This window comes from Streptomyces sp. AgN23 (assembly GCF_001598115.1).
Taxonomy (GTDB): Bacteria; Actinomycetota; Actinomycetes; order Streptomycetales; family Streptomycetaceae; genus Streptomyces; species Streptomyces antimycoticus.
On sequence record NZ_CP007153.1, the window covers coordinates 6,758,685 to 7,681,430 of the forward strand.

The 922,746-nt window shown below is 70.9% G+C and carries 774 protein-coding genes, 9 tRNA genes, 3 rRNA genes, 19 pseudogenes and 4 riboswitches (2 of these 809 running past the window's edge); of the genes and pseudogenes, 498 read left to right on the forward strand and 307 right to left on the reverse strand.

What is annotated here, in order from left to right:
• A protein-coding gene (locus AS97_RS47730; protein WP_236670102.1) for an ATP-binding protein crosses the window boundary here: on the reverse strand, positions 1–204 show its start. It extends 348 nt beyond the left edge of the window; 204 of the gene's 552 nt are visible here — the first part of the coding sequence; its start codon is at positions 202–204; the stop codon falls past the left edge of the window.
• Between the two features lie 215 nt (positions 205–419).
• Positions 420–1,340, reverse strand: coding sequence for a hypothetical protein (locus AS97_RS29415; protein WP_210565951.1), 921 nt, complete (start codon positions 1,338–1,340; stop codon positions 420–422).
• Positions 1,341–1,564: 224 nt separating this feature from the next.
• Here AS97_RS29415 and dapE point away from each other — a divergent pair, with 224 nt between their 5' ends.
• Positions 1,565–2,635 (forward strand): succinyl-diaminopimelate desuccinylase, encoded by a 1,071-nt coding sequence (dapE, locus tag AS97_RS29420; protein WP_125762215.1) that lies wholly within the window; start codon positions 1,565–1,567, stop codon positions 2,633–2,635.
• A gap of 359 nt (positions 2,636–2,994) precedes the next feature.
• Positions 2,995–3,744: a TIGR00730 family Rossman fold protein gene (locus AS97_RS29425; RefSeq protein ID WP_059145253.1), complete on the forward strand. Its 750-nt coding sequence runs from the start codon at positions 2,995–2,997 to the stop codon at positions 3,742–3,744.
• Between the two features lie 61 nt (positions 3,745–3,805).
• Here the strand turns inward: AS97_RS29425 and folP are convergent, their stop codons facing one another.
• Complete coding sequence (folP, locus tag AS97_RS29430) at positions 3,806–4,666, reverse strand: dihydropteroate synthase (RefSeq protein WP_059145252.1); 861 nt, start codon at positions 4,664–4,666, stop codon at positions 3,806–3,808.
• Positions 4,667–4,804: 138 nt separating this feature from the next.
• Between folP and AS97_RS29435 the strand changes: the two genes are divergently transcribed.
• Complete coding sequence (locus AS97_RS29435; RefSeq protein ID WP_210565952.1) at positions 4,805–5,302, forward strand: DivIVA domain-containing protein; 498 nt, start codon at positions 4,805–4,807, stop codon at positions 5,300–5,302.
• Positions 5,299–5,895, forward strand: coding sequence for a DNA-3-methyladenine glycosylase I (locus AS97_RS29440; RefSeq protein ID WP_125761264.1), 597 nt, complete (start codon positions 5,299–5,301; stop codon positions 5,893–5,895). Before AS97_RS29435 ends, AS97_RS29440 begins: the two co-directional genes overlap by 4 nt.
• A gap of 78 nt (positions 5,896–5,973) precedes the next feature.
• On the opposite strand, the gene AS97_RS29445 is transcribed toward AS97_RS29440, so the two are convergent.
• Entirely contained in the window at positions 5,974–6,780 is an 807-nt protein-coding gene (locus tag AS97_RS29445; protein WP_059145250.1) for an enoyl-CoA hydratase-related protein, read from the reverse strand.
• A 360-nt stretch (positions 6,781–7,140) separates the two neighbouring features.
• Between AS97_RS29445 and AS97_RS29450 the strand changes: the two genes are divergently transcribed.
• On the forward strand, positions 7,141–7,308 hold the full coding sequence (locus AS97_RS29450; RefSeq protein ID WP_003966491.1) for a DUF3117 domain-containing protein: 168 nt from the start codon (positions 7,141–7,143) through the stop codon (positions 7,306–7,308).
• 132 nt (positions 7,309–7,440) lie between these two features.
• Here the strand turns inward: AS97_RS29450 and AS97_RS29455 are convergent, their stop codons facing one another.
• Positions 7,441–8,106, reverse strand: coding sequence for an O-methyltransferase (locus tag AS97_RS29455; protein WP_059145249.1), 666 nt, complete (start codon positions 8,104–8,106; stop codon positions 7,441–7,443).
• Positions 8,107–8,236: 130 nt separating this feature from the next.
• On the opposite strand from AS97_RS29455, the gene sigE reads away from it, so the two are divergent.
• From sigE to AS97_RS29480, 5 genes are all read left to right on the forward strand, one after another.
• Positions 8,237–9,055, forward strand: a complete 819-nt coding sequence (gene sigE / locus AS97_RS29460) for an RNA polymerase sigma factor SigE (RefSeq protein WP_079059467.1) — start codon at positions 8,237–8,239, stop codon at positions 9,053–9,055.
• Positions 9,052–9,978: a zf-HC2 domain-containing protein gene (locus tag AS97_RS29465; RefSeq protein WP_059145248.1), complete on the forward strand. Its 927-nt coding sequence runs from the start codon at positions 9,052–9,054 to the stop codon at positions 9,976–9,978. Before sigE ends, AS97_RS29465 begins: the two co-directional genes overlap by 4 nt.
• A 395-nt stretch (positions 9,979–10,373) precedes the next feature.
• Complete coding sequence (locus tag AS97_RS29470; protein WP_210565953.1) at positions 10,374–12,161, forward strand: trypsin-like peptidase domain-containing protein; 1,788 nt, start codon at positions 10,374–10,376, stop codon at positions 12,159–12,161.
• Positions 12,162–12,261: 100 nt separating this feature from the next.
• A complete protein-coding gene (locus tag AS97_RS29475; RefSeq protein ID WP_059145246.1) occupies positions 12,262–12,732 on the forward strand; it encodes a sec-independent translocase in 471 nt (156 codons plus the stop codon).
• A 119-nt stretch (positions 12,733–12,851) separates the two neighbouring features.
• Positions 12,852–13,511, forward strand: a complete 660-nt coding sequence (locus AS97_RS29480) for a hypothetical protein (protein WP_086710901.1) — start codon at positions 12,852–12,854, stop codon at positions 13,509–13,511.
• A 118-nt stretch (positions 13,512–13,629) separates the two neighbouring features.
• Here the strand turns inward: AS97_RS29480 and AS97_RS29485 are convergent, their stop codons facing one another.
• The 3 genes from AS97_RS29485 to AS97_RS29495 are packed head-to-tail and all read right to left on the reverse strand — an operon-like array spanning position 13,630 to position 16,628.
• Positions 13,630–14,784: an Mrp/NBP35 family ATP-binding protein gene (locus AS97_RS29485; RefSeq protein WP_059145244.1), complete on the reverse strand. Its 1,155-nt coding sequence runs from the start codon at positions 14,782–14,784 to the stop codon at positions 13,630–13,632.
• Positions 14,785–14,839: 55 nt separating this feature from the next.
• Complete coding sequence (locus AS97_RS29490; protein WP_059145243.1) at positions 14,840–15,355, reverse strand: DUF1003 domain-containing protein; 516 nt, start codon at positions 15,353–15,355, stop codon at positions 14,840–14,842.
• Positions 15,345–16,628, reverse strand: a complete 1,284-nt coding sequence (locus tag AS97_RS29495) for a CBS domain-containing protein (protein ID WP_125758482.1) — start codon at positions 16,626–16,628, stop codon at positions 15,345–15,347. The genes AS97_RS29490 and AS97_RS29495 overlap by 11 nt, the downstream gene beginning before the upstream one ends.
• Positions 16,629–16,815: 187 nt before the next feature.
• Here AS97_RS29495 and AS97_RS29500 point away from each other — a divergent pair, with 187 nt between their 5' ends.
• Entirely contained in the window at positions 16,816–17,565 is a 750-nt protein-coding gene (locus tag AS97_RS29500) for a hypothetical protein (RefSeq protein ID WP_210565954.1), read from the forward strand.
• Positions 17,566–17,695: 130 nt separating this feature from the next.
• On the opposite strand, the gene AS97_RS29505 is transcribed toward AS97_RS29500, so the two are convergent.
• Positions 17,696–18,241, reverse strand: a complete 546-nt coding sequence (locus tag AS97_RS29505) for a hypothetical protein (protein ID WP_210565955.1) — start codon at positions 18,239–18,241, stop codon at positions 17,696–17,698.
• 85 nt (positions 18,242–18,326) lie between these two features.
• Between AS97_RS29505 and AS97_RS29510 the strand changes: the two genes are divergently transcribed.
• Entirely contained in the window at positions 18,327–19,286 is a 960-nt protein-coding gene (locus AS97_RS29510) for a DMT family transporter (RefSeq protein WP_059145239.1), read from the forward strand.
• A gap of 93 nt (positions 19,287–19,379) precedes the next feature.
• On the opposite strand, the gene corA is transcribed toward AS97_RS29510, so the two are convergent.
• Positions 19,380–20,480 carry a magnesium/cobalt transporter CorA gene (corA, locus tag AS97_RS29515; RefSeq protein WP_059145238.1) on the reverse strand — a complete coding sequence of 367 codons (1,101 nt, stop codon included), beginning with the start codon at positions 20,478–20,480 and terminating at the stop codon, positions 19,380–19,382.
• A 448-nt stretch (positions 20,481–20,928) separates the two neighbouring features.
• Between corA and AS97_RS29520 the strand changes: the two genes are divergently transcribed.
• The 4 genes from AS97_RS29520 to AS97_RS29535 all read left to right on the forward strand — a co-directional run bounded on the left by AS97_RS29520 (position 20,929) and on the right by AS97_RS29535 (position 24,162).
• Positions 20,929–21,534, forward strand: a complete 606-nt coding sequence (locus tag AS97_RS29520) for a suppressor of fused domain protein (protein ID WP_059145237.1) — start codon at positions 20,929–20,931, stop codon at positions 21,532–21,534.
• A 212-nt stretch (positions 21,535–21,746) separates the two neighbouring features.
• Entirely contained in the window at positions 21,747–22,388 is a 642-nt protein-coding gene (locus AS97_RS29525; RefSeq protein WP_059145236.1) for a DUF6758 family protein, read from the forward strand.
• Between the two features lie 198 nt (positions 22,389–22,586).
• On the forward strand, positions 22,587–23,441 hold the full coding sequence (locus AS97_RS29530) for a PHP domain-containing protein (RefSeq protein WP_059145235.1): 855 nt from the start codon (positions 22,587–22,589) through the stop codon (positions 23,439–23,441).
• Between the two features lie 115 nt (positions 23,442–23,556).
• Positions 23,557–24,162 (forward strand): MarC family protein, encoded by a 606-nt coding sequence (locus AS97_RS29535; protein WP_014054731.1) that lies wholly within the window; start codon positions 23,557–23,559, stop codon positions 24,160–24,162.
• Positions 24,163–24,237: 75 nt separating this feature from the next.
• On the opposite strand, the gene AS97_RS29540 is transcribed toward AS97_RS29535, so the two are convergent.
• Positions 24,238–24,390: a hypothetical protein gene (locus tag AS97_RS29540; protein WP_086708585.1), complete on the reverse strand. Its 153-nt coding sequence runs from the start codon at positions 24,388–24,390 to the stop codon at positions 24,238–24,240.
• A gap of 216 nt (positions 24,391–24,606) precedes the next feature.
• Here AS97_RS29540 and AS97_RS29545 point away from each other — a divergent pair, with 216 nt between their 5' ends.
• Complete coding sequence (locus tag AS97_RS29545) at positions 24,607–25,536, forward strand: NYN domain-containing protein (RefSeq protein ID WP_059145234.1); 930 nt, start codon at positions 24,607–24,609, stop codon at positions 25,534–25,536.
• Between the two features lie 103 nt (positions 25,537–25,639).
• Here AS97_RS29545 and AS97_RS29550 read toward each other — a convergent pair whose 3' ends face one another.
• Both AS97_RS29550 and AS97_RS29555 read right to left on the reverse strand, forming a co-directional pair.
• A complete protein-coding gene (locus tag AS97_RS29550) occupies positions 25,640–26,506 on the reverse strand; it encodes an alpha/beta fold hydrolase (protein WP_086708569.1) in 867 nt (288 codons plus the stop codon).
• A gap of 107 nt (positions 26,507–26,613) precedes the next feature.
• Positions 26,614–28,992, reverse strand: coding sequence for a DEAD/DEAH box helicase (locus AS97_RS29555; RefSeq protein ID WP_210565956.1), 2,379 nt, complete (start codon positions 28,990–28,992; stop codon positions 26,614–26,616).
• Positions 28,993–29,455: 463 nt separating this feature from the next.
• Between AS97_RS29555 and AS97_RS29560 the strand changes: the two genes are divergently transcribed.
• Positions 29,456–30,235 (forward strand): ferritin-like fold-containing protein, encoded by a 780-nt coding sequence (locus AS97_RS29560; protein ID WP_236670256.1) that lies wholly within the window; start codon positions 29,456–29,458, stop codon positions 30,233–30,235.
• Positions 30,236–30,378: 143 nt separating this feature from the next.
• Here the strand turns inward: AS97_RS29560 and AS97_RS29565 are convergent, their stop codons facing one another.
• The 4 genes from AS97_RS29565 to AS97_RS29580 form a co-directional block, all read right to left on the reverse strand.
• Positions 30,379–30,651, reverse strand: a complete 273-nt coding sequence (locus AS97_RS29565) for a hypothetical protein (protein WP_059145231.1) — start codon at positions 30,649–30,651, stop codon at positions 30,379–30,381.
• Between the two features lie 207 nt (positions 30,652–30,858).
• Positions 30,859–31,086, reverse strand: coding sequence for a DUF3107 domain-containing protein (locus tag AS97_RS29570; RefSeq protein ID WP_059145230.1), 228 nt, complete (start codon positions 31,084–31,086; stop codon positions 30,859–30,861).
• A gap of 261 nt (positions 31,087–31,347) precedes the next feature.
• Complete coding sequence (locus AS97_RS29575) at positions 31,348–31,989, reverse strand: TetR/AcrR family transcriptional regulator (RefSeq protein ID WP_059145229.1); 642 nt, start codon at positions 31,987–31,989, stop codon at positions 31,348–31,350.
• 137 nt (positions 31,990–32,126) lie between these two features.
• Positions 32,127–32,357 carry a hypothetical protein gene (locus AS97_RS29580; RefSeq protein ID WP_059145228.1) on the reverse strand — a complete coding sequence of 77 codons (231 nt, stop codon included), beginning with the start codon at positions 32,355–32,357 and terminating at the stop codon, positions 32,127–32,129.
• 209 nt (positions 32,358–32,566) lie between these two features.
• On the opposite strand from AS97_RS29580, the gene AS97_RS29585 reads away from it, so the two are divergent.
• From AS97_RS29585 to moeZ, 7 genes are all read left to right on the forward strand, one after another.
• Complete coding sequence (locus tag AS97_RS29585) at positions 32,567–33,601, forward strand: alpha/beta hydrolase (protein ID WP_059145227.1); 1,035 nt, start codon at positions 32,567–32,569, stop codon at positions 33,599–33,601.
• Complete coding sequence (locus tag AS97_RS29590; protein WP_125758486.1) at positions 33,585–35,090, forward strand: DUF3152 domain-containing protein; 1,506 nt, start codon at positions 33,585–33,587, stop codon at positions 35,088–35,090. Before AS97_RS29585 ends, AS97_RS29590 begins: the two co-directional genes overlap by 17 nt.
• A gap of 203 nt (positions 35,091–35,293) precedes the next feature.
• Positions 35,294–37,114 carry a DUF3492 domain-containing protein gene (locus tag AS97_RS29595; protein WP_210565957.1) on the forward strand — a complete coding sequence of 607 codons (1,821 nt, stop codon included), beginning with the start codon at positions 35,294–35,296 and terminating at the stop codon, positions 37,112–37,114.
• A complete protein-coding gene (locus tag AS97_RS48685; protein WP_282615696.1) occupies positions 37,111–38,421 on the forward strand; it encodes a hypothetical protein in 1,311 nt (436 codons plus the stop codon). Before AS97_RS29595 ends, AS97_RS48685 begins: the two co-directional genes overlap by 4 nt.
• A gap of 114 nt (positions 38,422–38,535) precedes the next feature.
• Positions 38,536–39,588 (forward strand): NAD-dependent epimerase/dehydratase family protein, encoded by a 1,053-nt coding sequence (locus tag AS97_RS29605; protein ID WP_059145223.1) that lies wholly within the window; start codon positions 38,536–38,538, stop codon positions 39,586–39,588.
• The gene (locus AS97_RS29610) at positions 39,576–40,343 is read left to right on the forward strand and encodes a spherulation-specific family 4 protein (RefSeq protein ID WP_125760854.1); all 768 of its coding nucleotides are present in this window, start codon (positions 39,576–39,578) and stop codon (positions 40,341–40,343) included. The genes AS97_RS29605 and AS97_RS29610 overlap by 13 nt, the downstream gene beginning before the upstream one ends.
• Before the next feature lie 85 nt (positions 40,344–40,428).
• Positions 40,429–41,607, forward strand: a complete 1,179-nt coding sequence (gene moeZ / locus AS97_RS29615; RefSeq protein WP_086711489.1) for an adenylyltransferase/sulfurtransferase MoeZ — start codon at positions 40,429–40,431, stop codon at positions 41,605–41,607.
• Positions 41,608–41,750: 143 nt separating this feature from the next.
• Here the strand turns inward: moeZ and AS97_RS29620 are convergent, their stop codons facing one another.
• The 3 genes from AS97_RS29620 to AS97_RS29630 form a co-directional block, all read right to left on the reverse strand.
• Entirely contained in the window at positions 41,751–43,355 is a 1,605-nt protein-coding gene (locus tag AS97_RS29620) for an alpha/beta hydrolase (protein ID WP_210565958.1), read from the reverse strand.
• Positions 43,356–43,451: 96 nt separating this feature from the next.
• Complete coding sequence (locus AS97_RS29625; RefSeq protein ID WP_210565959.1) at positions 43,452–44,960, reverse strand: alpha/beta hydrolase; 1,509 nt, start codon at positions 44,958–44,960, stop codon at positions 43,452–43,454.
• A 142-nt stretch (positions 44,961–45,102) separates the two neighbouring features.
• The gene (locus AS97_RS29630) at positions 45,103–47,856 is read right to left on the reverse strand and encodes a lysylphosphatidylglycerol synthase transmembrane domain-containing protein (RefSeq protein ID WP_059145218.1); all 2,754 of its coding nucleotides are present in this window, start codon (positions 47,854–47,856) and stop codon (positions 45,103–45,105) included.
• Positions 47,857–48,077: 221 nt separating this feature from the next.
• On the opposite strand from AS97_RS29630, the gene AS97_RS29635 reads away from it, so the two are divergent.
• The 5 genes from AS97_RS29635 to nudC all read left to right on the forward strand — a co-directional run bounded on the left by AS97_RS29635 (position 48,078) and on the right by nudC (position 58,145).
• The gene (locus AS97_RS29635) at positions 48,078–48,467 is read left to right on the forward strand and encodes an MGMT family protein (RefSeq protein WP_086706774.1); all 390 of its coding nucleotides are present in this window, start codon (positions 48,078–48,080) and stop codon (positions 48,465–48,467) included.
• A gap of 235 nt (positions 48,468–48,702) precedes the next feature.
• Complete coding sequence (locus AS97_RS29640) at positions 48,703–51,921, forward strand: ATP-dependent DNA helicase (RefSeq protein WP_247204836.1); 3,219 nt, start codon at positions 48,703–48,705, stop codon at positions 51,919–51,921.
• An 86-nt stretch (positions 51,922–52,007) separates the two neighbouring features.
• Entirely contained in the window at positions 52,008–55,700 is a 3,693-nt protein-coding gene (locus tag AS97_RS29645) for a UvrD-helicase domain-containing protein (RefSeq protein WP_247204528.1), read from the forward strand.
• A gap of 54 nt (positions 55,701–55,754) precedes the next feature.
• Positions 55,755–57,158 carry a M20/M25/M40 family metallo-hydrolase gene (locus AS97_RS29650; protein WP_059145215.1) on the forward strand — a complete coding sequence of 468 codons (1,404 nt, stop codon included), beginning with the start codon at positions 55,755–55,757 and terminating at the stop codon, positions 57,156–57,158.
• A gap of 51 nt (positions 57,159–57,209) precedes the next feature.
• Positions 57,210–58,145: an NAD(+) diphosphatase gene (nudC, locus tag AS97_RS29655; RefSeq protein ID WP_086706777.1), complete on the forward strand. Its 936-nt coding sequence runs from the start codon at positions 57,210–57,212 to the stop codon at positions 58,143–58,145.
• A 1-nt stretch (position 58,146) separates the two neighbouring features.
• Here nudC and AS97_RS29660 read toward each other — a convergent pair whose 3' ends face one another.
• A complete protein-coding gene (locus AS97_RS29660) occupies positions 58,147–58,389 on the reverse strand; it encodes a mycoredoxin (protein WP_059145213.1) in 243 nt (80 codons plus the stop codon).
• Positions 58,390–58,536: 147 nt separating this feature from the next.
• Between AS97_RS29660 and AS97_RS29665 the strand changes: the two genes are divergently transcribed.
• The 4 genes from AS97_RS29665 (at position 58,537) to AS97_RS29680 (ending at position 62,027) form a co-directional block, all read left to right on the forward strand.
• A complete protein-coding gene (locus tag AS97_RS29665) occupies positions 58,537–60,834 on the forward strand; it encodes an ATP-dependent DNA helicase UvrD2 (protein ID WP_086706778.1) in 2,298 nt (765 codons plus the stop codon).
• 140 nt (positions 60,835–60,974) lie between these two features.
• Complete coding sequence (locus tag AS97_RS29670) at positions 60,975–61,241, forward strand: hypothetical protein (protein ID WP_059145211.1); 267 nt, start codon at positions 60,975–60,977, stop codon at positions 61,239–61,241.
• Positions 61,242–61,356: 115 nt separating this feature from the next.
• Positions 61,357–61,719: a WhiB family transcriptional regulator gene (locus tag AS97_RS29675; RefSeq protein ID WP_059145210.1), complete on the forward strand. Its 363-nt coding sequence runs from the start codon at positions 61,357–61,359 to the stop codon at positions 61,717–61,719.
• Complete coding sequence (locus tag AS97_RS29680; RefSeq protein WP_059145209.1) at positions 61,716–62,027, forward strand: hypothetical protein; 312 nt, start codon at positions 61,716–61,718, stop codon at positions 62,025–62,027. Before AS97_RS29675 ends, AS97_RS29680 begins: the two co-directional genes overlap by 4 nt.
• 186 nt (positions 62,028–62,213) lie before the next feature.
• Here the strand turns inward: AS97_RS29680 and AS97_RS29685 are convergent, their stop codons facing one another.
• The gene (locus AS97_RS29685; RefSeq protein ID WP_210565961.1) at positions 62,214–63,710 is read right to left on the reverse strand and encodes an AarF/ABC1/UbiB kinase family protein; all 1,497 of its coding nucleotides are present in this window, start codon (positions 63,708–63,710) and stop codon (positions 62,214–62,216) included.
• A gap of 75 nt (positions 63,711–63,785) precedes the next feature.
• Positions 63,786–64,925 carry a ThiF family adenylyltransferase gene (locus tag AS97_RS29690; protein ID WP_059145207.1) on the reverse strand — a complete coding sequence of 380 codons (1,140 nt, stop codon included), beginning with the start codon at positions 64,923–64,925 and terminating at the stop codon, positions 63,786–63,788.
• Between the two features lie 265 nt (positions 64,926–65,190).
• Here AS97_RS29690 and AS97_RS29695 point away from each other — a divergent pair, with 265 nt between their 5' ends.
• The 4 genes from AS97_RS29695 to AS97_RS29710 all read left to right on the forward strand — a co-directional run bounded on the left by AS97_RS29695 (position 65,191) and on the right by AS97_RS29710 (position 69,213).
• Complete coding sequence (locus AS97_RS29695; RefSeq protein ID WP_059145206.1) at positions 65,191–65,838, forward strand: M48 family metallopeptidase; 648 nt, start codon at positions 65,191–65,193, stop codon at positions 65,836–65,838.
• Between the two features lie 126 nt (positions 65,839–65,964).
• On the forward strand, positions 65,965–67,743 hold the full coding sequence (locus tag AS97_RS29700) for a TerD family protein (RefSeq protein ID WP_210565962.1): 1,779 nt from the start codon (positions 65,965–65,967) through the stop codon (positions 67,741–67,743).
• 11 nt (positions 67,744–67,754) lie between these two features.
• Positions 67,755–68,438, forward strand: a complete 684-nt coding sequence (locus AS97_RS29705) for an AIM24 family protein (RefSeq protein ID WP_210565963.1) — start codon at positions 67,755–67,757, stop codon at positions 68,436–68,438.
• A 16-nt stretch (positions 68,439–68,454) separates the two neighbouring features.
• The gene (locus AS97_RS29710; RefSeq protein ID WP_210565964.1) at positions 68,455–69,213 is read left to right on the forward strand and encodes an AIM24 family protein; all 759 of its coding nucleotides are present in this window, start codon (positions 68,455–68,457) and stop codon (positions 69,211–69,213) included.
• A 70-nt stretch (positions 69,214–69,283) separates the two neighbouring features.
• Here AS97_RS29710 and AS97_RS29715 read toward each other — a convergent pair whose 3' ends face one another.
• On the reverse strand, positions 69,284–69,811 hold the full coding sequence (locus AS97_RS29715; RefSeq protein ID WP_059145203.1) for an NUDIX hydrolase: 528 nt from the start codon (positions 69,809–69,811) through the stop codon (positions 69,284–69,286).
• A complete protein-coding gene (locus AS97_RS29720; RefSeq protein WP_059145202.1) occupies positions 69,808–71,292 on the reverse strand; it encodes a zinc-dependent metalloprotease in 1,485 nt (494 codons plus the stop codon). Before AS97_RS29720 ends, AS97_RS29715 begins: the two co-directional genes overlap by 4 nt.
• A gap of 192 nt (positions 71,293–71,484) precedes the next feature.
• On the opposite strand from AS97_RS29720, the gene AS97_RS29725 reads away from it, so the two are divergent.
• The 3 genes from AS97_RS29725 to AS97_RS29735 all read left to right on the forward strand — a co-directional run bounded on the left by AS97_RS29725 (position 71,485) and on the right by AS97_RS29735 (position 74,746).
• Complete coding sequence (locus AS97_RS29725; protein ID WP_210565965.1) at positions 71,485–72,594, forward strand: NAD-dependent epimerase/dehydratase family protein; 1,110 nt, start codon at positions 71,485–71,487, stop codon at positions 72,592–72,594.
• A 104-nt stretch (positions 72,595–72,698) separates the two neighbouring features.
• A complete protein-coding gene (locus tag AS97_RS29730) occupies positions 72,699–73,166 on the forward strand; it encodes a molybdenum cofactor biosynthesis protein MoaE (protein WP_086711864.1) in 468 nt (155 codons plus the stop codon).
• Between the two features lie 485 nt (positions 73,167–73,651).
• On the forward strand, positions 73,652–74,746 hold the full coding sequence (locus AS97_RS29735; protein ID WP_079059961.1) for a PDZ domain-containing protein: 1,095 nt from the start codon (positions 73,652–73,654) through the stop codon (positions 74,744–74,746).
• A 21-nt stretch (positions 74,747–74,767) separates the two neighbouring features.
• Here AS97_RS29735 and AS97_RS29740 read toward each other — a convergent pair whose 3' ends face one another.
• The gene (locus tag AS97_RS29740; RefSeq protein ID WP_059149456.1) at positions 74,768–75,331 is read right to left on the reverse strand and encodes a PPA1309 family protein; all 564 of its coding nucleotides are present in this window, start codon (positions 75,329–75,331) and stop codon (positions 74,768–74,770) included.
• A 133-nt stretch (positions 75,332–75,464) separates the two neighbouring features.
• On the opposite strand from AS97_RS29740, the gene AS97_RS29745 reads away from it, so the two are divergent.
• From AS97_RS29745 to AS97_RS29760, 4 genes are all read left to right on the forward strand, one after another.
• Positions 75,465–78,410, forward strand: coding sequence for a UPF0182 family protein (locus AS97_RS29745; RefSeq protein WP_086708992.1), 2,946 nt, complete (start codon positions 75,465–75,467; stop codon positions 78,408–78,410).
• 70 nt (positions 78,411–78,480) lie between these two features.
• A tRNA-Met gene (locus tag AS97_RS29750) sits at positions 78,481–78,554 on the forward strand.
• Between the two features lie 181 nt (positions 78,555–78,735).
• Positions 78,736–80,583 carry a tetratricopeptide repeat protein gene (locus AS97_RS29755; RefSeq protein ID WP_210565966.1) on the forward strand — a complete coding sequence of 616 codons (1,848 nt, stop codon included), beginning with the start codon at positions 78,736–78,738 and terminating at the stop codon, positions 80,581–80,583.
• Between the two features lie 137 nt (positions 80,584–80,720).
• Positions 80,721–80,797: transfer RNA gene (locus AS97_RS29760), tRNA-Met, on the forward strand.
• An 89-nt stretch (positions 80,798–80,886) separates the two neighbouring features.
• Here AS97_RS29760 and AS97_RS29765 read toward each other — a convergent pair.
• The gene (locus AS97_RS29765) at positions 80,887–81,300 is read right to left on the reverse strand and encodes a Fur family transcriptional regulator (RefSeq protein ID WP_059149453.1); all 414 of its coding nucleotides are present in this window, start codon (positions 81,298–81,300) and stop codon (positions 80,887–80,889) included.
• Between the two features lie 162 nt (positions 81,301–81,462).
• On the opposite strand from AS97_RS29765, the gene AS97_RS29770 reads away from it, so the two are divergent.
• Positions 81,463–82,929 carry a catalase gene (locus tag AS97_RS29770; protein WP_059149452.1) on the forward strand — a complete coding sequence of 489 codons (1,467 nt, stop codon included), beginning with the start codon at positions 81,463–81,465 and terminating at the stop codon, positions 82,927–82,929.
• Positions 82,930–83,077: 148 nt separating this feature from the next.
• Here AS97_RS29770 and AS97_RS29775 read toward each other — a convergent pair whose 3' ends face one another.
• Together AS97_RS29775 and hisN are read right to left on the reverse strand one after the other, a co-directional pair.
• Positions 83,078–83,470, reverse strand: a complete 393-nt coding sequence (locus AS97_RS29775) for a CBS domain-containing protein (RefSeq protein ID WP_059149451.1) — start codon at positions 83,468–83,470, stop codon at positions 83,078–83,080.
• A 236-nt stretch (positions 83,471–83,706) separates the two neighbouring features.
• Entirely contained in the window at positions 83,707–84,501 is a 795-nt protein-coding gene (gene hisN / locus AS97_RS29780; protein WP_059149450.1) for a histidinol-phosphatase, read from the reverse strand.
• A 170-nt stretch (positions 84,502–84,671) separates the two neighbouring features.
• On the opposite strand from hisN, the gene AS97_RS29785 reads away from it, so the two are divergent.
• Positions 84,672–85,304, forward strand: a complete 633-nt coding sequence (locus AS97_RS29785) for a TetR/AcrR family transcriptional regulator (protein WP_210565967.1) — start codon at positions 84,672–84,674, stop codon at positions 85,302–85,304.
• A 19-nt stretch (positions 85,305–85,323) separates the two neighbouring features.
• Here AS97_RS29785 and AS97_RS29790 read toward each other — a convergent pair whose 3' ends face one another.
• On the reverse strand, positions 85,324–85,647 hold the full coding sequence (locus AS97_RS29790) for a multidrug efflux SMR transporter (RefSeq protein ID WP_014054781.1): 324 nt from the start codon (positions 85,645–85,647) through the stop codon (positions 85,324–85,326).
• 242 nt (positions 85,648–85,889) lie between these two features.
• On the opposite strand from AS97_RS29790, the gene AS97_RS29795 reads away from it, so the two are divergent.
• Entirely contained in the window at positions 85,890–87,470 is a 1,581-nt protein-coding gene (locus AS97_RS29795) for an IS1182 family transposase (RefSeq protein ID WP_210564187.1), read from the forward strand.
• Positions 87,471–87,530: 60 nt separating this feature from the next.
• Here AS97_RS29795 and rsgA read toward each other — a convergent pair whose 3' ends face one another.
• The 3 genes from rsgA to AS97_RS29810 form a co-directional block, all read right to left on the reverse strand.
• Complete coding sequence (gene rsgA, locus AS97_RS29800) at positions 87,531–88,538, reverse strand: ribosome small subunit-dependent GTPase A (RefSeq protein ID WP_059149448.1); 1,008 nt, start codon at positions 88,536–88,538, stop codon at positions 87,531–87,533.
• Positions 88,539–88,550: 12 nt separating this feature from the next.
• Positions 88,551–89,927, reverse strand: coding sequence for a 3-phosphoshikimate 1-carboxyvinyltransferase (aroA, locus tag AS97_RS29805; protein WP_059149447.1), 1,377 nt, complete (start codon positions 89,925–89,927; stop codon positions 88,551–88,553).
• Between the two features lie 137 nt (positions 89,928–90,064).
• Complete coding sequence (locus AS97_RS29810) at positions 90,065–90,778, reverse strand: M50 family metallopeptidase (RefSeq protein WP_014054784.1); 714 nt, start codon at positions 90,776–90,778, stop codon at positions 90,065–90,067.
• 48 nt (positions 90,779–90,826) lie between these two features.
• On the opposite strand from AS97_RS29810, the gene AS97_RS29815 reads away from it, so the two are divergent.
• The 8 genes and pseudogenes from AS97_RS29815 (at position 90,827) to def (ending at position 99,536) form a co-directional block, all read left to right on the forward strand.
• Entirely contained in the window at positions 90,827–91,645 is an 819-nt protein-coding gene (locus AS97_RS29815) for an SOS response-associated peptidase (RefSeq protein WP_086708990.1), read from the forward strand.
• A complete protein-coding gene (locus tag AS97_RS29820) occupies positions 91,645–92,349 on the forward strand; it encodes an alpha/beta family hydrolase (RefSeq protein WP_125759662.1) in 705 nt (234 codons plus the stop codon). The genes AS97_RS29815 and AS97_RS29820 overlap by 1 nt, the downstream gene beginning before the upstream one ends.
• A gap of 302 nt (positions 92,350–92,651) precedes the next feature.
• Positions 92,652–93,341, forward strand: a complete 690-nt coding sequence (locus AS97_RS29825; RefSeq protein WP_043235475.1) for a sigma-70 family RNA polymerase sigma factor — start codon at positions 92,652–92,654, stop codon at positions 93,339–93,341.
• The gene (gene rsrA, locus AS97_RS29830; protein WP_059149445.1) at positions 93,338–93,655 is read left to right on the forward strand and encodes a mycothiol system anti-sigma-R factor; all 318 of its coding nucleotides are present in this window, start codon (positions 93,338–93,340) and stop codon (positions 93,653–93,655) included. The genes AS97_RS29825 and rsrA overlap by 4 nt, the downstream gene beginning before the upstream one ends.
• A gap of 356 nt (positions 93,656–94,011) precedes the next feature.
• Positions 94,012–95,487 (forward strand): HD-GYP domain-containing protein, encoded by a 1,476-nt coding sequence (locus AS97_RS29835; RefSeq protein ID WP_210565968.1) that lies wholly within the window; start codon positions 94,012–94,014, stop codon positions 95,485–95,487.
• 584 nt (positions 95,488–96,071) lie between these two features.
• Positions 96,072–97,321, forward strand: a pseudogene (locus AS97_RS29840) (HD domain-containing protein).
• Between the two features lie 219 nt (positions 97,322–97,540).
• A complete protein-coding gene (locus AS97_RS29845; RefSeq protein ID WP_014054791.1) occupies positions 97,541–98,527 on the forward strand; it encodes a hypothetical protein in 987 nt (328 codons plus the stop codon).
• A 379-nt stretch (positions 98,528–98,906) separates the two neighbouring features.
• Positions 98,907–99,536, forward strand: coding sequence for a peptide deformylase (gene def / locus AS97_RS29850; protein ID WP_059147799.1), 630 nt, complete (start codon positions 98,907–98,909; stop codon positions 99,534–99,536).
• A 59-nt stretch (positions 99,537–99,595) separates the two neighbouring features.
• Here the strand turns inward: def and AS97_RS29855 are convergent, their stop codons facing one another.
• From AS97_RS29855 to AS97_RS29875, 5 genes are all read right to left on the reverse strand, one after another.
• Positions 99,596–100,612 carry a ribonucleotide-diphosphate reductase subunit beta gene (locus AS97_RS29855; RefSeq protein ID WP_059147798.1) on the reverse strand — a complete coding sequence of 339 codons (1,017 nt, stop codon included), beginning with the start codon at positions 100,610–100,612 and terminating at the stop codon, positions 99,596–99,598.
• The gene (locus tag AS97_RS29860; RefSeq protein WP_059147797.1) at positions 100,612–103,023 is read right to left on the reverse strand and encodes a ribonucleoside-diphosphate reductase subunit alpha; all 2,412 of its coding nucleotides are present in this window, start codon (positions 103,021–103,023) and stop codon (positions 100,612–100,614) included. Before AS97_RS29860 ends, AS97_RS29855 begins: the two co-directional genes overlap by 1 nt.
• Positions 103,024–103,158: 135 nt before the next feature.
• A riboswitch (cobalamin riboswitch) is annotated at positions 103,159–103,302 on the reverse strand.
• A 191-nt stretch (positions 103,303–103,493) separates the two neighbouring features.
• Positions 103,494–104,000: a GNAT family N-acetyltransferase gene (locus tag AS97_RS29865; RefSeq protein ID WP_210565969.1), complete on the reverse strand. Its 507-nt coding sequence runs from the start codon at positions 103,998–104,000 to the stop codon at positions 103,494–103,496.
• A gap of 104 nt (positions 104,001–104,104) precedes the next feature.
• Positions 104,105–104,269 (reverse strand): hypothetical protein, encoded by a 165-nt coding sequence (locus AS97_RS29870; protein WP_185929715.1) that lies wholly within the window; start codon positions 104,267–104,269, stop codon positions 104,105–104,107.
• Between the two features lie 40 nt (positions 104,270–104,309).
• Positions 104,310–104,597, reverse strand: a complete 288-nt coding sequence (locus AS97_RS29875; RefSeq protein ID WP_059147795.1) for a hypothetical protein — start codon at positions 104,595–104,597, stop codon at positions 104,310–104,312.
• A 463-nt stretch (positions 104,598–105,060) separates the two neighbouring features.
• Here AS97_RS29875 and AS97_RS29880 point away from each other — a divergent pair, with 463 nt between their 5' ends.
• Complete coding sequence (locus AS97_RS29880) at positions 105,061–105,999, forward strand: IPT/TIG domain-containing protein (RefSeq protein ID WP_185929714.1); 939 nt, start codon at positions 105,061–105,063, stop codon at positions 105,997–105,999.
• A 56-nt stretch (positions 106,000–106,055) separates the two neighbouring features.
• On the opposite strand, the gene AS97_RS29885 is transcribed toward AS97_RS29880, so the two are convergent.
• The 3 genes from AS97_RS29885 to AS97_RS29895 all read right to left on the reverse strand — a co-directional run bounded on the left by AS97_RS29885 (position 106,056) and on the right by AS97_RS29895 (position 107,077).
• The gene (locus tag AS97_RS29885) at positions 106,056–106,205 is read right to left on the reverse strand and encodes a hypothetical protein (protein WP_161500529.1); all 150 of its coding nucleotides are present in this window, start codon (positions 106,203–106,205) and stop codon (positions 106,056–106,058) included.
• An 18-nt stretch (positions 106,206–106,223) separates the two neighbouring features.
• Positions 106,224–106,547: a hypothetical protein gene (locus tag AS97_RS29890; protein WP_201724755.1), complete on the reverse strand. Its 324-nt coding sequence runs from the start codon at positions 106,545–106,547 to the stop codon at positions 106,224–106,226.
• 194 nt (positions 106,548–106,741) lie between these two features.
• Positions 106,742–107,077 (reverse strand): hypothetical protein, encoded by a 336-nt coding sequence (locus AS97_RS29895; protein WP_210565970.1) that lies wholly within the window; start codon positions 107,075–107,077, stop codon positions 106,742–106,744.
• A 440-nt stretch (positions 107,078–107,517) separates the two neighbouring features.
• On the opposite strand from AS97_RS29895, the gene AS97_RS29900 reads away from it, so the two are divergent.
• The 3 genes from AS97_RS29900 to AS97_RS29910 all read left to right on the forward strand — a co-directional run bounded on the left by AS97_RS29900 (position 107,518) and on the right by AS97_RS29910 (position 109,172).
• Positions 107,518–108,261, forward strand: coding sequence for a helix-turn-helix domain-containing protein (locus AS97_RS29900; protein ID WP_210565971.1), 744 nt, complete (start codon positions 107,518–107,520; stop codon positions 108,259–108,261).
• Positions 108,262–108,264: 3 nt separating this feature from the next.
• Positions 108,265–108,735 (forward strand): NUDIX domain-containing protein, encoded by a 471-nt coding sequence (locus AS97_RS29905; RefSeq protein ID WP_125756218.1) that lies wholly within the window; start codon positions 108,265–108,267, stop codon positions 108,733–108,735.
• An 86-nt stretch (positions 108,736–108,821) separates the two neighbouring features.
• Positions 108,822–109,172, forward strand: a complete 351-nt coding sequence (locus tag AS97_RS29910; protein ID WP_210565972.1) for an ATP-binding protein — start codon at positions 108,822–108,824, stop codon at positions 109,170–109,172.
• A 10-nt stretch (positions 109,173–109,182) separates the two neighbouring features.
• Here AS97_RS29910 and AS97_RS29915 read toward each other — a convergent pair whose 3' ends face one another.
• Positions 109,183–109,488: a hypothetical protein gene (locus AS97_RS29915; protein WP_210565973.1), complete on the reverse strand. Its 306-nt coding sequence runs from the start codon at positions 109,486–109,488 to the stop codon at positions 109,183–109,185.
• 175 nt (positions 109,489–109,663) lie between these two features.
• Between AS97_RS29915 and AS97_RS29920 the strand changes: the two genes are divergently transcribed.
• Entirely contained in the window at positions 109,664–110,287 is a 624-nt protein-coding gene (locus AS97_RS29920; RefSeq protein ID WP_210565974.1) for a hypothetical protein, read from the forward strand.
• Positions 110,288–110,405: 118 nt separating this feature from the next.
• On the opposite strand, the gene AS97_RS29925 is transcribed toward AS97_RS29920, so the two are convergent.
• From AS97_RS29925 to AS97_RS29935, 3 genes are all read right to left on the reverse strand, one after another.
• Positions 110,406–112,019 (reverse strand): sodium:solute symporter family protein, encoded by a 1,614-nt coding sequence (locus tag AS97_RS29925; RefSeq protein ID WP_210565975.1) that lies wholly within the window; start codon positions 112,017–112,019, stop codon positions 110,406–110,408.
• Positions 112,016–112,276, reverse strand: a complete 261-nt coding sequence (locus AS97_RS29930; protein ID WP_086710950.1) for a DUF3311 domain-containing protein — start codon at positions 112,274–112,276, stop codon at positions 112,016–112,018. Before AS97_RS29930 ends, AS97_RS29925 begins: the two co-directional genes overlap by 4 nt.
• A gap of 213 nt (positions 112,277–112,489) precedes the next feature.
• Positions 112,490–113,284, reverse strand: a complete 795-nt coding sequence (locus AS97_RS29935; protein WP_197049237.1) for a GntR family transcriptional regulator — start codon at positions 113,282–113,284, stop codon at positions 112,490–112,492.
• Between the two features lie 262 nt (positions 113,285–113,546).
• Here AS97_RS29935 and AS97_RS29940 point away from each other — a divergent pair, with 262 nt between their 5' ends.
• The 6 genes from AS97_RS29940 (at position 113,547) to AS97_RS29965 (ending at position 121,186) form a co-directional block, all read left to right on the forward strand.
• Positions 113,547–114,818: an extracellular solute-binding protein gene (locus AS97_RS29940; RefSeq protein ID WP_125756212.1), complete on the forward strand. Its 1,272-nt coding sequence runs from the start codon at positions 113,547–113,549 to the stop codon at positions 114,816–114,818.
• A 5-nt stretch (positions 114,819–114,823) separates the two neighbouring features.
• Entirely contained in the window at positions 114,824–115,825 is a 1,002-nt protein-coding gene (locus AS97_RS29945) for a sugar ABC transporter permease (RefSeq protein ID WP_059147786.1), read from the forward strand.
• On the forward strand, positions 115,822–116,652 hold the full coding sequence (locus AS97_RS29950; protein ID WP_059147785.1) for a carbohydrate ABC transporter permease: 831 nt from the start codon (positions 115,822–115,824) through the stop codon (positions 116,650–116,652). The genes AS97_RS29945 and AS97_RS29950 overlap by 4 nt, the downstream gene beginning before the upstream one ends.
• A gap of 9 nt (positions 116,653–116,661) precedes the next feature.
• Positions 116,662–118,221: a glycoside hydrolase family 3 N-terminal domain-containing protein gene (locus AS97_RS29955; RefSeq protein ID WP_059147784.1), complete on the forward strand. Its 1,560-nt coding sequence runs from the start codon at positions 116,662–116,664 to the stop codon at positions 118,219–118,221.
• A 52-nt stretch (positions 118,222–118,273) separates the two neighbouring features.
• The gene (locus AS97_RS29960; RefSeq protein WP_059147783.1) at positions 118,274–119,344 is read left to right on the forward strand and encodes an SIS domain-containing protein; all 1,071 of its coding nucleotides are present in this window, start codon (positions 118,274–118,276) and stop codon (positions 119,342–119,344) included.
• Positions 119,345–119,716: 372 nt separating this feature from the next.
• Positions 119,717–121,186: a PAS domain-containing sensor histidine kinase gene (locus AS97_RS29965; protein WP_059147782.1), complete on the forward strand. Its 1,470-nt coding sequence runs from the start codon at positions 119,717–119,719 to the stop codon at positions 121,184–121,186.
• A 176-nt stretch (positions 121,187–121,362) separates the two neighbouring features.
• On the opposite strand, the gene AS97_RS29970 is transcribed toward AS97_RS29965, so the two are convergent.
• Entirely contained in the window at positions 121,363–121,620 is a 258-nt protein-coding gene (locus AS97_RS29970; RefSeq protein WP_014054815.1) for a WhiB family transcriptional regulator, read from the reverse strand.
• A 317-nt stretch (positions 121,621–121,937) separates the two neighbouring features.
• Positions 121,938–122,906, reverse strand: coding sequence for a diacylglycerol kinase family protein (locus AS97_RS29975; protein ID WP_059147781.1), 969 nt, complete (start codon positions 122,904–122,906; stop codon positions 121,938–121,940).
• Positions 122,907–122,986: 80 nt separating this feature from the next.
• Here AS97_RS29975 and AS97_RS29980 point away from each other — a divergent pair, with 80 nt between their 5' ends.
• Positions 122,987–123,538, forward strand: coding sequence for a hypothetical protein (locus tag AS97_RS29980; protein WP_210565976.1), 552 nt, complete (start codon positions 122,987–122,989; stop codon positions 123,536–123,538).
• Positions 123,539–123,778: 240 nt separating this feature from the next.
• Here AS97_RS29980 and AS97_RS29985 read toward each other — a convergent pair whose 3' ends face one another.
• The 4 genes from AS97_RS29985 to AS97_RS30000 form a co-directional block, all read right to left on the reverse strand.
• Positions 123,779–124,660: an RNA polymerase sigma factor SigF gene (locus AS97_RS29985; RefSeq protein ID WP_059147779.1), complete on the reverse strand. Its 882-nt coding sequence runs from the start codon at positions 124,658–124,660 to the stop codon at positions 123,779–123,781.
• A gap of 41 nt (positions 124,661–124,701) precedes the next feature.
• Positions 124,702–125,115: an anti-sigma regulatory factor gene (locus AS97_RS29990; protein WP_014054819.1), complete on the reverse strand. Its 414-nt coding sequence runs from the start codon at positions 125,113–125,115 to the stop codon at positions 124,702–124,704.
• 246 nt (positions 125,116–125,361) lie between these two features.
• Positions 125,362–125,907, reverse strand: a complete 546-nt coding sequence (locus tag AS97_RS29995; RefSeq protein ID WP_059147778.1) for a GNAT family N-acetyltransferase — start codon at positions 125,905–125,907, stop codon at positions 125,362–125,364.
• Positions 125,908–126,002: 95 nt separating this feature from the next.
• Positions 126,003–126,263 carry a UBP-type zinc finger domain-containing protein gene (locus AS97_RS30000; RefSeq protein ID WP_059147777.1) on the reverse strand — a complete coding sequence of 87 codons (261 nt, stop codon included), beginning with the start codon at positions 126,261–126,263 and terminating at the stop codon, positions 126,003–126,005.
• 76 nt (positions 126,264–126,339) lie between these two features.
• Between AS97_RS30000 and AS97_RS30005 the strand changes: the two genes are divergently transcribed.
• Positions 126,340–127,950 (forward strand): Na+/H+ antiporter, encoded by a 1,611-nt coding sequence (locus AS97_RS30005; RefSeq protein WP_210565977.1) that lies wholly within the window; start codon positions 126,340–126,342, stop codon positions 127,948–127,950.
• Between the two features lie 301 nt (positions 127,951–128,251).
• Here the strand turns inward: AS97_RS30005 and AS97_RS30010 are convergent, their stop codons facing one another.
• Together AS97_RS30010 and AS97_RS30015 are read right to left on the reverse strand one after the other, a co-directional pair.
• Complete coding sequence (locus tag AS97_RS30010) at positions 128,252–129,832, reverse strand: IS1182 family transposase (RefSeq protein WP_210564187.1); 1,581 nt, start codon at positions 129,830–129,832, stop codon at positions 128,252–128,254.
• Between the two features lie 183 nt (positions 129,833–130,015).
• Positions 130,016–130,606, reverse strand: a complete 591-nt coding sequence (locus AS97_RS30015) for an N-acetylmuramoyl-L-alanine amidase (protein WP_059147775.1) — start codon at positions 130,604–130,606, stop codon at positions 130,016–130,018.
• Between the two features lie 170 nt (positions 130,607–130,776).
• On the opposite strand from AS97_RS30015, the gene AS97_RS30020 reads away from it, so the two are divergent.
• The 3 genes from AS97_RS30020 (at position 130,777) to AS97_RS30030 (ending at position 132,822) form a co-directional block, all read left to right on the forward strand.
• Positions 130,777–131,688, forward strand: coding sequence for a glutaminase (locus AS97_RS30020; RefSeq protein ID WP_210565978.1), 912 nt, complete (start codon positions 130,777–130,779; stop codon positions 131,686–131,688).
• Between the two features lie 76 nt (positions 131,689–131,764).
• Positions 131,765–131,989: a hypothetical protein gene (locus AS97_RS30025; protein WP_059147773.1), complete on the forward strand. Its 225-nt coding sequence runs from the start codon at positions 131,765–131,767 to the stop codon at positions 131,987–131,989.
• On the forward strand, positions 131,986–132,822 hold the full coding sequence (locus tag AS97_RS30030; protein WP_247204529.1) for a helix-turn-helix domain-containing protein: 837 nt from the start codon (positions 131,986–131,988) through the stop codon (positions 132,820–132,822). The genes AS97_RS30025 and AS97_RS30030 overlap by 4 nt, the downstream gene beginning before the upstream one ends.
• On the opposite strand, the gene AS97_RS30035 is transcribed toward AS97_RS30030, so the two are convergent.
• From AS97_RS30035 to AS97_RS30045, 3 genes are all read right to left on the reverse strand, one after another.
• Complete coding sequence (locus AS97_RS30035; RefSeq protein WP_014054827.1) at positions 132,811–133,206, reverse strand: VOC family protein; 396 nt, start codon at positions 133,204–133,206, stop codon at positions 132,811–132,813. The two genes, AS97_RS30030 and AS97_RS30035, sit on opposite strands and share 12 nt — an antisense overlap.
• 100 nt (positions 133,207–133,306) lie before the next feature.
• Positions 133,307–134,245 carry a beta-ketoacyl-ACP synthase III gene (locus AS97_RS30040; protein ID WP_059147771.1) on the reverse strand — a complete coding sequence of 313 codons (939 nt, stop codon included), beginning with the start codon at positions 134,243–134,245 and terminating at the stop codon, positions 133,307–133,309.
• Positions 134,246–134,453: 208 nt separating this feature from the next.
• Positions 134,454–135,155, reverse strand: a complete 702-nt coding sequence (locus AS97_RS30045; RefSeq protein WP_210565979.1) for an HAD family acid phosphatase — start codon at positions 135,153–135,155, stop codon at positions 134,454–134,456.
• A gap of 206 nt (positions 135,156–135,361) precedes the next feature.
• Here AS97_RS30045 and AS97_RS30050 point away from each other — a divergent pair, with 206 nt between their 5' ends.
• Both AS97_RS30050 and AS97_RS30055 read left to right on the forward strand, forming a co-directional pair.
• Positions 135,362–135,814: an STAS domain-containing protein gene (locus AS97_RS30050; RefSeq protein ID WP_079059758.1), complete on the forward strand. Its 453-nt coding sequence runs from the start codon at positions 135,362–135,364 to the stop codon at positions 135,812–135,814.
• Between the two features lie 228 nt (positions 135,815–136,042).
• Positions 136,043–136,618, forward strand: coding sequence for an STAS domain-containing protein (locus AS97_RS30055; protein ID WP_086707126.1), 576 nt, complete (start codon positions 136,043–136,045; stop codon positions 136,616–136,618).
• A 76-nt stretch (positions 136,619–136,694) separates the two neighbouring features.
• Here the strand turns inward: AS97_RS30055 and AS97_RS30060 are convergent, their stop codons facing one another.
• The gene (locus AS97_RS30060) at positions 136,695–136,907 is read right to left on the reverse strand and encodes a hypothetical protein (RefSeq protein WP_210565980.1); all 213 of its coding nucleotides are present in this window, start codon (positions 136,905–136,907) and stop codon (positions 136,695–136,697) included.
• Between the two features lie 241 nt (positions 136,908–137,148).
• Positions 137,149–137,814 (reverse strand): snapalysin, encoded by a 666-nt coding sequence (snpA, locus tag AS97_RS30065; protein WP_059147768.1) that lies wholly within the window; start codon positions 137,812–137,814, stop codon positions 137,149–137,151.
• A 304-nt stretch (positions 137,815–138,118) separates the two neighbouring features.
• On the opposite strand from snpA, the gene AS97_RS30070 reads away from it, so the two are divergent.
• The gene (locus AS97_RS30070) at positions 138,119–139,219 is read left to right on the forward strand and encodes a LysR family transcriptional regulator (RefSeq protein WP_210567304.1); all 1,101 of its coding nucleotides are present in this window, start codon (positions 138,119–138,121) and stop codon (positions 139,217–139,219) included.
• 111 nt (positions 139,220–139,330) lie between these two features.
• On the forward strand, positions 139,331–139,840 hold the full coding sequence (locus AS97_RS30075; RefSeq protein ID WP_210565981.1) for a pyridoxamine 5'-phosphate oxidase family protein: 510 nt from the start codon (positions 139,331–139,333) through the stop codon (positions 139,838–139,840).
• A gap of 53 nt (positions 139,841–139,893) precedes the next feature.
• On the opposite strand, the gene AS97_RS30080 is transcribed toward AS97_RS30075, so the two are convergent.
• Positions 139,894–142,356 (reverse strand): SpoIIE family protein phosphatase, encoded by a 2,463-nt coding sequence (locus AS97_RS30080; protein ID WP_210567305.1) that lies wholly within the window; start codon positions 142,354–142,356, stop codon positions 139,894–139,896.
• A gap of 126 nt (positions 142,357–142,482) precedes the next feature.
• A complete protein-coding gene (locus AS97_RS30085) occupies positions 142,483–143,409 on the reverse strand; it encodes an NmrA family NAD(P)-binding protein (RefSeq protein ID WP_059147765.1) in 927 nt (308 codons plus the stop codon).
• A gap of 126 nt (positions 143,410–143,535) precedes the next feature.
• On the opposite strand from AS97_RS30085, the gene AS97_RS30090 reads away from it, so the two are divergent.
• The gene (locus tag AS97_RS30090) at positions 143,536–144,096 is read left to right on the forward strand and encodes a TetR/AcrR family transcriptional regulator (RefSeq protein ID WP_059147764.1); all 561 of its coding nucleotides are present in this window, start codon (positions 143,536–143,538) and stop codon (positions 144,094–144,096) included.
• A gap of 116 nt (positions 144,097–144,212) precedes the next feature.
• Here AS97_RS30090 and sodN read toward each other — a convergent pair whose 3' ends face one another.
• Positions 144,213–144,608 (reverse strand): superoxide dismutase, Ni, encoded by a 396-nt coding sequence (gene sodN, locus AS97_RS30095; protein ID WP_059147763.1) that lies wholly within the window; start codon positions 144,606–144,608, stop codon positions 144,213–144,215.
• Positions 144,609–144,768: 160 nt separating this feature from the next.
• On the opposite strand from sodN, the pseudogene sodX reads away from it, so the two are divergent.
• Positions 144,769–145,188, forward strand: a pseudogene (sodX, locus tag AS97_RS47740) (nickel-type superoxide dismutase maturation protease); the annotation flags it as partial.
• On the opposite strand, the gene AS97_RS30100 reads toward sodX, so the two are convergent.
• Positions 145,134–145,796: a CGNR zinc finger domain-containing protein gene (locus tag AS97_RS30100; RefSeq protein WP_059147762.1), complete on the reverse strand. Its 663-nt coding sequence runs from the start codon at positions 145,794–145,796 to the stop codon at positions 145,134–145,136. The pseudogene sodX and the gene AS97_RS30100 overlap by 55 nt on opposite strands.
• Before the next feature lie 124 nt (positions 145,797–145,920).
• Here AS97_RS30100 and AS97_RS30105 point away from each other — a divergent pair, with 124 nt between their 5' ends.
• A complete protein-coding gene (locus AS97_RS30105; protein WP_059147761.1) occupies positions 145,921–146,697 on the forward strand; it encodes a class I SAM-dependent methyltransferase in 777 nt (258 codons plus the stop codon).
• A gap of 68 nt (positions 146,698–146,765) precedes the next feature.
• On the opposite strand, the gene AS97_RS30110 is transcribed toward AS97_RS30105, so the two are convergent.
• Genes AS97_RS30110 through AS97_RS30120 form a run of 3 tightly spaced genes read right to left on the reverse strand, consistent with a single transcriptional unit; the run spans position 146,766 to position 149,461 of the window.
• The gene (locus AS97_RS30110) at positions 146,766–147,518 is read right to left on the reverse strand and encodes an amino acid ABC transporter ATP-binding protein (RefSeq protein WP_059147812.1); all 753 of its coding nucleotides are present in this window, start codon (positions 147,516–147,518) and stop codon (positions 146,766–146,768) included.
• A 5-nt stretch (positions 147,519–147,523) separates the two neighbouring features.
• Complete coding sequence (locus AS97_RS30115; RefSeq protein ID WP_059147760.1) at positions 147,524–148,465, reverse strand: amino acid ABC transporter permease; 942 nt, start codon at positions 148,463–148,465, stop codon at positions 147,524–147,526.
• Between the two features lie 42 nt (positions 148,466–148,507).
• Positions 148,508–149,461: an ABC transporter substrate-binding protein gene (locus AS97_RS30120; protein ID WP_059147759.1), complete on the reverse strand. Its 954-nt coding sequence runs from the start codon at positions 149,459–149,461 to the stop codon at positions 148,508–148,510.
• A 508-nt stretch (positions 149,462–149,969) separates the two neighbouring features.
• On the opposite strand from AS97_RS30120, the gene AS97_RS30125 reads away from it, so the two are divergent.
• On the forward strand, positions 149,970–151,202 hold the full coding sequence (locus AS97_RS30125; protein WP_059147758.1) for an NADP-dependent malic enzyme: 1,233 nt from the start codon (positions 149,970–149,972) through the stop codon (positions 151,200–151,202).
• Between the two features lie 207 nt (positions 151,203–151,409).
• Positions 151,410–152,372, forward strand: a complete 963-nt coding sequence (locus tag AS97_RS30130; RefSeq protein ID WP_210565982.1) for a zinc-binding dehydrogenase — start codon at positions 151,410–151,412, stop codon at positions 152,370–152,372.
• 196 nt (positions 152,373–152,568) lie between these two features.
• Here the strand turns inward: AS97_RS30130 and AS97_RS30135 are convergent, their stop codons facing one another.
• From AS97_RS30135 to AS97_RS30145, 3 genes are all read right to left on the reverse strand, one after another.
• Positions 152,569–153,360 (reverse strand): antibiotic biosynthesis monooxygenase, encoded by a 792-nt coding sequence (locus AS97_RS30135; protein ID WP_210565983.1) that lies wholly within the window; start codon positions 153,358–153,360, stop codon positions 152,569–152,571.
• A gap of 182 nt (positions 153,361–153,542) precedes the next feature.
• Positions 153,543–154,646 carry a PadR family transcriptional regulator gene (locus AS97_RS30140; protein ID WP_210565984.1) on the reverse strand — a complete coding sequence of 368 codons (1,104 nt, stop codon included), beginning with the start codon at positions 154,644–154,646 and terminating at the stop codon, positions 153,543–153,545.
• Complete coding sequence (locus AS97_RS30145; protein WP_059147754.1) at positions 154,646–155,527, reverse strand: DUF4097 family beta strand repeat-containing protein; 882 nt, start codon at positions 155,525–155,527, stop codon at positions 154,646–154,648. Before AS97_RS30145 ends, AS97_RS30140 begins: the two co-directional genes overlap by 1 nt.
• Positions 155,528–155,912: 385 nt before the next feature.
• On the opposite strand from AS97_RS30145, the gene AS97_RS30150 reads away from it, so the two are divergent.
• The 3 genes from AS97_RS30150 to AS97_RS30160 all read left to right on the forward strand — a co-directional run bounded on the left by AS97_RS30150 (position 155,913) and on the right by AS97_RS30160 (position 160,224).
• Positions 155,913–158,771, forward strand: coding sequence for a non-ribosomal peptide synthetase (locus AS97_RS30150; RefSeq protein ID WP_210565985.1), 2,859 nt, complete (start codon positions 155,913–155,915; stop codon positions 158,769–158,771).
• A 94-nt stretch (positions 158,772–158,865) separates the two neighbouring features.
• Positions 158,866–159,810, forward strand: coding sequence for an NAD(P)-dependent oxidoreductase (locus AS97_RS30155; RefSeq protein ID WP_125756190.1), 945 nt, complete (start codon positions 158,866–158,868; stop codon positions 159,808–159,810).
• A gap of 15 nt (positions 159,811–159,825) precedes the next feature.
• Positions 159,826–160,224: a nuclear transport factor 2 family protein gene (locus AS97_RS30160; RefSeq protein WP_210565986.1), complete on the forward strand. Its 399-nt coding sequence runs from the start codon at positions 159,826–159,828 to the stop codon at positions 160,222–160,224.
• Between the two features lie 82 nt (positions 160,225–160,306).
• Here the strand turns inward: AS97_RS30160 and AS97_RS30165 are convergent, their stop codons facing one another.
• Positions 160,307–160,927: a malonic semialdehyde reductase gene (locus tag AS97_RS30165; RefSeq protein ID WP_125756186.1), complete on the reverse strand. Its 621-nt coding sequence runs from the start codon at positions 160,925–160,927 to the stop codon at positions 160,307–160,309.
• Between the two features lie 148 nt (positions 160,928–161,075).
• Here AS97_RS30165 and AS97_RS30170 point away from each other — a divergent pair, with 148 nt between their 5' ends.
• Positions 161,076–161,759 (forward strand): TetR/AcrR family transcriptional regulator, encoded by a 684-nt coding sequence (locus AS97_RS30170; RefSeq protein WP_059147749.1) that lies wholly within the window; start codon positions 161,076–161,078, stop codon positions 161,757–161,759.
• Positions 161,760–161,781: 22 nt separating this feature from the next.
• Complete coding sequence (locus AS97_RS30175; protein WP_059147748.1) at positions 161,782–162,597, forward strand: AfsR/SARP family transcriptional regulator; 816 nt, start codon at positions 161,782–161,784, stop codon at positions 162,595–162,597.
• A gap of 143 nt (positions 162,598–162,740) precedes the next feature.
• Here the strand turns inward: AS97_RS30175 and AS97_RS30180 are convergent, their stop codons facing one another.
• Positions 162,741–162,923, reverse strand: coding sequence for a DUF6104 family protein (locus AS97_RS30180; protein WP_078643568.1), 183 nt, complete (start codon positions 162,921–162,923; stop codon positions 162,741–162,743).
• A 126-nt stretch (positions 162,924–163,049) separates the two neighbouring features.
• Here AS97_RS30180 and AS97_RS30185 point away from each other — a divergent pair, with 126 nt between their 5' ends.
• Together AS97_RS30185 and AS97_RS30190 are read left to right on the forward strand one after the other, a co-directional pair.
• Positions 163,050–163,820 carry an SDR family oxidoreductase gene (locus AS97_RS30185; protein ID WP_210565987.1) on the forward strand — a complete coding sequence of 257 codons (771 nt, stop codon included), beginning with the start codon at positions 163,050–163,052 and terminating at the stop codon, positions 163,818–163,820.
• Positions 163,821–164,128: 308 nt separating this feature from the next.
• Positions 164,129–164,509, forward strand: coding sequence for a MerR family transcriptional regulator (locus AS97_RS30190; protein ID WP_059147745.1), 381 nt, complete (start codon positions 164,129–164,131; stop codon positions 164,507–164,509).
• A gap of 489 nt (positions 164,510–164,998) precedes the next feature.
• Here AS97_RS30190 and AS97_RS30195 read toward each other — a convergent pair whose 3' ends face one another.
• From AS97_RS30195 to AS97_RS30210, 4 genes are all read right to left on the reverse strand, one after another.
• The gene (locus AS97_RS30195; protein ID WP_059147744.1) at positions 164,999–168,844 is read right to left on the reverse strand and encodes a multifunctional oxoglutarate decarboxylase/oxoglutarate dehydrogenase thiamine pyrophosphate-binding subunit/dihydrolipoyllysine-residue succinyltransferase subunit; all 3,846 of its coding nucleotides are present in this window, start codon (positions 168,842–168,844) and stop codon (positions 164,999–165,001) included.
• Between the two features lie 246 nt (positions 168,845–169,090).
• Positions 169,091–170,257, reverse strand: coding sequence for an ATP-binding protein (locus tag AS97_RS30200; RefSeq protein WP_125761219.1), 1,167 nt, complete (start codon positions 170,255–170,257; stop codon positions 169,091–169,093).
• A 74-nt stretch (positions 170,258–170,331) separates the two neighbouring features.
• Complete coding sequence (locus AS97_RS30205; protein ID WP_086709713.1) at positions 170,332–171,072, reverse strand: response regulator transcription factor; 741 nt, start codon at positions 171,070–171,072, stop codon at positions 170,332–170,334.
• Between the two features lie 104 nt (positions 171,073–171,176).
• Positions 171,177–171,929, reverse strand: coding sequence for a spermidine synthase (locus AS97_RS30210; protein WP_210565988.1), 753 nt, complete (start codon positions 171,927–171,929; stop codon positions 171,177–171,179).
• Between the two features lie 680 nt (positions 171,930–172,609).
• Here AS97_RS30210 and AS97_RS30215 point away from each other — a divergent pair.
• The 5 genes from AS97_RS30215 (at position 172,610) to AS97_RS30235 (ending at position 177,818) form a co-directional block, all read left to right on the forward strand.
• Positions 172,610–173,254, forward strand: coding sequence for a rhomboid-like protein (locus AS97_RS30215; RefSeq protein WP_247204530.1), 645 nt, complete (start codon positions 172,610–172,612; stop codon positions 173,252–173,254).
• Positions 173,255–173,329: 75 nt separating this feature from the next.
• Positions 173,330–175,756, forward strand: coding sequence for an endopeptidase La (gene lon / locus AS97_RS30220; RefSeq protein ID WP_059147739.1), 2,427 nt, complete (start codon positions 173,330–173,332; stop codon positions 175,754–175,756).
• Between the two features lie 139 nt (positions 175,757–175,895).
• Positions 175,896–176,486 (forward strand): Uma2 family endonuclease, encoded by a 591-nt coding sequence (locus AS97_RS30225; protein ID WP_059147738.1) that lies wholly within the window; start codon positions 175,896–175,898, stop codon positions 176,484–176,486.
• Between the two features lie 65 nt (positions 176,487–176,551).
• Positions 176,552–177,157, forward strand: coding sequence for a short chain dehydrogenase (locus tag AS97_RS30230; RefSeq protein WP_210565989.1), 606 nt, complete (start codon positions 176,552–176,554; stop codon positions 177,155–177,157).
• Between the two features lie 82 nt (positions 177,158–177,239).
• Positions 177,240–177,818 carry an NAD(P)H-dependent oxidoreductase gene (locus tag AS97_RS30235; RefSeq protein ID WP_201724691.1) on the forward strand — a complete coding sequence of 193 codons (579 nt, stop codon included), beginning with the start codon at positions 177,240–177,242 and terminating at the stop codon, positions 177,816–177,818.
• A 169-nt stretch (positions 177,819–177,987) separates the two neighbouring features.
• Here the strand turns inward: AS97_RS30235 and AS97_RS30240 are convergent, their stop codons facing one another.
• Positions 177,988–178,566, reverse strand: coding sequence for a TetR/AcrR family transcriptional regulator (locus tag AS97_RS30240; protein ID WP_059147811.1), 579 nt, complete (start codon positions 178,564–178,566; stop codon positions 177,988–177,990).
• Between the two features lie 113 nt (positions 178,567–178,679).
• Positions 178,680–179,528 (reverse strand): lysozyme, encoded by an 849-nt coding sequence (locus AS97_RS30245; RefSeq protein ID WP_059147735.1) that lies wholly within the window; start codon positions 179,526–179,528, stop codon positions 178,680–178,682.
• 209 nt (positions 179,529–179,737) lie between these two features.
• On the opposite strand from AS97_RS30245, the gene AS97_RS30250 reads away from it, so the two are divergent.
• Positions 179,738–180,307: a MarR family transcriptional regulator gene (locus AS97_RS30250; RefSeq protein ID WP_079059754.1), complete on the forward strand. Its 570-nt coding sequence runs from the start codon at positions 179,738–179,740 to the stop codon at positions 180,305–180,307.
• 128 nt (positions 180,308–180,435) lie between these two features.
• Here the strand turns inward: AS97_RS30250 and AS97_RS30255 are convergent, their stop codons facing one another.
• On the reverse strand, positions 180,436–181,206 hold the full coding sequence (locus AS97_RS30255) for a protein phosphatase 2C domain-containing protein (protein WP_210565990.1): 771 nt from the start codon (positions 181,204–181,206) through the stop codon (positions 180,436–180,438).
• A 388-nt stretch (positions 181,207–181,594) separates the two neighbouring features.
• Between AS97_RS30255 and AS97_RS30260 the strand changes: the two genes are divergently transcribed.
• The 5 genes from AS97_RS30260 to AS97_RS30280 all read left to right on the forward strand — a co-directional run bounded on the left by AS97_RS30260 (position 181,595) and on the right by AS97_RS30280 (position 187,775).
• Positions 181,595–184,804, forward strand: coding sequence for a nitrate- and nitrite sensing domain-containing protein (locus AS97_RS30260; RefSeq protein ID WP_210565991.1), 3,210 nt, complete (start codon positions 181,595–181,597; stop codon positions 184,802–184,804).
• Positions 184,801–185,286 carry a roadblock/LC7 domain-containing protein gene (locus AS97_RS30265; protein ID WP_086711338.1) on the forward strand — a complete coding sequence of 162 codons (486 nt, stop codon included), beginning with the start codon at positions 184,801–184,803 and terminating at the stop codon, positions 185,284–185,286. Before AS97_RS30260 ends, AS97_RS30265 begins: the two co-directional genes overlap by 4 nt.
• On the forward strand, positions 185,283–185,675 hold the full coding sequence (locus AS97_RS30270) for a DUF742 domain-containing protein (RefSeq protein WP_059147731.1): 393 nt from the start codon (positions 185,283–185,285) through the stop codon (positions 185,673–185,675). Before AS97_RS30265 ends, AS97_RS30270 begins: the two co-directional genes overlap by 4 nt.
• Positions 185,676–185,709: 34 nt before the next feature.
• Positions 185,710–186,321 carry an ATP/GTP-binding protein gene (locus AS97_RS30275; RefSeq protein WP_086711342.1) on the forward strand — a complete coding sequence of 204 codons (612 nt, stop codon included), beginning with the start codon at positions 185,710–185,712 and terminating at the stop codon, positions 186,319–186,321.
• A 77-nt stretch (positions 186,322–186,398) separates the two neighbouring features.
• Positions 186,399–187,775 carry a styrene monooxygenase/indole monooxygenase family protein gene (locus AS97_RS30280; protein ID WP_210565992.1) on the forward strand — a complete coding sequence of 459 codons (1,377 nt, stop codon included), beginning with the start codon at positions 186,399–186,401 and terminating at the stop codon, positions 187,773–187,775.
• A gap of 20 nt (positions 187,776–187,795) precedes the next feature.
• Here AS97_RS30280 and AS97_RS30285 read toward each other — a convergent pair whose 3' ends face one another.
• The 4 genes from AS97_RS30285 to AS97_RS30300 all read right to left on the reverse strand — a co-directional run bounded on the left by AS97_RS30285 (position 187,796) and on the right by AS97_RS30300 (position 191,457).
• Positions 187,796–189,004, reverse strand: coding sequence for a C40 family peptidase (locus AS97_RS30285; protein WP_059147729.1), 1,209 nt, complete (start codon positions 189,002–189,004; stop codon positions 187,796–187,798).
• Positions 189,005–189,131: 127 nt separating this feature from the next.
• A complete protein-coding gene (locus AS97_RS30290) occupies positions 189,132–189,398 on the reverse strand; it encodes a hypothetical protein (RefSeq protein ID WP_125756614.1) in 267 nt (88 codons plus the stop codon).
• Between the two features lie 108 nt (positions 189,399–189,506).
• Complete coding sequence (locus AS97_RS30295; protein WP_247204531.1) at positions 189,507–190,334, reverse strand: TetR/AcrR family transcriptional regulator; 828 nt, start codon at positions 190,332–190,334, stop codon at positions 189,507–189,509.
• Positions 190,335–190,527: 193 nt separating this feature from the next.
• Positions 190,528–191,457 (reverse strand): diiron oxygenase, encoded by a 930-nt coding sequence (locus AS97_RS30300; protein WP_059147727.1) that lies wholly within the window; start codon positions 191,455–191,457, stop codon positions 190,528–190,530.
• Positions 191,458–191,649: 192 nt separating this feature from the next.
• Here AS97_RS30300 and AS97_RS30305 point away from each other — a divergent pair, with 192 nt between their 5' ends.
• The 4 genes from AS97_RS30305 to AS97_RS30320 all read left to right on the forward strand — a co-directional run bounded on the left by AS97_RS30305 (position 191,650) and on the right by AS97_RS30320 (position 195,341).
• Positions 191,650–192,765 carry a ferritin-like domain-containing protein gene (locus AS97_RS30305; RefSeq protein WP_059147726.1) on the forward strand — a complete coding sequence of 372 codons (1,116 nt, stop codon included), beginning with the start codon at positions 191,650–191,652 and terminating at the stop codon, positions 192,763–192,765.
• A 233-nt stretch (positions 192,766–192,998) separates the two neighbouring features.
• A complete protein-coding gene (locus AS97_RS30310) occupies positions 192,999–193,511 on the forward strand; it encodes a GNAT family N-acetyltransferase (protein ID WP_059147725.1) in 513 nt (170 codons plus the stop codon).
• Positions 193,512–193,784: 273 nt separating this feature from the next.
• Entirely contained in the window at positions 193,785–195,062 is a 1,278-nt protein-coding gene (locus AS97_RS30315; protein ID WP_210565993.1) for an MFS transporter, read from the forward strand.
• Between the two features lie 42 nt (positions 195,063–195,104).
• A complete protein-coding gene (locus AS97_RS30320) occupies positions 195,105–195,341 on the forward strand; it encodes a hypothetical protein (RefSeq protein ID WP_014054887.1) in 237 nt (78 codons plus the stop codon).
• A gap of 187 nt (positions 195,342–195,528) precedes the next feature.
• On the opposite strand, the gene AS97_RS30325 is transcribed toward AS97_RS30320, so the two are convergent.
• Complete coding sequence (locus tag AS97_RS30325; RefSeq protein ID WP_210565994.1) at positions 195,529–197,967, reverse strand: MFS transporter; 2,439 nt, start codon at positions 197,965–197,967, stop codon at positions 195,529–195,531.
• 128 nt (positions 197,968–198,095) lie between these two features.
• Between AS97_RS30325 and AS97_RS30330 the strand changes: the two genes are divergently transcribed.
• The 3 genes from AS97_RS30330 to AS97_RS30340 all read left to right on the forward strand — a co-directional run bounded on the left by AS97_RS30330 (position 198,096) and on the right by AS97_RS30340 (position 199,941).
• Positions 198,096–198,665, forward strand: a complete 570-nt coding sequence (locus tag AS97_RS30330; protein ID WP_247204532.1) for a MarR family winged helix-turn-helix transcriptional regulator — start codon at positions 198,096–198,098, stop codon at positions 198,663–198,665.
• A 307-nt stretch (positions 198,666–198,972) separates the two neighbouring features.
• Positions 198,973–199,368, forward strand: coding sequence for a DUF427 domain-containing protein (locus AS97_RS30335; RefSeq protein ID WP_059147722.1), 396 nt, complete (start codon positions 198,973–198,975; stop codon positions 199,366–199,368).
• Between the two features lie 90 nt (positions 199,369–199,458).
• Complete coding sequence (locus tag AS97_RS30340) at positions 199,459–199,941, forward strand: hypothetical protein (protein WP_059147721.1); 483 nt, start codon at positions 199,459–199,461, stop codon at positions 199,939–199,941.
• 40 nt (positions 199,942–199,981) lie between these two features.
• Here AS97_RS30340 and AS97_RS30345 read toward each other — a convergent pair whose 3' ends face one another.
• The 3 genes from AS97_RS30345 to AS97_RS30355 form a co-directional block, all read right to left on the reverse strand.
• Positions 199,982–202,336: a tetratricopeptide repeat protein gene (locus AS97_RS30345; RefSeq protein WP_247204533.1), complete on the reverse strand. Its 2,355-nt coding sequence runs from the start codon at positions 202,334–202,336 to the stop codon at positions 199,982–199,984.
• 129 nt (positions 202,337–202,465) lie between these two features.
• Positions 202,466–203,092: a DUF6879 family protein gene (locus AS97_RS30350; protein ID WP_059147719.1), complete on the reverse strand. Its 627-nt coding sequence runs from the start codon at positions 203,090–203,092 to the stop codon at positions 202,466–202,468.
• On the reverse strand, positions 203,085–203,360 hold the full coding sequence (locus AS97_RS30355) for a hypothetical protein (protein ID WP_236669693.1): 276 nt from the start codon (positions 203,358–203,360) through the stop codon (positions 203,085–203,087). Before AS97_RS30355 ends, AS97_RS30350 begins: the two co-directional genes overlap by 8 nt.
• Positions 203,361–203,919: 559 nt before the next feature.
• Between AS97_RS30355 and AS97_RS30360 the strand changes: the two genes are divergently transcribed.
• Positions 203,920–204,414, forward strand: coding sequence for a hypothetical protein (locus AS97_RS30360; protein ID WP_210565995.1), 495 nt, complete (start codon positions 203,920–203,922; stop codon positions 204,412–204,414).
• A gap of 112 nt (positions 204,415–204,526) precedes the next feature.
• Here the strand turns inward: AS97_RS30360 and AS97_RS30365 are convergent, their stop codons facing one another.
• A complete protein-coding gene (locus AS97_RS30365) occupies positions 204,527–204,934 on the reverse strand; it encodes a DUF6223 family protein (protein WP_086707063.1) in 408 nt (135 codons plus the stop codon).
• Between the two features lie 218 nt (positions 204,935–205,152).
• Here AS97_RS30365 and AS97_RS30370 point away from each other — a divergent pair, with 218 nt between their 5' ends.
• Entirely contained in the window at positions 205,153–206,280 is a 1,128-nt protein-coding gene (locus tag AS97_RS30370; RefSeq protein ID WP_059147716.1) for a sensor histidine kinase, read from the forward strand.
• On the forward strand, positions 206,277–206,939 hold the full coding sequence (locus tag AS97_RS30375; RefSeq protein ID WP_059147715.1) for a response regulator transcription factor: 663 nt from the start codon (positions 206,277–206,279) through the stop codon (positions 206,937–206,939). The genes AS97_RS30370 and AS97_RS30375 overlap by 4 nt, the downstream gene beginning before the upstream one ends.
• Before the next feature lie 354 nt (positions 206,940–207,293).
• Here the strand turns inward: AS97_RS30375 and AS97_RS30380 are convergent, their stop codons facing one another.
• From AS97_RS30380 to AS97_RS30395, 4 genes are all read right to left on the reverse strand, one after another.
• A complete protein-coding gene (locus tag AS97_RS30380) occupies positions 207,294–207,710 on the reverse strand; it encodes a hypothetical protein (protein ID WP_059147714.1) in 417 nt (138 codons plus the stop codon).
• Complete coding sequence (locus AS97_RS30385; RefSeq protein ID WP_086707056.1) at positions 207,707–207,970, reverse strand: CopG family transcriptional regulator; 264 nt, start codon at positions 207,968–207,970, stop codon at positions 207,707–207,709. Before AS97_RS30385 ends, AS97_RS30380 begins: the two co-directional genes overlap by 4 nt.
• 207 nt (positions 207,971–208,177) lie before the next feature.
• The gene (locus AS97_RS30390; protein WP_210565996.1) at positions 208,178–208,456 is read right to left on the reverse strand and encodes a hypothetical protein; all 279 of its coding nucleotides are present in this window, start codon (positions 208,454–208,456) and stop codon (positions 208,178–208,180) included.
• Positions 208,457–208,824: 368 nt separating this feature from the next.
• Positions 208,825–209,262 (reverse strand): hypothetical protein, encoded by a 438-nt coding sequence (locus AS97_RS30395; protein ID WP_210565997.1) that lies wholly within the window; start codon positions 209,260–209,262, stop codon positions 208,825–208,827.
• A 19-nt stretch (positions 209,263–209,281) separates the two neighbouring features.
• Here AS97_RS30395 and AS97_RS30400 point away from each other — a divergent pair.
• Positions 209,282–209,482: pseudogene (locus tag AS97_RS30400) on the forward strand (site-specific integrase); the annotation flags it as partial.
• Between the two features lie 77 nt (positions 209,483–209,559).
• Here AS97_RS30400 and AS97_RS30405 read toward each other — a convergent pair.
• The 7 genes and pseudogenes from AS97_RS30405 to AS97_RS30435 all read right to left on the reverse strand — a co-directional run bounded on the left by AS97_RS30405 (position 209,560) and on the right by AS97_RS30435 (position 219,460).
• Positions 209,560–210,027 carry a hypothetical protein gene (locus tag AS97_RS30405; RefSeq protein ID WP_210565999.1) on the reverse strand — a complete coding sequence of 156 codons (468 nt, stop codon included), beginning with the start codon at positions 210,025–210,027 and terminating at the stop codon, positions 209,560–209,562.
• 416 nt (positions 210,028–210,443) lie between these two features.
• Positions 210,444–210,859 (reverse strand): annotated as a pseudogene (locus AS97_RS30410) (DNA-binding protein).
• Positions 210,856–211,119, reverse strand: a complete 264-nt coding sequence (locus tag AS97_RS30415; RefSeq protein WP_210566000.1) for a CopG family transcriptional regulator — start codon at positions 211,117–211,119, stop codon at positions 210,856–210,858. The pseudogene AS97_RS30410 and the gene AS97_RS30415 overlap by 4 nt, the downstream one beginning before the upstream one ends.
• A 44-nt stretch (positions 211,120–211,163) precedes the next feature.
• Positions 211,164–212,411 carry a TIGR02679 family protein gene (locus AS97_RS30420; RefSeq protein WP_210566001.1) on the reverse strand — a complete coding sequence of 416 codons (1,248 nt, stop codon included), beginning with the start codon at positions 212,409–212,411 and terminating at the stop codon, positions 211,164–211,166.
• A gap of 46 nt (positions 212,412–212,457) precedes the next feature.
• Entirely contained in the window at positions 212,458–216,603 is a 4,146-nt protein-coding gene (locus AS97_RS30425) for a TIGR02680 family protein (protein WP_210566002.1), read from the reverse strand.
• Entirely contained in the window at positions 216,600–217,865 is a 1,266-nt protein-coding gene (locus AS97_RS30430; protein ID WP_210566003.1) for a TIGR02678 family protein, read from the reverse strand. The genes AS97_RS30425 and AS97_RS30430 overlap by 4 nt, the downstream gene beginning before the upstream one ends.
• A complete protein-coding gene (locus AS97_RS30435; protein WP_210566004.1) occupies positions 217,862–219,460 on the reverse strand; it encodes a TIGR02677 family protein in 1,599 nt (532 codons plus the stop codon). The genes AS97_RS30430 and AS97_RS30435 overlap by 4 nt, the downstream gene beginning before the upstream one ends.
• 705 nt (positions 219,461–220,165) lie before the next feature.
• Here AS97_RS30435 and AS97_RS30440 point away from each other — a divergent pair.
• The 3 genes from AS97_RS30440 (at position 220,166) to AS97_RS30450 (ending at position 226,062) form a co-directional block, all read left to right on the forward strand.
• Positions 220,166–220,981 (forward strand): hypothetical protein, encoded by an 816-nt coding sequence (locus AS97_RS30440; protein WP_210566005.1) that lies wholly within the window; start codon positions 220,166–220,168, stop codon positions 220,979–220,981.
• A gap of 367 nt (positions 220,982–221,348) precedes the next feature.
• A complete protein-coding gene (locus AS97_RS30445; RefSeq protein WP_210566006.1) occupies positions 221,349–223,034 on the forward strand; it encodes a hypothetical protein in 1,686 nt (561 codons plus the stop codon).
• Positions 223,035–223,509: 475 nt separating this feature from the next.
• Positions 223,510–226,062: a DUF262 domain-containing protein gene (locus AS97_RS30450; RefSeq protein WP_210566007.1), complete on the forward strand. Its 2,553-nt coding sequence runs from the start codon at positions 223,510–223,512 to the stop codon at positions 226,060–226,062.
• Positions 226,063–226,113: 51 nt separating this feature from the next.
• Here the strand turns inward: AS97_RS30450 and AS97_RS30455 are convergent, their stop codons facing one another.
• Positions 226,114–226,353, reverse strand: a complete 240-nt coding sequence (locus AS97_RS30455; RefSeq protein WP_059147699.1) for a hypothetical protein — start codon at positions 226,351–226,353, stop codon at positions 226,114–226,116.
• Positions 226,354–226,588: 235 nt separating this feature from the next.
• The gene (locus AS97_RS30460; protein ID WP_210566008.1) at positions 226,589–227,191 is read right to left on the reverse strand and encodes a hypothetical protein; all 603 of its coding nucleotides are present in this window, start codon (positions 227,189–227,191) and stop codon (positions 226,589–226,591) included.
• Positions 227,192–227,299: 108 nt separating this feature from the next.
• Between AS97_RS30460 and AS97_RS49070 the strand changes: the two are divergent.
• Positions 227,300–227,587 (forward strand): annotated as a pseudogene (locus AS97_RS49070) (site-specific integrase); the annotation flags it as partial.
• 66 nt (positions 227,588–227,653) lie between these two features.
• Here AS97_RS49070 and AS97_RS30465 read toward each other — a convergent pair.
• A complete protein-coding gene (locus AS97_RS30465; protein ID WP_059147697.1) occupies positions 227,654–228,073 on the reverse strand; it encodes a DUF4440 domain-containing protein in 420 nt (139 codons plus the stop codon).
• 63 nt (positions 228,074–228,136) lie between these two features.
• Here AS97_RS30465 and AS97_RS30470 point away from each other — a divergent pair, with 63 nt between their 5' ends.
• From AS97_RS30470 to AS97_RS30480, 3 genes are all read left to right on the forward strand, one after another.
• Complete coding sequence (locus AS97_RS30470) at positions 228,137–228,499, forward strand: helix-turn-helix domain-containing protein (RefSeq protein WP_079059746.1); 363 nt, start codon at positions 228,137–228,139, stop codon at positions 228,497–228,499.
• 473 nt (positions 228,500–228,972) lie between these two features.
• Positions 228,973–229,242, forward strand: a complete 270-nt coding sequence (locus tag AS97_RS30475) for a hypothetical protein (RefSeq protein ID WP_059147695.1) — start codon at positions 228,973–228,975, stop codon at positions 229,240–229,242.
• Positions 229,235–229,870 carry a DUF6879 family protein gene (locus AS97_RS30480; RefSeq protein WP_210566009.1) on the forward strand — a complete coding sequence of 212 codons (636 nt, stop codon included), beginning with the start codon at positions 229,235–229,237 and terminating at the stop codon, positions 229,868–229,870. Before AS97_RS30475 ends, AS97_RS30480 begins: the two co-directional genes overlap by 8 nt.
• Positions 229,871–230,360: 490 nt before the next feature.
• On the opposite strand, the gene AS97_RS47750 is transcribed toward AS97_RS30480, so the two are convergent.
• Entirely contained in the window at positions 230,361–230,690 is a 330-nt protein-coding gene (locus tag AS97_RS47750) for a hypothetical protein (protein WP_247204534.1), read from the reverse strand.
• A 382-nt stretch (positions 230,691–231,072) separates the two neighbouring features.
• Between AS97_RS47750 and AS97_RS47755 the strand changes: the two genes are divergently transcribed.
• Both AS97_RS47755 and AS97_RS47760 read left to right on the forward strand, forming a co-directional pair.
• Complete coding sequence (locus AS97_RS47755) at positions 231,073–232,284, forward strand: tetratricopeptide repeat protein (RefSeq protein ID WP_247204535.1); 1,212 nt, start codon at positions 231,073–231,075, stop codon at positions 232,282–232,284.
• Positions 232,285–232,451: 167 nt separating this feature from the next.
• Positions 232,452–232,598 (forward strand): annotated as a pseudogene (locus tag AS97_RS47760) (site-specific integrase); the annotation flags it as partial.
• A gap of 65 nt (positions 232,599–232,663) precedes the next feature.
• On the opposite strand, the gene AS97_RS30490 reads toward AS97_RS47760, so the two are convergent.
• From AS97_RS30490 to AS97_RS30500, 3 genes are all read right to left on the reverse strand, one after another.
• A complete protein-coding gene (locus tag AS97_RS30490; RefSeq protein ID WP_086707011.1) occupies positions 232,664–233,002 on the reverse strand; it encodes a type II toxin-antitoxin system PemK/MazF family toxin in 339 nt (112 codons plus the stop codon).
• Positions 232,996–233,325, reverse strand: a complete 330-nt coding sequence (locus AS97_RS47765) for a hypothetical protein (protein ID WP_236669687.1) — start codon at positions 233,323–233,325, stop codon at positions 232,996–232,998. Before AS97_RS47765 ends, AS97_RS30490 begins: the two co-directional genes overlap by 7 nt.
• A 369-nt stretch (positions 233,326–233,694) precedes the next feature.
• Positions 233,695–233,766: transfer RNA gene (locus AS97_RS30500), tRNA-Arg, on the reverse strand.
• Between the two features lie 181 nt (positions 233,767–233,947).
• On the opposite strand from AS97_RS30500, the pseudogene AS97_RS30505 reads away from it, so the two are divergent.
• The 25 genes and pseudogenes from AS97_RS30505 to AS97_RS30625 all read left to right on the forward strand — a co-directional run bounded on the left by AS97_RS30505 (position 233,948) and on the right by AS97_RS30625 (position 260,385).
• Positions 233,948–234,428 (forward strand): annotated as a pseudogene (locus AS97_RS30505) (response regulator).
• Positions 234,429–234,564: 136 nt separating this feature from the next.
• The gene (gene nrtL, locus AS97_RS30510; protein WP_210566010.1) at positions 234,565–235,644 is read left to right on the forward strand and encodes an ArgS-related anticodon-binding protein NrtL; all 1,080 of its coding nucleotides are present in this window, start codon (positions 234,565–234,567) and stop codon (positions 235,642–235,644) included.
• Between the two features lie 27 nt (positions 235,645–235,671).
• Complete coding sequence (lysA, locus tag AS97_RS30515; protein ID WP_059147687.1) at positions 235,672–237,063, forward strand: diaminopimelate decarboxylase; 1,392 nt, start codon at positions 235,672–235,674, stop codon at positions 237,061–237,063.
• A gap of 111 nt (positions 237,064–237,174) precedes the next feature.
• Positions 237,175–238,467: a homoserine dehydrogenase gene (locus AS97_RS30520; protein ID WP_059147686.1), complete on the forward strand. Its 1,293-nt coding sequence runs from the start codon at positions 237,175–237,177 to the stop codon at positions 238,465–238,467.
• Positions 238,468–238,526: 59 nt separating this feature from the next.
• Entirely contained in the window at positions 238,527–239,645 is a 1,119-nt protein-coding gene (thrC, locus tag AS97_RS30525) for a threonine synthase (protein WP_185929928.1), read from the forward strand.
• Positions 239,646–240,045: 400 nt separating this feature from the next.
• On the forward strand, positions 240,046–240,960 hold the full coding sequence (thrB, locus tag AS97_RS30530; protein WP_059147684.1) for a homoserine kinase: 915 nt from the start codon (positions 240,046–240,048) through the stop codon (positions 240,958–240,960).
• Positions 240,961–241,362: 402 nt separating this feature from the next.
• A complete protein-coding gene (gene rho, locus AS97_RS30535; RefSeq protein ID WP_282615697.1) occupies positions 241,363–243,516 on the forward strand; it encodes a transcription termination factor Rho in 2,154 nt (717 codons plus the stop codon).
• A gap of 365 nt (positions 243,517–243,881) precedes the next feature.
• Complete coding sequence (locus tag AS97_RS30540) at positions 243,882–245,006, forward strand: LCP family protein (RefSeq protein WP_059147682.1); 1,125 nt, start codon at positions 243,882–243,884, stop codon at positions 245,004–245,006.
• Between the two features lie 145 nt (positions 245,007–245,151).
• Positions 245,152–245,376 (forward strand): 50S ribosomal protein L31, encoded by a 225-nt coding sequence (rpmE, locus tag AS97_RS30545; RefSeq protein WP_059147681.1) that lies wholly within the window; start codon positions 245,152–245,154, stop codon positions 245,374–245,376.
• Between the two features lie 129 nt (positions 245,377–245,505).
• Positions 245,506–246,585, forward strand: coding sequence for a peptide chain release factor 1 (prfA, locus tag AS97_RS30550; protein ID WP_059147680.1), 1,080 nt, complete (start codon positions 245,506–245,508; stop codon positions 246,583–246,585).
• 54 nt (positions 246,586–246,639) lie between these two features.
• On the forward strand, positions 246,640–247,485 hold the full coding sequence (gene prmC, locus AS97_RS30555; protein WP_059147679.1) for a peptide chain release factor N(5)-glutamine methyltransferase: 846 nt from the start codon (positions 246,640–246,642) through the stop codon (positions 247,483–247,485).
• 49 nt (positions 247,486–247,534) lie between these two features.
• Positions 247,535–248,182, forward strand: a complete 648-nt coding sequence (locus AS97_RS30560; protein ID WP_014054918.1) for an L-threonylcarbamoyladenylate synthase — start codon at positions 247,535–247,537, stop codon at positions 248,180–248,182.
• The gene (locus tag AS97_RS30565; RefSeq protein ID WP_059147678.1) at positions 248,179–248,838 is read left to right on the forward strand and encodes a protein-tyrosine-phosphatase; all 660 of its coding nucleotides are present in this window, start codon (positions 248,179–248,181) and stop codon (positions 248,836–248,838) included. Before AS97_RS30560 ends, AS97_RS30565 begins: the two co-directional genes overlap by 4 nt.
• 135 nt (positions 248,839–248,973) lie before the next feature.
• Positions 248,974–250,263, forward strand: a complete 1,290-nt coding sequence (glyA, locus tag AS97_RS30570) for a serine hydroxymethyltransferase (RefSeq protein WP_210566011.1) — start codon at positions 248,974–248,976, stop codon at positions 250,261–250,263.
• A 75-nt stretch (positions 250,264–250,338) separates the two neighbouring features.
• Complete coding sequence (locus AS97_RS30575; protein WP_349017609.1) at positions 250,339–251,712, forward strand: MraY family glycosyltransferase; 1,374 nt, start codon at positions 250,339–250,341, stop codon at positions 251,710–251,712.
• A gap of 291 nt (positions 251,713–252,003) precedes the next feature.
• A complete protein-coding gene (locus tag AS97_RS30580) occupies positions 252,004–252,459 on the forward strand; it encodes a hypothetical protein (protein WP_059147675.1) in 456 nt (151 codons plus the stop codon).
• A 264-nt stretch (positions 252,460–252,723) separates the two neighbouring features.
• Positions 252,724–253,533 carry a F0F1 ATP synthase subunit A gene (gene atpB / locus AS97_RS30585; RefSeq protein WP_059147674.1) on the forward strand — a complete coding sequence of 270 codons (810 nt, stop codon included), beginning with the start codon at positions 252,724–252,726 and terminating at the stop codon, positions 253,531–253,533.
• 77 nt (positions 253,534–253,610) lie between these two features.
• Positions 253,611–253,853, forward strand: coding sequence for an ATP synthase F0 subunit C (atpE, locus tag AS97_RS30590; RefSeq protein WP_037951036.1), 243 nt, complete (start codon positions 253,611–253,613; stop codon positions 253,851–253,853).
• A gap of 38 nt (positions 253,854–253,891) precedes the next feature.
• Positions 253,892–254,464: a F0F1 ATP synthase subunit B gene (locus tag AS97_RS30595; protein ID WP_059147673.1), complete on the forward strand. Its 573-nt coding sequence runs from the start codon at positions 253,892–253,894 to the stop codon at positions 254,462–254,464.
• Positions 254,461–255,276: a F0F1 ATP synthase subunit delta gene (locus AS97_RS30600; protein ID WP_059147672.1), complete on the forward strand. Its 816-nt coding sequence runs from the start codon at positions 254,461–254,463 to the stop codon at positions 255,274–255,276. Before AS97_RS30595 ends, AS97_RS30600 begins: the two co-directional genes overlap by 4 nt.
• Before the next feature lie 89 nt (positions 255,277–255,365).
• Positions 255,366–256,937 carry a F0F1 ATP synthase subunit alpha gene (gene atpA / locus AS97_RS30605; RefSeq protein ID WP_059147671.1) on the forward strand — a complete coding sequence of 524 codons (1,572 nt, stop codon included), beginning with the start codon at positions 255,366–255,368 and terminating at the stop codon, positions 256,935–256,937.
• 2 nt (positions 256,938–256,939) lie between these two features.
• A complete protein-coding gene (locus tag AS97_RS30610) occupies positions 256,940–257,878 on the forward strand; it encodes a F0F1 ATP synthase subunit gamma (protein ID WP_210566012.1) in 939 nt (312 codons plus the stop codon).
• Between the two features lie 4 nt (positions 257,879–257,882).
• Positions 257,883–259,328 carry a F0F1 ATP synthase subunit beta gene (atpD, locus tag AS97_RS30615; protein WP_059147669.1) on the forward strand — a complete coding sequence of 482 codons (1,446 nt, stop codon included), beginning with the start codon at positions 257,883–257,885 and terminating at the stop codon, positions 259,326–259,328.
• A gap of 111 nt (positions 259,329–259,439) precedes the next feature.
• Positions 259,440–259,817, forward strand: a complete 378-nt coding sequence (locus tag AS97_RS30620; RefSeq protein WP_059147668.1) for a F0F1 ATP synthase subunit epsilon — start codon at positions 259,440–259,442, stop codon at positions 259,815–259,817.
• A 118-nt stretch (positions 259,818–259,935) separates the two neighbouring features.
• Positions 259,936–260,385 carry a DUF2550 domain-containing protein gene (locus AS97_RS30625; protein WP_059147806.1) on the forward strand — a complete coding sequence of 150 codons (450 nt, stop codon included), beginning with the start codon at positions 259,936–259,938 and terminating at the stop codon, positions 260,383–260,385.
• Between the two features lie 56 nt (positions 260,386–260,441).
• On the opposite strand, the gene AS97_RS30630 is transcribed toward AS97_RS30625, so the two are convergent.
• Both AS97_RS30630 and AS97_RS30635 read right to left on the reverse strand, forming a co-directional pair.
• Positions 260,442–261,131, reverse strand: coding sequence for a response regulator transcription factor (locus tag AS97_RS30630; protein WP_059147667.1), 690 nt, complete (start codon positions 261,129–261,131; stop codon positions 260,442–260,444).
• 23 nt (positions 261,132–261,154) lie between these two features.
• Positions 261,155–262,369, reverse strand: coding sequence for a histidine kinase (locus AS97_RS30635; RefSeq protein WP_059147805.1), 1,215 nt, complete (start codon positions 262,367–262,369; stop codon positions 261,155–261,157).
• A gap of 172 nt (positions 262,370–262,541) precedes the next feature.
• Here AS97_RS30635 and AS97_RS30640 point away from each other — a divergent pair, with 172 nt between their 5' ends.
• Positions 262,542–263,093 (forward strand): hypothetical protein, encoded by a 552-nt coding sequence (locus AS97_RS30640; RefSeq protein ID WP_125762140.1) that lies wholly within the window; start codon positions 262,542–262,544, stop codon positions 263,091–263,093.
• A 94-nt stretch (positions 263,094–263,187) separates the two neighbouring features.
• Here the strand turns inward: AS97_RS30640 and AS97_RS30645 are convergent, their stop codons facing one another.
• The 3 genes from AS97_RS30645 to AS97_RS30655 all read right to left on the reverse strand — a co-directional run bounded on the left by AS97_RS30645 (position 263,188) and on the right by AS97_RS30655 (position 265,539).
• Entirely contained in the window at positions 263,188–263,760 is a 573-nt protein-coding gene (locus tag AS97_RS30645) for a cob(I)yrinic acid a,c-diamide adenosyltransferase (protein ID WP_059147665.1), read from the reverse strand.
• Positions 263,761–263,944: 184 nt separating this feature from the next.
• Entirely contained in the window at positions 263,945–264,700 is a 756-nt protein-coding gene (locus tag AS97_RS30650; protein ID WP_210566013.1) for an ABC transporter permease, read from the reverse strand.
• Positions 264,701–264,756: 56 nt separating this feature from the next.
• Positions 264,757–265,539, reverse strand: coding sequence for an ATP-binding cassette domain-containing protein (locus tag AS97_RS30655; RefSeq protein WP_210566014.1), 783 nt, complete (start codon positions 265,537–265,539; stop codon positions 264,757–264,759).
• An 80-nt stretch (positions 265,540–265,619) separates the two neighbouring features.
• Here AS97_RS30655 and AS97_RS30660 point away from each other — a divergent pair, with 80 nt between their 5' ends.
• The 4 genes from AS97_RS30660 to AS97_RS30675 all read left to right on the forward strand — a co-directional run bounded on the left by AS97_RS30660 (position 265,620) and on the right by AS97_RS30675 (position 270,531).
• Positions 265,620–266,261, forward strand: a complete 642-nt coding sequence (locus AS97_RS30660; protein ID WP_210566015.1) for a TetR/AcrR family transcriptional regulator — start codon at positions 265,620–265,622, stop codon at positions 266,259–266,261.
• 95 nt (positions 266,262–266,356) lie between these two features.
• Positions 266,357–267,205 carry a 3-hydroxyacyl-CoA dehydrogenase family protein gene (locus tag AS97_RS30665; protein ID WP_210566016.1) on the forward strand — a complete coding sequence of 283 codons (849 nt, stop codon included), beginning with the start codon at positions 266,357–266,359 and terminating at the stop codon, positions 267,203–267,205.
• A 155-nt stretch (positions 267,206–267,360) separates the two neighbouring features.
• A complete protein-coding gene (locus tag AS97_RS30670; RefSeq protein WP_210566017.1) occupies positions 267,361–267,684 on the forward strand; it encodes an STAS domain-containing protein in 324 nt (107 codons plus the stop codon).
• A gap of 210 nt (positions 267,685–267,894) precedes the next feature.
• Positions 267,895–270,531 (forward strand): ATP-binding protein, encoded by a 2,637-nt coding sequence (locus AS97_RS30675; protein ID WP_210566018.1) that lies wholly within the window; start codon positions 267,895–267,897, stop codon positions 270,529–270,531.
• Between the two features lie 173 nt (positions 270,532–270,704).
• Here the strand turns inward: AS97_RS30675 and nucS are convergent, their stop codons facing one another.
• Positions 270,705–271,367, reverse strand: a complete 663-nt coding sequence (gene nucS / locus AS97_RS30680) for an endonuclease NucS (protein ID WP_059147803.1) — start codon at positions 271,365–271,367, stop codon at positions 270,705–270,707.
• 211 nt (positions 271,368–271,578) lie between these two features.
• Between nucS and AS97_RS30685 the strand changes: the two genes are divergently transcribed.
• The gene (locus tag AS97_RS30685; protein ID WP_059147660.1) at positions 271,579–271,971 is read left to right on the forward strand and encodes an SCO5389 family protein; all 393 of its coding nucleotides are present in this window, start codon (positions 271,579–271,581) and stop codon (positions 271,969–271,971) included.
• 37 nt (positions 271,972–272,008) lie between these two features.
• On the opposite strand, the gene AS97_RS30690 is transcribed toward AS97_RS30685, so the two are convergent.
• On the reverse strand, positions 272,009–273,049 hold the full coding sequence (locus tag AS97_RS30690; RefSeq protein WP_210566019.1) for an LLM class flavin-dependent oxidoreductase: 1,041 nt from the start codon (positions 273,047–273,049) through the stop codon (positions 272,009–272,011).
• Positions 273,050–273,257: 208 nt separating this feature from the next.
• Between AS97_RS30690 and AS97_RS30695 the strand changes: the two genes are divergently transcribed.
• On the forward strand, positions 273,258–273,575 hold the full coding sequence (locus AS97_RS30695) for a hypothetical protein (RefSeq protein ID WP_059147802.1): 318 nt from the start codon (positions 273,258–273,260) through the stop codon (positions 273,573–273,575).
• Positions 273,576–273,665: 90 nt separating this feature from the next.
• Here AS97_RS30695 and AS97_RS30700 read toward each other — a convergent pair whose 3' ends face one another.
• From AS97_RS30700 to mce, 6 genes are all read right to left on the reverse strand, one after another.
• Complete coding sequence (locus AS97_RS30700) at positions 273,666–274,682, reverse strand: ABC transporter permease (RefSeq protein ID WP_210566020.1); 1,017 nt, start codon at positions 274,680–274,682, stop codon at positions 273,666–273,668.
• On the reverse strand, positions 274,679–275,968 hold the full coding sequence (locus tag AS97_RS30705; RefSeq protein WP_210566021.1) for an ATP-binding cassette domain-containing protein: 1,290 nt from the start codon (positions 275,966–275,968) through the stop codon (positions 274,679–274,681). The genes AS97_RS30700 and AS97_RS30705 overlap by 4 nt, the downstream gene beginning before the upstream one ends.
• Positions 275,969–276,050: 82 nt before the next feature.
• Entirely contained in the window at positions 276,051–277,052 is a 1,002-nt protein-coding gene (locus tag AS97_RS30710) for a hypothetical protein (protein WP_247204537.1), read from the reverse strand.
• 327 nt (positions 277,053–277,379) lie between these two features.
• Positions 277,380–278,318: a hypothetical protein gene (locus AS97_RS30715; protein ID WP_059147655.1), complete on the reverse strand. Its 939-nt coding sequence runs from the start codon at positions 278,316–278,318 to the stop codon at positions 277,380–277,382.
• A 240-nt stretch (positions 278,319–278,558) separates the two neighbouring features.
• Positions 278,559–282,557: a polarized growth protein Scy gene (gene scy / locus AS97_RS30720; protein ID WP_125761367.1), complete on the reverse strand. Its 3,999-nt coding sequence runs from the start codon at positions 282,555–282,557 to the stop codon at positions 278,559–278,561.
• Positions 282,558–282,834: 277 nt separating this feature from the next.
• Complete coding sequence (gene mce / locus AS97_RS30725) at positions 282,835–283,287, reverse strand: methylmalonyl-CoA epimerase (RefSeq protein WP_059147653.1); 453 nt, start codon at positions 283,285–283,287, stop codon at positions 282,835–282,837.
• A gap of 157 nt (positions 283,288–283,444) precedes the next feature.
• Here mce and AS97_RS30730 point away from each other — a divergent pair, with 157 nt between their 5' ends.
• A complete protein-coding gene (locus AS97_RS30730) occupies positions 283,445–284,623 on the forward strand; it encodes an acetyl-CoA C-acetyltransferase (protein ID WP_210567311.1) in 1,179 nt (392 codons plus the stop codon).
• A gap of 137 nt (positions 284,624–284,760) precedes the next feature.
• Positions 284,761–285,720: a methylmalonyl Co-A mutase-associated GTPase MeaB gene (meaB, locus tag AS97_RS30735; RefSeq protein ID WP_059147651.1), complete on the forward strand. Its 960-nt coding sequence runs from the start codon at positions 284,761–284,763 to the stop codon at positions 285,718–285,720.
• Between the two features lie 679 nt (positions 285,721–286,399).
• Here the strand turns inward: meaB and AS97_RS30740 are convergent.
• A complete protein-coding gene (locus AS97_RS30740) occupies positions 286,400–286,966 on the reverse strand; it encodes a PepSY domain-containing protein (protein ID WP_210566022.1) in 567 nt (188 codons plus the stop codon).
• 114 nt (positions 286,967–287,080) lie between these two features.
• Here AS97_RS30740 and AS97_RS30745 point away from each other — a divergent pair, with 114 nt between their 5' ends.
• On the forward strand, positions 287,081–287,737 hold the full coding sequence (locus AS97_RS30745) for a response regulator transcription factor (RefSeq protein WP_210566023.1): 657 nt from the start codon (positions 287,081–287,083) through the stop codon (positions 287,735–287,737).
• Complete coding sequence (locus AS97_RS30750) at positions 287,730–289,118, forward strand: HAMP domain-containing sensor histidine kinase (RefSeq protein WP_125758634.1); 1,389 nt, start codon at positions 287,730–287,732, stop codon at positions 289,116–289,118. The genes AS97_RS30745 and AS97_RS30750 overlap by 8 nt, the downstream gene beginning before the upstream one ends.
• Here the strand turns inward: AS97_RS30750 and AS97_RS30755 are convergent.
• From AS97_RS30755 to AS97_RS30770, 4 genes are all read right to left on the reverse strand, one after another.
• Positions 289,115–289,591, reverse strand: a complete 477-nt coding sequence (locus AS97_RS30755) for a MarR family transcriptional regulator (protein ID WP_014054954.1) — start codon at positions 289,589–289,591, stop codon at positions 289,115–289,117. The genes AS97_RS30750 and AS97_RS30755 overlap by 4 nt on opposite strands.
• Positions 289,592–289,685: 94 nt before the next feature.
• Entirely contained in the window at positions 289,686–290,366 is a 681-nt protein-coding gene (locus AS97_RS30760; RefSeq protein ID WP_059147647.1) for an AIM24 family protein, read from the reverse strand.
• Positions 290,363–291,013 (reverse strand): AIM24 family protein, encoded by a 651-nt coding sequence (locus tag AS97_RS30765; protein ID WP_059147801.1) that lies wholly within the window; start codon positions 291,011–291,013, stop codon positions 290,363–290,365. The genes AS97_RS30760 and AS97_RS30765 overlap by 4 nt, the downstream gene beginning before the upstream one ends.
• Positions 291,014–291,179: 166 nt before the next feature.
• The gene (locus AS97_RS30770) at positions 291,180–291,818 is read right to left on the reverse strand and encodes an AIM24 family protein (RefSeq protein ID WP_079059742.1); all 639 of its coding nucleotides are present in this window, start codon (positions 291,816–291,818) and stop codon (positions 291,180–291,182) included.
• 170 nt (positions 291,819–291,988) lie between these two features.
• On the opposite strand from AS97_RS30770, the gene AS97_RS30775 reads away from it, so the two are divergent.
• Entirely contained in the window at positions 291,989–292,333 is a 345-nt protein-coding gene (locus AS97_RS30775) for a DUF3817 domain-containing protein (RefSeq protein ID WP_093464728.1), read from the forward strand.
• On the forward strand, positions 292,330–292,623 hold the full coding sequence (locus tag AS97_RS30780; RefSeq protein WP_020868372.1) for an MTH1187 family thiamine-binding protein: 294 nt from the start codon (positions 292,330–292,332) through the stop codon (positions 292,621–292,623). The genes AS97_RS30775 and AS97_RS30780 overlap by 4 nt, the downstream gene beginning before the upstream one ends.
• Before the next feature lie 46 nt (positions 292,624–292,669).
• Here AS97_RS30780 and AS97_RS30785 read toward each other — a convergent pair whose 3' ends face one another.
• Positions 292,670–293,659 carry a DUF5937 family protein gene (locus AS97_RS30785; protein ID WP_125758635.1) on the reverse strand — a complete coding sequence of 330 codons (990 nt, stop codon included), beginning with the start codon at positions 293,657–293,659 and terminating at the stop codon, positions 292,670–292,672.
• Positions 293,660–293,739: 80 nt separating this feature from the next.
• Between AS97_RS30785 and AS97_RS30790 the strand changes: the two genes are divergently transcribed.
• The 4 genes from AS97_RS30790 (at position 293,740) to AS97_RS30805 (ending at position 297,887) form a co-directional block, all read left to right on the forward strand.
• The gene (locus AS97_RS30790; RefSeq protein WP_125758636.1) at positions 293,740–295,095 is read left to right on the forward strand and encodes an MFS transporter; all 1,356 of its coding nucleotides are present in this window, start codon (positions 293,740–293,742) and stop codon (positions 295,093–295,095) included.
• A gap of 43 nt (positions 295,096–295,138) precedes the next feature.
• Positions 295,139–295,648: a MarR family transcriptional regulator gene (locus AS97_RS30795; protein ID WP_059147643.1), complete on the forward strand. Its 510-nt coding sequence runs from the start codon at positions 295,139–295,141 to the stop codon at positions 295,646–295,648.
• A gap of 54 nt (positions 295,649–295,702) precedes the next feature.
• Positions 295,703–296,035, forward strand: coding sequence for a DUF3817 domain-containing protein (locus AS97_RS30800; RefSeq protein ID WP_079059741.1), 333 nt, complete (start codon positions 295,703–295,705; stop codon positions 296,033–296,035).
• 151 nt (positions 296,036–296,186) lie between these two features.
• On the forward strand, positions 296,187–297,887 hold the full coding sequence (locus AS97_RS30805; protein ID WP_125758637.1) for a methylmalonyl-CoA mutase family protein: 1,701 nt from the start codon (positions 296,187–296,189) through the stop codon (positions 297,885–297,887).
• Here the strand turns inward: AS97_RS30805 and AS97_RS30810 are convergent.
• A complete protein-coding gene (locus AS97_RS30810) occupies positions 297,863–298,537 on the reverse strand; it encodes a TetR/AcrR family transcriptional regulator (protein ID WP_059147640.1) in 675 nt (224 codons plus the stop codon). The genes AS97_RS30805 and AS97_RS30810 overlap by 25 nt on opposite strands.
• Positions 298,538–298,675: 138 nt before the next feature.
• Here AS97_RS30810 and AS97_RS30815 point away from each other — a divergent pair, with 138 nt between their 5' ends.
• The 4 genes from AS97_RS30815 (at position 298,676) to AS97_RS30830 (ending at position 302,829) form a co-directional block, all read left to right on the forward strand.
• Positions 298,676–299,647 (forward strand): tetratricopeptide repeat protein, encoded by a 972-nt coding sequence (locus AS97_RS30815; protein ID WP_059147639.1) that lies wholly within the window; start codon positions 298,676–298,678, stop codon positions 299,645–299,647.
• Positions 299,648–300,208: 561 nt separating this feature from the next.
• Complete coding sequence (locus tag AS97_RS30820) at positions 300,209–300,826, forward strand: DUF6230 family protein (RefSeq protein WP_059147638.1); 618 nt, start codon at positions 300,209–300,211, stop codon at positions 300,824–300,826.
• 136 nt (positions 300,827–300,962) lie between these two features.
• The gene (locus tag AS97_RS30825; protein ID WP_059147637.1) at positions 300,963–301,493 is read left to right on the forward strand and encodes a DUF6114 domain-containing protein; all 531 of its coding nucleotides are present in this window, start codon (positions 300,963–300,965) and stop codon (positions 301,491–301,493) included.
• Complete coding sequence (locus AS97_RS30830) at positions 301,471–302,829, forward strand: hydrogenase expression protein HypF (RefSeq protein WP_125758638.1); 1,359 nt, start codon at positions 301,471–301,473, stop codon at positions 302,827–302,829. The genes AS97_RS30825 and AS97_RS30830 overlap by 23 nt, the downstream gene beginning before the upstream one ends.
• A gap of 103 nt (positions 302,830–302,932) precedes the next feature.
• Here the strand turns inward: AS97_RS30830 and pyk are convergent, their stop codons facing one another.
• The 3 genes from pyk to pta all read right to left on the reverse strand — a co-directional run bounded on the left by pyk (position 302,933) and on the right by pta (position 307,683).
• A complete protein-coding gene (pyk, locus tag AS97_RS30835; RefSeq protein WP_059147635.1) occupies positions 302,933–304,360 on the reverse strand; it encodes a pyruvate kinase in 1,428 nt (475 codons plus the stop codon).
• 72 nt (positions 304,361–304,432) lie between these two features.
• The gene (locus AS97_RS30840) at positions 304,433–305,578 is read right to left on the reverse strand and encodes an acetate kinase (protein ID WP_059147634.1); all 1,146 of its coding nucleotides are present in this window, start codon (positions 305,576–305,578) and stop codon (positions 304,433–304,435) included.
• Positions 305,575–307,683, reverse strand: coding sequence for a phosphate acetyltransferase (gene pta, locus AS97_RS30845; RefSeq protein ID WP_059147633.1), 2,109 nt, complete (start codon positions 307,681–307,683; stop codon positions 305,575–305,577). Before pta ends, AS97_RS30840 begins: the two co-directional genes overlap by 4 nt.
• A gap of 209 nt (positions 307,684–307,892) precedes the next feature.
• Between pta and AS97_RS30850 the strand changes: the two genes are divergently transcribed.
• The 4 genes from AS97_RS30850 (at position 307,893) to AS97_RS30865 (ending at position 312,964) form a co-directional block, all read left to right on the forward strand.
• Entirely contained in the window at positions 307,893–308,918 is a 1,026-nt protein-coding gene (locus AS97_RS30850; RefSeq protein WP_059147632.1) for a 6-phosphofructokinase, read from the forward strand.
• Between the two features lie 285 nt (positions 308,919–309,203).
• Positions 309,204–310,313, forward strand: coding sequence for a helix-turn-helix domain-containing protein (locus AS97_RS30855; RefSeq protein ID WP_210566024.1), 1,110 nt, complete (start codon positions 309,204–309,206; stop codon positions 310,311–310,313).
• A gap of 90 nt (positions 310,314–310,403) precedes the next feature.
• Entirely contained in the window at positions 310,404–311,780 is a 1,377-nt protein-coding gene (locus tag AS97_RS30860; RefSeq protein WP_210566025.1) for a hypothetical protein, read from the forward strand.
• On the forward strand, positions 311,771–312,964 hold the full coding sequence (locus AS97_RS30865; RefSeq protein ID WP_210566026.1) for a hypothetical protein: 1,194 nt from the start codon (positions 311,771–311,773) through the stop codon (positions 312,962–312,964). The genes AS97_RS30860 and AS97_RS30865 overlap by 10 nt, the downstream gene beginning before the upstream one ends.
• A 285-nt stretch (positions 312,965–313,249) precedes the next feature.
• Here AS97_RS30865 and AS97_RS30870 read toward each other — a convergent pair whose 3' ends face one another.
• The 3 genes from AS97_RS30870 to AS97_RS30880 form a co-directional block, all read right to left on the reverse strand.
• The gene (locus tag AS97_RS30870) at positions 313,250–314,050 is read right to left on the reverse strand and encodes a carbohydrate ABC transporter permease (RefSeq protein ID WP_107119346.1); all 801 of its coding nucleotides are present in this window, start codon (positions 314,048–314,050) and stop codon (positions 313,250–313,252) included.
• A 235-nt stretch (positions 314,051–314,285) separates the two neighbouring features.
• On the reverse strand, positions 314,286–315,560 hold the full coding sequence (locus AS97_RS30875; RefSeq protein ID WP_210566027.1) for an LCP family protein: 1,275 nt from the start codon (positions 315,558–315,560) through the stop codon (positions 314,286–314,288).
• 97 nt (positions 315,561–315,657) lie between these two features.
• Positions 315,658–317,790 (reverse strand): glycosyltransferase, encoded by a 2,133-nt coding sequence (locus tag AS97_RS30880; RefSeq protein ID WP_210566028.1) that lies wholly within the window; start codon positions 317,788–317,790, stop codon positions 315,658–315,660.
• A gap of 168 nt (positions 317,791–317,958) precedes the next feature.
• On the opposite strand from AS97_RS30880, the gene AS97_RS30885 reads away from it, so the two are divergent.
• Positions 317,959–318,744 carry a methyltransferase domain-containing protein gene (locus AS97_RS30885; protein ID WP_210566029.1) on the forward strand — a complete coding sequence of 262 codons (786 nt, stop codon included), beginning with the start codon at positions 317,959–317,961 and terminating at the stop codon, positions 318,742–318,744.
• A 213-nt stretch (positions 318,745–318,957) separates the two neighbouring features.
• Here the strand turns inward: AS97_RS30885 and AS97_RS30890 are convergent, their stop codons facing one another.
• Genes AS97_RS30890 through AS97_RS30900 form a run of 3 tightly spaced genes read right to left on the reverse strand, consistent with a single transcriptional unit; the run spans position 318,958 to position 321,583 of the window.
• The gene (locus tag AS97_RS30890) at positions 318,958–320,418 is read right to left on the reverse strand and encodes an FAD-dependent monooxygenase (protein WP_210566030.1); all 1,461 of its coding nucleotides are present in this window, start codon (positions 320,416–320,418) and stop codon (positions 318,958–318,960) included.
• A 33-nt stretch (positions 320,419–320,451) separates the two neighbouring features.
• On the reverse strand, positions 320,452–321,069 hold the full coding sequence (locus tag AS97_RS30895) for a TetR family transcriptional regulator (protein ID WP_059148532.1): 618 nt from the start codon (positions 321,067–321,069) through the stop codon (positions 320,452–320,454).
• A gap of 55 nt (positions 321,070–321,124) precedes the next feature.
• On the reverse strand, positions 321,125–321,583 hold the full coding sequence (locus AS97_RS30900) for an ATP-binding protein (protein ID WP_086709001.1): 459 nt from the start codon (positions 321,581–321,583) through the stop codon (positions 321,125–321,127).
• Between the two features lie 171 nt (positions 321,584–321,754).
• Here AS97_RS30900 and AS97_RS30905 point away from each other — a divergent pair, with 171 nt between their 5' ends.
• From AS97_RS30905 to AS97_RS30925, 5 genes are read left to right on the forward strand one after another with little or no spacing between them, the layout of a single operon-like run.
• Positions 321,755–322,630, forward strand: coding sequence for a helix-turn-helix transcriptional regulator (locus AS97_RS30905; protein WP_247204840.1), 876 nt, complete (start codon positions 321,755–321,757; stop codon positions 322,628–322,630).
• Positions 322,631–322,635: 5 nt separating this feature from the next.
• Positions 322,636–322,818, forward strand: coding sequence for a DUF397 domain-containing protein (locus tag AS97_RS30910; RefSeq protein WP_210566031.1), 183 nt, complete (start codon positions 322,636–322,638; stop codon positions 322,816–322,818).
• A gap of 3 nt (positions 322,819–322,821) precedes the next feature.
• Positions 322,822–323,019: a DUF397 domain-containing protein gene (locus tag AS97_RS30915; RefSeq protein ID WP_210566032.1), complete on the forward strand. Its 198-nt coding sequence runs from the start codon at positions 322,822–322,824 to the stop codon at positions 323,017–323,019.
• 46 nt (positions 323,020–323,065) lie between these two features.
• Positions 323,066–323,710, forward strand: a complete 645-nt coding sequence (locus tag AS97_RS30920; RefSeq protein ID WP_247204538.1) for an RNA polymerase sigma factor — start codon at positions 323,066–323,068, stop codon at positions 323,708–323,710.
• Positions 323,707–324,786 (forward strand): CU044_5270 family protein, encoded by a 1,080-nt coding sequence (locus AS97_RS30925; protein WP_210566033.1) that lies wholly within the window; start codon positions 323,707–323,709, stop codon positions 324,784–324,786. Before AS97_RS30920 ends, AS97_RS30925 begins: the two co-directional genes overlap by 4 nt.
• Positions 324,787–324,868: 82 nt before the next feature.
• On the opposite strand, the gene AS97_RS30930 is transcribed toward AS97_RS30925, so the two are convergent.
• Positions 324,869–325,774 carry an NmrA family NAD(P)-binding protein gene (locus AS97_RS30930; RefSeq protein ID WP_210566034.1) on the reverse strand — a complete coding sequence of 302 codons (906 nt, stop codon included), beginning with the start codon at positions 325,772–325,774 and terminating at the stop codon, positions 324,869–324,871.
• Positions 325,775–325,860: 86 nt separating this feature from the next.
• Here AS97_RS30930 and AS97_RS30935 point away from each other — a divergent pair, with 86 nt between their 5' ends.
• Positions 325,861–326,697, forward strand: a complete 837-nt coding sequence (locus AS97_RS30935; protein ID WP_210566035.1) for a TetR/AcrR family transcriptional regulator — start codon at positions 325,861–325,863, stop codon at positions 326,695–326,697.
• Between the two features lie 358 nt (positions 326,698–327,055).
• On the opposite strand, the gene AS97_RS30940 is transcribed toward AS97_RS30935, so the two are convergent.
• The 5 genes from AS97_RS30940 to AS97_RS30960 all read right to left on the reverse strand — a co-directional run bounded on the left by AS97_RS30940 (position 327,056) and on the right by AS97_RS30960 (position 333,357).
• Positions 327,056–327,973 (reverse strand): sugar ABC transporter permease, encoded by a 918-nt coding sequence (locus AS97_RS30940; protein WP_059148538.1) that lies wholly within the window; start codon positions 327,971–327,973, stop codon positions 327,056–327,058.
• Positions 327,974–327,981: 8 nt separating this feature from the next.
• Entirely contained in the window at positions 327,982–329,358 is a 1,377-nt protein-coding gene (locus AS97_RS30945) for an ABC transporter substrate-binding protein (protein WP_210566036.1), read from the reverse strand.
• Between the two features lie 172 nt (positions 329,359–329,530).
• Positions 329,531–330,535: a chitinase gene (locus tag AS97_RS30950; protein WP_210566037.1), complete on the reverse strand. Its 1,005-nt coding sequence runs from the start codon at positions 330,533–330,535 to the stop codon at positions 329,531–329,533.
• A gap of 187 nt (positions 330,536–330,722) precedes the next feature.
• Positions 330,723–331,430 (reverse strand): response regulator, encoded by a 708-nt coding sequence (locus tag AS97_RS30955; RefSeq protein ID WP_086708994.1) that lies wholly within the window; start codon positions 331,428–331,430, stop codon positions 330,723–330,725.
• Between the two features lie 304 nt (positions 331,431–331,734).
• Complete coding sequence (locus tag AS97_RS30960; protein ID WP_210566038.1) at positions 331,735–333,357, reverse strand: sensor histidine kinase; 1,623 nt, start codon at positions 333,355–333,357, stop codon at positions 331,735–331,737.
• Between the two features lie 163 nt (positions 333,358–333,520).
• Between AS97_RS30960 and AS97_RS30965 the strand changes: the two genes are divergently transcribed.
• Entirely contained in the window at positions 333,521–334,960 is a 1,440-nt protein-coding gene (locus AS97_RS30965; protein WP_059148543.1) for a cation:dicarboxylase symporter family transporter, read from the forward strand.
• Positions 334,961–335,250: 290 nt separating this feature from the next.
• On the opposite strand, the gene AS97_RS30970 is transcribed toward AS97_RS30965, so the two are convergent.
• On the reverse strand, positions 335,251–335,445 hold the full coding sequence (locus tag AS97_RS30970) for a hypothetical protein (protein WP_059148544.1): 195 nt from the start codon (positions 335,443–335,445) through the stop codon (positions 335,251–335,253).
• A gap of 274 nt (positions 335,446–335,719) precedes the next feature.
• Here AS97_RS30970 and AS97_RS30975 point away from each other — a divergent pair, with 274 nt between their 5' ends.
• Entirely contained in the window at positions 335,720–338,848 is a 3,129-nt protein-coding gene (locus AS97_RS30975; protein WP_247204539.1) for an AfsR/SARP family transcriptional regulator, read from the forward strand.
• A gap of 685 nt (positions 338,849–339,533) precedes the next feature.
• On the opposite strand, the gene AS97_RS30980 is transcribed toward AS97_RS30975, so the two are convergent.
• From AS97_RS30980 to AS97_RS30995, 4 genes are all read right to left on the reverse strand, one after another.
• Entirely contained in the window at positions 339,534–340,370 is an 837-nt protein-coding gene (locus AS97_RS30980; RefSeq protein WP_059148546.1) for a carbohydrate ABC transporter permease, read from the reverse strand.
• A complete protein-coding gene (locus AS97_RS30985; protein ID WP_059148547.1) occupies positions 340,367–341,338 on the reverse strand; it encodes a sugar ABC transporter permease in 972 nt (323 codons plus the stop codon). The genes AS97_RS30980 and AS97_RS30985 overlap by 4 nt, the downstream gene beginning before the upstream one ends.
• Positions 341,339–341,340: 2 nt before the next feature.
• Positions 341,341–342,642: a sugar ABC transporter substrate-binding protein gene (locus AS97_RS30990; RefSeq protein WP_086709718.1), complete on the reverse strand. Its 1,302-nt coding sequence runs from the start codon at positions 342,640–342,642 to the stop codon at positions 341,341–341,343.
• A 73-nt stretch (positions 342,643–342,715) separates the two neighbouring features.
• Complete coding sequence (locus tag AS97_RS30995) at positions 342,716–343,957, reverse strand: aminotransferase class V-fold PLP-dependent enzyme (RefSeq protein WP_210566040.1); 1,242 nt, start codon at positions 343,955–343,957, stop codon at positions 342,716–342,718.
• A 251-nt stretch (positions 343,958–344,208) separates the two neighbouring features.
• Here AS97_RS30995 and AS97_RS31000 point away from each other — a divergent pair, with 251 nt between their 5' ends.
• On the forward strand, positions 344,209–344,910 hold the full coding sequence (locus tag AS97_RS31000) for an FCD domain-containing protein (RefSeq protein WP_059148550.1): 702 nt from the start codon (positions 344,209–344,211) through the stop codon (positions 344,908–344,910).
• Positions 344,911–345,177: 267 nt separating this feature from the next.
• Here AS97_RS31000 and glgB read toward each other — a convergent pair whose 3' ends face one another.
• From glgB to AS97_RS31040, 8 genes are all read right to left on the reverse strand, one after another.
• Positions 345,178–347,370, reverse strand: coding sequence for a 1,4-alpha-glucan branching enzyme (gene glgB / locus AS97_RS31005; protein ID WP_210567314.1), 2,193 nt, complete (start codon positions 347,368–347,370; stop codon positions 345,178–345,180).
• Between the two features lie 614 nt (positions 347,371–347,984).
• A complete protein-coding gene (locus AS97_RS31010) occupies positions 347,985–349,520 on the reverse strand; it encodes a phosphotransferase (protein ID WP_086711889.1) in 1,536 nt (511 codons plus the stop codon).
• A gap of 508 nt (positions 349,521–350,028) precedes the next feature.
• Positions 350,029–351,765 (reverse strand): maltose alpha-D-glucosyltransferase, encoded by a 1,737-nt coding sequence (gene treS / locus AS97_RS31015; protein WP_059148552.1) that lies wholly within the window; start codon positions 351,763–351,765, stop codon positions 350,029–350,031.
• Positions 351,762–353,756 (reverse strand): alpha-1,4-glucan--maltose-1-phosphate maltosyltransferase, encoded by a 1,995-nt coding sequence (locus AS97_RS31020; RefSeq protein WP_059148553.1) that lies wholly within the window; start codon positions 353,754–353,756, stop codon positions 351,762–351,764. The genes treS and AS97_RS31020 overlap by 4 nt, the downstream gene beginning before the upstream one ends.
• A 279-nt stretch (positions 353,757–354,035) precedes the next feature.
• Complete coding sequence (locus tag AS97_RS31025; protein WP_059148554.1) at positions 354,036–355,289, reverse strand: S8 family peptidase; 1,254 nt, start codon at positions 355,287–355,289, stop codon at positions 354,036–354,038.
• Between the two features lie 68 nt (positions 355,290–355,357).
• A complete protein-coding gene (locus AS97_RS31030; protein ID WP_210566041.1) occupies positions 355,358–356,221 on the reverse strand; it encodes a helix-turn-helix transcriptional regulator in 864 nt (287 codons plus the stop codon).
• Between the two features lie 87 nt (positions 356,222–356,308).
• Positions 356,309–357,100, reverse strand: coding sequence for a pectate lyase (locus AS97_RS31035; protein WP_059148556.1), 792 nt, complete (start codon positions 357,098–357,100; stop codon positions 356,309–356,311).
• Positions 357,101–357,148: 48 nt separating this feature from the next.
• Complete coding sequence (locus AS97_RS31040) at positions 357,149–358,981, reverse strand: rhamnogalacturonan lyase (RefSeq protein ID WP_247204841.1); 1,833 nt, start codon at positions 358,979–358,981, stop codon at positions 357,149–357,151.
• Positions 358,982–359,205: 224 nt separating this feature from the next.
• Between AS97_RS31040 and glgP the strand changes: the two genes are divergently transcribed.
• Positions 359,206–361,914 carry an alpha-glucan family phosphorylase gene (gene glgP / locus AS97_RS31045; RefSeq protein ID WP_210566042.1) on the forward strand — a complete coding sequence of 903 codons (2,709 nt, stop codon included), beginning with the start codon at positions 359,206–359,208 and terminating at the stop codon, positions 361,912–361,914.
• 264 nt (positions 361,915–362,178) lie between these two features.
• The gene (locus tag AS97_RS31050) at positions 362,179–362,334 is read left to right on the forward strand and encodes a hypothetical protein (RefSeq protein ID WP_197049083.1); all 156 of its coding nucleotides are present in this window, start codon (positions 362,179–362,181) and stop codon (positions 362,332–362,334) included.
• Here the strand turns inward: AS97_RS31050 and AS97_RS31055 are convergent.
• Positions 362,331–362,660 (reverse strand): hypothetical protein, encoded by a 330-nt coding sequence (locus AS97_RS31055; protein WP_210566043.1) that lies wholly within the window; start codon positions 362,658–362,660, stop codon positions 362,331–362,333. The genes AS97_RS31050 and AS97_RS31055 overlap by 4 nt on opposite strands.
• Positions 362,661–362,863: 203 nt before the next feature.
• Between AS97_RS31055 and AS97_RS31060 the strand changes: the two genes are divergently transcribed.
• From AS97_RS31060 to AS97_RS31090, 7 genes are all read left to right on the forward strand, one after another.
• Complete coding sequence (locus AS97_RS31060) at positions 362,864–363,715, forward strand: helix-turn-helix transcriptional regulator (RefSeq protein ID WP_210566044.1); 852 nt, start codon at positions 362,864–362,866, stop codon at positions 363,713–363,715.
• A 13-nt stretch (positions 363,716–363,728) separates the two neighbouring features.
• The gene (locus AS97_RS31065) at positions 363,729–363,929 is read left to right on the forward strand and encodes a DUF397 domain-containing protein (RefSeq protein WP_210566045.1); all 201 of its coding nucleotides are present in this window, start codon (positions 363,729–363,731) and stop codon (positions 363,927–363,929) included.
• Positions 363,930–364,010: 81 nt separating this feature from the next.
• A complete protein-coding gene (locus tag AS97_RS31070) occupies positions 364,011–364,526 on the forward strand; it encodes a DUF6879 family protein (protein WP_210566046.1) in 516 nt (171 codons plus the stop codon).
• 118 nt (positions 364,527–364,644) lie between these two features.
• Positions 364,645–364,848 carry a hypothetical protein gene (locus AS97_RS31075; protein ID WP_210566047.1) on the forward strand — a complete coding sequence of 68 codons (204 nt, stop codon included), beginning with the start codon at positions 364,645–364,647 and terminating at the stop codon, positions 364,846–364,848.
• The gene (locus AS97_RS31080; RefSeq protein ID WP_210566048.1) at positions 364,832–365,356 is read left to right on the forward strand and encodes a DUF6879 family protein; all 525 of its coding nucleotides are present in this window, start codon (positions 364,832–364,834) and stop codon (positions 365,354–365,356) included. Before AS97_RS31075 ends, AS97_RS31080 begins: the two co-directional genes overlap by 17 nt.
• Complete coding sequence (locus tag AS97_RS31085) at positions 365,353–366,183, forward strand: helix-turn-helix transcriptional regulator (RefSeq protein ID WP_247204842.1); 831 nt, start codon at positions 365,353–365,355, stop codon at positions 366,181–366,183. The genes AS97_RS31080 and AS97_RS31085 overlap by 4 nt, the downstream gene beginning before the upstream one ends.
• Before the next feature lie 57 nt (positions 366,184–366,240).
• On the forward strand, positions 366,241–366,552 hold the full coding sequence (locus tag AS97_RS31090) for a hypothetical protein (RefSeq protein WP_210566050.1): 312 nt from the start codon (positions 366,241–366,243) through the stop codon (positions 366,550–366,552).
• Between the two features lie 724 nt (positions 366,553–367,276).
• Here AS97_RS31090 and AS97_RS31095 read toward each other — a convergent pair.
• Both AS97_RS31095 and AS97_RS31100 read right to left on the reverse strand, forming a co-directional pair.
• Positions 367,277–367,807 (reverse strand): hypothetical protein, encoded by a 531-nt coding sequence (locus tag AS97_RS31095; protein WP_210566051.1) that lies wholly within the window; start codon positions 367,805–367,807, stop codon positions 367,277–367,279.
• Positions 367,808–367,918: 111 nt separating this feature from the next.
• Positions 367,919–368,458, reverse strand: coding sequence for a DUF6879 family protein (locus tag AS97_RS31100; RefSeq protein WP_210566052.1), 540 nt, complete (start codon positions 368,456–368,458; stop codon positions 367,919–367,921).
• A gap of 245 nt (positions 368,459–368,703) precedes the next feature.
• Between AS97_RS31100 and AS97_RS31105 the strand changes: the two genes are divergently transcribed.
• Positions 368,704–368,916: a hypothetical protein gene (locus AS97_RS31105; protein WP_210566053.1), complete on the forward strand. Its 213-nt coding sequence runs from the start codon at positions 368,704–368,706 to the stop codon at positions 368,914–368,916.
• Positions 368,917–369,135: 219 nt separating this feature from the next.
• Entirely contained in the window at positions 369,136–370,689 is a 1,554-nt protein-coding gene (locus AS97_RS31110; protein ID WP_125760982.1) for a phosphate ABC transporter substrate-binding protein, read from the forward strand.
• 66 nt (positions 370,690–370,755) lie between these two features.
• Here AS97_RS31110 and AS97_RS31115 read toward each other — a convergent pair whose 3' ends face one another.
• The 3 genes from AS97_RS31115 to AS97_RS31125 form a co-directional block, all read right to left on the reverse strand.
• Entirely contained in the window at positions 370,756–372,447 is a 1,692-nt protein-coding gene (locus AS97_RS31115) for a M4 family metallopeptidase (protein ID WP_059144080.1), read from the reverse strand.
• Between the two features lie 145 nt (positions 372,448–372,592).
• Positions 372,593–374,224 (reverse strand): M4 family metallopeptidase, encoded by a 1,632-nt coding sequence (locus AS97_RS31120; protein ID WP_059144223.1) that lies wholly within the window; start codon positions 374,222–374,224, stop codon positions 372,593–372,595.
• Positions 374,225–374,571: 347 nt separating this feature from the next.
• A complete protein-coding gene (locus tag AS97_RS31125) occupies positions 374,572–376,800 on the reverse strand; it encodes a M4 family metallopeptidase (RefSeq protein ID WP_210567316.1) in 2,229 nt (742 codons plus the stop codon).
• A 481-nt stretch (positions 376,801–377,281) separates the two neighbouring features.
• Here AS97_RS31125 and AS97_RS31130 point away from each other — a divergent pair, with 481 nt between their 5' ends.
• Positions 377,282–377,806, forward strand: a complete 525-nt coding sequence (locus AS97_RS31130; RefSeq protein WP_059144224.1) for a DinB family protein — start codon at positions 377,282–377,284, stop codon at positions 377,804–377,806.
• A 17-nt stretch (positions 377,807–377,823) separates the two neighbouring features.
• Here AS97_RS31130 and pepE read toward each other — a convergent pair whose 3' ends face one another.
• Both pepE and AS97_RS31140 read right to left on the reverse strand, forming a co-directional pair.
• A complete protein-coding gene (gene pepE, locus AS97_RS31135) occupies positions 377,824–378,561 on the reverse strand; it encodes a dipeptidase PepE (RefSeq protein ID WP_059144082.1) in 738 nt (245 codons plus the stop codon).
• A gap of 139 nt (positions 378,562–378,700) precedes the next feature.
• The gene (locus AS97_RS31140) at positions 378,701–379,504 is read right to left on the reverse strand and encodes an IclR family transcriptional regulator (RefSeq protein ID WP_086708085.1); all 804 of its coding nucleotides are present in this window, start codon (positions 379,502–379,504) and stop codon (positions 378,701–378,703) included.
• A gap of 337 nt (positions 379,505–379,841) precedes the next feature.
• On the opposite strand from AS97_RS31140, the gene AS97_RS31145 reads away from it, so the two are divergent.
• The 4 genes from AS97_RS31145 (at position 379,842) to AS97_RS31160 (ending at position 384,226) form a co-directional block, all read left to right on the forward strand.
• Entirely contained in the window at positions 379,842–380,804 is a 963-nt protein-coding gene (locus AS97_RS31145) for a DUF1177 domain-containing protein (protein WP_125760103.1), read from the forward strand.
• 51 nt (positions 380,805–380,855) lie between these two features.
• Positions 380,856–382,559, forward strand: coding sequence for an OPT family oligopeptide transporter (locus AS97_RS31150; RefSeq protein ID WP_210566054.1), 1,704 nt, complete (start codon positions 380,856–380,858; stop codon positions 382,557–382,559).
• Between the two features lie 78 nt (positions 382,560–382,637).
• Complete coding sequence (locus AS97_RS31155; RefSeq protein ID WP_330789091.1) at positions 382,638–383,414, forward strand: AroM family protein; 777 nt, start codon at positions 382,638–382,640, stop codon at positions 383,412–383,414.
• A 131-nt stretch (positions 383,415–383,545) separates the two neighbouring features.
• On the forward strand, positions 383,546–384,226 hold the full coding sequence (locus AS97_RS31160; RefSeq protein WP_210566055.1) for an aspartate/glutamate racemase family protein: 681 nt from the start codon (positions 383,546–383,548) through the stop codon (positions 384,224–384,226).
• A 24-nt stretch (positions 384,227–384,250) separates the two neighbouring features.
• Here AS97_RS31160 and AS97_RS31165 read toward each other — a convergent pair whose 3' ends face one another.
• A complete protein-coding gene (locus AS97_RS31165) occupies positions 384,251–385,189 on the reverse strand; it encodes an alpha/beta hydrolase (protein WP_086708089.1) in 939 nt (312 codons plus the stop codon).
• A gap of 304 nt (positions 385,190–385,493) precedes the next feature.
• Here AS97_RS31165 and AS97_RS31170 point away from each other — a divergent pair, with 304 nt between their 5' ends.
• Positions 385,494–386,084, forward strand: coding sequence for a TetR/AcrR family transcriptional regulator (locus AS97_RS31170; RefSeq protein ID WP_125760099.1), 591 nt, complete (start codon positions 385,494–385,496; stop codon positions 386,082–386,084).
• 231 nt (positions 386,085–386,315) lie between these two features.
• On the opposite strand, the gene AS97_RS31175 is transcribed toward AS97_RS31170, so the two are convergent.
• The 3 genes from AS97_RS31175 to glgX are packed head-to-tail and all read right to left on the reverse strand — an operon-like array spanning position 386,316 to position 392,432.
• Positions 386,316–388,187: an ABC transporter ATP-binding protein gene (locus AS97_RS31175; RefSeq protein WP_125760098.1), complete on the reverse strand. Its 1,872-nt coding sequence runs from the start codon at positions 388,185–388,187 to the stop codon at positions 386,316–386,318.
• Positions 388,184–390,070 (reverse strand): ABC transporter ATP-binding protein, encoded by a 1,887-nt coding sequence (locus tag AS97_RS31180; protein WP_210566056.1) that lies wholly within the window; start codon positions 390,068–390,070, stop codon positions 388,184–388,186. The genes AS97_RS31175 and AS97_RS31180 overlap by 4 nt, the downstream gene beginning before the upstream one ends.
• 34 nt (positions 390,071–390,104) lie before the next feature.
• On the reverse strand, positions 390,105–392,432 hold the full coding sequence (gene glgX / locus AS97_RS31185) for a glycogen debranching protein GlgX (protein WP_210566057.1): 2,328 nt from the start codon (positions 392,430–392,432) through the stop codon (positions 390,105–390,107).
• Between the two features lie 345 nt (positions 392,433–392,777).
• Between glgX and AS97_RS31190 the strand changes: the two genes are divergently transcribed.
• From AS97_RS31190 to AS97_RS31210, 5 genes are all read left to right on the forward strand, one after another.
• Positions 392,778–394,004, forward strand: coding sequence for an Ig-like domain-containing protein (locus AS97_RS31190; RefSeq protein WP_079059363.1), 1,227 nt, complete (start codon positions 392,778–392,780; stop codon positions 394,002–394,004).
• Positions 394,005–394,144: 140 nt separating this feature from the next.
• The gene (locus AS97_RS31195; protein WP_059144091.1) at positions 394,145–394,912 is read left to right on the forward strand and encodes an enoyl-CoA hydratase-related protein; all 768 of its coding nucleotides are present in this window, start codon (positions 394,145–394,147) and stop codon (positions 394,910–394,912) included.
• Positions 394,913–395,188: 276 nt separating this feature from the next.
• Positions 395,189–395,692, forward strand: coding sequence for an ATP-binding protein (locus AS97_RS31200; protein ID WP_059144092.1), 504 nt, complete (start codon positions 395,189–395,191; stop codon positions 395,690–395,692).
• 460 nt (positions 395,693–396,152) lie between these two features.
• The gene (locus tag AS97_RS31205) at positions 396,153–396,794 is read left to right on the forward strand and encodes a peptidoglycan recognition family protein (protein ID WP_210566058.1); all 642 of its coding nucleotides are present in this window, start codon (positions 396,153–396,155) and stop codon (positions 396,792–396,794) included.
• A gap of 129 nt (positions 396,795–396,923) precedes the next feature.
• Positions 396,924–397,154, forward strand: coding sequence for an EF-hand domain-containing protein (locus tag AS97_RS31210; RefSeq protein ID WP_059144094.1), 231 nt, complete (start codon positions 396,924–396,926; stop codon positions 397,152–397,154).
• 81 nt (positions 397,155–397,235) lie between these two features.
• Here the strand turns inward: AS97_RS31210 and AS97_RS31215 are convergent, their stop codons facing one another.
• From AS97_RS31215 to AS97_RS31230, 4 genes are all read right to left on the reverse strand, one after another.
• Positions 397,236–397,544, reverse strand: coding sequence for a hypothetical protein (locus tag AS97_RS31215; protein WP_078643828.1), 309 nt, complete (start codon positions 397,542–397,544; stop codon positions 397,236–397,238).
• A 46-nt stretch (positions 397,545–397,590) separates the two neighbouring features.
• Positions 397,591–398,262, reverse strand: coding sequence for a glycoside hydrolase family 25 protein (locus AS97_RS31220; RefSeq protein ID WP_059144096.1), 672 nt, complete (start codon positions 398,260–398,262; stop codon positions 397,591–397,593).
• A 209-nt stretch (positions 398,263–398,471) separates the two neighbouring features.
• Complete coding sequence (locus tag AS97_RS31225; protein ID WP_059144097.1) at positions 398,472–399,308, reverse strand: YhjD/YihY/BrkB family envelope integrity protein; 837 nt, start codon at positions 399,306–399,308, stop codon at positions 398,472–398,474.
• Between the two features lie 24 nt (positions 399,309–399,332).
• Positions 399,333–400,790, reverse strand: a complete 1,458-nt coding sequence (locus AS97_RS31230; RefSeq protein ID WP_210566059.1) for a hypothetical protein — start codon at positions 400,788–400,790, stop codon at positions 399,333–399,335.
• A gap of 267 nt (positions 400,791–401,057) precedes the next feature.
• Here AS97_RS31230 and AS97_RS31235 point away from each other — a divergent pair.
• The 3 genes and pseudogenes from AS97_RS31235 to AS97_RS31245 all read left to right on the forward strand — a co-directional run.
• A pseudogene (locus tag AS97_RS31235) lies at positions 401,058–402,359 on the forward strand (diacylglycerol kinase family protein); the annotation flags it as partial.
• An 822-nt stretch (positions 402,360–403,181) separates the two neighbouring features.
• Positions 403,182–404,009 carry a helix-turn-helix transcriptional regulator gene (locus tag AS97_RS31240; protein ID WP_210566060.1) on the forward strand — a complete coding sequence of 276 codons (828 nt, stop codon included), beginning with the start codon at positions 403,182–403,184 and terminating at the stop codon, positions 404,007–404,009.
• Positions 404,006–404,230, forward strand: coding sequence for a DUF397 domain-containing protein (locus tag AS97_RS31245; RefSeq protein ID WP_059144100.1), 225 nt, complete (start codon positions 404,006–404,008; stop codon positions 404,228–404,230). Before AS97_RS31240 ends, AS97_RS31245 begins: the two co-directional genes overlap by 4 nt.
• Positions 404,231–404,430: 200 nt before the next feature.
• Here AS97_RS31245 and AS97_RS31250 read toward each other — a convergent pair whose 3' ends face one another.
• The 9 genes from AS97_RS31250 to AS97_RS31290 all read right to left on the reverse strand — a co-directional run bounded on the left by AS97_RS31250 (position 404,431) and on the right by AS97_RS31290 (position 417,171).
• The gene (locus AS97_RS31250; RefSeq protein WP_143670463.1) at positions 404,431–404,811 is read right to left on the reverse strand and encodes a hypothetical protein; all 381 of its coding nucleotides are present in this window, start codon (positions 404,809–404,811) and stop codon (positions 404,431–404,433) included.
• A gap of 5 nt (positions 404,812–404,816) precedes the next feature.
• Positions 404,817–410,009, reverse strand: coding sequence for a DUF6531 domain-containing protein (locus AS97_RS31255; RefSeq protein WP_210566061.1), 5,193 nt, complete (start codon positions 410,007–410,009; stop codon positions 404,817–404,819).
• Positions 410,010–410,197: 188 nt separating this feature from the next.
• Positions 410,198–411,091, reverse strand: a complete 894-nt coding sequence (locus tag AS97_RS31260; RefSeq protein ID WP_125760351.1) for an RNA polymerase sigma-70 factor — start codon at positions 411,089–411,091, stop codon at positions 410,198–410,200.
• Entirely contained in the window at positions 411,088–411,660 is a 573-nt protein-coding gene (locus AS97_RS31265; RefSeq protein ID WP_349017612.1) for a carboxymuconolactone decarboxylase family protein, read from the reverse strand. Before AS97_RS31265 ends, AS97_RS31260 begins: the two co-directional genes overlap by 4 nt.
• Positions 411,661–411,855: 195 nt before the next feature.
• Entirely contained in the window at positions 411,856–412,623 is a 768-nt protein-coding gene (locus AS97_RS31270) for a SprT family zinc-dependent metalloprotease (protein WP_247204541.1), read from the reverse strand.
• 6 nt (positions 412,624–412,629) lie between these two features.
• Positions 412,630–416,292: a type I restriction endonuclease gene (locus AS97_RS31275; RefSeq protein ID WP_210566062.1), complete on the reverse strand. Its 3,663-nt coding sequence runs from the start codon at positions 416,290–416,292 to the stop codon at positions 412,630–412,632.
• Positions 416,293–416,552: 260 nt separating this feature from the next.
• Entirely contained in the window at positions 416,553–416,807 is a 255-nt protein-coding gene (locus AS97_RS31280) for a hypothetical protein (RefSeq protein WP_210566063.1), read from the reverse strand.
• On the reverse strand, positions 416,804–416,965 hold the full coding sequence (locus tag AS97_RS31285; RefSeq protein WP_165455923.1) for a hypothetical protein: 162 nt from the start codon (positions 416,963–416,965) through the stop codon (positions 416,804–416,806). The genes AS97_RS31280 and AS97_RS31285 overlap by 4 nt, the downstream gene beginning before the upstream one ends.
• Complete coding sequence (locus AS97_RS31290) at positions 416,962–417,171, reverse strand: hypothetical protein (protein WP_161559944.1); 210 nt, start codon at positions 417,169–417,171, stop codon at positions 416,962–416,964. The genes AS97_RS31285 and AS97_RS31290 overlap by 4 nt, the downstream gene beginning before the upstream one ends.
• Before the next feature lie 396 nt (positions 417,172–417,567).
• Here AS97_RS31290 and AS97_RS31295 point away from each other — a divergent pair, with 396 nt between their 5' ends.
• Positions 417,568–418,392 (forward strand): helix-turn-helix transcriptional regulator, encoded by an 825-nt coding sequence (locus AS97_RS31295; RefSeq protein ID WP_247204543.1) that lies wholly within the window; start codon positions 417,568–417,570, stop codon positions 418,390–418,392.
• Positions 418,389–418,613 (forward strand): DUF397 domain-containing protein, encoded by a 225-nt coding sequence (locus AS97_RS31300; protein WP_210566064.1) that lies wholly within the window; start codon positions 418,389–418,391, stop codon positions 418,611–418,613. The genes AS97_RS31295 and AS97_RS31300 overlap by 4 nt, the downstream gene beginning before the upstream one ends.
• 66 nt (positions 418,614–418,679) lie before the next feature.
• On the opposite strand, the gene AS97_RS31305 is transcribed toward AS97_RS31300, so the two are convergent.
• The 8 genes from AS97_RS31305 to gcvT all read right to left on the reverse strand — a co-directional run bounded on the left by AS97_RS31305 (position 418,680) and on the right by gcvT (position 429,326).
• Complete coding sequence (locus tag AS97_RS31305; protein ID WP_210566065.1) at positions 418,680–419,771, reverse strand: hypothetical protein; 1,092 nt, start codon at positions 419,769–419,771, stop codon at positions 418,680–418,682.
• Between the two features lie 82 nt (positions 419,772–419,853).
• The gene (locus AS97_RS31310; RefSeq protein WP_210566066.1) at positions 419,854–422,562 is read right to left on the reverse strand and encodes a class I SAM-dependent DNA methyltransferase; all 2,709 of its coding nucleotides are present in this window, start codon (positions 422,560–422,562) and stop codon (positions 419,854–419,856) included.
• Between the two features lie 110 nt (positions 422,563–422,672).
• Positions 422,673–423,425, reverse strand: coding sequence for an RloB family protein (locus AS97_RS31315; RefSeq protein WP_247204545.1), 753 nt, complete (start codon positions 423,423–423,425; stop codon positions 422,673–422,675).
• Positions 423,425–424,681, reverse strand: coding sequence for an ATP-binding protein (locus AS97_RS31320; protein ID WP_210566067.1), 1,257 nt, complete (start codon positions 424,679–424,681; stop codon positions 423,425–423,427). Before AS97_RS31320 ends, AS97_RS31315 begins: the two co-directional genes overlap by 1 nt.
• A 121-nt stretch (positions 424,682–424,802) precedes the next feature.
• Complete coding sequence (locus AS97_RS31325) at positions 424,803–426,185, reverse strand: L-serine ammonia-lyase (protein ID WP_125760352.1); 1,383 nt, start codon at positions 426,183–426,185, stop codon at positions 424,803–424,805.
• 98 nt (positions 426,186–426,283) lie between these two features.
• Positions 426,284–427,549 (reverse strand): serine hydroxymethyltransferase, encoded by a 1,266-nt coding sequence (gene glyA / locus AS97_RS31330; RefSeq protein ID WP_059144104.1) that lies wholly within the window; start codon positions 427,547–427,549, stop codon positions 426,284–426,286.
• A gap of 25 nt (positions 427,550–427,574) precedes the next feature.
• Complete coding sequence (gcvH, locus tag AS97_RS31335; RefSeq protein WP_059144105.1) at positions 427,575–427,955, reverse strand: glycine cleavage system protein GcvH; 381 nt, start codon at positions 427,953–427,955, stop codon at positions 427,575–427,577.
• Between the two features lie 243 nt (positions 427,956–428,198).
• Positions 428,199–429,326 carry a glycine cleavage system aminomethyltransferase GcvT gene (gene gcvT, locus AS97_RS31340; RefSeq protein ID WP_059144106.1) on the reverse strand — a complete coding sequence of 376 codons (1,128 nt, stop codon included), beginning with the start codon at positions 429,324–429,326 and terminating at the stop codon, positions 428,199–428,201.
• Positions 429,327–429,495: 169 nt separating this feature from the next.
• Positions 429,496–429,605, reverse strand: a riboswitch (glycine riboswitch).
• Positions 429,606–429,774: 169 nt separating this feature from the next.
• Between gcvT and AS97_RS31345 the strand changes: the two genes are divergently transcribed.
• The 11 genes from AS97_RS31345 (at position 429,775) to AS97_RS31395 (ending at position 441,158) form a co-directional block, all read left to right on the forward strand.
• Positions 429,775–430,473 carry an AAA family ATPase gene (locus AS97_RS31345; protein WP_210566068.1) on the forward strand — a complete coding sequence of 233 codons (699 nt, stop codon included), beginning with the start codon at positions 429,775–429,777 and terminating at the stop codon, positions 430,471–430,473.
• 267 nt (positions 430,474–430,740) lie between these two features.
• The gene (locus AS97_RS31350; protein ID WP_125758618.1) at positions 430,741–431,523 is read left to right on the forward strand and encodes an enhanced serine sensitivity protein SseB; all 783 of its coding nucleotides are present in this window, start codon (positions 430,741–430,743) and stop codon (positions 431,521–431,523) included.
• A gap of 112 nt (positions 431,524–431,635) precedes the next feature.
• Positions 431,636–432,430 carry an enhanced serine sensitivity protein SseB C-terminal domain-containing protein gene (locus AS97_RS31355; RefSeq protein ID WP_059144108.1) on the forward strand — a complete coding sequence of 265 codons (795 nt, stop codon included), beginning with the start codon at positions 431,636–431,638 and terminating at the stop codon, positions 432,428–432,430.
• Between the two features lie 437 nt (positions 432,431–432,867).
• A complete protein-coding gene (locus AS97_RS31360; protein ID WP_059144109.1) occupies positions 432,868–433,872 on the forward strand; it encodes an ABC transporter permease in 1,005 nt (334 codons plus the stop codon).
• A 134-nt stretch (positions 433,873–434,006) separates the two neighbouring features.
• Entirely contained in the window at positions 434,007–435,767 is a 1,761-nt protein-coding gene (locus tag AS97_RS31365; protein ID WP_197049084.1) for an ABC transporter substrate-binding protein, read from the forward strand.
• A gap of 160 nt (positions 435,768–435,927) precedes the next feature.
• On the forward strand, positions 435,928–436,902 hold the full coding sequence (locus tag AS97_RS31370) for an ABC transporter permease (protein WP_079059367.1): 975 nt from the start codon (positions 435,928–435,930) through the stop codon (positions 436,900–436,902).
• Complete coding sequence (locus AS97_RS31375) at positions 436,899–438,041, forward strand: ABC transporter ATP-binding protein (RefSeq protein ID WP_059144112.1); 1,143 nt, start codon at positions 436,899–436,901, stop codon at positions 438,039–438,041. Before AS97_RS31370 ends, AS97_RS31375 begins: the two co-directional genes overlap by 4 nt.
• Positions 438,042–438,061: 20 nt before the next feature.
• Positions 438,062–439,138, forward strand: coding sequence for a dipeptide ABC transporter ATP-binding protein (locus tag AS97_RS31380; protein WP_059144230.1), 1,077 nt, complete (start codon positions 438,062–438,064; stop codon positions 439,136–439,138).
• A 52-nt stretch (positions 439,139–439,190) separates the two neighbouring features.
• Positions 439,191–439,850 (forward strand): trimeric intracellular cation channel family protein, encoded by a 660-nt coding sequence (locus tag AS97_RS31385; RefSeq protein ID WP_059144113.1) that lies wholly within the window; start codon positions 439,191–439,193, stop codon positions 439,848–439,850.
• Positions 439,851–439,923: 73 nt separating this feature from the next.
• On the forward strand, positions 439,924–440,289 hold the full coding sequence (locus AS97_RS31390; RefSeq protein ID WP_059144114.1) for a metalloregulator ArsR/SmtB family transcription factor: 366 nt from the start codon (positions 439,924–439,926) through the stop codon (positions 440,287–440,289).
• Positions 440,286–441,158: an SRPBCC family protein gene (locus AS97_RS31395; protein WP_125758614.1), complete on the forward strand. Its 873-nt coding sequence runs from the start codon at positions 440,286–440,288 to the stop codon at positions 441,156–441,158. Before AS97_RS31390 ends, AS97_RS31395 begins: the two co-directional genes overlap by 4 nt.
• A gap of 50 nt (positions 441,159–441,208) precedes the next feature.
• Here AS97_RS31395 and AS97_RS31400 read toward each other — a convergent pair.
• Positions 441,209–441,490: pseudogene (locus tag AS97_RS31400) on the reverse strand (alpha/beta fold hydrolase); the annotation flags it as partial.
• Between the two features lie 133 nt (positions 441,491–441,623).
• Between AS97_RS31400 and AS97_RS31405 the strand changes: the two are divergent.
• Both AS97_RS31405 and AS97_RS31410 read left to right on the forward strand, forming a co-directional pair.
• Positions 441,624–442,793: a cysteine desulfurase family protein gene (locus tag AS97_RS31405; protein ID WP_125758619.1), complete on the forward strand. Its 1,170-nt coding sequence runs from the start codon at positions 441,624–441,626 to the stop codon at positions 442,791–442,793.
• A 216-nt stretch (positions 442,794–443,009) separates the two neighbouring features.
• Positions 443,010–444,443, forward strand: coding sequence for a hypothetical protein (locus tag AS97_RS31410; protein WP_247204547.1), 1,434 nt, complete (start codon positions 443,010–443,012; stop codon positions 444,441–444,443).
• A gap of 10 nt (positions 444,444–444,453) precedes the next feature.
• Here the strand turns inward: AS97_RS31410 and AS97_RS31415 are convergent, their stop codons facing one another.
• Positions 444,454–445,131: a peptidoglycan recognition family protein gene (locus AS97_RS31415; protein ID WP_086708850.1), complete on the reverse strand. Its 678-nt coding sequence runs from the start codon at positions 445,129–445,131 to the stop codon at positions 444,454–444,456.
• A gap of 243 nt (positions 445,132–445,374) precedes the next feature.
• Here AS97_RS31415 and AS97_RS31420 point away from each other — a divergent pair, with 243 nt between their 5' ends.
• The 3 genes from AS97_RS31420 to AS97_RS31430 all read left to right on the forward strand — a co-directional run bounded on the left by AS97_RS31420 (position 445,375) and on the right by AS97_RS31430 (position 449,418).
• Positions 445,375–446,286, forward strand: a complete 912-nt coding sequence (locus AS97_RS31420; RefSeq protein ID WP_086708851.1) for a TIGR03619 family F420-dependent LLM class oxidoreductase — start codon at positions 445,375–445,377, stop codon at positions 446,284–446,286.
• A gap of 71 nt (positions 446,287–446,357) precedes the next feature.
• Entirely contained in the window at positions 446,358–447,509 is a 1,152-nt protein-coding gene (gene mnmA, locus AS97_RS31425; RefSeq protein WP_059144120.1) for a tRNA 2-thiouridine(34) synthase MnmA, read from the forward strand.
• A 394-nt stretch (positions 447,510–447,903) separates the two neighbouring features.
• On the forward strand, positions 447,904–449,418 hold the full coding sequence (locus AS97_RS31430; RefSeq protein WP_210567320.1) for a class I SAM-dependent methyltransferase: 1,515 nt from the start codon (positions 447,904–447,906) through the stop codon (positions 449,416–449,418).
• Positions 449,419–449,475: 57 nt separating this feature from the next.
• Here AS97_RS31430 and AS97_RS31435 read toward each other — a convergent pair whose 3' ends face one another.
• Positions 449,476–450,399: a MerR family transcriptional regulator gene (locus AS97_RS31435; protein WP_247204549.1), complete on the reverse strand. Its 924-nt coding sequence runs from the start codon at positions 450,397–450,399 to the stop codon at positions 449,476–449,478.
• A gap of 320 nt (positions 450,400–450,719) precedes the next feature.
• Between AS97_RS31435 and AS97_RS31440 the strand changes: the two genes are divergently transcribed.
• Positions 450,720–451,940, forward strand: a complete 1,221-nt coding sequence (locus AS97_RS31440) for a glycosyltransferase (RefSeq protein ID WP_210566069.1) — start codon at positions 450,720–450,722, stop codon at positions 451,938–451,940.
• A 4-nt stretch (positions 451,941–451,944) separates the two neighbouring features.
• Here the strand turns inward: AS97_RS31440 and AS97_RS31445 are convergent, their stop codons facing one another.
• Positions 451,945–452,301, reverse strand: a complete 357-nt coding sequence (locus AS97_RS31445) for a helix-turn-helix domain-containing protein (protein ID WP_210566070.1) — start codon at positions 452,299–452,301, stop codon at positions 451,945–451,947.
• A gap of 140 nt (positions 452,302–452,441) precedes the next feature.
• Here AS97_RS31445 and AS97_RS31450 point away from each other — a divergent pair, with 140 nt between their 5' ends.
• The 5 genes from AS97_RS31450 to tgmC all read left to right on the forward strand — a co-directional run bounded on the left by AS97_RS31450 (position 452,442) and on the right by tgmC (position 456,846).
• A complete protein-coding gene (locus AS97_RS31450) occupies positions 452,442–453,332 on the forward strand; it encodes an NAD(P)-binding domain-containing protein (protein WP_210566071.1) in 891 nt (296 codons plus the stop codon).
• A 332-nt stretch (positions 453,333–453,664) separates the two neighbouring features.
• Positions 453,665–454,192 carry a TIGR00730 family Rossman fold protein gene (locus tag AS97_RS31455; protein WP_210566072.1) on the forward strand — a complete coding sequence of 176 codons (528 nt, stop codon included), beginning with the start codon at positions 453,665–453,667 and terminating at the stop codon, positions 454,190–454,192.
• A gap of 311 nt (positions 454,193–454,503) precedes the next feature.
• On the forward strand, positions 454,504–454,752 hold the full coding sequence (locus AS97_RS31460; protein WP_210566073.1) for a putative ATP-grasp-modified RiPP: 249 nt from the start codon (positions 454,504–454,506) through the stop codon (positions 454,750–454,752).
• Positions 454,749–455,720 carry an ATP-grasp ribosomal peptide maturase gene (tgmB, locus tag AS97_RS31465; RefSeq protein WP_210566074.1) on the forward strand — a complete coding sequence of 324 codons (972 nt, stop codon included), beginning with the start codon at positions 454,749–454,751 and terminating at the stop codon, positions 455,718–455,720. The genes AS97_RS31460 and tgmB overlap by 4 nt, the downstream gene beginning before the upstream one ends.
• A complete protein-coding gene (tgmC, locus tag AS97_RS31470; protein WP_210566075.1) occupies positions 455,710–456,846 on the forward strand; it encodes an ATP-grasp peptide maturase system methyltransferase in 1,137 nt (378 codons plus the stop codon). Before tgmB ends, tgmC begins: the two co-directional genes overlap by 11 nt.
• Positions 456,847–456,872: 26 nt before the next feature.
• Here tgmC and AS97_RS31475 read toward each other — a convergent pair whose 3' ends face one another.
• Both AS97_RS31475 and AS97_RS31480 read right to left on the reverse strand, forming a co-directional pair.
• A complete protein-coding gene (locus AS97_RS31475) occupies positions 456,873–457,070 on the reverse strand; it encodes a DUF397 domain-containing protein (RefSeq protein WP_210566076.1) in 198 nt (65 codons plus the stop codon).
• Positions 457,071–457,082: 12 nt separating this feature from the next.
• Entirely contained in the window at positions 457,083–457,937 is an 855-nt protein-coding gene (locus AS97_RS31480) for a helix-turn-helix transcriptional regulator (protein ID WP_210566077.1), read from the reverse strand.
• A gap of 291 nt (positions 457,938–458,228) precedes the next feature.
• On the opposite strand from AS97_RS31480, the gene AS97_RS31485 reads away from it, so the two are divergent.
• The 9 genes from AS97_RS31485 to gatB all read left to right on the forward strand — a co-directional run bounded on the left by AS97_RS31485 (position 458,229) and on the right by gatB (position 469,228).
• The gene (locus tag AS97_RS31485) at positions 458,229–458,699 is read left to right on the forward strand and encodes an ATP-binding protein (RefSeq protein ID WP_210566078.1); all 471 of its coding nucleotides are present in this window, start codon (positions 458,229–458,231) and stop codon (positions 458,697–458,699) included.
• Between the two features lie 164 nt (positions 458,700–458,863).
• A complete protein-coding gene (locus AS97_RS31490; protein WP_210566079.1) occupies positions 458,864–459,553 on the forward strand; it encodes an SDR family oxidoreductase in 690 nt (229 codons plus the stop codon).
• A 245-nt stretch (positions 459,554–459,798) separates the two neighbouring features.
• Positions 459,799–460,752, forward strand: a complete 954-nt coding sequence (locus tag AS97_RS31495) for a methionine synthase (protein ID WP_086706908.1) — start codon at positions 459,799–459,801, stop codon at positions 460,750–460,752.
• Between the two features lie 15 nt (positions 460,753–460,767).
• A complete protein-coding gene (gene ligA / locus AS97_RS31500; RefSeq protein WP_059144126.1) occupies positions 460,768–462,966 on the forward strand; it encodes an NAD-dependent DNA ligase LigA in 2,199 nt (732 codons plus the stop codon).
• A 291-nt stretch (positions 462,967–463,257) separates the two neighbouring features.
• The gene (locus tag AS97_RS31505) at positions 463,258–465,366 is read left to right on the forward strand and encodes a bifunctional diguanylate cyclase/phosphodiesterase (RefSeq protein ID WP_125760030.1); all 2,109 of its coding nucleotides are present in this window, start codon (positions 463,258–463,260) and stop codon (positions 465,364–465,366) included.
• A gap of 217 nt (positions 465,367–465,583) precedes the next feature.
• A complete protein-coding gene (gene gatC / locus AS97_RS31510) occupies positions 465,584–465,880 on the forward strand; it encodes an Asp-tRNA(Asn)/Glu-tRNA(Gln) amidotransferase subunit GatC (RefSeq protein WP_014055099.1) in 297 nt (98 codons plus the stop codon).
• A 5-nt stretch (positions 465,881–465,885) separates the two neighbouring features.
• On the forward strand, positions 465,886–467,379 hold the full coding sequence (gatA, locus tag AS97_RS31515) for an Asp-tRNA(Asn)/Glu-tRNA(Gln) amidotransferase subunit GatA (RefSeq protein ID WP_059144233.1): 1,494 nt from the start codon (positions 465,886–465,888) through the stop codon (positions 467,377–467,379).
• An 88-nt stretch (positions 467,380–467,467) separates the two neighbouring features.
• Complete coding sequence (locus AS97_RS31520; protein WP_014055101.1) at positions 467,468–467,707, forward strand: hypothetical protein; 240 nt, start codon at positions 467,468–467,470, stop codon at positions 467,705–467,707.
• 15 nt (positions 467,708–467,722) lie between these two features.
• On the forward strand, positions 467,723–469,228 hold the full coding sequence (gene gatB / locus AS97_RS31525) for an Asp-tRNA(Asn)/Glu-tRNA(Gln) amidotransferase subunit GatB (RefSeq protein WP_210566080.1): 1,506 nt from the start codon (positions 467,723–467,725) through the stop codon (positions 469,226–469,228).
• Positions 469,229–469,402: 174 nt separating this feature from the next.
• On the opposite strand, the gene AS97_RS31530 is transcribed toward gatB, so the two are convergent.
• The gene (locus AS97_RS31530; protein ID WP_086706907.1) at positions 469,403–470,893 is read right to left on the reverse strand and encodes a M81 family metallopeptidase; all 1,491 of its coding nucleotides are present in this window, start codon (positions 470,891–470,893) and stop codon (positions 469,403–469,405) included.
• 128 nt (positions 470,894–471,021) lie between these two features.
• Here AS97_RS31530 and AS97_RS31535 point away from each other — a divergent pair, with 128 nt between their 5' ends.
• The 3 genes from AS97_RS31535 (at position 471,022) to AS97_RS31545 (ending at position 477,019) form a co-directional block, all read left to right on the forward strand.
• Complete coding sequence (locus AS97_RS31535) at positions 471,022–473,286, forward strand: MMPL family transporter (RefSeq protein ID WP_125760028.1); 2,265 nt, start codon at positions 471,022–471,024, stop codon at positions 473,284–473,286.
• Between the two features lie 156 nt (positions 473,287–473,442).
• Complete coding sequence (locus tag AS97_RS31540; RefSeq protein WP_059144131.1) at positions 473,443–473,676, forward strand: hypothetical protein; 234 nt, start codon at positions 473,443–473,445, stop codon at positions 473,674–473,676.
• Positions 473,677–473,863: 187 nt separating this feature from the next.
• Positions 473,864–477,019 carry a helix-turn-helix transcriptional regulator gene (locus tag AS97_RS31545; protein WP_210566081.1) on the forward strand — a complete coding sequence of 1,052 codons (3,156 nt, stop codon included), beginning with the start codon at positions 473,864–473,866 and terminating at the stop codon, positions 477,017–477,019.
• Positions 477,020–477,238: 219 nt separating this feature from the next.
• On the opposite strand, the gene AS97_RS31550 is transcribed toward AS97_RS31545, so the two are convergent.
• From AS97_RS31550 to AS97_RS31560, 3 genes are all read right to left on the reverse strand, one after another.
• A complete protein-coding gene (locus tag AS97_RS31550) occupies positions 477,239–477,406 on the reverse strand; it encodes a DUF6191 domain-containing protein (RefSeq protein ID WP_185929974.1) in 168 nt (55 codons plus the stop codon).
• Between the two features lie 154 nt (positions 477,407–477,560).
• Positions 477,561–478,751 (reverse strand): PQQ-dependent sugar dehydrogenase, encoded by a 1,191-nt coding sequence (locus tag AS97_RS31555; RefSeq protein WP_185929973.1) that lies wholly within the window; start codon positions 478,749–478,751, stop codon positions 477,561–477,563.
• 148 nt (positions 478,752–478,899) lie between these two features.
• A complete protein-coding gene (locus AS97_RS31560; protein ID WP_059144134.1) occupies positions 478,900–479,898 on the reverse strand; it encodes an aldo/keto reductase in 999 nt (332 codons plus the stop codon).
• A 76-nt stretch (positions 479,899–479,974) separates the two neighbouring features.
• Between AS97_RS31560 and AS97_RS31565 the strand changes: the two genes are divergently transcribed.
• The 8 genes from AS97_RS31565 (at position 479,975) to AS97_RS31600 (ending at position 492,407) form a co-directional block, all read left to right on the forward strand.
• Positions 479,975–480,973 (forward strand): 2-hydroxyacid dehydrogenase, encoded by a 999-nt coding sequence (locus tag AS97_RS31565; RefSeq protein WP_185929972.1) that lies wholly within the window; start codon positions 479,975–479,977, stop codon positions 480,971–480,973.
• A gap of 346 nt (positions 480,974–481,319) precedes the next feature.
• The gene (locus AS97_RS31570; protein WP_059144136.1) at positions 481,320–484,241 is read left to right on the forward strand and encodes an EAL domain-containing protein; all 2,922 of its coding nucleotides are present in this window, start codon (positions 481,320–481,322) and stop codon (positions 484,239–484,241) included.
• Positions 484,242–484,465: 224 nt separating this feature from the next.
• Positions 484,466–486,316, forward strand: coding sequence for an acetolactate synthase large subunit (locus AS97_RS31575; protein WP_079059370.1), 1,851 nt, complete (start codon positions 484,466–484,468; stop codon positions 486,314–486,316).
• 34 nt (positions 486,317–486,350) lie between these two features.
• Entirely contained in the window at positions 486,351–486,875 is a 525-nt protein-coding gene (ilvN, locus tag AS97_RS31580) for an acetolactate synthase small subunit (RefSeq protein WP_086710870.1), read from the forward strand.
• A gap of 131 nt (positions 486,876–487,006) precedes the next feature.
• On the forward strand, positions 487,007–488,005 hold the full coding sequence (gene ilvC, locus AS97_RS31585) for a ketol-acid reductoisomerase (RefSeq protein WP_059144139.1): 999 nt from the start codon (positions 487,007–487,009) through the stop codon (positions 488,003–488,005).
• A 272-nt stretch (positions 488,006–488,277) separates the two neighbouring features.
• On the forward strand, positions 488,278–489,879 hold the full coding sequence (serA, locus tag AS97_RS31590) for a phosphoglycerate dehydrogenase (RefSeq protein ID WP_059144140.1): 1,602 nt from the start codon (positions 488,278–488,280) through the stop codon (positions 489,877–489,879).
• Positions 489,880–490,089: 210 nt separating this feature from the next.
• Complete coding sequence (locus AS97_RS31595; RefSeq protein WP_210566082.1) at positions 490,090–490,872, forward strand: TetR/AcrR family transcriptional regulator; 783 nt, start codon at positions 490,090–490,092, stop codon at positions 490,870–490,872.
• Positions 490,873–490,916: 44 nt separating this feature from the next.
• Positions 490,917–492,407 (forward strand): MFS transporter, encoded by a 1,491-nt coding sequence (locus AS97_RS31600; protein ID WP_210566083.1) that lies wholly within the window; start codon positions 490,917–490,919, stop codon positions 492,405–492,407.
• Between the two features lie 66 nt (positions 492,408–492,473).
• Here the strand turns inward: AS97_RS31600 and AS97_RS31605 are convergent, their stop codons facing one another.
• A complete protein-coding gene (locus tag AS97_RS31605; RefSeq protein ID WP_210566084.1) occupies positions 492,474–493,043 on the reverse strand; it encodes a peroxiredoxin-like family protein in 570 nt (189 codons plus the stop codon).
• 71 nt (positions 493,044–493,114) lie between these two features.
• On the opposite strand from AS97_RS31605, the gene AS97_RS31610 reads away from it, so the two are divergent.
• Positions 493,115–493,729, forward strand: coding sequence for a TetR/AcrR family transcriptional regulator C-terminal domain-containing protein (locus tag AS97_RS31610; protein WP_125759218.1), 615 nt, complete (start codon positions 493,115–493,117; stop codon positions 493,727–493,729).
• Between the two features lie 114 nt (positions 493,730–493,843).
• Entirely contained in the window at positions 493,844–494,428 is a 585-nt protein-coding gene (locus tag AS97_RS31615) for a Uma2 family endonuclease (protein WP_059144143.1), read from the forward strand.
• A 16-nt stretch (positions 494,429–494,444) separates the two neighbouring features.
• Here AS97_RS31615 and AS97_RS31620 read toward each other — a convergent pair whose 3' ends face one another.
• Together AS97_RS31620 and AS97_RS31625 are read right to left on the reverse strand one after the other, a co-directional pair.
• Positions 494,445–495,401, reverse strand: coding sequence for a glycoside hydrolase family 6 protein (locus AS97_RS31620; RefSeq protein ID WP_210566085.1), 957 nt, complete (start codon positions 495,399–495,401; stop codon positions 494,445–494,447).
• Positions 495,402–495,623: 222 nt separating this feature from the next.
• Complete coding sequence (locus AS97_RS31625; RefSeq protein ID WP_210566086.1) at positions 495,624–497,294, reverse strand: MFS transporter; 1,671 nt, start codon at positions 497,292–497,294, stop codon at positions 495,624–495,626.
• 96 nt (positions 497,295–497,390) lie between these two features.
• Between AS97_RS31625 and AS97_RS31630 the strand changes: the two genes are divergently transcribed.
• Positions 497,391–498,068, forward strand: coding sequence for a TetR/AcrR family transcriptional regulator (locus tag AS97_RS31630; RefSeq protein WP_210566087.1), 678 nt, complete (start codon positions 497,391–497,393; stop codon positions 498,066–498,068).
• 6 nt (positions 498,069–498,074) lie between these two features.
• Here AS97_RS31630 and AS97_RS31635 read toward each other — a convergent pair whose 3' ends face one another.
• Entirely contained in the window at positions 498,075–499,316 is a 1,242-nt protein-coding gene (locus AS97_RS31635) for a helix-turn-helix domain-containing protein (RefSeq protein ID WP_210566088.1), read from the reverse strand.
• 164 nt (positions 499,317–499,480) lie between these two features.
• Between AS97_RS31635 and AS97_RS31640 the strand changes: the two genes are divergently transcribed.
• From AS97_RS31640 to AS97_RS48690, 3 genes are all read left to right on the forward strand, one after another.
• On the forward strand, positions 499,481–500,407 hold the full coding sequence (locus tag AS97_RS31640) for a proline dehydrogenase family protein (RefSeq protein WP_059144148.1): 927 nt from the start codon (positions 499,481–499,483) through the stop codon (positions 500,405–500,407).
• Between the two features lie 56 nt (positions 500,408–500,463).
• A complete protein-coding gene (gene pruA, locus AS97_RS31645) occupies positions 500,464–502,095 on the forward strand; it encodes an L-glutamate gamma-semialdehyde dehydrogenase (RefSeq protein ID WP_059144149.1) in 1,632 nt (543 codons plus the stop codon).
• A 537-nt stretch (positions 502,096–502,632) separates the two neighbouring features.
• Entirely contained in the window at positions 502,633–502,755 is a 123-nt protein-coding gene (locus AS97_RS48690) for a hypothetical protein (RefSeq protein WP_086706647.1), read from the forward strand.
• Here the strand turns inward: AS97_RS48690 and AS97_RS31650 are convergent.
• Entirely contained in the window at positions 502,749–504,332 is a 1,584-nt protein-coding gene (locus AS97_RS31650) for a metallophosphoesterase family protein (RefSeq protein WP_086706637.1), read from the reverse strand. The genes AS97_RS48690 and AS97_RS31650 overlap by 7 nt on opposite strands.
• A gap of 128 nt (positions 504,333–504,460) precedes the next feature.
• On the opposite strand from AS97_RS31650, the gene AS97_RS31655 reads away from it, so the two are divergent.
• The 5 genes from AS97_RS31655 to AS97_RS31675 all read left to right on the forward strand — a co-directional run bounded on the left by AS97_RS31655 (position 504,461) and on the right by AS97_RS31675 (position 510,998).
• Entirely contained in the window at positions 504,461–505,504 is a 1,044-nt protein-coding gene (locus tag AS97_RS31655) for a 3-isopropylmalate dehydrogenase (protein ID WP_059144151.1), read from the forward strand.
• Positions 505,505–505,763: 259 nt separating this feature from the next.
• A complete protein-coding gene (locus AS97_RS31660) occupies positions 505,764–506,849 on the forward strand; it encodes a branched-chain amino acid aminotransferase (RefSeq protein ID WP_059144152.1) in 1,086 nt (361 codons plus the stop codon).
• Positions 506,850–507,194: 345 nt separating this feature from the next.
• Positions 507,195–508,793, forward strand: a complete 1,599-nt coding sequence (gene cimA, locus AS97_RS31665; RefSeq protein ID WP_059144153.1) for a citramalate synthase — start codon at positions 507,195–507,197, stop codon at positions 508,791–508,793.
• Positions 508,794–509,118: 325 nt separating this feature from the next.
• Entirely contained in the window at positions 509,119–510,702 is a 1,584-nt protein-coding gene (locus tag AS97_RS31670) for an acyl-CoA carboxylase subunit beta (RefSeq protein WP_086706638.1), read from the forward strand.
• A 56-nt stretch (positions 510,703–510,758) separates the two neighbouring features.
• Entirely contained in the window at positions 510,759–510,998 is a 240-nt protein-coding gene (locus AS97_RS31675; protein WP_210566089.1) for an acyl-CoA carboxylase subunit epsilon, read from the forward strand.
• Between the two features lie 169 nt (positions 510,999–511,167).
• Here the strand turns inward: AS97_RS31675 and AS97_RS31680 are convergent, their stop codons facing one another.
• The 8 genes from AS97_RS31680 to AS97_RS31715 form a co-directional block, all read right to left on the reverse strand.
• The gene (locus AS97_RS31680) at positions 511,168–511,746 is read right to left on the reverse strand and encodes an ATP/GTP-binding protein (RefSeq protein ID WP_078610434.1); all 579 of its coding nucleotides are present in this window, start codon (positions 511,744–511,746) and stop codon (positions 511,168–511,170) included.
• Positions 511,727–512,389 carry a DUF742 domain-containing protein gene (locus tag AS97_RS31685; RefSeq protein ID WP_063804872.1) on the reverse strand — a complete coding sequence of 221 codons (663 nt, stop codon included), beginning with the start codon at positions 512,387–512,389 and terminating at the stop codon, positions 511,727–511,729. The genes AS97_RS31680 and AS97_RS31685 overlap by 20 nt, the downstream gene beginning before the upstream one ends.
• A gap of 82 nt (positions 512,390–512,471) precedes the next feature.
• Positions 512,472–512,885, reverse strand: a complete 414-nt coding sequence (locus tag AS97_RS31690) for a roadblock/LC7 domain-containing protein (RefSeq protein ID WP_020868201.1) — start codon at positions 512,883–512,885, stop codon at positions 512,472–512,474.
• 10 nt (positions 512,886–512,895) lie between these two features.
• On the reverse strand, positions 512,896–515,928 hold the full coding sequence (locus AS97_RS31695; protein WP_079059372.1) for a nitrate- and nitrite sensing domain-containing protein: 3,033 nt from the start codon (positions 515,926–515,928) through the stop codon (positions 512,896–512,898).
• 333 nt (positions 515,929–516,261) lie between these two features.
• Entirely contained in the window at positions 516,262–516,846 is a 585-nt protein-coding gene (locus AS97_RS31700) for an ATP/GTP-binding protein (protein ID WP_078643928.1), read from the reverse strand.
• Complete coding sequence (locus tag AS97_RS31705; RefSeq protein WP_014055140.1) at positions 516,827–517,237, reverse strand: DUF742 domain-containing protein; 411 nt, start codon at positions 517,235–517,237, stop codon at positions 516,827–516,829. The genes AS97_RS31700 and AS97_RS31705 overlap by 20 nt, the downstream gene beginning before the upstream one ends.
• 102 nt (positions 517,238–517,339) lie before the next feature.
• Positions 517,340–517,762, reverse strand: a complete 423-nt coding sequence (locus AS97_RS31710) for a roadblock/LC7 domain-containing protein (protein ID WP_078643930.1) — start codon at positions 517,760–517,762, stop codon at positions 517,340–517,342.
• On the reverse strand, positions 517,763–521,653 hold the full coding sequence (locus AS97_RS31715; RefSeq protein ID WP_210566090.1) for a nitrate- and nitrite sensing domain-containing protein: 3,891 nt from the start codon (positions 521,651–521,653) through the stop codon (positions 517,763–517,765).
• A gap of 592 nt (positions 521,654–522,245) precedes the next feature.
• Here AS97_RS31715 and AS97_RS31720 point away from each other — a divergent pair.
• The 8 genes from AS97_RS31720 to AS97_RS31755 all read left to right on the forward strand — a co-directional run bounded on the left by AS97_RS31720 (position 522,246) and on the right by AS97_RS31755 (position 525,495).
• Positions 522,246–522,452 carry a hypothetical protein gene (locus AS97_RS31720; protein ID WP_059144159.1) on the forward strand — a complete coding sequence of 69 codons (207 nt, stop codon included), beginning with the start codon at positions 522,246–522,248 and terminating at the stop codon, positions 522,450–522,452.
• 121 nt (positions 522,453–522,573) lie between these two features.
• A complete protein-coding gene (locus AS97_RS31725) occupies positions 522,574–523,365 on the forward strand; it encodes a fumarylacetoacetate hydrolase family protein (protein ID WP_059144160.1) in 792 nt (263 codons plus the stop codon).
• Complete coding sequence (gltX, locus tag AS97_RS31730; RefSeq protein ID WP_210566091.1) at positions 523,358–524,845, forward strand: glutamate--tRNA ligase; 1,488 nt, start codon at positions 523,358–523,360, stop codon at positions 524,843–524,845. Before AS97_RS31725 ends, gltX begins: the two co-directional genes overlap by 8 nt.
• Before the next feature lie 168 nt (positions 524,846–525,013).
• Positions 525,014–525,085: transfer RNA gene (locus AS97_RS31735), tRNA-Gln, on the forward strand.
• A 50-nt stretch (positions 525,086–525,135) separates the two neighbouring features.
• A tRNA-Glu gene (locus AS97_RS31740) sits at positions 525,136–525,208 on the forward strand.
• Between the two features lie 31 nt (positions 525,209–525,239).
• Positions 525,240–525,312 (forward strand) — tRNA-Glu (locus AS97_RS31745).
• 13 nt (positions 525,313–525,325) lie between these two features.
• Positions 525,326–525,397: transfer RNA gene (locus AS97_RS31750), tRNA-Gln, on the forward strand.
• Positions 525,398–525,419: 22 nt separating this feature from the next.
• A tRNA-Glu gene (locus AS97_RS31755) sits at positions 525,420–525,495 on the forward strand.
• Between the two features lie 77 nt (positions 525,496–525,572).
• Here AS97_RS31755 and AS97_RS31760 read toward each other — a convergent pair.
• Entirely contained in the window at positions 525,573–526,214 is a 642-nt protein-coding gene (locus tag AS97_RS31760; RefSeq protein ID WP_059144162.1) for a MerR family transcriptional regulator, read from the reverse strand.
• Positions 526,215–526,308: 94 nt separating this feature from the next.
• Here AS97_RS31760 and AS97_RS31765 point away from each other — a divergent pair, with 94 nt between their 5' ends.
• Positions 526,309–526,800 carry a DUF4188 domain-containing protein gene (locus AS97_RS31765; RefSeq protein ID WP_210566092.1) on the forward strand — a complete coding sequence of 164 codons (492 nt, stop codon included), beginning with the start codon at positions 526,309–526,311 and terminating at the stop codon, positions 526,798–526,800.
• 21 nt (positions 526,801–526,821) lie between these two features.
• Here AS97_RS31765 and ndgR read toward each other — a convergent pair whose 3' ends face one another.
• Complete coding sequence (ndgR, locus tag AS97_RS31770; RefSeq protein WP_030834082.1) at positions 526,822–527,538, reverse strand: IclR family transcriptional regulator NdgR; 717 nt, start codon at positions 527,536–527,538, stop codon at positions 526,822–526,824.
• Positions 527,539–527,680: 142 nt separating this feature from the next.
• Here ndgR and leuC point away from each other — a divergent pair, with 142 nt between their 5' ends.
• The 4 genes from leuC to AS97_RS31790 all read left to right on the forward strand — a co-directional run bounded on the left by leuC (position 527,681) and on the right by AS97_RS31790 (position 530,778).
• A complete protein-coding gene (gene leuC / locus AS97_RS31775; protein WP_059144163.1) occupies positions 527,681–529,111 on the forward strand; it encodes a 3-isopropylmalate dehydratase large subunit in 1,431 nt (476 codons plus the stop codon).
• A gap of 6 nt (positions 529,112–529,117) precedes the next feature.
• Positions 529,118–529,711, forward strand: a complete 594-nt coding sequence (gene leuD / locus AS97_RS31780) for a 3-isopropylmalate dehydratase small subunit (protein WP_059144164.1) — start codon at positions 529,118–529,120, stop codon at positions 529,709–529,711.
• Between the two features lie 123 nt (positions 529,712–529,834).
• Positions 529,835–530,080 carry a hypothetical protein gene (locus tag AS97_RS31785; protein WP_014055151.1) on the forward strand — a complete coding sequence of 82 codons (246 nt, stop codon included), beginning with the start codon at positions 529,835–529,837 and terminating at the stop codon, positions 530,078–530,080.
• Positions 530,081–530,205: 125 nt separating this feature from the next.
• Positions 530,206–530,778 (forward strand): HU family DNA-binding protein, encoded by a 573-nt coding sequence (locus AS97_RS31790; RefSeq protein ID WP_059144165.1) that lies wholly within the window; start codon positions 530,206–530,208, stop codon positions 530,776–530,778.
• Positions 530,779–531,101: 323 nt separating this feature from the next.
• Here AS97_RS31790 and cofC read toward each other — a convergent pair.
• Positions 531,102–531,707: pseudogene (gene cofC, locus AS97_RS31795) on the reverse strand (2-phospho-L-lactate guanylyltransferase); the annotation flags it as partial.
• Positions 531,708–531,878: 171 nt separating this feature from the next.
• Here cofC and AS97_RS31800 point away from each other — a divergent pair.
• The 3 genes from AS97_RS31800 to AS97_RS31810 are packed head-to-tail and all read left to right on the forward strand — an operon-like array spanning position 531,879 to position 534,848.
• Positions 531,879–532,643 carry a lysophospholipid acyltransferase family protein gene (locus tag AS97_RS31800; protein WP_059144166.1) on the forward strand — a complete coding sequence of 255 codons (765 nt, stop codon included), beginning with the start codon at positions 531,879–531,881 and terminating at the stop codon, positions 532,641–532,643.
• Complete coding sequence (locus AS97_RS31805) at positions 532,640–533,641, forward strand: NAD(P)H-dependent glycerol-3-phosphate dehydrogenase (protein WP_086706646.1); 1,002 nt, start codon at positions 532,640–532,642, stop codon at positions 533,639–533,641. The genes AS97_RS31800 and AS97_RS31805 overlap by 4 nt, the downstream gene beginning before the upstream one ends.
• Positions 533,642–533,675: 34 nt before the next feature.
• Complete coding sequence (locus AS97_RS31810; protein ID WP_059144168.1) at positions 533,676–534,848, forward strand: D-alanine--D-alanine ligase family protein; 1,173 nt, start codon at positions 533,676–533,678, stop codon at positions 534,846–534,848.
• A gap of 11 nt (positions 534,849–534,859) precedes the next feature.
• Here AS97_RS31810 and AS97_RS31815 read toward each other — a convergent pair whose 3' ends face one another.
• Positions 534,860–535,303: a DUF3515 domain-containing protein gene (locus tag AS97_RS31815; RefSeq protein ID WP_210567321.1), complete on the reverse strand. Its 444-nt coding sequence runs from the start codon at positions 535,301–535,303 to the stop codon at positions 534,860–534,862.
• A gap of 74 nt (positions 535,304–535,377) precedes the next feature.
• Complete coding sequence (locus AS97_RS31820; RefSeq protein ID WP_014055158.1) at positions 535,378–535,611, reverse strand: Lrp/AsnC ligand binding domain-containing protein; 234 nt, start codon at positions 535,609–535,611, stop codon at positions 535,378–535,380.
• A gap of 137 nt (positions 535,612–535,748) precedes the next feature.
• Here AS97_RS31820 and AS97_RS31825 point away from each other — a divergent pair, with 137 nt between their 5' ends.
• Complete coding sequence (locus tag AS97_RS31825) at positions 535,749–536,717, forward strand: thiamine-phosphate kinase (protein WP_059144170.1); 969 nt, start codon at positions 535,749–535,751, stop codon at positions 536,715–536,717.
• Positions 536,718–536,855: 138 nt separating this feature from the next.
• Entirely contained in the window at positions 536,856–537,695 is an 840-nt protein-coding gene (thiD, locus tag AS97_RS31830) for a bifunctional hydroxymethylpyrimidine kinase/phosphomethylpyrimidine kinase (RefSeq protein ID WP_210566093.1), read from the forward strand.
• A gap of 102 nt (positions 537,696–537,797) precedes the next feature.
• Here thiD and rpmB read toward each other — a convergent pair whose 3' ends face one another.
• Entirely contained in the window at positions 537,798–537,983 is a 186-nt protein-coding gene (rpmB, locus tag AS97_RS31835; protein ID WP_009714771.1) for a 50S ribosomal protein L28, read from the reverse strand.
• Positions 537,984–538,248: 265 nt separating this feature from the next.
• Here rpmB and AS97_RS31840 point away from each other — a divergent pair, with 265 nt between their 5' ends.
• The 9 genes from AS97_RS31840 (at position 538,249) to mutM (ending at position 547,665) form a co-directional block, all read left to right on the forward strand.
• On the forward strand, positions 538,249–540,018 hold the full coding sequence (locus AS97_RS31840; RefSeq protein ID WP_210566094.1) for a DAK2 domain-containing protein: 1,770 nt from the start codon (positions 538,249–538,251) through the stop codon (positions 540,016–540,018).
• Between the two features lie 128 nt (positions 540,019–540,146).
• Positions 540,147–542,306 carry an ATP-dependent DNA helicase RecG gene (gene recG / locus AS97_RS31845; RefSeq protein ID WP_059144237.1) on the forward strand — a complete coding sequence of 720 codons (2,160 nt, stop codon included), beginning with the start codon at positions 540,147–540,149 and terminating at the stop codon, positions 542,304–542,306.
• Between the two features lie 173 nt (positions 542,307–542,479).
• Positions 542,480–543,067 carry a 16S rRNA (guanine(966)-N(2))-methyltransferase RsmD gene (gene rsmD / locus AS97_RS31850; protein WP_059144173.1) on the forward strand — a complete coding sequence of 196 codons (588 nt, stop codon included), beginning with the start codon at positions 542,480–542,482 and terminating at the stop codon, positions 543,065–543,067.
• Entirely contained in the window at positions 543,064–543,573 is a 510-nt protein-coding gene (gene coaD, locus AS97_RS31855) for a pantetheine-phosphate adenylyltransferase (RefSeq protein WP_059144174.1), read from the forward strand. The genes rsmD and coaD overlap by 4 nt, the downstream gene beginning before the upstream one ends.
• 107 nt (positions 543,574–543,680) lie before the next feature.
• On the forward strand, positions 543,681–544,802 hold the full coding sequence (locus AS97_RS31860; protein WP_125758687.1) for an ATP synthase F0 subunit B: 1,122 nt from the start codon (positions 543,681–543,683) through the stop codon (positions 544,800–544,802).
• A gap of 201 nt (positions 544,803–545,003) precedes the next feature.
• Positions 545,004–545,594, forward strand: a complete 591-nt coding sequence (locus AS97_RS31865; RefSeq protein ID WP_185929935.1) for a YceD family protein — start codon at positions 545,004–545,006, stop codon at positions 545,592–545,594.
• Between the two features lie 2 nt (positions 545,595–545,596).
• Positions 545,597–545,770 carry a 50S ribosomal protein L32 gene (rpmF, locus tag AS97_RS31870; RefSeq protein WP_009714764.1) on the forward strand — a complete coding sequence of 58 codons (174 nt, stop codon included), beginning with the start codon at positions 545,597–545,599 and terminating at the stop codon, positions 545,768–545,770.
• 19 nt (positions 545,771–545,789) lie between these two features.
• On the forward strand, positions 545,790–546,626 hold the full coding sequence (gene rnc, locus AS97_RS31875) for a ribonuclease III (RefSeq protein ID WP_125758691.1): 837 nt from the start codon (positions 545,790–545,792) through the stop codon (positions 546,624–546,626).
• Between the two features lie 118 nt (positions 546,627–546,744).
• Positions 546,745–547,665 (forward strand): bifunctional DNA-formamidopyrimidine glycosylase/DNA-(apurinic or apyrimidinic site) lyase, encoded by a 921-nt coding sequence (gene mutM, locus AS97_RS31880; protein WP_210566095.1) that lies wholly within the window; start codon positions 546,745–546,747, stop codon positions 547,663–547,665.
• Here the strand turns inward: mutM and AS97_RS31885 are convergent.
• Both AS97_RS31885 and AS97_RS31890 read right to left on the reverse strand, forming a co-directional pair.
• Positions 547,593–548,054 carry a helix-turn-helix domain-containing protein gene (locus AS97_RS31885; RefSeq protein ID WP_059144179.1) on the reverse strand — a complete coding sequence of 154 codons (462 nt, stop codon included), beginning with the start codon at positions 548,052–548,054 and terminating at the stop codon, positions 547,593–547,595. The genes mutM and AS97_RS31885 overlap by 73 nt on opposite strands.
• Before the next feature lie 146 nt (positions 548,055–548,200).
• A complete protein-coding gene (locus AS97_RS31890; RefSeq protein ID WP_312846979.1) occupies positions 548,201–549,013 on the reverse strand; it encodes a CAP domain-containing protein in 813 nt (270 codons plus the stop codon).
• A 305-nt stretch (positions 549,014–549,318) separates the two neighbouring features.
• On the opposite strand from AS97_RS31890, the gene AS97_RS31895 reads away from it, so the two are divergent.
• The 4 genes from AS97_RS31895 (at position 549,319) to AS97_RS31910 (ending at position 556,241) form a co-directional block, all read left to right on the forward strand.
• Positions 549,319–549,600 carry an acylphosphatase gene (locus AS97_RS31895; protein WP_210566096.1) on the forward strand — a complete coding sequence of 94 codons (282 nt, stop codon included), beginning with the start codon at positions 549,319–549,321 and terminating at the stop codon, positions 549,598–549,600.
• A 373-nt stretch (positions 549,601–549,973) separates the two neighbouring features.
• On the forward strand, positions 549,974–550,183 hold the full coding sequence (locus AS97_RS31900; protein WP_059144182.1) for a hypothetical protein: 210 nt from the start codon (positions 549,974–549,976) through the stop codon (positions 550,181–550,183).
• 238 nt (positions 550,184–550,421) lie between these two features.
• Positions 550,422–554,606 (forward strand): AAA family ATPase, encoded by a 4,185-nt coding sequence (locus AS97_RS31905; RefSeq protein WP_210566097.1) that lies wholly within the window; start codon positions 550,422–550,424, stop codon positions 554,604–554,606.
• 216 nt (positions 554,607–554,822) lie between these two features.
• Complete coding sequence (locus AS97_RS31910) at positions 554,823–556,241, forward strand: sugar porter family MFS transporter (protein ID WP_086711237.1); 1,419 nt, start codon at positions 554,823–554,825, stop codon at positions 556,239–556,241.
• Between the two features lie 42 nt (positions 556,242–556,283).
• On the opposite strand, the gene AS97_RS31915 is transcribed toward AS97_RS31910, so the two are convergent.
• The gene (locus tag AS97_RS31915) at positions 556,284–557,270 is read right to left on the reverse strand and encodes an LLM class flavin-dependent oxidoreductase (protein ID WP_210566098.1); all 987 of its coding nucleotides are present in this window, start codon (positions 557,268–557,270) and stop codon (positions 556,284–556,286) included.
• Positions 557,271–557,472: 202 nt separating this feature from the next.
• On the opposite strand from AS97_RS31915, the gene AS97_RS31920 reads away from it, so the two are divergent.
• From AS97_RS31920 to ftsY, 5 genes are all read left to right on the forward strand, one after another.
• Entirely contained in the window at positions 557,473–557,871 is a 399-nt protein-coding gene (locus AS97_RS31920; RefSeq protein WP_059144186.1) for a hypothetical protein, read from the forward strand.
• A gap of 136 nt (positions 557,872–558,007) precedes the next feature.
• Entirely contained in the window at positions 558,008–558,316 is a 309-nt protein-coding gene (locus AS97_RS31925; protein WP_210566099.1) for a hypothetical protein, read from the forward strand.
• 1 nt (position 558,317) lies between these two features.
• Positions 558,318–560,450, forward strand: a complete 2,133-nt coding sequence (locus AS97_RS31930; protein ID WP_247204551.1) for an ATP-binding protein — start codon at positions 558,318–558,320, stop codon at positions 560,448–560,450.
• A gap of 225 nt (positions 560,451–560,675) precedes the next feature.
• Entirely contained in the window at positions 560,676–561,326 is a 651-nt protein-coding gene (locus AS97_RS31935; RefSeq protein ID WP_059144188.1) for a response regulator transcription factor, read from the forward strand.
• Between the two features lie 35 nt (positions 561,327–561,361).
• Positions 561,362–562,582, forward strand: a complete 1,221-nt coding sequence (ftsY, locus tag AS97_RS31940) for a signal recognition particle-docking protein FtsY (protein ID WP_210566100.1) — start codon at positions 561,362–561,364, stop codon at positions 562,580–562,582.
• Between the two features lie 206 nt (positions 562,583–562,788).
• On the opposite strand, the gene AS97_RS31945 is transcribed toward ftsY, so the two are convergent.
• A complete protein-coding gene (locus tag AS97_RS31945; RefSeq protein ID WP_086709867.1) occupies positions 562,789–563,460 on the reverse strand; it encodes a bifunctional DNA primase/polymerase in 672 nt (223 codons plus the stop codon).
• Between the two features lie 451 nt (positions 563,461–563,911).
• Between AS97_RS31945 and AS97_RS31950 the strand changes: the two genes are divergently transcribed.
• From AS97_RS31950 to ffh, 5 genes are all read left to right on the forward strand, one after another.
• On the forward strand, positions 563,912–565,426 hold the full coding sequence (locus AS97_RS31950; RefSeq protein ID WP_086709866.1) for a hypothetical protein: 1,515 nt from the start codon (positions 563,912–563,914) through the stop codon (positions 565,424–565,426).
• 206 nt (positions 565,427–565,632) lie between these two features.
• Positions 565,633–566,919 carry an ammonium transporter gene (locus AS97_RS31955; RefSeq protein ID WP_059144192.1) on the forward strand — a complete coding sequence of 429 codons (1,287 nt, stop codon included), beginning with the start codon at positions 565,633–565,635 and terminating at the stop codon, positions 566,917–566,919.
• Entirely contained in the window at positions 566,916–567,254 is a 339-nt protein-coding gene (locus AS97_RS31960) for a P-II family nitrogen regulator (RefSeq protein WP_014055184.1), read from the forward strand. The genes AS97_RS31955 and AS97_RS31960 overlap by 4 nt, the downstream gene beginning before the upstream one ends.
• A 173-nt stretch (positions 567,255–567,427) precedes the next feature.
• Positions 567,428–570,022: a [protein-PII] uridylyltransferase gene (locus tag AS97_RS31965; RefSeq protein ID WP_210566101.1), complete on the forward strand. Its 2,595-nt coding sequence runs from the start codon at positions 567,428–567,430 to the stop codon at positions 570,020–570,022.
• Between the two features lie 573 nt (positions 570,023–570,595).
• Positions 570,596–572,140 (forward strand): signal recognition particle protein, encoded by a 1,545-nt coding sequence (ffh, locus tag AS97_RS31970; protein WP_059144194.1) that lies wholly within the window; start codon positions 570,596–570,598, stop codon positions 572,138–572,140.
• 86 nt (positions 572,141–572,226) lie between these two features.
• Here the strand turns inward: ffh and AS97_RS31975 are convergent, their stop codons facing one another.
• Complete coding sequence (locus AS97_RS31975) at positions 572,227–573,117, reverse strand: methyltransferase domain-containing protein (RefSeq protein ID WP_210566102.1); 891 nt, start codon at positions 573,115–573,117, stop codon at positions 572,227–572,229.
• Positions 573,118–573,425: 308 nt separating this feature from the next.
• On the opposite strand from AS97_RS31975, the gene proS reads away from it, so the two are divergent.
• From proS to AS97_RS32065, 18 genes are all read left to right on the forward strand, one after another.
• Positions 573,426–574,841, forward strand: coding sequence for a proline--tRNA ligase (gene proS / locus AS97_RS31980; protein ID WP_125759828.1), 1,416 nt, complete (start codon positions 573,426–573,428; stop codon positions 574,839–574,841).
• Positions 574,842–575,000: 159 nt separating this feature from the next.
• Complete coding sequence (locus AS97_RS31985) at positions 575,001–575,594, forward strand: hypothetical protein (protein ID WP_014055189.1); 594 nt, start codon at positions 575,001–575,003, stop codon at positions 575,592–575,594.
• Between the two features lie 155 nt (positions 575,595–575,749).
• Positions 575,750–576,193 (forward strand): 30S ribosomal protein S16, encoded by a 444-nt coding sequence (rpsP, locus tag AS97_RS31990; RefSeq protein ID WP_059144197.1) that lies wholly within the window; start codon positions 575,750–575,752, stop codon positions 576,191–576,193.
• 2 nt (positions 576,194–576,195) lie between these two features.
• Positions 576,196–576,435, forward strand: coding sequence for an RNA-binding protein (locus AS97_RS31995; RefSeq protein WP_033266910.1), 240 nt, complete (start codon positions 576,196–576,198; stop codon positions 576,433–576,435).
• Between the two features lie 81 nt (positions 576,436–576,516).
• Entirely contained in the window at positions 576,517–577,143 is a 627-nt protein-coding gene (gene rimM / locus AS97_RS32000; protein ID WP_059144239.1) for a ribosome maturation factor RimM, read from the forward strand.
• Positions 577,140–577,970: a tRNA (guanosine(37)-N1)-methyltransferase TrmD gene (trmD, locus tag AS97_RS32005; protein WP_086710344.1), complete on the forward strand. Its 831-nt coding sequence runs from the start codon at positions 577,140–577,142 to the stop codon at positions 577,968–577,970. The genes rimM and trmD overlap by 4 nt, the downstream gene beginning before the upstream one ends.
• 132 nt (positions 577,971–578,102) lie before the next feature.
• The gene (gene rplS / locus AS97_RS32010) at positions 578,103–578,453 is read left to right on the forward strand and encodes a 50S ribosomal protein L19 (protein WP_014055193.1); all 351 of its coding nucleotides are present in this window, start codon (positions 578,103–578,105) and stop codon (positions 578,451–578,453) included.
• 70 nt (positions 578,454–578,523) lie between these two features.
• Positions 578,524–579,360 (forward strand): signal peptidase I, encoded by an 837-nt coding sequence (gene lepB / locus AS97_RS32015; protein ID WP_086710345.1) that lies wholly within the window; start codon positions 578,524–578,526, stop codon positions 579,358–579,360.
• On the forward strand, positions 579,353–580,543 hold the full coding sequence (gene lepB / locus AS97_RS32020; RefSeq protein ID WP_107119232.1) for a signal peptidase I: 1,191 nt from the start codon (positions 579,353–579,355) through the stop codon (positions 580,541–580,543). The genes lepB (AS97_RS32015) and lepB (AS97_RS32020) overlap by 8 nt, the downstream gene beginning before the upstream one ends.
• A gap of 85 nt (positions 580,544–580,628) precedes the next feature.
• The gene (gene lepB / locus AS97_RS32025) at positions 580,629–581,426 is read left to right on the forward strand and encodes a signal peptidase I (protein WP_247204553.1); all 798 of its coding nucleotides are present in this window, start codon (positions 580,629–580,631) and stop codon (positions 581,424–581,426) included.
• 96 nt (positions 581,427–581,522) lie between these two features.
• Positions 581,523–582,293, forward strand: a complete 771-nt coding sequence (gene lepB / locus AS97_RS32030) for a signal peptidase I (protein ID WP_125759826.1) — start codon at positions 581,523–581,525, stop codon at positions 582,291–582,293.
• Complete coding sequence (locus AS97_RS32035; RefSeq protein WP_059144202.1) at positions 582,286–582,816, forward strand: NUDIX hydrolase; 531 nt, start codon at positions 582,286–582,288, stop codon at positions 582,814–582,816. The genes lepB (AS97_RS32030) and AS97_RS32035 overlap by 8 nt, the downstream gene beginning before the upstream one ends.
• Positions 582,817–582,855: 39 nt before the next feature.
• On the forward strand, positions 582,856–583,164 hold the full coding sequence (locus AS97_RS32040) for a DUF2469 domain-containing protein (RefSeq protein WP_004944840.1): 309 nt from the start codon (positions 582,856–582,858) through the stop codon (positions 583,162–583,164).
• A 93-nt stretch (positions 583,165–583,257) separates the two neighbouring features.
• Positions 583,258–583,617: a YraN family protein gene (locus AS97_RS32045; protein WP_086710348.1), complete on the forward strand. Its 360-nt coding sequence runs from the start codon at positions 583,258–583,260 to the stop codon at positions 583,615–583,617.
• Complete coding sequence (locus AS97_RS32050) at positions 583,617–585,236, forward strand: YifB family Mg chelatase-like AAA ATPase (RefSeq protein ID WP_210566103.1); 1,620 nt, start codon at positions 583,617–583,619, stop codon at positions 585,234–585,236. Before AS97_RS32045 ends, AS97_RS32050 begins: the two co-directional genes overlap by 1 nt.
• Positions 585,236–586,678: a DNA-processing protein DprA gene (gene dprA, locus AS97_RS32055; RefSeq protein ID WP_247204554.1), complete on the forward strand. Its 1,443-nt coding sequence runs from the start codon at positions 585,236–585,238 to the stop codon at positions 586,676–586,678. Before AS97_RS32050 ends, dprA begins: the two co-directional genes overlap by 1 nt.
• Positions 586,679–586,807: 129 nt before the next feature.
• Positions 586,808–587,641 carry an RNA polymerase sigma factor WhiG gene (gene whiG / locus AS97_RS32060; RefSeq protein ID WP_014055202.1) on the forward strand — a complete coding sequence of 278 codons (834 nt, stop codon included), beginning with the start codon at positions 586,808–586,810 and terminating at the stop codon, positions 587,639–587,641.
• 93 nt (positions 587,642–587,734) lie between these two features.
• The gene (locus AS97_RS32065; RefSeq protein WP_059144205.1) at positions 587,735–588,274 is read left to right on the forward strand and encodes a TetR/AcrR family transcriptional regulator; all 540 of its coding nucleotides are present in this window, start codon (positions 587,735–587,737) and stop codon (positions 588,272–588,274) included.
• Between the two features lie 149 nt (positions 588,275–588,423).
• On the opposite strand, the pseudogene AS97_RS32070 reads toward AS97_RS32065, so the two are convergent.
• Positions 588,424–589,143: pseudogene (locus AS97_RS32070) on the reverse strand (peptidoglycan DD-metalloendopeptidase family protein); the annotation flags it as partial.
• 395 nt (positions 589,144–589,538) lie between these two features.
• On the opposite strand from AS97_RS32070, the gene rpsB reads away from it, so the two are divergent.
• The 9 genes from rpsB (at position 589,539) to AS97_RS32115 (ending at position 599,377) form a co-directional block, all read left to right on the forward strand.
• A complete protein-coding gene (rpsB, locus tag AS97_RS32075) occupies positions 589,539–590,480 on the forward strand; it encodes a 30S ribosomal protein S2 (RefSeq protein ID WP_059144206.1) in 942 nt (313 codons plus the stop codon).
• Positions 590,481–590,589: 109 nt separating this feature from the next.
• Complete coding sequence (tsf, locus tag AS97_RS32080; protein ID WP_059144207.1) at positions 590,590–591,426, forward strand: translation elongation factor Ts; 837 nt, start codon at positions 590,590–590,592, stop codon at positions 591,424–591,426.
• 155 nt (positions 591,427–591,581) lie between these two features.
• Complete coding sequence (pyrH, locus tag AS97_RS32085) at positions 591,582–592,364, forward strand: UMP kinase (RefSeq protein WP_014055206.1); 783 nt, start codon at positions 591,582–591,584, stop codon at positions 592,362–592,364.
• Between the two features lie 104 nt (positions 592,365–592,468).
• Entirely contained in the window at positions 592,469–593,026 is a 558-nt protein-coding gene (gene frr, locus AS97_RS32090; RefSeq protein ID WP_059144208.1) for a ribosome recycling factor, read from the forward strand.
• Positions 593,026–594,207, forward strand: a complete 1,182-nt coding sequence (locus AS97_RS32095) for a phosphatidate cytidylyltransferase (RefSeq protein ID WP_059144209.1) — start codon at positions 593,026–593,028, stop codon at positions 594,205–594,207. The genes frr and AS97_RS32095 overlap by 1 nt, the downstream gene beginning before the upstream one ends.
• Positions 594,208–594,279: 72 nt before the next feature.
• A complete protein-coding gene (rlmN, locus tag AS97_RS32100; RefSeq protein WP_210566104.1) occupies positions 594,280–595,386 on the forward strand; it encodes a 23S rRNA (adenine(2503)-C(2))-methyltransferase RlmN in 1,107 nt (368 codons plus the stop codon).
• A 73-nt stretch (positions 595,387–595,459) separates the two neighbouring features.
• A riboswitch (TPP riboswitch) is annotated at positions 595,460–595,564 on the forward strand.
• Positions 595,560–596,633 carry a thiamine ABC transporter substrate-binding protein gene (locus tag AS97_RS32105; RefSeq protein WP_210566105.1) on the forward strand — a complete coding sequence of 358 codons (1,074 nt, stop codon included), beginning with the start codon at positions 595,560–595,562 and terminating at the stop codon, positions 596,631–596,633. It overlaps the preceding riboswitch by 5 nt.
• Before the next feature lie 92 nt (positions 596,634–596,725).
• A complete protein-coding gene (locus AS97_RS32110) occupies positions 596,726–598,339 on the forward strand; it encodes an iron ABC transporter permease (RefSeq protein ID WP_059144241.1) in 1,614 nt (537 codons plus the stop codon).
• Positions 598,340–599,377 (forward strand): ABC transporter ATP-binding protein, encoded by a 1,038-nt coding sequence (locus AS97_RS32115; RefSeq protein WP_059144212.1) that lies wholly within the window; start codon positions 598,340–598,342, stop codon positions 599,375–599,377.
• Between the two features lie 112 nt (positions 599,378–599,489).
• Here the strand turns inward: AS97_RS32115 and AS97_RS32120 are convergent, their stop codons facing one another.
• The 5 genes from AS97_RS32120 to AS97_RS32140 all read right to left on the reverse strand — a co-directional run bounded on the left by AS97_RS32120 (position 599,490) and on the right by AS97_RS32140 (position 606,066).
• The gene (locus AS97_RS32120; protein ID WP_059144213.1) at positions 599,490–600,587 is read right to left on the reverse strand and encodes an LOG family protein; all 1,098 of its coding nucleotides are present in this window, start codon (positions 600,585–600,587) and stop codon (positions 599,490–599,492) included.
• 105 nt (positions 600,588–600,692) lie between these two features.
• Positions 600,693–601,946: a hypothetical protein gene (locus tag AS97_RS32125; RefSeq protein ID WP_086709949.1), complete on the reverse strand. Its 1,254-nt coding sequence runs from the start codon at positions 601,944–601,946 to the stop codon at positions 600,693–600,695.
• On the reverse strand, positions 601,928–602,653 hold the full coding sequence (locus AS97_RS32130) for an ATP-binding cassette domain-containing protein (RefSeq protein WP_059144242.1): 726 nt from the start codon (positions 602,651–602,653) through the stop codon (positions 601,928–601,930). Before AS97_RS32130 ends, AS97_RS32125 begins: the two co-directional genes overlap by 19 nt.
• Positions 602,654–602,795: 142 nt before the next feature.
• Positions 602,796–604,499, reverse strand: coding sequence for a thiamine pyrophosphate-binding protein (locus AS97_RS32135; RefSeq protein ID WP_210566106.1), 1,704 nt, complete (start codon positions 604,497–604,499; stop codon positions 602,796–602,798).
• A gap of 91 nt (positions 604,500–604,590) precedes the next feature.
• Positions 604,591–606,066 (reverse strand): sodium:solute symporter, encoded by a 1,476-nt coding sequence (locus AS97_RS32140; protein ID WP_059144216.1) that lies wholly within the window; start codon positions 606,064–606,066, stop codon positions 604,591–604,593.
• A gap of 255 nt (positions 606,067–606,321) precedes the next feature.
• Here AS97_RS32140 and AS97_RS32145 point away from each other — a divergent pair, with 255 nt between their 5' ends.
• A complete protein-coding gene (locus AS97_RS32145) occupies positions 606,322–607,866 on the forward strand; it encodes a PucR family transcriptional regulator (protein WP_210566107.1) in 1,545 nt (514 codons plus the stop codon).
• Positions 607,867–608,151: 285 nt separating this feature from the next.
• Here the strand turns inward: AS97_RS32145 and AS97_RS32150 are convergent, their stop codons facing one another.
• Both AS97_RS32150 and AS97_RS32155 read right to left on the reverse strand, forming a co-directional pair.
• Positions 608,152–609,513 carry an aspartate aminotransferase family protein gene (locus tag AS97_RS32150; protein ID WP_059144218.1) on the reverse strand — a complete coding sequence of 454 codons (1,362 nt, stop codon included), beginning with the start codon at positions 609,511–609,513 and terminating at the stop codon, positions 608,152–608,154.
• A 2-nt stretch (positions 609,514–609,515) separates the two neighbouring features.
• Positions 609,516–609,986, reverse strand: coding sequence for an Lrp/AsnC family transcriptional regulator (locus tag AS97_RS32155; RefSeq protein ID WP_043235601.1), 471 nt, complete (start codon positions 609,984–609,986; stop codon positions 609,516–609,518).
• A gap of 178 nt (positions 609,987–610,164) precedes the next feature.
• Between AS97_RS32155 and AS97_RS32160 the strand changes: the two genes are divergently transcribed.
• Positions 610,165–611,616 (forward strand): gamma-aminobutyraldehyde dehydrogenase, encoded by a 1,452-nt coding sequence (locus AS97_RS32160; protein ID WP_059144219.1) that lies wholly within the window; start codon positions 610,165–610,167, stop codon positions 611,614–611,616.
• Between the two features lie 77 nt (positions 611,617–611,693).
• Entirely contained in the window at positions 611,694–612,995 is a 1,302-nt protein-coding gene (locus AS97_RS32165) for a hypothetical protein (RefSeq protein WP_210566108.1), read from the forward strand.
• Here AS97_RS32165 and AS97_RS32170 read toward each other — a convergent pair whose 3' ends face one another.
• Both AS97_RS32170 and AS97_RS32175 read right to left on the reverse strand, forming a co-directional pair.
• Positions 612,996–613,685 carry a glycerophosphodiester phosphodiesterase gene (locus tag AS97_RS32170; RefSeq protein ID WP_210566109.1) on the reverse strand — a complete coding sequence of 230 codons (690 nt, stop codon included), beginning with the start codon at positions 613,683–613,685 and terminating at the stop codon, positions 612,996–612,998.
• Positions 613,682–614,704 (reverse strand): adenosine deaminase, encoded by a 1,023-nt coding sequence (locus AS97_RS32175; protein ID WP_059144222.1) that lies wholly within the window; start codon positions 614,702–614,704, stop codon positions 613,682–613,684. Before AS97_RS32175 ends, AS97_RS32170 begins: the two co-directional genes overlap by 4 nt.
• A gap of 112 nt (positions 614,705–614,816) precedes the next feature.
• Here AS97_RS32175 and AS97_RS32180 point away from each other — a divergent pair, with 112 nt between their 5' ends.
• The 8 genes from AS97_RS32180 to AS97_RS32215 all read left to right on the forward strand — a co-directional run bounded on the left by AS97_RS32180 (position 614,817) and on the right by AS97_RS32215 (position 623,912).
• Positions 614,817–615,731: a DUF4190 domain-containing protein gene (locus AS97_RS32180; protein ID WP_210566110.1), complete on the forward strand. Its 915-nt coding sequence runs from the start codon at positions 614,817–614,819 to the stop codon at positions 615,729–615,731.
• 153 nt (positions 615,732–615,884) lie between these two features.
• A complete protein-coding gene (locus AS97_RS32185; RefSeq protein ID WP_210566111.1) occupies positions 615,885–616,307 on the forward strand; it encodes a DUF4190 domain-containing protein in 423 nt (140 codons plus the stop codon).
• Between the two features lie 267 nt (positions 616,308–616,574).
• Entirely contained in the window at positions 616,575–618,095 is a 1,521-nt protein-coding gene (locus AS97_RS32190; protein ID WP_210566112.1) for a gamma-aminobutyraldehyde dehydrogenase, read from the forward strand.
• 81 nt (positions 618,096–618,176) lie between these two features.
• Positions 618,177–619,424 (forward strand): spermidine/putrescine ABC transporter substrate-binding protein, encoded by a 1,248-nt coding sequence (locus AS97_RS32195; RefSeq protein ID WP_210566113.1) that lies wholly within the window; start codon positions 618,177–618,179, stop codon positions 619,422–619,424.
• 21 nt (positions 619,425–619,445) lie between these two features.
• The gene (locus AS97_RS32200) at positions 619,446–620,597 is read left to right on the forward strand and encodes an ABC transporter ATP-binding protein (protein ID WP_059149155.1); all 1,152 of its coding nucleotides are present in this window, start codon (positions 619,446–619,448) and stop codon (positions 620,595–620,597) included.
• Complete coding sequence (locus tag AS97_RS32205) at positions 620,594–621,664, forward strand: ABC transporter permease (protein WP_107119394.1); 1,071 nt, start codon at positions 620,594–620,596, stop codon at positions 621,662–621,664. Before AS97_RS32200 ends, AS97_RS32205 begins: the two co-directional genes overlap by 4 nt.
• Positions 621,661–622,458, forward strand: coding sequence for an ABC transporter permease (locus tag AS97_RS32210; RefSeq protein WP_086710730.1), 798 nt, complete (start codon positions 621,661–621,663; stop codon positions 622,456–622,458). Before AS97_RS32205 ends, AS97_RS32210 begins: the two co-directional genes overlap by 4 nt.
• Positions 622,459–622,478: 20 nt before the next feature.
• The gene (locus AS97_RS32215) at positions 622,479–623,912 is read left to right on the forward strand and encodes an FAD-dependent oxidoreductase (protein ID WP_210567324.1); all 1,434 of its coding nucleotides are present in this window, start codon (positions 622,479–622,481) and stop codon (positions 623,910–623,912) included.
• A 63-nt stretch (positions 623,913–623,975) separates the two neighbouring features.
• Here AS97_RS32215 and AS97_RS49075 read toward each other — a convergent pair whose 3' ends face one another.
• Positions 623,976–624,512 carry a phosphatase PAP2 family protein gene (locus AS97_RS49075; protein WP_349017615.1) on the reverse strand — a complete coding sequence of 179 codons (537 nt, stop codon included), beginning with the start codon at positions 624,510–624,512 and terminating at the stop codon, positions 623,976–623,978.
• Between the two features lie 480 nt (positions 624,513–624,992).
• Positions 624,993–626,342 carry a 4-aminobutyrate--2-oxoglutarate transaminase gene (gene gabT / locus AS97_RS32225; RefSeq protein ID WP_210566115.1) on the reverse strand — a complete coding sequence of 450 codons (1,350 nt, stop codon included), beginning with the start codon at positions 626,340–626,342 and terminating at the stop codon, positions 624,993–624,995.
• Between the two features lie 348 nt (positions 626,343–626,690).
• Between gabT and AS97_RS32230 the strand changes: the two genes are divergently transcribed.
• The 3 genes from AS97_RS32230 (at position 626,691) to AS97_RS32240 (ending at position 632,551) form a co-directional block, all read left to right on the forward strand.
• Entirely contained in the window at positions 626,691–628,883 is a 2,193-nt protein-coding gene (locus AS97_RS32230; protein ID WP_210566116.1) for an ATP-binding protein, read from the forward strand.
• Between the two features lie 218 nt (positions 628,884–629,101).
• Entirely contained in the window at positions 629,102–630,862 is a 1,761-nt protein-coding gene (locus tag AS97_RS32235) for a PucR family transcriptional regulator (protein ID WP_210566117.1), read from the forward strand.
• 228 nt (positions 630,863–631,090) lie between these two features.
• Complete coding sequence (locus tag AS97_RS32240; RefSeq protein ID WP_210566118.1) at positions 631,091–632,551, forward strand: aldehyde dehydrogenase family protein; 1,461 nt, start codon at positions 631,091–631,093, stop codon at positions 632,549–632,551.
• Between the two features lie 81 nt (positions 632,552–632,632).
• On the opposite strand, the pseudogene AS97_RS32245 reads toward AS97_RS32240, so the two are convergent.
• Positions 632,633–634,195: pseudogene (locus tag AS97_RS32245) on the reverse strand (glycoside hydrolase family 3 C-terminal domain-containing protein); the annotation flags it as partial.
• 339 nt (positions 634,196–634,534) lie between these two features.
• On the opposite strand from AS97_RS32245, the pseudogene AS97_RS49080 reads away from it, so the two are divergent.
• Together AS97_RS49080 and AS97_RS32250 are read left to right on the forward strand one after the other, a co-directional pair.
• Positions 634,535–634,732: pseudogene (locus tag AS97_RS49080) on the forward strand (hypothetical protein); the annotation flags it as partial.
• A gap of 109 nt (positions 634,733–634,841) precedes the next feature.
• Positions 634,842–635,543 carry a hypothetical protein gene (locus AS97_RS32250; RefSeq protein WP_059149160.1) on the forward strand — a complete coding sequence of 234 codons (702 nt, stop codon included), beginning with the start codon at positions 634,842–634,844 and terminating at the stop codon, positions 635,541–635,543.
• 59 nt (positions 635,544–635,602) lie between these two features.
• Here AS97_RS32250 and AS97_RS32255 read toward each other — a convergent pair whose 3' ends face one another.
• Positions 635,603–636,619: a LacI family DNA-binding transcriptional regulator gene (locus tag AS97_RS32255; protein WP_059149148.1), complete on the reverse strand. Its 1,017-nt coding sequence runs from the start codon at positions 636,617–636,619 to the stop codon at positions 635,603–635,605.
• Positions 636,620–636,955: 336 nt separating this feature from the next.
• Between AS97_RS32255 and AS97_RS32260 the strand changes: the two genes are divergently transcribed.
• From AS97_RS32260 to AS97_RS32290, 7 genes are all read left to right on the forward strand, one after another.
• Entirely contained in the window at positions 636,956–638,890 is a 1,935-nt protein-coding gene (locus AS97_RS32260; protein WP_086707260.1) for an acyl-CoA dehydrogenase family protein, read from the forward strand.
• A gap of 110 nt (positions 638,891–639,000) precedes the next feature.
• The gene (dxr, locus tag AS97_RS32265; protein ID WP_059149146.1) at positions 639,001–640,263 is read left to right on the forward strand and encodes a 1-deoxy-D-xylulose-5-phosphate reductoisomerase; all 1,263 of its coding nucleotides are present in this window, start codon (positions 639,001–639,003) and stop codon (positions 640,261–640,263) included.
• Entirely contained in the window at positions 640,260–641,561 is a 1,302-nt protein-coding gene (locus tag AS97_RS32270) for a site-2 protease family protein (protein WP_059149145.1), read from the forward strand. The genes dxr and AS97_RS32270 overlap by 4 nt, the downstream gene beginning before the upstream one ends.
• A 141-nt stretch (positions 641,562–641,702) precedes the next feature.
• On the forward strand, positions 641,703–642,857 hold the full coding sequence (gene ispG / locus AS97_RS32275; protein WP_210566119.1) for a flavodoxin-dependent (E)-4-hydroxy-3-methylbut-2-enyl-diphosphate synthase: 1,155 nt from the start codon (positions 641,703–641,705) through the stop codon (positions 642,855–642,857).
• A gap of 231 nt (positions 642,858–643,088) precedes the next feature.
• Positions 643,089–643,934: a GNAT family N-acetyltransferase gene (locus tag AS97_RS32280; RefSeq protein WP_059147062.1), complete on the forward strand. Its 846-nt coding sequence runs from the start codon at positions 643,089–643,091 to the stop codon at positions 643,932–643,934.
• 25 nt (positions 643,935–643,959) lie between these two features.
• On the forward strand, positions 643,960–644,529 hold the full coding sequence (locus AS97_RS32285) for a GNAT family N-acetyltransferase (protein ID WP_059147061.1): 570 nt from the start codon (positions 643,960–643,962) through the stop codon (positions 644,527–644,529).
• An 85-nt stretch (positions 644,530–644,614) separates the two neighbouring features.
• Positions 644,615–646,333: a proline--tRNA ligase gene (locus tag AS97_RS32290; protein WP_059147060.1), complete on the forward strand. Its 1,719-nt coding sequence runs from the start codon at positions 644,615–644,617 to the stop codon at positions 646,331–646,333.
• A 161-nt stretch (positions 646,334–646,494) separates the two neighbouring features.
• On the opposite strand, the gene AS97_RS32295 is transcribed toward AS97_RS32290, so the two are convergent.
• The 3 genes from AS97_RS32295 to AS97_RS32305 all read right to left on the reverse strand — a co-directional run bounded on the left by AS97_RS32295 (position 646,495) and on the right by AS97_RS32305 (position 648,684).
• Positions 646,495–647,439: an aminoglycoside phosphotransferase family protein gene (locus AS97_RS32295; RefSeq protein ID WP_059147059.1), complete on the reverse strand. Its 945-nt coding sequence runs from the start codon at positions 647,437–647,439 to the stop codon at positions 646,495–646,497.
• A 96-nt stretch (positions 647,440–647,535) separates the two neighbouring features.
• On the reverse strand, positions 647,536–648,039 hold the full coding sequence (locus tag AS97_RS32300) for a ferritin-like domain-containing protein (RefSeq protein ID WP_059147058.1): 504 nt from the start codon (positions 648,037–648,039) through the stop codon (positions 647,536–647,538).
• Positions 648,040–648,072: 33 nt separating this feature from the next.
• The gene (locus AS97_RS32305) at positions 648,073–648,684 is read right to left on the reverse strand and encodes a hypothetical protein (protein ID WP_247204555.1); all 612 of its coding nucleotides are present in this window, start codon (positions 648,682–648,684) and stop codon (positions 648,073–648,075) included.
• Positions 648,685–648,869: 185 nt separating this feature from the next.
• On the opposite strand from AS97_RS32305, the gene rimP reads away from it, so the two are divergent.
• The 8 genes from rimP (at position 648,870) to AS97_RS32345 (ending at position 657,170) form a co-directional block, all read left to right on the forward strand.
• A complete protein-coding gene (gene rimP, locus AS97_RS32310; RefSeq protein ID WP_059147056.1) occupies positions 648,870–649,394 on the forward strand; it encodes a ribosome maturation factor RimP in 525 nt (174 codons plus the stop codon).
• A gap of 2 nt (positions 649,395–649,396) precedes the next feature.
• The gene (gene nusA / locus AS97_RS32315; RefSeq protein ID WP_059147055.1) at positions 649,397–650,389 is read left to right on the forward strand and encodes a transcription termination factor NusA; all 993 of its coding nucleotides are present in this window, start codon (positions 649,397–649,399) and stop codon (positions 650,387–650,389) included.
• A gap of 96 nt (positions 650,390–650,485) precedes the next feature.
• On the forward strand, positions 650,486–650,773 hold the full coding sequence (locus AS97_RS32320; protein ID WP_078644074.1) for a YlxR family protein: 288 nt from the start codon (positions 650,486–650,488) through the stop codon (positions 650,771–650,773).
• Between the two features lie 158 nt (positions 650,774–650,931).
• Positions 650,932–654,075 (forward strand): translation initiation factor IF-2, encoded by a 3,144-nt coding sequence (gene infB, locus AS97_RS32325; protein WP_210566120.1) that lies wholly within the window; start codon positions 650,932–650,934, stop codon positions 654,073–654,075.
• Between the two features lie 124 nt (positions 654,076–654,199).
• On the forward strand, positions 654,200–654,496 hold the full coding sequence (locus AS97_RS32330; protein WP_014055274.1) for a DUF503 domain-containing protein: 297 nt from the start codon (positions 654,200–654,202) through the stop codon (positions 654,494–654,496).
• A 69-nt stretch (positions 654,497–654,565) separates the two neighbouring features.
• Positions 654,566–655,060: a 30S ribosome-binding factor RbfA gene (gene rbfA / locus AS97_RS32335; RefSeq protein ID WP_059147053.1), complete on the forward strand. Its 495-nt coding sequence runs from the start codon at positions 654,566–654,568 to the stop codon at positions 655,058–655,060.
• Positions 655,057–656,004, forward strand: a complete 948-nt coding sequence (gene truB, locus AS97_RS32340; RefSeq protein ID WP_210566121.1) for a tRNA pseudouridine(55) synthase TruB — start codon at positions 655,057–655,059, stop codon at positions 656,002–656,004. The genes rbfA and truB overlap by 4 nt, the downstream gene beginning before the upstream one ends.
• 209 nt (positions 656,005–656,213) lie before the next feature.
• Complete coding sequence (locus AS97_RS32345) at positions 656,214–657,170, forward strand: bifunctional riboflavin kinase/FAD synthetase (RefSeq protein WP_059147051.1); 957 nt, start codon at positions 656,214–656,216, stop codon at positions 657,168–657,170.
• Positions 657,171–657,282: 112 nt separating this feature from the next.
• Here the strand turns inward: AS97_RS32345 and AS97_RS32350 are convergent, their stop codons facing one another.
• The 3 genes from AS97_RS32350 to eccE all read right to left on the reverse strand — a co-directional run bounded on the left by AS97_RS32350 (position 657,283) and on the right by eccE (position 663,009).
• On the reverse strand, positions 657,283–660,645 hold the full coding sequence (locus AS97_RS32350) for an SCO5717 family growth-regulating ATPase (RefSeq protein ID WP_210566122.1): 3,363 nt from the start codon (positions 660,643–660,645) through the stop codon (positions 657,283–657,285).
• A gap of 268 nt (positions 660,646–660,913) precedes the next feature.
• Entirely contained in the window at positions 660,914–661,669 is a 756-nt protein-coding gene (locus tag AS97_RS32355) for a hypothetical protein (RefSeq protein WP_086708581.1), read from the reverse strand.
• A 92-nt stretch (positions 661,670–661,761) separates the two neighbouring features.
• Positions 661,762–663,009 carry a type VII secretion protein EccE gene (eccE, locus tag AS97_RS32360; RefSeq protein ID WP_086708580.1) on the reverse strand — a complete coding sequence of 416 codons (1,248 nt, stop codon included), beginning with the start codon at positions 663,007–663,009 and terminating at the stop codon, positions 661,762–661,764.
• Positions 663,010–663,182: 173 nt separating this feature from the next.
• Between eccE and eccB the strand changes: the two genes are divergently transcribed.
• The 12 genes from eccB (at position 663,183) to AS97_RS32420 (ending at position 673,242) form a co-directional block, all read left to right on the forward strand.
• The gene (gene eccB / locus AS97_RS32365; RefSeq protein WP_086708579.1) at positions 663,183–664,754 is read left to right on the forward strand and encodes a type VII secretion protein EccB; all 1,572 of its coding nucleotides are present in this window, start codon (positions 663,183–663,185) and stop codon (positions 664,752–664,754) included.
• A gap of 17 nt (positions 664,755–664,771) precedes the next feature.
• Positions 664,772–666,019 (forward strand): type VII secretion-associated serine protease mycosin, encoded by a 1,248-nt coding sequence (gene mycP / locus AS97_RS32370; protein ID WP_107119322.1) that lies wholly within the window; start codon positions 664,772–664,774, stop codon positions 666,017–666,019.
• A 198-nt stretch (positions 666,020–666,217) separates the two neighbouring features.
• The gene (locus AS97_RS32375; RefSeq protein WP_059147048.1) at positions 666,218–666,556 is read left to right on the forward strand and encodes a WXG100 family type VII secretion target; all 339 of its coding nucleotides are present in this window, start codon (positions 666,218–666,220) and stop codon (positions 666,554–666,556) included.
• A gap of 42 nt (positions 666,557–666,598) precedes the next feature.
• Positions 666,599–666,880 (forward strand): WXG100 family type VII secretion target, encoded by a 282-nt coding sequence (locus tag AS97_RS32380; RefSeq protein WP_059147047.1) that lies wholly within the window; start codon positions 666,599–666,601, stop codon positions 666,878–666,880.
• 116 nt (positions 666,881–666,996) lie between these two features.
• Positions 666,997–667,479, forward strand: a complete 483-nt coding sequence (locus AS97_RS32385; protein WP_059147046.1) for a hypothetical protein — start codon at positions 666,997–666,999, stop codon at positions 667,477–667,479.
• 22 nt (positions 667,480–667,501) lie between these two features.
• Positions 667,502–669,034, forward strand: a complete 1,533-nt coding sequence (locus tag AS97_RS32390) for a hypothetical protein (protein WP_086708577.1) — start codon at positions 667,502–667,504, stop codon at positions 669,032–669,034.
• 91 nt (positions 669,035–669,125) lie between these two features.
• Positions 669,126–670,310 carry a S8 family serine peptidase gene (locus AS97_RS32395; protein WP_236669862.1) on the forward strand — a complete coding sequence of 395 codons (1,185 nt, stop codon included), beginning with the start codon at positions 669,126–669,128 and terminating at the stop codon, positions 670,308–670,310.
• Between the two features lie 216 nt (positions 670,311–670,526).
• Positions 670,527–671,261: a YbaB/EbfC family nucleoid-associated protein gene (locus AS97_RS32400; RefSeq protein ID WP_210567325.1), complete on the forward strand. Its 735-nt coding sequence runs from the start codon at positions 670,527–670,529 to the stop codon at positions 671,259–671,261.
• Positions 671,262–671,281: 20 nt separating this feature from the next.
• The gene (locus AS97_RS32405; protein WP_232564749.1) at positions 671,282–671,584 is read left to right on the forward strand and encodes a hypothetical protein; all 303 of its coding nucleotides are present in this window, start codon (positions 671,282–671,284) and stop codon (positions 671,582–671,584) included.
• A 21-nt stretch (positions 671,585–671,605) separates the two neighbouring features.
• The gene (locus tag AS97_RS32410) at positions 671,606–672,340 is read left to right on the forward strand and encodes a hypothetical protein (protein WP_059147042.1); all 735 of its coding nucleotides are present in this window, start codon (positions 671,606–671,608) and stop codon (positions 672,338–672,340) included.
• Positions 672,341–672,382: 42 nt separating this feature from the next.
• A complete protein-coding gene (locus AS97_RS32415; RefSeq protein WP_236669860.1) occupies positions 672,383–672,721 on the forward strand; it encodes a hypothetical protein in 339 nt (112 codons plus the stop codon).
• 212 nt (positions 672,722–672,933) lie between these two features.
• Entirely contained in the window at positions 672,934–673,242 is a 309-nt protein-coding gene (locus tag AS97_RS32420; protein WP_125758443.1) for a hypothetical protein, read from the forward strand.
• 111 nt (positions 673,243–673,353) lie between these two features.
• Here AS97_RS32420 and eccCa (AS97_RS32425) read toward each other — a convergent pair whose 3' ends face one another.
• Positions 673,354–677,319, reverse strand: a complete 3,966-nt coding sequence (gene eccCa, locus AS97_RS32425; RefSeq protein WP_210566123.1) for a type VII secretion protein EccCa — start codon at positions 677,317–677,319, stop codon at positions 673,354–673,356.
• A gap of 219 nt (positions 677,320–677,538) precedes the next feature.
• On the opposite strand from eccCa (AS97_RS32425), the gene eccD reads away from it, so the two are divergent.
• The 3 genes from eccD (at position 677,539) to AS97_RS32440 (ending at position 682,655) form a co-directional block, all read left to right on the forward strand.
• Positions 677,539–679,029, forward strand: a complete 1,491-nt coding sequence (eccD, locus tag AS97_RS32430) for a type VII secretion integral membrane protein EccD (RefSeq protein WP_210566124.1) — start codon at positions 677,539–677,541, stop codon at positions 679,027–679,029.
• 315 nt (positions 679,030–679,344) lie between these two features.
• A complete protein-coding gene (locus AS97_RS32435) occupies positions 679,345–679,842 on the forward strand; it encodes a hypothetical protein (RefSeq protein WP_210566125.1) in 498 nt (165 codons plus the stop codon).
• A 1,613-nt stretch (positions 679,843–681,455) separates the two neighbouring features.
• The gene (locus AS97_RS32440; RefSeq protein WP_247204557.1) at positions 681,456–682,655 is read left to right on the forward strand and encodes a S8 family serine peptidase; all 1,200 of its coding nucleotides are present in this window, start codon (positions 681,456–681,458) and stop codon (positions 682,653–682,655) included.
• 85 nt (positions 682,656–682,740) lie between these two features.
• On the opposite strand, the gene AS97_RS32445 is transcribed toward AS97_RS32440, so the two are convergent.
• From AS97_RS32445 to eccCa (AS97_RS32460), 4 genes are all read right to left on the reverse strand, one after another.
• Positions 682,741–683,442, reverse strand: coding sequence for a hypothetical protein (locus tag AS97_RS32445; RefSeq protein WP_210566127.1), 702 nt, complete (start codon positions 683,440–683,442; stop codon positions 682,741–682,743).
• 12 nt (positions 683,443–683,454) lie between these two features.
• Positions 683,455–685,767, reverse strand: a complete 2,313-nt coding sequence (locus tag AS97_RS32450; protein ID WP_210566128.1) for a hypothetical protein — start codon at positions 685,765–685,767, stop codon at positions 683,455–683,457.
• A 59-nt stretch (positions 685,768–685,826) separates the two neighbouring features.
• The gene (locus AS97_RS32455) at positions 685,827–686,255 is read right to left on the reverse strand and encodes a hypothetical protein (protein WP_210566129.1); all 429 of its coding nucleotides are present in this window, start codon (positions 686,253–686,255) and stop codon (positions 685,827–685,829) included.
• A gap of 92 nt (positions 686,256–686,347) precedes the next feature.
• The gene (gene eccCa / locus AS97_RS32460; RefSeq protein ID WP_247204558.1) at positions 686,348–690,508 is read right to left on the reverse strand and encodes a type VII secretion protein EccCa; all 4,161 of its coding nucleotides are present in this window, start codon (positions 690,506–690,508) and stop codon (positions 686,348–686,350) included.
• A gap of 676 nt (positions 690,509–691,184) precedes the next feature.
• Between eccCa (AS97_RS32460) and AS97_RS32465 the strand changes: the two genes are divergently transcribed.
• A complete protein-coding gene (locus AS97_RS32465; protein ID WP_247204559.1) occupies positions 691,185–692,666 on the forward strand; it encodes a PQQ-binding-like beta-propeller repeat protein in 1,482 nt (493 codons plus the stop codon).
• Positions 692,667–692,755: 89 nt separating this feature from the next.
• On the opposite strand, the gene AS97_RS32470 is transcribed toward AS97_RS32465, so the two are convergent.
• A complete protein-coding gene (locus AS97_RS32470; RefSeq protein ID WP_059147033.1) occupies positions 692,756–692,986 on the reverse strand; it encodes a DUF397 domain-containing protein in 231 nt (76 codons plus the stop codon).
• A 316-nt stretch (positions 692,987–693,302) separates the two neighbouring features.
• On the opposite strand from AS97_RS32470, the gene AS97_RS32475 reads away from it, so the two are divergent.
• The 9 genes from AS97_RS32475 to AS97_RS32515 all read left to right on the forward strand — a co-directional run bounded on the left by AS97_RS32475 (position 693,303) and on the right by AS97_RS32515 (position 708,145).
• Positions 693,303–695,807 (forward strand): PQQ-binding-like beta-propeller repeat protein, encoded by a 2,505-nt coding sequence (locus tag AS97_RS32475; protein WP_210566131.1) that lies wholly within the window; start codon positions 693,303–693,305, stop codon positions 695,805–695,807.
• 9 nt (positions 695,808–695,816) lie between these two features.
• On the forward strand, positions 695,817–698,006 hold the full coding sequence (locus tag AS97_RS32480) for a PQQ-binding-like beta-propeller repeat protein (RefSeq protein ID WP_210566132.1): 2,190 nt from the start codon (positions 695,817–695,819) through the stop codon (positions 698,004–698,006).
• Between the two features lie 5 nt (positions 698,007–698,011).
• Positions 698,012–700,189 (forward strand): serine/threonine-protein kinase, encoded by a 2,178-nt coding sequence (locus AS97_RS32485; protein WP_210566133.1) that lies wholly within the window; start codon positions 698,012–698,014, stop codon positions 700,187–700,189.
• A 55-nt stretch (positions 700,190–700,244) separates the two neighbouring features.
• Entirely contained in the window at positions 700,245–702,299 is a 2,055-nt protein-coding gene (locus AS97_RS32490) for a PQQ-binding-like beta-propeller repeat protein (protein ID WP_210566134.1), read from the forward strand.
• 269 nt (positions 702,300–702,568) lie between these two features.
• Positions 702,569–702,856, forward strand: a complete 288-nt coding sequence (rpsO, locus tag AS97_RS32495) for a 30S ribosomal protein S15 (RefSeq protein WP_020868053.1) — start codon at positions 702,569–702,571, stop codon at positions 702,854–702,856.
• Positions 702,857–703,249: 393 nt separating this feature from the next.
• Positions 703,250–705,505, forward strand: coding sequence for a polyribonucleotide nucleotidyltransferase (locus AS97_RS32500; protein WP_059142228.1), 2,256 nt, complete (start codon positions 703,250–703,252; stop codon positions 705,503–705,505).
• Positions 705,502–706,881 carry a pitrilysin family protein gene (locus tag AS97_RS32505; RefSeq protein ID WP_059142229.1) on the forward strand — a complete coding sequence of 460 codons (1,380 nt, stop codon included), beginning with the start codon at positions 705,502–705,504 and terminating at the stop codon, positions 706,879–706,881. Before AS97_RS32500 ends, AS97_RS32505 begins: the two co-directional genes overlap by 4 nt.
• Positions 706,882–706,920: 39 nt before the next feature.
• Positions 706,921–707,673 (forward strand): 4-hydroxy-tetrahydrodipicolinate reductase, encoded by a 753-nt coding sequence (gene dapB, locus AS97_RS32510; RefSeq protein WP_125760738.1) that lies wholly within the window; start codon positions 706,921–706,923, stop codon positions 707,671–707,673.
• Positions 707,674–707,683: 10 nt separating this feature from the next.
• A complete protein-coding gene (locus AS97_RS32515) occupies positions 707,684–708,145 on the forward strand; it encodes a tetratricopeptide repeat protein (RefSeq protein ID WP_059142231.1) in 462 nt (153 codons plus the stop codon).
• Positions 708,146–708,171: 26 nt separating this feature from the next.
• On the opposite strand, the gene AS97_RS32520 is transcribed toward AS97_RS32515, so the two are convergent.
• Together AS97_RS32520 and AS97_RS32525 are read right to left on the reverse strand one after the other, a co-directional pair.
• Positions 708,172–708,723 carry a PH domain-containing protein gene (locus AS97_RS32520; protein WP_210566135.1) on the reverse strand — a complete coding sequence of 184 codons (552 nt, stop codon included), beginning with the start codon at positions 708,721–708,723 and terminating at the stop codon, positions 708,172–708,174.
• 65 nt (positions 708,724–708,788) lie between these two features.
• Positions 708,789–709,031 (reverse strand): hypothetical protein, encoded by a 243-nt coding sequence (locus AS97_RS32525; RefSeq protein WP_059142233.1) that lies wholly within the window; start codon positions 709,029–709,031, stop codon positions 708,789–708,791.
• A 178-nt stretch (positions 709,032–709,209) separates the two neighbouring features.
• Here AS97_RS32525 and thyX point away from each other — a divergent pair, with 178 nt between their 5' ends.
• The 8 genes from thyX to AS97_RS32565 all read left to right on the forward strand — a co-directional run bounded on the left by thyX (position 709,210) and on the right by AS97_RS32565 (position 719,456).
• On the forward strand, positions 709,210–709,950 hold the full coding sequence (thyX, locus tag AS97_RS32530) for an FAD-dependent thymidylate synthase (RefSeq protein ID WP_059142234.1): 741 nt from the start codon (positions 709,210–709,212) through the stop codon (positions 709,948–709,950).
• Between the two features lie 199 nt (positions 709,951–710,149).
• Complete coding sequence (gene dapA / locus AS97_RS32535; RefSeq protein ID WP_059142235.1) at positions 710,150–711,049, forward strand: 4-hydroxy-tetrahydrodipicolinate synthase; 900 nt, start codon at positions 710,150–710,152, stop codon at positions 711,047–711,049.
• 124 nt (positions 711,050–711,173) lie between these two features.
• Positions 711,174–712,859: a ribonuclease J gene (locus AS97_RS32540; RefSeq protein WP_059142236.1), complete on the forward strand. Its 1,686-nt coding sequence runs from the start codon at positions 711,174–711,176 to the stop codon at positions 712,857–712,859.
• A 509-nt stretch (positions 712,860–713,368) separates the two neighbouring features.
• Positions 713,369–714,895, forward strand: a 16S ribosomal RNA gene (locus AS97_RS32545).
• A 290-nt stretch (positions 714,896–715,185) separates the two neighbouring features.
• Positions 715,186–718,306, forward strand: a 23S ribosomal RNA gene (locus AS97_RS32550).
• A 95-nt stretch (positions 718,307–718,401) separates the two neighbouring features.
• A 5S ribosomal RNA gene (gene rrf, locus AS97_RS32555) occupies positions 718,402–718,518 on the forward strand.
• Together the 16S, 23S and 5S rRNA genes form the textbook arrangement of a ribosomal RNA operon.
• Before the next feature lie 105 nt (positions 718,519–718,623).
• Positions 718,624–719,322 (forward strand): DegT/DnrJ/EryC1/StrS family aminotransferase, encoded by a 699-nt coding sequence (locus AS97_RS32560; protein ID WP_059143489.1) that lies wholly within the window; start codon positions 718,624–718,626, stop codon positions 719,320–719,322.
• Positions 719,323–719,383: 61 nt separating this feature from the next.
• Positions 719,384–719,456, forward strand: a tRNA-Thr gene (locus AS97_RS32565).
• Positions 719,457–719,554: 98 nt separating this feature from the next.
• Here AS97_RS32565 and AS97_RS32570 read toward each other — a convergent pair.
• The gene (locus AS97_RS32570) at positions 719,555–722,182 is read right to left on the reverse strand and encodes a SpoIIE family protein phosphatase (protein ID WP_059146765.1); all 2,628 of its coding nucleotides are present in this window, start codon (positions 722,180–722,182) and stop codon (positions 719,555–719,557) included.
• 251 nt (positions 722,183–722,433) lie between these two features.
• On the opposite strand from AS97_RS32570, the gene AS97_RS32575 reads away from it, so the two are divergent.
• The 10 genes from AS97_RS32575 (at position 722,434) to AS97_RS47770 (ending at position 737,444) form a co-directional block, all read left to right on the forward strand.
• Complete coding sequence (locus AS97_RS32575; RefSeq protein ID WP_125756045.1) at positions 722,434–727,989, forward strand: HAMP domain-containing protein; 5,556 nt, start codon at positions 722,434–722,436, stop codon at positions 727,987–727,989.
• A gap of 274 nt (positions 727,990–728,263) precedes the next feature.
• Positions 728,264–728,941 (forward strand): response regulator, encoded by a 678-nt coding sequence (locus AS97_RS32580; protein ID WP_020868040.1) that lies wholly within the window; start codon positions 728,264–728,266, stop codon positions 728,939–728,941.
• Between the two features lie 176 nt (positions 728,942–729,117).
• Entirely contained in the window at positions 729,118–731,937 is a 2,820-nt protein-coding gene (locus AS97_RS32585; RefSeq protein WP_086710734.1) for a DNA translocase FtsK, read from the forward strand.
• 189 nt (positions 731,938–732,126) lie between these two features.
• Complete coding sequence (locus tag AS97_RS32590; protein WP_125756047.1) at positions 732,127–732,957, forward strand: helix-turn-helix domain-containing protein; 831 nt, start codon at positions 732,127–732,129, stop codon at positions 732,955–732,957.
• 63 nt (positions 732,958–733,020) lie between these two features.
• Entirely contained in the window at positions 733,021–734,517 is a 1,497-nt protein-coding gene (rimO, locus tag AS97_RS32595; protein ID WP_079059614.1) for a 30S ribosomal protein S12 methylthiotransferase RimO, read from the forward strand.
• Complete coding sequence (gene pgsA, locus AS97_RS32600) at positions 734,514–735,146, forward strand: CDP-diacylglycerol--glycerol-3-phosphate 3-phosphatidyltransferase (RefSeq protein WP_059146760.1); 633 nt, start codon at positions 734,514–734,516, stop codon at positions 735,144–735,146. The genes rimO and pgsA overlap by 4 nt, the downstream gene beginning before the upstream one ends.
• Positions 735,143–735,661, forward strand: a complete 519-nt coding sequence (locus AS97_RS32605; RefSeq protein WP_059146759.1) for a CinA family protein — start codon at positions 735,143–735,145, stop codon at positions 735,659–735,661. Before pgsA ends, AS97_RS32605 begins: the two co-directional genes overlap by 4 nt.
• Positions 735,662–735,770: 109 nt before the next feature.
• Positions 735,771–736,157 carry a helix-turn-helix transcriptional regulator gene (locus tag AS97_RS32610; protein ID WP_014055327.1) on the forward strand — a complete coding sequence of 129 codons (387 nt, stop codon included), beginning with the start codon at positions 735,771–735,773 and terminating at the stop codon, positions 736,155–736,157.
• 139 nt (positions 736,158–736,296) lie between these two features.
• Positions 736,297–736,779 (forward strand): DNA starvation/stationary phase protection protein, encoded by a 483-nt coding sequence (locus AS97_RS32615; RefSeq protein WP_059146758.1) that lies wholly within the window; start codon positions 736,297–736,299, stop codon positions 736,777–736,779.
• 341 nt (positions 736,780–737,120) lie between these two features.
• Positions 737,121–737,444, forward strand: a complete 324-nt coding sequence (locus tag AS97_RS47770; RefSeq protein WP_247204560.1) for a hypothetical protein — start codon at positions 737,121–737,123, stop codon at positions 737,442–737,444.
• On the opposite strand, the gene AS97_RS32620 is transcribed toward AS97_RS47770, so the two are convergent.
• On the reverse strand, positions 737,378–738,184 hold the full coding sequence (locus tag AS97_RS32620) for an Fpg/Nei family DNA glycosylase (RefSeq protein ID WP_210566136.1): 807 nt from the start codon (positions 738,182–738,184) through the stop codon (positions 737,378–737,380). The genes AS97_RS47770 and AS97_RS32620 overlap by 67 nt on opposite strands.
• Before the next feature lie 161 nt (positions 738,185–738,345).
• Entirely contained in the window at positions 738,346–743,010 is a 4,665-nt protein-coding gene (locus tag AS97_RS32625) for an ATP-dependent helicase (protein WP_210566137.1), read from the reverse strand.
• Positions 743,011–743,091: 81 nt separating this feature from the next.
• Between AS97_RS32625 and AS97_RS32630 the strand changes: the two genes are divergently transcribed.
• Genes AS97_RS32630 through AS97_RS32640 form a run of 3 tightly spaced genes read left to right on the forward strand, consistent with a single transcriptional unit; the run spans position 743,092 to position 744,984 of the window.
• Entirely contained in the window at positions 743,092–743,943 is an 852-nt protein-coding gene (locus tag AS97_RS32630) for an AraC family transcriptional regulator (RefSeq protein ID WP_086710378.1), read from the forward strand.
• Between the two features lie 28 nt (positions 743,944–743,971).
• Entirely contained in the window at positions 743,972–744,685 is a 714-nt protein-coding gene (locus AS97_RS32635) for an AzlC family ABC transporter permease (protein WP_086710382.1), read from the forward strand.
• On the forward strand, positions 744,682–744,984 hold the full coding sequence (locus AS97_RS32640; RefSeq protein ID WP_059146753.1) for an AzlD domain-containing protein: 303 nt from the start codon (positions 744,682–744,684) through the stop codon (positions 744,982–744,984). The genes AS97_RS32635 and AS97_RS32640 overlap by 4 nt, the downstream gene beginning before the upstream one ends.
• Positions 744,985–745,003: 19 nt before the next feature.
• Here AS97_RS32640 and AS97_RS32645 read toward each other — a convergent pair whose 3' ends face one another.
• Positions 745,004–745,996 carry a hypothetical protein gene (locus AS97_RS32645; RefSeq protein ID WP_086710377.1) on the reverse strand — a complete coding sequence of 331 codons (993 nt, stop codon included), beginning with the start codon at positions 745,994–745,996 and terminating at the stop codon, positions 745,004–745,006.
• A gap of 79 nt (positions 745,997–746,075) precedes the next feature.
• Between AS97_RS32645 and AS97_RS32650 the strand changes: the two genes are divergently transcribed.
• The 4 genes from AS97_RS32650 to recX all read left to right on the forward strand — a co-directional run bounded on the left by AS97_RS32650 (position 746,076) and on the right by recX (position 749,447).
• On the forward strand, positions 746,076–746,270 hold the full coding sequence (locus AS97_RS32650) for a DUF3046 domain-containing protein (RefSeq protein WP_059146751.1): 195 nt from the start codon (positions 746,076–746,078) through the stop codon (positions 746,268–746,270).
• Between the two features lie 79 nt (positions 746,271–746,349).
• The gene (locus AS97_RS32655) at positions 746,350–747,555 is read left to right on the forward strand and encodes an AI-2E family transporter (RefSeq protein ID WP_059146750.1); all 1,206 of its coding nucleotides are present in this window, start codon (positions 746,350–746,352) and stop codon (positions 747,553–747,555) included.
• Between the two features lie 137 nt (positions 747,556–747,692).
• On the forward strand, positions 747,693–748,832 hold the full coding sequence (gene recA, locus AS97_RS32660; protein ID WP_059146749.1) for a recombinase RecA: 1,140 nt from the start codon (positions 747,693–747,695) through the stop codon (positions 748,830–748,832).
• Positions 748,833–748,835: 3 nt separating this feature from the next.
• Complete coding sequence (gene recX, locus AS97_RS32665) at positions 748,836–749,447, forward strand: recombination regulator RecX (protein ID WP_210566138.1); 612 nt, start codon at positions 748,836–748,838, stop codon at positions 749,445–749,447.
• Between the two features lie 227 nt (positions 749,448–749,674).
• Here recX and AS97_RS32670 read toward each other — a convergent pair whose 3' ends face one another.
• The 8 genes from AS97_RS32670 to AS97_RS32700 form a co-directional block, all read right to left on the reverse strand.
• Positions 749,675–750,061: a rhodanese-like domain-containing protein gene (locus AS97_RS32670; RefSeq protein WP_059146747.1), complete on the reverse strand. Its 387-nt coding sequence runs from the start codon at positions 750,059–750,061 to the stop codon at positions 749,675–749,677.
• Between the two features lie 3 nt (positions 750,062–750,064).
• The gene (locus tag AS97_RS32675; RefSeq protein ID WP_086710435.1) at positions 750,065–750,607 is read right to left on the reverse strand and encodes a cysteine dioxygenase; all 543 of its coding nucleotides are present in this window, start codon (positions 750,605–750,607) and stop codon (positions 750,065–750,067) included.
• Between the two features lie 94 nt (positions 750,608–750,701).
• The gene (locus AS97_RS49085) at positions 750,702–750,791 is read right to left on the reverse strand and encodes a putative leader peptide (protein ID WP_309471148.1); all 90 of its coding nucleotides are present in this window, start codon (positions 750,789–750,791) and stop codon (positions 750,702–750,704) included.
• 207 nt (positions 750,792–750,998) lie between these two features.
• Positions 750,999–752,750 carry an FAD-dependent monooxygenase gene (locus AS97_RS32680; protein ID WP_059146746.1) on the reverse strand — a complete coding sequence of 584 codons (1,752 nt, stop codon included), beginning with the start codon at positions 752,748–752,750 and terminating at the stop codon, positions 750,999–751,001.
• A 229-nt stretch (positions 752,751–752,979) separates the two neighbouring features.
• Complete coding sequence (locus AS97_RS32685) at positions 752,980–753,924, reverse strand: amino acid ABC transporter permease (protein ID WP_086710432.1); 945 nt, start codon at positions 753,922–753,924, stop codon at positions 752,980–752,982.
• On the reverse strand, positions 753,921–754,568 hold the full coding sequence (locus AS97_RS32690; RefSeq protein ID WP_059146744.1) for an amino acid ABC transporter permease: 648 nt from the start codon (positions 754,566–754,568) through the stop codon (positions 753,921–753,923). Before AS97_RS32690 ends, AS97_RS32685 begins: the two co-directional genes overlap by 4 nt.
• A 73-nt stretch (positions 754,569–754,641) precedes the next feature.
• Positions 754,642–755,553: a glutamate ABC transporter substrate-binding protein gene (locus AS97_RS32695; protein ID WP_059146767.1), complete on the reverse strand. Its 912-nt coding sequence runs from the start codon at positions 755,551–755,553 to the stop codon at positions 754,642–754,644.
• An 81-nt stretch (positions 755,554–755,634) separates the two neighbouring features.
• Complete coding sequence (locus AS97_RS32700; RefSeq protein ID WP_059146743.1) at positions 755,635–756,411, reverse strand: amino acid ABC transporter ATP-binding protein; 777 nt, start codon at positions 756,409–756,411, stop codon at positions 755,635–755,637.
• Positions 756,412–756,717: 306 nt separating this feature from the next.
• Here AS97_RS32700 and AS97_RS32705 point away from each other — a divergent pair, with 306 nt between their 5' ends.
• Positions 756,718–757,428: a response regulator transcription factor gene (locus tag AS97_RS32705; protein ID WP_059146742.1), complete on the forward strand. Its 711-nt coding sequence runs from the start codon at positions 756,718–756,720 to the stop codon at positions 757,426–757,428.
• An 18-nt stretch (positions 757,429–757,446) separates the two neighbouring features.
• Complete coding sequence (locus tag AS97_RS32710) at positions 757,447–758,892, forward strand: HAMP domain-containing sensor histidine kinase (RefSeq protein WP_086710431.1); 1,446 nt, start codon at positions 757,447–757,449, stop codon at positions 758,890–758,892.
• Positions 758,893–758,946: 54 nt separating this feature from the next.
• Here AS97_RS32710 and AS97_RS32715 read toward each other — a convergent pair whose 3' ends face one another.
• The 3 genes from AS97_RS32715 to AS97_RS32725 form a co-directional block, all read right to left on the reverse strand.
• Positions 758,947–759,549, reverse strand: coding sequence for a class I SAM-dependent methyltransferase (locus tag AS97_RS32715; RefSeq protein WP_210566139.1), 603 nt, complete (start codon positions 759,547–759,549; stop codon positions 758,947–758,949).
• A 66-nt stretch (positions 759,550–759,615) separates the two neighbouring features.
• Positions 759,616–760,605, reverse strand: a complete 990-nt coding sequence (locus AS97_RS32720) for a TAXI family TRAP transporter solute-binding subunit (protein WP_059146739.1) — start codon at positions 760,603–760,605, stop codon at positions 759,616–759,618.
• Positions 760,606–760,673: 68 nt separating this feature from the next.
• Positions 760,674–761,396 (reverse strand): IclR family transcriptional regulator, encoded by a 723-nt coding sequence (locus tag AS97_RS32725; RefSeq protein WP_059146738.1) that lies wholly within the window; start codon positions 761,394–761,396, stop codon positions 760,674–760,676.
• A gap of 182 nt (positions 761,397–761,578) precedes the next feature.
• Here AS97_RS32725 and miaB point away from each other — a divergent pair, with 182 nt between their 5' ends.
• Both miaB and AS97_RS32735 read left to right on the forward strand, forming a co-directional pair.
• Entirely contained in the window at positions 761,579–763,030 is a 1,452-nt protein-coding gene (gene miaB, locus AS97_RS32730) for a tRNA (N6-isopentenyl adenosine(37)-C2)-methylthiotransferase MiaB (protein ID WP_059146766.1), read from the forward strand.
• Between the two features lie 22 nt (positions 763,031–763,052).
• Complete coding sequence (locus tag AS97_RS32735) at positions 763,053–763,823, forward strand: class III extradiol dioxygenase subunit B-like domain-containing protein (protein ID WP_086710429.1); 771 nt, start codon at positions 763,053–763,055, stop codon at positions 763,821–763,823.
• A 112-nt stretch (positions 763,824–763,935) separates the two neighbouring features.
• Here AS97_RS32735 and AS97_RS32740 read toward each other — a convergent pair whose 3' ends face one another.
• Together AS97_RS32740 and AS97_RS32745 are read right to left on the reverse strand one after the other, a co-directional pair.
• Complete coding sequence (locus AS97_RS32740) at positions 763,936–764,178, reverse strand: antitoxin (RefSeq protein WP_059146736.1); 243 nt, start codon at positions 764,176–764,178, stop codon at positions 763,936–763,938.
• 24 nt (positions 764,179–764,202) lie between these two features.
• The gene (locus AS97_RS32745; protein WP_079059616.1) at positions 764,203–764,457 is read right to left on the reverse strand and encodes a hypothetical protein; all 255 of its coding nucleotides are present in this window, start codon (positions 764,455–764,457) and stop codon (positions 764,203–764,205) included.
• A 189-nt stretch (positions 764,458–764,646) separates the two neighbouring features.
• On the opposite strand from AS97_RS32745, the gene miaA reads away from it, so the two are divergent.
• The 8 genes and pseudogenes from miaA to AS97_RS32785 all read left to right on the forward strand — a co-directional run bounded on the left by miaA (position 764,647) and on the right by AS97_RS32785 (position 776,981).
• Positions 764,647–765,585 (forward strand): tRNA (adenosine(37)-N6)-dimethylallyltransferase MiaA, encoded by a 939-nt coding sequence (gene miaA, locus AS97_RS32750; RefSeq protein WP_059146734.1) that lies wholly within the window; start codon positions 764,647–764,649, stop codon positions 765,583–765,585.
• Positions 765,586–765,693: 108 nt separating this feature from the next.
• Complete coding sequence (locus AS97_RS32755; RefSeq protein ID WP_059146733.1) at positions 765,694–766,194, forward strand: hypothetical protein; 501 nt, start codon at positions 765,694–765,696, stop codon at positions 766,192–766,194.
• Positions 766,195–766,337: 143 nt separating this feature from the next.
• Complete coding sequence (gene dapF / locus AS97_RS32760) at positions 766,338–767,270, forward strand: diaminopimelate epimerase (RefSeq protein ID WP_125756059.1); 933 nt, start codon at positions 766,338–766,340, stop codon at positions 767,268–767,270.
• Between the two features lie 137 nt (positions 767,271–767,407).
• Positions 767,408–769,603 (forward strand): HD domain-containing protein, encoded by a 2,196-nt coding sequence (locus AS97_RS32765; RefSeq protein ID WP_059146731.1) that lies wholly within the window; start codon positions 767,408–767,410, stop codon positions 769,601–769,603.
• An 86-nt stretch (positions 769,604–769,689) separates the two neighbouring features.
• Positions 769,690–771,270 (forward strand): M1 family metallopeptidase, encoded by a 1,581-nt coding sequence (locus tag AS97_RS32770; protein ID WP_247204561.1) that lies wholly within the window; start codon positions 769,690–769,692, stop codon positions 771,268–771,270.
• A 120-nt stretch (positions 771,271–771,390) separates the two neighbouring features.
• The gene (hflX, locus tag AS97_RS32775) at positions 771,391–772,893 is read left to right on the forward strand and encodes a GTPase HflX (RefSeq protein ID WP_086710426.1); all 1,503 of its coding nucleotides are present in this window, start codon (positions 771,391–771,393) and stop codon (positions 772,891–772,893) included.
• Positions 772,894–772,999: 106 nt separating this feature from the next.
• A pseudogene (locus AS97_RS32780) lies at positions 773,000–773,806 on the forward strand (IS30 family transposase); the annotation flags it as partial.
• A gap of 136 nt (positions 773,807–773,942) precedes the next feature.
• A pseudogene (locus AS97_RS32785) lies at positions 773,943–776,981 on the forward strand (Tn3 family transposase).
• A 243-nt stretch (positions 776,982–777,224) separates the two neighbouring features.
• Here the strand turns inward: AS97_RS32785 and AS97_RS32790 are convergent.
• Positions 777,225–777,824, reverse strand: a complete 600-nt coding sequence (locus AS97_RS32790) for a cysteine hydrolase (protein WP_059146727.1) — start codon at positions 777,822–777,824, stop codon at positions 777,225–777,227.
• Positions 777,825–777,913: 89 nt separating this feature from the next.
• A complete protein-coding gene (locus AS97_RS32795; RefSeq protein ID WP_125756061.1) occupies positions 777,914–779,158 on the reverse strand; it encodes an MFS transporter in 1,245 nt (414 codons plus the stop codon).
• A gap of 140 nt (positions 779,159–779,298) precedes the next feature.
• On the opposite strand from AS97_RS32795, the gene AS97_RS32800 reads away from it, so the two are divergent.
• Positions 779,299–780,234 (forward strand): LysR family transcriptional regulator, encoded by a 936-nt coding sequence (locus AS97_RS32800; protein WP_086711350.1) that lies wholly within the window; start codon positions 779,299–779,301, stop codon positions 780,232–780,234.
• 43 nt (positions 780,235–780,277) lie between these two features.
• Here AS97_RS32800 and AS97_RS32805 read toward each other — a convergent pair.
• Positions 780,278–781,272 (reverse strand): annotated as a pseudogene (locus tag AS97_RS32805) (site-specific integrase).
• A 197-nt stretch (positions 781,273–781,469) separates the two neighbouring features.
• Between AS97_RS32805 and AS97_RS32810 the strand changes: the two are divergent.
• Positions 781,470–781,895 (forward strand): annotated as a pseudogene (locus AS97_RS32810) (IS30 family transposase); the annotation flags it as partial.
• Positions 781,896–781,981: 86 nt separating this feature from the next.
• Here AS97_RS32810 and AS97_RS32815 read toward each other — a convergent pair.
• Positions 781,982–783,154: a hypothetical protein gene (locus tag AS97_RS32815; RefSeq protein WP_210566140.1), complete on the reverse strand. Its 1,173-nt coding sequence runs from the start codon at positions 783,152–783,154 to the stop codon at positions 781,982–781,984.
• 282 nt (positions 783,155–783,436) lie between these two features.
• Between AS97_RS32815 and AS97_RS32820 the strand changes: the two genes are divergently transcribed.
• The 4 genes from AS97_RS32820 (at position 783,437) to AS97_RS32835 (ending at position 790,728) form a co-directional block, all read left to right on the forward strand.
• Positions 783,437–785,146, forward strand: coding sequence for a diaminobutyrate--2-oxoglutarate transaminase family protein (locus tag AS97_RS32820; RefSeq protein ID WP_210567327.1), 1,710 nt, complete (start codon positions 783,437–783,439; stop codon positions 785,144–785,146).
• Positions 785,147–785,799: 653 nt separating this feature from the next.
• The gene (locus tag AS97_RS32825) at positions 785,800–787,713 is read left to right on the forward strand and encodes an IucA/IucC family protein (RefSeq protein WP_210566141.1); all 1,914 of its coding nucleotides are present in this window, start codon (positions 785,800–785,802) and stop codon (positions 787,711–787,713) included.
• Positions 787,714–787,790: 77 nt separating this feature from the next.
• Positions 787,791–788,489 (forward strand): GNAT family N-acetyltransferase, encoded by a 699-nt coding sequence (locus tag AS97_RS32830; RefSeq protein ID WP_125759189.1) that lies wholly within the window; start codon positions 787,791–787,793, stop codon positions 788,487–788,489.
• A gap of 238 nt (positions 788,490–788,727) precedes the next feature.
• Positions 788,728–790,728, forward strand: a complete 2,001-nt coding sequence (locus AS97_RS32835; protein ID WP_210566142.1) for an ATP-dependent DNA helicase — start codon at positions 788,728–788,730, stop codon at positions 790,726–790,728.
• Between the two features lie 193 nt (positions 790,729–790,921).
• Here the strand turns inward: AS97_RS32835 and lexA are convergent, their stop codons facing one another.
• A complete protein-coding gene (gene lexA, locus AS97_RS32840) occupies positions 790,922–791,725 on the reverse strand; it encodes a transcriptional repressor LexA (protein ID WP_059141611.1) in 804 nt (267 codons plus the stop codon).
• Between the two features lie 442 nt (positions 791,726–792,167).
• On the opposite strand from lexA, the gene nrdR reads away from it, so the two are divergent.
• The 3 genes from nrdR to AS97_RS32855 all read left to right on the forward strand — a co-directional run bounded on the left by nrdR (position 792,168) and on the right by AS97_RS32855 (position 796,430).
• Positions 792,168–792,689, forward strand: coding sequence for a transcriptional regulator NrdR (gene nrdR / locus AS97_RS32845; protein WP_059141612.1), 522 nt, complete (start codon positions 792,168–792,170; stop codon positions 792,687–792,689).
• A 114-nt stretch (positions 792,690–792,803) separates the two neighbouring features.
• On the forward strand, positions 792,804–795,665 hold the full coding sequence (locus tag AS97_RS32850; RefSeq protein WP_059141613.1) for a vitamin B12-dependent ribonucleotide reductase: 2,862 nt from the start codon (positions 792,804–792,806) through the stop codon (positions 795,663–795,665).
• A gap of 156 nt (positions 795,666–795,821) precedes the next feature.
• Positions 795,822–796,430: a YdbC family protein gene (locus tag AS97_RS32855; protein ID WP_014055370.1), complete on the forward strand. Its 609-nt coding sequence runs from the start codon at positions 795,822–795,824 to the stop codon at positions 796,428–796,430.
• A 52-nt stretch (positions 796,431–796,482) separates the two neighbouring features.
• On the opposite strand, the gene AS97_RS32860 is transcribed toward AS97_RS32855, so the two are convergent.
• Positions 796,483–797,109 (reverse strand): TetR/AcrR family transcriptional regulator, encoded by a 627-nt coding sequence (locus AS97_RS32860; RefSeq protein ID WP_079059082.1) that lies wholly within the window; start codon positions 797,107–797,109, stop codon positions 796,483–796,485.
• A gap of 121 nt (positions 797,110–797,230) precedes the next feature.
• On the opposite strand from AS97_RS32860, the gene abc-f reads away from it, so the two are divergent.
• The 5 genes from abc-f (at position 797,231) to AS97_RS32885 (ending at position 802,074) form a co-directional block, all read left to right on the forward strand.
• Positions 797,231–798,877, forward strand: a complete 1,647-nt coding sequence (gene abc-f, locus AS97_RS32865; RefSeq protein ID WP_125759183.1) for a ribosomal protection-like ABC-F family protein — start codon at positions 797,231–797,233, stop codon at positions 798,875–798,877.
• Between the two features lie 9 nt (positions 798,878–798,886).
• Complete coding sequence (locus AS97_RS32870) at positions 798,887–799,546, forward strand: histidine phosphatase family protein (RefSeq protein WP_059141616.1); 660 nt, start codon at positions 798,887–798,889, stop codon at positions 799,544–799,546.
• An 11-nt stretch (positions 799,547–799,557) separates the two neighbouring features.
• The gene (locus AS97_RS32875) at positions 799,558–800,451 is read left to right on the forward strand and encodes an ADP-ribosylglycohydrolase family protein (protein WP_059141617.1); all 894 of its coding nucleotides are present in this window, start codon (positions 799,558–799,560) and stop codon (positions 800,449–800,451) included.
• 193 nt (positions 800,452–800,644) lie between these two features.
• Positions 800,645–801,346 carry a ribonuclease HII gene (locus tag AS97_RS32880; protein ID WP_059141618.1) on the forward strand — a complete coding sequence of 234 codons (702 nt, stop codon included), beginning with the start codon at positions 800,645–800,647 and terminating at the stop codon, positions 801,344–801,346.
• A gap of 68 nt (positions 801,347–801,414) precedes the next feature.
• Entirely contained in the window at positions 801,415–802,074 is a 660-nt protein-coding gene (locus AS97_RS32885) for a hypothetical protein (RefSeq protein ID WP_086710359.1), read from the forward strand.
• Positions 802,075–802,228: 154 nt separating this feature from the next.
• Here the strand turns inward: AS97_RS32885 and AS97_RS32890 are convergent, their stop codons facing one another.
• Entirely contained in the window at positions 802,229–802,846 is a 618-nt protein-coding gene (locus AS97_RS32890; RefSeq protein ID WP_210566143.1) for a hypothetical protein, read from the reverse strand.
• 230 nt (positions 802,847–803,076) lie between these two features.
• Complete coding sequence (locus tag AS97_RS32895; RefSeq protein ID WP_059141621.1) at positions 803,077–805,242, reverse strand: RecQ family ATP-dependent DNA helicase; 2,166 nt, start codon at positions 805,240–805,242, stop codon at positions 803,077–803,079.
• 110 nt (positions 805,243–805,352) lie between these two features.
• Between AS97_RS32895 and AS97_RS32900 the strand changes: the two genes are divergently transcribed.
• The 6 genes from AS97_RS32900 to AS97_RS32925 all read left to right on the forward strand — a co-directional run bounded on the left by AS97_RS32900 (position 805,353) and on the right by AS97_RS32925 (position 814,442).
• Positions 805,353–806,942 (forward strand): DUF4192 domain-containing protein, encoded by a 1,590-nt coding sequence (locus tag AS97_RS32900; RefSeq protein ID WP_210566144.1) that lies wholly within the window; start codon positions 805,353–805,355, stop codon positions 806,940–806,942.
• Positions 806,943–807,198: 256 nt separating this feature from the next.
• Complete coding sequence (locus AS97_RS32905; protein ID WP_093465176.1) at positions 807,199–807,960, forward strand: NUDIX domain-containing protein; 762 nt, start codon at positions 807,199–807,201, stop codon at positions 807,958–807,960.
• Between the two features lie 130 nt (positions 807,961–808,090).
• On the forward strand, positions 808,091–810,265 hold the full coding sequence (locus tag AS97_RS32910; protein WP_210566145.1) for an ATP-binding cassette domain-containing protein: 2,175 nt from the start codon (positions 808,091–808,093) through the stop codon (positions 810,263–810,265).
• 181 nt (positions 810,266–810,446) lie between these two features.
• Positions 810,447–811,400 (forward strand): FadR/GntR family transcriptional regulator, encoded by a 954-nt coding sequence (locus AS97_RS32915; protein ID WP_079059083.1) that lies wholly within the window; start codon positions 810,447–810,449, stop codon positions 811,398–811,400.
• Positions 811,401–811,867: 467 nt separating this feature from the next.
• Positions 811,868–813,436 (forward strand): RNA polymerase sigma factor, encoded by a 1,569-nt coding sequence (locus tag AS97_RS32920; RefSeq protein WP_185929914.1) that lies wholly within the window; start codon positions 811,868–811,870, stop codon positions 813,434–813,436.
• Between the two features lie 175 nt (positions 813,437–813,611).
• Positions 813,612–814,442, forward strand: a complete 831-nt coding sequence (locus tag AS97_RS32925) for a serine protease (RefSeq protein WP_086710804.1) — start codon at positions 813,612–813,614, stop codon at positions 814,440–814,442.
• A gap of 176 nt (positions 814,443–814,618) precedes the next feature.
• Here the strand turns inward: AS97_RS32925 and AS97_RS32930 are convergent, their stop codons facing one another.
• Positions 814,619–814,849 carry a hypothetical protein gene (locus tag AS97_RS32930; RefSeq protein WP_030842698.1) on the reverse strand — a complete coding sequence of 77 codons (231 nt, stop codon included), beginning with the start codon at positions 814,847–814,849 and terminating at the stop codon, positions 814,619–814,621.
• A gap of 441 nt (positions 814,850–815,290) precedes the next feature.
• Between AS97_RS32930 and AS97_RS32935 the strand changes: the two genes are divergently transcribed.
• The 3 genes from AS97_RS32935 to AS97_RS32945 all read left to right on the forward strand — a co-directional run bounded on the left by AS97_RS32935 (position 815,291) and on the right by AS97_RS32945 (position 819,688).
• Positions 815,291–817,414 (forward strand): DNA topoisomerase IV subunit B, encoded by a 2,124-nt coding sequence (locus tag AS97_RS32935; RefSeq protein WP_059141627.1) that lies wholly within the window; start codon positions 815,291–815,293, stop codon positions 817,412–817,414.
• A 223-nt stretch (positions 817,415–817,637) separates the two neighbouring features.
• A complete protein-coding gene (locus tag AS97_RS32940) occupies positions 817,638–818,084 on the forward strand; it encodes a DUF485 domain-containing protein (protein ID WP_059141655.1) in 447 nt (148 codons plus the stop codon).
• Entirely contained in the window at positions 818,081–819,688 is a 1,608-nt protein-coding gene (locus tag AS97_RS32945; RefSeq protein WP_210566146.1) for a cation acetate symporter, read from the forward strand. The genes AS97_RS32940 and AS97_RS32945 overlap by 4 nt, the downstream gene beginning before the upstream one ends.
• A 23-nt stretch (positions 819,689–819,711) precedes the next feature.
• Here the strand turns inward: AS97_RS32945 and AS97_RS32950 are convergent, their stop codons facing one another.
• The 3 genes from AS97_RS32950 to AS97_RS32960 all read right to left on the reverse strand — a co-directional run bounded on the left by AS97_RS32950 (position 819,712) and on the right by AS97_RS32960 (position 823,242).
• Complete coding sequence (locus AS97_RS32950; protein WP_059141629.1) at positions 819,712–820,413, reverse strand: response regulator; 702 nt, start codon at positions 820,411–820,413, stop codon at positions 819,712–819,714.
• A complete protein-coding gene (locus AS97_RS32955) occupies positions 820,410–822,080 on the reverse strand; it encodes a sensor histidine kinase (protein WP_210566147.1) in 1,671 nt (556 codons plus the stop codon). Before AS97_RS32955 ends, AS97_RS32950 begins: the two co-directional genes overlap by 4 nt.
• Before the next feature lie 187 nt (positions 822,081–822,267).
• Positions 822,268–823,242: a sucrase ferredoxin gene (locus tag AS97_RS32960; protein ID WP_086710802.1), complete on the reverse strand. Its 975-nt coding sequence runs from the start codon at positions 823,240–823,242 to the stop codon at positions 822,268–822,270.
• Between the two features lie 289 nt (positions 823,243–823,531).
• On the opposite strand from AS97_RS32960, the gene AS97_RS32965 reads away from it, so the two are divergent.
• A complete protein-coding gene (locus tag AS97_RS32965) occupies positions 823,532–823,858 on the forward strand; it encodes a tetratricopeptide repeat protein (protein WP_236670243.1) in 327 nt (108 codons plus the stop codon).
• 356 nt (positions 823,859–824,214) lie between these two features.
• Here the strand turns inward: AS97_RS32965 and AS97_RS32970 are convergent, their stop codons facing one another.
• A complete protein-coding gene (locus AS97_RS32970) occupies positions 824,215–826,668 on the reverse strand; it encodes a DNA topoisomerase IV subunit A (protein WP_210566148.1) in 2,454 nt (817 codons plus the stop codon).
• 313 nt (positions 826,669–826,981) lie between these two features.
• Between AS97_RS32970 and AS97_RS32975 the strand changes: the two genes are divergently transcribed.
• The 4 genes from AS97_RS32975 (at position 826,982) to AS97_RS32990 (ending at position 832,006) form a co-directional block, all read left to right on the forward strand.
• Positions 826,982–828,355, forward strand: coding sequence for a pitrilysin family protein (locus AS97_RS32975; protein ID WP_125758578.1), 1,374 nt, complete (start codon positions 826,982–826,984; stop codon positions 828,353–828,355).
• Entirely contained in the window at positions 828,352–829,758 is a 1,407-nt protein-coding gene (locus AS97_RS32980; protein ID WP_210566149.1) for a pitrilysin family protein, read from the forward strand. Before AS97_RS32975 ends, AS97_RS32980 begins: the two co-directional genes overlap by 4 nt.
• Positions 829,759–830,056: 298 nt before the next feature.
• Positions 830,057–830,220: riboswitch (cyclic di-AMP (ydaO/yuaA leader) on the forward strand.
• Between the two features lie 14 nt (positions 830,221–830,234).
• Positions 830,235–831,029 (forward strand): M23 family metallopeptidase, encoded by a 795-nt coding sequence (locus tag AS97_RS32985; RefSeq protein ID WP_086710296.1) that lies wholly within the window; start codon positions 830,235–830,237, stop codon positions 831,027–831,029.
• A gap of 221 nt (positions 831,030–831,250) precedes the next feature.
• Positions 831,251–832,006 (forward strand): GntR family transcriptional regulator, encoded by a 756-nt coding sequence (locus AS97_RS32990; RefSeq protein ID WP_059141637.1) that lies wholly within the window; start codon positions 831,251–831,253, stop codon positions 832,004–832,006.
• Between the two features lie 194 nt (positions 832,007–832,200).
• Here the strand turns inward: AS97_RS32990 and AS97_RS32995 are convergent, their stop codons facing one another.
• Positions 832,201–832,482: an HPr family phosphocarrier protein gene (locus tag AS97_RS32995; protein WP_020867963.1), complete on the reverse strand. Its 282-nt coding sequence runs from the start codon at positions 832,480–832,482 to the stop codon at positions 832,201–832,203.
• A gap of 190 nt (positions 832,483–832,672) precedes the next feature.
• Between AS97_RS32995 and AS97_RS33000 the strand changes: the two genes are divergently transcribed.
• From AS97_RS33000 to AS97_RS33015, 4 genes are all read left to right on the forward strand, one after another.
• Complete coding sequence (locus tag AS97_RS33000) at positions 832,673–835,585, forward strand: bifunctional GNAT family N-acetyltransferase/acetate--CoA ligase family protein (protein WP_210566150.1); 2,913 nt, start codon at positions 832,673–832,675, stop codon at positions 835,583–835,585.
• A 62-nt stretch (positions 835,586–835,647) separates the two neighbouring features.
• Entirely contained in the window at positions 835,648–836,244 is a 597-nt protein-coding gene (locus AS97_RS33005; protein WP_030842663.1) for a DUF5998 family protein, read from the forward strand.
• Positions 836,244–837,485 carry a nucleotide pyrophosphatase/phosphodiesterase family protein gene (locus tag AS97_RS33010; protein WP_059141638.1) on the forward strand — a complete coding sequence of 414 codons (1,242 nt, stop codon included), beginning with the start codon at positions 836,244–836,246 and terminating at the stop codon, positions 837,483–837,485. Before AS97_RS33005 ends, AS97_RS33010 begins: the two co-directional genes overlap by 1 nt.
• A 43-nt stretch (positions 837,486–837,528) precedes the next feature.
• Positions 837,529–838,173, forward strand: coding sequence for a thymidine kinase (locus tag AS97_RS33015; protein WP_086710295.1), 645 nt, complete (start codon positions 837,529–837,531; stop codon positions 838,171–838,173).
• Between the two features lie 61 nt (positions 838,174–838,234).
• Here the strand turns inward: AS97_RS33015 and AS97_RS33020 are convergent, their stop codons facing one another.
• Positions 838,235–839,008, reverse strand: a complete 774-nt coding sequence (locus AS97_RS33020) for a VOC family protein (RefSeq protein ID WP_210566151.1) — start codon at positions 839,006–839,008, stop codon at positions 838,235–838,237.
• 287 nt (positions 839,009–839,295) lie between these two features.
• On the opposite strand from AS97_RS33020, the gene AS97_RS33025 reads away from it, so the two are divergent.
• On the forward strand, positions 839,296–840,132 hold the full coding sequence (locus AS97_RS33025) for a sulfurtransferase (RefSeq protein WP_125761575.1): 837 nt from the start codon (positions 839,296–839,298) through the stop codon (positions 840,130–840,132).
• 90 nt (positions 840,133–840,222) lie between these two features.
• Here AS97_RS33025 and sepH read toward each other — a convergent pair whose 3' ends face one another.
• On the reverse strand, positions 840,223–841,272 hold the full coding sequence (sepH, locus tag AS97_RS33030) for a septation protein SepH (protein ID WP_059141642.1): 1,050 nt from the start codon (positions 841,270–841,272) through the stop codon (positions 840,223–840,225).
• 389 nt (positions 841,273–841,661) lie between these two features.
• Here sepH and AS97_RS33035 point away from each other — a divergent pair, with 389 nt between their 5' ends.
• A complete protein-coding gene (locus AS97_RS33035) occupies positions 841,662–842,495 on the forward strand; it encodes a hypothetical protein (RefSeq protein ID WP_059141643.1) in 834 nt (277 codons plus the stop codon).
• A 4-nt stretch (positions 842,496–842,499) separates the two neighbouring features.
• Here the strand turns inward: AS97_RS33035 and AS97_RS33040 are convergent, their stop codons facing one another.
• Positions 842,500–843,825: a D-arabinono-1,4-lactone oxidase gene (locus tag AS97_RS33040; RefSeq protein WP_174887443.1), complete on the reverse strand. Its 1,326-nt coding sequence runs from the start codon at positions 843,823–843,825 to the stop codon at positions 842,500–842,502.
• Positions 843,779–845,035, reverse strand: a complete 1,257-nt coding sequence (locus AS97_RS33045; protein ID WP_059141644.1) for an MFS transporter — start codon at positions 845,033–845,035, stop codon at positions 843,779–843,781. The genes AS97_RS33040 and AS97_RS33045 overlap by 47 nt, the downstream gene beginning before the upstream one ends.
• Positions 845,036–845,153: 118 nt before the next feature.
• Here AS97_RS33045 and AS97_RS33050 point away from each other — a divergent pair, with 118 nt between their 5' ends.
• Positions 845,154–846,305, forward strand: coding sequence for a ferrochelatase (locus AS97_RS33050; protein ID WP_059141645.1), 1,152 nt, complete (start codon positions 845,154–845,156; stop codon positions 846,303–846,305).
• A gap of 55 nt (positions 846,306–846,360) precedes the next feature.
• A complete protein-coding gene (locus AS97_RS33055; protein ID WP_210566152.1) occupies positions 846,361–847,161 on the forward strand; it encodes an inositol monophosphatase family protein in 801 nt (266 codons plus the stop codon).
• Positions 847,162–847,349: 188 nt separating this feature from the next.
• Here the strand turns inward: AS97_RS33055 and AS97_RS33060 are convergent, their stop codons facing one another.
• A complete protein-coding gene (locus tag AS97_RS33060; RefSeq protein WP_014055412.1) occupies positions 847,350–847,523 on the reverse strand; it encodes a hypothetical protein in 174 nt (57 codons plus the stop codon).
• 359 nt (positions 847,524–847,882) lie between these two features.
• On the opposite strand from AS97_RS33060, the gene AS97_RS33065 reads away from it, so the two are divergent.
• The 4 genes from AS97_RS33065 (at position 847,883) to AS97_RS33080 (ending at position 851,216) form a co-directional block, all read left to right on the forward strand.
• Positions 847,883–848,536, forward strand: coding sequence for a response regulator transcription factor (locus AS97_RS33065; RefSeq protein WP_014055413.1), 654 nt, complete (start codon positions 847,883–847,885; stop codon positions 848,534–848,536).
• Between the two features lie 6 nt (positions 848,537–848,542).
• Complete coding sequence (locus tag AS97_RS33070; RefSeq protein WP_059141647.1) at positions 848,543–849,790, forward strand: HAMP domain-containing sensor histidine kinase; 1,248 nt, start codon at positions 848,543–848,545, stop codon at positions 849,788–849,790.
• Positions 849,791–850,197: 407 nt separating this feature from the next.
• Complete coding sequence (locus AS97_RS33075) at positions 850,198–850,500, forward strand: DUF4193 domain-containing protein (protein WP_009714537.1); 303 nt, start codon at positions 850,198–850,200, stop codon at positions 850,498–850,500.
• Positions 850,501–850,559: 59 nt separating this feature from the next.
• Entirely contained in the window at positions 850,560–851,216 is a 657-nt protein-coding gene (locus AS97_RS33080; protein WP_312847015.1) for a hypothetical protein, read from the forward strand.
• A gap of 18 nt (positions 851,217–851,234) precedes the next feature.
• Here the strand turns inward: AS97_RS33080 and AS97_RS33085 are convergent, their stop codons facing one another.
• Positions 851,235–851,681, reverse strand: a complete 447-nt coding sequence (locus AS97_RS33085; RefSeq protein ID WP_059141649.1) for a DUF3093 domain-containing protein — start codon at positions 851,679–851,681, stop codon at positions 851,235–851,237.
• Between the two features lie 59 nt (positions 851,682–851,740).
• Between AS97_RS33085 and AS97_RS33090 the strand changes: the two genes are divergently transcribed.
• From AS97_RS33090 to AS97_RS33125, 8 genes are all read left to right on the forward strand, one after another.
• Positions 851,741–852,322 (forward strand): PaaI family thioesterase, encoded by a 582-nt coding sequence (locus tag AS97_RS33090; protein WP_059141650.1) that lies wholly within the window; start codon positions 851,741–851,743, stop codon positions 852,320–852,322.
• Positions 852,319–852,846, forward strand: a complete 528-nt coding sequence (dut, locus tag AS97_RS33095) for a dUTP diphosphatase (protein ID WP_059141651.1) — start codon at positions 852,319–852,321, stop codon at positions 852,844–852,846. Before AS97_RS33090 ends, dut begins: the two co-directional genes overlap by 4 nt.
• 1 nt (position 852,847) lies before the next feature.
• Positions 852,848–853,633 carry a DUF3710 domain-containing protein gene (locus AS97_RS33100; protein WP_059141652.1) on the forward strand — a complete coding sequence of 262 codons (786 nt, stop codon included), beginning with the start codon at positions 852,848–852,850 and terminating at the stop codon, positions 853,631–853,633.
• A gap of 224 nt (positions 853,634–853,857) precedes the next feature.
• Positions 853,858–854,304 carry a hypothetical protein gene (locus tag AS97_RS33105; protein WP_210566153.1) on the forward strand — a complete coding sequence of 149 codons (447 nt, stop codon included), beginning with the start codon at positions 853,858–853,860 and terminating at the stop codon, positions 854,302–854,304.
• Between the two features lie 264 nt (positions 854,305–854,568).
• The gene (locus tag AS97_RS33110) at positions 854,569–857,181 is read left to right on the forward strand and encodes a sensor histidine kinase KdpD (protein ID WP_210566154.1); all 2,613 of its coding nucleotides are present in this window, start codon (positions 854,569–854,571) and stop codon (positions 857,179–857,181) included.
• The gene (locus AS97_RS33115) at positions 857,178–857,861 is read left to right on the forward strand and encodes a response regulator (protein ID WP_059141659.1); all 684 of its coding nucleotides are present in this window, start codon (positions 857,178–857,180) and stop codon (positions 857,859–857,861) included. Before AS97_RS33110 ends, AS97_RS33115 begins: the two co-directional genes overlap by 4 nt.
• A 62-nt stretch (positions 857,862–857,923) precedes the next feature.
• A complete protein-coding gene (locus AS97_RS33120; protein WP_079059087.1) occupies positions 857,924–858,352 on the forward strand; it encodes an OB-fold nucleic acid binding domain-containing protein in 429 nt (142 codons plus the stop codon).
• A 3-nt stretch (positions 858,353–858,355) separates the two neighbouring features.
• A complete protein-coding gene (locus tag AS97_RS33125; protein WP_086710765.1) occupies positions 858,356–859,177 on the forward strand; it encodes a DUF3159 domain-containing protein in 822 nt (273 codons plus the stop codon).
• A gap of 71 nt (positions 859,178–859,248) precedes the next feature.
• On the opposite strand, the gene AS97_RS33130 is transcribed toward AS97_RS33125, so the two are convergent.
• The gene (locus AS97_RS33130; protein WP_059141661.1) at positions 859,249–859,926 is read right to left on the reverse strand and encodes a TrkA family potassium uptake protein; all 678 of its coding nucleotides are present in this window, start codon (positions 859,924–859,926) and stop codon (positions 859,249–859,251) included.
• Between the two features lie 136 nt (positions 859,927–860,062).
• Positions 860,063–860,731, reverse strand: a complete 669-nt coding sequence (locus tag AS97_RS33135) for a TrkA family potassium uptake protein (RefSeq protein WP_059141662.1) — start codon at positions 860,729–860,731, stop codon at positions 860,063–860,065.
• A 623-nt stretch (positions 860,732–861,354) separates the two neighbouring features.
• Here AS97_RS33135 and AS97_RS33140 point away from each other — a divergent pair.
• From AS97_RS33140 to AS97_RS33170, 8 genes are all read left to right on the forward strand, one after another.
• Positions 861,355–862,842, forward strand: a complete 1,488-nt coding sequence (locus tag AS97_RS33140; RefSeq protein WP_210566155.1) for an ATP-binding protein — start codon at positions 861,355–861,357, stop codon at positions 862,840–862,842.
• Positions 862,839–863,267, forward strand: a complete 429-nt coding sequence (locus AS97_RS33145; protein ID WP_059141664.1) for a roadblock/LC7 domain-containing protein — start codon at positions 862,839–862,841, stop codon at positions 863,265–863,267. Before AS97_RS33140 ends, AS97_RS33145 begins: the two co-directional genes overlap by 4 nt.
• Positions 863,264–863,620, forward strand: coding sequence for a DUF742 domain-containing protein (locus tag AS97_RS33150; protein ID WP_059141665.1), 357 nt, complete (start codon positions 863,264–863,266; stop codon positions 863,618–863,620). Before AS97_RS33145 ends, AS97_RS33150 begins: the two co-directional genes overlap by 4 nt.
• Entirely contained in the window at positions 863,598–864,212 is a 615-nt protein-coding gene (locus AS97_RS33155) for an ATP/GTP-binding protein (RefSeq protein WP_059141666.1), read from the forward strand. The genes AS97_RS33150 and AS97_RS33155 overlap by 23 nt, the downstream gene beginning before the upstream one ends.
• Positions 864,209–865,681, forward strand: coding sequence for a cytochrome P450 (locus AS97_RS47775; protein ID WP_236670292.1), 1,473 nt, complete (start codon positions 864,209–864,211; stop codon positions 865,679–865,681). Before AS97_RS33155 ends, AS97_RS47775 begins: the two co-directional genes overlap by 4 nt.
• On the forward strand, positions 865,663–866,778 hold the full coding sequence (locus AS97_RS33160; RefSeq protein WP_247204562.1) for a cytochrome P450: 1,116 nt from the start codon (positions 865,663–865,665) through the stop codon (positions 866,776–866,778). The genes AS97_RS47775 and AS97_RS33160 overlap by 19 nt, the downstream gene beginning before the upstream one ends.
• A gap of 87 nt (positions 866,779–866,865) precedes the next feature.
• Positions 866,866–868,959 (forward strand): APC family permease, encoded by a 2,094-nt coding sequence (locus AS97_RS33165; protein ID WP_210566156.1) that lies wholly within the window; start codon positions 866,866–866,868, stop codon positions 868,957–868,959.
• Positions 868,960–869,076: 117 nt separating this feature from the next.
• Positions 869,077–870,420 (forward strand): TRAM domain-containing protein, encoded by a 1,344-nt coding sequence (locus AS97_RS33170; protein WP_059141669.1) that lies wholly within the window; start codon positions 869,077–869,079, stop codon positions 870,418–870,420.
• Positions 870,421–870,937: 517 nt separating this feature from the next.
• Here AS97_RS33170 and AS97_RS33175 read toward each other — a convergent pair.
• A complete protein-coding gene (locus tag AS97_RS33175; RefSeq protein WP_059141670.1) occupies positions 870,938–873,103 on the reverse strand; it encodes an MMPL family transporter in 2,166 nt (721 codons plus the stop codon).
• A 402-nt stretch (positions 873,104–873,505) separates the two neighbouring features.
• On the reverse strand, positions 873,506–874,048 hold the full coding sequence (locus AS97_RS33180) for a hypothetical protein (RefSeq protein WP_125760363.1): 543 nt from the start codon (positions 874,046–874,048) through the stop codon (positions 873,506–873,508).
• A 146-nt stretch (positions 874,049–874,194) separates the two neighbouring features.
• Here AS97_RS33180 and AS97_RS33185 point away from each other — a divergent pair, with 146 nt between their 5' ends.
• The 13 genes from AS97_RS33185 (at position 874,195) to argF (ending at position 890,841) form a co-directional block, all read left to right on the forward strand.
• Positions 874,195–875,352: a hypothetical protein gene (locus tag AS97_RS33185; protein WP_059141850.1), complete on the forward strand. Its 1,158-nt coding sequence runs from the start codon at positions 874,195–874,197 to the stop codon at positions 875,350–875,352.
• A 46-nt stretch (positions 875,353–875,398) separates the two neighbouring features.
• Complete coding sequence (locus tag AS97_RS33190; protein WP_247204844.1) at positions 875,399–875,722, forward strand: nucleotide pyrophosphohydrolase; 324 nt, start codon at positions 875,399–875,401, stop codon at positions 875,720–875,722.
• Between the two features lie 323 nt (positions 875,723–876,045).
• Positions 876,046–876,531, forward strand: coding sequence for a DUF6099 family protein (locus AS97_RS33195; protein WP_059141673.1), 486 nt, complete (start codon positions 876,046–876,048; stop codon positions 876,529–876,531).
• A gap of 18 nt (positions 876,532–876,549) precedes the next feature.
• Positions 876,550–877,473: an LLM class F420-dependent oxidoreductase gene (locus AS97_RS33200; protein WP_210566157.1), complete on the forward strand. Its 924-nt coding sequence runs from the start codon at positions 876,550–876,552 to the stop codon at positions 877,471–877,473.
• 23 nt (positions 877,474–877,496) lie between these two features.
• Positions 877,497–878,471 carry a homocysteine S-methyltransferase gene (gene mmuM / locus AS97_RS33205; RefSeq protein ID WP_210566158.1) on the forward strand — a complete coding sequence of 325 codons (975 nt, stop codon included), beginning with the start codon at positions 877,497–877,499 and terminating at the stop codon, positions 878,469–878,471.
• A 33-nt stretch (positions 878,472–878,504) separates the two neighbouring features.
• Positions 878,505–880,109, forward strand: coding sequence for a 3' terminal RNA ribose 2'-O-methyltransferase Hen1 (locus tag AS97_RS33210; RefSeq protein ID WP_210566159.1), 1,605 nt, complete (start codon positions 878,505–878,507; stop codon positions 880,107–880,109).
• Complete coding sequence (locus AS97_RS33215) at positions 880,106–882,730, forward strand: polynucleotide kinase-phosphatase (RefSeq protein WP_210566160.1); 2,625 nt, start codon at positions 880,106–880,108, stop codon at positions 882,728–882,730. The genes AS97_RS33210 and AS97_RS33215 overlap by 4 nt, the downstream gene beginning before the upstream one ends.
• A gap of 1,038 nt (positions 882,731–883,768) precedes the next feature.
• The gene (locus AS97_RS47780; RefSeq protein ID WP_156107331.1) at positions 883,769–884,110 is read left to right on the forward strand and encodes a hypothetical protein; all 342 of its coding nucleotides are present in this window, start codon (positions 883,769–883,771) and stop codon (positions 884,108–884,110) included.
• 85 nt (positions 884,111–884,195) lie between these two features.
• Positions 884,196–884,927, forward strand: coding sequence for a Crp/Fnr family transcriptional regulator (locus AS97_RS33225; protein ID WP_059141679.1), 732 nt, complete (start codon positions 884,196–884,198; stop codon positions 884,925–884,927).
• 272 nt (positions 884,928–885,199) lie between these two features.
• Entirely contained in the window at positions 885,200–887,416 is a 2,217-nt protein-coding gene (locus AS97_RS33230) for a hypothetical protein (protein WP_210566161.1), read from the forward strand.
• A gap of 14 nt (positions 887,417–887,430) precedes the next feature.
• Positions 887,431–888,219 carry a hypothetical protein gene (locus tag AS97_RS33235; RefSeq protein WP_086705648.1) on the forward strand — a complete coding sequence of 263 codons (789 nt, stop codon included), beginning with the start codon at positions 887,431–887,433 and terminating at the stop codon, positions 888,217–888,219.
• Positions 888,220–888,397: 178 nt separating this feature from the next.
• A complete protein-coding gene (locus AS97_RS33240; RefSeq protein ID WP_059141682.1) occupies positions 888,398–889,627 on the forward strand; it encodes an arginine deiminase in 1,230 nt (409 codons plus the stop codon).
• 209 nt (positions 889,628–889,836) lie between these two features.
• Positions 889,837–890,841, forward strand: a complete 1,005-nt coding sequence (gene argF, locus AS97_RS33245) for an ornithine carbamoyltransferase (protein ID WP_210566162.1) — start codon at positions 889,837–889,839, stop codon at positions 890,839–890,841.
• Here argF and AS97_RS33250 read toward each other — a convergent pair.
• From AS97_RS33250 to AS97_RS33285, 7 genes and pseudogenes are all read right to left on the reverse strand, one after another.
• Complete coding sequence (locus AS97_RS33250) at positions 890,828–891,292, reverse strand: ATP-binding protein (protein ID WP_059141684.1); 465 nt, start codon at positions 891,290–891,292, stop codon at positions 890,828–890,830. The genes argF and AS97_RS33250 overlap by 14 nt on opposite strands.
• 280 nt (positions 891,293–891,572) lie before the next feature.
• Positions 891,573–891,863, reverse strand: a pseudogene (locus AS97_RS33255) (PfkB family carbohydrate kinase); the annotation flags it as partial.
• A 167-nt stretch (positions 891,864–892,030) separates the two neighbouring features.
• A pseudogene (locus tag AS97_RS33265) lies at positions 892,031–892,216 on the reverse strand (hypothetical protein); the annotation flags it as partial.
• The gene (gene dgoD / locus AS97_RS33270) at positions 892,213–893,358 is read right to left on the reverse strand and encodes a galactonate dehydratase (protein ID WP_059141686.1); all 1,146 of its coding nucleotides are present in this window, start codon (positions 893,356–893,358) and stop codon (positions 892,213–892,215) included. The gene dgoD and the pseudogene AS97_RS33265, both read right to left, overlap by 4 nt.
• Entirely contained in the window at positions 893,355–894,095 is a 741-nt protein-coding gene (locus AS97_RS33275) for a FadR/GntR family transcriptional regulator (protein ID WP_059141687.1), read from the reverse strand. The genes dgoD and AS97_RS33275 overlap by 4 nt, the downstream gene beginning before the upstream one ends.
• 37 nt (positions 894,096–894,132) lie before the next feature.
• Positions 894,133–894,903, reverse strand: coding sequence for an SDR family NAD(P)-dependent oxidoreductase (locus AS97_RS33280; RefSeq protein WP_210566163.1), 771 nt, complete (start codon positions 894,901–894,903; stop codon positions 894,133–894,135).
• A 60-nt stretch (positions 894,904–894,963) separates the two neighbouring features.
• The gene (locus AS97_RS33285; RefSeq protein WP_210567469.1) at positions 894,964–895,128 is read right to left on the reverse strand and encodes a hypothetical protein; all 165 of its coding nucleotides are present in this window, start codon (positions 895,126–895,128) and stop codon (positions 894,964–894,966) included.
• Between the two features lie 135 nt (positions 895,129–895,263).
• Between AS97_RS33285 and AS97_RS33290 the strand changes: the two genes are divergently transcribed.
• Entirely contained in the window at positions 895,264–895,539 is a 276-nt protein-coding gene (locus AS97_RS33290) for a hypothetical protein (protein WP_059141689.1), read from the forward strand.
• A 605-nt stretch (positions 895,540–896,144) separates the two neighbouring features.
• Here AS97_RS33290 and AS97_RS33295 read toward each other — a convergent pair.
• Entirely contained in the window at positions 896,145–897,089 is a 945-nt protein-coding gene (locus AS97_RS33295) for an alpha/beta fold hydrolase (protein WP_086705651.1), read from the reverse strand.
• Between the two features lie 174 nt (positions 897,090–897,263).
• Here AS97_RS33295 and AS97_RS33300 point away from each other — a divergent pair, with 174 nt between their 5' ends.
• The gene (locus AS97_RS33300) at positions 897,264–897,854 is read left to right on the forward strand and encodes a TetR/AcrR family transcriptional regulator (RefSeq protein ID WP_086705645.1); all 591 of its coding nucleotides are present in this window, start codon (positions 897,264–897,266) and stop codon (positions 897,852–897,854) included.
• An 89-nt stretch (positions 897,855–897,943) separates the two neighbouring features.
• Here the strand turns inward: AS97_RS33300 and AS97_RS33305 are convergent, their stop codons facing one another.
• Complete coding sequence (locus AS97_RS33305; protein WP_210566164.1) at positions 897,944–898,825, reverse strand: SDR family oxidoreductase; 882 nt, start codon at positions 898,823–898,825, stop codon at positions 897,944–897,946.
• 86 nt (positions 898,826–898,911) lie between these two features.
• On the opposite strand from AS97_RS33305, the gene AS97_RS33310 reads away from it, so the two are divergent.
• Positions 898,912–899,490, forward strand: a complete 579-nt coding sequence (locus AS97_RS33310; RefSeq protein ID WP_086705643.1) for a TetR/AcrR family transcriptional regulator — start codon at positions 898,912–898,914, stop codon at positions 899,488–899,490.
• A gap of 253 nt (positions 899,491–899,743) precedes the next feature.
• Here AS97_RS33310 and AS97_RS33315 read toward each other — a convergent pair whose 3' ends face one another.
• The 5 genes from AS97_RS33315 to AS97_RS33335 form a co-directional block, all read right to left on the reverse strand.
• The gene (locus AS97_RS33315) at positions 899,744–900,487 is read right to left on the reverse strand and encodes an SDR family oxidoreductase (RefSeq protein ID WP_210566165.1); all 744 of its coding nucleotides are present in this window, start codon (positions 900,485–900,487) and stop codon (positions 899,744–899,746) included.
• Positions 900,488–900,709: 222 nt separating this feature from the next.
• A complete protein-coding gene (locus AS97_RS33320; protein ID WP_059141693.1) occupies positions 900,710–902,239 on the reverse strand; it encodes a UDP-N-acetylglucosamine 1-carboxyvinyltransferase in 1,530 nt (509 codons plus the stop codon).
• A gap of 136 nt (positions 902,240–902,375) precedes the next feature.
• The gene (locus AS97_RS33325; RefSeq protein WP_210566166.1) at positions 902,376–902,942 is read right to left on the reverse strand and encodes a Uma2 family endonuclease; all 567 of its coding nucleotides are present in this window, start codon (positions 902,940–902,942) and stop codon (positions 902,376–902,378) included.
• Between the two features lie 90 nt (positions 902,943–903,032).
• On the reverse strand, positions 903,033–903,932 hold the full coding sequence (locus tag AS97_RS33330) for a LysR family transcriptional regulator (protein ID WP_210566167.1): 900 nt from the start codon (positions 903,930–903,932) through the stop codon (positions 903,033–903,035).
• Positions 903,933–904,210: 278 nt separating this feature from the next.
• The gene (locus AS97_RS33335) at positions 904,211–905,086 is read right to left on the reverse strand and encodes an aminoglycoside phosphotransferase family protein (protein WP_210566168.1); all 876 of its coding nucleotides are present in this window, start codon (positions 905,084–905,086) and stop codon (positions 904,211–904,213) included.
• A gap of 349 nt (positions 905,087–905,435) precedes the next feature.
• Between AS97_RS33335 and acnA the strand changes: the two genes are divergently transcribed.
• A complete protein-coding gene (acnA, locus tag AS97_RS33340; RefSeq protein ID WP_059141696.1) occupies positions 905,436–908,168 on the forward strand; it encodes an aconitate hydratase AcnA in 2,733 nt (910 codons plus the stop codon).
• Between the two features lie 223 nt (positions 908,169–908,391).
• Here acnA and AS97_RS33345 read toward each other — a convergent pair whose 3' ends face one another.
• On the reverse strand, positions 908,392–909,273 hold the full coding sequence (locus tag AS97_RS33345) for a GNAT family N-acetyltransferase (protein WP_059141697.1): 882 nt from the start codon (positions 909,271–909,273) through the stop codon (positions 908,392–908,394).
• Positions 909,274–909,504: 231 nt separating this feature from the next.
• Between AS97_RS33345 and AS97_RS33350 the strand changes: the two genes are divergently transcribed.
• Entirely contained in the window at positions 909,505–912,783 is a 3,279-nt protein-coding gene (locus tag AS97_RS33350; protein ID WP_059141698.1) for a GH92 family glycosyl hydrolase, read from the forward strand.
• 241 nt (positions 912,784–913,024) lie between these two features.
• Here AS97_RS33350 and AS97_RS33355 read toward each other — a convergent pair whose 3' ends face one another.
• Positions 913,025–913,870 carry an NAD(P)H-binding protein gene (locus AS97_RS33355; RefSeq protein WP_125758818.1) on the reverse strand — a complete coding sequence of 282 codons (846 nt, stop codon included), beginning with the start codon at positions 913,868–913,870 and terminating at the stop codon, positions 913,025–913,027.
• A gap of 96 nt (positions 913,871–913,966) precedes the next feature.
• On the opposite strand from AS97_RS33355, the gene AS97_RS33360 reads away from it, so the two are divergent.
• The gene (locus AS97_RS33360; protein WP_059141700.1) at positions 913,967–914,344 is read left to right on the forward strand and encodes a helix-turn-helix domain-containing protein; all 378 of its coding nucleotides are present in this window, start codon (positions 913,967–913,969) and stop codon (positions 914,342–914,344) included.
• A gap of 8 nt (positions 914,345–914,352) precedes the next feature.
• Here AS97_RS33360 and AS97_RS33365 read toward each other — a convergent pair whose 3' ends face one another.
• The 3 genes from AS97_RS33365 to AS97_RS33375 all read right to left on the reverse strand — a co-directional run bounded on the left by AS97_RS33365 (position 914,353) and on the right by AS97_RS33375 (position 919,713).
• Positions 914,353–914,898, reverse strand: a complete 546-nt coding sequence (locus AS97_RS33365) for an isochorismatase family protein (protein WP_059141701.1) — start codon at positions 914,896–914,898, stop codon at positions 914,353–914,355.
• Between the two features lie 125 nt (positions 914,899–915,023).
• Positions 915,024–918,884: a GH92 family glycosyl hydrolase gene (locus AS97_RS33370; RefSeq protein WP_210566169.1), complete on the reverse strand. Its 3,861-nt coding sequence runs from the start codon at positions 918,882–918,884 to the stop codon at positions 915,024–915,026.
• Between the two features lie 307 nt (positions 918,885–919,191).
• Positions 919,192–919,713 carry a PT domain-containing protein gene (locus AS97_RS33375; protein ID WP_232546156.1) on the reverse strand — a complete coding sequence of 174 codons (522 nt, stop codon included), beginning with the start codon at positions 919,711–919,713 and terminating at the stop codon, positions 919,192–919,194.
• Between the two features lie 341 nt (positions 919,714–920,054).
• On the opposite strand from AS97_RS33375, the gene ngcE reads away from it, so the two are divergent.
• From ngcE to AS97_RS33390, 3 genes are all read left to right on the forward strand, one after another.
• Complete coding sequence (ngcE, locus tag AS97_RS33380; protein WP_125758824.1) at positions 920,055–921,491, forward strand: N-acetylglucosamine/diacetylchitobiose ABC transporter substrate-binding protein; 1,437 nt, start codon at positions 920,055–920,057, stop codon at positions 921,489–921,491.
• Between the two features lie 58 nt (positions 921,492–921,549).
• Positions 921,550–922,467 carry a sugar ABC transporter permease gene (locus tag AS97_RS33385; protein WP_125758826.1) on the forward strand — a complete coding sequence of 306 codons (918 nt, stop codon included), beginning with the start codon at positions 921,550–921,552 and terminating at the stop codon, positions 922,465–922,467.
• Positions 922,468–922,528: 61 nt separating this feature from the next.
• Positions 922,529–922,746 carry the beginning of a carbohydrate ABC transporter permease gene (locus tag AS97_RS33390; protein WP_059141706.1) on the forward strand. The gene runs 733 nt beyond the window's last position, so 218 of the gene's 951 nt are visible here — the first part of the coding sequence; its start codon is at positions 922,529–922,531; its stop codon lies beyond the right edge, outside the window.

Genomic DNA, 922,746 nt, shown 5'->3' on the forward strand with positions numbered 1-922,746 from the left:
CGCCGTGCTCCCGACCTGCTGCGAGGCGACGTCGGCGACCTCGCCGACCGAGGCGGGATCCAACGAGGACAGCCCCAGCTTGGAGGACTGCGGCTGGGCCGGCTCCGCCGCACTCGCGACGCCGGCGGCGCCGACGACGGGTGCCGCGCTCGCCGCGACCAGCAGTGCGGCGCGGGCGATCCGACGGGTGAGAGGGAGGGACATGGTTCTCCTTTGGCGGAGGGACAATGGGCGTGCGGTGCCCGGCGATTCGGACGCTGTGAATACCGCGTGAACCCCGCGAAGGTTGCGGTGAGACAAGGCAAAGAGTTGGCAATGCGTCGCATTATCCGGTTCTGCGTGTAATACGCCCGGACCATTCCTCCGTACGTGCCGCACAATGCGCCGTCAACCGCCCTGAGCTGCGGCGATCCCATGTGCTATCGCATGGTGACGATCCGCACTTCCGCCCCGGAAATCCCCTTGGCAGGGCGCCACCCCGCCGCGGAATTCCGCGCGTTCCATTCGCGCTCGCCGTAAGAGACACGTTCGATGCGCAACTCGTCCGAGTGGGCAACTGCCCAGTGCGCGATCTCCCAGCCGCGCTGCCCCGCGCGCCCCGGAGCCGCCGCCTTCGGCACCGGAACCACCACTGTGTGCGGCGAGGGGGCGGCCTGCTTGCCGCCGCCGTGCCCGGCCGAGGCCGGCCGCGCCTCCGTCTCGGAGCCGAACTCCCGCTTCAGCGACGCCCGTACGCGCACGGGATCGCCCGCCTGGCCGTCGTCCGGCGGCCCCGGGCAGCTGAGGGCCGCCTCGGAGCGCCCGGTGAGAGCGCCGGTCAGCACCACCGCTTCGGTCTCGTGCTTGGCGTACGCCTGAGGGAAACCGCTGCGCTGCACCCGCTGCGCCGCCACTGTCAGCGGCAGCCGCGAATAGCCGGGCATCCGCACCAGGTCGTCGTAGAACTTCCCGGCGGCGTAGACCGGATCGCGGATCTGCCGCACACTGCCCCAGCCCTGGGAGGGGCGTTGCTGGAACAGCCCCTGCGAATCCCGGTCCCCATGGCGGATGGTGCGCAGCCCCGACTCCTGCAGGGCGGTGGCCAGGGCGATGGTGACGGCCCGTTCCGGCAGGCCGCGGGAGGCGGCCACGGCCTCGATCGTGGCGGCGTTCACGGTCTGTTCGGGGGAGAGCCGCACATCCTCGCCGTTCGCCCGTACGACACAGCGCGGCGGTCCCACACCACCCGTCAGCAGCTGCGCCGCCAGATATCCGGCCAGCGCCAGCAGTACGGCACAGGCGACCGCGGCCCGCAGCAGCCGGGCGCGGTGGGAGAAGACGGACAGGGGCACGCGCCACACGGTACTGGAGCTCGCGCGGCCCCGCCGGATCACCGGCGCGGGGTGGGGAACGCCACGTCGCCAGCCCCTTGGGCCGCCGGGAGCGGGGTCGCTGGGGTCGCCGGGGTCGCCGGGACCGGGGTCGCCGGGGCCCCTGGGGTCGCCAGGAGCGGGGCCCCTGGGGTCGCCGGGGTCACCGGGCCGGGGCCGCCGGGGGCCAGGGCCGACCGGCTAGGGTCGGCCGTATGGCACATCCAGAACTCGACCTGTCCCTGGACGCGGCCCGGCTCACCGCCCGGCTCGTCGACTTCCCCTCGGTCAGCGGTGAGGAGAAGGCGCTCGCCGACGCGGTGGAGCAGGCCCTGCGGGCCCTGCCCCATCTGACCGTCGACCGGGACGGGGACGCCGTCGTCGCCCGTACGAACCTCGGGCGGGACGAGCGGGTCGTGCTGGCGGGCCATCTGGACACCGTGCCGATCGCCGACAACGTGCCCTCCCGCCTCGACGACGACGGCGTGCTGTGGGGCTGCGGCACCTCCGACATGAAGTCCGGTGTCGCCGTACAGCTGCGCATGGCCGCGACCGTGCCGGAGCCCAACCGCGACCTCACCTTCGTCTTCTACGACCACGAGGAGGTCGCCGCCGAGCTCAACGGGCTGGGGCGGCTGGCCAGGAATCACCCCGAGTGGCTGGCCGGGGACTTCGCCGTGCTGCTGGAGCCCACCGACGGCAAGGTCGAGGGCGGCTGTCAGGGCACGCTGCGGGTGCGGGTGAGCACGCAGGGGCGGCGCGCCCACTCCGCGCGCAGCTGGCTCGGTGAGAACGCCATCCACAAGGCCGCGCCGATCCTGGACCGGCTGGCCGGGTACGTCCCCCGGCGGGCGGAGATCGACGGGCTCACCTACCGCGAGGGCCTCAACGCGGTACGGATCGACGGCGGCCACGCGACCAACGTCATCCCGGACTTCTGCACGGTGACGGTGAACTTCCGCTTCGCCCCCGACCGCTCCGAGGAGGAGGCGCTCGCGCATGTCCGCGAGGTCTTCACCGGCTTCGACATCGAGCTCACCGACAGCGCGCCCGGCGCCCTGCCCGGTCTCGCCCACCCGTCGGCCGCCGCCCTCGTGGCGACGCTCGGGGTGGAGGTGGCCCCCAAGGACGCCTGGACCGATGTCGCCCGCTTCTCGGCGCTCGGCGTGCCCGCGGTGAACTACGGGCCCGGCGATCCGAAGCTGGCCCACACCCGCGAGGAGCACGTACCGGTCGCGGCCGTCCTGGAGGCCGAAGAACGACTGCGCGCCTGGCTGGCCGGCTAGCGCCGCGCCGGGCGGCGCATCTTTCCCCTCCCCGCCCCTTCCCGAAACCGGGGCCCGGCCCCGGCCTCGCCGGGGCTCCGCCCCTGGACCCCGCTCCTCAAGCGCCGGAGGGGCTGGGTCGCGTCTCGTCAAGCGCTGGCGGGGCTGGATCGCGTTTCCAGGGCTCCGCCCCACCCCGGGGCCTGGGGCGGAGCCCCGCACGCGGCGGAGCCGCGAATGTCAGCGGGCGGCCGTTGGACCTGTGATCAGCGGTTCGGTGGGTGAGCGTGGCCGGGATTTCGGCTCGAAGCCCCCCGGGGGGGCCTACTCTGAACCACAGATCTTTGACCAGATCTTGGTCTTGGCGAAGGGAGCACACAGTGGGCAACGCCGAAGAAGAGCGAGCGCTGCACGAGCAGCGTCTGGGCCCGGTCGTGCGCCGCCGCCACCAGATGCGACCCGAGACGACCGATCAGCGGCTCCTGGACACCCAGGGGGCCACGCACTGGGTGCACGAGGACCCGTTCCGGGTGATGCGCATCCAGTCGGAGTTCGTCGAGGGCTTCGGCACCCTGGCGGAGCTCGGCCCGGCGATCAGCGTGTTCGGCTCCGCCCGTACGCCCGAGGGGTCCCCGGAGTACGAGGCGGGGGTGCGGATCGGCCGGGCCCTGGTCGAGGCGGGCTTCGGGGTGATCACCGGAGGCGGCCCCGGCGCGATGGAGGCCGCCAACCGCGGCGCGACCGAGGCGGGCGGCGTCTCGGTCGGCCTGGGCATCGAGCTGCCGTACGAGCAGGGCCTGAACCCGTACGTCGACATCGGCGTCAACTTCCGATACTTCTTCGTGCGAAAAACGATGTTTGTGAAGTATGCCCAGGGGTTCGTGGTGCTTCCCGGCGGGCTCGGCACGCTCGACGAGTGCTTCGAGGCGCTCACCCTCGTCCAGACCAAGAAGGTCACCCGCTTCCCGATCGTCCTTTTCGGCAGCGCCTACTGGAAGGGCCTGGTCGACTGGCTCACGCACACCCTGATCGCGGAGGGCAAGGCGTCCCCGCACGATCTGGACCTGTTCCACCTCACCGACGACATCGACGAAGTGATCGACCTGGTCACCAAGGAGTCCGGCGTCTGACGACGCACTCCTCGCGCCCCGGCGCGGCGGTCCCCGCCCGGCCGGTCCCCGCCGGGCTTCCTCAGGCCAGTCCCCGGCGGGCGACCGCCGGGGGCCGGTGGCCCGCGATGGACGACACCATGTCCAGCACCTGACGGGTCTCGGCCACCTCGTGCACCCGGTAGATCCGGGCCCCCAGCCAGGCCGATACGGCGGTCGTCGCGAGCGTGCCGATCAGCCGCTCTTTGACCGGCCGGTCCAGGCTCTCGCCGACGAAGTCCTTGTTGGACAGCGAGACCAGGACGGGCCAGCCGGTCTCCGTCAGCTCGCCCAGCCGGCGCGTCGCCTCCAGTGAGTGGCGGGTGTTCTTACCGAAGTCATGGCCCGGGTCGATCATGATCCCGTCGCGCCGTACCCCCAGTTCGAGGGCGCGCTCCGCGAGGTCCAGGGTGACCCGCAGGATGTCCTCCACCACATCGTCGTAGCCGATCCGGTGCGGGCGGGTGCGCGGCCGGGCCCCGCCCGCGTGGGTGCACACCAGCCCCACGCCATGGCGGGCGGCGACCTCGGCCAGCTTGGGGTCGACCCCGCCCCAGGCGTCGTTGAGCACATCCGCGCCCGCGGCGCAGACCGCCTCGCCGACCTCATGGCGCCAGGTGTCCACGCTGATCACCACGTCCGGATGGCGCCTGCGCACCTCGGCCACGAAGCCGACCGTGCGGCGCGCCTCCTCCTCGGCGCTCACCTCGTCACCCGGTCCGGCCTTGACGCCGCCGATGTCGATGATCGCGGCGCCGTCGGCGATGGCCTGCTCCACGCGGGCCAGGGCGGGCTCGTCGCGGAAGGTCGCCCCCTGGTCGTAGAACGAATCGGGCGTCCGGTTCACGATCGCCATGATCACCCGCTCGTTCTCGCCGAACTCACGTCGTCCCAGCCGCAGCATCCGAACTTCCTTCATGTCTTCTTCCAGGTTGCGGGCAGCGACGATAACTGTCGGAGGGGCATGGCACGATCGGAGCAGACAGTTATCGAGGCCGACGGACACAGACTCAACCATGCATCTGACGGGGAGACGATCACCGTGTTCTTGTTCTTGCTGATCGCGCTGGTCGTGGTGGTCGGCGGGGTCACGCTCGCCGTCGTCGGCGGCGGTGACGGCCCGCTCGCCGAGGCGCCCCCGGACCGCTTGGACGAGCCGCTGCCCGCCGACCGGCCGCTGGCGCGCACCGACGTGGAGGCGCTGCGGCTCCCCATGACGCTGCGGGGCTACCGGATGGCGGATGTCGACGATGTGCTGGGCCGCCTCGGTGCCGAGCTCGCCGAGCGCGATGCCCGGATCGCCGAGCTGGAGGCGGCGCTCGCGGGCCCGCGCCCGAAGCCGTCGTCGCCCCCCGGGCCCGGCCCCGATCCCCTGTCGGCCCCGGAGAGCGACCACGGCTTCGGGCGGGGCGGCCCCGAGGGCCCGGGCCCCGAGTGGCCCGGCCTCGACGAGGACGGCTTCGAGGGAAACCTCTTCGAGGGGCGCGGCTTCGACGGGCGCGGCTTTGAGGGACACGGCTACGAAGGGCATGGCGCATGAGCGGGCAAGGTGTGGTTCCGGGGCCGGACGGCCTGTTGCGCTGTCCCTGGGGGCTGGAGGCCGAGACCATGGCCGACTACCGCGTCTACCACGACACCGAGTGGGGCCGCCCGGTCCATGGCGATGACGCGCTCTATGAGCGGATCTGTCTGGAGGCGTTCCAGTCGGGGCTGTCCTGGCTGACGATCCTGCGCCGCCGGGAGGGGTTCCGGGCCGCCTTCGCCGACTTCTCGATCGCGAAGGTCGCGGAGTTCACCGAGGCCGATGAGCAGCGGCTGATCGCCGACCCCGGGATCATCCGCAACCGGGCCAAGATCGCCGCCACGATCTCCAACGCCCGCGCCGCGGCGGCCCTGGCACCCGGTGAGCTGGACGCGCTGATCTGGTCCCATGCCCCGGCCCCCGACGGCCGCCCCGTCCCGCGGACCGCCACCGATGTCGCGGCGATCACCGCGGAGTCCACGGCCCTCAGCCGCGACCTCAAGAAGCGCGGCTTCCGCTTCGTCGGCCCCACCACGGCCTACGCCCTGATGCAGGCATGCGGCCTGGTCAACGACCATCTGGCCGACTGCCACAGCCGCGACGTGGTCTGATCGCCCCGGCCGTGACGCGCTTGAGCCCCGGCCGCCGACGGGCTTGAGCCCCGGCCGCCGACGGCCGGGGCGAGCCGGTCAGCGGCCGGTGAACCTCGGCTTCTCCTTGTTCACGAACGCGTTCACCGCGATGGCGTGGTCGTCCGAGGCCCCCGCGCGGCGCTGCAGTTCGTCCTCCATGGCCAGCGACTCGGTGAGGGTGTGGCCCGCGGCGAAGGCCAGGGACTCCTTGAGCGCCGCATAGGCCGCGGTGGGGCCCTCGGCCAGCCGCCGGGCGACCGCCGCGGCCTCGGCGGCCAGCTCGTCGGCCGGGACCACCCGGTGGGCGATGCCCAGGTCGAGCGCCTCCTGGGCGTCGATACCGCGCGGGAAGAGCAGCAGATCCGCCGCGCGGCCGTATCCGATCAGCCGCTGAAGGGTCCAGGAGACCCCCGAGTCGGCGGTCAGCGCGACTCCGGCGAAGGAGGTGTTGAAGGAGGCGGTGTCGGCGATGATCCGGTAGTCGGCGGCGAAGGCGAAGCCCGCCCCGGCGCCCGCCGCGACGCCGTTGACGGCGGCGACCACGGGCTTCGGCATTCCGGCGATCGCGGTGACGATCGGGTTGTAGTGCAGCGCCACCGTGCTCATGGTCGAGCCCTCGCCGCTGCCGTCACGGTCGGCGGCCAGCAGGCCGATGTGCTCCTTGAGGTCCTGGCCGACGCAGAAGGCCCGCTGCCCGGAGCCGGTGAGCAGCACCGCCCGCACCGCCGGGTCCTCCGCGGCCTGCAGCAGCGCGTCGCGCAGCGCCACCTTGGTGTCGATGTTCAGGGCGTTCATCGCGTCGGGACGATTGAGGGTGATCGTCGCGAGGCCCTCGGCGAGGTCGTAGAGCACGGTGTCGGCCATGGCGGTCCTCCGGCGGTGAGGCGAGGCGAGTTGGCGGGTGGCTCGGGCGGCGGCCGCACCGGCGGACCCGGGAAGGGGCCCGCCGCGGCGGTCAGCGCACAGCATGCCGGAGATCATGACCGACCGACATGTGACCTGCGTCAAAGAACCGACCCTTCGTTCGGTGACGGCGGGCGTACGCTACCGCGACCGCCTCCCCGAATTGGGTGGTTTTGGGGGAGCGCCTCGTACAGGCATTGCCGACCGATGTTGGTCATCGGGTCATGCCATGCGGGATAATGAGAGTGAAGCAACGTGTTCGATGCCGGTGACACCTGGGTTGTCGGCTGCGATGAGCTGGTTTCAGGAAGGGGAACGAGCATGGCGGCCATGAAGCCGCGGACGGGCGACGGCCCGCTCGAGGTGACCAAGGAGGGGCGGGGCATCGTCATGCGCGTTCCGCTCGAAGGCGGCGGTCGGCTCGTCGTCGAGCTGACACCGGACGAGGCCGACGCCCTCGGCGACGCTTTGAAGAAGGTCGTCGGCTGACGGCTTGCGGCCCACCATCACCCGCGCGCTGCCCCGGCGGCCGGTACATCAGGTACCGACCGCCGGGGCAGCGCATGTAAGGGGGTTCCGGGGGCTCGGCTGCGAGGCGGGGGACCGGCCGGGCCGGCCGTTTCAGCCCCGCTTGACCGCGCAGAGCAGACCGTCGCCGACCGGCAGCAGGGACGACTGCAGCACGGTGGACTCCCGTACGGTCCGCAGCAGCTCGCGCACCCGCAGCACCTCCGTGGGCTGGGCGGCGGAGTCCACGGTCCGCCCATTGGCGAAGACCCCCTCGAAGCAGACCAGCCCGCCGGGCCGCAGCAGACGCAACGATTCGGCGAGGTAGTCCAGGCACTCCAGCCGGTCGCCGTCGCAGAAGACCAGGTCGTATCCGCCGTCGGCCAGCCGGGGCAGCACGTCCAGGGCGCGGCCGGGGATGAAGCGTGCCCGGTTCCCGGTGAACCCGGCCTCGCGGAACGCCTGCCGGGCGAACTGCTGCATCTCCGGCTCGGTGTCCACAGTGGTCAGCACGCCGTCCGGGCGCATTCCGCGCAGCAGATGGATCCCCGAGACGCCCGTCCCGGTGCCGATCTCGGCGACGACCTTGGCATCGGCGGCGGCAGCGAGCAGCCGCAGCGCGGCGCCGGTGCCCGCCGACACCGAGCGCAGCCCTGCTTCCCGGGCCCGGTCACGGGCCCAGTGAAGGGCTTCGTCCTCGGCGACGAATGCGTCGGCGAACGCCCAGCTCGTCTGCCGGTTGCCGGTAATGTCCCTCTCCTGTCCCCGTAGTTGGCGCAACGGTGACTGTATCCGCTGCGCGCGGGAACCCGCAGATGGGACCAGGCGTTGTAGAAGCCGGGGGGGCCGTATGGATCACGACCAAATGCAGGTCAAAAATGCTTATCCGGAGCTAACGGGCGAGGTGGATATGGTAGGGGCTCTACTGGACACCACCAGAGCCGATAGGGGAGGTGCGGCTGCGGCCGGTGACCGGCGAGTGCTGAAGCGCTTTCGCAGGTCAGTGGGCGAGCCGAAATCCGTGACCAACACCGCTGACCGTTCTCGCCCCCGTAGCCCAAAGGGCACGGGAGGTGCGCCCCTCGCCGAGCCCGCCACCACCGCGACCTTCGCCACGGACGCGGACGCGCCGGCGTGGACGCCTCCTACCTGGGAGGAGATCGTCAGCACGCACAGCGCACGGGTCTACCGCCTCGCCTACCGGCTCACCGGCAACCAGCACGACGCCGAGGATCTCACCCAGGAGGTGTTCGTCCGCGTCTTCCGCTCGCTGTCGACGTACACCCCGGGCACGTTCGAGGGCTGGCTGCACCGCATCACCACCAATCTCTTCCTCGACATGGTCCGCCGTCGGCAGCGCATCCGCTTCGACGCCCTCGGCGAGGACGCGGCGGAGCGGCTCCCCAGCCGCGAGCCCTCTCCCCAGCAGCACTTCAACGACACCCACTTCGACGCCGATGTGCAGCAGGCGCTGGACACCCTCGCCCCGGAGTTCCGCGCCGCCGTGGTGCTCTGTGACATCGAGGGGCTGTCCTACGAGGAGATCGCTGCCACCCTGGGCGTCAAGCTGGGCACCGTGCGCAGCCGCATCCACCGCGGCCGCTCGCATCTGCGCAAGGCGCTGCAGCACCGTGCCCCCGCGGCGCGGACCGGTCAGCAGCATGAGGTCGCCGCGGTGGCGCCGCGTGTCACGGCCCCCCGGCTGAGCGGGGAGGTCGGAATCGCGTGACCCGATCAGGCGGTCCGTCCCCCGCCGAGCAGCATCTCGGCGACCGCCTTGCGGCTCTGGTCGACGGTGAGCTGGGGCATGACGCGCGTGAGCGCGTCCTCGCCCATCTCGCCACCTGCTGCAAGTGCAAGGCGGAAGCCGATGCTCAGCGTCGGCTGAAAAACGTGTTCGCCCAGACGGCGCCCCCGGCACCGTCCGAGGGCTTTCTGGCGCGTCTGCAGGGCCTGCCGGCCGCGGGCGACGACGGTATGGGCGGCTCCCCCTTCGGGGGCCCGAGCGTCTTCGGCCCGCACGAGATGCGCGGCACCCCACGGGACGTGCGCGAGCTGCGCGATGTCCGGGAGCCGGAGGAGAGACGGGAGCGGGCATTCGCCTTCGTGCCCGCGATGCCTCCGGGCACCGCGATCGCACCGGCGGCATCGGCCCGTGCCTCACGACAGCGCGGCTTCAGGATCCATGAGGTCGAGCGCCCCGCCCCGCGCCGCAGGTTCGCCTTCGCGGCGGCCGGAGCGGTCTCGCTGGCAGCCTTCGCGCTCGGCGCCGCCCTTCCGCTGGACGCGGCGGTCGACCCCCCGGGAAGCTCGGCCGACGGTGCCGACACCGCGGTCGCCCCGGTCAAGGCCGCCGACGTCGCCGTGAGCACGGGCGTGCGGGAGCGGACCCGCCAGGAGGTGGGGCTGCTGGCCACCACGGACACCCGGACGGGCACCCCGTCCCCGACGGCCACTCCGCATCCACCGGCCCTGCGCCAGCCCGTCGGAGCGGCGCTGAATCCGCTGATACAGCCGATTCTCTCGGTCACGGAGCTGCTGCGGACAGCGAACTCCACGCCCCCGGCCCCCGCGCCGACCCAGCTGGAGGTCCCGTCCCGGCCCACCTCGGGCGGCTCGCCGTATCTCGGGGCCAGCGCGCCCCCGAAGTAGTGCGACGGCGGTGACGGCGCGATGTCGCCGGCCGCCCGTCTCTTTGCCGATCATGACAAGGTCTTTTCGTCCGCCCTGCGCGAGCGCCGACGGACCTGATTGAATCGGCTCCGGGCAGCGCGGCTCGGGCGGGTGAGCCCAGGGGCGCGGTGCCCTGGTCCCGGATGCTTGGCCTTACCGGCCGGGGCACTCCCAGCGGTGGCTGGGGCAAGCCGAAGGGCGCCGTAGTGTGTCCGGGTGCTTGGGCTGACCGGCCGGGGGCACCTCCCAGCGGTAGCTGGGGGCGAGCCGAAGGGGCGCGTCGCTGTCGACTCCACAGGGGGTACCTCCCAGTGGTAGCTGGGGGAGACTGAGGCGCCTCGGAGGCGAACCGAGCCCTCAAAAAAGGGGAGATCATGGACGAGCCGAAGGCCCCCAAGCCGAAGTGGTGGAGCCGACCGGTCGGCGCACGACCCGGCGACCGGTCGAGCGATGCGGCGGAGGGCGCCGAGGAGCGTACGGAGGCAGCCGCCGCGCAGGCGCCGCCGGAGCCGGTGGACGCGCCCGTGGAGGGCCGCACGCTCGAGGAGGCGGCGCCCCGGCCGCTGCATGAGCCCGACCCGTACAGCACCCCGCCCTACGGTGGCCCCGGGCCGTGGGCCCCGGCCCCGCCCGTCCAGCACCCGGTGGCGACCCCCGCGCAGGGCACGCATGTCCCGCCCGGGATGGCCCAGACGCCGCCTCAGGCTCCCGGGATGGCCCCGGCATCGCCTCAGACAACCGGGATGGCCCAGGCGCCGCCCCAGGCGCCCGGGATGGCCCAGACGCCGCCTCAGGCCTCCGGGGTGACCCCGCCCCACGGCACCACCCTGCCGCCCGCCACCGGCCCCGTACCGGGGCAGAGCGCGCCCGTGCCCATGCCGTCGCACCCCGGGATGACCCCGCCGCACGGCACACAGCTGCCGGTGGGCCCCGGAGAGCCCCACCGGCCCCCCGCCGCGATGGCACAGCCCGCCCCGACCGCCCAGTGGCGCGGCTACGACCCCTGGGCCGTGGTTCCGCCGCCCGCCGCGCCCAAGACGCGGAAGACGGTCTCCCGCCGCGGCGCCTGGATCGCCGTGCTGCTGATCGCCCTGGTCGCGGGGTGCATCGGCGGCGGTATCGGCGCGTACGCGGAGCGGGACAACGCCTCCGGGGGCGTCGATGTGAAGCTGCCGCAGGCCCCGGTCGAGAAGGAGGCCAGGGCTCCGGGCAGCGTCGCCGGGATCGCCGCCGCCTCGCTGCCCGGCGTGGTGACGATCCATGTGCGCGGCAGCTCGGAGGAGGGCACCGGCACCGGCTTCGTCCTCGACAAGCAGGGCCATATCCTCACCAACAACCATGTCGTCCAGCCCGCCGGCGCGGACGGCGACATATCGGTGACGTTCAACAGCGGCCAGGACGCCGAGGCCGAGATCATCGGCCGCGACGCCGGCTATGACCTGGCGGTCGTCAAGGTCGACCGCGTCTCCGGGCTCACCCCGCTGCCGCTGGGCAACTCCGACTCCGTGCGCGTCGGCGACCCCGTCGTGGCCATCGGCGCCCCCTTCGACCTGGCGGGCACCGTCACCTCCGGGATCATCAGCGCCAAGGAGCGCCCGATCACCGCGGGCGGCGAGAAGGAGGACGGCAGCGACGTCAGCTATGTCGACGCGCTGCAGACCGACGCCCCGATCAACCCGGGCAACTCCGGCGGCCCCCTGGTCGACCGTAAGGGCCGGGTCATCGGGATCAACAGCGCGATCCGGGCGGCCGACGACGGCTCCGGCCTCGGGGGCGGCCAGGGCGGCAGCATCGGCCTGGGCTTCGCCATCCCGATCAACCAGGGCAAGCGGGTCGCCGAGGAGCTGATCAACACCGGGAAGGCCACCCATCCGGTGATCGGCGTGACCCTCGACATGGGCTACACCGGCGACGGCGCCCGGGTGAACACCAAGGGAGCCGGCAGCGGCCCGCCGGTCACCTCCGACGGCCCCGGAGACAAGGCGGGGATCAAGGCCGGTGACGTGATCACGGAGGTGGACGGCGTCCCGGTGCACAGCGGACAGGAGCTGATCGTGAAGATCCGCAGCCACCGCCCCGGTGACCGGCTCGCGCTCACCCTCAAGCGCGACGGCAAGACACGCACCGCGGAGCTGACCCTGGGTTCGGCGAGCAGCGGCTGACGCGCGATGTTGGCCCGGCCGTCTCCCGCGCCGACCCCGCCGCCAGGTACGGTGTTGAGTGGCCCAGGCCGGGGCCCCAGACGTCTTGAGGAGCTGCAAGGTGTTGGACATAGGACCTCTCGAGCTTGTCGCGCTCGTTGTCCTTGCGGTGCTCGTCTTCGGCCCGGACAAGCTCCCGAAGGTGATTCGGGATGTCTCGCAGTTCATCCGGAAGATCCGGGAGTTCTCCGACAGCGCCAAGGAGGACATCCGCTCCGAGCTGGGGCCGGAGTTCAAGGACTTCGAGTTCGAGGACCTCAACCCCAAGACCTTCGTGCGCAAGCATGTGCTGGACTCCGATGAGCTCGGCCTGAAGGAGATCCGTAACGGCTTCGACCTCCGTAAGGAGATGGCGGAGGTCGCCGACGCGGTGCACGGCCGGGAGAGTGATCCGCCGCAGGGCTCTTCAGGGGCTTCCGGCACCACCCCGCCGTCCCTGTCCAAGGGCGACTCCAGCACGCCTGACCTGCTGCGCAAGCGCGAGGAGCCGAGCCGCGAGGAGCGTCCGCCTTTCGACTCCGACGCCACTTGATCCCCCCGTATGCCCGGCCTGGTTGACCCGTATGGCTATCCTCCCTTTGTCCGGGGTGAGGGTCGCCCGAGGGGGGGCGGGCCGCCCACAACGCAGGGCAACGAGGAGGCCGCGCGCACATGGAGACCACGGGTCGGCTAGGGGAACGAGGGGTGGCAGCGGCTGCGCAGGGGTTGCCCGCCGACGCCCGGCGGAGCGTCGACGGCTATCTGATGGCCGGCTTTCCCTGGTACGGGCTTGACGAGGCGTTCACCGGCCCCCGCTGGCTGATGCAGGTGGGCGCGGCGGCCGATGGCATCGTCGAGTACGGCTCGACCGGCCATGGCGAGGAGCCGTCGCTGCGCGTCGAGACCGATATGGATCAGCAGCGCTTCACGGTGGTCGTCACCGTCGCCAGCCGCCCGGGGCGGGACAGCGCCGACGGCACCGGCAAGCTGGAGGCCACCTCGGTCTCCTCCGCCGCCTGGCTGGCCGGCTCCGGTCTGTTGTCGTGCACCTGGCCGACGCGGATGGAGCGGGCGCTGCGCCAGGACTGGCTGGACCAGCAGACCGCGATCGCCTGGGAGCTGGCGGACGATCTGGAGGGCGAGAGCTGGTCGCAGCTGTCGCTCCCGGTGGACGGAGTGCCGGCCGACTTCCACTACCGCGAGTCGGAGTACGGCTGGGTGGTGGCCGGAACGGCGGGCGAGGACGTGCACATCGGGGCGTACGGGCGCGGGATGAGCGCCTACGGCCTGGGGTTCGCGGTGGTCAAGGACATCACCCGCTACGACTCGTAAGGCGGGCGCCAAAGGCTCAGGGGCGGCTTCCCGAGGAAGCCGCCCCTGAGCCGTAAGGCCGTGGCCGAGTGAGCCGGCCGTAAGGCCGTGGCCCGAGCGCGCGCTCAGAACCTGGCGCTCAGAACTTGTTGCGCGGGGTGACGCCCAGCGACATGCCCGCGAGGCCGCGCTGCCGTCCGCCGATCTTGCCCGCGATCGCCTTGAGCGCGCTGCCCGCCGGAGAGTCGGGGTCGGTCAGCACGACCGGCTTCCCCTCGTCGCCGCCCTCGCGCAGCCGAACGTCGATCGGGATGGAGCCCAGCACCGGCACCGTCGTGCCGGTGGTCCGGCTGAGTCCGTCGGCGACCACCTGGCCACCGCCGGTGCCGAAGACGTCGACCATCTCGTCGCAGTGCGGGCAGGGCAGCCCGGACATGTTCTCCACGACGCCGACGATCTTCTGATGGGTCTGGACGGCGATCGCACCGGCCCGCTCGGCGACCTCGGCGGCGGCCTGCTGCGGCGTCGTCACCACCAGGATCTCGGCGTTGGGCACCAGCTGGGCCACGGAGATCGCGATATCGCCGGTGCCCGGGGGGAGGTCGAGGAGCAGCACATCGAGGTCGCCCCAGTAGACATCCGCCAGGAACTGCTGGAGCGCGCGGTGCAGCATCGGGCCGCGCCAGACCACCGGAGCGTTCCCGGGGGTGAACATTCCGATCGAGATCACCTTCACGCCGTTCGCCGACGGCGGCATGATCATGTTCTCGACCTGGGTGGGCCGTCCGTCGGCGCCCAGCATGCGGGGCACCGAGTGGCCGTAGATGTCGGCGTCCACCACGCCGACCTTGAGCCCGTCGGCGGCCATCGCGGCGGCCAGGTTGACCGTCACCGACGACTTGCCGACGCCGCCCTTGCCGGACGCCACCGCGTAGACCCGGGTCAGCGAGCCGGGCTTGGCGAAGGGCACCTCGCGCTCGGCCTGGCCGCCGCGCAGCGAAGTGGCCAGCTCACGGCGCTGCTCGTCGCTCATCACATCGAGTTCGACCGTGACCCCGGTCACACCCTCGACCTCGGCGACCGCCGTCCGCACGCTGTTGGTGATCGTGTCTCGCATCGGACAGCCGGAGACTGTGAGGTAGACCACCACGGCGACCGAGCCATCCGCCGCGATCTCGACGGATTTGACCATGCCGAGGTCGGTGATCGGCTTGTGGATCTCCGGGTCGTTGACCGTCGCGAGCGCGGCGCGTACCGCGTCTTCGCTCGGCGCTGGGAGGGTGTCGGTAGCCATACGGAGATGGTACGGCGCCGCGGGCGGGACGCGGGATGGCCGTCGGTCGCGTTCCTCACTCGGCCGGGGGTTCGCCGTGGACGCCGGGCCGCGGGGCGCTCCGTCCGCCGTCCGGCTCCCGGCGCAGGTCCTCCAGCTGGTCGCGGAGCCAGTCGCGGGTGGCGACCTCGCCCAGGCCCGTCCGCAGCGCCGCGATCTCCCTGGTGAGAAACTCGGTGTCGGCGATCGACCTCTCGTTCTGCTTGCGGTCCTGTTCGAGATTGACGCGGTCGCGGTCGGCCTGGCGGTACTGGGCCAGCAGGATCAGCGGGGCGGAGTACGACGCCTGGAGCGAGAGCATCAGCGTCAGGAAGATGAACGGGAACGGGTCGAACCGCAGCCGCGGCGGCGCCAGGATGTTCCAGGCCAGCCATGAGGCGACGAAGGCGGTCATCCAGGCGATGAACCGCCCGGTGCCCAGGAAGCGCGCGATCCGCTCCGACGCCTTGCCGAACGCCTCGGGGTCCCAGCGCGGCAGCGGGCTGCGGCGCCGCGCCTTGGGCCGGTCCAGCCGGATGCCCTCACCGTCCATCGGCGGCCTCCGGCAGGGCCACCCCGGCGTACAGCTCGCGCTCCCGCCAGTCGGACGGCAGCAGATGGTCCAGCACGTCGTCGACCGTCACGGCGCCGAGCAGGGAGCCGGTCTCGTCCACGACGGGCGCCGCGAGCAGGTTGTAGGTGGCCAGATGGCCGGCGATGACGGGCAGCGGGGTGTCCGGCGGCAGCGTCGGCAGATCGGTGTCGACGGACGCCCCCACGAGGGTGAACGGCGGGTCGCGCAGCAGCCGTTGGAAGTGGATGATGCCCAGATAGCGGCCGGTGGGCGTCTGGTCGGGCGGGCGGCACACATAGACCTGGGCGGCGAGCGCGGGCGTCAGGTCCTGATTGCGCACCCGGGCGAGCGCGTCCGCGATGGTGGCGTCCGGGCGCAGCACGATCGGCTCGGTCGTCATCAGGCCGCCCGCCGACCCCTCCTCGTACGACATCAGCCGCCGCATGTCCGCCGCGTCGCGTGGGCGCATCAGGTCCAGCAGCCGCTCCTTGTCGGGTTCGGGGAGCTCGGAGAGCAGATCGGCCGCGTCATCGGGGTCCATGGCCTCCAGGACGTCGGCCGCGCGCTCCTCCTTGAGCTTGCCGAGGATCTCCACCTGGTCGTCGCCGGGCAGCTCCTCCAGGACGTCCGCGAGCCGCTCGTCGTCCAGGGCCGCCGCCACCTCGCCCCGGCGCTTGGCGGACAGGTGGTGCAGCACATTGGCCAGGTCGGCGGGGCGCAGCTGCTCGAAGGTGGCCAGCAGGTTCTCCGCGCCCTGGCCCTGCTCCTCCAGCGAGAAGCCGGTGACCGCCGACCAGTCCACGGTCAGCGCCTCGCCGCGGCGGCGCAGCGCGCCGGTCTTGCCGCGGCGTACGAAGACCTTGTCGACCTCCCACTCCCGGCGCGCGGGCAACTGGGTCATCGCCACGTCGAGGACCGTCACCGGCTCGCCGGTCTCGACCACCCGCACCGTGCGGTCGAGCAGTTCGCCGAGGACCAGGGTCTCGGTGGGGCGCTGTTCGAAGCGGCGCATGTTGAGCACGCCGGTGGTGATGACCTGACCGGACTCCACACCGGTCACCCGCGTCATGGGCAGGAAGATCCGGCGGCGGCCGACCACCTCGACCACCAGGCCGAGCACCCGCGGCGGGCGGCCGGCCAGCCGCAGCATCGCCACGACATCGCGCACCCGCCCCACCTGGTCGCCGTTCGGGTCGAAGACGGCGACGCCCGCGAGATGCGAGACGAAGACCCGGGGGGCGCCTGCCGGCATGCCCTGCCTCCCCTCGTATATGGGTCTTTGTGGTCATTCAAGGTAATGATCCGCTCTTCACCGGGTTCAGGCTAACGTGCCCGCACCTGCCCTGCCGCCGGGCGGGGGCGGTACGGCATCCTGCGGACACCGCGGGACGGCACCGGTACGCTGCCCTACTGCACCGGCATCAGGAGGCAGAGCGGACGTGCGCACCCGGAACAGGGCTGTCGTTGCGGCGATGTGCGCGGGGTTGGCCGCCACGCTCGCCGCGTGTGGCGGCGGCGGTGGGGAACAGGACCCCGACGCGGGGACGAACGGCGTGGGAAAGCTCCCCGCCACGAAGATCGAGAGCAAGGTCCGTCAGGCGGTCGCCGGCGCGAGTTCGGTGCGGCTCTCCGGCACGCTCGTCACCCAGGGAGCCACCTACAAGCTGAACATGCGGCTCAAGGCCGACGGCGGCACCGGCCAGGTCTCCACCAAGGGCTCCAGCTTCGAGCTGCTGCGCGTCGGCAAGGAGCTCTACCTCAAGGCCGACGCGGGCTTCTGGTCCCACGACGGCGGGGACGAGGGACACAGCGGCGCGGCCGACGCGGCCGGGAAGCTGGACGACAAGTATGTGAAGGTCCCCTCCGGCGACCCCTCCTACCAGCGGCTCAGCGGTTTCACCGATATGAAGCTGCTGCTGGACGGGTTGCTCGGCCTGCACGGCAAGGTCGCCACGGGCGACCACGGGCAGGTGGACGGCGTACGGACGATCCGCATCAGCGCGGGCAAGGCCGGCGAGGGCGGATCGCTCGATGTCTCCCTGAAGGGCCGGCCCTATCCGCTGCGGCTGCAGCGGGCGGGCGGCGCGGGCGTGATCCAGCTCGCGGACTGGAACAAGGGCTTCGAGCTCGCCGCCCCGGAGAGGGGCCATGTGCTCGACTACGGGCAGCAGATCCCGGAGGCGCCGTAGTCGCGAGCGTCCGTATGGGCGGCGAGGGCGCGCCCTTGAAGCCAGGGCGCGTCCTTACGGCGGGCTTCAGGGCCGGACCGCGGCCTGACGGGCGTCGGAGCCAGGACGCGGCCTTACCCGGCGTCAGAAGCTACGACGCGTCCTTACGGGCGCCACGGGCGCGCTTCTTGCGGCGGGCGAGGAGCTTCGGGAGCGCCGCCGGGATCGGCCGGCGGGTGGTCGCCGGGGACGGCAGCGGGGTCGCCGCCAGGGAGCCGGTGGGGTGTTCGGCGAGCGCTCCGGGCGCGGGCTCCAGCCGCAGCACCCGGCATTCACGCGCCCAGCGCTCCGCGATGTGGTCGGCATCCGGCGCGTTCAGCCGCTTGCCCTTGAGCTCGTCGACCACCGCCGTCCACGCCTCGCCGCCCGGGGCCAGCTCGACCACCCGCGCGGGCCAGCCGACCAGACGTCCGCCCTTGTCCTTGCTGCGCACGGTCACCATGGCGCTTCCGCCGTCGGCCAGTCCGAGGCCCTGGAGGGGCTGTTCCTGGGGCCCGTCACCGACGAGGCAGACCGCGCCCTCGTGCCAGATGTGCCACAGGGCGCGCGGGGCGCCCTCGGTGCCCTGGACCCAGATGAGGGCGGACTTCTTGGCCGCCTCCTCGACAAGGGCACGGTCCATCGGCGTCTGCGTCATGCCGACAGCCTAGGCCAGTCGGGCACCCGTCCCAGCCTGTGAAATGTCAGTTTCGTCGCCTGCTCATGCGCCTTACGCTGACGCCGTGCCCACCGCCCGTGCCGCGCGCACCCCAGCCCACACCACCGCCCCCGCCGCACCCGGTGACGGCGGCCGTCCCCGGGTTGGCGTTCCCGTCGACATCGCGCTCCTTACGGTCGCCATCGCCGGTGTCTCGCTCTCCGCGCCGCTGGCCGCCGCGACGGTGGCGCCCGCGCTCGCCATCGCCTTCTGGCGCAACGCCATGGCGGTGGGCGCGCTCACCCCGTTCGCGCTGTGGCGCCACCGGGGCGAGCTGCGCGGGATGGGCCGCCGGGCGGCGCTGCTGTCGGTCGGGGCGGGGGCGCTGCTCGCGGTGCACTTCGGGGCCTGGCTGCCGAGCCTGCACATGACCTCCGTGGCCTCCTCGACCGCGCTGGTGACCACGACCCCCATCTGGACGGCGCTGCTGCTGCGGCTGCGCGGCCACCGCCTGCCCACGCTCGCCTGGCTGGGCATGGGGCTGGCGATCCTCGGTGTGGTGATCCTCACCGGTGTCGATCTGTCCGCTTCCCCGCGCGCCCTGCTGGGCGACGCGCTCGCGCTGCTGGGCGGGGTGGCGGCGGCCGGGTATGTGCTGCTCGGGGCGGAGGTGCGCCGTTCGGTGAGCACCACCGCGTACGCCTATGTCTGCTACGCCACCACCAGCGTGCTCCTGCTGCTGACCTGCCTGGTGGCGGGCGCACGGCTCGGCGGCTACAGCGGCACCACCTGGCTGCAGCTCGCCGTGCTGACGGTCACCGCGCAACTGCTGGGGCACACCCTCATCAACCGGGTGGTCAAGGGCCTCGGCCCCTCCATCACCTCGACCGCGATCCTGCTGGAGACACCGGGGGCGGCCCTGATCGCGGCCCTGTGGCTCGGACAGATGCCGCCCGTGGCCGCCTACCCGGCGCTCGCGGTGATCCTCGGCGGGCTCGCGCTGGTCATCATGGCGGACGGCAGGAAGCCACGCCCAGGCCGATGAAGGCCCCCTCGGACGGGCTCGGCCGATAAGGGACCGTCCGCTCGCGGTCCGGCCCCTCCGCTCGCGGTCCGGCCGTGCGGCCGGCCGGTGTCCCTACAGCCAGCCGTTGCGCTTGAAGCCGCGGTGGATCGCGAAGCAGATGCCCACCGTGACGACGAGCACGGTCGGGTAGCCGAACTTCCAGCGCAGCTCCGGCATGTAGTCGAAGTTCATGCCGTAGATCCCGGCGATCATCGTCGGCACGGCGAAGATCGCCGCCCAGGACGTGATCTTCCGCATGTCCTCGTTCTGCGCGACCGTGGCCTGCGCCAGATTGGCCTGGAGGATCGAGTTCAGCAGGTCGTCGAAGGCCAGCACCTGCTCGCTGACCCGCGCCAGATGGTCCGCGACATCCCGGAAGTAGGTCTGGATGTCCGGGTCCACCAGCCGCATCGGCCGTTCGCTCAGCAGCTGCATCGGCCGCAGCAGCGGCGAGACGGCCCGCTTGAACTCCAGGACCTCGCGCTTGAGCTGGTAGATCCGCCCCGCGTCGCCGCCCCGCCGGGAGGTCGCGGCCGAGAAGACATCGATCTCGACCTCGTCGATGTCGTCCTGGACCGCGTCGGCGACCGCGAGATAGCCGTCGACGACCTGGTCGGCGATGGCGTGCAGCACCGCGGAGGGGCCCTTGGCGAGCAGCTCAGGGTCCTGCTGGAGCCGGTGGCGCAGGGCGCGCAGCGAGCCCTGGCCGCCGTGCCGCACGGTCACGATGAAGTTCCGGCCGGTGAAGCACATCACCTCACCGGTCTCCACCACCTCGCTGGTCGAGGTGAGTTCGGCGTGCTCGACGTAGTGGATGGTCTTGAAGACGGTGAAGAGGGTGTCGTCGTACCGCTCCAGCTTGGGCCGCTGATGGGCCTGCACCGCGTCCTCGACCGCCAGCGGGTGCAGCCCGAACTCCTGGGCGATCCCCGCGAACTCGCGCTCGGTGGGCTCATGCAGCCCGATCCAGGCGAACCCGCCCTCCTCGCGGACCCGCTCCATGGCCTTCGCCGGGCTCACGTGGTCGCTGACCCGCTTGCCGTCGCGGTAGACCCCGCAGTCGACCACGGCGCTGGTGACCGACGGGTCACGCGTCGCGTCGTAGTCGCTGGAGGTACGGCCCCGGCGCAGGGCGGGACGGACGGCTGCACGCAGGTCACGGATCATCGACATGACGGGCTCCTTCACGGGCCGGCCGTCAGCGGCGGGCGCGCGGCGCAGCGCTGCGCCCGGAAGGTGGACGTACGACACCCGGTGCCCGTACGTCCGCAAAGCGGGCGGCGCTCCGTGCGATGGCGCTGACGGAAGTTCACGGAACTGAACAAAGCGGTACGAAGGCGCTCTACCGTCAGATGCCCTGGATGCGAGATGGCTTCGCGTGTTTCACCGCCGGGGGGCGGGGTACGAAAGGCTTCAGATCATGAAGTCGCATACCAAGGGGAATCGACGGGAGAACTGTCGGTACTGCACGGTCGACTAGGATCCACCGCAGCCCCACCTCCTCCGGCCGGTCCCCCGTGAGGGACGACGTGTAACTCCCTGGGCAAGGATTAAGGCTATCAGTCGGCAGAAGCGTTACGTCGCCGCTTTGCCCGTTCGATACGCGATCTATGCTCACCGCATGTCAGACGTTCTTCAGCTGGTCGAGGCCCGGTTGATCGCCGCGCTGGGCGAGCCGGACGCCCGCGCCGCTATCACTTTCGTCGGTACGGACCGCATTGACGTGCTGCGATTCCGGGACGAGAGCGATGTGATCCGCTACGCCACCCTCGGTATGTCGGACCATCCGATGACCAGCCCGACCGCCGCCGTCGCCGACCCCCTGCGCGGGCCGCGCGCCGAGCTGGTGCTGACCGTACGGGCCGGCGGCCGCGGCACCGACCTGGCCATCCTCGACGAGGTGCTCCGCCCGCTCGCCGTGCTGGCCGCCTCTCCTCAGGTCGAGGGGGTCGTGGTGGCCCCCGGCGCGTCGCTGGAGCTGGGCGGGCCGCTGTGGCCCGGGGCGTCCTTCAGCTCCGTCCTGGTCGCCGAACCGGGCGGCCTGGTCGAGAACTTGGAGCTGCCGGAGCCGATGGAGCCGGTGCGCTTCCTGCCGATGCTGCCGATGACCGCGAACGAGGCGGCGTGGAAGCGGGTGCACGGCGCCGGCGCCCTCCAGGACCGCTGGCTGCGGCACGGTACGGATCTGCGCGACCCGGTGCGATCCGGGGTGCCGCTGGCGGACTGAGGGCCGTAAGGACATCGCTCGCGGGGCCTGCGGAGCCCCGAGAACGTCGGCGACGACGGCCCGTCCCTCCCGGGCGGGGCGCCGGGCGGGAACTGCTGCGGGGCGCGGACGGGAACTGCTGCGGGGCGCGGGCGGGAACTCCTGCGGGAAGTGCCCTCCGGACGGGTGATCGTCCTTGACGCGACGACGACCGGGGAGGACCGTGGGGGCCTATGAGGGGCGAACCCAGTTGCCCGAAATGCGGTGGCCGGGTGCGAGCACCCGGTCTCTTCGCCGACTCCTGGCAGTGCGGAGTGCACGGCACGGTGCACCCTCAACAGCCGGTCGTGCCGCCGAGCGTCGAAGCGCTCGTGGTGGTCACCAACCGCGCCCGGGTGCCCGTATGGATGCCCTGGCCGCTGCCTGTGGGCTGGCTGTTCACCGGTGTGGCCTGCGCCGGGGACGACCGTAGCGGCGGCCGCGCCACCGCTGTGGCCTGCTCCGGCCCGGGACCGCTGGGCGGCCCGGGGGAGCTGCTGCTGATCGCCGAGGAGCTGGGCGTCGGGCTCGGCGCGCGCTTCGCGGGCATCCCGGGGCCCGATCCGGGGCCGGGGATGCGGGTCGACAAGCCGCCACACGTCAAGGTGCTGGCCGCCGGGCGGCCCACCCCGCTGTGGCATGTCGAAGGCACCCCGGACGACCGCGCCGTCTTCGCGGGCGAGGCGTGCGGGCTGTGGCTGTGGGCGGTCGTCTGGCCCGAGCAGACCGGGCTGCTGATGTACGACGAGATGGTGCTCACCGATCTGCGGGACGCGGGGGCCGAGGTCGACCTGGTGCCCTGCGGGGCGCTCTCGCCGAGGCTGCTCTCGCCCTGATCCGCCCTGCTGCGGCCGGAGCCGCGCTGCGGGAGCCGCCCTGCGGCCGGAGCCGCGCCGCCGGAGCCTCGCTGCGGGAGCCGCGCCGCTGGTGGCGGCTCCAGCGCAGGTCAAGGGGCGCCGACCCGGGCATCTCCAGGCGTGGTTATGCTGGGGCGTCCCATCGGTCCGTCCCGAACGCAGCTTGGAGCCCGTGCCGTGCGCATCGATCTGCACACCCACTCCACTGCCTCGGACGGTACGGACACCCCCGCCGAGCTGGTGCGCAACGCCGCCGCCGCGGGGCTGGACGTCGTCGCGCTCACCGACCACGACACCGTCGGCGGCTATGCGGAGGCGACGCGGGCGCTGCCCTCCGGGCTGACCCTGGTCACCGGCGCCGAGCTGTCGTGCCGTCTGAACGGGGTGAGCCTGCACATGCTGGCGTACCTCTTCGACCCGGGCGAGCCCGAGCTGGCGGCCGAGCGCGAGCTGGTGCGTGACGACCGGGTGCCCCGGGCCCAGGCGATGGTCGCGAAGCTGCGCGAGCTGGACGTGCCGATCACCTGGGAGCGGGTGGCGGAGATCGCCGGGGACGGGGCCGTCGGACGGCCGCACATCGCCACCGCGCTGGTCGAGCTGGGCGTCGTGGCGAGCGTCTCGGACGCCTTCACCCAGGACTGGCTGGCCGACGGCGGCCGGGCGCATGTGGAGAAGCACGAGTCGGACCCCTTCGAGGCGATCCGGCTGATCAAGGGCGCCGGCGGGGTCGCGGTCTTCGCGCATCCGCGGGCCGTCAAGCGGGGCCAGTGCGTACCCGAGAGCGCGATCGGCGAGCTGGCGGCGGCGGGTCTCGACGGTATCGAGGTCGATCACATGGACCACGACGAGGACACCCGCGCACGGCTGCGCGGCCTCGCCGCCGAGGTCGGTCTGCTCACCACCGGCTCCAGCGACTACCACGGCAGCCGTAAGACCTGTCGGCTCGGTGAGTACACGACCGATCCCGAGGTCTACGGGGAGATCGTGCGCCGGGCGACCGGGGCCTTCCCGGTGCCGGGCGCGGGCGGCTGAGCACGCTCCTCCCGCTGTCCCCTCGCTGCTCCCGGCTTCCCTTCTTCCGTCATCCCTCCGTTTCCCGTACCGCATCAGCGGCGCACCGCTGCCCGTCCCCGCAAGGCCATTCACCGTGTTCGACGTCGCCGTCTTCGGCTCCCTCTTCCTCACCCTTTTCGTGATCATGGACCCGCCGGGCATCACGCCCATCTTTCTCGCGCTGACCTCCGGCCGTCCGGCCAAGGTGCAGCGCAGGATGGCGGGCCAGGCCGCGGCCGTCGCCTTCGGCGTCATCGCCGTCTTCGGCATAGGCGGTCAGCAGATCCTCGACTACCTGCATGTCTCCGTCCCCGCGCTGATGATCGCGGGCGGGCTGCTGCTCCTGCTGATCGCGCTCAGTCTGCTGACCGGTAAGAGCGACGAGCCGAGCCAGACCAAGGACGTCAATGTGGCGCTCGTCCCGCTCGGCATGCCGCTGCTGGCCGGTCCGGGCGCGATCGTCTCGGTGATCCTCGCCGTCCAGCACGCGCCCGGGCTCGCCGATCAGGTGGCGGTGTGGTCCGCGATCGTGGCCATGCATGTCGTGCTGTGGCTCACCATGCGCTACTCGCTGCTGATCATTCGCGTGATCAAGGAAGGGGGAGTGGTGCTGGTCACCCGGCTGTCCGGGATGATGCTCTCCGCCATCGCGGTCCAGCAGATCATCAACGGGGTCCTCCAGGTGGCCCATACCGCCTGACATGCCACAAGCGCCCCCGTACCGTCGCGGTACGGGGGCGCTCGACGCTCTGTGCTGCTGGCGGGCCTTATGGCACTACCGGGCGGCGGTCTCGGCTGGACGGATGTAGATGCGCTGGCCGATAGCGGCGGCCTGCTGCACGATCCGGTTGACGGAGGCGGCGTCTACGACGGTGCTCTCGATGGCACTTCCATCGACATCGTCAAGGCGCATGATCTCGAAGCGCAAGTGGCTTCTCCCTTCGTCTGATCCTCCTGAAGGAGAACTGATGTGTACGGAGCCGCGCAGCTTCGCTGCCGCGCCCTCCTGTACGTGTTCAACGAGAGGGTGCCCCGAAAACATTCCCTACGCTAATAAAATTTTTTCGCAGCCTAAGTATCTGCTGGTGGCCAGGGCGGGGTCCGGTTGTGCCCCTCACACGGCCGCCCGGAGAATGAACCGCGTATGAGTGAAGTGATGCCTCCGGGCCAACCAGACCTCGCCTCGATCGTCGCGGGCATCGAGCGCACCAACGAGCTGCTGCAACGCGTGCTCGCCGAGGTCGCGACCACGCCCTCGACGCACGCGATCTTCGTGGACGCGGGGTATGTCTACGCGGCCGCCGGCCGGCTCGTCGAGGGCACGGAGGACCGCCGGGCGTTCGAGCTGGACGCAGAGGGGCTCATCGAGGCGTTCATCGACAAGGCGCGCACGATCTTCCCGGACAGCAGGCTGCTGCGCGTCTACTGGTTCGACGGCGCCCGGCGCCGGATCCACAGCCCGGAGCAGCAGAGCATCGCGGAGCTGCCCGACGTCAAGGTCCGGCTCGGCAACCTCAACGCCAACAACCAGCAGAAGGGCGTCGACTCGCTCATCCGCTCCGACCTGGAATCCCTCGCCCGCCACCGCGCCATCGGCGACGCCGTGCTGATCGGCGGCGACGAGGACCTGGTCTCCGCCGTCGAGGCGGCCCAGGGCTACGGGGCACGCGTCCATCTGTGGGGGATCGAGGCACTCGAGGGGCGCAACCAGGCCGAGCCGCTGCTGTGGGAGGTCGACAGCCAGCGCACCTTCGACCTCGACTTCTGCAAGCCGTACGTCACCCGGCGGGCCACCGGCTACGAGCTGAACGGCGACTCGCCGCTGTGCGGGCCCGCCCCGACCCGGGACGAGGTGCGCTTCGTCGGGGCGCAGATCGCCGCCCAGTGGCTGTCCGCACGCGGCCGCGAGACGCTCGCGGAGCTGCTGCCGGGCCATCCGTATCTGCCCGGCTCCGTGGACCAGGAGCTGCTGATCGACGCGGAGGGGCTGCTGCGGCTCTCGCTGCGTGCCCACGCCGATCTGCGGCGCGCCCTGCGGGACGGCTTCTGGGAACATCTGCAGGCGCAGTACTGAGCCTTTCCGAGCGCTTCCGAGCCGCCTTTGGCTCGGCCCCGCGCCGCTCGGCCCACGTCGGCCAGCCCGGGTCGGCCAGCCCACGTCGGCCAGCCCGCTTCGCTCAGCCCGCGTCGCGCCAGAAGGAGACCAGGGCGTCGGCGGTGGGATGGGCCCGCTCGGTGTTGGGGGAGTGCCCGGCGCCCTCGATCACGGTCCGGCGGGCGGCCAGCCGTTTGGCCATCTCGTCGATCAGCGGCACCGGCCAGGCGTAGTCCGACTCACCGGAGAGCACATGAGTACGCAGCCGCAGCGCCGCCAGCTCATCGACCCGGTCCGGCTCATCGGAGAGCTGCCGCCCTGTGACGATCAGCTGCTCCGGTACGGTCCCGAGCCAGCGCTGATGCAGGAACTCCGCCACCCCGGGCGGTGTCGCCGCGTCGGCCGCCTCGGGCGGATCCAGTTCGCGCATCGCCTGCCATACGGACTCCATGTCCATCACGGTCAGCGCGTCGATCAGCAGCTTGATCCGGGCGCACTGCGGGGCGGAGATGGCCGCCGGTCCGGAACTCATGATCGTCAGTGAGGCGAACGCCCCCGGGTCGCGCAGTACGGCCGCCCGGGCGATCAGCCCGCCGAGCGAGTGCCCGAGCAGATGGACCGGGTCCTCGGTCGCCGCGCTCAGGGCGGTGGCCTGTGCGAGCAGGTCCTGGGCCAGCTCGTCCTGGGCGTACGCGGCCTCCTTACGGGGGCCAGGACTCTCGTGCTGCCCCCGCCCGTCGATGGCGACGACCCGGAAACCGGCCGAGGAGAGCGGCTCCAGCAGCGCGATGAAGTCCTCCTTGCTCCCGGTGAACCCCGGGACCAGCAGGACGGTCCCGCGCGCGGCCGAAGCGGGCCGCGCGTCATGGACGGCGAACTCCCCGCGCGCGGTCCGGAGGCGGTACGCACGGGCGCCCGCGGGCAGTGTGAGAAAGGGCGGCCTGCTCATGGGATGAGGCTATACAGGTCGCGGGAAACGGTACGTGAACGCCCAGGGGCCCGCCCCGCGGTGTCGCGGAACGGGCCCTTGGGCATGCGCTGTGGCGCGGTCGCGCATCAGCCCTCGGCCGCTGCCTCGACGGCCTCGGCGGCCTTGGCGCGCGTACGGCGCCGGGGCTTGGCGGGTGCGGCCTCGGCCTCGTCCACCGCCGGTGCCGCCGTGTCGGCCTTCGTGGCCTTGGCGCGGGTCCGGCGCGGCTTGGCGGGGGCCTCGGCGGCCTCCGTCTCCGGCTGTGCGTCGGCCTTGGACGCGGCGCGGGTGCGACGTCGGGGCGTGGCCGCCTCGGCGGTGCCCTCGGCCGTCTCCACGGCCTCGGCGGCCTTGGCGCGGGTACGGCGCCGCGGCTTGGCCGCTTCGGCGGCGTCGGTGGCCTCGGCGGTGCCTTCGGCCGTGTCGACAGCTGCTTCCGCGGCCTTCGTGGCCTTGGCGCGGGTCCGGCGCGGCTTGGCGGGGGCCTCGGCGGCCTCCGTCTCCGGCTGTGCGTCGGCGGTGTCGGCCTTGGACGCGGCGCGGGTGCGACGTCGGGGCGTGGCCGCCTCGGCGGTGCCCTCGGCCGTCTCCACGGCCTCGGCGGCCTTGGCGCGGGTGCGGCGGCGCGGCTTGGCGGGGGCCTCCACGGCCTCCGGCTGTGCCTCGACGGTCTCGACGGTCTCGACGGCCTTCAGCGCGTCCGTCGTGCCCTCGGCCGTTTCCACGGCGGTCTGGGCCGCCTCGGCGGCCTTGGCACGGGTGCGGCGGCGCGGCTTGGTGGGTGCCTCTACGGCAGCCTCCGTGGCCTCCACCGTCGTCACCGCGGTCTGTGCCGACTCGACGGCGACGGCGCTCGCGGACTCCTGCGTGGCGCCCTCGGTGCCCTCGGTGCCCTCGGCCGTCTCGACGGCCGCTGTCGCCGCCTCGGCGGTCCTGGCGCCGCCCCGGGTGCGGCGGCGGCGCGGCTTCGCGGACGCCTCGGTGGGCTCCGCCTCCGGCTGGGCCGCCTCCGCCGTGTCGACGGCGGCCGTGGCCGCCTCGGGGTGGGCCGTCGCCGCACCGCCGCGCGTACGGCGGCGTCGGCGGGGCCGACGGGGCTCGGTGGCGCCCTCGGCGGTGTCGGCGGCGGACTCGGCCGCCACCGCGCCCTCCGGGGCGCCCGTGCCGTCCGTGGACAGACCGCCGCGGGTGCGCCGGCGTACCCGGCGGTTGCGCGGGGGGCGCTCCTCCGTGGCCGGGGCGGCGGCCCGGCGGCCGCGGCCACCTCGGCCTCCGGTCTCACCCAGGTCCTCGATCTCCTCGGCGGCGAGCCCCGCGCGGGTGCGCTCACCACGCGGGAGCACACCGGTGGTGCCCTCGGGGATGTTCAGCAGCTCGAAGAGGTGCTCGGAGGTGGAGTACGTCTCCTCCGGCTCATGGAACGCCAGGTCCAGCGCCTTGTTGATCAGCTGCCAGCGGGGGATGTCGTCCCAGTCGACGAGCGTGATGGCGATACCCGAGGCGCCCGCGCGACCCGTACGGCCGATGCGGTGCAGATAGGTCTTCTCGTCCTCGGGCGACTGGTAATTGATCACATGCGTGACGCCCTCGACGTCGATGCCGCGCGCGGCGACGTCGGTGCACACCAGCACGTCGACCTTGCCGTTGCGGAAGGCGCGCAGCGCCTGCTCGCGCGCCCCCTGGCCGAGGTCGCCGTGGACCGAGCCGGAGGCGAAGCCTCGGCGCGCGAGCTGATCGGCGATATCGGCGGCGGTCCGCTTCGTACGGCAGAAGATCATCGCGAGGCCGCGGCCCTCCGCCTGCAGCACCCGCGCCACGACCTCCGGCTTGTCCAGGGAGTGGGCGCGGAAGACATGCTGGGTGATGTTGGCCACGGTCGCGCCCTCGTCGTCCGGCGCGGTGGCTCGGATGTGCGTGGGCTGCGACATGTAGCGCCGGGCCAGCGAGATGACCTGGCCCGGCATGGTGGCCGAGAAGAGCATCGTCTGGCGTCTGGCGGGCAGCAGCTGGATGATCTTCTCGACGTCGGGCAGGAAGCCCAGGTCGAGCATTTCATCGGCCTCGTCCAGGACGAGCGCCTTGACGGAGGAGAGCCGCAGCTTCTTCTGGCCCGCCAGGTCCAGCAGCCGGCCCGGGGTGCCGACGATCACGTCGACGCCCTTCTTCAGGGCCTCGACCTGCGGTTCGTAGGCGCGGCCGCCGTAGATCGACAGGACGCGGACCGCGCGGACCTTACCGGCGGTCAGAAGGTCGTTGGTCACCTGCTGGCACAGCTCGCGGGTGGGGACGACCACGAGCGCCTGCGGGGCGTCGGTCAGCTGCTCGGGCTTGGCCCGGCCCGCCTCGACGTCCGCGGAGACGACAACGCGTTCCAGCAGGGGCAGGCCGAAGCCCAGCGTCTTGCCGGTGCCGGTCTTCGCCTGGCCGATGACGTCGGTGCCGGAGAGGGCAACCGGAAGCGTCATCTCCTGGATGGGGAACGGGGACGTGATGCCGACGGCTTCCAGGGCCTCGGCCGTCTCGGGGAGGATCCCGAGTTCTCGGAAAGTGGTCAGGATGCTTGCCTCTTCTGTGAGACGCGGCGAGAAGCGGCGAAGGGGGTCGCACGGCGCCCGGGTGCACCGGCCTTGGGGATGGCCGGTTCGGCGCGGGACCACGGCCTTCGCTCGAGCGCTCACGCCGCGAGCGGGTCCCTCCTGCCGTGCGCATAGGCGATGCGCGCCGCGCGGAGGGCGGTCGGGTTTGGAGCCGATCGGGCCACCGACCGGGCATCCGCATTCGTGGAACAACCCGCCGATACTCGACGGGCGCATTTATCACTGTACCCCGGAAGCACGCATCTGTGACCGGGCAGTCCGATGCGGGGCATCCGTGGGCATGGCTGACCAGGGCCTTCCACGGGGCGCGGAGCGGGCTATTGTGCGCTCCATGGAGACGCCTGACACGCCTGAGACGCCCGCCGGGGACCACGCAGCTTCGGGGGAGGGCAGCGGGGAGAAGGCCCCGGAGCCCACCGGGATCGCCGCCCAGAACTGGGACACGGCGGCCGCCGATCCGCAGTACCGGGCCGCCGTGGTGGATCTGCTCGGCGCCCTCGCCTACGGCGAGCTGGCCGCCTTCGAGCGGCTGGCGGAGGACGCCAAGCTGGCGCCCACCATCGAGGACAAGGCGGAGCTGGCGAAGATGGCGTCCGCCGAGTTCCACCACTTCGAGCGGCTTCGGGGCCGGCTCTCGGCGGTCGGCGAGGAGCCGACGGCGGCGATGGAGCCGTTCGCGGCGGCCCTGGACGGGTTCCATCGCCAGACCGCGCCGTCCGACTGGCTGGAGGGCCTGGTCAAGGCGTACGTGGGCGACTCGATCGCCAGTGACTTCTACCGCGAGGTCGCGGCCCGGCTGGACTCCGACACCCGCGATCTGGTGCTCCAGGTGCTCGACGACACCGGCCACGCCTCGTTCGCGATCGAGAAGGTGCGTGCCGCGATCGAGGCCGATCCGCGGGTCGGCGGGCGGCTGGCGCTGTGGGCGCGGCGGCTGATGGGCGAGGCGCTGTCGCAGGCCCAGCGGGTGGTCGCGGACCGCGACGCGCTCTCCACGATGCTGGTCGGCGGGTTGGCGGACGGCTTCGACCTGGCGGAGGTGGGCCGGATGTTCTCACGGATCACCGAGGCTCACACCAAGCGGATGGCCGCACTGGGGCTCGCCGCCTAGACCCTTACGGCGCATCTTCACGCCTGTGACCTGGCGTCCACGCCGCAGGGCCCGCGGCGTCCGGTGCGTGGGGCGCCTCCCGGCGGTAGCCGGGGGCGCCGTGCCGGCTTTTCGCGGGGCCGCGAAAGGCGGCCGGACCGGGCCTACGCCGTGACCGAACGCCGGCGGCGCGTCCTGGCGGGGCGGATGAGCAGCGACACCAGGGCAGCGGCGAAGCCGAGCGCGACGAGCAGCACGGGCGCCGTGTGCCCGGAGCCCAGCACCGTATGGGTCAGCAGGGCGCCCAGTAGCGCGGCGGCGGGGCCGGTGGCCAGGACGAGGCGCCGCGCGGGCAGCCTTCGGGGGAGCCGGTGGAGCGCCCCGTACGCGATGACGAGACCGATCAGTACCGAGGCGAGCGCTTCCCAGAACAGCATTGGCGCGTCCTTCCCGTAAGCGGATCGGAACCGACACGTGATCACGCGTCGGTCGGACCCGTCCTACCCGCGCCCGACCGGGGGCAACCCTGCCCACGGGGGCGGTCTGTGGCGCCCGGCGTGCCGGGGGCGTGCGAGCGCGCGCACAAACAGCGGCGGGGTTTGGTGGAATGTTCCACCAAACCCCGCCGCTGTCGGCTGAATACGTCAGGCCGCGCCGAAACCGACCTTGCGGGCGCTCGGCTCACCGAGCTCGATGTAGGCGAGCCGGTCGGCCGGGATCAGGACCTTGCGGCCGTGGCTGTCCTCCAGGATCAGCACCTGAGCCTTGCCGCCGAGCGCCTCGGCCACCAGGCGCTCGACCTCCTCGGCAGACTGCCCGCTCTCCAAGGTGATCTCGCGGGGCGCGTGCTGCACGCCGATCTTGACCTCCACGGCCTTGTCCCTCCGACGGTCATTTGGGGTAGCGCGGCCATCCGCGCTGTACCCAGCACACACTAGCCGTGCCGGGACACCCGCCGGGGGCCACGGGCGCACGCCAGAAGCGAACACACCCGCCGCAGCGAACGCGCTCCCTCGCGCCCCTCGCGGCCGCTGAGCGCCCAGGGGGCCTGAGCGCTCAGCGGCCCCGAGCGCTCCCGCGCTCGCGGCCCCGCGCCCGCGTGACCGGAGAGGGCGCCCCTGCGCTCACGGCGCTCAGTGGCCGCCTTCGGACCCGTGCAGCGGGAAGCCCGCGATACCGCGCCAGGCCAGCGAGGTGAGCAACTGCACAGCGGACTCCCTCGGCACCTCGCTCTCGCTGGAGAGCCAGTAGCGGGCGACCACCTGGGAGATCCCGCCGAGGCCCACGGCCAGCAGCATCGATTCGTCCGTGGACAGCCCGGTGTCCTCGGCGATGACCTCGCTGATCGCCTCGGCGCACTGCAGCGAGACGCGGTCCACGCGCTCGCGCACCGCGGGCTCGTTGGTCAGGTCGGACTCGAAGACGAGCCGGAAGGCGCCGCCTTCCTCCTCGACGTAGGCGAAGTACGCCTCCATGGTCGCCGCGACGCGCTGCTTGTTCTCGGTGGTCGAGGCGAGCGCGGTGCGCACCGCGTGCAGCAGGGACTCGCAGTGCTGGTCGAGCAGGGCCAGATAGAGCTCCAGCTTGCCCGGGAAGTGCTGGTAGAGCACCGGCTTGCTGACCCCGGCGCGCTCGGCGATGTCATCCATCGCGGCCGCGTGGTAGCCCTGGGCCACGAAGACCTCCTGAGCGGCTCCCAGGAGCTGATTACGTCGGGCTCGGCGCGGAAGGCGCGTACCCCGTGGGCGCGCCTCGGTCTGCTCGATGGCTGTCACGCCGCCTCCCAATGAATGATCCCTATGCACGATGTCCATCGCGTCCGCCATCGTACTTTTCGGTAACAGCGCGGCGCGCGGTTCGTGCGGAGAATTTCACGGACCGGACTCTATGAAAAGCCCACAAATGACGCAGGTCATCGGTAGTCCTCCTCGTCCACCTCGACCACCCGGGCCTGTTCCGCGCGGTCGGCCTCGTTGGCTTCCACGAACTCGTCCGTCCTGGGCGGTTCGTCGCGGCGGGCGATCACCTCGCGATGTTGTTCGGCGGTGTCCGCCTCGGGAGCCTCGACGTCGTGCACGGCGGTTTCGTCGGTGTTCTCGACGGAGTCCTCGAAGGTGTCGGGGTCGGTTGGGTCGATGGACATGTACTCCCCTTCCCTGTGCCCTGTGGCGGTTGCCAGTGACGGCCACCCGTGGTGGGCGTCCTGCTGACGGCTTACCCACTGGCGACTACCCAGGGGCAACGCGATTGCCCCTGTGACTTACGAGCCTAGGAGAGGTCACTTTCGGACGCTACGCGGTCTGTGAGCGTGAACACACGGTCGCGCGCGTGATCGTCTCGTAACATTGGCGCATGTCTTCGATCGAGCCGCCGGAAGCCCGCATCGTCGCGGCGGTGCCGCCCGCGAGGTCCGTGCGGGTCGGGGCGGGCGAGAAGCTGCGGACCGCCTCCCTTCCGGGGCTCACGATGACCGTGCGCTGCCGTCCGCCGTCCACCTCCGGGCTGCCGCCCGCGCTCTTCGTCCACGGACTCGGCGGCTCCTCGCAGAACTGGTCGGCGCTCATGGAGCTGCTCGCCGAACGGGTGGAGGGCGAGGCGCTCGACCTCCCCGGTTTCGGTGACTCCCCGCCGCCGGACGACGGCAACTACTCCATAACCGGCCATGCCCGTGCCGTGATCCGCTATCTCGACGCGCAGGATCGCGGGCCCGTCCATCTGGTCGGCAATTCGATGGGCGGCGCGATCACCACGCGCGTCGCCGCGGTGCGGCCGGATCTGGTGCGCACCCTCACTCTTGTCTCGCCCGCGCTGCCCGAGCTGCGCCCGCAGCGCACGGCGGTGCCGACCGGCCTGCTCGCGGTGCCCGGGGTGACCCGGCTGTTCACCCGCATGACGAGGGACTGGGACGCGGAGCGGCGTACTCGCGAAGTGATGTTCCTCACTTTCGGTGACCCGTCTCTTGTCAGCCGAGAGGACTTCGCCTATGCGGTCGAGGAGTTCGAGCGCCGGCTCGCCCTCCCGTATTTCTGGGACGCGCTGAGCCGCTCGGCACGCGGTGTCGTCGACTCGTACACCCTGGGCGGCCAGCACTCTCTGTGGCGTCAGGCCGAGCGGGTGCTCGCCCCGACGCTGCTCGTCTACGGCGGCCGCGACCAACTGGTGTCCCTAAGGATGGCGCAGCGGGCGAACGCCACCTTCCGCGACTCGCGTCTGCTGACGCTGTTGGACGCCGGGCATGTGGCGATGATGGAGTATCCCGAAGCGGTGGCGCGCGGGATGCGCGAGCTGCTCGATGGCGTTGAAGAACGAGATGACCGGGACAGCCGGAAGGCGCGGGGGGCCGTACCGGCGTCCGGCGCGGACGGGAGCGGTGCGGCGCGTGGGTAAACACAGCGCACGTGGCAGCCAGGAGGGCCGGGAACGCCGGTCCGCGGCGGCGGGCTCCGGACAGGGGCACGGCTCGGGCCCCGAGTTCGTCGAGCACATCGCATCCGGCGCGGCCCCGGAGGACGACAGACCGGGCACCGGACGGCGCCGCGCCGCGGCGGGGGCGGGTGCCGTGGATCCCGGTGTGACCCCGCCGCAGGGCGTGCCGAGGCTGCCCTACGGAGCGGGCGGCCCCGCGGCGCGCACCAGGGGCGGGCATCCCGAGCAGCACGAGGCGGGCGGCGGCTGGGGCGCGGTCGGTGGCCGCGGCGGCGGTCCGGGCGGCGCCAGGGGGCCCGGCGCTCCCGGCGGCCAGCGCCCCCCTTACGGCATGCGCACCATGACCCCGCCGCAGCGCCCGACCACGGGCGGCACGGGCGGCGCGGCCGGTCTGATGCCCGGACCGCGCAAGGAGTATGTCGAGGCGTTCGACACCCCCGACGCCCTGGACTGCGACGGCGATGACGTCTTCGCCGCGGGGGCGCCGGGCGGAGTCCCCCCGCAGCGCACGCAGCGGGCGGCCACCCCCTCCGACGGGATCGGCGGCGGCTCCGGCGGCGATGGCGGGAGCGGACCGGACGACGACGAGACCGGACCCGCAGGCAAGGGGGCGCGCGGCGTCACCAAGAGCGGTAAGGGGCGCACCTTCACCGGTGTCGCCGCCGCGGCCGTGACGACGGTGCTGGCCGTCGTGGTGGCCGGACAGGTCGCGAGCGGACCGCACGGCGGCGGTAAGACGCAGGCCCAGGGCGGCCCGGAGCGCGGCGACGCCGACTCCCGTGGCGCCCGTGACTCCCGCGCCGACGACGGCCGCGGGGCGGCCCGCTCGGCGGGCCCGCCGGCCCCCGTCACCTACGACGCGAAGATGGCGACCGTCTTCCCCCTCGACGCCAAGCTCCGCGGCTCCGGCTCCTTCCAGGCCGTCGGCGGGCACGACAAGGCTCCCGGCCGGGGCCAGGTGATGCGCTACCGCGTCGATGTGGAGAAGGGGCTGCCGCTCGACGGCGAGCTGTTCGCCGAGGCCGTGCACAAGACGCTCAACGACGACCGCAGTTGGGCGCACGGCGGCGTTCGCACCTTCGAGCGGGTCTCGTCCGGCCACGCGGACTTCGTCATCACCCTCGCGAGTCCCGGGACCACGGCGGTGTGGTGTGCCAAGTCCGGCCTCGACACCACCGAGGACAACGTCTCCTGCGACTCGGCGTCCACCGAGCGCGTCATGATCAATGCCTACCGGTGGGCGCAGGGCGCCAGGACCTATGGCGACGACAAGATGCACCTGTACCGTCAGATGCTCATCAACCACGAGGTCGGCCACCGTCTCGGTCACAACCACGAGATCTGCTCCAAGCAGGGCGCGCTGGCGCCGGTGATGATGCAGCAGACCAAGTTCCTGTCGACGGACGGCGCCACCTGCCGGCCCAACGCCTGGCCGTTCCCCAAGGGCTGACGGCCCCGCACTGGCCCATATAGCGCGTCGCAACGCCTGAATTCCCGATAGGTCACGTGCGTTCACCCCTTCCGGTGGTGCGACGGACAACCGTCCGTCATACCGGGGCTCTGCGCGCATAACGTGCTCCCGCTGCCTGACGGCGGCCGCCGCCGGTGACGGCGGCAGTTCGACGGCCCGTTTGGGAGATCGGGGGTGCGCTCATGCGCGTGGGACTGCTTACGGAGGGTGGTTATCCGTATGCGATCGGTGATGCGCGGGTGTGGTGCGACCGGCTGGTGCGCGGGCTCGCCCAGCATGAGTTCGAGGTGTACGCGCTCAGCCGCGGCCCCGACCAGGAGGCCGGCGGCTGGGGCGGTCTGCCGCGCCACGTCGGCCTGGTGCGCACCGCGCCGCTGTGGGGCGAGCCGGAGCGCCGGCGGGGCGGGTGGGGCGGCCGTCGGCAGCGGCGGCGGTTCGCCGAGCACTTCGGGGAGCTGGCCGCGGCGATCAGCGCGCCTTACGGTTCCGGTGCGCCCCATGGCTCCGGGGTGCCCGGCCGCTCCACTGCCGAGGCGGACCGTTTCGCCAATGGTCTCCACGGCCTCGCAGACCTCGCCGGGGAGTACGGCGGACTGCCCGCCGCGCTCCGCTCCGAGGAGGCCGTAAGGACGCTGGAGCGGGCGTGCCGCACCCTCGGGGCGACCCACGGCACCCACCAGGTGCGGGTCGCCGATCTGCTGACCGTCACCGAGGCGCTGGAGCGCGCGCTGCGCCCGCTGTCGCTCGACTGGTACGGCGAGGACGCCGGAGGCGATCCGGGGCTGTCCGGGGTTGATCTGTGCCACGCCGCGACCGGCGGCGCGGCGGTGCTCCCCGGGCTGCTGGCCAAGCGCCGCTTCGGCACACCGCTGCTGCTCACCGAGTACGGCGTACGGCTGCGAGAGTGCTATCTGGCGGGCGCGGCCGGCGCGGCGGGCGGCCGGCCGCTCCCCGGGCCCGTACGGACCCTGTTGGCCGGGTTCCACGGCCGGCTGGCCGCCGAGGCGTACGCACGGGCGGATCTGATCACCCCGGGCAATACGCATACCCGCCGCTGGCAGGAGCGGTGCGGCGCCGAGCGGGAGCGGCTGCGCACCGTCTATCCGGGCATGGACGCCACCCGCTTCGCGGAGGTCGGCGAGCAGGGCGCGGCCCCGTCCGGCGGCGATGACCGGACGCTGGTGTGGGTGGGTCGGATCGAGCCCTCCAAGGACGTCATCGCCCTGCTGCACGCCTTCGCGGAGGTGCGCAGGTGGCAGCCGGACGCCCGGCTGAGGATCATCGAGACCCGGCGCGGCGAGGACCCGGGGACGGACGGCTATCCGGCCCACTGCCGGGCGCTGGCCGAGCATCTCTTCCCCGACGAGGCGGCGGACGCCCACTCCGCCGGTGACAACCCGGTCTCCTTCGAGCGGCTCGGCGACCCCGAGGTGCCGACCCTGGCCGACGCCTATGGGGCCGGCGGCATCGTGGTGCTGTCCAGCGTGGTCGAGGGGTTCCCGGTCGGGCTGGTCGAGGCGATGTTCTGCGGACGGGCCACGGTGTCCACGGATGTGGGCGCGGTGTGCGAGGTCATCGGCGGCACCGGCCTCGTGGTGCCCCCGCGCAATCCCCGGGCGCTCGCGGACGCGTGCCTGGCGATGCTGGGCGACCCCGAGCGCCGTGCGCGCCTGGGCGCCGCCGCGCGCGCCCGTGCGCTGGAGCTCTTCACCGTCGAGCAGAACGTCGCGGCCTTCCGCGGGATCTATCTGGAGTTGATGTCGCACTGCCCGGTGCGGCGCGAGGAGGTCGGTGAGGGCGGCGGGCCGCTGCCGTTCGCCCGCCCCGCCGAGGCCCATGTCCCGGGGCGCTGGACCGCGGGCCGCGACGGCGACGGCTTCGGCCACTGGTTGCCCGGCCCGCTCGCCTCCCGCTCCGCCCCGGAACACACCCCCACCTGGGCCACCCCACCGCCGCGTGAGCCGCTGGGTGTGGGCCCGCGGCCGTCCGAGGAGGGCGCATGACCACGCCTCCCCGGTGGAACGGCCGGTTCGATCCGGCCTCCTCCGACCGCGGCCTCGGCGCCCTGTCCGAGGTCCGGGTGCCGGTCTCCCGGCGGCCGGACGAGGCATCCGCGCGCACCGGCGCCGGGAGGGGAGAGGGGAAGGGACGGCGGGGGCCCGCCGATCCGGTGCGGGCGCTGATGCACCACCACCACGACCTGTGCGCCCGCGCCGTCGATCCGCTGGAGATCGCCGCGGGGCTGGAGGCCCACGGTGTGACCGACCGCACCGCCGCGCGCTTCCGGCACCGCGATGTCTTCTCGCTCGCCGAGGAGTTGTACGCCCGGGTGCCGCGCGCCGAGGAGCCCGCGCTCCCGGCCGCCCCCGCGCCGGGGCGCGCGCCGGCGGCGCGCATGGCGCTCGGGGCGCTGTGGCTGCTGCCGGGCACCCTGTGCGCGGCGACCGCCTCCGCCGCCCTCCGCGTCGATGCCATCCGTAAGGACGCCACTGTTGGCCTCGCCGTGGGCGCGGGCGGCGCCGCACTGACGGTCATCGCCCTGTGGCTGTGCCTGCGCCGCGGGCCCCTGCGCGTTCATGGGAGCGGACGCGGGGGCCGCATCGTCTACGTCCTCGGCGCCGGCTGGCTCCTCGGCTACGCCGCCGTCGGGGACTGGCTGCTCACCGGGCTCCTCGACGGACGCCGCCCCTACGAAGCGGCGCCCGCGACGCAGGCCGCCGTCCTCCTCGCCCTGGCCGTCGCGCCCGCCGCGTGGTGTGCCCACTGGTTCGCCGCGAGGGCGCGCCGCAGGCTGGCGGTCAGCCGTGGGCTGGAGGAGTTCGCGGCGGGGGTCCGCCCGCTGTTCGCGGGCGTGGTGACGGCCTTCCTCTGCGCTCTGGCGGCTCTGGCGCCCGCCGCCCGGCTCGCGGTGCCCGGATCACCTCCCGTCGCCACGCCGCCCTCGATGGCCGAGGCGGCCGTCGTGGCGCTCTGCGGGCTGCTGTTCCTCGCCCGGCTGCTCGCCGTCCACGGCTTCCGCAGGGCCGCGCTCATGGGCACCGCCGCGGCCTGCGCGGTCCAGGCCGTGGCCCTGGCGACGGCCGCGGCCGCCCGGCTGCCGGGCGCCGCGCCGCTCGGTGCGCCCGTGGCACGGCTGACCGCCGCCCAGGGCACGGCCGCCATCCCCGCGGCCGCCTGCGGCGCCGCCGCGCTCGCGCTGCTGATCTACGCGTTCGGCGCCCTGTGCCGGGCCTCCGCCCACGGCGGCCCCGGCGCGCGTACCGCCCGTACCGCCCCTGCCACCAGCACCGCCCCGAACCGCGCCCCGTAAGGCGCCCACCGAACCCGCCACCCCCCGTCCTTCCCCCCCCTCAATGAGTCCGAGGAGCAACCACATGAGCTGCGACACGACCGATCAGCGCGCCCGCACGGGGAGGCGCGACCGATGAGAGTCCTGTTGCTCGGATCCGGCGGATTTCTCGGCCGCTATGTCGCCGAACACCTGCTTGCCGACCCCGCCGTCCAGCTCACCGCGCTCGGGCGCGGCGATGACGCCGATGTGCGGTTCGACCTCTCCAACGGCAGCCCCGGGGCGCTCACCCGCTTCCTCAACGCGGTCCATCCCGGCGTCGTGATCAACTGCGCCGGGGCGACCCGCGGCGGGGCGCGCGAGCTCACCCGGCACAACACTGTCGCCGTGGCGACCGTCTGCGAGTCGCTGCGCCGCAGCGGTTGCGGCGCCCGCCTCGTTCAGATCGGCTGCTCCGCCGAGTACGGGCCCTCGCAGCCCGGCTCGTCGACCGCCGAGGACGCCGTGCCGCGCCCCGGCGGCCCGTACGGCGTGAGCAAGCTCGCCGCGACCGAGCTGGTGCTGGGCTCCGGTCTTGACGCGGTGGTGCTGCGGGTCTTCTCGCCCGTGGGGCCCGGCACTCCGGCCGGTTCGCCGCTGGGGCGGCTCGCCGAGGCGATGCGGCGTGCGATGCAGTCCGGGGAGAGCGAGCTCAAGCTGAGCGGCCTCGGCGTGCAGCGCGACTTCGTGGACGTACGGGACGTGGCGCGGGCGGTCCACGCGGCCTCGCTGTCGGCCGCGCAGGGCGTCGTCAACATCGGCAGCGGGCGCGCCGTACGGCTCCGCGAGGCGGCCTCCGTGCTCGCCCGGGTCGCGGGCTTCGGCGGCGCCCTGCACGAGATCGACGGCCCGCCGGGGCGCGTCCCGGCCGCCGTCGGCCATATCCCGGCGCCCGCCCACCCCCATGGCACGGCCCACGCCCATGCCACCGCGCACGGCCACGCGCCCGCTCACCCCCAGGCGGCGGGCGAGCACGGCGGCGTCCCGGGAGGCTCCGGCAACGCGACCACCTATCCCTATCCGGACGGCTGTGGAAGCTGGCAGCAGGCCGATGTGCGCACCGCCCGCGACCGGCTCGGCTGGCGCTCCCGGATTCCGCTGGAGGAGTCCCTCGCCGACATCTGGATGGAGGCGGCATGTCGCATCTGATCCCCGCGGGCCCCTCGCAGGACACCCCGGCCACCGTCGACCGGCTGGGCTTCGGAGTGCCCGGCTACGCCCACCCCCTGGTCGCGCCCACCGAGTGGGCCGAGCTCACCCGCCCCGGCACGCCCCTGCACTGGGCGGTCCTCAATGTCTCCCGCGGCCCCGGCACGAGCAGGGATCCGCACTGCCTCACGGCGGCGTCGAGGCTGCGCGCCACGGGCGTACGGGTGCTGGGCCACCTCGATCTGCGGTGCGGCACCCGCCCCTTCGGCGAGTTGATCAGTGACGCGAACCACTTTCTGGACTGGTACCAGGTCGACGGCTTCTGTCTGGACCGCTGCCCGGTGGACCGCCCCGGTCTGCCGGACGTCCGCCGTACGGTGGCCACGCTACGGGCGCTGCTGGGCGGGGCGTATCTGGTCCTCGGCCAGGGCATCCACCCGCATGAGGGCTATATGGAGCTCGCCGATCAGCTGGTGACCTTCCGGGGCTCGTGGGCGGACTACCGCTGGTCCCAGGTGGCCGAGTGGACGGCAGGGTATCCGCCCGAACGGTTCTGCCACCAGGTGCACGGCGTCCCCCGCCGTCATCTCGAGGAAGCGCTGAGGATCGCCCGCTGGCAGGGCGCGGGCACGATCTACTTCACCGACCGTACGGCCCATCCTGAGGGGCGGACCTGCACGGATTCCCCCTGGAAGGCCCTGCCCGGCTACTGGGACGAAATCGTCTCGCGACTCGGACCACGTGTCATGGAATGAGATGGGGCGTGGCAGTGTTACGAGAAGAAAACCTCCCCGCTCACGCGGGGGTGAACCGTTTGCTCCCTTCCCTTACGGAGTCCCCGTGTCGCTGCCACCGCTGGTCGAGCCGGCTTCCGAGCTCACCGTCGACGAGGTCCGCAGGTACTCACGCCATCTGATCATCCCGGATGTCGGGATGGACGGGCAGAAGCGGCTGAAGAACGCCAAGGTGCTCTGTGTGGGCGCGGGCGGCCTCGGCTCTCCGGCCCTGATGTACCTCGCCGCGGCCGGCGTGGGCACGCTCGGCATCGTGGAGTTCGACGAGGTCGACGAGTCCAATCTGCAGCGCCAGATCATCCACAGCCAGGCGGACATCGGCCGCCCCAAGGCGGAGTCCGCCCGTGACTCGGTCCTCGGCATCAACCCGTACGTCAACGTCGTGCTGCACGAGGGCCGCCTCGAGGCGGACAACGTGATGGAGATCTTCTCCCAGTACGACCTGATCGTGGACGGCACCGACAACTTCGCCACCCGCTATCTGGTCAACGACGCGTGCGTGCTGCTGAACAAGCCGTACGTCTGGGGTTCGATCTACCGCTTCGACGGCCAGGCGTCGGTCTTCTGGTCCGAGCACGGCCCCTGCTACCGCTGCCTGTACCCGGAGCCCCCGCCCCCCGGCATGGTCCCGTCCTGCGCCGAGGGCGGCGTGCTCGGCGTGCTGTGCGCCTCCATCGGCTCGATCCAGGTCACCGAGGCCATCAAGGTGCTCACCGGCACCGGGGACCCGCTGGTCGGGCGTCTGATGATCTACGACGCCCTGGAGATGACCTACCGCCAGGTCAAGGTCCGCAAGGACCCCGACTGCGCGGTCTGCGGTCCGAACCCGACCGTCACCGAGCTGATCGACTACGAGGCGTTCTGCGGTGTGGTCTCGGAGGAGGCCCAGGAGGCGGCGGCCGGTTCGACGATCACTCCCAAGCAGCTCAAGGAGTGGATCGACGACGGCGAGAGCATCGACATCATCGATGTCCGCGAGCCGAACGAGTACGAGATCGTCTCGATCCCCGGCGCCCGGCTGATCCCGAAGAACGACTTCCTGATGGGCGGCGCCCTCCAGGACCTGCCGCAGGACAAGAAGATCGTCTTGCATTGCAAGACGGGTGTCCGGTCGGCGGAGGTCCTGGCCGTCCTGAAGTCCGCGGGCTTCTCCGACGCCGTCCATGTGGGCGGCGGCGTGATCGGCTGGGTCAACCAGATCGAGCCCGAGAAGCCGGTCTACTGATCTCCTGACGCACCGCGCACCGCGCACCACCAGGGGGCCGGACCGCCGCGCCGACGGCGATCCGGCCCCCTGGCCGTTCCATGAGCCCCTTATGGCGATCCGGGCGGCCTCATGCTCCGGGAGCCCCTTACCGGCAGATCGTGTTACCGGCAGGTCGTACCGCTCGCGGGCACCTTCCCGTCCAGCAGATAGGCGTTCACGGTCTTCGTCATACAGGCGTTGCCGCTGTTGTACGCGCCATGGCCCTGCCCCTTGTAGGTGACCTCGACGCCCACGCCCGCGCCCAGCTCCTTGACCATCTTCCGCGCCCCCTCGTACGGGGTGGCCGGGTCGCCGGTGTTGCCGACGACGAGGATCGGCGCCGAGCCCTTGGCGCTGACGTCCGGGGTGTCCGTGGTGCCCTCCACCGGCCAGTCGGTACAGCCGAGCAGGCCCCAGGCCAGATACTCGCCGAAGACCGGTGACGCCTTACGGAAGCGCGGCAGCTGCGCCTTCACATCGGTCACCGTGTAACGCTGCCTGTCGTCCACGCAGTTGATGGCGGCATTGGCGGCGTTGATATTGCTGTAGTGGCCGTCATCGTCGCGGCCGGACATCGAATCCGCCATGGCGAGCAGCAGATTGCCCTCGTCGAGCTGGATCGCCTCCTGCAGCCCGAGCGTCAGGTACTTCCAGCTCTCCTTGTCGTAGAGCGCGGCGGCGATACCGCTCAGCGCCCCGTCCTGGGTGAGCTTGCGGCCGCTCTCGGTGGACAGCGGCTTCTTGTCGAGCCGCTTCAGGAAGTCGACGATCCGGTCCGTGCCGGCCGCCGGGTCGCCGCCGGTCGGGCAGGCCGCGCCCTTCTTGGCGCAGTCCTTGAGGTAGTTGTCCAGCGCGAGCTGGAACCCCTTCGCCTGGCCGTAGGAGCCCTGCTCGGGGTCCTCGGTGGGGTCGACCACGGCGTCCAGGACCGCGCGTCCCACCCGGCCGGGGAAGAGATGGGCGTAGACGCCGCCGAGTTCGGTGCCGTAGGAGATGCCGAAGTACGACAGCTTGTCGTCGCCGAGCACCTGCCGCATGAGGTCCATGTCGCGGGCGGCGCTCACGGTGTCCACATGGGCGAGCACCGTGCCGGAACGCTTCTGGCAGCCCTTGATGAACGCCTTGGCGTCCGCCATCGCTGTCTTGACCTCGGCGTCGTCGTCCGGAGTGCCGTCGACGGAGTCGGAGGCGTCGATCCGCTTGTCGCTCTGACAGGTCACCCCGGCGCTCTCCCCGACCCCGCGCGGATCGAAGCTCACCAGGTCATAGCGGGTGCGCAAGGTGTCGTAGGCGGCGGCGAAACCGGGGAGCGAGGAGACACCGGAGCCGCCGGGGCCGCCGAAATTGAACACCAGGGAGCCGATGCGCCTGTCCGGCCCCTTGGCCTTGGCCCGGATCATGGCCAGATCGATCGTCTCGCCCTTGGGCTTCGCGTAGTCCAGCGGTGCCTTGAGCGTGGCGCATTCCCACTCGCCTCCCGGCTTCTCACCGGTGCCCTGGATCGCGGTCGGGGCAGGGCAGGACGACCAGTTGAGCTTCTGAGCGGTGAGCGAGCCCGGCAGCTCGGAGCCCGAGGGCGCGGCCGGGGCCGGCGCCGAGGGCTTGGCCGAGGCCCTGCCCTGTTCGCTTCCCCCGTCTCCGTCGCAGCCCGCGACGGTGATGAGGGCGACCATGGCGGTCATGGAGACCAGCGCCCTGGTCCGTATGGTGCGTGGGGAACTCGGCATATCAGGAGATCCTATGAGAAGGCGGGGGCGGAATCGTCCGTACTTCTTCTCAACGCCGTCACGGTTCGCGCGGCGGGCCCGGGCGCGGACCCGCGTCTAGCCGCAGACCTTGCCCTTCTCCGGCACCTTGCCCTGCAGCAGATAGGCGTTGACGGTCTTTCGGACGCAGGCGTTGCCGCCGTCGTACGCCCCATGGCCCTCGCCCTTATAGGTGAGCTCGACCCCGACCCCGGGCCCCAGCTCCTTCGCCATCCGCCCCGCACCCTCGTACGGGGTGGCCGGGTCACCGGTGTTGCCGACGACCAGGATCGGGGCGGCCCCCTTGGCGCTGACGTCGGGTGTGGTCCAGGCGCCGCGGACCGGCCAGTCGGTGCACTGCGTCAGGCCCCACGCCATCATGTCGCCGAAGACGGGGGAGACCTTACGGAAGGCGGGAAGCTTCCGCTCGATGTCCGGGACGGTATAGCGCTGCTTGAAGTCGGCGCAGGTGATGGCGGTCAGCGCGGACTGCAGGGTGCTGTAGCGGCCGTCCGGGCCGCGGCCGTTCAAGGCGTCGCCCAGGGCCAGCAGGATTCTGCCGTCGCCCTGCTGGGCGCCCGCGATCCCCTGGGTGAGGTACTGCCAGTAGTCCCGGGAGTACAGGGACTGCGCGATGCCGCCGTCGGCCAGGGACTCGGTCAGTTTCCGGCCGCCGTAGCCGCGCACCGGGCGGCCGTCGAGCCGCTTCAGCAGCGTGCGGATCCGGGGCTGGGTGGGGCAGCTGGAGACGGTGGTCTTGGTGCATGCCTTCAGGTAGTCGTTCAGGGCGCGCTGAAACCCCTTGGCCTGGGCGAGCGCGCCCTGCTCGGGTGTCTGCATGGGGTCCACGACCCCGTCGAAGAGGGCCCGCCCCACCCTCTTCGGGAACAGATGGGCGTAGACGCCGCCGAGTTCGGTGCCGTAGGAGACGCCGAAGTAGTGCATCCTCTTGTCGCCGAGGACGCTCCGCATGAGGTCCATGTCCCGGGCGGCGTTGGTGGTGCCGACATAGGGCAGGACCGGGCCGGAGTTCTTCTCGCAGGCGGCGGCGTAGATCTTGACCCGGCGGAGCTGGCTCTTCACCTCGGCCTTGTTGTCCGGGGTGGAGTCGGCGGCGTAGTAGGCGTCGAGCTGTCGGTCCCCCAGGCAGCGCACCCCGCTGCTGCGGCCGACCCCGCGCGGGTCGAAGCTCACCAGGTCGTAGCGGGTGCGCAGCTGCTTGTAGCTGTTGGCAAGGGCCGGGAGGGTGGCCACGCCGGAACCGCCGGGGCCGCCGAAGTTGAAGATGAGCGAGCCGATCCGGTGGCGCCGGTCGGTGGCCTTGGCGCGGATCATGGCGATGCCGATGGTCCGGCCGTGCGGCTTGCGGTAGTCCAGCGGCGCGTGGAGCGTCGCGCACTCCCACTGCCCGCCCGGGGCCTTGGTGGCGGCCGCGTCCTGGTCCGGGGAGGGGGCGGGGCAGCTGGACCAGTCCAGCTTCTGACGGGCCGAGGTGTCCGGCCGTCCGCCGCCGCCACCGCATCCGGCGGCCAGGACGGCCAGCAGCAGAGCGGTGGACAGCGCACCGAGGCGCAGAGGTCGGGACACGGCGGCCCTCCCGGGGGTGGCGGCGTATCGCCATCCTGCGGGCGGCGGGCGCCCCGCGCGCGCACAGCGGGGGCGTACGGGTGAGACGGGTGGCCGGGGGCCGGGTGGCCGCGGGAGGGTTCCGGCGGGGCGTCCAGGGCCCCTACAGCGCCTCTTTGCGGGTGAGGTGGGTGAAGGCCACCCAGCCGGGCAGCACCGGCAGCCAGAAGACCATCAGCCGGAAGAGCAGCACCGCGGGCGCCGCGGTCTCGTACGGCAGCCCGGCGAAGGTCAGACCCGCGATCAGGGCGGCCTCGACCGCGCCCACACCGCCGGGCGTGGGCGCCGCCGACCCCAGGGCGTTGCCCGCGAGGAAGACGACCGCGATGCTCGCGTAGCTCAGCTCGCCGCCGAACGCGCGGATCGACGCGTCGAGGCACATCACGTTGGCCGCGGTCAGCAGCAGGGTGCCGCCGATGCCGGTGAGCAGCTTCTTGGGCCGCTGCAGCACATCCAGCATGCGCGGGACGACGCCCGCGAACAGCGACCGCACCCGGGTGGACACGAACTTCCGCAGGACGGGGATCGCGGTCACCACCAGGACCAGAACGGCGGCCGTCAGCAGCCCGGCGATCACGGTCCGGGACGGCGAGAGCGCCGGGGTGCGCTCGGTGCCGGTGATATAGCCGAAGGTCAGCAGCAGCACGATATGGCTGGCGAGCCCGAACAGCTGGGAGGCGCCCACGCTGGCCACCGCGAGCCCCGGCCGCACCCCCGCGCGCTGCAGGAAGCGGGTGTTGAGGGCGACGCCGCCGACCGCCGCGGGCGCCACCAGCTTCACGAACGAGGCGGCGACCTGCGCCAGCACCGTCCGCGGCAGCGGCACCTTCTCCGGGACGAAGCCGAGCAGGCTCAGCGCCGCGGCCAGATAGGTGAGCGCGGAGAAGACGAGCGCGAAGACGACCCAGATCCAGTTGGCCTCGCCGACCAGGGCGCCCAGCTTGAGATGGGTGAACTGGGACAGCAGGAAGTACGCGGCGAAGGCCCCCGCGCAGAAGCTGACCAGGGTGCGCGGCTTGATGCGCTCCAGCCGCTCGGGCTCTATCGGCGCCTGCGGCCTCACCAGCAGCACCTGCTGCCGGATCTGGGAGAGCAGATCCTCCTCGCGGGCGTCCTCCATCGCCTCCTCTATGGCGCGCTTCTCCGCCTGCTTCTCGGCCTTGCTGGTCCTGCGGTCGCTGGTGGCCGCCTCCGGAGCCCCGGCCTCCTGGGGCGCCTCCTCGGCCTCCCGCGCCTCCTTGGCGGCATGGGACGCCTCCAGGACGGCGTCCCGCTGGCGCTGGGCGCGCTCGCGCGCGAGCTGTCGCAGGGTCGCGCGGGTGCCCCGGCCGAGCGCCAGGGGCTGCAGCAGCGGCAGGCTGTCGGCGACCGCGTCGGGGCCGAGGACCGCTACCGCGGCGGCCACGGAGCGCTCGGCGCCCACGCGCAGGCCCAGGGTGGTCAGCAGCTGTGCGACGTCCATCCGCAGCACCACGTCACCGGCGGCGATCTCACCGCCGCGCAGATCGGTAAGGATGACCGTGCCGTTGCGGTCGACCAGGAGGGCGTCGCTGTCCAGTCGCCGGTGGGCGATGCGCCGCGACTGGAGCGCCTGGACCTGGTGCCAGGCCCCGGCCAGCAGCTCGTCGGTGATCGCCTCGTCCGGCAGGGCGTGCAGCGGACGCCCGGCGACATGCTCGTAGACCAGCATCACGGCGTCCGGGCCCAGCTCGGAGGTGGCGATCAGCTTGGCCGCGTTGGCCCCGGCCGCGATGGCCGCGTAGGCGAGCAGCGCCTCCTGTTCCAGGGCCTGGCGCAGCGACTGGAGGCTGCGGGGCGGGGTGATCGTCCGCAGGGTCAGCCGCTGCCAGACGCCGTAGAAGAAGCCCTGGGCCTGCTGCTCGCGGTCGACCACGGTGACGTCCAGGGGCGGGCCGTCCTCCAGGGTGACCAGATAGCGGCGGCTCCGGTCGCCGTGGCCGCCGTGCTCGTCCTCGGGCTCCTCGGCGCGCATGGCGCTGACCGGGTTGAAGCCGACGCGGCGCAGCCCGCCGAGCAGGTTCTGGCCCGTGGGGCGCACATTGGGGGAGCCGACCGCGTAGAGCGTGCCGTAGGCCACCGTCCAGCCGATGAGCACCGTAAGGATGATCGAGAACGGTGTGGTGTAGCCGCCCACGAGCACCGCGAAGGCGTCGAGCAGCAGGACGCACCACATGGCCACCCGCCAGCGCGGGCGCCGGGCCATGCCGACGGCCGTCATATAGGCGATCACAGGGGCGAGATAGCCGTGCACGGGGTCGCTGAAGGCGCCGCCGGGCGCGGGCTGGGTGAGCGCTTCGCGGATCGAGTCGGGGGCGGCCCTGGCGACCCAGAGGTCTGTGGCGAGGGACACCCCGTGGGCCAGCACCGCGGCCAGCACGCCGTCGGCGATGCGCAGCCCGTCCCGTTTGATCAGCCGCTCGAAGGCGAAGGCCACCGGCAGGACGAGGACGGCCACCCCGGCCGTGAGCCCCGCGAAGTCGATCAGGAGTGGGGGCGCCTGGTTGGCGCCGTGCCCGATGTCCTTCTCCAGACCCGCGGTGGTGCCGTGGGCGAAGGCCGCGATGGCCAGGACGACGGCCATGCCGAGGACCCCGAGCAGCAGCCGTAGCAGATCGGCCGGGCGGTGGACACGGGCGGGCAGCAGCGGCTCGTCCCCGGAGACCCGGTCCACATGGCCCTCCGGTCCGTCCGGGCCGCAGTCATCCCCTGCCTCCGGGGGCTCCTGCCTGCCGCCGGACGGCGCCTTGGAGTGCGGCAACGACTCCGGGGTGCGGGCCTCCTCCTCCGGAGGCTGCGCACCCTGCTGCTTCGCCGTCTCTTCTTGATCTCGTATCACCAATCACCGCCCGGAAGATGGTGGCATGCCCGGGCTGCGGAGGGGGGCATCAGGGTGCATTTCGGGGACGTGGAGCCCGAATGGTACGCCCTGCTAAGGATGCCCGCACAATGCGTGATCGAACCGCGATCCGCCCCCGGACGGGCCCCTCGCCACCGCTCGCGGGGCGCTCGGCGGGGCTGTGGGCGCGGCTGTCGGAGGGGTGCGGCAGGATGAGGCGGATGAGCCGAGAGAGTGGGGAGAGCAGGGAGCCGGCGGACGGGGACGGCGCCGACGAGCTGCCCGAGTACGCCGAGCGGGTGCTGGAGGTGGCCGAGTCGATTCCCTCCGGCCGGGTGATGACCTACGGGGACGTCGCGGAATGGCTGGAGGAGGGCGGGCCGCGCCAGGTGGGGCGGGTGATGGCGCTCTACGGGGGCGCCGTGCCGTGGTGGCGGGTGGTGCGCGCGGACGGTGTGCTGCTGCCCGGCCATGAGCTGCGCGCTCTTGACCACTACCGCGAGGAGGGCACCCCGCTGCGCGAGGCGGCACGCTCGGCCGAGGGCCACGCGCCGCGGATCGATATGGCCAGGGCGCGGTGGGACGGGGGCGGGCAGGACCACGGCCGGTAGTGGGGCCGCGTGCGGTGACGCGACCACAGCCGGTGGCGTTCCGGGCCCGCGGCCGTCGTACCGGAGGTATCCACAGCCATACGGGTGAGGCCCCGCCGTGCATGAGAGGCTGTCCCGCACCCAGCCAACCCACCAGGACCGGCGATCCAACGTGAGCTCCTCCCCCTCGTCCCTTCCACGGCAGCGGCAGGCGCGGCAGCCCTCCTCACGGCAGTCGGCCTCGGGTGTCTACCGCCTGCTCCGCCATCGGCCGGAGCCAGGAACCCTTCCTGTCCTGGACGCACGGCAGCGCGCTGTGGTTGAGCATCGAGGCGGCCCTTTGCTGGTGCTCGCCGGGCCCGGCACGGGCAAGACGACGACGCTCGTGGAGGCGGTGGCCCGCCGGGTGCGCGAGGGCGCGGACCCCGAGCGGCTCCTGGTGCTCACCTTCAGCCGTAAGGCCGCCGTCGAGCTGCGCGACCGCATGGCCTCGCGCCTGGGCGGCGCGAGCGCCCCGCGGGCCACGACCTTCCACTCCTACTGCTACGCCCTGGTCCGCGCCCACCAGGACGTCGACCTCTTCGTCGATCCGCTGCGGCTGCTCTCCGGACCCGAGCAGGACGTCGTCGTCAGGGAGCTGCTCGCCGGGCAGGCCGAGCTGGCGCGCGAGGGCCGGGCCTTCGTCCGCTGGCCCGACGACCTGCGCGCCTGCCTGACCACGCGGGGCTTCGCCGACGAAGTGCGCGCGGTGCTCGCCCGCAGCCGGGAGCTGGGCCTGGGCCCACGGGCGCTGGGGGAGTTCGCCGAGCGCACCGGGCGCCCCGACTGGTCCGCCGCGGCCGGTTTCCTCGCCGAGTACCTCGACGTCCTGGACGCCCAGGGGGTGCTGGACTACGCGGAGCTGGTGCACCGCGCGGTGCTGCTCGCCGGGCGGCCGGAGGTCGCGGCCGAGCTGGCGGGGCGGTACGACGCCGTGTTCGTCGACGAGTACCAGGACACCGACGTGGCCCAGGGCCGGCTGCTGGGGGCGCTCGCGGGCGGCGGCAGGACCCTGCTCGCCTTCGGCGACCCCGATCAGTCGATCTACGCCTTCCGCGGCGCCGACGTGGGCGGCATCCTCCGCTTCCGCGAGGACTTCCCGCGGGCGGACGGCCGGCCCGCCGACATGGAGGTCCTCACCGTCTCCCGCCGCTCGGGGGCCGCCCTGCTCGCGGCCACCCGGCGGATCACCGGCCGGATGCCGCTCGCCCGGCTGCCCGCGCGAGCCGTAAGGGCGCATCGGGAGCTCGCGGCCGTCCGCGACGGCGGCCGCGTCGAGGCGTACACGTACCCCACCGCGGGCGCCGAGCTCGACAACATCGCCGACATCCTGCGCCGCGCCCATCTGGAGGACGGGGTGCCGTGGCGCGAGATGGCCGTCCTGGTGCGCGCCGGGGGGCGCTCGATCCCCGGTGTGCGCCGGGCACTCACCTCGGCGGGAGTCCCCGTCGAGGTGGACGGCGATGACATCCCGCTGCGTCATGAGCCCGCCGTGGCCCCCCTGCTGACCGCGCTGCGGGCCGCCGCCACGGCCGCGCTGCCGGACAGCGGCGGGCTGTCCGCGGTCCTCGGCGTCGAGACCGCCCTGACCCTCCTCACCTCGCCCCTCGGGGGCATGGACGCCGCCGATCTGCGCCGCCTGGGCCGCGCGCTGCGCGAGGAGGAGCGGTCTGCCGGGCGGGCCGTGCCGCGCCCCTCCGACGTCCTGCTCGCCGAGGCGCTCGCCGAGCCGGAGCGACTGGCCGTCCACGACCCGGCGTACGCACGCGGCGCCCAGCGGCTCGGGCTGCTGCTGCGCACCGCCCGGGAGGCGCTGGCCCGGGGCGGCACTGCCGAACAGGCGCTGTGGCAGCTGTGGGACGGCACCTCCTGGCCCGGCCGGCTGGAGCGGGCCGCGCAGCGCGGCGGCACCGCCGGGCGGAACGCGGACCGCGACCTCGACGCGGTGTGCGCGCTGTTCGAGACCGCCGCCCGGGCCGAGGAGCGCACCGGCGGCCGCGGCGCCCTCAACTTCCTGGAGGAGATCGACGCCCAGGACATCGCCGCCGACACCCTCTCCCGCCGGATGGTCCGCCCCGACGCCGTACGGCTGATGACCGCCCACCGCTCCAAGGGGCTCGAATGGGCCCTGGTGGTCGTCGCGGGGGTGCAGGAGGGGCTGTGGCCCGATCTGCGGCGGCGCGGCTCACTCCTGGAGGCCGACCGGATCGGCCGGGACGGGCTGGCCGAGCCGCTGCCGCCGGGCGCGCTGCTGGCCGAGGAGCGGCGGCTGTTCTATGTGGCGGCGACCCGCGCGAAGGAGCGGCTCGTGGTCACCGCCGTCAAGGCCGCCTCCGAGGACGGGGACCAGCCCTCCCGTTTCCTCGCCGAACTGGGCGTCCCGCCCACCGACGTCACCCAGCGGCCGCGCCGCCCGCTGTCCGTCGCCGCGCTCGTCGCCGAGCTGCGCGCCACCACCGTCGACCCGGACGCCTCGGAGGCACTGCGCGACGCCGCCGCGCGCCGGCTGGCGCGGCTCGCGGCGCTGCGCGACGAGGAGGGCCGGCCGCTGGTCCCGGCCGCCCACCCGCACCGCTGGTGGGGGCTGCACGAGCCGACCCACAGCGAGGTTCCGCTGCGCGACCGGGACCGGCCCGTGGCGCTGTCCGGCAGCGCGCTCGACCAGCTCGTCAACACCTGCTCGCTCCAGTGGTTCCTGGGGCGCGAGGTGAAGGCGGACGCGCCCTCGACGGCCGCCCAGGGCTTCGGCAACGTCGTGCACGTGCTGGCCGACGAGGTCGCATCCGGCCGCACCCCGGCCGATCTCGCGGTCCTCATGGAGCGCCTGGACTCCGTATGGGACGCGCTCGCCTTCGACGCGCCCTGGAAGTCACGGCAGGAGAAGGAGCAGGCGCGAGCCGCCCTGGAGCGCTTTCTGCACTGGCATGTGATGGAGCGCGGCGGCCGCACCCCGGTCGCCACCGAGCACTCCTTCGACGTCACGCTCGAAGCCGACGTCTATAAGGTGCGCATCCGCGGCAGCATGGACCGCGTCGAGACGGATGGCGAGGGGCGTGCCTACGTCGTCGACTTCAAGACCGGCAAGCAGGCCGTGACCCGCGGCGATGTCGAGCACCATCCCCAGCTGGCGGCCTATCAGCTGGCGGTGCGCGAGGGTGCCGTCGACGACCTCTTCGACGGCGAGCGCCCCGAGCCGGGCGGCGCGGAGCTCGTCCAGCTGCGGCAGGGCGCCGCCAAGAAGGACGGCGGCGACGACGTCCCCAAGGTCCAGGCCCAGGAGCCGCCGGACGGGGAGTGGGTGGGGCAGCTGCTCGCCACCGCGGCCGGGCGCGTTCTCGACGAGCGGTTCACCCCGACCACGGGCGACCACTGCGAGCGCTGCGCCTTCCGCGGCGCGTGCAGCGCCCGGGCGGAGGGGCGCCATGTGGTCGACTGACGCTTTCGCGTACCGGGCCCGCACCTCAGGGCGGCCGTTGACCGGGGTGGCGGGGCATGTCGGTGGGCACCGATAGCCTCACTGGAGTGTCAGCCCGCATCACCGATCCCGAGGAGCTCAAGGAACTCCTCGGGATCCCGTTCACCCCGGAGCAGGTGGAGTGCATCACCGCACCGCCCGCCCCGCAAGTGATCGTCGCCGGGGCGGGCTCCGGCAAGACCACGGTGATGGCCGCCCGCGTCGTCTGGCTGGTCGGCACCGGACAGGTCGCGCCCGACCGGGTGCTCGGCCTCACGTTCACCAACAAGGCCGCCGGAGAGCTGGCCGAGCGGGTCCGTAAGGCCCTCGTCACGGCGGGCATCGTGGACCAGGACCCGGATCCGGGCGCCACCGAGGAGGCCGCGGGCGAGCCCGTCATCTCCACGTACCACGCCTTCGCCGGACAGCTGCTCAAGGACCACGGGCTGCGCGTCGGACTGGAGCCGAGCGCCCGGCTGCTCGCCGACGCCACCCGCTTCCAGCTCGCCGCGCGCGTCCTGCGCTCGGCCCCCGGCCCGTATCCGGCGCTCACCCGCCCCTTCTCCGACCTGGTCACCGATCTGCTCGCGCTCGACGCCGAGCTCGCCGAGCACCTCGTTCCCGCCGGGCGGCTGCGCGCGTACGACACCGAGCTGCTGCGGACGCTGGAGGGGGCGCGGCTCACCAACGAGGCGCTGCGCAAGGTGCCCGAGGCCGCCCACGCCCGCCAGGAATTGCTGGGCCTGGTGGAGGCGTACCGCGAGGAGAAGCGGCGCCGCGATCTGCTCGACTTCGGCGACCAGATCGCCCATTCGGCCACCCTGGCCCTCGACCACCCGGAGGTCGGCCGGATCCTGCGCGAGCAGTTCGCGGTCGTCCTGCTCGACGAGTACCAGGACACCTCGGTCGCCCAGCGGCTGCTGCTGTCCGGTCTCTTCGGCGGCGGCACCGGACACCCCGTCACCGCCGTGGGCGACCCCTGTCAGGCCATCTACGGCTGGCGCGGCGCCTCCGTGGCCAACCTGGACGACTTCCCCGAGCACTTCCCGCACGCGGACGGCAGCCCGGCGCGGCGCTTCGCGCTCAGCGAGAACCGCCGCAGCGGCGGCCGCCTCCTGGACCTCGCCAATGGGCTGGCCGCCCCGCTGCGCGCGATGCACGAGGGCGTCGAGGCGCTGCGCCCCGCGCCCGGCGCCGAGCGGGACGGAGCGGTGCGCTGTGCGCTGCTGCCCACCCACGCCGAGGAGCTGGCCTGGCTCGCCGACTCCATCGCCCACCTGGTGCGCACCGGCACCCCGCCCGGTGAGATCGCGGTCCTGTGCCGTACGGCGGGTGACTTCGCGCAGATCCAGGGAGCCCTGGTGGAGCGGGATGTCCCGGTGGAGGTGGTGGGCCTGTCGGGGCTGCTGCATCTGCCGGAGGTCGCCGATCTGGTGGCCGTCTGCGAGGTCCTCCAGGACCCGGGGGCCAACGCGGCGCTGGTCCGTCTGCTCACCGGGCCGCGCTGGCGGATCGGCCCCCGCGACCTCGCGCTGCTGGGCCGCCGCGCCCGCGCGCTGGTCTCCTACGGCGGGCCGGACGGTGCGGCGGACGATCCGGATCTACGGCTCGCCGAGGCCGTCGAGGGCACCGACCCCTCCGAGGTGATCTCCCTGGCCGACGCGCTCGACACCTTCCTGGAGGCGGGCGGCGGCCCGGACGACGGGCTGCCCTTCTCGGCCGAGGCACGGATCCGGTTCGCCCGGCTCGCCGCCGAACTCCGCGAACTGCGCCGCACACTGGCCGACCCGCTGATGGACGTGCTCCACCGGGTCCTGGCAACCACGGGCCTCGAGGTCGAGCTGTCCGCCTCACCGCACGCCCTGGCCGCGCGCCGCCGCGAGACGCTCGGCAACTTCCTGGACGTCGCGGCCGCCTTCGCGGGCCGCGAAGGCGGCGCGGCCGTGGAGGGCGAGGCCACCCTGCAGGGCTTCCTCGGCTTTCTGCGCACCGCCGCGCGGTACGAGAAGGGGCTCGACAACGCCCTCCCCGGCGGCGAGAACACGGTCAAGGTGCTCACCGCCCACAAGTCCAAGGGGCTGGAGTGGGATGTGGTGGCGGTGCCGGGGCTGGTGGCCAAGCAGTTCCCGAGCGAACAGTCCCGCGAGTCCTGGACGGCGAACGCGAGGGTCCTGCCGCATGAGCTGCGCGGGGACGCGCGGACCCTCCCGGACGTCACCGCCTGGGACAGCAAGGGGATCGCGGCCTTCAAGGACGCCATGAAGGGGCATCAGCGGACCGAGGAGCTCCGGCTGGGCTATGTGACCTTCACCCGGCCGCGGTCGCTGCTGCTGGGCTCCGGCCACTGGTGGGGCCCCACCCAGAAGCGGCCGCGCGGCCCGTCGGCCTTCCTGGACGCGCTGCGCGAGCACTGTGAGGCGGGGTACGGCGAGGTCGAGGCGTGGGCCGAGCCGCCGGAGGAGGGCGCGGAGAACCCGGCCCTGCGGGAGTCGGCGGCCGACCGGGCCTGGCCGCTTCCCCTGGACCCGGCCGCGCTGCGCCACCGGCGCCGCGCCGCCGAGGTGGTGCTCGCCCATCTGGCGCGCATCGAGACGGCGGGGGAGGGGCCGACCGCGCATGACGGGGGGCGCCCTTCGGCTGACGGGGACCCGTTCCCGGAGCCCCCGGACGACCTGGCGCCCCCGGAGGAGCCCGAGTTCCTGGAGGATCCGGAGTGGCCCGAGCCTCCGGAGGGCCCTTACGAGGCGTCGTACGAGGACGCGGACGAGGGCCCGTACGGCGAGGCGGCCGACGACCCGTACGAGCCGTACGAGCCGTACGAGGACGAGCCGTACGGCGACGGCCCGCGCCTCGATCCTTACGGCGCACCGGAACCAGGTGTGCCGGATATCACGCGAGAGCCAGCCGAGGACGGGCTGGCGCCCGAGGAGGCCCGGCTGGCCAGTTCCTGGGACCGCGATCTGGACGCGCTCGCCGGGGAGCTGCGCCGCGCCCGCGAAACCGTGCACGAGGTGCCCCTGCCGGGGACGCTCACCGCCTCCCAGCTGCTGCGTCTCGCCGCCGATCCGGACGGCTTCGCACGGGAGCTGGCCCGCCCCATGCCCCGGCCGCCGCGCCCCGCCGCACGGCGCGGCACCCGCTTCCACGCCTGGGTCGAAGCGCGCTTCGAGGCGCTGTCGCTGCCCTTCCTCGGCCCGGATGAGCTACCGGGTGGCGAGGAAGACGACGCGGAGATCGCCGACGAGCGGGAGCTGACCGCGCTCAAGGAGGCGTTCGCGCGCACGCCGTACGCCCGTCGCACCCCTTACCGCGTGGAGGTGCCGGTCCAGCTGACTCTGGCGGGCCGCATCATCCGCGGCCGGATCGACGCGGTGTACCGCTCGTCGGGGACGGGCTCCGACGGCGGCCCGCGCTACGAGATCGTCGACTGGAAGACCGGCCGCTCCCAGGACGCCGACCCGCTCCAGCTGGCCATCTACCGCCTGGCCTGGGCCGAGCAGCATGGGCTGCCCCTGTCGGCGGTCACGGCGGCGTTCGTGTACGTACGCAGCGGTGAGGTCGTGCGCCCCGCCGGGCTGCCCGGCCGGGCGGGGCTCGAGCGCGTCCTGCTCGGCGAGCCGGGCGGCGGGACCGGCGGCGGGCCGCAAGGCGAGCCGGGGGACGGGGAGGTGAGCGTGGCCGGGGATGGGGCCGTGGACGAGGGCGCGACCGGGAATGACCGTATCGACGTCGAAACCGCCACCGAGAGCGAGCGCTCATGAACGCCCCGGAGGCCCCCGCCCGCGTCCCGCCGCGGGCCGGATAGGCTCACATCCATGAGCAACACCCCGGACACGGACAACGCCGTCCGCGCCTATGTGGACAGCCATCGCGCCGCCTTTCTCGCCGAACTCTCCGAGTGGCTGCGCATCCCGTCCGTATCCGCCGACCCGGCCCGCGCCGACGACGTCCGGCGCAGCGCCCAGTGGCTGAGGGACCACCTGGCCGCGACGGGCTTCCCGGTGGCTGAGATATGGGACACACCGGGCGCCCCGGCCGTCTTCGCCGAGTGGCCGTCCGGCGATCCCGACGCCCTTACGGTGCTCGTCTACGGTCACCACGACGTCCAGCCCGCCGACCGCGAGGACGGCTGGCGCACCGACCCCTTCGAGCCCGTCATCGAGGACGGCAGGCTCTACGGCCGCGGCGCCGCCGACGACAAGGGGCAGGTCCTCTTCCACACCCTGGGGATACGGGCACACCTTTCCGTGACCGGCCGCGGCGCACCCGCGGTGAACCTCAAGCTGCTGATCGAGGGCGAGGAGGAGTCCGGCTCCCCGCACTTCCCCGAGCTGATCCGCGCGCACGCCGACCGGCTGGCCTGCGACACCGTGATCGTCTCCGACACCGGGATGTGGTCCGAGGACACCCCGACCGTCTGCACCGGCATGCGGGGCCTCGTCGACTGCCAGATCGATCTCCATGGCCCCGGCCAGGACATCCACTCCGGTTCCTTCGGCGGCGCGGTCCCCAACCCGGCCACCGAGGCCGCCCGTCTGGCCGCCGCACTGCACGACGCCGACCGTAAGGTGGCGATCCCCGGCTTCTACGACGGCGTCGTGGAGCTGACCGGCCGCGAGCGCGCGCTCTTCGCCGAGCTGCCCTTCGACGAGGCGGGCTGGCTGCGGACCGCGCATTCGCGGGCCACGCTCGGCGAGGCGGGGTACTCCACCCTGGAGCGGATCTGGGCCCGTCCGACCGCCGAGGTCAACGGCATCGGCGGGGGCTACCAGGGGCCGGGCGGAAAGACCATCGTGCCCTCGGCCGCCCAGCTGAAGCTGTCCTTCCGGCTGGTGGCCGGCCAGGACGTGGAGAAGGTCCAGGCGGCCGTGCGGGACTGGGTCGCCGCCCAACTGCCGGCCGGTATCCGCCATGAGATCACCTATTGGGGCGCCACCCGCCCCTGTCTGACCCCGCTGGACCACCCCGCGCTCCAGTCCGTCGTCCGGGCCATGGGGCGCGCCTTCGGCCAGGAGATCCGCTTCACCCGAGAGGGCGGATCGGGCCCCGCCGCCGATCTCCAGGACGTCCTCGGCGCCCCGGTGCTCTTCCTGGGCATCTCGGTGCCGTCCGACGGCTGGCACGCGCCCAACGAGAAGGTCGAGCTCGGCCTGCTCATGAAGGGGGCCGAGACGGCCGCCCATCTCTGGGACGATCTCGCCGAGAACGGACGGGAATAGCTCGCTTATGTACGTAAACCACCCATTTCGCTGGGGGAGTTGGAAGCAACCGTGACCACCTGGACCGACCACGCCACCGACCGGCCGATCACGCTCGCTGCCCCGAGCGGCATCGACCGCTCCGCGCATCACCGCCTGGACGAGGCGTGGCTGGCGGCGGCGTGGAGCCACCCGACGACGCGTGTCTTCGTGGTCTCCGGCGGCCAGGCCCTGGTCGACGACACCCCGGACGGCCGCACCGAACTCGTCATGACCCCGTCCTTCGAGGCCCCGCCCACCGAGACCCACCGCTACTTCCTGGGCACCGACGAGGAGGGCGTGCGCTACTTCGCGCTGCAGAAGGACTCCCTGCCGGGGCGGATGGACCAGTCGGCACGCCCCGCCGGGCTGCGCGAGGCGGGCGCGCTGCTGTCCGAGCGCGACGCGGGGCTGCTGGTGCACGCGGTCGCGCTGGAGAACTGGCAGCGGCTGCACCGCTTCTGCTCACGCTGCGGTGAGCGCACGGTGATCGCGGCGGCGGGCCATATCCGCCGCTGCCCCGCGTGCGGGGCCGAGCACTACCCGCGGACCGACCCCGCCGTGATCATGCTGGTGCGGGACGAGCAGGACCGTGCGCTGCTGGGGCGCCAGGTGCACTGGCCGGAGGGGCGCTTCTCGACGCTGGCGGGCTTCGTGGAGCCGGGTGAGTCGATCGAGCAGGCCGTGGTCCGCGAGGTGGCGGAGGAGGCGGGCGTCACGGTCGGCGAGGTCGAGTACGTGGCCAGCCAGCCGTGGCCGTTCCCGTCCAGCCTGATGCTCGGCTTCATGGCGCAGGCCACGTCCTCCCTGATCCAGGTGGACGGGGAGGAGATCCACGAGGCGCGCTGGTTCTCCCGGGACGACCTGCGGGCCGCGATCGAGTCCGGAGAGGTCCTGCCTCCGTCCGGTATCTCGATCGCGGCCCGGCTGATCGAGCTCTGGTACGGCGAGCCGCTGCCGCGGGGCTGACTCAGACGCCGACCCTGGCCTTGACCTGTGCCAGGGACGGGTTGGTCAGGGTCGACCCATCGGGGAAGAGGACGGTCGGCACCGTCTGGTTGCCACCGTTCGCCTTCTCGACGAAGGCCGCGGACTCCGGGTCCTGCTCGATGTTGATCTCGGTGTAGGCGATGCCCTCGCGGTCCATCTGCCCCTTCAGGCGGCGGCAGTAGCCGCACCAGGTGGTGCTGTACATCGTCACAGTGCCGGACATCGGTCTTCGCTCTCCTCGGGGTCGTGGTGGGTGGGCAGAAGGTGAACGCTCACCTTCCGCCGGTCATTCCCGGTATTCATATGACCGGAAGGCGATGGCTGTGGACAACCGGCACGGGGGTCCCAGGGGACCTGGCAGCATGGCGGGGTGACTGCAGCAACGTCCTCCACTCTGTTCCCGCAGGGCTCCGCACCGGGTGCCTACGCGGCCACGCCGCGTGACGCCGACGCGGTGCTCGACGGGCTCGACCCCGAGCAGCGCGAGGTGGCGACGTCCCTGCACGGCGCGGTGTGCGTGCTGGCCGGGGCCGGCACCGGCAAGACCCGTGCCATCACCCACCGGATCGCCTATGGGGTGCGCGCGGGCATGCTCCAGCCCGCCAGCGTGCTGGCCGTCACCTTCACCAACCGGGCGGCGGGGGAGATGCGCGGCCGGCTGCGGCAGCTCGGCGCGGGCGGGGTGCAGGCGCGCACGTTCCACTCGGCGGCCCTGCGTCAGCTGCAGTATTTCTGGCCCAAGGCGGTCGGCGGTGAGGTGCCGCGGCTGGTCGAGCGCAAGGTCCAGCTCGTGGCCGAGGCCGCCGCGCGGTGCCGGGTCCGGCTGGACCGCAATGAGCTGCGGGATGTGACCGGCGAGATCGAATGGTCGAAGGTCACCCAGACCGTGCCCGAGGATTATCCGGCCGTGGCCGCCAAATCCGGTCGGGAGGCCCCCCGCGACGCCGCCGAGATCGGCCGGATCTACGCCACCTATGAGCAGTTGAAGCGCGACCGCGGCGTCATCGACTTCGAGGATGTGCTGCTCCTCACGGTCGGTGTGCTCCAGGAGCGGCACGACATCGCCGATCAGGTGCGCCGTCAGTACCAGCACTTCGTGGTCGACGAGTACCAGGACGTCAGCCCGCTGCAGCAGCGGCTGCTGGAGCTGTGGCTGGGCGACCGGGACAGCCTGTGCGTGGTCGGCGACGCCAGCCAGACCATCTACTCCTTCACCGGCGCCACCCCCGACCATCTGCTGAACTTCCGCACCCGCCACCCCGGGGCCACGGTGGTCAAGCTGATCCGGGACTACCGCTCCACCCCCCAGGTGGTCCACCTGGCCAACGGGCTGCTCTCCCAGGCCCGCGGCCGGGCCGCCGAGCACCGGCTGGAGCTGGTCTCCCAGCGGGAGGCGGGCCCCGACCCGGTCTACGTCGCCTATGCGGACGAGCCGGCCGAGGCCGAGGGCACCGCCCGCCGGATCCGTGAGCTGATCACCCCGGTCGAACAGGGGGGCGGCGGCGTCCCGGCGAGCCAGATCGCGGTCCTCTACCGGGTCAACGCCCAGTCGGAGCTCTATGAGCAGGCGCTGGCCGATGCGCAGGTGCCCTATCAGCTGCGCGGCGCCGAGCGGTTCTTCGAGCGGCCCGAGGTGCGCGAGGCGGGGCTGCTGCTGCGCGGCGCGGCCCGCGGGAGAAGTGCCGACCCGGCGCTGGCGGATGCCGACATCCCGTCCCAGGTGCGGGCCGTGCTGGGCACCCGTGGCTGGACGCCCGAGCCCCCGGCGGGATCGGGCGCGGTGCGCGACCGCTGGGAGTCCCTGGCCGCCCTGGTGCGGCTCGCCGAGGACTTCGCGGGCAGCCGCCCCGGCGCCACGCTCTCGGATCTGGTGGCGGAGCTCGACGAGCGGGCGGCGGCGCAGCACGCCCCGACCGTCGAGGGTGTGACCCTCGCCTCACTCCACGCCGCCAAGGGCCTCGAATGGGACGCGGTCTTCCTGGTCGGTCTCACCGAGGGGATGGTGCCGATCACCTACGCCAAGACGGACCAGCAGATCGAGGAGGAGCGCCGGCTGCTCTATGTGGGGGTCACCCGCGCGCGTCACCATCTGACGCTGTCCTGGGCGCTCTCGCGGGCTCCGGGCGGCCGGGCCTCCCGCCGCCCCACCCGCTTTCTCAACGGGCTGCGGCCCGGCTCCCAGGCCGTGGGCGCCCGCACCCTCGGCGGGGCCGGCGGGATCGAGCGCGGGGCGGCGGCCCCGGGCGGCGGGGGCGCCACCGTGCGCAGGCGGCGTGGTCCGGTCCACTGCCGGGTGTGCGGCCGGGCGCTGACCGACGCGGGCGAGATGAAGCTGATGCGCTGCGAGGGCTGCCCGTCGGAGCTGGACGAGGCGCTCTATGAGCGGCTGCGCGACTGGCGGGCGGAGCAGGCGGGGCTGCTGGGGCAGCCGGCCTACTGCGTCTTCACCGACAAGACACTGCTCGCGATTGCCGAGGCCGTTCCGGAAACCGCACCGGAGCTCGCCCGCATCGCCGGTGTCGGACGGCGCAAGCTCGACCGGTTCGGAGCCGACGTCCTCGCGCTGTGCGCGGGGCGAGAACTGCCCTCGGCGGTCGACGGCGAGGGGGACGACGATGCCGGGGGAAGCCATTCGGGTGACCCTTGGCAAAACTCGACGGAAAAATAGTTTGCGCGCGCGGAGGCCATACCCATAGCCTTCCGAGCACGGAGACAACGGCCCTTCCAGGAGCCAGGGATTCCGTGTTGTACTGAACACCCGGACTGGTTTCGATCGGTCCCTGAGACGCCGAGAGGAGGCGAAGACTAATGATCAGCTTCATCAACACCATCAAAAAGGCCGATCGATCGGTCGTCGCCACCTGCCTGCTCGGCTCCGCGCTTCCTGGCACCGGTATGCCCGGCGTCAATGAGGCGCGCCTCAGTGAGCGACCGATCCAGGCACCTGCGGTAGCGGCAGTGGCACAGGCAATGGCCTATGCCTTTGCGACCAATGGTGCCGAATCCCGGACGATCCAGCAGCACCACAAGACGTGGGCCTTCCGCAGGCTCGAACCCTGGAGTTATCCAGCCTGATCCAGGATCAGGTCGGCACCTTCCAGGGCCGCGGAACCCACACCGGGATCCGCGGCCCTTTTGATTTGCCAGAGCCCGGCCACCAGCCGGACCGAAGAGACGAGGACCACACACCGTGCAACTCAACGCACACGCCCCGTCCGCATCGACCGACCTGAACCGACCGCCTGACTCCTCGGAGGACTCCTTGATCCCGCTCACCGCCCTCACCGAACTCGATGAGGCCATCGAGAACCTGGGTGTAGCCGTTCCGTGCCGCTCGTACGACCCGGAGGTCTTCTTCGCCGAGTCCCCGGCCGACGTCGAGTACGCGAAGTCGCTGTGCCAGACCTGCCCGCTGCGTGCGGCCTGCCTCGCCGGTGCCAAAGACCGCCGTGAGCCCTGGGGCGTCTGGGGCGGCGAGCTCTTCGTCCAGGGCGTGGTGGTGGCCCGCAAGCGGCCGCGTGGCCGTCCGCGTAAGAACCCGGTTGCGGCATGAGCACCCACGGCACCATCGATCGCCCAGCGACGCACGACCCCATGAAGCAGGTCCCGACGATGACCCCACCGGTCTCCGACACCCCAGCACCAGAAACCTCCGGCGCGCCCGAGTCGCGCCAGAACAGGAACCGAGAGATGCAACTCATCCAAGAAGCCCTGGCGCGTGCGCATATGCACGACCGGCTTCAGGAGGCCGAGTCCGAACGGCCCGCCGCTCGGCTCGCCGCCGCGCGCCGGATGCAGCGGCGCGCGGAGCGTGCCTCGCTCCGCGCCCGCCGCGCCCTGGCCATCGCGGTCATGCAGTGACCACCAGGTGCGCCACCGACCAGAGTCGGGGCTGACATCACCACACATTGACGGGTCATACCTCGACCCGTCGCGTGACCACAGAGGGCCGGTCCGATCGGACCGGCCCTTCTGGCTACCCCGAAGCGCCCGCGCTCCGAGGCGACGGCACCCGGCACCAGAGACCCGGCCGGGCGGCGCGCGTGCTCAGGCCGAGGTCTCCGCGGCCTCGGACTTCTCCTCGGCGCCTTGAGCGGCTTCGGTGGCTTCCCCGGTTCCGGTGGCCTCTCCGGCTTCGGTGGCTTCCCCGGTTCCGGTGCCCTCTTCGGCTTCTGCGCCTTCTTCGGCGCCGCCCTCGGGCTCCGGGTCCTGGGCGAAGCCGGGGACCCACGCTTCGAGTTCATCCCGCAGCCGCACCGTCGCGCCCAGCTGGCACAGCACCCCGATGGTGCTCAGGGTCACCCGGTGGATCAGCAGATAGGCGGGCGGCAGGTTCAGCTGATTGCCCAGCTCATAGACGGGGGAGTGACGATCGGCCACCCGCGCCGCCTGGCTGCGCAGCCACTGCCGGTCGAAGACGAACGCGTCGACCTGGGCCGGTTCGAGCATCGGCAGCAGAAAGTCCAGCAGGTCGTCCGGGTCCATCTCGATCGTCGGCTTGACGAACCCCTCCCCGCGCATCAGCTCGTAGACCCCCATGGCATCGCCCTGGAGCGCCATGCGCAGTGCGATGCCGATGGGCTTCGGAAGCCCTTCCGGGAGCCGGTTCACCGAGCCGAAGTCCAGCACCCCCAGCTTCCACCGCTCCGGCGATCCGTCCGGGGCGTCACCGGTCAGCAGCCGGAAGTTCCCCGGATGCGGATCGGCGTGCAGCAGCCCGGTGCGCGACGCCCCCGAGAACAGGAAGCGGGCCAGCAGCTGCCCGGCGCGGTCCCGCTGCTCCTGGGTGCCGTCGGCTATCACCTCGGAGAGCGGTATCCCCTCCATCCATTCGGTGATCAGTATCTGATCGCTCTGGTGCACCACCTCGGGCACCACGATCTCCGTGTCCTGTGCGTACTCCTCCGCATGGGCCCGCTGGGACGCCGCCTCCAGTTCGTAGTCCAGCTCTTCGGCGACTCGCTCGCGCAACTCCGCGATCAGCGGCTTGACGTCCAGCCCCGGCACCAGCGGCCCCAGCACCCGGGCGAACCGGCTCAGTTGGTTGAGGTCGGACAGCAGCGCCTCGCCCGCCCCCGGGTACTGCACCTTGACCGCCACCACGCGCCCGTCGTGCCAGACCGCCCGATGCACCTGCCCGATCGAGGCGGCCGCCGCCGGCTTGTCGTCGAACTCCTGGAACAGCTCCGGCCAGTCCGGGCCCAGCCGCTCCTCCAGCGCCGCGTGGACCGTGCGGCTGGGCATGGGAGGGGCCGCCTCCTGGAGCTTGGTCAGCGCCGCCCGGTAGGGCCTGGCTATCTCCTCGGGCAGCGCCGACTCGAAGACCGACATGGCCTGCCCGAGCTTCATGGCCCCGCCCTTGAGCTCACCGAGGACCTTGAACATCTGCTCGGCGGTGCGCTGCTGTACCTCGCGCGCGACCATCTCCGCCGGCCGTCCCCCTATCCGCTTCCCGAGCCCCCACGTGGCGCGCCCCGCGAATCCCAAGGGCAGCGCCGCCAGTTTGGCGGTACGGGTGATCGCCTTGCGCGGCAGATCGGTCATGCGCCCCTCCAACTACAGCCGTGCCATCCCGGAGGGTGGCCCCCGGGCCCCCGTCGCCCACTCCACGGACGTGGGTCACCCGGACATTGTCGCGTGCGGTGCCTCTGCGGCCGAGGCATATACCGCATCCTCCTCCCCGGCCGCTCCGCAGCCGCATCCGGGATGTGCTACGACCGGACGCGCCTCCCAGACGAGGGAGGGAAGCGCCAGCTCCCACCGGACCCCCGCGCCCCCGGAGGGCCGGCCGTCGAGGAAGGCCAGCGCCTGCACCGCGGTGAGCCCCGCCACCACCATCGCCAGCGCCGCGTCACAGGCCGGGGCGGTCCGCCGGCGCCCGGACCGCCACTGCGCGAGCATCCGCGGCCAGACGGGCTCCCGCTCGGCGCGGCCCGCCGCGGCACAGCCCGCGCAGGGCGTCATGCCCGGCACCACCAGCGGCCCCACCACCCCCGTGGCCTCGATGACTCCCGCGTAGAGATGGGGTGTCCCGGAGGCGAGCAGCGGCTGGGCCGGGTCCGGATCCGGTGCGTACGCGGCGAGGCCGTCACGCGGGGCGATCACCACAAGCGCCAGACCGTGCTCTCCCGACGGGGTTCGCTCTTCTGCGGAGGTCCGCTCCCGGGCCGACCGACGCGGCAGCGGACCGGGTGCGGTCTGTCGCACCACGCGGCGCGCGGCCACATCCCGGCGCTCCCCGATCTGATCGGCGGACAGCCCACCGGGAGCCACATCCCAGGGCTCGACACACCCTCCGTCCACCACATCGACCCGGCCGACCCCCGAGCCCGACAGCGCGGCCGCGACCGCCGCCCCGACCCGGCCGGCGCCCCGCACCTGCACCCGCATCGCCCGCCGCGCGGCGAGCAGCCGCGCCGCCGCCCCGGGCTCGGGATGCAGCACCGAGAGCGCACCCGCGTCGGGCCGCAGCCGGTCCAGGGCCGCGGCGGGCTCACCGCCGTCCCTCGGCTCGTCGAGCAGACCGGCCGCCGCCAGCCGGTCCACCAGTGCGTCGGCCCGCCCCTCCGGCAGCCCGATGGCCCGGGCCTCCTGCCGCAGCAGCGGCAGACCGCGGGTGCCGTCCAGCAGCTCCAGAAAGCTGCCCGTGGCCGTGTCCACCGGCCCCATCACTACCGCATGCGCCCGGGCCACCCCGAACTGGACCGTGTCCCGGCTCCGCCAGCCGCGCCGCAGCGCGGGCTTGAGCATCGGATGCATCGTCGCCCCCCGTTTGATGGTCTGTGCCTTTTCGTGGCTGTACTTACCTGTTCGTCACTTTTCACGTGGAACTGCGTTGGTTCGCTTCCGTTGCACCGCCCTCAGCATGCGGGTAGGCGCCCGGAGCCCGCAGAGCGTTATCCACAGGCGGTGGAATAAGTCGTACGAACACCGGTCGTACAAGCCGTGCACACCGTGGAGTGGTTCGGTCCGCAACAAGGTGCGGGGCGGGACTTCCCCGGCGGCCAGCGGGTAACGTCGGGGCGTGCCCGCCGATCCGTCCTCTCGCACCGCGGGGGAGAGCCCCCGCAGCGCCGCGAGCGCACCGCGCACCGTCCCGAGCCCGCAGAGCCGAGGCTCGGGCGCGAGCGCGGTCGAGGTCCGCAGGAGCACCCGGCGGCGCAGGACGGTCTCCGCCTATCGCGAGGGTGACCGCACCGTCGTCCTCATCCCCGCCCGGATGTCCGAGGCGGAGGAGCGGCGCTGGGTGAGCGTCATGCTGGACAAGCTGGCCGCGCAGGAGAGCAAGCGGATGCTGGGCGACGCGGAGCTGGCCGCCCGCGCCGAGCTGCTCTCCGGCCAGTACCTGGGCGGGCGGGCCCGGCCCGCCACCGTCCGCTGGGTCACCAACCAGAACACCCGCTGGGGGTCGTGCACCCCCGCCGAGGGCAGCATCCGGCTCTCGCACCGGCTCCAGGGCATGCCCGAGTACGTCGTGGACTATGTGCTCCTCCACGAGCTGGCCCATCTGCTGGTGCCGGGCCACGGCCGGCGCTTCTGGCAGCTCCTGGAGGCGTACCCGCGGACCGAGCGGGCCCGGGGCTATCTCGAAGGGGTGGTCGCCGCCGGGCGGTTGCCGCACCTCACCGGGCCCGGGGACGACCAGCCGCAGGGGACGACGCGGGTGCCGTAACGGAACCGCTCCCGTGCCGTAACGGAACCAGACCCGTGCCCCTTGGCGTCGCTCATAGTCGGCGGCAGCGGCTAGCCTGGCGCGCAATGCACTCACCGGTACGTCGATGGGGGACGGTCCTAACGTATGGCCAGGGAATTCCAGCGCGGCCACAAGGCCAGGATCAGTGATCTGACGGCCGGGAGGGATCTGTACGTCGGGGTGCAGATCGCCGGGCCCGGTCTGACGTTCGACATCAGCTGCTTCGGGCTCGACGCGGACGAGCGGCTGTCGGACGACCGCTACTTCATTTTCTTCAACCAGCCGAAGTCCCCTGAAGAAGCGATACAGCAACTCGGGGCGCAGGCCGGTGACACGGATTCGTTCCGCGTCACGCTCGACAGCATCCCCTCCACCATCCACAAGCTCTCCTTCACCGCGACCCTCGACGGCGCCGGGCAGATGTCGCAGATCGGCCCGGGCTATATCCGGATCGTCGCGGGCGGCGAGGAGGTGGCCCGGTATTCCTTCACCGGTGCGGAGTTCAGCACCGAACGTGCGGTGATGCTGGGCGACTTCTACCTCAAGGACGTCTGGCGGTTCGCCGCCGTCGGACAGGGCTTCGACGGGGGACTGGACGCGCTGCTCAAGAACTTCGGCGGTGAGGTGGCCGAGGAGGAGCCCGCCCCCGCGCCCGCCCAGGGTGCCGCGCCCGGTTTCGCGCCGCCCGGCCAGGCGGCTCCCGCCCCGGGCTTCGCGCCCCCGGCCGCGACCGCTGCCCCGGCCGCGACCGCTGCCCCGGCCGCCCCGGCGCCGCCCGCACCGCAGCCTGCCCCCGCCTTCGGCACTCCCCAGGGAACGCCTCCGCAGGGAACGCCTCCGCAGGGCACACCGCCGCAAGGGATGCCGCCCCAAGGGGTGCCCGCCCCGGGTACGCCCCCGCAGGGAACGCCCCAGGGCACGCCCCCGCAGGGCGTTCAGCCACCCGCCCCCGGCACCCCCCAGATGCACGGCGCCCCGACCATCGCCGCACCCATCGCGCCGCCCGGCCCAGGCCAGGTGCCCCCACCCGGCCAGGTGCCGCCGCCCCCGCCTCCGGGCCAGTTCCCGGGCCAGCAGGCCCCCTTCGGGCAGCCGCCGGGCCAGACCCCGCCCGCCCCCGCGCCGTACGGCCAGCCGTACCCCGGCCAGGCCGGTCAGCCGGGCCAGCCCGCTCCTTACGGTCAGCAGCAGGCCATGGGCGTCCCCCAGGGCGGCGGTGGCGCGCCCGGGCTCCAGGCCGCGCTCGCCCAGTACCGGGAGGCGCCCACCGGCCGGCGCTGGACGCCGCAGAACCCCCGGCTGATGCGGGTCGACCTCGGCGTCGGCGGGCAGCCCGTGCTCGCCCGCCAGGGCACGATGGTGCTCTACCAGGGCAAGGTCGACTTCAGCTACAAGGGCGCCGGCTTCCGCGGCCGGATCGTCGGCAACGCGACCGGCCAGGAGATGCAGCTCATGCGCTGCACCGGCCAGGGCCAGGTCTTCCTCGCCGAGAACGCCGCCGAACTCCACCCGATCGAGCTCCAGGGCGACGCCATCTGTGTCGCCGCCGAGAACGTGCTCGCCTTCGACGAGTCGCTGCACCACGAGGTGCGCCGGATCGAGGGCCATGGCATCCCCGGCGGCGCGCTGTTCACCATGCAGTTCCAGGGCACCGGCACCGTCGTGGTGAAGACCGAGGGCACGCCGGTCGTCCTCCCCGTCACCCCGACCACCTTCGCCGACAGCAACGCCATCGTGGCGTGGTCCGCCGGATCCCAGGTGATCATCTCCAGCCAGGTGCGGCTGCGCCGCAGCGCCTACCCCGGCCACAGTGGGGAGACCGTGAACCTCCAGTTCCGTGGCGCGCCCGGCAACTTCATCGTCGTCCAGCCCTACGAGGTCTGAAGGAGCCCGTCATGGACCAGCAAATGATCTCGGGCTTCGCACCCGCCCCGGTCGCCGCCCGCATGGAGAACCACGGCGCCAGCATGCTCAAGGTCGCCATGCAGAGCGGCCAGGACCTTTTCGCCCGCACCGGCTCGATGGTGGCCTACGAGGGCTTCGTCCAGTACGAGCCCAACCCGCCCGCGGTACGTCAGATGGCCTCCCAGTGGCTGACCGGCGAGGGCACCCCGCTGATGCGGTGCAGCGGCGACGGCCTGCTCTACCTCGCCGACTACGGGGCCAATGTCGTCTGCATCAACCTGGGCGGCGACGGGCTGTCGGTCAACGGCACCAACCTCCTCGCCTTCGACGCGCATCTCCAGTGGGGCGTCGAACGGGTCAAGGGCATCGCCAAGTTCGCCGGGCAGGGCCTGTTCAACGTGGGCGTCTCCGGCACCGGCTGGGTCGCCCTGACCTCCCGCGGCACGCCGATCGTGGTCGACTGCGGCCGCGGTGAGGACGAGACCTATGTGGACCCGGACGCACTCGTGGCCTGGTCCTCGGGGCTCAAGGTGAAGGGCAAGCGCAGCTTCAAGGCGTCGTCCCTGATCGGCCGGGGCAGCGGCGAGGCATATCAGCTCGGTTTCTCCGGGCAGGGCTTCGTCGTCGTACAGCCCAGTGAGGACAGCACCGACCGGCTCCGGGCCCGGGGCTGAGGGGGAGGGACACCAGATGCAGAGCCCGCTTTTCGCCTTCACCGAGGCCCAGACGCAGGACCGCTACGCGCTGCAGAACCCGCAGCTGCTGCGGGTCGCCCTGAGCGGCCATGAGGATGTGCTCGCCCGTAAGGGCAGCATGGTCGCCTATCAGGGGCTCATCGAGTTCGACGGCGAGTACCAGACGCCGGGGCAGCGCATGACCCGCAGCCGCGCCGGTGAGGGCCTGGACCTGATGCGCTGCTCCGGGCAGGGCACGGTCTACCTCGCCAACCTCGCCCAGCACATCCATGTGATGGACGTGGACCACGACGGGCTGACCGTCGACAGCTCCTACGTACTAGCGCTCGACTCCACGCTGCACTGGGAGACGATCGCGGTGGACAGCCAGTACGGGATCTCCGGCTCCGGCAAGTACAACCTCAACATCTCCGGCCACGGCAAGGTCGCGCTGATGACCTCGGGGCAGCCGCTGCTGCTCCAGGTCACCCCCGACAAGTACGTCAACGTCGATGCGGACGCCATCGTCGCCTGGTCCAGCTCGCTGCGGGTCCAGATGCAGGCGCAGACGCACTCCTCGGGCGTCTGGCGGCGGCGCGGCAACACCGGCGAGGGCTGGGAGCTCAGCTTCCTCGGCCAGGGCTACGCGCTGGTGCAGCCCAGTGAGCTGCTCCCGCCGCAGAACGCGGTGGTCGGGGGCGGCGTGGCCGCGCAATTCGGCATGGGCCAGCAGGGCGCCCGCGGTCAGAACCAGGGCAACATCTTCAGCAACTGACCGAGGCCACGTTGATCACGCTGATGGAGCACGGCGGCCGCGGACTCCCGGTTCGCGGCCGACGCGCTCCTCAGAGCAGCGCGCGGGTGCGCGTCACCAGGTGCCGCACCGATTCATCGGCCACGTCCGCCACCTCGTCGTAGCCGAACCAGCGCAGATCCAGTGACTCGTCGCTGATCGCCGCCACCGCGCCCCGGGGCGCGACCGCCGCGTACTGGACGTCCAGATGCCAGGCGCAGGGGGTGTGGTGCCGGTCGAGCCGCACCGGGCCGCCCGGCAGCAGCGTCAGCCCCTCGATCCCGGACTCCTCGGTGGCCTCGCGCAGCGCCGCGCCCGCGAGCGTGGCGTCGTCCGGCTCGCAGTGGCCGCCCATCTGCAGCCACATCCGCAGCTTCCGGTGCAGGGTGAGCAGCACGCGCTCCCGGTCCGGGTCGACCACCAGCGCGCTCGCCGTGATGTGGCCGTCCCCGCACGCCTTCCACATGCCGTCCGGATACGCGGCCAGATGGTCGCCGTAATGCCGCCGCAGCCGCTCCTGGGCGGCATCGGGCGCGGGCCACTCGGTGAGCACCCGCGCCGCGTCCTGGTGCAGACTCACTTCTCGCCGTCGCCCCGGTCGTCGTCCTCGCCGCCCTCGCTGTCCTTACGCAGGTCGGGACGGTCGGGGTCGTCCTTACGGAGGTCGGGGCGCTCGGGGCCGTCCTTACGGTCCTCACCGCCCGCCGCCTCGCCGAGCATCTTGTCCAGCTCGGAGAAGTCCAGCTGCTCGCCGTGGACGAAGCCGTCCGGGTCGTCGAGGTCCTGCGCGGTCGGCAGCATGTCCGGATGCGCCCACAGCCCGTCGCGCCCCTCCAGGCCCCGGGCGTCGGTCAGCGAGGCCCACAGCCGGGAGGCGTCCCGCAGCCGGCGCGGCCGCAGCTCCAGGCCGATCAGCGTGGCGAAGGTCTGCTCGGCGGGGCCGCCGCTGGCCCGGCGTCGCCGCAGCGTCTCGCGCAGGGCGTCGGCGGAGGGCAGATGCGGCTTGGCGGCGGCGTGCACCACCGCGTCCACCCAGCCCTCGACCAGCGCCAGAGCGGTCTCCAGACGCGCCAGCGCGGCCTTCTGCTCGGCGGTGTCCTCAGGCTGGAACATGCCCTGCTGCAGTGCCTCCTGCAGCTGCTCGGGGTGGGTCGGGTCGAGCTGGCCGACCGCGTCCTCCAGCTTGGCGGTGTCGACCTTGATGCCGCGGGCGTATCCCTCGACCGCGCCGAAGAGGTGCGAGCGCAGCCACGGCACATGGGCGAAGAGCCGCTGGTGGGCCGCCTCGCGCAGGGCCAGATACAGCCGGACCTCTTCCTTGGGCACGCCGAGGCCGGAGCCGAGCGCCGCGATGTTGACCGGCAGCAGGGCCGCCTTGCCCGCCGGGCCCAGCGGCAGCCCGATATCGGTCGAGCCGACCACCTCGCCGGCCAGCACGCCCAGTGCCTGCCCGATCTGGGTGCCGAACATGGCGCCGCCCATCGAGCGCATCATCCCGAGCAGCGGGCCGGCCATGGCCTGCATCTCCTCGGGCAGCACGTCGCCCATGGCGGCGCCGACCCGCTCGGCGACCGGGTCCACCAGGTCCTTCCACACCGGCAGGGTCGCCTCGACCCATTCGGCGCGGCTCCAGGCCACGGCGCTCCCGGAGCCCGAAGGCAGCGAGGTGACGCCGTCCAGCCACAGGTCGGCCAGGCGCATGGCCTCCTGGACCGCGGCACGGTCGGCGGGGCCGACGCTCTCGTCCTTACTGCCGTCGGCGGTGCCGCGCGCCACGGTCTGGCGCGCGATGTCCTTGGCCATGTCCCAGTTCACCGGGCCGCCCTCGTAGGAGAGCATCTGCCCGAGCTGTTGGAAGGCGGCGCCCAGGTCGCCCGGATTCAGCGAACCGAACATCGCGGCGAACGGATTGTCCGCGCCGCCCGCTCCGCCGGGTCCGCCGCCGAACCCGAAGGGATTCGCGGGGCCCTGCTCGCCGCCCTGGCCGCCCTTCTTCTTGCCGTCGTCGCCGTCCTCCGGCTCCTCCGGCGGAAGGCCGAATCCGAATGGGGTGTCACTCACGGGTTTCCTCGGCTCGTTGGGCCACCGGCTCCCGGGCCGGTGGCGGATGCCCGACATCACCACCCAGCCTAGACACCTCGCCGGTTTCCGGGCTCGGTGCTTCGCTGATCGCCGCCCTGCGGCAGGATGGACGTCACCTGGTACGTATGCGTGCATGCGCTCCGTACCGAAGACAACCGCTGGAGACGCCCGGTGAGTTCCCCAGACCGAGAAGTTCGCGCTGCGCGAAACGATACGGCTCGCACCGCACGACGACCCGTCGTGGCGGTGACCGGTGCCGCCTCGGGCCCAGGTGCCCTGCTCACGCAGCGGCTCGCGGAGTCCGAAGAGGTCAAGCAGGTCCTGGCCATCGATGAACGCCGCGGTGAGGTGAGCGAGGCGCAGTGGCATGTGCTGGACGTCCGCGATCCGGCCATCGCCGAGAAGCTGCGCGGCGCGGACGTGGTGGTTCACCTCGCCGTCGACCTGGACCTGGGCACCGACTCCGCCGCCCGCACCGCCTACAACGTGCGCGGCACCCAGACCGTCCTTACGGCCGCCGCGGCGGCCGGGGTGCGCCGGGTGGTGCTGTGCACCTCCGCGATGGTCTACGGGGCGCTCCCGGACAACGCCGTGCCGCTCGCCGAGGACGCGGAGCTGCGGGCGACCGCCGAGGCCACCGGCGTCGGCGATCTCCTGGAGATCGAGCGGCTCGGGGAGCGCGCGCCCCGAGCGCATCCGGGGCTGAATGTCACCGTGGTGCGCCCGGCGATCCTGGTCGGCGGCACGGACACCGCGCTCACCCGCTACTTCGAGTCACCGCGTCTGCTGGTCGTCGCCGGATCCCGTCCCACCTGGCAGTTCTGCCATATGGAGGACCTGGTCGGCGCGCTGGAGTACGCCGCTCTGGAGAAGGTCGAGGGCGAGCTGGCGGTCGGTTGCGAGGGCTGGCTGGAGCAGGATGAGGTCGAGGAGCTGTCCGGAATCCGGCGCATGGAGCTGCCCTCGGCGGTCGCCCTGGGCGCCGCCTCCCGGCTGCACCGGCTCGGTCTGACGCCGTCCCCGGCCGGCGATCTCGCGTACACGATGCACCCGTGGGCGATCAGCGGCAGCAGGCTGCACGCGGCGGGCTGGCGGCCGCGCTGGACCAACGAGGAGGTCCTGGCGGAGCTGCTGGAGGAGGTCTCCGGCCGCCATACGGTCGCCGGCCGGCGTCTGGGCCGTAAGGACGCCACGACGCTCGGTGCCGCGGGTGCGACCGTGGCCCTGGTGGGCACCGCGGCGATCGTGCGCCGCGCCCGTAAGGCGCGCCGCCGGGCCTGAGACGGGACTGGCGCGGGCACGGCGCGGGCCTGACCCAGACGGGCCTATACCGGAAGACACTTTCCGGGATCCGGTATTACGTGAGGACGGGACGGTGCGGCACGATGGACGGCATGGCACATTCGTACGATCACCCCGGCGAACTCGCGGCCGCCAATCCCATCCGGCTGCTCGCCGTCCGTGACACACCCCTCTCCGTCGACGAGGTGTTCGGGGCGGTGGGCGATGCCGCGGCGGGCGGTACGGCGCTGTTCGTGGGCACCGTGCGCAATCACGACGGAGGCGCGGAGGTCGGTGCCCTCGGCTACTCCGCGCATCCGACCGCCGAGGCCGAGCTGCGCCGGGTGGCCGAGAAGGTCGTGGCCGACTTCCCGGTCCGCGCGCTGGCCGCCGTGCATCGGGTGGGCGATCTGGCGATCGGCGATCTGGCCGTGGTGGTGGCCGTCTCCTGCCCGCACCGGGCGGAGGCGTTCGCCGCCTGCCGCCGTCTGATCGACGACCTCAAGCGCGAGGTGCCGATCTGGAAGCACCAGTCCTTCGCGGACGGGACCGAGGAATGGGTGGGCGCGTAGCGCCTCGTTGCGGGGTGGTGGTCGGGTGACGGGAGGGCGGGTGGGCGCGTAGCGCCTCGTTGCGGGGTGGTGGTCGGGCGGCGGGAGTGCGGTTGGGTGCGGAAGGGTGTACTCCACTTGCGTAACCCCCACCCTGCCGTGAGCGTTGACCTGGCAGAGGATTAATCTGCTCATCTGTCAGTCGCGGTCGTGGATCGCGATTTTTCCAGGGGTCGGGAGGCTGCTGTGGGTGCGCTTCTCTGGTTGCTCATTCCGCTGTTCGCGGCGATAGCCGCGGCGATATACGCGGGCATAGCCGCCCGAGCCGTAAATCGGAAGTCCGGGGGGGACGTAGCTGAGTTGGCCGGATACGCGCGCTTCCGCGAGGCGATGGAGCGCCAGCCCTCCGATTCGGACGCCGCGGCCTGACCGCGCCCCGTCCGCGCCGCCCCTCGTACGGACGGCCCCGACGGTGGACTGACGGACGGGTCCCGTACTGTCGTTCCATGCCACGCCGCACTGCGACGATGCTCGCCTCCCTTCTGATGCTGATCGCGCTGCTCTGCGCCGGAGTGCTGATCCCGGTGCCGTACGCGGAGATGTCTCCCGGGCCGACGTACAACACCCTGGGCGAGCACAACGGGGAGTGCGTGCTGCAGATCTCGGGCCGCAAGAACTGCGAGACCACGGGTGGTCATCTGAACATGACGACGGTCCGCGTCACCGGCTCCGAGTACCGGATGAACCTCGTGGAGGCCGTCTACGGCTGGCTGGCGCACGATGACGTGGTCGTGCCGCACAGCACCCTCTACCCGGACGACAAGACCCCGGACCAGGTCGATCAGCAGAACGCCGAGGAGTTCACCCAGTCCCAGGAGTCCGCCAAGGTCGCGGCGCTGCGGGCGCTGAAGAAGCCGGTCACCGCGCATGTCATCGTCGGCGCCGTCCAGAAGGGCGCCCCGGCCCAGGGCAAGCTGCACGCGGGCGATGTGATCAAGTCGGTGGACGGCACGGCGGTGCGCGAGCCCGATGACGTCGCCAAGCTGGTCACCAAGCACAAGCCGGGCCAGAAAGTGGCCTTCTCGGTCGTCCCGGCCAAGGACGTGGCCGCGGCGGAGAAGCGCGGCAAGCAACCCACCGGCGAAGAGCGCGTCACGATCACCACCGTGAAGGCGGACCAGGGCCGCTCCCGCGCCATCGTGGGGATCCAGGCCGGGGTCGACTACACCTTCCCGTTCCGGATCGACATCAAGCTGGCGGACGTGGGCGGGCCCAGCGCGGGGCTGATGTTCGCGCTGGGGATCGTGGACCGGCTGTCGTCCGGGGATCTCACCGGCGGGAAGTACATCGCGGGCACCGGCACCATCGACGACAAGGGCACGGTCGGCCCGATCGGCGGGATCGAGATGAAGACCATCGGCGCGCGCGACGCGGGCGCCCGCTACTTCCTCACGCCCAAGGAGAACTGCGCGGCCGCCGCCAAGGACGTGCCGGGCGGGCTGCGGCTGGTCAAGGTGCACACGATCGACGACGCCCTCAAGGCGCTCGAGAAGATCCGTAAGGGGGACACCGCCGGTCTGCCGAAGTGCGCGACGGGCTGAGCGGCGCCCCCCTCTCGGCGGTCAGTCGGTGGCGAAGGTGGCGCTGAGCGCGTCCGCCAGGCCCGGCACCAGGCCGGCACCGGTGAGCACCTCGGTCGGGGAGTCCTTCTCCCGCAGCCGCAGGGCCGACTCGCGCGTGCCGTCCCGCAGCACGGCGACGGTCATCCGGACCTCCTGGCGGTCCGGGTGTTCGGCGACCCACTTGGCCAGCTCGGCGTCGGCCAGGCCCTTGGGCACGGAGCCCTCGGCGGACGGCGGCAGCATCTGCCGCTCGACGGTCAGGGCGCAGCCGGTCACGGCGTCGGGCCAGGCGATGGTGGCGAGGAACTCGTCCAGCGGGGCGCCGGAGGGCAGCTCGTCCTGCTCGATGGGGGTCAGGGAGGCGATCTCCTCGCCGCCCTCGTCAAGGCCGAGCTGGGAGGCGAGGCCGGGCTCCTCGGCGCGCAGCCGGGTGGTGTCGACGAGGGCGAAGAGCCGGGCGGGCTGGTCCCAGCCGAGCCCTGAGGCGTACTCGTCAATTTCGAGGACGGCTCGGGTCAGAGGATTCGAGGCCAGCGGGTCGGTGCCGGGGGTTGCGTTGGACATGGTTCATATCGTGCCCTGTTCGGACCCGGAAACGGGAACTGAGTAAAGCCTGAGTAAGTTGCATCAGGTGGGCCCTGGAGTTCAGGGTCCTCAATCGACAGCGAACTTCGAGGTGCGCACCTTGGCTTTCCAGATGCCGGACCGCGGCGGAGGCCCGACGGGGCCGCGGATGAGAGTCGGCCGACCGTCCCGGCGTGCCAGGACCCTGCTCATGACCCTGGGCGTGCTGGCCGTATTGGCCATGCTCTTTGTCATGTTTGCCGGGTTTTGGACGGATTGGCTCTGGTATCGCTCGCTTCATTACTCGTCCGTCTTCAGTACGACCCTGAAGACGAAGATCGGTTTGTTCTTCGTCTTCGGCGTGCTGATGGCCACGGCGGTGGGGATCAACATCTGGCTGGCGCACCGGCTGCGGCCGCCGCTCAGCGCGATGTCCATGGAGCAGCAGAGCCTGGACCGTTACCGGATGGGCATCGCCCCGTTCAAGAAGTGGGTGCTGCTCGCGGTCACCGCCCTGGTCGGGCTGATCGCGGGCGCCTCGGCGGCCGGCCAGTGGCGGATCTGGCTGCTGTGGGTCAATGGAGTGCCCTTCGGTCAGAAGGACCCGCAGTTCCACAAGGACGTGGCGTTCTACGCCTTCGATCTGCCCTGGTACCGCTTCCTGCTGAGCTTCGGCTTCGCGGCCACGGTGCTCTCGCTCATCGCCGCCGCCCTGGTGCACTACCTCTACGGGGGCCTGCGGGTCACCAGCCCCGGCGCCCGCGCGACCGCCGCGGCCACCGGCCATCTGTCGGTGCTGCTGGGCGTCTTCGTCGCGCTCAAGGCGGTGGCGTACTGGCTGGATCGCTACGGCCTCGCGGTGAAGTCCAGCGACTTCAAGGCGACGGGCAACTGGACGGGTCTGCGCTATGTGGACGCCAACGCCTATCTGCCCGCCAAGACGATCCTGTTCTGCATCGCGGCCATCTGCGCGGTGCTCTTCTTCGCGACGCTGTGGCGCCGCACCTGGCAGCTGCCGGTCATCGGCTTCGGGCTGATGGTGCTGTCGGCGATCCTCATCGGCGGGCTCTACCCGGCGATCGTGCAGAAGTTCCAGGTGCAGCCGAACGAGCAGGCCAAGGAGGCGCCGTACATCCAGAAGAACATCGAGGCCACGCGCCAGGCGTATGGCATCGATGACTCCAAGGTGGCGGACTACTCCGGCAAGAACGACAGCGAGGGCGGCGAGAAGCTCCGTAAGGACGCCAATTCGACGGCCAGTTACCGGCTGATCGACCCCAGCGTCATCTCGCCGACCTTCCAGCAGCTCCAGCAGGAGCGGAAGTACTACCAGTTCCCCTCGACGCTGGACGTCGACCGCTACAAGGGTGCCGACGGCAAGGACCAGGACACCGTCGTCGGTGTGCGCGAGCTGAACCTCAACGGCATCCCCAAGCGGAACTGGATCAACGACCACTTCACCTACACCCACGGCTACGGCATGGTGGCGGCGAAGGGCACCACGACCGATCCCAACGCGGACCCGGCCGGTTCGCCGGACTTCACCGAGTCCGGGCTGCCCACCAAGAGCTCCAGCGGCGGCGGGGTCGGCACCTACCGGCAGCAGGTCTACTACGGCGAGAAGACCGATCAGTACTCGATAGTCGGTGGCCCCCAGAAGGAGCTCGACTACGAGAAGAACGGCGAGAAGACCACCAGCTACAAGGGCAAGAGCGGGGTCAGCCTCTCCAACCCGGTCAACCGCGCCGCCTACGCGGTGGCGTTCGGCGAGCCTCAGATCCTCTACTCGGGCGCGATCGGCGACGGTTCGCGGATCCTGTACAACCGCACCCCCAAGGAGCGCGTCGAGAAGGTCGCCCCCTGGCTGACCATCGACGGTGACGCCTATCCGGCGGTGGTGGGCGGCCGGATCAAGTGGGTGGTCGACGCCTACACCACGACCAACGGCTATCCGTACGCCTCGCGGACGACACTGGGCGACAGCACGGCCGACTCGCTGAGCGACGGAGACCGGTCGGTGGTCGCCCAGCAGAACAAGGTCAACTACATCCGCAACTCGGTCAAGGCGACCGTGGACGCCTACGACGGCACGGTCAAGCTCTATGAGTGGGACACCAAGGACCCGGTCCTGAAGACCTGGGAGAAGGCGTTCCCGGGCACGGTCGAGCCCAAGGAGAAGATCAGCCAGGACCTGATGGAGCATCTGCGGTATCCGCAGGACCTCTTCAAGGTCCAGCGCGAGCTGCTGACCCGCTACCACGTCACCGACCCGACGCAGTTCTACAGCGGCAGTGACGCCTGGCAGGTCCCCGAGGACCCGACCCACAAGGAGGGGAACGCGGTACCGCCGTACTACCTCAGCATGAAGATGCCCGACCAGAAGGGGCAGACGTTCTCGCTGACGACGACCTTCACCCCCAACGGGCGTCCGAACCTGGGTGCGTTCATGTCGATCGACGCGGATGCCAACAGCAAGGACTACGGCACGATAAGACTGCTGAAGGTCACCTCCAACGTGCCGGGGCCACAGCAGGTGCAGAGCGAGCTCAACGGTGATCCGGAGGTCGCCGAGTTCGTCCGGAACCTCAGAGGCACCGACTCCGACATCGAGTACGGCAATCTGCTCACCGTGCCACTGGACGACGGCTTCCTGTATATCGAGCCGGTCTACGCCCGCGGTGGCAGCGCCAACTACCCGCTGCTGAAGAAGGTGGGCGTCTCCTACGGCAAGGAGACCGTCTTCAAGGACACCCTGGGTGAGGCCCTGGACGCCGTCTTCGGTGAGTCGCCCGAGGAGCAGCAGCCACCGGGCGACGGCGGGCAGGAACCGCCGTCGAGCGCCAACCCCACGGTGAAGGAAGCCCTCAAGGACGCCCAGGAGGCGTACCAGGACGGCCAGGACGCGCTTCAGAAGCAGCCGCAGGACTGGGAGGCGTACGGCAGGGCCCAGGACGATCTGAAGGACGCTCTGAACCGCGCCGCCAAGGCGGAGGAGAAGGCGGGCGACAAGCCGGGGCAGAAGCAGAACCAGCCGCAGAGCCAGAGCGCCGGTGACGGTTCCGGCAAGAAGGGCGGCTGACCCTCTGACGACCTGCGAGAACGGCCGGGCGGCCGACCCCGCGCACCGTGATACGGTGGTGGCAACACGGCGCGGGGTGGAGCAGCTCGGTAGCTCGCTGGGCTCATAACCCAGAGGTCGCAGGTTCAAATCCTGTCCCCGCTACTGACAGACACGGCCCGGATCCGCAAGGATCCGGGCCTTGTTGTGTGTTCTGCGAGCGTCCACTCGGGGAATGCGGATACAAGCGTTTGGGTTGTCTCTCTGTGGGCATGTCGACAAAACGCTGAAGTGACCTCCTCGGCTGCGGTATACCAGGTGTACGCCGGATGCGGGTGATGCCACGATGGGATTTATGGGGGACAGGGTCAGTCTGTTGGAGACAGGGCGTTTTGCGCACACGCATGACGATGCCGAGGAGGAGACCCGGCACCGTCGTGCCGCCGAGGCCGGTGACACCGCCGCGATGAGCGCACTGGGCGCGCTGCTGCTGCGCCGTGGCGACGTCGACGGTGCGGAACCGCATCTGCGGGGAGCCACCGCGGCGGGCGATCGCGCCGCCGCCAACAACCTCGGCGTCCTGCTGCACCAGCGCGGCTACGCCGATGAGGCGGCCGGCTGGTGGCGCATAGCCGCCGTCGCCGGATCCGCCGCCGCGGCCCACGCCCTGGGCCGTCACCACCGTGAGCGGGGCGATGAGCCCGCCGCGGAGTACTGGCTGCGCCAGTCCGCCGAATCCGGCCACACCCTGGGCGCGTACGCGCTGGGCGATCTGCTGGAGCACCGCAGCGACATCGGCGCCGAGCGCTGGTTCCGCACGGCCGCCGAGCGCGGCCACCGCGAGGCCGCGTACCGGCTCGCCCGCATCCTGGACGACCGCGGCGACGAGGGCGACGAGCCGGTGGCCGAGCGCCGCCGCGGCGCCGACGGGGCCGGGCGGGAGGAGGCCGAGCAGTGGTACCGGCAGGCCGCCGCGCGCGGCCACCGGCGCGCCGCCCTTCACCTCGGCACGCTGCTGGAGAAGCGCGGTGAGACCAAGGAGGCCGGCCGCTGGTACCTGATGTCCGCCAAGGACGGTGAGTCCCGCGCCGCCTGTGCGCTGGGCTTCCTGCTGCGCGACGCGGGCGACACGGACAGCGCGGCGGTCTGGTGGCACCGGGCGGCCCAGGACGGCGACGGCAACGCCGCCAACGCGCTCGGCGCGCTGCACGCCGACCGGGGCGAGACCCAGACCGCCGAGCGCTGGTACCGCGCCGCGCTCGACGCCGGGGACATCAACGGCGCCTACAACCTCGGGCTGCTCTGCGCCGAGCAGGGCCGCACCGTACAGGCCGAGCAGTGGTACCGCCGCGCCGCCTACGCGGGCCACCGCGAGGCCGCCAACGCGGTCGCCGTGATGCTGCTGCAGCGCGGCGACGCGGCGGGCGCCGAGCCGTGGTTCTCCAAGGCGGCCGAGGCGGGCAGCGTCGACGCCGCGTTCAACCTGGGGATCCTGTACGCGGGCCGGGGCGAGGCCCGGGCGGCCCGGCAGTGGTACGAGCGGGCCGCCGCCGCCGGGCACACCGAGGCGGCGCTGCAGGTCGGCCTCGCCCTGCAGCGGGACGGCGACCTCCAGGGCGCCGAGCGCAATCTGCGCTGCGCCGCGGGCGGCGGCAGCGCCGAGGGGGCCTTCCGGCTGGCCGCGCTGCTGGACCGCTCGTCGGTCGGCGGCGATCCGGCGACCGGCACCGGCCTCGGCAGCTCGTCCGGGACGCGCTTCCCGACCCCGCCGCCCGACGACGGCTCCGGGCCGCACCTCCCCGAGTACGAGGAGTGGTACGAGCGGGCCGCGCGCCAGGGCCACCGGCGGGCCCAGGTGCGGGTGGGCATGTTCGCGGCCGCGCGCGGCGACGTGGTCGAGGCCGCGCGCTGGTACCGGGCGGCGGCCGAGGCGGGCAGCAGCAACGGCGCGTTCAACCTGGGGCTGCTGCTGGCCCGGGAGGGCAGCGAGCCGGAGGCCGCCTTGTGGTGGACGCGTGCCGCCGAGGCGGGGCACGGCCGGGCCGCGCTGCGGCTCGCGCTGCTCGCGGCCCGCCGTGGGGCGCTCACCGAGGGGCAGCGGTGGTGCGCGCGGGCGGTCGAACTGGGGCCCGCGGAGGTCGCCGAGCGCGCGGCGCGGCTGCGGGACGTGCTGCAGCAGGAGCTCACGGCGTAGCGCAAGCTCGCGGCGTAACAGCAGCTCACGGCGTTGTGCTCCGGGCCGGAACCCCGGCCCGGAGCCCCCGGTGGGCGTCCGGCCGATAACCGGTTTGCTCCTGCTGTCCACCCCGGGTTAAGGTTGCAACACAACGACGCGGGGTGGAGCAGCTCGGTAGCTCGCTGGGCTCATAACCCAGAGGTCGCAGGTTCAAATCCTGTCCCCGCTACCAAAGCGAGAGGCCCGGATCCTCCAGGATCCGGGCCTCTCGTCTGTCGTGGCCGTCGACCGTCTTGTTTCGGCCGTTCCTCGCGGGCGTTCTCAGGCCGCACAGTCGGGGCAGAGACCCCGGTAGGTCACCTCGACCGCGGAGATCGCGAAGCCGTAGCGCTCCTGCGTGGGCAGGTCGGCGAGCAGATCGCCGGAGGGGTGGACATCGCGGATCGTGCCGCACTTCGCGCACACCAGGTGCTGATGCGCGTGGTGTGCGTTCGGGTCGTAGCGCTTGGCCCTGCCGTCCGTGGTGACCTCGATCACCTCGCCGAGCGAGACCAGCTCGCCCAGGGTGTTGTAGACGGTCGCGCGGGAGATCTCGGGCAGTCGCTCGGCCGCCGCCGCATGGACTTCGTCGGCGGTGTAGTGCACGTGGTCCCCGTCGAGGACCTCGGCGACGACACGCCGCTGCGCCGTCAGCCTCCAGCCGCGTCCCCTGAGCCGTTCCAGCAGGTCACTCATGCCATTCACCTATCAGTCAGATAAGGACAAGGGTAGCAGCGGACGAGTCCTTGACCAGATCGGGTATGAGTTTCCAACGCTTCTTGACTTAGACATTGTCCAATGTAGGATCGACAACAGCCCCAGACCAAGGGACAGAATGCGAGTACGCAGGAGGCGCACGTGACGGTCCAGGACAACATCACTGGTCCGCTGACCACGGAGTCCGGGGCTCCGGTGGCGGACAACCAGAACAGCGAGACGGCGGGCGTCGGCGGTCCGGTCCTCATCCAGGACCAGCACCTGATCGAGAAGCTCGCCCACTTCAACCGCGAGCGGATCCCGGAGCGGATCGTGCACGCCCGCGGCGCCGGTGCGTACGGCACCTTCACCGTGACCGCGGACGTGACCAAGTACACCCGCGCGTCGTTCCTCTCCGAGGTCGGCAAGCAGACCGAGACGTTCCTGCGCTTCTCGACGGTCGCTGGCAACCTCGGCTCGGCGGACGCGGTGCGCGACCCGCGCGGCTTCGCGCTGAAGTTCTACACCGAGGACGGCAATTACGACCTGGTCGGGAACAACACCCCGGTGTTCTTCATCAAGGACGCCATCAAGTTCCCCGACTTCATCCACACCCAGAAGCGCGACCCGTACACCGGCTCCCAGGAGGCGGACAACGTCTGGGACTTCTGGGGGCTCTCGCCCGAGGCCACCCATCAGGTGACCTGGCTGTTCGGCGACCGCGGCATCCCGGCCTCGTACCGCCACATGAACGGCTACGGTTCGCACACCTACCAGTGGAACAACGCCGCGGGCGAGGTCTTCTGGGTGAAGTACCACTTCAAGACCGACCAGGGGATCAAGAACCTCACGACCGCCGAGGCGGCCGAGACCTCCGGTCTGGACCCGGACAGCCATCAGCGCGATCTGCGCGAGGCCATCGAGCGCGGTGACTTCCCGACCTGGACCGTGCAGGTGCAGATCATGCCGGCGGCCGACGCGGCGAACTACCGCTTCAACCCGTTCGACCTGACCAAGGTCTGGCCGCACGAGGACTACCCGCCGATCGAGATCGGCAAGCTGGAGCTGAACCGCAACCCGCGGAACATCTTCGCCGAGGTCGAGCAGTCGATCTTCTCGCCGGCCCACTTCGTGCCGGGCATCGGCCCGTCCCCGGACAAGATGCTCCAGGGTCGCCTCTTCGCGTACGGCGACGCCCACCGCTACCGCGTCGGCATCAACGCCGACCACCTGCCGGTGAACCGCCCGCACGCGGCCGAGGCGCGCACCTACGGCCGGGACGGCTTCCTGTACGACGGCCGTCACGCGGGCGCGAAGAACTATGAGCCCAACAGCTTCGGCGGCCCGGCCGAGACCGGCCGGCCGCTGTGGCAGCCGTCCCCGGTCTCCGGCCGGACCGGTGACCACGAGGCGCCCTCGCACGCCGAGGACGACGACTTCGTCCAGGCGGGCAACCTCTACCGGCTGATGTCGGACGACGAGAAGGAGCGCCTGATCGAGAATCTGGCGCAGTTCATCGCCAAGGTCTCCCGCGATGACATCGCACAGCGGGCGATCGAGAACTTCCGCAAGGCGGACGCCGACTACGGCAAGCGGCTGGAGGCCGCGGTTCAGGCCCTGCGCGGCTGACGGACGCTTGTCGTATCAACCGAAGAGGCCGGACGCCGTTGGGCTCCGGCCTCTTCGTGTGCCGGGCGCGGTGTGCCGTAGGCGGGTGTGCCGGATGCGGCGTACTGGGCGCGGCGGACCGGGCGCGAAGTCCGGTTCCGGTTCCGCCTCAGGCCGGTACGGTCTGGGGGATCGGGGCCCAGCAGCGGATGATGTCGCGCACCGACACCACCCCGACGGGGCCGCCCGCGTCGAGGACGACCAGATGGCGGAAGCCGCCCTGGGTCATCGTGCGGGCCGCCTCGTCCAGGGTCCACCCGGGGGCGGCGAAGACGACATCGGCGGTGGTGTGGTCGTGTGCGGTCTCCTGGTCGGGGTCCTGGCCCGCCCCCACTGCGTTGAGGATGTCGCGCTCGGTGAGAATCCCCAGGCCGCAGGTGTCGGGATCGAGCACGATGGCCGATCCGACCCGGCGTGCGGACATCAACCGGGCGGCCTGACGGAGCGTGTGTGCGGGGCCGATGGTGAGGACCACCGAGCTCATGGCGTCACGGACGTGCATGGGCATGGATGGAGCCACCTCCTCGGTGAACCCATTCGAGAATGGGTTCACAAGTTCACAAGGTCCTGGATTCTCATGTTCACATGCCTTGGTGGATCCAACAAGGGCGTGCGGAGGCCGACCTGCCGCCGAGCGCGCGCCGCGCTCCGGTTCACGCTCCGGTTCTCGTCCGGCTCGCACGCCGGTGGGCCCTCAGGGCTTCCCGCAGCCCCGAGAGTCCACCGTGACGAAGCCCCTCAGGAGCGCAGATAGTCCAGCATCGCCCCGTGCAGCAGCCCATTGGACGCCGCCGCGTCGCCGCTGTTCGGGCCGGGTACGCCGTCGAGCCCGGTGAAGCGGCCGCCCGCCTCCTGGACGATCACCGCGGTGGCCGCCATGTCCCACAGCGACAATTCCGGTTCGGCGCAGATGTCCACCGAGCCCTCGGCGACCATCATGTACGGCCAGAAGTCGCCGTACCCACGGGTGCGCCAGCAGCTGCGCGTCAGATCGAGGAAGCCGTTCAGCTTGCCGCGCTCCTCCCAGCCGCTGAGCGAGGAGTACGCGAACGAGGCGTCGGAGAGGTTGTTCACCTTCGAGACCGCCAGCCGCGACGCGGAGGACAGGCTGCGCCCGGTGTACGCGCCCAGCCCCTCGGCGGCCCACCAGCGGCGTCCCAGCGCCGGCGCGGAGACCACCCCGACCACCGGGCGGTCGCCGCCCTCACCCCGCTCCATGAGGGCGATCAGGGTGGCCCAGACCGGGACCCCGCGCACATAGTTCTTGGTGCCGTCGATCGGGTCGATCACCCAGCGCCGCGGGCCGCTGCCCTCGCTGCCGAACTCCTCGCCGAGCACCGCGTCGCGCGGCCGGGCGCGCTGGAGGGAGCTGCGGATCAGCTCCTCGGCCGCCTTGTCGGCCTCGCTCACCGGCGTCATATCGGGTTTTGTCTCGACCTTCAGGTCGAGCGCCTTGAACCGCTCCATGGTGGTCGAGTCGGCGGCGTCGGCGAGGACATGGCCGAGACGCAGGTCATCGTGGTAGTCGGGCATGGCCGAACAGTATCGAGCGGAAAAGACCCGGAGCCACGCGACTCCACATGACCAGGGACTGGGGCCGTCCGGGTCGGCCCGTGCGGGGCTCTTGACTTCATCTGGCGGCCCGTCAATTCTGTCGGGCACATGCCGCCGGGAGGTGGCGATGCCCGCTCTGGGAGGCGACGATGCCCACAGCGCGTGAATCCTTACTCGACGCGGCCTTCGCCGCGCTCGAGGGCCGTCCATGGCCGAGGGTCAAGATGGCCGAGGTCGCGGCGGCGGCCGGGGTCTCCCGGCAGACCCTCTACAACCAATTCGGCAGCAAGGAGGGCCTCGCCCGCGCTCTGGTGCGGCGCGAGGCCGACGCGTATCTGAGCGGGGTCGAGCGAGCGCTGTCCGGGGCGTCCGGCGCGGCGGGCCCCAGGGAGCGGCTGGCCGCCGCGGCGGTGTGGACGGTCCGCTCGGCGACCGAGAACCCACTGGTGCGGGCGGTGCTCACGGGCTGCTGGAACGAGCGGCTGCCGACGCCCGTGACGTCCGTGACGCCCGTGACCTCCGTGACGCCCGTGACCTCCGTGACGCCCGTGACCTCCGTGACGTCCGTAAGGACGGCATCGCCCGGTCCGCTGCCCGCGCCGGGCGAGCTGCTCGGCCAGGCGCGGGACCGCGCGGTGCGGCTGTTGGCGGGCGACTGGCCGCCCGGTGCCGTCGAGCTGCCGCTGGCCTGTGAGGCGGTCGCCAGGCTGGCCCTGTCGTATGTGGTGGCGCCCGCCCCGGCGGCGGATGTGGCCCGTATGGTGCGCACGGTACTGGCCTGAACCGACCCGGCGGCCGGGCTCAGTGGGCCGAGCCGGAGAGCTGGAGCCCTATCACGCCGATGATCACCAGGCTGATGGAGACGATCTTGAGCATGGAGACGAGATCGTCGAGGAAGATCATGCCGTAGATCGCCGTCCCGGCGGCCCCGATCCCCGTCCACACCGCGTACGCGGGCCCCACGTCGAGCTTCTTCAGCGACAGCGTCAGCAGCCCGAAACTGCCGAGCGCGAACGCGCAGAACGCGACCGTCGGCCAGAGGCGGGTGAAGCCGTGCGAGAGCTTGAGGCAGACGGCGAAGCCCGTTTCGAGAAGCCCGGCGACCACGACCAGCAGCCACGCCATAGACATGCCCTCCCGCGTCGCCGTCGGCCGCCGTCGCCCGGGACCCGTCCGGTCGCCTGACTCCTTGATGCGATTATCCATTTACCGTCCCGGGTGGACGGCAAACACGCCCCCCAGGACGGGGCCGCCGGATCGTGAGCGGCCATGGCGGGCCGCTCCCCGGACAGGGCCTAGAAGGCTCGTGAAGATCTTGGGTTCTGGCCCTGCCGTGTCAGCGGCAGGGCCAGACTTGTCTTGTGGCGATGGGTGAGTGGGTCGGCGAGATGGTCGGGCCGGATGTGTGGGAGACCTGCCGGGACCTGATTCCGGCCGGGAGTGTGTTCGCGTTCCTGGCCGAGCATCGTGGCGAGCTGTTCCCGGCTGAGATGTTCGTGGACATGTATCCGTCGGCGAATGGACGGCCGAGCATGCCGCCGCAGATCCTGGCCGCCGCGATCGCGCTACAGGCCCTGCACGGGCTGTCGGACTTCGAGACAGTCCAGGAATTGCGGTGCGACCTGCGGTGGAAGGCCGCATGCGGCCTGGGCCTCAACGACATGGCGTTCGATCCATCGCTGCTGGCCTACTTCCGCCGCCGGCTGGCCCGTTCCGCCCGCCCGAACCGCATCTTCGAGACCGTACGCGAGGTCGTGAAGGCCACCGGTGTCCTCAAGGGCAAGCACCGCCGGGCTCTGGACTCCACTGTGCTGGACGACGCGGTCGCCACCCAGGACACCGTCACCCAGATCATCGCCGCCGTCCGCGCGGTGATCCGCGAAGTCCCCGGCGCCGACACGGCCGCCGCTGCCCAGTGCACCGCCCACGACTACACCGACCCGGGCAAACCGAAGATCGCCTGGAACGACGAGCAGGCCCGCGCCGAGCTGGTCGACGCACTCGTCACGGACGCGCTGCGGCTGCTGGGTCACCTGCCCGAACAGCAACTCGGCGAGAAGGCCGCGAACGCGGTGGGCATCCTGGCCCTGGTCGCCGGTCAGGACGTCGAGCCCGCCGAGGACTCCGACGGCCGCGACGGACGCTGGCGCATCACCCGGGGCACCGTCCCTGGCCGGATGGTCTCCACCATCGATCCGGAAGCCCGGCACATCCACAAGACCCGCAGCCACCAGCAGGACGGTTTCAAGGCCCACCTGGCCATCGAGCCCGAGACCGGCTTATACACCGCCGTCGCCCTGCGGCCCGGCTCCGGGCCCGAGCACCATGAGGCTGCCGTGGGTCTTGAGCTGCTCGCCGACGAGGACACCCCGGTGGACGCCTTCGGTGACACCGCCTACTCCACCGGCGACGCCCGCCAGGCCCTGGACCGGGCCGGGCACCGGCTGTTCCTCAAACCCGCCCCGCTGCGGCCCGCCGTCCCCGGCGGCTTCACCCTCGACGACTTCGCCATCGACACCACCACCGCCATCGTGACCTGCCCGGCCGGACACGCCGTGGGCCTGTCCGACCCCGGCGGGCAGCACCACCAGCGCAAAGCCTCTTTCGGGAACTTATGCACCGGATGCCCCCTGCGCGAGCAGTGCACCAAGGCCAAGGCCGGACGCATCCTGACCATCCGCCCGCACCACGACCTCCAAGCGGCCGCCCGCCACCAGGCCGCCACCGATCCTGACTGGCAGGCCGACTACCGCCGCTGGAGACCACCGGTCGAACGCGCCGTCGCATGGCTCGTCCACCACGGCAACCGCCGACTCCGCTACCGCGGCACCCTCAAGAACGACACCTGGCTCCACACCCGAGCCGCCGCCCTCAACCTCCGCCGACTGATCAACCTCGGACTCACCCGCATCGACGGCGCCTGGCACCTCGCCCCAGCCACCACATAACGAAGAGGGGCCATCCGGCCTCCGGCCGGACAGCCCCTCACCAAGATCTTCATCGGCCTTCTAGTCGCCCTCCCGCCGCTCCCGGGTGGCCAGCAGCCGCCGCAGGGAGTACAGCCGGGCCGGTTCGGCGTGGCCGTCGGCCACCCACTGGTCCAGCGCGCAGTCCGGCTCGTCGTGGCTGCAGGCGCGCGGACAGCCCTCGGTGCCCGGCTCCAGGTCCGGGAAGGCGTGGATGACCCGCGCCGGGTCCACATGGTGCAGCCCGAAGGACCGTACGCCCGGGGTGTCGATCGCCCACCCCTTGGTGTCCGGCAGGGGCAGCGCGAGCGCGGAGGTGGTGGTGTGGCGGCCGCGGCCGGTGACCGCGTTCACCCGGCCGGTGGCCCGCTGGTGGTCCGGGACCAGCGCGTTCACCAGCGTCGTCTTGCCCACGCCCGAATGGCCGACGAAGACGGTGATCCGGTCCGTCAGCCGCTCCCGCACCCGGTCGGCGGCGTCGCCGTCGGCCAGCTCGTCACGGCTGGTGACGACGAAGGGGATGCCGAGTGGCTCATAGGTCTTCAGCATCTCCTCGGCGGGCGCCAGATCGGACTTGGTGAGCACGAGCAGCGGCTCGAGCCCCGCGTCGAAGGCGGCCACCAGGCATCGGTCGATCAGGCGCGGGCGCGGTTCCGGATCGGCGAGCGCGGTCACGATCGCGAGCTGGTCGGCGTTGGCGACCACGACCCGCTCGTACGGATCGTCGTCGTCGGCGGTCCGGCGCAGGACGGAGGTGCGCTTCTCGACCCGTACGATCCGGGCGAGGGTGTCCTTGCCGCCGGTCAGATCCCCGACGACCGCGACCCGGTCGCCGACGACGACGCCCTTACGGCCGAGCTCGCGGGCCTTCATGGCGGTGATGGTGCGGTCCTCGACCAGGACCGTGAGCCGGCCGCGGTCGATCGTCAGCACGAACCCCTCGGCGGCGTCCTCGTGCTTGGGGCGGATGTTGGTGCGCGGCCGGTTGCCCTTGCGGTTGGGGCGGACCCGAACGTCATCCTCGTCGGTGTGCTTGCCGTAGCGGCGCATGAGTCCAGGCTCTCAGGATCTCCGCGCCGAGGTCGTCGTCGCGTCGAGCATCCCGGACCACAGGCCGGGGAAGTCGGGAAGGGTCTTGGCGGTGGTGGCCACGTTCTCGACCAGCACACCGTCGACGGCGAGGCCGAGTACGGCGGCGGCGGTGGCCAGCCGGTGGTCCTCGTAGGTGTGGAAGATCCCGCCGTGCAGCGGGCGGGGGCGGATCCGCAGACCGTCCTCGGTCTCGGCGACGTCCCCGCCGAGCTCGTTGATCTCCTTGGCGAGCGCGGCGAGCCGGTCGGTCTCATGGAGCCGCAGATGCGCGATGCCGCGCAGCACCGACTCGGAGTCGGCCAGCGCCGCGACCGCCGCGATCACCGGGGTGAGCTCGCCGACCTCGTGCAGATCGGCGTCGATCCCGGTGATCCGGCCCGTTCCGGTGAAGGTCAGGCCGGTGTCGGTGAGCTCGCAGGAACCGCCCATCTCGGTGAAGATCCGGCGCAGTTCGTCCCCGGGCTGGGTGGTGCGCTCCGGCCAGTCGGGGATCGTCACCCGGCCGCCGGTGACCAGGGCGGCGGCCAGGAACGGCGCCGCGTTGGACAGATCGGGCTCGACGACCAGGTCGCGGCCGAGCAGCGCGCTCGGCGCCACCCGCCAGACGCCCCGCTCGCCGCCCGCCTCCGCCGTGTCCACCCGCGCGCCCGCCGCGCGCAGCATGTCGACGGTCATCCGGATGTGCGGCAGGGAGGGCAGCGCGGCGCCGATGTGGCGCACCTCGACACCCTGGTTGAAGCGCGGCGCGGACAGCAGCAGCGCGCTCACGAACTGGGAGGACGAGGAGGCGTCGATGCGGACCGGGCCGCCGTCCAGCGCCCCTCCGCCGTGCACGGTCATCGGCAGCGCGCCGCGGCCGTCGTCGTCGATGCGGGCGCCGAGGGCGCGCAGCGCGTCGATCACGCCGTGCAGCGGGCGCTCATGGGAGCGGGGGTCGCCGTCGAAGTGGACGGGGCCGTCGGCCAGGGCGGCGACCGGCGGCAGGAAGCGCATCACGGTGCCGGCGTTGCCGACGTCGATGGTGGCCGGGCCGTGCAGCCCCGCCGGGATGACCCGCCATGCCTCTCCGCCGCCGGAGGGGCCGCCCGAGCCGAGGGCGCCGTCGGACACCGTCTCCTCGATGCCGACGCCCATGGCGCGCAGCGCGGCGGCCATCAGGAGGGTGTCGCGGGAGCGGAGCGGGCGGCGCAGCCAGCCGGGTTCGGCGGCGAGCGCGGCCAGGATCAGACCGCGGTTGGTAACCGACTTGGATCCGGGCACGGTGACGGTCGCGTCCATCGCTCCATCGGCGGTCGGAGCGGGCCAGAGGGCGGTGTGGTCGCCCGGGGAGGTCTCAATGCCGGTCATGGGTCTCACTTTAGTGGTTCGCCCGGAGTGCCAATCTTGATCGAAAGTGGCGAAACCCAGTCGAAACACGGCGCTGCTACCGGGCGCGGAGGGCGACGCACTATGCGCCGGGGTGGCGCGCCGGACGCGCGTACGGGTCACAGCCCCAGCAGCCAGCGCCCGCCGGCGAGCAGCGAACACAGCGAGACCACGTGGAAGAGCAGCAGCCAGGCGCCGGCCGGAATGCCCGTCAGCCGGGCCAGTTGGTCGGGGTCGGAGTCGTACGCGCCCTGGTGCCGGCGCTTGCGCTGGAGCTCGAAGGGCGGGCGCACACCCCCCAGGAGGAGGAACCAGACCACGGCATACGCGAACCCCGCCTGGACGTCCGGCCCGGTCAGCCAGGAGACGAGGAAGAAGGCGGCCCCGCTGATGACGACCGTAAGGACGCCATACGCGTTGCGGATCATCACCAGCATCGCGACCAGCAGCGCCGTCGTCCCCCACAGCAGCAAGGTGATGTGGTTCGCCGCCAGCAGCCAGGCGCCGCCCAGGCCCAGCAGGGAGGGGGCGGTGTAGCCGGACGCCGCCGTGAGGATCATGCCCAGGCCGGTGGGCTTGCCGCGGGAGACGGTCAGCCCCGAGGTGTCCGAGTGCAGCCGTATGCCGTCCAGCCGCCGCCCGCTGAGCAGGGCGACCAGGGCGTGGCCGCCCTCGTGGGCGATCGTGACGGCGTTACGGGCTATTCGCCAGGCGGTACGGAAGACGACGACCGCGAGCGCGACCACACCGGTGGAGACGACCAGCCAGGTGGTGGGGTCGGGCTGGGCGCCGGTCACTCGGTCCCACAGATCGGCGGCGTTCGTTGCGTCCATGTGCGGGCGGCTCCTCGCGTCGGTAGGGGTCGTGGCAGTGTGGCACCTATGTGCGGTCGATACGCAGCGAGCCGGAAGCCGGAGGATCTCGTCGGGATCTTCGGAGTGGAGAAGTGGGAACCGGAGGAGGCTCTGGCGCCGGACTGGAACGTCGCGCCCACCAAGGACGTGTACGCGGTGCTCGAACGCCCCCTCAAAGACGCCGACGAGCCGCGCCCGGTTCGCCAGCTCAGGACATTGAAGTGGGGGCTCGTGCCCTCCTGGGCGAAGTCGCCCGAGGGCGGCGCGAAGATGATCAACGCACGGGCCGAGACCGTGCACGAGAAGCCCTCCTACCGGCGCCCGTTCGCCTCCCGGCGCTGCATCCTGCCCGCCGACGGCTACTACGAGTGGGTCACCGCGGCGCAGGAGCGGCAGCTGGAGGAGAAGGGCAAGCGCAAGCGGCCTCGCAAGCAGCCGTACTTCGTGACCCCGGTGGACGGCTCGGTGATGGCCATGGCCGGGCTGTACGAGTTCTGGCGGGACCGGACGCTGCCGGACGATCATCCGCGGTCGTGGTGGGTGACCTGCACGGTGATCACGACCGAGGCGGACAAGGAGCCCTTCGGCGGCGTGAGCCACGACGAGGGGCCGCGGTCGCTCGCCGAGATCCACCCGCGGATGCCGCTGATGCTCACCGAGGACCGCTGGGCCTCCTGGCTGGATCCCGCCCGCACCGACCCCGACGACCTGCTGCCGCTGCTGGCGCCGCCGCCCTCCGGGCTGCTGCGGGCCTACCCGGTGGCGACCGGGGTGAGTGATGTCCGTAACAACGGCCCCGAGCTGCTGAAGGAGCTCGAGGCCCCGGAGGAGGGCACGCTGTTCTGATGGCCGCCAAGAAGACGGAATCGCCCGAGGTGACGACAACGTCCGAGGTGACGACAACGTCCGAGGTGACGACCGAGACGGTGCCGACCCCGGCCGGGGACGCCCGGATCACCTGGCACCACGCGCCCGGCGCCCATGCCCTGCTCGCCGCGAGCCACGGCGCCGGCGGGGGCATCGAGGCACGCGACCTGCGCGCGCTGGCCGGGGCGCTGCCCGGCCGCGGGGTGAGCGTCGCGCTGGTCGAGCAGCCGTGGCGGGTGGCGGGCAAGAAGATCGCGCCCGCGCCCTCGACCCTGGACACCGGATGGCGCGCCCTGTGGCCCGCGCTGGAGAAGGCCGGGCTGCCGATCGTGGCGGGCGGCCGCAGCGCCGGGGCGCGGGTGGCCTGCCGGACCGGCCGGGAGCTGGGTGCGAAGGCGGTGCTGGCGCTGTCGTTCCCGCTGCACCCACCGGGCAAGCCGGAGCGGTCCCGGGCCGATGAGCTGCTGGCCACGGGGGTGCCGACGCTGATCGTCCAGGGCGGCCGGGACCCCTTCGGACGGCCGGAGGAGTTCCCGGAGCTGCCCGCGGACATGGAGCTCGTGCCGGTGCCGTACGGCGATCATGGCTTCGGCCTGCCGAAATCGGCGGACCTCGACGAGCCGGAAGCGCTCGCCCTGATCACCGGCGCCGTCGCCGACTGGCTGCCGCGCGCCCTGGCCTGACCTGCACGGGCCGGGGCAGGCGGGGCCTGGCGCCGGGCGCGGGAATGCGACGGACGGGTCATGTGTTGTAGGGGCCGTTGGTACTCACCGTGTAAGAGGCACTGATACGCGGAATACGAGGAAAGGGAGTTCCCCGCATGGGTTCGCTTGCTTGCCCGGCCCGTCCGCACGGCGCTGACCTCGACTGGTCGCGGCTTCAGGCGGCACAGGCTGTGAAGATCGGAGCGGCGGGCGCACCGGATCGTCGTCTATTCTCCGATTCGAGCGGGTCCACATCCGGGCCCGACGCGAAGCTGGAGGAGGTGGGTCAGGTCACTGGGACCGACGCAGGGACCGACGGCGTTACCGAGGGAGAGCCGGTCGAGCGGTCGCAGGAGACGTCCTCGGAGCGCAACGCGCGCTTTGAGCGGGACGCCCTTGCCTTCCTTGACCAGATGTACTCGGCCGCGCTGCGGATGACGCGGAACCCGGCCGACGCCGAGGACTTGGTGCAGGAGATGTACGCCAAGGCGTACGGGTCCTTCCACCAGTTCCGCGAGGGCACCAACCTCAAGGCGTGGCTGTACCGCATCCTGACCAACACCTTCATCAACTCGTACCGCAAGAAGCAGCGGGAGCCCCAGCGCAGCGCGGCCGAGGAGATCGAGGACTGGCAGCTCGCGCGCGCCGAGTCGCATATGTCGACCGGTCTTCGCTCTGCCGAGTCGCAGGCCCTCGACCACCTGCCCGACTCCGACGTCAAGGCAGCCCTTCAGGCCATCCCCGAGGAGTTCCGCATCGCGGTCTATCTCGCGGACGTCGAGGGCTTTGCCTACAAGGAGATCGCGGACATCATGGGTACACCCATCGGTACGGTGATGTCCCGACTGCACCGTGGACGCCGCCAGCTGCGCGATCTGCTGGAGGACTACGCCCGTGGGCGCGGGCTGGTCCCCGCGGGTGCGGCCGCCGGTGCGGACGAGTCGCACGATCGGAAAGGCGCGGACTCATGAGCTGCGGAGAGCCGCATGAGACGGACTGCTCCGAGGTTCTCGATCACCTCTACGAGTTCCTCGACCACGAGATGCCGGACGGCGACTGCGCCAAGTTCGAGGTGCATTTCGACGAGTGCTCTCCGTGCCTGGAGAAGTACGGCCTCGAGAAGGCCGTGAAGAAGCTCGTGGCGCGGTGCTGTGGCCAGGACGACGTGCCCAGCGACCTGCGTTCGAAGGTCATGGGGCGGATCGAGCTGATCCGCGCCGGGCAGATGGTGCCCGAGCGTGAGGTCACCGCGGAGACGAACGCTCCGACCAGCGCCCAGGAGTGACGTCCGGCCTTGAGCGCCGGTGGATTGGCAGTCGATGACCGTTCGTCGATCGACCCTCCGGATCGACCGACCTTCGACCCTCCGTTGATCGACCGTCTTTCGACCGGCCGTCGATCGACCGACCTTCGACCGTCCGTCGACCGACTGTCCGCCGATCCTCGACCGACCGGATCATCCTCAATGAGCCGGGTCGGTTCCCGGTCCCACCTTCGGTGATCAGATCATCACTCGAAGGGGTGTAATAGGACAGTCCCTCCGATCTCATCCGCCCCAGTCCGGCCTAAGCTCCCCAACCACCTGACCCGCCCCCGTACTGGAGGGGCGGCGCAACGGACGTGGATGGGGAGGAGGACACCGTGCGGGCACTTCCCCACGGGGCGCGCGCCTATGTCCTGTGCGCCGTGCTCGCCGGGGGGCTCTGCGCCGCCCCGGCCGTACGGCCCGGAGCGGGCGTCCCCTGGGCCACGGCCGCCCTGCTCGCCGTGGTGCACGCGGTGGGCTCCAGGGTCCGCGCCCGCTGGCCCGAATGGTGCAGCCCCGTCCTTCTGGCCGGGGCTTTTCTGCTGCCGCCCGCCGCCGCGGCGCTGGTCGCCGTGCCCGGGGCGCTGCTCGCCCGCGTCGAGCGGCCCCCGGCCGGGGCGCGGCGGGCCTGGCGCGCCGCACGGCTCTCGCTGGCCGTCTGGGCCGCCTCGTGCGCCTTCGCGGCTCTGGGCGGCCCTCGGGCCCTCGGCGCCCTGTGGAAGCTCGGCGGCGGCCCTCAGGACCCCGCTGCGCGGGCCCCCACAGCTCTGGCCCCCGCCGCCGAGGCATCCGGTACGCCCGGCTTCGCGTACGCCCTGGTGGTCGCCGTCGCCGCCGCGCTCGTCCTGGGCCTGACCGCCACCGCCCTGGAGGGCGGGGTGCTGGTCACCGCCGAGCGCCACTCCCCGCGCGCCGCCTGGTGCGGCCGGCTGCCCGGCGCCCTCGCCCCGTATCTGGTGCACGGGCCCGCCGCGCTCGCCATGGCGGTGCTGTGGCGCAGCCCCTACGGACCGGCGGCGGCCCTGCTGGTGCTGCTGCCGATGTACGTCTGCGCCTGCGGCTTCGTGCTCTACCGCCGCGAGAGCGCCGCCCATCAGGCCACCATCCGGGCCCTGGTCCAGGCGGTCGACATCAAGGACCGCTACACCCGGGGCCACAGCGAGCGCGTCGGCCGGGCCTCCGCGATGATCGCCCGCGAGCTGGGCATGAGCGGCGACCGGCTGGAGGCGGTGCGGATCGCGGGCATCCTCCACGACGTGGGCAAGCTCGGCGTGCCGACGCGGCTGCTGCGGAAGAACGGTCCGCTCACCCCGGATGAGCGCCGGGTGATCGAGCTCCACCCCGAGTACGGCGACGAGATGGTGCGCGGCATCGGTTTCCTGGGCGAGGCGCGGGCCGCGATCCTCCACCACCATGAGCGGCTGGACGGCAGCGGCTATCCGTACGGGCTCGCCGGGGCGCAGATCCCCGAGTTCGCCCGGGTGGTCGCGGTGGCGGACGCCTTCGACGCGATGACCTCGACGCGTACGTACCGCAGGGCCCGGCCGGTGGACACGGCCGTGGCGGAGCTGAGGCGGTGCGCGGGCTCGCAGTTCGACCCCCGGATGGTGCGGGCCCTCAGCACCGCCCTGGACCGCCACGGCTGGCATGCGGCGGTCACCGCGGACGCCCCCGAGGAGCGCGGAAACGTCCCGCCAGACCCCCTGAGCCCGCCGCTGGAGCTGCCGCCGCTGGTGCGCGCGGCGGCCCCCGGCCCGGCGGATGCCCCCGAGCCCCGCCCCGGCCCCGGCGGCCCCGGCGGTGCGCCATGAGCCCCACCCAAGAGCCGCCCGCGGCACCCGGTCCGGACGGCCAGGGCAGCCCGGGCCGGGCCCCGCGGCCCGCCCGGCGCCCGCGCCGCGCCGCCCCGGACGGGTCTGCCCCCGGGATGGCCCCGGCCCGGGCCGGGGGCGAGCCCGTCCCGCCGGACGCGCCGCCGGGCGCCCCGGACGCGGCGGATGCCTCAGGTGCCCCGGAAGCCTCGGACGGAGGCGAGGCCCGTGGCCCGGACCGCCCCGGACCGCGCGACCGGGACGAGAGCGCGGCCCAGTGGCCGTCCAGAGCGGCCCCGGCCGCCCCGGCTCCGGCCGCACCCCGCCTCCCGAACGCTCTCCGCGGCAGCCTCGGCCGGCTCGCGGAACGACACGACCGAGCCCTCCACCGCGCCCGCCGTCAGCAACACGAGAGCGCGGCCCCTACGGACTCGGGCGTCCGTAAGGGCGGCGTGGGCATCCGCTGGGCGAGCCGCGGCGCGAGCGGCCGCGAAAAGGGTGTGGCGGCTCGGGAGCGGATATCGGGGCGCCGTCACGCCGGCCTCACCGTCGTCGCCGTCTACGGCGCGGCCGGGGCGCTCGCCGTGGTCGCGCTGGTGTGGACCGAGTGGCACGGGGTGCGGCAGCCGGAGGCGGCGCTCGCCTTTGGGGCGCTCATCGCCGTAGGGGAGGCGATCCGGTGCGTGGAGGCTCCGCCCGCGCTTCCGGGGGGCAGCGGGGTGCCCGATCCGCGCGGTGAGCCCGCGCCCGTCGCCGCCGCGGGTGCCCTCGCCTACGCCCTGCTCGGGCGGCTCGGCGGGGAGCCGACCACACACGGTGTCCTCCAGGTGGTCACCGTCGTCGTGGCCGCCTCCCTGGCCGGTCTTGTGGCGCCGCTGGCGCTCGGCTGCCCGGTCGACCCCGGTCACACCGCCCGCCGGGCGCTCACCGTCGCGTTCGCCGCCGTCTGCTTCCAACCGCTGCACCGGACCGGCCTCTTGGGCTCCTGGTTCGGACACAGCCCGTATCTCGTCGGCTATTTGCTCGCCCTGCTGGTCCTGACAGCCCTGTGCGACGCTGTCCTGGCCGCCGCGCTCGCCCGCGCCCGTACCGGCTGGCCCTACGGACCGCTGCTCCGCGACGAGCTGCGGTCGCTGCCCGGCGTGGCGGCGGCGGTCTGCGCGACCGCGGTGGTGATGCCGCTCACCGTGGCCGTCGCCGGGCTGTGGCCGGTGCCGGTGCTGGCGGTGCCGCTGCTGCTGATCCAGTACTCCTACCGCCGCTACGCGGGGATACGGGCCACCTACCGCCAGACCATCGCCTCCCTGGCCCGGTCGACCGAGATAGCCGGGTACACCCCGACGGGCCACGCCCGCGAGGTGGCCGCGCTCAGCCGGGCGGTCGGCCGTGAGCTGGGGCTCTCCGAGCCCCGGCTGACCGTGCTGGAGTACGCGGCGCTGATGCACGACATCGGCCAGCTCTCGCTGCTGGACCCGGTGCCCGCCGGGGCGACCGAGCCGCTGCCCGCCGCCGAGCAGCGCAAAATCGCGCTGCTCGGCGGCGCTGTGGTCCGCCAGACCGGGGTACCCGCCGAGGTGGCACAGGTCGTGGAACGCCAGGCGGACCCGTACCGCGAGCAGCCGCTCGCCGCGCGTATCGTGCGCGCGGTGAACGCGTATACCGAGCTGGTCAGCGGGCCCGGGGCGGAAGGGGCGGCCGGGGCGGCCGCCCTGTGCGCCCTGGAGCGGCTGCGGCTGGCCACGGCGCGCGACTTCGACCCCATCGTGGTCGAGACGCTCGCCACGGTGCTGTCGCGCCAGGTGTACGGCCGGCCCCGGTGAGAACTCGCCGGTAATAAGCGGGGCTCCCGAGGGGCATGGTTGGATGCGAGGAGAGGGGTGCCAGGCCGAATGGCCGGTGGCAAGGAGGTGTGGAGGGTTTCGCATCCCGGCCGGAGGGTGAGGGGCCGGGCTGAGATGTCCGCGAATGTGTGGCAGGTTGTCTTCAAGGGAGGGCGACGCCGTCCGCGAAGACATCTGGTACGGGACGACTTCGATACCGGCAGGCGGGAATCGTGAAGATCTTCGGCAAGGTACGGCACCGGCCGTCCGCCTCATGGCGGCAGGCCACGGACCGTGCGTTCACGCTCATCGGCGACGGCCGGTATGAGGACGCGGGAGCGCTGCTGACCCGCGCCGCCGACCTGGAGCCGTGGCTGTCGGAGTCCTGGTTCAACCTGGCGCTGCTGCACAAGTTCCGGCACGACTGGGAGCAGGCGCGCGCCGCGGGGCTGCGGGCGGTCGCGCTGCTGGACCGCGAGACGGGCGCTCCGGACTGGTGGAACGTGGGAATCGCGGCCACCGCGCTGCAGGACTGGCCGCTGGCCCGCCGCGCCTGGCAGGCGTACGGGCTGAAGGTGCCCGGAGAGGCGTCCGCGTCCGGGGAGCCGCTCGGCATGGAGCTGGGCAGCGCGGCGGTAAGGCTGTCCCCGGAGGGCGAGGCCGAGGTCGTCTGGGGCCGCCGGCTGGACCCGGCCCGGATCGAGGTGCTGTCCATCCCGCTGCCGTCGTCCGGGCGGCGCTGGGGCGAGGTGGTGCTCCACGACGGCGTACCGCACGGTGAGCGCGTGACCTCCGCGGGCCCCTCGTACCCGGTCTTCGACGAGATCGAGCTGTGGGCGCCGTCCCCGGTGCCGACCTGGGTGGTGCTGCTGGAGGCGGCCACCGAGGCCGACCGGGACGCCCTGGAGCGGCTCGCGGCGGACGCGGGCTTCGCGGCCGAGGACTGGTCGTCGTCGGTGCGGCTGCTGTGCCGCTCCTGCTCGGAGAGCCGGATGCCCAGCGACGAGGGCGAGGGCGAGCATCTGGACCCGCACGACCACAGCGAACCGGGCCACCCCGGGCCGCTGGGCCACCGTATGGCGGGCTCGGGCTCGCTGTGGGTCCCCGAGCGCGAGTGCGGGATCGCGGCGCCCGGTGGGCTGGTGCGGGGGCTGCTGGACGGGTGGGTCGCCGACAGCCCGGACACCCGGGAGTGGCGGGATCTGGAAGAGGTCTGCTGACCGCCTGGCGGCCGGCGGCTGCCCTGGGGCGTAGGGCTGCCCTGGGGGCCTAGGGGGGCGGCGGGCCGTGACGCCTGCGGCGGGCTGTCCCCTCCCCGCCCCTTCCCGAAACCGGGGCTCCGCCCCGGGCCTCGGATTGGGGTTCTGCCCCGGGCCTCGGATTGGGGCTCCGCCCCCGCCCGCTCCCCGCCCCCGCCCCCGGCCCCGGCCCCGGGCCGGGGAGGGGAGAGACCCGCCGGGCACGCCTTAACCGACTCGTACGCCCCACCAGGGCCCGTGGAAGCCCGGTGACAGCGCGTAACCGCACCGCAGCCCGCCGCGGCGTGCCCGTACCCTGTAGGGCGACGCATCACGGTTGAGGGAAGGCACACGGCGGACGATGTCGCAGCAAGGGACGAAACAGCAGGTGGTCGACGATTTCATCGTGGACACGGAGGACTGCGAGGAGCGTGAGCGGGCCTTCCGTGAGCGCGGCACCGCCCGCCCGATCACCGTGTACGGCAACCCGGTCCTGCACAAGGAGTGCCGGGACGTGACCGTGTTCGACGAGGAACTGGCACGGCTCGTCGATGACATGTTCGCCAGCCAGCGGGCGGCGGAGGGCGTGGGCCTGGCCGCCAACCAGATCGGTGTCGACCTCAAGGTCTTCGTCTACGACTGCATGGACGACGAGGGCGTTCGCCATGTGGGCGTGGTGTGCAACCCGGTGCTGGAGGAGCTGCCCGCCGACCGCCGGGTGCTGGACGACTCCAATGAGGGCTGTCTGTCGGTCCCCACGGCCTATATGGAGCTGGCCCGCCCCGACTACGCGGTGGTGCGCGGCCAGGACCTCGACGGCGAGCCGATCGCGGTGCGCGGCACCGGCTACTTCGCGCGCTGTCTGCAGCACGAGACCGACCACCTGTACGGCTACCTGTACATCGACCGGCTCTCCAAGCGCGACCGTAAGGATGTGCTGAAGCAGATGGCCGAGGGCACCGCCCGCTATGAGACGGTGCCCAACGACTGAGTGTGCCGTACCTCACAGGGCGGGCCGGACCCACCCGGGGTCCGGCCCGCCCTGTGGCATCAGAAGTCGTCGTCGAAGGCGACCGAGCCCTCGACCGCGACCTGGTAGGCCGAGGCGCGGCGCTCGAAGAAGTTGGTCAGCTCCTGGACGTTCTGCAGCTCCATGAAGGAGAACGGGTTCTCCGAGCCGAAGACCGCGGGGAAGCCGAGGCGCATCAGGCGCTGGTCGGCCACGCACTGCAGATACTCCTGCATCGACGCGGTGTTCATGCCCGGCAGCCCGTCCCCGCACAGATCGCGGGCGAACTGCAGCTCCGCCTCGACGGCCTCCTTCAGCATGTCGGTGACCTGCTGCTGGAGCTCGTCGTCGAAGAGGTCCGGCTCCTCCTCGCGGACGGTGTCCACGACCGAGAAGGCGAACTCCATGTGCATCGACTCATCGCGGAACACCCAGTTGGTGCCCGTCGCCAGGCCGTGCAGCAGCCCGCGCGAGCGCAGCCAGTACACATACGCGAAGGCGCCGTAGAAGAACAGCCCCTCGATACAGGCCGCGAAGCAGATCAGGTTGAGCAGGAAGCGGCGGCGGTCCGCCTTGCTCTCCAGCCGGTCGATCTTCTCCACCGAGTCCATCCAGCGGAAGCAGAACTCCGCCTTCTCCCTGATGGAGGGGATGTTCTCGACGGCGGCGAAGGCCGCGGCGCGGTCGTCCGGGTCGGGGAGGTAGGTGTCCAGCAGCGTCAGATAGAACTGGACGTGCACCGCCTCCTCGAAGAGCTGCCGCGACAGATACAGCCGCGCCTCGGGGGAGTTGATGTGCTTGTAGAGCGTCAGCACCAGGTTGTTGGCCACGATCGAGTCGCCGGTCGCGAAGAAGGCGACCAGACGGCCGATCAGATGCTGCTCACCGGGGGAGAGCTTGGCGAGGTCGGTGACGTCGGAGTGGAGGTCGACCTCCTCCACGGTCCAGGTGTTCTTGATCGCGTCGCGGTAGCGGTCGTAGAACTCCGGGTACCGCATCGGCCGCAGGGTCAGTTCGAAGCCCGGGTCGAGCAGGTTCTTCTGGGACGTGGGGGACATTACTGGCAGGCCTCGCAGGACTCGGGGTTTTCCAGGGAGCAGGCGATCGCGTCGGCCTCGGCCGGAGCCTGCTGTACGGGGATGGGGGCAGGAGCGGGCGCGGTGGCCGCGGCGCCGCCACGGGCGCTCTGGGCGATCCGGGTGGCCGGACGCGAGCGCAGGTAGTACGTGGTCTTGATGCCGCGCTTCCAGGCGTACGCGTACATCGAGCTGAGCTTGCCGATGGTGGGCGAGGCCATGAAGAGGTTCAGCGACTGGCTCTGGTCCAGGTACGGGGTCCGGGCCGCCGCCATCTCGATCAGGGCGCGCTGCGGGATCTCCCACGCGGTGCGGTACAGGTCCCGTACGTCCGCGGGCACCCAGGAGAACTCCTGGACCGAGCCGTTGGACTCGCGCAGCGCCTCGCGGGTCTGGGCGTCCCAGACGCCCAGCTTCTTGAGGTCGTCCACCAGATACGAGTTGACCTGCAGGAACTCCCCGCTGAGCGTTTCGCGCTTGAAGAGGTTGGAGACCTGCGGCTCGATGCACTCGTAGACGCCCGCGATGGAGGCGATGGTGGCGGTCGGCGCGATCGCCAGCAGCAGCGAGTTCCGCATCCCGGACTTCGCCATCCGCGTGCGCAGCGCCTCCCAGCGCTCCGGCCAGGTGGCCACCGCGTCCGTGTAGTGGTCCGGGTGCAGCACACCGCGCGCGGTGCGGGTCTCGGACCAGGCCGGATGCGGGCCGTGGCGCTCGGCCAGTTCACAGGACGCCTCGTACGCGGCGAGCATGATGCGCTCGGAGATCCGGGTGGAGAGCGCCTTGGCCTCGGGCGAGTCGAACGGCAGCCGCAGCCGGAAGAAGACGTCCTGCAGCCCCATCAGGCCCAGACCCACCGGCCGCCAGCGGGAGTTGGAGGCCCTGGCCTCGTCCGTCGGGTAGAAGTTGATGTCCACCACGCGGTCGAGGAAGGTCACGGCGGTGTGGACGGTGGCGTCGAGGCGCTCCCAGTCGAGCTGCCCGTCCTCGTCCAGGTGCGCGGCGAGGTTGACCGAGCCGAGGTTGCACACGGCGGTCTCGCCGTCGTCTGTGACCTCCAGGATCTCGGTGCACAGGTTGGAGGAGTGGACGACCCTGCCGGGCTCGGCGGTCTGGTTGGCGGTGCGGTTGGCGGCGTCCTTGAAGGTCATCCAGCCGTTGCCGGTCTGCGCGAGGGTGCGCATCATCCGGGCGTACAGCTGCCGCGCCGGGACCTGTTTGACCGCCCGGCCCTCGGCCTCGGCCTTGCGGTACGCGGCGTCGAACTCATCGCCCCACAGGTCCACCAGAGCGGGCGCGTCGACCGGGGAGAACAGCGACCAGTCGGCGTCCGCCTCGACCCGGCGCATGAACTCGTCCGGGATCCAGTGGGCGATGTTGAGGTTGTGGGTGCGGCGGGCTTCCTCGCCCGTGTTGTCCCGCAGCTCCAGGAACTCCTCGAGGTCCGCGTGCCAGGTCTCCAGATAGACGCAGGCCGCGCCCTTGCGCCGGCCGCCCTGGTTGACGGCGGCCACCGAGGCGTCGAGCGTGCGCAGGAACGGCACGATGCCATTGGAGTGCCCGTTGGTGCCCCGGATCAGCGAACCGCGTGCCCGGATACGGGAGTAGGACAGGCCGATGCCGCCCGCGTGCTTCGACAGCCGCGCCACCTGGTGGTAGCGGTTGTAGATCGAGTCCAGCTCGTCCAGCGGTGAGTCCAGCAGATAGCAGGACGACATTTGCGGATGCCGGGTGCCGGAGTTGAACAGCGTGGGGGAGCTGGGCAGATACGACAGCGTGCTGGTCAGCCGGTACAGCTCGGCCACATCGTCCAGCGCCCGCTCCGAGAGGTCCTCGGCGAGCCCGCAGGCCACCCGCAGCAGGAAGTGCTGCGGGGTCTCGATCACCTGACGGGTGATCGGATGGCGCAGCAGATAGCGGCTGTAGAGGGTGCGCAGTCCGAAGTAGCCGAAGCGCTTGTCGGCGCCGTCGGCCAGGGCCCGCTCCACCAGCGCGTCCAGCCGTGCGGCGTGGGCGGCCGCGAACTCCGCGGTGGAGTCGGCCAGCAGGCCCTCGCGGTGGCCCACCTGGACGGAGGTGGAGAAGGAGACCGCGCCCTGCCCGGCCGCCTCCTCCGTGATCGTGAGCGCCAGCAGCCGCGCGGCCAGCCGCGAGTACTCCGGCTCCTCGGCGATCAGCCCGGCCGCCGCCTCGGTCGCCAGGCCACGCAGCTCCGCCTCGTCCGAGCCGGGATGGCGGCCGCGCAGGGCGGCGGCCGCGACCTTGCCGGGGTCGGTGGCGGGCAGATCGGCGGTGAGTCCGGTAAGTGTCCGCAGCAGGGCGGTTCCGGGCGCGTCGTGCGCTGCCTGAGAAACCGCCTGCTCTGAAACCGGATCTGCGGGCGCGATGGTCACTGAGGTGCTCTCCCTCGCTCGGCCGGGGCCACGAGGGGGTGCGATGGGCGCGTACGGGCATGCCGCTGCCGCACTCCTCGTACGTCAGGCACTCCACGCAGCGTCCATCGGCCCAACCCTCGAGGCCGGGGGACGTGTTCACACAGGGCCGTCGGCAGGTGCTCGGACTTACGGGCACGCCGCATAAGCGCACACGTACACCGTTGCGGGACAGTTCCGGATTCTCACCGGATTCCCCTGCGGCGACAGCGAGGACGAGCATACATCTTGTGTCGGCCGACGGACGCACCCCCATATCTTGTGTCGTGAGGTGCGGAGTTTCGCATGAATGTGCTAATGCGTTCCGGAGGTGGCCTGTGACCTGGGGCCCGTGGCGGCCCGTGGCCGGGCGGGTACGCGCGCCCGTGGGCGCGCCCGAGCCCCTGGGCCGGGGCGTGCGCCGCCTGGGCCGGGGCGTGTGCCGCCGGTCGTCACAGCTCCACTGTGAACGCCCACAGGGTGAGCTCCAACGTGGCTATCGGCGACCAGTCCCGCTCCGGGGCCCGCACGAACCCCAGCCGCTCGTACAGCCGGTGGGCGGCGGTCATGGACTGCTGGCTGCTGATCACGATCCGCCGCAGCCCCAGCGCGCGCCCCCGGTCCAGGCAGGCGTGCACCAGCGCCTCGGCCGCCCCGCGCCGCCGCGACTCCGGCCGAACGGCCAGCATCCGGAACTCGCCCTCGCCGGGTCGGGCCAGCTCCGCATACGCCCCGCCGTACACCGCGAACGCCACGGCCCCGAGCACCTCGTCGCTCGCCGCGTCCGCCGCGACCAGCAGCTCGGCCTCGGCGGCCCGGCGCCGGGCGTCGCGCAGGGTGGTGAGATATGGATCACTGTCCCCGAAGTCCAGGAGGCCGTCCCCGAGATACACCTGCGCGGTGAGCTCCCCGATTCCGTCCAGCTCCTCGTCCCGCGCGCGCCTGATCGTGATGTCCATGGCCGCAGTCTGCCGCACACCACTGACAGCGGGGCCGCCATGCGTCACTCGCCGGGCTTCGCCGTCACTCGCCGGGCTTCGCCGTCACTCGCCGGGCTTCGCCGTCACTGGACGGCGGTGCTGATCACTCCGGTGGAGCCCGCGCGCTTGTTGGCGGCGTCGGCCTCCTGATAGGTGAAATAGCGCCGGACCGTGCCGTCCGGCAGCGTCAACTCATAGACGACAACGGGTTGCGGGGCACGTGCCCCTCCGCCGCAGTTGCAGGCCATGGCTGCCGTTCCTTTCCCTCGAGTCCAGTACGGATGGGTGTCAGTCCAGCCACCGCGAGGCGAGCCCGGCGAGGTAGGAGAGCGTCAGGGCGGTCGCCGGGAGGTGGAACCACGCGGTGGTGTGCAGCAAGGAGGCGTAGACGGCGATGGCGCCGGCGACCCAGGTGCTGGTGCACCAGCCGCAGTTGACGAGATAGGAGAACCGGGAGTCGTCGCCGAAGCGGTCGGCGACCCAGGTCCTGAACCCCGCCGCCAGCGTGTCCTTGGTGATGAAGCGGGTGATACGGCAGGTGGTGCCGAGGGCGAGGAGGAATGCGGCGAGGCTCATCGGATCGCTCCCTCCCCGGGTGGTCCCGCACGGGTTGGCACTGCCGATGTCACTCATTAGAGGCACGGTGGAGGACGGCAGGCCATACTCCGGCCGCGGGTTCCCCCGAATAGCGGAGCGCTTGTCATACAAGCTCGCCGCCAGGCGCGCCCAGATGCGCCAAACGAGTGATGGCAGCCCCGGAACCTTGAGCGACGGGGGTGAGCGTGGATAACTGGAAACGTGCCGCCGGGGGTGCCTCATACCTCGTAGGCCATCCAGGAGCCGGGCGTTCGTCCCGTAGCTCCGCTCTCATCCGGCGCATCGATCCCGCGCCCTGACCGGCCGCCCGGCGGCTTTCTGTTCCTCCGGTGCCGGCCTGCCTCGACCGCGCGGCGACGACGAGGCGTTGACCAGCGGCTTGCCCACGACATCGGCATGCCGCCGGCGCATATCGCCCGAACCCTTCCCGGGAGGACCAACCATGACTTCGACCGCTCTCGCGACCGCCGCCCCCACTGCGGCCAACTGGCCCCCGTCGCAGGTGGGGCCGCCGTTGCTGCTGTCCGTGGTGCCCAACTCGGGCCCCGCCGCCGGTGGGAACCTCGTCCAGCTCAACGGGCAGAACCTGCGCAACGTGATCAGCGTGACCTTCGGCGGCGTGCCCGCCCAGATCGTCAGCCAGAGCAGTTCCGGTGGCGGCGGCTGGGATGGTGACTGGGGCGGCGGCTGGGGCGGTGGCTGGGGCGGTGGTGGCTGGCCCGGAGGCGGCTGGCCGGGGAATCCCACCAACGACATCGTCGTGGTGATAGCCCCGCCGCACGCGCCCGGGTCCGTCCAGGTCCTGGTCACCACCACGGTCGGCACCAGCAACAGCCAGGTGTACACCTATGTGGCGCCGACGCCGCCCACCGCCGTCTCCATCACCCCGACCGTGGGACCGACCACCGGCGGCGCCCTGTACTTGATCACGGGCACCAATCTGACCGGCGTCACCAGTGTCACCTTCGGCGGGAGCCCGTCGGCCATCCTGACCATCAACCCGGGCGGGACCAGCCTGATCGGCATCACCCCGGCGGGCCCGCCCGCGGGCGGCAACGTCGCCGTCACGCTGAGCGGCCCGGGCGGGACCGCCACCGTCCCCGGCGGTTTCACCTACTTCGTCGCGCCGCCCGCACCGGCGCCCGTCACCATCACGCCCAACACCGGGCCCCACACCGGCCTCACCCCGTTCACCATCACCGGCACCAACCTCGGTGGTGTGCTGGCCGTGCTGTTCAACGGCGTGCCCGCCACCGGTGTGACCGCCACCCCCACGGCGGTGTCCGGCATCACCCCGGCCGGGGCGGTCGGCACCGCGACCGTCACCCTGGTGACGGCCTTCGGCACGGTCACCGTCCCCGGCGGCTTCATCTACACCTGACGTCCGCCGTCCGACGCGCACGTCCGACCGGACCGCCGGTCACCGGGCCCCTTCCGTCAGGGCCCGGTGACCGGCTCCGTCCGTTCGAGCCGCTGGGTGCCGGCGGCGCCCGGCGCCCGGACGGCCACGAGCTCACCGGCGTCGGCCAGGACGACGACGGCGTGTCCGCGCGGATCACCACCCCGGTCGGGGGGCCTGCCTGCCACTGTGCCCCTGGTCAGCCGTCAGCTGGGCCGTCTCACGACCTTGGACTCCTTGAGGACTCTCCCGCTTGCGTCCACTGCCCTCACTTGGAAGTACGGGCCGGTGGCGGTCGTGGTGACGGCCGTCTCGAATCCGGACCGTGGGGCGTGCCCGACGACGACCGTCAGGGAGTCGGGGGAAGATCCGGCGAGCACCTGCCATGCTCTGGTCTGCGTCGAGCCGTTCCAGGAGGCGTAGACGACGCTCCCCCTGCCGTCGGCCCGTACCGCCGCGCTCGGTGGGTAGTACGGAGTGCCGATCCATTCCGGGATAGCGCACTGGCTTACGGCACTCTGGCGCGTCATCGGGTGCAGGCTCGCCGCCGAGCGCGTAACACAAGGCGGCATGCAACTGCTCCGCTTCCACCACCGTCAGCACCAGCGAGGCCCGAGACGCGCAACCGGGGCGGAGAACCTGAAGCGGCAGTTCAAGCAGACCGTCTTTCCCGGGACGTAGCCCACGGCCCGATGCCGGACCGACCTGCCAGCCTCCTGACGCTTCACTCATTGCGCCCCTCCTCTGTCTGAGCCGGTCCGTCGCTCTCGGACTCGTCGGGCACCGGCAGACGCCCGCCGCGACTCTCCGCGAGCCGGAGCGCGTCTTGCAGGGCTTCGACCAGGCGGTTGGAGAGGTAGCGGAGCTCTCGGGCGTCCGTCTTCCGGTCGCCGAGCATCAGGCGGGCATGGCCGATGAGCTCAGCGCCCATCTGAAGCTGAACCGCTTCCATCTCGTCCGCCAGCCGCGACAGATACCCCTCACCATCCGCGTCCGACACCAGATAGCACGCCTTCCCACCAGGGCCGGGCCATGGCAGCAAACGGGGGCGTACGCTCACAGCGCCACCGCCTTCACGCCGTGCCCGGCAGACCCACACTGTCGGTCATGAGCGACCACGTACGGTCGGACCAGACTTGTGCCCGCCCCGTCCTCACCACGTGGCACCCAAACGTGAGCCACCGGCACACGTGCCATACGAACCGTCGGCGTATCCACACACGCCACGGCGGGCCGGCGGCCAACGGCGCGATGACGACCCGGCGCGGGCAGCACCAGCCGCAGCAGCCATTCCACGAGTCGGGCGATACTCTCTTGCACGTTGACGCTCCTTCACAGCGTTGACCACGCTCCCGGGCCGCCTGCAACGGTCGCGGGAGTCTTTTCGCGATCATCGCGCTGTGATCAGGACGTAGGAACCTCCCCTAAACCCCACTTCTGGACGTCCCGCGTCGGGTAAAACGTCCCTAGTGCCGTCCCGACATGTGGGGAGAGACTCAGATGCCGAACGAGAGGCTACGTGCCGTCATGGCTTCCGGAGGCTGGACGTACGCCACCCTCGCGGAAAAGGTCGAGGTAGACCCCAAGTCCGTTGAAAGATGGGTCAACCTCAACCGTACGCCGCGACGCGGCACGGCCATCCTGGCAGCGGAAACGTTAGGAGAAGACGTGCACGCCCTATGGCCAGCGCTACGCCAAGCGCGCCCCGCCCGTGCGGTCAGCCCCGAGCTGGTGGCGCTCTACGACCAGCGCGCGGACATCCCCGTGTCCACGTTCGTGGAGATGCTGACGCAGGCCCGCGAACGGATTGACGTGCTCGTGTACGCTGCCGTCTTCCTCCACGAGGCGTACCCCCGCCTCAACGATCTTATACGGGAACGAGCCGCCCAAGGCTGCGCCGTACGCATCGCTGTCGGCGACGCCGACAGCCCCAACGTCCAACAGCGCGGCCAGGAAGAGAAGTTCGGCCACGGCATCGAATCCCGCTGTCGGCTCGCTCTCCTGCACTACCGCTCCCTCATCGACACCCCGGGCGTCGAGGTGCGGACGCACGGAACGACCCTCTACAACTCGCTCTATCGTGCAGATGATCAGGTCATGGTCAACGCCCACGTCTGGGGCGTGAACGCGTACGGCGCGCCCGTCTGGCACCTGCGCCGACACGGCGAGGGCGGCATGTTCGACACCTACGCCCAGAGTTTCGACGCCGTATGGGCGACAGCGACGCCGGTACAGGAAGGCTGACTTATGGCGCGGACCGAGTACTACGACGATCCGGACGCACCTGAGCCGAACAGCTTGGTTGTCGCAGCCTCCGCTGTCGTCACCGACGACAGCGGATGTATTTTGCTCCAGCGCCGTCGGGACAATGATCTTTGGGCCCTGCCCGGCGGCGGCATGGAGATGACCGACTCCCTGCCGGGAACTGCTGTCCGTGAGGTCAAGGAAGAGACCGGACTCGAGGTAGAGATCACGGGACTCGTCGGCACATACACCGACCCGCGTCATGTGATCGCCTACACGGACGGCGAGGTCCGCCGACAGTTCAACGTCTGCTTCACCGCCCGCATCGTGGGCGGCCAACTCGCGATCTCCCATGAGTCCACGGAACTACGGTTCGTCTCGCCGGAAGAACTCGCAGAGCTCCCCATGCACCACACACAACAGCTCCGGCTCCGCCACTTCCTGGCCCACCGCGACCGGCCGTATCTCGGCTGACCCGCATAAACGACCAGGTCAGGCCCAGCCTGCACATAGACCAGCAGGCCGATGCGGGACGGCCGGAGAAAGACCCACTTTGGCTGATGACTTGCGAGGTGGTCACGAACGCCTACCGCCACACCACCGGTCCGGCCGAAATGCGCATCCGCGCCGTGGCGGAGGGCCGTCTGCGGATCAGAGTGTGGGACTCCAATCCGGATATCCCGCCGCCCTTCGACAAGCCCCCGGCCCTCTTCGACCGCTCGTGCGCCCTCGCCGAGGCCGCCGCGAACATCGAGGCCACGTACGGGCGCGGCCTGCTCATCGTCCGGATCCGCGCCGACAACTGGGGTGGTTACGCCCTCGCCGACGAGCTGTTCGGCAGGAGCGGCAAGCTGCTCTGGTTCGAACTCGCACCGCAGCCGCCCCGCGACGCCTACGAGATCGCCGCCTGACGCGCCGGTATCAGGCCGGGGTGAGCACCGGAGGAGAGTTCAGGTCCGGCTCGTCGTACGAGCCGCTGTACCCGTCCTCCTTCTCCTGTTCTTCCTTCTCCTCCGGCCAGCCGGGGTCCATCGCGCAGGGCGCACTGACGAAGCCGGAGAGCCGCTGGAATTCCGGTTCCCAGGTGAGGTGGATCGTGCAGCCGCCGTCGCGCTCGGCTCGTACGCTCCACTCCTCGATCTGCTTGTTCTTGCCGTACTCCGTGACGCGCCATCCCTTGACCTTGAGACGATCGCGCACCCCGCGTAGGGCGGGTAGCGCAGTCATCACGGCGTAGGTATCCGTACTCACCTGGACGGGACTCACCCGGGCGGGGTCGCGATCCCGCTAATGCCCCTGCCACCAGTGCATTAGCCGCCCGTTAGCAGAACGCCAATCCGATCTCCGAAGCTGGTGGCCGTCCGGGAGCGAGACAAGAGAACAGAACAACAGGAGCACCACCATGAACACCGCCACCACCACCAAGCGCTTCCGCGGCCGTGCCGGCCGTCGCATCGCCGCGGCCATCGTCGCCGCCGCGGCGCTGGGCCTGGGGGCCACGGCCTGCGGTCCCGACGACTCGGAGTCCGCCGGTTCCTCGAACTCCTCGGTCGCGTCCGCCTCGCAGGACGCCTCGGCCACGGCCCAGTCCACGGGCGGCTCCGCCAAGGGTGGCTCTTCTACGGGCGGTTCCTCCTCGGACAGTTCCGGCTCGCAGGGCCAGAACGGCGGCGGCACCGGTGGCGGGTCCGCCTCCTCCGGCGGCGGCGTCGCCAACGCGGGCAACCACCACACGTACGTCGGCAAGCTGCAGTACCTCGCGCCCGGCAAGCTGATCGTCCATCCCGAGGACGGCAGCACCGACCAGGCGTTCTACGTCTCCAACGCCACGCAGGTCCTCGGCGCGGCCGCGATCTGCGGCGAGGAGTCCGGCCACGTGGCCCTCGGCGAGGATGGTTACGGCACCACGAAGTGCACCGTGGACGATCTGGAGAAGGCCGCGAAGACCGGCAGCGTGACCGTTCGCGTCACCTTGAGCACCAAGTCCGCCGGTGCCGAGACGGTCGAAGAGAAGTACCATCCGTAGGCCCCGCACCCGGCACCCCCGTACGCCGCGACCGCACGAACGGGCCGCCGGCCCCGAGAGGGGGCCGGCGGCCCGTTCGCCATGCAAGCCATGCAATCCGCGCGGCCCGCCGCAGGCGTCAGTGGCCGCCCGGGGAGCCCGCCGTGGCCGGCGGGAGGTCGACCTGGACGCCCGGGTCGCCCGCGTCCGCCTTGTAGTCGGCGGCGGTGGTCTCGTCGATGCCGTCGGGAGCCTTGAGCGCGCGCAGCACAAACGTCAGCACGACGGTCACCAGCACGTTGAGCACGATCGCGGTGAAGCCGATGTAGCCGATCTCCCCGATGGCGGGCATATCGGCGGTGTTGCCGAAGTGCTTCTGGGTGCCGCTCGGGGTGTCGTACGCCTTCCACGTTCCGTAGACCATGCCGACCGCCCAGCCCGCCAGCAGTGCCCAGCGGTGGAACCAGCGGGTGAACAGGCCGCCCACCAGGGCCGGGAAGGTCTGGAGGATCCAGATGCCGCCCAGGAGCTGGAAGTTGATCGCGACGGTCTTGTCCATGCCCAGCACGAAGATCAGCGCACCGACCTTCACCAGCAGCGAGACCAGCTTGGAGACCTTGGTCTCCTCCTCCGGCGTGGCGTTCGGCCGCAGGAAGTCCTTGTAGATGTTGCGGGTGAAGAGGTTCGCCGCGGCGATCGACATGATGGCCGCCGGGACGAGGGCGCCGATGCCGATCGCGGCGAAGGCGATGCCCGCGAACCAGTCGGGGAACATGTCCTCGAAGAGCTGAGGGATGGCGAGCTGGCCGTTCTCGACCGTCACCCCGGCGGCGATGGCCATGAAGCCGAGCAGTGCCAGCAGCCCCAGCATCAGCGAGTACAGCGGCAGGATCGTGGTGTTGCGGCGGATCACCTCGCGGCTGCGGCTGGAGAGCGTCGCGGTGATCGAGTGCGGATACATGAACAGGGCGAGCGCCGAGCCCAGGGCCAGGGTGCCGTAGGCCCACTGACCCTCCGCGGGGGGTGCGAGCCCGCCCGCACCGGCCTTGGTGAACTTGTCGTTCGCCGCGCTGAAGATGTCGTCGAAGCCACCCAGCTTGATCGGGATGTAGATGATCGCCACCGCGATGACGATGTAGATCAGGGTGTCCTTGACGAAGGCGATCAGCGCGGGCGCGCGCAGCCCGGAGGAGTAGGTGTACGCGGCGAGGACGCCGAAGGCGATCAGCAGCGGCAGGTCCTTGATGAACCAGTTGGTGTTCTCCCCGCCGCCGACGCCCATCACGTCCAGCACCGCCTGGATGCCGACGAGCTGGAGGGCGATGTACGGCATGGTCGCGAGGATGCCGGTGATCGCGACGGCCAGCGAGAGGCCCTTGGAGCCGAAGCGGCCGCGGACGAAGTCCGAGGTGGTGACATACCCGTGCTTATGGGACACCGACCACAGGCGCGGCAGGAAGGTGAAGATCAGCGGGTAGACCAGGATGGTGTACGGGACCGCGAAGAAGCCGGACGCGCCCGCCGCGTAGATCGCCGCCGGGACGGCGACGAAGGTGTACGCGGTGTAGAGGTCGCCGCCGAGCAGGAACCAGGTGATCCAGGTGCCGAAGCTGCGGCCGCCCAGTCCCCATTCGTCGAGGTTGTTGGCGTTCTCGGCGCGGCGCCAGCGCGCGGCCAGGAACCCCATGGCCGTGACGACCACGAAGAAGAAGATGAAGACGGCGAGTGCGACGCCGTTCACTCCGTCGTTCATGCCGACTCACCCCCCTTGCCTGCCCGCTTCTCGCGGCGGACCAGGACGTAGGCGACCGAGGTCAGCACGGCCGAGATGGGTACCCAGAGCATCTGGTACCAGTAGAAGAACGGGATCCCGATGAGGGTCGGCTCGACCTTGGCGTACGAGCCGACCCAGAGCATCCCGACAAAGGGTGCGATCAGGCACAGAGCGGCCACGACGCGCGTAGGCGTCACGACCGGTCTCCTGCCGGGTGAAGCGGACGTGTCTGACATGCGGCGGGCTCCAGTCCCCTCGGCTCATCACCTGCGTCACGGTCGATCACCTGGGTTCCAGCTGATCATTTGTGTAATGCGCAGGAAATCTAAGCCCCCGGCCCGGCGGTCGTCACTACCCGTCCGTATATCGGTATGAGAAAGAAAGCAGGTCGCCGTGGCCTGGCCCCGCCGTAGCGCGGGTCAGTCGCGGCGCGCCCGGCGTGGCGCCCCTCAGCCGTTCGGCCGCTGGAGCCGGGCCACGAACTTGTAGCGGTCCCCGCGGTAGACCGACCGCACCCACTCCACCGGCTCCCCGGACGCGCTCCGCGAATGGCGCGAGAGCATCAGCATCGGCAGCCCCACGTCGGTGCCCAGCAGCCCCGCCTCGCGCGGGGTGGCCAGCGAGGTCTCGATGGTCTCCTCGGCCTCGGCCAGGCGGACGTCGTACACCTCGGCCAGCGCCGTGTACAGGGAGGTGTACTTCACCAGGCTGCGGCGCAGCGCCGGGAAGCGCTTGGCGGACAGATGGGTGGTCTCGATCGCCATCGGCTCACCGCTGGCCAGCCGCAGCCGCTCGATGCGCAGCACCCGCCCGCCGGCGGCGATGTCCAGCAGCCCGGAGAGCCGGTCGTCGGCGGTGACATAGCCGATGTCCAGGAGCTGGGAGGTGGGCTCCAGGCCCTGGGCCTTCATGTCCTCGGTGTACGAGGTGAGTTGCAGCGCCTGGGAGACCTTGGGCTTGGCCACGAAGGTGCCCTTGCCCTGGATCCGCTCCAGGCGCCCCTCGACGACCAGCTCCTGCAGCGCCTGGCGCACGGTGGTGCGCGAGGTGTCGAACTCGGCGGCCAGGGTGCGCTCCGGGGGGACCGGGGTGCCGGGTGGCAGGGTCTCGGTCATCTCCAGCAAGTGGCGCTTGAGGCGGTAGTACTTCGGGACGCGTGCGGTACGCGTCCCAGCGGAGCCGTTGCCGTCGCTCTCGGCCGTGGTGATGGCCGCCGTTGCCGCCGTTGCCCCCTCGGTCTCCATCGCGCGCCCTTCCGACTCCTGGTCCACTGCCGTCACCGGCGTCTGCCGCCGTCACCGGTCTCCTGAAGAATCCAGCGCCTCACATCGTGGCACGGTCCTGGCTCCGGGCGTCCGCTCGGTCCGGATGTCGGGAAGTGTCGGTCCGGTAACGGAGCCGCCGGTGACTCTTATACACCCTTGACAGCCCAAAAGGTCTAGGCCAAGCTCCAGGGCACTGGTCTGGACCATTAAACCTCTGATCCGGCCTTGTGAGGAGAGTGCTGTGAAGCGTGGGCTCATAGCGGCGACGGGTGTCGCGGCAATGCTGGTTTCCGTCGCGGCCTGTGGGTCCGATGGCGATGACAACAAGGCCGGAGCGGATGGCTTCAAGGGCGAGACGCTGACCGTCTGGGCGATGGACGGCTCCGCGCCCGACGGCTGGACGAAGGATGTCAAGGCCGCCTTCGAGAAGAAGACGGGCGCCAAGCTGAAGCTGGAGATCCAGCAGTGGAACGGCATTCAGCAGAAGGTGACCACCGCGCTCTCGGAATCCGATCCGCCGGATGTGCTGGAGATCGGCAACACCCAGACGCCGTCGTACGCGCAGACCGGCGGACTGGCCGAACTGGATGACCTGAAGAAGTCGATCGGCGCCGACTGGTCGGAGTCGATCAACAAGTCCGCGGTCTACGACGGCAAGCAGTACGCGGCGCCGTGGTACGCGGCCAACCGGGTCGTCCTCTACAACAAGAAGATCTGGGCCGAGGCCGGGATCAAGGACACCCCCAAGACGCGTACCGAGTTCTTCAAGGACCTCGACACCATCGGGAAGAAGACGGACGCCGAGCCGCTCTATCTCCCGGGTCAGAACTGGTACTTCTTCGACGGGCTGACCATCGGCACCGGCGCCGACCTGGTGAAGAAGGACGGCGACAAGTGGGTCTCCAACCTCGCCGACCCCAAGGTCGCCAAGGCCATGGACATCTACAAGCAGTACCAGTCCTTCAGCAAGGCCCCCAAGGACAAGGACGAGGCCACTCCGCAGCAGGGCGAGGTCTTCGCCAAGGGCAAGACCGGCGCGTTCATCGGCATGGGCTGGGAAGCCGGTATCGCGATCAAGGCCAACCCGAAGATCGAGAAGGACATCGGCTACTTCACCATCCCGGGTGAGACCGCCGGCAAGCCGGAGGGCGTCTTCCTCGGCGGCTCCAACCTCGCGGTCGCCGCGGGCAGCGAGAAGCAGGAGCTGGCCAAGGAGTTCCTGAAGATCGCGCTCAATGACACCTACGAGGGACAGCTCGCCAAGGAAGGCGGTGTCATCCCGAACAAGGAGTCGCTCCAGACGCGGCTCAAGGGCAACCCCGCCGGGCTGGCGGCCGCACCGGCCGCCGCGACCGGCGGCACCACTCCGCTGATCCCCGAATGGGCCCCGGTGGAGAACGCCCCGAACCCGGTCAAGGGCTATATGACCGCGGTGCTCACCGGTAAGTCGCCCGCCGAGGCGGCCAAGTCGGTCGAAGGCGAGCTGAACAAGCGCCTCAGCCAGGAGCGTTGAGCCGAATGTCCGTAGCGACCGAACGCCAGGACCCCGGCCCGGCGGCGGCCGGGGTCCGCCGGAGCGGGGAGCCGCCAGGCCCCCGCCGCCCGGCCCCGGGCACCCCCGGGCGCGGACGGCTGACCGGCGCCGCCCCGTACCTCCTGCTGCTGCCCGCGCTGGTGGCGACCGTGCTGCTGCTGGGCTGGCCGCTGGTCAAGGACGGCCTGCTGTCGTTCCAGAACCTCAATATGCGGCAGCTCATCCAGCACCTCACCGAGTGGAACGGTGTCGACAACTACCGCGAGACGCTGACCAGCGAGGACTTCTGGCGGGTCACCCTCCGGTCGGTGATCTTCACCGCGGTCAACGTCGTGCTGATCATGCTGCTCGGCACCCTGATCGGACTGCTGCTGGCCCGCCTCGGCAGCAAGATGCGGCTGCTGCTCTCGGTCGGTCTGGTGCTCGCCTGGGCCATGCCGCCGATCGCCGGCACCACCGTCTTCCAGTGGCTCTTCGCCGCCCGCTTCGGGGTGGTCAACTGGGTCCTGGACGCGCTCGGCTGGCACTCCATGGCGCACTACAACTGGACCGGCGGCCAGTTCTCCACCTTCTTCATCATCACCCTGCTGATCGTCTGGCAGTCGATCCCCTTCGTGGCGATCAACCTCTACGCCGCGACCACCACCATCCCCGGCGAGCTCTACGAGGCGGCCGCGCTCGACGGCGCCGGCACCTGGAAGAGCTTCACCTCGGTGACGTTCCCCTTCCTCAAGCCGTTTCTGCTGGCCACGACGTTCCTCGAAGTCATCTGGGTCTTCAAGGCGTTCACCCAGGTCTTCGCGATCAACGAGGGCGGCCCGGACCGGCTCACCGAAACCCTCCCCGTCTACGCCTTCATCGAGGGCGTGGGCAATCAGCACTACGGCATGGGCGCCGCGATCTCGCTGCTGACCATCGCCGTCCTGCTGGCGCTGACCTCCTACTACCTCCGGATCGTGCTCAGGCAAGAGGAGGACGAGCTGTGAAGCGCTCGCCGCTCGCCCGGCTGTGGCCCAACGCGACCGCCGTCGTGCTCTTCATCGGCTTCGCGTTCCCCGTCTACTGGATGTTCACCACGGCCTTCAAGCCGACCTCGGACGTCATCTCCGAGGACCCGGTGTGGTTCCCGACCAGTGCCACCCTGGACCACTTCCAGAAGGCCCTGAACGCCGACAACTTCTGGACGCTGGTGGGCAACTCGCTCACCGTGACCCTCTCGGCGGTCGCCCTCTCGCTGGTGATCGCGCTGCTCGCGGCGTTCTCCCTGGCCCGGATGCGGTTCAAGGGGCGCCGCGGCTTCCTGGTGACCTTCATGATCGCGCAGATGGCGCCCTGGGAAGTCCTGGTCATCGCCATCTACATGCTCGTCCGTGACGGCGACATGCTGAACAGCCTGCTTCCGCTGACCCTGTTCTACATGGTCATGGTGCTGCCCTTCACGATCCTCACGCTCCGCGCCTACGTGGCCGCGATCCCCAAGGAGCTGGAGGAGTCGGCGATGGTCGACGGCTGCACCCGTCCGCAGGCGTTCGTCCGGGTGATCTTTCCGCTGCTGGCGCCCGGGCTGATGGCCACCTCGCTCTTCGGCTTCATCACGGCCTGGAACGAATTCCCGCTCGTCCTCATCCTGAACAAGGACCCGGAGGCCCAGACGCTTCCGCTGTGGCTGTCCAGCTTCCAGACCGCCTTCGGCGACGACTGGGGTGCCACCATGGCGGCGGCCTCGCTGTTCGCCATCCCGATCCTGGTTCTCTTCCTGTTTCTGCAACGCAAGGCGGTCGGTGGGCTCACTTCCGGCGCTGTGAAGGGATGATCCCGGTTTATGACGACCCTCGCGCATGACTCCGCCACCCTCACCCGCGACGCTCTCACCGTTCTGCAGCCAGGCTTCACCGGCACCACCGCCCCCGACTGGCTGCTCCGGCGGCTCGGCGAGGGGCTCGCCTCCGTCGGCCTCTTCGGCCGGAACATCACCTCGCCCGAGCAGCTCGCCGCGCTCACCGCCCAGCTGCGCGCCGAGCGTGACGACGTCCTGGTGGCCATCGACGAGGAGGGCGGCGACGTCACCCGGCTCGAGGTGCGAGCCGGCTCCTCCTTCCCCGGCAACCTGGCGCTCGGCGCCGTCGACGACCCGGAGCTGACCCGGGCCGTCGCCCGCGAGCTGGGCCGCCGCCTCGCGGAGTGCGGCGTCAACCTCAACTGGGCGCCCTCCGCCGACGTCAACTCCAACCCCGACAACCCGGTCATCGGCGTGCGCTCCTTCGGCGCCGAACCCGGGCTCGTCGCCCGGCACACCGCCGCGTACATCGAGGGCCTGCAGAGCGCCGGGGTCGCCGCCTGCACCAAGCACTTCCCCGGCCACGGTGACACCGCCGTCGACTCCCACCACGCCCTGCCGCGCATCGACGCCGGGCTCGACACCCTGATCGCCCGCGAACTGGTGCCCTTCCGCGCCGCCGTCACCGCCGGGACCAAGGCCGTGATGAGCGCGCACATCCTGCTGCCCGTGCTCGACCCCGACCTGCCCGCCACCCTCAGCCCCGCCGCGCTGCACGGCCTGCTGCGCCGGCCCGTGGCCGACGGCGGCCTCGGCTTCGACGGACTGATCGTCACCGACGGCATGGAGATGCGGGCCATCGCCGACGCGTACGGCATCGAGCACGGCAGCGTCATGGCGATCGCCGCGGGCGCCGACGCGATCTGCGTGGGCGGCGGACTCGCCGACGAGGACACCGTGCTGCGGCTGCGCGACGCGCTGGTCACGGCCGTCATCGAGGGACGGCTGGCGGAGGAACGGCTGGCCGAGGCGGCCGCGCGGGTGCGCGCCCTGGGGGAGTGGACGCGGCACTCTGCCGGACCGCGCGCGGCGCATGGCATCGAGCCCGCCGCGGGGGTGGGGCTCGCCGCCGCGCGCCGGGCGCTCAGAGTCACCCCGGCCGGGGTGCCGTACGAGCCGGTGACCGGGCCCGCCTACGTCGCCGCCTTCACCCCGGTCGCCAACATCGCGGTCGGCGAGGAGACCCCCTGGGGCGTCGGCGCCGAACTGGCCCGCCTGCGCCCCGGCACCGGGACCGCCACCTACGGGTGGCAGGACGCCGAGGCCGGGGGCGTCCCCGCACTGATCGAAAATATGCTCGACACCGCGGCGGACCGTAGGATCGTCGCTGTGGTCCGCGATGTCCACCGGCACCCCTGGATGGCCGACGCGCTGGACGCCCTGCTCGCCGCCCGGCCGGAGACGGTCGTCGTCGAGATGGGAGTGCCCCAGGCGCCGCCCGTCGGAGCGCTGCACATCGCGACCCACGGCGCCGCCCGGGTGTGTGGACGGGCGGCGGCCGAGGTGATCGTCGGCATCGGCGCCGGTGACCACCCGGGGGACTGATCCCCAGCCCCACCGAGCACAGCCGGCACAGAGCCACCTGGAGGCACCCAGCATGTCCGCCACGACGACGGCCCAGCACAGCGACCAGCCGGGCCGGATCATGTCCGGCGAGATGGCCGAGCAGCCCGCCGTGCTGCGCCGCATCCTCGACCAGGGCGCCCCGAGGATCCGCGAGGTCGCGGAGCGGATCGCCGCCCGCAACCCGCGCTTCGTCCTCCTCACCGCCCGGGGCACCTCGGACAACGCCGCGCTGTACGCCAAGTACCTGCTCGAGGTGCTGCTCGGCAAGCCGTGCGGGCTGACCTCCATGTCCACCACCACCGCATACGGCGCCCAGCCGGACCTCACTGATGTGCTGGTGATCACCGTCAGCCAGTCCGGCGGCTCCCCGGACCTGGTCGCCTCCACCGAGGCCGCCCGCGCGGCCGGTGCGATCACCCTGGCGGTCACCAACAACGCCGACTCGCCGCTCGCGGCCGTCTCCGAATTCCACATCGACGTCCTGGCCGGGCCGGAGAAGGCGCTGCCCGCGACCAAGACCTACACCGCCGAACTCCTCGCCCTCTACCTCTTCGTGGAGGGGCTGCGCGGCGGCGACGGCGCGGCCGCCAAGGTGCTGCCCGACCTCGCCCAGCAGATCCTCGACCGCCAGGACGAGGTCCGGCAGCTCGCGGCGCGCTACCGCTTCGCCGAGCGGATGGTCCTCACCTCCCGGGGCTACGGCTATCCGACCGCCAAGGAAGCCGCCCTGAAGCTGATGGAGACCAGCTACATCCCGGCGCTCTCCTACTCCGGCGCCGATCTGCTCCACGGTCCGCTCGCCATGGTCGACAACATCTCGCCGGTGATCGCGATCGTCACCGAGGGCAAGGGCGGCCAGGCGCTGCAGCCGGTCCTGGAGCGGCTGCGCGGCCGGGGCGCCGACCTCGTCGTCATCGGCAGCGCGTCGGAAGTGGAGCGGGCCTCGGCGGGGTTCGCCCTGCCGACGGACGGGGTCGCCGAGGAGCTTCAGCCGATCCTGGAGATCCTCCCGCTGCAGATGCTGGCGTACGAGGTCACGATCGCGCGCGGCCAGGACCCGGACGCGCCCAGGGCGCTGGCGAAGGTGACGGAGACCCGCTGAGGTGTACGGCCTGGCGTACTGCTTGCGGCACGGAAAAGGCTCCCGCGGCCTTCGAGGAGGCGCGGGAGCCTGAGTACGACGGGTGCTCTGGAGCCTTGAGTACGACGGGTGGGGCACCCGCGGGCCGCGGCGCCAGGGCGGGACCCTCAACCCACCCGGCACCGCAGCCCGGAGTTGCATCGGCCGAGCGGCCGACCTGAGGACCCCGGGCGGTCAGGGCAGAGCGCTCCGGGCTCCTCGATCCGCCCTCCTGTGCGGGGAGAGCGGAAGATCGCAGTGCTCGATATTCTGGACTAGACCACTGCTGTCTGTCCACGCTTATGCGCGAATAGGCTAATCCACCGGTGAGGGTAGGCTCGCAATGTGCCCTCCATGAACGACCTCGTCCGCCAGCACACCGCACTCGACGACTCCGACCTCGAGTGGCTCCATCTGCTGGTCTCGGAGTGGCAGCTCCTCTCCGACCTCTCGTTCGCCGACCTGGTGCTGTGGGTCCCCACTAGCGACGGCACCCGGTATGTCTCCGTGGCGCAGATGCGGCCGAACACCGGGCCCACCTCCTACCAGGACGACATGGTCGGCCATCTCGTCCCCCGAGGCCGCCGTCCGATGCTCGACGCCGCCCTCGACGAGGGCCGGATCGTCCGGGAGGGCGACCCCGAGTGGCGCGAGGAGGTGCCGGTCCGGGTGGAGTCCATCCCGGTCCGGCGGGAGAGCCGGGTCCTCGGGGTGATCGCGCGGAACACCAATCTGCTGACCGTACGGACCCCCAGCCGGCTGGAGCTCACCTATCTCCAGAGCGCGTCCGACCTCGCCCAGATGATCGCCGCCGGATCGTTTCCGTTCCCCCATCAGCAGATCGACATGGACGCGTCACCGCGTGCCGGCGACGGGCTGATCCGGCTCGACGCGGACGGGGTGGTCCAGTACGCGAGCCCCAACGCGCTCTCGGCCTACCACCGTCTCGGGCTCGCCGCCGACCTCGTCGGCCACCATCTGGGCGAGACCACCGCCGAACTCGCCCCGGTGCGCGGCCCGGTGGACGAGGCGCTGGTCAAGCTGGCCAGCGGCTGGGCGCCCCGGGAGTTCGAGGTCGAGGGCGGCGACGGGGTCATCCAGCTCCGGGCCATTCCGCTCAAGCCCAAGGGGCTGCACATCGGCTCGCTCGTGCTGCTGAGGGACGTCACCGAACTGCGTCGCCGCGAGCGCGAGTTGATCACCAAGGACGCCACCATCCGGGAGATCCACCACCGGGTGAAGAACAACCTCCAGACGGTGGCCGCCCTGTTGCGGCTGCAGGCCCGCCGGATGGACTCGGCGCAGGGGCGGGAGGCGCTCAACGAGGCGGTGCGCCGGGTCGGCTCGATCGCGATCGTCCATGAAACCCTCTCCCAGAACCTCGATGAGCGGGTCGAGTTCGACGATATAGCCGATCGGGTGCTGGCCATGGTGGCCGAGATATCGCCCGGAAAGGTGACCGGCCGCCGCACCGGGCGCTTCGGCATTCTCGAGGCCGAGGTCGCCACCCCGCTGTCCATGGTTCTGACCGAGGTGCTGCAGAACGCGTTGGAGCACGGCTTCGGACCGGGGGAGCAGGGCACGGTCGAGGTCTCGGCGGTGCGTGGTGACGCCGGTGAGGAGAGCCGGCTGGTGGTGACCGTCCAGGACGACGGGCGCGGACTGCCCGAGGGGTTCGACCCCCAGCGGGCCGGAAACCTGGGCCTGCAGATCGTCCGCACCCTGGTGGAGGGGGAGCTGGGCGGCACGTTCGACATGGTGCCCGCACCGGAGCGCGGCACCCGTGTGGTGCTGGACTTCCCGGTGCGAGCCGAGAAGCACTGATGCGAGCCGAGAAGCACTGAGGCGTCGGCCACACTTCCGCAACTGCCGGACGGGCACAGCCCCGTACCCGGAAAGCACTGAGCCCCGGACCCATCTGGTCCGGGGCTCAAAGCTCATTGTGCTGTGCGCATCGGGGGTACTACGCGCTGCGGCTCGGGGGCCACGGGGTGCGGGCTTCAGGCGCTGGCGTTGCGTGCCCGGTTGCGAGCGGCACGGCGCTTCATGGCACGGCGCTCGTCCTCGCTCATGCCACCCCAGACGCCGGAGTCCTGGCCGGACTCAAGCGCCCACTGCAGGCACTGCTCCATGACGGGGCAGCGGCGGCAGACGGCCTTGGCTTCCTCGATCTGCAGCAGCGCAGGACCGGTGTTGCCGATGGGGAAGAACAGCTCGGGGTCTTCCTCGCGGCAAACGGCGTTGTGACGCCAGTCCATGGCTGCTCCATCTCCTCGTATTGCGGGCTCGTTGCTTGTGAATGTGAACGCTTTCACGAATCCCCCCGCAAGGGTAGGGACGCCGACCAGTTGGGGCTGGTGCGGTCCCGTGGAATGAGGAGGGGGTTCGGGCTCTCAAGGGGGCCTTCTGGAGGCCGTCCCGATCGCCAAGAAGAGACTCGCAAACCTCGGCGGCGGATACAACCCCTTCCGGAAAGTTTTTTTTGATTCCTTGGTGTCGACTCGGTCACAGCCGTACTTCCGGTGGGTGGAGGCCAGCCTAAACGTTCGAGTGGAAGGACTTTTTGCGCTCTCACTCACACAATCACACGCAGTGCACGGCGTACGCCTGTGAACGTCACGCTCGTACGCAGTCCCAGATGGTCACCGTCCATCTGGAACGGCAGTGGCGCCTGGGAATGCAAGGTGAAGTCCTCCACGTCGTGGAGCCCCACCACATGCTTGCCGCGCGGGCCGCGCTCGGGCGTCGACATCAGCAGCTGGGTCGCGTAGCGGGTCACCGCCGACGTCGACAGTTTGGTGAGTCCCAGCACGTCGAGGGCGGTGTCGAAGGACGCCTGGGGGGACGCGTAGACCGGGCGGTTGCCCAGAAACGTCCACGGGGAGGTGTTGCAGACTATCGACAGCGCCAGCCCCGCGATCGGGTCCTGGCCCGGCCGCCGAATGGTGATGACGCCCTGCCGCCGATGCGGCTCCCCGATGAACTGCCGCACCATCTGCCGTATATAGAGCGCGTGGGTGGACCGCTTGCCGCGCTCGCGCTGCTGCTCGACCCGGCCGATGACGCTCGCGTCGAAGCCGAGCCCGGCGCAGAAGGTGAACCAGCGGGCCGGGACGGACTCGTCCGGAGTGCCGGGGGTGCCGGCCGCGAGTCCGAGGCCCACGGTGCGCTCGGTGCCGTCCCGCAGCGCGTCCAGCAGGGCGCCGGTCGCCTCGACGGCGTCATTGGGCAGCCCGAGCGCGCGGGCGAAGACATTGGTGGAGCCGCCCGGGACGACCGCGAGCCGGGGCAGCTCGTGCGGGGCGGGGCCGTGGTGGAGCAGTCCGTTGACGACCTCGTTGACGGTGCCGTCGCCGCCGAGGGCCACGACCAGTTCATGCGTGCCGCCGTCGACCGCCCGCCGGGCCAGATCGCGCGCATGGCCCCGGTACTCGGTGGTCACGACGTCCAGCTTCAGATCGCTGGCGAGTGCGTGGAACAGAACATCCCGAGTGCGGGCACTGGTGGTGGTTGCTGCCGGGTTGACCACAAGAAGCGCGCGCATGCGCGCCAGCCTACCTATCCGGACCGACCGGCCCGAGGGGGGTAGGGCCCGGGCGGCCCGGAGGCGGCTAGGCTGCGGGGGTGAGCAGGAAGAAGTCCGCTACCGCGAAGAAGGCGCAGAGGGCCACGGCGCGGAAGACGACCGAGCGGAAGGCCGCGGCGCAGCAGGCCACGGCCCGGCCGGAGGCCGGGGCCGCTGCCAAGGCGACCGGCGCCGCTGCCGCCGACGCCGCGCCCACCGGGCCCCGCCCCACCCGGCTGACCGTCGCCGCGGTGCTGGCCGCCGCGGAGGGCGTGGTGCTGCTGGGCTTCGGCGTCTACGTACTGATCATGGGGCTGACCGGCGACCCGGAGAGCCCTCAGCAGGCGGAGATGCTCGGGGCCACCGTGGTCGCGCTGGCCCTGCTGCCGCTGCTGGCGGCCCGCGGGCTGTGGCTGCGGCGCCGCTGGAGCCGGGGCCCCGCGATGATCACCCAGCTGATGGCGCTGCCCGTGGCCTGGACGCTGGTGCAGAACGGCGGCGGGCTGATCGCCGGCGGGGTGGTCACCGCCATCGCGGCCCTCGCCGTCATGGCGCTGCTGATCAACCCGACGGCGACCGAGGCCCTCGGCATCGGCCCCCGCGACGCCTAGGCCCTGTCCGGTGGATCTTCGCGGGCCCGCGACGCCTGGCACGGCACCTCGCCGCGTTGTCGGGATCGTCCGAGTACGACCCGGTACGAGGACGACCCTCCGCCTTGCGACGCACCGCACCAGACGCCGCGGGCTGATCCGCGAAGATCCACCGGACAGGGCCTAACCGGACACAGCCGGCAGGTGTCCGCACGGCCGGTGCCCGGGGTGGCCCCGGGCACCGTGGGCCGGATGCGCTCGCTACTCCTCGACCAGCAACTTGTCGCGCAACTGCGCGAGTGTGCGGGCCAGCAGCCGGGAGACATGCATCTGGGAGATGCCGACCTCCTGCGCGATCTGCGACTGCGTCATATTGCCGAAGAAGCGCAGCAGCAGGATCTTCTTCTCGCGCGGGGGCAGATCCTCCAGCAGCGGTTTGAGCGATTCGCGGTACTCGACGCCTTCCAGCGCCTCGTCCTCCGCGCCGAGGGTGTCGGCGACCGCCGGGGACTCGTCGTCCGTGTCCGGCACGTCAAGGGACAGGGTGCTGTAGGCATTGGCGGACTCCAGCCCCTCCAGCACCTCCTCCTCGGAGATGGACAGATGCTGGGCCAGCTCATGGACGGTCGGAGCGCGGCCATGGCGCTGGGAGAGCTCCGCGGTGGCGGTGGTCAGCGAGAGCCGCAGCTCCTGCAGCCGGCGCGGCACCCGCACCGCCCAGCCCTTGTCGCGGAAGTGGCGCTTGATCTCGCCGACGACCGTGGGTGTCGCATAGGTCGAGAACTCCACCCCGCGGTCCGGGTCGAACCGGTCCACGGATTTGATGAGCCCGATGGTGGCGACCTGGGTGAGGTCGTCCAGCGGCTCACCGCGGTTGCGGAAGCGCCGGGCCAGGTGCTCCACCAACGGCAGATGCATACGCACGAGGTTGTTGCGCAGCTCGGCCCGCTCGGTGGAGCCTTCCGGCAGCCCGCGCAGCTCGAGGAACATCGCCCGCGCGCCGCTCCGGTCATGTGGATCGTGCTGCTGACGCACCTGTTCGTGCTGATCCATGTGGTCCGCCCGCTCTGGTCGGTCTCCTGCCGCCTCCGAGTCCGCGGGATGCGGCCGGGCCGGCGGGTGCGGGATGGCCGGGGTACCCACTCCCCGCGATGATGCAGTGCTCACGGAGCCCCCTTTTTCCGTCACGGCTGTCCGGGGCCGGCGCCGCGCTCCTTGTACAGGCTGATGCTGACCGTTCGGTCTTCGGCCACGGTCGAGTCCACCTTGCCCGCCAGTGCGGAGAGCACCGTCCAGGCGAAGGTGTCGCGCTCGGGGGCGCGGCCGTCAGTGGTGGGAGCCGAGACGGTGACCTGCAGTGCGTCGTCGATCAAGCGGAAGACGCAGCTCAGCACACTGCCGGACACGGCTTGCTGCAACAGGATCGCGCATGCCTCGTCCACGGCGATACGCAGATCCTCGATTTCGTCGAGGGTGAAGTCCAAGCGGGCTGCGAGGCCGGCGGTCGCCGTACGCAGCACCGACAGATAGGCACCCGCAGCGGGCAGCCGGACTTCCACGAAGTCCTGGGTCCCGGGCTCGCCTGCGATCTGGGACACCCTCACCTCCAAGGTGACACAAGCTGATTGAGCTGAGCTGATTGGAGCGTCGGCCCCGAACCCTTATGGTGGGGGGTGGACGGACCGGCGCTGTATGTACTTTGGCTGCGACGCTATCGCGATCTGCGGTTCGGTGTCGCCCGGACGAAGCACGGCCCCCATCACGGGTGAACCCCGGCCCATAGAGCCGCGATATCACTCATAGTAAGCACATGAGTACGCAGCGTGGCTAGAGGGTTTGCGGTCTCAATTCGAAAGAGATGTCGCCTCACTCAGGGAATCGCTGGTCACGGCGGTGCCCATGGCCTGAGCGGCCAGCTTTCGCAGGGGCTCTCCCGAGAGCCTGCGCACCGTCCATTCGTCCATCGGCTCCGCGCCGAGCGCGGTGTAGAAGCCGATCGCGGGCTCGTTCCAGTCCAGCACCGACCATTCGAAACGGGCATAGCCCCGCTCCACGCAGATCCGCGCCAGCTCGGCGAGCAGCGCCTTGCCGTGGCCACCCCCGCGGGCGCGCGGGGTGACGTACAGGTCCTCCAGATACACGCCATGGGTGCCTGTCCAGGTGGAGAAGTTACGGAACCACAGGGCGAACCCCACCGGCCCGCCGGGCTCTCCGGCGCCGCCGGTCTCCTCGGCGATCAGCGCGAACACCGCCGGATGCGCCCCGAAGAGCGCCTCGCGCAGCTGCTCCTCGGTGGCCTTCGCCTCCCGCGGAGCCCGCTCGTAGTCCGCCAGCTCGCGGATCATCGCATGGATCGCCGGAACGTCGGACGGCCTCGCTGATCGGATCATGTGGTGAAGGCTAGCGGCCCGGGCCGACAAACGCGGAGGTCGATCTCCCACAATGCGCGGAAAACGCCAAGACCAGGGCGTTCGCGGAGCCGGGCCTACACGATGAGCTGATCCACATAGCACCAGTGCCACTCCTCGCCCTCCTCGAAGCTGCGCATCACCGGGTGGCCGGTCTCCTCGAAATGCCGGGTCGCGTGCTGGTACGGCGAGGAGTCGCAGCAGCCCACGTGGCCGCACACCAGACACTTCCGCAGCTGGACGGGGTGGCTGCCGACTGCCAGGCATTCGGGACAGGTGTCGGACCGCGGCTCCGGCTCGGGGCGCGGTAGTGCGGGAACATGCAGGCACTCGCTCATGATTGCCAGACTAAAACGCCGCGTGGGCGGATCACATGGACGACCGTCGGCACGACCGGCGGGGACGGGTCGGTCGATGGACGTATTGCCGTTGTTGATGCTGGTCGCGGGCAGCGCGGTGGTCGCCGGCGCGGCCCGCAGGACCCCGGTGCCCGCGCCGCTGTTGCTGGTCGTGGTCGGGCTCGTCGGCTCGTACGTCCCGGGGGTGCCCGACTACACCCTGGACCCGCATATCGTGCTGCCCCTGGTGCTGCCGCCGCTGCTGCACAGCGCCGCGCTGGACAGCTCGTATCTGGATCTGCGGGCAAATCTGCGGCCGATCGCGCTGCTCTCGGTCGGGTATGTGCTCTTCGCCACGGTCGCGGTCGGCGTGGTGGCCCATCTGCTGATCCCGGGGCTGCCGCTGGCCCCCGCCCTGGTGCTGGGCGCGGTGGTCGCGCCGCCGGACGCCGTGGCCGCCACCGCCATCGCCCGCCGGATCGGGCTGCCCTCCCGGCTCACCACGCTCCTCCAGGGCGAGTCCCTGTTCAACGACGCGACCGCGATCACCGCCTACCGGGTGGCGGTGGCCGCCGCCGTGGGGGAGGGCGTGAGCTGGACCGAGGGGCTGCGGGAGTTCGCCTTCGCGGCCGTCGGCGGCGTCGTGGTCGGTCTGATCCTGATGGTGCCGCTGCACTGGCTGCGCATCCGGCTGCGGGACGCCCTGCTCCAGAACACCCTCTCGCTGCTCATCCCCTTCGTCGCCTACGCCGTCGCCGAGCAGTTCGGGGCGTCGGGTGTGCTGGCCGTCGTGGTGGTCGGGCTCTACCTCGGACACCACTCCTGGCAGGTCGACTTCGCCACCCGGCTCCAGGAGGCGGCGGTCTGGCGCATGATCGACTTCGTACTGGAGTCGGCGGTGTTCGCGCTGATCGGGCTGCAACTGCGGGTCGTGGTGGGCGGCCTGGGGGAGTACGGCGCGGGCGAGGCCGCCTGGTACGCGGCCGTGGTCTTCCTGGCCGTGGTGGCCGCCCGCTACATCTGGGTCTTCCCGTCGACCTTCGTGCCGCGGATGCTCTTCCCCGGCATTCGCGAGCGCGAGCCCGGCACCAACTGGACCGCGCCGGTCGTCGTCGGCTGGGCCGGGATGCGCGGGGTGGTCTCGCTGGCCATCGCCTTCTCGATCCCGCAGACCACCCATGGCGGGGAACCCTTCCCGGCCCGCAATCTGATCCTCTTCCTGACCTTCACGACCGTCATCGGCACCCTGGTGGTCCACGGGCTCACCCTGCCGTCCCTGATCCGGCTGCTCGGGCTGCCGGGCCGCGATCCACGGGCCGAGACCCTCGCCGAGGCACAGGCGCAGAACCAGGCGTCACTGGCGGCCGAGAGCCGCCTGGGGGAGTTGCTCGACGAGGAGCGCAACGCACTGCCGCCGCCGCTCGCCGACCGGCTGCGCACCGTGCTGGAGCAGCGCCGCAACGCCGTATGGGAGCGGCTCGGGGCGGTCAACGAGGTGACCGGCGAATCGGCGGACGACACCTACCGGAGGCTGTCCCGGGAGATGATCGAGGCCGAGCGGAAGGTGTTCGTGGACCTGCGGGACGCCCGGCGGATCGACGAGGAGATGCTGCGGTCGCTGCTGCGGCGGCTGGACCTGGAGGAGGCGGCGCTCTACCGGGAGGGGGCCACGGAGGAGGGGGCCTGAGGCCCGGCCCGTCCGTGGCCGCCGCTGTACCCGGACCCGGACCCGGACCCGGATCCGGATCCGGACCCGGATCCGGACTCGTAACCGTACCCGTACCCGGACCCGGCTCCAGGGGGTGTCCGGCGGATGGGGGCGCCTGCGGCGGGCTGTTCCCCTACCCGCCCCTTCCCACAACTGGGGCTCCGCCCCAGACCCCGCTCCTCAAGCGCCGGAGGGGCTGGGAGGTGGGGCTCTGTCCTAGAAGGCCGATGAAGATCTTGGTGAGGGGCTGTCCGGCCGGAGGCCGGATGGCCCCTCTTCGTTATGTGGTGGCTGGGGCGAGGTGCCAGGCGCCGTCGATGCGGGTGAGTCCGAGGTTGATCAGTCGGCGGAGGTTGAGGGCGGCGGCTCGGGTGTGGAGCCAGGTGTCGTTCTTGAGGGTGCCGCGGTAGCGGAGTCGGCGGTTGCCGTGGTGGACGAGCCATGCGACGGCGCGTTCGACCGGTGGTCTCCAGCGGCGGTAGTCGGCCTGCCAGTCAGGATCGGTGGCGGCCTGGTGGCGGGCGGCCGCTTGGAGGTCGTGGTGCGGGCGGATGGTCAGGATGCGTCCGGCCTTGGCCTTGGTGCACTGCTCGCGCAGGGGGCATCCGGTGCATAAGTTCCCGAAAGAGGCTTTGCGCTGGTGGTGCTGCCCGCCGGGGTCGGACAGGCCCACGGCGTGTCCGGCCGGGCAGGTCACGATGGCGGTGGTGGTGTCGATGGCGAAGTCGTCGAGGGTGAAGCCGCCGGGGACGGCGGGCCGCAGCGGGGCGGGTTTGAGGAACAGCCGGTGCCCGGCCCGGTCCAGGGCCTGGCGGGCGTCGCCGGTGGAGTAGGCGGTGTCACCGAAGGCGTCCACCGGGGTGTCCTCGTCGGCGAGCAGCTCAAGACCCACGGCAGCCTCATGGTGCTCGGGCCCGGAGCCGGGCCGCAGGGCGACGGCGGTGTATAAGCCGGTCTCGGGCTCGATGGCCAGGTGGGCCTTGAAACCGTCCTGCTGGTGGCTGCGGGTCTTGTGGATGTGCCGGGCTTCCGGATCGATGGTGGAGACCATCCGGCCAGGGACGGTGCCCCGGGTGATGCGCCAGCGTCCGTCGCGGCCGTCGGAGTCCTCGGCGGGCTCGACGTCCTGACCGGCGACCAGGGCCAGGATGCCCACCGCGTTCGCGGCCTTCTCGCCGAGTTGCTGTTCGGGCAGGTGGCCCAGCAGCCGCAGCGCGTCCGTGACGAGTGCGTCGACCAGCTCGGCGCGGGCCTGCTCGTCGTTCCAGGCGATCTTCGGTTTGCCTGGGTCGGTGTAGTCGTGGGCGGTGCACTGGGCAGCGGCGGCCGTGTCGGCGCCGGGGACTTCGCGGATCACCGCGCGGACGGCGGCGATGATCTGGGTGACGGTGTCCTGGGTGGCGACCGCGTCGTCCAGCACAGTGGAGTCCAGAGCCCGGCGGTGCTTGCCCTTGAGGACACCGGTGGCCTTCACGACCTCGCGTACGGTCTCGAAGATGCGGTTCGGGCGGGCGGAACGGGCCAGCCGGCGGCGGAAGTAGGCCAGCAGCGATGGATCGAACGCCATGTCGTTGAGGCCCAGGCCGCATGCGGCCTTCCACCGCAGGTCGCACCGCAATTCCTGGACTGTCTCGAAGTCCGACAGCCCGTGCAGGGCCTGTAGCGCGATCGCGGCGGCCAGGATCTGCGGCGGCATGCTCGGCCGTCCATTCGCCGACGGATACATGTCCACGAACATCTCAGCCGGGAACAGCTCGCCACGATGCTCGGCCAGGAACGCGAACACACTCCCGGCCGGAATCAGGTCCCGGCAGGTCTCCCACACATCCGGCCCGACCATCTCGCCGACCCACTCACCCATCGCCACAAGACAAGTCTGGCCCTGCCGCTGACACGGCAGGGCCAGAACCCAAGATCTTCACGAGCCTTCTAGGCTCCGTTCCTCAAGCGCCGGAGGGGGTGGAAGGTGGGGCTCCGCCCCAGACCCCGGGGGCCAGGGGCGAGGCGGCCCTGCGACGCGCCGGACACCCCGTAGGTGAGCGTCCTACTTGAGCCGCTCGTGGATCCGCTCGCGCATCGCCGCCATGGTGAAGCCGCGCGGATCCACCTTGCCCGGCTGCCATTCGAGGTGGCCGATCACCGAGCGCTCCGTCCAGCCGTGATGGCGGCACACGGCCGCCGCGGCTCGCGCGATCGCGTCGAGCTGGGCCTCGGGCCACGGGTCCTCGCCGTCGCCCAGGTTCTCGCATTCGAAGCCGTAGAAGGCTCGGTTGCCATCGGTGTTCGCCTCGTTGTCGGGCGGCAGGGCCGTCTCGGCGATCACCGCCCGCAGGACGTCGTCGTCGCCGAGACCGGCGTGGTTGGCGCGGCCGTAGCCGACCAGATGGACCCCGCCGTCCTTGGCGATCACGCCGTGGCACAGCGGGCCGGGCAGCCCCTCGAAGCCGTCCCGGCAGATCTCCACCGTCTCCTCGGTGCCGGAGGTGACGGTGTGGTGGATCATCACCCCGTGCACCGGGCCCCACGGGCCCTTGTGGTTTCTGTTGTGGTCCCGCCAGTCGCCGACCTCCGTCACCCGCACGCCCTCGTCCGTCAGCGCCGCCAGGAAGTCCCCCGCGGACATGGGTGAGGCCATGACCGCCTCCGTTCCGCTCGTACGGCGGGCCCCGGTCGCGGCCCGCCTCGTTCACTCGCTTGCTTACCCATCGCACGCACATAAACACATGGGGTGATGGGTGGTGGGGGGCGCGTTATCGTGCGAGCCGGTCCATCCGTTCCACATCGCACCGGGAGACGCACCGCACCATGGACTACCAGGCAGTGTTGGACGAGGTCGCGGCCCTGGTGAAACCGCAGATCGGCCGGGGCCGGGTGGCGCAGTACATCCCGGCGCTCGCCTCGGTGGACGCGGACCGCTTCGGGATCGCCCTCGCCGACGTCGACGGCCATGTCACCGGGGTCGGCGACTGGGAGCGGCCCTTCTCGATGCAGTCCATCTCCAAGGTGTTCAGCCTCGCGCTCGTCCTCGCCGACGACGGCGAGAAGCTGTGGCGGCGGGTCGGCCGGGAGCCCTCGGGCAACCCCTTCAACTCCCTGGTGCAGCTCGAGTACGAGAACGGCATCCCGCGCAATCCGTTCATCAACGCCGGGGCGCTGGTCGTCACCGACCGGCTGCAGACCCTTACCGGCGACGCCAGCACCACCATGCTGGACTTCCTGCGCTCCGAGAGCGGCAATCCGGACCTCGCCTTCGACCAGGAGGTCGCCGTCTCCGAGTCTGCCCATGGCGACCGTAATGCCGCCGTCGCCCACTTCATGGCGAGCTACGGCAATCTCCACAACCCCGTGCCGACCGTCCTGGAGCACTACTTCTGGCAGTGCTCGATCGAGATGAGCTGCCGCGACCTGGCCCTGGCCGGGGGCTTCCTGGCCCGCCACGGGCTGCGCGCGGACGGCTCGCGGCTGCTGTCGCAGAGCGAGGCGAAGCGGGTCAACGCGGTCATGCTCACCTGCGGTACGTACGACGCGGCGGGCGACTTCGCCTACCGCGTCGGGCTGCCCGGCAAGAGCGGCGTCGGTGGCGGCATCGTCGCGGTGGTCCCCGGCCGCTGCACGCTGTGCGTCTGGAGCCCCGGCCTGGACGCCCGGGGCAACTCGGTGGCCGGAGTGGCCGCCCTGGACCACTTCACCACGCTGACCGGCTGGTCCGTCTTCTAGCGGCGGCGGAGGTGGCGCTCGGCCCGGCGTGGCGGGAGCATGGAGAGTAGTGGTGGTGAGCAGGAGGTGTACCGCCGTGCTGCACGAGATGCGCGCCGAATACGAGGAGGGCAGCTCCGGTCGGGTCGCGGGCGCGCCCGTCAAGATCTGGCACATGGTCCGCGGCAACGGAACGACCGCGATGTGCGGGCGGGAGCTGGCTCCGGACGCCGAGACCCAGGCCGCCGATCTGTGGGCCACGGGTGACTCGGGGCCCTTCTGTCATTCGTGCGGTGCGATGTATCTGCGCGAGGTCCCTTGAGCGAGCACCGGGAGCGCGAACACCGGAAACGCGAAGACCGGGAGTGCGGCGCGTACCGCGAGCGAAGGGCGTTGATCGGCCGCGGCGCCGCGGTGTGGACCCGTACGGCCGGCACCGGGCCGCAGCGGGTGCTCCCTGACGGCTGCACGGATCTGATCTGGAGCGAGGCGGGACCCGACGGCGAGCTGCTGGTCGCCGGGCCGGACACCCGTGCCCGTCTCGCCCCCGGTCCGCCCGGCACCCGCGCCGTGGGTCTGCGCTTCGCCCCAGGTCAGGGCCCCGCCGTGCTCGGTGTACCGGCGCATGAACTCCGCGATCAGCTCGTGCCGTTGGCCGCGCTCTGGCCGGGTGCGGAGGTCCGGCGGCTGGCCGAGCGGATCGCTGAAGCGGAGCGGATCGCCGACGCCGAGCGGATCGCCGACGCCGAGCGGACGGCCGAGGCCGAGCGGACGGCCGCGCGGCAGGCGGTCCAGGGCCGTCTGCTGGAGGACGCCGCCCTGGGGCGCCTGCGGACGGCGGAACCGCCCGATCCGGTGCTCGCCGCCATCGTCGCCGGGGTCTCGCGCGGGACGGGCGTGGCCGGGATCGCCGCCGCCGTGGGGCTGGGGGAGCGGCAGCTGCACCGCCGCTCCCTCGCCGCGTTCGGCTACGGCGCCAAGACGCTGGGCCGGGTGCTGCGGCTGAACCGGGCCCTGGACCTGGCGCGCACCGGCGTCCCCTTCGCGGCGGTCGCGGCCACGGCGGGCTACGCCGACCAGGCACATCTCGCCCGCGAGGTCAGGACCCTGACCGGCGTCCCCCTGGGCCGTCTGCTCCAGGGGTCAGGAGGGTAGCGGCGCGAAGAGGTCCAGGCTGTTGCCGTCGGGGTCGAGGACCGTCGCGTAGCGCTGGCCCCACGGCGCGTCCCACGGCTCCTTCTTGCCGCGCACGCCCGCCCCCACGAGGTCCTGGTAGGTCTTGTCCACATCGGCCGGGCTGTCGCAGGCGAAGGCCAGCGCCACCTGGTGGGAACCGCTCGGCGGCGTCCACTCCGGGTCGAAGGAGCGCACCGTCTCGACGGTGTCCCACATCAGCCGCGCCCCGCCGGGCAGGGCGGCCTCGGCGTGCGGCTGGGCGTCGGCCTCGGCCGGGATGTCGAGGCCGAGGCGGCGGTAGAAGGCGAGGGAGGTGGCCAGGTCGGCGACGACCAGGCCGATGGCGTTGAATCGTGCTGTCATACGGGCAGCGTAGGCAGCGGGCCGACGGCCGGTCTTGAACGAATCGGACGTCCTGGCGGGGTGGTCGGGGCGCCGTCGGAGGCCGTGGCGGACGCGGCCGTCAGGGGCAGCGGATGACCTGGCCGGCGTACGACAGATTGCCGCCGAAGCCGAAGAGCAGCACCGGGGCGCCGGAGGCCACCTCCCCGCGCTCGACCAGCTTGGAGAGGGCGAGCGGAATGCTGGCCGCCGAGGTGTTGCCGGACTCCACCACATCGCGGGCGATCACCGCGTTGACCGCGCCCAGCTTCTGGGCGACCGGCTCGATGATCCGCAGATTGGCCTGGTGCAGCACGACACCGGCCAGCTCCTCCGGGGAGGTCCCGGCCCGTTCGCACACCTTCCGCGCGATCGGCGGCAGATGGGTGGTGGCCCAGCGGTAGACGGTCTGGCCCTCCTGCGCGAAGCGGGGCGGTGTGCCCTCGATACGGACCGCGCCGCCCATCTCCGGGACCGAGCCCCACACCACCGGGCCGACGCCCGGCCGCTCGGCGGCCACCACCACGGCCGCGCCCGCGCCGTCGCCGGTCAGGACGCAGGTGGAGCGGTCGGTCCAGTCGGTGGCCGCGCTGAACTTGTCCGCGCCGATCACCAGGGCCGCGGTGGCCGCCCCGGCCCGGATGGTGTGGTCGGCGGTGGCGAGGGCGTGGGTGAAACCGGCGCACACCACATTGAGATCCATGGTGGCGGGGTGGGCGAGCCCGAGCCGGGCGGCGACCCGGGCCGCCATGTTGGGGCTGCGGTCGATCGCCGTGCAGGTGGCGACGAGTACGAGGTCGATGTCGGAGGGGGCCAGCCCGCTGTGGGCCAGCGCCTTGGCGGCGGCCGCCGCGGCCATCTCGTCGACCGTTTCGTCGGGGCGGGCGAGATGACGGGTGCGGATGCCGACCCGGCTGCGGATCCACTCGTCGCTGGTGTCGACCATGGCCGCGAGGTCGTCGTTGCCGAGCACCTTCGCGGGCTGGTAGTGGCCGAGTGCCAGTACGTGTGAGCCGGTCATCGGTCATCCCCTTCGCGCCAGTGCCGACGTATCCGCGCCGTTTGCGCGGATCTCGACGCACAGTCTGCGGTGTGTCCAGTCTTGAGCGGAGCAGACCTGCCGTGCGCTCGGCCTAGTCACCAATCTTGGGCGCCAAGATCTGGAGTTTTCGGCATGTCCCCCGGCGGGGGCGATGGGCGGTGGCGGAAGGGGATGGCCTGGCCGTGACTCAGGAAAGCCGGCCGTCGTAGTCCGGGAGCTTGAAGGACTTCTCGGCGTGGCCGCCGCTGATGTCGGTGGGGCTGTTGCCGATGTTGGCGATGATCGTGTAGCCGTCCTTCTCGATCTCCGCCCGCTTGGCGGTCTTGTAGTCGGCCACGTTCTGGAAGAGGTCCGGCAGGTGGCGTACGTACAGACCGGCGACCGAGTAGCCGACCTTCTCCAGGTTGTACTCGGTCGGCCAGGAGATGATGCCGGGCCGCGCGGTGACGAAGAAGAGGGCCACGCCGCGGTCGTGCGCGTACTGGGAGAGCTTCAGGACCGGCTCGACGGGGGGCTGGGGGAAGGTGAAGCCGAAGTCCGTCTCCAGCGAGGTGTTGTCGATGTCCAGGACGATGGCCTGCTTCTCGCCCGACGGACCGGCGGTGCGCTCCTCGATGTAGGGGCGGGCCTGCTCGTCGATGATGGCGCGAACATCACGCTGCCAGGTCTCGTAGTCGACGTCCTCTGCGGCGGTGGCGCTCGACGGCGCCGCCGCGGCCGGCGTGGTGGCGGTGGTGCCGGGCGTGGCCGGGTTCGCCGTGGCGGCGGTCGCCGTGGCGCCGGGCGTGGCGGCGGTCGCCGTGGTGGCCGTTCCGCCGACGCCCGTGGCGAGGGCGACGATCACCGTCGTCATGCCGAGCCGCCGTGATCGCACGCGTCCCGCTGTCATCGGTCACATCCTTCGCTTCGAGGCGATTGCCGGATGGCATGCTCACGGCTTTCGATGGACTTGAGAAGACCTCTGCCTTACCGGTGAGTAACGGTTCGCGCCCGAGGGGCTTTAATAGGCCAACGACACGTGCCGGACCGTTCGTTGACTGGTCAGCCGGGTAGATGGGTATGTCATCTACTGAAGGGCCGGCCTGGACCCCGGCGATGACCGGCGTGGCCGCGGGCTCCGGTGTCGCGCGCCTCCACCAGGTCAAGGAGGCTTGCATGTTCGATGATCGGCCCGCCTTCGGCGTCCGAGTCCATGCACTCGGCGGTGTCACCGTCGCCGAGATCGCGGGAGAGTTGGACATCTTCGCCGCGGGGCGGATCGTGGCTCGGTTCGATTCCCTCATTCAGGCGCGGTGTCCGGATCTGGTCCTGGACCTACGGCCGGTCACATTCCTGGACTGTGCCGGATTGTCGTTACTGTGCCGATTGCGCAATCGCGTGCTGGAGCGGGACGGGCGGCTGCGGCTCGTCATCGACGAACCGCGGTTTGTGCGGCTGTTGCACATGGTCCGGCTGGACGACGCGTTCGAGGTACTGGAGGATTTGACTCCGGCGATCGCGGGGGTGGCGGGTCCGGCGACCGGAGGGAGTGGTGATGCGCTCACTTAGGTCGCATCTGACCAAGTGTCAATAGTAAGAACCGAAATTCACTCGAACGAGCGGTATTCACCGGCGGAATGCTGCGTCCCTACCTCTGTAACCGGGGGTCACCCCTTTACGCTCGCGACACGTCGCACAAGGACCCGGCGGATGCACGCCTGATGCCCGACCCTGCCCGCTTCCGGGACCCTGACGAAGGTGAGAGGGGGCAGTGTGCCGTTCCGAGGGGATATCGCGATGACGCAGCAAGGCGCTCCCCGTGATGCGCCGGTGCCGCTGGAGCACGGTGCCCAGAACGCCGCGCGGGGGCCCGTGACCGGGGATCCGGCGGCATGCGCGCCCTCCGGCCGGGATTCGGCCGCATGGGGGCCCTCGGACGGGGATTCCGCGGCTCAGGGTGATCCGGCCGCGCAGGGCGATCCGGCGCCTCAGGGTGATCCAGCCGCGCAGGACGGCGCCGCCATCGACGTCACCGCTCCCCGCGCCCGTACGTACCGAGTCGGCGGGTACACCGTCGTGGAGCTCCACGGTGAGATCGACATCGCCGGGGTGGGAAGTGTCGGACCGGCGCTGGACGCGGCCACGGCCGGGGACGAGCCCGCGGTGATCGTGGACTTACGTCCGGCCGCCTTCTTCGACTGCTCGGGCCTGGGGATGCTGTGCCGGGCCCATCGCCGGGTAGGGGAGCGGGCCGGGCGGATGCGGCTGGTCTGCGACAACGCCTTGATCCTCCGCACCCTGCGGGCGGGGCGGATGCTGGATGTGCTCCACCCGGTCGCCACGCTGGACGAGGCGCTGCGCACGGAGGAGTAGGGCGCCTCGCAAGGCCGGGATGCGGCCGGGCCCATCGCCGGGATGCGGCCGGGATACGGCCGGGATACGGCCGGACTCAGGTGTGGCGGTCCTGGGGAGGTGTGATCCCCTGGCCCCGGGACTGCCGCCGACGGCCCCAGGCGCGATGGTGCGCCCGCCCGCCGGCCGGGGAATCGTCGTGGCTCTCGGCGGACATGCGGTTGCCGTTCTGGACATTGGTCCGGTGGATCAGCAGCGCGCCCACCCCGATCAGCGCGAGGATGACGACCACGGTGATCAGGGTCTCCATGGTGCTCACTCCCTGGGGCCGGGCCCCAGCTGGAGGGAATCCGGCCGGTTTGTGCGAAATGCTCCTGGTGTCTATACGGTACCTCCGGCCGGAGGCGGCGTCGCTTCCCGTGCGCTACGTCCCAGTGCGCGCGGAGACGCCCCCCCCACACACGCCGACTGCCCGCACCCGGCGTCGGGAACCGGGTGCGGGCAGTCAGGCCCTGATCCAGGGGATCAGCGGCTTGGCGGTCTCAGCGGGCTCAGTGGGACTTGGCCAGCTGCTTCTCGAGCTTGGCCAGGCCATTGGCCCAGAGCTGGTTCACGCGGCTGATCTCGGCCTGGTCGGGCTGCGAGTTGGTGCAGGACGGGCCGGGGCCGCCACCGGACATCAGCTCGCTGCACGGGCCCTCGTAGTGGTCCGGCAGACCCAGCACGTGGCCGGTCTCGTGCGCGGTGACCCGGGTCGAGTCGTACTCCTGGTTCTGGGCGTAGTCCAGGAAGACATAGCCGCTGCCGTGGCCGTCGGTGCTCGCGTACGAGCCCCGGGGGTCGTTGCCCTCGCGGTAGCTGAAGTCCGCGTTGCTGCCCGCCTGCAGCTTCACGTTGCTCACCGAGGAGTTCCAGATCTGGGCGGAGCGGGAGATCTGCGCCTGGAAGGTCGGGGCCTGGCTGGCGTCGTAGGTCACGGTGACGGCGGCCGTCCCGCGGGGGGCCTTGGCCTGCTTGGCCAGCGCCGACTTCATGACGGCCTTGATGAAGGCGTCGGTGTCGGCCTTCTCCTCGCCGCTCGCCGTGTAGCCGGCGGCCGCGGCGCTGCGCTGGGTGGTGGAGTGGTCGGGCGTGGCCGCGGAGGCGGGCACGGCGGACAGGGCGGCCGCCAGGCCGAGGCCGAGGGTCGCCGACAGCGCGAGCTTGGGGAGTGACATGTGGGGGGCTCCTCATCGTCCTCGGGCCCCGGTCGCCGTGTGGGGTGGCGGCCGGGGCCCTGGGATGAACTCTTGGCTGACGCCGAGTCTTGAGGAGATCGGGCCGTACGCGGAGATATCAACTGGTGATAGTGCGAAGGTATATCCCTCGTCGGGCTCTCAAGCCCTGTGTGGTGATGACAGTTTGACGTCCCGTTGTCCGGTGTTTGACCACCGATTGATCGATTCCGATATGGGTTGGAGTGGTTTCAGAGTCTGGTGTGACCGACAAGGGCGCAGATATGCTCCCGCCGTGGAGCTCGAGGTGAGGCACCTCCGTGCACTGTGCGCCATCGCCGACACCGGCAGCCTACGGAAGGCGGCGCGTCAACTGGGCATGACCCAGCCATCCTTGACGACCCAGCTCCGGCGCATCGAGAACACCATCGGTGGCCGGCTGTTCTCGCGGGAGGTCACCGGCAGTCGGCCGACCCCGCTGGGGCGGTCCGTGCTGTGCCGCGCCCGGCCGATCGTGGCCGAGATGAACGCCTTGCTCAGCGAGGTCCGGCTGGAGGCGGGACAGACCGCCGACGCCCGGTTGCGCGTCGGCAGCACCGGCAGCCGGGCCGTGGTCGGCTGGCTGCGCAGGCTCCGCGACCGCTATCCCGACGCGGACACCACCATCCACATCGACGTCTCCGCCAACGCGCTGCTGCAGATGGTCGCCGCCAACCAGCTCGACGTCGCCTTCGTGCACGAGGTCGAGGGCGCGCCGCTGCGGGTGCCCGAGGGCGTGGAGCGCCGGGTGCTCGTGGAGCGGGAGCCGCAGTTCGTGGCGCTGGCCGAAACCCATCCGGCCGCCGCGCGGCCCACGGTGCGGCTCGCCGACCTCGCCGCCGACCAGTGGATGGTCGACCCCAGCGTGGACGGCGAGGGGCCCGGGCTGCGCCGGGTTCTGGCCGCCGCGGGGCTCAATCCGAGGGTGGTGTACGGGGACTATCTGACCGCCGCCGACCTGGTCGCCTCGGGCGAGGTGGTCACCCCCTGCCAGCCCACCGCGCGGTCCCGTCAGGGGGTGGCCGTCCGTCCGCTGCACGGGGATCCGCTGACGGTCCGGCTGTTCCTGGCCTCACGGGTGGCTCCGGCGGCCCGCACCGGGGCCGCCGGACGAGCCCCGGACATGGCGCTCCCGGCCGACACCGAGGCCACCGGACCCGACGACCCGGACACCGTGCCCGGCGCCCCCCTCGACGTCGACGCCCTCTTCGGCGACCTGGCGGACGCGTACTTCGAGATCGCCTGGGCCGGCTCCGCCTACCGCCAGTGGCTGGTCCGCAACGAGAGCCCGCTGCTGCGCTCCCATGAGCCGCGGGCCCGCGACGCGCTCGACGTCCTGGGGCTCGCCGGGCCCGCCGAGGTCTCGTAGCACCCCTCCAAGGGGGCGGGCGGAGGCGAGCGATGAGTTTCGCTCCGCCGGGCGGTCCAAGCACACGGGACCGCACCGGACCGCAGGCCATGCCACCCGAGGAGCGAGCAGATGATCACGGAACACGATCCGCAGACCGCGCTTGACACCCGTTTCAGCAGCCCGGACGCCACCACCACGACCTGGCTGGAGGGGCGTGAGGGGCTGGCGGCTGCGGAGCTGTACTGGCTGTCCACGGTCCGCCGGGACGGCCGCCCCCATGTCACCCCGCTCATCGCCGTCTGGTGCGACGGCGCGCTCTGCTTCTGCACCGGCCCCGAGGAACAGAAGGCCCGGAACCTCGCGCACAATCCGCGCTGCGTTCTGACCACGGGGGCGGGTGTGCTGCATGAAGGGCTGGACCTGGTGGTCGAGGGCGAGGCCGAGCCGGTGCGGGACGACGCCACGCTCGGGCGGATCGCGGCGGCGTACGTGGCGAAGTACGGCGAGGAGTGGACCTTCCAGGTGCGCGACAGCGCCTTCCACCACGACGGCCATACGGCCCTGGTGTTCCGGGTCGCCCCGGCCACGGCGTTCGGCTTCCGCAAGGGCGCGTACGGCCAGACGCGCTGGCGCTTCTGACGCGGGCCGACAGCCCCATACAGCCCTCAGGGCCCCACCCCGCCCCCGGCCGCTCAGTCCAGGCCCGGCAGCCCGGTGGGCAGCCCGACCGGAAGGGTCTGCTCCGACCAGATCGTCTTGCCCTCGGCGGTCTGCCGGCTCCCCCAGCGCTGGCTGAGCCGCGCGACCAGCAGCAGCCCGCGGCCGCCCTCGTCGAAGGTGCGGGCGCGGCGCATATGCGGGGCGGTGCTGGAGGAGTCGGTGACCTCGCAGATCAGCGAGTGGTCATGGATCAGCCGCAGCCGGATGGGCGGGACGGCGTGCCGGATGGCATTGGTGACCAGCTCGCTGACGACCAGCTCGGTGGTGAAGACGGCCTCGTCGAGCCCCCATTCGGTCAGCCGCTCCGTCACGTCCCGGCGGGAGCGGGCCACCCACGCCGGGTCGGCGGGCACGTCCCAGGTGGCCACGTGCGCCTCGCCCAGGGAGCGGGTGCGGGCGAGCAGCAGCGCGACGTCGTCGAGCGCGCCCCCGTCGGGGAGGAGCGTGCGCAGAACGGCGTCGCAGGCGCCGTCCAGGGACCCGCCGGGGTGGGCCAGCGCATGGGTCAGCAGCAGCCGGCTCTCGTCGATCCCGCGGTTCCACCCGGCCATCAGCCCGTTGGTGTAGAGGGCGAGCACGGCGTTCTCGGGCAGCTCGGTCTCCATCGACTCGAAGGGCAGTCCGCCGACCCCCAGCGGCGGTCCGGTCGGCACCGGAAGGAACTCCACGGTGTCGTCGGGCCTGGCCAGGGCCGGGGGCGGGTGCCCGGCCGCGGCCAGTGAGCAGCGGTGCGAGACGGGGTCGTAGACCGCGTACAGACAGGTGGCCCCCACATCCCCGGTGGACTCCTCGGCCCCGGTCTCCGCGGCCAGATGGATCACCAGGTCGTCCAGGTGGGTGAGCAGTTCGTCCGGCGGCAGATCGACGTCGGCGAGGGTACGGACCGCCGTCCGCAGCCGGCCCATGGTGGCCGACGCCTGGATGCCGTGGCCGACCACGTCGCCCACGACCAGCGCGACCCGTGCCCCGGAGAGCGGGATGACGTCGAACCAGTCCCCGCCCGCCCCCGCGAACGGGCCCGCGGGCAGATAGCGGGAGGCGACCTCGACGGCCGGCGGCTGGGGGAGGGTCCGCGGCAGCAGGCTGCGCTGCAGGGCCAGGGCGGTGTCGCGCTCCCGGGTGAAGCGGCGGGCGTTGTCCACGCAGACGGCGGCCCGGGTGGTGATCTCCTCGGCCAGCACCATATCGTCCTGGGTGAACGGCTCGGGGGTGTGGTGACGGGCGAACACGGCCACCCCGAGCGTCGTCCCCCGCGCCCGGATCGGCACCGCCATGACCGAGTGGATGCCGAACCGCCGGATCGAACGGGCGCGGGCGGGCTTCAGCGCACCCCACTTGGCGATCATGGGGTCGGTGGTCGCGTAGATCAGGGGCCGCTCCACCACCAGGCATTCCGCCATCGGCGAGACCTGCGGATAGGTATCCACCTTCCCCACCGGAACCACGGATTCGGGGCAGCCCTCGTAGAGCGACTGCAGGGCGGCGCGGCGCAGCACGACCGGGCCGGTGAGCGGCCCGGACGGCAGCTCGTCGTCCTGGGCCAGCCGGTCCAGCAGGTCGATGCTGGCGTAGTCGGCCAGCCGCGGTACGCAGACGTCGGCGAGCTCCTGCGCGGTGTGGTCGATGTCGAGGGTGCTGCCGATCCGTTCACTGGCCGCGCTCAGCAACAGCAGCCGCTGGCGGGCCAGATACTGCTCGGTGATGTCATGCGCCGCCATGCAGACCGCGTACACCTGGCCGTCCTTCGCCTTCAGCGGGGTGAACGCGGCCGACCAGGCGTGCTCCTTGGACTCGCCGCCGGTGCGCAGGCAGGTCTCCACCTCGCGTGGCTCGCCGGTGGTCAGCACATGCCGCATGACCCCTTCGAGCTGCTCGCTCTGGAGCTTGCCCCCGATCTCCGACAGCCGCAGATCGCGGATCTCCGCTTCGGGGAGTCCGACGACGCGGGCCATCTGGGAGTTCACCTTGCGCAGCCGCAGATCGGCGTCGTAGATCGCCATCGGACAGGGTGACTGTGCGTAGGCCCAGAGCATCAGCGCGTCGTTCCAGGACTCGGGGGGCAGCTCCGCCCGGGGGGCCGCGGCCACCAGCAGCCAGTCGCCCTCCGGCCCGCTGCGGTGTGCCAGCAGCCGCACCGGCATCTCGTGGCCGTCCTGGTGGCGCAGCGCCACGGTGCCGTGCCACCGGGTGAGCCGGTCGCGGGCGCGGCGGGCCCCGGCGTCCGCCGCGCGGGCCGGATCGGCCAGCAGCGCGGCGGCGGGCCGCCCCACGACCTGCGGGGGCGGATATCCGAGCAGCCGACGGGCACCGTCGTTCCAGCTGGTCAGCGTCCCGTCATCGCTGACGGTGGCCCTCGCCGTATCCGTTTCGTCTGGTTCGTCTGGTTCGTTGAAGCTGCCCCGCTTCCGGGCGGAGCCGCTGTCGTGGCGCATCATGGTCGCCATCCCTCCGGGGGCGGCACCGGGTCCGTCCACCAGGGCTCCCTTCCAGACTCGTCCACTCCGGTCCGGGCATCAACCACAGCCCGGGCCGGAGCGGGCGGGGCTTCCGGGCCAGGCGGGTCAGGCGGCCGCGGGCCGCAGATGCCGCCGGGCCCATTCGGCGAAGCCGGTGAGCGGGAGGCCGAGGGCGCGCGCGAACGCGGGGCGGGCGGGCTGGCGGGCCTCGTTCAGCCACACATGCCCGGCGCCCCACTCCGGCATCCCGGCGGCGAGCGCCTCCTCGGCGGTCATCGACGGGGCGGTCACCTCGGTGCCCACGACGTCGGAGAGGACCTCGGCGACCCGGGTCATCGTCATGCACTCGCCCGCCAGTTCCAGCTCGACCTCGTGGAACCGCTCCGGGTCGGCGAAGGCCGCGGCGGCCGCCGTGCCGATGTCGGCGACGGCGATGAGGGAGAGCTCGGTGCCGGGCTGGAGCACGGTGGCCAGGCCGCCCTCGGGGCCGTTCGGGAGCAGGGACAGGAAGTTCTCCATGAAGAAGGCGGGCTTGAGGAGCGTCCAGTGGCGGAAGCCCGCCTCGCGGACCCGGTCCTGGAGGCCGGTCTTGGTCGCGTAGTAGTGCTCCAGCGCCGCCCAGCGGCCCTCCGCCCAGCCGGGCGCGGTGTGGTGCTGTCCGGCGCCGGAGACGGAGGTGTGCACGAACTGCGCCACCCCCGCGTCCCGCGCGGCGTCGATCAGATTGCGCCCCTGGACCCACTCGGAGTCGCCCTGGAGGTCGTTCAGATCGGGCATCTGGATCGAGAAGACGGCGCGCGCGCCCTCGGCGGCCCGCCGCACCGAGCCGAGGTCGAGCAGGTCGCCGGTGACCAGCTCGGCGCCGAGCGCCGCCACGGCCTTGGCCCGCTCGGTGGCCGGGTCGCGGACCAGGGCCCGTACGGGGACGCCCGCCGAGAGCAGGGCGCGGGCGGTGGCGCCGCCCTGCTGTCCGGTGGCGCCGGTGACCAGAACGGGCGCGGACGGGGCGGGCGTCGGGGAGTTGATGGGCATGCTGTTGCTCCTCGGGCATGGGGGTATCGACTGATCGACTACGCGGACGTTAAATGGCGGGCCCCGCCGTTTATCTCTCGGTACGATACGGAGGGCCCCACCACTTAGCAACCCGGAGGTGACGCCATGCCCGCCCAGCGTGCGGACGCCCGGCGCAACTACGAGCGCATCCTCGCCGTGGCCGAGGAGGAGGTCGCCGCCCACGGCGCCGACGCCTCCCTGGAACAGATCGCCCGCACCGCCGGAGTCGGCTCGGCCACCGTGCGCCGCCACTTCCCCACCCGCGGCGCCCTCCTGGAGGCCGTCTTCCGCGAGCGGATCGAGGTCCTGGCCGCCCGCGCCCGGGAGCTCGCGAAGGAAGAGGACGTACGGGCCGCGCTGCTGGAGTGGCTGGGCGCCCTCACCGTCTACTCCGCCTCGGTGCAGGGTCTGGCCACCGCGCTGCTGCGGAACGGGGAGCTGGATCCGGAGCATGCGAACCCCTGCGTGAACACGCTCGCCGAGGCGGGTGAGCCGCTGCTGCGGCGAGCCGAGCGGGCCGGTGTGATGGCGCCCGGGGCGACCGCGGTGGACCTGGTCACCCTGATCGCCGGGATCGCGCTGGCCACCCAGCACCACCCGGACCCCGCCGCCGAGGCGGACCGGCTGCTGGGCCTGGCCGTGGCGGGGATCAGCCCGCCGGGGTGAGCGGGCGGGGGCCGGTCAACCCCCGCGCCCGTCAGGGGCGTTCCCCCGGACAGAAGACCGCACCCGGGCCACTCGGGGCGGCTCGGGTGCGGTCTGGCCATGCAAGGGAAGAGCGGTCAGCCCTTCTTGGTCTCCCAGAAGATCTTGTCGATCTGGGCGATGTGGTCCAGGGCCTTCTGGCCCGTGGCCGGGTCGGTCGAGCCCTTGGCCGCGCTCAGGGCCTTGAGGGTGTCGTTGACCAGCTGGTGCAGCTCCGGGTACTTCTCGAAGTGCGGGGGCTTGAAGTAGTCACTCCACAGCACCGAGATGTGGTGCTTGGCGAGCTCCGCGCGCTCCTCCTTGATGGTGGTGGCACGGGCGCGGAAGTGCGGGTCCTCGTTGGCCTGGTACTTCTCCTGGATGGCCTTGACGGACTCGGCTTCGATACGAGCCTGGGCCGGGTCGTACACACCGCAGGGCAGGTCGCAGTGCGCGCTGACCTGAACCTTCGGGGCGAACAGGCGGGAGAGCATAGAGCTGTCCTTCCATTCGTGATCGTCTTCTCAGGTGCGAGATTACTCCGTGGGGGAAGCCTTTTCTCGGGTGCCCCGGGGGGCTTAGGTCAAAAGTCCGGTGACAGTCTGGGATGCCTGGGATCGTGATGGTGCGGGGTTGAGGACCGGAGGTGCCGTGATGCGGGAGCAGCTGGGCGATCGCGGGCAGGAGCCCGACCGCGACCAGCGCGGACTGCTGCGGATCGGGCTCGCGGAGGTGTACAACCCGTCGATGCAGCCGACGCTGTACCCCGGCGACCAGTTGGTGGTCCGCTACGGGGTGCCCGTGCGCCCGGGGGACGTGGTGGTGGTGCGCCATCCGTTCCGGCAGGACCTGCTGATCGTCAAGCGCGCGGTGGAGCGGCGCGAGGGCGGCTGGTGGGTCAAGGGCGACAACCCGTACGTGGAGAACGACAGCCGGGAGTTCGGCGTCGTGCCGGACGAGCTGGTGGTCGCCCGGGCATGGCTGCGGCTGCGGCCACGGCCGGGCGCCGGACGCCGTGGTCAGCGGTCCATGGCCGGGCTGGTCTCCTGGGCGGTGTCCGCGGTGCGGCCGGTGGGCTCGCGATCCTGGCGCCGGCTGCGCTCGGCGCCGGCCGACCGCTCGGCGTCCAGGCGTTTGCGCGCGCGGTAGGCGGCCACATTGGCGCGGGTCGCGCAGCGGTCGGAGCAGTAGCGCCGGGACCGATTGGTCGAGGTGTCGAGATAGGCGTTGCGACAGGGTGCCGCCTCGCAGATGCCCAGCCGGTCGGCGCCCAGTTCGGTGAGGTGGAAGGCCAGCCCCATCGAGGCGGTCGCGGCGTATCCGGAGCCCGCGTTGGCGGCGTAGTCCGCGATATGCATATGCCACTTGGGGCGGCCGTCGTCGTCGCGGGTCTCATGGCCGGAGATCTGCGGGCTCACCGGGAACTCGATGAGCAGCGCGTTCAGCAGGTCCACCGCCAGCACCTCGTCGCCGCCCGCCGCCGCCTCGAAGACGGCGCGCAGCCGGGCCCGGACCGACCTCAGCCGGGTGACGTCGGCGTCCGTCGCCCGCCGGGCCGCCTGCCGGCTCTCCCCGAAGAGCGCCCGCACGGCCTCCACCGAGGTCAGGGTGTCGGTGCCGCGGATTGGCTCCTCGCTGTTGACCAGGCGCACGGCGAGATCCGAGTAATAAGCCAGTTCCACTTGTGGTCCTTACGACGGGGCATCTAGAGTCGGGTAAGAGGCGTTCTGCCTACGAGGGTATTACGGGGCGGCCGCGCCGGGGACGATGGCGCATGGCTTACGACGCATGGCTTGGAGGGGCTCGATGACGGACACCGTCGCCGTGGCGGACTGGCAGGCGTGGCAGCGGAGCTGGGACCGGCAGCAGGAGTGGTACCTCCCCGATCGTGAGGAGCGGTTCCGGGTGATGCTCGACGCGGTCGAGGCCGTCGTCGGCCCGGCGCCGAGGATCCTGGACCTCGCATGTGGCACGGGCAGTATCTCGGACCGGGCGCTGCGCCGGTTCCCGGGCGCCACCAGCACCGGCGTGGACCTCGACCCCGCGCTGCTGACGATCGCCCGCGGCCACTTCGCGGCCGAGCCGCGCGCCGAGTTCGTGACCGCCGATCTGCGCGACCCCGGGTGGGCCGGGCGGCTGCCGCACCGTACGTACGACGCCGTCCTGACCGCCACGGCGCTCCACTGGCTGCGCTCGGACGAGCTGCGGGTGCTGTACGGGCAGATCGCGGGCGTCGTGCGGGAGGGCGGGGTGTTCCTCAACGCGGACCATATGCCCGACCCGGCCACGCCCCGGCTCAACGCCGCCGACCACGCGTTCCGGAAGGAGCGGCAGGCCCGGGCCCAGGCCGAGGGCGCGCAGGACTGGGCCCAGTGGTGGCAGGCCGCCGCACGGGACGAGGTGCTGGCCGGGCCGGTGGCCGAGCGGTTCACGATCTTCGGTAATCCGGCCGACGGCGACCACGCGGACGGTGAGACGCAGTCCGTCGCCTGGCATGCCGAGGCGCTGCGCGAGGGGGGCTTCGGGGAGGCGCGGGCCGTATGGTGCTCGCCCTCGGACGCGATGGTGCTCGGGCTGAAGTGACCCCGGTGCGGCGTGCGTGAGGTCGGTACGGGCAGGCACCCGTACCGACCTCACGGCCGCGACAGCCCCTACAGCACCTTGGAGAGGAACGACTTGGTCCGCTCGTGCCGCGGATTGGTCAGCACCTCCCGGGGGTGCCCGGACTCCACCACCACGCCGTCGTCCATGAAGACGACCGAGTCCCCGACCTCGCGGGCGAAGCCCATCTCATGCGTGACGACGATCATTGTCATGCCGTCCTCCGCGAGCCCGCGCATCACATCGAGCACATCGCCGACCAGCTCCGGGTCGAGCGCCGAGGTGGGCTCGTCGAAGAGCATCAGCTTGGGCTCCATCGCCAGCGCCCGCGCAATCGCGACGCGCTGCTGCTGGCCGCCGGAGAGCTGGGAGGGGTAGTTGGCCGCCTTGTCGGCGAGGCCCACCCGGTCCAGCAGCTTCAGCGCGCGCTCCCGCGCGACCGCCTTGGTCTCGCGCTTGACCTGGACCGGCGCCTCGATCACGTTCTCCAGCGCGGTCATGTGCGGGAAGAGGTTGAAGCGCTGGAAGACCATGCCGATGTCGCGCCGCTTCTCGGCGACCTCGCGGTCCTTGAGCTCGTAGAGCTTGTCGCCCTTCTGGCGGTAGCCGACCAGGTCGCCGTCGACGTACAGCCGCCCGGAGTTGATCTTCTCCAGGTGGTTGATGCAGCGCAGGAAGGTGGACTTGCCGGAGCCGGACGGGCCGATCAGGCAGAACACCTCGCGCGGCGCGACCTCGAGGTCGATGCCCTTGAGGACCTGCACCGGGCCGAAGGACTTGTGGACGCCCTCGGCCTTCACCATGGCGGTCATGCGCCGACACCTCCGGAGCGGTTGCTGAAGGAGAGCAGATTGGCCCGGACCCGCTGCAGCGGGGTGGCCGGCAGGCTGCGGCTCGAACCGCGCGCGTAGTAGCGCTCCAGGTAGTACTGGCCCACGCTCAGGACCGAGGTGAGGATCAGGTACCAGGCGGCGGCCAGGAAGAGCATCTCCGCGGTGGCGCCGGAGTTCTGGCCGACCTCGGAGGTGGCCTGCAGCAGATCCCAGTACTGCACCGCGATCACCAGCGAGGTGGTCTTGAGCATGTTGATGAACTCATTGCCGGTCGGCGGCACGATCACCCGCATCGCCTGCGGCAGCACCACCCGGCGCAGCGTCTTGGCGTGGCTCATGCCGAGCGCCTGGGCGGCCTCGGACTGACCCTCGTCGACCGACTGGAGGCCCGCCCGGCAGATCTCGGCCATGTACGCGGCCTCGTTCAGGCCCAGGCCCAGCAGGGCGGCCAGGAACGGGGTCATGAAGTCCGACCACTCGTCCTTGTAGATCGGCATGATGTTGATGTAGTCGAACACCAGGCCGAGGTTGAACCAGACCAGTAGCTGCACATAGACCGGGGTGCCGCGGAAGAACCAGATGTAGCCCCAGGCGATGGAGGCGGTCACCGGGTTCTTCGACAGCCGCATCACGGCGAGGATGATGCCGAGGACCACGCCGAGCACCATCGAGAGGATGGTGATCCAGACGGTGTTGCGGACGCCCCTGAGGACCTCGCCGTCGAAGAAGTAGTCCGGGATGGCGCCCCAGTTCACATCGCCGCGGGCGAACGCGGAGATGAGCAGGAAGAGCACGGCGATGGTGATGACCGCGGAGACCCAGCGGCCGTAGTGCCGTACCGGGATGGCCTTGATGTTCTCCGGCGCCGGCGGCGGGGCGTCGACCGGACCCGTCGCCTTGTCAATCTTTGTCGTCACGGATGGTGCCTTTCAGCGCGAGCGCGGACGGGGAGGGCCGGATCACTTGCCGCCGTTGATGACGGCCTTGGTGACCGCGCCTTCCTTGACGCCCCACTTCGCGATGATCTTGTCGTATTCGCCGTTCGCGATGATCAGGGCGAGGGCCTGCTTGATGGCGTCGCGCAGCTGGGTGTTCTTCTTGGCGATGGCGATGCCGTACGGGGCCGCCTCCACCTGCTCGCCGACGAGCTCGAAGTCCTTGCCGCCGCCGGAGGTCTTCACGGCGTACGCGGCGACCGGGAAGTCGCTGGAGCCGGCGACGGCGCCACCGCCGCGCAGCCGGGTCTGGGCCTCGGTGTCATTGCCGAACGCCTCGACCGAGATCTTGCCCTTGCCGTTCTTCTGGCAGGTCTTCGACTGGGACTTGGCCAGGTCGTGGGAGACGGTGCCGCGCTGCACGACGATCTTCTTGCCGCACAGGTCGTCCCACGTCTTGATGCCCGTGTTGGCGCCCTTCTTGGTGTAGATGGACACACCCGCGGTGAAGTAGTCGACGAAGTCGACACCCTCGCCCGCCTTCTTGCCGGTGTCCGGGTCGACACCCTCCTGGCGGCCCTTGTTGTCGGTCATGGCCGACATGGCGATGTCGTAACGCTTGGAGCGCAGGCCCGAGAGCAGGGTGTCGAAGGTGCCGTTGTTGAACTCGAACTTCACCCCGAGCTGCTTGCCGAGGGCATCGGCGATGTCCGGGTCGATGCCCATGACCTCGCCGTTCTTCTTGAACTCGACCGGCGGATAGTTGATGTCCGAGCCGACCTTGATCACCTTGGCGCTCTGGATCTCCTTGGGGAGCTGGTTGAAGAGCGGGGCCGCGTTGGTGTTCGACCCACCGGTGGCCTTGTCGGTCTGGTCGCCGCAGCCCGTCAGCAGCAAGGCGCCTGCCACCGCTATCGCGCCGACGGAGGCCATCCGGGACTTCAGGGTGGCCCCACGGGGCGTGAAGCTGGCGGTCATGCTGGTTCCTCCGGCAGGGTGAGGGGGTGAGATCTCGGGAACACGTTTGTGGGTGTCGCGATCTCGTGTGATTGGGGCATCTTGTCATCGGACGGGCTCGTGCGGACCGCTGGCCATGTCAAAATCGGATAACGGGCGATCCCCGTGGTGCACAATCGGACAGCGGCACCGGCCGGACAGCGGCGGCCGGAGGCGCGGGGCGACTTCATGATCACGCGGAGAACAGCGCGTGACGGAGGCATGGACTCTCCCTGGAGACTCGCCCGCCTTCAGCCGTAATGCCTGGTTTTCCGGCGTCACCGCACCAGAACTCGCTCGTCGCTCGACGCGCGCTTCAGGTAGAACAGACGGCACCCCTCACCCGGGGCTCAGGGCGTGTGTGCGACGCGCCCGGCGTTCGTACCCAGACCCATGCGGTGGTCATCCGCTGAATGGGGCGACGCGGTGCCCGCCCGCTCCGAACCTGGGGCGGATACCCTCGACAGAAAAACGACAAAGGGGTCAAACAGTGGCAGCGGAGATGGTCAATCCTCGCAGCGACAGCACAAGCGGCAGTGGCGAAGGAGCCGACGGCGTGACCGGCGGAGAGCCCTTCGATCCGGCTTTCGCCCTGCACCGCGGCGGCAAGATGGCCGTCCAGGCGACCGTGCCCGTGCGCAACCGGGACGATCTGTCCCTCGCGTACACACCGGGCGTGGCCAAGGTCTGCAGCGCCATCGCCGAGCAGCCCGAGCTCGTCCACGACTACACCTGGAAGTCCCAGGTCGTCGCCGTGGTGACGGACGGCAGCGCGGTGCTGGGGCTCGGTGACATCGGCCCGGAGGCGTCCCTCCCGGTCATGGAGGGCAAGGCGATCCTCTTCAAGCAGTTCGGCGGGGTGGACGCGGTGCCGATCGCGCTCGACTGCCGGGACGTGGACGAGATCGTGGAGACCGTCGCCCGGTTCGCGCCCTCGTTCGGCGGCGTCAATCTGGAGGACATCTCCGCGCCCCGCTGCTTCGAGATCGAGCGCAAGCTCCAGGAGCGGGTCGACATCCCGATCTTCCATGACGACCAGCACGGCACGGCGGTGGTCACCCTCGCCGCGCTGCGCAACGCCGCCAGGCTGACGGACCGCGCGCTGGGCCAGCTGCGCGCCGTCATCTCCGGGGCGGGCGCCGCCGGTGTGGCCATCGCCCGGATCCTCACCGAGGCGGGCATCGGCGATGTCGCCGTGTGCGACCGCAAGGGCGTCGTCTCCCAGGACCGCGAGGACCTCACCGACGTCAAGCGCGAGCTGGCCGGGTTCACCAACAAGGCCGGGCTCACCGGATCGCTGGAGGCCGCGCTGGACGGCGCTGACGTCTTCATCGGCGTCAGCGGCGGCACGGTGCCGGAGGACGCGGTGGCGAAGATGGCGTCTGGCGCCTTCATCTTCGCGATGGCCAACCCCAACCCGGAGATCCACCCGGACGTCGCCCACCGGTACGCGGCCGTGGTCGCCACCGGGCGCAGCGACTTCCCGAACCAGATCAACAACGTCCTCGCCTTCCCCGGCATCTTCGCGGGCGCCCTCCAGGTGCGGGCCTCCCGGATCACCGAGGGCATGAAGCTCGCGGCCGCCGAGGCGCTGGCCGCGGTGGTGGCCGATGAGCTGAGCGCGGACAAGGTGATCCCCTCGCCGTTCGACGACCGGGTCGCCCCCGCCGTGACCGCGGCCGTCGCCGCGGCCGCCCGCGCGGAGGGCGTCGCCCGCCGCTGATGCCCGCCGGGGCCTGGGTGCCATCGCGCGCCGGGTCACCACGGGCTGTGCCATCACGGGCCGGGCCATCACGGCCTGTGCCATCACGGGCCGGGCCGTCCCTCATCCGGAGGGGCGGCCCGGCCCGTGGGCTTGTGCGCGGCGGGCGAGCGGGGTCACACCGTGGCGTGGTTCCGTGGGGTCGCCGTGCGGCCTAAGGTCGGGATCATGTTCGCTGCCTATGCCGCACGTATCGACCGTGACCAGCCGCTGAGCGGCCTCGAACTGGGGGAGCGCCCCGAGCCACAGGCGCGGCCCGGCTGGACGACCGTGAACGTCAAGGCCGCCTCGCTCAACCACCACGACCTGTGGTCGCTGCGCGGTGTGGGCCTCGGCGAGGAGTCGCTTCCGATGATCCTCGGCTGCGACGCGGCCGGGATCGACGAGGACGGCAACGAGGTCGTCCTCCACTCCGTCATCGGCCAGAGCGGACACGGCGTCGGCCCCAAGGAGCCCCGCTCCATCCTCACCGAGCGCTACCAGGGCACCTTCGCCGAGAAGGTGACCGTCCCCAGCTGGAATCTGCTGCCCAAGCCCAAGGAACTCTCCTTCCAGGAGGCCGCCTGTCTGCCCACGGCCTGGCTGACCGCGTACCGCATGCTGTTCACCAACGCGGGGGTGCGCCCCGGCGACAGCGTCCTGGTCCAGGGCGCGGGCGGCGGTGTGGCCACCGCCGCGATCGTGCTGGGCGCGGCCGCCGGTCTGCGGATGCTGGCCACCAGCCGTGACGAGGCCAAGCGGGCCCGCGCCGTCGAGCTGGGCGCCGAGAGCGCGTACGAACCGGGGGAGCGGCTGCTGCGCCGGGTGGACGCGGTGATCGAGACGGTGGGCGCCGCGACCTGGTCGCATTCGGTGAAGTCCCTCAAGCCCGGCGGCACCCTGGTGATTTCCGGCGCCACCAGCGGCCCCAACCCGAAGGCCGCCGAGCTCAACCGGATCTTCTTCCTGGAACTGAAGGTCGTCGGCTCCACGATGGGCGGGAAGGACGAGCTGGAGGACCTGCTGAGCTTCTGCGCCGCCCGCGGTGTACGACCGGTGATCGACTCGGTGCTGCCGCTGGACCGGGCCCGTGAGGGGTTCGAGAAGATGGCGGGCGGCGATCTGTTCGGCAAGGTCGTATTGACGGTCTGAATACCGTGCCGCATACCGTGCCGCCCTCCACGGCCGGATACCGTGCCGCCCTCGACGGCCGCAATGGGGGCCGGGGATTCGCGGGGGAATTCGAACAGACCCGGCGGATCCGGTCCGCGCCGAGAGGGCGGCGAGAGGACGCCGAGAGGGCGGCGAGCATATGCCGGAGGCTTTGGCGCGGAGCCCATGCGTTGATCTACCGGGCCTCGCGCTCCGGCGAATTCGCGGAATTCCCGGACGTCGCCGACGGCGGTACGAAGCTCCGCCGGAAGTGATAGGAGCGGGACGAGGCCCCCACCCGTCCGGGGAAGTCGCGCACCCGGTCCCAGAGGGACGAGCCGCCGCCGCGTGGCCCATCGGCCGCCATGGCCGCCTCGTAGGTCTCGGCGCCGCTCCAGCGGGCGTAGTTGAGCACCCGGGCGCGGTCGGTGCTCAGATGGCGCTCGCCGTCGACGATCAGATGGAAGTCGGCGGAGATCAGGCCCGGGTCGGGCTCGTTCTCCAGGGCTTCGATGACCAGGTCGGTCCAGGACCGGCGGAGCTCGGGATCGGGGTCGTCGAAGTCGATCTCGACCACGACGATCAGCCCGGAGGCCGGCCCGGGGTCCGGAGTGTCGCTTTGGGCGGACGGTGCCTGGAAGCTGCGGTAGTGCCGGTAGGCGGAAAGGCCGAGCCGCTTGAGGTCCGGGACCGCGCTGTCGATCGCGTCGTTGCGCTCCTGGCGCTGGGTCCGGACGAAGGCGTGGTACGCGGCCTCACTGGCCCACTGGGAGTGGTGCATCAGCGTATCGCCGTCCGTTCCGGCGTAGACGTTGTAGGAGAGCAGCTCGGACGCCGGCCAGGGGCGGCTGTCCCAGGTGGTGGCGATGGCGTCGACCGCGGCCCGCTGCCGTTGCGGTGTGCCCACGCTCCAGGTGCTGAACAGCGCGGCGCCCACATCGGGCCGGGTGGGATCGGGCAGCGGGCCGGAACTGGGCAGGGCCGACATGACGGTCTCCTCGCGGTCGGGAAGAGCTGAGAGGCAAAAGGGGATCGGGGTCGGAGGGGCGCCCCCGCGGTGCGCCCCTCCGGCCCCGATCCTGGAACTTCAACCGCGATTGAGGTCAAGCGGGGGATGGAAGCCGTCCTGAGTGAGACGGGTGCCGGGCCTGAGTGAGACGGAGGCCGGGCCTATGCCTGGTCGCCTCGGAGCAGCGCGGTGATCCGTGCCGCGGTCGCCCCCAGATGGTGGCGGGCGTCGGCCAGTTGGGCGTCCGTCACCCCGTGGTCGCGGGCCGCGTCGCGGATGTCGTCGCGGAGCCGGTCGAGCAGCCGTTCCAGATCGCGGGCCGGGGCGTTCGAGGGGGTGAAGTCCTTGGCCCACTCGGGCTCCCGCACTCCGGCCGCGCCGCTGTCGCTGCCGCCGCCGGTCGGCTTCTCCTTCTCGCCGCCGCCCTTCGGCTTGGTCATGTCCATCCGCTCGACCTTGGTGTCCGGCCCGGACGTCTCGTCGTCCCAACCCCAGTCCGAGCGCGAGGTGCCCTGCCAGGAGATCCGGCTCATCCCGCGCGACACCTCGGCCAGCCCCTCGCGCACCGCCTGCTGCCAGTCGCCCGCCCGGATGTGCTCCTGCGTCTGCTCCTGGACCCGCCGGGCGATCCGCTGGACCTCCTCGCGCGCGAAGTCCTGCGCGTCCTTGGCCTGCTTACGGGCGCGCTGGGCGTCCTGCCGGGCCCGCCGGCTCTCCTCCTTCGCCCGGCGCGCCTGCTCCTTCCACTCCTCCTTCGCGCGCCGCAAGTCCTCCTTCGCCTGCCGCCAGGTCTCCTTGTCGCCCCACGGCCCCTCCCACGGGCCGTGCTTCTCCTGGGAGTTGCCGGCACCGCCGGAGCCGCCGGTGCCGCCCGAGGCGCGGGCCTGCTGGGCAGCCTCGCGCATCTCCCGCCGCAGATCGCTCGCGGAGCCGCGGACGTCCTCCCGGATCTCGGCGGCGAGTTCGGCGACCGACTCGCGGATCTCCAGCTCCAGATCGGCCAGCTCACCGCTGCGGTCGGCCAGTTCGGCGCGTCCGGCGTCGGTGATGGAGTAGACCTTGCGGCCGCCCTCGGTGGTGTGGGTCACCAGGCCCTCGGCCTCCAGCTTGGCCAGCCGCGGATAGACGGTCCCGGCCGAGGGCGCGTACAGCCCCTGGAACCGCTCCTCCAGCAGGCGGATGACCTCGTAGCCGTGGCGCGGCGCCTCGTCGAGCAGCTTGAGCAGATACAGGCGCAGTCGGCCGTGGGCGAATACGGGGGGCATCAGAGGACCTTTCCCTGGGTGCCGTCGGTGGTGTCCGTGTCGTCCTCGGACGGCGGACGGCGCAGCAGCGCGATGGCGCCCGAGACGGTGGTGGCCTTGAGGCTGCCGTTGCCCGCCCCCAGCCGCCCGGTGATCCTCCCCCAGCTACCGCTGGGGGTGCCCCCCGACCCCCACGGGCCGCTGACCCGCAGATCGTCGAAGCCGCTGGAGACCGAACCGGTGGCCGTGCTGGCCTCGATCTCCGCGTCGGCGGGGTGCGGCAGCCGGATGGCGATCTCCCCGGAGACGGTGGTGAGGTTGATGTCGGAGCACTTCGGGGCGGGGGCGAGATCGAGCACCATATCGCCACTGACCGATTCGGCCCGTACCGAGGGCCCGGAGCACTCGATGACGGTGAGGTCGCCGGAGACGGAGTGGAACCGCAGCTCGCCGGTGACGGCCTGCGCCTCGATCCGGCCGGAGACGGTCTCGGCCCGCACCGGCCCGGTCAGCCCGAGCAGGGTGAAGTCCCCGGAGACACCGCGCAGTTCGGCGCGGCCGGCCAGTGCGGAGATCACGGCGGAGCCCCCGATCACGCCGACCGTGGCGCTGGTGCCGACGGGCACGGTGAGGGTGACATGGGCGGTGCGGTTCCACTGCCCGAGCCACTTGCGGAAGCCCTTCCAGGAGAGGTCGTCGTAGCCCACGCTCAGGGTGCCGTCGACATGGCCGACCTTCAGCGCCGGGCCGTCGATCTCCGAGACCTCGAGGCGGGCGGGACCATGGTCGGTGCCGACCACATTGACCGTGCCGCCCGCGATACGGACGTCGAGGGTCGAGACCGGGTCGTCGAAGGTGAGCTTCTGTGGCGCGGTGATCGACCACTGTGATCCGGCTGACATCCCTGGCCTCCCCTGACTGGACGTACGACGCGTCACGACGACGCAACATATCGTGTCTCTACTGAACACGATATATCGCGGTCTTGCGGAGTCAAGCCCGGGCCGGCCCCGGTCCAGGAGGGCGGCGCCCGGCTGTCGCCCGCCCCGGGTGGCGGCCGCCTCCAAAGTGCCCGCGCGCCTGCGCGTAATCGCGCGAGCGACGACAGATGCATGGCACAGCCATCGTTCCCGGTGGACCGGATCACCCTTCTTCGAGAAAATCCCGCTCCCCGGGAATTCGCCGCTAGAGTCTCGCTAGAGCGCTGGTAGGGCGTCGTGGAGACAAATGTTTGGGACTGTTACCTTCGTGGCCTCGGAATCGGGAAGGAAGAGGGCCGTGGGGGGAATGACGTCACAACCCTTGAATACCTCGGCACCATCGGCACCAGAGGAAGGCCCGGAGCCGCTCTCGGTTGCCCAGTTGCTGTTGCGGGCGGCGCGTGACCACGCCCATTCGGGGGTGCGCTATCTGGTCGGGCCGACGGCGAGCGAATCCGTGCGGCAGTCCTACCCGGAACTCCTGGAATCGGCGCTCGGCCTCCTCTCCGCACTCCGGGGCCGGGGTTTGCGGCCGCGGGACACGGTGGCCCTGCTGCTGGACCGCCAGCCGGAATTCCTGACCGTCCTCTGGGCCTGCCTGCTGGGCGGCTTCGTGCCCTGCCCGATGGTGCTCATCCCCGGTGACCCGGCCCGCTGGTCGGCCCAACTCGCCCATGTCAACGGGCTGTTGGACGGTCCCCTGCTGGTGACCACCGAGGCGATGCGCGCCGAGCTGCCGGAGGTGCCCGGCCTCGCGGTGGCCGTGGTGGAGGAGCTGCGGGACGAGGCCGCGGACCCCTCCCGCGCCGAGCGCGGGCGGACGCCCGCGGTGCACTCCGCGGCCTCGGAGGACCTTGCCCTGCTGGTGCTGACCTCCGGCTCCACCGGGAATTCCAAGGCGGTCACGCTCACCCATGGAAATATCCTGGCGTCGATGGCCGGAAAGGCGGGGAAACAACAGCTCACCGCCGCCGACACCACCTTCAACTGGATTTCCTACGACCATGTGGCCGCGCTCTTGGAAGCGCATATGCTGCCGTTGTACGTGGGCGCCGAGCAATTGCACGCGGAAGCCGCGGTCATTCTCGAGGAGCCGCTTCGGTTTCTCCGGATCATCTCCCGCCACAAGGTCACGATGACCTTTACGCCGAACTTCCTCCTCGGCCCGCTCAATTCCTCCGTCCATGAGATAGCGGAGGAGATATCGGCGGGTGGTGAAGGGCTCGATCTCAGCGCGCTGCGCCATATCGTCAGCGGCGGTGAGGCGAATGTCGTCGCTACCGGTGAGGCATTCCTCGCCCATTACGCTCCGTACGGACTGCGGGAGGGGGCCCTCTGGCCCGCCTTCGGCATGACCGAGACCTGTGCCGGATCGATCTACAACCGCGCGTTCCCGGTCACCGATGTGGGCCAGGAGTTCGCCAACCTCGGCACCCCCGTCGAGGGGCTGCGGATCCGGGTCGCCGACGACGACCACCGGGCGCTGCCCGCGGGCGAGATCGGCGAGTTGCAGCTCAGCGGGCCGATGATCACCAGCGGTTACTACCACGACGAGGCGGCCACCGAGGCGGCGTTCACGCCCGACGGCTGGTTCCGCAGCGGCGATCTGGGCCGGATCGACGAGGGCCGGCTGACCCTCGTCGGGCGCAGCAAGGACAGCGTCATCGTCAATGGCGTCAACTACTTCAGCCATGAGATAGAGGCCGCCCTGGAGCAGCTCGACGACGTGGCGAGCGGCTTTGTGGCGGCGTTCCCGACCCGCCGCCCCGGCAGCGACACCGAGCAACTGGTCATCGCCGTCAGCCCCGAACCGGCGGACGACGACGAGGCCGGGCTGCACCGCATGATCACAGCGGTGCGCTCCACCGTCGTGATCCACTGGGGCTTCCGGCCCTTCCTCATCCTGCCGCTGCCCAAGGACGCCTTCCCCAAGACCAGCCTCGGCAAGACGCTGCGCCGACGGATGCGCCACCGGCTGGAGTCCGGCGGATACGACGAGGTCATCGAGCGGTTCGCGGAGCTGACCACCCGCCGGCTCGGCGGCCACACCCCGCCCGAGGGCGAGACCGAGCGGATCCTCGCCGAGATCTACGCCGAGATGTTCGACACCGTCCCGGAGCGCATCAGCGCCACCGCCGGCTTCTTCGACCTGGGCGGCACCTCGCTGGACATCCTGCGGCTGCGGCGCCAGGTCCACCGGCGCCTGGGCGTGGCGGACCTGCCGGTCATCACGGTGCTCACGGCGCCCTCGGTACGGCAGCTCGCCGCCCGGCTCGGCGACGGCGGCGCGCCCGGCGCCGCGGCGTACGACCCGGTCGTACCGCTGCAGACCGGCGGCGAGAAGACCCCGCTGTTCTGTGTCCACCCCGGCGTCGGCGAGGTGCTGGTCTTCGTCAACCTCGCCAAGTACTTCGTCGGCGACCGGCCGTTCTACGCGCTGCGCGCCCGTGGCTTCAACGAGCACGAGAAGCCCTTCACCAGCTTCGAGGAGATGGTGGAGTGCTATGTGGAGGCCATCCGCGCCCGCCAGCCGCACGGCCCCTACGCCGTCGCCGGCTACTCCTACGGCGGCGCCGTGGCCTTCGAGATCGCCAAGGCGCTGGAGGCCCAGGGCGAGCGGGTCGACTTCGTCGGCAGCTTCAACCTTCCGCCGCACATCAAGTACCGCATGGAGGAACTCGACTTCGTCGAGACCGCCACCAACCTCGCCTTCTTCCTCGACCTGATCAACAAGAAGCAGTCGCTCGACCTCCCCGCCGAGCTACGCCCCCTGCCCCGCGAGGAGCAGCTCGCGCATCTGCTGCGGATCGCCCCGCGCGGCCGGCTGGACGAACTCGACCTGGACCTGGACACGTTCACCGCCTGGGCGGAGCTGGCCCACGGCCTCACCACCCTGGGCCGCGACTACCACCCCAGCGGCACCACCCGTTCCATGACGGTCTTCTACGCGATCCCGCTGCGCGGCACCAAGGAGGACTGGCTGGAGAACGAGCTGCGCCGGTGGGACGAGCACACCACGGAGCCGAACCGGTATCTGGACGTGCCCGGTGAGCACTACACACTGATGGGCCCGCGACATGTCGCGGCCTTCCAGGCGGTGCTGCGCAGGGAACTCGACCGTGCGCTGGGCGACGCCGACCGGGCCCGGACCGCGGGCCAGGCATAGGCCCGAGCGGGCCAGGCAGCGGCCCGACGAAAGGCAGCGGCCCGACGGGGCCAGGCAGCGGCCCGAGCGGGCCAGGCACAAGGAGAAGAGCAGGGTGGAAGGCAAGAAGATCCTGGTCACCGGGGGCACCGGGCAGGTCGCCCGGCCGGTGGCCGAGGCGCTGGCCGAGCGCAATGAGGTGTGGTGTCTGGGCCGGTTCGGCACCCCCGGTGTCGAGAAGGAGCTGAACGACCAGGGGATCACCACGTTCCACTGGGACATGAACGACCTGGGCGCGGCCGGGTACGAGGGGCTGCCGGACGACTTCACCCATGTCTTCCACTCGGCGGTGCGCCGCGGTGAGGACGGCGACGTCAACGCGGCCATCGAGGTCAACTCGGTGGCCACCGGCCGGCTGATGAGCCACTGCCGGCGGGCGGAGGCGTTCCTCTTCGTCTCCACCGGAGCGCTCTACAAGCGGCAGACCCTCGACCACGCGTACACGGAGGACGACCCCGTCGACGGAGTGGCCGACTGGCTGCCCGCCTACCCGGTGGGCAAGATCGCCGCCGAGGGCGCGGCACGGGCGTTCGCCCAGGTGCTGAACCTGCCGACGACCATCGCCCGGCTCAACATCGCCTACGGCCCCGGCGGCTACGGCGGGGTGCCGATGCTCTACTTCAAGCGGATGCTGGCGGGCGAGCCGATACCGGTGCCCATGGAGGGCCAGAACTGGTGCTCGCTCCTCCACACCGATGATCTCGTCGCCCACGTGCCCCATCTGTGGAACGCCGCCTCGGCCCCGGCCACGCTGGTCAACTGGGGCGGTGACGAGGCGGTCGGGATGACCGACTGCGTGCGCCATCTGGAGGAGCTCACCGGAGTGCGGGCCCGGCTCGTGCCGAGCGAGGTCACCCGTGAGACCTATCAATTCGACCCCACCCGGCGGCGCGAGATCACCGGACCCTGCCGGGTGCCGTGGCGCGAGGGCGTGCGGCGCACGCTCCAGGCGCTCCACCCCGAGCACCTTCCGTCCGAGCCGCGGCACACCGCCGTCTGAGGAGTGGCCACCACCATGGCATCAGCGAACATCGAGGCCATTCGCGCCTCCTACGCGGGTTTCCGCGACCGCGACATCGAGGGGATCCTGTCGGGCATGCACCCCGATGTGGAGTGGGTCCATCCGGAGGGAATGGCCAAGTACGGGCTGGGCGGCACCAAGCTGGGCCATGCGGGGATCAAGGACTTCCTCGCCCATGTGCCGACCGTGCTGGGCGGGATGAGGCTCGCGCCGAAGGAGTTCATCGAACAGGGCGACCGGGTCGTGGTGTTCGGCACCCGTGAGGTGACCTCGCTCCGCGGTACGACCGTGACGCTGGACTTCGTCCACTCGTGGACGATGCGGGACGGCAAGGCGGCGAGGATGGAGGACATCTTCGACACCGTGGCGTTCCATGAACTGATCGAGAGCTGACCGAAACCGACAAGCCCCGCCGGCCGTCCGCTCCCGCGCAGAGAAGGTACGGGAGCGGACGGCCGCTCTTCCGGAAGAGGTCTCAGACGGTGCGGACGACCTCCTCGTACTCCAGCCGCGGCAGCCGCCCCATCCAGGCGTCCGGGCCCGGCTTGCCGATGTTGACCACACACACCGCCGCGTGCCGTCCGTCCTCGAAGAACTCCTTGGAGACGGCCGCGTGGTCGAAGCCGATCATGGGCCCGGCGGCGAGCCCTGCCGCGCGCACGCCCAGGATGAAGTAGCCCACCTGCAGCGCGGTGTTGAAGCGCGCCGACGCCTCCCGCGTGCCGGGGTCGGCGAAGATCTGCTGCGGGTTCTCCATGAACGGCACCAGCCGCGGCAGCTCCTCATGGAAGTCCAGGTCCGCGGCGAGCACCGCGACCAGCGGCGCCTTGGCCGTCTTCTCCTGGTTGCGCCCCGTCATATGCGCCACCAGCCGGCCGCGCGCCTCCTCCGAGCGCACCAGGACCACCCGGAGCGGCTGCTGGTTCATCGAGGTGGGGGCGTACTTGACCAGTTCGTGGATCGCGCGGACCTGCTCGTCCGTCACCGGCTCGTCGGTGAAGGTGTTGGCCGTCCGGGCCTCCAGGAACAGCTGCCGCTGCGCCTCCGGTGCCAGGGTGAGGGGGCTCAGGGCCCCGCTGCTCTCCGGTGCGCTCATGGGAGCTCTCCTTGTGAAGCGGTGAGGAAACGACATGATCTGCCGATGAATTAATTGGACTGGACGGGCTAGTCCATTGCGGTAAACGAAGGCTAGACTCACAAGTCCATCGAGGGCAAGACCGGCTCGGAACGAGGAGGTTGGGCCGTTGCGGACGGACAGCGGTCCCCGGCGCAGCGCCGCGGGACGGCCCGCGGGTCCCCAGCCCGCCAAGCGGCAGGCGATATTGGAGGCGGCCGTGGCCGTCTTTCTGCGCGAGGGATACAACCGGGCGAGCGTGGACGTCATCGCGGACGAGGCCCGCGTGTCCAAGCAGACCGTCTACAACCACTTCGGCGACAAGGAACGGCTGTTCATCGCCGCCGTCGAGGAAGAGCGCGAGCGGGTCGCGGCCGGTTTCGCCACCGGCTCCCCGTACGCCCTCGGACCGGACGGCACCGAGCCCGCCGAGGCGCACGACGGCGGCGACCCCCGCACCGCGCTGATCCACTTCGGCCACCGGGTGCTCGCCGTGCTCCTCGACGAACGGGCCTCCGCGCTGCGCCGCCTGGTCATCGCCGAGGTCGCCCGCCACCCCTCGCTGCGCCCCGCATGCGCCGAGGGGGAGCCCCAGCAGCTGGTGACGTACCTCGCCGAGATGCTCGGCCGGCGCACCGGCCGCGGCGAGCTGAACGTGCCGGAACCGGCCACCGCGGCCCGCCAGTTCGTGGCCCTGATCGTCCAGCAGGGGCTCTACCAGTCGATGTACGGCACCTGCCCGCTCGCCGACGCGGCGGCCGCGGCCGTCTGCGAAGGCGCGGCCGACCTGCTCGTCCGTGCCTACCGCCCATGAAGCCCGAAGAGAGGTGCCACCCATGCGGGTGAGCGTGCTCGGACCGCTGACACTCGGCCTCGGCGCCCGGTCCGGGGTGCCCAGCGCGATGAAGCCGCGCAAGGTCCTGTCCCTGCTGCTGCTCCACGCCGGCCGGATGGTGCCGGTGCAGTCGCTGATGGCCGAGCTGTGGGGCGACCATCCGCCGCGTACCGGGCTGACCACGCTGCAGACGTACATCCTGCATCTGCGCAAGCTGCTCGCCGAGGTGCTGGGGATGCCGTCGGCCGCCGTCACCCGGGATGTGCTGCAGACCCGGCCCGGGGGTTACGCCATGGTGGTGGGGCCGGGCCAGCTCGACGTCCATGAGTACCGCGCCCTCGTCGCCGAGGGCGAAGGCGCGCTGGAGGCCGGCGACGAGCGGACGGCGGACCTCTCCTTCCGGCGGGCGCTGGCCCTCTGGCAGGGCCCGGCCCTGGTCGACGTCACCCCGCACGGCCGCCCGCTGCAGGCGGAGGTCGCCCGGCTGGAGCAGTCCCGGCTCACGGTCACCGAGCGCGGGATCGAGACCCGGCTGCGGCTCGGCGGCCATCTGGAGGTGCTGAGCGACCTCGCCTCGCTGGTCGTGGAGCACCGCTTCCACGAGGGCATGCACGGGCAGTACATGCTCGCCCTCCACCGCTCCGGTCAGCGCACCCGCGCCCTGACCGTCTATCAGCGGCTGCGGATGACGATGACGGAGGAGCTGGGGCTGGAACCCTCGGCGAAGCTGCAGCGGCTGCAGCAGGCGGTGCTGGTGTCCGACCCCCGGCTGGACCACGAGGCGGGCGCGCCGGGGCGCGGTCCGGTGGTGGCGTGACGGGTGGGCGGTAGGGTCGCGCGGCGCTTAGGCGGCGGCGCGCCCAGATGGCGTTCGCCCTCGGACGCCGTTCGCCCTTGGACATCGTCGCCCTTGGACATCGTCGCCCTCGGACGCCGTTCGCGCTCGGACGCCGTTCGCCCTCAGACGTCGTCGTCTTCCTCGTCGAGCCGGGCCAGCCAGGTCGCCAGCCGCTCCACCGGAACCTCGAAGTCCGGGTTCAGGTCGACGAACGTCCGCAGCTGCTCGGCGAGCCACTCGAAGGTGACCTCCTCGGTGCCGCGTCGCTGCTCCAGCTCCTCGATACCGCGATCGGTGAAGTACAAGGGTCGCTCCGGTAGGGATGGTGTGGATCTACCCGCCCAGGATATGCGGCGCCGCGGCCCGGTGGGCGACCCGAGGGCCGCCGGAGTTGACCTTGACGCGGGCGTCAATGTTTACGGTGCGTTGGCATGACAGACATGACAGCCGCACCCTTCGACGGCACAGCGGTGATCGTCACCGGTGGGGGCACGGGAATCGGGCGGGCCGCCGCGCGGACCTTCGCCGAGCAGGGCGCCCAGGTCCTGGTGGTCGGCCGGACGGCGGCCCGGCTCGCCGAGACGGCCGCCGCCGCGCCGGGCATCCGGCCGCTGGTGGCCGACGTCGCGGCGCCCGGCGCCGCCGGACTGATCGTGAACACCGCGCTGGAGGCGTTCGGCCGGATCGACGTGCTGGTCAACAACGCCGCCGTGGTCCGGCAGGCGCCGTTCGGCGACATCCGGCGGGAAGCCGTGGAGGAGATGATCGCCGTCAACCTGCTCGCGCCGATGTACCTCACCGAGGCCGCCGTTCCGCAGCTGAGCGAGAGCGCCGGTGTGGTGATCAACGTCAGTACGGCGATCGGCCGGCGCGGCTGGCCGATGCCCGGCACGGAGCTGTATGCCGCGCTGAAGGCCGCCCTGGACACCCTGACACGGAGCTGGGCGGTGCAACTCGCGCCGCGCGGCGTGCGCGTGGCCGGTGTGGCCCCCGGCCCCATCGCCACCTCGATCGGGCGGCACCAGGGGCTCGACGCCGAGCAGATCGACGCCCTGCGGACGACCCTGATCGAGCACGTCCCGCTGCGGCGGCTGGGCCAGGTGGACGAGGTCGCCTTCTGGATCACCCAGCTCGCCCGACCCGAGGCGGGCTACACCACCGGCGTCGTCCTGCCCGTGGACGGCGGAGCCCTGGTGGGCTAGGGGCGCCCGGCGGATCTGTGCCGCCTGCGGCGGGCTGCTCCCTTCCCCGCTCTTTCCCGCCCTTCCCGCGACGGGCGGTCCGCCCCAGACCCCGGCCGGACGACCTGGATGGCGCGGGCGTCCGCCCGGTCACCGGCCGGCGGCTCGACCACCGCGCCGCAGGTGGCGCGGTCGAGGCCCTGGCCGATGAGCTGATCGCGGCGGCGATCGGCTCGTCGCCCCCGGGGTCCAGGAGCGGAGCCCCTGGTAGCGGGAAGGGGCGGGGAGGGGAAGGAACAGCCGGACCCGCCCGCGGGTAGTGTCGCCGCATGCGGATAGGGGAGTTGGCGAAGGCCACCGGTGCCACCACCCGGGCCCTGCGCTTCTACGAGGAGCGAGGACTGCTGAGTTCCGCGCGCGCGGTCAACGGCTACCGGGTCTACGACGAGCGGGCGATCCAGCGGGTGGCCAACATCCGCTATCTGCTGGACGCCGGGCTCACGCTGGAGGACATCGAGCACTTCGGCGCCTGCCTGGACGGCGACCTGCCGAGCAGCCGCCCCTCCGAGGCGATGCTGAACGTCGGGCGCCGCCGCCTGAGCGTGCTGGACGACCGGATCGCCACCCTCGCGCGGGTGCGCGACGAACTCGCCGAGCGGCTGGCCATCGCCTCCGGCGACCGGGTCGCGGTCACTGCGTCGTCCGGCTGAGCAGCCAGGACACCAGCGCGCGGACGGCGCCGGAGAGCACGGCGGCGGTGAGGGTGAGGACGGCGGGACGGGGGCGGTTCGGCATCGTTGACCTGCTTTCGTGAAACCGGCCAAGGCGCCGGGGGTACGTTTCACGATGTGCGGGCTCTGGGGCGTTGCGGCAGCCCGCACGCGTTGCGGAGCGTCCGCAACGGCGCGGGGGCGACCCATGCAGGACGGACCCGTCGGCGGGGAGCTGGTGCCGGAGCCGGGCGCGGAGCGGCGGAACGGGGATCCAGCTTCTCACCCATGCCGCCAAGGCCACCGGACGGCCCTGCTCGACCGAGGTGATGGCCCATGCGCGCACCCTGCGACGCCGGGCGTTGCAGGCCACCAACAAGGTCGGCTGGGAGCTTCAGCGGCTGCGCGACCAGCTCGCCGACGCCGACCGGCAGCGCCGGAAGGCCCGGCCCCGCACGGGACCGGGCCTTCCGGGTCGAACGGGGTGGATCAGATCTCGAAGACCTCGTTCACCAGCGCCTGCTGCTCCGACTGGTGCCGCTTGTTCGACCCCACCGCGGGCGAGGACGAGTGCGGACGGGAGACCCGGACCAGGCGCTCGGCGGTGGGGACGTCCGCGCCGACCGACAGCTCCAGGTGGTCGATCAGGTTGAGGGCGACGAACGGCCAGGCACCCTGGTTGGCCGGCTCCTCCTGCGCCCACACGAACTTCTCGACACCCGAGTACTTGGCGATCTCGGCCTGCAGCTCCGTACCCGGCAGCGGGTACAGCCGCTCCAGGCGGATGATCGCCGTGTCGTTCGCACCGCGCTTGTCCCGCTCCGCGGCCACGTCGTAGTAGACCTTGCCGGAGCAGAAGACCACCTTGCGCACCGCGGCCGGGTCGACCGTCTCGTCGCCGATCACGGGACGGAAGGAGCCGTTGAGGAACTCGTCGGTCTTCGACGCCGCGGCCTTCAGACGCAGCATCGACTTCGGGGTGAAGACGACCAGCGGCTTGTGGTGCGGGTTGTGGACCTGCCAGCGCAGCAGGTGGAAGTAGTTCGACGGCAGCGTCGGCGCGGCGACCGTCATGTTGTTCTGCGCGCACAGCTGGAGGAAGCGCTCGATACGGGCCGACGAGTGGTCCGGCCCCTGGCCCTCGTAACCGTGCGGCAGCAGCAGCGTGACACCAGAGGTCTGGCCCCACTTCTGCTCGGCCGAGGCGATGAACTCGTCCACGATGGTCTGCGCGCCGTTGACGAAGTCACCGAACTGGGCTTCCCACATGACCAGCGCGTTCGGACGGGCCAGCGAGTAGCCGTACTCGAAGCCCATCGCCGCGTACTCGCTGAGCAGCGAGTCGTAGATGTTGTACCGCGCCTGGTCCTCGGCGAGGTACAGCAGCGGGGTGTAGTCGTCACCGGTCTCGCGGTCCACCAGCACCGCGTGGCGCTGGCCGAAGGTGCCGCGGCGGGAGTCCTGGCCGGCGAGCCGGACCGGGGTGCCCTCCATCAGCAGCGAGCCGATGGCGAGGGTCTCGCCCATGCCCCAGTCGATCGAGTCGTCCTCGATCATCGCCGCGCGCCGCTGGAGCTGCGGGAACAGCCGCGGGTGGACGGTGATCCGGTCAGGGGTGTTGACCTGGGACTCGGCGATCCGCTTGACGACCTCCTGGGAGACGGCCGTCTGGACCGCGACCGGGAACTCCGGCTGCGGCTCGGGGACCTCGGCCGGGGCCGGGGCCGAGACCGCGTCGCGGACCTCGGTGAAGACCTTCTCCAGCTGGCCCTGGAAGTCCTGCAGCGCCTGCTCGGCCTCTTCCAGGGTGATGTCGCCGCGCCCGATCAGCGACTCGGTGTAGAGCTTGCGCACCGAGCGCTTCTTGTCGATCAGGTCGTACATCAGCGGCTGGGTGAAACCGGGGTTGTCGGTCTCGTTGTGGCCGCGGCGGCGGTAGCAGATCAGGTCGATGACCACGTCCTTGTTGAACGCCTGGCGGAACTCGAAGGCGAGCCGCGCGACGCGCACGACGGCCTCCGGGTCGTCGCCGTTCACATGGAAGATCGGCGCCTCGATCATGCGCGCGACGTCCGTGGCGTACATCGAGGAGCGGGACGCGGCCGGGGCGGCGGTGAAACCGACCTGGTTGTTGATCACGATGTGCACGGTGCCGCCGGTGCGGTAGCCGCGCAGCTGCGACATGTTCAGCGTCTCGGCGACCACACCCTGGCCCGCGAAGGCCGCGTCGCCGTGGAGGGCGACGGGCAGCACCGTGAAGTCGGTGCCGGCCTTGCCGATGATGTCCTGCTTGGCGCGGACGACGCCCTCCAGGACCGGGTCCACGGCCTCCAGGTGGGAGGGGTTCGCGGTCAGCGAGACCTTGATCTGCTCGCCGTCCAGGCCGGTGAAGGTGCCCTCGGCGCCCAGGTGGTACTTGACGTCGCCGGAGCCGTGCATGGACTTCGGGTCGAGGTTGCCCTCGAACTCGCGGAAGATCTGCGCGTACGACTTGCCGACGATGTTGGCGAGGACGTTGAGCCGGCCGCGGTGGGCCATGCCCACGACGACCTCGTCCAGGCGCGACTCGGCCGCCGCGTCCAGCACCGCGTCCAGCAGCGGGATGACGGACTCGCCGCCCTCCAGGGAGAACCGCTTCTGGCCCACGTACTTGGTCTGCAGGAAGGTTTCGAACGCCTCGGCCGCGTTCAGCCGCCGCAGGATGCGCAGTTGCTCCTCGCGCTCCGGCTTGTCGTGGCTGCGCTCGACGCGGTCCTGGATCCACTTGCGCTGCTTGGGGTCCTGGATGTGCATGAACTCGATGCCGGTGGTGCGGCAGTACGAGTCGCGCAGCACGCCCAGGATGTCGCGCAGCTTCATCATGGTCTTGCCCGCGAAGCCGCCGACCGCGAACTCGCGCTCCAGGTCCCACAGGGTGAGCCCGTGCTCGATGATGTCCAGGTCGGGGTGCTTGCGCTGGCGGTACTCCAGCGGGTCGGTGTCGGCCATGACATGGCCGCGGACCCGGTAGGAGTGGATCAGGTCGAAGACCCGCGCCGCCTTGGTGACGTCGTCGTCGTGGCTGACGTCGATGTCCTTGAGCCAGCGGACCGGCTCGTAGGGGATGCGCAGCGCCTTGAAGATCTCGTCGAAGAAGTCGTTCTCGCCGAGCAGCAGCTGGTTCATGACCCGCAGGAACTCGCCGGAGGCGGCGCCCTGGATCACCCGGTGGTCATAGGTGCTGGTCAGCGTCATGACCTTGGAGATGCCCAGCTTGTTCAGGGTGTCCTGGGAGGTGCCCTGGAACTCGGCGGGGTACTCCATGGCGCCGACGCCGACGATCAGGCCCTGTCCGGGCATCAGCCGCGGCACCGAGTGGACGGTGCCGATGCCGCCGGGGTTGGTCAGGGAGGCCGTGACGCCGGTGAAGTCGTCCATCGTCAGCTTGCCCGAGCGGGCGCGGCGGACGATGTCCTCGTACGCCTGCCAGAACTCGAAGAAGTTGAGCGTCTCGGCCTTCTTGATCGCGGCCACGACGAGCTGCCGGTCACCGTTGGGCTTGACCAGGTCGATGGCGAGACCGAGGTTGATGTGCTCGGGCTTGACCAGGGTCGGCTTGCCGTCCTTCTCGGTGAACGAGTGGTTCATCGAGGGCATCGCCTTCAGCGCCTGCACCATGGCGTAGCCGATCAGGTGCGTGAAGGACACCTTGCCGCCACGGGCGCGCTTGAGGTGGTTGTTGATGACGATGCGGTTGTCGAACAGCAGCTTGACCGGGACCGCGCGGACCGAGGTGGCCGTCGGCAGCTCCAGCGACGCGTTCATGTTCTTCGCCACGGCGGCCGAGGGGCCGCGCAGCGTGACCAGCTCGGGGCCGACGGAAGGCCCGGCGGGCTCCTTCTTGGAGACCGTCGGCTCGGCCGGGGTCGGCTTGACCGGAGCGGGCTTGGCCGGGGCCGCCGGAGCCGCCGGGGCGGCCTTCGCGGCGGGGGCCGCGGGCTGCGCCGGAGCGGGCTTCGGGGCGGCCGGGGCCGCCGCGGCGGGCTTGACCTCGGCGGGCTTCGCGGCCGGGACGGCGGGCTTGGCCTCCGCCGGCTGGGCCGGAGCCGCCGGGGCGGCGCTCGCGGCTACTCCCTGTGGTGGCGGGGCCACCGCGGAGCCGGTGTCCTGACCCGGCTTGTAGTCGGCGAAGAAGTCCCACCAGGCTCGGTCGACCGAGTTCGGGTCCTGGAGGTACTGCTGGTAGATCTCGTCGACGAGCCACTCATTGGGGCCGAAGGCAGCGGCAGGGTTACTTCCCTGCCCGTCCTGTTCATCGGTCGAGACGCTCGAGGTGTTGGGGGACTGTGGCGACACGGCGGCAACCGCCCTCTTCCGCTTCCTAAGGTGGTGGACAGCGGGAATTAAGGCTACGCCCCTTGGACCCTTACGTGCAGGCCGCACTGGTCATCGTCGCGCAAGTCACATTGATTGGCGGGTTTCAGCGCATGACTCACCGGGAAACACCCGGAGTTCGTGTGTTTCCTCACGCGGGGCAGCGCAAACGTGCACCCCTGCCGCTCGTATGTGCGCGACAGGGCCGACTTTACTTCACCTTTGATCTCAGGGGGTGGCTGGTTGGGATTCCGGGGCCGGTCCGGGGAGGCTGACCTTGATCCGGCAGCCGCGCGGGGACTCCGCCACGCCTATCCGCCCGCCGTGCAGGTCCACCGCCCAGCGCGCGATCGCCAGCCCCAGACCGGTGCCGCCGTCGCTGGCCGGGCCCGGGCGACGACGGCCCCCGGGCGCCGTACTGTCGGGGGAGAGCCCGCCCCGGTTGAACCGCTCGAAGACCCGGTGCCGCTCCGCCTCCGGGATGCCGGGACCCTCGTCCAGCACCTCCAGCTCCAGGCTCTCCGGGCCGCCGTCACCGCGCCGGGCCCGCACGGTCACCCGCCCGTGCGCCGGGCTGTGCTTGACCGCGTTGTCGATGAGATTCGCCATCACCTGGTGCAGCCGCTCGGCGTCGGCGTGGGCGGTCAGCTCGGGCGGCGAGACGTCCAGGTTGAGGTGGACGTCCGTACGGGTGTGCGCGCCCGATTGGGATTCCGCGCCCTTGGCCATGCTGGCCTCCTTGAGGATTCCGGCCAGATACGGCCAGACCTCGAACCGCCGCGCGTGCAGCGGCACCACCCCGTTGTCGAGGCGGGAGAGATCGAGCAGCTGATCCACCAGGCGGCCCAGGCGCTGGGTCTGCCGCAGCGCGACCCGCATGGTCTCCGGATCGGCCTCCGAGACCCCGTCCACCACGTTCTCCAGCACGGCGCGCAGGGCCGCGATGGGGGTGCGCAGCTCATGCGAGACGTTGGCGACCAGCTCCTTGCGGTGGGTGTCCACCGCCTCCAGGTCGGCCGCCATCCGGTTGAACGCGGTCGCCAGGTCGCCGAACTCGTCCCGGCGCTGCGCCGCCTGCACCCGCCGGGTGTAGTCGCCGTTCGCCATCGCCCGGGTGACCTCGGTCATCTCGTCCAGCGGGGCGGTCAGCCCGTGGGCCACGAACTGGGTGATCAGCAGCGAGGCGATGATCGAGAAGATGGTGATCACGCGCAGCTCGGTATCGGAGTGCACCGCCGCGAAGACCAGCCAGGTGGTGATGATCACCGAGCCGATGACCAGCGCCCCCAGCGCCGCCTTGACCGAGCGGTACGGGTCGAAGGGCCGCAGCGCTTCCCAGATCCGGGCCCAGGTGGCGCGGGACCACGCCCGCCGGCCCCTGGCGCCGACGTACATCCGGCAGACCTTGGGAACCCGGGCCCCGGGGACCCGCCAGGCCTCGGGAACCCTGCGCGCCCAGCGGCCCTTCCTCATGCCGCCGGAGTCTCCAGGGCGTAGCCGACGCCGTGCACCGTACGGATCCGCTCCGCGCCGATCTTCCGGCGCAGCGCCTTGATGTGGCTGTCCACGGTGCGGGTGCCCGAGGCGTCCGCCCAGTCCCACACCTCGGCCAGCAGCTGCTCACGCGAGAGCACCGCGCGCGGGGTGTTGGCCAGACAGACCAGCAGATCGAACTCGGTCGGGGTCAGATGCACATCCGAACCGCGCACCCGCACCCGGCGCTGGGCGTGGTCGATCTCCAGCTCGCCCAGGCGCAGGATCCCGCTGCGCGGGGTGTGCGCGGCCAGCGCCGCCCGCTCCACCCGCCGCAGCAGCACATGCACCCGCGCGGCCAGTTCGCGCATGGAGAACGGCTTGGTCATGTAGTCGTCGGCACCGACCCCGAGCCCCACCAGCATGTCGGTCTCGTCGTCGCGCGCGGTCAGCATCAGCACGGGCACCGGACGGCGGGCCTGTACCCGGCGGCAGACCTCCAGACCGTCGAAGCCCGGCAGCATCACGTCGAGAACCAGCAGATCGGGCTGCCACGCCTCGGCCGTGTCGACCGCCGCCGGACCGTCTCCCGCCGTCTGGACCTGGAACCCCTCGGCACGCAGCCGGGCCGCGATGGCGTCCACTATGGTCGGATCGTCCTCGACGACGAGGACCCGGCGCTGTGCGCCAGGGGTGGTCGTGGCGGCCCCGTTGTGACCGTTGTGAGTCTGCTCCATACGCCCGCCCCTGCGTCTTCCGGTGAAACCCGCGGCTCGCGCCTGGTCATCGCTCAGCCGCGTTTGGTAGGCAAGCAAGCGTAAAGCCAGCGTACGCGGCTTTGCTACGCGCCCCGAACGGCAAGATGCACGACGTCGGGAACACCCCGGGCAACGGTGACCTCTTCCGTACGCACCTGCGTGAACCCGGCATTCCGGAGAGATTCCTCGAACGCGGGTGACGGCCGCGCGGACCATACGGCCAGTACTCCGCCCGGTGCCAGGCGCGCCGCGCAGGCGGCGAGCCCGGCGGGGGAGTAGAGGCCGTAGTTGTCCTCGGTGACGGTCCAGTCGGGTCCGTTGTCGATGTCCAGGCACAGCGCGTCATAGCTCTGCGGGGCCTGCGGGGTCTGCGGGCCGGGCCGCAGCCAGGCGACCAGATCGGCGTGGACGATCTCGGCGCGCGGATCGGCCAGCGCCCCGGCGGTCACGGCCGCCAGGGGTCCTTCGCGGTGCCAGTCGATCACCGCCGCCTCCCGCTCGACCACCGCGATCCGCCCCCACCGGGGCTCCGCCACCGCCTCGACCAGCGAAAACCCCACGCCGAGCCCGCCGATGAGCAGCGCGGGGGAGGGCCGGTCGGCGGGCAGCGCGCCGAGGGCGGCGCGGATGAGCAGCCGCTCGGAGCGGCCGTCGGAGGTGTCCATGAGGAAGCACCCATTGGCGATGATCTCGAAGACGGCGTCCCCCGACGGCCCCCCGCCGCCGCGCCGCCGCAGCACCACTTCGCCGTACGGACCCTCCCGGCGGTCGACGGTCACCGGCCGGTCGTCGTCGGCGGGGCGGAGGTCGTACGGCGGCTGCGGTCGCGGCTGCATGGGGTGGGGTCCTCCCGGGGTGGTCCTGATGCCGCCATCCTCGCGCCGGCCCCTTGCGCCGGTCCAACCGATTCCATCGGCGGTCCGGCGGCGCGACGTCGCCCGCGTCACAGCCGGCGCCACGGTGACATGACTCACGGCCCCAGGGTTGTTGTTCCCGTCGTCGCGGATATGCGGAGAGCAGAGGGAGTGAGGAAGGGGCGCGGGCGTTGACGACATCGATACATGGGACGACGGACGCGGAGCCCGGAGACGCGGATGCCGCTGGGGCGGCGGGGCCGGTGGGCGCGGACGCCTCGGGCGTGGCCCTTACGGCCTCGGCGGCCGCTACGGGGCCTACTTCGTGGGCGGCCTCAATGGCGTCGGCGGGGCCTTCGCCGGCCGCTCCCGGGCGCCGTCCGGCAGTCCCGGGCGCGCGGGCGGCGGGTGGCGGTGACCCGGGTGGGCAAGGGGTAGCCGGGAGGGCTCGTCCGTGCGTCGGCACGGCCGGTCGGCGGCGGGCGGCAGGGCGTACGGGGCCGGCCGCCGTCGGGGCCGGCACGCCGCAGGGGTCGGCAGCCGGGGAGCCGCCCGAGCGCCTTACGGCCGCCGGGGCGGGTCATGGGCGCCTTACGGCTGCCACAGCGGTGGGCCTCAGCAAGCCGCCCCGTCTCAACCGGCTGCCGCGCACGCTCATCCGCGTGCCGTTCACCCTCGGCTACACGCTCGTCCTGCTCGGCACCGGGCTCTACGCCCGTCTCGGCGACCCCGGCACCGTGCACGATCTGCTCGCGGACTCCAGCACCGATGTGTCCCACCTCTCCCAGCGGCCGCTGCTGACGCTGCTGGTCAGCGCGTTGTGGGCGGTGGGTGGGGTCACCTCGCCCTATCTGGTCGTCTTCCCCCTGGTGCTCGGCGCGCTGGAGCGGCGCGTCGGCGGGGTGCGGACCGCCGGGGTGTTCCTGCTCGGCCATGTGCTGGCGACGCTGCTCACCGAGCTGCCGGTGGCCGCCTCCGTCGCCGTCGGGCATCTCCCGGACAGTTCGCTGCGCCGCCTCGACTACGGGGTCAGCTACGGGCTGATCGCCTGCGTCACCGCGCTCGCCGGGTTGCTGGTGCCCCGGCCGCGCTGGGTGCTGCTCGGCGGGATCGGCCTCGTGCTCGCCGCCGGGAGCCTCGTCGACTTCGATCCGCTCACCGAGTGGGGCCATGGGCTCGCCCTGCTGATCGGCGTCGTCTGCTGGCCGTATGTCCGGCGAAATGCCAGGTGGCGGCCCTCCTCGAAGGACAGCGACGCCGCCGAGGGCGGCTTCGCTCACAGCGAACGGGCGTCCGGGAACACCTGAGGCCCCTCCGTGCATTGAGTGGGCATTGATTTATTTGAGTCCCACCGACTCAAGTTGCCTGCCGAAGGGGAGATCATGGCTTCGCTGTCCACACCGCTCACCCTGCCCGTACTGCCTCTGGACGACGAGGTCGTGCTGCCCGGCATGGTGGTGCCGCTGGACCTTTCCGATACCGAGGTACGCGCCGCGGTGGAGGCCGCCCAGGCCGCCGCACGCTCCAGTGGGAGCGGAAGCGGAAAGCCGAAGGTGCTGCTGGTGCCGCGCGTCGACGGCACGTACGCGGGCATCGGCACGCTCGGCACCATCGAGCAGGTGGGCCGGCTCTCCGACGGCGACCCCGGCGCGCTGATCCGCGGTGTGCGCCGCGTCCGCATCGGGGCCGGGACCACCGGACCCGGGGCGGCCCTGTGGGTCGAGGGGACCACGGTCGAGGAGATCGTGCCCGATCCGCTGCCCGGTGCCGTCACCGAACTGATCAAGGAATACAAGGCGCTGGCCACCAGCTGGCTGCGCAAGCGCGGCGCCTGGCAGGTCGTGGACCGGGTGGAGCAGATCGACGATGTCGCGCAGCTCGCCGACAACTCCGGCTACTCGCCCTTCCTGAGCGTGGCCCAGCGCGTCGAACTGCTGGAGACCACCGACCCGGTGGCCCGGCTGAAGCTCGCCGTCACCAGGCTGAGCGACCACCTCGCCGAACAGGACGTCGCCGAGTCGATCGCCAAGGACGTCCAGGAGGGCGTCGACAAGCAGCAGCGCGAGTTCCTGCTGCGGCGCCAGCTCGAAGCCGTCCGTAAGGAACTCGCCGAGCTGAACGGCGGAACCGGGGCCGAGGCTGACGAGGCTGACGACTACCGGGCCCGGGTCGAGTCCGCCGATCTGCCGGACAAGGTGCGCGAGGCGGCCCTCAAGGAGGTCGACAAGCTGGAGCGGTCCAGCGACCAGAGCCCCGAGGGCAGCTGGATCCGCACCTGGCTGGACACCGTCCTGGAGCTGCCCTGGAACGAGCGCACCGAGGACGCGTACGACATCCAGGGCGCCAAGGCCGTGCTCGACGCCGACCACGCGGGCCTGGACGACGTCAAGGAGCGGATCACCGAGTACCTGGCGGTACGCAAGCGCCGCGCCGACCGGGGCCTCGGCGTCGTCGGCGGCCGCCGCGGCGGCGCGGTGCTGGCCCTGGTGGGCCCGCCCGGCGTCGGCAAGACCAGCCTGGGCGAGAGCGTCGCCCGCGCGATGGGGCGGAAGTTCGTCCGGGTCGCGCTCGGCGGCGTCCGCGACGAGGCGGAGATCCGCGGCCACCGGCGCACCTACGTGGGCGCGCTGCCCGGCCGGGTCGTCCGGGCGATCAAGGAGGCGGGCTCCATGAACCCCGTCGTCCTCCTGGACGAGATCGACAAGGTGGGCTCCGACTTCCGCGGCGACCCGGCCGCGGCCCTGCTGGAGGTCCTGGACCCGGCTCAGAACCACACCTTCCGCGACCACTACCTGGAGGTCGAACTCGACCTGAGCGACGTGGTCTTCCTCGCCACCGCCAACGTCCTGGAGGCCATCCCGGAGGCGCTCCTGGACCGTATGGAGCTGGTGCGCCTGGACGGCTACACCGAGGACGAGAAGGTCACCATCGCCCGTGACCACCTGCTGCCCCGCCAGCTGGAGCGGGCCGGCCTGGAGCCGGGCGAGGTCACCGTGGCGGACGAGGCGCTGCGCAAGCTGGCGGGCGAGTACACCCGCGAGGCGGGCGTACGGACCCTGGAGCGCTCGATCGCCCGGCTGCTGCGCAAGGTCGCGGCCCAGCACGAGCTCGGCGAGCGCGAACTCCCCTTCACCGTCGATGTGGCGGAGCTGCGCCCGCTGATCGGCCGGCCGCACCACACCCCCGAGTCCGCCCAGGACCCGGCCGAGCGCCGCACCGCCGTCCCCGGCGTGGCGACCGGGCTCGCGGTCACGGGCGCGGGCGGTGACGTGCTGTTCGTGGAGGCGTCGCTGGCCGACCCGGAGACGGGCGGCGCGGGGCTGAACCTAACCGGTCAGCTCGGCGACGTCATGAAGGAGTCCGCCCAGATCGCGCTCTCCTTCCTGCGCTCCCGCGGCGCGGAACTGGAGCTGCCGGTCGGCGATCTGAAGGAGCGCGGCGTCCACCTCCACGTCCCGGCGGGCGCGGTCCCCAAGGACGGCCCGAGCGCGGGCGTCACCATGACCACCGCCCTGGCCTCGCTGCTCTCCGGCCGCCAGGTGCGCCCGGACGTGGCGATGACGGGCGAGGTCTCCCTGACCGGGCGGGTGCTGCCCATCGGCGGCGTCAAGCAGAAGCTGCTGGCGGCGCACCGGGCCGGGGTGACCACCGTGATCATCCCCAAGCGCAACGAGCCCGACCTGGACGACGTCCCCGCCGAGGTCCTGGACAAGCTCGACGTCCACCCGGTCTCGGATGTCCGCCGAGTCCTGGAGCTGGCCCTCGAACCCGCCCGGGCGGCCGTCCCCGAGGTTCCGGCAGCGGCGTGACGGACGCTGCCGGTGGCGCCGTGGCCCGGGATCCCGTGTCGAACGGGATTCCGGGCCACGCGTGACCCGTCGGCCGTGCGTATCGTTGGACCGACCGTCGCGCGCACAACGGGTGCGCGCGGTGGGGAGGAGCGGCACGATGACCGTCACAGAGACTGACAGGATCGAGATGGCCGACAGTGATGCCCGCAGCCTGGATGAGATGTTCGACCGGCTGGAGCGGTTCCAGGTCCCCGAAGGCTACAAGGTCGAGGTTGTCAGGGGGGCCGTCTTCATGTCGCCGCAGCGGGACGTCCATTGGTACATCATCCGTAGGACCGTGCGGGCTCTCGAAGATCGCTTCGGGATGAACGTGAACGTGCTGTCGGACGTCCGCATTGACTTCCCCGGATACATGAACGGCTTCTGTCCGGATGTCGTCAAGGTTGCGCAGGGTGCCGAGAAGACCCCGCAGGGCCGGTGGCGCTGTGAGGACATCGAATTCGTCGCCGAGGTGATTTCCAGGGACACGGCGGCGAACGACTACGGTCCGAAGAAGACGGCTTATGCGACGGCTGAGGTCCCCGTCTATCTGATCGCCGACCCGTACACGGGGAAGTGCCACCTTTACACCGAGCCCAAGGACGGCGTGTACCACGTCGAGAGCGCCATCGACTTCGGGCTGCCGGTCGACCTGACCGGCACGGTCGTCGATCTCGCCCTCGCCACCGACGAGTTCCCCCGCGACTGACCCGCGCGCTGCCTGGTTCCCACAGGGCCAGGCGGCGCGCCCCGCGCTCCGGCACGCTGAGCCGCATGAAGGTCATCGTGATCGGAGCGACAGGAACCATCGGGCGGGCCGTGGCGGACGCCCTCGAAGGTCGGCATGAGGTCGTACGGGCCTCCCGTACCGGCGCGGCCGGCGCCGTGCGCGTGGACATGGCCGACCCCGCCACCCTCGACCACCTCTTCGCGACCGTCCAGGACGTCGACGCCGTCGTCTGCTGCGCCGCCTCCGGCGCGCTCACCCCGCTCGGCGGGGACGCCTCGGACGAGGAGTTCACCACCGGCCTGGACGCCAAGTTGCTGGGCCAGGTCGCCCTCGTACGCCGGGCCCTCCACCACCTCCGCGACGGCGGGTCGATCACCTTCACCAGTGGGGTCTTCGAGAAGCCCACCCCTGGCGGGGCCTTCGGCGCGCTGGTGAACGCGGGGCTCGACGCCTTCGTCCGGGCCGCCGCGATCGAGATGGAGCGCGGCGTGCGGGTGAACGCGATCTGCCCGGGATGGGTGCGGGAAACCCTGGAGAAGCTGGGCATGGACCCCGCCGAGGGGGTCCCCGTGGAGACCGTGGCACAGGCGTATGCGCAGGTCGTCGAGGGGACGGCGCGGGGGCAGGTGATCGTGCCCGGCCGCGGCTGACCCGGGACGGGGCCGGATCCGTTGGCAGCCAGACAGGTCTGTCTGGTAGCTTCGACAAGGAAGCAGGCAGACCTGTCTGTTCATGCCTGTCGTCCCGGAGGGATCCGTGCCGCGCACCCTGCTCGTCCTCGCCCACCCCAACCTCGCCACGTCCCGCGTCAACGCCGCGCTCGCCGAGGCGGCCCGGCCGGTGGACGGGGTCACCTTCCATGACCTCTACGCCGAATATCCCGATCTGCGGATCGATGTCGAGCGCGAGCAGCGGCTGCTCCTGGAGCACGACCGGATCGTGCTGCAGTTCCCCTTCTACTGGTATTCGGCGCCGCCGCTGCTGAAGAAGTGGCTGGACGAGGTGTTCCTGCGCGGCTTCGCCTACGGCACCGGCGGTACCTCGCTGCACGGCAAGTCGCTGCTCATCGCCACCTCGACGGGCTCCGCCGAGGAGCAGTACCGGCCGGCCGGGTTCCACCGCTTCCCGGTCGTCGAGCTGCTCAAGACCTTCGACGCCACCGCGCACATCACCGGGATGCGCTACGAGGAGCCGCTCATCGTGCACGGCACCCATACGCTCGACGACGCCGAGCTCGCCGCCTACCAGGACCGCTATCGCGACCTGCTGGCCTCCGGCGTGATCCGGGAGCGCGAGCTGACCGCCGTCTGAGCCGCGTCACGCCCGAGCCGCGCGACACGGCGAAGGGCCCGGCCGCACCTCATGGATGCGGCCGGGCCCTTCGCGCACGTACGGGAGCCGGACCCGCCGCGCCTCGGCCAATACCCCGCCGACCCGCCCCTTCGCGACACGTACGGGAGCCGGACGCCGCGTACAAGGGCTACACCCGCGCCGGACACGCCTCCGCGACCAGCGCCCGCGCCGCGTCCTGGGCCGCCTCCGCGCACTCCGGCCGCGGCTCCAGCGTGGCCGCCGCCATCGTCCCGTCCACGAGCACGGAGATCTGCAGGCCGAGCCGCTCGGGGTCGGCGGCCCCGGCCTCCCGGGCCAGCTCGGTCAGCCAGGCCCGTACGGCGCGCTTGTGCTCGGCCGTCGTGGCGTGCGGGGCGGTGCCCGGCTCGGTCTCGCCCGCGGTCCTGGTGAACGCGCAGCCGCGGAAACCGTCCCGCTTGGTCGTCGCGATCAGCGCGTCGAAGACTCCGACGAGACGGTCCCGGGGATCGGCGCCGGCCGCCTCGGCGGCCTGCCGCAGCGCCCCCCGCCAGTGCTGGTCCGACCTGTGGAGATAGGCCAGGACCAGATCGTCCTTGGTGCGGAAGTGGGAGTAGAGCGTCGCCTTCGCCACGCCCGACTCGGCGATGATCCGGTCCACCCCGACGCCGCGCACCCCATGGGCGTTGAACAGCGCGGTGGCGGTGGACAGGATCCGCTCATGGGCGGAGGGGCGGGCGGTGCTCATGATCATGCTCCTTGACTTGGCCGTGGGACGACCGGCGCCCTCCAGCGTACAGACAGACCTGTCCGTACACCGGAGGGCGGACGCGCCGGGTGTGGGGGTGAGGAGGCGCGGGCTCAGCCGTTGGCGAGCGCCTGCAGCCGGTCCATGGCGCCGTTGAACTTGTTGTGGTCGCCGACCGTCGGGCCGGACGAGGTGTACTGCCAGATGGTGTGGAAGCCCCAGCCCGCCGGAAGCTCGCCGACGGACGAGCCGTAGCGCGGGATCCACAGGGGGTTGACGCCACCGAAGGCGGCGGAGTTGCCCGTGCAGCTCTTCCACCAGCTCGTGGAGGTGTAGATCACCGGGTCGCGGCCGGTGCGCGCCTTGTAGGTGCTGTTGAAGGACTTGATCCAGTTGACCATCGCGCTGGCGCTCAGCCCGTAGCAGGTCGCGCCGTAGGGGTTGTACTCCATGTCGAGCGCGCCCGGCAGCGTCTTGCCGTCCTTGGACCAGCCGCCGCCGTGGTCCACGAAGTAGTCGGCCTGGGCGGCGCCGCTCGAATTGTTCGGCAGGGCGAAGTGGTACGCGCCGCGGATCATGCCGACGTTGAACGAGCCGTTGTACTGCTGGGCGAAGTACGGGTTGGTGTAGCTCGTGCCCTCGGTCGCCTTGACATAGGCGAACCGGACCCCGCTGCTCCACAGCGTCGACCAGTTGACATTGCCCTGGTGGCTGCTGACGTCCACGCCCTCGACGGTGGCGAGCAGCCCCGTGGGCGCCTCGCCGGCCGTGGATCCGCCCTCGTGCTTGAGTATCTGTGAACCCGCCCAGTCGTTTTCGGGGTGGGGGATGGCCGTGTCGTCCTGGCCCTGGGCGGCGAACGCCGCACCGGGCAGTGCGATGGTCATGGCGAGGAGAGCGGCGAGGATTCCGATCAGCGCGCTGAGGGCGCGTCGGACCGAACCAGGTCTGTGCACGAGCATGGCGTTGCCTCCGAAGCCTCGGTGGGGGGAGAGAGGGACGTCAGATTGGTATGACCATGTCAGGGCTGACGCTACGGGCGTAGATAGGCCGACGGAAGGGGGAGGGTGTGATGCCGTTGGTCTAATCCTGCGAAATACTGGTGGAGCTGCGGTAACCACAGCGCGTGGTAGAAACTTTCACGAAGTGAAAACCCGGAGAGGGCTCTGACGTGCACAACAACGGGGCATTGCCACCCGAGCAGGGTGCGGGTGGCACCGTGGGCGGCATTGGTGTGGACCATGCATTCCTGGCTCTGGAGCGCGAATTGGCGGTTTTCCTCCGCAGAGCCCGTGCCGCCTCGGGGGAATTGGCCCGGGAGGTCCACCCGGAACTCGAATCCGCCGCCTATGGGCTGCTGATGCGGCTGGAGGACGCGGGTCCGCAGCGCGCCACCGACCTCGCGGGCTTCGTGGGCGTCGGAAAGGCCACCATGAGCCGCCAGCTCCGCGCGCTGGAGGGGCTCGGCCTGGTGACGCGGACGCCCGATCCGGCGGACGGCCGGGCCTTCCTGATGGAGTTGACCGAGGAGGGCCGCAGCCGCTTCCGCGCCGTACGGGTCGCCCGGCGGGCGCGGTACGCCCGCCGCCTCGCCGCGTGGGAGCGCAACGAGGTCGCCGAACTCGCCAGACTGCTGCACCGGTTGAACGCGGAGCAGGAGGCCGAGGACCCCGGTCAGGCGGCGCGTGCGGAGCGGGAGGCCGGGGAGTCCGGTCCAGCGGCGCGGGCGGCGCAGGAGTAAGGCGCTCATACACGCCAGGATCGGCGACCCCCGCACATCCGGCGACGCGGATGTGGCAACCGCGCTACTCCGCCCCGGAGGCAGGGCAGCCGCGTTGTCCCGCCCCGGAAGGGGGCCGCCCCCGCCGGTCAGGGCTCCACGAAGACCACGGCCGCGTCGTCGTGGGTCTTGCCCCGCGGAAACGCCGTACTGTCCGGATCGGCGTGCTCGGCCGCCCGTACGCGGTCGATCAACGCCTGCGGGCCCTCCTTGCGCAGCAGTGCGAAGCACTCGGCCCAGTCGCCCTCGCCGAACCGCTCCACCCAGCGGGTCGCCCCGTCGGTGAGCGCCGCCAGCGCCCGTACCTCGCCGCGCGGGAACTCCCCGGTGACCGCCTTGCCGGAGACCGTGGGGTCGGCGGCGGCGGTGAAGAAGCCGCCCTCCGCGTTGCGCAGCGGGGCGAGCTGCCGGCCCTCGGCCCGCAGCCGGTCGATGCGGTCGTCCAGTACCGGAGTCACTCCGCCGTGGGCCCGCTCGACGAGCAACACCGAGTCGGAGAGCACCAGATACTCGATCCGCTCGGTGTCCCAGCGCGCCGCCACGACAGTTGCCTGCGGAGTGAGGAGGTGAGAAAGGTCACACATTGAACTATGCGACGCGGCGGTTCGGGTGATCGACTCCGAGAGGCACTGTGTCAGGGGCATATCCCGTCGCGAACCGGACAGTTCGAGCAGCGATCCGCCGAGCCGTGCGGTGAACCAGCTCACGCTGTGTACGCATCCGTCGTCGCCGGCCGGCGGGGTCACCCCGTCCAGAACCACCAGCGCGCCGCCGCTCCCGGAGGCCGGAAGGGCAACCGATGCGTAGTCCTCGTTGGGATATTGCTGATCACCGGGGGCGGTCGCGAGTTCGATGCGCATTCCCTCAGTCTGCCGGACCGCCGTTGATCACCGCCGCCGTGGTGAGCTGGGCGGTGTTGGTCCGTACCAAAACCCTCGCCGGTTTCCCGGCTGCCTGATTGGAGAGGGATTGACACTTCTGGGAAGCTGCGGGTGGGCATCTTGTCAGGGCGGTGAGGTCTTTACCAATCCGCGTAAGGTGGCGGGAGGGTATGGCCGCGCGTCAAAGTTGATGGTCAACTACCCAATGCGGTTCACTCGTTCGGGTGGCCGGGCGGGTGATGCGTGCCCGCCCCAGACCCGTCCTGAAAGGGTCGGAATCCCTACCAGAGGTGGGGAAACACAATTGTTGATCCGTCGTCACCTCTGGTCCACAGAGCGGTCGGGCGAGAATGGATTGTGAGCACCGGTGCGGAAGAAGCGGCTTCGGGGCACCACACGCGATGCGGTAAGCGAGCCAGGCCAGGACGAGGCGACGCCGCGACGGCACACCGCACGCGTCCGTCGTCGGCTGACCACGTCGGTCGCCCTCGTCTCCGTCGCCGTCCTCGGGGCCGGGACTCCCGCAGTCCTGCTCGCCCTCGATGACACCACCGACGCCCAGCGGCTCGTCGACCTCGCCGAGACCAACCGCGGCGCGGTGACCCTCGCCCACGCCCTCGCCGACGAGCGCGACGCCATGACGCGGTACGTCGCCGACGGGCGCACCACCGCCTCCGGCCGCGGGGTCTCCGAGGAGATGCGGGCCCGGGTCGACCGCCGCGTCCGCGAGGTGCGGGGGCAGGTCCCGGCGTCGGTCCGGCGGCTCCTCGACGCCCTTCCCGAAGTGCGGCAGCAGGCGCTGACCGGCAAGGGCTCGGCCCTCGACGTCTTCACCTCGTACACCCGGACCGTCCAGGCGCTGAACGGGATCACCGACACCCTCGCCCGCCGCCTCCCGGCCGACGCCGAGTCCGGCGCCACCGCCGCGCTGGCCCCCCTCGGCCGCGCGGTGGAGGAGGCGTCCGCCACCCGCGGGCTGCTGCTGGCCGCGCTCGACGCGGGCGGCGGCCAGCCCACGCTGGTCTCCGCCGCCCAGCGGACCAACCTCCGCGAGCAGTCCGCGCTGGCCGACTTCGAACAGCTCGCCCCGGGCACCATGCGCGACGCCTACGACCGCACCGTCAACGGCACCGAAGTCACCGAGGCCGAGCGCTATCTCGCCCGGCTCACCGACCAGAACCGCTTCGCGGGCAATGACTTCTTCCTCGACGAGGACCGCGTCGAGGCCGGCCTGGACACCCGGATCGACCGGATGCGCGGCGCACAGTCCTCGCTGGCCTCCTCCGAGGCCGCCCAGCTCGCCCGGTTGCGGGACGACGAGGTCACCGACCTCGAGCTGCGCATCGGCATCGTCGGCGCCGCCCTGCTGGTCGCCCTCGGCGCCGGGGTGCAGAGCGCCCGCTCGATGACCAGGCCGCTGGCCGCGCTGCGGCTCGGCGCCCGGCGGGTCGCGGCCGATCCGGCGGGCGAGGAGCCGGTCGCCTTCAAGGGCCGCGACGACGAGTACGCGGACGCCGTACGGGCCGTCAACGAACTCCACGCCAAGGCCGCGCGGGCGTACGAGCGGGTCGCCGAGCTGGAGACCGAGCGCACCCGGCTCGTCGGCGAGCGGCAGCGGATGGCCGATGAGCGGGACGGGCTGCGCGCCGAGCGGGACGCGGTCGCCACCCGGCTGGAGGGGCTGCGGGCCCGGGTCCACGGCAGCTTCGTGGGCCTCGCGCTGCGCTCGCTGGGCCTGATCGAGCGCCAGCTCGCCATCATCGAGTCCCTGGAGGAGCGGGAGCAGGACCCCGACCGCCTCGAGACGCTCTTCCAGCTCGACCACCTGGCCACCGGGATACGCCGCTACGGCGAGAACCTCCTGGTCATCGCGGGCTCCGAGCAGAAGGCCACCCATCCGGGGCCGGTGCCGCTGCTGGATGTGCTGCGCGCCTCGATCAGCGAGGTCGAGCGGTACGACCGGGTGCAGATCCAGGCGCTGCCGCCGCATGCCCAGGTCGCCGGGTTCGCCGCGGACAGCGTCAGCCACCTGATCGCCGAGCTCCTGGAGAACGCGACATCGTTTTCTCCGCCGGACGCGGCGGTCCAGATCTCCGGCTGGCTCCTGGAATCCGGCGAGGTCATGCTCTCCGTCCAGGACGAGGGCATCGGCATGACGCCCGAGCGCTTCCTGGAGCTGAACACCCGGCTCGCCGACCCGGTGCCGGAGTACTGCCAGGGCCCCCAGCCGGAGGACCCGCTGGGCCTCGGTCTGTATGTGGTGACCCGGCTCGCCGCGCGCCACGGCATCCGGGTGCAGCTGCGCGAGCAGCAGCCGGGCGGGGTGGCCGCCGTGGTCGTCCTCCCGACGAAGATCCTCCCGGCCGGTCCGCCCGGCGCCGGGCTGCCGCCCGCCCCGCCGGTGAGCGTGGGCGCGACGTTCGGCGGCACCGGACCGTCGTCCTTCCTGGGCTTCCCGGGCTCCGAGGCCGAGGCGAACTCCAACACGCTTCCCGGGCAGACCCGTTCGGTCGCCCGGGACCAGGAGGGTGTGCCGAGCGCGAGCGCCGCGGCGGCCGTCGGTGCCGAGCTGTCGGCCGAGCCGGTCGCGCCGCCCGCGGAGCCGGCTGCGGCGCCCCAGGCCGTCGAGCCGGAGCCCGAGCCCGCGCTCGACGCGGAGCCGACGCCCGTCGAGGCGGCCTCGGACTCGGAGCCGGCCGCCTCCTGGACGGTCCCCGCCGAGCAGTGGGGGCAGACCGCGGACGCGGGCCGTGACTACCCCATGGAGCCCACCCCGCCGCGCGGCCACCCGAGCCCGGAGAACGGCGGTGCGCTGCCCACCCTGCCCAAGCGCGTCCCCAAGTCGGCCCGGTCCGAAGGAGAGGACGGCGCACGGCAGGGCGCGGACGCCCCGGCCCCGGCACCTCAGGCGGCAACGGCACCCCAGACGGCCCCGGCCGCCCCGGCCGAGGAGCCGGAGGTGCCGGCCGTGGAGCGGACGATGGAGCTGACCCTCCATCGCATGCGCCGCGAGAGCCATCAGGACCACGGCGACCGCGAGGGTCGTGATGGCCGCGAGGATCGTGCGGACGGTGCGGACCGCCACGGCGACGGCGACGACTACGACTACGAGGACTTCGACCGGCGGTTCGGCCGCCACGGCATCCGGCCGGTGGGCGCGGACGCCTGGGGCCCGGCGGCCGGCGGCCCGGCGGCCGGCGGCCCGGCGGCCGGCGGCCCGGCGGCCGACGGCCCGGCGGCGGGCGGTGAGTCGGCCCCCGTCGATCCGTACGCCATCGGCCCCGACCAGCATGCCCGCCCGGAGGACCAAGCGGCGCGCACCGACAAGGGGCTTCCCAAACGCACACCGCGGAACGTGGCGCTCCGGGAGCCCGATCCACAGGAGCGGACCGGCTCGGTGAACGCGGAAGAGTTGCGGCGCCGCCTCGGTGGCTTCCAGCGCGGCGCCCGCGACGGACGCCGGGACGCCGCCGCCGAGGTCGCCGCCCGTGGCGAGCCCGCGCGGCGGCAACGGGGAACAGCAGGACAAACGGGGGCGCAGAACGAGGGTGGCACGGTTGAGGAGGCACGCGGGTGAATGCGCCCAGTAGTACGTACGGGTTGAGTCGCGAGGCCCGTAATCTGCACTGGTTGCTGTCGAACCTGGTGGAGGAGGTGCCGGGCGTCCGCTCGGTTGTGGTCGTCTCGACCGACGGGCTGATGCTGCTCTCCTCCGACACACGGCACCATGCCACGTCGTCCGATCCGGCAGCACAGGACGGCCCCAAGGGTTCCAGTGCGGATCTCGCGACGATTGTCTCGGGAGTCGGCAGCCTCACGCTCGGCGCGGCGAAGCTGATGGACGGCGGCAGCGTCAAGCAGACGATGGTGGCGATGGACGAGGGCAGTCTGTTCGTCATGTCGATCAGTGACGGTTCGCTGCTCGGGGTGCATGCCACGCCCGACTGCGATATGACCGTCGTCGCCTATCACATGGCACTGTTCGTGGGCCGGGCCGGACATGTGCTCACCCCCGAACTCCGCAATGAACTACGCAGGTCGCTGGAGCACGCACAGTGACGGCCGCCGGGTCCAGCCGGCCCGCCCGTAAACCCGCTCGCGTACGTCCGTACTCACTCACCGGCGGTCGCACCCGCTCCGGCCATGTGCTGCTGGTGGAGACCTTCGTGGCGTCGCTGGAGTCTCCGGACGGACAGCTCGACCTGGCCCCCAGTGGGTTGAACGCCCGGATGATGCCGGAGATCCGGGCGATCATCGAACTGTGCGACAGGATGCGCTCCGTCGCGGAGGTCTCCGCGATGCTCAAGATCCCACTCGGGGTGGTGCGCGTCCTGCTCAGCGACCTGGCCGACCAGGGAAAGATCCGCGTCTACGGCACCGGGCGGGGTCCCGGCCAGCCGGACCGCGCGTTGCTCGAAAGGGTGCTCAGTGGACTTCGCAGGCTCTGAGACGATCACGGCGACCCCGCCGGCGACGTCGGAGATACCCGGGGCCGGGATACCCGGGGCCGAGGAGGTGCTCCAGAGGTGGCAGACGGACCGCTCCCGCGCGCCGATCGCCACCAAGATCGTGATAGCGGGAGGGTTCGGGGTCGGCAAGACGACCTTCGTCGGCGCGGTTTCGGAGATCACTCCGCTGCAGACCGAAGCGCTGATGACGCAGGCCAGCGAGAGCGTGGACGACCTCGAGGCGACGCCGGAGAAGCTGACCACCACCGTCGCCATGGACTTCGGCCGGATCACGCTGGAGAACGATCTGGTCCTGTATCTCTTCGGCACCCCCGGCCAGCAGCGCTTCTGGTTCATGTGGGACGACCTGATGCGCGGGGCCATCGGCGCGGTGGTGATGGTCGACACCCGGCGCCTGGACGAGAGCTTCCCGGCGCTGGACTACTTCGAGAGCCTCGGTCTGCCGTATGTGGTGGCGGTCAACCACTTCGAGGGGACCCCGCTCTACGAGCCCGCGGACGTGCGCGACGCGCTCTCCGTGGCGCCCACGGTGCCGGTGGTGATGATGGACGCCCGGCGCCGGATCGCGGTCGTGGACGCGCTGCTGGCGCTGGTGAGACACGCCGTTGACGCCTCACCCGAGTGACGTAACCTCAGCTCCGCCCGCGGGATGGACTGCTCCATTCCCTTTACCGGCCCGAGCTTGAGGGAGAGTCGACAGCCATGCGGAAGATACTCATCGTGGGTGCCGGTCAGTCCGGCCTCCAACTCGCTCTCGGCCTGCAGTCCAAGGGCTACGAGATCACGCTGATGTCCAACCGGACGTCCGATGAGATCCGCGGCGGACGGGTGATGTCCACCCAGTGCATGTACCACACCGCGCTGGGCCATGAGCGCGATCTGGAGCTCAACTTCTGGGAGGAGCGGGCGCCGCGGGTCGAGGGCCTCGGGGTCTCCGTCGCCGGGCCGCCGGCTTCCGAGGGCCGGGCCCACCCGCGGGTCATCGACTGGGTCGGCCGGCTGGACGGCCACGCCCAGTCCGTCGACCAGCGGATCAAGATGGCCGGCTGGATGGAGACGTTCGAGCAGCGCGGCGGCCAAGTGGTCATCCACGGCGCCGCCGTCTCCGACCTGGACGTTCTCGACAGGAAGTACGACCTGGCGCTGGTGGCCGCGGGCAAGGGCGAACTGGTCTCGCTCTTCGGCCGGGACGCCGCCCGCTCCCCGTACGACACCCCGCGGCGCGCCCTCGCGGTCGCCTATGTGCATGGCCTCGGCCCGCGCCCCGAGCACCCCGGTCTCGAGGCGGTGCGCTGCAATCTCGTCCCCGGTGTCGGCGAGCTCTTCGTGATGCCCGCGCTCACCACCACCGGCCGCGCCGACATCCTCTTCTGGGAGGCCGTCCCGGGCGGTCCGGCCGACGTCTTCCAGGGCATCACCGACCCCTCGGAGCATCTGGCGTGCGTCCTGGAGCTGATGGAGCGGTTCACGCCCTGGGAGTACGCGCGTGCCACCAAGGTCGAGCTGACGGACGCGGGCGGCACGCTGTCCGGCGGGTACGCCCCGACCGTGCGCAACCCGGTCGGGCGGCTGCCGGGCGGCGGGCTGGTCCTGGGCGTCGCCGATGTCGTGGTGGCCAACGACCCGATCACCGGGCAGGGCTCCAACTCCGCGGCCAAATGCGCGGCGGCCTATCTGGAGAGCATCGTCGAGCACGGCGACCGGCCGTTCGACGAGGAGTGGATGCGGACGACCTTCGACCGCTACTGGGAGACCGCGCGGCATGTCACCAAGTGGACCAACGCCATGCTGGGCCCGCCGCCGGAGCACATCGTGAACCTTCTCGGGGCGGGGGCCGCCTTCCCCGCCGTCGCCCACCGCATCGCCAACGGCTTCGACGACCCCTCCGACTTCGAGAACTTCTTCTACGAGCCGGAGAGGACGGCCGCCTATCTGGACGCGGTCAGGAAAGAGGCCGAGGCCGAGGCCGCGGAGGCCGAAGCCGAGGCTGAGGTCTGTGAGGCGGCCGAGGTCTGCGAGGAGGCTGGGGCCGACGACCGGGCGGGGGCCGAGGCCGGGGCCATTCGGTACGTCGGCTGACACCGGCGTCGCCGGGACGCTCAGCGCTTGGCCACGGTGACCGGACCCGGGCGCACCGCGCCGTGCAGCGGATTGGAGGCGAGCGGGGAGAGCTTCACCCGCTGGCCGGGGCGCGGCGCCTGGACCACCTGGCCGTTGCCCGCGTACATCGCCACATGGCTCGCGCCCTTGTAGTAGATCACCAGATCGCCGGGACGCAGCTTGTTGAGCGGCACCCGCGGCAGCCGGCGCCACTGCTCCTGGCTGGTGCGCGGAATGAGCTGCCCGGCATGCGCCCAGGCGGAGGAGGTCAGCCCCGAGCAGTCGAAGGAGTTCGGCCCCTCGGCGCCCCAGACGTACGGCTTGCCGATCTGGTTCAGCGCGTAGGCGAGCGCCCGCTTCCCGGCCTCCGAGGTCGCCGTTCCGGGGCGGCCGGGGGCCGGGCGGGGGCGGGGCGCGGTGACGGTGGCGGCCGGGGAGGGGGTGGCCGGGCCGGGTCCGGGGGCCGGGGTGGTGCGGGTGCCACCGCCTGGGGTGGGGGCGGGCGGCGAGGCGCTTTTCGCGGGGCCGAGCGCCCCGGAGTCGAGCAGTTCGCGCTGTGCCTTCGTGGTCTCCTCGTGTTCGCGCTGCGCCACCTGGGCGATCTGGCGGGCGCTCAGCGCGGCGAGCAGCTTCTCGATGGAGCGCAGCTGTTTCTCCACCTTGTCCCGCTGTTTCTTCCGCTTCGCCGTCAGGGAGAGCTGTTTGTCCAGCGCGGTCCGTGCCCGGGTGGCGATGGTGTCGGCGCGCCGCTCGCCCCTGGTCAGCCGCCGCACCAGGGTGGCCTCGCGGCCGGCCGCCCGCTCCAGCTCACGCGCCTCGTCGGTGGCGCTGTCGGGATGGGGGGTGAGCAGGGTCAGCAGAAAGGCGTAGGAGGAGAGCGTGCTGTGGCCCTGGTACTGCTGACGGGCCAGCCGTCCCGCGTCGTCGTGGCTGTCGGCGAGCTCCGTACGGGCGTGCACGAGCTCGGCCGTGAGCTCCCTGGTTCTGGTGCGCTGCTCGCGCAGCTTCTCCTCGGTCGCGTTGTACGTCTCCGTCGCCTCCTCGGCCTTCCGGTACAGCGTCTTGAGCTGCGTCAGCAGCTCGGACACGGACCGGTCGGCGGGGCGGGAGGGGGCGGCCGACGCCGTGGCCGCCGGAACGGCGGGCACCAGCGCGGCGGTCGCCGTGATCGTCGCCGCGCAGACCGAGCCCACGATCCTTCCTGACACGTGATCACCTCCGGCTCACTGACGCCTCTGTTCGGCGTCCAGCTCAGCAGGATCGTGGCATGACGTTCGTATCTTCAGGAGAATTGTGGGCGAGTCGGGCGAATATGGTCACCCGTCCGGCGGGCCGTCAGCTCGGCTTGGACCACGGCCACTTCAGCCCGCCACCCGGTTTTCCCTCCGGGTCGTACTCATAGGCCCAGCCCCGGACCAGGCCCAGCCGCTTGGACGTGGCGGCCGGAACCCTGCGGTAGACATGCACCGTCGGTGGTTCGCCCGCCTCGTTCTCCACCGGCACCTCGTAGGTCTTCGGCGGCTGGCCGGTGAGGCCGACCAGCACCGGCAGCACCCGGCCGTCCAGCGGCCCGCCCACAAAGGGCGTCTCCTCGCTTCTCACCGCACCAGTCTCACAGCATCGCCCGCGCCCGGCGGTCGCCGCCCGCGCCCACCACAGCAGTCACCGATCGCACCCGTCACCGATCGCACCCGTCACTGACCGCGCCCGTCACAGCAGATGCGACGCCTCGCCCAGCGCGGGTACGACACGGCGGGCCAGCCGCCCGACCGGGCCCTCGGCGGGCTCCATGATGAGCGCGGCCCGCATCACCCGGGCCGCCTGCGGATCGGTGGTCGCGGTGGCGGTCAGCATCGCCACGAACTGGTCCACCAGCCAGTCGCGCAGCTCCTCCACCGGTGGCTGCTTCTCCTCGTCCAGCCAGATCAACGAGGCCGCCTCGACGGCCGTGATCCAGGTGCGCACCATCATCCGCAGCCGCGCACCGGGCCCCTTGACCGCCAGATGGCGCAGAATCTCCTCGGCCGCCGCCCGCCGCACCTCGTCCACGATCGCGTTCGTCCGCGAGGTCTCGACCACGCTGCCGCTCTGCAACAGCGCGCTGAACCCCGCGTCGTGCTCGTCCACGAAGGCCAGATAGCGGTCCAGCACCCGGCTCAGCCGGCCGCTGAGCGGACCGCTCCTGGGCTCCTCGAAGCACCGCTCCAGCTCATCGGCGGCGCTGCGCAGCGCCGCCTCGTACAACTGCTGCTTGCCGCCCGGGAAGTAGCGGTAGACCAGTGGACGGGAGGCACCGGCGGCCAAGGCCACATCGTCCAGCGACACGTCCTCGGGCGCGCGATGGGCGAAGAGGCCGAGCGCGGCGGTGAGGAGTTCGGCCCGCCGGGCCTCGACGCTCAGCCTGCGGTAGCTCCCCCGCCGGGCGGCCGGCGGACGGGCGGCGGCCGGGGATTCCGCCGCCGGGCGCACGGCGGCGCTCGCCTCCGCCGGGGGTGTCGCCTCCGGGGGCGCCGAAGCGGTGCCGCTGCCTGTCGTCATGCCTGGCAGCGTAACCGGCCGGGGTGACGAAGCGGATGCCCCCTTCGGTCCTGGGCCGATGCCCCCTCCGGCCCTGGGCCGATGCCCCCTCCGGTCCTGGGCCGTTGCCCTCGTCGGTTCCGGCCCGATGCCCTCGTGGGCCCCGGGCCGGTATCCCCTCGGGTCCAGGCCCAGCGGTCCCTCGGGCCCGCCCCTAGGCCAGCAACCCCGAGCTCTTCCACAGTCGGCGGCCCACACCCCGCATCACCCCGACGTCGTCGAGGAATTCGGTCAGCTTGCCGGCGCCGCTGCGCATCACCTCACGGCGATGGGCGCTGGCCTGCACTTGAGCGACGGCCGCGCGCCGGTCGAGCCCCACGTCCGAATAGACCTTGGGGTTGATGAACGCCTGCGAGAAGATCCGGGAGAACTCGCCCGAACCGATCCGGGTCAGCTCCGCCTCCCAGCGCGGCGCCCGCAGCATCTGGCGGCGCAGCTCCTCGCGTGCGTACCGCACATGGCGCGCCTCCTCGACCACATGGATCCGGGTCACCCCGCGCACCAGCGGCTGCACGCGCTCGTCGGGGAAGGTCAGCCGCTGCATCCAGTCCAGGATCTCCTCGCCGAGGAGGGTCGCGGTGAAGGAACCGGGCGTGGTGGAGATCGCCTTGAAGATCCGGCCCAGGTTGTGGTGGAGCCGGGTGACCGGATAGGCCGGGGTGCCGCTCTTGGTGATCAGCCGCGCGAACATCTTGGAGTGGCGGCATTCGTCGGCGATCTCGGTGAGCGCGTACCGCACATGGGCGCTGGTCGCGGGCTTGTCGTAGATGTGCCGGGTCATGAGCTGGATGAGGATGATCTCGAACCAGATGCCCAGGGAGGCGAGCGCCGCCGCCTCGTGCCGGGCCAGCAGTTGCCGCTGGTCCTCGGACATCCGCCGCCACATGGGTGTGTCGTAGAGCGAGACCAGCTCCGGTGGCCAGAACCACTTGCCGGGCTCGAACGGCGCGTCCCAGTCGAGTTCGGTGTCGGGGTCGAAGGAGTGCTTGGCGGAGGATTCGAGCAGTCGCTCCGCGACCCGTTCGCGGTCCTTGATCAGCCCGAGCGCGTCCCGGAGCGCGGGCGGTTCGGTCGTGGTGGTCATCGCTGAGGGCACCTCACTGGTGGCTTCGGACAAACGCCGGTGGGATGGGTTACCGGTGGATACCCCTTATGAGACTCTGCGTCAGCAAGGGCGTCAATCCCTTGGAGAGGTCTTATTGACCGGCGAGTAACGGTCATGTGAGCCTGCCGAGTACGCATCCGTTCACGGGGGAGCGAGGCGAAGGAGGCGTCGGTGTCGACGCAAGAGCTCTACGCGATGGATCCCGGGGACCCCCTGTGGCAGGTGCCCGCCGGTGGCGCCGCCCGATTCAACTGGGAGTACGACGACCACCGGGCCCGGCTGCTCGCCCTCTACCAGAAGGGCAAGGACAAGCAGTGGGACGCGGTCAAGCGGATCGACTGGGGCCTGGAGGTGGATCCGTACGATCCCCTGGGCACCCCCGATGAGTCGCTCGCCCTCTACGGCACCCGCCACTGGGACCGGATGACCGAGCGGGACAAGGGCGAGCTGCGGCATCACGTCGCCGCCTGGCAGTTCAGCCAGTTCCTCCACGGCGAACAGGGCGCGATGGTGTGCGCGGCCCGGATCGTCGAGGCCGCGCCCGACCTCGACGCGAAGTTCTACTCCGCCACCCAGACCATGGACGAGGCGCGCCACGCCGAGCTCTACAGCCGCTTCCTGCACGACAAGCTCGGCACGTTCTACCCCATCAACGCCGATCTGCGGACCCTCCTCGGCGACACCCTCCGCGACTCCCGCTGGGACATGGCCTATCTGGGCATGCAGGTGCTCATCGAGGGCCTGGCGCTCGCCGCGTTCGGCCTCATCCGCGACACCACCGACAAGCCGCTGCCCCAGCAGATCCTCGCCTACGTCATGCAGGACGAGGCCCGCCATGTCGCCTTCGGCCGGATGGCCCTGCGCGACTACTACCGGCAGCTCAGCGACGCGGAGCTGCGGGAGCGCGAGGAGTTCGTCATCGAGGGCTGCTACCTGATGCGCGACCGGCTGCGCGGGGTGGAGGTCCTGGAGAACTTCGGCATCCCGAAGGCCGAGGCGGAGGAGTACTGCGAGCAGTCGCCGTTCCTGCATATGTTCCGCAAGCTGCTGTTCAGCCGGATCGTCCCCTGTGTGAAGGACATCGGGCTGTGGGGCGAGCGGCTCCAGCGGGCGTATGTCGACATGGGCGTGCTGGAGCTGGGCGACAGCAACCTCGACCTGCTGATGAGCCAGGACGAGGAACTCGCCGAGCGGCTGGACCAACGGCGCTTCGCGGCGGAGGAGGCGGCGCGCACGGGCGAGGTCGAGGAGGCGATCACCGAGGGCGCGGCCGAGGCCGAGGCATGAGACCACATGGGGCCGCGTGAGCCCATGTGAAACCTTGTGACCCCCTCAACCTCCCCTCGGACCAGTGTCCTTGGTAGGTTCTTGATCATCGCCAGCGGAGAAGGCCGAGGTCATTGGGGTGGCCCCGGTCCGGTGGCGTTCATATGTCTTCATATGAAGGAACGGCCGAAGGGTGCTCTCCACGGCGGTGGGGGGCACACCTTTGTTCCGGCGTTCCGGAGGATGATGGTGGGGTGCGGATTCGAACGAGCACCAGTGAAGAACTCCCCGTCCTCCAGGACATAGAGCGCGCCGCCGGACTCTGCTTCCGGGACATCGGGATGGACGAAGTCGCTGATGACGAGCCCCTGAGCCTGGAGGAGCTGAGCCGCTACCAGCGGGCCGGACGGGCCTGGGTCGCGGTGGACGACGCCGACCGGGCGATGGCGTATCTGATCACCGACCCCGTCGACGGAAACGTCCATATCGAGCAGATCTCGGTCCACCCCGACAGCGCCCGCCGTGGTGTGGGACGGGCCCTGATCGACCACATCGCGGTGCGGGCCGCCGGCGACGGCGTCCCCGCGCTCACCCTGACCACCTTCGTCGACGTGGCCTGGAACGCCCCGTACTACGCCGCACGGTGCGGCTTCCGGACCCTGGCCGAGGCCGAGCTGACCCCTGGCCTCCGGGAGATCCGGCGCTGCGAGGCGGGTCATGGGCTGGACCGCTGGCCACGGGTGTGCATGCGCCGGGATGTGGGGTAAGCGGCCTCGCTGAAGTCCGGTGCGGTTCGGGTGCGCCCGGAAGGGGCGCGGGGCTGTGTCGATGTGCGGCTCCGCCGCTCGGGCGCGACCGGCCACGACGCAGCCGCGGATGAACGACCGCACCTCGCGGCACTTCCCGGGGAGCGCTCAGCCGATCAGCGAACCCGGCCCGTGCCGGGGCCCGGCACGGGGAGGACCCCAGAGGACCACGGCGCCCGGGGGGCTGAGAACTTCGGCGTTGTTCCCGCAGGGGCACGGCTGTTCGCTAAAGACATGTCCACCAGCACGGAACTCACCGCTCCGGCAGGCACATCCGGGTCACCTCCGGTGGTGCGTTCGCCACTCAGGGCCTGGGCCGCCGTCGTCGCCGTCGCGGTCGGCACCTTCTCGGTGGTCACCACCGAGATGCTGCCGGTCGGCCTGCTGACGTCGATCGGCTCCGCGCTCGGCGTCTCGGACGGTACGGCGGGTCTGGCCATGACCGTGCCCGGTCTGGTCGCCGCGTTCGCCGCCCCGCTGCTCACCGTCACCGTCGGCCGCTTCGACCGGCGGCTGGTGCTGTGCGGTCTGATGGGGCTGCTGGCCGTCGCCAATCTGCTGTCCGCGCTCGCGCCCGGCTTCGCCGTCCTGCTGTTCGCCCGGGTGCTGGTCGGGGTGAGCATCGGCGGGGTGTGGTCGATCGCCGGCGGGCTCGCGGTGCGGCTGGTGCCCGAGCGGTCCGTGGGCCATGCCACCACGTTGATCTTCAGCGGTATCGCGGTGGCCTCGGTGCTCGGGGTGCCGATCGGGACGCTCATCGGCGATCTGGTCCACTGGCGGATCGCGTTCGCCGCCCTGTCGCTGGCCGTGGCCGCCGCCATGGCGGTCACCCTGCCGCCGCTGCCCACGGCCGGGACGATCCGGCTGTGCGAGGTGCCGGGGCTGTTCCGCGATGTCCGGCTGCGGACCGGCTTGATCACCACTTCGCTGCTGGTCACCGGCCACTTCGGGGCGTACACCTACCTCCGCCCGGTGCTCGAGGACGTCGCCGGGGTCGGAACGGGCCTGATCAGCACCCTGCTGCTGGCGTACGGCGTGGCGGGCATCGCCGGGAACTTCCTGTGCGGCACCACCGCCCACCGCGATCCGCGCCGCACCCTCATGGTCATCTTCACTCTGCTCGCGGCGGCCGAGCTGCTCATCCCGGTCGCCGGTGCCACGACGGCCGGGGCGGCCGCACTGCTGCTGGTGTGGGGCCTGGCGTACGGCGGGGTGTCGGTGACCTGCCAGACCTGGGTGCTGCACGCGGCGCCGGACGCGCGGGAGGCGGCGTCGGCGCTGTTCGTCGGGGTCTTCAACGTGGCGATAGCGCTGGGCGGACTGCTCGGCGGCCGGGCGGCGGACGGGATCGCGGTCCCCAGTGTGATGTGGTTCGGGGGTGCGCTGGTGGTCCTCGCCCTGGCGACCATGGCGCTCTTCGGCAGCCGGGGGACCGTCGCCGCTTCCAGCCGGACGGGGGCCTCGTCAGGCCATGGGGCCACGTCAAGCCATGTGGACCAGGCGCTCAGGTGAGACCCTGAAACCAGGGGCCTCGTCTGCGCGGGAGTGGGTCCGATGGCAGTGAGCATGCATGTGGTCTGGAGCAAATGCGAGCCGGGACGCGTCATCTACGAGACGCATGCGATCGAGACGGTCACCGACGGCTCGGGCGTCCACGCGACCGTCGACAGCCACACGTATGAGATCTCCGTGCGCAGCCGTGCCCAGGCGGAGTCCATCGCGGACGAGGAGGGCTATGAGCTGTACCGGAAGGGCGAGGCGTGGGAGAGCCTCCCCGAGGAGGAGGAATGAGAAGGAGCGGCGCCACGGGCGCCGCTCCTTACCGGTGGCCCGACGGGCCTGCCCTCGCCTGACGGGCCTGCCCTCGTTGTAGGGCCTTCAGCGGCGGCCCCGGAGAGCGTGAGACGACGGGGCCGCCGCACGCTCCGGGTTCGGGGACGGGGCCGCTCCCAGGCTCCGGGCTCGGGAGCGGCCCGTCTCACTCCTCGCCGTGACCCAGCAGGAAGTCCACATCCCGCCGCTCGGTGCCCGCCGCGCCGCCGACCGTGATCTGGCGGGTGGCCGGGGCGTAGCCGCTGGCCACCACCGTGTAGTGATCGCCGGTGAGCGCCTCGAACCCGAAGGCCCCGTCGTCACCGGTGATGACCTGGCCGACCACATCGCCGGACGCGTCCAGCAGCGAGACCCGGGTGTCCCCGAGCGGCCGGCCGCCCCGGTCCCGTACGGTGCCCCGGACCCGGGCCGCCGGCGGCAGCTCCGCGTCCACCCGCACCGGCTCACCGAGGGTGAGCTCCACCTGGGTGGCGTACGGCCGGTGGCCGGCGGCGGCCACGGTCAGCGTGTACGTCCCCGGGGTCAGCTCCGGCAGCGCGAACTCGCCCTTCTCGTCGGCGGTCGCCGTCGCCGCCACCTCGCCCTCGGGCCCGGTGGCCGTGGCGGTCGCACCGGTCAGCGGCTCTCCGCCGACGGCCCGTACGGACCCGGTCAGTCCGCCCCCGCCGGACAGCCGCAGATCGCAGACCACCGGCAGGTCCGTGACCAGCAGCGTGGCGGCCTGCGGCTGGTACCCGGTGGCCGAGCCGATGAGGACGACGCTCGCGGTGTCCGGGGCGGGCACGCGGTACCGGCCGTCGCGGCCGGTGACCGTACGGCCGAGCTGACGGCCGCCGGTGTCGATGAGGGTGATGGCGGCGTCGGCGAGCGGGCCGCCGCCGGGGCCGAGCACCCGGCCGTGGATGACGCCGCCGGTGAGGGCGGACACGTCCTCCGCCGCGTACTCGGCGTAGGCGAGATCCCCGGCGTCTGCCGCGGTCGCTGTCGCGGTCTCCGTCGCAGCCGAGGCCGCCGAGGTGGCTGCGGCAGCCGGGGCGCCCGCGAGCGCGGGGGCGGCCACGGGCGCGGAGTCGGTCACCGGGGCGGAGCCCGTCGTGGTCGCGGGCGCCGAGGCCGCCACGGGAGCCGAGCCCGCCAGCCCGGCGCGCTGCCGCGCGGGCAGGAACAGGGCGATCAGCAGACCGCCGACCGAGGCCGCACACGCCACCAGGAACGACGTCTGGAACCCGTCCTTGCTCGGCAGCGGCACCCCGCCGAAGTCGGTCGTCTGATGCGCCAGGATCACACCCACCACCGCGCTGGAGGTGGACATGCCGATGGACCGCATCAGGGTGTTGAGCCCGTTCGCCGCCCCCGTCTCGGCGGCCGGAACGGCGCTGACGATGAGCGTGGGCATCGCCGAGTACGCGATGCCGATGCCGATGCCGAGCGCGGTGGACAGGACCACGATCTGCCAGATGTAGTCCATCATCACCAGGCCCGCGCCATACGTCGCGCCGATCACGATCAGCCCGAGGACCAGCGAGACCTTCGGCCCCTTCGCGGCGTTGATCCGCGCGGACAGCGGCGAGACCAGCATCATCGCGACGCCCATCGGGGCGAAGTAGAGCCCCGCCATGACCATCGACTGGCCCAGCCCGTAACCGGTGGCCTTCGGGAGCTGCAGCAGCTGCGGAAGGATCAGCGACATCGCGTAGAACGAGAAGCCGACCATGATCGAGGTGAGGTTGGTCAGCAGCACCTGACGCCGCGCCGTGGTCCGCAGATCGACCAGCGGCTCGGCGGTGCGCAGCTCGAAGACGCCCCACAGCAGCAGGATCACGACGGCCGCGCCGAACAGCCCGAGCGTGGTGCTGCTCGTCCAACCCCAGTCACCGCCCTTGGTGATGGGCAGCAGCAGACAGACGAGTCCGGCCGTCAGCCCGAGCGCGCCGATGACGTCGAAGCGGCTGGGGGTGCGGACGGAGGACTCCGGGATGACGGAGAGCACCAGGGCGATCGATATCAGGCCCAGTCCCGCGGACCCGTAGAACAGCACATGCCAGCTGGTGTGCTGGGCCACGAACGCGGCGGCGGGCAGCCCCAGCGCACCGCCGATGCCCAGCGACGAGCTCATCAGAGCCATCGCCGAGCCCAGCTTCTGCGGCGGCAGCTCGTCCCGCATGATGCTGATGCCGAGCGGAATGGCCCCCATGGCCCCGCCCTGGATGGCCCGGCCGATCACCATCACCACCAGGTCGGAGGTGACGGCGCAGGTCAGCGAGCCGATGACCATCAGTGCCAACGCGACCATCAGCATCCGGCGCTTGCCGAACATGTCCCCGAGCCGGCCCATGACCGGCGTGGAGACGGCGCCGGCGAGCAGGGTGGCGGTGACCACCCAGGACGCGTTGGAACTGGTGGTGTGCAGCAGCTGGGGCAGCTCGGTGACGAGCGGAACGACCAGCGTCTGCATGACGGACACGGCGATACCGCAGAACGCGAGCACCGCCACGAAGCCGCCGCCGACCTCCCGCGGGAGCGGCGTGCCGGACGGCGCGGCGCTCAGACGTTCCGCGACGCGAGGTGGGGCTGACTGGGGCATGCGAATGCCGCCTCCCAAGAGATTTCGAGAGATGTGCGATAAGTGGAACGATGAGAGATGTGCATCCTACACATGGCGTGTATCGTGCACACTTCCAATGGGGGGCGCGGGGAAGGCGAGGAGGAATCGTGCCGGATCGGCGGCTGGAGCGGCTGGAGCGCGAGCTCATGCTGGTGGCCAGGTGTTCAGTCCTGACACCTCGCGAACGAAAGGGCCAGGCGACGGAGGGCCAGGACTCCCCGGCGCAGCCGAACACCGGCCCGGCGGTCCTCAAGGAGCCCCACCCGGATCGCTGCACCGACGAGCCCTGTGCCGTCCCCACCCGCCTGGACCGCTCCGGTTATCTGCTCCTCTCCCGCCTCGATGCCGAGGGCGCGATGTCCATCGGCCAGCTGGCCGACGCGTTCCAGCTCGACGTCTCGACCGTCAACCGCCAGACCGGCGCACTGCTCCGGGCCGGCCTCGTCGAACGCATCCCGGACCCCGCCGGCGGCCTGGCCCGCAAGCTCCGCATCACCCCGCAGGGCGCCGACCGCATGGCAGCGGAACGGACGTGCCGGCAGACCGACCTGTCCCGGCTGCTGGAGTCCTGGCCCTCCGATGAGGTGGCCCGCCTCGAGGACGTCCTCACCCGCTTCAACCGCGAGGTGGAGCGCCAGGAGGGCCGGGCCTGGCCCCGCGAGTCGGGCGAGGCGTGACGCCCTCCGGAATGACGCGTAACGCCTCCGGAATGACGGCGGCGCCGAGGACGTTGCCGCAGACAGGGGACATGACGCCGGTCACACCGGGCAGCAGCCGGGAGACACCGGAAGGCGCCACCCGGAAAACACGAAGGCGCCACCGGGAAAGTACGGAGGGCGCCACCCGGAAAGTACGGAGGGTGCCACCCGGAAAGCACCGGAAGGCGCCACTCGGACACGGAAGGCGCCACCCCACCCGGGAGACACCCGAAAAGGTGTCCCACCCACCCGGAACCGAACCGCATACCGAGGAGGCCAGGAAGAGATGACCACCCCCGCTTCCCACCCGCAGACCACCGGCACCGGCGGACACCGCGTAGACGTGGAGCGCGGCTCCCAGCACGTCACGGTCACGATCGACGGCCGCGTCGTCGCGGAGTCGACCCGCCCCCTGCTCGTCCACGAGACCGGTCTCCCCGTCCGCTACTACCTCCCCCCGGAGGACGTGGACCTGACCCTCTTCCAGCCGACCGACTCCCACACCACCTGCCCCTTCAAGGGTGAGGCCGCGTACTGGACCTACCGCGGCGCGGCAGGCGACGAGGTGGAGCCCCGGCCGGACGTGGTGTGGGCGTACCCGCAGCCGATCGAGAAGGTGGCGGAGATCAAGGACCATCTGTCGTTCTACGACGCGGTCGCGAAGATCGAGATATCGGAGTAGAGACCCGAAGCCGAAGGCGGCACAACCGCCGCGGCAGGGATCACCCCATCAGGGGCCTTCCGGGAACTCCCCGGAGGGAACCCCTGACGCGTGCACATTCACGCGTACTCGTGGCTGGGTGAGAAGGAGCTGTTCGACCGGGAGTCCCTCCGCCGCCCACCCGCCCGTCCCCGCCCGCCCGTCACGGGGGAGGAGGAGGCGTACTACCGCGAGGACCAGGAGCGCTACCGCACCCTTCTGGAAACCTTCCGCCACTCGGAGCTCCCGCCACTGGAAACATCCCTCTGGCTCCTGAAGTCCCCCGCCCTCATCCGCGCCACCTTCGAAGAACCCAAGGACGCGGCGGCCTGGCTGGGCCGCGAACTGACCGAACACGCCCCCGGCTTCCTCTCCCACCAGGAAGCCGACACCGCCCGCCTGGCCCGCCTGGTCACCACGGCCGCCGACCGCCTGACCCACGGCACAGACGTCTCCTTCGGCTTCTACCTGGGCCGCACCTCATTCCTCTCCCTGGCCCTGGTGACGTGCACTCCGAACCACTGGGCCCCGGACCTCCCCTGCCCCATGGCCTGACGCGCACCCGCCCGGGGCCCGGGCCCGGGGCCCGGCGGCCTCAGGGCTGAGACGCCCCCAAGGCATCGTCGATCCGGCTCCGCAGTTCGACCGCCCGCGCATCGTCGTACGCCGCCAGCGTGCACGACGCCTCCTCCCAGTGCCGCCGTGCTTCCTCTTCCGCGCCACTACCCCCGGATCCGCGCAGCGCACTGGCCAGGCCATCGAGTGCGAGTGCCAACTGCCAGTGGTCGTCGAGCTCGCGATGGGCCGCGGCCGCCCGCCGGTGGAACGCGGCCGCCTCCTCGAATCGGCCCAGTCGGCCGTACGCCTCACCGGCGGCGTTCCAGGCACGCGCCTCCCGCGATCGGTCCCCGAGCTGCCGATGCAGCACTGAGGCCCGTTGATATGAGACCAAGGCGTCCTCGGGGCGGCCGTCGGCCACCTCGGCCTGTCCGAGGTCCAGCAGCCAATACCCCTCCCAGACATGATTGCGATGCCGACGGGCGATCTCGACGGCGCTCCCGGCGGACTCCAGGGCGTCCCGTATGGCGCCCTGCTCCCGCTGTACGGCGCTCAGAATCCGCAGGGCGTTGCCCTCACCGCCCTTGTCACCCCGCTCCCGCAGTGTGGTCAACGCCTCGTGAACGGCCCGAGAGGCTTCCTCGAGCCGACCCGCCTCGTAGCCCACCGTGGCGATATTGGCGAGCAGTGTGGGCTCCCACTCGGACGCTCCGAGTTCCCGGAAGAGGGCCAGCGCCTCGGTGAAACGCTGCTTCGCCGCCTCCAACCGCCGTGTCCGCACATGGACCAGCCCGAGGGCGTTCAGCGACAGTGCTTCCCCCAGCCGGTCACCCAGCTCACGCCGCACTGCCAGGGCGCCCTCGTGGTACCGCGCCGCCTCCGCCGGACGGTGCGACTGCCGGCAGGCCATGCCCAGGCTCTCCAGAAGCCTCGCCTCCCCGGCCCGGTCACCCGCCCGCCGGGCGGCACTCAGCCCGATGTGCCCCATGGCGAACCACTCCTCGAACGCGTTGTGACGCGCGTGCAGAGGACGCAGCAGAGCGGGCAGCTGCCAGGCGATCACGTCGAGCCCGGCATCGGCGGCGGTGCGCGCGGCGGCCAAGAGATTGCCGTGCTCCAGCTCGTACCACCGCATCGCCTCGTCGTAGTCCGCGAAGGCCGGCGGTGTCACACCGTCGGGCAGCGCGTCGAGCGGAACGGGCGGCTCGGCCGGGCTGACGCGCGTGCGTGCCGCATCGGCGGCGTGCAGATACCAGGTCAGTGCCCGGAGACGGGCCGCCTCGCGGGTCTCGACGGGCTCTTCGTGCTGTGCCTGGTCGATGGCGTAGGCGCGCAGCAGATCGTGGAACTCGAAGCGGTCGGGGGCGGTCTGCGTCAGCAGATGTGCTCCGACCAGGACGTCGAGCAGGTGCTGTGCCCGGCTGTGCCCGACTCCGGCGAGGGCGGCGGCCGCCGAGACCTCGAACTCGGGCCCCGGATGCAGCCCGAGCAGCCTGAAGAAACGCGCGGCTTCGGCGGGCAGCGCCCGATAGGACCAGGCGAACACCGTGCGCACCGCGTCTGCTTCCTCGTCGTCTCCCACGGTCAGAGCCTCCCAAAGGGCGGATTCGTCACGGAGGTCTCTGATCAACTCGTCAAGGCTCATCAGGGGCCGGCTGGCGGCCCGTTCGGCGGCGATGCGCAACGCCAGCGGCAGCCGGGCACACAAGCGCGCCAACTCGGCCAGCTTCTCCGCGTCGTCCTCGGGCCGATACCCGGCGGTGACGGTACGCAGCAGGGCCACGGCTTCCGGCTCGGCCAGCGTGCCCAGCGTCAACCGATGCGCCCCGTCCCGGACGGCCAGCCCCGACAGCCGGCTACGACTGGTGACGAGCACCAGACACCCCGCAGTGCCCGGCAGCAGCGGACGTACCTGGCTCACGGAGGCGGCGTTGTCGAGCACGATCAGCATCCGCCGCCCGGCCAGCAGCGAACGGTACAGCGCCGCACTGGCCTCCGGATCGGCCGGAACCGCCGCCCCCGACACCCCGAGCGCCGGCAGAAAGCGGTGCAGCACCTCGGGAGCGGTGACGGGCGCCCCTGGGTCATAGCCGCGCAGGTTCACATACAACTGCCCATCAGGGAAATGCGATTGGGCCTGGTGCGCCCAGCGCAGCGCCAGCGAGGTCTTACCCGCCCCCGCCATTCCCGCGATCACACAGATGGAGACGACGAGCGGCTCCCCGCCATCTCCGGTCAGAATCGCATTGAGCCGCTCCAGCTCACTGGTCCGGTTGACGAATCCGCGTATGTCCCCCGGAAGCTGCCGTGGCCGCGGGGTATCACCGTTGGCACCGTGCCGACCCACCCCATGGAAATGCACTCCGCCGCGCACATCACGGGCCTGCACCACATCACCCGCGGACCCCGACAGCTGCGACTGCGTCCCGTGCGGCCCCTGGGACTGCGGCGCTTGCGGGGATTCCGACGCTTGCGGGAATTCTTCCTGGGCGCCTTCCCGCTCTCTGTCCTCGTTGATCGTCTACTCCGCAGCTGTCGGGGGCGGCAAAGGAGCCACCTTGCGCTCAAAGTAAGAACTCATCTCTTCACCGGCTTCATAAAGCCCCTCGATGAACTCCTCCCACCGTGTCAGCACGTCCGGATCAACGAATCGCACCGCGCCATCGCTGATTCCCCGACTGTCATAAACGACCTTGTACAGCGTCCGGCCACCCAGCGAAACCAGCTCCGGCAGCGGCCCGCTCTCCTCGAACCCCCTGATGTGCTCAGGCCCGACCACCCTGATCCGCTCACCGCACTCGGCCCGCAGGCGCAAGAGGTGCAGTTCCCACTGGAGGTAGGGAGCGATCGGCTCCTCCACGACCCGCACCCGATAGAGGCTGAAGTTTCGCTTGGCCGCCTCACCCATGTATTGCAGCAGGCCGTCACGTCGTTGCTCAATGAGCCGCAGAGCGCCTTCCCAATCGCCTTGCGAAAAGGCTTTCCAGCTGTCGCTGCCGGGCTCCTGGAAATGCTGTTGCCGCTCCAGCTTCCACGAGTCATGGCCCTCGTCACCCCATACGCGCTCCCGGAAGTCGGCCCGGTAGGCGTCCCGTGGCAGCCGATCACCCTGCGAGATATCGAGGACAGGAAGCTCAAGGCTAAGCATCAGGAATCTCCGCCTTCGCCGCGCTCAATGTATTTCCCGGAATCACGACGAGCCGCTCATCCATGGCGATGCGGACATCCACGGGCAGACGAGACCGATATGCGTCGGTGAGGTCTCGTCCGATGACCGCGATATCTCCGTTGTCGAGCTGCCAGATATCGGGGCAGTCGTCGTGGTCACCGGTGGTGCCCAGTTCGCTCGGTGACTTCCCTAACCGACGCACGAATGATGCGGACGGATCCGCATCCCATGAACGACGAGTCATCATCCGCCTCCGTGGACCTTTCTGCCCTGACTCCCGCTGGCGCCGCGACGGCTCCAGGCACGCATGGCAACGGATTGTAGGGGCCCCGGTCACGGAGAGCAATGATTTGAGTGTTTGACTACTTGTTTTCCTGTGCCATTTCGGCCATTTGTGATCGGGACCGTCACAGGACTCATACGGCTCACAAGAACCTCCAGTGCCGTCCGTTCCGCGCGGCGGAGCCGATCACCGGCCGGAATTGCGCTCTGCCACAATTGCGCCCTTTCGATACCGGGCCCTCCCTCTTCACCCTTCAACCAGGGGTGATTCAGCGGGGCCGAGGGGGGATCCGCGATGGTCGAGCCGATCTACGTGCCCGTACTGCCGACGCGCCGGAGCTCACGGGACGCCTACGCGGGCCTGGCGCCAGAAGGGCGACGAGGTGTCGCACCGCTGTGGACGGTCGTTCCACGCGTCGGGCCGGAGCGCACCAGAGGGGCGAGCCCCGCAACGGACCCGGACGCCGACTCGCCAAGGCTGGGCTGTTGGTTCACCGCACGCATGGACGCCCCTCGTCAAGGCGATGGGCGGGCTCCCCGGTTGGGTGGACCCCGTCCACATCGAGCGGCACGTCGAGGCGTCGGCCATCGGCCTGTGGCACGTGGCGACCGGAAGCGAGCTACGCCTGGTCACCGGCCCGGAACGAGCCCTGGCCCTCCAGCGCTATGCCGCCGACCTCGCCTCCCTCGGTGGAGCCGCCGCACACGACTTCCTCATCGCCCGGGCGCCCGTCAGGGGTCCCGACCGTGCCCCCCGGGTCCGGGCGATGGCCCGTCGGATGGTGACGTCCGACTCCTTCCGTGGCATCGAGGACACCACGTCGAGCGACGGCGAACGCTGGCTCCACACCTGCGCCTACGGCGACGGTTCGGCCGGCTCGGTTAACACCGAGAAATGGATTCAGGCCGGCCATCTCCACGACATGACCGGCCAGACGCGCACCTGGACCTACACCTGGAACGCGGAAGACCGGCTGGCTTCGTACGCGAGAACGGACAGTACTTGTCCACCAGCTTGAGAGGCAGGCAGCGTCCGTCAGCGAGTCGGAAAGTTCACGAGTTTCGACAGCGCGTACTCGGCGGCATCTTCTCGTATTCGCTGCCCGGTCAGGCGGTCAGGCGGTCAGGCGGTCAGGCGGTCAGACGGCCAGACGGTGCGGCGATGCGGTTGGAGCGGGCCAGAGCCAGCCTGCCGAGGACCGCGGCGATCAGCCCCAGCACCAGGCCCAAGGCGCCACCGACTACTCCGTTGCCGGTGCCGGGACCACCATCGGCGACGGCCAGATTCAGCGTGCCGATGACCACACCGGTCAGCCCCGCCACCAGGGACACGATGGCCCCCCTTTTCCCGTTGCCGGTGCCGATACGGCCGGCGGAGCGGGCCAGAGCCAGCCCACCGATGACCACGCCGGCCAGCGCCACCAGTGCGGCCGCGCTGCCCACGAGTCGCCCGGTGGTCAGGGTGTAAGCATCGACGGCGGCCGACTGGGCCGAGACATGCGCGGCCGCCGGTGCGGCAAGCGCGAATCCGACTGACATGGGTTCTCCTTTTCCTCCTACGAACTGGTCAGGGTCTGAGCATGTCGGCAGGACCCACCGCCGGTCGTCCCGCAGACGCAGGCACTTTTCGCTGCCGCGGCTGCCGCACCCGGCTGCCGCGAATACCGCAGACGCCGCGCAGATACCGCGGATGCGGTAGCCGCTCGCTCGTCCACGAGCGGGACTCGCCCGCAGTGCCATCCGGCTAAGGTGCGCGCATGGACAAAGGGCGGATCCGTGTCCCGGCCGTTGTCGGAGACTGGGCGATCGCCGCCGGAGTGGCGGCGCTGCTGCTGGGCACCGGGCGGTCCGGGGAGGCCCCCGGCGCGGGGCCCGATCTGCTCGGCTACGCGCTGCTGGCGGCGAGCGGCCTGGCGCTGGCCGCGCGCCGCCGGGCTCCGCTTGTCGTCCTTGCCGTCACCGGGCTGTGCGCGGTGGGTTACCAGGCGGCCGGTTTCCACGTGCTCGCCGTCTCGTACCTGGTTGCGGTGTACGGCGCGGTGCGGGCCGGGCACCGTGCCCTCACGGCGGCGGCGTCCGTGACCATGCTGGTCGCTCTCCGCATCACGGCACTGGTCGTCCACGACGGGCCCGTGGGCGAGGCACTGGCGCAGGGCCGCGGCGTCCTCGAGTTCGCCTGGCTGATCGCCGCCTTCGCCGCAGGGGAGGCGGTGCGGCAGGCCGAGCGTCGGGCGGACGAAGCCGAGCGCAGCCGGGAGGAGACCGCGCGACGCCGAGCCGACGAGGAACGGCTGCACATCGCACGCGAGTTGCACGATTCGCTCACCCACCAGATCTCGATCATCAAGGTGCAGTCCGAAGTCGCCGTCCACGTGGCCCGCAAGCGCGGGGAACAGGTGCCCGACTCCTTGCTGGCGATCCAGGAGGCCGGACGTGAGGCGACCCGCGAACTGCGCGCGACCCTTCAAGCACTGCGCGACGACGACACCACGCCGCCCCGTGGGCTCGACCACATCCCGGAGCTGGTGGAGCGGGCCGGCGGCTCCGGCCTGGAGGCGACGCTGACCATCGAAGGACAGCGGCCCGATGTGCCGGCCGCGGTGGGCCGGACCGCCTACCGGATCGTCCAGGAGTCGCTCACCAACATCGCCCGGCACGCGGGCGCTGCCACCGCGTCGGTCCGGATCGACTACCGGCCCGACGCCCTCGCGATACGCATCGACGACGACGGCAAGGCCACGCCGGACAACGCGCCGACACCCGGCCTCGGGCTGCTCGGCATGCGCGAACGCGTCACCGCCCTGGGCGGCCGGCTGTGCGCCGGACCGCGCAGCGAGCGCGGCTTCACCGTCCAGGCCGAACTCCCCGTGGAGCAGATGTCATGATCCGCGTCCTGCTGGTCGACGACCAGCCGCTCATTCGCAGCGGATTCCGCGCGCTCCTCGACCTCGAAGACGACATCGAGGTGGTGGCCGAGGCCGCCGACGGCAGCGAGGGCCTGGCCCTGGCCAGGGAACACCTGCCCGACATCGCGCTCATCGACATCCAGATGCCGGTCGTCGACGGCATCGAGGCCACCCGGCGCATCGCGGCGGACCCGGCCCTGGCCGGGGTGCACGTCGTCATCCTGACCAACTACGGCCTGGACGAATACGTCTTCAACGCGCTGCGCGCCGGCGCCGCCGGATTCCTCGTCAAGGACATAGTTCCGGAGGACTTCCTGCACGCCGTACGCGTCGCAGCGCGCGGCGACGCCCTGCTCGCGCCCTCGATCACCCGCAAGCTGATCAACCGGTACGTCACCCAGCCGCTCCCCACCGACACCGGCATGGAGTTGAAAGAGCTGACCAGCCGCGAACGCGAGGCCGTCGCCCTGGTCGCGCAGGGCCTGTCCAATCACCAGATCGCCGACCGCATGGTGATCAGCCCGCTGACCGCGAAGACTCACATCAACCGGGCCATGGCCAAGCTCCAGGCCCGCGACCGCGCTCAGCTCGTCGTCCTCGCTTACGAATCCGGCCTTGTAGCCCCGCGCAACTCCTGACAGCCACGGTCCGGGCTGCAGGCACTGCCCCCGGCGATCCTCCTGCTGAACGCCCTCGCACGGGGTGCTGCCGTTTCTCGTGGACATCGAACACGGCGGGGTCCGGGTGCCTCCCAAAGGGCTGAACAACCGTTGTCGCAACTCGTGAACAGAGCCAACCGCCTGACGGACGCCACAACCCCGGACGGCGACCACTGGCACCATGGGCCGGTGCGGGTGAGCTGGTGATCCACACGGTCGTCCCGGTGCATCGGGCGGGCAAGGAGACGATCGGCGCTTCGGTCTGCGGGAGGGGTGCCTCACGGGCCTCCCCACCCGTGCGGCGCACGTCTGGCAGGCGCGGGGAGCGCGCCGTCAGAGCTTGATGACGGTGACGCGTCCACCGCACAGCGCCATGAGGTCCTCGGGATCGGAGGTGAGCACTGTGGCGGGCCCGGGGGCGGCGAGGGCGGTGGCGCTGAGCATGGCGTCGATGGCGTACTTGTGTCCGTGCAGGCCGGTGTCGGTCAGGAGAGCAGCGGCGTGGCGAGCGAGGATCTCGGTGATCGGCTCGACGACGATGCGGGAGAGCGTCCACTCCAACGCCGGCCGGTTGATCCGGGGGTGGACCACTTCCACGAGGGTGGCGGCGCTGGTGATCACCCGCATGTCGTCGGCGCGGGCCAGGGCGAGCCATCCGGTGACCGCGCGGTCTCGTAGTACGGCCTTGGCCAGTCCTTCGCTGTCGAGGACCAGGGTGCCGCCGGGTACGGCAGCGGATGATCGCGTCACGCCGCGTTCGCTCCGCCGGGTGTCTGCTGCCTACGGGCTTGCTGGAGTTGGTCCCGGAGCGCTTGGACCTCCTCGTCGGTGATGGGTCCGTGCTCGGCCTCGGCGACCGCGATGAGTTCGTTGAGGTTGTCCCGCTCGATCTGGCGGGCGACGGCCGCGGCGACGTAGGCGGACAGGCCGGACGGCCCGCTGCGTGCGCGCGCGGCTTCCGCGATGTCCCGCGGCATCGTGATCGAGTACTTCTGGGTAGGCTCACTCATGCCCTTTATGCTACAGCTCATGCCCCTCGTAGCATCTTGAGTGTGCTCCAGTCGACGTGGCGCGATCCACGCGGTGCTGTGAGCAGGCCGGACGATTCCGAAACCGGCTACGTCCTCGCCCGCAGCGCAGATGCCGGCACCCGGATGTGAGGGGAGCGACTGGAGCCGGACGAGGTGGGCCCGGGCCGGATGGGGTACGGGCACGGATCACGACGCTTTCCGCGGCGCCCTCTTGCCCGCCCATGCGATCAGCGCCCGCAGTTCCCCCCTGCCCCGCTCGACCACCTCCATGAGTGAGGCAGGCTGCGTATCGGGCGGTAGTGGGGCGTCGGCCACCAGATCGAGCATGCTCCACTCGGTGTCCAGCCACCGCCGCAGGGCCTGCCAGTTGCCGGTACGGGAAGCGGGCAGGTCAGGGTCCCAGGGATCAGCCGCGTACGGCGTGCGGTCCTCGCCGAACGCGGGTACCAGGCCCGAGCGGCGCACCAGGCACGGGTAGCAAAGGCCGCAGTGTGCGAGTGCGGGCCCAGCGGGTTTCGGCGGTCGGGGGGAGCGCCGCAGCTCAGAGTTGGCTCCAGCACCCGCTGCGGCATACCCGGATCATGGGCTGCCGCACAGACGTCACCTTTGGTGAGCGTCGCGAAGGGGTTCTCGACGCGTATCGCGGATCCGGGCTCCGCGACCTCGGAGATCACCCGGTTGAGGTGATGAACCGTCCAGGGGTGTACCGAGCGGGTCGAGCACGTTCCGGTCCGGGCGGCGGACAGTGGTGGATTGAGGGCGAGTTGGCCGTTCTCCGGAGGGTGGACTACGGGGACGTGCTCCGCTGCGGCGGCGTGCACGGCGGTCGCCGCTTACAGCAGGCCGCGTGAGCGGGTGGTGAGTTCCAGCTCGATGCCGCTGCCGCGTGGTTTGCGTACCGTCTGGCTCTGGGTGAGACGCCGTACCGGGCGTCGCCGCAGCCCGCGTACGGCCTCGTACACCTGATCCTGCAGCGCCTCGAAGTTACGTTCCGCGAAGGTGACGAGGAGCAGGGCGCGGGGAAAGGGCAGGGCGGCTTGCTGGGCTGCCCGACCGAGGGAGTCGAGACCGCCAGAGAACAGGGCCACATCGTGCGCGTAGTCCTCGTCGGTGAAGGTGAGGGGCCCTTCCCGCACCGACTTCTGTGCAAGGGCCGGAAGACGCCCCAAGGGCCGGAAGACGACCTCCCACAGGTCGCCCGTCACGGTCTCCAGAACGGCCGTCAGGGAGGCCAGGGCCCGGTCCCATCGCTCGGGACGGGCGACGGACACGGAGAGGGTGATGCGGCGGGTCCTGGCCTTCCGGCCGTACGACCTTCGGCACGCGGGAGTCTCCCAGTGGCTCAACTCCGGGGTGATGGCTCCAGAGGTCGCCGCTCGCGCGGGCCACTCGGTGGACGTCCTGCTGAAGATCTACGCCAAGTGCATCGACGGTCAGGAGGATGAGATGAATGACCGGATCTTGAAGGGCCTCGGGGAGGAGGACGTGTAAACGCAAGCCATGTGACTACTGCCTGGTTCGGCCGAGTTGCCGAGGGAGCCCCAGAGAGATCTGGGGCTCCCTCGGCGTTACTGCACGTCCGAAGAAGCGATGGTGATGAACTGCTCCAGGGCCTCTCGTGCCTCTGCGCCGAGGGAACTCAGCTCTGTCTTGTCTTCTGCCTTGTGCAAGCTGGATGTGAGGGCGTAGGCATTTTGCGCGGTGTCGATCAGGGTTTGCGCGCTCGCTATGAGCTGGACGCGGAACAGCGAATGGAGGGCGATCCCGCGGAGCCGGTAGGCCTCTGTGCGAGCTTCGATGAACGCGGGGCCGTCGGGGTCCTCGTTCCTGCGCCACCAGCGATCTTGTTGCCCTCGTCGGAACTCTGTCAGCGCTCCGGCGAAGTCGCTGTAGACAGCCATCCGGTCCGAGCGGAGTTGCTGCTGAGCCGCGAACACTCGATCGTGTGCAGACGCTTTGCGCTGGAACGCATGCGTCACAGCGGAGCCCAGCAGCGTTCCGACGATCGCGATTAAGGCAGAGAGAACACCATCCACAGGAGCAGAACATCACAAGATCGTCTGCGCGCCCAAGTCATTGACTTCGCTCGGAAGCTCTCGAAGGATGCCGTGGCCTGCGGAGAAGCGCCTCTAGATCATTACGTGGCCATTACGTGATCACTGTCATGGGGCTGCATCCGACCGCATCCGGCTGCGCATACAAGAAGACCCCGCACTCAGCGAAACCGCTGGCGGCGGGGTCTGCCGGCACCTCATGCGAAGTGCCCCCGGCGAAGGGCCCAGTACATGGGGACGAGCGGAATCATGGGCCGGTGCGGGTGAGCTAGTGATCCAGACGGTCGTCCCGGTGCATCGGGCGGGCAAGTAGACGATCGGCGCTTCGGCCTACGGGGGGGCGCCTCACGGGCCCCCATGCGTGCGGTGCACGTCCGGCAGGTGCGGGGAGCGCGCCGTCAGATCTTGATGACGGTGACGCGTCCGCCGCACAGCGCCATGAGGTCTTCGGGGTCGGAGGTGAGCACTGTTGTGGGCCCGGGGGCGGCGAGAACGGTGGCGCTGAGCATGGCGTCGATGGCGTACTTGTGGCCGTGCAGGCCGGTGTCGGCCAGGAGAGCAGCGGCGTGGCGAGCGAGGATCTCGGTGATCGGCTCGACGACGATGCGGGAGAGCGTCCACTCCAACGCCGACCGGTTGATCCGGGGGTGGACCACCTCCACGAGAGTGGCGGCGCTGGTGATCATCGGAGGTCGTCGGCGCGGGCCAGGGCGAGCCAGCCGGTGACCATGCGGTCCCGCAGTGCGGCCTTGGCGAGTCCCCCGCTGTCGAGGACCAAGGTGCCGCCGGGTACGGCGGCGGGTGATCGTGTCATGCCGTGTTCGCTCCGTCGGGCGCCTGCTGCCTACGGGCTTGCTGGAGTTGGTCCCGGAGCGCTTGGACCTCCTCGTCGGTGATCGGTCCGTGTTCGGCCTCGGCGACCGTGATGAGCTCGTTGAGGTTGTCGCGCTCGATCTGGCGGGCCACGGCCGCGGCGACGTAAGCGGACAGGCCGGACGGCCCGCTGCGAGCGCGAGCGGCTTCGGCGATGTCCCGTGGCATCGTGATCGAGTACTTCTGCGTGGGCTCGGACATGCTCCTTATGCTGCTACGCATACTCCACGCGATCCCGTGAGTTGTCAGGGTGCGAGGTCGGTCAGGAGATCGTCGAGGACGGTTTCCTCCTCGACGCGTACGCCGAGTTCGCTGAGGGCGGCCCGCAGGTCGGGGTCCCAAGGAGCGGTGGCAGGTGTGCCCGTCAGGGATGGTGCCAGGGGGGTTCTGCCGGCGGCGGCGCGGTAGTCGGCGGTGGTATAGCGCCAGGGGCGCCAGGGCACGCGCTGCAGCAAGACGGCGGCGATGCGTATGCCGCCCCAGTCGAAGTCGCCGTGGTAGAGCAGCTTCGCCCGGTGGGAGTGCAGATGGCGCAGGAGGGTGAGGGCGGCGGCCGAGGGCTGGCCCTGGAGACAGATCAGGGGTGGGCAGGCAGGGCCGTAGGTGTCGGCCGCGGTGGCGAGCACGGTCGGGTTCTCGCAGACGCGCACTACCGGGGGCGTTGTGCGGGGAGGCGTCCGGGTGAGCTGGCGCAGGGTGAGCACGGCGGGTTCCCCGACGCCGGTGGCCCAGTCGAGCGCGGGTGTGCCGCGTAGGCCCAGGGTCAGGACGGTGGAGGACAGGGCGTCCTTGAGGAGTCCCGCGCAGGCCCATGCTTCGCGGCGCCACTCGGCTCCGGTGCCGTCGGGGAAGCCGGTCACGGCGCGGATGCCGGAGTGGACGAGGGTGGCGAGCGGGGTGCCGTCGTCGAGGGCGTGGGCATCGCCGAGGGTGCGGGCGGCGAAGGCCGGGAGGGAGACGGCCGGATCCGTGGGCAGGCTCCGCAGCGCCGTCGCGGTGGAGGCGAGCAGGGCCCGGGCGGTCTCCGGGCCGCGGGCGAGGCGGCGGACGAGGCCGCTCACGCGTATGTGCTCGCCCCAGTCGGCCAGTTCGGGCCGCTCGGAGCACAAACCGGTGAGCGGGGTGTACGCGTCGTGCCAGGCGTCCGCTTCCCGCCGGCGCGCGTCGCTGAGGAGGGTGACGGGTCCGGTGAGGGCGATGACGGCGGCGGCGAGGCCGTCGGGGCTGACACCGGAGCGGCGCAGGATGGTGTCGACGGCGTCGAGCTGGATGCTCAGCGAGCGCCCGCCGCCGGGGGCTCGGCCCAGCAGGCGTTCGGCGGCGGCCCGCTCGCCGTCGGTGGGCGCGGCCAGGATGACCGGGCCGGTGAGTGGCTCGGCGCGTGCCATGCGGCGGCGTATCCGGTCCAGCAGCCAGGCACAGCCCGGGTCGCCGAGGAGACGGGTGAGGCGGCCGTGGTCGACGCGCCCGATGGGGGCGTCGGGTGCGCTCATGTGAGGGTCTTCCCTTTCCTCTCCACGGGCGGCCCCGCGTCACTTCTCAGGCCCACAGGGCGTCCTGGCCGGGCGCGGGGTTCTCGGCGGGGGTGGGCTCGGGCTCCCCGGGGGAGTGTGCCGGTGCGGGGACCGTCGCCATGCGGCGGTCGGGTTCGGGGGCCCGTGCCCGCTCGGCGCCGTCCCACTGCCAGCGGGTCACCAGGACCGCGTCAATGTCGTCGACGCGGGAGAGCTGCGCGATGGCGATGCCGGGTACTTGCGGGTAGCAGGCCCATTCACGCTCGCTGGTCATCACCACGTCCAGGTCGAAGGCGTGGAGCAGGCCCAGGCACTTGGCGCGGGAGTCGTCGTCGACGCCGGCGAAGGCTTCGTCCAGGGTGACCAGGCGCGGGGCGTGTGGAGCGGCCGTGGCGTAGTGAGCGGAGGCGGCGGCGAACAGGGGTACGGAGACGGCCAGGACGCGTTCGCCGCCGGAGGCGGGCCCGGTGGCGGGCACCCAGGCGCCGTGCTGGTGGCGTTCGATGCCGAATTCGTGCCAGGCGCGGTAGTCGAGCGCGGTGGTGAGCACTTCCAGCCAGCTGCCTGTGGCGTTTTCGGCCTGTGCGCGGGCGATCTGGGCTTGCAGGAACTCGCCGACCGCCGCCCGGTCCTCGGCCGCCCAGGCGTCGGCGGACTGGCGCAGCCGCGCCCGCGCCTGTGCCAGTCCGGCCGGTGCCTTGCGGGAGGGCCGCCACATCAGGCGCAGCTTCATGCCGGTGGAGGTGGGCCGCTGTTCGAGTTCGGTGTTCATGGCGTGTACCTGGCGCTCGGCGGTGCCGATCAGCTCCTGGAGGGTGCCGGCGACCTCGGTCAGCAGGTGGGTTTCCAGGATTTCGCGTTCGTGCGCCGACAGTATGCGGGTCAGCTCCTGGACCTCGGTGGCCAGGGCCTCGGCCAGTTCGGGCACGGCCCGCCCGTGGCCCTGGTAGACGAGGTCGACGATCATCCCGTCCTCGGTCATGCGCGCCGTGGCGCTGTGGCCGCCCCGGGAGAGGACGTCCTGGAGCTTCTTGTACTCCTCGCTGAGCCGCTTCTGCACGCGTTCCCAGGCGCCCTCGGAGTCGTCCGTACCGGACAGTGCCGCCTCGATCGCGCGGGCGAGCGCGATCGCCGGGGTGGCGGCCCAGGATCCGCCGTCCAGCGGCGGTACGGGAGCCTCGGGCAGGGCGACGGTCAGCAGGCCGGTGGCCGCGAACCGCTGGAGCGCGGCGATGGCCTCGGCGCGTGTGGCCGCCGCTTCATGGACGTCCTTGTCCAGCTGCTCGATGCGGCCCTCGGCGCGGCCGGCGCGGCGGTCCGCGGCGGAGTACTCGTGACGGGCCTGCTTCTGGTCCCGCTCGCACATGGCGAGGGCACCCGCGGTTTCGGCCAGACGGCGCTCCAGCTCGGCGACGGCCGCGCCGACGGTCGAGCGGAGAGTGGTGTGGTGTTCGTCCGCGGCGGCGGCGAGCCGGGCCGCCTCGGCCATACGCTCGTCCAGTTCGGCCACCCGTTCCCCGGCCCGGCCGGTTTCCGCCTGCTCGTCGGCGACAGCGCGTCGCGCCTCGGCCCGGTCGCGCAGGGCCGGCCACAGGGCGGCGAGGGCGGCCGTGTGGTCGGCCAGGGCCTGGCGGACGGCGGTGAGGGCCGGCCGGTCGGCGGGCAGGTTCACGGCGTCGGCCGTCTCGGTCAGTGCGGTGGCCGCTTCGGCACCGCGGCGGGCCGCCTCGGTGAGTTCGGCCGTGCGTTCCTCCTGGCGGGTGCGGGCCCGGTGGGCGGCGTCCGCCGCCGCGGCGGCCACCGCGTGGGCGTGGCGTAGGGGGGCGTCGTCGGGGACGGCGGCCAGTTCGGCATCCAGGGTGCGCCGGCGCGCGGCCACCGTGGCGCGTTCGGCTTCACGGCGTGCCGTGCTGTCGGCCAGGGCGTCCAGTTCGCCGCGCAGGGTGGCGATCCGGGCGCGGCGTGCTTCCTCGCGAGCGCCTTCACCCACGTACATGGCAGCTTCCTTCGACCAGCTGCCGGTCAGCGCGCCGATGCGGAAGTGACCGTCCGCCGCCACCCACGTGCCGGGTGCACCGGTATCCCCGAGACCGATGGCCGCCAGGAGAGCGGACACGGCCGGTTCACCGACCTGCGTGGCCCTGGGGTCGCCGTGGTCCACGGCGGGCCGCAGCGCGTCGGCGAGCACGGAGCCGGCCCGTGACGCGTGCGAAGGCAGCGGGGACAGCAGCACGTCGTGCCCGCTCGCCTCCAGCATGGTGCCGTCCGGGCACACCCACGAGTCCAGGAGCCCGGACGCCTCCAACGCGGCCTCCAGCCCCGCCCGTTCGTCCGGAGTGACGTGGTCGTGGAAGTCGACCAGCCTCCACAGAGGCGCTCCGGGAGTCCGGTCGCGCAGGCCCGGAGTACGGGTGTGGGGTGCCTCCGGTCCGCGCTGGCCACCGGCCTCCAGCTCCGCCAGCTCCCTTCTCGCCGTGGTGCGGCGCTCGGCCAGCTCGGCCAGCCGCTGGCCGAGTGCGGCGGCCTGGTCGGCCAGGTCTGCGGCCTGCCCGCGGTGGGCTGCCGCGGTCTGCTCCCGGGCGGGGCTGGGGCCGTGCAGATGCGTGCCCCAGTCGTGCAGAGCGTCCAGGAGCCCCGTCGGGTCGGGCAGGTCCAGTTCCGTGCACCGGTCGAGGTGTTCGCGTACGGCACCCACCAGGTCATGGCCTGCCTGTGTGGCGGACGCCTCCGCCTGGGCCTGGCGTTCGGCGGTGTGGGCGGCCTCGGTCTGGGCCTCGTCCAGGCGGCGGGCGGCGGCCCGCCGTTCGCCGGCGGCCTGCTCGGCCCCCGCGGCCAGCTCCTCCACGTGGTCGAGGGTGCGCCTCCGGCGTGCCACCGACTCCTCGGCCGCGTGGCGCAGTTCTGCCTCCGGGACGGTGTCGTGGGGCCCCAGCACGTCCTCGAGCCGGGCCGCTCGGGCCGTCTCCCCTGCCTGGCGCAGCGTGCTCTCGACCCGCTGCTCGGCCGCTGACAGCCGCCCTTCGGCGCTCGTCAGGCGGCCGAGGGCGCGGGAGTTCGCCTGGGCGGCCTGGTCCCGGTCCGTCTCCGCTCGGGCCCGCTCACCGGCGGTGCGCCGCGCATCGGCCGCCGCCTGCTCCAGCTCCCGGGCGCTGCGCATCTCCGGACCCGCTCGCAGCGCGGCGTCCTGGGCCGTCAGCCGCACGGCCACCTCCTCCAGCTGGGCGATCCGCTCCGCGGCCTCCGCCCGTTGCCGCTCGGCATCCTCCCGCTCGGTCCGCGCCTGGGACAGGTCACGGTGCAGCTGTTCGTAGCGGGCGTGTTCGCTGCGCGGCAGCCGGGCCCGTCGGCGGGTGGCCACGCGGGCGTAGCGGCGGTAGTGGTCGAGAAAGGCGGAGGCGGCCCGTTCGGCCTCACCGGCCGCTCGCAGTTCCTCCTTCTCCTCGTCCAGGGAGCGGAACGCCTCGGCCACATCGGCGATCACCGCCTGGTCCATAGGCGGCAGCGCCTCGGTCAGCGCGCGGGACAGCGCCGTCTCATTGGGGCGCTTGGACAGCTGGGGCTGGCGCAGCTGGATGAGCAGGTCGACCAGGGCGGCGTAGCGCCGCTCGCCGAGCCCGAACAGCGCCTCGTCGACCGCCCTGCGGTACGCCTTCGCCTGGTCGTGGACCATGCCGCGGCCGGCGACGGCCTCGGCCAGGCGATCCCGCGACAGCGCGGTGCCGGTGGCGTCGAGCAGGGTCAGCTCCTCGCCGACGCGCTGGTCGGTGACCGCGTACCAGTGGCGGGCGATGCCGCGGCCCGTTACCGCTTTCAGCCCGCACAGCAGCGTGCGGAAGTGGGCCCGGCCCGAGTCCTGGTCGCGGCGGCCGAATTCGATCCAGGTGTAGCCGAGCCGCTCCGGGTGCGGGTGCCGGCCGCCGAGCAGCAGGTTCCACTCCATGCGCTTGCCCGGGTCGGCGTCGGGTTCCACCCGGCGGGCCGACAGATCGCCGTCCAGGAGGAAGGGCAGGGTCAGGGCGAGCACCTTGGACTTGCCGGTGCCGTTGTTGCCGCGCAGCAGCAGGCGGCCGTCACGGAACCAGAACTCCTCCGTGTCGTAGTGGAAGAGGTCGACCAGGCCGATGCGCAGCGGCTGCCACCGGCCGGGTGTCGGGTCGGGCAGGGCGGTCACGACTGCGGTGCCTTTCGCTTGGGTGTGCGGGGCGTGCGGGGAGCACGGGGTGTGCGGGAGGAAGCCTGCCCCGGTTCCGTCACGACGGTCTCGCCGACCGCGTACCGCGCGAGCGCGGGCAGCGGGACGATGCCCTCCGAGGTGGTGGCGACCAGGCCGAGCGCGGTGAGCCTCTCCAGCGCCTGGCCGACCAGCTCCGCCTCCGCGCCGGGCTGCTTGGCGCTCTTCGACCAGAACGCACCGTGTTCGGCGGCCAGCTCCTGAACCTTGCGTTCGAGGTCGGCGCGGCTCACCCCGCCGTCCATGGCCGCCAGGTGTTCGGCGAGCAGCAGGGTGACGTGCCCGTGCGTGCCCTGCTCCGGCATCCGTACGTCGGTCAGATCGTCGTGCGGGTCGACCATGGCGACGCCCTCGGCCCGCACCTCGGGAACCAGGCCGGTCAGTTCCGTGATGCGGGCGGTGAGGAAGGCGCGCTGGCGGGTCAGGTAGCCGAGTTCCTCGTCGGTCAGCTCCTCGTAGTACAGCACAGGGTCGTCCAGCAGCCTGCGGGTCAGCCGCTGGCGGATCGCGCGGAAACGGAGCTCGTCGCTGTCCAGCGCGCTCTCGGCGGTCAGCTCGGCCAGCCGGTCCTCGAAGTCCTCGGTGATGATCGTCGACGGGCCCCGGCGGGCGGCCAGCAGCCCGGCCAGGACGCGCCGCTGCACGTCGTAGAGCACGTCGCCGCTACCGCTGACGTATGCCTCTTCCTCGCCGGCCACCCGTCGCAGCACCCCAAGGCGCAGCAGCAGCCGCACCACCGCCGCCAGATCCAGGCGTTCGTCGCGGCGCTCCATGGTGAACTCCACCCCGGCGGCGGCCAGGTGGGGATCGGCGGCGTCCAGCACCACCTGCTCGGCCAAGCGGCCCAGGGCGATCTGCGCCTCACCCCGTTCCAGCGCGGCCAGCGCCAGACACAGCAGCACATACCGGCGGCGCGTGAACGCGGCGCGGCCACGGGACGCCTCGCGCGCCGGATGGGTGGGATCGGCCAAGGTGCCGGGTGTCCGGGCCAGCCGGGCGGCCTCCGCGTCCACCCGCAGCGACCAGCCGGTGTTGCGGTCGAACCAGTCGCGCAGCTCCGAGGCGTGCTGCCGCACCAGCCGGAACTCGTCCGCGTGCGGGCCCTGCGCCAGCAGTAGCGGCTCCTTCAACAGCGTCCGGGCCGCCTTGTGCACCTCGGCCGTTCGCCGGCCGTCCAGCACCTCGCCCAGGGGCGTGGTCATGGCTCCCCCTCAATCGTCTCGGCCGGTGTGTGTCCCGCGCGGCCGGGCCGGGTGAGGTCGGTGATCTCGATCAGGTGGTCGGGGCCGCGGAAGGTCCCGCCCGGCGTGCGGATTTCGGCCGTCGTCCCGTCGGCGAGGGCCGTCAGCCGGATCTCCATCGAGCCGTCGTTGCTGGTCGCCACCGTGCTCGTCATACCGGGTCGCCACGTGGCCAGGGCGTCGCCGAGCAGCTGCAAGAACAGCCCGAAGGCCACCGGGTCGAGTTCTCCCAGCGCGGACAACCGTATGGTGTCGTCCGTCGCGAGCCGGGCACGGGCGGCGGCGATCTCCTCCGCCTGCCTGGCGGCGATCTCGGCGAGCCGGTGTCGCTGCTCGGAGCGGTCCTGCACCCGGCGGGCCCGCCCGCGGCGTTCGTAGCTGCCGGTACGGCGCAGTTGCGGGCTGATCCGCAGCGGCTCGGCCTCGGCCCACGACGTGGACGCGGGCACCGGGCGGGCCGTGCGCTCGGCCAGGCTATCGGCGTCCACGGTCAGATGACGCGCGGAGTACAGACCGAAGGCGGCGCGCCACAGCCGGTGCCGCGCCTGGTCGTCCGGGGCCTCGGCGAACCAGCGGGCCAGGGTACGGAAGTCCGCGGACCGATCCGAACGCCCGGCCCGCCGCTCGTTCAACTGCCTGACAACCGCGAGGAGTTGCGGGATCGCCCCGAGGGCCCGCCCGCGCAGCAGCCGGGCCTGCGACTCACGGCCGTCCGCGGAGACGAACCAGGCGGTGAGCCCCGACCACTTCGCCGCCCACCGCTCGTACGCCTGCTCCTCGGCACTTTCGGCGTCCTCGGGCGCGGCGTCGGCCGCCTCACGGGCCGCCGCCAGCCGCAGCAGCACACCGGCCCGCCCGTCCTGCTCCAGTTCGCCGATGAGCACCGCGATCCGCCCGCCCAGCGTGATCAGGTCCTGGATGAACCGCTCCAGGTACTGGATCAGCCGGTCCTTGTAGGCGAGGAACACCTCGACCTCCACCCCGTGCAGATCCATGGTGCGCTGCAGCGACCCCATGAACGCCCGCGCGTTCTCCGCCAGAGCCTCGAACCGGCCCGTCAGCGCCGACAGCGCCAGATGCGCCTTCGCCGCGTCCGGCCCGCCCTCCTCCCGCTCAGCCGCGATCACCAGAAGGGCCCGCAGCTGCGTGACGATGTCGTGCAGCGCCACCGCCTGCAGCGCACCGCGCCGCCCCAGTGCCTCGTCGTACACCGACAACGCCTGCTCGGCGGCTTCCCCGGCCTGGGTGAGCTGGTAGATGAACCGCTTGCGGTAGAAGTCCTCGACCGCGGTGACCCGCGAGGTGTCCGGATCCGCCCGCAGGTTGCCCCACTCCACCAGGCTGTCCAGCGCCTTCACCACCGCGTCCAGATCGGGCGGCCGGTGCTCCGGCTCCAGCGCGGCGTGCACGTCCTCGGGCCGCAGATGCACCGCGAACCGCTCCTTCGCCGCGAGGAACGCACACATCACCTGACGGTACAAGGCCGCGTTCGGCACGGTCAGATGGATGAACGGCGCGTGCTCGCTGCCGCGCGGACCGGAAGCTGGTGACGTCATCGTCCCGGCATTCTTCCCGACACGTACACCGGGGCGGAAATCCCCGCCGCGGGGGTTGACAGGATGGGCCGCGGGGGTTGACAGGATGGCCTGCCGCTTACGCGTCACACTCCGCCTGCGCAGAGCGACCGGTCGCTCGCAGACCACACCGACCTCCCACCGAGAGCACAATGACGCGACGTTCCGCCTCGGCAGCCGGCGCCGCCGCCCGGGAACATCGCCGGCCACGAAGAAAACCGTACGGCGCACCGCTGACAGACCCGGCGGACGCGGCACGACCGCCGCCGCGCGTGGGAGGTGAGGGTGCGGCTCGCGCGCGGTCAGACCCTGATAACGGTGACCCGGCTCCCGCACAGCGCGGCGAGGTGATCAGCAGCACGGCCACTCGACGGTTCCCGGACATCTGTGTGACGGGCTGGTGGTCGTCATCCCCGGCACGGACTGACGCTGGTTCGTGGTCCGCATTGCCGCAGCGTGATGTCAGCTGATCGGTCTAATCTTCCCTGCGTACCCGTGACATGCGTCGCTTCACGCGATGGCGCCACCGTGCGTATTTCTTCCTTGACGTCGGCCGACGACGATATGCGGTGAGATCCGAACGGCCGTCCCGGTGAATCGCGCGGGCACGTAGATGATCGGCGCTTCGGCCGCTGCGCACGGAGCCACCCGTACGCCCACCGGGCGGGGGTGCGCTTGAATGACCGCATGGCTGTGGTCATGGACGAGGAGACAGTGCACGCGTTCGCCGACGACACCGAGGTAACCGAGGGGCGGACGCTGCTCGCCGACGGCGCGGTGATCGAGCCGGAGAGTGAGCAGCGCGGCGTCAGCGGCTTGGTGCGGGACGGCTCGGGCGCCGCCTGCGACGTGTGGGTGCGGGTCGTAGGGCGGGAACTGACGGCGGAATGCGACGGTCCGTGCGCCCTGGCCTCAGGACGCTTGTGCCGACATGCCGTCGTACTCGCCCTGCACGCCGTCGAACGGCGCTTGCCCTGGCACACCCCGCCCACCACTCGCCGCACGCGCGGCGAAGCCCTGCACGCGCTCACCGCCGTGGAGAAGGCCACCGTTCTGGATCGGCCGCTGGACGATCGGCCCGAACTGCGCACGGAGGCCGACAAGATGGCCGTACGACCGCTCGCTCCGCGTGAACGCACCGAACTGAACGCCCTTCAGGAGGGGACGGCGGCCGATGTCGAGCACGCCCTGCGCGCCCTGGACACCGACAGTCTGACCACCGGCTACCGCCCCGGCTTCGGGTACACCGACGTATACGAGGCGGCGAGCCACCTGATCGAGCCGGTCATCGAACAGCACGAGGCCGATGTCCGCCGCCGGCTGGCGCTGGGCATGCCCGAGGCGGCCGAGGCCGTGGCCCTCGGCGTACTCGACGGCCTGGACGCCTGCGAAGGCGACTACGACGGCGACGAGGTGCTGTGCTACGCGGGGGAGAGCCTCGCCGAGATCTACGGGTACAAAATCCGTGAACTGATGCGCACCGCGGGCCGGGCCATGGAGTAGGCCCGCCACCGTGTCGACGCGAGGCAGGCCGGGGAGCACCTGCGACCCGGGGCTGAGCTTCAGGAGGGGGATATCAGGTTGCCGCGGTAGCCGCGCTGCGGGAACCCGGCGGCACCACGCCAAGGGAGCGCGCTCACGGGCCCTGCTGGTGGGCAGCGCGAATCTCGCTGAATCCGGGGCAAGAAGGAACCCGGAAGCCGGGGTGCTCGTCACCGGCGGCACCGCTCCGCACAGGGCCGCCGAACACATCCGGCGAATGAGGCGCCGGGGTTGGAGGCCAAGCCTGCCGAAGTCGTCAGCTCGCGCCCCTGGCCTCGCCTAGGCTGGCGGAGCATCAAGAGCACAACCACGGCAGAGCGGAAGTACCATGCGCGGCCTCACTGAGGCGAACCTCAAAATGCTGGCCGACTCCCGTTCCTACGAGCGCGGGGTCGGCTACCTGGACGCGGTGTCCGGGGTTGAGGTCGGTGACGGCTGGGTCACCGCGAGTGTCCACGGCACGGAGCGGTACGAGGTGGAGTTGGCGCTGGACGGGCCCGGCGGGCTTTCCGGTGAGTGTGACTGCCCGTACGGCATGGAGGGCAACTTCTGCAAGCATCTGGTCGCCCTCGGTCTGACGGTGCTCGCACAGCGGGAGAGCCTGCCGCGGCAGCGGAAGGCGGCCCGGGACCGTGCGCAGGACCTTGACGGGTGGCTGTCCGGTCTGTCCAAGGACGAGTTGCTCGCGCTGGTGCGGGAACAGGTCGGCGAGGACCGGCGGTTGCGGCGCCGCCTGGAGCTTCGGGCCGCGAGTGCTCGCGGGGATCTCGCCGCGGTCCGGGCCCGTATCCGTGATCTGCTGGATATCTCACCGTTCGCGCAGTACGGGTATGTCGAGTACGCCGATGCCCGCGCCTACGCCGACCAGGCCGGGCAGGCGGTGTCCGCGATCGGCGCGCTCACCGGTTCGGGCCGGGCCGACGACGCGATCACCCTGGCGCGGGAGGCGATGAAGCTGCTCGCCGACGCGGTGGAGAGCGTCGACGACTCGGACGGATGGCTCGGGCAGGTCGGTGCGGACCTCGCCGCCGCCCACCTCGAAGCGTGCCGTGCGGCACGCCCCGACCCCGAGGAGCTCGCGCGCTGGCTGGTCGGCCATGCGCTCGGCGACGTGGACGACGGCCTCACGGACATCGACCCGCTCGACTACGAGGAAATCCTCGGCGAAGAGGGGATGGCCGTCCTGCGGAAGTCGGCGGTCGAGGCGTGGCGGGGCAACCGCCGCGGCTGGGCGGAGAAATACCTGATGGAGCGTCTGGCCAAAGCGGGAGGGGATGTCGACGCGGTGATCGCCGTGCATGCGGCCGACCTCTCACCGAACGGCCACACGCACCTGGTCATCGCCCACGAGCTGGACACCGCCCGGCGCAGCGACGAGGCCCTGCGCTGGGCGGAACGCGGCATCCAGGACACCCGGGGCACCTGCGGCCTCGCCGTCATCGACACCGCCCTCGTCGACTACCTCTGTGACCGCTACGCGCAGGCGGATCGGCTCCGCGATGCCGTCGCCCTGCGCCGCGACCACTTCGGCGCCCGCCGCACCCTGCTCGCGTACCAGCAACTGCGAGCCGCCGCCGGGGCCGCGGACTGCTGGCCGGCCGAGCGTGAGGGAGCGCTGGCTCTGCTGCGTGCCGACGCAGAGCAGCAACAGCACTCCCGGTACGGCGGCCCGGCCCTGATCGACGCCCTGCTCGACGACAAGGACACCGACGCGGCCTGGCAAGCCGCCACCGAGACCGGCGCCCACGACCAACAGTGGCTCACGCTCGCCGACCAGGCCCGTGCCGCCCGCCCCGCCGACGCGCTCGGCGTCTACCGGCGCCTGGTCGAACCCCTCACGAAGCAGACGGGCAACGCGATCTACGAGCAGCTCACCAGCCTGCTGCTGAGCATCCGCGACTGCCACCGCCGCCTGGGTACACAGGACGAGTTCACCACGTACCTCACCGCCCTGCGCGCCGACCAGAAGCGCAAACGCAACCTGATGCGGCTCCTCGACCAGCACGGCCTGTGAACCTCAAGTGCCCGGCGGGGGACGCGGTACATGGGGACGAACCGAGCCGTTGGTGGGCGGTGAACTGGTGATCCAGACTATTTTCCGGCTGGCCTGGTAGTTCCACCGGCGTGGCTGAATGTCCGGCGTGGTTGGCGATCCGACCGACGCAAGTGAGGCCACGGTCTTGGCCGATACGCTTCCGTCCGGCTGGCGGCTCTGCGGAACCTGCGGCACATGACGGGGCCGGATCAGCCCGCCCTCCCATCCCCATCAGATGGCGTGAGAGTCGGGGCAGAGATAGGGGGCCGCCCCTACTGGAATCAACCGCGGACCGTAGGCGCCCACCTGCCGGGCGTATCCCGTTTTCGGCCAAGATGGCGGAGGGGCCCCGAAAATGCACAGGCAGCTCTGCTCCCGCGATGCATTCTCGTTAGGTTGTCAGCCTTGGGGACGCCGGGCGGAAGGTCCCGGCACAGGGGGAGGCGGAGGACAGGTGGAAGCACGGGAGACAACCTTCGAGCGGCTGATCCAGGGGGACAATCAGTTTCAGGTTCCGCTGTATCAGCGCACCTACAGCTGGGATGTCGACGACCATCGACGGCTGTGGGACGACCTGGTGGAGCAGGCGACGGTCGGCTCGGACGCATCACAGGCGCCCAGCGGCCATTTCCTTGGCTCGTTGGTGCTTGATCCCCGCCCGCCCATGCCCGACACCGTGCAACGCTGGGTCGTCATCGATGGTCAGCAGCGGTTGACAACGCTGATGCTGCTTGCCTGCGCCCTTCGTGATCACGTGCGGACGTTCGACAAGGTCAAGGCCGATCTCATTCACCGTCGGTACCTGATCAACGAAGAGGACTACGGTGGCCTCGACGCCTACCGTCTGCTCCCGACACAGGCCGACCGGCCTTCGTATCTCGCGTGTGTGGACAACGATCCCCAGGCGGGTGGGGACGACAGTATCGGCGTCGCCTACCGGTTCTTCCTGGCGGCGCTCGCCGAGTATGACCCTGCCGGTGAGTGGGACACCGTTCGTCACATCGACCAGGCGTTGCGGCACCGGCTTACGCTGGTGACGATCACCGCCGGGCCACAGGACAATGCTTTTCGAATCTTCGAGTCCCTGAACAACACAGGCAAGCCGCTGAGCCAGGCCGACCTCCTGCGCAACTATGTGTTCATGCAGCTCCCGCGTCTGGGCGAGCACGTGTACGACAAGATATGGCTTCCCCTGCAGACGGAACTCGGGCCGGAGCGACTGACTACTCTGGCGTGGCTGGACCTCGTTCTGCAGGGACAGTCGCGGGTCACCATCAGCGAGGTCTACCAGGGGCAACAACGGCGGATGGGCCGGATTGTCGCTGCTTCCGATGAGGAAGGACTACGGGACGATCTGGCCCGTCTCCGGCGCCTTGGCCACCTGCTCATGCGGGTCTTCGAGCCCGAGCGCGAGCCCGACGTCGAGTTGCGCGCGGTGCTGCAACGTCTTGTCCAGTGGGGCGGGGAAGCCCATTACCCTCCGGCACTCCATGTTCTGGACCGAGTGGATCGTGGGACGGTCGAGCCCAGGGAGGCCGTCGAAGCGCTCAGCTTTGTGGAGAGCTTCCTGGTCCGGCGCATGATCTGTCGGGAACCGTCGCACAGCGTTCGGCAGATTCTGGCCACGCTGCCTTCGGGTATCGAGCGGGACCGTTCGCTGCCGGAGGCGGTACACCGCTACCTGTCCGGCCTGCGGCGAGGGTGGCCACGGGACGAGGATCTGCGCGAGGCGATCCGTACCCAGCCCTTCTACTGGCAGGGCAGCAGCCGCCATCGCGCCTATGTGCTCAGGCGGTTCGAGGAGGACTACATGGCTCCGGAACCGGTCGACTTCTCGCGGGCCTGGGCGACCATCGAGCACGTACTTCCGCAGCGGCCCGGACAGGAATGGCTCGCCATGCTCGCCGAGGACACCGAGGAGGGGGAGCGGGCAGAGGAACTGCACGAGACGCTGGTTCACACTTTGGGCAATCTGACCCTCACTGGTGAGAACACGCGCCTATCCAACCACCCCTACGAGCGCAAGCAGCAGATCTTCGATCAGAGCGCCCTGCGGATGAACCGGGAGATCGCCGCCACCGAACGCTGGGGGAGGAAGGAGATTCTCAGCCGCGCCGATCGGCTCGCCGATCGCGCGGTGCGCATGTGGCCCGGGCCCGTCACGGGCGACGACGATCAGTCCGGTGAGCGCTCGGAGTGGCTGAGGCTGAGGAAGGTGCTGGCGGCCCTGCCCTCCGGCAAGTGGACCACATACAAGGACCTCGCCGCGGTGACCGGAGCCGGCTCTCCCCAGACTGTCGGAAATTATCTGGCCACCCGCACCGGTATCCCCAACGCCCATCGGGTGCTGCGGGCCAACGGCACGTCTTCGCCCGACTTCGCCTGGCTCGACGGCCGTAAGGAGACCCAGCGGGAGGCGCTCGAGCGTGAGGGTGTCCGCTTCAACGGCGCGGTGGCCGACCCTGAACAGAAGCTGACCACGGAAGAGCTGGCCGATCTAGCCGGTCTCGACAGGCCCCGTGAGGTGGAAGAGGAGGCCGCGGCAGCATCCGAGGCCGAGGGCATTATCACCGAACGTGCGGAGAACTTCGGCAAGCTGCTCAGGACTCACCACCCCGACCTCGCCGATGGGCTGCTGACCCTGCTGCGTAAGTGGGAGGCGGATGGCGGGTGGCTCGGATACGGCCTCGCCGAGGAGACGAGCTGTGCGCCGATGCTCCGCGAAGGAAACGGCTCGCAGGGTTCGATATGGCCCGTGAGCATCTATCCGCGATCGGGGGTTGTCGAAGTGGTCTTCGCACACTTGGCGAGGCGGGAGCCTTTCACCAGGCCAGGGCTACTCGCGGAACTCCGTGACCGGATCCGGGCGATTCCTGGAGCGACGCTGACCGTCCCCGATGAGGAATTGCCCAGGCGACGGCCGAGCTTTCCACTGGGTGTCCTGCGCGGCGGTGGGCTGGTTCGGTTTGCCGAGACGCTGGAATGGTTCCGTCAACAGAGCCTGTGACGCACGGCGAGCACTCGGGACGTCGGTGGCCGGATCGCCACCTTGAGAACGTCAGCGTTCCCCTGCGTCTGTCAGCGAGGAACTCAGAAATGGGCTGGGGGTCCCCTGCCCAAAGAGATCCACCGTGTCGCGTGCCCGGGCGGCCGCCACAAACAGCAGGGACCGCGCCCGCTGCTTCGAGGAGCGGCCACGGATGTTTATGCCCAGACTGCCCAGCATCACCTGGTTCGTGTAGATGCGTTGGTGGGTGTCGCCGACCAGGAACAGGTCGTCTGCGGGACGGGCAGTCATGGCGTATGTCCCCTTGAACCGCGTCCTCGGCCCATCAAATCCCCATCCGTCCGTGGAGAGCGTGGATTCCGGGGCAATTCGGCATGCGTCCTTCGACCGGGTATGCAGTCTGCCAGCCCCTGTGGGCTGTGGCCCCCACAAGGCTCTCACCTTTGCGTACAGCCCTGGCTGCACGGTGCAGCCAGCAGCGACGACTATGCCGGAGCGGATGGGTTCGGGGAGTCCGCGCCGCGGGTCACTGTTCCTGGCTCCCGATCTCGTCGAAGCCTTCGAGGAGGATCTCGGCGTGGTCGCGCAGCCCGGGATCTTCATCGCTCTCCCGGATCGTGGTGAGCGCGGGGCGGTATTCGGCGTACGGCGAGAAGGTGACCGCCCATACCGCGGTCTCCCGTGCCCGCCGATCAGAGTGGTGCAATGCGGCGTTGATCCTTGCGAAGAACGTCTCATCGAACTCGTGGGGAGCGCCGAGTCCGGCGCGGAGCACGGCCCGAGCCAGTGAGACTGGCGTGGAGGCGCCGTCCACTTCCGCGAGCAGTTCCGCCAACGGCCAGGTGTTCAAGCGTGGTTCGACCAGCTCCTGGGCTCCGTGGACCGCTTCTGCATTCTTACCGATCACTGTCACGTAGCTGTCCCTGGCAAGGTCGTCCTCCGTGTAGTGGAGCGCAAGCGCGGCTCCGGGCGGTGCCCAGAAGACGTGGTAGGCGATGCCTTCCTCGGGGTCTGCCTGGTCCGTTTCGCGCCTCGGCCAGCCCAGCTCCTGCGCGAAGCGCTCGACTTCCTCTTCGCAGAACCGCTTGCGCAGAACCATGCGCCGCGTCCGGGCCCAGTTGGTGCCCATGAGGAGGTCGCCTTCTTCTTCCGGTCGGTCCGCAGTGCCGCGGCGGACCCATGCTGTGGATCACAAACCGTATATCTGATATGTGCGCTGGTGAACTGTTGTGCAGGCGAGAAGGGCTCGATTGTCCCGTCCTCGACGTATTACCGGGTGTGGCAGGAGGCGCGGGTGCTGGCACTTCCGTCGGCCGTTGCGTCCTCGCGGCTTGCGCGTAGGCCATACGGCCTTCGGTACTCGGCGCTGTCGACATGGCTCAATGCGGGAGTCGGTCTCACGGAGGTTGCCGGGCGCGCCGGCAACAGGGTTGAGGTCCTGCTGACCCGGTACGCGAAGTGCCTTGATGGGCGGCAGGACGTCGCCAACCGTCGCATCGAGGACCTGCTCTGCGAGTACGAGTGACCCCGCCTGCCGTGTCCGAGGCCCCTGGCGTCCACCAGGGGCCTCAGTGTTTTCCAGGTGCCTTACTCAGAACGCTGGTTCCACAGTGTCCTCGGTGAGGAGTTGCTGTGCGCGGGTGCCGAAGGGGTTGTCGATGACATACCGCCAACGGCCGTCCGGACCCTGCCGGGCGACGTCGGTGGCAGTGCCCTCGACGTGCACAGCCTGTCCTTCCCGGTCGGTCCCGTCGATGACCCAGTCCACGATCAGCAGCGCCAGGTCTCCGGTGCGGTACACGTGCCGCGGACGGACCGAGATGGGAACTCCGAGCTTCTGCAGGCGGCCGTTGGCGGCGTGCAGGTCCGGGCCGGTCGCCGGTGTTCCCGGCTGCGGGACCAGCACCGCCGCGTCCTCGTAGACCTGCGCCAGCGCGGTGGCGTCGCCGCTGTTGAACCGCTCGGCGAACACCGCGGGCACCTCTTCGGGCCGATCGGCCAGTTCTCGCATGATCGACAGACGTCCTTCCGGGCCGGGAGAATCCAAGTGCCCGACACGTTAGGAGACGATCGCGTGACTCACCGAACGGTTGGCTACCCGGCAGGGCTCCCCGACGACCCGCTCGCGAATGTCACTGAGCCCACCCCCGAGTGCCCCGTGGAGATCACACTGTCGGCCCTGCACGGCCGCTGGACGACCCTGGTGGTTCGAGAGCTGCTGCGCGGCGACCGCTCCTACAGCGAGCTGCGCACGGCCCTGCCCATGTTGTCGGACAAGGTGCTGTCCGACCGGTTGACACAGCTCGGCGAGGCCGGCGTCGTCGAGCGCGACCGCCGACCGGGCTGGCCGCCGCGAGTGCGCTACGCGCTCACCCCGAGTGGACACCGCCTCGGCCCTGTCCTCCAGGCTCTGTGGGACTGGGGGGCGGAAGCCTGAGTACAAGACAGCGGGCTGAGAGCAGCCGTGCGCGAAGCCCTCTCGCCGGACCCAGTCATCCCACCTGCGGTGATGCTCCAAGATCCCGTCCACGCCTCGTCGACAGACCCCGACATGCAACCGCTCCGGACGGCACGTGGCTGCACGGGCAAAAAGACCCCGCACTCAGCGTTTCCGCTGTTCACGGGGTCTCAGGCACCTCATAAGGGGCGCCTCGGCAGGGGACGCAGCAAATGGGGGCGAACCGAGCCATTGATGGGCGGTGAGCTGGTGATCCAGACGACCTTCCCGGTGCCGGTGCCCCGAGCGCGCACGTAACCGACCGGCTCTCCGACCGCACGGGCGCTGCCCCTGATGGCTTCCGTCCCACCAGCCCGGCGGCTCCGGCATGGGGCGACCCCCTCACCTATGGGTGTGGTCCTGGATACAGTGGGTAGCCACAGCGTGCTCGACCACCTCGACCGGAGGCAGACATGGCCCGTGGCTGGGAGGCTGACCCGTCCGCGTTATTCGACCGTCGGCTGGGGAAGTCGGCCGAAGAGCTCGGGAACTCCGACGGCAATGACGAGTGTCCGGACATCTGGCAGCTCGACAACGGTGATGTGGCTGTGATCGGCAGGGATCTGACAGCCCTCTACGGCTCCCGCCTGCCGCAGGGTGTGCACCTCGCTCCGGACGAGCGGCTGGTCGTCATCCCAGGGAATATGCTCAGCGCGGCCAAGAAGGACATCCCCGATGCTTGACCTCCTCGCCCCCGTTCTCGTTCCCGAGCAGGGCGATCGGCTCACCCGCACCGCCTACAAGGAGGACTTCCGGCAACGGGAGGACGCGGTCCGTGACGGGAGTTCCTGGAAGCTGGAGCGCCGACAGCACTTCGAGGAGCAGGGCAGTCCGAGCCGGGACGCCCTGCGTCGGGGTGACTGGGATGAGGCGATTCGCCTCCTCGCCGACCGGCGCGACACCTTGGCGGCGACCGCCCAGGAGGACGAGCGCCGAGGGTATGCCTTTCACCGTGTGCGGGTGGTCGAGGAGCCACTGACGCCGTATGTGCGGTGGGAACTCCACTCCCAGCGGCAGCGTGCGGAGTACGGGCAGCGGATCAGGGTCGTTCCCGCCGCGCAGGTGGCGGCCTCGGAGGACACCGGCCCGCTTCCGGAAGTGGTGGTGCTGGGCGGCCGCACCCTCTTCCAAGTCCTGTACACCGAAGCAGGAGTTGCGAACGGCGCGATCCGTTACACCGACCGTGACCTCGTCGAGCGCTGGGAGAACTACATCAAGGCGCTCTACGCGGTGGGTGAAGAGGTGATGTCCTACTTCGACCGTGAGGTGGCGCCCCTTGAGCCGCCGACGCTGGGCGCGGGAAGGGAGTAGGCCGATCACATCGCCAGACGGAAAGGACGAGCACTTCGGTAGCACCCACTCCGAGCTGTCGGGATCCTCACGTGACGTCGTCCAGGCGAGAAGTGTGCACGGAGGCATCCACTTCCACGCGCAGGGCACACCTGACGCGGGGAGTTCCTCCAGCCCTGTCCCACGCCAGTTACCAGCCGACGTGGGCGGATTCGTCAACCGAACCGATGAGCTGGGCCAGTTGAACGCCGTCCTCACCACCGAGGACGGCGGTCCGCTCGTGGTCTCGGTATACGTGATCGCCGGCACCGCCGGCGCCGGAAAGACATCGCTGGCACTGCGCTGGGCCCACCAGGTCCGGGAGCGTTTCCCGGATGGTCAGCTGTACGCCAATCTGCGCGGCTACGACCCCGGAGCGCCGGTCGCGGCCCGCGAGGCCCTGCACCGCTTGCTGACGTCGCTCGGTGTCCAGCCCGAAGCCGTACCGCAGGATCTCGACGCGGCAGCCGCGCTATACCGCTCGTTGCTGGCCGACCGTCGGGTACTGGTCGTCCTGGACAACGCGGCCACAGTCGGCCAGGTCAGGCCGTTGCTGCCCGGGAGCGCACACAGCCTGGTGCTGGTCACCAGCCGCAGCCGCCTGTCCGGCCTCGCGGTCCGGGACGGGGCCCGCCGACTCACGCTCGGTGTGCTGCCGGAGCCGGAGGCGGTTGCCCTGCTGCGCGTCGTCACCGCGGGATACCGGCCGGTCGATGACGAACGGAAGCTCGCCGAATTGGCCCGGCTGTGCGCACGACTTCCGCTCGCTCTGCGGATAGCCGCGGAACGCGCCGCCAGCCACCCCCCACCTGCGGCTGGACGACCTGATCGCCGACCTGGGTGCCGAATCGTCCCTCTGGGACGCCCTGAGCACGGGCGACGACGAGGAAGCCGAAGCCGTCCGCACCGTCTTCGCGTGGTCCTATCGCGCCCTGTCCGAGCAGGCCGCCCGCCTGTTCCGCCTGCATCCCGGACCCGAGTTCGGGCTGCGGGCCGCGGCGGCCCTGGCAGGGTCGACCAGCATCAGTCGATCCCGGCAACTGCTGGACTCTCTGGTCGGCGCACACCTCCTGGAACAGACCGCCCCGGACCGCTACCAGTTCCATGACCTTCTGCGTGCCTACGCCATCGACCAAGCCCAGCACGAAGAGCCCCCGGTCGAGCGGAAGGCAGCTCTAGGCCGCGTGCTGAAGTGGTACCTGCACACCGCCGACGCCGCGCAGGGCTGGATCAACCCCGCCGAGGACCGTGTGCCCCTCACGCCTGCCCCGGATGACGTCAGCCCGCTGACGTTCTCCGACTACGACGCTGCCGTGGACTGGGCCGAGCGGGAGCACGCCAACCTCCTCCAGGCTGTCCGTACGGCGGCCGACGCCGGGCAGGACCGACTGGCTTGGCAGCTGGCCACAGTCTTGTGGAACGCCCAGTTCCCCTCCGCCTCGGGCACAAGCTGGCCGCCTGTGGGCCGCATCGGCCTGGAGGCAGCCGAACGGTTGGGAGAACGCGCCGCACAAGGCGCACTCCACACCTACCTCGGCATGGCCTACACCCGCATCAACCGCCAGGCCGAGAGCCTCGAATCCCACGAGAACGCGCTGACGATCCGGCGCGACCTGGACGACCGCCTTGGCGAAGCCCGCTCACTCAACCTGATCGGACTGAACCACCTCCGCGCCAGACGACTCGACACCGCTGCCCGCCACTTCGAGCAAGCCATTTCCGCCTTCCACGAGCAGGACGCCGCCCACTGGGCCGCCACTGCGCTGTCCAACCTTGCGACCACCCACTACCGCGCCGGGCGGCTTCCGGAGGCGGCAACCGCCATCGACCAAGCCCTTGCAGCGCACCGGACCCTCAACGATCAGCGTGGCGAGGGCAACATCCTGCGCGTGCTGAGCGACGTCCAGCGTGAGCAGGGCGATATCGAAGCATCCCTGGCCTCGGCCCAGGCCGCCCTCGACATCGCCCTCAACCTCCGTAGCCTGCGCCTGGAGGGCTTCTGGCTGCTGACCCTGGGCGATGCCCGGCAGGCGAACGGCCAGTACGCCGAGGCCCTGACCTCCTACCAGCGCTCCGCCACACTCCACCGACGCCTCGCCGACCGCAGCCGAGAGGCGCTGGCCTGGCAGGGCGTCGGCGAGGTCTACCGCCGACTCGGGCGTCATGCCGAGGCGGCCGACTTCCACCGCCAGGCTGCCTCGACGCATCGCGATCTCGATGATGAGTGGCACCAGGCCCTGGCCCTGGATGGCCTGGCCTCGGCCGTACTCGGCGAAAACCCGGAGGCCGCCCGTCGGCACTGGGCAGAGGCGCTGAGACTCATCGCAGACTTCAGTGACCCACGAGCGGTAGCGGTGCGCGAGGCCATCGAACGTCGGTTGGCAGAAACAAGCTGAGGGCAGGGGCTGACCGTTCCGGATGGTGTCCGGCGCTGATCAGCCGAAGACCCCATGGGGATGTCGCAGTAGCAGCCTGGGCTCGGGTGCGCTGGCCACGCTCCCCGGCGGGGTACAGCTGGACAACGGCGGGCGGACGCTCTTGTAGGGCTCGACGCACACCACATGGGGTCCCGATCGCAGAGGTTGCGCGTCGTGTCGGCAACTCGCCGGAGGTGATCCACCGCCGGTACCACGGTTGCATTGACGGTCACGAGGAAGCGGCCAATGTGAAGATCGCAAAGGCATTGGAGGAGGAGGGCGACGTCGTGTAGCGACGGTGCAAATGCTGGAAGGGCGGTCCGATTCTTCGGACCGCCCTTCCAGCATTGAGACTGCCCTAGGACAGTCCTAAGATCACGCGGACGCGGTCCTCGATCTGCCTCATCTCGACCGGATCCAGCAGTCCGAGACGCCTACGGAGCCTGGACTTGTCGACTGTGTGCAGGTCGGTGCAGTTGACGTAGGACTCGTCGTACTTGGTAACGCCGCATTCAGAGCCAATGGGGAGGTGAGTAGCGGCAGGTCCAGACGTTCCCGTGACCACGGCAACCGTCACCGCCGATAGTGGCTCGGCAATGCGATTGACCGTGAGAATGACTACGGGATGTGCACCAATAGGGCTTGGTAGTACGCATCCCCAGACCTCACCGCGCAATGCAGTGCCAGGGTTCACCACTCGATTTCGTCCCCTGCTGCCAGCTCCTCTGCCGTGGCAGGCAGCACACCTGCGGGAGTCGGTGCGGGAGCCCCTTGGTAGAAGGTTCGAATCTCCTCAGAGGCTGCCACCTCTGCTGCCTCACGTGAGAGCAAGCGGAGTCCTTCTCGAAGCGCATCGGAGATCGATGGCAGATTGAGGGACTGCATCACCAGTCGCAGGTCTGCCATTTCGTCGGGCCTCAGCCTGACTTGAGCCACTTCGGTAGAACGGGAGTGGCTGCCTGAGCGGAGTAGGCCAAGGTACTGATCAGACTTCGTGGTTTCCGTGGTCTTGCTGGTCACGGGGGTCTTGGTGGTCCTGCCGCGTGTAACGCCTGCCTCGCCTCGCTTCGTGCGGGGTACCGCTGGCTTGGCTTTCTTGCCTCGGGTTTCAGGGGTCATCGTTCCTCCTTCCCTGGCTCCGTAGTACAGATGTCTTACACCAAGTGTCAGGGGCGCGGTCCGGCTGGTCAAGGCGGCACGGTTGGGTTGGTCAGCGCTGCTGGAGGCGCAGGCTCCGGAGTGTGTCGGAGGTGTGTCGCGCGTATCGCAGATGGTGCGTGAACAGTGAGAGACAACGAGAGAGAGCGGGAGTCAGTGAGACTGACTCCCGCTCTCTGATGTCGGCATCCGCCCTGGTCAGCGCTTGATTCGTGCGGGCTGACTGGCGAGTGCCCCCGGCAGGATTCGAACCTGCGCACACGGCTCCGGAGGCCGTTGCTCTATCCCCTGAGCTACGGGGGCTTGCGTCTGTCGCCGCTGTCTCGCGGCGACAGGTAGAACACTATCAGCTCGCAGAGGGTGGTCATGAACGCTTATCGGGAGGCGGCGGTCGGGGAGTGGAGGCGGGAGCGGAGGGGCGTATACCGCATGTGGAGGTGGGGGTGCAGGGGTCTTGGGGAAAGGTCCCTCGCACGGGGCGGAAGTGGGGAAAACCCGGACGCGGTCGTGGCTGCGCGCCTACTCTTCAGGGTGTGCCTGGCTTGTCCGGCCGGGTCCTTGTCGTCGACGACAACAAGGTCATCCGGCAGCTGATCAGGGTCAACCTCGAGCTGGAGGGCTTCGAGGTCGTGACCGCGGCCGATGGTGCCGAGTGCCTGGAGATCGTTCACCAGGTGCGGCCCGATGTGATCACTCTCGATGTCGTGATGCCCAGACTCGATGGGCTGCATACGGCGTCGAGGCTGCGCGCTGATGCTCGAACGTGTCATGTGCCCGTCGCGATCATCAGTGCGTGTACGCAGTACGAGATGGACAGCGGGAAGGCGCTGGGCGTCGATGCCTTCCTCGCGAAACCCTTCGAGCCCGTCGATCTTGTCGAGCTCGTGCGGAGGCTGATGCGGCAGGGGACGGCCGGTGCGGCGGCTCCTGGTGATGCCGAGCCGGTTGTGGGGCCCACCGGGTAGTGGTGGGCCCCAGGGCCGTTCCGTCGCTTGCGGGCTGGGGGTCTCGGCTTTGGCTCGTGTCGGTGCGCCCCGTGCGCTCGTCCGATGGGCGAAACCGGTTCGCTTGCGTACCCCCCTCCTCCCATACGCTGGTCCCGTGACTCCCGCCCAGCTCTCCCGCACTGTGCTGCACACCGTGCGTCGTGCCGTTGAGGACGACGAGCTGTGCGTTGCCGTGCCGGAGCGGGTGAAGGTGCGGACCCCTCCTCGGCCTGGGTGTGGGGATTACGCCACCAATGTCGCCCTGCTGCTGGCCAGAGGGGCCAGGGGGAGCAAGGGGGAGGGGGATGCGCTCGGTATTGCCGAGATTCTGCGGCGGCGGCTTGTTCTCGCCCCCGGGATCGCCCGCGTTGATGTCGCTGCTCCTGGGTTCCTCAACATCACCCTTGAGGGCACCTCCCATGCTCAGCTCGTAGGGGCCGTCCTTTCCCAGGGGCTTCGCTACGGGCATGGGGATGCGCTCGCCGGGGTGTCGGTTCCGCTCGGGGCCGGTGATGAGGTCCGGGCCGCGCTGGTCGCTCATGTGGTGCGGGGGCTTGTCGATGCCACCGAGGGAGTCGTTGTTCCCGGTGACGGGCCCGTCGTGCGGGCCGTTCCGGTCTCCGGGCGTGATCTGCTCACCCGCCTCGGGCCCGATGCCGCCCGTTGGGCGCTGCTCCGGCCCGCCGGGCATGATCTGCCCGATCTCGACCCCGCCCATCTGCTCTCCCAGCGCGAGGACAACGCCCTCTTCCGGGTTCAGTACGCCCATGCCCGCACCCGGGCCCTGATGCGGAACGCCAGCCAGCTCGGCATCATCCCCCAGCCCCAGCCCCAGCCCCAGCCCCAGCCCCAGCCCCAGCCCCAGCCCCACGATGCGCCCGCCGAGCCCGGTGCCTACCGCCATCCCGCCGAGGCCGCCCTGCTCGCTCTCCTCGCCGATTACCCCCGCACCCTCGAGGCCGCCGCCCGGCACCGTGCGCCCGATCGGCTCGCGCGGCAGCTCGTCGCCCTCGCCGATGGCTTCTTCCGGTTCCATGACGCCTGCCCGGCGCTCCCCTCCGGCGAGTCCGGCGAGTCCGGCGAGCGCAAACCCTCGGCCGTCCACCGTTCCCGGCTGGCCCTCGCCGATGCCGCCGGGGCGGTGCTCGCCGGCGGCCTGCACCTGCTCGGCATCAGCGCACCCGATCATCTGTAAGACCTTGAGAGAGACAGCAGAGACAGCATGAGCCGTTCCGCCCATCCCGCCGGGCCCCGTCACGCCGATGTCCTTCCCGAGGGGCACTACGCCGCGCCGCCCGCCGATCTCAATCAGCTCGACCCCCGCGTGTGGTCCCATACCGTCGGCCGGAACGCCGACGGCGTCGCCACCGTCGGCGGGATCGACGTCAAGACGCTCGCGGAGGAGTTCGGGACCCCCGGCTACTTCCTCGACGAGGCCGACTTCCGGGACCGCTGCCGGGCCTGGCGGGAGGCGTTCGGGGAGGACGCCGACGTGTTCTACGCCGGGAAGGCGTTCCTCTCCCGCGCCGTCGTGCGCTGGCTGACCGAGGAGGGGCTCAACCTCGACGTGTGCTCCGCCGGGGAGCTGGTCACCGCGCTCGCCGCCGGGATGCCCGCCGAGCGGATCGCGCTGCACGGGAACAACAAGTCCACCGGCGAGATCGAGCGGGCCGTCGCGGCGGGCGTCGGGCGGATCGTGCTCGACTCGTTCCAGGAGATCGCACGGGTCGCGCATATCGCCACGCGGCTCGGCAAGCGCCAGCGGGTGCAGATCCGGGTCACCGTCGGTGTCGAGGCGCATACCCACGAGTTCATCGCGACCGCCCACGAGGACCAGAAGTTCGGCATTCCGCTCGCGGGCGGGCTGGCCGCCGAGGCCGTACGGCGGGCGCTCAAGCTCGACGGGCTGGAACTCATCGGGATCCACTCGCACATCGGGTCGCAGATCTTCGACACGTCCGGATTCGAGGTCGCGGCGCACCGGGTCGTGGGGCTGCTGGGGGAAATCCGGGACGAGCACGGCGTCGAGCTGCCCGAGATCGACCTCGGCGGTGGCCTCGGCATCGCGTACACCTCGGAGGACGACCCCCGCGAGCCGCATGAGATCGCCAAGGCGCTGCGCGACATCGTCCACCGGGAGTGCGACGCGGCCGGGCTCGCGGTGCCGCGGCTGTCGGTCGAGCCGGGGCGGGCGATCGTCGGGCCGACCGCGTTCACGCTCTACGAGGTGGGCACGGTCAAGGAGCTGCCGGGGCTGCGGACGTACGTCAGCGTCGATGGCGGGATGTCCGACAACATCCGTACCGCGCTCTACGACGCGGAGTACTCCGTGGCGCTGGTCTCCCGCACCTCCACCGCCGAGCCGATGCTCTCCCGCGTCGTCGGCAAGCACTGCGAGTCCGGCGACATCGTCGTACGGGACGCCTTCCTGCCCGCCGATCTGGCGCCCGGCGACCTGATCGCCGTCCCCGCCACCGGCGCGTACTGCCGGTCGATGGCGAGCAACTACAACCACGCGCTCCGGCCGCCCGTCGTCGCCGTACGGGACGGGCAGGCGCGCGAGATCGTCCGGCGCGAGACGGAGGAAGATCTCCTGCGGCTCGATGTCGGCTAGCGAGAAAAGGATCTCGGATACTGGACTTGGGACAGGAAATCCCGTCCAGTGCCTGAGACTGGTGCACTAACGCGCTGATGCATGAACGCGATGGATGAGAAACGAGGTCGGATGATGCGTACGCGTCCGCTGAAAGTGGCGCTGCTGGGCTGTGGAGTGGTCGGCTCAGAGGTGGCGCGCATCATGACGACGCAGGCGGACGATCTCGCGGCGCGCATCGGGGCCCCGGTCGAGCTGGCCGGGATCGCCGTGCGGCGCCCCGGCCGGGTCCGGGAAGGGGTGCCGGCGGAGCTGGTGACCACCGATGCCACGGCCCTGGTCAAACGCGGGGACATCGATGTGGTGGTCGAGGTCATCGGCGGGATCGAGCCCGCCCGCACCCTGATCACCACCGCCTTCGACCACGGCGCGAGCGTGGTGTCCGCGAACAAGGCGCTGGTCGCCCAGGACGGCGCCGCGCTGCACGCCGCGGCCGAGCAGCGCCGTGCGGACCTCTACTACGAGGCCGCGGTCGCGGGGGCGATCCCGCTGGTGCGGCCGCTGCGCGAGTCGCTCGCCGGCGACAAGGTCAACCGCGTCCTCGGCATCGTCAACGGCACCACCAACTTCATCCTGGACCGGATGGACGGCAGTGGCGCCGGCTACAGCGAGGCGCTGGACGAGGCCACGGCCCTGGGCTACGCCGAGGCCGATCCGACCGCCGATGTCGAGGGCTTCGACGCCGCCGCGAAGGCCGCGATCCTCGCCGGGATCGCCTTCCACACCCGGGTCACCCTCGACGATGTGCACCGTGAGGGCATCACCGAGGTGACCGCCGCCGACATCGCCTCCGCCAAGCGCATGGGCTGCACCGTCAAGCTGCTCGCGATCTGCGAGCGGGCCGCCGACGGCCGCTCGGTCACCGCGCGGGTGCATCCGGCGATGATTCCGCTGAGCCACCCCCTCGCCTCCGTCCGCGAGGCGTACAACGCTGTCTTCGTGGAGGCCGACGCCGCGGGGCAGCTGATGTTCTACGGACCGGGCGCGGGCGGTTCGCCGACCGCCTCGGCCGTCCTCGGCGACCTCGTCGCCGCCTGCCGCAACAAGCTGGCGGAGACCACCGGACCAGGGGAGTCCGCGTACAGCAGGCTCCCGGTGAGCCCGATGGGCGATGTGATCACTCGCTACCACATCAGCCTGGACGTCGCCGACAAACCGGGAGTTCTCGCACAGGTCGCCACAGTCTTCGCCGAGCATGGCGTGTCCATCGATACGGTCCGCCAGCAGGGGAAGGACGGCGAGGCGTCCCTCGTCGTCGTGACCCACCGCGCGAGCGACGCCGCGCTGTCGTCGACCGTGGAGTCGCTCCGCCGGCTCGACACCGTCCGCGATGTCGCGAGCATCATGCGGGTCGAGGGCGAGTAGAGGCCGGGTAGCGGCCGCGCTGAGGCCGAACAGAGGGTGAGCGGAGAGTAAGGGAAATCATGAACGCAATCGCCGACGCCGGGCCTCGAATGTCCGGCACCCGCCAGTGGCACGGCTGGCGGGGCATCATCGAGGAGTACCGCGACCGTCTCCCGGTGAGCGAGACGACGCCCGTCGTCACCCTGCGCGAGGGCGGTACGCCGCTGGTTCCCGCGCAGGTGCTCTCCGAGCGCACCGGCTGCGAGGTCCACCTCAAGGTCGAGGGCGCCAACCCCACCGGGTCGTTCAAGGACCGCGGGATGACGATGGCCATCAGCGCGGCCAAGGAGGCCGGCGCCAAGGCCGTCATCTGCGCCTCCACCGGTAACACCTCGGCCTCCGCGGCGGCGTACGCCGTACGGGCCGGGATGGTCTGCGCGGTGCTGGTCCCGCAGGGCAAGATCGCGCTGGGCAAGATGGGCCAGGCCCTCGTCCACGGCGCGAAGATCCTCCAGGTCGACGGCAACTTCGACGACTGCCTGACGCTGGCGCGCGGGCTGTCGGAGAAGTACCCGGTGGCGCTGGTCAATTCGGTCAACCCGGCCCGTATCGAGGGCCAGAAGACCGCCGCCTTCGAGATCGTGGACATGCTCGGGGACGCGCCCGACATCCATGTGCTTCCGGTCGGCAACGCGGGCAACATCACGGCCTACTGGAAGGGCTACAAGGAGTACGCGGCGCCGTTCGCCGACAGCGAGCCGTGCGCCTCCCGTACGCCCCGGATGTGGGGCTTCCAGGCGTCCGGCTCGGCGCCGATCGTGCGCGGTGAGCCGGTCAAGGAGCCGAGCACCATCGCCACCGCCATCCGCATCGGCAACCCGGCCTCGTGGACCTTCGCCGAGCAGGCGCGCGACGAGTCCGGCGGTCTCATCGACGAGGTGACCGACCGTCAGATCCTCGCCGCCTACCGGCTGCTCGCCGCGCAGGAGGGCGTCTTCGTGGAGCCCGCCTCCGCGGCGAGCGTGGCGGGCCTGCTGAAGGCGGCCGAGCAGGGGCTGGTCGACCCCGGCCAGCGCATCGTCTGCACGGTGACCGGAAACGGGCTCAAGGACCCGGACTGGGCGGTGGCGGGAGCGCCGCAGCCGGTCGTGGTCCCGGTGGACGCGGACGCCGCGGCCGTACGGCTCGGGCTGGTCTGATCCGGCCCCGCGCGGGTCTCGGCACGGCATGGTCCCGCCCGGCCCGGATCGGGGCCGCGACCTGGGGCGATGAGGGTTTCGGCGGGCCGCCGCCCCGCGGCTCGCCGGGCCTCCTCCAGGTCATTCTCTAAAGATCCACTCAAGTGGTGGCAGAGCAGCGCGAGGGCGCGCGCGGCGACCCAGTAGAGTGGTCGCGGATGGTTGCAGGGGGCGCGACACGCATCGTGCGCCTCCCGTGCGCCCTATGTCGCCACAGAACCTTCCTTCGATAAGCTGTACTGAATCCGCCCCGACGCAGAGCGCTCGCCTCTGCGCGGCGTCGCCGTACGTGTCGCGGCCCCCGCGGTGTTCCGTACCTCTTCGAGCAATCGCACGTAACCACAAGGAGAGTCATCGAGCGATGGCCGGTCCAGCGTTCCGCGCCGCCGCCGTCCGAGTGCGCGTCCCCGCATCGAGCGCCAACCTCGGTCCCGGCTTCGACGCCCTCGGCCTGGCCCTGGGCCTCTACGACGACGTGGTGGTCCGGGTGGCCGACTCCGGTCTGCACGTCGACATCGCCGGCGAGGGCGCTGAGACGCTGCCGCGCGACGAGAGCCATCTGCTCGTACGCTCCTTGCGCACCACCTTCGACCTGCTGGGCGGGCAGCCCCGCGGCCTCGAGGTGGTCTGCGCCAACCGCGTCCCGCACGGCCGGGGCCTGGGCTCCTCCTCCGCCGCCATCTGCGCCGGGATCGTCGCCGCGCGCGCGGTGACCATAGGCGGCGCCGAGCGGCTCGACAACGAGGCGGTGCTGGAGCTGGCCACCGAGATCGAGGGTCACCCCGACAATGTCGCCGCCTGTCTGCTCGGCGGCTTCACCCTTGCCTGGACGGATGCGGGGTCTGCCCGGGCGATCAGGATGGACCCTGCGGATTCCATCGTTCCGGTGGTCTTCGTCCCTGGCCGGCCGGTGCTCACCGAGACCGCCCGCGGGCTGCTGCCGCGCACCGTCCCGCATGTGGACGCGGCGGTGAACGCGGGCCGGGCCGCGCTGCTCGTCGAGGCCCTGACCAGGCGTCCCGAGCTGCTGCTGGCGGCGACGGAGGACCGGCTGCACCAGGAATACCGTGCTCCGGCGATGCCCGAGAGCGTGAGCCTGGTGAACCGACTGCGGACGGACGGCGTCCCCGCGGTCATCTCCGGTGCGGGCCCCACGGTGCTCGCGCTGGTCGAGGACGGTGCGGCCGACAAGGTCGCACGACTGGCGGGCGAGGGGTGGGCGGCCAACCGGCTGGCTCTCGACGCCGGGGGGGCGAGCGTCCTGCCGCTCACCTGACACCCCGGTCCGGGGCGTCCCGGACCCGGGAAAACTCGATAGCCGGTCTTGGAAAGGGGGAATGTTTGTTGGATCCGGTAGTGTTAACCTCAAGTCTGCACTTGATGCCTCTTGGATGTTTTCGGAGGCGAAGTGCTCAGTGTCCCCATCCGGGACCACCCTTCTTCCGGGAGCCTCCCCCACTGCCTGAGCAGCCTGCCTGAGCAGTAGCGAGCACGCTCCGGAATCGGCGTGGCGGATCTCAGTGAATCCTCCGTCGTGTCGGAACCATGAATTGATCTCTCCGCCGTACCCCGGCGGACCACCGCCCCGGCCCGGTCCGTTACGGAAGGACCACAGCCGGACAGCACAACCGGTCGCCGAGCCAGACAGGCCGACGCCCGCTCCAGGGAAGGACCCTTCGTGAGCGACACCACCGATCTGATGGGCGTGAACGCCTCCGGCACCTCCGACAGCGGTGTCGGCAACAACGCGCCCGCCACGGACGCTTCCGCGCCCGCCACCGGTGCTGCCACTGGCGCTGCCCCGCGGCGACGCCGCTCGGGCACCGGCCTTGACGCCATGGTCCTGGCCGAGCTGCAGCAGCTCGCCTCGAGCCTTGGCATCAAGGGCACCGCACGGATGCGCAAAGGCCAGCTGATCGAGGTCATCAAGGAGAAGCAGGCCGCGGGCTCCGGCTCCGCCGAGAGCACCCCGTCCGCCGCGGAAGGCGCGACCAAGCCCAAGCGCCGCGCCACCTCGCGCACCCGCACGGGCGATGACGCCGAGGAGAAGGCCGGCGGCGCCAAGTCCTCGAAGTCCGCCGGGAAGGCGGAGAAGGCCGACAAGGCCGACGCCGAGGAGAAGGCCGTCGCCCAGCAGCAGATCGAGATCCCGGGCCAGCCCGGTGAGCCCGCGGGCGATGAGCAGCCGGCCGGTGAGCGCCGCCGCCGCCGCGCCACCGCGCCCGCCACCACCCCCGATGCCGGGGGCACGGCCACCGCTGTCGAGACCAGGACGGAGACTCGTACGGACGCCTCCGCCAAGACCGAGACCAGGACCGAGCCCAAGGGCGACGGAAAGGCCGAGGCCGCCGTCGACACCGCCGAGGGCAAGGGCGCCAGGGGTGGTGACCGCCAGGAGCGTGGCCAGAAGGGCGACCGCCGGGAGCGTCAGCGCGAGCGCGGTGAGCGCGGCGACCGCGGCGACCGCGGCGACCGCGGTGAGCGCGGTGACCGCCGCGGCAAGGGCGACGACGGCCAGCAGGGCGGCGGCCGCCAGCAGCGCGACGGGCGCGGCCAGGCCCAGCAGCGCGCCGACGAGAGCGACGACGACTTCGACGGCGGCCGCCGCGGCCGCCGCGGGCGCTACCGGGACCGCCGTGGCCGTCGTGGCCGCGACGACTTCGGCAACGAGCCGCAGGTGTCCGAGGACGACGTCCTGATCCCGGTGGCGGGCATCCTCGACATCCTCGACAACTACGCGTTCATCCGGACCTCCGGCTACCTCCCGGGCCCGAACGACGTCTACGTCTCGCTCGCCCAGGTCCGCAAGAACGGTCTGCGCAAGGGCGACCACGTCACCGGTGCGGTCCGTCAGCCGCGCGAGGGCGAGCGCCGCGAGAAGTTCAACGCGCTGGTGCGGCTGGACTCGGTCAACGGCATGGCGCCCGAAACCGGCCGCGGGCGGCCGGAGTTCGGCAAGCTGACGCCGCTTTACCCGCAGGACCGGCTCCGTCTGGAGACCGAGGCCGGCGGGCTGACGACCCGGATCATCGACCTGGTCGCGCCGATCGGCAAGGGGCAGCGCGGTCTGATCGTGGCCCCGCCGAAGACCGGTAAGACCATGATCATGCAGGCCATCGCCAACGCGATCACCCGCAACAGCCCCGAGTGCCATCTGATGGTCGTCCTCGTCGACGAGCGGCCGGAAGAGGTCACCGACATGCAGCGGTCGGTCAAGGGCGAGGTCATCTCCTCGACCTTCGACCGCCCGGCCGAGGACCACACCACGGTCGCGGAGCTGGCGATCGAGCGGGCCAAGCGCCTGGTCGAGCTGGGCCATGACGTGGTCGTCCTGCTGGACTCGATCACCCGCCTGGGTCGTGCCTACAACCTGGCGGCGCCCGCCTCCGGCCGCATTCTGTCCGGTGGTGTCGACTCGACCGCGCTCTACCCGCCGAAGAAGTTCTTCGGCGCCGCGCGCAACATCGAGGACGGCGGCTCGCTGACCATCCTGGCCACCGCGCTGGTCGAGACCGGCTCGCGCATGGACGAGGTGATCTTCGAGGAGTTCAAGGGCACCGGCAACATGGAGCTCAAGCTCGACCGGAAGCTCGCCGACAAGCGCATCTTCCCGGCGGTGGACGTCGACCCGTCCAGCACCCGTAAGGAAGAGATCCTGCTGGCGCCGGAGGAGCTGAACATCGTCTGGAAGCTGCGCCGGGTGCTGCACGCGCTCGACTCCCAGCAGGCCATCGAGCTGCTGCTGGACAAGATGAAGCAGACGAAGTCCAACGCCGAGTTCCTGATGCAGATCGCCAAGACCACGCCCACTCCGGGCAACAACGGCGACTGAGCGGATACCTTCCGCAACGCTCCGTAGACGAGGCCCCCCGCATCGGGGGGCCTCGCCGCATTCGGTGAGAGGTGAGCCACAGCGGCAAACCGGGCCACGGACCGGTCCTGATCACGTTATCGCCCGCGAAAGTGCAGGTCAGAGCGGTAAGGCGGACGAAGGGGACGAACGGAGCGCCCGGCGGCCCACGCGAAAACCGGCCATGGCACGTATGCAACCCTGGCGCACGGCCTTCCATCTGTCAGGTCGGAATACGGGGCCGGAACACAGGCGCAGACTCCACCGCGAAACCGCGAAACCGCGACGCCACGCCTGACCGTGACGGCAGGGGGTACTCGGGCAGCACATAGAGGACTGAGGAGCACATGGCCGAGGACAGCAGCAACGCACCGGTAACGCCGGGCCGCCACCGCGCCCGCGGCGCGACGCCGGGCCGCCGCCGCAAGCGGCCCAGCACGCGCCGCAGGGCCGTGCTCTACACGGTGTGGACGCTGGCCGCCGTGCTGGTGCTGGGCGGCGCCGGACTCGGCTACCTCTACTACAAGCTGAACGGGAACCTCACCGGCGTCGACGTCAACGCCGCCCTCGGTGCCGACCGCCCCAAGGACGTCGACAACGGCTCGATGGACATCCTCGTCCTCGGCTCCGACTCCCGGGCCGGCAAGAACGCGAAGTACGGCACGGACGAGGGCACATCGCGCTCCGACACGGCGATGATCGTCCACGTCTACAAGGGCCACAAGAAGGCCAGCGTCATCAGCATCCCGCGCGACACCCTCATACAGCGGCCGTCCTGCACCACCAAGGGCGGGCAGGAGACGCCCGCCGTGCAGGCGGCGATGTTCAACAGCGCGTACGAGGCCGGCGGCCCGGCCTGCACCATCAAGACCATCGAGTCCATGACCGGCATCCGCATGGACCACTTCCTCGAGGTCGACTTCACCGGCTTCAAGCAGCTGATAAACGACCTCGGCGGCGTCAACCTCACCACCACCGCCCCGATTCACGACCCGAAGAGCCACCTCGACCTGGAGCCCGGCCCGCACACGCTGGACGGGGAGCAGTCCCTGGGCCTGGTGCGCACCCGGCACGGCGTGGGCGACGGCAGCGACCTGGGCCGGATCAAGCTCCAGCAGGCGTTCGTCAAGGCGCTGCTGGACCAGGTCAAGCACGTCGACGTGTTCGGCAACCCGAAGAAGCTCTACGACCTCGCCGACACCTCCACCAAGGCGCTCACCACCGACTCCGAGCTGGCCTCGGTGAGCAAGCTGAAGGGCTTCGCCGAATCCATGAAGGGCATCGGCTCGGGCGACATGAAGATGACCACCCTGCCCGTCGAGTACGACCCGCAGAACCCGGCCCGGGTGCTGCCCATGGAGCGCAAGGCCAAGCTCATATGGACGGCGCTCCGCGACGACCAGCCGGTCCCCGCCTCGGCCACCAAGGGCTCCGCGGGCGACGCCACCGACGCGGGCAAGGTCGTCGAATAGCCTCCCGGGAGGGGTCGGGAATATCCCGGCCCGACCCCCGGTTTTGGGAGATGCGGCCAGTACTGGCAAACTGGATCGTCGGTCCCGGTTCACGGCAGGCATCCCGCCCGTCGACCCGGTGCCCTCCCGAACCTAGGAGATTCCCTTGAAGCGCGACATCCACCCGGAGTACGTCGAGACGCAGGTCAGCTGCACCTGTGGCGCCTCCTTCACCACCCGTAGCACCGTGAGCGGCGGCGCCATCCGTGCCGACATCTGCTCCGAGTGCCACCCGTTCTACACGGGCAAGCAGAAGATCCTCGACACCGGTGGCCGCGTGGCGCGGTTCGAGGCCCGCTTCGGCAAGAACGCCGGGTCCGCCAAGAAGTAGCGACCCGCACGGCGCCGGTCTTCGGTCGTCCCTTCCCTGGGGCGACCGGACCGGCGTTTTGTCGTCACCGGCCCTTCCGGCACTTCTTCTCCGCAACACCCCCACGCAGACCACCCAGGGAGCCCCCCGATGTTCGAGGCGGTCGAGGAACTGATCGGCGAACACGCCGACCTCGAAAAGCGGCTCGCCGACCCCGCGGTCCACGCAGACCAGCGGGAGGCGCGTCGGCTCAACAAGCGCTACGCCGAGCTGACCCCGGTGATCGCCGCCTACCGCGCCTGGAAGCAGGTCGGGGAGGACATCGAGACCGCCCGGGAGCTGGCCCAGGACGACCCCGACTTCGTGGACGAGGTCAAGGAGCTGGAGCTGTCCCGCGAGGAGCTGACGGACCGGCTGCGGCTGCTGCTCGTCCCCCGCGATCCGAGCGACGACAAGGACGTCATCCTGGAGGTCAAGGCCGGAGAGGGCGGCGAGGAGTCCGCGCTGTTCGCCGGTGACCTGCTGCGGATGTATCTGCGGTACGCCGAGCGCGTCGGCTGGAAGACCGAGATCCTCGACGCCAACGAGTCCGACCTCGGCGGCTACAAGGACGTCCAGGTCGCGGTGAAGACCAAGGGCGGGAACGGCGCCACCGAGCCCGGCCAGGGCGTCTGGGCCCGGCTGAAGTACGAGGGCGGGGTGCACCGGGTGCAGCGGGTGCCCGCCACCGAGTCCCAGGGCCGGATCCACACCTCCGCGGCCGGTGTGCTGGTCACGCCCGAGGCCGAGGAGGTCGAGGTCGAGATCGGCCCCAATGACCTGCGGATCGACGTCTACCGCTCCTCGGGACCCGGCGGCCAGTCGGTCAACACCACCGACTCCGCGGTGCGCATCACCCACCTGCCCACCGGCATCGTCGTCTCCTGCCAGAACGAGAAGAGCCAGCTCCAGAACAAGGAGCAGGCGCTGCGCATCCTGCGCTCGCGGCTGCTGGCCGCGGCCCAGGAGGAGGCCGAGCGGGAGGCGTCGGACGCGCGCCGCAGCCAGGTCCGCACCGTCGACCGGTCCGAGCGCATCCGTACGTACAACTTCCCGGAAAACCGGATCTCGGACCATCGAGTCGGTTTCAAGGCGTACAACTTGGACCAGGTGCTCGACGGTGAACTCGAACCGGTCATCCAGGCGTGCGTCGACGCCGACGCGGCCGCCAAGCTGGCGGCCGCGGGCTGAGCCACCCACCGTCGTAGGCTTCGTGCTCTTGTCCGGACCGGCTGGAGGAATTCAGTGAACGTGCTGCTCGCCGAGGTGGCGCAGGCCACTCAGCGGCTGGCCGACGCGGGCGTGCCCTCACCGCGCTTCGACGCGGAGGAGCTCGCCGCCTTTGTGCACAGCGTCAAGCGGGGTGAGCTGCACGGCGTGCCCGACGCCGACTTCGACGCCCGCTACTGGGAGGCGGTCGCCCGTCGCGAGGCCCGCGAGCCCCTTCAGCACATCACCGGCCGCGCCTTCTTCCGCTACCTGGAACTCCAGGTGGGCCCCGGGGTCTTCGTGCCCCGGCCGGAGACCGAGTCGGTGGTCGGCTGGGCGATAGACGCGGTCCGGGCGATGGACGTCGTCGAACCGCTCATCGTCGATCTGTGCGCCGGTTCCGGGGCCATCGCGCTCGCGCTCGCCCAGGAGGTGCCGCGCTCCCGGGTGCACGCCGTGGAGCTGGACGAGGGCGCCCTGCGCTGGGCCCGCAAGAACGTCGAGGGGTCCCGCGTCGTTCTCCATCACGCGGACGCGTTGACGGCCCTGCCCGAGCTCGACGGACAGGTGGACCTCGTCATCAGCAACCCGCCGTACATCCCGCTGACCGAGTGGGAGTACGTGGCGCCGGAGGCCCGCGATCACGACCCCCAGCTCGCGCTCTTCTCCGGTGAGGACGGCCTCGATGTCATCCGTGGCCTGGAGCGCACCGCCCACCGGCTGCTGCGCCCCGGGGGCGTGGTGGTCATCGAGCACGCAGACACCCAGGGCGGCCAGGTGCCGTGGATCTTCACGGAGGAGCGTGGCTGGGCGGACGCCGCCGACCACCCCGACCTGAACAACCGGCCCCGGTTCGCCACCGCGCGGAAGGCCATGCCGTGACGGCGGCACCGCACCACACATTGGCCACGTACGAGGAGGTCCGTTAAAGATGGCACGGCGATACGACTGCGGGGACGCGACCGACCGCAAGACCGGCCTGCGCGAGGCCGCCTCCGCCGTCCGCCGCGGCGAACTGGTCGTGCTGCCCACCGACACCGTCTACGGGATCGGCGCGGACGCCTTCAACGCCGAGGCGGTCGGCGATCTGCTCGAGGCCAAGGGCCGCGGCCGCAATATGCCCACCCCGGTGCTGGTCGGCTCCCCGAACACCCTGCACGGCCTGGTCACCGACTTCTCCGAGATGGCCTGGGAGCTGGTCGACGCCTTCTGGCCCGGTGCGCTCACCCTCGTCGCCCGGCACCAGCCCTCGCTCACCTGGGACCTGGGGGAGACCCGGGGCACCGTCGCGGTGCGGATGCCGCTGCACCCGGTCGCGATCGAGCTGCTGACGGACTTCGGCCCGATGGCGGTCTCCAGCGCCAATCTGACCGGACACCCCTCTCCGCAGGACTGCGACGCCGCCCAGGACATGCTGGGGGACTCCGTCTCGGTGTACCTCGACGGCGGGCCGACCCCGGCCGCCGTGCCCTCCTCGATCGTCGACGTCACCGGCAAGGTGCCGGTGCTGCTCCGGGCGGGCGCGCTCACCGCCGAGCAGCTCCGCGAGGTCGTACCCGACCTCGAGGTGGCGAATTGACAGCCCCTGAGGGGCGTGGCATAGCGGAACACCGTGAGAAGAAGCCCGAGGCCACCTTCCGCATCCTCCACGTCAGCACCGGCAATGTGTGCCGCTCACCGATCACCGAGCGGCTGACCCGGCATGCCCTCACGCACCGCCTCGGCACCGTCCGCACCCGCGGTCTGATCGTGGAGAGCGCCGGCACCTGGGGCCATGAGGGCGCGCCCATGGAGGCGCACGCCGCGACGGTCCTGACCGACTTCGGCGCCGATCCGGCGGGCTTCCTCGGCCGTGAGCTGCTGGACGAGCACGTCATCCGCGCCGACCTGGTCCTGACCGCCACCCGCGACCACCGGGCGCAGGTCATCTCGATGGGGCATTCGGCGGGCTTGCGCACCTTCACGCTCAAGGAGTTCACCCGGCTGGTGCGGGCCATAGACCCCGCGACGCTGCCCGATCCGGAGGAGGCGGGCGGTGTGGTGGAGCGCGCCCGCGCCCTGGTGCAGGCGGCGGCCGCACTGCGCGGCTGGCTGCTGGCGCCCACCGAGGACGCGGACGAGGTGCACGATCCGTACGGGGCGCCGATCACCTTCTTCCGCTCGATCGGGGACGAGATCAACCAGGCCCTGGACCCGGTCGTCACGGCCCTGACGGGGGTCCCCGCCCCCGCGTAGCCCCCTGGCGGGGCCGATGGCGCGCGGGCGGGGGTTTCCCGGGGCTCACGGCGCGCCACGAGGGCCCGCGGGGCCTACATTGGGGGTGACCACCTTCGACGACCCGCCGTCCCCTCCCAAGGCTGTGAGCACGCCATGGCCGTCACCCCCCGGGGCCCCGATTTCGGAGCACTCGCCCGCCAGGACCCGGAGCTGGCGGGGATCATCCTGAGCGAGATCGACCGCGTCTCCGCCGGCCTCCAGCTGATCGCGGCCGAGAACTTCACCTCGCCGGCCGTGCTGGCGGCGCTCGCTTCGCCGCTGGCCAACAAGTACGCCGAGGGCTATCCCGGCGCCCGCCACCACGGCGGCTGCGAGATCGTGGACATCGCCGAGCGGGTCGCCCAGGACCGGGCGAAGGCCCTGTTCGGCGCCGAGCACGCCAATGTGCAGCCGCATTCGGGGTCCTCGGCGGTGCTGGCCGCCTACGCCGCGCTGCTGCGGCCCGGGGACACGGTGCTGGCGATGGCGCTGGCGCACGGCGGCCATCTCACCCATGGCTCACCCGCCAATTTCTCCGGCCGCTGGTTCGACTTCATCGGCTACGGCGTCGATCCGGAGACCGGCCTGATCGACTACGAGCAGCTCCGCGCGCTCGCCCACGCCCACCGGCCGAAGGCGATCGTCTGCGGTTCCATCTCCTATCCGCGTCATCTGGACTACGCCGCCTTCCGTGCCGTCGCCGACGAGGTGGGCGCGTATCTCATCGCCGACGCCGCCCATCCGATCGGTCTGGTCGCGGGGAAGGCGGCGCCGTCCCCGGTGCCGTACGCGGATGTGGTGTGCGCAACGACACACAAGGTGCTGCGCGGGCCGCGCGGCGGAATGCTGCTGTGCGGTGCGGAGTTCGCCGAGCGGGTCGACCGGGCGGTGTTCCCGTTCACCCAGGGCGGCGCCCAGATGCATACCGTCGCGGCCAAGGCGGTGGCGTTCGGCGAGGCCGCGGCGCCCGCCTTCACCGCCTATGCGCGGCGGGTGGTGGCCAATGCCCGGGTGCTCGCGGACGCCCTGGCCGCGGAGGGCCTGGCGGTGGCCACGGGCGGCACCGACACCCATATGATCACCGCCGACGCGGCCCCGCTGGGCCTGGACGGACGGGCCGCGAAGGCCCGCTGCGCTGCCGCCGGGATCGTCCTGGACACCTGCGCGCTGGCGTCCGCCACGGAGCCGCGGGGGTGCGTCAAGGGGATCCGGCTGGGCACCGCCGCGGTGACCACCCAGGGAATGGGAGCGCCGGAAATGGAGCGGATAGCGGCCCTGATGGGAACCGTGCTGCGGGACGAAGGCGTGGTACGGGAAAAGGTGGCGGAACTGGCCGGGAGATTTCCGCCCTATCCGGACGAGGGCCGAATCATGCAACCATCCGAAGGTGTAGGACGTCTGTAAGTACGTTCACCGCGAGGCGTCCGACACGCATAAGGTGTGAGGCTGTGATGGCCAGCGATACCTCTGGGGCAGCCTGTGCGTGAATACCTGCTGACTCTGTGCATCACGGCCGCGGTCACCTATCTGCTGACCGGGCCGGTGCGGAAATTCGCCATCGCGGCCGGTGCGATGCCGGAGATCCGCGCCCGTGATGTGCATCGCGAGCCCACTCCGCGGCTCGGTGGCATCGCCATGTTCGGCGGGCTGTGCGCGGGGCTGCTGGTCGCCGCCCATCTGACCAACCTCAAGGACGTCTTCGAGGTCTCCAACGAGCCACGGGCGCTGCTGTCCGGTGCCGGGCTGATCTGGCTGCTGGGCGTGCTGGACGACAAGTGGGGCGTGGACGCGCTGATCAAGCTCGGCGGCCAGATGATCGCCGCCGGTGTGATGGTGCTCCAGGGTCTGACCATCCTGTGGCTTCCGGTGCCCGGTGTGGGGCCGGTCTCGCTGACGCCCTGGCAGGGCACGCTGCTGACCGTCGCTCTGGTCGTCATCACCATCAACGCGGTCAACTTCGTTGACGGGCTTGATGGGTTGGCGTCGGGGATGGTCTGCATCGCGGCCGCCGCGTTCTTCATGTACGCCTACCGCATCTGGTACGGCTACGGCCTGGAGGCGGCCGCGCCCGCCACCCTGTTCGCCGCCGTCCTCATGGGGATGTGCCTGGGCTTCCTGCCGCACAACGCGCACCCCGCGCGGATCTTCATGGGCGACTCGGGCTCGATGCTGATCGGGCTGGTGCTGGCGGCGGGTGCCATTTCCATCACCGGCCAGGTCGACCCCGACGCGATGAAGCTGTTCGAGGGGTCCGAGCAGGCCGCGGTGCACGCCACCGTCCCGGTCTACATCCCGCTGCTGCTGCCGCTGACCGTCATCGCGGTGCCCTTCGCCGACCTGGTGCTGGCCATCGTCCGGCGCACCTGGCGGGGCCAGTCGCCGTTCGCCGCGGACCGCGGCCATCTGCACCACCGGCTGCTGGAGATCGGCCACTCGCACAGCCGGGCCGTTTTGATCATGTACTTCTGGTCGGCGCTGATCGCCTTCGGCGCCGTGGCGTACTCGGTGAACTCGGCCGGTGTGTGGTTCGTCCTCGCGATCGTGGCGCTGAGCGGGGTCGGGCTGGTGCTGTTGCTGCTGCCGCGGTTCACCCCGCGGGTTCCGCGCTGGGCCGAGGGATTCGTTCCGCCGCGCTACCGCCGCGCCAACCGGATCGCGCGGGCCGAGCAGGGCGCCGAGGTGCCCGCGGAGCCGGTGGCGGCCGGGGCCGCACCGTCGGATTCGGAGATGGCCGCGCCCGAGCCGGTGGGCTCCGGGATGAACGGCGGCGCGAGCGGCGGGGTGAACGGCGCCACCGCGATCGGCGACCGGTCCCGCTTCACCCATCGCCGCAGGATCGGCTCGCCCCAGTAACCGCCCTGGTAATTCCCCCAGAAAATGCCGGCGGGAACGGTCCGGGGAGAGCGTCGAAGATCACAGGACGGCGTCAGCACAGTACCCAGCCGATAACTCTCCCGTGTGACGCGCAGCACATCCAAAGGGTAAAGACCTCATCAAATAGTTTGTGATACCGTTCACTAAACCCGGTGCTAGACCCGAGGGGCCGTAGGGCGACGGCTTTTCGTCGTGAGGTCTCCTCTGTTCCCGGGGATACGCTCGTCCACGACGAATCGTTGCTTCCGACACTTGCCGGAGAAACCCTTCATGCAGTCCAACGACGCCAGAACGCTCCTGAGTTGCGCCGTGCCCACCGCCGTCGCCGGCGTGGTCGCCGTCGCTGTCGGTGCCGCGTTCGCAGGCGGCAAGGGAGCGATCGGCGCGGGCTTCGGCACATTCGTCGCCATGGTGGTGATGGCTTCGGGGCTGATCGTGCTGGAGCGCACCGCGAAGCATCTCCCGCATCTGTTCCAGGCCATGGGCATGGTGCTTTTCATGACCGAGTTCCTGCTGGTGGCGGTCGTGCTCGCGGTCTTCCAGGACACCACGATGTTCAACGTCAAGGCTTTCGCCCTCGCGCTGCTCACGGCGACCCTGGTGTGGGTCGCCGCACAGGCCCGTGCGCATATGAAGGCGAAGATCCTCTATGTGGAGCCCGAAGCCGAGGACGAACGTAAGCCCGAGGGGGCGAAGAAGTCCGCTCCCGCCGGGTCCACGTCGTGAGAAGTAGGGCCGGGATAAGAGCATGTGCGCTCACCTGCTATCGTCCGGTGCCATCTGAGGCACAGCGGGCGCAGGTAGCTGAACCCCCGGATTCCACGGGACGGAATCGGCGGCCCATGCAGCTGATGCCCGACATACCACTCGGCCACGCGCCGATCAGCCGCCCCCATATCCGCAAGACCAGTCCAGTGCCGTTCCGTGGCCGCGTGCCGCGCCGACACAACGAGGTTGCCGTACCCATGCGCCACGCTGAAGGAGCTCGCGGTGAGTTCTGACCAGACGCTCGCCTTCGAGACGAACTGCCACATCTTTGACGGGTGCGGCTTCCCGGCACCCGGACTCCATTCCTTCAAGTTCGAGCCGCTCTTCTCCGTCGGCGGCTTTGACTTCAACAAGCCGATGCTGCTGGCCCTGCTGGGTACGGTCGCCATCGTCTGGTTCTTCTGGGCCGCTTTCGCACGGGCCAAGGTCGTGCCGGGCAAGCTTCAGATGATCGGCGAGGCGGGCTACGACTTCGTGCGCCGCGGCCTGGTCTATGAGGCCCTCGGCAAGAAGGAGGGCGAGAAGTACGTCCCTCTCATGGTCTCGATCTTCTTCTTCGTCTGGATCATGAACCTCTGGTCGATCATTCCGGTCGCCCAGTTCCCGGTGACGTCGATCATCGCCTTCCCGGCCGGTCTGGCCGCGATCGTCTACATCCTCTGGATGTACCTGACCTTCAAGAAGCACGGCTTCGTCGGCGGCTGGAAGAACATCACCGGCTACGACAAGGAGCTCGGCGCGATCCTGCCGATGATCGTCGTGATCGAGTTCTTCTCGAACGTCATCATCCGGCCCTTCACCCACGCGGTCCGGCTCTTCGCCAACATGTTCGCGGGCCATCTGCTGCTGCTGATGTTCACCATCGGCACCTGGTACCTGCTGAACGGCATCGGCATCGTCTACGCGGGCGCGTCCTTCGTGATGACGATTCTGCTGACCGCCTTCGAGCTCTTCATCCAGGCCGTCCAGGCGTACGTCTTCGTGCTCTTGGCCTGCAACTACGTCCAGGGCGCGCTCGCCGAGCACCACTGAGCGGACCTGGCTCCCAGACCATCAGACGTCCGGTGGCCAACCCCCACCGGCCCATGAAACGCAAAGGAAGAACCGGCATGTCCGCTCTCCAGACCCTCGCCGCCGACGGCATCACCGGCAACCTCGGTTCGATCGGCTACGGTCTCGCCGCCATCGGCCCCGGCGTCGGCGTCGGCATCATCTTCGGTAACGGCACCCAGGCCCTGGCCCGTCAGCCCGAGGCGGCCGGCCTGATCCGCGCCAACCAGATCATGGGCTTCGCCTTCTGTGAGGCGCTCGCGCTGATCGGTATCGTCATGGGCTTCCTTTTCAAGTCCTGAACGGACCGCTTTAACCACGACAGACGGAAGGCACTGATGTGAACGCCCTGGTACAGGTGGCGGCTGAGGAGAGTGAGAACCCCCTCATCCCGCCGATCCCGGAGCTGGTCATCGGCCTGATCGCCTTTGCCATCGTCTTCTTCTTCCTCGCCAAGAAGCTCCTCCCGAACATCAACCGGGTTCTGGACGAGCGCCGCGAGGCGATCGAAGGCGGCATGGAGAAGGCCGAGGCCACTCAGGCCGAAGCCCAGCAGGTCCTCGAGGACTACCGAGCCCAGCTCGCCGACGCCCGTCACGAGGCCGCGCGACTGCGCCAGGAGGCGCAGGAGCAGGGCGCCGCGCTCATCGCCGAGATGCGCGCGGAGGGCCAGCGGCAGCGTGAGGAGATCATCGCTGCCGGTCACTCGCAGATCGAGGCCGATCGGAAGCAGGCCGCTCAGACCCTGCGCCAGGACGTGGGCAGGCTCGCCACCGACCTGGCCGGCCGGATCGTCGGCGAGTCGCTCGAGGATGTGGCCCGGCAGAGCCGCACCATCGACCGGTTCCTCGACGAACTCGATGACAAGGCCGCCAAGACGAACGACGGCTCGAAGGCCGAGGCCGGCCGATGAACGGAGCGAGCCGGGAGGCGCTGGCAGCCGCGCGCGAGCGCTTCGACGCCCTGACGGACAACACCTCCGTCGACGCGTCGAAGCTCGCCGAGGAGCTGGCCGCCGTCACCGCGCTGCTCGACCGCGAGGTCTCGCTGCGCCGGGTCCTCACCGACCCGGCGCAGCCCGGCGAGGCCAAGGCCGAGCTGGCCGCGCGGGTGCTGGGCGGGCAGGTCGGCGGCGAGTCCATCGACCTGGTCTCCGGCCTGGTCCGTTCCCGCTGGTCGCGCTCGCGTGACCTGGTGGACGCGGTGGAGCAGCTGGCCAGCGCCGCCGAACTGGTGGCGGCCGAGCGGACGGGTGCCCTCGACAACGTCGAGGACGAGCTGTTCCGGTTCGGCCGGATCGTCTCCTCCTCGTCCGAGCTCCGGGGCGCGCTCACCGACCGGCGCGCGAGCGTCTCGGCCAAGGCCGGGCTGGTCCGCGAGCTGCTCGGCGGCCGGGCCGACCAGGTGACCGAGCGGCTGGTGGTCCGTCTGGTGACCCACCCGCGGGGTCGTAGCCTGGAGTCGGGTCTCGACGAGCTGTCCAAGCTGGCGGCGGAGCGCCGGGACCGTACGGTCGCGGTCGTCACCTCCGCGGTGCCGCTCAGCGACCGGCAGAAGCAGCGGCTCGGCGAGGCACTGGGGAAGCTGTACGGACGGAAGATGCACCTCAACCTCGACGTGGACCCGGAGGTCCTCGGCGGGATCTCGGTACGCGTCGGCGACGAGATCATCAACGGGACCATCACGGACCGCCTCGACGAGGCGACCCGTCGGATGGCCGGCTGACACAGCCACCAACTCAACAAGCATGCAAGCGGCCCGAGTTGGGCCGTGGTCAGACACTTCGGGCCCAACAAGGAGAGCAGGGAACCCAGATGGCGGAGCTCACGATCCGGCCGGAGGAGATCCGGGACGCGCTGGAGAACTTTGTCCAGGCGTACAAGCCGGACGCGGCCTCGCGCGAGGAGGTCGGGACGGTCAGCGTTGCCGGCGACGGCATCGCGAAGGTCGAGGGTCTTCCCTCGGCCATGGCGAACGAACTGCTGAAGTTCGAGGACGGCACCCTCGGCCTTGCCCTCAACCTCGAGGAGCGCGAGATCGGTGCGGTCGTCCTCGGTGAGTTCAGCGGCATCGAGGAGGGCCAGCAGGTGCACCGCACCGGCGAGGTTCTCTCGGTCGCCGTCGGCGAGGGCTACCTCGGCCGCGTGGTCGACCCGCTGGGTGCCCCGATCGACGGCCTCGGCGAGATCGAGACCGAGGGCCGCCGTGCCCTTGAGCTGCAGGCCCCCACGGTCATGGACCGTAAGTCGGTGCACGAGCCGATGGAGACGGGCTACAAGGCCGTCGACGCCATGACCCCGATCGGCCGCGGCCAGCGCCAGCTGATCATCGGCGACCGGCAGACCGGCAAGACCGCGCTGTGCGTCGACACGATCATCAACCAGCGCGACAACTGGCGCTCCGGCGACCCCAAGAAGCAGGTCCGCTGCATCTACGTCGCCATCGGCCAGAAGGGCTCCACCATCGCCTCCGTGCGCGGTGCGCTGGAGGAGGCCGGTGCCCTGGAGTACACCACCATCGTCGCCGCCCCGGCGTCCGACCCGGCGGGCTTCAAGTACCTCGCCCCCTACACGGGCTCGGCCATCGGCCAGCACTGGATGTACCAGGGCAAGCACGTCCTGATCGTCTTCGACGACCTGTCCAAGCAGGCCGACGCCTACCGCGCCGTGTCCCTGCTGCTGCGCCGCCCGCCGGGCCGTGAGGCCTACCCGGGCGACGTCTTCTACCTGCACTCCCGGCTGCTGGAGCGCTGCGCCAAGCTCTCCGACGAGATGGGTGCCGGTTCGATGACCGGTCTGCCGATCGTCGAGACCAAGGCGAACGACGTGTCGGCGTTCATTCCGACCAACGTCATCTCCATCACCGACGGTCAGTGCTTCCTCGAGTCGGACCTGTTCAACGCCGGTCAGCGCCCGGCGCTGAACGTCGGTATCTCGGTCTCCCGCGTCGGTGGCTCCGCCCAGCACCGGGCCATGCGGCAGGTCTCCGGCCGGCTCCGCGTGGACCTGGCCCAGTACCGCGAGCTCGAGGCGTTCGCCGCCTTCGGCTCCGACCTGGACGCGGCCTCCAAGGCGTCGCTGGAGCGCGGTGCGCGCATGGTCGAGCTGCTGAAGCAGTCGCAGTACGCCCCGTTCTCCACCGAGGACGAGATCGTCTCCATCTGGGCCGGCACCACGGGCAAGATGGACGACGTCCCGGTCGAGGACATCCGCCGCTTCGAGCGTGAGCTGCTGGACTACCTGCACCGTGAGCACAAGTCGCTGCTGACCAGCATCGTCGAGGGCGGCAAGATGTCCGATGACACCATCGCGGCGCTCGGCGAGGCGGTCGACGGCTTCAAGCGGCAGTTCGAGACCTCGGACGGCAAGCTGCTGGGCGAGGGCTGAGCATGGGTGCCCAGCTCCGGGTCTACAAGAGGCGGATCAAGTCCATCTCTGCGACCAAGAAGATCACCAAGGCGATGGAGATGATCGCCGCCTCGCGCGTCGTCAAGGCGCAGCGCCGGGTGGCCGCGTCGAGTCCGTACGCCAGTGAGCTGACCCGGGCGGTGGGTGCGGTTGCCACCGGTTCCACCACCCAGCACCCGCTCACCACCGAGGCGACGAACCCGACGCGGGCCGCGCTGCTGCTCATCACGAGCGACCGTGGTCTGGCCGGCGGCTACTCGTCCAACGTCATCAAGGCGGCCGAGCAGCTCACCGAGCGGCTCACCGGCGAGGGCAAGGAGGTCGACGCCTACATCGTCGGCCGTAAGGGCGTGGCCTACTACGGCTTCCGTGAGCGCAAGGTCACGGAGTCGTGGACCGGCTTCACCGACAACCCGACCTACTCGGACGCCAAGAAGATCGCGGGCCCGCTGATCGACGCTGTCCTCAAGGACACGGCCGACGGCGGCGTGGACGAGCTGCACATCGTGTTTACGGAGTTCGTCTCGATGCTGACGCAGACGCCGGTCACCGACCGGCTGCTGCCGCTCAGCCTCACGGCGACATCAGCGGCTGACGCCGCGGGGTCGGCGGACGAGCAGAAGGCGAAGGGCGAGATCCTACCGCTGTTCGACTTCGAGCCGTCGGCGGAGGACGTCCTCGACGCCCTGCTGCCGCGGTACGTCGAGTCCCGTATCTACAACGCCCTGCTGCAGGCCGCCGCCTCCAAGCACGCGGCCACCCGGCGGGCGATGAAGTCGGCGACCGATAACGCCGAAGAGCTGATCAAGACGCTCACGCGGCTTGCCAACGCGGCCCGCCAGGCCGACATCACCCAGGAAATCAGCGAGATCGTCGGTGGCGCGAGTGCCCTGGCCGACGCCTCTGCGGGGAGTGACTGACACTATGACCACCACTGTTGAGCCAACCGCTGTGGCCTCCGGCCGCGTCGCGCGGGTCATCGGCCCGGTCGTCGACGTGGAGTTCCCCGTCGACGCGATGCCGGAGATCTACAACGCGCTGCAGGTCGAGGTCGCCGACCCCTCCCAGGAGGGGGCGAAGAAGACCCTGACCCTCGAGGTCGCCCAGCACCTCGGCGAGGGCCTGGTCCGCGCCATCTCCATGGAGCCCACCGACGGCCTGGTCCGCCAGGCCGCGGTGACCGACACCGGCGACGGCATCACGGTGCCGGTCGGCGATGTCACCAAGGGCCGGGTGTTCAACACCCTCGGCAAGATCCTCAACGAGCCCGAGGCCGAGTCCGAGGTCACCGAGCGCTGGTCCATCCACCGCAAGGCCCCGGCCTTCGACCAGCTCGAGTCCAAGACCGAGATGTTCGAGACCGGCCTGAAGGTCGTCGACCTGCTGACCCCGTACGTCAAGGGCGGCAAGATCGGTCTGTTCGGCGGCGCGGGCGTCGGCAAGACCGTGCTCATCCAGGAAATGATCATGCGTGTGGCCAAGCTGCACGAGGGCGTTTCCGTGTTCGCCGGTGTCGGCGAGCGCACCCGTGAGGGCAACGACCTGATCGAGGAGATGGCCGAGTCCGGCGTGCTCCCGCAGACCGCGCTGGTCTTCGGCCAGATGGATGAGCCCCCGGGCACCCGTCTGCGCGTCGCCCTGGCCGGTCTGACCATGGCGGAGTACTTCCGCGATGTGCAGAAGCAGGACGTGCTGTTCTTCATCGACAACATCTTCCGCTTCACCCAGGCCGGTTCCGAGGTCTCGACCCTGCTCGGCCGGATGCCCTCCGCGGTGGGCTACCAGCCGAACCTGGCCGACGAGATGGGCATCCTGCAGGAGCGCATCACCTCGACCCGTGGTCACTCGATCACCTCGATGCAGGCGATCTACGTCCCCGCGGACGACCTGACCGACCCGGCCCCGGCGACCACCTTCGCGCACCTCGACGCGACCACGGTGCTCTCCCGGCCGATCTCGGAGAAGGGCATCTACCCGGCGGTGGACCCGCTGGACTCGACGTCCCGGATCCTGGACCCGCGCTACATCTCGCAGGAGCACTACGACTGCGCCTCGCGCGTGAAGTCGATCCTGCAGAAGTACAAGGACCTCCAGGACATCATCAACATCCTGGGCATCGACGAGCTCGGCGAGGAGGACAAGCTCACCGTCTTCCGCGCCCGCCGGATCGAGCGCTTCCTGTCGCAGAACACCCACGCGGCGAAGCAGTTCACCGGCCTCGACGGATCGGATGTGCCGCTGGACGAGTCCATCGCCGCGTTCAACGCGATCGCCGATGGTGAGTTCGACCACTTCCCCGAGCAGGCGTTCTTCATGTGCGGTGGCCTGGACGACCTCAAGGCCAAGGCCAAGGAGCTGGGCGTCTCCTGAGCCCGGTAGCTCCGCGAGAGGGGTGGGCCCGGTCCCACCCCTCTCCGTACGCCCGTTATTCTTTGACGAAAGCCCTGCCCGACCCGGCGGGGAGAGACCCGAGGAGCCACGTTGGCTGCTGAGCTGCAGGTCGAGATGGTCGCGGCGGACCGTAGTGTGTGGTCCGGTGCGGCCACCTTGGTCATCGCGCGCACCACATCGGGTGACATCGGCGTCATGCCCGGCCACCAGCCGCTGCTCGGTGTGCTGGAGTCCGGCCCGGTGACCATCCGTTCGGTCGACGGCGGGACGGTCGTGGCCGCGGTGCACGGTGGGTTCATCTCGTTCGCGGACGACAAGCTCTCACTGCTGGCCGAGGTCGCGGAGCTGTCCGACGAGATCGATGTCAAGCGCGCGGAGCGGGCGCTGGAGCGTGCCAAGTCGGAGGCGGACGCCGCCGCCGAGCGGCGCGCCGACGTCCGGCTGCGTGCGGTGGCGGGAGCGCACTGAGCCTGTCACGTACGGTCGGAAAACCTCAGCCGCGGACCTCGCTGGAGCCCTTTCAGCGGTCCGCGGCTGAGGCGATGCAGGTGCGGTTTTTCCGGATGACGCGAGGAGGTCGGTGAAGATGGTCCTCGCTCTGCTTGTAGGCGGCGTGGTCGTCGCGCTGGTGGTGGTGGGACTCTTCGTCTTCGGTCTCCGGCGGCGGCTGATCCAGCGGTCCGGCGGAACCTTCGACTGTTCCCTGCGCTGGGACCCACCCGCAAGCGAATCCGAGACCAGCGGCAAGGGCTGGGTGTACGGTGTCGCCCGCTACAACGGTGACCGCGTCGAGTGGTTCCGGGTCTTCTCCTACGCACCGAGGCCCCGGCGGGTGCTGGAGCGCGCCTCGATCGAGGTGCTGGAGCGGCGCACCCCCAAGGGCGAGGAGGAGCTGGCGCTGCTCTCCGACGCGGTGGTGCTCGCCTGCCGGCACGGCGGCACCCGGCTGGAGCTGGCCATGAGCGAGGACGCCCTGACCGGCTTCCTGGCCTGGCTGGAGGCCGCGCCCCCCGGCCAGCGCGTCAACGTCGCCTAGCCACCTCATCACCCTCGGCACCCTCGGCACCCACGGCACCCAGGTCATCCCGCGCGCTAGCGCACGCCCAGTTCCTGGGCCAGCACCGCGGCCTGGACCCGGCTGCGCAGCTCCAGCTTGTTCAGCAGCCGGCTGACATGCGTCTTCACCGTCGCCTCCGCCATGCTGAGCCGCGCCGCGACCTGCGCGTTCGACAGGCCCTGACCGAGACAGGCCAGCACCTCCCGCTCCCGCGGGGTGAGCGAGGCGAGCGCCGCGGGACTGGGCGTGGTGGGGGAGGGGGCGGCCTGGGGCCGGGCGAACTCCGCGATCAGGCGGCGGGTCACCGCCGTGGCGATCATCCCCTCGCCGCGCCCCACCGTACGGACCGCCTCGATCAGATCGGCCGCCTCGCTGTCCTTGAGCAGGAACCCGGAGGCGCCCGCGCGCAGCGCCCCGAAGACATACTCGTCGAGGTCGAACGTGGTGAGCACCAGCACATCGGCGAGCTGTTCGGCGACCACCTGACGGGTCGCCGACACTCCGTCCAGCCGTGGCATCTGGACGTCCATCAGCACCACATCGGGGCGCAGCGCCCGGGCCATCTCCACCGCCTGGAGGCCGTCGACCGCCTCGCCGACCACCTCGACATCGGGGGCGGACCGCAGGATCAGCACCAGCCCGGAACGCACCGCGCTCTGGTCCTCGGCGACCAGAACCCGGATCGGCTCGGACGCGGTGCCGGAGGGCGGGGCGGGCGGGGTCACGGTGGCTCCTGGTCGTCGAAGGGTCATGGCACACTCTGAGCGCTCTCGTCACCCCGGGGCAGCGCGGCCCGCACCTGCCACACCATGCCCCGGGGCCCGGTGACAGGTCCGGCGTCGAGGGTGCCGCCGAGCAGGTTCACCCGCTCGCGCATCCCGATCAGCCCGGTGCCGGAGCCGGGTGCCCGGGGGCCCGAGCGGTCGCCGTAGGGGCTGATGACGCTGACTTCGAGCGGGCCGTCCGCGCGATGCGCCAGCGTCACGTCCACCCGGCCGGGTGCGGCGTGCTTGAGGGCGTTGGTGAGCGACTCCTGGACGATGCGGTACGCGGCGAGCTCGACCGGGGCGGGCAGCGGGTCGGCGCCGGCCGGCCGCTCGTCGCACAGGACGATGTCCTGCCCGCCGGGGCGGGCGTTGGCGCGGGCCTGGTCCAGCAGGGTGTCGAGCGCGTCGAGCGTGGAGATGGCGACCGGTTCCGCCGTGTCCCCCGGGTCCCGCAGCAGCCCGATCAGCCGACGCATCTCGGCCAGGCCCCGCACGCTGTTCTCCCTGATGACGCCGAGCGCCTCGTCGGTCGCGGCGGGGTCCTTCAGGGAGAGCGCGGCGCTGGAGTGGATGGCGATGGCCGACAGGTGGTTCGCCACCATGTCGTGGAGTTCGCGCGCCATCCGGGAGCGCTCGGAGGCGACCGCCTCCCGCCGGTCCAACTCGGCCAGCAGGGCGACGCGTTCCGCCTCCAGACGGGCCGCCGCGGCCTCCTCGCGATGGTTGCGGACCACCGTCCCGGTCCACGCCGGGGTGAGGGTGAGCAGCGCGACGAACGGGCCGACCAGCAGCGCCACCGGGTCGCCGAAGATGGCCAGCGGCACCACGGTCGCCAGCCCCGTGAGCAGCCCGCAGATCTGGGGGATGCGCCGGGCGGCAAGGGGGCCGGAGTACATGACGGCCGCGTACACCAGGTCGGTGTAGATCAGGAAGGTCACGGCCAGCCCGCCACTGAGGATGTCGACGCCGAGCGCGGCGGTCCCCACACCCAGACCGATGAGGGGCCTGGAGCGCCGCAGCAGCACGGCCGCCGAGATCACGGCCAGCGCGATCAGCCCCAGCCATCGGGGCGTGTGGAAGAACGATTGGTTGTTGTGCACCCCCACCGCCCACATCAGGGCCCCGCCGAGCAGTCCGCAGAGGCCGATCAGGACGTCATGCCGGTGGGGGCGCGGGAGGTGGGGACGGGACGGCATGGCACCCATCACACCACGTGGCGCGCCGGGTGGACCTCCCCCTTGGGTCCGGGGCCGCCGCCCGGTGGCGTACATCGAAGGATGCAGCCGGGTTTCATCGCCGACGACGACGCGGGCGCCCCGATCGTCGGGAGAGGGTTGGGGCCAAGGGCAGAGCGAGAGAGGAAACATCGTGGTTGTCGCGTTGATCATCGCCTGTGAGGTCGGCTTCTGGGTGCTGCTGGCCATCGGGCTCCTGCTGCGGTACGTGGCGAAGATGCCGAAGGCCAGCACCGCGGTGCTGCTGTGCGAGCCGCTGCTGGAGCTGGTGCTGTTCGTGACGACCGTGATCGACCTGCGGAACGGCGCCGAACCGGACTGGAAGCACGGCCTCGCCGCGGTCTACATCGGATACTCGGCCGCGCTCGGCCATTCGACGATCACATGGGTCGACGCCCGGGTGGCCCACCGCTTCTTCGGCGGCCCGCCGCCGGTCAAGCCGGCCAAGTACGGCGCGGCGAAGACGCTTCACGAGTGGAAGACGGCCGGCCGCTGGGTGCTGGCGGCGGTCATCGCCATCGCCCTGCTCCAGGGCGCGATCTGGTACGTCGGCGACGACGGCGAGATCGGCTCGCTGCGCGACTGGCAGATCAAGATGCTGTTCCTGATCGGCATCAACGTGGCCATCGCGCTCAGCTACACACTCTTTCCCAAGCGGGAGCGCTCGGCTTCCTCTGCCCGCTAACCCCCGTAGCGGGCAGGCCACCGAGCCCCGCCCCCGCCCCGTTGGCCCCGGCCGCGCATCCGCGTAGCGCCGGGGCCGACGGGACCGGGGGTTTTCAGCGGTTCTCGCCCGGGACCCACAGGATGTCGCCGACCTCCTTGTTGGCCGCGCGGGCCAGGATGAACAGCAGGTCCGAGAGCCGGTTGAGATAGGTGGCGGTGAGCGCGTTCATCGACTCCCCGTGCTCGGCGAGCGCCGCCCAGGTGGAGCGCTCGGCGCGGCGCGCCACCGTGCATGCCTGGTGCAGCAGCGCGGCCCCGGGGGTGCCACCCGGGAGGATGAAGCTGCGCAGCTTCTCCAGCCCCTCCAGGAAGCCGTCGCAGTCCGCCTCCAGCTTGTCGATGTAGCCCTGCTCCACGCGGAGTGCGGGGTGCTCCGGGTTCTCCACCACGGGGGTGCACAGATCCGCGCCCACGTCGAACAGGTCGTTCTGGACGCGGACCAGCACCTTGACGATCTCGGCGGGCAACTGGCCCAGCGCGATGGCCACCCCGATCGCGGCGTTCGCCTCGTTCGCGTCGGCGTACGCGGCGATCCGCGCATCGGTCTTGGCGGTGCGGCTCATATCGCCGAGGGCGGTGGTGCCCGTGTCCCCGGTACGCGTATAGATGCGGGTGAGATTGACCATGGGTCCGAGCCTACGCGGCGGCCCAGAGGGCGCGCGGATAGGTGGGGTGGAGGAAGGAGCGGGGCGAGGGGCAAGCATGGCAAGGCGGAGGAGGGAGGCGACGCGGAGCGTCGTCGACCGACGACAACGCCGCCAGGCGCCGCCCATCGCCCCGCGACGCCGCCCCACCTATCCGCGCGCCCTCTTAAGCCCCGGCCTGCCGGAAGAGCCGTGCCCCGAGGGTGACGGCCACCACCGCGAGCGCGGAGGCGACCAGCGAGGCCAGCGCGATCTTCCCGTCCCCGTACTCGCCGGCGAAGGCGGCCCGCACCCCGTCCACGAGATAGCGGAACGGCACGAAGTGCGAGGCGATGTCGAGCCAGCGGGGCCCGAGCGACATCGGCAGCAGAATCCCGGACAGCAGCATCGCGGGCATGGTGATGGAGTTGATGACCGGCGCGAACCCCTGCGGGGACGCCACCCGCATCGCCAGCGCGTAGGAGAGCGAGGCGAGCGAGACGGTCAGCACGCCGACGAAGACGAAGCCGATCGCCACACCCAGCACCGGGGCGCGCAGCCCCAGCACCACGGCGACGCACACCAGCAGCAGGGACTGCACCAGCAGCAGGGCGACGTCCTTGAGCACCCGGCCCATGAGCAGCGCCAGCCGGCTGACCGGGGTGACCCGCATCCGTTCGATGACGCCCGTGCGCCGTTCGAGGATCAGCCCGATCCCGGCGAACGAGGCGCTGAACAGGCCGAGTTGGACGAGGATTCCGGGGACGATGGTCTGCCAGGAGCTGGCCCGGCCGCCCAGCGGCAGATCGGTGAGCAGCGGGCCGAAGAACACGAGGAAGAGCAGCGGCTGGACCATCCCGAAGATCAGGGCGGGCTTGGAGCGCAGCGTCTGGCGGGCGTAGCGGCCGAATATCAGGGCCGTGTCGGAGACGACTTGGGGCATGGGGCCTTCCTTGGGGGGCTTCGAGTGGGGCTTGGGGCGCTCTGGGTGACCGCGCGTCAGACGGCGAGCGGGGCGGCGCTCTGCGGGGCGGTGCCGCGCCCGGTGATGGCGATGAAGGCGTCCTGGAGGGTGGCGTCCGGCGAGCCGCCGTGCTCGGCCTTGAGCCGCTCCGCCGTCCCCTCGGCGGCCACCAGGCCCTGGTCGACGATGACCAGACGGTCGGCCAGCGCTTCCGCCTCGTCCAGGTAGTGGGTGGTCAGGAAGACCGTCATGCCGTGCTCGGAGCGCAGCCTGCGGATCAGCTCCCACAGATCGGCGCGGCTGCCGGGGTCGAGGCCGGTGGTCGGCTCGTCCAGGAAGAGGATCTCGGGCCGGTGGACCAGGCCGAGGGCGATGTCCAGCCGCCGCCGCTGCCCGCCGGAGAGCGCCGCACAGGGGCGGTCCAGCAGGTCGCCGAGGCCCAGGTCCCGGGCCAGCTCCCCGGCGCGGGCGGTCGCCTCGGCCCTGGCCATCCGGTAGAGCCGCCCCTGGGTGACCAGCTCCTCCCGTACGGAGACGGTCGGATCGACCCCGCTGGACTGCGCCACGTAGCCGATCCGCCGGCGCACCCCCGCCGGATCGCGGGCGAGGTCGCGCCCGGCGACGGTGGCGCTGCCGCCCGTGGGCGGCAGCAGCGTGGTGAGCATGCGCAGCGTGGTGGTCTTGCCCGCCCCGTTGGGCCCGAGGAAGCCGAGGATCTCCCCGCGCTCGACGGTCAGGTCGATACCGCGCACGGCGGTCACGGGGCCGCGCTTGGTCCGGAAGGTGTGGGTGAGGCCGTTCGTCGTGATGACTGCCATGCGGTTCAGAAAAACAGAGACTCACTAATTTTGCAACGACCCCAAAAATCAAGCAGCACCAGCGAAGCTAGGATGGGGCCATGACGGAAGGACTCAGGGAGCGGAAGAAGCGGCAGACCAAGCAGCACATCTCGGACGTCGCGACCGGGCTGTTCATGGAGCGCGGCTTTGACGCGGTCACGATCGCGGAGATCGCCGAGGCGGCCGAGGTCTCCGTCAACACGGTCTACAACTACTTCCCGGCCAAGGAGGACCTCTTCGTCGACCGCGAGGAGGAGGTCGTCGACCGCCCCTCCCGGCTCGTCCGCGAGCGCGCGGCCGGACGGTCGGCGGCGCAGGCGCTGATGGACCGGTTGCGCCAGGACATCCGCGAACGGCACCCCTACGTCGGGCTGACCGAGGGCTATGAGCGGTTCCGTCAGGTCATCGTGGAGTCCCCGACGCTGATGGCCAGACTCTTCGCCATCCAGGGCCAGACGGTCCACCGGCTCGGTGCCACCCTGCGCGAGGAGGCCGCCGCCGACCCGCGGGACCCGACGCCCGAGTTCATCGCGCACCAGCTCATCGGGTTGCAGAACGCCGTTCTGCGCTCCATCATCCGCGGGCTCGCGGAGGGCGGTGGCGTGGACGAGGTCGCCGAGGACGCCCTGCGCAATGTCGGTGTCATGGAATCGCTTCTCAGCGACACGGTGCTCAACTATGCGGTGAAGAACACACCGTGACGCGCGTTACGAGGGGCTGCCCGCAGGGGTGAACGGACGTTAAGGTCCGGCACATCGGACTGTTGACCATCAGATGGAACAGAGGGGTGTGTGTCGTGGCCAAGAAGCTCGCGGTCATCGGAGCCGGACTCATGGGGTCCGGCATCGCGCAGGTCTCGGCCCAGGCCGGCTGGGACGTGGTGCTGCGCGATGTGACCGATGAGGCGCTGCGCCGCGGCACCGACGGCATCAGGGCCTCGTACGAGAAGTTCGTCTCCAAGGGCAAGCTGGCGGCGGAGGAGGCCGAGCGGGCGCTGGGCCGGATCACCACCACGACCGACCTCGAGGCCGCCGCCGACGCGGATGTCGTGGTGGAGGCGGTCTTCGAGAAGGTCGAGGTCAAGCGGGAGATCTTCGGTACCCTCGACGAACTGGTCAAGGACGACACGATCCTGGCCTCGAACACCTCCGCCATCCCGATCACCAAGATCGCAGCGGCCACCCGGAACCCGGAGCGGGTCGTCGGCACCCACTTCTTCTCGCCCGTCCCGATGATGCAGCTGTGCGAGCTGGTCCGCGGTCACAAGACGAGTGACGAAACCCTGGCCGCCGCACGGGAGTTCGCGGAGGGCGTCGGCAAGACCTGTATCGTCGTCAACCGCGATGTCGCGGGCTTTGTCACCACCCGGCTGATCTCGGCACTCGTCGTGGAAGCGGCGAAGCTGTACGAGTCGGGGGTCGCCACGGCCGAGGACATCGACACGGCCTGCAAGCTGGGCTTCGGCCATGCGATGGGCCCCCTCGCGACGGCCGACCTGACCGGCGTGGACATTCTGCTGCACGCCACCGACAACATCTACGCCGAGTCGCAGGACGAGAAGTTCGCACCGCCGGAGATCATGCGCCGGATGGTCGACGCGGGGGACATCGGCCGTAAGAGCGGCGAGGGCTTCTACCGCTACTGAGGGCCCTGTTGCGGCGCCAGGCCCGGAACTCACCCTCCTGGGTGAATTCGGTATCGGTTCGCTTACAGACGGCAACTTCCGCGTGTGAGAGGCAGTCAGTTCTGTAGACAGAAATGGCGCATTGACGACACGACGCACCGTATAGGGGAGCGCATATGCACATCAGGGGCGACCACGCCGAGCTGGTCGTCGGGGGCCGACTGGACGTCCGGAGCGCGGCGGACGCCCGTACGGCCCTGCACACCGCCGTCGACGCCGGCGGCGGGGATCTCGTTCTCAACCTGACCGAACTGGACTCCTGGGACGCCACCGGGCTCGGGGTGATCATGGGCGCGCACCGCCGCGCGGGCCGGGTGGGCAGACGGCTGGTGCTGCGCGGGGTGCCGCCCCAGATGCAGCGGCTGCTGGTGGCCACCCGGCTGCATCGCATCCTGGCGATCGAAGGCGGGCTGGAGGCGGAGTCACTGCCGCGAGTGTGAGCCGTGCGGGCCGGATATCCGGGGGTGGTGGGTTACCCGGGGTGGCGTGGGCCCCCTCCCGCGCGGTGGATACTGTGAGCAGGTCCAGGCCGTGTGATACGGCCCGGGGTTCGGTGGATGCCGGACACATTCCCTACGGCGGCACCGGACCAGAAGCGAAGGCAGGCCGGGGAGCCTTACAGCACGCCACGCATCTGGGGGGCAAGGACCATGGACCCGAAGAACCGCGGATCGCAGGAGCACGGCCGGGACGAGTCCGGGCCGGGTGCGGCGTCCGGTGCGCCGCATGCCGCGGACACTCCCGGCGCCGGCTCGCCGTCGCGCCCGCCCGCGCCGGCGGGGCTGCCGGGGGATCTACCGACGCCTCCGCCGGGCAGCCCGGTGCCCGCCTCCTCCGTCTCCTCCGCCTCCTCCGTCTCTTCTGATCCTTCTGGGCCTCCCGCCCGCACCGCGCGCATCGTCACCGGTGACTACCTGCTCACCGTCAACCCCGTCGACGGCAGCGAGATAGAACCCTGCCCGCCCGGAGAGCGACCCGCCCGGCCCGAGCGCCACGACCCCGACGAGCGGGCCGAGCTGCGCCACGCCGCCGCCGCGCCGCGTCCCTCCGGCACCGTCCTGCCCGACCTGCCGATGCTGGAGCGCGACGAGGAGCGGGAGCGGCTCGCCCGGCTGCTCGCCCGCGGCCGCTCGGTGCGGGTCACCGGGCCCTCCGGCTCGGGCCGCAGTACCCTGCTGGAGGCCGTCGCCGCCGACTGCGAGCGGCTCGCGCCCGACGGTGTCGTACGCCTCTCCGGCTACCACCGCACCCCCGCCGACCTCCTCCACGACCTCTACGCCGCCGTCTTCAGCGCCCCGCTGTACCGGCCCGAGCGCGCGGAGCTGCTGGCGGCGGTCCAGGGGGTCGGCGCGGTCGTCGTCCTCGACGACATCGAATTCGGCGGCGCCGCGCTGGACGAGTTCCTCGACGCGACCCCCGAATGCGCGTTCCTGATCTCCGCCACCCCCGATGTCCCGGCGCCCTCCGCCGAATCCCACCTCGAAGAAATCTTCCTCTCCGGGCTCAGCCGTACGGCCGGTCTCGACCTGCTGGCGCGGGCCGCGCGACGGCCCCTGGAGGAGGACGAGGCGAGCTGGGCGGCGGACCTGTGGTTCGAGTCCGAGGGGCTGCCGCTGCGCTTCGTCCAGGCGGGCGCGCTGCTGCGACAGCGCGACGCCCTGCGCGACGACCCCTCCGCCAGCGAGACCGACGGGGGCCCTGACGTCCCGCTGCCCTCGATCGCCGAGGCGGCGTCCCCCGCCGCGCTGCTCGCCGGACGGCTGAGCGAGGCGGCCCACGACGCCCTGCGGTTCGCGGTCGCGCTCGGCGGCGAATGCCCGCACCAGGTGCATCTGCGCGCGCTGTCCGCGGACACCCACGCGGACGCGGCCCTCGGCGAACTGCTCGGCTGCGGCCTCGTCACCGCGGCCGGGGCGCACCACCGGCTGGCGGCGCGCGTCACCGCCCAGCTCGCGGAGGAGGGCTACGCCGACGCGGACGCCGGGCGCGCCCACGCCGTCGCCGGGCACTATGCCTGGTGGGCCGGGCACCCCTCGGTGGCCCCCGAGCGCGTCGCCGCCGAGGCCGACGCGATCCTCGCGGCGATGACCGCGCTCATCGGCAGCCGCGAGGCGGGCCACGCGGACGCCGCCGTGCTCCTTGCCCGCGCCGCCGCGCCCGCCTTCGCCGCGGCGTTGCACTGGGGCGCCTGGGAGCGCGCGCTGCGGCACGGCCAGGAGGCCGCGCGGCTGGCGGGACAGGTCGCGGACGAGGCGTACTTCCACCATGAGCTGGGCGTCCTCGCGCTGTGCACGGGCCATCCGGACCGGGCCCGCGCCGAGCTGGAGGCGTCCATCGGGCTGCGGGGTGTCCTCGCGGACAAGCGGGGCACGGTCGCGGGCCGGCGCGCGCTGGCGCTGGTCGCCGACCGCTCGCCGGGATCGGCGATGGCCGGGGCGTTCGGGGCGGGCGGCGGAAGCCGTAAGGGCGAGGACGCGACGCCCCCGGCGGGGGGCGCCGCACCGGGCGACACCGAGACCACGATCGTCACCCCGAAGGCGGCCACGACGACGCCGATGGCCGTCACGGGTACCCCGGCCCCGACAAGGGCGGTGACGGCGGTGGTCCCGGCCGTCTCCCGGACCACGGTGGCCGCCTCCGCCACCCCCTCGCCCCTGGCCTCAGCTTCGGCCCCCGCCCCCGCCTCCGCCGGGCCCTCGGGCGACGAGCCGCGGGGTCTGCGCCGGCTGGCCATGCGGGGGGCCCGGCGCAATGTGGTCGCGGCGTCCGCGGGTGTGCTGCTGGTGGCCGTGCTCGGCACCGTCGTGACCCTGGGCGCCACCTCGGGCGACGACTCCGACAGCCCCTCCGGCAAGGTCAAGCCGGACCGGTCGGCCTCTCAGCAGGACGACGACAAGGGCCTGACCGCCGACGAGCCCACCCGCGGCACCGGCCAGGGCCCCCAGCCCGGCCTCAGCGGGACACCCAAGGCGTCCACCTCCCCGACCGCGCCGAGCAGCAGTGGCTCGCCCAGCGGCACCACGGCGTCCAGCGACCCGTCGTCCACCAGCGGCTCGCCCTCCGACACCGAGGAGCCGCCCTCGCCGCCGTCGTCGGACCCCACGACCGGCGGTCCGCGGCCGACGACCAAGCCGCCGACGAGCAAGCCGCCGACGCCGACCGGCGAGCCCACCAAGCCGACGCCCACGACCTCCGCCCCGACGCAGACCCCCACCGGCGACACCTCCACGACGGCGAGCGCCCCCACGACCCACACGGCGCCGGGCACCGCCTCTCCGGTCGCGTAGCCCGGGAGCGCCGCACAGGGGCGCCGTGGGCACGGGCCATGGGCGCCGGATCACGCCAGACGGCGCCCCGCCCCCGTGGCGTGATCTCGTCGCCCCATGGCGCCCCTACGGCAGAAGGACGCCGGGGCCCGATGGCCCCGGCGCCCCCGTGTCGGCCCGGCGTCAGCCGCGTGTCAGAACAGGCGGAGCTTGTCGTCCTCGATGCCCCGGAGCGCGTCGTAGTCCAGCACCACACAGCCGATGCTCCGGTCCGTGGCGAGGACGCGGGCCTGGGGCTTGATCTCCTGGGCGGCGAAGATGCCCTTCACCGGGGCGAGACGCGGGTCCCGGTTGAGGAGTTCGAGATAGCGGGTGAGCTGCTCGACACCGTCGATCTCACCACGGCGTTTGATCTCCACGGCGACCGTCGTCCCGTCCGCGTCGCGGCAGAGGATGTCCACGGGACCAATAGCAGTGGGGTATTCACGCCGAATAAGCGTCCAGCCATCGCCCAGTGTCTCGATCCGATCGGCGAGCAGCTCCTGCAGATGGGCCTCCACACCGTCCTTGATCAGGCCGGGGTCGACGCCGAGCTCATGCGAGGAGTCATGGAGGACCTCCTCCATGGTGATGATGAGCTTCTCGCCCGCTTTGTTCACGACCGTCCACACATCGTCGTCGCCTTCCTTCAGCGTGCACGGCGGAGACATCCAGTTGAGGGGTTTGTAGGCCCTGTCGTCCGCGTGAATGGACACACTGCCGTCGGCCTTGACGAGGATCAGGCGGGGTGCCGAGGGGAGGTGGGCGGTGAGGCGGCCGGCGTAGTCCACGGAGCACCGGGCGATGACGAGACGCATGGTCGGCAACGCTACTCGACCACCGCCGCCCGACGCGATTCGTCCGGCGATGGACCCCTTCGGGGATGGCTGGTTGTGTGCCCATTCTCCTGGTGCGGGCGGAGTGGCCGAATTACCGTTGAAGCGGGCGGTCGTCGGACGGGTACGCTGCGTCGCCGTCCGCCCTTCCCATCCCTGAGACCCCGCTCGCGGGGTCGCGAGAGGAGAACCCATGTCGCTCGACGTCTCACCGGCGCTGCTCGAACAGGCCGAGCGAGGCGAGGTCGACGAAGCAGCCTTCGTCGACTGCGTCCGGAACTCCCTACCCTACGCATGGGAGATGATCAGCTCGCTGGTGGCCCAGCTGAAGGTGGACGGCGGAGAGTTCGCCGACAACCAGACGCCGCCGCCCGATGAGCAGGCACGCGGTCAACTGCTTCGCGCACTCGCCAGTGACGCGATACGCGGCGCGCTGCAGCGCCACTTCGGGGTGCGGCTGGCCTTCCAGAACTGTCACCGGGTGGCCGTCTTCCCGATGGACGCATCCGCCGACGAACGCCTCGCCCGCTTCACCTCGGTCCGGGGGCAGCTGCTCAACCAGTCACCCACACTCCGCGACTGCTGATGGAATGTCCGCTGCCGCTCCATCAGGGGGAGGTGTATCAGCGCAGGAGCGGCAGCACCTCACCTCCGAGCCGTCGGACGTTCTCCTCCGTGGCGACCAGGTCGCCCGACCCCTCGACCAGCAGCGCGAACCGGCGGATCCCGGTGCGCTCCGCGGTCGCCGCCAGCCGGTCGGCGCACAGCCGTGGCGATCCCACCGGATGCAGCTCGCACAGCAGCTCCGCATAGGCGACCGGGTCGCGCATCCGGCGCTCCCGGCCGTCGACCGTCACATGCGCCTCAAGACCCTGCCGCAACCACCCGGGCATCGCCTTGGTGAGGATCTCGGCCGCCGCGGAGCGGTCGTCCGCGATCTGCACCACCCCGGCCGAGACATGGCGCGCCGCCACCGCCTCGACGTCCTCCGGTGAACGGCCCGCCTCCAGCGCGGACTTCCGCCACAGGCCGACCACCTCGGCCTTCTCCTCGTCCCCGCAGTGCATGCCGAGCAGCATGGGCAGCCCGCGCTCGGCGGCCAGCCGCACGCTGGCGGGCGAGGTGGAGGCGACGACCACCGGCGGGGCGTCCACGGCCGACCCGGCGAGGGCGTCGTCGGAGCGCGGCACCACCGCGACCTCGCGGAAGGCGAACCGCTCACCGTCCGCGCCCACTCGTGGCTCGCGCAGCCAGCGCAGCAGCAGATCGAGTGATTCGGGGAACCCCCGCTCGTACGCCCGCAGCCCCGAGCCGAAGACCTCGAGGTCCACCCAGGGCCCGCCACGGCCGACCCCGAGCGTGAACCGGCCACCGGAGAGGAGATGGAGCAGTGCCGCCTGCTCACCCAGCGCGACGGGATGCACGGTCGGCAGTACGCTCACCGCCGTACCGACGCCGATCCGGCGGGTACGTCCCAGCAGGAGCGCGGCGAGGGTGACCGCGGACGGGCAGACGCCGTACGGAACGAAGTGGTGCTCGGCGACCCAGACCGCGTCCAGCCCCGCCTCCTCGGAGAGCTCGGCCGACCGCACCGCCCGGTGCAGCGCCTCCTCCTGTCCCTGGCCTGGGAATTGAGCGGCCAGGATGAAAGCCCCCACATCCATCGTGATCCCTGCCTCCTAGTCGCGGCTGGTGTGCCGGCGCGGGCATCCCCCTTGTAGGCATTAACGCCTGACACGTGCCAAGGGCACGGCCGGGCATGAATTTTTCATGATGATCAGAGGGTTGGTGTGGACGACGACTTTCCAGGACGGTGACCGTAGCGCGTACGCTGGTCACAGCCCGTTAGTCACAGTTCTGTCGAGGTGCCCCGTGTCTCCACGCCGAAACCGCCCCCGAGGCGGCGAGAAGCCCGTCGGCCACGAGAGTGCGAATCGCTACGGGCTCGATCGCATGGAGACCTGGCAGGGCGAGGAGTGGGTGGTCCGGCAGGTCGGCGGCGGGGCTGCCGCCAAGCACTACCGTTGCCCGGGCTGTGACCAGGAGATTCCGCCAGGGGTTGCGCATGTGGTCGCCTGGCAGCAGCACATGGGCGCGGACGACCGGCGCCACTGGCACAAGGCGTGCTGGAGCGCACGGGACCGCCGGAGCGCCAAGCTCCAGCGGTCCCGTAACGCACCGCGATACTGACTCGGGCCTTGGTCTCGGGCCCTGCCCCTGGGGCCCTGCCCCTCGGGCCCTGACTCTGGGGCCCTGACCCCTGCGGGGGGCTACGGAGCGTTACACATCGCGCTTCTCCAGCAGCGCATACGCGGCGATCATCGCCGCCGCCGTGACCACGGCCAGCGCCGAGAGCTGGGGCCAGCCGCTGTTCAGGCCCTCGTCGATGCGGAAGAGGGAGGCCAGCGACTGGGGCGAGGAGTACTCCAGCATCTTCCTTCCCAGGTCGCGCAGGCTGTCCGACATCATCAGGAACGCGGGGAGGATGGCCGGCAGCAGCACCACACCGAGCATCGTGGTGATCGCGCCCGCGGAGTGCCGCAGGATGGCTCCGACGGCCAGCGACAGCAGCCCCAGCAGCGACACATAGAGCCCCGCGCCCACCGTCGCGCCCAGGATCTGGTCGCTCGTCGGCTCCGTGACCTCCGGCCCGCTGTGCATCCCCATGCTCGCGTAGGCCACCAGCGCGAGCGAGACGGTCGTGGTGGTGAACGAGAGCGCGAAGAAGACCAGCGCCTTGGCGGTGAGCACCCGTGAGCGCTGCGGGGAGGCGGTGAGGGTGGTCCGGATCATCCCGGTGCCGTACTCGGAGGTGATCACGAGCACCCCGAGGGTGACGATGCACAACTGGCCGAGCAGCGTGCCGAAGAACCCGGGGAGGGTGGTGGGGAGGGTGCGGTAGTCGGCGTCGTTCGTGGTCGCCGACACCAGGAGTCCGATGCCGAGCACCAGAGCGGCCATGATGCCGAGCGTCCAGATCGTGGAGCGCACCGACTTGATCTTGGTCCACTCGGAGGCGAGGGCGTTGCCGAGGTGGGTGCGCCGGACCGGGATCGGCGAGGTGTACGGGCCCATACCGGCGTACGGCTGCGACGGGGGCCCGGACGGCACGGGCTGCTGGTACGCCTGGGGCGCGGGGTGGTGCGGGGCTGCTTGGTGCGGGGCCGCTTGGTGCGGGGCCTGCGGCGGCATCTGCGGGGCTGCCTGCGGGGCGGTCTGGGGAGGACCCTGCGGAGGGCCCTGGGGGCCCTGCGGGGGGACGGGCGCCTGGGACTGGTGCTGGTACGGGGTCGTCATCGGGCGTCGTCCTCGTTGTCGCTCTTGGTCAGATCGGCGGGGGCGGGGGGCGCCGCGGGCGGCTGAGCCGGGGGAGCGGGGGGAGCGGGCGGAGTCGGGGGCGGCGTCGCGGGGGCGGCCGGGGCGGAGGTGGCCGGAACGGCAGGGGCTCCGGGCATGGCCATGCCCGGAGCGTGCGGCTGCGGCTGCGGCTGCGGCGGGGCCGGCGGTTCGGCGTACCCCGGCAGTACGGTCCCCGGCGGAAAGCCCATCGGCGCTCCCGGCGTTCCCGGCGTTCCCGGCGTTCCCGGAGCGCCCGACGCATAGCCGTACGGCGCTCCCTGCGGCACCGCGCCGGGCATCTGCTGCTGCAGGGCGGCGCGCTCGTCGACGGTCGAGCGGTAGTCCACCGCGCCCTGCGTCATCCGCATGTACGCCTCTTCCAGCGACGCCTGGTGCGGGGAGAGCTCCCACAGCCGGACGTCCGCCCCATGCGCCAGATCGCTGATGCGCGGCAGCGGCAGCCCGGTCACCCGCAGCGCGCCGTCCTGCTCGGGGAGCACCTGGCCGCCCGCCTCGCTCAGCGCGGCGGTCAGCTTTTCGCGCTGCCCCGGGTCGCCCTCGGGGGTACGGACGCGTGCGAAGTCCGCCGAGTTGTAGGAGATGAAGTCCTTGACGTTCATGTCGGCGAGCAGCTGACCGCGCCCGATCACGATCAGATGGTCGGCGGTGAGCGCCATCTCGCTCATCAGATGGCTGGAGACGAAGACGGTGCGGCCCTCGGAGGCCAGCTGCTTCATGAAGTTGCGGACCCAGAGGATGCCTTCGGGGTCCAGGCCGTTGACCGGCTCGTCGAAGAGCAGCACCTGCGGGTCGCCGAGGAGGGCGGCCGCGATGCCCAGACGCTGCCCCATGCCGAGCGAGAACCCCTTGGAGCGCTTGCGCGCCACGTTCTGCAGACCCACCACGCCCAGCACTTCGTCGACCCGGCGGGCCGGGATCCCGGACAGCTGGGCCAGGCAGAGCAGATGGTGACGTGCGCTGCGGCCGCCGTGCACCGCCTTGGCGTCCAGGAGCGCGCCGACCTGGCGGGGTGCGTTGGGCAGCTTGCGGAACGGGTAGCCGCCGACCGTGACATGGCCTGCGGTGGGCTCGTCGAGGCCCAGGATCATCCGCATCGTGGTGGACTTGCCCGACCCGTTGGGCCCCAGGAATCCGGTGACGGAGCCGGGCCGTACCTGGAAGGACAGGTTGTACACGGCCGTCTTGACGCCGTAGCGCTTCGTCAGACCGACTGCCTCGATCATTCTCCGCCCCTCATGAGCATGGGTCGGGCGTGCTCGCCCCCGGTGAGGGTTAGGAGGATAGCCGGGGTGTTGACGGTTCCCGCTATTCGGGAGATGTGAGCGCACCGTAACTCTTGGGGCCTGCGGAGGCTTCGGGGTCTGTGGTGCTTGTGGGATCTGTGGTGCTTGTGGGTTTTGCGGGGTCTCTGGGGTCGCCGGGGGCGCCGTGATCGTCCTCCGGGCAGCGGAGGAGGTCGGGCTGCGGCAGCGCCCAGCCCTCCTCCTCGAAGATCCGGGTGCCGGACTTCCGTACGGCGGGGTCGGCGCCCGCGCGGGCGACCCAAGTGCCGGGGTCGGGGCCGAGGAGTTCGCGCAGCCGCGGCGAACCGGCGAGCAGGCGGGTGAGCAGGGCGCTCTGGTCGCCGCCGCCGGGGAGAGGACGTTCGGTGCCGTCCGGGGACATCAGCACTCCGCGCTCGCCGACGTAGAGATACGCGCCGCCGAGGCGCTCGCCGGACGGCATCACCATCGGGTACTCCGTGCCGGACAGCAGGACGCGCCGGTAGTTGGGGTACTCGGTCGCGTCCACGGCCGCCAGCTGCTCGGCGTCCAGCCAGCTGATGACCAGGGGGGTACGGGCTCCCGGCGCCGTGTACGGGGCGGAGGCCACGTAGCCGTACCGGGCGATATGGGCCGAGCAGCCGACCGCGATGCCGTGCACGTCGACCGGGACCATGGGGACGGTGGCCGGGTGGCCGGGGCGGGACAGCTTGTGGTGCAGCTGGGCGGGGGAGGCGTTGGAGCCGACCGCGATGAGGGGGTGGCGGGTGGCGGTTGGGGGGTGGCCGAGGGTGGTGAGGATGGCGTCGAGGGGCTCCTTCGGGCCGTCCTCCGGCCCGTCCGTCGGGCCGTCCTTCGGGCCTTCGCCGGGGCTTGTGTCCACTGTCCAGGTGCCCAGGCGGCCGCCCGGTGTGGTGGGGGTGAGCTCCCACAGCTCGCCTGCGGTGAGGAGGGTGGGGCGGGTGATGGGGCGGCCGGGGTAGGTGAGGGGGTTTTTGGCGGGGATGTCGGTGAAGCCGAGGGTGGGGAGGGTGCGGTCGGTCACGGAGGGGTGTCTCCCCCACCCCGCCCCTTCCCGAAACCGGGCCCCGGCCCGGCCCCGGCCGGGGCTCCGCCCCGGGACCCCGCTCCTCAATCGCCGGAGGGGCTGGGTGGCCGGGCTTCGCCCTGGGCCTGTGCGGGGGCTCCGCCCCCGGACCCCCGCTCCTCAATCGCCGGAGGGGCTGGACATTCCCACGCCCCGGTGCGGCCGGGGCGATGTGTGGGGTCGGGCTCGGTGCGGCCCGAACTCAGGTTGTCTGGCCCGGACATGCGCGTGCCCCGCGCCGCTCGTGGCGGCGCGGGGCATCGTACGCTCCGTTGGGACCTAGGGTCACCGGGACTGCTGGGCCGGGACGCCGCGGGTGGTCGCCTCGTCCTCGCCCGGGGCACCGGCCGCGGCCACGGCGGCGCCGGTCAGCGTGGCCAGCATCTCGCGGACGTTGGTCAGCTGGGCGTTGATGCTGTCGCGGCGGTTGGTGAGAGCCGCCAGCTCGCGCTCGGATTCGCTGCGGATCCGGTCGGCCTTGGCGTTGGCGTCGGCGACGATGTCCTCGGCCTGGCGCTGCGCGGTCTCCACCGTCTGGCGGGCGCGGCGCTCGGCGTCGGTGCGCAGCTTCTCGGCCTCGAGGCGCAGCTGCTCGGCGCGGTGCTCGATCTCCGCGAGCCGCTTCTCGGCCTTGGCCTGACGCGAGGCCAGGTCGCGCTCGGACTGCTCGCGGCGCTTGGCGAGGTTGGTCTCGAAGTCGGCGGCGGCCTGCGCGGCCTTGGCACGGGTCTCCTCGAAGAGGGAGTCCGCCTCCTCGCGCTTGGACTGCGCGTCCTTCTGCGCCTCCTGACGCAGCGTGGTCGCCTCGCCCTTCGCCTTCTCGACGATCCGCGCGCCCTCGTCCTCGGCCTTCGCCTTGCGCTCGGCGGCGAACGACTCGGCGTCGTTGCGGACCTGCTGGGCGGCCGACTCGGCCAGCTCACGGTGCTGTTCGGCGGCGCGCCGAGCCTCCTCGCGCAGATCCTTCGCCTCTTCCTCGGCGAGACGAAGGATCTTCTCGACCCGGGCGCCGAGCCCCGCGTAGGACGGCTCCGAATCGTTGATCTGGGCCTGAGCGTTCTGCGTCTCGAGGTGCAGCTCCTCGATGCGCTTTTCCAGAGAGGTGATACGGGCCAGTGCACTGTCACGGTCGGCGACGAGCTTGGAAATGCGGTCGTCCACCTGACCGCGGTCGTACCCACGCCGCACGAGCTCGAAGCCGAAGGGGGAGGAAGTGTCGCTCATGGGGTTCCTGTCGAAAGAGACCGGTGAGGTGATAGAGGGAATCCTAGGGGGCCGAGCGGCGTGTCATCGAGTCAACGTCTGTTTGATCTGCAGAATGTCCAGCCTTTTGAGTGGCTGTAAGACGGAGACCTCGTCACTCGTCGGGATGATACGGACATGCCGTGATGGACGCAGACTGACGCGAGAGTTACGCGACATTGACGCGGACGGGCACAGCCGACCCTAGTCCCCCGCATACGGTTACCCCTCCGACCGCTTTCCACTCCTCGTCGCACCCGCGCCCGCCGCTGTCTTGACTCCGTTGTTCTCCTTGCCGCCCGCGCCACCCGACGCGGGGGTCTCGAAGGATTCCAACGCCTCTAGCACGTCCTGGACACGGGAGATCTCCGCGTTGATGTCCTCGCGGCGTCGCTTGAGCAACTCCAGTTCGCGCTTGCCCTCGTCCACGATCTGCTGTGCCTCGTCCGTGGCCTGGTTACGGAGCCGCTCCGCCTCCCGCTCGGCCTCGGTCTTCTTCTGCTCGGCCTCCTTGAGCAGACCCTCGGCCTTCTTCACCGCCGCGATCCGCACCCGGCTCGCTTCGCTCTCCGCCTCCGCGACCAGCGACTTGGCCTTCTCCTCCGCCTTCATGAGCTGCGCGGTGGCGGCCGCGACCAGCTTGTCGACCCGCTCGCCGGTGGACTTCATCTGCTCCGCGGACTCCCGGCGGGCCCGCTCGTGCAGCTCCTCGACCTCGGCCTCGGTACGGGTGCGCAGCTCCTCGGCGCGCTCCCGGATGGCCGTGGCGTCGCCCCGGGCCTCGCCGAGCATGGTGTCGGAGTCCGTACGGGCCTTCTCCACCATGGCGTTGGCCTCGGCCGTGGACTCGGCGACCAGCCGGTCGGCCTCCTGGCGGGCCACGCCCACCATGGTGTCCGCCTGCTCCTCGGCCGCGGTCGCCGTGCGCAGCGCGGCCTCCCGCGCCTCGGAGATGAGCCGCTCGGCCTCCGCCGAGGACTCGGCGACCAGCCGGTCGGCCTGCTCGGCGGCGTCGGAGCGCCGCTTGTTGGCGTCCTCGCGCGCCCTGTCGACCAGCCGGTCGGCCTCGGCCTGCGCCTCGCCCCGGATCCGCTCCGCCTCGGCCGCCGCCTCGGTCTGGATCCGCTCGGCCTCGGCGCGGGTGCGCGCCGCGTGCTGCTGCGCCGAACCCACGGTCTCCGCGGCCTCGCTGCGCAGCCGCTCCGCCTCGCCGCTGGCCTCCGCGTGCAGCCGCTCGGCCTCGCCGCGGGCCTCGGCGACCAGCCGGTCGGCCTGCTCGGCCGCCTCCGAGCGGATGTTGTTGGCGTCGCCGCGGGCCTGGGCCCGGGTGCGGGCCGCGTCCTGCTCCGCCGTCGCCCGTGCGTCGGACGCCTCCGTACGCAGCGCCTGCGCCCGCGTGGTGGCCTCCGAGACCAGCCGCTGCGCCTCCTCGGTCGCGCCGCCGACCAGCGTATCGGCCTGCTCGGCCGCCTCGGCACGGGACTTGTGGGCCGAACGGCGCGCCTCGTCGAGCGTTTCGTTGGCCTCCGCGCGCAGCCGCTCGGCCTCGTGGGTGGCCTCGGTGACCAGCCGGTCCGCCTGCTCGGCCGCCTCGGCGCGGCGCCTGCCGGCCTCCTCGCGGGCCTGCTCGGTCAGCCGCTCCGCCTCGGCGATCGCCTCGGCGACCGTGCGCTCCGCGAGCGACTTGGCGGCCTCGGACTCCTCCTGGGCCTCCTGCCGCACCCGCGTGGCGTCCTGCGAGGCGCGCTCCCGCTCCGCCTGGGCGTCCGCGCGGACCCGGTCGGCCTCGCCCTGCGCCTCGCCGCGCATCCGCTCCGCGGCGTGCTCCGCGGCCGTGCGCAGCGCCGTGATGTCCTGCTCGGCCTGCTCGTGCAGCCCCGCGACCGAGTCCCGCACCTGCTGCGCGGTCTGCTCGGCGGCGGCCACCAGGTCGGCCGAGCGCCGCTCGGCCTCCTCGACCAGCCGCTGCGCCTCGGTCTGCGCCTCGGAGACCCGGTTCCGGGCGGCGGCCAGCAGCTCCTCGCTCTGCTCCCGCGCCGCCGTCCGCTCCTCCTGCGCCTCCTCGCGGGCGTCGGCGAGCAGTTCCTCGGCCTCGCGGCGGCGGCGGGCCGCCTCCTCCTGGGCGGCGGCCAGGGCCTCCGCGGCCTCGGTGCCGATCCGCTCGGCGGCGCTCGCCGCCTCCGCCCGCACCCGGTCGGCCATCTCCTGGGCCTCCGAGCGCAGCCGCTCGGCCTCCGCGGCGGCCTCGCCGCGTAGCCGTACGGCCACCGACTCGCCCTCGGCGCGCGCGTTCGACGCGTCCGCTGCTGCCTCGTCGCGCAGCCGTACGGCCTCGTCCTCCGCCTGCTGGCGCAGCGCGTTCAGCCGTTCGGCGGACTCCGTGCGCTGCCGCTCGATCTCCTCGGCGGTCTCCTTGCGCAGCCGCTCCGCCTCGGTGCGGGCGTCCCGCAGCGCCTCGTCGGCGGAGGAGAGCCGCTGCTCGGCCTCCTGGTGCAGCCGGTTCAGCTCGCCCTCGGCCTCGGAACGGCGGTCCTCGGCGGCCCGCTCGGCCTCCTCGCGCAGCTCCTCGGCCGCGGTGGACGCCTCCGACTTGACCCGCTCGGCCTGCTCCTCGGCCGAGGTCACCAGCTCCTCGGCCTCGCCGCGGGCCCGCTTCAGCAGCTCATCGGCCTGCCGGCGCAGCGCGTTGGCCCGCTCGATGGCCTCGGTGCGCACCCGCTCGCTCTCGGCGGTGGCACCCGAGCGGGTCTCCTCCGCGTCGGCCTTCGCCTTGGTCAGCAGGTCCTCGGCGGTGCTGGCCGCCTCCTCGATCTGCTGGACCGCCTCCCGGCGCGCCTCGGTGCGGATCCGCTCGCCCTCGGCGACCGCCTCCGACCGGAGCTGCTCGGCCTCGCCGCGCAGCCGGCGGGCCTCCTCCTGCAGCTCGACGGTCTTGGCGCGGTACTCCTTGGTGTCGTCCTTCGCCGTGCCCTTGAGCTGCTCGGCCGTGTCGTGCGCCTCGGCCCGCAGCCGGTCCGCCTCTTCCTCGGCCTCGCTCCGGATCCGCTCGGCCTCGTCGCTGGCCGCCTTGGTGGTGGCCTGCGCCTGCTCCGAGGCGCGGGTCAGCACCTCCTCGGCGCTCCGGGCCGCCTTGGCGAGCTGGGCCGCCGAGTCCTCGGCCGCCCTGGCCCGGGCGTCGTCGCTCGCCTCGGCGACCATCCGCTCGGCCTCGGCGCGGGCGTCGTCCCGCAGCTGCTCGGCCTCGGCCCGCAGCCGCTCGGCCTCCTTGGTGGCCTCGCCGACCAGCCGGGCGACCTCCGCCTTGGCGGTACGGGTGCGCTGCTCGTTGTCCGACTCGGCGGCCGCGAGCCGCTTGGCCGCCGCGTCCTTGGCCTCGGTGACGACCTTCTCGGCCTCGCTGCGCGCCTCGCGCAGCGCCTGCTCGGCCTCCTGCATCCGCTGCTCGGCGGCGCGGGTCTGCTCGGCCGCGTGACGACGGGCCTGGTCCGCCTCGGTGGCGGTGGTGGTGCGCAGCTGCTCCGCGTGGTCGGTGGCCTCCTGGGCCTGGGTGCCCGCGTTGGTCAGCAGCCGCTCGGCGTCGTTACGGGCCCGGCGCAAAATCGCCTCGGCCTCGGCACGGCTGGCCTCCGCCTCGGAGCCCAGCCGCTGGCGGGCCTGTTCGGTCATGCGCTGCGCTTCGGCGCGCGCCTCGGCCAGGGCCTGCTCGGCCTCGGCCCGGGACTCGTCCATGAGCCGGCGGGCCTGCGCCTCGGTACGGGCCCGCAACTGCTCGGCCCAGGCCACGTTCTCGTTGACATGCGACTCGACGGTGGCGCGGCGCTCGGCCAGCTCCTGGTCCAGCCGCTGGCGCCGGGCCACGGCCTCGGCGTGCAGCTCGGCCTCCAGCCGGGCCTGCCGCTCGGCCTGCTCCTGGAGCAGCCGCTGGGTCTGCGCCCGGGTTTCGCGCAGCTCACGCTCGGCGTTGGCGCGCAGCTGGTCCGCCTGGAGCTGGGCGTCCCGCAGCAACTGCTCTGCCTGATAGCCGACGTTGGCGCTGTCGTAGGCGGGGCGGGCCGCCAGGTTACGGCGCGCCTCATGCAGCTTGGCGCGCAGCACCTCGACTTGGTAGCCGAGGTCGTCGGCGTGCTGGACGGCCTTCTCACGCTCGGTCTTCAGCCGCTCCATCTCGGCTTCGAACTTGGAGAGCTGATCGTCAGGCTCGTAGCGGTCGTAGCCCCGCACTGCGCGGTCCCATCCGTCCCCTGGTCGCGTTGGCGGCCTGCTCCGTCACCCTCGCGGTCCCCCGTGGTCCCTTGCGGTGCCCAGGGGTTCCTCGACGGTTCCCTTGCGGTATCGACCAGGCGAAGTGCGTGCCGGGTCGGACCGGAGCTGGCCCTTCCGAAGAAATGGTGTCAGATCATCGGCGAAGCCCGGGCCGGACCCCGATCCCTTTCCGATTCCGTACCCCGGCCGATGCTGCACTCTACCGGCCGGGGAAGGGGTAGGTCAGTGGTCCGCTTCAGTGATCCTCTTCGCCCTTGTGGGCGGCGGGGTCCGCGGCGGTGACGAGTTCGGTCAGCACACCGTGACAGTCCTTGGGATGGAGGAAGGTGATCCGGGAGTCCATCGAGCCACGGCGGGGCTGTTCGTAGAGGACCCGGACGCCCTTGTCGCGGATGGCCTCGGAGTCGGTGTCGACGTCGGCGGTGCCGAAGGCGATGTGGTGGACGCCCTCACCGTTCTTGGCCATCCACTTGCCGACCGCGGAGTCCTCCCGGATCGGCTCGAGAAGCTGCAGGTACGAGGCCCCGCCGTCGGAGGTCTCATTGATCTTGAGCATGGCCTCGCGGACGCCCTGCTCCTCGTTGATCTCGGAGTGGAACACCTCGAAGCCGTACGTGGCACGGTAGAACTCAACAGTCTTGTCGAGGTCGAAGCAGGCGATCCCGATGTGGTCGATTCTCGTCAGCATGGGAACAGTGCACCGCCGCACAGCCGGTTACGCAACGTGCGCGCGATCACACCGATGGGCCGGTGACCGCGCGGGTACTCGTCAGTACATTGACGATAACCCTCGTTAACTCTCTTCTCCTCGTGAAGGGGACGCACCAATGACTCGTACGACCTCTGTGATGGTGGCGGGCGCCCGGACGCCCATGGGACGGCTGCTCGGCGGCCTGCGCTCGCTCGAAGGCGCGGACCTGGGCGGAATCGCGATCAAGGCCGCGCTGGAGCGGGCCGGGGTCGGCGCGGAACAGGTGCAGTACGTGATCATGGGGCAGGTGCTCCAGGCGGGCGCCGGGCAGATTCCGGCCCGGCAGGCGGCGGTCAAGGCCGGCATCCCGATGAGCGTGCCCGCCCTCACGATCAACAAGGTCTGCCTCTCCGGGCTGGACGCCATCGCCCTGGCCGACCAGCTCATTCGCGCGGGGGAGTTCGACATCGTGGTCGCGGGCGGCCAGGAGTCCATGACCAACGCCCCCCATCTGCTGCCCAAGTCCCGTGAGGGCTACAAGTACGGCGCGATCGAGATGCTCGACGCGATGGCGCATGACGGGCTGACCGACGCGTTCGAGTCCATCGCCATGGGCGAGTCCACCGAGAAGCACAACACCCGGCTGGGCATTCAGCGCCCCGAGCAGGACGAGTTCGCCGCCCAGTCCCACCAGCGGGCCGCCGCCGCCCAGAAGAACGGCCTCTTCGACGCCGAGATCACCCCCGTGGAGATCCCGCAGCGCAAGGGCGAGCCGGTGGTCTTCGACAAGGACGAGGGCATCCGCGGCGAGACCACGACCGAGCTGCTGGGCCGGCTGCGGCCCGCGTTCGCCAAGGACGGGACGATCACGGCGGGCACGTCGTCGCAGATCTCGGACGGGGCCGCCGCGGTCGTCGTGATGAGCAAGGCCAAGGCCGAGGAGCTGGGGCTGGAGTGGATCGCCGAGATCGGCGCCCACGGGAATGTGGCGGGACCCGACAACTCCCTCCAGTCGCAGCCGTCCAACGCGATCGCGCACGCCCTGGGCAAGGAGGGGCTGACGGTGGACGATCTCGATCTCATCGAGATCAACGAGGCGTTCGCCGCGGTCGCCGTGCAGTCGATGAAGGATCTAGGTGTTTCCCCCGAAAGGGTGAATGTGAATGGGGGCGCGATTGCGCTTGGCCACCCCATCGGGATGTCCGGTGCGCGGATCGCGCTGCATCTTGCGCTGGAGCTGCGGCGGCGTGGGGGCGGGACCGGGGCGGCGGCGTTGTGCGGTGGGGGCGGGCAGGGGGATGCGTTGATCCTGCGGGTGCCGGCGGGGGAGTAGGCGGTTGCCCCTGGGGCCTGGGTTCGTTCCGGTTCCGGTTCGGGTTGCGGTTCCGGTTCCGGTTGTGGGGCTTGGGCCTCGCGGGGCGTCGGTTTCCGTTGTGATGTAGCGACGAAGCGGTAAGGAGTACGGCACCCATGGCTGATGTGCCCACGCTGGTGGAGCAGGCGCGGCAGGGGCGGCCGCGTGCGGTCGCCCGGCTCATCTCGCTGGTCGAGGGTGCCTCGCCGCAGCTGCGCGAGGTGATGGCCGCGCTCGCTCCGCTGGCCGGGGGCGCGTATGTGGTCGGGGTGACCGGCTCGCCGGGGGTCGGCAAGTCCACCTCGACCTCCGCGCTCGTCTCCGCCTACCGGCGGATCGGCAAGCGGGTGGGCGTCCTCGCCGTTGACCCCTCCTCGCCGTTCTCCGGCGGGGCGCTGCTGGGCGACCGCGTACGGATGTCGGAGCACGCTTCCGACCCCGGGGTCTACATCCGCTCCATGGCCACGCGCGGTCACCTCGGCGGGCTCGCCTGGGCCGCTCCGCAGGCCATCCGGGTGCTGGACGCGGCCGGGTGCGATGTGGTGCTGGTGGAGACGGTGGGCGTCGGGCAGTCCGAGGTCGAGATCGCCGCCCAGGCCGATACCAGTGTGTTGCTGCTCGCGCCGGGGATGGGGGACGGGATCCAGGCGGCCAAGGCCGGGATCCTGGAGATCGGCGATGTGTACGTGGTCAACAAGGCCGACCGGGAGGGGGCCGATGCCACGGCCCGCGAGCTCAACCACATGCTGGGCCTGGGCGAGGGGCGGGCGCCGGGGGACTGGCGGCCGCCGATCGTGAAGACCGTGGCGGCGCGCGGCGAGGGGATCGACGAGGTCGTCGAGGCGCTGGAGAAGCACCGTGCGTGGATGGAGGAGCACGGTGTGCTCGCGGAGCGTCGGATGCGGCGGGCTGCGGGCGAGGTCGAGACGATCGCGGTGACGGCGCTGCGGGAGCGGATCGGCGATCTGCACGGGGATCGGCGGCTGGGGGCGCTCGCGGAGCGGGTCGTGGCCGGTGAGCTGGATCCGTATACGGCGGCGGATGAGCTGGTGGCCGGGGTGACCGAGCAGGGGTGACGGAGCGGGGGTGACGGGTGCGCCCCGGGTGCCCGTGTGATGGCGGGTGGGTTCCGCTGTGTGCGGGTGCGTGGTGGTTGCTGGGGTGTGCCTGCTGTTCGTGGCGGGTGCGGGACCTCGGGGGCGGGCCCTGGACCGTATATGGGCGGCGCCGTTGGCCGGGGGCGTCGGGTTGGTCGGGGATGGGGCGCCACACGTACGCCCCTGGCCAACGGCATGGGGAACCCCGAGCGTCCAGGACCCCACCCCTGCGACCCCGCCCCCTCCCGCCTGGATTCAGCCCCTCCGGCGTTTGAGGAGCGGGGCGCGAGGCGGAGCCCCGGCGGGGTGCGGGGGCGGAGCCTCCTCTTTCGGGAAGGGGCGGGGTGGGGGCCGTCCGCCGGAGGTGCCCACGGTCCGCACTCGGTGTGCGGACCCGCGGTCAGGTGTTGGGCGGGGGTGGGGGTGCGGCCCCGCCCCCTCCCGCCTGGATTCAGCCCCTCCGGCGTTTGGGGAGCGGGGTGCGAGGCGGAGCCCCGGCGGGGTGCGGGGGCGGAGCCTCCTCTTTCGGGAAGGGGCGGGGTGGGGGCCGTCCGCCGGAGGCGCCCACGGTCCGCACTCGGTGTGCGGACCCGCGGCCAGGTGTTGGGCGGGGGTGGGGGTGCGACCCCGCCCCCTCCCGTCTCGTCGGCGGCTGCCGCTAGTCGTCGTCGCCGTCGTCGCCGTCGTCGTCGGACGGGGCCTGGGTGACCTTGCCCGACTGGGCGTTCACGTTCAGGTCACGCTCCTTGTGGTTCTTGACGGTCTCGACCTCCCACACCTGGGTGCGGTCGCCGTCGAACTCCACGGAGGTCACCGTGCCCCTGGACGCGGCCTTCCGGGCCGCCTCGGTGGCCGAGACGTCGGCGTTCCGCAGGGCCTTGGCCTCGGCGGCGTCCTCGGCGTCGGTGTCCCTGTCGATGTGCTGGTTCAGGACCTTGCCGGTCGACGCGTCCAGCGTGACCTCGTGCCACTTGCCGTCCTTGCCGAGGATCTCCGCGTCCCAGGTGGTCCGGGCGCCGTGGTCCCGGTCGAGGGAGCCCAGCGTGCCCGGGACGGCCTTGAGCGCGATCTGGGCGGCTTCGGAGAAGGACGTGCGGGCGGTGGTCCCGGACGCGTTGGTCGCGTGGGTGGTCGGCGCCCCGGTGGTGCTCGCCACGGCGACCGCCGTGCCGCCCGTGAGCAGGGCGGCCGCGGTGACCGATGCGATGACGACGTTGCGCTTCATGAGGGTTCCTCCCCGAGTCGTGTTCGGACGTCAACCACCATCGGGGAGTGATGCTGAAGCTGAGCTGAAGCCACCTGAAGAGATCTTCAGGTGGGCTTTGGGAGGCTGGTCGGTATGCGTTTGCTGATCGTGGAGGACGAGCGGCGGCTGGCCCGGTCGCTGGCCAAGGGGTTGCGGGCCCAGGGATTCGCCGTGGATGTCGTCCACGACGGGCGCGAGGGGCTGCACCGTGCGCGGGAGGGCGACTACGACCTGATCGTTCTCGACATCATGCTGCCGGGGATGAACGGCTACCACGTGTGCGGGGCGCTCCGGGCGGCCGGGAGCGATGTGCCGATCCTGATGCTCACCGCGAAGGACGGCGAGTACGACGAGGCCGAGGGGCTCGATACCGGCGCGGACGACTATCTGACCAAGCCGTTCTCGTATGTGGTGCTGGTGGCCCGGGTGCGGGCGTTGCTGCGGCGGCGGGGGGCCGGGGCCTCGCCGGTGGTGCGGGTCGGGGAGCTGTCGGTGGACCGGGGTGCGCGCCGGGTGGAGCGGGGTGGGGGTGAGATCGCGCTGACCGCCAAGGAGTTCTCCGTACTGGAGCAGCTGGCATCGCGGCCCGGGGACGTGGTCTCCAAGGCCGAGATCCTGGAGCACGTCTGGGACTTCGCGTACGACGGCGACCCCAACATCGTCGAGGTGTACATCAGCGCCCTGCGCCGGAAGCTGGGCGCCGGGTTGATCGAGACCGTGCGGGGAGCGGGGTACCGGCTCCGTGGGTAAGGTCTTCGGTTCCGTACGGGCGCGGGCCGCGCTGGGGGCGACCGTGGTGGTCGCGGTGGCGCTGGTGGCCGCGGGGCTCGCGGTGCTCGGGGTGTTGCGGAGCAATCTGGCGGACCGGGCCGAGGTGGATGCGGGGGCCGCTGCCCGGGCGGTCGCCTCGAAGGTCGCCGGTAGGGTGGCCTATCGGGAGCTGGACCTGGGGGACGAGACCCCCGTGCAGATCGTGGACGAGGACCACCGGGTGCGCGCGGTCAGTGACGATCTCCAGGCCGTGACGGGCACCGGCAGTTCCTCGGTGCGGCCGGTCGCGGCGGCCGGGGAGGACCATGACGACGACGGCGCGGGGGAGGTCTCCTCGACGCCGGAGTACAGCGCCGGTACGGCCCGGATCGACGGCGAGACCGCGGAGTACCGCTGGGCGGCCCTGGAGGTCACCGACGCCCGTGGTGAGGACGTCACGGTCTACGCGGGCGCCCCGCTGGCCACCGAGCAGGGCGCGGTGGGCACCGTGCGGGATGCGATGCTGATCGGGCTGCCGCTGCTGCTGGTGGTCGTGGCCGGGGTGACCTGGCTGGTGACCCGGCGCGCGCTGCGGCCCGTGGAGGGCATCCGGCGGGAGATGGCCGCCATCACGGCGAGTACGGATCTGTCCCGGCGGGTCCCCGTGCCGGGGTCGTACGACGAGGTGGCGCGGCTGGCCCGGACCACCAACGAGACGCTCACGGCGCTTGAGGCGTCGGTCGAGCGGCAGCGGGCCTTCGTGGCGGATGCCTCCCATGAGCTGCGCTCCCCGGTGGCCTCGCTCCGCACCCAGCTCGAGGTGGGTGCCGCCCATCCGGAGCTGCTGGATCTGGACGGCGCGGTGGAGGACGTGGTGCGGCTGCAGCGGCTGGCGGCCGATCTGCTGCTGCTGGCCCGGCTGGACGCGGGGGAGCGGCCCGCCCATGCGCCGGTGGCGCTGGACGCGCTGGTGCGCGAGGAGCTGGCCCAGCGGCTGGGGGACCGGGTGCCGGTGCGTATGGAGGTGGCGCCGGTGGCGGTGCCGGGCTCGCGCGGGCAGTTGGCCCGGGTGCTGGGCAATCTGGTCGACAACGCGCAGCGGCACGCCCGGGGCGGGGTGCGGGTGGCGGTGCGCGAGGAGGGCCGGTGGGCCGTGCTGGAGGTCGCGGACGACGGCCAGGGGGTGCCCGAGGGCGAGCGGGAGCGGATCTTCGAGCGGTTCGTACGGCTCGATGACGCCCGCAGCCGCGACGATGGCGGGGCCGGGCTCGGCCTCGCCATCGCGCGGGACGTGGCGGTCCGCCACGGCGGCACTCTGGCCGTCCGGGCGGCACCGGAGGGCGGTGCCCTGTTCGAGCTGCGGCTGCCTACGGGCTCCTAGACCCGGCCCCGCTGGGCGCGCAGATGCTCGGCGACGGGCACCAGCGATCCGTACAGCGCCTTGAGGTCCTCCGGCGCGAGCAGATCGATGAAGTGGTTGCGCACGGACGCCACATGGTGGGGTGCGACCTTGCGCATGGTTTCCCAGCCGTGCTCGGTCAGCACGGCGTACAGCCCCCGTCGGTCGGACTCGCAGTTCTCGCGGCGGACCAGGCCGGCGTTCTCCATCCGGGTGATCTGGTGGGACAGTCGGCTCTTGGACTGCAGGGTCGCGGAGGCGAGATCGCTCATCCGCATCCGGCGGTCCTCCGACTCCGAGAGGTTGACCAGGATCTCGTAGTCGTTCATGGTCAGGCCGAACGGCTGCAGGTCTTTTTCGAGCTGGTAGGTCAGCAGCCGGCTGACATCCAGGTGGGTGCGCCACGCGCGCTGTTCCTCATCGCTGAGCCAGCGCGTGCCGTTCTCGGTCTCCATGGGATGTATTCTACCTATAGAAGTTGAATTCCGAACCAATGGATGTATCGGGCTAGAGGTCACCTGTTCGACGTTACACTCCGCATGTCCGCGCTCACGAACCGGTACCCCCTGTCTCGCCCACCGATATCTCGGCGACGACTTGCTCCGTGGACTGCAGCAGTACGGTCCCCGCGCCCACGAACTCGAACTGGTGCTCCTCGCCCGACGCGCCCCCGATCCCCGTGCGCGACCTGACGGCCCCGAGGAAGCCGCGCAGATACTGGTGGTCGTAGTGGTGGCACGGCGTCGGGCAGTCCGCCCAGCCCACCAGCGCCTGCGGATCCACCCGGATCGGCGGCTCCATGAAGACCACGGGCCCATTGGACGCGGCCACGAACTTCCCGGTGCCGATGAGGGTGAGAAAGCCCGGGACGATGGACTGCTTCAGGGACAGCGACGGCTGGAAGGCCAGCAGATTGCCGGACCGGATGGAGAGGTTGCCGTCGTCCAGGTCATAGGAGTTGACGTCGAAGGCGCGGTCGGCGAGCACCATCTTTCCCTGACCCTCGGCCACCACCCAGTCCGCCGCGTGCAGCGGGGAGTGGAAGCTGTACGCGATGAGGTGGTCGAGGTGGCCGAGGCCGACGCCATGGAAGTCGATCTGCCCGTAGTAGGCGACCATCTTCCCCTTCTGCAGGAACCACTGGCCGTTCAGGTCCACGCTGAAGGCGTACGGATTGATGTTGTCGTCGACGGGCAGCGTCCAGGCGTCGTGGATGACGGGGCCGTTCACAGCTTCTCCTCCGATGCCTGGACATAGACCATGCCGGTGCCGGACAGCTCCAGTTGGAACGCCTCTCCCGAGCCGCGGCCCACCATTTCGCGCCAGCCGATCGCCGTCGAGAGCTTATTGCGAACATCACCCCGGTGGGCGACATAGGCTTGCGGATCGACATGCACCGGACGTCCCGGGCCGATCGGCAGCTCCAGCACCCCGCCGTGCGCCATGACCGCCGCCGAGCCGTACCCCTCCAGGGTGGTGGTGAACAGCCCCTGTCCGGTGACCTGGCCGCGCACCATGCCCATCACGCCGCCCTGGGATCCCATGAACATCGTGCCCTGGCGCAGCGAGCCGTCGAAGGCCAGCAGCCGGTCCGACTCCACATAGAGGGTGTCGCCGGCCATGTCGATCACCTGGACGTGATGGCCGCCGTGCCCGAACATCACCGTGCCCTGGCCCTCCACGGTCATCAGCGGGGTGTCCTCGTCGGCGATCCGCCGCCCGATCATCCCCCGCACCCCGCGCTGCCCGCCGGTGATGCTGGGGGTGAACCGTACGTCCCCGCGGTACGCGAGCATCGCGCCGCGCTGGCTGAACAGGGTCTGCCCGGGCAGCACCTGGGCCTCGACCATGCGGGAGGTGAGCAAGGTGAACGGCATCATGAGCCCCTTTTGTTCGCCCCGCCGCGCCGGCGGCTACTTGTTACATCAGCGGCTCCGCCGCGGGCACCGTCGCCCGCGCGGCGCGGAGGTGCGGGTTCCGTCACCATCTGCGGCCCGGCGGCCGCGCGTGCTCCCCCAGCTACCGCTGGGAGGTGCCCCCTGCTCACAGCTCACCTCCGATGGTGTTGCGTTCGCTGGGCTGGACGTAGACCAGTCCGTCGCCCTCGAAGCGGATCTGGAAGGACTCCCCGCCGCTCTCGCCTATCAGCGCTCGGAAGTTCACCCCCGCCTGGAAGTGCTGCTTGAGACCGCCGGTGTGGGCGAGGTACGCGCCCGGGTCGACCTGCAGCGGGGTCTGCGGGGTGACGCGCAGCACGATCGCCGTGCCGGCCGAGACGAGCGCGGCCTGGCCGGTGCCCTCGACGGTCGTGGTGAACAGGCCGTTGCCCTGTGCGGAGCCGCGCAGCCCGGTGAAGGAGGCGCCGGTGCGCAGCGCGGAGTCCGTGCACAGCAGATTGCTGGACTCCACGTAGAGCTTCTCGCCGTGCAGCGACACCAGGTTGATCTCGCTCGCCCGGTCGGCGAAGTAGCAGGTGCCGTGCCCCTTCACCTCCATGACCGCCATCTGCTCTCCGGTGAGCCGCCGGGTCACCATCCCGCGCAGCCCCTCCCCGCCGCCGGTCTTCTTCTTGAAGGTCATATCCCCCTCGTAGGCGACCATCGCGCCGTTCTTGGCCTTCACGGAGTCGCCGGTCAGGTCGACCGCGAGCACCCTGCTTCCCTGGAACCGAAACTGAGCCACGGAGCCGACGGTAGCGGGCTCTGACGTCGGCGGACAGGGAGCGCCGGGGGCATGGGGTGCCCCCCGGGCCATGATCGCCCGCGAAGCTGCGACAATGGGCGCAGGCTTGTGCATAGATTCACAAGCCGGTCTGTGTTCGGCCGTACCCCTCTTCACACGAAGGTGCTCTCGTGGACTTCAAGACCGCCACCGCGCTGCGCCGGCTCCGCCTGGTCTCCGCGCCCGAGGCCGTGTCGTTTCTGCTGCTGCTCATCTGCTCGGTGCTCAAGCGCACCTCGGACTTCAACGCGGTGCCGGTGATGGGCATGGTGCACGGCGTGCTCTTCATCCTCTACGTGGTCTTCTGGGCGGACGCCTGGAACCGCGCCAAGTGGAAGTGGCAGACCGCGGCCCTGTACTTCGTCCTCTCCGTCCTGCCCACCGGCGGCTTCTTCGCCGAGCGCAAGCTCAAGCGGGAGACCGAGGCCGGTGTGATCGCGGCCCGCGCCCGTAAGGAGGGCGTGGTCAACGCATGATCGTCGCCTTTTCGGTGACGCCGCTGGGCGTCGGCGAGGATGTGGGGGAATACGTCGCCGACGCGGTGCGGGTGGTCCGTGAGTCGGGGCTGCCGAACCGTACGGACGCGATGTTCACCTCGATCGAGGGCGAGTGGGACGAGGTCATGGACGTCGTCAAGCGCGCCGTCGCCGTGGTGGAGGCGCGGGCGCCCCGGGTCTCGGTGGTCCTCAAGGCCGATATCCGCCCGGGTGTCACGGACGGTCTGACCTCCAAGGTCGAGACGGTCGAGCGTCATCTGTCCGACTGACCATCCGACCGGCTGACCGGGACCGGCTGACCGGGACCGGGGCCGCTCAGCCTCCGCCCACCAGGGCCATGCCCAGCGGTGTGCGCTCGTACAGCACCTGATGGCCCTGGCGCCGTGAGCTGAGCAGTCCGGCGGCGCGCAGCACCGCGAGATGCGCCGAGACCGACGAGGGCGCGAGGCGGAGGCGGGCGGCCAGCGCCGAGGTGGAGGCGGGTTCCTCCAGAGCGGCGAGGACCGCGGCGCGGCCCGCGCCCAGGAGACGTACGAGCGCGTCCCTGCCCTCCGCGTCCGGCTCCCGCCACAGCCCGCCGACGCCGCGCGCCGGATAGATCACCGTGGGCTGCCACGGCGGGGCGAAGCCGCTCACCACATCCGGCCAGACGAAGACGCTGGGCATCAGCAGCACCCCGCGGCCGTCGAGGTCCTGGGTCCGGGCGGGGAGCGCGGAGGTACGGATGGTGAGCGTGCCGTCGGTCCACCGCAGCGCGGGGCGCAGATCGGCGAACAGCCGCTCCAGGCCGCCGTCGGCCAACTGCCGGGAGCGATAGCCGATATCGGCCTCCAGCAGGGCCCGCAGCCGGGGCCAGTCCGGGGCGACCAGGGCCCGCCAGGCCCGTTCGGTCACATCGGCCAGCCGCTGGACCGCCCGCGCCGGATCGGCCAGCATCGCCCGGCCCCGCGGGGACTCGGCGGCCCCCGGGGTGCACGCCAGCGAGAGGACCAGCTCCCGGTGGGCGGCGGCGGGGTCCGTGGACCGCATCCGGGCCAGCTCGTCCTCGAACGGCGCGTACGGCACCTCCGGCGGCGGGCCCAGGAAGTCCGGGGTGTAGCCGCCCCGCCCGGGCATCAGCAGCCACAGCTCCGACAGATCGAGCCCGGTCACCGCCTCCCGCACCCGCCGCAGCCACGGCAGGTGGTAGCCGTGCCGCTCGGTCCGGCGCAGCGTGCGCACCGCCTCATGCGTCTGGCACAGGGGCGAGATCGCGAACCGGCAGCGCAGCAGATCGGCGGCGCCGAAATGCATATGCAGTGGCATGGTCTCGCCCCCCGATCGCGAAGATTCGGCTCTGGCCGAAAGACTAGAGCCCGCCCCGCCCGTACGGGCACGCTTCAGGCATGTCAACGCCCTCCGGGCCCGGTACGACGGACCCTCTCGAGTCGCGCCCCGACGCGCACGCCTCCCGACCCGAGCTCGCGCCCGGTGACGACCAGGGGCCGCCGCGGGGTCCGGGGAGCGTTGGCTATGGCGCGGTGTTCGCGGTCCGGGAGTTCCGGGCCGTCTTCGCCGCGCACCTGGTCTCCATGCTCGGCGAGATGGTCGGCCAGATCGCGCTCTCCGTGCTGGTCTTCCGGCTCACCGGATCGCCGCTGCTCAGTGCCATGACGTTCGCCACCTCGATGCTGCCGTATGCGATCGGCGGCGCCCTGCTGTCCTCCGTCGCCGACCGCTTCCCGGCCCGCCGGGTGCTGGTGGTCTGCGATCTGGTGCACGCCGGATGCGTGGCCGCCATGGTGGTGCCGGGGATGCCGGTGGCCGCGCTGCTGGCGCTGCGCTGTGTGCCCGCCGCGATCTCGCCGGTGTTCAGCGGGACCAGATCGGCGACGCTCGGCGACATCCTCGGCGAGGGCGACGCCTTCGTCCTCGGCCGCTCGGTCATCCGGATCACCGCCCAGACCGCGCAGCTCGCCGGGTTCGGGGTCGGCGGGCTGCTGCTGGCCGCCGTCTCGCCGCGGGCCGCGCTGGTGCTCACGGCGGCGGCGCTCGTCGGCTCGGCGCTGGTGCTCCGCTTCGGCACCCGCCGCCGCCCCGCCCGGCAGGTGGCCGGCGGTGGGGCTCCCCCAGCTACCGCTGGGTGGTGCCCCCTGCTCGGGGACTCGCTGAGCGGGATGCGGCGGCTGTTCGCGGACCGCAGGATCCGGGCGCTGATGCTGCTGTCGTGGGTGCCGCCGATGTTCGTGGTGATGCCGGAGGTCCTGCTGACGCCGTACTCCGATGGGCTGGGACTCGGCTCGGTCGGGCTCGGGCTGCTGATGTGCGGGATGCCGGTCGGCGCGATCGTCGGCGAGGCGCTGGTGGGCTCGCTGCTGGGACCGCGGGCCCGGGCCCGGCTGACGCTGCCGGTCGGCGTCCTGGCGATGCTGCCCGCCCTCGGGTACGCGGTCCGTCCCTCGTTCGGCTGGGCGCTGGCCCTGCAGATGCTGACCGGCTGCGGTATCGCCTACAGCCTCGGCCTCGACCAGTGGTTTCTCGCCGCCGTACCGGACGAGCTGCGCGGCCGGGCGATGACGGTGCTGACGGCAGGGCTGATGACCGCGCAGGGTCTTGGCATGGCGGTCTCCGGCGCGGTCGCCGAGTTCGTGCCCATCCATGTGGTCGCCGCGACGGCGGGTGGCTGCGGGGCGCTGTGCTCGCTGCTGGTGGCGCTGGAGGTGCGGCGCACCGTCCCCGGGCCCGCCCGGCCCGAACTGTGAGATGGGGCTGACCACGATATGACCGGCCGGTAGGGTCGGTGGTGTGCCGAAGCCGCTCAGCCTGTCGTTCGACCCCATCGCCCGTGCCGATGAGCACTGGAAGCAGCGGTGGGGGTCCGTGCCCTCCATGGGCGCGATCACCTCGATCATGCGGGCGCACCAGATTCTGCTCAGTCAGGTCGACGCGGTCGTCAGACCGTACGGACTGACCTTCGCCCGCTATGAGGCGCTGGTGCTGCTCACCTTCTCCAAATCCGGCGAGCTGCCGATGTCCAAGATCGGTGAGCGGCTGATGGTCCACCCGACCTCGGTCACCAATTCGGTGGACCGCCTGGTCAAATCGGGTCTGGTCGACAAGCGGCCGAACCCCAACGACGGCCGCGGCACCCTGGCCTCGATCACCGAGCGGGGCCGTGAGGTGGTCGAATCGGCCACCCGCGATCTGATGGCGATGGAATTCGGGCTCGGGGTCTACGACGCCGAGGACTGCGGCAGGATCTTCGAGATGCTGCGCCCGCTGCGGGTCGCCGCGGAGGACTTCGAGGACGGCTGACCAAGACCCGGGGGCGGCGAAGATCGCCCCGGAACGGGCGGTTACGCTCAGGGCATGAAACGCAGCGTGCTGACCCGCTACCGGGTCATGGCTTACGTCACCGCAGTGATGCTGCTCGTGCTCTGCACCTGCATGGTGTTCAAGTACGGCTTCGACACGGGCGAGGACCTGACGCTCGTGGTCTCCCAGATCCACGGCGTGCTCTACATCATCTACCTGGTCTTCGCCTTCGACCTCGGCTCCAAGGCCAAATGGCCGTTCGGCAAGCTGCTGTGGGTCCTGGTCGCGGGCACCATCCCGACGGCCGCGTTCTTCGTCGAGCGCAAGGTCACCCGCGAGGTGGAGCCGCTGGTCAGCGGCGCCGAGCCCGCGCCCGCGCAGGTCTGACCGGCGGTTTGTAGCCCTTCCGCGCGTCCCTTCCGCGCGTCCCGTCCGGGATCGGACGAGGCGCGCGGCCGGGGAGTGGAGTACCCCCGATCGGCCCACTGCGGAGCGTCTCGCGTCGACAATTACTAGGACGTCCTAGTACTTTTGAAGCATGGACGCCGAAGGCATTGAGGCGGGCCGCCGACGGTGGCAGGCCCGGTACGACGCGGCACACAAGCGCGACGCTGACTTCTCCACGCTGTCGGGCGACCCCGTCGAGCCGGTCTACGGGCCCGCCCCGGGCGACACCGTGGAAGGGTTCGAGCGGATCGGCTGGCCCGGCGAGTTCCCGTACACCCGTGGCCTGTACGCCACCGGCTACCGGGGCCGGGCCTGGACCATCCGCCAGTTCGCGGGGTTCGGCAATGCCGAGCAGACCAATGAGCGCTACAAGATGATCCTCAAGGCGGGCGGCGGCGGGCTCTCGGTCGCCTTCGACATGCCGACCCTGATGGGCCGCGACTCCGACGATCCGCACGCGCTCGGCGAGGTCGGCCACTGCGGTGTCGCCATCGACTCCGCCGCCGACATGGAGATCCTCTTCAAGGACATCCCGCTCGGCGATGTCACCACCTCGATGACCATCAGCGGTCCGGCCGTCCCCGTCTTCTGTATGTACCTGGTCGCCGCCGAGCGCCAGGGCGTGGACATCTCGCGGCTCAACGGCACCCTCCAGACGGACATCTTCAAGGAGTACATCGCGCAGAAGGAGTGGCTCTTCCCGCCCGAGCCGCATCTGAAGCTGATCGGCGACCTGATGGAGTACTGCTCCGAGGGCATCCCGGCGTACAAGCCGCTGTCCGTCTCCGGGTACCACATCCGCGAGGCCGGGGCGACGGCCGCGCAGGAGCTCGCGTACACCCTCGCCGACGGCTTCGGGTATGTGGAGCTCGGCCTCTCCCGCGGGCTGGACGTCGACACCTTCGCGCCCGGCCTGTCCTTCTTCTTCGACGCGCACGTCGACTTCTTCGAGGAGATCGCCAAATTCCGCGCCGCCCGCCGGATCTGGGCCCGCTGGATGCGCGATGTCTACGGGGCGAAAACCGAGAAGGCGCAGTGGCTGCGGTTCCACACCCAGACCGCCGGGGTCTCGCTCACCGCCCAGCAGCCGTACAACAACGTGGTGCGGACGGCGGTGGAGGCCCTCGCCGCGGTCCTCGGCGGCACCAACTCGCTGCACACCAACGCCCTGGACGAGACCCTGGCGCTGCCCAGCGAGCAGGCCGCCGAGATCGCCCTGCGCACCCAGCAGGTGCTGATGGAGGAGACCGGGGTCCTCAATGTGGCCGATCCGCTGGGCGGTTCCTGGTACATCGAGGCGCTGACCGACCGGATCGAGGCCGACGCCGAGAAGATCTTCGAACAGATCAAGGAGCGCGGCCGCCGCACGGTGCCGGATGGGCAGCAGCCCCAGTGGCCGATCACCGCCGGCATCCTCCAGGGCATCGAGGACGGCTGGTTCACCGGCGAGATCGCCGAATCCGCCTTCCGCTACCAGCGCTCCCTGGAGAAGGGGGACAAGAAGGTCGTCGGCGTCAACTGCCACGAGGGCTCGGTCACCGGCGATCTGGAGATCCTGCGGGTCAGCCACGAGGTCGAGCGCGAGCAGGTGCGGGTGCTGGGCGCCCGTAAGGCCGGCCGGGACGAGGCCGAGATCGCCGAGGGGCTGAAGGCGCTGGTCGCCGCCGCCCGCGAGGGCTCCAACATGATCGAGCCGATGCTGAGGGCGGTGCGCGCCGAGGCGAGCCTCGGCGAGATCTGCGACGCCCTCCGCGACGAGTGGGGAATCTATACGGAGCCGGCCGGCTTCTGAGCCCCGTCCGGGGCGGGGCCGGCCGCGGCACCGCCGGAATCCGCCCCGGTCAGTCCGTACAGCAGCAGGTCGGTGAAGTCCCGCGCCCACCGCGGGTCCACCGGTTCCGCGCTGATCATCAGCCGGTGGAGCACCGCCCCGGCGACCGTGTCGAAGATCAGGTCCGCGTGGCGGGCCGACTCCCCCGGGTCCTCCTCGCGCGGCAGCTCACCGCGGAGCCGGGCGCGCTCCCGGCCGACCATGACCAGCCGCTTCTGCCGGTCCACGATCGCCGAGCGCACCCGGCACCGCAGCGCCTCGTCGTGCATGGCCTCCGCGATGACGGCCATCAGCGCGGTGCCCGTCTCGGGGCGCTCCAGCAGCGCCCCCAGCCGGATCACCACGGCCTCCACATCGGCGTGCAGACTGCCGCGGTCGGTCGCCTCCAGGTGTTCGTCGAAGACCGCCGCTATCGCGTCCACCACCAGCTCGCACTTGCTCGCCCAGCGGCGGTAGAGGGTCGTCTTGGCGACCCCGGCGCGGGCCGCCACGTCGCCCAGCGTCAGCTTCGCCCAGCCCAGTTCCACCAGGGCGGCACGGGTGGCGCCCAGGATGGCTCGGTCGGCCTCGGCGCTGCGCGGGCGCCCGGTGCGGCGTGCGGACGGGCTCATGCGCGGCACCCTACCCGCCAGTACCGCACAGCGTCCCGGGTGAGTTACGCTACGGCTCGTAGCGTAAGGGTGGGCCACGGCCGGGCCGTCGGCCGATGCGCTTTTCCCTTCACCGGGGGAAGAGGGGAGGATGGGACCATGCAGCCACGGAACATGTCCATGAGTGGAGTGGTCGACCTCGCCGCGGTGAAGGCGGCCGGAGAAGCGAAGCAGAAGGCGGAGAAGGCGCGAGCACAGGCGGCCCGCTCCGGGGGCGCCGCGGCGCCCGCCCGTCTGATCTTCAATGTCGACGAAGCGGGTTTTCAGCAGGACGTCCTGCAGCGCTCCACCGAAGTGCCGGTCGTCATCGACTTCTGGGCCGAGTGGTGCGAGCCGTGCAAGCAGCTCGGTCCCATCCTGGAGCGGCTGGCGACGGAGTACGCCGGGCAGTTCGTCCTCGCCAAGATCGACGTCGACGCCAACCAGATGCTCTTCCAGCAGTTCGGCGTGCAGGGCATCCCCGCGGTCTTCGCGGTGATCGCGGGCCAGCCGGTGCCGCTTTTCCAGGGTGCCGCGCCCGAGGCGCAGATCCGCCAGGTGCTGGACCAGCTGATCCAGGCGGCGGAGCAGCAGTTCGGCATTGTGGGTACACCTGTCGAACCCGGCGCCCAGGACGAGGGTGCCGAGGAGGCCGCCCCGGAGGTCCCCGAGTCGCCGCAGGAGACCGCGCTCGGCGCGGCCCATCAGGCGCTGGACGCCGGGGACCTGGGCGGTGCGGTGGCGGCGTACCGAAGCGTGCTCGCCGACGACCCGGCCAACGACGAGGCGAAGCTGGGCCTGGCCCAGGCCCAGTTGCTGGAGCGTGTTCAGGGAGTGGACGCCACCCAGGCGCGCAAGGCGGCCGCGGAGAACCCTGCGGATGCCAAGGCCCAGATCACGGCGGCCGACCTGGACTTGGTGGGCGGTCATGTGGAAGACGCCTTCGGGCGGTTGGTGGACACGGTGCGTCGCACCGCGGGGGACGATCGGGACGCGGCCCGCGTTCATCTCCTGAGTCTGTTCGAGGTGATTGGCGGTGAGGACCCCCGAGTGGTGGCGGCGCGCGGCGCGTTGGCGCGCGTGCTGTTCTGACCTCGGGCTCCTCAAACAACACAGCGGCCGCTCTTTACCAAAACTTGGTAAACGCGGCCGCTGTTACTGCCAGTAAATGCGGACCCGGGCTTTGTCCGGTCTTGGAGTAAATCTCCCTCTCTTTCCGGTCACGGTCCGGCAACCCTGTGTGCCCGATCTCGACCGTCCTGCCGCAGTTCGGTTATCCGTCCGTTACTCGCTAGTAACGAACCCCTTGTGCCTGGGCCGGGAATGGACCACGATCGGCCAAGCTCGGTCCATCCCCCCGTAGCTCGGCATCCGGTCGGCGCGTCGGTGTGGTTGGGTCCCCACCGGGCAGGCCGGCGGCAGTGGCGTCGGCCGTGGACAGGGGGGTCTCTGCCCCAAAGGCAGGGCCTGTCCAGGAGGTTGCGCGAGATTGCGTGGCCAGTGGTTGTCGCTCGGGGGTGATCGCCGGTGTTGCGGGTGCGGTGTGCGCCTGTCAGACGTGGGCGCTCTCCTTCCCGAGGACGTAGCACTTCTCCCATCCCAGGTCCGGGGTTCGCCCCGGCCGGAGATGTACGTCCGAGAAGGAGGAAAGTCATGGAGTCCGTGGCTCGTGGCGGCACCAGATGGAAGCGGTTCGCCGTTGTCATGGTGCCGAGCGTTGCTGCCACGGCCGCGATCGGCGTCGCCCTGTCCCAGGGTGCGCTCGCGGCCTCGTTCAACGTGTCCGGTCAGCAGTTCAAGGTCTCGGTCGACCGGCTCGACGGCACCGGGTTCGCGCAGTACGGCGCGCTGGACACCCAGCACGGGGGCAAGAAGATCCCCGTCGCGGTGTCGGCGTTCAAGAGCGCGAAGCTCAAGGGCCTGTGCCAGTCCGTCGTGATCCCGGTTCCCGTCTTCGGCGATGTGTCGCTGAAGCTGACGGCAGGCAACGGCAGCAAGCAGGTCGAGGCCAAGAACCTCTTCATCGATCTCGATCAGCTCAACGCGGACGCCACGTTCCGTGGGATCGACATCGGTGTGGCGGCGGGTGACGCGCACAAGGGTCCTGGCATCAACAAGGGCGATGCGGCCGATCCCGGTTCGTTCGGCCAGCAGTCGGATTCGGCGACGCTGGTCGGTGTGAAGCAGACCGCCTGGGCGACCAGTGCGGGCACGTTCAAGCTCTCCGGCCTTTCGATGAAGGTCAGCAAGGGCAAGAACGAATGCTTCTGATCCGTTGAGCTGAGGGTGAGGGGCCGCGGCGCTGCCCCTCACCCGGGCATCGACCAGCAGCGCGTATGCGCCACGCCAGTACTGCTGTAGAACAACCGCGATCACACCGATCGCCGGCCCCAGGGAGCTGTTTTCGATGAGTGCCGAGTCGCCGGGGGCGAGTGACCGTATCAGCCGCCTGCGGGAGTCCTTCAGGGCGTGGCGCTGGCAGCGCCCGTTCTGGGCCGGGCTGTTGAGCCTGCTCGCGGGGCTGCCGATCATGTACTTCCCGTACAACGACGTCAACGCGGGCGGATTCACCATCAACATGTCCACCACCGCCGGATCGGCCTCGCTGATCATCGGGGTGCTGTTGGTGGTCCTGGGCCTGACCATGTGGTTCCAGCCCATGGTGCGGGTGTTCGCCGGAGTCGCCACGATCCTGCTCGGCCTGGTGTCGATCCCCGTTTCGAACTTCGGCGGCTTCCTGATGGGATTCCTGCTCGCGCTGTTCGGCGGCGGCATGAGCATCTCCTGGGCACCGGGTGAGACTCCCTCCGCGCAGCCGGCCGAGGGGCCGGGAGCGGCGCCGCAGGACGACGGGAACGGTGACAACGTGCCGGAACCGGCCGGGGCCGGGTCCGCACCGGACCAGGAAGCCAGGAATGGGAGGCACCGTGCGGGGTGAAGACCGACCCGAGCAGCCGGAGGGAGTGAGCCCGCGCCGGGTCAGAACGGGCCCGCGGCACGCGGCACCGAAGAAGTCGGTACTCACCCGCCTTCAGGTGCCCGCCGGCAAGGCCATAGCGCTGGCCGCCATGCCGACGGCCGTGCTGATGGGCATGGGGCTCACTCCGCAGCTCGCCTCGGCCAACCCCCGGCCCGAGGACCGGTACAAGGCCGGGCCGTGCGTGTCCCAGCCGGACGAGGCGGACAAGGACGACTCCAAGGGCGGCAAGGACGCCTCGGATTCGCGACCCGACGACAAGGCCGACAAGGACTCCAAGGACGCCGAGGACGCGAAGGGTTCGCCCGAGAAGGGCTCCCAGGACGGCTCCAAGGGCTCTGAGGATTCCTCGGACGGCAAGGCGGGCTCGGACGACGACAAGGCCACCTCCACGCCGTCTCCGTCCCGTTCCTCCTCCGCGCCGTCGTCCGGTGCCGGGGACGAGGAGCCGTCGGCCTCGCCGAGCCCGTCGGAGTCCAAGAACCCCCTGGACCCGCTGGGTCTCGGGGACGCGCTTCACGACATCCTGACGCCCGAGGAGAAGGCCGAGGAGCCGGCCGAGCCGAGCGCCTCGCCGAGCCCCTCGTCGAGCGAGGAGCCCAGCTCGTCGCCGTCGCCGTCCCCGTCGAAGTCCCAGAGCTCCGACAAGCTCACCGATCCGGTCAAGGACACGGTGGACAAGGTGGGCAAGGGCGTCAAGGACACCGTGGACGGGGCGGGGAAGACCGTCGAGGACGCCAAGGACAAAGCGGACAAGGCACTTCCGAAGCCCTCCTCGTCCGCCTCGAAGGACGCGAACGGCAAGGAGGCGTTCCCCTGCCCCGAGTTCGACGCCGACGCGTACGAGAACGCCGAGACCGAGCCGACCTCGAGCCTGCTGCCCGAGGACCCGTGGACCCTCAAGAGCACCCTGCTGAGCCTGCACGGCCTGGACTACAAGGGCATCGTGGAGGTCAAGACGCAGGGCGGCCAGGTCAAGAAGGTCCTGAAGTTCACCGCCTCGGGTGTGGACATCAAGGATCTGCACCAGCTGGTGGTGGGCCCGGCCGGGACCACGACCCATGTGCAGGCGCGCGAAGGGTCCACCTCGACCATTCGCAACGGCACGGTGACCATGTACACCGAGGAGCTGAAGGGGAACCTGCTGGGGCTCATCCCGATCACCTTCAGCCCCAAGAGCCCGCCGCCGGTCAACATCCCCGAGGTGTTCTTCACCGATGTCACGGTCACGCAGGCCGGCCAGTTCGGTGGCGACCTGACCGTACCGGGCATGCATCTGTTCAAGACCGGGGAGTGACCCCGCGAGATCACCGGGGAGCCGCACACCCCTCCTCCGGGAGGGAAACGACCGTGGGCACCGCCTCCACTCGGAGACGGTGCCCACGGTCGCGTTCGGCGCGCTACCGGCTCGCGCCGCCCAGGTGGTGCACCCGGACCATGTTGGTGGTGCCGGGGACGCCGGGAGGCGAACCGGCGGTCATGATCATGGTGTCGCCCGCGGAGTAGCGGCCCAGCTTCAGCAGCTCGGCGTCGACCAGGTCGACCATCGCGTCGGTGTGCTCGACGTACGGCACCACGTAGGACTCCACGCCCCAGCTCAGCGTGAGCTGGTTGCGGGTGGACGCGTCCGTGGTGAAGGCCACGATCGGCTGCTGGGCGCGGTAGCGGGACAGCCGGCGGGCGGTGTCACCGGACTGGGTGAAGGCGACCAGCGACTTGGCGCCCAGGAAGTCGGCGATCTCGCACGCCGCGCGGGCCACCGAACCGCCCTGGGTGCGCGGCTTCTTGCCGTGCACCAGCGGCTGCAGACCGCGCGAGAGCAGCTCCTGCTCGGCGGCCTGGACGATCCGGGACATCGTCTTGACCGTCTCGATCGGGTACGCACCGACCGAGGACTCGGCGGAGAGCATCACCGCGTCCGCGCCGTCCAGGATCGCGTTGGCCACGTCGGACGCCTCGGCGCGGGTCGGCCGGGAGTTGGTGATCATCGACTCCATCATCTGGGTCGCGACGATCACCGGCTTGGCGTTGCGGCGGCAGAGCTCGATCAGCCGCTTCTGCACCATCGGGACCTTCTCCAGCGGATACTCCACCGCGAGGTCACCACGGGCCACCATGACCCCGTCGAAGGCCGCGACGACGTCCGTCATATTGGCGACCGCCTGCGGCTTCTCCACCTTGGCGATCACCGGCACCCGGCGGCCCACCTCGTCCATGACGCGGTGGACGTCCCGGACGTCGGACGCGTCCCGGACGAAGGACAGGGCGACCATGTCGCACCCCATCCGCAGGGCGAACTTCAGGTCCTCGACGTCCTTCTCGGACAGCGCGGGCACATTGACCGCCGCACCCGGCAGGTTGATCCCCTTGTGGTCGGAGATCACCCCGCCCTCGATGACGATGGTCCGGACCCGGGAGCCCTCGACCGCGGTGACCCGCAACTCGACATTGCCGTCGTTGATCAGGACCTGGTCGCCCTTGGACACATCGCCCGGCAGCCCCTTGTAGGTGGTGCCGCAGATGGTGCGGTCACCCTCCACGTCCTCGGTGGTGATGATGAACTCGTCCCCGCGGACCAGCTCCACCGGGCCGTCCTTGAAGGTCTCCAGACGGATCTTGGGGCCCTGGAGGTCGGCGAGGACGCCGACCGCGTGCCCGGTCTCCTCGGAGGCCTTGCGGACGCGGTGGTACCGCTCCTCATGCTCCGGGTGGGTTCCGTGGCTCATGTTGAACCGGGCCACGTTCATCCCGGCCTCGATGAGGGACTTCAGCTGATCGTAGGAGTCGACAGCAGGGCCCAGAGTGCAGACGATTTTGGAACGGCGCATGAGGCAGATCCTATCGGTTTGTTTCGGAGCGGAATTTTTCAGTCTTGGGCATAGCGGAGCCGGAACCGGAGGCTAGGCGCTGACCAGGGCGAACGTCTGGCCGGCGATCTCCAGCTCCTCATCGGTGGGCACCACGGCCACCGCGACCCGGCTGGACTCCGTGGAGATCAGCCGCGCCGTGGCGGAGCGCAGCGCGTTGCGGACGCCGTCCACCTCGATGCCGAACGCGGTGAGGTCGCGCAACGCCGCCTCCCGTACCGCCGCGGAGTTCTCCCCCACACCGGCGGTGAACGCGATGGCGTCCACCCGCCCGAGTACCGCGGTGTACGCGCCCACATACTTCCGCAGTCGGTGGCTGTAGATGTCGAAGGCGAGCTGCGCGGCCTGATCGCCCTCGCCCATCCGGCGGCCGATCTCGCGCATGTCGTTGTCCCCGCACAGCCCGGCCAGCCCGCTGCGCTTGTTGAGCAGCGTGTCGATCTCATCGGTCGACATGCCGCCCACCCGGGACAGATGGAAGATCGCCGCCGGGTCGATGTCCCCCGAGCGGGTACCCATCACCAGGCCCTCCAACGGGGTCAGCCCCATCGAGGTCTCCACGCAGACGCCGCCGCGCACCGCCGAGGCGCTGGCCCCGTTGCCCAGGTGCAGCACGATCGTGTTGACCTCCGCCGGGTCCTTGCCCAGCAGGGCGGCGGTGGCCCGGGAGACATACGCGTGCGAGGTGCCGTGGAAGCCGTAGCGCCGCACCCCCCATCGGTCGGCGGTGTCCACGTCGATCGCGTAGCGCGCCGCCGCCTCCGGGATGGTCGAGTGGAACGCGGTGTCGAAGACCGCGACCTGCGGCAGGTCCGGGCGCAGCGCGCGGGCCACCTTGATCCCGGTGACGTTGGCCGGGTTGTGCAGCGGGGCCAGCGGGATCAGCTTCGCGATCTCCTCGACCACCTCGTCGGTGATCAGGGTCGGCTCGGTGAACCGGGTGCCGCCGTGCACCACCCGGTGGCCGACCGCCGCCAGCTCGGGCGAGTCGAGGCCCAGGCCCTGGGCGGCCAGTTCGTCGGCGACCTGTTTGAGGGCCGCCGCGTGGTCGGCGACGGGCCCCTCACCGATCCGCTCCACGATGCCGGAGGCGGGCCGGGAGCCGTCGGCCATGTCCAGAAGCTGGTACTTCACGGACGAGGAGCCGGAGTTGAGGACGAGGACTCGGGAGCCGTTCACGCGGACTGGGCCTTCTCTGTGGGGGATGCCGGCGATGCCGGGGACTGGGCCTGGACGGCGGTGATCGAGACGGTGTTGACGATGTCCTGGACGAGCGCCCCGCGGGACAGGTCGTTCACCGGCTTGCGCAGACCCTGCAGGACCGGGCCGACCGCGACGGCGCCCGCCGAGCGCTGCACGGCCTTGTAGGTGTTGTTGCCGGTGTTCAGGTCCGGGAAGATCAGCACGGTGGCGTTGCCCGCCACCTCGGAGTCGGGCAGCTTGGTCGCCGCGACCGCGGCGTCCACCGCCGCGTCGTACTGGATCGGGCCCTCGACCAGCAGGTCGGGGCGGCGCTCGCGGACCAGCTCGGTCGCCTTGCGGACCTTGTCCACATCCGCGCCGGAGCCCGAGGTGCCGGTGGAGTACGACAGCATCGCGATCCTCGGCTCCACCCCGAACCGGGCGGCCGTCGTCGCCGACTGGATGGCGATGTCCGCGAGCTGCTCGGCGTCCGGGTCGGGGTTGACCGCGCAGTCGCCGTAGACCAGCACCCGGTCGGCCAGGCACATGAAGAAGACCGAGGAGACGATCTCGGCGCCCGGGGCGGTCTTGATGATCTCGAAGGCGGGCCGGATGGTGGCGGCGGTGGAGTGCACCGCGCCCGAGACCATGCCGTCGGCCAGGCCCTCCTGGACCATCAGGGTGCCGAAGTACGAGACGTCGGCCACCACGTCGTACGCCAGCTCGTAGGAGACGCCCTTGTGGGCGCGCAGCTTCGCGTACCCCTCGGCGAAGCGCTCGCGCAGCGGGGAGGTCTGCGGATCGACGATCTGCGCCTCGGCGAGCTGGATGCCGAGTTCGGCCGCGCGCTTGCGGATCGCGTCCTCCTCGCCCAGCAGTGTGAGATCGCACACATCGCGGCGGAGCAGTACGTCGGCGGCGCGCAGCACCCGCTCCTCCGCGCCCTCGGGCAGCACCACCCGGCGGCGACGGGACCGGGACCGCTCGATCAGCTCGCGCTCGAACATCATCGGGGTGACCCGGGCCGAGCGGCCCACCGAGATGCGCTCGGTCAGCGCGGCGGTGTCCACATGCCGCTCGAAGAGGCCGAGCGCCGTCTCCGCCTTGCGCGGCGCGCTCGCCGTGAGCTTGCCCTCGATGGCGAACAGCTCGGCCGCCGTCGGGAAGGACCCGCCCGCCACCGACACCACCGGGGTCCCCGGGGCCAGTCGCGAGGCCAGCGCCAGGATGTCCGGGCCCGGCCGCTCGTCCAGGGTGAGCAGCACCCCGGCGATCGGCGGGGAGCCGGCGCTGTGCGCGGCCAGCGCGCCCACGATCAGGTCCGCGCGGTCCCCGGGCGTCACCACCAGACAGCCCTCGGTCAGCGCGGGCAGGAAGCTCGGCAGCATCGCGCCGCCGAAGACGAAGTCCCGCACATCCCGGGAGAGCCCGGTCTGATCGCCGAGCAGCACCTCCGCGCCCAGCGTGCGGACGATCTGGGAGACGGTGGGCGCCGACAGCGACGGGTCCTCGGGCAGCACATAGCTGGGGACCGGCAGCTTGGCGGCCAGCCGCTCGGCGATGGCCTCGCGGTCCCCGGGCACCACCCGGTTGACGACCACCGCGACCACATCGCAGCCCTGCGCCTCATAGGCGCGGTAGGCGTTGTGGGCCTCGGCGCCGGCCGACTCGGCGGTCTGCCGCTGCCCGCCGACGACCGTGATCACCGAGGCGCCGAACTCATTGGCGAGCCGTGCGTTCAGCCCCAGCTCGTCGGGGAGGCTGGTGGCCGCGTAGTCGCTGCCCAGCACCAGGACGTAGTCATACGCGTCGGCGACCTCGTGGAAGCGGCCGACCAGCTGCGAGACCAGCTCGTCGGCGCCCCGCTCGGCCTGGAGCGTGGCCGCCTCGTGATATGTCATGCCGAAGACCGACTCCGGCGACTGGCTGAGCCGGTAGCGCGCCCGCAGCAGGTCGAAGAGGCGATCGGGGCCGTCGTGCACCAGGGGGCGGAAGACTCCGACCCGGTCGACATGACGGGTCAGGAGCTCCATCACCCCCAGCTCCACGACCTGGCGTCCGTCGCCACGCTCGACTCCGGTCACGTACACGCTGCGTGTCACGCGCACTCTCCGTTCCTCTGGCGTTCTTGGGTGTTTTCCGTTTGTGCGCCCATGGGACACAAATTGGCCACATTGAACGGCCCGGTCCTCTTGACAATACCTGCGACCGTGATTAAGGCGCTGGCCGCTGGGGGGATACAGCACTACCCCGCCCATGAAACAATCGGACTGGCTCACATCTACCCGTAGGGAGCAGGAGACACAGCACGATGCGCATCGGAGTTCTCACCGCAGGCGGCGACTGCCCCGGCCTCAACGCTGTGATCCGGTCGGTGGTGCACCGCGCGGTCGCCGGCCACGGAGACGAGGTGATCGGGTTCGAGGACGGCTTCAAGGGGCTCCTCGACGGCCGTCACCGCAAGCTGGACCTGGACGCCGTCAGTGGCATCCTCGCCCGCGGTGGCACCATCCTCGGCTCCTCCCGGCTGGAGCGCGCCCGGCTGCGCGAGGCGTGCGAGACCTCGAAGGACCACGCGCGCGACTATGGGATAGATGTGCTGATCCCGATCGGCGGCGAGGGCACCCTCACCGCCGCGCGGATGCTCTCCGACGCGGGCCTGCCGATCGTCGGCGTCCCGAAGACGATCGACAACGACATCTCCTCCACCGACCGCACCTTCGGCTTCGACACCGCCGTCGGCGTCGCCACCGAGGCCATGGACCGGCTGAAGACCACCGCCGAATCACATCAGCGGGTCATGGTCGTCGAGGTCATGGGACGCCACGCGGGCTGGATCGCACTGGAGTCCGGGATGGCCGGCGGCGCCCACGGCATCTGCCTGCCGGAGCGGCCCTTCGAGGTCGACGGGCTGGTGAAGATGGTCGAGGAGCGGTTCTCGCGGGGCAAGAAGTTCGCGGTCATCTGCGTCGCCGAGGGCGCGCACCCGGCCGAGGGCTCCATGGAGTACCAGAAGGGCGCGATCGACCAGTACGGCCATGAGCGGTTCACCGGTATCGGCAACCGCCTCGCGGCCGAGCTGGAGCGGCGCCTGGGCAAGGAGGCCCGCCCGGTCATTCTGGGCCATGTGCAGCGCGGCGGCACGCCCACCGCGTACGACCGCGTACTGGCCACCCGCTTCGGCTGGCACGCCGTCGAGGCGGCGCACCGCGGCGACTTCGGCATGATGACCGCGCTGCGCGGCACGGACATCACGATGGTGCCGATCGCCAACGCGGTCACCGAGCTCAAGACCGTTCCGGTCGACCGGATGGACGAGGCCGAGTCGGTCTTCTGAGCCGTCAGGCGCGTGCTCGCCGCTGCTGGTTGGGGGCGCTCTCCCGATCGGTGGGCGGTCACTCCCGATCGTTTGGGCGCCGGCTAGCGCTCGTTGGGCCTCTCCCGCCTCTCGTTGGCTCCCTCGTCGGCCGCGGCGGCCTTGATCATCCCCCCGTGGAGAATCAACGCCGCTGCGGCCGCGCGTGGTTGGCGAGGTTCACTCTTGAACGAACCGCCGGAGTGAACAAGGCTGTCCCGTGTCCCGGACAGGCCCGGGACGCAGGGGCGGGGGAGAGAACCGCAGATGGCCGATGCCGACAGGGCTCCGGATCCACGGCGGGCGCGGAGCGCCCGCGAGTTCATCGCCGCGCTGCAGGCACTCAAGGACTGGTCCCGGCTGACCTACCGGGAGTTGGCCGCACGGGCCGACGCGGTCGGGGACATACTGCCGCGCAGCACGATCGCCAATATGCTCGGGCGCACCACGCTGCCCCGCGAGGAGCTGGTCGCGGCCTTCGTACGGGCCTGTGGCGTGGGGGCCCCGGAGCTCACCGTCTGGCTGGCCGTCCGTAAGGACCTCGCGACGCGCGCCGCCGAACCGGGGGCGGGTCTCCTCGGGGAGGCCGCGGCGGATGCCACCCCGGTCGAGCCACTTGAGCCTCTCGTCCAGGGCGAGCCCGCATCGCCGGCCGCGCCCTCCTCCTCCCGTACGCCCCAGGCGGGCGCCCGGCGCTCCCGTACGCCGATGCTGAGCGGCGCGCTCGCGCTGACGGTCGCCGTGGCCGCGACGGCGGCCGTGCTCGTCTGGCGGGCGCACGACGACGGGCGCGGCGAGGGCGACGGACCGGACAGGAAGGGCGGGTCCGCGGCGGTCTCCTCGGACGGCCCGGCGCCCGCGCCCGGGAAGTACCGGATCCGGGCCGTCCACTCCTCGCTGTGTCTGTCCGAACGTCCCCAGGACAAGACCGCCTGGGTCTATCAGGTGCCGTGCGCGGACGTCTTCCCCTCGTTCTCGCTCCAGCGCCTGGACGACGGGCTGTGGCGGATCGCCACCCTCCACCCCGAGCACGGCCCGGGCTGCTCCGGAATCATGGGCCAGAGCAAGGCCGAGGGTGCCTGGTTGGGCGACGACTACTGCGAGAGCAGGGGAGCGGGCGAGGAGTTCCGGCTGGAGGCCGTCGACCGGCCCACCGAGGGATTCCGGCTGCGGCCCGCGCACACCGGCCAGTGTCTGGGGCTGCCCGGCGGCACGACCCGACGCTGGGCCCATGTGGTCCAACTGCCGTGCCGGTCCGGCGCCCCGGGACAGGTCTTCCGCTTCGACCCGGTGGGCGCCGGGGCGAAAGGGGAGCCCTCCGGGCCGAAGAAGGAGCCCTCCGAGCCGAAGAAGGAGCCCTCCGGCGCGAAAGGATAGCCGCGCCGCCGCCGTGCTCCCGCCCCTCTGATACTGTCCCCGCCTGATCAAGGGGGAACTGGTCAGGAGATGTGAGGAGTCAAGGGCGGGATGCGTGGTTTATGGGGCCGTGTGTGGCAGCGCCGCACGCCCCTCGTCGTACTGATGGCGGTGGTGGGGATCGCGGGAACCGTCCTCGCGACCCGGGACAGCGGCGGCGGCCATCTCGCCGCCAACCAGGCCCAGTTGAGGAAGGCGTGTGACGGCACCCTGCCGTACGGGGACCTCGAACGGCTGGTGCGGGGCGAGCGGCCGGGCAAGCTCAGAGAGCACGGCACGATGCTCGCCCCCGGGCAGGAGAGCCGTTCGTTGCTGGACTGCTCGCTGTCGTGGGGAGACGGCTACGGGGTCACGGTCCATGCCGAGGCGCTGGTGTCCGATGTCCCCCAGGCCGTCGAGACCCGGGACCTGCTGGAACCGGCCGGTGGCCACGGCACCTTCGTGGCACCGGGCACCACCGGCCAGTACGGGAAGCGGGGAGCCTGGCTGGTGACCGACTGCCTGGGCGGGCTCGGCGGCCGGGTCCGGCCCACGACCGATCTGTATGTGACGGCCCGGGTGACGGACGGGGCTGACGGGACTGACGGGACTGACGGGGTGGACGAGGCCGACGAGACCGACGCGGCAGACGACGCCGACGAGGCGACGTCGCGGAGCGGCAAACCGGACCGCGCCACCGCGCTCCTCGGTTTCCGTACCGCCGTACAGGTCGCCAACGTCCTCACCAAGGCCCAGCACTGCGGCTCCGGTCCGCTCACGATGCCGAGAACCGTGGTGGACACGGACGAGACCCATGGCGCGCCCGGCCGGGCGCTGCGCAAATGCGAGTGGATCGACGGCTCCTCGCTCCCCGGCATCGCCTCCGGCACCTGGACCACCCTCGGCGATCTGCAGGAATCCACCGGCCTGAGCGCCTGCGCCGGGGAGTGGGACACGGAGAAGAACGCCGGCCGGCGCCCGCGCCCGAAGCAGTGGCAGGTCACCGAGGTCGAGGCGGCGAGCTGGTCGGGCGTCCTGGGCCGGTCCGCCTACGACTCCTACGAACGCGAGGGGCATGTCCCCGGGTGGGGAGCGCAGGAGGGCGAAGGCCCCTCGGAGGCCGGTTCCGAGGCGGACTCCGAGGCGGACGCCGATCGTGGTGTGCTGCGGCAGGGGGACCGCGTCTCCTCCTACGCCGGGCGGCCCCAACTCGCCCTGTGGGCAAGGTCGGTGTGCGGCGGCCGCAGCACCTACCACCGGGTCGCCGTCCTCCCCGAGATCCAGCTCGGGGACGGCGAGACCGCCGTCATCAGCGGCAAGGACCGCACCAGGCTCTCCGCCACCGCCCGTACGGTCCTGGACCGCTACCTCGACGCGGAGGACGGCTGGCCCGCGTCGGCGGACTGCCGTGACACCAAGGTGCTCGGGGAGGTGGAGCAGTGGCACTGACCCGACCCACCCTCACCCGGCGCCGGGTGAGGGCCCTGGCGGCCGTCGCGGTGGCGCTGGCCGCCCTCACCGGAGCGATCGTCTGGTTCGCGGGTAGCGAGGACCGGGCGCTGGACGGGGCCTGCGACGGGGTGCTTCCGGTCGGCGAGGTCCGCACGGTGCTCGGCGAGGACGCCGCACTGGACGTGACCAACCGCACCGAGGGCGCCTTCGGCGACAAGGCCGCCAAAAGCGGCAGCAGGACAGCCAAAAGCGGCGGCAGGACAGCCAAAAGCGGCGGCAAGCGGGCCAACAACCTGTCCGTCCGCTGCCGGATCGCCGCCGAGGGCACCGGCCACATCGCCGTCACCATCGCGGGCTCGCCCCGCCCTCGCGCCGAGTACGGATACGGCGAGCTCTACGCCGCCGTACCCGCGAGCCACACGCTTCCCGTCCCCCTCGGCAACGGCTGGTCCGGCCTCTTCGCCACCGACACCGCACGGCTGGGCGACGCCGAGGACGGCACGGCCACCACCGCCGTCCTGCTCGACTGCGCCCGGCGCGGCGACAGCCTGCTGATCACCGTCGAGACCGCGCTGCGCGGCGCCACCACCCTCGACGACCCCGCCGTCCGCCCCGACTTCGTCCGCACCGCCACTGCCACCGCCGAGGCGGCCAACGACCACTGGGGCTGCGGAGCCCGCCTGGGCGCACCCGTCCGTACGGTCGGCCTGCCGGTGAACGAGGACGAGTACGAACCGCTGCTCGGCGCCAAGGGCACCTGCGCGGCCGTCCCCACCGCCTCCCGCTCCGCCGTCTCCACGGCCCGCGAGACCGCCCGCGACCGCGCACCGCGCGAGAGCTGCGTCCTCGGCATGCGGGACGGCTCACCGCTCTACCGTCTCGAGGCGTACTACGGCCCGTACGCGGAGGACGCCCGCTCCCAGTACACCCGGGACTACGACTACGAGAACGTGACCCCCGCCGAGAAGCCCGCCGGTCGGCTCGGGCAGAGCGCCTACTGGGCCGGTGCCACCTGCCCGCGCGGCGCCGAGTCAGCCCTCTACCTCATCCGCGCCGCCGACGCCGACGGCGAAACCCGCCGCCGCCCCGACCTCGCCTACGAACGCGCCGCGCTGGCGGCTTTCGCCGCCGCTTCGGCCACACACCACGGCTGCGAGGCGCCGAGCCTGCCCAAGGGCTGAACCACGGGCCGAACCGGGGATGTCCGGCGGACTGTGCCGCCTGCGGCGGGCTGTTCCCCTCCCCGCCCCTTCCCGTAACTGGGGCTCTGCCCCAGCCCCCGGTAAATGGGAGCGGGGCGGGCGGGCATCTCGCCTCCCGCCCCCTGCCGGGGCATCGATGTGGCGGCTCCGCCGTGTGGTGGGGCTCCGCTGCTGGGGTCCAGGGGCGGAGCCTCTGGTATCGGGAAGGGGCGGGGAGGGGAAGAGACGGTACCGCCGGTCACCCCCGTAACCGCGGCGCCGCCGTCATCCCTTGACGGCGCCGCCCAGGGCGAAGCCGCCGCCCAGGCGGCGGGAGATCAGGACGTAGAGCAGGAGCACCGGCGTCGAGTAGAGGATCGAGAAGGCGGCCAGCTGGCCGTAGACGACCTGGCCGTAGTTGCCGAAGAAGGTGAAGATCGATACGGACGCGGGGAGTTGTTCGGGGGAGAGCAGCAGCATGAAGGGGACGAAGAAGTTGCCCCACATCATGATGAAGCTGTAGATCATCACGACCGTGATGCCGGGCCCCATCAGCGGCAGGATCACCCGGGTCAGGCTCTGCAGCCAGGACGCGCCGTCGGTCCAGGCCGCCTCTTCCAGGATCACCGGCACGCCGTCCATGAAGTTCTTCATCAGCCATATGGCGAACGGGAGTTGGGAGGCGGCGAGGAAGAGAGCGGTGCCGCCCATGGTGTCGATGAGGTCCACCTGGACGAAGAGTCCGTAGACCGGAACCATGATCGCGGTGATCGGCAGACAGGTGGTGAAGAGCACCGTGAGCAGATACGGGCGTACGACGCGGGAGCGGAAGCGGGAGAGGGGATAGGCGGCCAGTGCGGCGCAGGCGACGGTCAGGATGGTCGCGCCGCCGCACAGGAGCAGACTGTTGAGCATCGGCGTGAAGGTGATCTCGTCCGTCCACACCGCCGAGAAGTTGTCCAGCGTGGGCGAGCCGGGCGCCGAGACCCGCAGCGTGGCGTCGCTGTCGATGGAGGCCAGGACCAACCAGGCGAGCGGGAGCAGAAACGCGGCCGCGATGAGCAACAGCGCGGCGTCGGCGGCCAGTCGGCGGCGTCGGCTCGGGGACCAGCGGGGGCGCGGGCGGGACGTGGCGGAGCCGGGCCATGGGCGGGCGGGGCGGGCGGAGAGCGTGGACAACCTCGGACCTCCTCGCGCGCTTGCGAGCGCAGTCGATCAGCGTGCCGTCCATGAAACCGGTTGCGGCTCGCGTTGGGGAAGACGCGTGCGCGGTTCGCTCGCCTTACGGCCTCGCCTTACGGTGTCGCCTTACGGTGTCGCCTTACGGCCTCGGCGGGGCGATGTCCACCGGCTGGTCGTTCCGCAACTGGTCGAAGAGGCGCCTCGCCTGCGTCACGTTCCACTGCACGGCGCTGCCCTTGGAGGTCCGGAGGTTGGTGTTGGACACCGGGACGTTGAGCTGTTTGCCGTTGCCCGAGGTGACGCCCTTCATCGCCTCGAACAGCGACATCAGGTTCCGCAGGCCCATGTCCTGGTCCACGATGAGCGTGTCCAGCCCCGCGCGCACGGTCGGGAAGGCCGCGAACGGGTTGGCCAGGACGCCCGGTGTGGCGGCCTTGTCGGCGAGTGCGGCCAGGAACTTCTGCTGGTTCTGGGTGCGGCCCAGGTCGCCCTTGGCCTCCTGCTTGCGCTGGCGGACGAAGGCGAGCGCCTTCGCGCCGTCGAGGGTGTGGCAGCCCTTCCGCAGATCCAGCCCGGATTTGGGGTCCTTGATGTCGCGGTCCACGCACATCCGTACGCCGCCGACCGCGTCCACGACGTCCACGAACCCGGAGAAGCCGATCTCCGCGTAGTGGTCGATGCGCAGCCCCGTGTTGCGCTCGATGGTGGAGACGAGGAGATCGGGGCCGCCCATCGAGTACGCCGCGTTCAGCTTGTTCCGGGACGGGGCGAAGGTCTTGCCGGTGTCGGGGCGGAGGAACCCCGGGACGGTCACCCAGGAGTCACGCGGCAGGCTCATCATCGTGGTGCCGTTGGAGCCGGTGTGCAGCACCATCATCGAGTCGGTGCGGCGGCCCTCGGCCGAGCCGGTGCGCAGGTTCTTCCTGGCCTGCTCGGAGAGGCCCTCCCGGCTGTCGGAGCCCACGATGAGGTAGTTGGTGCCCTTGCCCGGCGGTGGGCGGTCCGGTGATTTGCCGAGGTCGACCTCGCGGTTGAGCTGGGTGTCGGCCCAGACGTAGGCGCCGCCGGAGGCGAGGAGCAGCGCGGAGACGGTCACGATGGCGAGCCGGGTGATCCGGCGGCGCCGGCTGAGCGGCTCCTTGGGGGCGCGGCGCCGGACGGTGGGGGTGGGGTCGGGTCCGGGTGTGGGGGTGGGGGTGGGGGTGAGTGCGGGGGTGGCCAGGGTCTCCTCGCCCCTGCGGTACGGGGCGGGTTTCGTCGGGACGCCTGGGGTTCCCTGCGCGGGCATGCCCTGGGTGGTCCCCGGCGCGGGGGTCCCCTGCACGGGGATGCTCTGCGTCTGGGCCGTGGAGATGTCCCAGGCCCGCCCCGACGGCCGGTTCGCGGCGGCCCACCCGTCCAACCGATCGCTCATGGGCGCAGTCTGCCCACCGGCCGGAGGCGCCCGCCGTCGCTTCATAGAGCTATGACAACTTCGGTGCCGCGTTGAACGCGGACCCGGTCGCCGTACGTCACTTCGACGTCAGGCTCCGGTGCGCCGGCGCCTCGCCCAGCGCCTGGGCGGCCGTTCCCGAGCGCTGGCTGCGGTGCCACCGCAGCCGCGTCCCGAGCAGGAGGGCGACCACGGACTGGATGACCACCAGATACATCAACTGCCGGTAGACGAAGAGCTGGAACGGCAGCGACCACAGCGCCCGCATCCGCTCACCGTCCAGCCGCAGCGCGTATCCGGCGCAGACCATCTGGATCGCGAGATAGCCGAACCACACCCCGGCCCCCTGCCCCGGGTCCAGGAAGAGCGCCCCGTACAGGGCGAAGAGGTCGATCACGGGCGCCAGCAGCGGCAGCAGCACCTGGAAGAGCGTGAGATAGCTGAGCCCCCGGCGGCCGAACCGCCCCACCGAGCCCAGGGAGACCACCGCGCGGCGGTGTTTCCACATGGCCTGGAGGGTGCCGTAGCCCCAGCGGTAGCGCTGGCGCCAGAGCTGCCGCAGGGAGGTGGGCACCTCGGTCCAGGCGACGGCGGTCTCCTCGTACACCACCCGCCAGCCCGCCCGCCACAGCGCCATGGTCAGGTCGGTGTCCTCGGCGAGGGTGTCCTCGCTGACCCCGCCGACGCCCATCAGCGCGTCCCGCCGGAAGGCCCCGATGGCGCCGGGCACGGTCGGCATGCACTCCAGCACCTCGAACATCCGCCGGTCGAGGTTGAAGCCGAAGACGTACTCCAGGTGCTGCCACCGGCCCAGCAGGCTGCGCCGGTTGCCGACCTTGGTGTTGCCGCTGACGGCGCCGATGGCCGGGTGGGCGAGGGGCTGGATGAGCTGGTGGACGGCGTCCGATTCGAAGACGGTGTCGGCGTCGACCATCACCACGATGTCGTGCCGGGTGTGGGCGAGCCCGGTGTTGAGGGCGGCGGCCTTGCCCGCGTTGGGCTGGCGGACCACCAGCACCCGGGGGTCGTCGACGCTCGCGGCGATATCGGCCGTACGGTCCGTCGACCCGTCGTCGATCACGACGATCTGCAGGCGCTGATGGGTGGAGGCGAGCAACGAACGGATGGTGGCCTCGATGCCCGCCTCCTCGTTGTACGCGGGGATGAGCACCGTCACGGGCTCGTTGACCTCCCGCAGCCAGGGCGCGCCGGGCCGGAAGCGGGTGAGCCGCCGGACATGGGTACGGGCGAACAGCACGAGCATCAGCAGCCGCAGCACCCCCAGCGCCCCCGCGATCCCCAGCACCCAGGTCATGGTGGACACGAAGCCGCGGCCGATGGCCGCGACCCGGATCAGCGCCTTGCCCTCCCAGCGTTCGAGGCCGGAGACCGGGACGTCGACCGGGGGCACGCCGAGCCCGCCGGTCACCGTGGTGAACTTCTTCGCCCGCGGGTCCTTCAGCAGCTTCTCGGTCTCCTGGTACGCGGTGTCGGTCTGGCTGAACTGCCGGACCACCCCCTGCGCGGGCTTCCTGGCCGACCGGTCGGCGGCCACCAGCGCGTACCCCTCCTCGGCGACCCGCCGCGCGGCCTGCCACTCGTCGCCGCACAGCGTGTCCACATCGGTGGTCAGCGGCAGCCGCAGCAGCCGAGGCTGGACCCCCACGGAGCCCGCCAGCGCGGCCTCGGTGAGGGACAGCTCCATCCGGGAGCGGCCGGGGGAGGCGGTGCCCATGTCGGCGCCGGTGTAGGTGTTCGACCCGAGCTCATGGCCCTCGGCGCGGATCCGGCGTACGAGGTCCGGGTACTGCGCCGCCTTGGCGCCGGAGACGAAGAACGTGGCCCGCGCGTCGTACCGGCGCAGCAGGTCCAGCAGGCGCGGGGTCTGGACGGGGTCGGGCCCGCCGTCGTAGGTGAGCGCGACGGTTCCGGCGGGCATGCCCACGGTCCGCACCTGATCGCCGTTGATCTGCACCACCGGCCCACCGTCGGCCAGCGCCTGCGGCACCGGGCTGGTGCAGGGCCGCCGCGCCTTCGCCGCGTCGACCTCATGGGTGGTCCAACCCTGGAACATCAGCAGGCCGAACATGACGGGGAGGGCGAGGAGCAGAAGCAGCCAGTGCGCGCGCGGGTCACGGGACCGCTTGTGCCGGCCCCCTCGGGCCACGTGGCTGGATTCCTGGCGTTTTTTCGACCGGTTGCCCTCAAACATGGTTGGTCGCACGGTAGTTGGGGGGCGCCGAGCGGGTCCGGCGATGCAGCGCGAATGGATAAGAATTCCCGGGCCGCCCCCGCCGCGCTGCCGCATCACGTAGGGGGATCCGTGGTGCGCGCTCGAAAGCGGCCGCCTCCGCGAGGCGGCTCTGCTTGACTGACGCCCATGACCTCTGCCGATGCGTCCGTCTTCGAGACCACCAGGCCCGCGTCCGCCGACTACCTCATCCGGTTCGCCGCGAGCGACGCCGGACGCGACTACAAGGGACGGATGCTGGACGCGCTCGATCTGCGGGCCGGGCTGGCCGTCCTGGACGCGGGCTGCGGCCCCGGCGCCGATCTCCCCGCCCTCGCGGAGGCGGTCGTCCCCGGCGGCACGGTCATCGGGGTCGATCGCGACCAGGAGATGCTGGACGCGGCGGCGGCGCGCACTGCCGCGCATCCGGGCGTCGAGCTGCGGCGGGGCGATGTGCACACCCTCCCCCTGGACGACGCGGCGGTGGACCGCGCCCGCACCGACCGGGTGCTCCAGTGGGTGGACGACCCGGCCCGCGCCCTCGCCGAGTTCCACCGGGTGCTGCGGCCGGGCGGGCGGCTGGTGATGGGCGAGCCCGACTGGGACACCTTCGCCGTCGACCACCCCCACCCGGCGCTCTCCCGCGCCTACACCCGCCATATCACCGAGCGGGTGATCCACAACGCCGCCATCGGCCGCCAGCTCGCCCGTCTCGCCACCGACGCCGGGTTCCGCGTGCCGGAGGTCATTCCGGTCACCCCGGTCTTCCGTGATGTCCGCGCGGCGGACCGGGTCTTCGGATTCGAGCGCACCACCCGCCGCGCCGTCGAGGCCGGTTACCTCAGCGAGTACCAGGCGGCCGTCTGGCTGCACCACCTCGCCCACCGCCCGTTCTTCGCCTCGGCGACGCTGTACGTGGTGGTGGCGGAGGCATAGCCGACCGGTGGTCGTGCGGCGCCCTCGCCGGGAGTTCGGACGCCCGGCCGTCGGCTCTGGTCGTGGTGACATGGTCCGTGATGGTCGGCCGCACGCGAACTGAGTTCTGCGTGTGCGAGCGCCAGGCTGATGCCCTGGCGCCCGCGCGGCTCCTTGTGGCCCTTGGTGCGTGTCGCTTCGGCACGCGCCCCGGCAGCCACGGCGGCCCGTCGCTCAGGCGGCCCTGAACCAGGTGGCCAGGGCCTCGTGCAGGCCCTCGTTCGTCGTGCCCTGCCAGGCGATGTAGCAGTCGGGGCGCAGGAGTAGGGCGGTGTCGAGGTCGGGGGCGGGCACGGTGTCGATCTGCGGTGACCAGGGGCCCGGGTCGAGAGTGGCGGTGGGGTCCAGGAGGAGGGGGCGGGCGGTGCGGGTCAGGTCGCGCAGGCCCGGCAGGTCCGGGGCCCAGTGGCCGACGAGCGGTCCGGTCGCCGGGCCCATGTCGTACGTGATGTCCGCGCCGGCGAGCAGTGCCGCGATGTGCTGCCGGGTGGCGGGCTGGTCGAGCAGTTCGCCGAAGAGTTCGCGCAGCGCCGTCACCTCACCGCCCGGCCGGGTCAGCAACGACTGCGCCTGCGTGTGCATGGCGACCCGCCGTGCCGCCGGGTGCCGCTCCGACTCGTACGTGTCCAGCAGCCCCTCCGCCGCGTGGCCGCGCACCTCCGCCGCCAGCTTCCAGCCGAGGTTCACCGCGTCCTGGAGGCCCAGGTTGAGCCCCGGGCCGCCGATCGCCGAGTGCACATGCGCGGCGTCGCCGAGCAGCAGGACGCGGCCCGCGCGGTAGCGCTCGGCGATCCGGGTGTTGCCGCCGAACAGCCGCCGCATCAGATGCGGTCCCGGCCCGGTCGGCGGGTCGAGGGTGATGTCCGTGCCGAGCACCCGGCTGGCGCCGGCCCGCAGTTCCTCCAGCGATGCCTCGCCCTCGGGGGGCTGCCCCCATTCCACGGTGGTCAGCTTCGGGTCACCGTCCGGGTCCGGGGAGGGCGCCCAGGCGAGCAGCCCGTGCTCGGTCCGCAGATGCTGGAACGGCGGGATGGCGCCGAAACCGGGCACGGTGAGGCTGCCGTCCGGGCCGATCAGGTCTGCGGGCACGCTCACATGTCCGGTGCGCGACACCGAGTCGTCGCTGGTCACGCCGGGAAAGTCGATGCCCGTGAGCTTGCGGACCGTACTGCGCCCGCCGTCCGCGCCGACCAGGAACTCCGCCTCGATCGGCTCCCGCCCGCGCAGCTCGACCGTCACCGACTTCTCGCCCTGCGTCAGCCCGATGACCTCGTGCCCGCGCCGGATGTCGACACCCAGCTCCGCCGCGCGCTCGGTGAGCATCCGCTCGATCCGGAGCTGCGGCACCAACAGCGTGTACAGCGGGTTGTCCGGCAGATCGCTCAGGTCGAGCGGGAACGCGCCGAATGGGAAACGGGGCGCCGGTTCGGGCGTGGTGCCGGGCGTGGCCAGCCGCTCATACAGCCCGCGCCGGTCGAGCATGCGGATGACCTGGCCCACCAGGCCGTTCGCGCGCTGCGTGTCGGTTGGTTCGGTGAGGCGTTCCAGGACGACCGGGCGCACACCGGCCAGGGCGAGTTCGCAGGCGAGCATCAGGCCGTTGGGCCCCGCGCCTGCGATGACGACCTCGATCATGAATCCCCCTTCGGGGTAGGTGAGTTGGGGGGTTTACGGGGTGGACGGCGTGGACAGCCCCGCCGCGAACCGGGCGAGGGCGTCCATGAGCAGGGGGCTCAACGGCACCGGTGGATCGGTACGGAGGTGGTGGGCGATGGCGGTGTGTACGGCGGCCACCACCGCCGACGCGACAAGGTGCGGATACAGGTCCTGATCGAGGTCACCGCCGGTGCGTTCGGCGATCGTCGCCGCGATCTCGGCCTCGGCGATGGCCCCGGCCCGCAGCATCTCGCCCCGCAGGGTTGGTTCGGCGACCATCACGCGCACGCCTGCCGTCCATTGCGCCACGTCGGTGGCGGGGGGATGGGCCACCGACTCCGCGTCCGCCGCGAACTGCGGCAGTACGGAGTCGGTGATCGCGTCCCACAGCGGCTCGTCCGGCCGCTCGCGCAGCGCCTCCGCGATGCGCAGAAGGCGGTCGAGGTGGCGGAACGCAATCGCCTCGGCCTTGCTCGAGAAGTAGTTGTTGAACGTGCGTGGCGAGACACCGGCCGCCTCGGCGATGTCCTCCACCTTCACTTTGTCGAATCCGCGCTCCACGGTCAGCCGGGTCGCGGCCCAGCTCAGCGCCGCGTGCGTCTGGGCCTTCTTGCGCTCTCGCAGTCCCATGCGACGAGAGTAGCAATTTTTGCGTGCCCCGCAAATCTGCGGGGCACGCAATTTTTTAAAGCTCGGCTTGGGGCGATGGGCTGGTCAGGTCCAGCTCGGCCCAGATCTCCTTGCCCACGGTCCGCTCGCGCACGCCCCAGCGTGCGGCGAGGGCGCGGACGATGAGCAGGCCACGGCCGTGCCTGTCGCAGGGCGACGGATGGCGGGGGCGGGGGAGTCGCTCGCCCCGGGGGTCGGATACGGCGATACGTAAGCGGGATTTGGTGAGGGTGAGCTGGACCCGGAACAGCCGCCCGGGGATGCGGGCGTGCCGCACGGCGTTGGTGGCCAGCTCGGACACGATGAGCGCGGCGTCGTCGGCGAGTGCGGGGTGCCCCCACTCGGTCACGAGTCGCGTGGCGTGCTGGCGGGCCCTGGTCACGCTTATCGGTGTCGGGACGTAGTCGACGCGGCCCTCGTCGACGATGGGGTCGCTGGGGTCCGGGATCCGGGGGTCTTGGGGCGCGAATGCCATCGCGTACCTCCAGTGGGCAGGGCAGGGCGGAGTGCGTCCGCCAACTGACGTCCCTGTGCGAGCGGTTCATCACGGACCGTAGCGCTGTCGCCTTGCGGCGCACAAGTTCCTCTTGGAGGATTTCCCCCAATCTGGTTTGCGGCGGCCGCGCCGGGCGGCCAGACTGTGCGCGTGACGACAAGTCAGCCGATGCAGGGCAATAGCACCTCGACCGTTCTGGGACGCAGGCTCGGTGGGGAGTTGACCAAGCTCCGCACCGCAGCGGGCCTGACCCAGACCCACGCCGCCAAGGTGCTCACCGGGTCCACGACCAAGGTCGCCAAGATGGAGGGCGGCTGGGTCCCGATGCGGGACCCGGACATCCGCGCGCTGTGCGAGCTGTACGGTCTGAGCGACCCTGCGGCGGTGGGCGGGTTGCTGGAGCTGGCTCGCGTTGATCGTGAGCGGCGCAAGGCGAAGGGCTGGTGGAATGAGTTCCCGAACCTCGGTGACATGCACGAATACGTCGCGTTGGAGAACGCGGCTACTGCCATGAAGGCATGGCAACTCACGTTCGTCCCGGGACTGTTGCAGACTCCGGACTACATCCGGGCGCTCCGGAATGATGCCCCGTCGGCGGGCGGCGACCACGAGGAGTTCGTGGCGGCGAGGCTCGCACGTCAGCGGCGGCTTGATGAGGCTCCGCAGCTCTCACTGCGGGCCGTGGTCTACGAGGCCGCGCTGCGGAACCTCATTGGTGGCGCGGACGTGATGCGTGGGCAGTTGGACCATCTGGTCGCCGTGGCCCGGAAGGACAGCGTCAGCCTGCGCGTTCTTCCGTTCAGCGCGGGAGCCCGCCATGGGATGAACTGCACGTTCAACATCATCTCCTTCGCCGAACCCGGAGCGATGGACGTGGTGTACATGGAGGTTCCGTTCAGGCGGATCTGGGTCGAAGGCGGAGATGCGGCTGCACAACACGATGAGTTGTTCGAGAGAATCGCCGAGCGTGCCCTGAACGAGCGCGATTCCCTGGAACTCATCATGAGCCTGAGCGGAGAGCTGTAACCCCGATGCCTGCTTTCGCATTCCGCAAGTCGAGCCATAGCGACCCTGAGCGCGAATGCGTCGAGGTGGCCACGAACGTGCCCAACACCGTGGCGGTACGCGACTCCAAGGACCCCGAGGGGCCGGTACTTCGATTTACGCCCGCCGCCTGGGCGGCCTTCCAGGTCGTTCTAGCAGAGGAGGGGTGAGCGGTGGCCGAATTGGTCTTTCGCAAGTCGAGCTACAGCAACCCCCAGCTTGAATGCGTCGAGGTGGCCACGAACGTGCCCGGCGTCGTGGCGATACGTGATTCCAAGGACCCCGGCGGCCGGATACTCCGGTTCACCCCCGCCACCTGGGCCGACTTCCGGGCCGCCCTCACCCAGGAGCCCGACCAGAACGCCATGTGACTCACATCACCGGAACTCGCCCCACCCTCCCGGTCAGCCAACACACGTGACCACAGATATGCGTGCCCGGGTGCGGGCCGGGGATCCAGACGCGTTCGCGGAGCTGTTCGACGCCTACGCGCAGGCCGTCTACCACCACGCCTTCCGCCTGACCGCCGACTGGTCCGTAGCCGAGGACGTCATGTCGGCGACGTTCATGGAGGCGTGGCGGCGCCGCGAATCGGTCGATGCCGAAGGGGGATCCCTGCGGCCCTGGCTCCTGGGCATCGCCACCAACGTCGCCCGTACCCACTGCCGCGGCAACCGGCGTTACCGGGCCGCTGCCGCCGCTGCCGCCGAGGCGGGGCCCGCCTCGTTGCGGATCCCCGACCACGCCGAGGAGACGGCCGGACGCGTGGACGACCGGCGCCGGATCAACGCCACCCTCACCGCGCTGAGTTCGCTCAAGCGCGCCGAGCGCGAGGTCCTCGTCCTCTGCCTCTGGGAGGGCATGGAGTACGCCGACGTCGCCCGCACCCTCCGCATCCCGATCGGAACCGTCCGCTCCAGGTTGTCCCGCGCCCGTACCAAGCTACGCAAACTCGCCGACGCCGAACTGGGCCGCGAAAGACGGGAACTCACTCCGCTCACCCGGCAGGTAAAGGGCGATCGCACCCACGCGATCCGGTCCGCAGAGGAAGGAATCCGATGAACCACGCCAGCCCCTCCCAGCCGCACCCGGCTGAGTGGCCGGAGACCCAGGAACTCCTGGGTGCCGAGGAGCGGGGTCTGCCGGCGGGCCGCCATGAGTTCCACAAGGAGCACCTGATGGCCCAGATCCACGACGACCTTCGTACCACCAATGGCACCCCGGCCGCCCCCGGGCGGCAGCGCAACCCGTTCCTCCGCCGCAACGTGCTGCTGCCCGCCATGGCCTGCGCCGTGGCCGCGGCGGTCGTGGGCGGCTTCGCCCTCGCCGGGGGCGATGGCGGCGACGGTAAGACCCCGCTGGCCACCGGCCCCGCGCTGACCACCCAGGTGGGCACCGCCGACGCCAAGGCCGCCCCCGAGCTGCTCAACCGCATCTCCCTGGCCGCGGCCGACACCTCGGGGCCCACGGTGGGCGATGGCCAGTTCATCTACATCGCCTCCAAGGTGGCCAACACCTACCCCAAGACCGTGGACGACAAGACCACGGTGGTCAGCGAGGAGTTGCACTCCCGCCAGGTCTGGCAGTCTCCTGGCGGGAAGGACGGCTGGCTGATCGAGCCGGGCCAGACCGGCGACAAGGGCATCACCCTGGCCGGTGAGCACCCGATCAGCGCGGCGTACGACTCTCTGGTGAAGCTGCCCACCGACCCCGACGCGCTGCTGAAGAAGATCTACCAGGACGTCGACGAGAACCGGGACCGGGAGGTTGCCCGCGACCAGGCGGCCTTCGTCGCCATCGGCGATCTGCTGACCGAGAGTTACCCGCCCGCCAAGCTCGCCCCCGCCCTCTACCGGGCCGCCGCCAAGATCCCCGGTGTGGCCGCGGTGGACGACGCGGTCGACGCCTTGGGCCGTCATGGGGTCGCGGTGGCGCGGCTGAACGAGGCCGATGGCCAGCGCGAGGAGTGGATCTTCGACAAGAAGACCCTGGCCTTCCTCGGCGAGCGCACGGTCCAGGCCCAGCCCCCCAAGGACGGCCCGATCAAGCGCGGCACCGTCCTGTTCACCAGCGCGATCACCGAGCGCGCGATCGTCGACGGCAACAAGGAGCTGCCCTCCGACTCCCAGGCGGGCTGATCCGCGGCCCGGGGACACCGGCGCATGGGTGGACGTCTTCGTCCACCCATGCGTTGGCAGGGCATCGGCGGCTGCCGCTCGGCTACGTATGGAGCAGGGCCTTGAAGCGGGCCGTGCCATGGTGGGTCAGCCAGTCCCCGAAGGTGAGCAGGCCGGGGTGGAGGGCGCGCAGGCGCTCGATGTCGACCAAGGGGTAGATGCCGTCGTTGAGGGACTGGATGCCGCGGGCCGCCTCCTCGCTCCGGGCGCGTATGGCGTCGAGGGGGATATGGACGTACGGGACCTCCTGGCCCGTGGCCCGGGTGATGGCGGCGGCGGTCTCCGGCGGGGTGAGCGTGTCGCCCGCCAGGTCGAAGGCGCGGGAGCGGAAGCGGTCGGGGGCGTCGAAGGCGAGGGCGGCGAAGGCCGCGATGTCGGACAGCGCGATGAACTGCTGGCGGGTGTCCGGGTTGTACGGGGTGGCCAGGGCGCCGTCCCGCAGACCCCATACGGGGTGGAGGAGGTTTTCCATGAAGGACGTGGGGCGCAGGACGGTCGCGGGCATGCCGATCGCGTCGATGTGCTCCTCGATGGGCCGCTTGCTCTCCAGCGTGGACAGCCCGCTGTCATGGTCGGCACCGAACGCGGAGGCGTAGACGAGGAGTTGGGCCCCGGCGGCCTGCGCGGCGTCCGCCACGTTCCTGCCCCGCCGTACCTCGTCGTCCGGTCCGTATCGCGCGGGCAGGCCCGGCATCCCGGGGGTGGGCTGGACGCTGAAGACACCGTGGGCTCCGTGGGCGGCTGCGTCGAGCGAGGCGCGGTCGTCCAGGTCGCCCGCGACCAATTCGGCGCCCGCCGAGGCGAGGGCGACTGCCGCGGGGCTGGTGGTGTCCCGGGTGAGCGCGCGTACGTGGCGGCCGTCCGCGAGCAGTCGCCTCGCGGTGGCGCCGCCCTGCTGACCGGTCGCACCGGTCACCAGGATGATGCGGTTCGACGTCATGGGGGTCATGCGGAAGGCTCCCGAGTAGAATCGGAACGAGTAACCCGGTTAACGTACCGGAACGGACGACCCGCTTGTCAATCAGGGGGACGGAGATGGCGGCGAGGGAAGCGGCGCACGGCGCGGCACAGGGTGAAGGGCTGCCCCCGGGCGGGGCGTTCGCGGGCGGGCCGCCCCCGGAAGGGCCGCCCTCGCGGGCCGACGCGCGGCGGAACCGGGCGCGGGTACTGGCCGCCGCCAGGGCCTCGTTCGCGGCGGAGGGCGGCATGGCGCCGCTCGGCGCCATCGCCGAGCGGGCCGGGGTGGGCGCCGGGACGGTGTACCGCCACTTCCCCTCCAAGGAGGACCTTTTCGAAGCGGTGATCGCCGACAGCGTGGACGGGTTCGTCGCCGAGGGGCGGGCGTTGGCCGTGGCCGAGGACCCGGGGGCGGCGTTCTTCGGTTTCCTGGAGCGCGTGGTCGGGGAGGCGTCGCTCAACCGTGCGCTGTGCGAGGCATTCGCCCGGGAGGCCCCCGGCCGCGCGCCCGATGCGGCGGCCGGCGCCAGGCGCGAGTTCGGTGAGGTGCTGAGCGCGCTGCTCCGGCGCGCCCAGGAGGCCGGTGCGGTCAGAGCGGATGTCGCGGCGGCGGACGTACAGGCGCTGGTGGCGGGGTGCGCGGCCATGGAACAGGGGCGCGGCCCCGGATCCGGGGTGCTGACGGCGGTGATGTGCGACGGATTGCGGGCGGAGCAAGCCGTAACGAAAGTCCGTAACGAAATAGAGGAGGTCGGCGGCGGAGCCGCCGGTCCGCGTGACGAAATCGGTCGGTGCGAGATGTGCGGTGGCCCGCTGCCGGGCGACCGTACCGGCCGCGCGGGCCGCCCCGCGCGGTTCTGCGGGGCGGCGTGCAGGCAGAAGGCCCACCGGCGGCGCACACGCACCAGTGGCTGACCGCCTGCCCGTGGCCGACCGGACGCGGAGGCGGCTGGGTGACGTACGTCACGGGAACGTGGCCCTCCGCGCGGACAGTTGAGGGTGTGATCACAGACAGGCACATCAGCCCGGCGTCGGGCACCGGACCGTCGATGAGCGCCGCGGCGGCGGTGTGCGCCCTGCTGGTCGCGGCGGTGCTGACGGGGGCTGCGCTCGCGGCCCCCGGGTCCGGCCTCGGCGTGCGGACGGAAGGCGTGGCCACCGGCGTCGGAGCCGCCGCCGAGGCGGGAACTCCCGCCTCGGCGGGAGCCGCCCCTTGGGGACCCGGCCAAGTCCATCATCCCGGCGGGGTTCGGGACGGAGTTCAGGGTGGGGTTCAGACCTCCTCGCGCATCAGCCTCAGGTACACCACCGAGAACAGGGCTCCCACCAGCAGCAACAGCAGTGCCACCGCCGTGCCGTAGCCGATGAGGGACTTGTTGAACGCCTGGTCGTACATGAAGACCGGGAGCGTCTGGCTGCGGTTTCCCGGGCCGCCTCGGGTCATCGCCCAGATGAGGCCGAACACCGACAGCGTCTGCAAGGTGTTCAGCATCAGATTGGTGCCGATGGAGCGGCGGATCATCGGCAGGGTGATGTGCCAGAAGCGGCTCAGCCCGCCGGCGCCGTCGACCTCCGCCGCCTCGGTGATCTCCTTGGGGATCTCGGACAGGGCGGCGGAGTAGACGAGCATCGAGAAGGCCGTGCCGCGCCAGACGTTGGCGAAGGACACGGCGAGGATGGGCAGGGTGTAGAGCCAGTTCTGGGACGGCAGGCCGAGCCAGTCCAGCAGCGCGTTGAGCGTGCCCTCGCGGCGGAAGAACGCGTACAGCAGGAAGCCCGCCACGATCTCGGGGACGACCCAGGCCGCGATGACGATCGCGCCGGTCAGGGTCCGCACCGGGCGGGAGGCGCGCTGCATCAGGGCGGCCAGGGCTAGGCCCAGGGTGTTCTGGCCGACGAGGGAGGAGAGGAGGGTGAAGACAAGGGTGAGGACGACGGCGTTGCGGAAGTCGTCGTCCCCGAAGGCGCGCCGGAAGTTGTCCAGGCCCACGAAGTCCGTGGAGGACGCGCCCGTGAGCTGCATATTGGTGAAGGCGATATAGACGCAGTACGCGATGGGGCCACCGAGGAAGAGCAGCAGCATGACGGTGGCGGGGGCGAGCGGAAGCCAGCGCAGGGGGCGGCCACGACGGGGGCCCGGCCGGACCGGGGTCTTTGTCGGGGCCGCCGCCACTTTGGTCACGGTTGCCATCGGGGCCCTCAGCCCTGGCCGCTCGCCGCCACCGTGGCGCCGTCGGTGATGGATGTGAGCTGGTCGTCGTAGGACTTCGCGGCCTTCTCCGGTGAGGCGTCGCCCGTGGTCACCGCCTCCATGGCCTCGCCGATCGCCGTGGACACCTGGGGATAGACGGGGGTGGTGGGGCGGTAGTGGGTGTACTTCACCAGGCGCGTGAAGAAGGTGATCCCGGGCATGGAGGAGGTGTACTCCGGGTCCTGCGCGACGTCCTTACGGACCGCGATCTGGGCGTCGACGATGTCCCAGGTGACCGCGTTGTCCTTGGTCTGGAGCTGCTGGATGAACTTCCAGGCCAGATCGGGGTTCTTGGACTTCGCGGTGATCGCCCACGTCCAGCCGCCGGACATGCTGACCTGGCCGGGCGCCTGCCCGTTCTGGGTGGGCATCGGGGCCTGGCCGAGGGTCTTGGACCACTCGGGCCACGGCTTGCCGCCGGTCTTCAGCCAGTTCTGGCCCAGCCAGGAGCCGTCGAGGGCGATGGCCAGCTTGCCCTCGGGGAGCCATTCGCTGTAGACGGTCGTGCCGACGTTGGGATCGAGGGCGTCGGAGATGTCCGGGCCGAGCTTCTCGGAGTAGACGGTCCGGAGGAAGCTCAGCGCGTCCTGGAAACCCTTGCCGCCGGTGACCCACTTCCTGGCGCCGGGGTCGTAGAGCGGGTTCCCGCCCGCCTTGCCCGTGCCGTACAGCAGCATCTCGAAGCTCTGCATCACGGAGGTCTCGCCCGGGGCCTTGCCGGTGTAGGTGTTGAGCGGGGTGACGCCGGGGACCTTCTGCTTGATCGTGCGCGCCGCCTCGAGGATGTCGTCCCAGTTCTTGGGCGACCAGTCGGCCGGCAGCCCGGCCTTGGCAAAGATCTTCTTGTTGAACCAGAGGCCGCGGGTGTCGGTGCCGTCCGGGACGCCGTACGTCTTGCCGTCCTCGGCCTTGGCAGCCGCCTTCGCGGTGTCGACGAACTGGTCCCAGGTCTTCCACTTGGCCAGATAGTCGTCGAGGGGGCGCAGATAGCCCGCCTTGATGTCCGAGTTGATCCGGAAGGTGTCCTCGTAGACCAGGTCGGGGGCGGTCTTGGGGGACCGCATCATCTGCTGGACCTTGGTGGCGTAGTCGTTGTCCTGCGCCTGGATCGGGACCAGCTTGACCTTCTTGCCGGGGTTGGCCTTCTCGAACTGCTTCTTCACCTCGGCCAGATGGTTGTCCTTGAAGCGGATCTTGTTGTCCGTGGAGCGGTTGTAGACGACCTTGACGGTGTCCGGGTCGCTGCCCGAACCGCCACCGCAGGATGTGAGTCCGGCGGTGACGGCGAGGGTGGCGGCGAGGATCAGTGGGGCGGTGGGGCGCACGGGCACGACCTCCTTGCTGGCCTCTGTGGGCTGCGCGCTGACCGTAAGGTCGGCTTCAACGGAAGGTCAATCCCCGTGACCTGGATCGTCACTTGATCGAACGCCGCCGCGGGGGTGCGCCCCCGTACGCCCCGGGCGTACGGGGGCGTGGCTCAGCCGGTGGCAGTCGGACTCAGCCGTTGTACCCCGCGAGCACCTTGGTGAAGTCGTATGTGCCCTGGTCGATCCCGCTGCAGGCGTCGCCGTCCGTGCCGGAGCCGCACTTGCGGTCGCGGTTGAGCGACCAGAAGCTGACGCGGGCCAGGTGGTGGCTCTTGGCGTAGGACACCATGTCCTTGAAGTTGTTCAGGGATATGGTCTCGCCCGCGACGTCGGTCTTGCCGTTCATGGAGGAGAAGCCGACCTTGCGGTAGGCGGCGTCGGAGGAGAGGCCGTACGCGCTCGCCACGGTGTTCTTCAGACCGTCCACCGCCGACTTGGTGGCCCCCGCCATGTCGATGGAGCCCTGGCCGAAGTCGAACGGCATGACCGCCCAGCCGTCCACGTCGAGCCCGGCCGTGGCGCCGCGCTTGACCAGGTCCTTGCCGTTGGCGTCGGGGCCGGTGGTGGTGGTGCCGAAGGTGACGTACACCTTGATGCCGCTGTTCTTCTGCTTGACCGTCTTGAGCGCGTCGACCACGCGCTGGCGGACCGTCGCGTTCTCGAACTCGCTCGCCTCGATGTCGATGTCGATCGACTTGAGCTGGTAGGCGTCGATGACCTTCTGGTACGCGCCGGCGAGCGCGGAGGCGGAGGAGCACTTCTCGCCCAGCTTGTTACCGCTCCAGCCACCGAAGGAGACGGTGACATCGCCGCCGGCCGAGCGGATGGAGTTGATCGTCGACTGGTCGTTGCCGCCGGTGAGCGCGCGGGAGCCGTCCCACTTGGGGTTGCAGCCGCCGTCGGAGAGCATGAACGCCATCGTGAACTGCGTGGTGCCGGTCGCCGACATGACGTCCGTGGCCTTGGGCGGGGAGCCCCAACCCAGGTAGAGGTAGGGCCCGTTGAGCCCGCTGGGCGCGGCGGCGGTGTGTTGCGGCGCCGCCTGGGCGGTGGCCGCCGTGGCGGCGCCCGCGCCGAGCAGGCCGATGGCGGCGGCGAGGGCGAGTCTGCGGTACGTCGGCTTGGAAAGAGGCATGGCTGATGGAGCCTCCTGGGTGGGGGGTGGGAGGAAGTCGAGCGAGGCTGAACCTAGCGAGGCGGCATGGCCGCGACAAGGTCTCGGATAGGAAACTTTCCTATCGGGCTCATAGGCGACTGGGAGGACACACTTCCCAGCGGTGAGGACACGGCTTCCAGCGGTGAGGACACCAGTCGTAGCCCCGCTAATGCTCGCTGAGCCAGCGGTACAGCAGTTCGGGCCGTCCGATCTGCCCGTAGTGCGGGGCGCGGGCGGCTCGTCCCGCCTCCACCAGGTGTTCCAGATAGCGGCGGGCGGTGATCCGGGAGATCCCCACGGTCTCGGCGGTCGCCGCCGCCGAGATCCCCTCCTCCGCGCCGCGCAGCGCCTCCGTGACCGCGTGCAGGGTGGCCTGGGTCAGCCCCTTGGGCATCGCGGCGGGCTGCGGCGCCCGCAGCGCGGCCAGCGCGCGGTCCACCTCGTCCTGCCCGCTGGCCTCGCCCGCGGTCGCCCGGAACTCGGCGTACCGGAGGAGGCGGTCCCGGAGGGTGGAGAAGGTGAACGGTTTCAGCACGTACTGCACGACCCCGAGGGAGACCCCGTCGCGGACCATCGCCAGGTCCCGGGCCGAGGTGACCGCGATCACATCCGCCCCGTTCCCGGCCGCGCGCAGCGCCCGTACGAGCTGCAGGCCGTGCCCGTCCGGGAGGTAGAGGTCCAGCAGCAGCAGATCGGCGGGCGTCCGCTCCAGCAGCCGCTGGGCGTCCCCGCCGCTCCGCGCGGTCCCGACGACGGCGAAGCCGGGGACGCGGTCGACGTACATCCGGTGCGCGTCCGCCGCGAGGGGGTCGTCTTCGACGACGAGAACCCGGATCGGCGCCGGATCCCCCGGTTTCGCCTGCGGCGGGCTCATGGACGGATTCCTCTCGGGTGAAGTGCGGGGCGCGATGCGCGGTGCGGTGCAATGCGGTGGGCGGAAGGCTTAGGGCTCCAATTTACGGAGGGTAACCGCGGGTGGCCAGATCTCTACGGTGATGATTCCCCTACCGCCCGTGCCACGGGCCGTCGGCGCCCCCATTTCCCGCCCGCGGGTGGCTGGATGTGGCCCCTGGTCGCGGGCGGGATGGCGGGCGGCGTCCCGCTGGGGGAGCCCGGCCTTGAGCCCCCGGTGGCGCGGAGCCGGCCGGCCGGAGGGCAGTGCCGGGCCGTGAAGGGGCTCACGGTGTGGCGGCCGGGGTCGCCAAAGGCAAGCGGATCGTGAATTCGGCGCCGCCGTCCGGGGCGGCCGATACCTCCACCGTGCCCGCGTTGCGGCGGGCGGCCTGGCGGACCAGGGCCAGGCCCAGGCCGCGGCCTTGGGCCTTCGTGCTCCAGCCGCGGCGGAAGACCTCCTCGGCCGCCGCCGGGTCGAGACCGGCGCCGGTGTCCGCGACGCGCAGCGTCAGCTCGCCCCCGTCCGCGCGGGCGGTGACCGTGACGCGGGCGCTGCGCGGCGCCCCGCCGTGGCCGACACCCTCCGCGGCCGCGTCCGTGGCGTTGTCGATGAGGTTGCCGAGGATGGTCACCAGGTCGCGGGCGGGCAGGCCGGGTGGGAGGACGCCGTCGTCGATGCGGCTGTCGGGGGCGAGGACGAGTTCGACGCCACGCTCGTTCGCCTGTGCCGCCTTGCCCAGCAGCAGCGCGGCCAGTACCGGTTCGGCGACCGCGCCCACCACCTGGTCGGTCAGCGCCTGGGCCAGCTCCAGCTCGGCGGTGGCGAAATCGACCGCCTCGTCCTCCCGGCCCAGCTCGATCAGCGAGACGACCGCATGCAGCCGATTCGCGGCCTCATGGGCCTGGGAGCGCAGCGCCTCCGCGAAGCCGCGCAGCGAGTCCAGCTCGCCGGAGAGCGCCTGGAGCTCGGTGTGGTCGCGCAGGGTGACGACCGTGCCGCGCTGTTCCCCGCTGCTCACCGGGGAGGTGTTGAGGACCACGACCCGTTCCGCGGTCAGATGCAGTTCGTCCACGCGCGGCTCGGTGGCCAGCAGGGCTCCGGTCAGCGCGGGCGGCAGGCCCAGGTCGGAGACGTAGCGGCCGACGGAGTCCTCGGGCAGGCCGAGCAGCTCCCGCCCGCCGTCGTTGATCAGCGCGATCCGCCGCCCGCCGTCGAGCATCAGCAGCCCCTCGCGCACGGCGTGCAGCGCGGCCTGGTGGTAGTCGTGCATCCGGCTCAGCTCGTCCGCGTTCATCCCGTGCGTATGGCGGCGCAGCCGGGCGTTGATGACATACGCGCACAGGCCGCCGATCGCGAGCGCGGCGGCCGCCACGCCGAGCAGCGCGAGGAGCTGGCGGCGCACCTGGGCGCTGATGGTGTCCACGGTGATGCCCGCGCTGACCAGCGCGGTGATCCGGCCGCCGGCGCGGTCGTCGCGCACCGGGGCGACCACGCGCACCGAGGAGCCGAGCGTGCCCGTATACGTCTCGTCGAAGATCCGGCCGCGCAGCGCGGGCTTGATGTGGCCGAGGTAGGTGGCGCCGATCTGGCGCGGATCGGGGTGCGCCCAGCGCACACCGTGGGTATCCATGATCGTGACGAAGGTGACGCCGGTGTGCCGGCGCACCTTCTCCGCATACGGCTGGAGTCGGGCGGTGGGGTCCTTGGACCGTGCGGCCTCGGCGACCGACGGGGAGTCGGCGACGGCCACCGCGGTGGCCGTCGCCCGCTGCCGCGCTGCCGCCACCGCCTGCTCGCGGTCGGTGACGTAGGCGAAGACGGCGCATCCGGCCACCAGGGCGGCGACCAGCACGACCTGCATCGCGAAGAGCTGGCCGGCCAGGCTCCGTGGGTGGGGGATGCGCATGGCCATCAGTCTGCACACGGATCTTTGTATGAACGAAATGAACGGAAGGGTGACCCCCATCACAGCGTGGGGCATAGTCGCCGGGACCGTTCAAGGCGGTGTGCGAGCCGCACACAGTACAGCGCCGGGACAGTTGGACGGCAGATCAGAAGGAGGCAGCACCGTGGCTGCGGACACCACGCCGCCCGCATCCGGGCGTACGGAGCCGGACGGGACGAAGCCGAAGAAAGAAAGGATTCACTACCTCTACCTCGCCGTCATCGGCGCGGTGGCGCTCGGCATCCTCGTGGGCTTCGTGGCCCCCGATACGGCGGTGGAGCTCAAGCCCATCGGCGCAGGTTTCGTCAACCTGATCAAGATGCTGATTTCGCCGATCATCTTCTGCACGATCGTGCTCGGGGTCGGCTCGGTGCGCAAGGCCGCGAAGGTCGGCGCCGTCGGCGGTCTCGCGCTCGGCTACTTCATGGTGATGTCGACCGTGGCCCTCGCCATCGGCCTGGTCGTCGGCAACTTCCTCGAGCCGGGCAGCGGCCTGCACATGAGCCATGAAGCGGCCCAGGCCGGGCAGAGCCAGGCCGAGGGCGCCTCCGAGTCGACGGCGGACTTCCTGCTCGGGATCATCCCGAAGACGCTGGTCTCCGCCTTCACCGAGGGCGAGGTGCTGCAGACCCTGTTCGTGGCCCTGCTCGCGGGCTTCGCCCTCCAGGCGATGGGCAAGGCGGGCGAGCCGGTGCTGCGCGGCATAGGCCACATACAGCAGCTCGTCTTCAAGCTGCTGTCGATGGTCATGTGGGCCGCCCCGGTGGGCGCCTTCGGCGCGATGGCCGCCGTGGTCGGCGAGACCGGTCTGGACGCGCTCAAGGCGCTCGCGGTCATCATGATCGGCTTCTATGTGACCTGCGCGCTGTTCGTGTTCCTCGTCCTCGGGACGATTCTGCGGCTGGTCGCGGGCGTGAACATCTTCCTGCTGCTGAAGTACCTGGCGCGGGAGTTCCTGCTGATCCTGTCGACGTCGTCCTCCGAGTCGGCGCTGCCGCTGCTCATCGCGAAGATGGAGCACGCGGGCGTCAGCAAGCCGGTGGCCGGTATCACCGTCCCCACCGGGTACTCCTTCAACCTGGACGGCACCGCCATCTACCTGACGATGGCCTCGCTGTTCATCGCGGAGGCCATGGGCGACCCGCTCTCCATAGGCCAGCAGATATCCCTCCTCGTCTTCATGATCGTCGCGTCGAAGGGCGCCGCCGGTGTGACCGGCGCGGGCATGGCGACGCTGGCGGGCGGTCTGCAGTCGCACCGGCCCGAACTGGTCGACGGCGTCGGCCTCATCGTCGGCATCGACCGCTTCATGAGCGAGGCCCGCGCCCTCACCAACTTCGCGGGCAACGCGGTGGCGACCGTCCTGGTCGGCACCTGGACCAAGGAGATCGACAAGGAGCGGATGAACGAAGTCCTGGGCGGACGGCTGCCGTTCGACGCCGAGGGCTTCGCGCGCCACGGCGGCGGCCACGGCCCGGCCGCCGACGACTCCGACGGGGCCGAGGGCAAGACCCTCCCCGAGCGGCGTGACGGTGACACGGCGAAGGAGCACGTGCCCGCCTGACACCTTGCGCGCGCCGCGGCCCTGCCCTCCTGAATCGGGGCAGGGCCGCGGGCGTTTCACGGACGCATACGGTGCGCACGCATACGGTGCGCATACGCGCGGTGCGCATACGCGCGGTGCGCATACGCGCGGTGCGCACACACGCGGTGCGCACACACGCGGTGCGCACACACGCGGTGCGCACACACGGCGAATGGCGCCCCGCGTCTTCCCCCCGTTGGAAGACGCGAGACGCCGCCATTGCTACGCCGCTACTGCCCTTCGGCGGTCTCTTGGGCGCCGAAGGCGCCTCAGCGCTCACCGTCCGGCGCGCGGCGCAGCTGTTCCGGGAGAGCCGTCCATTCGGGGCCCTCGTGCAGGGGTTTGACCCAGGCGATGTTGCCGCCGGTGTCGACGTAGGCGACGCGGCCCATGGCCTCGCGTTCGAGGTCGTAGACGAGCTCGCCGATCCGAGGTGTGCTTCGTGTTCCTTCAGCCGTGGTCATGAGCCGCCTCCTCGGCACCTCACTGCCATGCTGTCCCCCGTTCATTGGTGGATGAGGGCCCCGGACCGGACACTTCCGGTTCGGTCGCCGCCGCCGCGGTGACCGGGTGAACTTCTGGTGCCCATGGGGCCCTCGATGACCATAGGGTGCTACGAGCCGCTGATATCCCGCTGATGCCTCGCTGACCCGAACCCGTGGGTAGGCTTCCACATGGTCACAGTGAAATCTCTGGTACCAACGGGGGCAGTGTGTGGATGGGACCGAGTTTCGCCTGTTGGGACCGGTCGGAATATGGCAGGGCGAGCGTCTCCTGGGGCCGACCGCCGCGCAGCAGCGGTCTGTTCTGGCGATGCTGCTGATGGCCTCCGGCCGCGTGGTGTCCGTCGACAGGCTGGTGTTGGCAGTATGGGGCGAGGACCCGCCGGGGTCCGCGCGAAACGCCGTACAGGTGCAGATTTCCAAGCTGCGGCGGATCCTTTCCGCCTTGTCCGGGGCCGAGTTGACGACATCGGCGAAGGGCTATTCCCTGACCGTCGCGCGTGAGCAGGTCGATCTGCACCGGTTCCGCGATCTGGTGCGGGCCGCGCGGGAGACTCCCAAGGACAGCGGGGCCGCCGGGGCCGCCGGGCCGACCGCAGGATTCGCCGAGAGCGCCGAGGACCGGGCCGGAGAACTGCTGTGCGGCGCGCTGCAGTTGTGGCGCGGGCCCGCGCTGGCGGATGTCGCGGGCGGCTGGCTCCCCGACACCCTGGGCGCCGGGCTGGAGGAGGAGCGGCGTACGGCGGTGGAGGAGCTCGCCGCGATCGATCTGCGCTCCGGACGGCACCACGAGGCCGCCACGGAACTGTCCGCCCTGGTGGCCGAACACCCTTTACGGGAGCGCTCGGTGGCGCTGCTGATGGAGGCGCTACGGCGCGGCGGCAGGCGGGCCGACGCCCTCGCGCTGTTCCGCTCCACCCGCCGGAGGTATGTGGAGGAGCTGGGTATCGAACCCGGCGACGAGCTGCAGCGGCTTCACCGGGAGGCACTCGAGGACAGCCGGGACGGTCGTGACAGCCGGGACGGCCGTGACAGCCGGGATGGCCGTGACAGCCGGGACAGTCGGGACGGCCGGGATGGCCGTGACAGCCGGTCCCGGGATCCGTCCGGGCCGCCCGGATCGTACGGGAGCGCTCCCGCACCGGCGGCGCCGCCGTCCGACGCGGCGGCTGCCCCGGCCCCCGCCGCGGAGGGCGTCCCGGCCGCCGACGAGGCGCCCGAGCCCCTTGCCGGGCCCACCGCCGAACTCGCCTCCCCACCGGCCTCCGCCGATCCGCCCGCCGCTCCACCCGCCTCCGCCGCCGAGCCGAACTCCGTCGTCACCGCCGTACCGCAGCAACTCCCCTCCGACGTCGCCCACTTCACCGGCCGAGAGCGCGAGCTGGCCGGGCTGGACGCCCTGCTGCGCGCGGGCTCGGGCGAGGGCGGCGGACGGGCGCCCACGGCCGCGCTGATCACCGTGATCGCGGGCAGCGGCGGCCTCGGCAAGACGACCCTCGCGGTGCACTGGGCCCACCGCGTCCGCGACCGGTTCCCCGACGGTCAGCTTTATCTGAACCTGCGCGGCTTCGGCCCCACCGACTCGGCCATGACCGTCGCCGAGGCCGTACGGGGCCTCCTGGACGCCTTCCAGGTGCCCGCCCACCGGATCCCCGCGACCGTCGAGGCGCAGACCGCGCTGTACCGGAGCCTGGTGGCCGACCGCCGGATGCTGATCCTGCTCGACAACGCCCGGGACGCCGAGCAGGTGCGGCCCCTGCTGCCCGGTTCCCCCGGCTGTCTGACCGTGCTGACCAGCCGTAACGAACTCACCAGCCTGGTCGTCGCCGAGCAGGCCCAGCCGCTGCCGCTGGATCTGCTCGACCGCGCCGAGGCGCGCGAGCTGCTGATCAGCCGGGTGGGCGCCGAGCGGGTGGCCGCCGAACCCGAGGCCGTGGCGGAGGTGATCACGGTGTGCGCCGGGCTGCCGCTCGCGCTCGCCATCGTGGCCGCCCGCGCCGCCGCCCACCCCCGCTTCGGCCTGGAGGCGCTCGCCGGGGAGCTGCGCGATGCCCGCGGCAGCCTCGACGCGTTCGAGGGCGGGGACGCCACCACCGATGTCCGGGCCGTCTTCTCCTGGTCGTACCACACCCTTGGCCCCGACGCCGCCCGGCTGTTCCGGCTGCTGGGCGTCCACCCGGGCCCCGACATCGCGGCCCCGGCGGCCGCCAGCCTGGTCGGGGTCCCGGTCCCGCAGGCCCGCCGGCTGCTGATCCAGCTCACCCGGGCGCATCTGATCACCGAGCGCGCCCCGGGTCAGTACGGCTTCCACGATCTGCTGCGCGCCTACGCCGTGGAGCTCACCCGGGCGTACGACGGGCAGGAGGAGCGCCACACCGCGCTGCACCGGCTGCTCGACCACTATCTGCACACCGCCGTGGCCGCCGGGGCGGCGTTCACCCCGCACCGGGAGCCGATCAAGGTCGAGCCGGTCCGGCCCGGGGTCAGCGTCGGGGAGTTCGCGGGGCACGCCCAGGCACTGCTCTGGTTCAGCCTCACCTATCCGGCGCTGATCGCGGCGCTGCAGCAGGCCGCCGAGACCGGATTCGAGACCCACGCCTGGCAACTGGCCTGGTCGCTGATGGAGTTCCTGGACCAGCGCGGCCACTGGCACGATCAACGCACCGTCCAACGGAGTGCCCTGGGCTCCGCCCACCGCGTCCGCGACCTCACCGGGCAGGCCCACGCCTGCTACGGCCTGGGCCTCGCCGATCTGCGGATGGGACGCTACGACCGGGCCCGCGGCCATCTGGTGCGCGCCCTGAACCTGCACCGCGAGACCGGCAACGCCGTCGGCCAGGCCCTGGCCCATGGCGCGCTCAACTTCGCCGGTGAGCGGGAGGGCCGCCACGACGAGGGGCTGCACCACGCGCTGCGCGCCCTGAAGCTGTACCGGGCGGCGGGCCGGCGCAGTGGCGAGGCGTACGCCATGAACAACGTGGGCTGGGCCTACGCCATGCTGGGCGACTTCCAGCAGACCCTCGTCCACTGCGAGAAGGCGCTGACCATGATGCGGGAGGCGGGGGACAGGCGTGGGGAGTCCGCGGCCTGGGACAGCCTCGGCTACGCCTATCAGCACATCGGCGACCACCAGCAGGCCATCAGGTGCTACCGGCACGCCGTGGAGCTGCGGCGCGGCCGGGGCGAGCGGGTCCGGGAGGCCGAGTCCCTGCACCGGCTCGGCAGCGCACAGCTCGCCGCCGGGGACCGGACCGGGGCCCGCGACAGCTGGCAGCGGGCCCTGACCCGTTTCGAAGCCCTCGGCCACCCCGACGCCCAGCGGCTCCGGGAGGGCCTCGCCCGGCTGGGCGAGCCCGACGGCTGACGGGCCGTAGGGCTCGGGCGGGGCGTACGAATCAGGCAGGGCGTACGGTGAAACCCGCGCCGTGGGGCAGAACGACCCGCGCGCCCGGAAAGGACACGCGGCGCGCCCTACCGGCTGGCGGTCAGCAACAAGTCGTGCTCGTGCCCGACGGCTTCCTCGCAAGCGACGATACGAGCGTCGGACCGCTCCAGGCCGGCCAGGGTGAGACCGTCACCGTGATCTGGCCGGATGCACCGGGCCCGGTCCGTACGCGGATCGTGCCCCGCTCTCCGGCCGGCACGGCAGTCGGCCAGGCCGCCGCCGCGCCCTGAACCGACACCCGCCATCCCGTCGTCGGTGAGCGGGGGCGGCAACGGCGGCGCGTCCGCTCGTGCCGCGCCCGGTAAGGGCAGCGCGAAGGTGATGGCCAGGGCTGATCCCGCCGTGACCGTGAATCCCCACCTGGCCATGGTCTTCACCCGTCACATCGATACCCCCTTCCGAATGGATGGCCGCCAGTCCTTTCACTGAAGCGCAGGCTGCGGCCCGGCGCTGTCCGGACACCGCTGTAGGGTCCGGCCCATGACCACTTCCGGATCACTTCTCGCCCGGCTCAAGGCCGACCGTTCAGGCGGCCCTCCTGGCCGAACGGATCGCGGAGTGATCAGGATCCGCCAGTGTCCGCCTGCTCGTCAGGGTGACCGCCTCAGCCCTTTACCGCCCCCGAGGTGAGCCCCTGGACGATATGGCGGCTGGCGAAGGCGAACAACAACATCGTGGGCAGGATGGTGAATACGGCCGCCGCCGACATTGAGCCCCAGTCGATGTTGAAGCTGGAGATGAATCCGTTGAGGGCCGTGGGGACGGTCTTGTTGCTGTCGCTGTTGAGCAGCGTCACCGACAGGAAGAGCTCGTTCCAGCAGTTGACGAAATTGAAGATGAACGCGGCGATGATGCCCGGCTTCATCACGGGAAGCAGCACCCGGAACAGGGCTCCGAACCGGGACAGCCCGTCGATCATGGCGGCCTCCTCCAGAGCGTCCGGGATGTTCTCGAAGAAACCGCGGAGCATCACGGTGCAGAACGGAATGCACACGGCGATGTAGACGAGGATGAGCCCGAGCCGGTTGTCGACCAGCGAGAGGTCGGTCATCAGCAGGTACAGCGGGCCCAGGGCGATAAAGGCGGGGATCATCTGGGTGACCAGGGCGGCCATCAGCAGTGCGGACTTGGTACGGAACTCGAAGCGCGCCAGCACATACGCGGACAGCATCGAGATCGCGGTGGCGGCCGCACCGGCGACGGTCGCGACGATGAGGCTGTTGAAGACGTAGGTCCCGAAGTCGGCCTTGCCGAACAGCCCTCGGTAGTTCTCCAGCGAGAAGTGCTCGGGCCAGTAGTCGATCGGAAAGGCGAAGATGTCGCCGGGCGCCTTCAGCGAGGTGATGGTGATCCAGTAGAGCGGGAAGACCGTGAACACCAGCCAAAGCCCCAAGAAGGCGAACCGGACGGCCCGGCCGGTCGCTGTCGCTTTGCCGATCATGGCTTCACCCCTCGCCTCTCGCGCGTCGCCAGCAGGAAGAACACCGCGAACACCAGCAGTGTGGCGACCACGAGGAGGCCGAGCGCGGAGGCCCTGCCGTAGTCGCCCTGCTGAGTGATCTTGATCATCCACGTGGTCACGATCTGTGTCTCGTTGTTGGGCCCGCCGCCGGTCATCCCGAAGATCAGGTCGGGGAAGTTGAAGATCCAGATGATCCGCAGCAGCACGGTGAGCGCCAGCGTGGTGCGGATGTAGGGGATGGTGATCTGGAAGAGGGTGCGCGTCTTGCTCGCGCCGTCCAGTGCCGCCGCCTCGTACAGCTCGTCGGGGATCGACTGGAGCGCGGCCAGGATCATGATGGCGAAGAAGGTGACGCCGTACCAGATGTTGGCGATCAGAACGGCGGTCATCGCGGTGTTCGGATCGGCCAGCCACGCGATGGGCTCATCGATGAGTCCGGCCTTCTGCAACAGGTCGTTGACGACGCCGAACTCGCTGTTGAACATCCAGCGGAACAGGATGCCGATGAGAAACCCGGAGATCGCCCAGGGGAAGAAGATCAGCGCCTGGTAGAGACCGCGGAAGCGGAACCGGCGGCGCAGCCACAGGGCGAGCGCGAAACCGATCACCAGCTGGGGCACGATCGAGCCGAACACCCAGAGGAAGGAGTTGCTCAGGACCGTGTCCCAGACGGGGTCACCGAAGACATCACGAAAGTTCTTCAGGCCCACCCAGGAGGTGTCGGTCAGATCCGTCAGCTTCCAGTTGCGAAAGGCCATCTGGCTGCCGGCGATCATGGGGTAGTAGGTGAAGACCGCCACGAAGACGGCGGCCGGTGCCATGAATGCGGCGATCATCAGGCCGCGGCGGGTGGTGAACTCCCGCCGCCGACGGCCCGGGGCGGGCGGGGCGCCCCTCTTGGGAGAGGGGCGCTTGGCCGCCTTCGTGATTGCGGACGTGGCGGGCATGTCTACTTCTCCCGCTCCCACTTCTTGGTCCAGTACGCGTCCCAGTCGGCCAGCAATTCCTTGGGCGTCATCTTGCCGAGCGCCATCTTCTGCACATCGGCGTCGGCCTTCTGCTCCCATTCGGTCCACCAGGCCACGCCGCGCGGCTGGCTCACATTGAGGTACTTCTCCGGGTGTTCGGTCATGGTGACGTAAGAGGACCAGGGGCCGGTCTTGTAGAACGGGTCGGCGATCGCCGACTTGAGGATCGGGACCAGGCTGTTCTTCTTGGTGAAGGACGTCGACGCCTTGCCCTGGGAGAGGAACTGCACCAGCTTGACGGCCTCGGCCTTGTGCTTGCTGCCGTCGGCGATCCCCCACCCGGCGGTGGCCAGCGGCTGGACGGTCTTGCCGCTGGGACCGGCCACCAGCGGGGCGGTGTCCCACTGGTCCTTCTTGATCGACTTGGACTCCGAGATGGTGGCGATCACTTCGGGGTCCTGGAGCAGAAAGCCCGTGGAGCCGTTGGAGAAGCCCTCGACCATCTCCGGATAGCCCCAGGAGACGGACGACTTGGGGGACGCCTCCTTGAAGAGCTTCAGATAGGTCTTGAGGGCGTCCTGCGCCTCGGGCGCGGAGAAGATGGTTTTGCCGTTGGTGAGCTTGTAGCCGTTGGAGGTGTCCACCTTGTCGGCGACATACGCCTCGATCACGGCGGTGGCGTTGCTGTTGGCGTTGGCGCCGCCGCGGAAGGCGTAGCCGTACCGCCGCTTCGCCGGGTCGTGGATGGCGGAGGCCTGCTCCAGCAGTTCTTCCCAGGTGGCCGGCGGTTTGCTGAAACCGGCCTCCTTGGTCAGATCGGTGCGGTAGAAGAGGCTCAGTCCGTAGAACCCGTACGGAACGAAGTAGGTCCTGCCCTTGGTGTCCTCGGCGGCCTTGACGGCGTTCTCCGTCATGGCTTTCCAGCCCTTCCAGCCCCCCAGGTCCTTCTTCATGTCGTAGAGCCAGCCGTTGTTCGACCACGGGCCGACGGTGATGTCCCGCACCTCGAGGACATCGACACCGCTGCCGGACTGGAGCATCTGCTGGATCTTCTGGTCGGCCTGCTCGGTGGGCGGCGAGATCAGATTGACCTTGATCTTGGGGTTCTGCTGCTCGAAGTCGGCTATGAGCTCCTTGAGCAGGTCGCTGCGGGCCGGGTTCGTCAGGCTTTCGACCATATTGAGGGTGACTGTCCCGTTTTTGTCGGGACTCATGGTGGAACAGCCCGTCAGGACCATCATGGCGGCTGCGCCGAGGGCGAGAGCTGCCGTCCTTCTCTTCATCGTGCCGACCTTTCCGTGGATGACGTCCGCGCTGGCAGCGGCTTCGGGGATGAGGGGGGAACGCTGGGTTTCGCTACGACCCGCTGTGGTGCCCGCGGGCCGAAGCGGCCCACTCGCCGAGGACGGGGACGCAGGACTCGGCGAAGTACTCGTAGTCGGCGGCCGTGTTGTAGACGTGTGCGGACAGCCGCAGATAGCCGACGCCGCCGAAACTGGTGAAGGCCGTCTCCACGCCCAGCTCCCCGGCGACCCGGTCGCGCAGGGCGTCCGCCTCGACGCGGGTGGCGGCAAGGCCCGCGGGCAGCCGCACCAGCCGCATACCGGGGACCGGCATACCGACGTCGACGGCGCTGCTGACACCGGTCAGCTCGGCGAACGCGGCGCCGACGACCTGCTCGGCGTAGCCGGCCAGGTCGTCCATGTACCGGCGCGCGGTCTCCCAGCCCCAGGTGTGCTCGATGAAGCCGAGCGCCGTCGGTGTCGCGAGATAGCCGGTGGTGTCCAGCGTGCCCTGCTGGTCGAAGCGGTCGGGGTACGGATCGGCCGCGCTCCACGAGTCGATCAGCGGGTGGAGCCCCGCACGCAGCGGGCCGCGGGCTACCAGCGCCGCGGTGCCGCGCGGCGCGCAGGGCCACTTGTGCAGATTGCCGACCCAGAAGTCGCAGGTCACACCGGAGAGCGGGGCGGCGATCAGTCCAGGGGCGTGTGCACCGTCCACCAGCAGCGGGATACCACGCCGCTGCGCCTCGGCGCCCACCCGGTCCACCGGCATCCGGCGTGCGGTCGCGGAGGTGATGTGGTCGAGGACGATGAGGCCGGTGGCATCGCTCAACTCGGCCACCACCGCCTCGTACGCCTGCTCCTCGTCCGCCGCCAGCGGCACCCTGGCGGTGCGCACCCGGCCGCCCCAGCGGCGTGCCAGCCGCTCGGCCCCCATGGTGACGGCTCCGTAGCCGTGGTCGGTGACGACGATCTCCCCGCCGGGGCGCGGGTCGAGCGCCGCGTAGACGGTGCTGACGCCCGCGCTCGCGTTCGGCACCAGGGCCAGGTCGCCGGGGGCGACCCGCAGGAAGGCCGCGATGTCGACCCGGGCGTTGGCGACACGTTGCGGCAGCGCCGGGAACCACACCACCGGGGAGCGGTCCATCTCTTCGCGCAGCAGGTTCTGCCGCTCCTGTGCCACGAGGGGAACCGCCCCGAACGAACCGTGGTTGAGATGGAGCAGGGCGGGGTCCAGCGACCAGGCCCGCGCGGCGGGCCGGCCGTCGGGCAGCAACAGGGGGCGCGGTGCGGTGGTGACCTCGGTCTCGCTCACAGGACTCCCCATCCAAGGACCCGAGTGCCTCGTAAGACACCAGATCACGACCAGGACATGTATGATGAGTCCGCATGCTGACATAGAGTTTTCCCTCAAACAAGGGGTGTGGGCGGCCGGTCATCAGATGAATTTCGGTCCACGCCCGCAGGACATCTGATGACTTTCGATGACTGACGACGTCCACCGCATCGCTACAGTGCACCGAGGCCGGTCGGCGAACCCGCTGGGCCGTGTCGGAGAGGAATCGGATGTCAGCAGTCGACAAGGCGTTCCACGGCCTACGGCACATGATCGCGTCGGGGCGCCTCGGCGCGGGCGAGCGCATTCCGCCGGAGGCGGATCTCTGCGAGGAGCTGGGCGTCTCACGGGGGCCGTTGCGTGAGGCCGTGCGCATGCTCGCCGCCCTGGGAGTGGTCGAACCGCGCCATGGCTCCGGTACCTATGTCTCCCCGCTCAGGCCCGAGGACATCATCGGCAGCCTCTCGCTGACTCTCGAACTGCTGCCGCTGACCGGCCTGCTGGAGGTCTACGAGATCCGGCGGGTGCTCGAGGCCCATATCGCCGCGAAGGCCGCCGCGCGTGCCACCCCGGAGGCGGTGGAGGCGCTCTTCTCCCTCATCGAAGCCATGGAAGCGGCCGAGGACTCCACCGAGGCTTCCGAGCTCGACCACCGCTTCCACACCGAGATCGCCCGGATCGGCGGCAACCCGACCCTTGTCTCCCTGCTCGCCGTCTTCCGCGCCCGGTCCCGCAAGTACCAGGTCTTCAATCTCCCCGATGGCCCTGAACTGCGGCGCAAGAGCGACGAGGACCACCGTGTGCTGGCCCAGGCGATCGCCGACCGGGACCCCGGCGCCGCGGCGGGCGCGGCCGAGTCCCACGTCGCCCAGACCGAACGGTGGCTGCGCGCCTACATGCCACCCATCGAGGAGAACAACATCCCCGACTGAGTCACATCGGGGCCGGTCCGGCCCACCGGTTTCTGCCGAGGGGTCGTCAACGGCTGTGTCAACGAGGGCGCTTCGCACTCGCGGCAGGGGCCGGATGACCTCCCGCATCCCATCGGTCAGGCTGGACGGGCAGCATGGGCCGTCGGCGGCCCCGGAGTTGGTTGTCGTACTGGCACACACCACGTGACCATTCCGGGGCCTTCGCCATGCCCGGCACACTCACGGCACCGATCACGTACCGCTTACGATCAGCCACCCGACAGGCTCTCAGGCGGGCCGCAGCCAGATCGTGGCCAGCGGCGGCAGCACCGGCAGGATGGAGGCCGGACGCCCGTGCCACCCCGTGGGCTCGGCCTTCAGCGGCTCGGCGTTGGCCACACCGCTGCCGCCGTACCGCCCGTCGTCGGTGTTCAGCACCTCGCGCCACACCGGCACCGCCTCCGGCGTCCCGATGCGGTAGTCCTGGCGGACCACCGGGGAGAAGTTGCTGATGGCCAGCAGCGGGGAGCCGTCGGCGTCGAAGCGGAGGAAGGCGAAGACATTGTCCTCGCGGGCATCGCCCTCGATCCAGGAGAAGCCCTCGGGGTCGGTGTCCCGCTGCCACAGCGCGGGCGTGGCCGCGTACACCCGGTTCAGGTCGCGGACCAGATCGCGGACGCCCCGGTGGTCGGGCTCGGCGGAGTACGACGGATCCAGCAGCCACCAGTCGGGTCCGTGGGCCTCCGACCACTCGGCACCCTGGGCGAACTCCTGCCCCATGAAGAGCAGTTGCTTGCCCGGATGGGCCCACATGAAGCCGAGGTACGCGCGGTGGTTGGCCCTCTGCTGCCACCAGTCGCCGGGCATCTTCGACACCAGGGCCCGTTTGCCGTGCACCACCTCGTCGTGCGAGATCGGCAGCACATAGTTCTCGCTGTACGCGTACACCATCGAGAAGGTCATCTCATGGTGGTGGTAGGCGCGGTACACCGGCTCATGTGCGAGATAGGCCAGCGAGTCGTGCATCCACCCCATGTTCCACTTCAGCCCGAAGCCGAGGCCGCCGAAGCCGCTGGGGCCCACATGGTGGGTGGCCCGGGTGACCCCGTCCCACGCGGTCGACTCCTCGGCGATGGTGATCACACCCGGGCAGCGGCGGTAGACGGTCGCGTTCATCTCCTGCAGGAAGGCGACCGCGTCCAGGTTCTCCCGGCCGCCGTGCGCGTTGGGCGTCCACTGGCCGGGCTCGCGGGAGTAGTCGAGGTAGAGCATGGAGGCGACGGCGTCCACCCGCAGACCGTCGATGTGGAACTCCTCGCACCAGTAGACGGCGTTCGCCACCAGGAAGTTGCGCACCTCGGTGCGCCCGTAGTCGAACTCCAGCGTGCCCCAGTCGGGATGCGCGGCCCGCAGTGGATCCGCGGGCTCGTACAGCGGACGGCCGTCGAACTCGGCCAGCGCCCAGGCGTCCTTGGGGAAATGCGCGGGCACCCAGTCCACCAGCACCCCGATGCCCGCCTGGTGCAACGCGTCCACCAGGTACTTGAAGTCGTCGGGGGTGCCCAGCCGGGCCGTGGGCGCGTAGAAACCGGTCACCTGGTAGCCCCAGGAGCCGCCGAAGGGGTGCTCGGCCACCGGCATCAGCTCGACATGGGTGAAGCCGAGGTCCTTCACGTACGCGGGGAGCTGCTCCGCGAGCTGCCGGTAGGTCAGCCCCGGCCGCCAGGACGGCAGATGCACCTCATAGACGGAGAACGGCAGCTCATGGACGCGCCCGCCCTCCCGGCGCGCCAGCCATGCCTCATCCCCCCAGCGGTGGTGCGAGGCATGGACGACGGAGGCGGTGGCGGGCGGGCACTCGGTGCGCCGCGCCATCGGGTCGGCGCGCAGGGAGCGGCCGCCGTCGGGCCGGGTGATCTCGAACTTGTAGAGCGCGCCCTCGCCGACACCGGGCAGGAACAGCTCCCACACGCCGCTGCCGCCGAGTGAGCGCATCGGCAGCGCGGTGCCGTCCCAGTAGGTGAAGTCGCCGGTCAGCCGTACCCCGAGGGCATTGGGCGCCCATACGGTGAAGCGGGTGCCGGACACGCCCTGGTGGGTCATCGGGTGCGCGCCGAGCGCCCGCCACAGCTCCTCGTGCCGGCCCTCGCCGATGAGGTGCAGATCGAGCTCGCCGAGGGTGGGCAGGAAGCGGTACGGGTCGTGCAGCTCCAGCTCGGCGTCCTCGTACGTCACCAGCAGCCGGTACTCCGGGATCTCCCGCAGCGGCAGCACCCCGGAGAACAGCCCGTCCCCCTCGGCCCGCAGCCGGGCGCGCAGCCCGGCGGCCGCGACGGTCACCGAGCGGGCGTACGGGCGCAGGCAGCGGAAGAGCACACCGCCGCGCACGGGGTGGGCGCCGAGCAGGTCGTGCGGTGCGTGGTGCGCCCCGGTCAGCAGCCGCCGCCGCTCCTCGTCCCCGAGCGCGGGCGCGGGCCGCACCCCGTGCTCGTCGTACGCCTCGTCAGCCTGCCCGCCGCCCCCGGCCACGGGCCGCCCGGCGACGCGCGACGGCTCGGCCGCGCCGTCGGACTCGTCGTGCCGCGCCTGGTCCGCGCGCGGCGCGCGGGGCACGGGCGCGGCACCGTAGGACACCCGCGCCTCGCGGCCGGGGCGGCCGCGGTCGGCGGCCTCCTGCTGGTCCGCCGTCGCGGCGGCCGAGTCGGGGGATTCCCGGTGGGGCGCGGGCCTGACGCCCGCCGACTCGGCGGACGCGGCGTCCTCGCGGGGGGACGGAGCCCGCCCCGGGGCGTCCCCGGGGGCCGGGCGCTCGGCGCGGCGCTCGGGCCGCGGACGGGGGCCGGTGTGGCCGGGGAGGAAGGTCGGAGGGACTCCCGGGGCCGCCGGACCGGTCGTGGCGGCGGGTGGGTGGCCCGGTCCCTCGTCGGACGGGTGCTGGCCGGACGGCGGTCGTGCGGTCACGGGGTGGTCCTCCCGGAGGTGTCGGGCGTCGGACGGTCGGAAGCGGGGGAGCGGGCGGGGACCGTGCGGCGACGGTCCGTGGGAGCCGGGGCCCGGGGCCGCGCCGGGGCCGGTGCCGCCCGTGTCCCCATGGGTCAGGCGCGGGTGGTGGCGAGGCGGCGGATCGCGGTCATCGGGACGGACAGCCAGTCGGGGCGGTGCCGCGCCTCGTAGAGCACTTCGTAGACGGCCTTGTCGGTCTCATGGGCGCGCAGCAGCTCCGGTTCGTCGCGCGGATCGGTGCCGGACGCCTCCGCATAGCCCGCGCAGTACGCGGCGCGGGTGCGGCCGGCCCACTCCTGCGGGCGCTCATGGCGTCCCACGGCCGCCGCGTAGTCGAAGGACCGCAGCATGCCCGCGATATCGCGCACCGGCGGCTGCGGGCGGCGGCGCTCGGCCAGCGGACGGGACGGCTCGCCCTCGAAGTCGATCAGCGACCACCGCCCGCCTCCGCCACCGCCGCCGTCCCCGGTCAGCAGCGCCTGCCCCAGATGCAGATCGCCGTGGATGCGCTGGGCCGCCCAGGTGCGGCCCGCGCGCCCCAGCGCGGCCAGGTCCTCGTACGCGCCGTGCAGCTCGGCGCGGTACGGCTGGAGGGCGGGCACCGCGCCGGCGGCCGAGTCGAGGCGCTCGCTCATGGCGGCGGCGAGATGGTCGATCTGCGGGCGGCGCAGCACGGAGGTGGGCAGGGCCCGGGCCATCGCCAGATGGACCTCGGCGGTCGCCCGCCCCAGTGCGTGGGCGGCCTCGGTGAAGTCGCCGTCGGCGGCCAGGGCGTCGAGCGCGAGCTGCCAGCCGTCCCGGGAACCGGTCAGGAAGGGCTGCAGCACCCCCAGGGTGACGGGCTCCGGCGGGGGCACGGCGCCCTCGGCCGGCGGCTCGGCCTCGAACCAGGCGGCGGGCGCGGGCACCCGGGTGCAGCCGGTGTGGGCGAGCGCGAGGGGGAGTTCGAGGTCGGGGTTGGTGCCGGGGCTGACCCTGCGGAAAAGTTTGAGAATAAACGTATCGCCGTAGATCACCGAGGAGTTGGACTGCTCGGCGGTCATCACCCGGGGCGGCAGCGCGGAGGGAATCGCGCTGGACGGCTCCCGTACGAAGCGCAGCGGGCCGAGCCGCCCAGGCATCCGCAGCCGCTCCAGCAGCAGCGTGGTGAGCCGGGGGTCGAACAGCGCCTCGTACACCGTCTGCCCGTCCAGCGGCCCGCCGCTGGGCCGGCCGATCAGCGCGGGGGCGAGCGGCGGCGGAAGGGTGGGGCGCGCCCCGAGCAGGAGCTGGTAGCAGTCGCTGGCCGCCGCCCCGCGCCGATGGCCGCAGCCGAAGCCGTGCCGGTGGCCGGGCGGCTCCGGCTGCTGGGCGCGGATCAGCAGATGGAGCAGCCCGGGCATGCCGCCGCCCGACCGCCACGGCAGCAGCTCGGTCGCGGAGACCAGCGCGAAGCCGGTGACGGGACGGCCCTTGCCCGCGAACCAGCGCTGGCGGGGCAGCCACTCGGCGAGCAGCGGCGCGAGCGAGGTGAGCAGCCCGGACGGGCCCGCGGCCGTGGTGGTGCGGATGGCGGACGTCGGGGGCTGGTCCCGCGGTACGGCGGGCGGCGGGTGTTGTGCCCCCCGGGAGAGCGGAGCTTCCGGCATGGCGTCGCGTCCTTTCCCCGGGCACACGACAGATCAGGGCAAAGTGTCCCGGATTGCGGCATTGACTGTGCGACGGTGCGGGACGTGTCGGGCGAGGATCGTCCGTACGGCGAGCTCGGTGTACGCGATCGGGTCCGCCGGTGGCGCATGTGAGTACAGAGTGCCCATGACGGGGGGTCGAAAACGCCCGTACGCGCCCGAGATGGACGCGTACGAAGGAGCGAGGACCGGGGGAGGCCGTGCCCGGCCGAAACCACACGGCGGTCTTGGCGCCTGGGGCGGGCTGTCCCCCTCCCCGCCCCTTCCCACAACTGGGGCTCCGCCCCAGACCCCGCTCCTCAAGCGCCGGAGGGGCTGGAAGGCGGGGCTTCCGCCCCAGACCCCGGGGTCCAGGGGCGGAGCCCCTGTGCCCCGGCCTGCCGTCGACCGTCTGCGCCGCCATCGTGGCTGGTCGCGCCCACGCGGCGGAGCCGCACATCGACACAGCCCCGCGCCCCTTCGGGGCGCCTCAGTCGGTCCAGTGCCCCATCGCCTCGTTGCGCCGCAGCCGGAACCAGTAGAAGCCGTGGCCGGCCATGGTCAGCAGATACGGCAGCTCCCCGATGGCCGGGAAGCGGACCCCGCCGATCAGCTCGACCGGATGGCGGCCCGCGAAGGACTGCAGATCCAGCTCGGTGGGCTGGGCGAAGCGCGAGAAGTTGTTCACGCACAGCACCAGGTCGTCCTCGCCGTCCCGGGTGGAGGGGGCCTCGCGCAGGAAGGCGAGGACCGCCGGGTTGGAGGACGGCAGCTCGGTGAAGGAGCCGAGCCCGAAGGCGGGGTTCTGCTTCCGGATCTCGATCATCCGGCGGGTCCAGTGCAGCAGCGAGGACGGGCTGCTCATGGCCGCCTCGACATTGGTGACCTGATAGCCGTAGACCGGGTCCATGATGGTCGGCAGGAACAGCCGCCCCGGATCGCAGGAGGAGAAGCCCGCGTTCCGGTCGGGGGTCCACTGCATGGGGGTGCGCACGGCGTCGCGGTCGCCGAGCCAGATGTTGTCGCCCATGCCGATCTCGTCGCCGTAGTAGAGGATCGGCGAGCCGGGCAGGGACAGCAGCAGCGCGGTGAACAGCTCGATCTGGTTGCGGTCGTTGTCCAGCAGGGGGGCCAGTCGTCTGCGGATGCCGATGTTGGCCCGCATTCTGGGGTCCTTGGCGTACTCCGCGTACATGTAGTCGCGCTCTTCGTCGGTGACCATCTCCAGCGTCAGCTCGTCGTGGTTGCGCAGGAAGATGCCCCACTGACAGCCGGAGGGGATGGCGGGGGTCTTGGCGAGGATCTCCGAGACCGGATAGCGGGACTCGCGCCGCACCGCCATGAAGATGCGCGGCATCACCGGGAAGTGGAAGGCCATATGGCATTCGTCGCCGCCCGCCGTGAAGTCGCCGAAGTAGTCGACGACGTCCTCCGGCCACTGATTGGCCTCGGCCAGCAGCACGGTGTCGGGGTAGTGGGCGTCGATCTCGGCCCGGACGCGCTTGAGCAGCTCATGGGTGCGCGGGAGGTTCTCGCAGTTGGTGCCCTCCTCGGCATACAGATACGGGACGGCGTCGAGCCGGAATCCGTCGATGCCCAGGTCCAGCCAGAAGCGCAGGGCGGCCAGTACTTCCTCCTGGACGGCCGGGTTCTCGAAGTTGAGATCCGGCTGGTGCGAGAAGAAGCGGTGCCAGTAGTACTGCTTGCGTACCGGATCAAAGGTCCAGTTGGACGCCTCGGTGTCGACGAAGATGATCCGCGCGTCCTGGTACTGCTTGTCGTCGTCGGCCCATACGTAGTACTCGCCGTACGGTCCGTCCGGGTCGCTGCGGGACTCCTGGAACCATGGATGCTGGTCGCTCGTGTGGTTCATGACAAAGTCGATGATCACGCGCATCCCGCGCTGATGCGCGGCGTCGACGAACTCCACGAAGTCCGCGAGGTCCCCGAACTCCGGCAGCACGGCGGTGTAGTCCGAGACGTCATAGCCGCCGTCGCGCAGCGGTGAGGCGAAGAACGGCGGCAGCCACAGGCAGTCCACGCCCAGCCACTGCAGATAGTCCAGCTTGGCCGTCAGGCCCTTGAGGTCGCCGACGCCGTCCCCGTTGCTGTCCTGGAAGGAGCGCACCAGGACCTCGTAGAAGACGGCGCGCTTGAACCAGTCGGGATCACGGTCCTTCGCGGGCGTGTCCTCGAACGTGTCCGGTACGGGCTCGTTGACGATCATGTTGTGGGTGACCCTCCGATCGGTGAGGACGGTCGCAGGGACAGCACATGTGCCGGAGCCACCTCACGCCCCGGCTCCAGGCGCACATAGTTGTCCCTGCCCCAGTGATAGGTCTCGCCGGTGAGCTCGTCGCGCACCGGGACGGACTCATGCCACTCGAGGCCGAGTTCCGGCATGTTCAACGAGACCGTCGCCTCCTGGGTGTGGTGAGGGTCCAGGTTGACGACCGTGACCACACACGAGTCGCCGGCGCGCTTGGAGTAGACGATGACGGAATCGTTGTCGGCGTGGTGGAATCTGAGGTTGCGCAGCCGCCGCAGGGCGGGATGGCGGCGGCGCAGCCGGTTCAGCCGGGCGAGCAGCGGCGTGATCGTTCTGCCCTCGCGCTCGGCCGCCGCCCAGTCGCGCGGCCGTAGCTGATACTTCTCCGAGTCCAGGTACTCCTCGCTCCCCGCCCGCACCGGGGTGTTCTCGCACAGTTCGTAACCCGCGTAGACGCCCCAGGTGGGCGAGAGGGTGGCGGCGAGCACGGCCCGCGCCTCGAAGGCGGGGCGGCCGCCCTCCTGGAGGTAGGCGTGCAGGATGTCGGGGGTGTTGACGAAGAAGTTGGGCCGCATCCAGGCGGCCGCGTCCCCGGCCAGCTCGGTGAGGTAGTCGGTGAGTTCCTGTTTGGTGTTCCGCCAGGTGAAGTAGGTGTACGACTGGTGGAAGCCGACCGCGCCGAGGGTGTTCATCATCGCCGGGCGGGTGAACGCCTCGGCGAGGAAGAGGACATCGGGGTGGGTGCGGTGGATGTCGCCGAGCACCTTCTCCCAGAAGACCACCGGTTTGGTGTGCGGATTGTCCACCCGGAAGATCCGCACCCCGTGCTCCATCCAGAAGCGCAGCACCCGCTCGGTCTCCCGGACCAGGCCGTGGAAGTCCCGGTCGAAGGCTACGGGAAAGATGTCCTGGTACTTCTTGGGCGGGTTCTCGGCGTACGCGACGGTGCCGTCGGCGCGCTGGTGGAACCACTCGGGGTGCTCGGTGACCCAGGGGTGGTCCGGGGAGCACTGGAGCGCGAAGTCCAGCGCGACCTCCATGCGCAGCTCACGGGCGCGCGCCACGAAGTGGTCGAAGTCCTCCAGAGTGCCGAGGTCGGGATGGATCGCGTCATGGCCGCCGTCGGCCGAGCCGATGGCCCACGGGGAGCCCACGTCGAAGGGGCCGGCGGAGAGGGTGTTGTTGGGGCCCTTGCGGAAGGCGGTGCCGATGGGGTGGATCGGCGGCAGATAGACGACGTCGAAGCCCGCTGCGGCCAGGGCGGGCAGTCGCTCGGCGGCGGTGCGCAGGGTGCCGCTGACCGGCCGCCGCCCCTCGGCCACCCTGGCCCCCTCCGAGCGGGGGAAGAGCTCGTACCAGGAGCCGAACAGCGCACGCTCCCGGTCCACCTGCAGCGGCATCGGGCGCGAGGAGGTGACCAACTCCCGCAGGGGATGGCGGTCGAGGGCCGCGGTCACATCGGGCGCGAGCGCGGCGGCGAGCCGGTCGGCCACCGGGCGGCGCTCGTCGCGCAGCCCGTCGACGGCCGCCAGGACCGCCTCCCGGCCGTCGTTCTTGGGCACTCCGGTGGCGGCCCGCTCATGCAGCCGGGCCCCCTCCTCCAGGACCAGATCGGTGTCGATCCCGGCCGGGATCTTGATCCGGGCGTGGTGGCGCCAGGTGGCGATCGGATCGCTCCATGCCTCGACGGTGTACGTCCAGCGGCCGGGCGCGCCGGGCGTGACCTCGGCGCCCCAGCGGTCGGTGCCGGGGGCGAGTTCGCGCATCGGGGTCCAGGGGCCCGAGCGCCCGGATGGATCGCGGAGGACCACATTGGCGTTGACCGCGTCATGGCCCTCCCGGAACACGGTGGCGCTGACCTCGAAGGTCTCGTCCACCACCGCCTTGGCGGGGCGGCGGCCGCAGTCGATCAGCGGGCGGATATCCAGAATGGGAATGCGACCGATCATAGGATCACCTGACGGCGTTGCGGATGGAGACGCTAGGGCGGCTTTTGTCCTTTGTATCGGTTTTGCCGCCGGGCGATGGGTTGCGGGCATGACAGCTCCTGTCCGCGTTCACTCTGGTGGGCGGATGGGGTCGGCCATGGGGGGCGCGCGTGGAAAGCCTTCCCCTGTGGAACGGGGAGACAATCCGGGTTCCCGTTAACTACCGGTTCGTAACGCCGGGTACATGAATCGGTCCCGCCCGTAGGCGGGACCGTCCACCCGATACGTTCTGTCGCTACGTCAGTTGGCTACCCGCGGCAGACGGTTCGGTGAGCCCGCGCCCGCGTCGCGCACCCGGCCCCTGCTCGCCCCGGCTATCAATGCCGCGCCCACCTGGGCCGGAGTGGCGAAGCGGTGGCCGGCCAGATACAGCGCGGCGGCGCCCGCGACATGCGGGGCCGCCATCGAGGTGCCCGACAGCGTCCTGGTCGCCGTATCGCCGGCGTTCGACGCCGAGACGATCCGGTCGCCGGGCGCGAACAGGTCAATGCCGGGGCCCCAGTTGGAGAAGCCCGAGCGCCGGTCGGCGCGGTCGGTCGAGCCCACCGTGAGCGCCCCCGGCACCCGGCCCGGCGAGAACGAGGCGGCGGGCCGGTCCTGATTGCCCGCCGCCACGGTGAAGACCAGACCGGCCGCGATCCCCGTCCGCACCGCCGCGTCCCATTCGGGCAGCGGGGTGGCGGCCGCCGAGCCCAGGCTCAGATTGACCACCGCGGGCCGCTTGGCGTGTCGCAGTACCCAGTCCATCCCGGCCAGCACCTGGGCGATGGTGCCCTCGCCCCGGTCGTCCAGCACCCGGACGGCCACGATCGCGGCCTTCTTCGCCACGCCATAGCGGGTGCCCGCCGCCGTGGCGGCCACATGGGTGCCATGGCCGTTGCCGTCCTCGGCCACCGGATCGTCGTCCACGAAGTCCCAGCCGGAGCGGGCCCGGCCGCCGAAGTCCTCATGGGAGGCGCGGACCCCGGAGTCGATGACATAGATCGTGGTCCCGCGCCCGCCGCCGCCGGGCGCGGTGTACGCCCCGTCCAGCGGCCGGTCCGGCTGGTCGATCCGGTCCAGGCCCCAGGGCGGCCGCGCCTGGCGGCGGGGCGGGACCGGCAGCCGCAACCGGGTCCACCGCAGGGACACCCGCTCGTCCCGGGTCACCGAGGCGATGCGCGGATCGGCCGCCAGCCGCCCGGCCTGCGCCGCGTTCGCCCGTACCGCGTAGCCGTTGAGCGCGGAGCCGTAGACCCGGCGCACCCGCGCCCCGTACCGCTCGACCAGCGCCCGGCCCGCCCCGGACGCCGCCGGGGGCGCTCCTGTGCCCCGCTTCAGGGCGACGATATAGCCGTGGTCCGCCGCGATCTGGCCGTGGGCCCCAGCCCCGCCCGTGGCCTGGACCCCCTGCGCGGGAACGGTCTGAGCGGGCGACAAGACCACCAGGACCACCGCGACGACGGCGGCCGGCGCCGCCACCCTCCGCCGGGGGCCCGCAGACGCGCATGCCATGGAACGATCCCCTCCCCAACTCGACGGCGCAAGCGTGGCGTGGGACGAAAGATCCCGACAAGGGCGCATCAGGGGGCGTAAAACGTGACGGCCTCTCGCGCCAGCAGCCGCAGCGCCGCCTCCGACGGCGAACCCGGCTCCGCCCCGTACATCAGCAGCCCGTGGCCCCCCGAGTCCGGCAGCCGGGTCATCTCGAAGTCCAGCTCCAGCGGCCCCACCAGCGGGTGGTGGAAGGACTTGGTGCCGAACGCGCACCGGCGCACCGGATGGCGCGACCACAGCGCCGCGAACTCCGCGCACTTCATGGACAGTTCGCCGACCAGCTCGGCGAGCCGCCGGTCGTCGGGGTGCGCGCCCGCCGCCACCCGCAGCGAGGAGACCGCCCGCCGCGCCTCGCCCGGCCAGTCCGGATACAGCTCACGGGTGTGCGGATCGAGGAACAGCATCCGCTGGGTATTGGGCCGGGCGGCGGGCCGCTCGGGCGCGTCGGCGCGCAGATGCCCGGCGATCAGGGCATGCCCCAGCGGATTCCACGCCAGGACGTCGAAGCGGCGGTCGAGGACCACGGCCGGTACCCCGTCCATCGCGGCGATCAGCCGCCGGGTCGCCGGGCGCGCGGAGCCGGCGCGCGGCGCGGGACGGCGCGCGGTGCGCGGCGGACGGGCCAGATTGCTCAAGTGCGCCCGCTCGTCGGGGCTCAGCCGCAGCGCGCGGGCGATGGCGTCCAGCACCCCGTCCGAGGCACCGGTGGACTGGCCCTGTTCCAGCCGGGTGTAGTACGCCACGCTCACCCCGGCCAGCTGCGCCAGCTCCTCGCGGCGCAGCCCCGGGACGCGGCGCCGGGTCCCGTACGCGACCAGGCCGACGTCCTCGGGGCGCAGCCCGGCGCGGCGGGTGCGCAGAAAACTCCCCAGCTCGGCGGTTGTGTCCATACCCGCCAGTGTCGGGCATGGGCACGCGCCGTGCCTGTCCCTGCGAGGGTCAGGCACGGCGCGCGGCGGTTCGTGGCTAGGCGGCGATCACCTGTAGGTGATGTCCGAGGAGCTGTACTTGCAGTAGGTGCCGTCGGGGCCGCTGCCGTTCTCGGTGGGCTCCTTGCCCGTGTTGTTCCCGATGTACTTCTGGCAGGGGACGATCTTCTTGCTGCTGTCCCCGATGATCGTGATGCCGCGCAGGGTCAGCGAGTCGCCGTAGTTGGTGTTGATTCCGCCGATGGCCTTGCCCGGGGCGGTGACCTCGGTGTTGCTCACGTTGATGGTGCGCTTGTACTGCGATGAGCAGTTGCCGCAGGAGCGGACCAGCTTGCCGAAGTCCTGGACGGCGAAGCCCGAGATGTTGAGCGTGCCGCCGCCGTTGAACTGGAACACCTTGTCGGACGCCTTGCGGGCGCCACCGCCGATCACGTTGTACGTCTTGCCGGTGCCGCGGAAGGTGGCGGCGTCCTCGCCGACATCCTCCCACCAGACGTTCTGCAGGGTGCAGCTGCCGGCGCAGTGCACGCCGTCGGCCGCCGGGGCGCCGAGGATGACGTTCTTCAGGGTGGCGCCGTCCTTCAGGTCGAACAGCGGGTCCTGGCCCTCGTCCTGGCCGCCGGAGCCCAGGTCGCCGGAGCCGTAGTAGCGCTTCATCCCGCCGTCGACGGTCCCGCTGACCGGGATGCTCTTGGTGACCGCCTGGCTGCCGTTGGGCGAGGGCCAGCTGGCGGCGGAGGCGGCGGGCAGGGTCAGCCCGGTGGTGATCGCCCCCGCAGTGAGGGCGACGGCGCCGAGGACGGCGGCCGCCGCCCGGTGCCTGGTGCGTGATTCGGACATGCCAATTCTCCTTCTGTGCGGGTGGGTACGCAGGTGCGTCGGGTGGTCTCAGGGGGTGGTGATGGCCGGCCGCGGCGGGGTCGCCATCTTGTCGCCGAGGAAGAAGCTGGGGTGCGGGGGCTGGTTGTAGGCGGTGTTCTGCCAGGCCAGCGCCTCGCGGTACTGCCGGTCATGGAGCAGCGTGGTGATCTTCCGGTCGGTCTCGTACGGCGTGGAGTAGATCCGCAGCGCCTTGTTGTCGCTGGTCGGCCAGACCACCTCCTCGCGCCAGTCGCCGAGGATGTCACCGGACAGCGACGGGGTGGCCTTGGTGCCGTTGTTGGAGTGCACCCCGGAGCCGGTGAGCAGCCGGGCGTCACCCGAGGTGCCGTACTTGTCGATGTGGGTGCCGTCCAGCAGCTCGCGCACCGGATCGCCGTCCCACCAGGCCAGGAAGTTGATCGAGGAGGGCTTGCGGCCCTTGGCGCCGCCGCCCTCGTCGCGGATCTGGTCGTCCCGCGCGGACCACATCTCGGCGCCGTCGTTGCCCGCCCAGATGTCACCGGCCACACCGCGCCCGTTGTCCCCGCCGGACGCGGTGGACCACAGCACCTGGCCGGTGCGGGCGTCGGCGAAGTACGAGCCCGGCTTGGCGGAGTCCTCGTCCACCTTGAAGTACTCCAGACCCGGCCGCGCGGGGTCGAGGTCGCCGAGGTGGGCGGCGTCGCCGTGGCCGTATCTGTTGGTCCACAGCCCCGAGCCGTTGTCGTCCACGGCCATCGAGCCGTAGACGATCTCGTCCCTGCCGTCGCCGTCCACATCGCCGGTGGCCAGCGCGTGGTTGCCCTGGCCGTCGTAGCCCTTGCCGGTGTTGGTGGAGCTGTTGGTGTCGAACGTCCACTGCCGGGTGAGCTGGCCTCCGCTGAACCTCCAGGCGGAGATCACGGTGCGGGTGTAGTAGCCGCGCGCCTCGATCAGCGAGGGGGTGGAGCCGTTGAGATACGCCGTCCCGGCCAGGAAGCGGTCCACGCGGTTGCCGTAGGAGTCGCCCCAGGAGGAGACGGTGCCGCGCGGCGGGACGTAGTCCACCGTGCTCATCGCGGCGCCCGTACGGCCGTTGAACATCGTCAGATATTCGGGTCCGCTGAGCACATAGCCGCTGGAGTCGCGGTAGTCGGCGGAGGCGCTGCCGATGGTCTTACCGGCGCCGTCGACCGTGCCGTCCGCGGTCTTCATCGCGATCTCGGCCTGGCCGTCGCCGTCGTAGTCGTACACCTGGAACTGGGTGTAGTGGGCGCCGGAGCGGATGTTGCGGCCCAGGTCGATCCGCCACAGCCGCTGCCCCTGGAGGGTGTAGCCGTCGACGACGGTGTTGCCGGTGACGCCCGACTGGGAGTTGTCCTTGGCGTTGGTCGGCTGCCACTTCAGGACGAAGTCCAGGTCGCCGTCGCCGTCGAGGTCGCCCACCGAGGCGTCATTCGCCTCATAGGTGTAGTCCGAGCCGCCCGCCGGGGGTGAGATCGGGACATCGTAGTACCCCGGGCGGAACTGGATCGCGCTCGGCGAGGCGGGCTGCTCCGCCCCGCCCACGATGGCCCGCACGGTGTAGTCGGCGCTGTTCGGCACGTCCTTGTGCAGGTAGTTGGTGGTGGTGATGGGGGAGGAGTTGACCTTGACGGCGCCCCGGTAGAGGTTGAACGTCACACCGTCCGGGTCGGTGGCCAGCCAGCGCCAGCTGACCAGGTTGTCATTGCCGGTGTGCACGCTCACCAGCCCCCGGTCCAGCTTCTCGAGCTGGGCCGCGGCGGCCGCCTTCGGCGCGGGCCCCTTGCCCCCGGCGGCCTCCGAGACGCTCACCAGCGAGGTGACGGTCAGCGCGCCCGCCGCGCAGGCGGCCGCCATCATCCGGACGCGGGCCGGCGTCCTCCGCACCGGGGATCTGAGCGGATGAGCGGGGGGTGGAGTGTGCGAACTGTCCCGAGAGCGCACGTGGTCCTCCAAGGCAGGGGGGAAGGTATGCCCCCTAGTCGTCCCCTTGGCCGGAAAGGTTGCCGCCTTCGGGCCGACTTCTCGGGAGCGGGGCGAAACAGCCGAAACGGGGACTCGTCGGCCGCTACCGTCGAAGGGTGAAGGCCATTCGTCGATTCAGCGTGCGTCCCGTGCTTCCGGAGCCCCTGCGACCGCTCCACCGGCTGGCGCGCAATCTGCGCTGGTCCTGGCATCCCGAGACCCGCGAGCTCTTCGAGTCCGTGGACCCCGAGGGGTGGCGGGAGTCGGGCGGGGATCCGGTGCGGCTGCTGGGCGCCGTGCCCGTCTCCCGGCTCGCGGACCTCGCCGAGGACCGCTCCTTCCTGCGGCGTCTCACGGCGGCCGCGGACGATCTGCACGACTATCTGACCGGTCCGCGCTGGTACCAGGGGCGGGTCGCCGCGGAGGACCGCGCGGGGCCCGGCGCGTCCGCGCCCTCGGGCGCGCCCGTACCGTCCGTACCCCCAGGCGCGCCCGCGCCATCAGGCGCGTCCGTACCCTCCGCCACGTCCGTACCTTCCGGACCGCCCGCCCCCTCCGGACTCCCCACCGCCATCGCCTACTTCTCGCCGGAATTCGGGATCACCGCCGCCCTGCCCCAGTACTCCGGCGGCCTGGGCATCCTCGCCGGTGACCACCTCAAGGCCGCCAGCGACCTCGGCGTGCCCCTGATGGGCGTCGGACTGCTCTACCGCCACGGCTACTTCCGGCAGTCGCTCTCCCGCGAGGGCTGGCAGCAGGAGCACTATCCGGTCCTGGATCCCGACGAACTGCCGCTCACCCAGCTGTGCGAGGCGGACGGCCGGCCCGTCCGGATCCCGCTCACCCTGCCCGGCGGCCGACCCCTCCACGCCCGCGTCTGGCAGGCCCAGGTGGGCAGGGTGCCACTGCTGCTGCTCGACTCCGATGTGGAGGAGAACGGCCACGGCGAGCGCGAGGTCACCGACCGGCTCTACGGCGGCGGCAGCGAGCACCGGCTGCTCCAGGAGATGCTGCTGGGCATCGGCGGCGTCCGCGCCCTGCGCGCGTACTGCGGGCTCACCGGCCACCCCGAACCCGAGGTGTTCCACACCAACGAGGGCCACGCCGGATTCCAGGGCCTGGAGCGCATCCGCGAACTGATCGCCGGCGGCGCCGGCTTCGACGCCGCCCATGAGGCGGTGCGGGCCGGGACCGTCTTCACCACCCACACCCCCGTGCCCGCCGGTATCGACCGCTTCGACCGCGAGCTGGTCGCCCGCCACTTCGGTGACGACGCCGAGCTGCCGGGGATCGAGGTCGAGCGGATCCTCGCGCTCGGCATGGAGACCTACCCCGGCGGCGAGCCGGGCCTCTTCAACATGGCCGTGATGGGGCTGCGGCTGGCCCAGCGCGCCAACGGGGTGTCCACGCTGCACGGCCGCGTCAGCCGGGAGATGTTAGCCGGGCTCTGGCCCGGGTTCGACCCCGAGGAGGTGCCCATCACCTCCATCACCAACGGGGTGCACGCACCCACCTGGACGGCCCCCGAGGTCACCCGGCTCGGCGCCCGCCAGTTCGGCCACCTCGCCGACTCCGAGCTGTGGGAGCTGCGCCGCACCCTGCGCAAGCGGCTGGTCGCCGAGGCCCGGCAGCGGCTGTACGCGTCCTGGCGGCAGCGCGGCGCGGGCACCGCCGAGCTGGGCTGGATCGACGGGGTGCTCGACCCCGACGTCCTCACCATCGGCTTCGCCCGCCGCGTCCCCTCCTACAAGCGGCTCACCCTGATGCTGCGCGACCAGGACCGGCTGATGGAACTGCTGCTCCACCCCGAGCGGCCGGTCCAGATCGTCGTCGCGGGCAAGGCCCACCCGGCCGACGACGGCGGCAAGCGCCTCGTCCAGGAACTCGTCCGCTTCGCCGACGACCCCCGGGTGCGCCACCGCCTGGTCTTCCTGCCCGACTACGGCATGGGCATGGCCCAGCAGCTCTACCCCGGCTGCGACGTCTGGCTCAACAACCCGCTGCGCCCGCTGGAGGCATGCGGCACCAGCGGCATGAAGGCCGCCCTGAACGGCTGTCTCAACCTCTCCGTCCTCGACGGCTGGTGGGACGAGTGGTACGAACCGGACTTCGGCTGGGCCATCCCCACCGCCGACGGCGACGCCATCGACGAGACCCGCCGCGACGACCTGGAGGCCGCCGCCCTCTACGACCTGCTGGAGCAGCGGGTCGCCCCGCGCTTCTACGACCGCGGCCCGGACGGCCTCCCCGGCCGCTGGATCGCGATGGTCCGCCGCACCCTCACCACCCTCGGCCCCAAGGTGCTCGCGGGCCGCATGGTCCGCGAATACGCCGAGCGCCTCTACGCCCCCGCCGCCCGCTCCCACCGGGCCCTGAACCTCGCGGCGGCCGCCGAACTGGCCACCTGGAAGACCCGAATCCGCGCCGCCTGGCCGGACGTCGCCGTCGACCACGTCGAGGCCCACCTCACCCCACCCGCCCCGGGCGGCGCCGCCGAACTCGGCTCGACGCTCTCCCTCCGCGTCCGGGTGCGCCTGGGCGGCCTGGACCCGGCGGACGTCGAGGTCCAGGCCGTGGCGGGCCGGGTGGACGACACCGACCGCATCACCGACGCCACCCACGTCCCCCTCAAACCCACCGCGGGGCCCGACCTCGAGGGCCGCCACCTCTACGAAGGCCCCCTGGCCCTCAACCGCACCGGCCCCTTCGGCTACACGGTCCGCGTCCTCCCCGCCCACCCCCTCCTGGCCCACCCCGCCGAACCGGGCCTCATCGCCATCCCCTCGGAGGCCACGTCCGAAGCGGCGGGAGTCCTGATGCGCTGAGCCCTCGGCGGCTAGACTGGTGATGGACCGTCCGGCACGGGGGAAAGTGCCGCCCCATGTCCGACGTCTCGGGGCGCACGAAAATAGCCGGCCGCCGCCTGCGTGGCGGCCGGAATCGCGACGGTCCCGGAGAGCGCCGCTCTCCGGCTGTCCGTATTGAGATCTTGGACGTCGGCAGGACCTCAGCTGACCACCGTACGAGGTGGTCGGGCTGAGCCTGCCGGGCCATCGGTTCGACCACCCGACTGAGGGGTGTGAGAACTGGTGGACTGGGACACCGTCACCCTGCTCGTGCTGGCCGCCTTCGGCCTGGCCGGGCTGATACTCACCATGGCAGCGGAGCTCCTGTCCAAAGTCCCCGCCGTCATCGAGGCATGGCGCCGGGTCCGCGCCGCTTGGCGCGGCGGCGATGATGGCTAGGCGGCCAGGCCGGGGCCGAGCGAAGCGGCGGTGGCCGGGGCGAGCCACACGAGCTGTGCGGTGACTCCGTCCAGGGAGAACCACGCCTCCACCCGCTCGGGCGACGCCAGCGCCAACCGCTGCCCTGGCCCGACCACTTCGGTACGGCCGTCCTCATGGGCCATGCCCCATGCCGCGATCTCCACGTCTGATTCTCCGGTGTCCTCGTACGGGTGGATGCGGGCCACGGCGAAGAGGCGGGGCGCGGTGGCGAGGACGAGTGCGCGGAGTTCTTTGCCGAGGTCGAAAGGGGCGGAGGTGGGTTGGTCGGGGGATACGGTGGCCATGCGTGTCTCCTTGCTGGGCGGTGGAGTTGGGAGGAATGGGGGCCGGACATGCGGCAGTTGAACACTGCAGCCCGATGAAGTGGCCTGGCTCACAGAGTAGAGCAATCGGTAAGACGGTAGCTACAAAATGGGATGATGGATCTACCGTCGCCACTCGTTCCGGTGATGACCCCGCACATCTGGTTTGAAGTAAGGAGCAGCGCATGCCACCGAGGTCGGTCCCGACCGCACGCCAGGTTCGCCTGGGTGCCGAACTGCGCAAGCTCCGTGAACGCGCCGGATTGACCGCCCGGGAGGCAGGCGAGCTGATCAGCGCGAACCAGGCACGCATCAGCAACATCGAAACTGGCCGTTTCGGGCTCAGTGAGCAGCGTGTCCGCACCCTCGCCCATAACTACAGCTGTGCTGACGAGCACCTCATCAGCGCTCTGGTCGCCATGACAGGGAAGCAGAAGCGGGGCTGGTGGGAGGAGTACCGAGGAAGGCTGCCCGCGTCGTTGCTCGATCTCGCCGAGCACATGCACCACGCGACTGAGGTGTGGATGGCGAACGTGCTCCACATCCCTGGTCTGCTCCAGACCGCGGACTACGCGCGAGCGGTCTTCAGTGAGGCGGTCCCCTCGCTGCCTCCGCCTGATGTGGAGCATCGCGTCTCTTTCCGCATCAAACTCCAGGAGATCCTGTACGCAGCCCGCCCCACCCCCTTCAAGGCCGTGATCCATGAGGCCGCGCTGCGCATGCCGTTCGGAGGGCCGACAACTACTCGTCACCAGTTGCAGCACATCCTCGACATGAGCGAACGGGCAGACATCACCGTGCTGACGGTCCCATTCCGCAGCGGCGTCTTCCCCGGTTCTGGTCAGTCGGTCGTCTACTTCGGTGGTCCCGTGCCGCAACTCGATACCGTTCTACTCGATCAATCGCATGGCACGGTGCTGCTTGACGCGGAAGCTCAGCTGGAGAAGTACCGACTGCTGTTCGACAAGATGGAAGCGACTGCCCTCGAGCCCAAGCGGTCGCGCGACTTCATCCACGGACTTATCCATGAGCGGTGACAAGGAGGAGCGTATGAACATGGTCGATTGGCGACAGTCGTCGTATTGCCAGGAAGGAGCCTCTTGCGTGAACGTCGCTGAAGGCGAGCACAACGCGATATTGCTCCGCGAGAGCGAGCACCCCGAGGTCATACTCTCAACCACCCGCACGCGCCTGAGAGCCTTCATACGCGCTGCCAAGGCGGGCCAGTTCGACCATGTCGCCGGATCCTGACAAGGCTGTGCGGCGGGGCGCGCCGCGATGCATCATCGGCTGGCGTACCCCTTAGCGACGACTCCGAGAGGTTCACGATCGATGGCCACAGCGGTACGTCAGGCATTGATCAACGCGCGGCGATCGGCAGTGCACTTGGAAATGCGCGACATCTACACGCCTGGCGACCCTGACTTCGCCGACTGGCGCGCCGGGGTACGCTTCGACCCCGCAGAGCGGTGGCGGAGCTGGTTCGACCTCGTGGTGTCGACTGTTTCACGCGGTGTTCGGATGCGGCGTGCCCGCATCATCTCTGAGCCTGTCAGCGAATACATCAGGTACGAGTACGACGTGACCGGGCGCCACAACGTCGCCGCGGGGGAGGAAGTGCGCTGGCTGCCCAGAAGGCGGGCGGCTGACTTGGCCCTTCCGGGAGCGGACTTCTGGCTGATCGACGAACAGGTTGTGATCTTCGACCACTTCGACGGCGACGGGAACTGGAACCCAGCCACGGACATGGAGATTCGAACCAATCCCGATACGGTTGGGCTGGCCGCTTCCGCGTTCGAATCTGTTTGGGAGCGAGCCCTGCCTCATGCGCAGTACCGGCCACGGTAATCCTCCTCGTGACGGCAGTGCGGTACGGATTTCCTGTTCTGGAAACATAGATGTCTTGCGTACCAGCTGCGGTGGTCGCGAGTATCGACACGACACAGCGCAGACCAGGAGGGGATTGATGAAGGTATCGATGCTCGTCAGTACGTGCGACATCAAGGATTGCCCGACCATCTACGCCACGGACCGGGACACCCTCCTTGTGCAGGGGGAGGTGCCCGCTGATCACGGGCTGGAGATTCCCGCGAACGAGAGCGTCGTGGAGATCCCGATGCAGCTTCTCCTCGATCTCATTCGAAAGGCACTTCGTGACAAGCTCGTCTAAGAGCCTCGGTGAGCTGTTCGACACCTTCGAACGTGAGGCGTTCCGGCTGGAGACGTTGGACGACTACAGCGGATCGGGTAACTCGGACGTGTACCGGCGGTTTCTCGCGGGGGAGGCGTGCCCCGAGAACTACAACGCCGAGTGGGTGGCAGAACTCCGGTCCCATACGGGCAACGGGAAGCGCATCTACCGGGTGCACATTCTCTCGCGTCCCCTCACACCGTATCTTCGGTTCGAGCTTGGTTGGGGATACCTCACGAACCAGGCCGGCGGTGAAGAGTTCTTCATCCTCGACACCACGGACGCGGCCAACCCACTCGACGGCGTAGGGGACTTCTGGCTCTTCGACACCGCAACACCTGTCGCCATGTACTACGACGCCGCAGGAGTGGTTACCGGGCGGGAAACGTTGCCCAGCAGCCGTGCCACTGAGTTCATCGAGTACCGGGACATGGCTCTGGCTCGCGCGGTGCCTTTCTCCGAATGGTGGGCGAAGCACGGGGAGTGAACAGAGGGGAGCTTGGAGCAGCGCTGCGGGCACTACGGTTGGCATCCGGGAAGGAAGCCAAATCCGTCGCCCGCAGCGCTGTCATGTCTACCAGCAAGCTGAGCAAGATTGAGACGGGAAAAGTCGCACCGTCTGTTGTGGATGTAGAGGGGATTTTGGTAGCTCTTGGCGTCTCTGACGAGGTCAAGGGTGAATACCTTGACGCCGTGCGAGCGGCGGCCACCGAAACCACGGCGTGGCGACTGGTGCGTCGGCTGGGAGTACACAAGGCGCAACAGCAGACGAGAGCGCTCGAATCCCGAATGAGGCTGCTGCAACTCTTCCAACCCGCCCTGGTTCCCGGCCTGTTGCAAACCCCCGAGTACATCCGTGCTGTCCTCGCTCGCCATGATCTCAGCGAAGACACTCTGACGCGCACCGTAACCGCTCGCCTTGAGCGTCAGCAGGTCCTACATGACGACACCAAGAGTCTGAATTTCGTCATCACGGAGAACGTGCTCCGCTGGCGCATCGTGTCGCCCTCCAGGATGGCCGAGCAGATGGACCGACTCATCTCGCTTTCGCGATTGCCTCATATAAGTCTCCGAGTTGTCCCCTTCTCTGTCGAGCAACGTGACATCGCTAACCATGCATTCGTCATCCGGGACGCGAGGGTCGTGACCGTCGAGACGGTCCACGCTGAACTGGTGGTTACAGACCCGAGAGATGTTGCTCAATACGTTGATAAGTTCGACGGCTTTGCCTCGGTCGCTCTTCTCGGTGACGAGATGCGGAGAATGATCGAGAGCGCAAGAGACGACTTCTTGCGTGAACAGGAAACTGGCTAGAGGTATTTCCGAGGTGCCTCATAGGTTGAACTCAGCCCACGGCGGGGAGTCCGACCCATGAAAATCACTGAAGAACATATCGACGCCATGCGTTCCGAGCGTCACCGAGCGGCCGGAGAAGACGCGAGAGCGATCGCTGAACTACTCCGACAGGCACTGGGTCGTCTCGGCTTCACCCCGGACGTAGCCATGCCGCACGGTGAAAAGGGCGACGCCCTGTTCTGGCCGGTCCTGCGGGGCGAGGTGACGGTCTCGGGTCACCCCATGGTCGCCCTCGGCCGAATCCCGCTCGACAGTGCGAATCGGCTCGCGGAAATTCTCATGCGCGCCGCTCTGGAGGAGCACACCAAGAAGGCCACCACTCGGTGAGCCGTTTCTAAAACCCCCGTCCCGGCTGGACCGGAGCCCTGGCAGGTCGAGCCCAGCGCGGAACGGGTGCATGTGCACGACGGCGCGAGGAGAGCCCCCGCGTCGACAGCACCGAAGGGAATCATCTCGATGCGCTTACGCGGATTCAAGGCCGTCGTCCGACAGGACCCGGAGGACGACGGGCCGACCGAGGGCGGCCAGCAAGGCGGATGTGGTGACGGTGACGGCTGCGGTCGGCAGTAGTCGCGTGATGCAAACGGGCGGCCCTCCCCTTGTGGGGGCCGCCCTCACCGAGAGAGCGAGCGCATGCATCTCCACGGCTACACCTGGTTGGGGTCCGCTCATGAGTTGCTCAAGGACGGTCCCCGGCGTCCCCTTCACTCGGAGTTCGGATCCAGCAAGGTCGTCCCCCTGGAATGCGCCCACTGGCTGCTCAAGCCCGCCTCCTTCGTGCAGGGGACATGGAGCGATCCGGACCGTGCGGCCGAATGGTTCGGTCGGCAAATGCGGTCCCACGCCGCATCGTTCGCATCCGAGCATGACCGTGACAGTGCCCGGCTCGTCGCCGCGGCTGGCCGCGCGGTGGAGAGAGCGATGGGTGGTCAGGACGTGGTCGGCGGCTGGTATCTCACGGGACAGAGGTTCCTGTCCGTGTGCCTCATCGCGTGCAGTCCGCACCGTCTGCGCCCCGAGATTCCCTGCCCTGTCGACGCCGTCGGCGCGATCAGTCCGGCGGCAGATACTCCCACCGCTTGACGTCCGCACAGCTGTGGAAGCCGAATGCCTTGGCGGCGGTCCCGGCTTCCTTCGACTTGATCCTGGCGTCAGCCGCGATCATGGCGAGGAGCAGGTCCATGCCGGGCTTGGCGTTCTGGAAGGTGTTGTGCATGGTGTACAGCTCGTCGGCGTAGGCGTCGAGCTTGTGCAGCCAGGTGGTCAACTCGGCCCGCTTCGCTTTGGACTTGGGGGCGGGCAACCCTTTGACATGTGTGTAAAGATCCCTGATCAGCGCTCCCCGCTTGCGCATCTTCGCCACATCGTCACCGCCGATGTCATGGCCGTAGGCCAGGTCCCCGCGGAACCGGTCGGTGATGGTGTCGCACTTCTTGTCGGCACTCTCGACCAGCCCGGGAGGCGACGACGAGCAACCGCCGAGGGCGGCCACGCCGACCAGCACGACCGCGCCCACGCCGCTCACCCGCCTGGGGGCGCGGCGTCGGCGTGGCCGCTGGCGATAGGTGCTCTCGTCGCGCATGTCATCCCGTTCCCGCCGTGGACATTGTGGGACCGGGACGTCCCGGCCATCAGCCAGGATGGTTGCGCAGGTGCTCGGGACCCCTCCCGGGAGCTGTGCGGTTGTCGCCGCTCACACGGTGGGACGCACCCGTTGTTGAAACTCCGTCGTACGCGTCGCGTAGTGCCAAGCCACGTCACGCACCTGGCAAGCCCGGACAACTGTCTCGGCGTCCTCGGCCACGTGCACGCCCAGGGTGGCACCGTCGTCGCCGAAGACGAACCTCACGACGATCTGTGAGTCGAAGAGCCAGAAGTCGTAGTCCGGCAGGCCGATGCGCTGCGCGTCCGACCTGTACATGTTCCGGATGTCCTCCCCTGCCTCGACGTTCCCGAGACCGGAGGCGAGCAGGAAGCGCTGCCCCTCGGAGGGTGGGTCATCGACGAGTCGCACCCGTTCGAAGCGCTTTCCGGCATCCGTCTGCGCCCGGACACCGGCATGCCAGGGTTGTTCGGGTTCATAGCGCCCGATGTTTTCGCCTGCCTTCCAGCGCTGCCATTTCGCCCCACTGCGATCGGACGCGTAACCGCTCTGTGTCTCCAGGCGCCAGGCAGTGTGTTCGAAATGCTCGAAGAGGTGTGCAATGTCATCGAACGGCACTAGATCCGGCATCTCGCTCCTTGGCTGCGAAAGGGGCCAATAGCTCTCTGGCCAAGTATGTGTCGACGCGCTCGGCGCAGGGGTGGCATTCGATACAAATGCCTTGAGTCGGAGGTGACGGTCTCCGTCCCGGCGTCCTCGGTGCGTCGAGTAAGGAGGTGCCGGGCGGGGTCCGAGTTGTCCGGTTCGGTGCTGTCCGTCGCCCAACGTGCCTTATATGCTCGCGGGTTGGCTGTCCGACCGTTGCAGGAGGTGCTGTGCGAGACCAGAAGATGTACTGCTACACCTGTGGGGGCGACGAGCTGCACCGTCGTCTCGCCGCCAACGAGAAGGCTTGGCTCAAGAACCGGACGGGGCGGAAGACGGTCGAGGAGTTCTTCATGTGCAAGGCGCCGAACTGCCGCAATCTGCGGACCGGTTTCCAGAAGCGTCCCTTCGATCCCATCCTCCGCCTGCCGGACGACCTCTGATCCCGTGTGAGGCGGCGGCGCCGTGCGGCAGACAGTTGCCGCGCGGCGCCGTCGTTGTGGCCGCGCCCCGCGCCCGTCGTGGTGGCCGCGCTCCCGCGCCCGTGGTGGTTGAACGCGGGACGAACAGTGGATGAGAGGTGAGCCACATCGGCCACATGCGCGTTCTTGGCGCGTACATTCGCCCCCCTGAAGCCATTGCATGCACGGGGGGCAACAACCATGAAGTGGCTGGAGCAGTTGACCGCGCCCGAGAATCTGTTGGCGCTGCTCGGCGTCGTGGTGACGGTCGGGGGGCTGTCGTACGAGCGGCTGATACCGGGGCGGAAGCGTATCGGCTATCGCGTGCAGATGGACACGTTGATAGATGACAGTACCCAGGACGGGCCGATTCATCAGCGGTTGCGGATGCTGGAGAACAATCCGGATCTGGCCGGGGCCTCACTCGTCCTGCTGCGGATCGAGAACGACGGATTCCGCAGCCTTGACGCCGACGACTACATCACCGCACCGGCGACGAACCACCGCGGGCTCACCGCGACCTTTCCCAATCGGATCGTGCGGGACGTGGCGGTCACCGAGCCCAGCCATCCGGATCTGCTGCGGCACCTTCCGCAGCGCGGGACGCCGGAGAATCCCGGGCTGGTGTGTGCGGGCAATGAGATCTCGCTGCCCCGGGTGCCGCTGAACAAGGGGGATCACTTCAAGCTGCTGGTGCTGCTGACGGGTGCCGGGACCGACAAGCCGCCGCATGTGGGCGGGCGGATCAAGGAAGGCAGGATCCGCAACAACGAGAAGTTCCGGCGGCCCAGCAACCGGATGCTCGGGCTGATCGGCAGCCTGCTGGCGCTGCTGATCCTCCAGCCCTTCGGCACGCAGCTGTTGCGGGACGATCCGCTGCCGCGCGGCTGCGCCGAGGGGAAGCTGACGATCGTCGGCTCGACCGCGTTCAAGCCGGTCACCCAGGATGTGGGTGCGGCATATCAGAGCGACTGCCGAGGTGCCCAGGTCACCGTGGAGGCGCAGGGCAGTGGGCGCGGTACGAAGACGCTGATCGACGCCGGGGAGGCGGCGAAGGGCGGATTCCCGGCGTATCTGGCCTTCTCCGATGGACCGGACGGAGACGGGAACCCCCAGCTCAAGGAGCATCTGGTGGCGCTGTCGGTCTTCAGCGTGGTGGTGAACAAGGACGTCAGGGCAACGGATCTGTCCCTCGAGGATCTCCGCGGGCTCTACTCCGGCCGGATCACCAACTGGAATCAGCTGCCCGGCGGCCCCGATCTGCCGGTGCGGCTGGTGAGCCGGGACGCGAAATCCGGGACGCGCGGGGTGTTCGAGAACCGGGTGCTGGGCGGCAATGAGATCTCCCGGACGTCCGACAACTGCCGGACCCCGAAATTCGCCCGGGATCACGTCATCCGCTGTGAACTCGACAGCACTGGCGAGGTGTTGAAGACGGTGGCGAACACCCCCGGCGCGATCGGCTACGCCGAATTGCATTCCGCCGAGGAGAGCGCCCAGAAGAAGGCTCTCCATCTGATGGCCCTCGGCAACCGCAAGCCCTCTATCGACGCGGTGCGGGAGCGGATCTACCCCTTCTGGGAGCCGGAGTACGCGTACACCTACACCGCGCCGCCCCCGAACTCCCTGACCTCGAAGTTCCTCGACTATCTGGCGGGCGATACCGGGCGCAACCTCGTCGAGAAGCACGGTCATCTGCCCTGTGCCGCCGCGGAGAACCAGCGGGCGTGTCAGCTGGCGACCGGCGGGCGGTAAACGGCGATCGGGGGAGGCGCGACCGGTCGGCCGGGTGGGTACCTGAGCCCGGCCGACCGGCGGGGGTCACTTGACGTTCACGCCGCCCCAGGCGTTGTCGACCGCCTTGTACTCGGTGCTGCTCGCGCCGTACAGGGCCTTCGCGGCCTTGAGGGTCGCGGTGCGGGCCTTGGCGTAGTTGGTGGTCGAGGTCATGTACGAGGACAGGGCCTTGTACCAGATCTTCTCGGCCTTGGCCCGGCCGATGCCCTTGACGGTGCGGCCGTCCTTGGTCGGGCTGTTGTAGGTCACCCCGCCGATGACCTTACGGCCACTGCCCTCGGCCAGCAGGTAGAAGAAGTGGTTGGCGATACCGGAGGTGAAGTGCGGGTCGTCGTTGCCCACACCGCTCTTCCAGTAGTCGTAGGACAGACCGTCCTTGCTGGGCTTGTCCATGTAGCGCAGCGGTGTGCCGTCGCCGTTGATGTCGATCTTCTCGCCGATGAGGTAGTCACCGGGGTCCTTGGCGTTCTTGGCGTAGAACTCCACGGCGGTGCCGAAGATGTCGGAGGTGGCCTCGTTGAGCCCGCCGGACTCGCCGCTGTACTCCAGGTTGGCGGTGGCCGAGGTGAGCCCGTGGCTCATCTCGTGGCCCGCGACGTCGAGCGCGGTGAGGGGCTTCTTGTTGCCCGCGCCGTCGCCGTAGGTCATGCAGAAGCAGTCGTCGTCCCAGAAGGCGTTCTCGTACGCGTCGCCGTAGTGGACGCGGGAGTACGCGGCCTTGCCGTTCCCCTTGATGCCGTTCCGGCCGAGGACCTTCTTGTAGTAGTCCCAGGTCATGGCGGCGCCGTAGTGGACGTCCACGGCGGCGGTCTGCGCGATGGTGGGCTTGCCGTTGCCCCAGACGTTGTCGGCGTCGTAGAACGCCGACCCCTTCTTGGTGTCTTCCCACGCGTGCTTGAGGTTGTACGTCATATGGCCGCCGCGCGCGGTGTCCTTCAGCAGCCACTGGCTGCCGCTGCGGACGCTGCCGACGGTGACCTTGCCGTTGTGCTGACCGGTGCCGGTGCCGTTCTCGACGGCCTGGAACTCGTAGAGCTTCTTGCCGGTGTCGGCGTCGGTGATGACGTGCAGCTTGCTGGGCGTACCGTCCTTCTGGACCCCGCTGACGACCGTCTCGTAGGCGAGCGTGGGCTTGCCGGTGGCGGCCCAGATCACCTTGCGCGGTGCGGCCTTGGTGCCGGTCTCCTTGTCGCCCGCGGCCCGCGCGGCGCTCAGGGCGGACCGCTGGGCGCCGGAGGGGGCGACGGCGGCGCTGGTGTCGGCGACCTTGATATCGGCGTCGGTCGCCTTGTCGACACCCTGGGAGGCACCGCTCGCGGACTCATGGGCGATCAGATCGCCGCCGAGGACGGGCAGTCCGGCGTAGGTGCGCTCGTAGCGGGTGTGGGTGGTGCCGTCGGCGTCCTTGATGACGTCCTTGACGACCAGCTTCTCCTTGGCCCCGAGCCCCAGCGACCTCGCGGTGGAGACCGCGGTCGCCCCCGCCTCGCGCAGCAGCTCGGCGCGGACGGAGGGGGAGAGCGAGACGGTGGAGGCATCCGCCCGGGAGGCGGAGGAGGCCGAAGCGGCCGAGGGGGCGGCGGCGTTCGCGGAACCGGCGGTGGCGCCGGCGGCGAGCAGGGAGGCGGCCAGGGTCGCCGCTCCGGCGGCGAGGGCGGTACGCGAGCGTCTGAGACGGGATATGCCGGATATAGCTGTCGTCGAACGTGAATCCACGCGTATCTCCAGTTGTGATGCGGAGTTGGGCGAAGCTTCCGCCCAACGCGACAAAGATGTCGCTTTGCCGTAGATAAAACATACCGGTGCCCGGGGCCTCAGGCCCCGGGCACCGGCAGAGTGTCGTGCGGTAACTCGACTGGTTTTACTTGACGTTGACCCCGGCCCAGGCGGCGTCCACGCCCTTGTACTCGGCGCTGTCGGCACCGAAGAGGTCCGTGGCGGCCTTCAGCGTGGCCTCACGGGCGGCGTGGTAGTCGGTGTTGGAGGTCATGTACGTGGTCAGGGCCTTGTACCAGATCTTCTCGGCCTTGTCCCGCCCGATGCCCTCGACCTTGGAGCCGTCGGAGGTGGGGCTGTCGTACTTCACACCGTTGATCTCCTTCGCGCCGCTGCCCTCGGACAGCAGGTAGAAGAAGTGGTTGGCGACACCGGAGGAGTAGTGCACATCCGTGTCGCCCACGCCGTCGGACCACTCGTCCGCGGACTGCCCGTCCTTGCTGGGCTTGTCCATGTAGCGCAGCGGGGTGCCGTCGCCGTTGATGTCGATCGCCTCGCCGATGAGGTAGTCACCGACGTCGGTGGAGTTCTTGACGTTGAACTCCACCGAGGTGCCGAAGATGTCGGAGGTGGCCTCGTTGAGGCCGCCCGACTCGCCGCTGTACTCCAGGCCCGCGGTCTTGGAGGTGACGCCGTGGCTCATCTCGTGGCCCGCCACGTCGAGCGCGGTCAGCGGCGCCTTGTTGCCCTCGCCGTCGCCGTAGGTCATGCAGAAGCAGCTGTCGTCCCAGAAGGCGTTGACGTAGCTGTCGCCGTAGTGCACGCGGGAGTAGGCGCCCTTGCCGTCGCCCGCGATGCCGTCGCGGCCGTGCACGTTCTTGTAGTAGTCCCAGGTGGCGGCGGCGCCGTAGTGGGCGTCGACGGCGGCGGTCTGGGGGTCGTCCGGCTTGCCGGTGCCCCAGTTGTCGTCGTCGTCGGTGAACGCCTTGCCCTCGCCCTCCTCGCCGTTCTCCAGGTTGGTGGTCTTGTGGCCGCCGCGGTCGGCGTCGGTCAGGGTGTAACCGCTGCCTTCCTTGCTGGTGCCGAGCTCGACCGAGCCGCTGTACTCGCTCTCGCCCTTGCCGGTCTCGATGCCCTGGTACTCGTAGAGCTTCTTGCCGGTGGCGGCGTCGGTGATGACGTGCAGCTGGTTCGGGGTGCCGTCCTTCTGCACCCCGCCGACGACGGTCTCGTAGGCCAGCACGGGCTTGCCGGTGGCGGCCCAGATCACCTTGCGCGGAGCCTGGTCGGCCGCCGCCTGGGTGGTGTCGTCGGCCTTGGCCAGCTTGACGGCGGCCTTGGCCGCGGTGCTCGGGGCGATCCCGGCCGCGGTGGAGGCGACCTTGACAGTGGCCTTGGTGGCCTTGGTGACGCTCTTGACGTCACCGCCCTTGGCCTTGTGGACGATCAGGTCGCCGCCCAGGACGGGCAGGCCGTCGTAGGTGCGGTCGTAGCGGGTGTGGGTGGTGCCGTCGGCGTCCTTGATGACGTCCTTGACGACCAGCTTCTCCTTGGCGCCGAGGCCGAGCGACGAGGCGGTGTCCGCCTTGGTCGCGTTGGCCTCACGGAGCAGCTCGGCGCGGGCCGAGGCGGTGAGCGCCGTGGGCTGGCCGCCGGACTTGGCCGGGGCGGCACCCGCGGTGCCGGTGGTCATTCCCGAGGCGAGCAGGGCCGCCGCGGCGACCACGGTACCGGCCGCGATCACCGAACGCCGCTTGCCGGCACCGGATATGGGCATGCTGAAGGTCTTGCGCACGCGATCTCCTCGTTGCTGTGGGGGGTCAGCGCCGGGCTGCGGGGAAGTGCGGCCCGGTGCTGAACAAGAGGTACTGATGCGTAATGCGTTGGGCAGACTGTCACACAAGTCCGGGACATGTCACGGGTTTCATGACAGGTCGAAGGGAAAATGTTCGTTGAATGCTGATCAACCTTCGGAATCCGGACAGCTCGGCATAGGAGTCGGCGGCTACCGAAGCGAGGGCGAGGGCCAGGGCCAAGGGCCAGGTCAGGGCGTGAAGAGGCGCCGCCAGGGGGAGTCGGGTCGACCCCTGGCGACGCCTGTCCTGAGGGAGCCTCACGGCTCGGTCAGAAGGTCAGCTTCCAGCTGTTGAGGTAGCCGGTGTCCTGCGCGTACATGTCCTGGACCCGCAGCTTCCAGGTGCCGACCGCGGTCTCCGAGGACGCGTTCACGGTGTACGTGGTCCGTACGTCGTCCGCCGAGTCGAAGAGGCTGGCGCTCTTGAGCGGGTAGGCCGTACCGTCCGGGGCGATCAGGTCGATCGCCAGGTCGCCGCGGTAGCTGTGCACGATGTCCACACCCACCTGGAGGTTGGACGGCGCGTTCCCGGCCCGGCTCACCGCGATCGGCGAGGTGACCGGCGCACCCGCGTCCGGGATGGCGATGTCCGCGGTGTTCTCGAAGACATTGCCGCCACTGGTGTTCACGGTCCAGGTGAAGTCCGCCGTGCCGGTCTTGCCGGCCGAGTCGGTCACCGTGACCGTCACCTGGCTCGACCCGACGGTGGTCGGGGTCCCGGAGATCAGGCCGGTCGAGGAGTTGATCGACAGGCCCGCGGGCAGTCCATTGGCCGCGTAGGAGAGCGCGCCCGGGTTGGAGCTGGTCGCGGTGATCTGCAGGCTGGTGGCCTGGTCGACGATGCTGGTCTGGGCGCCGGGCGGGGTGACGGTGACGCCGTCGGCGATCCGGGTGCCGACGTTGACCCCGGCCCAGGCGTTTGCCACGGCGTTGTACTGCGCGCTGCCCTGGCCGAAGAGTTCGCCCGCCGCCCACAGCGTGGCGTCACGGGCGCCCGCGTAGTTGGTGTTGGAGGTCATCCGCTGGCTCAGCGCCTTGAACCAGATCTTCTCCGCGTTGCCCCGGCCGATGCCGGTGACCGGGAGGTTGTCGTAGGTCGGGCTGTCGTAGCTGACGCCGTTGATGACCTTGGCGCCGCTGCCCTCGGAGAGCAGGTAGAAGAAGTGGTTGGCGATGCCGGACGAGTAGTGGACGTCCACATTGCCGACACCGGAGTACCAGCTGTCCTTGGAGGCCCCGTCCTTGCTGGGCTTGTCCATGTAGCGCAGCGGGGTGCCGTCGCCGTTGATGTCGATCTTCTCTCCGACGAGGTAGTCCCCGGGGTCGCTCGCGTTGTCCGCGTAGAACTCGACGGCGGCGGCGAAGATGTCGGAGGTGCCTTCGTTGAGCCCGCCGGACTCACCGCTGTAGGTGAGGTTGGCGGTGGCCGCGGTGACCCCGTGGCTCATCTCGTGGGCGGCGACATCGATGGAGGTCAGCGGCTTGGCGTTGCCCGAGCCGTCGCCGTACGTCATGCAGAAGCAGGCGTCCTGCCAGAAGGCGTTGACATAGCCGCTGCTGTAGTGGACCCGGGAGTACGCCCCGACGCCGTCGCCCCTGATGCCGGTGCGGCCGTGGACGTATCTGTAGTAGTCCCAGGTCTCGGCGGCGCCGTAGTGCGCGTCCACGCCGGCGGTCGCGGCGTCGGAGGTGTTGCCGCTGCCCCAGACGTCGTCGGCGTCGGTGAAGAGCGTGCCGGTGCCCGAGGTGCCGCGGTTGAGGTTGTACGTCTTGTGGTTGCCGCGGCCGGAGTCGGTGAGGTTGTACGAGCCCGCGCTGCCCGAGGTGCCGAGGGCCACCTGGCCGCTGTACTGGCTGTTCCCGGTGCCCTTCTTGACGCCCTGGAACTCGAACAGCTTCGTGCCGGTGGCCGCGTCGGTGATGACGTGCAGCTCGTTCGGGGCGCCGTCCTCCTGGAGGCCGCCGACGACCGTCTCATAGGCGAGGGTCGGGGTGCCCTTCGCGGCCCAGATCACCTTGCGGGGCGCCCGCTCGGCCTCGGTCTTCCGCGAACCCTGCGCGTTCGCCGCCTTCACGGCGGCCTTCTCGGCGGTGGCGGGCGCGACGGCGGCGGTGGTGGTCGGCACGGTCAGCCGGGCCTTGGCCGCCTTGGCGACGGTCAGCCGCGCACCGCTCTTCGCCCGGTCGACGACCAGATCGCCGCCGAGGACGGGCAGTCCGGCGTAGGTGCGCTCGTAGCGGGTGTGGGTGGTGCCGTCGGCGTCCTTGATGACGTCCTTGACGACCAGCTTCTCCTTGGCGCCGAGCCCGAGGCCCTTGGCGGCCGTGCCCTTGGCGGCGTCGGCCTTCCGGATCAGCTCGGCGCGCTGGGCGGGGGAGAGCTTGGCGGGCAGGGCGCCGGGGTCGGGGGCGCCGGATATCGTGCGGGCGGCGGGGCGGTCGGCGGCGCCGTCCTGGCGGGCGGCGGCGGTGCCGCTCTGGAAACCGACGCCGATCATCGCCGCCGCGACGACCAGCGCACCGGTGGCTACGCCTCGTTGACCTGGGGTGCGACCGGATCTGCGGGTGCTGGGTCTGAGGTGCCGTTGGGGGAGGGATCTCACGCTGACTCCTTCTGCGCTGGCCGCACGGTGGTACGGCCGGGACGACCGGGCGGCTGGGTCGCCGTCCGGGCAGGGCAGGGCAGAGCGGGTTACCGTCCCCTGGCGTTACCGGGTGCGCCCTGCCGCAGACGAACGACGGGGCGCGGCCGCAGTGCGACCGGGGGTGTGTGGGGGTACGGCCTTGGGCCCGCACACTGTGGGAATGCGGGCGTCTCGGCCGAGGGAAGAGTGGCACCACTGGACTTGACCTGTCAGGATCGCGACAAGAACTTGTCCGGAAAGCGTCCGTTGACAGCTATGCCGTGTTCGTATGGCGGTGATTTACGGTCAAATTCGGCAATGCCCGATGTCGATGGCGTTCCGTAGCATCGCCCCCATGTCCGACCCCGTGAACCCGATCGACGAGCCCCCGCCTGCGCTGACCGAGCCTCACCACCTGCTCGGCGCCTATCTCGACTACTTCCGCTCCGTCGTGCCCAACAAGCTCGATGGCCTCGCGGAGCACGAGCTGCGCACCAGCCGACTGCCGTCCGGCTGGACCCCGTTGGAACTGCTCCACCATCTGACCCATGTCGAACGGCGCTGGCTGCGCTGGGGCTTCCTGGGCGAGGCGGTGGACGAGCCCTGGGGCGACCGCGGCCCCGAGGACCGATGGCAGGTCCCCGAGAGCATGTCGTCCGCCGAGGTGCGGGCGCGGTACGAGGAGCAGTGCGCCTGGTCGCGGGCGACCGTCGCGGGCGTACCGCTGGAGCGGCGGGCGGCCACCGGCGGGCGGTTCACCACCGAGGCCGAGGCCCCGACGCTCGGCTGGATCCTCTTCCACCTGCTCCAGGAGTACGCCCGCCACGCCGGACAGCTCGATGTCGTACGGGAGTTGGCCGACGGCTCGGTCGGTGAGTGAGACGCCCGGCCCCGCGGTCAGGACGAGTGCACGGCGGAGTCGAAGCGCGACTCCTCCCGCAGCAGCGCGCTCAGATCGGCCCCGGGACGCAGCTCGGCCGGGTCCTCACCCCTGCGGAAGAGGATCGCCCCGGCGTCGATGCCGCCCAGCGTCAGCCGGTCCGCGTCCCGGCGCAGCCAGGTGCCCTCGCGCAGCCCGACCACCGGAACGTCGTTCTCCTCCAGGAACTGCTCGAGCCGTAGGGCCCGGCTCTCGCCCATATGGGCGGTGTCCGGCTCGGCGTCGAGGTAGTGCGGGTTGATCTGGAACGGCAGCAGCCCCAGCGCCTCGAAGGTGGGCGGCTGGACGATGGGCATGTCGTTGGAGGTGCGCAGGGTCGGGCAGGCCATGTTGGTGCCCGCACTGGAGCCCATGTAGATCGCGCCCGCGGCCACCCGTTCCCGTATCGCCCGGACCAGATCGCGCTCATGCAACGCCTTGAGCAGCCGGAAGCTGTTGCCACCGCCGACGAACACCGCCTGCGCCCCGCGCACCAGCTCGGCCGGGTCGTCGGCGGTGTGCGCACCGGTGACCTCCACGCCCAGCGGCTCCAGGGCCGTGGCCACCTTGGCGGTGTAGCCGTCGTGGTCGGCCAGCGCGTACGGCACGAAGACGAGCCGGCGCGCGCCGTCCAGCGCCGAGGCGATCTCCTCGAGTGCGTGGTCCAGATAGCCGCGGCCGGGCGCGGCGGAGTTCGACAGCAGCAGCAACTGCATGAGGGGGCCTTTCTGGCGGTACGGCGGTACGGGCGGTACGGAGGGCTCGGGCGGTGAGGGGAATGGGGGTATGTGGGGGATTTGGGGTGAGTGGTCGGGATGGGTGGTGCGCCCCGCGGATGGGCGCCGCTCGGCGCCGCTAGCGGCGCGGGGCGCGCCGCGGCCGGGCCGGCGTCAGCAGCCTGCCCAGATCGGTGGCGCCCTGCAGCAGCGGCGCGATCAGCTGCTCCCGGCGGGGGCGCAGCACCTCGGGCGCGGCGGCCAGAGTCAGGGTGCCCACCGGACGTCTGCCCACCAGAACCGGCGCCGCGAGCGCCGCGCTGTCCGGATCGTACTCGCCCTCGGAGTAGGCGTAGCCGTCGCGCCGCACCTGGGAGAAGCGCTCCTCGAGCCGCACCGGATCGGTCGGCGTGTGCTCGCTGAAGCGCGCCATCGGGCGGCCGTACAGCAGCACGGCCCGGTCACCGGGCGGGAGCATACCGAAGTAGGCGCGGGAGGTGGCGCCGGCGTGTGCCGGGTACAGCTCGCCCGCCAGCACGTAGTAGCGCAGCGGGCCGGTGGCCCCGTCCGCCGCCGCGACGCAGCGCATGTGCACCCCGTCCGGGACCGCGAACAGTGTGTTCACCCCGACCGCCTCGGCCAGCGCCTCCAGGATCGGCCGGGCCAGGCTGGCCATGCCGCCGCCCCGCTCCCACACCCAGGACAGATGCCACACCGCCGGGCCCAGCCGGTAGCGGCGTGAGCGCTTGTCGGAGACCAGGAAGCCCCGGTAGGCCAGCGCGGCCAGCAGCCGCTGGGCCACCGACTTGTCCAGCCCGAACTCCTCGGCGATCTCGGTGACGCCCCACTCGGGGCGCTCGCGGTCGAAGGCGAGCAGCACGTTCAGCACGCGGTCCGCGGTCTGGAGGGGCGGGGCGCCGGTTACGGGCTTCTGTTCAGGCATGTCGAAAGAGTAAACATTCTCGGATATCGAGAAAACATTGCGCACAGCGCGACGCCGGGCGGACCCTGGCGGAGCCGACGGCCGGGCGGATCCCCGACCAGGCCGGTGCCCGGTGGCAGTGCCCGCCCCGCGCGCCGCTTCCCCCGCTCGTCCGGTCGGGCCATCGACGTCACCGATCGCCATACCGAGGCATGACCGATCGCCTCCCCGACGGCATCGCCGACGGCCTTACCGACCGCATCCGCGGATCACATCGCCGACGGCGTCCGTGACCGCGTTACCGATCACATCACCGACCGCATCACCGACCGCATCACCCCGCCGTGAGAGGCCAGCCGTGCTCAAACACGTCCTTGACATCATCGAACTCCTCGACCGTCCGCAGACCAGCGGCGCCCTCCTCGCCGACCACCTGCGCGCGGTCCAGGCCGCGGCCGGAGCCGACCCGCAGACGGCGCCCCAGGTCGAGGTGCGCACCGTCGAGGGCGACAAGGGCAGCACGGACTTCGTCTCCGTCACCGTCCCCGGCCGCCGCGGGAAGCTGGGCGGCGGCGACGCCCCGACCCTGGGCATCCTCGGCCGGCTCGGCGGAGTCGGGGCCCGTCCGGAGCGGATCGGGCTGGTCTCGGACGCCGACGGGGCGGTGGCGGCGCTGTCCGCCGCGGCCAAGCTGCTGGACATGCACGCCCGCGGCGACGTCCTGGACGGCGATGTCACGCTCTCCACCCACGTCTCCGGCTGGGCCCCCACCCAGCCGCACGACCCCGTGCCCTTCATGGACTCCCCGGTGGACACCCTGGTGTGCAACCGCGAGGAGATCTCGCCCGCGATGGACGCGGTCGTCTCCATCGACACCACCAAGGGCAACCGGCTGCTCAACCACCGTGGCGTCGCCCTGTCGCCGACGGTCTGCCAGGGCTGGATCCTGCGAGTCAGCGAGGATCTGGTGGCCGTCCTGGAGAGCGTGACCGGCGAGTCGGCGCGCATCCTGCCGATCACCACGCAGGACATCACCCCGTACGGCAACGGAGTGCACCACCTCAACTCCATCCTCCAGCCCGCCGTCGCCACCACCGCCCCCGTCGTCGGCCTCGCGATCACGGCGGGCTCGGCGGTGGCCGGATGCGCCACCGGCGCCAGCCATGAGACCGACATCGCGGTCGCGGCCCGGTTCGCGGTCGAGACCGCGAAGGAGTTCGGACGCGGCGTCGCCCGCTTCCTGGACCCCGAGGAGTTCGCGCGCCTGGTCGAGCTGTACGGACCCATGACCCACCTCCAGGCCCTCACCCCGGCGGGGTGACCGGCCCGTCCCCAGCGGTCGGGTGACCGACCCGTCCCCGCAGGAGTCCCCATGAACCCGAACCCCCAGGCCGGCGCCGACGCCGCGGCCGCGGCCGCGGACGCCCCGCCGCGATCGCACCCCAGAGCCTTCGAGCCGGTCACCCTCATCCTCACCATCGTGCTGTCGGTCCTCGGCGCCCTGATCGGCATCGTGCTGATCACCTCGCTCGGGGTGTCGCCCAACACGGCCGTGATCGGCGCCCTGGTGGCGATGCTCATCGGCCGTATCCCGGTCGGCGTGCTGACCCGGATGCGCTCCAGGCACCGGCAGAACCTGGTGCAGTCGGCGATCTCCGGCTCCACCTTCGCCGCGGCCAACTCCCTGCTCACCCCGATCGCGGTGCCGTTCGCCCTGGGGCGTAACGACCTGGTGTGGCCCATGCTCGGCGGGGCCGTCATCGGCCTCGCCGTCGACAGCTGGGTGCTGTACCGGGTGTTCGACTCCAAGCTGCTGCCCGCCACCGGGTCGTGGCCGGCGGGGATCGCGGCGGCCGAGACGATCAAGGCCGGGGACACCGGCGGACGCAAGGCCGCGATCCTGGGCGCGGGTGCGGTGATCGGCTTCGTCGGCGCGCTGTTCAAGCTGCCGACCAGTGCCGCGGGTGTGGGGTTCCTGGGCAATATCTGGGCGCTCGCCATGTTCGGGGTCGGGCTGACCGTGGGGCAGTACGCCCCCGAGTTCGGGTTCGACCTGGGCGCTCACCATGTGCCGCACGGGCTGATGATCGGCGCGGGGCTCGTTGCCCTGGCGCAGGCGCTGCTGCTGATGCGGACGCGGAAGGGCGGGGCGAAGGGGGCCGTCGCGAGTCCGGCCGCCGACGGCTCTGCCGTCGACAGTCCGGACGCCGACGGCGGCCTTACGGTCCAGGCCCCCCAGCTGCGCAGGGGACTGCTGGAGGGCATGGGCCTCTTCGTCTGCGGCGCGATCGTGGTCGCGATCGCGGGCGGTGTGGTGGGCGGGCTCTCCCTGCCCGCGCTGGTCGGCTGGGTGCTGCTGGCCGGTGTCGCCGCCATCGTCCACCAGCTGATCGTGGGGCTGGCGGCGATGCACTCCGGCTGGTTCCCGGCCTTCGCCGTCACCCTGATCTTCCTGATCATCGGTCTGGTGCTGCACATCCCGACCGTGCCGCTCGCCCTGCTGGTCGGCTACACGGCCTCCACCGGCCCCGCCTTCGCCGACCTCGGCTACGACTTCAAGGCGGGCTGGCTGCTGCGCCGGGACGCCGCGCCCTGGCGGCCGTTCGAGATCGAGGGGCGGCGCCAGCAGTACCTCGCCCAGCTCGTCGGCTTCGGCGTCGCGCTGGTCGTCGTCGCCGTCGCCTGGAAGACCTTCTTCTCCGACGGCAAGGTGCCGCCGGTCGCCGAGGTCTACGTCACCACCATCAAGACCGGCCTCGAGCCCGGCACCATGACCACCATGCTGCTGTGGGCGGTCCCCGGCGCGCTCGTCCAGCTCCTCGGCGGACCCTCCCGGCAGATGGGCGTCCTGCTGGCCACCGGACTTCTGGTGGCCACGCCCCAGGCCGGCTGGATGGTCCTCGGCGCCCTGGTCGTCCGTCAGCTCTACACCCTGTGGCGGCGGCGCGGGATCGCCGACGCGGAGGCGCGCAAGGAGTCCGACGAGCAGGCCGAGAACGACCTGTCGCTGGTCGGCGCCGGACTCGTCGCCGGAAGCTCCCTCAACGACGTGGGCCAGCTCACCAAGGCCCTGTGACGACGTGGGCCAGTTCACCAAGGCCCTGTGAGGAAGGTTCTGAGGAAGGTGCGTGAGGAAGGCCCAGTGAGAAAGGACGTGCACGCTGTGGACGACATGGACACCACGGAGACCAGGGAGACCGTGGGCCCCGAACACCTGGCGGGCGCCCCGGCCCTCGGCCTCGTCACCATCGGCCAGGCCCCGCGCGCCGACCTCCGCCCGGACGCCGAACCGCTGCTGCCCGGGGTGCGCCTGGTCGAGCACGGCGCGCTCGACGCCGAACGGTTCGACGGCGACGCCGAGGCGGCGACCCGCCGGCTGCTGGCCCCCGAGGACGGCGAGGCACCGCTGATCTCCCGGCTGCGCGACGGCCGTTCGGTACTGCTCGGGCACGGGGCGATCGTCCCGCGCATCACGGACGCGGTCGCCCGCGCGGAGCGGGACGGCGCCGCCGCGACCCTGCTGCTGTGCACCGGCCGCTTTCCCGCGGTGCGGGCCCGGCGGCCGCTGCTGTTCGCCGAACCGCTGGTGCAGCAGGCCGTCGCCGCGACCGTGGGCACCGACCCCGTGGGCATCGTCTGCCCGCACCCCGACCAGGCCGAGGATGTCTCCCGCCGCTGGGCGGAACTGCTGCCGGGCCGGGTCCAGACCGCGACCGCCGATCCGTACGGCCCCGCCGAGCGCGTCCTGGACGACATCGCCACCGCCGCGCGCACCCTCGCCGACCGCGGCAGCTCCTGGCTCGTCCTGGACTGCATCGGCTACACGGAACAGATGCGCACCGCCGCCGTGCGGGCCGCGGGCCGCCCCGTGCTGCTGGCCCGCGCCATCGCCGTCCGCATGGCGGCAGAGGTGGTGGCGGCCTCAGCGTGACGATGGCGCGGCGCCGTCGCGCGCCGGGCCGCACGGCGCCGCTCCGTAACGCTTCCGCACACCCACCCGCGCCCTCGCCCGCCCCGCGGCGCCCTACCCGCCGGAGGTCCACCGTGTCCATACCTTCGCCCGTGTCCGTACCCGTGCCCGCGCCGGTATCCGCCGCCTCCGCCCGGTCCATCGGGGTGATCCGCGTCCTCACCAGCGAGGACCCTGCCGCCGTCGCCACCCACGGCACGGCCATCGAGGAGCGCTACGGCCTGCCGACCGTCTCGCGGTGCATCCCCGGCCAGCCCCACGGCATCCATGACGACGACTCCGGGGCTCGCGCCGAACCCAAGATCGTGGACCTCGCCCGGGAGTTGGCCGATGCCGGGGCGCGGACGCTGATCATCAGCTGCGCCGCCGATCCGGCGCTCCGGAAAACCCGCCAGGCCGTCGGCATCCCCGTCATCGGCGCGGGCTCGGCGGCCGCCGCCGTAGCCCTGGGCCTCGGCCGCCGGGTCGGGGTGCTGGGCATCCGGGACGAGGCGCCGCCCGCCGTGCGCGCGGTGCTCGGCGACCACTTCGCCGCCTCCGCCCGCCCCGACGGCGTCCACCGCACCACCGACCTGCTCGCCCCGGAGGGGCCCGCGGTGGTGCTGGAGGCCGCGGCTGGGCTCGTCGCGTCGGGCGCGGACACCCTGCTCCTCGCCTGCACCGGCCTCAACACCATCGGAATCCGCCCGCTGCTGGAGGAGCGGCTGGGCGTCCCGGTCGTGGACCCGGTGCTCGCCGCCGGCCTGCTCGCCTCGTACGCGTACGGCGGCTGAACCTGAAGACAGGTTTGACCGGTGTCAGTCGCCGTCGAGGATGAAATCGGCTACAGCGGCAGCGACGGCTTCGGGCTGCTCATCGGGGATGAAGTGTCCAGCGTCGGGCACGACGACTCCGGTGGTGTCGGCGGCCCATGGGCTGATGGAGGCCGCCATGTCCGGGATGGAGCCGTGACTGCTGGAGATTCCGAGGATGGGCACGGTCAGGTGCTGCCGCTCGAGCGCCGCGTGGTTCTTGCGCGCCGACTCGGCGGCGTCCCGATAGTAGGCGAGGGAAGCGCGGAGGCCACCGTCGACGGCGACGGCCGCTGCGTAGTGGTCGAGCTCGGCGTCCTCGAATGTGTCGGGAGAGAGGGCCTTCACTTTCAGGAACCAGCCGACGTAGTCCCGTTCGCGGCCGGCAAGCAGCGTCTCGGGCAGATCGGGCACAAGGTGGAACGCGAAATGCCAGGTTTTCCACGCCCGATCCGGGTCGGTGGGAATCGCGTCGGGGAGGGAGATGCCGGGAATTCCGGCGTCGAGCAAAGCGACCCCGCGCAGTTGGCTTTCGAATGTGAGTGCGAGGGAGAAGGCGACCCAGGCGCCGATGTCGTGGGCGACCAGCCAGTAAGTCGACACTCCGAGAGCCTTCACGGCGGCGTGGACGTGCGCGGCGACCGTGTGCGTGTCGTAGCCGCGCTCCGGACGCTCGGAGTGGCCCTGGCCCGGCAGGTCGATCGCGATGACGTGGAACCGGCCGGCGAGGCTGGGCATGACCTTTCGCCATGCCCACCAGGTTTGCGGGAATCCGGCGAGCAGGACAACGGTCGGGCCGGTCGGCCGGCCGCCTTCGACGGCATGAAGGCGGACGCCGTCGGCGTCAACCCAGCGGTGAGTGAATCCCGCCAGGTCGTGCAGGGGCAGATCGGGGACAGGGTTACTTTCGCGGACGTGCCGAGCGCTGGTCGCGGGGTCAGTCACGGGGATCCTCCGTCGGTGTTGGGTGTCCTGGTTCGGTGCTTCGCCCGAGGGTTGGGTCCACGAGCGCGGTGCGGCTGCCGGGCGCTGCCGGCGTGCTGCTGGACGTCCGGGGCCCGACGGCCTGATCGGTGAGGCCCGGTAGCGGGACAGGGGCGACGAGCCCGGGCTGGACGAACAATGTCGCGCTGTGGGGTGCGCCGGGCCATGGCCATGTTTGGACGCTAACACATCTTGAACTGGATGGTTCAAGATAGGGTGGTGCGACGCGACACGGAACATCGACAGACCGGCAAGGAAGTGCCACGTGGCAGGCAAGAAGCAATTCGACATGGACACGGCACTTGACGCCGCGATGATCCAGTTCTGGCGCGCGGGTTACGCCGATACCTCAGTGGACGATCTGTCCCGGGCAACCGGCCTGAACCGCAGCTCCATCTACTCCTCGCTCGGCGACAAGGACACGCTCTTCCTGCGTTGCTTGGATCGCTATGCCGCGCGCTATGGCGACAAGTACGACGCCGCCCTGTCGTGTGCGGCCTCGGAGCCTCTTGCAGCCGTTCGTGCGTTCTTCGATGTCACCCTCGCGCGCATCGCCGATCCCGAACTGCCGGACGGATGCCTGGTCGCCCAGTCGGCCATGGCGATTCCGGTGCTGAGTCAGAGCGTCGCGGCTCGCGCGAAGGAGGCACTGGGCTTCCAGCGCTTGCGCCTACGCGCCGCACTGAAGGCAGGCCGATTGACCGACCAGGACGCCGATGCCTTCGCTGAACACGTGGCCGCCGTGAACCAGTCTCTCGCCGTCATGAGCAGAGCTGGGGCGAGCCCGGCGCAGCTCCTGGCCATCGTGGGGGTAACCGTCGACGCGCTCTCACAGGCGTCGCGCAGGCGCCAGTAGCGCTGCGGACCGGTTTCCGTCGTGGACTCGACGAGCCTCTGTCCTGGCCGCGATCCGGCGTGCGTACCGCAGCGCTTCCAGGCCGGCCTGTCCGTTCAGGGCCGGGGCGTGCTCCCAGGCCGGGCTGTGCCACCGGCGAGGCTTCTGCGGATCCTGAGAGGAGATCTTCCTGATGCCGGTCGCCGATGCACAGCGCTGTCCATCGACGCGCGGAACCCGCGACCCGGCTCGTCACACCAGGCTGTCCCGCCACGCCTGATGCAGCGCCGCGAACCGGCCCTCGCCCGCGATCAGACGGTCCGGTGAGCCGTCCTCGACGATCCGGCCGTCGGCCATGACCAGCACCCGGTCGGCCGTCTCGACGGTCGACAGGCGATGGGCGATGACGACCGCCGTACGGCCGCGCAGCACCGTGTCCATGGCGCGCTGCACCGCCTGCTCGCCCGGGATGTCGAGGGAGGAGGTGGCCTCGTCGAGGATGAGGACCGACGGGTCGGCGAGCAGCGCGCGGGCGAACGCGACCAGTTGGCGCTGGCCGGCCGAGATCCGGCCGCCGCGCTTGCGCACATCCGTGTCGTAGCCGTCGGGCAGGGCGGCGACGAAGTCGTGTGCGCCGATCGCCTTGGCCGCCTGCTCGATCTCGGCGCGGCTGGCGTCGGGGCGGCCGATGGCGATGTTCTCGGCGATGGTGCCGGAGAACAGGAACGCCTCCTGCGTCACCATGACCACACCGCGCCGCAGTTCGGGCATGGCCAGATCGCGCAGATCCACCCCGTCGAGCAGCACCCGGCCTTCGCTGGGGTCGTAGAAACGGGCCAGCAGCTTGGCGAGGGTGGACTTGCCCGCGCCGGTCGCCCCGACCACCGCGAGGGTCTGCCCGGCGGGCAGCGTGAGGTCGAAGCGGGGCAGCACCTCGCCGCCGGTGCGATAGGCGAAGCGCACCCCGTCGAAGACCACCTCCCGGCCGGGAGCCTTCGTCGGGCGCGGCGGCAGCGGCTTGGGGTCGGCGGGCTCGGGGACGGAGGGGCGCTGGGCCAGCAGGCCCGCGATCTTCTCCAGCGAGGCGGCCGCCGACTGGTAGGAGTTGAGGAACATCCCCAGCCGGTCGATCGGGTCGTACAGCCTGCGCAGATACAGCGCGGCCGCGGCCAGCACCCCGAGCGCGAGCGAACCGGAGGCCACTCGGTAGGCGCCCCAGAGCACGAGGACGGCCACCGCCGCGTTGGCGACCAGCCGGGAGCTGACCACATAGCGGGCCATTTCCAGGATCGCGTCCCCGTTGGCGCGCTCATGGCGGTGGTTCAGCTCGCGGAAACGCGTGTCGTTGGCGTGCTCGCGGCGGAACGCCTGCACGGGGCGGATGCCGTTCATGGTCTCGGTGAACGTCACGATCACCGCCGCGATCGCCGTCGACCGCTTGCGGTACACCCGCATGGAGCGCCGCTGGAAGGAGCGGATCAGCAGATACAGCGGCCAGAAGGAGAGCACGGCCGCCCCGCCCAGCCCCCAGTCGAGATAGAGCAGCGTGACGGAGATGTAGACGACCGACAGCGCGACTCCGAGCAGCTCCTCCAGCCCCTCGCTGAGCAGCTCGCGCAGCGACTCGACGTCGGTCGTGGCGCGGGAGATCAGCCGGCCGGAGGTGTAGCGCTCGTGGAAGTCCACGCTCAGCGCCTGGGCGTGGCGGAAGATCCGGCCGCGCAGATCCAGCAGCACGTCCTGGCCGATCCGGGCGGAGGCGCGGATGAACGCGTACTGCAGCGCTCCGGAGGCGAGCGCGCAGCCCAGATAGACCGTGCCGACGGCGATCAGCGGGCCGTGGGCGCCGTCGCGGAGAGCGGGCACGGCATGGTCGATGGCGTACGCGACGAGCAGCGGACCCGCCTGGACGGCGGCCTGCTGGAGCAGCAGCAGGACGGCCGCCAGCCAGACCCGCCGCCGACGCGGCGAGAGCAGCGAACGCAGCAGAGCCGGCGACGCGCCCTTGGGCACCGGCAGGACATCGCGGTCGAACGGGTCGGACGACGGCGCCCGGCCCTCGTCCCCGTCCTCGCCCCAGCCCTCGTCGTCCGTGCTCTCCCGCTCCTCCTCGACCGTCGTCATGGTCCGCTCTCCCCCTCCTCGCGTTCCTGACCCGACATCAGCGCCCGGTACTCCGCGCTCTCCCGCAGCAGCCGCTGATGGGTGCCGACGGCGGTGATCCGGCCCTCCGACAGCAGCGCGACCCGGTCGGCGAGCAGCACGGTGGACGGCCGGTGCGCGACGACCAGCGCGGTCGTGGCCGCCAGCACCTGCCGCAGCGCCGCCTCCACCAGTGCCTCGGTGTGCACATCGAGGGCGGACAGCGGATCGTCGAGCACCAGGAACCGCGGGCTGCCCACGACGGCCCGCGCCAGCGCGAGCCGCTGCCGCTGACCGCCGGACAGACTGAGCCCCTGCTCGCCGACCTCGGTGTCGGTGCCCTGCGGCAGCGCGTGCACGAAATCGGCCTGCGCCACCTTCAGGGCACGCAGCAGCTCCTCCCGGCCCGCGTCGCCGGCGCCCATGAGGACGTTCTCACCGGCGGTGGCGGAGAACAGCGTGGGCTCCTCGAACGCGACGGCCACCAGGGAGCGCAGCTCCTCCCGGGGGAGGGCGGTGATGTCCCGGCCGTCGAGGGTGATCCGCCCGCGCGTGATCTCCTGGAGCCGGGGGACGAGAGCGGTAAGGGTGGTCTTTCCGGATCCGGTCGCCCCGACCAGCGCCATGGTCTCGCCGGGCCGGATGTGGAGATCGACCCCGCGCAGCACGGGCGGCTCCTCCGGCGGCGCGTCCGCGTAGGCGAACTCCACGCCCTCGAACCGGAGCCCGCCCTCGCGGTCCTGGCCGCCCTCGCCGCCTTCGCCGCCTTCGCCGTCCTCTCCGTCCTGGCCGCCTTCGCCGTCCTCGCCGCGCCGCGGCGACCCTGCGAGCCGCCGGTCGGCCGCGGTGGCCGGTTCCGCGTCCATGACGTCGAAATAGCGGTCGGTGGCCGTCGCCGCGTCCTGGCTCATCGCGAGGAGGAAGCCCAGGGACTCCACGGGCCAGCGCAGCGTCAGGGCGGTGGAGAGGAAGGCGACCAGCGTGCCCGCCGACAGATCCCCGTCGGCCACCCGCATCGTGCCGAGCACCAGCGCCGCGCCGATCGCCAGCTCCGGCAGGGTCATGATCAGCGCCCAGAGCGTGGCCAGCAGCCGCGCCTTGTGGAGCTCGGTGGAGCGGACCCGCTCCGACAGGACGCGGAAGGCGCGGGCCTGGCTGCGGTGGCGGCCGAAACCCTTGACGATACGGACGCCGAGCACGCCCTCCTCGACGACCGTCGTCAGATCGCCGGTCTGGTCCTGCACGGTGCGGGCCACCGTCGCGTACCGCGTCTCGAACAGCGAGCAGAGGATCACCAGCGGCACCGCCGGAATCACCAGGACCAGGCCCAGCGTCCACTCCTGCGACAGCAGGATGGCGAATCCGGCCAGGATGGTGACCCCGTTGACCACCAGGAAGGTGAGCGGGAAGGCCAGGAACATCCGCAGCAGCATCAGATCGGTCGTGGCCCGTGACAGCAGCTGGCCGGAGGCCCAGCGGTCGTGGAAGGAGACCGGCAGCCGCTGCAGGTGGCGGTAGAGATCGGCGCGCATCGCGGCCTCGACGGACGCCAGGGGCCGCCCCACCAGCCAGCGCCGCAGCCCGAAGAGCCCGGCCTCGGCCGTGCCCAGGGCCAGCAGCAGCGCACCGCCCAGCCAGACCCCGCCCGGGTCCCGGTGGGCCACCGGCCCGTCCACCATCCACTTGAGGACGAGCGGGATGACCAGGCCCAGACAGGAGGCGACGACCGCCACCCCGGCCGCGCCGAACAGCCGCACCCGCACCGGGCGCACATAGGGCCACAGCCGCAGGAGCGAACGCGTGGCGGAGCGGTGCCGCGGGGCGGCACCGCCTTCCTGGGCGCTGGGTTCACTCGTCACAGCCATCAGTGGGGAGACTACGGTCCGCCACCGACAGCGTTCACTCGGTTTTTTGGCGTAGGTCCGTGGCGTCGAGGGCGCGCAGCAGCAGGACCGAGCGCGCTGGAAGCTCGATGGGGGCGCCCGCCGCCAGGCGTGTGCCCGGGGGCGCCTCCTGGTCCTCACGGGAGGTGTCCAGGAGGAGCTCGTACCCCCGGGCCCAGGGCGGTCCGGGCAGGGTGAAGGAGAGCGGCCGCGGGCCCGCGTGCAGCAGGGCCAGGAAGCTGTCGTCCGTGACCGGGGCGCCGTGCGGATCGCGCTGGGGCAGATCGCGGCCCGACAGATAGGCCCCGAGGGCGGTCGTCGGCGCGTACCAGTCGGATGCGGTCATCTCGGTGCCGTGCGGGGTGAACCACGCCAGATCGCGCAGCCCCTCCGGAGGCCGGGCCAGGCCGGAGAAGAAGGCCGGGCGGCGCAGCACCGGATGGGCCCGGCGCAGCCGTATCAGCCGGGCGGTGAGCTCGGTAAGGGCGCGCCAGCCGGGGTCGTCGAGCAGCGACCAGTCGAGCCAGCCGGTCTCGTTGTCCTGGCAGTACGCGTTGTTGTTGCCGCCCTGGGTGCGGCCCAGCTCATCGCCCGCGACCAGCATCGGCACCCCGGTGGACAGCAGCAGGGTGGCCAGCAGATTGCGCAGCTGGCGGCGGCGCAGCGCGCGTATCTCCGGGTCGTCGGTCTCGCCCTCGGCGCCGCAGTTCCAGGCGCGGTTGTCGGGGGTGCCGTCGCGATTGCCCTCCCCGTTGGCCTCGTTGTGCTTGCGCTCGTAGGAGACCAGATCGCGCAGGGTGAAACCGTCGTGCGCGGTGATGAAGTTGACCGAGGCGTACGGGCGGCGGCCGCTCCACGCGTACAGATCGCTGGAGCCCGAGAGCCGGTAGCCCAGATCGCGGGCGTCGGGCAGTGCCCCGCGCCAGAAGTCCCGCACCGCGTCGCGGTATCGGTCGTTCCACTCCGCCCACAGCGGCGGGAAGGCGCCCACCTGATAGCCGCCGGAGCCCACGTCCCACGGCTCCGCGATCAGCTTCACCCGGCGCAGTACGGGATCCTGCGCGATCACGGCCAGGAAGGGCGAGAGCATGTCCACGCCGTGCGCGGCGCGGGCGAGCGCGCTGGCCAGGTCGAAGCGGAAGCCGTCCACCCCCATCTCGGTGACCCAGTAGCGCAGCGAGTCGGTGATCAGCCGCAGCACCTGCGGTTGCAGGACGTGCAGGGTGTTGCCGCAGCCGGTGAAGTCGGCGTAGCGGCGGGGGTCCTGCTGCAGCCGGTAGTAGCCGCGGTTGTCGACACCGCGCAGCGAGAGGGTGGGGCCCAGCTCATTGGCCTCGGCGGTGTGGTTGTAGACGACGTCGAGGATCACCTCGATCCCGGCGGCGTGCAGGGCGCGCACCATCCGCCGGAACTCCCCGACCTGCTGGCCCCGGGTGCCGTCGGCCGCGTATCCGGCGTGTGGCGCGAAGTAGCCGATCGAGTTGTAGCCCCAGTAGTTGCGTAAGCCCCGCCGCAGCAGATGGTCCTCATGGGCGAACTGATGCACCGGCAGCAGCTCGACCGCCGTGACCCCCAGCCGGGTCAGGTGCTCGGTGGCCGCCGGATGCGCCAGTCCCGCGTAGGTGCCGCGCAGTTCGGGCGGCACCCCGGGGTGGCGCATGGTGAAGCCGCGCACATGGAGTTCGTAGATCACCGACTCGGCCCAGGGCGTCTTGGGCCGCCGGTCCTGCGTCCACTCGTCGGGCGCGCCGTCCGCCGTGTCGTCGCCGACGACCACGCCCTTGGGGACGTACGGGGCGGAGTCGCGGTCGTCCCGGACGGTGTCCGCCACATGCTGCTGCGGCCAGTCCCGCATATGTCCGTAGACCTCCGCGGGCAGCGCGAAGTCCCCGTCCACGGCGCGGGCGTACGGATCCAGCAGCAGCTTCGCCGGATTCCAGCGGGCGCCGGTCCAGGGGTCCCAGCGGCCGTGCACGCGGTAGCCGTACCGCCGGCCGGGCAGCACACCGGGCACGAAGCCGTGCCAGACCTCGTGGGTGAGCTCGGTGAGCGGACAGCGCAGCTCGTGGCCGTCGTCGTCGAACAGACACAGGTCGACCGCCTCCGCACCGCCCGCCCACAGCGCGAAGTTGGTCCCCCACACCCCGTCCGGCCCCCGGCAGGGGCGGGCGCCGAGCGGCTCCGGGCTGCCCGGCCGGACGGCGGGGCCCGCCGCCGGGGCGGTGCTCCGGTCGGGCCGCGGGGCGAGCGCCGTGGGGCGGTGGCCGACGAGACGGCCCACCGTCGTCGCCGAGGGGCGTCCGGGGACGCCGTCGCGTGTCTCCTGCCCGGCTGCGCTGGACACATCGGCCTCCGCGGCTCGTGGCCAACCGCCCCCGCCCCGAGGGAGGGAAGGCGGGCAGCACCTCATGGCGGACCGGCGGGCCCCGCGGTGTCCCGTACCGCACGGACCCTGGCCCACGCTCTCCCACCTGTTCTGCCCGCAATCGCGCCGACTCGCACGTTTCCCCGCACTCCACCGCTGCCCGGCATGGGCCGATCGTCCCGTGACCGGCTCCCGCCTGCGACTGAACCGTGACCAACGAGGGGAAGTCCACTGTCGGTGGCGTGTGATTACCTATCGCCAGGCGCGCCCTGCGCGTGATCGGGCTTGCCGCGGGGGCGAGGCTCCGGGGGAGGGAGAGCTGTGGTGACGGTGCGGTGGATACCGAGGGCGGCGCGTGGCGGCCGCAAGGGGCTTCTCGCGCTGCTGCTCGGGGCGTTGCTCATGGCAGTGGCCGCGTGTGGCGGAGGCGGTAGCTCCGACGACGGTAAGAAGGGCGAGGACGGCAAGGGTGACGGCCGGTCCAGGATCTCGCGGGCCGTGGTGACGATCGCGCCCAAGGACGGCGCGAAGGGCGTGGACACCAGCGGTGCGCTGAAGGTCACCTCGGCGAAGGGCACCCTGTCCTCGGTCAAGGTCAAGGACGCCAAGGGCGCCGCGGTCGAGGGGAAGGTCGGCGAGGACGGAAAGAGCTGGCTGCCCGCCGCCCACCTCCGCTCGGACACCACCTACACCGTGGACGCGGTCGCCAAGGACACCGACGGCCTGACCACGACCCGGCACGCGACCTTCACCACCCTGCGCCCCAAGAACACCTTCGTGGGCATCTACACCCCGGAGGACGGCTCGACGGTCGGCGTCGGCATGCCCGTCTCGCTCCACTTCAACCGCGGTATCACCCACCCGGCGGCCGTGGAGAAGGGGATAAAGGTCAGCGCCTCGCCGTCGGTGCCGCTGGCGAGCCACTGGTTCGGCAACGACCGGCTGGACTTCCGCCCGGAGAAGTACTGGAAGCCCGGCACCAAGGTGACGCTCAGTCTGGATCTGGACGGGGTCGAGGGCAGGCCGGGGGTGTACGGCGAGCAGCGGAAGTCGGTGACGTTCACCATCGGCCGCAGCCAGATCTCGGTCGTCGACGCCAAGTCCAAGAAGATGACGGTCAAGCGGGACGGCAAGACCATCAGGACCATCCCCATCACCTCGGGCGCGCCCGGCCATGAGACCTACAACGGCAAAATGGTGATCAGCGAGAAGCATCCGGTGACGCGGATGGACGGCGCCACGGTCGGCTTCGACGGGGAGTACGACATCAAGGACGTGCCGCATGCGATGCGCCTGTCGACCTCCGGCACCTTCATCCACGGCAACTACTGGGCGGGCCAGGCCACCTTCGGCTCGTCCAATGTCAGCCACGGCTGTGTGGGCCTCTTCGACCAGCGCGGCGGCGGGGACTCCTCCACCCCGGCGTCCTGGTTCTTCCGCAAGTCGATCCTCGGCGATGTGGTCATCGTGAAGAACTCGCATGACGAGACCGTCCAGCCGGACAACGGGCTCAACGGCTGGAACATGTCCTGGGAGAAGTGGAAGGCATGACCCCGCGCCGGAGCCGCGGCGCCGCCCTGGTGCCCCGGCTCCGGTTCCCGAGCGACCCTGCGTCCTCGCGTCATGGCACTGCCCCCGGCCCGCCGCCCCCGGCCCACCGCTCCCGTGTTAGCGGGCGCTAACCTGCGCTCATGACTGTGAATCTCGAGGTTGCCGACGGCGTTGCCACCTTCCGCCTTGACCGCCCCCCGATGAACGCGCTCGACACCGCCACCCAGGACCGGCTGCGGGAGCTCGCTGCCGAGGTGACCCACCGCGACGATGTGCGCGCCGTGGTCATCTGGGGCGGCGAGAAGGTGTTCGCGGCCGGCGCGGACATCAAGGAGATGCGGGAGATGGACCACGCCGCGATGGTGGCCCGCTCCGGTGATCTGCAGGAGTCCTTCACCGCCGTGGCCCGGATCCCCAAGCCCGTGGTCGCCGCCGTCACCGGCTACGCCCTCGGCGGCGGCTGCGAGCTGGCGCTGTGCGCCGACTTCCGGATCGCCGCGGAGAACGCCAAGCTGGGCCAGCCCGAGATCCTGCTCGGCCTGATCCCGGGCGCGGGCGGCACCCAGCGGCTGGCCCGGCTGGTCGGGCCGGCCAAGGCCAAGGACCTCATCTTCACGGGCCGTCAGGTCAAGGCCGACGAGGCGCTCACCATCGGCCTGGTGGACCGGGTCGTACCGGCCGAGGAGGTCTACGAGCAGGCCCACGCCTGGGCGGCGCGGCTGGCCCGGGGCCCGGCGATCGCGCTGCGCGCGGCCAAGGAGTCGGTGGACCGGGGGCTGGAGACGGATCTCGACAGCGGTCTCGCCATCGAGCGGACCTGGTTCGCCGGGCTGTTCGCCACCGAGGACCGGGAGATCGGGATGCGCAGCTTTGTAGAGGACGGGCCGGGTAAGGCCACGTTCCGCTGACATCCGGCCGGTTCCGATCGTCTCGGCCCGGGTCACGGAGCCGGGTATGCCCCGTGCGAGCGAATTTTCTTCGCCAACGGCGGCCCTCGGACGACCCGTTCCGGTACGCTGGGTGATCACGCGTACGCGCGGTGGCATCGCTGGTCAGCCGGGGTGTTGTGGTGCCCCAACTGCCGTTGGCATATGTCGGATCGGGTTTGTGGAGCCTGGGGCTCCGGTGTTCGGGATCCCACGGTTCCGCCCCGGATGACCTTTTGGGCGGCCATGATGGGGGGCATGGCGGGCTTGGAGGGAACGGAGCAGCCGCAGCAGCGCACTGGTACAGCTGCGGTGCGGGGGGTGCCGTCCGTCGAGGACGAGCGGGCCCGCAGGGCGCTTGACCTCTTTGGAAACCCCGCGGCCGAGGAGGTGCGGCTGCCCTCCCGTCCCGAGTCCGCGGCGACCGCCCGCCGGCTGGCCGAATTCGTGGTGGCACGCGACTGGGGGCTGGGTCTTCAGCTCGCCGAGCACACCGTGCTGCTCGTCTCCGAGCTGGTGGGCAACGCCGTACGGCATACCGGCGCCCGTACCTTCGGGCTGCGGATGCTGCGGCGGCGCGGCTGGATCCGGGTCGAGGTCCGTGACCCCTCCCGGGGGCTGCCGTGCCTGCTGCCGGTGGGGGAGCTCGACACCAGCGGGCGCGGGCTGACGCTGGTCGACCAGCTCTCCCAGCGGTGGGGGGTCGATCTGCTGCCGTGCGGCAAGACGACCTGGTTCGAGATGCGCGTGGCCGAAAACTGACCGGACGAGCGCCGGTGCGGACCGCGGCGCCGAGCGTGTAAGGCGCACAGCGTGTGAAAAGGGTCCCCGTGTGTCGTATGCCGACGACACGGGGACCTCTTTTCGTCCCCGGCCATGGCGCGAAAGGGGTGTTCGTCATGGCATTCGGGGGAACGACCTCGCTCGGGTCAATGGGGTCGCGGCCCCGACTATCGCAGAGGCGGTAGATCACTTCCAAGCCAATCCAAGGTGAGCTGTAACACTTGCCTTGCTAATGGCGGGTAGGGGCGCAATTTTCCTTTGTTGTCGACCTCTTTCTGGTGAATCTCCAGTGGTCCAGACCGTGACACGAAATCTTTCTTTGCCCGTCGGTTCTTGGCATGGCCCTGCCCAGCACTCACCATGGAACAGCGCTACGCGCGTCACACCCCCCACGTTTCACCCCCCCCTTGTCCCGGCTACGCCATTCGGGAGATCCCCCATGGAAGCGCACGGCCGCACCTCCACCCGGCGCGCCCTGCTCCGCTCGGGCGCCTATCTCGCCACCGCCGCCACCGGACTCACCGCTACCGCCACCGCCGCCCACGCCGACGACAGACGTCGCCGCCGCGCGGCCGCCTATCCCCCCACCCACTGGATCCCGGCCTCCTCCTCCAACTACCGCGTCTCCAGCCGCCCGACCTCGTATCCGATCGACTTCATCGTCATCCATGTGACGCAGGAGACCTTCCCGGACGCGATGAAGATCTTCCAGGACCCGGCCAAGCAGGTCTCCACGCACTACATGGTCGCCTCGGCCGACGGCTACATCGGGCAGTTCGTCCGGGAGAAGGACGTCGCCTGGCACGCCGGCAACAAGGACTACAACAACCGCAGCATCGGCATCGAGCACGAGGGCTGGGTGGACGACCCCAAGTGGTTCACGGACGAGATGTACGCCTCGTCCGCCGCCCTGGCCTCGGCCGTCTGCGACCGCTTCGGCATCCCCAAGACCCGTGACCACATCATCGGCCATGTGGAGGTCCCCGGAGCCGACCACACCGACCCCGGCCCGCTGTGGGACTGGGACCGCTATATGTCCCTGGTCAACAAAGCCTCCGCGCCGCGAACCTGGCGAAGGTAGCGAACCTGGCGAACCTGTCGAACGCCGCGCGCCGCTTATGTCGTGTACATCGCGACGCGGCCGATGGGCCGGCCGTCGCCGACCGCTAATCTGTGCGGGTCAAGCACACGCACGGAAGGGGCGGAACAGGTGGCGGATATCGAGGCGGCGCGCAAGGCGTTCGAGCGGTATGACCTCAACGGTGACGGCCAGATCACCGCGGCCGAGTACAAGAGCGTGATGGCGCAGCTGGGGGACCCGTATGTCACGGAACCCGTCGCCCAGGCCGTCATCAACGCCCACGACGGCAACGGTGACGGGCTGCTCACCTTCGACGAGTTCTGGGCGGCCCAGAACAAGGACGGCAGCAAGACCGGCTGACCGGGCCGCACGGCGGCAAGGCAACGAGCCGCACGGCAGCCGTATGGCGGCAACGGGCCGTACGGCGGCACGGCCGGCGCGTCAGCGCCAGCCGCGCCGCTGTGCGCTCGCCCGCCGTCTGCGGTCGTTGCACAGCAGACAGCGGCCGTAGCCGGGCGGCAGCGGGTCCTCCGGATCCCCGTACAGCGGATCGACGGCCCCGCGCGGATGCTCCGGGCAGCCCGTGGCACCGCGCTCGGCGGTCAGCGACCCCGCGGCGGCGAGCGCCCGGCGCAGGGCGTCGGTGAGCAGCTCGGTCTCCGGCCCGGAGGGCGCGGCGTCCAGCGAGAAGGCGATGTCCGACGCGGTGGTGAGCGCGCTGCGGAGTTCGCGCAGGTCTGCGTAACTCATAGCGGGCAGCGTAGGCGCACCCACCGACAATGCTCCGAGGGCCCGGTCAGGCCCCGCCCTCCCGCGCCTCCTCGCCACTTTCTGCCGCGCCCGCGTCATCCACCACACCCTCCGCGAGGTGGACGTCCTCGGCGTCCGCCGTCTCTTCCGAGGTGAGCGCCGCCCGGCTGGGATCGGCCCATGCCCGCAGCGCGGCCTTGCTGGAGAAGTTCGCCACGTCCTTGTCCAGCGGGCGGTCGGTGTACTGGTGGATCCGCCACTTCGCCTTGATGCGCGGCTTGCCCGCCGTCACATAGTCCGCTATCCACAGGCCGTCTCCGGCGTAGGACGTGGTGTCGTAGTTGAGCCAGAAGCTCCGGTTGCAGTACAGCATCACGCGGTGCGTGGGACGCAGCTTCTTGACCTCGCGGATGAACCGGTCCTTCTCGGCGTTGCTCGCGCGGGTCCCGGAACCGGTGGTCTCCCAGTCCACAGCGAGCAGATCGTGCTTCTGGGACGCACACTTCTCGACGAAGTACTGCGCCTGCGCGGTGATGTTGCCCGGCCACAGGAAGTGGTAGAAGCCGACGACGCATCCCGCCTTCCGTGCCCGGGACGCCTGCGAGGACTGCTTCGGGTTGATGTACGACCGGCCTTCGGTGGCCTTGATGAAGACGAAGGCCAGTCCGTCCGCGTCGAACGTGGACTGGTGCGAACTCACGTCGATGCCGTGCAGCATGGCGCCTACCTCGGGTCAAGAACGAGTGAATACACGGGTGTTATTCCCCCTCTCGTACGGAGGACCCTACTGGGACGAGATCGTGCTCCGCAGGCGTTCGGGCCCACGCCGGAGGAGCGGCACCCTGGAGGAACGGGCACGAACGGACCGCACGGCCTCGGCCTTCCAACTGCCCGGCGAGGGGGCGAACGACCACGACTCGGCGGCGTTCAGGGGCGTTCCCGCCCCCGAGACAGGCGGATCGTCCGTGCGTACCAGGCCGACGAGGCCACCGCCGGTCCCGCCGCGAGACCGGCCACGGCAATGAGAAAGACGACGATCAGCCAGGTCAGAAGCGTGAAAACGGGGCCGAGCGGGCCGAAATCCGCCAGACTGCGGGCCATGGCCACGGGCATGAGCAGCCGGGAGAGGTAACCCAGCAGGACAGTCCCCACACCGGCGAGCACGGCGCCCGGCAGCAGATATGTCCAGGTGACGCGGCCGCTCAGCAGGAGATGCTGGGTCCACCACCACAGCAGGACGGCCGACAGCAGGGACAGCACCAGTCCGGAGACGATGCCCGTGCCGAACCCCCTGCGCACCGGCGCCTGGACGAGGAGTACCGCGAGCCAGACGAGCAGCCACAGCAGCCAGCGCCACGCCGTCACGCGCACCGCCGCCCTGGGCAGTACCCAGCACCGTTCGCAGATCGCCTGGAGCGCTCTGCTGAACGCCGTCGCGGACACCAGGGCGACCAGCAGCCCGACGGCCCCCGAGGTGTTCTTGGCCGTTCCCCGGGGGACGAACGTACGGCGTACCTCGTCGAGGACGTCACCGCGCACTCCCACCACCGAGCGCAGGGAATCGGCCAGGAGGTTCTGCAGCGTGTCGGGGACGAAGGCCGCCACGGCCATCAGCAGGGGGAGGGCGGTGAGGAACGCCTGGGCCGCCAGGCGGGTCGCGGCTTCCAGGACGTTCACCGCCACCAGGCGCTCGAGGAAGCGGGCGGCCGGGCCGCCGCCGATCGCGGTCGTGACGCGCTCCCACAGCGTCCGCGGTGCCCGCATGGCATACCACCCGGCGCCCGGCCGTCAGGGACTTCCGTGACGGCCACCCGCCGCGGGACCACCCGCCGCGGGACCACCCGCCGCGGGACCACCCGCCGCGGGACCGCCCGTCGCGGGGCCGTTCGTCGCTGGACCGTCGGCCGTGGGGCCGGACGCCGTGGGGCCGTTCGCCGTGGGGCCGGACGCCCCGGCGAGGATGCCGAGCAGCGCCAGGACCCCCACGACGATGCCGAGGACGAGCCCCACGGATGCCGGAGTGGGGTGGTTCCACAACACCAGGGCCAGCGCGCCGCCCGTGATCGCCACGCCGGTGGTCCAGGCCCGGTGGGTGTTCAGCCAGCGGCCGAAGCCGCCGGTGCGGGCTCCGACGCGGGCCAGACCCCGGCCGATGGCGCCGGTGCCGCGCGCCGCCGCCGAGCGGACGGCGCGGGCCCCGCGCCCGGGGCCGTACAGATAGGCGGCGAGCGCGGTGACGACCGCGACGACGAGAAGCGTGCGGGTGCTTTCGCGCAGGAAGCGTACGAGAGTGTCGAAGATGAAGGCCGCCGGGCCCCGGGGCAGGGCCGTGGGCGGGACGGAGTCCAGGTAGACGCCGCGCACCACGGCAAGGCCGACCAGTAGCGCGACCATCATCACCGCCGTGCCGATCCCGGCGGCCAGCAGCGTGAGCCGATGCGCGGGGGAGAGCCAGACGGCGAGCGCGGCGAGCACGATGGTCACGGCGGGCAGCCAGGTGCCGACGATGTCGAGGAGGCGCATCGCTCCTTGCGCCTCGTCCAGCTTGTCCGTCCGCACCAGCGTGAACTGCCGGTCGATGTAAGGAATCTTGGCGGCCTTCTCGTAACCCGCCCGGACGAGGCGCTGTTTGACGTTGTCGACAAGGGTGCCGATGTCCAGGACGATCGCGTTCCCGCGGGCCTGGACCGCGCTGGTGCCCTCACCGGTGAGGACCTTGACGACGGCGGCGTGGGCGCGGCGGTTGGCCGCGTCCCACACCAACGGGAACTGCTCGCTGGTGATCGCCTTGTGGATCACGCGGTGCACGGCGTCGGTGAGGGCGCTCTCCAGCGGCCCGCCGAGCATCTTCGTGCCGTTCACGACGACGGACGGGGCTCTGGTCTTGTCCAGGTTCCTGGCGAGCTGGGCGGTGATGGCGGGCACGTCGACCTGGTCGACCACGCGTCGGGTGAGCCGGTTGGTGACGGTGGACTGGACGCCGGGGTTCCTGGCGATCGGGGCGACGGTCTGGACATACCGGTGCGGGTCGGTGATCTCCTCATGCAGCCAGGTGGCGACGACGGCGAGTGGCGAGAGCAGGACCGCCAGGACGAGCAGCACACTCGCGCCCGCGTGGCGCAGCCGCCGGTGGCGTACGGCCGCGGCCCCGCGCAGCCGCTCGTACTCCTGTCGTTCGCTCCCGCTCAGCGGCTGGGACTGGGGCTGGGGCTGGGCGGGGCCGGAGGCGTCGGCGGACGGATCCATGGGTCCTCCCTCGCGCGGGACGGAGGGAAATGCCACCGGACGGAGGTGCCACCGGGGAGTGGCGGCGTCATGGCGCTGTTCACCCCGGCGGGCGGCGCATCTCCTCGATCCGCGGTCCGAGGCTCTGGAAACGCGGTGGCGGGCCGTTTCGATTCACGGTTTCGAATCACGGCCGGGAGTCGGGAGCGGGGAGCCGACGTGGTGGGGTGGCGTGGTGGCGAGCCCTGCGCGGGGTACCTGTGGGCGGTCACTGCCCCGGGAGGTCACATGACGTCGGCGGCACCCTGGACGGCACGCCTCGCCCTGGTCGCGGGCGCCATGGCGGTGGTGATCCTTCTTCTGTTCGCCGGTGCGCGGAGTGTGGTGCTGGTCGCGGTGGGGGCGGGCGGGACGGCGGTCACGCTGGCGGGCGTGTGGTGGACGCTTGTCCACAGAGGGCCGGTCAGGGCGCTGGCCGCCGTGCTGGCGGTGGCGGCACCGGTCGCCGTCCTGGTCCTCTACGCGCTGGCCGGACTGTTGTGGGTGGTGCTGGTCTCCCTCGCGCTCTGGGCGCTGGCGGTCGCCTCGGGACGGTTCGCGCTGGCGGAGGAGACCGGGCCACGGCGCCCGGGGGAACGCCGGGTCGCACCGCCGGAACGGCCGTACCTGATCATGAATCCGCGCTCCGGTGGCGGGAAGGTCGACCGATTGGGCCTGCCGGAGAAGGCGGAGGCGCTGGGCGCACGGGTGGCCGTCCTGGACCCGGACCACCCCGACCAGACCGACGGGGTGGTCGGGCTCGCGCGGCGCGCCGTCGAGGAGGGCGCCGATCTGCTGGGCGTGGCGGGCGGCGACGGCGCGCAGGCCCTGGTGGCGGGGGTGGCGGCCGAGCACGGTGTCCCCTTCGTGGTGATCCCCGCCGGGACCCGCAACCACTTCGCCCTGGACCTCGGACTGGACCGGGACGACCCGTCGGCCTGCCTGGACGCGCTCACCGACGGGGTCGAGCTCCGCGTGGACCTGGGCTTCATCGGCGAGCGCGTATTCGTGAACAACGCCTCGTTCGGCGCCTACGCGGCCGTCGTCCAGAGCCCCGCCTACCGCGACGACAAGGTCCGCACCACCCTTCAGCTCCTCCCCGACCTGTTGACCCACGAGACGGGGCCGGATCTCGTGGTGCGGGCGGGCGGGCGCATCATGGACAGACCACAGGCCGTCCTGGTGAGCAACAACCCGTACCGCACGGGAGATCCGGCGGGCCTGGGGCGGCGACCACGGCTGGACTCCGGAGTCCTCGGCGTGCTGGCCGTCACGGTCGACTCGGCGGCACAGGCAGCCGGCCTGCTGCGCGGCCGCAACGCGCCCGGACTGGTCTCCACGACCACCGAGGACGTCACCGTCGACACGCGGGAGCCGACCGTCCCGGTCGGCGTGGACGGCGAACCCCTCACCCTGCGGACCCCCCTCCACTGCCACATAGCGCCGGGCGCCCTGCGCGTACGGGTCCCGAGACACCGCCCGGGGGTCCCGGCCGGTAGACCGGCCATGGACTGGCACAGGGTGCGGCGACTGGCGCTGACCACCGTCAGGACGGCGACGGGGCGCGGACCGCACCGATCACGGTTATGGCGCATGCGGGTGCGGGTGTTGCGCCTCCCCGGCCGCCGGGAAACGGAGGGCCCCGGCGTCGGCCGTCCACTCGACCCCGCCGCGCTCCGGCCGGAGGAACGCGACGCGACCGCTGGTCATCTGGTGGTCGAAGCACAACTCGGCGACGCCGTGCACCGCCTGCACCACGCCGGTGCGGCCACTGGCCGGGTCGTACGCCACCTGGCCGGGGGCGGGCGCTGGGGGTTGGTTGGGCTGTGGCTGATGGAGCTGGTGGTTCATGCGATGCGTCCTTCGGGCTGCCGGGGGATGCGGACGGTGTGGGCGGGGTGGCGTCGGCGCAGCACCTCGTAGTCGGTGGCCTTGCTGTAGTCCCCGGCTCGTTTGGCCTGTTCGCGCAGTGCCGCGTAGTGGCGGCAGATGGGGCAGACGTCGTTCAACGGTCACTCTCCGGTGGGTGTAGGTGACAGGCGGGGCGGCTGATGCCGTCGTGCGAGGTCTTCGGGGAGCGCCCCGCAGAACAGGACGTCCGGAGTCCCTCCCACCGACGGCTCGGCCGGGCCCGCCGAACTCCAGCCACGTCGCCGCGCCACTTCCCGCATCTCGCGGGTGACCCGGTCCGCGACGCGATATCGGGTGGATTCGGTGATGTGTTCGGAGGGAAACACCATGGGGGGTTCTTCCTGACCTGGATGTGTCTTGCGGGCTTTAATCACCCTGTGTACTCCCAGCGTTGCCCTGCGGGGCCGCGCGCAACAGGGATCGGGGCACACCAAGCGGCTTGGGGTGAGGGGAGAACCACAGGTGAGTGAGGCCAAGGAAGCGGGCCAGGAACCGTCCAGCGGAGCGGCGTTCTTAGGAGCCGAGGTACGGACCTGGCGGATGCGGGCGGAGCTGAGCCAGCGGGAGTTGGGCTTGAAGGCCAACTACGGGCAGCAATATGTGGCCAAGGTGGAGGCGGGTGAACGCTTGGCCAGCCCCGAGTTCGCCGACGCGTGCGATCGGGTCTTCGGTACGCCGGGCATGTTCGCCCGCCTGCGGAAGCGGGCCAGCCACCATGGCTATCCGGACTGGTTTGTGCCGTACGTGCAGTTGGAGCGGCAGGCGGTCAGCATCCTCGACTACTCGGCGACGCTCATCATGGGGATGCTGCAAACGCCCGAGTACGGACGGGCGGTGTTCCGGTCCGCACATCCTCGGGATACCGCCGACCAGATCGACGCAAGGGTGGCCAGACGATTGCAGCGACGAGAGGTGATGGAACGGGATGCGCCTCCGTTGCTGTGGTGCGTCGTGAGTGAGGCGTGTCTACGCACTGAGGTCGGAGGAAGGGAAGTCACGCGCGCCCAACTCGCCCACCTCCTAACCGAAGCAGAGTCTCTGCACGTCACACTTCAGGTGCTGCCGTTCTCGGCCGGAGCACCTCCGGTGCCGGGCAGCTTCACCCTTCTGACGTTCGACGATGGACCGAGCATTGTGTACGCAGATACAGCCATGGCAGGCCAGACGATCGATTCACCGATAGAAGTGAAGCTCGCGACTGCCAGGTACGACCGAATCAGGGCTTCGGCTTTGTCACCGGACGATTCGCTGGCCGTGATCCGCAGACTGATGGAGGACTACACACGATGAACACCGCCCTCGACCTGTTCGGTGCTGAATGGGTCAAGTCCAGCTACAGCAGCGGCGACGAAGGCCAGTGCGTGGAGTTCGCGCCCTCCATAGGCGCCACTGCCGGTGTTGTCCCCGTCCGGGACAGCAAGCGCCCGGCAGGCCCCGCCCTCGTCTTCCCCGTGGAGGCGTGGACTTTGTTCACGAGCGCCGTGCGCAGCGGAGAGTTCCCGGCGCTCTGAGACGCCGCACCGAGCGGCCTCGTGGTCCTCGCACGCCCACGCGAGCAACGGGGCCGCGCCCCATGGGCACCTTCTTCACGGCGGCCTTGCGCCGAGGGAATCCCATTGTCCCGACCATGATCTGGGCATACGGCGTGGTGCAGCTTATGGTGTTGCCCTCGCCGACCCGGTAGCCGCCGGACGTCTCAGTTCGGGATGGTTCAGTCCGCCTCGGTGGGCTGCGAGGCGGTGATGATTTTTTGCTTTTCTGACTCGTAAACTTCCAGAGCTGAAGGCTCGTGATCGTAGTAGGACTCCCAGAACCCCGGTCGGCTCCATGGTTCTGGGCACAGGGTGAACGACCCTGTTTCGTAATTTGCGTAGCGCCAAGTCGGTGGCAGGTCGGTTGAGGTCACGGTGAAAACTCTGCTGTCGAACAACGCCGGCTTCTCGCTCTCCGTGAACTCGATCCGGAAAAGTGCGCTTCTGCCGTAGGGTGCAAAAATTTCAAGGATGATGTATTCTCTTTCCTCTTTCAGGGTGTCGGTGCCTTGCAGCATCACGGCGTCTTCGGTTCGTGGTGGTGTGAACCTGGCGCGCATCTTTGCTACCGCCTATTCATGATGACTTTGTAGTCATAGTTCAGCATTCGTCCCGTGGCTTGATTGTAGTAGTAGTGGACCTGAAAATCGCCGTAAGGTGATTGATGTGTGAGTGTTGTGTATTTCCCCCAGTCGCTGAGTGTGCTGCCGTCTGAAGTCATGAGCTTGCGCACATGGGAATTGCCGATCTGTTCGCCGGGAATTATTAGCTGCGATTTTGCTCTTGCCTTCGGGGTGAGCCAGCCGTTTTCGTTGAAAGGAGATCTTGCTGATTCGCGGCGTAAGTCGTCGACTAGGTGTTGCCCTTGCGTCGATCCAGATATGAAGTTTTCATTGGTGTCTTTGCCGTCCTTTCCCAGTGTGTTCAAGCATTTTGGAGCCAGGCCGAGAGGGTCGGTCCAGGTACGGGGATTTAGGACGTAGGCTGCCGGATTGGGGGCTGGGGCGAGCCCCAGGGGGTCGGGGGAGAGATAGCGGGCGGAATCTGGGTCGTAATAGCGGTGGAAATTGTAGTGGAGGCCGGTTTCAGGATCGAAGTATTGGCCGGGGAAGCGGAGCGGGGTGTACGCCGTGCTGTCGGCGGCCCAGGTAGTGGTGCCCCAGAGGGTGGAGCGGGTGCGCCAGGCGATGGTGCCCGATGCGTCGATGAGTTCTGTGGGGGTGCCGACGAGGTCGGTGACGATCGCGAAGAAGCGGGCGTCGATCTCGCGTTGGGTGGTGGCTTCGGTGACGCGCTCGGTCTGGGCTATGGGGTGAAAGCCCTCGTGGTCCCAGGTGAGGGTGACGGGGTGGGGGAGGTCTGGGGTGGTGGTGGTTTGTTCCACCAGGGTGGGGCCGTCCCAGGTGAAATCCGTTTGTTCCAGGACGCTTTCGCCGTCGGCCGCGAGGCGTTGTTTGGTGGTGCGGCGGCCGAAGGGGTCGTAGCGGTAGCGCCAGACCGTGCCGTCGGGCGTGGTGACCGATACCAGGCGGTCTTCTGCGTCCCAGGTGTAGCGCCAGGTGTCGGGCTTCTTCGATAGGCGGGTCTTTTGGCGGAGGGTGAGGCGGCCCGCCGCGTCGTGTTCGTAGCGGACCGAGCCCGCGCCGGTGATGCGCGTGCCGGTGTAGGTGCGGGGGCCCGTCGCCTCCTGGGCGGGTTGCGTGCTCGGCCAGGCCGCGTGCGTTTGGTTGCCCGCCTCGTCGTAGGCGTAGGTCTCGGTCCAGCCGTCGGCGTGGACGGTCGTCACCCGGCCCGTCGCGTCCAGGTCGAAGGTGCGTCGGCCCGACAGGGTGTCGTCCACCGCGATGAGGTGGTCGTCGGCCCGATAGGCGTACGCCCGGTGGTGGACATCGCCGGATGTGCCGGTCAGCGATTGTGCGGTCAGGCGGCCGAGCGGGTCCCACGTATGGGTGAGGGTGAGGGCGTCGCCGATACGGCGCGTGGTCTCGCGGCCCGCCGCGTCGTGTGCCGAGACGAGGGTGTGGCTCCCGGCGGTCAGGGCGGTGCGGTTGCCCGCCGCGTCGTAGGCGTAGGTCGTGATGGCGCCCGTGGGCGTGGTGCGGCGGGTGCGGCGGCCCAGCGGGTCGTAGGTATGCGTCAGGACGCGGCCGTTCACCATTTCGGACGTCACCCGGCCCAGGAGGTCACGTTGGTGGACGACCTCCGCGTCCGGGGCGGTGGCCGAGGTCAGGAGCCCGGCCGAATCGTAGGTGAAGGTTGTGGTCCCGTCATCGGACGCTTTGCGTATCAGTCGGCCGAGTGCGTCGTACTCGTATGTGATGGTCCGGCCCAACGGGTTGGTCCGGGCGGTGAGTTGCCCCGCCGCGTCGTATGCGTATCGCACCTCTCGGTCGTCGAAGTCCGTCTCCGCAACCAGACGGCCCGCCAAGTCGTACGCATAACTCCAGGTCAGGCCCTGCGGATTGGTGACCCTCGTCAGCCGCAGCGCCGCGTCGTGCTCGAACTCGTAGCGGACCCCATCCGGACCCGTGCGGGCGGCCAGCAGGTCGAAGTGGGTGTACTCGTACACCGTCGTGCCGCCGACCGGGTCGGTGTGGGTGGTGCGGTTGCCCTCGCCGTCGTATGTCCAGGACTCCGCCGAGCCATCCGGGCCGGTGCGGCGCAGGAGTTTGCCTTCCGGGCTCCACGCGTAGCGGGTCACCGCGCCCAGCGGGTCCGTCTCGGCCACGACGCGGCCGAACGCGTCCCGCTGGTAGCAGGTCGTGGCTCCCAGCGGGTCGGTGATCTCGACCGGGAGCCCGGCCCCGTCGCAGCGCACCCGGGTCGTCGCGCCGAGCGGGTCGGTGACGGCGAGCAGGCCCCCGCGCTCGTCGTAGAGGTAGCGGGTGGTGGCGGCGAGCGGGTCGGTGAGGGTGGTGCGGTTGCCCGCCGTGTCGAAGGTCTGCCGCCATACCGCGCCGCCCGGATCGGTGATCCGCACCGGGTTGCCCTGTGCGTCGGGCACCGCGCTGATCTCGCTGCCGTCCGGCCGGATCACGGCCGTCAGATGCCCGTGCTCGTCGTAGCGGAAGCCGGTGGTGCGGCCCAGCGGGTCGGTCTCGGCGACCGTACGGCCCGCTTCGTCGTACATGGTGCGACTGACCGCGCCGGCCGCGTCGATCTCCCCGACGACCTGGTGCGCCTCGTCGATCAGATAGCGGGTGACCGCACCGTCCGGTGAGGTCAGGGTCGTGAGCTTCAGGCCGGGGAAGTCCGGGTCCACCCCGTCGTAGCCGATGCGGAGGGTGTAGTGGCCGCCCTCGCCGCCTTCGGCGATGACCCGGTCCTGCTCGTCGTAGGCGTAGGAGTACCAGCGGTTGTTGGTGTCGATCCAGGACGTGACCCGCCCGGCCCGGTCGTAGACGAAGCGCAGCGGCAGCCCCGAGGACCCCGTCGTTTCGGTGAGATGGCCGTCGGTGTAGCCGTAGCCCCTCACCCGCACGTCCCCCACCCACAGACCGGTGATCCGCTCGTTCTCCGCCGTCAGCCGCAGCCGGTAACCGCCGCTGTGGAGGATTTCGAGGGGTGTGCCGGAGGCGTCGTAGGTGAAGGTGACGCGATTGCCGTTGCGGTCGGCGATGTCCCGCACGAGCGCCAGTGCCTCGTCGCGGTACGGGGTGAAGGTGCGGACGAGCCCGGCCTCCGGGTCGGTGACGGTGTACGTACCGCCGTCCGCCGTCCGTGCCAGCGGCCACCGCGGCCCCTCCGCGGGCAGGACCGCGGTGCCGCCCGGCACCGGATGCGGATAGGCCAGCAGCAGACCGTCCTCGGTGAAGAAGACCACGCCCTGCTCGTCGAACTCCAGCCGCTGGTCGGCCGTTGAGGCCCAGGTCGGGCCGAACCACCGCCCGGCGCGGTACCCGGAGTCCACCCGGCGGGAGAACACCAGCGGCAGCACACCCGGCAGCTCCACATCCGTCTGCGGCAGGAACATCCGCCCGGTCGCCAGATCCACCGGATCGGTACGGCCGTGCCGCACCCGGTCCCAGGTACGGGAGAACGCCCCCCGGGCACGGCTGCGGAGCGCGCCGCGCGCCCATTGCGTCGCCTCACGCGCCGCCAGCCTGGCCCCGAGGCGCGAGGCGATCGGGGCCAGGGCGCGCGGGGCGAGGCCCATCAGCAGGCTCTCCGCCAGCCCGCCGCCCATGGCGAGTTCCAGCGGCAGCGCGTAGGGCATGGCGAACATGGCGAGGGTCAGGAGGAGGGGAAGGCCGATCTCGAGGAGTTTTTCCAGGAGGAAGCGGTCGGTGCCGAGGATGCGGTAGCCCGCCAGGGGAGCCTCGCCGTCCGCGATGGCCGACCAGCGGGACAGCAGCAGGACGCCGACGACGAGCGAGCCCGCGCAGACGGCGATCCGGAACTGGACCAGGGCGAGCGCCTCGCCCAGCGGGGACGCGCCGACGGTCCGGTAGCCGCGTACGGCGGAGATCAGGCGCCACAGGGTCAGGGCCAGCCCGGCCAGGCCAACGCCGACCAGGATGTGCAGCCCGGTGTCCCCGGTGAAGTAGTCCTGCAGATCCTTCGTGGACGGGAAGGAACCCACCGCCAGATACAGCAGGGAGGGGACGGCCAGCAGCAGGCTGAGCACCAGAAGAACCTTCTCGTGGCGCGGCCAGCGGGGGCGCTGCTCCCGTGCCCGGTGCCACAACTGCCGGAAGGTCACGCCATGCCATGCCTCCTGGCTGTGGGTCGCGTCCATCCGGTGGGTCTGCCGGGCGACCGACTCGCGCAGCGGCTCCAGCTTCTCCGCGCGGGTGCGGGGGTGTGCCGTGGCGTACAGCAGCGCTCGGCGCTGCCGGGCGTAGCCCAGGGCGATGATCCAGGTGGCCGGGAGGCGCAGCAGGGCGTACCCGAGGAGAGCTTCGGGGGCGGTTTGGCCCTGGCGTTCGGCCGCGAGCACAACATCGGGCTGGTGCCGCCGACCCAGGCGGGACCGGCGCAGATCCCAGATCCACGCGACGGCGAGGCACCCCAGGATGATCCACAGGCCCCAGTCCCCGGCCAGCCGCTCCCGCCACTCCATCGCGGTGGTCTCGCCCGGGAAGGCCGCTGCGTAATTGGTCACCCAGTGGATCGCCACCGCCCCGGCCAGCGGCACCAGGGCCGCGATCCGGGTCAGGACGCGGGCACCACACCACAGCAGGCCCACCGCCAGCCCGCCGAGCGCGCTGGCGAAGATGTGTGCCTCGTAGGGGAGTGTCGGCCCCCCGACTTCGACGGTGCCGGTCGATGAGGGGAACCAACTGCCGAGGATCTGTCCGAGGCCGGGGACGTACGGGGGGTCGATCAGTCCCCCCGCGATCTGCCAGCCCCCGTCATCCGTGGGGACGGCCTTACCCGCGGATTCGGCGTACATCAGAAGCTTTTCCAGCAGACCGAACCCCGCCCCGGCGGCGCCGCCCAGCACCACGAAGTCCGCCAGCCCCCACTGCATCCGCCTGCGCAGCGCCCACCCGGCGACCACGAGCGGCGCGATCTTGATCAGCTCCTCCACCACCGGAGCCGTCGTCCACGACACCACATCCATGACGCCCGACAGCGATTTCTCCCGCGCGGTCGCCAACTGACGTGCCACGACGAGTTCCAGGACCATCGAGAGCACACCGCAGCCGTACGCACCCACTCCGAAGGCGAGCAGCACCGTCGGCCACCGCACGGTGCGCACCGGCCAGGACAGCAACAACAGCTGCAACACGGCCCATACGGACGCAGCAGCCATCCAGAACGCCACGCCCGCGGCCCCCTCCGACGTTGTCAGTGATCCGTCACGCTAAGTCGAACAGCGGTGACATACAAGGGGCGGCCGAGCGGCCTGGGGCGGATCCGTGCGTCCCGAACAGGGGGCGCCTACCCCTGCAGCGGCGTGGTGAAGGTCGCGGCTCCGTTCCCGGTGCGGGTCGACCTCGGTCAGCTCTGATCGCTCGGACGTCGAGCATCCGGACGGCCGGTCGGGAGCACGTGGCGCAGCTTGTCCGGGTTGCGGATGATGCGGATCTCGGTGATGCGCCCGTCCTCGACTTCCGCACAGGCGACCGTGTCCGGGTGGCCCGCGACGGTGAGGAGCAGGCCCGGGCGGCCGTTGACGTCGACCGTGTGGACCCGGGGGTCGTCCATCGGCTGGGTGAGGACTGCTGCCAGGAAGCGGGCGACTTTCTCCGCGCCCTGTTGCGGGCGCAGAGCGGCCTTGACCTTGCCGCCGCCGTCGCTCCACGCCGTGACGTCGGGGGCGAGCAGCTCCATCATCCGGTTGAGGTCGCCGCCGAGGCAGGCGGCCAGGAACTCATCGGTGACCTGGCGCCGCACCTCGGCCGGTGTGTCGTAGCGCGGCCGGCGGGCCTGGACGTGAGATCTGGCCCGGTGGCCCACCTGGCGTACGGACGCCTCGCCGCGCTCCAGCATTCCGGCGATCTCCTTGAAGGAGAAGCCGAAGACCTCCTTGAGTACGAAGACCGCCCGCTCCAGCGGCGAGAGAGTCTCGAGGACGACGAGCAGGGCGAGCGAGACCGACTCGGCCAGCTCCACCTCCTCGCCCGCGTCGGGCTGGGTGACCAGCGGTTCGGGCAGCCAGGGGCCGACGTACCGCTCGCGGGTGGCGGCGGCGGACGTGAGCCGGTTGAGCGTGAGGTTGGTGACCGTACGGGCCAGATAGCCCACCGGGTTGTCCACCGGGGTGGTCACCTGACTGCAGCGCAGCCAGGTGTCCTGCACCATGTCCTCGGCGTCGGCGACGCTGCCGAGCATGCGGTAGGCGATGCCGAACAGCATCCGCCGGTGGCGTTCGAAGGTGGTCGCGTCGATCACGTCTGTGACGGTACCGCGCAGGCGTCCGAGAAGCCCTGGCTGGTCAGGCCGAAGGCGCTGTTGACGCGCGAGCGGTAGTTCTCCAGGGCGACCATGGCGGTGAGTTCGACGAAGGCGGCCTCGCCGAGCCGCTCGATCAGGGTGGCCGCGAGCTCGTCGGTGACGCGGGGTTCGGTTTCGGTCATCGCTTCGGCGTAGTCCAGGACGAGCAGTTCCAGTTCGGTGAAGGCGTCCTGGTGGTCGCGCCACCGCGGGACCTTGGAGATCTTGTCCATCGGGAGGCCGAGGGCGTCGCCCTCCCAGTGGCCGAAGTCCATGCACCACGAGCAGTTGATCCTGGCCGCCGCGGCCATCACCGCGAGGTGCTTGAGGCCCGAGTCGAGGCGGTTCCACTTGGCGGCAGCGCGCTCCTGCCGGACGTAGCTGAGCAGCACCCGCCCGTTGTGGCCGATGGCCAGGCCGGGGTCGAGCACCTTGCCGTAGGTGCGCCGGGAGTACCAGGCGCCTATGCGGTTGAGCAGCGTGCTGGGCGGAGCGAGCGAGATACGGGCCATGGCGGGTTTCTCCATCGTGTCGCGGCTGGGGTCGAATGACCTTCCGCAGGTGCGACAGAACAGGACGCCGGAGTGTGACATCCGGCGGGCACGCATCCGAAGCGGCCGGACCCGGCCGGAGCCGCCCGTCTTCAGCACTCGATGACGTTCACCGTCTTGACCGAGGCCATGCCGTTGCGGGGTAAGAGGCGAACCACGATGGCGCTCTGGTCATCGCTCGGTCACGTCACCCATCCACACTCTGCGCCCCATCTCATCCAGCTCCGTCTTCCACCGGGCGCATTCGGGCATGGCCCGGCGCAGCAGCCGCCAGTAGTCCGGGCCGTGTCCGGAGACCCGGACATGTGCCAGCTCGTGCGCGATCACGTAGTCGATCAGGTGGAAGGGGAGCTGGAAGGTGGCCCAGTGGAGTGCGATTCGACCGGGCCGGTGGGTGCCCCAACGGCGCCCGACGTCTCGTACCTCGATGCGCGGCTCGTCCACGTCCATGCGTGCCGCCCATGGCTGGAGCCGCCCCCGGGCCCAGCGCAGCCCGCTCCGGGTGTACCAGTCCGCCAGCGCCCGCCGACCCCGCACGGGGTCGGCCGCGGTGGCTTGGTCCATCCGCAGTCGGCCCGCGACGAGCCGTACGGGCGCGCCCGGCTCGTCCACATACAGCAGCCGGTAGTCCCGGCCGAGGTAGCGGTGAATCTCTCCGTCGGACAGCTTTCGCGTGGGGTGCAGGGGCTGCCGCTCTTCACGCAGGCGCAGCTTGTCGTCGATCCAGCGGCTGCCCGAGCGGACGAATGCCTCCGCCCGCTCGGGCGGACACGTCGGAGGAACTCGCAGGATCAGCGCCCCGTCCCGCTCGACGGTCAGCCCCAGGCGGGAGCGGCGCGCGCTGATGCGCACCTCCAGCGCGCGGCCGTCCACCCACAGCGTCTGCCCGTCGGTGAGGCAGGAGCTGTCGGCGGGCGAGGAGGGGTTCGCGTCGGACACGGCCGCCTATTCTGCCCGACCCTCCATCCGGAAGCCCTCCAGGTGATCCTGTGCGAAGCCCGCGAGTGAGTTCGACAGTTCGCGCAGCGCCCCAAGCCCGCCTTGCTGGGGCTTGAGACCGGCACGGCGCAGCCGCTGCCAGATGTGCGCCTGCAAATCGGAGACGGTGTCGTCGCTGTCACCCCCCGAATACCGGGGGAGCCGCGCCAGAGCGACGATCTCCGCATACACCTCCCGCGTCAGCATGCGTAGGAAATCGGTGTCCGGTACGACGAAGGAAGGGTGATCGGTAAGCCGGTCGCCGAGCTGGGCGTAGAGCTTCTGCTCCATCGGGGACAGGTCGGCCACGTCCGAATCCGGCTGCTCCGCTTCACGCGCCCGGACGATCAGCGGACCGACCCGCTCCTTGATCTTGTCCCAGCGGCCGTCGAATTCGCGCAGCACCTCCTCCAGCTCTTCCGACAGCTTCCGGTACACCGGCCGGTCGTCCCGTTGCGCGCGCTCCTCCAGGTGGTAGCGCAGGGCCTGCACCTGTTCGGCGGCGGACTCCCGGACGTCCGGGATGCGGCCCACGATCTCGTCGAAGTTGGCCGTGAGGATGGACACCGGCGCGATAGTTTCATTGATCTCGGGCAGCTCCAGATGGTCGGCGATCAGGGCCCGCACCTTGCGCCCGTAGCCGCGCACGGAGAAGTCGCCGCCGGGCGCGTCGCGGTAGTGCCGCCGTACACGCTTTTGCAGCAGCGTCCACGCCTGGGCGTTCGGCACCTGCCGCAGCGCGTCCTGGTGCGGCAGGGCACCGTCCAGCGCGCCCATGAACTTCCGTAGCAGACGGTCGAAGGCCGCCCGCTGCTCCTTGTCGTGGAGCGTGAGCATCGCCTCGGACACCCGGGCCCGGCTGGACAGGTCCTCGATGCCCAGCCCTTCCAGGAACAGCTCGACCAGATACGCCGCCTCCTCCAGCGCGGGCAGCCCGTCGGACAGGCGCGACGCGCCGAGCTTGGGCGCTTCCCCCTGGTAGGCGGCGAGGGTGACGGCGAGATTGTTCAGCACGCCGTAGTAGTCCACGACGCGCCCCTCCTCCTTGCCCCGGAACGGGCGGTTGACGCGAGCCACCGCTTGCAGCAGTTCCGCGTCCTGGATGGGACGGTCCATGTACAGCACCTGCTCGATCGGCGCGTCGAAGCCGGTGAGCAGCATGGATTTCACGATCAGAAAGGCGATCGGTGGCTTCTCGGCGGGGACGGCGACGGACGGCCCCGTCGCGCTCCACGGATTGAGCCCGCCCGCCGGCACGGGAGCCTCCTCCGGCACGGGGTACACCTCCGGGCCGTGAACGACCTCCCACGGGTTGTCGGGCGGCAGGTTGGGGAACGGCTCCAGGAACCGCTCCACATGGTCCTCCTGCTTCTTCTTGTCCGTCCACTCCTGCCACACGCCGGACTTCTGCTCGTCGCCCGCCGAGATCACCGGCACGAAGTCGATACGGCGCAGCAGATCCTGGTAGTGCCAGGCACGCAGCAGCAGCAGTTCGTCGCGGGTGTACTCCTCGGACTTCTTCTGCCGCAGTGCCTCCTGGGCCTCGGGGCCGAATTCGTTGCGCACCCTGTTCAGCAGCTCGGCCCGGACATCACGCAGCGCGTCCCGGTAGAGCACCGCGGCCCGGCGGCTGACCGCGGCGACCTGGGCCTTGTAGCCGAACTGCATGGCGCCCAGCACATAGTGGTGGAGCATGTCCCGGGCCTTGGCACGGATCATGGGCGTCGACTCGGAGACGTCCCGGCCGCTGGGCGGCGCCCAGCGATCACGTATCCGCTTCTTGGCCTTATCGTCGAGCGGGGCGATCAGATCCTCGAACTCCTCGTCGAGCTCACCCTTCTTTCGCACGTACGCGGGCCCGGTACGGCCCTCGTAGCGGATGGGAACGACCACCTTGTCCCGCTCGGCCTCCCGCATCCGGTACTCGTCGAGGAAGCCGCCGCCCGGCTCCAGACCGAATATCTCCGCGGTGGTCTTCCGCGTACCCGTCATGATCGGCGTGCCGGTGAAGCCGATCCGGGCCGCGTTGGGCAGCGCGTCCCGCAGACACGCGTGCAGCACCGAGGTGTGCGACCGGTGTGCCTCGTCAATGAGCACCAGCACCCGTGTCGAGTCGCTGCACTCGCGGAACTCGCGGCGCGCTGCCTTCTTCGTCGCCTCGTCGGGTTTCGGGTCCGCCACGTCCTCCGGGTCCGCGCCGGCGGCGATACGCTTCCGGGCCTGCTCGAAGTCCTCCGCGAGCGCCCGGTCGTCGCCTCGGGTGTCGCCGAGCCCCGGGATGCTCCCGAGGTACTTCTGGATCATCGCGAAGATCACGGACCGTCCGCCGTCCCGGCCCGCGCGCTCCAGCCGCCCCTCCAGATCGGCCTGGGAGGTCGCCACCCCGATATCGCTGCCGCTGACCCGGACGGCGGCCGAGAGCTGGTCCTGAAGCTGAGTCCGGTCGGTGACGACGAGGAGGGTGAACCTGTTCAGCTCCGGATCGGGATTCATATGCAGCCGCCGCGCGAGGAACGCCATGGTCAGGCTCTTTCCAGAGCCCTGGGTGTGCCAGATGACGCCCCCGCGCTCGTCGTCCTCCGCACCCGCGTCGAGCGGGGTACGCCCGGTCCGCAGCTTGTGGACGATCTTCTCCACGGCCCGGTACTGCTGGTGGCGGCAGACCGCCTTGACCGTCTTCGCGGGCTCGCCCTCCTTGACCTTGAGCGGGAGCTCGAAGACGTAGTGCCGGACGATGTTGAGCAGGTTTTCTGGTCTGAGGACGACCGCGATCAGCTTGTGCTGCTCGGTCAGCTCGGCTCCCGGTTCCAGCACCCGCCGCCCGTCCGCCGTCCGCGCCTCCTCCAGTTCACGGCGCAGCGCCCTGTCGTCCCGGTAGTCCGGGGTGACGCTGCGCCAGGGGGCGTAGTGCGCCTCGTCGGCCGAGATCGTGCCGAGCGCGGCCGTCTCGCCGCACGCGGCGATGAGCAGTTGCGCGGGGGCGAACAACTCGGGGACGGCGCGCGGCGCGTCCTTGTCCTTCCGGCCGTCGTGCGTCAACGGGTTGCCGGAGTACGCCCGCAGATCGCGGATCGCCTTGACGATGGGGTCCTTGATGTCGGGACTCTTGCACTCGACGACGGCGAGGGGAATGCCGTTGACGAACAGCACGAGGTCGAGGATTTCGGGCTTTCCCTCCGCCGTGTTGACCTGGAGCTGGTCGACGACGAGGAAGTCGTTCCGCTGGAGGAGGTCCGGGCTCTCGATGTCCCAGTCGATGTAGTGCACCTTCTGATCGGTGCCCCGGTGGTGGACCTCGTCGCCCTTCACGTGGCGACCGTGGAGGAGGAGTTCGGTGGTCTCGCGGTTGGCGGTGAGCAGCGGACGTCCGGCGATGTTCTTGGCCGCGCGTCGCAGGTCGGTGACGGCCTTGGCCGCCTGAGTTTCCTCGACCCACTGGCCGCCGGTCTCGGCGAGACGGTTGATGCGGCGCAGCGCGGCGTCCATGCGTTGGGTGAGGAACACGTCGTCGTAACTACGCTCGGCGGCGAGGTCGGGTCCGTGGACGTGGGTCCACCCCATGGAGACGAGCTGATCGATGAACGGCCGCTCGACCTCGTCCCGTTCGACCTGTTGCCGTGCCGTGGCCATACGCCCGCGCCCCTTCGCCCGTCCGACCCGTCTGCCCGTGCTCCCTGTCCCATTGTGCGGGACGGGAGTTGGGGTCGCGGAAGGAAGGGATGGGGCGCGGTGTGTCGGCCGGGATGTCGGGGGTTGGGCGGTGGGTTCGCGGTGGGTTGCGGTGGATTCGCGTCGAGGCGGCTGTGCGGTGTCGGCGTATCGCCGAGGCAAACCCACCGCAGGTGCGAGTCAGGGGCGCCGACGCCCCGGGGTCACCGGGCGACGCGGTGTCAGGCGTCCCCTCGCCCGGGGGTGGGGAAGCGGAGGGCGGCGGCGTCGGCGGTCCACTTGACGCCGCCGCCCTCCGGGCGGAGGAAGGCGACGCGGTTGCCGGTCATCTGGTGGTCGAAGAGCAATTCGGCGACCGTGTGGACCGCCTGGATCACCCCGGTCCGACCGCTGGCCGGGTCGTATGCCACTTGGCCGGGGGCGGGCACTCGGTGGTCGGGTCGTGGGTGGCGTGGGTGATGGGGCCGGTGCTTCATGCGGTGCGTCCTTCGGGCTGCCGGGGGATGTGCACGGTGTGGGAGGGGTGACGGCGGCGCAGTACTTCGTAGTCGGTGGCCTTGCTGTAGTCCCCGGCTCGTTTGGCCTGTTCGCGCAGGGCGGTGTAGTGGCGGCAGGTGGGGCAGGTGTCGTTCAACGGTCACGCTCCGGTGGGGTCGGGTCGGTGGTCGCGGAGGCGGGGCGGCTGGGCGCGCGGCGCGCGTCGAGATGTGCGCGAACCGCCGTGCCCAGTTCGTCGGCCATGCGCCACAACTCGTCCAGGGCGGCGGTGCTGGGCGACGGCCCGGCGTCCTGGTGTGCGGTGGGGGGTTTCGGGGGTGGTGAGGGCGTGTCGGCGCTCATGGGGTGCCGCCTGCTTGCTGTGTCGGCCGCCGACGTGCGATGGGGCGCCGTCGCGAGCGGTCTTCGGAGCGTGCCCCGCGGAAGAGGACGGGCAGGGTGTCCGCTGCTGACGGCTCGGCCGGGGCCGTCGTGTCCCATCCGCGTCGGCGCGCCACGTCCCGTATCTCGCGGGTGATCCGATCCGCGACGCGGCCGGGGCCGAGAGCGGGTGCCGCTTCCGTGGGGTACGTGGATTCGATGGCACGTTCGAGGGGAAACACCTTGGAGGGTTCTTCCTGACCTGGATGTGTCTTGCGGGCTTTAATCACTCTGTGTACTCCCAGCGTTGCGCTGGGGGACAGCGAGAAACAGGGGTTGGAGCACACCAAGAGGCTTGGGGTGAGGGGAGATCCGCAGGTGAGTGAGGCGAAGGAAGGACAGGAACCGTCCAGCGGGGCGGCGTTCCTCGGAGCCGAGGTGCGGACCTGGCGACTACAGGCGGAGCTGAGTCAGCGGGAGCTGGGCTTGAGGGCCAACTACGGGCAGCAGTATGTGGCCAAGGTGGAGGCGGGCGAGCGGCTCGCGAGCGTTGAGTTCGCCGATGCCTGCGATCAGGTCTTCGGCACGCCAGGCACGTTCGCGCGGCTGCGGAAGCGGGCCAGTCAGCACGGCTACCCGGACTGGTTCGTGCCGTACGTGCAGTTGGAACGGCAGGCGGTCAGCATCCTGGATTACTCGGCGAAGCTCATCATGGGCATGTTGCAGACGGCCGAATACGCGCGGGCGGTCTTCCGCGCCGTGCATCCCCGGGAGAGCGTGAGCGAGATCGATGCGAAGGTCGAGCGGCGGCTGCGGAGGCGGGAGGTGATGGAGAAGGAGAAACCTCCGCTGCTGTGGTGCGTCCTGGACGAGTCTTGCCTGCGAACTGCGGTGGGTGGCGCCGAGGTCATGGCGGTACAGTTCGCCCATCTCGTGAAGCAAGCTGAGTCTCCGCACATCACCATTCAGGTATTACCGTTCGCGGTGGGGGCGCCACCAGCGGCAGAGAGTTTCACGCTCCTGACGTTCGACGAGGGGGCAGACGTCGCCTATGCAGACACGGCGATGGCGGGCCAACTCGTCGACTCAGCCGAAGCGGTGGCAAACGCAACCGCTACTTACGATCGGCTGCGGGCTGCTGCTCTGCACCCTGACGAGTCGTTGGCCATGATCCGTAAAGTGATGGAGGAATACGCCCGATGAGGCCTGACCTCGACCTGTCCCATGCCGAATGGGTCAAGTCTAGCTACAGCAACGGTAATGAAGGCCAGTGCGTGGAGTTCGCGCCCGGCATAGCCGCCGCTACTGGTGTCATCCCGGTCCGAGACAGCAAGCGCCCGGCAGGTCTACCTCTGTTCTTCTCCGTGGAGGCGTGGGACTCGTTCGCGGCTGCCGTGCGGACCGGGAAATTCCTCACCCGTTGAGGGGAAGCGGCTTCGCGGCCTCGTAGCTCCCGTGCATGTGAGAACAGCGGGGCCGCTCCGGTTCCCTTACTGGAGCTTCTGAAAGCGGACGTTCCCGGTCAGCAGGTCATCTGCGATCCCCCTTTTGAGGGACTCCAGCTTGGTGAGTTTTTTCTGTTCATCTTGAATGCGTTGTGTGATTTGAGACGCGGCCATGACGACTTGCTTTTGTTCGGCAGGTGACGGCAGTGGTATACGAATATTGCGTGCTGAAGCAGAGGAGATCTTCACCATGCTTTCAGAGGTCCCTTGGGACAAATTCATGATTTGTCGACGTGCGGGTGAAGATCGCAAGACGATCGCAAGGAACTCTGGCGATGAAGCGGCGGATACCCGGAGGCGCATCATCAAGTCGGGATAGATGCATGGAGTCCCCACATCGCGGTAGATGCCTACTAGTCCGACCAGATGTCGAGTGTTGGCGCGGCTCATCAGGAGATCGCCGTTGCTTAGCATAGCCGGGTGTCGCGAGTCGACAGAAAGTGGCGCATTTTTGAGTTGCGTCGGCTGGAAACCATCTGTTGTGAGGCATCCCAGGCCAAGCATTTGAATTCCGGTCCATTCCGGAGTGGCGGACGGGGAATGGCCGTTGCGCGGCGGGCCACTTAGTGTGTCGTTAAGGGTTGAATCCCATGGCAGTCTTGACAGGAGGAGATCTGTCAATGCACGCGCCGTGGCGCGCAGTTTCTTAACGGACGCCTGAATCGCTTTCTCTGATTCGCTAATGGCGTCTAGTGTTTCGGCGACTCTGCGCTGCTCTGCAGGTGGGAGCGAGGGTACAGAAATTTTGGCGAAAAATTCTGTGGGTACTCGACGTTGTCCGCCTGTTCCGATCATCATGGACTCCGCTTTGCGGCGGAACTCACGTACTCGCGTCCAGTAATGAATGAATTTTGCGTTTACGTTTGCTCGTGCTCGCAGTACGTGAAATTCGGTGCTCCCATAAGCCACGGCACCATTCAAGCCCTCGATATATGCACCCTTCCCGTTTTCCATGCACGGGGTGATCTTTGCGAAGAGTACGTCGTGGTCCTCGAAGGACGGCTGCCCGGGGCTTACTGAGTCAGCGTCACGCTCCCCTAGGCGCAACAATTGCCCATCGTTGGAGACATCCTCCATGCCTACGTAAGGAATTGAGGTCTCTGACGACCGTGGTCGCGGGTTGACTTGCACGAGGTCTGTGAAAGGCTTCCAGGTTGGCTCACTCATAACCCAGCTCCTCCAAGAACCCCTCCAGCCGCTTCGCGGCTTCCGCTCGCCGGGCCTCGATGTCTCGCATCGACACGGCGTACTTGTCCTCCCACACCCGGTACGCCTCCACCAACTCCCGGCGGCGGCGCACCACATGGCCCTCCAGTTTTCCAGCCAGGTCATCGCGGAGAATGCCGAGCACCACCCGGCGCTCGCCGCTCTCTTCCTCGGTCAGCGCCCTGCGGGCGCGCGTGAGGCGAGGGAGCTTCGTCGGCTTGTCTGCGTCGGTCTCGGGAGGCGCCTCCGCTAGGACATCCAGCGTGTCCTGCACTGCCGCCTCCTCCTCGGCGGCCACCGCCTTCTTCTTCGCCTTCGGTCGTCCCCGCTTGGCGGAATCCAACGGCCAGAAGTCGTTTTCCAGCCGCTTGACCTCGTTACCGGCCGCCGTGCGGTCCTTCTTCAGCTTGGCCAGCTCCGCCTTGCTGAGCACCGCATCCGCAAGAGCCGGGTCGATGGACCCGGAATCGCCCGTGTCCTCGCCATCGCCCGACTCGGCCTCCGCCCGCGCTTCCGCCAGGGCCGTCTCCGCCTCCTGCGCGGCTTTCAGCTTCGCGTCCAGTTGCGCCTTGTGGCGGTCCGCCGACGCCAACTCCTCCAGGAAGTCCGGGGCGATGGCGGCGACCACCTTGTGGTCGTACGCCTGCCGTCGCTCGGCCCCCGAGCGGTTGCGCGCTCCGCCCGTCTTGGGGTCGCGCTCCGGGGCGAGCATGGTCTCGACGTTCTCGACCCAGCCGTCCACCACGCCCGTGAAGCCACCCACTGACAGGGCCTTGAGTTCGTTGCGCGCGTCCTGCCACCATCCGGCGACCGCGCCCGCCAGCGCGTACTCGTCCAGCAGCCCGACCTGGAGCAGTTCGCCACGGAACGACTCGATCAAGTCCGCCCGCAGCCGGGCGAGCTGCCTGCGCCGCTCGCTCTCCGTGCGGTCGCCATCGTCCGCAGGAGCGAGCGCCGCGATCTGCTCGGCCTCCCGCTCCCACCATTTCGCGAACTCCCCGCGCAGCACGTCCTCACGCGTCCGTGCCAGCTCCGCCAGCCGGGCCGCGTCCGGGCGCTGGCCCTCCGGGAGGAAGTCCACGTAGTCGGGGTCGTCGGCACGCTCCGCGAAGAGATCGGTGATGCCGATCCCGTACGCGTCCAGCAGCCGTTTCTTGCCCTCGATCTCCGTACGCGGCACTCCGCCCTGCAAATGGGCTCGGACGTCCTGCGGCTCGGGCGGAGGGGTGTTGTCCACGTATCGGCGGATGTTGAGGTTGTCGTCGTTGTCCGCCAGTTCGTCGCGGCTGACGCGGCGAGCGAAGCCCTCCACCCCGGCGAAACTCTCGTCGTCACGGAAGCGGTGGTATGTCGAGACGATCTTCTCGACGTGCTCCGGCAGCAGTACGTTCTGCGCCCGCTCCGCGTGGAACTCGCGGTCGGCGTTGATGAAGAGCACGTCCCGGCCCTGGTGGCGCAGCTTGGCTCCCGGGGCGCGCAGCACGATGACGCAGGCGGGGATGCCGGTGCCGTAGAAGAGGTTCGGAGCCAGCCCGATGACGGCCTCGATCAGGTTCGCGTTCAGAAGCTCCGTACGGATCGAGCGCTCCGCGCCGCCCCGGAAGAGGACCCCGTGCGGCATGACGCTGAAGACCGCACCGCCCTGGTCGCGCACCTGGTACAGCATGTGCTGGAGGAACATCAGGTCGGCCTTGCCGCGCTCCGAGGTCACCCCGTACGGCATACGTGCCGAGACGTGCTCGACCTCGCCCAACGTGTAGTCCATGGAGAACGGCGGGTTGCTGAGCACCAGGTCGAACCCGGTGTCCAGATGCGCCGGATCGCTGAGGGTGTCCCCGGTGTGCAATCGGAACTTGTTGGCACCGTGGAACAGCATGTTCATGGTGGCCATGACCCAGGAACCGCTGTTCGCGTCCTGCCCGGCCAGGAGCATGCCGTCGGATTCCTCGCCGTGCTCGTCGACGTACTCCTTGGCGTGGATCAGCATGCCGCCGGAGCCGACGCACGGGTCGTAGATCTTCTGGTCTCCCGTGGGCCGGGCCAGCTCCACCATCATGCGCACGACCGCACGGGGGGTGTAGAACTCGCCGCCCTTGCTGCCCGCCGAGTCGGCGAAGTCCTTGAGCAGGTACTCGTAGGCGGCGCCGATCATGTCGGGGAACTCGAAATCCTCGCCGCGCAGGCGAATGCTGCCGAAGTGGCCGATCAGCGCGGCGAGCCGCCTGTCGGCGAGGCTCGCGGAGGAGGTGCTGCCCGCGCCACCGCCGATGCGGTTGAAGTTGAGGTGATGGAAGAGGCCGCGCAGGGCGTTGTTGTCCCTCTCCAACGCGTCGAGAGCGGGCTGGAGGTACTGGCCGGCCACGTCGTCCACCGCTCCGGACAGCCGCTCCCAGCGGGCCGCCTCCGGTACGTAGAGCACCTTGCGGGTGGCGTAGCTCTCGGAGAAGTCCGCGACTTCCTCGGCATCCTCCTGCGTGGCGCCCCCCGCCAGCTCCTCGGCGATGATCGCTTCCCGGGCGGCGTCGAACTCATCATTGACGCGCTTGAGGAAGAGCAGGACGAGGATGAAGTCGCGGTACTCGGCCGCGTCCATCGTGCCCCGCAGGATGTCCGCCGCCGCGAACAGATGGCGTTCCAACTGGGCGAGCGTGAGCTTTGCCACGTACGAGACTCCCTCTGCTGATGTACTGCCCGGCGGCCCACCTTCGCACGGCCCGTGGCGGACGGTGGAACGCCGGAGAGCAGCCTACGGCCTACGAGGGGAGTCGACGGTCAGTAGTCGGTCAGACCGATGCCGTCCTCGACAAAGCGCCACACATCGGTATAGGGATCCCATTTCTCGCGCTCGGGCGAGGTGTGCTCCTCGTTCATTTTCTTTGCGAACTTCTTGGCCTGCTTGTACCCGCCCTCCACCTGGTCGGGAAGCACCAGCTTCGCCTTGTCCTCGGAGACGGACGTCAGACGCTGTCCGTACGTCTTGACGAACTTGGGGTTCCCCCGCAGCTTGTTCGAGGCCGCCCCACACTTTCCGTCGCCGAAGGTGCTCGTGTAGTTCTGGTAGTGCAGCAGCCGCCACAGCTCGAAGCAGGGATGCGAGTACGCGACGTTGACGCCGGCCTGGTCGGCCATGTTGGCGGCTCGCTGGACGCTCTGGTGGTCGTCCCGGTCGAAGAGGCACCACACCGAGGGCTGGTACTTCTTCTCCAGGCCCCGCGCCTCCCGTGTCACCTTCTTCCTATGCGCGATGGCCGCCTCGACGATCGCCAGCGGCTTGCGCTCGTGGCTACTGCGCTGCGGGCCTCGTCGGCCGTTGTGGGTGCGCTCGTCCCACATGATCTCGATCGTGGACTCGACCTCTCCCACCGGGAGGGTCCCCTTCTCACGTGCCCGCTGCTTGAAACCGATCAGCGCGTCGATGTACGAGGGCTCGGTCAGGGTGCCCTCCGTGAAGACGTAGACCATGCGGCGGCGAACTGATCGCCGGGCGGTGCGCTGTGCCGAGTCCTTCCCCCTCTTCGGAGCCATCAGGTCCGCTCCACCTCCGTCGCTCGCGCCATTAGCAGTCTTCGCCCGATCTGGCCCGCGGTGAGGGTGGGGATGCCACCGAACGCGCCCTCCAGATACGACCGGGTCAGGTCCTCGTCCTCGCCCGGGTCCGCCGCCGTCAAGGGGTACAGCTCGCTCGCGCCCCGGCCGTCCTTCTCGGTGAGCCAGATCTGGCCGGGGTCCAGCAGCCGGCCGCCGCTCGGGGTGGACAGCAGCGACGGGTCGTGCGAGGTGAAGATGAGCTGAGCGCCGTGCGGATTGACCAGGGGGTCGTGGAAGAGCCGGACGACCTCGGCGGCGAACCGCGGATGCAGACTGGAGTCCAGTTCGTCGCTCAACAGCACCGCCCCTTGGTCCAGGGCGAGCAGCAGCGGTCCCAGCAGGGCGAACCAGGAGCGGGTGCCGAACGACTCCCTGTCCCAGTCGATGGCCACTCCCTCACCGCCGCCGTCGGTGTGCACCAGGCGGACCGACAGGCGGTCGGACCCCGGCCGCTGCTCCAATTGCGTGCCCATGATCCCGAGGTCGGCGACGCGCAGCAGTTCCTCGATGCGGGACCGGGCCGTGGGGTCCTGGAGCCTCTGCGCGGTGTACGCCTCGCGTTGCGGTCGTTCCGCCTCCGGGTCGATGTCCCAGAGGTTGTCGAAGAACCAGCGGTGGATCCGGCTGAGCTGGGGATGGTTGTCGGCGGCGGCGCGGGAGAGGAGCAGCGCGTTGGAACGGGTAGTACGGGCGAGGAGCGCGCGGTCCTGGATCCGGTCGCCGGAGAAGCGGAACTCTGTGTCCCGGGAAGCCTCGCGGTCGAGCCACTCCTGCCGCCGCCCCTTGGGGTAAGCGTGCAGCCATTCGGCCTCGACCCGGGTGTCGCTCAGCTCGAAGCCGTAGGTCCAGCGGACACCGTCCTCAAGGACGAAGTCCGCCTCGTAGAAGGTGTTCTCGCCGGCCATGGCGGGGTCGAGGGCGAAGCGCTCGCGGGGGACCGGCTCGTGTAGCGCCCGGCCCGTGTAGGACTTCAGGACGGTCTCGCGCATCTTCTTGAGTGCACTGAGTACGTTTGATTTCCCGGAGGCGTTGGCTCCGAAGACGCCCAGCAGCGGATAGACGTCGATGGTCTTGCCATCGGACAGCTTCACTGTGCGGGCGGCGGGTGCGTCCTCGCCCTGCGGGACGACGAAGGACAGCTCCTGCTCATCGCGCAGGGACAGCGCGTTCGCCACGCGGAATCTCAGCAGCATGCCACCCTCCTCATCGACACAGCGTAACGGCGATGCGGCGGCGCGGAGTGATCGTCTTGCAACTGACGCACGAGGAGCCGGGCTGCCGCCCTCGGCGGTTGCCGCAGCAGCTCGCGCCCCCTCAGCACTCGATGACGTTGACCGCGAGCCCGCCCCGGGCCGTCTCCTTGTACTTGACCTTCATATCGGCGCCCGTCTGCTTCATCGTCTTGATGACCTTGTCGAGCGAGACATGGTGGCGGCCGTCGCCGCGCAGGGCCATCCGCGCGGCGGTGACCGCCTTGACCGCGGCCATGCCGTTGCGCTCGATGCAGGGGATCTGGACCAGGCCGCCGATGGGGTCGCAGGTGAGGCCGAGGTTGTGTTCCATGCCGATCTCGGCGGCGTTCTCCACCTGTTCCGTGGAGCCGCCGAGGACCTCGGCGAGGCCGCCGGCGGCCATGGAGCAGGCGGAGCCGACCTCGCCCTGGCAGCCGACCTCGGCGCCGGAGATCGAGGCGTTCTCCTTGAAGAGCATGCCGATGGCGCCCGCCGCGAGGAGGAAGCGGATGACGCCGTCCTCGTCGGCGCCCGGCACGAAGCGCGTGTAGTAGTGCAGGACGGCGGGGATGATGCCCGCCGCGCCGTTGGTGGGGGCGGTGACCACGCGCCCGCCCGCCGCGTTCTCCTCGTTGACCGCCATGGCGTAGAGGGTGATCCACTCCATGGCGCGGGCGGCCGGGTCGCCCTCGGAGCGCAGGGCGCGGGCGGCGGTGGCGGCGCGGCGGCGGACCTTGAGGCCGCCGGGGAGGATGCCCTCCTGGGACATGCCGCGGGCCACGCACGCCTCCATGACGTGCCAGATTTCCAGGAGGCCGTCCCGGATCTCCTTCTCCGTGCGCCACGCCTTCTCGTTCTCCAGCATCAGGGCCGAGATGGACAGGCCCGTCTCCTGGGAGAGCCGCAGCAGTTCGTCGCCGGTGCGGAAGGGGTGGGTGAGGACGGTGTCGTCGAGCTTGATGCGCTCCTCGCCGACCGCGTCCTCGTCCACCACGAAGCCGCCGCCGACCGAGTAGTAGGTCTTCTCCAGCAGCGGATGGCCCTCGGCGTCGTACGCGAGCAGCGTCATGCCGTTGGCGTGGTACGGCAGGGAGCGGCGGCGGTGCAGGATCAGCTGGGTCGACGCGTCGAAGTCGATCTCCTGGCCGGGGCCGATCTCGGCGCCGAGCAGCCGCAGCCGCTTGGTGGTGCGGATGCGCTCCACCTCACCGTCGGCCGCCTCGACGTCGACGGTGCGCGGGGAGTTGCCCTCCAGGCCCAGCAGCACGGCCTTCGGCGTGCCATGGCCATGACCGGTGGCGCCCAGCGAGCCGAAGAGTTCGGCGCGCAGGGAGGCGGTGTGGGCCAGCAGGCCCTCGTTCTTCAGCCGGCGGACGAACATCCGCGCGGCCCGCATCGGGCCGACGGTGTGCGAGCTGGACGGGCCGATGCCGATCGAGAAGAGGTCGAATACGGAGATGGCCACCGGGGGACTCCTTCGTCTGCACGCGGGGGAGGCGTGCGGGCCGTGCGGGGGTGGTGCGGCGGGGGCGCGCCAGGGCAGGCGCGCCCCCGTGTCCAGGGTTACTCGGACAGATGGGCGTACAGCGGGTGCTTGTCGGCCAGGGCGGTGACCCGGGCCTTCAGCGCCTCCGCGTCGTAGGACGGCTTGAGCGTCTGCGCGATGACGTCGGCGACCTCGCGGAAGTCGTCCGCGGTGAAGCCGCGCGTGGCCAGCGCCGGGGTGCCGATCCGCAGACCCGAGGTGACCATCGGGGGCCGCGGGTCGTTCGGGATCGCGTTGCGGTTGACCGTGATGCCCACCTCGTGGAGCCGGTCCTCGGCCTGCCGCCCGTCCAGTTCGGAGTCGCGCAGATCGACCAGGACCAGATGGACGTCGGTGCCGCCGGACAGGACGGCGACGCCCACCTCGCGCACATCGGGCTGGGTCAGGCGCTCGGCGAGGATCCGGGCGCCCTCCAGCGTGCGCTCCTGACGCTCCTTGAAGGCCGAACCCGAGGCGACCTTGAAGGAGACCGCCTTCGCCGCGATGACATGCTCCAGCGGGCCGCCCTGCTGGCCCGGGAAGACCGCCGAGTTGATCTTCTTGGCCAGGTCGGCGGTGGAGAGGATCACGCCACCGCGCGGACCGCCCAGGGTCTTGTGGGTGGTGGTGGTCACCACATGGGCGTGCGGTACGGGCGAGGGGTGCAGCCCGGCCGCCACCAGACCCGCGAAGTGGGCCATGTCGACCATCAGGTACGCGCCGACCTCGTCCGCGATCCGGCGGAAGGCCGCGAAGTCGAGCTGGCGGGGGTAGGCCGACCAGCCCGCGATCACCAGCTTGGGGCGGTGCTCCTTGGCCAGCCGCTCGACCTCGTCCATGTCGACCAGACCGGTCTCGGCGTCCACGTGGTAGGGCACCACGTTGTAGAGCTTGCCGGAGAAGTTGATCTTCATGCCGTGGGTCAGATGGCCGCCGTGCGCCAGGTTCAGCCCCAGGATGGTGTCGCCGGGGGAGAGCAGGGCGAACATCGCGGCCGCGTTGGCCTGGGCGCCCGAATGCGGCTGGACGTTCGCCGCCTCGGCGCCGAACAGCTCCTTCACCCGGTCGATGGCGATCTGCTCGACCACATCGACGTGTTCACAGCCGCCGTAGTAGCGGCGGCCGGGGTAGCCCTCGGCGTACTTGTTGGTCAGGACCGAGCCCTGGGCCTCCATGACCGCCGCCGGGGCGAAGTTCTCCGAGGCGATCATCTCCAGGGTGGACTGCTGGCGGTGGAGTTCGGCGTCGACGGCGGCGGCGACGTCCGGGTCGAGCTCGTGCAGGGAGCTGTTGAGAAGCGACATCAGGGTCCCGATCGGAAGAGGAGGGTCAGTTTTCGGCGAAGGCGGTGTACGCGTCGGCGGAGAGCAGCTCCTCCGGCTCGCCCGTCACCCGCACCTTGAACAGCCAGCCGCCCTCGAAGGGAGCGGAATTCACCAGCGCCGGGTCGTTCACCACGTCCTCGTTGATCTCGGTGACCTCACCGGAGACCGGCGAGTACAGGTCGCTGACCGACTTGGTGGACTCCAGCTCTCCGCAGGTTTCACCGGCGGTGACGGTCGAGCCGACGTCCGGGAGCTGGACATAGACGACATCGCCGAGCGCGTTGGCCGCGAATTCGGTGATGCCGATCGTCGACACGCCATCCTCGTCGGCGGCCGACAGCCACTCGTGCTCCTTGCTGTAGCGCAGCTGCTGGGGGTTGCTCATGGTCCGATTCTCCTGGATACGGGGGAGTGCTTGGGAAACGGGTCTTAGCTGGTGGGACGCGACGCCGGTGGGTGCGGTGCCGGGGGTGCGTGCCTGCGCGGTGTGACGCCGGTGGGTGCGGTGTCGGCGCGACGTGGCGCCGGTGGATGCGGCGCCGGTGGACTCGGTGCCGGTCCAGCCGGTGGACTCGGTGCCGGTCCATGGGATGACGCCGGTGGGGCGCGACGCGTTGCGGCGGACCGCTCAGCGCTCGCGCCGGTAGAAGGGGAGCGCCACGACCTCGTACGGCTCCCGGGTGCCCCGGATGTCCACCGAGACCCCCTCGGTGCCGGGCTTCGCGTACTCCGGGTCCACGTACGCCATCGCGATCGGCTTGCCCAGCGTCGGCGAGGGCGCGCCTGAGGTGACCTGGCCGATCTGTGAGCCGTCGGCGGCCACCACGGCGTATCCGGCGCGCGGCACCCGGCGGCCCTCGGCGACCAGGCCGACCAGGGTGCGCGGGCTGACGGTGTCCGCTTCGCGGGACGCGGCCTCCAGGGCCTGGCGGCCGACGAAGTCGCCGGGCTTGTCGAATTTCACCACCCGGCCGAGCCCCGCGTCGAAGGGGGTGGTGTCGGTGGTCAGCTCGTTCCCGTAGAGCGGCATCCCCGCCTCGAGGCGCAGGGTGTCCCGGCAGGACAGACCGCAGGGGACCAGGCCCACCGGGGCCCCCGCCTCGGTCAGCGCCTCCCAGACCCGCTCGGCGTCGCCCGGCGCCAGGAACAGCTCGAAGCCGTCCTCGCCCGTGTAGCCGGTGCGGGCGATCATGGCGGGGACGCCCGCGACGGTGCCCGGCAGCCCGGCGTAGTACTTGAGCCCCTCCAGGTCCGCGTCGGTCAGGCTTCCCAGGATCCCGGGGGACTCGGGCCCCTGGACGGCGATCAGCGCATAGGCGTCGCGGTCGTCCCTTACGGTCGCCTCGAAACCGCCGGCCCGTTCGGTCAGCGCGTCCAGCACCACCTGGGCGTTGGAGGCGTTGGCCACGACCAGGAACTCCTCGTCCCCGAGGCGGTAGACGATCAGGTCGTCCAGGATGCCGCCCTCGTCGTCGCAGATCATCGTGTAGCGGGCGCGGCCCACGGCGAGCGCGGACAGCCGGCCGACCAGCGCGTGATCCAGGGCCTCTCCGGCCTGCGAACCGATGAGAGAGATCTCACCCATATGGGAGAGGTCGAAGAGCCCGGCGCGGGTGCGCACCGCGGTGTGCTCGTCGCGCTCACTGCCGTAGCGCAGCGGCATGTCCCAGCCGGCGAAGTCGGTCATGGTGGCGCCGAGCGCACGGTGCCGTGCGTCCAGCGCGGTACGGCGTGGGGCGGGCGGGGCGTCGGTCACGATTCAGGCTCCAGGAGATCGGGGTCGCGCGACGGCGAGGACGGACGGCAAGGACGCGTGCGTCCTCCCCATCTGTCATCGGAACCTGAGAGGTTCGCCGTGACGCCCGTAAGGGGCCCGGCTTGCACCTTGGGTGGAGCCGCGCCCGCGGCTCGCTTTTCAGATCTGCCTCGTCCACGCGGTATCGGGGCCTGAGAGATTCAAGGGAGGACTTGCTCCTTCGGCGCCCCGGACACCCGGCACATTGCCGGTGACCAAGGACTCTCCCGCGCGGATTCAAGCGGCCGGTATGGAGTTGCGCGCACATCATCGCATGAGTGGCCGAGAAAGGAAGCCCCGATCAGGGCGGCTCCGGCCGGATCGGGCAGAGGCCGCCTTGATGGACATTACCTTTTCTTGACACTCTGCGGGTACGAGCAGCGGTGACCGACCTGGGAGGACGATCACGGTGCATGGGCAGGGAACATACGAGACCGCACAAAGGCTCCTGCCGGCACGGCGTGGCCGCATCCCCTCCGGGCCGACGGCCATCCCCGGCCGGCGCATCGCGGTGCACGATCTGCGCGGCCAGGTGCGAGGTGGCGGTGCGGACCGGCGTGAGCTGCGCTTCCCGGCGGGGGACGTGCTGGTCGCCTCCGGGCTGCCGGGCGCCGGCAAGAGCACGCTGATCAATCGGACGGTGCCCCTCCTGGACGGGACGGGCGCGGTCGTCATCCGGGTGGACTCGCAGAACACCCGGGAGGCGTGGGAGCGCCGGATGCCCCGCTGGCTGCCGTACGCGCTCTACCGCCCGCTGGTCCGGTACGCCCACTACGCCGGGCTGCGCCGGGCGCTGCGCTCGGATGTGAGCGTCGTGGTGCACGACTGCGGCGCGCTGCCGTGGGTCCGCCGCTGGCTGGCCCGGGACGCGCGGCGCCGGGGCCGCAGCGTCCACATGGTGATGCTGGACGTGGACGCCACGGTGGCCCTGGAGGGCCAGGCCGCCCGAGGCCGCGGGGTCTCCGGCTATGCCTTCGGCCGGCATCGGCGCGCGATGCGGCGGCTGATCGCGGGGATGGAGGAGGGGCGGCCGCCGGAGGGGTGCGCCTCGGCGGTGCTGCTGGACCGCTCGACCGCGAGCGAGCTGCGCTGCATCTCCTTCGAGTGAGCCCCGTACCGGAAGTGGGCCCCGCATGGGAGGGGACGGGTGCTCCCCTCCCCGGGGGCGAGGGGAGAACGCCGGGTGACCTTGGCCGGAAATCGGCCACCGGGACATCACCCAGTGTGACGGTGGCGCGGGGCCGGGCGAGGTGGGGAAGTGCTGTGGAGATGGCGTCGCCCCCGCTGGCCCCGGGCCGCCCAGCCGCTAGGGTGCTTTGGGCAGGTAGGACGAGATGGCGGTTGGACGAAGATGAGCTTCCCGGAGCAGTACGGCATGGCCCCGGCTCACGGAGGATTCCCCGACGGCGCGCAGACCGCGTTTCCGGCGTTTCCCGGCAATGAGCTCGAAGAGGTGATGGCCGCCTCGATCGACGTCCCCGGGGCCGGAGCGCGCATCGTCGAGACGCTCTCCCGCAGCCATGTCTGGGTTCCGCTGCCCAACGGCGGTGGCCCGGGCAGCCCGAGCCTCGATCTGCCCACGGTGGAGATCGAAGGCGCCGCGTATGTCCCGGTGTTCAGCTCCGAGCAGCAGTTCCTGCAGCTCGTCGGCTCTCATATGTCCTTCACCATCGCCCCGGCCGTGGAGTTCGCCCGCGGCCTGCCGCCCCAGCTCGGCATCGCGGTGAACCCCGGTGGCGCGGTGGTCGTACCGCTGCCTCCGCCCGCCGTCCGGGAGTTGTGCCGTGCCGGGCGTAGCCAGCTCGACGGCCCGGCCACCGGGGGCAGGGTGCGGCTCTTCGAACCGGACTGGCAGGACGAGCCGGTGGACTTCCTGGCCGCCGCCGGGATCGAGTTCGCCAAGGACACCGGGGTGCGCACCGCCCGGCGCGCGCTGGCCAGTGTCGAGGGCGACGAGCCGGCGCTCTTCGTCGGCGTGCAGTTGGACGCCCCCGGCCCCGAGGGCCAGGCGCGGGCGGTGGACGCGCTGGGCCGCGCCCTCGGTGTGGTGCCCGTGCGGTGGAAGGTCCAGCTGGTGCTGCTGGACGTGGCGCAGGGGGATCCGGTGGTCGACTGGATGATGGGGCGCGTACGGCCGTTCTACGACCGTGATCTGTGACTCACCCCAGGGTCCGCTACGGGGGCCCGTAAGCTGGTTTGATGACCAGGAGGGGTGCGAGCACGCTCCCCGGTGAGGTGCGGGACAAGGGCGAGAGAAGGGGCGGACCCAGGTGAGCGCGGGCGCGGATTGGGGGGCGGCGGCCGGCCAGGTTGAGCGAGCGTTGCAGCAGGTCGCTCCCGGCCGGTACGACGCCTATGAGGCGCTGCTGCAGGCCATCGGCGAGGGCCAGGTGTGGATGCTGCTGTGGCACGGTGCGCCCGGCACGCCCGAGGCCCAGTACGGGAACATGGATGTGGGCGGCCTCGGTTACGCCCCGTGCGTGACCTCCGCGCAGGAACTGGCCGCAAGTGGCTGGAACCGTGCGCATGAGGTGGTCGACGGACGCCTCATCGCCGACTCGCTCTACCGCGACCGCTACGGCCTCTGGCTCAACCCCCACGCCCGCGGCGGCGGAGTGGGCATCCCGTGGCCGGATCTGCGCCGGATCGCGGGCGGTCTGGACCGGCTGCCCGCAGGGCCCCTGCGGCTGAGCGAACCCGCCATCGACATCCCGCAGTTCTACGCCCTGCTGGGACAGAACGCGCATCGCACCACCGCCGTGCGGTCGCTGCGGCGCGTCTGGGTGCAGCCCGCGCTGGGCGCTCCGTATCTGGCCATCGGGCTGGATCTTTACGACAGCAGCCCACCGGCGGTGCAGTCGGTGCGGGTGATGATGGAGCAGTCGATCACCGCCGTGCCGGACGGGCTGCCGGTCTCCACGGTCGCGCTCTCCGACGAGTACGACCCCGTCGCCCTGTGGATGCGGGCCAACGCGCGGCCCTTCTTCGACCGCGACGCCTATGGCACCGCCCCCGCCGCGCCGTCCTACGGCTACGGCTATCCGCCGCCGCGTCCCGCCTACTGATCCGCCGATCCGCCGCGTCCGCCGATCCGCTGGTCCGTCGCCGATCCACCGCGTCCGCCGATCCGTCGCCGATCCGCCGCGCCCGCCGATCCGCTGGTCCGCGCACCGATTGACGGGATTGCCCACCCGGCCTTCCGGGCCTTTGGGTTGATCATCCCATAGCGGGCACGAGGTTACTGCTGCGTTCTCGTGTCGCGACCGTCCGTATAGCGGAGCGGTATTCCCCACATCACGGTTAGGCATCCATTGCCCGGGAGTACTGGCGGGTGATCACAAACGCGTTGAAGACTCCCGCTCCAAGGGGTGCGGTTCATGCGTACGACCCCTTCCCAGAAGGTTCCGTACCAGAACGCGACTTTCACCCGAGTTGTGAACAAAGCCGCTACAGCGGCGAGTCGTGGGCCGGTCACCACCGGTCGAGAGGGGTCTCCACCACGATGACGGCACCATTGCACGGCACGAGCACGGACAGCGATCCGGTGGCGACTGCCGATGTAGCGGCGGATGTGGTCAAAGCGTCCGTCGAAGGCAGATCGCTGCGGCAGATCGCCTGGACACGCCTGAAGCGGGACAAGCTCGCGCTGGCGGGTGGCATCGTTGTCGTCTTCCTGGTCCTGGTGGCGATCTTCGCTCCACTGATCGTGAGCCTGCTCGGGCATCCGCCCAACGAGTTCCACCAGGAGGAGATCGACCCGCTGTTCGGCACCCCGAAGGGGTCCATGGGCGGCATCAGCTCGGACTTCCTCTTCGGCGTGGAGCCGTCCAACGGCCGCGACGTCTTCAGCCGCGTCGTCTACGGCGCCCGGATCTCGCTGCTGGTGGCCTTCCTCGCGGCGGTGGTCGCGGTGGTCCTCGGCACCATTTTCGGCATCATCGCCGGGTACTTCGGCGGCTGGGTCGACTCGCTGATCAGCCGGGTGATGGACATGCTGCTGGCCTTCCCGCAGTTGCTCTTCATCATCTCCCTGGTCTCGGTGCTCCCCAACGACCTGCTGGGACTGACCGGCAGCGGGGTGCGCATCGCCATCCTGGTCTCGGTGATCGGCTTCTTCGGCTGGCCGTACGTCGGCCGCATCGTGCGCGGCCAGACGCTGTCGCTGCGCGAGAAGGAGTACATCGAGGCCGCGCGGAGCCTGGGCGCCGGCCGGCGCTACATCCTCTTCCGAGAGCTGCTGCCCAACCTGGTGGCGCCGATCACCGTCTACGCGACGCTGATGATCCCCACCAACATCCTCACCGAGGCCGCGCTCAGCTTCCTCGGCGCGGGCGTGAAGCCGCCCACCGCCTCCTGGGGGCAGATGCTCTCCAAGGCGGTCGGCACCTATGAGGACGACCCCATGTTCATGATCATTCCCGGGGTGGCGATCTTCATCACCGTGCTGGCCTTCAACCTCTTCGGCGACGGCGTCCGCGACGCGCTCGATCCGAAGGGCACCCGATGACGGCGCGGCGCACCACACGCCCTGCGGACCGGTCGTACCCGAATGCATCAGCCCCTGCCGTATCCGGCAGTCGGCTCCCCGAAGAATTCCGCGGCGCCATGCCTAGGACCGCTACCCCGGAGGTTGCAACAACTATGAAACAGCTCTCGAGAAGCAGGCGGATCGCCGGAGCGGCGGCTGTCGTCGGCGCCCTCCTGGCCACCGCCGGCTGCGGTGGCGGCGGTTCCGACGACGAGGGCTCGGGCGCCGGGTTCAACGCCGCGGTGAAGGGTGTCGCCGCCAAGTCCGCCAAGAAGGGCGGCACCCTCAAGTTCATCAACAAGCAGGAGTTCGACTCCCTCGACCCACAGCGCCAGTACTACGGGTTCGCCTGGGACTTCTCCCGCTTCTACGCGCGCCAACTGATCTCCTACGCGCCCAAGCCGGGCAACGCCGCGAACGAGTTGGTCCCGGACCTCGCCACCTCCACCGGCAAGATCACCAACGGCGGTAAGACCTACACCTACACCCTGCGCGACGGGATCACCTGGGAGGACGGCTCCCCGATCACGTCCAAGGACGTCAAGTACGGCATCGAGCGCATCTGGGCCAAGGACGTCGTCTCCGGCGGCCCCGGCTATCTGCGCCAGGTCCTGGACCCCAAGGGTGAGTACAAGGGCCCGTACAAGGACAAGTCCAAGGACAAGCTGGGCCTGAAGGGGATCCAGACGCCGGACGACAAGACCATCGTCTTCAACCTCGCCAAGCCCAACGGTGACTTCGAGCAGATGCTCGCGATGCCGACCGGCTCCCCGGTGAAGGCGGACAAGGACACCGGCGCCAAGTACACCAACCGGCCGTTCTCCTCCGGTCCGTACAAGGTTCAGTCGTACACCCCGGGCAAGAGCCTGTCGCTGGTGCGCAACAGCAACTGGAAGAAGGCGTCCGACCCGATCCGCCCGGCCCTGCCGGACAAGATCTCGGTCACCTTCAACTCCAACCTCGAGGCGATCGACCGGCTGCTGATCAAGGGCGACTATGACGTCTTCCTCAGCGCCACCGGTATGACCCCCTCGGGTCGTAACGACGCCCTCAAGCAGCACAAGGGCAACGTCGACAACATCACCACCAGCTTCGTGCGGTACGTCGACTTCACCACCAAGGTCAAGCCGTTCGACAACATCCACTGCCGCAAGGCGGTCGTCTACGGAACCGACTACAAGTCGCTCCAGACCACCCGCGGTGGCCCGCAGGCCGGTGGTGACATCGCCACCAACATGCTCCCCAAGAGCGTGAAGGGCTCGGACGACTACGACCCGTACGGCATCCTCAAGCGCGGTGGCAAGGCCGACCCGGCCAAGGCCAAGGACGAGCTCAAGCAGTGCGGCAAGCCGAACGGCTTCTCCACCAGCATCGTGGCCCGCAACGACCAGCCCGCCGAGGTCGACGCCGCCGAGGCGCTCCAGGCGTCGCTGAAGAAGGTCGGCATCAACCTCAACGTGGAGCCGATCCAGGGCAGCACCTCCGCCAGCATCACCGGTTCGCCGGCGGTGATGAAGAAGCGCGGTTACGGCCTGTCCATGACCGGCTGGGGCCCCGACTTCCCGACCGGCCAGGGCTTCTCCCAGCCGCTGATCGACGGCCGCTTCATCGAGCAGACCGGTAACTACAACGTCTCCGAGACCAACGACGCGGCGATCAACAAGTACTTCGACGACGCGCTCAAGGAGACCGACCCCAACAAGGCCGGCGCGATCTACCAGAAGATGAATCACAAGGTCAGCGACCTGGCCGTGCAAATGCCGTTCATCTACGAGAAGAACATCACCTGGCGCAGCTCGCGGCTGACGAACGCCTTCTCGTCGGCGGCCTACAACGGCCGCTACGACTACTCCCAACTGGGCGTCGTCAAGTGACGGCAGGTCACCTGACCCGCCGCACACCCCCCCATCGCCGCACCCGATAGGCCCGAAGGGCAGGTGATGGCCGCGGGTGGTGGCCCGTGATCCCCCTCAACCGGGGTATCACGGGCCACCGCCCGGGCCGCGCACAGTGCTTGCTTATCTCATCCGGCGCTTGTTCGCCGTCGTCGTGATGCTGTTGGTCGTCACCCTTACGACCTTCGCCATCTTCTTCGTGATCCCGAAGTGGGCCGGTTCCGATCCCGCGCTGCTGTTCGTCGGCAAGCAGGCCGACCCCGCGGCCATCGAGGGCATCCGGCAGAAGCTCAGCCTCGGTGATCCGGTCCTGGTGCAGTTCTGGCACTTCGTCCAGGGCCTCTTCGTCGGCCGGGACTACGCCAGCGGTACGGACGTCACCCACTGCCCGGCGCCCTGCTTCGGCTACTCCTTCCGCACCGAGCAGGCGGTGTGGCCGCAGCTCACCGACGCCATGCCGGTCACCCTCTCGCTCGCCGCGGGCGCCTGCCTGCTGTGGCTGGTCGGCGGCATCACCACCGGCGTCGTCTCCGCGCTGCGCCGGGGCACCCTGTGGGACCGCTCCGCGATGACGGTCGCGCTGGCCGGTGTCTCGCTGCCGATCTACTTCACCGGTCTGCTCTCGCTGGCGATCTTCAGCTACTCGCTGAAGTGGGTCAACGTGGACTACAAGGGGCTCGGTGACGATCCGGCGATGTGGTTCGAGAGCCTGATCCTCCCGTGGATCACGCTTGCCTTCCTCTACGCGGCGATGTACGCCCGGCTCACCCGGGCCACCATGCTGGAGATCATGGGCGAGGACTACATCCGCACCGCCCGCGCCAAGGGCCTGCGAGAACGGGTGGTCATCGGCCGGCACGCGATGCGCTCGACCTGGACCCCGGTCCTCACCCTGCTCGGCCTCGACCTGGGCGCGCTGCTGGGCGGCGCGGTCCTGACCGAGACCACCTACAACCTGCCCGGCCTCGGGCGGCTCGCGGTGAACGCGATCACCGAGAAGGACCTGCCGGTCATCCTCGGCGTCACCCTGATCGCGGCCGTCTTCATCGTGATCGCCAACCTCGTCGTGGACCTCCTGTACGCCGTCATCGACCCGCGAGTGAGGCTCGGATGACCGACCTGACCAAGCCCTCCGGACAGCCCGGGAACGGCGAGCCGCCGGCCACCGGCACCGCCGCCGTGGGCGAGGTGGCCGCGGCGGGCTCGCCCGCCCCCACCGCCTTCCTCGAGGTGCGCGATCTGCACGTCCACTTCCCGACCGACGACGGTCTGGTGAAGTCGGTGGACGGGCTCAGCTTCCGGCTGGAGAAGGGCAAGACCCTCGGCATCGTCGGCGAGTCCGGCTCCGGCAAGTCCGTCACCTCGCTCGGCATCATGGGGCTGCACACCGCCGGGCAGTACGGCCGCCGCAAGGCGCGGATCTCCGGTGAGATCTGGCTCAACGGCCAGGAGCTGCTGGGCGCCGACCCCGACGAGGTGCGCAAGCTGCGCGGCCGCGAGATGTCGATGATCTTCCAGGATCCGCTGTCCGCGCTGCACCCGTACTACACCATCGGCCGCCAGATCATCGAGGCGTACCGGGTGCACAACGAGGTCACCAAGGAGGTGGCCCGCAAGCGGGCGATCGAGCTGCTGGACCGCGTCGGCATCCCGCAGCCCGACAAGCGCGTGGACAGCTATCCGCACGAGTTCTCCGGCGGTATGCGCCAGCGCGCCATGATCGCGATGGCGCTGGTCAACAACCCCGAGCTGTTGATCGCGGATGAGCCGACCACCGCCCTGGACGTCACCGTCCAGGCGCAGATCCTCGACCTCATCCGGGATCTGCAGAAGGAGTTCGGCTCCGCGGTCATCGTCATCACCCATGACCTGGGCGTGGTCGCCGAGCTCGCCGACGATCTGCTGGTGATGTACGGCGGCCGCTGTGTCGAGCGCGGCCCGGCCGAGAAGGTCTTCTACGAGCCCCAGCACCCGTACACCTGGGGGCTGCTGGGCTCGATGCCCCGTATCGACCGCGACCAGACCGAGCGGCTGATCCCGGTCAAGGGCTCCCCGCCCAGCCTCATCAATGTGCCGTCCGGCTGCGCCTTCCACCCGCGCTGCCCGTACGCCGATGTGCCGAAGGACAACATCACGCGCACCGAGCGGCCGGAGCTCAGGGTGGCCGGGGGCGGCGGGCACTTCTCCGCGTGCCATATGTCGCAGGAGGAGCGCACCCGGATCTGGACCGAAGAGATTGCGCCGAAGCTGTGACCGACACGAAGGATCCGAAGATGACGGTCCCGGAGAAGGCGACGACGTCGCCCGAGCCCCTGCTCAAGGTGTCGGGTCTGGTCAAGCACTTCCCCATCAAGAAGGGGCTGCTGCAGCGGCAGGCCGGTGCGGTGCAGGCGGTCGACGGGCTCGACTTCGACGTCCGGCCGGGGGAGACCCTGGGCGTGGTGGGCGAGTCGGGCTGCGGCAAGTCCACCATGGGGCGGCTGGTCACCCGGCTGCTGGAACCCACCTCGGGCAAGATCGAGTTCGAGGGCAAGGACATCACGCATCTGAACACCGCTCAGATGCGGCCGATGCGCCGTGACGTCCAGATGATCTTCCAGGACCCGTACTCCTCGCTGAACCCCCGGCACACCGTCGGCGCGATCGTCAGCGCGCCCTTCCGGCTGCAGGGCGTCACCCCGGAGGGCGGCGTCAAGGCGGAGGTCCAGCGGCTGCTGGCGCTGGTCGGGCTCAACCCCGAGCACTACAACCGTTATCCGCACGAGTTCTCCGGCGGCCAGCGGCAGCGCATCGGCATCGCCCGGGCGCTGGCCCTCAAGCCCAAGCTGGTCGTCGCCGACGAACCGGTCTCGGCGCTGGACGTGTCCATCCAGGCGCAGGTGGTCAACCTGCTGGACGACCTCCAGGACGAGCTGGGCCTGACGTATGTGATCATCGCGCACGATCTGTCGGTCATCCGCCATGTGTCGGACCGGATCGCGGTGATGTACCTCGGGAAGATCGTCGAGCTGGCGGACCGCAAGGACCTCTATGAGCGTCCCATGCACCCGTACACCAAGGCGCTGCTGTCCGCGGTGCCGGTGCCGGACCCCAAGCGGCGCGCCAAGCGGGAGCGGATCCTGCTCAAGGGCGATGTGCCCTCGCCGATCTCCCCGCCGTCCGGCTGCCGCTTCCACACCCGGTGCTGGAAGGCGACCGAGGTGTGCAAGAGCCAGGAGCCGCCGCTGGTGACGCTGGCCACCGGCCACCAGGTGGCCTGCCATCACCCGGAGAACGCCGCGGACCAGGCGCCGCAGGAGAAGCCCGGTGCCGAGGCGGCACAGAAGGTGACGAAGAAGACCGAAGGCTGAGACGGGGCGGGGGCCGGACGGGACCGGGGGCATCCGCGGATAACAATGTCGGGTGCTCATCGAACTGTTCACCCCGTCCGTCCAGCACGCGCTCGAAGTCGCCGGGATCTTCGTCTTCGCGATGTCCGGCGCGCTGCTCGCCGTGCGGAAGAACTTCGATGTCTTCGGCATGGCGGTGCTCGCCGAGGCCACCGCGCTGGGCGGCGGGATCTTCCGCGACCTGGTGATCGGCGCGGTGCCGCCCATCGCCTTCACCGATCTCGGCTATTTCCTCACCCCGCTCGTGGCCACCGGCATCGTCTTCTTCCTCCACCCCGAGGTCGAGCGGATCACGGCGGCGGTGGGGGTCTTCGACGCGGCGGGCCTCGGACTGTTCTGCGTCGAGGGCACGATGAAGGCGCATGACTTCGGGCTCGGCGTCACCGCGTCGGTCACCCTCGGTATGGCCACGGCGGTCGGCGGCGGCGTGATCCGCGACCTGCTCGCCCATGAGGTGCCCTCGCTGCTGCGCTGGGACCGGGACCTGTACGCCGTCCCGGCCATCCTCGGCTCCTCCATAGCGGCGCTGCTGCTCCACTTCGACGCCCTCACGGCGGCCACGAGCGCGCTCGCGGCCGCCGTGACGTTTGTGGTGCGGCTGCTGGCGATGCGGTTCGGCTGGCGGGCGCCGCGGGCGTGGAACCGGCGCAGTACGGCGACGGAGGAGAGCTGAGGGGTTCGGGGCGCGGGCTGCACGCAGCGTGAATGCCCTTGCGGTTATATAGCCGAGGCGTTATGTTGAGGCCATGGCCATACCGTTCGATGTGCTCGCGGAGCCGAGTCGTCGGCAGATCCTGGACCTCCTGCTGGAGCGGCCCCGCCTGGTCGGTGAGCTGACCGAGCATCTCGGGCTCACCCAGCCGGGCACCTCCAAGCACCTCCGCGTGCTGCGCGAGGCGGGTCTGGTGCGGGTCCGCCGGGACGCCCAGCGCCGCTGGTACGAACTCTGCCCGGAGCCGCTCGCCGAGGTGGACGCCTGGCTCGCGCCGTACCGTCGGCTGTGGACCGACCGTCTCGACGCGCTCGAACGACACCTGGACACGATGCCGGATTCCCCCGACGCGACCGGCGTACCCGCCGTACCCGACGCACCCGACGGAGAAGCGCCATGAAAGACACCCTTGCCCGGACCGGCGGCGGCCGCTCGGCCCTGCGCCTGGAGCGCCGGCTCGCCCATCCCCCGGAGAAGGTCTGGCGAGCGCTGACCGACCCCGCCCAGCTCGTCCACTGGTTCCCCTCCGAGGTCCAGGTCGAGCTCGAGGTCGGCGGCCGGATGGGCTTCGTCTTCCCCGGGCGCGAGGCCCCGGACATGGACGGCGTCGTCACCGAGCTCGACCCGCCCCATGTCTTCACCTTCACCTGGGGCGAGGACGAGCTCCGCTGGGAGCTGCGCCCCGAAGGCGACGGCTGTGTGCTGACCCTCACCCACACCTTCGGCGACCGCTTCGGCGCGGCCAGCTTCGCCTCCGGCTGGCACGCCTGCATCACCGGGCTGGCGGCCCTGCTGGGCGGCGAGGAGATCGTCCACGGCGACATGGCCGAACTGCACGAGAAGTACGTCGAGGCGTTCGGCCTGGCCGAGGGGGCGGTGGAGACCACCGAGGACGGCGGCTGGCGGCTGCGCTTCGAGCGCCAGCTGGTCCGCCCCGCCGAGACGGCCTGGCGGACGCTGGCCGGCCCGGCCGACGACACCCCAGAACCGGCCGTCGGGGCGCCGGTCCCCTTCGGCTTCCGTACGGACGCGGTCCCGGCGGGCCCGATCACCGAGGCGCATCCGCCCCGGGTGCTCGCCTACGCCTGGGAGCGCGACGGCCGCCCCGCCGGGACGGTCCGCTGGGAGCTCACCCAGGGCACCGGCCACGGCGCCCGCCTCATCCTGACCCAGACGGGCCCGGCGGACGCGGAAGCGGAACGCACCGAAGCCCAGCGGGCATGGCGCCACCACATCGGCCTCCTGGCCGCCGAACTTCTGAAGGGCTAGGTTGCGGGCAATCGTTCCTCCCCCCGCTACCGCCGGGAGGTGCCCGCGTCGAGCAGCTCGCCGAAGACCCGGCCCTGGGCGGCCAGCGAGACGTCCTGGCCGGCCCGCTTCTCGGAGGCCCCGTAGCCCGGCATGTCCCAGACGAACACCCGGTGCCGGTCGGCCAGCGCACGGGCGACGCCCCGCCACACGTACGACGAGAACGGCGTCCCGTGCAGCAGCACGACCGGCGGCGCGTCCGGCTCGCCGAGCGCGGCCCAGCGGACCTCGCCGGAGGAACTGCGGTAGGTGCGGTCCAGCGTCCACTCGGTCTTCCGCTCGGTGGCTGTCATGAGTAAAAACGTAGACGGTCCTTACCTTCGCTGTCGAGGGCCCTCGCGACGCGGTGCGAAAGAGGCGGTGGAACGACCGTGCGCCCGCGCGCCCGCTACGCACCCCACAATGCCTCGTAGAATCGAGGCCACCATGGTTTATCTCGACCACGCCGCCACCACTCCGATGCTCCCGGAGGCGGTGCAGGCGATGACCGCCCAGCTCGCCGTCACGGGCAACGCCTCCTCGCTGCACGCCGCCGGCCGGCGTGCCCGTCGTACCGTCGAGGAGTCGCGTGAATCCCTGGCCGCCTCGCTGGGTGCCCGCCCGAGCGAGGTCGTCTTCACCGCCGGGGGGACCGAGGCCGACAACCTCGCGGTCAAGGGGCTCTACTGGTCCCGCAGGGCCGCCGATCCGGCCCGCGTCCGGGTGCTCGCCAGCCCCGTGGAGCACCATGCCGTGCTCGACGCGGTCGACTGGCTCGCGGAGCACGAGGGCGCCCGGGTCGAATGGCTGCCGGTCGACTCCCTCGGGCGGGTCCACCCCGACGCGCTGCGCGAGGCGATCGTCCGCGATCCCTCGGACGTCGCCCTCGCCACCGTCATGTGGGCCAACAATGAGATCGGCACCATCCAGCCGGTCCGTGAACTCGCCGCGGTCGCCGCCGAATTCGGCGTTCCGCTGCATGCCGACGCGGTCCAGGCGTTCGGCCAGATCGAGGTCGACTTCGCCGGCTCGGGGCTGGCCGCGATGACCGTCAGCGGCCACAAGATAGGCGGCCCCTACGGCATCGGTGCGCTGCTGCTCGGCCGTGAGCACACGCCGGTGCCCGTCCTGCACGGTGGCGGCCAGGAGCGCCAGGTGCGCTCCGGGACCCTCGACACCCCGGCCATCGCCGCCTTCGCCGTCGCCGGTGCGTACGCCATCGAGCACCGCGAGGAGTTCGCCCGCGAGATCGGTGCCCTGCGCGACGCGCTGATCACCGCCGTCCGTACGGCCGTGCCCGACGCGGTTCTCGGCGGCGACCCCGATCCGGCGGGTCGGCTCCCCGCCAATGCCCACTTCTCCTTTCCCGGCTGCGAGGGCGATTCGCTGCTTCTGCTGCTGGACGCGCAGGGCATCGAATGCTCGACGGGCTCGGCCTGTACGGCCGGTGTCGCCCAGCCCAGCCATGTGGTGCTGGCCACCGGCAGCGACTCCGACCTGGCCCGCGGCACCCTGCGCTTCTCGCTCGGCCACACCTCGACCAAAGCCGATGTCGAGGCCGTCGCGGAGGCGATCGGCCCGGCGGTGGAGCGGGCGCGCGGGGCAGGGCTCAGCTGAACGGGGGCGGGGCATCGGCCGATGTCTCCGCCCCCGGACCGCCACATCATAACCACGGAATTCGAATTGTCCTGGCGGCCATTTCACATAACCTACGGAACACTCTTCTCCGCTTGAAATGGCGGAGAGCCGTGGGAAAGGATTTCCCCGTCAACGGACCTGGCATGCGCGGAAAGCGCACAGGTTTTCTTCACGGGGAAATCCAGGAGTTCATCGATGTCGCAGCCTTCGCTGCCGCCGCACCACCCGTCGCACCAGCCCCCGCAGTCGCAGGGGGCGCAGCGGCCGCCGTCGCGGGGGCGGCGTGCCAAGCCCGCCCTGAAGCTGATCGTGGGCGGAGCCCTCGCGGTCGCCCTGGTGACCGGCTGCGGGTCCGGAGACGATGACGACGGCGGTCAGAACGGCGGGTCGTCCCAGGGTGCCCAGGCGAAGACGCTGGGCAAGGTCGCCATGCCGAAGGTCGGCAAGGAGACCAACACCATGGGCACCTGGGTCACGGACACGACCTTTGTGAAGGGCGACGTCAACAAGATCGTCGGCTACTCGCTCGACGGTGCCAAGTCGCGGTGGGAGATACCGCTCGGCGGGCAGCTCTGCTGGGCCTCACCGCATATGACCAAGGAGGGGCTGACCGCAGTCCTGTTCCGGGACGGCGCGGGGGAGGACGCGCAGTGCACCCGGGTCGGGCTGGTCGACCTGAAGAAGGGCAAGCTGGTCTGGCAGAAGGAGGGGTCGGACAGCGAGGGCAACGCCGGGGTGCAGTTCGACGAGGTCACCATCGGCGGTGGCACCGTCGCCGCGGGCGGTACCGGCGGCGGGGGAGCCTGGTCGCTGGACGGCAAGCCGCTGTGGAAGCCGGCCTACCTCGCGGACTGCGACGACAACGGCTACGCGGGCGGCGACGACAAGATCGTCGCGATCCGCGGCTGTGACAGCGAGGACTCCAGCACCGAGCGGCTGGAGGTCCAGACGGTGGACCCGAAGACCCGCGAGGTGACCTCGTCCTACAAGCTGGACGAGAAGGTCGAATACGCGCATGTGATCTCCACCGCGCCGCTCGTCGTGGCCGTCGACACCGGCGACTCGGACGCCGGGACGGGCACCACGGACATCCTGACCATCGACGACAGCGGCAAGCAGGGCAAGCTGCTCAGCACGGTCGACGTCCTGGCCAAGGGATACCAGCCCAACTGCCCGGCCACGAGCGTGGAGGGCTGCACCGAGCTCGCATTCGACAGGGCGAGCGGCACCCTGTACCTCTCCTCGGAGGTGGATGTGGACCACGGCGGCCCGGGGGAGCGGATCAGCGGCCTGAATCTGAAGACCGGTAAGGAGACCGGGAAGACGAAGATGGCGGAGAGCCGGTCGCTGATCCCCATCCAGACCGATGACGACGGTTCCCTGATCGCCTATCTGGGCTCCATGTACAGCGAGGCCGGCGGGGTCGTGCGCGTCGACCCCGAGACCTTCGAGATGGAGACGCTCCAGACCCACCCGGACGACATGAAGGACGTGGAGTCCGATCTGGACACCTATGGGGAGTGCACCATGATCTACGCCGGCAAGAAGCTCTACATCGGAGACAGCCGGGCGAGCAGGCCCAGCCGTGACAGCGCGGGCCGTCCGCTCGCCATCGTCTTCGGAGCCTGAGTCAGGTCCGTCACTTCGCCGTCCGCGCCACGCGCACCGCTCGCACCGCCCGTATATAGCGGTCCCAGTCCCAGTGGCGGCCCGGGTCGGTGTGATCGGTGCCCGGCACCTCCACATGGCCGACGATGTGCTCACGGTCCCGCGGTATGCCGTACCGCTCGCAGATCGAGGCGGTCAGCCGTGCCGAGGCGCGGTACATCGCGTCCGTGAAGGAGCTCGGCTTGCTCACGAATCCCTCGTGCTCGATGCCGATGCTGCGCTCGTTGTACGGGCGGTTGCCCGCGTGGAACGCCACATCCAGCTCGCGCACCATCTGAGCGATATGCCCGTCGCGGCGCACCACATAGTGCGCCGCGGCGCGGTGTCCGGGGTCCCGGAAGACCCGCACCGCGTCGTCGTAGCTGCCCTGGACCACATGGATCACCACCCGGTCGATGGTGTAGTCGTCCGGCCGGTCGGCCCACCGCCAGTTCGCCCCCGAGGCCGCGATCCACTCCGCGCCCGGCTGGTCGACCGCGCCCGCCTTGCGCGGCTTCTCGATCCCGGGCAGCCGCCACCACATCCGGGACAGCTCGTCCCGCGCGGCATAGCCCGCGACCCCGGCCGCGCCGAGCCCGGCCGCCGAGCCCCCGATGAGGAGGGTGCGCCTGCTGACGCGGCGTCCACCGCCGGTGGTGCTCTCGCTCACGGAACGCTCAACGCGCGGGGGAGGGCATCCGGTTCCGGCCGCCGGGATCATGGCCAGAAGCCTTCGCTCCGAGCGGCGGCCCTCTGGCCGCCCGGGTAGATGAACGTTGAACTGTCTCTGAGTCATCGCTGTTTCCGGGGCTCCGTACCTTGGAACGTGTCCACCGGAACGTGTCCACCGGAACGTGTCCACCGGAACGTGTTCACCGGAATGTGTCCATCCGCTCGACGAGGAGCTGACGGTATGCGCATCGGATTCGCCCTTCCCCAGTTCGGGCCGCTGGCCCACCACCCCGAGGACATCGCGCGGTTCGCCCGCCGGGCCGAGGAGCTCGGCGCGGACAGCCTGTGGGTCGGGGACCGCCTGCTCGCCCCGGTGGACCCGATCGTCGGCTACGCGGGCACCGATGTGATCCCGCCGGAATTCCGCGCCGCGCTGGATCCCTTCACCGTGCTGGCCACCGCCGCCGCGGCCACCGAGCGGGTCCAGCTCGGCACCGATGTCATCAACGCGCCCTGGTACCCGCCCGCGGTGCTCGCCCGCACCCTGACCACCGTCGATCTGCTGAGCGCGGGCCGGCTGCTGGTCGGGCTCGGCACCGGCTGGTCCCCCGAGGAGTACGAGGCGGTCGACATCCCCATGGCCGAGCGCGGCCGGCGCCTCGACGAATGCCTCGACGCGCTGGACGCCTGGTGGACCCGCAACCCGGTCGAGTACCGCGGGGACCACTGGACCGTGCCCGCCTCCCATGTGGACCTCAAACCGGCCTCCCGCCCCCATCCGCCCGTCTACCTCGCCGCCTTCGCACCCGCGGCCATGCGCCGGGTGGCCCGGCGCGCCGACGGCTGGCTGCCCATCGCGGTCGTCCCCGCGCCGCCCGGCGCCCCCGACCCCATCGCCACCCTCGCCGAGGGGCTGCGCGGGGTGCGGGAAGCGGTCGAGCGGGAGGGCCGGGACCCGGTGGCGTTCGACGCGATCCTGCGCGTCAACCCCAGCGCCGACGCCTCCGTGGACGACATCGCGACCACCCTGGTCCGGGCCGAGCGAGAGGCGGGCGTCCAGCACGCCTTCGTCGATCTGATCTATCTCGGGAAGGACGCCGACCAGACCCTGGACCTCGTCCAGCGGGTGCTGGAGGAGGCCCGCGCGAGCTGACCGGGGGCGGTGGCCGACCGCTACTCACCCATTTAGTCGTCGCGTGGGGAGCGACTTATGCTGGTCGGGTTATGACTGACTTCCCCGGTGCGCCCACAGGTCCCCGCGACGGCCGTCGGCTGCGCGTTCTCGCCGCCATGTCCGGCGGTGTGGACTCCGCGGTCGCCGCCGCGCGGGCGGCCGAGGCGGGCCACGATGTGACCGGCGTCCATCTCGCGCTCTCCGCCAACCCGCAGTCGTTCCGCACCGGCGCCCGCGGCTGTTGCACCATCGAGGACTCGCGGGACGCCCGGCGCGCCGCCGATGTGATCGGCATCCCCTTCTACGTGTGGGACCTCGCCGAGCGCTTCCGCGAGGACGTGGTCGAGGACTTCATCGCCGAGTACGAGGCGGGCCGTACCCCCAATCCGTGCCTGCGCTGCAACGAGAAGATCAAGTTCGCCGCGCTGCTGGACAAGGCGCTCGCCCTCGGCTTCGACGCCGTCTGCACCGGGCACTACGCCACGATCGTGGAGCATGCGGACGGCTCGCGTGAGCTGCACCGCGCCAGCGACATGGCCAAGGACCAGTCCTATGTGCTCGGCGTGCTCGACGAGCGCCAGCTCGCCCACGCGATGTTCCCCCTCGGCGACACCCTGACCACCAAGGACGAGATCCGCGCCGAGGCGGAGCGGCGGGGCCTGGCGGTCGCCAAGAAGCCCGACAGCCATGACATCTGCTTCATCGCCGACGGTGACACCCAGGGCTTCCTGGCCGGTCATCTCGGTACGGCCGAGGGCGACATCGTCGACGAGGACGGGCAGAAGCTGGGCACCCACGAGGGCGCGTACGGCTTCACCATCGGCCAGCGCCGGGGGCTGCGCATCGGCCACCCGGCGCCTGACGGCAAGCCGCGCTATGTCCTGGACATCTCCCCGGTGGACAACACGGTCACGGTCGGCCCGGTCGAGGCCCTGGACGTGGCCGCCCTGACCGCCATCAAGCCGCGCTGGTGCGGAGCCCCTCCGGTGGGCCCCGGCAGCTACACCGCCCAGCTGCGCGCCCATGGCGGCGAGACCGAGGTGACAGCCGAGCCGATCGGGGTATCCGGGCTGCGGGTGACTTTCGCCGAGCCGGTGCGGGGCGTGGCCCCGGGGCAGGCGATCGTGCTCTACGACGACACCCGGGTGGTGGGCTCCGCCACCATCGCCACGACCGAGCGCGCCCAGGCGGTCGCCTCCTAGACAGGCCGCCGGGCCCCGGAGGATATCCCCTTTCAACAAGGGGCAATATCCCCTTTTGGCAAGAAAGAAGCCGAAAGTCAGGATGGGGTGGATTATCTCCGTTTGGTGCAATCAGTTTCTCTGAAATTAACGTGCGCCCGGCCATTCCGGTGGCATGCGTCACGTGAATCTGGGAATGCGCCACGCGGACACGGGTGCCGTGGTCCGCTGTCTCAGCACCGGAGGTTCCGTTATTTCTGCGCAACCTGTACAGAAATTTGGCAACAATCCAGTTGATGTCAGGGACACTGATCACTACACAGAGGAGTACGTACCCAGCTTCGTCGAAAAGTGGGACTCGCTGATCGACTGGGACCGAAGGTCGGAGAGCGAGGGTACGTTCTTCATCGACTTGCTGCGCGAGCGCGGCGTCAAGAAGGTCCTCGACGTGGCCACGGGGACCGGCTTCCATTCGGTCCGGCTCCTCGAGGCCGGATTCGAGACCGTGAGCGCCGACGGCAGCGGCGAGATGCTCGCCCAGGCGTTCGCCAACGGGCTCAAGCACGGTGACCACATTCTCCGCGTCGTCCAGGCCGACTGGCGCTGGCTCAACCGCGACGCCCACGGCGAGTACGACGCCATCGTCTGCCTCGGGAACTCCTTCACACATCTGTTCTCCGAGCGCGACCGGCGCAAGGCGCTCGCGGAGTTCTACGCCATGCTCAAGCACGACGGAATCCTGGTCCTGGACCAACGCAACTACGACGCGATCCTCGATCGCGGCTACAGCAGCAAGCACGTCTACTACTACTGCGGAGAAGACGTCGCCGTCGAACCGGAGTACGTGGACGAGGGGCTGGTGCGCATGCGCTACAGCTTCCCCGACGAATCCGTCTACCACCTCAACATGTTTCCGCTGCGCAAGGACTACACGCGCAGGCTGATGCAGGAGGTCGGCTTCCAGCGGATCGAGACGTACGGCGACTTCCAGCACACCTACCGGACGGAGCGGCCCGACTTCTTCATCCACGTCGCGGAGAAGGAATACATCGCGACGGACGAGCCGGCCGGACCGGCCGCTCCGGCCACCGGCGAGGGGGAGTACGCGGGAGCCGTCGGCACCGCCCGCGACTACTACAACTCCTCGGACGCCGACGCCTTCTACTGGCATGTCTGGGGCGGCGAGGACATCCACATCGGCATCTACGACCGGCCCGACGAGCCGATCGCCGAGGCCAGCAGGCGCACCGTGGCCCGGATGGCCGGAAAGCTCGACCTCACCGAGTCGTCCGTCGTCCTCGACCTCGGGGCGGGCTTCGGCGGCTCCGCGCGCTATCTGGCGGAGACGTACGGCTGCCGTGTCGTCGCGCTCAACCTCAGCGAGGTGGAGAACGAGCGCCATCGCGCGCTCAACGCCGAGCGGGGGCTGACCGAGGCCATCGAGGTGCTGGACGGCTCCTTCGAGCAGATCCCGCTGCCGGACAACAGCGTCGACGTCGTCTGGTCCCAGGACGCGTTCCTGCACAGCGGCAACCGCGCCCGCCCCCTGGAGGAGGCCGCCCGCGTCCTGCGCCCCGGCGGTCACCTCATCTTCACCGACCCCATGGCCGCCGACGGCTGCCCCGCCGAAACCCTCCGACCCATCCTGGACCGCATCCATCTGGAGACCATGGGGTCGCCCGAGTTCTACCGCCATGAACTGGCGCGGCTCGGCTTCACCGAGGTCGCCGGCGGCTTCCAGGAGCACCGCGAGCAACTGATCACCCACTACGCCCGGGTGCTGGAAGAAACCCGCCGCCAGGAGGCCGACGGCCTGACGGAACACGTCAGCGCCGACTACCTCACCCATATGAAGAAGGGCCTCAGCAACTGGGTCGACGGCGGCACAAACCGCCATGTGACCTGGGGCATCTTCCACTTCACCCGCTGATCCCCGCCGGGTGGCCGGTGTGGCGGGCCCGTCCCGCCACCGGCCACCCCCGGGCGCTCACCCGGTGTTCGCGGTCAGGGAGAGGCCCGAGACCTGCTGGTGCAGGGCGGCGAGCGGTGCCGCGAGGTGTCCCTGGCCGGAGGCCGCGGACGGCGACGGAGTCCCGCCGGTGACGGCGAGGGCCTGTCGCCAGTAGCGCAGCGAGAACGAACCGGCGCGCGTGCCGCGACGGAACAGGGCGCGCAGATGCGCGCGGAACGCCGGTGTGTCGTCATGGCCGTCGACGCGGGCGTAGGCGCGCACGAAGTGGCCGAGCGCTTCGGCGCGCCGCTCCGGACAGCCGGAGACCAGGGCCTCGCCCGCCAGTGCGCAGGCGTCCAGGAGACCGGCGTAGAACGACGCCACGTCGCCGACCTGGTGCGGCTGCGGTTGCCGGCGCCGGTCGTCCGCGGTGGCCAGGGCGTGGAGTTCGGCGTGGGCGAGTACGGTCGTGGCGGTCGGGTCGGCCGGTGGCGCGGGCACCGCGCCGTCGATGACGGCTTGGGCCAGGCGGCGCGGCAGACCGGCCGGGAGCGCCCAGCGCCAGTACCGCACCAGCCGATCGTGGGCGTCGTCCGGGCTGCCCACCCCGGCGAGCAGGGTGAGGCGGCGCGAGCGTTCCGGCGCGGGGCAGTCGTCCAGCGCGCGGAGCACCTCCCGGCGCCATGTCGCCTCCCGCAACTGTTCCTGGACCGCGTCCAGTTCGCGCACGACGAGTTCGGCCAGCGAGCGTTCCCCCGCCATGACCGGGGCGATCGCGGCGATGGGGGTGCCGAGCGCACGGAGGCGCTGGATCAGCCGGAGCCTGGGCAGCGCGTCCGCGGCGTATCTGCGGTGGCCGCCCGGGGTGCGTGCGCTCTCGGGCAGCAGCCCGATGTCCGAGTAGTAGCGGATGGTCTTCACCGGCAGTCCGGTGCGCCCGGCCAACTCGCCGATGCCCATCGTGTTTCCGCCCTGCGTGCCGCCCGTGTTCCCGCCTTGTGCGGCGCCCGTGTTCCCGCCGTGCGTGCCGCCCGTGTTCCCGCCTTGTGCGGCGCCCGTGTTTCCGCCGTGCGTGCCGCCCGTGTTCCCGCCTTGTGCGGCGCCCGTGTTTCCGCCGTGCGTGCCGCCCGTGTTCCCGCCTTGTGCGGCGCCCGTGTTCCCGTCGTGCGTGCCGCCCGTCACCGCCGCTTGAACCTCCCCCGCGCAGGAGCCCTTAGCGTCCGTGGCGAACGCCGCCGTCCGAGTATGCGCCGGGCGGCACTCGCCGAGGAGGATCATCCATGCGGATTCTGATCGTGACCGCCGGTTCGCGAGGCGACGTCGCCCCGTACACGGGCCTGGGGCGGCGCCTGCTGGCAGCCGGTCACGAGGTGGCCGTGGCCGCCCATCCGCCCTTCGCCGGGCTCGTCGGCGGATGCGGCCTGGACCACCGGCCGCTGCCGGGCGATCCGCGGGAACTGATCCGCACCAGGGCCGAGGCCGCGTCGTGGGAGGAGGCGCGGGCGGCGATGGCGGCGTTCCTGGACCGGCTCGCCGACGGGGTGGTGGCGGCGGCGGACGGGGCCGACCTGGTGCTCACCGCCTTCGGCCCGGCGGCGCTCAGCCGGACGGCCGGTGAGGCGTACGGCATCCCCGTCATCGGTACCTATCTCGCACCGGCCTGTGCCACGCGGGAGTTCGCGCCGCCCGGCGTGCCGGGCGGCGACGACCTGGGCCCGGACGGCAACCTGGCGGCGGGCCGGAGGCTGCTGGCGGACGCCGGAGCGCTCCAGGCGGGGGCCGTGGCGGGGCTGCGCACCCGGCTCGGACTGCCGCCCGCCACCTCGCAGCCGACGGGAGCGGACCTCCGGCCGGTCTTCCACGGCTTCAGCCCGCTGGTCGTACCACGCCCGGCGGACTGGCCGTCCGGGGTCGAGGTCGCGGGCTACTGGTGGCCCGCCCGGCCCCGGGGCTGGCGGCCCCCGGCCGAGCTGGTCGACTTCCTGCGGGCCGGTCCGCCGCCGGTGTTCATCGGGTTCGGCAGCATGGCGCCGGGCGAGGGGGAGCGGCTGGGCGAACTGGTGACGGCAGCGGTGGCCCGGGCGGGGGTGCGTGCCGTGGTGCAGGCGGGGTGGGCCGGGCTGACCGCGGCCGGAGATGACGTCCTTACGGTCGGCGACCTCCCGCACGACTGGCTGTTCCCGCGCACGGCCGCCGTCGTCCACCACGCCGGAGCGGGCACCACCGCGGCCGGACTACGCGCCGGGGTCCCCGCTGTGCCGGTGCCCGCCATGGCCGACCAGCCGTTCTGGGCGACGCGGCTGCACCGGCTCGGAGTCGCCCCCCGACCGCTGCCACTCGACGAACTCACCCCCGAATCCCTCGCCGCGGCGATCACAACCTGCCTGACCGAACCCACCCTCCGCCACCGGGCGGTGGAGCTGGCTCATGCCGTTGCCGCGGAGGACGGCGCCGCGGCGGTGCTCGCCCATCTCGGCGGGATGGACGGCCGGGCGACATGAGCGATCAACCCGCGGCATCGCCGACGACGTCGAGTTCCTCCCTGCGTATCCGGCCACGGCCCCACTCGCCGAGCGGCTGCAGCGCTTCGTTGAGTGCCGCGCCCGCCTCGGTCAGCGTGTATTCGACCCGGGGAGGCACCTCCGGGTAGACCGTGCGGCTGATGAGGCCGTCCTGCTCCATCTGGCGCAGGTGCTGGGTGAGCATCTTCTCGCTGACCCCGTGCAGGGCGCGGCGCAGCTCGGCGTAGCGGCGGGTGCCGTGGGCGTTCAGCTCCCACAGGACGAGCCCCTTCCACTTGCCGCTGACGACATCGAGCGCGGCGTCGATTCCGCAGACGTAAGGGCCCTTGCGGGATGCCATGAGTGGTCCTCGCTCCGTTGCGGCGACGGGGTACGCACCAACTGGTGCGTACCCCACTATTTAGTGGGTACTTCCGCGTGATCGTGACTGCGGTGAGGGTGGTTGGCAAGCGACATTCCAACTCTTGAAGGGGAGCGTTCATGCCCGCACTCTCACCCGTCACCGTGCTCGGTCTGGGGCCCATGGGCCGGGCGATGGTCCGTACCCTGATCGCGGCCGGGCACCCGGTCACGGTGTGGAACCGCACGCGGCGCCGTGCCGACAACGTCGTCTCCGCGGGGGCGCGGCTCGTGGCCACGCCGTCCGACGCGGTGGCCGCGAGCGATCTCGTCATCCTCAGCCTGACCGACTATCAGGCCATGTGGGACGTGCTCGACGGGGCGACGGGAGCACTCGCCGGACGCACGGTGGTGAACCTCAGCTCGGACACGCCCGACAAGACCCGAGAGGCGGCGGCATGGGCCGCGTCGCACGGGGCGTCGTTCGTGGCGGGCGGGGTGATGGTTCCCGAGCCCATGGTCGGCACCGAACTGTCGTACGTGTACTACAGCGGTGACACCGAGGCGTTCGAGGCCCACCGCACCACGCTCGCCCGCATCGGCGAACCGCGTTTCCTGGGCGACGATCCGGGGCGCGCCCAGCTGATGTACCAGGCGCAGCTCGACGTCTTCCTGACCACGTTGTCCGGGTTCATGCACGCGACCGCCCTCGTCGGCTCCGCCGGTATCACCGCGGAGCAGTTCCTGCCCGAGGTGATGCGGCTGTTCGAAGCGGTGCCCGCCATGATGGCCGTGGACGGCGTGGAAAAGCTCGGGGCGCGCATCGACTCCGGCGAACACCCGGGCGAGGCGGGCAACGCCATCATGATGGGTGCCACGGCCGACCACATCCACGCGACGGCGACGTCCGTCGGTATCGACACATCACTCCCGGCCGCCGTGCGAGGGCACTACCGCCGGGTCATCGACGAGGGCCACGGTACGGAGAGCTGGACCCGGATCATCGAGGGCATGCGCGGGCCGCGAAGCTGACGACGTCCGACCGGCGGTCGCGGTCGCGGTCACGGTGAGGGCCGGTGCCGCGGTCACGGTGAGGACCGGTGTCGCGGTATCGCGGTGCCCCGGCATTGCGGCCGCGCTCGGCGCCGGGGCAGACACGGCCCCGGGCGCACGGGCGGCGGCGGGGGGGCGTGCAGAGGGCCCGGCGCGGGCTCCGTCCGGCCCGCCGCCGTGGCGGGACGTGCGCGGCCGGGTGGACGCATGGCTCCCCGGAGCCGCCGCTGTCGCGCTCCCGAACCAGGCCAGTTCACTCCGCCCGGCGCGAAGCCGTCAGGGTGTCCGACCCGGCTCGTAGAGTGGCGCGCATGAATATCTGCGTCTTCTGTTCCGCCGCCGACCTCGACGACCGTTACACCGCCCCCGCCCGCGAATTCGCCGAGCTGATCGGCAAGGGCGGGCACACGCTGGTCTGGGGTGGGTCCGACGTCGGGCTGATGAAGGTGATGGCGGACGGGGTGCAGGAGCACGGCGGGCGGCTGGTCGGGATCTCGGTGGAGTTCCTCGCCGCCAAGGCCCGGGAGAACGCCGACGAGATGGTGATCGCCAAGGACCTCGCCGAACGCAAGGCGGAGTTGCTGGCCCGAGCCGACGCCGTCGTGATCATGGTCGGCGGCACCGGGACGCTGGACGAGGCCACCGAGATCCTGGAGCTGAAGAAGCACGGGCTGCACATCAAGCCGGTGGTGCTGCTCAACGCGGCCGGGTTCTACGACGGTCTGAAGCAGCAGTTCCAGCGGATGGAGAAGGAGGGCTTCCTGCCCCGGCCGCTGAGCGACCTGGTCTTCTTCGCGGAGAACGGGGTGGAGGCCATGACGTATCTGGAATCCGTCTGACGCCGGTGCCGCTGGAGACAAGCGTCCGCGGCGTCGCGCTCACCGCGCGACGCCCGGGTGCTGCCTGCGGATACCCGGGGGTACGAGGGGTGTCCGGCGCGTAGGCCGCCGCTACCGGCAGCCGCTCGTCTGCGCATCTGGTCAGCATCTCCGGCGAGCGACCGCCGACCTGACCCAAAGGCTGGCGAACGCGTAGCCCGCCACCCCTGGGTTGAGGTGTTCGTTCCTCGCAGCGCTCAATGCCCTCTACCGAAGCGCGAGAGCAAGGTGACACGCTGTGCGCCGGAGATCGGCGGTGACCGGAGGCAGAAGTGAGCGTGGCAGCAGTGCCGTGGGGCCTGACGCGTATGAGGCATTACCCCGAAGCAGTGGTCCTTCCCGCCGCGAAGGTCGTCCTCGACCCGGAGACGCAGGCCGGTCGATGGATCGGCTCAGATGGTCTGGTCGTGCCCCTCACTGGCAAGCACAAGAGGTCCGAGACGAATAAGGAAACCAAGGCTAAGACAAGTCTGGACGGCAACCCGGATCAAGGCAGTGACCAGGAGGGCGACACGGATTGACGCCTATCGGCCCTGTCCTCGTCGTCTCGCAGGTCGATGACGTAACTGCCGATTCCGTCATCGAGGAACTGAACAAGCGCCGGGTCCCGGTCGTACGCCTGGACCCGGGCGACTTCCCCACAGACATCTCCCTCGTGGCCCGCCTGGACAACGGCGGGCTGTGTGGAAACGCACGGACGCGAACCCGAGTCACCGATCTTGACAGGGTTCGATCCGTCTACTGGCGCCGACCGCGTCCCTACGCAGCTCCACCCGGGCTGGGAGATCAGGACGCCCGCTGGTGCCGGGAAGAGGCTCGCTACGGTTTCGGAGGCATCCTCGCTTCCCTCCCTGGCGCGTACTACGTGAATCATCCATGGCGGAACCGGGACGCGGAGCACAAGCCCGCCCAGCTCGCCACTGCGGCGCGTTGTGGCTTTGATATCCCGCCGACTCTCCTGACGAATGTCGAGACCGCCGTCAGGAAGTTCGCACGCGAGCACGGCTCAGTCATCTACAAGCCACTGCGCAGCACGGACTACCAGGATGCCGACGGCCGGGCGCTGACGGTATGGGTCGAGGAAGTCGATCCCGCCGACCTGAACGCCGGCGTTGGCCAAACCATGCACCTGTTTCAAAAACGTGTGCAATCCGTCGCTGATCTACGGGTGACCGCCGTGGGCGAAAAAGTCTTCACGGTCCGGATCGAGGGTTCGCCGGGCCTGGACTGGCGACGCCATTACGACGCTCTGTCGTATTCGCTCGTCGATACGCCGCCGGAAGTGGCCAAGAGCGTGCGCCTGTATCTGGACGCTTTCGGGCTCGTCTTCGGAGCTTTCGATTTCGGCGTGGACCGGGATGCCCGTATCTGGCTGTACGAGTGCAACCCAAATGGCCAATACGCGTGGTTCCCTGAACCCATCACAGGCAAGATCGTCACCGCCGTCGCCGACCAGCTCCAGTACGCAGGAGAGCACCGTGCCCGTTGACCTCGCCGCGCTCCGTCTCGCCCTGGCCGAGGAGATTGCCGCCGCCAATCCCACCCTCGACCCTGGATGGCGCGCCGCCGTCGCCGCTGTCCCCCGCGAGCTGTTCCTCGGCACTGCGGCCTTTCGCCCCACCGGCACTGGATGGGAACCCGTACACCGGGCCGAGGTCGGGGAGGACGAGTGGCTACGGATGGTCTACTCCGACCGGACGTGGGTCACCCAGGTCCAGGAGAAAGACGCCGCCGACGCCACGGGCCCCGCCTCCGGCAGCCCAACGTCCTCGGCGACTCTCCCCTCCCTTGTGGTGCGCACCGCCCAGGTGGCAGAACTCCGCCCTGGTCAGAAGGTTCTCGAAGTGGGCACCGGCACCGGCTACTCCACCGCCGTACTGTGCCACCGGCTCGGGGCCGGGAACGTCGTCAGCATCGAGTACGACTCCACCCTCGCCGCAACCGCCGCCGCGCACCTGAGCAAGGCCGGATGCAGCCCGGCGCTCGCGGTCGGAGACGGACTCAGAGGGTGCAAGGAGCACGCCGACTACGACGCGATCATCGCCACCTGCTCCGTCCGGTCCATCCCGCACTCGTGGTTCTGGCAACTCAACGAGGGCGGATCAATCACCACCACCATCTCCGGCTGGATGCTCGCCGCCGGAATGATTCGTCTCGTCCTCGACGACGAGGGAACCGCCCATGGCCGGTTCACCGGCGACACCATCACCTATATGCTTGCCCGCCCCCACGAACGGCCGCCGTCCCCGTCCTTCTTCCGACTGGACGGCGACACCCGTCGTACGCGTCTGGACCCCGGGCTCCTGGAGGAGTGGGCGGGACGGTTCGTCGCCCAACTCGCGGCACCCTCAGCCGAGCTGATGACCACCGGCTCGGGCGTCATCCTCCGTGATGTGGCGACCGGCTCACAGGCGTGGACGGAACCCGAAGGTGAGGAGTGGACCGTGCACCAGCACGGGCCGCTCCGTCTCTGGGACCAAGTGGAACAGGCTCTTCTGCTCTGGCGGGACGCGGGAGCGCCGGATATGACGGAGTTCGGGATGACCGCCACCCCCTTCGACCAGACCGTATGGATCGGCTCACCGGAGGGCCCGAAGTGGCAGCTCCCCGTCTGACCGCCGAACACTCCGACAAGCGCGTGTCAGTTCAGCAACCGGTCAAGGTGCCCGCGCTTGACGCCGAAGATGAATGCGCGGAGCGCGATCCTGTCGGTATGCAGAACGGCGCTGGGTTCCGAACTCTCCCGGATGGCTATGTCACTGTCGTCGGCGGCGACCTCTATGCAGTTGTTGCCGCCGCCGCCGCAGAACGACGACCGCTGCCAGGTGTGCTCGCGCACTGATGGCCCCTCTCACATCTCACGGGCGATGGAGCGGATGAGCTTCTGCGACTCGTCGGCAGGAAGCGCGGACCCCTCCATCAGGTCCAGCAGTGCACGATAGTTGGCGATTGGCGTGGGGGAGTCAACAAAGTGGGGCCCATACGCTGAGTCCAGTTGGACCGTGTCGACCTGAGAGACGGTCCCCTCTGCGTAGAGGATGGACTGCCCGGCGCCGTGGAAGCTGCCCGCGCTGAACGGGACCACCAGCAGTGTGATGTTGTCGCGGTCGGCGGCATCGGTCAGGTACTCAAGCTGGGACTGGGCCACTTCTCGTCCGCCGAACTGCATCCGCAGCGCCGCCTCGTGGATGATGCCGAGGTACGGGGTGGGGTTGTCCCGGTCGAAGATGCCTTGGCGGCCAAGGCGGTGCGCAACGCGCAGTTCGATCTCCAGGCGCGGCAGTTTGGGAACCACGAGATCGAAGAGCGCTCGGGCGTGATCTTCGGTTTGCAGCAGCCCCGGGAGGTGTACCGTCTGCGCCGTGCGGATACGCGTGGCGTAATTCTCGATCTCAGAGATATCCAGGAAGCCGTCCGGCAGCTTCCCCTTGTACTCCTGCCACCAGTGCTCGCTCCGGCGGCTGCCTGTCATCGAGGCCAACGCCTCGACAAGTGCTTCATCTGCGCAACCGTAGTTGCAGGCGAATTGGCGGACCCGTTCTTCGCTCAGCCTCGTGCGGGCAGCCTCCACGTTAGAGATCATGGTCCGGTCCACACCGAGCATGGCGGCGGCTTGTGGGATGGAGATCCCTGCCTGCTCGCGCATGCGTCGGAGTTCTTTCGCGAGGCGGCGCTGACGGTAAGTCGGAGCGCTTCTTGGTGACATGGACCCTCTCTCTGCTGTGCGTGGCAAGGGTGGCAGGGGCGGTATGTCGCGGTCTACTGAGTCGCATAGAGATTCACTCGTTTGTGTTTATCGACTCACAAGTTACTCGCGATGCCCTACGTTATGAGTCGCACTACTCGCTCACGCCACCGCCTGCAACGGAAGCGCACCGTTCGCCCCTGCCCGGGAGGGCGAACGGCACTGACACCGTTGCGTCACTCGACACAACGAGCGGCGGCGCCCGCGAACACCGCGTACCGCGAACCCGAACCCCCGCACCGGAGGTGCCGCGTGACCCCGTTTCCGCCACCGCTGCTGTTCACCGAGCCCTGGGAGTACGAACTCCGCTTCCCCCGTGACCCTCGTGGCCCGGGGATCGTCCGGGCCACGCTGCGCGCCGTGCTGACGGCGCACGGGCTGCGTGAACTCGTCGAGCGTGCGTCCCTGCTGACGTCTGAGCTGACCACGAATTCCGTCCGTTACTCCGGTAATTGCGCCTCCGTGCGCCTGCTCTGGCTGCACCCCGTCCTCCGTGTGAGCGTCTCGGACGCCGATCCCGAACTGCCCGAGCCGCTGAAGCCGTCGGCCGACTCGGTCGAGCTGGAGAATGGGCGCGGCCTGTTCATCCTTGACGTCCTCGCCGATCGCTGGGGCGGCTGCGCCATCGGTGAGGAGCCGTTCGGGCTCTGCGGCAAGACGCTGTGGTTCGAGTTGTCCTGGGGCGGGCCGCCGCCGACCCCGGTCCCGGCGCTCGCTGCCTGAGTGCTGGGAGCCCGGTCACCCGCTATGGTGAGCGCCCCGCCCGTTACAGGACGCGAGTGCCCGGCGGGAAGTCCGCCCGGGTTTCGGGCATGGGATCGCGCCAAGCCGGGACCGAGCCGGGACCGTCGTCGGGGCGCGTCCGGCGGTGAGGCAAGCTGGGGTGCATGGGAACGCATCTGATCACTGGGGCAGGCTCGGGCATCGGCGCGGCGGTCACCGAGCGGCTGGCCGAGCGCGGCGAGGAGCTGTGGCTGCTGGCGCGGGACGCCGGGCGGGCGAAGGAGCTGGCGGAGCGGTTCCCGGGGGTGCGGACGGTCGTCGGCGACCTGGCGGACCCGGACCGGCTCTCCTGGGCGCTGGGCCACCAGACGCTGCCCGACCGGCTCGACTCGCTGTTGCACATCGCCGGGGTGGTCGACCTGGGTGAGGTCGGTGAACTGACCCCGAAGGCGTGGACCCGCCAGCTCAACGCCAACCTCGTGGCCCCCGCCGAGCTGACCCGCCTGCTGCTGCCGCAGCTGCGGCTGGCCCAGGGGCATGTCATCTTCGTCAACTCCGGCGCCGGGCTGCGCGCCGGCGCCCAGTGGGCCGCGTACGCCGCCAGCAAGCATGGGCTCAAGGCGCTGGCCGACGCGCTGCGCTGGGAGGAGAGCGGCAACGGCCTGCGGGTGACCACCGTCTACCCGGGGCGTACGGCCACCCCGATGCAGCTGAAGGTGCACCAGCAGGAGGGCAGGGAATACCACGCGGAGCTCTGGATGGAGCCCGGAACGGTGGCGACGACCATCCTGACCGCGCTCGATCTGCCGCGCGACGCCGAGATCACCGACCTCCAGGTACGCCCGCGCGGCTGAGTCGTCTCGGCAGCGGAGGCCGGCTGCGGTTCGGGTGCGCCCCGCAGGGGCGCGGGGCTGTGTCGATGTGCGGCTCCGCCGCGTGGGCGCGACCAGCCACGACGACGCGGCAGACGACCGACGGCGTACCGGGGGCACCTCCGAATCCCGGGCACCCCCAGCGGAGCGCTTAGGCTTCCCGGGTGAGCGACAAGAGCACCAACACGCACCACTGGGGCCCGGGGGCCGCGAGCGGCGTCGGGTCGATGCCGGGCGGCGACGCGCGGGAGGCAGTGAAGACCGTCACCGGGTCGCTGGAGGCCCTGCCGTATCTTCCGGAGCTGCCCGCGCGGGGGCCCGGCGCGGACATGATCGGGCGCACCGCAGGGATGCTGGTCGAGCTGTACGCGCATGTGGAGCCGAGCGGCTGGCGGATCAGCGACCGGCCGGGCCGGGACACCCGGCGGGCCCGCGCCTGGATGGGCGAGGACCTCGACGCGCTGGAGGAGTTCACCCAGGGGTACCAGGGGGCGCTCAAGGTGTCGGCCGTGGGCCCCTGGACCCTGGCCGCCTCCCTCGAACTGCGCGGCGGTGAGGTCGTGCTGAGCGACCCGGGCGCCTGCCGCGATCTGACGGCCTCGCTCGCCGAAGGGTGCCGAGCCCATCTCGCGGAGGTGCGCCGCCGGGTGCCGGGCGCCGAGGTGGTGCTGCAGCTCGACGAGCCGTCGCTGACCTCGGTGCTGCGCGGGAGCGTCCGCAGCGCCAGCGGCTACCGCACCCACGCCGCCGTGGACCGGGGCGTGGTCGAGGGCGCGCTGCGGACTCTGGTGGAGGCGGCCGGCGGGCCGGTGGTGGTGCACTCGTGCGCGCCTGCCGTGCCGTTCGGGCTGCTGCGGCGCGCGGGCGTGGAGGGGATCTCCTTTCCTCTGTCGCTGCTCACGGAGAGTGAGGAGGAGGCGATCGGGGAGGCCGTGGAAGGCGGTACGGCGCTGCTCATCGGCGCGGTACCCGGCACCGATGCTCCATTGTCGGACCCTGCCGGTAGCGTCAGTGGTGTCAGGACGTTGTGGCGCAGGCTGGGGCTGTCACCGGAGACTCTCGCGGAATCCGTGGTGATCACCCCGTCGTGCGGGCTCGCGGGCGCGTCGCCCGGGTACGCCCGCGCCGCGCTGGCCCACTGCGTCCAGGCGGCGAGATCGCTCGCGGACAACCCTGAGTAACGGGAGGACGACACGGTGGCCGGCGAACAGCAGTCGAAGGTCCCCGCCGAGGTGCGGGAGAGGCACGCCAGGCTCGCTGAGCAGATCGAGGAGCACCGCTTCCGGTACTACGTGAAGGACGCGCCCGTCGTCAGCGACGCGGAGTTCGACAAGCTCATGCGCGAGCTGGAGGCGCTGGAGGAGGAGACCCCCGCGCTCCGTACGCCCGACTCGCCGACCCAGAAGGTCGCGGGGGCGTACGAAACGGCGTTCTCCGAGGTCGAGCACCGCGAGCGGATGCTCAGCCTGGACAACGCGTTCGACGACGACGAGCTGGCCACCTGGGCGGACCGCATCGCCAAGGAGCTGGGCAGCGGCGCGTACCACTTCCTGTGCGAGCTGAAGGTGGACGGCCTCGCGGTCAACCTCACCTATGAGCACGGGCGGCTGACCCGTGCCGCGACCCGCGGCGACGGCCGCACCGGCGAGGACATCACCCCCAATGTGCGCACGATCGCCAAGATCCCCAACCGGCTGACGGGCGACCGGATCCCGGCGCTGGTGGAGGTGCGCGGCGAGGTCTTCCTGGCCCGCGAGCGGTTCGAGGAGCTGAACGCCGGGCTGGTCGAGGCGGGCAAGCCGCCGTTCGCCAACCCCCGGAACGCGGCGGCGGGTTCGCTGCGCCAGAAGGACCCGAAGGTCACCGCGTCCCGGCCGCTGGACATGGTGGTGCACGGCATCGGCGCGCGCGAGGGCTTCGACATCGATCGGCTGTCGCAGGCGTACGAGCTGCTGCACGAGTGGGGGCTGCCCACCGCCGCCCACTTCACAGTGGTGGACACGATCGAGGCCGTGCGCGAGTACATCGCGTACTACGGGGACAGCGAGCACCGGCACTCGGTGGAGCACGAGATCGACGGCGCGGTCGTCAAGCTGGACGAGATCCCGCTGCAGGGTCGGCTCGGCTCCACCTCGAGGGCGCCGCGCTGGGCGATCGCCTGGAAGTTCCCGCCCGAGGAGGTCAACACCAAGCTGGTCGACATCCGGGTGGGCGTGGGGCGCACGGGGCGGGTGACGCCTTATGCGGTGGTCGAGCCGATCACGGTCGCGGGCTCGGAGGTCGAATTCGCGACGCTGCACAATCAGGATGTCGTCAAGGCCAAAGGTGTGCTGATCGGTGACACCGTGGTGCTGCGCAAAGCGGGCGACGTCATTCCGGAAATCCTGGGCCCGGTCGTCGATCTCAGGGACGGCAGCGAGCGGGAATTCGTGATGCCGGCCGCCTGCCCCGAGTGCGATACGCCGCTGCAGCCCGCCAAGGAGGGCGATGTCGATCTGCGGTGCCCCAACAGCCGGTCCTGCCCGGCGCAGCTGCGCGAGCGGATTTTCTATCTCGCCGGGCGGAAATCCCTGGACATCGAAAACCTCGGCTATGTCGCCGCGGCCGCCCTCACTCAGCCGCTGGAACCGACCGATCCGCCGGTGAAGGACGAGGGTGATCTGTTCGACCTGAAGATCGAACAATTGCTGCCCATTCGGTCGTATGTACTGGACCCGGACAGTGGACTGCCCAAGCGCGATCCGGAGACCGGCGAGGAGAAGGTCGTCACCTTCTTCGCCACCCAGAAGGGCGAGGCGAAGAAGAACGCCCTGGCGATGCTGGCCAATATCGAGGCGGCCAAGGAGCGCCCGCTGGCCCGGATCATCACCGGCCTTTCGATCCGTCATGTCGGCCCCGTCGCCGCCACCGCACTGGCCCGTGAATTCCGCTCGCTGGACCGGATCGCCGAGGCGGGCGAGGAGGAGCTGGCGGCCGTGGAGGGGGTGGGACCGACCATCGCCGCCTCGGTCAAGGAGTGGTTCGCGGTCGACTGGCACCGCGAGATCCTCGAGAAATGGCGGCGGGCCGGGGTCCGGCTGGAGGAAGAGGGCGGCGAGGACGAAGGCCCTCGTCCGCTGGAGAGTCTCACCGTCGTCGTCACCGGAACGCTCCAGTCGTACACCCGAGATGGGGCCAAAGAGGCGCTGCAGAGCCGTGGTGCCAAAGTCACCGGATCGGTTTCGAAAAAGACCGATTTCGTGGTAGTCGGCGACAATCCGGGCTCCAAGTACGACAAAGCCATGCAGGTGAAGGTTCCCGTGCTCGATGAGGACGGATTTGGCGTCCTCCTCGAACAGGGGCCGGACGCGGCGAGAGAGGTCGCGATGACGCCTCCGGAAGAGTCCGCGGAGTAGCACCGATGGTTCGTGGAGCGGCGGTTGGAGTAGCCGCTCCACCCATCCGGCGCAGTGGTCCGGCCATCTTGTCCGCCCGGTGGGTGCAAAGCTGGCCGGATTACGACTGGGAGCACTTCCCGGGTACAGCCGGCGGGCATCACCCTTACAGCGCATAGCAGAAGGTCATGGATCGTCGAGCGGCATTCGGGGAACCGTCGCCGATCGCCGCCCGTCTTCCCCTTCTGCCGCCTACTGTTGAGGTGTGCGCCCGCCGTGGCGCTGGCACCGCCGGCTGTGAGAGGGACGGGTATGAAACCGACCGAAAGCGCCGCCCCGGCGTCGCGGCTGCGCCGGGCCGTGCTGCCCGCGTTGCCGGCCGCGGCGGTCGCCATGGCGGCTTTCGCACTCGGCATCGGGGTATTCCGAGTGCTCGACGCGGGCAATGCGCTCTTTCCCGACGGCACCGTGGGCTGGTCGCTCGCCGTGCTCACCGGAATCATCGTCGGCCATCTGGTCGCCCTCGGGCGCGACCGCTGGTGGGGCGGCACCGGTTCCGGGGCCGCGTTAACCCTGGCCGCGCTGCTGCTCTACGGCTGGGTTCCGGCCGTGCTGGTCAGCCTCGCCGTGGTCGTCCTGGTCGGCGCCGCCCGCCGGCACCGGTGGCGGCAGGCCGCCCTGCACGGCGCGGTCGACATTCTCGGGGTCGGCGCGGCCGCCCTCACCCTCGCCGCCTTCGGCACCACTCCCTCGGTCGAACAGCCCTGGCGCACCGACACCTGGGACGTCTCCGCCATCCCCCAGACGGCCCTGGCCGCCTTCGTCTATCTCGCGGTGACCCGCGCCCTACTGTGGTGCTCCCTCGCCCCGCCCGGCGCCGGACTGCCCACCGTCGCCCGCACCGCCCTCTTCCGGCAGGGCCTCGTCGGCATCGCACTGCTCGGCATCGCCCCCCTCATCGTGGTCGTCGCCGGGGACACCCCGCTGCTGCTCCCGCTGTTCGCGGTGCCGCTGGTCGCCCTGGACTCCACGCTGTGGATCGCCCGGGTCCGCGCCGAGGAGCAGCTGCGCGACCCGCTCACCGGGCTGCCCAACCGCCAGTGGCTGCTGGAGCGCACCTGGACCGCGCTGGACGAGTCCGAGCGGGCCGGCACCCGCACCGCGCTGGTCCTGCTGGACCTCGACCGCTTCCGTTCGGTCAACGACACCCTGGGCCATCTGGCCGGTGACCGGCTGCTGCTGCAGATCGCCGAGCGGCTGCGGCTCGCCCTGCCCCGCGGGGCGGAGGTGGCCCGGCTCGGCGGCGACGAGTTCGCGGTGCTGCTGCCCACCACCGACTCGCTCACCAGCGCCCAGCGCAGCGCCCGCGTCCTCGTCGGCGACCTCGGCTCCCCCCTCGATCTGGACGGACTGACCCTGGTGCTGGAGGCCAGCGCCGGGGTCGCCGTCTACCCCGACCACGCACTGGACGCCGAGGGGCTGCTGCGCCGCGCCGACGTCGCGATGTACCAGGCCAAGCGGGACCGCAGCGGAGTCGAGTTGTACGAGGCCCGGCGGGACGGCAACACCCCGGACCGGCTCGGTCTGCTCGGCGATCTGCGGCGCGCCCTGGACGCGGGCGACGTCGAGCTGCACTACCAGCCCAAGGTCGGCTTCGACGGTCATGTGGCGGGCCTGGAGGCGCTGGTGCGCTGGGTCCACCCGGACCGGGGCAGGGTGCCGCCGGACGAGTTCATCTCCATGGCCGAGAGCTCCGGGCTGATGCCCCGGCTGACCGAGTACGTCCTGGAGACGGCGCTGGGCCAGGTCGCGCGCTGGCGCGCCGACGGCCTCGAGGTGCCGGTCGCGGTCAATGTCTCGCCGCGCGACGTCCACACCCCCGGCTTCGCGGGCGCGGTCGCCGGGCGGCTGGCCCGACACGGCGTCCCGGCGGGCGCCCTGCAGCTGGAGATAACCGAGCACGTCCTGCTGGAGGACCCGCAGCGGGCCGCCGACACACTGGCCGGGCTCACCGGCCACGGCGTGAAGATGTCGCTCGACGACTTCGGGACGGGTTATTCCTCGCTGGTCCATCTGCGGCGGCTGCCGGTGAGCGAGCTCAAGATCGACCGTTCCTTCGTGGCCCGGCTGGCCGTGGACAACGAGGACGCCGAGATCGTCCGCTGTACGGTCGACCTCGCCCACTCGCTGGGCCTGCTCGTGGTGGCCGAGGGCGTCGAGGACGACGAGACCTGGGAGCGGCTGCGGGATCTGGGCTGCGACGCGGTGCAGGGCTGGCTGGTGGCCGCCGCGATGCCGCCCGATGAGACGACGGCGTGGCTGCGGGCGCGGGGCGAGGGCGGCTGGCACCGCGAGCCGGCGGAGCCGTCGGACCAGGCGCAGGCTCCCGCGGAGGAAGACGCGGATCAGCCCGTGACATGAGGGCGCTGCGCCGCCCCCTGCGCCCCTGGGCGTTTCGTCGTCGGCCGCGGGCCGGTGGGTGCGTTGTGCCCCTCCTTTCCTCGCCCAGCTACCGCTGGGAGGTGCCCCCTCGCGGAGGGAGCCATGACGCGGGTGCGCCAAAGCCTTTCGCGCGCCGTGTGTGGAGAGCCATAGGATTGGGGCCGAAACACTCCACACTCACTTTGAGGATCGCTGCATGCCTGGCATCACGCGCGAGGAGGTCGCCCACCTCGCCCGGCTGGCGCGTCTGGAGCTGAAGGCCGAAGAGCTGGACCACTTCGCCGGACAGCTGGACGACATCATCGGCGCGGTCGCCCGCGTCTCCGAGGTCGCCGACCAAGACGTACCGCCGACCTCCCACCCGCTGCCGCTGACCAACGTCATGCGCGCGGACGAGGTCCGTCCGTCCCTGACCCCGCAGCAGGCCCTGGCCTGCGCCCCGGCCCAGGAGCAGCAGCGTTTCAAGGTGCCGCAGATCCTGGGGGAGGAGTGACCACCGTGACCGACCTGACCAGGCTCACCGCGGCCGAGATCGCCGCCCAGATCGCCTCCGGAGAGGTCACCGCCGTCGAGGTGACCGAGGCGCATCTCGCCCGTATCGAGGCCGTCGACGAGAAGGTGCACGCCTTCCTGCACGTGGACCGTGAGGGGGCGCTCGCCCAGGCGCGCGCCGTCGACGCGAAGCGGGAGCGCGGCGAGGAGCTGGGCCCGCTGGCCGGTGTTCCGCTCGCGCTCAAGGACATCTTCACCACCAAGGGGATCCCGACCACGGTCGGTTCCAAGATCCTCGAAGGGTGGATCCCGCCGTACGACGCGACGGTCACCCAGCGGCTGCGCGACGCGGACGTGATCATCCTCGGCAAGACCAACATGGACGAGTTCGCCATGGGGTCCTCGACCGAGAACAGCGCGTTCGGCCCCACCGGCAACCCCTGGGACCTCACCCGTATCCCCGGCGGCTCCGGCGGCGGCTCCTCCGCCTCGCTGGCCTCCTTCCAGGCCCCGCTCGCCATCGGCACCGACACCGGCGGCTCGATCCGCCAGCCGGCCGCCGTCACCGGCACCGTCGGGGTCAAGCCGACGTACGGCGGGGTCTCCCGCTACGGCATGGTGGCCTTCTCGTCCTCGCTCGACCAGGGCGGCCCCTGCGCCCGCACCGTGCTGGACGCGGCGCTGCTGCACGAGGTCATCGCCGGGCACGACCCGATGGACTCGACCTCCATCGACGAGCCGGTCCCGGCCGTCGTCGAGGCCGCGCGCAACGGAAGCGTGCGCGGCATGCGCATCGGTGTCGTCAAGGAGTTCGCGGGCGAGGGCTACCAGGCCGGCGTCATGCAGCGCTTCAACGAGTCGGTGGAGCTGCTACGGGAGCTGGGCGCCGAGGTCGAGGAGATCTCCTGCCCGTCCTTCGACAAGGCGCTGGCCGCGTACTACCTGATCGCGCCGTCCGAGTGCTCGTCCAACCTGGCCCGCTTCGACGCCATGCGCTACGGCCTGCGGGTGGGCGACGACGGCACCAAGTCCGCGGAGGAGGTCACAGCGCTCACCCGCGCGGAGGGCTTCGGCGCGGAGGTCAAGCGCCGGATCATGCTCGGCACCTATGCGCTCAGCTCCGGCTACTACGACGCGTACTACGGCTCCGCGCAGAAGGTCCGTACGCTGATCAAGCGTGACTTCGAGAAGGCGTTCGAGCGGGTCGACGTGCTGATCTCGCCGACCACCCCGACCACCGCCTTCCCGATCGGCGAGCGCGCCGACGACCCGATGGCGATGTATCTGGCCGACCTCTGCACGATTCCCACGAACCTCGCGGGGAACGCGGCCATGTCACTGCCCTGCGGTCTGGCGCCGGAGGACGGTCTGCCGGTCGGACTGCAGATCATCGCCCCCGCCATGGCTGATGACCGGCTCTACAAGGTCGGCGCCGCGGTCGAGGCCGCGCTCGCCGACAAGTGGGGCCACCCGCTGATCGAGGAGGCGCCGTCACTGTGAGCGACGCACGCGCGGCCGCCCGGCCGCGGATGACGTTGAAAGCCGCACCTCTGCGCCGCGTGGGCGGAGAAGCGAACGGAGAGACGCTATGAGTGCGATCAAGAAAGCCAAGGGCTTCAAGAAGTCCCGGCCCGGCACCTACCTGTCCATCGCGGGCTCGCTGTTCGGCGCGGTCAGCGTGGCGAAGCAGGTCAAGAAGGCCCGCTTCGAGAACGACAAGCTGCAGCTGGCCGACGCGGTGGTCTCGGCCGCCGCCATCGTCACCGGCGTCGCCCTGCTCGTCCGCGAGCTCAAGCGCATGGGCGACGACGACGTCCTCGCGGACTGAGAGGTTAGTTTTTCCGTGACCGTCACTGAACTGGTGTCGTACGAGGACGCCCTGGCCGCCTACGACCCCGTGATGGGGCTCGAGGTGCATGTCGAGCTCGGCACCAAGACCAAGATGTTCTGCGGGTGCTCCACGGCGCTGGGCGCCGAGCCCAACACGCAGACCTGCCCCACCTGCCTCGGCCTGCCCGGCTCGCTTCCGGTGGTCAACGCGACCGGCGTCGAGTCCGCCATCAAGATCGGGCTCGCGCTCAACTGCGAGATCGCCGAATGGTGCCGCTTCGCCCGGAAGAACTACTTCTATCCGGACATGCCGAAGAACTTCCAGACGTCGCAGTACGACGAGCCGATCGCCTACAACGGCTATCTGGACGTCGACGTCGACGGGGAGGTCTTCCGCGTCGAGATCGAGCGCGCCCATATGGAGGAGGACACCGGCAAGTCCACCCATGTGGGTGGCGCGACCGGCCGTATCCACGGCGCCCAGCACTCCCTGCTCGACTACAACCGGGCCGGTATCCCGCTGATCGAGATCGTCACCAAGCCGATCGTCGGCGCCGGGGAGAAGGCCCCGGAGGTCGCCAAGGCGTACGTGACCGAGCTGCGCGAGCTCATCAAGTCGCTCGGGGTCTCCGAGGCGCGGATGGAAATGGGCCAGATGCGCTGCGATGTGAACCTGTCGCTGCGCCCGCACGGCGTCGAGAAGTTCGGCACCCGCTCCGAGACCAAGAACGTCAACTCGCTGCGGTCGGTCGAGCGGGCGGTGCGCTTCGAGGTCCAGCGCCATGCCGCGGTGCTGGGCGACGGTGGCACGATCATCCAGGAGACCCGTCACTTCCACGAGGAGGACGGCTCCACGACCTCCGGCCGGGTCAAGGAGGAGGCGGAGGACTACCGCTACTTCCCCGAGCCCGACCTGGTGCCGGTCGCCCCCACCCGTGCCTGGGTGGAGGAGCTGCGCGGCGGGCTTCCCGAGCTGCCGCGGGTGTACCGCAACCGGCTGCGGGAGGAGTGGGGCCTGTCCCGGCACGAGATGCAGTCGGTGCTCAACGCGGGTGCGATCGACCTGATCACCGCCACCATCGACGAGGGCGCCCCGGCCGACCAGGCCCGTAAGTGGTGGATGGGCGAGCTGGCCCGCCGCGCCAACGAGGACGGTGTGGAGCTCGCGGCGCTGCCGATCACTCCGGCGCAGGTCGCCCGGGTGTGCGCGCTGGTCAAGGAGGGTTCGCTCAACGACAAGCTGGCCCGCCAGACGATCGAGGGCGTCCTCGCGGGCGAGGGCGGCCCGGACGAGGTCGTCACCAACCGCGGGCTGAAGGTCGTCTCGGACGAGGGCGCGCTCGGCACCGCCGTGGACGAGGCGATCGCGGCCAACGCGGCCATCGCCGACAAGATCCGCGGCGGCAAGGTCGCGGCGGCGGGTGCGCTGGTCGGCGCGGTCATGAAGGCCACGCGCGGCCAGGCGGACGCGGCGCGGGTGCGTGAGCTGATCCTGGAGAAGCTGGGCGTCGAGGGCTGACGTTCCTCTCTCGGTCCGTGACGGCGGCGGGGTGCGTGAGGACGCACCCCGCCGCCGTCGTATGCGCGTTCCGCACTCCTACGGGGTGTCCGGCGGACCATGCGGCGGAGCCGCATATCGATCCGAGGCTCCGCCGCGTGGCCCGCCGCAGGCGCCACGATCCACCGGACCCCCCTAGAGCAGCAGCGGCTCCAGATGCGGCACCTCGAACCCCTCGTCGTCGAACGGGTACAGCGGCCGCGCGAGGCGCCGGTGGCCCAGGCGGGCCAGATCCTGGTCGACGCCGCCGGGGGTGAGCGCGAGCCGCCAGTCGGCCGCCAGGTCGTACAGCTCGGGCTCCAGATAGCCGATCTTGACGACGACGAGGTCATGGTCGCGCGGATCCAGCTCGCCGAAGTCGGCCAGGGTGTGGAACGGTTTGCGGCGGCTGACCAGGACCACCGTGACGCCCCCGTGCCGCACCGCCGCGAGATCCCCGCCGACCGGGTCGTCCCGGCGCAGGGCGACCACCTCGCCGGTCAGCTCGCAGGGCTCGGCGTGGTCCGCCGTCCCCCGGCTGATCCCGCCGCCGACGCGGAGCCGGACCGTCGCGCCCGGCCCGGCGGCGAAGCACTCCGCGACCGCCGCCGGATCGGTGATCCCGGGGTGCAGGGCGGTGGCGCGGCCGGCGGCCAGATCCTCGTTGGCCAGCAGCCGGCCGAGCATATAGGCGAGGTCCCCGGCGCCTCCGGCCGTGGGATTGTCGCCGGAGTCGCTGATCAGGAAGGGGCGGGCGGAGGAGGCGACGGCCTCGGCGATGCACGCGTCGGCGCCGCCGGTGGGGCCGACGAAGGCGAAGTCGCGGCGTACATCCCAGTACTCGCGGGCCAGCGAGCGGGTCTGCTCGACCGCGAGCACGGGGTCGTCGCCGGTCACCACCACGGCCGCCCGGCAGCGCGGCTCGTCCGCCCAGGCGTAGCCCACCCAGATCGCCGCGTCCACGACGCCGTCCATCGCCTCCACGGCGGCCAGCCGCTCGTACAGCGACTTGGCGGGCTCCAGACGGGTGCTGGTGCGCTCACCGGGCAGCAGCACCGGGATCTGCACCCAGGCGAGATGCGGGCGGCCCCGGCCGGAGCCGAGGCGCTCCACCAGCTTGCGGGCGGCGCGCTCGCGGGTCTCCCAGGCGTCCTCGTGCGGGGCGAGACGGTGGGCGGTGAGCAGATCCAGCCGGCCGGCGAAGCGGCGGGAGACATTGCCGTGCGGGTCCATGGCGGCGGAGATCAGCGCGTCGGGCCCGATCGCTTCCCGTACGGCCTCGGTGAGATCGCCCTCGGCGTCCTCCAGGCCCACCACGCTCATCGCGCCGTGGATGTCGTACACCAGCCCGTCGAGCGGACCGGCCCGGCGCAGCCGCTCGATCAGCTCGCCCTTGATCCGGTCGTAGGTCTCGCGCTCGACCGGGCCGCCGGGGAGCGCGACGGCGTGGAGGAGGGGCACCCACTCGGCGCGCCCGGCCAGATCGGCGTCCGACCGGGTCCAGGCGTAGCGGTCCAGCAACTCCGCGTCGCGGGTGACACGGAAGTCGTCGTAGCCGGCGCGGTGCGGGCTGAAGGTGCTGGACTCGATGTGCATACCGCCGATGCCGATACGCGGGCGGCGGCCTCGGGACGCGGCAGGAGTCATACTCTCCGACTTCCCGCTCATTCATGTGGTGAAGCCCACAAAGGGGACAAAGGATCTTATCGTCCTGGCAGAGTGCTCAGGTCACAACCCCATCACGCCGCCCCTGGCGCCCGAACCGGAAGGCAGCCATGGCCGCACTCGCCCGCTGGTGTCTCAGGCGGCGCGCCATCGTCATCGCGCTGTGGCTGGCCGCCTTCGCGGGGGTCGCCGCGGCGGCGGCCGTGACCGGGTCCGCGTACTCGAACGACTACGACATCCCCGGCACCGACTCCTCCAAGGCCTACGCCCTGCTGGAACGGAGCCTGCCCGACCGGGCGGGGGACAGCGACACCATCGTCTGGCACACCGAGGACGGCGCGGGCACCGTACGCGCGCCGGGGGTCGAGCGGCGGATGACGGCGGCGCTGCGGCAGGTCGCGGACCTGCCCGGCGTCGCCTCGGTGACCGGCCCCTACGGCTCCGGGGACACCAGCCGGATCAGCGCCGACCAGCACACCGCCTACGCCACCGTGGTCTTCCGCGAACCCGCCGCCGACCTGGGCGAGGCGGAGGTGCGCCGGGTGCTGGACACGGCGCGCTCCGCCGCCTCCGGCGCCCGGGGCCTGGAGGTCGAGATGGGCGGTGTGGGCGCCGGGCTCACCGAGCGGACCGGATCCGCCCATCTGAGCGAGGCCATCGGGGTCGGCGTGGCCGCCGTGGTCCTCTTCCTCGCCTTCGGCTCGCTCGCGGCGACGCTGCTGCCGATCGCCACCGCGCTCATCGGCGTCGGCACCGCGTACGCGGCCATCGGGCTGCTCGGCCACGCCATGACCATCGCCGACTTCGCGCCCATGCTCGGCATGCTGATCGGCCTCGGCGTGGGGATCGACTACGCGCTGTTCATCGTCACGCGGCACCGCAGGGGGCTGCGGCGCGGGCTGTCGGTCGAACAGGCCGCACAGCGCGCCGTGGTCACCTCGGGGCGCGCGGTGGTCTTCGCGGGGGCGACCGTCTGTCTCGCGCTCCTCGGCATGCTGGTCCTGCGGCTGTCCTTCCTCAACGGGGTGGCGGTCGCGGCGGCGCTCACCGTCGCCCTTACGGTGGCCGCCTCGCTCACCCTGCTGCCCGCGCTCCTCGGCCTGATCGGCATGCGGGCCCTGAGCCGGCGGGAGCGCAGACGGCTGGCCGAGCGGGGGCCGGAATCCACGGCGACCAAGGGCCTGTGTGCCCGCTGGGCGATCTGCGTCGAACGCCACCCCAAGCTGCTGGGCGCGGCCGCGGCCGCCCTCATCGCGCTGCTCGCCCTCCCCACCTTCTCGCTCCACCTGGGCACCTCGGATCAGGGCAACGGACCCTCGGCCTCGACCACGCGACGGGCGTACGACCTGCTGGCCGACGGGTTCGGGCCAGGTTTCAACGGGCCGTTGACGCTGATGGGCAGCATCGACGGGGCCGACGACCGTATGGCCTTCACCCAACTGCCCGAGGTCCTGCGCACCATCGACGGAGTCGCCTCGGTGAGCGCCGCCGACCTGGGCGGGGGCGGCGATACCGGCGTCATCACGGTCGTTCCCAAGACGGCCCCGCAGTCGCGGGCCACCTCCGACCTCGTCGGACGGCTGCGCGCCGAGGTGCTGCCCCGGGCTGAGGAGGGCAGCTCGCTGCGGGTGTACGTCGGCGGGCTGACCGCGGGCTACGACGACTTCGCCGCGGTGATCGTCAGCAAGCTGCCGCTGTTCGTGGGGGTGGTGGTGGCCCTGGGAAGTGCGCTGTTGCTGCTCGCGTTCCGCAGCATCGGCATCCCGATCAAGGCGGCGGTCATGAATGTGGCCGCCGTCGCGTCGTCCTTCGGCGTGGTGGTCGCGATCTTCCAATGGGGCTGGGGGAGCGAACTGCTGGGGCTGGGCAGGGCGGGCCCGATCGAGCCCTTCCTGCCCGTGATCATGGTGTCGGTGCTCTTCGGGCTCTCCATGGACTACCAGGTCTTCCTGGTCAGCCGGATGTACGAGGAGTGGCGGCGCACCCGCGACAACCGCACCGCGGTCCGGGTGGGGCTCGCCGAGACCAGCCGGGTCATCAACTCCGCGGCCGTCATCATGATCGCGGTCTTCTCGGCGTTCGTGCTCAGCGGTGACCGGATCATCGCCATGTTCGGCATCGGGCTGGCGGCCGCGGTCGCCCTGGACGCCTTCGTCCTCCGTACGCTCCTGGTGCCCGCGCTGATGCATCTGCTCGGGGGCGCCAACTGGTGGCTGCCGGGCTGGCTGGAGCGGCTGCTGCCGAAGATCAGCATCGAGGCGGAGGGCGACGGGGAGGGACGGGCCTCGGGACCGGTGCCGGTGCCCCTGCCGCTGCCGGGGCAGTCGGGGAGCGGGGCGGCGCGTGCCGGTACGGAACGGTCGCCGGTTCCCTGAGGGCTCCCTGTGCCCTCCTCTGCCCCCTAAGGACCCTCTTCCGCCCTAAGGACCTTCCGCAGGCTTCCTCAGCCGTGCGGGCAGGGTGCCTAAGGCCCTGGGCGGAGCGAAGATCGGGCAGCCTCCCGATGTGCCGGGCCCTCCTGGACGACGAGAGTGGACGCATTCCGCGAAACCCTCGTCACCAGGGAGAACACCATGCTGCACCACGAATTGCACCGGATCCGCGAGGCCGAGCTGCTGCGGGAGGCCGCCGCTCACCGGTTGGTCCGCGACGCGGTGGAGGAGTCCGGCGGCCGGTCGGCTGAGCGTGAGCCCGGAGGGCGGGTGAGGCCGGTCCGGCGGTGGCGCGGCCAACGCTCACCACGGTCGTACCGCACGGCGGCCTGAGGGAGGCCGGGCCGTGCGGCTCGTCATGGGCGCCGGGGCGGGGGCCGAGGCGGCAGGTGCCGGGGCGGGGGCTGAGGCAGCGGGTGCCGGGGCGGGGGCTGAGGCAGCGGGTGCCGGGGCTGAGGGAGCGGGAGCCGGTGCCGCGGGGGCCGGAAAAGCCGGTGCCGCGGTGTCAGGGCCCTGTGCGATGCTCGACGACGTGTTCACCACGTCTGTCAGCCCGGTGTTCGTCGGTCGCGCCCAGGAGCTGGCCACCCTCGAGGACGCGCTGGCCCGCGCCACCGCGGGCGAGCCGCAGGTGCTGCTGGTCGGTGGGGAGGCGGGGGTCGGCAAGACCCGGCTCATCGACGAGTTCCTGGCCTCGGCCGTGGCCGCGGGGGCCGTCGCGGCGGTCGGCGGCTGTGTGGAAATGGGGGCCGACGGGCTGCCGTTCGCGCCCGTGTCCACGGTGCTGCGCTCACTGCGCCGCAAACTGGGCACCGAGCTGGACGGGGCCGCCGCCGGGCAGGAGGGCGAACTGGCCCGGCTATTGCCCGAGTTGGGCGAGACCGACCGCGCGTCACACGACGGGGACGGCCGGGCCCGGCTGTTCGAACTCACCGTAAGGCTGCTGGAGCGGCTGGCCGCGGAGCGCACGCTCGTCGTCGCCATCGAGGATCTGCACTGGGCCGACCGCTCCACCCGCGAACTCCTCGGCTATCTCTTCCGCTCGCTGCTCAGCGCCCGCCTGCTGGTCGTGGCCACCTACCGCTCCGACGACATCCACCGCCGCCATCCGCTGCGCCCCTTCCTCGCCGAGGTGGACCGGATGCGCGAGGTGCGGCGCATCGAGGTGTCCCGCTTCACCCGGGGCGAGGTGCACGCCCAGCTCACCGGGATCAACGGCGCCGAGCCGGAGCGCGACCTGGTCGACCGGATCTTCAAGCGCAGCGACGGCAACGCCTTCTTCGTGGAGGAGATCGCCCGCTCCCTCAACGAGGGCTGCAGCACCGGGCTCAGCGAATCCCTGCGCGATCTGCTGCTGGTGCGGGTCGAGGCGCTGCCCGAGGAGGCCCAGGGGGTGGTGCGGATCCTCGCCGAGGGCGGCTCCTCCGTGGAGTACGAACTGTTGCGGGCGGTCGCCCGGCTGGGCGAGGACGAGCTGATCGACGCGCTACGGGCCGCGGTCGGGGCGAACATCCTGCGCCCCACGGCCGACGACAGCGGCTACCGCTTCCGGCATGCGCTGGTGCGCGAGGCCGTCGTCGACGATCTGCTGCCCGGGGAGCGCTCCCGGCTCAACCGGCGCTTCGCACAGGCCCTGGAGGCCGAGCCCGCGCTGGTGCGGGCCGATGAGCGGGCAGCCAGGCTGGCCAGCTACTGGTACCACGCACACGACCCCGCCAAGGCCCTGCCCGCCGTGCTCCAGGCGTCCGTCGAGGCCCGGCGGCGGTACGCCCACGCGGAGCAGCTGCGGCTGCTGGAGCGGGCCATGGAGCTGTGGGAGGACGCCCCCGAGGAGATACGGGAGGCGCAGCGGCCCGTGGACTACGCCGAGGTGTACCCCGCCCGCGGCTGTGAGGACCAGGCGCTGCGCCAGCTCGATCTGCTCGCCGAGGTGGTGGTGGCCGCGCATATGTCCGGGCAGCGGGAGCGGGCGCTGGCCGTCGCCAAGCGGGCACTGCGGGCGCTGGACGGAAGCGATCATGACCCCTTGCGGGCCGCCTGGTTCTGGACCCAGCAGGCCAAGCTGATGGAGGGCCTGGCACGCGGGGACGGCTGGGCGGAGCTGAGCCGTGCCCAGGAGCTGGTGCGCGGGCTGCCGCCGTCCCCCGTGCACGCCGACGTCATGGCGCAGGTGGCGGGCTGGACGATGACGCATCGGCCCGGGCCGGAGGGCCTGGCGGCCGCCGAACGGGCGGTGGAGCTGGCCCGGATGGTCGGCGTCGAGAGCACGGAGCTGAACGCCCGGCTGACGCTGGGCTACTTCACCGGTGACTCCGGCGACACCGAGCGCGGGCTGGCCGAGATGCGCGAGGTCTGCCGACGGGCCGTGGCCCTCGGCGACATCAGCGTCCTGGGGCGGTGTTATGTCAATCTCGCCTCGGCGCTGGAGGGGGTCGGCCGGTCGGCCGAGGCGGTGGAGACCGCCGAGGAGGGCGCCCGGATCCTGGACCGCGTCGGCCTGGTGGACTCCCGGGCCTGGGTGTACGGGAATCTGGCCGAGTCGCTGTTCTCCCTGGGCCGCTGGGACGAGGCGCAGGTGGCGGCCCTGAAGACCCGGCGGCTCGCCCTCGGCACCAAGCCGCGGGGCACCGCCGCCAACCGGCTGGCCCAACTGGCGCTGGCGCGCGGCGAATGGGACACCGCCGAGCGCGAGCTGGCAGCCGCCCGCGAGCACTATGGCGCCCACGACCCCGAACCGCAGTACACCCTCCAGGCCGCGGGCAGGGGCATCGAACTCGCGGCGGCGCGCGGCCGGATCCTGGAGGTCCGGGCCGTGCTGGACCAGGTCGTGGAGGCCGGCTTCCCGACCGGGATGCAGCGCTACGCCTGGCCGCTGCTGTACACGGCCGCCGCGGCCGAATCGGCCGCGCGCGGACTGCCCACGGCCGAGCCGGGCCGGGGCGAGGCGCTGGCCCGCCTCCGGGCCGCCGCGAAGCGGGTGGCGCAGCCCGTGCCGGTATGGCGGGCCTACGCGGCGATGCTCCAGGCCGAACTGGAGCGCGCCGAGGGCCGGGACCGGCCCGACCTCTGGGCCGAGGCCACGGACGCCTTCGCCGCCCTGGACCGCCCGTATCCGCTGGCCCGCGCCCGTCACCGCTGGGCGGAGGCGCTGCTCGCCCCGGGCCAGGGCACCTCGGCCCAGGCCGATCGCGAGCACGCCGCCGAACTGCTCGTCCAGGCACATGCCGTGGCCGACTGGCTGGGCGCCCGCCCGCTGCGCGAGGAGATCGAGCTGCTGGCCCGGCGCGCCCGGCTGCCCCTGGCGTCCGCCGCGACCCGCCCCGTGCTCGACGCGTCCCTGCCCCGCGCCCCCGCACTGCCCCCGGCCCCGGGCTCTCCGGCCCCGGGTGCCCGGGCCCCGGGCTCTCCGGTCCCTGCCGCCGAGTCCGCCAAGCCCGTCGATCCGGCCGAGGAGCTGGGGCTGACACCCCGGGAGCGGGATGTGCTGCGGCTGGTCGCCGCGGGGCGCAGCAATCGCCAGATCGCCGAGGAACTCTTCATCTCGCCCAAGACGGCGAGCGTCCATGTCTCCAACATCCTGGCCAAGCTGGGCGTCTCGAGCCGGGGCGAGGCGGCCGCCGTGGCCCATCGGCTGCGGCTGGTCGACGGCCTGACCGACGGCGCGGGGGCGCGCTGAGCTGACGGGATGCGCATGCCGACAGGACGTACTGGGCAGTAACGGGACGAGCCCTGACGAAATTCGCGGGGCGTTGACCGGACGCATGGAGGTGCTGACGCGATGCGCACGCTTGATGGGATGCGCGCTAACAGGACGCACGGGGCGTTGACCGGACGCGCGCGCTGACCGGACGCGGCGGCGCTCACAACCCGCGCTGCGCGCTGACCGTCTGCCGGGTCAGCCCTCTTGGCGGGGGCGGATCACCACCCGGCCGGAGTCGAGGTCCACAGGGCCCTTCCCCGGGTCGCTGCTGCCCGTCTCGTCGAGCGTGTACTCCAGCCGGTTGCGCTCTTCCTCGGTGTGCTTGCGGCCGGGTGCGAACAGTTCCTCGATGAGGTTGAACATGACGACCCCCGTAGGCGTGCGGCTGCTGCCAGTGTAGGCAGACCGCTCACAGAACGGGCACGCCGCGACATGTCCACCCGAACTCGGTGGCAGGATCGGCCGGTTCGCCGCCCGCTCGGCGGACTCTCTCCGCTCAGCGGACCTCACGCTCCCCTCAGCGGACCTCCAGCCGCAGGATCCGGTCGTCCTGCTTGCCCGGCTTGCCACGCCCATCGGTATTGCTCGTCGTCAGCCACAGCCCCCCGTCGTCCGCCGCCACCACGCTGCGCAGCCGTCCGTACTTCCCGTCCAGGAACGACTGTGGCTTCGCCACCGGCTTGTCGCCCTTCAGCGGAATGCGCCACAGCCGCTCACCGCGCAGCCCCGCCATCCAGATCGAGCCCTTGGCGAAGGCGATTCCGCTCGGCGAGGCGTCCTTGGGCTTCCACTGCTCGACCGGATCGACAAAGCCCTTCTTACCCGCTCGGCCCTCGACCTCCGGCCAGCCGTAGTTCTTGCCCGGCTCGATCGGGTTGAGCTCGTCCCAGGTGTCCTGGCCGAACTCGGAGGCCCACAGCCGCTTGTCCGCATCCCAGGCCAGGCCCTGCACATTGCGGTGACCCCAGGAGTAGACGACCGATTGGGCGTCCGGATTGCGGGGCGCGGGCTCGCCGTCCGGAGTCATCCGCAGGATCTTGCCGCCGAAGGAGTCCATGTCCTGGGCGAGCCCGCGGTCACCGCTCTCTCCCGTGCCCGCGTAGAGCATCTTGTCCGGGCCGAAGGCGATGCGGCCGCCGTTGTGGATCGTGCCCTTGGGGATGCCCTTGAAGATCGTGTCCGGGGCGCCCAGCTGATCGCCCGCGGGGCGCTTGTCGTCATACACCATGCGGACGATGCGGTTGTCCGAGTCGGTGGTGAAGTACGCGTAGACCATGTGGTCCGCGCCGAAGTCGGAGGAGACCGCCAGCCCCAGCAGCCCGCCCTCACCGGCGGCGGCGACGCCCGGGACGGACCCCACCTCGGTCTTCTTCCCCGTGTCCGCCGAGACCGTGAAGATCTTCCCGGTGTCCCGCGAGGAGACCAGCAGATCCCCGCCGGGCAGCGGCGCGAGCCCCCAGGGGGAGTCCAGCTTCGTGGTGAGCGTGCGCACCACCTTCACCGAGCCCTTCGCGGGCGCCGCGGACTCCGTCGGCGAGGGCGCGCCCGAGGAGCCCCCGCCGCCCGGCTTCGAGGGCGCGGACGAGCGGCCGCCCGGTCTGGTGATGCTGTCGCCGTCGGACGAGCAGCCCGCCACGAGCAACACCGCGGCAGCGGCGGCGAGTACAGAGGTCACGCGAGGACGTCGCACGGTCGGATTCCTCTCCATGGGCACGTGTGCCGCGGCACGGCACTGATTCTTATACACCGCTGCGCCGCGCCGGGTTCCCCTCCCCGGACCGGACCCGGACCAGGCGTGCATCCGGACCAGGCGCGCACCCGGACCAGGTGCCCTCCGGCCGCCCGCCCGCGGCACCTCAGTCCCATGACCCCCGCGCCGGCGGCAGCTCCGCGATCTCCGCGAGGTCCTCGTGCGAGAGCGGCACATCGGCCGCAGCGCAGTTCTCCGCCGCCCACCGCGCCCGCTTCGTTCCCGGCACCGGCACCACATGCGGCCCCTGCGCCAGCAGCCAGGCCAGGGCCACCTGCGCCGGGGTCACCTCGTCCCCGTGCCGCTGGGCGACCCGTCGCAGACCGGCCACGATCGGCTGGTTCGCGGCCATCATCTCCGCCGTGAACCGCGGATGCCGGGCCCGCGTGTCGTCCGGTTCGAAGCCCTGCCCCGGGGTCAGCGTCCCGCTCAGGAAGCCGTTGCCGAGCGGCATCGCCGCCAGGAAGCCCACCCCGCGCGAGGCGCACCACGGCACCAGCGCCTCCAGCGCATCGGGCGACCACACCGACAGCTCCGCCTGTACACAGCTGACCGGAAAGACCTGCTGGACCCGCTCCAGCTGGCGCACCGTGGCGTCGTGCATCCGCGCGCCCGACCTCCGCTGCGCCCGCGCACCCACGGCGCACAGCCCCAGCGCCCGCACCTTCCCTGCCGCGACCAGCTCCGCCATCGCGCCCCAGGTCTCCTCTATGGGCACCTCCGGGTCGGCCCGGTGCAGCTGGTAAAGGTCGATCACATCCGTCTGCAGCCGGCGCAGCGAGGCGTCGCAGGCCCGTTTCACATAGCCGGGCCGCCCGTTGGCCACGATGTGCTGCTCGCCCACCAGCAGTCCGCATTTGGTGGACACGAAGGCGTCCGCCCGCCGCTCCTTGAGCACTCGCCCCACCAGCAGCTCATTGGTGAAGGGGCCGTACATGTCCGCGGTGTCCAGCAGGCTCGCGCCCGAGTCGAGAGCGGTGTGCACGGCGCGCACCGAAGTCTCGCCACTGCGCTGCGAAGCGGTGTACGCCCAGCTCATCGGCATGCATCCCAGGCCGATCGCACCCACTTCGAGCGCCGCCGCTCCGATTTTCCTGCGCTTCACCTCGCCTGACCCCTCCCGTTCCCTCGGACCCCAAACTAACCTCTACAGGCCGCCGGTGATCGCATAGCCTCCTGGCATGAGTGCAGAGCACAGCGATACGTTCCGCCAGCACGATGCGACTCAGGGTTCATCCGAAGCGCGCGACCTGGTGTGGCTGCCCATCCCGCCCGAGGAGATCGACGGCCTGCCCGACACCCTCGAATACGCCCACTGGGACGGCGGCCCCGACTTCCCCACCGATCCGGCGCGCTGCGCGTTCTACTGCGTCCCGTACATGAAGCCGCCGCAGGTGTGCACCCGTCCGCTGCCGGCCATGACCAACCTGCGGGTGGTGCAGACCCTCACCGCCGGAATAGACCACATCAAGCCCGCGCTGGCGGATCTCGCGCCCGGGGTGCGGCTGTGCAACGCACGCGGGGTGCACGACGCGAGCACCGCCGAGCTCGCCCTCACCCTCATCCTGGCCTCGCTGCGCGGTATCCCCGACTTCGTCCGGGGCCAGGACGCCGAGGAGTGGCGCTCCGGCTTCCGCCCGGCGCTCGCCGACAAGTCCGTACTGATCGTCGGCTACGGGGCCATCGGCAGCGCGATCGAGGACCGGCTTGTGCCCTTTGAGTGCGAGCGGGTGGCGCGCGTCGCGCGCTCCCCGCGCACGACCGAGCGCGGCCCGGTGCATCCGATCGACGAACTGCCCCGATTGCTTCCGGAAGCCGATGTGGTGGTGCTGGTGACCCCGCTCACCGAGGCCACCCGCGGCCTGGCCGGGGCGGAGTTCCTGTCGCGCATGAAGGACGGGGCGCTGCTGGTGAACGTCTCCCGTGGTGGGGTCGTGGACACCAAGGCCCTGCTCACCGAGGTGGAGTCGGGCCGGCTGCGGGCCGCGCTCGATGTGACCGACCCCGAACCACTGCCCGCCGGGCATCCGCTGTGGCACGCTCCAGGGGTGCTCATCTCCCCTCATGTGGGCGGCCCCACGTCGGCCTTCCTCCCGCGCGCCAAGCGGCTGTTGAGGGATCAGCTGAACCGCTTCGCACGCGGCGAGTCGCTGGCACATCTCGTCGCCACGACGGGGTAGACATGCCTCTGGCAGCACATACAGGCACCGATTGACTCCACTGCGTATATACAACGCCGTAGTCGGTTACGGACCGTAGATGGCCTATGTCCCTGAGTGACCAGTCTGGTGTATCGTCCCGAGCGGGGGCTGCGCCACTGACCTGACGGCGTCAGCGATGGACCGGAACTCGAGGGGGGCGACGGGCGATGTATGGCCGATGGACCGACAACCCGACGCAGCTCAGGCGTCGACCGCGACATTTCCGCGCAGCCGCGCGGATCTCCAACTCGAGCAGGCCCACGGGGATATCGCTCCCGGGGGCCCCGCGGCGCCAGTGGTCCGCCACGCAGTGGATGGCAGTCCAGTGAGCGCCACGGGAGCGGTGCTCGCGCGGCCGTCGGTCTCCGGCGGAGGTGCCGGGCTGTTGCCGCAAGTGGTCCTGGCCCTGGTCTGCGGCGGCTATGCGGCGGGTGCGATCCTCGGCTGGGGATCGAGCCAACTCGCCCTGTTCATGGGTGACTTCGGGCTGTGCGCGGCAGCGCTCGCCGCCGCGGTGTCCTGTCTGTGGCACGGCCGCCTGCATGCCGGTCGACTGCGCCCGGCCTGGCTGCTGTTCGCCGCCTCCTCGGCCATGGCCGCGCTGGGGAACGCCGTATGGGGCTGGTACGAGGTGGTGCTCGGCCGCCCCGTACCGACCCCGTCCGCCGCCGACTTCTGTTTCCTGCTCTTCGCCCCGCCCGCCATCGTCGGGATGCTGGTGCTCGCCAAGCGCCCCACCAGCCGGGCCCGGTGGATCTGCCTGGGGCTGGACGCCTGGCTGATCGCCGGATCGCTGGTGACCCTCTCCTGGAGCCTCGCGCTCGCCCACACCGGGCAGTTCGGCGGGGACGGCGCCTCCGTGGCCCGCGGGGCCCTGGCGCTCGCCTATCCGCTGCTGGACATCGTGCTCGTCAGCATGGTGATCGTGCTCCACTTCCGGCGCTCGACGGGCAACCGCTCCGCGGTCAACACGGCCATCGCCGCCTTCGCGCTCACCGTGCTGTGCGACGCGCTGTTCACCTCACCGCTGCTGCGCGAGCACTACCGCTCCGGGCAGATACTCGACGCCGGATGGTTCGCCGGCTCCGCGCTGCTGGCCTACGCCCCGTGGGTGGCCCGCCGCGAGGCCGGCCAGGAGCCGCCGGCGGCGCGCCGTCCCGCGCAGCAGAGCGTCCCCATCGCGGGCTCGCTCGCCGCACTCGCGCCGTATCTCGCCGCCGCCGTCTGCACCCTGGGGGTCCTGTTCAACGTGATGGACGGCCGGCCGATCGACGGGGTGGTGCTCTCCACCGCCTGCGCGGTCGTGCTCGCGCTCGTCGTCCGACAAGCGATCATGCTGATGGACAACATCAGGCTCACCCAGGAGCTCGCCGAGAAGGAGAACCACTTCCGCTCCCTGGTGCAGAGCTCCAGCGATGTGATCATGATCGCCGCACCCACCGGAATCCTGCGCTACGTCAGCCCGGCCGCCACCGGGGTCTACGGCCGCGACGCGGACGAGATGGTCGGCTCCGAGCTGGCCTCCCTCATCCACCCCGAGGACCTCGGATCGGTGGTCCACGAGGTCCGCCGGTTCCTGGCCGCCTCACCGGGCGAGGAGCCCACGACGCGCATCGAGTGCCGCTTCCGCTCCGGCTCCGGCGACTGGCTCAACGTGGAGTCCACGATCAACCGCCACCACGGCGGGCTGATCTTCAACAGCCGCGATGTCACCGAGCGGGTCCGGCTCCAGGCCCAGCTGCAGCACAGCGCCGAGCACGACCCGCTCACCGATCTGCCCAACCGCGCCCTGTTCACCCGGCGGGTCCGGCATGCCGTCGGAGGCCGCCGCCGTACGGACGCCGGCACCGCCGTGTTCTTCATCGACCTTGACGGCTTCAAGGCGGTCAACGACACCGTCGGCCACCACGCCGGTGACGAACTGCTCGTCCAGGCCGCCCGCCGGCTCCAGGAGTCCGTGCGGTCCGGGTCCGGCGACTGTGCGGCCCGGCTCGGGGGTGACGAGTTCGCCGCCCTCATCATCGGCGACGGCGACGGGGCGGGGGACGTGGGCGCCCGCGAGCAGCGCATCATGGAGATCGCCGACCGGCTGCGGGTCCGGCTCTCCCAGCCCTACCGGGTCGAGGGCGGCACCGAGGTCCGCGTGGCCGCCAGCATCGGCGTCGCCTTCGCCGAGCCCGGCACCAGCCCCGGCGCCTTGATGCGCAACGCCGACCTGGCGATGTACCGCGCCAAGGCCGCGGGCAAGAACCGCGTCGAGCTGTACGCACCGCAGATGCAGGCCGAGGTGGCGCGTCGCGCCGAGGTCGCCACCAGACTCCGTGCCGCCCTGCACGACGGGGAGTTCGTGCTGCTGCACCAGCCCGTCGTCGAGCTGACCAGCGGCCGGATCACCGCGGTCGCGGCGCAGGCCCGCTGGCGCTCGGCCCAGGGGATCCTGTTCACCCCCGCCGAGTTCCTCCGGGTCGCCGACAACGGCCGTGGGGGCGGTGAGGACACGGCCCGCACCGCCGAGCTGTCCCGCTGGATGCTGGAGGCGGCCGTCGAGCAGGCCGCCCAGCGGCGCCGCGACGGCCACCCGGTCCCGGTCTGCGTACGGCTCCCCGCGAGCCGGCTGGTGGACAAGTCGTTGCCGCCCAAGGCCGTGGAGACCCTGCTGGCCCGCCATGGGCTGCCGTCCGGCGCGCTGATCCTGGAGCTGACCGACAGCGATCCACGGGTGCCGCTCGACGAGCTCGAGCACCGCCTCGGCGCGCTGCGCCGCCTGGGGGTGCGGATCGCCCTGGACGGCTTCGGCAGCGGCTATGCCGCGATCAGGGCGCTGCGCAGGCTCCCCATCGACGTGCTGAAACTGGACCCCGGGCTGGTCGAGGGCGTGGTCGAGTCCTCACGGCTCCACAAGATCACCGCTGGGCTGCTGAGGATCGCCGGAGACCTCGGAATGCAGTCCATCGCAGAGGGGGTGGAGTTGCCCGAGCAGATCGTCACCCTGCGCGGTATGGGATGCACCCACGCCCAGGGGGCGGCCTTCAGCGGACCGCTGGACGAGCACCGGCTGCGCCGGGCCCTGCTGCGCGGCGGCTATCCCGTCCCGCGCTCGGAGCCGCCGCTGCTCGTCGGCGGCGCCCTGCCGATCCGGCACGGCGGCCACACCGGCCATGGCGGCTCCCATGGTCCGCGCCGCACGGAGCCGTACACCCACCCGCCGACCCGCTCAAATACTGAGACGCCCGTCCCACCCACTTGACACTCGATATGCGCCGGGGGGAGGGTCGGAGCCATGCGCACCCGAATTCTCGTACTTGGACAGCGCGTCGGCTGAGCAGGGCCTGTTGAAGCCCTGCGGACCCTCACCGGCGCGCTCCCCTCGCTTGCCTTACGGCACGAGGGGTTTTTTGTTGCACCGGCACCCGGTGCACCGCCCGCCCTCACCCTCCCGCACCGAACCTCATCTTCGAGAAGAGAATGCCGATGACCGAGCAGGCCCCCGGGTCCCATCACCCCCAGCCTCGGCCCCGTAGCGGCGGACCGCAGTCCGCCCCCGTCGAGCACGTCACGGGCGCGCAGTCCCTCATCCGTTCCCTCGAGGAAGTGGGTGCCGACACCGTCTTCGGCATTCCCGGTGGCGCGATCCTCCCCGCCTACGACCCGATGATGGACTCCTCGAAGGTCCGGCATGTGCTCGTCCGCCATGAGCAGGGCGCGGGCCACGCCGCCACCGGCTACGCCCAGGCCACCGGCAAGGTCGGCGTCTGCATGGCCACCTCGGGCCCCGGCGCCACCAACCTGGTCACTCCTATCGCCGACGCCCATATGGACTCGGTCCCGATCGTCGCGATCACCGGCCAGGTGGCGTCCAAGGCCATCGGTACGGACGCCTTCCAGGAGGCGGACATCTGCGGCATCACCATGCCGATCACCAAGCACAACTTCCTGGTCACCAAGGCCGAGGACATCCCCCGCACGATCGCCGAGGCGTTCCACATCGCCTCCACCGGCCGCCCCGGCCCGGTCCTGGTCGACATCGCCAAGGACGCACTCCAGGCACAGACCACCTTCTCCTGGCCGCCGCAGCCCGATCTGCCCGGCTACCGCCCGGTCACCAAGCCGCACGCCAAGCAGATCCGCGAGGCCGCCCGTCTGATCACCCAGGCCGAGCGCCCGGTGCTGTACATCGGCGGCGGTGTGCTCAAGGCGCGGGCCACCGCCGAGCTGAAGGTGCTGGCCGAGCTGACCGGGGCGCCGGTCACCACCACCCTGATGGCGCTGGGCGCCTTCCCCGACACCCACCACCTCCACCTGGGCATGCCGGGCATGCACGGCACCGTCGCCGCCGTGACCGCCCTGCAGAAGGCCGATCTGATCGTGGCGCTCGGCGCCCGCTTCGACGACCGCGTCACCGGCAAGCTGGACTCCTTCGCCCCGTACGCCAAGGTCGTCCACGCGGATATCGACCCGGCCGAGATCGGTAAGAACCGGGCCGCCGACGTGCCCATTGTCGGAGACGCCCGCGAGGTCATCGCGGACCTGGTCGTCGCCGTCCAGGCCGAGCACGACGCGGGCCACGCCGGTGACTACAGCGGCTGGTGGGAGGACCTGAACCGGTGGCGGGAGACCTACCCGCTCGGCTACGACCAGCCCGCCGACGGCAGCCTCTCCCCGCAGCAGGTCATCCAGCGGATCGGGCAGCTGGCGCCGGAGGGCACGATCTTCGCCGCGGGCGTCGGCCAGCACCAGATGTGGGCCGCCCACTTCATCGACTACGAGACCCCCGCCACCTGGCTGAACTCCGGCGGCGCCGGGACGATGGGCTACGCCGTCCCGGCCGCCATGGGCGCCAAGGCGGGTGCCGATGGCCGTACGGTCTGGGCGATCGACGGTGACGGCTGCTTCCAGATGACCAACCAGGAGCTGGTCACCTGCGCGCTGAACAACATCCCGATCAAGGTCGCGATCATCAACAACGGCGCGCTGGGCATGGTCCGGCAGTGGCAGACCCTCTTCTACAACCAGCGCTACTCCAACACGGTCCTGCACTCGGGCCCCGACACCCCCGCCCAGCAGAACGGGGGCACTCGCGTCCCCGACTTCGTGAAGCTCTCCGAGGCCATGGGCTGCGTCGGGCTGCGCTGCGAGGACCCGGCCGACCTCGACGCCGTGATCGAGAAGGCCAACGCGATCAACGACCGCCCGGTGGTCGTGGACTTCATCGTCCACGAGGACGCCATGGTCTGGCCGATGGTCGCGGCCGGCACCTCCAACGACGAGATCCTGGCGGCGCGCGACACCCGCCCGGACTTCGGCGACGGCGAAGACGACTGAGACCAGGACCGAGAGAAGAAGAGAGACCGAGCCCATGTCCAAGCACACGCTCTCCGTCCTGGTGGAGAACACCCCCGGCATCCTCGCCCGGATCGCCGCCCTGTTCTCCCGCCGCGGCTTCAATATCGACTCGCTGGCCGTCGGCGTCACCGAGCACCCCGACATCTCCCGGATCACCATCGTGGTCAATGTCGAGGAGCTGCCGCTGGAGCAGGTCACCAAGCAGCTCAACAAGCTGGTCAACGTGCTGAAGATCGTCGAGCTGGAGGACGGCCAGGCGATTCAGCGGGAGCTCGTCCTGGTGAAGGTCCGCGCCGACAACGAGACCCGCTCCCAGATCGTCGAGATCGTCCAGCTGTTCCGCGCCAAGACCGTGGACGTCTCCCCGGAGGCCGTCACCATCGAGGCCACCGGCAGCAGCGACAAGCTCGAGGCCATGCTCAGGATGCTGGAACCGTACGGCATCAAGGAGCTGGTCCAGTCCGGCACCATCGCCATAGGGCGTGGCGCCCGCTCCATCACCGACCGGAGCCTGCGCTCGCTCGAGCGGTCCGCCTGACCCGCCCCACCAGCGGGGATCATGGTCCGGCGCGCACCGCGCGCCGGACCGTATGGCGAGACCCCGAAACCTTCACCTGCCCGCCCGTCATACGGTGGGAAGCACAACCCACACGCTAGGAGATTCCCGAAGTGGCCGAGCTGTTCTACGACGACGACGCCGACCTGTCCATCATCCAGGGCCGTAAGGTCGCAATCCTCGGCTACGGCAGCCAGGGGCACGCCCACGCGCTGTCGCTGCGCGACTCGGGCGTCGATGTCCGGGTCGGTCTGCACGAGGGCTCCAAGTCCAAGGCGAAGGCCGAGGAGCAGGGCCTGCGCGTGGTCACCCCCGCCGAGGCGTCCGCCGAGGCCGACGTGATCATGATCCTGGTCCCGGACCCGATCCAGGCGAAGGTCTACGAGGAGTCCGTGAAGGACAACCTGAAGGACGGCGACGCGCTGTTCTTCGGGCACGGCCTCAACATCCGCTTCGACTTCATCAAGCCCCCGGCCAATGTGGACGTCTGCATGGTCGCCCCCAAGGGCCCGGGCCACCTCGTCCGCCGCCAGTACGAGGAGGGCCGCGGCGTGCCGTGTATCGCGGCCGTCGAGCAGGACGCCACCGGAAACGGCTTCGAGCTGGCCCTGTCGTACGCCAAGGGCATCGGCGGCACCCGCGCCGGCGTCATCAAGACCACCTTCACCGAGGAGACCGAGACCGACCTCTTCGGTGAGCAGGCGGTCCTGTGCGGCGGCACCTCGGCGCTGGTCAAGGCCGGGTTCGAGACCCTGGTCGAGGCCGGCTACCAGCCGGAGATCGCGTACTTCGAGTGCCTCCACGAGCTCAAGCTGATCGTGGACCTCATGTACGAGGGCGGCCTGGAGAAGATGCGCTGGTCGATCTCCGAGACCGCCGAGTGGGGCGACTACGTCTCCGGTCCGCGGATCATCAACGACTCCACCAAGGCCGAGATGAAGAAGCTCCTCGGCGAGATCCAGGACGGCACCTTCGCCAAGAACTGGATGGCGGAGTACAACGCCGGTCTGCCGAAGTACAACGAGCTGAAGAAGGCCGACGAGAACCACCTGCTGGAGACCACCGGCAAGGAGCTGCGCAAGCTCATGAGCTGGGTGGACGAGGAGGCGTAACCGCGCCTGGCGGCGCGGCGGCCGTGCCCCGGGTGCGGCGGGGGTCCCCTGAACCCCCGCCGCACCCGGTTCGCGCTTTGTCCACCGCGCACCACCACGTGCGGGTGATCCTGCCGCAACGGCACATGACGTAGGCCCGACCGCCACTACACTCAACAACAGCAAGCGCGTCAGGCTCACAGCGTCGTGCGTCTTCCACGCGGCTGACCCCTTCACCGCCAGCGGCCGTCGGGACGGCCGTCCGCTGAGGACTAGTGAGGACTGAAGACCACGTGAGCACTGCTTCCACTGGTAAACCTGTCGTACTCATCGCCGAAGAGCTCTCTCCGGCGACGGTCGACGCCCTGGGCCCGGACTTCGAGATCCGGCACTGCAACGGGGCCGACCGAGCCGAGCTCCTTCCCGCCATCGCCGGTGTGGACGCGATCCTCGTCCGCAGCGCGACCAAGGTCGACGCCGAGGCCATCGCCGCGGCGAAGAAGCTGAAGGTGGTCGCTCGCGCGGGCGTCGGCCTGGACAATGTGGACGTCTCGGCCGCCACCAAGGCCGGCGTCATGGTCGTCAACGCGCCGACGTCCAACATCGTCACCGCCGCCGAGCTCGCCTGCGGTCTGCTGGTGGCCACGGCCCGCAACATCCCGCAGGCCAGTGCCGCGCTGAAGAACGGCGAGTGGAAGCGCAGCAAGTACACCGGTGTGGAGCTGAGCGAGAAGACCCTCGGCGTCGTCGGCCTCGGCCGCATCGGCGTCCTGGTGGCCCAGCGGATGTCCGCCTTCGGCATGAAGGTCGTCGCGTACGACCCGTATGTGCAGCCCGCGCGGGCCGCACAGATGGGCGTGAAGCTGCTCTCGCTGGACGAGCTGCTCGAGGTCTCCGACTTCATCTCCGTCCACCTCCCCAAGACCCCCGAGACGGTCGGCCTGATCGGCGACGAGGCGCTGCACAAGGTCAAGCCGGAGGTCCGGATCGTCAACGCGGCGCGCGGCGGGATCGTGGACGAGGTGGCGCTGGCCGCCGCCCTCAAGGAGGGCCGGGTGGCCGGGGCCGGGCTGGACGTCTTCTCCCAGGAGCCGTGCACCGAGTCCCCGCTGTTCGAGTTCGACAATGTGGTGGTCACCCCGCATCTGGGCGCCTCCACCGGTGAGGCCCAGGAGAAGGCGGGCATCGCGGTCGCCCGCTCGGTGCGGCTGGCGCTGGCCGGCGAGCTGGTCCCGGACGCGGTGAACGTCCAGGGTGGCGTCATCGCCGAGGACGTGCGCCCCGGGCTGCCGCTGGCCGAGAAGCTGGGGCGGATCTTCACCGCACTCGCGGGCGAGGTCGCGGTCCGGCTCGATGTCGAGGTGTACGGCGAGATCACCCAGCACGACGTCAAGGTGCTGGAGCTGTCGGCGCTCAAGGGTGTCTTCGAGGACATCGTCGACGAGACCGTGTCGTATGTGAACGCCCCGCTGTTCGCGCAGGAGCGCGGTGTCGAGGTGCGGCTGACCACCAGCTCGGAGTCGAGCGAGCACCGCAATGTGGTGACCGTGCGCGGCACCCTGTCGGATGGCGAGGAGGTCTCGATCTCCGGCACGCTGGCCGGTCCCAAGCATCAGCAGAAGATCGTCGCGGTCGGGGAGTACGACGTGGATCTGGCGCTCGCCGACCACATGGCCTTCCTCCGCTACACCGACCGCCCGGGTGTGGTCGGCACGCTCGGCCGGATCCTGGGCGAGGCGGGTATCAACATCGCCGGGATGCAGGTCTCCCGGGCGGCGGCGGGCGGTGCCGCGCTGGTGGCGCTCACGGTGGACGACACCATTCCGCAGCCGGTGCTCACCGAGATCGCCGAGGAGATCGGCGCCTCCTCGGCCCGCTCGGTCAATCTGGTCTGAGCCGCATACGCAGTCACCCATCTGGGCCCGGTCCCCGCTTCGGCGGGGGCCGGGCCCAGATCGTTGTGCGGCCCTGGCAGCAGGGCCTGCCGGAGGGGTTCCGGATCTTTTTCATCGTGTGTTGAATAATGCGGGTCGGCTCGCTACGCTCACAGCTATGTGGAGAAAATTTCTCCACATAGCTTTCGTATGCGCTGTCAGGAGAGCCCCGTGTCCGCAGACACCGACGCCGACGCCCTCGCCGACGTCCCGCCCATGCGCGCCGACGCGCGGCGCAACCGGGAGCAGATCCTGCGCGCCGCCCGCGAGGTCTTCGCCGATCAGGGGCCCGATGCCCCGCTGGATGAGATAGCCCGGCGCGCCGGGGTCGGCATCGCGACCCTCTACCGGCGGTTTCCGCACCGCGACGATCTCCACCGAGGGGTCGCCATCGAGGTGCTGAGCGCACTGGTCGAAGCCGGGAGCCGGGCCGCCGCCGAGGAGGACGACGCCCATCTCGCGCTGCGCCGCTTTATGCACGCCGCCCTCGATCTCAAGATCGGCTCGGTGATGCCGGCGCTGCTGGGGCGTTTCACCGTCGCCGAGATCCTCGACGGCGTCCCCGGCGATGTCGTCGACCCGATCGACGCGCTGCTTCTGCGCGCCCAGGCCGAGGGGCTGATCCGGGTCGATGTCGTCTTCGGCGACATCACGATGATGATCATGCGGCTGTCGCGGCCGCTGCCCGGCGGTGGCCGGTTCGCCGCCGATGACGCCCTCGCCCATCGCCAACTGGATGTCTATATCGATGGGTTGCGCCCCACCGGCTCCCCGCGGCCCACCACCCCGCTCGGCGGCCCGGCCGTCGATGCCGCGGCGTTCAAGCTCCTCCGGGAGCGAGTGATCGACGACGCCCGCGCCGGCCACTCCGGCTCCCGCGCCGGCCACTCCGGCTCCCGCGCCGCCCGCTCCGAAGCCCGCGCCGACCACTCCGGCGACTCCGACGCCGACTGATCTCCCGCTCCGTTCGCCTTCCGCACGACCAGAAAGGCATGGTCATGTCCCAGCCCTCAAAGACGCCACCCGAGGCGAACCCCCGGCGCTGGCTCGCACTCGTCTTCATCGGCCTGGCCCAGCTGATGATCGTTCTCGACATCACCGTCGTGAACATCGCCCTGCCGTCGGCCCAGAAGGACCTCGGCATCTCCGACGGCGACCGGCAGTGGATCATCACCGCCTACACCCTGGCGTTCGGCAGTCTGCTACTGCTCGGCGGCCGGATCGCGGACTACACCGGCCGTAAGCGCACCTTCCTCATCGGCCTGCTGGGGTTCGCCGGGGCCTCCGCGCTCGGCGGCGCCGCCTCCGGGTTCGAGACGCTGCTCTCGGCCCGCGCCCTGCAGGGCGCGTTCGCCGCGCTGCTCGCCCCCTCGGCGCTGTCGCTGCTCGCGGTGAACTTCACCGAACCCCGTGAACGCGCCAAGGCGTTCGGCATCTTCGGCGCGATTGCGGCGGGCGGCGGTGCGATCGGGCTGGTCGTCGGCGGGCTGCTGACGGAGTACCTGGACTGGCGCTGGTGCCTGTACGTCAATGTGCCGATCGCCGTCGTCGCCGCCTTCAGCTGGTCCGTGCTGCCCACCGACACCCGCGCCGAGGGCCGGGCCCGCTTCGACATCCCCGGTGTGCTGCTGGCGGTGTGCGGGCTGGTGGCCGTGGTCTACGGATGCAGCGAGGCCGAGTCCGAGGGCTGGGACTCCCGGCTGGTGACCGGGCTGCTCATCGTGGGCGCGGTGCTGCTCCTCGCCTTCGTCCTGGTGGAGCGGAGCGTGGCGCGGCCGCTGCTGCCGCCGCGCGTGGTGGCGGACCGCACCCGTGGCAGCGCCTATCTGGCGGTCGGCCTCTCGGTGGTCGGCATGTTCGCGATGTTCCTCTTCCTCACGTACTACATGCAGCTCGTCAAGGGGTACTCGGCGCTGCTCACCGGTGTGGCGTTCCTGCCCATGACCGGGGCGGTGCTGGTCGGCGCGGGCGGCGTCGCCTCCCGCCTCATCCCCAAGATGCCGCCGCGCCTGCTGGTGGCGCCCGGTCTGCTGATCGCGGCCACCGGTGTCGCGCTGCTGGTGCCCCTGGACGTCGACAGCTCGTACGCGGCGGGAGTGCTGCCCGCCGAGCTCCTGGTCGGCTTCGGCATGGGCCTGGTGATGGCGCCCTCGATGAACTACGCGACCCATGGCGTGGGGGAGGGGGACGCGGGCGTCGCCTCCGCCACCGTCAACACCGCCCAGCAGATCGGCGGTTCGATCGGCACCGCGATGCTCAACACCATCGCCACCAGCGCGACGTCCGACTACATGGCCTCGCACGCCGCGCGGATGACACCGCGGACCGCCAAGGCGGGTCTGGTGGAGGGCTTCTCGCACGCCTTCGTCGTCTCCTCCGCGATTCTCGTGGGCGCCGCGGTGGTCATCGGGCTGCTGATGAACACCCCGCGCCCGGTACGGGAACCGGGCGCCGAAGGCGCCACCCCGCTCCCCGCGCACCTGGGCTGACGGCACCTCGCCTCCCGCAGGCCCTTCGCTCCCACCCCGGAGCGGAGGGCCTGCGGCGGTGGTGGATCAGGGGGCCGGGTCGGGGCGCGGGGCGCGGGCGGCCAGCGCCAGCAGCTCGTCCACCGACCACTGGTCATAGGCGTGTTCGCCGTGCTTGGCGGCGATGACGCGGCCGTCCCCGCCGATCAGGAAGTCCGCGGGCAGCCCCAGCCTGCCCCCGGGCTGGCTGGGCGCGGGGAGCTTCTCCCGGCCGCGGACCACCGCCCATACGCCGGTCAGCAGCGCCCGCGCGATCGGCCCCCAGGCGCGCGGGCTGAGCAGCTCCCTGGGTGCCTGCTCCACTCCGAACTCCCGGTAGAGCCGCTTCCCGGGGTCGGCGACCACGGCGAACGGCAGCTCGTCCGTATGCTCGCGCAGCTCCTCGGCGGGGGAGTGGAAGACCACCACCTCCCGGACTCCGGCCGCCTCGATCTCCTGATGGCGCCGCACGATCGACCGCAGATGGAGATTGCAGACGGGGCATCCGGCGAAGCGCCGGAACTGAAGGTGGATCAGCCTGTCGGAGTCGGGGACGGCGACGTCCGGGCCGGTCACAGGGGTGAGGATGCGGGCTGCGACGACGGAATCGGGCTCCATGGGAGCCCCCTTTCGTAAGCGTACGTCATACGCCTACCAGCGTAGGCGTATGACGTACGCTGTCAACCGCCATGCCGCGTCCCCGCTCCCTCACCCCCGATCAGCTCGCCTCGGCCGCCCTTGCCGTCCTCGACCGCGAGGGGCTCGCCGGGCTCTCGATGCGTGCCGTCGCCAAGGAACTCGGGATGAGCGCAATGGCGCTCTATCGCTATGTCGACGATCGCGAGGAGCTCGAAGGGCTGGTGGTCGAGCGCGTCCTCAGCGCCGTCGACACCACGCCGCCGGAGCCCGGGGCCCCCTGGGACGACCGGCTCCGGATCATGGTCGGGCGGCTGCGCGACACGATCACCGCCCACCCCGCGGTCCTCCCGCTGACCCTCACCCACCGGCACCGTTCCCCCAGCGGACTGCGCTGGTCGGAGACGGCACTGGCGCTCCTCACCGAGGCGGGCCTGGACGGCGAACGGCGGGTCCTCGCGCTGCGCGCCCTGCTCGGCTATGTGATCGGGGCGATCCAGCTCGAACACCTCGGGCCGCTGTCCGGGGCGGGCACGGTCACGATCGCCGAGCTGCCGGCCGACGCGTTCCCGTACATGGCCGAAACGGCGCGCCAGGCGCGGAGCGTGGGGGTGGAGCGGGAGTTCTTCGGGGGGCTGGAGGTGTTCCTGCGCGGGCTGGGCGGTTAGCCAGTCGGCGCGGGTCAATGCCGGGAGCCGCTCCCACTCGTGTGGGTGGCGGCTTCGGCGTTCCCGCCCGCTACCCTTGGTCACGCGGCCAGAATCCCGTCCATGGGAGGAACCATGACTGCTGAACCGCTTCCGGCCTGGGCTTTTCCGCCCCCGGGCGGATTCACCGCAGACGATCTTGACCGCATGCCGGAGCTCCCGCCGCACACTGAGCTGATCGACGGGAGCCTCGTCTTCGTGAGCCCGCAGAAGTATTTTCATTCGCTGGCTGTGGATCTGCTGATCAGTGCCTTGCGCCGAGTGGCACCGAAGTCGCTGCGGGTGTGCCGCGAGATGACCGTTGCCCTCGACAGGCACAACCGCCCCGAGCCCGATATCGCGATCCTGCGCGCCGAGGCGGTGACCACCGAGGCGCATGAAACGGGCTTCCAGGCGGCCGACGCCGTGCTCGTGGTGGAGGTCGTCTCGCCGGAGTCGGAGTCACGTGACCGCAAGCGCAAGCCACAGCTCTACGCCGAGGCGGGAATTCCGCACTTCTGGCTGGTCGAGCACGGTGAGGGTCGCCGTCCGGTCGTCCAGGTTTTCGAGCTCAACACGGTGACGCGTACGTATGTGCCGACCGGCATTTACCACGAGCGGATCAAGCTTCCGGTCCCGTTCACCATCGACATCGATCTCACCGAGATCGACCACCTGTGACCGAGGTCGCGTGCGCTCAGCCCGCCAGCTCGTATGCGTAGTCCGGCGAGAAGGTGCCCGCCGCCCCCGCACAGCCGTCCAGTTCGCCCGGCGGCTTGATCCATAGATAGGCGTCGATGGCCGGATCGCCGGTGTTCGCCGTCGGGTTCGCGCCGACCTTGCGGCCGTGGGGGTCGCACCAGGTGTTGTCGGGGGCGGGACCGTTGCCGTTGCGACTGGTGTCGATGACGGCGGTGAGCCCCGAGGAGGTGCCGAGCTGGGCGAGCACGCTCTTGGCGAAGGCCACCTCGTCGGTGGTGCGGCGGAAGTTGGAGACATTGCTGTAGATGCCGTCGCCGCTGGTCAGCACCCCGGCCGAGCGAAGCCGCGACGCCTGGACGGCGGCGCTGTTCCAGGCCGAGTGCCCGGCGTCGAAGTACACCCGGGCGTTGGGGTTCGCGCCGTGGATGGCGGTCGCCGCGCGGCCCAGTGAGGCATAACGGCCGCTCAGCTCGGAGGGGGAGAGGCAGCTGATGAGCGCGATCGAGTCGGGTTCGAGGATGACGATCGCGGGCCCGCTGCCCAGCCCGGCGGCGAAGGCCCGCACCCATGCGTCATAGCTCGCGAGATCCGGCGCACCGCCCGCCGAGGCCCCGCCGCAGTCGCGGTTGGGGATCTGATACGTCACCAGGACAGGGGTCTCGCCCTTGGCGGACGCGGCGGAGGTGACCGTGCGGACGTCCGCGGTGACGGTGCCGGGGGAGTACCGGGAGAACCACAGGGCCTGCGGCTGACTGGCGATCCGCGAGGCGATGCGCGGCTGCCGGGAGTCGCCGGGATTGGCGGCGACCCACTTGTTGACGAGCGAGTCGGGGTCGTTGAAGAACCGTGTGGCGCCCGGAAGTTCGCCCGCGACCGCCCGCGGTGTGTGGGGCGCGCCGATCAGGAAGGCGACGGCGAGCCCGGCCGCCGCTAACGCTCTGGTGATGCGCACGGTGCGTCACTCCTCTCGCGGGGGGCTGCTCAGCCCTCGGGCGGCCGTGTCGTCCGGGCCGCCGTCCTCTGGTTGCCGCCGGGCGGGAGATGGTTGCCGTCGTGTTCGATACGGATCACACGCGTACGGCCGTCACACCGCCGCGCGTAACGGTCAACTCGCCTCGCGCGGAACGCCGGAGGGGACCCCACCTCGGCGAGGTTCCCTCCGGCGGGCCACGGCTCAGCGACCCGGCGCCGCCGCCTCGCTCACCGTCTCGCCGCGGTCCGCCGCCTCGTCCGCGCCGGTCAAGGGCACACCCGCGCCGGTCGAGGGCACATCCCCGGCCTTGGCAGCGCCCCCAGCCGCGGGCTCCGCGGCCTCCACCCGACGCAGCGTCACCAGGGCCAGCACCGCGGCCGCCACCAGGACCACCGCCCCGGCCCCGCACGCGATCCGCATCCCGTGGGTGAACGCCTCGCGTGCCGCGTCCAGCAGCTGCTCCCCGGTCCGCCCCTTCAGCTTGCCCGCCACCGCGACGGCGGCGCCCAGCGTCTCGCGCGCCTGGTCGAGCGCGCCCCTGGGCAGCTCACCGCCCAGCGAGTCCTTGACGTCGCTCCGGTAGACGGCGGTGCCGACGCTGCCGAGCACCGCCATGCCCATCGCCCCGCCGAACTCCTGGCCCGTCTCCAGCAGCGCGGCCGCGGAACCCGCCCGCTTCGGCGGGACGGTGCCGATCGCCATGTCGGTGACCAGCGACATCACCATGACGATCCCGCTGGCCAGGACGGCGGCGCCGATCAGCACCGTCCACAGCGCGTCCGTGCCGGCCAGGGCCAGAATCCCGTAGCCGAGGGCCCCGGTCAGGAAGCCGGCGCCGATCACATGGGCCCGGTCGGCGCCGCGCTGGACCGCCGCGGCCGCCGCCGGTCCGGCGATGCCGACGCAGACGGACGGGGCCAGGCTCCACAGCGCCGCCTCCAGCGGGCCCTTGCCGAGCACCGACTGCAGATACTGGGTGGTGAAGTAGGCCGACCCCATCATGGCGAAGGTGGCCAGCGCGTTGAGCGCGATCGACGGGCCGAAGCCGCGGTGGTGGAACAGTTCCGGGCTGATCATCGCGTCGCGGCGGGTGCGCTGACGCCGTAGGAAGACGGCGCCGACGGCGAGACCGGCCACGATGGACAGCAGCGGGATCGGGCTGACGCCGTTGTCGGCGGCCGTCTTCTTCAGTCCGTAGATCACCGGAAGCACGGCGGCCAATGACAGCGGCACGCTCGGCAGATCGAACGCCCCGGGCTTCGGGTTCTTGAACTCCGGCACCAGGAGCGGCACCAGCGCCAGCAGCAGCACCATCGCCGGGACGTTGATCAGGAAGACCGAGCCCCACCAGAAGTGCTCGATCATCACCCCGCTGAGCACCGAGCCCAGCGCGATGCCGCCCGCCATGGCCGACGACCAGATCGCGATCGCCGTGGCCCGCTGCTTCTCGTCGAGGAAGAGATTGCGGATCAGCGCCATCGTCGACGGCATCAGCGTCGCGCCGCCGATCCCGAGCACCGCCCGTGCGGCGATGAGCGTCTCGGCGCTCTGCGCGTACGCCGCCGCGACGGACGCGGCGCCGAAGGCCGCGGCCCCGAACAGCAGCAGCTTCCGCCGCCCGAAGCGGTCGCCCAGCGCTCCCATGGTGATGAGCAGCCCGGCGAGGGCGAAGGCGTAGATGTCGAAGATCCACAGCTGCTGGGTGGAGCTGGGGTGCAGCTCCCGGCTGATGGCCGGCACCGCGAAGTACAGCACCGACACATCCATGGAGACCAGGAGGAGCGGAAGCATCAGGACCACGAAGGCGGTCCATTCCTTGCGCCCGGCGCGCGGGCCGGTGGAGATCGAGATCGAGGCCGAGGTCGAGGTCATGGCGGTGAATATACGAGCGTCTTAAACGCGTGTCTAGTACGTGTGTGTAAGACGCACGTCTAGGACGGTCGTATGGGGTCGGGATACCCTGGCGCCATGGGACATCGAGAGGATCTGCTCGCCGGGGCCAAGCGCTGCATCGAGGAGAAGGGCTGGTCCCGTACGACGGCGCGGGACATCGTGGCCGCCTCGGGCGCCAACCTGGCCTCCATCGGCTACCACTACGGCTCGAAGGACGCCCTGATGCGGGAGGCGCTCTTCGCGGCGATGGGCGACTGGGCCGATGACGTCCAGCGGTCCCTGGAGGCGGACGACCCGGCGGGCGGCGATCAGGACACCGAGCTGCGGGAGCGGTTCGAGGCCCGCTGGACCCGGGTGCTCGAGCTGTTCGGCAAGCACCAGGCGATGTGGCAGTCCCAGTTGGAGGCCATCCTCCAGGTTCGGCACGACCCCGAGCTGCGCGCGGCCTTCGGCCGGGCCCAACCGGAGGGACGCCAGGGGCTGGTGGGGCTGATCCACGGCATCGACGAGCGGGATGTCGACGAGGAGACCTCGCGGGTCATGGGCTCGTTCTATATGACGCTGGTGAGCGGCATGATCGTCCAGATGGCCATCGACCCCGAGCTCATGCCCAGCGCCCATGACCTCGTCGAGGCGATGCGGCGGATCGTCGGCGACGCCCCCGCGGCCCCCGACGCACTCCCGACCCCCGACGCACTCCCGACCCCCGACGCACTCCCGGCGCCCGACGCCCCCGCGTCGCCTGCGGGCTGAGGGGGCTCAGCGCCGCGGCGGCCCGAGGCGGGCGGCCTTGAGGGTCATGTGGAGCAGCAGCCGGTCCTCGCCCGCGTCCAGGTCCAGACCGGTCAGCTGCCGCACCCGGGACAGGCGGTAGTAGAGCGTCTGCCGGTGGATGCCCAGCCGCGCGGCGGTGCGCCCGGCCTGGCCCGCGCAGTCGAGGAAGGTCTCGGCGGTGCGGGCGAGTTCGGCGTGGGCGGGCGCCAGCAGCGGGCGTACGGCGGCGTCGGGCGGCAGCTCGGGCAGTGCGGTCAGCAGGCGGTACGGGCCGATGGCGGACCACTCCGCGACCGGTCCCAGGCGCGTATCGGCGTGGGCCGCCCGCGCGGCGTCCAGGGCTTCCTGCCAGGCGGCGGGCAGCTCCTCCAGTCCGCGCCGGGGAGCGCTGACCCCCGCGGCCGCCCTGGGCTGTACCCCGTCCAGAGATCCGGTGGTGGCCCGGGGGGAGCGCAGCAGCTGTTCGGCCGTCGTACGGGCCGGGTCCAGGGCGGTGGCCGCGCGCAGCCGGACCAGCGTCGCCAGCCCCGCTCCGGTCGCCGCAGTCCCGGGCAGCGCGCACGCGGCCACGATGCTCGGCAGGTGGGGGAGCCCGGGGTGGTCCGCGTCCTCGCCGGTCCCCGGCGTCCACGGCACCACCGCCACCAGCGCCAGCGGCCCGTCGCCCGCTCCGCGCAGCGCGGTCCGCAGCCCGGCGCGGGCGGCGTCCCGGCCGGCCGGCGGCCCGGTCAGCACATCGCGCAGCAGCTCGCCGAGCTCCTCCCCGGCCCGTGCCTCGGCCGCCAGCAGCGCCCCGATGCGGTCCGCGGTCTCCATCGCGCGGGCCAGCCGGGGGTCCGGCGCGCCCGTGGGTCCGCCCAGCTCCAGATCGGAGAGGTGGCCGTCGTCCAGCAGCCAGACATAGCCGTGCACCACTCCGCGGTGCCGGACGGGCAGGCAGATACGGCCCATGAACACCCCGGCCGCCGGGTCGGGCGGAATCCGCAGCGGCGCCTGCGCCCGTGCGATCCCGAACGCCTCGAACCAGGCCCGCACCGCCGCTGTCGAGCGGCGCTGGAGGATCGAGCGGGTGCGGACCGGGTCGAGCGCCGGCTCCTCCGTGTCATCGCGGTCCTCGCTGTCCTGGGCGCCGAAGGCGATCAGTGCGAAGTCGCGGTTCTCCAGGGTCGCGGGTGCCCGGAGCACGGCCGTGATCTCGTCCACCAGCTGCTGGTAGTCGTCGCGCATGGGTCCCGCCTCTTCCTGGTTTCACCCCTCACATTCTCATACAGATGTCTGAGATCCCGGCCACGGATGCGTGACAGCTGTCGATGGTCCGGGATCCGAGCCATCCTTAAGTTTCACGGTGAGTTGTTGATGCCGTTCGTCGGCCGTCATCGTGGAGGTGCCCCGTGCTGGGACCCGTGCTGCTCGCCGCTTCGCGCAGTGCCGCCATCCGCCGTCTCGTCTCGGCCGCGCCGGTCACCCGCCCGATGGTGGACCGTTTCATCGCCGGGGAGCGGCTTACCGAGTCCTTGGGTTCGGTGCGGTCGCTGACCGCCCGTGGCCTGGACGTCACCCTGGACCATCTGGGCGAGGACGTGACCGACCGGGTCGAGGCGCTGCGCAGCCGTGACGCCTATCTGGCGCTGACCGAGGCGCTGGCCGCCGAGGGGCTCGCCGGGCGGGCGGAGATGTCCGTGAAGCTTTCCGCCTTCGGACAGGCGCTGCCCGGGGGCCACGATCTGGCCCTGGCCAATGTGACCCCGGTCGTGGAGGCCGCCGCCGCGGCGGGCACGACGGTCACCCTCGACATGGAGGACCACACCACCGTGGACTCCACCCTCGCCATCCTCGGCGAGCTGCGCACCCGCTTCCCGCAGACCGGCGCGGTCGTCCAGTCCTATCTCTTCCGGACCGAGGACGACTGCCGGGCGCTGGCCGGGGAAGGCTCCCGGGTGCGGCTGGTGAAGGGCGCGTACAACGAGCCGGCGAGCGTCGCCTACCAGGACAAGCGCGAGGTGGACCGCTCCTATGTGCGCTGCCTGAAGATCCTCATGGCCGGTGAGGGCTATCCCATGATCGGCTCGCATGATCCGCGCATGGTGGCCATCGCCCAGGATCTGGCGCACCGGCTCGGGCGCAAGCTGGACGAGTACGAATTCCAGATGCTGTACGGGATCCGCGTGGCCGAGCAGGAGCGGCTGGTGGCGGAAGGTCACCGTATGCGGGTTTACGTCCCGTATGGCACAGACTGGTATGGGTACTTCATGCGCCGCCTCGCGGAGCGCCCCGCCAACCTCACATTCTTCCTGCGCTCGCTGGTCGGCCGTCGCTGACCGCTCTCGGCATCGCAGACCTCGCAACCCGACGATCGAAGGAGACAACGGCCATCATGGACGCCGTCACCCAGGTCCCCGTGCCGGTGAACGAGCCGGTGCACACCTACGCGCCCGGCACCCCGGAGCGTGCCCGCCTCGAGACCAAGCTCAAGGAGCTCGGCGAGAACCCCATCGACCTGCCGATGACCATCGGCGGCGTGAAGCGGATGGGAGCGGGGACGCGCTTCGACGTCGTCCAGCCGCACAACCACTCCGCCCGCCTGGGCACCTACGCCAACGCCACTCAAGCGGACGCGCAGGACGCGATCGACGCCGCCCTGGCCGCGGCCCCGGCGTGGCGCGCGCTCAGCTTCGACGACCGTGCCGCGGTCATCCTCAAGGCCGCCGATCTGCTCTCCGGCCCCTGGCGGGAGACGCTCGCGGCCTCCACCATGCTGGGCCAGTCGAAGACCGCGCAGCAGGCCGAGATCGACACTCCCTGTGAGCTGATCGACTTCTGGCGGTTCAATGTCCACTTCGCGCGCCAGATCCTGGCCGAGCAGCCGGTGACCAACTCGCCGGGGGTCTGGAACCGCAGCGACCACCGGCCGCTGGAGGGGTTCGTCTACGCGATCACCCCCTTCAACTTCTCCGCCATCGCGGGCAACCTCCCCACCGCCCCCGCCCTGATGGGCAATGTGGTGGTCTGGAAGCCGTCCCCGACCCAGACGCACGCCGCCGTGCTGCTGATGGAGGTTCTGGAGGAGGCCGGGCTGCCCAAGGGCGTGATCAACCTGGTCACCGGCGACGGCAAGGACGTCTCCGAGGTGGCCCTGGCCCACCCGGACCTCGCGGGCATCCACTTCACCGGTTCGACCAAGACCTTCCAGTACCTGTGGAAGACGGTCGGCAACAACATCGAGAACTACAAGACGTATCCGCGGCTGGTCGGTGAGACCGGCGGCAAGGACTTCATCGTCGCCCACCCGTCCGCCGACCCGGCGGTGCTCAAGACGGCGATGACCCGTGGCGCCTTCGAGTTCCAGGGCCAGAAGTGCTCCGCGGCCTCCCGCGCCTATGTGCCGCGCTCCCTGTGGGAGAACGGCCTCAAGGAGGAGTTCGCCACCGAGGTCAACGGGCTGACCATGGGCGATGTCACCGACCTCGGCAATTTCATGGGCGCGGTCATCGACGAGCGCGCCTTCGCCAAGAACAGGGCCGCGATCGACCGGGCGAAGTCCGACCCGACGGTCGAGGTCGTCGCGGGCGGCACCTACGACGACAGCGAGGGCTGGTTCGTCCGCCCGACCGTGCTGGTCTCCACCGACCCGGAGAACGAGATCTTCAAGGACGAGTATTTCGGCCCCATCCTCGGGGTGTTCGTCTACGAGGACGATCAGTACGACGCGATGCTGCGGCAGATGGAGTCGGCCGCCCCGTACGGGCTGACCGGCGCCGTCATCGCCCAGGACCGCGCGGCGGCCGCCGCCACCTGCGAGGCGCTGCGCTTCGCGGCCGGCAACTTCTACATCAACGACAAGCCGACCGGTGCCGTCGTCGGCCAGCAGCCCTTCGGCGGTGGCCGCGCGTCCGGCACCAACGACAAGGCGGGCGCCAAGCAGAACCTGATGCGCTGGACCTCCACCCGCTCCATCAAGGAGACCCTGGTCCCGCCGACCGACTACCGCTACCCGCACATGGGCTGACCCCCGAGCGGACGGGCCGAGCCGCCCGCCCCGCGACCCCGCCCCCGGACCGCTTCAGTGCGGTCCGGGGGCGGCGTGCGCTCCGGGCGCGCAGGGGGAAATCTGTGGACGCCCGACGCGCGGCGGTGCTAGCGTCAAGCAGTCAAGTAGGCACTATTTACCGCAGTTTACGTGGGTAACCAGGCGCGGGATCGCCCACGACGACCTGCGATCGGCCGCCGTGGTCGAGGTCGGACGGGGGTCGGCCTCGACTCTCGGCGCGGTGCGGAGCTTGATCACCCTGGGTCAGTGGCCGATGTCACCCTGTTCGCGTCTCAGATAGTAGGACGTCCGACTAATTGTGCAGACACTGACGCTCCGCTGCCTTACTTTTGTGGAAGCCGAACGTCTCGCTGCATCCAGCGATGGCGGCCGTGGCCCGTGCACAGGCGCAGGTGACCCCTGCCGCACTCAGGCCCCCGCCCCTTCCGGCAGCCACCTTCTCGGGGAGCTTTCCTTCCTCCCGGTCCACCGGGGTTCAGCAGAGGAGATGTGATCATGGCCGAGACGACTGTCCGCAGGATCCGCCGCAAGACCGACGACACCGACCGCAAGAAGGCCGCCGCCGCGCTGCAGCGTGCCCTCGACCGCCGTGACAACGGCGGTTCCACCGGTCACTGACGCCGGGGCCGGGTGACCTCGAAGCGGTCCACCCGCTCGCCCGACTCCGCCAGGGCCGTGACCGTGAGCCTGGGGCGGGGGCCCGGCTCCACCTCCACGGCGAGGAAGGAGAAGCCGGTGTAGCGGACCCGGGACCAGTCGGCGCTGTCCTGGTTCTTCTCCCCGTCCTTCGTCCAGTGGTAGGTCTTCACCTCGTCGAGGTCCTTGATGTGCCCCTCGTAGCTGTCGGGCACCGGGAACTCGTAGAGCTTCGCGCCCGCACCGCCCGCCGTCACATAGACGATCCCGTCGCGCACCGCGTCGGCACTTCCCTCGATGGGGACCCGGCGGGCGACCTTGCCGCCCCGGATCGCGTCGGTCCGCTCGTAGACGTGGTTGTGGCCGTTGATGACCAAGTCCACCTGGTGCTTCTCGAGCAGCGGCACCCAGGTGTCGCGCACCCCGCCGTCCGAGGCGTGGGCGCTGGTCGTGGAGTAGGCGCAGTGGTGGAAGAAGACCACCAGGAAGTCGATGCCGGGCCGCTTGCGCAGCTGCCCCAGGCGCCGGTCCAGCCAGCGGGTCTGCGCACCGTCGGTGTACCCCTTGTTGGGGCTGATCTCGTACGAGACGTCATTGGCGTCCAGGGCGGCCACGCCCACGTTCCCGTAGACGAACGAATAGACGCCGGGCGCCTTGCGCGGGTCCGGGCCGTTGTCCGGCAGGGACCAGCGGGCCAGCTGGCCGCCGTAGCCGTCGGGGGAGTACCACGCCTCCATGTCGTGGTTCCCGGTCGTCACCATCCACGGCACACTCGCCGCGACCGAGTCGGTCTGGGCGAGGAAGGAGTCCCAGACCCGGGCGTCGTACAGGTCGGTCTTCTTCCCGTGGCCGGTGGTGTCCGCGTAGCACAGGTCCCCGGCGTGCAGATGGAACGACGGGTTCTGGCCAAGGATGAGCTGATCGTTGGCGAGCGCGTCATGGCTCACCCCCTGGTCGCCGAAGGCGGTGAAGACGAACTTCCCCGGCCGCTGTGGCGCGGTGCGGAAGGTGCCCACGGACGAGAAGTGCCGCGGCTCGGCCGGGTCGCGGTCCGCGTGACCGACCCCGTAGTAATAGGTGGTCCCGGGGTGCAGCTCGTCCACCGCGGCATGCAGATAGAACTGGTCGACCGCGGGCAGCTTGTCGCTCAGCGACGGGGTGTGCAGATGGCGGACCTCGGCCTCGATCTTGCGCGTGAGCTCGAGCGGGCTCGTGCCGATCCGCACGTACGGCTTGCGCACGGCGAACGGCACCTGCCAGGAGATCCGCATCTGCGTCCGCGGATCGGCGCCGAAGGCCAGGTGGCGGCCGAACGGGGCGACCCGCGCGCCGTCCACCGTGGCGGTCACCGGCCTCGGGCTCGCGACGGGCGCAGGCGTTGTGTCGGCGGCGCACGCCGCCCCGCCCAGCAGCCCCGCGCCCGCGACCGTCCCCGCGGTGGCGGCGCCCCCGCGCAGTACCCGGCGCCGGGAGAGCCGGGCCCGCAGATACTCATGCTGCTCCGCCATGGTCATCCGCTGGGCGAGCCGCTCGGGTACGCCGAACCGTGGTGTATCCATGGACCGGAATGTCCCCCGGGCGGTCAACAGCGCACCATACAGGGGATGAACGGGTGATTGCCGCTGGGCGGCTGTCCGGATGCTGGAACAGCTATGTCAATGCATGGGACGAGCGGTAGGGTCCCGGTATGTCTCGCAGCATTCGCCTCGCAGTGATCCCCGGTGACGGTATCGGCCAGGAAGTCGTGGCCCAGGGCCTGAAGGTGCTCTCCGCCGCCCTTCCGCAGGACGTCAAGCTGGAGACCCGGAGTTACGACCTCGGCGCCCAGCGCTGGCACGCCACCGGCGAGACCCTGCCGGACGCGGACCTGGAGTCGCTGAAGAACCACGACGCGATCCTGCTCGGCGCCATCGGCGACCCGTCGGTGCCCTCGGGCGTGCTCGAGCGCGGGCTGCTGCTCAAGCTGCGCTTCGCCTTCGACCACTACGTCAACCTGCGTCCGTCGAAGCTCTTCCCGAACACCCCGACCCCGCTGGCCGGCCGCCCCGACATCGACTTCGTGGTCGTCCGCGAGGGCACCGAGGGCCCGTACGTGGGCAACGGCGGCTCGCTGCGCACCGGCACCCCGGCCGAGGTCGCCACCGAGGTCAGCCTCAACACCGCCTACGGTGTCGAGCGCGTGGTCCGGGACGCCTACGAGCGCGCCCATGCCCGGCCGCGCAAGAAGCTGACCCTCGTGCACAAGAACAACGTCCTGGTGCACGCCGGCCACCTGTGGAAGAACATCTTCGACCGGGTCGGCCAGGAGTACCCCGAGGTCACCACCGACTATCTGCACGTCGACGCCGCGACGATCTTCTTCGTCACCCAGCCGGAGCGGTTCGACGTGATCGTCACCGACAACCTTTTCGGTGACATCCTCACCGACCTCGCCGCCGCCGTCACCGGCGGCATCGGGCTCGCCGCGAGCGGCAACATCAACCCCTCCGGCGCCTTCCCGTCGATGTTCGAGCCGGTCCACGGCTCCGCGCCGGACATCGCGGGCACCGGCAAGGCCGACCCGACGGCGACCGTCCTGTCGGTGGCCCTGCTCCTGTCGCACCTCGGCTACGGGGACGAGGCGGCCCGTATCGAGGCAGCCGTCGCCGAGGACCTCGCCGGGCGGGACGCGGCCGCGCCGCGCACCACCGACGAGATCGGCGACGCGCTCGCCGCCCGAGTATCCGGCTGACCCCAGCCTGTGCCACCGCGCGGCTGGGTGCGACTATCGACCTGGGCCGCGCGTTGCACAACGCTCCTTCCGCGGCCCCACCTGGGTGCGACCATCGACCTGGGCCGCGCGTTGCACAACGCTCCTTCCGCGGCCCCACCTAGGAGATAATCCCCGGTGGGGCCGTTGTGTGAAGAAGAGCTTGGACGTCCTAGTACCGATCACGGGCAGGATGGTGTGAGCGCGGTCCGCCACAACCGAAGGTGAAGGACTACCTGCCATGACGACGCCCACGATCGAGCTCAAGCCCTCGTCCCACCCCCTCCCCGCCGCCGAGCGGGAGAAGATCCTGGCCAACCCCGGATTCGGCCGCCACTTCACCGATCACATGGTCACCATCAAGTGGACCGAGGGCCGTGGCTGGCACGAGGCCCAGCTCGTGCCGTACGCCCCGCTCTCGATCGATCCGGCGAACATGACGCTGCACTACGCCCAGACCATCTTCGAGGGGCTCAAGGCGTACCGCCGCCCCGACGGGTCCGTGGCGACGTTCCGTCCCGAGCAGAACGCCGAGCGGTTCCAGGCGTCCGCGCGCCGTATCGCCATGCCCGAGCTTCCCGTCCAGACCTTCATCGAGGCATGTGACGCGCTGGTCACCCAGGACAAGGAGTGGGTGCCGGGCCACGGAGAGCAGTCCCTCTACCTGCGGCCCTTCATGTTCGCCACCGAGGTCGGGCTGGGTGTCCGGCCCTCGAACGAGTACCTCTTCGTGGTGATCGCCTCTCCGGCCGGTGCCTACTTCCCCGGCGGGGTGCAGCCGGTCTCGGTCTGGCTCTCGGAGGAGTACGTCCGCGCCGTGCCCGGCGGCACCGGCGCGGCCAAGACGGGCGGCAACTACGCGGCCTCCCTGGTCGCCCAGGCCCAGGCCGCCGAGCAGGGCTGTGACCAGGTGGTCTGGCTGGACGCGATCGAGCGCCGCTGGATCGAGGAGATGGGCGGGATGAACCTGTACTTCGTGTACGGGAACCGCATCGTGACCCCCGAGCTGTCCGGTTCGCTGCTGCCGGGGATCACCCGCGCCTCGCTGCTGCGGATCGCCGCCGACCTCGGCTACGAGGTCAGCGAGGGCCGGATCTCCGTGGACGACTGGCGCCAGGGCAACGCGGACGGGACCCTCACCGAGGTCTTCGCCTGCGGTACGGCGGCCGTGATCACCCCGGTCGGCTCGGTCAAGTCCGCCCGGGCGAACTGGACGGTGGCCGACGGTGAGCCGGGCGAGGTGACGATGCGGCTGCGCAAGGCGCTGCTGGACATCCAGACCGGCGTCGCCCCGGACCCGCATGGCTGGATGCACCCCCTCGGCTGATCACGGTGTCACCTCTGGGCTGATCGTGAGTGTCACCCCGTTGACACCGATGGTTCGCATGATGAGACGGATGAGAGCGCGGGGGCGGAATGTGCCAGACTGCCTCCGTGCTCTCGTTCGTCATGATTATTGGCAGCAGGCGCGCCGGTCCGCAGTGACCGCCCGTACGACCCGGTACGGAGCGGCCACCGTGCCCCAGACCCGCGCGCAGACCTCTCGCACCCGCGAGGGGTCTTTTCGTTTTCCGGACCATCCCGCCGGACGCGAAGCGTGAGGGACCATAGGAGGGCGCGGAACCGGATATTCCGGTAGACCGAGATTTATCCGACAGGAGCCAGACCAACCATGAAGGATCTGCCCGACGACGGTTTCCATGTCTTCGACACCACCCTGCGCGACGGAGCGCAGCGCGAGGGCATCAACCTGACGGTCGCGGACAAGCTGACCATCGCCCGTCACCTGGACGACTTCGGCGTGGGCTTCATCGAGGGCGGCTGGCCCGGCGCCAACCCGCGCGACACGGAGTTCTTCGCCCGGGCCCGCGCGGAGATCGATTTCCGGCACGCCCAGCTGGTGGCGTTCGGCGCCACCCGCAAGGCGGGGGCACGGGCCGAGGACGACCGCCAGGTCAAGGCGCTGCTGGAGTCCGGGGCGCCGGTGATCACCCTGGTGGCGAAGTCCCACGACCGCCATGTGGAGCTGGCCCTGCGCACCACGCTCGAGGAGAACCTCGCGATGGTCCGCGACACTGTCGCCTACCTGCGGTCCCAGGGCCGCCGGGTCTTCCTCGACTGTGAGCACTTCTTCGACGGCTACCGCGCCAACGCGGACTACGCCAAGCAGGTCGTCTCCGCCGCCCACGAGGCGGGCGCCGAGGTGGTGATCCTCTGCGACACCAACGGCGGCATGCTCCCCGGCCAGATCGACGCGGTGGTCCGTACCGTACGGGCCGACACCGGCGCCCGGCTGGGCATCCACGCCCAGGACGACACCGGCTGCGCGGTCGCCAACACCCTCGCCGCCGTGGACGCGGGCGCCACCCACGTCCAGTGCACGGCCAACGGCTACGGCGAGCGGGTGGGCAACGCCAACCTCTTCCCGGTCGTCGCGGCCCTCGAACTCAAGTACGGCCGCCGGGTGCTGCCGGAGGGCGCCCTGGAGGAGATGACCCGGATCTCGCACGCGATCGCCGAGGTCGTCAATCTGACGCCCTCCACTCACCAGCCCTATGTGGGCGTTTCCGCCTTCGCCCACAAGGCCGGACTCCACGCCTCCGCGATCAAGGTCGACCCGGATCTGTACCAGCACATCGACCCCGAGCGGGTCGGCAACACCATGCGGATGCTCGTCTCCGACATGGCCGGCCGGGCGTCGATCGAGCTCAAGGGCAGGGAGCTGGGCATCGACCTCGGCGACGACCGCGCCCTGGTGGGCCGGATCGTCGAGCGGGTCAAGGAGCGCGAGCTCGCGGGCTACACCTACGAGGCCGCCGACGCCTCCTTCGAGCTGCTGCTGCGCCAGGAGGTCGACGGCCGCCCCCGCCGCTACTTCCGGGTCGAGTCCTGGCGGGCGATCGTCGAGGACCGCCCGGACGGCACCCACGCCAACGAGGCCACCGTGAAGCTGTGGGCCAAGGGCGAGCGCATCGTCGCCACGGCGGAGGGAAACGGCCCGGTCAACGCCCTGGACCGGGCGCTGCGGGTGGGGCTGGAGCGGATCTACCCGCAGCTCGCGGCGATGGAGCTGGTGGACTACAAAGTCCGCATCCTGGAAGGCAAGCACGGCACCGAGTCCACGACCCGGGTGCTGGTCTCCACGGCCGACGGCCAGGGGGAGTGGTCGACGGTCGGCGTCGGGGAGAACGTGATCGCCGCGTCCTGGCAGGCCCTGGACGACGCCTACGCCTACGGGCTGCTGCGGGCCGGGGTGGACCCGCAGGAGTGACCTGGGCCTCACGGTCCCGCGGGCCCGGTGCGCCGGCCGCCGCCGGAGTAGGGTACGGGGAGCGGAGCGCGGTCGACGTGTTCCGTTCTCCGATCCGGCCGCGGCGCCGCTCCAGCGGACGCCGCCCATCCGGGTGGTCGAGCCCGCCCCTCGCACGGTCGCCGCCTGGAGGTTTGTCGGATGCCGACAGGGTCGATAGTCCTTTGGGACACCAGGTAGTGGGAAAGCCGCTGTCCAGTTCTGTTCCGCCTGCCCACCAAAACGCCCCTGACGTTGTAGGGAATTGACATGCGCTTCCGGGGGTCCGGGAACGTACCGTCATTGCATGACCAATCTCGAAGGTGCGCCTGCTGAGGCGAGTGACGTTCGCGGGCGCGTCGCCGAGCTGCACGCGATTCGCGAGCAGGCTCGGCGCGGCCCGAGCGAGCGGGCGACCGAGGCCCAGAAGGCCAAGGGGAAGCTGACGGCTCGCGAGCGGATCGATCTGCTGCTTGACGAGGGGTCCTTCAACGAAGTGGAGCCGCTGCGGCGGCATCGTGCGACCGGGTTCGGCCTGGAGGCGAAGAAGCCTTACACCGACGGGGTCGTCACCGGCTGGGGGACCGTCCACGGACGGACGGTGTTCGTCTACGCACACGACTTCCGGATCTTCGGCGGGGCGCTGGGGGAGGCCCACGCGACCAAGATCCACAAGATCATGGACATGGCCATCTCGGCCGGGGCGCCGCTGGTGTCCCTGAACGACGGCGCCGGTGCCCGCATCCAGGAGGGCGTCTCGGCGCTCGCCGGATACGGCGGCATCTTCCAGCGGAACACCAAGGCGTCCGGCGTCATCCCCCAGATCAGCGTGATGCTCGGCCCGTGCGCGGGCGGGGCGGCGTACTCCCCGGCGCTGACGGACTTCGTCTTCATGGTCCGGGAGACCTCTCAGATGTTCATCACCGGACCCGATGTGGTCCAGGCGGTGACCGGCGAGAAGGTCAGCCAGAACGGACTGGGCGGCGCGGATGTGCACGCCGAGACCTCGGGTGTGTGCCACTTCGCCTACGACGACGAGGAGACGTGCCTGGAGGAGGTGCGCTACCTCCTGTCGCTGCTGCCGCAGAACAACCGGGAGAACCCGCCGACCGTCGAGTCCGACGACCCGGCCTCCCGGCGCGGCGACGCGCTGCTGGACCTCGTCCCGGCCGACGGCAACCGGCCGTACGACATGCGCAAGGTCATCGAGGAGATCGTCGACGACGGCGAGTACCTCGAGGTCCACGAGCGCTGGGCGACCAACATCATCTGTGCGATGACCCGGCTCGACGGCCAGGTCGTCGGCATCATCGCCAACCAGCCGCAGTCGCTGGCCGGCGTGCTGGACATCGAGGCGTCGGAGAAGTCCGCGCGCTTCATCCAGATGTGCGACGCCTTCAACATCCCGCTGGTCACCTTCCTCGACGTGCCCGGCTTCCTGCCCGGTGTGGACCAGGAGCACGGCGGGATCATCCGGCACGGCGCCAAGATGCTGTACGCGTACTGCAACGCCACCGTGCCGCGGATCTCCGTCATCCTGCGCAAGGCGTACGGCGGTGCGTACATCGTCATGGACTCCCAGTCCATCGGTGCCGACCTGACCTACGCCTGGCCCACCAACGAGATCGCGGTGATGGGTGCCGAGGGTGCCGCCAACGTGATCTTCCGCCGTCAGATCGCCGACGCCGACGACCCCGAGGCCATGCGCGCCCGCATGGTCAAGGAGTACAAGTCCGAGCTGATGCACCCGTACTACGCGGCCGAGCGGGGGCTGGTCGACGATGTGATCGACCCGGCCGAAACCCGCGAGGTCCTGATCCGGTCGCTGGCGATGCTGCGCGACAAGCACGCCGACCTGCCGTCCCGTAAGCACGGCAACCCGCCGCAGTAGCCTCTGAGTTCGTGTCCTCGCGCGAAACCCGCGCGACAAGGGAGAAGAGACAAACCGTGAGCACACCGAGCGATATCGCCGATCCCGCCGCCGCGGCGGCGGCCACCCTGGTCCGGGTCGAGAAGGGCCACGCCGACGCCGAGGAGCTCGCCGCGGTCACCGCGGTGCTGCTCGCCCGCGCGGCCGCCGGCACCCACCGCCCCACCGACGCCACCCGCCCGGGCCGCAGCGCCGCCCGCTGGCGCCGTCTGGAGCGCCGCCCGGCGTTCAGCGCGCCGCACAGCTGGCAGGGCTGAGCGCGAGCGGCCCCGCCGCCTCCGGACGGCCGCACACCGCCTGGAGGCCGCCGGCCCCGCGCCGCGCGTCCTGAACGCACCGGACGCCCTGAACGCCTCGGACCGGAACGCACAAATCCCCTGTTCTCCTCGGAGAGCAGGGGATTTTGGCTTCTGTCGCCGGTCTCGGCTACCGCAGCCGGGCCATCAACGCGTGCTCGACCAGCGTGATGAGCGCGCTCTTGGCCTCGCTGCGGTGGCGGGCGTCGGTGATGATGATCGGCGCGTCGGGGCCGATCTGCAGGGCCTCGCGGACCTCTTCGGGGGTGTACGGCTGGTGTCCGTCGAAGCCGTTGAGGGCGATGACGAAGGGCAGTCCGGAGTTCTCGAAGTAGTCGACCGCGGGGAAGCAGTCGGCGAGGCGGCGGGTGTCCACCAGGACGACCGCGCCGATGGCACCGCGGACCAGGTCGTCCCACATGAACCAGAAGCGGTCCTGGCCGGGCGTGCCGAACAGGTACAGGATCAGGTCCTGGTCGAGCGTGATGCGGCCGAAGTCCATCGCCACCGTGGTGGTGGTCTTGTCCGGTGCGTGGGTCAAGTCGTCGATCCCCGCCGAGGCGGAGGTCATCACGGCTTCGGTGCGCAGCGGGTTGATCTCCGAGACCGCGCCGACGAACGTGGTCTTGCCCACGCCGAAGCCGCCCGCCACCACGATTTTCGCGGAGGTGGTGGAGCGGGCTGCACCGCTAGAGCTTGCGAAGTCCACTGAGCACCCTTTCGAGCAGTGTCACGTCAGGCTGACCGCCGGCGGACTCGTCGCCGCCCGGCTGATGAATGGCGACGAGCCCCGCCTCGGCCAGGTCGGCTACGAGGATCCGGGACACGCCGAGGGGAATGGCGAGCAGTGCGGAGATCTCGGCGACCGACTTGATCTCGCGGCACAGATGGCAGATCCGCTGGTGCTCGGGCAGTTGGCCCTGGAGCTGAGCGGGGTCGGCCGTGGTGTGCACCAGCGCCTCGATGGCGAGCTGGTACCGGGGCCGGGTCCGGCCCCCAGTCATGGCGTACGGGCGCACCAGAGGGTTATGAGTGCCGCCCGCGGGGGAGGAAGGTTCCGGAGCGGGGCGCTCAGGCGGCTGTACGGGCTCGATACGCGGCGCGGAGGGCGCGTCGTACCAAGACCCCTCCTGCGGCGCCGGAGGCGCGTAGGAGGGCGTGTACGGCTGTTGCTGAGGCCGCTGCGGCTGCCGCCGCGGGGGCTGCTGCTCCCGCTGCGGCTCCGGCTGCTGTGGAGAGCGGACCTGACGGCTGGGCGCGGAGGGGAAGTTGTAGCGCTTCACCGGGGCCTCTCCGCGCGGCTCGGACGGCTGCCCGTGGGCATACGGATATCCGCTAGGGGGCGTTGCCACGTGTCCTCCTCCAACTCGCCTGTCTTGCCGGTCGCGCCACCGCACCCTATGGCGCGGTGGCGCGAAACGCACTCCATGTTTGCTAGTTGAGAAGACTGCCCTGCAATTCCGCGCGGAGATCCGGGGTGAGGACGTTGCCCGCGCGATCGACCAGCAGGGCCATCTCGTAGCCGACGAGGCCGATGTCACACTCGGGGTGAGCGAGCACGGCGAGGGAGGATCCGTCGGAGATCGACATGATGAAGAGGAAGCCTCGTTCCATTTCGACCACGGTCTGGTTGACCACGCCGCCTTCGAAGATGCGCGAGGCTCCGGATGTGAGCGAGGTCAGGCCGGAGGCCACCGCCGCCAGTTGATCGGCTCGGTCACGGGGGAAGCCTTCGGACATCGCCAGAAGGAGTCCGTCGGCGGAGACCACCACGGTGTGGGACACCCCGGGGGTGTTGTCCACGAAGTTGGTGATCAACCAGTTCAGGTTCTGCGCCGCCTGGCTCATCGGGCTCACACTAACGCTCCTGATCGTAGGTGCTGCCGGGGCCGAAGCCCTGTTGGTCATGCTGGTCACGCCCGGGGGTCCCGGATCCCGCGCTGCGCCCCCGCTGGACGCCGCGGCGCAGGTTGCTCAGCCTGCCGCGGATGTCCTCCGGGGCGCGGGAGACCTGGGGGCCGCCCTGTCCGGTCGGCTCCGCGGAGCCCTCGACCAGATTGGCCTTGGGCACCCGGCGGGGCAGGCCGGACGTCGTGACCCCACCGGCCTTCGGGTCGCGCAGCCGCTCGGCACGGTGCCAGCGCTGGTCGTTCTCCGACTGCCACGGGGCACTGTCCTCCTGCTGCTGGGGTGTCTGCCGGGGTCGCTCCGGCGCCGTGGGCGCCGCCGGGTCCCCGACCATCCCCTGCGTCCCTGTTTCCTCGGACGGCTGCCACTGCCTGTCACGACGCGGAAGCCCGGCGTCGGTCATCGAGTGGATTCCGCTCGGGGAAGGGCCCGGACGGTGGAACTCTACGCGGTCCCGAGAAACTTCGGGAGCGCTGGGTCCTGATTCCGCTTCGGCCCCGAACTGCGACGCGTAGGGCATCTCGAAAGATCCGGAATCGCCCCACTCTCCCTGTTGAGAGGGGGAGTTGTAGCCGATGTACGGCTGCTGTTCGGGTTCCGTTTGAGTTGCGTAATCCGCTTCCGGTTGCGAATAGCCGGAATTCTGGTACGCCGACTGCCCCAGCGGATCGACCGGCGTCTGGCCGGGCCGCGGATCCCGCTCGGACCCGGTGGCCCCCATTCCGCTGTACTGGCCCTGAAACTGGTGATGTCCCTGGTCCCGGTCGTACGCGGAGTCGTCGAAACCCAGCTCGGCGGCGGTGCGCGAGGACAGCTCGCCGACGTCCTGGAAGGCCGGGGCGGGCCGCGGCTCGGGGACGATCCGGGAGACCGTGAAGTCGTCCTGGGGCAGCTCCTCGCCGCCACCGCCGTGGGTGATCGCCTCGGGCAGCATCACCAGCGATGTGGTGCCCGCCTGCTCCCCGGAGGGGCGCAGCTGGACCCGGATGCCGTGCCGGTCGGCGAGGCGGCCGACCACGAAGAGCCCCATGCGCTGGGAGACCGTGGCGTCCACCGTCGGCGGATTGGCCAGCTTGTGGTTGATGTCCGCGAAGTCCTCGGCGGTCAGGCCGATGCCCTTGTCGTGAATCTCCACCACCACCCGGCCGTCGGGCAGCCGGGTCGAGGTGACCCGCACCTTGGTGTGCGGGGAGGAGAAGGTGGTGGCGTTCTCCAGCAGCTCGGCCAGGAGGTGCACCAGGTCGGTCACCGCGGTGCCGTGGATCTCGCTCTCGGAGATGCCGGTCAGCTCGATGCGCTCGTAGGACTCCACCTCCGAGGAGGCGGCGCGCAGCACATCGATCAGCGGCACCGGCTGGTTCCAGCGCCGGCCGGGCTCCTCGCCCGCGAGGATCAGGAGGTTCTCGCCGTTGCGTCGCATACGGGTGGCCAGGTGGTCCAGCCGGAAGAGGTGCTCCAGCTGGTCCGGATCGGCCTCCCGGCTTTCCAGTTCGGAGATCAGGGTCAGCTGCCGCTCGATCAGTCCCTGGTTGCGACTGGAAAGGTTGGTGAAGATCGCGTTGACGCCGCCGCGCAGCATCGCCTGCTCGGCCGCGAGCCGGATCGCCTCACGGTGCACCTGGTCGAAGGCGCGGGCCACCTCGCCGATCTCGTCCCTGGTGTTGATCGGTATCGAGCTGACCCGGGTGTCCACCCGTCCCGGGTCGGTGCGGGAGAGCTGGTCGACCACCGCGGGCAGCCGCTTCTCGGCGACATCGAAGGCGGCGTTGCGCAGTTGCCGCATGGAATGGCTCATCGAGCGGGCCATCCGGCCGGCCACGAAGAAGGCGGCGAGCAGTGCCAGCACCACGATCGCGCCGTTCACGATCGCATCGCGGCGGGCGTCCGAGGAGATCTGCGCCGCCTCGTCCACGGCTTTGTCCACCAGGGTCTGCTCGACGTCCCGGTAGGCGTTGAACTTGATCGTGGAGGCGTTGAACCAGGCGTCCGGGGTGACCCCCTGGGCGGCCAGCGCGGTGGGCGAGGCCCCGCTGCCGATGGCCTTGAGCATCTGGTCCATACCGGGCGGCGCCACGAACTTCTTGCCGTCCGCCTCGGCCTTCCGCTTCGCCTCGGCGATTTGCTCCCGCGCACGCTTCTCGGCCGCGGTGAGGGTGTCCTCGAGCCGGGTCACGTCCTGCGGTGTGCCGGCCGCCTCGAACTCCCCGAGCGCGATGCCCTCGAGATAGACGTACGAGGTGAAGGAGGTGAGCTGGGTCTTGCGGTCGGTCGCGGACGGGCCGGGCTTGACCAGCAGATGGGTGCCGATGGAGCGCTGCAGCGACTCCGCGCCCTTGGCCAGGGATACCGCGTAGACGGTACGGCCATACGACGTGATATTGCCGGTGCCCAGGCCCAGTTCATTGGCGAACTCGGTCAGCCCGTGCTCGACGGCGACATAGCCCTCTTCGGTCTTCACACCGTTCAGGCGGTCGGTGTAGGCGTTGCGGCGCAGGGAGGCCAGCTGCGGTTCGGCGGTTCTGAAGGCTTTGAGGCGGCGCTTCATGGCCGGCGTCTGCGGCATATTGGCGACGGCCTTGTCGAAGTCCTTCTTCGCTGCGTCGCTGGTCGCCCGCGCCTTGGTGACCGTGGCCCCATTGGTGCCGCTGAGCAGCGGGCCCGCGCTCAGGTCGCGCTCGTTGACCAGGGCGTGGGCGTAGGTGGTGGCGGCCCGGACGACCTGGGCGGTGCGCTCGGCGTCCCGCGCCTCGTTCCAGGTGGAGACCGAGGAGGCGACCTGGAAGCCACCGAAGACCAGGGCGACGAGCACGGGGATGAGCAGGATCGCGTACAGCCGGCCGCGCACCCGCCAGTTCCGAGGGGAGATCCGACCACCACTGGGTGGATCCGGTGCCTCGGCGGGCGACGCCGCTGTGCCAGAACGCGGCGGCGGGGTGAAGTTCCCTCGCGCGTCTTGCGCGGGGTCCGGCTTGCTTCGCCTCACTCGACCAACAACCTCTCGGCATCGGCAGCATTTGTGCCGTTCCCAGCTGAGCCCTGACTGCCCAGTTCAGCGAATTCCAGCACGCCCCGCAGGTGCTTTCCAAACAGTGCGCAAAGCGCTCAGTACGTTGTCTGGACCAGAGAAAAAAGGGGCGTTATGGCTGAGATATGTCGAATACCGAACTACTTGAGTGCGCAACGGAGCGACACGACTGCGCTCCGTATCGGGAGCCGGATCATATCTCTGTCGAAACGTTATGAACGGCGAGCGGGCCGCGTCGTTCGACACGGCCCGTCCTCCGTCCGATATCCGAGAACTTCCGGACGGCGTTGCCTACTTGAGACGGGCCATCAGCGCATGCTCGACCAGGGTGATGAGAGCGCTCTTGGCCTCGGTGCGGTGGCGCGCGTCTGTGGTGATGATGGGGGTGTCCGGGCCGATCTGCAGGGCCTCGCGGACCTCTTCGGGGTTGTAGGGCTGCTGGCCCTCGAAGCCGTTGAGGGCGATGACGAAGGGCAGCCCGGAGTTCTCGAAGTAGTCGACCGCGGGGAAGCAGTCGGCGAGCCGGCGGGTGTCGACCAGCACCACGGCGCCGATCGCGCCGCGCACCAGGTCGTCCCACATGAACCAGAAGCGGTCCTGGCCGGGCGTGCCGAACAGATACAGGATGAGATCGTCGTCGAGCGTGATGCGGCCGAAGTCCATCGCCACGGTCGTCGTGGTCTTGTCCTGGACATGGCTCAGATCGTCGATTCCCGCCGAGGCGGAGGTCATCACGGCTTCGGTGCGCAGCGGGTTGATCTCCGAGACCGCGCCGACGAACGTGGTCTTGCCCACGCCGAAGCCGCCCGCCACCACGATCTTCGCCGAGGTGGTCGCGCGGGCGGGGGGAGCGCCGCTAGAGCTTGCGAAGTCCACTGAGCACCCTTTCGAGCAGTGTCACATCCGGGGTACCGCCCGCTTCCGAACCGCCCCCGGGCTGGTGGATCGCCACCATGCCGGCCTCTGCCAGGTCTGCCACCAGGATCCGTGCCACACCCAGGGGTATGTTCAGCAGCGCCGAGACCTCGGCGACCGACTTGACCTCCTGGCACAGATGGCAGATCCGCTGGTGCTCTGGGAGCAGCCCCTGCAGATGCACGGGGTCGGCCGTGGTGCTGACCAGCGCCTCGATGGCGAGCTGGTAGCGCGGCCGGGTCCGGCCACCGGTCATGGCATACGGGCGCACCAATGGCTGGTCGCCTTCACCCCCGTACGGCGATTGGTGATGGCCGCCGTACGGGCCGGGCGAGGCGGGGGGCGGGGTCATGGATCCTCCGGTCGGACAACAAGGTGACGGGCGTGCCGTCGGTCGGTGCCGGTGGGGGCCCGGCCGTGGGGCCGGGGGGACAGGCGTCGGATGGTCGATGGATCAGTTCAACAGGCTGCCCTGCAGCTCGGCACGGAGGTCGGGGGTGAGCACGCTGCCCGCGCGGTCGACCAGCAGGGCCATCTCGTAGCCGACGAGGCCGATGTCGCACTCAGGGTGGGCGAGCACGGCGAGGGAGGAGCCGTCGGAGATGGACATGATGAAGAGAAAGCCTCGTTCCATTTCGACGACGGTCTGGTTGACCATGCCGCCTTCGAAGATGCGGGAGGCCCCGGCGGTGAGCGAGGTCAGGCCGGAGGCCACCGCCGCCAGTTGATCGGCTCGGTCACGGGGGAAGCCTTCGGACATCGCCAGAAGGAGTCCGTCGGCGGAGACCACGACCGTGTGGGACACCCCCGGGGTGTTGTCCACGAAGTTCGTGATCAACCAGTTCAGATTCTGCGCCGCCTGGCTCATCGGGCTCAACTAACGCTCCTGCTGGTAAGTCGGGCCAATGCCGCGATCATGGTTGTCGTCGAATCCGGTACCGGCCCGGCGACCCTGCTGAATTCCACGGCGGAGGTTGGTCAGCCTGCCGCGTACATCATCGGGCGCGCGGGACACCTGCGGCCCAGCCACCTCGGGCTGCTGCGGCTGGTGTGCGGCACCCTCCACGAGGTTTGCGCGCGGCACCCGCCGTGGCAACCCGGACGACGTGATACCGCCGGCCGCGGGTTCGCGGACCTGCTCGGCGCGGCGCCAGCGCTCGTCGTTGTGGGGCGACGTACGCCAGTGGGAACCCGCGCTCCGGCCGCCCGGTCCGGCCCCGTTGGTGCCGGGGCCCGCCGCGGGGCCCGACCCGGCGAAGTCGCCCATGCCCTGGGCCGCCGGCAGCGGCTCGTGGGCCGAGGGCGGCGGTACGGCGGAGGCGGGCCGGCCGGGGGTGGGCTCGGGGGCCGAGGGCGCGGACGGGAACGACCGGCCACCGCCCTGGGAGCCCGATATGCCCGGGTCCTCGGCCTGGTTGAGATGCCAGGACGACTCGATGGTGTCGAAGATCGGGGTACTGCCGTCGCTGAAACCGGCGGGCGGCAGCGGATCGTTCGGGCGCCCACCGGGCTGACTCTGGGGACCCTGGGGCAGCGGGTACTCACCGGTGCCGCCCATGTCGGGGCGGGCGTACTCGCCGGTGTCGCCCATGTTCGGACGCGGGAATTCGCCGGTGTCGCCGGGGCCGCCCATGTTCGGACGCGGGAACTCGCCTGTGTCCCCGGGGCCGCGTCCGCCGCGCGGGGCGGCGTCCTCGAACCGGGGCTGGGCGTACTCACCGGTGTCACCCGGGCCCTGGCCGAGCTCCGGACGGGCGAACTCGCCGGTGTCGCCGGGGCCGCGGCCGTAGTCGGGCCGGTTGAACTGGCCGGTGTCGGCCGGTCCCTGGCCGCCCTGCGGTCCAGTGGCCCCGCGGCGCGGCTCGAACAGGTTGGGGCTGTCGCTCAGCTGCGGCAGCTCGCCGGTGTCGCCGGGACCGCGGTTGCCGAACGGGTCGCGCCGGTCCCCGGAGCCGCCGAGGTCCGGACGGGCGAACTGGCCGGTGGAGTCGTACTCCTCATGCCCGCGCGGGGTGTCGATCGCGTCGCGCGGCGTGCCCGGCCAGTCGTCCTCGCCGGCCGCGGCGCGCGCGCCCCAGCTGGTGCCGGGCTGGGACGGGGCCGGAAGCTCGGGCGAGGGGCCGCGGGTGGGGAGCTGCGGACGGCCGCCCTGGTCGCCCCCGTCGGCACGGGCCGGGGCGCCGGTCGGCGGAGCGACGGTCGGACCCTCGCTGCGCTGCGGAAGCGGGGGCCGTCCGGAGGGGGCGCCGCCGGGACCGCCCTGACCGCCGGGACCGCCCTGACCACCGGGACCGCCCTGACCACCGGGGCCACCCTGACCACCGGGAGCGCCGGGGCCCGTGGGGGCGTTGCTCCGGGGGCCCGGAGCCCGTCCGCCCTCGAAGAAGTTGGTGCCGCCGCCCGGGGCGCCGCCCGCGGGGCCCGCACCGGCGCCGACCGGCCGGGTCGGCAGCCCGCTGCCGCCGTTGCCCGGCAGCGCGGCGCGCGAACCCGAGCCCGGGACCTGGCGCCGCGAGGGCGCCGAGCCGAGCAGCCCCGCCGAGCCGTTGCCCTGACCGCCACCGGCGGCCGGTGCACCCTGGCCCGACTTCCCGCCGGCGGCCTGCGGCGTCGGCTTCCGGCCGCCCTGGGCGACATCGACCGGCAGCATGACCAGCGCCGTCGTACCGCCCGAGTCGGACGGCCGGAGCTGGATGCGGATGCCGTGACGCAGCGACAGCCGGCCGACCACGAACAGGCCCATGCGCCGGGACACCGACACATCGACGGTGGGCGGGGAGGCAAGCCGCTCGTTGATCGCCGCCAGGTCCTCGGGCGAGAGCCCGATACCGGTGTCGTGGATCTCGACCAGCACCCGCCCGTCGGGCAGCGCGTGACCGGTGACCTTGACCTTGGTCTGCGGCGAGGAGAAGGAGGTGGCGTTCTCCAGCAGCTCGGCGAGCAGGTGGACGAGGTCGTTGACGACCCGGCCGGCGACCTCGGTCGCCGGGACCGAGCTGAGCTCGATGCGCTCGTACTGCTCCACCTCGGAGGCGGCCGCGCGGAGCACGTCCACCAGCGGCACCGGGCGGGTCCACCGGCGGCCGGGCTCCTCGCCCGCGAGGACCAGGAGGTTCTCGCCGTTACGGCGCATACGGGTGGCGAGGTGGTCCAGCTTGAACAGCGAGGAGAGCTGGTCCGGGTCGGCCTCGCGGCTCTCCAGCTCGGAGATGAGCGAGAGCTGGCGCTGGATGAGGCCCTGGCTGCGGCGCGAGAGGTTGGTGAACATCGCGTTGACGTTGCCTCGCAGCAGCGCCTGCTCGGCGGCGAGCCGGACCGCCTCGCGGTGCACGTCGTCGAAGGCCGTGGCCACCTTTCCGATCTCGTCCCGGCTGTGCACGCCGACGGACTCGACGGAGGTGTCCACATCCTGCGGATCGGATTCCGAGAGCTGCTTGACCAGTTCGGGCAGCCGCTTCTGGGAGACCTCCTGCGCGGTGTCCTGGAGGCGGCGCAGCGAGCGGACCATGGAGCGGGCGACGACGAAGGCGCCGACCAGGGAGACGCCGAGGACCAGCAGGATCAGCGCCCCGTTGATGATCGCGTCCTGCTGGGCGGAGTCACGGAGCTCACGAGCCTTCTGCTGCATCTCGCTGAGCAGCGTCTGCTCGATCTTGCCCATCTCTTCGATCTTGATACTGTCCTGGTCGTACCAGTCCAGATCGGTGCGCTTCTCGGCCTTCAGCCCCTCGGGGTCGCGCACCGCGCGGTCGGCGTACATGGTCGCCGCCTTGATGTCGGGGCGGCTGTCCAGCGGTTCGAGCAGATCCTCGGAGTTGCCCTGGCGGATCTGCTTGAAGCGGCCGAGCGCCTCGTTCTCCTTGTCCACCGCGGTCCTGGCGAAGCGGCGGTCGTTGGCGGAGAAGTCGGCGCCCTTGGGGTCGGCGAGGGCGGCGCTGATGAGCGCGCGCTGGATGGAGGCGTACTCCTTGGCGGAGGAGAAGGTGGCGAGCGCGCGGGTGTTGTTGATCATCGCGCGGTTGCTGGTCGCCTGCGCCATGTCCTGGGAGAGCAGCAGCAGCGAGTTGATCAGCTCGTTGTAGTTCTGGACCGTCAGCGAGTAGTACTGGCTGTTGTCGTAGGCCGTGTCACGGACCTCGTTGATCTTGCCGAGCTGACGGTCGATGTTGACGAGCGTGGACTGCACACCGGCCAGCGACTGATCGCCGGGGTCGATCTGGTGGGTGGCCTCGCGGAAGGCCGTGATGGCGCGGTTGGTGTCCTCACGCGTGGAGACGACCCGGTCGTCCTTGTCGTTGCCCTTGCCCGCCAGCGGGCCGGCCGACTTGTCGCGCTCCTCCTGGAGCGCGCTGGCCAGCTGGGTGGCCTGCTGCGTCATCTTGGTGAGCAGCTTCATCTGGTCGAGCTGCTGGATGTTGTCCAGCGAGCCCTCGATGCGCAACGCCCCCAGGGTGGTCGCCGCGACCACCGGGAGCGTGAGCAGGGAGACCAGTCGGGTGCTGATGCGCCAGTTGCGCAGGGCCATGCGATTGCCGGGCCCGCTGGGGCCGGAGCTCTTCGGCTTGGCCGGCTGCTCCGCCTCTCCGCCGCCACTGGGCGCACTGATCCGGGTAGCGCTCTGCGTACCGGCCTCGGGGCCTTGATCACCCAGAGTCCTGCCGCTGCTCCCCTGGGCGCGCTGGGGCGAGGAGCCGCGGTCGGTCCCGCCACGCGGCTCCGGGTCCGCCGAAGCATCCCCTCGGCCCTGGCGGGCCTGGGGAGCCCCCATACCATCCCTCTTGATACGTCCCTGCACTAGCGTCGCAACCTCTGGACCAGGCGCTCCTCCGGAGGACCGGCGGAGCGGTGTCGAGTCGTGGGGGACCGCGATCCCCCCTGTCGGTCGTGAGTGACCGGCGCGCTTCCTTTCCTGTCGACAAGAGGAGCCCCCCGCCGCTCGGCGCCTCTGTCGCTGCGCCCCCGTGCGCGCCGGTGTTTCCCGCGGCGGTCCCGGGAATTCCAGCACAGTGCCGGATGCTGCAACAAGGGCAACGGATAAGGCTGTGATCCGTGTGACGCTCAGTGCGGACTTTATTACGGGACGTAGAAAGTCATGTCGGCGATAACGGACTTTCGCGTACGAACCGAAGGTCGCGATCGAGTGTCCGGCTAGCGATGATCAAGAGCGGAACGTCGGGTTCAGGTAGGCGATGTCCGTTTAGGGCGATTGCGTAGCTGTCTCCTATGCGGCTTTTGCCTGATCATTCGTGAGCAATATCACATGCTGGCGGTGACTTTTCCTGCGAATCGATGGGCAAGGCCGCCTCTAGCCTGACGCTTTACACAGCCGGTACGGACGACAAGGACGAGGCGTAAACCACGTGAAGACGACGATGATGTTCCACTCCATAGCCAACCCGCGGCGCACCACCCTGGCCCATCTCAAGGACGTCCAAGAGCTGGGGGACGTCAAGGACGCCGACGGCCTGTCGGCCGCGCCCGAGGAGCAGCCGGAGCAGCGCGTCGACCTGCCGAACCGGACCGCGAACCCCAAGCGCACCGTGCTGACCGAGGCCCCGGGCCACTGATTCCCCGGGGCTGTGGCGGACGCCACCACTCCCGGCAGGCGGGACGGCGGCGCGCGGGACGCGGGGCGATAGCCTGGAGCGTCAGTCTCCAGCGAGTTCAGTCAAGGAGCCAAGGCTTCCCGTGCGCATCGCCAGATTCTCCATCGACGGCAACGTCGCCTTCGGCGTGGTGGAGGGTGAGCCGTCCGATCAGGACGGCCCCGTCATCGACATCATCAAGGGCCACCCCTTCGCCGAATTCGAGCGCTCGGGCCAGAAGGTCCCGCTGAGCAAGGTCCGGCTGCTGCCGCCCGTCCTGCCGAACAAGGTCGTCGGAATCGGGCGCAACTACGCCGAGCACGCGGCGGAGCTGGGCAACGAGGTCCCCGACGTCCCGGTCGTCTTCTTCAAGCCGTCCACCTCCGTGATCGGCCCCGGCGACCCCGTCCCGTACCCCTCCTTCTCCTCCGAGGTGCACTACGAGGCCGAGCTGGCCGTGGTGATCGGACGGATGTGCCGTGAGGTTCCGCGTGATCGCGTCAAGGACGTCATCCTCGGCTACACCTGCGGCAACGACATCACGGCCCGCGACGCCCAGCGGAGCGAGAAGCAGTGGGCGCGGGCCAAGGGCTTCGACGCCTCCTGCCCGCTGGGCCCCTGGGTGGAGACCGATATCGACCTGACGCGCGCCGCCGATCTCGGCATCATGTGCACCGTCAACGGTGAACAACGTCAGCTCGGCCGGACGAGCGAGATGGTGCGCCCGATCGAGGATCTGATCGTGCACATCACCGAGGCGATGACGCTGCTCCCCGGCGACGTCGTGCTCACCGGCACTCCGGCGGGCGTCGGCCCGCTCTCCGTCGGCGACGAGGTCGCCGTCACCATCGAAGGCATCGGCACTCTCACCAACAAGGTGATCAAGCGTGGCTAGCACATCCCCCTCCGCCCCCGTGCGAGTTCGTTTCTGTCCCTCGCCGACCGGCAACCCCCATGTCGGCCTGGTCCGCACGGCTCTGTTCAACTGGGCCTTCGCCCGTCACCACGGCGGCACTCTGGTGTTCCGCATCGAGGACACCGACGCCGCGCGGGACTCCGAGGAGTCCTACACCCAGCTGCTGGACGCCATGCGCTGGCTGGGCTTCGACTGGGACGAGGGCCCCGAGGTCGGCGGACCGCACGCGCCCTACCGCCAGTCGCAGCGGATGGACCTCTACCGCGAGGTCGCGGACAAGCTGCTGGAGGCGGGCCACGCCTACCGCTGCTACTGCACCGCCGAGGAGCTGGAGGAGCGCCGCGAGGCGGCCCGCAAGGCCGGCCGGCCCTCCGGCTACGACGGCACCTGCCGCACCCTGACCGCCGAGCAGATCGCCGCGTACGAGGCCGAGGGGCGCGTCTCGATCGTGCGCTTCCGGATGCCGGACGAGCCGATCACCTTCACCGACCTGGTGCGCGGTGAGCTGACCTTCACCCCCGAGAACGTCTCGGACTACGGCATCCTGCGGGCCAATGGCGCGCCCCTCTACACGCTCGTCAACCCCGTGGACGACGCGCTGATGGAGATCACGCATGTGCTGCGCGGCGAGGACCTGCTCTCCTCCACCCCGCGGCAGATCGGGCTCTACCGGGCGCTCGCCGAGATCGGTGTGGGCCCCGGCACGGTGCCCGCGTTCGGCCATCTCCCGTATGTCATGGGCGAGGGCAACAAGAAGCTCTCCAAGCGCGATCCGCAGTCCTCGCTGAACCTCTACCGGGAGCGCGGCTTCCTCCCCGAGGGACTGCTCAACTACCTCTCCCTGTTGGGCTGGTCGCTCTCCTCCGACCGGGACGTCTTCTCACTGGCGGAGATGGTCGAGGCGTTCGACATCTCGGGGGTGAACGCCAACCCGGCGCGTTTCGACCTCAAGAAGGCCGAGGCGATCAACGCGGACCACATCCGGCTGCTGGATGTGAAGGCGTTCATCGAGGCGTGCGAGCCCTGGCTGAAGGCTCCGCACGCGCCGTGGTCCCCGGACGCCTTCGACGCGGCCGCCTTCGCGGCGCTGGCCCCGCTGGCCCAGACCCGGCTGACGGTCCTGTCCGACATCACCGCGAACGTGGACTTCCTCTTCCTCGACGAGCCCGCCCAGGACGAGGCGTCCTGGACCAAGGCGATGAAGCCGGGCGCGGACGCGCTCCTGGCCTCGGTCCGTACCCGGCTGGCCGAGGCGGACTGGGACGCCGAGACCCTGAAGGCCGCGGTCCTCGCGGCCGGCGAGGAGCACGGCCTCAAACTGGGCAAGGCCCAGGCCCCGCTGCGGGTCGCGGTCACCGGCCGCACGGTCGGGCTGCCGCTGTTCGAGTCCCTGGAGGTCCTGGGCCGCGAGCGCACGCTGGCCCGGGTGGACGCGGCGCTGGCGAAGCTGGCCGGATAAGGGGCGCGGGGCGCTGCCTGGGCCTGTGCGGCGGCGCCACTCGCGGTGATACTCGTTTTGGTGGCCCGTCCACCATCGGGTAATGTTCTTCCTGCGCCGGACGGGCGGGCTGAGAGGCCGGGCCGGGGCGCAAGCCAAACAAAACCCCTTACCGGGGTGGCGTTTTGGTGGGGTATGGTGTAATTGGCAGCACGAGTGATTCTGGTTCACTTAGTCTAGGTTCGAGTCCTGGTACCCCAGCAAGAGATCCCTCGGATGACCGGTGGATCTCTTGATCAAAGCAGGACCAAGCCCCCGTTGTGTAGCGGCCTAGCACGCTGCCCTCTCAAGGCAGTAGCGCCGGTTCGAATCCGGTCGGGGGTACGGATCTCTTCGTCAGACGGAGATCGCTAGGGCCCCCGTTGTGTAGCGGCCTAGCACGCCGCCCTCTCAAGGCGGTAGCGCCGGTTCGAATCCGGTCGGGGGTACTGGTCTATACCATGGGCTATGGTGTAATTGGCAGCACGAGTGATTCTGGTTCATTTAGTCTAGGTTCGAGTCCTGGTAGCCCAGCGCAGCACTTGTGCTGATTCAGGCCCCCGTTGTGTAGCGGCCTAGCACGCCGCCCTCTCAAGGCGGTAGCGCCGGTTCGAATCCGGTCGGGGGTACCACCGAAAAGCCCTCCGCGGCAGCGCGGGGGGCTTTTTCGTGTCCTGGTCACTCCGTGCATTCATGCCCTGATCACGGCTCACTCCGCGAAGCGGCGCCCGGATTCCTCGGTTTGTGCGAGCCGCCGCAGGCTGAGCAGCACCGGCTCGTAGAGCACCGTCAGCGCCACCACCGCCTCGATCCGCTCGGGCGGGGTGTCGTAGGTCTCCACCAGGTCCAGGTCGGCGACGGCCAGTTCACCCGCCAGCCGGGCGTGCACCAGAAGGTGCTCGGTGTCATGGGGGTACCCGAGGCGGTCCAGCGAGGCGATGGCCGCGACCAGCATCCGGTAGGCGGGGGAGGTGTCGCCCAGCTCCTGGCCGTACGACCAGTCCATCCGCCGCAGCACGGTGTCCACCTGCTCCCGGGCCCGCGCCGCGTGCGGATCGTCCTCGTCGGGCTCGGGGCCGTGGGGCAGTGCCCAGACCGCGGCTCCCATCCGGGTGTTCTGGCTGAGCGACTCGTCCTCGGCGGCCTCCAGCACCTCGCGTGCCGTGGCCACCGGCATCCGGCCGACCTGGATCAGCGAGCGCACCAGCCGCAGTCGGCGCAGATGCTCCTCGCCGTACTCCGACGTGGTGGCGGTGATCCGCTCCCCCGGCGGCAGCAGCCGCTCGCGCAGGTAGTACTTGATCGTCGCGGTGGGCACTCCGCTGCGCTCGCTGAGCTCCGCCAGTCGCATCCTTGTTGCACCTTCCGTTGGAGAGTGACACTATCCAAGCTATGGATAGCGCCGCTATCCAAGACTATCCCGACGTGGGGACAAGGGGATCGCCATGGGTGCCGAGCTGTTCGCCGGCCGTATGACCGCCGAGGCCGAGGGGGAGGTCACCGTCTTCCTGATCGGCATGCGCGTCAACCGCTTCCGCGCGCTGCGCAGCTGGCTGCCGGTCTTCAAGGCGATGCCGCGGATGCTCCGCGAGCTGTCGCGGGACAAGGGGAGCGGGATGCTGGGCTATCAGCTGCTGTTCGGTCCGCCCCGGGTGCTCTGCGTCGTCCAGTACTGGGACTCGCATGAGCGGCTGCTGGAGTACGCGTCGGCCCAGGACAAGGAGCACCGTCCGGCCTGGGCGGCGTTCAACCGCCGGATGCGGGAGGGCCGGGGCAAGGTCGGCTTCTGGCACGAGACCTATGCCGTACCGGCCGGGGCGCACGAGGCGGTCTACGTCAACATGCCGGCGTTCGGCCTGGGCAAGGCCGCCGGAGTCGTTCCGGTCGGCCGCCGCGGTGACCGCGCGGCCGACCGGCTGAGCCTGAAGAGGGCGTGACGGGCCTCGGGTCCGGCGTGATCAATTCCCTCGGCGGAGGGCGTCGGTCAGGCGGGCGGCGGCGTCGATGACGGCCTGGGCGTGCATCCGGCCCGGGTGGCGGGTCAGCCGCTCGATCGGTCCGGAGACCGAGACGGCGGCCACCACGCGGTTGGACGGGCCGCGCACGGGCGCGGAGACGGATGCCACGCCGGGCTCCCGCTCGCCGATCGACTGGGCCCAGCCCCGCCGTCGTACGCCCGACAGGGCCGTGGCGGTGAACCGGGCCCCCTGCAGTCCGCGGTGCAGCCGCTCCGGCTCCTCCCAGGCCATCAGGACCTGGGCGGCCGAGCCGGCCTTCATCGGGAGGGTGGAGCCGACCGGCACGGTGTCCCGCAGTCCGGACAGCCGCTCGGCCGCCGCGACACAGATGCGCATGTCACCCTGGCGCCGGTAGAGCTGCGCGCTCTCGCCGGTCACGTCCCGGAGATGGGTGAGCACGGGACCGGCCGTGGCGAGCAGCCGGTCCTCGCCCGCCGCCGCCGCCAGCTCGGCCAGGCGGGGGCCCAGAATGAAGCGTCCCTGCATGTCGCGTGCCACCATCCGGTGGTGCTCGAGTGCGACCGCGAGCCGGTGTGCCGTCGGGCGGGCGAGACCGGTCGCCCCGACCAGTCCGGCGAGAGTGGCCGGGCCGGACTCCAGGGCGCTCAGGACCAGAGCCGCCTTGTCGAGAACGCCGACGCCGCTAGTGTTGTCCATGGGACGATACTCGCGTCTCACAGTGTGAAACGCAAGTTCAATTTCCCGGGAGACCCGCCACTCTGTAAATGGCGGGCCCGCAGACCAGGGCACGCAGTCGAGACAAGCTGGGCCGGCACTGGCGCCGGCCGGAGGGAATGCGATGGGACGGACACTCGCGGAGAAGGTCTGGGACGACCATGTCGTCCGGCACGCCGAAGGCGAGCCTGACCTGCTCTTCATCGATCTGCACCTGCTGCACGAGGTGACCAGCCCGCAGGCGTTCGATGGCCTGCGCAAGGCCGGCCGCACGGTCCGTCGTACCGATCTCACTCTCGCGACCGAGGACCACAACACCCCCACCCTCGACATCGACAAGCCGATCGCGGACCCCGTCTCCCGCGCCCAGTTGGAGACGCTGCGCAAGAACTGCGCGGAGTTCGGCGTCCGGCTGCACCCGCTCGGTGACGTCGAGCAGGGTGTCGTCCACGTGGTGGGACCGCAGCTGGGGCTGACCCAGCCCGGTACGACCGTGGTCTGCGGTGACAGCCACACCTCGACCCACGGCGCCTTCGGCGCGCTCGCGTTCGGCATCGGCACCAGCCAGGTCGAGCATGTGCTGGCGACCCAGACGCTGCCGCTCGCGCCGTTCAAGACCATGGCGATCACCGTCGAGGGCGAGCTGCCCGAGAGCGTCACCGCCAAGGACCTGATCCTGGCGATCATCGCGAAGATCGGCACCGGCGGTGGCCAGGGCCATGTGCTCGAGTACCGCGGCCCCGCCATCGAGAAGCTCTCGATGGAGGCCCGGATGACCGTGTGCAACATGTCCATCGAGGCGGGTGCCCGCGCGGGCATGATCGCTCCGGACGAGACGACCTTCGCCTATCTGGAGGGCCGCCCGCACGCCCCCCAGGGCGACGACTGGGACGCGGCCGTCGCGTACTGGCGCACCCTGCGCAGCGACGACGACGCCGTCTTCGACCGTGAGGTCGTCATCGACGCCTCCGAACTCGCCCCGTTCGTCACCTGGGGCACCAACCCCGGCCAGGGCGCTCCGCTGTCGGAGTCGGTCCCGGACCCGGCCTCCTTCGAGGACGCCAGCGAGCAGTTCGCCGCCGAGAAGGCCCTGGAGTACATGGGTCTGACGGCGGGTCAGCCGCTGCGCGACATCGCGGTGGACACGGTCTTCGTCGGTTCCTGCACCAATGGCCGCATCGAGGACCTGCGCTCCGCCGCCTCGGTGCTGTCCGGCCGCTCGGTGGCCGACGGCGTACGGATGTTGGTGGTCCCCGGCTCGGTGCGGGTCGCCCTGCAGGCCGTCGAGGAGGGGCTGGACAAGGTGTTCACCGCCGCCGGCGCCGAGTGGCGGCACGCGGGCTGCTCGATGTGCCTGGGCATGAACCCCGACCAGCTCGCGCCCGGCGAGCGCTCGGCGTCCACCTCCAACCGCAACTTCGAGGGCCGGCAGGGCAAGGGCGGCCGGACCCACCTGGTCTCACCGCAGGTCGCCGCCGCCACCGCGGTACTGGGCCATCTGGCCTCGCCCGCCGATCTGTCCGACGCGGCCGTATCGACTCCCGTGGGGGCCTGAGCAGTCATGGAAGCATTCACTACGCACACCGGCCGGGCCGTTCCGCTGCGCCGCAGCAATGTGGACACGGACCAGATCATCCCGGCGCACTGGCTCAAGAAGGTCACCCGCGACGGCTTCGAGGACGGGCTCTTCGAGGCCTGGCGCAAGGACCCGGAGTTCGTGCTCAACGCCGCCGAGTACAAGGGCGGAACGGTTCTGGTGGCCGGTCCCGACTTCGGCACCGGCTCCTCGCGCGAGCACGCGGTATGGGCGCTGCAGAACTACGGCTTCAAGGCCGTCATCTCGTCCCGCTTCGCCGACATCTTCCGCGGTAACTCCCTCAAGAACGGGCTGCTGACCGTCGTCCTGCCGCAGGAGACCGTGGACCGGCTGTGGAAGCTGGTCGAGGCGGACCCCGCCGCGGAGGTCACCGTGGACCTCGTCGACCGCCAGGTTCGAGCCGAGGGCATCACGGCTGATTTTGAGCTTGACGAGAATGCCCGGTGGCGACTCCTGGAGGGGCTGGATGACATCAGCCTCACCCTCAGGGAGGACGAATCCATCGCCGCGTACGAGGCGCGTCGTCCCTCCTTCAAGCCGAGCACGGTGGAGGTCTGACCCCCGGTTCTCCCTGTACAGAGCGGGTTTGGCAAGATGCGCCGCCGGTCCTCGGACCGGCGGCGCATCGGCATGTTGAGGCCCCGTGAAGCGACAACTCGCCTCAGATGGCACAATCAGTGCATGGAACGCGACGGCCAACTCGAGCTCTACGGCATCGTCGCCGACCGGCTCAAGGAAGCGCACGCAAGGGTGCGCGCACTGCAAGTCCCGGAGGGCGTACGGATGGCGCTGTCCCGGAAGCTGCTGGTCATCACCTCAGCGGCGAAACACGATCTCGCAGATGCGGCAAAGCGTCTGGAGCGGTTGATGAACGACCTCGACGAGGGCCGTTTCCCCCAAGATCCCGACACCGACGGAAGTCCGTGACGATCGAGTGCGTTGCGGCACAAGGGTGATTAGCCCGTTTCGTGTTTGATTTGCGGTATATATCTGCCTAACGTGCGAAAAGGCTTGAACACATTGATTCCGGCAATGTCTCCGAAGGGGAAGACGTGAACAAGGCGCAGCTCGTAGAAGCGATTGCCGACAAGGTCGGCGGCCGTCAGCAGGCCGCCGAAGCCGTCGACGCAGTTCTGGACGCCATCGTCCGGGCGGTCGTCGCCGGGGAGCGAGTTTCAGTCACTGGTTTTGGTTCGTTCGAGAAGGTGGAACGTCCCGCCCGGTACGCCCGTAACCCGCAGACCGGGGAGCGCGTGAGGGTCAAGAAGACCTCGGTGCCCCGCTTCCGCGCCGGCCAGGGGTTCAAGGACCTGGTGAGCGGCTCCAAGAAGCTCCCGCGCGGCGGTGAGGTCGCCGTGAAGAAGGCTCCCAAGGGCAGCCTCCAGGTGGCGGCGAAGAAGGCCGCGGCCAAGAAGGCGACCGCCAAGAAGGCTCCTGCGAAGAAGACGACGGCCAAGAAGGCGGCGGCCAAGAAAGCCCCGGCCAAGGCCGCCGCCAAGAAGGCCCCCGCCAAGAAGGCGGCGGCCAAGAAGGCGCCCGCCAAGGCCGCCGCGAAGAAGGCCCCGGCGCGCAAGACGAGCGCCCGTAAGACCGCCACGAAGAAGACCACCGCCAGGAAGCGCTAGCCGGCGGCGCACGGGCGCCGCACTGTTCACGCGCCGGGCCGGGCTCCCCGAGGGAGCCCGGCCCGCGGTGCTGTCCGCGGTGCTGTCCGCGGTGCTGTCCGCGGTGCTCAGAACGTCTGCAGCGTGACGAGGACGACCCGGCGCTGCTCGCCCTCGCCCGCCACCTCGATCCGCACCCGCTGGCCCGGCCGCAGCATCCGCAGCCCCCCGGCGTCGAAGGCCGCGGTGTCGAACGGCAGCGGGGTGCCGTCGTCGAGCAGCACACTGCCGGCGCGGGTCTCGGGGTCGTACGTATAGGCGGTTCCCTGCATGTCCGCCAGCCTAGCCCTGGTGTGGTGGCCCACGCCCAGGGCCACCGCCGCGCGCAGATCCCCGGCCGTGTCCACGTCGCGCCGCACCGAGTCCACCCCCGCCAGCTCGATCTCCCGCGCGCCCGAGGCCCGGTGCCGGGCCCGTGAGGGGCCCCCGAAGGCAGGCCCGAGATCGGCACCGGGCGCCGCCGAGAGGAGGGTCGTGCCCACCCCCGCGGCATCCGCCAGAAAGGCGCGTGAGAAGCCGGACGCGGCCTCGAGCACCAGGTCGAGTTCGACGGTCCGCAGCGCCGGGAGATCGGCGTTCATCGCCGCCACGGCGGCCCCCGGGCGCTCTCCGCGGACCGCGAGGGCGCCGTGCGCCAGCGCCGCGTTCAGCCCGCGCCCCGGGGAGTCGGGCAGGATCCGGGCGCCGAGGGCGGACAGCTCACGCCCGGCGAGCGGGTCGTCGGTGACGACGGTCACCTCTCGCACCCAGCGGCTCGCCAGCGCCGCGCCCACCGTGTCCTGGGCGAACGCGAGCGCGAGCGAGGCCCGGAGGCCGTCACCGGCGGCGTCGGAGAGCCTGGTCTTGGCCCGTGACAAGGGCTTCAGCGGCACCACGAGGGTCCAGGTCACAGGGGCTCCGTTTCTTCCCACGGACCTCATTCTCACCTGCTGCCCGGCTCGCCGAAGACGTGCGGGGTTACGGTGTTCTCGACAGACAGGGTGCCTGGAGCGACACTTGTGCGGCTGCAGGGGACGACAGCGAGCCAGCAGGTCAGCAGGGTCCAAGAGAGGATGTTCCGAGTGTCCGGCCGCAGAATCGGCTTCTGGTACCGCATGGCAGCGGTCTTGTGCAAACCGCCGCTGGTGGTTCTGTTCAAGCGGGACTGGCACGGAATGGAGCACATTCCCGCCGATGGTGGATTTATCACCGCGATCAATCACAACTCGTATCTCGACCCCCTCTCCTACGCGCACTTCCAGTACAACACCGGAAGGGTGCCGCGCTTCCTCGCCAAGGCCGCCCTCTTCAGGGGCGGCTTCATGGGCTCCATGCTCCGCGGCACCGGCCAGATCCCCGTCTACCGCGAGTCCACCGACGCCGCCAACGCCTTCCGGGCCGCCGTGGACGCCATCAACAAGGGCGAGTGCGTGGCCTTCTACCCCGAGGGCACCCTGACCCGCGACCCCGACATGTGGCCCATGCGCGGAAAGACCGGCGCGGCGCGGGTCGCGCTGCTCACCAAGGCCCCGGTGATCCCCGTCGCCCAGTGGGGCGCCAACGAGGCCGTGCCGCCGTACGCCAAGGAGAAGCGGGTCCGTCTCTTCCCGCGCAAGACGCTCAAGGTGCTCGCCGGCCCGCCGGTGGACCTGTCCGGGTTCTACGGCCAGGAGCCCACCGCGGAGGTCCTCCGGGCGGCCACCGACGTCATCATGGACGCCATCACCGACCTCCTCTCCGAGGTGCGCGGAGAGCCGGCGCCCGTTCACCGGCACGACCGGCCCACCAGCACCAGCACCAGCACCGACGGCCCGCCGCTCCCGCTGGCCGATGAGGAGAGCAAGTGACGCGCTGCGCCGTCTTCGGCACCGGCTCCTGGGGCACCGCCTTCGCGATGGTGCTCGCCGACGCCGGCTGCGAGGTGACGCTGTGGGGCCGCCGGCCCGGTGTCGTCGAGGCCATCAACACCGGCCGCACCAATCCCGACTACTTCCCCGGGGTGCGGCTGCCCGACAACGTGCGGGCCACCACCGACCCGGCCGAGGCCGCGGCCGGCGCGGAGTTCACCGTCTTCTCCGTGCCCTCCCAGACGCTGCGCGGCAACCTCTCCGAATGGGCCCCGCTGCTGGCCGCCGACACCGTGCTGGTCTCCCTGATGAAGGGCGTCGAACTCGGCACTGCCAAGCGGATGAGCGAGGTCGTCCAGGAGGTTGCCAAGGCGCCCGCGGAGCGCGTCGCGGTGCTCACCGGGCCCAACCTGGCCAAGGAGATCGCCGCCCGGCAGCCCGCCGCCTCCGTGGTGGCCTGCCCCGACGAGAGCGTGGCCCGTCGCCTCCAGACCGCCTGCCACACCGCGTACTTCCGCCCGTACACCAACACCGATGTGGTCGGCTGCGAGCTGGGCGGCGCGGTGAAGAACGTCATCGCGCTGGCCGTGGGCATCGCCGACGGCATGGGGCTCGGCGACAACACCAAGGCGTCGCTCATCACCCGCGGCCTCGCCGAAACGACCCGGCTGGGCCTGGCGATGGGCGCCGACGCGCGCACCTTCGCGGGCCTGGCAGGCATGGGCGACCTCGTCGCCACCTGCTCCTCCCCGCTCTCCCGCAACCACACCTTCGGCACCAACCTGGGGCGCGGGATGACGCTGGAGGAGACCATCGCGGTCACCAAGCAGACCGCGGAAGGCGTCAAGTCGTGCGAGTCGGTGCTCGATCTCGCCCGCCGCTTCGACGTCGACATGCCCATCACCGAGACGGTCGTCGAGATCGTGCACGACGGCAAACAGCCGCTTGTCGCACTCAAAGAGCTGATGTCCCGCAGCGCCAAGGCCGAGCGGCACTGACGCCGCGCGGACCGCAAGGTAACCTCAACGCGATATGAGCAGCCAGACCCCTTCCTCAGGCCCTGTCCCGGCTTCTTCCGGAGGCGAGCGGCACAAGCCGCGCGTCGCCGTCGTCTTCGGCGGCCGCAGCTCCGAGCACGCCATCTCGGTGGTCACCGCGGGCGCCGTGCTGCGCGCCATCGACCGCGAGAAGTACGACGTGCTGCCGATCGGCATCACCGCTGACGGCCGTTGGGCGCTGACCGCCGACGAGCCCGAGCGGATGGCCATCGCAGGCAGCGAGCTGCCCAGCGTCGAACGGCTCGCCGAATCCGGCGAGGGTTCGGTCGTCCTCCCGGTCGACCCGGGGAACCGCGAGGTCGTCTACAGCGAGCCGGGGTCGGTGCCCAAGGCACTGGGCGACGTCGATGTCGTCTTCCCCATGCTGCACGGCCCGTACGGCGAGGACGGCACCCTCCAGGGGCTGCTGGAGCTGTCCGGGGTGCCGTATGTGGGCGCCGGGGTGCTCGCCTCCGCCGTGGGCATGGACAAGGAGTACATGAAGCGGGTGTTCGTCTCCTTCGGGCTGCCCGTCGGCCCGTACGAGGTGATCCGCCCCCGGGAGTGGCAGCAGGAACCTTCCGCCGCCCGCCGCAGGATCGTGGAGTTCGCCGCGGAGCACGGCTGGCCGCTCTTCGTGAAGCCCGCGCGGGCCGGCTCGTCCATCGGCATCACCAAGGTCGAGGACCCGGCGGATCTGGACGAGGCCGTCGAGGAGGCCCGGCGCCACGACCCGAAGGTCATCGTGGAGGCGCTGCTGCGCGGCCGCGAGATCGAATGCGGAGTGCTGGAGTACGAGGACGGGCCGCGCGCCAGCCTGCCCGCCGAGATCCCGCCGGTCTCCTCCCACTCCTTCTACGACTTCGAGGCGAAGTACATCGACGCGGCGGCCGGTATCGTGCCGGCGCCGCTCACCGAGGAGCAGACCCGGCGGGTCCAGGAGCTCGCGGTGGCCGCCTTCGAGGCGGCGTCCTGCGAGGGGCTGGTCAGGGCCGACTTCTTCCTGCTGGACAGCGGCGAGTTCGTGATCAACGAGATCAACACCATGCCCGGCTTCACCCCGATCTCGATGTACCCGCGCATGTGGCAGGAGAGCGGTGTGAGCTACCCCGAGCTGGTGGACCGGCTGCTGCAGGCCGCGCTGCGCCGCTCGACCGGGCTGCGCTAGGGCCCAGGCCCCTAGGCCACGCCCTTGGGCACCGTCTTCTTGACGGCCTTGGCGAGGTCGAGCAGGGCGTTGACCTCGGGGGCGTACTTCCCGGGTACGGTCACCTCGACATACGCCCGGCGAAGTACGGTGGTGAAGCGGTAGCCGTCCTTTCGCTTCTCCGGCAGCCAGTCGACGCCGTTCACCCCGGCCGACTCGGTCGCGGAGTCCATGGCCTCCGGCCGGGGGACCCCGCAGCGCAGCCGCACGGCGGGGTCCCCCCACACGGCTGTGTAGTCCGAGGCGGGCTCGGCGGTGCCCCGCTTCAGCCCGTTCACGGTGGTGGGCAGTTCCTTGTGGAGCGCCCGGCACACCGCCGCCGCCTGTGCGGACGGCGTGGGAACCGCGAGCGCCACACTGTCGTCGGAATCCCCGGTGAAGGTGCAACCGGCCATCGACACCAGGGCCAGCGCCATGGTGGCGGAGAGCGGGACGAGCCGTTGGGCGAGACTACGGTGTGCGCAATTCACCGGCCGAGCATACGGGGGAGCTAGAGATGGACGACCGGGCAGGTCAGGGTTCGAGTGATGCCTTCGACTTGCTGGACTTTCGCGACCACCATGCGGCCGAGTTCATCGACCGTATCGGCCTGGGCACGGACGATCACGTCGTAAGGGCCCGTGACGTCCTCCGCCTGTATCACCCCGGGGAGCTTGGCGATGACGTCGGCCACGGTCGAGGCCTTGCCGACCTCGGTTTGGATCAGGATGTACGCCTGTACCACGGAACCTCCAGGGCGGCTACGAGGATCATGTGGGGAGAAGGGACGCCACGGTACCGCGTCGCCATGCGGCGCGGGGAGACCCGCGCGGGGAGCGCGGCGTGGTGGGCAAGCGGCCACGAGCACGAAGGGGCGATGGGATGAAGGGCACCGTGGGCGAGTTGGGGGAGTTCGGGCTCATCAGAGAGCTCACCTCCCGGCTCACCACCACCCCGGCGGTGAGGTTGGGGCCCGGTGACGATGCCGCGGTCGTGGCCGCACCCGACCGGAGGGTCGTGGCCAGTACGGATGTCCTGCTGGAGGGCAGGCACTTCCGCAGGGACTGGTCCACCGCTTATGACGTCGGCCGTAAGGCCGCGGCCCAGAACCTGGCCGACATCGCGGCCATGGGCGCGGTGCCGACCGCGCTGCTGCTCGGCCTGGTGGTCCCCGCCGATCTGCCGGTGACCTGGCCGGCCGAGCTGATGGACGGCATCCGCGACGAATGCCAGGTCGCGGGCGCGGCCGTGGTCGGCGGCGATGTGGTGCGCGGGGACACCATCACCGTGGCCATCACCGCCCTGGGCGATCTGCGCAACCACGAGCCGGTCACCCGATCCGGTGCCCGGCCCGGCGACGTTGTCGCCGTCACCGGGTGGCTGGGCTGGTCGGCGGCCGGACACGCGGTGCTCTCACGCGGCTTCCGCTCGCCGCGGGCCTTCGTCGAGGCGCACCGCCGGCCGGAGCCGCCGTACCACGCCGGTCCCGCCGCCGCCGGGCTCGGCGCGACCGCCATGACCGATGTGAGCGACGGACTGGTGGCCGACCTCGGACATATCGCGGAGGCCAGCAAGGTCCGTATCGATCTGCGCTCGGGGGACATCGACATCCCCTCGCAGATGTCGGACATCGGTCAGGCGGTGGGCGTCGATCCGCTGCAGTGGGTGCTCAGCGGGGGAGAGGACCACGCGATCGTGGCCACCTTCCCGCCCGACGCCAAGCTGCCGGCCCGCTGGAAGGTGATCGGCGAGGTGCTGAACCCCTCGGCGCTGCCCCAGGTGACGGTGGACGGAGCCCCCTGGGCCCATGGGGGCTGGGACCACTTCGGCGACAGCAAGGACGCCGAGTGACGGTATGGGAGCCGCGTCGGCGGTAAGAGCGTCGAGTCCGCCGTAAGGGCGTTGAGTCGTTGGTGAGGGAGCAGAGCCGGCGGTTGGGGCGCCGAGGGGGGATCTCGGGGCGTGGGGGCGGCGAGTAGATTCGGCCCCATGGTCCTGCCTCCTCGTATCCCCCGCCCCTCCCATGACGGCTCGGCGCCCGTGCGCGTCCTCACCGTCGCCGGATCGGACTCCGGTGGCGGTGCGGGTATCCAGGCCGATCTGAAGACCATGCTGGCCCTGGGCGCCCATGGCATGAGCGTGATCACCGCGGTGACGGCGCAGAACTCCCTGGGCGTCCAGGGCGCCTGGGAACTGCCCGCCGAGGCCGTACGGGCCCAGTTCCGCAGCGTGGCCGACGATATCGGCGTCCAGGCGGTCAAGACCGGCATGCTGGCGACCGCCGAACTGGTCGAGACCGTCGCCGCGCTGCTCGCCGATCTGCCCGCGCCGGTGGTCGTCGATCCGGTCGGGGTCTCCAAGCACGGTGACCCGCTGCTGGCCACCGAGGCGCTCGACGCGGTCCGTAAGAAGCTGCTGCCGACCGCGACCGTCGCCACGCCCAACCTCGACGAGGTGGCTCAGCTCACCGGCGTTCGGGTGGAGTCGGAGGACGATCAGCGGCGGGCGGCCGGGGCGGTGCTGGCCCATGGCCCGCGGTGGGCGCTGATCAAGGGCGGCCATCTGCCCGGCGGCGAGGCGGTGGATCTGCTCACCGACGGCACCGAGGAGCACTGGCTGCGGGCGCCCCGCCACGACAACCGCCATACGCACGGCACGGGATGCACCCTCGCCGCGGCCATCGCCACGTATCTGGCGGGCGGCTACGAGGTCCCTCAGGCCGTCATGGCGGCCAAGGACTACGTCACGGGCGCCATCGCGGCGGGCTTCCCCCTGGGCGCGGGCATCGGCCCGGTCGACCACGGGTGGTTGCGGGAGGGAACTGACTGAGCGCGTGCCCAAGGGCACGCGAAAAGGCCGGTCCACATCCATGGTGGACCGGCCTCGGCGTACCGGTTCCCGCTTGCGCGGGGAGGTCGTGCGACTAGACGACTAGCGCGAAACCTTGCCGGCCTTGATGCACGAGGTGCAGACATTGAGCCGCTTCGGGGTACGACCGACCACAGCGCGCACCGTCTGGATGTTGGGGTTCCAACGACGGCGGGTGCGGCGGTGCGAGTGCGAGATGTTGTTGCCGAAGCCCGGCCCCTTGCCGCAGACGTCGCAGTTGGCAGCCACGGGTTACTCCAAAGACGGGTCGCCCTCGCTTCCCGCGAGGAGACAGGACACTGAACGGATGCCCCGGACGTTGCCTGGATCGCGGTGGATCGGCGGCGCCTGGGGGGAATGGCCCGATTCGCATCGGGCAACCGGAGCAGCATACAACGGCCACTCCCGTACAACGAAACTATCATGGCTGGCCCGGCACCCGCCGAGGGCGGCGACTACCCTGCGGTGACGCGATGCCCGCCCCCGCCCCAGCAGCCTCCGAGGAGGACGTTACGTGCCGCACACGCTCGACGCCGATGCGGTACGGACCTGGTGCGGGCTCGCGCTGGACGCGCTGGGCCGGGCCCGCGCGGAGATCGACGCGATCAACGTCTATCCGGTCGCGGACGGGGACACCGGCACCAATCTGTATCTGACCGTCGAGTCCGCCGCCCGGGCCGTCGACGCCGCCTTCGACGGCCATGCCGCCTCGGCCGCCGCCTCCCGCCCCACCCTCGCCGATGTGGTGCGGGCCATGGCCCATGGCGCCCTGATCGGCGCGCGGGGCAACTCCGGCACGATCCTGGCGCAGCTGCTGCGCGGTATGGCGGACGTCCTGGCCGACGGCTCGGCGCAGGGGGACCCGGGCACAGACGAGGCGGACGGGCTGCGGCTGGCGCTGCGGCGCGCGGCCGACCTCGCCTGCCTGGCCGTCGCCCACCCCGTGGAAGGCACCGTCCTTACGGTCGCCGTGGCCGCCGCGGAGGGCGCGGCGGAGTGCGCCACCGGCGACGCCGCCACGGTGGCCCGCGCCGCTTACGAGAGCGCCCGCACGGCGCTCCAGGCCACCCCCGGTCAGCTCGACGTCCTCGCCCGCGCGGGGGTGGTCGACGCGGGCGGCTATGGCCTGGTGACGGTCCTGGGCGGGCTCGCCGAGGCCCTGTCGGGCGAGGCACCCGCGGCGGTCGGGCCCGTCCGCTCCCGCGGTGACGGCCCGACGCGTGACGCCCTGGCGCCCACCGGGACGCCTGGGCAGGACCCCGTGGGCTGTCCGGCCGACGACGCCGCGGACGGTGGGCCCGCCTTCGAGGTGATCTACCTCCTGGAGGCCGGGGACATGGCCGTGGCCGCACTGAGGGAGCGACTGGACGCCCTCGGCGACTCCTTGGTGATCGTCGGCGGCGACGGCCTGTGGAATGTGCACGTCCATGTGGACGACGCGGGGGCGGCCGTGGAGGCGGGCATTCAGGCCGGGCGCCCGTACCGCATCCGGATCACCCACTTCGACGGCGCCGCCGCCCGTAAGGCGGGCGCCGACGGCCCGGAACGGCCGGGCCCGGCCGTCGTTCTGCCGGACCGGCCCGGCGTCAAGGGCCCCACCGGCGGCCGGGGTACCGAGCGCACCGGCCGTGCCGTGGTCGCCGTCGTCCCCGGGGACGGGCTGGCCGCGCTGTGCGCCGAGGCGGGCGCGACCGCGGTCGCCACCCGCCCCGGGGAGCCGCCCGGCAGCGGTGAACTGGTCGACGCGGTCCGCCGGGCCGGCGCCCGGGAGGTCGTGCTGCTGCCGAACGACACCGAGCTGCGCCACCCGGCCGCCGCGGCCGCGGCCCAGGCCCGTGCCGAGGGCGTACGGGTCGCGGTGATCCCCACCCGCTCCGCCGTCCAGGGCATCGCCGCCCTCGCCGTCCACGAGCCGGCCCGCAGCTTCGACGAGGACGCGGTCGCCATGACCTCGGCCGCGGGCGCCACCCGCTACGCGGAACTGGCCGTCGCCGAGCGCCAGTCCTGGACCATGGCCGGGGTGTGCCAGGCCGGGGACGTCCTGGGCATGATCGACGGCGATGTGGCGGTGATCGGCTCGGAGCTGGCCGCGACCGCCGAGACGGTGCTGGACCGGATGCTGGCCTCGGGCGGCGAGATGGTCACGCTGGTGCTCGGCGCGGGCCTGCCGGACGAGGTCGCCGAACGGCTGGAGCGGCATGTGCGGGAGGGGCACTTCGCCGTCGACACGGTCGTCTACCACGGCGGTCAGCCCACCGCGCCGCTGATCATAGGCATCGAATGAGACCGGCGGCCGGACGCTGAATCACCCCGCTCGTCACCCGCTTTGTCACTCCCGTGGTGTGCAATGGACGCGTGCCCGTGCTGGATGAACCACTGAAGAAGGTCCTGGGCGGCAACACCGCGAAGGTGATGGCCGACCATCTCGACCTGCACACCGTCGGCGATCTGCTGCACCACTACCCGCGGCGGTACGCGGAGCGCGGTGAGCTGACCCGGCTGTCCGACCTGCCCCTGGACGAGCATGTGACCGTGGTGGCGCAGGTCGCCGACGCCCGGGTGCATACGTTCAACGGCGGCCGGGGCCGCCGGCTGGAGGTCACCATCACCGACGGCAGCGGCCGTCTCCAGCTGGTCTTCTTCGGCAAGGGTGTCCACAAGCCGCGCTCGGAGCTGCAGCCCGGCACTCGCGCGATGTTCGCCGGGAAGGTCTCGGTCTTCAACCGCAAGCGGCAGCTGGCCCACCCGGAGTTCAAGACGCTGGGCGCGGAGAGCGGCGCGGAGGCCGTGGAGGCGTTCGCCCATCAGCTGCTGCCGCTGTACCCGGCGTGCAAGCAGATGGAGTCCTGGCAGATCCAGCAGGCCATCGACACCGTGCTGGGCCCGGCCGGCCACGAGGAGGCCGCGCTGGCCGGGCTCATCGACCCGCTGCCCGACAGCCTCCGCGAGGGCCGGGGGCTGGCCACGCTCCCCGAGGCGCTGCGCAAGATCCACCGACCGGCCACCAAGACCGATATCGCGCTGGCCCGGGACCGCCTGAAGTGGGACGAGGCGTTCGTCCTGCAGGTGGCGCTCGCCCGGCGGCGCCGGGCCGATGCCCAACTGCCCGCGGCGCCCCGCAAGCCCGTTCCGGACGGGCTGCTGACGGCCTTCGACGCCCGGCTGCCGTTCACCCTCACCGAGGGCCAGCGCCGGGTCAGCGAGGAGATCTTCGCCGACCTGGCCACCGACCACCCCATGCACCGGCTGCTCCAGGGCGAGGTCGGCTCGGGCAAGACCATGGTCGCGCTGCGCGCGATGCTCGGCGTCGTGGACGCCGGGGGACAGGCGGCGATGCTCGCGCCCACCGAGGTGCTCGCCCAGCAGCACCACCGCTCGATCACCGAGATGATGGGGGAGCTGGCCGAGGGAGGCATGCTCGGCGGCGCGGAGCAGGGCACCAAGGTGGTGCTGCTCACCGGTTCCATGGGCGCCGCGGCCCGCCGTCAGGCGCTGCTGGACCTGGTCACCGGCGAGGCCGGGATCGTGATCGGCACCCACGCCCTGATCGAGGACAAGGTCCAGTTCCACGACCTGGGGCTGGTCGTCGTCGACGAGCAGCACCGCTTCGGGGTCGAGCAGCGCGACGCCCTGCGCTCCAAGGGCAAGCAGCCCCCGCATCTGCTGGTGATGACGGCCACCCCGATCCCGCGCACCGTCGCCATGACCGTCTTCGGCGACCTGGAGACCTCCGTCCTGGACCAGCTGCCCGCGGGCCGCTCCCCGATTGCCTCCCATGTGGTGCCCGCCAAGGACAAGCCGCACTTCCTGACCCGCGCCTGGGAGCGGGTGCGCGAGGAGGTGGCCGCCGGGCACCAGGGGTATGTGGTGTGCCCGCGGATCGGGGACGACGCCGGCGACGAGGGGGACGCGTCCAAGGGCGCCGCGAGCCCGTCCCCCGAGGACGAGGCCGAGAAGCGCCCGCCGCTGGCCGTCGTCGAGGTCGCCGAGCAGCTCACCAAGGGGCCGCTGAGCGATCTGCGGGTGGAGGTGCTGCACGGGCGGATGCAGCCCGAGGCCAAGGACGACGTGATGCGCCGCTTCGCCGCGGGCGAGGTGGACGTGCTGGTCGCCACGACCGTCATCGAGGTCGGTGTCAACGTCCCCAACGCCACCGCCATGGTGATCATGGACGCCGACCGGTTCGGCGTCTCCCAGCTGCACCAGCTGCGCGGCCGTGTCGGCCGTGGCTCGGCCGCCGGGCTGTGTCTGCTGGTGACCGAGATGCCCGAGGCCAGCCCCGCCCGGGCGCGGCTGGGTGCGGTGGCCGCCACGCTCGACGGCTTCGAGCTGTCCCGGATCGACCTGGAGCAGCGCCGGGAGGGCGATGTGCTCGGCCAGGCCCAGTCCGGGGTCCGTTCCTCGCTGCGGGTGCTCGCCGTCATCGACGACGAGGAGGTCATCGCGGCGGCCCGGGAGGAGGCGGCCGCGATCGTCGCCGACGACCCGGAGCTGACCGGCTATCCGGAGCTGCGCACCGCGCTGGACGCCCTGCTGGACAAGGAGCGCGAGGAGTACCTCGACAAGGGCTGAGACACGAGCGGGGACAGGGGCTGAGAAGAGTGCCGCGGGCGGGGCCGGGCCCGCGGATCCGAGCGCGCGGCCACCGCCCGCCGCCGTACGCCATATCGTGGAGGTGCGGCGGCCCCGCCCGGACGGGCGCGGTGCGCCGCGGCCCCGACCACCGCGAAGGACTGCCAACACCCATGACCCGCGTGATCGCCGGAGCGGCCGGCGGACGTCGCCTGGCCGTGCCGCCGGGAAACGGCACCCGACCCACTTCGGACCGGGCGCGCGAGGGCCTGTTCTCCACCTGGGAGTCGCTGCTCGGCTCGCTGGACGGAGCCCGCGTCCTCGACCTGTACGGCGGCTCCGGCGCGGTCGGCCTGGAGGCGCTGTCCCGCGGCGCCGTCCATGTGCTGCTGGTCGAGTCCGACCCGCGGGCGGCCCGCACGATCCGTCAGAACGTCCGGGCGCTCGGTCTGCCCGGCGCGGAGCTGCGCACCGGCAAGGCCGAACAGACCATCACCGGACAGGCTCCCGTCACCGGCCCGTACGACGTCGTTTTTCTGGACCCGCCCTACGCCGTCACCGACGCCGAACTCCGCGAGATCCTGCTCACACTCCTGGGGAATGGCTGGCTAGCGGCCGACGCGCTGGCCACCGTTGAGCGGAGCACACGAGGTGGGGAGTTCGTGTGGCCTGCCGGATTCGAGGGGCTACGGGCCCGTCGCTACGGCGAGGGCACGCTTTGGTACGGTCGCGCCGCCTCGACGTGCGAGAACGCGTCATGACCGGATCCGAGAGCGAGGAACTTCCGTTGCGCCGCGCAGTCTGCCCGGGGTCGTTCGACCCCGTCACCAATGGACACCTCGACATCATCGGCCGTGCCTCCAAGCTCTATGACGTCGTGCACGTCGCCGTGATGATCAACAAGTCGAAGCAGGGCCTGTTCACGGTGGAGGAGCGGATCGATCTCCTCCGCCAGACCACCGAGGAGTACGGAAACGTCAAGGTAGAGGCGTTTCATGGACTTCTGGTCGACTTCTGCAAGCAGCGGGACATCCCCGCGATCGTCAAGGGGCTGCGAGCCGTCAGCGACTTCGACTACGAGCTGCAGATGGCCCAGATGAACAACGGCCTCTCCGGCGTGGAGACGCTGTTCGTGCCCACCAACCCCACCTACAGCTTCCTCTCCTCCAGCCTGGTCAAGGAGGTCGCGGCCTGGGGCGGCGACGTCTCCCACCTGGTGCCCCCGGTGGTGCTGGAATCGCTCTCCGAGCGGCTCGGCCGGAAGTAACGGCTGACGGGACGTCAGCGGCTGTCCGGGAGCGGTCCGCTCGCCGTACAGTCGTCCCGTTCGTTCTCCGTTCCCATCCGCATCCAGACAGTCTGCGAGCACCCACAGTGGACGTGCAGAAGAAGCTCGACGAGATCGTCGATACCGTCGGCGGCGCCCGGTCCATGCCCATGTCGGCCTCGTGCGTGATCAACCGCGCCGAGCTGCTCGCCATGCTCGAAGAGGTGCGCGCGGCACTCCCGGACTCCCTGGCCCACGCCCAGGAGCTGATCGGCGGCCGGGACCAGATGGTGGAGGAGGCCCGCCGGGAGGCCGGGCGGATCATCGAGTCCGCGCACGCCCAGGGCGCCTCGCTGATCTCGGACACGGAGATGGTGCGGAAGTCCCAGGAGGAGGCCGACCGCATCCTCACCGAGGCCCGCCGGGAGGCCGAGGAGATCCGGGCCGAGGCCGACGACTACGTGGACAGCAAGCTGGCCAACTTCGAGGTCGTGCTCACCAAGACCATCGGCTCGGTGGGCCGCGGCCGGGAGAAGCTGCTCGGCCGCGCCCCCGGCGCCGAGGACGGCTTCGAGCAGTCCGACGAGGGCCCGGAGCGCAGCGCCGACCCGGCGACCCTGCGGCAGCGCGCCGACGAGTACGTGGACACCAAGCTGGGGGCCGTCTCGGCGGTCCTCTCCAAGACCCTGGAGGCGGTCGGCCGGGGCCGCCAGAAGCTGCTCGGGGCCCGGCCCGCCGATGAGCTCGGCGCCCATATGGCGGCCCAGGACGAGGCCGGCATGGCCCTGCGGACCACCGACGACGACTATCTGGCGGACCTCGCCCAGTCCCAGGCTGCCGTCGCCCAGCCCGTGGCCCAGCCGGATCAGGCGGCCGCCGACGCCGCGTACTACGCCGCCACCGCGGGCTATCAGCAGCAGGACGCCTACGGCTACCAGCAGCAGACCTACGTACCGCAGCAGGACCAGCAGGCGTACGTCCCGCCGCAGCAGGATCCGTACACCATGCAGGGCGGCTATCAGCAGCAGGACGCCTACGCCTGGCAGCAGCAGGCCCAAGCTCAGGGCTACGACCCGAACGCGGGCTATGTGCCCCAGCAGCCGCCGCAGCCGCCGCAGCACCAACAGCATCAGCAGCAGCAGTCGGGCGCCGCGCTCGACGAGACCAGCCTGTTCGACACGAGCATGATCGACCTCGATCAGCTCCGCCAGTACGAGCAGGGCCGCTAGGTCCCCGTACGTCCCGGGCCGCCGGAACTCCGCCTCCACCGGGCGGATTGGGTCTACGGCGGCCTGTCCAGTATCCTGGCTCTTCGGTCGCGTGTACGTCCGCGATCTCGGCTGCCCGTTTCGTGCGAATGATCGGGTGGCCCGCCGCAGCGTAGAAAGCAGGAAGCCCTGAACGCCCGCCTCGACCACCGTGCCCCTCTCGTGTTCGACACGCGCGAGTTGGGTCGTCGTCCTGGTGCGCTGAAAAGGATCTCCCGTTCCGCGGCGGCGCCGAAGGACCTCGGTATCGAGGTCATCGGGGTGCCGGAAGGCGCGACCGTCGAGCTGGACCTCCGCCTGGAGTCGGTCATGGAAGGGGTGCTTGTCACAGGCACCGCCCGTGCACCGCTGACGGGGGAGTGCGTAAGGTGTCTGGAGCCGCTGGGGCGAGAGCTCGAAGCGGATTTCCAGGAGATGTACTCCTACCCCGACGCCGACGACCGGAGCCGCGACGCGGATACCGGCGACGACGCCGAGGAGGAGGACAGGCTCTTCCTCGAGGCCGACCTGTTCGACCTCGAGCCCGTGCTGCGTGACGCGGTGGTGCTCGCACTGCCGCTGCAGCCGGTGTGCCGGGAGGACTGCCCGGGGCTGTGTGCCGAATGCGGCGCCCGTCTCGCGGACGACCCCGACCACCACCACGATGCCGCCGACATCCGTTGGGCGGCACTGCAGGGACTCGCCGAGACCATGAGGGACGGCGAGAAGGACAACGCACCCCGCGAGCGCGGGGATGACCCACAGGAGAAGTAGCCGTGGCTGTTCCGAAGCGGAAGATGTCGCGCAGCAACACGCGCCACCGCCGGTCGCAGTGGAAGGCTGCGGTCCCCACCCTGGTGGCGTGCGAGCGCTGCCACGAGCCGAAGCAGCAGCACATCGCGTGCCCGAGCTGCGGCACCTACAACCGCCGCCAGGTCCTCGAGGTCTGATCGGCGGGTGACAGGCTCTATGTCAGACGCCACTACGCCCCCGCGTAAGCGCGGTGAAGCGTCCCAGGCGGACACGGCCTCGTCTCACACGATCCTGGAAGGGCGGCTCGGGTACCAGCTCGAGTCCGCCCTTCTGGTGCGTGCGCTGACCCACCGCTCCTTCGCGTACGAGAACGGCGGGCTGCCCACCAACGAGCGGCTGGAATTCCTCGGGGATTCCGTGCTCGGCCTGGTGGTCACCGACACGCTGTACCGCATCCACCCCGACCTGCCCGAGGGCCAGCTGGCCAAGCTGCGGGCCGCGGTGGTGAACTCGCGCGCGCTCGCTGAAGTGGGCCGTGGTCTGGACCTCGGCGCCTTCATCCGGCTCGGCCGGGGCGAAGAGGGCACCGGGGGCAGGGACAAGGCTTCCATCCTCGCCGACACCCTTGAAGCGGTGATCGGCGCGGTCTATCTCGACCGGGGGCTCGACGCTGCCGCTGAGCTGGTGCACCGGCTCTTCGACCCGCTGATCGAGAAGTCCTCGAACCTCGGCGCCGGCCTGGACTGGAAGACCAGCCTCCAGGAGCTGACCGCCACCGAGGGGCTCGGGGTCCCGGAGTACCTGGTCTCCGAGACGGGTCCCGACCACGAGAAGACCTTCACGGCTGCTGCCCGCGTCGGTGGTGTCGCGTACGGCACCGGCACCGGCCGCAGCAAGAAGGAAGCCGAGCAGCAGGCGGCCGAGGCCGCCTGGCGCGCGATTCGCGCGGCTGCCGACGAGGCTCAGGCGAAGGCCAAGGCGGCCGATGCCGGAACCGCCACCACGGCGGCCGACGGCGGAGCCGCCGCCGACACGGCCTCCTCGGCACGCTGATCGCCCTTCCCCGTACCGTCCGTCACGTCCGTAACACCTCTCACCGCCCCCGTGGCGGACGGCCCGCCCGGTCGTTCCGCCCGGGGGCGGTGAGGGCTCAAGGCCAAGGAGGCCCCCGTTGCCCGAGCTGCCCGAGGTCGAGGTGGTCCGCCGCGGACTGGAGCGCTGGGTCAGCGGCCGTACGGTCGCCGACGTCCAGGTGCTGCATCCGCGCGCGGTCCGTCGCCACCTCGGCGGCGCGGAGGACTTCGCGGCCCGGCTCAGGGGCCGCCGCACCGGGATCGCCCGCCGCCGCGGCAAGTACCTGTGGCTGCCGTTCGACGATGATGCCGCCGCCGAGTCGATCCTGGCCCATCTCGGGATGAGCGGGCAGCTGCTGGTCCAGCCGGCCGAGGCCCCCGACGAGAAGCATCTGCGCATCCGGGTCCGCTTCGACGACAACGCGGGCACCGAGCTGCGCTTCGTCGACCAGCGCACCTTCGGGGGGCTCTCGCTGCACGACACCGTCCCCGGCGACCTGGAGGGGCTGCCCGACGCCATCGCGCACATCGCCCGCGACCCGCTGGACCCCGCCTTCGACGAGGCGGCCTTCCACACCGCGCTGCGCCGCCGCCGCACCACGATCAAGCGCGCCCTGCTGGACCAGTCGCTGATCAGCGGGGTCGGCAACATCTACGCCGACGAGGCGCTGTGGCGCGCCCGGCTGCACTACGACCGGCCTACCGCGACCCTCGCCCGCCCGCGCGCCGCCGAACTCCTCGGCCATGTGCGCGAGGTGATGACCGCGGCGCTGGCCGTCGGCGGCACCAGCTTCGACAGCCTCTACGTCAATGTGAACGGCGAGTCCGGGTACTTCGAGCGCTCCCTGGACGCGTATGGCCGCGAGGACGAGCCGTGCCGTCGCTGCGGCACCGCGATGCGCCGCCGCCCCTGGATGAACCGCTCCAGCTACTTCTGCCCGCGCTGTCAGCGCCCGCCGCGCCCGGCCGTCGTGGCCCGCCCGGCCGCCTCGCCGCTTTCGGCGCGCACGGTGTCGTAGCGCTCCTGGGCGCTCAGCACCTCGGGCATCCGGTCCTCGACGAGATAGATCAGGGCCAGCAGCCGCTCGGCGACCGCGCTGCCCAGCGGGGTCAGCCGGTAGTCCACGCGGGGCGGGTTGGTCGGCTGCGCCTCGCGGTGCACCAGACCGTCGCGCTCCAGCGCGTGCAGCGTCTGGGACAGCATCTTCTCGCTGACGCCGTCGACCCGCCGCCGCAGCTCGTTGAAGCGGAAGCTGCCCTCGTGGAGCGCGCCCAGGATGAGGCCGCCCCATTTTCCGGTGACATGCTCCAGCGTGCCGCGCGAGGGGCAGGCGCGGGCGAACACGTCGAAGGCCAGGTTCTCCGCGTCCGCCGTGGAGGACGCCGCGCCAGTGCGTTCACAGTCCATGCAGACACCATACGCGCACTCAGCGCTGACTACAGGGCTGCGCTTTCGCATGGTGAGTATGCAGCTACCGGCGTATGCGAAGCCCGGGGCGTGTGGGTACGCCCCGGGCTCGGCGGGTGACGGGCTGCGGTTGCCCGCTCAGCGGCTCAGTAGCCGAAGTCCTGGGTCCACCAGGGGCCGCCGGTGCCGAAGTGGGTTCCGACGCCCAGCCGCTTGAACGAGCAGTTGAGGATGTTGGCGCGGTGGCCGGAGCTGTTCATCCAGGAATCCATGACCGCCTGCGCGTCCGACTGGCCGCGGGCGATGTTCTCCCCGCCCAGGTCCAGGATGCCCGCGCTCTCGGCGCGGTCCCAGGGGCTGTCGCCGTCGGGGCTGATGTGGTCGAAGAACTGGCGCAGGGACATGTCCTCGCTGAAGTCCTCGGCCAACTGGGCGAGTTTGGGGTCGGCCGTCACGGGGGCGCAGCCGACCTTCTCGCGCTCTTCGTTGACGAGGGTGAGGACCTCGGTCTCCGAGGCGGTCTCGGGGCCGGCCGACTCCGCGGGGGGCGCGGGCGCGGTCGTGGGCGTACGGGACGGCTTCCCGTGCCCGCCGCCCTTGGAGCCGCCCTTGCCGTTCCCGTTGTTTCCGTTCTTTCCGTTGTTCCCGCCGTGCCCGGAGGGCGCGGAGGACCCCGGCTGCTCCGGCGGCGTGGTGGAAGGCGTCCTGGAGGGCTGGGAAGGGGGCTTGGAGGGAGTTGTGGAGGGTGCGTGAGGGCGGTCGTCGCCGCGGCTGGGCGGTACCGAGCCGCGGCCGGTGGGGGCCGCGGACTGCGAGCCCTGTGTCTCCAGGCCCGAGTCGGTGGGACCGCCCGCCTGGACCTGTCCGGCGGAGTCATTGCCCCCGCCCAATTGGTAGCCGTCTCCCGGAACGAGTCCGGAGGCCATCGCCACCGCGCCAACCGCGACGGCGGCGGACACGCCCAACAGTCCGGTCCGGACCGGAGCGAGGGGGCTCCGGTGCGGTCCCCGGTGGCGGCCTGCGATGGCCTCGTGCGCCACGGCCCCGGGGGCAGATCGTCGATGGCGGCCCATCTCCTGCCTTCCTTGTGTTCTCGGCGTCAAAAGTCGCTCGAAATGTGTCACTCGTGTGCGCGAGCCATGTATCACTCGTGTGGGTGAGTCTCGTTGAGCCGGGACTGTACGCCATTCGGGCCCCAACGCGCGTGCACAGTTGCTAATTGGAGGGTTTAGCGCCTGCTCGCGCGTGGGGTTAGCGTGCGCGTATGAACGAGAGAGTCCGCCTCACCGTGTGGGTCCGCGGCCGCGTCCAGGGCGTCGGCTTCCGCTGGTACACCCGGGCCAACGCGCTGCGTATCGGGGCCCTTGTCGGCTTTGCCTCCAACCTCGCCGACGGGCGGGTGCAGGTGGTCGCGGAGGGCTCCCGTGCGGAATGCGAACAGCTGCTCGAATGGCTCCGGGATGGCGACACGCCCGGGAAAGTCGAGGGAATCACCGAGATCTGGGACACACCGCGCGGTGGTTACGGCACCTTCGAAATCCGTTGATCAACTCACCGGAGGCACCCTCCGCGGTATCCCGCTGACCATGCCTTCCCTGCGCACCGTGAGCAGAAATCGGCTGATGGTTGCCAACGGGGCCGCGCCGTGGAAGGCTGCGGTGTCACGGAAGATCCCCGACCGCCATGGGTCCTCTGGAGAGGGGTGGGCACAGTCCGCCGCCCGTGTGCTCTCGACCCTTGCGGCCCCGTCGGCATGTGATCGTGTTGACCCTCAAACCAATTGGTGAGACGCTGGAAGCCCCGCGCACCTTAACTGTTTGCCGCGCAGCACGGTAGTAATTTGGGCAAGCATCGCGGGTGCAAATCTCTCACGACCCAGACCGCTTCGTTCGGTCACTCAGTGTGGAGGACCATCCATCATGGCAAAGGCGCTTCTCGGTTACGTCGGCGGTTCCGACCCCCGAGTCCTCGCCGAGATGCGACGGCTTCAGCAGCGCGTCCAGGACCTTGAATCCGAGCTCGTCCGGATTCAGGCCGAGAACGACGCACTGTCCGCCGCCGCTCGTTACAACGGCGACTCGCTGCTCGAAAGCATCGACGTATCCCAGGCGGAGCCTGCGCTCGCCTGACCCAGCCCAAGGGCCGGTCGGGCTGCATCGTCAGCCGCTTGAGAATCTTCAAGGGACGCCTCGGCGTCCCTTCGTCGTCTCCCAAGTGGTCTCCGAGCCACCCTTACCGACTGATGTGCCCCTCTCTCACGGCGGTGAAACCGATCATTGCTGAAACCGAGAAAAAGCCGGGACGAGAGTGTGGCGCCACCGTCACGGGACGGTGCCGGAAGAGGGGCGGCGGGTAGAGTCCAATGGCGTGCATCTCAAGAGCCTGACCCTGCGAGGGTTCAAATCCTTCGCGTCCGCCACGACGCTCCGGTTCGAGCCGGGAATCACCTGCGTCGTCGGCCCCAACGGCTCGGGCAAGTCCAATGTCGTGGACGCCCTTTCCTGGGTCATGGGCGAACAGGGTGCCAAGTCCCTGCGCGGCGGCAAGATGGAGGACGTCATCTTCGCCGGCACCACCGGCCGTCCCCCGCTCGGTCGCGCCGAGGTCTCGCTCACCATCGACAACGCCGATGGCGCGCTGCCCATCGACTACGCCGAAGTCACCATCACGCGGATCATGTTCCGCAACGGCGGCAGCGAGTACCAGATCAACGGGGACACCTGTCGGCTGCTGGACATCCAGGAGCTGCTCTCCGACTCCGGCATCGGCCGTGAGATGCACGTCATCGTCGGGCAGGGCCAGCTCGACGGGGTGCTGCACGCCGACCCGACCGGCCGCCGCGCCTTCATCGAGGAGGCCGCGGGCGTCCTCAAGCACCGCAAGCGCAAGGAGAAGGCGCTGCGGAAGCTGGACGCGATGCAGGCCAACCTCGCCCGCGTCCAGGACCTCACCGACGAGCTGCGCCGCCAGCTCAAGCCGCTCGGCCGGCAGGCCGCGGTGGCCCGGCGGGCCGCCGTCATCCAGGCCGATCTGCGCGACGCCCGGCTGCGTCTGCTCGCCGACGACCTGGTGACCCTGCGCGAGGCGCTGCGCGCCGAGATCGCCGACGAGGCCGAGCTCAAGCGGCGCAAGGAGGCCGCCGAGGCCGAGCTGCGGGGTGCCCAGCAGCGCGAGGCGGGGCTGGAGGAGCAGGTGCGGCAGCTCGCGCCCCGGCTCCGGGACGCCCAGCAGACCTGGTACGAGCTGTCGCAGCTCGCCGAGCGGGTGCGCGGCACGATCAGCCTGGCGGACGCCCGGGTCAAGAGCGCCACCTCCGTCCCCGGGGAGGAGCGGCGCGGCCGCGACCCGGAGGACATGGAGCGCGAGGCGGCCCGCATCCGGGAGCAGGAGGCCGAGCTGGAGGCCGCCCTGGAGGCGGCGAGCCGGGCGCTGGAGGACACCGTGGCGCACCGGGCCGAGCTGGAGCGCAGCCTGGCCGACGAGGAGCGCCGCCTGAAGGACGTGGCCCGTGCCATCGCCGACCGCCGCGAAGGGCTCGCCCGGCTCCAGGGCCAGGTGAACGCGGCCCGCGGCCGGGCCGGTTCGGCGCGCGCCGAGATCGAGCGGCTGGCCGCGTCCCGCGACGAGGCACAGACCCGGGCGGTCGCCGCGCAGGAGGAGTACGAGCAGCTCAAGGCGGAGGTCGACGGACTCGACGCGGACGACGCGGAACTGGCGGAGCGCCATGAGGCCGCCAAGCGCGAGCTGGCCGAGGCGGAGGCCGCGCTGAGCGCGGCCCGCGAGGCCGCGACGGCCGCCGAGCGTGAGCGCGCCGCGACCTCCGCCCGCCATGACGCACTCGCGCTCGGCCTGCGCCGTAAGGACGGCACGGGCGCTCTGCTGGCCGCCGCCGACCGCCTCGGCGGACTCCTGGGCCCCGCCGCCGAACTCCTCACCGTCACCCCCGGCTTCGAGGTGCCCGTCGCCGCGGCCCTGGGTGCCGCCGCCGACGCGATCGCCGTCACCGGCCCCCGCGCGGCGGCCGGGGCGATCCGCCTCCTGCGTGCCGACGACGCCGGCCGCGCCGCCCTTCTCCTCACCACGGCCGCCCCCGACCTGACCACGGCTGCCTCCGACCGCGCGGAGCCCCCGGCCGCCGCCTCGGAGCCGGGCGGTCCTGGCGCCCCGCACGCCGCCTCCGGTGAATCGGCGCCGGGCGGCTGGGCGGGTGGGTCCGCCGGCGCGGGTGACGGGGCCGTCGCCGTACCGGGCACGCGGTCCGCGGACGGTCCGGTAGCCGGGTCCTCCGGTTCCGGTGACGGCTCTCGGCACGGCGGGACGGACTCCTGGGGTACGGCCTCGGGGCCCGCGCAGGCCGTCGCCGATACCGCGGGGGCGTCGCCCGGCGGTGCAACCCCGGGTACCCGCGCGCCGGATGCCGACGCCGCGGGCCGGGGCGATACGGGTGCCGCGAGCGCGTCCGTAGGGCCCGGCGCGGACCGGCCCGTGGTGCCGGGAACGCGGCCGGAGGTGTCCGGGGGCGAGGGCCGCGGTCCCCATACGGCGTCTGACGGCGCCTCACCCGCTTCGGACCCCGGTGCCACGGTCGCCGCCGTCGGCGGGCCGTCCACGTCGGCCGTTTCCGCGCGGGTGCCGCATCCCGCCGGGGGAGAGGCGACCGTTCCGGGTGGTGTACCCGAAGGGGCCGTCACCCGCGATGAGCCCGGTAAGGCAGCGGTGGCCGAAAAATCCCCGCTGGTGGCGGATTTGGTGGCTGGGCCCGCGGCGCTGCTGCCCGCTGTAAGGCGGCTGCTCGACGGCATGGTGGTGGTCGGGACCCTGGAGGAGGCCGAGGAACTGCTCACGCGGCGGCCGGAGTTGACGGCCGTGACCGCCGACGGCGATCTGCTCGGGGCGCACTTCGCGCAGGGCGGGTCGGCCGGGGCGCCCAGCCTGCTGGAGGTGCAGGCGTCCGTCGACGAGGCGGCGGCGGAACTCGAGCGGCTCGCCGTACGGTGCGAGGAGCTGGCCGGGGCGCAGCGCGCGGCAAAGGAGCGGCGGGCCGAGTGCCTGGCGCTGGTCGAGGAGCTGGCGGGCCGCCGGAGCGCGGCGGACCGCGAGAAGTCGCGGGTCGCGCAGTCGCTGGGCCGGCTGGCCGGGCAGGCGCGCGGGGCCGCCGGGGAGGCCGAGCGGTCGGCCGCGGCCGTCACCAGGGCCGAGGAGGCGCTGGAGCGGGCGACCGAGGAGGCGGAGGAGCTGGCCGAGCGGCTGGCGGTGGCCGAGGAGCAACCGGGTGAGGAGGAGCCCGACACCTCCGCACGGGACCGGCTCGCGGCCGACGGCGCCAACGCCCGGCAGACCGAGATGGAGGCGCGGCTCCAGGTCCGTACGCATGAGGAGCGCGTCAAGGGGCTCGCGGGCCGGGCCGACGCGCTCGACCGGGGCGCGCGCGCCGAGCGCGAGGCCCGGGCCCGCGCCGAGCAGCTGCGCGCCCGGCTGCGCCATGAGGCCCAGGTGGCCTCCGCCGTGGCCTCCGGCGCCCGCCGGCTGCTCGCCCATGTCGAGGTGTCGCTGGTACGGGCCGGGCAGGAGCGGGACGCCGCCGAGCGCGCCAAGGCCGAGCGCGAGCGGGAGCTGGATGCCGCCCGCGGCCTGGGGCGCGACCTCAAGGGCGAGCTGGACAAGCTGACCGACTCGGTGCACCGGGGCGAGGTGCTGGGGGCGGAGAAGCGGATGCGGATCGAGCAGCTGGAGAGCAAGGCGCTGGAGGAGCTGGGCGTCGAACCGGCCGGGCTGATCGCCGAATACGGCCCCGACCAGCTCGTCCCGCCGTCCCTTCCTGCGGAAGGGGAGGTGCTGCCGGAGACTGCGTCCGATAGCGGCTCCGCCGCGGGCGAGCATCCGCGCAACCAGCCGGTGCGGTATGTGAGGGGGCAGCAGGAGAAGCGGCTGAGGGCCGCGGAGCGCGCGTACCAGCAGCTCGGCAAGGTCAATCCGCTGGCGCTGGAGGAGTTCGCGGCGCTGGAGGAGCGGCATCAGTTCCTGAGCGAGCAGCTGGAGGACCTCAAGAAGACCCGGGCCGATCTCCTGCAGGTGGTCAAGGAGGTCGACGAGCGGGTCGAGCAGGTCTTCACGGAGGCCTACCGGGACACGGCGCGCGAGTTCGAGGGCGTCTTCTCACGGCTGTTCCCGGGCGGGGAGGGGCGGCTGGTGCTGACCGACCCCGAGAACATGCTGACCACGGGCGTGGATGTGGAGGCCCGGCCGCCGGGCAAGAAGGTCAAGCGGCTGTCGCTGCTGTCGGGCGGTGAGCGCTCGCTGACCGCCGTGGCCCTGCTGGTGTCGATCTTCAAGGCGCGACCGAGCCCGTTCTATGTGATGGACGAGGTCGAGGCGGCGCTCGACGACACCAATCTGCAGCGGCTGATCCGGATCATGCAGGAGCTCCAGGAGGCTTCCCAGCTGATCGTGATCACTCACCAGAAGCGGACGATGGAGGTCGCCGACGCGCTGTACGGCGTCTCCATGCAGGGTGACGGCGTCTCAAAGGTCATCAGCCAGCGCTTGCGGTGACCGTTTCAATACTTGAAGTCAAGGCATGTCGCCGCATGTCGCCGTGCTGGAACGATTTCTTCGTCACACTCTATTGACTTCGAAACTTGAAGGAATAGTCTCTGCAACGTTGCTTTTACCTTCAAGTGGTGGTCGACACATCAGCAGCCTCCGCTGGAAGGGCCAGCCGTCCCCCCACGTTCGGCAGCGTTGCCGGACGGGCGTCAGGAGTTCACGTTGTCCACCACCGTGCAGGCAGAGGGAGCCGAGGGCCGCAAGGCCCAGCCGGACCACCTCGGCCATGTCATCTTCATCACCGCCGCCGCCGCGATGGGTGGCTTTCTCTTCGGCTACGACAGCTCGGTGATCAACGGAGCGGTCGAAGCCATCCGGGGCAAGTACGACATCGGCTCCGCGGCCCTCGCCCAGGTCGTGGCCATCGCCCTGATCGGCTCGGCCATCGGCGCCGCCACCGCGGGCCGGATAGCCGACCGGATCGGCCGGATCCGCGTCATGCAGATCGCCGCCGCCCTCTTCACGATCAGCGCGGTCGGCTCGGCGCTGCCCTTCTCGCTGTGGGACCTGGCGATGTGGCGGGTGCTCGGCGGTATCGGCATCGGCATGGCCTCGGTGATCGGCCCGGCCTACATCGCCGAGGTCGCCCCGCCCGCCTACCGTGGCCGGCTCGCCTCGTTCCAGCAGGCCGCGATCGTCGTCGGCATCGCCATCTCCCAGCTCGTCAACTGGGGCATCCTCAACCTCGCCGACGACGACCAGCGCGGCGAGATCGCCGGCCTGGAGGCATGGCAGTGGATGCTCGGCGTCATGGTCATCCCCGCCGTCCTCTACGGGCTGCTGTCCTTCGCCATCCCCGAGTCGCCCCGCTTCCTGATCTCCGCCGGCCGGATAGAGCAGGCCAAGCAGGTCCTCGAAGAGGTCGAGGGCAAGACCGTGGACCTCGATGTGCGGGTCGCCGAGATCGACCGGGCCATGCGCAGTGAGGAGAAGTCCACCTTCAAGGACCTCCTCGGCGGCCGATTCGGTCTGCTGCCCATCGTCTGGATCGGCATCGGGCTCTCGGTCTTCCAGCAGCTCGTCGGCATCAACGTGGCGTTCTACTACTCCTCGACGCTGTGGCAGTCCGTGGGCGTCGACCCGAGCAGCTCGTTCTTCTACTCCTTCACCACGTCGATCATCAACATCCTCGGCACCGTGATCGCGATGATCTTCGTCGACCGGATCGGCCGCAAGCCGCTCGCGCTCATCGGCTCCGTGGGCATGGCCGTCTCCCTCGGCTTGGTGGCCTGGGCCTTCTCGGCGCACCTGGTGGACGGCAAGCTGCCGCACACCCAGGGTGTCCTCGCGCTGATCGCGGCCCACGCCTTCGTGCTCTTCTTCGCCCTCTCGTGGGGCGTGGTGGTCTGGGTCCTGCTCGGCGAGATGTTCCCGAACAAGATCCGCGCCGCGGCCCTCGGTGTCGCCGCCTCCGCCCAGTGGATCGCCAACTGGGCCATCACCGCCAGCTTCCCGAGCCTGTCGGAATGGAACCTGTCGGCCACGTACGTCATGTACACAGCCTTCGCCCTGCTCTCGATCCCGTTCATCCTCAAGTGGGTGCCGGAGACCAAGGGCAAGGCGTTGGAGGAGATGGGCTGACCCCCCCGCCGCCCACTCCTCGCACAGGAGAACTGCCCCGCCTCAGTCCTTGAGGCGGGGCAGCACTCGTTCCGCGAACAGCCGCAGGGACCGCCAGCCCTCCTCGACCGGCATCCCCCCGCACAGCGGATGGAGCACCAGGCTCGCCATCTCGCCGCCCTCCGCCGCGTACGCGACGCACTCCTCGGGGGTGACGATGCGGTAGACGCCCTCGCGGCGCAGAGCCGCCACGTCCTCGGCCCGGGAGCGCACCGCCGAGCGCACCGTGCCCTGCTGCCAGGAGGCATACCTGCGCGCCTCGTACAGCAGATGGGTGCCGTACCGCGCCCAGGCCCGGTCCGGGTCCTCGGACAGATGCAGCAGCGGAGTGGCCGCCGGGGGCATCAGACACCAGCCCTCGGTGCCGTACTCCGCCCGCCGCGCGTGGTAGTACGCCTCCAGCTCCGGCAGATGCGCGCTCGGGAAGAACGGCAGCCCGAGGCGGGCCGCCCGGCGGGCCGCCGCCTGCGAGCTGCCGCCGACCAGCAGCGGTGGATGCGGCCGGGTGTACGGGCGCGGGGTGATCCGGACGGTGCGGCCCCGGTAGTCGAAGGGCTCGCCCGTCCAGGCCGCGAGCAGCGTCTCCAGCGCCTCGTCCTGCAGCACCCCGCGCCGCTTCCAGTCCTTGTCCTGGGCCGCGTACTCCTCCGGCCGGTAGCCGATCCCCGCCACCGTGATCAGCCGCCCGCCGCTGGCCAGGTCCAGCACGGCGAGGTCCTCGGCCAGCCGCAGCGGGTCGTACAGCGGCGCGATCAGCGCCGAGAGGGTCACGGTGATCCGGCGGGTGGCACCCAGCAGCGTGCCCGCGAAGGGCAGCGGGGCGGGCAGCCAGTTGCCGGGGGAGCCGTGGTGCTCCTCGGTCTGGAGGGTGGAGATGCCCCGCTCATCGGCGAAGGCCGCCATTTCGAGGGCGGCGCGGTACCGCTCGGACAGGCTGCGCGGGGTCGCGTCGGGATCGACGAGGTTGAGGCGTACGACCGTGACGGGCATGGCGGATGTCCTCCTTCGTCGCGGATACGGCAGCCGGACCGTAGCTGACGGGCCGTCAAATGGCCACCCGCATGGGCCGTTCGGCCCACCGGCCGGGCGCGGCCGGGACGGATGACTCATGTGCCTGGGACGCGGGGCGGCCGATCGTAAGGGTCGGCCCGCCCCATGGGCCGCAGCCCACAACGCCACTGAGGAGGGGTGCGTGACAATCAGCACGGGGGAATCACTCATCACCGCGGCCGACATCGACGACCTCATCGTCCGGGTCCGGCTGACCGCGGGCGACCCCGGGGACCTGGAATCCGCCAAGGCCGCGCTCTTCTCCGGCGCCGCCCCGGACCCCGAGGCCGCGCGGCTCATCCGGCAGCGGCTGCTGGTGACCGCCCTGCACCACGGGGGCGCGCTGCTGGCCAAGCTGCTCAGCCGGCTGAGCCCCCGCGAGACCGCGATGGTGCGCCGGTACGCACACCGGCTCGCCAACTTCCTGGAGACGCTGGAGGTCTGGGCGGCGCAGCCCGTCATGCTCGCCCTGATGCGCTTCGGACTGCCTTACGAGGAGGCCGAGACGATCGCCGTCGCCGTCCTGGTGCTCGTGTGGTGAGCATCCGGCCCCGGCACCGCCGACGGGATACGGAACGGGGGTGCTAGGAGGTCACCGGTTCGGGTGGGGCGCGGCAACCGCGCACTTCACGGCCGCGGCGGCGGGTAGGGCTCGGGCGAGACCAAGGAGAACGACCATGCGCCCTACCCGAATCCGCACGGTGATCGCACTCGGCCTGAGCGCCGGGGCCGTCGTGTGGACCGCGGCCGCCTCACCCGCCACCGCCTCCTCCCCGGCCGCCACGTCCGAGGACACCGCCTGGCGGGAGGCGGGGCACTACGACACCACCGCGGCCTGCAGGCGCGCGGGCAAGGCGGGCATCGAGCGGCACAAGTGGAACGAGTACAAGTGCCGCCCCGGCCGCAACGACAACTACGTCACGCTGTGGGCCAGCGGCGGCCCCGGCGTGGCACGCGCCCTGACCGCCGGGCCGGCCGCCGGCTGAGATGCGACATGCCGCACTGCCGAAGGACCGCGCCGTGCGCGCCGCGGGCGGGGTATCGGCACTGATCGTGGTGGTCCTGGCCGGGTGGGTGGCCGGGATGCTGAGGGTCAACGACCAGTGGCTCGCGCTCGCCTATCCCCACCCCCGGGGCGCCACCGTGCTGACCCGGGTCGCCGTGGGCGTCCCGGTGCTGGGCGTCGGAGTGCTGCTGCTGGCCGAGCGCGAGGCCCGGCGCTACGGCGGCGTCCTGCTGGTGGCCGGCGGCCTGTGGCTGCTGCCCTCGGCCGCGGCCGGTCTGCTGGGCCTGGCCGACCTGGGCACCACGGGCGCCGTACTGTCCCTGCTGCTCGCCGCCGCCAAGATGGCCTGCCGCCCGCTGACCGTACTGCTGCTGCCGCTGTGGCTGTTCCCCCGGGGCGGGCGCCGCCGGTGGCAGTGGTGGGTGATCAGCCTGGGCGCGTCCGGCTACTGGCTCGGGTACGCGGGGCTGTGGCTGATCAGCGAGCCCCGGGTGGGTTCCGTGCTCAACCCGGCGTTCGCCACCGCGGGCGGCCAGTGGGCCTTCGACCATCTCGACACCTACGCCGAGGTCGAACCCTGGGTGCTGCGCAGCGTCGCGGCGGCCGTGACCGCCGCCCTGTGCTGCCGCGCCGCCCTCTCACGCGGCGCCGAGCGGCGCGACTGGGCGCTGCTGGCGACCGCCTATCCCGCCTGTGTCTCGCTCCTCCTGTCCCAGTGGGGCGAGGGCGTGCCCACCATCGTGGCCCGCACCGTCGGCAGCGCCGTATGGGCCGCCGCGATCTGCCTCGGCGTCGCCCGCACGGGCATATGGCGGCTGGACCGCTCCACCAGCCACCGCCTCGCCCGCGCCTTCGTGCTCACCTCACTGGCGGCCGTAGTGGTCTGCGCGGTCGTCGCCGTCCAGGCCGGACTCCCCTCCGTACGAAGCGGGGCCACCACCGTCACCGCCGGATGCGCCCTGGTGCTGGGCTGGGGCCTGCGGCCCAGCGCCCGCTGGCTCACCCTCTGCGTCGAGCGCGCCTTCTACGGGCCCCGGGCCCGCCCGCACGAAGCCGTGAGCGCCCTCGCCGTAAGGCTGCAACAGGCCCCGCACCCCGGCGAGGTGCCCCAGCAGATCTGCCGCAGCGCCGTGGAGGACCTCGGCGTCTCCGGCGCCGCCGTCAGCGTCGACACCCGCGCCGGGCCCCGGCGGCTGGCCTCCGAGGGGGCCCAGCTGACCGGCCCGGTCCAGACGTATCCGCTGCGCCACCACGGCCGCACCGTCGGCCGCCTCGAGGTCTCCCGCGACGGCTCCGGCACCCCGGCGGAACGCGACAGCGGACTGCTCTCCCTCCTCGCCGACCAGGCCGCTCCCGCGCTCGCCGCGCTGCGCCTGGCGGAGGAGGCCCAGGCCGCCCGGGAGCGGCTGGTGCTCGCCCGCGAAGAGGAGCGCCGCCGGCTGCGCCGGGAGATCCACGACGGACTCGGCCCCCAACTGGCCGCCGTAAGGCTGCGCCTGGACATCGCGCAGACCTCCTGTCCGCCCGGCCACCCCGCCACCCCGCAACTGTGCGAGGCCGCCGAGACGCTCGCCGAGGCGCTGGTCGAGGTGCGGCGGATCACCGCGGGCCTGGCCCCGGCCGCGCTGGCCGAGCGCGGACTGGCCGGTGCGGTCCGGGACCTGGCGCACCGGCTGGGCGTCGGCGGGCTACGGGTCGGCGTGGCCAGCCGCCCCGCGGCGCTGCCTCCGCTGTCGCCCGGCGTCGAGACGGCCGCGTACCGGATCGCGGCGGAGTCGCTGACCAACGCCGTACGACACGCCAGGGCGCGCCAGGTGAGCGTCGAGCTGACCGCGGGCCCGGACACCCTGGAGGTCAAGGTCACCGACGACGGGAGCGGGCTGCGCGAGACGGCGGTGCCCGGTGTGGGCCTCGCGTCGGTCACCGAACGGGCCGAGGAGATCGGCGGCTCCTGCTCGGTGACCGGATCGGCGACCGGCACGGTGGTGCACGCGGTACTGCCGCTCGCCGGACCGGGCGAACAGGGGAACCCCGAGGAGCACCGGAAGCCCACGGGGCACGAGGCGTGCCGGGCACTGCTCAAGAGAAGCAGACCGATGAGCCGGGCGCCTTAGGGCGGCGTAGAGCCGCAGGGTGCTGCGGGCTTCCGGCGGGGCGCCGCCGTCTTGGGGCGCCCCGCTGAGCTGGAGGGCGCCGTAGAGCTTCCGGACGCTTGCCCTTACCGGCCGGGGCGCCTCAGCCTCCCCCAGCTCCCGCTGGGGGAGGCTGAGGCGCCCCGGAGGCGAACCGAGCCTCAAAAAAGGAGGCGACCCGAGTCTCAGGAAAGAAGGAGGCAGAGCGTGGCGCAGTGGCGGGTGCTGTTGGTGGACGATCATCCCCTGTTCCGTGAGGGTCTGGCTGCCGCCGTCAATCTCGATGACGCGTTCGCCGTGGTCGGTCAGGCGGCGTGCGCGGATGGGGCGATAGCCGAGGCCGTGCGCACCGGTCCGGATCTGGTGGTGATGGATCTCGGGCTGCCGGGCCGGTCCGGTCTGGAGGCGACGCGGCGGATCTTGTGCGATCACTCCGAGATTCGGGTGCTGGTCATGACGATGTCGGAGGACGACGACAGTCTGCTGGCCGCCCTGCGCGCGGGGGCCCGCGGCTATCTGCTCAAGGGCGCGGGCCGGGACGAGATCCTGCGGGCGCTGCACACCGTTGCACGGGGCGGTGCGGTCTTCAGCCCGCGGATGGCCGAGCGGCTCGGGGCGCTGGTCGGCGCCTCGGGTTCGGCGTCCGCCAAGGAGGCGTTCCCGACGTTGACGGCCCGGGAGCGGGAGGTGCTGGACCTGCTGGCGGCCGGTCTCGGCTACCGGCAGATCGCCCAGCGGCTGGTGGTCACTGACAAGACGGTGCGTAATCACGTCGGCTCGATCTTCGCCAAGCTCCAAGTGCGCGACCGCGCCCAGGCCATCGTGCGCGCCCGGCAGGCCGGGCTGGGAGGCGAATGACTCGCTCCCCCTCGTGGCTGATACTGGGGGGCGTTATGGAATACCTCATCCTTGCCGTAGTCATCGCTGTGGTCGCGGTCGCCGCGATCAGCGGGCTCGTGATCAGCGGCCGCAAGAAGAAGCGGCTGCCCCCGCCCCCGCCCAGCAGCCCCACCGTCACCGCGCCGCCCGCCGAGCCGCACGTCGGCGAGGAGGCCGAAACCCCGCGTGAGGAACCACGCAGAACCATCGAGGAGGTGGACCTTCCGGGGACCGGGGCCCCGGCCGCGGAGGCACCCGCACCCGCCCCGCCCGAGGTCCCGCCGATCGAGGTCCCGGAGCCGACCGCCGGCCGGCTGGTCCGGCTGCGCGCCCGGCTGTCCCGCTCCCAGACCACTCTGGGCAAGGGGCTGCTGACGCTGCTGTCCCGGGAGCACCTCGACGATGAGACCTGGGAGGAGATCGAGGACACGCTGCTGACCGCGGACGTCGGTGTGGCGCCGACCGAGGAGCTGGTCGAGCGGCTGCGGGAGCGCGTCCGGGTGCTCGGCACCCGTAGCCCCGAGGAGCTGCGCGCTCTGCTGCGGGAGGAGCTGCTGCGCCTCATCGGCACCGAGGCCGACCGTTCGGTGCACACCGAGAGCGGTGTGGGCGCGAACGGCGAGGAGAAGCCGGGCGTCGTCATGGTCGTCGGTGTCAATGGCACCGGTAAGACCACCACGACCGGCAAGCTGGCCCGGGTGCTCGTCGCCGACGGGAAGTCCGTGGTGCTGGGCGCGGCCGACACCTTCCGCGCGGCCGCCGCCGATCAGCTGCAGACCTGGGGCGAGCGGGTCGGTGCCCGTACGGTCCGGGGCCCGGAGGCCGGCGACCCGGCGTCGGTGGCCTTCGACGCGGTGAAGGAGGGCATCGCGGAGAGCGCGGATGTCGTCCTGATCGACACCGCCGGCCGGCTGCACACCAAGACCGGTCTGATGGACGAGCTGGGCAAGGTCAAGCGGGTCGTGGAGAAGCACGGCGCGGTGGACGAGGTGCTGCTCGTCCTCGACGCCACGACCGGGCAGAACGGCCTGGTGCAGGCGCGGGTGTTCGCGGAGGTCGTGGACATCACCGGCATCGTGCTGACCAAGCTGGACGGCACCGCCAAGGGCGGCATCGTCGTCGCCGTCCAGCGTGAGCTGAAGGTCCCGGTCAAGCTGGTGGGGCTGGGCGAGGGCGCGGACGATCTCGCGCCGTTCGAGCCGGAGGCGTTCGTCGACGCGCTGATCGGCGGCTGAGGCCGTGGTGGGGGGATCACCCGTATCGCGCCGGACGGGCCGGGGTTGACTCCCGGCCCGTCCGGCGTTCGTATGCGGCTTCCACAGCGTCCGCGTACGGGCACAGCGCTCGCGTACGGGCGTGTACGGGCACAGAGTGCGCGCACAGGGCGCTCGGGCGAACAAAGGCCCGCGTACGGGCGCTCGCGCAAGAGGAGAGCGCTCCCTCAGGCCCCGGCCCGGTGGCTCAGATAGGCGAGGGTGCCCAGGACCAGCCGGGCGTGCGGCGGGCGGCCCGCGGTGTCGAGGGTCGGCGGGCGCAGCCAGCGGACCGGTCCGAGGCCGCCGAGGTCCGAGGGCGGGGCGGTGATGTGGTCGCCCGGGCCCAGACAGCGCAGATCCAGGTCGGCGTCGTCCCACCCCATGCGGTACAGCAGCTCGGGCAGTTCGGCGGCGGCGCCGGGGGCGACGAAGAACTGGGCGCGCCCGTGCGGGGTGAGGGCCACCGGGCCGAGGGGCAGCCCCATCCGCTCCAGCCGGACCAGCGCGTGTCCGCCCGCGTACTCCGCGACCTCCAGGACGTCGAACGAGCGGCCCACGGGCAGCAGCACGGCCGCCCCGGGGACCTGCTCCCACGCGGCCGCGGCGGCGTCCAGCGTGGCGCCCGCCGGGACGCCGGGGGCGAAGGAGAGCGGATGCGCGCCGGGGGAGGGACAGCCGTGGTCACCGCATGAACATTCGTTTCTGCCGCCCCCCGAACTCCGTGCCGCCCGCGCGCCCGGTACCACATCCCAGCCCCACAGACCGGTGTACTCCGCCACCGTCGTGGACTCGGAGGTACGGCCGCGGCGCCGTGAGCCGGACCGCATGTCCCGGTTGCCGCCGATCGTGAAGCCCATGCCCCCTCCAACGGGTCACGCTCTGGATGGTTACGAGCCGGAACGTCGCGATGACGCTCCGTCGCCGACGAGGCGCGACAGAGTGCGCTCCGATGTGACGGAGGTGGTGAGGCGCGACCCGTGCGCCCCCGCTTGCACCCCTTCACCGGTTTCCCGTCGCCCCGGTGTCAAGTGAATCGTGCGAACCGGCAACCGGGTTCATTCGAAGGGGTGGCGAATGGTGGCGTTTTCGGGAACCGCCTCGCCAGGGGCGTGATCGTAGGATTACTTTCAGTGCACAGTCCCTGGATGTGGTGCTCGCTCGAAGGCGAGCTGACGGCGGGCGGAGTACGGATCGGTACATGCCCCTGGCATGAGGCGGTTCCCTGTCGGGACGGTTGATACGTCGCATCCCGGGGACAACTGACCGTGACAGAAGGCATTCTGGTGGCGGTTCGGGAAGATTCGTGGGATGGGGGCGTTCCGGGTGGGCGACAGCGGCGGCGGTGCTGGGAAGCGCCCCAATGCGCAATTGCAGTCGTGGTTCGTGCGCAGCGGCTGGTCGAAGGGGGAGCTGGCGCGCCAAGTCAACCGCAGAGCACGGCAGTTAGGCGCCCACCACATCAGCACGGACACCTCAAGGGTGCGCCGCTGGCTGGACGGCGAGCAGCCCCGGGAGCCGATTCCGCAGATTCTCTCGGAGTTGTTCTCCGAGCGCTTCGGCTGTGTGGTGGGTATCGAGGACCTCGGGCTGCGCGCCGTCCACCGGTCACCGTCCGTGTCCGGCGTGGATCTTCCCTGGGCCGGGCCCGAAACGGTGGCGCTGATCGGCGAGTTCTCCCGCAGCGACCTGATGCTCGCCCGCCGCGGCTTCCTCGGCGCCTCGCTCTCGCTGTCCGCGGGCCCCGCCCTCATCGAGCCCATGCAGCGCTGGCTGGTGCCCTCCACGAGCGGACAGCCCGGCGGCGCCAAGGCGGTGGACGGCGGGCGCGCGCGCCGGGTCTCCCGGCTCTCCGAGCCGGAGCTAGAGCTGCTGGAGTCCACCATCGTGATGTTCCGCGCCTGGGACGCCCAGTGCGGCGGCGGGCTGCGCCGCAAGGCGGTGGTCGGCCAGTTGCACGAGGTCACCGACCTGCTCCAGGAGCCCCACCCGGAGGCGGTCTCCCGGCGGCTGTTCAAGGTCGCGGGCGAGCTCGCCCAGCTGGCCGGGTGGATGAGCTATGACGTCGGGCTCCAGCCCACCGCGCAGAAGTACTTCGTGCTCGCCCTCCACGCCGCCAAGGAGTCCGGGGACCGCCCCCTCGGCTCGTACATCCTCTCCGGCATGAGCCGCCAGATGATCCACGTCGGCCGGCCCGACGACGCGCTGGAGCTGGTCCACCTCGCGCAGTACGGCAGCCGGGAGAACGCCACCCCGCGCACCCAGGCCATGCTGTATGCGATGGAGGCCCGCGCCTACGCCAATATGGGCCAGCCCAGCAAATGCCACCGCGCGGTGAAGATGGCCGAGGACACCTTCGCCGACTGCGCCAAGGGCGATGGCGACCCCGACTGGATCCGCTTCTTCTCCGAGGCCGAGCTCAACGCGGAGAACGCCCACTCCTATCGCGATCTCGCCTATGTCGCCGGCCGCAGCCCCACCTACGCCAAGATGGCCGACCCGGTGATGCGCCAGGCCGTGAAGCTTTTCGGCCAGGAGACGGAGAACGACGCGGGCCCCCAGCGTTCGTATGCGCTCAACCTGATCGGCATGGCCACCGTCCATCTCCTCCAGAAGGAGCCCGAGCAGGCCGCCGACGTCGCCCGCCAGGCGCTGCCGCTCGCCAAGCGGGTGCGCTCGGAGCGGGTCAACAACCGGCTGCGCAAGACCGTGGACACGGCGGTGCGCCAGTTCGGCGACGTGCCTCAGGTCGCCGATCTCGGCGAGCGGCTGGCCACCCTCATGCCCGACACCCCGGGGGCTGCGGGGCCCGGCCAGGCCGTCTGAGCGGACCCGGCGGTGGTCGCGACACGGTAACGGAGGGCTCCGCCCCGACAGCCGCGGTTCATCGGCGCGTAACACTCCCGCGGCCTTCGTCACTGCGGTGAAACATCGGGCGGCATCGGCTGAAACGGTGCTGCGCCAATCTCGAGGCGAATACCGGCCCCCGATGTCCTGCCCGCACGGGCCGTCGTTTCGAGGAGACGTCCACATTGAATGGCGCAAATACCGCGTTCGTGTTGATCAGCGCCGCACTCGTGATGCTGATGACCCCTGGCCTGGCCTTCTTCTACGGCGGCATGGTGCGGGTGAAGAGCGCCCTGAACATGCTGATGATGTCCTTTATCTCGCTCGGCGTCGTCTCGCTGTTGTGGGTGCTGTTCGGCTACTCGCTCACCTTCGGTGATGACATCGGCGGCGGGCTGCTGGGCAATCTCGACCACATCGGCTTCCGGGGCATCGAGCCGACGTCGCTGTGGGGCGAGAAGCCCGACGCGATCCCGGTCCTGGCCTTCGCACTCTTCCAGCTGATGTTCGCGGTGATCACCCCCGCGCTGATCAGCGGAGCCGTCGCCGACCGCGTCAAGTTCGGCGCCTGGGCGCTGTTCATCACGGTGTGGACCACGGTCGTCTACTTCCCGGTGGCCCACTGGGTCTGGCAGGCCGACGGCTGGCTGTTCAAGAAGGAGGTCATCGACTTCGCGGGCGGCACGGCGGTCCACATCAACGCGGGCGCCGCGGGCCTGGCCGTGGCCCTGGTACTCGGCAAGCGCATCGGCTTCAAGAAGGACCCGATGCGCCCGCACAACCTGCCGCTGGTGATGCTCGGCTCCGGTCTGCTCTGGTTCGGCTGGTTCGGCTTCAACGCCGGCTCCGCCCTCGCCGCCAACGGGACCGCCGCCAACATGGCCTTCAACACCCAGGTCGCCACCGGTGTCGCGATGCTCGGCTGGCTCGCCTACGAGCGCATCCGGCATGGCGCGTTCACCACGCTGGGCGCCGCCTCCGGCGCGGTCGCGGGCCTGGTCGCCATCACCCCCTCGGGTGCGGCGGTGAACGCCTGGGGCGCCATCGTGATCGGCCTGGTGGCCGGTGTCGTCTGCTCCTGGGCCGTCAGCCTCAAGTACAAGCTGGGTTACGACGACTCGCTCGACGTGGTCGGGGTGCACCTGGTCGGCGGTCTCATCGGCACCCTCCTGGTCGGCGTCCTGGCCACCGACGGCGTCGGTGGCGCGGCCCAGCTGGGCAAGCAGGCGCTCGGCGCCTTCACGGTGCTGCTCTACTCCTTCGTCGTCTCCTGGCTCCTCGCCAAGCTCATCCACGTGACCATCGGCTTCCGGGCCAGTGAGGACGAGGAGCTCGGCGGCATCGACCAGGCGTTCCACGCCGAGACCGCCTATGACTTCAGCGCGGTGGGCGGATCCGCCCGTAGTACGGTGCCCGCCGCGACCGGCGCGTCCGCGCCGCAGAAGCCGCACAACAAGAAGGTGGACGCGTGAAGCTCATCACCGCAGTCGTGAAGCCGCACCGGCTCGACGAGATCAAGGAAGCGCTGCAGGCGTTCGGCGTCCAGGGCCTGACCGTCACCGAGGCCAGCGGCTACGGCCGTCAGCGCGGCCACACCGAGGTCTACCGGGGCGCGGAGTACACCGTCGACCTGGTGCCCAAGGTGCGCATAGAGGTGCTGGTCGAGGACGAGGACGCCGATGACCTCGTCGATGTCGTGGTCAAGGCCGCGCGCACCGGAAAGATCGGTGACGGCAAGGTCTGGAGCGTCCCCGTCGAGACCGCCGTCCGGGTCCGCACCGGGGAGCGCGGCCCGGACGCCCTCTGAGGGCCGGGGCCGGGACGCCCCGCTCGGGGCCGCGGCCCGGGCGCCCGCTGAGGGCCGGAGTCCGGACGCCCTCCGAGGGCCCGGAGCCCGGACGCCCTCCGAGGGCCCGGAGTACGCCCTCCGAGGGCCCGGCACGAGCCGGACAACCAGTCGCACGCTGACAGGGAGCCGAGTTGACGGAAAGCCTCGAGACCACGACCGACACCACCGACTCGGGGCCCGGCGGCTACGCGGCGGCCCGGCTGCGACTCCTCCAGGAGGGGTCGCGGTCCGGGCCGCCGCGCCGTTCCGCCCTGGCCGAACTCACCGACCAGTGGCTGGCCGCGCTGCTCACCGGCGGGGCGCGGACCGCCGGGATCGACCGGGGCGTCGCCCTGGTGGCGGTCGGCGGCTACGGACGCGGCGAACTCTCCCCGCGCAGCGACCTCGATGTGCTGCTGCTGCACGATGGCTCCGCCGATCGCTCGGCCCTCGCCGTGCTCGCCGACCACGTCTGGTACCCGGTCTGGGACATGGGCCTCGCCCTCGACCACTCGGTGCGCACCTCCGACGAGGCCCGCGCGACCGCCGCCGAGGATCTGAAGGTCCAGCTCGGTCTGCTCGACTCCCGCCACATCGCGGGCGACCAGGCGCTCACCGCCGATCTGCGCACCACCGTCCTCGCCGACTGGCGCGCCCAGGCCCCGCGGCGGCTGCCCGAGCTCCACGCGCTGTGCCAGGAGCGCGCCGAGCGCCACGGTGAGCTGCAGTTCCTGCTCGAACCCGACCTGAAGGAGGCCCGCGGCGGGCTCCGCGACGCCACCGCACTGCGTGCCATCGCCGCCTCCTGGCTCGCCGACGCGCCCCGCGAGGGACTCGACGACGCGCGGCGGCGGCTGCTGGACGCGCGCGACGCGCTCCATCTGTCCACCGGTCGCGCCGCCGACCGCCTCATGCTCCAGGAGCAGGACCAGGTCGCGGCCGCCCTCGGGCTGCTGGACGCCGACGCCCTGCTGCGCCAGATCTACGAATCCGCCCGGATCATCTCCTACGCGAGCGATGTGACCTGGCGCGAGGTCGAGCGGGTGCTGCGCGCCCGCTCGGCCGCCCGGCCCCGGCTGCGCGGCCTGCTCGGCGGCCGCGGCGGGCGCTCGGGCGGCCGTGGGGGCGCCGCGGACGCGGGGGAGCGCAGCCCGCTCGCCGAGGGCGTCGTGGAACAGGACGGCGAGGTGGTGCTGGCCCGCACCGCGCGCCCCGACCGTGACCCCGTGCTCACCCTGCGGGCCGCCGCGGCCGCCGCCCAGGCCGGACTTCCGCTGTCGCCGCACGCCGTAAGGCGGCTGTCCACCGCCGCCCGGCCACTGCCCGTGCCATGGCCGCCCGAGGCCAGGGAGCAGCTGATCACGCTGCTGGGCGCGGGCGAGTCCACCGTCGGCGTGTGGGAGGCCCTGGAGGCCGAGGGGCTGATCACCCGGCTGCTGCCGGACTGGGAGCGGGTGCGCTGCCGTCCGCAGCGCAACGCCGTCCACCGCTGGACCGTGGACCGGCATCTGGTCGAGACCGCGGTCCGGGCCAGCGCGCTCAGCCGCCGGGTCGGCCGCCCCGATCTGCTGCTGGTCGCCGCGCTGCTGCACGACATCGGCAAGGGCTGGCCCGGCGACCACTCGGTGGCCGGGGAGACCATCGCCCGCGATGTCGCCGCCCGCATCGGCTTCGACCGCGCGGACGTCGCAGTCCTCGCCACCCTCGTACGCCACCATCTGCTGCTCGTCGAGACCGCCACCCGGCGCGACCTGGACGACCCGGCCACGGTGCGCTCGGTCGCCGAGGCCGTCCGCGGCGCCACCACCCTGGAACTGCTGCACGCTCTCACCGAGGCCGACGCGCTGGCCACCGGCCCCGCGGCCTGGAGCGCCTGGCGCGGCTCCCTCGTCGCCGACCTGGTCAAGCGGGTCGCGGCGGTCCTCGCGGGCGAACCCGCCGACGACTGGTCCACCCCGCAGCAGACGACGGCCGAACAGGAACGCCTCGCGATCGAGGCATGGCGCACCGGCGGCCCGGTACTGGCCTTGCACGCACGCTCCGAGGCGCTGGCGCCGGGCGAGGCGGGCGGCCTCCTCACCGACGGCCTCCTTACGACTGCCGCCGAAGGGCTTCCCGAGGACGAGGCCACCGGCCCCGAGCCAATCGGCGTGGAACTGCTCATCGCCGTCCCCGACCAGCCCGGCGTCCTTCACACAGCGGCCGGCGTCCTGGCCCTGCACCGCCTTACGGTGCGCGCGGCGGATCTGCGCGCCCTCGAGCTGCCGTCGGAGCTGGACGCGGCGGGCGCGGCGGCCAGGGTGCTGCTGCTGAGCTGGCGGGTCGCGGCCGAGTACGGTTCGCTGCCACAGGCCGCCCGACTGCGGAACGACCTGCTCCGCGCCCTGGACGGCTCGCTCGACATCGTCGCCCGCCTGGCCGAGCGCGAGGCCGCCTACCGCAAGTACCCCCGCCGCCGCGGGGCGCACGCCCCGCCACCACGGGTGACGGTCGCACCCGGCAGCTCCCAGCTCGCCACCGTGATCGAGGTCCGCGCCCAGGACGCCCCCGGCCTGCTGCACCGAATCGGCCGTGCCCTGGAGCACACCGGCGTCGCGGTCCGCAGCGCCCACGTCTCCACCCTCGGTGCCAACGCCGTGGATGCGTTTTATGTCACGGACAGCTCCGGCGCCCCCCTGAAGCCCATGCACGCGGCCGAGGTGGCCCAAAAGGTCGAGCGAGCACTGACCAGCCCGTCCGACACCTGAGAAGCGGCACCCGCGTATGGGCGCCGCCTCCCGGCCAAGGTGCCTCTTCGCAGCCTCTCCGGCTGATTGAGGAGCAGGTCCGGGGTGGACAGGTGCCGTTCACCGGCCGTTCCGGCGTTTGAGGAGCGATTCCCTGGCCTGTCCGGCGTGGGGCAGGTCCAGGGCGGACAGGTGCCACACCCCAGCCCTTCCGGCGTTTGAGGAGCGATTCCCCGGCCTGTCCGGCGTGGGGCAGGTCCAGGGCGGACAGGTGCCACACCCCAGCCCTTCCGGCGTTTGAGGAGCGATTCCCCGGCCTCTCCGGCGTGGGGCAGGCCCGGGGCGGACAGGCGCCACTGCCCAGCCCCTCCGGCGTTTGAGGAGCGGGGTCCGGGGCGGAGCCCCGGCGGGGGCGCGGGGGCGGAGCCCCCGGAACGGGGCCCGGGGCGCAGCTCCGGTTCGGGAAGGGGCGGGGTGGGGAAAGACACCCCGCCCGGGCGTCGCACGCCCGGGGGCAGACCGTTCCCGCGACGGGCGGATACCCTTGGAGCCCGACCACCGACCCGACATCCGACCGAAGGATTCGCGACCACCGTGTTCGATACCCTCTCCGATCGCCTCGCAGCGACTTTCAAGAACCTCCGGGGCAAGGGACGCCTCAGCGAGGCGGACATCGACGCCACGGCACGCGAGATCCGGATCGCCCTGCTCGAGGCCGACGTGGCGCTGCCCGTCGTCCGGTCGTTCATCAAGCAGGTCAAGGAGCGCAGCCTCGGGGCCGAGGTCTCCCAGGCGCTCAACCCCGCCCAGCAGGTCATCAAGATCGTCAACGAGGAGCTGATCGGCATCCTCGGCGGTGAGGCGCGGCGCCTCCGCTTCGCCAAGCAGCCGCCGACCGTGATCATGCTCGCGGGTCTGCAGGGCGCCGGTAAGACCACGCTCGCCGGAAAGCTCGGCCGCTGGCTGAAGGGCCAGGGCCACGCCCCGCTGCTCGTCGCCTGTGACCTTCAGCGCCCCAACGCCGTCAACCAGCTCTCGGTGGTCGCGGAGCGGGCCGGTGTCGCCGTCTTCGCGCCCGAGCCGGGCAACGGCGTCGGCGACCCGGTCAAGGTGGCGCAGGACTCGGTCGAGTTCGCCAAGACCAAGCAGCACGACGTCGTGATCGTCGACACCGCGGGTCGCCTCGGTATCGACGAGGAGCTGATGCGGCAGGCCGCCGACATCCGCGACGCCGTCAGCCCGGACGAGGTCCTCTTCGTCGTCGACGCGATGATCGGCCAGGACGCGGTGAACACCGCGGAGGCGTTCCGCGACGGCGTCGGCTTCGACGGTGTGGTGCTCTCCAAGCTGGACGGCGACGCGCGCGGTGGTGCCGCGCTGTCCATCGCGCATGTCACCGGCCGCCAGATCATGTTCGCCTCCAACGGCGAGAAGCTGGACGACTTCGACGCGTTCCACCCGGACCGCATGGCGTCCCGCATCCTCGGCATGGGCGACATGCTCAGCCTGATCGAGAAGGCCGAGCAGACCTTCAGCCAGCAAGAGGCCGAGAAGATGGCGGCCAAGCTGGCGAAGGGCCCCAAGGAGTTCACGCTCGACGACTTCCTGGCGCAGATGGAGCAGGTCCGCAAGATGGGCTCCATCTCCAAGCTGCTCGGCATGCTGCCGGGTATGGGCCAGATGAAGGACCAGATCAACAACCTGGACGAGCGGGAAGTGGACCGCACCGCGGCCATCATCAAGTCGATGACCCCGGGCGAGCGCCAGGACCCCACGATCATCAACGGCTCGCGCCGCGCCCGTATCGCCCGTGGTTCCGGCGTCGAGGTGAGCGCGGTCAAGAACCTGGTGGAGCGGTTCTTCGACGCGCGCAAGATGATGTCGAAGATGGCCCAGGGCGGCATGCCGGGGATGCCCGGGATGCCAGGTATGCCGGGCATCGGTGGCGGCGGCAAGCGCAAGGGCAAGCAGCAGAAGAAGGCCAAGGGGAAGCAGCGCTCGGGCAACCCCATGAAGCGCAAGGCCGATGAGCAGGCCGCGGCCGCGCGCCGCGAGCAGGGCGGCGCGTTCGGGCTGCCCGGCGGACAGGACGGACAGGACTTCGAACTCCCCGACGAGTTCAAGAAGTTCATGGGCTGAGCCGCCCCGGCCCCCGAGGCGTTACCCGTACGAATGAACCGTAAGGCCCCTGCGCACAGCTCAGGGGCCTTACGTGACGGTCCCGTTCAGACGCGGCAGATCAGATAGCGGAAGACGTTCGGCATCCACACCGTGCCGTCCGCGCGCTGATGCGGATGGAGTGCCTCAATGATCTCCTTGCGGACCTGGACCGGATCCGTGACCTGCTCCGCCGCGTCGAACAGCCCCGTCGACAGCAGCCCGCGCACCGCGCTGTCCATATCGGCGTACCCGAACGGGCAGGCCACCCGGCCCGATCCGTCGGGCCGCAGTCCGGCTAGCGCGGCCAGTTCCTCCAGGGCGTCGCGGCCGCACGGCCGCCAGCGGACGGGAGGGGGCACCTCCCGGTGATGTCCGGGGGAGTCCATCGGATCGGCGAGCCGGTCGCCCACCCCCAGCACCCCGGAGGTGGCGCAGCGCTCCGGCGGGCCCCATCCGGCGAGCACCACGGCCCCGCCGCGTTCGGTGCGCGCCGCGGCGGCCGCGAGGGCGGACACCCACCGCGCGGGGCCCGCCGCGCCCAGCGCCGACAGCGGCTCGAAGGCCGTCACCACCGTGAAGGCCGACTCCGCCGCGGCCTCCTGTACGCAGGGGCTCTCAGGGCCGCCGAGGCCCAGCCGGGCGGGCAGCGCCGGGCCGCCCGGCGCGTCCACGGCCGTCAGCCGGTCGCGCGCGAGGTCCAGGCGCCGCTCGTCCGTGTCCACCCCGCAGACCGTGGCGCCGCGCGCGGCCGCTATGAGGAGGGCGAGCCCGGAGCCGCAGCCCAGGCCCAGCAGCCGGGTCCCGGCGCCGACGTCCAGCCGTTCGTACACGGCCTCGTACAGCGGGACCAGCATCCGCTCCTGGATCTCCGCCCAGTCGCGGGTGCGAGCGTGGGCGTCCGTCGTTCGCGACGAGGAGGGGTGCGGGCGATGCCGCTGTACGAGCGTAGATGTCATCGAAAGGGCCCCAATCAGCGAAGAGCAGTGCCGTCGTCAGATTCGGTGTCACATCCGCCGTTGTGCGGTGTGACGTCCCACCCCCAAATGCCAGGGAACTCCGCATCCGTCCCCGCGTCCAGAGGTTTCACGGCCGTGCTTGCGTGCCCCCTTTGTGCGCCCCCGCACGCCTGTGCGTACGTCTCGCTCCCCGAACCGCCCGCTGACCTCCGCCCGGCCGGCGGCCAGTGGCGGGCGATGGCCGGCACTGATCGGCTCGTTTTCGCTTGATTCACGGTTCGGTACACCACCGCCGTACGATCGGCGCCATGGCCAAGACTCCCGTGCTCACCCCGCGGGCGGAGGACTTCCCCCGCTGGTACCAGGATGTGATCAACAAGGCCGAGCTGGCCGACAACGGCCCGGTGCGCGGCACCATGGTGATCCGACCGTACGGGTACGGGCTGTGGGAGCGGATGCAGCAGGACATGGACGCCCGCATCAAGGCGGTCGGCGTCCAGAACGCGTACTTCCCGCTCTTCATCCCGCAGTCGTATCTCGCCAAGGAAGCCGATCACGTCGAGGGGTTCGCGCCGGAGCTCGCCGTCGTCACCCATGGCGGCGGTAAGGAGCTCGAGGAGCCGGTCGTCGTCCGGCCCACCTCGGAGACGATCGTCAACGAGTACTTCTCCAAGTGGGTGCAGAGCTACCGCGATCTGCCGCTGCTGATCAACCAGTGGGCCAATGTGGTGCGTTGGGAGCTACGGCCGCGGCTGTTCCTGCGGACGACCGAGTTCCTGTGGCAGGAGGGGCACACCGCGCACGCGTCGTACGAGGACGCCAGGGACTTCGCCGCCCGGATCCACCGCGAGGTCTACGCCCGGTTCATGGAGGACGTCCTGGCGATGGACGTGGTGCTGGGCCGCAAGACCGCCCGGGAGCGGTTCGCCGGCGCCCTCAACACCCTCACCCTCGAAGGGATGATGGGCGACGGCAAGGCGCTGCAGCTGGGCACCAGCCATGAGCTCGGCCAGAACTTCGCCCGGGCCTTCCACACCAGCTATCTGTCCAAGGACGGCGAGCAGGAGCTGGTCTGGCAGACCTCCTGGGGCAGCACGACCCGGATGGTCGGCGCGCTGGTGATGATGCACGGCGACGACAACGGCCTGCGGATCCCGCCGAGGCTGGCCCCGATCCAGGTCGTGGTGCTGGCGATCAAGGGCGAGGACACGGTGCTCGCCAAGGTCCGCGAGATCGGCGAGCTGCTCACCGCGGCGGGCGTGCGGGTCCATGTCGACGACCGTACGGACACCCCCTTCGGCCGGCGCGCGGTCGACTGGGAACTCAAGGGCGTGCCGGTCCGGGTCGAGGTCGGCCCGCGCGACCTGGAGGGCGGCACCGCGATGGTGGCCCGGCGGATCCCCGGCGGCAAGGAGCCGGTGCGCGCCGAACTGCTGCCGGAGCTGCTGCCCAAGGTCCTGGAGGAGGACCAGGCGCTGCTGCTGCGGCAGGCCCGTGAGCGCCGTAAGGCGCGCACCACGGAGGTGGCGACCATGGAGGAGGCCGCCGAGGCCGCGGCCGCGGGCGGCTGGGCCCGCATCCGGTGGGCGGACCTGGGGCCGGAGGGCGAGGCGGCGCTCGCCGAGCGGTCCGTGTCGGTCCGGTGTCTGATCACCGAGGACGGGGCGGTGCCGGACGCCGATGACGCGCCGGGTAACGTCGCCATCGTCGCGAGGGCCTACTGAGGCGGTACGTACCGGCTTGATGCACGGTGCGTGGCTCATCCACACATTTACGCACCCGCCCCTCGTCGTCGTACATCACCGTGAACTGACTGGTACGTGCAAATTATTTGGGATGCCCCGGAATCGGAACACCGGACCGGTCCTGCTCGTTAGCACGACGTGAGCACGACACCACCTGTTCTCGCCGCAGAGCTGGCGCAGGCGTGGGCCGATATTCAACGGCACCACTCCGAGCTGCCGGATCTCGCCGCGCCCGAATCGCTGATCGGAGAGTCGTCGTCCGCATGTGGCGCCGAGCTCTCCTTCGAACGGCTGCTGCATGAGGCAGTCCATGGGATCGCCGCCGCCCGCGGTGTCCGTGACACCTCACGCGCCGGCCGCTACCACAACCGCCGGTTCCTGGCGATCGCCGAGGAGCTGGGGCTCGACCACCCCGAGGAGCCGCATCCCAGCAGTGGCTTCTCGCTGGTCACCCTCAGCCCCGAGGCGAGAAAGCGGTACCGGACCACGATCGACCGCCTCCAGCGCGCGCTGAAGGCACACACCGTGGCGACCACCGCCGAGACCTCCCGCACCTTCCGCGGGCCCGCCGCGCGTCACGGCTCGTCCGGTGGCGGCGTCCGGGTCAAGGCGGTGTGCGACTGCGGGCGCAATGTCCGGGTCGTCCCGTCGGTGCTGGCCCAGGCGCCGATCATGTGCGGTGGATGCGGTAAGCCCTTCCGCATTCCGGAGGCGGTGGCCGCGGTCGGCTGACCTGTCCCGGTGTGGCAGAATGGTCTGCTGTACTCGACAGCCGACCAGGACCCCTCTCTCCTCCGGCTGACGCGTCCATCGGGCACTCGGGTACCGCAACCCCACGCGGCACGTCGCAGTGCTCAACCACGTCAAGACCAGGAGACACCACTTCCGTGGCAGTCAAGATCAAGCTGAAGCGTCTGGGCAAGATCCGTTCGCCTCACTACCGCATCGTCGTCGCCGACTCCCGCACCCGCCGTGACGGCCGGGCGATCGAGGAGATCGGCCTGTACCACCCGGTGCAGAACCCGTCGCGCATCGAGGTCGACTCGGAGCGTGTGCAGCACTGGCTGAAGGTCGGCGCGCAGCCGACCGAGCCCGTGCTGGCCATCCTGAAGGTCACCGGCGACTGGCAGCAGTTCAAGGGTCTGCCCGCCCCGGCTCCGATGAAGGTCGCCGAGCCGAAGGCCGACAAGCGCGCCCTGTTCGAGGCGGCCGCCAAGGGCGCCGGTGACGAGCCGAAGGGTGAGGCGATCACCCAGAAGGCGAAGAAGGCCGAGAAGAAGTCGGACGAGGCGGCTGAGTCCGCCGAGTCCACCGCGTCGACTGAGGCCTGAGGATGCTCGAGGAGGCCCTCGAGCACCTGGTGAAGGGCATCGTCGACAACCCCGACGACGTGCAGGTGGCCTCGCGCACCCTGCGGCGTGGGCGTGTGCTGGAGGTCCGGGTGCACCCCGATGACCTCGGCAAGGTGATCGGCCGCAACGGCCGCACCGCACGCGCCCTGCGCACCGTCGTGGGCGCCATCGGCGGCCGCGGGATCCGCGTCGACCTCGTCGACGTCGATCAGGTCCACTGAGGCGATCAAGAAGAGCACCGGCACGGGCCGGGGAGGGCTTTGGGCCGTCCCCGGCCCGTGTGTGTGAAGGGACATCGCATCGTGCAGTTGGTTGTCGCGCGGATCGGCCGTGCCCATGGCATCAAGGGCGAGGTCACCGTCGAGGTGCGGACGGACGAGCCGGAGCTGCGGCTCGGTCCGGGTGCCGTGCTGACCACCGAGCCCGCCTCGGCCGGGCCGCTGACCATCGAGTCCGGCCGGGTGCACAGCGGCCGGCTGCTGCTGCGCTTCGAGGGCGTACGCGACCGCAGCGCCGCCGAGGCGCTGCGCAACACTCTGCTGATCGCGGAGGTCGACCCCGAGGAACTCCCGGAGGACCCCGAGGAGTTCTACGACCACCAGCTGATCGACATCGATGTGGTCACCGTGGACGGCACCGAGGTCGGCAGGGTCTCCGAGATCTCCCATCTGCCGTACCAGGACCTGCTGATCGTGAAGCGCCCCGACGGGAGCGAGGTGATGATCCCCTTCGTCTCCGAGTTCGTGCCGGAGATCGATTTGGAGGAGCAGCGCGCCGTGATCGACCCGCCGCCGGGCCTGCTCGACGAGGCCGCGGCGGAGATCGCGGGCAGCCGTACGGACGAGGCCGAGAGCGGCCGTAAGAAGGACGAGACCGACGGCGGCCGTAAGGGCGACACCGCGGGCGGTCGTGAGGACGAGTCGTCATGAGGCTCGACGTCGTCACGATCTTCCCCGAGTATCTGGAGCCGCTGAACGTCTCGCTGGTCGGCAAGGCACGCGCCCGCGGCCAACTCGATGTGCGGGTCCACGATCTGCGCGGCTGGACGCACGACCGGCACAACACGGTCGACGACACCCCGTACGGCGGCGGCCCCGGCATGGTCATGAAGCCCGAGCCCTGGGGCGAGGCGCTTGACTCGATCATGGCGTCGGGCGAGGCGGAGGGGCTGGTCAAGCCCACGCTGATCGTGCCGACCCCGAGCGGCCGTCCGTTCACCCAGGCCCTGGCTGTCGAGCTCGCCGAGCGCCCCTGGCTGGTCTTCACGCCCGCCCGCTACGAGGGCATCGACCGTCGGGTGATCGAGGAGTACAGCGAGCGGCTCGAGGTCCACGAGGTCTCGATCGGCGATTATGTGCTGGCCGGCGGCGAGGCCGCAGTGCTGGTGATCACCGAGGCGGTGGCCCGGCTGCTGCCGGGTGTGCTGGGCAACGCCGAGTCGCATCGCGACGACTCCTTCGCCCCCGGCGCGATGGCCGACCTCCTGGAGGGGCCCGTCTACACCAAGCCCCCGGAGTGGCGCGGCCGCTCCATCCCGGAGGTGCTGGTCAGCGGACACCACGGCAGGGTCGGCCGCTGGCGCCGCGACGAGGCGTTCCGCCGCACCAGCGAGAACCGCCCCGATCTGATCGAGCGCTGCGACCCGGCGACGCTCGACAAGCACGATCGCGCGCTCCTGGCCGAGCTGGGCTGGGAGGAGCTGCCCGGGACCGGTGGGGCCCGATTTGGGCGGCCGGACCGGGCCGTGGAAGAATAGGCCGCTGCCGTACGTCCGGGTGTGCGCCCCTGCCACAGGGGGACCGACGCCCACCCGATGAGGGCGGCACTCCAAATCATCATCCGATATGCCGCTGATGACCTGTGGCATCAGCGAGGAAAGCAGACGATCATGTCTCACCTGCTCGACACCGTCGACTCCGCGTCGCTGCGCAGCGACATCCCGACCTTCCGCCCCGGCGACACGGTCAACGTCCACGTCCGCGTCATCGAGGGCAACCGCTCCCGTGTCCAGCAGTTCAAGGGCGTCGTCATCCGCCGCCAGGGCTCCGGTGTCCGCGAGACCTTCACCGTCCGCAAGGTGAGCTTCAGCGTCGGCGTGGAGCGCACCTTCCCGGTGCACACCCCGATCGTCGAGAAGATCGAGGTCGTCACCCGCGGTGATGTGCGCCGGGCGAAGCTGTACTACCTGCGCGACCTCCGCGGCAAGGCCGCCAAGATCAAGGAGAAGCGCGACAACTGATCGCGGCGATTTTGCGCGACTACTGAGCTACCGCCGGATCATCCGGCCGGGCCGGATAGGCTCTGGCCCGATGGACACCGAAGGACAGCTCGCGGAGCGCGACCGCTCCCGGGGCTCCGAGAAGGAGCGCGAGGAGCGGTCGCGCTCTTCGCGTGCTCCGGCGCGGGCCGGGGAGCACTCGTCCGCCGGGCGGCTGCCGCAATGGCTGGCCGGCGGCGGGCGATGGCGGCGCGGGGCGCTGCTCGCGGCGGCCTGCGCCGCCATCGTGCTGCTGGTGAGCGGCTTTGTGCTGCAGCCGTTCCTGATCCCCAGCGGTTCGATGGAGAACACCCTCCGTCCCGGGGACCGGGTGCTGGTGAACAAGCTCGCCTACCGTTTCGGGGACGATCCGCGCCGCGGCGACGTTGTCGTGTTCGACGGAGCCGGTTCCTTCGGCGAGGAGGAGCCGTCCGGAAACCCGGTGACCGGTCTGCTGCGCAAGGCTGCCGCGGCGGTCGGGCTGGCCGAACCGGCCGAGTCCGACTACGTGAAGCGCGTGGTGGGCATCGGTGGTGACCGGGTCACCTGCTGCGACAGGCGGGGGAGGATCGAGGTGAACGGCCGGCCGGTGGACGAGCGCTATCTGCACCCCGGGGACAGCCCCTCGCGGGTGCCCTTCGACATCGTCGTGCCCGAGGGACGGCTGTGGGTGATGGGCGACCACCGCGACGCCTCCCGGGACTCACGCGACTACCTGGGCGCACCGGGCGGGGGCACGGTCCCCGTCGACAAGGTGATCGGCCGCGCCGCATGGATCGGCTGGCCGTTCGGCCGCTGGTCCGGTGTGCCCGGTACGGACGCCTTCGCGGGCGTGCCCGCGGCGCCCGGCGCCATATCCTCCGACGCCCCCGGTGGTGCCCATGGGTAGCCGCGGGCGTCCTCGTGCCAAGGCGCGGCGGACGGTGGGTCCGCCCGCCGGAGTGGACACCACCCGTGCGCCGGGCGAGCGCCGGGTCGGCGGGCGCGCGGAGCGGCGCAGGATCCAGCGCCGTATCAAGCGCAGGCGGCGCCGTTCGGCCGTCAAGGAGATACCGATCCTGGTGGGTGTGGCGCTGGTGATCGCGCTCGTCCTGAAGACCTTCCTGGTGCAGGCGTTCGTCATTCCGTCCGGCTCGATGGAGCAGACCATCCGGATCGGCGACCGGGTGCTGGTGGACAAGTTCACCCCGTGGTTCGGCTCGAAGCCGGAGCGTGGCGATGTGGTGGTGTTCAAGGACCCCGGGGGCTGGCTGGATGACGAGCGCAAGCCCCCCAAGGACGACCCGCCGGTCATCAAGCAGGGCAAGGAGTTCCTGACCTTCATCGGCCTGCTGCCGTCCAGCGACGAGCAGGACCTGATCAAGCGGGTGGTCGCGGTGGGCGGCGACACCGTGGCGTGCTGCGATACGAACGGTAAGGTCACCGTCAACGGGACCCCGCTGAACGAGCCGTATCTGCACCCCGGGAACCCGCCGTCGCAGCGGCAGTTCAAGGTGACCGTCCCTCAGGGGCGGATGTTCGTCATGGGGGATCATCGGTCCAATTCGGCGGACTCCCGCGTCCATCTCGACGAGCCTTATCAGGGCACGGTCCCGGACAACATGGTGGTCGGCCGCGCCGTGGTGATCGCATGGCCGTTCGGGCATATGCGGCGGCTCGAGGAGCCGGACACCTACGCTTCCGTCAAGGACGCGCCGAGTGGGGCGACACAGGCCGAGGGCGCGGCGCATAGGCTGTCCCCCATGGATCAGCAAGGAATGGTCCAGCTCCCGACCCCTGCGGAACTCCCGCTCGTTATGGGAGTGGTGATCCTGCGCCGTTCGTGGGGCAGGCGGCAGTCAGGCGTGAGGAGTGGATGTGGGGGATTTGGCGGTCGGCGCACGATCCGGTCACGAAGAGCCCGAGAGGCGGCCCGGAGCGACGGGAGAGCACCCCACGGACGGGACGGACGAGGCGCCCGAAGCCGGTGTACCCACGGACAAGGCGGCTGCCAGCCCCAGGGCGTCGGACCCACCCGGAGCCGATGGCGGGGGGGAGCCCTCCGGCCCCCCGGACGGACCCGGCGCCACTGACCCGACCGGGCCCGAGGATGGGGCACCGGCGAAGCCGGGCCCCGGGATGCCCGGCGGGCCCGGGAAGCTCGGGAATCCGAAGAAGGTGCGCTCCTTCTGGAAGGAGCTGCCGATCCTGGTCATCATCGCGCTGGCTCTGGCGCTGCTGATCAAGACCTTCCTGGTGCAGGCGTTCTCCATCCCGTCCGACTCCATGCAGAACACCCTGCAGCGGGGCGACCGGGTGCTGGTGGACAAGCTCACCCCGTGGTTCGGCTCCGAGCCGCAGCGCGGCGAGGTGGTCGTCTTCCACGACCCGGGCGGCTGGCTCGGCGAGACGCAGACGAGTGACTCCGGCCCGGTCGCCGAGGGCATCCAGAAGGCGCTCAGCTTTATCGGGCTGATGCCGTCGGCGGAGGAGAAGGACCTGATCAAGCGGGTCATCGCGGTCGGCGGGGACACCGTCTCCTGCAAGCGCGGCGGCAAGGTCGTGGTCAACGGCAAGCCGCTGGACGAGCCGTACATCTTCCCCGGGAACACCCCCTGTGACGAGAAGCCGTTCGGCCCGATCAAGGTGCCCGAGGGCCGGATCTGGGTGATGGGCGACCACCGCCAGGACTCCCTGGACTCCCGCTACCACCAGAACCTGAACAACGGCACGGTCTCGGTGGACGATGTCGTCGGGCGCGCGTTCGTCGTCGCCTGGCCGATCGACCGCTGGTCCACCCTGTCGGTGCCGGGCACCTTCGACCAGCCGGGTCTGGGCGCGGCCGCCGCGATGGCCCCCTCGGCCGTGGGGCTCGCGGGTGCGGTGCCGATCGTGCTGTGGCGCCGCCGCAGGCTGATTGCCAAGGTCCGGGCCGAGGCCGAGGCCCGGCCGGATCGGCTGACCGCCGACGGCTGACGGGGCTCGTACCGCCGGGTAAGGTGCGGTTCCGTGTGCCCCAGGGCACACGGAACCTGATCTTCTACGTCTGTTGCGTACGGCGGGAGCACTGGAATGAGCGGAGCCCAAGGGGTCGGGGGCGGCACACCGCGGCGTACGCCGGGCAGCGTGCTGTCCGGGGTGGCGGTGGCCCTCGGGTGTGTGCTGTTCCTCGGAGGTTTCGTCTGGGGCGCGGTGCTCTACAAGCCCTACACCGTCCCGACCGACTCCATGGCGCCGACGATCGCCAAGGGCGCCCGGGTGCTGGCGCAGCGGGTCGACGGCGGCGAGGTGCGCCGTGGCGATGTGGTGGTCTTCCGCGACCAGGTGTGGGGCGACCTGCCCATGGTGAAGCGGGTCATCGGGGTCGGCGGCGACCGGATCGAGTGCTGTGACAAGCAGGGCCGGCTGCGGGTCAACGGCAAGGTCTTCGAGGAACCGTATCTGCGCTCGGAGGAGCAGGCGTCCTCGACGGTCTTCGCCACCACCGTGCCCAAGGACCGGCTGTTCCTGATGGGCGACCATCGCAGCGACTCCCTCGACTCACGGGTGCATCTCACCGACGAGGCGGGCGGCGCCGTGGAGCGGGGCGCCGTGGACGCCCGAGTGGACGCCACCGCCTGGCCGCTGGGGTCCTGGGGCACCGTGGGGCGGCCCGATGCCTTCAAGGCGCTGCCGGGCGGGATCTCGCAGCCGGGGCCGCTGGGGCCGATACTGATCGCGATCGTCACCGGAGCCGTGCTGATCATGGTGGGAGCGGCCTACGGGCCCCTCGTCCGGCGCAGGGCGGGCGGCGGCGCGCGGCGGGACCAGGCGGCGAAGGGGAAGGTGGCCGCGCGTGGCTGAGGGGGCCGGCGAAGCCGGGTCGACCGGCCCGGACGAGCGGCGGCTGCGGAAGGTCGCACGGGTGGTGCTGCTGGATCCGCAGGACCGCATCCTGCTGCTGCACGGCTTCGAGCCGGACGATCCCTCGTCGACGTGGTGGTTCACGCCGGGAGGCGGCCTGGAGGGCGAGGAGAGCCGCGAGCAGGCGGCGCTCAGGGAGCTCGCGGAGGAGACCGGGATCACCGATGTGCGGCTCGGCCCGCTGCTGTGGCGGCGGATCTGTTCCTTCCCGTTCGCCGGGCGGCGCTGGGACCAGGACGAGTGGTACTACCTGTGTCGTACCCAACAGACCACGGCACGGGCCGGCAGCGGGCTGACGGAGCTGGAGCGGCGCAGCGTGGCCGGGCTGCGGTGGTGGACGGCGGACGAGCTGGCCACGGCCACCGAGCCGGTGTACCCGACGCGGCTGCCGGAGCTGTTGCGTACGCTGCTCGTCGAGGGACCCCCGGGTGCACCGGTGATCCTGGAGACTGAGCGCGTCTGACGCACAATGGGGGGACGCACGGCTGAAGGGGAACATGCCATGAGCGCCGAGGACCTCGAGAAGTACGAGACCGAGATGGAGCTGAAGCTCTACCGGGAGTACCGCGATGTCGTCGGTCTGTTCAAATATGTGATCGAGACCGAACGCCGCTTCTATCTCACCAACGACTACGAGATGCAGGTGCACTCGGTTCAGGGTGAGGTCTTTTTCGAGGTGTCGATGGCCGACGCCTGGGTCTGGGACATGTACCGCCCGGCCCGTTTCGTGAAGCAGGTACGGGTTCTCACGTTCAAGGACGTGAATATCGAGGAGCTGAACAAGAGCGACCTCGACCTTCCGAGTGGCTGAGTTGTCCACAGCCGGGCGGTCGTCCACAGGAATTCTCCAAGATCCCTGAGGGGGGCGCGGGGGCGTCACAGTCGGTGCCGGAGGTGGTGCCGAATGAACGCCCGAGGAGCGCTGGGCCGCTACGGCGAGGATGTGGCGGTCCGCAGGCTGGCGGAAGCCGGGATGACCGTCCTGGAGCGCAATTGGCGGTGCCGGGACGGCGAGATCGACATCGTCGCGCTCGACGCCGGTGCGCTGGTGGTGTGCGAGGTCAAGACGCGCCGCGAGGGTGGCTACGAGCATCCGATGGCGGCCGTCCGACCGGATAAGACCGAGCGGCTGCGGCGGCTGGCGGAGTGCTGGCTGGAGCGGCACGGCGGCCCGCCGCCGGGCGGAGTGCGGATCGACGTGGTGGCGGTGGTGCTGCCCCGCCGGGGCGCACCCGTGGTCGAGCATGTGCGAGGGGTGGCCTGATGGGGTTCGCCCGCACCTGCTCGGTGGCGCTGCTCGGGGTCGAGGGCGTCGTGGTCGAGGTCCAGGCCGATCTGGAGCCGGGAGTGGCCGCCTTCACCCTCGTCGGGCTGCCCGACAAGAGCCTGGTGGAGAGCCGGGACCGGGTCCGCGCGGCCGTGGTCAATTCCGGCGGCGAATGGCCGCAGAGGAAGCTCACGGTCGGGCTCAGCCCGGCATCCGTCCCCAAGGGCGGCAGCGGCTTCGACCTGGCCGTGGCCTGTGCGGTGCTCGGCGCGGCCGAGCGCGTGGACCCGCGTGAGATCGCCGATCTGATGATGATCGGGGAGCTGGGCCTGGACGGCCGGGTCCGGCCGGTCCGCGGGGTGCTGCCCGCCGTGCTCGCCGCCTCCGAGGCGGGATACCGCCAGGTCGTGGTCCCGGAGCAGACGGCGGGGGAGGCGGCCCTGGTGCCGGGCGTCTCGGTGCTGGGCGTGCGGAGCCTGCGCCAGCTGATCGCGGTGCTGACGGACGAGCCGGTGCCCGAGGAGGAGACCCAGGAGCTGGGCCGCCCCGATCCGATGCTGGCGGGCCTCACCCTGCCCGGCGCAGGTATGGGCACCGGTGTCGCCGCCGTGCCCGGGAGCGGGGCTGGGCTGCCCGATATGGCCGAGGTCGCCGGGCAGCGGGCCGCGCGCACCGCCCTGGAGGTCGCGGCCGCGGGCGGGCACCACCTCTTCCTCAGCGGGCCTCCGGGCGCCGGGAAGACCATGCTGGCCGAGCGGCTGCCGGGGCTGCTGCCGCCGCTCACCCAGCAGGAGGCCCTGGAGGTCACCGCGGTCCATTCGGTCGCCGGGGTCCTCCCGCCGGGTCAGCCGCTGGTGAAGAGCGCGCCGTACTGCGCCCCGCATCACTCGGCGACCATGGCCGCGCTCGTCGGCGGGGGGAACGGCCTGCCCAGACCCGGCGCGGTCTCGCTCGCCCACCGCGGAGTCCTCTTCCTGGACGAGGCTCCCGAATTCAGCGGGAAGGCGCTGGATGCCCTGCGGCAGCCCCTGGAGTCGGGGCATGTCGTGGTGGCCCGGTCCGCCGGGATGATGCGGATGCCGGCGCGCTTCCTGCTGATGCTGGCGGCCAATCCCTGTCCGTGTGGGCGCTACGGGCTGGTGGGCGACGTCTGCGAGTGCACGCCCACCACGGTCCGCCGCTATCAGGCGAGGCTGTCGGGGCCGCTGCTGGACCGGGTGGACCTGCGTGTCCATGTCGAGGCGGTGAGCCGGGCCGAGCTCACCGGGGCGCGTGCCGGGGCGGAGAACAGCGCGTCCGTCGCGGACCGGGTCCGGGAGGCCAGGGAGCGGTCCGCCGCCCGCCTCCAGGACACCCCCTGGCGGCTGAACAGCGAGGTGCCGGGCCATGAGCTGCGCACCCGCTGGCAGCCGTTCTCCGGTGCGCTGCGCGAGGCCGAGCGCGATATGGAGCGCGGGCTGCTCACCGCCCGAGGGCTCGACCGGGTGTTGCGGGTCGCCTGGACCGTCGCAGACCTGGCCGGGCACGACCGGCCCGAGGCGCCGGACATCGCCCAGGCGCTGCAACTGCGCACCGGGATCAGCCACGGGGTGCCGGTCGCCGCGGGGGAGCGCTGATGTCCGCGCGTTCGGCAGGCGGCCGCGGCGCCGCCGTCCCCGCCCTGTTCTCGGAGCCCTGGCAGGGGCAGGGCGTCCCGAGTGAGGGGCACGAAGCCCAGGATGAGGGGCACGGCGCCCCGTACAAGGAGCACGGAGCCCTGGACGGGGGGCGCCGCGTCCCGGGCGAGGGGCACGGTGCCCCGGGTGAGGGACAGGGCGTCCCGGACGCGGGACACGGCGTCCAGGACGAGAGGGAGGGGCTCCCCGAGGAGTGGGCTGTCCCGGATGAGGAGAGGCTGGCGCGGGCGGCGCTCACCCGGCTCGTGGAGCCCGGGGACCAGGCCGTGGGTCGCTGGCTGCGCCGCATGGGGCCGGTGGCGCTGTGGCGGGCGCTCACCGGGAAGGCCAAGCCCCCGCCCGGGGCGACCAGGGATCGGCTGGCCGGATGCGCTCTGCGGGCGGCCGGGATGGACCCGATCGCCGACCTCGCGCTGATCGCCCGGTGCGGCGGGCGGTTCATCTGCCCCGGGGATCTGGACTGGCCCGGTCAGCTCGACGATCTCGGGGACACTCGCCCGGTCGGGTTATGGGTGCGCGGCCCGGCCGGCTTGCGGATGTGGGCGCTGCGCTCGGTCGCCGTGGTGGGCGCGCGGGCCTGCAGCGACTACGGCTCGCATGTCGCGGCGACGCTCGGCGCCGGGCTGGCCGAGCGGGGCTGGGTGGTCGTCTCCGGTGCGGCCCACGGTGTGGACGGCGCGGCTCACCGAGGGGCGCTCGCCGCGGGCGGGGCCACCATCGCGGTGCTCGCCTCGGGTGTGGACGTCCCCTATCCGCGAGGGCACGCCGAGTTGATCGAGCGCATCGCGGAACAGGGCCTGGTGCTGGCCGAGTTGCCGCCCGGAGCGCATCCGACGCGCCCCAGATTCGTGCTCCGCAACCGGGTCATCGCCGCGCTCACCCGGGGAACGGTCGTGGTCGAGGCCCAGTTCCGCAGCGGATCACTGGTCACCGCGCGCCGGGCACAACAGCTCGGGCGGTCCACCATGGGGGTGCCGGGGCCGGTGACCAGCGGGCTGTCCGCCGGGGTGCATGAACTGCTGCGCGGTGAGGCGGTCCTGGTCACCGACGCCGCCGAAGTGGCCGAGCTCATCGGCGGCATCGGAGACCTCGCCCCGGAGCGGCGGGGGCCGCTGGTCGAGCGGGACCTGCTCGATCCCGTGACGGCACGGGTGCTCGAAGCGTTGTCGGCACGAGGCGGCAACGATCTGAGGGAGGTGGCCCGGGAATCCGGGACCGGCTGCGACGACGCCCTGGGCCGGCTCCATGAACTGCTCGCCCTGGGCTTTGTCGAACGTCATGGCGATCGATGGGAGTTGGTCCGTCCCGTGAGCCCGGGTGACGGCGCACGGCGAGGCGATCCCCCGAATCGGGGCAATCGGGTGAAAGGGTTGAGGCGATGACCGTATCCGCACACCGCCGAGCCGAAGCCCTTCGCATACCGCGACGCCGTAGTCACGCTACGCTCACAAGGTTTCCGGCGGAAGCGTACGTCCTCACCCATGTCATGGCAGAACGGCTCAAGGCGACGAATGCCCCAGCACATCTCCGGGTCTGACAGCGCGGCGCCGCCCGCGGCTCGCGGCGCGGTGCGCCCTGCCGCGCCCTCATCGCTCGACGAGCTGTGGCGGTCGTACAAGACCACGGGCGACGGCCGGCTGCGGGAGCAGCTGATCCTGCACTACTCACCGCTGGTGAAATATGTGGCCGGCCGGGTCAGTGTCGGGCTGCCCTCCAACGTCGAGCAGGCGGACTTCGTCTCGTCCGGGGTCTTCGGACTCATCGACGCCATCGAGAAGTTCGACCCCGAGCGCGCCATCAAGTTCGAGACCTACGCGATCACCCGGATCCGCGGCGCGATGATCGACGAGTTGCGGGCACTGGACTGGATCCCGCGGTCGGTCCGTCAGAAGGCCCGGGCCGTGGAGCGGGCGTACGCCACGCTGGAGGCCCAGCTGCGCCGCACCCCCTCGGAGGCCGAGGTGGCGGCCGAGATGGACATCAGCATCGAGGAACTGCACGGTGTCTTCAGCCAGTTGTCGCTCGCCAATGTGGTCGCCCTGGAGGAGTTGCTGCATGTCGGCGGCGAGGGCGGCGACCGGCTCAGCCTCATGGACACCCTCGAGGACACCGCCGCGGACAACCCGGTCGAGGTGGCCGAGGACCGCGAGCTGCGCCGGCTGCTCGCCCGAGCGATCAACACCCTCCCGGAGCGGGAGAAGACCGTGGTCACGCTCTATTACTACGAGGGGCTCACGCTCGCCGAGATCGGCCAGGTGCTCGGCGTCACCGAGAGCAGGGTCAGCCAGATCCACACCAAATCGGTGCTCCAGCTCCGGGCGAAACTCGCAGACGTCGGACGCTGAATCGTCCCTCCGGCATCGCCCTCATGGTGGCCTTTTCCGTAGAGTGGTCGGGTGCCCAGGATTCGAGCGGCCTCAGTGGCCGAGCACCGAACGATGCAGCGCGCGGCCCTGCTGGAGGCCGCCCGCACCCTGCTGTCCGAGGGCGGCACGGAGGCGCTGACCTTCCCCGCCCTCGCCGAGCGCACGGGACTCGCACGGTCCTCCGTCTATGAGTACTTCCGCTCGCGCGCCGCTGTGGTCGAGGAACTGTGCGCCGTCGACTTCCCGGTCTGGGCCGCCGAGGTCGAGGCCGCCATGGAGCGGGCCGACGGGCCGGAGGCGAAGATCGAGGCGTATGTCCGCCGACAGCTGGCGCTCGTCGGCGACCGCCGGCACCGCGCGGTGGTGGCGATCTCCGCCGGTGAGCTGGACTCGGGCGCGCGGGAGAAGATCCGCGCCGCCCATGGCGGACTGATCGCCATGGTGGTCGAGGCCCTCGCGGCCCTCGGGCATGAGCAGCCGCGGCTCTCGGCCGTGCTGCTCCAGGGCGTGGTGGACGCCGCGGTGCGACGCATCGAGCTCGGCGCGGCCGAGGACCCCGAGCGGATCACCGAGGCGGCCGTCGCCATGGCCCTGCGCGGCGTCCGGGGCTGACCTCCGCCGGTCCCCTCCACTCCACCGGGCGCGCGGGGGCGGCCCAGACGGATCCGGGCCCACAGGGACGCCGCCACCAGCGCCGCGGCCGTCGGCAGCCGGGTGTCCCCGGCGGGGGAGGCGAGGGCGGAGACCGTGGGCGCGCCGCGCACCCCGAACACCGGAAGCAGCCGGGAGGGCCCGCCCCGCAGCATCGACGGCGGCAGCAGCGACAGGGGATCGAGATAGCGGTCCGCGCGCCGTAGCCCCCAGTGCAGACAGCCGGACCGGCAGTGGAAGGAGCCCGGCGCCACCACGCCGACGACCTGCCCTGCGGCCACCCGCTCACCCTTGGCCACGGTGGCACGCACCGGTTCATAGGTGGTGCGCAGCGGAGGGGAGCCGGTCCCGGACACCTCGATCACCAGCACACCACGGCCCGCGACCGGGCCCGCGAAGCTCACCCGCCCCGCGCCCGCCGCCCTGACACGATCTCCCGGGCGAGCCGCGAGGTCGACCCCGCGATGCCCCGCCGCCCAGGGCGCCGGAGGCGGCTGCCAGCCCCTCAACACGGCTGGTCGCACCGCGCCCGGCCCACCGTCGACCGGCCACGACCGCTCCCCGCCCGGCCTCGTCCTCGGCGTGGGTCCCTCAGCCCGACCGGACGCCACGGCCGTCGTCGATCCCCCGCCGGGATTTGGCACCCGGCCCGGTCTCGACACTCCGCCGGGACCCGGCACCCGGCCCGGTCTCGACACTCCGCCGGGACCCGGCACCTGTCCTGGCCCCGGTGCCGCGCCCGGACCCGGTACCCCGCCCGGCCCCGGTGCCGCGCCCGGGTCAGCCGCCGCGGCCCGCGTCGCCGAAAGAGGTACCGCCGGAAGAGGCACCGTCGTCACCGGCAGCACCGACAAGATCGGCAGCGCCGGAATCACCAGGGCAAGAGCCCACCCCACCACAAGCCTTCGCATGTCCTCCACGATGGCCCGGCGACCCGAAACGGGTGGATCATGGACAGAATCGGGGGACTACTCACGGGTTGTGGATAACGCCGTCACCCGGCACCGTACCCGTCCCGTACACTTCTTATGGCGATCCGGGTCACCGGATCGACTTCGCACGCCCCGCCACCGACGCTCCGATCGCGCATCGGTCAGCTCGGTGGCCGCGCCCCTCGGTCCTTGGACGACCCCCGAAAGGGCCTCGTCCATGGCAGGCGCGTCGGGACGTCAGGAGCGGCGGCCGCCCGGCCGCCGTGGAACCGAGTACCTCAAGGAGTACGGCCATGGCCGTCGTCACGATGCGGGAGCTGCTGGAGAGCGGCGTCCACTTCGGGCACCAGACCCGCCGCTGGAACCCGAAGATGAAGCGCTTCATCTTCACCGAGCGCAACGGCATCTACATCATTGACCTGCTCCAGTCGCTGTCGTACATCGACCGCGCCTACGAGTTCGTCAAGGAGACCGTCGCCCACGGCGGCTCCATCATGTTCGTCGGCACGAAGAAGCAGGCGCAGGAGGCCATCGCCGAGCAGGCGACCCGCGTCGGCATGCCGTATGTCAACCAGCGCTGGCTGGGCGGCATGCTCACCAACTTCTCGACCGTCTACAAGCGCCTGCAGCGCCTGAAGGAGCTCGAGCAGATCGACTTCGAGGATGTGGCCGCCTCCGGCCTCACCAAGAAGGAGCTCCTGGTCCTCTCCCGCGAGAAGGCCAAGCTGGAGAAGACCCTCGGCGGTATCCGCGAGATGCAGAAGGTGCCGAGCGCCGTCTGGATCGTCGACACCAAGAAGGAGCACATCGCCGTCGGTGAGGCGCGCAAGCTCCGGATTCCGGTCGTCGCGATCCTCGACACCAACTGCGACCCGGACGAGGTCGACTACAAGATCCCGGGCAATGACGACGCGATCCGCTCCGTCACCCTGCTCACCCGGGTGATCGCCGACGCCGTCGCCGAGGGCCTCATCGCCCGTTCCGGCGTCGCCACCGGTGACGAGAAGGCCGACAAGGCCGCGGGCGAGCCGCTCGCCGAGTGGGAGCGCGACCTGCTCGAGGGTGAGAAGAAGGCCGACGACGCCGAGGCCAAGCCCGCCGAGGACGCCAAGCCTGCCGAGGACGCTGCGGACAAGCCCGCCGAGGCCGCCGAGGCCAAGCCCGCTGAGGACGCCAAGCCCGCCGAGGACGTCACTCCTGCCGAGGCCCCCGCCGCGGGCACCGAGCAGGGCTGACCACTCAGACGTCACTCAGACGGTGTATGACGGCGGGGGACGGTGCCACGGCGCCGCCCCCGCCGTTCACCCGTAGAGCTTTCGACTTTCGAGAAGAGATTCACAGATCATGGCGAACTTCACCGCCGCTGACGTCAAGAAGCTCCGTGAGCTGACCGGCGCCGGCATGATGGACTGCAAGAAGGCGCTGGACGAGGCCGAGGGCAACGTCGACAAGGCCGTCGAGATCCTGCGCGTCAAGGGCCAGAAGGGCGTGGCCAAGCGCGAGAGCCGCAACGCCGAGAACGGCGCCGTCGTCTCCCTCATCGCGGACGACAAGACGTCCGGCGTGTTGGTCGAGCTGAAGTGCGAGACGGACTTCGTCGCCAAGGGTGACAAGTTCGTGGTCGTCGCGGACGCCATCGCCGCCCACGTCGCCAAGACCTCCCCGGCCGACCTGGACGCTCTGCTCTCCTCCGAGATCGAGGCGGGCAAGACCGTTCAGGCGTTCGTCGACGAGGCCAACGCGACCCTCGGCGAGAAGATCGTCCTGGACCGCTTCGCGCAGTTCTCCGGCGGTTACGTCGCGGCGTACATGCACCGCACCAGCCCGGACCTGCCGCCGCAGGTCGGCGTCCTGGTCGAGCTGGACAAGGAAGACGCCACGGTCGCCAAGGACGTCGCGCAGCACATCGCCGCCTTCGCCCCGAAGTTCCTCACCCGCGACGAGATCTCGGCCGAGACGGTCGAGAACGAGCGCCGGGTCGCCGAGGCCACAGCCCGCGAGGAGGGCAAGCCCGAGGGCGCCCTGCCGAAGATCGTCGAGGGTCGCGTCACCGGCTTCTTCAAGGAGAACGTCCTGGTGGACCAGCCGTTCGCCAAGGACAACAAGAAGTCCGTCCAGAAGGTCCTGGACGAGGCCGGTGTCTCGCTCAAGCGCTTCGCCCGTTTCCGCGTCGGCGTCTGAGCCGAGCAGCGAATGACCGTCGACCCCGATAGGGTCGTAGTCAGCCAACCGTCAACCGGTCGGCCGCAGATGTGACGAGGAGGCCATTGCCGCAGAGGTCGTAACAGGACCCGTCCGGCAGTGGCCTTCTTCGTATGTGCACGAGGAGATCTCCAATGAATCACGGCGCGGACGCCAAACAGGCCGCCGATGACAAGAACGCGCACGGTGCGGCCAAGCATGGTCGCTTCATGCTGAAGCTGTCCGGCGAGGCGTTCGCCGGAGGCGGGGGACTCGGTGTCGACCCCGATGTCGTGCACGCCATCGCCCGCGAGGTCGCCGCCGTGGTCAGGGACGGCGCCGAGATCGCCATCGTGATCGGTGGTGGCAACTTCTTCCGCGGTGCGGAGCTGCAGCAGCGCGGTATGGACCGGGCCCGCTCGGACTACATGGGCATGCTCGGAACCGTCATGAACTGTCTCGCCCTCCAGGACTTCCTGGAAAAGGAGGGCATCGACTCCCGCGTCCAGACCGCGATCACCATGGGCCAGGTCGCGGAGCCGTACATTCCGCTGCGTGCGGTGCGCCACCTGGAGAAGGGGCGCGTGGTCATCTTCGGCGCGGGTATGGGCATGCCGTACTTCTCCACGGACACCACCGCGGCCCAGCGGGCGCTGGAGATCGACGCGCAGGCCCTGCTCATGGGGAAGAACGGCGTCGACGGAGTCTATGACTCCGACCCCGCCCGCAACCCCGACGCGGTGAAGTTCGACGCCCTGGAGTACGGCGAGGTGATCACCAGGGACCTCAAGGTCGCCGACGCCACCGCGATCACCCTCTGCCGGGACAACAAGCTGCCCATCCTCGTCTTCGAGCTCCTGGCCGAAGGAAATATCGCCCGCGCGGTGAAGGGTGAGAAGATCGGCACGCTGGTGAGCGACCAGGGCTCCCGGGCCTGACGGCTCGAACGGGGGATGGACAACGGCCTGCCGGTCGGACACCGTGCAGGAGAAGACGCACGCAGGGGCGAGGCTCTGCTTACTGATAACACCAGGAGCAAGTGGTGATCGAAGAGACCCTCCTCGAGGCCGAGGAGAAGATGGAGAAAGCCGTTGTGGTCGCCAAGGAGGACTTCGCCGCGATCCGCACCGGGCGTGCGCACCCGGCGATGTTCAACAAGATCGTGGCGGACTACTACGGTGCGCTGACGCCGATCAATCAGCTGGCGTCGTTCTCGGTGCCGGAGCCGCGCATGGCCGTGGTCACGCCGTTCGACAAGACCGCGCTCCGCAACATCGAGCAGGCGATCCGGGACTCGGATCTGGGCGTCAATCCGAGCAATGACGGCAACATCATCCGGGTGGTGTTCCCCGAGCTCACCGAGCAGCGCCGTAAGGAGTTCATCAAGGTCGCCAAGGCCAAGGGCGAGGACGCGAAGATCTCGATCCGCAGCGTCCGGCGCAAGGCCAAGGAGTCCATCGACAAGCTGATCAAGGACGGCGAGGTCGGCGAGGACGAGGGGCGCCGCGCCGAGAAGGAGCTCGACGACACCACGGCGAAGTATGTCGCGCAGGTGGATGAGCTGCTCAAGCACAAGGAAGCCGAGTTGCTCGAGGTCTGATGAACGACTCTTCCTGGGGGGCCCCACCAAGCGCCGGATTCCGGGGACCGGGCGGTCAGGGCACCTCCCCCGGCTACGGCTGGGTGGCGGCGCCTTCTTCGGCGGGTCCCGCGCACGAGGTGGGTGAAGCGGCGCAGACTCGCCCCATGCCCACCGTGCCCCACGCAGGCGGCGGCGACTCCGGCGAGGCCGCCGACCGTGACCGGGGGGCCGCTCGGCTGAGCGGCCCCCTCTTCCGCGACGAGCGGGAGCCGCAGCCCGGACCCCGGCAGCCCGCCGGACGCCAGCCGACGCCCCCCGACCCCGCGCCCGACCCCGCCTCCGCAGACGGCGGCGTGCGTGGCACCGGTGCCGGGCAGGGGAAGAAGAGCGCGGGCCGTAATCTGCGCGCCGCGATAGGGGTGGGCATCGGCCTCGGCGTGATCATCGTGGCCTCGCTCTTCATCTACAAGCCCGTGTTCGTCGGCGTGGTAGCGGTCGCGGTGGTGGTGGGGCTCTGGGAGCTGACCTCGCGGCTGGCCGAGCGCAAGGACATCCGGGTCCCCCTGGTGCCGCTCGCGGTCGGCGGAGTCGCCATGATCGTCGCGGGCTATGTGCGCGGTGCCCAGGGCGCGGTGGTGGCGGTGGCGCTCACGGCGCTCGCGGTGCTGGTCTGGCGGATGACCGAACCGCCCGACAACTACCTCAGGGATGTCACCGCGGGCGTCTTCGCCGCCTTCTACGTGCCGTTCCTGGCCACCTTCGTGGCGCTCATGCTGGACACCGAGGACGGCCCGTGGCGGGTCCTCACCTTCCTGCTGCTGACCGTGGTCAGCGACACGGGGGCGTACGCGGTGGGCTGGCGCTTCGGCAAGCATCCGCTGGCACCGCGGATCAGCCCCGGCAAGACCCGCGAGGGGCTGCTGGGCGCGGTGACCTTCGCGATGGTCGCGGGCGCGCTGTGCATGCAGTACCTCATCGACGACGGCGTCTGGTGGCAGGGCCTGCTGCTCGGCTTCGCCGTCGCGGTCAGCGCGACCCTCGGTGACCTGGGCGAGTCCATGATCAAGCGGGACCTCGGCATCAAGGACATGGGCAAGCTGCTGCCCGGCCATGGCGGGATCATGGACCGGCTCGACTCGCTGCTGCCCACCGCGCCGGTGGTGTGGCTGCTGCTGGTGATCTTCGTGGGCGGCGGCTGACGACGCCGGCCCACGGGCCCCGCGCCACACATGGCGCGGGGCCCTTCGTACGTCTGCGACACTGGGTGAACCATGCCTAAGCCCGGAGAACTGACCTTCGTCGCGCCGCGTGGGGCCAAGAAGCCCCCGCGGCATCTTGCCGACCTCACACCCGCCGAGCGCCGGGAGGCCGTCGCCGCCCTCGGGGAGAAGCCCTTCCGGGCCAGTCAGGTGTCGCGTCACTACTTCGCGCGCTATGTCGACGACCCCGCACAGTGGAGCGACATACCGGCGGCCGCGCGCGAGAAGCTGGCCGCCGGGCTGCTGCCGGAGCTGATGAACGTGGTGCGCCACATCAGCTGTGACGACGACACCACGCGCAAGACCCTGTGGCGGCTCTTCGACGGCACGCTCGTGGAGTCCGTGCTGATGCGCTACCCGGACCGGGTGACCATGTGCATCAGCTCACAGGCGGGTTGCGGGATGAACTGCCCGTTCTGCGCCACCGGCCAGGCGGGGCTGGACCGCAATCTGTCCACCGCCGAGATCGTGCATCAGATCGTCGACGGTATGCGGGCCCTCCGCGACGGCGAGATCCCCGGCGGCCCGGCCCGGCTGTCCAACATCGTCTTCATGGGGATGGGCGAGCCGCTGGCCAACTACAACCGTGTCGTCGGCGCCATCCGCCGGCTCACCGACCCCGAGCCCGACGGCCTCGGCCTCTCGCAGCGCGGCATCACCGTCTCCACCGTCGGCCTCGTTCCGGCGATGCTGCGCTTCGCCGACGAGGGGTTCAAGTGCCGGCTCGCGGTGTCGCTGCACGCCCCCGACGACGAGCTGCGCGACACCCTCGTGCCGGTGAACACCCGCTGGAAGGTGCGCGAAGTCCTGGACGCCGCGTGGGAGTACGCGGAGAAGTCCGGTCGCCGGGTCTCCATCGAGTACGCGCTGATCAAGGACATCAACGACCAGGCGTGGCGCGCCGATCTGCTCGGTCGGCTGCTCAAGGGCCGCCGGGTGCATGTGAACCTCATTCCGCTGAACCCGACGCCCGGCTCCAAGTGGACGGCGTCCCGGCCCGAGGACGAGAAGGCGTTCGTGGCGGCCCTGGAAGCCCACGGGGTGCCGGTGACCGTCCGGGACACCCGTGGCCAGGAGATCGACGGGGCCTGCGGGCAGCTGGCGGCTTCGGAGCGCTGAGGACCGGCTGATACGGTGCCTGGACATCGCCGCATCAGGCGATCGTCGTAAAACTGAACATCCGTACAAATGAACATTCCGACAGGGGAGCGCTCAGAGCGCTGAGAGTGCGGCACAGCCGCAGACCCTCGGACCTGATCCGGGTCATACCGGCGTAGGGAGTCAGCATCACCATGAACAGCCAGCTTCGGCTTGCCATCTCAGCCGCCCTCCTCGGCTCACTGGCCCTGGGCGCGCTCGTCGGTTGCGGCGAGGATTCCCAGAGCGGCACGGGCTCCAAGACGGTCACCCTGGTCACGCATGACTCGTTCGCGGCATCCAAGGCGGTCCTCAAGGAGTTCACCAAGGAGACCGGCTACAAGGTGCGGGTGCAGGCCGGGGGCGACGCCGGAGCCGCCGTCAACCAGGCGATCCTGTCCAAGGGCCATGCCCAGGGCGATGTGTTCTTCGGCGTCGACAACACCCTGCTCTCCCGGGCGCTCGACAACGACCTGTTCACCCCCTACACGGCCAAGGGCCTCGACAAGGTCCCGGCGGCCCTTCAGCTCGACCGGGCCGAGCACCGTGTCACCCCCGTCGACTTCGGCGACATATGTGTCAACTACGACCGTAAGTACTTCGCCGACAAGAAGCTGGCGCCGCCCCGGACGCTGGAGGATCTGACCAAGCCCGCCTACAAGAACCTCCTCGTCACCGAGAACGCGGCCACCTCGTCCCCCGGTCTCGGCTTCCTCCTCGCCACGGCCGCCAAGTACGGCGACGACGGCTGGAAGGGCTACTGGAAGAAGCTGCGGGCCAACGGTGTCGAGGTCGTCGACGGCTGGGAGCAGGCGTATTACGACCGGTTCTCCGGCTCGGCCGGCGGCGGCAAGGGCGACCGGCCGCTCGTCGTCTCCTACGCATCGAGCCCGCCCGCCGAGGTGGCCGACGCCAAGACCAAGCCCGCCAAGGCGCCCACCGGGGTGGCGACGGGCACCTGTTTCCGGCAGGTGGAGTTCGCCGGGCTGCTGAACGGCGCGGGCAACACCAAGGGCGGCAAGGCGCTGCTGGACTTCCTGCTGAGCAAGCGGTTCCAGGAGGACGTCCCGCTGAACATGTACGTCAACCCGGCGCGCGAGGACGCCAAGTTGCCGGAGCTGTTCACCCGATACGGGACCAGGATCGCCGACTCGGCCACCCTGGCGCCGCAGAAGATCGCCAAGAACCGTGAGCCGTGGGTCAAGACATGGTCCTCGCTGGTCCTGTAGAGCCCCGCGAGAACCGTAAGGCGGCCGACGGCCACCGTAAGGCCGACAGGGCAGTCGGCGGCCGTCGCGCGCTCGCCCTCCGGCTCGCTCTGATGGCGGTGCCGCTCGCCTTTTTCGCGGTTTTCTTCGCCTATCCCGTGGCCTCCATCGTCGCCCGGGGGCTGCGCGTCGGCGGGCAGTGGCGGTTCGGCCGGATCGCCGAGGTGGTGACCGATCCGGCGACGCTGGACGTCCTGTGGTTCACCTGCTGGCAGGCGGTCGCGTCGACCGCCCTCACGCTCGCGGTCGCGCTGCCCGGCGCCTATGTCTTCGCCCGCTTCGACTTCCCCGGCAAGGGGCTGCTGCGGGCCGTGGTGACCGTGCCGTTCGTCCTGCCGACCGTCGTCGCCGGATCCGCCTTCCTGGCCCTGCTCGGCCGGGGCGGGCTGCTGGACGAGCTGTGGGGGATGCGGCTCGACACCTCCGTCTGGGCGATCCTCCTGGCCCATGTCTTCTTCAACTACGCGGTCGTCGTCAGGACCGTCGGCGGGCTGTGGGCCCAGCTCGACCCGCGGCAGGAGGAGGCCGCGCGGGTGCTCGGCGCGAGCCGGCTGTCGGCCTGGCGCCGGGTGACGCTGCCCGCGCTGGCGCCCGCCGTGGCCGCCGCCGCGCTGATGGTGTTCCTGTTCACCTTCACCTCCTTCGGCGTGATCCAGATCCTCGGCGGCCCCCGCTACGCCACCCTTGAGGTGGCGATCTACCGGGAGACCGCGCAGTTGCTCGACCTGCCCACGGCCGCGGTGCTCACCCTCGTCCAGTTCGCCGCGGTCGCTGCGGTGTTGGCCCTGCACGCGTGGACCGTAAGGCGCCGGGAGAGCGCCCTGCGGCTCGTCGACCCCGGCCGCACGGCGCGCCGGCCGAGCGGCCCGGCCCAGTGGGCGCTGCTGTGGGGCGTGCTGGCGGTGGTCGTGCTGCTGATCGTGACACCGCTCGCGGTGCTGGTGGAACGCTCGCTGAACGGACCGGACGGCTACGGCTTCACCTACTACGAGGCGCTCAAGTCGGCCGCCGACAGCGGAGGCACCTTCTTCGTGGCGCCCATGGAGGCCGTCGGGAACTCCCTGCGGTACGCGGCGGTCGCCACCGTCTTCGCCCTCGCCGTGGGCGGCCTCGCCGCCGCCGCGCTCACCCGTAAGGCGGGCAGGCTGGTACGGGGCTTCGACGCGCTGCTGATGCTGCCGCTGGGCACCTCGGCCGTCACCGTGGGATTCGGGTTTCTGATCGCCCTCGACGAGCCCCCGCTGGACCTCCGGGCCTCCTGGGTCCTGGTGCCGCTCGCCCAGGCCCTGGTGGGCGTGCCCTTCGTCGTACGGACCATGCTCCCCGTGCTGCGGGCGGTGGACCACCGGCTCCGGGAGGCGGCAGCCGTGCTCGGAGCGTCCCCGTGGCGGGTCTGGCGGGAAGTGGACCTGCCGTTGGTGGGACGGGCCGTGGCGGTCGCGGCGGGCTTCGCGTTCGCCGTGTCCCTGGGCGAGTTCGGGGCGACCGTCTTCATCGCGCGCCCCGACCAGCCGACCCTCCCGGTGGCCATCGCCCGGTTCCTGGGCCGGGCCGGACAGCTCTCCTACGGGCAGGCGATGGCCCTGAGCACGATCCTGATGCTGGTCTGCGCCGGATCGCTGCTGGCGCTCGAGCGCATCCGCACCGACCGTTCCGGAGAGTTCTGAATGACGCTGCTGCGACTGGACGAGGTGACCGTGAGGTTCGGCCGGCGCGACGCGCTGGACGCCGTGGATCTGGAGGTCGCCGAGCACGAGACGGTCTGTGTGCTGGGCCCGAGCGGAAGCGGCAAGTCCACCATGCTGCGCGTGGTGGCCGGGCTGCAGCGCGCCGACGCCGGCCGGGTGTCGCTCGCCGGACAGGACCAGAGCGGGGTGCCCACGCATCGGCGCGGGGTGGGGCTGATGTTCCAGGACCACCAGCTGTTCCCGCAGCGGGACGTGGGCGGCAACGTCGCCTTCGGGCTGCGGATGCGCAAGGTGGGGCGTGCGGAGGCGGATCGCCGGGTCGCCGAACTGCTGGAACTGGTGGGGCTGCCGGGCGCCCAGCGCCGCCCCGTCGACTCGCTCTCCGGCGGCGAGCAGCAACGGGTGGCGCTCGCCCGCGCGCTGGCCCCACGGCCCAAGCTGCTGATGCTGGACGAGCCGCTGGGCCAGCTCGACCGGGGGCTGCGGGAGCGGCTGGTGGTGGAGCTCCGCGAGCTCTTCGCACGGCTGGGGACCACCGTCCTCGCGGTCACCCACGACCAAGGCGAGGCGTTCGCGCTCGCGGACCGGGTGGTGGTGATGGACAACGGCCGGATCGCCCAGACCGGCACCCCGCTGGAGGTGTGGCAGCGGCCCACCACCGAGTTCGTCGCCCGCTTCCTCGGCTTCGACAATGTGGTCGAGGCGATCGTGGACGGCGAGGTCGCCGACACCCGCTGGGGCAAGCTGCCCGTTCCGCCCGGCTCACGGCCGGGCCCCACCAGGCTGCTGGTCCGCCCGGCCGGGGTACGGCTGACGGACCCCGAGGAGGGGCTGGCGTGCACCGTGGAGACGCGCACCTTCCGCGGCGACCATGTGGCGCTCGTCCTGCGGCTGCCGGACCCGGCCGCGCCGCCCCTGGAGGCGTCCTGCGCCCTGCGGGACGCCCCGGAGGCGGGGGCCCGGGTGGGAGTGGCCTTCGACCCGGCCGATGTGGTGCTGCTGGACGCCGAGGTCTGACGCCTGGGTTCCTGGCGTCGCGGCGCTTGCGCCGGGGCCTGACGCTGGACTACGGCACGCCAAGCCCCGGATGCGACAACTCACCTGCGCGCAGAGCGTTCGTGACGTCAGGTCAGCCAAGCAGCGACAGCAGCGCCTCGGGTGCCTCGTCCACCGAGTCCACCAGTGCGATACGGGCCTTCATGGACCGTCCCTCCGCGAGCGCTTCGAGCAGCGGCCAGGTGGGCAGCCGCCGGGTCCAGTGGTCCCGGTCCACCAGCACCATCGGGGTGGGCTCACCGCGCGACTCGTAGTAGTTCGGCGTCGCGTTGTCGAAGATCTCCTGGACGGTTCCGGCGGCGCCCGGCAGGAAGACCACGCCCGCGGTCGAGCGCGCCAACAGCCCGTCCTCCCGGGTGGCGTTGGCGAAGTACTTGGCGATGTGCGAGGCGAACGCGCTGGGCGGCTCGTGTCCGTAGAACCAGGTGGGGATGCCGACCGACGCACCGCCGTCCGGCCAGCGCTCGCGCACCGCGAAGGCGGCCTCGGCCCACGCCCCGATGGACGGCCGGAACGAGGGCGTCTTGCCGAGCAGTTCGAGCGCCTTGTCCAGCATCGCGTCCTCGTGCGGGGCCGCGTAGGCGCCCAGGTTCGCGGCCTCCATCGCACCCGGCCCGCCGCCCGTCGCGACCGTGAGACCGGTCCGTGCCAGGGCCCGCCCGAGGCGGGCGGCGCCCGCGAACCCGTCGGAGCCGCGCTCCAGGGCGTGTCCGCCCATGACGCCCACCACCCGCGTCCCGACGAGGAATTCGTCGAGCGCGTCGGAGATCGCGTCGTCGTGGATGGAGCGCAGCATCGAGGCGAAGACGTCGCCGTCCGTCTTGGTCTGCTGGAACCAGGCGTAGGCGAGCGCGTCCGGCGTCCGCGCGTAACCGTGCTCGGTGAGGCCTTCGAAGAGCTGCGCGGGCGAGTAGAGGGTGCCGCGGTACGGATCGAACGGCAGATCCGGCACCGGCGGGAACACCAGCGCACTCCCGGCCCGGACCTTCGCGGCCGCCTCGGACTCCATCGGGCAGCCGAGGAAGACCGCCTCGCTGGTGTCGGTGGAGAGGAGCGCCGCGGTACGGCTCGTCAGGTCCACGGACTGGACCCGGAACCCGGCCAGGGTGCCGCGGGCGACGACCTGGTCGAACTCCTCGATGGACTCTATTTCCCGGTCTGGTTCCTGCACGCCGACATGCTAATCACACCGGAGGTGGGGGGCTGTGGATTGAGGCAATCGTGACCGGGCCGCTCGGTCGCACAATCCAGGCATGGATATCAACACCCGAGAAATTCAGCGGTGGAACGGCATCGCCGTGAGATGCGCCACTACCCACACCAGCGGCACCAGCAGCGCCAGCAGAGCCGTCGCGCGCAGTGCGGCCGCCCCGCGGAGCAGCCGGGTCGGGGCGCCGAGGCGGAGCAGCGCGGCCGTCGTGCGCTCGCGCGCGCTCCTCGCCTCCACGACCGCGGTCAGGGTGGTGGCCGCGGCGCACAGCGTGACCAGCGCCGCGCCCAGACCGGTGAGCGGGCCGAAGGCATGGGCGCCGGACGGCCCCGAGGCCCTTCCGTACAGCTCCAGGACGGTGTATCCGGCGGCGGCCAGGGCGCACAGCGCGCCGACCGGACGTCCGATCAGACCGGCCTCCTGCTGGAGCATGCGCCCGGCCAGCAGCCGCAGCACACCAGGCCGCCCGACGGCCAGCAGCCTGCCGCACAGATGGGTGAGACCGGGCCCGGCCAGCACCAGCCCGAGCGCCGCCAGTGCCCAGCCGCCCACCACGCCGGGCGGGTTGCCGCCGAGCCGGCCCGGCACGGCGAGCAGGGCGTCGGGGTGCGGGGGCGCGTCGCCGCTCGCGTATGCCTGGAGGGCGAGCCCGGCCGCGGTCAGGGCGATGCCCCACGGAAGGCCGGAGGTGGTCCGGTGGGGCAAAGGGGCGACCGGCCCCGTCACGACGGTGGGCGGGGCCGGGACCGCCGGGCGTCGGGCGCCCCGCGGTTGGCGGGGCGGCTGGTGTCCGGCCCGCGGCTGCCGGGGCCACAGCACGGCCGCACACGCCGCGCCCACCAGCACCGGGACGACGGCGAGCAGCGTCACGGTGCCGGCCAGGGGCAGCGGCCGACCGCTGCCGAGCTGGCGGCCGACCGCCCCGCTTCCGGCCCAGTCCAGCCAGGAGCCGAGGTCGCCACGCAGATACAGGAAGACCAGCAGCGCCAGCACACCACCGAGCGCGCAGGCGGCCGCCATCGAGACCGCCGCGAGCAGTGCCGCACGGGCCGGGCCGAGCCCGACCGCGGCGAAACCGGGGCCCGGCCCGGTGCTGGGGTCGGCGCGGCCCACGGCGACGGCCAGATGGACAGTCGCGGCCAGTGGGACGAGGCACCACAGCAGCCGCCCCACCGCGCCCTGCGAGTCCGCCGGATGGCCCGAGGCGAATCCGAGGGCGCTCAGCAGCAGAAAGCTCGCGCCCGCCGCCGCGACGGTGACCAGCGACCGCCGCAGCAGCACCGATGGGCGGGCACCGCGGGTCAGACGGAGGCTGAGCACGCGGCCCTGCCTTCCGCCTCGGAGGGGTCCGAGCCCACCCGGCGCCCGTCGAGCAGGGCGACGGTGCGGTCGGCGAGGGTGGCCACCTCCTGGTCATGAGTCGCGAGGACGACGGTGATGTCGTGGGAGCGAGCCGCCGAGGTGAGGGTGCGCAGCACCTGGGCGCGGTCGGCCTGGTGCAGCGGGGCGGTCGGCTCGTCGGCGAAGAGCACGCTGGGCCCGGCGGCCAGGGCACGGGCGATGGCGACCCGCTGGCGCTGGGACTGCAGCAGTGCGGCGGGCCGCACCCGGGCGCATTCGCCGATGTCGAGCCGGTCCAGCCACTCGCACGCGGCGCTCTTCGCGGCGCGCCGCCCGGTGCCGCGCAGCATCAGGGCGAGTGCGGCGTTCTCCCAGGCGGTGAGCTCGGGGATGAGGTGGGGCTCGGTGCCGATCCAGCCGAAGTGGTCGCGCCGCAGCCGTTCGAGACCGAGCGGGGGGAGGCTGTGCACGGGGACGCCCTTGAACCACACTTCCCCGCCGTCCGGGACGAGTTGGCCCGCCAGGCAGGTGAGGAGGGTGGTCTTGCCGCAGCCCCGCGGGCCGGTGACGGCGAGGATCTCGCCTTCCCGGGCGCTGAGAGAGACACCGAGGAGGGCGGGTGAGCCGCCGTAGGCATACGACACGGTGCGTGCCGCGAGCATGTCGTCGTCCGGCGGAGCCACCATCCCGAGCACCTCGCCTTACCTGCGATCGTCTCATTCCCCCGGTTGGGTGAACGAGCGCGAAGCCAATGGGTCACTGGCACGGTAAGGACTCGGGTGGGGGCCCGCGCCCAGGCTCGGCGCGGGTGGCCCCCATTTCCTCCGATCAGCCCTGATCGGGGTCGGGCTCCGAGCAGCCCTGATCGGGCCCGGGGCCGTCACCGGGGCCGCCGTCGGCGAACCGGTCCAGGTGGGTGGGCGCGAACATCCGCAGCAGCGCGGGCAGCACCACGACCGACGGCCCGGGGGCCGCGAGGGCGCCGGCGAGGTCCGCGCGCAGCCGCTCGGGTGTGGTACGGACCGCCGGGACGCCGAAGGACTCGGCCAGCGTGACGAAGTCCGGGCGGGACAGCTCGGTGGCGGTCGCCTCGCCGAACGTGTCCGTCATGTACTCGCGCAGGATGCCGTAGCCGCCGTCGTCCACGATCAGCCAGGTGACGGGGAGCCGGTACTGGTGGGCGGTGGCGAGTTCGGCGATCGAGTACATCGCCCCGCCGTCGCCCGACACGGCCAGCACCGGCCGTCCGGGATCAGCGGCGGCGGCGCCGAGGGCGGCCGGGAAGCCGTAGCCGAGGCCGCCCGCGCCCTGGGCCGAATGCAGGGCGCCCGCACGGGGATCGAAGGCCGACCAGGCCCAGTAGGAGAGGATCGTCATGTCCCAGAAGCTGGGGGAGTCATCGGGCAGCGCGTCCCGCACCGCGCCCAGCACCCGCTGCTCCAGTTCCAGGCCCTGCGCGTCGATCCGCTCCCGCACCCGGGTGAGCAGCCCGGCCGCGGCCTTGGCCGCCGTGCCCGGCGGGCGCGGCGTGACGGCCTCGGCGAGGGCGGCCAGCGCCTCGCGGGCGTCGGCGTGGATGCCGAGCGCCGGGTGGTTGGACTCCAGCTTGCCGAGGTCGGCCTCGATCTGGACCAGGCGGCCGCGCGGGCGGAACGTGTGGTAATTGGAGGAGAGTTCGCCCAGCCCGGAGCCGACGACCAGCAGGACGTCGGCGTCCTCCAGGAACTCGGTGGTGTGCGCGTCCTCCAGCCAGGACTGGAGCGAGAGCGGATGATCCCAGGGGAACGCGCCCTTGCCGCCGAAGGTCGTCGTCACGGGCGCGTCCAGCGCCTCGGCCAGCGCCCGCAGCTCCTGCCGCGCCCCGGCGCGCACCACTCCGCCGCCAGCCAAGATCACCGGACGCTCGGCGGCGCTCAGCAGCCTCGCGGCCTCCGCCGTCAGCTCGGGCCGCGGCGGCAGCGGCCGGGGCGCGGCGCGCAAGGAGGTCACCGGCGGCACGGAGACCGGTGCGAGCAGCACGTCCTGCGGGATCTCCAGCCACACCGGCCCGGCGGGAGCCTCCAGCGCGGATGCCCAGGCGGCGGCGACCGCGGAGGGGATCTGGGAGGCGGTACGGACCGTGTGGACGGACTTGACGATGTCGCGGAACGACGCCTTCTGGTCGACGAGTTCATGGAGATAGCCCTTGCGTCCGCCGCCGAGCCCCGCGGTCGGCACCTGGCTGCCGATGGCCAGGACGGGCGCGGAAGCCGCCGCCGACTCCTGCAGCGCGGCGAGCGTCATGAGCGCCCCCGGCCCGGTGGACACCAGCAGCGGCGCGACCGTACCGGTGACACGCGCGAAGGCGTCGGCGGCGAACCCGGCGTTGTTCTCCACCCGCAGCCCCACATAGGTCAGCCCGGACCGCCGCAGCGCGTCGAACGCCCCGAGAGCGTGCTGTCCGGGAAGCCCGAACACGGTGCTCGCCCCGAGCGCGGTGAGGGACTCCACGACGAGATCGCCGCCGTGACGCGCGCGCTGTGCGGTGGGCATGGATGGGTGCCTTTCTGACGGGGCGTATGGAAGCGCGGATGAGGGAGGGGTAGGTATGGCGGCGCTGCCGGTGTGGGGGCGCGAGGCAGTGTCAGGCGCCCGCGGCGGCCGGGCTGGTGGTCTCGGAGGCGGGGGCGGCCGGTTCACCGGCGAGTCGGCGCCGCCAGGCGTCGAGGATCGCCGCGTCGGTCGGCTTGGTGGCGAGGCTGACCGCCACATACGCCACCAGCGAGGCCAGCAGCCCGAAGTAGATGGGTTCGTTGGCGAGGATGCCCTTCCATCCCATCAGCGCGATGACCGTAAGGCCGCCGACACTCACCGAGGCCAGGGCGCCCGCGCCCGTGCCGCGCTTCCACAGCAGCCCGCCCAGGATCGGCATCAGCAACCCGCCGACCAGCACGTTGTAGGCGACGGTCAGTGCCTCCACGACATCGTTGAGCGCTACGGAGATGCCGATCACGGCGATGCCCATGATGAGGATGAAGACGCGGTTGCCGCCCACCTCGTCGTGGGAGTCACCGGCCGTACGGAGCGTACGGCCGCGCAGCCGGGCCCAGATGTCGTTGTTGGCCACCGTCGCGCAGGCGATGAGCGCGCCCGAGGAAGTGGACATCACCGCGGACAGCGCGGCGGCCAGCACCAGTCCCTTCACGCCCACCGGGAGGGAGTCCTTGACGATGGTCGCGAACGCGTCGTCCGGGGCGTCCAGCTTGGGGTACAGCACCTTCGCCGCCGTGCCGATGACCGCGCCCGCGACCGCGTATGCCAGGCAGTACGTACCGGCCGCGGTGCCGCCACGGCGGGCCACCTTGTCATCGCGGGCGGTGAAGACCCGCTGCCAGATGTCCTGGCCGATCAGCATGCCGAAGGAGTAGATGAGCACATAGGTGAAGACGGTCTGGCCGCCGATGCCCAGGGGCGAGAAGTAGCCGTGGGGGAGTTCGGACTCCATCGCGCCGAAGCCGCCCGCCTTCACCACCGCGATCGGCAGCAGCAGGAGCAGCACGCCCACCGTCTTGACCACGAACTGCACCATGTCGGTGAGGGTGATCGACCACATGCCGCCGAGCGTCGAGTAACAGACCACGATCGCCCCGCCGAGCACGATGGCGATGACCCGGTCCAGGCCGAAGATCACGTCGAAGATGGTGGCGTAGGCGATGGTCGAGGTGACCGCGAGCATCAGGGTGTAGCCCCACATCACGATGCCCGAGATCAGGCCGGAGGAGCCGCCGTAGCGCAGATCCAGCATCTGGCTGACCGTGTAGACCTTGAGGCGGGCGATGCGCGCCGAGAAGAAGACCGACAGCGCCAGCAGCCCGAGGCCGATGGTGATGACCATCCAGGCGCCGGAGAGCCCGTACTGGTAGCCGAGCCCGACGCCGCCGATGGTGGACGCGCCGCCGAGCACGATCGCGGCCATCGTCCCGGAGTACATGAACGGCCCCAGCCGCCGGCCAGCGACCAGGAAGTCGCTGGTGGACGTGGTGCGGCGCATGCCCCACCAGCCGAGCGCGAGCATGCCCGCGAGATAGACGACGATCACGGTGTAGTCGACAGCGGTCATGGCGGTGCTCCTCGGTCCGGCGGGGGTCGGCTAGCGGTCGGGAGATCGGGCGAGCGGAGCCGCACGGGATCGGGGAGGTCCCGGCGATCCGCGGGGATCGGGTCGTGGGGAGTGCGGGGCGTGCGGGGAATGTGGGGAGTGACGGAGACCCTAGGTGTCGCCGGAGCGTCCGGGAAGTGTACGTTTCCTCCACTCCCGATCCCCTGCATGTACGAACCGTCCTCTACGAACCGTCCCCACGCGAGGCCCGCCGTGATGAACGACCGCGTACCCCCGACGGCCCCCGTCCCGCTCGCCACCCTCCTCGGCCACCCCGCCCTCGGGCTGCGGCAGGTCGCGGGGGCGCGCGAGGCGGACACGCCCGTGTACTTCGTCCACACCAGCGAAATGGAGGACCCCGTTCCGTATCTGCTGGGCGGCGAGCTGCTGCTCAGCGCGGGGGTGCACTGCCCGGAGGCGGCGGGTGCCGGCACCTACTGGGACCGCTATGTGGCCCGTACGGTCCAGGCGGGCGCGGCGGCGCTCGGCTTCGGCATCGCGCCGGTGCACGACACGGTGCCCCGCGCGCTGGTCGAGGCGTGCGACCGGCATGGGCTGCCGCTGGTCGAGGTGCCGCGGCAGACGACCTTCACGGCCGTCGCGAGCGCCGTCTGGGACGCGATGGCCGAGCGCCGCCACCATGAGCTGCGGAGCGTCACCGAGGCACAGCAGTCGCTGGCGACGGCCGCGGCGCGCCCGCACCCCGTACCGGCCGTGCTGCGGCAGCTGGGCCAGCACCTCGGGGCGTGGACGGTGCTCTACGGCCCGGACGGCGCGGAGCTGGCGGCCGCCGGGCCGCGGCAGTCGCGGGAGGCCCGTACGGCGCTCGGTGCGCTCGCGGCGCGGCTGCGCTCGGGCCCGTCCTCGGCGGCGGGCAGGGCGGCCGGCGCGGATGGTGAGGAGCTGCAGCTGACCGCGTACGGGCTGGGCGGCCCGGCGGGGCCGGAGGACCGGCTCGCACTCGGCGTCTGCGCTCCCCGGCGGGACGGCGCGGACGGGGCGATCGTGGGGGTGGCCGTGGTGCTGCTGTCGCTGCTGACGGCGCGGCGGGTGGTCGGGGCCGAGGCCGAGCGCACCGCGGCGCTGGTACGGCTGATGCTCGGCGCCGAACCGGCACGGGTGGCCGGACTGCTGAGCCGCTCGCCGGGGCAGGCGGGGACGCCGCCCGATGTGAAATCCGGGACCCCGGAGGACGGCGGGCTGTGGACCGTGGTGCACGGGCGGCGGCGCGGCCGCGGCCGGGACGACGGGCTGCTGGCCACGGCGGCGCTCGCGGCCGGGCTCGGGACGCCGCTGGTCGACCTCGACGGGGACGCGCTGTGCGCCCTCGTGCAGGGCGAGGCGGAGGTACGGGCGCAGCCCGGCTGGACCCTGGGCGTCGGGGCGCCGGTACCGGCCGCGGAGCTGCCGCGCGGCGGCGCCGACGCCGCCCGTGCGCTGCGGCGGGCCGTCGCCGAGCGGGTGCCGCTGGTGCGGCATGGTCCGTCCCGCGCGGGTGGCGTCGTCTCGCTGGTGGACCCGGCCGAGGCGGGAGCGCACGGCCGGGCCCTGCTAGCGCCGCTCGACGGCGCACCGGCGCTGCTGGAGACGGTGCGGGTGTGGCTGTCGCTGCACGGCAGCTGGGACCGTACGGCGGTGGCACTGGAGGTGCACCGCAATACGGTCCGTCAGCGGATCGCCCGCGCCGAGGCGCTGCTGGATGTGGACCTCGGCGACGCGGACGTCCGGATGGAGCTGTGGTTCGCCCTCAAGTGGGCCTGAGCCTCACGTGGGCCTGAGCCCCAACTGGGCCTGACCCTCACGTGGGCTGAGCCCCAACTGGGCCTGCGCCTCACGTGGGCTGGGCTGAGCGGGCCTGAGCCTCACATGAACCTGAGCTTCACATGAACCTGAGCTTCACATGAACCTGAGCTTCACATGAACCTGAGCTTCACATGAACCTGAGCTTCACATGAACCTGAGCTTCACATGAACCTGAGCCTCACATGTGCCCGAGCCTCAAGCGAGCCCGCACCGCGCCCCTCGGGCTGCCGGAGCGACCGACCGTCAGAGCTTGGTCCACGCCTCCGTCAGCACCGCCCGCAGGATCTGCTCGATCTCGTCGAACAGCGCCTGGTCGGCGATCAGCGGCGGCGCCAGTTGCACGACCGGGTCGCCGCGGTCGTCGGCCCGGCAGTACAGCCCGTTCTCGTACAGCGCCTTGGAGAGGAAGCCGTAGAGGATCCGCTCGGTCTCCTCCTCGTCGAAGGACTCCTTGGTCGCCTTGTCCTTCACCAGCTCGATGCCGTAGAAGAAACCATTCCCCCGCACATCGCCGACGATCGGCAGATCGTGCAGCCGCTCCAGCGTGGACCGGAACGCGCCCTCGTTGTCCAGCACATGCTGGTTGAGGCCCTCGCGCTCGAAGATGTCGAGGTTGGCGACGCCGACCGCGGCCGAGACCGGGTGGCCGCCGAAGGTGTAGCCGTGGAGGAAGGTGTTGTCGCCCTCGTAGAACGGCTCGGCGAGCCGGTCGGAGATGATGCAGGCGCCGATCGGGGAGTAGCCCGAGGTCATGCCCTTGGCACAGGTGATCATGTCCGGGACGTAGCCGAACTTGTCACAGGCGAAGATCGTGCCCAGTCGGCCGAAGGCGCAGATGACCTCGTCCGAGACCAGCAGCACGTCGTACTTGTCGCAGATCTCGCGGACCCGCTGGAAGTATCCGGGCGGCGGCGGGAAGCAGCCGCCCGCGTTCTGCACCGGCTCCAGGAAGACCGCGGCCACGGTGTCCGCGCCCTCGAAGAGGATCTGCTGCTCGATCTGGTCTGCGGCCCAGCGGCCGAATGCCACGGGGTCGTCGCCGAAGATCGGGGCGCGGTAGATGTTGGTGTTGGGGACCTTGTGGGCGCCGGGGACCAGCGGCTCGAAGGGGGCCTTGAGCCCCGGCAGCCCGGTGATCGACAGGGCTCCCTGCGGGGTGCCGTGATAGGCCACCGCCCGGGATATGACCTTGTGCTTGGTGGGCTTGCCGGTGAGCTTGAAGTACTGCTTGGCCAGCTTCCAGGCGGTCTCGACGGCCTCGCCGCCGCCCGTGGTGAAGAAGACCTTGTTCAGGTCGCCGGGTGCGTAGCCCGCGAGCCGCTCGGCGAGCTCGACGGCCTTGGGGTGGGCATAGCTCCACACCGGGAAGAAGGCGAGCTCCTGGGCCTGCTTGTAGGCCGTCTCCGCCAGCTCGACCCGGCCGTGGCCCGCGTTGACCACGAACAGGCCGGCCAGGCCGTCGATGTACCGCTTGCCCTTGTCGTCGTAGATGTACGTGCCCTCACCGCGCACGATCGTCGGCACGGGGGAGTTCTCGTACGACGACATGCGGGTGAAGTGCATCCACAGGTGGTCGTACGCCGTCTTGGAGAGGTCGGCGCTCATTGCTATCTCGTTCCCCAGGTATAGGTCTGCTTCCGGAGCTTGAGGTAGACGAAGCTCTCGGTGGAGCGCACACCGGGCAGCGTGCGGATCCGCTTGTTGATCATTTCGAGGAGGTGATCGTCGTCCTCGCAGACGATCTCGATCAGGAGATCGAAGGAACCCGCGGTGACGACCACGTACTCGACCTCGTCCATGGCGGTCAGCGCGTCCGCGACCGGGTCGAGATCGCCCTCGACGTTGATGCCGACCATCGCCTGCCGCCGGAACCCCACGGTGAGAGGATCGGTGACGGCGACGATCTGCATCACGCCCTGGTCGAGCAGCTTTTGCACGCGCTGCCGCACGGCGGCCTCGGAGAGCCCCACGGCCTTTCCGATGGCGGCGTACGGCCGGCGGCCGTCTTCCTGGAGCTGCTCAATGATCGCCAGGGATACGGAGTCGAGGGTCGTGCCGTTCTTGTCAGGTGTGGCCACGACCCTCACTGTGCACGAGCCTCGCCCGTGTCGCAACCCTTCATCGATGAATTCCGTCGTTCATGGGCCCTGAAAACACTGATTCCGTTGTTCTGGTGTGGCGGGTATGTTGAAAGCGCAGCCCCGGCGACTACTGTGGGTGTCTCACCCATCGGACAGCTGACAGGAGGGGTGGCACGTGACCACCGAACTGCGTCGTCTGCGCAACTACATCGACGGAGCGTTCCGGGACGCCGCGGACGGGCGGACCACGGAGGTGGTCAACCCGGCCACGGGCGAGCCCTACGCCACCGCGCCGCTGTCGGGCGCGGCGGACGTGGACGCGGCGATGGCCGCCGCCGAGGCCGCCTTCCCGGCCTGGCGCGACCTGGTGCCCGGCGAGCGGCAGAAGGCACTGCTCAAGATCGCCGACGCCTTCGAGGCGCGGGCGGAGGAGCTGATCGCCGCCGAGTCCGAGAACACCGGCAAGCCGATCGGTCTCACGCGGGACGAGGAAATCCCGCCCATGATCGACCAGATCCGCTTCTTCGCCGGCGCGGCCCGGATGCTGGAGGGCCGCTCGGCCGGTGAGTACATGGAGGGGCTCACCTCGATCATCCGGCGGGAGCCGGTCGGGGTCTGCGCCCAGGTCGCACCGTGGAACTACCCGATGATGATGGCCGTATGGAAGTTCGCCCCGGCGCTCGCCGCGGGCAATACGGTCGTCATCAAGCCCTCGGACACCACGCCCGCCTCCACCGTGCTGATCGCCGAGATCATCGGCGGAGTGCTGGCGGAACTGGGCCATCCGCAGGGCGTGTTCAACGTGATCTGCGGCGACCGCGAGACCGGCCGGCTGATGGTCGAGCACTCCGTGCCCGCCATGGCGTCCATCACCGGCTCGGTGCGGGCCGGCAAACAGGTCGCCGAGAGCGCCTCGAAGGACGTCAAGCGGGTGCATCTGGAGCTGGGCGGCAAGGCCCCTGTGGTCGTCTTCGAGGACACCGACATCCCCAAGGCGGTCGAGGACATCTCGGTCGCCGGCTTCTTCAACGCGGGCCAGGACTGTACGGCCGCCACCCGGGTGCTGGTTCACGAGTCGATCCACGACGAGTTCGTGAGCGCGCTCGCCAAGGCCGCCGCCGAGACCAAGACCGGCGCGCCCGACGACGAGGACGTGCTGTACGGCCCGTTGAACAACGCCAACCAGCTGGCCCAGGTCTCCGGCTTCATCGACCGGCTCCCCGCCCACGCCAAGGTCGAGGCGGGCGGCCACCGGGTCGGCGACAAGGGCTTCTTCTACGCGCCCACGGTGGTCTCCGGGCTCAAGCAGGACGACGAGATCATCCAGAACGAGGTCTTCGGCCCGGTCATCACCGTGCAGACCTTCTCCGAAGAGGCGCAGGCGATCTCGTACGCCAACGGCGTGGAGTACGCGCTGGCCTCGTCGGTGTGGACCAAGGACCACGCCCGCGCGATGCGGATGTCCAAGGCCCTGGACTTCGGCTGTGTCTGGATCAACACCCATATCCCGCTGGTCGCCGAGATGCCGCACGGCGGCTTCAAGAAGTCCGGCTACGGAAAGGACCTCTCCGCCTACGGCTTCGAGGACTACACCCGCATCAAGCACGTCATGACGTCGCTGGGCTGATCCCGGGCCGATCCCGGGCCGCCCCCGGCCGATTCCCGCACCGGGATTGTCACTTGGTCATGGCAGGATCCTCTGTCATGACCAAGTGGGGGAAATCCGGACGTCTGTGGATCGCGGCGGCCGCCGCGATCCTGCCGGCCATCGCGGGCTGCGGCGAGCAGAAGGCGGGCGGGCCGGCCGCGTCCGAGCTGGGGTTCCGGCACTACGCCGGGGCGGTGCAGTACCCGGCGATCACCAAGGACAGCGGCGGTGAGCACGGCCTCGACGCGCTCGTGCCGTACGGCGACTGCGTCCTCGGCCTCGGCACGTACAGCAACGGCCACCGCGACGTGGGTGTCAACTGGACCGGCGACGCGGCCTGTACGAAGCTCTCGCTCGATCCGGCGCCGGAGACCGGGACCACCCCCGGCGAGGTGCCCGGGGACATGGCTCCGGGAAACGGCGCCGAGGGCTGGGGCGGCGGCGGGCTCGCGGGGAGGGCGGTGCTGCCCGGCGAGGACGGCTCGGTGTACGCGGCCGGTACGTCCCTCTCGCGCCTCGACCGCTCGGGGCGCGTTCACCGGCTGGCCGACCTCGAGGTCCCGCCCGTGGAGCCGGATCCGAATGCCGAACCGGGCGCCCGGGACCCGGGCGCCCGGGACCCGGGCGGCGCGGCCGTCATGGTGCGCAGCGGCGAGCGGCTGGCCCTCGGCGGTTCGGTGACCGAGAAGCGGCGGTTGGTACCGACAGTATGGATCTCCGCGGACCAGGGGAGGACCGTCCGGCGCCAGCGGCTTCCGGAGCTGCCCGGCGCTCAGGGCGCCTCCCTCACCAGGACGGGCGTGCTGGCCATGGCCGCCGAGGGCCGCCGGATCGTGGCCATCGGCGGCAACGCCCGGGGCCAGGGCCGGCCACGGCTGCCGGTCTGGGCGTCCACGGACGGCGGACGCACCTGGCGAACCGCGCTCACCCCCCGGCTGCACGGCTACGCCCCGGTCAGCGGCGTGCTGTGGCACGACGGCCGGTGGATCGCCTACGGCGCCCGGTCCTACGGCGGCCGTGAGGACTACGGCAAGCCCGACCGGCCTTCCGTGCTGACCAGCGCGGACGGCCTGCACCGGAGGGTCGAGGACACCTCGGCGCTGGGCGAGGGGCGGATCCGGGGCGCGAGCGTCGACGGCTCGGGCGCGCTGGTGCTCCTCGGCCTCCGCAGTGGGGACCACATCTTCTGCGGCATGGTGTGGACCGGCTTCGGCGTGGACGCCGAGCGGGCCGAGCTCGGCTGCGGCGATGCGCTGCCCTCGGCCATCACCACCCGCGCCGACGGGAAGGTCGTCATCGCGGGCAGCAATGACCTGTGGGTGGGCGGCGCCTCAGCCCACCGCCCGGTCAGTCGCTGATCAGCCGCTGGGCAGAAGGGCCGCCAGGGCGCCGACCCGGTTGGTGGTGATCCCGTCGACGCCCGCCCTCAGCAGCCGGGACATCGATCGCCGGGTGTCGGCGGTCCAGGCGGAGACCAGCAGCCCGTCGGCGTGATAGCGGGCGACCAGCTCCCGGGAGACCAGCCCGAATCGGTAGTTGAGCCACCGGGGGCGCAGCGCGGCCAGCAGCGCCGGGGCCGGCGGGGCGAGCGTGGTCCAGGTCAGGGCTATCTCGGCGGTGGGCTCCGCGCGGCGCACGGCGTGCAGGGCCGCCAGGGCACCGCAGTAGTACACCCGGTCGCCCGCTCCGCTCTCCCGCACCTGGGCGACGGCGGCGGGCGCGGCCGACGCGTCCGGCAGGTCGATCAGCAGCCGGGTGGAGCCGGCGCACGCGAGGGCCTCGCGCAGGGTCGGGACGCCCCCGCCGGTCAGCTGCCGCACCTCGTCGGCGGTCAGCCCGGACAGCGGCCGGTCCCGGCCCCACAGCCGCTTCAGCGTGGCGTCGTGGAGCAGCACCGGTACGCCGTCCCGGGTCAGCCGTACGTCGATCTCGACCGCGCCCGCCCCCGCGCCCACCGCGGACCGGATGGAGGGCAAAGTGTTCTCACGGCACACATACGGGTCGCCGCGGTGGCCGACCGGGACGCATCGCGTCCCCGCCGCCCTCATCGGCCCGCGACCGCCGTGTAGGCGTCGATCTCCGCGGCGAGCCGCGCCTTGCCCTCGGCGTCCAGGAAGGACGCCTCGACGGCGTTCTTCGCGAGCGCCGCGACGCCCGCCGCGTCCAGATCCAGCAGCCGGGCCGCGACCTGGTACTCGGTGTTGAGGTCGGTGCCGAACATCGGCGGGTCGTCGCTGTTGATCGTGACGATCACCCCGGCGCCGACCATCTGCTTCAGGGGGTGCTCATCGAGCGTGGCGACGGCGCGCGTGGCGAGGTTGGAGGTCGGGCAGACCTCCAACGGAATGCCGTGCTCCGCGAGATGGGCGAGCAGCTTCGGGTCCTGGACGGCGCTGGTCCCATGGCCGATGCGCTCGGCCCGCAGCTCGATGAGGGCGTCCCAGATCGTCTGCGGTCCGGTGGTCTCGCCCGCATGCGGCACACTGCGCAGCCCGGCGGCGATGGCGCGGTCGAAGTACGGCTTGAACTGGGGGCGCGGCACCCCTATCTCCGGGCCGCCGAGGCCGAAGCCGACCAGCCCCTCGGGGCGCAGCTCACAGGCGATCCGGGCGGTCTCCTCGGCGGCCTCGAGACCGGCCTCGCCGGGAATGTCGAAGCACCAGCGCAGCACCGTGCCGAACTCCGACTCGGCCGCCTTACGGGCGTCCTCGATCGCCTCCACGAAGGCGGTGTCCGGGATGCCGCGCCGGGTCGAGCTGTAGGGGGTGACGGTCAGCTCGGCGTAGCGGATGTTCTGCCGGGCCATGTCGCGGGCGATCTCGTAGGTCAGCAGCCGGACGTCCTCGGCGTCGCGGATCAGGTCCACCACGGAGAGATAGATCTCGATGAAGTGCGCGAAGTCCCGGAAGACGAAGTACTCGGCGAGGGCCTCGGGGTCGGTGGGCACCTTGGAGTCGGGGTGCCGGGCGGCCAGCTCGGCCACGATGCGCGGGGACGCGGACCCTACGTGGTGCACGTGGAGCTCGGCCTTGGGCAGCCCGGCGATGAAGGTGGTCAGATCGGTCAACGAAACCTCCGGGAGACGCCCGCCGACGGCGGGTTCCGGTCATCGTATGGTGTGCCGCCGACGGGCTCGCCGCAGGCCGTAGCATGGGCGGACGTCTTTGTGGGGGAGCTTCATGGCCGACCAGCACGACCCGTCCGAGCCGCAGGCGCAGGATGAGCCACCGCGGCCCGGGCAGCCGAGGCAGCCCGAACCGCTCGAGCGCGATCCCTGGGCTCCACCGGCGCAGCGGGTCGCGATGGGCAAGGGCCCGATGGACAAAGCGGCGGACGAACAAGGGATGCCGGCTCCCCGCCCCCCGGTGGCCGAGCAGCCGACCCTCACCTCCTATCCCGCCATGCCGGGCCCGCCGCCCCCGCCCCCTCCGCCGCCCCCGCCGGGCCCCGTGGCCGCGCCGGGCGCGGTGCCCCCGCCGCCGCCCGCGCCGACCGGCCCGGGCACACCCAGCGCCTATCAGCCCGCCGGGCCGTACGGTCCAGCGGGCTACGGGCCGACGGGATACGGCCAGCCCGGATATGGCCGGCAGGCGCCCCCCAAGCAGTCTCCGTACGGCGGAGTGCCGGGCTATCCCGGCTACGGCTACCCGGGCACCGCCCACCCCGGCACGGGATACTCCGGCTCCGGATATCCGGGCACCGCCTATCCCGGCGCCGCCTACCCCGGAGGGATGTACGGCCAGGGCTGGCCGGGCGGGACATATGTGCCGAACAACGGCCATGGCACGGCCGCGCTGGTGCTCGGCATCATCGGCCTGGTCCTCTCCCCGAGCATCGTGCTCGGCATCGTCCTCGGCGTGCTCGCGATCGTCTTCGGGGTGCTCGGCCGCGCCAGGGCGGCGAGCGGCGAGGCGACCAACGGCGGTTCGGCGCTCGCGGGGGTGATCCTCGGGGTGGTCGCCGTGGTGGCGAGCGTCGTCATGATCTTTGTCTACATCGCCACCGCGGACGACGGCTCGGGCAGCGGCGACGACCCGGACTATGCCGATGTGTCGAGCGCGGCGGCGTCCCCGCTCGCCGATATCGGCTGCTGACACGCCTCCGGCTACGCGACCGGCCTCCCGGGACGCTCCCACCCCTCATCGACAGGCGCCGTCGACAACGGCGTCGGCCTGGGCAATCGGGCCGTCCCTGGATGAGGCATGCCCATAACATTGCCGGACGTTTACCAGGAGGGGAGACCACCGATGTCCAGTTCCATGCCGGGCCCGCGGCAGGATCCGTACGACCCCCAGGCCAATCCCTACGCCACGCCCGCGCCGTCGGCCCAGCCACCGCAGTACCCCGGCACCGGCTATCCGGCCGCGCCGCCCGTCTACCCGGGGGCGGCCGGGATGCCGATGCGGCCGAGCAACGGCATGGGGACGGCCGCGCTGGTCTGCGGCATCGTCGGCCTGGTCTGCGGGATCACCTACTTCCTGTGGGTCTTCGCGGTCATCCTCGGCATCCTGGCGATCACCTTCGGCGCCATAGGCAAGGGGAAGGTCGGCCGGGGTCAGGCGAACAACGGAGGCTCGGCCACCGCCGGTCTGGTCTGCGGAATCATCGGCATGGTGCTCCCGGTGATCTACATCTTGGCGGTGGACGCCGCCCTCGACTCCATCTTCTAGACCGGCGGTCCGGACCGGCATCCGGGCAGCCTCCGGGCCGGGCGTCCGGCCCGGCGTCCGGCCCGGGTGTCCAATCCGTCGGTCCAGACCGGGATCCGGCGCGGAAACGGTGACGCCGGAGCCGCTGTGATCACTGAATCCGTCGCGAAATTTAAAAGCAACAACGGAATCCCTTGTTGAAGCGAAGGCTCTCTGTCAGGATCGGCCTTCAATTCCGGTTGGAGCTACGCCGCGCCTCGTTGGGGCGGACCGGCGGAGGAGAGCGCGATGGATCAGCGGTTCGACGTGACGGAGCGGTTCGCCGACGGTGCCCAGTACATCGCGGGCCGCCTTCGCCAGGGCGGCTCCGAGGGCACACATCAGGTCGTCGACCCGGCCACCGGCGAGCAGGTGTTCGGCTACCGGCTCGCCGGTGCGGCCGATGTCGACACCGCCGTGGCCGCGGCCGCGGCCGCCTTCCCCGCATGGGCGGGCGCCACCCCCGGCGAGCGGTCCGACGCGATGCACCGCTTCGCCGCGGTGCTCACCGAGCGGGCGGACGACCTCGCCCACGCCGAGTCGCTGCAGTGCGGCAAGCCCATCAAGCTCAGCACCGAGTTCGATGTGCCCGGCTCCATCGACAACGTCTCCTTCTTCGCGGGCGCCGCCCGCCAGTTGGAGGGCAAGGCCGCCGCCGAGTACAGCGGTGACCACACCTCGTACATCCGCCGCGAGCCCATTGGGGTCATCGGCTCCATCGCCCCCTGGAACTACCCCCTCCAGATGGCGGCCTGGAAGGTCCTCCCGGCCATCGCCGCGGGCAACACCATCGTGCTGAAGCCCGCCGAACTGACGCCTCTTACCTCGCTGATGTTCGCGCAGGCGGCAACGGAGGCGGGCCTTCCGGACGGCGTCATCAACGTGGTGAGCGGCACCGGCCCGGAGGCGGGCGAATGGCTGGTCTCCCACCCCGCGGTGGCGATGACCTCCTTCACCGGATCGACGGCGGTCGGCAGGCGCGTCGCCGAACTCGCCACCTCCACCGTCAAGCGGATCCATCTCGAACTCGGCGGCAAGGCGCCCTTCGTCGTCTTCGACGACGCGGACCTGGAGGCCGCCGCGCACGGCGCCGTCGCCGGCGCGCTGATCAACAGCGGACAGGACTGCACCGCGGCCACCCGCGCGTATGTCCAGCGCCCGCTGTACGACGCGTTCGTCGCCGCCGTCGCCGATCTCATGGCGTCCGTACGGCTCGGCGACCCCTTCGATCCGCACACCGACCTCGGCCCGCTGGTCTCCCACGCCCAGCGCGACCGCGTGGCGGGCTTCGTGGACCGGGCCCGCGGCTACGCCACCGTCGTCACCGGCGGCGAGATCCCGGGCGGCGACCTCGCCAAGGGCGCCTACTACCGGCCCACGCTCATCACCGGCGCGCCCCAGGACAGCGAGATCGTCCAGTCCGAGATCTTCGGCCCGGTCCTGGCGGTCGTCCCCTTCGACAGCGACGACGAGGGCATCGCGCTCGCCAACGACACCCCTTACGGTCTCGCCGCCTCCGCCTGGAGCCGCGATGTCTACCGGACGGGCCGCGCCTCCCGCGAGCTCCGGGCGGGGTGCGTGTGGATCAACGACCACATCCCGATCATCAGCGAGATGCCGCACGGCGGTGTGCGGGCGTCCGGCTTCGGCAAGGACATGTCGGCGTACTCCTTCGAGGAGTACACGCAGGTCAAGCACGTGATGTTCGACAACACCGCAGTGGTCCGCAAGGACTGGCACCGCACGGTCTTCGGAGATCGACAGACCTGACCGACAGACCTGAATGTGCGGCCACCTCCGCGTGGCCTCGGCCGGGCCGCCACCGGCCGACACCCTCGAAAGGCACAGCTTATGGAAGCACGGCACGAGTCCGAGAGCCTGTCCCCACCACAGGTCGCCGCGATACGGCGCTCCATGACCAGCGGCCGTATGGCCCTCACCCGCCGCTCCCTGCTGCGAGCGGGAGGCGCCGGGGCGATCGCCGTCGGCGGGCTCGGGGCGCTCGGCGGCTGCGGTATCCCGCCCGCGGGGCGCACCGAGGTGGACAACGCCTCAGATGACCACTCGGCCGAGGAGAAGCGGCTCGCCTTCTCCAACTGGACCGAGTACATGGACGTCGGCAAGGGCGGCCGCCATCCGACCCTGGACGCGTTCCAGCGCCGTACCGGCATCAAGGTCAAGTACACCGAGGACATCAACGACAACGTCGAGTTCTTCGGCAAGATCAAGCCGCAGCTCGCGGCGGGCCAGGACACCGGCCGCGACCTCATCTGCGTCACGGACTGGCTGGCCGCCCGGATGATCCGGCTCGGCTGGATACAGCCGCTGGACCCCGCCCAACTGCCCCATGCCTACACCAACCTGTCGAAACCCTTTCGCACCCCGGACTGGGACCCGGGCCGCGCCCACTCCTACCCGTGGACCGGTATCCCCGCCGTCATCGCGTACAACAAGAAGGCCACCGGCGGCCGTAAGGTCACCTCGGTCTCCCAGCTGCTGGAGGACCCGGGGCTCAAGGGCCGGGTCGGGCTGCTGACCGAGATGCGCGACACCGTCGGGCTGACCCTCCTGGACATGGGCAAGAACCCCGAGACGGTCACCGCCGACGACTACGACGCCGCTATAGCCCGCCTCCAGAAGGCGTCCGACCGGGGCCAGGTCCGCCGCTTCACCGGCAACGACTACACCGGCGACCTCACCAAGGGCGACATCGCCGCCTGCATGGCCTGGGCCGGGGACCTGATCCAGCTCCAGGCGGACAACCCCGAGATCGAGTTCGCCATCCCCGACGCCGGCTATATGACGGCCACGGACAACCTCCTGGTGCCCAACAAGGCGCGCCATAAGAGGAACGCCGAACGGCTCATCGACTACTTCTTCGAGCCCAAGGTCGCCGCGAAGATCGCCGCGTACATCAACTACGTCTGCCCGGTCGACGGGGTGCGCGAGGAGCTCGCGAAGATCGACAAGGCGCTGGCGGACAATCCGCTGATTCTCCCGGACGAGGAGATGGCCGCCAAGTCCCACTCCTTCCGCTCGCTCTCCAGCGACGAAGAGGCGGCATTCGAGGACAAGTTCGCCAAGCTCACCGGCGCCTGACAAGCGAGGAAGCGCACCGCCATGACCCAACCCACCTCCGGCGGCGACGTCCGGCTCGACCGGATCAGCAAGACCTACGGGTCCTTCACCGCCGTCCACCCGCTCGATCTGCACATACCCGCCGGCTCCTTCTTCGCCCTGCTCGGCGCCTCCGGCTGCGGCAAGACCACCACGTTGCGCATGATCGCGGGACTGGAGGAGCCCACCAGCGGCATCGTCCGGCTCGCCGATGAGGACATCACCGCCCTCCCGCCCCATAAGCGGCCCGTCAACACGGTCTTCCAGAGCTATGCCCTCTTCCCGCACCTCGACGTCTTCGAGAACGTCGCCTTCGGACTCCGCCGGCGCGGCGTCAAGTCGGTGAAGAAGCAGGTTCAGGAGATGCTGGAGCTGGTCCAGCTCGGCGACTTCGCCCGCCGCAAACCGCAGCAGCTCTCCGGCGGCCAGCAGCAGCGCGTCGCCGTCGCCCGCGCCCTGATCAACCACCCCCGGGTGCTGCTGCTCGACGAACCGCTGGGCGCGCTCGACCTCAAGCTGCGCCGTCAGATGCAGCTGGAGCTCAAGCGCATCCAGACCGAGGTCGGCATCACCTTCATCCATGTCACCCACGACCAGGAGGAGGCCATGACCATGGCCGACACGGTCGCGGTGATGAACGGCGGCCGGGTCGAACAGCGCGGCGCCCCCGCCGATCTCTACGAGAACCCCGGCACCACCTTCGTCGCCAACTTCCTCGGCACCTCCAACCTCATCGAGGCCGAGATCACCGACAAGAGCGGTGGCGACCTCGTCCTGGCCGCCGCCGGCGGCAAGCTCTCGCTGCCCGCCGACCGATGTAGCGCTCCCGTCCGCACCGGAGGGAAACTGCTGGTAGGGGTGCGTCCCGAGAAGATCACCCTGGCCCACGCCGAGGACGCCGGGACCATCCCGGAGGGCCGCAACCGGATCGCCGGGCGGATCGCCGACTCCAGCTTCATCGGCGTCTCCACCCAGTACCTCATCACCACCCCGGGCTGCCCCGAGATCACCGTCTACGAGCAGAACATCGAGCGTGACACCCGGCTCGTCCCCGGCGCCGAGGTCGTCCTGCACTGGAACCCCGCCCACACCTTCGGCCTCGACGCGACCCAGGACATCGACGCCGGTACGGAGCTGGACGAGGAGGCCCCATGAGCGTGTCCCGGCGCGCTGCGCGGGCTGGACTGAGGAGCCGCGCAGCGACGAAGGAGCGAGCAGTGACGAGGGAAGCCCGCGCATTGGAGCGCGCCGGGACTGAGCGGGGAGAGGGGACGGCGACAGCCACTGCCGAGGCTCCGCAGGACGCCGCCGGGCCCGAGCCTGAGCCCGTACAGAAGCCGCCCCTCTTCAGGCCCGCCGTCCGCAAGCGGCTGGTGCCCTACTGGCTGCTGCTCCCCGGCATCCTGTGGCTGCTGATCTTCTTTGCCGCGCCGCTGATCTACCAGGCGTCGACCTCCGTCCAGACCGGCTCCCTCGAAGAGGGCTTCAAGGTCACCTGGCACTTCCAGACCTACTGGGACGCGCTGAGCGAGTACTACCCGCAGTTCCTGCGTTCGGTGCTCTACGCCGCCACCGCCACCGTGTTGTGCCTGGTGCTCGGCTATCCGCTCGCGTATCTCATCGCCTTCCGGGCGGGCCGCTGGCGCAATCTGGTGATGATCCTGGTCATCGCGCCGTTCTTCACCAGCTTCCTGATCCGCACCCTGGCCTGGAAGACGATCCTGTCCGACAGTGGCCCGGTAGTGGGCGCGCTCAACTCGCTGCACCTCCTGGACGTCACCAGCTATCTGGGGATCACCGAGGGACAGCGGGTGCTGGCCACCCCGCTCGCGGTGGTCTGCGGGCTGACATACAACTTCCTGCCCTTCATGATCCTCCCGCTCTACACCTCGCTGGAGCGCATCGACCCGAGGCTCCATGAGGCCGCGGGCGACCTCTACGCCCGGCCCGTCACCACCTTCCGCAAGGTGACCTTCCCGTTGTCCATGCCGGGGGTCGTCGCGGGCACGCTGCTCACCTTCATCCCCGCCACGGGCGACTACATCAACGCCGAACTGCTCGGCTCCGCCGACCAGAAGATGGTCGGCAACGTCATCCAGTCGCAGTTCCTGCGGGTCCTGGACTATCCGACGGCGGCGGCGCTGTCCTTCATCCTCATGGCGGCCATCCTGACGATGGTCACCGTCTACATCCGCAAGTCCGGGACGGAGGACCTGGTGTGACGGCCCTGACGCGCTGGATACGGCGGAACCTGGTGGTCATCGCGGGGCTCGGCACCCTCGCGTATCTGATCCTGCCCAACGTCGTCGTCCTGGTCTTCTCCTTCAACAAGCCCAACGGGCGCTTCAACTACGAATGGCAGCGGTTCTCCACCGAGGCCTGGACCGATCCGTGCGGCGTCGCCGATCTGTGCGGCTCGCTCTCGCTCAGCCTGAAGATCGCGGTATGGGCGACGATCGGTGCGACCCTCCTCGGCACGATGATCGCCTTCGCGCTGGCCCGCTACCGCTTCCGGGCCCGCTCCTCGGTCAACAGCCTGATCTTCCTGCCGATGGCCATGCCCGAGGTCGTCATGGCCGCCTCGCTGGCCACCCTCTTCCTCAACATGGGCGTGGACTTCGGCTTCTGGACGATCCTCATCGCCCACATCATGTTCTGCCTGAGCTTCGTCGTGACGGCCGTCAAGGCGCGGGTGATGTCCATGGACCCCCGGCTGGAACAGGCCGCCCAGGACCTCTACGCCTCCCCGACGCAGACCTTCCTGCGCGTCACCCTGCCGATCGCCGCGCCCGGTATCGCCGCGGGTGCGCTGCTGTCCTTCGCGCTCTCCTTCGACGACTTCATCATCACCAACTTCAACGCCGGCTCGACCGTGACCTTCCCCATGTTCGTCTGGGGATCCGCACAGCGCGGCACGCCCGTGCAGATCAATGTGATCGGAACGGCGATGTTCGCCGTAGCGGTGCTGTGCGTTCTCGCCGGCCAACTGGCCGGCGCCCGCCGCAAGAGGAGCTGAAAACCATGGCCACGGACGCCATGAGCCGCATCTCCGGGGGCGACAGCGCCCCCGGCCCGTCCGCACTCAAAGCCCTGGCCGACGCCGCGTACCGGCCGTACTGGCTGGACGACCCCGGCAGGCCCCGCCCCCGCCCCGCCCTGGTCGGCGAGGAGCGCTGCGATCTGCTCGTCGTCGGCGGCGGCTACAGCGGGCTGTGGACCGCCCTGATCGCCAAGGAGCGCGACCCCGACCGCGAGGTGGTCCTGGTCGAGGGCCAGGAAATCGGCTGGGCCGCCTCCGGGCGCAACGGCGGCTTCTGCGCCGCCTCCCTCACCCACGGCCTCGGCAACGGCGCGGCCCGCTGGCCCGATGAGCTCGCCGAACTCGAACGGCTCGGACACCGCAACCTCGACGCCATCGAATCCGCAGTCGAGCGCTACGGCATCGACTGCGACTTCGAACGCACCGGCGAGATCGATGTGGCCACCGCGCCCCACCAGGTGGCGGAGTTGCGCGAAACCGTCGAACAGGCCGGCGCCCTCGGGCTCGAACCACCCGAGTTCCTCGACCGCGACGCGGTGCGCGCCGAGGTCGACTCGCCCACCTTCCTGGCCGGGCTGTGGGACCGCCGGGGCGTGGCCATGGTGCACCCCGCCAGGCTCGCCTGGGGCCTGGCCCGGGCCTGCGCCGAGCTGGGCGTACGGATCTACGAGCACACCCCGGCCGAACGGCTGGCGAGCACCGGGCCGGCGATGGCCGTCCGCACCCCCTACGGCCGGGTCCGCGCCCGCGAGGTGGCGCTCGCCACCAACGCCTTCCCCGCTCTGGTGCGCCGCGTCCGCCCCTACATCGCCCCGGTCTACGACCATGCGCTGATGACCGAACCGCTCACCGAGGAGCAGCTCGACGCGATCGGCTGGCGGCGCAGGCAGGGACTCAGCGACACCGCCAACCACTTCCACTACTTCCGGCTCACCGCCGACCGGCGCATCCTGTGGGGCGGCTACGACATCATCTACCGCTACGGCGGACGGGTGCGCGCCGAATACGACCACCACCCGGCCACCTATCGCACCCTCGCCCAGCACTTCTTCCAGTGCTTCCCGCAGCTGGAGGGCGTGCGCTTCAGCCACGCCTGGGGCGGCGCCATCGACACCTGCTCGCGCTTCTCCGCGTTCTTCGGCAGCGCGCACGGGGGGAGGGTGGCGTACGCCCTCGGCTATACGGGCCTGGGCGTCGGGGCGACCCGCTTCGGCGCCGAGGTGATGCTCGATCTGCTCGCCGGTGAGCGCACCGAGCGCACCCGCCTGGAGATGGTCCGCAGCAAGCCCCTGCCCTTCCCGCCGGAGCCGGTGCGCTGGGCGGGCATCGGCATCACCCAGTGGTCCATGACCCGGGCCGACGAGAACGGCGGGCGCCGCAACCTGTGGCTGAAGGCCATGGACAAGGTGGGGCTGGGGTTCGACAGCTGAGCTGAGCCGGGCTGCGGTTGTCCTGGGCCGTTCCGCGTGGCCTGGGGCGACCGCAGCCGGCTTTCAGCTGGACGCCGGGGATCGACCGGCTCGACCCGTCATCCGGCTCGTACGGCTCAGCCGGAGCATCGCCCACAGCAGCGGACCGGACAGACACCAGCTCGCGACGGTGTCCAGCGGCCAGTGGTAGCCCCGCTGGACCAGCCCGGCGGCCACGGCGAGGTTCAGTACGGCCACGGCCACCAGGAGGGGCCGCCGTAGCCGCGGGCGCAGCAGACGGTGGAGGAGCAGTGCCGCCGCGCCATAGGCGACGGCGGCCGTCGCGGCATGGCCGGAGGGGAAGAATCCGGTCTCGCCCGCCAGCGGGCCGGGCGGGCCGGGGCGGTCGATCAGCGCCTTGAACGGAACCACCAGCGCCGGAACCGCCGCCATCGCCACCGCGGCGGCCAGCGGCGGCAGCCACCAGCGCGGCTCTCCCGCGCGCCGGGCGCACCACCCCGCCCAGACGAGGGCGACGGCGAGGAGGGGAACCGCCACCGCCGTATTGCCGAGGTCGGCGAGGAACTCGGCGACGGGGGAGGGGAACGCCGATCCGGACATCGCGCGGCCGAGCCGTTCGTCGTAGTTCCGCAGGGGGCCATGGGCGGCGATCTGCCAGGTGCACAGCGCGAGCAGTGCGATCAGAGCGAGGGGTGTGAGGAGCGCGAGGAGCGCGCGGGGCGTGAAGAACGGCGCCCGGGGCGCGGAAGGGGGGTGAACAGTCGGCAGCCCCGGAACAGGGGGGGTAGTTCCGGGGCTGCCGTGGCGACCGGTGTGCCGCGCGCCCCGGGGGGTTTGGGGCGGGCGGACGTCCGATCGGTGAGGAGATCCGGAGCCGGAGGCTCCAGTGGTGTGCGCGAGGGCACAGCCGGGTCGGGGCTGGGGAAGCACCGGCTCGGCATCGCCCGCAGTCCCCTGCGAGCGGGGTGTTTCTCTCATCTGCAATGACCGTACGGCAGCGAAGCCCCGCCCGACAGACCGATCACCCACCTGTCATCGGCCCCGCACATCTTCTTCACGCCGCCCATCGATCACCCACAGTCACAGCTCGGCGAACGCGCCCTCGAGGACGTCGAGACCCTCGTTCAGAAGGTCCTCGCCGATCACCAGCGGCGGCAGGAAACGCAGCACATTGCCGTAGGTTCCGCAGGTCAGCACCAGCAGCCCGGCCGAGTGGCACGCCTTGGCGACGGCGGACGTGGCCTCGGGGCTGGGGTCCTTGGTGCCGGACTTCACCAGTTCGATGGCGATCATGGCGCCGCGGCCCCGGAGGTCGCCGATGATGTCGTACTTCTCCTGCATCGCGGCGAGGCGGCCCTTCATGACCTCCTCGATGCGCTTGGCCTTGGCGTTGAGGTCCAGCTCGCGCATCGTCTCGATCGCGCCGAGCGCCGCCGCGCACGCCACCGGGTTTCCGCCGTAGGTGCCGCCGAGACCGCCGGAGTGCGCCGCGTCCATGATCTCCGCGCGGCCGGTGACGGCGGCGAGCGGCAGACCACCCGCGATGCCCTTGGCGGTGGTGATCAGGTCCGGGACGATGCCCTCGTCCTCACAGGCGAACCACTGGCCGGTGCGGCAGAAGCCGGACTGGATCTCGTCCGCGACGAAGACGATGCCGTTGGCCTGGGCGAACTCCGCGATCCTGGGCAGGAAGCCCTTGGCGGGCTCGATGAAACCGCCCTCGCCGAAAACCGGCTCGATGATGATCGCGGCCACGTTCTCCGCCCCGATCTGCTTGCTGATCATGTCGATGGCCTGGGCCGCGGCCTCCTCGGCGCAGTTTTCCGGGCCGGTCAGCCAGCGGTACGGGTAGGCGAGCGGAACGCGGTAGACCTCGGGCGCGAAGGGGCCGAAGCCGTGCTTGTACGGCATGTTCTTGGCGGTGAGCGCCATGGTGAGGTTGGTCCGGCCGTGGTAGCCGTGGTCGAAGACGACGACCGCCTGGCGCTTGGTGTACGAACGGGCGATCTTCACCGCGTTCTCCACCGCCTCGGCGCCCGAGTTGAACAGCGCCGACTTCTTGGCGTGGTCGCCGGGCGTGAGCCGGGCCAGCTCCTCGCAGACCTCCACATAGCCCTCGTACGGCGTGACCATGAAACAGGTGTGCGTGAAGTCCGCCAGCTGCGCGGATGCCCGGCGCACGACGGCCTCCGCGGAGGAGCCGACGGAGGTCACGGCGATACCGGAACCGAAGTCGATCAGCGAGTTGCCGTCCACGTCCTCGATCACACCGCCGCCCGCGCGCACGGTGAAGACCGGCAGCACACTCCCCACCCCGCCGGCGACCGCCGCGTTCTTACGGGCGAGCAGCTCCTGCGACTTCGGGCCGGGAATGGCGGTGACGACGCGACGCTCCTGGGGGAGGGACGGGCCTCCGGACAGTTCGGTCATGAGGGGCTCCAGGGGAAAGAACAGCGGTTTTAGTCGCAGGCTAGGGGCGCGGCGGCGGATGAGGCATGTTCCGTTCGGGAGCACTGCGCGTGTTGCCTTGTCCGCGACGGCCATAGCCCGGCGGCGGCCTTACGGATCCGATGACCGCTTCAGGGATCCGTCGACCGCCTTACGGATCCGTCGACCGCCTTACGATCCGGTGACCCCTCTACGGATCCGGTGACCGCTTCAGGGGCCCCGCGAGTGAGACGGCACCGCCCGGGTCGCTGAACTCCCCGCGCGGGAACACTAGATTGAGCGATGGCGCGAAAGCCGAGGAACAGCCGGTCAGGGGGCAAGGGGCAGCACATGGACACCGAGGGCACGTTCGACCCACGCAGCACACGCCACAACCCGCTCCCACCCCCGCCCCCGCAATCCCCGCCCTCCTTCCCCACGGCCCCGCCGCCGGTGCCGCCGACCGCGCCCCCGGCGGCCCCTGGTGCCCCGGTACCCGCCCAGGCTCCCGGCGCGCCCCCGGCCCCCGGGCCCGCGGCCCGTCCGTCCTTCGTCGCCTGGCTGCGCGCTCCGCGGTCCGAGGCGGCACCGGGGGTGTGGACGTACGAGCACAAGCCCAAGGCGCCGGAGGAGCCTGATCGCATTCCAGGGCGGCGGCTGCTCAGCGGGGCCCTGATTTCCCTGCTCTGCGGCTGGCTGGTCTGGTCGCTGCTCTGGAACGGGTACCTGGGTGGCTATTGGTTGTGGCCGCTGGCCCTCCTCACCCCCGACTCCTGGTCCGAAAGCGGCAACGTGGCTTACGTCGTAGCGACGTACACCTACTACGGCATCTTCCTCTGTGCCATCGCCGTGATCTTCGGCCGCGTCGGCCACTGGTCCGAAGTCTGGGCCCGTTATGTCGCGCCCCTCTTCCGGCGTGCCTGGGATGAGCCCGCCCCTGAGGCGGCCGTCGCGATGCGGCCGGAGGGGGATCCCCTGGAGTGGCCGCACTTGCGGGCCGCGGGGGCGCACAGTGCGGCTGATCGGTTGGCGGCGGACGCACGGGCGGGGGCGATGAATGACGTCGACCATGCCCGGATCGAGCGCGCCTGGCAGTCGGTGCGGGCCGGGAGGTATTCCCTCGCCTCGTTCACCGACACCGTGCTGCGCCACGGCGCCGCCTCCTACGGTCATCCGTCCGGCGCGCGGGATCTGCCCGTCAGGACGGCGCGGCATGATCTCCTCGCGCATCAGGTCCGCCTCGGCACCGCCTCCGACGACCCCCGCAACCCTTACCAGCACCGCGGCGTCGGGCTCGCCCTCGAACCCGATGTGCTCGCCACCTCGCTGCTGGCCGTCGGGCCGCCCGGTTCGGGGAAGACGGGGCGGATGGTGCGGCCCGTCGTGGAGTCGCTGTGTCTGCAGGCGCTCGCCGGGCAGGTCGCCGTCGTGGCGGTCGGGGCGGCGGGGGCCGGGCTCGGGGCCGATGAGGCGTTCGACGTCGTCGTGAAGATCGGCCGACCCGACTCCGGCTATGACTTCGACCTCTACGGCGGCACCACCGACCCCGACGAGGCCGCGGGCATCCTCGCCGAGGCCCTGATCGGCGACATGGCCGCCTCGCTGCCCGGCGGGGACAGCCGGCGCGCCGCCACCGCGCTGGCCCAGCTGCTCGGCCCCTACCGCGCCGCCCACGGCCGTTTCCCGTCCGTCCCGGATCTGCGGGAGCTGCTGGACGGTTCCAAGACGGCCGTCAACGCGCTGCGCGAGGCGCTGGACGCGGCCGGGGAGCGGGCGCAGGCCCGTGAGCTGGAGGCACGGGTCCGGCAGTCGGGTGCGCCCGGGGACGTGGGCACGCTGCTCGCGGACCGGATCGCGCTGCTGGACCGGCCCGCGTTCGCCGATTTCTTCGACACCACCGGCGACCGCCGCCCGTTCTCCCTCCGCGCCCTCGAACACCCCCTCCGGGTCCGTATCGATCTGCCCGAGCGCGGCCATGCGGAGGCGTCGCGGATGCTGGCGCGGCTGGTCCTGGCGCAGTTCACCGAGTGCGCCGTGGGCCGCGCCGACCGTTCGCTGTTCGCCTGTCTGGTCCTCGACGACGCCTCGCACACCATCACCCCCGAGGCCCTGCGCGGTATCCAGCGGCTCCGCTCCGCCCACGCGGGCGCCGTGCTCACCCTCCGCACCCTCGACGACGTCCCCGAGGCGCTGCGCAGCGCCCTGCTCGGCGCGGTCGGCTGCCGGATGGCCTGTGCCGGGGTGACGACCTGGGACGGGGCGCGGTTCGCGGAGGTGTGGGGGACGGAGTGGGTCGAGACGCGGGACGTCACCGACCGGCAGATCATCGCCGAGGAACCGCTCACCAAGGTGCTGCACTTCATCCGTAAGGTCGTCACCGGCAAGGCGGTGACGACGCAGTCGGTGACCGTACGGACGGTGGAGCGCGAGCGCTGGTCCGCCTCCGAGCTGGCCCACGCGGTTCCCGCCGGGCATGCGGTGCTGTCGGTGACCTCCGTAAGGGGCGAGGGCGGGCCGCCGGTGCTGGTGGATCTCCGCGGGTGACCGACCGGCGCCCCAGGTGTTCCGCATTGCCGCAGTCAGCCGCTCTGCCGCGGTTGCCCCGTTCAAGCCCCGTTCAACGTGACGGGGCGACCGCAGCGTCACGGCCAGACCGGTGGCCAAATCAGGCCGTCAATTCCACGTATTCCTCCATTGAGGCAGAATCGGCAGTAGCCGTTCATACGGGGCGGTGAAGTCGTCGCGTTCGCATCGAAGGTGCCATGCCTCCCACGCTCGCCTCACTCGTCCGCCACCCCGGTCTCAAGCTGTCCGTGCTCGCGGGCGAGGACCGGCTGGAGACGCCGGTGCGCTGGGCACATGTCAGCGAGCTCGCTGACCCCGTGCCCTATATGGAGGGCGGCGAGCTGCTCCTGATCACCGCGATGCAGATCGAGGCCGAGGACCCGGAGGAGATGAGCCGCTATGTGCGGCGGCTGGTGGGCGCGGGCGTGGTCGGGCTCGGCTTCGCGCTCGGCGTCAAGTACGCCGAGGTGCCGGCCGCGCTCGCCGCGGCGGCCAAGGAGGAGGGGCTGCCGCTGATCGGTGTGCCCCGCCCCACCCCCTTCATCGCGATCAGCAAGGCCGTCTCCGCGGCGATAGCCGCCGACCAGTACCGGGCCGTGACCGCCGGGTTCGAGGCGCAGCGCGAGCTGACCCGCGCCGCCATCGGCGCCGAGGGGCCCGCCGCGCTGCTCGCCCGGCTCGCCGCCCATGTCGACGGCTGGGCCGCGCTCTACGACGTCTCCGGCTCCGTGGTCGCCGTCGCCCCCGACTGGGCTGCCCGCCGCGCCGCCCGGCTCGCCCCCGACGTCGAGCGGCTGCGCTCCCGCCCCGGCCCCGCCAGCATCGTGGTCGGCGGGGGCGGCGAGGCCGGGGCCACGGGCGCGGAACCGGCCGAGGACACGGCCGTCGCCGACCGGGTGGAGCTGCAGTCGCTGGGCACCGGGCGCCGCACCACCCGCGGCGTGCTCGCGGTCGGCACGGGCGCGCCGCTGGGCACCGCCGAGCGCTATGCCGTGCACTCCGCGGTCGCGCTGCTGACCCTGACCACCGAGCGCTCCCGCGCCCTGCGGGAGGCTGAGCAGCGGCTCGGCGCCGCCGTGCTGCGGATGCTGCTCGCGGGCGAGCCCGACCATGCGCGGGCGGTCGCCGGGCGGCTGTACGGGGGGCTGCTCGACGCGCCGTTCCGGATGCTGGTCGCCGAGGTGCCGTCCGGCGCGGCCCAGCCGCCCCACGCGGCGACGCCCGGCGTGGACGAGGCCCCTCCGGAACCCTTCGCCGAAGCCGCCACCACGGCGACGGGCACGGCCGCCGGTGAGACCGAGGCGGCCGACCCCCTCGCCACGCTCACCGACACCATGGAGGCGGCCGCGGCCCGCATCGGCGAGTCGGTGCTGGTCGTGCCCGACGGCGAACGGCTCATCGTGCTGGCCCCCGACGGCGGCGCGGCGGTCGCGGCATGTGCCGAGCACGCCCGGGCCGTCGAGAGCCGCCGCGGCACCAAGGCCCGCCCCCGCGACCGTACGGCCGCCGCCGCGCCCCACGGCGACGAGCTGGTCATCGGGCTGTCCGCCCCCTCGGGCCCCATCGCCGCCGCGGCCGCCTACCGCCAGGCCGAGCAGGCGCTGTCGGTGGCGCGCCGCCGTGGCCGGATGCTGGTCGAGCATGAGCAGGTCGCCGCGGGTTCGGTGCTGCCCCTGCTCGCCGACGACGCCGTAAGGGCGTTCGCCGACGGCATGCTGCGCGCCCTGCACGAGCACGACGCCACCGGCCGGGGCGATCTGGTCGCCTCGCTGCGCGCCTGGCTCTCCCGGCACGGCCAGTGGGACGCGGCCGCCGCCGACCTCGGCGTCCACCGGCACACCCTGCGCTACCGGATGCGCCGCGTCGAGGAGATCCTGGGCCGCTCCCTGGACGACCCGGACGTCCGTATGGAGCTCTGGCTCGCCCTCAAGGCCACGGCCGCCGGCACCTCGGGCTGAGGCGCCGGCCGCCGGCTCCTCGGCCCGAGGCGCGCGCCTACGCCACGAGGCGACCGTCTGGCCCCGGCACCCCTTTCCCGGTCACCCCATCCCGATCTCCCCCGAATCGGGCACGCCATAGCGGAGCGCCGACGGCTCCGACTGCTACGTCCCGGACAAACGCCCAGCGGGCCGGGCGCGCCTACGGTTGGGAGGAGAGACACCACTTCAGAAGGGTCGGGATCCGCTGTGCCAGACACAAACGAAGCTGTCACCCATGCGTTCTGGCTCGCCGGCCGCAAGGCGACGGGCGAGAGCACGCTCGAGGTCACCTCGCCCTGGGACGGCCACCGCGTCGGCGTGGTGAGCGTTCCCACCGATGCGCAGATCGAGGAGGCCGTCGCCGCGGCCGACGCGGTGCGCGAGGAGTTCGCCGCGACCCCCGCGCATGTCCGGGCCGCCGCGCTGGACCATGTCTCGCGCCGCCTCGCCGAGCGCGGTGAGGAGATCGCCCGGCTGATCTCGGACGAGAACGGCAAGCCGATCAAGTGGGCGCGTGGCGAGGTGGGCCGCGCCGTGTCCGTCTTCCGGTTCGCTGCCGAGGAGGCCCGCCGGTTCAACAGCGGGGAGGCCCAGCGGCTGGACACCGACGCCGGTGGCACCGGGCGCCTCGCGCTGACCCGCCGCTTCCCGCGCGGCACCGTGCTCGGCATCTCGCCGTTCAACTTCCCGCTGAACCTCAGCGCCCACAAGGTCGCCCCGGCGCTCGCGGTCGGCACGCCGATCATCCTCAAGCCGGCGCCCGCGACGCCGCTGTCCGCGCTGATCCTGGGCGAGCTGCTGGCCGAGACCGAGCTTCCGGCGGGCTCCTGGAGCGTCCTCACGGTGCCCAACGACCGGATGCCCGCACTGGTCCAGGACGAGCGACTGCCGGTCATCTCCTTCACCGGTTCGGAGAAGGTCGGCTACACGATCAAGGAGTCGGTGCCGCTCAAGCACTGCACCCTGGAGCTCGGTGGCAACGGCGCCGCGGTCGTCCTGTCGGACTACGCCTCCGACGCCGACCTCGACTGGGCGGCCACCCGCATCGGCACCTTCTCCAACTACCAGGGCGGACAGTCCTGCATCTCCGTGCAGCGGGTGATCGCGGACGCGTCCGTCTACGAGGAGCTCGTGCCGAAGATCGTCGCGGCCGTCGAGGCGCAGGTCACCGGCGACCCGAACGATGACGCCACCGATGTCGGCCCGCTGATCAGCGAGGACGCCGCCAAGCGCGTCGAGTCCTGGGTCGACGAGGCCGTCCGGGCCGGTGCGAAGCTGCTGACCGGTGGCAAGCGCGAGGGCTCGAACTACGCTCCGACCGTGCTCGCGGACGTCCCCGCGGATGTCACCCTCTCCTGCGAGGAGATCTTCGGGCCGGTGCTCACCCTGCACAAGGTAACGGACGAGGACGAGGCGTTCGCGGCCGTCAACGACTCCAAGTACGGCCTCCAGGCGGGCGTCTTCACCCGCGAGGTGCGCACCGCCTTCCGCGCCCACCGCGCCCTGGAGGTCGGCGGCGTGATCATCGGCGATGTGCCTTCGTACCGCGCCGACCAGATGCCGTACGGCGGCGCCAAGAAGTCCGGCGTCGGCCGCGAGGGCGTGCGGTACGCGATGGAGGACTACACCTACGAGCGGGTCATGGTCCTCACCGGCCTCGACCTCTGATCCACCGCGCCGGGCCCCGCCCCACCGCGGGGCCCGGCGCCGGGGGAAGGCTCGCCTCGGCCGCTCCGGACCCTCGAACCCTCAACCGGAGAAGCCGAGGCGGGCCAGTCTCAGACCGCCGCGCAGCGTGATGTGCAGGTCCTGGACGCCGGTCGGCGGCATGGGCAGGGCGGCGCGGACCGTGGTGTACGCGCAGCGGCCGCCGGTGGGCGGGACGGCGGCAGTGGCCAGAGTGGTGCCGTCGGCGAGGTGCACCTCGACCGTCGCGTCGTCCCCGGCCGCGGCCGCGTCGCGCGCCGCCTCGACGGTCATCGACGTGGCGCCCGCGCCGAAGTCGCAGGCGCGGAAGAGCAGTCGGCCGACCGCGGCATCACGGCAGGCCACCGCGTCCCCGCGGACCTTGGTGCGGTCCACCAGCACGATCCCGTCCGCCGCGTCGGAGTCCGCGGCCTCCAGACCGCGCCGCAGCACCGGGCGCGGCGCGGGCGGTGGGCCCTCGACGGTGACGGTGGCGGTGGCGCGGAGATCCGCGCTGGACGCGCCCGCGTGGATCTCGTAGGTCCCTGGGTCGACGGTCCAGCGGCCGTGCGCCACGTCCCAGAAGCCCAGCGCGTCCTCGACCGGCACGGCGAAGAACAGCCGCACCCGCTCGCCCCGGCGCAGCCGCACCCGGCGGTGGGCGATCAGCCGGCGGTGCGGCAGCGGCACCCGCGGCCCCGGCGCGCTCGCGTAGATCTGCACGACCTCGTCGCCGTCGTACGGACCGGAGTTGGTGACCTCGCACTCCACGGTCAGGCCCGCCTCCCGCCGCACCGACAGCTCGCCGTAGCCGAAGTCGGTGTACGACAGGCCGTGCCCGAAGGGGAAGAGCGGGGTGCCGTCGAAGTACAGACAGGTGGCTCGCGAGGCGATGATGTCGTAGTCGAGCAGGTCCGGCAGATCGTCGTGGGAGGCGTACCAGGTCTGCGGCAGCCGCCCCGCCGGTGAGACGTCCCCGAACAGCACCCGGGCCAGCGCCGTGCCCGCCGCCTGGCCGCCGTGCGCCGTCCACAGCAGCGCGGGCGGCGCATCGGCCGCCTCACCGACCGCGTAGGGATAGCTGGACGTCAGCACCAGCGCGGCCCGCGGATTGGCGGCGTGGGCCGCGCGCCACAGCCGCTCCTGCCGGGCGGGCAGGGCGAGGGTGGTGCGGTCCTCGGTTTCCCGGCCGCCGATATGCGGATCGTTGCCCGCCACGACCACCACGGCGTCCGCCCGCGCGGCGGGGCGGGTCACCGCGTCCTCGCCGCGCTCGACGACCTCCAGCCGGAAGACGGTCCCCTGCACTCCGCTGTCACGCTCGGCAACCTTCAGCCCGCCCGCGGCGACACAGACATAGCCGCCCGTCCCCATATGTCTGAGGAGGTGCCCGTCGCGGTGCGCTTCGAGCGTGAACGCCTCCTGGACCACCCAGCCCCCGGGCCGTTCGGCCGCCGCGCGCACGAAGCCGTCCTCGGCCACGGTCAGATAGCGGCCGGAGGGCGCGCGCAGGGTGAGCACACCGCCGCCCCAGTCGGCCAGGGACAGATCGGTGGGGGTGTCGCCGACGGTCAGCGGGGGCAGGTCGGTGCGTCGCGCCGTATGGGCAGGGTCGAGCGAGCCTTCGTCTGCGGGTTGACGCACATGTCGAACTCCCAGGTTCCGGGCTCCACTTCCGCTCCCGGCCGGAGAACCTTCCTGGCCTCCACGGCGGTTGCCGCGGCGGCCGTCGCGGGAGGGACGCCGCTGCTGTCCGGGTGCTCCGCCGAGGAGGGCTCCGGCAAGGGCGGCGCCACCTCCGGCAAGGAGCTGAAGAACCTGCTGCCGACCTATGCGGCCTCGACGGTGGCGGACCCGGACATCCCCAGCGTCAACGGCTCCAGCCCCGGCTACACCAAGGCCCCGCCCGCCGCCGCACTGGTCGCCTCCGTGAAGGGCAAGCCCGGTCACGGCGGCAGCTACACGATGTTCGAACCGCTCTGGGGAACCCCGCCGCCCAAGCACAACGCCTACTACCAGGCAGTCGACGACGCGCTCGGCGCCAAGATCAGCCTGCAGCCGCAGGACGGCAACACCTACGGCGAGCAGCTCGGCGCCGTCCTCCTCAACCATGGCCGCACCCCGGCGGTCGTCCCCCTGCCGTCCCAGCGGACGGATCTGCTCACCGGACGCGCGCACCACACCGGCGTCCGGCTCGACCGCTTCGCGGTCATGGTCCTGGCTCCACCCGGATCCCCCCCCGCCCGACCCCTCACCCGAAGGGACAAGCCCCGTGCGACGAACCGCCCGAACGCTCCTCCTGGCCCCGCTGATCGCGTTACTCGCGCTGATCGGCTTCGCCGCCGCCCCCGCCCAGGCCGCCACCTGGTCCTCCTCGGACCAGTGGGGCACCTGGTCCAACGGCGGCTACACCCTCTACAACAACATCTGGGGCTCCGGCGCCGGAGCCCAGACCATCTGGGCCAACTCCTCCAGCGACTGGGGAGTGTGGGCCAACCACCCGAACACCGGCGGCATCAAGTCCTACCCCAACGCCAAGAAGGTCGTCGGCAAGAAGATCAGCGCCATCTCCACCCTGACCAGCACCTACAACGTCACCGTGCCGTCCTCGGGCGCGTACAACACCTCGTACGACATCTGGGACACCAACTACGACTACGAGATCATGCTCTGGGTCAACAAGACCGGCCCGGTCGGCCCGCTCGGCACCGCCCAGGGCGATGTCTCCCTCGGCGGCCACACCTGGAGCGTCTACAAGGGCAGCAACGGGGCCAATGAGGTCTTCTCGTTCATCCGCACCTCGAACTCCGCCTCCGGCTCCGTGGACATCAAGCCCATCGTGAACTGGATCAAGAACACCAAGGGCTGGTTCGGCGATGTGACCATCGGCGACGTCCAGTTCGGGTACGAGATCACCTCCTCGGCCGGCGGTCTGGACTTCCGGACCAACAGCTTCGGAGTGAGCGCGAGCTGACGCCCCCGTACCGCCGCCGCCCTCCCGCGCGGCGGCGGTACGCCACCGGGCCCGCGGGGTCAGGAGGCGCCGGGCGCCGGGCCCGAGCTGGTCCGTACGGTCAGCTCCGGGTCGAGCAGCGTCACCTGTTCCTCGAGGGGCTGCCCCTCCAGCTTCGCCACCGCCAGCTCCACGGCGCGCCGCCCCATCTCCTGCGCGGGGATGGCCACCGAGGTGAGCCGCACCGACGCCTGGGTGGCCACCTGCTCCGGGCAGACGGCGACCACCGAGACGTCCTCGGGAACCGCGCGCCCCTGCCGCCGCAACAGGCTGAGCAGCGGTTCGATGGCCGCCTCGTTCTGCACCACGAAGCCGGTGGTGCCGGGCCGCTCGTCGAAGATCCGCGAGAGGGTGCCGTCCATGGACTCGTAGCTGCCCTCGCACGGCCGGTGCAGCAGCCGCACTCCCAGCTCACCGGCGCGGCGGCGCAGCCCCTCCAGGGTCCGCTCGGCGAAGCCGGTGTGGCGCTCGTAGACGGCCGCGGCCTCGCCCACGACGGCGATCTCCCGGTGGCCGAGCTCCGCCAGATGCTCGGCGCACAGCGCGCCGGTGGCGGTGAAGTCCAGATCGACGCAGGTCAGGCCGACGGTGTCGGCGGGCAGCCCGATCAGCACGGTGGGCTGGCGGGCCGCGTGCAGCAGCGGCAGCCGCTCGTCCTCCAGCTCCACATCCATCACGATCATGGCGTCGGCGAGCCCGCTGCCGGTCACCCGGCGCACCGCCGCCGGGCCCTCCTCGCCGGTGAGCAGCAGGACGTCATAGCCGTGGGCGCGGGCGGTGGTGGCGACCGCGATGGCGATCTCCATCATGACCGGCACATACATGTCCGTCCGCAGTGGCACCATGAGCGCGAGGATGTTGGAGCGGCTGCTGGCCAGGGCGCGGGCCCCGGCGTTCGGGTGGTAGCCCAGTTCCTTGATGCTGTGCTCGACGCGCTCGCGCGTGGGGGCGGAGATCGACCGCTTGCCGCTGAGGACATAACTCACCGTGCTGGCGGAGACTCCGGCGTGCCGGGCGACCTCGGCGAGGGTGACCATGCGGGGCGACTCCATCCGATGGGGGTGCGAAGGGGCTGCGATACGCTTCGGTGAAGCGCTTCGATGCCCATGGCCGAGCCTCTTTCTGCTGGCCATGCGGATTGACAGTAGACCTGTAGCGCAGAGCTGTCCAGAGTCGTCGAAGCGCTTCGATACCAGGTCAAACACCCCTTATGCGCCCCGTAAGGCCCACGGCCGCGGCAATCCCGCTCCGCCCCCCGATGACTCCCGATCGCCGCGCCCTCCCGCTTTGCCGACCGGTCGGACCGGAGGCACACTGGCAGCGGTACGTGCCGGTAATGTCACGAGATCGTCATTCGCGGCAAGGGAGCACCGATGACCGCATCCTCCGTCAGGCCGGTGTCCGAGCGTGAAGCGCGCCAGGTCGCCGAGGCCGCACGCGAACAGGTATGGCACAAGCCCAGCTTCGCCAAGGAGCTCTTCCTCGGCCGCTTCCGACTCGACCTGATCCATCCGCACCCCGCCCCCGCCCCGGACGATGTGCGCCGTGGTGAGACCTTCCTCGCCAAGCTCCGCGAGTTCTGCGAGACGCGGGTCGACGCCGCCCGCATCGAGCGCGAGGCCCAGATCCCCGACGAGACCATCCAGGGGCTCAAGGAACTCGGCGCGCTCGGCATGAAGATCGACACCAAGTACGGGGGCCTCGGCCTCACCCAGGTCTACTACAACAAGGCCCTCGCCCTGGCCGGCTCCGCCAGCCCGGCGATCGGCGCCCTGCTCTCCGCCCACCAGTCCATCGGCGTACCGCAGCCGCTGAAACTCTTCGGCACCCAGGAGCAGAAGGACCGCTTCCTGCCGCGCTGCGCCCGCACCGACATCACCGCCTTCCTGCTCACCGAGCCGGACGTGGGCTCCGACCCGGCCCGCCTCGCCACCACCGCCGTGCCCGACGGCGACGACTACCTCCTCGACGGCGTCAAGCTGTGGACCACCAACGGCGTGGTCGCCGACCTCCTGGTGGTGATGGCCCGGGTGCCGCGCTCCGAGGGCCGTAAGGGCGGCATCACCGCCTTCGTCGTGGAGACCGCCTCAGAGGGCGTCACCGTCGAGAAGCGCAACGCCTTCATGGGGCTGCGCGGCCTGGAGAACGGCGTCACCCGCTTCCACCGGGTCCGCGTTCCGGCCGCCAACCGGATCGGCCCCGAGGGCGCTGGCCTCAAGATCGCGCTGACCACGCTCAACACCGGACGGCTGTCGCTGCCCGCGATGTGCGCGGGCGCCGGCAAGTGGTGTCTGAAGGTCGCCCGCGAATGGTCCGCCGCCCGTGAGCAGTGGGGCAAGCCCATCGCCGAGCACGAGGCCGTCGGCGCCAAGATCTCCTTCATCGCGGCGACCACCTTCGCCCTGGAGGCCGTCATCGACCTCGCCTCCCAGATGGCCGACGAGGACCGCAACGACATCCGCATCGAGGCGGCGCTCGCCAAGCTCTACGGCAGCGAAATGGGCTGGCTGATGGCCGACGAACTGGTCCAGATCCGCGGCGGCCGGGGCTATGAGACCGCGGCCTCGCTGGCCGCCCGCGGGGAGCGCGCCGTCCCCGCCGAGCAGATGCTCCGCGATCTGCGCATCAACCGGATCTTCGAGGGCTCGACGGAGATCATGCATCTCCTCATCGCCCGCGAGGCCGTGGACGCCCATCTGTCGGTGGCGGGCGATCTCATCGACCCCGACAAGTCCCTGCAGGACAAGGGCAAGGCGGCCGCCAAGGCCGGTGGCTTCTACGCCCGCTGGCTGCCTGGCCTGCTCGCCGGTCCCGGACAACTGCCCCGCTCCTACCCGGAGTTCCACCCGGCAGGGCATCCGGACCTGTCACCGCATCTGCGCTATGTGGAGCGCTCGGCGCGCAAGCTGGCCCGCTCGACGTTCTACGCCATGTCCCGCTGGCAGGGCCGGATGGAGACCAAACAGGGCTTCCTCGCCCGGATCGTGGACATCGGCGCGGAGCTGTTCGCGATGAGCGCGGCCTGCGTACGGGCCGAGATGCTGCGCTCGCGCGGTGACCACGGCGTCGCGGCCTACCAGCTCGCCGACGCGTTCTGCCGGCAGGCCAGGATCCGCGCCGACGAGCTCTTCGGGCGGCTGTGGACCAACACCGACGAGCTCGACCGCAAGGTGGTCTCCGGGGTGCTCTCCGGGGCGTACGAGTGGCTGGAGCAGGGCGTTCTCGACCCCAGCGGCGACGGCCCCTGGATCGCCGACGCCACCCCCGGCCCGACGGCCACACAGAACGTCCACCGCCCCATCCACTGAGGAGGGGCCGAGGAATCGCTGAGGGAGGACCGAGGAGCCGCCGGAGCCCGCGATCGCCGTAACCCGGGGCATGTCCCCGAGCCGTCATCCCTTGCCGCCACAATGGGGGGATGACGGAATCCCTGGCTGACCCGCATCTGCGCTTTCCGGCGGCCACCGCCGCGGAGAGCGTGCGCGACATCGTGATCCTGGGCTCCACCGGTTCGATCGGCACCCAGGCCATCGACGTGGTGGTGCGCAACCCCGACCGCTTCCGCGTGACCGGCCTGTCCGCCGCCGGGGGACGGGCCGGGCTCCTCGCGGAGCAGGCCCACCGGCTGCGGGTGGACAGGGTGGCGGTCGCCCGTCCGGAGGCGGTGCCCGAGGTCCGCGAGGCGCTGAGCGCGCTCTACGGAGCCGGTGAGCCGCTCCCCGAGATCCTGGCGGGGCCCGACGCGGCCACCGAGCTCGCCCGCTCCCAGTGCCACACCGTACTCAACGGCATCACCGGCTCCATCGGCCTGGCGCCGACCCTGGCCGCCCTGGAGGCGGGCCGGGTGCTGGCGCTGGCCAACAAGGAATCGCTCATCGTCGGCGGCCCCCTGGTCAAGGCCGTCGCCAAGCCCGGCCAGATCGTCCCCGTCGACTCCGAGCACTCCGCGCTCTTCCAGGCGCTGCTCGGCGGCGCCCGCGAGGAGGTCCGCAAGCTGGTCGTCACCGCCTCCGGCGGCCCGTTCCGCGGCCGGACGAAGCGGGAGCTGGCCTCGGTCACGCCGGAGCAGGCGCTGGCCCACCCCACCTGGGACATGGGCCCGGTGGTCACGATCAACTCCGCGACCCTCGTCAACAAGGGCCTCGAGGTCATCGAGGCCCATCTGCTGTACGACATTCCCTTCGAGCGGATTGAGGTGGTGGTCCACCCTCAGTCGTATATCCACTCGATGGTTGAATTCACCGATGGCTCGACGCTCGCCCAGGCGAGCCCGCCGGATATGCGGATGCCCATCGCGCTCGGCCTCGGCTGGCCCGAGCGGGTGCCGGACGCCGCGCCCGGCTGCGCCTGGACCAAGGCCCACACCTGGGAGTTCTTTCCCCTCGACACCGAGGCGTTCCCCTCCGTCGGCCTCGCCCGCCATGTCGGCGGCCTCGGCGGTACCGCCCCGGCCGTCTTCAACGCGGCGAACGAGGAGTGTGTGGACGCGTTTCTTGACGGAAAGCTGCCTTTCAACGGAATCGTCGATACGGTCGCCGAGGTGGTGGCCGAGCACGGCACCCCCGCCGTGGGAACCCGGCTCACCGTCGCGGACGTCCTCGAGGCTGAGACATGGGCCCGTGCCCGCGCAACGGAACTGGCCGCCAGAGCGGCGAAGGCGACCCCGGAGGCTCGCGCATGACGACACTGATGACGGTCCTCGGCATAGTGGTGTTCGCCGTCGGCCTGCTGATCTCGATCGCCTGGCATGAGCTCGGCCATCTCTCCACGGCCAAGCTCTTCGGCATCCGGGTCCCGCAGTACATGGTCGGCTTCGGGCCGACGATCTTCTCCCGCAAGAAGGGAGACACCGAGTACGGCATCAAGGCGGTCCCGTTCGGCGGCTACATCCGCATGATCGGGATGTTCCCGCCGGGCGACGACGGCAAGCTCACCGCCCGCTCCACCTCACCCTGGCGCGGCATGATCGAGGACGCCCGGTCGGCCGCCTTCGAGGAGCTGCAGCCCGGCGACGAGAAGCGCCTCTTCTACACGCGCAAGCCGTGGAAGCGCGTGATCGTCATGTTCGCCGGGCCCTTCATGAACCTGATCCTCGCGGTGGTGATCTTCCTCGGGGTGATGATGAGCTTCGGCGTCAACACCCAGACCACCAGCGTGGGCACGGTCTCCCAGTGCGTGGTCGCGGCCTCGTCCGCCACCGACAAGTGCCCCAAGAGCGCCAAGGACTCCCCGGCCAAGGCCGCCGGTCTGCAGCCGCGGGACAAGATCATCGCCTTCAACGGGCACCGCACCCCGGACTGGGGCGCGCTCCAGAAGGACATCCGCGAGACCACCGGCCCCGCCACGATCACCATCGAGCGGGACGGCGTCCGCAAGACCCTGCACGCCAACCTCATAAAGAACCAGGTCGCCAAGTCCGACGGGAACGGCGGCTATGTCGAGGGCGAGTACGTCACCGCCGGCTTCCTCGGCTTCACCCCGGCCAGCGGCGTGGTCCAGCAGTCCTTCGGGCAGTCCGTGGACCGCATGGGCGACATGGTCCAGGACGGCATCGACTCCATGATCGCGCTGCCCTCCAAGGTCCCGGACCTGTGGAACGCGGCCTTCGGGGACGGCGAGCGCAAGGCGGACTCCCCGATGGGCGTCGTGGGCGCGGCCCGGGTCGGCGGCGAGGTCGCCAGCCTCGACATCCCGCCCTCCCAGCGGATCGCGACCATGCTCTTCCTGGTCGCCGGGTTCAACCTCTCGCTGTTCCTGTTCAACATGCTCCCGCTGCTGCCGCTGGACGGCGGCCATATCGCGGGCGCGCTGTGGGAGTCCATCCGGCGCCACGCCGCCCGGCTGGTCCGGCGGCCCGACCCCGGGCCGTTCGATGTGGCGAAGATGATGCCGGTCGCCTATGTGATCGCCGGAGTCTTCATCTGCTTCACCCTTCTCGTCCTGGTGGCGGACGTCGTGAACCCCGTGAAAATCTCTTGATGACGCGAGATGTCCTGAAGTTCGCCTTTGGGTGGACTTCAGGAGCGCGGTGTGCTGACGCCGTCACCGTTGCCGTAATCTCGGAGATCGGAGTCCGCTGATCTCCGGCCACGCACACACCTTCATGGGGTTACGAACCAGATGACTGCGATTTCGCTAGGAATGCCGTCCGTACCGGCCAAGCTCGCCGAGCGCAGGGTCAGCCGGAAGATCCAGGTCGGTCCGGTGGCCGTGGGCGGCGATGCTCCGATCTCGGTGCAGTCGATGACGACGACGGTGACGGCGGATATCGGGGCGACGCTGCAGCAGATCGCGGAGCTGACGGCGTCGGGCTGTCAGATCGTGCGGGTGGCGTGTCCGTCGCAGGATGACGCGGAGGCGTTGCCGGTGATCGCGAAGAAGTCGCAGATTCCGGTGATCGCGGACATTCATTTCCAGCCGAAGTATGTGTTCGCGGCGATCGATGCCGGGTGTGCGGCGGTGCGGGTGAATCCGGGGAATATCCGGCAGTTCGACGACAAGGTCAAGGAGATCGCGAGGGCGGCGTCGGACGCGGGTGTGCCGATCCGTATCGGGGTGAACGCGGGGTCGCTGGACAGGCGGCTGCTGGAGAAGTATGGCAAGGCCACGCCGGAGGCGTTGGTGGAGTCGGCGTTGTGGGAGTGTTCGCTGTTCGAGGAGCACGGTTTCCGGGATATCAAGATCTCGGTGAAGCACAACGATCCGGTGGTGATGGTCAATGCCTATCGTCAGCTGGCGGCGCGGTGTGACTATCCGCTGCATCTTGGGGTGACGGAGGCGGGTCCGGCGTTCCAGGGGACGATCAAGTCGGCGGTGGCGTTCGGTGCGCTGTTGAGTGAGGGGATCGGGGACACGATCCGGGTTTCGCTGTCGGCGCCTCCGGCGGAGGAGGTCAAGGTGGGGATCCAGATTCTGGAGTCGCTGAATCTGCGGCAGCGGCGGTTGGAGATCGTTTCGTGTCCGTCGTGTGGGCGGGCGCAGGTGGATGTGTACAAGCTGGCGGATGAGGTGACGGCCGGGCTGGAGGGCATGGAGGTTCCGCTGCGGGTCGCGGTGATGGGGTGTGTGGTGAACGGCCCCGGTGAGGCGCGTGAGGCGGATCTGGGTGTCGCTTCGGGCAATGGCAAGGGGCAGATCTTCGTGAAGGGTGAGGTCATCAAGACCGTGCCGGAGTCGAAGATCGTGGAGACCCTGATCGACGAGGCCATGAAGATCGCCGAGCAGATGGAGAAGGACGGCATCGCCTCCGGCGAGCCCCAGGTCTCCGTTAGCTGAGTTTTTTCAAGGCTCGGTTCGCCTCCGGCCACCGCTGGGAGGTGCCCCGGCCGGAGGGCCCGAGCCCCCGGTGCTCCACGGCGCCCTTCGGTTCATTCAGTTACCGGGACTCTCGCCGTTCCCGGAGGCGAACCGAGCCCTGGAAAAACCCCCTTCTGGACCTGCGCGATAGAGTCTGGAGAATTGACGTCCCCGGCCCGCAGGCCCGCACCACGTGAGGCAGACCGACACGTGCTGACCACGTCCACCACCAGGGTCCTCGAGCCCCATGAGCTCGACGCGGCCCTCGCGGTGCTGAACCGCGACCCCGTCTCGAACGCCTTTGTGGCGGCCCGCGTCCAGGCCGCCGGGCTGGATCCGTGGCGGCTCGGTGGCGAGATGTGGGGCTGGTACTCCGGCGGACGGCTGGAGTCGCTCTGCTACGCCGGAGCCAACCTGGTGCCCATCTGCGCCACCCCCGAGGCCGTGCGCGGCTTCGCCGAGCGCGCCCGCCGGGCCGGCCGCCGCTGCTCCTCGATCGTCGGCCCCGCCGAGACCACCGCCGGGCTGTGGTCCCTGCTCGAGCCCAGTTGGGGCCCGGCCCGTGAGGTCCGCGCCCGTCAGCCGCTGATGGTCACCGACGCGATGCCGGCCGACGTCCCGCCGGACCCGCTGGTGCGCCGCGTCCGTAAGGACGAGATGGACGTGATCATGCCGGCGTGTGTGGCGATGTTCACCGAGGAGGTCGGCGTCTCGCCGCTCGCGGGCGACGGCGGGCTGCTCTACCAGGCGCGGGTCGCCGAGCTCGTCACCGCCGGGCGCTCCTTCGCCCGGATCGAGAACGGCCGGGTGGTCTTCAAGGCCGAGATCGGCGCGGCCACCCCGCACGCCTGTCAGATCCAGGGTGTATGGGTCGCCCCCGAGCACCGCGGCCGCGGTCTCTCGGAGACCGGGATGGCGGCCGTGCTGCGCTATGCGCTGGGCGAGGTCGCCCCCGTGGTGAGCCTGTACGTCAACGACTTCAACACCGCGGCCCGCGCCGCGTACCGCCGGGTCGGCTTCCGGGAAGTCGGCGCGTTCATGAGTGTGCTGTTCTGATCGACGGCCAAGTAGGGTGCCGCCCATGCTGCATCTTGCCGGGGGGCGGACCCCGGAACCCGAAGACGTCGTCGTCGGGTCGCTCGACCTCGCCGCACGCGTGGACGAAGCGCTCGCCGTTCAGGCCGTCGCCTTCGGGCTGACGGGCGAGGAGATCGGCGTACGACGCCATATCGTGCTCCGCCATCTCAAGAGCCCCGGCGCCCGCGCGCTCGGCGCGACCACCCCCTCCGGCCGGCTCGTCGGCTTCGTCTACGGCATGCCCAACGACCGCACCCACTGGTGGTCCACGGTCGTCCAGCCGTATCTGCGCGCGGCCGGGCAGGACGGCTGGCTGGACGACTCGTTCGTCATCACCGAGCTGCACGTCCACCCCGACTTCCAGAACCGCGGCATCGGCCGACGGCTGATCACGACCATCACGGACAGCGCCGACCAGCCGCGCTCGATCCTCTCCGCCATCGACACCGAGAGCCCGGCCCGCGCGCTCTACCACTCACTGGGCTACCGCGACCTCGCCCGCCCCGTGCTCTTCCCGAGCGCCCCGAGCCCGTACGCCGTGATGGGGGCCCCGCTGCCGCTGAGCCGCCGCTAGACACCGTCCCTGCCCAACGCATTTCCGGGAAACCGACCCGTGCGGCTAACCTCCTGAACATCCCATCGCACGCAGGAGAGACCCCATGGCCCACGCCGTCAACGTCCAGCGCTTGTCCACGACAATGCTGAAGACGCTGCGCGAAGACCCGGCGGACGCCGAGACCGCCAGCCATAAGCTGCTCGTCCGCGCCGGCTACGTCCGCCGCGCCGCCGCGGGCATCTGGACCTGGCTGCCGATCGGCAAGAAGGTCCTGGAGAACGTTGCGCGGATCGTTCGCGAGGAGATGGACGCCATCGGCGCCCAGGAGGTCCTCCTGCCCGCGCTGCTGCCCCGGGAGCCGTACGAGGTGAGCGGCCGCTGGGACGAGTACGGCGATCTGCTCTTCCGGATCAAGGACCGTAAGGGCGGCGACTACCTCCTCGGCCCGACCCACGAGGAGATCTTCACCCTGACGGTCAAGGACCAGTGCACGTCCTACAAGGACCTGCCGGTCATGCTCTACCAGATCCAGACCAAGTACCGGGACGAGGCCCGCCCCCGCTCGGGCGTGCTGCGCGGGCGCGAGTTCCTGATGAAGGACTCGTACTCCTTCGACACCACCGACGAGGGCCTCGCCGAGTCCTACCGGCTGCACCGCCAGGCGTACCAGCGGATCTTCCAGCGCCTCGGCCTGGACTACCGCATCGTCTCCGCGGTCTCCGGCGCGATGGGCGGCTCGGCCTCCGAGGAGTTCCTGGCCCCGGCGGCGGCCGGCGAGGACACCTTCGTCGACTGCCCGAACTGCGACTACGCCGCGAACACCGAGGCGGTCACGGTGGCCGTCTCGCCGGTCGAGGGCGCTGAGCACGGGCCCCTGGAGGAGCTGGACACCCCCGACACCCCGACCATCGAGACCCTCGCCGAGTACCTCGGCGTCCCGGCCTCCGCCACCCTGAAGAACCTCCTGGTCAAGGTCGACGGCGAGATCACCGCCGTGGGCGTCCCCGGTGACCGCGAGGTGGACCTGGGCAAGCTGGGCGAGCACCTCGCCCCCGCCGTCGTCGAGCTCGTCACGGCCGAGGACTTCGAGGGCCGCCCCGAGCTGGTGCGCGGCTACGTCGGCCCGCAGGGCCTGGCGGGCAAGTCCCTGCGCTACATCGCCGACCCGCGTATCGCCCCCGGCACCGCCTGGGTGACCGGCGCCAACAAGCCCGACACCCACGCGCGCAACGTGGTCTGCGGCCGTGACTTCGAGGTCGACGACTACCTCGACGTGGTCGTGGTCGAGCCGGGCGACCCCTGCCCCCGCTGCGGTACGGGCATCGAGCTGGACCGGGCGATCGAGATCGGCCACATCTTCCAGCTCGGCCGCAAGTACGCCGACGCCTTCCAACTCGATGTGCTCGGCCAGAACGGCAAGCCGGCACGGGTCACGATGGGCTCGTACGGCGTCGGCGTCTCCCGCGCCGTCGCCGCGCTCGCCGAGCAGACCCACGACGAGTCGGGCCTGTGCTGGCCCCGCGAGGTGGCCCCGGCCGACGTCCACATCGTGGCGGCGGGCAAGGCCCTCCAGACCGAGATGGCGCTCGACATCGCCGAGAAGCTGGGCACGGCGGGCGTGCGCGTCATGGTCGACGACCGCGCCGGGGTCTCGCCGGGCGTGAAGTTCACCGACGCCGAGCTGATCGGCGTCCCGACCATCCTGGTCGTGGGCCGCGGCGCCAAGGACGGCGTCGTCGAGCTGAAGGACCGCCGTACGGGTGAGCGCGAGGAACTCCCGATCGACGAGGCGATCTCCCGCCTTACCGCCATCGCCGCCTGACGGCCGGGCCCGCTCCGGCCGGGCCCGCACCGGACGATCCGCAATCCCCGGCTCCCGCGCTTCCGCGCGCGGGAGCCGGGGATTGCGCGTGGTGGGTGCTTCGGCTCCCCGCTGCGGGAGGCCGCCCTCAGCAGCGGTGACGTGCGGTGAGCGGGAGGGGGCTACAGCCAGCCCGCGAACTCCAGCAGCAGCTCCGCGCGGCGCCGGTCGCCCGTAGCGGCGTGGCGCAGGCCCATCTCGACGGCGCGGTAGAAGGACCAGCCCCGCAGCCGGTCGCGGTCGACCTCCAGGGCGTCCGCCAGCTTGCCGACCCGGCGGCGCGCGGCTGCGGCGGGGCCGGGGCCGGCGGCCAGGTCCTCGCAGCGGTCGAGTACCAGCCGCGCCAGGTCGTACGCGCGCTCGCCCACGACCGGCGCCGGGCCCACCGCGAGCCAGGGCGCGCGCTCCCCGGCCAGCACCTTCCCCTGCCGGAAGTCGCCGTGCAGCAGCACCTCCTCGGGCGGCTCGGCGGGCAGCGCCTCCCGCAGCTCCAGCGCCTCGTCGGTCAGCGGGCGGGCATCCGCCGCCCAGCCCCCGGCGCCGAGCGTCCGCAGAGTCTCGCGCTCCTCCTCCGTACGCCCGGTGACCGACGCGAACGGATGTCCCCCGGGCGGCGCCACCCACAGCCGCCTTACCGTGCCCGCCGCCTCCAGCACCGCCTTCGCCTCGGGCAGCGAGCGCAGCGAGACCGTGCTGCGCAGCCGCTCGAGCAGCAGCGCACCGGTGTCCGGGTCGGCGCGCAGCAGCCGGGCCGCGCCCCAGCCGTCCCAGTGCGCGAGGGCGGCCCGCTCATGGTCGGCGTCCGGGCCGGGGACTGGGACCTTCAGCGCCGCCGGGGTGCCGTCCGCCTGCCGTACGAGCGCGACCAGTCCGCGGCGCCCTCCGGGCGCCGACACCCGCTCCAGGGTCAGCTCCCACGCCGCGAGCTGCCGCTCGACCGTCTCGGGCAGGGCGTCGAGCCAGCTCCGCACGGCGCTCGCCGGGGTGTCGCTCAGCGCGTCCAGCAGCCGCTCCGGCACATGGACGCGGGCCGTATCGCGGCCGCCGGGCCGTGGTGCCGATGCCATTCCTGAGCTGTCCCCTCCACCATCAATGACGTCACCGACCGCATGGTCTCGCAGAGCTCACCGGACTCGTCGGCCTCATCCGGCCCGGGTGCCCGTTCACGCCCCGTCCGCCCCACCGCTGGGCGACGCCGACGGAGTGGCCGGTGCGGCGCGTTCGGTGAGTCCAGGGAAGGCTACGCCGCCGCCCCGCCAGCGCACCGCCCGGACCGCCGCCTCCCGCAGCGCACCCGCCGCCTGGCGGCGCAGGGACCCGGTCGAGGCCCGGACGAGATCGGCGTAGACGGCGGCGACCCGGTTCTCCAGCTCGGCCGCGAGCCGCACCGCGGCGGGCGCGTCCGGCACCGCGAAGGGCAGGGCGTAGGCGGGCGCCGCGGCCTCGGGGCTGCCGCCGAGGTCGCGCACGGTGCGGGCGAGGTCGTCCCGGCGCGCGCGGTGTGCGGCGTAGCCTTCGCGCGCCTCCGCGAGCCGGTCGTCGCCGATCCGTCCGCCGACGACGCCGTATCCGTACACCGCGGCGTGCTCGGCGGCGAGCGCCGCCTGTGCGGCCCTGAGTGCCGCGGCGCGCTCGCCGACGGCCGATCGGCCTGCTCGAGAGGCCATGTCAGTACCCCTTCCCGGTGGTCCCGAGCGTGATCACGAATCCGTGTCGCGCTGCGTGAGGAGATACACGTGGGCGGCGCCGCAGGCCGCGACGGAGGCCAGCAGCCGGGCCAGCTCGGGCGGCGCGGTGGCGAGCGCGGCGGTGCGGGTGTCGGCGGTCTGGCGCTCGGCCTGGGCGAGGGCGGAGAGGGCCTGTTTCTCGTCCTGGGGCACCTTCGGCACCCGCTGCCCGCCCGAGGAGGGCGAGCGCGACGCGGTCGCGGAGGGGGAGGCGGACCGGTCCTTGGTGGTGAAGACCGCGGCGTGCCGGGCCGTCTCCTCCCGCAGCGGGGCCAGCCGCTCGCCGAGGTCGGGATGGGCGTCCACGGTCGCGTCGTAGCGCGCGAGGAGTGCGGTGGAGTCCCGCGCGCCCCGCGACCGCAGCAGGGCGACGGCCGCCTCGCCGCCCGCGTCGCGCCGGGGCTCGGCATCGTCGGAACAGCCGCTCAGCAGCGCGACCGCCCCCAGCGCTCCGCCGCCCAGCAGCAGACTCCGCCGCCGGGGCACCGCGGTGTCGCGCGCTGAGGACTCGGCGGGCGCCGGGGAGGCCGGGGACTTCGCGTCGGAGGCGGGTGTGGGAGGAGGTGGGGGAGTCGTGATCGACACGTTCCTCTTTCCGGGCTGCGGCCGCTCCCGGCCGCCGGTAGTGATCACAGCAGGCGAGCGTACCCGCGCCGAGCCCGTCTGCCCGGCAGCGGCCACCGAATCGTCAGCCCGCCGCCGGAACAGATAGGCTTTGACCTGACACGCGACCTTCCCACAACAGCACACGCGGCCGAGGAGTCACCCGGATGAGCACGACCCAGAGCGAGAGGCTGCGCGGACTGCTGGAACCGCTCGTCAGCGCGCGAGACCTGGATCTGGAAGAGGTCGAGGTGACACCGGCTGGGCGGCGGCGTGTGCTGAGAGTGGTCGTGGATTCCGACGACGGCGTCCAGCTGGACACCTGTGCGGAGCTGAGCCGGGACATCTCCCAGACGCTCGACGACACGGACGCGATGGGCCAGGTCCCGTATGTCCTCGAGGTCACCTCTCCCGGCGCCGAGCGTCCCCTGACCGAGCCGCGCCACTACCGCCGCGCCACCGGCCGCCTCATGCGAGCGCGGCTCACCGACGACGGCGAGCTGGTCGCCCGGATCGTCGCGGTGGACGACGAGGGGCTCGATCTGGAGGTCCCCGGTGTGAAGGGGCGCAAGCCCACCGCCAGACGGCTTGCCTTCGAGGAGATCTCCAAGGCTCGGGTGGAGATCGAGTTCAACCGCAAGCCCGAGGACAAGGCCGCGGGCGAGGACGACGAGAGCAAAGAGGAGGCGTAGCCGTGGACATCGACATGAGTGCCCTGCGGGGTCTGGTGCGAGAGAAGGAGATCTCCTTCGACCTGCTGGTCGAGGCGATCGAATCGGCGCTCCTCATCGCCTACCACCGCACCGACGGAAGCCGTCGCCGCGCCCGGGTGGAGCTGAACCGCGACACCGGCCATGTGACCGTATGGGCCCGCGAGGACGCCGAGGACCTGACGGAGGGCCAGGAGCCCCGCGAGTTCGACGACACCCCCTCCGGCTTCGGCCGGATCGCCGCGACGACCGCGAAGCAGGTCATCCTGCAGCGGCTGCGGGACGCCGAGGAGGAGATCACCTTCGGCGAGTACGCGGGACGGGAGGGCGATGTCGTCGCCGGTGTCGTCCAGCAGGGCAAGGACCCCAAGAACGTGCTGGTGGACATCGGCCGTCTCGAGGCGATCCTGCCGGTGCAGGAGCAGGTCCCGGGCGAGGACTACGCGCACGGCACCCGGCTGCGTACGTACGTCGTACGAGTCGTCAAGGGCGTGCGCGGCCCGTCGGTGACTCTTTCGCGTACGCATCCCAATCTGGTCAAGAAGCTCTTCGCACTCGAGGTGCCGGAGATCGCGGACGGTTCGGTGGAGATCGCGGCCATTGCCCGCGAGGCGGGCCACCGCTCCAAGATCGCGGTCCGGTCCACTCGTTCGGGGCTGAACGCCAAGGGCGCGTGCATCGGCCCGATGGGCGGCCGGGTGCGCAGCGTGATGGCCGAGCTGCACGGTGAGAAGATCGACATCGTCGACTGGTCGGACGACCCCGCTGAGCTGGTGGCGAACGCGCTGTCACCCGCGCGGGTGAGCAAGGTCGAGGTGGTCGATCTGGCGGCCCGCTCGGCCCGGGTCACCGTGCCCGACTACCAGCTGTCCCTCGCCATCGGCAAGGAGGGGCAGAACGCCCGGCTGGCGGCCCGGCTGACCGGCTGGCGGATCGACATCCGGCCGGACACCGAGCAGTCGGGTGATCAAGGCTGATTCAGGCCGGGTCCCGCGGGATCCGGCCTGAACCGAGTGACGATTCGATCACTCCCCCCAAGGGGTGAGGTCGGTATGGGGAGGTAGACTTAAGCAGTGTCTGGCCGCACGCGCGCTGGTGCCTGCCCTGAACGAACCTGTGTGGGATGCCGGGATCGGGCGGCCAAGAACGATCTGCTGCGCATCGTGCTGGTCGAGGGTGTTTGTGTCCCCGACCGGCGCGGTACGCTCCCCGGTCGGGGTGCTTATGTTCACCCCACACGGGTCTGCCTTGACCTGGCGGTCCGCCGCCGGGCCTTTTCCCGGGCCTTCAGGGGGCCGGGGGCGCTCGACACCACGGCACTGCGCCGGTTTGTCGAGAAGGGTGAGCAGGCGACACCCTGAGTGAGTAGTTGGAAGAGAACGGCACGGGACACCGTGCGGTCAGGTACCTCGCGAGTCGGAAGTAGGTCGAGATTGCGATGAGCACTCGATGAGTACGCGATGAGTACGCCCATGAAGTAGCGACGGTCCGGCGACAACCCGGACCTAAAAGGAGCGAAGTGGCTAAGGTCCGGGTATACGAACTCGCCAAGGAGTTCGGAGTTGAGAGCAAGGTCGTCATGGCCAAGCTCCAAGAACTCGGTGAATTTGTACGTTCGGCGTCCTCGACGATCGAGGCGCCGGTTGTGCGCAAGTTGACTGACGCATTCCAGGGTGGCAACGGCTCCGGCCGTGCCGCAGGTAAGCCTTCGGCGCCGCGCAAGGCGACGCCCAAGCCGCCGACCCCGGGTCCGGCGGCCGCGGCCCGTCCGGCCGCCCCCAAGCCCCCGACGGCGCCCGGCCCCAAGCCGGCTGCCGAGGGCCAGCGCGGCACCCCTGGTGCGGCGCCCACCCCCGGTGCGGCGCCCACTCCGGGCCCGCGTCCCGCGCCCGCCGCCCGTCCGGCGGCCCCCGGCCCCAAGCCGGGCCCCGCGCCGGCGGCTCCGGCACAGCCCGAGTTCACCGCGCCGCCGGCGGCCCCGAGCCCCAAGCCCGCCGCGGCCAAGCCGGGCGCGCCCGCCAAGCCGGCTGCCACGCCCGGTCCGCGCCCCGGCGCCCGTCCGGGTGCACCGGGCCAGGGCCAGGGCGGTCAGGGCCAGGGCCAGGGTGGCCAAGGCGGTCAGGGTGGCGGCCGTGGCGGTCCGCGCCCGGGTGGTCAGGAGCGTCCGCGTCCGGGTGGTCCCCGTCCGGCCGGTCCCCGTCCCGGTAACAACCCCTTCACCTCCGGTGGCTCCACCGGTATGGCGCGCCCGCAGGCGCCCCGTCCCGGCGGCGCCCCGCGTCCCGGCGGTCAGCCCGGCGGCGGCCCGCGTCCGCAGGGCGGCGGCCAGGGCGGTCCCGGCCGTGGCCAGGGCGGTCCCGGCGGTCCCCGTCCCACTCCGGGCCAGATGCCCCGTCCGCAGGGCGCCCAGGGTGGCGGCCCGCGTCCGGGTCCCGGTGGCGCGCGCCCGAACCCGGGCATGATGCCGCAGCGTCCGGCTGCCGGCCCGCGTCCGGGCCCCGGTGGCGGCGGCGGTCGCGGTCCCGGCGGCGGCGGTCGTCCCGGCGGTGCCGGCGGCGGTCGTCCCGGTGGCGGCGGCGGCTTCGCCGGTCGTCCCGGCGGTGGCGGCGGCGGTCGTCCCGGTGGCGGCGGTTTCGCCGGTCGTCCGGGCGGTCCCGGTGGTGGCGGCGGCTTCGGTGGCGGCGGTGGCCGTCCCGGCTTCGGCGGTCGTCCGGGTGGTCCCGGTGGCCGTGGTGGCACGCAGGGTGCGTTCGGCCGTCCCGGCGGTCCGGCGCGTCGTGGCCGTAAGTCGAAGCGGCAGAGGCGCCAGGAGTACGAGGCCATGCAGGCCCCGTCCGTCGGCGGTGTGATGCTGCCGCGCGGCAACGGCCAGACGGTCCGGCTGTCGCGGGGTGCCTCGCTCACCGACTTCGCGGAGAAGATCAACGCCAACCCGGCGTCTCTGGTCGCCGTGATGCTCAACCTCGGCGAGATGGTCACCGCGACGCAGTCCGTCTCCGACGAGACGCTGCAGCTCCTCGCCGACGAGATGAACTACAACGTCGAGATCGTCAGCCCGGAGGAGGAGGACCGCGAGCTTCTCGAGTCCTTCGACATCGAGTTCGGCGAGAACGAGGGCGGCGAGGAGATGCTCGTCGCGCGTCCGCCGGTGGTGACCGTCATGGGTCACGTCGACCACGGTAAGACGCGACTGCTGGACGCGATCCGCAAGACCAACGTCATCGCGGGCGAGGCCGGCGGCATCACCCAGCACATCGGTGCCTACCAGGTCTCGACCGAGGTCAACGACGAAGAGCGCAGGATCACCTTCATCGACACCCCGGGTCACGAGGCGTTCACCGCCATGCGTGCCCGTGGTGCCAAGTCGACCGACATCGCGATCCTCGTGGTGGCGGCCAACGACGGTGTGATGCCGCAGACGATCGAGGCGCTGAACCACGCCAAGGCGGCCGACGTGCCGATCGTGGTCGCGGTCAACAAGATCGACGTCGAGGGCGCGGACCCGACCAAGGTGCGCGGTCAGCTGACCGAGTACGGCCTGGTGGCCGAGGAGTACGGCGGCGACACCATGTTCGTCGACATCTCCGCCAAGCAGGGGCTGCACATCGACGACCTGCTCGAGGCCGTCGTCCTGACCGCGGACGCCTCGCTCGACCTGCGCGCCAACGCGGAGCAGGACGCGCAGGGCATCGCGATCGAGGCGCACCTGGACCGCGGCCGCGGCGCCGTGGCCACCGTGCTGGTCCAGCGCGGCACCCTGCGGGTCGGCGACACGATGGTCGCGGGCGACGCCTACGGCCGTGTCCGGGCGATGCTCGACGACAACGGGAACGCGCTGGAGGAGGCCGGCCCGGCGACCCCGGTCCTGGTGCTCGGTCTGACCAACGTGCCCGGCGCGGGCGACAACTTCCTCGTCGTCGACGAGGACCGCACCGCCCGCCAGATCGCCGAGAAGCGTGCCGCCCGTGAGCGGAACGCGGCGTTCGCCAAGCGCACCCGCCGGGTCTCCCTGGAGGACCTGGACAAGGTGCTCAAGGCCGGTCAGGTCCAGCAGCTCAACCTCATCATCAAGGGCGACGCGTCCGGTTCGGTGGAGGCTCTCGAGTCCTCGCTGCTCCAGCTCGACGTCGGCGAAGAGGTCGACCTGCGGGTCCTGCACCGCGGTGTGGGTGCGGTCACCGAGACGGACATCGACCTGGCGACCGGCTCCGACGCCATCGTCATCGGCTTCAACGTGCGCGCCGATGGGCGTGCCACGCAGATGGCCGAGCGCGAGGGCGTGGACGTCCGGTACTACTCGGTCATCTACCAGGTGATCGAGGAGATCGAGGCGGCCCTGAAGGGCATGCTCAAGCCGGAGTACGAAGAGGTCGAGCTCGGTACGGCGGAGATCCGCGAGGTCTTCCGCTCGTCCAAGCTGGGCAACATCGCCGGTGTGCTCATCCGCTCCGGCGAGGTCAAGCGGAACACCAAGGCCCGCCTCGTCCGCGACGGCAAGGTCATCGCGGAGAACCTCAACATCGAGGGTCTGCGCCGCTTCAAGGACGACGTCACCGAGATTCGGGAAGGCTTCGAGGGCGGTATTAACCTCGGCAGCTACAACGACATCAAGATCGACGACGTCATCGCGACGTACGAGATGCGCGAGAAGCCGCGCGGCTGACAAGCGGCTGTCCCACCGGGGCCGGTCGGCGGAGGAATTTCCGTCGATCGGCCCCGGCCCTTGCGTGTACGGTGCCAGAAGCCCGCATTCACAAAGGCCCCACGGGTGGCTTGACCCGGACCGCATGTATGTAGGGACGTTGTCCTTTGACCTGCTTCTCGGCGACGTACGGTCGTTGAAGGAGAAGCGCTCCGTCGTCCGCCCGATCGTCGCCGAGCTGCACCGCAAATTCGCGGTGAGCGTGGCGGAGGTCGGGGATCAGGACCTCTACCGCAGGGCCCAGATCGCCCTGGCGATGGTCTCCGGGGACGCGGGCCATCTGACGGACGTGCTCGACCGCTGCGAGCGGCTGGTGGCGGCGCGGCCGGAGGTGGAGCTGTTGTCGGTGCGACGGCGGTTCCACGGTGGCGATGATGAATGAGGGCCGGATCGGCGGTGGCAGACCGCCCCGGCCATCGATGACTGACGCGAAGAAGAGAGAAGAAGACGCATGAGCGACACCGCGCGGGCACGCAAGCTGGCGGACCGCATCCGGGTCGTGGTCGCGGAGACTCTGCAGCGGCGGATCAAGGACCCGCGGCTGGGCTATGTGACCATCACCGACACCCGGATCACCGGTGATCTGCGGGAGGCGACCGTCTTCTACACGGTCTTCGGCGACGACGAGGAGCGGGCGGCCTCGGCCGCGGCCCTGGAGAGCGCCAAAGGTGTGCTGCGGTCGGAGGTCGGACGCCAGACGGGGGTGCGCTTCACCCCGACCCTGACGTTCGTCCCGGACGCCCTGCCGGAGAACGCCCGCACCATCGACGACCTGCTCGCCAAGGCCAGGGAGGCGGACGCCCAGGTGCGTGAGGCGTCCTCGGGCGCCAGCTACGCCGGCGACGCCGACCCGTACCGCAAGCCGGGCGAGGACGAGGACGACGAGGAGCCCGGCACGGACGGCCAGGAGTCCGGCACGGACGGCAAGGGTTCACCGGACGCATGACGCGCAAGGGCAGGGCCGGTTCCGGGGCACCGGACGGCCTGGTGATCGTCGACAAGCCGGCCGGTTTCACCTCGCACGACGTCGTCGCCAAGATGCGCCGCTTCGCCGGCACCCGGCGGGTCGGCCACGCCGGAACGCTGGACCCGATGGCCACGGGCGTGCTCGTGGTCGGCGTGGAGAAGGCGACCCGGCTGCTGGGCCATCTGGCGCTGACCGAGAAGGAGTACCGGGCCACCATCCGGCTCGGCCAGGCCACGGTCACCGATGACGCGGAGGGCGAGATCACCGCCTCGGACGGCGCCGCCGGGGTCGACCCGGGCGCCGTCGAGGCCGGGATCGAGGAGCTGACCGGGGACATCCAGCAGGTCCCCTCGAAGGTCAGCGCCATCAAGATCGACGGCAAGCGCTCCTACGCACGGGCGCGGGAGGGCGAGGAGTTCTCGATCCCGGCGCGGCCGGTGACCGTCTCCTCCTTCGTCCTCCACGACCGCCGCGAGGCCAAGGCGGAGAACGGCACCACCGTTCTCGACCTGGACGTCACGGTGGTGTGCTCCTCCGGCACCTACATCCGGGCGCTGGCGCGCGACCTGGGCGCCGGACTCGGCGTCGGCGGCCATCTGACGGCCCTGCGGCGGACCCGGGTCGGTCCGTACGGGCTGGAGGCGGCCAGGACGCTGGAGAGCCTGGAGGAGTCGCTGGAGATCATGCCCATCGCCGAGGCGGCGGCCGCCGCCTTCCCGCGCTGGGACGTGGACGACCACCAGGCCCGGCTGCTGGGCAACGGCGTACGGATCGACATGCCCTCGGGGGAGGGGGCGCCGGGTCCGAGTCCGGGTTCGGGTTCGGGTTCCGGGCCGGTCGCGGTCTTCGGGCCGGAGGGGCGTTTTCTGGCCCTCGTGGAGGAGTCGAAGGGCAAGGCGAAGAGCCTGGCCGTCTTCGTATGAGGCCATCGGACCGCGTCGTCGCCAGGGCGCCGCGGTGTGTCGTGACTGACTCCGTGCTGCGTTGCGAGCGCCCGGACCGGCCGCCTACGGTGGCTTTCCGGCCGGTCCGGGCGCTCGTGGAGACCACCGATGCGAGGCGGGCGACCGGGGCATGGCAGTCTTAGACCTGCGAAGTCGACAGACAAAGGTTCGGGCGAGGAGCGGGCAAAGTGCAGCGCTGGCGTGGCTTGGAGGACATCCCTGAGGACTGGGGGCGCAGCGTCGTCACCATCGGTTCCTACGACGGGGTGCACCGAGGGCACCAGCTGATCATCGGCCGTGCCGTGGCGCGGGCGCGTGAGCTGGGCGTACCGGCCGTCGTGGTCACCTTCGACCCTCATCCGAGCGAGGTCGTGCGGCCCGGCAGCCATCCGCCGCTGCTGGCCACGCATCAGCGGCGCGCGGAGCTGATGGCCGGGCTGGGTGTGGACGCGGTCCTGGTCCTGCCGTTCACGGCGGATTTCTCCCGGCTCACCCCGGCCGACTTCGTCGTGAAGGTGCTGGTCGACAAGTTGCACGCACGGGTCGTGGTGGAGGGTCCCAACTTCCGCTTCGGCCACAAGGCCGCCGGGAACGTCGCCTTCCTGCGCGAGCTCGGCACCACCTACGACTACGAGGTCGAGGTCATCGACCTGTACGAGCGCGGTGCGGCGGGCGGCGGCGAGCCGTTCTCCTCCACGCTGGTGCGCCGGCTGGTAGCCGAGGGCGATGTCGCGGGCGCGATGGAGGTCCTCGGCCGGCCGCACCGGGTCGAGGGCGTGGTGGTGCGCGGTGCGCAGCGCGGCCGTGAGCTGGGCTTTCCGACCGCCAACCTGGAGACCCCGCCGCACACCGCGATCCCGGCCGACGGCGTCTACGCCGGCTGGCTGACGGCGCAGGGCGAGGCGATGCCCGCGGCGATCTCGGTCGGCACCAATCCGCAGTTCGACGGGACCGAGCGGACGGTCGAGGCGTATGCGATCGACCGGGTCGGACTGGATCTGTACGGACTCCATGTCGAGGTCGACTTCCTGGCCTATCTGCGGGGCCAGGAGAAGTTCGACTCGATCGAGGCGCTGCTGGAGCGTATGGCGGTCGATGTGAAGCGGGCCCGTGAACTCGTCGAGGGGCACGGCGGCAGCCGCTGAGGCGGTGTGCGGTGCTGCGTGCGGCGCGCCCGTGAGGTGCGCCGTGCGGTGAATGTGGATGCGCCCCGTGGGCCCGGTGATCCGGGCCCACGGGGCGCATCGCTTCCGTCTGCTACTGCTGCGGCCCGGGGGGCTGCTGCTGCCAGGGCTGCTCCGGCTGTCCGGGCTGGATCTGCTGCCACGGCTGTCCGGGCTGCGGCTGCTGCCCCTGCCCGTAGGACTGCTGCCAGCCCGGCTGACCGCCTTGCTGCGGGTATCCGGGGTACTGCGGCTGCTGGCCCTGCTGAGGCGCGTAGGCGCCCGGATAGGGCTGCTGGCCGGGGTAGGGCTGCTGGGCCTGGCCGGGCATCGGCGGGGCCACCTGCGGCGGCTGAGCCGCGCCGTCGCCCGTCCACAGACCCTGCTCCTGCTGGGCGCGGGTGAAGTCCTCCGCGACCATGGCCGAGAGGTTGAAGTACGCCTCACGGGTCTTGGGCCGCATCATGTCCAGGTCCACCTCGGCGCCCGCCGACAGATGCTCGTCGAACGGCACGACGATCACCCCGCGGCAGCGGGTCTCGAAGTGGGACACGATGTCCTCGACCTTGATCATCTTTCCGGTCTCCCGGACTCCGGAGATCACGGTGATGCTCCGCGAGACCAGATCCGCGTAGCCGTGCGCGGACAGCCAGTCGAGGGTGGTGCTGGCGCTGCTCGCACCGTCCACGGAGGGCGTGGAGATGATGATGAGCTGGTCGGCGAGGTCGAGGACGCCGCGCATGGCGCTGTAGAGCAGACCCGTGCCCGAGTCGGTGAGGATGATTGGGTACTGCTTGCCCAGGACGTCGATGACGCTGCGGTAGTCGTCGTCGTTGAACGTCGTCGAGACCGCCGGGTCCACGTCGTTGGCGAGGATCTCCAGCCCCGACGGCGCCTGTGAGGTGAACCGCCGGATGTCCATGTAGCTGTTGAGATACGGGATCGCGGTGACCAGGTCGCGAATGGTCGCACCGGTCTCCCGCCGCACGCGCCGGCCGAGGGTGCCCGCGTCCGGGTTGGCGTCGATCGCGATGACCTTGTCCTGGCGCTCGATGGCCAGGGTCGAGCCGAGAGCGGTGGTCGTCGTGGTCTTGCCGACACCGCCCTTGAGGCTGATCACCGCGATGCGGTAGCAGGAGAGCACCGGCGTGCGGATCAGCTCCAGCTTGCGCTGCCGCTCCGCCTCCTCCTTCTTCCCGCCGAGCTTGAAGCGGGAGGGGCCGGGGGTGTTCTTCTTCGGCTTCTGCTTGCCCTTGATCAGCCGGTCCGAGGAGAGCTCGACCGCGGCGGTGTACCCGAGCGGCGCCCCCGCGCCTCCGGCCTGGCGCCGCTGGTCCGGCGTGACCGTCGGCCAGTCGCCGGTGCGGGGGTCGGCCGGGGCGGCGGGGGCCGCCGGGGCGGCGTGGGCGTCGGGACGCGGATAGCCGTAGCCGTCGTGCGGTTGCCCCTGCTGCGGCCCCGGCCCTGGAACGCCGTCGCCGGGCCGCGGGAAGCCGTAGCCGCCCTGCGCGGCCGGACCCTGCTGCCCGGGGAACTGCTGCCCCTGGGGGTCATGCGGCGGCTGGCCCTGGACGGGGCCGTTCGGCGCGTACGGGCCGGGCTGACCGGGCTGGGCAGGCTGACCGGGCTGGCCCGGGTACAACGGCCGGCCGGGCTGTCCCGGCTGTCCGTGGTGCTCGGCCTGTCCCGGCTGGGGCGTGGGGTAGTGGGGCGCGGGGGGCTGCTGATACGGGCCCTGGCCCTGCTGGTCCGGGGCGGGCGCCTGCGGGAAGCCGTAGCCGCCCTGGACGGGCATCGGCCCCTGGCCCTGCCCCTGCCCCTGCCCCTGACCCGCCGGGCCGGGCGCCGGCTGGCCGCCGGGGTGCGGATAGCCGTAGTGGGCCCCCTGCGGGCCGGGACCCGGCACGGCCGGGCCGGGCTGCTGATAACCGCCGTGCGGGCCAGGCACGTTGGCCGCCGGGGGCTGTGCCCCCTGGACCTGATCCGGCAGCGGGGCCGGACCGGGCTGGCCGGGGACCGCACCGGGAGCGCCCTCGCCGGGACGCGGATAGCCGTATCCACCCTGCGGCCCGGGCCCAGGCGCCGCGGGGCCGGGCTGAGCGGGCTGACTCTGCGTCTGGGGCGGGGGAGGCGCCCAGGAGGTGCCCTGGGGCGGAAGGGGCACGCCGGAGCCAGGGGTGGCAGGCCCATCCGTCCGCTGCTCCGGAACCGGAGCGGGACCCGGAGCCGGTACGGCGTCCTCGGGCGCGGCGGGTTGGAAGTCCGGCGGCAGGGGCGGCAGCCCCGACTGCGGAACGGGCGGCGGAGCCCAGCCGGCGGCGGGCTGGTCGGAGGAGGGCGCGCTCGGCGGCACGGCGTCCTCGGGGATCGCGTCCTCGGGCTCGGCGGTCGCCTGCCTCAGCTCCTCCATCTCACGCCGCAGCTCGGCGGTGGAGAAGCGCAGCGTGCCCTCACTGCGCACATCGTCGTCGGTACGGCCGCCCGTGTCCGCGAAGCCGGAATCGTCACCGGAACCGGACGCAAAACCAGAACCAGAGCCAGAACCGGAAGAAGAACCGGAACCGGGATCGGCACCGGAACTGGCATCGGGACCAGCCTCGGAGTCCTCGGAGTCCTCGGAGTCCTCGGAGTCCTCACTCCGCCTCTCGGTCACCTCGCGCCGCAGCGCGGCGGTGGAGAACCGCACGGTGGAGTGGCTGACCACATCGCCGTTGTCGCTCTCATCGGAGCCGGACGCGGGCTCGGAGGAGCGGGATTCGGACTCGGACTCGGGCGCGGGCTCAGGGACGTCGTCCCGAGGGGCCGCGGCGGGCGCCAGGTTGAAGTCGTCATCGAGGGGAGCGGAAGCGGTGGAGGAAGCCGGAGCGGAAGCCGCCGCAGAGGACTCCGCCTCGACCTCGGAAGCCTCGGCCGAAGATTCTCGGTGCTCGGGTCCGGACTCGGGGTTGTCCGACGCGGCACCACCCGTCACGGCGTCAGCCGCGGGCGTACTGCCCCAATCCGGCGCGGAGTCGGGCAAAGACGGCATGCGGATGCCCGCGTCCGACCCTTCCGCCTCCGCCTCCGACCGGGCCTCGTCCTCCCGCCGCGCGGGGACCTCCTCCACCTCGGAGGCGTCCGGCGTGACATCGGCGGAGGGCGGCGCGGTCGGCGGCGGCCAAGCACCCGGGAAGCCACTCGGCTCCGGCGCCCCCGGCACGGACACAGGATGACCCGTGGGCGGCGGAGGCGGCGGGCTCGGCGCTCCCGCACCGGAGCCCGTCCCGATTCCTCCGGAACCGCCGGTCGACGCGGGGGCCGTGGAGGCCGGCGAGGACGACGACGAAGCGTTCTGCGTGTACCAGGCGGGCGGGGTGTAGTCGATGGTGAACTCGCCCGTGTGCTCGGTCTCCGCGTCGGACCGATCATCGCCGGGTGTGTTTCCGCCCGTGCGGATCTCGTCCCGATCGCTGCTCACAATGCCTCCTGGTGTGGTCGAACACCCTTGAAAATCTTGGCGAGGCCGATCTGTTGCCGATCGCTACTGTCGTCCGACCGTTCGGCTTTCCCCTTTTGTGTCGCCGGGGATCCCTGAACAGGTTCTCCACCGGGTACCCCAAGACTAATCACCATGAGCGCCGCGAGGGCAGGCCCGTCCGCCACCCGAAGCGGTCCACGGCATGATGTGGACCGCTCTCGAGCGGTGTTGATCAACGACGGACCAACCCCGAAGGCTTTGACCCGTATCAGTCCACCCGACGCGGAGATCCCAGCAGCCCCGTCTCGGCATCCGTTGCCTGCACGGTGACGAACTGCCGTCCGGTACGTGTACACCAGAGTGTGACCCAGTCGGGAAGGGTGGACAGCGCCGCGACATCGGCCTGCGGAAGGCCCATGACGCGGCCTATCTCCTTGGCCTCGTCCGGCGAAACGCGCTGAATGCCGACCAGTCCGGCGTGCTCGAGCAGCCGCGGCGCGACCGGGCTCAGATACGGCAGCAAAGTCAGCACCGACTGCCAGGGCAACGCGGAGACCCGGCCCCGTGGCGGGCGCATGCCGCAGTCCCGGACGACCAGAACCGGACTGCCGACCGAAGGCCCCTGCGGCGGCACACGGCCCACATCGAAGATGGTCATGCACTGCTGTCCGCCGCCCGCGACCTGCACCAGGTTGGTCCACAGATGCGGCCGACCGGTCTCGACGGCGATACGGGCGCCGGTGGCCGCCGCCCGGAAGGCCAGCACCTGCGCGGTCCACAGACCGCCGACGAGGACCACGTCGAACGGCTCGGGGCGGTTGAAGCCGAGGACGGCGGGCTGGTTCTGCTCGTCCACGCCGATGATGACGCCGTCGTCGCCGATGGGCAGCGCCAGCGCCTCCATGTCCTCCAGGGGCAGTGTCTGCCGTCCGCGCCGGGGCCCGATGAGTCCGAAACCGGGACGCGTTCTGCGTGCCGAGCCCGGGTCACCGGCCACCCCGGGGGCGCCGGCACCGGAAATCATGGGACCGGATCCCAGACCCGCTCCGGGGGCGGAATCCGGATCGGCTCCATGACCGGAAGGAGAAGCGGCGGGGGAGAAGGCGGATGTGGCCATCAGCGGGTGCCTCCCAGCGGGAGCGTCGCCAGTACACCGGGCAACTGCTCGCGGTCGAGACGTACCAGCCCGACCCGTACTCCCCGCGCGGCGCGCTCCAAAGCCTTGCGGGCGGTGACCAGATCGGTGTCGCTGCGTCCGGTGACCCTGATGTGCCCGGTGACCGAGGAGGCGTTACGGCTGCCGTCGTCATGGGTCAGGGTCAGACTGAAGGTGGACGCGAGGGCGGGCATGGAGGTCAGCAGCGCCACGAGTTGCGGCAGCGGCACCGATTCCGGGCCCATCTGCGGCCAGCGCCCCACCCAGTAGGTGGTGTGCCACCGGTCGTCGCAGCGCCAGGCTCGCGAGGTCTCCACCGTCCGGCGCGTCGGCGTGCTCGCACGCCCCGCCTGGGTCGTGGCATGCGGGTTGACGCACGCCGAGGTGGCGAGGGCCGTGGTGAGTTCACCCTCGGCCAGCGGTCGTGCCGAGAATCCGGCGCCGGTCAGCCGACTGGCCAGCTGGTCAACCGCGCGCAGCAGGGACCGCTGAGCGCCTTCCAGGCCACCGCCGCGCGCCCGTATGGCCTCCGGACACAGCTCGGGATTCAGCTTGAGCGCCACCCAGGTCAACCGGACGGCGGGTGCTCCGGCCTGCTCCTGCAGCGGGGCATAACTGCGTGCCGCCGCGGCCTGTTCGGGCAGATGCGGGGCGGGCGCGGTCTGTGAGTGCTGCACCACCTGCACCGACTCCAGCTGAATGCCGTCCACGTCCAGCGCGTCCTGCAGCAGCGACAGCGGAAGCGGTCGCTTGGTGCGCATCGGCCGCAGTGGAGCATCGGTCGACTGGACCTGGAGTACCGCCGTGAGGAACGTACCGTCGCCGATCATTCCGATCTCGCGGCGGTCCCGAGCCACATACGCGTAGGTGCGCAGTGCCGGATCGCATTCGACGGCGGGCGCGAGGGACGGGTCGATTCCGGCCGGGACCGGCCCCTTGGCCTGCTTCTGACGGGTGCGCAACGCGCTGATGGCGAGGAGCCAGTCGACGAATGGCTGCTGCCTGCGCCGCAACACCGCGAGCAGCACAAGCGCGAGAGCGATGACCCCTGCGGGCACCATCAGCAGTGAGTTGACGGTCCAGGCGACGACGAGGATCGCGGCGGCCACCTCGATGAGCACGAGCTGATACAGCCGTAGGGGGCCCAGGCTCGCCGTGCGTGAGGGCTGCCGCGGCACGGCGGCACGCACATGGGTGGCAGAGCTCATCCCGGAGACCCCCCGCTTGTTCCTGATGTTGTCGTGACCGATTGTGTGTTTACGGTATCGGAAAGGCGCGTGAAGGGTGGCTCGGGTGTCGGGTGACCCGGTCGGATGAGTAATCTCCCTACGGCGACCGAGCGTACGTACTGCACCATCACACGGGGAGAAGCGGACGAGACATGGCATCGCGGCGGGACGAGCTCAATGCCTACACCTTTGCGAAGAAACGGATGGTTGCCTCGTTCGTGCAGCCCTCGCCCACCGTCATGGACGACGGTGCGCCACGTCCGCTGCGCGCGTTTCTCCCAGGTGTCATCGTCGGGGCGCTGATCCTTGCCGGATTCGGCGCATGGGGCATGATCCGGCCGACCGCGCCGAAGGGATGGGACAACACCGCGTCCCACATCATCGTCGGCAGCGACTCGACGACCCGCTATGTGATTCTCAAGACCGGTGGAAAGAAGCAGCTGCACCCGGTCCTCAACCTCGCCTCGGCGAAACTCCTGCTGGACCAGGGCAAGTCGGACATCATCCGGGTGAAGGAGTCGCAGCTCGACAACGGCGATATTCCGCGCGGACCCACGATCGGAATTCCGTACGCCCCGGACCGCATGCCCTCGGCTGACGATGCCGTCGAGCAGAAGCGCTGGGTGGTCTGTGAGCAGCCGGGAGGCGGAGAGGACAAGACCGCGCAGAAGGCGGTCTTCATCCTCGCCGGCCGTGAGGCGTCCAAGGTCGAGGGCTCGCAGCGACTGCATGGCAGCCAGGCGATGTATGTCCGGGGGAAGCGGGGCCGCTACCTCGTCGACCCGTCCGGCACCAAGTACCTGCTCGGTGGCCCCAAGGGCGAGGAGAGCATGTCCGACCGCCAGTACAACCTGTTGCTGCGGACGCTCTTCTCGGAGGGTGCCAAGCCCCAGCAGGTGACCGACGACTGGCTGGACACCCTGAAGGACGGCGCGCCTGTGGAGTTTCCGCGGGTGCCGGGGCAGCCGAACACCACAGCCGGGGTCGATTCCCTGCCGGACAAGGCCAACAAGGTGGGCATGGTGCTCCAGGCGCAGACAGGTGGCGGCGTCCAGCACTATGTCGTGGTGCCGGGAAAGGTGCAGCCGGTCTCCGACTTCACCGCCGAGTTGCTGCTGAGCAGTGAGCAGTTGGCCGGACTCAATCAGCTCGGCAAGCCGATGCAGGTCAACCCACAGGACTTCGTCTCCGACTCCACGGTGTTCGCCGGAGACACCACCTGGCCCTCCGAGCCCCCGCAGCAGGTGAACTCCACCGAGGGCGGGAGCGGGGCCAGGGACACGGTGTGCAGCATCCTCACGAACGTGGCCGACAACGGCACCCCCGCCCTCGAGACCTGGGCGGGCCGGGACTACCCCGCGACCATCGTGGACGGTGCCACCAGCGCGTATGTCACGCCGGGGACCGGCCTGTTCTACCGGCAGTTCCAGGGGAGGGCGACCAGCACCGGCCAGGTCTTCCTCGTCACCGACACCGGCCTGCGCTACCAGGTGCAGGCCAACAACGACGGCAGCTCGGGAAAGTCGAAGATCGGTGCTGACGGTTCCGGCTCCTCCGCGCAGCAGGACGCACAGTCCGGCGGGCAGACAACCGCGAACAAGGCTCAGGTCAGGCTGGGGTACGGAGACGTGAAGCCGGTGCCGGTGCCGCTCAACTGGTCCCAGTTCCTGCCGGTCGGGCCGCGTCTGGACACCAACAGCGCACGACAGCCGCAGGGTTCGTGAGCATGGAGCAGCCACGCATGAGACGCATGGCCGCCCTGTCGTCGGCGATGACACTGGCGTGTCTGGCCGCCGCCACAGGCATCGGCGCCGGACCGTCCGCCGCCGTGCTCTCGCTGGACGGCAATGGTGCGTGCACGTTCCCGATGAAGAAGCAGATCAAGGGAACGCCCTGGTCGCTGCAGCGCTTGGTGTTCGACCGCCTCTGGGAGGACACCAAGGGCAAGGAGAAGAACGGTGAGCCGGTGCGGGTCGCCGTCATCGACACCGGTGTCGATGACAGCAACGTCCAGCTGAAGACCGCCGTCGACAAGGCGAGTGGGGGAAACTTCCTGCCTCCGGTCAAGGACGCCTCCAAGGACGAACGGAAACTCGCCGAGGATCCGACGGTCGACGAGGTCGGGCACGGGACCAAGGTCGCCGGCATCATCGCGGCCCGCCCGCGCCAGGGCACCGGCTTCGTGGGTCTGGCCCCCGAGGCGACGATCATTCCCCTCAAGCAGAACAACGCCGAGGGCAAGGGCACACCGCAGAAGATGGCACAGGCCATCAGGAAGGCGGTGCACGAGGGTGCCCGGGTGATCAACATCTCCCAGGACACCAAGGGTGCCCTCTCGCAGAGCGATCTGGAGCAGGCGACCGCCTATGCGGTCCAGCACGACGTGGTCGTGGTCGCGGCCGCCGGCAACGACGGTGCGAACGGTGAGTCCAAGCGCACCTATCCCGCGTCCTACCGCGGCGTTCTCGCCGTTGCCGCCTCCGACCGCAACAACGAGCGCGCGTACTTCTCGCAGAGCGGCGACTTCGTCGGTGTCGCGGCACCCGGCGTCGACATGGTCTCCACCGTCCCCAAGGGCGGGCAGTGCGTGGACAACGGCACCAGCTTCGCCGCCCCGTATGTGGCCGGAGTGGCGGCCCTGATCCGCGCCAAGCACCCCGACTGGTCGCGGCAGGAGGTCATCGCCCAGATCGAGCAGACCGCGGAGCGGGGCGTCAACGGCCGCGATCAGTTCATCGGTTGGGGCGTAGTCGATCCGGTGAAGGCCCTCACCGACGATGACAAGAAGATCGAGCACCCCACGGCGGACACCGGCTCGGCGGCGAACGTCCCGAAGCCCGAGCCCGGGCGCCTCACCCTGGGCGAAACCCCGCAGGAACGTCGTACGCGGCTGGCCACGTACGTTCTGGGCATGGGCGCGGTGGTCGTGGGCATCACCGCGGGCGGTGCGGTAGTGCTGCGTGACTGGCGTCGTCGGCGTGACGCATGAGGGGCGTCGGCGGTGCTTGACGCCTGTCGTCACCCGGCTGTCCCTGGCGTCCCATCCGTGTAACAACCGGATACTTGTTGGTCATGCACACGGGGATGCTGACTAGAGTGATCCTTGACAGCTTTGGTCCGATGCGCACGGGACGGTCACAGAGCACCGGTCGTTCCACCGCATCCGATTCATGGGGGAAGGTGTGCCATGGCGGAGAAGCTCCGCGTAGAAGGTCATGATTTCAAGACCCTCGAGAGCGCCATCGACTGGATGGAAGGTCAGCTCACCGAGCGGATCGGGAAGCTCAACAGCGTGATCGACCACGTTGAGGGTCACTGGAAGGGCATCGCGGCGGGTGCGTACAACAACCTCCAGACGGAGGTCAACAACGACGTCCGCCGGGTGAACCAGTTGCTGAGCTTCACCCGCGAACTGGTGAAGGCGAGCCGGGACGGTTTCGACCAGGAGGAGCTCGACCAGCTCAAGAACATCAACAGCGTTGGAGGCGGGGAGAGCGGCATCCTCGGCTCCTTCCACGCTTCTTGATCCTCGTGACCTTTCCGCCTCGCATCAGGAGTGAGTAGCTCAATGGAGATTACCTACGAAGGCGTTGTCGAAGCCTCGAACATGGTCAGGAACGAGGCCAATACGCTCAAGACCGACCTCGACACCATCATGAGGCAGGTCAAGGGCGTGTCCGAGTCCTGGACCGGTGAGGCCCAGCGCGCGTTCAACGAGCGTCAGCACGAGTGGAACCAGCGAGTCGACCACCTGCACAGCACCCTCCTCACCATCTCGAAGAAGCTGCTGGAGGCTACGGAGGGCTACAGGGCCAATGACCATCGTCAGGGCCAGCGGTTCGCGTCGTAGCGAGAAACGTAGCGCGCACAGCCTGCGGTCGTTTCGTGGGTGCGGGGACACTCGGCCCGGGCCGAGTGTCCCCGCACCCACAAGTGCTGCCATCCAGGTATTGAAGGAGGTGCTTCATGGCTGAGTTGGCGCCGGACGGGGGTGGCTCCGCTAAGTCCCCTTCTTCGCCGGACCTCGACGCTCCCACCGAGTCTCTACAGGAATTCAAGAAGCGTGTTGACAGGCTTCTGACCGATCTCGACAAGTCGGACGCGGCGCACGGCAAGATCTCCCAACAGAAGGTGACCACCACCGCCTACGGGCAGAACTTTCCCGAGGCGCTGTCGCTGGCGAGCGCGTACGAGCTCGTGCACGGACGGCTGCAGTTGCTCTCCCAGACCCTGGGCGAGCAACTGGAGGCGATGGGCATCACGGTGGGCGCGGCCGACAGCGACTACCAGACGGTGGACCACGAGCACGCGCAGCGCCTGAAGGCCATTCAGGAGCGCACCAAGAGCTACTACGAGCAGTATCAGAAACAGCACGAACCGAAGGGCCACGACAAGCCCGACGCCCCCGAGACGGGCGGCGGTAAGAGCAGTGGTCACGACGGCATGTGACGGGTGAACGGGGGATTGGATCATGGGCGATTCCAGCAAGCTGCCGCCGCTCAGGATGTGCTACAACGTCACCAGTTTCGAGCATGCCTCATTTGAGGACATGCTCGCCATGGTCGAAGGTACGGATGAGCAGGAGATCATTCGCCGCGGCAATGCCCTGACGAAGGCGCAGTCCGAGATCGAGAAGATCGGTGACGAGCTCAAGAAGCGCGTCGGGCGGGTCACCTGGAAGGGTGAGGGCGGCGACGCGTTCCGGAACTGGGGCGACGACTTCGCCAACCAGGCTCTGAAGCTCGCGAGTTTCGCCGGCTCTGTCGGCACCGCCATGGAGACCGCGGGCCAGGCGCTGAGCGAGGTCAAGAAGTCGATGCCGGAGCGTCCGGCGGGTTCGCAGGTGTGCTACGCGGACCAGGAGAAGGAAAAGAAGCGCCTGGAGGGTCTGGACAAGGCCCGCGACGAGGCCCTTCCGCAGATGTACAAGCTGGCTTCGTACTACAGGATGTCGCAGGAGACCATCGCGGGCTCCCAGGAGAATGAGCCGGTCTTCAAGCCGCTGCCGAGCCAGATGATCCCCGACACCTCGGTGGGCGGTGGGCAGGAGAGCTATGGCTCGCCCAGTGTTTCCGCGGGCGCCGTCCACACGGCACCCGCCTCTGTCGGGACGACGCACCCGGTGGCCGATCCGTCCACGGTGACTCCGGGTTCGCCCGCGCATTTCTCGCCTGCGCATGTCTCACCGGGGCATGTCACCCCTCCGTCGATCCCGGAGAACCCGGGGCATGTCACCGTTCCGGACGCGACGCACACCAACATCGACACGGTGAAGCCGTCGCCGCCCACCACCACCGCACCGCAGCTTCCGACCCACGGTGGGCCTCCGGTGACTCCGGTCGCTGACGGCCCCGGGCCCGTGGGCCTGCCCGTGTCACCCCCGCCAACGGTCAGGCCCACATCCGATATGGGCAGGATCGGCCCCACTGTGGGCAAGGTCAATCCCACTGTGGGGACGGGCGGCACCAAAGGCCCCATCAGCGCTTCCAGGCTGCCGAACGGACCGACCGAGCAGATCAACGGCCGGCCCACCAACCCGGTGCGCGCCGACAGGAGCATCGTCGGCGGTATGCAGAACCACCAGGCGGGCACGAACCAGGGCACCCGGCAGAGCCGGGGGACGGTCATCGGCAGGGAGCCGGCCGGGCCTGTGGGCCGGGTGGGTCAGGGCGCGGGTCCCGGTCTCCCCGCAGCCGGGCGGCCCGGAGGTGTCATCGGCGCCGGTCCGAACCGGGGAGCTTCGGCGTCGACCCGGGCCGAGGGTACGGCGCGTCGCACAAGCGAGCTGCGGACCGGCGGCGAGTTCACCCCCGGTGGGAGCGGTCTGGTCCGGGGGACGGCCGAAGGACGGGCGCCCGGTGTGCCGGGCGCGGCGGCATCGGGGCGTGGTGAGGGCCAGAAGAGGCAGCGTGCGGAAGGCCGGGAGGCGCCCGACCAGCTGACCGAGGGCGAAGAGACCTGGAACGAGGGCCGACGCGGCACCGTGCCTCCCGTGATCGGGTAAAACCCTTCAGCAGAGGCCACGGATGATGGCGAGCACAGGACGAACAGGCGATATGGAAACAACGCTCAACCAGGTCCGGAGCCGGACGACAGTGATCATCTCGCTGCTCGCGTCCTTGCTCGCCATCATGGGGCTGATCGCCCCCGCCGCCACGGCGGAGACCATGCGGGAGCGCCAGTGGTATCTGGACCGCATGCAGGCGGAAAGCATGTGGAAGGTCAGCACCGGTAAGGGCATCACGGTCGCGGTCCTCGACTCCGGAGTCGACACGTCAGCCCCGGAGCTCAAGGGGAAGGTGCTCGAGGGCAAGAACCTCGTGGAACCGAGCAAGGACGCCCGTACGGACCCGGACGGGCACGGCACGGCCATTTCCATGCTCATCGCCGGAAACGGAGCCGGCGGCCAGGGCATCAAGGGCCTCGCTCCGGATGCGCGCATTCTGCCGCTCACGGTATTCGGCTCGACGAAGGAGTCGGGAACCAATAGCATCCCGGGCCTCATCAACGCCATTCGCTATGCGGCGGACAGCGATGCGCAGATCATCAACATGTCGCTGGCCTTTCCGTACTACCAGGTCAACAAGACCGAGCTGGGCAAGCTGCAGAAGGCGGTCGACTACGCGGTGAGCCGCGGCAAACTGCTCCTCGCCGGTTCGGGCAACGACGGTGAGACATCGAACGACATCACCTACCCCGCGGCCAACAAGGGTGTGGCTGGGGTGAGCGCCGTCGACTCGTCATTGACGGCGACCAAGTTTTCCAACCACGGGTCGTTCGTCACTCTTGCCGCGCCGGGCAAGGACATTCCGATCCGCTGCATCGGCAAGGCCGGCTATTGCCGCAGCTGGGGCACCAGCCAGGCCACGGCGATCGCCTCCGGCGCCGCCGCGCTCATCTGGGCCAAGCACCCGAAGTGGAACGGTAATCAGGTGCTCCGCGTCATGATGGAGACCGCCGGAAAGCCCACCGAGGGCAAGATTCCCAGCCGCTACATCGGTTACGGCACGATCCGCCCGCGCTACAACGTCCTCGAGAACAAGGGCAGCCCGGGCTCGGCCGACACCAACCCCCTGGTGCCCGCGCAGGCCGGCGGCCCGTCGTCCCCCTCCTCGTCGCAGAGCCGATCCGCGTCCGCCTCACCGCAGAGCGGCTCGTCCGAGAGCGAAGCGTCCGAGGGCGGCGATGACGGTGCAAGTCCCCTGCTCTGGATCGTGGGTGCCGTGGTCGTGGTGGGGGGCGGGCTCTTCCTGTTCCTCCGCCGAAGGCGCGCTTCGTGATGCGGCCGCTCACGGAATCCGCCTGTGTTGAAATCGTTACCCAAGGGGTGCACGGCCACAATTCCTGCGGCCATCGGTCGAGATCGCGCGCCGGGATGCTAGCGTGCGGCCCAGCTCATTGACGAAGTCGCGTTTCTGGTCGAGTGAGTACGAAAGCACAGCTGCTCGGTGAAGAATCAGAAAGGGGGAAGCGTGACTGACGATCTCGTACGAGAGATGTTGCAGTTTCAGCAGCACACACAGCAACTGCAACAGCTGATGTCGGATATGCGTAATCATATGCCGCGGCGGTCGGAAGGGACTGACGCACAGGGAGCGGTCACCGTACAGCTGGGTGCCGATGGACTTCCCGAGTCCATCAAGGTCGCGTCCGACTGGCAGCGTCGGCAGGCTCCCGAGATGATGGGGCCCGCCGTGGTGGAGGCATTCGGGTCCGCCATGAGCGACCGAATGGAGCGCTGGTCACGGGCGGTTCAGCAATCCGACTGGGAGGCTCGGACCGAGCAGTTCGACCGCGACATCCCCGCGACCTTCACCGGCGGAGCCGCCGCCGCTTCACCGCCTCAGATGCCCGAGCGGGATCTGCGGTACGTCCTTCCGCGGCCGCTCGACGAGGTGGCGGAAGACATGCTGGCCGCACTGGACTCCGTCGACGCGCTGGACACCGACGGTTCCGACCGGGTGGAGGCGACGGGGCTGTCCTCGGGCCGTAAGGTCGCCCTCACCGTGACGAAGGGCGCCCTGCTCTCCTGCGAGATCGACCCCCAGTGGGCGTCCGCGCAGTCGTCGGTACGGCTGAACCAGGCACTCGCCGAGGCGTTGAAAAGTGCCCACGCGAAACTGCGCGAAGCCGAGGCCGCCCGTGAAAGCGGTCCCACGGGCCCACACCTGGACGGCCTCTTCGATGAGGCCCTGGCCATTCTCAAAAACCCACAGCACTATGCAGACTGATTCCGGGGGAGGTCGGGGCCGTGGCGCCCAAACTCAAAGTCATCACTGATGGCATTCGTAGCGACGCGGGGATGTGGGACGAACAGAGCGGAAAGCTCGGTGGTATCCACGACACCCTTGAGGGTTTCCGGATCAACCGCATTGAAGCAGGACTGTTCCAGGTCCTGTATTCCGCCTACATGGATGCCATCGATCAGCTGTCTGCCCGTACCGCGGAGGGCAAGACCCGCACGAAGGAAGTGGCGGACGCCTTGCTCAAGAATGCCAAGGCGTACGATAACCACGAGGTGGACACCAAGAAGTCCGTCGAAGACGCATACTGAGAACGAGAAACGGGGGCCAAGATGGCATTCTCCGCGGCGCAGTACACAGCTGCCATCGACAAGCTGAACGCGAAATCGGAGACGCTTTCCCAGAAGCTCAACAAGGTCGGCCCGACGGCGGAGTCGACGGCCAACAAGTGGTATGTGCCCGGTTTCATCGCCAAGGCGTTGATCTGGTGCGCCAACAAGATAATCGCGTTGGGTAACTGGATCTGGAAGAAGATAGTCGACTGCCTCAAGGGCGCCGCTGTTCCCATCACGGCGTTCTTCGACGCACACGACTGGCAGGTCAAGGTCAGGGGCAAGGCGTCCGAGGTCGGGGGAGCCACCGCCCCCGACGCGCTCACGTCCACCAAGAACTGGACCGGCGACGGCGCGACCGCGTATACCGCCGCGGTGAAGAGCCAGCCCACCGCCGCCACTTCGATCGAGACCAGCGCCGACAAGGTGGCGGGAGCACTGACGTTCTCGGCGGTCGCCGGACTGGCGTTCTACGTCGCTCTGGGCGTCATCCTGGTGAAATTCATCGCGGCCACCATCGCGGCGATCGTCGCCTTGGGATCCGTGGTCTTCTCCTGGGCCGGTGCGGCCGTCATCGTGGAGGAGGCGGGGGTGAACAGCGGCCTCATCATCGCCGCGGTCACCACGCTGACCGCGGCGCTGGGCACCCAGGCTCAGCAGATGATGGTGGTCGAGGGCGAGGCGCGGGACGGGACCGCCTTCCCCGGTGGCCACTGGCCCAAGGCCACGGCATGATGTTCATCCGTCATACCCCCAGTACCTAGGCAGGTGACCTCCATGAAGGGGCTACGCACCGGGCTGTGGTGTGCCGCCGTGATCTCCTTCGGGACAGCGGTTTTCGCCTATCAGAGCGGCGCCAAAGCCCTGTTGGCCCTCTGTCTTGTCCTGGGGGTCATCCTTCCGGGTGTCGCCGAGGTGTACGCGGACCGTCGACAGAAGCGCGACTGGTACGCGCAGCACCTCTCCTCTCCGGAGGAGGCACGCTCCTCCCTGGACGAGTACGCCCTGCGGCGGCTCCGGGACGAGAAGGGGGCCGCGGTAGCCGTCCGCGAACTCCGGCGGACCTACCCCAAGATGCCGCTGGCCGAGGCCGCCAGGCTGATCAAGGAGCTGTGACCACGTCCGAACGTGGCGAACGCGGTGTCGGCGCTGCCCTTCGGGGGCGCGCCGACATCCGTTCCGGCAGGCGAGTGACAACAGCGCGTTTCCGAACGGCCATTGGCCGGTGGGCGCGGCCTGACTTGCCCGACGTGACGAGATGAGGTGAGTTTGTGTACGGACCGCGGGTCGCATTCTGGGCCGTCGCGTTGGCGTCATTCGGGTGGCTGATGCTCCCGCAGATCACCGACTGGGCCATCGGTCTCCCTCCGATCCCGGTGATCTGCCTCCTCTTCGCGCTTGTGGTCCTCTGCCCGGCGACCGCCGAGTTGCTGGCGAGGCGGCATAAGGATCGGCAGCAGCAGGCCTGGTTCGCCGGGAACTTCGCGTCGTTCGAGGAGTTTCGCGGCGTCGTGGACTGTGCGGCCGTGCTGCGGATCCGGGAGACGAGGGGTGCGGGGCGCGCTCTCCTCGAGGTCAGGCGCCAGTACCCTTCAGTCCCGGTCAAGGTGGCCGCTCGGTTGGTCAGGGAGCTGTGAGCGGCTCCATCAGCCCTCGCTGAGCGGCAGTGCGGGGCCCGTAGGCCGGGGCAGCCCGGTCCGTACGGGCCCCGCACTGCTCCAGGTCCGGCCGCAGCCCGCCGCCCCGCCTCAGTCCACCGACGGCACCCACGCCGTCTGGATCAGCGACGCCCCGCCGCGCCGTGAGACGAAGACGCCCCGCCCCGGCGGCAGCGGCCGCGCCTTGACCTGGCCCAGCAGCTCGCCCTCACCCGATGAACCCGACAGCACGACGCCCTGTGCGCCCAGCTCCTTGAACCGCTGCATGAACGGCTCGTACGACGAGCGCCCGGCGCCGGCCGTCGTCCGCGCCACGATGATGTTGACGCCGGCGTCCCGTGCGTACGGCAGGTTGTCCACCAGCTCGGACATCGGATTGCCGGACGACGTGGCGACCAGGTCGTAGTCGTCCACCACGATGAAGGCCCGCGGTCCCGACCACCAGCTCCGGTTGCGCAGCTGCTGCGGGGTGACATCCGTCCCCGGGATCCGCTGGCTGATGAGGGTGTTCATGTCCGCGATGTACTTCTCGAAGGCGTTCTGCGTCGTGCCGTAGCCGACCAGATGAGGCTGTGGCACGACCTCCAGCAGACTGCGCCGGTAGTCGCCGACCACGAACAGCCCCTCCTCGGGGGCGTAGCGCTCGGTGATCTGCTTGATGAGCAGACGCAGCAGAGCCGTCTTCCCGGACTCCGACTCGCCGTAGACGGCGAAGAAGGGATCGGTGTCGAAGTCGATGAAGACCGGCTCGAGGTTCATCTCGTCGATGCCGATCGCGACACCCCGCTCCGGCTGCTCATGACCGGACGGGATCTCCCGTACCGACAGCGTCCGCGGCAGCATCCTCACCTGCGGTGCGTGCGGACCGGGCCAGTTGTCCACCGATGCCTTGACGAACGCAGCGGTCGCTTCGGCCAGGTCGTCGGCGTTGCCCGACGTACCGTCGATACGCGGCAGACCGCCCAGGAAATGCAGCTTCTCCGGGGTGAGGCCACGGCCGGGGGCACCCACGGGCACATTCGCGGCGACCTTACGGTCGAGCTCGGAGTCCATCGGGTCACCGAGCCGCAGCTCCAGCCGGGAGAGGAACTGATCCTTGAGCGCCGCTCGCATTTCCATATAGCGCGTGACCGTGACGATGAGGTGCACCCCGAGTCCCAGACCGCGCGTGGCGATGTCCGCGACGATCGGCTCGAGCATCTCGTAGTCCGTCTTGAAGGACTGCCAGCCGTCGATCACCAAGAAGATGTCGCCCCATGGCTCACCCGGCAGCCGCCCGGAAGCACGAAGCTGACGGTAGGTACCGATGGAGTCGATGCTGTTGTCCCGGAAGAACTCCTCGCGGCGGTTCAGCACGCCGGTGACCTCGGCGATCGTGCGCCGGATCTTCTCCGGGTCCAGACGTGAGGCGACTCCGCCGACGTGCGGCAGCCCCTCGACCGCGATCATGCCGCCACCGCCGAAGTCCAGGCCGTAGAACTGGACCTCGTGCGGGCTGTGGGTGAGCGCGAAGGTTCCGAGCAGGGTGCGCAAGGCGGTCGACTTACCGGACCGCGGACCGCCGACGATCAGCATATGGCCCTGTGCGCCGGAGAAGTCCCGGTAGAAGATCTCCCGTCGCTGCTCGAACGGCTTGTCCACCATGCCGATCGGTACGCACAGTCCACCGCTGCGGGCATAGCCGCCGGCATGCAGACCGCGCTCCGGGGAGACGGCGAGCTGGGGCAGTAGCTGGTCCAGGGACGACGCCTCGGTGAGCGGCGGCAGCCACACCTGGTGTGCTGACGGACCGCGTCCCTCCAGATTGTTCACGATGACGTCCAGCACCGTGTCCGCGAGCGCGTCGTCCACCCGGTCGCGGTCCGCCGTGTACGTGAAGGCAGGGTCGGGCTCGGCGAAGCGGACCGGCACCGGGGCGGCACTGAACAGAGCCGGACGGCGGTCGGTCGGGATGGGGCCACTGCCCACGACGGTTGACGTGGACGAACGGTAGGGCCCGGACACGTACGCCGCCTTGAAGCGGACCATCTCTTCCGTGCCGAACTTCAGATACCCCGAGCCGGGCACCGACGGCAGATGATAGGCGTCCGGAACGCCGAGCGCCGTACGGGACTCGGCGGCGGAGAACGTCCGCAGACCGATGCGGTACGACAGGTAGGTGTCCAGACCGCGCAGCCGGCCCTCTTCGAGGCGCTGAGAGGCCAGCAGCAGATGCACCCCGAGTGACCGGCCGATGCGGCCGATCTGGATGAACATCTCGATGAAGTCGGGCTTGGCCGTCAGCAGCTCGCTGAACTCGTCGATGACCAGGACCAGGGAGGCCAGCGGCTCCAGCGGGGTGCCCGCGGCGCGCGCTTTCTCGTAGTCGTGGATATTGGCGTAGTTACCTGCGGAGCGCAGCAGCTCCTGACGACGCTGCAGCTCACCGGTGATCGAGTCACGCATGCGGTCGACCAGCGTCAGGTCGTCCGCGAGGTTGGTGATCACCGCGGCGACATGCGGCAGCTCCGCCATGCCCGAGAAGGTCGCGCCGCCCTTGAAGTCCGCGAGGACGAAGTTGAGTGTCTCGGACGAGTGCGTGACCGCCAGGCCCAGCACCAGTGTCCGCAGCAGCTCCGACTTTCCTGAGCCGGTCGCGCCCACGCACAGGCCGTGCGGCCCCATGCCCTCCTGGGCCGCCTCCTTCAGGTCGAGCATGACCGGGGCGCCGCTCTCCCCGACCCCGATCGGAACGCGCAGCCGTTCCGCCGTCGAGCGGGGCCGCCAGGTGACCACCGGGTCGATGGACGCCGCGTCGCCGAGGTTGAGCAGATCGGTGAACTCGAGGTTGGTCAGCAGCGGTTCATCATCGCCGCCGCCCGCCGAGACCCGCAGCGGGGCGAGCTGCCGCGCCAGCGCCTCGGCGGCGGCCAGCGACAAGGTGTCCGGAACGCCCTCGTACACGGCCGAGGCCGACTCCACCCGCAGCAGACCCGGCCGCACGATCAGCGACAGGCCGCCGCGCAGCTCGTCCAGGCCGCCACGGATGACCTCCAGCACCGTCACGCCCTGCAACCCCTCCTGAGCGGCCAGAAGCGAGTCGGGCGGCACCAGACCGCCGTCCAGGATCACCACCACATGCGGCGCGTCCAACAGCGGCTGCCCGTCCCGGTTGAACCGCGAACGACCCTCCAGACGGCTCTTCAGAAGGTCCTCGACCTCGGCCAGATTGTCGCTGAACAGCCGCTTCGTTCCGGCTCCGTCCACCGACCCCGGCACCTGGGTGTGCGGCAGCCACTTGATCCAGTCCCACTCCTCCGTCGCACCCGTGGCGGCCACCACCGCGATCACCAGGTCCTCGGGCGAGTGCAGTGCGGCAAGGCTCGCCACCAGCGCCCGGCTCGTCTCCAGGGTCGTCTCCGGCTCGCCGGAGACCGTCATGTGGTAGAAGGCCCTGAGGCTGACGGCCATCGGCATGCCGTCCAGCGACCGGTGGACGGCCAGGAACTGCTGCATGGCGCCCGCCGACAGCGGCTCCAACTCCTCCACCGGGGCGGTTTCCGGTGCCACCAGCGGGGTCCACAGCTCCTGTGGCCCGAGCCCGATCCGCACCTGCACGAAGTCCTCGTCGGTGATCCGCCGCTCCCACAGCCGGCTGCCCTCCGCCACCAGCGACCACAGCTGCTCGGGGGAGGGGTGGAGAAAGAACTGCGCATCGCGTTGTGTGCGTGCCGTACGCTGCACCCTCCGCCGGGTCTTCGCGAGGTACTTGAGATAGTCGCGGCGGCCCTCCACCGCTTCGCCCTGCGCGCCTTTGCGATACCGGATCGCCTGTGCGATGACCATCGATACGGTCGACAGCAACATCATCACGCCCATGATCTTCATGAACGGTGCCGAATTCGGCATGAAGAAGAAGACCACCGACGAGCCCATGCCGAGCATGGGCAGCAATTGCATCGCCATGCCCTCCCGATCGCCGCGAGGCAACTCGGGAGGGGATTCGAGTCGGAGTTCATCCGCGGGCATCCCGGGAGGAGTCTCCCGAGGTGGACGTTTCACGATGATCTGGCTCATCGGCCTGTCTATCCCCCGATGCGGACTGAACAATTGAGGACCTGCTGAGGGCCCGCATGCACGCTTGCCGCGCGTCATTGCGGCACCTACCCGGCAACGGACCGATCCTACGTGTCGGGACGACAATTGGCGCCCGGTAGGGTGACCTCTCGCACACTGTCAGACATGGACGCGTCCGGACGGAAGACGCGGAGAGACGCTAACGAGAGGGCCCCGCAGGTGAGTTCGACCACATCGACCGGTTTCTGCCGAGTGACGGTCGTCGCACCCGACAGCCGCATCGACGTCGCCCTCCCCGACGACATAGCCCTTGCGGACCTGTATCCGGAGATGCTCAGGCTGACCGGCCAGACCCAGCCCACGGGGACGCCGGTCGGCTACCACTTCGTGCGTCGCGACGGCACCGTCCTGGACGGCTCCCGCTCCCTCGCGGCGCAGCGCGTGCTGGACGGGGACGTGCTGTCCATGCGTCCCTTCGCACAGTCCCTCCCGCCCGTCGTACGCGACGACGTCTCCGACGCGATCGCCTCGACGGTGGCCGGTGACCACGCCCTGTGGAACGCCCGCTACCTGCGGGCCTGCGGACTCTTCGGCGGCGCGCTGCTCTTGATCTTCATGGGTTTCGTCCTGTGGTTCGCCGACCCGGTCAAGCACGACATGCACGGACTGCCCGGTGTCATCGCCGGTGGCGTCGGTCTGCTGCTCGCGGTCTTCGCCGGTGTACGGGCCCGGGTCTACGACGACCGGGCCTCCGCCGTTGCCCTCGGCCTCGCGGCGCTTCCGCACGTGATGATCGGTGGATCCGGGGTCCTGGCACTGGACGCGGGCGAGGGCATCGGACGGCTGCAGTTCCTGCTCGGCTGTGTCGCCGTCCTGATCGTGTCGGTCGCTCTGGTCGCCGCCATGCCGTCCGGTGACGCTCCGTTCGTCGCCGCCGTCGTGCTCTCGGCCTTCGGCACGCTGGCCACCTTCTGCCAGATCATGACGGACACCAACGCGGCGGGCACCGCGGCCGTCTGCGTGGCGGTCGCCATCGCCGCCATCGCGTTCCTCCCCGGCCTCTCCGCGCGGGCCGCCCGTCTGCCCATCGGATACGTCGCGCCGCGTGACGCCTCGCGCAACGACTACGGTGCTTCCGGCGGCATTGACCTGGAAAATTCCTCGTCCGCAGCCGCCGCCCGGCCGGTCGACGGCGAGCGGATCGCGGCCCAGGTCAAGCGTGGCCACGAACTCCTCCTCGGCCTGGTCGGCGGCTGTGCGTCGGTCGTCGTGGGTTCGTCGGCGGTGCTCGGCTTCTCCGACGGCACCTGGGCCCAACTGCTCGCCTTGGCGGCCGGACTGGCGATGCTGCTGCGCGCCCGGCTGTTCCGGTACACCTGGCAGGTCGCCTGCGTCCTGGCGTCCGGCGTCGTCTCCCTCGCCCTCCTCATTCTGGGGCTCGCCCTCAACCCGCCGACGAGCGCCGTCATCGATCTGCTCAGCGGCGACAGTGGCCCGCTGAACATCCGTACCGTGTGGCTCACCGCCTCCGTCGCCTTCGGCGCGCTGATCCTTATCGCGATCGCTCTGATCGTCCCGAAGAAGAGCGTCACGCCTTTCTGGGGCCGCTTCGGTGACCTGGTCGAGGGCGCGATGCTGCTGTCGATCACACCACTCGTGCTCGCGGTCCTGGACGTCTACGCGACGGCGCGAGGTCTGGTCAGCAAGTGACGCTCGCCGAGCGGTGAGGCAGTGGCGGACTGCCACCTGCCACCTGCCATCTGCCATCTGCCACCTGCCACGGCCGAAGGCGCCCCGGTCACGCACACCGTGACCGGGGCGCCTTCGCTCCGGCCTTCACCCGACCGAAGTACATCGAGCCGCCCGGATCCGAACGCCGGGTGGACCCCCTCTCCGATACGTCCCATGCCCGAGCTATGCCCCGGAATCGCCAAGGTCGCCTTACCCGGCAATGGAGTTGGGCCGTGCACCCTGCGCCACTAAGCTGATGCCGACCGTCATCATGTACGCCGCAGGGGGAATCCGATGGGCGAGGGGAGCCGGGGCCCGGCGAACGATGCCAGCGCGAGCAGGGCGCGCGGAGGTGGGTCGGACCTCAAGGTGGAGGCCGAGACGCTGGCGAGCTTCAAGAGCAGGATCGACAAGATCCTTCTTGATCTCGAAGAGTCCCCGGCAGCCAAGAGCAAGATCAGCGACCAGACCGTCGCACACGCCGCCTTCGGCACGGAATTCACTGCTGCCGCAAACCTCGCGGGCGCCTACGAGAAGCTGCACGACCGCCTGGAGAAGTTCTCCAGGACGCTGGGCGACCAGCTCGAAGCCTTGGGCATTGCCGTCCAGATCTCGGACCGCGGCTACGAGAGCATCGACGCCGAACAGGCCGACCGGCTCCGTGCCATCCAGGACCGCATGACCAAGTACTACGGCGAGAAAGCGGACAACCGGGGCGACGGAGACAACGAGAACCGGGCACGGCAGACCGACACGGGCAAGTCCGGCACCGGCGATTCGAACTTCAGGTAGGGGGAGACATGGGGAACGGGGAGTTCGACGGTCTGTCGGTGGAGAACCTGCGGGCCATGCTGGCCAACGCGGACCCCGACAAACTGACCGCCGCCGGCACGGCCCTGGGCGACGCGGGCCCGAAGATCCTCGATATCGGCTCGGACTTGCGCCGTCATGTGTCCCGCGTGGAGTGGACCGGCGAGGGTGGGTCTGCCTTCCGTGAATGGGCCCATGACTTCGCCCTGGAAGTCATGCGCTTCGGTCAGTTCACCTCCACGGTCGGCCAACATGTGGCCCAGGCCGGCCAGGCCCTCTCCGAGACCAAGTCGGCCATGCCCGAGTCCAGGCCTCCTGGCCCCAGGGCAGCCCACGAGGACCCGGCAGCACAGGACGCGGAGCGGCGCGAGACCGAAGAGGCCAGGCACCAGATGGAGCGCCTCTCGTCGGCCTACCGGGCGGTGCAGGAGACGATGGCGGCGGAGCAGGAGCCGCAGTTCAAAATGCTGCCCCCTATGGGCGTTGATGTTGGAAATCGTGAAGATAGATACGACTCCGGCTCGGTGGGGGAGCCGACATCTGGTGCAGGAGTAGGCGTAGACCAGACGCCGCAGGAGCAAGCGGGCGTGCCAGCGGTGCCGCTGCATGGGGAGACGGAGTCAAGCCACCGCGAGGCGACGGGTACCCACATCGACTCGACCGTCACCCTCCCCGATCCAGAGGCCAAGGCGCCACCTCGTACCTCGATGCCGCCTGCGGACCAGCCCAGGCAATCAGGCCCCGTTGTGATGCCGTCACCCCCGATTGGGCCGTCCACAACGCCCCCTCGACGCACCACACCCGTGACGGGGAAGAGCATGTCCCGCCTCCCCGTGACCGAACGTGTAACAGGACCTGGAGGCGCGCCTCCGCGTCGCATGTTCACGCATCGAGGGCCGGTAGAGAACGATGTTGTGGGAGGACAGCAGCGGCGCCTAGGCCCCTCCCCTCGCCTTCCGCGCGCAATGGTGGTGGGGGAGGAGAGCGGTCAGATGTCCCGCGGCCCCGGGGGAGGGGGCGGCCACCCCATGGCGCGGACAAGCGGTGTGCCAGGGACCGAAGGCATGGCCCCAGGGCGTCGGTTGGCCTCGGAGCCGGGAGGACCGGTGAGTGGCCCGCGCACACCAAACCCCGGTGTTACCGGCGCGCGTCAGCGTGGTGTCGCCATCGGTGAGGAGAACGGATCCCACACACGTGGGCCCGTGTCAGGGGCGGCGCCTTCTGGCGGCTCAAATGCGGCAAGTGATCCTTCCGGGGATTCAGGCAGGGGACGCAGGGTCGCCTCCGAGTCAGGAGGGTCGATCGCGGATCCTCGTTCGTCCTCCAGAAGAGGGGCCGCATTCACCCGTGGGGGTACCGGGCTCGTTCGGTCAGGTCAGACCGAAGGACAAGAGCCTGCTGCCCCGGGGGCCTCTGGCACCGGCCGTCGCGGTCCCGGGCCGGAGAGTCGGCAAGGACATGTGGTCGTTGATCAGGGAGCCTGGAAGCTAGGGCGCCAGGACGCATTGCCTCCCGTCATTGAATAGTCGGCACTTGAAGTCTCAGGAGATTTCGCAGGGATGTCAGTCTTGTCCAGTGGAAACAAGAGGCGCTCAGTGCGTGGTTTGACGCTGCTCGCGGCGCTCATCACATGCATGGGAAGTTTCACATCCCCAGCGATCGCTCAAGATATACGTTCGCGTCAGTGGTACCTCGATGCAATGGGGGCCGACCAGATGTGGCGGACCAGCACAGGCAAAGGTGTCACTGTTGCCGTGCTGGACACTGGGGTCGACGGCTCGCTCCCTGAGTTGCGTGGTCAAGTCCTGGAGGGGAAGGACTTTTCATATAAGCCGAAAGGGGCCACTGTCGATACCAACGGACATGGCACGGACATGGCCGCTGTTATTGCGGGAACAGGGCGTTCCGGCGGTATTCAAGGCGTAGCACCTGGTGTGAAGGTGCTTTCCGTCAAGACTGGTTCTGGACCTAGATTCGGCGATCTAGCGTCAATTTATCTCAAGGCGATGCGCTATGCCCTAAAGCGCGGAGCCCGCGTAATAAATCTTTCGGAGACCATCCTCAGTCCCTTGAATGAAGGCGACAAAAAGAAGCTCCAGGATGGTCTGGATGAGATTAACAAAAGCGATGCACTGATGTTTGCCGGAGTCGGAAACGATGCTGAGTCCGATAACTTTGCGGGCTATCCATCGAGTCTCCCCGGGGCTGTCGGGGTGGCTTCTGTCGATCAGAGCGGCACTGTTTCTACCTTTTCGACTCATGGCCCGCAAGTGGCCCTCGCAGCCCCAGGTGAAGGTATTCCTGGGCACTGCAAGGATGGGGGAGGTTGGTGCGAGGAGTCGGGTACCAGTCATGCCACCGCCATTGCCTCGGCGTCAGCCGCCCTCATCTGGTCCGCTCACCCCAAATGGACCGCGAACCAGGTCCTGCGCGTGATGATGCAAACGGCGAGCAAGCCCAAGGGCGGGGTCCCCAGCGAGTACATCGGCTACGGCATCATCCGCCCCGGCCAGGTCCTGCTCGACGGCAAGGGAGACCCGGGCGCAGCGGACGTCAATCCGCTGTTCCCGAACTACCACCCAGGGCAGAGCTCCTCCACATCTCCGTCCCCCTCATCGAAGACCGACGCCCCCTCGGGCGCTGCACACGCCAAGGACAAGGCCCCTGCCGCCTCCGCAACAGGTGGCGATGGCGGTAGTGGCAACACGCTCGTCTACGTTGGAGCCGGTGTGGCCGTAGCTCTGGTCCTCGGCGGTGGGGGCTATGCACTCGCCCGCAATCGCAGGCGGGTGTAGCTACGGCGCCGGCTGGAGTCTATGGTGTGGCATTCGAAACCTGGAGCAGCCCCGAAAGCGGGGGCGACGCATGCCATGTGCGATCTTAGTGAGTATCGAGAGTGACCTTATCCGGAGCCGGGTAGGTGACCTTGTTCTTGCATGACAGGCGGTCCTCCAGGTCAGTAAACCTCTGTGCGGATTTAGTCAGGATACTGATGTCGGAACGATCGGAGAGGCCCACATTATCGAAGAGCGTGACCTGGAATGCGAGCATCTTCTTGTCCTTGGACTTCTCGGCCAGGTCGGGACGTTGGCAGTCCACCAATAGTTCGGCACGCTTTTTATCGCTGGTTTTGCGCACACTGTAGGACGTCGACTTGCCGCTCTTCCTGTCCGTCGTCGAGAAGGGCTTGGGTCCCCAGTTCACCGTAATTCTGAACAGTTTTTTTCTGCCTGAATCATCAAGGATGCCACACGGCGAACCTGCTTCTGGCTTGAAGCTGGTCATCTCTTTGTTCATCCCCAAGCTGATTTTGATGGCGACGTCCTCACCGTCTCGGGGTACAACCACCTTCTTCAAGCCGTGATGCCGCTTTGCTTCAGTTACGGTTTCCTTGTCGAATATGCCCAGACAGGTCTTCTCGCTGAGCTGAGTGAGATAGGGATTCTTGGATTGTTCTTCGTCCCCTCGTTTTGAATCGCTATCACTCCCACCGCAAGCAGTGACCGTAAAAGCAAGTAGACAAGCGAGCGATGTAACGACCCCGGAGGGCACTCCACCCAGAAGGGGGATGCGCATAGTCACCTTCGGCTCCTGTTATTTTCCGCTATCGGTGAGCCTGCTGTTGCCCACGCCACGGTCGTAACCGTTCTTTAGGGCTTCGTCGGCTCTGGCGTACCATGACGAGTTATCAATTTCTGGATGGACTGTGACATATGAATCGAATGCGACTGCTGATCGGCGTTGACTCTTCTCGATGAACTCCTTCTTGAGGTCGCTCGCATCTCTGTCGATCCTGGTGTCAATTTCTTCTTGGCGGCGCTCCATTTCCCTATCGATTTGGATGCCCGTGTGCGTTTCCATCGCTCCGGCCGCGCCATCGATGAATGGTGTGACGAATGGTGCGTACCTCGCAGTCTCAAGGGGCATGGTGATGAGACTTGTGGCGCTGCCGATTCCCTGGCTTACGCCGTACTTCTTCCATTCGGCCGCTTCAGATAGCTTTCTGGCCTGCTCGGCCTTGGTGTCTTCGGCGTTTGACGTGATGGCGTCGGCTCGCGCTTCATCAAGAATTCCCTGAGTCTCGGCGCCGGTTCCAAAGATGGCGATGAGAGAATCATCTGCCTGAGGATGGGCCTTAACAGCGCTGGTTGTGAACTCTTGTTGCGCGACTGAGAGGATCTTATAACTGTCATCGTCTCGGCCAACTGCTGAAAGGAAATCGTTGGCTCGCTGATGTGTAACGAGGATATCGCCTTCACCGATTGCGCCGAAGGCGGCGTCCCGAATCCCGCTACCGGAATTCTTGTCACCGTAGTTCGCGGTTGCCCAGTCCAGGTTGTCGATATAGCCCGCACCCATTCTGGCCAGACTGTCGCTGAGCCCTGGTTTGTCTTCGGCCAGCCCTGAATTTTCGGCGACCATGACGACTGCCTGGGCCATCACATTGGCGCTTGCCGGGGTCCTGTGCAGACCCAACTCAGGCTGGTCATACGGGTGGCCTAAGGTGGCTGCTTCCAAAGCGTGGCCCAACTCGTCGTAGCCGTAGCCGCGATCACTGGCGGCGAGAGGATTCCCATTGGGCCAGTTCCGGTCCTGTAGGAGATACTTCAGGTCGGGGTCCGCCGTAGCCAGTGGGTCTTCTTCATAACCCTTCCGGTAGAACAGCGATTGGGCCGCCTCCGGATTGCGTCCGAGTGCCTCCATGTACCCCGCCATGGGGTCCATGCCCTGGTCGCTTCCCTTGCCGAAACTGAGGTACGGCGTATATCCGTTGGGGCTCCACAGACCCTTGAGGTCGTCCTTGTGCTTGCGGTCGAACTCGATCAAGCCTCCGGTGCGGCCGTCCTTGTCGTGGCTGTTCGGATCTTTGTAGCCCTTGCCGTAGTCGTACAGGAAATCCTTGTCATACTCCCCGTACCGCAGCAGGCTGCTCATGGCCTGGAAGCCGTAAGGGCCTTTAGCAATCGGGCCGCCGGAATGGGTGTCGTCCAACCGTTGGGGGCCGAGACGGATGACGTCCCGCTTCCATTGCTCGATGGCCTTGCTGTCAGAGTGGGAAGCTGTGGCCAGGGTGAACCCCAGGGACTTCTGTAGCTTTTCGAGTGTCTTCGTCCGCTCGCCGCCCGTCTGGGTCGTGTCGGCGGCGTGTTCCCAGAACTGCAGTGTGCCCTTCGCGCCGAGTTGGACGGCGAACTTCTCCGAGAAGAGTGGGTCTCCCTCGTGTTTCGAGAGGATCGAGTTGACCTTCTGGAGGTCGGCCGTGGAGAGTTCGCCCTTCAACTTTGCCAGTTCGGTTACCGTCTTGAGGTCTTTGTAAGCCTGTTCGCGTCCCTTTTCTGCACCCTTGATGCTGTTGAAGCTGTCGCCCGTGAACCCTTTGCCTCGGCCGTTGAAGTCTTGAGCGAGGGCCCAATGCAGGATCTCGTCTGCCGCGGTGGCGTCCGAGAGCACTTGCAGGATTCGGTCGTTGTAGCTGGACACCGTTTCGGAGTATCGCTTGGCTTGCAGGGTTTCGGCCTGCTCTGAAATGTCGTCAAGGTTCGTTGGTTTGTACGACACACGGCCCTGCTCGTCGATGGCCAGGTTCTTGTCCGCTTCGATATCGTCCTTGTAGCCCTTGAGCTTCTTCTTGGCATCCTTGAACTTGGTGTGGGCGTCGCTGAGAAGGCCGTGCATGTCCTTGGCCTCAAGGGCAGCCTGCTCCATCTGCTTCGCGACTGCCTTGATCTTGTCGGCGGCCGCCTCAGCTGCCTTGCCCTCCCAGTCCGAGTTGGTGATGGGGGACGTGACCTGCTTGGTGAAGTTTGTGCTGACCTGCGTGAAGTGGTCTGGAAGGTTGCGCCACTTGTCGACGGCGTCGGAGAGCGGTTGCAGGTTCACCTTGAGGAGATCGTGGTAGGAGACCATCGTCCTTATCGCACTCCATGGCTATTCTGGTGGATGGGATGTGTCGCCTCAGATTCCTGCTACCTGGCCACGCGTTTGTTCCCATCGACGTCCCTGAACTTATCGACGGTGCCCTTGTTGCCGATCTGGAATTCCGCGGCGGCGTTCCGCAGGGCGCCCGCGACGCCGTGTTCGAGTAGCCCATGTACGTAGCGCATCTGGTCCCGCCACCGCTCCTCGAACGTGTCGAAAGCGACAGCGCAGTCGAACCCTTTGAGGCTGTCCTTGACCTGGCCGGTCTCCTTCATGGCCTGGTTGTCAGCTTCCGCGAAGCTCCGGCGCGTGTCGTCGGCCTTGTCGGCCATTTCGCGGAGAACCTTCGGCGTGACCTTGAGCTTCTCCTTCGGCGCCGCGGCGCCGCCGTCATGAAATGCGTTGATCTGCATGCGGGTCGCCTGGCGCTTCGCCGCTTGTGTGCGGAAACTTGCCCATTGCTCGTCGAACGACACGATCCCCCCTGGCACCACGTCAACTTTGTTTAGAAAGGTCAATACTTGTGAAACATATCGCGTCGTGGAGCGGGGCGCACGGCCGCGACGGGTTAGTCGCTGTCTAACTCACCTGGCAGCCAGCCGAGCTGAACCAGCCGGGTGCCGCCCTTGCGGGTGACCAGGGTGCCGCGCCCCTGGGGGAGGCGGCGGGGGCGGGTGTTGCCGAGGAGGTCGCCCTCGGCTGGGTCGCCCGAGAGGATGACGCCCTGGGCGCCGAGTTCCTTGATGCGCTGCATGAAGGGCTCGTACGAGGAGCGTGAGGCGCCTGCCGTGTTGCGAGCGATGATCAGGCGGACACCGACGTCGCGGGCGTAGGGCAGCCCTCTCGTCAGGAAGTCGAGAGGGTTGCCTGCGCTCGTGGCGACCAGCTCGTAGTCGTCGATGATGACGAAGAACTGTGGACCGCTCCACCAACTGCGTTCGCGGAGTTGCCTCGGGGTGACCTCCGGGCCGGGGGCTCGGTGTTCCATGAGGGTGCTCAGGGCGTCCATGTGCAGTTCGAGCGCCGGGGCGGCTGGGGCGTACTCCAGGAGGTGGGAGTCCGGTATGGCCTCCAGGAGCGTACGGCGGTAGTCGCCGACGATGATCCGCGCCTCGTCGGGGGTGTAACGCTGGCTGATCTGCTGGGCAAGCAGGCGCAGCAGAGAGGTTTTGCCCGATTCGCTCTCGCCGAAGACGACGAAGAACGGATCGGAATCGAAGTCGATGAAGACCGGCTCCATGCGGTCTTCGTCGATGCCGATCGGCAGACCGAGGTGCGGGTTCTCAAAGCTCTTGGGGAGGCGGTCGGAGGGGAGTTCGCGGAGGAGGACGCGGACCTCGGGGGCCCGGGGGCCGGTCCAGTGGGTGTTGACGGCGCGAACCAGGGCCGCTGTCGATTCAGTGGATCCGGCCGATGCCGGTCCCGTCGATGCCGGTCCTGTCGGTGTCGGTCCTGTCGGTGTTGGTACCTGCGGTGTTGGTCCTGTCGGTACCGACACCGACACCGACGCCGATGACGCGGTCGTGCCGGTCGTGGCCGGCTCTGTCGCTGACAGGTCGGCCGGCCCTCCGTCCGCCTCCGGCCGAAGTGCGGCTCCGATCCGCGGTTGCGCGGCCAAGAAGTGCAGCCGCTCGGGGATCTGGCCGCGGCCCGGCGCGCCGACCGGGACGTTGGCCGCCACCTTACGGTCGAAGTCCGAGTCCAGCGGATCGCCGAGACGCAGCTCCAGACGGTTCATGAACTGGTCCTTGAGCGCGGCCCGTACCTCCATGTACCGGGTGGCCGACAAGACCACATGGACGCCGTAACCCAGTCCCCGCGTCGCGAGGTCCATGACGACGCCCTCGAACTGCTCGTACTCCTGCTTGAAGGCGCCCCAGCCGTCAATGACCAAGAAGACATCCCCCCAGACCTCGTCAGGGAGCTCACCAGCTGCCCGCCGCTTGCGGTAGCCGGCGATGGAGTCGATGCCGTGCGTGCGGAAGAACTCCTCGCGGTGGCTCAGCACTCCGGTGACCTCGGCCACCGTACGGCGCACCCGGTCCGGGTCGAGACGTGACGCCACTCCGCCGACATGCGGCAGCTCCGATATCCCGCTGAGGCCTCCGCCGCCGAAGTCCAGGCAGTAGAACTGCACCTCGTGCGGAGTGTGGGTCAGAGCGAAGGACGCGATGAGCGTACGCAGCAAGGTGGATTTACCGGACTGCGGGCCGCCCACCACAAGGAGATGGCCCGCGGCATCCGAGAAGTCGCGGTAGAGGATCTCGCGCCGCTGTTCGAAGGGCTTGTCGACCAGCCCGACCGGGACCACCAGCCCGCCCGACCCCGCATAGTCCGGTGGATGCAGACCACGCGCAGGCGAGACGGCCAGCAAGGGCAGCAGTTCGTCGAGCGTGGGGGAGGTGTCCAGGGGCGGGGGCCACACCTCGTGCGCGGCCGGTCCCTGGTCCTCGAGACGCCGGACGATGACGTCCAGGACCGTGTCCGACAGCGCGTCGCTCGTGTGAGCCGTAGTGGCGGCGGGTGCGGACGCGGCGTAGGAGACCGGCACCGGGGCGGCCGTGAACAGCGTCGGCCGGCGGTCCATTCGCCGTGAGCCGCCCGCCCCGTCGTCTGTCAACGCCTCGGCGGTGCGGTACGGGCCCGAGACATAGGCGGCCTTGAAGCGCACCATCTCGTCCGTACCGAACTTCAGATAGCCGGAACCGGGCAGCGACGGCAAATGGTAAGCGTCCGGCACGCCCAGCACGGCCCGGGACTCCGTGGCGGAGAAGGTGCGCAGGCCCAGTCGGTACGACAGGTAGGTGTCCAGACCGCGCAGCCGACCCTCCTCCAGCCGCTGGGTGGCCAGCAGCAGATGGACGCCGAGTGACCGGCCGATGCGGCCGATCTGAATGAACATCTCGATGAAGTCCGGTTTGGCACTGAGGAGTTCACTGAACTCATCGATGATCAGCACGAGCGATGGGACGGGCTCCAGCGGCGCCCCCGCGACCCGCGCCCGTTCGTAGTCGTGGACATTGGCGTAGTTGCCCGAGGCACGCAGCAGCTCCTGGCGGCGCTGCAATTCGCCCCGGATCGAGGCCTCCATACGGTCCACGAGCGTCAGGTCGTCCGCGAGGTTGGTGATCACCGCCGAGACATGCGGCAGGTCGGCCATGCCGGTGAAAGTCGCACCGCCCTTGAAGTCCGCCAGGACGAAGTTGAGGTGTGCGGAGGAGTGGGTGACGGCGAGTGCCAGGACCAGTGTGCGCAGCAGCTCGGACTTTCCCGAGCCGGTCGCGCCCACGCACAGACCGTGCGGGCCCATACCGCCCTGCGCCGCCTCCTTCAGGTCCAGCATCACCGGTTCACCGTCCTCGCCGACCCCGATGGGGACCCGCAGGCGTTCGCTCGTCATCCGGGGCCGCCAGGTTCGGGCCACGTCCACGGAGGACGCGTCGCCGAGGTCCAGCAGGTCGGTGAAGTCGAGCTCATCCAGGAGCGGCTCGTCGTTGCCCCCGGCGCCGACGCGCAGTGGCGCGAGCTGGCGGGCCAGGGCCTCGGCCGCCTCCAGGGGGAGCACGTCCGGCTCGCCTTCGTAGACCAGTCCTGCGGCGGACTCCAGGAACAGCTTTCCGGGGCGTACCTCGAGCGACAGGCCGCCGCGCGGCTCGTCCAGTTCCCCGGACACCACTTCGGCGACGGTCACGCCCTGAATGCCATCCGCACTCGCCAGCAGGGAATCCGGCGGGACGAGGCCGCCGTCCAGCACGATGAGAAGGTGAGGCGCGTCCAGGACGGGCGATCCGTCCGGGGCGAACCGGGGACGCTCGGAGAGCGGGTTGCCCTGGCCGCCCGGACCGTCCGCCGCCAGAAGCTCCTCCAGCTCGAGCGCGTCCCGGCAGAACAGCCGCCGGGTACCCGCCCCGTCCAGCGTCCCGGGGATCTGGGAATGCGGCAGCCACTTGGTCCATTCCCAGCGTGCGACCGCTTCCCGCCCGTCGGCCAGGACCGCCACGGTCAGGTCCTCCGGCGAGTGAAAGGTGACCAGCTGACACACCAGGGCACGTGTGGCGCCCTGGGCCGTGGCAGGGTCCCCGGACACGGTGAAGTGGTAGAAGCGCCGCAACGACACGGCGACCGGTAGCCCTTCCACCGCGCCGTACAGCATCAGGAACCGCTGCATCGCGCCTGCTGTGAGCGGCTCCAGCTCCTCGATCAGCGCCGTGGTCGGGGCCACCAGAGGTGTCGACAGCTGCTGGGGCCCGACACCGATACGGGCCTGCCCGAAGTCCTCGTCGCCGACCCTGCGTTCCCACACCCGGCTGCCCTGCGCGGCCACCGCCCAGAGCTGGTCGGGCGCGGGGTGCAGATAGAGCAGCACCTCGAGTTGCGCGCGGGCCGTACGGCGGACACCGCGGCGCATCTGCGCGAGGTACCTCAGGTAGTCGCGGCGTAAGCCCGCCGCCCGGCCCTCCGTCCCGCGCCGGAAACGCGCGATCTGGGCGGCGACGGTCGCGAGGGCTGATGCCAGCATCAGCCAGCCCATGACCCGCATGAACGGCCCGGCGCCCGAGTTGAAGAAGTAGACCATCGACCCGCCCATGCCGAGCAGGGGCACCAACTGCGTCAACAGCCCTTGCTGCTCGCCGCGCGGCAGGTCGGGGGGAGAGCTGAGCTCGACTTCGTCCGTGGGCACGGTCGGCGGCAGCGCCCGGGGCGGACGCTTGACGAGAATCTGGCTCACCGGGTGGTCAATCCCCCTTCAGTGGTCTCCCGTGCAAGGAGCGAGATCCGTGGTGGCGTCGCACCAGCACTCCGGCGACGTGGCCCCCCGAACCCGGCGAGCCTATCGACACGGGGTGTCACCATGTGGTGGCACCCCGGCGTGTCGTGCCTATCAACAGGAAATCTCCACGGCTTCGAGAGGGAGGAGACCAACGTGCTGTGCACGGTGGCTCATGCGCCGTCCATCCATGAAACTGGGGGCCGAGAACCGAGCGTCCGGTGATACAAAGATTTGCCCCGCCCGAAATGTCATCGCGGAGCGGGATCTTCCAGTGGACTCGCCGAAGAGGTAAGCGCTGATGTCGCAGCCGCCCCAGCCCCCCGACCAGCCACCGTCCGGCGGTTTCGGCGCGCCGCAGGATCCCGGTCAGGGCGGCGAACCGTCCAAGGACCGCTCCGGCACATCACCGCGGCGTCCGGTCCCGCCTCACCCGCCCGCGCCGCCGGCCGTCCCTCCGGCGCCTCCGGTGAGTCCCCCGACGGGCCATACTCCGCCCCAGATATGGGACACAGGTGTGTTGCCATCGAGCCCTCCCGCAGGCCCGGGAGTCCCGGCCCCTCCCCGGGCCGACCCCGCCACCTCGTACGCACAGAACCCGTACACCCCGGTGCGGGGAGGGCCTGGGCACGGCGGTATGTACTCCGCACCGCCCGGGCCGCCCTACGGCACGCTTCCCTCCGGTGGTGGAAGCGGCGGCCGGAACACGAGACGCAAGGCCGTCGTCATCGGCGCGGCCGTGGCGGTGCTGCTCGCGGCGGGTGGCGGGGTGTACGCGGCGGTGAGCGGTGGTGAGGACGACAAGAAGCCCATCGCTACCTCGACGACCACCCCCGCTGGTCAGGACCGGCAGAACCCCGCCCCCGAGCCGACCGGAAAAGGTGCGAGCACCGGCGGGCGGGACCGTGGCGAAGGCGAGAGCGACCCCAACGACGTGCGCCGGGCCGGCGAGGCGAAAGTTCTCTACCAAACGCCCGCGCCCGAGGTCTCCAAGAAGGGCGCCGACGTGCCCGGTTTCTGGGTGATGAAGGGATATGTGGTCAAGGCGGTCGACGACAAGATCGTCGCATACAAGGACGACGGCACGAAGAAGTGGACGCTTTCCCTGCCCAAAGCCGTCTGCGCCGCGCCCGACTCCACGACCGACGGCGAGGTCGTCGTCGCCTACGAGGGGCATGGAAAGGACTCGTGCAGCCAACTCGCCCTGATCGACCTGGGCAAGGGGATCAAGGTCTGGGACCACGACGCTCCCGAGGCGGGCTCTTTCGGCGGCGGCCACACCAGCATGGGCATGGCCCAGAGCGGCGGTCTCGTCGGCATGTCCTGGTTCGGCGGTTCGGCCGTCATCAAAGTCCGCGATGGTGAGGAGGTCGCCGTCGAGAAGCCCAGCCCGGGTTGCTCCGTCGACGGTTACGCGGGAGGGAAAGCGCTGCTGCGTGCCTACTCCTGCACCAATGGCACCGCCAAGCTGCAAAAGGTGGCGTCGAACGGGAGGATCACATGGACCTATGCCGTCCGTAAGGGCTACAAGGTCGACAAGATCTTCTCCACCAGCCCCGTTGTGATCGCTCTGAGCGACCAGGACCGCAAGGCCGGCGGCATTCTGGCCGTATCGGACAGTGGTGAGGAGCGGTCGGCCCTGGCCGTGGGGACGCAGTCCTACCAGCCGCTGTGCGGAACGGACCTCTTCGGCACCAATGTGGGTAGCTGTCAGGGCGTCGCTGCCTCCATGGACACCTTCTATCTGCCGACCGAGATGACCCAGGGCAGCGCCGGGGGCTCGACGAGTGAGATCCATGCCTTCGACCTGGACAGCGGGAAGAAGAAATGGGCGGCCAAGGTGGCCGGTCGGATGCTGCTTCCGCTGCGCATGGACGGCAAGAATCTGATCGCCTATGAGGAGCCCTCATATGACGAGGCCGGTCTGGTCGTCAGCATCGGCCCGGACGGCGGGAAGCCCAAAACCGTGCTGAAGTTGCCCCAGGCCACCCGCGAGGCGGAGAACGGCTTCTACTCCGCCACTCACGCCTACCGAAACGGCATTTTCTACATCGCCTCGAACCGCGTAACGGGGGCCGAGGGCACCAGCGAGAAGCTCATCATGGCCTTCGGCTCCTGAAGGTGAGCCGAGCGCCGACCACTGCCGGAGAGGGCGGCCACCGACCGGTGACCGCCCTCTCGTTCACGCTCGTCGGCCCCTCATGCTCCTCAGCTCAGGTCGAATTCGCCGTCCCGCGCGCCCAGCACAAAGGCACGCCACTCGGCCTCTGTGTAGCGCAGCACGGTCTCGGGGTCAGCGGAATTCCGCATGGCCACTGCCCCGTTCGGCAGATAGGCGATCTCCACCCGGTCTTCGGAGGTGCTGCCAGGTGCGCTGAGCCACTCGACACCGGAAATGTCGAGGGCGTACAGCTCTTCCTTCTCTTTGGCGTCGGCCACTGGTGGAGAACCCCTTCGGATACCGCGGATAACATCCCGCCCGACCTTTGGGCGGAAGGCGAGGGCGGGCCACTGCGCCCGGACTCCCGCCACGTCTCACAGTGTTGTCCACAGCGCGTGACGCGGCAATCGAACACGAGGACAAGGGCCCGGTAGTGTGGCGCCGCGCGTGTGACGCGGGCGGGACTGCGATGGATCAACGGCCGGGGGGCTTCCAGATGAGTGGGGACTGCAGCTCGCAGAGAACCGGCGCCATGGCTGAGGCGGTTCGTCGTCCCGGTCGACTGGATTGTCCCCGCAGCCACAGGAGGTGTCTGTGGAGCCGCTGAGCCAGGACGATCCTCGACGGCTCGGCCCGTATTACGTCATCGCGGGGCTGGGGCCGGATGCGGGAGAAGTTCCCGCTACGGCCCGCCACTTCATCGCCCGCGGTGCCGCGGGGGACCGCACGGTGGTTCTCACCGCACCGTCGCAGGAGCTCGCGGACGACGTCGCGTACCGGGAGCGCTTTTTGGCGGAGGCGGAGAACGCGCGCCTTCTGGGCGGCGGACGGCCCCCGCTGTGGCTGGCCCCCGTTGTCGAAGTCTCAGGCGGGGGTACGGGGCAGCCCTGGAGTGCCACGCCGTTCTTGCCGATGCTGTCGCTGCCCGCCGCGCTGGAGGCGAACGGGGGGCCGCTTCCCGTGCGCACCGTAAGGGCGTTGGGAGCGGCGCTGGCCGAGACGCTCGCGGAGGTGCACACCGCGGGCTTCGTTCATGCGGGTGCCGCGCCGGGCACGGTCTACCTGGCAGGGGACGGCCCGCGGTTGATGGGCTACGGCGCGGTGCGGGCCGCCGCTCCGGACGGTGAGGCGCGGGTGGGGCTCCCGGGGCTGGAGGACGACGCGCTGCCCCCGGAGCAGGCCGCGGGCGGGCGGCCGCGGCCGCTGGGTGACATCTTCGCGCTGGGCGCCGTGCTGGCGTACGCGGCGACCGGGCGACGGCGGCCGGACGCCGAGGATCTGCCGGAGGAGCTGCGGGCCGCTCTGGTCCGGTGTCTGGCCCAGGATCCGGCCGACCGGCCAACGGCGCGGGCGCTGCTGGACGAGCTGATGAGCGGGATACGCGTCCCCCTGCCCCGGAGCATCGTGAGCCCGCCCGCAGGCGCGCCGCTGACGGTTGTCGACGCGGGATCCGTGGGCCCGGACGGCGGTGCGGCGTGGGGCCCGGACGGCGGTGCGGAGCCGGGAGCGGGCTTGGGGTCGACCGCCCTGGACAGCGCCGGTGGCATCAGCCGGGCCGCGAGGGCGCTGGGACCGGGGTGGCTGCCGGGGCGGCTGGTCGCCGCGTTGTCCGAGCTGTCCTCGGCGGTGCTGGCGGCGGAGATCGAACCGGCTGAGGCGCCGTCGCCGGTGACATCGGGTGTGCCAGTGGCGCCGGGCGCTGCCGTTCACCGGGCGGAGGCGGAGCGCGGCGCCGCACATTCGGCTGTGTCCGGGCACGGGCCGGTGCACGGGGCCAGGACCGGGGCTGAGGGCAAGGCCGACGGAGCCTCGTCCCGGAAGACCTTCGGCCCGTCCCTCAGCCCTTCCCGGCGCCGGCTTCTCCTGGGTGCCGCCGGTGGTACGGCCGGGCTCGCCGTCGGCGGCGGCGCCACATGGCTGGCGACGGCCCCGGACTCGCCCGCACCGCTCACTCCGGCCCAGCGCCTGGCCGCCCACCGCCCTCGCCGTCGGCTTCCGGGGGCGCCGCCCACTCCCTTGTGGCGCTACGACGTCAAAGGGGTGGCCTCGGCGTACGCCCCGCTCGTCTGGCGTGACGAGGTCGCCGTCCTCACGGGGAAGCGGGCCGTCGTGGGGATCGATCTCCGTACGGGTAAGCGGCTGTGGACGCGGGACGGGCTGCGCCCGGCGGGTCAACCCTGGGTGGCCGATGGGGACGTGCTGGTGGTCCCGGGGGACGGGCTGGTCGCGCTGGAGCCGCGGACCGGTCATATCCAGTGGCATTCGCGCAATTTCCGGCAGGGTGCGCGGAGTTCGTTCACGGGGCTGCTCGCGGTGGCCGGGAGTACGGTCTGGTTCACGGCGACGGTAAGGGGCGAGGGCGGAGGCGCGAACGGTGGCCGCGTCGTGGTCGCCTATGACGTCCGTGAGCGCGCGGAGTTGTGGCGCGGTCCCGTGCCGGCGGGTTTGGACGAGGGACATCTGCTGAAGGACGCGCTGGTGGTGATGGCAGGTGGTGACCAGGACGGAACGGCGGCCAAGAGGGCCGTCGCGCTCAGTCGGGACCACGGGAAGGAGCTGTGGCAGCGGGTCTATCCGGGCATGACCGCGAAGGGGCTTGTCGCCACCGACGCCCGTCGCACGCTCATCGCGGCCCTCGGAACCACTTTGCGGGGCTTCGACGCGGCCCAGGACAAGGCCGCCCTGTGGTCCGTCAGTTCCAAGGGGAAAGGACCCGAGGGCCGGCCCGCCGATTTCGGGCTTCCGCTCGTCCACGGGAAGACCGTCTATGTCGCCGACGGTGGTTTCGCCCTCCACGCGATCGAGGCGGCGTCCGGCGAGATCCAGTGGCAGCGGGCCTATGGCTTCGTGATGAAGGTGCTTGCGGCGCCGCGCACGCCCGACACGCTGGTCAGCCCGGCAGGGCGCAGGGTGCTGGTGGCCGGTGACGCTGAGGTGGACGCGTTCGACGCCGAGGACGGCTCCTTGCTGTGGCGCTTCACCGACGCCGGTGCGGATCCCAGCCCGCGCGCCCAATCGCCCCGCCGTAAGGTCGCGTTGACGGATGGCAGGGTCGTCGTCGCCGGGAGCGGAAGCGTCTACGCGCTGCCGCTCGATTAGGAAGGACGCATGGAACCGCCGATTCTGGGCCACCGGACGGGACGGACCGATCACAAGCCTCCACAGCGCACCGACCACGACGGGGGGCAGCGGATCGGCCCGTATCGAGTCCTCGCCCCCCTGGATGTGCCCGGGCATGCCGATGACGCCGCCCGCTGCCTGGCCCGGGACGTGCGAACGGGTCGTACCGTCGTCCTGACCCTGCCGTATCCGGCGTCGGCCGACGCCGGATACCGGGTGCGGTTCCGGGCCGAGGCCGAGAACTCCCGTCGGCTGCACGGCCCCTGGGTGGCACCGGTCGTGGACGTCGCCCCGCCTGATGCGGAGCTTCCCTGGGTCGCCCACGGCTGCTTCCCCGCCCTGACGCTGCCCGCGGCCCTGGCCGCGCACGGCGGGCCGCTCCCCGAGGACACCGTGCGCGCGCTGGGCGCGGCTCTCGCCGAAACCCTCGCGGCCGCGCACGCCAACGGCTTGGTCCACGCCGGGATATCGCCACAGGCGGTACTCCTGACGCCGGACGGCCCCCGGCTGACCGGGTACGGGCTCCTCCGGGTCGCCACCGGCAATCGCCCCGTCACACCCCATGGAGGCCGTCCCGCGACCTCGTACACCGGCGGGGCCGCCATGGCCTACGACAGCCCCGCCGGGCTGCCGCCCGAGCAGCGGGCCGGTGAGCCGCCACGCCCTTACGGTGACGTCTACGCGCTGGGGGCCGTGCTGGCCTACGCCGTGACCGGCCGTAAGGACGCCGGGCCCGCCGCCCTGCCGCCGGGGCTGCGCGAGCCCATCGCCGCCTGTCTCTCCTGGGACCCGGCACACCGCCCACAACCCGCCGTCCTCGCCCGGGAGTTCCGCTCGACCGCGGCTCCCGTCTCACCGGGCCTCGTGCCTCAGGCCGTCGGGGCGGCCCTCGCCGAGCAGGCCGCGCACCACCCCGCGGACACCCCGCCGCCGGACCTCCCGCAACCCGTCGGCCACTCTCCTTCCGCGGGCCGGGCGCCGTCCCGGCGCTCCGTAGCCATCACCGCCCTCACCGGTGCCGCCGGACTGGCCCTGGGGATCGGCGGGACGGTCCTGTGGCGGGCCGTGACGGACGATCCGCCCGCCCCGCCCGAGCCCCTCGCCCTGCGCGGGGTCGCCCCCGCTCCGCTGTGGCGCCGCCGCATTGAGACCGAGATCGACGGCACGCCACTGCTCTGGGGGAACAGCCACCTGCTCGTACCGGGTGCGGGCGAGGTGACGGCGGTGAGGGTCCGCGACGGACAGAAGATGTGGACCCGTCACAACGTGTGGGGTGTCGGGGACCTCAGCACGCTCGGCGGTGGCCTTGTGCTGAAGCCGGGGCCCAGGGAGCTCATCGCCCTGTCGGCGCGTACCGGGCAGGTCAAGTGGGTGGAACGGGGCTACGACGGCCAGAAGCGCCCGCGGTTCAGCTATCCGCTGGCGGCCGACGGGAAGACCCTCTGGTTCCTGGCTCAGGACCAGGAGGAGACCGCCAGCGTCGTCGCCTATGACCTCAAGACCCGTCAGGAGCGGTGGCGCACCACGGTCCCCGGCGGTTTCGGCGGCTCCGAGGAACACTCCGCGGTGCTCCGCGAGGACTCCCTCCTGCTGTCGAACCGCGGCGAGTCCGCCCCCGACAACCCATGGACCTATCTGGCTCTCGGCCGGCGCGACGGGGCCAAGCTGTGGACGCGGGCCTACAAGGGCGTCCTTACCGTCGCGGATGGTCCGACGGAGATCGTCTCCGGGGATCTCCTGATCACCTTCGCCTCGGACGTCGTTTCCGCTCATGAGATATCCAGCGGCAGAAAGCGATGGCACTTCAGTTTCAGCGAGCTCGTGTACACCGACGGTGCGCTGCACGGCCGGACGCTCTACGCGACCGACGGCGACGCCGTCACCTACGCCATCGACGTGGCCCACGGCAAGCTTCTCTGGCGCCGCCGGGCGGCCGTCGACGCGGCCTCCCCCATGTCGGAGAGCGAAACAGCGCTGAGCCACTCCGGCCGGACCGTCTTCCAGATCAATGCCTCGGAGGTGGAGGCGCTGGACTCGGCGGATGGTTCACTGCGCTGGCGCTTCGCCCCAGCGGCCGAGGGAGCGTCGGCCGGGGCCCTCAGCGGGTCCGTCCTCAGCGCGCCCGGTGTGGCCCTCATCAGGAATGACCAAGCCTTCTACGCACTGCCGGTGGACTGATACCAATGGCCCATCCCCTCAGCCATGACGACCCCCAGCGCCTCGGTCCGTACACGCTCGTCGCCCGTCTCGGCAGCGGCGGCATGGGCACGGTGTACCTGGGCCGCTCATCCGGTGGTCGTACGGTCGCGCTGAAAACCATGCACGCGCGGTTCGCGGCGGAGACGGAATTCCGCACCCGCTTCCGGTTGGAGACCGACGCCGCGCGGGTCATCGGTGGGCGGCACGGAGCGCAGGTCATCGACGCGGACACGCTCGCCCCGACCCCCTGGCTCGCCACCGAGTACGTCCTCGGCCCGCCGCTGGACGAGGCGGTCGCACTCTGTGGCGCCCTGCCCGAACGGGCCGTACGGGCGCTGGGAGCCGCCCTGTGCGACGCGCTCGCCCAGTTGCACCGGTCCGATGTGGTCCACCGCGACCTCAAGCCCTCCAACATCCTGCTGACCGCCCTCGGCCCCAAGGTCATCGACTTCGGCATCGCCCGCGCGGCGGGTGACGACCGGCTGACCCGTACGGGCGCGGCAGCCGGAACGCCCGCCTATATGTCGCCCGAGCAGGTGGCCGGTGGTGAACACGCGGCCGAGGGCGATGTGTTCGCCCTCGCCGGAGTGCTCGTCTTCGCGGCCACCGGCCGTCCGCCCTTCGGCAGCGGACAGCCCGCCGATCTGCTCTACCGGGTGCGGTACACCGACCCCGACCTGTCCGGCCTGCCGGAGGGATTGCGCGTCGCACTGGAGCCGTGCTTCGTCAAGGACCCCCGGCGGCGGCCCGGTACGGCCGAACTCGGGCCGCTGCTGTACGCCGGAGGCGGTCACTTCGCCGATCATCTGCCGGACCCCGTCCTGGCGGAGATCGCCCGGCTCGGCACGGCCGTATGGGAGATTCAGCCGTCCAGGTTGCCCGCGCCCGTGGAGGAGGACACGGCCGGTGCGGCCCGGCCGCCCAGGCCGGGCGGGGTCTCCCGCCGTAAGGTCGTCACGATCGGAGGAGGCGGGGCCGTAGCGGCCGTCGCGGCTGCCGCCACTTGGGCCTGGCTCGGTCCCGACGGCGGCGCGGGCGGCACCGCGGCCCCGACGCCCGCGCCCACCACACGTCCGCCCGGGACCCCGCCGCGCGTGTCCTGGAAGTTCACCCCGCCTTCCAGCACTGCCATGGCCGAATGCGCGGTCTTCCTCGCCGGGGACCACACCGCGGTCATCGCCGACACCGGGCTGTACTGGATCGACGCCGAAACCGGAGCCAGGCGCGGCGCCAACGACCTGGTGACGAAGGCGCAGCACGCCGTCTCCGACGGCCGGCGGCTACTCGCCTGTGACTCCAGCGCCGATCACGTCCGGATCGCCCCTGTGGATCCTGCAACGGGTAACTTCCGGACCCCGCTCGCCACGGTCAAGGACCTGGAGGTCGACGACGTACGACTGCTCGCCGCCACCTCGAACGTGATTTTCCTGGAAGGGACGAGCCGTAAGGGCCTCGTGCGTGTGGCCGTCGACGCGCGAACGGGGGAGGAGCGGTGGCGCCGGGCCAGCGACACCCCCGAGCTCCAGGACCCCCTCGCGACCCCCGCGGGCTCCTCGCTCGTGCTCTCCTTCCGCGAGCGGGTCACCGTGGTCGGCGCCGCTGACGGCAGGCGCCGGTGGTCGAAGATGCTGGCCAAGGAGAGCTACCGGATCCTTCCGGGGACGCAGCGCCACACCCTCTCGGACGGGCTCCTCTTCGTCGGCGGGAAGGACCTCCTCGCCGTACGGCTCTCCGACGGTGAGGTCGCCTGGCGGTTCGGCGAGAGACGGAAGGCCGGTGACAAGAACGAGCCGGACGCCGCGCGCTATGGACCGCCCCTGCTCAAGGACGGCGTGGTCCACAGCCTCGAGACGGGCACCGGCCTGGTCGCCGTGGACGCCAAGAGCGGAAAGCTGCGGTGGGAGCAGAAGAAGGGCACGGGCCCCGCGCTCAACTTTCAGTATCCGCCCGCCCTCGGCAAGAAGTACCTCTACGCCTTCCCCGACGTCGGAACCGATCAGTGGGCGGCGGCGATCGACCTCCGCGGCCACAGGGCGGCGTGGACGTTCCAGGGCCCCGGCACCGCCATGGCCTCGCTCAACCCCACCATGACCGTCCATCGGGATGCCGGCCGGCTGATCATCGCGGGCGGCTCCACCGTGTGCGCCATCCCGCTGGAATGACCGGGCCCCCGGACCCGTCCCGTCGCGCCGCCCCACCCTCTAGGAGCCTCCGCTCATGAACCCTCTCGGCACCGGCGATCCGCTGCGCCTCGGCCCGTACCGCCTCACCGGCGTACTCGGCGCGGGCGGCATGGGTCAGGTCTATCTCGGGCGGGATTCCGGGGGCCGGACCGTGGCGGTCAAGGTGTTGCGACCCGAACTGTCCCATGACACGGGGATGGCTCAGCGTTTCGTGCGTGAGGCGCACGCGGCTCAGGCCGTGCGGAGCGACGGTGTGGCGCGGGTGCTCGCGGCGCAGACCGAGGGCGGGCGGCCGTGGATCGCCACGGAGTTCCTCGCCGGGCCCACGCTCGACCAGGCCGTCGAGCGGTACGGCGCCCTGGAGGAGCCCACCGTAAGGGCGTTGGGAGCCGCGCTGGTGCGCACGCTCCACGACATCCACGGTGCCGGGCTGGTCCACCGCGACCTCAAACCGTCCAATATCGTGCTGACCTCCCGTGGCCCGAGGATCATCGACTTCGGGATCGCCCGGCCCGAGCACGGACTGACCCTGACCACCACGGGACAGACCGTCGCCACCCCCGGCTACGCCGCGCCCGAGCAGGTGCTGGGGCAGCGGACGGGCCCGGCGGGTGATGTGTTCTCCCTCGGAGTGGTCCTCGCCTACGCGGCGGGCGGACGGCCGGTCTACGAAGGCGGCCACGTGGCCGCCGTGCAGTACCAGGTGGTGCACGGCGACCCGGAGCTGGGCTCGGTGCCCGGCGCGCTGCGGCCTCTGGTCGAGCCCTGTCTGTCCAAGGACCCCGGGGGCCGCCCCGGTCTCGACTGGATCGGCCAGGCGCTGGCGCCGCCCCGGGGCGCGGACCGGGCCTGGAAGAGCGGACCGCTCGCGCAGGACATCGCACGGCGCGAGGCGGATGCCCGGCGCATGGCCGCGTTGCCCGGCGACCGGACAGGCCTCTCCAGGCGGCGGCTCATCGGCACGCTCGCCGCGGGCGGCACCGTGCTCGCGGCGGGTGGCGGAGGCGTCGCGTGGTGGCTGCTGCGCGGTGACGAGACGGAGGCCGGTGGACGGCCCTGGGAGGCCGAGCCGCTGGCCCACTACAACGAGGGGACGGCCCCGTCGCCTCTGTGGGGACCCGTGGACCTCGGTTCCATCGGTGTCGCCGATGCGCGGACGCCGGCCCCACTTCCCGTCCACGACCTCGTCGTGGCCCTGGCCGAGGGCGGCCTGCGGGCCTATGACGTCCGCACCGGCCGGGCCCGCTGGACATCCCGGACAGCCGGACCGACCGGGCGCCCCCTCGCCGTATCCGATGACACGGTCCTTACGGTCGACAGCGAGGGCGTGCTGCACGCGTTGAACGCCCAGAACGGCAAGGAGCGGTGGAAGGTGTCTGCAGCGGAGGCGGCGACCCTGCTCGCCGTGGACGACAAGGCCGTCTATACAGCCACCCGTGGGGGTGAATTGCGCGCCGTGGCGCTGACGTCGCAGACGTTCCTGTGGACGGTGCCCTCGCCGGTGAGGACCTCCGAGAAGAACCCGGCGGCGGCCGCAGTGGCCGACGGCCGTCTGGTGGTCTGCGGTGAGGACGGCCAGGTCGTGGCACTCGACACCGCCCGTGGAAAGACCCTCTGGGGGCCCGCACGGCACGGAACCACGGCCCTCGCCCCGGCCGTCGCCGACGGCACCGTCTACCTGGGCGGCCGCTCCCTCACCGCGCTCACGCTGTCCACGGGCGAGAAGAAATGGTCCCAGCCCAGTGGTGGCGGGCACGGCTGGGGCGCACCGGTCGTCGAGAAGGACGTCGTCTACGCCGTGGACGCCACCGATCTCTCAGCCCGCCGTACGGACGACGGAACGGACGCTTGGACGCTCACGTTCGCCTCCGAGGACAGTTCGCAGGACGCCCCGGTGATCGCGGGGAACAGCGTCTGGGCGGGCGCCGGGGAGGCCGGTTCACGCGGCGTCGCGGCGGTGGACACCCGTGGTGGAAGGCTCGCCTGGCCGTACACCCAGGGCACCGAGGGCCGCTGGGCGCTGTCGGCGGCCGGCAACCGCGTCTTCATGCTGCACAACGGCACCCTGACCGCCATGCCCGTCTTCTAGCCCCACCGCCCCGCTCCATCAGCGTGCCCACCCCCATCAGCGCCCCCGCCCGACCAGCGCGCCCCCACCCTTGTCGTCCCTCCCCCAGCCCCCGCGCACCCCCCGCCAAGACGCTGGTACTCTGTGTGCTGGCCGTTTGCGTACGCGTCCCCGGAGGCTCCGAGTCTCGGGAGACAGCGCCCAGCGGACCCCGCCTCCCGAGTCACGGAAGATCCCCTGAGACAACGACCAGGGGCACTCGGCGGCTGATACGAAGCAAGGAGTACCGAGTGTCGCTCGACGCCGCTACGAAGAAGCAGATCATGACCGAGTTCGCCACCAAGGAGGGCGACACCGGCTCCCCCGAGGTCCAGGTCGCGCTGCTCACGCGCCGCATCTCCGACCTGACCGAGCACCTCAAGACCCACAAGCACGACCACCACTCCCGCCGTGGTCTGCTGCTCCTGGTCGGCCAGCGCCGCCGGCTGCTGCAGTACCTGGCGAAGAAGGACATCACGCGCTTCCGTGCGCTGGTCGAGCGCCTGGGCATCCGCCGGGGTGCGGCGGGCGCCAAGTAAGACGCCAAGGAGGGAGCGGTTCCCGCTATGGGGGCCGCTCCCTTTGCCATACACGGCGCCGTACGGTTTCAGCCAAAGGTGACCTGTACGGCCTTCACGCCGGTGCGTAGCCAGTGCGCTACGTACCGTAGGGGCCGGAGAGCACAGCCGTCGTGATGACGGCCGAAGCTTTGTAGTCTGGTCCCAACAACGCCATAACGAACGAGGAGGAGCGCCTCATTCCCGCCGCACCGGCGCCACAGGAGCCGGTCCTCGGTAGTGGCTCCCGGAACTGGCAATTCCGGTGGCTTCGATCGAAGACCGGCCCGGCCGCCGGCCCGCAAGGCCAGGGGCGCTGCTCCACCACCGTCCCCCGTCACACGGACGAGGGACGCAGAAGAGGAGATTTCCCTGGTGGAGAACGAGACCCACTACGCCGAAGCAGTCATCGACAACGGCACCTTCGGCACCCGCACCATCCGTTTCGAGACGGGCCGCCTGGCCCGTCAGGCCGCCGGTTCCGCCGTGGCCTACCTGGACGACGACACCATGGTGCTGTCGGCCACCACCGTTTCCAAGAACCCCAAGGACCAGCTCGACTTCTTCCCGCTCACGGTCGACGTCGAGGAGCGGATGTACGCGGCGGGGCGCATCCCCGGCTCGTTCTTCCGCCGTGAGGGCCGCCCCTCCGAGGACGCGATCCTCACCTGCCGTCTGATCGACCGCCCGCTGCGCCCGTCCTTCAAGAAGGGCCTGCGCAACGAGATCCAGGTCGTCGAGACGGTCATGGCGCTCAACCCCGACCACCTCTACGACGTGGTCGCGATCAACGCCGCCTCCTGCTCCACGCAGCTGGCCGGGCTGCCCTTCTCCGGTCCCATCGGCGGTACCCGCGTCGCCCTGATCAAGGGCCAGTGGGTGGCCTTCCCGACCCACTCCGAGCTGGCGGAGGCCGTCTTCGACATGGTCGTCGCCGGCCGGGTGCTGGAAGACGGCGATGTCGCGATCATGATGGTCGAGGCCGAGGCCACCGACAAGACCATCCAGCTGGTCAAGGACGGCGCCGAGGCTCCCACCGAGGAGATCGTGGCCGCCGGCCTGGAGGCGTCGAAGCCCTTCATCAAGGTCCTGTGCAAGGCGCAGGCGGACCTCGCCGCCAAGGCCGCCAAGCCGACCGCCGAGTTCCCGATCTTCCTCGACTTCCAGGACGACATCCTGGAGGCGCTGACCGCCGCCGTCCGCGACGAGCTGGCCCAGGCGCTGACCATCGCGGGCAAGCAGGAGCGCGAGGCCGAGCTGGACCGGGTCAAGGGCCTGGCCGCCGAGAAGCTGCTGCCGCAGTTCGAGGGGCGCGAGAAGGAGATCTCCGCCGCGTACCGCGCGCTGACCAAGACCCTGGTGCGCGAGCGCGTCATCAAGGAGAAGAAGCGCATCGACGGCCGCGGCGTCACGGACATCCGTACGCTCGCCGCCGAGGTCGAGGCGATTCCGCGGGTCCACGGCTCGGCGCTGTTCGAGCGCGGCGAGACCCAGATCCTGGGCGTCACCACGCTGAACATGCTCCGCATGGAGCAGCAGCTGGACACGCTCGCGCCCGAGACGCGCAAGCGCTACATGCACAACTACAACTTCCCGCCGTACTCCACCGGTGAGACCGGCCGCGTCGGCTCCCCCAAGCGCCGCGAGATCGGCCACGGCGCCCTGGCCGAGCGCGCGCTGCTGCCGGTGCTGCCGACGCGCGAGGAGTTCCCGTACGCCATCCGCCAGGTCTCCGAGGCGCTCGGCTCCAACGGCTCGACCTCCATGGGGTCGGTCTGCGCCTCGACGATGTCGCTGCTCAACGCCGGTGTGCCGCTGAAGGCGCCGGTCGCGGGCATCGCCATGGGCCTGATCTCCCAGGAGATCGACGGCGAGACCCACTACGTCACCCTCACCGACATCCTCGGTGCGGAGGACGCGTTCGGTGACATGGACTTCAAGGTCGCCGGCACCAAGCAGTTCGTCACCGCGCTGCAGCTGGACACCAAGCTGGACGGCATCCCGGCCTCCGTGCTGGCCGCGGCCCTCAAGCAGGCCCGCGACGCCCGGCTGCACATCCTCGATGTGATGAACGAGGCCATCGACGTCCCGGACGAGATGTCCCCCAACGCGCCGCGGATCATCACCGTCAAGATCCCGGTCGACAAGATCGGTGAGGTCATCGGCCCCAAGGGCAAGATGATCAACCAGATCCAGGAGGACACCGGCGCCGACATCACCATCGAGGACGACGGCACCATCTACATCGGTGCCGCCGACGGCCCGGCCGCCGAGGCCGCCCGCGCGACCATCAACGGCATCGCCAACCCGACCATGCCGGAGGTCGGCGAGCGCTACCTGGGCACGGTCGTGAAGACCACCACCTTCGGTGCCTTCGTCTCCCTGCTCCCGGGCAAGGACGGCCTGCTGCACATCTCGCAGATCCGCAAGCTGGCCGGTGGCAAGCGCGTGGAGAACGTCGAGGACGTGCTGAAGGTCGGCGCCAAGGTCCAGGTCGAGATCGCCGAGATCGACCAGCGCGGCAAGCTCTCCCTCATCCCGGTCCTCGAGGGCGAAGAGGGCTCGGACGCGGATGCGGACGAGGCCGGCGCCGAAGCGCAGCCCCAGACGAAGGACGAAGCCGCCAAGTGACGTCCCGCGACGACGAGACGACGGCCCGCACCTCTTCGGAGGCGCGGGCCGTCGCCCGTACCCAAACGCTTCTCGAGGGCGAGAACGGCATCGGCACGGTCCGCAAGACGACCCTCCCCGGGGGCTTGCGCGTCGTCACCGAAACCCTCCCGTCCGTGCGCTCGGCGACCTTCGGCATCTGGGCGCACGTCGGCTCGCGCGACGAGACCCCGACGCTCGGCGGCGCCACCCACTACCTGGAGCATCTGCTCTTCAAGGGCACCCGGCGGCGCAGCGCGCTGGACATCTCCGCCGCCATCGACGAGGTCGGCGGCGAGATGAACGCGTTCACCGCCAAGGAGTACACCTGCTACTACGCGCGGGTGCTCGACACCGATCTGCCGCTGGCCATCGACGTCGTCTGCGACATGCTGACCGGCTCGGTGATCGGCGCGGCGGACGTGGACGCGGAGCGCGGTGTCGTCCTCGAAGAGATCGCGATGACCGAGGACGACCCGGGCGACTGTGTGCACGACCTGTTCGCCCACACCATGCTCGGCGACACCCCGCTCGGCCGCCCGGTCCTGGGCACCGTCGACACCGTCAACGCCCTGGGCCGCGACCAAATCGCCCGCTTCTACCGCAAGCACTACGACCCGACGCATCTGGTCGTCGCCGCCGCGGGCAACGTGGACCACGACGACGTGGTGCGCCAGGTGCACGCGGCGTTCGACGGGGCGGGCGCCCTGTCCCGCACCGACGCGGTCCCGGTCGCCCCGCGCTCCGGCATCCGTGCGATCCGTACGGCGGGCAAGGTCGGGCTGCTGAACCGCAAGACCGAGCAGGCCCATGTCGTCCTCGGCATGCCCGGCATCCCGCGCACCGACGACCGCCGCTGGGCGCTCGGGGTGCTCAACACCGCGCTCGGCGGCGGTATGAGCTCCCGGCTCTTCCAGGAGGTCCGGGAGAAGCGCGGGCTCGCCTACAGCGTCTACTCCTACACCTCCAGCTTCGCCGACTGCGGACTCTTCGGCGTCTACGCCGGCTGCCGTCCGAACCAGGTGCACGACGTTCTCAAGATCTGCCGCGACGAGCTCACCCAGGTCGCGGAGAACGGCCTGAGCGACGAGGAGCTGCGGCGCGCCGTCGGCCAGCTCGCCGGCTCCACCGTGCTGGGCCTGGAGGACACCGGCGCGCTGATGAACCGGATCGGCAAGAGCGAGCTGTGCTGGGGCGAGCAGATGTCGGTGGACGACATGCTCGAGCGGATCGCGGCGGTCACCCCGGACGAGGTGCGCGAGGTGGCGCGCGATGTACTGGGGCAGCGTCCTTCGCTGTCCGTCATCGGCCCGCTGAAGGACAAGCAGGCGGCCCGTCTGGACGAGGCCGTCGCCTAGCCCGTGCCGAAGCCTCCCGGATCGAAGGAAACAGGATCGATGAGCAAGCTGCGTGTGGCCGTCCTCGGTGCCAAGGGCCGGATCGGCTCCGAGGCCGTACGAGCCGTGGAGGCCGCCGAGGACCTGGAGCTGGTCGCCGCGCTGGGGCGGGGCGACGGGCTGGAGACCCTGGTCGAGGCGGGCGCCGAGGTGGCGGTCGAGCTGACCGAGCCGGCCTCGGTGATGGACAACCTCGAGTTCTGCCTCCGGCACGGCATCCATGGCGTCGTCGGCACCACCGGCTGGACGGACGAGCGCCTGGCGCGGCTGGGCGGCTGGCTCGACGCCTCGCCGGCCACCGGCGTGCTCATCGCGCCGAACTTCTCCATCGGTGCCGTGCTGACCATGCGGTTCGCCCGCCAGGCTGCCCGGTTCTTCGAGTCGGTCGAGGTCATCGAGCTGCACCACCCCAACAAGGTGGACGCTCCCTCCGGCACGGCCGCGCGCACCGCCCAGCTGATCGCCGAGGCCCGGCGTGAGGCCGGCTGCGCCCCGCAGCCGGACGCCACCACCACGGCGCTCGACGGCGCGCGGGGTGCGGACGTGGACGGGGTGCCGGTGCACTCGGTGCGGCTGCGCGGGCTCCTCGCCCATCAGGAGGTCCTGCTGGGCGGCGAGGGCGAGACGCTCACCATCCGCCATGACTCCACCCACCACAGCAGCTTCATGCCCGGCATCCTGCTCGGCGTCCGCCGCGTGGTGACCACCCCCGGCCTGACCTTCGGCCTGGAACACTTCCTGGATCTGGACTGAGGCCACAGCGGTGCGCGCAAAGATCACGTATTTCGTTCTCGCGGCCGTCCTGGTCGTCTACTTCGTGCTGGTCGGCGACCGCGGGGTGCTGCTGATCCGGGAGGGCACCCCGGTCACGATCGTCTTCGGCCTGGCGGTGCTGGTGATGCCCCTCATCGGGATCTGGTTCCTGTGGCAGACCACGCGGTTCGCGCGGAGCGCGGACCAGCTCGCCCGGGAACTGGAGGCGGAGGGCGGCCTCCCGGTCGACGAGTTGGTACGGACGCCCGGCGGGCGGATCGACCGGGACTCGGCGGACGCCGTCTTCGCCAAGCGCCGGGCCGAGACGGAGCAGTCGCCGGACGACTGGCGGTCCTGGTTCCGGCTCGCCGTGGCGTACCACGACGCCCGGGACACCGCGCGCGCCCGTAAGGCGATGCAGCGCGCCATCGCCCTGCACGACGGCAAGCCGGTGCGGGCGGCCGGGGGCTGACCCGGGGCCGCCCGCGGCGGTATGGCTCAGCGGTGGGCGGCGGCCCAGCCCTCGATCGTGTCGGCGGCCCGCTCGAAGCCCTCCGCATGGCCCAGGAAGTCGGCGCCATGGGTGGTGAACACGGTGTCCGGCGCTCCGCCGCGCACCGTTTCGAGCAGCACCGCCTGGCCCTGGACGGTCCGCGGCAGGCCCAGCCACCGGACCGGCTGCTGGGCCGTGCGTATCGCGGCGATGTCCTGCCAGCGCACGGTGGTGCTGCGGAGAAGGCCGATCCGGCGCAGCCCCTGGGTGCTCACCTCGACGCCGATGCGCACCAGCCTTACGGCTGTCACGATCATCAGCGCCCCGACGGCGGCGCAGATGCCCGCCGCGGACAGCGATCCCGCCATCGCGATGATCATGGCGGAGAAGAGGACGTACGAGGCGAGCAGAAGCAGAAGAGCGGCGCCCCCGACCCTCCAGGGCCCCGGTCGGTAAGGACGGCGCCAGCGGTCCCGGTCTTCGTAGCCGAGCGGGTCCGCTCCGGCCGCCGCGTCATCATCGTGGGCGCGGTCGGCGGTCAGGAAGGGCAGGGGCACGGAAGGTCCTCACTCACACACATGTCCGGATGAGCCTGTGCTGGGTGAGGCTATCCCAGCGCCGGTCAGCGTCCGTCGGACGCCTCGGGCTGCTGGATCTGTTGGGTGGGGTGCGACTGGCTGTCGAGGGCGGGCATCCCGAACATCAGCGAGCCGATGAACCCCGCGATGATCGTGAGTCCGATCAGGGTCCGCCCGGCTATCTGGGACGGTGTGGCGCGGGGGCGGGGCGGTGGGGTGACATTGCTGCGGAAACGGTCGGCTTCGGCGACGAAGGCGAACGGCACGGGCTCTCGCCGGCGGAACATCTGCGGGCTCTCCTTGGAACCTCGAACTGAGTACTTCAATGTGTAGGACGTGTGAATGAGCGATTGGGTGCCCTGATCCGTCCACTTTCTGTCAAAAAGTTTGGCGGAGCGGGGCTGTCGGTGGTGGCCCGTAAGCTGGGCGCCGCCCCGAGCGATGCACCACGGAAGGACCCCGCACGTGACCGAGATCCCCGCTGAGACCGAGAAGGCCAGTTTCCGCAGCGATGTGACCGTCGAGCTGGTCAAGCACAGCGCTGCCGACTCCGATGTGCTGTGGGCCGCGCGGGTGTCGACCGCGGGCGAGCAGTCGCTCGAGGAGATCACCAAGGACCCGGAGCGCTCCAAGGGGCTGATCAACTTCCTGATGCGGGACCGCCACGGCAGCCCGTTCGAGCACAACTCGATGACCTTCTTCATCAGCGCCCCGATCTTCGTCTTCCGCGAGTTCATGCGGCACCGCGTGGGCTGGTCGTACAACGAGGAGTCCGGTCGGTACCGCCGCCTGGAGCCGGTGTTCTACGTGCCGGGGGAGGCGCGCAAGCTGGTCCAGCAGGGCCGCCCGGGGAAGTACGAGTTCGTCGAGGGCACCGCGGCGCAGCACGAGCTGACCGGCCGGGTGATGGAGGACGCGTACCGCCATGCGTACGAGGCGTACCAGGAGATGCTGGCCGCCGGAGTGGCCCGCGAGGTGGCCCGTTCGGTGCTCCCGGTCGGCCTGTTCTCCTCGATGTACGCGACGTGCAATGCCCGCTCGCTGATGCACTTCCTCGGTCTGCGGACCCAGCATGAGCAGGCCGCGGTGCCCTCGTTCCCGCAGCGGGAGATCGAGATGGTGGGGGAGAGGATGGAGGCGGCCTGGTCGCGGCTGATGCCGCTCACCCACGCGGCCTTCAACGCCAACGGCCGAGTGGCTCCGTAGCCCGGGGCTGGGCCCGCTCCTCGGACGGATCATCGGGCGAAGTGTCCGTATTGCGGCGTTTCGAGAAGTTCATCTAGGCTGAACAAACGGGCCCGGCACTGCTTGAACCCCCGAGCAGGCAGTGCCGGGTCCCATCTCTTCGCTCCGTTCGCCGCCCCGAGCGAGCGCCGTAGGGCGCGCTACGAGTAGCGTGGGCCCCATGGCACCGACATCCACATCGCAGACCCCTTTCGGGCGGGTGCTGACCGCCATGGTCACGCCATTCACCACTGACGGCGCGCTCGATCTCGACGGCGCCCAGCGACTCGCCGTTCATCTGGTGGACGCCGGCAATGACGGCCTGATCCTCAACGGCACCACCGGCGAGTCCCCCACCACCAGCGATGCGGAGAAAGCCCAGCTCGTACGCGCCGTGGTAGAGGCGGTCGGAGACCGCGCCCACGTCGTGGCCGGAGCCGGTACCAATGACACCCGGCACAGCGTCGAACTCGCCCGCGCGGCCGAGCAGGCCGGTGCCCACGGGCTGCTGGCGGTCACGCCGTACTACAGCAAGCCCCCGCAGGAGGGTCTCCTGCGGCACTTCACCGCCATTGCCGACGCCACCGGCCTGCCGGTCATGCTCTACGACATCCCGGGCCGCAGCGGTGTCCCGATCGGCACCGAGACCATCGTCCGGCTCGCCGAGCACCCGCGCATCGTCGCCAACAAGGACGCCAAGGGCGACCTCGGACGCGCCAGCTGGGCCATCGCCCGCTCGCGCCTCGCCTGGTACTCCGGCGACGACATGCTGAACCTGCCGCTGCTGTCGGTCGGCGCGGTCGGCTTCGTCTCCGTGGTCGGCCATCTGGTCAGCCCCGAACTGCGGGCGATGCTGGAGGCCCATCTCGCGGGCGACGTCGCGAAGGCAACGGAGATCCACCAGAAGCTGCTGCCAGTCTTCACCGGCATGTTCCGCACCCAGGGAGTGATCACGGCCAAGGCCGCGCTCGCCCTTCAGGGCCAGCCCGCGGGGCCGCTGCGCCTGCCGTTGGTCGAGTTGACCCCCGAGGAAACGGAACAGCTGAAGCGCGATCTCGCCGCTGGCGGGGTACAGCTCTAAGCAAAGAGGCGATTGGTCGCACCTTCATACTTCACAACTGCATACAGACACATCAGCAAGTGCACGAATGTCACGCGCGCCATGTGCCCAGGGGGCATGTGGCGCGCGTGGTGAGGAGAGTCTTTTGAGTCATCCGCATCCTGAGCTTGGCCCTCCGCCGAAGCTCCCCGAGGGCGGCCTGCGCGTCACTCCGCTCGGCGGCCTCGGTGAGATCGGCCGGAACATGACGGTCTTCGAGTACGGTGGCCGGCTGCTGATCGTCGACTGCGGGGTGCTCTTCCCCGAGGAGGAGCAGCCCGGAGTCGACCTGATCCTGCCGGACTTCACATCCATCCGGGACCGTCTCGACGACATCGACGGCATCGTCCTCACCCACGGGCACGAGGACCATATCGGCGGTGTCCCCTTCCTGCTGCGCGAGAAGCCCGACATCCCGTTGATCGGCTCCAAGCTGACCCTCGCCCTGATCGAGGCGAAGCTGCAGGAGCACCGGATCCGCCCGTACACCCTCGAGGTCGAGGAGGGGCACCGCGAGCGGATCGGCCCCTTCGAGTGCGAGTTCATCGCGGTCAACCACTCCATCCCGGACGCCCTCGCGGTCGCCATCCGCACCCCGGCCGGCCTGGCCGTGCACACCGGCGACTTCAAGATGGACCAGCTGCCGCTGGACGGCCGCCTCACGGATCTGCCCGCCTTCGCCAAGCTCGGCGAGGAGGGCATCGATCTGCTCCTGGTGGACTCGACCAATGCCGAGGTCCCCGGGTTCGTACCGCCCGAGCGCGATATCTCCGGCGTGCTGCGCCAGGTCTTCGGCAACGCGCAGAAGCGCATCATCGTCGCCAGCTTCGCCAGCCATGTGCACCGCATCCAGCAAATCCTCGACGCGGCGCATGAGTACGGACGCAGGGTCGCCTTCGTCGGCCGCTCGATGGTCCGCAACATGGGCATCGCACGTGACCTCGGCTATCTGCGGGTGCCGGCCGGTCTCGTGGTGGATGTGAAGACCCTCGACGACCTACCGGACGACGAGGTGGTGCTCGTCTGTACGGGTTCCCAGGGCGAGCCGATGGCCGCGCTGTCCCGGATGGCCAACCGCGATCACCAGATCCGGATCGTCCAGGGCGACACGGTGATCCTGGCCTCGTCGCTCATCCCCGGCAATGAGAACGCGGTCTACCGGGTGATCAACGGACTGACGCGATGGGGCGCCACGGTCGTCCACAAGGGCAACGCCAAGGTCCATGTCTCCGGCCACGCCTCGGCCGGCGAGCTGCTGTACTTCTACAACATCTGCAAGCCCAAGAACCTGATGCCGGTGCACGGCGAATGGCGCCATCTGCGCGCCAACGCCGAGCTGGGAGCGTTGACCGGGGTTCCGAAAAACCGTTGCGTCATCGCCGAGGACGGTGTCGTGGTCGACCTCGTGGACGGTATCGCCAAGATCGTCGGCAAGGTGCAGGCGGGATACGTGTACGTGGACGGCCTCTCGGTCGGCGATGTCACGGAGACCTCGCTCAAGGACCGCCGCATCCTCGGCGAGGAAGGCATCATCTCGATCTTCGTGGTCGTCGACAGTTCGACCGGCAAGGTCGTGGGTGGTCCGCATATCCACGCCAGGGGCTCCGGGATCGAGGACTCGGCCTTCACCGCGGTCATCCCGAAGATCGAGGATGCCCTGGTGAAGTCGGCCTCCGACGGGGTCGTGGACGCGCATCAGCTCCAGCAGCTGGCGCGTCGTGCGGTCGGGAAGTGGGTCTCCGACAGCTACCGACGGCGCCCGATGATCCTCCCCGTGGTCGTCGAGGTCTGACGTCTGGCCTGACACCTCCTCAGCACCACACCGGCGCTGAACACCCGGCGGGGCTCCTCGATTTGCATCGAGGAGCCCCGCTCCAGTACGTTTACGGCTCCGCCAGAGGGGAAGCCCGAGGACTCAACGGTCTCCGGAGGAGCCCACCGGCGGGGGTGGAAATCGACTCAGAGAAATTCTGATAAAGTCGGGGACACCGAAAGGGAAGGCCCTCCAACGGCCACCGGAAACGGAATTCGGACCGGAAACGGAACGGAAAACGGATCTGGTAAGGTTGGAAACACCGAAGGGAAGCGCCCGGAGGAACCGGTGAAACGGTTTCAAAGGAAGTGTCCGTTCCTTGAGAACTCAACAGCGTGCCAAAAGTCAACGCCAGATATGTTGATGCCCCGTCCATCTCGGACGAGGTTCCTTTGGAAAAATACACAGCGAGGACGCTGTGAGCGGACTGGATTATTCCTCCGGTCTGCTCCGCTCTCGTGATGTGTTGCCGGGATATCCCGGAAGCATTCACGGAGAGTTTGATCCTGGCTCAGGACGAACGCTGGCGGCGTGCTTAACACATGCAAGTCGAACGATGAACCGGTTTCGGCCGGGGATTAGTGGCGAACGGGTGAGTAACACGTGGGCAATCTGCCCTGCACTCTGGGACAAGCCCTGGAAACGGGGTCTAATACCGGATATGACACGCTCCCGCATGGGATGCGTGTGGAAAGCTCCGGCGGTGCAGGATGAGCCCGCGGCCTATCAGCTTGTTGGTGGGGTGATGGCCTACCAAGGCGACGACGGGTAGCCGGCCTGAGAGGGCGACCGGCCACACTGGGACTGAGACACGGCCCAGACTCCTACGGGAGGCAGCAGTGGGGAATATTGCACAATGGGCGAAAGCCTGATGCAGCGACGCCGCGTGAGGGATGACGGCCTTCGGGTTGTAAACCTCTTTCAGCAGGGAAGAAGCGAGAGTGACGGTACCTGCAGAAGAAGCGCCGGCTAACTACGTGCCAGCAGCCGCGGTAATACGTAGGGCGCAAGCGTTGTCCGGAATTATTGGGCGTAAAGAGCTCGTAGGCGGCTTGTCGCGTCGGATGTGAAAGCCCGGGGCTTAACCCCGGGTCTGCATTCGATACGGGCAGGCTAGAGTTCGGTAGGGGAGATCGGAATTCCTGGTGTAGCGGTGAAATGCGCAGATATCAGGAGGAACACCGGTGGCGAAGGCGGATCTCTGGGCCGATACTGACGCTGAGGAGCGAAAGCGTGGGGAGCGAACAGGATTAGATACCCTGGTAGTCCACGCCGTAAACGTTGGGAACTAGGTGTGGGCGACATTCCACGTCGTCCGCGCCGCAGCTAACGCATTAAGTTCCCCGCCTGGGGAGTACGGCCGCAAGGCTAAAACTCAAAGGAATTGACGGGGGCCCGCACAAGCGGCGGAGCATGTGGCTTAATTCGACGCAACGCGAAGAACCTTACCAAGGCTTGACATACACCGGAAACCTCTGGAGACAGGGGCCCCCTTGTGGTCGGTGTACAGGTGGTGCATGGCTGTCGTCAGCTCGTGTCGTGAGATGTTGGGTTAAGTCCCGCAACGAGCGCAACCCTTGTTCTGTGTTGCCAGCATGCCTTTCGGGGTGATGGGGACTCACAGGAGACTGCCGGGGTCAACTCGGAGGAAGGTGGGGACGACGTCAAGTCATCATGCCCCTTATGTCTTGGGCTGCACACGTGCTACAATGGCCGGTACAATGAGCTGCGAAGCCGTGAGGTGGAGCGAATCTCAAAAAGCCGGTCTCAGTTCGGATTGGGGTCTGCAACTCGACCCCATGAAGTCGGAGTCGCTAGTAATCGCAGATCAGCATTGCTGCGGTGAATACGTTCCCGGGCCTTGTACACACCGCCCGTCACGTCACGAAAGTCGGTAACACCCGAAGCCGGTGGCCCAACCCTTGTGGGGGGAGCCGTCGAAGGTGGGACTGGCGATTGGGACGAAGTCGTAACAAGGTAGCCGTACCGGAAGGTGCGGCTGGATCACCTCCTTTCTAAGGAGCGCATAGCCGACTGCGAGCGCATGTCTCGCACGGTTTGCTCATGGGTGGAACGTTGACTATTCGGCACGGCCATCTGGTCCGCTGTCTCTAGTACTGCCTCTTCGGGGCGTGGAACGGGACTGTTGGATTCGGGGGTCGGGCCGGGCACGCTGTTGGGTGTCTGAGGGTACGGGCTGGAAAGTTGCCTGTTCCTTCGGCCGGTCCCGGTGAACCATGCGGAAGTGTGGGTGACGGGGTACGGGTCGTTGTTTGAGAACTGCACAGTGGACGCGAGCATCTGTGGCCAAGTTTTTAAGGGCGCACGGTGGATGCCTTGGCACCAGGAACCGATGAAGGACGTGGGAGGCCGCGATAGGCCCCGGGGAGCTGTCAACCGAGCTTTGATCCGGGGGTGTCCGAATGGGGAAACCCGGCAGTCGTCATGGGCTGTCACCCATACCTGAACACATAGGGTATGTGGAGGGAACGCGGGGAAGTGAAACATCTCAGTACCCGCAGGAAGAGAAAACAACCGTGATTCCGGGAGTAGTGGCGAGCGAAACTGGATGAGGCTAAACCGTATGTGTGTGATACCCGGCAGGGGTTGCGCGTACGGGGTTGTGGGAGTGCTCTTGATCGGTCTGCCGGCCGGTCGGTGAGTCAGAAATTGTTGATGTAGGCGAAGGGCATGCGAAAGGCCCGGCGTAGAGGGTAAGACCCCCGTAGCTGAAATGTCAGCAACTTGCTTGAGTATTTCCCAAGTAGCACGGGGCCCGAGAAATCCCGTGTGAATCTGGCGGGACCACCCGCTAAGCCTAAATATTCCCTGGTGACCGATAGCGGATAGTACCGTGAGGGAATGGTGAAAAGTACCGCGGGAGCGGAGTGAAATAGTACCTGAAACCGTGTGCCTACAAGCCGTGGGAGCGTCGGACATCAGCTTGCTGGTGTCTCGTGACTGCGTGCCTTTTGAAGAATGAGCCTGCGAGTTTGCGGTGTGTTGCGAGGTTAACCCGTGTGGGGAAGCCGTAGCGAAAGCGAGTCCGAATAGGGCGGTTTAGTAGCGCGCTCAAGACCCGAAGCGGAGTGATCTAGCCATGGGCAGGTTGAAGCGGAGGTAAGACTTCGTGGAGGACCGAACCCACCAGGGTTGAAAACCTGGGGGATGACCTGTGGTTAGGGGTGAAAGGCCAATCAAACTCCGTGATAGCTGGTTCTCCCCGAAATGCATTTAGGTGCAGCGTCGTGTGTTTCTTGCCGGAGGTAGAGCACTGGATAGGCGATGGGCCCTACCGGGTTACTGACCTTAGCCAAACTCCGAATGCCGGTAAGTGAGAGCGCGGCAGTGAGACTGTGGGGGATAAGCTCCATGGTCGAGAGGGAAACAGCCCAGAGCATCGACTAAGGCCCCTAAGCGTACGCTAAGTGGGAAAGGATGTGGAGTCGCAGAGACAACCAGGAGGTTGGCTTAGAAGCAGCCATCCTTGAAAGAGTGCGTAATAGCTCACTGGTCAAGTGATTCCGCGCCGACAATGTAGCGGGGCTCAAGCGTACCGCCGAAGTCGTGTCATTGCAGCATGTGGTCCAACGATCGTTGTGATGGGTAGGGGAGCGTCGTGTGCCGGGTGAAGCAGCCGTGTAAGCGAGTTGTGGATGGTTCACGAGTGAGAATGCAGGCATGAGTAGCGATACACACGTGGGAAACGTGTGCGCCGATTGACTAAGGGTTCCTGGGTCAAGCTGATCTGCCCAGGGTAAGTCGGGACCTAAGGCGAGGCCGACAGGCGTAGTCGATGGACAACCGGTTGATATTCCGGTACCCGCTTTGAAGCGCCAACGTCGAACCAGGCGATGCTAAGTCCGTGAAGCCGCCCTGATCTCTTCGGAGTTGAGGGGAGTGGTGGAGCCGACGGTCCAGACCTGTAGTAGGTGAGTGATGGGGTGACGCAGGAAGGTAGTCCAGCCCGGGCGGTGGTTGTCCCGGGGTAAGGGTGTAGCCCGAGGAGTAGGTAAATCCGTTCCTTGTTGTGGGTGAGACCTGATGCCGAGCCGATTGTGGTGAAGTGGATGATCCTATGCTGTCGAGAAAAGCCTCTAGCGAGTTTCATGGCGGCCCGTACCCTAAACCGACTCAGGTGGTCAGGTAGAGAATACCGAGGCGTTCGGGTGAACTATGGTTAAGGAACTCGGCAAAATGCCCCCGTAACTTCGGGAGAAGGGGGGCCATTGTTGGTGATCCGATTTACTCGGTGAGCTGGTGGTGGCCGCAGAGACCAGCGAGAAGCGACTGTTTACTAAAAACACAGGTCCGTGCGAAGCCGTAAGGCGATGTATACGGACTGACGCCTGCCCGGTGCTGGAACGTTAAGGGGACCGGTTAGTCACATTTCGGTGTGGCGAAGCTGAGAACTTAAGCGCCAGTAAACGGCGGTGGTAACTATAACCATCCTAAGGTAGCGAAATTCCTTGTCGGGTAAGTTCCGACCTGCACGAATGGCGTAACGACTTCTCGACTGTCTCAACCATAGGCCCGGTGAAATTGCACTACGAGTAAAGATGCTCGTTTCGCGCAGCAGGACGGAAAGACCCCGGGACCTTTACTATAGCTTGATATTGGTGTTCGGTTCGGCTTGTGTAGGATAGGTGGGAGACTGTGAAGCGCTAACGCCAGTTAGTGTGGAGTCATTGTTGAAATACCACTCTGGTCGTGCTGGATGTCTAACCTGGGTCCGTGATCCGGATCAGGGACAGTGTCTGGTGGGTAGTTTAACTGGGGCGGTTGCCTCCTAAAGGGTAACGGAGGCGCCCAAAGGTTCCCTCAGCCTGGTTGGCAATCAGGTGTTGAGTGTAAGTGCACAAGGGAGCTTGACTGTGAGACCGACGGGTCGAGCAGGGACGAAAGTCGGGACTAGTGATCCGGCGGTGGCTTGTGGAAGCGCCGTCGCTCAACGGATAAAAGGTACCCCGGGGATAACAGGCTGATCTTCCCCAAGAGTCCATATCGACGGGATGGTTTGGCACCTCGATGTCGGCTCGTCGCATCCTGGGGCTGGAGTCGGTCCCAAGGGTTGGGCTGTTCGCCCATTAAAGCGGTACGCGAGCTGGGTTTAGAACGTCGTGAGACAGTTCGGTCCCTATCCGCTGTGCGCGTAGGAGTCTTGAGAAGGGCTGTCCCTAGTACGAGAGGACCGGGACGGACGAACCTCTGGTGTGCCAGTTGTTCTGCCAAGGGCATGGCTGGTTGGCTACGTTCGGGAGGGATAACCGCTGAAAGCATCTAAGCGGGAAGCCTGCTTCGAGATGAGGACTCCCACCCACTTGATGGGTTAAGGCTCCCAGTAGACGACTGGGTTGATAGGCCAGATATGGAAGCCGGGTAACTGGTGGAGTTGACTGGTACTAATAGGCCGAGGGCTTGTCCTCAGGTGCTCGCGTCCACTGTGTTGGTTCTGAAGCAATGAACCGTATTGAACCCCCCTCTTGTTTGGGGTGTGGTTCCGGTGTCTGTTTCATAGTGTTTCGGTGGTCATAGCGTTAGGGAAACGCCCGGTTACATTTCGAACCCGGAAGCTAAGCCTTTCAGCGCCGATGGTACTGCAGGGGGGACCCTGTGGGAGAGTAGGACACCGCCGAACAAATATTGCAGAGAGCCCTGCCGGGACTTCGGTCACTGGCAGGGCTCTTCTGCTGTTGTGTTGTGGGCTACTCGGTGTTCATGTTGCCTGGGCAACATGCCGCTCATGGGGACACCTACGGATGAGCTGCTGCATGAGTTGACCCGGGCGCGGGTGCGGCCGGGCGACGAGGTAATCGTGCCGTCCTACGGCACTCCCGAGGCCGCCGAAGCGGTGCTGCTGGTCGGCGCCAGGCCGGTGTTCGTGGACATTGACGCCCATACCTACTGCATAGACCCGGCCGTGGTGGCCGAGGCGCTGACGCCCCGGACCGCGGCCATCGTGGCCATTCATACCTTCGGACATCCCGCCGACATGGCGGCCCTCACCGACCTGGGCCGGCGGCACGGGGTGCTGGTGATCGGATACGGGTCGGCCGCTGAGTCCGCCGGGGAGATTCTGCGGCGGCAGGCCAACGCGGCCTACTTGGACGGAAAGTTGCGCGGTGTTCTCACGCCGCTGGTCGCGCCCGGCGTGGAACACACCTATCAGCAGTACGTCGTTCGGGTCCCCGGCAATGGCCGGCCGGACCGGGACGCCTTCGCCCGCACGCTGCGTTCTCGCGGCGTCGTATGCCATGTGCCCGTACAGACCCCCGCGCACCGCACCGCGCGCTTCCGGCGCGATCTGTGGCTCGCGGAGACCGAGCGGGCGGCCGATGAATGCCTGGCGCTGCCCGTCGATCCGACCATGTCGCGGCGGGAGTTGCAGCGCGTGGTCTCGGCCTGCAACGCGCTGGGCGGGCTGCTGCAGTCAGCCGCTTGAGGCACGGGGGCGAGTGGTCGGGAGCGCACCCGAGTTCGGGTATGATCTATCCCGTCGACGCGCCCCAATAGCTCAGTCGGCAGAGCGTCTCCATGGTAAGGAGAAGGTCTACGGTTCGATTCCGTATTGGGGCTCTCCTGCGAAAGGCCCCCGCCATATGGCGGGGGCCTTCGTCATGTCCGGGCTTCGTCATGTCCGGGCATCGCGCCGGGGGCGCCCCCGGCCGCCCGCCTCAGGAGTCGGCGGGCTCGGGGACGCGCATCGCCAGGATCGCCATGTCGTCCGACGGGGGCTCCGCCGCGAAGCGCTCGACGGCCCGCAGCACCCGGGCGGCCACCGCGCCCGCCGTAAGGCCGGTACAGGTCGTGAGGACGTCGATCAGGCCGTCGTCGCCGAGCATCCTGGTGCCCTCGCGCCGCTCCGTCACACCGTCGGTGACGCACAGCAGCACATCGCCCGGGGCGAGCGTCACCGTCTGCTCGTACAGCTCGAGGTCCTCCATGACGCCCAGCAGCGGCTGGGGCTCGGCCGCCGCCTCCACGCTGCCGTCCTGGCGTAGCCGGAGCGGCAGGGGGTGTCCGGCGCAGACGACCTTGAGCACCGCGCTGCCGTCGTGCTGCGGCCACAACTCCCCGTAGAGGAGGGTCAGGAAGCGGCTGCGGGCGCCCTCGTCGAGGATGGCCGCGTTGAGTCGCTCCAGGACCGCCGGGCCCCCGAAACCCTCGCGGGCGAGCAGCCGCAGGGCGTGCCGGGCGAGCCCGGTGACCGCGGCGGCCTCCGGACCGGTGCCGCAGACATCGCCGATGGCGAAGCCGTACGCCCCGTCGCGGATCGGGAAGAGGTCGTAGAAGTCGCCGCCGACCTCATTGCCCTCGCCCGCCGCGCGGTAGATGACCTCGACCTCGACTCCGGGGACCTCGGGCTGCTCGGGCGGCAGCAGGCTGCGCTGCAGGGACTGGCTGATGGCGGTGCGCTCCGAGTAGAGCCGCGCGTTGTCCAGCGCGAGCGCGGCCCGGCGGGAGAGGTCCTCGGCGAGCTCCAGGTTCTCCTGGCGGAAGTGCTCGTCGGTGGGCTTGCCGAGGATGAGCATGCCGATGACGCGGTTACGGGCCACCAGGGGCAGCACGACCGTCTCCCCGCCGACCGCGGAGGCGGTCGCGAGCGAGGCGCCGGGGCCGGAGGAGGGGCGGGCGGAATCGCCGAGGCTGAGGCTGCGCAGCGAGGTGCGCAGAGCGGCGGCGTGGGCCGCGTCGTAGGGGCCGGACCAGCTGCGGGCCCCTCCGGTGGGGACCTGCTCCGGTGGGTCGATCTTCATCAGCAGGGCCTTGAGCCCGTCGATGCGGTCCTCGTCCTCGTGCAGGACGTACGACAGCTCGGGCTCGGACGCCTGGTCGGCGACCGTATAGACGGCGCACCAACTGGCCAGCGTGGGCACGGTCATCTGGGCCATCAGCGCCAGCGTCTGATCGCGGTCCAGGGTGCCCGCGAGGAGATCGGACGCCTCGACGAGGAAGGACAGGGAGCCACGGCGCAGCCGCTCCAGCTCGGTGAGGCGGGCGCGCTCGACGGCGAGGGCGATGCGGTCGGCGGCGAACTGCAGCCGCAGGGCCTCTTCGTTGCTGTAGCGGGCGGGGGACTCGGCGGCGACGCCGAGCGAGCCGGTGAGCCGGCCCTCGACCTTCAGCGGGACGGTGACGACGGAGCGCATCCCCGTGTTCACCAGCAGTGGAACGGCGCCGGGCACCGCGGACAGGTCCTCGTGGACGGCGGGCATCCGGGCCGAGCCGTAGCGCCCGGTGCCCGCTTCGACGGGGACGCGGGCGAAGCGCTGGCGGGCGGAGGGCAGCCCGGTGGAGGCGCGGACCTCCAACTCGGTCTCGTCGTCGGTGGCGAGCAGCAGATAGGCGGCGTCGCCGTCGAGCATGTCGCGGGCCCGCTCGACGGTGCGCTGGAGCAGACCGTCGAGGTCGTCGGGGGCCGGGGAGCCGATGAACACCTCGAAGGCGTCGGTGGCCTGGCCCCGATCAGAGGTGTCGGCGGTGTCGACGTTCGCACCGCGCATCGGACTCTGCAGTACGGCGCGCTCGCGTTCGCGCACCAGCAGACAGACGGTGGACGGCTCGCCCTCGGCATCGCGGATACGCAGATGGGAGGCGTAGACGGGAGCGACCCGGCCGTCGGCGCCGCGGATGCCGTAGGAGCCCTCCCAGCGCGAGAGGAGGAGCGCCTCGGCGACGCCGGTGCCGGTGCCGGGGGTGTGGGGCCATGCGGCGAGGTCGGTCAGCGGCTTGCCGATGACCTGCTCCGATGGGTAGCCGAACAGCTCCTGAGCGTCGTCGTTCCAGGCGCTGATCAGACCGCTGCTGTCGACCTGGACGACTCCGACCCGGACTCGGGCGTCGGCGATGGGCAGGGCGCTGGAGGGCAGGGCGGGCCCGGCCGCTCGGGTTCCGGCCGGGCGGTCGGGGAAATCGAGATGGAACCAGACCTGCTTGTGAGTCGCGGTGTACTCGACGCCCCAGCGGCCGGCGAGGGCCGCGCACAGCAGCAGACCGCGGCCGCCCTCGCGGTCGGGGTTTCCGAAGTGATGGCCGCCGTTGTTCTGCAGTGGAACCTCGCGCTCGGGGTAGCGGTCGGCCACCTCGACGCGCACGCCGGTGTCGGCGCGGATGCAGGCCACATCGGCGGTGGTACCGGCGTGCACCACCGCGTTGGTGACAAGTTCGCTGGTCAGGACGACGGCGTCGTCCACGATGTCGGTGAGGCCCCACCCCTGGAGGGTGTCCCGGACAAAAGTGCGGGCGGCGGCGACCGAGCGTCCCACCGGCTCGAAAGTGGCGGCTGCCCGCGCGGTGATCACAGGTCTCCTCATATGTGTCTCGGCGAACTGCTCACCCATGTCGCAGCGCCCCTCCGATGCCCTGGCCGGTTGCCAGGTTACTTACCACCGGCGCCCGCGCGAATGCCGGTCGGCCTCGATTCCCCCCAGAGTGGGCGTTCGAGGGTGTGGGATGCTGCCGAACTGTTATGGCCTGGTTGGGGCATGGTGAAACACTGGGGAAGCTGGAAGAAGAACCCGACGAGGATGGTCAACCCTGCGGGAGGGACACGGTGGAGTCTGGCGCAGCGGCGCGGGGCACGAATACGCGCGCGAAAGGCGGACGGTCCCGGAGCAATGGGACGACTGAAGTGGATACGGCGGCCCTGAACCGGCTGCTGACCGCGATGACAGCCATGCGGGACGGAAACTTCCGCAAGCGGCTCACGGTCTCGGGCGAGGGCGTGATGGCCGAGATCGCCGCGGTCTTCAACGAGGTCGCGGATCGCAATCTGCAGCTCACCGGTGAGCTGACCCGGGTGCGGCGGGTGGTCGGCCGCGAGGGCAAGCTGACCGAGCGGCTGGAGACCGGCGCCTGTGAGGGCCAGTGGGCCGCGGCCATTGACGCGTCCAATGCGCTGGTGGACGATCTTGTACGGCCGGTGTCCGAGGTGGGCCGGGTGCTGTCGGCGGTCGCCGAGGGCGATCTCGAGCAGCGTATGGACCTGCGGGCGCAGGGCGCCGATGGATCGGCGCATCCCCTGCGGGGCGAGTTCCTGAAGGTGGGGCGCACGGTCAACGGCCTGGTGGACCAGCTCTCCGCGTTCACCGACGAGGTGACGCGGGTCGCGAGTGAGGTCGGGACCGAGGGCAAGCTGGGTGGCCAGGCCCGAGTGCGTGGAATGTCGGGTTCGTGGAAGGACCTCACGGAGTCCGTCAATACGATGGCCTCCCGTCTCACCGCCCAGGTGCGTGATATCGCTCTCGTGACGACGGCGGTGGCGAAGGGGGATCTGTCCCGGAAGGTCACGGTTCATGTGTCCGGGGAGATGCTCGAGCTGAAGGAAACCGTCAACACGATGGTGGACCAGCTCTCCTCGTTCGCCTCCGAGGTGACCCGGGTCGCCCGTGAGGTGGGCACCGAGGGCGAGCTCGGCGGCCAGGCCAAGGTCCCGGGTGTCGCGGGCGTCTGGAAGGACCTGACCGACTCCGTCAACCTCATGGCGGGGAACCTGACCGCGCAGGTGCGCGGAATCGCACAGGTCACCACGGCGGTCGCCAGCGGCGATCTGTCGCAGAAGGTGACGGTGAGCGCACGCGGCGAGGTCGCGCAGCTGGCCGACACGATCAACACCATGACCGAGACGCTGCGCACCTTCGCGGACGAGGTCACGCGGGTGGCCAGCGAGGTCGGCGCCGAGGGGCTGCTGGGCGGTCAGGCGCAGGTGCCGGGTGCGGCGGGGACGTGGAAGGACCTCACCGATTCGGTGAATACCGCGTTCCGGAACCTCACCGCGCAGGTGCGGGACATCGCGCAGGTGACGACGGCGGTGGCGAACGGCGATCTGTCGCAGAAGGTCACCGTGGATGTGGCCGGCGAGATGCTGGAGCTGAAGAACACCACCAACACGATGGTCGACCAGCTGCAGTCCTTCGGTGCCGAGGTGACAAGGGTCGCCCGGGAGATCGGCGTCGAGGGCGAGCTGGGCGGCCAGGCACAGGTGCCGGGTGCGGCGGGAACGTGGAAGGACCTCACCGATTCGGTGAACACGGCCTTCCGGAACCTCACCGGACAGGTGCGCAACATCGCGCAGGTGACGACGGCGGTGGCGAACGGCGATCTGTCGCAGAAGGTCACCGTCGATGTCTCCGGTGAGATGCTCAAGCTGAAGAACACCGTGAACACCATGGTGGACCAGCTGTCCTCGTTCGCCGACCAGGTCACCAGGATGGCGCGGGACGTGGGCACCGAGGGCCGGCTGGGCGGCCAGGCCCGGGTGGACGGGGTCAGCGGCGTCTGGAAGGACCTGACCGACTCCGTCAACTCCATGGCCGGGAACCTGACGGCGCAGGTGCGCGGTATCGCCCAGGTGACGACGGCGGTCGCGCGCGGCGATCTGTCACAGAAGATCGAGGTGGACGCGCGCGGCGAGATCCTGGAGCTGAAGAACACCATCAACACGATGGTCGACCAGCTCTCCGCCTTCGCCGAGCAGGTGACCCGCGTCGCCCGTGAAGTGGGTACGGACGGCCGGCTGGGCGGTCAGGCGCAGGTGCCCGGTGTGGCGGGCGTATGGCGCGATCTGACCGACTCGGTGAACGGCATGGCGGGCAATCTGACCGCCCAGGTGCGCAATATCGCGCAGGTCGCCACGGCGGTCGCGCGCGGTGACCTCTCCCAGAAGATCGACGTCGATGCGCGCGGCGAGATCCTGGAGCTGAAGAACACCCTGAACACGATGGTCGACCAGCTGTCGTCCTTCGCGGAGGAGGTCACCAGGGTCGCCCGCGAGGTGGGCACCGAGGGCCAGTTGGGCGGCCAGGCCGAGGTGCAGGGTGTCTCCGGGACGTGGAAGGACCTCACCCAGTCGGTCAACAGCATGGCCAACAACCTGACGTCTCAGGTGCGTTCGATCGCGGAGGTGACGACGGCGGTCGCCAAGGGCGATCTGTCGAAGAAGATCACCGTCGATGCCAAGGGCGAGATCCTGGAGCTGGTCACCACCGTGAACACGATGGTGGACCAGCTGTCGTCGTTCGCCGAGCAGGTGACCCGGGTGGCCCGTGAGGTGGGTACCGAGGGGCAGTTGGGCGGTCAGGCGCGGGTTCCGGGCGTGACCGGTATCTGGAAGGACCTGAGCAACAACGTCAACCTGATGGCCAACAACCTGACCATCCAGGTGCGGAACATCTCGCAGGTCTCGGCCGCGGTCGCCAACGGCGATCTGACGAAGAAGGTGACGGTCGAGGCGCGCGGCGAGGTCGCGGCGCTGGCCGACACCGTCAACACGATGGTGACGACGCTGTCCTCGTTCGCCGACGAGGTCACCCGCGTGGCCCGTGAGGTGGGCACGGACGGCATCCTGGGCGGCCAGGCGCGGGTGCCCGGCGTCTCGGGGACGTGGAAGGACCTCACCGAGTCCGTGAACTCGATGGCGTCCAACCTGACCGGACAGGTCCGCAACATCGCGATGGTCACCACGGCCATCGCCCAGGGTGATCTGACCAAGAAGATCGACATCGAGGCGCGCGGCGAGATCCTCGAGCTGAAGACGACCATCAACACGATGGTGGACCAGCTCTCGTCGTTCGCCGACCAGGTGACCCGGGTGGCCCGTGAGGTGGGCACCGAGGGGCAGCTGGGCGGCCAGGCGCGGGTGCGGGACGTGGCCGGCACCTGGAAGGACCTGACCGAGTCGGTGAACGAGATGGCCGGCAACCTGACCCGTCAGGTGCGCGCCATCGCCGAGGTCGCCACCGCGGTGACCCGTGGCGATCTCAACCTCAAGATCGATGTGGACGCCTCGGGCGAGATCCAGGTCCTCCAGGACCACATCAACACCATGATCGCCAACCTGCGCGAGACGACGCTCGCCAACAAGGAGCAGGACTGGCTCAAGGGCAACCTTGCCCGGATCTCCGGTCTGATGCAGGGACGGCGCGACCTGGAGGACGTCGCCCGGCTGATCATGAGCGAGCTGACCCCGGTGGTCTCCGCCCAGCACGGCGCGTTCTTCCTGGCCGTACCGCCGGGCGAGGGCACCGAGGTGGTCGCGGACAGTACCTCCGACGACGGCTACGAACTGCTGCTGGTCGGCTCTTACGGCTACACCCTCGGCTCGATGCCCACGCGCTTCAAGGCCGGGGAGACGCTGATCGGCACGGTCGCCGAGGAGAAGCGCCCGATCCTGGTGGAGAACGTGCCACCGGGCTATCTCAAGATCGCCTCGGGGCTCGGCGAGGCGGCTCCGGCCCATGTGATCGTGTTGCCGGTGCTCTTCGAGGGGCAGCTGCTGGGCGTGATCGAGCTGGCCTCGTTCCAGCCCTTCGCCCAGATCCAGAAGGACTTCCTCAACCAGATCGCCGAGATGATCGGTACCAGCGTCAACACCATCAGCGTCAACACCAAGACCGAGGTGCTGCTGAAGCAGTCGCAGGAGCTGACCGAGCAGCTGCGCGAGCGGTCCGCAGAGCTGGAGAACCGGCAGAAGGCCCTCCAGGCGTCCAACGCGGAGCTGGAGGAGAAGTCCGAGCGGCTGGCCCGCCAGAACCGCGACATCGAGGTCAAGAACACCGAGATCGAGGAAGCCCGGCAGGTGCTCGAGGAGCGCGCCGAGCAGCTCGCGGTCTCGATGCGCTACAAGAGCGAGTTCCTGGCGAACATGTCGCATGAGCTGCGCACGCCGCTCAACTCCCTGCTGATCCTGGCCAAGCTGCTCGCCGACAACGCCGACGGCAATCTCTCGCCGAAGCAGGTGGAGTTCGCCGAGACCATCCACGGCGCGGGCTCGGACCTGCTGCAGCTGATCAACGACATCCTGGACCTGTCGAAGGTCGAGGCGGGCAAGATGGACGTCAGCCCGACCCGTATCGCCCTGGTCCAGCTCGTCGACTATGTGGAGGCCACCTTCCGGCCGCTGACCGCGGAAAAGGGCCTGGACTTCTCCGTAAGGGTGTCGCCGGAGCTTCCGGCGACGCTGCACACCGACGAGCAGCGGTTGCTGCAGGTGCTGCGCAACCTGCTGTCCAACGCGGTGAAGTTCACCGACAGCGGCGCGGTGGAGCTGGTCATCCGGCCGGCGGGCGCGGATGTGCCGCATGCCATCCGGGAGCAGCTGCTGGAGCACGGCGCCCTGCGCGACGCGGACGCCGACATGATCGCCTTCTCGGTCACCGACACCGGTATCGGCATCGCGGCCAGCAAGATGCGGGTGATCTTCGAGGCGTTCAAGCAGGCCGACGGCACCACCAGCCGGAAGTACGGCGGCACCGGACTCGGCCTGTCCATCAGCCGGGAGATCGCCCGGCTGCTCGGCGGCGAGATCCACGCGGCCAGCGAACCGGGCCGCGGCTCGACCTTCACGCTCTATCTGCCGCTGCACCCCAGCGAGCTGCCGCCCCAGGGCTACCCGCAGCTCGCCCCGAGCAGCTCGGGGCCGGGCCCGCTGGCACTCGCGGCGCTCCCCAGCGGCGCGGAGGAGACCGCGGAGAACGGGGCCGGGGCGGAGCAGGAGGGCACACAGGACGCCTCCGGCGCTTCCTCGGCGGCGCGCGGCCGTGGCGGCTCCGGGCTGTTCCGGCGGCGTCAGCGGGCCGAGCAGGAGGCGTCGCGGGCCGACGGGGAGCAGGCACCGCCGCAGGCGGAGCTGATCGCCCCGTCGTCCGGCCGCCGCCCGGGACGGCAGTCGCAGGCCCCCGAGCCGTGGCTGCTGGGCGGCCAGGACCTGGTGGCCCCAGAGCCGGTGGGTGGCTTCCACGGCGAGAAGGTGCTGATCGTCGACGACGACATCCGTAATGTCTTCGCGCTGACCAGCGTGCTGGAGCAGCACGGGCTGCAGGTCCTGTACGCGGAGAACGGCCGGGAGGGCATCGAGGTCCTGGAGCAGCACGACGATGTCGTGCTCGTCCTGATGGACATCATGATGCCGGAGATGGACGGCTACGCCACGACGGCCGCGATCCGCCGGATGCCCCAGTTCGCCGGGCTGCCGATCATCGCCCTCACCGCGAAGGCGATGAAGGGCGACCGGGAGAAGAGCATCGAAGCGGGCGCGTCGGACTACGTCACCAAGCCGGTCGACACCGATCATCTCCTTACCGTGATGGAGCACTGGATGTCGACTGAGTGACCCGCGGCACGCTCGGGGCGGCCGTGGTGTTGACTGAGTGTCGCCGAACACGTGTGGGAACGCGGTATTCGGGGAACCTTCTGGTCTTCCACCGCGTTTCTGCTACGTGCACAGTGACATCGCGGTGACAGGGTGTGGCGAACAGCGGGGTGCGGCTACCATGACCGGCACAAGGACGGGCGGCGCAAGGGAGTCGTCCCCTGGGGCGGCGCCCGGTGCTTCCCTCAGCTCTTCGAGCTGGGGAGACCCCAAGCCGGGACGAGGAGGACGGGGCATGGTGCAGAAGGCCAAGATCCTCCTGGTCGATGACCGGCCGGAGAATCTGCTGGCGCTGGAGGCCATTCTCTCCGCGCTCGATCAGACCCTGGTGCGGGCATCGTCAGGGGAGGAAGCGCTCAAGGCGCTGCTGACGGACGACTTCGCGGTGATTCTGCTGGACGTCCAGATGCCGGGCATGGACGGATTCGAGACCGCGGCACACATCAAGCGCCGGGAGCGGACCCGTGACATCCCGATCATTTTCCTCACGGCGATCAACCACGGCCCCCACCACACCTTCCGGGGCTATGCGGCCGGCGCGGTGGACTACATCTCCAAGCCCTTCGACCCCTGGGTGCTCAGAGCCAAGGTCTCGGTCTTCGTGGATCTGTACATGAAGAACTGCCAGCTGCGGGAGCAGGCGTCGCTGCTGCGGCTGCAGTTGGAGGGCGGTCAGCCCGCCGCCGGTGAGGCCAAGGAGTCGGCTGGGCTGCTCGCCGAGCTGTCCGCGCGGCTCGCCGCCGTCGAGGAGCAGGCCGAGGCGCTCTCCAAGCAGCTGGACGAGTCGGCCGATGCCGCCGCCGTGGCCACCGCGGCCCATCTGGAGCGCAAGCTGACCGGACTGCGGCGGGCGCTGGACGCGCTGGAGCCGGGCGCGGGCAGCGGGGCCGGCCAGGTCCCCTCGCAGAATTGAGCGGTCACCCCACCGTCACCGTCGGTCGGTCATCGCCGACCGGTCACCCGCACTTTGACGCGCCGTCACGGCCGCCTCACCGTCCCCACGGTGCAGCGGCACCGATGTGACGTCCGTGGCGCCTGATACCCCCGCCATGCGTGCTCCGTACGGCGGACGCGGGTAATCTCGCCTCCATGGCTTCTCGTACGTCCGGCAAGGGTTCCCAGAGCACGGCGGGCACCTCGAAGAAGCGCGCCGGGCAGTCCGGAGGCGCTGCGAAGAAGGCACCCGCCAAGCGGCCGCCCGCGAAGAAGGCACCCGCCAGGAAGGCCGCCGCGCCCGCGAAGAAGGCCGCGGCGAAGAAGGTGGCGCCGCCTCCCGCGCCAAATCCCACCAGCGGCGTGTACCGCGCCGTGCGCGCCGTGTGGATGGGCATGGCGCGTGCCGTCGCGGCGATGTTCCGCGGCATAGGGCGCGGCGCCAAGGGACTCGACCCCGCCCACCGTAAGGACGGCAGCGCCCTGCTGCTGCTCGCCCTCGCCCTGATCGTCGCGGCGGGCACCTGGTCCAATCTGGACGGGCCGGTCGGCAGTCTGGTCGAGATGCTGGTCACCGGCGCCTTCGGCCGTCTCGACCTGGTGGTGCCGATACTGCTGGGCACCATCGCCGCCCGGTTGTTCCTCCACCCGGAGCGGCCGGAGGCCAACGGGCGGATCGTCATCGGGCTCTCGGCGCTCGTCATCGGCGTCCTGGGGCAGGTCCACATCGCCTGCGGCGCCCCGGGGCGCGGCCAGGGCACCGAGGCGATACAGGACGCGGGCGGCCTGATCGGCTGGGCGGTGTCCCGGCCGCTGATCTACCTGATGGGCGACGTACTGGCCGTACCGCTGCTGGTACTGCTCACCGTTTTCGGACTGCTGGTGGTCACCGCGACGCCGGTCGCCGCCATTCCGCAGCGGCTGCGGCAGCTCGGCGTCCGGCTCGGCCTGGTGCGGGACGACGAGGACGCGTACGCGTCGGAGGCCGGATACGACGCGGGGGAGTACGCCGACGAATGGCGCGAGACGCCTGCCAGAGGCGCTCGCAGGACCTCGCTCGCCAAAGAGGACCCGGACGGTGCCGGAGGCCCGGAGCGGGCCGAGGAGGACGCGCTGCGCAAGCGCCGGCGCTCGCGCCGCTCGTCGTCCGCGGGACAGCCGCTGGACCGGCCCATGGACGCCGTGGACGTGGCGGCCGCGGCCGCCGCCTCGCTGGACGGGGCCGTGCTGCACGGTGTGCAGCCCTCGCCGCTCGTCGCCGGGCTCAGCAGCGGGATTTCGGGCGGGCGTGAGGACGGGGCCGCGAGCGGCGGGGTGCCGGTCGCGCGCGACGCCGACAAGGACTCCGGGAAGGGCGGCGCCAGGGGCAAGGCCGCGGCCGGGGGCCGTACGGACGGAGCCGGCGAAGCGGACCCGGCCCAGGTCCCCGACCTCACCCGGCCCGTGACCGAGACGAGCGAGCCGCTGCCGCCGCGCGCCGAGCAGTTGCAACTCTCCGGCGACATCACCTACTCCCTGCCCTCGCTCGAGCTGCTGGAGCGCGGCGGTCCCGGCAAGACCCGCAGCGCGGCCAACGACGCCGTCGTGGACTCGCTGACGAAGGTGTTCACGGAGTTCAAGGTGGACGCCGCCGTCACCGGCTTCACCCGCGGCCCGACGGTCACCCGCTATGTGGTGGAACTGGGCCCGGCCGTCAAGGTCGAGCGGATCACCGCGCTGACCAAGAACATCGCCTACGCGGTCGCCAGCCCCGATGTGCGGATCATCAGCCCGATCCCCGGCAAGTCGGCCGTGGGCATCGAAATCCCCAACAGCGACCGCGAGATGGTCAACCTGGGCGATGTGCTGCGCTCGGCGGACTCCGTCGGCGACGACCATCCGATGCTCGTCGGGCTGGGCAAGGACGTCGAGGGCGGCTATGTGGCGGCCAATCTGGCCACCATGCCGCATGTGCTGGTGGCGGGCGCGACCGGTTCCGGCAAGTCGTCCTGCATCAACTGCCTGATCACGTCGGTCATGGCCCGGGCCACTCCGGACGATGTGCGGATGGTGCTGGTCGACCCCAAGCGGGTGGAGCTGACCGCCTACGAGGGCATTCCGCATCTGATCACACCGATCATCACCAACCCCAAGCGTGCCGCCGAGGCGCTCCAGTGGGTCGTGCGGGAGATGGATCTTCGCTATGACGACCTCGCGGCCTACGGCTTCCGCCATATCGACGACTTCAACGCGGCGGTCCGCAAGGGGAAGGTGAAGGAGCCCGAGGGGAGCGAGCGGGAGCTCAAGCCCTATCCGTATCTGCTGGTGATCGTCGACGAGCTGGCCGATTTGATGATGGTCGCACCGCGGGATGTCGAGGACTCGATCGTGCGGATCACACAGCTGGCACGCGCGGCCGGTATCCACCTGGTGCTGGCCACCCAGCGGCCCTCCGTGGACGTCGTCACCGGTCTGATCAAGGCCAATGTGCCCTCACGGCTCGCCTTCGCCACCTCCTCGCTGGCCGACAGCCGCGTCATCCTGGACCAGCCCGGCGCCGAGAAGCTGATCGGCAAGGGCGACGGCCTCTTTCTGCCGATGGGCGCGAACAAACCCACCCGGATGCAGGGCGCCTATGTCACCGAGGCCGAGGTCGAGGCGGTGGTCGCGCACTGCAAGGCGCAGATGGCACCGGTCTTCCGCGAGGACGTGACGGTCGGCTCGTCGAAGAAGAAGGAGATCGACGAGGAGATCGGCGATGATCTCGATCTGCTCTGCCAGGCCGCTGAGCTGGTGGTTTCCACCCAGTTCGGCTCGACCTCGATGCTGCAGCGCAAGCTGCGGGTGGGTTTCGCCAAGGCGGGGCGGCTGATGGATCTCATGGAGTCGCGGGGCGTGGTCGGCCCGAGCGAGGGATCCAAGGCGCGCGATGTGCTCGTCAAGCCGGATGAATTGGATGGCGTGCTCGACGTGATCCGCGGTAAGGCTCACTCATAAGGGTTTGGCGGGCAACCGTTTCCCCTACCGAAACGTCAAGTTGAGGGAGGTGGCGGAGTGAGACCCCAGAATCGTGATCGAACGGCAATCCCGATGGCGGACAAACTCCGTCCTCCCGCTTGCCCGACCCTTTCGCCCCACCCCTAGACTGAACCTCCGGCAGGTGGCTCACGCTCGAAAGGCGCCCCCGTGTCCATCGGCAACCTTCCCGAAGACGGCAACTCCCCCGAAGACGACCGGGTTTCCATCGGTCGCGCCCTCCAGCAGGCCCGGATCTCCGCGGGGCTGACCGTCGAAGAGGTCAGTTCCTCCACCCGGGTGCGCACCCCCATCGTGCGGGGCATCGAGCAGGACGATTTCTCGCGCTGCGGCGGCGATGTCTACGCCCGCGGACACATCCGTGTGCTCGCGCGCGCCGTGGGCTGCGATCCGGAGTCCCTGATCGCACAGTTCGACGCCGAACACGGCGGCCGGCCCACGCCGACCGCACCGGCGCCGCTGTTCGAGGCCGAGCGGATCCGCCCCGAGCCCCGGCGCCCCAACTGGACGGCCGCGATGGTCGCGGCGATCGTCGCCGTCGTCGGATTCGTGGGCTTCACTCTTTTCAGGGGCGGCAACGGCGACGGCTCGACGGTCGCCGACGACCCCGCCTCGCCCAAGCCCAGCGCCTCCGCGCCCACCAACAGCGCCGCCCCCTCCAAGCCCGCCACCCCGAACAAGCCCAACCCGTCCGACAGCGCCATCGCGGGCGTCCCGGCGGACAAGGTCACCGTCAAGCTGACCGCCGAGGGCGGCCAGAGCTGGGTCTCCGCCCAGGATCACAACGGCCGGCTGATCGAGGAGGGCGTGCTGCGCGAGGGCGACTCCAAGACCTTCAGCGACAGCAGGCGCATCGACCTGGTGCTGGGCAACGCCGGGGCGATCAAGCTGTTCGTGAACGGCAAGGAAGTGAAGAACGTGGGCACCAGCGGGGCTGTCCAGCGGCTGAGCTACACCAAGGGAGACCCCGAAGCGGGCTGAGCCACAGCAAGACCGGGAGCCCTGCCAGCGGGGGCTGTCGTGGGGACGAAGTAGTCTGACCCCATGCCCGAACGCCGCACTGTCGCCCTTGTCACCCTTGGCTGCGCCCGTAACGAGGTGGACTCGGAGGAGCTCGCAGGCCGCTTGGCGGCGGACGGCTGGGAGCTCGTCGAGGAAGCCACCGAGGCGGACGTCGCCGTCGTCAACACCTGTGGCTTCGTGGAGGCCGCCAAGAAGGACTCGGTCGACGCCCTGCTGGAGGCGAACGACCTGAAGGACCACGGCCGCACCCAGGCCGTGGTGGCCGTCGGCTGCATGGCCGAGCGGTACGGCAAGGAGCTCGCGGAGGCGCTGCCCGAGGCCGACGGGGTGCTCGGCTTCGACGACTACGCCGACATCTCCGACCGGCTGCGAACCATCCTCGCCGGTGGCGTCCACGCCTCCCACACCCCTCGCGACCGCCGCAAGCTGCTGCCGATCAGCCCCGCCGAGCGGCAGGACGCCGCCTCGGTGGCGCTGCCCGGCCACGCCCAGGACACCGCGCCCGAGGACCTGCCCGAGGGGGTGGCCCCGGCCTCCGGGCCGCGGGCCCCGCTGCGCCGCAGACTGGACAGCAGCCCGGTCGCCTCGGTGAAGCTGGCCTCCGGCTGCGACCGGCGCTGCTCGTTCTGCGCCATCCCGTCCTTCCGCGGCTCCTTCATCTCGCGCCGCCCCTCCGATGTGCTGGGCGAAACCCGCTGGCTGGCCGAGCAGGGGGTGAAGGAGATCATGCTGGTCTCCGAGAACAACACCTCGTACGGCAAGGACCTCGGGGACATCCGGCTGCTGGAGACGCTGCTGCCGGAGCTGGCCGCGGTGGACGGCATCGAGCGGATCCGGGTCAGCTATCTGCAGCCCGCCGAGATGCGCCCCGGGCTGATCGACGTGCTCACCTCGACCGAGAAGGTCGCGCCCTACTTCGATCTGTCCTTCCAGCACTCGGCGCCCGGGGTGCTGCGCGCCATGCGCCGCTTCGGCGACACCGACCGGTTCCTGGAGCTGCTCGAGACGATCAGAGGCAAGGCGCCCCAGGCCGGTGCCCGGTCGAACTTCATCGTCGGCTTCCCCGGCGAGACCGAGGACGACCTGGCCGAGCTGGAGCGCTTCCTCAGTGAGGCGCGGCTGGACGCCATCGGCGTCTTCGGGTACTCGGACGAGGACGGTACCGAGGCCGCCGGTTACGAGAACAAGGTCGACCCCGAGGTGGTCGCCGAGCGCCTGGAGCGCGTCTCGCGGCTCGCGGAGGAGCTGACCGCCCAGCGGGCGGAGGAGCGGCTCGGCGAGGTGGTCGAGGTGATGGTGGAGGAGATCGACGACACCGGGGCAGTCCTGGGCCGTGGCGCCCACCAGGCGCCGGAGACCGACGGCCAGACGCTGCTCAGTACCGACGCGGAGCCGGAGGTCGGCCGTATGGTCGAAGCGAAGGTGATCGCGACGGAGGGAGTGGACCTCGTCGCGGAGCCGCTTGAGCCGCTGGAGCGGCAGGGTGTCGGCGAGCCCACCGGGAAGGCGGACAGATGACGGGTGTCCCGGCCTCCGCCGCGGGAGGTCACCGCCGTCCGGCCGCCGCTGTCAGGCCCGCCGGTTTGTGGAACATCGCCAATATCCTCACCATGGTGCGGCTGCTCCTGGTGCCCGGGTTCGTGTTGTTGATGCTGCACAATGGCGGGTACGACCCGGTGTGGCGCTCCGTCGCGTGGGCGGCGTTCGCCATCGCGATGATCACCGATCTCTTCGACGGTCATCTGGCCCGCCGGTACAACCTGGTCACCGACTTCGGGAAGATCGCCGATCCGATCGCGGACAAGGCGATCATGGGCGCGGCGCTGATCTGTCTGTCGGCCCTGTCCGACCTCCCCTGGTGGGTGACGGGGGTGATCCTCTTCCGTGAGATCGGAATCACACTCATGCGGTTCTGGGTGATCCGGATCGGGGTCATTCCGGCCAGCCGGGGCGGAAAGCTGAAGACGCTCGCGCAGGGCACCGCCGTCGGGATGTACATCTTGGCGCTCACCGGGCCGCTGGCCACGCTGCGGTTCTGGGTGATGGCCGTGGCCGTGATCCTTACCGTGGTCACCGGCCTCGACTACGTCCGGCAGGCGATCGTGCTGCGCCGGGCGGGCCGGGCGACGGAGGAGGCCACGAGGTGAGCGGCGACGGAACGGCGGCCGAGGTGCTGGCGCTGCTGGAGCGGCGCGGGCAGACCCTGGCCGTCGCCGAATCGCTCACCGGCGGTCTGGTGGCGGCCGAGCTGACCGCGGTGGACGGCGCCTCCCGTTCCTTCCGGGGCTCGGTGACGGCGTACGCCACCGACGTCAAGCACGAGCTGCTGGGCGTGGACGGGGCGCTGCTGGCCGAGCGCGGCGCGGTCGACGCCGAGGTGGCCCGGCAGATGGCCCGCGGCGTACGGCGTGCGCTGGGCGCGGACTGGGGCGTGGCCACCACCGGTGTGGCCGGTCCCACACCGCAGGACGGCCAGCCCGTGGGCACCGTTCATGTGGCGGTCGCGGGGCCCTCGGAGGCGGTGGCCGCGGCAGCGCTGCGGCTCGAAGGAGACCGCGCCGGAATTCGCGGACAGACCGTCCGCGCCGCAGTCAAGCTGCTGTTCAGCGAATTGATCGCGACAGCAGGGGCAAAGGATACGGAACAACACGACGAGTTTTGATGTTTGCAGCCCTGAGTGAACACGACATCGCTCCCCGCACGGGCGCAGCCCGAGGCGGTACGGTGGGGCGTGAAGGATCCGGATCCGAGGTCCGAGGAGGGAGCCAGCGATGATTCTGCTCCGTCGCCTGCTGGGTGACGTGCTGCGCCGGCAGCGCCAGCGCCAGGGCCGTACTCTGCGCGAGGTTTCCTCCTCCGCCCGGGTGTCGCTCGGCTATCTGTCAGAGGTCGAGCGCGGTCAGAAGGAAGCCTCATCCGAGCTGCTGTCGGCGATCTGCGACGCCCTTGAGGTGCGGATGTCGCAGGTCATGCGCGAGGTCAGCGACGAGCTGTCGCTCGCCGAACTGGCAGAGTCGGCCGCGTCGACCACCGAGAAGGTCCCGGCGCCCATGCGGCCCGTGCTCAATCCCGTCTCTGTGACGTCCGTGACGGGCGTTCCGGAGGAGCGGGTGACCATCAAGTCGCCCAAGGAAGCCGTGGACGTGGTGGCGGCCTGAGGGCCTGACCAGAGCTCTTCGAGGTCCCGGCCGGTAGCCATACCGGCCGGGACCTCGATGTTTGTCCGGCCGGATTCGGGTCACCCCACATGGAGAGAGGTAATCAAGGGGGGCCAAACGGTCGAACAGGAGGAACCGGATGTCTGTGGTGAGGAGCCCGCTGCCGGAGGAGCACCTCAAGGTCGTCGCTGACGCGCTGCAAGGCGCCCTCGTCGATCTCGTCGACCTCCATCTGGTGGGCAAGCAGATCCACTGGACGGTCGTGGGCCCGCGATTCCGCACGATCCATTTGCAGCTCGACGAGGTCGTGGCGACGACCAGGGATCATGCCGACACCGTGGCGGAGCGGGCCTCGGCGCTCGGGGTGGCACCGGACGGACGGGCTCAGACGGTCGCCGCGACCAGCGGTGTGGCCACGGTCAAGGACGGCTGGACCGAGGACACCCAGGCCATCACGACGCTCGTGGACGCCCTTGGAGCGGTGATCACGCGCATGCGGGAGCGGATCCGCGCGACCGATGAACCGGATCCGGTGACCCAGGACATTCTCATCGAGCTCACCCGTGACCTGGAGAAGCATCACTGGATGTTCCAGGCCGAGAACGGCGGCCATCGAGCCTGAGGCGCTGATCCGGGCCCGGGCGGGCCCGAGGCGTCGGCTGAGGTGCTGGTTGAGGCGCTGACCCGGGCCCCGGGCGAGCTGAGGCCGACTGGGCGCCGGGGCGGGTGACAGCCCGGCTTTGGGGCGGGCGACCGTGGCGGTCGGCCCGCCCCGACGCCGGGCGATGTTCTTTTCTGCCCCTTCGACCGGGTGTTTCGGCTCGGCGGCCCGCTCTGGGTGCGCGGCTTGGCCCGGCTGGGCACACTGGGGGGATCGCGAGTGTCCGACACGCGCCGACGTGCTTCCTGTGCGCCCTCCCGCCGTATGCGAACAGGCGTCTAGCGTCGCCGAAGGAGGCAGTCATGGCAGCCGTCGGAGGGGCCGACGCCCAGGGCCTCAGGCCGGTCCGGTGGGTGCTCGCGCTCGCTCTGGGCGGTGTCTGGTGGTGGTCCGTGCTGCGGCTGGCGATACAGCCGGGAGAGGCCGGGCCGGTGGAGGGGGCGTTGGCGGTCGGCGGCTGGGGGCTGAGCCTGCTGCCGGTGCACTGTGGTCCCTCGCCCAGAAGGGGCGGCGCCCGCAGGGGAGGCCCTCCCGGCGCCCGCAGGGGAGGCCCTCCGCGTCAGGACGGGGCGGGACCCTGCGGTCCCGTCTGGCAGCTCGGGCACCAGAAGGTCGAGCGCTCCTGACCCGCACGGCCCTGGTCGGCGGCGCGCACCGGCGTACCGCAGCGCAGACAGGGCCGCCCCGGGCGCCCGTACACCCACAGCCGGCGGTCGGGGCGCGGCTCGGCCGTGGTGACTCGGGCGCGCCGGTTCCTGTTGGCCTCCAGAAGCTTTTTGGCGTGGGCCACCAGGCGCTCGGGGGAGGACACCTCACCGATCGGCAGCCAGGGCGAGACACGCAGTACAAAGCACAGCTCGGACTTGTAGACATTGCCGATCCCGGCGAGATTCCGCTGGTCCAGCAGCGCTTCGCCCAGGGGCCGGGACGGATCGGCGAGCAGCCGGCGCAGCGCCTCGTCCGGATCCCAGTCGGGGCCGAGGAGATCGGGGCCGAGATGGCCGACGACCCGGTCCTCGTCGCCGGTGCGGAGCAGTTCGAGGACGGGGAGGCGGTAGCCGACGGCGGCGCGGTCGGCGGTGGCGAGGATGGCCCGGATCTGGTGGTGCGGGCCGCCACGCCATCGCTCGGCCGGCCCGTACACCTGCCAGGATCCGTCCATCCGCAGATGGGAGTGGAGGGTCAGCCCGCCCTCGACACGGGTCAGCAGATGCTTGCCGCGCGGCACGACCTCGAGGACGTGGCGGCCGGTGAGGTCGACGGTCGCCAGGCGGGGGACGCGCAGATCACTGCGGGTGAGCGGAGAACCGGCGAGGGCCTGGTGCAGGCGCTGTGCGGTCTGCCAGACGGTGTCTCCTTCGGGCATGGCATCCATGATGCCCGCGGGGGCGGACACGTGGGAGTGCTCAGTCTCCGTCCGGTGCGGAGTGCCCGTTGGATCAAGGTCGCCAGGGGGAGCGGGGACCCCACGTGGGGTGAGAACGCCATGTGCGGTGGGGAGCCGTGTGGGGCCGAGGGCGCCGGCGATCAGGGACGCAGCCGGAAGCCCCGCGGGGTCGGGTGGAAGCCCGCTGATTCCAGGAGCTTGCCGATCGGGGACGAGAGCGCCTGGGCGCCGTTGACACGCTCGACGGTGACGGAGCCGAGCGCACCCGCGCGGGCGGACTCGGCCAGCGACTCCACCGCCGTCCACAGCCGGACGTCGTCCTCGGGGGAGGCGGACTCGGCCTCGCCCGAGGGCCAGGCGAGCAGGGTCTTGCCGCCCCGCTCCATATAGAGCGCCAGCTCTCCGTCGACGAGCACCACCATCGCTCCCGCCTTACGGCCCGGCCGGTGGCCCGCGTCCGCGGGCGGATCGGGCCAGGGGAGCGCGGCGCCGTAGGCATTGGCGGGGTCGGCCGATGCGAGCACGAAGGCGCGCCGGGACTGCCCCCGCTGTCCGTCGAAGGCGGGGGCCGCCGTGCGGTCGCGGGCCGTGCTGACCGCGCGCAGCCGGTCCACCGCACCGTCCATCGCGAACTGGGCGGCGCCGAGACCCTCGACCACATAGCCGCGGCGCGCCTGGCCGGTCTCCTCGAACGCGGACAGCACCCGATAGGCGGCGGAGAAACCGCCCTCGACGCCCTCGGCGGCGACCGCTCCGCGGGTGACCACGCCGTGCCGGTCGAGCAGGGTCCGGGCCAGGGCGTGGGCACGGTGGGTGGGCTCGGTCTCGCGCTCCGGCAGCAGGGACCAGCGCCCGGCGACGGTGGGCGGGCCGTTGCGCGATGCCGTGGGGCGGCCGGTGCGGCCCGTAAGGCCGCCGTAGCGCCCTCGGGGGACCGTGCGCTTGGCGCGGTGGGCGGTGGAGCCCGCCGTACGGCCCGAGCCCAGCAGGGAGCGCAGCGGGGTGAGGGTGTCACCGGTGACCCGGCCGGACCAGACCAGGTCCCACAGGGCCTCGGCGAGCTGGGGATCCTGGAACTCGTGCCCGGCGGCGCGGGCCTGCTCGGCGATCTGGCGGAAGAACAGCCCGTACCCCCCGGCCAGGGAGTCGAGGACGGCCTGGTGGAGAGGGCCCGGCTCAAGGGGGTGCGGGGTGTGGAGGAGCAGCGGGGCGGTGTCGGCCAGGTGCAGGGTGACCCAGCCGTCCTTCCCCGGCAGCGCTCCCGCCCCGGCCCAGACGACCTCCCCGGAGGCGGCGAGCTCGTCGAGCATCGTGGGGGAGTAATCGCTCACCCGGGACGGCAGAACCAGCTTCTCCAGGGCGGAGGCGGGCACGGGCGCGCCCTGGAGCTGCTCGATCGCGCGCACCAGCCCGTCGATACCGCGCAGACTGTGGGTGCCCAGATGCTGCCACTGCGGGAGGAACGCGGCGAGAGCCGGGGGCGGCACGGGCTCCAGCTCATGGCGCAGCGCGGCCAGGGAGCGGCGCCGCAGCCGGCGCAGCACGGCGGCGTCGCACCACTCCTGGCCGATGCCCGAGGGATGGAATTCGCCCTGGACGACGCGGCCGTCGGCGGCCAGGCGGTGCAGGGCGCCCTCCGTGACGGTCACGCCGAGGCCGAAGCGGGCGGCGGCCTGCGCCGAGGTGAACGGGCCGTGGGTGCGGGCAAAGCGGGCCAGCAGATCGCCCAGGGGGTCCTTGACCGGTTCGGTGAACGCCTCGGGGACGCCGACCGGCAGCGCCGTGCCGAGCGCGTCCCGCAGCCGCCCCGCGTCCTCCACCGCGGCCCAGTGGTCCTCGCCCGCGATCCGGACCCGGATGGCGCGCCGGGCCCCGGCCAGGTCCTCGGCCCACCCGGGCTCGGCACCGCGCTCGGCCAACTCGGCGGCGGTGAGCGGGCCGAGCAGCCGCAGGACGTCGGCGACGCCCTCGGCGTCCTTGATCCGGCGGTCCTCGGTGAGCCACTGCAGCTCGTGCTCCAGCTCGGCCAGGACGTCGGCGTCGAGCAGCTCGCGCAGCTCGGCCTGGCCCAGGAGCTCGGCCAGCAGCCGTGCGTCGAGGGAGAGGGCTGCGGCGCGGCGCTCGGCGAGCGGGGAGTCGCCCTCGTAGAGAAACTGCGCCACATAGCCGAAGAGCAGCGAGCGGGCGAAGGGGGACGGCTCGGGGGTGGTCACCTCCACCAACCGGACCCGGCGGGCTTCGATGTCGCCCATCAGGTCGGCGAGGCCAGGGACGTCGAAGACGTCCTGGAGGCATTCGCGGACGGCTTCGAGGACGATCGGGAAGGAACCGAACTCACTCGCCACCTGAAGGAGCTGGGCGGCGCGCTGGCGCTGCTGCCACAGCGGGGTGCGCTTGCCGGGGTCGCGGCGGGGCAACAGCAGCGCGCGGGCGGCACATTCACGGAACCGGGAGGCGAACAGCGCCGAACCGCCGACCTGGTCGGTGACGATCTGGTTGATCTCGCCCTTGTCGAACGCGACATCGGCCGCGCCCACCGGGGACTGATCGGTGTCGTACTCCACGCCCTGGCGCATCGGGTCGGCGTCGAGGAGGTCGAGCCCCATCAGATCGGCGTCGGGCAGCCGCAGCACGATGCCGTCGTCGGCGTGCATGACCTGGGCGTCGATGCCGTACCGCTCGGAGAGGCGGGAGCCCAGGGCGAGCGCCCAGGGGGCATGGACCTGCGCGCCGAAGGGGGAGTGGACCACCACCCGCCAGTCGCCCAGCTCGTCGCGGAACCGCTCCACCACGATCGTGCGGTCGTCCGGCACATGCCCGCAGGCACGGCGCTGCTCGTCCAGATATCCGATGACGTTCTCGGCGGCCCAGGCGTCCAGACCTGCGGCCAGCAGCCGCAGGCGGGCGTCCTCGGGCTGCAGCGCGCCGACCTCGCGCAGGAACGCGCCCAGGGCACGGCCAAGCTCCAGGGGGCGGCCGAGCTGGTCGCCCTTCCAGAAGGGCAGCCGGCCGGGGACGCCGGGGGCGGGGGAGACCAGGACCCGGTCGCGGGTGATGTCCTCGATTCGCCAGGAGGTGGTGCCCAGGGTGAACACATCGCCCACCCGCGACTCGTAGACCATCTCCTCGTCGAGCTCGCCGACCCTGCCGCCGCCCTTCTTGGGGTCGGCGCCGGCCAGGAAGACGCCGAAGAGCCCGCGGTCGGGGATGGTGCCGCCGGAGGTCACCGCCAGCCGCTGCGCCCCGGGGCGGCCCGTGACCGTATGGGCGACGCGGTCCCACACCAGGCGCGGCCGCAGCTCCGCGAAGGCGTCGGAGGGGTAGCGGCCCGCGAGCATGTCGAGGACCGAGGTGTAGGCCGACTCCGGGAGCGAGGCGAACGGCGCGGCGCGCCGGATCAGGGCCAGGAGCTCGTCCACGTCCCAGGTGTCCATGGCGGTGATGGCGATCAGCTGCTGGGCGAGCACGTCCAGCGGGTTGGCGGGCACCCGCAGCGATTCGATGGCCCCCTCGCGCATCCGCTCGGTGACCACCGCGGCCTGCACCAGATCGCCGCGGTACTTCGGGAAGACGACGCCGGTGGAGACCGCGCCCACCTGGTGGCCGGCCCGGCCCACCCGCTGCAGACCGGAGGCCACCGAGGGGGGTGACTCGACCTGGACGACCAGGTCGACCGCGCCCATGTCGATGCCGAGCTCGAGGCTGGAGGTGGCGACGACGGCGGGCAGACGGCCGGCCTTGAGGTCCTCCTCGACCAGCGCCCGCTGCTCCTTGGACACCGAGCCGTGGTGCGCGCGGGCCAGCAGCGCGGGCGCGCCGCGGGCCGCACCGGACTCGGCCATCAGCTCGGCGGGGGAGTGGTCCTCGGGCAGGGCCTCACCGGTGGCCCGCTCGTAGGCGATCTCGTTCAGCCGGTTGCACAGCCGCTCGGCCAGCCGGCGGGAGTTGGCGAAGACGATGGTGGAGCGATGGGCCTGGACGAGATCGGTGATCCGCTCCTCCACATGAGGCCAGATCGACGGCCGCTCACCCGCCTCGCCCTCCTGGGCGGGGGAGCCGCCCAACTCGCCCAGGTCCTCCACGGGCACGACCACCGACAGATCGAACTCCTTGCCCGACGGCGGCTGGACGATCTCCACCTTGCGCCGCGGCGACAGGAACCGCGCCACCTCGTCCACCGGCCGCACGGTCGCGGACAGGCCGATGCGCCGGGCGGGGCGATCGAGCAGCTCGTCGAGGCGCTCCAGGGAGAGCGCGAGATGGGCGCCCCGCTTCGTCCCCGCGACGGCGTGGACCTCGTCCAGGATCACGGTCTCCACCCCGCGCAGGGCCTCCCGGGTGGCGGAGGTGAGCATCAGGAACAGCGACTCGGGGGTGGTGATGAGGATGTCCGGCGGGCGGGTGGCCAGGGCGCGGCGCTCGGCGGCCGGGGTGTCGCCCGAGCGGGTGCCCACCCGGATCTCCGGCTCGGGCCTGCCCAATCGCACCGACTCCTGGCGGATGCCGGTCAGCGGGCTGCGGAGATTGCGCTCGACGTCCACCGCCAGGGCCTTCAGCGGGGAGACATACAGCACCCGGCAGCGCTTCTTCGCCTCGGCGGGCGGCGGCTCACCGGCCAGATTGTCCAGCGCCGCCAGGAAGGCGGCCAGGGTCTTGCCCGAGCCGGTGGGGGCGACCACCAGGACGTCCGAGCCCTCGCCGATCGCCCGCCACGCGCCCTCCTGCGCGGGCGTGGGCGCGGTGAAGGCGCCCGTGAACCACCCGCGGGTGGCCGGGGAGAATGCGTCGAGCGCCGAGCCTGCCATGCCATCCATCGTGCACCGGGCCACTGACAATGGACGGAGCCGCAGGTCAGAGGAGGACGGGGCGGGGCGCACAATGGTGCCATGGTCAACCGGGAGAGCGCGCGGCACTGGCGGTACCCCCAGCTTCCGGGCGTCGATCTGCTGCGGGCCCGCTACATCCACAAGACCTTCGTATGGCACACCCACGAAGCCTTCGTGATCGCCGCGATCACCGAGGGTGTCGAGGAGTTCCACCACCGCGGCACCGTCGAGCGCACCGGGCCGGGCGGGCTCGCGCTCATCAACCCGGAGGTACCGCACACCGGCCGGGCGGGGGCTCCCGAGGGGTGGGCGTACAGCGTGCTGTACCCGGCCGCGGACCTGGTCGCAGGTGTCGCCGCCGAGACGAGCACGCTTCGTGGCACGGCCGGATTCCGGGTCCCCTCCGTCGACGACCCCCAGGGCGCGCGGCTGGTCACCGCGGTGCACCGGGCCGCCGAGGAGGGCAACGCGCTGGCCGCCGACAGCCTGCTGCGCATCGTCCTCGCCCGGCTGCTGCGCGACCATGGCGGCCCGCTCCCCGAGCGCACGGCGCGCACCGCGGGTGCGCGAAGGGCGGCGCGTGCCCGCGCGATCCTCCAGGAGCGCATGGCGGACCCGCCATCCCTGGAACGGCTGGCGGCCGAGCTGGACACCGGTCCCTTCGCCCTGCTGCGCGCCTTCCGCGCCGTCAACGGGATGCCGCCGCACACCTGGCTCACCGACGCCCGGGTCCGCCGGGCCCGGCAACTGCTGGACGCCGGGACCGCGCCCGCCGAGGTGGCCGTCGCCGTCGGCTTCACCGACCAGTCCCATCTGAACCGTCACTTCACCCGCATCGTGGGGGTGCCACCGGGCGCTTACCGGCGGGAGCGCGCAAGAACGTACAAGACTGGATCCGAAGCGCTCTCCTAACGTGCGCGGTGTGTCAGAACAGATAGAGATGCGAACCGATCCCGCCGCGCCTCCGGCGGATTCGGCCGTTGTCCGCGACGCCTTGGGCGTCGGTGTCGCCGTGGGGCTCTCCGGCTTCGCCTTCGGGGTGACGTCGGCGGGCGCCGGCCTCGGCCTGCTGCAGACCTGCGCGCTCAGCCTGCTCGTCTTCACCGGGGCCTCGCAGTTCGCCCTCGTGGGCGCGCTGGCGGCGGGCGGCAATCCGTTCACCGCCGCCGCCGGGGCGTTCTTCCTCGGCGTGCGCAACGCCTTCTACGGGCTGCGGCTGTCCGCACTGCTCGAGCTGCCGCGCGCGGTGCGCCCCCTGGCGGCCCACTGGGTCATCGACGAGACCTCCGCCGTCGCCCTCGCCCAGCCCGACCGGCGCACCGCGCGGCTCGGCTTCACCATCACCGGGCTGACCCTGTACGTCCTGTGGAACCTCACCACGCTGATCGGTGCCCTGGGGGCGTCCGCGCTCGGCGACACCGACGCCTGGGGCCTGGACGCCGCCGGGCCCGCCGTCTTCCTCGCCCTGCTGGCCCCCATGCTCAGCGGCACCGTCGAGCGGGCCGTGGCCGGTCTCGGCGTCCTGCTGGTGCTCCTGTGCCAGCCGGTGCTGCCCGCCGGGGTGCCGGTCCTGGTGGCGGCGCTCGCCGCCCCCGCCGTCCTTACGGTGCACGGGCGCATGACGCGGGGCACGGAGCCGGGTGAGCGCCGATGACCATCTGGATCGCCATCGGCGTCACCGCGGCGGGCTGCTATCTCGTCAAGCTGCTGGGCCTGTCGGTGCCCGCTGGAGTCCTGGAGCGCCCGCTCGTCAGGCGTCTGGCCGCGCTGCTGCCCGTGGCCCTGCTCGCCGCCCTCACCGCCCAGCAGACCTTCAGCGACGGCCAGCATCTCCTCCTGGACGCGAGGGCGGCCGGGGTAGGGGCGGCGGCGCTCGCGCTGGTGCTCCGCGCCCCCTTCCTCGTGGTGGTCGCCGTGGCCGTCGTCGTCACGGCCGGCGTCCGGGCCCTGTGACGGCCGTGGACGCCCGCGCTCAGATCCGCCGTCCGTAGGCCCGCAGCGTCAGCAGCGCCTCGACGGTCGCCACCGACCGCCACTCCAGCGTGGCCCCCGGCGTCCACGGGCGCCGGGGCGGCGGCCAGCCGCCGTCCTCCTGCTGCGCGGCCACGAGCACGTCCAGGGAACGCTCCACCTCGCCCTCGGTGAACCACCGGCGCGCCAGCGAGCCGGGCGTACGGGCGATGTCGTGCACCTGGGGCTCATCACCGGGGCCCTGCCCCGGTGGCAGGGGGCGATCCTCGGCGCGCTCGGGGGCCGTCGGCGGCACGATCAGCCGCTCCTCCCGCACCCGGCGGCCGAGCCGCTCGGCCGCCGCCTCGGCGCGTGCCCGGTCCGGCGCCCCGTCCAGAAAGGCGACGGCCGCCGCGACCTCGTAAGGACGCGTCGTCGCGCCGCCCTCCCCCAGGGCGGTGACCGCCGCCCAGCAGAAGTCCGTGGCCCGGAAGAGCCACGCATGCCACACCTCGTTGCGGTGCAGCAGCCCCACCACCGGCCCGGTGGTCAGCAGATCACCGCGCGCATCGTCCGCCGCCGGGACCCAGGGGGCCGCCGGATAGCCGCGCAGCGAGGGGTGGCAGGCGGGCAGCGCGCCGTCCGGGGTGGACACGGACGTCAGATAGCGGCACAGCCGCTCCACCCGCTGCCCGCCGCAGCGCCCGATCCCGTCGAGCACCCGTAAGGCGTGCACGGCATGCAGAGGCTGGCTCGCCGGGCCACGCAGATCCGGCTCCAGCGCATGGCCATAGCCCCCGTCGGTCCCCAGATACGCTGCCAGCGCGGTCTCGACCGCCTCGGCGCCGCCGCCCAGGAAGTGATACGCGAATCTGCGCTGCTCCAGCACGCGGGCGGTCAGCCAGACGAACCGCTCGGCGCGGGAGAGCGCGGAGGACTCGGCCGACGGAGCCGGCCCGGCGGGCCCGGGTGTGGGAAGGGAGGGCGAGGAGGGGAGGCTTGCGGATCGTTCCATGGACAGACCGTAGGCCGCGTAACACGGTCCGTAGGGGGCTCACGCCTGGGTGCACCCCCGGGAGCGCGATACTGGTCACATGCGGTTGACGGACTTCTGGCAGCGAATGGCGGACCACTTCGGCGAGGCGTACGCCGACTCCTTCGCGCGCGATCATGTGATGTCGCAACTCGGCGGCCGGACGGTGCACGAGGCACTGACCGACGGCTGGGAGGCCAAGGACATCTGGCGCGCGGTCTGCGCCGCGATGGAGATCCCCGGGAGCAGGCGCTGAGCGGCCCTCCGGCTGCTCCGGGTGCACCAGCTTCCGGGGCGGCCGGGTTTCTTCGTCCGGTGTAGGCCACACTTGCTCCGTGGCCCCGACCGAAGAGACCCTCCCCTCCGACGCCGACGACACCCCGAGCGCCGCTCGGGCCTCCTCGGACTCCCCGCAACCCGCCGCGCGCATGCCGCGCTGGCTGCCGCGCGCCATGGTGCTCGCACTCGCGCTGGTGGCCTGTTACCGCCTTGCGACCTGGGCCTTCGATCAGCTGACCGGGCTTCTGCTGAACATCCTGATCGCGTTCTTCCTGGCGCTCGCGATCGAACCGGCCGTGGACCGGATGGCCGCCCGCGGCATGCGCCGGGGGCTGGCCACGGGGCTGGTCTTTCTCGCTATCCTCATCGGCACCGCGGGCTTCTTCACCCTGCTCGGCTCGATGCTCGCCGATCAGATCATCACCATGGTCCAGGACTTCCCGCAGTACCTCGACAATGTCGTCAAGTGGATCAACGACACGTTCCACACGCATCTGTCGCGCCTGGAGATCCAGGACAGCCTGGTGCACTCCGACTGGCTGCAGAGCTACGTCAAGAACAGCGCCGACAATGTGCTGGACGTCTCCGCACAGGTGCTCGGCGGGTTGTTCAAGACGCTGACGGTGACTCTGTTCGCCTTCTACTTCGCCGCCGACGGGCCCCGGCTGCGCCGCGCGCTGTGCTCGGTGCTGCCGCCGACCCGGCAGGTCGAGGTGTTGCGCGCCTGGGAGATCGCGGTCGCCAAGACCGGCGGCTACATCTACTCCCGCGGACTGATGGCGCTGATCTCCGGTGTCGCCCACTACATCCTGCTGGAGGCCCTGGGCGTGCCCTACGCCCCGGCGCTCGCCGTCTGGGTGGGGCTGATCTCGCAGTTCATCCCCACCATCGGCACCTATTTGGCCGGGGCGCTGCCGATGCTGATCGCGTTCACCATCGACCCCTGGTACGCGCTGTGGGTCCTGATCTTCGTCGTGATCTACCAGCAGTTCGAGAACTATCTGCTGCAGCCGAGGATCACCGCCAAGACGGTGGACATCCACCCGGCCGTCTCCTTCGGATCAGTCATAGCGGGTACCGCGCTGCTGGGCGCGGTGGGCGCGCTGATCGCGATTCCGGCGACCGCGACGCTGCAGGCGTTCCTCGGCGCGTACATCAAGCGCTATGACGTGACCGACGATCTGCGGGTGCACGGGCGCACGCGGCGGCGCGGCATGTCGGCCCTCGCGCGGATGCGTGCCGCGTTGGTGCGGCGTAGTTGACACAAAAATCGAACATCCATTCTGATGGAGGCCCCGACAGGTTATCCACAGGCCGAGGACGTCAGGACCGCTTGTCAGTGGCAGGCGCTAGCGTCATGGACGTGAAGCGATCGACTCAAGCAAACCGGGTGGGACCCATGGCAGGAACGGACCGCGAGAAGGCGCTCGACGCCGCGCTCGCACAGATTGAACGGCAATTCGGCAAGGGCGCCGTGATGCGCATGGGCGATCGGCCGAACGAGCCGGTCGAGGTCATCCCCACCGGGTCGACCGCTCTCGACGTCGCCCTCGGCGTCGGCGGTCTGCCGCGCGGCCGGGTGGTCGAGGTCTACGGCCCCGAGTCCTCCGGTAAGACGACCCTGACCCTGCACGCGGTGGCCAATGCCCAGCGGGCCGGCGGCACCGTTGCCTTCGTGGACGCCGAGCACGCCCTCGACCCTGACTACGCGCAGAAGCTGGGCGTGGACACCGACTCCCTGATCCTGTCCCAGCCGGACAACGGCGAGCAGGCGCTCGAGATCGTGGACATGCTGGTCCGCTCCGGCGCCCTCGACCTCATCGTCATCGACTCCGTCGCCGCCCTGGTGCCGCGCGCGGAGATCGAGGGCGAGATGGGCGACTCCCACGTCGGCCTCCAGGCCCGGCTGATGAGCCAGGCGCTCCGTAAGATCACCAGCGCGCTCAACCAGTCCAAGACCACCGCGATCTTCATCAACCAGCTCCGCGAGAAGATCGGCGTGATGTTCGGCTCGCCGGAGACCACGACCGGTGGCCGGGCGCTGAAGTTCTACGCGTCGGTGCGCATCGACATCCGCCGCATCGAGACCCTCAAGGACGGCACCGACGCGGTCGGCAACCGCACCCGCGTCAAGGTCGTCAAGAACAAGGTCGCGCCGCCCTTCAAGCAGGCCGAGTTCGACATCCTCTACGGCCAGGGCATCAGCCGTGAGGGCGGTCTGATCGACATGGGCGTCGAGCACGGCTTCGTCCGCAAGTCCGGTGCCTGGTACACCTACGAGGGCGACCAGCTCGGCCAGGGCAAGGAGAACGCCCGCAACTTCCTGAAGGACAACCCCGATCTCGCCAATGAGATCGAGAAGAAGATCAAGGAAAAGCTCGGCATCGGGGTGAGGCCCCAGGACCCGGCGGCCGCGGCACCCACCACGGACGCGGCTGGTGCCGCGGGCGTGACCGACGCCGCACCGGCGAAGGCCGTGGCCGCCCCGGCGGCCAAGTCCGGGGCGAAGGCGGCCAAGACCGCCGCGGCCAAGAGCTGATCCATGACACGGCGGACCGAATGGCGGGACGGCCCAGGCCGTCCGGAGCGCCCGGACCGTCCGGACAGCGGCGCCCCCTCCTTGTCGAGGGCCGAGCAGGGGCCGCCGCCCGGCCCGGAGGAGCAGGCGCGGGCGATCTGCCTGCGCCTGCTCACCGGGACCCCACGCACCCGTAAGCAGCTCGCGGACGCGCTGCGCACCCGGGGCATCCCCGATGACGCGGCGCAGGAGGTGCTGTCCCGGTTCGAGGGCGTCGGCCTGGTCGACGACGCGGCGTTCGCCGAGGCATGGGTGGAGTCCCGGCACCACAGCCGGGGGCTCGCCCGGCGGGCGCTCGCCCGTGAGCTGCGCACCAAGGGCGTGGACTCCGCCCTGATCGACGAGGCCGTGGGACAACTCGACGCCGATCAGGAGGAGCGGACGGCGCAGGAGCTGGTCGAGCGCAAGCTGAGGGCCACCCGTGGCCTCGACCGGGAGAAGCGGATCCGCCGTCTCGCCGGGATGCTGGCCCGCAAGGGCTACTCCGAGGGGCTGGCGCTGCGGGTGGTGCGGCGTGCGCTGGAGGAGGAGGGAGAGGACCCGGACCTCCTGGAGCACCACCTCCCCGACCTCTGAGCCCCAGCGGCGCGCCGCGGCGGGGCTGTGGGCTGTGACGGCCCTGGGGTCAATCCGGTGAAGCCGGTTGCCGAGAACGAGCGATGTCCGGCCGTGTGGCAGACGCGCGGCCCTTAAGACGCGTGCCCCCGATCAGTGCGACACCCGGGCCGCGCGGCACCCGAGACATGCGGCCTCGAGACGCGTGACACCCGAGATGTGCGGCACCCGAATTCCGGTGGGCGGCGCTAGCGCACCGGGAGGCCCGCCGCGCGCCATGCCTGGAAGCCGCCGATGAGATCTGTCGCGCGCTCCAGGCCCAGCTGACGCAGCGAGACCGCGGCGAAGCTGGACGCGTAGCCCTCGTTGCACACCACCACGACCCGCAGATCGTGATGGGTGGCCTCGGGCAGCCGGTGCTCGCACCGCGGGTCGAGCCGCCACTCCAGCTCGTTCCGCTCGACGATCAGCGCCCCCGGAATGGTGCCGTCGCGCTCCCGCAGCGCGGCGTACCGTATGTCCACCAGCAGCGCGCCCTGGACCTGGGCCGCCGCGGCATCGAGGGGCTCCAGCCGGTCGAGTTCCTCGCGGGCCTCGGCCAGCAGCTCGTCCACGCTCCGCTTGGTCGTGCCCATCGTCTATCCCCACTCCTCGGGCCGCTCGACCTGCTCCAGCCGCAGCGTATGACCGGTGCGGCTGTAGCGCCGCATCAGCGGCAGCGGCGGATAGTAGGCGTGCACCGACACCGCATGCTCGGTGTCGGAAGGATTGATCACCTCATGCACATGATGCGGTCCAAAAGCCCGGCCCTGCCCGGCGTGCAGCCGCCGCTCGCGGTCCACATCGTCGGCCAGCTCAAGGGTCTTCCAGCCCTCGGTGGGCAGACGCGCGGCGAGTGACTGCTCGTGGAGCGCACCCGCCGCCGCGACGAAGGCGCCATGGGAGCCGCCGTGGTCGTGCCAGCCGGTGCCGGTGCCCGGAGGCCAGCCGATCAGCCATGCTTCGCTGCCGCCCGGCCCGTCGAGGCGCAGCCAGGTGCGGCCCTCCGGATCGAGCGGAAGGGAGGCGACGAGCTCGGCGTCGGCGGCGGTCCGGCGGGCGAAGTCGAGCAGCTCCGCGGCGCTGGGCGGAGCGGCCGGGCCGGATGCCGGGTCCGTGATGACGTCCGTGGAAGGGCGCACGGGACCGGGGGTGGAAGTGCGTACGTCGGGCACAGAGAACCGTCCTGAGTGATCGCGAGAGAGGCGCGGCCGCACCGCGCGGGGAAGAAGCGGATCAACAGGACGGACGACAGACACAGCCCGCGTAGCGGACCAGGTCCAGATGGACCCTCCGCCAGAAGCGAGGCAAGCAGGTGTCAGTCACGCTGCGAAGTGAATCATGTGCCGGAAAGGAAGGTCAACCTCACCGGCTCGCGCCCGGAGCACGCACGCCCTGACTCGGACCGCGCGCCCGGACGCAGGCCGGGCATGCGGCCGCGGACCGCGCGCCCCGGACTGCCCCGCACGCCCGGAGACAAACCGAGCGCGCGCCCGAGCGCGCCCCGGCGCGGCCTCGTCGGTCGATCCCGCACTACTGCCGCGCGCTCGCCTCCGCCGGTACGCCCCTGGCCGCATTCCCGCCCCGGACCGCGTCCGCGCACGCGTACAGCGCGCTCGGCCGCACCCCGGACAGCGCCGCGGCGAGATGGCCGTCCGGCCGCACCAGCAGCACCGTGTGGGCCGGGGCGCCCGGATACGCCTCGGCGACCAGCAGTTCGGTGCGCAGGGGCAGCGCCGCGACGGCCGCCGCCAGCCGTGGCATCAGCCCGGCACGCATCCAGTGACGGCGGTCCCACACCCCGGTGCCGGGGGCGACCAGCACCACCAGCAGCTCCCGGCCGAGCCGCTCCCGCAGCCGTACGACCAAGCCGTCCGGAGCGGTCACCGGCACATCGGCGACCGGCGCCCCGGGCGCCGTACCCACCGTGATCGAGCCATCCGGCGGCGCCGCAGGGGCCAGCGGCGAACGGTCGTAGACCGGCGGCGCGCCCAGCGGTCCCTGGCCGAGGTGACCGTCGGTGAGCAGCGCGTCATGCCCGCGCGCCCCGCCGGGCCGCACGGTACGCCGCACCGCGTGCCAGCCGCCGCCCGCCCGCAGCAGTGGCAGCGCCTGGTCCGCCGCGCGCAGCCGGGCCCCCACGGCTCCGCGCCGCTCCGCCTGATAGCTGTCCAGCAGCGCCTCCGAGGCCCCGTGGTGCCAGGCCAGGGACAGTTTCCAGGCGAGGTTGTCGACGTCCCGAAGCCCCTCTTCGAGCCCTTGGGTGCCGAGCGCGCCCAGCAGATGGGCGGCGTCCCCGGCCAGGAAGGCGCGCCCCACGCGCCAGCGCAGCGCGAGCCGGTGGTGCACGGTGTGCACGCCGGTGTCCAGCAGCTCATAGGGGGGCTCGGAATCCCCGCACCACCCCGTGAGGGTGTCGCGCACCCGCACCAACAGGGCATCGGGGGTGACGAGATCGCGGCCGGGCGGCAACAGCCAGTCGACCCGCCACAGGCTGTGCGGCAGCGGCCGGGCGGTCACCTCAGCGTCGATGCTGCGCCAGGGCGGGGAGCGGTGCAGCACGGCCTCGCCGGGCCAGGGGAGTTCGGCGCGCAGCGCGGCGACGGCGTGCCGCTCCACCGCCGTACGGCCCGGGAAGCGCACGCCCAGAAGCTTGCGGACGGTGGACCGCGGCCCGTCGCAGCCCACCAGATAGCTGCCCCGCCACCAGGTGGCCTGGGCGCCCCGGGTGCGCACCCCGACGCCGTGGTCGTCCTGCTCCAGACTGTCGATCCGGCTTCCGGAGACGATGCGGACGAGGTCCTCGTCGCCGATGGCGGCCAGCGAGCCCCGCAGCGCCCGGGTGAGCTCATGCTGGGGCAGATGCACCGGTGAGGCCGTCGGAGCCGGTGCCCCCTCGTCATCGGGCCCGTCACCGCCGGGGGAGTCCACGGCCTCCGTAAGGCCGCCGTCCCAGCCGCCGGCGCCACGCTGCCCGCCCAAGGGACCGCCGGTGCCGCGCTCGCCGCCGAAGAGGCTGCCGGGCGTGAGGGCCACTTGCCGTACCAGTTGCCGCCGCCGCATCGTGCGCCATCCGGTCCACGGCCGTGTCCGGGCGGTGACCCGGCAGCCCAGCCGTTCCAGCAGGGCGGCGGCGTCCGGGCGCAGCACGACGGTGCGCGCCAGCCGGCTCTCCTCACCGCCCGTGGACTCGTCCAGCAGGATGACGGGCACCTCGAGGCGCGCCAGGGCGAGGGCCAGGGTGAGGCCGACCGGGCCCGCCCCGGCGACGATCACCGGGTCCACGGTGCGGTTCCTGTGGTCCTGCGGGTCGTACGTGACGTACGGAAATTGGCAGTTGAAACCCGGTGAGCGATCACAGAAAGCATGCAACCCACTGCCGCTGCCCGCGTCAAGCGACGAAGGGCGGTGGCGCGTGCGCCACCGCCCTGGTAAGGGTTTCACCCGTCCGCCCGGCCCCCCCCGGACGGACCTCCGCCCGGTCGCCCGGACGCTCGTCCGCCCGGACGGCCCCTCAGTCCGTCTTGCCGGTGGGTGCGTCCGGGGCGGAGACCGTGGAGTGGTCGACGACGTCGAGCGCGTCGGCGGCCGCCAGCGGCTGGCCCGCGTCCGCGACCCGGATGCCGGTCTTGGCGCGCCGGCCGCGCCGCTCGATCCAGGTGGCGAGGGCGGAGAGGGCCAGACACATCGCGATGTAGATGGCGCCGCCGACGATGATCACCGGAACGTAGGGGTTGTCGTCGTTGACGACGATGTTGCCGGCCAGCTGCTGAAGCTGGAACAGCAGCTCCTGGTAGGTGATGACATAGCCGAGGGAGGTGTCCTTGAGCGTCACCACCAGCTGGCTGATGATGGTCGGCAGCATCGCCCGTACGGCCTGCGGCACCAGGACCGTCATCATGACCTGGGTCTTGCGCATGCCCAGGGCGTAGGCGGCCTCGCGCTGACCCCTGGGCACCGAGTTGATGCCCGCCCGCAACACCTCGGCCTGGACCGAGCCGTTGTAGACGGTCAGGCCGATGACCAGGGCCCAGAAGCCGGTGTTGTCACCGCTGAGGCCCAGGTCCGACCGGTAGGTCAGGAAGAGCACCCACAGCACGTAGATGGTGATCAGCAGCGGGACGGCCCGGAACAGCTCGATGAAGCCGGTCGCGAACCAGCGGACGGCCTTGTGGTCCGAGAGCCGGCCGACGGCGAGCAGGACACCGAGGACCAGCGAGAGGACCGCCGCGACCGCGAACACCTTCAAGGTGGTGACCACGCCGTCGCGGATGCTGGTCCGCACGCCCGCGTAGTTGAAGATGTTCCACATCTCGGGCGCGAACTGACCCTTGTCGTTCAGCCGCACCACGGCGAAGACGATCAGCCCGAGGACGGCCAGGCCGCCGACGATGGAGTAGACGCGGTTCCGGATGCGGGCCTTGGGGCCGGGGGCGTCGTACAGGACGCTCGAGCTCATCGGGCCACCTCCAGGCGGCTCTCCAGCAGTCGGAAGAGACCGCTGATCGCGAAGGTGATGACCAGGTAGCACAGCGCGATCCACAGGAAGATCCAGCCGATCGCGAAGCCCTTGTCGCTCAGCAGCTTCGAGACATTGAACAGTTCGGTGTTGCTGAACGCCCCGGCGATGGCCGAGTTCTTGGTGAGCGCGATGAAGATGCTGCTCATGGGGGGAATCACGGACCGCGTGGCCTGGGGGAGCACGATCAGCCGGAGGGTCTGGAAGAAGGTCATCCCCAGGCTGCGGGCGGCCTCCGCCTGGCCGAGCGGCACGGTGTTGATACCGGACCGCACGGCCTCGCAGACGAAGGACGACGTGTAGCAGCCCAGCGCCCCCATGGCGAGAACGAACGGGCTCGTTCCGGGGAAGAAGATCTGCGGGATCACGAAGAACGCGATCAGGAACAGCAGGGTCAGCGGGGTGTTGCGCAGCAGGGTGACCCACGCCGTCCCGAAGGCCCGCAGCGGCGGTATGGGCGACACCCGGAAGCCGGCTATGACAATGCCCAGGACGAGAGCCAGCGCCGCACTGGCCGCCGTGATGGAAAGGGTTCCCAGGAACCCCTCACGGAACTGGGGCAAATGATCGAGGAGTACGTTCATCGATTCTCCGCGGTAGCGGTCAGGTCAGCGGCGTGCGGAGCGCACCGGCTTCCAGGCGAACGGGGAATCCTGCTCAGTAGCGGGGCAGGGGGGTCTTCGGGGCGACGTAGGAGGAGCCGGACTTGCCGAGCGTGCCTTCGTACGCCTTCTTGTAGTCGCCGTTCTTGATGTGCTTCTCGAGCGAGTCGCTGATCGCGTCGCGGAGCGCCTTGTCGTTCTTGTTCATGCCGATGCCGTACGGCTCCTCGGTGAACGGCTTGCCGACCACGTGCAGCTTGGTCGAGCGCTGGGCGGCGTAACCCTTGAGGATCGCGTCGTCGGTGGTGACCGCGTCGACCTGGCCGTCGAGCAGCTGCTTGACGCAGAGCGAGTACTTGCTCAGCTCGGTGGTCTCGGCGCCGTACTTCGGCTTCTTGATCTCCTGGAGCGGGGTGGAGCCGACGATCGAGCAGACCTTCTTGCCCTTGATGCTGTCCGGGCCGGTGATCTTGCCCTTGTCCTCCATGCGGACCAGGAGGTCGGCACCGGCCTGGTAGTACGGGCCCGCGAAGCCGACCTGCTTCTTGCGCTCGTCGTTGATGGTGTAGGTGCCGACGTAGTAGTCGACCTGGCCCTTGGAGATCGAGGTCTCGCGGACGTTGGAGTCCACCGTCTTGAAGGTGATCTTGTCCGCGGAGAAGCCGAGGTCGGCGGCGACCATCTTGGCGATCTCGATGTCGAAGCCGGAGCGCTTGCCCTCGGTGTCCTGGAACCCGAGGAAGGGCTGGTCGGCCTTGGCGCCGATGACGATCTTGCCGCGCTTCTGCGCCGCCTTCAGGGTCGGCGAGTCGATCTTCACGTCCTTCGCGACCGTGTAGTCGCCGCTGAAGACCTCGCCGCCCTTCGGCTTGTCGCCGGCGGTGCCCTTCTCGCCGCCACAGGCGGTCGCCGTCGCGGCCAGCGCGAGAACCACCGTGGCCGCCGCGGCCGTCTTACGAATCCTCATGGTGCCCATCCCTCTGTGTTCAGTACGTGGTCCAGATACGCAGTGGCGAACGTGCCGGCGGTCTGCCGGGCCGGCGTGGACTCAGTGGTGAAGGATCTTCGACAGGAAGTCCTTGGCCCGGTCGCTGCGGGGGTTGCTGAAGAACTGCTCCGGCTCGGCCTCTTCGACGATCCGGCCGTCGGCCATGAAGACCACCCGGTTCGCGGCGGAGCGGGCGAAGCCCATCTCGTGGGTGACGACGACCATGGTCATGCCGTCCCTGGCGAGCTGCTGCATGACCTCCAGCACCTCGTTGATCATCTCCGGGTCCAGCGCCGAGGTCGGCTCGTCGAAGAGCATCACCTTCGGGTCCATGGCCAGGGCGCGCGCGATCGCCACGCGCTGCTGCTGGCCACCGGAGAGCTGCGCGGGGTACTTGTCCGCCTGGGCGCCGACGCCCACCCGGTCGAGCAGCGTGCGGGCCTTCTCCTCGGCGGCCTTCTTGTCCGTCTTACGGACCTTGACCTGGCCCAGCATCACGTTCTCGAGCACCGTCTTGTGCGCGAAGAGGTTGAAGGACTGGAAGACCATGCCGACGTCGGCGCGCAGCCGGGCGAGCTCCTTGCCCTCCTGGGGCAGCGGCTTGCCGTCGATCGTGATCGAACCGGCGTCGATCGTCTCCAGCCGGTTGACCGTGCGGCACAGCGTCGACTTTCCGGACCCGGACGGCCCGATGACGACGACCACTTCGCCCCGACTGATGGTCAGGTCGATGTCCTGGAGCACATGCAGCGCGCCGAAGTGCTTGTTGACTCCTGACAGCGCAACCAACGCGTTCGCCACTGGTGCGGCGTCCTTGGTCACCGATACTTCGCTCATCGGCGTCTCGCTCCGTCCTCCTCGGTTGGGAGGACAGTAGTGACCTGCTGCGACCAGCGTCATTACATCTGAGCTGAAATTGAGGATAACGATATGGCTGCGGTGTGACACGCTGCGTGAACGAGACGACGCGCGCCGTACCGGCTGCATAACGGAAACCGGTGTGTGACCGAATGCGTCTTGACGGGTGCCCCTCGATCGGGGTGGATGCCCTGTGGCCATGTTCGTGGCCGTATTCGAAGCCATGGTGACGGGGGCGCGTACGGGACGCGTCTGCGCTGGTACGGGAAGGTGGCGGAGGGACTGGTGAGACTTCTGCTCGTCGAGGACGACAACCACGTCGCCGCGGCCCTGTCCGCCATCCTCTCCCGGCACGGTTTCGAGGTCACCCACGCCCGCAGCGGCGAGGAGGCGCTGCAGGCGCTGCTGCCCGACTCCGGCGCCCCCTTCGGCGTCGTACTCCTCGACCTCGGCCTGCCCGACCAGGACGGTTTCGAGGTGTGCGGCAAGATCCGCAAGCGCACCGCCACACCCGTGATCATGGTGACCGCGCGCGCCGATGTGCGCTCGCGCATACACGGGCTCAACCTCGGCGCCGACGACTATGTGGTCAAGCCCTACGACACCATGGAGTTGCTCGCCCGCATCCACGCCGTCAGCCGCCGCACCGCCGCCCAGGACACGGGCCAGGGCGCCGAGGAGTCCCCGGACGGCCCCCATCCGCCGCTGCGGCTCGGCCCGGTGACCATCGAGCTGCCCACTCGCCAGGTCTCCGTCAACGGCACGACCGTCTCGCTCACCCGTAAGGAGTTCGATCTGCTCGCCCTGCTCGCCCAGCGCCCCGGCGTCGTCTTCCGCCGGGAGCAGATCATCAGCGAGGTCTGGCGCACCAGTTGGGAGGGGACGGGGCGCACCCTGGAGGTGCATGTCGCCTCCCTGCGCTCCAAACTGCGGATGCCCGCCCTGATCGAGACGGTGCGCGGGGTGGGCTACCGCCTCGTCGCCCCGGCCCACTGAGCGACCAGGGCTTCTCAGGTGCGCACCCGACTCCTCCCGCTTCTCATCGTCCTTATGGCGGGCGTGCTGCTCGCGCTCGGCTTCCCGCTCGCCGGGAGCGTGGCCGCCCGGGAGCAGCAGCGGGTGGTCGTCGACCGGATCGACGACACCGCGCGCTTCGCCGCGCTCGCCCAGTTCGTCACCGCCGGGCCGACGGGGGCGGTCGGCGCCGAGGGGGACGAGCGGCTGGACACCCTGCGCGCCGAGCTCAAGCGCTACCACGATCTGTACGGCATCCGGGCCGGGGTCTTCTACCGGGACCGGGACGCGCCGCCCATGGCCGAGGCGCCCGGCAGCTGGCGGCTGCCGGACACGGGCGAGAGCGCCCGGGCGTTCGACGAGGCCCTCGCCGGGCGCCGCAGCCACGATCCGCCCCAGGTGTGGCCCTGGCAGCGGGGCAGACTCACCGTCGCCTCCCCCGTGGTCCGCGACGGGGACGTGGTGGCCGTCGTCGTCACCGACTCGCCCACCGGCCAGATGCGGTGGCGGACCCTGCACGGCTGGCTGGTCATCGGCGCGGGCGAATGCGCCGCGATGCTGCTGGCCGTGGGGGCCGCCTTCCGGCTGACCGGATGGGTGCTGCGGCCCGTGCGCGTTCTGGACACCGCGACCCACGACATCGCGACCGGGCGGATGCAGTCACGTGTCGCGGCCGCCTCGGGGCCCCCGGAACTGCGGCGGCTCGCCCGCTCGTTCAACGAGATGGCCGACAACGTCGAACAAGTCCTGGAGCAGCAGCGGGCGTTCGTGGCCGACGCCTCCCACCAGCTGCGCAATCCCCTCTCCGCGCTGTTGCTGCGCATCGAGCTGCTGGCACTGGAGTTGCCGGACGGCCATGAGGAGATCGCCTCGGTGCGCGCGGAGGGCAAGCGCCTGGCCAGCGTCCTGGACGATCTGCTCGACCTCGCCCTGGCCGAGCACTCCGCCGCCGATCTGAGGCTCACCGATATCGCGGAGCTGGCGACCGACCGGGTGGACGCCTGGCTTCTGGTGGCCGAGCGGGAGGAAGTCGGGCTCGCCTACACCGGCCCCGCCGCCATCACCGGCTGGGCCGACCCGGTGGCCCTGTCCAGCGCGCTGGACGCCGTCGTCGACAACGCCCTGAAGTTCACGCCCGAGGGGGCGCATGTGGAGGTCTCGGCGCGCACGGACGGCGACACCGTCGCGATCGTCGTCGCCGACGGCGGCCCGGGCCTCACCGAGGACGAACTCGCCCGGGTCGGCGACCGCTTCTGGCGCAGCAGCCGCCACCAGAACATCTCGGGTTCGGGCCTGGGCCTGTCCATCACCCGCGCCCTGCTCGCGGCGGGCGGGGGCACGATCCACTACGCCCCCAACGAGCCCCGCGGGCTGCGCGTGACCATCACCGTCCCGCGCACCGGGCCGAGTGAGCAGGTGAAGGGACCGGGCCCGGTGAGAACGTGAAGACCGTAAGGACGTGAGGAAGACCGTAAGACGGGCGGCGGAGCGGGCCACAACTCAGCCCTGCGGCTTGCGCCAGATGATGCTGTAGCGCCACAGGAGATGACGGCGGTACAGCGAGCCGGGCAGGATCTCGGCGGCCATCGCCCGCATCTCCGGGTACGTCACCGGCGGCGGCCACACGATGGGCGACGGGTGGTGCCACAGCCCTTTCCAGGCGCGGTGGACGGCACCGACGGCCACACCGGCGAGGACATGCGGCAGGTCGTGGGGCAGGGTGTTACGGGCGAGGCCGACGACGGCCAGGACACCGCCGGGCCGCAGCAGGTCGCGCATCCGGGCCAGCCCGGTGGCGCCGTCCATGTGGTGCAGGGCGGCCACCGACGCGATGACGTCGAACGAGGCGGGCTCGAAGGGATGGTCCAGGAAGTCGCCGAGGATGTAGTCGACATCGTCCCGGTACGCGCGGCCCAGCTCGATACTGGCCGCGTCGAGGTCGATGGCGGTGACGTGCGGCACGGCCCGCCGCAGTTCGCGGGCGAGCATGCCCTCGCCACAGCCGACGTCGAGGGCGCGCTGGGCGCCGTCGGGGACCGCGCCGAGGATACGGGGGTGGTAGTGGATGTTGTTGTTCCACCGCCTGCCGTTCTGCACAGTCATAGGAGGATCCTGCCGGACCTTCCGGCGGGGCCTCGGCGGTTTCGGCCGACCTCGGACGCGGCCCGGCTACGGCTTGACCGAGCGGTAATAGCGCGCCGCGCCCTCGTGGAGGGCGAGCGGATCGGTGAAGACGGCGGTGCGCAGGTCCACCTTCTGCGCGGCGTGCACCTTCGCCCCGATGCGGTCCCGGTTCTCTATCACCGTGCGGGTGACGCCCTCCGCCAGATCGGGGTCCACCCGGTCGGTGGTGACCAGGAGGTTCGGTACGGCGATCGTCTTGACCGGTTCCGGCCTGCGTATCTCCTCGTACGCGTCGGCGGGCACGGTGGCCGCCCGGTAGTAGCGCGTCACCCCGCCCTGCCGGTGCAGCGGGCCGGTGAGGTCGCCGAGCTGGACGAGCCGGATCGGGTAGGCGTGGGCCAGGGTGCGCACCGCGGTGGTCGGCAGCCCGCCCGACCAGAAGAAGGCGTCGAGCTTGCCCTGCCGCAGCAGCCTCGGCATGGCGTCGATGCCGACCCGCTCGGCCCGGATGTCCCGATTGAAGTCGAGCCCGGCGGCCTTGATCAGCGCCCGGGTGATCAGCTGCACTCCCGAGCCGTCGTCGCCCACGCCCACTCGCAGATGCTTCAGGTCGCGGGCCGATCGCACGGAGGAGCCCCTCGGCACGACCAGCTGCATGTAGTCGTCGTACAGCCGGGCGCAGGCCCGCAGCCGCCCCGCGCCCTCCCCCTGGTAGGCGGCGACGGCATCGGTGGCGGCGATGGCGAAGGTGGCCCTGCCCCGGGCCAGCCGTTCGACGTTGTCCGGGGATCCCCTGGACTGTTCCAGCCGCACATCGACATCGGGGAGGTCCCGGGCGAGGTCCCGCTCGAGCATCCGGCCATAGGTGTCGTAGACCCCGGTGGAGACCCCGGTCGCGAAGGTCGCCCGGCCGCTGGGCGAGGGGCCGCCGCCCACCGCCAGCAGCCACCACAACAGCAGCCCCAGGGCGACGAGGCCCGCGGCGGCAGATTGCAGGGCACGGCGCCGGTCCAGGCGCGGAAGGGTGACGGCCATGGCGAGGATCCTGCCAGTCCCGCTCCCGGGACGGGAGGGGCGAGCCGCGGATCCCGCAGGGCACCCGGTCACGTGCCGGACCGCAGGGCCCTCGACAGCCCCAGGGCCGCGGTCCGGACGGCCGGGGCCAGCTGCGCGGGCCGGAAGCGGCTGCGGGGTACGGCCACCGACAGCGCCGCCACCGCCGTCGGTCCGTCGAAGACGGGAGCCGCGATGCAGCTGACTCCCGAAGCCGCCTCTTCCTCCTCGTAGGCCAGACCCGCGACCTGGGCCTGCTCGATGGCCGTGCGCAGCCGGTCCGGATCGATGATCGAGTGGGGGGTGAGACGGGGCAGGGACGCGGCCAGGACGTCCTCGACCAGCTCGGAACCCGAGAACGCCAGAAGCGCCTTACCGACGCCGGTGCAGGTCAGGGGCAGTCGGCCGCCGATGCGGGACGGCAGCCGAAGGGCGTCGTGGCCGTGGATGCGCTCGACATAGACCACCTCGTGGCCCTCGCGCACCCCGAGGTGCACGGTCTCGTGGGTGGCCTCGAAGAGGTCCTGCAGAAACGGCAGCGCGGCCTCCCGCAGATCGCGTCGGCGCGGGACGAGCGAGCCCAGCTCGAACAGAGCGCCACCGAGCCGGTAGGTCTCGGCGTCCCGTTCGAGCAGGCCGAGGCGGACCAGATCGGCGCAGAGCCGGAAGGCGGTGGTCTTGGCCAGCCCCGTACGCGCGGACAGTTCTGTGAGACGGAACGCGCCGCCGTCGGGCCGGAAGCAGTCGAGCACCGCCACTGCCTTGTCGAGCATATTGCCCTGGGAGCTGTTCCGTGTCATGGAACATAGTGTGCCGAGGGATGCCCGGACCACCGCCAGGCAGGGGGGCTTCTGTGAGCGCCTACCCTTGATGCGTGACCATCAGCAGCGACCGGAGCCCGGCAGTGGACGTTCAAGTACCCAAGAGCTACGAGATCCGCACCTACGGGTGCCAGATGAATGTCCACGACTCCGAGCGGCTCTCGGGCCTGCTGGAGGAGGCGGGCTTTGTCCGCGCTCCCGAGGGCACCGGCGAGGGCGAGGCAGACATCGTCGTCTTCAACACCTGCGCGGTGCGCGAGAACGCCGACAACCGCCTCTACGGCAACCTCGGCCGGCTCGCACCGATGAAGGCGCGGCGGCCGGGCATGCAGATCGCCGTCGGCGGCTGTCTGGCCCAGAAGGACCGCGACACCATCGTCAAGAAGGCCCCCTGGGTCGATGTGGTCTTCGGCACCCACAACATCGGCAGTCTGCCGGTGCTGCTGGAGCGCGCCCGCGTCCAGGAGGAGGCCCAGGTCGAGATCGCCGAGTCCCTGGAAGCCTTCCCCTCCACCCTTCCGACGCGGCGCGAGTCCGCGTACGCCGCGTGGGTCTCCATCTCGGTGGGCTGCAACAACACCTGCACCTTCTGCATCGTCCCGGCGCTGCGCGGCAAGGAGAAGGACCGCCGCCCCGGCGACATCCTCGCCGAAGTGGAGACCCTGGTCGCCGAGGGCGTCACCGAGATCACCCTGCTCGGCCAGAACGTGAACGCGTACGGCTCCGACATCGGCGACCGCGAGGCGTTCAGCAAGCTGCTGCGCGCCTGCGGGAAGGTCGAGGGTCTGGAGCGGGTCCGGTTCACCTCGCCGCATCCGCGCGACTTCACCGACGACGTGATCTCCGCCATGGCGGAGACGGAGAACGTGATGCCGCAGTTGCACATGCCGCTGCAGTCCGGCTCGGACACCGTGCTCAAGGCGATGCGCCGCTCGTACCGGCAGGAGCGCTACCTCGGCATCATCGAAAAGGTGCGCGCCGCGATGCCGGACGCCGCCATCTCGACCGACATCATCGTCGGCTTCCCCGGTGAGACGGAGGAGGACTTCGAGCAGACGCTGCACGTGGTGCGCGAGGCGCGATTCGCGCAGGCGTTCACCTTCCAGTACTCCAAGCGGCCCGGGACGCCCGCAGCCGAGATGGACGGCCAGGTGCCCAAGGCGGTCGTCCAGGAGCGCTACGAGCGGCTGGTCGCCCTCCAGGAGGAGATCTCCTGGGAGGAGAACAAGAAGCAGGTCGGCCGCACGCTGGAGGTGCTGGTCGCCGAGGGTGAAGGCCGTAAGGACGATGCCACGCGGCGGCTGTCCGGCCGCGCCGCCGACAACCGCCTGGTGCACTTCGCGCGCCCCGAGGAGCCGGTGCGCCCCGGCGACGTCGTCACCGTCGACATCACCTACGCCGCCCCGCACCATCTGCTGGCCGAGGGCCCGGCCCGGGGCGTGCGGCGCACCCGCGCCGGGGACGCCTGGGAGCGGCGGAACGCACCCGGGGAGAAGAAGCCCGCGGGGGTGATGCTGGGCCTGCCGACGGTGGGCGCCCCGCCGTCGCTGCCGGCCGCGCCCGCCGCGGGCTGCGGCTGCGACTGAGCGCCCGGCTAGGCTGACGATCATGCTGATCGCCGCCGCCGTCTGCCCGTGTCCGCCGCTGCTGGTGCCCGAGATCGCCGCCGGAGCCGCTCCCGAGCTGGACGGGCTGCGCGCGGCATGCGCCGAGGCCGTTCGCGCCCTCGCGGCGGCGCGTCCGGAGCGCCTGATCGTGGTGGGGCCCGCCGAGCGCGCCGGGCGCGGACCGCATGCGCAGGGCGCGGCCGGATCGTTCCGCGGCTTCGGCGTGGAGGTGGAGGTGCGGCTGGCCGCGCCGGCGGCGGACGGGGCGTCCGGCGGCGACGATGCCGCGGGGCAGGGTCCCTCGCCCTCGCTGCCGCCGTCGCCCTCGCTGCCACTGTCGCTGGCGGTCGCCGCCTGGTTGCTGGAGCACGCGGGGTGGGACCCGGCGGTGCCCGTCGAAGGGCTGGGTGTGGGGGAACCTCTCGCGGCCGAGCGGTGTATTGAAGTGGGAAGGGAGCTCGCCGGGCGGGCGGAGCGAATGGCGTTGCTGGTGATGGGCGACGGCACCGCATGCCGCACGTTGAAGGCGCCGGGCTATCTCGACGAGCGGGCGGCCCCGTTCGATGCCGAGGTGGCGCGGGCGCTGGCGGCTGCCGACACCGGGGCGCTGGCGGCGCTCGACGAGGAGTTGGCGTACGAGCTGAAGGCGGCGGGCCGCGCGCCGCTGCAGGTGCTCGCGGGTGCGGCCGAGGGGGCGCCCCTGAAGGGGGAGTTGCGGTATGACGAAGCGCCGTACGGCGTGGGGTACTTCGTGGCGAGCTGGTCGTCCTAGCCCGCTCGCGGCCGTGGAGCGTCCGCTCCACGGCCGCGTACCGGCGGGGTGGGCCGGTCTGGGCCTGGCGTCGCCCGCCCTCGACGTGGGCGCCGTCCTGGCCTGGGCGGCTCTATTCGTCGCGCTTGGGCTTGGGCTTGTCCTCTTCCATGTGCGAAAGGCGGTTGAGAGCGCCCTTCGCCTTGCCCCTGCCAGTCTCGATCTTGGCGCTGTACTTGCCCTTGGTCCTGGTGTCGACCGTCTTGGCCGCCTTCTCCAGGCCCCGCTCGATCCTGGCCTCGTGCTGCTGCGCGAAGCTGCCGGCCTTGCCCTTCATCTGACCGGCCTTGGCCTTGAGATTGTCCATCAGGCCCATGTGCCACCTACCCTCGTCGGCTGCCTATGTGCGGGCGCTCTCACCGGTCTCGCTGTCGGCCGCCTCGGCCGCGGACTGTTGCCTGGGGATCCCGGCGCCTTCACCCGCCGGGCTCTCCTTCCCGCTCCGCGCGGTTTCAGCCCCGTCGCCGGTCCCGGACGCGGCCTCCGCCGTGATGGCGTCGGCCGTGACCTGGGCGTCCTGTGCGGACGGTGCCTTCTCGGACGAGCGGCTCGCCTCCTTCGGCACATGACGATCGCGACGAAACCTGGAAAACATGCCCATATCCACTCCATACCTTACTCGTGCGGGCGAAATCCCGTGCCGCTCGGAGCGTTCTCTTGCGCCGCGCGCGGAGGCCGATGAGCTGAACCGGCCCCCGGAACCTCGCAAGCGGGCAACGAACCCGTCGGTGCCCCGTCACGTCGCTCATTCGAGGAGGCCCCCGGCGTTTGCGAGACTGGCCCGGTGAATACTGCAGGCCACCCGCCGCGAGTCATCGCCGTCGTCGGCCCCACCGCGGCCGGAAAGTCCGATCTGGGCGTCGCGCTCGCCAGACATCTCGACGGCGAGGTCGTCAACGCCGACTCCATGCAGCTCTACCGGGGCATGGACATCGGCACCGCCAAGCTGACGGAGGATGAGCGGCAAGGGGTGCCACACCGGCTGTTGGACATCTGGGACGTCACCCAGACCGCGAGCGTCGCCGAGTACCAGCGGCTGGCCCGCGCCGAGATGGACCGCCTGCTCGACGAGGGCCGCACTCCCATCCTGGTCGGCGGATCCGGCCTCTACATCCGCGGGGCCATCGACGCCCTGGAGTTCCCGGGCACCGACCCCGCCGTCCGGGCCCGGCTCGAGGCCGAGCTGGAGGAGCGGGGCTCCGGGGTCCTGCACGCCCGCCTCGCCGCCGCCGACCCCGAGGCGGCGCGCGCGATCCTGCCCAGCAACGGCCGCAGGGTGGTCCGGGCGCTGGAGGTCATCGAGATCACGGGCCGCCCCTTCACCGCCAATCTGCCCGGGCACGAGGCGGTCTACGACACGCTCCAGATCGGCGTCGACGTCGAGCGGCCCGAGCTGGACGAGCGGATCGCCCTGCGGGTGGACCGGATGTGGGACGCCGGGCTGGTCGAGGAGGTCCGCCTGCTGGAGGCCGCCGGGCTGCGCTCGGGCCGTACCGCCTCCCGCGCCCTCGGCTATCAGCAAGTGCTCGCCTCGCTCGCTGAGGAGTGCACCGAGGAGGTGGCCAGGGCCGAAACCGTGCGCGCCACCAAGCGGTTCGCGCGCCGCCAGGATTCCTGGTTCCGCCGCGATCCCCGGGTCCACTGGCTCAGCGGAGCCGCCGACCGCAGAGGGGAACTCCTGGCGAGCGCGCTCACGTTGGTTGAACGGGCGGTCACAGCCTGATCACGTCATGGCATCGGGACGCTCAGCTCGTCATTCGGGCCCCGGCGGGCATGCCATCATCAAGCTCCGATCGTGCCGTGGTGTCTGGAGTTGGGAGGGCGTGTGGCGATGGAGGCCGGCCCTCGCGACGCATCGCAGCAATCGCCGCACGGAGACGCGGGGCCGCTGACCCCCGACGGTCCCGATGAGGCCGGAGGAGCGCTCCACGAACCCGGCGCACCGGTCCTCGAGGACGGCTCCGAGGACCCGGACGGCGCGGGATCCGTCTCCGGGGAGTCCTTCCGGGAGCTGCGCCCGCCGCGCCGGCTGCGGATCTGGCAGATCGCCCCGATCGTCGGCCTCGCCATCCTGGGCTCGCTGATGTTCGCCTTTCCGCTCGCCTTCGAGTTCGGCGACGGAGGGGCGGTCGTGGCCATGCTCGGCCTGCTGCTGAGCTGCTGCGCGGCGGGCTGGGGCCTGATGGCCGCCCGCCGGGTGGGCTACACCTGGCCGGGCCTTCCTCCCAGAGGCTCCGGACGCCGCCCGGACTGGCGCTTCGTCGTGCTCTACGTGGTGATCGTGGCCCTGCTGGCCGCCCTCACCTTCTGGCGGGTGGCCCGCCTCCGCTAGGCCCTCTCCGGCGCATCCTCGCGGCCTACGGCGCCCGCCTCGGCGCCTCGCGGCGGTGCGCTCGTCGAGGCCCTGCGGCCCGCCCGGCGCCGACGGCCCGGGCACGGCGGGACGGCGCACGAGGTCCCCCGTAGGATCGAGGGATGAGCACCGCACCACGGCTGTCCTTCCTCAAGGGTCACGGCACCGAGAACGACTTCGTCATCGTCCCCGACCTGGACGGCGGCCTGGAGCTGTCCGCGGCCGCCGTCGCCCGGATCTGCGACCGCCGCGCCGGTATCGGCGGTGACGGGCTGATCCGCGTCGTGCGCGCCTCGGCACACCCCGAGGCGCGGGCCATGGCCGACCAGGCCGAGTGGTTCATGGACTACCGCAACAGCGACGGCAGCATCGCCGAGATGTGCGGCAACGGAGTCCGCGTCTTCGCCCGGTATCTGCAGCGGGCCGGGCTCGCCGAGGCGGGCGATCTCGCTGTCGCCACCCGGGCCGGGGTGCGCCGGGTCCACATCGCCAAGGACGCCGGGGACGCCGCGCAGCCGGGCGAGGCCGCGGCGGGGTCCGACGGTCCGATCACCGTGGTGATGGGCGAGGCCACGCTGCCCGGGCCCGGCCCCGAGGCGGAGATCACGGTCACGGTCGGTGAGCACAGCTGGCCCGCGCGCAACGTGAACATGGGCAACCCGCACGCGGTCGCCTTCGTCGACGATCTCGCCCAGGCCGGTGATCTGCTCGCGGCCCCCGCCGTGCGCCCCGCCTCCGCGTACCCCCACGGCACCAATGTCGAATTCGTCGTCGACCGCGGCCCGCGCCATGTCGCGATGCGCGTGCATGAGCGCGGCTCCGGTGAGACCCGCTCCTGCGGCACCGGCGCCTGCGCCGTGATGGTGGCCGCGGCGCGCCGTGACGGGGCCGACCCGGCGCTGACCGGCCACCCCGTCACGTACACGGTGGACGTCCCCGGGGGGCGCCTTGTGATCAGTGAACGGCCGGACGGTACGGTAGAGATGACCGGCCCTGCCGTGATCGTGGCCGAGGGGGAACTGGATCCCGCTTGGCTGGGCACGGACCTCGGTTGACAGTTCCCTCGAATGGGTGATCCGTTTCACTCTGGGCGAGAGCCGGTCGGCCGTGCGTGATGGGCTCGATAGCATCAAGCACCGGCCCCGGGGGAGTACCCACGCCGGTTGACGCTCGACGCCGCCGGAGGTTGCCCATGAGCGCAGAGGCCACCGACCAGGCCCCGTTCGGCCGCAGGCGCGGTCTCCCCCGCATCGACCTGCGCAATATCCGCAGGTTCAGCCGGGCGGCCCTGCTGGGCCCGGCCTCCCGCGGCCGACTGCCGGACGCGATCGAGCATGTGGCCAAGGTCCACCGCGCACACCATCCCGGAGCCGATCTGGATGTGCTCCGCAAGGCGTATGTCCTGGCCGAGTCCTCCCACCGCGGCCAGATGCGCAAGAGCGGTGAGCCGTACATCACCCATCCGCTGGCCGTCACCCTGATCCTCGCCGAACTGGGCGCCGAGACCACCACGTTGACCGCCTCGCTGCTCCACGACACCGTCGAGGACACCGAGGTGACCCTCGATCAGGTGGGGGAGGAGTTCGGCGAGGAGGTCCGCTATCTCGTCGACGGCGTCACCAAGTTGGAGAAGGTCGACTACGGCGCGGCGGCCGAGCCCGAGACCTTCCGCAAGATGCTCGTGGCCACGGGCAACGACGTCCGGGTGATGTCGATCAAACTCGCCGACCGGCTGCACAACATGCGCACCCTCGGCGTGATGCGCCCCGAGAAACAGGTGCGCATCGCCAAGGTCACCCGCGATGTGCTGATCCCGCTCGCCGAGCGGCTCGGGGTGCAGGCGCTCAAGACCGAGCTGGAGGACCTGGTCTTCGCCATCCTCCACCGCGAGGAGTACGCGCAGACCCGCGAGCTCCTCCAGGCCCACGCCGGGCGCCCCGACCCGCTGGCCCACGCCGCCGAGGACGTACGGGGCGTGCTGCACGAGGCCGGCATCACCGCCGAAGTCCTGGTCCGGCCGCGGCACTTCGTCTCCGTCCACCGGGTCGGGCTCAAGCGCGGCGAGCTGACCGGCACGGACCTCGGCCGCCTCCTCGTCCTCGTCTCCGACGACGCGGACTGCTACGCGGTCCTGGGCGAACTGCACACCTGCTTCACCCCGGTGATCTCGGAGTTCAAGGACTTCATCGCGGTCCCCAAGTTCAACCTCTACCAGTCGCTGCACACGGCAGTGGCCGGGCGCGACGGCGAGGTCACCGAGGTCCTCATCCGCACCCATCAGATGCACCGGGTCGCGGAGGCCGGAGTGATCGCCCTCGGCAATCCGTACACTCCGACGGAGGGCGCCGACGCACCCGAGGGCGAGCGGGCCGACCCGACCCGCCCCGGGTGGCTGTCCCGGCTGCTCGACTGGCAGAGCGCCACCCCGGACCCCCACCTCTTCTGGACCTCGCTCCGTGACGACCTCGCCCAGGACCGGGAGATCACGGTCTTCCGCTCCGACGGCGGGACGCTCGGCCTGCCCGCGGGCGCCAGCTGTGTGGACGCCGCGTACGCCCTGTACGGCGAGGACGCCCACTCCTGTATCGGCGCCCGGGTCAATGGCCGGATCGCGACCCTGAGCACGGTGCTGCGCGACGGCGACACCCTGCAGCTCCTGATGGCAGGCGACAGCCGGGACGCCGCCTCCCACGGCCCTTCTCCGGAGTGGCTCGACCACGCCCGCACCCCGGCCGCCCGCATCGCCATCAACCGCTGGCTGGCCGCCCACCCGGCGCCGCAGCCCGCGCAGCACGAGTCCCGAGAGCCTGAGGCAGAGTCCGCCGCCACGCTCTCCGGGCAGGACGCGCAGGGCTCGCAGGCTTCGCAGGGCGGCGAGACCGCCGTCCCCGCGGCCGGGGCGGTCCGCCCCGAGGCGGGCATCATCGTCGACCGGCCCGGCGCGACCGTACGGCTCGCCCGCTGCTGCACCCCCGTGCCGCCCGACCCGGTCACCGGCTTCGCGGTCCGCGGCGGGGCTGTCACCGTGCACCGCGAGCGGTGCCCCGGAGTGGCGCGGATGATCGCGGCCGGGCGCACGGTCGTCGGGGTGCGCTGGGCGGACGAGGACGACGGGGACGGGGGCGGCGACTATCGCGTGACCCTCTTCGCGGAGGCGTTCAGCAGACCGCATCTGCTCGCTGATCTCACCGAGGCCATCGCCGCCGAGGGCGCGGAGGTGGTCGCGGCCGCCGTCGAACCGCCCCGTGAGCAGCGCGTCCGGCACACCTACACGCTCCAGCTGCCCGACGCGAGCAGACTGCCGACGCTGATGCGGGCCATGCGGAACGTCCCGGGGGTCTATGACGTGACACGCGAGGGCCGCAGTGTGGCCGCGGCGCGCTCCTGAGCGCCGCCGGGCCGCCTGAACTCCTTCGGGTGGATCAAAGCCGGGAGCGACTGCGCCGGCGCCGGGGGGGCTGGTAGCCGTAGGGCATGACGTTTTCTTCGGGGCGCCGCCCCTGGCCGCCGCGCACCGGGCGCCGCAGGACCGCGCTGGTGGCGGCGGCCATGGCCGCCGTCTTCCTCGCGGTCGGCCCCTCCTCCGCCGCGGGGCCGGTATCGTCCACCCACCCCAGGCCCCTGGGCATCGGCGACCCGCTCTTCCCGGAGCTCGGCAATCCCGGGTACGACGTCACGGCGTACGACATCGTGTTCGACTACCGCCGCCAGGACCGGCCGCTCGACGCCGTCACCACCATCGACGCCCACGCCACCGCCCCCCTGCGCACCGTCAACCTCGACTTCGCCCAGGGTGTCGTGGACTCGGTGCGGGTCGACGGGGTGCGGGCCCGGTTCGTGACGGCCGGTGAGGACCTGGTGGTCACGCCGTCCACCCCGCTCCGTAAGGGCGCCGCCTTCCGGGTCACCGTCCACCACACCAGCGATCCGCGGGGCGGCACCAACGGCGGCTGGGTCCGCACCAGCGACGGGCTGGTCATGGCCAATCAGGCCAACGCCGCCCACCGGGTCTTCCCCTGCAACGACCACCCCGCCGACAAGGCCCGCTTCACCTTCCGGATCACCGCTCCGAAGAGCCTTACGGTCGTCGCGGGCGGTCTTCCCGGACTGCGCCTTCGCAAGGGGTCGCGGACCACCTGGACGTACCGCCTCGCCCATCCCATGGCCACCGAACTGGCGCAGATCTCCATCGGCCGCTCCGCCGTGCCGCGCCGCACCGGGCCCCGTGGGCTGCCGGTGCGCGACGTCGTACCCGCGGTGGACCGCGCACGGCTGGAGAAGTGGCTCGCGCGCACTCCCGGACAGCTGGCCTGGATGGAGAAGAAGGCCGGGCGCTACCCGTTCGAGAACTACGGCGTCCTGATCGCCCACGCCACCACCGGCTTCGAGCTGGAGACACAGACGCTCTCCCTCTTCGAGCGTGATCTGTTCACCAGCGCGGAGCTGCCCCGGTGGTACATCGAATCGATCATGGTGCACGAGCTGGCGCACCAGTGGTTCGGCGACAGCGTCAGCCCGCGCCGCTGGTCCGACCTATGGCTCAACGAGGGCCACGCCACCTGGTACGAGGCGCTGTACGCCGATGAGCGCGGTAAGGCGAGCCTGGAGCGGCGGATGCGCAAGGCGTACGAGCAGTCCGACGCCTGGCGGGCCGAGGGCGGGCCGCCCGCGGCCCCCAAACCGGCCGACTCCGGTCAGCAGATCGGCATCTTCCGCCCGGTCGTCTACGACGGCAGCGCGCTGGTGCTGTACGCGCTGCGGCAGCGGATCGGCCGGACCGCCTTCGACCGGCTGGAGCGTGAATGGGTGCTCCGCCACCGCGACGGAGTGGCCTCGACCGCCGACTTCATCCAGCTGGCCTCCCAGGTGGCGGGGCGTGACCTGAGCGGATTCCTCCGTCCCTGGCTGTACGGAAAGAAGACGCCGCCGATGCCGGGACACGCCGACTGGCGACCGACGGCGAAGGAGAGCACGAAGGGCGCCGCGCTGCCGGGCGCCCGGGCAGGGCGGCACGCGGTGCGTTACGCGGTGCCATGGGCCGTGAAACCAGGGTGACGGCCCGGCCGCCGCGTGCGACCATCAAGGAGTCGGCGTCGCGACCGGCCCCGGCGGGGAATCCCGCGGGCTCGCCACGCGTTGTCGACAGTGACGGTATTCCACGACGTAAGGATTCCTTTGACCCACTCCTCTTCCCTTCCGCAGGACCGGCAGCGACCCGCCGAGAGCCTTCGGGCCGACGCCCTGATGGAAGAGGACGTCGCCTGGAGTCACGAGATCGACGAGGAGCGTGACGGCGACCAGTACGACCGCTCCGACCGTGCCGCGCTGCGGCGTGTGGTGGGGCTGTCCACCGAGCTCGAGGACATCACCGAGGTCGAGTACCGGCAGCTGCGCCTGGAGCGCGTGGTGCTGGTCGGCGTATGGACCTCCGGCACGGCGCAGGACGCGGAGAACTCCCTGGCGGAGCTGGCCGCGCTCGCCGAGACCGCCGGCGCCCTGGTGCTCGACGGCGTGATCCAGCGGCGCAACAAGCCGGATCCCGCCACCTACATCGGCTCCGGCAAGGCCGAGGAACTGCGCGACATCGTGGTCGAGTCCGGTGCCGACACCGTGGTCTGCGACGGTGAGCTAAGCCCCGGCCAGCTGATCCACCTCGAGGACGTCGTCAAGGTCAAGGTGGTCGACCGGACCGCCCTGATCCTCGACATCTTCGCCCAGCACGCCAAGTCCCGAGAGGGTAAGGCGCAGGTCTCGCTCGCCCAGATGCAGTACATGCTGCCGCGGCTGCGGGGCTGGGGCCAGTCGCTGTCCCGGCAGATGGGTGGCGGTGGCTCCGGATCCTCGGGCGGCGGTATGGCCACCCGTGGTCCCGGTGAGACCAAGATCGAGACGGACCGGCGTCGCATCCGCGAGAAGATGGCGAAGATGCGCCGCGAGATCGCCGAGATGAAGACCGGCCGCGACATCAAGCGGCAGGAGCGCCGGCGCCACAAGGTCCCCTCCGTCGCCATCGCCGGATACACCAACGCGGGCAAGTCCTCGCTGCTCAACCGGCTCACCGGTGCGGGCGTCCTGGTGGAGAACGCACTGTTCGCCACCCTCGACCCGACCGTGCGCCGGGCGGAGACCCCCAGCGGGCGGCTCTACACACTGGCGGACACCGTCGGGTTCGTCCGGCACCTTCCGCACCACTTGGTGGAGGCGTTCCGGTCCACGATGGAGGAGGTCGGCGACGCCGATCTGATCGTCCATGTGGTGGACGGGTCGCATCCGGCACCGGAGGAGCAGCTGGCCGCCGTGCGCGAGGTGATCCGCGATGTGGGCGCGGTCGACGTGCCCGAGATCGTCGTGATCAACAAGGCGGATCTGGCCGATCCGCTGGTGGTGCAGCGGCTGCTGCGCATGGAGCGGCGCGCCATGGCGGTGTCGGCCCGCAGCGGGCTGGGCATCGACGAGCTGCTCGCGGTGATCGACGAGGAGCTGCCCCGGCCCCAGGTCGAGATCGAGGTCCTGCTGCCGTACACCGACGGCAAGCTGGTCGCGCGCACCCACGTCGAGGGTGAGGTGCTCTCCGAGGAGCACACGCCCGAGGGCACGCTGCTCAAGGCGCGGGTGCACGAGGAGCTCGCGGCGGAGCTGCGGCGTTTCGTCCCGGCCGCGGCCGCCGGACAGCACTAGCCACGACGGGCAGCACGGCGAAGGCACGACAGGCGTACGACGAGGGCCCGCCCCCGGACTTCTTCCGTTCTAGTGGTCGTCGCAACACCCCAGCTCAAGGGGTGCGATGGACTTCAAGATCCGAGAGAACCGGACAGTGGCTCGGGGCCCCGTGCCGCTCTCTGCTGAGCGAGCTGCATACTTCCGGCTCGTGAAGCAGGGGTACAGCAACAAAGAGGCATGCCGGATCGTCGGGATCAACCCGAAGACCGGCAGACGCTGGCGCAACGGACGTAATGCGTCCGGGCGTACAACGGCGGCGCCACCGGTCAGGCCGGTGGCGCCGGCTTCTGTTTCCGGGCGGCGGTACCTGTGCGAGGAAGAGCGCATACACATCGCGGACCGGCTGCGGGAGAAGGCTTCCATCCGCACCATCGCGGCCGAGCTGAACCGCAGCCCGTCCACGATCAGCCGGGAGGTACGCCGCAATGGTGTGCCGCTGCGCGGTGACGCGACTCGCTGGGCCTACCGGCCATATGCCGCACAATCCCGCGCCGATGCCCGACGCCCCCGTCCGAAGCCAGGGAAAATCGGCCAGAACCCCGGACTCCGGGACTTCATCCAGGACCACCTGGAACGCCGCTGGAGCCCTGAACAGATCTGCCAGGCTCTGCGGGCCCGCTTCCCCGACCGGCCGGAGATGCACGTGGTCCACGAGACGATCTACCAGGCCCTCTACGTCCAGGGCCGCGGCGAACTCCGTCGCGAACTGACCAGGGCACTACGAACTGGCAGGGCTATGCGGCGGCCCCACCGCCAGTCCTGCCGACGCCAACCACGCATGTCGCGGGACATGGTGATGATCAGCGAGCGACCTGCCGAAGTGGCCGACCGGGCGATCCCCGGACACTGGGAGGGCGACCTCATCATCGGCAAGGCGGGGGTTGAGGAACATCGGAACGAAAACCGGCGCTAAGCCCCTGGAGGGCTTGAGAGCGCTTTGACCTGGGGTTCGGCGGGGGCGGAGCCTTCGGCAGTCGTGTTGATCACTGACTGTCTGGAGGTCCGGGGTGCCGGTCGAGTTTCTGACGGATGAGCAAGCCGCGAAGTATGCGGCGTACGACGGGGCGCCGTCCCGTACGGAGTTGGAGCGGTTCTTCTTCCTGGATGACGCGGACCGGGCGTTGATCGAGCCGAAGCGGCGGGCTCACAACCGGCTCGGGTTCGCGGTGCAGATGACCACGGTGCGATTCCTCGGGGTGTTCCTGGACGATCCGACGGACGTGCCGGCGGAGGCGGTCAACTACCTCGCCGAGCAGTTGGGCGTCGCGGACCGGTCGGCGCTGAAGGCATACGGCGAGCGGGAGAACACCCGGCTCGGCGGGTCCTGGAGTACACGGAGTTCGCCGAGTCGGAGGCGGAGCTGCGGGCGTGGGTGGATGCGCGGGCCTGGACGACCGGGGAGGGCCCGAAGGCGCTGTTCGACGCGGCGGCGGGGTGGCTGCGTGAGCGGCGGGTGCTGCTGCCCGGGGTGACGACGCTGGCCCGGCTGGTGGCCGCGGTGAGGGAGGCGGCGAACCAGCGGCTGTGGGACACCCTCTACGGGCTGCTGAGCGCTGGTCAGCGGGCAGTGCTGGACTCCCTGCTGACGGTGCCGCCGGGCGCCCGGGTGTCGGAGCTGGACCGGCTGCGCCGGGGTCCGGTGCGGATCTCCGGGCCACAGATGAAGTGGGCGTTGGAACGAGCAGAGGAGATCGCGGCCTTCGGGATGGGCGAGGTGGACGTGTCCGCGATACCGCCGCGGCGGCTGGCGGAGCTGTCGCGGTACGGGGTCGATGGCAAGGCGTTCGCTGCTCAAGCGGCACGGTGACTCCCGGCGCCTGGCCACGCTGCTGGCCACTGCGGTCTACCTGACGTCCCGGGCGGTCGATGACGCCCTGGACCTCCTGGAGGTACTGATCTCGACGAAGCTGCTGGCCAGGGCGGAGCGGGAGACGGCGAAGGAGAAGCTGAAGACCCTGCCGCGCGTGGAGAGGGCGTCGGCGAAGCTGGCCGCCGCGTTCCAGATCGTGTTCGACAGCACCAGCGAGCAGGTCGACACCGACACCGGCGAGATCACCCCGCCCGAGGTGGAGACGCTGGAGGCGATGTGGGAGCGGATCGAGCAGGTGGTGCCCCGGCACGAGCTGGCGGCGGCGATCGCCGCGCTGTTCGAGCTGACTCCTCCGCTCGACTCGGACGCGGACGAGGCATGGCGGACCCAGCTGGTCACCCGGTTCGGCACCGTACGGCCGTTCCTGAAGCTCCTGGTGACAGTGGTCGACTTCGGCGCCACGCCGGAGGGCTTGCCGGTCCTGAAGGCGTTGAAGTCGCTGCCGGACCTGATGGGACGCAAGAAGGTCGGCCCAGCGGAGATCGACACCGGCCTGGTCACCGGGTCGTGGCGGCGCCTGGTGCTGTCCGCGCCGCACCTGGAGCCAGGCACGGTCGACTGGAAGGCGTACGCGTTCTGCGTGCTGGAGCAAGTGCACCGGATGCTGCGAAGCAAGCAGGTGTTCGCGAAGAACTCCTCCAAGTGGGGCGACCCGAGGGCGAAGCTGCTGGACGGGGAAGCGTGGGAGCAGGCCAAGCCGACCGTGCTCGCCTCGCTCAACCTGCCCGCCGAGGCGGGGGAGCACCTGGCGGCTCGGGCCGCGCTGTTGGACGGCACCTACCGCGAGGTCGCCGCGCGGGTGCCGGCGAACTCCCAGATCGTGTTCGACGACGACGGCCGCCTGCACTTCGCAGCCCTGGAGCCGGAGCCGGAACCCGCCTCCCTGCGCCAGCTGCGGGAGGCAGTGGAGGCGATGCTGCCCCGGGTCGACCTGCCGGAGGCATTGCTGGAGGTTTTCTCGTGGACCGATGCCGATCAGGCGTTCACTTCGGTCACCGGCGGCGAGGCCCGGCTGAAGGACCTGCACGTGACCATTGCCGCGCTCTTGGTCGCGCACAGCTGCAACGTCGGCTACACCCCGGTCATCGGGGCTGCGGACGCGCTGAAGTACGGGCGCCTGTCCCATGTCGACCAGACGTATCTGCGGCTGGCGACGTACCGGGCCGCGAACGCCAGGCTGATCGACTGCCAGGCAGCCATCCCGCTCGCGCAGGCGTGGGGCGGCGGCCTGGTCGCCTCCGTGGACGGCATGCGGTTCGTCGTGCCCGTGCCGTCGGTGTACGCGCGGCCGAACCCGAAGTATTTCGGGCGCCGGGGCGGCGCCACCTGGCTGAACATGATCAACGACCAGGCCGCGGGACTGGGCGGGAAGGTGGTGGCAGGCACCCCGCGCGACTCGCTGTACGTACTGGACGTCCTCTACGACCGCGATGGCGGCAAGCGCCCCGAGATGATCGTCACCGACACCGCTTCTTACAGCGACATCGTCTTCGGCCTGCTCACTCTGGCCGGCTTCGCGTACGCGCCGCAGCTCGCCGACCTGCCTGATCAGAGAATGTGGCGCATCGACCGCACCGCCGACTACGGCGCCTTCCAGGACGCGGCCCGCGGCCGGGTCGACCTCGCCCGCATCGAACGCCATTGGGAGGACATCCTTCGCATCATCGGCTCCATCCACACCGGAGCCGTGCGTGCGTACGACGTCATCCGCATGCTGTCGCGGGACGGTCGCCCAACCCCGCTCGGCGACGCGATTGCCCACTACGGGCGGATCGCGAAAACCCTGCACATCCTGCGCCTGGCCGACGAGCCCGGCTACCGGCGGCAGATCAAGAGCCAGGCCAACCTCCAGGAGGGCCGCCATTCTCTCGCCAGGAAGATCTTCCACGGCAGGCACGGGCAGCTCTACCAGCGCTACCAGGACGGTATGGAGGACCAGATCGGGGCGCTGGGCCTGGTCCTCAACGCCCTCGTGCTGTTCAACACCCGGTACATGGACGCTGCGGTGAAGCAGCTGCGGGCGGACGGCTTCGACGTCCGTGACGAGGACGTGGCCCGCCTCTCGCCATTCGTACGGCACCACATCAACATGGTCGGCCGGTACTCCTTCCAGCTTCCCGACCTGCCCGGCGGCCTGCGTCCGCTGCGAGACCCGGACGCGGCCGAAGAGGCGTGAACCTGGTGCGGGTGGCATTCACCGCCGGGGCTATCCCGGCGGTGACGTTTGCGCTGGTCACCGGATTGCAAGGGGCCGGGAGACTTAACGCCGACTGAGGTTGCGGCGGCTACGGGAGGCGGCGGGTGCGGTAGGCGGCGGTGAAGCTCCGGGCCGCTGCTGGGCCGGCCGGCACTGGGGTGTGGGCGGCCGCCGCACCGGGTGGGTGCGGCGGCCGTGAGTGGGATCGGCTCGTGGTTCGAGTCAGTCAGCACGGAGCAGGGCGCGCAGCTCGGTGGTGTCGATGATGTGGGCCCGTGAGGGGAAGACGCGATGGAGCAGGACATTGTGGACTTCGGTGTCCGGGTCGGCGACGCCGTCGGACAGGACGTAGAGCTGGTAGTCGCGGTCGGCCGCGTCGATGACGGTGGACAGGACGGCGCCACTGGTGCTGATGCCGGAGACGACCAGAGTGGTGATGCCGCGCTCGCGTAGCTGCTGGTCGAGGTCGGTGGTGGACATGCCGCCGTAGCGGATCTTGCGCACGACGATGTCGCTGTCCTGGGGAGCCAGGCGCTCGTGGATGGCAGCGGCAGGGTCCTCATGGTGCATGACGCGGTGTTGGGCCAGCGGGGCGAAGGACTTGTTGGAGGCCGGGATCGCGTCCCAGTCGGTATCGGTGAAGCCGACGCGTACGTAGGCGATGGTGCCGCCATTTGCGCGAACGTCGGCGACGGCCCCTTCCACACGACCGAGCAGCGCGTTTCGGTCCTCGCCTTCGGGCACAAAGGCCAGGATCGCGGGCTGGTAATCCATGACGAGAAGAGCGGTGTGGGTGGGGTCAAGCGCGGGGGCAGTGTTCACGCGAGTTCTCCTTAACCGGTGGTGTGCCGGGTCGACGCGGCACGCACCGGCGGACCGGCTGCGGCCTGCGGGTGGCAAGTTGTGGTGCCTCATGAGTGGCTGCGGGACAGTTCCGGCTCGTGCTGCGACGTCTGGTCCTGTCGGGGAAGCAGGAGCGGTGTGGTCAGGATGAGCAGTCCTGCGACCGTGAGAGCGGTACGTGGGCTGGTGACGTCGGCGAGCAGCCCGGCGAGCGCGGTGAGGACGGCGATGGACGCCTGCTGCCCGATCGACCAGGCCGACAAGGTGCGGGCGACGAGATGCTCGGGAGTGTGTTCGAGCCGGTAGGTGGCGAGAACCGGGCTGTACAGGCTCATGTTGATGATGATCGCCAGCTCGACGGCCATCACGGTGACGAGTCCGACGACGCCGGGACGGACAAAGGCCAGGCCGATCAGCCAGACGGCGCGCAGGGTGCCGACGGTCCGGAAGACCCAGTGCCGGCCGAAGCGGGCCACGACACGGCGGGCCAGCCGCGAGCCGATGAGTCCGCCGAGGCAGGGGGCGGCGAAGGCGAGGGCGTACTGCCAGGGTGGGAACCCGAGTTGGCGAAGCAGGAGCACGGCCAGCAGCGGCTCGGTGGCCATGATCAGACCGGCGACGACCATTTGGTTGAGGTAGAGCGGCCGCAAACCGGGGTGGCCCATGATGTGTCGCCAGCCGTCGAGCAGTGCGCCTGCCCGGACCGGGCTCTTGTCGGTCGTTCGCGGCGCTTCTTCCTGGCCGCGGATCGCGGTGATGCCCAACGCGGAGAGCAGGTAGCTGATCGCGTCGGCCACCATGGTGGTGACCGGCCCGAACAGGCCGATCGCCGCCCCGCCCAGCGGTGGCCCCACTGCGATGGAGCTCCAGTTTGTGGACTCGAACCGCGCGTTGGCGACGAGCAGGTCATCCGGCCCCACGAGGGCCTTGAGGTAGGCGCCGCTGGCCGCATTGAAGGCGATCTTGGCTGCGGCGACCACGGCCGAGACCACGAGCAGCTGGACGAAACTGAGCCATCCGAAGGCGTAGGCGACAGGGATCGTCGCCATGGCCGCAAACCGGGCCAGGTCCATCATGATCATGACCGGGCGCTTGCGCCGGAACTCCACCCACGGCGCGAGCGGCACCGCAATCAGCGCACCCACCGCAGGCCCCACCGCCGACAGCGCGGACACCTCAGCGGGTCCGGCATGCAGCACCAGCACGGCGATCAGCGGCAACGCCCCGAACCCCAGACCGGACCCATATGCGCTCACCGCATATGACGCCCACAGCCAGCCGAACTGCCGGCCCAACCGTCTCCTGCCCACCATGCTCAGCGCACTCCCCTTGAGGTCCCACCCGAACAACCTGACGTTGACCGTTGAGAGATAAGCGGGCAGGACAACAGCAGGTCAAACAACTGACCTGCCAGCAATCCACAACAATCAGTTGTTCACTAAGGTGGGTCGGCGTGGATCTCGAAGCAGTACGTACCTTCGTCGCCGTCGCGGAAGCGGGCCAGTTCCAGAAAGCCGCCGCCGACCTGTCGATCACCCAGCAGGCCGTCTCCAAACGCATCGCCGCGCTGGAGCGCACCCTCGGCGTGCGATTGTTCACCCGTGCCCCACGCGGCGCTGAACTCACCATCGATGGTCAGGCGTTCCTGCCCCACGCACGCGAGCTGCTGCGCGTCGCCGAGCGTGCAGGCGCGTCCGTGCGCCCCGGCCACCGTCCGCTTCGCGTCGACGTGATCGCCTCGCGCAGCGCGCAGTCAAGCCTGATGCGCGGTTTCCACCGCGCACACCCCGAGATCGACCTCGACGTGATGATGCTGTTCGACATCGAGACCGCCGTCACCGCCATTCGCTCCGGTGCGATCGACGCGTCCTTCCGCGCCGTCGCCGCGCCAGGCCGGCCCCTTCCCGAGGACATCGAGTCCATCCGGGTGCTCGACGAGCCGCTCCAGCTCCTCACCGGCCCCGCCCACGCACTGGCAGGCGCCCGGTCCGTGACCGTCGCCCAGCTCACCGGGCACCGGATCTGGATGCCCGGCATCGCCCCCGGTACCGAGTGGGGCGCCTACTACGACGACCTCGTCGCCGAGTTCGGCCTCACCATCGAGGTGACCGGCCCCAACTTCGGCTCCGACGCGCTCCTCGACACCATCTCCGACACCCCGGCCCTGGCCACCTTCATGGGCGAGCACACCCGCCTCATCTGGCCCGCCGACCACGGCCTGCGCCGCATCCCGGTGACCAACCCGACGCCCGTCTACCCGCACTCGCTCCTCTGGCACCGCGACAACCCCCACCCGGCGCTGGCCACCCTCCGCACCCACCTCGCCGCCACGACGGCCGACCACGACGCCGCCGGCACCTGGGCACCGGGCTGGGTGATTCCGCGCTGAACGGCCCACCACCCACGCGGCCAGCCCTGTCAAGCGCAGACGGTCAACGGCGGGCGTCGCCGGGGGCGAGCAGGCTGGTCAGCTCGGAGATCGCCTCCGGGGAGGGCTTGAAGTAGCGACGGACGTTCTCCGGCTTCTTGTGCCGGGACTTCGCCATCAGCATCAACAGCGAGGCGCCCTGCTCGCCGAGATAGGTCAGGGCGGAGTGGCGGTACTCGTGCAGGTCCCAGCCCGTACCCGGCCCGCGTAGCGCGGTGTGCTCGTCGAGCAGAGCGCGGGCCTGCCCGTACGACAGCCTGGCCAGCCCGGTATCCGGGCACACGTCGCGTGGGCTGACGACCTTGCCCGGCCCCGGGCGGCGGTGGGTGACGAACACCGGCCCGCGGGTTCGGCCCTTGAGGAGCCTGGGCAGCAGCCGGGCAGTGCCGGCATCCCAGTACACGGGCTCCAGCACGAAGTCCTCGCGCGCCTGGCCGCGGCGGCGGGCCTTGGTCCCGGCGCCCTTCGCCTTGTCCGGGCAGCGGCGCCCGGCGAAATCCAGTTCCTCGATGTTCACGCCGAGGACCTCTTCCGCGCGGGCGGCGGTCTCGTACAGCATCCGCCACAGCGTCTTCTCCCGCAGGTGAACCTCACGCCGGGCAATCAGCCGGTCCACGGCCATCTTCGAGCGGGCCGGGGTCTCGGAGTCCGGCACCGTCAGCCGCTTCGCCCAGACGGGACCATCGGCCCCTCGTAGCCGCGCTCACGGCACCAGCCGAGCCAGGACAGCACCCCCGCCCGGCGGGCGTTCCACGTGTTCACCGCCGCGGTGCCCCACAGCAGTTCCAGAGCCTCGCCGATCTCATCGTCCGCGACCGACGCCAGCGGTCGGCCCTCGCCGAGCCGCGCGGCGGTCTTGCCCACCCCAATCCCGTAGTTCCGGACCGTGTTCGGGTTGCCGAGCGAGTCGAGGAACACGTCCGCCGCCGTCCGGACGGTCAACGCCTTCCCGGCCGGCAGCTGCACGACGGTGGGCGCTGCTTCCCCCTTGCCACAGATAACAGGGCCGCTTCACGTAGCGGCCAGAGAACATCACCGCAGGTGACGGATCAAGTTACCGCAGATATTGGGGTGTTATCCGTGGAACGACTTCAGGCAGGTCCGGCAACCGATGGTCCGTCAGCCGCCCCACCAGGCCCGACGAACCCTTAGCGCCGGTTTTCGTTCCGATGTTCCTCAACCCCCAAGAGGCCCACAAGTCCGCGATCGGCACGCTCGTCGAACGCTCCAGCCGATTCGTCGCCCTGGTCCACCTGCCTGACGGCCGCCAGCCCGCCCAGATGCGCGACGCACTCGTCCGCACCGTCGCGACCCTGCCCACCCAGCTCAGGCGCTCTCTCACCTGGGACCAAGGCTCTGAGATACACCTGCACACGGAGTTCAGCACCGCCACGGACATGCCCGTCTTCTTCTGCGATCCGGGCAGTCCCTGGCAGCGCGGCTCGAACGAGAACACCAACGGCCTGTTGCGGCAGTACTTCCCCAAAGGCACAGATCTCTCCGCCCACACCCGCGAGCACTTGGACGCCGTCGCCGCCGAGCTGAACAGTCGCCCACGCAAAACGCCCGGCTGGGAATCCCCAGCCGAGCGTCTCGCTAAGCTCCTGGCGACAGCCAGTTGATCACTGTGTTGCTACGACCCCTGGAATTCGCCCTTCCGGGAGCGGGCCCTCGTCGTGTGGTGCCCGACGGCTACCGGCTCAGCCGGTCACTGGCTCGCGAACTTCTTGCTGACCGCGTTGTAGACGCCCTTCGCCTCGGGTCCCAGGTGCGGGCCCGCCAGCCAGGTCGCGTTGGACGGGCCGATCGAGGTGTTGGACACCAGCGAGGGCTTGCCGTCCGAGCCCTCGGCGACCCAGCCACCGCCGGAGGAACCCGCGGTCATGGTGCAGCCGATGCGGTACATCGTGGGCTGCTTGGCATCCAGGGAGAGTCGGCCCGGCTTGTCCGCGCACTGGTTCATCTTCTGGCCGTCGAACGGCGGGGCGGCCGGGTAGCCGGTAGCCGTGATCTCGTCGATGGACTTCACCGCCGGGGCGTTGAAGTCGACCGGAAGCGCGCCGCCGACCATCTCCTCGAGCGACTTGCCGCCGCTGACCTCCGGCTTCACATGCATCACCGCGAAGTCGTACGGAGCGCCCTTGCCGCCCACGGCCGCGCCCCTGTCGATCCACTGTGAGGAGGTCTGCGCCCAGTCGGCCCACCAGACGCCCTTGGGAGCCAGCTCCTCCTTGGTGGCGTTCTCCAGCTCCGCCTGCGACTTGCCCGCGTCGTTGTAGGAGGGGACGAACATCAGGTTCTTGTACCAGCCGCCGCCCTTGCCCGCGTGGACGCAGTGGCCCGCCGTCCACACCAAATTGGACTTGCCGGGGTGCGCCGGGTCCTCGACCACGGTCGCGGAGCAGACCATCGAACCCTCGGGGCCGTCGAAGAACACCTTGCCCGCGTAGGGGACCTTCGAGCTGTACGGGCTGGCGACCGCCTTGGCCGGGACAGGCTGCGGATCGGGGTCGGTCACACCCTGGTCGTCCGCGATGTCGCTGTTGTCGACCGGCTTGTCGGGCTCCTGCGCGTCGCGCATCCGGTCCGGCTTCCACAGACCCTTGATGATCGGGTTGATGAAGTCACCGGCCTCGCGCAGCCAGTCGTCCCGGTCCCACTTGTTCCAGGCACCGTTCTTCCACTGATCCAGATCGATGCCGAGGTTCTTCAACTTGTCGTTGAGGTCGTCGGGCAGCTTGATGCCGTCCACGCCCTGCTCCGACGACGCGGTCGGCCGGGCGTCGGTGTTGTCGTCCGAGGAATCGCACGCGGTGGCGGTGAGCGCCAGAACCGAGGCTATGGCAGCCACGGCCAGTGCGGGTCGGCGTGAGGATGGCATGGGCGGAAGTCCCCCTGAGGTACTGATCTGCTCTACGGCCTATGTGGAATTGTCATGCACCGCCCCGGCAATGGGGTGGTATCCCACTATGCCGGTGCCGCCTACGACGGTTGCGAGCGGGTCCTTGGTTCCCGGCCGCGAGGATCTTCGCCCCCTGCGGCAAGGATCTTCGCCAAGCCCGTGATCCAGAGCCTTACGCGTCGTTGGTACGTACGGGGGACAGCCGGAGGGTGTTCAGCAGCAGGAGGACCGAGACTCGTGGCCGTGACCCAGCTCCCGCCGATGGCCCTGTCCGCCGTCTCCGACGACGGTGGCGCCACCCAGGGAATTCTGCGGCGCCAGGCGCTGCGTGAGTCGGCCGCCCGCACCTATGCCCGGGCGCTGCCCATCGTCCCGGTCCGCGCCCGGGGGATGACGATCGAAGGGGCCGACGGCCGCCGCTATCTCGACTGTCTCTCCGGGGCCGGGGCGCTGGCTCTGGGGCACAACCACCCGGTGGTGCTGGAAGCGATCCGGGCCGTTCTGGATTCGGAAGCGCCGCTGCAGGTCCTGGACTTGGCCACACCGGTCAAGGACGCCTTCACGGACGAGCTGTTCGCCACCTTGCCGCCCGGCCTCGCCGCCGGCGCGCGGGTGCAGTTCTGCGGACCGGCGGGCACGGACGCGGTCGAGGCCGCGCTCACGCTGGTGCGGATCGCCACGGGGCGCGATGGCCTGCTCGCCTTCTCCGGGGCCTACCACGGCATGACGGCGGGGGCGCTGGCCGCCTCCGGTGGCGCCTCTGCGGCCGGTGTGACCCGGCTGCCCTTTCCGTATGGCTACCGCTGCCCGTTTGGGGTCGGCGGGGAGCGCGGTGCCGAACTCTCCGCGCGCTGGGCCGAGAAGCTGCTCGACGACCCGAAGGGCGGGGCGCCCGACCCGGCCGGGATGATCCTCGAACCCGTACAGGGCGAGGGCGGGGTGATCCCGGCACCGGACGGCTGGCTCCGCCGTATGCGCGAGATCACCGAGGCCCGCTCCATCCCGCTCATCGCGGACGAGGTGCAGACCGGCGTCGGGCGCACCGGGGCCTTCTGGGCGGTCGACCACAGCGGGACGGTGCCCGATGTGATGGTGCTGTCGAAGGCCATCGGCGGGGGCCTGCCGCTGGCCGTCGTGGTCTACCGGGAGGAGCTCGACGTCTGGCCTCCCGGAGCCCACGCGGGCACCTTCCGCGGCAACCAGCTGGCGATGGCCGCGGGCACGGCCACCCTCGCGTACGTCCGGGTGAACCATCTCGCCCAGCGCGCGGCGGTCGTCGGCCGACGGATGCTCGAGCGGCTGCGCCGATTCGCCGCCGGACGCCCCCAGATCGGGGAGGTACGCGGCCGCGGCCTCATGATCGGACTGGAACTGGTCGCCCCGGAGGCCGGACCCACCGCGGAGGCGGGGGCCATCGCGGAGGCGGGTGTCGGGGCGGAGGCCGGGCAGGCCGGGTCCGCAGCGCGGGTCGGGCTCGCAGCGGCGCTCGGGCCTGTCGCGTACGCCGACTGGGAGGGGGCCCCGGGCGGCACAAGCCCGTACGGAGAATCCACGATCGAGGAGGCTCCGGACGAAGTGACCCCGTGTGAGGGAGCCTGGCTGACGGGCACCGAGGGCGGGGGCGCGCGCGGAACCCTGAGCGAGGATGCGCGCCAAGTCCTGGGCGGGGGAGCCCCCTACCCCGGTGTCACGCGTACGGCAGCCCCGCCCGCCGATCCCGCGCTCGCGGCGGCCGTCCAGCAGGAGTGCCTGCGGCGCGGGCTCATCGTCGAACTCGGCGGACGCCACGACGCGGTGATCCGCCTCCTCCCTCCACTCACCATCACCGATGAGCAGACAGAGGCCGTTCTGGACCGGCTCGCCGACGCCCTGGACGCGGCGATCCGCACCTCCGGAACCCGCTCCCGCTCCGGTGAACTCCCGACCGCCGCTGGCCCATTCGCCCCACCATTCGCCGGAAACCGCCACTGACGTGCCCCGCACCGTACGACCGCACCCCATCGCACCACCGAAGGAGGCAGGCGCCGGGCCCAGGACGTGAACGCCGTGATGCCCGCGCCGCACCCACCATGCCGCACACCCCCGGGGGAGCCCCCGTGTCTCCCCGACCGCAGCCCGTGCCCGGCGCCCTGACCGACTCCGGCGACCCCGCCCACCCCGGCCCCCCGCCGCCGCCCCTCCCACATCCGCCCCACACGGCGCCTCCTCCGGCCGGGACGACCAGACCACCCGCCCCGCCCGCCCCGCCCGCGGCGGTCTCGACGGTCAGGGCACCGTCCACCGCCATGACGGCCGCCGGAGACCAGGCGGGGCACCCAGCACCGTCAGCACCCCCCGCTGCGGTGCCGCGACCCCTGGCGGCAGTGCCAGCACCCTCGGCGGCAGTGCCACCCCCGGCGGTGGTCCCACCCCTTGCTGCGCTGCCATCACCCACGGCGACAGGGACACTTCCCCCGGCGGCGGTGCCACCATCCCAGGGGGTGGAGCCGCTGCCCCCCACGGAGGAGCCACTGCCCCTAGCGGTGGCGCTGGCCAGGGCTCCGCTCGTCGGCGCGGCGGAAGCGAGTACGGGAGCGAGAGCACCCCAGCCCTCCGCCCCGGAGTCATCGCCGGAGGAGCCGCCCGTGCCGCAACTGCCCGCCCAGGGGCCGCCCCTCCCCGCGAGGGTGGTTCCCCGGCAGGACCGTGACAGCCATGACGCGCCCGCCGACCGGGCCCGTGTGGTCGGCGTGGATCCGCTCGACGACCCCGACCCGCAGATCGCGTCCGACGGCGCGGGCGTCGAGAACCTGCTGCGCTGCTGGGTACGTGAGAGCGGCCTCGCGCGCCCCGACGGGGACACCCTGCGCATCCCCCTCGCCGCCAGCGGAACCGTCCTCCTCGTCCCCGTGCGCTATTGGTCGCCCACTGGCTGGCACCGCTTCGGCCCGCCGCTGCTGGAGCACGGCCCTCACGACGCGCCCGCCGTCGGGGCGGTCACCCTCGCGGCCCTGCTCACCCGCGAGGCGGCGTACAGCGCGCGACGGGACGACCCCGACGCGGACGCCACCGAACTCGTCGCCCGTGTCGCGGACTCCGTACGACGCACCGCCCTCTTTCTCGCCCACCGCCGGGCGGCGCCCGCCGATCCCGGCACGAGTACTCCGTTTCTCAACGCGGAACAGTCCCTCCTCTTCGGTCACCCCCTGCATCCCACGCCGAAGAGCCGCGAGGGCCTCTCCGACAGTGAATCCACCGTCTGTTCACCGGAATCGCGTGGCTCCTTCCCTCTTCACTGGATCGCGGTCGCCCGGTCCGTGCTGGCCTGCGAGTCGGCCTGGACGGAGCGCGGCCGGACCGTGCCAGCCGAGCGGCTCGCCCTCTCCCTGGCGGGCAGCGGCCTCCAACTGCCGGACGGAACCGTGCCCTTGCCGCTGCATCCCTGGCAGGCTCGCGAGATCCGGCACCGCCCGGACGCCGCCGCGCTCTTCGATTCCGGCTTGTTGCACGACCTCGGGCCGTCCGGCGGACACTGGCACCCGACCTCCTCGGTCCGCACCGTCTACCGGCCCGGTGCTCCTGCCATGCTGAAACTCTCCCTCGCTCTGCGGATCACCAACTCCCGTCGTGAAAACCTCCGTAAGGAACTCCGCCGCGGTGTCGAGGTGCACCGACTGCTCCGCAGCGGACTGGCCGAGCAGTGGAGGGCGGCCTTCCCCGGATTCCCCGGCTTCGACATCGTCCGGGACCCGGCCTGGCTCGCCGTCGACGGACCCGATGGCGAACCCGTGACCGGCCTCGACGTCGTCATCCGGCACAACCCGTTCGGCCCTGGCGACGACGCCGTCTGCGTCGCCGGGCTCCTCGCGCTGCGCCCCTGGCGCGGACAGCCGGTGATGCGCTCCCGGCTCGCCCACCTCGTCGCCCGGCTCGCCGCTCGCACCGGCCGTTCCACCGCGGCCGTCGGCGCGGAGTGGTTCCTGCGCTATCTGCACACGGTCGTCCGCCCCGTGCTCTGGCTGGACGGAGAAGCCGGTATCGCGCTCGAGGCGCACCAGCAGAACACCCTGGTGCTGCTGGACCCCGACGGCTGGCCGATCGGCGGCCGTTACCGGGACAACCAGGGCTACTACTTCCGCGCGTCCCGGCATGCCGAACTCCAGCGCCGGCTGCCCGGTATCGGCGGCCGCAGCGACACCTTCGTCCCCGATGAGGTCACCGACGAGCGGTTCGCCTACTACCTGGGTGTCAACAACGTCCTCGGAATGATCGGCGCCTTCGGGTCCCAGCGACTCGTCGACGAGCGCGTCCTGCTGGCCGCGTTCCGCCGCTTTCTCACCGAGGCCGCGTCCGGCCCCGGCAGAACCCGCTCACCGCTTCCCGCCCTGCTCCTGGAGACGCCCACCCTGCGCTGCAAGGCCAATCTGCTCACGCGGCTGCGCGGCCTGGACGAACTCGTGGGACCCGTGGACACCCAGTCCGTCTATGTGACCATCGCCAACCCCCTTGCCACTTCTGTCTCTCCTTCCGGCATCCCAGCTGTATCCCCCATGGCTTGACTCCGCGACCCGCGATCACGCCCCTCACCCCCACGTCCCTCACGACGTGCCGAGACCCCCGAGAGGAGAGCGTCGCCGTGCCGCACACCGACTCCAGTACGAGCTCCAGCACCGACGACACCATTGACATGCGGCTGCGCCAGGAAGAGGACATCGCACGACTCATCGACCTGGGCTCCACTGGACGGGAGGCCGACAGCCGGGCGGATCTGCTCGACCACATCGTCGAATGGCGGCCCACCAACACCCCGTTGGGCACCTTCCAGCTCGTCCCGGTCCGCATCGGGCGCGATCTTCGGCTCATCGCCCAATGGATGAACGACCCCTCCGTCGCCGCATTCTGGGAGCTCGACGGCCCCGACGAGACCACCGCGAGCCACCTCGGGGACCAGCTCGACGGCGACGGCCGCAGCGTGCCCTGTCTGGGTGTCCTGGATGGCACCCCGATGAGCTATTGGGAGGTGTACCGCGCCGATCTGGACCCGCTCGCGCGGTACTACCCGGCCCGGCCGCATGACACGGGTATCCACCTGCTCATCGGCCGGGTCGGCGATCGTGGCCGTGGCCTGGGGACGGCCCTGCTCCGCGCGGCCGCCGATCTCGTCCTCGAGCACCGTCCGTCCTGCACCCGCGTCGTGGCCGAACCGGATCTTCGCAACACCCCCTCCGTCGCCGCCTTCCTCGGCGCCGGATTCCGCTTCTCCGCGGAAGTCGAACTCCCCGGCAAACGCGCCGCGCTGATGCTGCGCGACCGTGCCCTGCGACCCGTCCTGTGAACCTCCGCGACCATCGGTGCCCCCCGGCGATGTGCCTGCTTCGATGCGAGCTTTCACTGTTGATACACCGCTCGCCGGGTCCCGGTTCCCATGAAGCGAGGACGGTCGTCCCACGGAAGCGGGGGCCGTCCGTCCCAGGAACCGGGGAATTGCCCGAGCCCCGCGCTCGCCGAAACCGTCCGTCACCGACCACACCGACGGGAGTGATGTCGGTGCCGCCCCGTAGGCTGGCAGCCCTATGACTGAATCGTCCTCGCCTCCACTCGCCGATCTGCTGCACGCCGCCGTCACCACTGTCGGCGGCACCGAGCGCCCTGGTCAGACCGCCATGGCCCAAGCCGTGGCGGAGGCGATCGACGACAGCTCCCACCTGCTGGTTCAGGCCGGTACCGGCACCGGGAAGTCCCTGGGCTATCTGGTGCCCGCCCTCGCACACGGCGAGCGTGTCGTCGTCGCCACGGCGACCCTCGCCCTGCAGCGGCAGCTCGTCGAGCGAGACCTGCCCCGCACCGTGGAGGCCCTGCATCCGCTGCTGCGCCGCCGCCCCGAGTTCGCCATGCTCAAGGGCCGCTCCAACTATCTGTGCCTACACCGGCTCCACGAGGGCGTCCCGCAGGAGGACGCCGATGAAGCCGGCCTGTTCGACCCGTTCGAGGCCGCCACGCCCACCAGCAAGCTCGGCAAGGACCTGCTGCGGTTGCGCGACTGGTCGGACGAGACCGAGACGGGTGATCGGGACGATCTGAGCCCCGGTGTCTCGGACCGCGCCTGGTCCCAGGTATCGGTCACCTCCCGGGAGTGCCTCGGCGCGTCCAAATGCGCCTATGGCGCGGAGTGCTTCGCCGAGGCCGCCCGTGAGCGGGCCAAGCTCGCCGATGTCGTCGTCACCAATCACGCGCTGCTCGCCATCGACGCCATCGAGGGCGCCCCGGTGCTGCCCAGCCATGAGGTTCTGATCGTCGACGAGGCGCATGAGCTGGTCTCCCGGGTCACCGGTGTCGCCAGCGGGGAGCTCACCCCCGGCCAGGTCAACCGGGCTGTGCGGCGTGCCGCGAAGCTGGTCAACGAGCAGGCGGCGGACGCCCTCCAGACCGCCTCGGAGGGCTTCGAGCGGCTGATGGAGCTCGCCCTGCCCGGCCGTCTTGAGGAGATTCCCGAGGACCTCGGCTATGTACTGATGGCGCTGCGCGACGCGGCCCGCACGGTGATCTCGGCGCTCGGCGCCACGCGGGACGCCTCGGTCAAGGACGAGGACGCGATCCGTAAGCAGGCACTGGGCTCCGTGGAGAACATTCACCAGGTGGCCGAGCGGATCGTCGAGGGCTCCGAGTACGACGTGGTCTGGTATGAGCGGCATGACCGCTTCGGCGCCTCGTTGCGGGTCGCCCCGCTCTCCGTGTCGGGGCTGCTGCGCGAGAAGCTGTTCGACGACCGGTCCGTCGTCCTCACCTCCGCCACGCTCAAGCTGGGCGGGGATTTCAACGGGGTGGCGGCCTCACTCGGTCTCGTCCCCGAGAGCCCGCAGGATCCGGAGGGCGGCGAGGAGACCGCGCCGCGCTGGCAGGGCCTCGACGTCGGCTCGCCCTTCGACTACTCGAAGCAGGGGATCCTCTACGTCGCCAAGCATCTCGCCCAGCCCGGCCGCGAGGGCAGCCGCGCCGACATGCTCGATGAGCTCGCCGAGCTGGTCGAGGCCGCGGGCGGTCGCACGCTCGGGCTGTTCTCGTCCATGCGCGCCGCCCAGGCGGCCGCGGAGAACCTGCGCGGGCGTCTCGATGCGCCCATCCTCCTCCAGGGCGAGGAGACGCTGGGCGAGCTGATCCGTGCCTTCGCCGCCGACGCTCGGACCTGCCTCTTCGGCACGCTGTCCCTCTGGCAGGGCGTCGATGTGCCGGGGCCCAGCTGCCAGTTGGTGGTGATGGACCGGGTGCCCTTCCCCCGGCCCGACGACCCGCTGATGAGTGCCCGCCAGAAGGCGGTGGAGGAGGCTGGGGGCAATGGCTTCATGGCCGTCGCCGCGACCCATGCCGCGCTGCTGATGGCCCAGGGCGCGGGCCGGCTCGTGCGGGCTTCGGACGACCGGGGGATCGTCGCCGTCCTGGATCCGCGGGTCGAGCGGGCCCGCTACGGCTCGTTCCTCCGCAAGTCCATGCCGGATTTCTGGTACACGACCGACCGCAACCAGGTGCGCCGCTCGCTGGCCGCCATCGACGCGGCGGCCAAGGCCCAGGGGGCCTAGCGGGCCAAGTGCCAGGCGGCCTGGCGGGCCAAGGACCAGGCGGCCTGGCGGGGCGTCGCGCCCCAAGGCCGCCATGGTCGCCCCATACGACGGGCCCCTATGGTCGGCACATACAGCAGGGCCCCGGAACCGGCGCAGTGGTCCCGGGGCCCGGTCGTGGGGCACGCTCAGGGCGCACCTCGATCCGGTGCGCTCAGACGCGCCGCAGCACCGCGACCACCTTGCCCAGGATGGTGGCCTCGTCGCCGGGAATCGGCTGGTAGGCGGCGTTGTGCGGGAGCAGCCATACATGGCCGTCCTCGCGCTTGAAGCGCTTCACCGTGGCCTCGCCGTCGAGCATCGCGGCGACGATGTCACCGTTCTCGGCGACGGGCTGACGGCGCACCGTCACCCAGTCCCCGTCGCAGATGGCGGCCTCGATCATGGAGTCGCCGACCACCTTCAGCACGAAGAGCTCACCGTCGCCGACCAGCTGCCGGGGGAGCGGGAAAACATCCTCGACCGACTCCTCGGCGAGGATCGGCCCACCGGCCGCGATCCGGCCGACCAGCGGCACATAGGAGGCGGCGGGCTTGCCGGCGGTGTCCGTGGGCTGGGCGCTGGGCTGGTCGGAGCCGCGGACCTCGTAGGCCCGGGGCCGATGGGGGTCGCGGCGCAGAAAGCCCTTCCGCTCCAGAGCCATCAGCTGATGGGCGACGGACGAGGTGCTGGAGAGGCCCACCGCCTGGCCGATCTCCCGCATGGACGGTGGGTAACCACGCCGCTGCACAGAGTCGCGAATGACCTCGATGACGCGCCGCTGCCGGTCGGTCAGCCCTGAGCTGTCCGCCCGGATGCCTGGAGGTCGCCCTGGTAGCGAGCGCGCGGGCTTCTGCCCTTCCGGATTCGTGGCGTCGTCGTTCATTGGGTGGGTCTGGTTCATCGCGTGTGTTTGTTCGAGTCGGCTCTGGGAGCGCTCCTGGGCGGTAGCGGTGGCGCTCTCTGCGGTGGTGGTCACGACGGCCCCTCTCGAGATGTTCTCCCTAGTTGGACAACGGTAGTTGCTTTCGAAAGGTTGCGCCAAACACACGTTCGAGTGAAATTTCGCAGATGGGCTGACGTGATCACAGGGTTAGGTGTATGAGCCGTTTGATCCGGTCGCCGTGGGGGGCGGCCCCAGTCTTGCATCCCGACCCCCGTGAATCCGGGACGCGTGGGGCTCGCGTAGTCTCGTGCCTGCTCCCCAGTCGTGACACGCCATGCGGCTCGGTTGAGTGTCAGCCACCAGATCTAGTGGTTAGATGGATACAAGCCACCCACAAGTTGTGGTCCTGGTGGATTCGCTGCCAAGGTTTTCGCCTATGCTTGTGGCCGTTCCGGCGGGCCTCCCGGCCCGGTCGGGGCTAGTCAGGCATGTTCCGGCATGCGTCGTTCTTGAGGGTGAGGGAGGGTTCGGAGTCATGCACTGCCCCTTCTGCAGGCACCCCGACAGCCGTGTCGTCGACAGCCGCACCACCGACGACGGCTGCTCGATCCGTAGGCGCCGCCAGTGCCCCGACTGCTCGCGTCGCTTCACGACCGTGGAGACCGCGTCACTGATGGTGATCAAGCGCAGCGGGGTCACCGAGCCCTTCAGTCGCGACAAGGTCATCTCCGGGGTGCGCAAGGCGTGCCAGGGCCGTCCGGTCACCGAGGACGCCCTCGCCAAGCTCGGTCAGCAGGTGGAGGAGGCGGTCCGGGCCACCGGCAGCGCCGAGCTGTCCACCCATGACGTCGGGCTCGCCATACTCGGCCCGCTCCAGAAGCTCGACCTCGTCGCCTACCTCCGCTTCGCCTCCGTCTACCGCGCCTTCGACTCCCTCGAGGACTTCGAGGCGGCCGTGGCGGAGCTGCGTGACCAGCAACGGCCTCCCGCGCACGACCGCGGGTCCGGCGCCGAAGGGGCCGCGGAGGCCCCCGCGCCGGCCGTCGCCGCAGACTGACCGGCGACCCACACACCTGCCCGGGGCGCTTGCCGCATCCGGGTGAAAGACAGATACGTGCCTGGGGAAGAAATAGGCACATCAGGGCGTTTTCGCCCGTACCAGGGAGGCGGAATGACAGAGACGACGAGCGGCCCGGCACGAGGCTCCCGCTCCAAGGGAAGCAAGGCGAACAAGGGTCTGCGCATCGAGCGCATCCACACCACCCCTGGCGTGCATCCGTACGACGAGGTGGTCTGGGAGCGTCGTGACGTCGTCATGACCAACTGGCGCGACGGTTCGGTCAACTTCGAGCAGCGCGGCGTGGAGTTCCCCGACTTCTGGTCGGTGAACGCGGTCAACATCGTCACGAGCAAGTACTTCCGTGGAGCGGTGGGTTCCCCGGAGCGAGAGGCGAGCCTTAAGCAGCTCATCGACCGCGTGGTGCGCACCTACCGCAAGTCCGGTGAGGACAACGGCTACTTCGCCTCGCCCGCGGACGCCGAGATCTTCGACCACGAGCTCACCTACGCGCTGCTGCACCAGGTCTTCAGCTTCAACTCGCCTGTCTGGTTCAACGTCGGCACCAAGCAGCCGCAGCAGGTCAGCGCCTGCTTCATCCTCTCCGTGGACGACTCGATGGAGTCGATCCTGGACTGGTACAAGGAAGAGGGGATGATCTTCAAGGGCGGCTCCGGCGCCGGCCTGAACCTCTCCCGCATCCGCTCCTCCAAGGAGCTCCTCTCCTCGGGAGGCAACGCCTCCGGCCCCGTCTCCTTCATGCGCGGCGCCGACGCCTCCGCCGGAACGATCAAGTCGGGCGGCGCCACCCGCCGGGCCGCCAAGATGGTCGTGCTCGACGTCGATCACCCGGATGTCGAGGCGTTCATCGAGACCAAGGTCAAGGAGGAGGAGAAGATCCGCGCCCTGCGCGACGCGGGCTTCGACATGGACCTGGGCGGCGACGACATCACGTCCGTCCAGTACCAGAACGCGAACAACTCCGTCCGCGTGAACGACACGTTCATGAAGGCGGTGGAGTCCGGCTCCTCGTTCGGGCTGCGCAGCCGGCTGACCGGTGAGCCCATCGAAGAGGTCGACGCCAAGTCCCTCTTCCGCAAGATGGCCGAGGCTGCCTGGGCCTGCGCCGACCCGGGCATCCAGTACGACGACACCATCAACCACTGGCACACCTCGCCGGAATCGGGCCGGATCACCGCCTCCAACCCGTGCAGCGAGTACATGCACCTGGACAACTCCTCGTGCAACCTGGCCTCGCTCAACCTGATGAAGTTCCTCCAGGACGACGACGCGGGCAACCAGCGCTTCGACGCCGAGCGCTTCGCCAAGGTCGTCGAGCTGGTCATCACCGCGATGGACATCTCCATCTGCTTCGCGGACTTCCCGACCGAGAAGATCGGCGAGACCACCCGCGCCTTCCGCCAGCTGGGCATCGGCTACGCCAACCTCGGCGCCCTGCTGATGGCCACCGGCCACGCCTACGACAGCGACGGCGGCCGGGCCCTGGCCGGAGCCATCACGTCCCTGATGACCGGCACCTCGTACAAGCGCTCCGCTGAGCTCGCAGCCGTGGTCGGCCCGTACGACGGCTACGCCCGTAACGCGGACGCCCACAAGCGCGTCATGAAGCAGCACTCGGACGCCAACGCCGTCGCCAAGCGCATGGACGACCTGGACACCCCGGTCTGGGCCGCGGCCACCGAGGCATGGCAGGACGTGCTGCGCCTCGGCGAGAAGAGCGGCTTCCGCAACGCCCAGGCGTCGGTGCTCGCGCCGACCGGCACCATCGGCCTGATGATGGACTGCGACACCACCGGCGTCGAACCGGACCTGGCCCTGGTCAAGTTCAAGAAGCTGGTCGGCGGCGGCTCCATGCAGATCGTGAACAACACGGTCCCCAAGGCGCTCAAGCGGCTCGGCTACCAGGAGGAGCAAGTCGAGGCGATCGTCGCCCACATCGCCGACCACGGCAATGTGATCGACGCGCCGGGGCTCAAGCCCGAGCACTACGAGGTCTTCGACTGCGCGATGGGCGAGCGCTCCATCTCGCCGCTGGGCCATGTGCGGATGATGGCGGCTGCCCAGCCGTTCCTGTCCGGCGCGATCTCCAAGACGGTCAACATGCCGGAGTCGGCCACCGTCGAGGAGATCGAGGAGATCTACTTCGAGGGCTGGAAGCTCGGCATCAAGGCGCTGGCGATCTACCGCGACAACTGCAAGGTCGGTCAGCCGCTCTCCGCCAAGAAGAAAGAGGAGAAGACCCAGGCCGAGCCCGAGGTCGAGAAGGTCGTCGAGTACCGCCCGGTCCGCAAGCGGCTCCCCAAGGGCCGTCCCGGCATCACCACCTCCTTCACGGTGGGCGGCGCCGAGGGCTACATGACCGCCAATTCGTATCCGGACGACGGTCTCGGTGAGGTCTTCCTGAAGATGTCCAAGCAGGGCTCGACCCTGGCGGGCATGATGGACGCCTTCTCAATCGCCGTGTCGGTCGGTCTTCAGTACGGCGTGCCGCTGGAGACCTACGTCTCGAAGTTCACCAATATGCGCTTCGAGCCGGCCGGTATGACGGACGACCCGGACCTGCGGATGGCGCAGTCGATCGTCGACTACATCTTCCGCCGGCTGGCGCTGGACTTCCTGCCCTTCGAGACCCGCTCGGCGCTCGGTATCCACTCCGCCGAGGAGCGCCAGCGGCATCTGGAGACGGGGTCCTACGAGCCCAGCGACGACGAGATGGACGTCGAGGGCCTGGCCCAGTCGGCGCCGCGCCATGTGGACGCCCCGAAGAGCAGCACGTCCCAGCCGCGGACCACGTCCGAGCCGGTGAGGGAGGCCCACAGCTCGACCGAACTGGTCGAGATCCAGCTGGGGATGAACGCGGACGCGCCGCTCTGCTTCTCCTGCGGCACCAAGATGCGCCGCGCGGGCAGCTGCTACCTGTGCGAGGGCTGCGGTTCGACGAGCGGCTGCAGCTGATCGCAGATCCTTACGGATGACCCCCGCGGCGGGGCGCGGGCCTTCGGGCTCGCGCCCCGCCGCCGTCGTCTCCGGGCGTCGTCCGGCGCGGTGCCGAACCGGGGGCGGACTCTTCGGTATGTGATGGGGGCCACCGCACGGCCGTAGGATGGCGCGGTGCTGGTCAAGTGGATTCGCTGCACCGTGGTGGACCGCCCGGGTTTCGAGCGGGGGCAGCGGAAGTGGGCGGGGTTGCCCGGCGAACCGGGATTCCGGGGGCAGGGCGGTGGCTGGAGCCGGGGGCGTCCGGATGTGGCGCATGTCTTCGCGTTCTGGGAGAGCCGGGCGTTCTACGACTCCTTCATGGCGCGTTCGCACGACCGGCTGGCGGCGGCGCAGTCGGGCACGTACCGGGATATGCAAGTCCGGCTGTTCGAGCACCGATTCGATGTGAAGGTCGGCTTCGAGCCGCGGTTCTCCGACGCGGACGTGGTGCGCGTCGCGCACTGCCGAGTGCGCCCCGACCGGGTGGATCACTTCACGCTGGTGCAGGAGAAGGTGTGGAATCCGGCCATGGCCGGGTCGCCCGGGATGCTGCGCGGGGTGTTCGGCGAGGCGCCGGGGAACGAGTTCCTGGTGCTGTCGATGTGGGACTCGGCGGCCGAGCACGGGAAGTACCGGGTGGAGCGGGTCGAGCGGCTCGGGCTGCGCGCGCAGACGGAAGCGGATGTGGCGGCGATCGCCGGCGATGTCGTACGGGTCGAGCCCGCCTGGACGGTGGTGTGACGAACTCTCTGCCGCTCGAGAGGCGGGTCCGGCGCTCAGGAGGCGGCCCTGATCATCGGCAGGCGGGGGAATACGCCCCGGCCCGGACCGCGGCGGTGACGGCGGCCGCCGTCTGGTCGGCGAGTGGTGTGTCGATGGGCTCACGGGTGATGAGCGCCCGGAAGAACAGGGGCGCGGAGACGGCGCGGACGACCGCCGCGGCGTCGGTGCCGGACGGGGCCTCACCGCGGTCGACGGCCCGCCGCACCACGGATTCGCAGCGGGCGAAGCGCTCGGTGTAGAAGTCGCGCAGCGCCTCGGCCGCGTGCTCGGACTGGAACGCGGCCGCGATGAACGCGGTCGGGGCGGCGGTGGCCGGCGCGCTGCCGAAGGTCTCGGTCACCTCGCGGGCGAGAGCGCGCAGATCGCCCTCCAGGCTTCCGGTGTCGGGTGGTGTCCAGGTGTCCTCGCCCGCGAGGTCGAGCGCGTCCGCCATGAGCCCCTCGACGCTGCCCCAGCGCCGGTAGACGGTCGTCTTGTGGATTCCGGAGCGCTCGGCCACGTATTCCACGGTCAGGCCGGGATAGCCGTGCTCGGCGAGGCCGGTGAGCACGGCGTCGCGCACCGCCGAGCGGGTACGCGCGGTGCGCCCGCCGGGGCGGACAGTGCCCGGTGTGGGGGCGGCGCTCTCTGCGGACAAGTGCAACTCCAGTTGTGTTAGCGGGTTTCCTGTGTCAGGGTGAGGGTAACGCAACTGTAGTTGTATTTGGAGCGTGCGGTCCGGATGGCCCACGTGCTCGCGTGCTTGGAGGTACGCCCCTGTGCCCACGCAGATCTCACTCCGAGGGGTCACCCTGTCCCAGGGTGACCGGCTGCTGCTCGACGACGTGTCCTTCGCGGTCCGGCCCGGGGAGCGGGTCGGCGTCGTGGGGGAGAACGGAGCGGGCAAGTCCACCCTCCTGCGGCTGCTGGCCGGGAGCGAGTCACCGGACGACGGCGCCGTGGTGACGGTGGCCGACGGCGGCATCGGTCACCTCGGCCAGACGCCCGAGCTGCCCCCGGACCACACGGTGCGCGACGCGGTGGCCGCCGCACTCGCCGAGGTGCGCGCCATGGAGCACGGGCTGCGCGAGCTGGAGGCGGATCTCGGCGGCGGCGCCCCCGGTGCGCTCTCCGCGTACGGCGATCTGCTGACCGCCTTCGAGGCCCGCGGCGGCTATGAGGCGGACGCCCGGGTGGAGAAGGCCCTGCACGGTCTGGGGCTCGGCGGCATCGGGTACGAGCGGCGGCTCGGCAGTCTGTCGGGCGGTGAGCAGGCCCGGCTCGGGCTCGCCTGCCTGATCGCCGCCGCCCCCGAGGTGATGCTGCTGGACGAGCCGACGAACCACCTCGACGGTGCCGCGCTCAGCTGGCTGGAGGAGGCGCTGCGGGGGCATTCGGGCACCGTCCTCGCGGTCTCCCACGACCGGGTCTTCCTGGAGCGGGTGGCGACCGCGATCGTCGAGGTGGACGCCGACCGGCGCACCCTGGTGCGGTACGGCGGGGGGTACGCCGGATTCGTCGCCGAGCAGACCGCCGCGCGCCGGCGCTGGGAGCAGGCGTACGAGGAGTGGTGCGCGGAGACGGCCGCGCTGACGGAGGCCGCCACGACCGTCGCACGGCGAGTCGCCCCGGGCCGCGGCATGAAGGACGGCAACAAGCTGGCCTACGACCGGGACAGGGGGCGTGTGCAGTCCTCGGTGTCCAGCAGGGTTCGGAACGCCAGGGAGAGGCTGCGCAGGCTCCAGGAGGACCCGGTGCCGCGCCCGCCGGAGCCGCTGCGGTTCTCTGCGCTTCCCGCCGCGGGAACGGCGGACGGTGCGCTCATCGACCTCCACGACGTCCGCGTGGGGGAGCGGCTGGCGGTCGGCCGGCTCACCGTTGCGGCCGGGGAGAGACTGCTCGTCCACGGTGCCAACGGCGCGGGCAAATCCACGCTGCTGCGGGTCATGGCGGGATGGGAGGAGCCGGATACGGGCCGGGCGGCCCGCCGGGGCAGGATCGGCTATCTCGCGCAGGAGATACCGGTTGCCAGGCCCCGGGAGCGGCTGCTGTCGGCCTTCGGCCGTGGGCTGCCGGGGACACCGGAGGAGCAGGGCGCCCTTCTGCTGTCGTACGGACTGTTCCGCACGGACGATCTCCACGTTCCGGTGGGATCTCTCTCCGCGGGCCAGCGCCGTCGGCTGGCGCTCGCCCGGCTGCTGGCCCGCCCCGCCGATCTGCTGCTGCTCGACGAGCCGACCAACCATCTCGCCCTCGGCCTGGTGGAGGAGTTGGAGGAGGCGCTGGCCCAGTGGACCGGGGCGCTGGTCGTGGTGTCGCACGACCGGCTGCTGCGCAGCCGCTTCACCGGGCGCCGGTGCGAAATACGAGGAGGCCGGCTCATGGTCCAGGAGGGGGATGCGGCAGCGGCCGCGGCCTCGATCTAGGGTGGCGCCATGGCACGACCCCGGCGCATCGTCCTCCTGCGGCACGGAGAATCAGAGGGGAATGTTGATGACTCGGTGTACGAAAGGGTGCCCGACCATGCCCTGAAGCTGACCGAGACCGGGCGCCGGCAGGCGACGGAGGCGGGCGAGCGGCTGCGCGCCGCGTTCGGCGACGAGCGCGTGTCGATCTATGTGTCTCCGTACCGCCGTACCCACCAGACCCTGAGGCTGCTCGATCTCGACCCCTCGCGTACCCGGGTCCGGGAGGAGCCGCGGTTGCGGGAGCAGGACTGGGGAAACTGGCAGGACCGCGAGGACGTGCGGAAACAGATGGCGTACCGCGACGCCTACGGACACTTCTTCTACCGGTTCGCGCAGGGTGAGTCGGGTGCCGATGTCTACGACCGGGTGGACGCGTTCCTGGAGAGCCTGTGGCGCAGCTTCCAGGACCCGGCACATCCGCCGAACGTCCTGCTGGTGACCCATGGGCTGACCATGAGGCTGTTCTGCATGCGGTGGCTGCACTGGAACGTCGCCGAATTCGAGTCGCTGTCGAACCCCGGCAATGGCGAAACACGGGTCCTGCTGCTCGGCTCCGACGGGCGCTACCATCTGGACCGGCCCTTCGAGCGCTGGTGCACCCCCAAGCCCTACGGCCGCACCGGTTAGAGTGCGCAGCGATGACCGCTGACCGTTTCCATCGGGCTCTTCGGAGTCTGCGCGGGCTGGCCGTGGGCGACGCCCTCGGTTCCCAGTTCTTCGTCCCCGCCAACTATCCGTTCCTCAAGCGCCGCGAGCTGCCGCCAGACCCCTGGCAGTGGACCGACGACACCGAGATGGCCTGTTCGATCCTGGCTGTCCTGGTGGTCCACGGCCGGATCGACCAGGACCATCTCGCCCGGTCCTTCGCCGACCACCATGATTTCGACCGGGGCTACGGCCCCGCTGTGAACCGGATGCTCCGCCTGATCAGGGAGGGCGGCGACTGGCGTGACCTGGCCGCCGGGCTCTTCCAGGGGCAGGGGTCGTGGGGTAACGGCGCCGCCATGCGGATCGCCCCGCTGGGCGCCTGGTACGCGGGCGATGTGGAGCAGGCGACGCATCAGGCGGAGATCTCGGCGTACACCACACATCAGCACCGCGAGGCCGTGGCGGGAGCCATGGCGGTGGCCGCGGCTGCCGCGCTGGTGGCGGATCCGGCGGGCCACGGTGGGCCGGAGGAGCTGCTGGACCGGGTGGTCGAGGTGGTGCCGCGCAGCGCGGTCCAGGCGGGGCTGCGTCGCGCCCGCGACATGCTCGACTATGCGGACGCCGGGACCGTCGCCGCGGTGCTGGGCTGTGGCCGGCGCACCAGCGCCCATGACACCGTGCCGTTCGCCCTGTGGGCGGCCGCCCGCCACCTGGGCTCCTTCGAGGAGGCGTTCTGGCGGACGGCCTCGGCCGGCGGGGACGTGGACACCACGTGCGCCATCGTCGGGGGAGTGGTCGCGGCCGCGGCCGCCGGTGCGCCGCCCGCCGACTGGCAGGACCGCACCGAGGTGCTGCCGGAGTGGGTCCCGGCGCGGGCCGACTGACCCCTCCTCGCGCGGGCGTGATGCGGTGCGCCGCCCGGTTTGCCCCACCGGCGAACCGGCCCTCCACCGCGCCGTGTTGAGCGGAATCGGCCACCGGGTTCACCGGGGAAGGTGCCGCCCGGAGGAGCCGGGGGCCGCTGCCGAGGATCCGGGTTCCGAACGCAGGTAAGAGCGGCGTAAGGTTGTCCTTGCCATGGCATATGAACCGCCCACCCACAGAGTCGAGCGCTCGCTTCGCGCCACGACGGGAGCCAAGATCGTCGTCGGCATCGACGAGGTCGGGCGCGGGGCATGGGCCGGTCCGGTGACGGTCTGCGCGGCGGTCACCGGTCTGCGCCGTCCGCCGACCGGGCTCACCGACTCCAAGCTGCTGAGTCCCAAGAAGCGCACGGCCTTGTCCCGGGAGTTGCACTCGTGGGTCACGGCACACGCCCTGGGCCACTCCTCTCCCCAGGAGATCGACGGTCTGGGGATGACGGCCGCCCTCCGGCTCGCCGCCACGCGTGCGCTGGACGCGCTGCCGGTCCGGCCGGACGCGGTGATCCTGGACGGGAAGTACGACTACCTCGGCCCTCCCTGGGCGGTCCGTACGGTCATCAAGGGCGATCAGTCCTGTGTGTCCGTCGCCGCCGCCTCGGTGATCGCCAAGGTGCGCCGGGATGCGATGATGGCCGAACTGGGAGCCGAGCACCTGGACTTCTGCTTCGAGGACAACGCCGGATATCCGTCCCCCGTGCACCGCGCAGCTCTGCGGGAACTGGGGCCCACGCCCCACCACCGGCTGTCCTGGGCCTATATGGACGGGCTGCCCCGCTGGCGGCACCTGAAGCGGGTCCGCAGCACCCCCGAACCGGTCGGGCTGGAGGGCGAAGGCCAACTCGGCTTCGACTTCTGAGCAGACCAAGCGGTCAAAACCGCCACCCGCCGATGCGACTCGCACCGACGTTTGATAGACATCAGCCCATGCCTCTCATCCCCGAGGAGCCTCAGATTCACGAGAGTGTCCCGGGTCCCCGCGCGACACCGGCCGCAGGCCGCACCGCGCCGACCCCTCGTCCTGTCCCTGGTCCCGGCCCCCGGCCCGCACCGCGGCGGCCCGGAAGCCCCGGTCCCAACCGTGGCTCCGCCGGGACCTCGTCGGCTCAGTCGCAGCGCACCACGAGTGATGCGACGAAGCCCGTGCCGACCGCCCCGGCGGCTTCGGCTGCCAAGACCGCCCCTGCCGCCACGAAGACCGGTCCCCAGCTCCAGCTGATCCCCGCCACGGTGGACGGCGCGCTGGACGCGGCGGACGAGGCGGTCGACCTGCTGCTGGATTCCGGCCGGGCCCCCGGTGACATCCTGGTGCTGACCACCGGAGAGCAGCATCCGTGGGCGGCGCATGAGTTGTCCTTCGGTGAGGCGTCGTACTGGGCGCAGCACGACGCCGGAGACGATGTCTTCTACGCCGGTGCGGATGCCGATCGCGCCAAGGGCCGCCCGGTCGTGGTCGTCGCCGTCAACGGCGGTGCGCACGACGCCGTGGCCCGCGCGCTGCCCGAGGCGATGGGCCGTGCCGGGACGCTGCTGATCGTCTGCGGCGACCCGAAGCGCATCAACGCCCTCATCGGTCCGGGCGCCTGAGGCCGGACGTCCCCGAACGCCCGGTGTCCGGCATGCTCTGTCCCCCGTGGCGGAGCTGTCCGGCGTCCGGACGGACGGCGGTGGCCACGGGCGCCCCGCGACCGGTCGGGTGCGGGGCGTGCGGCGACCGACCGGACGCGCACCCCGCGACCGGTCAGACGGCGGCGGAGTGGCTCAGCGCCGTACGCGCTCCGAGGTGGGGTCGCGGCAGCGCCTTCGGGTCGCTGTCGCCCTCGACGGCCACGTCCAAGTCGGTGGGCAGCGAAGCGGAGTGCGGCCGACGGCCGCCCCGCCCTTCGCCGAGGACCCGCCATCCGTCGCGGGTCAGGGTGATGTACGCGCCGCAGCGCAGGCCGTGCAGGGTGCAGGCGTCGCGCAACCCCCACATCCAGGCGCCGTCCTCGTCCGTCCACCGGCTCTCGCCCTCGCGGCAGTAGAGCAGCACGGCGGTGCGGATCGGTGTGCGGCGCCGCAGATCGTGTGGGATCACCCGGCGCAACTGCGCCAGCAGCGCGTTCCGGAAGTCCCAGCCGTCGACGGCGGCGGCGCGGCGGACGAACGAGGCGCTCGCCGTGAGCCGTTCGTCCGGATCGAGGACCGCGACCACGGCGGTCGAGGGCGTCGGCAGATGGCGACTGTGCAGTCCGGTGACCACCTCGCGTGGATTGCGCAGCAGCGGGATCCCCGCTGCCGCCCACTCGGCGGGCTGGAGCATCCGGCCGACCCGGGAAGCGGAATCGGTGGACGGTGGCGGAGCGAAGCCGAAGGTCACGGTCCTCCCTTCGTCTGCGCCCACGGTCCGTGCGAAGGGTCGGGCACGGGCGCGGGCCACGACACAGCCCCCGTCGGACCACGGACGGACCGGGGGGCGGGGGAGCTGTGAACAATTCTTGCGGTCGCGCCCGCGTGCGGCAATGAGCAGTTGGTCCCACTGACCGTTTTACCTGGATGTGCGTTCTATATTCCTGACCGGTTCACACCCCGCCGCGGCACCGGCCGCCCCTACCCCTGCACGGCCAGGACCAGCGGAAACACTCCGGCCGCTCCGGCCCGGCGGAGCAGCCGGGAGGCCACGGCCAAGGTCCAGCCGGTGTCCGCCATGTCATCCACCAGCAGCACCGGCCCACCCGCCTCGGCAAGGGCCGCCGCCAGCTGCGGAGGCACGGTCAGCGCGCCGTGCAGCGCTCGCAGCCGCTGGGCGCTGTTGGTGCGCGGCACCCGGGTGTCGAAATCGCCGTCGTGGTACGCGATGCTCCCGAGCAGGGGCAACCGGCCGACGGTGGCGATCCGCTCGCCGAGTGTCCCGATCAGCTGCGGGCGGGTGCGCGAAGCGACCGTGACTACGCCCACCGGGCGGTCCGCGGCGTCCGGCGCGCCCGTGGCCCAGCCGCCGGGGCCCTTGGCCCAGTCGGCGAGCACCGTCACCACCGCACCGGCCACATCGTCGGGGACCGGGGTGTCCGGGCTCTGCGGGGCCAGCAGTGGCCGCAGCCGGTTTCCCCAGCCGATGTCGGAGAGGCGACCCAGGGCCCGGCCCGGGGCGGCCTGCTCATCCGCCGGAATGCGGCCCTTGAGGTCGACACCCACCGCGGGCAGCCCGGTCGGCCACATACGGCGCGGCTCCACCTCGACACCGGGCCGCCCCAGCTCGCCGCGCGCCGCGTCCAGCGAGGCGTCGGACACCTCGGTGGTGAACCGGGCCCCCGCGCAGTTGTCACAGCGGCCACAGGGCGCCGCCTTCTCATCGTCCAGCTGCCGCCGCAGGAACTCCATCCGGCAGTCGGCCGTCGAGGCGTACTCCCGCATGGCCTGCTGCTCGGCCTCCCGCTGGCGCGCCACCCACGCGTATCGCTCCGCGTCGTACGCCCAGGGCTGCCCGGTCGCGGTCCAGCCGCCGCGCACACGCCGCACCGCGCCGTCCACATCGAGCACCTTGAGCATGGTCTCCAGACGTGACCGCCGCAGCTCGACCTGGGGCTCGAGCGCGGGCAGGGACACCGGCCGGTCCGACGCTGCCAGCACCTCGAGGGTGCGGCGCACCTGCTCCTCGGGCGGGAAGGCGAGCGAGGCGAAATACCGCCAGATCGCCTCGTCCTCGCGGCCGGGCAGGAGCAGCACCTCGGCGTGCTCCACACCGCGCCCGGCGCGCCCGACCTGCTGGTAGTAGGCGATGGGGGAGGACGGTGAACCGAGATGCACCACGAAGCCGAGGTCCGGCTTGTCGAAGCCCATGCCCAGCGCGGAGGTGGCGACCAGCGCCTTGACCCGGTTGGCCAGCAGGTCCTCCTCGGCCTGCTGACGATCCGCGTTCTCCGTCTTGCCGGTGTAGGAGGCGACGGTGTGGCCGCGCTGCCGCAGGAACGCGGTCACCTCCTCGGCCGCGGCGACGGTGAGGGTGTAGATGATTCCCGAGCCCGGCAGCTCATCGAGGTGCTCGGCGAGCCAGGCGAGCCGATGCGCGGCGTCCGGCAGCGGCAGCACGCCCAGCCGAAGGCTCTCCCGGTCCAGCGGCCCGCGCAGCACCAGCGCCCGCGCGGTCCCTTCGCCGGTGCCCAACTGCTCGGCCACATCGGCCGTGACCCGTGCGTTCGCCGTCGCGGTCGTGGCGAGCACGGGCACGCCCTGGGGCAGATCCGCGAGCATGGTGCGCAGCCTGCGGTAGTCGGGCCGGAAGTCATGGCCCCAGTCGGAGATGCAGTGTGCCTCGTCGACGACCAGCAGGCCGGTGGTGGCGGCCAGCTGTGGCAGCACCTGGTCGCGGAAGTCGGGGTTGTTGAGCCGCTCGGGGCTCACCAGCAGCACATCCACCCCGCCCGCGGCCACCTCTGCCTGGATGGTGTCCCACTCCTCGGTATTGGCGGAATTGATGGTGCGGGCGTGGATACCGGCGCGCGCGGCGGCCTCCACCTGGTTGCGCATCAGCGCGAGCAGCGGGGAGACGATCACGGTCGGACCGCTGCCGCGCTCGCGCAGCAGCGCGGTGGCGACGAAATACACCGCCGACTTGCCCCAGCCGGTGCGCTGCACGACCAGCGCCCGGCGGCGCTCGGCGACCAGCGCCTCGATCGCCCGCCATTGATCCTCCCGGAGCCGGGCGGAGCCGGTGGTGTCCCCGACGAGGCGGGCCAGGACGCGGTCGGCCGAGGTACGCAGATCTTCGTCGCTCATGCCCCCATGCAACCCGATCCCGCCGACATCGCGCCAATGGTCCCGGCAGCTTGTGGATAACGTTATCCACAGGGGTGGCGGGGCCGACGGGGCTGAGGGACCGTCGGGCCATGACTCGACACAACGAAGCGGCCGGCCTGCCCGGCGAAGAGCAGGTCACCCTCCGCAGCCCGGCCGAGCTCGCCGATGCCCTGCCCTATGTCCTGGGCTTTCAGCCGGACGACAGCATCGTGATGATCGCGCTGCACGGCTCCCGCGGCCGGTTCGGCGGCAGGCTGAGGCTCGGCATTCCCCGGATCCCGGAGGAGTGGCCCGAAGTCTGCGACCAGCTCGCCGAATGCCTGATCAGCGGCAGCGAGCGGCGTGGCGGGCGGCCGGACGGGGTCGTTCTGTTCCTGTGCCAGGAGCCTGCCGAGGGCGAGTCGGGGGAGGAGGCGATGGAGCGGCTGCGGCCCCTCGCCCAGCGGCTGCGTACCGCGTGCGGCGGGTTGGAGGTGCCGGTGTTCGAGGCGCTGTGCATCTCCGGCGGCCGGTTCTGGTCCTATGTCTGTCCCGACCGGCGCTGCTGCCCGCCGGAAGGCGTTCCGCTCGCCCTGCCCGGCACCTCGGTCATGGCCGCGGCGGCGACGTTCGCGGGGGTCCAGGTGCGCGGCTCGCTGCGCGAGATGGAGGCCAGGCTCGCCCCGCTCGGCGCACCCCGGGCCGACGGGCAGGAGCGGGCGCTGGACGCGGCCGGGGCCGAGCTCGTGCCGAGGATTCTGGACGGTGCTGGGTCCGCGACGGTGTGTGCGCAAACCCTCGGTCTGGTGGGCCGGATGCTGGACACGTTCCAGGCCGCGCCGTCGGCCGCCGACGCGTGTACGGCCGATCTCCACGATGACCGGCTGCTCGACGATCAGGAGGCGGCCGCGGTGATCATCGGGCTGCAGGACCGGCGGACCCGGGACCGGGCGGCCGGGTGGATGGAGGACGTGGACGCCGACGCGGCGCTGCGGCTGTGGCGCGCGCTGGCCCGTCGCTGCGTCGGCTCGTACGGGGAGCATGCGGCGGCGCCGCTCACCCTGGCGGGGTGGGTCGCCTGGTCGGCGGGTGATGAGCTCACGGCACGGGTGGCGCTCGGCCGTGCCCTGCGGGTCGATCCCGACTATCTCTTCGCCAGGCTGCTGCACCAGGCGTGCAATGAGGGGGTCCCGGCGAAGCTGCTGCGCCAATGCCTGCGCCGGGAGGACTCCGACCGCGCCGACCGCGCCGACGGGGCCGACCGCGCCGACCGCGCCGACCGTGCTGTGCACGCGGCGGTGCACGCGGAGTTGGAGAGGCTCGGCGACCTGGCGGACGCCGAGCCGTTGGAGACAGCCGGGTCTTCGGCCGCAACGGCCGAGAAGGTCGGAACCGTGGAGACGGACGGACCGGTCGAGTCGGCTGAGCCTGACGAGCGGGCCACCCGCGCGGAAGCGGAGGAGCCAGCGGAGACGGAGGAGCCGGCAGACGTGGAGAGCGCGGCGGAGGTGGAGGAGCTGGCGGAAGCGGAAGCCGAGGGAGAGCGGGAGTCTGCGCGGGAGTGGCCGGGCTGGGCCGTGGGCCCGGGTGGGAAGAGCGGCCCGGCCGGGGCGGCTGCCCCGGGTGGCCGGCGCCGTCCGGAAGGGCGGCCGCGCGCTCGGCGCCGGACCGGTGGGCGGGGGACGCGCAGCCGCCGCTGACCCGGACTGGTGGGGGAGTCATGAGGCGGGGGCCAGGGGCGACAGGGGAGCCCTGGGACGGAGGCCAGGAAGTGGACGGTGGACGGTCGGTGGGTGGTCCGGGGGCGCGGTGGTCCGGGGCGTTGGGGCGGCTCGGAGGCGTTCGGAAGAAGGTACGGGATTCGTGCAGGCGAGCGCTTGAGAGAGCGATTTCCCGAACATTGGTGATCATGCTCAAGGGCCTGATTATCGTCAGGCAGACGACTATGATCGCGTCATGCCCTACGACCCGTCGGCCTTTCCGGCGTTCGCCGTCACCGTTGATCTGGTCGTGCTCACCGTGCGGCGGCATTCGCTGTGTGCGCTGGCCGTCCGACGCGGGGAGGCGCCCTTCAAGGGGCGGTGGGCGCTACCCGGCGGTTTCGTGCGGGCCGATGAGGATCTCGCCGCCGCCGCTGCCAGGGAGCTGGCCGAGGAGACCGGGCTCCTCGCCCATGACCCCACGCTTCCGGTCCCTCCGAACGCCGCCCATCTCGAGCAGCTCGCCACCTACGGCGATCCGGAGCGGGACCCCCGAATGCGCGTGGTCAGCGTGGCGCACCTCGCGCTGGCACCCGATCTGCCCGCGCCACGGGCCGGAGGTGACGCGCACAGCGTGCGCTGGGCCCCCGTCGAATCGCTCCTCGACCAGGACGGGGCCTTCGGCCGCGACAGCGATCTGGCCGCCCCGCTCGCCTTCGACCATGCCCGCATCCTGGCGGACGGGGTCGAGCGCGCCCGCTCCAAGATCGAGTACTCCTCGCTGGCCACCGCCTTCTGTCCGCAGGAGTTCACGGTCGGCGAGCTGCGTCGGGTGTACGAGGCGGTGTGGGGTGTGGCCCTGGACCCGCGCAACTTCCACCGCAAGGTCACCGGCACCCCAGGATTCCTGGTGCCCACCGGCGGTACGACGACCCGTCAGGGCGGCCGTCCCGCCCAGCTGTTCCGGGCCGGAGGGGCGACACTGCTCAACCCGCCCATGCTCCGTCCCGAGGTGTGACGAGCCATGACACGACGAATCCATGAGAGGGCTATGTCCCGAAGAAATAGGACATAGCGGGTTAACGTGCTCCGGTACGCCACCAGTCCCCACGTGTCATCGAGCGGTTCCATGCCCCGCGGGAGAAGCCATGATCCAGGCCACCGGACTGACCAGCACCCCCCGCCGCAACCAGCCGCCCGTTGTCGACGACCTCACCTTCGAGGCCCCGGCGGGCCGGGTCACCGCACTGCTCGGCGGCCCAGGCGCGGGCAAGACCACCGCGCTGCGGCTTCTGCTGCAGCTCGACCGGGGCCATGGCTCCGCCTTCTTCCGGGGCCGCCCCCTGCACCGCATCCGGCGCCCGGCTCATGAGATCGGCGTTCTCCTCGAGGACGTCCCCGGGCATCCCGGCCGCACCGTGCGGGGGCATCTGAGGATGCTCGGTGCAGCGGCCGGGGTGCCCGCCGCCCGCGCCGATGTGGTGCTCGACGTGGTCGGCCTCACGGATCTGGCGGACGAGCGTCTCGGTGATCTGTCGACCGGGGCGGAGCGTCGTCTCGGGATCGCCATCGCTCTTCTCGGGGATCCGCACACCCTGGTGCTCGACGAGCCCGCACGGGGCCTGTCGGCCCGGGAGACCGCCTGGCTCTACGGGCTGCTGCGTCAATTCGCCGCCCAGGGCGGCGCCGTCCTCGTCGCTACCGAGGGCGCCGAGGATGCCATCCGCGTCGCGGACCAGGTGCTCACCCTGGAGTCGGGGCGGCTGGTGGCCGATCAGCCGGTGGACGAGTTCGCCCAGACCCGGCTGCGCCCCCGTGTCGTGGTCCACTCCCCGCTCGTCGGCCGGCTCGCCGCCGTCCTGGAGGAGGAGGTCAACGCCGCCCGTCAGCTGGCCGAGGCCAAGGCGGAGGAGGAGGCCCGGGCCGCGGCCGAGTTCGCGGCCAAGGCCGACGTGGCAAAGGCCGACGCCGCCCCGTCCGATGTCGCCGAAGGGGGCGATGCCGTCAAGAGCGAGGGGGGCGCGCCCAAGGTCAGGAAGAGGGCTCTCTGGCGCAAGGTCAGGAAGTCCCAGTCCGCTGCCCGGGGCGCCGCTGTCGGGGCCGAGGGGAAGAAGGCCACGGCGGAAGCCGCAGCCAAGGACAAGATGGCCCGGTCGGACGACAGGGCGGCCAAGCCGGATGGCACGGCGGCCAAGTCGGGCAAGGCGAAGAAGGCTGCCCCCGCCCCTGTACCCGCCGCCTCTGTCCCCGCCCCCGCTGCCGCAGCCGATGCGGCCGCCGCGCGGACCGGGGCCGTGGCCGGGGCCGAGGCCGAGGAGAAGCCGGTCGCCGCGCTCGCCGACCCGTTCTCCGTGGTGCGCGACGACGACACCCACATCTCCGTCTACGGCTTGTCTCCCGCCTCTGTCGGGGAGACCGCGTACCGCCACGGCATCGTGGTCCACCGGCTGGTCGAGGAGACCGCGGATCTGGGCCCGGGCACCTCCGCGGGCGTCCGCGCCCGCGACCCCGAGGCGCCCCCGCTGCGCCTGCTCCCCAAGCTCCGCTTCCCCGGCCCCGCCTGGCCGATGCGCTACGAGTTGCGCCGCACCACCGGCGTACGGACCGGCTGGCTGATCGGCGTCGCCGCCATCGTCGCCTCCCTCCTCGCCTCCGTGCTGCTCGCCCGTGCGGGGGGCGTCGGGGAGCTGCACCGGCTCACCGGCTGGCCCGCCGACCTCCCGCTGCCTCCCGTCGCCATCGCGGCCGGCCTTCTGGGCGCTCTCGCCTTCGGCGACGAGTTCCGCTTTCCGGCGCTCGCCGCGACCCGGGACGCCGTGCCCCGGCGGCTCGGGCTGCTGGCCGCCAAGTTCGCGGTCTGCGCGGCCGGTGCCGTCCTGCTGTCGCTCGGCGTCATCGTGCTCGACAGTGCTGCGCTCCTGCTGCTCGTCGGCGGCAGCGCGGTACCGCTGCCGGGCGACTGGCCGGAGTTGGTGGTCGGCGTCTTCGGGCTGACCATCGGCTCGTCGTGGGCCGGGCTGCTGGCCGCCGGAGTCTTCCGGTCCACCGCCCTCGGGCTGGCCACCCTGCTCGCCGTGCCGATCCTCGCGGTGCCGGTCGTCCAGCGTGCGGCGGAGGATCCGTCGCTGCGAACGCTGGCCATGCTGCCGCACCGGCTGCGTGCGGCGACGCTGGACCGGCCGCCGTCCATGATCGACCGAGGGCTGGCGGTCGCGCTGCGGCTCGCCTCCCAACCGGTGGGACAGGCGCTGATGTTGTCGGTCGCCGTTCTGTTGTGCGCCTACGCACTCACCGGCCTGCGCGGCAGGAGCACCCGCCAGTAGGGCCCACCCCGGGCCGGGGGCCGGGCCCGGCCCCCGGCCGACCGGCCCGTGCGGAGCCAGTGCATCAGGCCCGAAGTGGATTCGCGCACCCATAGCGCGAACTGCTCGCAACTCCCCGCAGCATGCTTCTTTCTGTCCGATTGAGCGTCAATTATGAGGTAATGGGCGATCACCCTTTCGTGTGCTTTTCACCAAAGACCTCAAGGGCTTCCGAGGCGTCGCCGACAAAGGATGCGTGAGTACCCTTGCGCACACCACGATGACCGCGGCTCGCCCCGCCGACTCCGGCCTGGCCGGTTCGGGCGAGCTTGACCGCTACTCCTACGCTGACGCCCCCGGCGCCGGCCGCGGCAGCGCCCCTTCCTCCTGGGACGGTGCCGAGGCAGAGATCGGCCGGGTGGGCCGGCGCGCGGCCGGCAACCGGGGCCGCGGGCTGCACGGCCAACTCGTACAGCAGCTGGGCCAGATGATCGTCTCCGGCGATCTGGGTGCGGACCGCCCGCTCGTCCCCGAGGAGATCGGACAGCGCTTCGAGGTCTCCCGCACCGTCGTACGGGAATCGCTGCGCGTCCTCGAGGCCAAGGGCCTGGTTAGCGCCCGCCCCAATGTGGGCACCCGGGTCCGCCCGGTCAGCGACTGGAATCTGCTCGATCCGGACATCATCGAGTGGCGCGCCTTCGGCCCACAGCGCGACGACCAGCGCCGCGAGCTGTGCGAGCTGCGCTGGACCATCGAGCCGCTGGCCGCCCGGCTCGCCGCCGGGCACGGCCGCGAGGAGGTGCAGCAGCGGCTCGCCGACATGGTCGAGATCATGACCCACGCGCTGACACAGGGCGACACCCTCACCTTCTCCCGCGCCGACGCCGAGTTCCACGGGCTGCTGCTGCAGGTCGGGGGCAACCGGATGCTGGAGCACCTGGCGGGCATCGTCGCCGCCGCGCTCCACGTCTCCGGGGCGCCCATCTCCGGCTGCGACCGCCTCTCCGAGGCGGGAGTCGCCCACCACCGCCGGATCGTCGAGGCCATCGGCGAGGGTGACGCCGCGGGGTCCGAGGCGGCGATGCGCCAGCTGCTGACCGTCCGCCCGGATCTCGATCATGCCGAGGTCGGGGTGCCCGCGCCGCGCGAGCACTGATCCGTCGGCGCGTCCGGTGCCCGGACCCCCGGGCGTCCGGAGCGTGCCGCGTACGACGTACGGCAAGGCGGTGTCAGTAGGCGGCGAGTGCCGGCCCGATGGATGCCGTACGGCGTACGAGAGGGCGTCGCCGGATCCCGCGCCGCGGGTTCGGCGGCGCGGCGCGACCGATCGGTCGGCACCGTGCGACTCCCATCGGTGCGCGACTCGGAGTTTTCTGTCCCGTTGGATGGGCATTAAGACCGTTATGGGGTGTGACTCGGGCCACGAGTATTGGGCGTAACGCTCTTTGGGGTAGCGCGATGATTAAAGAGGTGGCAGCCGCGGAGGGAATACGGATGTCGCTCGTAACGCTGTACTCCTCCGCACTCCGCCCGCGCCGTCGGTTCATCCCTGCCGGCGGTCGTCGGCTCCGGTCCCCACCGGACTGAGCCGGAAGCCGTTTCCAACGTTCCGAGAGGTTGTTCGTGTCGGCCAGCACATCCCGTACGCTCCCGCCGGAGATCGCCGAGTCGGAGTCTGTCATGGCGCTCATCGAGCGGGGAAAGGCTGAGGGGCAGATCGCAGGCGACGATGTGCGCCGGGCCTTCGAGGCTGACCAGATTCCGCCAACCCAGTGGAAGAACGTACTGCGCAGCCTCAACCAGATCCTCGACGAGGAGGGTGTGACGCTGATGGTCAGTGCCGCAGAAGCGCCCAAGCGCACCCGCAAGAGCGTCGCAGCGAAGAGCCCGGCGAAGCGCACCGCCACCAAGACTGTCGCGGCCAAGACGGTCACCGCCAAGAAGGCCCCCGCCGCCTCGGCGATTCCATCGGCGGACGCCGGCGATATCCCGGCAGATGAGGCCGGGGTGGGCCCCGCGAAGAAGGCCGCCGCCAAGAAGGCCACGGCCAAGAAGACGGTCGCGAAGAAGACCACCGCCGCCGCCAAGAAGACGGTCGCGAAGAAGACCGCCAAGAAGGACGTCACCGACGAGCTTCTCGAGGCCGACGAGGTCATCGAGGAGGCAGCCGCACCGGGCAAGCCCGGTCCCGAGGGCGCCGAGGCCGAGCCCGAGAACGCGGGCTTCGTGCTCTCCGACGAGGACGAGGACGACGCCCCCGCGCAGCAGGTCGCCGCGGCCGGTGCCACGGCCGACCCGGTCAAGGACTACCTCAAGCAGATCGGCAAGGTCCCGCTGCTCAACGCCGAGCAGGAGGTCGAGCTCGCCAAGCGCATCGAGGCCGGTCTGTTCGCCGAGGACAAGCTCGCCAACTCGGACAAGCTGGCCCCCAAGCTCAAGCGTGAGCTGGAGATCATCGCCGAGGACGGCCGCCGCGCCAAGAACCACCTCCTGGAGGCCAACCTCCGTCTGGTGGTTTCCCTGGCCAAGCGCTACACGGGCCGCGGCATGCTCTTCCTGGACCTCATCCAGGAGGGCAACCTCGGTCTGATTCGCGCCGTCGAGAAGTTCGACTACACCAAGGGCTACAAGTTCTCCACGTATGCCACCTGGTGGATCCGTCAGGCGATCACCCGCGCCATGGCCGACCAGGCCCGCACCATCCGTATCCCGGTGCACATGGTCGAGGTCATCAACAAGCTGGCGCGTGTCCAGCGCCAGATGCTCCAGGATCTGGGCCGTGAGCCCACCCCGGAGGAGCTGGCCAAGGAGCTCGACATGACCCCCGAGAAGGTCATCGAGGTCCAGAAGTACGGCCGTGAGCCGATCTCGCTGCACACCCCGCTGGGCGAGGACGGCGACAGCGAGTTCGGTGACCTCATCGAGGACTCCGAGGCGGTCGTTCCGGCCGACGCGGTCAGCTTCACCCTGCTGCAGGAGCAGCTGCACTCCGTGCTCGACACGCTCAGCGAGCGTGAGGCGGGCGTGGTCTCGATGCGCTTCGGCCTCACCGACGGTCAGCCGAAGACCCTCGACGAGATCGGCAAGGTCTACGGCGTGACGCGTGAGCGCATCCGTCAGATCGAGTCCAAGACGATGTCGAAGCTGCGCCACCCGTCCCGCTCCCAGGTCCTCCGCGACTACCTGGACTGATGCGGACCGCCGCCTCCTAACCGAAGCGGTACAGCGCGAAGGCCGGGCCCCTCGAGGGGCCCGGCCTTCGCGCTGCGTCGGCGCCATGTTCCCCGCTTGGCCCACTCGGGATGCGGTTTGCGACACAGGGGGTAACTCTGAGTGTGCGAGACGCTCCGTATGGTCAGGAGGCTGCATGCGTACGTCGCTCCGCTCGCTCCTCGTCGTCCTGGTGGTGCCCTTGGCCGCCGCGCTCGCGATGGTGCTCACCGCGCCCGCTCCGGCGACGGCCGACCGTGTCGTGATCGGCGGGCATCCGGCCCGTACGGTCGAGGCGCCCTGGACGGTGGCTCTGGCCAGCCGTGCGCTCTTCGGGGAGAAGAGGTCGGGCCAGTTCTGCGGCGGGGCGGTGGTGGGGCCTACGACGGTCATCACGGCGGCTCACTGCCTGAGCCGTGGGGTGCTCGGCATGGACTGGCGGCAGGTCAAGGACCTCAGGGTCATTATCGGCCGCAATGACCTGCGGAAGAGCGACGGGGTGGAGTACCCGACGGCGCGAGTGTGGGTCAACCCGGCGTACGAGGGCGACAACAGGGCCGGGGACATCGCGGTCCTCACCCTGGGAGTCGCGGTGCCGGCGGCCTACACCATCCCCATGGCGGGCAGCGGCGACCGGGCGTACCGGCCGGGCGAAAAGGCCGCGGTCTACGGCTGGGGCGATACGGAGGGCGATGGCAGCTATGCGTCGGCGCTGCGCACCGCGTCGGTGCAGGTGCTGGCCGACACGGTCTGTGAGCGCGCCTATCCGGGCAACGCGGAGGGGGATTACGACCCGCAGTCCATGGTCTGCGCGGGGCTGCCGGACGGGGGTCGGGACGCCTGTCAGGGGGACAGCGGAGGCCCGCTGGTCGCTCGCGGGCGGCTGGTGGGCCTGGTGTCCTGGGGCAGCGGATGCGCTGTGGCGGGGCGGCCCGGTGTCTACACGAGGATCTCGGCGGTGGCCGATCTGGTGGCCGCCCATGACTGATACGGAGCACCGGGATGGCGGTAAATCCGGTGCATCCCGGAACGAGCCTCCCGGAGAGTCCGTGGGGTGGTGCGGACGGGCCCACGAAACGAGCGTGGGCGGCCGCCCCACTCAGGGGGCAGACCGCCCGAGTCCGGCCCTGGGCCGGCGTCGCTCGTCGTCGTGGGTGTGAGGCGTCAGCGTTCGTCGTCGGACGCGGACGCCGGAGCGGCGGTGAGCCGCTCGGTCTCGTCCTGTATTTCCGCGGCGATCTTCTTGAGTTCCGGCTCGAACTTGCGCCCGTGATGGGCACAGAAGAGCAGTTCACCACCGCTGATCAGCACCACGCGCAGGTACGCCTGGGCGCCGCAGCGGTCGCAGCGGTCAGCGGCCGTCAACGGGCTCGCGGGGGTCAGAACAGTAGTCACGTCGCCTCTTCTCTAGCTCGACGAGCTGTCGTACCAGGGTCAACATCCAACCAGCCTGAAATCGTTCCCGCTCGTGGCTTTTTCCCAAAAATTGCTTCTGAGTAGGCCGGATGGTGACGTTTGGCGGCGAATGAGCCGTATTGCCTAGCTTCGGTGTATTGCGTCGTTTGTCTGGTTCACCCTCCCGGCCGGGTTGCCGGTTGTGAATGATGACGTGCCCGGAGCCTAAATGGTTCATGCCTGAAAGGGAACGTGATGTGTGTGTCACCGCCACGAAGTATCGAACGTACGAGCGAAACAGTGGCCGGTGCGACTAGCATGGACGTTTCGACGGGTGGCGGCACAAAGGCTCTATCAGGCCTCGGTACGCTCTGACGGGCGACCGTGCCACCATCGTGCCCACAGCTGGGCCAACCAGAAATTCAGCGAGGAGCGAACCGCGTGACCGCCGACACGTCCGTGCCGTCCACTGCGCTGCTGACCGGAGCAGACCGGGGCGGCTCCAACTACACCGCGCGGCACCTTCTCGTCCTCGAGGGGCTCGAGGCAGTGCGCAAGCGCCCTGGCATGTACATCGGCTCGACCGACAGCCGTGGACTCAGCCACTGCCTCTGGGAGATCATCGACAACTCGGTCGACGAGGCCCTCGGCGGCTTCTGCGATCACATCGAGGTCATCCTCCACGACGACGGCTCCGTGGAGGTGCGCGACAACGGCCGGGGGATCCCGGTGGACGTCGAGCCCAAGACGGGGCTGTCCGGCGTCGAGGTCGTCATGACCAAGCTGCACGCCGGCGGAAAGTTCGGCGGCGGCGCGTACGCGGCCTCCGGCGGTCTGCACGGCGTCGGCGCCTCCGTGGTGAACGCGCTGTCCGCCCGTCTCGACGTCGAGGTGGACCTCAACGGCAAGACCCACTCGATCAGCTTCCGCCGCGGGGTCCCCGGGATCTTCACCGAATCCGGGCCGGACGCTCCGTTCGACCCGTCCAGCGGCCTCCTCAAGGGCAAGAGGGTCCCCAAGACCCGCACCGGCACCCGCGTCCGCTACTGGGCGGATCGCCAGATCTTCCTCAAGGACGCCAAGCTCTCCCTGGAGACGCTGTACGCCCGCGCCCGGCAGACCGCGTTCCTGGTGCCGGGGCTGACCCTGGTCGTCCGGGACGAGCGGGCCCTGGAGGGGCGGGAGGGGCCGGTCGAGGAGACCTTCCGCTACGACGGGGGGATCAGCGAGTTCTGCGAGTACCTCGCCCAGGACAAGGCCGTCTGCGATGTGCTGCGGCTGTCCGGGCAGGGCACCTTCAAGGAGACCGTCCCCGTCCTCGACGATCGCGGCCATATGATCCCGACCGAGGTCACCCGCGACCTCGGCGTCGACATCGCGCTGCGGTGGGGCACCGGATACGACGCGACCGTGAAGTCGTTCGTCAACATCATCGCGACCCCCAAGGGCGGCACCCATGTCGCCGGCTTCGAGCGCGCGATCACCAGGACGGTGAACGAGGCGCTGCGCACCGCCAAGCTGCTGCGCGTCGCCGAGGACGACGTCGTCAAGGACGACGCCATGGAGGGCCTGACGGCGGTGGTGACCGTCCGGCTGGCCGAGCCGCAGTTCGAGGGCCAGACCAAGGAGGTGCTGGGCACCTCGGCGGCCTCCCGGATCGTGGCCAATGTGGTCTCCAAGGAGCTCAAGGAGTTCCTGACCTCCTCCAAGCGGGATGCCAAGCAGCAGGCCCGGGCCGTCCTGGAGAAGGTCGTGGCCGCGGCCCGTACGCGCATCGCGGCCCGCCAGCACAAGGAGGCGCAGCGCCGTAAGACCGCGCTGGAGTCCTCTTCGCTGCCCGCGAAGCTGGCCGACTGCCGCAGTGACGACGTGGGCCGCAGCGAGCTGTTCATCGTCGAGGGGGACTCGGCGCTGGGTACGGCCAAGCTGGCCCGGAACTCCGAGTTCCAGGCGCTGCTGCCGATCCGCGGCAAGATCCTGAATGTGCAGAAGTCGTCGATCTCGGACATGCTCAAGAACGCCGAGTGCGGCGCGATCATCCAGGTGATAGGGGCCGGATCGGGCCGGACCTTCGACATCGATCAGGCGCGCTACGGCAAGGTGATCTTCCTCGCCGACGCCGATGTCGACGGCGCGCACATCCGTTGTCTGCTGCTGACCCTCTTCCAGCGCTATATGCGGCCGATGGTCGAGCAGGGACGGGTCTTCTCGGCGGTGCCGCCGCTGCACCGGGTGGAGCTGGTGAACCCCAAGCGGGGGCAGAGCAAGTACGTCTACACCTACTCCGACCAGGAGCTCCAGGAGACGCTGCTGGACCTCCAGCGCCGCGAGGTCCGCTACAAGGACGGCATCCAGCGCTACAAGGGTCTCGGCGAGATGGACGCCGACCAGCTCGCGGAGACCACGATGGACCCGCGCCACCGCACCCTGCGGCGCATCAACATCAGCGACCTGGAGGCCGCCGAGCGCGCCTTCGACCTGCTCATGGGCAATGAGGTCGCGCCCCGTAAGGAGTTCATCACCAACTCGGCGGCGACCCTGGACCGGTCGCGCATCGACGTCTGACGCCCGGCCCGTCGCCACGGCCGGTTCGGCGGGGTCTCCCACCCGGGAGGCCCCGTCGGCGTTTCCCCCGGCCCGCTCCTGGAGTGCCGGTTCCGGGCCGTTCATCACCTGAGTCACCTGATGGGGTGAACGTCCGGTATTGAAGGGTCCTGGACCTTTCTGATCTGCCCATCCTTGGTCACGCGGCGAATGCGGCAGTGAACAAGGAGTGTTCGGGGTGGACATGCACAACGCTCGCGATACGGGAGCGGCGCGGGTGGAAGATCCGTGGCACGACGCGCTCGCGTCCGGCTGGGGCGAGCCGGACGACACGGACAGCGCAGCTCGGCGCGCGCGTCCGCCCGCCGCCCGGGAGGTCTACACGGAGGTGCACGGCAGTGCCGCGTTCCAGGAGGTGCGCCGGCGCTACCGCCGGTTCGTCTTCCCGGCGGCCGCCGCGTTCCTCCTCTGGTACCTCGCTTATGTCGTCGCGGCGACCACCGCCCCCGGTCTGATGGCCCGCCCGGTCGTGGGCACGCTCAATGTGGCGATGGTCGCGGGGCTCGGGCAGTTCGCCACCACCTTCCTGCTGACCTGGGCGTACGCCCGGCACGCACGGTTGCGCCGGGACCGGGTCGCGCTCGAACTGCGCTGGGTGACGCAGGAGATGATGCGGGGGCGCGGCCGGTGACCGGCGATCAGCAGAGCCTGGCGCTGCTGCTCTTCGGCGTCTTCGTGGCGGCCACCTTGGGGATCACCACCTGGGCGGGGCGCCGACGGCACGGCTCGCCGGAGGAGTTCTACGCGGGCGGGCGGCTGTTCTCCCCGATGGAGAACGGCTTCGCCCTCGCGGGTGACTACCTGTCGGCCGCGTCCTTCCTCGGCATCTCCGGACTCATCGCGCTCTTCGGCTACGACGGGGTGCTCTACTGCGTGGGCTTCTTCGTGGCCTGGCTGGTGGTCCTGCTGCTGGTGGCCGAACTCGTCCGCAACTGCGGCCGGTTCACCCTGGCCGATGTGCTGGCCGCCCGGATGCGGGAGCGCCAGGTCCGGATCGCCGCGGGCGTCTCCTCGGTCACGGTCTGTGTGCTCTATCTCGTGGCCCAGATGGTCGGCGCGGGCAGTCTGGTCGCCCTGCTGATCGGGGAGACGGGCGGCCGTGCCCGCGCCTGGACGGTGATCGGCGTGGGCACCCTGATGGTGGTCTTCGTGGCGCTGGGCGGGATGCGGGCCACGACCTGGATCCAGATCGTGAAGGCCGTGCTGCTGATGGGCGGGGCGATCACGCTGACCACCCTGGTCCTCGTCCGCTTCCGCGGCGATCTCGACGCCCTGCTCAGCACCGCGGCGCACAACAGCGGACATGGCGTGGACTTCCTCGCCCCCGGCCTCACCTACGGCGGCGGCTGGAGTGCCCGGCTGGACTTCGTGAGCCTCGGCCTGGCCCTGGTGCTGGGCACCGCCGGGCTGCCGCACATCCTCTCGCGCTTCTGCACCGTGCCCACCGCCCGCGCCGCCCGCCGCTCGGTGATCTGGTCGATCGGGCTGATCGGCGGCTTCTACCTGATGACGATGGTGCTCGGCTTCGGCGCGGCCGCCGTGCTGGGCTCCGATGCCGTACGGGCTTCCCACACGGCCGGGAACACGGCCGTTCCGCTGCTCGCGCTCGATCTCGGCGGCGGCGCCGGATCGACCGGGGGCACGGTGCTGTTCGCGGTCGTCGCCGCCATCGCCTTCGCCGCCATCCTCGCCGTCGTCGCCGGGATCACCCTCGCCTCCTCGGCCTCCGTCGCCCATGACCTGTATGGCTCGCTGAGCCGACGGGCGGGCCGTACACCGCGCGGCGAGGTGGTGGTCGCGCGGATCGCCGCGGTGGGGATCGGGACGGCCGCGATCGGGCTCGGGCTGCTCGCCGACGACCTCAATGTGGCGTTCCTGGTGGGGCTCGCGTTCGCCGCCGCCGCGTCGGCGAACCTCCCGGTGCTGCTGTACTCGCTGTTCTGGCGGCGGTTCACCGCGCGCGGTGCGGTGTGGTCGGTCTACGGGGGGCTGCTTCCGGCGGTGGTGCTGGTGGTGCTCTCCCCGGTGGTCTCCGGTGGCCCGGACGCGATCTTCTCCGGGGTGGACTTCCACCTCTTCCCGCTGCAGAACCCGGGCCTGGTCTCGGTGCCCCTCGGTTTCCTCGCGGGCTGGCTCGGGACGGTCACCTCACCCGCGCCCGCCGACGTCCCCGGCCATGCCGCCAAGCACGCCGAGACGGAGGTGCGGGCCCTCACCGGGGCGGGCGCGGCCTGACGGGCAGGGGTCGAGGGCGGGGCTCAGACCCATACATACCGGTGCTCGGGGCGGCCGGTCTCACCGTATTTCAGGCTGAGCCGCACCCGCCCCGTGCGCTCCAGCAGCTTCAGGTAGCGCTGTGCGGTCTGTCGGCTCAGCGAGGAGCGCTCGGCCACCTCCTGTGCCGACAGCGGGCCCTCGGCGCCCCGCAGGACCTCCCGTACGAGATCGGCGGTGAGCACCGAGTGGCCCTTGGGCAGCTCCGCGGGGCCTGCCGAGGCGCCGCCCAGGGCGCCGAAGATCCGGTCCACCTGGTCCTGCCCGGCCTCGCCGTCGCCCTCCAGCGCACGGCGCAGCGCCGCGTACCCCTCCAACTTGGCGCGCAGCCCCGCGAAGGTGAAGGGCTTGACCAGGTACTGCAACGCGCCATGGCGCATCGCCGCCTGGACGGTCGCGATATCGCGGGCCGCGGTCACCATGATGATGTCGGTGTGGTGGCCGAGCTGCCGCAGCCGCCGCACCAGCGACAGCCCCGTCTCATCCGGCAGATAGTGGTCGAGCAGCACCAGGTCGACGGGGGTGGTCTCCAGGAGGGCCAGCGCCTCGGCGGCGGAGTGCGCCTGCCCCGCGACGCGGAAGCCGGCCACCTTTCCGACGTAGGCGGCGTTGACCCGGGCCACCCGGACGTCGTCGTCCACGACCAGCACCTCCAGGAGCCCGCCCGGTCCGGATCCAAGGGTCATCGTGGCTCTCCTGTCGCGGTCAGCGGCGCCCCGGCGGGCTGTTCGGCCAGTGCCTCGGGGAGGACGACGGTGAACTCCGCGCCCCCGCCCTCGCGGTCGGACACCCGTACGCTGCCGCCCTGGCGTTCGGCCAGGCGGCGGACCAGCGCGAGCCCGATGCCGCGCTTGCCGTGCGCGGGCGGCTCCTTGGTCGACCAGCCCTCGGTGAAGACCACATCGCGCCGGTCGGCGGGGATGCCGGGGCCGGTGTCGGAGACCCGCAGCAGCACCGTACGGTCGTCCGCGCACAGCTCGACCTCGACGTGCGGCTCCCGCGAACCGACCGCCGCGTCCAGGGCGTTGTCGAGGAGATTGCCGACGATCGTCACCAGCCCCGGCGGGTCCACCAGCCGGTTGGGCAGCAGGCTGTCCTCGGCGACGGACAGGGAGACCCCGCGTTCGGTGGCCACCGTGGCCTTGCCGACCAGCAGGGAGGCCAGCAGCGGATCGTGCACCCGCTCGGTGACCTGCTCGGCGGTGACCCGGTGCACCCCGATCGCCTCGGTGATGAACTCCATCGCCTCGTCGTGCAGTTCGAGTTCGAGCAGGCCCAGGAGGGTGTGCATCCGGTTGGCGTGCTCATGGTCCTGTGCCCGCAGGGCGTCGATCAGCCCCCGGGTGCCGTCCAGCTCACGGCCGAGCCGCTCCAGTTCGGTGCGGTCGCGGAACGTGACCACCGCACCGCCGTCGTCCGTCGGCATCCGGTTGGCGACCAGCACCCGGCCGCCGCTGACGGTCAGCAGATCGGCGCCGGTGACCCGGCCGGACAGCACATCGGTCGTACGGCCCGGGGCGAGCACCGCCTCCAGGGGCCGGCCGGTGTCCTCGGGGCGCAGATCCAGCAGCCGCTGCGCCTCGTCGTTGATCAGCCGGATACGGCCGTGGGCGTCGAGGGCGACGACCCCTTCCCGGATGCCGTGCAGCATCGCCTCGCGCTCGGCGAGCAGCGCTGAGATATCGGAGAAGGCCAGGTCATGGGTGCGTCGCTGAAGCCGGCGGGCGACCACATACGCCGCCAGGGCGCCGACGGCGAGCGCGCCGCCCGCGTAGGCGAGCATCTCCGGGACCGAGGCGACGAGCCGGGCGCGCACGCTCTCGTAGGAGATGCCCACCGAGACCGCGCCCACGATACGGCCGCTCTCGGCGCGCAGCGGCACCTTGCCACGGGCCGACCGGCCGAGGGTGCCCTCGTCGATCTCCATGATCTCCCGGCCCTCGATGGCGTCGGTGGGGTCGGTGGAGACATGCTTACCGATCTCGCCCGGGGAGGTGTGCGACCAGCGCACCCCCCGCCGATCCATGATCACGACATACTCGGCGCCGGTCGTCCGGCGGATGCGCTCCGCCTCGGTCTGCACGGGCCCGTCGGGGGTGGGCCGGGTGTGCTGGAGCGTCTCGGCCAGCCGGGGCTCGGCGGCCGTGGTCTGGGCGATGGCGAGGGCGCGGCGCATGGCCTGGTCGTCGAGGTGGTCGCTGAGCGGCGCGAGGAAGAGGCCGGTCGCGAGCACGGTGACACCCGTGGCGATGGCCAGCTGCATCAGCAGGACCTGGGAGAAGACGCGCCGGGGCCAGCCGATGCGCCACCTTGTGGCCGTGGCTGCCTGCCGCGGCGGTATCACGGCGCTCATGGCAACGAAGGGTAACCAAGGGCGGTCCGGAGGGGCCGCGCCAGGACCCGGGGGAGGGGTCCGGGAGCGGCGATCCCGGGGGTTCGGAGAGGGGCGGCCATCCTGGGGGCCACCGGGGGGTGGGGCGTGGGCTCGGAGAGGGGTCCGGGAGCGGCGATCTCGGAGTGCCGCGCGGCCGGGGCGTGGGCTAGAGGCGCCCGGCGGCCATCGCGTGTACGCCGGGTGCGGGCTGTCGGGCAGCCTGGATCCCGACGACCTCCATGCGGGCCGGGGATCCCAGGGGCAAACCACAGCTCTCGGGCCGCGGCGGCGCCGCGGCGACCCGCGCGACGCTCACCCGCCAGGCCCGGCCGTCGCGGTGCGTGACAGTCACCGACCAGACCGGCGCCTCGCCCTCGGTCCCCGCGACGCTCAGCGCGTCGGCCCCGTCCTCGCCGGTCAGCTCGCGGACGGCCAGCTCCGCCGCCTGGCCGGGGCGCTCCCAGGCGGAGCGGCCGCGGCAGCCCTCGGTGACGACCCGGCCCTGCCGCACCGCCTCGATGACGTCCTTGACGCCTTGCGCGGTGGCGCGGCCGTAGGTGTAGCCGTGCGGCAGCACGACGAGGGTGGGGGAGAAGCGGTGACCGCCGATATGGGTGATCTCCCAGGTGCCGTGGACACCGGAGGCGGCCAGCTCGCCGGCCAGCGGGCGGCCGAGGAGGGCGCAGCAGCGGTCGCGCTTGCCGTTGGTGCACACCAGCACCAGCGGATCGCCGGTGTACTCCTCCCAGGCCGCGGGGTCGTGGGGGCGCAGGGTGAGCCCGCCGGGGTCGCCCGCGCCCAGCGCGGCGAAGTCCAGGCCGAGCAGCCGTGCGGGGTCGTCCAGGGCGGTGGTGCGGATCCAGGAGCGGCCGGGCCGGGTGTGGGCCACGAAGATCCGGTGCCGCGCGCCGGTGTGCAGATCGGCGTGACGGCCGGGGCGGCGGATCAGCGCGACCCGTATGCCGGTGCCCTCGGCGGCGTGCTCCAGCGCGCGTCCGAGGGCCCTGTCGAGCCGGCTGGCGGTGAGGGCCTCGGTTCCCCAGGGCCCGGGCTGTTCCACCAGCAGCCAGGTGGGGGCGGTGGCCGCCGTCCCGGCGAGCGGCTCGGACAGGTCGCGGGAAGCGGTCGCGCACGTGCTCACAAAGGTAAGCCTAACCTCTCTTGATCGATAGCGCGCGTCGGAGCCCCGCGTGTGCGCCGGAGCCCTGGTGGAACGCGGGGTGGGAGCCGCTTGGGCGCGTTACGGTTCGCATGCGGCGGAGGGTGGCAGTCCGCATCCCGCCGCGTGCCTGCCGTTCCATGGCGTGGGAGCCAGGCGCGACAATGGCGCTTCGGGGGCGGAGGGGGCGGATATGGGTGGTTTATGGGCGCGGTGGCGCAGGCGCCGGGGGAGACGCGGGGCACGCGCGCTGGACCCCGGCCTGAGGGCGATGGTGCGGGCGGCCTACGACGAGGGGCGGCCGATTCCGGAATCGCTCGCCCGTAAGGCGGCCGAGGCCGGTGATCCGCGGGGGATGACCGTCTACGGCATCGGGCTGGCCGAGCGGGGCGCGTACGCCGAGGCGGTCCACTGGCTGGGGAAGGCCGCCGCGACGGGTGACCTCTCGGCCATGGTGGTGCTCGGCACCGTCCACCTGGACCATGGTGAGCTGCGCGAGGCGGAGCGGCACTTCCGGCGGGCGGCGGAGCGCGGGCACGCCGGTGCGCGCCTCGCCCTCCGGCAGCTGCGCGCCCGGCGCAACGGCAGCGGCCACTGACACGGTGCCGTGGCCTTCCGCCGCGCGCGGGGGTCGGGGCCGTGGCAGGTCACGCTCGCGGCCTTCTACAACGGCCTTCCGCCGCCCGCGAGGGTCGGGACCGCCCGCCGTCCCGGGGCGCCGGGGCCGGGGGAGTGAACGGTGTGGGGGCCTGTGAACGACGAGGGTGCCTGTGAACGACGAGGGTGCCTGCGAACGCTGCGGGGGTCCATGAACGCCGCAGGTGTCCGTGAACGGCGAGGGCGCCCCTGAACACCACGGGTGCCCATAAACACCACGGGAGCCCGTGAACGGCGAGGGCGCGGCACCCTCGCGGTGCCGCGCCCCTGCTGCGCGCTCGTCCTGGTCGTGCCGGGCTACACCGGCCCGGCCACCACCGCCACCGGCTTGGCGAGCGGCTCACCCGAGCCGTCCCGGCGCGGGTCGATGTCCGGCAGCGCCGCCGGCGTTCCGTTCGCCCCCGCCGCGCGGGCCGGGGTCGCGCCCGCCCAGGCCAGGACCAGGATGTCCTCGCCCTTCAGGAACCGCTGGCAGCGCACCCCGCCCGTGGCCCGGCCCTTGCGCGGGTACTGGTCGAAGGGGGTGAGCTTGGCCGACTGCTGTACCGAGTCATCGAGCGTGCCGCTCGAGCCCGCGATCGTGAAGACCACCGCGTCGCTCGCCGGGTCGACGGCCGTGAATGAGATCACCTTGGCGCCGGAGGCGAGCTTGACGCCCGCCATACCGCCCGCGGCGCGGCCCTGTGGCCGCACCTGGCTCGCCGCGTAGCGCAGCAGCTGGGCGTCGTCGGTGATGAAGACCAGATCCTCTTCGCCGGTGCGCAGCTCCACCGCGCCCACGATCCGGTCGCCCTCCTTGAGGCCGATGACCTCCAACTCGTCCTTGTTGGCGGGGTAGTCGGGGACCACGCGCTTGACAACGCCCTGCTCCGTGCCGATGGCGAGCCCCGGTGAGGACTCGTCCAGGGTGGTGAGGCAGATCAGCTCCTCGCCCTCCTCCAGGGAGAGGAACTCGGCGATGGGCGCTCCGCCCGCCAGATTGGGTGGCCCGGCCGACTCCGGGAGCATCGGGAGGTCGATCACCGTGAGCCGCAGCAACCGCCCGGTCGAGGTCACCGCCCCCACGGATCCCCGGGCCGTCGCCGGGACCGCCGAGAGGATCACATCGTGCTTGGCGCGCTTGGCCTTCCCCTCGACCGGGAAGGGCTCGCCGTCGGCGGTACGGGCCAGCAGCCCGGTGGAGGACAGCAGCACCCGGCAGGGGTCGTCCGCGACCTCCAGCGGCACCGTGGTCACCGGTGCGTTCGACGACTCCAGCAGCACCGTGCGGCGCGGGGTGCCGAACTTCTTGGCCACCGCGGCCAGTTCGCCGGAGACCAGTTTGCGCAGCTCGGCGTCGGAGTCGAGGATCCGCGTCAGCTCCTCGATCTCGGTGTTGAGCCGGTCGCGCTCCGACTCCAGCTCCAGCCGGTCGAACTTGGTCAGTCGGCGCAGCGGGGTGTCCAGGATGTACTGCGTCTGGACCTCGGAGAGGCCGAAGCGCTCGATGAGGGACCGCTTGGCCTCGGCCGCGTTGTCGCTCTGCCGGATGAGGCGGATGACCTCGTCGATGTCGAGGAGGGCCACCAGCAGACCCTCGACCAGGTGCAGCCGGTTGCGCCGCTTGGTGCGGCGGAACTCGCTGCGCCGCCGGACCACGTTGAAGCGGTGGTCGAGATAGACCTCCAGCAGCTCCTTGAGCCCCAGCGTGAGCGGCTGGCCGTCCACCAGCGCCACGTTGTTGATGCCGAAGGACTCCTCCATCGGCGTGAGCTTGTAGAGCTGCTCCAGCACGGCCTCGGGGTTGAAGCCGTTCTTGATCTCGATGACCAGCCGCAGTCCGTGCTCGCGGTCGGTGAGGTCCTTGACGTCCGCGATGCCCTGGAGCTTCTTCGCGCCGACCAGGTCCTTGATCTTGGAGATGACCTTCTCGGGCCCCACGGCGAAGGGCAGCTCGGTGACGACGAGGCCCTTACGGCGGGCCGTCACGTCCTCCACGGCCACCGTGGCGCGGATCTTGAAGGTGCCGCGCCCGGTCTCGTACGCGTCCCGGATGCCGCTCATGCCCACGATCCGGCCGCCGGTGGGCAGGTCGGGGCCCGGCACATGGCGCATCAGCGTGTCGAGGTCCGCGCCCGGGTGCCGGATCAGATGGCGGGCGGCGGCGATGACCTCGCCCAGGTTGTGCGGCGGCATATTGGTCGCCATGCCGACCGCGATCCCGGACGTGCCGTTGACCAGCAGGTTCGGATAGGCGGCGGGGAGGGTGACCGGCTCCTGCTCACTGCCGTCGTAGTTCGGTGAGAAGTCGACCGTTTCCTCGTCGATCGACTCCGTCATCAGCGACGTCGCCGACGCCATCCGGCACTCGGTGTACCGCATCGCGGCGGGCGGGTCGTCGTTGCCCAGTGAGCCGAAGTTCCCGTGGCCGTCGACCATCGGCAGGCGCATGGAGAACGGTTGCGCCATGCGCACCAGCGCGTCGTAGATCGACGCGTCGCCGTGCGGATGGAGCTTTCCCATCACCTCGCCGACGACGCGGGCGCACTTGACGAAGCCGCGCTCGGGGCGCAGCCCCATCTCGTTCATCTGGTAGAGGATGCGGCGGTGCACGGGCTTGAGCCCGTCACGGGCGTCGGGCAGCGCGCGCGAGTAGATGACCGAGTAGGCGTACTCGAGGTAGGAGCCCTGCATCTCGTCGACGACGTCGATGTCGAGGATGCGCTCCTCGAAGTCGTCCGGCGGCGGGGTCTTGGTGCGGCGGCGGACCATCGCGCTTGCGGCTCCTTCAACTGCCGATACGGGATCTGACGCGGACCATTGTGGCCCGGGCCGCCGACAAGTGTGGAACGGGCCGGGGCGGCAAGGGCCGGAGCGGGCCCCGAAACCGGGTGGCGCGGCCCCGTGTGACGGCCCTTTGAAGGGCGAGGTCCGGCGTCCGAGAGGCCGCCGAAACGGTTCGGGGCAGCTCGGGAGGACGGGATCGGACCGGAACTTCGCCAGATGTCCGTCCCCTTGCATACAGTGACAGAAGCGCTGCGCATGCGGCTGGCACGCGCTCCATCACGCGATCGAAGGGACGTACATGCCCATGGGTCACACGGCCACGCAGCAGGCCGGCTCCGGCGGCCTGAAAGCGACCGAGCACCGCCTGGCCAATGGCCTGCGCGTGGTGCTCTCCGAGGACCATCTGACCCCGGTCGCCGCGGTCTGTCTGTGGTACGACGTCGGATCGCGCCATGAGGTCAAGGGGCGCACCGGCCTGGCTCACCTCTTCGAGCACCTGATGTTCCAGGGCTCGGCGCAGGTGACCGGCAACGGCCACTTCGAGCTGGTGCAGGGGGCCGGCGGCTCGCTCAACGGCACGACCAGCTTCGAGCGCACCAATTACTTCGAGACCATGCCCGCCCATCAGGTCGAGCTCGCCCTGTGGCTGGAGGCCGACCGGATGGGGTCCCTCCTGACCGCGCTGGACGAGGAGAGCCTGGAGAACCAGCGCGACGTCGTCAAGAACGAGCGCCGCCAGCGGTACGACAACGTCCCGTACGGCACCGCCTTCGAGAAGCTCGTCTCCATGGCGTACCCCGAGGGCCACCCGTACCACCACACCCCGATCGGTTCCATGGCCGACCTGGACGCGGCCTCCCTGGAGGACGCGCGGGAGTTCTTCCGCACCTACTACGCGCCGAACAACGCCGTGCTGTCGATCGTCGGCGACATCGACCCGGAGCAGACGCTCGCCTGGATCGAGAAGTACTTCGGCTCCATCCCCTCCCACGACGGCAAGCGGCCGCCCCGCGACGGCACGCTCCCTGAGGTGATCGGCGGCCAGCTGCGCGAGGTCGTGGAGGAGGAGGTCCCGGCCCGCGCCCTGATGGCCGCCTACCGGCTGCCGCACGACGGCACCCGGGATGCCGACGCCGCCGATCTGGCGCTGACCGTCCTCGGCGGCGGGGAGTCCTCCCGGCTCCACAACCGCCTGGTGCGCCGCGACCGCACCGCTGTGGCCGCCGGATTCGGCCTGCTGCGGCTGTCCGGCGCCCCCTCGCTGGGCTGGCTGGACGTGAAGACCTCCGGCGGTGTCGAGGTGCCGGCCATCGAGACCGCCGTCGACGAGGAGCTGGCCCGCTTCGCCGAGGAGGGGCCGACCCCGCAGGAGATGGAGCGGGCGCAGGCGCAGATCGAGCGTGAGTGGCTGGACCGGCTTGCCACGGTCGGCGGCCGGGCCGACGAGCTCTGCCGGTACGCCGTGCTCTTCGGCGACCCGCAGCTGGCGCTGACCGCCGTGGAGCGGGTGCTCGACATCACCGCCGAGGAGGTGCGGGCCGTGGCCGCGGCGCGGCTGCGCCCCGACAACCGCGCCGTGCTGGTCTACGAGCCCGTCCAGGGCGCCGAGGACGCAGCCGACACCGCCGAAGCCGCCGAGACCGATGCAGCAGAAGGGGAGGCGGCCCAGTGAGCGACGCCGTCACCGCGACCATGACCTTCCACCCGCGGCCCAAGGGCGGTGCGCCCAAGCCGTGGGCGTTCCCGGCCCCCGAGCGCGGTGAGCTGTCCAACGGCCTTACCGTGCTGCGCTGCCACCGCCCCGGCCAGCAGGTCGTCGCCGTCGAGATCAATCTGGAGGCGCCGCTGGACGCCGAGCCGACCGGGCTCGAAGGCGTCGCCACGATCATGGCGCGCGCCCTGTCGGAGGGCACCGACAAGCACGACGCCGAGGAGTTCGCCGCCGAGCTCGAGCGCTGCGGCGCCACGCTGGACGCGCATGCCGACCACCCCGGCCTCCGCGTCTCCCTGGAGGTCCCGGTCTCCCGGCTGCCCAAGGCGCTCGGTCTGCTGGCCGACGCCCTGCGCGCGCCCGCCTTCCCCGACGGCGAGGTCGAGCGGCTGGTGCGCAACCGGCTGGACGAGATCCCCCATGAGCTGGCCAATCCGGCCCGCCGGGCCTCGATGGCCCTCTCCGCGGCCCTCTTCCCGGCCGAGTCGCGGATGTCCCGGCCGCGCCAGGGCACCCAGGAGACCATCGAGGGCATCGACGCCGCGGCCGTGCGGGCCTTCTACCAGGCGCATGTCCGCCCCTCCACGGCCACCGCCGTCATCGTGGGCGACCTCACCGGGGTCGACCTCGACGGGGCGCTCGCCGACACCCTGGGCGCCTGGACGGGCGGGGCGGGCGCGCCGCGCCCGGTTCCCCCGATCGTCGCGGACGACCTCGGCCGTGTGGTGATCGTCGACCGGCCGGGCGCGGTGCAGACCCAGCTGCTCATCGGGCGCGTCGGCGCCGACCGCCATGACCGGATCTGGCCCGCGCAGGTGCTCGGCACGTACTGCCTCGGCGGCACCCTCACCTCCCGCCTCGACCGTGTGCTGCGCGAGGAGAAGGGCTACACCTACGGGGTGCGCGCCTTCGGCCAGGTGCTGCGCTCGGCGCCTCCGGCGCCCTCGGGTGGCTCCGCGGGCGCCGCGATGCTGGCGATCAGCGGCTCGGTGGCCACCGAGGTCACCGGTCCCGCGCTGGAGGACCTCTGGAAGGTGCTGCGCACGCTGAAGGAGGAGGGGCTCACCGACGAGGAGCGCGATGTCGCGGTGCAGAACCTGGTGGGCGTCGCCCCGCTGAAGTACGAGACGGCGGCGTCCGTCGCGGGCACTCTCGCCGACCAGGTCGAGCAGCACCTTCCGGACGATTTCCAGGCGCAGTTGTACGCCCGCCTCGCGGAGACCGGCACGGTGGAGGCGACCGCCGCGGTGGTGAGCGCCTTCCCGGCGGACCGGCTGGTCACGGTGCTGGTCGGGGATGCCTCGGCGATTGAGGAGCCGGTCAGGGCGCTGGGCATCGGCGAGGTGCGCGTCATCTCCGGCTGAGCCGCCCGGAGTTGGCCGATTGGCCGGATCCGGCCGAGGAGCCGACGCCCAGGTCGGCTCACTGGCGATGCGGGTTCACCGACGATCCGGCAGACGGTCCGGTCAACGAGTTCACAACGGAAGGACCCTGGCCCCCGTAAGGGTGCCGGGGTCCTTCCGTCATGCCCGATTTGCGGGAGTGACAGCTTGTTTGGTTTGTGGGGAGAGCAACAAAAAACCGGAACCGTTTGGTGATCGAAAGCGGGCCCGTTTAGCGTCAGTCCGGCTGTTCGCCAGCAACCCGCCGCACCCGCGGCACGGACAGTCATCGCCGAGTCCCCGTACGGCGCGAGCCAGGGGAGCCGGGGACCCACACGTCCCCAGGGGTGAATCGGGCGCCTTCCCCGGCCGGGGGAGGAGTCCGTAGGAGACCTTCCTGCTCCGAACCCGTCAGCTAACCCGGTAGGCGAGAAGGAAGGAAAGGAGTGCGCCTCAGTATGGCGTCCACCCGCACTGCCACCGGGAAACACCGCCGCACCACCAAGGTCAACGTCCGCACCGGCGCGAACGTCGTGGGCATCACCACCGTCGCCTCGGGTGTGGTCGCCGGGATCACCGGACAGGCGTTCGCGGCCGACACGGCCCCCAGTCCCCAGCAGACCGGTCTGACCCAGGCGATCGTGATCGGCGACGGGATCGCGGACCACATCGAGGACCAGGCGCAGGCCCAGGAGACCGCCGCCGAGCAGGCCGCTGCCAAGGCCAAGGCGGAGGCGATCGCCCGCCAGGAGGCCGCCAGAAAGGCGGAGGCCGCGGCGAAGAAGGCCAAGGCCGAGCGCGAGGCCAAGGAGCGCGCGGCGCGCGAGGCCGAGCGCAAGCGTCTCAACACCTTCGAGTCGCCGATCAGCGGCTCCTACGTCTCCACCGGCTACGAGGCGGCCAGCGGACTGTGGTCCTCCGGCAGCCACACCGGCATCGACTTCCACGCCTCCTCCGGCACCTCGGTGCACTCCGTGGGCATGGGCGAGATCGTCGAGGCGGGCTGGGGCGGCTCCTACGGCAACAACGTCGTCATCAAGATGAACGACGGCACCTACACCCAGTACGGCCACCTGTCGTCGATCAGTGTCTCGGTCGGCCAGAAGGTCACCCCCGGGCAGCAGATCGGCCTGTCGGGCGCCACCGGCAACGTCACCGGGCCGCATCTGCACTTCGAGGCCCGCACCAGCCCGGACTACGGCTCGGACATCGACCCCCTGTCGTATCTGCGCTCGCACGGCGTCAACGTCTGACCCCGGGGGACTCCGCTCACGTCCGACCCCGCGAGACTCCGAGAAGGCCCCGTCCACCGGACGGGGCCTTCGGCGTGCCGCCGCCCGCTGACCAAAAAATATCCATGAAATGCACCCCGCCATCGGAAATGACGTCCGATGGGAATAGAGTCGTTCAACGCGCGTTCCATGGATGCGTTTCGCGGGTATTTAGGCGGAGGTTCGACAATGTGGGACCGGAAGTGAGCGGGGATACGACCGCCGTCCAGGGCGGTCGCCGGATTTCGGCGCATGCGGTGTGCACGGCGATTCGCGACGACATCGTCTCCGGCACCTATCAGCCCGGCAGCCGGCTCACCGAGGAACTTCTCGCCCGGCGCTACGGCGTCTCGCGGGTGCCGGTCCGCGAGGCCCTGCGCACCCTGGAGTCCGAGGGCTTCGTGACGACCCGGCGGCATGCGGGGGCCTGCGTCGCCCAGCCCTCCGAGCGCGAGGCGGCCGATCTGCTGGACATCCGGGCGCTGCTGGAGCCGCTGGGCGCCGCGCGGGCCGCACAGCGCCGCACCGAGGCTCATCTGAAGGTGCTGCGCGGGCTGGTCCGGCTCGGCCGTGAGCGGGCCCAGCACGGCCGGCTCGGCGAGCTGCGGCCGTTGGGCGATTGGTTCCACGAGACGCTCGCCCAGGCGTCCGGCAGCCCGAGCCTGGCCGCGATGCTCGTCCAGCTGCGCCGCAAGACCGCGTGGGTCTACGCGGCCGTGCCCGCGCCGCAGCCCGCACGGCCCGGGGGTGCCCGGCGCCCCGACCCCGCAGCGCGGGCCGTGGAGTCCTGGGCGGAGCACGGCGCGCTGGTGGACGCGGTGGCGCGTGGCGACGCCGACCGGGCGCGGGCGCTCGCCGCCGCGCACACCGAGCGCGCCCTGGCGGAATACCGGCTGCGCCGCCCCCTCCCGGTGAGCGCTTCGAAACATTCCGTCAACACGGCGAGCGGCCGGAATTAACAGCGATCCCGTATACAACTCTCGGGAATTCTCCGCGTGGTTTCGCGGCGCCCGGTTTTCGGTCCGCCGAGTCCGGGTGGAAACGGAAAAACAGCGGGGCCGCGGTGGCCGTAATGGTCACCGCGGCCCCGTCGTGCCGAACCCTTGAATCACACGGGAATCACATAGGAATCACATGTGAATCGGACGGTGGATCAGACGGTCTCGGGAAGCTCCTCGAGGCCCTCCGCCACCAGCTTCGCCAGCCGGTCGAGCGCGACCTCGGCATCGTCCGCGTCGGAGGCGAGGACGACCTCCTCGCCGCCCTGGGCGCCCAGGCCCAGCACGGCCAGCATGGAGGCGGCGTTGACCGGGGTGCCGTCGCCCTTGGCGATCGTGATGGGGACGCCGGCGGCGGTGGCCGCCCGGACGAAGATCGACGCAGGGCGGGCGTGCAGGCCCTCGGCCCAGCCGATGGTGACGCGGCGCTCAGCCATGGTGTTGCCCTTCAGGTGTGACGGGTGCTGTTGTCTAGACCAAAATCATACGGTGTCCGGATTCACCCGGTCGATGTCCGAGTGGGCCCGAGCATGCCCGGACTGGCCCGATACGGACCTTCCCCCGACACTCGGCCCCGACGCAAGGGTGTCCACCATCCGGACCGGGCGGGCCCGTACCCTGGGCCCCATGCGGAGCCCGTCGGACCATCACGCCTACCCGACCCACTGGGAAGCCGATGTGGTGCTGCGAGACGGCGGCACGGCACAGGTCCGTCCCATCACCCCTGATGACGCCCAGCGGCTGGTGAGCTTCTACGAACGGGTGTCGGACGAGTCGAAGTACTACCGCTTCTTCGCGCCCTATCCCCGCCTGTCCGACCGCGATGTCCACCGCTTCACCCACCACGACTACGTCGACCGGGTGGGCCTGGCGGCCATCGTGGGGGATGAGTTCATCGCCACGGTGCGCTACGACCGCATCGACGGAAGGGGGATTCCGGCCGCGGCCCCCGCCGACGAGGCCGAGGTCGCCTTCCTCGTCCAGGACGCCCACCAGGGTCGCGGGGTGGCCTCCGCGCTCCTCGAACACATCGCCGCCGTCGCACGCGAGCGCGACATCCGCCGGTTCGCCGCCGAGGTGCTGCCCGCCAACACCAAGATGATCAAGGTGTTCACGGACGCGGGCTACACCCAGAAGCGCAGCTTCGAGGACGGGGTCGTCCGCCTCGAATTCGATCTCGAACCCACCGACCGCTCCCTGGCCGTCATGCGCGCCCGCGAGCAGCGGGCCGAGGCCCGCTCCGTCCAGCGGCTGCTCGCGCCCGGCTCCGTCGCCGTCATCGGCACCAGCCGCACGCCCGGCGGCGTCGGCCGCACCGTGCTCCGCAACCTCCTGGACGGCGGCTTCACGGGGCGCGTCCACGCCGTCAACCACGCCTTCCCCGACGACATGGCGCACCTCGCGCCCGAGGGTGTCCCGGCCCACCGCTCGCTGCGCGCCATAGAGGAGCCCGTGGACCTCGCCGTCGTGGCCGTCCCCGCCGACCGGGTGCCCGCTGTCGTGGCCGAATGCGGCGAGCACGGCGTCCAGGGCCTCGTCGTGCTCTCCGCCGGATACGCCGAGAGCGGGAGCGAGGGCCGCGACCGGCAGCGCGACCTCGTCCGCCAGGCCCGGTCGTACGGCATGCGCGTCATCGGCCCCAACGCCTTCGGCGTCAGCAACACCGCCGAGGGAGTCCGGCTGAATGCCTCCCTGTCCCCGCGGCTGCCCAACCCCGGGCGGCTGGGCCTGTTCACCCAGTCCGGGGCGATTGGCATCGCACTGCTGTCCGGACTGCACCGGCGCGGCGCCGGGCTGGCGAGCCTGGCCGGGATCGCGGGAATATCGACCTTCGTCTCCGCGGGTAACCGCGCCGATGTCTCGGGCAACGACCTCCTCCAGTACTGGTACGACGATCCGCACACCGATGTCGTCCTGATGTACCTGGAGTCGATCGGCAACCCCCGCAAGTTCACCCGGCTCGCCCGGCGCACCGCCGCCGTCAAACCGGTGGTCGTCGTCAAGGGCGCCCGCCACACCGGCAGCGCCCCTACCGGCCATGCCGTGCCCACCACCCAGATCCCGGACGCCACCGTCTCCGATCTGCTGCGGCAGGCGGGCGTCATCCGGGTCGACACCGTCACCGAACTCGCCGACACCGGGGTACTGCTCGCCTCCCAGCCGCTGCCCGCCGGTCCGCGCGTCGCCATCCTCGGCAACTCCGAGTCGCTCGGCCTGATCACCTACGACGCCTGCCTCACCGAGGGGCTCCGCCCGCTGCCGCCCCGCGACCTGACCACGGCCGCCGCCCCGGACGATTTCCGGCGCGCCCTGACCGAGGCCCTTACCGACGACGCCTGCGACGCCGTCGTGGTCACCGCCATTCCCTCGGTCGGCGACGGAAATACCGGCCCCGGGGACGGCGACGGCAGCGCGGAGGCACTCGCCACGGCCGTAAGGGAGGCGGCCCACGCTTCCGGGCCCGGTCCGGCCAAGCCGGTGGCCGTGGTCCACCTGGAGATCCAGGAACTCGCGGAGGCCCTGGCCGGCACCGGTGGCGAGCCCGCCCCTGGCACCCGCCGGATCCCCGCCTACCCCGCCGCCGAGCGGGCCGTGCGCGCGCTCGCCGAGGCCGTGCGGTACGCGCGCTGGCGGCAGGAGGCCGCCGAGCCCGGGCGGGTCCCCGGGTACGACGACATCGACGAGGCAGGTGCTGCCGCCGACATTCAGGTGCTGCTCGCCCCGGGCGACGGCACCCCGGGCGACGGCGCGGGCGGCGAGACCGGCGACGGTAAGAGCGAAGCCACAGGAGGCGGGACGGGCGAGGGTAAGGCCGACGGTACGGGCGGCGGGCCCGGCGACGACGCGGGCCTCGGCGTCGAGCTGTCCGCCGCCGACACCCAGCGCCTCCTGGCCCGCTACGGCGTCAGCGTGCTGCCCGCTCTCCCCGCGCCCGACCCCGACGCCGCGGTACGGGCCGCCGAGCGGCTCGGCTTCCCGGTCGCGCTCAAGCCCACCGCCGCCCATCTGCGCCACCGCGCCGACCTGGGCGGGGTACGTCTTGAGCTGGGCAGCGAGACGGAACTGCGCCGGGCCTACGCCGAGTTGACCGACTACCTGGGCCGGCCCGAGGAACTGGGGCTGGTCGTGCAGCGGATGGCGCCACGCGGCGTGGACACCGTCGTACGGGCGGCCATCGACCCCGCCGCCGGGGCCGTGCTCTCCTTCGGGCTCGCCGGCGCCCCCTCCGAACTGCTCGGCGACACCGCCCACGGCCTCGTCCCCGTCACCGGCCGGGACGCCGCCGAGCTCATCCGGTCCATCCGGACCGCGCCGTTGCTGTTCGGCTGGCGCGGCTCCAAGCCGGTGGACACCGCGGCCCTGGAGGAGCTGCTGCTGCGGGTGTCCCGCCTGGTGGACGACCATCCCGAGATGGTCGCGGTCGATCTCGAACCCGTCGTGGTCGCCCAGCAGGGCCTCTCCGTGCTCGGCGCCTCGGCGCGGCTCGCCCCGCCGCCCCCGCGCACCGACCTGGGCCCCCGCCACATGCCCGCCTACTGAGTCCTCCGGCGCCTTGGCGGGCACCGGCGCCGGTGTCGGCGCGGCCCCGTAGGATGGTGCACATGGCGAAGACCGGTACGACGACCCAGGGGCTGCGCGCGGCGATCGAGCGCAGCGGCTATTACCCGGCACTCGTGGCCGAAGCGGTGGAGGCCGCCGTGGGCGGTGAGCCCATCGTGTCGTACCTGGTCCATCAGGAGACCACCTTCGACGCCAACGAGGTCCGCCGCCATGTCACGGTCCTGGTCCTCACCGGCAACCGCTTCATCGTCAGCCACACCGACGAGCAGGCCGCGGACGGCACCTCCCCGTCGCCGTACGCCACCACCTCCACCGAGTCGGTGAAGCTCCAGCGGATCTCCTCGGTCGTGCTCAGCCGGGTCGTCGCCAACCCCGAGTCGTACACACCGGGCACGCTGCCGCGTGAGGTCGTGCTGACCATCGGCTGGGGGGCCGTCAGCCGCCTCGACCTGGAGCCCGCCGCCTGCGGCGACCCCAACTGCGAGGCCGACCACGGCTACACGGGCTCGTCCACCGCCGACGACCTCAGCCTGCGCGTCAGCGAGGCGGGGGACGGCCCCGACACCGTCCGTCAGACGCTCGCCTTCGCCCAGGCGCTCTCCGAGGCCACCGCGGCCACGCCGGACACCGGCCGCTGATGTCCGGCTCCACCACCGGCCCGCCGCCCTCCGCCGCCTCCTTCTGGCCCGAGCCCACCCCGCTCGACCCGCGCTCCGCCCCGCTGCCGAAGTACGGCACCGGCTCGCTCGCCGATCTGCTGCCCGCCGTCGCCGCGGGCCAGGAGGTCCCCGGGCTCTCCTCCGATCTGGCGCTCGCCCCCGCCGACCGCGTCTGCGTCTTCCTGGTCGACGGCCTCGGCTGGGAGCTGCTGCGCGCCCACCCCGGCGAGGCGCCCTTCCTGACCTCGCTGCTGCCCACTTCGCTGGGCGGTTCCGGGCAGCCGCTCACCGCGGGCTTCCCGTCCACCACCGCGACCTCGCTCGCCTCGGTGGGCACCGGATTGCCGCCCGGCGCCCATGGACTGCCCGGCTATACGGTGCGGGACCCCGGCACCGGCCAGCTGATGAACCAGCTGCGCTGGCAGCCCTGGACGGATCCGCACGCCTGGCAGCCGTATCCGACCGTCTTCCAGCTCGCCGACGCCGCGGGCGTGCACACCTGCCAGGTCTCCGCGCCGACGTTCGCCGAGACCCCGCTCACCAAGATCGCTCTGAGCGGCGGCACCTTCCACGGGCGGCTCACCGGTGAGGAGCGGATGGACCTCGCGGCCGAGCAACTCGGCGCCGCGGGCCGCTCGCTCGTCTACACGTACTACAGCGAGGTGGACGGCAAGGGGCACCGCTTCGGCGTGGACTCGCCCGAGTGGCGTGATCAGCTCCGCTATGTCGACGGGCTCGCCCAGCGCCTGGCCGAACAGCTCCCGCCCCGCTCGGCGCTCTATGTCACCGCCGACCACGGCATGATCGACATCCCCTTCGACCCGGAGTCGCGCATCGACTTCGACGAGGACTGGGAGCTGCGCGCGGGCGTCTCGCTGCTGGGCGGCGAGGGCCGCGCCCGCCATGTGTACGCCGTCCCCGGCGCCGCGGGCGATGTGCTGGCCGTCTGGCGTGAGGTGCTGGGGGAGCGGATGTGGGTGGCCGGCCGAGACGAGGCCATCGAGGCGGGCTGGTTCGGCGGGCCCGGCGGTGCCGATGGCGGCGGTAAGGGCGTCGACGACCGGGTGTACCGGCGGATCGGCGATGTCGTGGCCGCCGCCCGCGACGACGTCGCGATCGTCGCCTCGCACACCGAGCCGAAGGAGTCCGCCATGGTCGGGCTGCACGGTTCGATGACCCCCGTGGAGCAGCTGGTGCCGCTCCTCGAAGTACGCTCCTGAGCGACTCCGTTCACCCCCGCCCTACGAAAGGCTCCGCCTCCCCATGCCCGAGCTGGTGTTCTTTTCCGGAACGATGGACTGCGGAAAGAGCACCCTCGCTCTGCAGATCCAGCACAACCGCTCGGCGCGAGGGCTCCAGGGCATGATCTACACCCGGGACGACCGGGCGGGCGAGGGCAAGCTCTCCTCACGGCTGGGGCTGGCCACCGAGGCGGTCGAGGTCGCCGACGACCTGCACTTCTACGACCATGTGGTCCAGGCCCTGACCTCCGGGGGCCGGGTCGACTACGTCATCGTGGACGAGGCGCAGTTCCTGACCCCGCCCCAGATCGACCAACTCGCCCGGGTGGTCGACGACCTGGAGCTGGACGTCTTCGCCTTCGGCATCACCACCGACTTCCGCAGCAAGCTCTTCCCCGGCTCCCAGCGCCTGGTGGAGCTCGCCGACCGGGTGGAGGTGCTGCAGGTGGAGGCGCTGTGCTGGTGCGGAGCCCGGGCGACGCACAACGCCCGTACCGTCGGCGGCGAGATGGTCGTCGAGGGCGCCCAGGTCGTCGTGGGCGACGTCAACCGGCCGGAGAGCGAGGTCGGTTACGAGGTGCTGTGCCGACGTCACCACCGGCGCCGGATGACGGCCGCCGGTGCGCGCGCCGCCGCCCTGTCGCCGGAGGTGCTGCCGGTCGACTGAGGGGGGCTCCCGTTGATCAGCCCCTCAGCCCCTCAGCCCCTGGCCCTCCGGCCGGCGCCGCTTATCCCTCGCCGCGCCGTACGACGGTGAAGGCGGCCCCTTCCGGGTCCCGCACGGTGGCCCGGTGGCCGGTGGCGCCCCGCGACGGCGGCCGCACCACCTGACCGCCCAGCTCCGTCACCCGGCGCACCGTGTCGTCCACATCCTCCACCGCGAAGTGCGTCATCCAGTACGGGCCCCGGTCGCGCGGCAGGGCGTCGCCCACGCTCTGGATCGCGCAGACCGGCCGGCCGTCCAGATGCAGGGTGCGGCAGCCCGGCTCCTCCCCGGCCGCCGTCTCCGCCTGGTAGCCGAAGACCATCCGGTAGAACTTGTGGACCCCGGTGCCCTCACGGGTCAGCAGCTCGTGCCAGACCGGGGTGCCCGGCGCCCCCGTCTCCTCCGCCGCGTAGGTGGACTCCTGCCACACCCCGAACACCGCGCCCTCGGGGTCGGCGGCGATCAGCATCCGGCCGGCCTCGTCGGCGTCCAGCGGGCCCACCGCCACGGTGCCGCCACAGGCGCGGATCATCTCGGCGGTCTCATCGGCGTCGTCGGACGCCAGATAGGTCGTCCAGGCCACGGGCAAATGGCGTTCCGGAGGCAGCTCGCTCAACCCGGCGACCGGTCGGCCGCCCTGGACCGCGCGGACATACGCGCCGAGCTGCTGTGGGCCCGGTGTGAACTCCCAGCCGAACAGGAAGTGGTAGAAGTCCTGTGTCGCGGCAAGGCTGTGCACCATCAGACTCGTCCAGCAGGGCGTGCCCGGTGTGCGCCGAGTCGCTGCCTCGGTCATACGTCATTCTCTCCTCGGACCATCGTGGTGGACATGCGGCCCCGGGCCGGTCGGCGGCGCGGGGCGGTCGTGCGGAGGTGCTGATACGGGGGGCCCGACCGATGTTTTCACCACCTGTCGCACATGGCGCCCTGGCGGAACCGTAATTCGTCGTGCCCCGCAGCAGAATGTCTGAATCGCTACCCCACATCCGTTTCGGCTTCATTGCGCTCGGGTGTCACCCAGCCGTACACCGGGTGAAGGGGTGGTCCAATCGACGCAGAGATATCTACGCAAGGATGGTTCCTATGCATGCCATTATCACCGCATCCGATCTCATGAGTGAGTTGGCGGAGGAGCAATCTCCGCTCCTGCTCGATGTGCGCTGGCAGCTCGGCGGGCCGCCCGGCCGCCCCGCATACGAGGCGGGGCATCTGCCGGGTGCCGTCTACGTCGATCTCGACACCGAGCTCGCGGCCCCGCCCGGAAAGGCCGGCCGCCACCCCTTGCCCGATCTTTCCGCGTTCGCGGCCGCGATGCGCCGGGCCGGGGTGAGTCAGGACCGGCGCGTAGTGGCGTACGACGGCGGACAGGGGTGGGCCGCGGCGCGTGCGTGGTGGCTGCTGCGCTGGGCGGGGCATCCGTCCGTAAGGGTGCTCGACGGAGGTCTGCCCGCCTGGACGGCGGTCGGCGGCGCCCTGACCACCGATGAACCGGACGCGGCCGAGGGCGACTTCGTCCCGCGGCCCGGGGCCCTGCCGCTGCTGGAGGCCGACGACGCGGCGGCGCTGGCGCGGCGCGGGGTACTGCTGGACGCGCGCGCGGGCGAGCGCTATCGGGGCGAGGTCGAGCCCATCGACCCCGTCGGCGGCCATATCCCCGGCGCGGTCTCCGCCCCCACGGTGGAGAACGTCACCGCCGATGGTCACTTCCTGCCCGCGGACCGGCTGGCCGAGCGGTTCGCGGCCCTGGGCGCCACCGAGGACGCCGAGGTCGGGGTGTACTGCGGCTCCGGGGTCTCGGCCGCGCACCAGGTCCTGGCGCTGGCCGTCGCGGGCGTTCCGGCGGCGCTGTACGTCGGCTCCTGGAGCGAATGGTCCTCGGACGGCGGCCGTCCGGTGGCCACGGGCCCCGAGCGGGGCTGAACACGCCGACGGGCCCTGCCACCGGCATGCGGTGGCAGGGCCCGGATCGGCCGCCGCCGGCCGTGGTGCGGCCGGCGGCTACTTCCGCTGCTACTCCTGCTTCTTGCGGCGGGTGCCGAAGACGATCTCGTCCCAGCTCGGCACCGCGGCCCGGCGGCCCGGGCGGACGCCGTCCGCCTCCGCCTGCCGGTCCGTCGTACCGGTCAGCCGGTCGCGGTGACCCGCCACCGAACGCGGCATCAGCACATCCGCGTACGCCGAACCCGCGCTCGCCGCGGAGGCGGGCGGCTCGACGGCCTCCGGCTCCTCGTCGGGCTCCTCCGGCGGAGCGGCCGACGCGACGGGCGCCTCCGGCACGACCATGTCGCCCCGGAAGTTGGGCACGGCCTCCAGCAGGCTGGTGAGCGAGTCCCGCTCACCGAGGCCGTCGTCCAGCGAGGCGGACGCGGGCGTGGCCGAAGGGGAGTCGTCGTCGAAGCGCTCGGACGACGGCCGGTCGCGGTCCCGATCCCGGTCACGCGGCAGCCGGGCGATCCGCGGCACGAACGGGAAGCTGGGCTCGGGCGTGTCGTCGGCCTCGCCGATCAGCGACCGCGCCTCGTCGTCCACCGCCTGGACCAGCCGCCGGGGCGGGTCGTAGGTCCAGCTCGCCGAATGCGGCTCACCGGCGACCCGGTAGACCAGCAGCACCTCCCAGGTGCCGTCGTCGCGCCGCCAGGAGTCCCACTGCGTGGTGTCCTTCTCGGCGCCGCGCAGCAGCAGTCGCTCCGCCACGGCCTCGCCGAGCTGCGGTCCGGTGTTCTCGCCGGGGCGGCGCACGGGAGTCTTACGGGCGCGCTCGGCCATGAAGGCGCGCTCCGCCAGTACCGGGCCCTCGAAGCGCCGCACGCGGTCGACGGGGATGCCCGCCATCTGTGCGACCTCTTCGGCGGTGGCGCCGGCACGTATACGGGCCTGGATGTCACGGGGCCGCAGATGGCTCTCGACCTCGATCTCGATCTGGCCGAGCCGAGCGCGGTCGTTGCGCACCGCGGCGCGCAGTCGCTCGTCGATGGGAAGCGTGTACTCCGTGCTGTCCGCAGCTTTGAGCACCAGCCGTGTGCCGTCGTTGCTGACGGCCACGACACGCAGTTCGGGCATGGGAACCTCCCGGGTGGTGCCTGCCGACGTCACGGTTGCGTCGCTGCTCTCCCGCTAGACGAGTGTGGCCTGCCCGGGTGCAGCCTGCCACAACTTTGCCGAGTTGCCCGGGCCGGTTGGTTGCCGTCTTCTGACCCCTCCCGCTGGGTCCGGGCGGCCGGACGGGAAAGCGGGGCCAGGGCTCGCCACAGTACTCCATTCGGGCCGCTCAGGTGGAGCGGCACGCCAGCCGAGTTCATGGCCGGAAGGGGGATCGGAGCCTGAATCCTTCGAAGTGAGACCCAATGTGGGTGGCAAGTTTCACAGAATCGACAGAATCGGAACGATCTGCTTCGTTTATGGGTCACTTCTCCCTGCAGGCTGGAACGAATGTCCAAGCGAGGCGGTAGATGCGCGGCAAGGCCGACGGCGACGGACAACTCAAGAGCGGACGGATCGAACTGAGCGTGGCCCATGTGGCCGGCAGCGCACTGGCGGCCATCGCCGCGGCGGTCCTCGCCTCCAAACTCGGCGTCTACGGGACGATCCTGGGCGCCGGTGTGATGAGCGTGGTGGCGACCGCGGGCGGCACCGTCTTCCAGCATCTGTTCCACCGCACCGGTGAGCAGATCAAGGAGGTGCGGGTCCAGGCGGGGCCCCGGCGGCCCGCCGGGCCCGCCATGCTCCGGCGGAAGGGGCCTGCCCGCGAGTACGGCGAGCCGACCACCCACGGCACCCGGTTGCGTGGCCGGCGGCGCCACGTCCTCGGGGCGCTCGCGGTCTTCGTCCTCGCCATGAGCGTCATCACGGGGATCGAGATGTTCTCCGGAGGTCCGGTGTCCAACGTCTGGGGGGAGAGCCGGAGCGGAACCACCGTCAGCGACAGCGTGGGCGGCTCCTCCGGGTCGAGTTCCACCCCCGGCCCCGCGCGCCGCGGCCCGGCCGCCCCGTCCCGGACCCCCGGCGCCTCCCGGGGCGGCGGCGATCCGGCACCGTCCCCGCGCACCTCCCACGGGGGCGGCGCGGCGGACGCGTCGACCACGCCAACGCCCGATTCATCCGGATCATCGGAGTCCGGCACGGGCTCCGGCTCTGAGAGCGGCACCGGGGGCGCGACCGCCCCCGGCACCTCCGCGCCCGCCGCCCCCGGCCCCTCCCGGACCGCGTCCGGCGGTGCCGCGGAGGACGGAACGGATGGTTCCGGTGACGCCACGCCCACGCCCGGTGCCACCGGCAGGCCGTGAGGCGTCAGTCGCCCAGCACGCGCCGCAGATAGTCGTTGGTGAACAGCCGGTCCGGGTCCAGCCGGTCGCGTACCGCCGTGAACTCCCCGAACCGCGGATAGACCCCGGACAGGTAGCCGGCGTCGCGGCTGTGCAGCTTGCCCCAGTGCGGGCGGCCCCCGTGGGCGATCATGATCTGCTCGGCCGCCGTGAAGTACGCCCGGTGCGGGGTGCCCCGGTACAGATGGACGGCGATGTACGCGGTCTCGCGCCCGGAGGCGGTGGACAGCGGGATGTCGTCGGCGGGCGCGGTGCGCACCTCCACCGGGAAGCTGACCCGCAGTCCGGACCGGTCGACGGTGGCCTTGAGCTCGCGCAGCACGGTGACCGCGGCCTCGCGCGGCACGGCGTACTCCATCTCCAGGAAGCGGACTCGGCGCGGAGAGGTGAAGACTTTGTAAGGGATGTCCGTGTAGGTCCGGGCAGACAGGGCGCGGCTGGAGATTTTGGCGATTCCGGGGATGGTGGCGGGGACCGCCCGGCCCACCGAACAGGCCACCTGGAAGATGCCGTTGGACAGCAGCTCGTCGTCCACCCAGCCGCTGACCCGGCCCACCGGCGCGGCGGGGCCGGTGCTGCGGTTGTTGCGCTTGGTGTTGCAGTTGCCGGTGTGTGGGAACCAGTAGAACTCGAAGTGCTCGTTCTCGGCCACGAGCCTGTCGAAATCGGCCATGACGCGGTCGAAGGGCATCGGCTCCTCGCGCGCGGTGAGCAGGAACTCCGGTTCCACGGCGAAGGTGATCGCGCTGACCACGCCGAGCGAGCCGAGCCCGATCCGGGCGGCCGCGAAGATCTCCGGGTTCTCCGTCGCCGAGCAGCGCAGCACCGAACCGTCCGCCGTCACCAGCTCCAGGCCCTTGATCTGGGCGGCGATCGAGGCGCTGTCCCGGCCGGTGCCATGGGTGCCGGTGGCGGTCGCCCCGGCCACGGTCTGCTCCATGATGTCGCCCATATTGGCCAGCGACAGCCCATGGGCCGTCAGCGTCTCGTTGAGCTGCCGGAGCGGAGTGCCGGCCGCGACGGTCACGGTCCCCGCCTCGCGGTCCAGTCCGCGCACGCCCACCATGCGGCCGGGGCGTATCAGCAGCCCGTCGGTGGCGGCCGCGGTGGTGAAGGAGTGCCCGGAGCCCACCGCCTTCACCTTCAGCCCCTCCGCCGCGGCCCGGCGGACCACCTCGGCCAGCTCCTGAGTGGACGACGGCGCGACGCTCCGCACCGGGCGGGCCGTCACATTCCCCGCCCAGTTACGCCACACGCTGCTCCGTACGGTCTTCATGGTCTTGACGGCCATCCGCACCCGACCCCTCCCGCTGTGGCGCCGGCCGGAGCCGGCGGTACCCGAGGAACGCCACCGCCGCCGCGAACACCCCGGCCACGGCCGGCACCGCGTACCCCGCCCGGGCGCCGGCCGCGTCCACCACCCATCCGGCGGCCGACGAGCCGAGCGCCACCCCGACCGCGAGCCCGGTGCTCACCCAGGTCATCCCCTCGGTCAGATGCGCGCGTGGTACGTGGCGTTCGACGAGGGCCATGGTGGTCACCATCGTGGGTGCGATGGCCAGGCCCGCGACGAAGAGCGCCACGGCCAGGAACGGCAGGTTCCCGACCAGTTGGAGCGGGATCATACTCACGGCGATCGCACAAATACCCCACAACCAACGACGGGACACCGATCCGCTCAGGCGCAGCAGCCCGAAGATCGCGCCGGCGAGACAGGAGCCCAGCGCGTACACCGCCAGGACCAGGCTCGCCGCGCCCTTGTGGCCCTCGTCCTCGGCGAAGGCCACCGTCACCACGTCGATCGCCCCGAAGATCGCGCCGGTCGCCACGAAGGTGACCACCAGCACCTGGAGCCCGCGCGAGCGCAGCGCCGAACGGCCGGTGTGCTGCCCACGCGGATGCGGTACGGGCTCGGTGGCCCGCTGCGCGGTCAGCGAGAAGACCCCGGCCGCCAGGAAGCAGGCGGCCAGCAGCGGGCCCGCCTCCGGGAACCAGGTGGTGGACAGCCCGATCGAGATGACCGGCCCGAGGATGAAGCAGACCTCGTCGACGATGGACTCCCAGGCGTACGCGGCGTGCAGCTCGCGCGGGGAGTCCCCGTAGATCGCCGCCCAGCGGGCCCGCACCATGGAGCCCACGCTGGGCACACAGCCGGCCCCCGCGGCGAAGACGAACAGCGTCCAGTCCGGCCAGCCCCGGTGCGCGCTCAGCAGCAGCCCGCAGACGGCGGTGAGCGCCACGAGGGTCGCCGGGCGCAGCACCCGGCGCTGGCCGTGCCGGTCGACCAGCCGGGAGATCTGCGGGCCGAGGGAGGCGGCGGAGAGCGCCAGCGTGGCCGACAGGGCGCCCGCGAGCCCGTACCGGCCGGTGAGTTCGGAGACCATGGTGACCACGCCGATGCCCGCCATGGACAGCGTCATCCGCCCCAGGAAGCCGGCCGCGGAGAACTCCTTGGCGCCGGGGGCGGCGAAGATCGCACGATAGGGGCTGGTACTGGGCAAGGCAGGCTCCGCCGTGAGCAGGGTAAGGATCGTACGAGCTGATACAGATTACGGGCATGTCCCTGGTTCGCGCAGGGCCGTTTCCCGCCTGTCAGCGGCTGGTGGCAGGATCGGAAGCATGCCGGATCAGTCAGTACAGCCTTCCCCCGACCCCTATGACGCACTGCTGTTGCTCTCCTTCGGCGGGCCGGAAGGCCCCGAGGACGTGGTGCCGTTCCTGGAGAACGTCACGCACGGGCGGGGCATCCCCCGCGAGCGGCTGAAGGAGGTCGGCCGGCATTACTTCCTCTTCGGCGGGGTCAGCCCGATCAACGCGCAGAACCGCGAGCTGCTGCACGCGCTGCGCAAGGACTTCGCCGAGCACGGCCTGGACCTGCCGGTCTACTGGGGCAATCGCAACTGGGCGCCGTATCTGACCGACACCCTGCGCGAGATGACCGCCGACGGCCACCGCCGCATCCTGGTGCTGGCCACCAGCGCCTACGCCTCGTACTCCGGCTGCCGCCAGTACCGCGAGAACCTCGCGGACGCCCTGGCCGCCCTGGAGGGCGAGGGCCTGCCGCTGCCGCGCGTCGACAAGCTGCGGCACTACTTCAACCACCCCGGCTTCGTGCGGCCCATGGTGGACGCCACGCTGGCCGCCCTCGCCGAGCTGCCCGAGGAGCACCGCGCCGGGGCCCATCTCGCCTTCACCACGCACTCCATCCCGACCGCCGCCGCCGACACCTCGGGCCCGGTGGAGGCGCACACGGGGGACGGGGAGGGGGGCGCGTATGTCGCCGAGCACCTCGATGTGGCCCGGCTGATCGCCGACGCGGTGCGCGAGGAGACCGGCGTCGAGCACCCCTGGCGGCTGGTCTACCAGTCGCGCAGCGGCGCGCCGCACATCCCCTGGCTGGAGCCGGACATCTGCGATCACCTCGAGGAGTTGCACGGCGAGGGCGTGCCCGCCGTCGTCATGGTTCCGATCGGCTTCGTCTCGGACCATATGGAGGTCAAGTACGACCTCGACACCGAGGCCACGGCCAAGGCCGCCGAGCTCGGTCTGCCGGTCTCCCGCGCCTCGACCGTCGGCGCCGATCCGCGGTTCGCCGCGGGCGTGCGCGATCTGGTGCTGGAGCGCGCGGCCACCGAGCGCTTCGCCGAGGACCGGGCCGCGGCCGCCCCGGAGCGCTGCGCCCTGGGCGCCCTCGGCCCGAGCCATGACGTGTGCCCGGTGGGCTGCTGCCCGGCCCGCTCGCCGCGCCCCGCCGCCGCGGGCTCGGACTGAGCGTCCCCGCCCCGCCACCGCCGCTGCCCGTCCGGGCAATCCGCTAAGGAGCACGATGACCGACCCGCTCATGACCGAACTCCTCGAGACGGCGCTGGAGGCCGCCCGTGGCGCGGGGGACCTGCTGCGCGACGGCCGCCCGGCCGACCTCGGGGTGGCGGCCACCAAGACCAGCCCGATCGACGTCGTCACCGAGATGGACATCGCCGCCGAGAAGCTGATCACCGACATCCTCGCGCGCCGCCGCCCGCAGGACGGAGTGCTCGGGGAGGAGGGCGCCGACAGCGAGGGCAGCAGCGGGGTGCGCTGGGTGATCGACCCGCTCGACGGCACGGTGAACTACCTCTACGGGCTGCCGTCGTGGGCGGTCAGCATCGCCGCCGAGAAGGACGGCGAGACGGTCGTGGGGGTGGTGACCGCCCCGATGCGCGGCGAGACCTTCCAGGCGGTCCTGGGCCAGGGCGCCCGGCTGAACGGGGAGCCGGTGCACTGCCGCCCCGCCGCCCCGCTGGAGGAGTCGCTGATCGGCACCGGCTTCGGGTACGTGCGCGAGCGCCGCATAGGGCAGGCCAGGGTGCTCAACGATGTGTTGCCGCGGGTGCGGGACATCCGGCGCGGCGGATCGGCCGCCATCGACCTGTCCGATGTGGCCTGTGGCCGGCTCAACGGCTACTACGAGCGCGGGCTCAACCCCTGGGACTTCGCGGCCGGTGCGCTCATAGCGCGCGAGGCGGGCGCGCTCACCGGAGGGCGGCCTGGCGTCCCTGCCTCCACGGAGCTGACCATCGCCGCCGCCCCCGGCCTTTTCGAGCCGCTGAGGGGGCTTCTGGACGACCTGGGCGCCTGGCACGACTGATCCCCCCAGGGGCCATGCGCCGTCGGTCCACACCCCCGTCCACACACGGAAACGCCCCGGCGTCACGAGGACACCGGGGCGCTTCGGGGTGGTTACCGGATGTTTTCTGGATCACCATCCGGAGGTGAATGGGAATCGGCTACACGGAGGGAATCCGGATCTGGATCGGGTCCGGAATCCACAAGGGATCAAGCAAACGAGGCGCTTACTTCGACACCGTGCTCGGCGGCGAGGCGACGGAGGTCTTCCAGCTCCGACTGCTCCACGTCCACAAGAAAGTCGTCGCCCGTCTCACGGGCGCGAATGAGATCGGTCTTGGTGTTCTCTATGCGCTGCAGAATGCCTGCGGTGAACGCGTCCATGTGCGCCCCCTCGTCGTGGGTCGGTGGCACGGGGGTGTGCCGACGGCGGGACGATCACGTGCGTGGCCCTTGCCGACGGCAATGACAGTCAGAGATGCCGGAGACAAGGCGTGATCGCGGGTGTGCAATCGTCCTCCCCACCCCGTCCTGGGCGGAAACCTCGGGCCCCGAAAGAATCTGAATTCGGCGTTCCAGCCCGCTGCCGCCCCCGCCGCCGCGTCCATGATCGGTCCCCGGGATCCCGAGGCGATCCCTCTTACCGCCGGTTTATGAGACTTCGAGGCAGGATGGAGGCGCCGAACAATCATCGAGTTTGGCGAGATCATGCCCAGTGCGGCAATCAAGGAAGGACTAACGACGTGCGCGTACTCGTCGTCGAGGACGAGCAGCTGCTCGCCGATGCGGTGGCCACCGGACTACGCCGGGAGGCCATGGCCGTCGACGTCGTGTATGACGGAGCCGCCGCCTTGGAGCGCATCGCCGTCAACGACTACGACGTCGTCGTCCTCGACCGGGACCTGCCTCTCGTGCACGGCGATGACGTCTGCCGCAAGATCGTCGAACTCGGCATCCCCACCCGGGTCCTGATGCTCACCGCCTCCGGCGACGTCAGCGACCGCGTGGAGGGCCTGGAGATCGGCGCGGACGACTATCTGCCCAAGCCCTTCGCCTTCAGCGAACTGATCGCGCGGGTGCGTGCGCTCGGCCGCCGGACGACCGTCGCCCTGCCGCCCGTCCTGGAGCGCGCCGGGATCAAGCTGGACCCCAACCGCCGCGAGGTGTTCCGGGACGGCAAGGAGATCCAGCTGGCGCCGAAGGAGTTCGCGGTCCTGGAGGTGCTCATGCGCAGCGAGGGCGCCGTGGTCTCCGCGGAGCAGCTGCTGGAGAAGGCCTGGGACGAGAACACCGATCCGTTCACCAACGTGGTGCGGGTGACCGTGATGACCCTGCGCCGCAAGCTGGGCGAGCCCGCGGTGATCGTCACCGTCCCCGGCTCGGGTTACCGGATCTGATCCGGCATGGCGACGACTCCGACCCCGCTGCCGCCCACGGCACCGCCCAAGCCCAGCTGGGACCCCCAGGGCGCCTCGCGCCCCAACCCCTGGCTGCGCCCCACGATCCGGATACGGCTCACCCTGCTGTACGGCGGGATGTTCCTGATCGCCGGGGTGGTGCTGCTGACGATCATCTACCTGCTGGCCGCCCAGGCCCTGCACGTCGGCAACGAGCTGCCGTTCAAACTGGTCGGCGGCAGTGTCCAGCCGACCAACAACACCTGCCCCGAGATCATCGGCCAGAGCAGCCCGGACCAGTTCAACGCGGTCCTGAACACCTGCATGAAGGAGCAGCGCCAGCTGGCCCTGGACGGGCTGCTGCGCCGCTCCCTGATAGCCCTCCTGGGCCTGTCCGTGATCGCCTTCGCCTTCGGCTACGCGATGGCCGGGCGGGTGCTTTCTCCGCTCGGCCGGATCACCCGGACCGCGCGCCAGGTGGCGGGCTCGGACCTGTCCCGCCGGATCGAACTGGACGGCCCGGACGACGAGCTGAAGGAGCTCGCCGACACCTTCGACGAGATGCTGGAGCGACTGGACCGGGCGTTCACCGCCCAGCAGCGGTTCGTCGCCAACGCCTCGCACGAGCTGCGCACCCCGCTGGCGATCAACCGCACCCTGCTGGAGGTGCAGCTCTCGGACCCGCAGGCGTCCCCGGAGCTGGTCCAGCTCGGCAAGACCCTGCTGGCCACCAACGAGCGCAGCGAGCAGCTGGTGGAGGGCCTGCTGCTGCTGGCCCGCAGCGACAACGAGATCGTCGACCGCAAGCCGGTGGATCTCGCCGAGGTGGCCTCCCAGGCGATGGAGCAGGTCCGGGCGGAGGCCGAGGGCAAGGGCGTGGAGCTGCGCGGGCAGCGCGCTCCGGCGGTGGTCCAGGGCAACGGAGTGCTGCTCGAGCGGATCGCGTTGAACCTCGTCCAGAACGCGGTGCGGTACAACATCGCGGAGGACGGCTGGGTCGAGGTCACCACCGAGAGCCGGCCGGGTCAGGCCGTGCTGGTGGTGGCGAACACCGGTCCGGTGGTCCCCGCCTACGAGATGGACAACATTTTCGAACCCTTCCGCCGGCTCCGTACCGAGCGCACCGGCAGCGACAAGGGCGTCGGCCTCGGGCTGTCGATCGCGCGGTCGGTGGCGCGTGCCCACGGCGGCAGGATCGCGGCGGAGCCGCGCGAGGGAGGAGGCCTGGTGATGCGGGTGGTGCTCCCGGTCTGAGGCCGGGAAACCCGAGGCCGGGGGCCTGCCCGGGAGTTGTTCGCTTTGGGCGGAATTTTCGTGATCCGCCCACCCGAGGTAGGCTGTGTGATCGATCACATGGGCGATTTTCCGGCCATATACTCTGCGTGATCGTCGCGGTTGACGGAAAGCCGGGAAAATCCGGGTTTTCGGGGACCGTGATCACGGGAAGTACACGTCATGGCGCATGCGAGTGCGACATTCGGACCGTGTACGGTCCCGATGGCCATCCAACCCGATCACCTCTTCAGGGGTGCGGTTGGGTGTCGATTGAGTAACAGACCTTGATGTGAGGCAAAATCTCCGCCTCGGGTCGGGCACAAGTCCGGCCTCTCACGCGTTACGTGCGCTGGAGACACCACAGACACCCAGAGGGGGAGAGCGACATGGCAACGGATTACGACACCCCACGCAAGACCGACGATGACGTCAACGAGGACAGCATCGAGGAACTGAAGGCCCGGCGGAACGACAAGTCGGCGTCCACCGTCGACGTCGACGAGTTCGAGCAGGCCGAGGGACTCGAGCTGCCCGGTGCGGACCTCTCCAATGAGGAGTTGTCCGTCCGGGTGCTGCCTCGCCAGGCGGACGAGTTCACCTGCATGAGCTGCTTCCTCGTGCACCACCGCAGCCAGCTGGCCGCCGAGACCAAGAACGGCCAGCCGATCTGCCGCGACTGCGCGGCCTGAGCCGCGGGGTCGGCGTGGAGGCGGAGCACGACGACGTGGACGAGGCCGAGCGAGGCCGGATGGCCTCGCTCGCGACCAACCTCGGCCGTGGTGTGCGAAGAGGCGGTGAGCGCGCGAGAGCGGGGGTCTACGCGGTCGCCGACCGGATCATCGCCAATGCTCCACGCATTCCGGTCCGCGATCTCGAAACGCTGCGCGAGCAGTTTCCGGGGCTCGGCCCGGAAGAGCTCGCGGACAAACTGGTGGCCGGTGCCGCGGGTGGCACCGCCACAGTGGGCGCGGGCGTCGGTGCCGCGGCGATGCTGCCGACCCCGCCCGCCATGCCCACCGAGCTGGTCGCCGAGATCGTCGGCGTGGCCTCCATAGAGTTCAAGCTGATCGCCGAGCTGCACGAGGTCTACGGCGTGCGGGCGCCCGGCACGGTGCGTCAGCGCGCCATCGCGTATCTCGGCTGCTGGGCCGAGGAGCGCGGTATCGACGTCGCCCAGCCGGCGAGCGTCAACGCGGCCCTGGGCGTCCAGATGAAGCGCGAGCTGCGGCAGCAGGTCCTCAAGCGCAGCTTCCGGAATATGCCGGTCCTGGCGCCCTTCATGGTCGGCGCGGCCGTCGGAGCCGCGATGAACCGGCGCGACACCAAGAAACTCGCGCGCAAGGTCCGCAAGGACCTGCGGGCCGACCAGGTCCCCTGGGACCTCCCGCTGCCCCTGGAGAGATGAGCCCCTCGCGCGCCCCGCTCAGGCGGGTTGTACGGCCGTGAGCGCGGCGGCCAACGCCTCCGGATTCCGGGTGGACACATACACGTAGGGTGTCGGGTCCTCCGGATCGGTGACATCCACCCGCAGCGCGGTCGGGATGTAGCTGCGCAGCAGCATGAACGCCCGCGGATCGGCCTTGTAGGTCCGCCAGGCGGCCGCCTCGGCGGCGTCCAGCACCTGCGGGGTCCCCAGGGCCGACACCGGGATCCGCGCCTCGCCGGCCACCAGTGAGTCGGCCACCACGCGCACCCGGGCCGACCCGTACGAACTCACCGCGACACAGGCCAGCGCCGCACCGCCGATCAGCCCGCCGAGCATCGGCAGAGTCCCGAACGGCAGCATGATCAACCCCACGGAGACCCCGATCAGAACGGCGATGAACCACCAGGAACGGGGCGCGCTGAGGCGTTCTTCGTAAGGCTGCATGCGTATCAGCTTGGCATGGCCGCCGAACCGGACTGTTCTCGCGGGTAAGGTCAGCCGTTGTGACTGGACGAACGACAGGGCTGACGCCGCCGGAGGGTGCCACGGCACCCGTGCGCCACCCCGACGCGCCCGCGCCCGGGAAGCCCCTCGGCGTGCACTACGACCAGTGCTTCGGCTGCGGCGATCAGCCGGGGGGCCTGGGGCTGATCGCGCGGGCGGGCGAGGGCGTGAGCGTCGCCGCCGAGTTCACGGTGCGCAGCGGCCATCAGGGTGCGCCGGGCCTGGCCCACGGCGGGGTGCTGGCCGCGGCGCTGGACGAGACGCTCGGGGCGCTCAACTGGCTGCAGCGGGTGATCACGGTGACCGGGCGGCTGGAGACCGACTTCGTACGGCCCGTGCCGGTCGGCACCGAGCTGCATCTGGAGGCACGGGTGACCGCCGTGCACGGCCGGAAGGTCTACTGCTCGGCCACGGGCCGGATCGGCGCTCCGGACGGCCCCGTCGCGGTGCGGGCGCAGGCCCTCTTCATAGAAGTGCGGGTCGACCACTTCATCGAGAACGGCCGGGCGGAGGAGATCGACGCGGCGCTCGCCGATCCGGAGCAGGTGAAGGTCGCGCGCGCTTTCGAGGTGAACCCATGAGTCCGCTGCCCGTCGACGTGCCGATCCGCAGGGTGGACCCCGAGGTGCCCATCCCCGGGTACGCCCACCCCGGCGACGCGGGAGCCGACCTGGTCACCACCGAGGCGGCCGAGCTGGCTCCGGGAGAGCGCGCGGTTCTGCCCACCGGAGTGTCTATCGCGCTCCCGGAGGGGTATGCCGCCTTCGTGCATCCACGGTCCGGACTTGCCGCGCGCTGCGGCGTAGCCATGGTGAATGCCCCGGGGACCATCGATGCCGGGTACCGTGGAGAGATCAAGGTGATCGTGGTCAATCTGGACCCGCGCGAGAGCGTGCGGTTCGAGCGCTTCGACCGGATCGCCCAATTGGTCGTCCAGCAGGTCGAGAAGGTGCGCTTCCAGGAGGTGGCGGAGCTTCCCGGGTCGGCGCGGGCCGAAGGGGGCTTCGGGTCCACCGGCGGTCATGCCGCCGTGGACGGCACAACGGGCAGGGCAACGGGCGGGAATAGATACGCTTCGGTCGGTTCCGACCGGGAAGGACGATGACGTGTTCGGACGTCGCCGCAAGCGCAGCAAGGAGGACGTCGAGTCGCTCGACGTGACCTCCGACGAGTTGGCCGAGGACGCGGAGGACGCGGACGGCGCTGAGGGCACCGCCGCACCCGTGGAGGCCGGCCGGGTGAGCCTGCCGCCGGCCCCGCGCCCCGAGGGCCCCTGGGACGTATCCGAGGTGCGCGAGCCCGGCGAGGGCCGGGTGGACCTCGGTGGTCTGTTCGTACCCGGCGTCGAGGGCATGGAGCTGAGGGTGGAGGTCGCGGGGGACGCGATCGTCGCCGCGACCGTGGTGCTGCGGGACAGCGCCGTGCAGCTCCAGGGCTTCGCAGCGCCCAAGAAGGAAGGCATCTGGGGCGAGGTGCGCGACGAGATCGCCACCGGCATCACCCAGCAGGGCGGGGTCGTCGACGAGGTCGAGGGCCCGCTCGGCTGGGAGCTGCGCGCCCAGGTCCCGGTGCAGCTCCCGGACGGCAAGAACGGCGTGCAGGTGGTTCGCTTCGTCGGCGTGGACGGGCCCCGCTGGTTCCTGCGCGGGGTGATCTCCGGGCAGGGCGCGGTGCAGCCCGAGACCGGCAGCCTCCTGGAGGCGATCTTCCGGGACACGGTCGTGGTGCGCGGCGAGGGCCCGATGGCCCCGCGCGACCCGATCGTCCTCAAGCTGCCGGACGACGCCCAGATGGTGCCCGATGGGGTGCAGCAGGACGAGGCGCAGGGCTCGCGGTTCGCGGGCGGCGCCGACCGGCTCCAGCGCGGCCCGGAGATCTCCGAGGTCCGCTGAGCCGCCGTCGCGCGCGGCAGAGACAAGGCCCGAAGGGGCCCGGGGCAGGCCCCCGGGCCCCTTCGGCGTTTTTCGGAAGATCGCTTCGGGGATTTCGCGTGACACGGTGAACACATCCGCCGTACCGGCCGTACTCATGGGCGCGAGACCTTGTGACGCCCCGAGGGGAGAGGACGCGTCGCGAGACACACCCCCTGTCCGACCTCAACGAGGTGAGTGATCAGATGTCGCGTGGCCTTCCGTTACTGCACCGCCGGAGAATCCTCGTCTCCGGCGCGATCGGCGGTATCACCTGTGCGGCCGTCGTGGTGGGAGCCGCCATGGCCGGTCAGGACGACGGCAGCGGCGACGCCAATGCGTCGACCAAGGCCGCCCAGACCATCAGCTGCCCCGCCGTCGCCGGTTCCCTCCCGGAGATCCCGGCGGAGGCCCGGGCCGAGGTGGACCGCAACCTCGCCCTGCTGGACACGCAGATAGCGGAGGCCGACAAGCGGCTCGGCACCAGCCAGGGCGAGGGCGGCCCCAACTTCGTGCAGAACGCCATCCTGGGCCCGCTGAAGGACAAGCGGGCCTCGACGATCGACCGCATCGAACTCTCCTTCTCCCGCCAGGGCTCGACCGCCCCCTCCGGTCTCGACGCCCTGGCGGGCTGCTCGCTCACCTCCGGCTGAGCCGACGGCGTAAGGCCCGGCCCGAGGTGAGCGTCTGCCGGTGGGCCGTACTCTTCTCTGCGGAGTACGGCCCACCGGCTTTTCGCATGGGGTTCGCCCGGGGTGGCGCGGCCGGGTGTCAAAGGCGCGTCAAGACGGCGCCGACGGCCGTAAGGGAGCCGTCAAGGAACGGCCGGCCGGGCCGCGGACGGGGTTTGCTCTAACGCATCGCCCTCTGGAAGCTCGCCATGAGCTCAGGCGCCGTCCAACAGGGAAAATAGGGGTATGGGACGCGGAAAGTTGCGGATCTACCTCGGCGCGGCACCGGGCGTCGGCAAGACGTACGCGATGCTGTCCGAGGGGCATCGCCGGGTCGAGCGGGGCGCGGACCTCGTGGTCGGCTTCGTGGAGCACCACGGCCGTCGCCGTACCCAGGTGATGATGCACGGGCTCGAGGAGGTGCCCCGCCGGGAGCTGGAGTACCGGGGGAGCGTCTTCACGGAGATGGACGTGGACGCGGTGCTGGCCCGCCGCCCCGCCATCGCGCTCGTCGACGAGCTCGCCCACACCAACGTCCCCGGCTCCCGGCACGAAAAGCGCTGGCAGGACGTCGAGGAGCTGCTGCGCGCGGGCATCGACGTGGTCTCCACCGTCAACATCCAGCATCTGGAGTCGCTGGGGGACGTGGTGGAGTCGATCACGGGGGTGCGCCAGCGGGAGACCCTGCCGGACGAGGTGGTGCGCCGGGCCGACCAGATCGAGCTGGTCGACATGTCGCCCCAGGCGCTGCGCCGCCGTATGGCGCACGGCAACATCTACGCCCCCGACAAGGTCGACGCCGCGCTGTCGAACTACTTCCGGCCCGGGAACCTGACCGCGCTGCGCGAGCTGGCCCTGCTGTGGACCGCCGACCGGGTGGACGAATACCTCCAGCAGTACCGCGATGAGCACTCCATCCGCTCCACCTGGCAGGCGCGTGAGCGCATCGTCGTCGGGCTGACCGGCGGCCCGGAGGGGCGGACGCTGATCCGCCGGGCCGCCCGGATGGCGGCCAAGGGCTCCGGCAGCGAGATCCTCGCCGTCTACATCGCCCGTAGCGACGGCCTGACCTCGGCCTCCCCCAAGGAGCTGGCGGTCCAGCGCACCCTCGTGGAGGACCTCGGTGGGACCTTCCACCACGTCATAGGGGAGGACATCCCGGGGGCGCTGCTGGAGTTCGCCCGCGGTGTCAACGCGACCCAGATCGTGCTCGGCTCCAGCCGCCGCAAGACCTGGCAGTACATCTTCGGACCCGGGGTGGGCACCATGGTCGCCCGTGAGTCCGGGCCCGACCTGGACGTCCACATCGTCACCCACGACGAGGTCGCCAAGGGCCGCGGGCTGCCGGTCGCGCGCGGCGCCCGGCTCGGGCGCTCCCGGCTGATCGCGGGCTGGGTGGTCGGGGTGGCCGGCCCGGCCCTGCTCACGCTGCTGCTCACCGGCACCGGCGCCTCCCTCGCCTCCGAGGCCGGGCCCGGCTTCGCCAACGAGGTGCTGCTCTTCCTGTTCCTCAATGTGCTGGCCGCCCTGCTGGGCGGCATGGTGCCCGCCCTCGCCTCGGCGGCCGTCGGATCGCTGCTGCTCAACTACTACTTCACCCCGCCCACCCACGCCCTGACCATCGCCGACCCCGAGAACATCGTCGCCATAGCGATCTTCGTGGCGGTCGCCGTCTGTGTGGCCTCCGTGGTCGACCTCGCCGCCCGCCGCACCCACCAGGCCGCCCGGCTGCGGGCCGAGTCCGAGATACTGTCGTTCCTCGCGGGCAGCGTGCTGCGCGGCGAGACCAGCCTGGAGGCGCTGCTGGAGCGGGTCCGGGAGACGTTCGCCATGGACTCGGTGGCGCTGCTGGAGCGGGAGAGCGATGTCGCCCCCTGGACCTGCGCGGGCAGCGTCGGCAGCCACGACGGCACCCCGGCGCCTGAACGGCCCGAGGACGCGGAGGTGGACATGCCGGTCGGCGACCATATGGCGCTCGCGCTCTCCGGCCGGGTCCTGCCCGCCGAGGACCGCCGGGTGCTCGCCGCCTTCGCCGCCCAGGCCGCCGTCGTCCTCGACCGGCAGCGGCTGGCCCAGCAGGCCGGGCAGGCCCGTGAACTGGCCGAGGGGAACCGCATCCGCACCGCGCTGCTCGCCGCCGTCAGCCACGATCTGCGCACCCCGCTCGCGGCCATCAAGGCGGCCGTGAGCTCCCTGCGCTCCGATGACGTCGCCTGGTCGGAGGAGGACGAGGCGGAGCTGCTGGAGGGCATCGAGGACGGCGCCGACCGGCTGGACCACCTGGTGGGCAACCTCCTGGACATGTCCCGGCTGCAGACCGGCACCGTCACCCCGCTCATCCGGGAGATCGACCTGGACGAGGTGGTGCCGATGGCGCTCGTCGGCATCCCCATGGCCAAGGTCGTCCTCGACATCCCCGAGGAGCTGCCGATGGTCGCGGTCGACCCCGGGCTGCTGGAGCGCGGCGTCGCCAACATCGTGGAGAACGCGGTGAAGTACAGCCCGCCGGACCGCCCCGTGCTGGTCTCCGCGAGCGCCCTCGGCGACCGGGTGGAGCTGCGGGTGGCCGACGGTGGGCCGGGCGTGCCGGACAGCGAGAAGGACCGCATCTTCGAGCCCTTCCAGCGGTACGGGGACGCCCCGCGCGGTGCCGGGGTCGGCCTCGGGCTGGCCGTCGCCCGTGGCTTCGCCGAGGCCATGGGCGGCCGGCTGACCGCCGAGGACACCCCAGGCGGCGGTATGACCATGGTGCTCACGCTGCCCGTCGCCGCCGGTCGCCCGCCGACCGCCCCCGGCCTCCCGGTCCAGGTCGGCTCCACGTCAGGCACAACGACACGGAAAGGCAGGCCCGCCACATGAACCGGGTGCTTGTGGTCGACGACGAGCCGCAGATCGTACGCGCCCTCGTGATCAACCTGAAGGCGCGCAAGTACGAGGTCGACGCCGCCGGGGACGGCGCCACCGCGCTCCGGCTCGCCGCCGCCCGCCATCCCGATGTGATCGTGCTCGACCTCGGCCTGCCCGATATGGACGGGGTGGAGGTGATCAAGGGGCTCCGGGGCTGGACCCGGGTGCCGATCCTGGTGCTCTCCGCCCGTCAGACCTCGGACGAGAAGGTCGAGGCCCTGGACGCGGGGGCGGACGACTACGTCACCAAGCCGTTCGGCATGGACGAGCTTCTCGCCCGGCTGCGCGCGGCCGTCCGCCGTGCCGAGCCCGCCGGGCAGCCGGACGACTCGGTGGTGGTGGAGACCGATTCGTTCACCGTCGACCTGGCCGCCAAGAAGGCCCATCGCGACGGCCGCGATGTGCGGCTGACCCCCACCGAATGGCATCTGCTGGAGGTCCTGGTGCGCAACGCCGGCCGCCTGGTCAGCCAGAAGCAGCTGCTGCAGGAGGTCTGGGGCCCCTCGTACGGCACCGAGAGCAACTACCTGCGGGTCTATATGGCGCAGCTGCGCCGCAAGCTGGAGGTCGACCCCTCGCATCCGCGCCACTTCGTCACCGAGCCGGGGATGGGCTACCGGTTCGAGCGTTGAGCGGGGCGGGCGATCAGTGCGGGGACGGCGTTTCGGCCCCGGCGCACCGGTACGCTGGCCGTATGAGTTCCGTACCCCACCCCTCCGACGGGGCAGCCAGGGGAGACAGGTCCGGCAAACCGGTCGGCCGGTTCCGGCGGATGCTGGACCGGCTGTCGAGTTCCCAGGAGGAGCTGCACTCCGCCGAGCTGCAGCAGGACGCGGAGGCCGCGGGCTGCACCAAGATCGGCGACTGCGGCGACCGGCAGATCGTCAAGGTGACGGGCACGCTGCGCACGGTGACGCTCAGACCGCGGGCCGGAGTTCCCGCGCTGGAGGCGGAGCTCTTCGACGGCACCGCCGCGCTGGACGTGGTGTGGCTGGGCCGTCGCTCCATCATCGGGATAGAACCGGGGCGCAAGCTGATCGCCTCGGGCCGGATCTCCATGAGCCATGGGCGCCGGGTGCTGTTCAATCCGAAGTACGAACTCCGACCGCTCGGACAGGAGTAGCCGGTGACGCCAGACGACAAGACGACCCCGACCGGGCACCGAAGCGCCGCCGCCGACAGCAGGGCGGCGGCGGACACCGCGCTCCTGGAGGCGTTCGGCGGGGTGCGGGGCATGGTGGACACCACCGTCCCCGGTCTGGTCTTCGTCCTGCTGTACACGATCAACCGCGACATCCACCTCGCCGCGCTCGCCGCGCTCGGCCTCACCGTGCTGCTGGCGCTCGCCCGGCTGGTGCGCAAGGAGACCCTGAAGCACGCCTTCAGCGGGGTCTTCGGGGTCGCGTTCGGCGCGATCTTCGCGATGATGTCCGGCGACGCGAAGAACTTCTATCTGCCGGGCATGCTCTACACCCTGGGCCTGGCGATCGCCTACATTCTCTCGGCGATCTTCCGCTTCCCGCTGATCGGGGTGTTGCTCGGGCCGATGCTGAAGGAGAACCTCTCCTGGCGCACCCGTAACCCCGGCCGGTTCCGTGCCTACACCCGCTCCACCTGGGCGTGGGGGCTGATTCTGCTCGCCAAGTCGGCGGTGCTGTTCCCGCTCTACTGGTGGGGGGACGCCACCCAGCTCGGCTGGGTCAAGGTCGCGCTCGGCATTCCGCCGTTCCTGCTCTGTGTCTATCTGACCTGGATCTTCCTCGCCAAGGCCCCGCCGCCGATCGACGTGATCGCGGAGATGGAGGCCGAGGAGAAGGCCGAGCGGGAGCGGAAGTCCCAGGCCGACAAGGCCGACAAGGTCGCCGATCCGCTGCTCTCGGAGTGGACCGGCCAGATCGTGTCCGAGGCCCGTACCGAATCGGCCGACCGGCAGCCGCCCCGGCACTGAGGCCACGCGGACCGCGGCCCGGACTCCCGCAGGGGGAGTCCGGGCCGCGGTCTGTGCCCGGAGCGTTCGTCCTAGCCCGTGGCGTCCTGGCGCTGGACGGACAGCAGCTGCTCGAGCTGCTCCTCGCGCGCCTGTGCCGCGACGAACAGCAGCTCGTCCCCGGCCTCCAGCACATCGTCCTTGTTCGGGGTCAGTACGCGGGTGCCGCGGATGATGGTGACCAGCGTGGTGTCCTCCGGCCACTCCACATCGCCGACCCGGGTGCCCACCAGCGCCGCCTCCGGCGGCAGCGTCAGCTCCACCAGATTGGCGTCGCCGTGGCTGAAGCGGAGCAGCCGCACCAGATCGCCGACGCTCACCGCCTCCTCGACCAGCGCCGACATCAGACGCGGGGTGGAGACGGCGACATCGACGCCCCATGCCTCGTTGAACAGCCACTCGTTCTTGGGGTTGTTGACCCGGGCGACCACCCGGGGCACCCCGTACTCGGTCTTGGCGAGCAGCGAGACGACCAGGTTGACCTTGTCGTCACCGGTGGCCGCGATGACCACGTTGCAGCGCTGCAGCGCCGCCTCGTCCAGAGAGGTGATCTCGCACGCGTCGGCCAGCAGCCACTCGGCCTGCGGCACCCGCTCCACCGAGATGGCGGTCGGCGCCTTGTCGATGAGGAGCACCTCGTGCCCGTTCTCCAGCAGCTCGCTCGCGATGGAACGCCCCACGGCGCCCGCCCCGGCAATGGCAACCCTCACGGTGCCTCCTCGTTCGCCCCGCCGCGCCAGCGGCTACTCGCTACATCAGCGGCTCCGCCGCGGGCACCGTCGCCCGCGCGGCGCAGAGGTGCGGCCTTCGCTGTCCCGTGCGGCTCGGCGGCCGTGCGTGCGGCGCTCACCGATTCGCCTCCTCAGGCCCCTTTTCGAAGGCTGCCTCGACCTTCTCCACCTCATCGGTGCGCATCATCACATGCACCAGGTCGCCCTCCTGCAGCACCGTCCCGGAGGTCGGCAGCATCGCCTCGCCGAGCCGGGTGAGGAACGCGACCCGCACTCCGGTCTCCTCCTGGAGCACGCTGACCTTGTGGCCCACCCACGAGGGGGAGATGTGCACCTCGGCCAGCTGCACCCCGCCGCTGGGGTCCCGCCAATGCGGCTCCGCGCCGGACGGCAGCAGCCGCCGCAGCATCTGGTCGGCGGTCCAGCGCACCGTGGCCACCGTCGGGATGCCGAGGCGCTGGTAGACCTCGGCACGGCGGGGGTCGTAGATACGGGCCGCCACGTTCTCCACCCCGAACATCTCGCGGGCCACCCGGGCCGCGATGATGTTGGAGTTGTCGCCGCTGCTCACCGCGGCGAAGGCCCCGGCCTCCTCGATGCCCGCCTCGCGCAGGGTGTCCTGGTCGAAGCCGACACCGGTCACCCGGCGCCCGCCGAAGCCCGCCCCCAGGCGGCGGAAGGCCGTGGGGTCCTGGTCGACGACCGCGACCGTGTGCCCCTGTTGCTCCAGGGTCTGGGCGAGGGCCGCGCCCACCCGGCCACAGCCCATGATCACGATATGCATGCGTCTTACCCCGCACTCCAGATGACCGTGCCGACCTGCGCAAACACCCTGCTCACATCTTCCTTCCAGGACCTACGGGGCGACAGCGGGGCGGGGCCCCGATGCCGGTGCCCGGGGACGACGGGAGTCGGCCGCGGTGGCACCTGTCCCCACCGTATCCGTACCGGCGGCCCGCTCTCCCGTCCGCGCGCGACGGCCGGGAGATGAACCTGGTGAGATGCGACATAGCGGGAAAGTTCCCGTGATCATCGGCGGTGGGGGGAGCCGGTCGGAGGTGATCGCAGAAGCGACGGGAACGAACTGGACAGGGAAGGGCAACGATCATTTCCGGTTGCGGACGCGGAGTGAAAAGGCTGTTGGCGATCAGCCCCGACCACTACGGTGGGCCCGGGTTACGGCGCTTCAACGGTGGTCGCAACCCTTCATCTTTGCCTGAAATCCCGGACCTTCACCGAAACCACATGACAAATGCCGCGCGATTGCCGCTGGTTCGAACTTTGTCGCGGGCGTCGGATACTAGGTCACGACATGGCTAAGATGATCGTCGTATTCCGTTTCCGGACGGGACATCAGGGCTCTGAGCCGTTCCTTCCGCGCCCGCGTTCTTCTGCACGAGGTTCCTGATGACTGATCACATATCGGAGGCGGTGAGCTGGTGTCTGGCCGCCGCGCTTCTCGTCGTCCTGGTGCTTCTGATCCGCCAGCGGCAGATCACCGCCGGAGTCCGCAGGCGCAATGCCACTCTCGAGGACAGCCTGCGCTCCCGTGACGAGGAGGTGCAGCACCTCGTCGACGTACGCCTCCCCTCGATCGCCGATGTGCTGAGCCAGCCAGGCCCGCTGCCGGGCCTGCGGGACGAGAAACTGGCCGGTACGGCCTTCGCGCAGAGCCTGCACGCCGTCATGGAACAGTTCACCCGCGCGGTGGACAAGGCACAGACGCGGGCCGACGCCTCCGCCAAGGCGGCGCTCAAGGCGTCCATGCGAGCCGTCCAGGGACTCGCCAACGAACAGCAGGTGTCGATCTCCGAGATGCAGGAGCGGCACGACAACCCCGATGTGCTGCGGGATCTGCTGGAGATCGACCACGCCAACGCCCAGTTCGGCCGGCGCGCCCAGGCCATCGCCGTGCTCTGCGGTTCCTGGCCCGGCCGTCAGCGGCTGGCCTCCTCGCTGACCGATGTCGTCCGCGGCTCCAAGTCGCGCATCCGCGACTACCAGCGGGTGCAGGTGCACGCCCTGATCGACGTCGCCGTGGTGAGCCGGGCCGTGGAGCCCGTCGTGCTCGCGGTCGCCGAGCTGCTGGACAACGCCGCCCGCCACTCGCAGCCCAACACGTCGGTGGAGGTCGGCCTCCAGCCGGTGCACAACGGGGCCTGCATCGTGATCGACGACGCCGGTGTGGGCATGGACGGCCTGGAGGTCCAGCGGGCCGCCGCCCTGCTCTCCGGCCAGCGCGCCGTGGACGTCTCCCGGCTCGGCGACCCGCCGCAGTTCGGCTTCGCCGTGGTGGGCCTGCTGGCCGCACGGTACGGCTTCAGCGTCTCGGTGGACACCCGGTCCCCGTACGGCGGTGTGCGCGCCGTGCTGTTCCTCCCGAGCGACCTGCTCACCCATATCGACCCCGACAGACGGCCGGGCACCGCGGCGCAGGACCCCGAGGGCGCCGAGCCGCTGCACACCCTGCCCTCCCGCCGCACCCGCGCCCCCGGAAGGGCGCGGCAGGCGCAGGCCGCTCCGGCCGAGGCCCAGGCCATCCCCCAGGCCCAGCCTCCGGCGCCCGCCCCTGCCCCCATGCCCGCCCCGGCACCCGCCGCGGCGCCCCAGCCGTCCCTGGGCGACGACGAGGCCACGCGCGTGTACGGCACCACGCAGGGCGGTCTGCCCAAGCGCCGCCGCCGGCACGCCGCCGCCACCCCGCCGACCGCCGACTGGTCCATGGGGACCGGGCGGGCCGGCGCCGCCGAATCCGACGACACCGGCGCGCACCGCGCGCGTTCGGCGGAGGAAACCGCCTCGCGGCTGGGCGCGTTCGCGCGCGGCACCCGCTCCGGCCGTGCCGACACCCAGGACTCCGCCCCTCACCATGACGAAGGGAATCGCCAGGCATGAACGACCATCTCAACAACGAGCTCGGCTGGATGCTCGACGAGGTCGTCAAGATGCCGGAGGCACGGCACGCGATCCTGCTCTCCGCGGACGGGATGCTGCGGGCGTACTCCGAGGGCATCGCCCGCGACGAGGCCGAGCGCCAGGCCGCCGCACTCTCCGGGCTGCAGTCGATCAGCCGCTCCACCTCCGAGTTCTGTGATCCGCACGAGACGCCCTGGCAGCAGACGCTGGTCGAGTTCGTCGGCGGGTACGTCTTCCTGATCGCCGCCGGGCCCGGTGCGTATCTGGCGGTCTCGGCCACCGAGTCCGTGGACATGGAGGCGGTCAGCTACCGGATGCAGAAGCTGGTCGACCGGCTCGGCAAGGAGCTCACCAGCCCGCCGCGGCAGGGCCTCCCGCGGCAGGGGATCGGCAGCCACACATGAGTCCGGGGCGGCGCGAACGAGGGTTGGTGCGGCCGTATGTGGTCACCGACGGCCGTGCCTACCCGACTCGCAACACCTTCGACCTGGTGACCCTGGTCATGGCCCACCCCGACCGGCCGCTCACCGGGCTCAGCCCCGAGAAGCGGCGGGTCATGGAGCTGTGCCTGGGCGGTGCGCTCTCGGTGGCCGAGGTCTCCGGCTACCTGGAGCTGCCCGTCAGCGTCACCAAGGTCCTGCTCGGCGACCTCGTGGACAGCGGCCACGTCTCCACCCGGTCCCCGATCCCCGCCGCCGACCTCCCCGACACCCAGCTCCTGCAGGAGGTGCTCGATGGACTCCGCGCTCGCCTCTGACGACAAGGCGGTCTACCTGTCCCATACGGTGCGGGTGGCGGCGAAGATCCTCGTCGTCGGGCACTTCGCCGTCGGCAAGACCACCTACGTGGGCTCGCTGTCCGAAATCCGGCCGCTGCGCACCGAGGAGACGATGACGCAGGCCGGTGCGCTCACCGACGACCTGCGGGGCACCGAGGACAAGACGACCACCACCGTCGCCATGGACTTCGGCCGGCTCACCCTCAGCGAGTCCCTGGTGCTCTATCTGTTCGGCGCGCCGGGACAGCAGCGCTTCACCCGGCTGTGGCGGGACATGACGAACGGGGCGCTGGGCGCGCTCGTCCTGGCCGACACCCGGCGGCTGGAGCAGTCCTTCCCGGTGATGGCAGTCCTGGAGGAGCACGGACTGCCGTACGCCGTCGCCGTCAACCAGTTCGAGGGCTCTCCCCGCTTCGCGGAGCCGGAGGTCAGGGAGGCCCTCGATCTGCTTCCGGAAACCCCCCTGGTGACCTGTGACGCCCGGGACCAGGTCTCCTCCACCCACGCACTGATCGCCCTCGTCCAATATCTACAGGCCCGCCAGACCCGTAGCTCCCAGGAGATTGTGTGACCAACCGTCCAGCCGCCGGCCCCGTCCCCCCACCGGGCTGCCCCGCGCACGCGGGCCCCGCCGAGGCCGTGGGCGACACCGGGCACAGTGCGGCCGTACCGATGTACGGTCCCGAGTTCGCCGCCGACCCGCACGGCGCCTACGCGCGGATGCGCGCCACCCATGGGCCGATCGCACCGGTCGAGCTGACGCCGGGGGTGTACGCCTCGCTGGTCACCAGCTACCCGCTCGGCCTGGAGATCCTGCGCGACACCGAGCGGTTCGCCAAGGACCCGCGCGGCTGGCGGGCGATGCAGGACGGAAGCGTGGGGCCGGACAACCCGGTCGCCCCGATGCTGATGTACCGGCCGAACGCGCTGTTCGCCGACGGGGAGGCGCACGCCCGGCTGCGCGGGGCGATCACCGACAGCCTGGACCGGGTGGATCCGCACGCCCTCAGCGAGTACGTCGAGCGCAGCGCCGAGACGCTGATCGACGCCTTCGCCTCCCGGGGCGAGGCCGACCTGATCACCGAGTACGCGTCGGTGCTCCCGCTGCTGGTCTTCAACCAGCTCTTCGGCGCACGCCCGGCGGACGGGCCGAAGCTGGTCGAGACGATGATGAAGCTCTTCGACAGTGGCGAAGAGGCGGCGGCGGCCAACGACGCGCTGCTCCACTGGATCTCCGGCCTGCTGGCGGACAAGCGCAAGCAGCTCTCCGCCGACGTCACCTCCTGGCTGATCGCGCATCCCTCGCAGCTCACCGACGACGAGCTGATGCAGCAGATGATCCTGCTGATGGCGGCCGGTACCGACCCCCAGCAGAATCTGATCGCCAACGCGCTGCGCCTGCTGCTGTCGGACGACCGCTTCGCCGGTGAGCTGTCCGGCGGCAGCATGCCCGTCGAGGACGCGCTGGACGAGGTCCTGTGGAACGACCCGCCGATGGCCAACTACGGCACCCGGTTCCCCCGGTACGATTGCGACGTGGCGGGCGTACGGCTGCGCAGGGGCGAACCGGTGCTCATCAGCTACGCCGCGGCCAACCACGAGGCGGCCATGGCCTCCGACCGCCGGTCCGGCAACCGGGCCCATCTGGCCTGGAGCGCGGGCGCCCACCGCTGCCCCGCCGAGCGGCCCGCCCGGGTGATCGCTTCCGTGGCCATCGAGCGGCTCCTGGACCGCCTCCCGGACATGGAGCTGGCGGTCCCCGTCGAGCGGCTGACCTGGCGGACCGGGCCCTTCGCCCGCGCCCTGGTCGCCCTCCCGGTGCGCTTCCCCGCCCAAGCGGTGGCCGCGCACGAGCCGTTCGCGGCGCCCATGTCCGAGCCGGTCCGATTCGACGAGACCTCTGGAGTCAGCCAATGGAATCCCGTCCCATCGTCCTCGACCCCGCCGGCCGCGACATCGCCGGAGAGGCAGCCCGAGTCGCCGCAGGCGGCGAGGCGACGCTTGTTGAGCTTCCTGACGGCGTGGTGGCGTGGGCAATAACCCGCCAGCGCACCCTCAAGGAGCTGCTGACCGACCCCCGGGTCTCCAAGGACCCCCGGCAGCACTGGCCCGCGTGGATCAACGGTGAGATCACGCCCGAGTGGCCGCTGATCACCTGGGTCGCCGTCGAGAACATGTTCACCGCCTACGGCAGCGACCACCGGCGGCTGCGCACCCTGGTCTCCAAGGCGTTCACCGCCCGGCGCACCGCCGCCCTGCGGCCGCGCATCGAGGAGATCTGCGCCACGCTCCTGGACGACCTGGCCGCCGCGCCGGACGAGGTGGTCGACCTGCGCGAGGCGTACGCGTACCCGCTGCCGATCCAGGTGATCTCCGAGCTGTTCGGGCTCGACGACGAGAACCTGCGCGAGCGGATGCGCCGGGTGGTGGACAGCATCTTCCACACCTCCGCCTCCCCGGAGGAGGTCACCGCCACCTTCAACGAGATGTACGCCGTCCTCGGCGAGCTGGTGGCCACCAAGCGCGAGCGGCCCGGCGACGACCTGACCAGCGGGCTGATCGCGGTGCGGGACGAGGAGAGCGGCTCCAAGCTCAGCGAGAAGGAGCTGACCGACACCCTCGCCCTGTTCCTCTCGGCCGGTCACGAGACCACGGTCAACCTCCTGGACAACGCCATCCACGCGCTGCTCACCCGGCCCGAGCAGCTCGAGCACGTCCGGGCCGGCCGGGCCACCTGGGAGGACGTGATCGAGGAGACGCTGCGGCACTCCGCCCCGGTCGCCAACCTGCCGCTGCGCTACGCCGTGGAGGACATCGAGCTGGACAGCGGCGTGGTGCTGCACAAGGGCGACGCGATCCTGGCCGCCTACGCGGCCGCCGGACGCGACCCGGAGGTGCACGGCGAGGACGCGGACCGCTTCGACGTCACCCGGCAGCTCAAGAGCCACCTGGCGTTCGGCCACGGCGTCCATCTGTGCGTCGGCGCCCCGCTGGGCCGGCTGGAGGCCGCGATCGCGCTCCCGGCGCTCTTCGACCGCTTCCCCGGGCTCACGCTCGCGTCCGGGCGGGAGCCGCTGGAGCCGGTGGAGTCCTTCATCTCCAACGGCCACCGCACCCTGCCCGCGCGCCTGTCCTGATCTCCTCCGGCGTCCTGCTCCCGCCCGCCCCCTTCCCGGGGGTGGGCGGGTGGGCGGGGGCCCGCGCTACCCCTTACGATCCTCTGCGTGTCCAAACTGACCGACCTCCCGAAACGGATCCTGATCGGGCGGGCCCTGCGCAGCGACAAGCTGGGGGAGACTCTCCTCCCCAAGCGCATCGCGCTCCCCGTCTTCGCCTCCGACCCCCTGTCCTCCGTCGCGTATGCGCCGGGGCAGGTGATGATCGTTCTGTCCGTGGCGGGTGCGTCGGCCTACCACTACAGCCCGTGGATCACGATCGCCATCATCGTGCTGATGTTCACGGTGGTCGCCTCGTACCGCCAGAACGTGCACGCGTATCCCAGCGGGGGTGGTGACTACGAGGTCGCCACCACCAACCTCGGCCCCAAGGCGGGTCTGACGGTCGCCAGCGCCCTGCTGGTCGACTACGTCCTCACGGTGGCGGTGTCGATCTCCTCCGGTGTGGAGAACCTCGGTTCGGCCGTCCCCTTCATCATCGAGAACAAGACGCTGTGCGCGGTCGGCATCATCCTGCTGCTGACGCTCATGAACCTGCGGGGCGTACGGGAGTCGGGCAAGCTCTTCGCGATTCCCACCTATGTCTTCGTCGGCGGCGTCTTCGTGATGATCCTCTGGGGCGCCTACCGCGGGCTGGTCCTGGGCGACGACATGAAGGCCCCCACCGCGGGCTTCGAGGTCCACGCCGAGCAGACCGGGCTGGCCGGCTTCGCGCTGATCTTCCTGCTGCTGCGCGCGTTCTCCGACGGCTGCGCCGCCCTGACCGGCGTCGAGGCGATCAGCAACGGCGTGCCCGCCTTCCGCAAGCCCAAGAGCCGTAACGCGGCGACGACGCTGGCGCTGATGGGCGGCCTCGCCGTGATCATGTTCGTCGGCATCATCACGCTGGCCCTGGTGACCGACGTCAAGATGGCCGAGAACCCCGCGCACGACCTGCTGAAGAACGGCACCCCGCTCGGCGCCGGCTACACCCAGAACCCGGTGATCTCGCAGGTCGCGGCCGCGGTCTTCGGCGACGGCTCGTTCCTCTTCGTGGTGCTGGCCGCGGCCACCGCGCTGGTGCTCTTCCTGGCCGCCAACACCGCGTACAACGGCTTCCCGCTGCTCGGCTCGATCCTGGCCCAGGACCGCTACCTGCCCCGCCAGCTGCACACCCGCGGCGACCGGCTCGCCTTCTCCAACGGCATCGTGCTGCTCGCCTCGGCCGCCGCCGTCCTGGTCTACCTCTACGGAGCCGACTCCACCCGGCTGATCCAGCTCTACATCGTCGGCGTCTTCGTCTCCTTCACCCTCAGCCAGACCGGCATGGTGCGGCACTGGAACCGCCATCTGGCGACCGAGCGGGACCCGAACGCCCGCCGCCGTATGGTCCGCGCCCGCGCGATCAACACCTTCGGGGCCTTCTTCACCGGCCTGGTGCTGGTCGTGGTGCTGCTGACGAAGTTCACCCACGGTGCCTGGGTCGCCCTGCTCGGCATGGTCATCTTCTACGTCACCATGACGGCCATCAGGCGCCACTACGACGGCGTCTCCGAGGAGCTCGCGGCGGCCACCGAACAGCTCGACGAGGAGGAGGTGCGCCCCTCCCGGGTGCACTCCCTGGTGCTGGTCTCCAAGGTCCACAAGCCGACGCTGCGCGCCCTGGCCTATGCCAAGCTGATGCGCTCGCACCGGCTGGAGGCGCTGAGCATCAACGTCGACCCCGCCGAGACCAAGGCGTTGCAGCGGGTGTGGCAGGAGCGCGGCATCGATGTGCCGCTGAAGATCCTCGACTCGCCCTACCGCGAGATCACCCGGCCGGTCATCGACTACGTCAAGAGCCTGCGCCGGGAGAGCCCGCGCGATGTGGTCTCCGTCTTCATCCCCGAGTATGTGGTCGGCCACTGGTACGAGCATCTGCTGCACAACCAGAGCGCGCTGCGGCTCAAGGGGCGGCTGCTGTTCACCCCGGGCGTCATGGTCACCTCCGTGCCGTGGCAGCTGGACTCCTCCGAGCTGGCCCGGAAGCGGGCGCGCAAGCGGGCCGAGTGGAACGCCCCGGGTGCGGTGCGGCGCGGTCCGGTGATCCCGGCCAAGCAGCGGGAGAAGGGCGAGAAGGGGCCCAAGGGCGAGAAGCCGGGCGTCACCTCGCAGGTTCCCTGACGGTGGGCCCGCGGTCCTGGGGCCTCGGGGCGTGACGGGGTGGGGGCGGGCGCGACGTAGACTGGTGGGCTGTTGTCCCACCGTGCCCCCTCACCCCCTCTGGAGCCTGAACCCGCCATGCAAAGTGAACCCAAGGCATCGCTGGTCGGCGAGGAGTACGAGGTCGAGGTCGGCCCGGTGGCGCACGGCGGCCACTGCATCGCCCGGACCGGCGAGGGCCAGGTGCTCTTCGTCCGGCATGCGCTGCCCGGTGAGCGGGTCGTCGCCCGGGTGACCGAGGGCGAGGAGGGCGCGCGTTTCCTGCGCGCCGACGCGGTGCGGGTGCTGGACGCCTCCAAGGACCGGGTCGAGGCGCCGTGCCCGTTCTCCGGCCCCGGCAAGTGCGGCGGCTGCGACTGGCAGCACGCGGCTCCCGGCGCCCAGCGCAGGCTGAAGGCCGAGGTGATCACCGAGCAGCTGGCCCGGCTGGCGGGGCTCACCCCCGCGGAGGCGGGCTGGGACGGCACGGTCGAGCCCGCGCCCGGCGACAAGGTGGCCCGCGGCGAGGTCCCGGCCTGGCGCACCCGGGTGCAGTACGCGGTGGACGAGCAGGGCCGGCCCGGACTGCGCCGCCACCGCTCGCACGAGGTCGAGCCGATCGACCACTGTCTGATCGCCGCCCCCGGCGTCACCGAACTCGGCGTCGAGAAGCGCGAATGGCCCCAGATCGCCGGCGTGGAGGCCATCGCGGCCACCGGCTCCTCCGACCGCCAGGTCGTCCTCACCCCGCGCCCCGGCGGCCGGCTGCCGATCGTCGAGCTGGACCGGCCGGTCTCGGTGCTGCGGGTCAGCGAGTCCCGCGGCCGTGACCGGACCCGCCTGGTGCACCGCGTCCACGGCCGCCCCTTCGTCCGCGAGCGGGCGGCGGGCCGCACCTGGCGGGTCGGCGAGGCCGGTTTCTGGCAGGTCCACCCCAAGGCGGCGGACGTCCTGGTCGAGGCCGTCATGCAGGGCCTGATGCCCCGCCAGGGCGAGACGGCCCTCGACCTGTACTGCGGGGTCGGCCTCTTCGCGGGCGCGATCGCCGAACGGGTGGGGGAGCGCGGCGCGGTGCTGGGCATCGAGTCGAGCAAGCGCGCGGTCGAGGACGCCCGGCACAACCTCCAGGACCTGGACCGCGTCCGCGTCGAGCACGGCAAGGTCGAGCAGGTACTGCCCCGCACCGGGATCACCGAGGCCGACCTGATCGTCCTGGACCCGCCCCGCGCGGGCGCGGGCAAGGAGACGGTGACCCGCCTCGCGGCCCTGGGCGCCCGCCGCATCGTCTACGTCGCCTGCGACCCGGCGGCACTCGCCCGCGACCTGAAGTACTTCCGTGAGGAGGGCTACTCCCCACGCCGCACGCGCGCCTTCGACCTCTTCCCGGTGACGCACCACGTGGAGTGCGTGGCGGTGCTGGAGCCTGTCGCGAAGCGTTCCTGACCTGCGGATGTGTAGCCTGGGTGGGCCGCTCGGCGACCGCGTCGGGCAGGCCCTTGTGCTGGCGGACCGCCCGATGGGCGCGGCGCCCGGAGCCGGCGGCGCAACCACCGCTCCCTCCGGGGTCGCAGAAATTGCATGACCTTGTTGCGTTGGCCGCATCCTGCGTTGAGAGTGGCTGCCCGGGACCCGCAGTGCGGTCTCGGCATCCGACGCAGGACCGCTGCCGGGGACGCGGTGAAAGCGCGGCCCCGGAGCGAGCGGGAGCCTGGCCGGCCCGGTCGGACCGGCGCAAGGATTTATCGTGATTCAGAAGGACGCCGCGTTCTACGGCGAGGGCAGCCGTCTCGAGGCCACCCGGTACTACCCGGACGACATGGCGGAGGCGGGCAGCACGCCGCGATCAGCTTCTTCGGTGCGTTGCGCTCGGCGTCGGGGACCGCCGCTCGCACCGGTGGCCCTCCGCGACGATGTCGCGAAGGGCCACCGGGTCGTTCGGGCGTCCGAGGGGGCCGTCAGGTCACACCCGTACGGTCTCGCCCGCCGCATCGGGCTCCTCGGCCTGCCCGGGGCCGGAGACGCCGGGCGTGTCGGGGGAGTCGTAGCGGTGGTTGGGCCACCACGCCTTGGAGCCGAGCATCGCGGTCACCGTCGGCACCAGCAGCAGCGCCATGATGAACGCGGTGAGCAGGATGCCGAAGGCGACGGCGAAGCCCATTTGCTGGAGCATGGTGTTACTGGCCAGCATCAGCACACCGAAGGTGCCCGCCAGGATGATGGCGGCCGAACCGATCGTCGGCGCCGACTGGGCCACCGCGAGCCGGGCCGCCTCGGCCGGCGTCTTGCCCTTGCGGACTTCCTCCCGCAGTCGGGCCACCATGAGGATGTTGTAGTCCGTGCCGATCGCCACCACGAACAGATAGACGATGATCGGCAACATGAAGAGCAGACCGTTCTCGCCCCGGACGTTCTGGAACAGCCAGACCGTGGAACCCAGGGTCGCGGCGAAGCCGAGGCCGACCGCGAGCATCAGATACAGCGGCGCCACCACGCTGCGCAGCAGCAGGCCGAGGATCAGCATGATGGCCAGGCCTGCGACCGGGAAGACCAGCCGGTAGTCGTGGTTGACCGCGTCCTCGATGTCGGCCAGCACCGCGGTCGACCCGCCCACCAGGACCTTGGAGCCCTCGGGCGCGGAGTCGTGCGCGGTGTCCCGCAGCTCCCCGGCGACCAGCTCGATGGCGTTCTCGGAGGCGGGCCGGTACTTCAGCACCACGCTGAACTGGGCCACGTCGCCCTTGGGGTTGAGCACGGCGGGGGAGACCTCGCCGACGCCCTCGACCGTCCCCAGCTTCTGCCGGAACCCGGTCAGCGCCGAGGCGTCCAGCTTGTCGCCGTTCGACTGGATGTACACCAGGCTCGGGTCGGACTCACCGGCCGAGAAGCTCTTCTGCAGATCCGCCATGGCCTGGACGGACTCCAGGTCCTTGGGGAGCGAACTCTCGGTGTCGAATTCGGCTTTGAAGCCGAGCGCGCCCACCGCGAGGGCCGCCAGCACACCGGCGGACACCGCGGCGATCAGCCCGGGACGACGCGACACCAGGGAGCCGACGCCGTTGGCGAGCCGGTTGCGGGGGGCCTTCTTCCACGCCTTGGACGGCCAGAACGCCTTCGTTCCCAGCAGCGAGAACACCGCCGGGACCAGGGTGAGGGCCGCCACGAGCGTCACCGCGACGGAGATCGCCAGCGAGGGCCCCATGGCGCGCATGCTGCCCATCGTCGACAGCACCAGGGCGAGGAAGGCCACGATGACCGCACCGGCCGCCGAGGCGATGGTTTCGCCGACCCGGGTGACCGCGTCGACCAGGGCCTCCTTGGGCTGCTGGCCCTTACGGAGGTGTTCGCGGTAGCGGAACAGCAGGAAGAGCATGTAGTCCGTGCCGACGCCGAACAGCACCACGATCAGGATCGCGGACACGCTGCTGTCGGCCTCGAGCCCGAACCAGTCGCTGGCGGTGGCGATCAGTCCCTGGGCCATGATGAACATCACCAGGATCATCAACACGGGCATCAGCGCGATGAGCGGGCTGCGGAAGATGGCGCCGAGCAGCACGATGATCAGGACCAGGGTGGCCATCATGATCATGGCATCGGTGTCACCCGAGGACTCGACGGAATCGAGGGCGGAAGCCGACGGACCGGTCACGTCGACCTTCAGCGAGGTGCCCTTCAGCAGCTTGTCGCGGTCCGCGCGCAGGTCCTTGATCGACTGCTGGGTGTCCTCGTTGTAGACGTCCTTCTTGGTCAAGTACACGTTGGCCAACGCCACCTTGCCGTCCTTGGAGACGGCCTCGGGCGTGGTCACCACGGACTTGAAGGTCTTGTACTTCTCGTCCTGGAACCCCGTGGTCACCTTGGCGACGGCGGCCTTGTCGGCGTCGGAGAGTTTTCCGCCGTCCGACCGCTGGTAGACCAGGATGGCGGCCGCGGTCTCGTGTTGCGGGAACGCCTGCTCCTGGAGCTTGGTCACCCGCACCGATTCGTAGTGCGACGGCAGGAAGTCGGCCTGGTCGGTGCTGGACTTCAGCGGTGGGGCCAGGATGGCCAGGCCGACCGCCGCGATGACCCACAACGCGACGACCAGCCATGGACGGTGGACGGAAAACCGTCCTATTCGCCCGAACATGACGCTCCTTAGGGATTTAAGGTTCCAGTAAAGGGCACGCTAGGACAGCTGTTCAGGCCGCGCCATGTGTCCCCGTGGATATCGGCCTGGGGGCTGAGGGCGGCTCCGCCAAAGGGTTTAGGGGAGCGGCCCGCGTATCAGCATCCGTGCTGATGGCGCCTCTCGAGCCCCGGGCCGACGGCCACCGTCCGAGTCTCCGGTGCCGGTGTGCGGTCGGGCCGTGAAGTGGTGCGGACTGACATGTTGCTGACAAAATCGTGGTGTGCGGCGGCCCGGCTCGGGTGCCCCGCCTCCCGCGCCGTCCGCTTCCTGACAAGCCCCCCGCCACGCTCTCAAGGCCCCCGTCGCGGCTCGTCAAGGCGACCCGTCACGGTGCCCGCCACGTCTCGTGGAGACGCCCCGCTACGCCTCGTGGAGGGCCGTCTTCGCGGCCCCGACGAAGTCCGTGAGGGCCTGCCAGAACGGGCGGAAGGCGTCGTGGAAGCGCTGCGGCGCCTCCGGTTCGCCGGAGCGCATCGCGCCCAGGGCGCGGTGGAACGGGCCGGTGGCCTTCTGCGGCGCGTTCGCGGTGGCGGCCGCGGCGGCCGGGCCCTCCAGCTCGACCACGCGCACACAGCGGCGCAGCTTGCCGTATTCGTCGCGTTCGCGCTCGGCGAGTTCGTCCAGCTCGTCCAACTCATCCCGGAGGGCGGGGCGGCGCCCCGCCTCGGCGGCTCGCTGGACGGCGGCGATCTCCCAGGACAACTCGCCGATGCCGTGGGCCCGTTCGATCAGATCGAGATACGCGCCGCGCCTGCTGTCGCGCAGCCGCTCCGCGCGCTGGGCGAGCACCGCGGTGTCCGCCTGGATCCGGGCGGCCCTGGTGTTGCCGCGGCTGGTGACCCAGCTGGCCAGGACGGCGGTGCCGCCGGTGAGGGCCACGATCCAGAAGGTGCTGTCAGCCATGGGCCCCCACCCCGTCCTCAACTCCCCGATCTCCGGCCATCTGCCGCCCCTTGGTCATCATGGGCCACCGCGGCTATCCCCCGATGGTAGGAAGATACGGAAGGCGTAACGGTTCAGCGGTATGTGCCAGAGATATGTTCCGGAGCATGAGCGCATCCGGGCTCCTGCCCGCCAGGACCGAACTGCGGCCCGTGGTCTCCGAGCTGAGGCTGTCGGCCTTCAAGACCCACCGCCGCGCCGCCTTCTCGCTGGGCCCGCTGACCCTGATTTCCGGTCCGAGCGGCAGCGGTAAGTCCGGGGTGCTGGAGGCGTACGCGGCGCTCGCGCGGCTCGCGGGCGGCGCCCGGCTCGCGGAGGTGTTCCGTGACCCGGCCGCGTACATCCCGCGCCGGGCGCGGCCGGACCGGCAGGGGCGGCGCGGGTTCCGCATCGGCTGCACCGTGGACGGCCCGGTCGGGCCCGTACAGCTCGACGTCGCCGTGCAGGCCGAGCCCGAACTGCGCATCGTGGGCGAGCGGATGACGGGGGCGGGGGAGACGCTGCTGGAGACGGCGCTGCGCGATCCGGGGCGGCGCTGTGTGCAGGCCGCCTGGCATACGGCGGGAGCGGTCGCGGTGACCCGCGCCCCGCTGCCCGACGACCGGTTGGCGACCTCGTTGCTGCCGCTGCGGGTCGCGGGCACGACGGAGGGGCAGCGGCTCGCGCTGGCCGCCGCCGAGCAGGTGGTCATCGCGCTGCGCTCGGTCTTCCCCTGCGACCCGCGGCCGGAGCGGATGCGCGCGCCGGCGGTGCCGAGGGACGGGCGGCTGCGCGGCTGCTGCGAGAACCTGGCGGCGGTGCTGCGGCGGACCAGCCGGGAGTGCGGCACGCGCCATGCGGCGCTGGTCGCGGCGGTCCGCGCGGGGTGCGTCGGGCCGGTGGAGGGCCTGGTCACCGAGGGGCATGCGGACGGGGTGGTGCGGGCCCTGGTCGAGCAGGGGGAGCTCGGCGCGATGCCCGTGGAGCGGCTGGGCGACGGCGAGTTGCGGTATCTCGCGCTCGCGCTCGTGCTGCTGACCGGGCCCGGTGTGCTGGCCGTGGACCCGGCGGCCGATGTGCTCCCCGCGCGGCAGGTGCTGACCGTGCTGGCCGACGGTTTCGACCGGTGTCTGGACCGTCGGCAGGCGCGGGAGCTCCTGGGGGTGGCGGCCCGGATGTGCGCACGGGGGCACATCCGGCTCGTGGGGACGGTGGGGGACGTGACGGGGGCGGTCGGGGACGCCCCCGTCACGGTGGTAGACCTGGGGCGTGAGCGAGTCCTATGAGAGCGAGCGACGAGCAGGCGGCCGGACCGGCGGCCGAACCGACGGCCTGGATGTGGCGGCGCTGCAGCGCAGGCTGGCCGCCTTCGCGGCGGCGCGCGACTGGCAGCAGTACCACACCCCCAAGAATCTCGCGGCGGCGCTGAGCGTCGAGGCGTCGGAGCTGGTGGAGATCTTCCAGTGGCTGACGCCGGAGCAGTCGGCGCGGGTGATGGAGGACGAGGGCGAGGCGGCCCGGGTCGAGGACGAGGTCGCCGATGTACTGGCGTATCTGCTCCAGTTCTGCGAGGTGCTGGGGATCGACGCGCTCGCGGCGCTCTCGGCGAAGATCGACCGGAACGAGGGGCGGTTTCCGGTGAACGGAGGGCGCTGATCGCGAACGGGGGCGGATCGCGAACGGGGGCGGATGGCAGACGGGCGCTGACCGCGAACGGGGGCTTTGGCGGTGAATGGGGGGCCTGGCGGTGAACGGGGGACTATAGCGGTGAACGGGCGCTCTGGCGGTGAACCGTGATCTCGGATGGCCCACAGGCCCTTCAACCCTCCCCTTCGTCACTCTCCGTAGTGAAAAAGTTATCCACATCGCAACTGTTGTCAACAGATTCCTGAATTCCCCTAGCTTTTCGGCCTGTTAGTTATCACTCTGGGTAGTGGAGGAGTGACGGGCTCGGAAGTCCGTTGAGAGGGGTGCGGGGAATGGACGCGATGCGGCTGATCGGTGTCACCCGGCACGCCCTGGCGAAGGCCGGGGGCGTGCACGACATCGTGGCCGAAGCCTGGCAGGTTCAAGCGCTGGCCGAGGCGGTCGGCGGTTATTTCGTGGTGAGTGGCCCGGCGGCCGCGCGAGCGGAGGCGCGCGGTCTGTGCGAGGCGGGCGGGCGGGCGCGTGGCGCCCTGTTCCACCCGGCGCTGCACCACCCCACGCTGCGCGGCGGCGGTTTACGGGCCGCACAGCTCTCGGAGGTGCGCGATCCGAGAGAGGTGCTGCTGGCGCTGGGAGATCTGCTCGCGGAGGCGGGGTTCGCGCTGGTCGGCGTCGCCTCCAATACGGAGGAGGAGGCGCTGTACTGGCAGTGCGTGGAGGCGATCGACGCGGCGGACGAGGCCCGCGACCGGGTGCACGGGATGCTCCGGCATCTCACGTTCCGCGAGTGGGGCGGGGAGTGGGGTGGTGCCGCATGAAGAGGCAGGATGGGGGCCATGGATCTTCGCATCTTCACCGAGCCCCAGCAGGGGGCGACCTACGACACTCTGCTCACCGTCGCCAAGGCCACCGAGGACCTCGGATTCGACGCCTTCTTCCGGTCCGACCACTATCTGCGCATGGGAAGCGGGGACGGCCTCCCGGGCCCCTCCGACGCCTGGATCACCCTGGCCGGGCTGGCCCGCGAGACCCGGCGGATCCGGCTGGGCACGCTGATGACCGCCGCCACCTTCCGGCTGCCCGGTGTGCTGGCGATCCAGGTCGCGCAGGTCGACCAGATGTCGGGGGGACGAGTCGAGCTGGGTCTGGGCGCGGGCTGGTTCGAGGAGGAGCACCGGGCCTATGGCATCCCCTTCCCCAAGGAGAAGTTCGCCCGGCTGGAGGAGCAGCTGGCCATCGTCACCGGGCTGTGGCAGACCCCGGTCGGCGAGACCTTCGGCTATGACGGTGCCCACTACCAGCTGGTGGACTCCCCGGCGCTGCCCAAGCCCGCCCAGAGCAAGGTGCCGGTGCTGATCGGCGGCCAGGGGGCGACCCGCACGCCGCGGCTGGCCGCCCAGTACGCGGATGAGTTCAATATGCCGTTCGCCTCGGTCGAGGACAGCGAGCGCCAGTTCGGCCGGGTGCGGGACGCGACCGAGGCCGCCGGCCGCAAGGGCGACGACCTGGTGTACTCCAACGCGCTCGTGGCGTGTGTGGGCAAGGACGACGCCGAGGTCGCCCGGCGGGCCGCGGCGATCGGCCGGGAGGTCGAGGAGCTGAAGGAGAACGGCTTGGCGGGCTCCCCGGCCGAGGTCGTCGACAAGATCGGCCGCTATGCGCAGGCGGGCGCCTCCCGGATGTACCTCCAGATGCTGGACCTCCAGGACCTCGACCACCTGGAGCTGATTTCCTCGCAGGTCCAGGCCCAGCTGGGCTGAGCGAACCACCAGGAGTACCTGTGATGTCCGTATCCCGCACACCCTTGGCCACCGCGTTGGAGCGCGGATCGCTCGTCCTCGACGGCGGGCTGTCCAACCAGCTGGAGGCACAGGGCTGCGATCTCTCCGACGAGCTGTGGTCGGCCCGGCTGCTGGCCGATGACCCGGGGCAGATCGAGGCGGCCCACACCGCCTACGCACGGGCGGGCGCACGGGTGCTCATCACCAGCAGCTATCAGGCCACCTACGAGGGCTTCGCCCACCGGGGCGTGGGCTACGAGGAGGCCACGGCGCTGCTGAGGCGCAGTGTCGAGCTGGCGCGCACGGGGGCCGAGCGGGCGGCCGTCGAGCGCGCGACGGCCCGTGACCAGGCCGCGGGTGGCGACCGGGCCGCGGACGACCAGGCCGCGGAGCAGGTGTGGGTCGCCGCCTCGGTCGGGCCCTACGGGGCGATGCTGGCGGACGGCAGCGAGTACCGCGGGCGGTACGGACTGAGCGTGGCCGAGCTGGCGCGGTTCCACCGGCCGAGGATCGAGGCGCTGGCCGCGGCCGGGCCCGATGCGCTGGCGCTGGAGACGGTGCCGGACGCCGATGAGGCCGCGGCGCTGCTGAGCGCCGTCGAGGGATGCGGGGTGCCGGTATGGCTCTCCTACAGCATCGCGGGGGAGACCACCCGGGCCGGGCAGCCCTTGAGGGATGCGTTCACCCTGGCCAGGGGGGTCGACCAGGTGATCGCGGTCGGCGTCAACTGCTGTGAGCCGGGCGACGCGGACCGGGCCGTGGAGATCGCGGCCGACATCACCGGCAAGCCGGTGGTGGTCTATCCGAACAGCGGAGAGGAGTGGGATGCCACGGCACGGAGCTGGCGCGGCCGGGCGACCTTCGCCCCGGGGCGGGTGACGGCATGGCGGGACGCGGGGGCGCGGCTCATCGGCGGCTGCTGCCGGGTGGGGCCGGAGCGGATCGCGGAGCTGGCCGCCGTGGTGAGAAACCATTAGGTGAGGAAGGGGCACCGGGCGATACTCGGACGGGTGTTCTTGACGATAACCACCACCGGCACCGCCCAGCGCCCCGCGACCGACCTCGGGTTCCTGCTGCACAAGCACCCCGACAAGGCGCAGCGCTTCTCGACCTCCTATGGCACCGCGCATGTCCTCTATCCCGAGGCGGCCGCCGAACGCTGCACCGCGGCGCTGCTGTTGGAAGTGGATCCCGTGGCATTGGTGCGGCGGGGCCGCGGCAAGGGCCGGGGCGGCGCCCCCGACTCCGCGCTCGCGCAGTACGTCAACGACCGCCCGTACGCCGCCTCCTCGCTGCTGGCCGTCGCGCTGAGCGCCGTCTTCTCCAGTGCGCTCCGGGGCCAGTGCAAGGCCCGGCCCGAGCTGCCGGAGCGGGCGCTGCCGCTGCGGATCGAGGTGCCCGCGCTGCCCGCCCGCGGCGGCGCCGCCCTGGTCGAGCGGCTCTTCGCGCCGCTGGGCTGGGCGGTGATGGCCGAGCCGGTGGCGCTGGACGAGGAGTTCCCGCGCTGGGGCGACTCGCGGTATGTACGGCTGGTGCTGGAGGGCGAGCTGCGGCTGGCGGACGCCCTGCGCCATCTGTATGTGCTGCTGCCCGTGCTCGACGACGCCAAGCACTACTGGGTCGCCCCGGACGAGGTGGACAAGCTGCTGCGCTCCGGTGAGGGCTGGCTGGAGCGCCACCCCGAGCAGCGGCTGATCACCAACCGCTATCTGGCCCGGCGCTGGTCGCTGACGCGCAGCGCGCTGGAGCGGCTGGAGCTGGCGCGGCTCGCCGAGGCCGACGACACCGAGGCGGAGGAGATCGACAACGCCGTCGACAGCGCCGTCGACAGCGCCGTCGGCGAACCGGCGGCCGAGCCGCTGGAGGAGGACGACGGCGAAGAGGGTTCCGAGCTGCGGCCGGTGCCGCTGGCGGTACGGCGGCGGGAGGCGATACTCGACGCCCTGCGCGGGGCCGGGGCGGCCAGGGTGCTCGATCTGGGCTGTGGCCAGGGCCAGTTGCTGGGCGCGCTGCTGAAGGAGGCGCGGTTCACCGAGATCGTGGGCGTCGATGTGTCGATGCGCGCGCTCAACGAGGCGGCACGGAGGCTGCGGCTGGACCGTCCGGGGCCGGACCGCCCGGGGTCGGACACCGGCTCGGCCGAGCGGCAGTCGTCGGCCCGGCTGAAGCTGACCCAGGGCGCGCTCACCTACACCGACTCCCGGCTCGCCGGATATGACGCGGCGGTGCTCAGCGAGGTGATCGAGCATGTGGATCCGCCCCGGCTGCCCGCCTTGGAGCATGCGGTGTTCGGCGCCGCACGGCCCAAGGCCGTCGTGGTGACCACGCCCAATGTGGAGTACAACGTGCGCTGGGAGACCCTGCCCGCCGGGCGGATGCGCCACGGCGACCACCGCTTCGAGTGGACCCGCGAGGAGTTCCGGGCCTGGGCGGAGCAGGTCGCCGAACGGCATGGCTATGCGGTGGAGTTCCGCCCCGTCGGCCCCGAGGACCCCGAGGTCGGCCCGCCCACCCAGCTCGCGCTCTTCCACCTGGCCGCCGAGAGCGGCGACGACGGCACCGACAGCCGGAGCGGCGACACCACCGCGATCACGACGAAGGAGGCAGCGGCATGACCGAGGAGAAGCGCCCGATCGGCGTGCCCGACCTGTCCCTCGTGGTGCTCGTCGGCACCACCGGATCCGGCAAGTCCACCTTCGCCCGGCACCACTTCCTGCCCACCCAGATCGTCTCGTCCGACGTCTGCCGGGGGCTGGTCGCCGACGACGAGAACGACCAGAGCGCCACCCCCGACGCCTTCGACGTGCTGCACTACATCGTGGGCAAGCGGCTGGCCGCCGGGCGGCTGACCGTCGTCGACGCCACCAACGTCCGCAGCGAGTCCCGCCGCAGCCTGATCGCGCTCGCCCGCGAGCATGACGTCCTGCCCGTGGCGATCGTCCTCGACGTCCCCGAGGGCGAGTGCGCCCGGCGCAACGCCCAGCGGCCCGACCGCGCCGGGATGCCCGGCCATGTCATCCCCCGCCAGCGCCGTGAGCTGCGCCGCTCCCTGAAGTCCCTGGAGCGCGAGGGGTTCCGCAAGGTGCATATCCTGCGTGGCGTCGAGGAGGCCGAGGCGGCGGAGGTCGTCACCGAGCGCCGCTACAACGATCTGCGCCATCTCACCGGCCCGTTCGACATCATCGGCGACATCCACGGCTGCCGCTCCGAGCTGGAGACCCTGCTGGGCAAGCTGGGCTACGCCGTGCGCCGCGACGAGTCCGGCCGCCCGGTCGACGCCGCCCACCCCGAGGGCCGTACGGCGGTCTTCGTCGGCGACCTCGTCGACCGCGGCCCCGACAGCCCCGGGGTGCTGCGGCTGGTGATGGGCATGGTCGCCTCCGGCGCGGCCCTGTGCGTGCCCGGCAACCACGAGAACAAGCTCGGCCGCTATCTCAAGGGCCGCAAGGTGCGGGTCACCCATGGCCTCGCCGAGACCGTGGAGCAGCTGGACCGGGAGCACACCGCGGACCCGGACTTCGTCGAGCGGGTACGGGCGTTCATCGAGTCGCTGGTCAGCCACTACGTACTGGACGGCGGGGCGCTGGTGGTGTGTCACGCCGGGCTGCCCGAGAAGTACCACGGCCGCACCTCCGGCCGGGTCCGCTCGCACGCGCTGTACGGGGAGACGACCGGGGAGACCGATGAGTTCGGGCTGCCGGTGCGCTATCCCTGGGCCGAGGACTACCGCGGCCGGGCCGCCGTCGTCTACGGCCACACCCCCATCCCCCGCGCCTCCTGGCTCAACAACACCATCTGCCTCGACACCGGCTGTGTCTTCGGTGGCCGGATGACCGCGCTGCGCTGGCCGGAGCGCGAGCTGGTGGACGTCCCGGCCGAGCGGGTCTGGTACGAACCGGTCAAACCGCTGACCACCGAGGCCCCCGGAGGCGCCGACGGCCGTCCGCTCGACCTGGCCGATGTGCGGGGCCGCCGTATCGTCGAGACCCGCCATATGGGCCGGATCGCGGTCAAGGAGGAGAACGCGGCGGCCGCGCTGGAGGTGATGAGCCGTTTCGCGGTCGACCCCCGGCTGCTCGGCTATCTCCCGCCCACCATGGCGCCGACCGCCACCTCCAAGGAGGGGACCGGCGGTGGAACCGCCGACGGAGGCTTCCTCGAACACCCGGCGGAGGCGTTCGCCGCCTACCGCGCGGACGGGGTGCGCCAGGTGATCTGCGAGGAGAAGCACATGGGCTCCCGCGCGGTGGCGCTGGTCTGCCGTGACGCGGACCTCGCACGGGAGCGCTTCGGCGCGCCGGACGGCGCCTCCGGCACGATCCACACCCGCACCGGACGGCCGTTCTTCGACGACGTCCAGCTCACCGAGACCGTACTGCGCGTGCTGCGCCGCTCCCTCGAGGACTCCGGGCTGTGGCAGGAGCTGGACACGGACTGGCTGCTGCTGGACGCCGAGTTGATGCCGTGGTCGCTCAAGGCCGAGGGGCTGCTGCGCAACCAGTACGCGGCGGTGGGCGCCGCCTCCCGCGCCGTCTTCCCCGGCGTTCTCGCGGCGCTGGAGGGGGCGGAGGCGCGCGGTGTCGAGGTCTCAGCCCTCCTCGGCAAGCAGCGGGAACGGGCGTCGGACGCGGCCGCGTTCACCGACGCCTACCGGCGCTACTGCTGGCCGGTCGACGGGCCGGACGGCATCCGGATGGCGCCGTTCCAGATCCTGGCCGTCCAGGGCCGTAACCTCGCCACCGTGCTGCCCCATGATCAGCAACTCGCCCTGATCGACCGGATGATCGAGGCCGAGCAGTCGGCCGCCGACGGCCACGGCGCCCGGCTGCTGGCCCCCACCCGGCGGCTGATCGTCGACACCGAGGACGAGGCGTCGGTCGCCGAGGGCGTGCGGTGGTGGCTGGATCTGACGGCGGCCGGCGGCGAAGGCATGGTGGTCAAGCCCCTCCAGGGCTTCGTCCGCAAGGGCGACGGCCGGCTGGTCCAGCCGGGCGTGAAGTGCCGGGGCCGCGAGTATCTGCGGATCATCTACGGCCCGGAGTACACCCGCCCGGAGAACCTGGACCGGCTGCGGGTGCGCCATCTCGGCCACAAGCGCTCGCTCGCCCTGCGGGAGTACGCGCTCGGTCTGGAGGCGCTGGACCGGCTGGCGGAGGGCGAGCCACTGTGGCGCGTCCACGAGGCGGTCTTCGCGGTGCTCGCACTGGAGTCGGAACCGGTGGACCCACGGTTGTAGTGACGACGGTCCAGGGGTGTCCGGCGGGTCTTTCCCCTCCCCGCCCCCTCCCTCAACTGGGGCTCCGCCCCCAGACCCCGGGGTCCAGGGGCGGAGTCCTGCCACGCGGCGAAGCCGCATGTCGATGCGGCGGGAAGGGGCGAGGAGGGGAGCAGCCCGCCGCAGGCGTCAGGATCCGCCGGACATCCCGTGGGGCCCGGCAGCCCGGGCTCCGGGCCCCGGCCGCCGGGGATCGCGGCGCGCGTGGTGCAGGGCGTGGCGGCGGCCGTCCTCGTGCGCACTCCCTCTCGCTCGCCCTGCCCGCCTTCCCGCCGCGCGAACGGGCCACGGCCGTCGGCGTCTGGACGGCGGTGAGCGCGGTCGCGGCGAGTGCGGTCGCGGCGAGTGCGGGGCCTGTGGCGGGCGGGCTGCTGGCCGCCTCCGACTGGCGCCGGGGTCAATCGCCCGCGGTGCTGCTGGCATGGCCGGCCGGGCTGCGGCTGCTGCCGCGCACCGGCCCCGTCCGCACCGGCCCCGTCCCCACCGGCCCCGTCTACGGTGAGCGCCGCCGGCTCGATCCGCTGGGCACGCTGCTCGTCCTGCTCGGCACCGGCTGCCTGACCACCGCCTGCGTCGAGGCCGCGGACCGGGGCTGCGGCGCCCCGGCCACCCTCGGCTTCCTCGCCGTCGGCCTGGTCATGGGCGCGCCGGCCGTGGCGCACGTACGCCGCCATCCGGATCCGGCGGTGGACCCAGCGCTGTTCCGGACCCGTGCCTTCACCGCCGCCACGCTCGGGCTGCGCAGCTACTTCCTCGCCTACGCCGCCCCGATCCTCGCCGCCACCCCGCTGTTCACCGGGGCATGGGGCCGGTCCTCGGCCCGAGCGGGCCTTTCCGTCACACCCTGGCCGCTCACCGTCCTGGTGGTGTCGATGCTGTCGGGCCGGATCGTCCGGGCACCGGGGGAGCGCACCACGGCCGTGGTCGGCGGGCTCGTGCTTCGCCGCGGGGCCGGTGTGGTGGCTGCTCCCCGCGGGCGGCGACGGTGCCCACTACGCCGTGGGGTTCATACCCGGTCTGGTGCTCACCGGGGTCGGCGCGGGGCTCTACCAGCCGGTGATGTTCTCGGCCGCCGGACTGCTTCCGGCCCGTCAGCTGTCCCTCGGCTCCGGGGTGCTCATGATGTCCCGGCAGGGCGGCTCGGCTCTGGGTGTCGCGGCGCTGGTCGTGATCACCGGGGGCGCCGCGCGCCCGGGGCTGGACGCGTTGCGCGCCGGGTGGGTCTTCACGGCGGTGACCGCCGCGCTCGCGGCCGTCGCGGGCGCCGCTGTGCGTACGGGAGTTCGGGCCGACCCCGGGGAGAGCGGCGGATCCGGCACGGACCCGCTACGGCACCATTGACGTGCCCGTGCCAGCTGCCTAGCGTGCTGACCGGTCCCTGGGTTCTCCGCAGGCATGACGACGACGAGCTGAGCGGGGAGGGCGGATGAGTCTTTTCGAGGACGGACGGCCCTTCCTGCACGCCCTTCCGGCCGACGACCGGCGCGCACTGCTCGCCCTCGGCACGCCCCGGGCCTACGCCCCCGGAGAGGTCGTGCTGCGCGAGCACGACCGTACGACCTTCGTCGTCGCGATCACCTCCGGCTGGGCCACCATCTCGGTGGAGACCGAGCGCGGGGTGCGGCTGATCCTGGCGCTGCGCGGAGCGGGCGAAGTCGTGGGCGACCAGGCGGCCGTGGACCACGGCTCGCGCAGCGCCACCGTCACCGCGCTCGGCCGGATGGAGGCGGTGGTGGTCTCCGGCGACCGGTTCCGGGCCTATCTCGCAGCGCGTCCCATCGCGACCGTGCTGATCATGCGTCAGTTCAGCTCCCGGCTGCGCAGCTCCGACGGGGAGCGGCGGTCACTCGCCTCGGAGAAGGTGCTCCAGCGGCTGGCGGCCCGGCTCGTCGAACTCGCCGAGCGCACCGGCCACCCCGCCGCCGACGGGGCGATCACCGTGGATCTGCCGCTGCCCCAGCACGACATCGCGGCCGCGGTGGGCTCGACCCGGGAGGCGGTCGCCAAGGCGCTGCGGCTGCTGCGCGGCCAGGGCGTCGTCCGGACCGCCTCGCGCCGCTTCGTGGTGATGGACATCGGACTGCTGCGGCTGCTGGCCGAGGGACGGGCGACGGGGGAGCACATCCCGGCGCGTCCCGCGACCGACCCCTGCGACTGATCCCACGACTGAGCGCGGGCGCGCACTTCCCACGCGTTCTCCGTGACTGTGTAAACGGCTACAGCCGCCCCGCCGTTCCCCGGCGACCCTGGAGTGGCACAAAGGGCGCGGGACCGTGAGCGACGGGGGTGCGCACGGCCCAGTGCCCCGCACCGGAGAAGGGCGGCGGGGCGGGCAGGGGGAGAAACCCCGCCGCCCGCTTCGGGCATTCACCGACAGCCCATCACCACCACAGCGGGAAGCGGGGGCCACGGCATGAAGGACGGCGGGCGATGAGCGCAGCGGAAGACGTCGACGCCCCGGCGGAGTCGCGGGGACGGCGGCTGGACATCCCCAAGAGCGACCCGCTGGACGGGGCGGGCCAGCCGGGCGGCGCCCGCACGGCGCGCGAGGCACGCGCCCATCTGCATATCCCCGTCGGCCCCGCCCGGCTGTGTGCCGAACCGGCGCCGCATCCCCTCCCTGAAGGCCCGGTGCCCCGCGAGGAGTTGGACCGGCTGCGGCGGCTCTACCGGACCGTCCCCGGCTATGTCGCGATGCGCGACCATCTGCGGCGCACGGGCCTGCTGGCGCTGTGCGGCGAACCCGGCACCGGCCGCGCCTGGACCGGGCTCGCCCTCCTCGCCGAGCTGTCCGAGCTGGCCGGCGGCGGGGTCTCCCGGTTGGGTTCCGGCATTCCGCTTGGACTCGGCATCCCACACGTGACCGGCGCCGCGCTCGGGTCCGGCATCCCGCTCGGTTCCGGCCTCCCGTACGGTTCCGGTATTCCCCACGGGTCCGGCACCCCGCATGAGCCCGGCATCCTGCCCGGTTCCGGCATCCTGCCCGGTTCCGGCCTCTCTTACGGGGCGGCCGGCGTGGAGAAGACCGAGCGGGGCCATGGCTATCTCCTCGAACTTTCCGCCGATCAGGCGGACTTCGCGGTCGAGCCGCTGCTGGACCGGCTGCGCGCCCACTTCGCGGGGCATGAGGCGTTCTGCGTCGTCCTGGTCGCGGGCGGCCCGGCCGCCGACCGGCTGTTGCGCGGCCGCCGCCACGCCGTGCCGTACGAGCCTCCGGCCGCCGCCGACGTCCTCGACCGCCACCTCACCGAGCTGCTCGCCGACCGCCCCACCGGGCTGCTGGAGACGGCCCACGCCACCGCCCGGCGCCCCGAACTGGCCGAGGCGCTCGGCCTGGACGAGCCGCGGCCCGGCGAGGCCGCCCGGCTCGCCGGCCTGCTGGCCGCGCACGCCGAGGGAAGGCTGTCCGAGGAGCGGCTGCTGGAGCACTGCCGGTCGTTCGCCCCGGACCAGGCCCGTGCGTGGTTCCTGGAGGCAGGGCACCCGGGCACCCTGCCCGCCGCGCTGCCCGCGCTGCGCGCCGCCGCGCTGCGGATCGCGCTCGCCGTCTTCAACGGTTCGGCCCACGGCCTCATGGCGGAGGCCGCCGAACTGCTGGCCTGGGAGCTGGCCGTCACGCTCGATCCGCAGTACGCGCCGGGCCGCCCCCTGTTCGCCGCCCGCCCCGGGGCCTCGCTGGCCACGGCGCGCGCGGTCCACGGCGACGGGGTGGAGGACCTCGGGGACGCGTCCGTGCCGGTGCGCGCGGTGTGGTTCGAGGGGCGGCGGCTGGCGCCCGCCGTGCTCCACGAGTCCTGGGACGCCCACCACAACCTCCGCGGCCCGATGGCCCGTTGGCTGCGCGGGCTGTGCGACGACCCGCGCCCCCAGGTGTGGGTGCGCGCGGCGGTCGCCGCGGGCGTGCTGTGCGCCCGCGACTATCTCTACGGTCTGGTCGAGCTGGCGCTGCCGCTGGCCCGTACGGACAGCCCGGTGCAGCGGATGGCGGCGGCCACCGCACTCGCCGAGGCGTCACGGGCCCCGGAGGTGCGTCCCGCCGTGAACGGGCTGCTGCGCGACTGGGCGCGCGGCGACGACGAGCGGGAGCGTGAGACCGCCGCGCTCGCCCACGGCTACGGCCTGGCGGCGGGCTCCGTCGTGGCGTCCCTGGCGGAACTGGGCCGGATCGCCTGCGCCGACGACGGCCGCACCACCTCCTATGGCGTGCTGCGGCTGCTGGCCGGGACCGAGCCGGAGACCGTACTGACCGCGCTCACCCGCTGGCTGCGCGACACCCGGCGGCCCCGCCGGGACCTGGCGCTGCTCACGGTGTTGCGCGCGGTCACCACCCGCACCTCGCATCTGTGGGGCCTGTGCGAGGTGCCGGAGCTGGAGCCGTACGCTGCCTGGCCGCTGGCCACGGCGGTGCTGGCGGCCCATCCGGAGTGCGCGCCGCGGCTGGCCGAGCTGCTGCGGGCCGCGCTGACCTGGGCCAGATCGGCCGGGGCGGCCGAGGACGCGCTGGTCGGCTGGATCCGGCGGGCGGCCGGCGATGAACGGCAACTGACGGTGTTGTGCGGCTTTCTGCCCCGGCTGGCACAGGACGGCGACGAGCCGCTCGACGCCGCGGCGGCCACGCGGATACGGGAGGTGCTGGAGGCGCTGTGAGGAGAGAGACATCGATGGTGAAAGAGACAGAGGACCCGACGAACACGGAGATCGCGGACGACACCACGGCGGAGCGGGCGAGGACGGCGGGCGCGGGGGTTCGCCGAGTCTCGGTCACCGGGGCTCGGATGCTGCGCGAGGCGCTGCGCCACGGTGGGGACGACCTGCCCGCGGCGCTGCGGGGGGCCGATGACGGCCTGCTGCTGAGCGCGCTGGACGAGGGGCTGCCCGCCGAGCGGGCCACCCGCGTCGTGATCGAGCTGGTGCGCCGCGCGCCCGAGCGCGGACCGGAGCTGGCGGACGCGGTCTGCGAGAAGGTGCTGCTCGCCCAGCTCTATCTCGACCCGCCGCCCCGCGTCCAGGGCGGTGTGGACGGACCGGCCGCGGACCCGGGCCGCCGGCTGCGGGTGCGCAACGCGCTGATGCTGTACGAGGGGCTGGTCCGCCCGTACGCGCAGCGCGGGGCGGTGCCGGAGCTGATGGCGTGCGTCCTGCCCGGCCTGTGGACGGCCGCCGACGGCGCGGGCCGTGAGGTGGTGCGCCGGATCGTCGGCACCCGGCAGATGACGGGGTTCGGTGAGAAGGGCTGGAAGGCGCTGTTCGGCGGGGTGGCCGAGGAGTGCCGGGAGCGTGAGGAGGCGGCAGCCCGCGCCCCCCGGCGCGAGGCACGGCGACGGTGGCGGCGCGGGGTCGCGGACGAGGGCGGCGGGCTCGATCTGAAGCCCGGCCAGCTCTGGGTCTCCGCCCTGCTGGGGTTCATCGCGGTCGCCCTGGTGCTGATCGTGGTGATCGCGGCCGGATAGCCGCCCGCCCCGGCGGCCGGATAGCCGCCCGCCGCCGACGGCGGGCCCGCCCCGCGCGGCGGGACGGCGGCGGAACTGCGGCGGGACCGCGGCGGAACCGCCGTGGCCATCGCGATCAGCGCGAGTGATCCGTGTCGCCGGGCGTTCACAACGGGCCGCGAGCGGCGAAGATGGGGGCATGGGATTCCATGTCGACTCCGAGGCCGGGCGGCTGCGCCGCGTCATACTGCACCGTCCCGACCTGGAGCTCAAGCGGCTCACACCCACCAACAAGGACGCTCTGCTCTTCGACGACGTCCTGTGGGTGCGCCGCGCCCGCCAGGAGCACGACGGCTTCGCCGACGTCCTGCGCGACCGCGGGGTCGAGGTCCATCTCTTCGGGGATCTGCTCACCGAGAGCCTGGGCCTGCCGGACGCGCGGGCGCTGGTGCTGGACCGGGTCTTCGACGAGAAGGAGTACGGGCCCCTGGCCACCGACCATCTGCGCGCCGCCTTCGACGAGCTGAGCGCCCCCGAGCTGACCGAGGCGCTGATCGGCGGCATGACCAAGCGGGAGTATCTGGGCCGGTACCCGGAGCCGGTCTCCGTCCGCTTCCACGCCATGGAGCCCGATGACTTCCTGGTCAACCCGCTGCCGAACCATCTCTTCACCCGGGACGCCTCCGCGTGGGTGTACGACGGGGTGTCGATCAACGCGATGCGCTGGCCCGCCCGCTGGCACGAGACGGTGCACTACGAGGCCGTCTACCGCCATCACCCCCTCTTCGCCAAGGAGGACTTCCACGTCTGGTCGGAGGGGCAGGCCGCGTATCCCTCGACCATCGAGGGCGGTGATGTGCTGGTGCTCGGCAAGGGCGCGGTGCTGATCGGGATGAGCGAGCGGACTACTCCCCAGGCGGTGGAGATGATCGCGCACCGGCTCTTCGAGGCCGGTTCGGCCAGGACGATCGTGGCGCTCGACATGCCCAAGGGGCGTGCGTTCATGCACCTGGACACCGTGATGACCATGGTGGACGGGGACACCTTCACGCAGTACGCGGGGCTGGGGATGCTCCGCTCGTACACCATCGAGCCGGGCGCGGGCAGCAAGGACCTCAAGGTCACCGACCATCCGCCGGAGCATATGCACCGCGCGATAGCCGCGGCCCTCGGCCTGGACTCCATCCGCGTGCTCACGGCGACCCAGGACGTCCACGCGGCGGAGCGCGAGCAGTGGGACGACGGCTGCAATGTGCTCGCGGTCGAGCCGGGCGTGGTGGTCGCCTACGAGCGGAACGCGACGACCAACACCTATCTGCGCAAGTGCGGGATCGAGGTCATCGACATCCCCGGCAGCGAGCTGGGCCGGGGCCGGGGCGGGCCGCGGTGCATGAGCTGTCCGGTCGAGCGGGACCCGGTCGAGCCGTAAGCGAGCCCGTGGAGCCGTATGCGACCCCGCCGAGCCGTAAGCGAGCCCGCAGAGCCGTCACGCGAGCCCGCGGACCCGTCATGCCGGGGTTCACCCCCTGGTCTCCGTATATATGCAGAGCATCGTATATGCTTCCATGGTTCCTGGCCGCGGCGCCCTCGCCGTAGCCCCTGATTCGCCGTGTTCGCCGTGACCTAGGAGCCACCCTTATGGCGATTGACCTCACCGGCCGCCACTTCCTCAAGGAGCTGGACTTCACCGCCGACGAGTTCCGCCGCCTGATCGAGCTCGCCGCCGAGCTGAAGGCGGCCAAGCGCGCGGGCACCGAGGAGCGGCGGCTGCGGGGCAAGAACATCGCCCTGGTCTTCGAGAAGACCTCCACCCGTACCCGCTGCGCCTTCGAGGTCGCGGCCGCCGACCAGGGCGCCTCCGCGACCTATCTCGATCCGGTCGGCTCGCAGATCGGTCACAAGGAGTCGGTCAAGGACACGGCGCGGGTGCTCGGCCGGATGTACGACGCGATCGAGTACCGGGGCCACGGCCAGGGTGTCGTCGAGGAGCTCGCCGCACACGCCGGGGTGCCCGTCTACAACGGCCTCACCGACGAGTGGCACCCCACCCAGATGCTCGCCGACGTGCTGACCATGACCGAGCACAGCGACAAGCCGCTGGACCAGGTCGCCTACGCCTACCTCGGCGACGCCCGGTACAACATGGGCAACTCCTACCTCGTCACCGGCGCCCTGCTGGGCATGGACGTCCGCATCGTCGCGCCCAGCCTGCTGTGGCCCGACAACACCATCGTGGAGCTGGCGCGCCAGCTCGCCACGGCCACCGGCGCCCGGATCTCGCTCACCGAGAACGTCGAGGAGGGCGTACGCGGCGCGGACTTCGTCGCCACCGATGTGTGGGTGTCCATGGGGGAGCCCAAGGAGGTGTGGGACGAGCGGATAGCGCTGCTGGGGCCGTACGCGGTGACGATGGATGTGCTGCGCGCGACGGGCAACGACGCCGTGAAGTTCCTGCACTGCCTGCCGGCCTTCCATGACCTGGGTACCGACGTCGGCCGGGAGATCCACGAGCGGCACGGGCTGACCGAGCTGGAGGTCACCGACGAGGTCTTCGAGTCCGAGCACTCCGTCGTCTTCGACGAGGCGGAGAACCGGATGCACACGATCAAGGCGGTGCTGGTCGCGACCCTCAGCGCTCCGTAGGGCGCTCCGCGGCCGCGGGGCCGTCCGTGGGCGGGAGGATGAACCAGACGGCCTTGCCGTAGGGGGTCGGCCGGTAGCCCGCGTCCGCGCTGAGGGTCCGGATCAGCAGCAGACCGCGTCCGCCCTCGGCGAGGCCGTCGGGTCTCTTGGGCCCTTCGGGGCGGCCCAGCGAGTCCAGCCCGCCGGGCGGATTCGGGTCCTGGTCGTGCACCTCGACCTGCCAGCCCCCGGTCGGCACCAGCTCCACCACCAGCTCTATCGGCTCGTCGCCGTCCGTGTGCCGCACCGCGTTGGCCACCAGTTCCGCCGTCAGCAGCTCCGCCGTGTCGCCGTCCACGGGTGCCCCGATGTCGGCCAGGGTGTTCCGGATCAGCGCGCGCGCCAGCGGTACGGCGGCCGTCGTATGCGGCAGGGCGAAGCGCCAGGTGGCGGCGTGGGAGGGATCGGGCACGGAGGGGGTCCAGTCGGTCGGCGTGAAACGGAATACCGCGGCCCTTGACGGTATGAAGCGGACGATAGTGCCGGAAGGGACCGTGGACCACTCTTGGCGGGACCTAGGGCCTGGTGGGTGCGTTTGCTCCATATCGGTCGTTTCCGCAGAAAACACCTGATCTCGCTGCCCCGTTTCTTCCCGGGAGCGCCGGCGTCCCCGCCGCATGAGCCTCCCGCGCCGATCTCCTCGGGAGGGGTCCTAGGGGTTCCCCCTCGTTGACGAGCGGGAGGAAGTCAACCAGGCCCGTCGGCCGGCTCGGGTCGGACCGTACGCCCGAGACGTCGACGCCCGCCGCGGCGACGGCGGTACGCACCCGCCGGCCGAACGGGTCGTCGCCGAGGGCCGAGAGCCATACGGCGGCAAGACCCAGGTCCGCGAGGTACATCGCCACGTTGGACTCCGCGTCCGCCACGGACAGCCGCAGGCTCTCGCCGGTTTCCACGGAGTCGGGTGGTGCGGGGGCCAGGTCGGTCATCGTCTCGCCGACGCAGAACACCGGTCCGGCCGCCGGGGGCCATGGGGCCGTCATACGCGCGCCGGTGCCGGTGCCGCCCCGGGCCCGGCATCGGGGTGCGGGCGATAGACGGCCGCCGGTGGACCCGGCACCTCGACCCGGACCGCGAACAGGGCACCGTCGTCGGGGCCCGGCCGGGTGAGGCCGACCCGGGCCGTGGTGATGTGCGGGACATCGCCCTTGCCGTGGGCGGGGGCGCCGCGGACGCACTCCTTCAGGCCGCCCGCGTCCACGAAGGCGTCCCCGGGGGACACCCGGTCCCGTCCGGCCGCCGTGCCGTGCCACAGCCATTCGCGGCCCCCGGCGCGCGGCGAGGTCCAGCGGCCGCCGTGCGCGGGGTCGGTGACGATCTCCAGCACCGTCGTCACCACTCCGCGAAGGAGCCGTCGGGGTGGCGCCAGACCGGGTTGCGCCAGGTGTGACCGATGCGGTCGGCCTCGCGTACGGCCGCCTCGTCGATGGTGATGCCCAGGCCGGGGGCGTCGCCGCGGGGAGCATGTCCGTCCACGAAGCGGAACGGCTCGGTGTCGACGAGGTAGGACAGCAGATCGGCGTCCTTGTTGTAGTGGATGCCGCGGCTCTGCTCCTGGATCAGGAAGTTCGGCGTGGCGAACGCGACCTGGAGGCTGGCCGCCAGCGCGATGGGACCGAGCGGGCAGTGCGGGGCGAGCTGGGCGCCGTAGGTCTCGGCGAGCGAGGCGATGCGGTGGACCTCGGAGATGCCGCCCGCGTGGGACAGATCGGGCTGCGCGACGGCGATACCGGCGGCGAGGACGGGCAGGAACTCCGTGCGCCCGTAGAGCCGTTCGCCGGTGGCCAGGGGCACCGGGGTCGCGGCGACCAGGCCGGGGAGCAGATGGCTGTGCTCGGGGACGACGGGTTCCTCCACGAACAGCGGGTGCAGGGCTGCCAGTTCGGCCAGGACACGGCGGGAGCTGGCGGCGGTGAAGCGTCCGTGGAAGTCGACGGCCACGTCCCGGTCCGGGCCGAGGACCTCGCGGGCCGCGGCCACCCGGTCGACCACTGCGGCGGTCTCGGCCGCGGTGGCCACCGGAGAGGTCGCCCCGGCGCCGTTCATCTTCACCGCCGTGAAGCCCGCCTCGACCTGCGCGGTGATCTGCTCGGTCAGCTCGGCGGGCTCGTCGCCGCCGACCCAGGCGTACACCCGGACCCGGTCGCGCACGGGACCGCCCAGCAGGGCGTGCACGGGGGCGCCGTAGGTCTTGCCGGCGATGTCCCACAGGGCCTGGTCCAGGCCGGCGACGGCGCTGGAGAGCACGGGGCCGCCGCGGTAGAAGCCGCCCTTGGTGAGCACCTGCCAGTGGTCCTGGATACGCAGCGGATCCTTGCCGATCAGGTATGCGGCGAGGACGTCGACGGCGGCGCGGACCACTTCGGCGCGCCCCTCGACGACGGGCTCGCCCCAGCCGACCACGCCGTCGTCGGTCTCGACGCGGCAGAACAGCCAGCGCGGCGGCACGGCGAAGGTCTCGATACGGGTGATCTTCACTGGCCAGAGAGCCTTTCCAGGTCGTTGTCGGAGCCGCCGACCCGGTCCAGGTCGCGGCCGGCCTGGTCGAGCAGGGCCCGCATGGCGGCCTCGGCGGCCTGCGGGTCCTGGGCGCGTACGGCGTCCAGGACGGCGCGGTGGGCGGGTACGGGGTCCTGGCTGTGGGGGGAGCTGTGCACGATGCGGTCGCGGTGGGCGAGGCCCGACTCGATCACCATCTCCATGCGTTCGAGGAGTTCGTTGTGGGTGGCGGCGAGCAGGGCGCGGTGGAAGGCGAGGTCGGCCTCCACCGCGTGGGCGGCGTCGGAGCCGCCCGCTCCCATCGCGTCCACGGCGGTGTCCAGGGCGGCGAGGTCGGCGTCGGTGCGCCGCCCGGCGGCCAGGCGTACGGCCGCCGGTTCGATGATGGAGCGCACCTCGGCGAGGTTGCGCAGCAGCGCGCGGTCGGCGTCGGTGGTGCGGAAGCTGTCGAACTGCCAGCGCAGCACGTCGGCGTCGAGCAGATTCCAGTCCGAACGGTTCCGTACGAAGGTGCCGCGCTTCTGACGGGCGTCGACCATCCCCTTGGCGGCCAGTACCTTCAGCGACTCGCGCAGGGCGGTGAGGCTGACGTCCAGTTCGCTCTGCAGGGCGACCAGGTCCAGGGTGGCTCCTTCGGGGATCTCGCCGCCCAGGATGCGGCGGGCGAGGGCCTCCACGGTCTGGCCGTGCACGCCGCGACGGGCGTAGGGCGTCATGTCGTAGTGCCTTTCTGCTGCGAGCTGATCGCGGTGGTCATGCGGAGGACTTGACGACGCTCCAGCCGCCGTCCACGACAAGACTCGCACCGGTGATGTAGGCGGCCTCATGGGAGCCCAGGAAGGCGATGGCCGCGGCCACCTCCTCCGGGGTGCCGAAACGGCCGGCCGCGGTTTCGGCGACGCTGCGTGCGCGGTCCTCGGGGGACACCCGGTCCCAGGCCGCCGTCAGGATCGGGCCGGGCACGACGGCGTTGACCCGCACCTCGGGACCGTACTCGACGGCGAGCTGTCCGCACAGGGACAGCAGCGCCCCCTTGGAGGCCGCGTAGGCGGGGTGGCCGGGGATGCCCTTGTGGGCGTGGACGGACGAGGTCAGGACGACGGCTCCGCGGCGGGCGCGCAGATCGTCCAGCACGGCCTTGAACCCCAGGAAGGCGCCGGTGAGGTTGACGGAGAGCTGCCGCTGCCAGGAGCCCAGGGACATGTCTTGGGCGGGGGTGACGTCGACGGTGTAGGCATTGCTGACGAGCACGTCGACGGGGCCGAAGTCGCGGGCCGCGGCCGCGATCCGCTCCCAGTCCTCCTCCGCGGAGACATCGGCGGCCACGAAGCGGGCGCGGCCGCCGACCGCACAGATCCGCTCGGCGACCGCCGCGCCGCGCTCCTCGGAGATGTCGGCGAGCACGACGGCGGCGCCCTCCTGGGCGAGGCGTTCGGCGGTGGCGGCACCGATGCCGGAGGCGGCTCCGGTGACCACGGCCGTGCGGGCGGTGAAGCGGTCACCGTACCGGCGGGGCTGTTCCATCGGGGGTTCGGGCTCCTTCGCTGCACTGCGGGCGCGGGCGGGCGTGGGCCGGTCGGCGGTCTACTGCCGTGTCAGCACCACCAGTTCCGCGTCGTGGTCGGCGCTCCACGTGGACGGCGGCCCGTAGTGGAGCAGATGGGCACCGCTGCCGCTGAGCAGTGCTGTCGTCCCGGCGGCGCCGAGGCCGGCGAGAAGCATTCGTCGGCTGGGGAGTTGGTTCGTCATGGAGTGCTCCTTGTGGATCCACTCGGCGGGCCCGGCTGCTTGCTGCCCGCCGGGCCTCCGCTCGCGGCGGATCCAGGTTCGCGTGGCGCTCGCATCACGTCAAGATTAATACCTAATTTATTTGAACTGGGTTCGGTGCACCGAGCCGTCGACCCCGCGGTACACGGCGTCGATCACACCGTCCTGGCCGACGACCGCCCCGAGCGCACCGTCGAACGCGGCGCTGGGGAACCCGACCTGGACGCCGAGACCGCCGCCCACGAGGTCCCCGTCCCCGCCCGGTGGTTCCTCGGGCCGTCGTGCATTCTGCGGACGGACAAAGCCGTGGCCGAACTCGATTACCAGCCCATGGTTTCCCATGCCACCGGCCTGGACGCCGTCCGGAACTCGGTGTCCGCCGCCGGCGCGTGAAACTGCCACACACGGCGCCCGTCGCGGGCCGACCACACGCTTTCCCGTACTGGCCACGGCGCGCCTGAATTTTCGATACAGCTGATCCGGCGAACGGAAGCCGGTTATGTGGAGTCCGATATGTTCGAAGCTGTCAATTGGCCCGAGACCATGGTTCCCAGCCGCTCACCGATCCACTTCACCAACCAGCTCGAGGTCGAAGCCTCTCCGGAAAAAATTGGTCCCTGCTCGTGGATCCGAAGGCTTGGCCCAGCTTCTACCCGGGCGTCGAGCATGTCCAGCTGCTTGACGGCCACGAGTCACTGCGCCTTGGCACACGGTTCGAAACCAACCTGGCCGGACAAGATGTCTTCGGGTCATACCGCGGCCAATTCACCTTGCCATACATCGGTCGTTCCCTCTTCTTGGGCATTCTGGAGATTCAATGCATGTCAACTGGTGGGGCTGTGGACCGATTCCTCTGTCGCCCGGAATTTGACCTTCGTATGTGTGATGACTCCCCCTTGAGCGGTCGATGGCACCCCGCCAGGGCAGGCGGATCGCGAAGGCCGCCGCACAGGTCATCGTGTGCGGCGGCCTTCGTCGATGATGGGTCTCCTTGCGGTCTACTTGTCGTCGATGCGCCCGATCGGGTCGGCGGCCTCCGCGAGTTCGGTCCGCACCTGCTTCCATTCCCGGTCGTCGATCCCGAGAGCGCTTCGGAGGTAGGCCCACGAAGCCTTCTGGATCAGAGCGACGCGCTCGGGGCTCTCGTCCGTGGTGTCCTTGGCGCCGTAGGCGTGGATCCCGCCGAGCGAGTGCTCGGCCCCGAACAGGGTGAGCAGACTCTGGGCCCCGGGGCTGTACCTGTACACGTCGGTGAACCAGTCGGGGCCGCGCGTCGAGAGAAGGGACTGGTCGTGGTCGCCCGCGACCACGAGAGCCGGCGTGGTCAGGCGGTCGAAGTCGGGGCTCATGAAGGAGAAGTTCTCCGCGGCGAACGGCGTCAAGGCGTCGCCGCCGATGCCCGTCGTCGCGAGGAGCACGCCGGCTTTCACGCGGGTATCGGTCTTGTCGGGGCCGGGCTGCCCGTCCGCGCCGACAACGCGCGCGCCGAGGAGCATGCTGACGGTCTGCCCGCCCCAGGAGTGTCCCGCGACGGCGATGCGCTCGCTGTCGACGCGGTCACCGAGGCCGGGGACCGCGGCGACGATGTCGTCGAGTGCGTCGAGTACGCGCTCGACGTCCTGGACCCGGATGCGCCAGATGTCGGGGTAACGCGGATCGGCAGGGGTGATGCCGAGGGTCAGCGAATCGAGGAAGGTGGGCTGCAGGACGACGAAGCCGTTGGCGGCCCAGAAATCGACGAGCGGGTCGTACGAGGACATCGACAGGCCGAAGCCATGGGCGAGTACGACGATCGGGAGGTCGCTGCCGGAGGCGGGGGCTGACACGCGCACCCGCAGGTCGTCGCCGCGCTCCGGTGCGGGCAGGACGACCGGCTTGACGCTGATGATCGCAGTGGTCGAGGCGGGAACGGCGCGCGGGGCGGCCGTATCGGGTGCGGGCATGCGGAACTGCCTTTCGGTTGCGATGAGCACCGTGTCCATGCGGGAATACATGCGTCGCCGGTGCAGGTCCGGCGACATGAGCCACCGGATACGCGGTTAAGCGGAGCGACGTTCCGAATATACGGAGCGATGTTCCGCTTGGCAAGTGCGGTCGTAGGACAGGAGCGCCCCCCCGTGAGTGAAGGCGACAAGCCGATGCCGGCCACCCCGAGCTCGGCCAAGCGCGCGGACGCCCGGCGGAACGAGAAGGCTCTGCTCGATGCCGCGGCGTCGGTGTTCGTCACGGATGGAGTGGACGCGCCGGTGCGCCGGATCGCCGCCGCGGCGGGCGTCGGCATGGGCACGATCTACCGGCACTTCCCCACGCGCGCGGACCTCGTCGTGGCCGTGTATCGGCACCAGGTCGACACCTGCGCCGAAGCCGGGCCCGCCCTGCTCGCGACGGCGACGTCACCGTTCGCCGCGCTGCGTCAATGGGTGGAGCTCTTCGTGGACTTCCTGGCGACCAAGCACGGGCTGGCCGCCGCCATGCGCAACGACCCCGACGGCTTCACCGCCCTGCACGCGCTGTTCATCGAGCGGCTCGTGCCGGCTCTCGCCGAGATCCTCCACGCCGCCCGGGACGCGGGCGAGGTCACGGCCGACGTCGCCCCCTACCAGTTGATCCGCGCGATCGGCGACATCTGCGCGGGCGGGGAGAGGGCCGATCCGAATTACGACGCGCGTCTCACCATTCGGCTGCTGCTCGACGGATGCCGGCGGTAGGGGCCGGGGCACCAGGGTCCGGAAGTGAGGGTCTTCCGCCGCCGGCGCGAGCGCCGACAGCGGGCGTGGCCGGTCCTGCCGGCCGCCGGTCAGGGCTGGATGTTCTCCAGGTCCTCCAGGAGGGACGGATGCTTCGGCTCCCAGCCGAGCGCCTCTCGGGTGTGGGTGCTGGACGAGGGCTGGTCGGTCGCGAAGATCGGGCCGAGGGGGCCGTAGGTCTCCGATGACACCGACTCGACCGGCACGTCCAGTCGTCGGCCGATGACCGCGGCGATGTCACGCACCTTGTCTCCCTCGTCGGCCACGGCGTGCCAGGAGCTACCGGCCGGGGCCCGCTCCAGGGCGAGCCGGAAGAGGACCGCCGTGTCGAGCGCGTGCACGGCCGGCCAGCGCTGTGCGCCGCCTCCTGGGTAGCCGGATATCCCGGTCCGGCGTGCGATGTCGGTCAGCAGGCCGGCGAACCCGCCGGTGCCCTGGTTGTGAACCGTGCGCGGCAGGCGTACAGCCGCGCTCCGGACCCCGCGCGAGGCCAGGCCCAGGGCCGCCGTGACCGCGCGACCGCGACCGCCGACCGGCCCATCGGTCATGGCCGGGTCGGCCTCGGTGGAGGCGCGGCCCGGCACATGGGGCGTGCCCGAGGCGGTGACGAAGGGGCGGTCGCTGCCGACGAGCTCCTCGCCGAGGGTCGCGATGGCGGCGCTTTCCTCGGCGACCGCCCTCGCGAGGGCGTCGGGGCTGCTGAAGTCGTTGGCGAAGGCGAGGTGGATCACCCCGTCGGTCCGCGCGACGCCGGCACGAAGGATGTCCAGGTCGGCGAGAGCTCCTCGGAGCGGCTCGGCGCCGGCCGCCTCGGCGGCTAGTGCGGACGCGTCGGAGCGGGCGAGTGCGAGGACGGTGTGGCCGTTGTCGAGCAGTTCGGCGACGACGGCGGAGCCGATCAGGCCGGTGCCACCGGTGACGAAGACGCGCATGGATGTTCTCCCGCAAGTGATGGGACTCTTGTCCCATCACTATAGCCGAGTGATGGGACAAGAGTCCCATCACCTATGATGGGCCCATGGGCAGATGGGAACCAGGGGCGCGTGAACGCCTCGTCGTGGCTGCCGTCGACCTGTTCACCGAGCAGGGATACGACGCCACGACGGTCGCGCAGATCGCCGAGCGCGCCGGGGTCACCAAGAGCACGTTCTTCCGGCACTTCCCCGACAAGCGCGAGCTGCTGGTGGCCGGACAGGAGACGCTGAGCCGGCTGCTGGCCGAGGGGATCGCCGAGGCGCCCGATGGCGCCAGCCCGCTCGAGGCGGTCGCCGCCGGTCTCGAGCGCGCCTCGACCGCGATGGGCCCCGTCAATCGGGACTTCGCACCTCGTCTGAAGGCGGCTGTCGCCTCCAGCGCCGAGCTTCAGGAGCGTGACGCCCTCAAAAGCGTCAGCCTCGCGGCCGCGATGACCACCGCTCTGATCGCCCGCGGCGTACCCGATCCGACCGCGGCTCTCGCGGGCGAGCTGGGCCTTCTCGCCTTCAAGCGGGGGTACGCCGAATGGTCGGAGGGCGACCGTGACGGCAAGGAGGAGCTTGCCGGGTACGCCCTGGCGGCCCTGGACGAACTGCGTGCGGCGGGCGCGTCGCTGAGCTGACCGGACCACCTCACGGTGGTGTCCATGGACGGGACGGTGCGCGGGCTGCCCGCCGTGGCGCCGCGGCCGAGCGTGCCGACCACGTCGGCGGTCTTGGCCGCGTCACGGCCGATGATCTCGACGGCGTTGCCGCCGTCGAGCGCGCGGGCGGCGAGGACGCGGGCCATTTGTCCCAGGCCGATGATGCTGATGTCGCTCATGGTGAGTGCTCTTTCCTTGTCGCCGTTCTTCGCTTGGGCTGCTTCTGCCGAGTTCAGGACCAGCGCGCTCCGCCGTCCACGTGGAGGGTCTCGCCGGTGATGTACGGGTTGACCAGCAACGCGCGGGCGGCGGCCGAGACGTCGGAGGGATCCCCGACCCGGCCCACCGGCGCGGAGGCTGCGATCTGCCGGAACCACTCCCGCTTGTCGGGTACCGCGGTGTCCCAGTTGCTGGTGTCGATCACGCCGGGGGAGATGGCGTTGACACGCGTGGGCGCCAATTCGACCGCGAGGGCGGACGCGAGCGTGTTCACGCTGCCGTTGGTGGCCGCCATCGCGACGAGTCCCGGCGAGGGGCGCCACGCGGCCAGGCCGGAGAAGAACAGCAGCGACCCCTTCTCGGCGATCAACTGGGCGAAGTGCTTGGCCAGCAGGATCGGACCCACGACCTTGGCGTCGAAGGCCGCGAGCAGCGCGCGGCGTTCAAGGGAGGCGACCGGCCCGTTGCTCCGCTCCGTGGCGACGCTGACGAGATGGTCGAGTCCCTGGCTCGACCAGTCCTTCGCCCGCGCCGGGGTCCGCCTGGAGCCGGTGCTGAGGACATCGGTGACGACCGCGGCACCACAGCTCGCGGCTGCCGGTCTGGGAATCGCCGTATGCCCGTGAGCGCGGTCAGCGACGGCTTTCCGGGCGCCGTGCGGCCGTTCTCGCCGCGGTGGATCAGGCAGCTGGTGGCGGTGACGTCCGGGGAACCGGATCCGCTCGTCGCCCGATTCATCGGCAACCTGCGCAGTCACGGTGTGCGGGTGCCCCGCGGTGTGCGGGCTCAGCTCGCGGAGGGTGGCTCGTCGGCCGGTGGCTCATCGGCCGGGACGCCAGGGCCGTCCTCCTGACCCTCGCCGCGCGACCAACCCCAGCGGGCGAGTTCAGCTCCGGCAAGAAGGTCCCACGGCTGCCGCCACAGCTCATCCTGACGTGCTGCCTCGCAGGTCGGACAGGGTGCGGCGGCAGGCGCGGCGTCAGATGTCGCGGAAGGTCTCGATCTGGGCGCCGATCGAGTTCAGCCGCTCCGCCAGGTCCTCGTATCCCCGGTTGATGACGTACACATTGCGCAGGACCGAGGTGCCCGGCGCGGCCATCATCGCCAGCAGGACGACCACGGCGGGTCGCAGGGCGGGCGGGCACATCATCTCGGCGGAGCGCCAGCGGGTCGGACCCTCGACCAGGACGCGATGCGGGTCGAGCAGTTTGACGTGGGCGCCGAGCCGGTTGAGCTCGGTGAGGTAGATCGCGCGGTTGTCGTAGACCCAGTCGTGGATCAGCGTCGAGCCCTGGGCGACGGCCGCGATAGCCGCGAAGAAGGGCACGTTGTCGATGTTGATGCCGGGGAACGGCATCGGGTGGATCTTGTCGATGGGGGCCTGCAGCTTCGACGGCCGCACGGTCAGGTCGACCAGCCGGGTGCGGCCATTGTCCGCCGCGTACTCCCGGCCGCGCTCGTGGTCCAGCCCCATCTCCTCCAGGACGGCCAGCTCGATCTCCAGGAACTCCACCGGCACCCGGCGGATCGTCAGCTCCGACTCGGTGATGACCGCGGCGGCCAGCAGGCTCATCGCCTCGACCGGGTCCTCGGAGGGCGAGTAGTCCACATCGCGGTCGATATGGGCGACGCCGTGGACGGTCAGCGTCGTGGTGCCCACGCCCTCGACCTTGACGCCCAACTCCTCCAGGAAGAAGCAGAGATCCTGGACCATGTAGTTGGACGAGGCGTTGCGGATCACCGTGACACCGTCGTGCCGGGCGGCCGCCAGCAGCGCGTTCTCGGTGACGGTGTCGCCCCGTTCGGTCAGCACGATGGCGCGGGTGGGGGCGACCGAGCGATCGACCGCGGAGTGGTACATCCCGTCGGTGGCGGTCACTTCGAGGCCGAAGTGGCGCAAGGCCGTCATATGCGGCTGAACGGTGCGGGTGCCGAGGTCGCAACCGCCCGCGTAGGGAATCCGGAAGTGGTTCATCCGGTGCAGCAGCGGACCGAGGAACATGATGACGCTGCGCGTCCGGCGCGCGGCCTCGGTGTCCATGGCGTCGAGGTCCAACTCGGCGGGCGGCACGATCTCCAGATCGGCGCCGTCGTTGATCCAGCGGGTGCGTACACCGATGCTGCCCAGGACCTCGAGGATGCGATAGACCTCCTCGATCCTGGCGACTCTCCGCAGTGTCGTACGGCCCGCGTTGAGAAGCGTGGCGCACAGCAGCGCCACACACGCGTTCTTGCTCGTCTTGACGTCGATGGCACCGGACAGCCGGCGCCCGCCGACCACCCGAAGGTGCATCGGGCCCGCGTAGCCGAGGGAGACGATCTCACTGTCCAGGGCCTCGCCGATCCTGGCGATCATCTCAAGGCTGATGTTCTGGTTTCCCCGCTCAATGCGGTTGACCGCACTCTGGCTTGTACCGAGCGCCTCCGCGAGCTGGGACTGGGTCCAGCCTCGGTGTTGGCGGGCGTCACGGATGAGCTTGCCGATACGTGAGAGGTAGTCGTCAGTCATGCAGAAGAGGCTATCTCACATATGAGATGTGTACGCGACCGGAGGGGGTGAAGGAGTGACGGCCGTTCGGGTGGGTTCCGCCCGGTGGCGAGTGCCATTCCGGTCAGCCGCCCGCCTCGCGGGCGGCTGCCGCTCATCAGAACTCGGAGGTGTCCAGCTCCAGGTCGAACGGCTCCGGGAGTGCGAGGCGAGTGCCGAAGGGATGGGGGCCGTCCACCTTGGTGTAGCCGAGGTTCCCGGGCGCCGAATAGAGCGTGCAGGTGCGCTGCTGCCGGTCTACCAGGAGATACAGCGGGGCTCCGTATTCCGCGTAGCGGCGCCGCTTGACGATCCGGTCGGTATCCCCGTTCGAATCGGAGGTCACCTCGACGACCAGCAGGGTTTGATCGGGTACCAGTGCCGCAGCCTCCGCCAGCTCTTCGGGTACGACCGCCACATCTGGCACGTACCAATTGCTGGAGCCGGGGAGATCCAGATTGCCCGACCCCGATACGCAACCGAGTTTGGACACGGCCGGCGCGATCTGATTGCGGATCTTGTCCGCCGCCTTTTCATGGCCCCATGTCGGTGACAACTGCTCGATGACCCCCTCCACGATCTGCACCCGGTCATCCCCCCGGATGTGCTGGATCGCGTACTTCAATGCGGTTTCGGGGTCGTCGGCCACATACGAAGCCGTTTCGGAATGGGGTTGCGCGCTCATCGGTCCTCCACCAGGCGGCGTAACTGCAGCATGACGACTGCGCAAGGTCTATCGCAATCCTCCACGGACTTGGGCAAATATGCCCAGCGATCACCCGTACCGGTGACGATCCCCCGTCACCACCGCCGCCAGCGTCCGGGCCGGGCCGTCCACCGCGGGGCCGTGGAGGAGTTCGGTGCGGTGGACCAGGCGGGGGGCGATCAGGGGGGCCGTGACGATGCCGGGGGCGCCCTTGGTGGCCGGGTGGGGGAGGAGGGCCAGGCCGTGGCCCGCGGCGGTGAGGGCGACGAGGCCGCGTACATCGGTGCCCTCGTACGTCAGCGAGGCGCGGAAGCCGCTGCTCCGGCTCACCGCGCGCAGCCGCGCCAGCGGCATGGCGGCGTCCGGGGCGTCCAGCCAGTGGGCCTCGGCGAGGTCGGCCAGCCGCAGGCCGAGCCGGCGGGCCAGCGGGTGGCCGGTGGGCAGGGCCACCACCAGCGGGGCCTCCGCGACCGTGACCGAGGTGAGCGGACCCACCTCGGGCAGCGGCAGGGCGTCGGTGGGAGTGGTCGGGCCGTCGACCAGCCCCAGGTCCAGCGCCCCGGATGCCACCGCCGCCGGGATCTCCCGGCGGCCGAGGATCCGCAACGAGGCCCGGATGGCCGGATGCGCCTGGCGCACCCGGTCCAGGGCCGCGGCGATTCGCGGGGTCATCGCCAGCGGCGAGGCCCCCACCACCAGCCGGGCGGCGCCGGCCCCCGACAGCCGCTCGACATCGGCCCGCGCCGCGTCCAGCCGCAGCAGCAGCGGACCGGCGTGTTCCAGCAGCCGTGCGCCCGCGCTGGTGAGCATGACCGGCCGCCGGGTCAGCAGTGACGTGCGCAGATCCGCTTCGAGGGACGCGATGTGCTCGGAGACCGCCGCCGGGGTGAAGCCCAGCTCATGGGCGGCATCGGAGAAGGATCCGCAGCGGGCCACGGAGACGAACGTGCGGAGCAGGTGCGGGTCCATGGCAGCAGTATCGCGGGGGCCGGGGCGGCTCAGTTCCGAACTCGGAGGCGACCGGGGCCGGTTCGGGCCCGGCCGTCGTCCGTTCCGGGGCCGTCGGTCGCGTTCACGCACATGCTCATGGCCTCAGGTCTAACGCGGAACGCCGCCCCCCGGGGCCCTTCCGGTCGGCGGTCACCCTTACCGGTGAACGCCGGTGAGCATCCATGAACCGACCCGGGGACGCGCTCTCGCCCGGTGTCCTGTCTCATCGACGGCTGAGCGGTCTCATCCAGGGGTTCTCACCGGGCCAACGCGAGCAGTTCATCGATCACCGGCTCCTCACCACCGTTACCGAGGTGGGCGACGGCCGCGAACGGGGCGATCACCTGGCTCCAGGCATGGAGCCGGTCGCCGTCGAGCCCGCACGCCGTCGCCACGCGCCCGCAGCGGGTCTCGACGCCCTCCAGCCCGGCGCCGGCCACGACGTAGTCCACAGCGTCGAAGCATGGATCACCCACACACGCCTTCGGATCGATGGCCATCAGACCGCGCTTCGCGCCACTGTCGAGCACGTTGCCCAGGTGCAGGTCGCCGTGGAGCAACACGGTTGTCGCCTCCGTGTCCAGCAGCCGCTCACACCGCCGGACGGCCCTGTCCCACGCGGTGACGTCCATACGTGCACTGATCGCAGGCTCGGACAGCCGCCTACCGACACGGGCGAAGGCCTCCTCGCACCGGCCGCGCAGCAGACGCGGCGGCCGTGGGGGCGGAGCGACCCCATGCAACGCGGCGAGCAGCTCCGACCACTGCCCGGGGAGCGAAGCGGCAGGCATGTCCTCCGCCGGCGTTCCAGGCACGACCTCTTCCAGCACCATCGCGCCCGCGTCCTCGTCGACGGCCAGCACGGCGGGCACCCGGCCCGAGGCGGCGAACCACCCCAGCATTCCGACCTGCTCGGCCAAAAGGCCCCGATCCGGGCTGAGCTTCAGCACCGCGGGCGTGCCGTCGGGCCATTGGCACCGCAATGTGACCGACGAGGCGCCATCCGGGAGGGATTCACCGAGGGAAAGGTCCCAACGGGACGTCAGCCGTGCGATCAGGTTCGGCGTGTCAGCGCACCATTCGGCAACCTGTGGACCGAATCGACGAACCAGCCGCGTCGTGACGCTGTCCACATCCACCCATCGTCGCTTCACGCGGGTCAGTCTGCCGCTCCAGGCCGCGGCCGTCAGCCACGCCTCCCCGGCCAGTCACGCCTCGGCGGCGCGCAGCCTTCGATGAGACGGGACAGCCGGTGAGCACCCGCGGAACCACCCCGGGGACGCGCTCGCGCCAGGGCAGGGCATGACCGCGCGGGGGCGATGTATTAGAGTTATCTCGACATCGAGATACCTGCTGGAAGACGCATCGCCGCCTCGTGCCGGTAAGGCTTACCTAAGTTAGCCATACCTTAGCGGATCGGCGCGGGCATGTGACGGCAGCATTGCGGTGGTACGCGCGAAATCATGCATGAAGGAGACTGTCGTGTCGGCGAACAGCTTCGACGCCCGCAGCACCCTGCAGGTGGGCGACGAATCGTACGAGATCTTCAGGCTGGACAAGGTCGAGGGGTCGGCCCGGCTTCCATACAGCCTGAAGGTGCTGCTGGAGAACCTGCTCCGCACCGAGGACGGCGCGAACATCACCGCCGACCACATCCGCGCCCTGGGCGGCTGGGACCCGCAGGCCCAGCCCAGCCAGGAGATCCAGTTCACGCCGGCCCGCGTGATCATGCAGGACTTCACCGGTGTGCCGTGTGTGGTGGACCTCGCCACCATGCGTGAGGCCGTCAAGGAGCTCGGCGGCGACCCGGCGAAGATCAACCCGCTGGCCCCGGCCGAGCTGGTCATCGACCACTCGGTGATCGCCGACGTCTTCGGCGCGCCCGACGCGTTCACGAAGAACGTGGAGCTGGAGTACGGCCGCAACAAGGAGCGCTACCAGTTCCTGCGCTGGGGCCAGACCGCGTTCGACGAGTTCAAGGTCGTCCCGCCCGGCACCGGCATCGTCCACCAGGTCAACATCGAGCACCTGGCGCGTACCGTCATGGTCCGAGGCGGCCAGGCGTACCCGGACACCCTGGTCGGCACCGACTCCCACACCACCATGGTCAACGGCCTCGGTGTGCTCGGCTGGGGCGTCGGCGGCATCGAGGCCGAGGCCGCGATGCTGGGCCAGCCGGTCTCCATGCTGATCCCGCGCGTCGTCGGCTTCAAGCTCACCGGCTCGCTGCCGACCGGCACCACCGCCACCGACCTCGTGCTCACCATCACCGAGATGCTGCGCAAGCACGGTGTGGTCGGCAAGTTCGTCGAGTTCTACGGCGAGGGCGTCTCCTCCATCCCGCTGGCCAACCGCGCGACCATCGGCAACATGTCGCCGGAGTTCGGCTCCACCGCCGCGATCTTCCCCATCGACGGCGAGACCATCAACTACCTCAAGCTCACCGGCCGCAGCGAGCAGCAGCTCGCGCTCGTCGAGGCGTACGCCAAGGAGCAGGGCCTGTGGCTGGACCCGGCCGCCGAGCCGGAGTTCTCCGAGAAGCTGGAGCTGGACCTGGCGACGGTCGTCCCCTCGATCGCCGGCCCCAAGCGCCCGCAGGACCGCATCATCCTGTCCGAGGCCGCCGAGAAGTTCGCCCAGGACGTCCGCGCCTACGTCCCGGTGGCCGACCTGGACGAGGCGGGTGTCGAGTCCTTCCCGGCCTCCGACGCCCCGGCCGTCTCCAACGGCGTGCCCACCAAGCCGACCCCGGTGATCGCCCCCGACGGCTCGCAGTACGAGATCGACCACGGCGCCGTCACCATCGCCGCGATCACCTCGTGCACCAACACCTCCAACCCGTATGTGATGGTCGCGGCCGCCCTGGTGGCCAAGAAGGCCGTCGAGAAGGGCCTCACCCGCAAGCCGTGGGTCAAGACCACCCTGGCCCCCGGGTCCAAGGTCGTCATGGACTACTACGACCGCGCCGGGCTCACCCCGTACCTCGACAAGCTGGGCTTCAACCTCGTCGGCTACGGCTGCACCACCTGCATCGGCAACTCCGGCCCGCTGCCGGAGGAGGTCTCCAAGGCGGTCAACGAGGCCGACCTGGCGGTCACCTCGGTGCTCTCCGGCAACCGTAACTTCGAGGGCCGGATCAACCCCGACGTCAAGATGAACTACCTGGCGTCCCCGCCGCTGGTCGTCGCCTACGCCATCGCCGGCTCCATGAAGGTGGACATCACCAAGGACGCCCTCGGCATCGACCAGGACGGCAACCCGGTCCACCTGAAGGACATCTGGCCCTCCGAGAAGGAGGTCGAGGAGGTCGTGGCCTCCTCGATCGGCCAGGAGATGTTCAACACCAGCTACGCCGACGTCTTCGCCGGTGACGCCCAGTGGCAGGCGCTTCCGGTGCCGACCGGCAACACCTTCGAGTGGGACCCGCAGTCCACCTACGTCCGCAAGCCTCCGTACTTCGAGGGCCTGACGATGGACCCGGCCCCGGTCGAGGACATCGCCGGGGCCCGGGTGCTGGCCAAGCTGGGCGACTCGGTCACCACCGACCACATCTCCCCGGCCGGTGCGATCAAGGCCGACACCCCGGCCGGCAAGTACCTCACCGAGCACGGTGTCGAGCGTCGTGACTTCAACTCCTACGGCTCGCGCCGGGGCAACCACGAGGTCATGATCCGCGGCACCTTCGCCAACATCCGGCTGCGCAACCAGATCGCGCCGGGCACCGAGGGCGGCTTCACCCGCGACTTCACCCGGGCCGCCGAAAATGGCGGGGAAGCGCCGGTCTCCTTCATCTACGACGCGTCGCAGAACTACCAGGCCGCCGGGACCCCGCTGGTCATCCTGGCGGGCAAGGAGTACGGCTCCGGCTCGTCCCGCGACTGGGCCGCGAAGGGCACCGCGCTGCTCGGCGTCAAGGCCGTCGTCGCCGAGTCGTACGAGCGCATCCACCGCTCGAACCTCATCGGCATGGGCGTCCTGCCGCTCCAGTTCCCCGAGGGCGCCACGGCCCAGTCGCTGGGCCTGACCGGCGAGGAGACGTTCGACATCACCGGCGTCACCGCGCTCAATGAGGGCGGCATCCCGGAGACGGTCAAGGTCAAGGCCGGCGAGGTGGAATTCGACGCCAAGGTGCGCATCGACACCCCCGGCGAGGCGGACTACTACCGCAACGGCGGCATCATGCAGTACGTGCTGCGCTCGCTGATCCGCAAGTAGGCGCGGCGCACGGCGGCGACGGGCCGCACCCCCGCCCGGGGGTGCGGCCCGTCCGCGTACCCGGCGGGTGATCCCGCACGCCGAGCCCGCGCCGCCCCCAGTACGGCCGCCGTATCGGCGGACCCGCCCGCCGCGTTCCCGGCGCCCGGCACCGCGGCGCGGTACGGGCGCGGACTGCGCGGGACCGAGGTCCGCGGGCGCGGGCCCGGAGCCTCGGGCGCCGTCAGAGGAACGTGCCCGAGGGGATGTACGGCGTCGGCGGCGGCATCCCCCGCAGACACACATAGCCGCTGGTGGACAGCTCGAGCCCGGCCTCGAGCCCCACGTCCACGGCCCACTGCTGCTCGGCCGTCAGCCCCGTGACCCGGGCGTCGGTGCCCTCCGGAAGGCACAGCAGAGCCGCCGTCAGCAGCCGCTTCGCCAACCGTCGCGAGGTCGCGGCCAGCAGCTCGACCTTGCCGTCCTCGGCGACGTAGCAGTAGCCGCTGCCCGCCAGGTCGTCCACGACCAGCAGCCGGCGCTGGCGCACGAGCAGTTCATGGTCGGCCCCGTGCGCGCCGCCCCGGGTGCGGCGGTCCACCGAGTCCAGCAGATCCCGGTGGCGGGCCACGCCCTCGTGGACGGCGCCGTCGGGCGGGGACAGCCGCTCCTTGGTCTCCGGTCCGACGGTGCCGCGCAGCCGCATCGCCGGGTGCAGCGCGAATCCCGCACGCCGGTAGGTGCTCGCCGCGCGCGGGTCCTCCGAGCCGCAGATGATGCCGCGCAGGCAGCCCCGTCCGTACAGCAGCGCGGCGGCCAGCAACTCCCGGCCCACGCCCTGCCGTTGGGCGCGCGGCAGCACCGCGAGCAGCGCGAGCCCCCAGGTGCCCTCGCGCCGTGCGGACAGTGCCACGCCGAGCGGCATCCCGGCGGCGTCCAGGGCGATCCAGCAGCCGCCCGGGTCGGTACGGGCGAGATGCCGGTGCCGGTCGTGGATCTCGGCGACGTACCCCGGCGGCAGTCCGTCCTTGCCCGCGAGGGCGGCGGCGTCCCCGAAGGCGGCGGCCACCACCTCCCAGGCGGCCTCGGCGTCCTCGTCGGTGTCGCGTAGCTGGCGGAGGATCATGAGCCCATGATGGCGCGTCCGGTGAGGGGATTGCCGGTACGCGGAAGCGGCTTGCTCGACCGGCGAACGCGACAACGTTGTCAGCATGACTGTAACGATCAGTACGCCGCCAACCGGGTGTCCCTGTCAAGACCGTTCGCGCGCTCTTACGGCCGACGGCCCCTGTGCGGTACGGTCCCCACGGCTTGTTCGACCCGGTGATCGCGGCCCTTCCGACAAGGTGGGACCGCAATGCCCTCAAGACCCCTGGCCGCCCTGGCGGCCGCGGCCCTGACCGCGGGGCTCCTCGCCACCGCGGCCACCGCGCCCGCGTCGGCCGCCCCGCCGCCGACGCTGGTCAAGGACCCGGCGGCGTACGTCGATCCGCTGATCGGCAGCTCGGCCGGCGGCAACACCTTTCCCGGCGCCGTCGCCCCCTTCGGCATGCTGTCGTGGAGCCCGGAGAACACCCGCGGAGACGCCACCCGTACCGCCGCGCCCGGCGGCTACCACTACGACGCCACCCGCGTCCGCGGCTTCAGCCTCACCCATATGTCCGGCACCGGCTGTGCGGGCGGCGCGGGGGACATCCCCTTCTTCCCTCATGTGGGCGAGGTCACCTCCTCACCCGCGGCCGACACCAAGGACCAGCGCTACGCCTCGGACTTCAGCCATTCCGGCGAGACCGCCGAGCCCGGCCGCTACAAGGTCTCCCTCGCCTCCGGCGCCGGCGCGGAGCTGACCGCCACCGCCCGTACCGGCTCGGCCCGCTTCAGCTACCCCGCCGACAAGACCGCCTCCCTGTTGATCCGCACCTCCTCCTCCGAGGTCGGCAGCAGCGCCGCCGACCTCACCATCGACCCGGCGCACCGCACCGTCTCCGGCTCGGTCACCGGCGGCAACTTCTGCGGCTATCTCGACCCCGAGGGGCGCCGGAGCTACTACACCCTGCACTTCACCGCGGTCTTCGATACCGCGTTCACCGCCCAGGGCACCTGGCAGGACGGCACGCTGCGGCCCGGCGCGACCAGCGCCGAGGGCGGCTCCGGCTATGGCACCGACGGCCGCCCGGTGGCCGGGAAGGGCTCCGGCGGCTACCTCCAATTCGCCCCGGGCACCCGCCGGGTGGGCGTCAAGGTCGGCATCAGCTACGTCGACGGCAAGGGCGCCCGGGCCAACCTCGCCGCCGAGAACCCGCCGCGGCGCGGCTTCGACCAGGTGCGCACCGCCGCGTACGACGCCTGGCGGCGGCAGCTGGCCGCCATCCGGGTCGGCGGCGGCGCGGACGCGGACCGCACCGCCTTCTACACCGCGCTCTACCACTCCCTGCTGCACCCCAATGTCATCAGCGACACCGACGGCCGCTACCGGGGCAGCGACGGTGAGGTGCACCGGGTGAGCCGGGGCCACCGGGCCCAGTACGGCACCTTCTCCGGCTGGGACATCTACCGCTCCCAGCTCCAGCTGCTCACCCTGCTGGAGCCGCGGGCGGGCTCCGACATCGCCCAGTCCCTGCTGAACCTCGCCCAGCAGAACGGCGGCGTCTGGGACCGCTGGCTCCAGGGCGCCTCGGGGACGCATGTGATGAACGGCGATCCGTCGGCCGCCGCCCTCGCCGGGATCCGGGCCTTCGGCGGCGGCGACTTCGACCTCGACGCCGCCCTCGACTCGCTTCTCAAGGCGGCCACCGTGCCGACGGAGAAGGACCTCAGCCCGGCGGGCAAGCCCATCATGTCGGTCGGCCAGCGGCCCTCCCTCGACAGGTACCTCGAGCTGCACTACATGCCGTCCGTCTCCAACGCGTGGGGCGGCGCGGCCGAGACCCTGGAGATGTCCGGCGCGGACTTCGCCCTCTCCCAGCTGGCGCGGGCCGCGGGCCGTAAGGACACCGCCGACACCTTCGCGCACCGCGCCCAGTGGTGGCAGAACAACTTCAACGCCGCCGCCGACCCGGAGACCGGCGGCTATATCGCCAACCGTAAGGCCGACGGCAGTTGGGTCACCGGCTTCACCCCGGCCACCGGCAACGGCTTCGTCGAGGGCACCAGCGCCCAGTACACCTGGATGGTCCCGCACAACCCCGCCGGTCTCTTCGCCGCGATGGGCGGTAAGGACGCCGCGATCAAGCGGCTGGACGCCTTCTTCCACGACGCCGACGGCGGCTGGGCGCTCACCGGGGCGGGTGGCGAGAAGTCCGAGCTGGACAACGAGCCGTCGATCAACGTCCCCTATCTCTACGCGTACGCCGGGCAGCCGTACAAGACCCAGGAGACCGTGCGCGCCGCGATGCGTCAGCTGTGGACCACGAAGCCCGACGGCATCCCCGGCAACGACGATCTCGGCGAGATGTCCTCGTGGTACGTCTTCTCCGCCCTCGGCATGTACCCGCAGGTGCCCTCCCGCGCCGAACTCGTCCTGGCCTCGCCCCTCTTCCCGCGGATCGAGATCGACCGCGGTGCCCGGGACATCTCCATCCGCGCCCCGCAGGCCGCGCCCGACGCGCCGTACGTCCAGTCGCTGAAGGTGAACGGGCGGGCGAGCGACCGGCCCTGGCTGCCGGAGTCCTTCGTCCGGCACGGCGGCACGCTGGACTACACCCTGTCCGACGCCCCCGACCGCGCCTGGGGCGCGTCCCCGGCCGACGCCCCGCCCTCCTTCCGCGACGGTGAGCAGCCGTATCAGATCGGGGTCGGGCCGACCACGGGCACGCTCGCCCCGGGCGAGAGCCTGACCGTGAAGGTGGCCGCCGTCCCGGTCGGCGAGGGCGACCGCCCCGAGGTGCGCTTCACCACCGACGCCCCCGACGGGCTCACCGCCTCACCCGCCTCCGGGACGGTGGGCCCGGACGGCACGGCGGAGATCTCCCTGCGCGCGGGGAAGGACACCGCCGAGGGGTTCTACGACGCGAAGGTGACGGTGACCAGCGAGGGCACCGAGGTCGTCCAGCCGATCACCTTGACCGTGGCCGCCCCCGGCTCGCTGCTCGCCGCGTACAACAACGTCGGCGCGACCGAGGACGCCGGTGAGCACGACGAGGGCGACTACGACGGCGGCGGCTGGAGCTACTCCCGCCAGGCCCTCGCCGCGGCCGGCCTCGAACCGGGCGCCAAGGGGACCACCCAGGGCCTGGACTACACCTGGCCCGCCTCCCCGCCCGGCCGCCCCGACAACGCCTCCACCACCGGCCAGACGATCAACCTCCCGGCCTCCACGTCCCTGTCCTTCCTCGGCAGCGCCGTCAACGGCAACCAGAAGGCCACGGCCAAGGTCACCTACACGGACGGCAGCTCGGACGAGGCGGACCTGTCCTTCACCGACTGGACGGTGGGAGGCGGCGGCGGAACGGTCCAGTACGGAAACGTGACCCTCGCCAAGACCGGCTACCGCAACATCAGCGGCGGCGACAAGGACGTGGTGGACGCGTACATCTTCGCCACGAAGGCGTTCCGGGCGCCCGAGGGCAAGACGGTCAAGAGCGTCACCCTGCCCGACAACGCGGATCTCCACGTCTTCGCGGTGGCGCGCGGCTGACGGAGTCAACCCCAAGGGCCACTGCATACGATCGAGTGCAACGAGGGCAAGTGCCGCCGGCACTTGCCCTCGTTCGAGCGCTCAACCTCCTCGACACCTGGCCGGACCGGGCCGTGACCGCCTCCCGCACCGAGGAGCTGTTCATCGACGGTTAGCGCTGCGGGGGCCGGGAGGGGAGACGTCGATGAACCACTCCCGGCCCAGCAGCAGCGACGGTGGTCATCCGCCCATCCCGGCCGGATCAGCGGAAGGCCGCGATGTTGCGGAGCGCCCACTCGGCGAAGCGACGTGGCGGGCGGCCGAGGACCCGCTCGACGTCGGGGCTCACCCGCTGTTCGTCGGCCGTCGGATCGCCCAGGATCTCGAGCGTGCCGTCCGCGACGGGCTCCGGCATGAACCGCAGCATCTCCGCACGCGCCTGTGCCCGGCTCAGCTCGGTGAACCGTACGGGTGCGCCCAGCGCATCCCCGATCGTCTGCGCCTGCTCGCGTGGGGAGACCGGCGCCGGGCCGGTGAGTTCGTACGTACGTCCCGCGTGGCTTTGCCCCCGCAGCGTCGCCGCCGCGACCTCGGCGATGTCCGCCGGGTCCACGACCGGCAGCCCCACATCGCCGAACGGCGCCGCGACCGTCCGCCGGGTACGGACCGACTCGGCCCAGGCGAAGGCGTTGGAAGCGAAGCCTCCGGGTCGCAGGACCGTCCAGTCCAGCCCCGACGCCCGCACGGCCTCTTCGAGGGCCCGCAAGGGGGCGTGGGATGCCGCCCGCGGCCGCGATCCGGCCGCCTGGGAGGAGAGCACGACCACGCGTCGTACCCCGGCGGATCCGGCGTCCTCCAGGAGTTCGCGGACGAGCCGTTCGCCGATCCGCAGTTCGCCCGCGAAGAGCAGGAACAGCGCGTCGGCCCCGTCCAGCGCGGGTCGCAGGCTCGCTGGGTCGGCCAGATCGGCCTGATGGTGACGTACCCCTTCCGGCAACTCCGGGCCGGCGGGCCGGCGCGACACGGCCGTCACCTGCTCGCCGATTGCCGTGAGCGCCTCCACCAGTGGCCGACCGACATTCCCGGTCGCTCCGGTTACCACGATCATGTGCGACTCCCCGTTCCGTAGTGACAGACCTTGTCCTCGCCGCGGCACGGTGAAGCTAGCATTGTGGGGATAGTAGGTACCTAGAGGAAAGTGGCTATGTCGAAGGAACCGGAACAGGCGTGTCCGATCGCCCCCGTGGTCGACATCGTCTTCAGCCGCTGGACCACCCCCATCCTCTGGTCGCTCCATGAACACGGCCGTCAGCGCTTCGTAGAGCTGCAGCGCCGCATCGGCACGATCACGCCCAAGGTGCTGACCCAGCGGCTGCGCCAACTGGAGCGCGACGGGCTGGTGCTGCGCACGTACCACCCGGAGGTCCCGCCCCGGGTGGAGTATGAGATCAGTGGGCTGGGCCGCAGCCTGGCACCGCTGTTCGCCTCGCTCGCGAGCTGGTCGGCCGAGAACCTGGCCAAGGTCGAGCGGGCCCGGCTGGATTACGACGGTGAGGAGACGGCCCCTACCGCTCCTCGGTGAGGACATCGCTAAGCGGCGGCGAAATCCACTTCGGCCGCGGGCACTACGCGGATGCGGCGCCCCGGGAAGTCGATGTGCCGGAAAATCGCGTTGTGATGGGCGATCGACCGCTCCGGCGAGGCGAAATCGCCGGTGTCGGGCCGCTCGGATGTGGTGTGCCCGTCGGCGACCAGCACCACGTCGTACTGGTGGCTCAGCGCCTGCCGGGCCGTGGTGTCCACGCAGATCTCGGTCGCGAACCCGGTGACGACCACCTCGGTGACGCCCAGCGCCTTGAGGGTCTTGTCGAGATCCGTGTGCAGGAAGCTGTCCGCACTGGTCTTGTGGACGACCGTCTCGTCAGCGGAGGGCGCGAGCTCGGGCACGATCCGCCAGCCCTCCGTATCAGCCTCCAGCCCACCGCCCCGGTGCTGAATCGTCACGACCGGCACGCCCGCGGCTTCGGCGCGTTCGCGCAGCCCCGCGATCACGGCGACGGTCTCGGTGGCCCGGTACGAGATCGCCGCCAGGGCGTTCTGCATATCGATGACGAGGAGCGCGGAGGCATGTGACATGGACTCACCGTAACGGGCGCCCGGGCTCGCCGCGCGTGAGCCGCGTGAGCCCTCTGCGGGGCCGGGCAGGCCGGGCAGGCCGGGCAGGCCGGGTCCGTGCGTACGGACCCGGCCCACCCAGCGGCTCAGCCGAGCAGCTCGACCTCCGCCAGTGTCGCCTTGGCGTCCGGCACCAGGCGGTAGTGCTCGTACGTACCGGGCGTGCGCACCGAGAAGACGCGGGTCTGCTTGTCCCAGTTGAAGGTCTCTCCCGACCTCCGGTCCAGGTCCCGCCACTTCTCGCCGTCATGCGAGCCCTGCAGCACCCATCCGGCCGGGGCCTTGCTCCGGTCGGACGAGGTCAGGGTGTACTGCACGGCGCGGCCCGCCGCCGTGAGCGGGAGGTCCACCGACTCGAAGGTGGCCTCGGTGCCCGAGGTGTTGTCCAGCAGCGCCGTACCACCGCTCGGCACCGTCAGGTCGTGGCGCGGGGTGGGCACCTTGTCGTCCTTGGCGATGGAGGACGGCGCGGCGTTCTTCCCCGTGCCCCAGGCCGACGGCTTGGCGCCCATCGCGAACTCCAGGGTGCCGCCCCTGGAGATCACCGAGTGCGGCAGGGCGGTGGAGTTCCACGCCTTGCCGTTGACCTTCAGGCCCTGGACGTACACATTCCGCTCGCTGTTGCGCGGGGCCTTGATGACCAGGTCGCGGCCGTTCTCCAGATGCACCGTGGCCTTGGTGAACTGCGGCGATCCGACGGCGTACTCGGAGCCGCCCATCACCAGCGGATAGAAGCCCAGCGAGCTGAAGATGTACCAGGCGGACTGCTCGCCGTTGTCCTCGTCGCCGTGGTAGCCCTGGCCGATCTCGCTGCCGGTGTAGAGGCGGGAGAGCACCTCGCGCACCTTCTCCTGGGTCTTCCACGGCCGGCCCGCCGCGTCGTACATGTACGTCACATGGTGGGCGACCTGGTTGCTGTGGCCGTAGTTGCCCATGCGGACGTCCCGCGCCTCGGTCATCTCATGGATGACGCCGCCGTAGGAACCGGCGAACTCGGGGGAGGCGGTCTCCGGGGTGGAGAAATAGGTGTCCAGCTTCTTGGCCAGGCCCGCCCGGCCGCCGTAGAGGTTGGCCAGGCCCCGGCTGTCCTGGGGCGCGGTGAAGGCGTAGCCCCAGCCGTTGGTCTCGGTGTAGTCGTAGCCCCAGATCCGGGGGTCGTACTTGTCGGAGGGCACGCGCCACTTCCCCGCCGCGTCCTTGCCCTGGAAGAAGCCGGCCTTGTCGTCGAAGAGCGAGACATAGCCCTGGGCGCGGTGCAGGAAGTACTCGGACTCCTCCTTGTAGCGGGCCTTCTTCGTCTTCGCGTAGAGCGCCTTGCCCATATTCGCGAGGCCGAAGTCGTTGAGATAGCCCTCCAGTGCCCAGGACAGCCCCTCATGGGTCTCGGTGCTCGTATAGCCGAGGAAGGGCGAGCTGGCCATGCCCTTACGGCCGACGCCCGACGAGGGCGGCACGGCGGTGGCGTTCTTCAGCGCCGCCTCGTACGCCGCCTCGGCGTCGAACCGCACGCCCTTGAGGTAGGCGTCGGCGAAGGCCACGTCCGAGCTGGTACCGGTCATCAGGTCGGCGTAGCCCGGCGAGGACCAGCGGGAGATCCAGCCGCCGTCCTTGTACTGCTGTACGAAGCCGTCGACCATCGTGCCCGCCCGCTTGGGGGTGAGCAGTGAGTAGGCGGGCCAGGTGGTGCGGTAGGTGTCCCAGAAGCCGTTGTTGACATACACCTCGCCGTCGACGATCTTCGCGCCGGTGTGGGTCGGGGTGTTCTCCCCGGTGCCCGGCGAGAAGGCGCTCGCGTACTGGTGACGGGGCTTGGCCGCCGTCCCCGTGTTCTCGAAAGCGGAATTGGGATAGAGGTACAGCCGGTAGAGGCTGGAGTAGAGCGTGGTGAGCTGGCCGTGGTCCGCGCCCTCGACCTCGATCCGGCCCAGGATGTTGTCCCACTCCGCCTGTGCGGCCCGCTTGACCTGCCCGAACGACCTCGACGCGGGCAGCTCCCGGTCGAGGTTGGCCTTCGCCTGGTCGATGCCTATCAGCGAGGTGGCGAGCCGGAGCGTGACGGTGCGGTCCTTCCCCGGCTTGAAGCGGAAGTAGCCGGTGACATCCTTGCCGCCGTCTCCGTCCAGCTTGCCGCTCGCGCTCACCGGGGTGTCGAAGACGCCGTAGACGAACATCCGGGTGGCGCCGGTGGACAGTCCGCTCTTGACGTCGGAGTAGCCGGTGACGACTCCGTGCTCGGCGTCGAGGGTCAGTCCGCCGTCGCCCGTGACATTGTCGAAAAGGACGCTCGCGTCCTCGCCCGGATAGGTGAAGCGCATCGCCGCGGCGTGATCGGTCGGCGCCATCTCCGCCGTGAGGCCGTTCTCGAAGGTCACCCCGTAGTAATACGGCCGGGCGGTCTCCTTCTCATGGCGGAAGGGGAGCGCGCGGGAGGTGCGCCCGGCGTCGGGGGTGCCGGCCGCGCCGGACGGCATCACCTGGAAGGTCTGCCGGTCGCCCATCCAGGGGCTGGGCTCATGGCTCGCGCTGAACGCCTGGATGGTGGGGAGGTTGTCGGCGTTGTTGGCGCGGGCGTACTGGTAGAGCCAGTCGGTGGAGCCCGCGTTGGTCACCGGCGTCCAGAAGTTGAAGCCGTTGGGGACGGCGGTGGCCGGGAAGTTGTTGCCGCGCGAGAAGCTGCCGCTGGAGTTGGTGCCGCGGGTGGTCAGCGCGTAGTCCGACAGGTGCTTCAGCGGCTTCTCGGGCGCCTTGGGGGCGATCGAGACGTCGTCCACCCAGCCGCGGAACTGCGCGGGGCCCTTGGGGGAGTCGTAGGCCACGAGTATCCGGTCGACCGTCTTGCCCGCGGCGACCGCGCCGATCCGCGACTCCTTGTTGTTCCACTGGTTGACGTAGAGCGTCTTGGAGTCGGCCTGGCCCTGCGGGCTCATCCGGGCGCCGTGCTGGTCGACCGCGCCGGGCAGATCGCTCAGGTAGGTGCCGTCGGTGAAGGCGAGATCGACCGAGACATGGGTGGCCGGGTAGTTGAGATCGGTCTCGGGCATCGACGGGAAGATCCGGTAGGACAGCCGGGTGTCCCGGGTGATGGCCGTGTCGACGTCGAAGACCTTGTTGTACGAGTACGCCCGGCCGTCCGGCTTGTGGGTGCCCGCGTAGCGCAGGGCATGGGTGCCGGTGAAGCCCGCATTGGCCTTGGCGGTGGGGGAGCCGGTCGGGCCGCGGTCGATCTGGGTGCGCATGTCGGAGGGCGCGGGCGGCGTGGTGTCGCCGGTCGCGAACTGCACCTCGGCGAGCTGGATGAGGTCGTCCCCGGCGTTGCGGGTGATCTCCAGCCGGAAGTGCTGGTAGGCCGTGGTGCCGTCGAAGGAGAACTCCCGCGTCTGCTGGCGCGAGGAGAACGTCTCGTCCTTACGGGTGTCCAGCGTCGTCCAGTCGGAGCCGTTGGCCGAGCCCTTGAGGGTCCAGTCCTTCGGGTCCCGGCCGGGGGCGTCATTGGCGGAGGTGAGGGCGTAGCGGACGGCCTTCACCGACTCGCTCAGATCGAACTCGAGCCAGGCGGTGGTGGTGTCGAAGGCCAGCCACTTGCTGGTGAGCTCGCCGTCGACGAGGTTCTCCTTGATCTCCCCGCCTTCGGTGTTCTCCCCGCTCGCCCGAACCTCGGTGACCTTGTCGGTCACATTGCCGGGGATCCCGGAGGAGTAGCCTCCGTCCACCCCGGACGCCTTCTTCTTCCCATCGGGTCCGGTCTCGACCGTGTTGAGCCAGTCGGGCTTGGGGTCGCCCGACTCGAAGGACGAGGCGAAGGTGCGGCCGGCGTGGTGCGCGGAGGCCGGGTCGGCGGGGGCGGCGACCGCACCGCCCTGGGCCGTCACCGCCAGCAGGACGGCCGCCACCAGGGGGGCCGTCCGTCCGATCCCACGCCATCGTCTCTGTGGTCGTCTCTGTCGCATACGCAGCCTCTCAACGAGTCTGACAACGTTGTCTTCTGGGTCGGGCAGAGATAAGTAGGGAGGCAGGGGGAGGGTGGTGTCAAGGATGCGGACAACCGCCAATTCGGCGGCGCCCGGCGGGCGGTACGACGCGGGCCCCACCACCATCGGTGGCGCGGCCCGCGTCCTCGGGGGCGTTTCGGTGCGCCCGAGGAGATCGTCCCTGGTATGCCGTCAGCCGCCGCTGTGGGGCTCGGCCGGCGCTCTCGGGCTCAGCCGCCGTTGTCGGGCTCAGCCGCCGTTGTCGGGCCCAGTCGGCGCTGTCGGCTCAGTCGGCGCTGTCGGACTTGGTGGCGAGCGAGAGCCGGCACTTCTTCGCGGTGTGGGAGCTGTCCGCCTTGAGCCCGGTGACCTTGATGGTCTTGTCGGCGCCGCCCGCCACGGCCGCGTCGGACTCCACTCCGGTGGTCACGGCCTTGTCGGAGCTGTCGACGAAGCCGACCAGCAGCGAGTAGTAGGCGGTGCTGGAGCCGGAGTTGCTGATCTTCACATTGGCGTAGGGCTTGCCGTCCGAACCCCATCCGCACGTGCCCATCTTGGCGTCCGAGGTGATCAGGCCGGAGCCGCCGGTGGGGGAGTCCGACGGCTCGTCATACGGGTCGTCGGTGGGCTCCTCGGTCGGCGCCTGGGTGGGCTCCACCGGCAGTTGGGCCATGCCCTTGCCTATCGCCGCGCCGCCCTTGCTGTCCCCGGCCGACGAGCCCCCTTTGCCGGAGCCGCACCCCGCGGTGATCGCGAGTGTCGCGGTCACGACAATGCTGGTGGCGAGGGTGAGCTGCTTCCGGGACACGGGAACCGCCTTTCGGGGAGCGCGCACGGCGGCGTGCCGCACGGACTGTCTCCACCTACGGTATGTCGGGCAGGTCTCAACTCGGGAAAGACTGATACCCGATGACCTCTCGATCTTGCCCATATGAGGCCCAGTGGACTATACCTGTCGCCCCAGGGGGAAGGCCGCACCGCGGCCCATATCGGAGGGCCTCGGCGGGTCCTCCGCACTCCCCGGCGTACACCCAGCAATACTCCGCTTGACGCTTCAACTGACCCGCGGTGTCGGGCCCCTCGCCGGAGGCGAGTATGTACGGGAAACCGTTACACCGCCTGAGTCCTGACGAAGGCGAGGACTTGAGCATGGGATCCACCTCAGATGTCGGCCGTCGCGATCTGATCAAGCGCTCGGCGGCGCTCGGATTGATCTCCGTGCCCGCGATGAGCGCGCTGTCCGCCTGTGCCAGTGGCGGTGACGACGACGCCAAGAAGGTCGACAAGGGCAAGAAGAGCGCCAAGAACCCGCTCGCGGTCAATGAGAGCGCCGCGCTCGACGTCGTCATCTTCGACGGCGGTTTCGGGCAGCAGTACGCCAAGGACGCCGAGGCGGAGTACGCCGCGGCCTTCCCGAAGACCAAGGGCAAGGTCAAGCACGCGGCCACCCAGAAGATCCAGACCGTGCTCCAGCCGCGCTTCAACGGCGGCACCCCGCCGGACCTGGTCGACAACTCCGGCGCCGAGCAGATGGACATGGGCACCCTGGTCGGCAAGAACCAGCTGACCGACCTCACCCCGCTGCTGGACGCGCCCTCCCTCGACGACCCCAACAAGACGGTGCGCGAGACGCTGCGCCCCGGTGTCGTGGAGATGGGCCAGTTCGACGGCAAACCGGTGTGGATCCTCTACTACGCCTACACCGTCTACGGCGTCTGGTACTCCAAGAGCAATCTCGCCAAGCTCGACATGGAGTACCCCGAGACCTGGGACGACATGCTCAAGGTCTGCGAGGCGGCGAAGAAGAAGGGGATCGCGGGCTGGACCTACCCCGGCAAGTACCCCTACTACCTGCCGTTCAGCCTCTATCCCTTCATCGCCAAGATCGGCGGCCGGGACGTCCTGGACTCGATCGACAACCTGGAGCCGAACGCCTGGAAGCACCCGGCCGTCAAGGCCGCCTTCGAGGCGTACTACGAGCTCTACAAGAAGGGCTACATCCTCAAGGGCACCCCCGGTCTGACCCACATCGAGTCCCAGACCGCGTGGAACCAGGGCAAGGCGCTGTTCATCCCCAACGGCTCCTGGGTGGAGAACGAGGCGAAGAAGACCACGCCCAAGGACTTCCAGATGACGGTGGCCGCGCCCTCCAGCCTCGACAAGAGCGACAAGCTGCCGTTCGGCACCCTCTGGGCCTCCGGCGGTGAGCCCTTCATCGTCCCGAAGTCGGCCAAGAACCCCCAGGGCGGCATGGAGCTGCTGCGGATCATGCTCGGTGAGAAGTCCACCAGGAACTTCATCAAGCAGGTCTCCTCGCTCTCCTCCCTCAACGGCGGCACCGAGGGCCTCAGCCTGCCGCCGGGCCTGGCGTCGGCGCAGGAGGCGCTGACCAAGGCGGGCAAGAACGTGGTCAACCCGCGGCTCCAGGACTGGTACGTGACGCTGCATAAGCAGCAGATCGGCGTCGGCGCGCTCGGCGAGATGATGGCGGGCCGGATGACCCCCGCCGAGACGATCAAGAAGTGCCAGAAGTTCGCCGATGAAACGGCCAAGGACGACGCCGTCAAGAAGTACAAGCACGTCTGATGCGGCGCGACGCGTCACCGGCGGCATTATCCGTAGGGGAAGACCGAGGTCGGTAGAAATGCAGCATGGGAAGTACCGGTTCATCGCGGGGTTCCTGGCCCTGCCGGTGATCCTTTACGCGGTCTTCGTGATCTCGCCATTCGTCCAGGCCATCTACTACTCCTTCACGGACTGGACCGGGCTGAGCTCCGACTTCAGGATGGTCGGGTTCAAGAACTACAACTGGCTGCTGCACGACGACCTCTTCTGGAAAGCGGTCGGGCACAATGTCGTGCTGCTGCTGGTGGTGCCGCTGGTGACGCTCGGCCTCGGGCTCTTCTTCGCCTTCATGCTCAATGTGGGCGGCCGGGGGAGGAAGAACTCGGCGATCTCCGGGGTGCGCGGGTCGAGCCTGTACAAGGTGATCTACTTCTTTCCGCAGGTGCTGTCGATCGCGATCGTCGCCCTGCTGTTCCAGTTCACCTACAACCCGCGCAACGGCGCGATCAACGCCTTCCTCGGCGGAATCGGCCTGGATTCGCTCCAGCAGGGCTGGCTGTCCGATCCGAAGCTGGCGCTGTGGTGCCTGATGGCGGTGATGGTCTGGAGCAACGTCGGCTTCTACGTCGTCCTCTTCTCCGCCGGGATGAGCTCCATCCCGAAGGACTTCTACGAGGCGGCGCTGCTCGACGGGGCCAACCGGATCAAGACCTTCTTCAAGATCACCCTGCCGCTGCTGTGGGACACGGTCCAGACCGGCTGGATCTATATGGGCATCATCGCGCTCGACGCGTTCGCCGTGGTGCAGATCATGACCGTGGGGCCGGGCGGCCCCGCCGACTCCACGCAGGTCATGGGCTACTACGTCTACACCAAGACCTTCCACGACGGGCAGGCCGGACGGGCCACCACGATCGGCGTCGCGATGCTCATCGTCACCCTGATCTTCGCGGTCATCGTGACCAGGCTCGGCCGGCGCGAGCGGCTGGAGTACTGATGCCGATCACACCGACCGCACCCGGCCACCGCCGCCCGACCGCCGATCTGGGGGTACCACAGTGACCTCGCACGCAGAGCCCTCGGAACTCCCGGGCGTCACCAAGGAGGACGAGGCGGCGCCGCCCGCCGGGCCCGTCCGCAAGCAGCCGCCGCCGGGCTTCACCCCCGAGGGCCGGCTCGGCAGCGAGGGCAAGGTCCTCAACGTCTTCTCGCACGGCATCCTGGTGGTCTGGGGGCTGCTCGTCACCCTGCCGCTGCTGTGGGCGGTGATGAGCTC

Coding starts and splice junctions, on each gene's coding strand:
- dapE (WP_125762215.1), top strand. CDS start 1,565: ATGGCACATCCAGAACTCGACCTGTCCCTGGACGCGGCCCGGCTCACC.
- folP (WP_059145252.1), bottom strand. CDS start 4,666: ATGCTGCGGCTGGGACGACGTGAGTTCGGCGAGAACGAGCGGGTGATC.
- AS97_RS29440 (WP_125761264.1), top strand. CDS start 5,299: ATGAGCGGGCAAGGTGTGGTTCCGGGGCCGGACGGCCTGTTGCGCTGT.
- AS97_RS29445 (WP_059145250.1), bottom strand. CDS start 6,780: ATGGCCGACACCGTGCTCTACGACCTCGCCGAGGGCCTCGCGACGATC.
- AS97_RS29450 (WP_003966491.1), top strand. CDS start 7,141: ATGGCGGCCATGAAGCCGCGGACGGGCGACGGCCCGCTCGAGGTGACC.
- sigE (WP_079059467.1), top strand. CDS start 8,237: ATGGTAGGGGCTCTACTGGACACCACCAGAGCCGATAGGGGAGGTGCG.
- AS97_RS29470 (WP_210565953.1), top strand. CDS start 10,374: ATGGACGAGCCGAAGGCCCCCAAGCCGAAGTGGTGGAGCCGACCGGTC.
- AS97_RS29480 (WP_086710901.1), top strand. CDS start 12,852: ATGGAGACCACGGGTCGGCTAGGGGAACGAGGGGTGGCAGCGGCTGCG.
- AS97_RS29485 (WP_059145244.1), bottom strand. CDS start 14,784: ATGGCTACCGACACCCTCCCAGCGCCGAGCGAAGACGCGGTACGCGCC.
- AS97_RS29490 (WP_059145243.1), bottom strand. CDS start 15,355: ATGGACGGTGAGGGCATCCGGCTGGACCGGCCCAAGGCGCGGCGCCGC.
- AS97_RS29495 (WP_125758482.1), bottom strand. CDS start 16,628: ATGCCGGCAGGCGCCCCCCGGGTCTTCGTCTCGCATCTCGCGGGCGTC.
- AS97_RS29505 (WP_210565955.1), bottom strand. CDS start 18,241: ATGACGCAGACGCCGATGGACCGTGCCCTTGTCGAGGAGGCGGCCAAG.
- corA (WP_059145238.1), bottom strand. CDS start 20,480: ATGTCGATGATCCGTGACCTGCGTGCAGCCGTCCGTCCCGCCCTGCGC.
- AS97_RS29520 (WP_059145237.1), top strand. CDS start 20,929: ATGTCAGACGTTCTTCAGCTGGTCGAGGCCCGGTTGATCGCCGCGCTG.
- AS97_RS29525 (WP_059145236.1), top strand. CDS start 21,747: ATGAGGGGCGAACCCAGTTGCCCGAAATGCGGTGGCCGGGTGCGAGCA.
- AS97_RS29545 (WP_059145234.1), top strand. CDS start 24,607: ATGAGTGAAGTGATGCCTCCGGGCCAACCAGACCTCGCCTCGATCGTC.
- AS97_RS29550 (WP_086708569.1), bottom strand. CDS start 26,506: ATGAGCAGGCCGCCCTTTCTCACACTGCCCGCGGGCGCCCGTGCGTAC.
- AS97_RS29555 (WP_210565956.1), bottom strand. CDS start 28,992: ATGACGCTTCCGGTTGCCCTCTCCGGCACCGACGTCATCGGCCAGGCG.
- AS97_RS29560 (WP_236670256.1), top strand. CDS start 29,456: ATGGAGACGCCTGACACGCCTGAGACGCCCGCCGGGGACCACGCAGCT.
- AS97_RS29565 (WP_059145231.1), bottom strand. CDS start 30,651: ATGCTGTTCTGGGAAGCGCTCGCCTCGGTACTGATCGGTCTCGTCATC.
- AS97_RS29580 (WP_059145228.1), bottom strand. CDS start 32,357: ATGTCCATCGACCCAACCGACCCCGACACCTTCGAGGACTCCGTCGAG.
- AS97_RS29585 (WP_059145227.1), top strand. CDS start 32,567: ATGTCTTCGATCGAGCCGCCGGAAGCCCGCATCGTCGCGGCGGTGCCG.
- AS97_RS29595 (WP_210565957.1), top strand. CDS start 35,294: ATGCGCGTGGGACTGCTTACGGAGGGTGGTTATCCGTATGCGATCGGT.
- AS97_RS48685 (WP_282615696.1), top strand. CDS start 37,111: ATGACCACGCCTCCCCGGTGGAACGGCCGGTTCGATCCGGCCTCCTCC.
- AS97_RS29605 (WP_059145223.1), top strand. CDS start 38,536: ATGAGAGTCCTGTTGCTCGGATCCGGCGGATTTCTCGGCCGCTATGTC.
- AS97_RS29610 (WP_125760854.1), top strand. CDS start 39,576: ATGTCGCATCTGATCCCCGCGGGCCCCTCGCAGGACACCCCGGCCACC.
- AS97_RS29620 (WP_210565958.1), bottom strand. CDS start 43,355: ATGCCGAGTTCCCCACGCACCATACGGACCAGGGCGCTGGTCTCCATG.
- AS97_RS29635 (WP_086706774.1), top strand. CDS start 48,078: ATGAGCCGAGAGAGTGGGGAGAGCAGGGAGCCGGCGGACGGGGACGGC.
- AS97_RS29650 (WP_059145215.1), top strand. CDS start 55,755: ATGAGCAACACCCCGGACACGGACAACGCCGTCCGCGCCTATGTGGAC.
- AS97_RS29660 (WP_059145213.1), bottom strand. CDS start 58,389: ATGTCCGGCACTGTGACGATGTACAGCACCACCTGGTGCGGCTACTGC.
- AS97_RS29670 (WP_059145211.1), top strand. CDS start 60,975: ATGATCAGCTTCATCAACACCATCAAAAAGGCCGATCGATCGGTCGTC.
- AS97_RS29680 (WP_059145209.1), top strand. CDS start 61,716: ATGAGCACCCACGGCACCATCGATCGCCCAGCGACGCACGACCCCATG.
- AS97_RS29685 (WP_210565961.1), bottom strand. CDS start 63,710: ATGACCGATCTGCCGCGCAAGGCGATCACCCGTACCGCCAAACTGGCG.
- AS97_RS29690 (WP_059145207.1), bottom strand. CDS start 64,925: ATGCATCCGATGCTCAAGCCCGCGCTGCGGCGCGGCTGGCGGAGCCGG.
- AS97_RS29700 (WP_210565962.1), top strand. CDS start 65,965: ATGGCCAGGGAATTCCAGCGCGGCCACAAGGCCAGGATCAGTGATCTG.
- AS97_RS29705 (WP_210565963.1), top strand. CDS start 67,755: ATGGACCAGCAAATGATCTCGGGCTTCGCACCCGCCCCGGTCGCCGCC.
- AS97_RS29710 (WP_210565964.1), top strand. CDS start 68,455: ATGCAGAGCCCGCTTTTCGCCTTCACCGAGGCCCAGACGCAGGACCGC.
- AS97_RS29730 (WP_086711864.1), top strand. CDS start 72,699: ATGGACGGCATGGCACATTCGTACGATCACCCCGGCGAACTCGCGGCC.
- AS97_RS29735 (WP_079059961.1), top strand. CDS start 73,652: ATGCCACGCCGCACTGCGACGATGCTCGCCTCCCTTCTGATGCTGATC.
- AS97_RS29740 (WP_059149456.1), bottom strand. CDS start 75,331: ATGTCCAACGCAACCCCCGGCACCGACCCGCTGGCCTCGAATCCTCTG.
- AS97_RS29745 (WP_086708992.1), top strand. CDS start 75,465: ATGCCGGACCGCGGCGGAGGCCCGACGGGGCCGCGGATGAGAGTCGGC.
- AS97_RS29755 (WP_210565966.1), top strand. CDS start 78,736: ATGGGATTTATGGGGGACAGGGTCAGTCTGTTGGAGACAGGGCGTTTT.
- AS97_RS29765 (WP_059149453.1), bottom strand. CDS start 81,300: ATGAGTGACCTGCTGGAACGGCTCAGGGGACGCGGCTGGAGGCTGACG.
- AS97_RS29775 (WP_059149451.1), bottom strand. CDS start 83,470: ATGCACGTCCGTGACGCCATGAGCTCGGTGGTCCTCACCATCGGCCCC.
- hisN (WP_059149450.1), bottom strand. CDS start 84,501: ATGCCCGACTACCACGATGACCTGCGTCTCGGCCATGTCCTCGCCGAC.
- AS97_RS29785 (WP_210565967.1), top strand. CDS start 84,672: ATGCCCACAGCGCGTGAATCCTTACTCGACGCGGCCTTCGCCGCGCTC.
- AS97_RS29790 (WP_014054781.1), bottom strand. CDS start 85,647: ATGGCGTGGCTGCTGGTCGTGGTCGCCGGGCTTCTCGAAACGGGCTTC.
- AS97_RS29795 (WP_210564187.1), top strand. CDS start 85,890: ATGGGTGAGTGGGTCGGCGAGATGGTCGGGCCGGATGTGTGGGAGACC.
- rsgA (WP_059149448.1), bottom strand. CDS start 88,538: ATGCGCCGCTACGGCAAGCACACCGACGAGGATGACGTTCGGGTCCGC.
- aroA (WP_059149447.1), bottom strand. CDS start 89,927: ATGACCGGCATTGAGACCTCCCCGGGCGACCACACCGCCCTCTGGCCC.
- AS97_RS29810 (WP_014054784.1), bottom strand. CDS start 90,778: ATGGACGCAACGAACGCCGCCGATCTGTGGGACCGAGTGACCGGCGCC.
- AS97_RS29815 (WP_086708990.1), top strand. CDS start 90,827: ATGTGCGGTCGATACGCAGCGAGCCGGAAGCCGGAGGATCTCGTCGGG.
- AS97_RS29820 (WP_125759662.1), top strand. CDS start 91,645: ATGGCCGCCAAGAAGACGGAATCGCCCGAGGTGACGACAACGTCCGAG.
- rsrA (WP_059149445.1), top strand. CDS start 93,338: ATGAGCTGCGGAGAGCCGCATGAGACGGACTGCTCCGAGGTTCTCGAT.
- def (WP_059147799.1), top strand. CDS start 98,907: ATGTCGCAGCAAGGGACGAAACAGCAGGTGGTCGACGATTTCATCGTG.
- AS97_RS29855 (WP_059147798.1), bottom strand. CDS start 100,612: ATGTCCCCCACGTCCCAGAAGAACCTGCTCGACCCGGGCTTCGAACTG.
- AS97_RS29865 (WP_210565969.1), bottom strand. CDS start 104,000: ATGGACATCACGATCAGGCGCGCGCGGGACGAGGAGCTGGACGGAATC.
- AS97_RS29870 (WP_185929715.1), bottom strand. CDS start 104,269: ATGGCCTGCAACTGCGGCGGAGGGGCACGTGCCCCGCAACCCGTTGTC.
- AS97_RS29875 (WP_059147795.1), bottom strand. CDS start 104,597: ATGAGCCTCGCCGCATTCCTCCTCGCCCTCGGCACCACCTGCCGTATC.
- AS97_RS29880 (WP_185929714.1), top strand. CDS start 105,061: ATGACTTCGACCGCTCTCGCGACCGCCGCCCCCACTGCGGCCAACTGG.
- AS97_RS29890 (WP_201724755.1), bottom strand. CDS start 106,547: ATGACGCGCCAGAGTGCCGTAAGCCAGTGCGCTATCCCGGAATGGATC.
- AS97_RS29900 (WP_210565971.1), top strand. CDS start 107,518: ATGCCGAACGAGAGGCTACGTGCCGTCATGGCTTCCGGAGGCTGGACG.
- AS97_RS29905 (WP_125756218.1), top strand. CDS start 108,265: ATGGCGCGGACCGAGTACTACGACGATCCGGACGCACCTGAGCCGAAC.
- AS97_RS29910 (WP_210565972.1), top strand. CDS start 108,822: ATGACTTGCGAGGTGGTCACGAACGCCTACCGCCACACCACCGGTCCG.
- AS97_RS29915 (WP_210565973.1), bottom strand. CDS start 109,488: ATGACTGCGCTACCCGCCCTACGCGGGGTGCGCGATCGTCTCAAGGTC.
- AS97_RS29920 (WP_210565974.1), top strand. CDS start 109,664: ATGAACACCGCCACCACCACCAAGCGCTTCCGCGGCCGTGCCGGCCGT.
- AS97_RS29925 (WP_210565975.1), bottom strand. CDS start 112,019: ATGAACGACGGAGTGAACGGCGTCGCACTCGCCGTCTTCATCTTCTTC.
- AS97_RS29930 (WP_086710950.1), bottom strand. CDS start 112,276: ATGTCAGACACGTCCGCTTCACCCGGCAGGAGACCGGTCGTGACGCCT.
- AS97_RS29935 (WP_197049237.1), bottom strand. CDS start 113,284: ATGGAGACCGAGGGGGCAACGGCGGCAACGGCGGCCATCACCACGGCC.
- AS97_RS29945 (WP_059147786.1), top strand. CDS start 114,824: ATGTCCGTAGCGACCGAACGCCAGGACCCCGGCCCGGCGGCGGCCGGG.
- AS97_RS29955 (WP_059147784.1), top strand. CDS start 116,662: ATGACGACCCTCGCGCATGACTCCGCCACCCTCACCCGCGACGCTCTC.
- AS97_RS29960 (WP_059147783.1), top strand. CDS start 118,274: ATGTCCGCCACGACGACGGCCCAGCACAGCGACCAGCCGGGCCGGATC.
- AS97_RS29965 (WP_059147782.1), top strand. CDS start 119,717: ATGAACGACCTCGTCCGCCAGCACACCGCACTCGACGACTCCGACCTC.
- AS97_RS29970 (WP_014054815.1), bottom strand. CDS start 121,620: ATGGACTGGCGTCACAACGCCGTTTGCCGCGAGGAAGACCCCGAGCTG.
- AS97_RS29975 (WP_059147781.1), bottom strand. CDS start 122,906: ATGCGCGCGCTTCTTGTGGTCAACCCGGCAGCAACCACCACCAGTGCC.
- AS97_RS29995 (WP_059147778.1), bottom strand. CDS start 125,907: ATGATCCGATCAGCGAGGCCGTCCGACGTTCCGGCGATCCATGCGATG.
- AS97_RS30000 (WP_059147777.1), bottom strand. CDS start 126,263: ATGAGCGAGTGCCTGCATGTTCCCGCACTACCGCGCCCCGAGCCGGAG.
- AS97_RS30005 (WP_210565977.1), top strand. CDS start 126,340: ATGGACGTATTGCCGTTGTTGATGCTGGTCGCGGGCAGCGCGGTGGTC.
- AS97_RS30010 (WP_210564187.1), bottom strand. CDS start 129,832: ATGGGTGAGTGGGTCGGCGAGATGGTCGGGCCGGATGTGTGGGAGACC.
- AS97_RS30015 (WP_059147775.1), bottom strand. CDS start 130,606: ATGGCCTCACCCATGTCCGCGGGGGACTTCCTGGCGGCGCTGACGGAC.
- AS97_RS30020 (WP_210565978.1), top strand. CDS start 130,777: ATGGACTACCAGGCAGTGTTGGACGAGGTCGCGGCCCTGGTGAAACCG.
- AS97_RS30035 (WP_014054827.1), bottom strand. CDS start 133,206: ATGACAGCACGATTCAACGCCATCGGCCTGGTCGTCGCCGACCTGGCC.
- AS97_RS30040 (WP_059147771.1), bottom strand. CDS start 134,245: ATGACCGGCTCACACGTACTGGCACTCGGCCACTACCAGCCCGCGAAG.
- AS97_RS30045 (WP_210565979.1), bottom strand. CDS start 135,155: ATGACAGCGGGACGCGTGCGATCACGGCGGCTCGGCATGACGACGGTG.
- AS97_RS30050 (WP_079059758.1), top strand. CDS start 135,362: ATGACCGGCGTGGCCGCGGGCTCCGGTGTCGCGCGCCTCCACCAGGTC.
- AS97_RS30055 (WP_086707126.1), top strand. CDS start 136,043: ATGACGCAGCAAGGCGCTCCCCGTGATGCGCCGGTGCCGCTGGAGCAC.
- AS97_RS30060 (WP_210565980.1), bottom strand. CDS start 136,907: ATGGAGACCCTGATCACCGTGGTCGTCATCCTCGCGCTGATCGGGGTG.
- snpA (WP_059147768.1), bottom strand. CDS start 137,814: ATGTCACTCCCCAAGCTCGCGCTGTCGGCGACCCTCGGCCTCGGCCTG.
- AS97_RS30075 (WP_210565981.1), top strand. CDS start 139,331: ATGATCACGGAACACGATCCGCAGACCGCGCTTGACACCCGTTTCAGC.
- AS97_RS30080 (WP_210567305.1), bottom strand. CDS start 142,356: ATGATGCGCCACGACAGCGGCTCCGCCCGGAAGCGGGGCAGCTTCAAC.
- AS97_RS30085 (WP_059147765.1), bottom strand. CDS start 143,409: ATGCCCATCAACTCCCCGACGCCCGCCCCGTCCGCGCCCGTTCTGGTC.
- AS97_RS30090 (WP_059147764.1), top strand. CDS start 143,536: ATGCCCGCCCAGCGTGCGGACGCCCGGCGCAACTACGAGCGCATCCTC.
- sodN (WP_059147763.1), bottom strand. CDS start 144,608: ATGCTCTCCCGCCTGTTCGCCCCGAAGGTTCAGGTCAGCGCGCACTGC.
- AS97_RS30105 (WP_059147761.1), top strand. CDS start 145,921: ATGACGGACACCGTCGCCGTGGCGGACTGGCAGGCGTGGCAGCGGAGC.
- AS97_RS30110 (WP_059147812.1), bottom strand. CDS start 147,518: ATGGTGAAGGCCGAGGGCGTCCACAAGTCCTTCGGCCCGGTGCAGGTC.
- AS97_RS30120 (WP_059147759.1), bottom strand. CDS start 149,461: ATGACCGCCAGCTTCACGCCCCGTGGGGCCACCCTGAAGTCCCGGATG.
- AS97_RS30130 (WP_210565982.1), top strand. CDS start 151,410: ATGTTCGCTGCCTATGCCGCACGTATCGACCGTGACCAGCCGCTGAGC.
- AS97_RS30135 (WP_210565983.1), bottom strand. CDS start 153,360: ATGTCGGCCCTGCCCAGTTCCGGCCCGCTGCCCGATCCCACCCGGCCC.
- AS97_RS30140 (WP_210565984.1), bottom strand. CDS start 154,646: ATGCCCCCCGTATTCGCCCACGGCCGACTGCGCCTGTATCTGCTCAAG.
- AS97_RS30145 (WP_059147754.1), bottom strand. CDS start 155,527: ATGTCAGCCGGATCACAGTGGTCGATCACCGCGCCACAGAAGCTCACC.
- AS97_RS30150 (WP_210565985.1), top strand. CDS start 155,913: ATGACGTCACAACCCTTGAATACCTCGGCACCATCGGCACCAGAGGAA.
- AS97_RS30160 (WP_210565986.1), top strand. CDS start 159,826: ATGGCATCAGCGAACATCGAGGCCATTCGCGCCTCCTACGCGGGTTTC.
- AS97_RS30165 (WP_125756186.1), bottom strand. CDS start 160,927: ATGAGCGCACCGGAGAGCAGCGGGGCCCTGAGCCCCCTCACCCTGGCA.
- AS97_RS30175 (WP_059147748.1), top strand. CDS start 161,782: ATGCGGGTGAGCGTGCTCGGACCGCTGACACTCGGCCTCGGCGCCCGG.
- AS97_RS30185 (WP_210565987.1), top strand. CDS start 163,050: ATGACAGACATGACAGCCGCACCCTTCGACGGCACAGCGGTGATCGTC.
- AS97_RS30190 (WP_059147745.1), top strand. CDS start 164,129: ATGCGGATAGGGGAGTTGGCGAAGGCCACCGGTGCCACCACCCGGGCC.
- AS97_RS30200 (WP_125761219.1), bottom strand. CDS start 170,257: ATGTACGTCGGCGCCAGGGGCCGGCGGGCGTGGTCCCGCGCCACCTGG.
- AS97_RS30205 (WP_086709713.1), bottom strand. CDS start 171,072: ATGGAGCAGACTCACAACGGTCACAACGGGGCCGCCACGACCACCCCT.
- AS97_RS30210 (WP_210565988.1), bottom strand. CDS start 171,929: ATGCAGCCGCGACCGCAGCCGCCGTACGACCTCCGCCCCGCCGACGAC.
- lon (WP_059147739.1), top strand. CDS start 173,330: ATGGCTTCGCTGTCCACACCGCTCACCCTGCCCGTACTGCCTCTGGAC.
- AS97_RS30225 (WP_059147738.1), top strand. CDS start 175,896: ATGACCGTCACAGAGACTGACAGGATCGAGATGGCCGACAGTGATGCC.
- AS97_RS30230 (WP_210565989.1), top strand. CDS start 176,552: ATGAAGGTCATCGTGATCGGAGCGACAGGAACCATCGGGCGGGCCGTG.
- AS97_RS30235 (WP_201724691.1), top strand. CDS start 177,240: ATGCCTGTCGTCCCGGAGGGATCCGTGCCGCGCACCCTGCTCGTCCTC.
- AS97_RS30240 (WP_059147811.1), bottom strand. CDS start 178,566: ATGAGCACCGCCCGCCCCTCCGCCCATGAGCGGATCCTGTCCACCGCC.
- AS97_RS30245 (WP_059147735.1), bottom strand. CDS start 179,528: ATGCTCGTGCACAGACCTGGTTCGGTCCGACGCGCCCTCAGCGCGCTG.
- AS97_RS30255 (WP_210565990.1), bottom strand. CDS start 181,206: ATGCGCATCGAACTCGCGACCGCCCCCGGTGATCAGCAATATCCCAAC.
- AS97_RS30280 (WP_210565992.1), top strand. CDS start 186,399: ATGCGGAAGATACTCATCGTGGGTGCCGGTCAGTCCGGCCTCCAACTC.
- AS97_RS30295 (WP_247204531.1), bottom strand. CDS start 190,334: ATGACGACAGGCAGCGGCACCGCTTCGGCGCCCCCGGAGGCGACACCC.
- AS97_RS30300 (WP_059147727.1), bottom strand. CDS start 191,457: ATGACCACCACGACCGAACCGCCCGCGCTCCGGGACGCGCTCGGGCTG.
- AS97_RS30315 (WP_210565993.1), top strand. CDS start 193,785: ATGTCCACCAGCACGGAACTCACCGCTCCGGCAGGCACATCCGGGTCA.
- AS97_RS30320 (WP_014054887.1), top strand. CDS start 195,105: ATGGCAGTGAGCATGCATGTGGTCTGGAGCAAATGCGAGCCGGGACGC.
- AS97_RS30325 (WP_210565994.1), bottom strand. CDS start 197,967: ATGCCCCAGTCAGCCCCACCTCGCGTCGCGGAACGTCTGAGCGCCGCG.
- AS97_RS30335 (WP_059147722.1), top strand. CDS start 198,973: ATGACCACCCCCGCTTCCCACCCGCAGACCACCGGCACCGGCGGACAC.
- AS97_RS30350 (WP_059147719.1), bottom strand. CDS start 203,092: ATGCTTAGCCTTGAGCTTCCTGTCCTCGATATCTCGCAGGGTGATCGG.
- AS97_RS30355 (WP_236669693.1), bottom strand. CDS start 203,360: ATGATGACTCGTCGTTCATGGGATGCGGATCCGTCCGCATCATTCGTG.
- AS97_RS30360 (WP_210565995.1), top strand. CDS start 203,920: ATGGGCGGGCTCCCCGGTTGGGTGGACCCCGTCCACATCGAGCGGCAC.
- AS97_RS30365 (WP_086707063.1), bottom strand. CDS start 204,934: ATGTCAGTCGGATTCGCGCTTGCCGCACCGGCGGCCGCGCATGTCTCG.
- AS97_RS30370 (WP_059147716.1), top strand. CDS start 205,153: ATGGACAAAGGGCGGATCCGTGTCCCGGCCGTTGTCGGAGACTGGGCG.
- AS97_RS30375 (WP_059147715.1), top strand. CDS start 206,277: ATGATCCGCGTCCTGCTGGTCGACGACCAGCCGCTCATTCGCAGCGGA.
- AS97_RS30385 (WP_086707056.1), bottom strand. CDS start 207,970: ATGAGTGAGCCTACCCAGAAGTACTCGATCACGATGCCGCGGGACATC.
- AS97_RS30415 (WP_210566000.1), bottom strand. CDS start 211,119: ATGTCCGAGCCCACGCAGAAGTACTCGATCACGATGCCACGGGACATC.
- AS97_RS30420 (WP_210566001.1), bottom strand. CDS start 212,411: ATGAGCGCACCCGACGCCCCCATCGGGCGCGTCGACCACGGCCGCCTC.
- AS97_RS30430 (WP_210566003.1), bottom strand. CDS start 217,865: ATGACCACGCCCCTGGGCGAGGTGCTGGACGGCCGGCGAACGGCCGAG.
- AS97_RS30435 (WP_210566004.1), bottom strand. CDS start 219,460: ATGACGTCACCAGCTTCCGGTCCGCGCGGCAGCGAGCACGCGCCGTTC.
- AS97_RS30440 (WP_210566005.1), top strand. CDS start 220,166: ATGGCTGTGGTCATGGACGAGGAGACAGTGCACGCGTTCGCCGACGAC.
- AS97_RS30445 (WP_210566006.1), top strand. CDS start 221,349: ATGCGCGGCCTCACTGAGGCGAACCTCAAAATGCTGGCCGACTCCCGT.
- AS97_RS30455 (WP_059147699.1), bottom strand. CDS start 226,353: ATGACTGCCCGTCCCGCAGACGACCTGTTCCTGGTCGGCGACACCCAC.
- AS97_RS30460 (WP_210566008.1), bottom strand. CDS start 227,191: ATGGGCACCAACTGGGCCCGGACGCGGCGCATGGTTCTGCGCAAGCGG.
- AS97_RS30465 (WP_059147697.1), bottom strand. CDS start 228,073: ATGCGAGAACTGGCCGATCGGCCCGAAGAGGTGCCCGCGGTGTTCGCC.
- AS97_RS30475 (WP_059147695.1), top strand. CDS start 228,973: ATGGCCCGTGGCTGGGAGGCTGACCCGTCCGCGTTATTCGACCGTCGG.
- AS97_RS30480 (WP_210566009.1), top strand. CDS start 229,235: ATGCTTGACCTCCTCGCCCCCGTTCTCGTTCCCGAGCAGGGCGATCGG.
- lysA (WP_059147687.1), top strand. CDS start 235,672: ATGAGCCGTTCCGCCCATCCCGCCGGGCCCCGTCACGCCGATGTCCTT.
- AS97_RS30520 (WP_059147686.1), top strand. CDS start 237,175: ATGATGCGTACGCGTCCGCTGAAAGTGGCGCTGCTGGGCTGTGGAGTG.
- thrC (WP_185929928.1), top strand. CDS start 238,527: ATGAACGCAATCGCCGACGCCGGGCCTCGAATGTCCGGCACCCGCCAG.
- thrB (WP_059147684.1), top strand. CDS start 240,046: ATGGCCGGTCCAGCGTTCCGCGCCGCCGCCGTCCGAGTGCGCGTCCCC.
- AS97_RS30540 (WP_059147682.1), top strand. CDS start 243,882: ATGGCCGAGGACAGCAGCAACGCACCGGTAACGCCGGGCCGCCACCGC.
- prfA (WP_059147680.1), top strand. CDS start 245,506: ATGTTCGAGGCGGTCGAGGAACTGATCGGCGAACACGCCGACCTCGAA.
- AS97_RS30560 (WP_014054918.1), top strand. CDS start 247,535: ATGGCACGGCGATACGACTGCGGGGACGCGACCGACCGCAAGACCGGC.
- glyA (WP_210566011.1), top strand. CDS start 248,974: ATGGCCGTCACCCCCCGGGGCCCCGATTTCGGAGCACTCGCCCGCCAG.
- AS97_RS30580 (WP_059147675.1), top strand. CDS start 252,004: ATGCAGTCCAACGACGCCAGAACGCTCCTGAGTTGCGCCGTGCCCACC.
- atpE (WP_037951036.1), top strand. CDS start 253,611: ATGTCCGCTCTCCAGACCCTCGCCGCCGACGGCATCACCGGCAACCTC.
- AS97_RS30600 (WP_059147672.1), top strand. CDS start 254,461: ATGAACGGAGCGAGCCGGGAGGCGCTGGCAGCCGCGCGCGAGCGCTTC.
- atpA (WP_059147671.1), top strand. CDS start 255,366: ATGGCGGAGCTCACGATCCGGCCGGAGGAGATCCGGGACGCGCTGGAG.
- AS97_RS30610 (WP_210566012.1), top strand. CDS start 256,940: ATGGGTGCCCAGCTCCGGGTCTACAAGAGGCGGATCAAGTCCATCTCT.
- atpD (WP_059147669.1), top strand. CDS start 257,883: ATGACCACCACTGTTGAGCCAACCGCTGTGGCCTCCGGCCGCGTCGCG.
- AS97_RS30625 (WP_059147806.1), top strand. CDS start 259,936: ATGGTCCTCGCTCTGCTTGTAGGCGGCGTGGTCGTCGCGCTGGTGGTG.
- AS97_RS30635 (WP_059147805.1), bottom strand. CDS start 262,369: ATGCCGTCCCGTCCCCACCTCCCGCGCCCCCACCGGCATGACGTCCTG.
- AS97_RS30645 (WP_059147665.1), bottom strand. CDS start 263,760: ATGGTCAATCTCACCCGCATCTATACGCGTACCGGGGACACGGGCACC.
- AS97_RS30650 (WP_210566013.1), bottom strand. CDS start 264,700: ATGCCCCAAGTCGTCTCCGACACGGCCCTGATATTCGGCCGCTACGCC.
- AS97_RS30655 (WP_210566014.1), bottom strand. CDS start 265,539: ATGGCAGTCATCACGACGAACGGCCTCACCCACACCTTCCGGACCAAG.
- AS97_RS30660 (WP_210566015.1), top strand. CDS start 265,620: ATGACGGAAGGACTCAGGGAGCGGAAGAAGCGGCAGACCAAGCAGCAC.
- AS97_RS30670 (WP_210566017.1), top strand. CDS start 267,361: ATGCACATCAGGGGCGACCACGCCGAGCTGGTCGTCGGGGGCCGACTG.
- AS97_RS30675 (WP_210566018.1), top strand. CDS start 267,895: ATGGACCCGAAGAACCGCGGATCGCAGGAGCACGGCCGGGACGAGTCC.
- nucS (WP_059147803.1), bottom strand. CDS start 271,367: ATGCGTCTCGTCATCGCCCGGTGCTCCGTGGACTACGCCGGCCGCCTC.
- AS97_RS30685 (WP_059147660.1), top strand. CDS start 271,579: ATGTCGCTCGACGTCTCACCGGCGCTGCTCGAACAGGCCGAGCGAGGC.
- AS97_RS30690 (WP_210566019.1), bottom strand. CDS start 273,049: ATGGATGTGGGGGCTTTCATCCTGGCCGCTCAATTCCCAGGCCAGGGA.
- AS97_RS30700 (WP_210566020.1), bottom strand. CDS start 274,682: ATGACGACCCCGTACCAGCACCAGTCCCAGGCGCCCGTCCCCCCGCAG.
- AS97_RS30705 (WP_210566021.1), bottom strand. CDS start 275,968: ATGATCGAGGCAGTCGGTCTGACGAAGCGCTACGGCGTCAAGACGGCC.
- AS97_RS30715 (WP_059147655.1), bottom strand. CDS start 278,318: ATGAGCGACACTTCCTCCCCCTTCGGCTTCGAGCTCGTGCGGCGTGGG.
- mce (WP_059147653.1), bottom strand. CDS start 283,287: ATGCTGACGAGAATCGACCACATCGGGATCGCCTGCTTCGACCTCGAC.
- meaB (WP_059147651.1), top strand. CDS start 284,761: ATGGCTGATGTGCCCACGCTGGTGGAGCAGGCGCGGCAGGGGCGGCCG.
- AS97_RS30740 (WP_210566022.1), bottom strand. CDS start 286,966: ATGAAGCGCAACGTCGTCATCGCATCGGTCACCGCGGCCGCCCTGCTC.
- AS97_RS30745 (WP_210566023.1), top strand. CDS start 287,081: ATGCGTTTGCTGATCGTGGAGGACGAGCGGCGGCTGGCCCGGTCGCTG.
- AS97_RS30755 (WP_014054954.1), bottom strand. CDS start 289,591: ATGGAGACCGAGAACGGCACGCGCTGGCTCAGCGATGAGGAACAGCGC.
- AS97_RS30765 (WP_059147801.1), bottom strand. CDS start 291,013: ATGCCGTTCACCTTGCTCACCTCCCGCATGGTCGAGGCCCAGGTGCTG.
- AS97_RS30780 (WP_020868372.1), top strand. CDS start 292,330: ATGATCGTCGCCTTTTCGGTGACGCCGCTGGGCGTCGGCGAGGATGTG.
- AS97_RS30785 (WP_125758635.1), bottom strand. CDS start 293,659: ATGCCACTGCATATGCATTTCGGCGCCGCCGATCTGCTGCGCTGCCGG.
- AS97_RS30790 (WP_125758636.1), top strand. CDS start 293,740: ATGTCAACGCCCTCCGGGCCCGGTACGACGGACCCTCTCGAGTCGCGC.
- AS97_RS30800 (WP_079059741.1), top strand. CDS start 295,703: ATGAAACGCAGCGTGCTGACCCGCTACCGGGTCATGGCTTACGTCACC.
- AS97_RS30805 (WP_125758637.1), top strand. CDS start 296,187: ATGGACGCCGAAGGCATTGAGGCGGGCCGCCGACGGTGGCAGGCCCGG.
- AS97_RS30810 (WP_059147640.1), bottom strand. CDS start 298,537: ATGAGCCCGTCCGCACGCCGCACCGGGCGCCCGCGCAGCGCCGAGGCC.
- AS97_RS30815 (WP_059147639.1), top strand. CDS start 298,676: ATGCAGCCACGGAACATGTCCATGAGTGGAGTGGTCGACCTCGCCGCG.
- AS97_RS30820 (WP_059147638.1), top strand. CDS start 300,209: ATGGAGTCCGTGGCTCGTGGCGGCACCAGATGGAAGCGGTTCGCCGTT.
- AS97_RS30825 (WP_059147637.1), top strand. CDS start 300,963: ATGAGTGCCGAGTCGCCGGGGGCGAGTGACCGTATCAGCCGCCTGCGG.
- AS97_RS30830 (WP_125758638.1), top strand. CDS start 301,471: ATGGGAGGCACCGTGCGGGGTGAAGACCGACCCGAGCAGCCGGAGGGA.
- pyk (WP_059147635.1), bottom strand. CDS start 304,360: ATGCGCCGTTCCAAAATCGTCTGCACTCTGGGCCCTGCTGTCGACTCC.
- AS97_RS30850 (WP_059147632.1), top strand. CDS start 307,893: ATGCGCATCGGAGTTCTCACCGCAGGCGGCGACTGCCCCGGCCTCAAC.
- AS97_RS30855 (WP_210566024.1), top strand. CDS start 309,204: ATGGCCGATGCCGACAGGGCTCCGGATCCACGGCGGGCGCGGAGCGCC.
- AS97_RS30860 (WP_210566025.1), top strand. CDS start 310,404: ATGCGTGGTTTATGGGGCCGTGTGTGGCAGCGCCGCACGCCCCTCGTC.
- AS97_RS30875 (WP_210566027.1), bottom strand. CDS start 315,560: ATGAGCGATCGGTTGGACGGGTGGGCCGCCGCGAACCGGCCGTCGGGG.
- AS97_RS30880 (WP_210566028.1), bottom strand. CDS start 317,790: ATGTTTGAGGGCAACCGGTCGAAAAAACGCCAGGAATCCAGCCACGTG.
- AS97_RS30885 (WP_210566029.1), top strand. CDS start 317,959: ATGACCTCTGCCGATGCGTCCGTCTTCGAGACCACCAGGCCCGCGTCC.
- AS97_RS30890 (WP_210566030.1), bottom strand. CDS start 320,418: ATGATCGAGGTCGTCATCGCAGGCGCGGGGCCCAACGGCCTGATGCTC.
- AS97_RS30895 (WP_059148532.1), bottom strand. CDS start 321,069: ATGGGACTGCGAGAGCGCAAGAAGGCCCAGACGCACGCGGCGCTGAGC.
- AS97_RS30900 (WP_086709001.1), bottom strand. CDS start 321,583: ATGGCATTCGCGCCCCAAGACCCCCGGATCCCGGACCCCAGCGACCCC.
- AS97_RS30910 (WP_210566031.1), top strand. CDS start 322,636: ATGCCTGCTTTCGCATTCCGCAAGTCGAGCCATAGCGACCCTGAGCGC.
- AS97_RS30925 (WP_210566033.1), top strand. CDS start 323,707: ATGAACCACGCCAGCCCCTCCCAGCCGCACCCGGCTGAGTGGCCGGAG.
- AS97_RS30930 (WP_210566034.1), bottom strand. CDS start 325,774: ATGACCCCCATGACGTCGAACCGCATCATCCTGGTGACCGGTGCGACC.
- AS97_RS30935 (WP_210566035.1), top strand. CDS start 325,861: ATGGCGGCGAGGGAAGCGGCGCACGGCGCGGCACAGGGTGAAGGGCTG.
- AS97_RS30940 (WP_059148538.1), bottom strand. CDS start 327,973: ATGGCAACCGTGACCAAAGTGGCGGCGGCCCCGACAAAGACCCCGGTC.
- AS97_RS30950 (WP_210566037.1), bottom strand. CDS start 330,535: ATGCCTCTTTCCAAGCCGACGTACCGCAGACTCGCCCTCGCCGCCGCC.
- AS97_RS30955 (WP_086708994.1), bottom strand. CDS start 331,430: ATGAGCCCGCCGCAGGCGAAACCGGGGGATCCGGCGCCGATCCGGGTT.
- AS97_RS30960 (WP_210566038.1), bottom strand. CDS start 333,357: ATGCGCATCCCCCACCCACGGAGCCTGGCCGGCCAGCTCTTCGCGATG.
- AS97_RS30970 (WP_059148544.1), bottom strand. CDS start 335,445: ATGACCACGGCTGAAGGAACACGAAGCACACCTCGGATCGGCGAGCTC.
- AS97_RS30980 (WP_059148546.1), bottom strand. CDS start 340,370: ATGATCGGCAAAGCGACAGCGACCGGCCGGGCCGTCCGGTTCGCCTTC.
- AS97_RS30985 (WP_059148547.1), bottom strand. CDS start 341,338: ATGCCCGCCACGTCCGCAATCACGAAGGCGGCCAAGCGCCCCTCTCCC.
- AS97_RS30990 (WP_086709718.1), bottom strand. CDS start 342,642: ATGAAGAGAAGGACGGCAGCTCTCGCCCTCGGCGCAGCCGCCATGATG.
- AS97_RS31000 (WP_059148550.1), top strand. CDS start 344,209: ATGTCAGCAGTCGACAAGGCGTTCCACGGCCTACGGCACATGATCGCG.
- AS97_RS31010 (WP_086711889.1), bottom strand. CDS start 349,520: ATGCCGGAAGCTCCGCTCTCCCGGGGGGCACAACACCCGCCGCCCGCC.
- treS (WP_059148552.1), bottom strand. CDS start 351,765: ATGATCGTCAACGAGCCCGTACCGGACACGTTCGAGGACACGCCCGCG.
- AS97_RS31020 (WP_059148553.1), bottom strand. CDS start 353,756: ATGATCGGTCGCATTCCCATTCTGGATATCCGCCCGCTGATCGACTGC.
- AS97_RS31025 (WP_059148554.1), bottom strand. CDS start 355,289: ATGGCATGCGCGTCTGCGGGCCCCCGGCGGAGGGTGGCGGCGCCGGCC.
- AS97_RS31030 (WP_210566041.1), bottom strand. CDS start 356,221: ATGGACACAACCGCCGAGCTGGGGAGTTTTCTGCGCACCCGCCGCGCC.
- AS97_RS31035 (WP_059148556.1), bottom strand. CDS start 357,100: ATGTCCGAATCACGCACCAGGCACCGGGCGGCGGCCGCCGTCCTCGGC.
- AS97_RS31040 (WP_247204841.1), bottom strand. CDS start 358,981: ATGGCGGCCGCCTGCGCGGCGGGCGCGCTGACCGTCACCTCGCTGGTG.
- AS97_RS31055 (WP_210566043.1), bottom strand. CDS start 362,660: ATGGCCACCGTATCCCCCGACCAACCCACCTCCGCCCCTTTCGACCTC.
- AS97_RS31060 (WP_210566044.1), top strand. CDS start 362,864: ATGCCACCGAGGTCGGTCCCGACCGCACGCCAGGTTCGCCTGGGTGCC.
- AS97_RS31065 (WP_210566045.1), top strand. CDS start 363,729: ATGAACATGGTCGATTGGCGACAGTCGTCGTATTGCCAGGAAGGAGCC.
- AS97_RS31070 (WP_210566046.1), top strand. CDS start 364,011: ATGGCCACAGCGGTACGTCAGGCATTGATCAACGCGCGGCGATCGGCA.
- AS97_RS31075 (WP_210566047.1), top strand. CDS start 364,645: ATGAAGGTATCGATGCTCGTCAGTACGTGCGACATCAAGGATTGCCCG.
- AS97_RS31090 (WP_210566050.1), top strand. CDS start 366,241: ATGAAAATCACTGAAGAACATATCGACGCCATGCGTTCCGAGCGTCAC.
- AS97_RS31095 (WP_210566051.1), bottom strand. CDS start 367,807: ATGCGCGACGAGAGCACCTATCGCCAGCGGCCACGCCGACGCCGCGCC.
- AS97_RS31100 (WP_210566052.1), bottom strand. CDS start 368,458: ATGCCGGATCTAGTGCCGTTCGATGACATTGCACACCTCTTCGAGCAT.
- AS97_RS31110 (WP_125760982.1), top strand. CDS start 369,136: ATGAAGTGGCTGGAGCAGTTGACCGCGCCCGAGAATCTGTTGGCGCTG.
- AS97_RS31120 (WP_059144223.1), bottom strand. CDS start 374,224: ATGCCCATATCCGGTGCCGGCAAGCGGCGTTCGGTGATCGCGGCCGGT.
- AS97_RS31125 (WP_210567316.1), bottom strand. CDS start 376,800: ATGATCGGCGTCGGTTTCCAGAGCGGCACCGCCGCCGCCCGCCAGGAC.
- AS97_RS31130 (WP_059144224.1), top strand. CDS start 377,282: ATGTCCGACCCCGTGAACCCGATCGACGAGCCCCCGCCTGCGCTGACC.
- pepE (WP_059144082.1), bottom strand. CDS start 378,561: ATGCAGTTGCTGCTGCTGTCGAACTCCGCCGCGCCCGGCCGCGGCTAT.
- AS97_RS31140 (WP_086708085.1), bottom strand. CDS start 379,504: ATGCCTGAACAGAAGCCCGTAACCGGCGCCCCGCCCCTCCAGACCGCG.
- AS97_RS31150 (WP_210566054.1), top strand. CDS start 380,856: ATGAACCCGAACCCCCAGGCCGGCGCCGACGCCGCGGCCGCGGCCGCG.
- AS97_RS31175 (WP_125760098.1), bottom strand. CDS start 388,187: ATGACGACGGTCGAGGAGGAGCGGGAGAGCACGGACGACGAGGGCTGG.
- AS97_RS31180 (WP_210566056.1), bottom strand. CDS start 390,070: ATGGCTGTGACGAGTGAACCCAGCGCCCAGGAAGGCGGTGCCGCCCCG.
- AS97_RS31195 (WP_059144091.1), top strand. CDS start 394,145: ATGACTGTGAATCTCGAGGTTGCCGACGGCGTTGCCACCTTCCGCCTT.
- AS97_RS31200 (WP_059144092.1), top strand. CDS start 395,189: ATGGCGGGCTTGGAGGGAACGGAGCAGCCGCAGCAGCGCACTGGTACA.
- AS97_RS31205 (WP_210566058.1), top strand. CDS start 396,153: ATGGAAGCGCACGGCCGCACCTCCACCCGGCGCGCCCTGCTCCGCTCG.
- AS97_RS31215 (WP_078643828.1), bottom strand. CDS start 397,544: ATGAGTTACGCAGACCTGCGCGAACTCCGCAGCGCGCTCACCACCGCG.
- AS97_RS31220 (WP_059144096.1), bottom strand. CDS start 398,262: ATGCTGCACGGCATCGACGTGAGTTCGCACCAGTCCACGTTCGACGCG.
- AS97_RS31225 (WP_059144097.1), bottom strand. CDS start 399,308: ATGCGGGCACCGCGGACGCTGTGGGAGCGCGTCACGACCGCGATCGGC.
- AS97_RS31230 (WP_210566059.1), bottom strand. CDS start 400,790: ATGGATCCGTCCGCCGACGCCTCCGGCCCCGCCCAGCCCCAGCCCCAG.
- AS97_RS31245 (WP_059144100.1), top strand. CDS start 404,006: ATGAACACCGCCCTCGACCTGTTCGGTGCTGAATGGGTCAAGTCCAGC.
- AS97_RS31250 (WP_143670463.1), bottom strand. CDS start 404,811: ATGCGCGCCAGGTTCACACCACCACGAACCGAAGACGCCGTGATGCTG.
- AS97_RS31255 (WP_210566061.1), bottom strand. CDS start 410,009: ATGGCTGCTGCGTCCGTATGGGCCGTGTTGCAGCTGTTGTTGCTGTCC.
- AS97_RS31265 (WP_349017612.1), bottom strand. CDS start 411,660: ATGGAGAAACCCGCCATGGCCCGTATCTCGCTCGCTCCGCCCAGCACG.
- AS97_RS31275 (WP_210566062.1), bottom strand. CDS start 416,292: ATGGCCACGGCACGGCAACAGGTCGAACGGGACGAGGTCGAGCGGCCG.
- AS97_RS31280 (WP_210566063.1), bottom strand. CDS start 416,807: ATGAAGCACCGGCCCCATCACCCACGCCACCCACGACCCGACCACCGA.
- AS97_RS31290 (WP_161559944.1), bottom strand. CDS start 417,171: ATGAGCGCCGACACGCCCTCACCACCCCCGAAACCCCCCACCGCACAC.
- AS97_RS31300 (WP_210566064.1), top strand. CDS start 418,389: ATGAGGCCTGACCTCGACCTGTCCCATGCCGAATGGGTCAAGTCTAGC.
- AS97_RS31305 (WP_210566065.1), bottom strand. CDS start 419,771: ATGGAGGATGTCTCCAACGATGGGCAATTGTTGCGCCTAGGGGAGCGT.
- AS97_RS31315 (WP_247204545.1), bottom strand. CDS start 423,425: ATGGCTCCGAAGAGGGGGAAGGACTCGGCACAGCGCACCGCCCGGCGA.
- AS97_RS31320 (WP_210566067.1), bottom strand. CDS start 424,681: ATGCTGCTGAGATTCCGCGTGGCGAACGCGCTGTCCCTGCGCGATGAG.
- glyA (WP_059144104.1), bottom strand. CDS start 427,549: ATGTCGCTTCTCAACAGCTCCCTGCACGAGCTCGACCCGGACGTCGCC.
- gcvH (WP_059144105.1), bottom strand. CDS start 427,955: ATGAGCAACCCCCAGCAGCTGCGCTACAGCAAGGAGCACGAGTGGCTG.
- AS97_RS31350 (WP_125758618.1), top strand. CDS start 430,741: ATGGCCCCGGCTCACGGAGGATTCCCCGACGGCGCGCAGACCGCGTTT.
- AS97_RS31360 (WP_059144109.1), top strand. CDS start 432,868: ATGACGGCACCATTGCACGGCACGAGCACGGACAGCGATCCGGTGGCG.
- AS97_RS31365 (WP_197049084.1), top strand. CDS start 434,007: ATGAAACAGCTCTCGAGAAGCAGGCGGATCGCCGGAGCGGCGGCTGTC.
- AS97_RS31375 (WP_059144112.1), top strand. CDS start 436,899: ATGACCGACCTGACCAAGCCCTCCGGACAGCCCGGGAACGGCGAGCCG.
- AS97_RS31380 (WP_059144230.1), top strand. CDS start 438,062: ATGACGGTCCCGGAGAAGGCGACGACGTCGCCCGAGCCCCTGCTCAAG.
- AS97_RS31390 (WP_059144114.1), top strand. CDS start 439,924: ATGGCCATACCGTTCGATGTGCTCGCGGAGCCGAGTCGTCGGCAGATC.
- AS97_RS31395 (WP_125758614.1), top strand. CDS start 440,286: ATGAAAGACACCCTTGCCCGGACCGGCGGCGGCCGCTCGGCCCTGCGC.
- AS97_RS31405 (WP_125758619.1), top strand. CDS start 441,624: ATGGTTTATCTCGACCACGCCGCCACCACTCCGATGCTCCCGGAGGCG.
- AS97_RS31410 (WP_247204547.1), top strand. CDS start 443,010: ATGTCGCAGCCTTCGCTGCCGCCGCACCACCCGTCGCACCAGCCCCCG.
- AS97_RS31420 (WP_086708851.1), top strand. CDS start 445,375: ATGCGCATCGGATTCGCCCTTCCCCAGTTCGGGCCGCTGGCCCACCAC.
- mnmA (WP_059144120.1), top strand. CDS start 446,358: ATGACTGACTTCCCCGGTGCGCCCACAGGTCCCCGCGACGGCCGTCGG.
- AS97_RS31435 (WP_247204549.1), bottom strand. CDS start 450,399: ATGGGCATCGGCGAGTTGGCCGGGCGCACCGGACTGCCGGTGAAGACC.
- AS97_RS31440 (WP_210566069.1), top strand. CDS start 450,720: ATGCGGATTCTGATCGTGACCGCCGGTTCGCGAGGCGACGTCGCCCCG.
- AS97_RS31445 (WP_210566070.1), bottom strand. CDS start 452,301: ATGGCATCCCGCAAGGGCCCTTACGTCTGCGGAATCGACGCCGCGCTC.
- AS97_RS31450 (WP_210566071.1), top strand. CDS start 452,442: ATGCCCGCACTCTCACCCGTCACCGTGCTCGGTCTGGGGCCCATGGGC.
- AS97_RS31455 (WP_210566072.1), top strand. CDS start 453,665: ATGAATATCTGCGTCTTCTGTTCCGCCGCCGACCTCGACGACCGTTAC.
- AS97_RS31480 (WP_210566077.1), bottom strand. CDS start 457,937: ATGTCACCAAGAAGCGCTCCGACTTACCGTCAGCGCCGCCTCGCGAAA.
- AS97_RS31490 (WP_210566079.1), top strand. CDS start 458,864: ATGGGAACGCATCTGATCACTGGGGCAGGCTCGGGCATCGGCGCGGCG.
- AS97_RS31495 (WP_086706908.1), top strand. CDS start 459,799: ATGCCGGGCGGCGACGCGCGGGAGGCAGTGAAGACCGTCACCGGGTCG.
- AS97_RS31505 (WP_125760030.1), top strand. CDS start 463,258: ATGAAACCGACCGAAAGCGCCGCCCCGGCGTCGCGGCTGCGCCGGGCC.
- gatC (WP_014055099.1), top strand. CDS start 465,584: ATGCCTGGCATCACGCGCGAGGAGGTCGCCCACCTCGCCCGGCTGGCG.
- AS97_RS31520 (WP_014055101.1), top strand. CDS start 467,468: ATGAGTGCGATCAAGAAAGCCAAGGGCTTCAAGAAGTCCCGGCCCGGC.
- AS97_RS31530 (WP_086706907.1), bottom strand. CDS start 470,893: ATGACTCCTGCCGCGTCCCGAGGCCGCCGCCCGCGTATCGGCATCGGC.
- AS97_RS31535 (WP_125760028.1), top strand. CDS start 471,022: ATGGCCGCACTCGCCCGCTGGTGTCTCAGGCGGCGCGCCATCGTCATC.
- AS97_RS31545 (WP_210566081.1), top strand. CDS start 473,864: ATGCTCGACGACGTGTTCACCACGTCTGTCAGCCCGGTGTTCGTCGGT.
- AS97_RS31550 (WP_185929974.1), bottom strand. CDS start 477,406: ATGTTCAACCTCATCGAGGAACTGTTCGCACCCGGCCGCAAGCACACC.
- AS97_RS31555 (WP_185929973.1), bottom strand. CDS start 478,751: ATGGAGAGGAATCCGACCGTGCGACGTCCTCGCGTGACCTCTGTACTC.
- AS97_RS31565 (WP_185929972.1), top strand. CDS start 479,975: ATGAGTGCAGAGCACAGCGATACGTTCCGCCAGCACGATGCGACTCAG.
- AS97_RS31575 (WP_079059370.1), top strand. CDS start 484,466: ATGACCGAGCAGGCCCCCGGGTCCCATCACCCCCAGCCTCGGCCCCGT.
- ilvN (WP_086710870.1), top strand. CDS start 486,351: ATGTCCAAGCACACGCTCTCCGTCCTGGTGGAGAACACCCCCGGCATC.
- AS97_RS31600 (WP_210566083.1), top strand. CDS start 490,917: ATGTCCCAGCCCTCAAAGACGCCACCCGAGGCGAACCCCCGGCGCTGG.
- AS97_RS31605 (WP_210566084.1), bottom strand. CDS start 493,043: ATGGAGCCCGATTCCGTCGTCGCAGCCCGCATCCTCACCCCTGTGACC.
- AS97_RS31610 (WP_125759218.1), top strand. CDS start 493,115: ATGCCGCGTCCCCGCTCCCTCACCCCCGATCAGCTCGCCTCGGCCGCC.
- AS97_RS31615 (WP_059144143.1), top strand. CDS start 493,844: ATGACTGCTGAACCGCTTCCGGCCTGGGCTTTTCCGCCCCCGGGCGGA.
- AS97_RS31625 (WP_210566086.1), bottom strand. CDS start 497,294: ATGACCTCGACCTCGGCCTCGATCTCGATCTCCACCGGCCCGCGCGCC.
- AS97_RS31630 (WP_210566087.1), top strand. CDS start 497,391: ATGGGACATCGAGAGGATCTGCTCGCCGGGGCCAAGCGCTGCATCGAG.
- AS97_RS31635 (WP_210566088.1), bottom strand. CDS start 499,316: ATGCGCGACGACTACCAGCAGCTGGTGGACGAGATCACGGCCGTGCTC.
- pruA (WP_059144149.1), top strand. CDS start 500,464: ATGGACGCCGTCACCCAGGTCCCCGTGCCGGTGAACGAGCCGGTGCAC.
- AS97_RS48690 (WP_086706647.1), top strand. CDS start 502,633: ATGGCCGAGACGACTGTCCGCAGGATCCGCCGCAAGACCGACGACACC.
- AS97_RS31650 (WP_086706637.1), bottom strand. CDS start 504,332: ATGGATACACCACGGTTCGGCGTACCCGAGCGGCTCGCCCAGCGGATG.
- AS97_RS31655 (WP_059144151.1), top strand. CDS start 504,461: ATGTCTCGCAGCATTCGCCTCGCAGTGATCCCCGGTGACGGTATCGGC.
- AS97_RS31660 (WP_059144152.1), top strand. CDS start 505,764: ATGACGACGCCCACGATCGAGCTCAAGCCCTCGTCCCACCCCCTCCCC.
- cimA (WP_059144153.1), top strand. CDS start 507,195: ATGAAGGATCTGCCCGACGACGGTTTCCATGTCTTCGACACCACCCTG.
- AS97_RS31670 (WP_086706638.1), top strand. CDS start 509,119: ATGACCAATCTCGAAGGTGCGCCTGCTGAGGCGAGTGACGTTCGCGGG.
- AS97_RS31690 (WP_020868201.1), bottom strand. CDS start 512,885: ATGAGCCAGGCGGCGCAGAACCTGAACTGGTTGATCACCAACTTCGTG.
- AS97_RS31705 (WP_014055140.1), bottom strand. CDS start 517,237: ATGACCCCGCCCCCCGCCTCGCCCGGCCCGTACGGCGGCCATCACCAA.
- AS97_RS31715 (WP_210566090.1), bottom strand. CDS start 521,653: ATGGGGGCTCCCCAGGCCCGCCAGGGCCGAGGGGATGCTTCGGCGGAC.
- AS97_RS31760 (WP_059144162.1), bottom strand. CDS start 526,214: ATGCGACTGGCGGAGCTCAGCGAGCGCAGCGGAGTGCCCACCGCGACG.
- AS97_RS31765 (WP_210566092.1), top strand. CDS start 526,309: ATGGGTGCCGAGCTGTTCGCCGGCCGTATGACCGCCGAGGCCGAGGGG.
- ndgR (WP_030834082.1), bottom strand. CDS start 527,538: ATGGACAACACTAGCGGCGTCGGCGTTCTCGACAAGGCGGCTCTGGTC.
- leuC (WP_059144163.1), top strand. CDS start 527,681: ATGGGACGGACACTCGCGGAGAAGGTCTGGGACGACCATGTCGTCCGG.
- leuD (WP_059144164.1), top strand. CDS start 529,118: ATGGAAGCATTCACTACGCACACCGGCCGGGCCGTTCCGCTGCGCCGC.
- AS97_RS31785 (WP_014055151.1), top strand. CDS start 529,835: ATGGAACGCGACGGCCAACTCGAGCTCTACGGCATCGTCGCCGACCGG.
- AS97_RS31810 (WP_059144168.1), top strand. CDS start 533,676: ATGAGCAGCCAGACCCCTTCCTCAGGCCCTGTCCCGGCTTCTTCCGGA.
- AS97_RS31815 (WP_210567321.1), bottom strand. CDS start 535,303: ATGGCGCTGGCCCTGGTGTCGATGGCCGGTTGCACCTTCACCGGGGAT.
- AS97_RS31825 (WP_059144170.1), top strand. CDS start 535,749: ATGAAGGGCACCGTGGGCGAGTTGGGGGAGTTCGGGCTCATCAGAGAG.
- thiD (WP_210566093.1), top strand. CDS start 536,856: ATGGTCCTGCCTCCTCGTATCCCCCGCCCCTCCCATGACGGCTCGGCG.
- recG (WP_059144237.1), top strand. CDS start 540,147: ATGGCCGACCATCTCGACCTGCACACCGTCGGCGATCTGCTGCACCAC.
- rsmD (WP_059144173.1), top strand. CDS start 542,480: ATGACCCGCGTGATCGCCGGAGCGGCCGGCGGACGTCGCCTGGCCGTG.
- coaD (WP_059144174.1), top strand. CDS start 543,064: ATGACCGGATCCGAGAGCGAGGAACTTCCGTTGCGCCGCGCAGTCTGC.
- rnc (WP_125758691.1), top strand. CDS start 545,790: ATGTCAGACGCCACTACGCCCCCGCGTAAGCGCGGTGAAGCGTCCCAG.
- AS97_RS31885 (WP_059144179.1), bottom strand. CDS start 548,054: ATGGACTGTGAACGCACTGGCGCGGCGTCCTCCACGGCGGACGCGGAG.
- AS97_RS31895 (WP_210566096.1), top strand. CDS start 549,319: ATGAACGAGAGAGTCCGCCTCACCGTGTGGGTCCGCGGCCGCGTCCAG.
- AS97_RS31900 (WP_059144182.1), top strand. CDS start 549,974: ATGGCAAAGGCGCTTCTCGGTTACGTCGGCGGTTCCGACCCCCGAGTC.
- AS97_RS31915 (WP_210566098.1), bottom strand. CDS start 557,270: ATGCCCGTCACGGTCGTACGCCTCAACCTCGTCGATCCCGACGCGACC.
- AS97_RS31925 (WP_210566099.1), top strand. CDS start 558,008: ATGCGCCCTACCCGAATCCGCACGGTGATCGCACTCGGCCTGAGCGCC.
- AS97_RS31930 (WP_247204551.1), top strand. CDS start 558,318: ATGCGACATGCCGCACTGCCGAAGGACCGCGCCGTGCGCGCCGCGGGC.
- ftsY (WP_210566100.1), top strand. CDS start 561,362: ATGGAATACCTCATCCTTGCCGTAGTCATCGCTGTGGTCGCGGTCGCC.
- AS97_RS31945 (WP_086709867.1), bottom strand. CDS start 563,460: ATGGGCTTCACGATCGGCGGCAACCGGGACATGCGGTCCGGCTCACGG.
- AS97_RS31950 (WP_086709866.1), top strand. CDS start 563,912: ATGGGGGCGTTCCGGGTGGGCGACAGCGGCGGCGGTGCTGGGAAGCGC.
- AS97_RS31975 (WP_210566102.1), bottom strand. CDS start 573,117: ATGACATCTACGCTCGTACAGCGGCATCGCCCGCACCCCTCCTCGTCG.
- proS (WP_125759828.1), top strand. CDS start 573,426: ATGGCCAAGACTCCCGTGCTCACCCCGCGGGCGGAGGACTTCCCCCGC.
- AS97_RS31995 (WP_033266910.1), top strand. CDS start 576,196: ATGCTCGAGGAGGCCCTCGAGCACCTGGTGAAGGGCATCGTCGACAAC.
- trmD (WP_086710344.1), top strand. CDS start 577,140: ATGAGGCTCGACGTCGTCACGATCTTCCCCGAGTATCTGGAGCCGCTG.
- rplS (WP_014055193.1), top strand. CDS start 578,103: ATGTCTCACCTGCTCGACACCGTCGACTCCGCGTCGCTGCGCAGCGAC.
- lepB (WP_086710345.1), top strand. CDS start 578,524: ATGGACACCGAAGGACAGCTCGCGGAGCGCGACCGCTCCCGGGGCTCC.
- lepB (WP_107119232.1), top strand. CDS start 579,353: ATGGGTAGCCGCGGGCGTCCTCGTGCCAAGGCGCGGCGGACGGTGGGT.
- lepB (WP_125759826.1), top strand. CDS start 581,523: ATGAGCGGAGCCCAAGGGGTCGGGGGCGGCACACCGCGGCGTACGCCG.
- AS97_RS32040 (WP_004944840.1), top strand. CDS start 582,856: ATGAGCGCCGAGGACCTCGAGAAGTACGAGACCGAGATGGAGCTGAAG.
- AS97_RS32045 (WP_086710348.1), top strand. CDS start 583,258: ATGAACGCCCGAGGAGCGCTGGGCCGCTACGGCGAGGATGTGGCGGTC.
- AS97_RS32050 (WP_210566103.1), top strand. CDS start 583,617: ATGGGGTTCGCCCGCACCTGCTCGGTGGCGCTGCTCGGGGTCGAGGGC.
- dprA (WP_247204554.1), top strand. CDS start 585,236: ATGTCCGCGCGTTCGGCAGGCGGCCGCGGCGCCGCCGTCCCCGCCCTG.
- whiG (WP_014055202.1), top strand. CDS start 586,808: ATGCCCCAGCACATCTCCGGGTCTGACAGCGCGGCGCCGCCCGCGGCT.
- AS97_RS32065 (WP_059144205.1), top strand. CDS start 587,735: ATGCAGCGCGCGGCCCTGCTGGAGGCCGCCCGCACCCTGCTGTCCGAG.
- rpsB (WP_059144206.1), top strand. CDS start 589,539: ATGGCCGTCGTCACGATGCGGGAGCTGCTGGAGAGCGGCGTCCACTTC.
- tsf (WP_059144207.1), top strand. CDS start 590,590: ATGGCGAACTTCACCGCCGCTGACGTCAAGAAGCTCCGTGAGCTGACC.
- pyrH (WP_014055206.1), top strand. CDS start 591,582: ATGAATCACGGCGCGGACGCCAAACAGGCCGCCGATGACAAGAACGCG.
- AS97_RS32095 (WP_059144209.1), top strand. CDS start 593,026: ATGAACGACTCTTCCTGGGGGGCCCCACCAAGCGCCGGATTCCGGGGA.
- rlmN (WP_210566104.1), top strand. CDS start 594,280: ATGCCTAAGCCCGGAGAACTGACCTTCGTCGCGCCGCGTGGGGCCAAG.
- AS97_RS32105 (WP_210566105.1), top strand. CDS start 595,560: ATGAACAGCCAGCTTCGGCTTGCCATCTCAGCCGCCCTCCTCGGCTCA.
- AS97_RS32110 (WP_059144241.1), top strand. CDS start 596,726: ATGGCGGTGCCGCTCGCCTTTTTCGCGGTTTTCTTCGCCTATCCCGTG.
- AS97_RS32115 (WP_059144212.1), top strand. CDS start 598,340: ATGACGCTGCTGCGACTGGACGAGGTGACCGTGAGGTTCGGCCGGCGC.
- AS97_RS32130 (WP_059144242.1), bottom strand. CDS start 602,653: ATGGTGGCTCCGCCGGACGACGACATGCTCGCGGCACGCACCGTGTCG.
- AS97_RS32135 (WP_210566106.1), bottom strand. CDS start 604,499: ATGCCCACCGCACAGCGCGCGCGTCACGGCGGCGATCTCGTCGTGGAG.
- AS97_RS32140 (WP_059144216.1), bottom strand. CDS start 606,066: ATGACCGCTGTCGACTACACCGTGATCGTCGTCTATCTCGCGGGCATG.
- AS97_RS32145 (WP_210566107.1), top strand. CDS start 606,322: ATGAACGACCGCGTACCCCCGACGGCCCCCGTCCCGCTCGCCACCCTC.
- AS97_RS32150 (WP_059144218.1), bottom strand. CDS start 609,513: ATGAGCGCCGACCTCTCCAAGACGGCGTACGACCACCTGTGGATGCAC.
- AS97_RS32165 (WP_210566108.1), top strand. CDS start 611,694: ATGACCAAGTGGGGGAAATCCGGACGTCTGTGGATCGCGGCGGCCGCC.
- AS97_RS32170 (WP_210566109.1), bottom strand. CDS start 613,685: ATGAGGGCGGCGGGGACGCGATGCGTCCCGGTCGGCCACCGCGGCGAC.
- AS97_RS32180 (WP_210566110.1), top strand. CDS start 614,817: ATGGCCGACCAGCACGACCCGTCCGAGCCGCAGGCGCAGGATGAGCCA.
- AS97_RS32185 (WP_210566111.1), top strand. CDS start 615,885: ATGTCCAGTTCCATGCCGGGCCCGCGGCAGGATCCGTACGACCCCCAG.
- AS97_RS32190 (WP_210566112.1), top strand. CDS start 616,575: ATGGATCAGCGGTTCGACGTGACGGAGCGGTTCGCCGACGGTGCCCAG.
- AS97_RS32195 (WP_210566113.1), top strand. CDS start 618,177: ATGGAAGCACGGCACGAGTCCGAGAGCCTGTCCCCACCACAGGTCGCC.
- AS97_RS32200 (WP_059149155.1), top strand. CDS start 619,446: ATGACCCAACCCACCTCCGGCGGCGACGTCCGGCTCGACCGGATCAGC.
- AS97_RS32205 (WP_107119394.1), top strand. CDS start 620,594: ATGAGCGTGTCCCGGCGCGCTGCGCGGGCTGGACTGAGGAGCCGCGCA.
- AS97_RS32215 (WP_210567324.1), top strand. CDS start 622,479: ATGAGCCGCATCTCCGGGGGCGACAGCGCCCCCGGCCCGTCCGCACTC.
- AS97_RS49075 (WP_349017615.1), bottom strand. CDS start 624,512: ATGTCCGGATCGGCGTTCCCCTCCCCCGTCGCCGAGTTCCTCGCCGAC.
- gabT (WP_210566115.1), bottom strand. CDS start 626,342: ATGACCGAACTGTCCGGAGGCCCGTCCCTCCCCCAGGAGCGTCGCGTC.
- AS97_RS32230 (WP_210566116.1), top strand. CDS start 626,691: ATGGACACCGAGGGCACGTTCGACCCACGCAGCACACGCCACAACCCG.
- AS97_RS32235 (WP_210566117.1), top strand. CDS start 629,102: ATGCCTCCCACGCTCGCCTCACTCGTCCGCCACCCCGGTCTCAAGCTG.
- AS97_RS32255 (WP_059149148.1), bottom strand. CDS start 636,619: ATGGTCACCCTCGCCGAGGTCGCCCGGCACGCCGGAGTCTCCGCCAGC.
- AS97_RS32260 (WP_086707260.1), top strand. CDS start 636,956: ATGACCGCATCCTCCGTCAGGCCGGTGTCCGAGCGTGAAGCGCGCCAG.
- dxr (WP_059149146.1), top strand. CDS start 639,001: ATGACGGAATCCCTGGCTGACCCGCATCTGCGCTTTCCGGCGGCCACC.
- AS97_RS32270 (WP_059149145.1), top strand. CDS start 640,260: ATGACGACACTGATGACGGTCCTCGGCATAGTGGTGTTCGCCGTCGGC.
- ispG (WP_210566119.1), top strand. CDS start 641,703: ATGACTGCGATTTCGCTAGGAATGCCGTCCGTACCGGCCAAGCTCGCC.
- AS97_RS32285 (WP_059147061.1), top strand. CDS start 643,960: ATGCTGCATCTTGCCGGGGGGCGGACCCCGGAACCCGAAGACGTCGTC.
- AS97_RS32290 (WP_059147060.1), top strand. CDS start 644,615: ATGGCCCACGCCGTCAACGTCCAGCGCTTGTCCACGACAATGCTGAAG.
- AS97_RS32295 (WP_059147059.1), bottom strand. CDS start 647,439: ATGGCATCGGCACCACGGCCCGGCGGCCGCGATACGGCCCGCGTCCAT.
- AS97_RS32300 (WP_059147058.1), bottom strand. CDS start 648,039: ATGGCCTCTCGAGCAGGCCGATCGGCCGTCGGCGAGCGCGCCGCGGCA.
- rimP (WP_059147056.1), top strand. CDS start 648,870: ATGAGCACGACCCAGAGCGAGAGGCTGCGCGGACTGCTGGAACCGCTC.
- AS97_RS32330 (WP_014055274.1), top strand. CDS start 654,200: ATGTATGTAGGGACGTTGTCCTTTGACCTGCTTCTCGGCGACGTACGG.
- rbfA (WP_059147053.1), top strand. CDS start 654,566: ATGAGCGACACCGCGCGGGCACGCAAGCTGGCGGACCGCATCCGGGTC.
- truB (WP_210566121.1), top strand. CDS start 655,057: ATGACGCGCAAGGGCAGGGCCGGTTCCGGGGCACCGGACGGCCTGGTG.
- AS97_RS32355 (WP_086708581.1), bottom strand. CDS start 661,669: ATGATTTCCGGTGCCGGCGCCCCCGGGGTGGCCGGTGACCCGGGCTCG.
- eccE (WP_086708580.1), bottom strand. CDS start 663,009: ATGAGCTCTGCCACCCATGTGCGTGCCGCCGTGCCGCGGCAGCCCTCA.
- eccB (WP_086708579.1), top strand. CDS start 663,183: ATGGCATCGCGGCGGGACGAGCTCAATGCCTACACCTTTGCGAAGAAA.
- mycP (WP_107119322.1), top strand. CDS start 664,772: ATGAGACGCATGGCCGCCCTGTCGTCGGCGATGACACTGGCGTGTCTG.
- AS97_RS32375 (WP_059147048.1), top strand. CDS start 666,218: ATGGCGGAGAAGCTCCGCGTAGAAGGTCATGATTTCAAGACCCTCGAG.
- AS97_RS32380 (WP_059147047.1), top strand. CDS start 666,599: ATGGAGATTACCTACGAAGGCGTTGTCGAAGCCTCGAACATGGTCAGG.
- AS97_RS32385 (WP_059147046.1), top strand. CDS start 666,997: ATGGCTGAGTTGGCGCCGGACGGGGGTGGCTCCGCTAAGTCCCCTTCT.
- AS97_RS32390 (WP_086708577.1), top strand. CDS start 667,502: ATGGGCGATTCCAGCAAGCTGCCGCCGCTCAGGATGTGCTACAACGTC.
- AS97_RS32400 (WP_210567325.1), top strand. CDS start 670,527: ATGTTGCAGTTTCAGCAGCACACACAGCAACTGCAACAGCTGATGTCG.
- AS97_RS32410 (WP_059147042.1), top strand. CDS start 671,606: ATGGCATTCTCCGCGGCGCAGTACACAGCTGCCATCGACAAGCTGAAC.
- AS97_RS32415 (WP_236669860.1), top strand. CDS start 672,383: ATGAAGGGGCTACGCACCGGGCTGTGGTGTGCCGCCGTGATCTCCTTC.
- AS97_RS32420 (WP_125758443.1), top strand. CDS start 672,934: ATGCTCCCGCAGATCACCGACTGGGCCATCGGTCTCCCTCCGATCCCG.
- eccCa (WP_210566123.1), bottom strand. CDS start 677,319: ATGAGCCAGATCATCGTGAAACGTCCACCTCGGGAGACTCCTCCCGGG.
- AS97_RS32435 (WP_210566125.1), top strand. CDS start 679,345: ATGGGCGAGGGGAGCCGGGGCCCGGCGAACGATGCCAGCGCGAGCAGG.
- AS97_RS32450 (WP_210566128.1), bottom strand. CDS start 685,767: ATGGTCTCCTACCACGATCTCCTCAAGGTGAACCTGCAACCGCTCTCC.
- AS97_RS32465 (WP_247204559.1), top strand. CDS start 691,185: ATGTACTCCGCACCGCCCGGGCCGCCCTACGGCACGCTTCCCTCCGGT.
- AS97_RS32480 (WP_210566132.1), top strand. CDS start 695,817: ATGGAACCGCCGATTCTGGGCCACCGGACGGGACGGACCGATCACAAG.
- AS97_RS32485 (WP_210566133.1), top strand. CDS start 698,012: ATGGCCCATCCCCTCAGCCATGACGACCCCCAGCGCCTCGGTCCGTAC.
- AS97_RS32490 (WP_210566134.1), top strand. CDS start 700,245: ATGAACCCTCTCGGCACCGGCGATCCGCTGCGCCTCGGCCCGTACCGC.
- dapB (WP_125760738.1), top strand. CDS start 706,921: ATGAGCAAGCTGCGTGTGGCCGTCCTCGGTGCCAAGGGCCGGATCGGC.
- AS97_RS32525 (WP_059142233.1), bottom strand. CDS start 709,031: ATGTTCCGCCGGCGAGAGCCCGTGCCGTTCGCCTTCGTCGCCGAAGCC.
- dapA (WP_059142235.1), top strand. CDS start 710,150: ATGGCACCGACATCCACATCGCAGACCCCTTTCGGGCGGGTGCTGACC.
- AS97_RS32560 (WP_059143489.1), top strand. CDS start 718,624: ATGGGGACACCTACGGATGAGCTGCTGCATGAGTTGACCCGGGCGCGG.
- AS97_RS32580 (WP_020868040.1), top strand. CDS start 728,264: ATGGTGCAGAAGGCCAAGATCCTCCTGGTCGATGACCGGCCGGAGAAT.
- AS97_RS32585 (WP_086710734.1), top strand. CDS start 729,118: ATGGCTTCTCGTACGTCCGGCAAGGGTTCCCAGAGCACGGCGGGCACC.
- rimO (WP_079059614.1), top strand. CDS start 733,021: ATGCCCGAACGCCGCACTGTCGCCCTTGTCACCCTTGGCTGCGCCCGT.
- pgsA (WP_059146760.1), top strand. CDS start 734,514: ATGACGGGTGTCCCGGCCTCCGCCGCGGGAGGTCACCGCCGTCCGGCC.
- AS97_RS32610 (WP_014055327.1), top strand. CDS start 735,771: ATGATTCTGCTCCGTCGCCTGCTGGGTGACGTGCTGCGCCGGCAGCGC.
- AS97_RS32615 (WP_059146758.1), top strand. CDS start 736,297: ATGTCTGTGGTGAGGAGCCCGCTGCCGGAGGAGCACCTCAAGGTCGTC.
- AS97_RS47770 (WP_247204560.1), top strand. CDS start 737,121: ATGGCAGCCGTCGGAGGGGCCGACGCCCAGGGCCTCAGGCCGGTCCGG.
- AS97_RS32620 (WP_210566136.1), bottom strand. CDS start 738,184: ATGCCCGAAGGAGACACCGTCTGGCAGACCGCACAGCGCCTGCACCAG.
- AS97_RS32625 (WP_210566137.1), bottom strand. CDS start 743,010: ATGGCAGGCTCGGCGCTCGACGCATTCTCCCCGGCCACCCGCGGGTGG.
- AS97_RS32630 (WP_086710378.1), top strand. CDS start 743,092: ATGGTCAACCGGGAGAGCGCGCGGCACTGGCGGTACCCCCAGCTTCCG.
- AS97_RS32635 (WP_086710382.1), top strand. CDS start 743,972: ATGCGAACCGATCCCGCCGCGCCTCCGGCGGATTCGGCCGTTGTCCGC.
- AS97_RS32640 (WP_059146753.1), top strand. CDS start 744,682: ATGACCATCTGGATCGCCATCGGCGTCACCGCGGCGGGCTGCTATCTC.
- AS97_RS32645 (WP_086710377.1), bottom strand. CDS start 745,996: ATGGAACGATCCGCAAGCCTCCCCTCCTCGCCCTCCCTTCCCACACCC.
- AS97_RS32650 (WP_059146751.1), top strand. CDS start 746,076: ATGCGGTTGACGGACTTCTGGCAGCGAATGGCGGACCACTTCGGCGAG.
- recA (WP_059146749.1), top strand. CDS start 747,693: ATGGCAGGAACGGACCGCGAGAAGGCGCTCGACGCCGCGCTCGCACAG.
- recX (WP_210566138.1), top strand. CDS start 748,836: ATGACACGGCGGACCGAATGGCGGGACGGCCCAGGCCGTCCGGAGCGC.
- AS97_RS32670 (WP_059146747.1), bottom strand. CDS start 750,061: ATGGGCACGACCAAGCGGAGCGTGGACGAGCTGCTGGCCGAGGCCCGC.
- AS97_RS32685 (WP_086710432.1), bottom strand. CDS start 753,924: ATGAGCTCGAGCGTCCTGTACGACGCCCCCGGCCCCAAGGCCCGCATC.
- AS97_RS32690 (WP_059146744.1), bottom strand. CDS start 754,568: ATGAACGTACTCCTCGATCATTTGCCCCAGTTCCGTGAGGGGTTCCTG.
- AS97_RS32695 (WP_059146767.1), bottom strand. CDS start 755,553: ATGAGGATTCGTAAGACGGCCGCGGCGGCCACGGTGGTTCTCGCGCTG.
- AS97_RS32700 (WP_059146743.1), bottom strand. CDS start 756,411: ATGAGCGAAGTATCGGTGACCAAGGACGCCGCACCAGTGGCGAACGCG.
- AS97_RS32715 (WP_210566139.1), bottom strand. CDS start 759,549: ATGACTGTGCAGAACGGCAGGCGGTGGAACAACAACATCCACTACCAC.
- AS97_RS32720 (WP_059146739.1), bottom strand. CDS start 760,605: ATGGCCGTCACCCTTCCGCGCCTGGACCGGCGCCGTGCCCTGCAATCT.
- AS97_RS32725 (WP_059146738.1), bottom strand. CDS start 761,396: ATGCTCGACAAGGCAGTGGCGGTGCTCGACTGCTTCCGGCCCGACGGC.
- miaB (WP_059146766.1), top strand. CDS start 761,579: ATGAATGTCCACGACTCCGAGCGGCTCTCGGGCCTGCTGGAGGAGGCG.
- AS97_RS32735 (WP_086710429.1), top strand. CDS start 763,053: ATGCTGATCGCCGCCGCCGTCTGCCCGTGTCCGCCGCTGCTGGTGCCC.
- AS97_RS32740 (WP_059146736.1), bottom strand. CDS start 764,178: ATGGGCCTGATGGACAATCTCAAGGCCAAGGCCGGTCAGATGAAGGGC.
- AS97_RS32745 (WP_079059616.1), bottom strand. CDS start 764,457: ATGTTTTCCAGGTTTCGTCGCGATCGTCATGTGCCGAAGGAGGCGAGC.
- AS97_RS32755 (WP_059146733.1), top strand. CDS start 765,694: ATGGAGGCCGGCCCTCGCGACGCATCGCAGCAATCGCCGCACGGAGAC.
- dapF (WP_125756059.1), top strand. CDS start 766,338: ATGAGCACCGCACCACGGCTGTCCTTCCTCAAGGGTCACGGCACCGAG.
- AS97_RS32765 (WP_059146731.1), top strand. CDS start 767,408: ATGAGCGCAGAGGCCACCGACCAGGCCCCGTTCGGCCGCAGGCGCGGT.
- AS97_RS32770 (WP_247204561.1), top strand. CDS start 769,690: ATGACGTTTTCTTCGGGGCGCCGCCCCTGGCCGCCGCGCACCGGGCGC.
- AS97_RS32795 (WP_125756061.1), bottom strand. CDS start 779,158: ATGGTGGGCAGGAGACGGTTGGGCCGGCAGTTCGGCTGGCTGTGGGCG.
- AS97_RS32815 (WP_210566140.1), bottom strand. CDS start 783,154: ATGCCATCCTCACGCCGACCCGCACTGGCCGTGGCTGCCATAGCCTCG.
- AS97_RS32820 (WP_210567327.1), top strand. CDS start 783,437: ATGGCCCTGTCCGCCGTCTCCGACGACGGTGGCGCCACCCAGGGAATT.
- AS97_RS32835 (WP_210566142.1), top strand. CDS start 788,728: ATGACTGAATCGTCCTCGCCTCCACTCGCCGATCTGCTGCACGCCGCC.
- nrdR (WP_059141612.1), top strand. CDS start 792,168: ATGCACTGCCCCTTCTGCAGGCACCCCGACAGCCGTGTCGTCGACAGC.
- AS97_RS32850 (WP_059141613.1), top strand. CDS start 792,804: ATGACAGAGACGACGAGCGGCCCGGCACGAGGCTCCCGCTCCAAGGGA.
- AS97_RS32870 (WP_059141616.1), top strand. CDS start 798,887: ATGGCACGACCCCGGCGCATCGTCCTCCTGCGGCACGGAGAATCAGAG.
- AS97_RS32875 (WP_059141617.1), top strand. CDS start 799,558: ATGACCGCTGACCGTTTCCATCGGGCTCTTCGGAGTCTGCGCGGGCTG.
- AS97_RS32880 (WP_059141618.1), top strand. CDS start 800,645: ATGGCATATGAACCGCCCACCCACAGAGTCGAGCGCTCGCTTCGCGCC.
- AS97_RS32885 (WP_086710359.1), top strand. CDS start 801,415: ATGCCTCTCATCCCCGAGGAGCCTCAGATTCACGAGAGTGTCCCGGGT.
- AS97_RS32895 (WP_059141621.1), bottom strand. CDS start 805,242: ATGAGCGACGAAGATCTGCGTACCTCGGCCGACCGCGTCCTGGCCCGC.
- AS97_RS32900 (WP_210566144.1), top strand. CDS start 805,353: ATGACTCGACACAACGAAGCGGCCGGCCTGCCCGGCGAAGAGCAGGTC.
- AS97_RS32905 (WP_093465176.1), top strand. CDS start 807,199: ATGCCCTACGACCCGTCGGCCTTTCCGGCGTTCGCCGTCACCGTTGAT.
- AS97_RS32910 (WP_210566145.1), top strand. CDS start 808,091: ATGATCCAGGCCACCGGACTGACCAGCACCCCCCGCCGCAACCAGCCG.
- AS97_RS32925 (WP_086710804.1), top strand. CDS start 813,612: ATGCGTACGTCGCTCCGCTCGCTCCTCGTCGTCCTGGTGGTGCCCTTG.
- AS97_RS32940 (WP_059141655.1), top strand. CDS start 817,638: ATGCACAACGCTCGCGATACGGGAGCGGCGCGGGTGGAAGATCCGTGG.
- AS97_RS32950 (WP_059141629.1), bottom strand. CDS start 820,413: ATGACCCTTGGATCCGGACCGGGCGGGCTCCTGGAGGTGCTGGTCGTG.
- AS97_RS32955 (WP_210566147.1), bottom strand. CDS start 822,080: ATGAGCGCCGTGATACCGCCGCGGCAGGCAGCCACGGCCACAAGGTGG.
- AS97_RS32965 (WP_236670243.1), top strand. CDS start 823,532: ATGGTGCGGGCGGCCTACGACGAGGGGCGGCCGATTCCGGAATCGCTC.
- AS97_RS32970 (WP_210566148.1), bottom strand. CDS start 826,668: ATGGTCCGCCGCCGCACCAAGACCCCGCCGCCGGACGACTTCGAGGAG.
- AS97_RS32975 (WP_125758578.1), top strand. CDS start 826,982: ATGCCCATGGGTCACACGGCCACGCAGCAGGCCGGCTCCGGCGGCCTG.
- AS97_RS32985 (WP_086710296.1), top strand. CDS start 830,235: ATGGCGTCCACCCGCACTGCCACCGGGAAACACCGCCGCACCACCAAG.
- AS97_RS32995 (WP_020867963.1), bottom strand. CDS start 832,482: ATGGCTGAGCGCCGCGTCACCATCGGCTGGGCCGAGGGCCTGCACGCC.
- AS97_RS33000 (WP_210566150.1), top strand. CDS start 832,673: ATGCGGAGCCCGTCGGACCATCACGCCTACCCGACCCACTGGGAAGCC.
- AS97_RS33005 (WP_030842663.1), top strand. CDS start 835,648: ATGGCGAAGACCGGTACGACGACCCAGGGGCTGCGCGCGGCGATCGAG.
- AS97_RS33010 (WP_059141638.1), top strand. CDS start 836,244: ATGTCCGGCTCCACCACCGGCCCGCCGCCCTCCGCCGCCTCCTTCTGG.
- AS97_RS33015 (WP_086710295.1), top strand. CDS start 837,529: ATGCCCGAGCTGGTGTTCTTTTCCGGAACGATGGACTGCGGAAAGAGC.
- AS97_RS33020 (WP_210566151.1), bottom strand. CDS start 839,008: ATGACCGAGGCAGCGACTCGGCGCACACCGGGCACGCCCTGCTGGACG.
- AS97_RS33025 (WP_125761575.1), top strand. CDS start 839,296: ATGCATGCCATTATCACCGCATCCGATCTCATGAGTGAGTTGGCGGAG.
- sepH (WP_059141642.1), bottom strand. CDS start 841,272: ATGCCCGAACTGCGTGTCGTGGCCGTCAGCAACGACGGCACACGGCTG.
- AS97_RS33035 (WP_059141643.1), top strand. CDS start 841,662: ATGCGCGGCAAGGCCGACGGCGACGGACAACTCAAGAGCGGACGGATC.
- AS97_RS33040 (WP_174887443.1), bottom strand. CDS start 843,825: ATGGCCGTCAAGACCATGAAGACCGTACGGAGCAGCGTGTGGCGTAAC.
- AS97_RS33050 (WP_059141645.1), top strand. CDS start 845,154: ATGCCGGATCAGTCAGTACAGCCTTCCCCCGACCCCTATGACGCACTG.
- AS97_RS33055 (WP_210566152.1), top strand. CDS start 846,361: ATGACCGACCCGCTCATGACCGAACTCCTCGAGACGGCGCTGGAGGCC.
- AS97_RS33060 (WP_014055412.1), bottom strand. CDS start 847,523: ATGGACGCGTTCACCGCAGGCATTCTGCAGCGCATAGAGAACACCAAG.
- AS97_RS33070 (WP_059141647.1), top strand. CDS start 848,543: ATGGCGACGACTCCGACCCCGCTGCCGCCCACGGCACCGCCCAAGCCC.
- AS97_RS33075 (WP_009714537.1), top strand. CDS start 850,198: ATGGCAACGGATTACGACACCCCACGCAAGACCGACGATGACGTCAAC.
- AS97_RS33080 (WP_312847015.1), top strand. CDS start 850,560: ATGGCCTCGCTCGCGACCAACCTCGGCCGTGGTGTGCGAAGAGGCGGT.
- AS97_RS33085 (WP_059141649.1), bottom strand. CDS start 851,681: ATGCAGCCTTACGAAGAACGCCTCAGCGCGCCCCGTTCCTGGTGGTTC.
- dut (WP_059141651.1), top strand. CDS start 852,319: ATGAGTCCGCTGCCCGTCGACGTGCCGATCCGCAGGGTGGACCCCGAG.
- AS97_RS33105 (WP_210566153.1), top strand. CDS start 853,858: ATGTCGCGTGGCCTTCCGTTACTGCACCGCCGGAGAATCCTCGTCTCC.
- AS97_RS33110 (WP_210566154.1), top strand. CDS start 854,569: ATGGGACGCGGAAAGTTGCGGATCTACCTCGGCGCGGCACCGGGCGTC.
- AS97_RS33115 (WP_059141659.1), top strand. CDS start 857,178: ATGAACCGGGTGCTTGTGGTCGACGACGAGCCGCAGATCGTACGCGCC.
- AS97_RS33120 (WP_079059087.1), top strand. CDS start 857,924: ATGAGTTCCGTACCCCACCCCTCCGACGGGGCAGCCAGGGGAGACAGG.
- AS97_RS33135 (WP_059141662.1), bottom strand. CDS start 860,731: ATGCATATCGTGATCATGGGCTGTGGCCGGGTGGGCGCGGCCCTCGCC.
- AS97_RS33140 (WP_210566155.1), top strand. CDS start 861,355: ATGACTGATCACATATCGGAGGCGGTGAGCTGGTGTCTGGCCGCCGCG.
- AS97_RS33145 (WP_059141664.1), top strand. CDS start 862,839: ATGAACGACCATCTCAACAACGAGCTCGGCTGGATGCTCGACGAGGTC.
- AS97_RS33150 (WP_059141665.1), top strand. CDS start 863,264: ATGAGTCCGGGGCGGCGCGAACGAGGGTTGGTGCGGCCGTATGTGGTC.
- AS97_RS33155 (WP_059141666.1), top strand. CDS start 863,598: ATGGACTCCGCGCTCGCCTCTGACGACAAGGCGGTCTACCTGTCCCAT.
- AS97_RS33170 (WP_059141669.1), top strand. CDS start 869,077: ATGCAAAGTGAACCCAAGGCATCGCTGGTCGGCGAGGAGTACGAGGTC.
- AS97_RS33175 (WP_059141670.1), bottom strand. CDS start 873,103: ATGTTCGGGCGAATAGGACGGTTTTCCGTCCACCGTCCATGGCTGGTC.
- AS97_RS33180 (WP_125760363.1), bottom strand. CDS start 874,048: ATGGCTGACAGCACCTTCTGGATCGTGGCCCTCACCGGCGGCACCGCC.
- AS97_RS33185 (WP_059141850.1), top strand. CDS start 874,195: ATGAGCGCATCCGGGCTCCTGCCCGCCAGGACCGAACTGCGGCCCGTG.
- AS97_RS33195 (WP_059141673.1), top strand. CDS start 876,046: ATGGACGCGATGCGGCTGATCGGTGTCACCCGGCACGCCCTGGCGAAG.
- AS97_RS33200 (WP_210566157.1), top strand. CDS start 876,550: ATGGATCTTCGCATCTTCACCGAGCCCCAGCAGGGGGCGACCTACGAC.
- mmuM (WP_210566158.1), top strand. CDS start 877,497: ATGTCCGTATCCCGCACACCCTTGGCCACCGCGTTGGAGCGCGGATCG.
- AS97_RS33215 (WP_210566160.1), top strand. CDS start 880,106: ATGACCGAGGAGAAGCGCCCGATCGGCGTGCCCGACCTGTCCCTCGTG.
- AS97_RS33225 (WP_059141679.1), top strand. CDS start 884,196: ATGAGTCTTTTCGAGGACGGACGGCCCTTCCTGCACGCCCTTCCGGCC.
- AS97_RS33230 (WP_210566161.1), top strand. CDS start 885,200: ATGAGCGCAGCGGAAGACGTCGACGCCCCGGCGGAGTCGCGGGGACGG.
- AS97_RS33235 (WP_086705648.1), top strand. CDS start 887,431: ATGGTGAAAGAGACAGAGGACCCGACGAACACGGAGATCGCGGACGAC.
- AS97_RS33240 (WP_059141682.1), top strand. CDS start 888,398: ATGGGATTCCATGTCGACTCCGAGGCCGGGCGGCTGCGCCGCGTCATA.
- argF (WP_210566162.1), top strand. CDS start 889,837: ATGGCGATTGACCTCACCGGCCGCCACTTCCTCAAGGAGCTGGACTTC.
- AS97_RS33275 (WP_059141687.1), bottom strand. CDS start 894,095: ATGACGCCCTACGCCCGTCGCGGCGTGCACGGCCAGACCGTGGAGGCC.
- AS97_RS33280 (WP_210566163.1), bottom strand. CDS start 894,903: ATGGAACAGCCCCGCCGGTACGGTGACCGCTTCACCGCCCGCACGGCC.
- AS97_RS33285 (WP_210567469.1), bottom strand. CDS start 895,128: ATGACGAACCAACTCCCCAGCCGACGAATGCTTCTCGCCGGCCTCGGC.
- AS97_RS33295 (WP_086705651.1), bottom strand. CDS start 897,089: ATGCCCGCACCCGATACGGCCGCCCCGCGCGCCGTTCCCGCCTCGACC.
- AS97_RS33305 (WP_210566164.1), bottom strand. CDS start 898,825: ATGCGCGTCTTCGTCACCGGTGGCACCGGCCTGATCGGCTCCGCCGTC.
- AS97_RS33310 (WP_086705643.1), top strand. CDS start 898,912: ATGGGCAGATGGGAACCAGGGGCGCGTGAACGCCTCGTCGTGGCTGCC.
- AS97_RS33320 (WP_059141693.1), bottom strand. CDS start 902,239: ATGACTGACGACTACCTCTCACGTATCGGCAAGCTCATCCGTGACGCC.
- AS97_RS33325 (WP_210566166.1), bottom strand. CDS start 902,942: ATGAGCGCGCAACCCCATTCCGAAACGGCTTCGTATGTGGCCGACGAC.
- AS97_RS33330 (WP_210566167.1), bottom strand. CDS start 903,932: ATGGACCCGCACCTGCTCCGCACGTTCGTCTCCGTGGCCCGCTGCGGA.
- AS97_RS33345 (WP_059141697.1), bottom strand. CDS start 909,273: ATGATCCTCCGCCAGCTACGCGACACCGACGAGGACGCCGAGGCCGCC.
- AS97_RS33350 (WP_059141698.1), top strand. CDS start 909,505: ATGCCCTCAAGACCCCTGGCCGCCCTGGCGGCCGCGGCCCTGACCGCG.
- AS97_RS33355 (WP_125758818.1), bottom strand. CDS start 913,870: ATGATCGTGGTAACCGGAGCGACCGGGAATGTCGGTCGGCCACTGGTG.
- AS97_RS33360 (WP_059141700.1), top strand. CDS start 913,967: ATGTCGAAGGAACCGGAACAGGCGTGTCCGATCGCCCCCGTGGTCGAC.
- AS97_RS33365 (WP_059141701.1), bottom strand. CDS start 914,898: ATGTCACATGCCTCCGCGCTCCTCGTCATCGATATGCAGAACGCCCTG.
- AS97_RS33370 (WP_210566169.1), bottom strand. CDS start 918,884: ATGCGACAGAGACGACCACAGAGACGATGGCGTGGGATCGGACGGACG.
- ngcE (WP_125758824.1), top strand. CDS start 920,055: ATGGGATCCACCTCAGATGTCGGCCGTCGCGATCTGATCAAGCGCTCG.
- AS97_RS33385 (WP_125758826.1), top strand. CDS start 921,550: ATGCAGCATGGGAAGTACCGGTTCATCGCGGGGTTCCTGGCCCTGCCG.